Genomic DNA, 911,522 nt, shown 5'->3' on the forward strand with positions numbered 1-911,522 from the left:
AATTGGGTTCGGAAATCCGAAATTCCTATTTCAATATGATGCAAGATGCACTTTCGACGGTGTCTTGCGTTGCATCACATGCCGCTTGTTGCGCTGATGCTGTGTCGGATGGTGTCTGTCGCTGCGGCAGAAATAGCACCAATTTCGCACCGACGCCTTGTAAGCCGCTTAGAATGAGAGACTAACGCGGGTTCAATTCCCGACAGCCATTTTCAACAACCCAGCTTTGCTGGGTTGTTTCAGTCAAACTGCCCGTAGCTCAGTTGGATAGAGCAACAGCCTTCTAAGCTGTGGGTCACAGGTTCGATCCCTGTCGGGCAGGCCACATGAACAAAAATCCATTCATGCAATTGCATGAATGGATTTTTTGTTTCTGTATCAGCGGTTTGCCACAGAGTGTTTTGACAGCTCTGCGAGCCTGGCTTAGGTTTTTATTCCATTTCTTCTTCAAAAACGACCGACGGTGCGGCGACGACACGTGCAATGTCTGTGGGGGCCGTAATCAGGCTTTTGCTTACATAGCTGAAGGGTGTGTCGGGCTCCAGGGCTGCAGTCGCCAAATGGGCTTTTGCCTGGTTGAGAGTGATGTAGTAGCTGCCCATAGGCGCTTCAATGGCGCCGCGCGTCAGCACGGGGGTGTTGCTGCCGGAGCGAGACGGAGTGTAGTTTTCTGCAAGCATCTGGCCAGATTCCGCAATCTGCATGACTTGCACTCCCTGCAGGCGTAAACGGTCGACGGCTCGCCCGGAGTCAGCCGACAGCCAGTAGCCACATGGGCGAGGACGGCTTTGTTCGGGCTTGATGCTCAACGACGAGTTCCAGTCCACGCGAGCCTCAATTTCCTGACCTGAGTCGGCCCGTAGCATGTGGATGGTGCGCTGCTCGGGCGTTTGCCTAGCCTGGATAGTCAGGGTGTTGCGGCAAGCGAGAGCGGAAATGTCGCGGGAGACGAAAGACTCGACCTGCTTCAGATTTTTCGATTTCTCGGCCGTTGCACGCAGTGCAGCCGTTGCCGCAGTGACCAGACTGTGCACGCGACGCTGAATGTGCAGGCGGTCCAGATCGGAGCCGCGGCTGGCGATGAGCAGGGCAACAGAATTTTTCAGGCTGCTGGTGTTGGCGAGGGTGTCCGCAGTCAAGTCGGCCATGGACAGCGACTTGTCCTCAGGCTGAGCGCTGGGCTGAAAAAACCATTCATTGCTGAGCTCTGCCTGCTTGAGCGCGTTACGTACAGGCAGGCTGAACCACTCTCGTGCAGCCTTGTTGACGAACTCGTGTGCATTGGCCGTGGCAGCGGGTTGCAGCAGCACATCGTAGCGCTGCACAGCTTGAAATTTCTGCAGCAGCGTGCCTGCCGCAGCGAATTCACGCAAGTCAATCACAGCAGCCGGGCGGTAGTTGCGGGTCAGGCGAGCGAGGGCCTGTGCTTCCGGAGTGCTGAGCAGCAGATGATCGTGAACAAGGTCTGTGCCGTCTGCTGTAACGTGGCTGGCCGAGCCTGCCGCATCAGGGTTGGCTCGGGGCAAGATGATGATGTTGATCTGTTGCAGCAATGGCGCCAGCAGGCCGCCCTGGCCTAGTTCGCGTGTGACGACCAACAAGGCTTCTGTGCTGGCAGGTTCGTCGCCACGTTGGCCGCCGACCAGCAGAACAGTGGGTTTGCCATTGCTGTTGATGGCTGTTGCCTGCGTGCTTTGGCCCTGTGTGGCAATAAGGGCTTGAATCGGCAGCCCTCGTTGAGAGGTGCCGATGGTGACAGTGGACAGCTGGGAGCCGTTGCCAGCTTTGCTGCTCACAGATTGCAGCCATGCAGAAATTTCTGTCTGTGTGCTGAACTGCTGTCGTCCGTTGCCCAGACCCGGTGTGTCATAAAGAGTGGTGGGGTCGGTGAAGCGAGATTCGATGGCAGGGTTATAGGGCAGTGATGCGAGCGGTGGCGCAGGGGGAACCGGTTGGCTGACCGTTGAGGGAGGCGTAGGGGCACTGGCCGTTGGGGCGTTCGTCGTTGGTGCCGGGCCTGACATGCCAGTCCAGGGCTGCAGCTGCACATTGGCACAGGCCGTCAACAGCACTGCCGAGCCCACTGTCGTCAGCTTGAGCATGCTTTGAGTCCAGACGGACTGCGTGCGCTTGGCATGAGAGAAAACAGGCTTGGTTAGAAATGTCATAAGTTCAACGCAGATAAAAAGAACATGCCAAGAGCGAAAGCCCAAGCTTCGCACATCTGGAGCCCATATTAGGTCGGCTGGCTTGCGATCGGCTGTCAGCGGGCAGCGATGCTGCAGCTGGAAAAAACAGAAGGGCTGCAATATTGGAGATTGCAGCCCTTCGGGACGGTGGGTTGAAGGCGATTTCACACCTTCAGCCATGGATGCCGTGGATTAACGGCTGTAACCGCCGCCAAAGCCTCCACGATTTCCACCGCGATTGCCGCCTCCACCGAAGCCACCGCGACCGCCGCCAAAGCCGCCACGACGACCACGGTCAGCCATGCTGTCCACGCTGGTGCGCATGGGATCGGGCTGGCCACCGGCATTGCTGCCGCGCGCGCCGTTGTGGCGGGCATGGCCTTGCTGCGTGCCCAGGTGCGCATCGGCGCGGGGGGGCTGGTCGTCGTAGCGGTTGCCGCGTTCGCGATCACCGAACTGGCGGGCGCCGCCGCGCTTGGGAGCTCGCTGCTGATCGTTGTTGCTCTGGGGGCGTGGAGCGCGGTCGCTCGGGCCGAAGGAATTGTTGCGCTCAGTGCCGCGATCGGAGTTGCGTTCGACCGCTTGCTGGCCCTGGCCGCGCTGGTTGTTGACGCGGTTGTTGCTACGGGGCTTGTGCTGGCGTGGGGGGCGTTGCTGTGCTTCACCTTCTGCTTCGCCTTGCTGGGCATCTGCAGCAGTAGGGCGACGGCCACCGCGGCCACCGGTGGGCGCCTTGTTGGAGCGGATGCGCTCCATCATTTCCTGGCGGGCCGCCTTGGCAGCTGCCTGCATCACATCGCGGCTGGGAGGCTTGCCTGCGCCACCCCACAGGGTTTGGCGGCCCATGGCGATGGGCTCGGCGATTTCACCTTCTTCAGGGCCAAAGCCTTCGATGGGCTGAACCGGAATCTCTTGCTTGGTAAAGCGCTCGATATCCATCATGAAGCCTTCTTCGTCCATGCAGACCAGGCTGACTGCATTGCCTTCGCGGCCTGCGCGGCCTGTGCGGCCGATACGGTGCACATAGTCTTCCGAGATATTGGGGATCTCGTAGTTGACCACGTTGGGCAGTTCGTCAATGTCGATGCCGCGGGCTGCAATATCTGTAGCCACAAGCGCTCGCAACTCACCCGTTTTGAAGCCTTCCAAGGCTTGGGTGCGGGCACTTTGGCTCTTGTTGCCGTGCAAAGCCATGGCGGAGACGCCGTTCTTGGTCAGGTACTCGGCCACATTGTTGGCGCCAAACTTGGTGCGGGTGAAGACCAGCACCTGGCTCCAGTTGTTTTCCTGAATGATGTGCAGCAGTACCTGCTTTTTCTTGCCGCGACCCACGGGGTGGATCACCTGCTTGATGCGCTGCACGGTGGTGTTGCGCGGCGTGACCTGGATGGACTGGGGGTTGCGCAGCAGTCCGTTGGCCAGCTCACGGATTTCATCGCTGAAGGTGGCCGAGAACAGCAGGCTTTGCTTGTCCTTGGGCACCAGCGCCAGCACCTTCTTGACGTCATGGATGAAGCCCATGTCGAGCATGCGGTCGGCTTCGTCCAGGATCAGCATTTCGACTGTGGACAGGTCCATAAAGCCCTGTCCGGCCAGGTCCAGCAGACGGCCAGGCGTGGCGACCAGAACGTCCACACCTTTTTCGATGCGGGCAATCTGCGGCTTCATGCCCACGCCGCCAAAAATCACGGTCGAGGTGATGTCCAGATACTTGGCATAGCCGCGCAGGTTTTCTTCCACCTGGGCTGCCAGTTCGCGAGTAGGGGTCAGCACCAGGGTGCGAATGCCCTTGCCGCCAAACTTGTTCTTGGGCGCAGTGCCGCTTGCCAGGCGCTGCAGCATGGGCAGCGTGAAGGCGGCTGTCTTGCCAGTACCGGTCTGGGCGCCGGCCAGCAGATCGTGCCCTGCGAGAACCAGAGGGATGGCCTGTGCCTGAATGGGGGTCGGGTTTTCATAACCCTGTTCTTGCACGGCCTTCAGAATAGCTGGGGCCAGATTCAGTTCTTCAAATGTCATTGTGATCAATTGCGCCAATCCTGGGCGCGGGGTATCAGCCTGTCATGGCACCCGTGGGGTGCCTGGCCAGTTGTAGGCAGATAAGTTTGCGTGTGTTGGGAGCTTGGAAACGCTTCCTTTGTCCCCAGCTGAAGTGCTGCTGCAGCAGGCAACTGGACGCCTGTTGCGAGGGGTATTGTCGCATGCACCGATAATCATGGTTTGATTGCCGTGTAAAGCGGCACACTTTTTTGCATAAATCCAAGTAACTCAAAGCATTTCGGACATGGCTCAATACGTTTTTTCGATGAACCACCTGACCAAGACTGTGCCGCCCAAGCGCCAGATCTTGAAGGATATTTCACTGAGTTTCTTCCCGGGCGCGAAGATCGGCGTGCTGGGCCTGAACGGCTCTGGCAAGTCGTCGCTGCTGAAGATCATGGCCGGCGTGGACAAGGAATTCGAAGGCGAAGCCATCCCCATGGCCGGTCTGTCCATCGGTTATCTGCCCCAGGAGCCCCAGCTGAACCCCGAGCACACCGTGCGCCAGGCCGTGGAAGAAGCAATGGCAGCGGTGAACAACGCCAAGGCCCGCCTGGAAGAGGTGTACGCCGCATACGCCGAAGAAGACGCTGACTTTGACGCACTGGCCGCCGAGCAGGGCGAGTTGGAAGCCATCATTGCTGCCGCTGGCACCGACTCCGAGCACCAGCTGGAAATCGCTGCCGATGCGCTGCGTCTGCCCGCCTGGGATGCCATCGTGGGCCAGCTCTCCGGTGGTGAAAAGCGTCGCGTTGCGCTGTGCAAGCTGCTGCTGTCCAAGCCCGACATGCTGCTGCTGGATGAGCCGACCAACCACTTGGACGCCGAATCCGTAGACTGGCTGGAGCAGTTTCTGCATCGCTTCTCCGGCACCGTGGTGGCCATTACCCACGACCGCTACTTCCTCGATAACGCCGCCGAGTGGATTCTGGAACTGGACCGTGGACACGGCATTCCCTACAAGGGTAACTACTCCGACTGGCTGATCCAGAAGGGCAACCGCCTGGAAGCCGAGCAAAAGGGCGAAGAAGCCCGTGCCAAGGCCCTGAAGAAGGAACTGGAGTGGGTACGCCAGAACGCCAAGGGGCGTCAGGCCAAGTCCAAGGCCCGTATTGCGCGCTTCGAAGAGTTGAGCGATTACGAATACCAGCAGCGCAACGAAACACAGGAAATTTTCATTCCTGTGGCCGAGCGTCTGGGCTCCAAGGTCATCGAGTTCACCAATGTCTCCAAGTCCTTTGGTGACCGCATGCTGATCGACAACCTGTCGATGAATGTTCCTGCAGGTGCCATCGTCGGCATCATCGGCCCCAACGGCGCGGGTAAATCGACGTTATTCAAGCTGATTGCGGGCAAGGAGCAGCCCGATTCCGGCACGGTGGACATAGGCCAGACTGTGAAGATGGCCTTTGTGGATCAGCATCGCGACGAACTGTCCAACGAGAAGACCGTCTGGGAAGACATTTCCGGCGGTCTTGACATGATCAACGTCGGCAAGTTCACCATGGCTTCCCGTGCTTATGCCGGTCGCTTCAACTTCAACGGCCAGGACCAGCAAAAGAAGGTCGGCAACCTCTCCGGTGGTGAGCGCGGCCGTCTGCATCTGGCAAAGACCTTGATTCAGGGCGGCAACGTGCTGCTGCTGGACGAGCCCTCCAATGACCTGGACGTGGAAACCCTGCGTGCGCTGGAAGATGCGCTGCTGGAATATGCCGGTACCGTGATGGTCATCTCGCATGACCGTTGGTTCCTGGACCGTATTGCCACGCATATCCTGGCCGCTGAAGGCGACTCGCAATGGGTTTTCTTTGATGGTAACTATCAGGAATACGAGGCTGATAAGAAGAAGCGACTGGGCGAAGAAGGCGCTGCACCCAAGCGTGTTCGTTACAAGGCGTTGAAGTAAGCGACAAAATGATTCCAGCCCCGGCTGGAACGGGTATTCTTAGGGGCTATGAGCCTCGCACATGCATCCGTTTCCGTGCTGCGCACCTGCCTTGTCCAGGCAGTGCGTGGCGCTGATGCATTTGCGCTGCGGTTGTTGCAGCGCACCGAATATGCTTTGGAGCAATCGCTTTCAACGGGTTTTCACTCTGCAAGGCGCGATGTGCTCGGCGCGGCGCTGCATAACCTGCAGCAGCACCGGGCTTCGGTGATCAGCAGCTTTCCGCAGAATTTGCTGGAGGCGCTGGTACTGTCAGCGCGCCAACCTTTTTCCTTTTCTGCGCAGACGCTCGATACCGTCAATGGCAGGCTTTTGCCATTGGCGGCCATGGCCGAGTCAGCCAACCGTCAGCTTAAGGCCGAGCACAAGCTGGTGCAGATGGTCGAGCCCCAGGTCGAGCTGGCGCTGGCCGATCTGGACGCGTTGATGAGCGGCGCTCAGGGGCTTGAGTCGGCACGGCCCGAGTGCAATCCGCTTCGACTGCAGAACTATGTACGTGCTTTGAGTCAGTCGCTGACGGCCGTGCAGCCTGCCACCGAAGTGGCCGATTGCTGGCATGAATTCATGTCGCAGCAGCTGGGCTCCATTCTGGCTTCCGAATACTCCCGCACCGCCAATTTGCTACGCCAGCATGGGGTGCAGCCTGCCCGCTACGGCGCGGGTGACGACACCCGGTCCCAGTGCCTGCTGACCCTGCGCTTGCTGCAGGAGCTGGCTTCGGATCTGCGCTGGATCGACGACTCGCGCTGCACCGTGCCGCAGTCGCTGACGGATTCCATGCTGGGGAGCTGGCCCGAGACCGAGCCCGCTGCCATGGCACCCATGCATGACCTGGGCCTGGAGCCCGGATGGACTTCGTACTCGGCCAATGCCTTGCAGACATCGCAGCAGCCCTGGGTACCCAGTGTGCTGGGGGGGCTGCGCCCAGCGCAGCCCAGCCAGGCGCCCAGCGCCCTGATTCAGATGCGCACGCTGCATCGCATGATGAGTCATATGACCAGTGACGGTCGTCTGCTGCCGCCCGTGCAGCGGATCTTGCTGCAGCTCGAACCCGTGTTGAGCCAATTGGTGTCTCAGGACGCAGCGTTCTTTGAAGATCGCTTGCATCCGGCGCGGCAACTGCTGGATGAGCTGACTGCTCGCAGCCTCTGGTTTGCCAGCGAATCTGCTTTGGGGTTTGCTCATTTCATCGCGGTGGCTGAGGTTGCGGCGAACCAGCTGGCCGGTGCAGGGGCCGCAAGTGCCAACATGTTTGCCCAGGTGCTGCAATTTGTGCGCGAGCAGTGGCCGCCGGAAGGTCGCATGAGCCACATTGCGGCATTGAGCCAGCAGGCCGAAGCCGAGCAGTCCACGCGGCCAGGGCTGATGAGCTCGGCGCTGGGGCTGCTGGATGGCAAGATCGTGGGCTCCATCGAACGGATCAAGCCCGATGCCCTGCAACTGGCGCAGATGATTCGCAGCCTGCCCAGTGCCAAGGGCGTGCCCGAAGATATTCTGGATTTTGTGACCGGCCCTTGGGCCGGCGTGATTGCCCAGGCGCAGCAGCGGGCCGAGCCAGGGCAGGAGCGTGACCCGGGCGGCTATCTGGCACTGGTGCCCAGCTTGTTGTGGAGCGTGTCTCCGCAGGCAGCCCAGGATGTGACGCGGCTGGTGGAGCTTGCGCCCAAGCTGCAGCGCCGTCTGGCGCGGGGCTTGCGCAGCGTTGGTCGTACCGATGTTGAAATTGCCGCGCTGGCGGCGCGTTTGGGCAGTCTGCAGCAGCGGGCGCTGGATACGGCCGAGGCCGCGAATCGGATCGGCTCGAACGACCTTGTCAGTGCGGGCGTACCGGGTGAACCGCCGAGTGTGCTGGCGGGCCAGGAACGAGCCGCGGAAACCGTGCGCACAAGGCTGGATATCACCTTGCCGGTGCTGACAGACAGAGTCGAAGATGTGCCTGCGGTGACGGTGGCGCAAGAAGCGCAAACCCGGGCGGCATACGATTCTTCCAGACCTGTCTTCAAGACAACGCCGCAGAAGACGGTCGGTGCCGCCGTGCTCAAGCCTGAAGCCGTGGCATCCAGCCCGATGCCCGCGCAAGCCGTCATGGGCCAGGGCAGACCTGAGGAGGCTGTCGAATGGCCTTTGGGCACCTGGGTGGAGCTGTGCAACGAGCGTCAGCAACTGCGAACCAAGTTGACCTGGGTCAGTCCGCAGCAAAGCCTGTTTTTGTTTACGGCCGAGGACGGAAGCACCCAGTCCATGACGCGGCGCATGCGCGACAAGTTGCTGATCCAGGGGCAGTTGCGGCGACTTGAGGCGATTGCCTAGCTTGCTGCAAGTAGATCCTGATAGCTAGGCAGCGTTGCCTGGCCTTCGATCCGCACCGATTGGGCGAGCAAGACAGCGCGCGCGGTGGCTACGGCCACGGCTTCGGCGGCCAATGTGCTCAGCGTCATCATTCCCAACGACTTGCCACTGCGCGCCGTACCAAGGGCGAACAGGCTATCGCCATCGCTCATGGTGTGCACGGGGTTGATGGCACGTGCTAGGCCGTCATGAGCTACCACGGCCAGGCGATGGGCCTGAGCCTTGGTGATGATGGCGTCGGTTGCCACGACGCCAATCGTGGTGTTGCTGCCGGCCAGAACCGGCCTGGGTTCTTCGCCCGCGAGCAAGGCATCGCGGGTGCCACGCAATTGCAGGCCGTCTGCCGTGCGTGCCCCGGCCAGCAACTCGCCGCTAAACGGGTTGAATACATCGCCCAAGGCATTGCAGGCAATGATGGCTCCCACAGTGACGCCATCGACGGTAAAGCTGGCCGTGCCTATGCCGCCCTTCATGGCGCGTTCATGGCCGAAGACCTTGCCCACCACGGCGCCTGCGCCGGCGCCTACGCTGCCCTCGGCGGGGCGCACTTTGCCTGAGTCCGGCCCCGCATTCCGGCAGGCGGCATAGCCGGCCGCAGCATCGGGGCGTATGCGCATATCGCCCATCATCACGTCAAACAGCACGGCCGCCGGCACCAGCGGAATCCGGCCCACGCCGATATTCAGGCCCGCGCCTTGCTCTTCCAGCCAGCGCACGGCCCCTGTGGCCGCGTCCAGCCCCCAGGCGCTGCCGCCGGCCAGCATGATGCCGTGGACCTCCTGCACCAGATTGCTGGGGTGCAGCAAATCGGTCTCGCGTGTGCCAGGGGCTGCGCCGCGCACATCCACACCGCCCACGGCACCTTGAGGACAGAGCACGGCCGTGCAGCCCGTGGGGCGGCGCGGGTCGCTGAAATGGCCGATAGAGATGCCTTGCACGCGAGCGATATGGCCGTCATGCGCGAGCAGATCCTCGATGGTTGAAAAAGCACTCATGCCGCTACTCCTTGAACTTTTTATATGCTTTTGTGGATAAACAGATGGTTTTTTATTCTTTAGGGTTTGCCCGTGTAAGCTTCATACTTACTACATTGTTGCAGTCCGGTAAACAAATGAGAACCGTGCTGCCCACGCGCATCCAATTCAAGGAGTGATCCATGCCCGCCCATTTTTCCTTTGCCGCCAGCCGCCGTGCCGTTCTGGCCACTGCCGCAGTCGCTCTGCTGGCGACCGCCGGTGTGCCCGCTCTGGCCCAGGACTCGGCCAAGAAGAATCTGCTGATTGGCGCCACCGCCGGCTCCAATTACGACCTGCTGCAAAAAGGCATAGTGCCCCAGCTGCAGAAAAAGGGCTACCAGATCAAGCTGATCGAGTTCAACGACTATGTGCAGCCCAATCTGGCGCTGTCCGATGGATCGCTGGATGCCAACTTCTTCCAGCATCGCGCCTATTTCGACCAGTTCACTACTGATCGCAAGCTGGCGCTGAGCGCGATTGCGCAAGGCCCGGTGGCACCCATGGGCGTGTACAGCAAGAAGCACAAGTCCTTGGCCGATATCAAGAGCGGCGCCAAGGTGGCTCTGCCCAATGACCCCAGCAACCTGGCGCGTGCATTGCTGGTGCTGCAGCAGGCCGGCCTCGTCAAGGTCAAGGAAGGGGTGAACCCGGCCCGCATCTCCGAGCTGGATCTGGCCGCCAATCCCCACAAGCTCAAGTTTGTGGCGCTGGAGGCAGCCCAGTTGCCCCGCGTGCTGGAAGACGCTGACTATGTGGTGGTCAATGGCAACTTTGCCGTTTCCTCGGGCCTGAAGCTGAGCGAAGCCGTGGTGTTGGAAAAGACTCCCGATCTGTATCTGAACGTGGTGGCCGTGAAGACCGGCAACGAAAACAGCCAGTGGGCCAAGGATCTGGCTGCCGCCTACCGCTCGCCTGAGTTCAAGGCCGTGGTGGACAGCCAGTTTCCCGGCTACTCCAAGCCTGCCTTCCTGAAGTGATCGGGCTGGACTGAAGACGCAAGGGCCGCAATGCGGCCCTTTTTTCATGCCCGTGGATTGGCTGGTTTTAGATGAAAAGCAAATAAGAGCATGGGTTTTTATTAGTTGGAATTTGCCTCCGCGGTCTGGATACTGCAAAGGCCTCTGCATGCTGCAGAGCCAAACCTTTCGCATCAAAACTCAGTACATCGACGAGGAGCAAGCATGACCCATCTTTTTTCCGCGGCACGGCGCCGCCGCAGTTTTCTGACCACCACTCTGCTGGCAGGCGCTGCACTGGTCATGGGCGTCTTGCCAGCGGCGGCCCAGGACGCGGGCAAAAAGCAATTGGTGATTGGCGGCACGGCAGGCTCCAACATTGATCAACTGCAATACGGCATCGTCCCCATCCTGCAGAAAAAGGGCTACAAGGTGCGTCTGGTGGAGTTCAACGACTATGTGCAGCCCAATCTGGCCCTGGCCGATGGCTCGCTCGATGCCAACTTCTTCCAGCATGAGGTCTATTTCAACCAGTTCAAGGGCGACCGCAAGCTCGATCTGACGGCCCTGGTCCAGGGGCCGATTGCTCCCATGGGCGTCTACAGCAAGCAGCGCAAGAGCCTGGCCGAGCTGAAGGAGGGAGATCGCATCGCCCTGCCCAATGACGCCAGCAATCTGGCACGGGGCATTCTGCTGCTGCAGCAGGCCGGACTGGTCAAGCTCAAGGAGGGTGTGAACCCGCTGCGCGTGTCCGAGCTGGATCTGGCCTCCAATCCCAAGAAGATCAAGCTCGTGCCCCTGGATGCGGCTCATCTGCCGCGTGCGCTCGATGATGCGCAGTACGCCATCATTAATGGCAACTTTGCGATTTCCTCGGGCCTGAAACTGTCGGATTCGGTGCTGCTGGAAAAAACGCCCGAGCATTATCTGAACATCGTGGCTGTCAAGACCAAGGACAAGGATGCCCAATGGGCCAAGGATCTGGCTGCAGCCTACAAGTCCGCTGAGTTCAAGGGCGTGGTGGACAGCAAGTTTGCGGGTTATGCCAAGCCCGCATTCTTGCAATAAGTCTCAGCCGACAAGGGCCTGAACCTCGTTTTCCAGATGGCGCAGCGCACGCAGCTCGATCTGCTGCAGCTGCGTTTTCTGCGTTTCGGGCAGGCCTTGCAAAAGCGCGGCGGCGCCAAAGTCGCTGAGCACGGCCTGCCCGGTCTGCAGATTGCACAGGATGTTGTGGGCGTACAGATCTCCATGCAGCAGACCACGGCCGTGCAGATGGGTGATGGCGGAGCGTATGCCTTGCAGCAGCTGCTGGGCCTGGTCGGCTTGCAGGCGAAGTTCGGGGTCATAGACATCTCGTGTGCAGCTGTCGAAGCTTGGCGGCCCGGCCAGCGGCTGCATGGCTGAATCCAGCAGGGGCAGGGCCGTGGCCATTTGCCCGTCAGGAGCGCCCAGAACCTGCGCCAGTGGCGTCAGCAGATGAGGATGCTGTCCTGCCGCAATGCCTGCTGCCAGTTCGGATTGCGGCGTACCGTCGCTGGTCTGGGCGGCCTTGAAAACCTTGAGTGCCAGCTCCTGTCCGTTGAGGCTGGCGCGGTAGATATGGCCGCTGGCGCCTTCGCCCAGCTTGCAGGCGATCTGCAAATTTTGATAAAAAATGGGCTCAATCCCATGTCCTGAAAGCGTATCAAGCTCCTTTTTTTGAGTCATTGGGTTACCAGCCAACGCCAGCCACGCCAGGCGAGGAAGGCGAAAGATGACTTCAGGAGCATCTTCGAAACGGTTGCTTGCAATGCGCAGCAACTCCAGCGCCTGGCAATGCTCAAGGCTCTGGGGCAACTGCCTCAGCTGGTTGCACGACAGCATGAGCTTTTGCAGACGCGTGCATTGGCCCATGGATTCGGGCAACTGGTGCACGTGGTTGTCCGTGAGAATCAGCCAGCGCAGGCGCGCCGGCAGGCTGTCCTCGGGCACATGCGTGATGTGGCACGCCTTGAAGCCCACCATTTCGAGTTGCGGCATGTGGCCCAGCACGCGGGGCAGTTCGCTGAACGGATTGTTCGAGGCAAACAGAATGCGCAGCCGCGCAAAACGCGTCAGATCATCGGGCAGGGTGCTGAGCTGGTTGCCCGAAAGATCGAGGATCTCCAGCGTCTCGGTCAGTTGATAAAGCGCGGCGGGGAACTTGGTCAGCCCATCGCTGAGCCTGATATGGTGTGCGCGGGCCAGTGAACTATTGGCCAGCCCGGAGTGAAACTGTTCTAGCGTCAACATAGGACGCGCAGTCTAAGCCCCGCGCACGAAATGCACAGAACACACGAAATGCCTGCATGAAAATCTTCAAAGACCTGCCTGCGCTGGTGCAGGCATTGCCCGAACTCGCGCCGAGCGACTGGGTGGATCTGCCTGCCGATGCCGCTGCCCAGATGGAGGCGCCAAATCAGTCCCCGCCAGCGGAACTGCTGACACAGCCTGCCTTGTGCTTTGTGGTGCGTGATGCGAATGAGGTGCCGCGCATGGGCTATGTGCCGTGGATGCCGGTGGCGGTACTCGCCCAGATGCACTGGCCTTCCTCTGCGGACGCGGTGGCATGGTCTTGTTTTCTGCAGTCCGAGTTCGGGCGCAGCCAGCGCTTTGTAGAAAACCATGATGTGTGGGTTGAGGCCGATGTGCCGCAGCCGTATTGGCTGACGATCAATGCCACGGCAGAGCAGCGACTGGCTTACTGGTATCAAGGCCTGCAGGCTCAGGCCTGGATGGATGAAGAGCCTGCTCAAGCCAAGCCCTTCAGTCGGGCCGAGCTGCGCCTGTGCGAATGGCGCCTGGGTTGCAACCTGCCCCAGTCCTTGCGCGATTATCTTTTGCAGCTCGGCGTACTGGACTTGGCCGAGCGCTTGCTGAGTCCGCGCTTTGATCTGATGGCGCCGGATGCAGACATGGATGCCATCGGTCCGGTGCAAGTCGTGTTCCCAGGCATCGTCGATATCGTGGAGATGAGTGCACCGCCACAGGCGCAGGCCTTGATGGCGCAGTTGAGCGAGCTGGTGGTGTTCGGGGACTACCTGGGCAATGGCAATCTCTGGTGCTTTGACCGTCGCGATGGCTCTGTCTGGTATCTGGACCATGACAGCAGCCCCTTGCTGACCCGTATGTTCGACGATGCGGGCGACTATCTGGACGCACTGGCCTTGATGTCGCTATGTCGCAGTTACGCCGTGGCCCAGGGGCGGGGTGATGACGATGAACAGGCCGAGGTGTTGCTGGGCGAGCGCTTAGGGCAGGCACTGGTCCGGAAGTGGATGTACTGAGATGAGCATGAAGCTGCTCAAGGCCGCTGAAAAAGGCGATATCGCTGCGCTGGAACTGCGCCTGAAGGACGGTGACGATATCGCCTATGTGCAAAAGAGCACAGGTCTCAATGCGCTGATCACAGCCCTCAATTGCGGCAACGATGCCGCCGCGCGATGGCTGGTGGAGCAAGGTAGTCCGCTGGATCAGGTGAGCCTGACAACGGGTATGACCGCCACCGCCTGGGCGGCCTTCAACGGGCGCACAGAGATGCTGCAAGTGCTGCGCCAAGCGGGAGCCGACCTGGACAGGACAGGGGATGACAAAGGTCGCACGCCGTATCTTTTGGCCGTGGACCATGGCGCTTGGGCGGCAGTGCGCTGGTTCTGGTCGGCCGGCGTCGATATCCAGCGAAGGGATGCCCAGGGTCGCAATGCCCATGATCTGTTGGTGCACAGCGGTCGTGATGTGCCCGGGGATGTACTGGAGCGCGTGGCAGGCCATGCGGCAGTGTCTTCCACGGGGTTGTGATGGGATGACGATGCCATGGACGCGTGGCATCGTCATCGTCTCAGCCGAGAGACAGCATCAGGACGCTGGCTGGATGCGGGTGATGATCAGCGAGCCATCCTTGTCCTCGGCATGGAACAGTACCTTGTCGCCGGCCTTGAAAGAGGCCGACTGTGCGGAGCCTGACAGCGCAAACACCATGGTCATGGGAGGCATGTCCAGGTTCTTGATTTCTTCATGGCGAATCGTCAGCTTTCCCGTGCGGGCATCGACACGGGTGATTTCACCGGGGGTCAGCACATCGGTCTGGCCAGCCGATGCGGCTGCCGAAGCATCGGCCATGGTCCCATGGCCTGCGTGCGTCGAGTGATCCTGTGCGAAAGCGGGGGCTGCCAGTGCAATGCCAAGGCTCAGTGCTGCCAAAGTGGTGTGAAAGAAGTTTTTCATCTTGTTCTCCTGAATTGAGAGGGGTCAGCCGCGATAGCTGGTGAAGACGGAGGTGCTGACATCGCTGTTCATGAGGTTCTTGGTGACCAGCAGCACGTCGTAGGGGTCTTTGCGGCCACCGTATTCGGGGCCGTCCATGCCGGGGCTGCCAATGGGCATGCCCGGTACGGCGATACCCAGCGCCTTGGGCTTTTGCTTCAGCAGCTTGAGCACATCGGCGGCTGGCACATGGCCTTCGACCAGATAGCCGCCCACCAGGGCGGTATGGCAGGAACCCAGGCGGCCAGGCAGGCCCAGTTTGGCGCGTACGGCGCTGTTGCCCACGTCGTGCACCTTGACGGCGAAGCCAGCCTGCTCCATCAGGGCAATCCAGTCCTTGCAGCAGCCACAGTTCGGGTCTTTCCAGACCTCCATGGCAATCCTGGCGGGAGCAGCAGCCATTGCTGGCAGTGCGGCCATGCCGGCAGCGGCGGCCAGCAGATGCAGGGCGTGGCGGCGGTTGGTGCTTGTCATCGGGAATTCCTTTCTTGCGTTATTCGGTGACGGTGATGCGCCCCGTCATGCCAGCCTGGTAGTGGCCAGCGATCAGGCAGGCGAAGTCGAAATCGCCTGCGCGGTTGAAGCTCCAGACCATGTCTTCGGTCTGGCCTGCGGCGACATGGGCCATATAGGGTTCGGCATGCTCCATGCCGGGGTACTTGAGCATCATCTGCGCGTGCTCATCGAGCGATGTCCGGGTGCCCAGCACCATCTCGTGCATGAGAACGCCTTTGTTGACCACGCGCAGGCGCAGGGTCTCGCCCTTTTTCACGCTGAAATGACTGGGGCTGAAGCGCATGTCGTCCGTCATCTGGATGGTGATGGTGCGTCGGGCCTCCCTGGCCTCGGCGGCAATGCCCCAGGGCTTTTGTTCCTTGATCACGGGACCGCTGGCATGGGTGCTGTTTCCATGCGCAAAACTAGCGCCAGCGCTTGCTGCCAAAGCGCAGGCAGCTATGAAATGAATAGTCTTCATGAGAGTCTCCTGGCGTCAGTGCTGGGGGTGAGCACCTGTGGCGGGGCCGGTTTCGGGTTTGCGTACGGTGGCGGCACCGGGAGCGGTGCCGGGCGTGCTCTGGCGGGGGGCCTTGGCATCGAAAGGTGCACCCTGCCATTCATAGGCCCGGGTTCCTTTGGGCTGCTGGTACCAGCCGGGGTCCTTGTAGTCGTTGGCACCCAGGTTTTTGCGCACCTTGAAGCTGGTGAACATGCCTCCCATCTCGATAGGGCCGTAAGGGCCCTGGCCCGTCATCATGGGGAAGGTGTTGTCGGGCAGAGGCATTTCCATGGCGCCCATATCGCCCATGCCGCGCTCGCCCATCAGCATGTAGTCGGGTACGATCTTCTGGATCTTGCCCACCAGGCCGCGGTGGTCCACGCCGATCATGGTGGGCACGTCGTGACCCATGGCGCCCATGGTGTGGTGGCTCTTGTGGCAGTGGAAAGCCCAGTCGCCAGGTTCGTCGGCAATGAATTCGACCTGGCGCATCTGGCCCACGGCCACATCCGTTGTCACCTCGGGCCAGCGGGCGGACTTTGGCACGGGGCCGCCATCGGTGCCCGTGACCTCGAACTCATGGCCGTGGATATGGATGGGGTGGTTGGTCATGGTCAGATTGCCCACGCGGATGCGCACCTTGTCGCCCTGACGAGCCACCAGCGGGCTGATGGCGGGGAAGGCGCGGCTGTTGAAGGTCCAGATATTGAAGTCCGTCATCTCGTTGATGCGCGGCGTCATGGTGCCGGGCTCGACCGCATAGGCGCTGAGCAGGAAGGCATAGTCGCGCTGTACCTTGTCGATCAGCGGGTGGGCTGTCTTGGGGTGGGTGATCCACAAGCCCATCATGCCCATGGCCATCTGCACCATCTCGTCCGAATGCGGGTGGTACATGAAGGTGCCCGGGCGGCGCGCCTCGAACTCATAGACGAAGGTCTTGCCCGGCGGGATATGGGGCTGGTTCAGACCGCCCACACCGTCCATGCCATTGGGTAGACGCTGGCCATGCCAGTGGATGGTGGTGCTCTCGGGCAGGCGGTTGGTGACGAAGATGCGCACCTTGTCGCCTTCCACCACTTCGATCGTGGGGCCCGGCGATTGGCCGTTGTAGCCCCACATATTGACGAAAAATCCGGGTGCTACCTCCCGCACCACGGGCTCGGCCACGAGGTGGAACTCCTTGACGCCCGCATTCATGCGCCAGGGCGTGGTCCAGCCGTTGAGCGTGACCACGGGTTGGTAGGGGCGACCGTTGGGCGGCGTCAAAGGCGCAGCCGTGTCGGCGCTGCCTTGCATGACGGGTTCGGGCAGGGCCGCCATGGCAACCCGGCTGACGGCCATTGAAGTGGTGGCTGCTGCCACTGCAGTGGCCGCGCCAGTGAAAAAGGATCGGCGTTGCATATCAGTGACCTGCTTCGGCTTGTGCAGCGGGCGCTGCGGTGGTGTTGACGGTGGGGGCGGTTCCTGGCGATGTGCCGGTCAGGGCCAGGCGTAGATCGGTCTCGGCCAGCCAGAAGTCGCGCTGGGCCTCGGTGGCGGTCACCACGGCCTGGGTAGTGCTACGGGCCTGGGCCAGCAACTGCCACACACTCATGAACATGCCGTTGTAGCGGTAGACGGTTTCTTCCTGCATCAGCTTGGCCAAGGGCAGCACCTCGGCCTGCTGCTGCTGGGCCAGGTCGTAAGCCGTGCGGTAGGCCAGCCAGTTGCTGCGGGCTTCGCTGCGTGCGCGTATGGCGTTGTCGCGCAGCATCGATGCGCTGCGCAGCACCTGGTTGCGCGCCATGCCGCGCGCGGCAAATCCCCAGTCAAACAGCGGCAGCGGCACGTCGAACTCCCAGCCCTGGGTCTTGTCGCTGTGACCGGTGGCTCGTTCGGTGCTGGTGTTGTTGCTGTAGCTGGCGCCGATATCGCCAAAGATGGTGCCCACCGTGGCCCAGCCCTGGCGGCCGGCGGTCACATCCAGGTCGCGGCGCAGCGCGCCCAGATCCAGACGCTGGCGCAGCGCCGTGGCCTCGGCGTCATCGCCGCCACGCAATTCGGCTATTTTCGGCAGGGCGGGCAGTTGGGCAGGCAGCTTGTAGGCCAGTTGCTGCCCCCAAAGACCCATGCGGCGGGCTAGCTGCTCGCGTTCCAGCTGGGCGTTCAGACGCGCGCGTGCCAACTGGGCGGAGGCCTGCTGCTGCTGGGCCAGCTCTCTGGCCTGGTCCATCTTGCTGAAGTTGCCGACCTGGGCCATGCGGCGTGCCAGCTCGCCGCCCAGGGCTGCGGCCTCATGCATGCGCTCGTTGGCGGCCAGGGCCTGCTCGGCAGCCACGGCGCGAAGCCACGCGCGCCGTGTGTCGGAGGCCAGCAGCAGCACCTGCTGGGCGGCCGTCAGCGTGGCCTGCTCCATCTGCCAGCCCTGCCAGCGGCTGCGCCAGGGCAGGGTGATGAGCTGCACCAGGCCAAAGCTGAGCTGGCGCTCGATCTCGCGCTCGTGGCCGTTGCGAAAGCGGCCGAAGGTAAAGCTGGGGTTGGGCAGGGTCAGGACCTGCACGCGCTGCGCGTCGGCAATGCCGAGCTGCGCCAGCTGGGCCTGCAGACCGGGGTTGTTGAGGAGGGCGATGCGCACGGCGGTGTCGGCATCGACAGGGGTCTTGAGCCAGTCGGCAATCTGGGTCTGCGCATCCTGCAGGGCCTGGGCGTCCGGCGACGGCAGCTGTGCGCCCGCAGGCAACCTGCCTTCGGTATGTCTGGCTACGTCGCCGCGAAGCCCGTCGGGCGAGATGCTGGCGCAGCCGGCCAGTGCCAGTGCGGCGAGCAATGGTGCGGCTTTGAATGCAAGGCGCTTCATGGCTGGCCTCCATGATGGTGCTGATGTGCGGATGTACCGCTGTCCGGGGCTGGGCCGGAGGCATTGCCCTGGGATTTTTCCCACCTGAGCACATCGCCATGGCCGCGCGGGAACTCGCTTACCGCGGCATTGGCGGCCTTCCAGTCACTGGGCTGGGCGACGATGGCCGCGCTTGCTGCAAGCGGCTGGTGCTGCAGCGCCAGCGTGGGCGCAGCGGGGTTGAAAACGCTGTGACTGCTGGCCGGGGACTGGGCCACCGGGAGAGTCGGCGCAGAGAGCTGGGCCAGAACCGGCGGGCTGACGCCGGCCATGAGCAAAGCCATGGCTGTCAAAGAAAGAGGATGCGCTTGGCGCATAGATGATTCCTGTCGTCTAAAACCGGGAGAAGGTCCGCAGTTATGAGCGTTTGACGGCTCGAAACTAGACAGCAAGCACGATGGCTGCCATCAAAAAGCGGACGCACCTAGGGCGTCAGAGCGCAGAAATCGGTGGTTTGACGAGGTCGGCAGGCGCTGCGCTGGCAAAGCGCGCTGCACCATGGGCCGGCTGGGCGGCCAGTGGGAGGCTGGAGTGAAGCGTCAGCAACTCGGGGTTGGCCAGCGTCGAGTGGCAGATGCCGCAGGCCGTGCAATGGCCTTCATGCTGGTGGCAGTCGCTGTCGGCGGCATTGGCGCTGCAGCTCACGGCCCCTGTAGGGCCTGCCTTGTGGGACGCGGCCATATCGTGATGCGGCTGTGCGTCGGCCGCGAGGTTTGCATGCGCGTGGTGCACAGCGGCTGCCATGGCGGCCACTTCATCCAGGCTTTGCGTCTGCACCAGCGCATGTCCCATGTGATGGGACTGGTCGGTGTTCTGCTCCATGGCCATGACATCGCCTGCCAGGCCACGCAGGGCCAGCAGCAAAACCATGAACAAGGAGAAAAAGCGACGCATGGGCTGAATGATAGCGAAGGGCGGGGTTTAGTTCCCCGCCCGGTGCAGTAAATCGTAAATTAGATAGCTGCTTGCGCTTGCCCATCAAGGGCTAAGGTCGAATTTCATTCATTTTCAGGTCTGTTACCCCAATGGCGCAGGCGCAGGCCGTTGGCGACCACCAGCAGGCTCACTCCCATATCGGCCAGCACGGCCAGCCACATGCTGGCATTGCCGCTGACGGCCAGAATGAAGAAGGCCAGCTTGATGCCCAGGGCCAGGCTGATGTTCTGCCAGAGTACGCTGTGCGCGCGCTGCGAGAGATCGACTACCTCGGGAATGCGGCGCAGGTCGTCGTTCATGAGCACCACATCGGCGGTCTCCATGGCCATGTCGGTGGCGTGCATGCCACCCATGGCAAAGCCTATGTCGGCCTGGGCCAGCGCCGGCGCGTCGTTGATGCCGTCGCCTGTCATGGCCGTGGGGCCGATGTCGCGCTGCAACTCGCTCAGGGTCTTGAGCTTGTCCTCGGGCAGCATATTGCCGCGTGCATCGCTGATGCCTGCTTCCGCGGCCACCGTGCGCACGGTGGCGCTGTTGTCGCCGCTGAGCACAATAGGCTTGACGCCCAGCGCCTGCAACTGGGCCACGGCCGCCTTGGCCTGGGGACGCAGCGGGTCGGCCACGGCGAACAGCGCCTGCACGCCCTGTTCATTGGCCAGCAGGGTGACGGTGCGGCCCTGCTGCTCCTGCAGCATCAGCGCGGCCTTGAGTTCAGCACTGTCCCAGCCTTGCTCGCCCACCCAGCGCAGATTTGCCAATGTCCAGCGTTCACCGCCGATCTGCGCCTGCACGCCGCGGCCGGGCAGGGCTTGCAATTGCTGTGCTTCGACAAAGTCCTTGCCGACCTGTGCCTCCAGCCCCTGGGCAATCGCGCGCGATACCGGGTGGTCGGAGCGCGATGCCAGCGCGTATGCGCGGACGGCGACGTCATTGCTGCTGGCGGCATTCCAGCTCTGCCAGTCCACCAGCTTGGGCGAGCCTGTGGTCAGCGTGCCGGTCTTGTCGAGTGCAATCGCCTTGAGCTGTCGGGCCGACTCCAGTGCGCTGCCACCCTTGATGAGAATGCCGCGCTTGGCGGCTGCCGTGAGCGCGCTGACCACTGTGACGGGGGTGGACAGCACCAGGGCGCAGGGGCAGGCGATGACCAGCAGGGCCAGGGCCTGGTAAGCGGCCTGATGCCAGCTCCAGTCCAGCAGCCAGGGCGCGAGCAGGCCGAGGGCAATCGCCAGCACCAACACGATGGGGGTGTAGACCTCGGCGAAGCGGTCGACAAAGCGCTGTGTGGGAGCCTTGGAGGACTGCGCCTGCTCCACGGCATGGACGATGCGTGCAATCAGGCTGTCGCTTGCGGGCGCGGTCACGCGCAGCTGCAACTCGCCATCCTGATTGATGGAGCCGGCATACAGCTCGTCGCCAGGACCTTTGTGCGCGAGCGCGCTTTCGCCCGTTATGGGAGCCTGGTTGACCGAGCTTTCACCTTCGGTGACCAGACCGTCCAGCGGTACGCGAGCGCCGGGCGTCACGCGCAGTACGGCGCCCAGGGGCACCTCGCTGGCGGCCATGCGCACAGTGCTGCCGTCGGGCTGCAGCACATCGGCGGTCTCGGGTGCGAGTTGCAGCAGATTGCGGATGGCCAGGCGGGCCTTGTCCATGGCCTGGTCTTCGATGCGCTCGGCTGCCGCATAGAGCGCCATGACCATGGCGGCTTCGGGCCACTGGCCGATGATGAAGGCGCCCGTGACGGCCACGGCCATCAGGGCATGAATGCCGAGCTTGAAGCGCAGCAAATCCTTGAGGCCGGCCTTGTAGACGCCCAGGCCCGACAACGCTATGCCCAGCACGGCCAGCGCCATGCCCAGGTATTGAAGCGTGGAGTTGGCGCCGTCACCGCCAAACCAGTGGCAGGCCTCGGCCGCCAAAGCTGCGGCCAGAGCGGCATAGATGCGTGGCCAGCCGGGCAGCACGCCATGGTCGTGGGCATGGTCGTGACCGTCACTCTCATCGTGTGCCTGGCTCTTGGCCGGCTCGCTGATGGAGAACGGGGCGCAGCAGCCCGTACCGCAGGTCGATGCGGCGGCGACGGGCTTGGACGTGGCGGGCGCATGGGCATGGGCATGGGCATGGGCATGGGCATGGGCATGCTCATGATCGTGGTCATGGGAGTGACCGTTCGGGCCGCCGCCATGGGCGTGGGTGGACAGGCTTTCTTGCTTCATGGCAGTATTGAAAACAATAAAGTCACTTCAAGGTCAAGCATGTCCCTCAATTCGCACGATATTCCGCGCTGGCGTATTGGCGAGGCGGCCAAGCGTTCCGGCATCGCTGCGGCCAATATCCGCTATTACGAGAAGGAGCAACTGCTCTCGACCGGCGTGCGCGAGGACAACCAGTACCGGCTCTACACCGATGGCGATGTGCACCGCCTGCGCTTTATCCGGCTGTGTCGGGCCATGGATATGTCGCTCGACGAGGTGCGCACCCTGCTGGCGCTCGATGGTGCGCGCAAGGCCGATTGCGTGGCAGCCAACAAGACCCTGGATGCCCATCTGGGCCATGTGCGCGAGCGCCTGGCCGAACTGCAGGCCCTGGAGCACGAGCTGATGCAGCTGCGCAGCCAGTGCGACGGCTCGGACAGCTTTTGCCACATCATCGAGGCCCTGCATGCCCAGGCCGACGAGCCCCTGCCCGAGGGCCTGCAGGGCAGCGCTGCGGCAAAGCGCCATGTCTGACAAAGTGCAACTCTTGCTGCTGCGCCCCTATCCTGAAGTGGACGCTATCATTCCTGCATGAGCTGGAGTGAAACCACCATCAAGTTGCCGGGGCGGATCTGGGCTGCGCTGGGAGCGCAGGCCCTGGCGTGGTGGCGCAGCATTTATCTCACCGCCATGCTGCTGGTGCTGATCAGCTCGCCGTCCAGCTATCAGAAGCGCGGGCGGGCCATGCTGGCCCAGCAGATGTATGCGCAGACCGCTCCCATACTCACGGGCTTTACCGCGCTGGCAGCCCTGCTGTGTGCGGTGATTGCGCGCATCGTCATCGTCACAGCACAAAGCTATGGCCTGTCGCGCTACGCGCTGGATCTGGTGGTGCGGGTGATGGTGATCGAGCTGATACCGCTGACGGCCGCGCTGTTTGTGGCCATGCGCTGCACCATTCCGGCCGGCGTGCAGGTGGTGCAGATGCGTACCCGGGGCCAGCTTGCGAAGTGGAAGACGCAGGGCATTGACCCTGTCCGTGCGGCGCTGGTGCCACGTGCGGCTGCGGGAGTGTTTGCGGCCGTCACGCTTGCCGCGCTCAGTTGCATCGTGGCCTTGGTCACCGTTTATCTGAGTGTCTATGGCTTCAGCCTGGCCGGCTTTGCCGCCTACACCCGCATCTTCGGCCAGATCTTCACGCCGTCGCTGACGCTGGTGTTTGTGCTCAAGACCTGGTTTTTCAGCCTCACGGTGGCTGTCATGCCACTGGCGTCCGCCATGTACACGCCGGTTGCGCGGCACCGGCAGGGCGGGGCGGAGCTGGGCGGTTTTGCACGCATGTTTGCCGTGTTGCTCCTGATCGAGGTGATCTCGCTCATGGGCAACTATTACTGAAAAGGATGGAGCCATGAGCGAAACGCGTATGGCCGAGGAGCAACTGATCGACGAGGAGTTGCTCAGCCTCAAACCCGTCGCGCATCTGCGCGCCAAGGCAGCCGCGCTGCTGGCGCTGACCCTGATCTTGATTCTGAGTGCTGCTGCCTATCTGCTCTATGCGCGCGGGGTGTTCGAGCCCACGCAGCGTCTGGTGCTGACGGCCGACGACTCCGAAGGCGTGGTCGTGGGCATGGACATGACCTTCTCGGGCTTTCCCATAGGCCGTGTGCACAAGATAGAGTTGGCCAAGGACGGCTCGGTTCGCATTCTGGTCGATGTGACCGAAAAGGACGCCCACTGGCTGCGCCAGTCTAGCGTCTTCACACTGGTCAAGGGCCTGGTGGGCGGCACCACCATCAAGGCCTATACCGGAATGCTGGACGATGCCCCGCTGCCGCCTGATTCCGTGCGGCCCGTGCTCAGCGGCGATGCCACGGCCGAGTTGCCGCAGATCATCAATTCCGCCAAGGAGGTGCTGGCCAATGTGGCGGCCCTGACCGCCACGGACTCGGCCCTGGGCGGATCGCTGGCCGAAGTGCGCAAGCTGGCAGAGCGCATGCAGGGCCAGGGCGGGGTTCTTGGTGCGGTGCTGGGCAGCGACGAGGAAGCGAAGAAGGTCGGCCAGATGCTCGAGCGCGCCAACTCCTTGCTCGGACGCATGGACCGCATGGTGGCACGTGCCGACAGCCAGGTCTTCGATGCGAATGGCGTCATGCCCCAGGTCAAGGCCACCATGGAGCAGCTCAACGGCTTGCTGGCCGATACGCGCAAAAGCATGGCCAAGGTCGATGCCGTGCTGGCCGATATGCAGGTGGTGGGCAGCAATGCCCGCGAGGCCTCGACCGATCTGGGCGCGCTGCGTGCCGAGGTCGAAAGCAATCTGCTGAGGCTGGAGTCCGTACTCAACGATCTGCAGCGCAAATGGCCGTTTTCCCACAAGCCGGAGTTGAAGCTGCCATGAAGCAAAAAACCAAGCAAAAGCAGACTTCAGGCCAATGGGGGAGAGCGCTGGCTGCTATATCTGTCATGGCGCTTTCGGCCTGTGGCAACCAAATCCCGGCACCCGATTGGGCCTTGAGTGCCGAAGCTGCGGCGCAAAAAGCCAGCCAAGCCTATTTGCAGGGGCAGCAGCGCGTGGAGGCACTGCAGTGGCAGAAGGCGCGCGATGCCGTGGCCAGCACCGGCCAACCCGCACAGGCAGCCAAGCTGGAGCTGATGCGCTGCGCAGCGCAGGTAGCCAGCCTTGACTGGAACAGTTGCCCGGCCTATGAGGCGCTGGCGCAGGATGCGGGCAAGCCAGAACAGGCCTATGCCCGCTATCTGCAGGCGAGTCCGCAAGCCGGTGATATCGAGCTTTTGCCCGAGGCGCAGCGCGGCGTGGCGCGGCAGCTGCTCGGCGGCGGCGCAGCTGGCACTGCACTGGCCGAAATCAAGGATCCGCTATCGAGACTGGTGGCTGCAGGCGTGCTGCTGCGTGGCGGCACGGCGGACCCTGCCCTGCTGCAGCAAGGCGTCGATACCGCTTCGGCGCAAGGCTGGCGCAGGCCCTTGATGGCCTGGCTGCTGCTGCAACTCAAGGCAGCGCAGCAGGGCGGCGATGCGGAACAACAGGCGCAGTTGCAGCGTCGGCTGAAGCTGTTGGAGACATCCTCGCCCAAGTGAACAGGCCGCCGGTCGTCATATTGGAAATGAAAAAGCGAGGCACAGGCCTCGCTTTTTGTGGATGGCGAGCCAGAGGCCCGCTTAAATCCAGTGCTTAGAAGCGGTGACGGATACCGGCGATCAGGCTGGTGCCGGTCTTGGGGCTGGCATCGGTCACGCGGTCGTACATCAGAGCGGTGTAGACATCGGTGCGCTTGGACAGGAAGTGGTCGTAGCCCAGGGTCGCTGTGGTGCGGGTGGCGTCGGTGGCCGCTTCGTACTTGGTGCGGGCCACGGCTGCCTTGACGGTGCCGGGGGTGCCGGAGACCGGAATATCCAGACCCAGCGAGTAGGTGCTGCTCTTGCTATCCAGATCCTTGACCTTGGCCTGGCCGTAGGTGGCGTAGAGCTTCACAACATTGAAGTTGTAGCTACCGCCGACCATCCAGTCGCTCTTGGTGGGCATGACCGTGCCGCTACCGGGGTTGGTGATCTGGTCACGCTCGTAGAAGGCCGTCAGGCTCAGAGGACCGTTGAAGTACAGGGCGTTCACGCCGACGTTCTTCTTGCTCTTGTTGCCAGGAGTCGTTTGCTCGCCGAACTGGTAGTAGACATTGGCAGTCAGACCGCCGAAGCTAGGTGTCGTGTAGACCAGCATATTGCTCCAGCCGGTGTCGGCGGGCGTTGTCAGGCGGTTGCCGCCCCAGGCTGCGGTGGGCGTGTTCGCGTGCAGCACCAGAGGCGAGATGGTGAAGGAATCGCCAAAGGGGTTGGTCAGAATGGTAGGCAGGAAGTTGGGCGCCTTGTCGCGGCCCAGACCGATGCGGCCGAAATTGCCGTTCAGGCCGATGTTGGCATCGCGCGAGAAAAAGGTGTCGCCGGGGAAGCGGCCTGTTTCACCCGTGTCCATGCGCATGAAGGCAGTGATGTTGAAATCGACCTTCAGGCCGCCGCCCAGGTCTTCCGTGCCCTTCAGGCCCCACCAGGAAGTGGTCATGCCGCCGGAGCCGACAACGCCCTTGCGGTCCTGGCCAGCCATCTTGACGGAGCCGGCATACATATCGGCCAGACCGGTCAGTTGCACATTGCTCTGGGCATAAGCGGCGCCGGAGCAGGCCAGGGCAGCAGCCATGGCGATAAAAGCGGTCTTCATGAGTGTCCTCTCGAGTTAGATATTGGATTTACGTTTTGAAATATAGCGGGGGTTTGTATACAGCTTGCTCTGCAGTTCCGCGGAAGCCGATGAAATCATCTTTTCAGCGATATGACAGTGGTTTTTTTACCTCAAGGACCCAGGGAAACCACTTGTGTGCACCGTCTTGGTGCTATCGATATTGCTATGCGGAGCGGCCAGGGGACGACAGCTGCGGGTGAGTGACTGCTGATGGCTTGGTGTCGCAGGAATAACAGTCATTCCTTGCAGACCGGGTCTGACCGAAGCCTGGATACCCGCCGTTTCATCGCTGTAAGCCGGGCTGCACCAAAGGCGTATGTATGCCCGCCATTGAGGGGCGTATTCATTGCGCAATCCAGAGCGAGCAGGCGCATGGGCCTGCTTTCCAGCCAGGGGCGCTGGTGGGTTGCTTGCTGCGTGTATTTGAGACTTTTTTGAAAAAAGTGCGCGTTTTCCCAGGGGAGGCTGTTTTTCCTCCCTATAATTCATCCCATCGACACGGAATGTAGCGCAGCCTGGTAGCGCACTTGCATGGGGTGCAAGGGGTCGCGAGTTCGAATCCCGCCATTCCGACCAATTTGAAAAGGCCTGTGATGAAAATCACAGGCCTTTTTCAATGCGGGTGCCAAAGCTGCAGAGGCGAGATGCTATGAAACCTGCAGCGCCAAGCGTCCGTCATGATTCATGCTTGAGCAATTGCTTCAGCAACTGTCTTCCCGGAAGAGGAGCAAAAGTCGGTTACAATAGCGTCATCGACACGGAATGTAGCGCAGCCTGGTAGCGCACTTGCATGGGGTGCAAGGGGTCGCGAGTTCGAATCCCGCCATTCCGACCAAATTGAAAAGGCCTGTGATGTAAATCACGGGCCTTTTTCTATTTCAGCTCTCCTGTTAGAGGAAAGCATCGAGCATGCGCATGTATTGCGACTTTGGGGGGCTCATCCTTCAATCTGCGGCTCGGGCCTGAGCCAGAGCCAGAGCAGGACGCAGGCCATGATGCTCAGCGTCATGGCCGTGAGCCATGGTTTGTACGAGAAATACAGAATCAGCAGGCTGCTGGCGCCCATGCTGACGGTTGCCGTCCATTTGGCGCGGCGGCTGACCTTGCCGCCGGTGTCCCAGTTGTGCAGCAACGGGCCGAAAACACGGTGCGCATAGAGCCAGCGGTGCAATCTGGGTGAGCTGCGCACTGCCGCCCAGGCGGCCATCAGTATGAATACGGTGGTGGGCATGCCGGGGACCACGGCGCCTATCAGTCCCAAAATCACGCATATCAGCGCAAATGCAATGAGCAGATAGCGCAGCGGCGCGGAAAGCTGCTTGGGCTCCGGGTGCGGTTCTTCGCGAGGGGTTTCGGGCGGTGGTGGCAGATCGTTCATGAGGCAGAAGGTGGGCTGCAGAAGCTGGTGAGGCTGCAGCCAGGCACGGCTCCCATATTAGTCAGCATTGCAGACCGCTCGGGCTTTGTGGCTGCAGAGGCTGGCGGTATTTGTCACGTCCTTGTCCCGGCATGCGCGGAGTGCAACCGCATAATCGGTGCGCATGGCCTGGCGACCGACTGGCGACCAGCATGGAATTGATTCAAGGAGCAAGACAATGACCCCCACCCCGAGCGCCGATATGTCCGATGTGATTGCCGAAGTCCGTGGCAAGCTGGGCATGATTACGCTCAACCGTCCCAAGGCGCTCAACGCGCTGTCCCTGGGCATGGTGCGCGATCTGCTGGGCACTTTGCTGGCCTGGCAAAAAGACGACTCGATTCTGGGCGTGGCCATTCGTGGCAGCAACAAGGAAGGGGTGTTCGGGGCGTTTTGCGCCGGTGGCGACATCCGCTTTCTGCATGCCGCGGGCAGCAGCGGCAATCCTCAGCTCGAAGATTTCTTCACGGAGGAATATGCGCTCAATCATCTGATTCACAGCTTCGGCAAGCCCTATATCGCCTTCATGGACGGCATCGTCATGGGCGGCGGCATGGGCATCAGCCAGGGCGGCTCGCTGCGCATCGTGACCGAGCGCACCAAGATGGCCATGCCCGAGACGGCCATTGGCCTCTTCCCCGATGTGGGAGGCGGCTATTTTCTCTCGCGCTGCCCTGGTGCCGTAGGCGAATGGCTGGCCTTGAGCGGCGACACCATCGGTGCGGGCGATGCCTTGGCTTTCGGTCTGGCCGACGGCTGCATTCCTGCCGCACAGCAGGCCGACCTGTGGGAGACGCTGGCAACCACGGACTTTGCCAATGTGGAGGCGCTCAATGCCGTGGTGCGCTCCCGCTTTGTGAGCGCCGAGCCCAAGACAGCCGAGCATCGTGCGGAAATCGATGCCTGTTTTTCTCTGCCCACGGTAGCTGCTGTGGTGCAGGCCTTGCAGGCCGGCAGCGACTGGGCCCAGGCCGAAGCTGCCACGCTGCGCAAGCGCTCGCCGCTGATGCTGCATGTGGTGCTGGAGCAAATCCGCCGTGCGCGCCAGATGAGCCTGGCCGAAGATCTGCGCATGGAGCGCGATATGGTGCGCCACTGCTTTTATCTGCGCCCTGGTCGGAGCGAAACCGTGGAGGGCATCCGCGCATTGGCGGTGGACAAGGACCACAGCCCGCGCTGGAATCCTGCCAGCATCGAAGAGGTGAGCGATGCCGAGTGGCATGCGTTCTTTGACAGCCCCTGGCCTGCACATTCGCACCCGCTGGCGGCGCTGCAAGGCTGATCCTGCGCCCTATCAAAACAAAGCCCGACAGGTTCGATGCTGTCGGGATTTTTTTGATAGCTATCAGCGCTTTACTGGTAAGCGTTTGACGGCATTTTTAGTATCAATTCAGGATGGCGAGCGCGGATGCCTGTCAGGGCCAGGGTCTGCAAGACTCGCAAGCGCCTGTGCCAGCAGCGCTATCGAGCGGGGGGCGCATCCCTCGGCATCGTTGCTGATGGTCACAAAAGCGGGTTGACCGGCACCGGTGATGCCAGCAATCGTGCGGGCCAGCCGTTCCCTGGTATGCAGGTCTTCGCTGAGGATCTCGTTGAACGGCTGGTGCTTCTTCTGGGCATCGGCATAGCCATAGGCGCCAAAGAGGCGATTCAGATTCCAGCGGCACACCAGCGGCCCGGGCCATAGCGCACGCAGCATGTCGAGTTGCGCCTCGATGGGCGGCATCTTGCCGTGCAAGCCCAGACAGAAGGTTGCGCTATGGGTCTTGAGCGTGCGGGTCAGCTCCAAGGTCAGCAACTCGGGGTCTCTGACCTCAACGGCAACGACGACCTGCGGATGTGCGTGCAGCGCCTGTTTCACGGCGGACAGCAGAAGGCCCAGTTTGTCCATCAACAGGCCGGGGCGGCTGAGCAGACTCCAGGGCAGGGGGCTGAGCTGAAAGACCAGCACGCCCAGTTTGCTGCCCAGTCCTTCGAGAGTGGGCTCCACAAAATGCTCTATGGCCAGGTGAGGATCCAGAAACGCGGGGTTGGCTTCGCGCGGCTTGCCTTCCTCGCTGCGTACCTGGGCATCGGTAATGCCGGCCGGGCATTTGACGACAAAGCGGAAGTCGGCATCGACCTGAGCGGCAAAGGCGGCATATTGGCTGGCCGTCAGCGGCCTCCAGAAGGTGCGGTCTACGCAGACGGTGCGCAGCAACGAGTGCTGGTGATACGCTGTGAGGCCTTTTTTGGCCAGCACGCTGCTGTCATAGGCTCCGTCCCAGACCAAGCCCTCCCAGCCCGGATAGGACCAGGTCGAGACGCCCATGCGCAGCAGGGGTGGCAGTTGTGCGGCCAGCTCCTGGTACTGCGCGGCTGCCGGGGCCAGGGCAATCGCGCCGCGTCTGGGTTTGCGTTCACCTGGGCCATCGGCCTGCGGCGCTTCTTCAGACAGTGCTTTGCCAGTGCCGTCTCTGGGAGGAGGCTGCTCATCGGCAAAAAAATCGTCCTGGAAGGTATCGGTCATGTCGCAATAATTCTAATGAAATTGGCCTTCCGCGCTTTCTCATCAATGGAAAGCAGCTATGGAAAGCATAGTTTTAAGGTTTGCTTGCACTTCTGCTGGATATCAAGCGCAGTCTGGCGGCATGCCTATGGCAAACTCATCGGCTTCCTGTGTTGAACGCCGTGGGGCGAATATCGAATGCAAAAAATCATTGGTCAGATTGCTCAAGAACTGAATGTCAAGCCGCAGCAGGTGAGCGCGGCAGTGGAGTTGCTCGATGGTGGCGCCACGGTTCCGTTTGTGGCCCGCTACCGCAAGGAGGCCACGGGCGGTTTGGACGATACGCAGCTGCGCACGCTGGACGAGCGCCTGACCTATCTGCGCGAGCTGGACGACCGCCGCGAGACGGTACTCAAGGCCATTGACGAGCAGGGCAAGCTGACCGATGCGCTGCGCCTGGCGATTGCCAGTGCACCGACCAAGCAGGAACTGGAGGACATTTATCTGCCCTTCAAGCAAAAGCGCCGCACCAAGGGCCAGATTGCCAAGGAATTCGGCATCGAGCCGCTGGCTGACAAGCTGTTTGCCGACCCCACGCTGGACCCGCACAAGGAAGCCGAGGCTTTCTGCAAGCCCGCGACGACACTGGACGACGGCAAGCCCGGTCCCGACTTCAGCACCACTTTTGCCGTGCTGGACGGCGTACGCGACATCCTGTCCGAGCGCTGGGCCGAGGACCCGGCGCTGGTGCAGAAGCTGCGCGAATGGCTGTGGGATGAAGGCCTGCTCAAGTCCAAGAAGGTCGAGAGCAAGAACGAAAACGACCCCGAGGTCGCCAAGTTTCGCGACTACTTCGAGTACGACGAGCCCATTGGCCGAGTGCCCTCGCACCGTGCCCTGGCCGTGTTCCGCGGCCGTGCACTGGAGGTTCTCGAAGCCAAGCTGGTGCAACCGGTCGAGCCTGAACCGGGCCAACCCAGCCTCGCCGAGGGCAGGATCGCCCTGCACCTGGGCTGGAGCCATGCCAAGCGCGCCGCTGACGATCTGATTCGCAAATGCGTGGCCTGGACATGGCGCGTGAAGCTAAGCCTGTCCACCGAGCGCGACCTGTTCAGCCGCCTGCGCGAAGACGCCGAGAAGGTGGCGATCAAGGTGTTTGGCGACAATCTGCGTGACCTGCTGCTGGCGGCACCTGCCGGCCAGCGTGCCGTGATCGGCCTGGACCCCGGCATTCGCACCGGCGTCAAGGTGGCCGTGGTGGATAGCACCGGCAAGCTGGTGGATACGACCACCATCTACCCACATGAGCCGCGCCGTGACTGGGATGGCTCGCTGGCCGTGCTCGCCCGTCTGGTGGAAAAGCACGATATCAATCTGATTGCCATCGGCAACGGCACAGCCAGCCGCGAAACCGACAAGCTGGCGGCAGACCTGATCAAGATCGCATCCAAGGCCGACAAGAAGATCGAGAAGGTGGTGGTGAGCGAGGCGGGTGCCTCGGTCTATTCGGCCAGCGAGTTTGCGGCGCAGGAAATGCCCGATATTGACGTGAGCCTGCGCGGTGCGGCATCGATTGCCCGTCGTCTGCAGGATCCGCTGGCCGAGCTGGTCAAGATCGACCCCAAGAGCATTGGCGTGGGCCAGTACCAGCACGATGTGAACCAGAGCGAGCTAGCCCGCCAGCTGGATGCCGTGGTCGAGGATTGCGTGAACTCCGTGGGCGTGGACTTGAACACTGCTTCTGCCCCGCTGCTGACGCGCGTTTCCGGCTTGTCGGGCTCGGTCGCCAAGTCGGTAGTGCGCTGGCGCGATGCCAATGGTTCGTTCAAGAACCGCAAGCAACTGATGGAAGTAGCCGGTCTGGGAGCCAAGACTTTCGAGCAGGCCGCAGGCTTTTTGCGCATTCGCGGTGGCGACAATCCGCTGGATGTCACCGGCGTTCACCCTGAAACCTATCCGGTGGTCGAACAGATCATCCTGGCCACGGGCAAGCCTGTGGATCAGATCATGGGTCGTGGCGAAGTGCTCAAGTCCTTGAAGCCGGAGCAGTTTGCCAATGACAACTTCGGTGCTGTGACCATCAAGGATATTCTGGGCGAGTTGGAGAAGCCCGGCCGTGATCCGCGTCCTGACTTTGTGGTCGCCCGTTTCAATGATGGCGTGGAGGACATCAAGGACCTGAAGGAGGGCATGACGCTGGAGGGTACCGTCAGCAACGTGGCCCAGTTCGGCGCATTCGTGGATCTGGGTGTGCATCAGGACGGTCTGGTGCACGTGAGCCAGATGAGCCACAAGTTCATCGAGGATGCGCGCGAAGTGGTCAAGACCGGGCAGATCGTCAAGGTCAAAGTGCTGGAAGTCGACGTGGATCGCAAACGCATCAGCCTGACCATGAAGCTCGACGCGGCTCCGGCACGTCGCGATGGCCCGCGGGACAATCGCTTTGAAGGTGCAGGCCGCGGCAACAGCTATGGCGGCGGCAATCGCGGTGGCTATGCGCAACCCCAGCGTGGTAACCAGCCCACACAGCAAAATGCAATGGCATCAGCTTTTGCGAAGTTGCAGGGACTGAAGAAATAATCTCCCACCAGGCCGCCATCGAATCCAGATTACAGGCGGCCTTTTTGGTGGGAGCAGAACAATGCGCAAAGCGAGGGGGCGGGTGATATTGCCGGCCATAGGCGTGGCGTTGCTGGTGGTCTTTATCGGCGCCAAGATGACATCACGCGGCTGGATATCGCTGGACAGGGTCAAGCAGAAGGCTCAGACCCAGGTGCCGGCGCCCGTGGTTTGGCCGCCAGCCCTGGCACCAGAGGGTGACAGCTTGTGCCATACCGTCAAGCTCAATCTTGCACAGGTCGACAAGGCCCAGGAAGAGGGCATCGACATAGATCAGCAGCGGCGCTGCATCACGCGTGCCGCGATGGCCGAGCATGAGATGGCCAAAGTGCGTCACGCTGCCGCTCGCAAGCAGCACGAGAGCCAGCGCGGGGAGCAGGCGCGGATCGAGCAGGTCGTTGAGCAACAGATCGCATCGGGTGAAATCACTCTGCAGAATCTGATGCAGGCGCGCGCCGGCAAGGCAACCCGGATCGCGACTGCCCTGTTGCCGGCAGCGCATATGCCCGTCAGGTCTATGCCCGAGCCGCCGTCGCGGTTGTTTGTTCCCATGAGCTATCAGAGCGGCGACCTGAAGCTCAAGGCCTTTGTCACGCCGGATCCTGGTGATGGCAGGAAGCAGCCTTTGATGGTCTGGTTGACGGGGGGAGATACCAATAGCCTGGACGATTTCTGGAGTGAAGGCCCTGCTACCAATGATCAAAGTGCCAGCGCGTTTCGCAAGGCCGGCATGGCGATGCTGTTTCCCACGCTGCGCGGCGGCAATGACAATCCTGGCCAGCGTGAGTATTTCTGGGGGGAAGTGCAGGATGTGGCCGCAGCCATCCTGCAGGCCACGCAACTGCCTTATGTCGATCCGGCCCGCATCTATCTGGGCGGGCACAGCACCGGAGCCACGCTGGCGCTGCTGACAGCAACGGCAGGTTTGCCGGTGCAGGGAGTGTTCGCTTTTGGTCCGGTGGACGAGATCAGCGGTTATGGCTGGCCTGTGAAGTGGGAGCTGATATCGCCGGATGAAAGGCGCTTGCGCTCCCCCGTGCACTGGCTGCATTCCATCAAGAGCCCGACATGGATCATTGAGGGCAGCAAAAGCCCAGGCAATATCAACAGCCTCGACAATATGTGCGCGGCACGAAAGTCGAACCAGCTGCATTGCGTCTCGGTTCAGGGGGGTGACCACTTTTCCGTGTTACAACCCTTGACTCGCAAGCTTGCTGGTCAGTTGGTCATGGGCCTGCCCGTGCAGCTGAAAAGAGATGAACAGCTCTGATATTCCCATGAGCCTTCTTTTGTTCACTTCGGGGGGCGACAACCCGGTCGTCGCTTTTGATCCAGATGAGTCGCGTTAAACCCTTGAGCCTGTCAACTCTGCTGGAGCAGCATGTATTGCTGCCCAGCCAGCCGCGCGCTGTTGCGCTGCTGTCGAGTGAGCTGCGCAAGCCGGAGCCCGGCATGCGCAGCCTGGTGCAATTGTTTTCCACCGATCCGGTCCTGACGGCACGCCTGCTGGCTGCGGCCAACGGGCCGGCGCACCTGCTGGGCCAGCGTGTGCACAGCATTCCCGAAGCGCTGGTGCTTCTGGCGCCGGCTCAGTTGCGGCAGATGGTGCAGAAGGCGACCCCTGTCAGCGCGTCTCATGTCTCGGCGGGCTGGAGTCTGGCAGGCTTCTGGCGCTATAGCCTGGACACGGCACGCATGGCACGCGCACTTGCCATGTCGGTTCAGGCCAATGCCTCGCAGGCCTACGCATTGGGGCTGTTGCATGGTTTGGGGGAGCTGCTGCTGCAGGCCGCTGATCCGGACACATTTCTCAGGCTTTCCGAGCTGCTGGAGCCCATGCATCCCAGGCGTGCGCAGGTGGAAATGCAGCTGATGGGCTATTGCTCGGGACAGATCACGGCCCATCTGGCGCGGCAGTGGAATTGTCCGGACCTCATCAGCGACGCGTTCCAGTTCATGCATGCGCCTATGGAGCAGCCTGTTTTCGAGCCTTTGACGGGAGTGTTGCATCTGGCGATCTGGAGGGCATCAACCCGCGCGCTCAACTGGGGCGAGCGCCAGCTGGCAGTGACATTTCCTGCAGAAACCGGACTGGCTCTGGGCATGGACATCGATATGGTGCTGCGTCAGGCGTCCATAGACTGGCATGCAGGCTCACTGGATGTTCAGTTTTAGGCCCCAATGCCGCCTGCGACGAGGGTTTTGACGGGTTCAGGGCAGGTCTCGTCAGAAATCCGTGGTTACCCAAATTGCTGTTTTTCTTACGCTGAGTTGCAGTTTTAATTGCTAAAAACTATCTAATGATGAATTGGGGAGTTTTTCTCTATATGGTGTCTTGGTCACCCTCTGGAGCTCCCTGCAAGCAACTCTGGTCAGGAGCGCAAAATGGACCCGAACAGTGCAAACAACTCCGGTGAAGCCTTGATGCTCCGACCCATGGCCGTGGAACTGGGCAGTCCTTCCATGTGGCCTGATCACATGGTGGGGCAGCCCGACAAGCCGGTCAGGGTGCTTCTGGTGGACGACGATGCTCACTTGCGCATGGTGATCGCGCAGGAAATCATGAACGACCGTCGCACCATGGTGGTGGCTCAGGCGGACAACATCAAGGATGCAAGAAAAGCCATCCGTCAGCATGAATTTGACGTGATGCTGCTGGATCTGAAACTGGGGGCAGATAATGGCCTCGAGTTGATCGAGGTGATGAAAAGCCACCGTCCGCAGGCCGAAGTCATCGTGGTTTCGGTGGTGGAAACTGAGGAGCAGGTGCTGCACGCCTTCGAACTGGGGGCCACCGGCTATCTGGTCAAGAACTCCTGGTTTGGTAATTACCCCCAGGCAGTGCTGCAGGTCGTCAACGGCGGAGCCTCCATCACCCCCAGTCTGGCCAGGCGCCTGCTGCAGCGGTGCGACAAGCGACCGGCTTCCGGAGCCGTTCCGGGCTCCGACATGTCCGACAGGCTGTCCAGCCGTGAATGCGAGGTTCTGCGCATGGTTGCCAGTGGCAATACCAGCGCAGAGATCGGTGCCAGCCTGGAGATCAGCACCATGACGGTCAACACGCATATCAAGAATATCTACCGCAAGCTCCAGGTGCGCAGCCGAGCACAGGCCGTGCGCTTTGCCTATCTGCGCGGCTGGTTCTAGGCCGCGGCGCTGTCTGCAAACGCGTTCGCCATGTTCTACGCCTGGCATTTGCTTCTGTGGAGTGTGCAGCTGCTGCTGTGGCTGCCCTGGCTTTTGCCGGTGGGAGGGGCGTTTCATTCCGGTCCTTGGTGGACTGCTGTGCTGGGCATGGGGATCAGTGTGGCGGTTGTCGTCTGGTTGCTGCCCCAGGCCTATCGCAGCGCGCTGTGGCGCAGACGTAAAAGTGTGCGTCCGTCGCAAGAGGTGCAGCGGGAGCGCAGACGCATAGCGCAAGCCTTGCATGATGATGTCGGCAGCCAGTTGGTGCAGCTGATAAGCCTGACCGAGCGCAGCATGGATCCGGCGATTCGCAGTGCCGCAGAGCAATGCTTGCTCGATCTGCGGCTGATTGTTGATTCCATGGATAGCCGCAATGAACCCTTGGGCCTTCTGCTGGCACGCTTCAGGCACAGGCTTCAGCCCGTGCTGGATCATCGGGGCATGAATCTGCACTGGGATGTCTGGGTCCCGGAGGTCTATGGCGGCACCGCCAGCCTGCCGTGTGGTGTCATGGCCGAGGAGATCATGGCCGTGGTGAAGGAGGCGGTGAGCAATGTGCTGCAACACACGGATGCGCGTGAACTCTGGGTCACGCTGGCGGCCGTTGAGCAGTGGGAAAAGTCTCCTGATGCGCCGGCGGCCTATGTGCATGCACGATTGAGCATTGAGGATGCAGGCCCCAGCAGGCCGGCCGATGGCAGGCAAAGCCTGGACACCGCTGCTGTCGCCGGCATGGGATTGATCAATATGCGTCGCAGAGCACTCGCCATGGGGGCAAAGCTGAGCATCTCGGCCCGGCCGGGTGGCGGTACCTCGGTCACGCTCAACTGGTGAAGTCGCGGACCTGATGGCGAGCAATGAGGCTTGCAAGCACAATGTCCGCATGAGGTCATCCACAAGAGCATTGCGAATCTATGCCGGCATCAAGGCGCGGCAGTCCATGGCGCAGCGGGGCCTGCAGCCGGATATGGTCAGAGTCATACCTGCGGCGGCAGGTGGTCCCAAGGGGCTGATTCTCGGACCTCTGGATCGCTTCGTCTTTGGACAATGGTTGCAGGCCAGTGCGCAGCCGGTGGATCTGGTCGGAGCTTCTATCGGTGCCTGGCGCATGGCAACGGCCTGTCTGGACGCACCGGTAGCGGCTTTCGAACGGCTGGAGCGCGACTATATTGCCCAGCGCTTTGATCCTCCCGAAGGCCACAAGCGCACGCCTTCTTCACTGGTCAGCGAGCGGTTTGCGCAGTCGCTGCAGGATTTTTATGGCGGGCGTGTGAGCGAGGTTCTGGCGAATCCGCGCTACCGGCTACATGTGATTGCCGCCCGCGGCCGTGGCTTGCTTTCACGCGCATCACCCTGGCGGACTCCTTTGGGCTACGCGGCCGCGTTTGCCAGCAATGCGTTGCACCGGCCTGCTTTGGGCTGCCTGCTGGAGCGTGTAGTCTTTTCCACCTCTGCTAGCGATGCCCTGCATGCTCTTCCTTTCGGTGTTGCGGACATCCGTTCTGCGCAGACACCGCTGACGGAGAGCAATTTCATGCAGGCCTTGCGCGCCAGCTGCTCCATCCCTTTTGTGTTGGATGCCGTGCAGGATATTGCAGAGGCTCCCAAGGGGGCATATTGGGATGGGGGCATTACCGACTATCACATGCATCTGGATTACCTGGCCTCTCGCAGCGGCGATGGGGTGGTGCTTTATCCTCATTTCCAGAAGGCGGTGATTCCCGGCTGGCTGGACAAGGGACTGAAATGGCGTCATGGCTCCAGCTCCTACCTGGACTCGATGGTGGTGCTGGCACCCGACCCTGCATGGGTGGCCTGCCTGCCCAATGGCAAGTTGCCGGACCGGCATGACTTTCTGAGCTACGGCTCCGACCATGATGCGCGTGCCAAGGCCTGGAACGCGGCGACGTCGGCCAGTCAGCAACTGGCCGATGAGTTTGCCGATTGGCTGCATGCACCCGATCTGAGCCGGGTCGAGGCGCTTTAGCTTTCTTGCAAATTGAGACAAAGCCTGACAGCGGAAGGAGGCAGAGCCAGCTGCAATTCCAGATGAGCACACTTTGACTCCGAAAATCACAGACCGTAGTTCACCAACGATGTCCATGTCCGAGAACCGAAACGAGAAGTCTCCGTCCGACGAGTCGTCTCCCTCACCCGAGGTTAACTTTGGTGCGGTTGCGCCCACCAAGCCCTATGCGGGGGCGCCGGTCGAAGTCGAGACTCTCTCGCGAGAGGCGGGCTCGGCTGCAGAGGGCAGGCAGCCTGCGCCCGGTTTGCGGGAGGGTATGGATAGACGTGCCAGGGTCAACATGGCTCCGGGGCTGGTGCATCTGGCCGAAATGCTGCCGGCCCTGCGCTTGCTTATCGGATTGATGATTGCCTCCATCGTGATCCTTGCCCTGTACTTCGGGCGGGACCTGCTGATTCCTCTGGCCCTGGCAATGCTGTTCGGCTTTCTGCTCGACCCTGCTGTCAGCAGGCTCAAGCGCTGGGGGCTGCCGCGAATGGCTTCGGCCATCGTGGTAGTGGCTTTTGCTCTGGCTGCTCTCGGTGGGCTGGGCATGTATCTGGGGAGTCAGGTGCAGCAACTCAGCGCCGACCTGCCGACCTATCAATCGACAATCCGCGACAAATTGCGCAGCCTGCGCAAGAGCGCCAACATGCCAAGTGCCTGGGATGGCGTTTTCAAGACCTACAACACGGTCGAGAAGGAGATCGCCAGCGTGGACAACGCCAGGGCGCGGGTGCAGAAGGTGGAGGTACAGACCCCCGATTCCAAGCCCACCACGCGAATGCTGCAGTGGCTGGGACGTATTGCCGAGCCGGTGACGACTGCCGGTATCGTGCTGCTGTTTGTCATATTGATCTTGCTGGATCGAGACGATCTGCGTGATCGCTTGCTGCGCTTGGTGGGGGGCAACCTCAATCTGGCGACCGATGCGCTGGATGAGGCCTCGCAGCGCATCGGCAAATATCTGCGCATGCAGTTCATTGTCAATGTCAGCTATGGCGTGCCACTAGCCATGGGCTTGTTGCTCATTGGCGTGCCTGGGGCGATTCTCTGGGGGGTACTGGGCGCCATCATGCGATTTGTGCCCTATGTGGGCCCGATGATGTCTGCGGTATTTCCGCTGGCGCTGGCCTTTGCGGTCGATCCTGGCTGGAATATGTTCTTGCTGACTCTGGGACTGATTCTGCTGCTGGAGCTGATCAGCAACAATGTGATCGAGCCGTGGCTGTATGGCTCCAGTACCGGCCTGTCGACCTTGTCCATCATTGTGGCAGCGACCTTCTGGACGGCGCTCTGGGGGCCGATCGGCCTGATTCTCTCCACACCTTTGACCGTGTGCCTGCTGGTGCTGGGGCGCTACATTCCTTCGCTCAAGTTCATGGAGGTATTGCTGGGCAGCGAGCCTGTTCTCGGGCCGCAGCAACGGCTGTACCAGCGTCTGCTGGCTGATGACGCTGATGACGCTATCAGCATGGCCGTGCAGTCGGTGGAGGAGCGCCTGCCCTCGAAACCTGGCCAGGATGACAGAGCCAGTGCCGTCAGGGGGTTCTATGATGAGGTTGCCATTCCTGCTTTGCGTATTGCAACCCAGCAACATTTGGAGTCGGCGACGGCAGAGCATCGCTTGCGGCTGTCCAATGGCATGGCAGCCCTGCTTGAGGAACTGCAGGATCAATATGCATTCAGAAGCCGTGGCGAGCATGCCCGGGCTGCTTCTGATGAAGATGATCAGCGTCGATGCCTGCGTATCCATTGCGCGGGTGTGCGCTGGGAGGTGGATGCCCTGGGCGCAGCCATGGTGGCCCATGCAGAGAGCTTGCATGGTCATGAAGTCAGCTGCTCCGAATGGGCACTTGCCCCGGACTCCAAGTCCCTGCAGTTCGACGTTAATGGCTTGTTGGCGGATCGCGAGTGGACTCGGGCCGTGAAGCAATCGGATCTGTTGGTGCTGTCGATTTTCAATCACCAGCCACAAAGCATGGCGAGACGCATTGTGCGGCGTATTCGTCGCCACTGGCCCGGTGCGCGAGTGGTGCTTTGCCTGTGGAATGCGCCAGCCGTGGCGGCTGATCCTGAATTTTCCCGGCAGACTGGAGCGCAGGCCTGCGTGACCAGTTTGCGTGAGTTGCACCTATGGGTGGAGGCCATGCAGGTTGGTGATCCCGGAGAGAGTGTGATTGCAGCTCCGATTCCCGATGACGATGAGCAGCGCGTCAGAATGCTGCATGAAAGCGGAGTGCTGGCACCTGCATTGACCGCGCTATATCGCGACACGGCCAAGAAAGCCGTCAACGCTTTCAACACCAAATGGGCTCAAGTTTCCTGGGTGGATGCTGAGCGTGTCTTTGCACCGGGCAGTCTGCTGCCGCTTTCGGCGCAAGAGGGCCCTCAGCAAGGCTTTTCTCGTGATAGCTCGGTGTGCTCGTATGTGGTGTATGAAGAAGAGGCCATTGTGGTCGGAGACTTGGCACGAGACCCCCGATTTGCCAACGACTCGATGGTGCAAAGTCTCAAGCTGCGTTTTTACGCGGGCGTGCCATTGACGGACAAAAGAGGCAATGTGCTGGGCTGTCTGTCCATCCTGGATGACGAGCCGCGCAATCTGTCCGATGATGAGCTGGAGGTGCTCGGCGGCATGGCGCGGCAACTGATGGATGATGTGCGTGAAGCGCTCAGGCAAGGTCCTGTTGTTGACGCCTGAGCCGGTTGCTCCATCTGTCAGAGTGAGGTTCCGAGCATCTGCTCATAGTCCTGCGCTGAGGCCAGTCGCGGATTGGTGGCATGGCAGTGGTCCTTGAGCGCACCGTTGATGATGGCATCAAACTGCGTGCGCTCCACCCCCATGGCGGCCAGACCCGATGGCAGACTCAGACGGGCATTCATGTCGCGAACAGCTTCAGGGATATCGCTTCCGCTGCTGAGACCCATGGCATGGGCCATGCGATTGAGGCGGTCCTCGCGCTGCACGCTTTCGGCTTCTGCATTGAAGCGTACGACAGCGGGCAGAAACATGGCGTTGAGCGTGCCATGGTGCAGGCGTGGGTTGATGCCACCCAGGCTGTGGCTCAGGCTGTGTACGCAGCCAAGGCCCTTCTGAAAAGCCATGGCCCCCTGCATGCTTGCACTCATCAGTTGGCGGCGCGCCTCGGCGTCGTTGCCATTGCGCGTGGCCCGCTCGATATGGGCCCATCCCCGGGCCAGCCCGTCGAGGCCGATGCCGTCGGCCGGTGGGTTGAATGCCGAGGCCATAAAGGCTTCCATACAGTGCGCTATGGCATCCATGCCGGTCGCAGCCGTCAGCATGGGGGGCAGACCAAAGGTCAGTTCGGGGTCGCAGATGGCAGCCTTGGGCACCAGGTGCCAACTGTGAAAGCCTAGTTTGCGATGGTCGTTGACAATGATGATGGCTCCGCGCGCGACTTCGCTGCCCGTACCGCTGGTGGTGGGCACGGCAATAAGCGGTGCAACACGCTCGGTGATGCGAGGCGAGCCGCCTTCAATGGTCGCGTAGTGTGAGAGCGGCCCTTCATGCGTGGCTGCAATCGCCACACCTTTGGCGCAATCAATGGCGCTGCCGCCGCCCACGGCGATCAGACCATCGCAGCTCTGGGTTTTGTAGATCTCAGCCGCCGCGCACACTGCTGCCTCGGTGGGGTTGGAGGGAGTCTGGTCAAACACGGCATAGGGCAGGTCGCCTAACGCATCTATCGATTTTTGCAGAATCCCAGCGGCCTTGACGCCGGGGTCGGTCACGATCAGCGGCTTGCTGATACCCACACGTTCGCATTCTTGACGCAGCATGCGCACGGCGCCAAAGTCAAACTGGATCTGGGTGACGAAATTGATAAAGGCCATGGTTCGCTTGCTTGATCAAAAGGAATTCTTGCAATCTAGAAGCCGGACGCTGCAGTGCAAAGACAGCAAACCCTAGGTGACGGCGAAAAGTCGTCTCCCTGGGGACAGGGTTGTTATTCTGGGTAAATGAAGTCGCAAAGAGCGACTTAGCATTCATGCGGGTGTGCAGGGGATGATGGTGCAGAACTAAAGTCGTAAGCGCGCCCGCGCTCAGAAGGCGCTCCCATGGGTTTTTTGACGGTGGCGGATTGCCTTCAGGTCGCTAGCACTTCGGTTTGGCGTACGTCCAAGAGTCCAGAGCAGCGAAAAGCTGGACAAGCATCGCTGGGTCGTGGAGAGAACACACGGATGGTTTGCAGGCTTTGGCAAGCTGCGCATTCGCGTTGAAAGGCGACGAGACATCCACGAAGCGTTGCTGAAACTGGCCGCTGCGATTATCTGTGCACGCTTCGTGGATCGGAGGTGTTAGTCGCTCAAAACAAAACCCGCCTGCAACTCCAGCACCACAGCACGGCCAGCCTCTGTCAGGCTGGCGCGCCAGTGTCCTTCTACATTGTGGATCTGTACCCAGCCGGGGCCGCGCGCGCCGCCCAGCTCCGCATCACCCAGCGCACTCAACTCACGCATCAGCACACTGGCACTTTGCCCCAAATGCTTGCCCAGACGCGGCAATGAAACCGCGTCTAAGCTAGAGCCCTGCAACTGAGCCAGCGTCAGCAGCAGGCGTGTGGCTAACGGCAAATCGTCAGGCATGTGCTGCATCTGGAGCAGGAGCCTTTGTCAGCTCCAAGACCACAGGAATTGATTTAGAAGCAGGTGTTCCAGCCCGCACAGCCACTGCGGTCAACGGCACCAAGGGGTTGGTCTCAGGGTAGTAAGCCGCTAAATTACCGCGTGGCGTGTCATAAGCCACCAGCTTGAAACCATCAGCGCGACGCTCTTGCCCGTCATCCCACACGGTTTGGATGTTGACCCAATCACCATCCCTCATGCCCAGCGCTTTGATGTCTTCAGCATTGATGAACAGCACGCGGCGCTGGCCGTAAACACCGCGATAGCGGTCGTCCATGCCGTAGATGGTGGTGTTGTACTGATCATGCGAGCGCGTGGTTTGCAAAGTAAAAACGCGCTTTTCTGGCACACGTTTTTGCGCACGCTGCTGCGCCGTTTCTGCAGGTACAGCGTGGGCAAAAAATGCGGCCTTGCCCGTTGCAGTTTGCCACACGCGCTCACTGGCCGTATTGCGCAGGCGAAAGCCGCCGGGCGCAGCCACTCTTTGGTTGAAGTTGGCAAAGTCTGGGAAGACTTTTTCAATCTCATCGCGAATCAGCGCGTAATCCTGCGCCAAACCCAGCCAATCAATGCGGCTGCGCGCCCCCAAGGTGGCATGCGCCAAGCGCGCCACGATGGCAGGCTCAGACAGCAAATGTGGCGATGCAGGAGGATTAATGCCCATGGAGATATGCACCATGCTCATCGAATCTTCCACCGTTACGCCCTGAGGCTGGCCGCCTTGCATATCAATCTCGGTGCGGCCCAAGCAAGGCAAGATCAACGCCTGCCTGCCATGCACCACATGACTGCGGTTGAGCTTGGTGGTGACATGCACCGTCAAGTCGCAGCGCTGTAGCGCCTTCCATGTCTCATAGGTATCAGGTGTTGCCGCCGCAAAGTTGCCACCCAAGGCAAAAAATACCTTGCCTTGGCCTGCGCGCATTTGTTTGATGGCCTCCACTGCATCTACGCCATCCGCACGCGGCGGCTCAAAGCCATACACATCACGAATGCGGTCGAGCAAGGCCGCTGGCGGCTTTTCCCAAATGCCCATGGTGCGATCACCCTGCACATTGCTATGCCCGCGCACCGGGCAAGGCCCGGCGCCGGGGCGGCCAATATGGCCGCGCAGCAGCAGCAGATTGTTAATCATCTGAATGGTGGCAACCGAATACGTGTGCTGTGTGATGCCCATGCCCCAGCAGGCAATCACGCTTTGGGCGCCCAAGTAAATGTCGGCAGCAGCCCGCATCTGCGCTTGGGTCAGGCCAGAGGCTTCTTCAAGCGTCTCCCAGCGCTCAGCCTGCACGCTGGCTTGCAGCCCGCTCAAGCCCACCGCATGTTCGGCAATAAATGCGTGATCCAGGACATCACCGCGCTCGGCTTCTTGCTCCAGCACATGTTTGACCATACCGCTCAATGCAGCCAAGTCCCCACCAATGCGCAGCTGAAAGTAATGCGTGCTGATTGGCGATGAACCCAGAGTCGCCATCTCCAGCTTGTCTTGCGGGTCGGCAAAGCGCTCCAGCCCACGCTCGCGCAGCGGGTTAAAGCTGACAATGCGAGCCCCGCGTTTGTGCGCCGCACGCAGCTCAGCCAACATGCGCGGGTGGTTGGTGCCGGGGTTCTGGCCGAAGATGAAAATGGCATCGGCCTTTTCAAAATCAACCAGCTCCACCGTCCCCTTGCCCACACCCAACTGCTCGCGCATGGCGGTGCCACTGGGCTCGTGGCACATGTTGGAGCAGTCGGGGAAGTTGTTGGTGCCGTACTCACGCACAAACAGCTGGTAGAGAAACGCCGCTTCATTGCTGGCCCGGCCCGAGGTGTAGAAGATGGCTTGATTCGGGTCCGGCTGCGCATTCAGGTGTTTGGCGATGATGGCAAAGGCCTCGTCCCAGGCAATGGGCTGGTAACGGTCACTGGCCGCGTCATACACCATGGGTTCAGTCAGGCGGCCTTGGTCTTCAAGCCAATAGTCACTGTACGCCGCCAACTCACTCACCGTGTAGCGGGCAAACAGCTCTGGGCCTGCGCGGCGCGCTGTCGCTTCGGCAGCAACCGCCTTCACGCCGTTTTCACAAAACTCGAACGTCGATGCATGGTTGCGGTCAGGCCATGCGCAGCCCGGGCAATCAAAGCCATCGGGCTGATTGGCCGACAGCAGTGTTTTCGCACCTTTGAGTGGAATGTCTTGGCGCAGCAAGGTGTTCTTCACGCTGTTGAGTGCGCCCCAACCACCAGCGGGACCTTTGTAGAAGGCAATTTTTTGTTCGTGCAAAGCAAGCTCTCCGCCATCTGCTCGATGGTCATCGTCTTGCATTTCAATCGCAGGCCTGAGCTGCGTCAAATCACTTATGGCAATGTCGACATTCAATAGAAAAATGAGAGAAAAAAGTCATTCTATTTATTAGTCTTAAAGGCAATTCAATGCCCATTCATAAGACTTAGAGCAGCTAACACAACCCAGCAAACCGCAGGTTTGCATTTGAGACGAGGCGCAGCAACGACGTATCAAAGGTTGTGTCAGCGGCTCTTAGGGCCTTAGCAAGACCTTCCCTTTGCGGCCCGGCAGCAAGCTTGCGGCTGCTGCCTGAGCAGCATCATTGAGATCGAAAATAGCTTCTGCCGGGAGTTTGAGCTCACCCGACAATACGCGTTGCAGCAGCTCGCCAATCAAGCGCCGCTTGTTGTCAGGCGTCATGGCTTGACTGACCTTGCTACCCCAGAAGCCCTTCACCGTCGCCTGCTTGAAGATCAGAGATCCGGAGTCGATATGCATGGGCTCACCGGCCATGGTGCCAAAGGACACTAAGGTGCCTTCCTCACCCAATAGACCGAGCAGGGATGCACTGGCGGAGCCTCCAATGGAGTCCACGGCCGCACGCGCCATCGAGCCACCAAGAATGGCGCGAGCGCGTTCCTGCCAGTCTGGTTGTGCAGTGGACAAGGCATTGCCGATGCCCAGGCCGGCAAGCTCCTGTACACCTGCATCGCGCCTAACCAGGTTCAAGACGTGCACACCGCGTGCTTTCGCCAACATTGCCAAAGTCTTTCCGACCGCGCCATTCGCCGTGTTCTGCACGATCCATTGTCCTGACTCGACATTGAGAAACTCCAGCAACATCAATGCGCTCAGTGGCATGGCAATGATTTGCGCTGCGGCTTCATCGGGAATAGCTGGTGGCATCGGCACCAGCACATTGGCAGGGGCAAGAAAGTATTCCGCCCAGGTGTTGTGGACTCCCGCGACAGTGACTCGCTGCCCCACTGTCGGGCCTACAACACCTTCACCCAGCGCATCGACAATGCCCACGGCCTCGCTGCCGCCAATCGCGGGAAGCTCAGGCTTGTAGCCGTAGCTGCCGCGGATCGTCCACAGATCATGGTTGTGGATTGGCGCCAGCAAGGTCTTGATGCGCACTTCACCGGCACCCGGTTGCGGGATGGGTCGATCCATCAGCTCGAGAACCTCGGAAGGTTCGCCAAAAGTAGTGTGGATAGCACTGCGCATGACCTATTTCTCCTGGTTTGCGAGCATGGACAACAAGGCTTGGGCCACGCCCTCTGAGCTGGCCGGATTTTGTCCCGTGATCAGGCGTCCATCTGTGACGACATGCACCTGCCAGTCCGGAGCTTTTTCATAGTGAGCACCCAAGCGCATGAACTCGTCTTCGATAAGAAAGGGTACGACGGTGGTCAGGCCGACCGCCGCTTCTTCGCTGTTGCTGAAGCCCGTGACATGGCGGCCGGCGACCAGTGGTTGTCCATCAGCGGCCCGGACATTGATCAGAGCACCTGGCGCATGGCAGACGAGTGCGAGTGGCTTGTTCGCACGCTCAAAAGCTTCCAGCAATGCAATGGAGTTGGGATCATTGGCTAGATCCCACAAGGGGCCATGGCCACCCGGGTAAAACACGGCATCAAAATCGGTGGCACTGACCTGCTTCAGAGGTACTGTCGAAGCCAGAGCGGCCTGTGCTTCGGTGTCTTGGCGAAACCGCTCGGTCGCAGAAGTTTGGGCGGCAGGCTCATCACTTTTGGGGTCCAGTGGCGGTTGACCTCCGGCAGGCGAAGCCAGAGTGATCATGGCTCCCGCATCTTTCAATGCGTAGTAGGGTGCCGCGAATTCCTCCAACCAGAACCCCGTCTTGTGACCGGTGCTGCCCAGCTTGTCGTGGGACGTGAGTACAAACAGAACTTTCATCAATGACTCCTTCGGTGTCGGAAATACAGTGGCTCTTGGCTTATGTGGCTTATGTGGCTTATGTGGCTTATGTGGCTCAGGGGCCCGAGGTGCAAGTCAGCAACTGCTCGGTGGTGTCGCGTGCCTCCAGCAACGGCAATTTGTCTTGACTCAACTTGGCCAGAAGTGCTGCCCCTAGCCACATTTGGTACAGCGCCCGAGCAAGCGCTGGTGATGGCTTGCCGGCGGGCAATGACCCATCTTCACGGGCCTCGTCGATCAGCGCAGCGATTCTTGCCAGCAGGCGCTGCACGCCGGTGTCGAGTACCAGGCGCATGTCTTCGGAGAGATCGGCCACTTCGGCAGCGAGCTTCACCACTAGGCATTCTTCGGCCCATCCAAGCGCGGGGTTGCTGGGTGCTGAAATCCAGGCATCCCAGTACCGCATCAGGCGCTCATGACCATTGCCAGCTTCGCCGAGCAAATCATTGAACTTGTGTCCGTAGCCTTCCACATACTGCTGTAGCAGCACGCAGCCAAAGGCTTCCTTTGACGAGAAGTAGTGGTAGAACGAACCCTTGGGTACGTTGCAAGCTTTAAGAATTTCGAGCAGGCCCAGACCTGCAAAGCCCTTGTGCAGCACCAACCGATACCCCGTATCGAGAATGTGCTGACGTGTCGCTTCGGCCTTTTTGCTGAGGATCATGTGCGTGATTATAAGAATAGACCGGTCGTCTATTTATTTGGTGAGCATGACCCATGTTGCGGAAATGGCTATGTCTGGATGCCTACCGGTAGCTGATCAAGCTTCAATGAGCCTGAGACTAAGCTTAGTCGCTATCGCCACAGGAATAGCCTTGACTGGCCAAGCTTTCACGAACTTTGTGGCAAGAGCTTCATTGCTCCTTGACCTGGGATCAAGAATTGGAGAAGGCAGGGCAAAAGCGATTCAGTGTGGCCACCTACCTCCAAGTCTGCTCGCAGGATGAGTGGGATGCGATTGCAAGAACGCTAAGCGGACTGCCCAGAAAAGCCTTGGGGTACAAAAACTGGGCTGAGATGTTTAACAAATGTGTTGCATCGATCGGTTGAATCTACCCTGGCTATCACAGCCGCTGTGGGGTTGCGCATCCGCGGGCGAGAGGCGGCGCCACCAAGCCACAGCATCTTTGACTAAACTGGTCTGCTTGTGGGGCTGTACTATTTGAAGGTCAGCAACAGCTAGGGTCAGGTGCCGTTTGGCTCACCGATTCTGCAACAACGCCTTCTCAAGCACATCTTCGTATGGCAACGGTGTGACTCACGCTAAGCCAGTGCGACTAGAGCAATAGCGATAGCTGCAGGAACAGCCTGTACAACCAAGATTTTCTTGCTTGCTGTGGCTGCCCCAAAGACCCCTGCGACAAGGACGCAAACTAGAAAAAATACCTTGAATGTAAAACCATCAGCTCCCTGAGCCAAACCAAAGATTAAACCGGCGGACAAGAAGCCGTTGTAAAGCCCCTGATTTGCTCCAAGGACCTTTGTTTGCTCCGCAAATTCATGCGTCAAACCAAATGCTTTTCGTCCTGCCGGTTTTGTCCACAAAAACATTTCAAGGACAAGGATGTAGGCATGGATCAGGGCAACTACGGCGACGGCAAGATTTGAAACGAGCAGCATGTGGATCTCTTAATGGGATATGGCTTGCAATGGGTTGGATGAACTGTATTTCTGATACTTACCAATCTACCGTCACCCGGGTGACGCCTCTTTTTTTTGTACGCACGGTGTTTTTGCGAGCGCTGGTGTTAATTGACCATCATTCCGATACGAGATGAGCGGTCTGCTTGTACTGACCAGTTGAATCCACAGTCGGTAGCAGCCAACGGGCGAGGACTGCTCACAACCCATTGCTGTCGTTCGTGATTTGCCAGCAGATGTCTGCTGTGCAGTGATTGCCAATGTTCATGGCTGCATTGCGACCTATCTCCCTCAGCTACATAGCGGTCATCCGTGTGTCTAAGCAGACGACTGCCCAAGGACAGGTTTCATGTGTGCGGCGGACAGCGGCCATTAAGTGCAGGCATATAGGTCGCCTGACGTCTGCTGTCACGTCGTGAGAGGAGGCTCTTGCGACTCTGAGGTGACTCGCTGTGCCAAAGGCTGACGGCCGCACACACCATTTCAGCGGCTCATTGCCAGTGCCTTACTTCTATATCCAAACGTCATTGGGAGCCCTACGCTCCGAATCGCTATCCCCGGTGTTGGGAACCCCCATGGGCTCGATCATCAGCAGTTTGGCTTCCGTTGCCGCAAACGTTTTGTGCTCAACCCCTCTAGGGACCACAGCCATTTCACCCGCTTGCAACTCTATGCTGTGGTCTCGAAAGTCGATTCTCAACACACCTTCCAGCACAATGAATGCCTCGTCGGTATCGCCATGTGAATGCCAGATGAAGTCACCTGCGATCTTCACGACCTTGAACTGATAGTCGTTCATTTCAGCGACAACACGAGGCTGCCAATGGTCGTGGATAAGACCAATTTTATGCACCAAGTTGATGGGCACCTGCTGCCCGCGATCCTTGGCAGGGGAAGAAATGCTTACCGCCATGACTTGTCCTTTATCAATCAAAGGGCCAAGCGTAGGCAAAGCAAGCGGTTAGATCTTGAACGTTTGTGCGCCAGAAGGCGCGGATTTGTGGAAGCGCATCATCCGCAACCATCGTCCAGGCGAGATGCCAAAGGTCTGGGTGAAATGACGTGTCATGTGAGCCTGGTCCGCAAACCCGGTGGATGCAGCTGCATCTGCGAGCGAAGCCCCTGAGAGCATGCGTTGTCGTGCCACATCAAGCTTTCGCAAGATCAAAAATCGCGAGGGGCTAGTGCCATAGAACATGCGGAAATCGCGCGACAGACTCCAGCGGTCCCGGCCTGTGACGACACCGAGATCCTCCATCGAGACGGTGGATTGCCAAACGTCACACAAAAAATCATGAGCCAGTTTGGTGCTCTGGAAGTCCCTGGCACGCTGCCCTCTGGTACAGCCTGCTTCGGCATGGAGCGCGAGAGCAAGCTCCACAATGGCGTCCGTTTCTTCCATTGAGTTAGTTGGCCCATGCTGGTTGTCCAGCATGGTTTTGGCGGCCACCAGAAGACGTTGGGATTGCGTGATACCGCCTTCTATGTAGGGGAGCTCCAGCCCTCCGAGTACCTCCTGAATTAACGCCGGATTCACATAAATCATGCGGTAATGAAATCCGTCGTCAGTTCCTGCTTGACCGTCATGCGCTTCATCAGGATGCAGCACCATGGTGTGGCCTGGCAGGCTCTGTCGGTGAGCGCCTCGGTATCGAAAGGCTTGCACCCCTGCCATCGTGCAGCCGATGGCATAAGTGTCGTGTCGATGCATGCAATAAGCGTTGCCCTGAAAGAAGGCCTCAATGCGCTCAATTCCATGCATCGCATCGGTACGACTGAGCCAGTTTTTTTTCACTAGGCTGTCGTTCTCGTATTGCCCGTCGTGCGCTTGAGGCTTCCGGATAGCTTCAGAAGGCAGAGGATTTGCGGTTGACTGATGGACGAGGATCACCTTTGGTACTTGTGGTGCTTTAATGGGACTCAGGTTCATTCAGCCTGGCGCAAAGCTTGATCCAGCACGCCGATGGCCGCCGCTGCGGCCGCCAGCAGGCGCGAGCGCGATATGCCGTCACGAGCCTGTACTGAGATGCCATGCAACTGTGTGGCGTAGAAGTCGCCAAGAGCCTGCACATCAGTGTCTTGTCGCAACTCGCCTTCGTCCATTGCGCGTTGCAATCGGTTGATGATGGACTGCGTTCTCTGGCGACGGTGCACGGCAAGCCAGGCTGCCACTTCCTCGTTCTCTTGCGCGAAATTGGTCGCAGCCATGACAACCATGCAACCTTGTGGCCGGCTTGGTTCCGTATAGGTGGTCGCTGCATCGCGCAGCATGCGTGAAATGGCTTCACGCACCAATGACTCTTCGGCCAGGGCCCGATCGGCAAAGCAGCCGGCGCCGGACTCATAGCGTTGTATGGCTTCGCGGAACAGCGCCTGCTTGCTGCCGAAGGCCGCATAGATGCGGGCCGAGGCGATGCCCATGGCCTGGACCAGGTCGGCCATGGATGTGCCCTCGTAACCGCGCTGCCAAAACGCCAGCATGGCGCGCTCCAGCGCCTGGTCCCGATCAAATTCCCTGGGTCTTCCAGCCATCTTCCTTGTTCCTCTTAAAAGTCGGTGCGGCATCTTAGCGGCGTGTCATCCACGCCGCAGCACACCTACCTGTCGGAAACGACCGTATTTGCGTGATAACATTCTTTGTCGATCAACAAACAATACATCAAAGCAAGGAAAAACACATGCAGACAATCAAGGGGCCAAGCCTTCATCTTGCGCAGTTTGCCGATGACAAGGCACCGTTCAATTCGCTGGAGGACATTGCGCGATGGGCCGCTGGCGTGGGCTTCAAGGCTTTGCAGATTCCCGCTTGGGATTCGCGCCTATTCGATCTGAGCACGGCTGCGCAGAGCCAGAGCTATTGCGACGACGTCAGCGGCATGCTCGCCTCGCACGGCTTGGTGGCCAGCGAACTGACCACTCACATCTTCGGCCAGCTCGTCGCCGTGAATCCTGCCTACGACGCCATGTGCGACAGCTTCGCTCCCGAAGTACTACGGGGCAATCCGGCCGCGCGCACAGCCTGGGCGCTGGAGCAGCTCAAGCTCTCGGCCAGCGCGTCGCGCCGCATGGGGCTGACGGAGATGGGAACCTTTTCTGGCTCGTTCGCCTGGCCTTATCTATTCCCCTTTCCGCAGCGCCCGACTGGCCTCATAGAGACTGCCTTCGAGGAGTTGGCGCGCCGCTGGCGCCCCATTCTGGATATCTGTGACGAGCAGGGCGTGAACCTGTGCTATGAGATCCATCCCAGCGAGGACCTGCACGATGGCACGAGCTTCGATCGCTTCTATGAACTGGTCGGTCAGCATGAGCGCTGCAAGATCCTGTTCGATCCCAGCCACTTCGTGCTGCAGCAACTCAACTACCTCGACTACATCGACATCTACCGCGAGCACATCCGCATGTTCCATGTGAAGGACGCGGAGTTCCTGCCCAGCGGGCGCCAGGGCATCTACGGCGGCTATTCCTCGTGGCTCGAACGGGCGGGGCGCTTCCGTTCTTTGGGTGACGGGCAGGTGGACTTCAAGGGCATCTTCTCCAAGTTCGCCCAGTACAACTACCAGGGCTGGGCATCGCTGGAATGGGAGTGCTGCCTGAAGGATCAGGAGGACGGCGCACGCGAAGGCGTGGACTTCATCAACCGCCACATCATCCGAGTCACCGACAAGATCTTTGACGACTTCGCCGGGGCCCCTGTGGACCAGCGCCAGATCAACGCCATGCTCGGTATCGCCTGAGAGCCTTTGTATCCAGATTCAGACAAAGAAACAGACATGAACGCATTTCACTCGACTCTTGCTCTTAAGCAGGACGACTTCTCCCATGACTATGTTCGTATCGAAGGCCATTGCATCCATTGCATTACGGTTGGACAAGGTGCTCCCGTACTGCTGATCCCGGGCTGGCCCCAGACCTGGTATGCCTGGCGCCATGTCATGCAAGCGCTGGCTGCGCAGGGTTTTCAGGCGATTGCCGTTGATCCACCCGGTACGGGCTTTTCGGATCGGCCTGACAAAGGCTACGACACTGGCACTATTGCACGGACTCTGCATCGCACCATGCAGGCCCTGGGCCATGAGCGCTATCAGGTGGCAGGGCACGATGTGGGAATGTGGGTGGCCTATGCCCTGGCCAGCGACCAGCCCCAGGCCGTGCAGTCGCTGGCGTTGACGGAGGCTGTGATACCTGGCCTGGCGCCTGAGCCTGGTATCTTCGCACCGCCCGAGCAGAACATCTTTCTTTGGCACTTCATGTTCAATCAACTGGCCGATCTGCCCGAGACCCTGATCGCGGGCCGCGAGCGCGCCTATCTGGAATTCATGTTCAACCGATGGTCGCTGCGGCGCGACCGCGTGGCCGTCGATGTCTACGTCGACGCCTATGCGGCACCGGGCGGGCTGCGCGGCGGCTTTGCCTATTACCGGGCGATTCCAGAGACCATTCGACAGAATCGTGAGCGCGCACAGCGCCCGCTGGGCATGCCGGTGCTTGCCATAGGTGCCGAGCACGCCACAGGCGATGCGCCGCTGGCCACCTTGCGCGGGCATGCCCATGATCTGTCCGGCGTGGTCGTGCCCGGCTGCGGCCATTTCATTATGGAGGAGGCTCCACAAGCTTTCATTGCTGAACTGCTGCCCTTTCTGCGAAGGACACGATGACCATGGCCCTCGATGCTGACATCGCCCGCTATCTGCGGGAGCAGGCACAAATGCCACAGCCCCAGATGCCGCCCACGCTGGCGCAGATGAGGCAGGCCACTGAGCTCGAGCTGCGTGCGCTGCATGGCCCAGCTGAAGCCGTTGCGCGCACGGGGGATTTCACGCTGCGCGCGCGCGACGGTGCTCCGCTGCGCCTGCGTGTTTACTGGCCATCGGCATCCGATGCTCCCCAGCCCGCCCTGGTCTTTGCCCATGGAGGAGGCTGGTGCCTCGGGTCCATGGAGCTGTATGACAATCCCTGCCGCGCGCTCACCGTGGCGACGGGGGCGGTGGTGATCTCGGTGGACTATCGGCTGGCGCCCGAGCACCGCTTTCCGGTGCCACTGCAAGACTTCTGCGACGCCTTGAAATGGAGCTTCGAGCAGGCCGAAAGACTGGGACTGGACCGCAGGCGCATCGCCGTGGCCGGGGACAGTGCGGGTGGCAATCTTGCTGCGGCCGCCTGTCTGCTTGCGCGGCATAGCGACGGCTGGGGCCCGGCCGGAGCTCCGGCCATTGCCCATCAGCTGCTGCTGTATCCGGCGCTCGATGCAGCCATGGACTCGCCATCTTTTGACCTGTTCGGCGAGGGTTACTACCTGAGCCGCTCGGCAATGGCGTATTGCTATCAAGCCTACCTCGCAGATCCTGACCTGCATCGGCTGGAGCAGGTGTCCCCGCTGCACACCGCAAGCCTGGCCGGCTTGCCGTCGGCCACGGTGATCAGCTGCGAGTACGATCCGCTGCGTGACGAGGCTGAGGCCTATGCTCGGCGCCTGCAAAATGAAGGCGTCCCCGTAACGGCTCTGCGGTTGCCGGGCATGGCTCATGCCTGCATCCACATGCTGGGGCTGGCACAAGCAGCACGCCGGCTGCTAGATGAGGCAGGAGCAGCCGTGCGGCGCGCTCTTGGGTAGGGCAAATCGACCAAGTCTTGAAAGCCCACTGTCTGTTGACGCTGGGCGATGAGGAGAAGAGGTTTATCACACCAATTGACAGGATCTAAAGCCGAATATAGCCGCTGCTTCCCGCAGAAAGATAGTGGGAGGAGAGGCTGAAAAAATCTCTGAAAGGGTGGTTATATTTAGGCCCGAAAAGACAGTCCAGGGTCTTCTTGGTAATTGCTAAAAAAGGGCGGTGGAGATGCGGCGAGCATGGCGCTAGAGATGGGGCAATCTGTTGGGTAGTCCTCACCGCAGTTTTTGAACAGCAAGTTCATGCGTTGCGCCTTGGTGGCCTAGATGTGCAAGATTCTGCGATCTTGGCCAGCGCGATTGAAACCATAGAGCAAGACTACCAGGATGCGGTTGCTTGTGTAGGCGCAGAGTCCTCAGAAAAATGACTGCTTGGGGTCTACACAAGCCTGCCGGGGCACACTGAAGCGATCCTTCGTTTTAGATACTCCGCTAGCCACGCAATCGAGTGACCGGTTCTGTGAGTGAGGCGGCACCTCGAGGCAGACCGCTCAACGGCGGGTGCTGGAGGTTGCTGTGGCTCGGGCCTAAGGTCCTGAATGGCTCTGATGAGCCTGAAGTGGTCGTCTGGAGTGCCACTGTCGCAGTCCACACCTAGACCAAGACGCGCATGTCGCTGACCGACCTATTGCGGCTGTTTAGTCATTTGCTGTTAGTGGCTTCAATTTGGCGGATGCCGTCACATATTGTGCCGACATCAAACCGCTTCAAAATGTTCCTTGACTTTGTGAATGAAGTCTTCGACAGCTTTGGGGCGGTGCTGGTGTGAAGGAAGAACGTAGGAGCATTCAAACGGAATCATCGGAAATAAAGGGCGGCTGACCACCAGGGGGTCTTTGAAGTTTGCTGCAGTGAATGGATCCACGACAGTGATTCCCAAGTTGCCTCGGACAAAATTGCAGGCTGAATAGGCAAGAGTTGTCTCAATAGGCCGTTGATAATCGACGCCTGCATCATTGAGGGCAGACTCCAATCGAACTCGCAGTGGGTTGTTCTGGCCCAGCGAGATGATCTGTTCACCGCTCAGGTCGTGGAGATGAACCGAGTCCTGTGCGGCTAATCGATGGCTCGCTTGCACGACACAAACGGCGGGGACACTTTTCAACGGAAAGGTGTCGACACCCGGATATTCTGCTTTGAGTTGGTGTACGAATCCCACATCAATCTGATTTGCGGCCGCCAACTCTAAAACACTGAGTGAGTTCCTGACGTCGAGTGAAACCTCAACGCCTGGTCTCGACGCTGAATACTGGTTGATGCACTCGCACAAGACATTGAGGGCCAGGGCGCTGAGCGATGCAATTCGAAGGCGGCCAATGCGTACAGACTTGAGATCTCTCGCAACACGCTCGACTTGTTCGATGCCTCGATAGAACAAGTCGACCTCCCGGAACAGCACTTGTGCCTCAGCTCCGGGGATGAGGCGATTGCCCTCTCTGCGGAAGAGGCGTATCCCGATGGTCTTTTCCAGGTCCTTGATCAGTCTGCTAACCGCCGGCTGACTCACCTGCAGTCGTTCTGCAGCAACGGTCATGCTGCCTGTCAGCATCACTTTGCGGAAAGCATCTAGCTGTCTTGGGTTTAGTTCCATGCCTCCAACTGTAAATTGTCGCGTGCTTTCTGTTGCATAACATTTTGTTATGTGCGTCCAATTGGATATGGGGTTGTGTTATGTATCCACCCAATCCATCATTTAGTCATTCACTGGGCAACAGATAAATCTGCTGTAGAAAAATGACATCAAATACCGAAACTCTTCTGACGGATGCCCGTCTCAAGTCTCCTGCTGCTGCACGACATTTGAAATACAACGAATTGCCTAAACTTCTAGGAGAGAAGAAAAAATTCGACGAATTTCTGGCGGTTGATTTAGCTCACACCACGATGCTGGTAGAGCAGGGGATTATTTCTCCAGAAACTGGAAGTGCGATTTTGGAGAAGTTGCTCGTCGCTAAAAAATTGGGGAAAGAGGATTTTCCTGTTGATGTTCGAAAAGGCAGCTTTCTACTACAGGTTGAATCTTTTCTATTCTCGGCAATCGGCGAAGATATCGGTGGCCAAATGCATACTGGCCGCAGCCGTATTGACCAAGGCGCAACCGTTCGCAGGCTGTATCAGCGCAATCGCTTGCTTGATGTGATGGAGCAGCTGGTCTCATTTCAGGCTGTGATTGCCGAGAAAGCCAGCAGACATGCGGGCACCATCATGCCCGGATACACCCACATGCAGCAGGCACAGCCCTGGGTTTTCGGCCACTACCTGCTCAGCTTCAGTTCTCGGCTGCACGATAGTTTCGAGCGCCTCACCCAGGCGTTTGCGCGGGTCAATCGCAACCCGTTGGGCGCAGTCGGGCTGGCGGGAACTTCCTGGCCGCTGAACCGCAGGCGCACTACGCAATTGCTGGGTTTTGATGGTCTGATCGAGAATTCGAAGCTGGGTCGTGAGGCCTTCTACGGCGTCGACGCATTGAGTGCGCTGTCGTTCGTGATGGCTGATCTCAATGATCTCGCGACAGACCTGCACATCTGGTCAAGCAGCGAGTTTGGTCTCGTGGAGTGTGATGACAGCTACTGTGGGACAAGCAGTATCTTTCCGCAAAAGAAGAATCCCTCAGCCTTGGAAACCATCCGCCGTGCGGCCGGCGGGTCGGTGACCTGGGTCACAACCGCGCTGGCTACTTTTCGAGGGGAGGGCACAGGTGACCAAGCAATGCGTGAGTTACCAGTGCTCGATGAGGCCTTAACGACGACCGGGGCGATGCTGGACCTGTTCACCGGTGTCATGGAAACGCTCATCGTCAACGAGGGGCGCATGGCCCAATCACTTGAGAGCAGCTGGTGCACGTCCAGCAACCTTGCAGACCTCATCGTTCGCGAGCACAAGCTGTCTTTCCGCCAAGTCCATCACATTGTTGCCCGTGTTGTTCGCGATAGCTTGGCGGCAGGTGTTCCGCCCTATGAGCTGACTGGTGCGATGCTTGACAGGGCCGCCGTGGATATCGGAGGGAAACCGCTGGGTCTGAGCGACGAATTTATTCAGACGGCACTGAACCCGCGCCGTTTTGTGGAGACTCGCATAACGGATGGAAGTGTGGGCCCTGCTCAGGTGGCCAAGCTACTCGGCCAAGCGCTGACGGACAACGCAGGTGATATTGATTGGCTGCATAGCACTCGGTTGAAGTTGGATGCTGCCAATGATGAGCTGGAGCATGCCGTCAACGAGATTGTTCAGGCCTCGATTCACGCGTGACCACTTGCCGGGCAGTGCGCCAACAGCCTGCCCTGCGCCGAAATTTTCGGATAAAGAAGACAAGAACAGCCCTGCCATACCCTTAATGGCAAATGCCTTCAACCTCAGTTGAAAACATCATTTACTGACCCACTGGATACTCCGATGATTAAGCACCTTGCAGCTCTTGCGGCCGTACTGACTCTTTCGTTCAATGCAGCCGCAGACACCTATCCCTCCAAGGCTATTACCCTGGTGGTGCCGTTTCCTCCAGGTGGAACCGTGAACTTGATGGGGCGCCTCATTGCAGATCGCATGGGATCACTTTTGGGACAACCAGTGGTGGTGGACAACCGCGCGGGGGCTGGCGGTACGATTGGTGCAGCCTACGCTGCGAAAGCTCAGGCAGATGGATACACCTTGCTGATGGGCTCCATGGGGCAAGCCGTGCAGCCGCTGCTGTACAAGAAGCTGTCTTTCAACGGCAACAAGGCTTTTACGCCGGTAGCTACCTTTGCCACGGTGCCAAATGTGCTGGCCGTATCCACTAACACTCCTGCGAAGAATCTCTCCGAGTTCGTGGCCTATGCAAAGGCCCACCCAGGCGGCCTGAACATGGCGTCCGCTGGCATCGGCTCCATCAATCACCTGACAGGTGAGATGTTCGAAAGCCGTGCGAACATCAAGCTGACCCATATCCCATACAAGGGTGCGTCGCCAGCCACCACAGATCTGCAAGCAGGGCAGGTCAACGTTCTATTTGCGAACTTGCCCAACGTTTTGCCATTCGCCAAGAGTGGCAAGGTGCGGTTGCTGGGAATCGCTTCGGACAAGCGCGCGGCCGCTATCCCAGAAGTTCCCACATTTGCCGAGGGTGGCGTGAAGGATGTGGTTGTTGAATCCTGGTATGGAATCATGGCTCCGGCTGGAACGTCGCCTGCCATCGTCAAGAAGCTCCAGGATACGATCTTGGCGATTGCACATGAGAGGGATTTTGTGGCACATCTGGCCGAGCAGGGTGCATATCCTTATCCCAATAATGCGGCTGACTTCGCCAAGCTGATGGATATGGAAGTAAGGCGCTGGACCGGAATTATCCAGAGCGCCAAGATCTCAATGGACTAACCAAGCCTCAGTCATGCCTTCCAGGCCCGTTAGTCTGGCGGCGCAAGCTGGCGGGTATGGAGGTAGACAGGTACAACTGGATATGGCGGACCGTGAATTAATTGTTCCACCGGCGATGCAATCTATAGTGGAGCGTGCGGGGTATGTGCCGGCCGTGAAGGTCGGCGCTACCGTTTTCTGTGCCGGGCAGGTTGGGCGCACTGTTGATCTAGAAGTGATTGGTGATCCCGAGGCGCAATTCTTGGCCTGCTGGGAGAATTTGCGCGCAGTGCTGGAAGAGGCAGGATGCACATTTGAGGATGTGGTTGATATGACCACCTACCATGTGCAGCTGAGCAAACATATGCCTGTTTTTCGCGAGGTGAAGAATAGGGTTTTTCCACGCGGCACCTGCGCATGGACGTCAATAGGCGTTGCTGAACTCGCACATCCAGGCTTGCTGGTCGAGATCAAGTGCGTGGCGGTAAAGCGAGAGTGGGAGCCAGCAGCTCCCTTAGCTGCAGAGCGGACCTCTGCCTGAGGCTTGAAGTATTAAGCTGGAGAAGATGGTGACCAGGACTTCAGGCTCTTCAGGCAATCGATGCCACAACAGCCGATCAAGCAGTGACATTGGGTGTCTTACCCATGATGAAATACATTGAGCGTATTGCTGGCCTGACACGGTATCCGAATAGTAGATTCTGGGTCGCTGCTTCATTTGCAACACTCCTGCCGCCTATGTGGTGGTTAGTGTGTTGCAAGGACCGATTGAATCCATCGCCTCTATCAGACACTGCGCCTTTGGTAGCGAGTGCCAAATCACATCCATCCCTTGAAGATGAGACCGGCTTTTGGTTGCTCCCGAGGACAGGTAAGTTGGCAGAAGTAGGGAGTGCGGGAGATTGCAATTGGTTGTTTTATTGAGTTGGTATCGTGTTTGAGACTTTGGTTTTCCAGGGCACCCGACCGTGAATCAACTAGACCTTGTAGAGCCCGTTGATTGTCTCAGTCAAGGCGTTGTCATAACTGTCGCCCTTGCTCCCCACTGACGGTTCAATGCACGCTTCAGTCAGCCGCTCGGTGTAGCGGATGTTGATGTACCGTGAGCCTCTGTCGGAGTGGCGGACCAGGCTTCCATCGCGTTCTGCCGCCGCGCGTATAGAGATTGCTCCAGCGCACCGAGCACGAAATCCGTTCACATCGAGCTGCTTACCCGCCAGCCCACGATACGCCGGGCGAACACGCACATACAGGCAGCCCTGCCAGGTCGAGACGTATGTGAAGTCACTGACCCACAGCTGGCTGGGTCCCTGCGCCCAGAATTGCCGGTTTACCCCGGTACAGCGGGCATGGTGCTTGGAATCACCGACGGTGGTGCACACGACCTTGCCGTGCATCACACCACGCGGCCCCAGCTTGCGCATCAATCGCTCGACTGTGCAACAAGCCACGACAACGCCTCCGCGTGCCAGTTGCCGCCAAACCTTGTCGGCGCCATAGACCTGCTGTTGGCTTGCCAGACACGTTCAAACTGTGGCATCTGCATCTCGTCGCGATGAGTGCGGGCGCAGCGCTTATGTGACTCGCGCAGCAGCTCCACATGTCTTCGATATGCCGACTGAGCGACCTGCGAGACCTTGCAGAGCGGCTTGACCTCGAAGGCATCGCGATGTTTGTCGATGAAAACCTTCAGGATTTGAGTCGGCGGTCGAGCTCCGCCTGGGCGAAAAACGCACTGGCCAGCTTCGATATCTCGTTGGCTCGCCGCAGCTCCTTGACCTCGCGTTCCTGCTCCTTCATCCGCTGCGCCTCGCTGGTCGTGACGCCTTCGCGCACGCCAGCATCGACTTCAGAGCGCTTCCCCCATTCGTTCAAGGTCTGCGGCACGCAGCCAATCTTGGGCCCGTTGGACTCGATGGTCGCCTACAGAGATGGGTATTTCCCATGATGCTCCTGCACCATCCTCACGGCCCGTTCACGGACTGCGGGCGAGAACTTGTTCGACTTCTTCATGGCTCAATCCTCTCAGAGTGTTGAGCCTCCTCAAAAGCGGGGGCGATTCACGATGCTTCGTGGACAGTGGCCTTAGCCGCTTTGGGCGAGACACCTGTCAAGGACACGCACGGTTTCGTACAGAATCCGTGTGCCATCGAGCAACTGACCTGGATTGATCCACTCCTCTGGAGCATGACTGCGGCCATTGAGGCAAGGGATGAAGATCATGCCTATAGGACTGGTTGGAGCCATGTAGACGGCATCGTGGCCCGCGCCGCTAGGCATGCGCATGCTGGCGTAGGCGAGGTTATCGCAAGCCTGTTCGATACCCTTCATCACCAGTTCCTGGCAATCCGTGGGCAGGGAGCGACTTACATCGTTCATTTCGGCGCGCACACGCAATTCGGTAAGGCCTGCCTGAACTTCTGCAAACAGTTCGTCGGGAAAGGTGTCGAGAACGCCTTGCGCATCGCTGCGCACTTCCATCATCATCTCCACCATGCCGGGCACGGCGTTTGAGGCGTTGGGCGTGAGCGAAAGGCGCCCCACCGTGGCTACCACGTAATGGGGCTTTCCCGCGAGCGCAGAGGCTTTGCGATTAGCTGCATCGATGATGCGTGATGCGCCCACGAGCGCATCGTGGCGAATGTCCATGGGCGTGGTGCCTGCATGATCTGCCTGACCATGCACGATGAAGGAAACGCGGCGAATGCCTACGATATTGGTGACCACACCAATCGGCAATTTCTTCTGCTCTAGCACGGGGCCCTGCTCAATATGTAGTTCAACGAAGGCTGCCGTACTGTCCTTGCTACGCAGCGGTTGGTTCAGTGCTTCCGGATTGGCACCGATGCGGCGCATGCCCTCCGCCAGTGTTTCACCCTGAGGATCCTTCGCGGCCAACATGCCTGCATCAAGCTTGCCAGAGATGGCACGGCTTCCGATACAGGAGATGCCGTAGTCACTGGGCTCCTCGGAGAGAAAATCGATCACTTCGAATGGGTGCTGCAGGGCGATGCCGTTTTCGTGGAGCGCGTGAGCCACTTCAATGCCTGCAAGCACGCCGATGATGCCGTCGAAGCGGCCACCCATCATTACCGTGTCGCAATGCGATCCGGTCACGATGGGGGATCGTTCTGGAGTACTTGCAGCCGCAGGCAGGCGACCCACAAGGTTGCCGCCAGCGTCGAGGTGCACCTGCATGCCCGCCGCCTTGAACTCGCTTGCGAGCCACTCACGAGCCTTTTCGAACTCTGGCGAAAAGGCTCGGCGTGTCCAGGGAACTTCGGGTAGCGTGAACGTAGATAGGGTCTCAATGCGGCGCCATAGGCGCTCGGCATTTAGCGGAGGGAAAAGAGGCTGGGATGTCATGCAGTGAGTAGTCGGGTCAGTCATCGTATGAAGGGGCTACGCCGGTTGCTGCATGTGGACGCAGGAAGCGGCCGTCGCCTGGCTGGTTCAGTACCCTGGCACCGTCGTACACATGCTGGCCGCGGCACCAAGTGCTTGCCACGCGCACGGTGAATTCCATGCCTTCGAACGAACTCCACTGCACGGCGGAAAGGCTGGAGGATGGGGCGAACGCATGGCGTTCGGGCTTCAGAATGACGATGTCCGCATCCATGCCCGCATCCAACGTGCCCTTGCGGTCATCCAGAAGGAAGTGGCGCGCTGGGTTGCGCGATAGCTGGCGTACTACCATTGACGGCTCTATGCCGTGCTGTTCGCAGCCAGTCCAGAATGCGGGCAACAGGGTCTCCAAGCCCGGTCCGCCAGAAGAGTTCTTGAAGACATCGGGATTGCCCTTGCGCTCCAGGCCCCAACTCACATGGTCGGAGGAGACGAAGGTGCAGGCATCGCGTGCGATATGTGTCCATAGCAGATCGACTTCCGCCTTGGGGCGGATGGGGGGATAGTGTTTGGTCTTGGCACCGAAGCGACGGGTATGTTCCTCATGGTTGAGCATGAGGTACTGGATGCATGTCTCGATAGTGGATGCATTGCCGCTGCGACGGTACATGTCGCACAGCTCGAAACCTCGCGAAGTGGATACATGCACGGCATGCGCTCGGGCTCCGGTTTCAGCACCCAGTTCGTAGATGATGCCGGTCGCTAAGTTCTCGATCAATGGTGTATGGGCACGCATGAAAGCATCCCATCCGGTGTCGCCTGCGTCCTGAAGGCGGCGGATGTTCTTGCGGGTGAGTTCCTGCATCTGGTTGTGTACACCGCACACCAGGCCCGATGGAGCGATGAGCTTGAAGGCTTCGAACAAATCGTCTTCATCCACTCGCGGAAAACGGCCCGGTGTGGCTTCAAAGGTAGAAAACTTGAATGCACACACCCCTCCTTCAATAAGACCGGCGGCAGCCTGCAGACCATGCTGGGGATTGAGCGTGCCAAACAGGGCCACGTCCACATGGCAGTCACGCTCGACTTCGGCGATCTTCGCATCGAGATGCGGGCGCGAGGCCACCGGTTCCGGATCGTCGTAGGGCATGTCCACCATCACCGTCACACCACCCGCCGCAGCAGCGCGAGATGCCCAACCCAATCCTTCTTGGCCGGCCTGGCTGCCTGAATGCACCTGGCCATCGACCACGCCGGGAACGACCCACTGGCCGCGCGCATCCACCTTTTCTCGGGCAGCAGGGACATTACCTTGGCCGCGGGCCGCAATCTTGCTACCGCGAACGCCCAGCCAGCCGTCTTGCACAACACCTCGTGCGTCAACGATATTGCCTTGAACGACAAGGTCAAAGTCACTCATCTTGAGTCTCCTAATCACTGCAAATGAGAAAAGTGTAGGAGTGCACACAAAGAAATGTCATATGCTTTTATGTGCATAGAAATTAACATTAGGTTATTAGCGATATGAAGTTGAATCTGCGCCAAATAGAGGTATTCCGAGCCATGATGCTCAGCGGCTCCATTAGCGGGGCGGCCAAGTTGCTCTATGTCTCTCAGCCAGCAGTGAGCCGCCTCATTGGCTACACGGAGCAACGGCTTGGGTTCAAGCTATTCGAGCGCATCAAGGGTCGACTTCATCCAACACCTGAGGCGCACCGGCTTTTTGAGGAAGTGACGGCTCTGTACCAAAACGTGCAGAGAGTGAATGAAGTCGCGGATAACCTATCGCTTAACAGGGAGGGGCATATCCGTATCGCATGCAGCCCCAATATCGGGCAGTCCCTCATGCCTCGAGCGGTGGCCCGGTTTACTCAACTCTTCCCAGAGGTGAGAGTGGTACTGCACACCCACATACCGCATGTCATGTTGCAAGCGTTACTGACTCAGCAAGTCGAGCTTGGCGTTACCTATATGCCGATTCCACATCCAAGCTTCGAGATGCAACCTCTGTATGAGAACCGCATCGTCGCCGTGCTGCCGCAGGATCACCCGCTCGCCGATCGCGATCAGATTTCGAGCCGTGACTTGCAGGGAGAGCGCTTCATTGGGTACGGCAGTGATATTCCATTCAGTCAGTTGGTTCACCGGATATTTGGCAGTGAGGAGAATCAGCCGTCTGCACGTGTGGAAGTGCAACAGGCCCACGTGGCATGTGCCATGGTTCAAGCTGGGGTTGGTGTAGCGCTGGTCGACGAACTCACTATTCGTGGCCCTTCCTGGTCCAACATCGTGGCCATTCCAGTAGCCCCTATGGTTCATGCCCCTATCCATGCCTTCAACCTAGCCCTGCAACCTATGTCGCGCTTGGCCCAGGAGTTTGTGGGCGTTCTGAAATCCTTGGATGAATCCAAGCGTTAACCATTGCTGGAAGGCACTCGCATTAACCGGATGGAGCGGTTAGACAGCCCCTCGATTCAACCCCGAGTGATTTGAAACCTACTTTCCGCCCCTGGGATTTTCCCTAAACGAAGGATAGGTGCGGCCGCTCCAGGCTGGTGCATGAGTGGCCTCTCGAAGAACGAGTTTCAGGCGGTTTCTCCTTTGTTTCAAAGGCTTTGGCAGGAAAGCGCCATGAAGCACCAAAATCAATCATTAACATTATGTTAAGTTGTCGCAATAAAAAGTAATGCGACATTGTTGATTGTCGTCTCTAGCATCCGTTGCATTCAATAGCTCTTTGACGTGACCTCCGGCAGTTTCTGTAGGCGTCACGGACAAAGTTCTCGAATGATCAATCTGGAGTAGCAATGGGACGTATCTTGACTCTCAAAGACGTGGAATCTGCAGTGCGCGGCGGTTCCGTTTTCGCATGCGGTGGTGGTGGCTGGGCCGACCATGGTCGCGAACTAGGCACGATGGCGGTGACTATCGGCCGCCCGGAACTGGTGGACATGTCCGAAGTGGCGGATGACGCTTGGATCGCCACGGCCGCCGCCATTGGGGCGCCGGGTGGACTGACCGACTGGGAAATGCTGGGCATGGACTACGTCAAGGCCGCCCGACTGGTGCAGGAAGAGTTGGGCGCGCCACTGCACGGCCTAATCATTGGCCAGAACGGTATGTCCAGCACGCTCAACGCATGGCTACCATCCGCTGTGCTGGGCACCAAGGTGATCGATGCTGTTGGGGATCTGCGCGCACACCCCACCGGCGACATGGGCTCGCTCGGCTTGGCCAGCAGCCCGGAGCCAATGATCCAGGCAGCCGTGGGCGGTAAGCGCGCCAACAACTCGTACATCGAGTTGGTGGTACGCGGCGCCACTGCCAAGGTCTCGCCGATTCTGCGCAAGGCCTCCGACATGTCCGGCGGCTTCATCGCCAGCTGCCGCAACCCGATCAGGGCTTCCTACGTGCGCCAGCATGCAGCGTTGGGTGGAATCAGCCGTGCACTGGCATTGGGGGAGGCCATCATCGCCGCGCAAGGCAAGGGCGGCACGGCCATCGTGGACGCCATCTGCAAGCAGACCGGCGGCAGCATCATCGGCAGCGGCAAGGTCACGGCCAGCACACTGCGCTACACGGATGAGGCGTTCGACGTGGGCGTGATCGAGATCGGCGAAGGCGCACGCAAGCGCCGCATCCATGTGATGAACGAGCACATGGCCGTGGAAGACGCCGATGGTCAGCGCATCGCCACCTATCCGGACGTGATCACCACGCTGGATACCGACGGCAACCCGGTGAGTGCCGGCAAGGTGTGCGAAGGCATGGAGATCCTGATCTTCCACGTGGGCAAGAGCCTGATTCCGCTGTCTTCCAGCATCAGCGATCCGGCCGTGTATCCGCCCGTGGAGAAGGCCCTGGGCATCAACATCAGCAACTACGCACTGGGCAAGGAATAACGATGAGCCGCGAAGATTTCAAGGTACACGGCGGCAACGAGCTGCGTTGCAAGGGCTGGCGCCAGGAAGCGCTCCTGCGCCTGATGGAGAACGTGCTGGCCGTGGGCGAAGACCCCGACAACCTCATCGTGTATGCGGCCCTCGGCCGCGCCGCGCGCGACTGGCCTTCGCACAACGCCATCGTGCACGCGCTGCGAAACCTGGAAGAAGACCAGACGCTGCTGGTGCAGTCGGGCAAGCCCATCGGTGTGCTGCGCACGCACGCGGCCGCGCCGCTGGTCATCATGGCGAACTGCAACATGGTGGGCCAGTGGGCCAAGGCCGAGAATTTCTACCAGTGGGAGAAGGACAACCTGATCTGCTGGGGCGGCCTCACCGCCGGTGACTGGCAATACATCGGTTCGCAGGGCGTGATCCAGGGCACGTACGAGATCTTCTCGCGCATTGCCGAGCGTCACTTCAACAACGATCTGCGTGGCCGCTTCATTCTGACGGCTGGCCTGGGCGGCATGGGTGGTGCACAACCGCTCGCTGGCGCCATGGCGGGCGCGGCGATCCTGACGGTGGAAATCAACCCTGAGCGCATCGAAAAGCGCATGCAGATCGGCTTCCTGCAAAAACGTGCTGACACGCTGGACGAAGCGCTCGCCATGATCCGCGAAGCGCAGGACAGGCGTGAGCCCATCTCCGTGGGCCTGCTGGGCAATGCCTCCGAGATCTTCCCGGAGATCCTAGCGCGTGGCATCACGCCCGATATCGTGACCGACCAGACCTCGGCCCACGACCTGGTGTATGGCTACATTCCCGCGGGCTACACGCTCGAGGAAGTGGCGGAACTGCGCAAGACCGATATCACGAAGTTGATGGACGTCAGCCGCGCATCCATCGTGCACCATGTGACAGCCATGGTGGGTTTCCAGGACAAGGGCTCCGTGGTGTTCGACAACGGCAACCTCATCCGCACGCATGCGAAGCAGGGTGGCGTGGAGCGCGCATTCGAGATCCCGGTCTTCACCGAAGCCTTCCTGCGCCCGCTGTTCGCACGCGCCATCGGCCCGTTCCGCTGGATTGCCCTGTCCAACGATCCGGACGACATCCGCAAGATCGACGACTTCCTGCTGCGCCGCTTTGCCGACAATCGCATCGTCGCCAACTGGGTGCGCCTGGCGCGCGAGAACGTGCCCTTTGAAGGCCTGCCGGCGCGCATTGCGTGGCTGGGTCATGGCGAGCGCACGGAGCTGGCGCTCGAAGTCAACCGCATGGTGCGCGATGGCGAACTGAGTGGCCCCATCGCCTTCACGCGCGATCACCTCGATGCAGGCGCCATGACACACCCGAACATCATGACGGAGAACATGCGCGACGGCTCGGATGCGATTGCCGACTGGCCACTGCTCAACGCCATGCTGACCTGCTCGTCCTCCGCCGACCTAGTGGCCATCCACTCCGGCGGTGGCGGCTACAGCGGCTACATGACCAGCGCAGGTGTCACCGTAGTGGCAGACGGTACCGCGCAAGCGGATGATCGACTGAATTTATCCCTTACCAACGATACGGCGAGCGGAGTGCTGCGATATGCCGACGCGGGCTACGAAGAGGCGTTGGACGAAGTGAAAAAGAAGGGCATCGCACGCATCGACACGGGCGCCCACGCCTGACGACTCAGGCTTGTCCTGGGGCGGCTTGATGACACCTGCCGACGCATGTATCCAAAACCATGCGTGGGTGGTGTTACTCACGACTTTAGGCATATATATCTCCAACTCAACTAACCCCAACCACCATGACCCACCCTATAGCTTCCGCCCATTTGGGAGCCGCACAGGCCTCGGTCGGCACCTCCCAGCGCGTGTCCCATGACGAGCGCTCCAGCAAGCGTGCCGTGATTGCCGCATCCACCGGCAATGCGCTGGAGTGGTATGACTTCACGGTCTACGCGCTGTTTGCCGTCTACATCGGCCAGAACTTCTTCCAGAACGAGAACCCCACGGTACAGCTCCTTGCATCGTTCATCGCGTTCGGCATCGGCTATATCGCTCGTCCGTTGGGAGCGCTCATCCTCGGCTCCTATGGCGACCGCAAGGGCCGCAAGGCGGCGCTCACCCTGACCATCATGCTGATGGCCGTAGGCACACTGCTCATTGCCATCGCTCCTCCGTATACGGCCATCGGCATCGGCGCGCCGCTGTTGATCGTGGCGGGTCGCGTGCTGCAGGGCTTCTCCGCCGGCGGCGAAGTGGGCGGCGCCACCGCGTTTCTCGTCGAGCACGCCCCACCGGCCAAGCGTGGTCTCTATGCTTCGTGGCTGCAGGCCAGCATGGGCATCAGCAATATGATGGCCGCGCTGATGGCCACCGCTGTCACCATGCTCTTCACCACGCAGCAGGTGCATGACTGGGCCTGGCGCATTCCGTTCATCATCGGCCTGGCCATTGCCCCCGTTGGCCTGTGGATGCGCCGCGCGCTGGATGAAACTCCGCATTTCAAGGAGCAGGCAGAACGCGCCGCAGCGTCTGGTGAAGCCGAGAAGAAAACTCCCATGCTGCAGGTGCTGCGTGAATGCCCACGCCAGCTGCTGACGGGCCTGGGCCTCTCCGTGCTGTGGGCGGCCGCACCTTACGCGCTCATCATCTACCTGCCCATCTATGTGCAGAAGAATATGGGCTTCGAGAGTTCGCAGGCATTTACCGCTGCGTTCATCGGCAATATTTTTCTGGTGGCCGGTTGCCTTATCTCCGGCACGCTGTCCGATCGCTTCGGCCGCCGCAACATGCTGCGCTTTGGTGCCATCCTGCTGCTGGTCGGTGCCTACCCGCTGATGGCCTGGCTGCATGGCAACCACACCACGATGGCGCTGATCATCGTGCAGTCGGCCATGTGCTCCATGGTGGCCCTGTTCGTGGGCGCCGCGCCTGCCGCGCTGTCCGAGATTTTCCCCACGTCCGTGCGTTCCTCGGGCATGTCCCTGTCGTACAACGCGGCCGTGACGGTGCTCGGTGGCTTTGCTCCCGCGCTGCTCACCTGGATCACCTACAAGACCGGTGTCGCCTATGCCCCCGCGCTGTATGTAATGGCGGCGGCCGTGGTGGCGCTCATCGCCATCAGTTTCCTCCCCGCACGCAGCGAAGACTGATAGAGAACTTCCGGCCTGCTCTACTACCTGACCCATAAACACGATATGAAGAAAATAGACAGCCGCCGCTCATGGCTTGGCCGGGTCATGCTGGCTACAACGTTCGCTATCGTTGGCACGGGTTGCTCCCTGACGCAGTCAGGGAAGATCGGTGCGGCAATTAGCGAGTCCGCGCAGCCGGAAGTCACTCCAGCAGCCGAGTTGGTGCTGCTGGGTGTGGCAGGCGGCCCCACCTGGTACGGCAAGGACTCGCCCCACGGCATTTCCTCTGCACTGGTGGTGGATGGCAAGGCCTATATCGTTGATCTGGGCTCCGGCGCCTATCGCCAGCTGCGCCGTGCAGGCATCCAGCCGGGCAGCGAAGCGGCCGTGTTCTTCACGCATCTGCACACCGACCATGTGATCGACCTGGCCAGCGTGCTCATGTACGACCCGAGCGCGCGCCGCCGCGCCAGGGCGCAGCTGGAGATCTTCGGCCCGGGCCGCCGTGGTGTGCTGCCCCCGCTCGCGGACGGCATGAAGGGCGATGTGGTGGTGCATCCCGAGAACCCGAATGCCGGCACGGTGGATCTGGTCGATGCCATGCTGGGCGGCATGGCGGCGGATCTGAACATCCGCGTGCGCAGCGAAGGCGTTCCGGATGTGCGTCAGTTCTTCCAGGCGCATGACATCGCCTTGCCGGCAGGTCTGGTGGTGGATCCGAACACGAACCCGGCACCACCCATGGATCCCTTCAAGGTATGGGAAGACGCCCGTGTGAAGGTCAGCGCTATCCTGGTGCCGCATGGGTTGGTGTTTCCGAACTTCGCCTATCGCTTCGACACGGTACATGGCTCGGTCGTGTTTTCCGGCGATACGGCGGCCAGCGACAGCTTGGTGAAGTTGGCACGCGGCGCTGATGTCCTTGTGCACGAAGCCATCGATCCGGCCTGGGTCAGCCATATCGTCGGCCCCAAGCCCTGGGATGTCCGTCAGCAAGCACTCGCAAAGCAACTGCTGGAAGCGCATGCCACGCCGCGTGAAGTGGGCGAGATCGCCACGCGCGCTGGTGTGAAGCGCCTGGTGCTGTCGCACCTGGTGCCGGGCGACGCACCGCGTGAGCACTGGGAGCAGGCACGCGACACCTTCGAGGGGCCAGTCGTTGTGGGTGAAGACCTGATGCGTCTGCCGCTCACCAAGACAGGTCACTAACGAAATCCATGAAGGGGCTGCAAACAGGCGGCTCTTTCACTTGGCGCCATGTATGTGGCATGGAAACGGCGCGATGCCTGAACGCACGGCCTCAGCGTTGTATTTCTTCATTTTTCAGAACAACTCACAACATGAACTCTCTTTGCTGCTTTTTGCCGCGTGTGCCTCTGCGCACCCTGACGCTGGCCGTTTTGGCTAGTCTGAATCTGCAAGTCCATGCAGCCGTCGAGCTCAATGGCCGCAACGCCACGCCGGACGTTATCACCCGCATCACCCTGGGGGAGCGCGTGCAGGTGGCGCCCGCCGCCATGGCGCGTGTGAAGAAGGCTCATGAGGTGCTCATGGCTGCCGCCGCTGCCGGCCAGAAGATCTATGGCCTGACTGTAGGCGTAGGGCAGAACAAGGACCGCGATATGGTCGACGCCCATGGCCGGCTCAGCCCCGAGGTGATCAAGGCGTCACAGGAATTCAACATCGGCCTGCTGCATGCGCATGCGGGTGGTGTGGGCCCTGACGCGCCTGTGCAGGATGTGCGCGCCGCCATGGCTGCGCGTCTCAACGCGTTGCTCGATGGTGGCGCGGGCGTGCAGGCATCCATCGTCGAAGCCTATGTGCAGTTCCTGAACCACAGCATCACGCCTGCCATGCCCGCGCTGGGCTCCATTGGCGAGGCCGACATCACGCTGCTGAGCCATGTGGGCACGGCCATGATGGGCGAGGGCGACGTGTACTACCGGGGCCGCAAGCAGCCGGCGGCGGAGGTGCTCAGGCAATTGAACATCCGCCCGATCGAGCCCGTGGGCAAGGATGCGCTGTCCATTCTCAGCTCCAACGCCTACGCCAGCGGCATGGCGGCACTGGCCCTGCAGGACATGGCGCACTTCAACCGCATCTCGCAGTTGGTGTTCGCGCTCAGCCTGCAGGCGCTCAATGGCAATGTGTCGCCGTTCCTGAAGGATTCGCTGGCGCTGCGCCCTTTCCCGCAGACGCAGAAGGCCGGTGAGGACCTGCGTCATCTGCTCGATGGCTCCAGCCTCTGGAATGCTGATGACAAGCGTGCGCTGCAGGACCCGCTGAGCTTCCGCACCGGCGTCTATCTGCTGGGTGAACAGGCGCTGGCACTGGAGCAGGCGAGTGCGCAACTCGCCGTGCAGTTGAACTCGTCCGACGACAACCCTGGCGTGGCCGTGGGGGCGAAGCCCGCTTCCGACCGCGCGCAGGAAAAGCGCGCCTATGTGGAGGGCCTGGGCGCGGTGCTGCCGGATGCCAATTTCGAGCCCCTACCCTGGGTGCTGGCCATGGAGAAGTCGGGCCTGTCGCTGGCGCACAGCGCACTTGCGTCGGCGCAGCGCGTGGTCAAGCTCAATGATCCGGCCTTCACGGGGCTCAGCCGTTTCCTCGGGACGGAGCACAGCGTGCATGCCTTTGGCGCCATGGAAAAGCCCGTCATGGCGCTGGCCATGCAAAGCCTGCGCCTAGCCCAGCCTGCCTCGATGAACTATCTGCCCGTAGCCGGCAACATCGAGGACGTCGCCACCAACGCGCCCATCGTGGCCCAGAACTTTCGCCAGCAGATCCAGACGGGTTATCAACTGCTCGGCGTGGAGCTGGTACATGCGGCACAGGCCATTGACCTGCGACGCGCCAAGGATCCGAACTTCCGACTCTCGCCCGCGACCGCCGAGCTCTTTGACGCGCTGCGCAACCACGTGGCGTTCCTCGACAAGGACCGCGCGCTGACGCTGGATTTTCGCGCCGCTGCCGATCTGTTGCGCACTTTCCGCTGATCGCACAGATGCAACACACAGAAAAAAGAAGAAAGGAGCAATGACCATGAAACCACCTAATCACCCGCTAGCCTTCTGCGTGGCCATCGCTGCTGCTGCCTTGTACGCGAGTACGGCACAAGCGCAGAGTTCGGTCACGCTCTATGGCCTCATTGACGCCAGCGCGCGCTACGAACACAGCAATAAGGGTAACGTCACCTCCGTGGTCGATGGCGCCGATGCCGGTTGGGGCGGAAGCCGCTGGGGCTTTCTCGGCTCCGAGGACCTGGGCGGCGGCCTAAAGGCCATCATGAACCTGGAAGGTGGCTTGAACATCGACGCTGGTACTTTGCGCGGCGGCAAGGCCTTTGGCCGTACTGCAATGGTGGGCCTAGCAAGCTCATATGGCGAGATCACACTGGGCCGTCAGTACAACGCGCTGTACTACACCGGCTCCTGGCACAGTGACCCTACCTATGTCTCCAGTTGGTCGCCCACCGTGGTCCACCAACTGGACTTTGCCTGGGACAACGCCATCGCCTACACGGGCCGCGTTGGCGACTACATTGCCCGCGCCACGTTCGCACCAGGTGAGCAGCACGGCTCCAAGGGCAACCGGCAGGCCGTCAGCTTGCTGTACAACGGCCATCCTTTCGGCGTGGCAGCAGGTTACGGCAGCGTCAAGGATAAAAACTGGTCCACGGCCAACCTCGGCGCCTATTACGAGATTGGCAAACTCACCCTTCAGACCACCTACTATCGAACGACGAATGAGCCTTATAGCGGTGCCCGGCGCATTACCACGCAGGGTTTGGGTGGCTTCTACCAGTTCACGTCCGAGATCGAGTTGACGGCTGCCTTCTGGCACACAAGGAGCGCTCTCGATAGCGGAGTGCAGCGTGAACGGAAGGGATTAGTGGCTGCGCGCTACAGCCTTTCCAAACGTACACGTCTATATGCGGAGGCCGATCATGCTCGGAGTAATGGCGACATCCGACGTAAATCTGGGGTCCAGTTGGGAGTTCAGCATTCATTCTGACTCCGAAACCAGCAGGCTCGGATTGTTTTTAGGGTTAACTTTGGGATGAATTTCAACGCCGGTATCTTGAATTTGGACTTGATCCTGTCCGATGCTCCATCGGGTCAACTGTCTGAATGTTTGACGCCGCCATCAAGCGCCTGACGGGATGCCCTCAAATTGGCAAAACATCCAGGATATGGGGGGGTTGCAAGTACTTGTTTTTGTTGAAATTTGGTTGTGTTTGCGACTTTATTTGCCCGGAACAGTTGAGGCTCTCGGTCAATAAAGTCGTAACAGCGAGGTGGCATCCATGCGAATTTTCGGGCAGCGGTAGTGTGGTTCTGGTGTCGTAGATCAGCGTGTCACTGAAAATCACTCTGACGGAGCTTTTTTGAAGTGGATGGCCTTCAGTTCGCCAGTGCTTCAGTTCTGCGTTTTGCCAAGTCGAGCCCACAAGGCGAGATAGCAGCGTTGATCAGTCGACATACGAGCCTGCCACGGACAGTCAGTTCGTGACCAGACAAGAGCGCTCGCTTGCCACTGAGGCGCTTAAGCTGGTCACTTGTAGGCAGCCAATGCAGCTTGTATTTCCGATTATGTATCGGAGGTTCTCAAATCATCATTGAGCCTGTGATTACAGTGGAAACCTTCTAACTACCAGCAACTGGTCACCATCCATGTGCCGTCCACTCCGTCTCTGTTTCAGCTGGTGGATTCCGACGCCGTGCTTGTGAGGCGTAAATCTAGTTAATCCATACCACCGAGCCGCTTCACTGGCAGTGACCATGAATCGTTGCAGTCACTCAATCACTTGCATCCTGGCTAGCTCCCACAAGGCCTCAGCCTTTTCCGACATCTCTGAGCGTTGCCTGTACATGCGTATCTCGACAGGGATGCTCCATGTCTCCGGCCCTGCCCGCACCAGTGATCCATTCGCCAACTCGGCCTTGATCAAAGACTGGGGAAGCCAGGCAATTCCGCGCCCTTCCAAGGCCATGGTTTTCAGAAGCACGGCGTGATGCGCAGTGAATACCTCCTGAAGATCCGCTTCGGAGGTGTTTCTGCCGCTCTTCGGCGTATTGGGCCGTAGCAGCGATCTCATGATCCGCCCCAGACCAGAGTCCTCGCTGTATGCCAGCATGGGAAGCGGCGGTGCGTTGCCGATTGCATGCAAAGCCTTGCCCATCGTGCCGTCGGGGTGTGGCACGCACACTGGTACCAGCAAGTCTCGGCCCAGAAGGAGCATGGGGTAGTCTTGCTCATCAAGCCTGCCAGGTGTGCTCTTGTGCCCATGGCACAGCACAAACTGAACCTTCCTCTGAAACATCAGGAATTCGCAGCTGCGAGAACTGTCAGACATCGTCTGCAAGGAGCCGATGTGCAGCCGTGACTCAATGCCCGCCAGCCACTGAGGGAAAAAAGTCAGTGACAGCACATGCGTTGCGGCAAACCTCAACGTGGATTCCTCTTGGTCATGTGCTGCACGGGCCTTGATCCGGGCCGCCTCAAGGTCTGCAAGCACCCCTTCGAGCAAAGGCAGAAACCTTTGGCCTGCGGCGGTCAGCGCCGCTGGATGTGCGCTTCGATCAAAAAGATCCACTCCCACCCATTCTTCGAGTCCCCGAATATGGCGACTGAAGGCCGGTTGGGCGATCGCCCGAACTTCTGCCGCGCGTGAAAAATTGCCGCTTTCGGCAAGTGCGATGAAGTCTTCCAACCACTCTAGATCGAGGTTGCGATTGCCTGGTCCCATGCTCTGCACTCGTTGGGTTCTAAGAAATAGATAGTTGTATGCATTTCTAGTATTGGTGCTGATTGGCACTCTCAGAAATGATGGCGTCTCAGATCAACAAGGCCGACGCCTGGAGACTATACATGCCATCGATAGCCAACTACAAAGGGATCATCCCCGCCATCTCTTGCCCCTTCACTTCGGATCACAAGATCGATGAGGCGGCTCTGCGAAAGCTTGCATCCTGGCTTGCTGGCCATGATGGAGTGGTCGCAATCATGACCAATGGACACACAGGGGAAGTGTTTGCCCTGACGCCCTCGGGACGCGCAGAGGTGACTCGCATTGTTGCCGACGAGCTTAAAGGTCGCCTGCCTGTCATTTCGTCCATTGTGTGCGAAGGCCTCGAGGAAGCCGCCGAACATGCAAGGGCGGCCCGGGAGGCGGGAGCCGTGGCTCTGGATGTGATGCCACCTCATCACTGGCTGCGCTTCGGATTCATCCCGGAACATGCACTCCAGTATTTCGAAGCCATTCACAAGGCGGCTCCCGACCTGGATCTGGTCTGCCATGTCTACCCTGCCTGGACAAGAGCCTCCTACTCTTCGCAGCTTCTCGCCACTTTGGCCCGGTTGCCGTACGTGCAGGCGTTCAAGGTCGGTCAGCGAGACATGAACAAATATGCACGCGACATTCAGGCCATCCGGGATGCGGATTCGAGCAAGGCCATCCTGACCTGCCACGACGAATATCTGCTCGCCTCCATGGTTCAAGGCGTAGATGGTGCGTTGGTCGGATTCGCTACCTTCATTCCTCAGCTCATCATTGATCTGTGGAATGCCGTCAAAGCAGGTGACCTGAAAAAGGCCATGGAAGTGCAGGCAATCATCACCCCCCTCAAGGACGCCGTGTACGGCGGTGGCGAGCCGACCGGCGAGGCACATGCCCGTATGAAGGAGGGTATGTATCTGGCCGGCGTGATTGATGACGCCATCGTACGCCCGCCCACTGAAGCGCCCAACGAAAAGGAGACCGCTGCATTGCGTGCAGCCGTAGCGCAGGCAGGACTGCTCAAGCGCTGATAGCGATTTCGCTGCCGTGGACCGTCATGCGGCCACGGCCATGGACTTTCCTAAGAACGACAGGAGACAAAGAACATGCAACGCAGAATTTTCACTGAGCTCGCCATGGGCGCCATATTCATGGCAATGGCTGGCGTCGCTTCGGCACAAAGCTACCCTTCCAAGGCTGTCAAGGTCGTGATCCCGTTTCCACCGGGTGGCACTCTGGATACCGTGGGTCGGCAACTGGCACAGAAGCTCAGCGAGCAGATGGGACAGCCATTCATCATCGAAAACCGTCCTGGCGGCAATGGGGTGATAGGAGGTGATGTCGTGGCAAAGGCACCGGCTGATGGCTACACCCTGTTATTCAATGCCTCGACCTTCACCACAGCCCCCATGACGATGAAGTCTGTTCCCTATTCGGTGGACAGGGACTTTACGCCGGTGGCGCTGGTCGCCAAAGCGCCCTTGTCGGTTGCAGTCAACAAGAGGTTGCCCATCACGGACATCAAGTCATTGATCACTTACGCCAAGGAGCATCCTGGGAAGATGACGTTTGCCGTAGGCTCGATCGGCTCGGCGGGACACCTATCTACAGAGCTGCTCAAACGTGCAGGCAAGCTGGATTACATGATCGTGCCCTACAAGGGCACGGCCCCTGCATTTCAGGATCTGATCGGCGGCCAGATAGACGGATTCATCGACCCCATTCTGGGCTCGCTGCAGTACCACAAGAGCGGCATGCTGCGCGTTGTGGCCGTTACGTCGGCGGAGCGTGCAGCCAGCCTGCCCGATGTACCCACGGTGAGTGAGACCATTCCAGGCTACGAGTTCTACAGCTGGTATGGACTATGGGGTCCTGCAAAGCTGCCAGCCGAAATCACCAAGAAGCTCAATGTCGAGGTCAATCGGGCGCTAGCCGGCGACATGAAGGAAAAGCTCAAAGAACAAGGCATTCTGACCACCGCCGGTACGGCTGAAGATTTCATCAAATTTCAGAAGCTGGACATGGAACGGTCACAGAAGATCGTTTCTGAGGGGAAGATCCGTGTCGAATAGCTTCCAGCAAAGACATGCCGTTGTCACGGGGAGCAGCGGCGGTATCGGAAAAGCCATCTGCGAAGCCTTGCTAGGCGCAGGTTGGCGTGTTACCGGGCTTGACCTTTCCCCGCCCACGATCACGCACAACTCGTTCGCTCATCACCGACTGGATCTGAGCGATCAGGTCCAGACCCGCTCCATTGCGTCGATTCTGAGGGATGTGGATGCCTTGGTGCATGCCGCAGGGGTGCTTCGGGTTGCGCCACTTGGCAAGCTGGATGCTGAAGCCGGTGAATTGATGTGGCAGATCCATGTGGGGGCGGCATCCCAATTGGCCGACCTGTTGGTTCCTGCAATGGTGGAGCGCGGGTTTGGTCGCGTGGTCTTTATCGGCAGCAGAGTTGCTCAAGGCCTGCCCGGGCGTGGCCAGTATGCAGCCACCAAAGCTGCCGTCATTGCGTTGGCTCGCAGCTGGGCAGTGGAGGTTGCGCCCAAGGGCGTCACGGTCAACGTCGTCTCTCCTGGCGCAACGGCCACGCCCATGCTCAAGGACCCGGCCCGAGCAGGAAGCGCTCCACGTCTTCCACCCATCGGCCGCCTGGTAGAGCCGCAGGAAATCGCTTCCATGGTCGCCTATCTGCTATCCCCTGCAGCTGCGGCAATCACAGGCCAGAACTTCAACATTTGCGGCGGCTCGTCCCTGTCGCAATGACGTCAAAGTCCACTTAGAAAAGCCATCATGAAAATCGTCAACATCATCGAATCCACGCGCCCCATCAAATCCGATATCCGTAACGCCTACATCGACTTCTCCAAGATGACCCTGAGCCTGGTGGCCGTGGTCACGGACGTGATCCGCGATGGCAAACCCGTTATCGGCTATGGCTTCAACTCCAATGGTCGCTATGGTCAGGGCGCGCTGATGCGCGATAGGTTCATCCCCCGTGTTCTCGAAGCGAATCCGGCCAGTCTGATTGACGACTCTGGAGAAAACCTGGATCCCCACAAGATCTGGGCTTGCATGATGACCAACGAGAAGCCCGGTGGCCATGGAGAGCGATCGGTTGCTGTCGGAACCATCGATATGGCTGTCTGGGATGCAGTCGCAAAGATCGAAGGCAAACCACTGTTTCAGCTGCTCGCGCAGCGCTATGGAAACGCCGCCGCCAACCCGCGTGTTTTCGTATACGCTGCTGGCGGCTACTACTACCCCGGCAAGGGCTTGGACAAGCTCAGGCAAGAAATGGAAAGCTACCTTGACCGCGGATACTCGGTCGTCAAGATGAAAATTGGCGGTGCCAGCATTGCCGAGGACTGCGAACGCATCGAGTCGGTGCTGAATATCCTGGGCCCAGGGCAGCAATTGGCAGTGGACGCAAATGGCCGCTTCGACTTGAACACTGCAATCGACTATGGCAGAGCACTGTCCCAGTATCCGCTGTTCTGGTATGAGGAGGCCGGCGACCCTCTCGACTACGAGTTGCAGGCCAGGTTGGGCGAGGTATACAAAGGGCCAATGGCTACGGGGGAGAACTTGTTCTCGATGCAGGATGCACGCAACCTGATCCGCCACGGCGGCATGAACCCCGAGCGCGATTTCCTGCAGTTTGACTGCGCCCTCAGCTACGGCCTCGTGGAGTATCTGCGCACTTTGGACATGCTCAAGGAAAACGGCTGGTCTCCGAGCCGCTGCATTCCACATGGAGGGCATCAGATGTCGCTCGCCATCGCTGCGGGTCTGGGGCTAGGCGGCAACGAGAGCTATCCGGACCTGTTTCAGCCCTATGGAGGCTTTCCGGATGGCGTGAAAGTTGAGAACGGCTATGTGACGCTCCCCGAGCTCCCCGGTATTGGATTTGAAGGCAAATCCGATTTGATCTCTGAAATGCTGAGACTGACTCGCTGAATACGCATGGCATTTTTCCGGCTGCTGCAGGGGGAGCAGCAGTTGGCCTCAGCCACAAGGCGGATGGTCGTCACCAGGCAATCTGGCAAGCCCTATGTGAGCAAGTCTCAGATGCCTGCAGTTCGATGACAAGGGCTTGCGGCCCGGTGTTGATGATGGCTTGAGTGCCCATGGGTATCGGGACCTGTTCTTGCTGTTGCAGTATTTCTACGTGGTATTCCTTATCACGTAAATTTCACTTTATCAATAATTGTTTTCACCAGGGCGCAATAATCCGCCCTCGGATCTTGATGCATATCAATTCCGAGCTCTCAAAGCTTGTGCGAGCGGCCAAACGCCGAGACCAGCCCGCTGCTCACCCGGCAGCAATGCGGCGCCTCGCACACCCAATCGGATGTAAAAATGGAAAAACAACAAACGCAACCCTCCTTGGCTGCCAAGGTGTGTTTGCTCGTTCTAGGTCTGTGCCTCTTGGCAGCAGGTCTGTTCTTCGCGTTCTATGGCTACCAGCTCGTTACCCTGAAGGGTAGCTGGTACTTTTTGCTGAGCGGCCTGGCCCTGGTGGCTTCTGGTGTCCAGTTGGCGCGTTTGCGTTCCAGCGGCGCCATGATCTACGGAGCCACCTTTGTGGCTACCGTGATCTGGGCTCTGATCGATGCCGGCCTGGATTTCTGGCCCCTGGTCTCGCGCGTGTTGTTGCTGGCCGGCCTTGGTATCCTGGTGGCACTGGCCTTCCCCGTGCTGCGCCGCACCAACGCGCAGCCGCCTCAGCGAGGAGCATCGCTCGCAGTGGCCGGCGTTTTGACGCTGGCCTGCCTGGCCACTGTGGGTGGCATGTTCCTGCCTCACGCCTCGGTCGCAGCCAAGACTGATGACACCGTGCTGCAGCCTGTGCCTGCCGGCCAGGCGCCCATCGACTGGGCCCACTATGGCAGCACGCCCGGTGCCACGCGGTTTGCGGCGCTGGATCAGATCACGCGCAGCAATGTCAAGGACCTGCAGCTGGCATGGACCTATCAGACCGGTGATGTTCCCGTGAGCCCTGGCGGTGGCGGCGCAGAGGATCAACTGACGCCCCTGCAGGTTGGTAACCAGGTCTTTGTCTGCACGCCTCACAACAATGTGATCGCTCTGGATGCGACAACCGGCAAGGAGCTCTGGAAGACCGAGATCAATGCCAAGCAGAAGAAGTGGATGCGCTGCCGAGGCCTGGCCTACTTTGACGCCGCCCAGCCCCTGGCTCAGCCCAGCGTGGCCGGCGCTACTCCGGTCAAGGCGGTTTCCGTACCAGCCGGTGCTGCCTGCCAGCGCCGCATTCTGATGAACAGCGTGGCTCCCGAACTGATCGCCCTGGACGCCGACACTGGCGCCTTCTGCGAAGACTTCGGCAATCATGGCCGCGTGGACCTGCGCGCAGGCATGGGCAAGGGCGCCGACAAGGGCCAGTACTACCCCACCTCCGCCCCCACGCTGGCCGGCACGACCATCGTGATTGGCGGCCGTGTGGCCGACAACGTGAGCACCGACATGCCTGGCGGCGTGGTGCGCGGCTTTGACGTGGTCACCGGTGCGCTGCGCTGGGCTTTCGATCCCGGCAACCCCGAGGACCAGAGCGCCCCGGCCGAAGGCAAGACCTACGCCCGCTCCACACCCAACGTCTGGGCTCCCATGTCCTACGACCCTCAGTCCAACACCGTGTTCATGCCCGTGGGCAGCGCGGCCGTGGATCTCTGGGGTGTGAAGCACACGGCCCTGGACCGCAAGTACGGTGCCTCCATGCTGGCCGTGGACGCCAGCACCGGCAAGGAAAAGTGGGTCTACCAGACCGTGCACGACGATCTGTGGGACTTTGACGTGCCCATGCAGCCGTCCTTCGTGGACTTCCCAGGCGTTGGCGGCAAGACCACGCCCGCCATGGTGTTCGGCACCAAGGCAGGCCAGATCTTTGTTCTGGATCGCGCCACCGGCAAGCCCCTGACCAAGGTCGAGGAGCGTGCCGTGCCGGCCGGCAACATCGAAGGCGAGACTTATTCTCCCACCCAGCCCTTCTCGGTCGGCATGCCCAACATCGGTGCCGCCGACATGAAGGAGTCGGATATGTGGGGTGCTACGCCCTTCGACCAACTGCTGTGCCGCGTGAAGTTCAAGTCCAAGCGCTACACCGGACTGTTCACGCCTCCGGGCACCGATCCTTCGTTGAACCTGCCCGGCTCGCTGGGTGGCATGAACTGGGGGGGCATCTCGGTCGACCCCACGAACAACTACCTGTTCATCAACGACATGCGCGTGGGTCTGGAAGTACAGCTGATCAAGGCCGATCCGGCAGACGCTGGCGTCAAGGCCGACGGTAACGAAGCTGCGGCCATCACCAAGCCCGTGCCTCTGGACGGTACGCCTTACGCCATCAACGCCAAGGTGCGTTTCATGTCACCGCTGGACATCCCCTGCCAGAAGCCGCCCTTCGGCACGTTGACGGCCGTGGACCTCAAGACCCAAAAAATTGCCTGGCAGGTGCCTGTTGGTACGGTCAAGGACACTGGTCCCTTTGGCATCAAGATGGGCCTGCCCATCCCTATCGGCATGCCCACCATCGGTGGCACCATGGTCACGCAAGGTGGCTTGGTATTCATCGCCGCTACCCAGGACTACTATCTGCGCGCCTATGAAACTGGTACCGGCAAGGAAGCCTGGAAAGCCCGTCTGCCAGTGGGCAGCCAGGGTACGCCCATCAGCTACCAGTCGCCTGTGACCGGCCAACAGTTCGTGCTGGTATCGGCCGGCGGTGCTCGCAATTCTCCCGATCGTGGAGATTATGTGATCGCCTACGCTCTGCCACGCAAGTAAGACGCGATCATCGGATAGCTGCTGCTGCTGCTTCGGCGGCGTTCTCGCTCGACCCCGGCAATGCCGGGGTTTTTTGTTGAGCCCTCGTGCTTTTCATCCTTTGGCTGCCTAGCCGCAGGTGAGGAGTTTCTTCATCTTCCTGAAGGGAAGAGCCCTGCGGCTTTCACCAAAGCGGCATTGCTTTTCATTTCAGAATTGATGTAAGCATTGAATTCTGATGAAGACAATGCCCAGGGTTCCGCGCCTAGGCTGGCGAATCGTTGCTTGACTTCGGGGTCGGATAATGCGCTCAGGACCTCTTTGTTAAGGCGTTCAACTATTTCCTTGGGACCTTGGATGAAGCGAACATCCAAATTCAGAAGTTGACTTCTGAATTGGCAACGGCGGCCTTCGTGGTCGTTGGCATATTGGGAAGTTCCGCTGATTTTTTTCCGAGCCAACTGCAAATGCAAGTAAATGGCCTTCCTTGATCTGACTGATTACAGGTGCAATCGGGGAAAAGTAGTAGTCCGCTCTTCCTGCCAAAACTTCATTGATGGCCTCTGCTGAGCCCTTGAGCGGAATGTTGGATGCATCGAGCTTCGCCGCAATTCTGAACTTCTCTGCATTCAGATGTGTTGCGCTGCCCTGACCGGCGGATGCGTAATTCAGTTTGCCATGGCTCATGGCGCCCCTTGTCCAGCAAGGCTTGCAAAGTCTTGATGTTTTTCTTGGGTGAGATGACTAGAGCATTTGGTAGGGGCGCAATTGGCGCAACAGCCGTGAAATCCTTGGGAGTGTCAAATGGAAGCTTGGCAAAGGTTGATGGGTTCACGGTGTGTGATGACGACTGAATCATGATGGTGTAGCAATCGGGAGCAGCGGAGGCAGTGGCGGACGCTCCTATTGTTCCGCTTGCACCTCCGCGATTGTCGATAACCAACACCTGTCCAAGGCTTCGGCTTATTTTTTCAGTAATGGCTCTGGCTACGATGTCAGTCGTGCTGCCTGCCGTAAAAGGAACAATCACCTTGATGGGACGGTTGGGGTAGCTGGATAAGGCGCTGCAGCCATCGATTGGCGCCTATTTTCCCAACTCGAGAGATGGACATATGGCTGCGCTGCTGCTCGAAGAGCTACACAGACTGGTGCCGCAACCCTTGCTGCTGCCGGCGGCGGCAGATGGGCGCGTAGCGCTCGCCTGTGAGCACATTCGCGTGTCTCCCAGACACAACTCAACCGCTCAAGGCTGCGCCGATTCACTAGGAGTGAGTGAACGCACATTGCATCGCTTGTTCAAGCGCGCGACGGGACTTACATATCCGGACTGGCGCAAACAGGCGATGCTTCATCGCGCCATTGAATGGAGGGCATCAGGAATGCTTTTTAAAGAGATAGCCGCAAAACTTGGCTATGACAGTCCAAGCGCTTTCAGCCATTGATCCGTAAGACACTGGGCTCAACTCCAACGAGACTCTTTGAAGGCATTTGAGCGCGCGCCGGCTTGAGGCTTGGAATTGTCTACAGCAGCCTTGGCAGTCCAAGTATCCCCCCTTGATTTTCAATTTGCCCTTCTTCCTTGAGGAAGATATTGATCTGGAAGGGCTGTGGTGTGAATGGCTCCTGTGCGAAAGCACTATTCAATCACTGCAACGGTGCACTGCGTGCAATGTTCCCAATTTGCTCAAAGTCAAGATCATCCAGTGCTTGCCTGACCACCTTGATCAACACCGGATAGTCCGTTCCGTTATCCATGGCATCAATCCAGGAGTGCAAATCGCTCCAGTTTCCATGTCTTGCAAGCCGTTCCAATTCGTCCTTGTGTTTCTTGGGGAGAGCCTCCAGTTTCTGCATGGGATCGGGCATATGGCCTCTATCGGATGCGGGCAGTGAGATCAAGGCTTGGAAGAGGGGGCTATTAGAAACCTGTTTGACCATTAGAAAGAAGACTGCATTGGTGCCGCGTCCAGGACGGCTGTCAATCGATAGATGGCCGGTCATTTTCTCGATGATGCGCTGTGCTATGAGCAGTCCCAGCCCTCGCTTGCTGTGGGTGCGATTGGCTGCCAGCGATTTCTGGATTCCCGCGAGGACTTCCTCATCGATGCCGGAGCCGCTGTCGCTGACTTCAAAGCGCAGATGCCATTTGTCGCGGCCAAGGTATTTGGCCTGCAGCTTGAGGTCGATGTTTCCGTCGAAGGTGAATTTGGCGGCATTGGACAGGAGATTGAGCACCGCCTGTTGCAGCCGTTTTCCGTCCAGATAGATATGCGCGGGCAGCAGGCTCTGTATCTGCAGTGAAAACGCATTGCGCTGGCGATGGGCCAGGGCCTGGGCGTACTTGGTCAGATCGTTGAGCAAAGCGCTCAGATCCACTGATTGCTCATTCAATGCCAGAGGAGGTTGCAGTTCATCCTTGGCATAGTCCACCAGCTCGTCTATCAATGCCAATTGGTAGGCGGCGCTTCTTTCGATGGCGGCAAGCTTGTCCGGGTCCACCTTGTTCGGGGACCGGTGCATCAGCTGCAGATAGGCAATGATGGCCGAGACCGGCGCACGCAAATCATGGCTGACATAGGCCAGCAGTTCTTTCTGTTCCAGCGAGCGTTGCTCCGCCTGCTCCAGAGCTTCCTTGAGAGCGCGCGTCTTGTAGTCGACCTCGTGTTCCAGGCGTTCCTGTTGCTGGCTTTGCCATTGCAGCAATGTGCGCTGTGCCTGATGCCTTTGATGGGAATGCTGATAGGCCCAGCTGGTGATCACGAAAAGGCCTACCGTGAGGGCTGGCAGCACAAGCGCATATTGCTCGAGAAGCTGCACCACCGCGATATTGGGCACAAGCAGAGCGGCGGCGCGCAGCAAGGCGCAAAACGCCAACACGGAGACCAGCAGCAAGGCCGTCATACCGCCTGGCCCACCGTTGCGATGGTAGATATAGGTGCAGGCCAGAATCGTGAGCAGGCTCAGGGGCGCGACGATGATGCCCACAGGTGCGAACCAGTCGTACGGCCCCCAGAGGGCACCGACCAGGACCATGCTTTCCAGCAGGGCAATGAACTTCAGCATGACTACTCCTGCTGAAGGCAGATACTCTGGAGTCTTTTCGAGACGCGCACGTAGATAGAGCAATATGCTCAGCACGATTCCCGCCACCAGAACGTGATGTGCGCGGTAACCCCATTGCGTGCTACTGGGCCAAAGTATGACTTGTGCGTAGCCTCGGTAGGTCGCCTCGTAGAGTGCGGTCAGCAGCAGGCCCAGGGTTTGCCATCCCATCATGGAGGCCCGCAAAATTCTCCACAAAGCTGCGGAATACACCACGAAAACCAGAATGCTGCCTATCAGCAGACCACTGAACAAGGCATAGTCACGCTCCATCATGTGCCATTGATCCACGGTATGCAGAGTGACTTCGAGCTTGCTGGACGCATGACTGTTGACATGGACCAGCACGCGTAGCGTCTCTCCGGGAGCGAGATTGATGGCAATCTGAGGCACGCGGGTCAGCGATTCGTTGGGGTCGCTGATTCCTGCCAGCGTCCGACTGGCACGAACCTGGCCCTCCTGCATGCGCAGGACGTAGAAGCTAACGTGCTGCAGCCAGCTCGCTCCCAGAGCCAGTTGCAGTGCCTGGGGGTTTGCCAGATCGTTGTGCAGCGTCAGCCTGAGCCACAGATTTTTCATGTCGAATCGCCCATCCAGGGTCTTGGCGCTGACGGTGCGGAATCCGTCGACCTCGCCGCCAGGAACTGCGGCCACTTCAAGCGGGTTTTCGTTGGCTGTGCCTCGTTCCCAGACCTCGACCGTGCTGTCGAGGACTTTGCGGCCCAGAATCACATCGCTGATCTGAATGCGCTGCGGGGAAGACAATTCAATGGCATTCGCACCGGTTGCCCACCACAGCAACAGGCTGCAGAGCAGCTGGATACATTGCCTCATGGCTGTGGGCTCGCGCATGAGCGCCGAAAGGCGGACGGGGTGCAGCCGAAGTAGGAATGGAAAGCCGAGGAGAAATTGGCCGCACTGGAAAATCCTATGGCTGCGGCCACTTCTTCTATATGCATGGCAGAGCTGGCAAGCATGCGTTGGGCCTCGTGAAGACGAGCCTCCCGGATGAACTTGTAGACCGTGTTGCCCGTGTGCGTCTGGAACACCCGTGTCAAGCGCTTTTCGTGTGTGCCCAGCTGGGCAGCCAGTTCGGGCAGGGTGGGTACCTTGGACAGATCGGACAGCACCAGTTGCTGGGCCGCCCGTAGCAGGGTCAAGTTGCGATCGCTGCTCAGTGCCTTCGAGAGCTTCGCCGGCTCGGAAGCTGTCACTGGTGACTGTGACGGAGCTTGAGCATCCTGTTGCGGTTTTGCTCGGCGCTGCGCCAAAGCCAGATGAATTTCCACACGCGCCAGAACCTCATTGATGTCGAACGGCTTCTGGATGTAGTCCACGGCACCCAGTTGCAAACCTCTGAGACGTTCCAGCGGCGACGCGCAGGACGTCACAAAAATTACAGGAATGTTTGCTGTGGATGGATCGGCCTTGAGTAGCCTGCAGGCGGTAAATCCATCTACGTCGCCCATGTTTACGTCCAGCAGGATTAATTCAAATTGCTGAGTCGTGGCGCGGCGGTAGCCTTGCATGCCTTCCATGGCGACCGAAAGACGATAGCCATTGCTTTTGAGCAATTCCAGCAGGATCTTTAGTTCAGCCACGTTGTCGTCGATGACGAGAATTCGTTCACCGGAGGGGCCTGCAGGCGACCAGTAAGACACAGCAACAATCCGAGGTTAGATGGTTATGTTGAAAAACCACGGGATTGTGAAGTTGATCTTTAACGATGTGTTACGTTTTGATGGATCGAATGACTCAGATTCACGAAATCTGACGTTTGTTTACAAGTTTTCCTGGAATGCAAAAGTGATTTCCCGTTTTTAAAAATTGACGCGATAAGGCGAATCTCTGCCATCAGAAAAATTGACATTTGTTTTGAGTCTTTGTCTGGTAGGCAGATGGAATGTTCGCTTTTTCAAAAGCGTTGCAAATCGCTAACTCCTAGCATTCGCGGGCGTTTGGCATTGAGCACCCCGGAGTAGAGGGTTCAGAACTTTGCCAAGGTCAGGAATCAAGGAGAAGTTCATGGAAGCCGTATACAAATCTGGTGGAAAAGTCGTGCCCGCTCAGCAAGGTCTGGTCTTGGACAAGCCTTCTGCGCTTATTCTCAAAGTTGCTCCGGAACAGATCGCCAAGTCAGTGCGTGTCGGTAATGATCTGGTGTTGACGCTGGTCAATGGAGAGCAAATCCATGTGAACGGATTTTTCACGCCATATGCAGAGGACGGGCGCAATGATCTGGTCCTTGAAGATCAGCAAGGGGTGCTCTGGTGGGGGCAATATGGCAAGGCCTGGGAAGGCTTCGAGTTCACCGAGATCGAATCGAATGAGCCTGTTGCACCCTGGCTGCCCTGGCTTTTAGGGTTGGCTCTTGGTGGTCTGGCTGCGTCGAGCGGCGGCGGCAAGAGCGTCAATCACTCTCCCGAATATGCCGATCCCAATGATGGTTTGCGTCAAGGGGAGCCAGATCATGTGTCTGGGCAGGAATTCAGCAATGGCGGCTACAAGGTCTCGGTGCGTGAGGATCAGCCGTTCAATGGCAAGGTGACTGGCAAGGATGCGGACGGCGATAGGCTGACCTATGAGCTGGGCGATCCGCCTGCTCACGGCACGGTAACCGTCGACAAGAGCACCGGCAAGTACACCTACACGCCCAACAAGGACTGGAGCGGCTCGGACAGCTTCACCATCGAACTCGATGACGGCAAGGGCGGCAAGACCAGCACCACGGTGACCGTCAACGTCACGCCCGAGCAGGACGCGTTCGACGATGCTGCCACGACCGGCTTTGAGAAGTCCGTCACCATTGATGTGCTGGGCAACGACCTGTTTGAAGGACAGAACCAGCACATCACCCACGTCAATGGCATCTCCATCGCCGAAGGCGGCACCGTGGCCGTGGCCGACGGCAGCGTCAAGCTGGTGGGCGGCAAGCTGGTGTTCACACCGGCCGACGGCTTCAGCGGCGATGCCAGCTTCAGCTACACGGCGCAGACNCCACGACCGGCTTTGAGAAGTCCGTCACCATTGATGTGCTGGGCAACGACCTGTTTGAAGGACAGAACCAGCACATCACCCACGTCAATGGCATCTCCATCGCCGAAGGCGGCACCGTGGCCGTGGCCGACGGCAGCGTCAAGCTGGTGGGCGGCAAGCTGGTGTTCACACCGGCCGACGGCTTCAGCGGCGATGCCAGCTTCAGCTACACGGCGCAGACCGATGGCGGCACGCCCGAGCAGGCCAATGTCACGGTGACCGTGGCAGCCAACCAACTGCCTGAACCCACCGATCCCAACCAAGGGCTCAACCCCGGCGACCCTGACTACATCCCCGGCCAGACGTTCACGCCTGGCGGCGGCTACACCGTCACCGTGGGCGAGGACACACCGTTCAACGGCAAGATCACGGGCGAGGACAAGGATGGTGACCCGCTGACCTATGACTTGGGCACTCCGCCCGCTCACGGAACGGTGGTCGTGACGCCGGACGGAAAGTACACCTACACCCCGAACAAGGACTGGAGCGGACCGGGTACGGACAGCTTCGAAGTGATCGTGGACGACGGCAAGGGCGGCAAGACCACGACCACGGTCACGGTCAACGTCACGCCCGAGCAGGATGCGTTTGACGATGCTGCCACGACCGGCTTTGAGAAGTCCGTCACCATCGATGTGCTGGGCAACGACCTGTTTGAAGGACAGAACCAGCACGTCACCCACGTCAACGGCACAGCCATCGCCGAAGGCGGCACTGTGGCCGTGGCCGACGGCAGCGTCAAGCTGGTGGGTGGCCAACTGGTGTTCACGCCAGCGGGCGGCTTCAGCGGCGATGCCAGCTTCAGCTACACGGCGCAGACCGATGGCGGCACGCCCGAGCAGGCCAACGTCACCGTGACCGTGGCAGCCAACCAGCTGCCCGAACCCACCGATCCCAACGAAGGACTCAACCCCGGCGATCCTGACTATGTCCCTGGCCAGAACTTCGATCCGGCCACGGGCCAGTACACCGTCGCCGGCAACGAAGACCAGGCCAGCATCAACGGCAAGGTTACGGGCACCGACGCCGATGGCAACGCCATCACCTATACCAAGAAGAGTGATCCCGGCCATGGCAGCGTGACGGTGAGCCCGGACGGCAGCTATAGCTACACGCCCAACAAGGACTGGAGCGGCTCGGACAGCTTCACCATCGAACTCGATGACGGCAAGGGCGGCAAGACCACGACTACGGTCACGGTCAACGTCACGCCCGAGCAGGATGCGTTCGACGATGCTGCCACGACCGGCTTTGAGAAGTCCGTCACCATCGATGTGCTGGGCAACGACCTGTTTGAAGGACAGAACCAGCACATCACCCACGTCAACGGCACCGCCATCGCCGACGGCGGCACCGTGGTCGTGGCCGACGGCAGCGTCAAGCTGGTGGGTGGCCAACTGGTGTTCACGCCAGCGGGCGGCTTCAGCGGCGATGCCAGCTTCAGCTACACGGCGCAGACCGATGGCGGCACGCCCGAGACGGCCAACGTCACCGTGACCGTGGCGGCCAATCAGTTGCCCGAACCCACCGATCCCAACCAAGGGCTCAACCCCGGCGACCCTGACTATGTCCCCGGCCAGAGCTTCGATTCGGCCACGGGCCAGTACACCGTCACCGGCAACGAAGACCAGGCCAGCATCAACGGCAAGGTCACGGGCACCGACGCCGATGGCAACACCATCACCTATACCAAGAAGAGCGATCCCGGCCATGGCAGCGTGACGGTGAACCCGGACGGCAGCTACAGCTACACGCCCAACAAGGACTGGAGCGGCTCGGACAGCTTCACCATCGAACTCGATGACGGCAAGGGCGGCAAGACCAGCACCACGGTCACGGTCAACGTCACGCCCGAGCAGGATGCGTTTGACGACACGGCGAGCACGGGTTTTGAGAAGACTGTGACCATTGACGTGCTGGGCAACGACCTGTTTGAAGGACAGAACCAGCACATCACCCACGTCAACGGCACGGCCATCGCCGAAGGCGGCACCGTGGCCGTGGCCGACGGCAGCGTCAAGCTGGTGGGCGGCAAGCTGGTGTTCACACCGGCCGATGGCTTCGACGGCGATGCCAGCTTCAGCTACACGGCGCAGACCGATGGCGGCACGGCCGAGACTGCGCAGGTGACGGTCACGGTAGCGGCCAACCAGCTGCCCGAGCCGACCGACCCCAACGAAGGCCTGGACCCCAGCGATCCGGACTACATCCCCGGCCAGACGTTCACGCCTGGCGGCGGCTACACCGTCACCGTGGGCGAGGACACACCGTTCAACGGCAAGATCACGGGCGAGGACAAGGACGGTGACCCGCTGACCTATGAATTGGGCACTCCGCCCGCTCACGGAACGGTGGTCGTGACGCCGGACGGCAAGTACACCTACATCCCGAACAAGGACTGGAGCGGACCGGGTACGGACAGCTTCGAAGTGATCGTGGATGACGGCAAGGGCGGCAAGACCAGCACCACGGTGACCGTCAACGTCACGCCCGAGCAGGACGCGTTCGACGATGCTGCCACGACCGGCTTTGAGAAGTCCGTCACCATTGATGTGCTGGGCAACGACCTGTTTGAAGGACAGAACCAGCACATCACCCACGTCAATGGCATCTCCATCGCCGAAGGCGGCACCGTGGCCGTGGCCGACGGCAGCGTCAAGCTGGTGGGCGGCAAGCTGGTGTTCACACCGGCCGACGGCTTCAGCGGCGATGCCAGCTTCAGCTACACGGCGCAGACNCCACGACCGGCTTTGAGAAGTCCGTCACCATTGATGTGCTGGGCAACGACCTGTTTGAAGGACAGAACCAGCACATCACCCACGTCAATGGCATCTCCATCGCCGAAGGCGGCACCGTGGCCGTGGCCGACGGCAGCGTCAAGCTGGTGGGCGGCAAGCTGGTGTTCACACCGGCCGACGGCTTCAGCGGCGATGCCAGCTTCAGCTACACGGCGCAGACCGATGGCGGCACGCCCGAGCAGGCCAATGTCACGGTGACCGTGGCAGCCAACCAACTGCCTGAACCCACCGATCCCAACGAAGGGCTCAACCCCGGCGACCCGGACTATGTCCCCGGCCAGAGCTTCGATCCGGCCACGGGCCAGTACACCGTCACTGGCAACGAAGACCAGGCCGGCATCAACGGCAAGGTCACGGGCACCGACGCCGATGGCAACACCATCACCTATACCAAGAAGAGCGATCCCGGCCATGGCAGCGTGACGGTGAACCCGGACGGCAGCTACAGCTACACGCCCAACAAGGACTGGAGCGGCTCGGACAGCTTCACCATCGAACTCGATGACGGCAAGGGCGGCAAGACCACGACCACGGTGACGGTCAACGTCACGCCCGAGCAGGATGCGTTCGACGACACGGCGAGCACGGGTTTTGAGAAGACCGTGACCATTGACGTGCTGGGCAACGACCTGTTTGAAGGACAGAACCAGCACGTCACCCACGTCAACGGCACAGCCATCGCCGAAGGCGGCACTGTGGCCGTGGCCGACGGCAGCGTCAAGCTGGTGGGTGGCCAACTGGTGTTCACTCCTGCGGACGGCTTCAACGGCGATGCCAGCTTCAGCTACACGGCGCAGACCGATGGCGGCACGCCCGAGCAGGCCAACGTCACCGTGACCGTGGCGGCCAACCAACTGCCCGAACCCACCGATCCCAACGAAGGGCTCAACCCCGGCGATCCTGACTATGTCCCTGGCCAGAACTTCGATCCGGCCACGGGCCAGTACACCGTCACCGGCACCGAAGACCAGGCCAGCATCAACGGCAAGGTCACGGGCACCGACGCCGATGGCAACGCCATCACCTACACCAAGAAGAGCGATCCCGGCCATGGCAGCGTGACGGTGAACCCGGACGGCAGCTACAGCTACACGCCCAACAAGGACTGGAGCGGCTCGGACAGCTTCACCATCGAACTCGATGACGGCAAGGGCGGCAAGACCAGCACCACGGTGACCGTCAATGTCACGCCCGAGCAGGATGCGTTCGACGATGCTGCCACGACCGGCTTTGAGAAGTCCGTCACCATCGATGTGCTGGGCAACGACCTGTTTGAAGGACAGAACCAGCACATCACCCACGTCAACGGCACCGCCATCGCCGAAGGCGGCACCGTGGCCGTGGCCGACGGCAGCGTCAAGCTGGTGGGCGGCCAACTGGTGTTCACGCCAGCCGACGGCTTCAGCGGCGATGCCAGCTTCAGCTACACGGCGCAGACCGATGGCGGCACGCCCGAGACGGCTGATGTCACCGTGACGGTGAGCCAGCCGCCAGTGTTTGTCGATCCAGGCGATCCGGGCGAACCGCCCGTGACGAACTATAGCTTCGAGTACGACGAGAACAGCGCTGCCGGCCAATTGCTGGGCCAGGTGAAGGCTACCGATGCCGACAGCACATCGGTGAGCTACAGCATCGATCCGGACAGCGACCCCAATGGCTGGTATGCGATTGATGCGACGACTGGTGAGATCACGTTGACAGCGGCTGGAGCAGCGTCTCAAGCCAATGACTTCGAGCAAGGCAGCAATAGCCAGACGATCACGGTGGTGGCGACCGATAACGAGGGCGGAAAGACCGAAGTCACTGTCACGCTCAGGGAAAAGGACCTGAACGACAACGCCCCGGTGTTGGTGATTGAGCCCGAAGACAAGGTATTGCATGTTGCGGAGGAGGCGCTGGTCGGAGGCATCAAGGATGACCCGAGCAGCACAACCACCGCCGCGGGCAAGATCACCTTTACCGATGCGGACAAGACTCCAGACATCAACACCTTCTCGCTGGAGATTGAGGGCCCAGCGGACGGCAGCATCACTTCGGGCGGTGTGGCGGTGACTTGGAGCTGGGATGCCAGCTCCAGCACGCTGACCGGCATGGCTGGTGCCAAGGAGGTCATGACCGTCAAGGTCGGAGCCCTGACCGAGGTTGGCGGCAAGTACGAGGCAAGCTACACGGTCACCCTCAAAGGCCCTGTGGACCATGCGACGGGCAGCGGTGAAAACAAGCTGGATCTGGATTTCAAAGCCATTGTTCACGATGGCAAGCAGGACAGCGAGATCGGGTTCACTGTGGAGGTCAAGGACGATGTGCCGGCACTCAGCGATGACGCCGAGTTGGCGATCAACCTGGCCAAGCTGCAGACCAATGTGATGATCGTGCTTGACCTGTCGGGCAGCATGAACTTCGTGGGCAGCGGCAGTACACAGCTTCCCAATGATCCGAACAACCGCCTGAATCTGGCCAAGAAGGCGCTTGAAGATCTGATCAAAAAGTACGACGAGTACGGCGATGTGGCGGTCAAGCTGGTGACTTTCAGCACGGGAGGCAATGCCAGGGCCAACTGGATGAGTGCCTCGGATGCTATTTCGGCCATCAAGGCTTTGCAGGCCACTGGCGGCACGAGCTACAAGGCGGCCCTTGATGCGGTGATGGGGAGCAATGGCTTTAGCGACAATGTGGGCAAGCTGACCGGGGAGGGGGTGCAGAACGTCTCCTACTTCGTCACCGATGGTGTACCTACGAACGGTCCGGTGACTGCAACTCAGCAGACAGCCTGGGAGGCCTTTGTGACACAGCACCACATCAATTCCGTGGGTGTGGGCTTCGGCGGTATCCAGGCGGGCGATGTCCCGAATATCGATCCTATCGCCTACAACGGTGCGGCGGGATCGGAGAACGCAGTGGTTCTGGCCACTTCGGCGGCAGAGCTGAACTCCACGCTGCAGAACCTGATCCAGCTGCCCAGGCAGGAGGGCTCGCTGCGCGGCGAGCTCGACAGCACCGTGGAAGGCTTTGGTGCCGACGGCGGTTTTGTCAATGTGCTGGAGGTCGACGGCGTCACCTACACCTATCTGCCCGGGCAGGCTCTGCAGGTGACGGGCAACCCGGCCTCGGGAACCTACACCTATGACGCAGCCAAGCACATCATCACCATCAAGACAGCCGCAGGTGGCTCGTTGACTGTGGAGTTCGATACGGCCAAGTTCATCTATGAAGGCAAGGCGCTGGCTTCCTACTGGGATCGCTTTGGCTACACCATCCAGGACGGAGATGGCGACCAGGCATCGACTGTCAAGGATGTGAAGGTGGTCTACGACGGTGGCGATCCCGGCCCCAAGCCTGCGTATGCGTCGCCGTTGATGGCCATGAGCCTGGACCTGGAGCATCTCGATGCCCTGCATACAGATGCGGACGAGCCTGCTGCGACGCTGCCTGCGCTGCACGATGTGCTGCAGTCCAAGGACGAGGCTGCAGCTGAGATCGGTGGCCTGGACTCGGCGCAAGCTCCTTCAGCCGCAATTGCCCCTGTAGCTGTATCACAGGACCTTGCTTTGTATATGCCAGCTCCTTTGCCAGAGGAAGAGCTGCACCAGCCGGTGCATGTTTGATGGCTTATCAAACTTGATAGCTGCCAGCGCATGAGGTACGGAGTTTTTAGCATCAAAAATGCTTGAAACGCCGTACTGAATGCGCAGTCAGCTATGTAAGCAAGAGCAAACAAGAAAAACAAACAAGCTGTGTCGCAGGCTGGATGCCGCGACGCGGAACGGTGATCGCGCCATGGTGCCGCGATGCCAAGCTGAGAAATAGCGATAGCGATGGATATGTCGATCAAGTCCAAACTCCCTCTGGTTTTCATGCAGCAGGTTGCCGCAGCGGTCGCGCTGGCTTGTGCAGCGGGGTGGGCCAATGCTGCTGCTGCGGGCCAAGACATGGATATGCGTGCAGCGGTGCAGGCGGCTGTGGCATGGCACCCTGCCGTGCGTACGGCGCAGGGGCAATTGCAGGGAGCGGATGAGGGCTTGGCTTCGGCCCGCGCGGGCTATTACCCGCAGGTCAAGGGCGGGGTGGGTGCACAGGTAAACAATCGCGATGTCTACCCCTATACCTCGCGGCGCGTGTATGACGCCAGCGTTTCGGTGTCGCAGATGCTGTATGACTTCGGCAAGGTGGACAGCGCAGTGAAGCAGGCCGAGGCGGGTATCGAGGTTGCTCAGGCGCAGCTGTATCTGTCCACCGACGATGTGGCGCGCGAGGCCGCGCAAGCCTGGGTGGAGCTGCGCCGCCAGCAGGCCATGGTTGCGATTGCGAAAAGTCAGCTGGAGGGTGTGGGTGTGCTGGCGGAGCTGGCACGGGAGCGTCAGGTCAAAGGTGCCAGCACCCGTTCGGACTTTATGCAGGCGCAGTCGCGCATGGATGGTGCACGCGGCCAGCTGATCAATTACGAAGCGCAGGCGCGCCGCTGGCAGGCGCGGCTGATGACTCTGACCGGATTGCAGGCGCCACCCGCCGTGAGTGCAGGAAATAGCGGTATGCCGGATGCCCTGCCCCGGGCCTGCACTGCTGCGCAGGTGGTGCCCACGGCGGCGGTGCGCCGAGCCCAGGGCCAGCGGACGCTGGCCCTGGCCGAGTTGAAGGCCGCTGACGCACAACTGATGCCTACGCTCTCGGTGGATGGCTCAGCCTCGCGCGGGCTTACCGCTGCCTCGCGCCCGGCTGGCTACCCTGATCTGGATATGCGCGTGATGTTCAATGTATCGGCACCGCTGTTCGAGGGCGGGCGCAACCAGGCCCGTCAGCGCGCAGCAGGGCACGCGCTGGAGGCCGCAGACGCGGCGGTGGCCAACGCCGAGCTCCAGGCTCGGCAGTCGCTGCGTGATGCACAGGACCAGAGCCTGGGCTTACGGGAGCGTCAGCCGGTGGTGGACGAGCGTATCTCCAGCATCCGCATCACGCGTGATCTGTACCGTGAGCAATACCTGCAATTGGGCACACGCTCGCTGCTGGATCTGCTCAATGCCGAGCAGGAATACCACGGCGCACGTTTCGAGCAGGTGGACAACGCCCATGACCTGCAGAGGCTGGCTGTGGAGTGCTGGTACCAGAGCGGACGGTTGGCGGATGAGTTTTCGCTCGATACCCGGTTCCGGGATGCGAGCCAAGGAGTGATGCGATGAACGGGTCGATGAATCAGGGTCATCGGAGGCCGGCTGGTGCCGGGCCGCAGTCGCTACTCATGCAGGGATGGCTGGAAGCGATACTGGCAGCGGCCGCGCATTATCAGATCGACACCTCGCGTGAACGCCTGTGTGTGGATGCGGCCTGGGCGGCTGATGGCGAGCTGTCGGCCGAGGACCTACGTCAATGCATACGTCAGATGGCCAGGCAGGCGGGCTTGACAGTGACCGAGGTGGCTCCAGACCTGCAGCGGCTCACGGCCTGGCGCCTGCCCCTGGTCCTGCAACTGCGCGGTGGGCAGGTGGCTGTCGTCACGGCGCTGGCCGAAGACGGCCTGCGCCTGCTGCTGAGCGGCGACGAGGGTGGTGAGAGCACGTACACGCCGGCCGAGTTGCAGTCCGAGGTGGAGGTGATGGCGGTGCTGCGTCCGCTGCAGTCTGCCCCCGATTCGCGCGTGGACGGCTACCTGCGCCCGGTGGAGAGTCATTGGTTGCGCGACATCGTGTTTGCCGACCTGAGACCCTACGGCCACATTCTGCTGGCCTCGTTCATCACCAATCTGATGGCCCTGGGCGGCATTCTGTTCTCCATGCAGGTTTATGACCGCGTGGTTCCGTCCCAGTCCGAGCCTACGCTGTACGTGCTGTTCGGCGGAGTCTTGCTGTCCATCGCATTTGCCTGGGCCATGCGCTCGGCGCGAATGCACATTACCGACATGCTGGGAAAACGGGCAGATTTGCGTATATCGGATCGAGTCTTCGGACACGCGCTAAGAGTGAAGAGCAGCGCCCGCCCACGTGCCACGGGCACTTTCGTGGCGCAGATCCGTGAGCTGGAGCCAGTGCGCGAGATGCTGACCTCCACCACGGCCGCTGCAGTGGCCGATCTGCCTTTCTTTCTGCTGTTCTGCTTCATCTTCTGGATGATCGCAGGCGCATTGGTCTGGGTGCCATTGGCAGCTTTTGTCCTGCTGCTGGCGCCCAGCCTGTTGGCGCAAAAGCGCCTGCGCAAGCTGGCCCAGGCCAGCATGCGCGAATCGGCGCTGCGCAACGCGATGCTGGTGGAGACCGTGCAGGGCATTGAGGACATCAAGCTGCTGCAGGCCGAGCCGCGCTTTCAGAATCAGTGGAACCACTTCAACGCAGTGAACGCCGAGGCAGGTCTGAAGCTGCGAGCGCTTCTGCATGGTCTGAGCAACTGGATGCAGACGGTGCAGGGCAGCGCTTTTGCTTTTGTGGTGTTCTTTGGCGCACCCCAGGTGATGCGCGGCGAGATGAGCACCGGCGTGCTGGTCGCATCCTCCATCCTGGTCAGTCGCATGCTGGCTCCCTTGTCCAGCGTGACCGGCGTGCTCAACCGCTGGCAGCAGGCCAAGATGGCCAGTGACGGGCTGGATCAACTCATGCGCCTGCCGGTGGATCACGCCGAGGATGGCAGCCGTATCCACCGCCCCGTCATTGAGGGGCGCTACGATTTCAGCGAAGCCGTGTTCAGCTATGACGGCAAGACTCCCGCGCTTCAGGTCAAGCAGCTGCAGATTGCGGCCGGTGAGCGCATCGCCATCCTGGGGCGCAACGGTGCGGGCAAGTCGACGCTGCTGCAGGCTCTGTCGGGTCTGATTGAGCCGATGGCCGGACGGGTGCTGCTGGACAGCGTGGCCTTGGCCCACATTGACCCCGCCGACCTGCGCCGTGACGTGAGCTTGCTGACCCAGAATGCGCGTCTGTTTTATGGTTCCTTGCGTGAGAACCTGCTGCTGGGCGCGCCCCATGCCAGCGATGGGGAATTGATGACCGCGTTGCTGGATGCAGGCGCCTGGTCCTTTGTACAGACCTTGCCCACTGGCCTGGATCACATGGTGATGGAGGGGGGCTTGGGCCTATCGGGAGGACAGCGCCAGAGCCTGTTGCTGGCACGCCTGCTGTTGCGTCAGCCGCGGGTGCTGTTGCTGGATGAACCTACGGCGGCGCTGGACGATGTGGCCGAGCGCGATGTGATCGCGCGGTTGCGCAAGCTTGCGCCGGGGCGCACCCTGGTTGTGGCCACGCACCGGCCCGCTGTGCTGCAGGTGGTGGACAAGATCATCGTGGTGGATAAAGGCCAGGTGGTGCTGCAGGGCGCGCGAGATGAGGTTCTCAAGCGCCTGAATGGCGCAGCCCAGCCGGCAGCCCAGAGTGTTCGCGTCGTGCAGAGCGCACGCATGAAGGTGGCCGTGCAGCCGCAGACAAGGCTGTCCTCTGTGGAGGAGGTGCAGGAATGACACAGACCAGCAAATCCGTCGGGGCATTCCCGACAGCCACCGAAGCTGCGCCAGCGCGCACGTCATCACCCGAGCTTTCGGGCGCTCCTGCGCGTCTGCGTGGCGCCATGCCGGCCATAGGCGACTTTGACGAGGTGCGCGCAAGCCGCTCGGACCGTGTGGTGTGGTGGGTCACGGCCTTCGTGCTGGCCTTTCTGGCCTGGGCCTGGTTCTTCGAGATCGACGAGGTGTCCAACGGCGGCGGCAAGGTGATTCCATCTTCGCGTGAGCAGCGCATCCAGTCTCTGGAGGGCGGCATTCTGGCCGAGCTTCTGGTGCGAGAGGGAGACATCGTGGAAAAGGGCCAGGTGCTGGCCAAGCTGGAGCCTACACGCGGTGAATCCAGCGTGGAGGAAACGGCGGCCCGCTACCGAGCCGCCCTGGCTGCCAGCGTACGCCTGCGTGCCGAGGTCGAGGGCCGCGACAGCCTGCAGTTTCCGCAGGAGCTGCAGGCCCATGAGCAGCTCAAAGCGTCGGAGAGCGCACTGTTCCGTTCGCGCCGTGCGGCGCTGAACGACACCGTGGGAGGCCTGAGTCAGGCACTGGCGTTGGTGCGCAAGGAGCTGGGCATCACCCAGTCGCTGCAGGCCAGCGGTGCGGCCAGCAGCGTTGAGCTCATCCGCTTGCAACGCCAGGGAGCGGAGCTGGAGCTGAAGATTGCCGAGGCGCGCTCCGGCTATATGGTGCGCAGCCGCGAGGAGTTGGCCAAGGCGGATGCAGAGGCGAAGTCTCTGTCCTCGGTGGTGCGCGGGCGCGCGGATTCGCTGGAGCGCCTGACACTGCAGTCGCCCGTGCGGGGCGTGGTCAAGAGCCTGCAGGTCACGACCATTGGTGGCGTGGTGCCTCCCAACGGTCTGCTGATGGCGTTGGTTCCCCTGGATGACCAGTTGCTGGTGGAGGCTCATATCTCGCCGCGCGATATCGCCTTCATTCGTCCCGGGCAGGAGGCGTTGGTCAAGGTCACCGCATACGACTATGCGGTCTATGGCGGCCTCAAAGGGCAGGTGGTGACGATTGCACCGGACACCCAGCGTGACGAGGTCAAGCCCGAAATCGTCTATTACCCGGTCCTGGTGCGCACCGACTCGGACGTTCTGGTGAACAAGGCCGGCCAGCGCATGCCGATTGTGCCGGGCATGGTGGCCGCTACCGATATCCGCACGGGCCGAAAAACCGTCTGGGACTATTTGACCAAGCCGCTGAACAAGGCGCGCGAGGCCTTGCGCGAGCGCTGAAGCCCCGCAATGCGGGTTTCTATTTTGATGAAAGAGGATGCCATGAGCATGATTGAATCTACCTTCCGCCTTTCCACTCTGGTGCTGGCAGCAGCTTGCATCGCCTTGCCTGCAGCGGCGCGTGGCAACCCGGAGGATGCTGTCAGCAATCCCGAGAAGCTGCAGTATTCCGACGTCAAGGTGGGGTACGCAGACATGAAGACGGACTTTGCCCGCGATGGCGTGCTGGCTGAGCAGTTGGGCGGCATCCGCTCTATTCAGCCCGGAATGGCTCAGGAGAAGGTGCTGCAGACGCTGGGAGAGCCCTTGGCGCGAACTGCCGGATCCAGGGGGCAGGAGTGGGACTACAACTTCAAGCTGCGTCAACCGCAATCCGGCAATCTGCTGGTGTGCCAGTACAAGGTCGTGTTCGACGAGGTCAAGGAGGTGCGCGAGTCTGTCTGGCGTCGCCGACAGTGCCAGCAATTGGCGCAGCGCTGAGGCGCTGCTGGAGCTTATCCATCTCGGCTGGCACTTGCGCAACGGCTGTTCGACAGGTGGGCATACGCTCAGGCATTCGATCCGTACAACGCTCCATCGGGCCAGGCCTGCAGGAGTGGAGTGTCTTCTTGCTTGAAAGACGTCATGAGCGATGGGCGCATGACCGTTGGCAACGTTTGCACGTGAATCGCGTTTTGCTGGTTGCCAAGCATCAGCCGGCGCAGCGTTGTTTCAGTCCTGTGAGGATTGGCTGCGCTGGCTCGGCACGTCGCAGAAGGCAGGTGGCCACGGTTCTGGCAACCCACAGAAGCAGGATGAAGTCAGGGGCGCCATTTCCCATCCGCTGCATTGGAAAAGCCGTTTCGCTGCACATGGCGGACCAGAAAATCAAGAAATATCCGGGTCTTGAGAGGCAGGTGCGTGCGGTGCGGGTAATAGGCATAAAAGCCCGGGAAGCTTGCCCAATAGGGCTTCAGCACCTCAACCAGCTGGCCGGCATGGAAGGCGCCGCTCATGGAGTCGCGCCAGCCGGTAATCAGACCGACGCCGTCAAGGGCCGCGCGCATGGCCGTCTCGCCATGGTTGACGGTCAGCGGTCCGCTCACGGCGCGTTCGCACAGTTTGCCGTCGATATTGAATTCCCATTTGTAGACGGCGCCGCTGCTGCTCATGCGGTAGTTGATGCATTGATGATGCTCCAACTCATCAGGGTGTTGCGGAACGCCATGTGCCTGGAGGTAGGCAGGAGATGCGCCAAAGCTCATGGTCAGGTCCTGAGTGAGCGGCATGGCCACCATATCGCCTTCCAGCGATTCGCCATTGCGTATGCCGATGTCGAAGCCTTCGCGCACGATGTCCACAAAGCCATCGTCATAGACCAGCTCGACATGAATGTGCGGATGGTGTGCAAAGAATTCTGCGAGCATGGGTTCGACCAGCACCTTGCCTGCAGGGTGAGATATGGTAAGGCGCAAGGTGCCGCCTTCTACGCCGGCCTGGAGTTGAAGATCCTCGGTCGCCTCGCGCAAGTTGGCGAGAGCCGGTGAGATGCGCTCCAGATAGATTCTTCCTGCCTCCGTCAGATTGACGCTGCGCGTTGTCCGATCGAACAAGCGCACATCCAGACGGGTTTCCAGCTTTTTGATGGTTTGGGACAGTGCGGCGGGCGTGACTCCCATGGCATGGGCTGCATAGGTCAGGCTGCGATGCTGGGCCACCTGCTCAAAGGCTGCCAGATAGGCAAGTATTTCGGGCTTCATGCCGTCTATTTTTAAGTAAAGCTTAATAACATAGATAGATTGCTTGGCTTTTTCTTTTGCATTGCCTGTCGCACACTGCCTCTGCTTCGCGTGACTCCCCCAAGCTCGCGCGGTAGTTCCCGTGTTGAAAAGCAAGAAAGAAAGCACCCCATGCCCGTCAAATTCACTCTCAACGGCAAGCCCGTATCGGCCGATGTGGATCCTTCAACGCCCATCCTCTGGACCTTGCGCGACACGCTGGGCATGACCGGGACCAAGTTTGGTTGCGGCATGGCCATGTGCGGCGCTTGCACCGTACATCTGAACGGCCAGGCCATACGATCGTGCATCACGCCCGTCTCGGCGGCTCAGGGGCAGAAGATCACCACCATCGAAGCGCAGGCCGCAGACAAGGTGGGCAAGGCTGTCGAGGATGCATGGGTGCGTCACGACGTGGCTCAATGCGGCTATTGCCAAAGTGGGCAGATCATGAGTGCCACCGCGCTGCTCCACAGCAATCGCCGACCCAGCGATGCTGATATCGATGCTGCCATGGCGGGCAATATCTGCCGCTGCGGAACCTATGCACGCATCCGTGCAGCCATCCACGATGCGGCCAAAGACCTGTCGGCCTGAAGAAGAAGGAGTACATCCCATGCCTATTCCTCAGCATTTTTTTGCAGATCTGCCCAAAGGTCTGCGTGCGCTCGCAGCTGACACGCTGGATGCCGGCTCGAAGCTCGAGCGACGCGAGTTTCTCAAGCTGGCGACGGCCTCTGGTTTTGCGTTGGGCATATTCCCCGCCGCTGCACCGGCCCAGACGAGGAGCGACGAGCAGGTTGCAGTCAGCGCGCTCAAGCCCATCCAGCAGCCCTCGGCTTTCGTGAAGATCGGTCGTGATGGTGTGGTGACGATCACGATCAACCGCCTGGAATTTGGCCAGGGCGTGCAAACCGGCCTGCCCATGGTGCTGGCTGAAGAGCTGGACGCCGATTGGTCCAAGGTGCAGGGCGTGCACGGCAATGCCGATCCCGCCTATGTGGACCCCGTCATGGGAATGCACTTGACGGGCGGCTCCACCGCCATCAAGAACTCCTATGTCCAGTACCGGGAGCTGGGTGCGCGCACCCGCGCCATGCTGTTGGCTACGGCTGCCAGACGTTGGGGCGTGGACCCACAGTCCTTGCGCACGCAGGCAGGGCAGGTGATCGGTCCCAAGGGCAAAAAGCTGGGTTACGGCGAGCTGGCCGATGAAGCCATGAAGATGCCGGTCCCGCAGCAGGTGGAGCTCAAGGACACCAAGGACTTTCGCATCATCGGCCGGGCCACGGGACGGCTCGATGCACGCGCCAAGTCCAGCGGCAGGCAGTCCTACGGCATCGACATGCATCTGCCTGGAATGCTGACTGCGGTGGTGGCGCATCCGCCAGTGTATGGCAGCAAGATCCAGTCGGTGGACGATGCGGCCGCCAAGGCCATCAAGGGCGTGCGCGCGGTACTGCGTGTGCCCAGCGTGTGGGGCGGCGAGCTGGTCGCGGTGCTGGCCGATGGCTATTGGCCTGCCAAGCAAGGACGTGATGCCTTGAAGGTCCAGTGGGACAGCAGCGCTGTAGGCAAAGTCGATTCGGTGCAGCAATTGGCCCAGTATCGTGAACTTGCCAAGCGGAAGTTTGATGCCGATGTTTCGGCGCTGGGCGATGCGGCGCACAAAATCAGCGCCGAATATGTGTTTCCCTATCTTGCCCACACTCCGATGGAGCCGCTGAACTGCACGGTACGTGTAACAGGAGCCGGAAAGGACGCCAGGGTCGAGCTTTGGCTGGGTACGCAGGCTCCGGGCTGGGAAGTGGCAACGGCTGCGCGCGTGCTCGGCGTGGCACCGCAGAATGTCCGCGTCAATGTGCAGATGGCGGGCGGTGGCTTCGGACGCCGTGCCAATCCGCGCAGCGACTATGTGGCAGAAGCCTGCGAGATTGCCAAGGCCGCCAGAGCCTCGGGTATCGACGCCCCGGTGCGCATGATCTGGAGCCGCGAGGACGATGTCAAGGGAGGCTATTACAGGCCCATGCATGTGCATCGCGCCGAGATAGGCTTTGACGAGAAGGGGCGGGTGCTTGCCTGGGACCATGTGATCGTGGGCCAGTCGCTTGCCAAGGGCACTGCGTTTGAAGGTTTCATGCTCAAGAACGGCGTGGATACCACCACGGTTGAAGGCATGAAGGAGCCCTATGACCTGCCGATGCGACTGTCGGTATATCATCCCGAACTCAATGCGCCGGTACTCTGGTGGCGTAGCGTGGGATCTACCCACACTGCCTATGTGATGGAGACCTTGATTGACGAGATTGCCCGGGCGGTCAAACAAGATCCTGTCGCGTATAGGCTAGAGCAGTTTGGCGACCGCCATCCGCGCCACAAGGCTGCACTGCAGCTGGCGGTGGAAAAGTCGGGCTACGGAAAGCGGCAGCTGGCCGAGGGCAGGGCCTGGGGCGTGGCCGTGCATCAGTCTTTCGACTCGGTGGTCGCCTATGTGGTGGAGGCATCCGTGACTGAGGGCGCTCCCAAGCTGCATGCAGTCACCGCAGGCGTGCACTGCAATCTGGCGGTCAACCCGCGCAGTGTGGAGGCTCAGGTGCAAGGCGGAGCCTTGATGGGCCTTGGCATGTGCTTGCCCGGCGCTGCGATCACATTCAAGGATGGTCAGGTGGAGCAGGGCAACTTCAATGATTACACCGTGGCCCGCTTGACGGACATGCCTGCAATCACTGTGCATATCGTGCCCAGTGCCGATGCCCCCACCGGCATGGGTGAACCAGGTGTGCCGCCGCTGGCACCGGCTTTTGCCAATGCCATCGCCAAGCTGAGCGGCCATACACCGCGCGAGCTTCCATTTCCTAAGGCCTAGGAGCGTCAAGGCAAGGGCCTGGATCACTCAAACAGCTCTCGCTGAGAGGATGTCAGGGTGGCGAAGTCCTCGCCAAGAGGGAACAGGATCGAGTCGGCGATCGGCTTGATCTGTTTCGCCAGATAGTGCTCGTAGTCGATGCCCGAGCGGCGGATTTCCAAAGGCTCGGGGCCATTCTTGGTCATGAGGTACTGGATCCAGCCGCCGTTCTGGTATTGCCGGGGCCTGCCCATGCGGTCGTTGTACTCGTCCGCGATGCGAGCGGCACGCACCTGCGGCGGCACGTTGCTCACATAGGCATCCAGGCGGTGCCGCAGGCGCTTGCGATAGATAAGCAGCTCGTCCTTCTTGCCCGCCAGCGTCGCACGGGCGTACTCGATGACGAACTCGCGGTAAGGAGCGGCCTGGAAGACGCGGGAGAGCAAGCCCTCCTGGAACTGTCTTGCCAGCGGCGTCCAGTCGCTTCGCGCCATCTCCAGGCCCCGATAGATCATCGTCTCTTTGCCGGCAAGATCGATGCTCAGGCCGGCGTAGCGCTTCTTGCTGCCAATGTCCGAGCCACGGATGGTGGGCATGAAGAACTTCTTGTAGTGCGTGTCGAACTCGATTTCGAGAAAGCTCTCCAGGTCCTGTTCCTGCCGCAAGGTTTGCGTCCACCAGGCGTTGATGTCCCTGGCCAGCTCCGCCGCGACGGCGTGTGCCTCCTCGTTGCTATGGGTGCGCTTGAGCCAGATGAAAATGGAGTCCGTGTCCCCGTAGATGACTTCGTACCCGCGTTGCTCCACCAGATCCCTCGTGAGCTTCACCATCTCATGGCCGCGCAAGGTAATGGCCGAAATCAGCTTGGGATTGAAGAACCGGCACTCGGAAGCTCCCAGTACTCCGGCGAACGAATTCATCACCAGCTTGAGGGCCTGGGACAAGGGTTCGTTCTTGGCTCGTTTGGCTTCGTCGCGGGCTCGCCACAGCCGGGTCACGATTTCCGGCAGGCCATGCTTCTCGCGCGAGAAGAGCGTGCCCAAGGGGCCTTTGATGAGCCCCAGGGAATCGCGGGCATGCAAGCCTTCGGTCAGGCCTACGGGATCCACGAGAAAGGTCCGAATGATTGAGGGATAGAGGCTTTTGTAGTCCAGAACCACCACGGAGTCATAGAAGCCGGGCTTGGAGTCCAGCACATAGCCTCCTGGGGACGATTTGCCCTGGACATCGCCCACATTGGGGGCCACGTAGCCCAGGCGATGCATGCGCGGCAGATAGTGGTGGCTGAAGGAGGCGATGGAGCCGCCGAAGTGATCGAGCTGCAGGCCTGTGGCGTGGGCTCGCTCCATGGCAAACTGCAGCAGCTTCGCCTTTTCGAAGATGCGCAGAACCAGCTCACAGTCGCGCAGGTTGTAGCTGGCGAGCGCAGGCTTGTCCTGCTGGTAGCGCCGCTCTATCTCTGCCATCTTGTCGTATTCGTCCCCGATCTCCTTTCCCTCACCCAGGAGTTCCTGCGAGACGTTCTCGAGGCTGAAGGAGGAAAAGCTCCAGACGGCGGCCCTGAGGGCCTCGATGCCGTCGATCACCGCCCGGCCCGGCATGGGAGCGAAAAGATAGCCTTGCTTGCCTGGGTGGGTGCGCCACGCGATGGGTGTTCGTTCCCGCCCCGGCAGCAAAGGGATCTCGCAGTCGTCTGCCGTCTTTTGCAACACGCGCAGGTCGAACTGAATGACGTTCCAGCCAACGATGACATCCGGGTCGTTGCGCGCAAACCAGTCATTGAGCTGCTTGATCATCTCCTGGCGGCTTGAGCAATACACCAGAGCAAAGTTCGTCGTCGGTTCTGGCTCGGAAGAGGGCTGCCCGAGCATGAACACCACGCGCTCAGCCATGCCGTCCAGTGCGATCGAATACAGCTCCTGGTGCTGGCTTGTCTCTATGTCCAGTGACACCACTTTGAGTGCTGGCCTGAAATCCGGTGCGGGAGCCAGCCTGCAGTCCAGCAGCGCGGCATTTGCTGTGCGACCGCCCTGCACAGTGACGCCTGCAGTGATGAAACGCTCCATCAAATAGCGTTCATGTGGCCGAACATCGGCCTCCAGAAGAGGAATGCCTTTTTGCTGGAGAGTGCGTTCAAGCCGTCGCAATTGGCGGAAGTTTCTCGCATAGATACCCAGTACCGGTTCTTGCTGAAAACTTCTCAGTGAGAGTTCCCGCAGCTCGACTCCCGGCAGGGTTGAAAGCTGTGCATCCACCGCAGCTCTGTGCCGGGTCTCGACGAAAGCCACTGAAGTCTGGGCGGTCAACAGTACCTTCAGTGGGCCGTCATCCGTCGCAAGCCAGTATTCAAACTCGGCGCCTGCCGGTGTATCCCGCCAATTGCGGGTAAGAATGAATCCCTGGCGTTCTGGAGTTGACACGAAAGATGAAGTGAGGCGAGTGTGACTGCCTTGAACCCGAGTTCAAGGCCCTGATCGGGTGCGGCTGCATGAGCTTGCCGAGCAAGTCATCTGCTTTGCGGAGGCACCGGCGAAATGATACTCAGCAATCAGCGGCAGGTCTCACAACAGAGCTGCTTGGGCAACTGCAATTCGGCCGAGCCGTCCTGTCTGGAAAGCCGATCATTGCTGCATGGCAGACCCCGAAGCCACCGAGCCATGCATCCGTGCATGGCCGGCAGGCATCCGGAGTATCGGCTCTATCCGGAGTTTGGGAGCGTCGTTAATCCATTTGCTCATCCAGGTCCAGCAGGGTGGCGGCCAGCACCCGGGTACCGGCCAGGACCTGACCAGGGGACGCCCACTCCACAGCGCTATGGCTGCGCCCTTCAAGGCAGGGGATGAAGATCATCCCCGAGTGCCCTGCCTGCGCAAGGTACATGGCATCGTGGCCGGCTCCGCTCGGCATGCGCCGACAGCCCAGACCCAGGCGTCGTGCGGATCGCTCCACGGCAGCCGTAATCTGCGGCGCGCAAGGGACTGGGTCCACATGGGTGCGAGGCTCCACCCGCCAGTGCACGCCCAGCCGCTCGATAGCCGGGCCGCAGCGCCGCGCCAGTATTTCCCAGAATTCCTGCAGCAAGGGGGCATGGTTGCTGCGCACTTCCAGCGTCAGGTCCACCTGGCCAGGTACGGTGTTGCTGGCGTTGGGCGAGACGTTCAAGCGACCTACCGTGGCAACCACATAGTGAGTGGTGTTGCGGCTCCATTGCAACGCCAGGCGCTGGGCCTGGCGAATCACTATTGCCGCAGCCACGAGAGCATCGCTGCGTTCATGCATGGGCGTGGTCCCCGCATGATCGGGCCGACCGTCGAAGAACAACTGGGCACGGCGTATGCCCACGATGTCGGTCACAGCACCTATGGCCAGGCCTTCACGTTCCAGCATGGGCCCCTGTTCAATGTGCAGCTCTACAAAGGCGGCAAAGCCTTGCTGGCGGCGGTCGGCTTCGGACAGCGCTTCAGGGCGGGCACCCAGGCGCTGCAGGGCCTGGCTCAGGGTGTCGCCCTGGCCGTCGCTGGCAGCGAGCATGTCTGCGCTGAGCTGGCCGGCCATGGCACGGCTGCCGACACAGGAGATGCCGTAGTCACTGGGCTCTTCGCAAAGGAAGTCGATCACCTCGAAGGGGTGCTTCAGCGTGATGTCCGCCTCCTGCAGTGCATGCGCCACTTCCAGACCCGCCAGCACACCCAGGATGCCGTCGAAGCGTCCGCCGGCATTCACCGTGTCGGTGTGCGAGCCCGTGGCCAGGGGCTTCAGGTCATCGCAGCGGCCGGGGCGGCGGCCGATGAGGTTGCCGGCCGCATCCAGGCGGACCTGCAGGCCAGCGGCTTCGAAAGCTTCACATAGCCAGGCACGTGCGGCCTGGTACTCCGGGCTGAAGGCACGGCGGGTCCAGGGCATATCAGGGCGGGTGAATCTGGCAAGGTCTTCGAGCCGGCGCCACAGGCGGTCACCGTCAATCGGTGGCAGAGCCGGGGCAAGGCGAGGGGAGGAGGTAGAAACGTTCTGCATGCAGTAATCTTCGCCCGGGATTTACCAACAAGGAATCTTTTGATGTTTATGCAAGGTATTAGTGAAACTTTGGCTAATGCCCCCAGTTTGATGCTGCTGAGAAGCTTTTGCCTGGTTGTTCAGGAGCGCAGCTTTTCGCAGGCGGCAGAGCTGTTGCAGCTGTCCCAGCCGGCGGTCAGCCTGCAAGTGCGGCAACTGGAGCGTCAACTCGGTACACGTCTTATTGAACGCGTGGGGCGGCGTGCTGTTCCGACGGCTGCGGGGCAGACCTTGCTTGAGCAGCTGCCTGCCGTGACCATGGCGCTGGAGGGACTGGCACATGCGCTGAGTGCGCATGCGCGAGAGGTCAGCGGGCAGGTGCGTATAGGCACGGGCCTGACGGTGTGTCTCTATCTGCTTCCCGCCGTGCTGCGCCAGATACGGGCCAGCCATCCAGGCATCGATATCGTGGTGGTCACGGGCAATACCGAGGAGTGCGTAAAGCGCGTGGAGGACAACAGCCTGGATCTTGCCCTGGTCACCTTGCCGGTCAATCGCCGGGCCTTGCTAGCCACGCCAGTGCTGCATGATGAACTGGTAGCCGTAGCTCGCCCGGAGATGCTGATGTCGAGTGATGCGGTTGCTGCGCGGGAGTTGAGGTCTCTACCTCAGCTCGCCCTGCAAAAATCAGCCAGCACGCGCGGGGTGGTCGATGCCTGGCTGCGCCGTGCTGGCGAACTCCCGCATCCTCAGATGGAGCTGGACAGCGTCGAAGCGCTCAAGGAGATGGCAGCCATAGGTCTGGGTTATGCCGTGATTCCGCGTATGGCCATGCAGGGTCGAGGAGCTCGCGATGATTTGGTGTCACGCCCTCTGACGCCCAGACTGCAACGAACGCTGGCGATGGTGTTGCGCAAGGACAAGCCACTGAGTCGTCCCCTGTCCATGGTGTGCCAGAGTATTCAGGAGCATTGTGCGCAGTGGGTGAAGCAAGCCGAGGAGTGTGGCTAGCTCAAGGGTCACCACGATGGTCGAGTCTGCCCTGGCTGCAAATGCGTCGCCGAGTGCGGATCTGCGCTGTCGCGCCTGCATAGATACCGTCGATTCGGTAGCGGGTCATGACCCATGGACGGGGTTCAAGTGCCGGGCAGCCACATGCGTGCCTTGAGGTTCTCGAATACCTGGCGTGTGATTGGATTGACTACATGGCTGCGTATGTAGAGCTTGTAGACCAGATCCGGCAGCGGTGGCATGCCGTCACCACTGCCTAGTACGCGCAGGCCGGGGTCCAGTTGTTCCACTCCGCGTGCGGTGACTCCCAGATCGGCGCGCAAGGCTGCGCGTATGCCCACCAGACTGGTACAGGTATGGCGTGGTGTCCAGTCGATATCGGCGGCATCAAGTGCATCACAGGCCAGGCGGCGAAAAATGCTGGGCCCGCTCGCCAGCACCAGCGGCACCGGCTTGCCGGGATCGTGCACATAGTTCGCACCGCACAACCAGACCGTGGGGCTGGAGCGGAGTGCGAAGCTCTCGAATGTGGTGTCGTCGCGATTGGATATCACCAGATCCAGTTCCCCTTGCTTCAGAGATTCCATCAGGAAGGGACTGCGTTCCATGTGGATGTCGATCTGCACACCGGGAAACTTCAGGGCAATCTCTTTCAACACCGGAGGAAGCATGGTGTCCGCAACGTCATGCGGTGCGCCTATCCGCACCAGACCCTCCAGATGGTGATGCTTGAGGCTGCTGATCGCTTCGTCATGGATGGCCAGCATGCGTTGGGCATAGCCGAGCAGACGCTGGCCGTGTTCGGTCAAACGTTTCTGCCGTCCTTGCTTTTCAAAGAGCGTGTGTCCAACTTTATCTTCCAGGCGCTGCATTTGCTGGGTGATTGCCGATTGCGTGCATCCCAGCTGCACGGCGGCGGCAGCGAAGCTCTGCTGACGGGCGATGGTTGCCAGTGTGCGCAGCTGGTCCAGATCCAGTGTGTCCATATATAAGTTTCTCTTAAGTATATGGTTGAGTTTATGGGATTGTTTACGTTAGAGTGGCCCGCTACATTGGTTGTCATTCAACCAAGGAGTCTGCTTTGTCCACGATGAAAGAACAACGTAACAGTGCTGTCCAGACGGCAATTTTGGCAATGAAGAGCGCTATCGGCAATGATTCTGCGTCGCGTCAAAGTCTTGAGAAAGTTCTTGCTCAGCTAATGGAATTGGCAGGGCAAAAGCAGCTCTGGGGAGGTGAGGATTTTCCTGCTCCAGAAGAAGGTGAGCATCAGGCTCGCTACCTGATTGCCGAAGATGCAGACCAGAGCTACGCGCTGTACCTGAACGTGATGCGTCCAGGCAAGCGCATCGTGCCGCACAACCATACGACCTGGGCCTGTATTGCAGCGGTGGAGGGCACGGAGCACAACCGTGTCTACGAACGTACCGACGATGGATCGGTTCAGGGCAAGGGCACGCTTGAGGAAGTCGATCTGGTGGTCGTGCAGCCCGGCCACGGCATTGCCTTGATGCCCGAGGACATTCACTCCGTGGAAATCCAGGGCGAGCAGGTCATCCGTCATCTGCATATGTATGGCAGGGCGCTGGAGACACTGAATGCCAGAACCAGCTACGACCTGCAGGCAGGCACCTGCCAGACCATGTCCATCGGTGTTCAGACGCGCCGCTGACGCACTGCTAAGCCGCTAGGCCTTATTCCTCTTTGCTTTGCAACGCGCTCCTTGAAGCGCGTGGGCGCAGCTTTGCCTGAAATTCGCGAACTCAACTGTTATGACTCAATTCGCCAACGCCTCAACCCTCAAGTCCTGGCTTCACGACGGCCAGGAAATCGCCGTACTGGATGTTCGTGAGCATGGCCAGTACGGCGAAGCACATCTGTTCTACGGCACACCCTTGCCCTTTAGCCGTCTTGAGGTCGATGTGCCGCGCCTGGTGCCGCGCAAGACCGTGCGCGTGGTGGTTTATGACAGCGGAGAAATCGATACGGAAAGCGTGGCACTGCGAGCGGCGCAACGCTTGCAGGATCTGGGCTATACCGATGTCCATGTCTTGGAAGGCGGGACGAAAGCCTGGCAGGCTGCGGGCTATGTGCTGTTCGCCGGCGTGAACCTCCCCTCCAAAACATTCGGTGAGCTGGTGGAGCACGCCTATGGAACGCCGCGCATCACGGCGCAGCAGCTGGCTGCCAAGCAGGCCTCGCGAGAGCCGCTCGTCATTCTCGATGGTCGGCCGGTATCCGAGTTTCACAAGATGAACATACCCGGTGCCATATGCTGCCCCAACGGCGAACTGGCCTACCGTATCCGTTCCCTGGTGCCTGACGACAGCACGCCTGTCATCATCAACTGCGCCGGGCGTACGCGCTCCATCCTGGGTGCCCAGACCTTGATCAATCTGGGGATATCCAATCCTGTCTATGCACTGGAAAACGGCACTCAAGGCTGGTATCTGAACGATCTGCCACTGGAGCATGGCGGCAAAAGCCGCTATGCCGACGATTCTGGCAGCGGCATTCTGCAATCCCAGGCACAAGAGCTGGCGCAGCGTTTTGAAGTGCCTTTCGTGAACGCACAGAAGGTTGCGCAATGGGCTGCGGATGGAGACAGAAGCCTGTTTCTCTGCGATGTACGTACGCCGGAAGAGTTTGCCGCCGGAAGTTTGCCTGGCGCGCAGCACACTCCCGGGGGGCAACTGGTCCAGGCCGGCGACCAGTTCATCGGTGTACGCGGAGCCCGACTGGTGCTTTTCGATAGCGATGGCATACGCGCTGCAGTGATCGCCAGCTGGCTGCGCCAGATGGGGCAAGACGCGTGCGTGCTGATCGACGGCCTGCATAGTGGCCTGAGGCTGGAGAGCGCCTCCCGTTTTGCCGCACCGGAACTGCCCTTGGTGACGGTCGCCGAGCTACGGTCCCGCCTTGAGCGCGACGAAGTCCTGCTGGTTGATCTGCGGCCAAGCATGAAATATCGCGCGGCACATATCCCGGGTGCGCTCTGGTCGATTCGTTCGCGTCTGGCCCGGAACTTGCGTGATGAAACGCGCGCCATCGTGCTGTTGGCGGATGAGCCGGCGCTGGCGCAATGGGCATCGCTGGAGCTGCCGAAGCCCGCAGCACTGCTGCAAGGCGGAATGGCCGCCTGGCAGCAAGCCGGTTTGCCGCTGGAAGCCAGTGCCGACATTCCACCGGATCACGATTGCATTGACTACCTGTTCTTCGTTCATGACCGTCATGACGGAAACAAGGATGCCGCTCGTCGCTATCTGGCATGGGAAACCGGACTGGTGCAGCAACTCGATGCACAGGAACTTGCCGCGTTTCATCTGCCCGTTCCTGCTGCCCCGCTTTCCAGCGCCGTCTGATCGCTCCGTCTGATTGCGCCAACCGCTTCACACCCTACGAAAGAAAATCATGCTTGCTATTCGTTCTCTGGCTGTTGTTCTCATGGGCACCGTGCTTGTTGCGCAGGTGCATGCGCAAACCTTGGCACAGCGCAATGGCTTCCCCAGCCAGCCGATCCGCTTTGTCTCGCCCTTTCCGCCAGGCGGTGGCAACGATGCAACCACACGCTGGGTCACCACGCGTCTGCCAGAGCTCACCGGACAGCCGGCGGTTGTCGAGAACAAGGGGGGAGCGGGCGGCAACATAGGCGCCAAAGCCGTGACCGAAGCCAAGGCCGACGGATACACGCTGCTGACGGGGCAGGTTTCTCTGATGGCAGTGAACCCCACGCTCTACAGAGCGCCGGGCTTTGATCCGCTCAAGAACTTCATCCCTATCACCCAGGTCAATGCGGCGCCTCTTGCGATCGTGGTTGCCGCTGGATCGCCTCTCAAAAGCTTTGCCGATCTTGCGGCAAAGTCCAAGGCCGAACCCGGCAAGATCACCTATGCCACGCCAGGCAACGGCACTTTGTCGCACCTGGTTGGCGTGGTACTGGGCAAGGAAAGCAATGTGTCCATGACGCATGTGCCCTATAAGGGCGCGGGTCCGGCCATCAATGACTTGCTGGGCCAGCAGGTCGATGTGCTGATCACCTCGACCTCCTCGGTGGCGGGCATGATTCAAGGCGGTCAGATACGTGCCCTGGCAGTGACCAGCCCGCGTCGGGTAGGTGTATTCGGCAAGGTGCCGACGCTGGAGGAGTTGGGCTATAAAAACACCACCTTTGAAGACTGGTACGGTTTTTTTGCACCAGCAGGAACGCCACCCGAGCGCGTTGCCTATCTGAACGAAGCGATTGTCAAGACGCTGCACAAACCGGAGGTCAGCAAATTGGTCACCGATGGCGGCAGTGAAGTGGTTGCGAGCACTCCCGAGGCTTTTGCTGCTCAGCTCAATAGTGACATCAAGCGCTGGAGCTACGTGGTCAAACTGTCCGGCGCCAAGCTGGATTGATGAGGAGTTCAGGGCATCACCATGACGACCAAAGACCGGCAAGCTTCGAGTGAAGGCCTGGGCACTCGGCTTACACACATGGGCAGGTCACCTGCCTATGAGGGTGGCTCGGCCATCAATCCACCCATCGTGCGGGCCAGCACGGTGGTGTTTGAGAACACCCAGCAGCAACGCGAAATGCGCGCCCGACGCGGGCAAGAGCGCATCTTCAGTTACGGTGCGCGTGGCACTCCCACCAGCTTTGCCCTGGAAGATGCGGTCAGTGAGCTTGAGGGCGCCTATCGCACGCGCCTTCTGCCAACGGGGCTCGCTGCAGCAAGCATGGCCTTGCTCAGCTACCTCAAGCCGGGCGATCATGTTCTCATCACTGACAGTGCCTATCAGCCTGTACGGCACCTGACCGAGCAGTTTTTGCAGCCCTACGGCATCGAATACAGCTTTTTTGCTGCCGATGGCAGCGACGCAGCCGCCAAAATGCGGCCGAACACTCGAATGCTGTATGCCGAGTGCCCAGGTTCGCTGGTGTACGAAATGTGCGATCTGCCTGCGCTTGCTGCCATGGCACATGCGCACGGAGCCCTGGTGGCGGTCGACAACACCTGGGGATCCGGGGTGCAGTATCGCCCCCTGGCACTGGGAGCTGATATCTCCATCATGGCTGCAACCAAATATCTGTCAGGACATTCGGACGTCATGATGGGCACGGTTGCCACCACACAAGCGGCCTGGGAACCACTGGCCAGTCGCTGCGACGCCTTCGGCATGAGTGTCAGCCCTGATGATGCCTGGCTGGTTCTGCGCGGCTTGCGCACCTTGTCGGCAAGGCTGCGCATGCATGAAGAACATGCTTTGACGGTGGTCCGCTGGCTGGAACAGCTGCCGGCAGTGCAAACTGTTTTTTGCCCGGCACTTCCTGGTCACCAGGGACATGAGTTGTGGTTGAGGGATTGCTCAGGTACGAATGGTCTGATCTCCTTCGAGCTTCAGCCATGCATTCCCGCCGAAGCCGTGGACCGATTCATCGACAATCTGCAACTGTTCGGGCTGGGGGCTTCATGGGGTGGTTATGAAAGCTTGGTCATTGCTGCAAACATGACACAGGCACGCAGCGTAACGGACTGGAGTCAGCGTGGTTCGGTGGTACGACTGCATATCGGCCTGGAAGACCCGCAGGATCTCATCGCGGATCTGGCGCAAGCGATGGAGGGCTCGGGACTCAACGGGCTGGCCACGAAACCCCGAACCTGATGCTGAGTTCATGAAGGCTCTCCGGAGAGCCTTTCCGCAAGAATGGCGCCGGATCGGGGTAGATAAACGGATGCTGTGTTTCCAGGTTTGGGTTGATGCCTAGTCCAGCCACGGTGCCACATCCTTGCCCATGCGCACGGCCAGCTTCTTCAGCCGGGGAAGATAGCGCGCAAGCAATTCTTCCCTGGCGACAGCAGACTTTGGGAAGACCAGATTCAGGCCTCCGATCAAACGACGTCCGCACTTCAATGGCACAGCCACTGCGCCAAAGGGCGCCTGTTGATGCCAGTCACCATCGCTGATGCCATATCCGCGCTGTCGCGTTTCCTCAATCAAACGCTCCACCGACGCTCTGTCTCTTGCCATAGCCCCTGTGGCATCGTCACGTTGCGCGAGAAGTGAGAGCAAGCCTTCCTTCTCATCGGTGGAGCAGGATGCCAGATAGGCTCGTCCCATCGCGGTGAAAAACAGCGGCAACTTTTCTCCGATCATGCCGCGATGCTGAGACAGGCGGCTGAAACGGTGCGTGCTTTCACGCACAACCATGAAGCCGCCTTCCACGGTGCCCAGATCGCAAGGCCAAAGCAGTTCGGGCACCGCAGCACGCATCAGCGGCAATGCGACCTGCTCCACCCAGGCATCATCGACAAGCCCTTCGCTCAGGCTGCGCACTGCAAAAGTCAGGTAGTACTGCCCATCTTTCTCGCCCCTGCGCACGAATCCCTCCGCCCGCAAGGTCTCCATCAATCGCTTGACGGTGGTGCGATGAATGTTGCAGGCCTGTGCCAGTGCCGTGGTTGAAGCGATGCCGCCAGGGGCTCTATTCATTGCCTGCAGCAGCGCCAGGCCTCGCGACAGGCTGCGTACATCCTTGTAGTCATTCATGGGACTGTGTTCAAAGGTCAAGATTTTCAGGTGTGCCCAGGCATGAACACCGCAAGCCATGGGGCGCAACTGCGAGGCGCTCCGTTGCTGCGCGCAATGAATATTTTCCATCCGATGCTCGGCCATACGAGGCCCTGCCATTCATCGCTCCAAAGTCCATCCGGCAGGCCTAGCTTCGACGGATAGCTGCCGAAAGCGTCGGCAGCAAGGGTATGCACCTAGCAATTGGTGCACTAGGTGCACAGTGTTTGCAGATTTTCCGAGTGTTTTGACAATTATCAAAGCCGCACTCGATGCGCTCATCAATTACGGAGACTGAGAATGAACGCCCCCCAAGAAAGCCCAGTGGGTCAGGATGATGCCGATGTACTGATCATTGGTGCAGGCCCGGTAGGGCTGACATTGGCAAATACTCTGGGGATGGCTGGCGTGCGTGTCATCGTGGCAGAGAAGCTGCCTCGGATCATTGACTATCCCAGAGCCATCGGCATTGACGACGAGTCCCTGCGGACGCTGCAGGCAGCGGGCCTTTCCGATCAGGTACAGGCACACATCACTCCCCATCACTGGATGCGCTTCTACACCGCCAGCGGCCAGTGCTTTGCCTCGATCGAGCCTCGCACCGATGAATACGGATGGTCCCGTCGCAACGCCTTCATCCAGCCTCAGGTAGACGACATCCTGTACCGGGGGCTGCAGCGCTTTGACCAGGTTCAGGTACTGCTGGGTCATGAGCTGCACAGCTTCTCCCAGGACGAGGCAGGCATCACCGCCACGCTCAAAGATGCCGATGGCGTAGAGCGCACGCTGCGCGCCAAGTACCTGGTCGCCAGCGATGGCGGCAACAGCCTGGTGCGTCGCATGCTGAACGTGGCTTTTGAGGGGCGCACCAAACCCAACCAATGGATCGTGGTCGATGTGCGCAATGACCCCCTGGGGACGCCCCATATCGATATGCATTGCGATCCTGAGCGTCCCTATGTCTCTGCAGCCCTGCCTCATGGCATTCGCCGCTTCGAGTTCATGGTCATGCCCGGGGAGACCGAAGAGCAACTCTCGAAACCGGAAAATCTGGCCCAGCTGATGCGCAAGGTCGTCGCCGATCCAGACAAGGTCGACTACATCCGCAAGCGCGTGTACACGCACAACGCACGCTTGGCGGCGCAGTTTCGGGTTGGCCGGATATTGCTGGCCGGTGATGCCGCGCACATCATGCCCGTCTGGCAGGGCCAGGGCTACAACAGCGGCATGCGCGATGCCAGCAATCTCGCCTGGAAGCTGGCCATGGTCGTCAAGGGGGAGGCCCGCAGCGATCTGCTGGATAGCTACGAGCAGGAACGCCGCGACCATGCGCGCAGCATGATCCATCTGTCGGAAGTGGCAGGCGACATCTTCGCCCCTGAAAGCCATACCGCCGCCAAAGTGCGCGACACGGTGATGCTTGCCCTGAACGCAGTGCCGCCAGTCAAGCAATACTTCGCCGAGATGCGTTTCAAGCCCATGCCGCGCTATGAGCAGGGCGTGGTGCTGCACCACACCGGCACCGGCAATCAAGGAGCCAGGACCCCGTTCGCCGGCCTGCTGGACCGCTCGGGCAACACACCCCTGGGCCGCCTTCTGGGCCTGATGGCGGAAAAGAAGGAGTCTCTGGTGGGGCGTCTGGTGCATGGCCTGGAAACGGCAGCGTCCAGTCCCGTCGGCCGGATGTTCATTCAGCCTCGTGTTGCCACAGCGAACGGCCACTCTGGTCTGCTGGATGACTTTGTGGGGCTGAATTTCTGCATTCTGGCCTGGGGTACGGACCCCAGCTATGGCATGGACGAAGAGGCTTTGAATTTCTGGCAGCGCCTTGGCGCCCGCTTCATTCGTGCCATGCCCGCCGGCCAACTGCTTCACCCGACACCGACCCGCGATGGTGTGCTGACCATTGGCGACGAACAAGGCCGCCTGAAGGAGTGGTTCAGCACCCAGGGCAAGTCGGTGGTGTTCGTGCGCCCGGACCGTTTTGTCGCGGCGCTGGCATCTCCGCAGGAGGTCTGTGTCGTCACGCGTCAGATGGCCCGGGTACTGCATTCCCCGCTGGAGGCCTGAAGATGAGTGGTAGCACCATTGCCACTGCACGCCGGGCATTTCTCGGCATGTCGCACTCGCCTTTGCTCGGGCTAAACCCTGTCGCTGAGGATGATCAGATCGCCATCGACAAAGCGATTGCGGCGGCGCGTGCGGCGGTTCATGAGTTCGCTCCAGAGCTCATCGTGCTGCTGGGGCCGGATCACTACAACGGCTTCTTCAATGAGCTGATGCCGCCGTTCTGCATCGGAAGCCAGGCCACGGCCGTGGGCGACTATCTGTCACCCGCCGGTCCCCTTAATGTGGCGGCAGAACTGGCCATAGCTCTGGCCGAGCATCTGATGGACAGACATTTCGATATCGCGGTGTCGCGGCGCATGCTGGTGGATCACGGGTTTTCGCAGGCCCTGCAGTTCCTGTGGGGAGACGAGATGGACACGCCGCCCGTGATTCCCATCTTCATGAACGCAGTGGCCCAGCCGGGTATTGCACGCATGGCCCGATGCAAGGCATTGGGAGAAGGCGTTGGAAGCTTTCTCGACCAGCTGCCACTGCGCACGCTGTTGATCGGCTCCGGCGGGCTGTCACACGAGCCTCCCGTGCCGACACTGGCCCATCCTGACCCAGCCGTACGTGAACGCATCACCGTCCGTTCCACTCCCACGGAGCAGGAGCGCGAGCTCAAGACCGAACGCGTCAAGGCCGCAGGACTGGCCCTGGCCCATGGCGACAGCTGGATGAAGCCGCTCAACCCCGAATGGGATCTGCAATGGATGGACGCCATGGCCAGCGGCCAGCTGGACGGCTTGTGTGCAATGAGCGAAGCCTCCATAGGAGCCATGGCCGGCAACTCTGCCCATGAGTCCAAGACCTGGCTGGTGGCGCGATCCGCCCTGCCTGCCAACACCCGCCTGTCCTGCCCGGTAAGGGCCTACCGCGCCATTCCATCGCTCATTGCGGGTTATGGAGTGATGTTCATGCACCACTGATCTTCGTTCATTCATGACTGCCATGCCGACCACCAAGCAAATACAGGCCTGGGCCGAGCGCCTGCGCCACGCGGAAGCCACCGCCACCCCCATTGCTCCCCTGCGCGAGGAGATCACCGACAACGACAGCGCCTATGCCGTGCAACTGGTCAATGTGCAATATGCGCAGAGCCAGGGCCGCCGGATCGTGGGCCGCAAGATCGGGTTGACATCCCTTGCCGTGCAAAAGCAGCTCGGCGTGGACCAACCCGACTTCGGCACGCTGTTCGCCGACATGCTCTATGGCGACGATGAGGCTGTTCCCCTGTCGCGGACGCTTCAGCCCAAGGTCGAGGCCGAGGTGGCACTGGTACTGGCCAAGGATCTGGAGCGGCCCGACACCACGCTGGTGGACGTCATCAACGCCACCGCCTATGTGCTGCCGGCCATCGAGATCGTGGGCAGCCGCATTGCCGACTGGAATATTCGCTTCATTGACACCGTGGCCGACAACGCGTCCAGCGGTCTGGTCGTGCTGGGCGCCGTACCGACTGCGCTCAACGCGCTGGATCTCAAGCTGTGCCAGATGCAGATGACGCGCAATGGCGATGTCGTCTCCACCGGCTCCGGTGGCGCCTGCCTGGGCCATCCCCTGAATGCAGCCGTGTGGCTGGCCCGCAGACTCGCCAACCTTGGCCAGCCGCTGCGAGCCGGCGACCTCGTGCTGACCGGTGCCCTGGGTCCCATGGTCGCCGTGAATGCCGGCGATCGTTTCGAAGCCCGCATCAGCGGCATCGGCTCGGTGTGCGCGCAGTTTGAAGGCTAGATCTTCTCGTAAGCATTCCCCGCCCCGCTTTCCATTGCTCATAACGATTATTCAGGAGACAAATCATGTGGAACCGACGTCAATTGATCGCAGCCGGTGCTGCTTCGCTCGCTGCCTGTGTGGGGGCACCCGCCATCGCGCAGAATTTCCCCAATCGGGCCGTGACCATGGTCGTTCCCTTCCCGGCCGGAGGCATCACCGATGCGGTGGCGCGTGCGCTTGCAACCAAGATGGGGGAGCAGCTTGGCAAGCCTGTCATCGTTGACAACCGGCCCGGCGGAGGCGGCCAGATTGCGGCCGCCTACGTGCGCCAGCAAGCTGCCGACGGTCATACCCTGTATGTCGGTGCCACCGAGATGTTTGCCATCAACCCCTCGTTGTTTCGCAATTTCTCATATGACCCGCTGAAGGATTTCAGCCCCGTCACGTCGCTGATTGCTTCGCCCTTGGTGCTTGTCGTCCCTGCCAACAGTTCACTGACCAGCGTCAAGGAACTCATAGCCCAGGCCAAGAGCCGCAAGGACGGACTGAACTTCGCCTCGCAGGGCATGGGCTCCATCGGACATCTTCTCGGAGAGACCTTCCGGGGCAAGGTGGGCGGAAAGTTCAATCATGTGGCCTACAAAGGCTCGGCACCCGCGCTGCAGGATGTGATGGGGGGACAGGTGGACTTCATGTTCGACCCGGTCATCACCACCGCCCCTCTGGTGGCCGGCAAGAAGCTCAAGCCCCTGGCGATTGCGGCCGACAAGCGTTCGCCACAAATGCCAGAGGTGCCGACCTTGGCCGAGCTCGGTGTATCCGGCGTGAATGCCGGTGTGTGGTTCGGGGCCGTGGTCAAGACAGGCACGACCGCAGCTGTGGTTGAACGTCTGAACGATGCCATCCACCAGGCCATGAAGGACCCCGAGGTGGTCAAGCGTTTTGCCGATCAAGGCATGCAGGCTTTCCCGTCAACCCCGGCCCAGTTTGGCAGCTTCATGCAGTCGGAACTGACCAAATGGGGTCCTCTGGTCAAGGCCAGCGGCGCTTCGATCGAGTGAGCAGGGAGCCCATCTTGCATCGTCGAACTCTTCTTTTGCAGTCGGCCCTGGGCTTGGGTGGCCTGACGATCGGCGGCCTCAGCGCGGCACAGACCTTTCCCAGCAAGCCCATCACACTCGTGCTGCCGTTCTCCGCCGGTGGCATCAGCGATGTCATGGCCCGTGCCCTCGGACAGCACATGGCCCATCAGCTGGGCAAGCCCGTGATTGTTGACAACAAGCCTGGCGCAGGAGGGCAGATTGCGGCCAGCGCCGTGCTTCAACAGGTAGCCGATGGTCACACCGTGTATGTGGCCGGCACCGCCATGTTTGCCATCAACCAGACGCTGTTTCGCAAGTTTGCCTACGACCCCGTCAAGGACTTCGAGCCGGTAACGTCTCTGGTCACCTCTCCGCTGGTCCTCGTGGTTGCGGCCGACAGTCCGGTCAGGACGCTGAACGAGCTGATGGCGCTTTCCCGCAGCAGCAAGCAAGGCCTGACATTTGCATCGCAAGGCCTGGGCTCCATCGGTCACCTGCTGGGGGAGCTGTTTCGCAGCAAAACCGGTGGGAGCATGTCTCATGTGGCCTACAAAGGTTCGGTGCCGGCGCTGCAGGACGTGATAAGCAACCGGGTCGACTTCATGTTCGATCCCACGAGCTCCACCGAAGCCCTGATCCGCGGCAAAAAGCTGCGCGCCCTGGCGATTGCCTCCACAAGACGCAGTCCCCAGCTGCCCGATGTACCCACCCTGGCGGAGCTGGGTGTGTCCGGTGTCGATGCTGGCGTCTGGTTCGGCGCTGCGGTGCGCAGCGGAACTCCCGCCCCGGTGGTCCAGGCATTGAACCGCGCGCTGGTTGCGGCCTTGCAGGACCCGGGCATACAGAAGCGCTTCGAAAGCCAGGGCATGCAGGCCTGTCCGCAGGCCCCGGAACAGTTCAGGCAATTCATCCACAGCGAGATCGCACGCTGGACACCGCTGATCCAGTCCAGCGGAGCCGGTGTCGACTGATTTTTCTCTGAAGGAAAACGCTATGACGCGCAAACTCAAGGCCGCCATCATCGGCAGCGGCAATATCGGCACGGATCTGATGATCAAGATTCTTCGCCATGGCAAAAACATCGAGATGGGGGCCATGGTCGGCATCGATCCCGACTCCGACGGTCTTGCGCGCGCCTCCCGCATGGGCGTGGCCACCACCCACGAAGGCGTGGAAGGCCTCACGCGCATGCCCGGGTTTGCAGAGATCGACTTTGTGTTCGATGCCACCAGCGCCGGCGCACATGTGAAGAACGATGCCTTCTTGCGCAGCCTCAAGCCCGGCATCCGCATGATCGACCTGACGCCGGCGGCCATCGGCCCATACTGCATTCCCGTGGTCAACGGCGACATGCATCTGGACGCGCCGAATGTGAACATGGTCACCTGCGGCGGCCAGGCCACCATCCCCATGGTGGCTGCTGTCTCTCGTGTGGCCAAGGTGCACTACGGCGAAATCATTGCCTCGATCGCCAGCAAGAGTGCCGGCCCCGGCACCCGCGCCAACATCGACGAGTTCACCGAGACCACGTCCAAGGCGATCGAGGTCGTGGGCGGCGCCACCAAGGGCAAGGCCATCATCATCATGAACCCGGCCGAACCGCCCCTGATCATGCGCGACACGGTCTACACCCTGAGCGCTTTGACCGACGAGGCCTCCATTGCCGCCTCGGTAGAGCAGATGGCCGCTGCCGTGCAGTCCTATGTGCCGGGCTACCGCCTGAAGCAGCAGGTGCAGTTCGACCGTATCGACACCCCGATCCGCATCCCCGGCGTGGGCAACGCCCTCACGGGCCTGAAAACCTCGATCTTTCTGGAAGTCGAGGGTGCTGCCCACTATCTGCCCGCCTACGCCGGCAACCTCGACATCATGACCAGCGCCGGCCTGCGCACCGCCGAGCATATGGCCGAGCGCATGCTGGCGACGCTTGCCGTGGCCGCCTGAGGAGACGACACACCATGACTCCAACCAAGAAAATCTACATCTCCGACGTGACCCTGCGCGACGGCAGCCACGCCATTCGTCACCAGTACAGCGTGGAGCAGGCCAGGCAGATTGCCCAGGCCCTGGATGAGGCCCGGGTCGACTCGATCGAGGTTGCCCACGGCGACGGCCTGCAAGGCTCCAGCTTCAACTACGGCTTTGGTGCCCATACCGATCTGGAGTGGATAGAGGCCGTGGCCAGCGTGGTCAAGCACGCCAAGATCACCACCTTGCTGCTGCCGGGCATCGGCACCGTCCACGACCTCAAGGCTGCTTACCAAGCCGGTGTGCGCGTGGTGCGGGTGGCGACCCACTGCACCGAAGCCGACGTGTCCCGCCAGCACATCGAATACGCGCGTCATCTGGGCATGGAAGCCGTGGGCTTTCTGATGATGAGCCATATGACCTCGCCCAAGGCCCTGGCCGAACAGGCCAAGCTGATGGAGAGCTATGGCGCTACCTGCTGCTATGTCGTGGACTCCGGCGGTGCGCTGGGCATGAAGGATGTGCGGGAGCGCTTCAGGGCCTTCAAGGACATCCTCAAGCCGGAAACCCAGACCGGCATGCATGCCCACCACAACCTGAGCCTGGGCGTGGCCAACTCCATCGTGGCCGTGGAAGAAGGCTGCGACCGCGTGGATGCCAGCCTGGCCGGTATGGGCGCTGGCGCCGGCAATGCTCCGCTGGAGGTGTTCATCGCAGCCGCAGAGCGCCTGGGCTGGAACCACGGCACCGATCTCTACAAGCTCATGGATGCGGCCGACGACATCGTGCGCCCGCTGCAGGACCGCCCGGTGCGCGTGGACCGCGAGACGCTGGCACTGGGCTATGCCGGGGTCTACAGCTCGTTCCTGCGTCACTCCGAAGCCGCAGCGGCCAAGTATGGCCTCAAGGCCGTGGACATTCTTGTGGAGCTGGGCAAGCGCCGCATGGTCGGCGGGCAGGAAGACATGATTGTCGACGTCGCCCTGGACCTGCTGAGGCAACGCGAAGTCGCTTCCTTCTGATCTTTTCACCTTCTTCGCGGACAGCCAGCCCTGGCTGCCGCCTTCACGGAGTCATATATGAACGCACCCCACACGGAAGCCTCATCCAGTCGCTTTGTCACGATCACCGAAGCGGGACAGTCCCTGAGGCTGCACTACAACGATGTCGGCTCCGGCAGCGAAGTCGTGGTCATGCTGCACGGCTCCGGTCCAGGCGCCAGCGGCTGGGCCAACTTCCACCGCAATATCGAACCGCTGGTGGACGCGGGATACCGCGTCATTTTGCTGGACTGCCCGGGCTGGAGCAAAAGCGACACCATTGTCAGCACAGGCTCGCGTTCGGATCTGAATGCACGCTGTCTCAAGGCGGTGCTGGACGCGCTGGACATCTCCAGGGTGCATATCATCGGCAACTCCATGGGCGGTCATAGCGCCGTGGGATTTGCGCTGGCCAATCCCGAGATGGTGGGCAAGCTCATCCTCATGGGCGGCGGAACCGGCGGACCCAGCGCCCTCGTGCCCATGCCCGCCGAAGGCATCAAGCTCATCGGTGCGCTGTACCGCGACCCCACGGTGGAGAACCTCAAGCGCATGATGAATGTGTTTGTGTACGACAGCAGCAGCCTGACCGAAGAGCTGTATCAGCAGCGTCTGGCCAATATCCTGGCCCGCCGCGATCACCTGGAAAACTTTGTCAAGAGCGCCCAGATCAACCCGAAGCAGTTCAGCGATTACGGCCTGCGCCTGCCGGAGATCAAGGCCAAGACCTTGATCATCTGGGGGCGTGACGACCGCTTCGTACCCCTGGACATCGGCCTGCGCCTGCTATGGGGCATCCCCAACTCCGAGTTCCACGTGTTCAGCCAGTGCGGCCATTGGGCGCAGTGGGAGCACGCCGAGGTCTTCAACCAAATGGTTCAGGACTTTCTTGCACGCTGACCAGTCGGCGAGTCGGGGTGCAAGCCATTGAAATGAGGGCAGTTGCGAAGCAGACCTGCGGGTTTGTCGAGGGTATGGCGCAGAAATTCAGCGCAATGCTCCGGCCGATCCTGACCGTCGCAAAGCAAGGTGGCAGGAGCCGTCATCGGCGATGAAGCTGAGGTCCAGCGACAGGAAATCCGGCAGTCCTCACCATATTTCACTGGAGTGGATGGCTCCAGACCATCATTCCTGGAGCGCACCTTTTTGGTGCTAAAAATGCGGGGCGTGGCAAGAGCGCATCTGTAGGACGAAATACCTGATTTCAGTGATTGCTGTTGTCATTTTTGCTGGGTAATATCTCAGACACATTTTTTGACAATTAAGACTTATGCATACCTTTTTAAGTTTTGCGCATGGGTTTTGCTTGGGTCTTGTTGTCAAACCGTCTTTGCCATCACCTCCTTGCAGATATGAACGCCCTTGCTCACCGCCGGCCCGAGAATCATTTTCGTGGCCGTGTCCGGCTCACGGCCTTGCTAGGCTCGGCCATCTGGCTCACCGGCTGCGCCAATTTGACCGGCCAGGCACTTTCCACGGAAGAAATTCAGTCGCAGGTCCAGGCCGATCGACAAAGCCTCGGTAAAGACGTGGCTCCACTGAGCGGGCCGGTGAGCCTTGAAGAGGCCATTGCAAGAGCCATCAAATACAACGCAGCCCAGCGCCTGCGTGGCATGGAAGAGGCCGTGGCCCAGGGCACGGCCAATGTCGCCAGGTTCGACATGCTGCCCAAGCTGGTGGCCTCGGCCGGCTACCGCTACCGCGACAAGGACCTGATCAGCCGCAGCACGGACTCGGTCACGGGCGCGCCTTCCCTGGCACACCCCTATATCTCGTCGGACCGGGAATCGACGCTGAGCTCGCTGAGCTTCTCCTGGAGCCTGCTGGACTTCGGTCAAAGCTATTACGCCGCTCGCCAGCACGCGGATCGCGCCCAGATCGCTGCCGAGCGCCGCCGCAAGGCCATACACACGCTGATTCAGGATGTGCGCATCGCCTACTGGCGTGTGGCTGCCGCCCAGGCCCTGGAGTCTTCGCTGCAGACCGCCGGCCAGGATGCAGACAAGGCCCTGGAAGACTCGCGCAAGGTCGAAGCGGAAAAACTGCGCTCCCCCATGGAGCCGCTGCGCTATCAACGCCAGTTGCTGGAGAACATTCGCCTGCTGGAGGCCATTCAGCAGGAGCTGTCCTCCTCGCGCATCGAACTGGCTTCGCTGATGGGCGTCTCGCCTGCCGAGCTGAACCAGCCGCTGCGTGTGATCGAACCTGCAGCCTCGAATGCCCAGCGCTGGCTGGAGCAGCCGGTGGACAAGCTGGAAGACCGAGCCCTGCTGCTGAACCCGGATCTGCGCGAGAGCCTGTACAACGCCCGTATCGCCAACGAAGAGACCAAGCGCGTCATGCTGCGCATGTTCCCCGGACTCTCCTTCAACTACGGTGTCAACAAAAGCAGCGACAGCTATCTGATCAACGACCGCTGGCAGGATGCAGGCCTGCAGATCTCCTTCAATCTGCTGGGACTGCTGTCCCTGCCTGCACAGCGTCAACTGGCCGACGCGGGTGTCCAGCTGGCGGATCAGCGTCGCCTGGCTACCCAGATGGCGGTATTGACTCAGCTGCATGTGGCGCGTCTGCAATTTGCGAACGCCGTGCGCCAGTATGAAAGAGCACAGACCATTGCGTCCGTGGACCAGCGCCTGTCCGAGCATGTGAACAACCAGGTGCAGGCCGACAAGCTCAATGCACTGGAGCGCGTCTCCCAGCAGACCAGCACCATTCTTTCCGTGCTGCGCCGCTACCAGGCCCAATCCAATATGCAGGCTGCCAGCTCCCGCCTGCAGGCCACCCTGGGCATGGAGCCCGTGATCGAAGGCTCGGACAGCATGCCCCTGCCCGAACTCACGCAGGCCGTGGGCAAATCGCTGCAAAGCTGGGACGCGGGCCAATTCCAATGAAGTCTTGCGTGTCTCCCTTGATTCTGGGTCTGGCATTGGGCCTGTCGCTCGCCGCTCAGGCCCAGACCGGCCCGGCAGCCCAGAGTCTTCCCAGGACTCAGGCCTCCTTGCCCAGCGTGCTGGATCAGCGCGAGATCCGCGCCCAGCTTGCACCGCGCCGCTACACCACCTTGGCGGCCGAAATCGGCGCCAAGGTGCAGCGCCTGCCGGTGGTGGAGGGCGGGGCCTTTCGCCAGGGGCAGTTGCTGGTGCAGTTTGATTGCAGCCTGCCGCAAGCCCAGCTGAACAAGGCCCAGGCGGGCGTGGATGCCACCGAGAAGACCTGGAAGGCCAACCAGCGCCTGGCGGAGTTGAACTCCGTCGGCAAGGTGGAGCTGGATGTTTCTCAGGCCGAATGGAACAAGGCCAAGGCTGAAGTCGCCGCCAACCGCAGCCTGCTGAGCAAGTGCCAGATCACCGCGCCCTATGCCGGTCGTGTGGCCGAGCAGAAAATCCGCGAGCAGCAATATGCCCAGCCGGGTCAGGCGCTGCTGGACATTCTGGACGACTCCGCACTGGAGCTGGAGTTTCTGGTGCCCTCGCGCTGGCTCAGCTGGCTGCATTCGGGCTCGGAATTCCAGGTGCGTATTGACGAGACCGGCAAAACCTACCCTGCCAAGGTGCAGCGCCTGGCCGCGCGGGTGGACCCAGTGAGCCAGTCCGTGAAGGTCAATGCAGCCATACACGGAAAGTTTAGCGAGCTGATCGCCGGCATGAGCGGGCAGGTGCTGCTGGCACCGCCCTCGACCGGCAAGCCCTAGGCATTCAAATACAAGAGCATGTAGCGCATGCCATTAGAAGGTTTCAGATCACTTTCATACTGAAGTCTATATATAGAAAGCGCAACATGCTCATATTTTTATAGTCCGATAGCAAGAGACCGACAGCTCCCGGGAAGAGGGCAAGCCGCCGGTCTGACCCTGCAAGGCAGGCAAGCGCCATGCCACCTTCATACAGGAAGGACACTTTGATGACCCGCAAATCTCGCCCATTCTGGAACCGTCTGACACAGGCCATGACGGCGCAGGCAGTGAAGACCGACGCTCCTCAGTCGCTGCAGCCGGCCACCGCCGTACGCCCGCTTGCATTGGAGCAGCGCTTTATGTTTGACGGCGCTGCTGCGGTGGATGTGGCGCATGCCGCCACGGACGCCGGGGCCGCAGAGCATGTGGCAGACACGGCCAGCGCACTGCGCCATGCGCTGACTGCGGAAGCGCAGAGGGCGAGCGAGGGTGCGGCAGGAACGACGCAGCGTCAGGAGGTCGTCTTTGTGGACAGCCAGGTGGCCAACCTCGGTGAGTTGCTGGCAGGTTTGTCCGGCAATGACGAAGTGGTGATTCTGGATGCCGGCAAGGACGGCCTGCAGCAGATGGCCGACTACCTGCAGGGGCGCAGCGGGCTGGACGCCATCCACCTGCTGTCGCACGGAGCGGACGGCACGGTGCAGATGGGCAATGTCTGGCTCAGCAGCGCCAACCTGGCGGAGCACCGCACTGCCCTGGAGAGCATTGGCAGTACGCTGAGTGCCGATGGCGATCTACTGCTGTATGGCTGCAGCGTGGGCGAAAGCAGCAAGGGCCAGGCATTTCTGGATGCATTGGCGCTCATGACTGGAGCGGATGTCGCAGGATCTACGGATGACACCGGAGGCCAAGCCTTGGGTGGCAACTGGGTATTGGAACTGCACCGCGGGGACGTCGAGACCACAGCACTTTTTCAGCAAGCTCAGGAGCCTGCCTGGAATTACCTCCTGGCCAGTGCGGCATTCACGAGTGGCACCAGTTATTCCGAAGGGCCGGATGTTGATGCCCACACCAGTACGGTGGACGCTTTGGGCCAACCGTCGAGAAATCTGTTTCTGCTGAATGCTGGGGGCACCTATACGTTCAACGGGAAGGTTGACAGCGGAAATTCGGATTCCACAGACGTCATCCCTATCGAGGTGCCACCGGGCTATGAGATAGCCTCTTATACGTTTCAGGCCTCCGGCGGCTTGGTTGGTGGAAAATTTCTTATTGAAGACATGTCCGGGACCAACGGAATTCTTCGTGATCAAAATCTCAGTAATGCGGCCCGGAATGTGAGTGGGAGCACTGCGATCAAGGCAGGCTCATACGGTGTTTACGTCGGAAACGGCGTGAATGTCTTTGATTACACCTTGACCTTGAACGTGGTCGCCATTAATGCGCCGCCGGTGATCTCCAACTTCAATGGTGACGCTGTCGCCTACGTCGAAGACGCGGCCTATGTGCTGCTCGATAACGGCAGCAACGCCACCGTCACCGATGCCGACTCGGTCAACTTCGCCGGCGGCAAGATGACCGTGCAGATCACCACGGGCCTGGCCAGTGGCGAAGACGTGCTGTTCATCCGCGACCAGGGCAACGGGGCCAACCTGATTTTCGTCACCGGCGCCTCGGTCATCTACAACGGCCTGGTGGTCGGCACCTTCACCGGCGGTACCAACGGCAACCCGCTGGTGATCACCTTCACCAACAACGCCAACCCGACCACCGTCTCCGCCCTGGTGCACAACCTGGCGTACCGCAACTCCAACAGCACCGAGCCGTCGACCACAGCGCGCAGCGTGTCGATCGCCATGGATGATGGTGCCGGCGGCAGCAGCACGACGTCCGTGGTCAGCCTTTCCGTCGTGGCGGTCAACGATGCGCCGGTGGCCAACATCACCGCGACCAACCCGACCTACACCGAGAATACCTCGGCGGTCCAGCTGTTCAGCGGCGCGACCATCAATACCGTCGAGTCCGGGCAGTCGGTGCTGCAGATGGTCTTCTCCGTCAGCGGCGTCGCCAACGGCTCGTCGGAGAAACTGGTCATCGACGGCACCGACGTGACCCTGGTCCAGGGCACCTCGCTGACCACCTCGGCCAATGGCATCAGCATCACGGTGTCGGTGAGCAGCGGCACGGCCACCGTCACCCTGGACAAGGCCGCCGGCCTGTCCACGGCGACGGCGCAGACCGTCCTCAACAACATCTCCTACCGCAACGACAGCGACACCCCGACCACGGTCAACCGGGTCGTCACCCTGAGCACCGTGAGCGACAGTGGCGGAACTGCCAACGGTGGCCAGCCTACCGCTGCCGTGGGCATCTTCAGCACCGTGACCGTGGTCGGCATCAACGATGCGCCGGTCCTCTCCGGCGGGCCCTACAACTTCGCGACCATCAACGAAGACGGTACGGCCACTGGCGTGCAGATCTCGACCATACTGACCAGCCACACCATGAACGACGCCGATACCGGCGCCCTGCGCGGTGTAGCGATCATCGCCAAGACCGGCAACGGCACCTGGCAGTACTCCACCGACAACAGCAACTGGACCGACTTCGGCGCTGTCTCGAATAACAGCTCGCTGTTGCTCGCCGCCACCACCTATGTGCGCTACGTCCCGGACGCCGCCAATGGCGAGACCGCGACCCTGACCTTCCGTGGCTGGGACCAGACCACCGGTACTGCCTCAGCAAACGGCGTCCGCAGCACGGCCGATACCACCAGCAACGGCGGCACCACGGCGTTCTCCATCGGTACCGGGGCGGTCAACCAGATCGTGACCTCGGTCAACGATGCGCCGGTCATGATCGGCGTAGCGCCGACCCTGTCCGGGATCAACGACGACGCGATCAACAACGCCGGTGCGCAGGTCAGCTCCCTGCTGGGCGGTGTCACCGACGTCGACACCGGCGCGCTGAAGGGCATGGCGATCATCGACCTGACCGCGACCTACGGCAAATGGCAGTACAGCACCAACGCTGGCAGCACCTGGAGCGACGTCGGTAGCGTTTCCGTCACGTCCGCGCTGATCCTCACCGCGCAGAACATGGTGCGCTTCGTGCCGGACGGTATCCACGGTGAAACCGCGACCATCAGCTACAAGGCCTGGGACCAGACCAACGCCACCCTCGGCCTGCAGGGCACCAAGGCCAATACCACCACCTCCGGCGGTACCTCGGCCTATTCCAGCCAGTTCGACACCGCCACCGTGGTGGTGACCGCCGTCAACGATCGCCCTGTGGTGACGCTGACCGGCACTGCGGCTGTCTGGACCGAAGCCAACAACGCGCCTTCCAGCCGTATCCCGGTGGACAACGGGGTGACCGTGTCCGATCCGGACGGTCCAAACCCGATCAAAGCCACCGTGCGCCTGCTGACCTACTACAGCTCCCAGGACAGCCTGGCCTTCGTCAACGACGGCCTGAGCATGGGCAATATCGTCGGCACCTGGAACGCCGGCACCGGCATCCTGACCCTGGAGTCCGCCGGCAACACGGCGACCACTGCGGAGTTCCAGGCCGCAATGCGCGCGGTGACCTACGGCAACTCCTCGGACACTCCGAACACCACCAGCCGTACCATTCAGTTCCAGGTCACCGACGGTGGCAACCTGGACTCCATCGCGGTCACCCGCGACGTCACCATCATTGCGGTCAACGATTCGCCGACCATCAGCGCCCCGGTCTCGCAGGCTATCAACGAGGACATCCCGACGGCGCTGAGTTCGATCACCTTCAGCGACGTCGACTCGACCCTGGGCATCGTGACCTTCTCGCTCGGCGGCGGTACCGGTACCCTGAGCGCCACCGGTGCCGGGGGCGTGACCGTGGGCGGCACCTCGACCGCGCTGACCCTGAGCGGCACCCTGGCCAACATCAACCAGTTCATCGCCAACAACCGCCTGGTCTACACCTCGGCGGCCAATGCCAGCGGCGACGTGACCCTGACCATCAACGTCAACACCACCAGCGTGTCCGACGCCACCACCACCATGACCCTGCAGGTCCAGGCGGTGAACGATGCGCCGGTGGCCACCGTGCCGCCGTCCATCACCGTGACCGAAGACGTGTCCAGCGTGATCACCGGCATCAGCTTCACCGACATCGATGTGGGCATCAACGCCGTCACCGCGACCTTCTCGGTGCCGAGCGGCACCCTGAGCGCCACCACCGGCCTGGGCGTCACCGTGGGCGGCTCCGGTACCGGCCTGCTGACCCTGACCGGCAGCCTGGCGGATATCAACTTCTTCATCGCTGCCAACGGCCTGACCTTCAAGACCGCCCAGGATGCCACGGCCAGCGTGATCCTGACGGTCAACATCAACGACGGCGGCTTCAGCGGCAGCGGCGGCGAGCAGACCGACACCAAGACCGTGACCCTCAACGTCACTGCGGTGAACGATGCACCGATCAACAATGTGCCGGGCGCGCAGACGGCCTCGCAGAACGTCGCCCTGGGCTTCAACACCGCCAACGGCAACGCCATTTCGATCAGCGATGTGGACGCCGGCAACGGCCTGATCACCGTGACCCTGACGGCCGTCAACGGCACGCTCACCCTGAGCAACCTCAGCGGCATCAACATGGTCAGCGGTACTGGACTGAATAATGTCGTCATGATCTTCGAGGGCAACCGCACCAATCTCAACGCGGCGTTGCAGAGCCTGACCTTCAGGCCGACGACCAACCACCTCGGCGCGGCCAGCATCACCATCGAGACCAACGACAACGGCAACTCCGGTACCGGTGGTGCCAAGTCCGATGTCGACACCATCTCGATCAACGTCATCCCGGTGAACCCGAAGATCACCGACGTCTCGGCCCAAGGCCTGGACCGCACCGTGAAGATCGGCGACGAAGTGCTGATCAGCATGACCTGGGACCAGGTGGTCAATGTCGACCTCAGCGGTGGCAGCCCGACCTTGCTCCTGGAAACCGGCCTGGTCGATCGCAATGCGGTGTATGTCAGTGGCACCGGCACCAATACCCTGGTGTTCAAGTACACCGTGCAGGCCGGCGATATCAGCGCCGACCTGGACTTCCAGAGCACCGCGGCGCTGCAGTTGAACGGCGCGGCGATCAGCAACAACACCAGCGACCTCGCGGTGCTGACCCTGCCGACCGTGGGCGGCGCCGATTCCCTCGGTGGGCGCAGCAATATCGTGGTCGACGGCGTGGTGCCGGTAGTGGGCAGCGTCTTCGCTCCGGTGGATGGCACCTACATCACCGGCCAGGGCCTCGACTTCACCGTCAACTTCAGCGAAGCGATGACGGTCGACACCACCACCGGCGTGCCGCGCATCGCCGTGACCCTGGATACCGGCGGCACCGTGTATGCCGAGTACATCTCCGGCAGCGGCAGCAGCGCTCTGGTGTTCCGCATGGTGGTCACCAGCGGTCAATTGGACAGCAATGGCATCACCCTGGGCAGCAGCATCGACACCAACGGCGGGGCGATCACCGACCTGGCCGGCAACGCTACCGTGACCACCCTGAACAGCGTGGCCAGCACGACGGGCGTCAATGTCGACGGCATCGCGCCAAGCGTGGTCAGCGTGGTTCCACCGGTGGACGGCAGCTACAAGTCTGGCGACGTGCTCAGCTTCACCGTCAATGCCAGCGAAGCCGTGCAGATCGGCAGCCTGGCGCCGCGCCTGGTGCTGGATGTCGGTGGCGTCACTCGCTACGCCACCTACCTGTCCGGCAGCGGCAGCGACCAGCTGGTGTTCCAGTACGTGGTACAGGCCGGCGACAACGACGCCCACGGCATCGCCGTCAACAGCTTCGACCTGCGTGGCGAACAGCTGACCGACCTGGCCGGCAACGATATCGACCCGACCCTGGGCAATGGCAGCCTGCCGGGCGTACGGGTCGACACTACTGTGCCGACCGCCAGCAATATCGTGCGCGTCGGCGCCAGCCCGACCAACAGCAGCTCGGCCAGCTTCACCGTGACCTTCAGCGAGGACGTGAGCGGTGTTGACGTCAGTGACTTCAACCTGGCACTCGGCGGTTCGGCCGGCGGCAGCATCACCAGCGTCACCCGCGTCGACGGCCGCACCTACACCGTGGTGGTCGACAGCCTGACCGGCGACGGCACCGTGCAGCTCAACCTCAATGCCAGCGGTACCGGCATCACCGATGCCGCCGGCAATGCCCTGAGCGGCGGCCTGAGCGGCGACAGCTACAGCATCGACCGCGTTGCCCCGAGTATTGTCATCGTCCGTGTGCCTGCCAATGGCACCTATGTGGAAGGCCAAATCCTTTCCTTCACTGTCAACGCATCCGAGCTGGTGCTTGTGACCGGCACCCCGGGGCTGGAGCTGACCATTGGCGGCAACGCCGTGCAGGCGAGCTATGTTTCCGGCTCCGGCAGTAATGCGCTGGTGTTTGAGTACACCGTGCAAGCTGGTGATCTGGATGTCGATGGTGTTGCCATCAACGGGCTGAAGCTGAACGGTGGTACCGTGCAGGACGCAGTCGGCAATGATCTGGACCTGACTTTGAATGCTGTTGGCGCAACGACAGAAGTCAAGGTTGACACGATAGCACCCACGGCCACCATCGTTGTAGCGGACACAGCGCTGGCGGTAGGTGAGACCACCACGGTCACCATCACCTTCAGTGAAGCGGTGAACGGGTTTGACAACAGCGATCTGAGCGTCAGCGGCGGCACCTTGAGTGCTGTCACCAGCAGCGACGGCGGCGTCACCTGGACGGCCACCTTCACGCCGACCGCCAACATCACGGCCACCAGCAACCTGATCACGCTGAACAACGCCGGAGTGACAGACAAGGCAGGCAATGTCGGAGTGGGCAGCACGGTATCCAACGCCTATGCCATCGATACCGCACTGCCCACGGCCACCATCGTCGTAGCGGATGCAACGCTTCAAGCCGGAGAGAGCACCACGGTCACCATCACCTTCAGTGAAGCGGTGGACGGGTTTGACAACAGCGATCTGAGCGTTGGCGGCGGCACCTTGAGTGCTGTCACCAGCAGCGATGGCGGCGTCACCTGGACGGCCACCTTCACGCCGACCGCCAACATCACGGCCACCAGCAACCTGATCACACTGAACAATGCGGGAGTGACAGACAAGGCCGGCAATGTCGGAGTGGGCAGCACGGTGTCCAACGCCTATGCCATCGACACCGCACTGCCCACGGCCACCATCGTGGTGACGGACACGGCGCTGGCGATAGGTGAGACCACCACGGTCACCATCACCTTCAGTGAAGCGGTTGACGGGTTTGACAACAGCGATCTGAGCGTCAGCGGCGGCACCTTGAGTGCTGTTGGCAGCAGCGACGGCGGCGTCACCTGGACGGCCACCTTCACTCCGACCGCCAACATCACGGCCACCAGCAACCTGATCACGCTGAACAACGCCGGTGTGACGGACAAGGCAGGCAATGTGGGAGTGGGCAGCACGGTATCCAACGCCTATGCCATCGATACCGCACTGCCCACGGCCACCATCGTCATAGCGGACACAGCGCTTCAAGCCGGAGAGAGCACCACGGTCACCATCACCTTCAGTGAAGCGGTGGACGGGTTTGACAACAGCGATCTGAGCGTCAGCGGCGGCACCTTGAGTGCAGTCACCAGCAGCGACGGCGGCGTCACCTGGACGGCGACCTTCACGCCCACGATCAACCTGGAGAGCACGGGCAACCTGATCACGTTGAACAACGCCGGTGTGACGGACAAGGCAGGCAATGCGGGAGTGGGCAGTACCCACTCCAATGCCTATGTCATCGACACCCAGCGCCCGACGGCCGCCATTGTGGTGACGGACACGGCGCTGGCGGTAGGTGAGACCACCACCGTCACCATCACCTTCAGCGAAGCGGTGACGGGGCTGGATGTTGGTGACTTCACTGTGGCGAACGGCAGTCTGAGCAACCTCAGCAGCAGTGACGGCGTCACCTGGACGGCGACCTTGACGCCGACAGCCAGCATCACCGATGCCAGCAATGTCATCACGCTGAACAACACAGGCTATGTGGATGCAGCGGGCAACACAGGCACCGGTTCAACGGACTCGAACAACTACGCCATCGATACCCAGCGCCCGACCGCCACCATTGTGGTGACGGATACGGCGCTGGCGGTGGGTGAGACCAGCACGGTCAGCATCATCTTTAGCGAGGTGGTCAGCGGACTGACCACCGCTGACTTCACTGTGGCCAACGGCACCTTGAGCAATCTCAGCAGCAGCGATGGCGGCCTTACCTGGACGGCGACGCTGACGCCAACGGCCAGCATCACCGACACCAGCAACGTCATCACCCTGGACAACACCGGCTATACCGACACAGCCGGCAATACCGGGGCCGGCACCAGCGTGTCGAACAACTACGCCATAGACACCCAGCGCCCGACGGCCACCATTGTGGTGACCGACAACGCTTTGAGCGTGGGTGAGACTTCGCTGGTGACCATCACCTTTAGCGAGGCGGTCAGTGGACTGACTACCGCTGACTTCACTTTGGCCAACGGCACCTTGAGCAACCTCAGTAGCGGCGATGGCGGCCTTACCTGGACGGCGACCCTGACGCCTACGGTCGGCATCACCGACACCAGCAATGTAATCACGCTGGACAACAACGGCTATGTGGATGCAGCGGGCAACACAGGCAGTGGCACGACGGATTCGAATAGCTACGCCATCGACACCCAGCGCCCGACGGCCACCATCGTGGTGACCGACAGCGCTCTGAAGGTCGGTGAAACTACGCTGGTGACCATCACCTTCAGCGAGGCGGTCAGCGGACTGACCACCGCTGACTTCACTGTGGCCAACGGCACCTTGATCAACCTCAGCAGCAGCGATGGCGGCCTTACCTGGACGGCGACGCTGACGCCAACGGCCGGCATCACCGACACCAGCAATGTGATCACGCTGAACAACGCTGGCTATGTGGATGCCGCAGGGAATACAGGTAGCGGTACGACGGACTCGAATAACTACGCCATTGATACCCAGCGCCCGACGGCCATCATCGTGGTCGCAGACAATGCTCTGAAGGTGGGTGAGACTTCGCTGGTGACCATCACCTTCAGCGAGGCTGTGAATGGTTTCTCCAATGCCGACCTGAGCGTCGCCAATGGCACGCTGAGTGCCGTGAGCAGCAGCGACGGGGGCATTACCTGGACGGCCACGTTCACTCCGACGGCCGGCATCACCCAGGCCAGCAATCAGATCACGCTGAACAACAGCGATTATGTGGATGCTGCCGGCAATAGCGGAACGGGTACTACGGCATCCAATGTCTATGCCATTGATACCCTGGATCCGGTTGCGCCGGAAATGGCTCTCGATCAAGCGACGCTTGTGGATGGGCGACAAGTCTCTCCAACAGGCTTGGTCATCATCTCCGGTCTGGAAGCGGGAGGAAGCTGGCAGTATTCCCTGGACAATGGCGTCTCCTGGATTGAAGGCCGCGGCAACGCGGTGCAGCTACCTGCTCTGGGGGCATTCAATCTCTGGGTCCAGCAAAAGGACGCGGCAGGCAATGCATCTCCAGTGACCTCACTCAACGGAATTGTTGAGCCCTTGGTTCCTCCGGCAGTGCAGCCTCCGGGACTGCCGGCCTTGACTGATCTGCCTGCTGGGTCTGGCCTTGCACCATTTCAAGCTTCAGAGGTGTCAGAGCCGAATGCAGATTTTCTGCAGTCCACCTCGACGGCGCTCAATACGTCGTCTCAGCGCGATGGGATGTATGGTTCTGAACATTGGTCCGGATACGGAGTTCCGCAGTCAATTGCAGGCGTCAATGACTGGATGGGGGTGTCTCTTTTCGTACCCACAGAAGTCATACGCTCCGGATTTGATCCGGTGCCTGAGCAGTTCTCCGTTTCGACCGGAGCCAGCATTCTGGATCTGAAGCCCGTCCTCCTGGCATCGGATAGTCCGTGGGATATCGAGTCACTCCGGTTCAGCTTCGCCGACCGGCAGGAGTTGCCCGGATGGGTTCGCCTGGATCGTCAAAGCGGCCAGCTGACCATCCATGCTCCCAAGGAGCTCAGCACAACGCTTGTCCTGCAGATCAAGGTCAGCGATGGAAAAGGCCATGAGTCGGTGCGGACTGTCAAAGTGGTCATCGGCGAGGCAAGGGTCACGTCCAGCGCACCCGCAGGGAGGGCTGGGCTGAGTGAGAAGATGGCAAATGCAGCGAATCAGCAGGTGGGGAAAAGGATGTCCATGTATGTCCATGGCTAAAGGATTGATGGGTGCTGTCCATGAGGCGGTTGTGCGATGAATGCAGCCGTTTCTCCTCAGAACGCAAATCCGGCAATGCTGCTGCTCGAGCTTGGGCATCGAGCCAGAGCCGCGCGCAGCAGCGCCGAACTGCGCTTTTTGCTGGTCAACGACAGTCGTTTGCTCGTGCCTTACCGTCAAGCATGTTTGTGGCTGGACAAGGAGGGTGTGACGGCGCTGTCCGGCGTGGTCGAGACCGACAGGAACACTCCTTATGCGCAGTGGCTGCACGGGGTTGGCCAGTTTCTCCAGGCGCAGCCATCCGTTCAGGTTCGGCGCATTGAACCGGCCCAGCTTCCTCCCGAGCTGGCCAGTTCCTGGAACGAATGGCTGGGCGCTTATGCGATATGGGTGCCTCTTGTGCAGGATGCCCAGACACCTGTTTGTTGCGGTGGGCTGTTGCTTTCAGGGGCGCAGCCTATTGAAGAGCAGCGTTTTCCGCTGCTCGCCGAATGGTGTCATATCTGGTTCCATGCATACGCTGCATTGCAGGCAGGCCAATCCAGGTTCTGGCGAAAGCCTGCGGCGGTATCAAAAGCTGCAGCCAGGAGCTGGTGGCAGAGAAAGCCTGTCTGGATCATTGGCGGGCTTATTGCGATTGGTGCTGTCCCTGTGCATATGAGCGTTCTTGCGCCGGGTGAACTGGTAGCAGCCCAGCCTGTGGTGTTGAGAGCACCTCTGGATGGCGTCATCGATCAGATTCATGTCCAGCCCAACCAAGTGGTCCGTAAAGGTGAACGCCTGTTTGGACTGGATGAGGCGCAGATTGGCAGCCGATTGGAAGTTGCCCAGCAAGCTTTGCTGACCGCTGAGGCTGAGTACCGGCAATCCGCCCAGCTGGCCTTGGGCGATGCTCGCTCCAAGGCGCAGCTGGCCGTGCTCGTCGGGCGTATAGGCGAGAAGCGCGCCGAGGTGCAATATCTGAGCGATCAGCGTGAGCGCAGCCGGGTGCTGGCACCTGAAGATGGCATGGTCCTGTTTGATTCCCCCACGGAATGGCTTGGCAAGCCTGTTCAGACGGGCGAGCGCGTGATGCGCATTGCCCGGCCTGATGAGGTGGAAATCGAGGCCTGGATCCCCATCGGGGATGCCATTCCATTGGAGCAGGGTTCTACGGTGAAGCTGTATCTGGCTGCCAATCCCATGGCCGGCCTGGAGGGCAAGCTCCGGTACATGGCATACGACGCCAGTGCCAGACCGGATGGTAGCTATGCGTACCGGGTGCGAGCCACCATGCCGCCCAATAGGGAGGAGGCCCGTATTGGCCTCAAAGGTACCGCCAAACTTCAAGGCGATTGGGTGCCCCTGGTCTATTGGGTTTTGCGCAAGCCCTGGGCTGTCCTGCGGCAGTTCCTTGCCTGGTAAGTCGGCATGAGTACCGCATGGCCTGCATTGCGTGAAGAGCTGGATTTGCTTGCCGGTCCTGTGCTGCCCGATGGCCAGCCCAGCTGGACCCTGCATGATCCCGTGCGTAATCTGTTTTTCCAGCTGGACTGGGCCAGCTTTGAGGTGTTCAAGCGCTGGCATTTTGGGGCCGCTGAAGCGATCGTGCAGGATGTGAATGCTCAAACGACATTGACGCTGCATCAGGAGGACGTGAACGCGCTTTTCCAGTTTGCGCAGCGCAATGATCTACTGGAGCCACTTCCCAATAGTGCGGGCACGCTGGCCGAGCGTTGGCAGTCCAGGCGTTCAAGCTGGATGCAATGGCTTTTGCATAACTACCTCTTTTTTCGGGTCCCTCTGATCAAGCCCGATCGCTGGCTGACAAGATGGGCGCCGCGGCTGGACTTTCTTTTCAGTCGCACTTTTGCCTGGATTACCTTGCTGGCTTTGTGCGCTGGACTTTGGGGCGTTTCCCGCGCGTGGGGTGTGTTTACCGCGACCTTGGTTGATTCGCTGACCTGGCAAGGCCTGGCGGCCTACGGCTTGACTTTGGGGTTTGTCAAGGTATTGCATGAACTGGGGCACGGCTTGACCGCCAAGCGATTCGGATGCCGCGTTCCCACCATGGGCGTCGCTTTTCTGGTGCTATGGCCGGTGGCATACACAGATACCAATGAGGTCTGGAAGTTGACACGGCGTGACCAGCGCCTCAAGGTGGCGGGCGCCGGAATTGCAACGGAGCTGATCATTGCCGCATGGGCCTTGCTGGCCTGGGTCTGGTTGCCGGAGGGGGCACCCAAATCCATGGCCTTCTTGCTGGCCACCACGACATGGGTCAGCACCCTGGTCATCAATGCAAGCCCATTCATGCGCTTTGATGGGTATTTTCTGCTGTCCGATTTTCTGCAAATGCCCAATTTGCACTCACGTGCCTTTGCCCTGGCACGCTGGGATATGAGGGAGAGATTATTCAAGCTCGGAGAACCTCCGCCAGAGTTTTTCTCCAATGCCAAACGCCGCGGGCTGATCCTGTTTGCCTGGGCTACCTGGATTTATCGACTGGTTCTTTTCTTGGGTATTGCGGCCTTGGTCTATCACTTCTTTGTCAAGGCGTTGGGTATTTTGCTGTTTCTGGTGGAAATCGTGTGGTTCATTGCCAAGCCTGTGTGGTCAGAGATTTCAGCGTGGTCTTCACGCTGGCCTCAAATTGTGCGTAGTCGAAGAGCTCGTTGGAGCGCTGTCGGTGCCTTTGTCCTTGTTGCGCTGTGCTGGCTTCCAATGCCTGCTCCGATTCGCACGGAGGGCATGTTGCAATCCAGTGATATTTGGCCTTTGCATGCGCTTGACGCATCGCAGCTGCAACAGCAAATACTTGGCAACGCAGATACGATCACGCTGGATGCGCCTGTCTTTGTGCTGAATTCCCCGGCGCTCAAGGCTGCTCAGGCTCAGAACGATGCCCAGAGAATCCAGTATTCACAGCAAATAGCTGCGGCAGGTTTCGACTCGGAGCTGCGTCGAGATTGGCAGGTTCTGCAGGAGCGCCAGCTGCAGGCGGCCACCCAACAGCAGGCGGTGGAAACCGAAGCCAGCCGATACCGGCTGAATGCCTCGGGCGCCGGAGTGCTGCGAGATGTGGATCCTGATCTGCGGTCAGGAGACTGGCTCGCCCGCAACGAACTGCTGGGCAGAGTCGTGGGCCGTGATCGCTTGGAGGTTCTTGCCTATGTGCAGGAAGAAGATGTCCAGCGCATCAGCACCGGCGACAGCGCAATTTTCATCGCTGACGCTGGTGTGGGGCCGGTGCTGGATCTGAGGGTGCGTAGTGTCGATCAGGATGCGAGTCGTACTCTCTCGGAGGCTGCGCTGTCTTCGGCGGCTGGCGGCATGATTCAGGTCCGAAGCATGCAATCCACCCTGTACCCGGAGCGCCCGGTCTACAGAGTGGTGCTGGATGTGGTGACACCGCTGGAGGCAGACACCGATTTTCAACACCGCTGGCGTGGCAAAGTCGCCATTCGCGGTCGTTGGGAAGCTGCTGCATCGCAGTTTGTGAAAACTGCGACAAGTGTCTTCTGGCGAGAAGCCGGTTTTTAGCTCCGATAGGCTGTGTCCTGTTCGCCAGAGCAACCCGGACCGCTCCTGGTTGCTCATTTCAGGGCTGAATGACAGCGATGAACCTTGCCGGACCACTGAAGCATCAGCTGTGGTCATCGGTTTCCTGCCCTGGAGCACGGCCGAAGTGCGGGGGCATTGACGATGCACTGCCTTGCACAGGATACGGCCATGCAGCGGGTGGGCCTGCCCGGCGGCACGACAAGCTCAAACCGTTCATTGAGGACACTGCGCGTGAGGTGACACGTGTCCGGGATAGCAGCGCCTCCTGCGCCGGCATTCTGGTGCTGGCAATGGCTGGCTGAGCCGCAGCAACGGATACTGGAAGCCGGTGGCTTGGACCCGATACCCCGCTCAGATGCTTATGACTGCTGCTATTTATGCATCCAGTCGGACAGCTCGTCAGCGTGCTCCTGCTCCTGTTCAAGGATCTGCTCAATCAGCCGGCGAGTGGTGTGGTCTTTATCCCCGATCAGGGCAATCATCTGTGTGTAGGCCTCGATCGCCACTCGTTCGGCAACGAGGTTGGCCCGAATCATGGAATGCAGGTCCAGCTGTTCATCGTAGTCAGCGTGACTGCGGTCAACAAGCGTGGCCGGATTGAAGTCAGGCTCACCACCCAGTTGGACAATGCGCGCTGCTATTCGATCGGCATGGGACTGCTCCTCGTTGGCATGCACGAGAAATTCACCGGCTATGGCTGGCGAGGACAGGCCGGTAGCCGTGAAGTGGTGGCGTTTGTATCGCAGAATGCAGACAAGCTCGGTGGCCAGGGAATCATTCAGCAACTGGATGATGTCCTCGCGCCAGGGGCTTTTTTCTTCAACGACGGCTCCGTCATCCAGGCTGCGCTTGGCTCTTTCCAGTGCTTGGGTATCAATCTTCAGTGGCGCGTGAGCGGTTTTCCTTTGTGCAGTTTGGGACATACGTGGGTCTCTGAGTTATGGGGTGAACACAAGGCTGGCAGCTTCTGCGGGAGTCAGGCCAGCCGCGTATGTCCTAACTTAGATGGCATCGCCATGCATGTCTGTGAGACAACTTCGCATAAGCCTCGCTGACGCGCAGTCCGATTTTTGAAGTCGCTCCTTGTCAGGTCAGGCCTGGGAGCCTCGTGCGTTCCTGGCTGCAGCGGGTTCTGGGCCCTGAACCGATGAGCGTCTGTGGACGGCCAGCGTAGGCTCAGACCCACCCTCATTTTTAGGTATGCCTGACGCTTTGCCAGGCACACGGGTTCTAGAGTCAAAGCTCGCCCTGCACAACAGAGGCGCACGCTCAGGCAGCGCCGCCGTTGGGCGGGTTAACGATCCATTGCGTATGTCTAAAGGCATCGTGATAACAACCTGAAAAGGAAAGTGTCATGAAGTTCAACCCTAAGTTGGCCATCGTTTACGCCGCAACCGCTTTAACCGCATCGGCTTTCGCTTTGACTCCCGCGGAGCACACAGCAGAGAAGCAACGTATCAGCGCGGAATACAAGGCCGCCAAAGAGCAATGCAAGACACTGAAGGGCAATGCCAAGGACGTCTGCGAAGAGCAGGCGAAAGGCGCTGAGAAGGTGTCGTCAGCGGAGCTGAAATACAAAGCCGAGCCCAACGAAAAAAACCAGTATGCGGTCGCCAGAGCGAAGGCTGATGCCGATTACGGAGTGGCCAAGGAAAAGTGCGACGACTTCTCTGGCAATTCGAAAGATGTGTGTCAAAAGGATGCAAAGGCCGCGCATGTAAAGGCACTGGAGTCCGCGAAAGTCTCCGAAGTTCGAAATGATCCGGCTGCAAAGCCAGGTGATATTGCCAACGCAAGAAAGGACGCCAGCGAGAGAACCAGGGAAGCGGATTACAAGGCCGCTAAAGAGCGCTGTGATCCGTTGTCCGGCGATGTCAAAGATGCCTGTATAGCGGATGCCAAGAGGCGTTTCGGTCAATAGGCTCGGCAGGTCTGAAGACGTAAAGGCGGAGTTTCATGCTCTGCCTTTTTTCATGCGTGCCTCAAATCTGCATGGATATCGATACATCCGGATATGTGCCTGAGGAGCTGTGAAATATGAAGAAGTCAGTACGGGTCGAGATTGTGTACTGCGTGACGCACTGCCCATCAGCTGCAGAAGCTTGATTTTCTTCGAAATGGGGCCTGGGGTACCTGTTCTTTGGCTCATGCCGCCGTCATCTGAGAGAGGAATATCTGGCGATCAACTTGATGGAGACCGATCTGGGAAGCGCAGAAGAACAGCATTTGAGAAGCACGAACACTCAAGGCTGGAGCTGTGTGAATCTTGTTACTTTGGGTAAAACCGTTTAGAGGTAGGGATGACTTCGCGTAAGTTGAAGGATCATTCTTACAAACGGGAGGAACATGCCAATTCCAGGAACGCCTGCGCCATTTGATTTAAAGCTGCATGACTGGCTGAGCAAGATTGAAGCGGCAAAGCCATGTCATTGTCAGCAGGACGCGCATGATCTGATCATGGGTTTGTGGGCGCAAACTCATCTTGAGGGTGGTGCTCCTGAAGTGCTTGTACAGGCTTTGCTGAACAGAAAGCTCTGTATCGAAGATGGTTGGCAGGGTCTCGACTCCGATGTCGCGTTTACCGATATTGACGCGAATTTTTCGGTACGAGTCCATCTGCATATGGATGGAAGTGTCGTTATTCAATCGATTGAAGAAGATGCGCCCCAGATTCTGGGTGTGCTGCCAGCTGCGCCACAAGACCAGTTGGTGTCGGTAGGCGTTGGATGAACCCATAAAAATGCCCGCCGAAGCGGGCAAATTTCAGGGTCGTATCAAGCAGTCCTTCAGCGTTGACAGTCAATGCATTTGAATACTTGGCGATGGCTTTGTTTCCTCGCCTAGTTGCCGCTTATTGCATTTGCACTGCTGCTGATTGAAATTCGGACTCTTGATAGGTTGCCCCATCTGTAGCGGCCAGTAGAGACTTCGATACTGCTTGTTTGTCAAAGGGTGGCAAACATCTTCAAGCTCACTGGTCGCGTTATCACGTCCTATTTTGCCTGTTGCTGCTTCTGCTGACCCTGCTGCTGCCCAGGCTGTTGCTGCTTTGGGGCTTGCTGCTGTTGCTGCTTTTTTTGCTGATCCGCCGCGTTTTGACCTTGTTGATTCACGTTGTTCTGCTGGTTGTTTTGCTGTTGCATAACTCTAGTCCTTCAGTTGAGGTGAACAACAAGCGGTTGCTTGCTGTGGTTCAAGCATGACGCGTCATAAAAAACCACTTTGTAGGAAGTCGGAGACCAAACCTGTCTTTTGTAACGATGATCGCCATCGACCAGGCTCTGCCATTTACTTGCTTCAGCAGCGACAGTAAGGTGGGATGAAGTCCAAGGAGAAAGGTCATGAAAATTCTGAATGCGACCGGCCCCGATGCCCCCAATCTCCCCCCGCTTGAGGATCCGAATCGACCCCCAGGTGTTGTTCCCTCCAAGCCCAAGCCGATTGATCCTCCCCAGGATGTTCCTCCTGTGCAGCTTCCGCCAGAACCTGCGCCCCAGCCCTGAAGGAGGCCGCAGATGCCAAGAGGGGATAAATCCAAATACACGGACAAGCAGAAGCGCCAGGCTGCACATATCGAAGAGAGCTATGAGGAGCGGGGAGTGAGCGAAAAAAGAGCCCAAGAGATCGCTTGGGCCACGGTGAACAAAGAGTCTGGGGGCGGTAAAAAGTCCGGCTCGGGCAGAGCCAAGCCCAAATCCAAGCCATAGCGACGTAGGCTCAGATCAGCGTCTGATCAGACAGAGTTGCAGAGATTGCTACAAAGGCTGCTGCACACTTTTTGCAGGCATCTGCACAGGCTTGACGTACGCGGGCAAGTGCTGTTTGCATTCATTGGCACATGTCTGTCCATCTCGCTGTTGCGAGCCATGGAGAACGCAGCGAGACATCAGATTGCTGCACAGTCAGCATCCAGCATGAGGCAGCAGGTCATCTCTGCACATCGCTTTCCTTGAGGCAGGCATGCAAAGCATGAATCGCAAGCGGCGGCACAGCCGTTGCATTCATCAATGCAGGCCAGCTAAGGGGGGGGACATCATGGCAGGCTCCTTTCAAGGCAGCGAAGAAAGAGAGGCTCAGTGAGCCTTGATGAAATCGATCAGCGCCCGATTGAACTCCTGGGCATGCGAGAGATTGCAGCCGTGCGGCCCGTTTTTGATGATATGGATCTGACTGCCTTTCACTGCATCGTGGGTTCTGGCCCCGCTGACCTCCAGAGGAACAATGCGGTCGCTGTCGCCATGAATGATGAGCGTAGGCACATCAATTTTCTGCAGATCGCCCCGAAAGTCGGTTCTCGAGAAGGAGCCGATGCAGGCATGGGTTGCCTTCGCTGAGGCAAATGCCGCAATCGTCTTGGCATACTCGCGCTGTGCCTCGCTGACCAGCAAGCTGCCTTGCGCATTCGAGAAGAATTTCTGTGTGAATTCATCCAGAAAACTCAGGCGGTCCTGAAGAACGGCCTGCTCCTTCTTCGCAACGTCTGCTTCGGTGACCGCTCCTTGCGGGTTCGTCTCGCACTTGAGCAGGAACGGTGGAACAGCCGCAGCGAACACTGCACATCGGATAAAGGCTGTGCCATAGGTCCCGATGTAGCGAGCCACTTCGCCGCCGCCCATGGAGAAGCCCACCAGGCAGACCTTCTCCAGTTCAAGTTCCGTGATCAGCTCATTGAGGTCTCTGACCAGCGAGTCGTAGTCGTAGCCACCCCAGGGTTGGGAAGAGGCGCCAAAGCCTCGCCGGTCATAGGCAATCACTCTGAATCCGGCGTCAACCAGATCGGCAACCTGAGGCTCCCAGGTGCGTCCGCTCAGAGGCCACCCATGAATGAGCACAACGGGCGGACCACTCCCAAAGTCTTGATAGTGCAGTTTTAGGGGCCTGGAACTGGATTGGGAAATATCAAGGTATGGCATCGGATCTCCTGTGTAGTGACGGTCATACAAGACGTGAGCCGGACTAGGTCGTTCTTCGGCTACCCAAGGGGCGTCCATCGCCGGCCCTGGCGTCTGTATCGACCAGACCTCTTTTGAGGTCGTTGTGGGCTTGCTCCATCTCCGGGTGAACGTTGCCGCCGGTTGCATGCAATGACTGATCCCGCTCGTGCGGCAGCTGGGACTCGTTGCCATGTGCCCCCGCGTCGCCCTTTTTCCTGAGATTCACTTTGGCTTCGTCGGGGCTTGCCACCGTCAAATGGTCTTTAGGTTTCATAAGCGCCTCCTTTCGAAATCTCAGTCTGGTGTAGTGACCAAGACTGCCGTGTAGTCCATACGGCAAGACATGTTCGAACCTGTGAATGACGTGTCCAGATGCTATGGACCGATTCACGGATTCAGGATCGAGAGGTTCGAAGTCGCTTGCCATGAGAAGCACCGCATACCCCGCGCCGACCGGGCATGCGCGGGGCCGGCCTGTTCACGAGGAGGGTTTTGATCCTCAGTTTGAGTGATGAGGATGTCGTTGCTTCAGGTCACATTTCAAATGGCCAGGCCCGGGCTCGGCCTACAGCGGCTCCAAGCTTGTGTGCTTACTCTGAACCTCACATGTTCACGAAAGGAGCTCACATGAGATTTCGAAAAGCGAGTACCGCTGACCTCGCCAACGACCTGAGCCAGTTGCTGGATGACTTGAAAGAAGTCCTCGCGTCCAAGGGGCGCGATGCGGATCCGGCAGCGTCACTGCTGTTCAGCAAGGCAGCAACAACGCTTGAGAAAGTGAGAACCGCCTCATCCAATGCAGTTTGCGAATCCAAGGCCGCGGCGCAGGCTGCGGATGCTTATGTACACGACTCACCCTGGCGTGCAGTGGGTGGGGCATTGGCGGTTGGCGCACTGATTGGATTGGTGCTCAGCCGGCGTTAAGCCGTCGAAATTCTCAACAGCCACCGCGCTTCCCAGTGGTCAGTTCAAACAAGGAGTTCACATGATCACCACATCCGCTCTCATTTCATCGTCCAAGGTGGACGGCACCAAGGTATACAACCCGGCTGGCGAAAAGCTGGGCTCGATCGAGTCCTTGATGATCGACAAGATATCCGGCCAGGTTCGCTACGCCGTCATGGCGTTTGGCGGCTTCCTGGGGATGGGCACTGATCGCCATCCATTGCCATGGAGCACTCTGAAATACGACGTGAATCAGGAGGGCTACGTTGTTTCCCTGTCCAAGGAACAACTGCGTGAAGGACCTCGATATCCCGTGGACACCGTGCCCGAGTACACCGATGAGTACGGAAGGCGTGTCCATGACTACTACGGCGTGCCGTGGATCTGAATCAGCCCGGCACTGCAGCGCTCATTGTCGTGAGCGCTTCACACCAGCCGCCTCTGCCGATGCGGCTCTTTCAAGGAGTTTGTTATGAACGGCAATCAGCATTCCGCAGCTAGTACCACGGAATATTGCACAAACGACAAGCCCGCAGAGAACAAGGCATCTGAGCCGACCATCATTGCCGAGCAGCATAGAAGTGAGTCCGCGACCCCGAAGAGCATGGCTGGGAATGCAGTTGCCAGCACGCCGCCTGCTGCGCCTGAGCAGCCAGCCAATCCTCATCCATCACAGCAGCCACAATATCCTGCGGATCCGATGGACCCCTCCGATCCCAATGGCCCGAATCCGATCGAAGGCGGAAGAGAGGAGCTGTTCCCCACGGAACCTGCCAAGCAGCCTCCCAACGAGTAGTTCTTGCGTGCGCTGAAGATTGATGGCTGCTGGACAGAGGAGATCAGGCGACGGCAACCGCTTGCACGTGCAGCAAGCCGGGCCGAGTGCAACGGCTGCACGGGGCAAGGCCTGGAGCCCGCCAGGATGGCAGGCCCCAGGGAACCAGGACGGAAACTCCTGTTGCCGGCCGGAGCTGCTCGCTCAATAGCGATAGCTGGCAGTCAGCAGGAAGTTGCGGCGTTCGCCGTAGAAGCAGTCGCCACGCGACAGACATTGGGTGATCACCACCTTGTCGCCGATATTGTTGGCATGCAGCGCCAGGCGCCAGTCGCCAGCGTCATAGGCCACCATCGCGTCGGCCAGCAGGGCTGAGGGCGTGTCGATGGCAGAGGTACCGCTCCATTGCGGTCCGAGATAGCGCAGGCCCGCGCCAACGCTCCAGCCGCCGCGGCCCTGGGCTGCAAAGCGGTGCATGAGCCAGCTAGATGCCATATGGCGAGATACCGCGGCTACGCGCTGCCCCTGATCGCCGGCGTTGCTGCGGCTGATCTTTGCGTCGGTATAGGCGTAGGCCACCGTCCAGTCCCAGTTTCTGGCCAGACTGGCGATCAGCTCGGCTTCAAAGCCCTGGGTTTTGACCTCGCCCAGCTGCAGGCTGTTGAGTGGGTTGGCTGGGTCATTGGTCTTGCGATTCTGTTCGCGCAGTCCATAGACCGCGGCATAGCCAGACAGACCTTTGCTCTCCGGAATCCATTTGACGCCGGCTTCCAGCTGTTTGCCGCGTTGGGGCTTGAACGGCGTGCCGTAGAAGTCCACACCGCCCAGAGGCTGGAAGGATTCCGTATAGCTGACATACGGTGCCCAGCCGCCGCCGGCCTGGTAGGTCACACCCAGGCGCTTGGTGGTGGCAGAGTCGTTGGCAGCCGCAGCCGGGCGACCTTCGGTCTCGGTTTTGGCCTTGTCGTGACGCAGACCCACCGTCGCGGTCCAGGGGCCCCAACGCAACTGATCTTGCAGATAGAAGCCGAGCTGGCGCTGTGCCACGTTGGGCGCACGTACCAGTTGAGAGGCAGAGGGCGGCGTGAACGTGCCATACACGGGGTTATAGACATCCAGAGCTGTGCCTGGACCGCGCCAGTTGGACTGGTTGCTGGTGTTGCGCTGCCAGTCCATGCCGGCCAGCAACTGGTGTTGCACGTCGCCGGTCTGCAGCAGGCCTTCGAGCTGCGTGTCGACCAGCAGCATGCGTCCGCCGTTGATCTGCCATACGGCATCGCGCTGCACGGTACGGCCATTGGCGTCAAACACCGGGCGTGCAGGGCGGCCGGTGGCTGCATTGGCGCCAAAGCTGGTGTAGAGCGTACGGTAGTCCACTTCGCTGATGGTGCGGCGCAGGTTCTGGCGCAGTGTCCATTGCGAGTTCAGGCGGTGGCTGAACAGATAGCCAAAGGATTTGTTTTCCGAGTCGTACTTGTCCCAGCCTGGTTCGCTGATAAAGGTGCGCGTTGGAATCTGTCCGTAGGGGCTGGGCAGGCGCGTGCCCTGCCAGGGAAAGAACTGGGTGATGGATCCGCTCCTGTCCTTCTGGTACAGGGCTTGCAGTGTGAGCGAGGTATCGGTGCTGGGACGATAGGTCAGGGAGGGCGCAATCACCACGCGGTCGTCCTTGACGTGGTCGACCTGGGTGTTGCTGTCACGGCCCACGGCCACCAGGCGATAGAGCCACTTGCCTTCCTCGTCCATGGCTCCGGTCATGTCGCTGGCAATCTGCTTGCGACCGTGGCTTCCAAGCTGAATCTGCACCTCGTTCAGGCGCTCGGCCTGCGGACGCTTGCTGGTCAGGTTGAGCACGCCGCCCACGCTGCCCTGGCCGTAGAGCACGGAGGAAGGGCCGCGCAGAAACTCCACGCGCTCCAGCGTGTAGGGCTCGACCTTGATGTTGTTGTAGGTGCCGTAAGTGCGCAGCAGTCCGTCCTGGTACTGGCTGACATCGCCGCCGCGTGCCTTGAAGGAGTCCACGCGGTTGTCGAAATAGCTGGAGTTGATGCCCGCCGTATAACGTGTGGTTTCACGCAGGGTGGTCACCCCCTGGGCCTCGAACTGGTCGCGCGTGACCACGCTGATTGATTGCGGCGTTTCGATCAGGGGCGTATCTGTCTTGGTGGCCGAAATCGCCCGCCGTGCGACAAAGCCGGTGACCGGGCCGGTGGCGGTTTCGCCGGCCAGATTGTCTTGCACGGTAACAGGAGCGAGCGTGACTTCGGCATTGCTGTTGGTGCTGGTGGTGGAAGGCGAGGTCTGAGCCTGTGTGCCCAGGCTCAGACAGGCCAGGGTACTGAGCAAGGCCAGTGATCGTCGGTTGGTTACGCCGGGAAATGGGGAGTTCATGGTGCGGTTGTCAAATAGCTGCTGCGGAGAAGGACCGTCAGGACTGGAGCGTTTGCTGGCGTGGCATGCGGTTGCATGTCAGGGCTTGGCGGCTGCAGGCAGGACGGGTGATGGCATGCCGTCTTCGATGCTGAAGCTCAACGTGGTCACATAGCTGGCCTCGCCATAGCTCTTGCCTTGCGCCTCGCCGCCTTGCTTGTGGCTGTGATGCACCTCGGCCACATACAGTCCCTTCCAGGGCAGGGCAAAGTTGACGCGGCCTTGCTCGTCGCTTTGTGCCTCGCGCGACCAACCTGGCGGTGCGACGATCTGCACCTTGGTCTTGGGCAGGGCCATTCCGTTGAAGCTCACCATGAGCTGTCCCGGCTTGCCTGTGGGCACCAGATCAAGGGCTTGGGCATTGGCGGCCACGGCCTGTGCCGGCGTTGCCACCCAGCGGGCCGCAGGCACCCATAGCAGGGCTGGCTCATTGCGCTTGCTGCGGTCGATCAGGGGATAGGCGGCGCTGGCAAAAAGGGTTTGGGCCTGGCTTGCGGCGTTGTAGCTGAAGCCAGTGGCATTTCGTTGGCCGCTCAGTTGCTGTGTGCCGCTGGCTGTTTGCTGGGCCAGCGTGGGCGTGCCCAGAAATTTGTCCAGCGCACCGGGCGAAGTCTCGCGCAGGTTGTCGTTGAACTCGCCAAAGAACAGCTGGGCGTGGCCGCCATTGTTTTCCAGCCAGACCTGATGTGCCTGGGCCGTGCCAAGGCTGGCGAGCAGAAAGGTGGCGAGGCCTAGGGCATGATAAAAGTGGCGCATGAAAATCTCCTTGGATGCTGGTAGTTGAATGAAGGGCTATGCGTGAGCAAAGACTGTCGGGCAGGTGTCCGCACGCGAGCGCCGAGCCTAAGCGCGACCCTGCGCTTTCCTCGTGCTTGCGGGTCATCGATGGGCGATGGCTGGCTCGGGCGGGCCCTGCTCGGTGTCTCAATGACCGAGGCGGCTGAAGCAAAAAACCAGTAATGCCAGGCCCAGCGCAGCCAGGCCGAGCACGGGCATGCGCGGCGCTTGCCAGGTGGCCAGGGCGGTGGCGGCCAGAGCCGACAGGCACAGAGCTGCGGTCCAGGCCGTTGCAGACAGGGCGACGCTGCTCGCAGCCGGCAAGCACAGGGCAATACCCAGGGACAAGCCCAGCAGCGCCCAGCCACTCTTGAACAGGCGCTGGCGCAGCACTGCGGCTGCAGGTGCTTCACTGTCCACCCCGGGCCAGGCATCTTCGTGATGTCGGTCCATGGCCAAGGCCAGGGCTGTCCAGGCGGCAAAGCACAACAGAAAGTCGAGCAGCATCTGTTAAGCCTCCTGCGCCGTGTTGTCGCCGGGAATCCGCGCGGCGTTGGTTTTGCGCTCGGACTTGGCAGGGGCTGCGTGTCTGGCTGCGGGCTGGGGCTTGTGCCTGAGCAGATGCCGGGTGAGGGCAGCAAACATCAGTCCCGTGGCCGCAAAACTCAGGTCCATGCCGGCCCAGCTCCAGTCCAAGGCTGGCAGGCTGATGCCCAGATGGGTGGAGGTGGTCAGGGCATTGACCAAGGGCAGAAGCAGATAGGCGAGGGCGGTCAGACCCAGGATCAGTGCCCAGCCCTGGCGTGAAGGTCGTACCAGACCCAGCAGCAAGGCCAGTATCCAGATGCCGAAAAAGCAGGACAGCTCGGCATCGGGTCGGCCTGGCATTTCCAGGGGCAGCAGCCGGTTGGCCAGCAGATAGGCAGCGATCGCCAGCGGCAGGCCGCCCATGAGGCCGATATTGAAACTTGCCACCATCCTTTCGCCAAAGGGCAGGGGGGCGGCAGGCGTCTTGCGCAGGGCCTGGGCGCGGCGCTTGACGGACCACAGTATCAGTCCCGAGGCAATCATCAGCGAACCCATGACGCCAAAGCCAAACAGCACCCAGCGCATCCCGGTATCGGCGAAGCGCCCCAGATGCAGGCCATAGAGCACGCCATAAGTCTTGATGGCCGGGCCCTGCGGATCGACCTGGGTCTGCAGCTGACCGCTGCTGCCGTCGAAACGCAGCCGCGCCGGCCCATATTGCAGTCTGTCGCCGTCATGGCGGGTGATCTCCACCAGCGGGCCCTGGCTGTCGCTGCGCACCGTGATGCTGCCGACACGACCGCCCTGCCATAGCTGACTGGCCTGGCTCAGCATGGGGGCCAGATCCAGCATGGGCAGGGGCTCGGCCTGCGCGTTGCCGCCGCGCCTGGCACTGCGTGCACCGGGAACATCGCCCTGCAGCTCGGAGAAATAGCTTTGCGTGTCCGTTCCTTTTGCGCCAGGGTAGGCGGCGGCTATGCCGGCCGGCATATACATGGCGTGAAAAATCATCAGACCGCTGAAGGTGATCATCAGATAAAAGGGCAGTACCAGCACCCCCGAAACGTTGTGTGCGTCCAGCCAGGCGCGCTGCCCGCCCTTGCGCGGGCGAAAGGTGAAGAAGTCCTTGAAGATGCGGCGATGCGTGACCACGCCGGTCAGCAAGGCAATGAACATCATCAGCGTCGCTACGCCCACCACCCAACGGCCCTGGATCGTCCAGCGGCCCTTGTGAGCGGTGCGAAGTTCGAAATGGAAGCGGTAGAAGAATTCTCCGCCGGCGGTCTCGCGGGTCTGCAGTGCGGCACCGGTCTGCGGGTGCAGCAGCAAGGTCTCGAAGCGGCTGTTGGGCTTGTCGCGCCACAGTACATTCACGGCCGGCGTGCGTTCATCGGGCAGGCGCATGATGAAGTTGCTGACGCCCGGCGCGTGCTCGTGCAGCGCCACCTGGGCGCGTTGTGCGACGTCGCTGTCGGACGCGGGCAGACCATGTAACTCGGGCCGCATCCACAGATTGAATTCGTTCTTGAAGAAGCTCAGCGTGCCGGTGACGAAAATCGCAAACAGAAGCCATCCCAGAATCAGACCCGACCAGGTGTGCAGCCAGGACATGGCCTGGCGAAAACCTTCCTGCTCGGGTTGGTGCGTGGTTCGAGAGCCGCTCATGCCTGGACTCCCCACCACGATGTCCCGTAAATCACGGCCCCCAAGAACAGCGCAGGAAGAAGCACTCCGGCCCAGGCAAGCCAGGCTGTGCGCGCATAGAAAGTCCAGCCAATCGCCATGGCGTAGACGACCCAGGACAGAAGGGTGGCCGTCATCACCGCCTCCACGCGACTCATCAGCGAACTCAGCAGCAGACTCAGGGCGGCGGTACTGACGGCTGCGAGCGCATAGCCGCCAAGGCCGGCAGCCAGGCTGCGCGAGGCAACGGCAAGCCGGTAGTACGAAAGGGGGGCGCTGGCTTTCATGCCGCCTCCTGATGCGCTGGCGGGCGGCAAGGATTGCGGCATTCAGAAGCCGCAATGACAAAGCGCGGGCGAAACGCCCGTGGCAAGGGAACGCAGTTGGACGGGAAGCTCAGCATGACAGGCAGACAAACGGTGCGGCTGGTTCGCTGGCTGGCTTGTGTCAAGAATTCATGCTGGCGTGCGAAGAAATGTAAAGCCGAGTATAGACTTTATTGAGAATGATTTTTATTTGTTTCTTGATTCGGCTTGCAGGGCCTAGGAAGGCGGTATCGGCGGTTTCCCATCACTGGCCAGTGTCTGCGCCTCAAGGCCTTTCCAGGAGCGTTGGGCGATTCATGACAGGGAATCAGCTCTGCATTCCCCTGAGCTATGCAAGGATAAGCATGGTATGTGTTTCAAATGAATACAATTGAGAATGATTCTCAGTAATTAAATTTGAGCCGTACGGAAATCATGAGCCATGGTTGGTGTGCAAGCTAGTTCCTCTTCTCTTTTACACACGCTTTATTGCGACCACCATGGATGGCTGGTGAACTGGCTGAGGCGGCGAGTGCATTGTGTGCAGGACGCGTCAGACCTGGCGCAGGACACCTATATGCGCCTTCTCAGGCAGTGCCCGGAGGAGTTGCAGGAGCCGCGGGCCTTTCTCGCCACGGTGGCACGCAGCGTACTGATCGATCATTGCCGACGCATGTCTCTGGAGCGGGCCTATCTCGAGACCTTGGCCCAGATGCCGGAGCCCGTATGTCCTTCGCCCGAGGAGCGGGCCATTGTGCTGCAGGCACTGGAGCAGATAGACCGCATGCTGGACGGGCTGGGTGCCCGAGCGCGCAGTGCCTTTTTGCTGGCGCAGCTCGATGGGCTGACGTACAAGGAAGTGGCGGCGCGTCTGGGTGTGTCCCTGAGCTCGGTCGAAAAATACATGGCAGCGGCCTTTGCGCACTGCTACCGCATCGTTTATCTGGATGCCGCTGCATGAACGCAGGCCCGAACGAGCCGTCGCCGGAGGTGGTCCAGAAGGCCATCGCATGGCTGGTGCGTCTTCAGGGCGGCAGTGCCTCCGCAGCCGTCTGGGATGAGTGCCGGCTCTGGAGAGAGGCTGCGCCCGAGCATGCCCTGGCCTGGGAGCGGCTGCAGGGCATTCAAAGTCGTTTTGCCGGCATGCCCGCAGTACCGGCCGCTCTGGCGCAACAGACCCTGGATGGCGCGAGCAAGCATATGGGGCGGCGCAAGGCCATGGGCCTGATGGCCATTGCGATGGGGACCGGGTGCAGCGTGCTGATAGCGAATCGGCATTGGAGCGACAGTGCCTTGCTGGCCGATCTTCGTACCGGAGTTGGTGAAGTACGCCGTGTGGTGCTCGCCGACGGCTCCATCATGCTGATGGACACTTCGACGGCCGTGAACCTGCGCTTCGATGAGGGCGAGAGACGCCTGGTTCTGATCAAGGGGCGTATCGCGCTGACCTCGGGGGCCGACAGCGAGGCGCAGCGCTATCGTCCCTTGTTCGTGCAGACGCCACACGGTCAGGTGCGAGCACTTGGCACCCGCTTTCTGACGCAGGTGCGCGAGGGCGGCACCGAGGTGCAGGTATTGAGCGATGTCGTCGAGCTCAGACCTCAAGCGACGTCACAAGTCCAGCTTCTGCGTCAGGGCGAGCAGGCCTGGTTCGATGCTTCGGGAGTTCATGAGCTGAAGGCCGGCGACGGTGATGGCGATGCGTGGACGGATGGGCTGCTGGTGGCCCGAAGCATGCCGCTGTCGGTCCTCGTGACGCAGCTCGGTCGATACCGGACCGGGTATCTGGCTTGCGACGAGCGTGTGGCGCAACTGCCTATCTCCGGAGTGTTCAGTCTGAGGGACACCGAGCGCAGCCTGGATCTGCTGCAGAAAACATGGCCCCTGGAGTTGCGCCGACGCACGCGTTACTGGGTCACGCTGGTGCCGCGCGGCTGAAGTTTCCTGGCTGTTCGCACAAGGCACAAAAAATTTTTAAAAAAACATTACGGGTTTGGCGAGCTGCTTCGTCCTTGTTAACAGTAGCGCCTTGAAAAAGACCGCCGTTTGGCAGGTCTGACGTGGCGGCTTTCAGAAAGGACTTATTCATGCTCCCCCGTCGCCTGCCACGCATGCGTGCATCCGCGCCTAGGCATCCCGCCGCACTTGCCCTGACTGCTGCCGCGGTCAGCCTTGCCTGGGGCACGCTGGCGCCGGTGGCTGCCCATGCGCAAATCGCGTCCCAGGTGAGCAACCAGGCGTTGCGCTCGTATTCGATTCCGGCAGCTCCGGTGGAAGCGGTGCTGAATCAACTGGCCCGTGAGGCTCAGGTCATGATCGCGTTTGATCCGGCCCTGGTGCAAGGCAAGCAGAGCCGAGGATTCAAGGGCATGGCAACGGTTCAAGCCGCGCTGGATTCGCTGCTGGAGGATCATCCGCTTCAGGCGCAAAGCGAAGGGCCGGGCGCATGGCGTGTTCGGCCGGCAACTGCCCGTTCCCCGAAAGCTGCGCAAGGCGCTCGGGCCGGTGTGCAGGAGCGCAATCTGGACGAGGTGCTGGTCGTCGCGAAAAAGGACGCGCGCCAGCAGGTGTTCGAGACGGCTGCCTCGGTAGCCGTGGTCACGCGCGAGGAGATCGATCGTCTGCCACCGCGCAACACCGCCGATGTTCTTGCAGAGGTGCCGGGTGTCTACACCTCGCAAAGTCGCAGGGATCCTGGAGTGTCGGTGAATATTCGCGGCATGCAGGATTTTGGCCGGGTCAACGTGATGATCGACGGCACGCGCCAGAACTACCAGCAAAGCGGACATGGCTCCAACGGCTCGGTGTATCTCGATCCGGAAATGCTGGGTGGTGTGGATATCTCCAAGGGACCAACCTCCACGGTGGGCGGCGCAGGGATGATTGCGGGGGTTGTCAACTTCCGCACGCTCGAAGCAGACGACCTGATGAAGGACGGCAGCACCCGCGGCGCCCGGCTGAATCTTTCGAGTGGCAACAACGGCTATCACTTTGCCGGCAGTGCGGCTCTGGGCCTCAAGCCCCGTGAGGACGTTGATCTGGTGATGCTGGTCAGTCGCAAGAAGGTCGGCGAATTTGAAAAGGGCCACCGCGGTTCCATGACCGACGATGCGGGTGGCCAGGTGCATGGCGTGAGCCAGCTGACCTCTCAGGATCAGACTTCGGTATTGCTCAAGAGCACCTGGCGTTTCGCGCCCGAGCAGCAGCTCAAGTTCAGCTATATCGGCATGGATGCGAAGTTCGGCGAGAAGCCGCAGTCGGCCAGTGGCGGGGGCATTCTCAACCATGTTCGCACCGACACCTTGCTGGCCAACTACGCGTGGAACCCGTCCGCAAGCGCTCTGGTGGATCTCAAGTCCAGCCTCTACTACACCCGTACCCGCAATCAGGCGCATCGATATGCGGGCGGCACGCTGGACCCCTATGCCTATGACCTGCAGTACCAGACCAGTACCGTGGGGGGGACGCTGGAGAACACCTCCCGTCTTCAGTGGGGCGCCAGGGATGCGGCGCTGCTCAAGACCGGAGCGGAGTTCTTCCACGACTGGACCGACCCGCAGGCACAAGCGCTCTCGGTGGGGGCGGATGCCGGCACGACGGCGCTGTATGCGGGCTCGACCCCGAAAGGCAAGCGCACGGTTGCCAGCCTGTTCGGCGAACTCAACTGGATGCACAGCGATTGGTTGGAACTCACGGGTGGCTTGCGCTATGACTGGTATGGCATGCAGGGGGACGGACGCATGCGCGTCGGCTCGCTCATCAACCCTCCGGGCGTACGCCCCCCGTCGACAGCGCTGTACACCCGCTTCAAGGCTGATCGCAACGATGGCGCTTTCGCACCCCGCCTGGCGCTGGCCGTCAAACCGGTGGAGCCCATACAGCTGTTTGCCAGCGTGGGTCGGGGCATGCGTCCACCGGCGCTGACGGAGGCGCTGATGTGGGGTCAGCATACGGGCAGCCTCTTTCCCTACTACCCCAACCCGGATCTGCGCGCAGAGCGTTCGCGCAACTGGGAGGTCGGGGCCAATGGCGTGTTTGACGATGTGCTGAGCAAGGGCGACAAGCTGCGAGTGAAAGCGGCCTGGTTCAACAACAAGGTCAAAGACTATGTGACGCTCGCGCGCATCATGTCGCCCATCGATACCGCCGGGGGCGGCCTGCTGGGGCCCTATGCCTACGTGAATCTGCAGGACCCTTTTCGCAGCAAGGGCCTGGAGCTGCAGGGCGACTATGACAACGGCCGCGTCTTCGGCAGCCTCAACTACACCCACATGCTCGTCAACACTGGCAAGGGTGGTTATGACTCCTTCCCTCTGGGCAGTCTGACGGGCTACCCCAACAACAATCTGGGTCAGCCGGGCGACGCCAACATCTGGTATGTGCTGCCGCCCAGAAAGACCGCCAGCCTGAGCGCCGGTGTGCGTCTGCTCGACAAGAAGCTGACGCTGGGCGGCCGCATGCGCTTTCAGTCTCCCAGCACCAACAGCAGCGTCTGGACCACGCAGGGCGAGCGCTACAACCAGAAATCCTGGCGTCTGTTCGACCTCTGGGCAAGCTACGAAATCACTCCCAACGCCACTTTGCGTGTGTCCATCAACAACCTGCGCGACCTGAATTACTCGGAGATGCAGGGCGGCAGCTATTTCATCGGCCCTGGTCGTACCGCCATCGCCACCCTGTCCATCCAGTTCTGAGTTTCGGCCCGGGCCTGCGCCTTGCCGCTGTTTCCATCCGTCCGTCTTTTCCCAAAGGTCCATGTGATGTCCTTTTCCGCTCTTCATGGCTGGCCGCAGCATTGGCCCGCCGCAGCCTGCATCGCCGTGGCGCTTTGTGCCGCCATGCCGTCCGCCGCGCAGACCAAGGTCAGCGATGCCCGGCTGACCATGCTCACCTCCTTGCGGCCCGCCGGCGACGATGTCACCACGCCCGATGGAACGATTGGCTGGCCCGGCGCCCGCTACCCGACATCCCCACCCCTGTATGCGGTGCGCCCTGGTTCGAGTGCTGGCTATTTGTTTGGCGGTTTCAACGGCGGCGGGCCATCGGTCTTGTCCTCGCAGATGTATACCGCGTTCGGCATGTACACCATGCGAGCCGGGGTCTCAGTCTATGAGCGCGTAGCCTATAACCCGGCCAATGATCTGCATGGTCGCATCTCGGGCACGCCGGTGCGCGCATCCGACGGCAGTCTGTACGCGGTGATGACGACTATCAACGGCCAAAAGAATGCGGGCAAGAACCAGCCCAGCGATATTTCCTATTCGCCTGCCGTGGGCCTGGGCGTCATTGTCCGTACAGACTATGACGGGGCCAATTCCGCCTTGGTGCAAGGTACGCGCGATCAGCTGTATTCACCCAATGGCGCGCTGGTCATTGATGCGCAGGACAACCTCTATGGCATCGACAAGGGGCCCAAGGGACAGGGGCGGGTTTTCAAGATCGATATCGCCTCCGGCAAGGTAAGCACGCTGCATGAGTTTTCGGCCGGGCCTTCGGGCATGCGCCAGACGGCAAACGACCTGATTCTGGGCAAGGACGGCGTGCTGTATGGCGTGACCGCATACAACCGCGGACTGCCGCTGGCACCGTCGACGCCGACCGCAGCGACCACGCCCACGGGAACGCTCTACCGCATCAATGCAGCCGACGGCTCGGGTTTTGCCGTGCTGCACACCTTCACGCTTGCCGAAGGCGAAATCAACATCCATGACAACGCCAACAGCGAAGGCTTTGTGCTGTATCCCAGCGGCATTCCCTACGAAGCGGGGGTGACGGCGGGCGGCGACGTGACCAATCGGACCATGGGCTCAGGGCAGGAGCACAGCCTGTCGTCACTGATTGATGGTGGTGACGGCTATCTCTACGGGGGGACTTCGGTCGGCGACTGCTATGTGCATGCCAACAGCAGCATCACAGGTACCTGGATCAAGAGCATCTCGCGTGACAACCCCTCCTGCGGCTCGCGCAAATGGGCGCCTAGCACCACCCTGAGCTACATCAAGGATTTGCCCTATTACGACGGACCCAAGCCCTATGGCGCGTTGTATCGCATTGCCAAGGCGGGCGGGCCGTTGCAGATACTGCATACCTTCAACAATGCCGATGGCGCCACGCCGCGCGGCCCCATGGCTTTGGGGGCCGATGGTGCCATCTACGGCACGACCATGTCCGGTGGCGGCAATCTGTGCGCGCCGTCCAGCGCGGCGGCTAATTCCGAAGTCGGCTGCGGCGCGGTCTATCGCATCCGACCAGCAAGCATAGTGGTGAATGGCGAAGGTCAGGTAACGCAGAGCGGTTTCGAGCTGGTGCATTCCTTTTCCGGCAGTGACGGGCGCAAACCCGTAGGTGTGCGCGCTGGCGCAGACGGTCGCCTGTATGGCGTGACGGCCATGGGTGGTCACTATCTGAACAGTGCGGGCCTGAAGGTTGCCACCGATTACGGCACTGTTTTCCAGCTCGCCGTGGACTCGGCCGAAACCCCGCGTGCCGATGCCAGTCTCGTGGCTAGCGCCGGTGAGATCAAGGCCGGTGAAACCGTCTCATTGACCTGGATCACCAATAACGCCAAGCAATGCTCTGCGGCATCGACAGCAGGCGACTGGGTGGGCTCCGTGGCCACACAGGGCAGCGTCGAGCTACGTCCGGCCCGGGGCACCTATCGCTACACCCTGACCTGTGATGTAGCAAGCGGTGCTGCAGGTGCCCAGGTCTCAGCTTCCACCGTGGTCTATGTCAGCACTCCGGCAACCGCAGAGGACGGCAACCAGGTCTCCTACGGCAATGGCGGTGGTGGGCCTCTGGCTTTGTGGCTTTTGGCTCCCTTGGCGGGCTTGGCGGTGTACCGCCGCCGCGCACGCCACTCCCAGACGCTCGGCTGAGCGTGTCCTTTTCACATCGTTTTTTACACCAGGAAAGTCAATGGCAATGAATTCAATCCAACCCGCTCTGCGGCGTGTTGCACGTGTCGCATTTCCCGCTCTTGCACTGGCTCTGCCATTGGCGCATGCCGTGGCTCAGACGCTGCCAGCCGCCTTCAAGCCCACGGTGTTGCACAAGTTTGGCGGCATCAACAACGGTGGAGCCAAGCCGGCCGTGCCACCGGTGCTGGCTGCTGATGGCCGCCTCTATGGTCACACCTTCCTGGGCGCCACGGCCGTTGCGCCGGCCTTCTGGGGCCAGGGTACGGTCTATGGCCTCGACACCACAGGTGCCAACCACCGCTTCGAACTGCTGGGCAGCATCTACCAGGGATCGACCCCGCTGGTGCCTACGGCCGATGGTGGCTTTCTTGTTGCTGGCAATGGAGCCGTTCCACCGGGTGGCTTTCCCTGGGAAACTGCAGGCGCAGTCTTCAGTATCAAGGGCGGCAAGGCTGTGGCGCTGCCCGCACCCAGCTTCAAGCCACTGGGAACCATGGCCCTCGACACCGCAGGCAATCTCTATATGGGCTCGGGTGAATCAGCATCGGCTTGCGGCGCGAGTACCACGGCCAATATTCTGTGGCGCATGAATGCCGATCAGAGCTACTCCAAGGTGTTGAATTTCTGCGATTACGAGGAGCAACAAGGCAACAAGCAGTTGCACCCCAAGGGCGGTGCACCGGTGGCCAGTGTGTGGAGCAGCAAGGACCAGGCCTTGTACGTGCTGACCGGGGTGTCGGCAGATGGCGTGGTGGACAGCACGCTTACCTCGGACTATCAGGGGCGCTCGGTGGGAACGCTGGTCAAGTTGAGCAAGGCTGCCATCGAGGAAGGCGTTGCCGGAAAGGGCGCGCTGGATTCGTCCAAGGTCGAACTGCTGCACACCTTTATGCGAGCCCGCGATGGGGAGCCAACGGCCAAGGGCGCGCGTGTGGTGGGCATGGTCGAGGTCGGTGAATGGTTGTACGGCACGACGCAATTCAATGCGCCCACGGCGGGCAATTCAATGGACAGCCGTTACGGCGGCACGATCTGGCGCGTGAAGAAATCGGACCCCAACAGCTTTGCCGTCGTGCACTATTTCCGCGGCGCTGACACTGTGGCGCTCGATGGCACGGCGCAGGCCGACGGTAGCGCTCCATCCGGCCCGCTGGTTCTGGCAGCAGACGGCAATATCTACGGAACGACGGCCACCGATGGTTCGACCATGAACGCGCCCAAAACCGGCCTGGGCACGCCGTATGGCGCGGGAACTCTGTACCGCATCAAGGTTGGAGCCACCGCCGATCACGCGGACGACAGCTACGAAGTCCTGCATCGTTTCGACATGGGCAGCGAAGGCGGAAGCTTGACCGGCCTGAGCGCCGGTGCGGTCGCGGGTGGTGTGCAAAAGCTCTATGGTGCGGCCAACGTCGGTGGTGACGGCCAGCCGGTGACGACGACCGCGGCCGCGCCCGGCAACGGCACGATCTTCTCCTTTGACGTACCCCTGCCTACAGCGTCATTCAGCGAAGCGCTGACCGCCTCTGTGGCCACGGCTGCTGTGGGATCCTCCATTCACCTGAGCTGGTCCACCACCCAGGCCAGCAGTTGCACGGCCAGCGGCGCCTGGAGCGGTGCTCAGCAGACCAGCGGCAGCAAGGTGCCCGTGGTACTGGCGGTCGAGGGAGAGAACAGCTTCAGCCTGACTTGCAGCAGCCAGAACGACGGCCAGCCCGTGACCAGCAAGGTCACGGTGCAGGCCACTGCAGTCACGCAGCCCGGAACGGGTAGCGGCGGCAGCACAGAGACGGGCAACAGCAGCAATGGCGGCGGCGGAGGAGGTCCTTTGGGCGCCTGGCTGCTGGCGCCGTTGGCGGCACTGGCCTGGGCACGCCGTCGCAGCTTGAAGTCCTCGCAGAACTGAGGCGAAACCTGGAGCAAGGCGACTCCGGGTTGAACCAGCCCGGAGCTGCTCCGCCATCGAATTGAAGTCAGGAAATACCATGAATCTGCAAACCAGCCCCTTGAGCGGGGCCCGACTTTCCCAGCGTCTCAAGACGGAGACCGCGCAGCAGCATGAGCGCATGCATGAGCTCATGGAGCGAGGCAATCCATTTGCCGATCGCGGCAGCTATGCGCGCTTTGTCGCTGCCCAATACCTGTTCCAGCGCGACGTGGAGCATCTGTTCCAGGATACCGCCGTCAAGGCAGCAGTCCCTGACCTGGAAGCGCGCGGGCGCCAGGAGGCTTCGCTGGCGGATCTGGCCGATCTGGGGGCAGAGCTTCCGCAAGGAGCACTAGGCAGCGAGGCCGTAGGCATGCCCGAGGCCCTGGGGTGGCTGTATGTGTCGGAGGGCTCGACCCTCGGGGCAGCCTTTCTGTTCAAGGAAGCCAGGGATCGTCTGGGTTTGTCGGAGACCTTCGGGGCCCGCAATCTGGCGGCCTATCCGCAGGGCCGGGCCTTGGCCTGGCGTGCGTTTGTGGCGTCGCTCGACGCGCCGGCGCTCGACGATGCCGCAATCCAGGACAAGGTGATTGCCGGTGCCAATGCTGCCTATGACCGCTTTGGCAGCTTGCTGGAGCGCTATTTTCCGCAGCCTGCAGCCATCGCTGCCTGAGCATTGTTGCGTACCGTGGTAGCTGGAACGCATTGGCGCAGAAGCGGCCGCTCGAGGCCTTCAACGGCCGGCTCGCCATGGCGCTGGGCCATGGCCGGAGGGCTGCTCGGCGGCGTGCTGTGCCTGCTGGCTTTTTTTCCCGCACACTGGCTTGCGGCCCAGGTCGCCATGGCGAGCGGCCAGCGCATCGCGCTGCAGGACGTGCGTGGCTCGGTCTGGAAGGGGTCCGCAGTGCTGATGCTGGCGGGCGGAGCGGGCAGCCATGATGCGCAAGCCTTGCCGGGGCGGTTGAGCTGGAGTCTGCATCCGGCCCGCAGCAGCGAGGCGCAGGGCCTGCGCCTGCAGGACTGGGGTGTTGGCGTCGCCGTTGAGCATGCTTGCTGTCAGCGACAAGCGGCGCAGCTGCGTTGGCTGCCCTTGAGACGGGTGTTTCAGCTGTCAGGGCTGGACTGGCAACTGCCGGCCCAGCTGCTTGCGGGCCTGGGGACTCCCTGGAACACACTGGGCCTGGACGGTCAGCTTCAGCTGTCCTCGTCCTTTCTTCAATGGCCCGAGAGCATGGAGACTGACTTCATGCAGGGGCGTCTGGAGTTGAAGGCCTTGTCGCTGTCTTCCCGGCTCTCCACGCTGCGCCCGCTGGGCAGCTATCGCATGGCACTTGCCGCTCAGCGCGCAGGCGCGGGTCCGGCCTTTGAGCTGCAGACGCTGCAAGGTGCGCTGCAACTGAGCGGAAAAGGCCAGCAGCTTGCGGGCCGGTGGCGCTTTCAAGGACTGGCCGGGGCCGAACCCGGACAGGACGCGGCGCTGGCCAATATATTGAACCTGATAGGAAATCGTGGCGGCGATATCGCATGGAGCATCGTGCGTTCTCCGCCTCCCTGATCCATGACAGAACCATCCTCATCCGCCGACTTCCCGACCCCAAGGCTGGAAGAATTGCATAAGCGCCTTTCCCTGCCCCTGCGTTGTCTTTTGATGGTCTTCGCCGTTCTCTGCGTGATATTGGGCCTGATCGGTGCCGTGGTGCCCGGCATGCCTACGACCGTGTTTATCCTGATGGCCGCCTGGGCGGCGGTACGCAGCTCGCCCAGGCTTCACGGCTGGCTGTATGCCCACTCCCTGTTCGGCCCCATGTTGCGCAACTGGGATGATGGCGGGCAGGTAAGCCGTCGCGTCAAATGGATGGCCAGTGCCAGCATGGTGTTCAGCTCTGCGCTGATCTTTCATGTCGCCGAGAACCCCTGGCTGAGCGCATCGGCGGTGGCAGTCATGGCCTGCGTGCAGATCTGGCTGTGGCTCAGGCCCGAGCCCCAGGCATGAAGTCCGGCCCTGGAGCTCTCTCACCGAGGCAGTGCGCGCTGCTGATGTGCATGCTGATGGCGTTGCTGCAGGCCCTGCCTGCTGCATGGCGAGGACTGCTGCGCTATGAGACAGCGGCACTTGCCGATGGGCAATGGTGGAGGCTGCTGTCGGCACACTGGGTGCACCTGAGCTGGGCTCACGCCGCAATCAATGCCTGCGGCTTGCTGTTGTGCTGCTCTTTCGCGGATGCCAGCTGGACGGCAAGGCGTCTGCTTGCCTGCATGGGCTCTCTGGCCGTTCTGGTCTCTATGCTGTTGTGGTTCACCTCGCCTCAGGTGAGCGACTATGTCGGCATGTCGGGCCTGCTCTACGGGCTGATTGTCTGGATGCTCCTGCCGCAGGTCCTGCTTCACCGGGACCCCGCGGCCGCCACCGTGCTGCTGCTTGTGATGGGCTGGCTGGCCTGGCAGTCTTGGGCCGGCCCTGATCTGCGCGAACAGAAATTGATCGGTGGCTATATCGTCACCCAGGCGCACTGGTTCGGACTACTGGGCGGAATCCTTGGCGCATTGAATGGCTGCCGCAGCCAGTTGGTTCAGCGATGAACCGCTGCCGCTAACTGTCAGCCGCGATGCGATGTTGCCCACCTTGGCCGATGCCTTGAGTCTGCCGCCAGCATGGGCTGGCTCCCCGGAACGTCTGCGATGGTATCGATTCCGAACAATTGTCAGCATTGGCCTGCAGACTTCGGAGTTGCAACGCACAATGCCATCCTGTGTTTTTTTACCGTCGTGATCATGTCCGATTCTTCTGCGGCTTTGCCAGCCAGTCTGACACCATCCATGCGCGATGTGCTGCGTCGCATGGAGCGGGCCGCGCGCACTCCCATGCACGAGCTCGGCGCGGAAGCTGCCAAGGCGGCCTATGAGGCTGGCGCCGGCGTGCTTGAAATCCCCAAGCAGGCCTTGCCTCGTGTGGAGGAGCTGCAGATTCCTGCACGCGACGGCATGCAGCTGCCGGCCCGCCTCTATGCACCTGTGAGTCGCGATGAAGCCCCCGCTGCGGGCTTGCCTGTGCTGCTGTATCTGCACGGCGGCGGCTTTACCGTAGGCAGCGTGGCCACGCATGATGCGCTTTGCCGTCAGCTCGCGCACCTGGCGGGTTGCATGGTAGTGTCGCTGGACTATCGTCTGGCGCCACAGTTCCGGTTTCCCGTCGCACATGACGATGCCTGGGACGCGCTGCAGTGGCTGGCAGCCCATGCGCAAAACCTGGGGGCGGACGGCAGCCGCCTGGCTGTCGGCGGCGACAGCGCCGGCGGTACGCTGGCGGCAGCCTGCGCCATCGAAGCACGCAACACCGGCCTCAAGCTGGCCCTGCAACTGCTGATCTATCCCGGCACCACGGCGCACCAGGACACCGACTCTCATCGCCGCTTTGCCCATGGACTGGTGCTTGAAGAGGCTTCCATCACCTGGTTTTTTGCGCAATATATCGCCAGGCGCCAGGACCGCGAGGATTGGCGCTTCGCTCCTTTGCTGGCACCCGATGTCGACGATGTCGCACCTGCCTGGATCGGTCTGGCAGAGTGCGACCCCCTGGTGGACGAAGGCGTGGAATATGCTGACAAGTTGCGCATGGCGGGCGTGGCCGTGGATCTGGAAATCTACAAGGGAGTGACCCATGAGTTCGTCAAGATGGGGCGCGTGATTGCCGAGGCGCGTCAGGCGCACCGGGACATGGCGCAAGCCTTGCGCGGCGCGTTTGGATTGAATTGAAACCAGAGTAAGAACTATGAATCGACAGGACTTTCGCAGCTTTACGCGTATCGAGGTGCGCTGGGCCGAGGTGGACGCGCAGAAGATTGTTTTCAACGCCCACTATCTGATGTATGCCGATGTGGCCATCACCAACTACTGGCGCCAGCTGGCCATCCCCTATGAGGCCGGCTTTGCATCGCTGGGCGGCGAGCTGTTTGTGAAAAAGGCCAGCACGGTCTATCACGGCTCGGCCACTTTGGGCGACGTGCTGGATGTCGGCATCCGCTGCGTCAAACAGGGCAATACCTCGCTGCAGTTCGAGGCAGGCATCTTCCGGGGCATGGAGCTGCTCAACACCGTGGAGCTGATCTATGTGTTTGCCGACGCGGCGACGCAGACCCCCAGGCCCGTGCCCCAGGCCATGCGGGATCTGCTCACGGCCTATGAAGCAGGGCAGGAGATCGTCACGCTGCGCTCGGGCAGCTGGAACGACCTGGGGCGCGACGCCGAGCGCCTGCGCCTGGCCGTGTTTGTGCGCGAGCAGGGTGTACCGCGCGAGATCGAGATTGACGAGCTAGACCCCGTGGCGCGTCATGTGGTGCTGTTCAATGGCCTGAACCAGCCCGTGGCTACGGGCAGGCTGGTCAGCGATGCGCCGGGCGTGGGGCGTATCGGCCGCATGGCCGTGGATCGCAGCGTGCGCGGCGGTCGCTGGGGGCGCATGGTGCTCGAAAGCCTGATGGATGCGGCGCGCGATCGCGGCGACAAGGAAATCGTGCTGCACGCGCAGCGCCATGCCGAAGTCTTCTATCTGCGCGCAGGCTTTACGCCGGTAGGCGAGCCTTATGAGGAGGCCGGTATTCCCCACATCACGATGCGCAGAGTGCTTTGATACATCTGTTTTGATAGCTTGAAACGCTTTATCTGCAAGTGTTCAAGCCCGATTTGATGCTTGATGCAAAGGAGCGTCCATGGCAAGAATCATGACCGTCCTCTGTCTGATCGGGGTGGCGGCGGCTGCCTATGTGGCTTATCGCTACGGGGTGTTCTGAGCCCCAGCGGCTGAAGGAGAGCGCCACCCGCTGGCGGGAGCGCTCTGCGGCGGCCTGCTTCGCAGGCCTTGTTGCACGCAGGCTCGAACTCTGTTCGTTCTCATCTGCGTGCTGGGGGCATTACTGCAACTGATCCTTCAGCGCGGTGATGGCCTTCTGGGCGCATGCTTCGTCCAGATGGCCGCCAGGCGCACCGGCCACGCCAATCGCACCAATGGTTTCATTGCCGATCTTCAGGGGCACGCCGCCACCCAGCACCAGGAAGCCGGGGATATTCGCCATGCCGGCCGCATCGGGATTGGACTGAATGGCCTTGGCGATGCCGCTGGTGGGGTTGCGCGACGACGCCGAGGTGAAGGCCTTGGCGCGCGAGGCTTCGACGGTATGAGGGCCGGCGCCGTCGGCACGCACCATGGCCAGCAGCACTCCCGAGCGGTCCAGCACCGAGGCGCTGACGTTGTAGCCGTCGGCGCTGCAGGCCGCCACGGTCTGCTGGGCCAGCTGCAAGGCAGTGGCGCTGGCGATGCTACGGGTGGAAACGGTGGCTGCGGAAGCGGCGGCGGCGGCCAGGGTCAGGGTGCAGAAGGCGATGTTGCGCAGGCGTTGGTTCATGTCAAAGCTCCTTGTGGATTGGGGTGAACAAGCGATGACAGAACTTTAAGAAGGGCTGCTTTCGGCGCCCATTCGCAAGGCAACGGATGGCCATCGGTAATCCTACCGAGTCTGGCCGCTTACAAGGCTGCAGTCAGCAGCAGTCTTGTCTGTTCTGCGACCGAGCCAGTACCCAGCTTTTCGGCCAGTTTGGCGCGGTGTGTGTCCACGGTACGCACCGATATATCGAGCGCCGCTGCGATCTCCTTGCTGCCCAGGCCCTTGGTGATCAGCTCCAGCACCTCGCGCTCGCGCTCGGTCAGGCCGCGCAGGCTTTGGCGGGCTTCGTTGCGCTCGGCCTGCCGGTCAAGCCGTGCCTGCGCCGACTCAATGGCCTGCAGCAGGGTCTGCTCTTCGATGGGCTTGGTCAGGAAGTCGGTGACCCCCGCCTTGAAGGCACGGCGGCAGGCATGCAGATCGCCGTGGCCGGTGATCACTATCGTGGGCCAGTCCACGCCCTGTGCCATGAGTTGCTCGTGCAGCTGCAGGCCCGACATCATGGGCATGCGCAGATCGGTGATCAGGATGCCGGGCTGGCTGCGATCCAGATGGGCCAGGCAGTCGGCAGGAGATTCAAAGCAGGTCACGGGCAGCTCATAGGTCTGCAGCAGCAGATGCAGAGCGTTGCGCACCGACGGGTCATCATCGATCAGATAAATCATGCAGGCAAATCGGTTCCATCCAGCGGCAGATGCATGACAAAGCGGGCGCCATGCGGGCTGGGCACATATTCCAGACGGCCGCCCATGCGCTCCATCAAGGTGGCGCACAGCGGCAGGCCCAGCCCCATGCCGTCGGACTTGGTGGTGAAAAACGGCTCGAAGATGCGCTCTGCCGTGGCCGCAGTCATGCCCGGGCCGTTGTCCTGCACCGCGAGCAGGGCCTCGCCACCGCTTTGCTCCAGCGTGATGCTGATGGCGGCTTGCGCGCCCTGCGCCTGGCCAAGCGCATCGAGCGCATTGCGCACCAGATTGTGCAGCACCTGCTCCAGCGCCACCGGGTCGGCCCAGGCACTGCAGGGCTGCAGCGGTGCCTGCCAGTGCAGCGCCACCTTGGCCTGGCGTGCCGGGCCTTCCAGCAGCAGCAGGGCCTGATCGACGACCTGGGCCAGATCCAGTCTCTGCGGCTGGCTGGGGGCATTGCTCACATAGCTGCGCATGCGCTCCAGGATGGCACCCGCGCGCCTGGCTTCGCGCACATTGGCCTGCAGGGCAGTCGCCAGCAGTTCGGTCTTGCCCAGTTCGTGGGCGCGCAATGCGGCCTGGCTCTGGCTGAGCAGGGCGGTGACGGGCTGGGCCAGCTCATGTGCGATGCCCGAGGCCATCTCTCCCATGCCGTTGACGCGCGAGGCATGGGCCAGCTGTGCTTCATTGGCCAGCAGCTGGGCGCGCTGCTGGTGGCGTCTGGCCTGCTGGCGGCTTTGCCAGATCAGATGAACCGCACCGACCAGCATGGCGCTGATCAGGGCACTGATCAGCGCCATGCTCCAGCTGACCAGACTGCGGGGGCGGCTGAGCAGTTGCACCTGCAGAGGCTGGTCATAACCGGCGAGTGTGAATTCGCCAAATTTGTGGCTTTGCTGCAGCTGCGCAGCTGGCTCCAGTAAGGTGTGGTCATGAAGGCGGATGCGCAGCCCGCTGTCATCGGGCAGGACCTTATCATCCAGCAAGTGAGAGGAATCAATGCGAACGCAGAGCCAACCTTCGGGGTCTGCTATCTTTTTGAGAAAAAGATAATGACCCGGGTGCAGGGCGTCAGGCAGGCTGGCGCTGGCTCGCGGCGCCAGCGGAGCGGCAGTCTGCGCCACGGCAGGGTCCCGGCAACTGCCGGTGGCGGGCGTGGCCGCCGTGACCAGCTGGATTTCCTGGACGCGCGGGTAAATGGTCTGCACCGACTGCGCAATATGCTGCAGAGCCGATGACTCCTTGGCTGCATCGAGCGGTGCCACGGCAGTCAGGGCGGTAAGGTGGGCCTTGTGCTGGGCCACCTTCTCCAGCATCTGGCGTTGTACGGTCTGGGTCAGCTGCAACTGCTCCTGCTCCTGGCGAGCATGAGCCTGCCACCACTGCAGGGCCAGGATCAAGGCGCAGAGCAGCCCCCAGGCCAGGGCCAGCAGCCAGCGGTGGCGGTAGTCCGGGGAAGAGTTGCTCATGCGCCGAAGTGTAGCGGTGGCCTGGCTGGCAATGCCGGGCCAGCGTCAGTGCGGGCCCGGGGACGGTTAGATATCCGCCAGCAGCTCGTAGGGCAGGGGCAGGACCTGAAGCGCAATGCCCTTGCCTGCATCGGCACTCTGGCCTTCGGCCAGCGCCGCATGGGCAAACAGATCGTCGCGGGTGGAGGAGGCAATCTGCATGGAGACGATGGCGTCCCAGCCTCCTTGCGGAGTTGCTGCTGCCTGGACCACGGTGCCGGTGGCCTGCTCCAGGTCTTCGGCGCTGAACACCTCCTGGCCCACGCTCAGAGCCTGCTCGGCATGAACCAGATAGGCGCGGCGCTTGAGCGTGCCGCGGAACTGGCTGCGGGCCACCACTTCCTGGCCGGGGTAGCAGCCCTTCTTGAAGTTGACGCCGCCCAGGGACTCGTAGTTCAGCATCTGAGGCACAAAAGCATCAACCACCGGAGCCGACAGCGTGGCCACGCCGCTCTGGACTTCGGACCATTGCCAGAGGTCTTCGCTCAGCAGCTGTCCTTCGGGGGCCTGACCCGCAGGGCCGATCCACAGCGCACGCTGGTTGCCTGCAGCGGGGTAGAGCGCCAGCACATGGGCATCGCCTTGCTGGCTCAGAGTCCAGGCCGCTGCATCCTTGCCGGCAAGCTGCTCGGCAGCCTGGCCGGTCAGTCCGTAAAGAGCAAAGTCAGCCGTCGCATCGCTGAGCTTGCACTGGGCGCGCAGCACAAACATGGACAGGCGCTTGAGTGTGGGAGCCAGCAGGCTGCGGTCACAGATCAGCACAATTTCGTCAGCGCTGCGCCTGAAGCCGATGAAGCTGGCCAGCATGCGGCCCTTGGCCGTGCAAAAGGCTGCGAGGCGGGCCTGATCGAACTTGAGCAGCGCGAAATCGTTGCTCAACTGGCCATGGAGAAAGCTGGCTGCGTCGGCGCCAACGGCGCGGATGACACCAAGGTGGGAAATGGGGGTAATGCCGTTCAGGGGCAGCGTCTTGGGCTGGGTCATGGCTGAATTATGATCGTCGCTCTGTGTACTGATGGATCTAGCTTGTGCGTGCCCTTATTCGAGCACTGATATTTTTGCTGCTGCTGGCTGCCCTGGCGGCAGGCGGCGCCTGGTGGTGGCTGAACCAGCCGCTGCAGCTGTCCGAACCCAATCTGGAGCTGGAGATCGAACCCGGCACCACGCCGCGTGGCGTGGCGCAGAACGTGGTCAAGGCCGGGGTGCAAACCGATGCGCGCCTGCTCTATGCGTGGTTTCGCTTCTCGGGCAAGGACCGCGCCATCAAGGCCGGCAACTACGAACTGAGCACCGGTCTCACACCTTATGTGCTGTTGCAAAAGCTGGCGCGCGGCGAGGAAAGCCTGCGTGCGCTGACTCTTGTCGAAGGCTGGAACTGGCGCCAGGTGCGAGCGGCGCTGGCGCGTGAGGAATTCCTCAAGCAAGACAGCGCAGGGCTCAGTGACGAAGCCGTGATGACGGCCCTGGGTCGGGTGGGCGTGCCGCCCGAAGGCCGTTTCTTCCCCGACACCTATACCTATGCCAAGGGCAGCTCGGACATGGCCGTGCTGCGCCGTGCACTGCACGCCATGGATCGCCGTCTGGCCGATGCCTGGGCCATGCGTGCGGCCAATACCCCGCTCAAATCTGCCGATGAAGCCCTGACCCTGGCCAGCATCGTGGAAAAGGAAACCGGTCGCGCTGCAGACCGGGCGCAGATTGCCGGCGTTTTCTCCAACCGCCTGCGCATAGGTATGCGCCTGCAGACCGATCCTTCGGTGATCTATGGCGTGGGGGCCAGCTTTGACGGCAACCTGCGCAAGCGCGATCTGCTGGAGGACACGCCCTGGAACACCTATACCCGTGCAGGCCTGCCCGTCACGCCGATCGCCATGCCCGGCAAGGCGGCGCTGATGGCGGCAGTGCAGCCCGATCAGACCAAGGCGCTGTACTTCGTGGCCAGGGGCGATGGCACCAGCCATTTCAGCGCCTCGCTGGACGAGCACAATAGGGCCGTCAACCGCTACCAGCGCGGTCAGTAAGCAATCCTTGAGGGCGGCAGGTCATGGCCTGTGCCCTGTGTCGAATCAAACAACTGGTGCCGCCATGCGCTGCACTAGAGGAAATATCAGTGAGTACAGCTTTACCCAAGGGTCTGTTCATCAGTTTTGAGGGCATCGACGGTGCGGGCAAGTCCTCGCATATCGAGGCACTGGCCCAGGCTTTTCGCGATCAGGGCCGAGTGGTCACGCTCACGCGCGAGCCCGGTGGCACGCCGCTGGCCGAAAAGCTGCGCGCCTTGATGCTGCATGACGCCATGGACCCGCTGACCGAGGCGCTGATCGCCTTCGCGGCTCGGCGCGACCATCTGGTGCAGGTCATAGAGCCGGCGCTGGCGCGCGGCGAGGTGGTCATCAGCGACCGCTTTACCGATGCCACTTTTGCCTACCAGGGCGCGGGCCGCGGCTTCAGCTGGGAGCAACTGTCGGTTCTGGAGCGCATGGCGCAGACCGGCACGGCGCTGCAGGCAGGGCCGGCCCCGGATTTCATGCGCGAGCCCGACATGACGCTCTGGTTTGACCTGCCCGCCGAAGTGGCGGCCGAGCGCCTGGCCACGGCCCGTGTTCCCGACCGCTTCGAAGCCCAGCCCGGCGAGTTCTTTGCCCGAGTGGCCCAAGGTTATGCCGAGCGCGCCCGGACGGCGCCTCAGCGTTTTGTGCGTATCGACGCCCATGCCAGCCGCCATGCCGTGTGGCAGCAGATCACCCAGGCCGTGGTGCGCAAGGGCTGGCTGGCCATCATGGTGGGCAGCAAGCCATGAGTGAATCCGATCTCGAAGCGCCCTGGATCGCCTCGCAGCGTGGCCGTTTGCTGGCCCAGCGTGGTCATGCCTGGCTGCTGCAAGGCCCTTCGGGTCTGGGCCAGTACGCACTGGGACTGTCGCTAGTGCGCGCCTGGCTCTGCGAGCAGCCGTCTGCGCAAGGCGCTTGTGGGCACTGCGCCAGTTGCCATGCCATAGATGTGCGTGCCCATGCCGATCTGTGCGTGCTCATGCCCGAGGTGCAGATGATGGAGCTGGGCTGGCCGCTGCCGGAAAAGGCCCAGGCCGACATCGACGACAAAAAGCGCAAGCCCAGCAAGGAAATCCGCGTGGAAGCCATGCGCGATGCCGTGGAGTTCTGCCAGCGCACCAGCGCGCGCGGACGCGGCAAGGCCGTGCTGGTCTACCCGGCCGAGCAAATGAATGCGATTACCGCCAACGCCCTGCTCAAGACGCTGGAGGAGCCGCCCGGAGACACCCGCTTCGTGCTGGCCAGCGAGGCCGCGCACCAGTTGCTGCCCACCATTCGCAGCCGCTGCCTGACGCACACCATGACCTGGCCTGCGGCGGCCGAGGCCGCGCAGTGGCTGCAGGCGCAAGGTTTGAACGAGCCGGATGCCGCTGCGGCCCTGCAGGCTGCAGGCGGTCGACCCGGCGATGCGCTGCGCATGGCGGCGGACGCGGGCAAGGCCGCTGCCTGGGCCCAATTGCCAAGGCAGCTGGCCAAGGGGGATGTGGCGGCGCTGGCGGCTTTTGCGCCGGTGGATGCCGTGCAGGCACTGCAGAAAATCTGCCACGACCTGATGGCGCTGGCCGGTGGCGGCGAGCCCCGCTATTTCTCGCCTGCCGATCTGCCGGGCAAGCCGCTGCCCATGGCGCTGCTGGCCGAATGGTCGCGCGAGCTGGTGCAGGCGGCGCGCACGGCCGATCACCCCTTCAACGCCGGGCTGATGATGGAGGCCCTGGCCTCCAGGGCGCGGGCGGTGCTGATCTCGGGCAAAGCCGCAAGAGCCGTGCGTTAGGTCATGAAGCACGGTTTGGTCAAAATATTCCCGGGTGTTAACCTCGCCACTACCGCCGCCCGGCTGCCACAAGAATTCCGCTACCCACTATGAACGCAACTACCACCCCTCGTCCCAGCGTGATGCAGCTGGCGATCAAGGAAAAGGCGGCGCTGTATGCCGCCTATATTCCGTTGTTCGCCGAAGGGGGGATTTTTGTGCCCACGCAGCGTGACTATCGTTTGGGCGATGATGTCTACGTTCTGCTCACCCTGCCCGACGATCCGCAGCGCTATCCGGTCGCGGGCCGGGTGGCCTGGGTGACGCCAGAGCGCGCTTCCGGCAACCGGACCCAGGGCGTGGGCATCCAGTTTCCCAAGGATGCCAAGTCTGCCGAGCTCAAGGCCAAGATCGAGCAGATTCTGGGCACGGCCCTGAGCTCCGAGAAGCCGACCCAGACAATCTGATTTAGGACTTACGCAAACAAGAACTCAACTACAGCCTGTCTTCTGCGCCAGTCAGCTTGCCTAAACCTGTTTTGCGTAAGTCGTGTGATTTTTAATACTGGCGCGCTCTCACACCAGAGGCGCCGAGCAAAAGCCGTCTTGCAGCGATGGCGTCGTCCCCCGGGGGGAAGCGGCGCAGCCGCTCAGGGGCGGTCCAATTTCTATGTTTACCGATTCCCACTGCCACCTGAATTTCCCCGAGCTGAGCGCCAATATTGCGCAGATCCGCGAGGCCATGGCTGCCGCCAAGGTCACGCGCGCGCTGTGCATCAGCACGACGATGGAAGAGTTTCCCGAGGTGCACCAGCTGGCGCTGGACTATGACAATTTCTGGGCCACCGTGGGCGTGCACCCCGATACCGAAGACATGACCGAGCCCAGCGTGCAGGATCTGGTGGAGCGCGCCGCGCTGCCGCGCGTGGTGGCGATCGGCGAGACCGGGCTCGATTACTACGGCATGGAAGACCGCAAGGGCGGTCGCACGATTGCCGATCTGGAATGGCAGCGCGAGCGTTTTCGCACGCATATCAAGGCGGCGCAGATCACGCAAAAACCGCTGGTCATCCACACCCGCAGCAGCTCCGACGACACCTTGGGCATTTTGCGCGAGTGCGGCGAGGCCGATTCCGGCACTCAGGCCGGCGGTGTCTTTCACTGTTTCACCGAAACCGCCGAAGTGGCCCGTGCCGGTCTGGACATGGGTTACTACATCTCCCTGTCGGGCATCGTGACCTTCAAGAATGCCCAGCATCTGCGCGATGTGGCGGCCTTCGTGCCGCTGGACCGGCTGTTGATAGAAACCGACAGCCCCTATCTCGCGCCCGTGCCCTACCGAGGCAAGACCAATAATCCTTCCTACGTGCCTTTTGTGGCCAGGCAGATTGCCGAGGTGCGCGGCATTTCCATCGAGGAGGTGGCTGCCGCCACCAGTGCCAACTTTGACCGCCTGTTCAAGGGCGTGACCTTGTCCGTGAACTCTGGAGCGAGTGCATGAGTCTTTTTGCTGCCCCATCGATTGCATCGTCATTGAACCGCCGCCAGAGTCTGCGCTGGGCGGGGGCTGCTGTCGTCGGGGTGGCGGGCCTGCCAGGGCTGGCCCTGGCCAATGACTACGAGGACTATTCGCGGGCGCTGGTCAGCGACAACTCCAGTGCCATGGTGAATCTGATCTTTCGCGGCTTCAACGCCAACACCCTGGATTCGCGCGGGCGACCGGGGCTGGTGGCGGCTTTGCATCAGGACTCGCTCAAGGTCTTTGACGTGCTGCTCAAGGCGCCGCGCATCGATGTCAATCTGGCCTCGCGCCAGAACGAGACGCCGCTGATGATGGCCTGCATCAAGGGCCACCTCGATATCGTGCGCGAGCTGATCAAGCGTGGCGCCGACGTGAATCGAGAGGGCTGGGCGCCGCTGCACTATGCGGCCTCTGCCGACACGCCGCAGACGCTGGAGATCATCAAGCTGCTGCTCGAAGAAAGCGCCTATATCGACGCAGCATCGCCGAACGGCAGCACGCCGCTGATGCTGGCCGCCCAGTACAGCAGCGAAGCCGTGGTCAGGCTGCTGCTGCAGGAGGGGGCGGACGTCACGCTGCGCAACCAGCGCAATATGACGGCAGCGGACTTCGCCAGGCTGGTGGACCGGCAGTACATGGTCGATCTGCTGGGCAAGGCGCTGCAGCATGAGCGCCGTACCCAGCCCCCGCGCGGGAGCTGGTAGCGGACGGGTTCAGTACCGGGCTAGCTATTTTGATAGCTTCTAGCGCCCAATGAAAAAGGACTTCAGGGTCATTTGACTCTGAAGTCCTTTATTTATATGCGGTAGCAGCTCTTAAATTTGAGGCTCGCCAGGGGTCGAGCTGCGCACCTGGTTGTGCAGGCGGGCGTAGAGGCCGCCCAGTTCCATCAGTTGTTCATGCGAGCCTTGTTCGGCAATCTGGCCGCGCTCCATGACGACCACGCGGTCCGCGTGCTCGATGGTGGACAGGCGGTGGGCAATCACCAGCGTGGTGCGGCCCTGCATCAGTCGGTTCAGCGCCTGCTGGACCAGTCGCTCGGACTCGTTGTCCAGTGCCGAAGTGGCTTCGTCCAGGATCAGGATGGGCGCATCCTTGTAGAGCGCGCGGGCAATGGCCAGGCGCTGGCGCTGGCCGCCCGAGAACTGGCTGGCATTGTGGCCCACCAGGGTGTGCAGGCCCTGGGGCAGATTGCGCACGAAGTCGCCCAGATTGGCGGCCTCCAGAGCGGACCAGACGCGGGTCTCGTCAATATCCCTGCCCAGGGCCACATTGGCCGCGACGCTGTCGTTGAGCATGACGACGTCCTGGCTGACCATGGCGAACTGCTGGCGCAGCGTGTTCAGGTCCCAGTCGGCCACGGGAACGCCTTCCAGCAGGATCTGGCCGCTGGTGGGCGAGAAAAAGCGGGGCAGCAGATTGACCAGAGTGGTCTTGCCGGCGCCGGACGGGCCGACCAGGGCCACGACTTCGCCGGCCTTGACGTCCAGGCTCAGGTGCGAGAGGGCCGGAGCCTTGTCCGGGCCGAACTGCACGCTCACATCGCTCAGCTGCAGTGCGCCGCTGACCTTGGTGGAGGGCTTGAAACTGCCGCCTTGCTCGTCGGTGGAGCCTTCGAGCAGGGCCAGGCCACGCTCCAGTGCGGCCACGCCGCGCGTGATGGGGTTGGCCACATCAGCCATGCGGCGAATGGGCGCAATCAGCATCAGCATGGCCGAGATGAAGGCGGCAAAGCCGCCCACGGTCACATCCTGCACGCTGGCCGAGCCGATGGCGGCGCCGCCTTCGCGGCTTTGCCACAGGGCGATGCAGAGAATCACCGACAGCGCAATCGCCGCCAGCACTTGGGTCAGCGGAGTCATGGCGGCCGAGGCGATGGTGGCCTTGGTGTTCAGGCCGCGCAGCTGGCGGCTCAGCTCGCCAAAACGCGACTGCTGCGAAGCCTGGGCGCCATGCAGGCGCACCATGCGGTGTGCCAGCACGTTCTCCTCCACCACATAGGCCAGTTCGTCGGTGGCCGTCTGACTGGACTTGGTGATGCGGTACAGGCGGCGCGACAGCGTCTTCATGACCCAGGCCACGCCCGGCACCATGAAGGCCACGATCAGCGTGAGCTGCCAGTTCAGATAGATCAGATAGCCGAGCAGGGCGATCAGCGTGAAGCCGTCGCGAGAGATGCTCATCATCGCCTGCACCAGCTGCTGGGCACCGGTCTGCACCTCGTAGACGATGGTGTTGGACAGCGCCGATGCCGATTGCCTGGAAAACAGGCTCATGTCGGCGGCCAGCAGGCGCTCGAAGAGTTTCTGGCGCAGACCCAGCATGCCGTCATTGGTGATGCGTGCCAGCGCGTACTGCCCCGTGAACTGGGCCAGGCCGCGAATCACGAACAGGCCGATCAGAAACACGGGCACCGTCCACAGCGGCAGCGACCCTGCCGTAAAACCGCTGTCGAGCAAGGGCTTGAGCAGCGCCGGCATGGCAGGCTCGGTCGCCGCCCCCACCAGCGTGGCAAAAATGGCCAGACCCCAGGCCCAGCGCTGGCCCGAGAAATAAGGCGTCAGGCGCTTGAGGCGCTGCATCAGCGGCAGATCGGATGGATGGGCGGGGACAGCTGGAGCGGGAGCGGCCTTGGCGGTCTCGCTCGGCGATGGGGACGGTGTGGCTTGCATAAGCGCGTGATTTTAGGGCTTGTGCTTTTGGAGTCCGCACGGATCTCAATAGATGAAATTCGGGATGAAGTTGTAACCAACTATGCCTGTTTGAATATAAAGCGCAAGCCTGCGGCAGAATTGGTCCGGGGCTTGTCTCTGCACTCATGCAGACTCTGGCATGCTCCCGATCTGAAAATTTTGTGGCACTTGCGTTTGATCACCCTACTGAGCACGTTCTTACATCAGGAATCCGTCAGTGTGTGTAACATTCGCGCTTGTGTTTGTACCGGGCAATTCCGGAAATTTTGATGGCTGCCAATGACTATTGACCGACTTCCATCCCTGACAACCTGGGCGGCAGGGCCGCGCGCTTCCCGTAGAGCCATGCTGGCAACGCTAGCCGCCACGCCGGCCCTTCCGGCACTGGCCCAGTTCAGGGTTGAGGTAACAGGCGTGGGCCTGACACAGCTGCCGATCGCAATCGCCCCGTTCAAGGGGGAAGGTTCGGCCCCGCAGAAGATTTCCGCCATCATCCAGGCCGACCTGGAGCGCAGTGGCCAGTTCCGCGGCGTGGACGCTTCCGGCGTCGCGCTGGACGAGACCTCGCGCCCCGACGTGGCGCAGTGGCGCCAGAAGGGTGCCGATTCGCTGGCCACCGGCAGCATCACCCGCCTGGCCGACGGCCGCTGGGATGTGCGCTTCCGCCTTTGGGATGTGGTCAAGGGCCAGGATCTGGGCGGCCAGGGCTTTGCCGTGACCACCGGCGATCTGCGTCTGGTGGCACACCGCATTGCCGACTACATCTACGAAAAGCTCACGGGCGAGAAAGGCATTTTCTCCACCCGCATTGCCTATGTGACCAAGGCCGGCGCCCAATACCGCCTGTGGATTGCCGATGCCGACGGCGAGAATGCCCAGTCGGCGCTGTCCAGCCCCGAGCCCATCATTTCCCCCGCCTGGGCGCCCAACGGCACCCAGCTGGCCTATGTGTCCTTCGAGTCACGCAAGCCCGTGGTCTATGTGCACGATGTGGCCAGCGGCCACCGCCGTCTGCTGGCCAATTTCCGCGGCTCCAACAGCGCTCCGGCCTGGTCTCCCGACGGCAGCCGTCTGGCCGTGACACTGAGCCGCGATGGCGGCTCGCAGCTGTATCTGCTCAGCGCCCAGGGCGGCGAGCCGCGCCGCCTCATGCAAAGCAGCGGCATCGATACCGAGCCCTGCTTCTCCAGCGATGGCCGCACCATCTATTTCGTCAGCGACCGTGGCGGTGCCCCTCAGGTTTACAAGGTTTCGTCCTCGGGCGGCAGTGCCGAGCGCGTGACCTTCAGCGGCACCTACAACATCTCGCCCGCCATCAGCCCCGACGGCAAATGGCTGGCCTATGTCTCCCGCGTGGGCGGTGGCTTCAAGCTGCAGGTCATGGATCTGGCGACAGGCACCGTGAACTCCGTCACGGACACCACGGCGGACGAGAGTCCGAGTTTTGCGCCCAACAGCCGTCTGATTGTTTACGCCACCATCCAGGGCGGCCGCGAAGCACTCATGACCACCACCCTGGACGGCAAGATCAAGGCACGCCTTGCAGGGCAAGGCGGTGACATACGCGAGCCCGACTGGGGTCCGTTCCAGAAACACTGATCTGAAGTTTGCGTTCCCTCTTTCTTTCTAGTGATGAAGTCCGTTGTGGACTGTTCGGAGAAATCTCATGTTGACTATCAAACGTCTTTCTTTGGCTTTGGCTGTGACCGCTCTGGTCGCTGGTTGCAGCTCGGGCGTCAAGCTCGACGACAAGCCTGTTGACGGCTCGCTGTCGAGCCAGGGTACCGGCGCAAGCGGCCAGGGCCAGAGCGGCGTGTCCGGTGTGGACCTGACCGGTTCGGCCGCCTCCAAGGCCGGCCCTCAGGGCGTCAGCCGCATCGTGTATTTCGACTTTGACAGCTACTCTGTCAAGGCCGATGCACAGCCCCAGATCGAAGCCCATGCCAAGTTCATCAAGGCCAATCCTGCGGCCAAGGTGCAGCTGGAAGGCCATACCGACGAGCGCGGCGGTCGTGAATACAACCTGGCTCTGGGCCAGAAGCGCGCCGAAGCCGTGCGCCGCTCCCTGGGTCTGCTGGGTGTCAACGACGCTCAGGTCGAAGCAGTGAGCTACGGCAAGGAAAAGCCCGCTGCCGAAGGCCATAGCGAAGACGCTTACGCCCAGAACCGTCGCGTTGAAATCAACTACCGTTAATGATGAAGCAGGCCTTGTTGACTCTCCGTCACGCAACGCTGCCTCGCCTGGTGGTGGCCGGCCTGCTGGCCGGCTCTGCCATCAGCGCCCATGCAGCCCTGTTTGGTGATGACGAGGCGCGCCGCGCCATCATCGAACTGCGCCAGCGCGTTGACAGCCTGCAGCAATCGCAGGAGCAAACCCGTCGCAGCCTGCTGGATCTGCAGTCGCAGATCGAGTCGCTCAAGTCCGACCAGGCAAAGTTGCGCGGTCAGAACGAGCAGCTGACACGCGACGCTGCCGAGTTGCAGCGCGGTCAGAAAGATCTGGCCAAGGGCTTTGACGAGCGTCTGCGCCAGTTCGAACCTGTCAGCGTGACCGTGGATGGTGTGGAATTCACTGCCGATCGCAACGAGCAACAGGACTTCGAGCAGGCTCTGGGCATGTTCCGTTCGGGCAAGTTCCCCGAGGCCGGTCAGGCGTTTGCCGCTTTTCTGCGCCAATGGCCCAAGAGCGGCTATACGCCGTCGGTGCGCTTCTGGCTGGGCAACTCGCAGTACGCCACGCGCGACTATAAGAACGCCATCGCCAATTTTCGCTCGGTCATGACCACGGCTCCCATGCATGCCCGCTCGCCCGAAGCGGCTTTGTCCATCGCCAACTGTCAGGTGGAACTCAAGGACACCAAGGCGGCGCGCAAGACCCTGGAAGAGCTGCTGCAGGCCTATCCGAACTCGGAAGCCGCAGGGATTGCCAAGTCCAAGCTGGCGACGCTCAAGTAATGGCCGGATATTCACAGCCTCAAGCGGAAACAGCGCCCCCATCCGGCGCTGTTTTTTCTATGGAAGAAGCAGATGTGCAGCGCCGCTTTGGCGGTCTGGAGCGCCTCTACGGCGTGCCGGGCGCGGCCCGGATTCGTGCCGCCCATGTGGTGGTGGTCGGTGTCGGCGGAGTCGGCTCGTGGACGGCCGAGGCCCTGGCGCGCAGCGGTGTGAGCCGCCTGACCCTGATCGATATGGATCATGTCGCCGAGTCCAATATCAATCGCCAGATCCATGCGCTGACCAGCACGGTGGGTCAGGCCAAGATCGAGGCCATGCGTGATCGCATCGCCGAGATCAATCCGGCTTGCGTGGTCAATTGCATTGACGAGTTTGTCGATCCGGACAACTGGCTGCAACTCTTGCCGGCCGATGCCGATGCGGTGATCGATGCCTGCGATCAGATCAAGGCCAAGGCCGAAATGGCTGCGCATGCGCGCAAGACCCGGCAGTGCTTCATCTCCGTCGGCGCTGCGGGCGGAAAGCGCATGGCCCATCTGGTGGATATTGCCGACCTCAGTGCGACGACTCATGATCCGCTTCTGTCGCAGCTGCGGTACCGGCTGCGCAAGCAGCATGGCGCTCCCAAGGATGGCAAGCGCATGGGCGTGACCTGCGTGTTCAGCCGGGAGGCGGTAGCTCCTCCCGATGCGTCTTGCTCCATCGAGGGCGGTGATGGCAGCCTCAACTGCCATGGCTACGGCTCGGTCGTGGCCGTGACGGCAACCTTTGGTCAGTGCGCTGCAGGCTGGGTGCTCGATCAATTGGCCCGGCAGTCGAACTAATCGTGAACTGAACCAACTAATTCGCGATTTCGGCAGCGGGCCGGAAAAAATAGATTACAATAACGTTATTCCACTGATTAGGCAACTACTGCTTTTGAGGTGTGGCAGGGTCTTTAGCTCAGTCGGTAGAGCAGCGGACTTTTAATCCGTTGGTCGCGAGTTCGAATCTCGCAGGACCCACCAAAGATAACAAGGCCCCGTAGCAATACGGGGCCTTTTTCTTTTGCTATCAATTGAGCAGCAGGAATCAGATTCAAGCTGCTTTTTTGGCATGTGTGCGGGCTTTTTTGACAACCAACGAAGCAGCGCCTTGCAGGACCTGCGCAGTCAATGGGCAATGGCGGAAGAAGTCCAATGCCAATCAGAATTGGTGTCTGGGCTCACTGCTTTTTCGAGTCCAAGGGCTTTTCCTTAGTGTGTTGCCGGCTTTAGGAAGTGGCCTGCAGTACTTCCGCTCGGGATCATTGAAGCGGGGGAGTAGGCCCAAGCTTGCAGTGTGCGTCGCCATTTGTTCATTCCCCAAAACGGGCCCCCGCTTGCTTCGGCTATGACAGGGTTTGTGCTGCAGTTCGGGCCGGATCTGCTGCTACGGGGTTTTACTTCTCCCGCGGTAGTTCAGGTCGGTGGCCGAGTAGTTCTCGCGCTTGCGCCAGTCCATCTGAATCGGGCCGGCATGGTTGGCAGGATAGGTGATGCGCTCTTTTTCGCGATTGAGTTCCCACTGCTTTGCATCCACGATGTGATGGACGGTGGACTCTTTGGATTTGCTCATGGGGCAGGCGGCCTTCAATCAAGTTGCTGAACCAAAAGACGACGGTACAGCTGCCGCGATGGCGCGTCCAGCGAATTCGCAGGGTGGCCGATGGTTCGCTCGAATTGCGTTGGAATCACGACTACATCAAGTATTTCTAGGGTAGATGTGGATAGTTGCAGCAGGAGACATATGTTCGCCTGAGTGTCTTCCTGGGTGGTCAACAGGAAATGACACGGCCTTTGCTCGCGCATCAAAGCTGCTAACGGAGCTGTCTTCCAGCTTGATTCCGCCGGAATCGGGAAAGCCCGCTTTGCATGGCGGGCAGGAGCATGAATGGTTGAATAAGGCTTTCAACTTCAGGAACAACCATGCGTTTTTCGAGAAGTTCGCTGATTCGCTGTGCCGCTTTGACGGCGGTTGCGGCGGGAGTTGTCTCTGCATTCTGGGGCTGTGCTGTCTCGGTCCCTCAAGGCTTGCAGCCTGTGAGTGGCTTTGATGTCAAGCGCTATACGGGCACCTGGTACGAGCTTGCGCGGATAGAGCACCGTTTTGAAAAAGGACTCAGCCAAGTCTCCGCGCAATACAGTCTCAACGAAGATGGGACTGTGACCGTCATCAACCGGGGCTATGACCCTGCGAAGCAGGAGTGGCGGCAGGCCCAGGGCAGGGCACGCTTTCTGGACGACCCCGGTGTGGCAGCGCTCAAGGTTTCCTTCTTTGGTCCTTTTTATGGCGGCTACAACGTGGTGAGCCTGGATGACGAATATCAGACGGCCATGGTAATAGGCGGAAGCCTGGATTATTTCTGGCTGCTGTCGCGCAGCAAGACCATTCCCGAGCAGCAATTCAGGCGCCTGCTTGAAAAAGCCAGCTCACTTGGGGTTGACCTGGGCCGCGTGCAGGTGGTCGCACAGTAGTGCCTTCATGCGCAGAGCCATCTGCGCAGCAGCAGAGCGCTCAGAAAGTTCTCTCATGGACGAGCTGGAGTGACCGGCGCGGGGGCGCCATATGCGCGCTCACTGGGGTGGACAAGGCTTTACGGGATCCATGCGGACCAGCTTAGTGCAGTAACGAGTGGTTGAGCGTGAGAGATGCTGCTCTGACGCTGATCGTGGTGGCACCGGGAAAGCGCTTCATTGCGTCTTCAAGAGCGGCGCATGTGCTGGGGAAGAGGGCCGTGTAATAGGCTCCTGCCACTTTGATGATGCACCGTCTCATTGATCTCTCCTCGAACCCAAACAGTAATTAACTGGTTATCGGGCTATTTGTATCAAACTGAAACATAATTTTGTAAAGCCCGTCGATCTTGATGCAGTCATTGGTTCGGCCCAGACTCTCTACCCGCAGATGCTCCATGTGGACCAGACCGCGACGCCAGTTCCATTGCTGTTCGTTGGCGGTGTGATGAAGAGCCCCGTAGATGGGCGTTTGGCCGACGCCACGTGACAAAGTGATCAGGCCCGGGTTGGTGGAAAAGCGTGGTTGCAGCGGTGGCTGAAATCGAGGCAGATTGCGGAATTTGCCGGGTTGATTGACATTTTTTCCACGCTCACTGCTGAGAAACTGGCTGCGCATAGAGGCTTATCGCTTCACATTGAATGCTGTTTTGTATTAAAAAGTGACAAAAGTCATGTGAGTCGACTGTATGTAAGAGGGGGCATGCAGATGAACGATCTGGAGCTTGAAGGAAATCGCCATCTCAATCACTTGATGAGATCTGGTGTGTGCGCCGAAGGTGTTGATCGCATACTTCGTGCGGTTCGCAAGCACCTTGGAATGGATATCGCCTTTGTCTCGCACTTCGGAGCCGCTGACCGGGTGCTCAAGCATTTGGACAGTGTTTCGGGCGGACCGCTATATCAAGGTCAGAGCATTCCCATGCAGGAGGGGTATTGCCTGAAGGTGGTCCACGGCGAGTTGCCTGAATGCATTCCGGACACCAGTAGTGTGCCGGCTGCTCAGCAGATTTCTGCAACCCATGCCATTCCAATCGGCTCCCATCTGAGTGTTCCCGTCCGGCTCACGGACGGGCATGTCTACGGCACGCTTTGCTGCTTCAGCTTTCTCCCGAACCCCACGCTGGGCGAGCGTGACATGCAGTTGCTACGGGCATTCGCCGAGATCCTGGCTGACCGCATCGAAGAGCAGGCCGCAGAGGAGCGGATCAAGGCACAGCTGGTTGGCGAAGTGCGTTCCGCTTTGGCGCACGGCGACCCGAGAATGGTGTTCCAACCGATCTGCAGTCTGCGCGACAAGGCCATTTGCGGCTTTGAGAGCCTTTCGCGTTTTGATGTCGAGCCCAGACATGCGCCGGATTACTGGTTCGACGTGGCAGACAAGGCAGGGCTTGGCGTTGATCTCGAATTGTGCGCGATTGCCAAGGCACTTCCTGCGCTGCAGCGACTGCCTGCCAGCAGCAGCGTCAGCGTCAACTGCTCGCCACAATTGCTGCTGAGCAGCAAGTTCCACCAACTGCTGGATGGCATCGATGATCTCTCCCGCCTGGTCCTGGAGATTACCGAGCATGCAGCTGTCAAGGATTACAAGGCACTTGCCGTTGGGCTGGAGCCCTATCGTCGCCGGGGCGCGAAACTGGCGGTTGACGATGCCGGCGCGGGCTATTCCAGCATGCGGCACATCCTCAATCTCGAGCCGGAAATCATCAAGCTGGATATGAGTCTTACCCACTCGATCGACACCGACGAGAAGCGGCGTGCGCTGGCCAGAGGCCTCATCAGTTTCGCGCATGAAATCGGAAGCCTCGTGATTGCCGAGGGCGTGGAGCGACCGGAAGAGCTGGAAATGCTTCAGAGGCTTGGGGTGGATTGTGCTCAAGGGTATCTGCTTTCCAGGCCGCTTGAGATTGATGCAGCGGCTGTGTTTTCACTGCACTGACAGGCAGCGGCGGCTGCATCGACTGCCGCACCGTCTGAGTGCCGATGAACTTGCCAGTGGCTTGCTGGATCAACTGGCCCAGAGCACATGCACTTGCATTGAGCCGTATTGACTCCACCTCATGCCCTTCTTGGCGAGGCCAGGGGGAGTTTCTGAGGCCCTGGTGCGATGAAGCCCGCCTGGCCTGCAATAGGCCTAGCGTAAACATCTATTCAGCGTTATCAGCTGGTGCACTCATACTGTTAAAAAATGTAAATCACGGAGGTGCAACTATGAAATGGCTGCTCGTCAGTTTCGCGTTCGTGGCGCTCACACTCTGTATGAGTTTTTTTGCATCAATCGTGGACGACCTGAAGAAGGCCAGCGACCAGAATTGATCGGGAAGCTGTTTTGACAGCTCCCATGCAAAAGCATTTCCACCGGTCGACCGTGACCATCGTATTCATGGTGTTGGGTCAATTTCCATAGTTGCTCCCGCTATCGCATTGGTTTTTTCAAAGGCGTTTTGAGTCTCCGACAGCCGTTTGACAAGTCCGAGGTGAACGTTGCGGAGGAGCTTGCAGCGCGTCCGAGAAGGCTGCTGTGACGGGCATGGCGGGTTGGAGTAGTGGGCAGGACCTGCGATCCACAGCGGACAGTTGACCCCTGTAAATGCGTTCGACTATGCTTGTTGCATTTGGTCACATTGCATGGGGAGGGCGCTTTGCCAAGCATTGAAGTTTTCGAAAAACTCACTGGCCGCAAATTTTCCAATGCGGAGCTCTTGCACACCAAAGTGCTCGCTTTTCCTGAGGAAGGGAAAAGGAGGGTTGTCTATGGACTGCTGGCTGAGGCCATAGACATTGACTACTCCCAGAAGTCACTTTCCGCGCTGGGTGAGCAAATCAAGCTGGCACTGTGCAATATCGAGCGTGTTGTGCCCAGAGCTTTCGTGGGGCAGAACATTCGTGTGTACGAGGGCGGCAACCACCTGGACATCATCAATGATGGTGTAGGGAGTATGGGATGGTTGATCGTCGAAGAATATTCAATCTGATCGGCCAGCGCTTTTGGGGGTCTGAGAGGTCTGGGCTGGAGGGGCGCAGGTCCTATTTTCAGTCAGCGTGATCCATGCAACTTTTTCGCCTTCATTTCAGTCGGCGAACTTTGGGGGCTCGACGGGACCGGGCCACTACCTCATACCTGAGCTGTGGGGATAAAGACCAGAAGGGCGTGAGCAGCCCGGGTGCGTAGCTGGTAAAATCCGCCGATTGACCTGTTTGGGCCCACGTCGATGTTTGACGCAGACGCGGGCCTTTGAATTGTTGGTCGCGAGTACGCATCTCGCAGGACCCGCCAGAATACAGGCGCTACAGCCATGGAAACTGTAGCGCCTTTTTCGTTTACCGGTTTTTTCATCGTGCGCACAGCAGGCTCAAGCCACAGGGTCGAGCCTGCTGATCTGGCCGTTGAAATAAAATTGCTGCCTGGCGCGTAGACGCCGCGCTGCTGGAAAAATCAAATGAAATCAATCGATTCCGATAGCCCCACGCAAACCGCCATCCCCAAGGTGGGCTTTGTTTCGCTGGGCTGCCCCAAGGCCTTGACCGATAGCGAACTGATTCTCACGCAGCTCAGTGCCGAGGGTTACCAGACCTCCAAGACCTTTGAGGGCGCTGATCTGGTCATCGTCAATACCTGTGGCTTCATCGATGATGCAGTCAAGGAAAGCCTGGACACCATTGGTGAGGCCCTGGCAGCCAACGGCAAGGTGATCGTGACCGGTTGTCTGGGTGCCAAGGCTGGCAAGGATGGCGGCTCCACCATGGTGGCCGAAGTACACCCCAGTGTGCTGGCCGTCACCGGCCCCCATGCCACCCAGGAGGTAATGGACGCTGTGCACACCCACCTGCCCAAGCCGCACGATCCATTTGTGGATCTTGTGCCCGGCAGCTTTGGCGACGCAGGCATCAAGCTCACGCCCAAGCACTATGCCTATCTGAAGATTTCCGAAGGCTGCAACCACCGCTGCACTTTCTGCATCATCCCCAGCATGCGCGGCGATCTGGTCTCGCGTCCGATCGGCGATGTGCTCAAGGAGGCCAAGGCGCTGTTCGAAGGAGGCGTCAAGGAACTGCTGGTGATCAGCCAGGATACCTCGGCCTATGGCGTGGATGTGAAGTACCGCACCGGCTTCTGGGACGGCAAGCCGGTCAAGACCCGTATGCTGGAGCTGGCCGACGAGCTGGGCAAGCTGGCGCAGCAGCACGGTGCCTGGGTGCGCCTGCACTATGTCTACCCCTATCCCACCGTGGATGCGGTCTTGCCCCTGATGGCCGAAGGCAAGATCCTCCCTTACCTGGACGTGCCCCTGCAGCACAGCCATCCCGATGTGCTCAAGCGCATGAAGCGACCCGCGTCGGGCGAAAAGAACCTGGACCGTATTCGCGAGTGGCGCAAGATCTGCCCCGAGCTGGTGATTCGTTCCACCTTCATTGCCGGTTTTCCCGGCGAGACCGAAGAAGAGTTTGAGCATCTGCTTAACTTCATTCGCGAAGCCGAGATCGACCGTGCCGGCTGCTTTGCCTACAGCCCTGTCGAAGGCGCCACCGCCAACGAACTTCCAGGCATGCTGCCCGAAGAGGTGCGCGAGGCGCGTCGTGCGCGCTTCATGGAAGTGGCCGAGGAAGTCTCCACCCTGCGCCTGCAGCGCCGCGTGGGCCAGGTCATGAAGGTGTTGGTGGACAAGGCCGTCAGCCTGGGCAAAAAGGGTGGTGTGGGCCGCACCTATGCCGATGCCCCCGAGATCGACGGTGTGGTTCACATCCAGCCGCCCGAAAAGGCAAGCAAGACCTACAAGGTGGGCGAGCTGATCAGCGTGCGCATCGTGGGCACGCAGGGACATGACCTGGTGGGTGTTCCGGTTTGAGCTTCCATGGCGTCTCTGCGCGGCGCCATGTCAATCCGGAAAAACAAAAAGGCCGCAATTGCGGCCTTTTTTACGTCTGATCTCTTGGTGGTCGCTCTTGTCTGCCAGTGGCCTGCGGAGATCCTGATGTAAAGACGGGTTCGGATTCGGCTTTGAGCGGTGCCGCATCCCACAAGACATGGGGTATCGACACGAAACACTTTTCCTGGGCAAAGCGCCTCAGCATGGTGCTGTTCATGGTGAAAAATGGCCTTTCTTGGAAGAGAGCCTCTTGTCTGTAAAGAGGTTTCCATCGAAAGGTGACGAGCCTGATCTCGGCACTGTATCCGCAGTTAGGGCTGCTTGGTTCCCCACCTGACCCGGTTGGCTGCTTCCCCATGCGAGGAGGCCCGTCACTCTCGATTATAGATGCAAAACCGACACAGTTCCGCGAGCTGTGAAATGAGATTCCAGGAGCAGGCTTGTTGGCATGTCCCGGCCCCGTAGAATCAGAGGCTATGTCTTATTTAGTGCTTGCTCGCAAATACCGGCCCCGTACCTTCACTGAAATGGTGGGGCAGGAGCACGTGGTTCAGGCTCTGACCAATGCGTTGACCCAGCAGCGCCTGCACCATGCCTATCTGTTCACGGGCACACGTGGCGTGGGCAAGACCACGGTGTCGCGCATTCTGGCCAAGTCGCTGAATTGCCAGGGCCTGGATGGCAATGGTGGAATCACCGCAACCCCTTGCGGGGTATGCGCAGCATGCACTGAAATCGATAGCGGTCGTTTCCCCGACTACACCGAGCTGGATGCTGCATCCAACCGCGGCGTGGATGAGGTGCAGAGCCTGCTGGAGCAGGCGGTGTACAAACCGGTGCAGGGGCGCTTCAAGGTCTTCATGATCGACGAGGTGCACATGCTGACGAACACGGCGTTCAACGCCATGCTCAAGACGCTGGAGGAACCTCCGGAGTATCTGAAGTTCGTGCTGGCCACGACCGATCCGCAGAAAGTACCGGTCACCGTGCTCTCGCGCTGCCTGCAGTTCAATCTGCGCCCGATGGCGCCCGAAACGGTTCTGGAGCACCTGACCCATGTGCTCGACAAGGAAAGCGTGCCGGCTGAGCCTCAGGCACTGCGATTGCTGTCGCGCGCCGCGCGTGGCTCCATGCGCGATGCGCTGAGCCTGACCGATCAGGCGATTGCCTTTGGCAGCGGGCAGTTGCAGGAGGCGACGGTGCGCCAGATGCTGGGCAGCGTGGATCGCAGCCATGTCTTTCGCCTGATCGATGCCCTGGCGCAGGGTCACGGGCGCACGGTGGTTGAAGTCTCCGAAGAGCTGCGCCACAACGGTCTGTCTGCTGCATCGACACTGGAGGAAATGTGCGCCGTTCTGCAGCGCATGGCCGTGTTGCAGGCCGTGCCCGACATGCCCCTGGATGCCAGTGACCCGGAGGCTACCGAAGTAGACCGACTGGCCTGTCTGATGCCACGCGACGAGACGCAGCTGCTCTACAGCATCTGCCTGCACGGCCGCGTCGAGCTGGGACTGGCCCCGGATGAATATGCGGCGCTCACCATGGCACTGCTGCGGCTGCTGGCCTTCAAGCCGGAAAATGCCGAAGCCGGCACGGCTGAAAAAAAAACTCCGGCGCTGAGGCCTAGCCGACCTGTTGTCCAGGCTCCGGCTCCGATTCAGCAGCCTCCGGCTTCACAGCCGGTGGCGAAGCAGGTGCCGGCGACCGAGGTCCAGTCCTTGCCGTCTGTGCAGCAGCCTGTGGTGCAAGCCGTACCGGAGTCGGCACCAGCGCAAGAGCCTGCGTCAGTCGCCGCAATGGCCGAGCCAGAACAGATTCAAGAGGTTGCTGATCGCTCGGATTCAGCTGCATATTCCGTTGCAAGGCCGGTGATGCAGGCAGTTTCGGAGCCGATCCGGTCGCCAGCTCCTGCCGTGACGCCTGAACCTGCAGAGGTTCAGCAAAACATGGCTGCTGCGAATCAGGAAGCCGCCGCCGAGGCAGACCAGATGCCTGCCGACGATGCATCCGAGAGCGCCGAGGCCGATGCTCCCGAAGAGCAGGATGCCGGCGAAGCGGCCTGGGCAGGCATGCCCGATGAGGGGTGGGCTGACGATGGGCGCTGGGGCGATGATGCCGAACTGGATGTCGGCCAGCCCTTGCATGCCATGCCGCCCATGGAGTCGGACGAGCCGACAGCCCAGAGCGCAAGCGGCGGTTATGCCAGCACGGCCCAGGATGCAGCTCCCGTGGAACGTACCCCTGAGGGCGATCTGTGGTTTGACGTGGTGCAGCAATTGCTGCAGAGCGAAGCCGTGGTGGCCGTGGCGCGGCAGCTGGCGCTGCAGTCGCAACTGCTGGGTCGTGAAGGCGATCTGTGGCGATTGCGCGTGGAGTCCAACTCACTCAATCAGGCTGGCACACGTGATCGTTTGCGCGCTGCGCTGGAAGCGGCCGGTCATGCGCGACAATTGCAGGTCGAGCAAGGGCCGGTGACGGACAGTCCTGCCCGCCGACTGGCCCTGGAAAGACAAGCCAGCCAGTTGCTGGCCGAGGACATTGTCAAGAGCAATCCGCAGGTGCAAACCTTGATGCGAGACTTTGGCGCGAAAATCGTGCCCGGTAGCATCAAGCCCATATCTATTCAGCCTGAATAAGGCGTTTCAACAAAAGAAGGAATTCTCATGTTCAACAAAGGACAACTCGCCGGTTTGATGAAGCAAGCTCAGGCCATGCAGGACAACCTGAAGAAGGCTCAGGATGAGCTGGGCAATATCGAAGTCGAAGGCGAATCCGGTGCCGGTCTGGTCAAGGTCGTGATGACCTGCAAGCATGACGTCAAGCGCATCACCATCGACCCCAGCCTGCTGGCCGAAGACAAGGACATGCTGGAAGACCTGGTGGCTGCCGCCTTCAACGCGGCTGTGCGCAAGGCCGAAGAGACCTCCAACGAGAAGATGGGCAAGATCACTGCCGGTATGCCCGGCCTGCCCGGCGGGATGAAGTTCCCCTTCTGACGGATTTCCCCTGAGCGGCCGTGCCGCTTCCCCGGCCAAGGGATGGCCGCGATGCGGCTCCTGCTTGCTGTCCCAGGCCGGGTCGTGCAGGGGAGTGAATGGCGATCTGCGCAGTGGCAGGTCGCCTTTTTTCTGGTGACTGAAAGGACAAACCCGTGTCTGATGTGCAATCTCTGGATGCCTTGATCGAGGCCTTGCGCCGGCTGCCGGGCGTGGGCATCAAGTCGGCACAGCGCATGGCGTTTCATCTGCTGCAGCGTGACCAGGCCGGGGCGCTGCAACTGGCGCGGGCGCTGGACTCTGCGGTGAGCTCGGTGCATCACTGCGAGCGCTGCCACACGTTTACCGAAGGCGCGATCTGCAGCATCTGTGATGACGCCGGGCGCGATGGCGCGCGGCTGTGTGTGGTCGAGGCGCCGGCCGATCTGGCTGCCATGGAGCGCACGGGGGCCTACCAAGGCTACTACTACGTGCTGATGGGGCGGTTGTCGCCGCTTGATGGCGTGGGCCCCAAGGAAATCGGCATGAAGCAGTTGCTGGAGCGTGCCTGTGACGGCGTGGTGCAGGAGGTGATTCTCGCCACCAGCTTCACAGCCGAGGGCGAGGCCACGGCCCATGCCATCAGCGAGGCGCTCAAGTCGCGTGGCATCCTGGTCACGCGGCTGGCGCGCGGCGTGCCCATAGGCAGTGAGCTTGAATATGTGGATCTGGGCACGATTGCCCACGCGCTGGTGGACAGGCGCTAAAAATATTAATTGAATTGGCTTTGATCGCCTATCTATAAAGCGTTTTCCGCTATCTTTTTTGAAAGAGCAGAAATAGAAAAGCCCGCTGGTTCTGCGAACAGCGGGCTTTTTTGCGGGTGGTGAGGCTTATTTGCGCTTCTTGGCAGGTGTACCGCCGCGAGCCTTGGGTTCGCTCTTGCCGCCACGGGGAGTGGGCGCACTGCTGCTTCTGGCGTTCTTGCTAGCGGCTGCCACCTTGCTGCTGCCACGGGTGTTGCGGGCCGAGCTGTCATTGCTTTCGGCGCGTGCGCTGCGGGCTGCGCGGCTTGGCAGGTAGGCAATCAGCGACTGGCCGGGGCGCAGGGATGCCGTCGACTTGAGGTCATTCCAGTCCGCGAGGTTGGAGACGCTGATGCCATAGCGGCTGGCCACGCTGACCAGCGTATCGCGCTTGCGCGCCTTGACCGTGGTGCGCACAGTCACGACTTCAGGGGCGAAGGAGATCTGGCCGTTGTCTGCCACATGGCCGGGCACATCGGTCTTGACATTGGCATCGCGCGGCACCATCAGGGTCGAGCCGGCCTTGATCAGCATGCGCGGCGGGATGTTGTTGATGGCGCGCAGATCGGCTTCGCCCAGGCCTGCGCGCTGGGCGGCTTCGGCCACGGTGATGGTGGTGGGCACGGTCCATACCGTCCAGCTGGCAAACTGGCCTTCGCTATAGGCCTGCAGATTGCGGCGGAAGACCTTGGCATTGTCCCAGGGCAGCAGCACCTGCGGCGTGGCGCGCGCAAAGATCACCGGCTTGTGAAAGCTGGGGTTGAGCGCCTTGAAGTCATTCACGCTGACATCGGCCAGCTTGGCCACCAACTCCACGTCGATGTCGTGCGGCAGATCCACGGCCTGGAAATAGGGGTGGTTTTCGATGATGGGAAGCTCTGTGTTGAACTTCTCGGGCTCGGCCACGATGTTCTTGACGGCCTGCAGCTTGGGCACATAGTTGCGGGTTTCGGCCGGCATCTGCAGATCGAGGTAGCCCGCAGGCTGACCCAGCTTCTCATTGCGCTTGATGGCGCGGCCCACGCTACCCTCGCCCCAGTTATAGGCGGCCAGGGCCAGATGCCAGTCGCCAAACATGTTGTAGAGCTTTTGCAGATAGTCGAGCGCGGCGCGGGTCGAGGCCAGCACATCGCGGCGATCGTCGCGGAAGACATTCTGCTTGAGGTCGAAATAGGTACCGGTGGCCGGCATGAACTGCCACATGCCGGCGGCCTTGGCGCTGGAGACCGCCTGCGGGTTGAAGGCGCTTTCGATGAACGGCAACAGCGCCAGCTCTGTCGGCATGTTGCGGCGCTCCAGCTCCTCGACGATGTGGAACAGATACTTGCTCGATCGCTCCGTCATGCGCTGGATATAGTCGGGGCGGGTGGCATACCACTGCTCCTGGTTCTGGACCAGATCCTGTTCCAGGTTGGGCATGGCAAAGCCCTTGCGGATGCGAACCCAGAGGTCGCCAGTGGCTTCCAGTTCAGCGACTTCGGAGCTGCCGACTTTGCCCTGGCCCAGGGGTTTGAGCGGGCCGTTCGGATACATGGGGTCGACGCTGCTGGTGGTGGCGCAGCCGGTCAATATCAGTGCGCTTGTCAGCAGCAGGGTGGATAGCAGCTTCATCAGAAAACGTTTTTCCATTGGCGCAGGGTGGCCAGCACGCTGGCGGGGTCCTCGGGCCTGGTTTGAGGATCATGGTGCACGGCGGCTGCGATCACATCGGCAGCGCGGCTTCGCATGAACGGGTTGATGGCCAGCTCGGTCTGCAATGTGGAGGGCAGCGTCGGCCGCCCGCTCTTGCGCAGTTGCTGGCAATGTTCCAGATACTGAGCCAGTTCTGGATTGTTTGGTTCCACGGCCTGCGCAAATCGCAGGTTGGAAATTGTGTACTCATGTGCGCAGCACACCAGCGTGTTGCCGGGCAGGGCGGCCAGTGCGTCCAGCGAGGCCTGCATCTGTGCTGCCGTGCCTTCGAAAAGGCGGCCGCAGCCGCCCGAGAACAGCGTGTCACCGCAGAACAGCAGGGGCTGGCTTTGCGCCCGGGTGCTGAAGAAGGCAATATGACCGCTGGTGTGTCCGGGCACATCGATGACTTGCCAGGGGCCGCCGAGCAGCTCGACGCTGTCGCCGCCCTGCACGCGCGTGACGGGCTCGGGCAGGGACTCGTAGGCAGGGCCCCAGACGGGGGCGCCGGTGGCCGCGCGAATGGCATCGATGCCGCCCACATGGTCGGCATGATGATGGGTGACTAAAATGCCCAGCAGTTTCAGACCCCGCTGTGCCAACGTGCTCAGCACAGGCTCGGCCTGACCCGGATCGACGACCACGGCGTGTTCCGCATCGTGGAGCATCCAGATGTAGTTGTCGGAAAAAGCGGGAATGGGCAACAGGTTCATGAGCTGCAAAATTATAGAGATGCATCACTGGACGGATTCAGCCCTAGGGCACTACCTCCTGGAATGGGAGCAGCAGCGCTTTGACGAGGCGGTGGCCGATATCTTTGGCTACCACGCCTTGCAACTGGGCTTGCCGCAGCTGCAAGGCCTGCGCGGCAACCGCATGCCCCATCGCTGGCTGGCGCTGGAGGGCATCGATCCCGTTCCGGATGCAAAAGCAGGCACTGTAGCGCAAGCGGCGGCGGCCGGAGTGTCACAGGTGCAGCCGCCCGCCGATGAAACGCAGAATTTTGCTCCGTTGATGCCGGCGCTCAGGACCGCTCCGGAAGCCCTGCCTTTTGCCGAGGCCAGCCTTGATCTGCTGCTGATGCCGCATACGCTGGAGGCTTCGAACGACCCGCATGCCGCGCTGCGCGAGGCTGCGCGCGTGCTGGTGCCGGAAGGTCGGCTGGTGATCAGCGGGCTGAATCCCTCCAGTCTGCTGGGTCTGCAGCGCCGGGTGGAGCGCAGCGCGGGCTATTTGCCGGACCTGAGCCTGGGCGTGGGCTACTGGCGTTTGCGCGATTGGCTGCGATTGCTGAGCTTCGAGATCGAAGCCGTGCAATTTGGCTGTTATCGTCCTGCCACTCAAAGTGAGAAGTGGCTGAGCCGCTGGCAGTTCATGGAAGGCCTGGGCCACCGCTGCTGGCCGGTGATGGGGGGCGTCTATTGCGTGGTGGCCGTCAAGCGCGTGCAGGGCATGCGTCTGATGAGCCCGAGCTGGCGCAAGAGCACCGTGCCGGCCGGCATGAAGGCGCCCGTGACCCAGAAGCAGCCGCCGGACATGTTCTGGCGTAACAAGGAAGAAAATTGAATCAAGTTGTGATCTATACCGATGGCGCCTGCAAGGGCAATCCCGGGCCTGGAGGCTGGGGCGCATTGCTGCAGGCCGGATCGGCGCAGAAGGAGCTCTTCGGTGGTGAACTGGGAACCACCAATAACCGCATGGAGCTCAAGGCCGTGATCGAGGCGCTGTCCGCGCTCAAGCGTCCCTGCGATGTAGTGCTGTATCTGGACAGCCAGTACGTGCGCAAAGGCATTACCGAGTGGATACAGGGCTGGAAGGCCAAGGGCTGGGTCACCGCTTCCAAGGAGCCAGTCAAGAATGTCGAACTCTGGAAGCAGCTGGACGCGCTGGTGCAGGGCAGCGGTCACCGTATCGACTGGCGCTGGGTCAAGGGCCATGCCGGGGACCCTGGCAATGAGCGCGCCGATGCGCTGGCCAACAAGGGCGTGGAGCTGGCGCTCAAGAAGGGCTGAGCCAGGCAGCCGGGCCAGTTGCGCTGGCTCAGTTCGTGATCTGCGCCAGTGCTTCTTGGATCTGCTGCTCGGACTCGGGGCGCACGATGCGCGCCACCTCCTTGCCGTCACGCAGAAAAATCAGCGTGGGCCAGAGCTTGACGCGATAGCTGCGCCCCAGCGGCCGGCCGGGGCCGTCTTCCACCTTGATGTGCGCCACTTCCGGCTGGCCAGTCAGCGCGGACTGCAGCAGCGGCTGAGCGCGCTGGCAGTGGCCGCACCAGGGGGTGCCGAATTCCAGCAAGTTCGCGCCCTTGAGCGCATCGATGGCCTGCCTTGTGGGTTCTGTGGCCCAGTGGGTGGCTTGGTATGGCATGAAATATTTCCCAGAATGGATCGAGGGTCGAGGATCAGACGGCAAGTCTGTCTTCAGATCAGACCCTGCAGCAGCAGGATGTTGACGGATTCTCCGGGCTGGACATCGCCGCGCGCATCGTCCAGCACGATGATGCAGTCGGCTGCGACCATGGAGCTGAGCACGCCCGAGCCTTGCGGGCCCGTGGTGCGCACGGCGGCCTGGCCCTTCTCATTGAGTTCGAGCACGCCGCGCAGATACTCGGTACGGCCCGGGCGTTTGCGCAGGCGCTCGCCGCTGATTGCCTGCAGCAATGGCACGGGGGCGGGGCGTTCGCCAGCCAGCAGGGCCAGGGCCGGACGCACAAACATCAGAAAGCTCACCATGGCGGCCACCGGGTTGCCGGGCAGCCCCAGCAGCACCGCCGGGCGTTGGGTGGGTGGTGTATTGCTCTGACTGTGGGAGACGCCTGCGCTTGTCTTGATCGGGATGCCTGCCGATCTGGTTAAGGAGATTCCGCCTGCGGGAGCGAGCAGGCCCACCGCCAGCGGCCGACCGGGGCGCATGGCCACACGCCAGAACTGCACGGTGCCCAGACGCTGCAGCATCGCGCGGGTGTGATCGGCTTCGCCGGTACTGATGCCGCCGCTGGTCAGCACCACATCGGCCAGGGTGGCTGCTTCGCGCAGGCGGTCTTCCAGCGCGGTCGGCTCATCGGGCACGGCTCCCAGGTCCAGCACATGGGCCCCCAGGCGGCGCAGCAGCGCCTGCAGGCTGAAGCGGTTGCTGTCGTAGATGGCTCCCTCGCGTGGCTCGGCACCTGGGCTCAGCAGCTCGTCGCCGGTGGAAAAGTAAGCCACGCTGAGCCTGCGCCGTACGCTGACCTGGCCCAGTCCCAGGCTGGCCAGCAGACCCAGGGCGGCAGGTGTGAGACGCTGGCCAGCTTGCAGCGCCACGGAGCCTTGCTCCAGGTCTTCGCCGCGCAGGCGACGATTGGCGCCTGCGCGCATGGCATGGCCGTCAAATTGAATGCACTCCTGGTCAGCGCTGGCCTGCTCATGGGCTACTACCGTGTCCGCACCCGCCGGCATGACCGCACCCGTCATGATCTTCACGCATTGGCCAGCGCCAAGCCGGCCTTGCCACGGCCCTCCGGCCAGAGCAGTCCCCATCACACGCAGCATCAGTGGCTGGCCGGGCCGTGCCTGCTCCAGTTCGCTGCCGGCAAAGGCATAGCCATCCATGGCACTGTTGTCATGGGGGGGGACGTTGACGGGGCAGATCACATCGGCTGCCAGCACACGATCCAGAGCATCGGGCAGGGCGACGGTTTCCACTTCGGCGACCGCACCCAGCGGCTGCAGCAGGGCCTGCAGCTGTTGCAGTACCTGGTCAGTGGTCAGCGTCTGGGCGCTGGTGGAGGCGGCAGGTTGAAAAGTCGCGGTCATAACGGCAAAAAATAAAAAACCTCATGACGGGATGCGGCCATGGGGCTGCGTGGCACTTTACGCTTTTGGCTTGACGTGCCGATGAATCAGGATTGGCGTTCGGTGGCGATTTGCTCCAGGTCAAGCAACTGGGCCAGCGTGTTGGCGTTGCTGAAGGCCTGCTCATCCCCTGGGCGGTCAAATAGGGCCTGGGAGCTGGGATGCTGGCCGGTCCAGGCGTCTATCTTGCGGCCGCCGCCGGTGATGAAGCGCTCCAGGCTGGAGGCGAGCTGGGCCCGCAGCAGGCAGAACACGGGCTGGGCGCGCAGCTGCGGCGGCTGGCCCGGCTTGACGTGCTCGGTATCCCAGCCGTGAGCGATGACGATATCGGCATCGCCGCGCGACGCCAGCATTCGCGTCGCCAGATCGAGGGGCAGCAGCGGCGTATCGCAGGGCACGCAAAGCAGCCATGGCGTGCGGCAATGGGCGAGGCCGGCCATGAAGCCCGCCAACGGGCCGGGGTAGTCGGGCAGGCTGTCGGCGCAGACCTCGGCAGCCAGTGGCTGGCCCAGGGCGGCATAGGCCGCTGCATTTCGATTGGCATTGATGAGCAGGGGGCCGACCTGCGGGGCCAGGCGCTGCAATGCATGCAATGCCAGCGGCAAGCCCTGAAAGCGCTGCAGGCCCTTGTCCACGCCGCCCATGCGCGCGCCGCGCCCCCCGGCCAGCACGCAACCGGTGATCTGCTCAGCGGTGATGCGTGAGTCAGCCACCGATATAGCTCATCTCGATACGCCGACCTTGCCGCACCGGCGCCACATCGGGCGGCATCTCGCTGCGCAGCTGCGAGTAGCGATCGCCGCGCTGTTGCCAGATGGGGGCGATGGCAGCAGCAATCTCGGCATCGCTGGCACCGGTGCGCAGCAGGCTGCGCAAGTCCCAGCCCTGGCTTGCGAACAGGCACAGATAGAGCTGGCCCTCGGTAGACAGGCGTGCGCGGTTGCAGTCGCCGCAGAAAGCGTGGGTCACGCTGCTGATGACACCCACCTCGCCCAGCTGGGGGTCATATTGACCGCTAGCGTTGGCATAGCCCCAGCGCACGGCGGTCTCGCCCGGGGCGCTGGGCGCCAGCGGGATCAGCGGCAGCTCGGCGCGCAGACGTGCTATCACCTCGTCCGAGGGCAGTACCTCGTCCATGCGCCAGCCATTGGTGGCACCCACGTCCATGTATTCGATGAAGCGCAGCGTGATTCCCGTGCCGCGGAAGTAGCGGGCCATGGGCAGAATCTGGTCGTCATTGGTGCCGCGCTTGACCACCATGTTGACCTTGATGTGCGACAGACCTGCGGCCTGCGCAGCCTCGATGCCGGCCAGCACATCGGTCACGGGGAAATCCACATCGTTCATGCGCCGGAACACGGCGTCGTCCAGCCCGTCGAGGCTGACGGTCACGCGGTTCAGGCCGGCGTCCTTCAGGGCGCGGGCCTTGCGTGCCAGCAGCGAGGCGTTGGTGGTCAGTGTCAGGTCCAGCGGCTGGCCATCGGGCGTGCGCAGCTCGGCCAATTGGGCAATCAGGGCTTCGATGTTCTTGCGCAGCAGCGGCTCGCCGCCGGTCAGGCGCAGCTTGCGCACGCCATGGGCGACAAACAATCTGGCCAGGCGCGTAATTTCCTCGAAGCTCAACAGTGAGCTGTGGGGCAGATATTGGTAGTTCTTGTCAAAAACTTCCTTGGGCATGCAGTAGTTGCAGCGGAAGTTGCAGCGGTCGGTGACGCTGATGCGCAGGTCGCGCAAAGGCCGTCCCCATTGATCCTGCAGCAGCCCGGTAGGGGCCTGCAGGGGGTTGGGGACGATTGCGCTGCGGGATGCCGCACGCTCATCGACCAAGGGGATCACACGTTCTGCCATGGACTCGATTGTGCCGCAAGAGCGAAGTCCGGGCCGGCTGCGGGCTTGTTGTGGGCTATCAAAATTGATAGCTGTTAGCGCTTGTCGGTATTGTGGATCAGGCTTGTGTAGTGGTTTCCCTGGGTTGCTGCTGAGCCTGCGGCTTCCAGTCTTTGAACTCGGGGTAGAACTCCGCCACGCCGGGGCCGTTGAAGTCCCAGCCCAGACACTGGCCCAGGTGGCGTGGTGGCAGGCCCGAGCCATTGGTGCCGAACTGGTTGAGCACGGTGTGAAAAGCGGGCGTTGCCATATTGAACAGCAACTCGCGCAGATGCGTGCAGCCCACCACCCCGCCCAGATTGTCGGCAATGGCGCGGCGCCAGCCGCGGGCTATGCAGCAGCCAACCATCTTCTGCATGGACTTCGTGGCCTGAGGGCAGTGGCCCAGGGGGTGGTCGTCCATGGCAGCCTCTATGCCGTGCACCACCATGTCGGCATCGATGGTCAGGCGGATCCACATATGGTGAATCGGCTTGCCTGCCGGCACTTTGCGGCGGCCGTGCAACTCGATGTCATAGGTTTTCTGGTCGATCAGCTCGGCTTCCACGTCCCACATGCCGTCGTCACGGGCATAGCCCCGGTATTTGACGTCGCGCATGTGGATGGGGGCTGGCGTGCGGCTGGCACTGGGAGGCAGGGGCATGGGGTATCCGTTGTTGTGGCGGGCGACGACGGCATGTCGGAACCTGACTGGATCGCCCGCGATGATCTTGAACCGGGTCTGGTGCGCCAGACCCGATTTCATTATCAAAGAGATAGCAGGCTTGTCCAGCACCAAGCGGACAGCGGGGCGGCAGAGGGGCGACTCCGAGCCGGGCGGCGAGCGCCTAGCTGCTCGCGGGTATCTGCCCGGTGAGTGCTGCGGCCTTGAGTGCGGCCAGGTCCAGAACTTCCAGCTTGCCGCGCCGCAGCTGCAGCCAGCCGGCCTGCTGCAGCTCCTGCAGGATCTGGTTGGTGGTCTGGCGTGACAGGCCCAGCATGCGTGCGATCTGCTCCTGCGAGACGGCCAGCTCGCGGTGGGTGCGCATGCGGTCGGCCCATTGCTCGTGGCCCATGGCCATCTGCACCAGGCGGCACATCACGCGCTGCGGTGCAGGCAGCACGGTCTGCTCCTCCAGGGCAATCAGGCTGGCACGCAGCTTGTGGGTCAGCAGCAGGGCCATGTGGCGCCAGCAATGCGGATTGGCATCCAGCCACTCGCGCAGCGGCGGTATCGGGATATGCAGCAGGGCGCAGGCGGTGTTGGCGCAGGCGTCGTGGGTGCGGGGCTCGCCGTCGAAGAGGGCGATCTCGCCCAGCCAGCTCGGCGGCTCGATCAAGGTCAGCAAGGCCGTGCGGGTGTTTTCCTGAAGCGCTGCCGTGCCGGAGATGCTGAGCGAGCCCCTGGCCACTGCATACAGGCCGCAAGGGGCATCGCCGCGACGAAACAGCCATTCGCCGGCGGCCAGCAGCCTTGGCTGGGCCAGTTGCTGCATCTGGGCGGTCAATTCCGGCGGCAGCGAGCGGAACCAGCGACCGGCCTGCACGATGGCCCAGAGGTCATTGGAGTTGACATGCTCGAAGCTGCCGCGCTTGCGTGCAGGGGGCACGGAGGCCAGTGCAGGCCTGGGTGAGGGTATTAGCGCTTGTGTCGGTGGCATGACAGACGGCAAGGTTGATGCTGCGCCACCATGCTCTGACAAGCGACCAGGAGACACAGCGATGAAAACCCTAATCGATCAACTGTCCAACTACGCCGACTACCACCGCGACCCGCGCAATATCGTCACGCACTACATCGGCGTGCCCATGATCATGCAGGCGGTGGTCATTCTGCTGGCCAGGCTGCAATGGGGTGCGCTGGGTGGTATGCCGATCTCGCTGGCCCTGCTGGCAGCGCTTGCCGCCGCGGTGTATTACTGGCGGCTGGACGGGCGCTACGGCCTGTTCATGAGCGTGGTGCTGGCCATCATGCTGGCGCTGGCTGCTCCCATTGCCGCGCAGCCCATGGGCAGCTGGCTGGTCTGGGGGCTGGGCCTGTTCGCGATCGGGTGGGTGATCCAGTTTGTCGGCCACTATTGGGAGGGACGCAAGCCCGCATTTTTTGACGACGTGATGGGCCTGGTGATTGGCCCGCTGTTCGTGGCGGCCGAACTGGGCTTTGCGCTCGGGCTGCGCAAGGAGGTGCAGGCGGCAGTGGAGCAGCGCAGCGGTCCCGTGCGACGTCGCCAGCCTGTGAATGCATGATGCTCTGTTTTTGAGAGCTAAAAGCATTGTCTGGTAAAGGGAAAATAGTCTTTTTTATGGATATTCCGGCCACTGCCGGTCGCCTGTAATACAGCGCTGCGGACCCAGCTTTCAAACATGTAATGCCAGCGTTAGGGTCATGCGCCTAAAATCGCGGGCTGACCCTCAGGTGCCGATGCTTCGTCGGCGCTGGCGGGCTTTTTGTATTACTTCTCCCAACCATCATGTCTCTGAACAATGTGACCCCCGGCTCCAAGACGCCTGAAGTCTTCAACGTCGTCATCGAAATCTCGGCCAACTCGGCTCCCGTGAAGTACGAAGTGGACAAGGAATCCGGCTGCCTGTTCGTGGATCGTTTCCTGGGCACCGCCATGCACTACCCCGTGAACTACGGCTATGTGCCCCAGACCCTGTCTGGCGACGGCGACCCCGTGGACGTGCTGGTGATGACTCCCTTCCCCCTGCCCAGCGGCGTGGTGGTGCCCTGCCGTGCCATCGGCATCCTGGAGATGGAAGACGAGTCCGGCGTCGACGGCAAGGTTCTGGCCGTTCCCACACAGAAGCTGCTGCCTTCCTACGACAAGATCAACCACCTCAGCGATATCCATGAGCTGACCCTGCAGCAGATCGCCCACTTCTTCGAGCACTACAAGGATCTGGAAAAGGGCAAGTGGGTCAAGGTTCTGGGCTGGAAGGGCGTGGACGCGGCACACAAGGAAATCGTGGACGGTATCGCCAACTACAAGGGCTGATCCAAACTAGTAAAGGGTCTCTAACCTTTACTTGCAGAGAAGCCTCGCCATCTGCATCTATACAATTTGAAACGCACCCGGCGGACCTCGCTTGGTGCGTTTTTTATTGCCTGCATCGATATATACGAGGGGATGCGCATGAGTTGGAAGATTTCGGACTGGCGCGTGGGGACCAAGTTGGGCATCAGCTTCACGGCGCTGGTGCTGTTGTCTGCATTGCTGGGGCTGGTGGCCTGGCTGCAGCTGTCCAGCATTCATGCAGCGGGCCGCGAGGTATCCGAGGTGGCACTGCCCAGCGTCTACAACGCGGCTTCCATGCGCTCCGAGTACAACCGGCTGCGCCGCCATGAGGCAGGCATCGCCACCGCACGCACTCTGGTCGAGATCGAAGGCTACGAGCAGCAGATCCAGCAGCGCCTGAAGACCATTGCCGAGCAGGAGAAGGTGGTCCATGAGCTGATTGCCAGCCAGCCGCTGCGCGAGGCCTATGAGGGCTATCAGGCCAACAAGGCGAACTTCCTGAAACTGCACGAGCAATTGCTGGCGCGGGCGCGCGATGGCGACTACAACACCGTGGACAGCCAGGCCGGCATGGCCGATGAACTGGGCCTGTTCTTTGCCGGGCTGTCCGAGCAGGCCTTCAGCCAGCTGGCTGAAAGCACGGGCAAGCTGATGACGCTGCAGCTCGAGAACGCGGCCCAGGCCCAGCAGGCCGAAAAATCCAGTTTCGAGCTGGCCCGCTACTGGCTGCTCGGCACGCTGGCGCTGGTGGTGCTGTTTGCCGCTGTGGTCGGTATTGCGATGACACGCGCCATCACGGCGCCCGTGGCCAAGGCCGTCGAGCTGGCGCAGGCCGTGGCGGCCGGCAGGCTGGGCATGGTGGTGAAGAATCAGCGCCGCGACGAGATGGGCTTGCTGCTCAACGCGCTGGAGGACATGCGTCGCCAGCTGTCCTCCGTGGTTCAGGATGTGCGCGGCAATGCCCACGGCGTGGCCCTGGCGTCCAGTGAAATCGCTCAAGGCAATGCCGATCTATCATCGCGCACCGAAAGCCAGGCCAGCGCTCTGGAGGAAACGGCCGCATCCATGGAGCAGCTGGGTTCGACCGTGCGCCAGAACGCCGACAACGCCCAGAGCGCCAACCAGATGGCCAGGAACGCCTCCGATGTCGCGGGCCGCGGCGGTGCCGTGGTGGCCCAGGTGGTGGACACCATGAAGGGCATCAACGACAGCAGCCGCCAGATTGCCGACATCATCGGCGTGATCGACTCCATCGCCTTCCAGACCAATATCCTGGCCCTGAACGCAGCCGTGGAGGCAGCGCGTGCCGGTGAGCAGGGCCGTGGCTTTGCCGTGGTGGCAGGGGAGGTTCGCACGCTGGCCCAGCGCAGCGCCGAAGCCGCCAAGGAAATCAAGCAGCTCATCCATGCCAGCGTGGAGCGCGTGGAGCAGGGCTCGCAACTGGTGGACAAGGCCGGGGCCACGATGGCCGAAATCGTGACGGCCATCGGCCGCGTGACGGACATCATGGGCGAGATCAGCGCCGCTAGCAGCGAGCAGAGCCAGGGCGTGGCCCAGGTCGGCGAAGCCATCACCCAGATGGATCAGGCCACGCAACAGAACGCGGCCCTGGTGGAGGAAAGTGCCGCGGCGGCCGACTCCCTGCAGCGCCAGGCCAAGGCCTTGGTCGATTCGGTGGCGATTTTTCAGCTCGGCAATCAGGCACCGAGCTTTGCCACGGCGGCTCTGCGCAACCGGACAGAACCCGCAGTTGCCAAGGCCGCAAAGAGCGCAGGCCCGCAAGTCGCTGCGTTGGCCGGCCAGGGGCAGGCCAAGGCGGCTCCTGCGGCTCAGCCCGCTCTGGGAAACGACCAGGACTGGGAGCAGTTCTGAGGATTTTCCGGTTTCAATGACCTTTGTCTCAAAACCCCGATAGCGAAAGCTGTCGGGGTTTTTTTACAAGCTTTCTCCAAACTGTCTTGATATTGATCAAGAAGAAGGGTGGCTTGGTGCTTTTTCAAAGCTATGTAACTTGTGGCGGCATCGAGAATCCCTAGCCACGGCCATTGGTAACTACTAGTAACTAATTGGAGTGATGTAAGTGGTTGCCTACGTATTTGTAGGCTCTTGAAGATAGGCAAGGATTATGAAACTGGAAACAATTGAAAACATATAAGCCGGTATCCGGTTCATTCCATCTCTTGTGTGCCATTCAGAGAGATAGTTTCCGATCGAGCAGAAAAAAGTGAATTCGTGCGCTTCGCAGGCCTGGATTCAACAGAAGTATTTATAAAAAACTAATTGGTAATAGAGGGAGGTGCAATCAATGAAAAGCATCAAAATCTCCACGCGGATTCTCGGCACGTTCGGGATTCTGGTCGTGTTGCTGGTCGTGGTGGTCGCCATGGCTTTGCTGCAGCTGAGCTCCATGCGCTCCAGTGCCGAGACCATCACCGGCAACGCCCTGCCCAGTGTGGAAGTGATCAATACCCTCAATACCGATCTGGCGCGCACCCGCCTGCTCGAATTACGGCATGTCAATAATGACGAGCCCGGTTATATGGCTCAGGTGGAAACCCAGTTCGATCAGCTGCAAAAACATCTGGCCGAGGCCAAAAAGCTCTACGAGCCTTTGATTCTCACGGCCGAGGAGCGCGAGCTCTACACGCAGTTCCTGCACGAGCGGGAGCGTTATGTCGAGCTGAACAAGCGGTTGTTCGAGGTTTCGCGCAGCGGCGACAAGGAGCAGGCCAAGCAATTGCTGGGGGGCGAGTCTCTCAAGCTCTACGACGCGTCTTCGGCGACCTTGCAGAAGCTGATCAAGTTCAACAGTGATGTGGCCAGAAGCGAGACGCTGGCTTCGGAGCAGGTTTACGACCGCGCCGTGAGCTTGCTGGTCGTGGCTGCAGCAATTGCGGTGCTGGTGGCCCTGGGCGCCGGCATCTGGCTGGTGCGCTCCATCCGTGCGCCGCTGGAGCAGGCGGTACAGGCCGCGGACCGCGTGGCCAACGGGGATCTGAGCGGCGTCATTCGCGTGGAGCGAGAAGATGAAACCGGTCGCCTGCTGGGCGCCCTGGAGCGCATGCAAAGCAGTCTGGTGCAGACCGTGCGCACGGTACGCCAGAACGCGGAAGGCGTGGCCTCGGCCAGTTCGCAGATTGCCTCGGGCAATGCCGATCTGTCCAGCCGCACCGAGGAGCAGGCCAGTGCGCTGGAGGAGACCGCGGCTTCCATGGAGCAACTGGGCTCCACCGTGCGCCAGAACGCCGACAACGCCCGTGCCGCCAATCAGATGGCCGTGAACGCTTCCCAGGTGGCAGCGCAGGGCGGCGCCGTGGTGGCCGAAGTGGTGGAGACCATGAAAGGCATCAACAACAGCAGCCAGCAGATTGCCGACATCATCACCGTCATCGACTCCATCGCCTTCCAGACCAATATCCTGGCGCTGAATGCGGCCGTGGAAGCGGCGCGTGCCGGCGAGCAGGGCCGTGGTTTTGCCGTGGTGGCGGGCGAGGTGCGTACCCTGGCCCAGCGCAGCGCCGAAGCGGCCAAGGAGATCAAGGCCTTGATCAACACCAGCGTGCAACGTGTGGAGCAGGGCACGCAACTGGTGGACAAGGCCGGCGCCACCATGGCCGATATCGTGTCGGCGATCAGCAGGGTGACGGACCTGATGACCGAAATCAGTGCTGCCAGCCAGGAGCAGAGCCAGGGTGTGGCGCAGGTGGGCGAGGCGGTGACGCAGATGGATCAGACGACGCAGCAGAATGCGGCGCTGGTCGAAGAAAGCGCCGCCGCCGCCGGTGCGCTGCGCAAACAGGCACAGGATCTGGTCCAGGCCGTGGCGGTGTTTCAGCTGCCTGGCGCAGCGGCTTATGAGCAGTCGCCAAAGACTGCCTCTCGTGCCGCGGCGCCAGTCAAGGCCGCACCAGCGCGCCAGGCACCTGCCCGCCGTGTGGCCGCCCAGCCGGCGCCCAGGCAGGCGGCCCCGCGCTCCTTGATGGGTGGGTCCATGGCGGGCGAATCCGCGCCTGCCCGCAATGCGCCCAAGTCCTCGCTGAACGAGGATGACTGGGAAACCTTCTGAATGTCTCCAAGGACCCGGGATTCAAGGCCGCTGCAAAGCGGCCTTTTTTGTTTCCGCCTTCAGACCTTGCGCATCGGGCTATGGGACTGAAGCTCTTCCACATACTGGGCCATGCCTTCGCCTTCGCGCTGCAAAAAGCGCTCGATGGCATCGGCAAAAGCCGGGTGGGCCACCCAGTGGGCGCTGGGGGTCTCCACGGGCAGCAGGGCGCGGGCCATCTTGTGCTCTCCCTGGGCGCCGCCTTCGAAACGGTCAAAGCCGTTGGCAATGCACCATTCGATGGGCTGGTAGTAGCAGGCCTCGAAATGCAAGCTGTCGACCCGCTCCAGAGCGCCCCAGTAGCGGCCATAGGCGACCTTGTTATTGATAGCAGCTTGCGCTTTCCTGTCATCAAAAAACAATATATTTAATGCTGAAATCGTTGACTGAAAAGCGGTAATAGCTATCAAACTTGAGGCGATCGGTTGTCCGTTGCGCTCGGCAATGAACATCACCCAGTTCTCGGGCATGGCCGAGGCCATGGCGGCAAAGAACTCTGGTGTCAGATAAGGCGGGTTGCCATGCTCCAGGTAGGTGCGCTCATAGCAGCGGTAGAAGAAGGACCAGTCCGCCTGACCGATGTCGCAGCCCTTGATGGTCCTGAAGCTCACGCCGGCTTCGCGAACCTTGCGTCGCTCCTGGCGGATCTTCTTGCGCTTTTCCTGGTTCAGCGAGCCCAGAAAGTCGTCGAAGTCCTTCCAGCGGGACGGTGTCGCTGCAGTGCCCGCGCAGGCCTGCAGGCTGGCAGGCTCTGCCTCTGCAGGCAGAGTGGCGCCCGCAGCAGGTAGCGCGGGCGGCGTGTTCGTCCAGTGAAACTGCACCGTGCTGCGCTGCATCCAGCCGGCCGAAGCGCAGGCGGCAAGATCGTCGGCATCGCCGAAAAGCAGGTGCAGCGATGACAGCTGCTGCTCGGCGGCCCAGGCCTGGACGGCCTGCACCAGCGCCACGCGCAGTGCCGGGCTGCGCGCCAGCAGGCGGGAGCCGGGCACGGGCGTGAAGGGGACGGCCAGCAAACCCTTGGGGTAGTAAGGCAGGCCATGCTGCTGATAGGCACGCGCCCAGGCCCAGTCGAAGACATATTCGCCGTAGGAGTGGGTCTTGATATAGAGGGGGCAGGCCGCCAGCAGCTCCTCGCCGTCCCAGACGGTGATGACCCGGGCGATCCAGCCTGTATCGGGCGTGGCGCTGCCGCTTTGCTCCATGGCAGCCAGGTATTCGTGGCGCATGAAGGGCGTGGGCGTGGATTGAGAGGCCAGCAGCACATTCCAGGTTTGTGCGTCCAGCTGCTGCACGCTGGCAAGCACGCGAGTGATAATCTTGTTTTCGGCCATGCCCTGATTGTCGCGGGGGCTGGTGGCCTCACCGCCTAGCTTGCATTTCATGACGCTTTCCATCTGCTGTGCCCAACGCAATTTTGTTGTGGGAGACCTCTCTGGCAATGTCCAGAAAATCATTGCCGCTGCCGAACAAGCTTATGCCAACGGTGCCCGCCTGCTGCTCACGCCCGAGCTGGCCCTGTGTGGCTATGCGGCCGAAGACCTTTATCTGCGTCCGGCTTTTCTGGATGCCTGCGACGAGGCCTTGAAGCAGCTGCAGCAGGCCAGCAGCCAATGGCCGGGGCTGGCCTTGGTCATCGGTCACCCGCAGCGCGATGCGCAGGCCGGGACATTGTTCAACGCTGCCAGCGTGCTGCGCGACGGCCAGCTGGTGGCGCACTATTACAAGCAACTGCTGCCCAATTTTGGCGTGTTTGACGAACAGCGCTACTTTGCGGCCGGTAAGGAAAGCTGCGTCGTCGAGCTCGACGGCATCCGTATTGGTCTGCTGATTTGCGAGGACGCCTGGCATGCCGGCCCGGCCCGTGCCGCCGTGGCCGCAGGCGCCCAGTTGCTGCTCGTCATCAATGCCTCGCCATTCCATAGTGGCAAACCCCTGGAGCGCGAGGCGGTGATCGCACAGCGCGCCGTGGAAAACGCGGTTCCTCTGGTCTATGCCCATCTGGTGGGTGGCCAGGATGAAGTGGTGTTCGACGGCTGCTCGTTCGCGGTGCAGGCCGACGGCCAGGTGGCGGCGCGTGCGGCGGCCTTCGAGGAAGATCTGCCCATGGTGGCTGCGCATCCGGGCAATGGCGGCGTGACGCTGACGGGCGAAGTCAGGCCCCTGCCGGGCCACCATCAGGCACTCTGGTCTGCGCTGGTGCTGTCCGTGCGCGACTATGTGGGCAAGAACCGCTTTCCGGGCGCGCTCATCGGCCTGTCGGGCGGCATGGACTCGGCCCTGGTGCTGGCCATTGCCGTGGATGCGCTCGGCGCGGACAAGGTGCGCACGGTCATGATGCCTTCGCCCTATACGGCCGATATCAGCTGGCTGGATGCGCGCGAAATGTCCGAGCGCGTGGGCGTGCAGCACGAAGAGATCGATATCGCGCCGCAGTTCGAGGCCTTCAAGGCGGCGCTGGCCGGCACTTTTGCAGGGCGTGCCGAGGATACGACCGAGGAAAATCTGCAGGCCCGTATTCGCGGCACCCTGCTGATGGCCATGAGCAACAAGTTTGGCTCCATCGTGCTGACCACGGGCAACAAGAGCGAGATGTCCACCGGCTACTGCACGCTGTACGGCGACATGGCCGGTGGCTTTGCCGTCATCAAGGATGTGTTCAAGACCGAGGTGTTCGCGCTGGCGCGCTGGCGCAATGCCAACGACCCCTTCGGCACCGGGCTCGACCCCATCCCCGAGCGCATCATCACGCGCCCGCCCAGCGCCGAACTGCGCCCCGATCAGAAGGATCAGGACAGCCTGCCGGACTACGAGGTGCTGGATGCCATCGTGTCCCGCTACATGGAAAACAACGAGAGCATAAGTTCCATCGTCGCCGAGGGTTTTGCGCCGGCGGACGTGGAACGGGTCACGCGTCTGATACAAATCAACGAGTACAAGCGCCGCCAGGCTCCGGTCGGTCCGCGCCTGACGATGCGCAGCTTCGGCAAGGACTGGCGCTATCCCATCACCAACAAATTTCGCGCCTGAGTCTTTGGCTCCGGTGTTTTGCCGATTTCAATCCATTGAGGAACTAGCCCCATGAAAATGATTACCGCCGTCATCAAGCCCTTCAAGCTCGAGGAAGTGCGCGAGGCCCTGGCCGAGTGTGGGGTGAACGGTCTGACCGTGACCGAAGTCAAGGGTTTCGGCCGTCAGAAAGGCCATACCGAGCTCTACCGTGGCGCCGAATATGTGGTCGATTTCCTGCCCAAGGTGAAGATCGAAGTGGTGGTGCGCGATGAAGACGTGGATCGCTGCGTGGACGCCGTCGTCAATGTCGCGCGCACCGGCAAGATTGGCGATGGCAAGATCTTCATCACTCCCGTGGAGCGCGTGGTGCGCATCCGTACCGGCGAGCTGGACGATACCGCTGTCTGAGCGGGCTGCCGCGCTCCGGTCATGTGCCCCAGGCATGTGCCCCAGTCAAAAAGCCAGACCCTGAGTCTGGCTTTTTTCATGACCCGGAGCCGGGTCTGTGGCTTGTCTGAAGGACGGCAGTCCGGTGGATGCCGTCCAGGGCTCAGATCACGGAGCGCAGAGGCGGCGTATCCAGCTGGCTGCCGGCATTCTGGACGAGATTTTGCAGCAGGGCCGGGGTGTCGCTGCTGCTTTCGACCAGTCCCATCTGCCACTCGCCCATGAAGCCGTTGCCCACGCAGGACTGCAGGAACTGCAGCATGGCGTCGTAATAGCCATCCACATTGAGAATGCCGATGGGCTTGTCGTGGTAGCCCAGCTGGCGCCAGGTCCAGACTTCGAACAGCTCCTCAAACGTGCCGATGCCGCCGGGCAGGGCCACGAAGGCATCGCTGCGCTCGGCCATCATGGCCTTGCGTTCGTGCATGTTCTTGACGATGTGCAGCTCGTCGCAGGCCTGGTTGGCCAGTTCCTTGTCGACCAGTGCCTGAGGGATGATGCCGACGACACGGCCGCCAGCTTCGCGCGTGGCTTCGGCCACCACACCCATCAGGCCGCTGCGTCCGCCGCCATAGACCAGCTGGCCGCCGCGCGAGCCTATCCACTGGCCAACGGCCTTGGCGATTTCGGTGAATTGAGGGTTGGTGCCGGGGCGTGAGCCGCAGTACACGCAGATGGAAAAAGCGGGTTGAGTCATACGATGAAACGGTGATAAAGAGCGGCAGCCCAGACGGCGCCGCACAGGCACAGGGCCAGGAATACAGCGGCGCTGCCCATGTCCTTGGCTTTCTTGGACAGCTCATGCCATTCGGGGCCGATACGGTCTATGGCAGCCTCTATACCGGTATTGAGCAGTTCCACAATGAGAACCAGGATGACGCTGCCGGCCAGCAGCGCTGTCTGCTCCCAGCTTTGCCCCAGCCAGAGTGCCAGCGGGATCATGACAAATGCGCAGACGGCTTCTTGCTGAAAGGCTTTTTCATGCCAGCCGGCTCTGAGGCCGGCCAGCGAATAGCCGCCGGCATGCAGCACCCGGGACAGTCCGGTACGGCTTTTCTGCGGATTGACGGGGTCGGGTGATGAGGTGCTCATGAAAAGATCGGGTCAGCGGATGCGTTTGGGTGCGGGGGCCTGATGTATCAGCTGGGTGCCGGCCCAGGCGTCGTGCCAGAACTGCTTTCGGGGGTGAAAACGGCTCAGCAATGCCCAGCTCAGAATCCAGCCTGTGAGCAGCACCAGCACCTCCAGCGGCGGCAGGCCCAGCGGGTAGAGCAGGGCCAGTGGCGGCAGCCACCACATCCAGCTGGCGGCGTAGCGCAGCAGGGCGCGGGTTTGCGTCAGGGGGCGACCCTGGGTGTCGACCACGCGGATATGCCAGGTCTTCATGGCCAGCGTCTGCCCCTTGCTCCAGAACCAGACAAAGTAAATGCCCAGCACCACCAGCATGAAGGCCTGCAGCAGATGACGGTTGTCGAGTGCGTTGCGCGTCTGCGACAGCGTGCCGAACAGATAGCCGGCGATGAACACCACGCCAAACAAAAGCATGCCTTCATAAAGCCAGCAAGCCATACGGCGGCGCAGGCTTGGGGCTATGAAATCAGGAGTGGATGAGGGTGCTGCCGGGGTGTCTTGCTGCATGAGGGCATTGTAGGGCTCAGGTCAGCGGGCTTGGCGCTCGGTTGCTGCACCGACACTGTCATTGGTGCGTGTCTTGACCTGGAGCATCCAGCGGCGGAAGGGTGATGGGGGTGGCACGTGGAATGTCCACGGGTGCCGTCTCCACAATCACCGAAGGCGTGCGGACCGGGTGGGTTTCCACCATGGCCGGCGTGGAAGGCACGGGTGGCGGTGGGTGGTGAATGGTCGCGGGCGGAATCTTGGGCAGGTTGGGCACCGTATTGGGGGAGGCCGTGGCTGCGGGAATGCGTGCCAGCTTCTTGGTCGGCACGGGCTTGATGGCGGGTGCGGCGGTCACCACCTTGGGGGTGGCGCGGGCTGCCAGCAGTCGCTTTTCCTCATCGCTCAGGGCCTGATAGGCCTCCCACTGGGCCTGCTTGTCTGTCGCGAGCTTGTTGGTGATGGCGAAGTTCAGGCGTGCCTGATTGCGCTGGGCAGCGCTCAGGCCGGACCAGTCTTCCATGCGGTCGTGAAGCTTTTGCTGTTCGCGCTCGCTCAGTTTGTCAAAGCCATCGGCCAGGGCAATCCAGCGGCGCTTCTGCACCGAACCTATCATGGCCCAGCGCTCCTCCAGGGGCTGCAGGATTTCGCGCTGGTGGCTGCTGAGCTCGCCCCAGCGTGGGCCCGAGGCCTGGGCCGAGGCTCTCTGGCGTGTCGAGGGGTCGGCATGCATGGACCTGGAGGACGCGACCGTGGCAGGCGGCACGGAACTGGGTGCCAGCCTGACTTGCTGCACGACATTCCACCCCGTCCAGCCCAAGGCCACCAACAACAGCGCCGCCATGACGGCGGCGGTGTTCTCGGGTTTCAGGAGGGAGCGCTTCTCAGTGGGCATCAATGCAGGGCGGCAGGCTGTTTAGTGTTCTGATGGGGTGGCGGCCGAGGTCTTGAGGTACTGGATGAAGCCAGGGTCAGAGTAGGCGGCAGGGGGCAGATCGTCGGTCAGCAAGGCGGTATCGACCTCGGTGACTTCGCTCAGCATACTTTGTTCGGTGTCGGAGTTGTAGATCACCAGGCCCGCAATGAGTGCAAAAACCGGAATCGCCGAGACCAGGGTGCGCCACCAGCCATTGCCCTCGTCGGGGCTGCCCAGTGTCAGGGTGCCGCCCTGGGCCGATGCAGCGCTGCTGGTCTGAACGCGCAGCACGGACGCTTCGCGGCGGCGTATGGACACGGCCTGCTCGCGCGAGGCGCGCAGACGCTCGGTGACTTCATAGGGGAGCAAGGCTTCGCCCTCACTCAGTCGGGCAGTGATCTGACGGGCGATGCGGTCGACGGCCTGTTCTTGCCGGAGGGTGGGCACGGTTTTCATAACTCGATTCCTTTGGCCTTGAGTGCCTTGCTCAGTGTTTGGATGGCGCGGAAGCAATGGGTTTTGACGCTGCCTTCTGAACAACCCATGGCGGCAGCCGTCTCCGCGACATCCATCTCTTCCCAGTAACGCATGAGAAAGGCCTCGCGTTGACGCGCCGGCAGCTCCTGTATCTCTTTTTCTATGCTTTGCAAGGTCTGCTTGCGTTCGGTCAGGCTTTCGGCGTTGCTGGAGGCCGATTCGTCGCTGTTGGTGGCGTAGGTTTCCAGCCAGTCGAAGTCGCTGTCTGCGTCTACGGAGGACTCCAGGTCGCTGAAGTGCGTGAAGACGGCTTTCTGGGTCTTCTGGCGGCGAAACCAGTCCAGCGTGCTGTTCGACAGGATGCGCTGGAACAGCATGGGCAGCTCGTTGGCGGGCTTGTCCCCGTAATGCTGGGCCAGTTTGAGCATGCTGTCCTGCACGATATCCAGGGCGGCCTCCTCGTCGCGGACATGGAAAACGCTGCGTTTGAAGGCGCGCTTTTCAACGTCTTTGAGGAATGCAGACAGTTCTTGTTCTGTGGCCAAGAGAGAGTAACCCTGGAAAAAGCGGGAGTTGTTTGGTGATGAAAGCCGCAGATTATCGCATTCGATGATGTTTTTTTGTGTACTGCAATTGAAGGTCTTGTTGCAGTGCGATAATGATCTTCAACTTAAAGAAGCAAACGGATCACGGTCCGACGTACACACAAACGTCCATGGCATGTGGTCTTAAGTCCTAAACCGGCCTCACAAGGGCTTCAGGCTAAGGGCACCGAAGGTTTTTCGTTAGAGAAATTCACAAAGGTTGATCATGGAAATCTCCAAAGCCGAGCTGGCCTCTGCAGCCGCCGCATCGTCCCCCAAGGGCGCCCAGGAACTGATGGGCTCCGAAATCCTCATCAAGTCGCTTCAGGCTGAAGGTGTCAAGCACCTGTGGGGTTATCCTGGCGGGGCAGTTCTCTATATCTACGACGCGCTCTACAAGCAAGACAGCATTCAGCATGTGCTGGTGCGCCACGAGCAGGCGGCCGTGCATGCTGCCGATGGCTTTGCGCGTGCCACCGGCGAGGTGGGCGTGGCGCTGGTGACATCCGGCCCCGGCCTGACCAATGCGGTGACGGGCATTGCCACCGCCTATACCGACTCCATCCCCATGGTGGTGATTGCGGGCCAGACATCGACCAATTACATCGGTACAGACGCATTTCAAGAGTGCGACACCGTGGGCATCACGCGTCCCATCGTCAAGCACAACTTCCTGGTCAAGGATGTGCGCGAGCTGGCCGAGACCATGAAAAAGGCTTTCCACATCGCCCGCACCGGTCGTCCCGGCCCTGTGGTGGTGGATATTCCCAAGGACGTGTCCTTCAAGAAGGCGCTGTACACGGGCTATCCCGAAAAAGTGGAAATGCGCTCGTACAACCCCGTCAAAAAGGGGCATGCGGGCCAGATTCGCAAGGCATTGCAGCTGCTGCTGACGGCCAAGCGTCCCTATATCTATACCGGCGGCGGCGTGCTGCTGGGCAATGCCTGCAACGAGCTGCGTCAGCTGGTGGACATGCTGGGCTACCCGGTCACGAATACGCTGATGGGCCTGGGCGCCTATCCTGCCAGCGACAAGAAGTTCCTGGGCATGCTGGGCATGCACGGCACCATCGAAGCCAACAATGCCATGCAGAACTGCGACGTGCTGCTGGCCGTGGGTGCTCGCTTCGACGACCGCGTGATCGGCAATCCCAAGCATTTCATGTCGGTGGAGCGCAAGATCATCCATATCGACATCGATCCTTCCTCCATCTCCAAGCGTGTGAAGGTGGACGTGCCCATCGTGGGCGATGTCAAGGACGTGCTCAATGAGCTGATCGCCATGCTGCGCGAGTCGGCACAGCGCCCCGATGAGGCAGCTCTGGGCCAATGGTGGAACACCATCGAAGGCTGGCGCAGCCGCGACTGCCTGAGCTACGACAAGTCCAATACCGAAGTCATCAAGCCCCAGTACGTGGTCGACACGCTGTGGAACATGACCAAGGATGCCGACGCCTACATCACCTCCGATGTGGGTCAGCACCAGATGTGGGCGGCGCAGTATTACCGCTTCGATGAACCCCGTCGCTGGATCAACTCCGGCGGTCTGGGCACCATGGGCGTGGGCCTGCCTTACGCCATGGGCATCAAGCTGGCCAAGCCCGACTCCGAAGTCTTCTGCATCACGGGCGAAGGCTCGATCCAGATGAACATCCAGGAGCTGGCCACCTGCAAGCAGTACAACACTCCGGTGGTCATCTGTGCGCTGAACAACCGTTTCCTGGGCATGGTGCGTCAGTGGCAGGAAATTGAATACTCGGGTCGCTACTCGAGCAGCTATATGGATTCGCTGCCCGACTTCGTGAAGCTGGCGGAAGCCTTCGGCCACCGCGGTCTGCTGATCGAAAAGCCTGCCGATGTTGAGGCCGCGCTGCGCGAGGCACGCCGTATCGTGCGCGAAGAAAGCAAGACGGTCTTCCTGGACTTCCGCACCGACCCGACCGAGAACGTGTTCCCCATGGTGCAGGCCGGCCGTGGCATCACGGAAATGCTGCTGGGCGCCGACGATCTGTGACGTGTGGAATGCCGGTTTTCTGGTGAAATCGGCCTCAAATGCTTAAATGTCAACCGCAGGCAGCTATATTTTAAATAGCATCTTTTGACGAATCTATTGTCCGCCGAGCCTGGCACTTACCGGTGTCAGGGGAGGGCGGCGAAAAGAGGAATCTCCTAATGAAACACATTATTGCCGTGCTGCTCGAGAACGAGCCTGGAGCACTGTCGCGCGTCGTGGGCCTGTTTTCTGCCCGTGGCTACAACATCGAATCCCTGACTGTCGCACCAACCGAGGACCCCTCGCTGTCGCGCATGACCATCCTCACCACGGGTTCGGACGATGTGATCGAGCAAATCACCAAGCACCTGAACCGCCTGATTGAAGTGGTTAAAGTGGTGGACCTGACCGAAGGTGCTTATACCGAGCGCGAGCTGATGATGGTCAAGGTGCGTGCCGTGGGCAAGGAACGCGAAGAAATGAAGCGCATGGCGGACATCTTCCGCGGCCGCATCATCGACGTGACCGAAAAGAGCTACACCGTGGAGCTGACCGGCGACCAGTCCAAGAATGACGCCTTCCTGCAAGCCATTGATCGCACTGCCATCCTCGAAACCGTTCGTACGGGCGCCTCGGGTATTGGCCGCGGCGAACGCATTCTGCGTGTCTAATGGCTGCTGTTTGCACCCAATTTGAATCTAACAAACCTTTTCAACCCCCTCAAGATAAGAGACCTGGAGCCATCATGAAAGTTTTCTACGACAAGGACTGTGACCTGAGCCTGATCAAGGGCAAGACTGTTGCCATCATCGGCTACGGCAGCCAAGGCCACGCACATGCTCAAAACCTGAACGACAGCGGCGTGAAGGTTGTGGTCGGTCTGCGCAAGGGCGGCTCTTCCTGGGACAAGGTCGGCAAGGCCGGCCTGACCGTGATGGAAGTCAACGAAGCCGTGAAGGCTGCTGATGTGGTCATGATGCTGTTGCCCGACGAAAACATCCCTGATGTTTACAACAACAACGTTGCTCCCAACATCAAGGCTGGCGCTGTGCTGGCGTTCGCTCACGGCTTCAATGTGCATTACAACCAGGTTGTGCCGCGCGCCGACGTGGACGTGATCATGGTCGCCCCCAAGGGTCCTGGCCACACCGTGCGCTCCGAGTACCTGAAGGGCGGCGGCGTGCCTTCGCTGATCGCTGTGTACCAGGACGTGTCCGGCAAGGCCCGTGACATCGCTTTGTCCTATGCTTCTGCCAACGGCGGCGGCAAGGGCGGCATCATCGAAACCAATTTCAAGGAAGAAACCGAGACTGACCTGTTCGGCGAGCAAGCCGTGCTGTGCGGTGGCGCCGTTGAACTGGTGAAGATGGGCTTCGAAACCCTGACCGAAGCTGGCTACGCTCCCGAAATGGCTTATTTCGAGTGCCTGCACGAGCTCAAGCTGATCGTTGACCTGATGTATGAAGGCGGTATCGCCAACATGAACTACTCCATCTCCAACAACGCGGAGTATGGCGAGTACGTGACCGGCACCGAAGTCATCAACGACAAGTCCCGCGAAGCCATGCGCAACGCCCTCAAGCGCATCCAGAGCGGTGAATACGCCAAGATGTTCATCAGCGAAGGTCGCCTGAACTACCCATCGATGACTGCACGTCGTCGCCAGAACGCCGAGCACGCCATCGAGCAAGTGGGCGGCCAGCTGCGCGCAATGATGCCCTGGATCTCCAAGAACAAGCTGGTTGACCAGACTCGCAACTGATGCAGGCAAGTCATTCGGCGCCAGCCGGATGACTGCGCTTGGACAAGAGGCCACCTTCGAGGTGGCCTTTTTTCATTCCGGAGGCGATCTGTGTGGCGGGTACACTGGTGGCAGGGACATGGCCGTGATGGCCATGCTTGAAATACTATTGTTTTAATAGCTGCATGCAATTGACATGCAAGCACTGGAGGTCTGTTTGATGCAAAACAGCAATGATTCTGCCGATCTGAGTGGAATGCCGCGCAAGCCGCGCAAAGGCATTTATGTGCTGCCCAATCTGTTCACGCTGGCAGCGCTGTTTGGCGGTTTCTACGCCATCGTCATGGCCATGAACAACAAGTTCGAACTGGCGGCCGTGGGCGTTTTCTGCGCCATGGTGCTCGACAGTCTTGACGGTCGCGTGGCGCGCATGACGCACACGCAAAGCGCGTTCGGCGAACAGATGGATTCGCTCTCCGACATGGTGTCCTTTGGTGCTGCGCCAGCGCTGATTGCTTATGAATGGGCCTTGCGTCCCCTGGGGCGCTGGGGCTGGATTGCCGCCTTTGTCTATTGCGCCTGCGCTGCATTGCGCCTGGCGCGCTTCAACGTGAATACGGCCGTGGTGGACAAGCGCTACTTCCAGGGCATGCCTTCGCCTGCGGCAGCGGCCCTGGTGGCGGGCTTTATCTGGCTGACCAGTGCGCTGATGGTTTCCCATCGTGACGTGCCCATCTTTGGCGATGTGATTTCCTGGTTCGGCGGCTATCCCACGGACAGGGCCGATCTGTCATGGATCATGTTCGCCATCACGCTGTTCGCAGGCCTGACCATGGTCACCAATATTCCCTATTACAGCTTCAAGGACATCGGCGGTGCCAAGAGCATGCCGTTCGTCTCGCTGGTGGTGGTGGCCCTGCTGATGGCCGTGGTCAGCATCGAGCCTGCAACCATGCTGTTCCTGGTGTTTGTCGGTTACTCGATCTCGGGGTATGTGATCTACGCCTGGCGCCGTTCCAAGGGCGAGCAGGTCAGCATCGTGGCGACCTCCAAGGACGAGCCCGACGAGCGCGGTCTGCACGACGATTGAAGCGCGGCTTCGAAAAAATCCTGGCCCTGTCAACTTTTCTTGTGTTAAAGTGAGCCGCATGCAAAACCTGTCGCTAGCTCTACTACTAATGTCCAACGGGCAGAGAAAGTAGCGCGCGCGTACAAACACACCCTACTTGGCGGCCCGTAGCATCAGCGACGGGCCGTTTTTGCTTTTGGGCGTCGCTGGAGCTGGGTTCAATTTCCTCTAATTTCGACTAAAGAGACTCACCATGTTGCAAAACCCTTCCACCAAATACCGCGCTTTCGCCCCTGTGCGTCTGACCGATCGCACCTGGCCCGACGCGGTCATCACCAAGCCTCCGGTCTGGTGCAGCGTGGATCTGCGTGACGGCAACCAGGCCCTGATCGAGCCCATGGATATCGAGCGCAAGGTGCGCATGTTCGAGCAACTGGTGAAGATCGGTTTCAAGGAAATCGAAGTCGGCTTTCCTTCGGCCTCGCAGATCGAGTTCGACTTCATGCGCAAGCTCATCGAGGAAAACCGCATTCCCGATGACGTGACCGTGCAGGTGCTGACCCAGGCGCGTGAGCATCTGATTCGCCGCACTTTCGAAGCGCTCGAAGGCGTGCCCCGCGCGATTGTCCATCTCTACAACGCTACGGCTCCGGTGATGCGCCGTGTGGTGCTGAACATGAGTGAAGACGAAATTGTGGAATTGGCGGTGACCAATGCGCAGATGTTCAAGGACATTGCGGCCCAGCACCCCCAGACCAAATGGACCTTCCAGTACTCGCCCGAAATGTATTCGGATACCGAGCTGGAGTTCTCCAAGCGCGTGATCGACGCCGTCACCGATGTCTGGCAGCCCACGCCCGAGAACAAGTGCATCATCAATCTGCCCACCACCGTGGAGCATTCCACGCCCAATATCTTTGCCGACATGGTGGAGTGGACGCATCGCAACATCAAGCGCCGTGACAGCGTGGTGATCTCGGTCCACCCCCACAACGACCGCGGCACGGGAACGGCGGCTGCCGAGCTGTCCCTGATGGCCGGCGCGGACCGTCTTGAAGGCTGCCTGTTCGGCAACGGCGAGCGCACCGGCAATCTGGACGTGGTGAATGTGGCGCTCAATATGTATATCCAGGGCGTGAACCCCGGCCTGGATTTCTCCGACATCGACGATATCCGTGCAACGGTTGAGCATTGCAACCAGTTGCCCGTGCATCCTCGTCATCCTTACGTGGGTGACTTGGTCTACACCTCCTTCTCCGGCTCCCACCAGGACGCCATCAAGAAGGCTTTCGCCGCCCACAAGGAAGGCGATATCTGGGATATGCCTTATCTGCCCATCGATCCCAAGGACCTGGGTCGCAGCTATGAGGCAGTGATTCGCGTGAACAGCCAATCGGGCAAGGGCGGCATTGCCTATCTGCTCGAGAGCGAGTACGGGCTTCAACTGCCCCGACGCCTGCAGATCGAGTTCAGCCAGGTCGTGCAGCGCGAGATGGATGCCAGCGGCAAGGAATTGTCGGCTGCGGATCTGTGGGATCTGTTCCAGCGCGAATATGGCGTCAACACCGTCAAGGCACCGCAGTACCGCCTGAGCGAGGCCGATGGTGTGGTCAACATGACGTCCGAGATCGAAATCGCCGGAGAGAAGGTTTTTTTGGAAGGCGAAGGTACGGGCCCCATTGATGCCTTCGTGCAGGCGCTGTCGGCTGAACTCGGTCGCAACGTGCGTGTGCTCAACTATGCCGAGCATGCGATTGGCGAAGGTGCGAATGCCAAGGCGATTGCCTATGTGGAGCTGCGTGTGGACGATGCCCAGGTCTGCTACGGCGTAGGGGTGGATGCCAATATCGTTTCCGCCTCGTTGCGCGCCATCATCTCAGGAGTGCAGCGCGTTACCGCTGTCGTTGAAGAGGCGGTAGCTGCTTAAAAGGTTCAAAGCCGGTGTCGCCAAAAGCGCACCGGCTTTTTTGTCGGCAATCCTCCAGTCAAAACAGGCGTCTACCGGCGCCATCACATAGAGAGTCCCCACCATGTCCGATCAGCTCATTATTTTCGACACCACCTTGCGTGACGGCGAGCAATCGCCCGGCGCTTCCATGACGCGCGATGAAAAGCTGCGCATTGCCCGTCAGCTGGAGCGTCTGAAAGTCGATGTGATCGAGGCAGGGTTTGCTGCAGCATCCAATGGAGACTTCGAGTCCATCCAGACCATTGCACGTGCCATCAAGGACTCCACGGTCTGCTCGCTCTCCCGCGCCAACGACCGCGACATCGCGCGTGCGGCCGAGTCGTTGAAGGGGGCCAACCGCGCTCGCATTCACACCTTCATCGCCACCAGTCCGCTGCACATGGAGAAAAAGCTGCGCATGACACCCGAGCAGGTGCTGGAGCAGGCCAAGCAGGCGGTGCGCTTCGGGCGCAATCTCATCGAAGACATCGAGTTCAGCGCGGAGGACGGTTACCGCAGCGAACCCGATTTTCTGGCGCGTGTGATCGAGGCAGTCATCAAGGAAGGCGCAACCACCATCAATGTGCCCGACACCGTGGGCTATGCGATTCCGGAACTCTATGGCGAATTCATTCGCAACTTGCGCGAGCGCGTGCCCAACAGCGACAAGGCCGTCTGGTCCGTGCACTGCCACAACGATCTGGGCATGGCGGTTGCCAATTCGCTGGCGGGCGTGAAGATCGGCGGCGCGCGGCAGATCGAGTGCACCATCAACGGTCTGGGCGAGCGCGCGGGTAACTGCTCACTCGAAGAAGTGGTCATGGCCATCAAGACGCGCAAGGACTATTTCGGGCTGGAGGTGAATATCGACACCCAGCACATCGTGGCCGCCAGTCGCCTGGTCAGCCAGACCACGGGCTTTGTGGTGCAGCCCAACAAGGCGGTGGTCGGGGCCAATGCCTTTGCCCATGCCTCCGGCATTCATCAGGATGGCGTGCTCAAGGCGCGTGATACCTACGAAATCATGCGTGCCGAGGATGTGGGCTGGGCGGCCAACAAGATCGTGCTGGGCAAGCTCAGCGGCCGCAACGCCTTCAAGCAGCGCCTGCAGGAGCTGGGGGTGGAGCTGGACAGCGAAGCTGCCATCAACCAGGCCTTCACGCGCTTCAAGGAACTCGCGGATCGCAAGAGCGAGATTTTTGACGAGGACATTCTGGCGCTGGTGAATGCCGAAGGCGCGGAGCATCAGGACAATCAGTTCCAGTTCATTTCGCTGGCCCAGCAGAGTGAAACAGGTGAGCGCCCACATGCCAGCGTGGTCTTCAGCAATGCAGGCCGGGAGATCAAGGCCAGCTCAGAGGGCAATGGTCCGGTCGATGCCTCGTTCAAGGCCATCGAGTCCGAAGTCAAGAGCGGTGCCGAAATGGTGCTGTATTCGGTCAATGCCATCAGCGGCTCAACCGAGAGTCAGGGCGAGGTGACGGTGCGTCTGCAACGCAGTGGTCGCGTCGTCAACGGAGTGGGTGCTGACCCCGACATTGTGGTCGCATCGGCCAAGGCTTATCTGAGCGCTTTGAACAAATTGCATAGCAATCAGGAAGTTGTTGCAGCACAAGGTTGACTGCTGGATTTATAATTTCACTCAGATTATCGAGAAGGTTGTGCAAGTGCTTGTCACTGCACAACTTTTTTGATTGAATTAAATCCTTACACCTTGTTGTCTGGAGTATCGCATGCAGCTGCTGCGTCCATTTCGCCTTGCAAAACTCACCCAGGTGGTGTCTTTGGCTCTGTTGAGCTGCGCTCTGGCTGCTCCGGCAGCGCATGCCGCGGCGCCCAAAAAAGACTCCAAGAAGCCCGTGGCTGCTGCGGCTGCGACCAAGAAGGCAGCCAAGGAGCCTGCTGGCAAGGTTCGTGCTGCGGCGCAGCCCAAAGGCGCAAAGGTCGCCAAGGGCAAGCCTGAAAAGGCGGATGCCAAGCTTGCAAGCAAGAAGGGCGGCAAGTCTGTTGTAGCAGCCAAGGCCGAGAGGGAAGAGAAGACCGGCGGCAAGAAGCGTCTGGCCAGGGCTGGAGCTGCGGTTGCGGTGGCGGCAGCTGCCACGGCAGTCGAGCCCGCGCGCCTGTCCTATGGGCAGATGGCGGGTCTTCACTCCGTCTCGGACCCTTTGGACCTGCAAAGCAGCGTGGCTTATGTGATCGACCAGGACACGCATGAGGTGCTGCTGAGCAAGAACGATCAGGCCGTGCTGCCGATTGCTTCGCTGACCAAGCTCATGACCGGTCTGCTGATCTCCCAGGCTCGTCTGCCCATGGACGAGATGATCACCATCACGCAGGACGATGTGGATACCGAAAAGCACAGCAGCTCCCGTCTGCGTGTCGGCACCACCTTGACGCGTGCCGAGATGATGCATCTGGCACTGATGTCCAGCGAGAACCGTGCTGCCCATGCCCTGGGGCGCACCTATCCTGGTGGTCTGGCGCAGTTTGTGCAGCTGATGAACTCCAAGGCGCTGCAGCTGGGCATGAAGGACACGCGCTATGTGGAGCCCACCGGCCTGTCCAGCAGCAACCAGTCCAGCGCACGCGATCTGGCGCGTCTGGTGGCGGTGGCCCATGCAGATCCGCTGATGCGCGAATACTCCACATCGCCCGGCTATGAAGTGGCTGTGGGTCGTCGCACGCTGCAGTTCAACAATACCAATCGCCTGGTCAAGAGCGACAACTGGGATATTGGCCTGCAAAAGACCGGCTATATCTCCGAAGCCGGACGCTGCCTCGTGATGCAGGCCCATGTGGCCGGCCGCAAGCTGATCATGGTGTTCCTGGATTCGGCAGGCAAGTTCAGCCGTCTGGCCGACGCCGAGCGCGTGCGCCACTGGATGGAAAGCAAGGGTCCCACGGCCAGCAACACGATTGCCAGCCGTATCAGGGGATAAGCTGGCGCAAACCCAGCCTGTCACCGTCAAAAAGCGCTACCGAGGTGGCGCTTTTTTTTATGGGATATGAACGCAGTGGCTTGCCTTGTCTTTTGCTGGCTGTGCAATATGCTGCAGCAGCCGGAGCGGGGAGATTCAGCTGTGCTGGCTGCGGCTATAGGGATTGGGTGCGGTCTGAGCGGTGGCAGGGCGGGTGCCGCTGAAGCCCAGTGCCACGGAAATTTCCTGCACCGTGGCCTGCAGCCTGGGAGCCCAGCTTTCGTCAAGCCGGTCAGCAGGCGCCGATATCGACAGCCCGGCGATCAGCTTGTTCTGGTCGTCGTAAATGCCGGCGGCCATGCAGCGCACGCCCAGTTCCAGCTCTTCGTTGTCGCGAGCAATACCGTATTGGCGTACCTTGGCCAGCTCATGTTCCAGGTCGCCCAGCTGGGTGATGCTGAAATGGGTCTTGCCAGGCAGGCCGGTGCGCATGGCGTAGGCGCGTACCTGCTGGGAGTCGTCGGCCGCCAGAAACAGCTTGCCGTTGGAGGTCAGATGCAAAGGTGCATGGCCGCCAATGGCGCGTACCACCTGCATGCCGGAGCGCTCGCTGTAGGCGCGCTCCACATAGACAATTTCGTCGCCCTGACGCACGGACAGGCTGATGGGCTGCTGAATCTGCTTGTAGAGCTGGCGCATCGGCGAAAGCGCCACTTCGCGCACATTCAGGCGAGCCTTGACCAGATTGCCCAGCTCCAGAAAACGCATGCCCAGGCGGTAGCTGCCCGATTCGGGGCGGTCCACAAAGCGGCCCAGTGCAAGATCATTGAGGATGCGGTGCGTGGTCGATGGATGCAGGCCCGTGCGTTCGCTGATCTCCTTCAAAGAAACCGCTTCCTCACGCGATGCCAGCACGTCGATCAACGTGAACATGCGTTCCAGAACCTGGACGCTGGGCTTTGCGGAGGCCGAGAGGTCGTCTTTTTTCATGCGTTGGAGATACTTTGCGGGATGAGGGCATTCTAGCGGTGCTGCAGCCACGCAACCATCTCATCCGCTCATATATCCATGTGCTGCTTTTGGCAGCATCACTCTTCAATTTGCGAGCGCACAATGCTTTGCCTGTCTATGCGTCGCCAAAGCTCACCCTGGCGGATCTCATGCGGCAAAAAGCTGGCCTTGTAGCGCATCTTCTGGCTCTCGGAGATCCAGTAGCCCAGATAGACATAAGGCAGGTTCATGGCCTTGGCCTGCTGGATCTGCCACAGCACATTGAAGGTGCCGTAGCTGGCCTGATCTTCCGGGGCGTAGAAGGTATAGACGGCCGAGAGCCCGTCTTCGAGCACATCGAGAATCGAGAGCATCTTGAGTGTGCCGGGCTGTCCGTCTGCGCCGGGCTCGCGAAACTCCACCAATCGGGAGTTGACCCTGCTTTGCAGCAGAAACTGCGTGTACTGATCCACGCTGTCGTTGTCCATGCCGCCGCCACTGTGGCGATGCTGCTGGTAGCGAAGGTAGAGCTGGTAGTGCTCGTCGGAATAGTGCAGTCGCTGAATGGAGGCCACCAGTTGCCCGTGCTGTTTGGCTGCGCGTCGCTGGCTGCGGCTGGGCCGGAACTCCTGCGCAAGAATTCGCAGCGGAACGCAGGCCTGGCAGCCGTCGCAATAGGGGCGATAGGTGAACATGCCGCTGCGCCTGAAGCCCAGCGTGACCAGTTCCGAGTAGGTGGTGTTCTGAATCAGGTGGCTGGGCGTGGCGACCTGGGAGCGTGCCAGTCGGCCCGGCAGATAGCTGCAGGGGTAGGCCGCCGTGGCGTAGAACTGCAGGGCATGTAGCGGGAGGTCGTTCGGGTGCGTCATGATCGGACTCGGCTGCAGATGCGGTGCATCAAGCCTCAGTATGGCTCAGCAACTGCTCCCAGTATATGGGTCTGAATTGCCACTGCATATCGGGCAGCTGCGACTGGGCTTGAACAGTCCGGGCAAATTGTGCTCTGGTGATCTCTCGTGCGCCCATGAAGGAAAGGTGCGCCGTGGCCTGCTGGCAGTCGATCTGCGGCACCTGATGAGCCCTGCACAGGGCCACCAGTGCCGACAGTGCAATCTTGGAGGCATCCGTCTGCAGTGCGAACATGGATTCGCCAAACACGGCCCTGCCCAGTGCCACGCAGTAAAGCCCGCCGACCAGCTGGCCGTCGATCCAGGTTTCCACGCTGTGTGCAGCGCCCTGCTGATGCAGCTCGGTGTAAGCATCGATGATGCTCTGCACGATCCAGGTGCCGTTCTGGCCGTCGCGGGGTGTCTGGGCGCAATGCTGCATCACCGTGGCAAAAGCGCTGTCGATGCGGATTTCACAGCGCGGATCGTCGCGAAACTTCTGCAGTCTCTTGCGCAGGCTGCGGTGCAGGCGGAACTCCTCAGGATGCAGAGCCATGCGTGGATTGGGGGACCACCAGAGCACGGGTTGGCCCTCGCTGAACCAGGGGAAGATTCCCTGGCTGTAAGCGGTGCGAAGGCGGGCGGCATCCAGGGTGTTGCCGGCGGCCAGCAGCCCGGGAATGGGATCCCGCTCGCCCCAGGTCTGATCGATGGGAGGGAATTCTTGTTCGGGCTGCAGCCAGGGCAGGGAGTGCGTCATTGGCAGTGGAAATGGATGGACTGCCCCAAGTCTTGCACAGACTGAAGCGGTTTTGCATGTCGCGGCACAAGGCCGGTGCTGGCGTAATCCCGCTGTCGGCGGCAGAAATGAAAAAAGGCTTCCACAGGGAAGCCTTTTTGTCGGGGGAGCAGCTGCGGCAGCTGCCGCCACCTTACACGCGCTTGCGGTATTCGCCAGTGCGGGTGTCGATTTCGATCTTGTCTTCTTGGGACACGAACAGGGGCACGGCCACTTCGAAGCCGGTAGCGATCTTGGCGGGCTTCAGAACCTTGCCGGAGGTATCGCCCTTGACGGCGGGTTCGGTCCAGGTGATTTCGCGCACGATGGTGGTGGGCAGTTCGACGGAGATGGCCTTGCCGTCATAGAACACCACTTCGGCAGTCATGCCGTCTTCCAGGTAGTTCAGTGCGTCAGCCATGTTTTCGGCTTCGACTTCGTACTGGTTGAATTCTTCGTCCATCCACACGTACATGGGGTCGGCGAAGTAGGAGTAGGTGCAATCCTTCTTGTCCAGGATCACGTTGTCGATCTTGTCGTCGGCCTTGAACACGTTTTCCGTGCCGAAGTTGCCGATCAGGCTCTTGAGCTTCATGCGCACGGTAGCAGCGCCACGGCCGCCACGAGCGTATTCGGTCTTCAGAACGATCATGGGGTCCTTGCCGAACATGATCACATTGCCTGCGCGGATTTCTTGAGCGATTTTCATGGCTTGCTTGCGTTTGAAAGGTTGGAGCCGCTCTACACGGCAGGCAAGCTGTTCGCAATGGTCGCTGGAGAAAGCAACGCATCAAAGGTGCGGCGGCGGGGCCTGCCGCATGTACCGCGGCGGGGCGCGACCCCGAAAGCAAGGTCGCTCGGCATACCGGCCGCGACTGCCCTCAGAGAGGCAAAACGTGGATTTTAGCTTTTTTCGGCGACAAAAGCTTGAAGCTGTGCAATCAGTTCGGTTTGTTCCATCAATCTGGCTCGCGCAGCCCTGATGCAGCAGGCCCATTCGTCCAGCATCTGCCCATCGAGCAAAGGCAATGTTTGCGGTGCGGTCATGCCATTCCAGGTGTGGTGAAAGTGCCTGAGGCTGTCCGGGGCCTGGAGCCAGTCCAGAAACGCATTCAGCTTGTCGTGATGGGCGTTGTCATGCTGGGGGTAGATCTGCCAGACCATGGGCTGGCCCGCCCAGAGCGCGCGGACCAGCGAGTCCTCGCCGCGCACCAGATTCAGGTCGCAGCCCCAGAGCATTTCGTCGAACCGGGCTTGAGGGCGGGTTGGCAGATAGACCGGCTGCATCTGCTGCGCTTGGGGCAGCGCCTGCACGGCAGTCGTGGCGCGTCCGGGGGTGACCAGCAGCCTGGCGTTGAGCGCCTGCTTGTCCGAGAGCTGGGCGAGCAACTGGGGCAGAGCGGCGGGCTCGTAGCAAAACAGCGAGACGGCACATTCGCCAGGCTGAATGCCTTCTGCGCGGCGCCACGAGTCGCGTTGGGCCATGAAGGCTTGCTGGCGCTGTGCCAGGTTCTGCTCGCGTACCAGCGAGCCGGTGGCTGCCGTAAAGCCGGGGTAGAAGAACCAGCGTGTCAGCCCGGCAGCAGGGCCGCTCATGATGCGTGAGGGCAGACGATGGCAGCGTTCCACATAGTCTTCGGCCGAGAGATATTCGAGATTGATCCAGACCGCAGGCTTGCTCTTCGACGCCTTGTCTGCAATGGCGCTCACGAATGCCGCGGGAATCTCACAGCCGAAGGCCTCGATGACCACGTCACCAATCGATGCCGGAACGTCCGCGGCTTGCGCGGGCCAGGCATGGACGCTCAGGTCGGGCGGCCAGGGCTGCGGGGCCATCCATTGCAGGGCGCTGGTATCGTCCATCCACAAACGTACCTGCTGGCCGCGGGCGGCCAGCTCTGCGGCTGTGCGCCAGCACACGCCCACGTCGCCGAAGTTGTCAATCACCTGGCAGAAGATGTCCCAGCACAGCGAAGGATGGGGCGCCCCGGGGGCGGGCAAAGGCATAGGTGAAAAATCGGGCATGGGTTCAGTCTTTATTGGTTGACGCGCTCTGGCACAGGTGCTCGACCAGCAATTGCGCGACGGGCGAGAGTGCGTCCTGGGAGCGTACGCAGAGCATGAGCTGGCGCTCGGCCCAGACTTCGTCCAGGCGGATGCAGCGCAAGGGCAGAGCGCCCATGTAGATATGGGCGCTGCCCTCGGGAAGAATGCCAACGCCCAGGCCGGCGGCCACCATCAGGCACAGGGCGTCATAGCCGGTCACCTTCATGCGCAAACGCGGCTGCAGGCCCTGGTCGGCGGCAGAGCGGGTGATCAGGTGGTTGAGCGCGCTGTCGGCATGCATGCCGATCAGATCATGCTCGATGACCTGCTCCAGGCGCAGCCTGTGCTCGCCGGCCAGCGGATGGGATTGGGGCATGACCACGGCCAGCCGATCCCGGCGATAGGGGCGCAGGCTGATCTTGCTGCCGTAGCTGCCGTTGTTGAGCAGGCCGATGTCGGCCTCGTTGTCGGCCACGGCGCGCGCGATATCGGTGCTTACGCGCTCCTGCAGCCTTACGTCCACCAATGGGTGCCGGCTCAGAAAGCTCTGCAGCTGGGCTGGCAGAAACTGGGTGATGCTGGAAATATTGGCCATCACCCGCACATGGCCGCGCAGGCCTTGTTCGCCGCCCTGGGCATAGTCCTTCATCTGCGTGGCGATGCCGTCCAGCTCGTTGAGCACGCCGCGCGCCATGTTCAGCAGGGCGTAGGCGGCGGCCGTGGGCTGGCTGCCCCGGTTGCTGCGTGTGAACAGCTCAAGCTGCAGCTGATCCTCCAGCTCGGCCAGGCGGCGGCTGGCGGCCGAGGGGGCGATGTGCTCGCGTGCCGCGGCACGCGCGATGGCGTTTTCCTCCATCACGGCCACAAACAGACGCAGGGTGATCGGGTCCAGTTTCATGAGGACAGCATTATCCCGCCTGGCTATGCCCAAATGCGATGGCAGCTTCGCATTTCAGCGTTTTGCAGGACTGATCTTCAAGGGCAAGATGATTGAAAAGCCGTTTCGCCTGGTGTTGGTCAACGCAAAGCGGCACAGCAAGACAACCATCGAGAGACAAACGGATGACGACGATGAATATCCAAGACCCCGCAACACAGACCGCCACGCCGCGCGCGCTGGAAGGGGTGAAAGTGGTGGAAATGGGCCAGCTGATTGCCGGTCCCTTCTGCGGCAAGACCCTGGGCGAGTTTGGTGCCGATGTCATCAAGATCGAGGCGCCCGGTGCGGGCGATCCGCTGCGCAACTGGCGCCTGATCAAGGAAGGCACCTCCGTCTGGTGGCAGGTGCAGTCGCGCAACAAGCGCTCGGTCGCGCTCGATCTGCGACAGCAGGAGGCGCAGGCCGTGGCGCGTCAGCTCATTGCCGAAGCCGACGTGCTGGTCGAGAACTTCCGTCCCGGCACCCTGGAGGGCTGGGGCATGTCGCCCGAGGAGCTGCATGCCATCAACCCCGGCCTGGTGGTTCTGCGCATCTCCGGCTACGGCCAGACCGGTCCCTATCGCGACCTGCCGGGCTTTGGCGTGATCGGTGAAGCCATGGGCGGGTTGCGCCATCTGACGGCCGAGCCGGGCCGGGTGCCGGTACGCGTGGGCGTGTCGATAGGCGATACGCTGGCGGCCCTGCACGGCGTGATCGGCGTGATGATGGCTCTGTACCACCGCAAGGTGAACGGCGGCCCGGGCCAGGTGATCGACGTGGCCCTGCATGAGGCCGTGTTCAACATCATGGAAAGTCTGATCCCCGAGTACAGCGCCTTTGGTGCCGTGCGCGAGGCCGCAGGCAGTGCGCTGCCGGGCATTGCGCCCTCGAATGCCTACCCCTGCCAGGATGGCTGGGTGCTGGTGGCGGGCAATGGCGACTCCATCTTCAAGCGGCTCATGACGGCCATCGGCCGCCAGGATCTGGCCGATGCGCCCGATCTGGCCGACAACGCGGGCCGCGTCCAGCGCGTGGCCGAGATCGATGCCGCGATTGGCACCTGGACGCAGGCACGCAGCGTGCAGACGGTGATGGACGAGCTGGGCGCGGCACGCGTGCCGGCCGGCAAGGTCTACACGGCCAAGGATATTGCCGAAGATCCGCATTACCAGGCGCGCGAGATGATTCTGACCCAGCGCACCCGCGATGGTTTCGAGCTTCAGGTGCCCGGCGTGGTGCCCAAGCTTTCGCTGACGCCGGGCACGGTGCGCAGCAGCGCCCCCCATGTGGGCGACGACACCGATGCCGTGCTGGCCGAGATAGGTCTGAGCGCCGAGCAGGTCGCCCGGTTGCGCGAGAAAGGCATCATCCAATGAGCACGCCAAATGTCTGGAATGGTGCGGGTCGCCGCATTTTTATGAACGAAGTCGGCACGCGCGACGGTCTGCAGATGGAGCAGGCCTTCGTGCCCACCGAGGACAAGATCGCGCTGGTCAATGCGCTGTCCGAGGCGGGCCTGTCCAAGATCGAAGTCACTGCCTTTGTTTCGCCCAAGGCCATCCCGGCCCTGCGCGACGGCGAGATCGTGATGCGCGAGATCGCGCGCCTGCCGGGCACGGTCTACACGGCGCTGGTGCCCAATGTGCGTGGCGCGGAGCGTGCGATCGATGCGCAGACCGATGAGCTCAATCTGGTGATGTCGGTCAGCGAGACGCACAACCTTTGCAATCTGCGCATGCAGCGCAGCCAGTCCTTCGAGGCGCTCAGGCAGGTGATCGCGACGGCGCAGCAGGCGGCAACGCCCGTCAACGTGTCGCTTTCCTGCTGCTTTGGCTGCCCCATGGAAGGCGATGTGGCCGAGGCCGAAGTGCTGGCCTGGGTGCAGCGCTTTGCCGATCTGGGCGTGCAGGGCATCACGCTGTGCGACACCACGGGCATGGCCTATCCCAACCAGGTGCATTCCATGGTTCTGGCCTTCAAGGCGCGCTGGCCGCAGCTGGGCCTGACCCTGCATTTCCACAACACGCGCGGCATGGCGCTGGCCAATGTGCTGGCATCCATAGCTGCGGGTGCGGATCGCTTCGACGCCTCGATTGGCGGCCTGGGTGGCTGCCCCTATGCGCCGGGCGCCTCGGGCAATGCCTGCACCGAAGAGATCGTGCATGCGCTGCAACTCATGGGCTATGACACAGGCACAGACCTGGCCCGCATTGTGGCGGCTGCTCGCAGCCTGCCGGCGCTGATCGGCCACGAGACGCCCAGCCAGATCGTCAAGGCCGGTGCGCGCTGGGACCTGCACCAGCCGCCAGCGGATTTTGCCGAGATCAAGGAACGCGCCCAGGCCAGAGCCTGAGACTGTTTTCGCACCCGCTGCATCGGCTCTTTCGGGGGAGGAGCTGGTGCGGTTCAACATTCCAACAAGGAGACAAACATGACTGTTCAACGTCAACGCCTTCATTTTCTGCTCGCGGCGGCCGCTGCCGCGACCGGCCTTGCCAGTGCCCCGGCCATGGCCCAGGGCAGCTATCCCAGCAAAACCGTGCTGATGATCGTGCCCGCCGCCGCAGGCGGTACCACCGATCTGGCCGGCCGCATGGCCGCACAGGCGCTGGCGCCGGTGATCGGACAATCGGTGGTGGTGGACAACAAGGGCGGCGGCAACGGCGCCATCGCCGCCAATCTGGTCAAGCGTGCGGATGCCGACGGCTATACGCTGCTGATGCAGTACTCGGGCTACCACGTCATCTCCCCGCACCTGACCAAGGCCAGAAGCTGGGAGCAAAGCGACTTTGCCCCCGTCGCCAATGTGCTGTCGGCACCGCAGATCATCGTTGTGCGCTCCGAGCTGCCGGTGAAGACGCTGGCCGAGCTGGTGAGCTACACCAAGGCCAACCCCGGCAAGCTCAACTACGCCTCGTCGGGCAACGGCTCGCTGCAGCATGTGACGGGCGCCATGCTGGAGCAGCAGGCCGGCGTGAAGATGGTGCACGTGCCCTACAAGGGCACGGGCCCGGCGCTGCAGGACCTGCTGGGCGGCCAGGTGGACCTGACCTTCGGCACCGCGCCCCCCTTCATGCCCCATGTGCAAAGCGGCAAGCTGCGCGTGCTGGCCGTGACGGGCAAGCAGCGCCTGCCCAGCCTGCCCAGTGTGCCCACCACGGCGGAAGCCGGCTACCCGGGCGTGAACGCCACCTCCTGGTTTGCCGTGTTTGCGCCCAAGGCCACGCCACAGCCCGTGATCGACAAGCTGGCTGCCGATATCAAGAAGGTGGTGGAGGACCCCGCCTTCAGGAAAAAGGCCGAAGAGCAGGGCGCCACGGCAGACTATATGAACCCGCAGCAACTGGCGGCCATGGTCAAGACCGAATACGGCAACTGGGCGCAGGTGGTGAAGTCGTCCAGAATCGAAGCCGAGTAAGCTGCGGGTTGCAGGGATTGCCCCGAATCCCTTGGATCTAAAAAAGGAGCTGCTATCGCTTGACTGATAAGGATTTCAGATTGAAAAGTATCTGAAATTCAATCTCATCAAGCGCTGGCAGCTCCTTTTATTGATGTGCAGAACGCTGCCCGGTCGTTTGAGCCGCTTGCTGCCGGATTCGTCCACATGCGCAGACAATAGCGCCCATGTCTTCCACGCATTCCGCTGAACTGCTGGCCCAGGTGGCCGCGCTGCCGCCATTGCCGGGCGTCTATCGCTATTTCGATGCTGCCGGAGTCCTGCTCTACGTGGGCAAGGCCATCAACCTCAAGCGCCGCGTTTCCAGCTATTTCCAGAAGGAGCATGGCGGCACGCGCATAGGCCATATGGTCAGCAAGATCGTGCGGCTGGAGACCACGGTGGTGCGCTCCGAGGCCGAGGCGCTGCTGCTGGAAAACAACCTCATCAAGACGCTGTACCCCAAGTACAACATCCTGTTCAGGGACGACAAAAGCTATCCCTATCTCAAGATCACCGGTGTGGCGCATCGTGACGGCAAGGAGGGCGAACCGGCTTTTCAGGAGTTCCCGCGCATCGCTTACTACCGTGGTGCCGTGGACAAGAAGCACCGCTACTTCGGCCCCTATCCCAGTGCCTGGGCGGTCAAGGAAAGCATTCAGCTGCTGCAGAAAGTCTTTAGGCTGCGCACCTGTGAAGACACGGTGTTTGCCAACCGCAGCCGCCCCTGTCTGCTCTATCAGATCAAGCGCTGCACCGGCCCCTGCGTGGATCTGATATCGCCCGAGGCCTATGCGCTGGATGTGCGCAACGCCGAGGCCATGCTGCGTGGCGAAACCAGCGAGCTGCTGCAACAGCTTGAAGCGCGCATGATGGCGCATTCCGACAAGCTGGAGTTCGAGCAGGCGGCCGAGGTGCGCAACCAGCTCACGGCGCTGTCGCGCGTGCTGCACCAGCAGGCGATCGAAACCACGGACGACAAGGATGTGGACATCCTGGCCGTGCGCGTGCAGGGCGGCCGCGCCTGCGTCAACCTGGCCATGGTGCGCGGCGGCCGCCACCTGGGCGACAGGCCTTACTTTCCGGCGAATCTGGGCGATGCCGCATCGGTCTACTCCAGCGAGGAAGAGGTGGATGCCGCAGCCGAGGCGCGACCCGTGGAGGAGCTGGTGCTGGAGGCCTTTATCGCCCAGCACTATGTCGGCGTGGCCGTGCCGCCCACGCTCATCGTCAGCCATCCCGTGGAGAAGCGGCTGGTGGAGTTGCTGACCGAGCAGACCGGCGTGCGCATCACCGTGGTCCAGCAGCCGCGCGAGCAGCGCCGCATCTGGCTGGAGATGGCGCAGAAGAATGCCGACATCCAGCTGGCCCGCCTGCTGGCCGAAGAGGGCTCGCAACAGGCGCGCACGCGTGCTCTGGCCGAGGCACTGGATCTGCCGGTCGAAAATCTCGACGAGCTGACCATCGAATGCTTCGATATCTCCCACACCAGCGGCGAAAGCACCAAGGCCTCCTGCGTGGTGTTCCATCACCACAAGATGCAGAGCAGCGATTACCGACGTTTCAATATCGAAGGCATCACCGGCGGCGACGACTATGCGGCCATGCGCCAGGTGCTCACGCGTCGCTACAAGCCCGTGGCCGAGGCGCAGCGCGAGGCAGGCGGCGCCGAGCTGACCGGCAAGCAACCGCATCTGCCCGATCTGGTGCTGGTTGACGGCGGCAAGGGCCAGGTCAGCATGGCGCGCGAGGTCTTCACGGAGCTGGGTCTTGATCTGTCGCGCATCGTGGGTGTGGAAAAAGGCGAGGGCCGCAAGGTCGGCCTGGAGGAGCTGGTGTTTGCCGACGGGCGCGACAAGGTCTATCTGGGCCATGATTCGGCGGCCCTGATGCTGGTGGCGCAGATCCGCGACGAGGCACACCGCTTCGCCATCACCGGCATGCGCGCGGCCCGCGCCAAGGTGCGCACGGGCAGCAGCAGCCTGGAAGATATTGCGGGCGTGGGGCCCAAGAAGCGGGCACGATTGCTGCAGCGCTTTGGCGGCGTGCGCGGCGTGGCCGATGCCAGCGTGGACGATCTGATGACCGTGGAAGGCATTTCCGCAACGCTGGCCGAAGAAATCTACAAGGCGCTGCATTGATGCGGGCTGAGCGAGCGCGAATCCGCGCTGGCGCAGCCTGCTCGTGACACAATGACACCCATGTTCTTCACCATCCCTACTGTGCTGACCCTTACGCGGATCGTGGCAATTCCGCTCATCGTGGGGGTGTTTTACGCGCCGCTGGATCAGGCGACCCGCAACCTCATCGCCACGGTGATGTTTGTCGTGTTTGCCGCCACCGACTGGTTTGACGGCTATCTGGCCCGCAAGCTCAACCAGACGTCGGCATTCGGGGCTTTTCTAGATCCTGTTGCCGACAAATTCCTGGTCTGTGCCTCGCTGCTGGTGCTGGTTCATCTGCAACGCGCCGACGTGTTTGTGGCGTTGATCATCATCGGACGCGAGATTGCCATCTCGGCACTGCGTGAGTGGATGGCCCAGATCGGCGCCAGCAAGAGCGTGGCCGTGCACATGATCGGCAAGGCCAAGACCATGGCCCAGATGGTGGCCATTCCCTTTCTGCTCTATGACGGAGTGGCGTTCGGAGTGATCGATACCGGCGTCTGGGGACAGTGGCTGATCTGGATTGCCGCAGTGCTGACCGTCTGGTCCATGGTCTACTACCTGCAAAAGGCATTGCCCGAAATTCGTGCCAGGCTCTGAAGTCCGCAACGAACCTCTCTGAAAGCGCTTGTTCACCAAGCGCTTTTTGCTGTTTGGCGGGTTGCTTTCGGAGCGGCAAAAAAGATCTGCCGCGGCGCATCGCGCAACTTGATCGGACTGCAGATTTTGTCAATTGTTGTCAATTGGTGAAGCCGACACGGAAGAAGCTTGAAAAAAGCCGCCGCGGATGGCCGAACCCGCTCAAAAACCGCATAGAATCTGGTTCTGTCGCTGGAATGCGCAGCGCGAGTTGGCGTCAAAAATGTCAGCGGCTTCAGGAAAAAATGGGCTTGCCCATACGCAAAAACTGATAGGCTGGCTTCCGTCTTTATCGCGACTGGTTTCTTGCTGCGCAAGGTTTGCGTTCGCAGAGACATTCCATTCACTTATTTCTCGAGAGGCATCTTGTGAATAAAACCGAACTGATTGAGCACATCGCTAACAACGCCGATATTTCCAAGGCCGCAGCTGCGCGTGCACTGGATTCCACGATCGACGCAGTGAAGAAAACACTGAAAAAAGGTGGTACAGTATCGCTTGTTGGTTTTGGCACATTTGCTGTAGGCAAGCGTGCAGCTCGCACCGGTCGTAACCCCCGTACTGGCGCTTCCATCAAGATCAAGGCGGCCAAGGTGCCTAAATTCCGTCCGGGCAAAGCATTGAAAGATGCTCTGAACTGACACCCAGTTTCAGTGGGTCCTTAGCTCAGTTGGTAGAGCGGCTCCTTTACACGGAGTAGGTCGGCGGTTCGAGACCGTCAGGACCCACCACAGAAAACGCAAAAAAGGCTTAGAGATTTCTAAGCATTTTTTGCGTTTTGGCGTTGCTGCTGCCGGCAGATGACGATTGTTCAGGGTATTTCTGCGCAAGATGCACTGGCTCTACAGCGGCAATGGAAAAGCTGGCAGTTAGAATGGACAGGATTAGCCTAACCCTGTTGGTGGAGGTTGGATGGCAGTTCTGTAGAGCATCAGTGCCCTGTAGAGGCCCGGTCGGTGGCGCAAGCGGGTCGCACGGCTTTCACCATTGTTAATGAGGCGAACGCAAGTTCGCCTTTATTTTTGCTGCCGCAGAAAGATTGACCATGTTCGAATCCATCCGCAAGCATTCCAAGTTCGTGATGATCTTGTTGTTCTTGCTGATCATTCCCTCTTTCATTTTTGTCGGGGTCAACCAGAACTACTTCACCGAGTCCAGCCAGACTGTGGCTCGTGTGGATGGGCATGACATCACCCAGCAGGACTGGGACAACGCTCACCGGGCTGAAAGTGATCGCCTGCGTGCGCAGAACCCGTCCATGGATGCCAAGTTGCTCGATTCTCCGGAGGCGCGCTATGCCACGCTGGAGAAGCTGGTGCGTGATCGCGTGCTGGCGGCTGCTGCCACCAAGATGCACCTGACAACGCCCGATGCACAACTGGTGCGCACCTTGCGTGAAATTCCCGCGATTGCCTCCCTGCAAAAGCCTGATGGCTCGCTGGATGCCGAAGCCTACAAGGCTCTGGTGGGCTCGCAGGGCATGACTCCCGAAGGATTTGAAGCCAATCTGCGCCGCGAACTGGCTCTGAATCAGGTGCTCGGTGCCGTGTCCTCGACCAGCTTCACGACTGCCGCACAACTGCAGCAGGCCATGGATGCTCTGTATCAGCGCCGCGAAATTCAGGTTGCCCGTTTTGATGCCAGCGCCTTCGCGGGCAAGGTGCAGCCCACGGAAGCCGAACTCAAGGCTTTCTATGAATCGCACACCAGCCAGTTCAAGCAGCCCGAGGCTGCCACCGTGGAATACGTGCAACTGGATCTGGCGACGGTAGAGAAGAGCATTGTTCTGAGCGAAGACGATCTGCGCACCTATTACAAGGAAAATGCGGCCCGTCTTGCAGGCCCGGAAGAGCGTCGTGCCAGCCACATCCTGATCAATGCGGCCAAGGATCTTCCCGCTGCAGAGCGTGAAAAAGCCAAGGCCAAGGCAGAGCAGCTGCTGGCGCAGGTGCGCAAGGATCCCAAGAGCTTTGCCCAGGTGGCCAAGGCCAATTCGCAGGACCCCGGCTCTGCTGCCAATGGCGGTGACCTGGGTTACTTCGGCCGCGATGCCATGGTCAAGCCCTTTGAAGAAGCTGTTTTCAAGATGAAGGACGGCGAGATCAGCGATGTGGTGGAGTCCGATTTCGGTTTCCACATCATCGAGCTGACCGGCATCAAGCAGCCCAAAGTGCCCACGTTCGAGGAAATGCGCTCCAAGCTGGAAGCAGACCTCAAGCAACAGCAGGCCCAGCGCAAGTTTGCGGAGGTGGCCGAGGCTTTCTCCAACGCTGTCTACGAGCAGTCTGAAAGCCTGCAGCCGGTAGCCGAGAAGTTCAAGCTGAGCATTCAAAAGGCCGAGAACGTGACGCGCGAGCCTGCCCCTGGTGCGCAAGGTCCTCTGGCCAACAAGCGTTTCCTGGAGGCACTGTTCTCTGCTGACTCTCTGGAAAACAAGCGCAATACCGATGCCGTGGAGCTGGCTCCCAGCAATCTGGTGGCCGGCCGGGTGCTGAGCTACGCTCCTGCCCACATTCAGTCCATGGATGAGGTGGGTGCCAAGCTCAAGCAGCTCTACGTTGCACATCAATCTGCAGAGCTGGCCAAGCAAGAGGGTCAGGCCAAGATGGCCGAGTGGAAGGCCAAGCCCGAAACAGCCCAGCTGCCTGCGGCAGTCGAAGTGGGCCGCGATCAGGCCAAGGACTTGCCGCGTGAAGTGCTGGATGCGGCACTGCGTGCTCCCACCAACGCCCTGCCTGCATGGGAAGGTGTCGATCTTGGCAATGCCGGTTATGCAGTGATCAAGGTCAATCGCATTGCCCAGCGTCCTGCGCAAGATGCCCAGGTGCTGGAGCAGCAGAAGGCGCAGTTCACGCAGTGGGCTTCGATGGCCGAAGTCATGGCCTACTATGATCAGCTGAAGAAGATCTTCAAGGTCCAGATCAAGGTGCCGCGTCCTCAGTAAGGCATTTAAATCAGGCTCAAGTTTATTTGCAGCCTGATTTATGCATTACAATAGATGCTTCTACGGTGGCTGTAGCTCAGTTGGTAGAGTCCAGGATTGTGATTCCTGTTGTCGTGGGTTCGAGTCCCATCAGCCACCCCAGATTTGAAAAACGCTCTGCAGCGCAGAGCGTTTTTATTTGATGAGAGGCATTGCCTTGAAATCATTGCTAGTTCAGCGTTTGATGCTCACAAATTTGATTTGAAGCTCAAAATCTGAAGTAGAATAGAGACTTCTACGGTGGCTGTAGCTCAGTTGGTAGAGTCCAGGATTGTGATTCCTGTTGTCGTGGGTTCGAGTCCCATCAGCCACCCCAGTTTAAAAAATGCCTCACAGGTTTTCTTGTGAGGCATTTTTGCTTTTGGGTTCGGTATGAGCGGGAGAGTGCGGACGGGCCTCAAGCACCATTTCCACCGCCCTCCATGGATGTCTGCTTCTCAAGTTCTGCAATCCCAATTGCAATCGCGCCAGACTGTCCGAACTGATTTGCTTGAATGCATGCAATGCCGTGGCGGAAAACTGTCTCCGGAGTCGTCGCGGGATCGCTTGGTTTCCGTGTGAACCACAGTCATTGGCATCAATGCAGCGCCGAATGCAGACACCCTCGTGTGCATCGCGCAAGTCACGGCTGTGGCCGATCGCGCGGCTGCGGGCGATCTAAGCAGCGATATCGCTGTGAACTCCAAGGACGAGATGGGGCAGTTGCTGGGTGCTCTCAGGCGCATGCAGCAAAGCCTGGTCGAGACGGTGACCGTCGTGCGCGCCAATGTCCAGGGCGTGGCATCGGCAAGTGCCCAGATTGCTGCCGGCAACCACGACCTGTCGGGTCGCACCAAAGAGCAGACCAGCGCACTGGAGGAAACGGCGGCGGCTGCCAGCAGCCTGAACAATCAGGTGCAGTCCTGCCGTATTCAGATTGTCTGACCTTGAGTCAATGACCCAGCTCCAGGTCGCAAGCAGGGTACCGGTGACGCAGGCGGGCGGCATGGTGTCTTCGAGGATGCCCGGACCTTGCGGGGAAGCCTGCACCCCAGGCTACTGCTTTGCGCTGTCCGGCAGCCATCGCTGGAGCCCGGCAAGCGGCAGTTGCAATGGAGGGCAGTGACTGGGAAGCCTTCTGATGCGTAGCGGCGTTGGCTGGGGTGATCGGTCGCTGATCGATGCAGGCCTGCCGCTGGTGTCGATCTGCTCGTGGTCTCGGGATTGTCCTGCCGAGCCGTTGTCCGAGGCGCTGACATGCGCACGCACGGGTGCGCATCTGCTTATGCAGCGAATATCTTCATGCTGCTGAGTCCGGGGGGGCAGGAGATTGTGTGGTTCGATTCGGAGCCGGAAAGACAAAAGGCCTTGGATTTTTCAATCCAAGGCCTTGTATCGTTTGGTCGGAGCGGCGGGATTCGAACTCGCGACCCTCTGCTCCCAAAGCAGATGCGCTACCAGGCTGCGCTACGCTCCGAAGCCTCTATTCTAACTACAAAAAAATGCTCATTTTTTGAAAGTGTCGAATTTTTGATGGCGAGGCGCCATTTATTTGGAGCGAGGTGTGGTGGGCGCCGGGCCGCGGTTGGCCAGGTGGCGGAAGGTGATGCGGCCCTTGGTCAGGTCATAGGGCGACATTTCCAGCGACACCTTGTCGCCAGCCAGAATGCGGATGTGGTGCTTGCGCATCTTGCCGCCGGTGTAGGCAATCAGTTGGTGACCGTTGTCCAGCGTGACGCGAAAACGCGAGTCAGGCAGGACTTCCGTCACGGAGCCTTGCATTTCAATCAGTTCTTCCTTGGCCATTTGTTCAATCTCTCAGAAAAGGTCAGTTGCGGCGCTTGCTCGTCATCACCACGGAAAAGGCCTGAGCAGTACAAGTGCTCAGGCCTCAATGTGGCAAGGGCGCTGCGCTATTTGCGCAGACCGAACAAAAGGCCGATATCCAATCAAGCCATGCTGTGAAACAGCATTCAGCTAAACATTGGAATTGTAGCGTCTCGCCTTCGCTTATGCCCTGATAAAGGGGTAAAGCGTCGCAGCGATGAGACGGCCGCATGGGTCTTTGTCATGATGACTGCATCATTGAGATGCAGCGCCTGGGCGGTAGCCTGGATGGGGGAAAACGCCTGTAGCCCTCAAAGACAGCCGCCGCTGCCGTGGTCTTGGCTAGAATCCTGTTCGACAGCTCTATAACTTTGATAGCAAAATTCCATTGTGTCTGATCGACTTGCCGTACTTTCCCAATATTTCTTGCCCAAGCAGGCGCTGACCGCGCTGATGGGAAAACTGGCGCAAGCCGAGGCCGGCGGATTGACGACGGCGGTCATTCGTCGCTTTATCCAGCGCTACCAGGTGAACATGGCCGAGGCGGCCAATCCCGACCCTGCTGCCTACAAGACCTTCAATGCCTTTTTCACACGTGCACTCAAGGACGGTGTTCGTCCTCTGGCGCAGGCGGACTGGATTTGCCCGGTAGATGGTGCGATCAGCCAGTTCGGCAGGATCGAAGGCGAGCAGATCTTTCAAGCCAAGGGGCATCAATACAGTGCGACTGCCCTGGTGGGAGGGGATGCGACTCTGGCGCGTCAGTTTGATAACGGCAGCTTTGCCACTATCTATCTGAGTCCGCGCGACTATCACCGCATTCATATGCCTTGTGCCGGCAAGCTGCGCAGCATGACCTATGTGCCAGGCGATCTGTTCTCGGTGAACCCGGTGACTGCACGTGGCGTACCCGGCCTGTTTGCGCGCAACGAGCGCGTGGTCTGCGTCTTCGATACCGATCATGGGCCCTTCGTGCTGGTGCTGGTGGGCGCGACGATCGTGGGCAGCATGGCCACGGTGTGGCATGGCCTGATCAATCCTCCGCGTCCAGGCCATATCAAGACCTGGAATTACGAAGGTGACGAAGCGGTGACGCTGGCCAGCGGCGAGGAGATGGGCCGCTTTCAGCTTGGCTCCACGGTGGTCATGCTGTTTCCCCAGGCTGCAGGTCTGCAGTTCAATCCGCAGTGGCAGCCGGCGGCGCCGGTGCAACTGGGCCAGGTCATGGCCAATGCCCAGGCCAAGCTGGGCTGACAGCCGGGTTCCATAGAAAAAGCCGCTGATGCCATGAGCTCAGCGGCTTTCTTGCTTTGACGGATCAAAGAAACCAGGTCAGCGGTTCGGGCCGGCGTTCGGTGGTGAACACCGTGGGAGCAAGACTCAGGCGATCGGGCTTGACCGGGTCGTCGTGACCTCGGAGGTAGACCATCAGTTCGCGTCTGCGCAGGATGACATGGCTGACGATTTCGCGTCGGCCATTTTGAGTGACCTCGGTGCCGGGCCGAAACAACGGCATATGAAACAGGCCACTGCGTGTGGTGGGCGGCGATGCCGCAACTTCATTGGAGGCTAGCTGCATGGGCTTTCCGTAGTAGTGGTGACTGCTTATCGGCAGCGAATCATCAAACTAAAGCCCGAATTGCCGGGCCCGGTTCAACCGGGTTGGGCCAGGGCCTTGAGCAGCTCGGTTTCCATGCGCAACTGGCTGCTGTTGTCCTGCAGTTCAGGGCCTTCGATGAGGAAGGTGTCTTCCACGCGCTCGCCCAGGGTGCTGATCTTGGCCAGATGCACGCTGATATGGTGCTGGGCCAGGATGCGGGCAATGATGTAGAGCAGGCCGGCGCGGTCTGACGCGGAGATGGACAGCAGCCAGTGCTGGGCTTTTTCATCGGGGCGCAGGATGACGCGCGGAGCGAATGGAAAGCTTTTGACGCGGCGCGACAACCGTCTTTGCGATGGCGTGGGCAGCGGGCCGCCCTGCAGCAGTGTCTGGGTCAGATCGCTCTCCACCATGTGCATGAGTTCGCGGTACTGCTCCTGCATGGTGGGGGCGATGACCTGGAAGGTGTCCAGTGCGTAATCGTTGTTGGCCGTGTGCACGCGCGCATCGAGGATGGAAAATCCGGCCCGGTCAAAGTAGCTGCAGATGCGGGCAAACAGATCGGGCTGGTCGGGTGCATAGACCAGCACTTGCAGGCCTTCGCCGGCCAGCGACCGCCGGGCGCGCACCACCGGCTTGCCCAGGCCCACATGGCGTGAGAGATGGCGGGTATGCCATGCGATGTCGGCCGCTTCATGGCGCATGAAGTAGCTCACATCCAGCGTCTCCCAGAGTTTCTTGTGGGACTCGAACGGCTGGGCGGACAGGGCCAGCTGCACCAGCGCCTCACGCTTGCGGGCTTCGATCTCGGCAGCGGCATCCGGGGCGCGGCCACCCAGCACGCGCAGGGTCAGGCGGTAGGTGTCTTCCAGCAGCTTGCCTTTCCAGGCGCTCCAGACCTTGGGGCTGGTGCCGCGAATGTCGGCTACCGTCAGCAGGTACAAGGCGGTGAGCTTACGCTCGTTGCCGACGCGTTCGGCAAAGGCACGGATCACGTCGGGGTCGGACAGGTCCTGCTTCTGTGCCACCTGGCTCATGGTCAGGTGCTCGCGCACCAGAAACTCGACGAGCTCCGCATCGGCCTTGTCGATCTGGTGGGCGCGGCAAAAACGCTTGACTTCGACGGCGCCGATCACGGAGTGATCGCCGCCTCGGCCCTTGCCGATATCGTGGAAGAGGGCGGCCAGATACAGAATCCAGGGCTTGTCCCAGCCTGCGGCTAGCTGGGAGCAGAACGGGTACTCATGGGCATGCTCGGCCATGAAGAAGCGCCGCACATTGCGCAGCACCATCAGGATGTGCTGGTCCACGGTGTAGACGTGGAACAGATCGTGCTGCATCTGCCCCACAATGCGGCGGAAGGGCCAGAGATAGCGGCCCAGCACCGAGGTCTGATTCATCAGCCGGATGGCATGGGTGATGCCGCGCGGCTGCTGCAGGATCTTCATGAAGGTGGCGCGATTGACCGGGTCGCGACGGAAGGCGCTGTCCATCACATCGCGGCTGGCATACAGCGCTCTCAGGGTTCGCGTCGACAGACCCGTCAAACCCTCATGCTGCTCATACATGAGAAAGGTTTCGAGAATGGCATGCGGATCGCGCTCGTACAGATCGTCGCTGACCACCTCGATGGTGCCGGCCTTCTCACAGAAGCGATCATTGAGCTGAATCAGTTCGTGCGAGCCGGGGTTCAGGCGCTCCTCGATGCTCATGCGCACGATCTGGCACAACTGGGTCACCGCCTTGGCGGCCCAGTAATAGTGGCGCATCAGGGTCTCGCCGGCCCGCATGGCCAGCTTGCGGCCCTCCGGCGTGGTGGAGCGGTAGCCGAAGGCTTCGGCCACGGCGGTCTGCAGGTCGAAGACCAGCCGGTCCTCGTGGCGGCCGGCAGCGGCATGCAGGCGTGCACGGATCAGGCTGAGCAGGGATTCGTTGGATTCGAGCTGCTGCACCTCGAAATGGGTGATCAGGTCCTGCTCGGCCAGCTCATGCCAGCTATTGCCGAAACCAGCGGCCTTGGCCAGCCAGAGCATGGTGTGCAGATCGCGCAGCCCGCCGGGCGATTCCTTGCAGTTGGGCTCCAGCGAATAGGGCGTGAAGTCGTATTTGGCGTGGCGCTGGCGCATTTCCAGCAGCTTGCCTTCGACAAAAGCCTTGGGATCAAGTTGCGCGCGGAACTGCTGCTCGAAGTCGGCAAACAAGGCCTTGTTGCCGGTGATGCGGCGTGACTCCAGCATGGCGGTCTGTACCGTCAGGTCCTGCGCAGCCTCCTGCAGGCATTCGGCAATGCTGCGCACACTGGAGCCGATTTCCAGGCCGACATCCCAGCAACTGCTGATGAACTGCTCGACGCTGGCTGCCAGTTCCGCAGCCGGCGGTGCACTGCTTTGGGGCAGCAGCACCAGCACATCGATGTCCGAGTAGGGAAAGAGCTGGGCGCGTCCATAACCCCCCACGGCCAGCAGGGCCGCGCCTTGCGGCATCTGCGCGCGCTGCCAGAGGGTGCGCAGAAGACCGTCGGCCAGTTCACTGAAATGGTGCAGCACTCCGCGCACGCTGCGTCTGCCCAGCGTGGGGTTGCGCAGCAAGTCCATCTGCCGGGCCTTGGCCTCGCGGTATTGCTCTCGCAGGCCCTGTAGCGAGGAGAGGTCGGAGGCGTCGGCAGAGTTGACGTAGGAGTGGGCAGAGGAGGTCATGCGCAGTAGAAAAAAGCGTTTCAACAGGGCAAGTGCTTGAGCGTCACCTTAACCCAACTGACTTGGGCTTGAGGCCTGTGATGGCAAAAAGATGAGCGCATGGCGCTTGCAGCACAAGGTCTACAAGCAAAAAATATGCCGCATCCGGCTTTGGCCAGATGCGGCATGCAGGTCAGCAGCAGTGAGCTCAGGTGCGGATGGCCGTGATGAAGTCGGGCGGGGTGGGCGAGCCCTCGGACCAGGTCAGCACGTCATAGCCGGTCTTGGTGACGGCCAGCATCAGCTCCCACTGGGCAGTCAGGCTGCGGTCCTTGGTGACGACGGTCCAGCCGTCGGGCATGGCCTTGATGTCGCGCTTGCCCAGATTCAGCATGGGCTCGATGGTGAAGACCATGCCTTCTTCCAGCACCACGCCTTCGCCGGGGCGGCCGTAGTGCAGCACCTGTGGCTCGTCGTGGAACACCTTGCCGATGCCGTGGCCGCAGTATTCGCGCACCACGGACAGGTTGTTGCTCTCCGCATAGGTCTGGATGGCGTGGCCGATATCGCCCAGCGTGGCACCGGGCTTGACCTGGGCAATGCCCTTCCACATGGCCTCGAAGGTCAGCTTGGATAGCCGCTTTGCCGCAATCGTGCCTTCGCCAATGATGAACATGCGGCTGTTGTCGCCGAACCAGCCGTCTTCGGTGATGATGGTCACGTCGACATTGACGATATCGCCCTTCTTCAAAGGCTTGTCGTTGGGGATGCCGTGGCACACCACATGGTTGACCGAGGTGCAGACATAGGCCGGGTAGGGCGTCATGCCCGGAGGCTGATAGCCCAGGCAGGCCGTCTTGGTGCCTTGCTCGGCCATGCGCTTGGCGCACAGATCGTCGATCTGCTGGGTGGTGATGCCGGGCTTGATGTGGGGGGTGATGTAGTCCAGCACATCCGAAGCAAAGCGGCCTGCAATGCGCATGCGCTCGATGTCTTCGGGGGTCTTCAGTGTGATGCTCATGGCCGCAATTATCCCATTGCGCGCTTGAACATGCAGGGCTTGTGGGTGTGAGCATTCGGACTAACCCCGAGGCACGGTAAAATACGAGGCTCACCGAATTCAGCGCTTTGGCCCGGTCCTCTCAGGCAGGGGATTGGCCAGGACGCTTTTCAACAGCCTTCACATAAACAGGCCGCCACGTGACATTGCATCTGACACAGTTTGAGGGTGGAAACGCCCTGAGCTCGTTCCGCGCCCAACAGCTTCTGACCGATCTGGTCGCCATCCACCCCAAGATCACCGGCGTATCTGCACGCTTTGTGCACCTGGTTGCCACCGAGGGCGCAGTTGCGCCCGCATTGCAAGAGCGCCTTTCGGCGCTCTTGACTTATGGAGACCCCTACACGGGCAGCGCTGAAGGCCTGGCCTTCATCGTCACCCCCCGTCTGGGCACCATCTCGCCCTGGGCTTCCAAGGCCACCGATATCGCCCGTAACTGCGGCCTGAATGTGTTCCGTGTGGAACGCATGACCGAGTATCGCGTGGACATGAAGTCCGGCCTGCTGGGCGGCAAGCCCGAGCTGTCGACAGAGCAGACCGCTCAGATCGCCGCTTTGCTGCACGACCGCATGACCGAGTCCGTGTTTGCGACACGCGCAGAGGCCGAGCAACTGTTCACCACCCTGGCGGCACAACCCATGGAGTTTGTGGATGTGCTGGGCGGTGGCCGCGCAGCGCTGGAAACCGCGAACAAGCAATGGGGCCTGGCCCTGGCCGAAGATGAGATCGAGTACCTGGTCAACGCTTTCAACGACCTCAAGCGCAATCCCACGGACGTGGAGCTGATGATGTTCGCGCAGGCCAACTCCGAGCACTGCCGCCACAAGATCTTCAACGCCAAGTTCACCATCGATGGCGTGGAGCAGGAAAAGTCGCTGTTCGGCATGATCCGCAACACCGAAGCCTGCTCGCCTCAGCACACCGTGGTGGCCTATGCCGACAACGCTTCCATCATGGAAGGCCATGAGGTCGAGCGATTTGTCGCCAAGTTCGATGCCAAGGCAGACGCAATCAGCGCCCCCAGCTATCACAAGCAGGCGGCTACCAACCATGTGCTGATGAAGGTGGAAACACATAACCACCCCACGGCGATTTCGCCCTTCCCCGGCGCATCGACCGGCAACGGCGGCGAAATCCGTGACGAAGGCGCAACCGGCCGCGGCTCCAAGCCCAAGGCCGGCCTGACCGGCTTCACCGTCTCCAAGCTCTGGGGCAGCGAAGTGGGCAAGCCCGAGCACATCGCCAGCCCGCTGCAGATCATGATCGAAGGCCCTCTGGGTGGCGCGGCGTTCAACAACGAGTTCGGTCGTCCCAATCTGACAGGCTATTTCCGCGAGTACGAGCTGCAGGTCGGCGACATCACCCGCGGCTACCACAAGCCCATCATGATCGCCGGCGGCCTGGGCGTGATCGATTCCGAGCTGACCAAGAAGATCGAGTTCCCGGCGGGCACGCTGCTGATCCAGCTGGGCGGTCCCGGCATGCGCATCGGCATGGGCGGCGGTGCGGCAAGCTCCATGGCTTCGGGCACCAATGCTGCGGAACTGGACTTTGACTCGGTGCAGCGCGGCAATCCCGAGATCGAGCGCCGTGCGCAGGAAGTCATCAACCATTGCTGGCAGCAGGGTGCCGAGAATCCCATCCTGGCCATCCACGACGTGGGTGCCGGTGGTATCTCCAATGCCTTCCCCGAGCTGACCAACGATGCCGGGCGCGGTGCACGCTTTGACCTGCGAGCCGTCAAGCTCGAAGAGTCCGGCCTGTCGCCCAAGGAAATCTGGTCCAACGAATCGCAGGAGCGTTACGTACTGGCCATCGCTCCCGAATCGCTGGAGCAGTTCACGGCCTTCTGCGAGCGCGAGCGCTGCCCGTTTGCCGTCATCGGCACGGCCACCGAAGAGCGCCAGCTGGTGCTGGAGGACACGGCGGTCGAGTCCGGCGACCAGAAGTTCCCCGTGGACATGCCCATGAACGTGCTGCTGGGCAAGCCGCCCAAGGTGCACAAGGATGTGACCAGCGTGGAGCGCGAGCTGCCCGCCATGGACCTGACCGGCGTGCCGCTGGAAAAGGCCGTGATCGAAGTGCTGGCCCACCCCACGGTGGCTTCCAAGCGCTTCCTGATCACCATTGGCGACCGCGCCGTCGGTGGCCTGACCCATCGCGACCAGATGGTCGGCCCCTGGCAGGTGCCGGTGGCCGACGTGGCCGTGACCCTGGCCGATTACAAGGGCTTCAAGGGTGAAGCCATGGCCATGGGCGAGCGCACACCGCTGGCCGCCATCGACGCCCCTGCCTCGGGTCGCATGGCCGTGGCCGAAGCCATCACCAATATGCTGGCCGCCCCCATCGAGCTGTCCAAGGTGAAGATGTCGGCCAACTGGATGGCCGCCTGCGGCGAAGCCGGTGAAGACGCTGCGCTGTACGCCACCGTCAAGGCCGTGGGCATGGAGCTGTGCCCCGCGCTGAACATCTCGATTCCCGTGGGCAAGGACTCCCTGTCCATGCGCACCCAGTGGAGCGAGAACGGCCAGACCAAGAAGGTCACTTCGCCCGTGAGCCTGATCATCACCGGCTTTGCCGCCATCGACGATGTGCGCACCACGCTCACGCCCCAGCTCGACGCCGAGGTGGAGGACAGCACCCTGGTGCTGATCGACCTGGGCCGCGGCAAGATGCGCATGGGCGGCTCCATCATCGGTCAGGTGCTCAATCAGTCGGGCAACGAAGTGCCCGATCTGGACGACCCCAAGGATCTGATCGCCATGGTGGATGCAGTGAATGCACTGCGCGCCAAGGGACTGATCCTGGCCTACCACGACAGGGGCGACGGCGGCCTGCTGGCCACGGCCGCCGAAATGGCCTTTGCCGGCCATGTGGGCGTGGCCTTGAATGTGGACATGCTGATCACCGAAGGCGACGGCATCTCCGACAGCCGCATGGACAGCGGCGAAGGCAAGAACTGGGGCAAGCAGGTCTCCGGTCGCCGCGAAGACCTGACCTTGCGCGCGCTGTTCAACGAAGAGCTGGGCGCCGTGCTGCAGATCAGGACCGAGGACCGTGCCGAAGTGCTGCAGGTGCTGCGCGAACATGGCCTGATCCAGTGCAGCCATGTCATCGGCAAGACCCGTCCTGCTTCGTCCGCTGTGGACGCCGGCAAGGGCGAGCTGCAGGTGTGGCGCGATGCGAACAAGGTGTTCGGCGCAACCCTGTCCGATCTGCACCAGGTCTGGGATGCCGTGAGCTGGAAGATCACCCAGCAACGCGACAACCCCGTGTGCGCCGACAGCGAGCATGCGGCGGCGGGCGAACCCACCGACCCCGGCATGCATGTGCATCTGACGTTCGACCCTCAGGAGAACGTGGCAGCGCCCTTCATCAACGTGGCTGCCAAGCCTCGCGTGGCGGTGCTGCGCGAGCAGGGCGTGAACTCCCATGTGGAAATGGCCTACGCCTTCACCGAAGCCGGCTTTGATGCGGTGGACGTGCACATGAGCGACCTGCAGTCCGGCCGTGCGCAGCTCAAGGACTTCGCCGGTGTGGTGGCCTGTGGCGGCTTCAGCTATGGCGACACCCTGGGTGCGGGCATTGGCTGGGCACGCTCCATCACCTTCAACGACCGTCTGTCCGAGCAGTTCCAGGCTTTCTTCGGTCGCAGCGACACCTTCGGCCTGGGCGTTTGCAACGGCTGCCAGATGTTCGCCGAACTGGCCGACATCATCCCCGGTGCGCAGGATTGGCCGCGCTTCACGCAAAACCGGAGCAACCGCTTCGAGGCGCGTCTGAGCATGGTGGAAGTGCTGGAGTCGCCCAGCCTGTTCCTGCAAGGCATGGCCGGCTCCCGTCTGCCCATCGCCGTGGCGCATGGCGAGGGCTTTGCCAACTTCCAGTTCCGTGGCAATGCCCAGCAGGTGGTCAAGTCCATGCGCTATGTGGACAACCACGGCCAGCCTACCGAGCAGTATCCGTTCAACCCCAACGGCTCGGCTGGTGGCTTGACCGCAGTGACGACCGCCGATGGGCGTTTCACCGCGATGATGCCTCACCCCGAGCGCGTGTTCCGCAATGTGCAGATGAGCTGGACCTCGGGCGACAAGTCCGAATTCAGCCCCTGGATGCGCGTCTGGCGCAACGCCCGCAAGTGGCTGGGTTGATTCCCTGGCACTGCTAGTGCAATCAAAAGGCTCTGCATTCTGCAGAGCCTTTTTTCATGGAAGTTCGGTGGGGCTCCTGCGCGGCGCCGAGGCGCCGCCCGGTATGAGCGCTGGCAGGGCCTGCAGCTGGATACAATCTAAATGATAATCACTACCGATTAAGTCCTTCCAAGGAATCTCGAAAGAGAGCTGAAACCCGCCATGCCAACTAGCACCAGTCCCCTGCACCAGGAGGTTGCCCGTCTCTATACCGAGCACCACGGCTGGTTGCACGGCTGGTTGCGAAGAAGACTTGGCGACGTGCATCAGGCGGGCGATCTGGCGCATGACACGTTTCTGCGCTTACTGGCGCGTCAGGAGCCGGTATCGGCTCGCGAGCCCAAGGCCTTCCTGACCACGGTGGCGCAGCGCGTGCTCGCCAATCATTACCGTCGCCAGCAACTGGAGCGCGCCTACCTCGAGGCATTGGCTCAGTTGCCGCCGGTTCTGGCGCCATCCCCCGAGGAGCGGGCTTTGCTGCTCGAGGCGCTGGACGAAATCGACCGCATGCTCGATGGCCTTGCTGTGCCGGTACGCCAGGCTTTTCTGCTGTCCCAGCTCGACGGCATGAAGCAGGCCGAGATTGCCCAGGAGCTGGGGATCTCGATCACCACGGTCAAGCGCTACCTGATGCAGGCCGGCATGCGCTGCTTTGCGGCGGTAGCCGCATGAACGAGCAGCGGCTTTCCTCTGCCGAAACGGAGATCTCTGCGCAAGGCTTGCCGGCAACGGCGCCAGACGTCCCTGCAGACCTGGCCAGGCAGGCCGTCGAGTGGTGGCTTCAGTTGCAGGAGGAGCCGGACAGCGCCCTGCTGCAGTCGCAGTGGCATGCCTGGCGTGCTCAGGACCCCTTGCACGAGCAGGCCTGGCAGCGCATCCAGGCTGTGCAGCAGCGCCTGCAAGGTCTGGGCGATACGCCGCTTGCGGCGCTGGCGAGGTCCGCACTGGTATCCAGGCGTGGCGGGGATCGACGTCGTGCGGTGCAGGCCCTGCTGCTGCTGGTGCTTGGCGGTGGCGCGGCCTGGCAGATGGAGGCACACCTGCCTTGGCGCAACTGGGTCGCCGATGTGCGTACGGCGCGTGGTGAGCGCCGCCGTTTGACCCTGCCCGACGGCACGCAACTGGTGCTGAACGGTGGCAGCGCGCTGGATATTGCCTTTGGCGCCACCGAGCGGCGGTTGCTGTTGCGGGCGGGTGATATCCATGTGGTGACTGCAGCAGATTCGCTGCAGCCTGCAAGGCCTCTGGTTGTGCAGACCGAGGCGGGCGAGATGTGGCCTCTGGGTACCCGCTTTACCGTGAATGTCGCCGAAGGACAGCGCAGTCTGGTCGCCGTCTATGAAGGAGCGGTGCGGCTGCGGCCACGGCTGCAGCCGCAGCAAGAGCGCGTGCTGCCGGCCGGGCAGCAGGCCTGGCTCGATATGCAAGGCGTGGCTGCTGGCGTGCCGGCATACGAGGAGCAGTCGGCCTGGATTGACGGCATGCTGGTGGCACGCAATATGCGCCTGGATGCCGTGCTGCAGGCGCTGCAGCCCGCCACCACTGTTTCCCTGGTTTGTCATCCTGCGGTAGCGGGTCTCAAAGTCTCCGGTACTTACCCCCTGGATGACGTGCCGCGCATCATGGCCACGCTGGGCACCTTGCTGCAGCTGCAAGTGCGCTCCATGCGCCGCTGGTGGGGAGGGCAGGAACTGGCCATCGGCCCCATGGGGGCACTTTAGGCTGGTTGCCGAGGCTGGCTTGCACGGATTCCTGTCTTTTCAAAATAAATAGCGCTTTCCGCTTGATATGCCTGTATTTCAGATTGAAAAGGTATTGAAATATATACAGAACAGGCGGTAGGCGCTATTTATTTTGTTCTTTCACTGCCTGGAGCATTCAATGAGGGTCGGAGCCTGAGCCCGGTCTTTCAAAATTTTTGGTTCCAAGGTGGTCTGTTTTCCCGCTTCGCGGGACATGCAGGAAGAGGGCGGTTTCGCATCGCCCGGGCTGATCTGTTTCGTTGCCGGAACGGGTTGTGTATTCCTTGCTTCTTGGGGCTGCGGCCCTTGATCTCCATGGCTTTTACTACGCCGACTTCCCCGGTATCTTTTGCTTTCTTGTCCTGTGTTTCAGGCGCCTCAGAGGGCGCAGGACTGGCTCCCACGGCCTCGGCTCGTGCCGTCCGCCTGCTGGCATGCACTCTGGCTGCTGCAGCATGGACGGGCATGCCGTCCCAGGCCATCGCCCAGAGCGGCGTGTCTGCAGGAGTTGCAGCCGAGACCGGTAACGATGAGGTTCGTGACTATCGCATTCCCTCAGGCTCACTGGATGAGGTGTTGAATCGCTTTGGTCGTGAATCAGGCCTGTTGCTGTCGTTCACGCAGGACCAGGTCCAGGGCTTGAGCAGCCCCGGCGTGCACGAGCGTGCCACGGCGCAGCAGGCCCTCAATCGCCTGCTCGCCGGCACCGGCCTGGTGGCTCAGCGTTCGCCGCAAGGTGCCTTGCTGCTGCGCAAGATGGGGCAGCCTGTATCGGACGGTGCAACGGCGTTGTCCGAAGTGACCGTGACCTCGAAATACGATGCGGCCATGAGCGGCTATGCGGCCAACGACCGCCCGACGGCCACCAAGCTGGGCGGCACGCTGATGGAAACACCGCGTTCCGTCTCCATCGTGAGCCAGGAACAGATCAAGAACCAGGCGCCCAAGAGCATCGAGCAGGCACTGTCGTATACGGCCGGCGTCACCACGGAGGTGACGGGAGCCGACCTGCGCATGACGGGTGCCATCATTCGGGGATTCAGCGACGGCAGCTCCTACTACAAGGACGGGCTGCGCCAGTTTTCGGCCGGTACCTACGGGTCGTGGAATGATGAGATCGACGAACTCGAGAGCATCGAGGTCATCAAGGGACCGGCCTCGGTGCTCTTTGGGCAGGGGCGGCCCGGCGGCGTGATCAATGTGGTGTCCAAGAAGCCCGAAGCCGATCATGTCAACAGCGTCGGCATCTCCTACGGCCGATACCAGCGTGCCCAGCTGACGGCCGACCTGGGCGGCGCCCTGAGTGAAAACGGTGATGTGCTTTATCGGCTCAACCTCAAGGGGCGCGACAGCAATATTCGTACCGTGGGTTCGCGTGACGACCGCATCTCCATCGCTCCTTCGCTGCGCTGGAACCTGTCCGCCCAGACGCATCTGACTCTGCTCGGAAGCTACTCACGCGAGCGGGGAACGCCAAAGTCCTGGTGGCCCAGCCTGTTCACCTACCCCCAGATCAAGAACCTGTCATCCAGGCTGACCGCTGGTGATCCGGTATTTGACCGTTTCGACCGCAACACCAAGTCGATAGGCTATGAGTTCGGACACCTGACGGACAGCGGCTGGCAGCTCTCCCAGAACCTGCGCTATTCCACCATCGATATCGACTACCGTCACATCTATGCCATGGACGTGCTGGCCGACGGCCACAGCATCTCGCGCGCCAATCTGGCACAGCGCACCAAGGGCAAGACTCTGGCCATGGACAGCCGCGTGCAGAAAGACTTGCGCTGGGGTGAGTTGCAGCACCGCCTGGCTTTCGGTCTGGACCATACGCGGTACAGGGAACGTGGCGGCCTGGGTTTTGGCTGGGACGTACCCGATCTGGATCTGAATGCCCCGCTATACGGCCAGTCCATCGCCATGCCCGAGCTGGAGGACAGCCACTCCAACCTGCGCCAGACCGGCATCTACACGCTCAACCAGCTGCAGTACGGGCGCTGGATTGCCAATCTGAGTCTGCGCCACGATACGGCCCGCACCACGCAGAACAGCATCACGCAGCCGCGTATCAGCGATAGCGACACAACAGGCAGCGCCGGCCTGCTCTACCAGTTCGAAAGCGGCTGGGCACCTTATGCGAGCTATGCCACCTCGTTCGATCCGACCACCGGCCTGGCTTATGACGGCAGCGCGTTTGTCCCGCGTCGCGGCAAGCAGTACGAGGTGGGCGTGAAGTACCAGCCCGCAGGCAGCAGCACGCTGATCACCGCTTCGGTCTTCGATCTGCGCCAGAGCAATGTGATCACGCAGGACCCGGCCCATCCGCGCTTCAGCATCCAGACCGGCGAAGTGCGCTCCACCGGCCTGGAGCTGGAAGCGCGCATCGGCCTGACGCGAGAACTCAGCAGCCTGTTGAGCTACACCTGGCTGGACCCTCGCACCACGCAAAGCACCCGCGCCGCCGAAGTGGGGCGCCAGACCCTGCAGACCACGCGCCATGCGGCCAGCATCTGGCTGGACTACCGCCCGCGCGCTTTCCCCGGTCTGATGCTGGCAGGCGGTGTGCGCTACAAAGGCCGTTCGCCCTACAACGTGGCATCGGATGGCCGTCTGAACTTCAACGACGCGGTCACCGTGGCCGACCTGGCCGTGGCCTACGACACGCCCAGATACCGCATTGCGCTGAACATCAACAACCTGTTCAGCAAGACCTATTTCGCGGGCATCTTCCGTGGTGTCGACCGCGAGGCCAATCTGAGCGTCAAATACTATTGGTAAGCAAAAGTAGCAAGCTTGCCGTGGCTTGACTGCTGCGGAGTCGGTACTCGCATCTGCAGCAGCGTCGGCGGATTGAATGATTGCCGGGGACAGCAGCGCCGCAGCTTGGCGAGGAAGCCGGTTGATGCATGTCACCCGGCTTCTTGATGTTCTGATTTTTTGCACGTTTTCATCGGCACAGTGCCATGGCGATGATAGGCTGACGTATTGCGCGCAACGGTTTGCGCGGTCTGTCAAACCACAGTTTTTGCCGCGCTGAAAGCACTGTTTCAGCAAAGTGCGGACGAGGTTTTCCGAGGGTAGTCTCGCACTCGCCCTTGGTGCGTAAGCGCCTCGAACTATCAAGATATTGCGTCGATTCGGGACGGGAGACATTGGTGTCGCGTGTATTAGCAACGGAAGCGGAAGTTTTGGCGCTGTCGCCGGATGCTGCGTCATCCAAGGCGGCCAAGGGACTGCAGTCCCTGAGCAAATGGCCGAACACAGGCAGCAATGATGCTGCGGTCTGGGGGGAATGCCAGGGCAGCGGCAGCAAGCCGTACCAGACTCAGGTCGATCTGAGCGGGCCGGCCTTCAAGTGCTCCTGCCCCAGCCGCAAGTTCCCCTGCAAGCATGGGCTGGCGCTGATGCTGCTGCGCGCAGGCGGCCAGGTGCCGGAGGGCGGCGAGCCCCCGGAATGGGTCAGCAACTGGCTGGGTGGTCGTCTGCAAAAAGCCGAGCAGAAAGAGGCCAAGGCGGCCGCCATTGCCGCTGCGCCAGTGGCGGATCAGGAGGCTCTGGCCAGACAGCAGGCCAAGCGCGAGGACAAGCGCTGGGACAAGGTTGCTGGCGGCATGCAGGAGCTGTCGCTGTGGATGCAGGACATGGTGCGCACCGGCCTGGCCAATCAGGCCGGCGACAGTCAGACGCGCCAGCACTGGAACACCATGGCGGCACGCATGGTGGATGCCCAGGCCACGGGCATGGCCGCGCGTATCAGGGAAGCCTGGGAGCTGGTGGACAGCCACCCGAGCTGGCCGCGTGACCTGCTGGTGCAGCTTGGCCATTGGCAGCTGCTGGTGGACGCGGTGCAGCGGCGTGACTCGCTGAGCCCCGAGGTGAAGGCCGACGTCATGGCTGCCCTGGGCTGGCCCATGGACAAGGCCGAAGTCCAGGCCCGTGGCGAGACCATCAGCGACGATTGGCGGGTGCTGGGTCAGCGCCTGATCGAGCGCGAGGGTCGCCTGCTGGAGCGCCGCGTCTGGCTGCAGGGCCTCAGTACCGGGCGCGCGGCACTGATGCTGGACTATGCCCAGGGCGGGCGCGGGTTCGAGACGGCCTGGGTGAGCGGCGGCGCTTACCGCACAGCCTTGAGCTTCTACCCTGGCAGGGCGAGCCTGCGGGCGGTCGCGGTCAATGGGGTTGAAGCACTCGACAGCTGCGATACCGCAGCCCTGACGGTCAAGGCTCTGGGCGAACCGTTGCAGCAACTGGGCGAGCGCATTGCTGCCAATGCGCTGCAGCCGGTGCAGCCGCTGTGGTGTGCGAATGCCCAGCTGCTGTATGTAGAGGGGCAATGGCTGGTGGGCTGGCCCTCAGGACAGAGCCAGGCGGCGCCCGTGCCTGCGGTGATTGCCGATGACGAAGCCTGGCGGCTGCTGGCGCTGAGCGGCGGCACGCCTCTGGCCCTGTTTGGCGAGTGGGAGTGTGGGCCGCAACTGGGGCGCTGGCGCTTGCTCAGTGCCTGGCAGCAGGATACTCACAGCCAGGCCTTGTCCCCCATCTGGCAGAACCAAGGAGAGATGCGATGAGCAGCGCCAATTTATGGGCTGCGCTGCAGCAGTCAAGTCTGGTCGGCGCGGACAGGCTGGCCGTGCCTGCGGTGTTGACCGCGCAGGTCGATGCCGCAGCCAGCCCCGGTTTGCAAGCCATGCAAACCGCCTGGCTGCAGCCGGCTGCATCAACGGCTGCACAGCTGCTCAGAGCCAGCGCCGTCGCTGCCGTCCTGGAGCGGGCGGGTTGGCAACCCGGTGCGCAGGTCAGGCTCGGTGCGCCTTTGAGCTCTCCGGCATTGCCTGCCGACGAGTCTCGCCGCGCGCCCGAGGATGAGCGCTTGCATGGCCTGATGCGTGATGTGCTGCAGCATGGGCCCGAGAACATGCTGGCTCCCATGTTCCATGCCCTCGATCAGGCTGGACAGCGCTTGCCTTATGCGCTCCTGGTCGATGCTTTGAACGAAGGCCGCCGTTCGGTGGAGCTGCGTACCTGGCTGACGCCGGTGCTGGGCGAGCGAGGACGCTGGCTGGCCGGGCTCAACCCGCAGTGGAGCTATGCCAGCGGCGTGCAGGAGACGGCCAATGCCGAGCTGATCTGGCAGGAGGGCTCCATCGAGCAGCGCGTGGCGCTGTTGCACAGCGAACGTGAGACCGACGCCGACCGGGCGCGTGCCAGACTGGAAGCCAGCTTGAAGGAGCTCAATGCCAAGGAGCGTGCGCCCATGGTGCTGGCCCTGGGTGTGGGCCTGTCCATGGCGGACGAGCCGCTGCTGGAAAAGCTGCTGACCGATCGCAGCAAGGAGGTGCGCGAGAACGCGGCCCGTCTGCTGTCGCGTCTGCCGCAAAGCGCGCACAGCCTGCGCATCCTGGGCTGGCTGCAGTCCATGCTGAGCCGCAATGCCAAGGGGGAATGGCAGATCGAGCCGCCCGAGGAGGGCAGCAAGGACTGGGAGCGCGACGGCATTGCGCTGCAGCCGCCGGCCTATATCAAGGGCGTGAAAGCCTGGTGGCTGCAGCAGATGGTGGAGCTTGCGCCCATCGATTTCTGGCTACAGACCCTGGAGATGACGCCTGAGCAGCTCTGGGACTGGAGCCGCCGCAGCGACTGGAAGACCGCTTTGCGCCAGGGCTGGCTGGCGGCACTGCGCGATCAGCCCGATGTGCGCTGGATTGCGCTGCTGCAGACCATGGAGCGCGATTCACGGGCCCAGGCGTTGCTGTCGGCCCTGCTGGACCGGCTGAGCCAGCAGGAGCGCGAGGCACTGTGGCAGACGCAGTTGCAGCAGGCCAAGGGCAGCCTGGTGGACCGCATCAACACCATCGAGAGCAGCATGCCGGTGGTTGGGGTGTTTTCTCAATCCATGTCCGAGCCCCTGATGGACGCACTGGACAAGGCGCTGGGCGGCAAGCAGGCCACGGGCAGCTGGCATAGCTGGCAGGCCGATCAGGCCGTGCTGGCCTGCGCGCGCCGCCTGCATCCGGCCGTTCTGCCGCGCTTTGTGCGGCTCTGGCGTCAGCCTCCACAGGCTGAGGAGCTTGCCGTGCCGCAGCAGCCCGAGGCAGCAGCCCCGTCAGGACTGGCCGGGCTCTGGAAAAAGCTGGTGTCCAAGGTGGCCGATGCGACCGAAGAGGTCGCCGCAGTGGCTGAGGAAAGCACTCTGACGCCCGAGCAGCAGGCGCGGCTGGAGCGCGCCCGTCTGCGCCCCTGGGATGACGAGCGCGTGCTCGAGCAACTCAATCGTATCGTCGATCTGCGCCTGGCCCTGCATGCCGCACTGGGCGCCTAAGCCTTCGAATTTTTCTGCATTCAACCCGAAAGTCATCATGAGCCAAGTACTACGTCAGCACGCCGAGGCGCAATTTGCCGAAGAACTCGATGCCCTGCAGAAGGTGGACGACCGTCCGCGCCCGCCCAACTGGAAGCTCTCGCCCTGGGCCGTGCTCCAGTACCTGATGGGTGGCAAGCTCAACAACGGGTTTGAGCTCAGCCCCAAGTACATCGGCAATGCGCGCCTGATGGAGATTGCCGTGTCCACGCTGGCCACCGACCGCGCCTTGCTGCTGTACGGCGTGCCCGGCACGGCCAAGTCCTGGGTGTCCGAGCATCTGTCTGCGGCCGTGAGCGGCGATTCGACCATGCTGATCCAGGGCACGGCCGGCACCAGCGAGGAGCAGCTGCGCTATGGCTGGAACTATGCCCAGTTGCTGGCCCATGGCCCGTCCGAGAAAGCACTGATTCCCAGCCCGCTGGTCAACGCCATGAAGCTGGGCAAGATCGCGCGCATCGAGGAGCTCACACGTATTCCCGCCGATGTGCAGGACACGCTGATCACCGTGCTGTCCGAAAAGACGCTGCCCGTGCCAGAGCTGTCCATGGAGTTCCAGGCCGTGCAGGGCTTCTCGGTCATTGCCACGGCCAATAACCGTGACAAGGGCGTCAACGAGTTGTCGAGCGCACTGAAGCGCCGCTTCAACACCGTGGTGCTGCCTGTGCCCGCCTCGCAGGATGAGGAGGTGCAGATCGTCACCAAGCGCGTGGCCGAGCAGGGGCGGGCGCTGCAGCTGCCAACCGAGCCGCCTGCGCTGCAGGAGGTGCGCCGTGTGGTGCAGATCTTCCGGGAGCTGCGCCACGGCCAGACCGAGGACGGCAAGACCGTGCGCGTGAAGTCGCCCAGCTCCACGCTGTCCACGGCGGAGGCCATCTCGGTCATCAACAGTGGCATGGCGCTGGCCGGCCATTTCGGCGATGGCGTGCTGCGCGCGGCCGATGTGGCCTCGGGCCTGCTGGGAGCCGTGATCAAGGACCCGGTGCAGGACACGGTGGTGTGGAAGGAATATCTGGAAACCGTGGTCAAGGAGCGTAGCGACTGGAAGGATTTGTACCGCGCCTGCCGCGAGCAACTGTAATTCGGCGAGCGGCTGCCACAGCCCTTGATACTTCGTTGCTTTGTCTCGCCGTAGCGCTGCTACTGTCTTCGACAAAGACGCCTCGTCTCAAGCGCGAATCTTCGATTCGCTGGGCTGTGCCAACCGCATTGAAATGCAGTCGCTCCTCAAGAATTTCTGATTGACCCAGCCCATGGCCACTTCCGCTGATTCTGTTCATTTCTTTGGCATACGCCATCACCGCCCGGGCTGTGCCCGCAGTCTGCTGCAGGCGCTTGAGGCCTTGCAGCCCGATTGCCTTCTGGTGGAAGGCCCGCCCGAGGGGGAGGCGCTGCTGCCCATGCTGCAAAGCGCCGAGCTGCGCCCACCCGTGGCCATGCTGGTCTATATGCAGGACGAGCCCAGCCAGGCCGCGTTTTATCCGTTTGCCGAGTTCTCACCCGAATGGCAGGCATTGCAGTGGGCCAGTCGCCAGGGTGTTGCCACGCGTTTTATCGACCTGCCGCAGACCCATGGCATGGCCATCGAGTTTGCACGACGCGAGGCGCTCAAAAAGGCGGCGCAAGAGGCTGAGGAGGCCGATGAAGCCGATGAGGCAGCGCAGCCAGCGGATACCGAGGACGGAGCAAACGATGCGGGGCAGGAGCCGGATGCGGCACCGGCCGAGGCGCTTGCCGATATGCAGGATGGCGACGGGCATGAGCAGCCTCAAGAGGTCCCGGCAAACGCTGCCCGGCATCTGCACCGCGATCCGCTGGACTGGCTGGCCCATGCCGCAGGCTTTGACGATGGCGAGAGCTGGTGGAACCGTCTGGTCGAGGAGCGCGGCGACAGCGAAGCACTGTTTGAAAGCATTGGCGAGGTGATGACGGCAGCTCGCGAAGAACTGTCCAAGGATGGCGAATATTGGCGCGGCGAGGAATACATGAAGCGCGAAGCACTGCGCGAAGCCCATATGCGCCAGTGCATTCGCGAGGCGAGCAAGGCCGGCCACCAGCGCATTGCCGTGGTCTGCGGTGCCTGGCATGTGCCGGCGCTCAGGGCCAGCGTGACGGCCAAGGCCGATAGCGCCCTGCTCAAGGGCCTGCCCAAGGCCAAGGTAATGGCGACCTGGGCCCCCTGGACTTATCGAAACCTGGCCAGCAGCAGCGGCTATGGCGCGGGTGTGACTTCTCCGGGCTGGTACCAGCATCTGTGGCAGTGCTATCAGTCGTCCTCGAATTTGGAGTCAAATCAGCCTCAAACGCTTGATGGTAAAGCGCAAGCAGCTATCAAAAATGTGGTTTCTCCAGCCACGCTGCGTACTGCTGGCTGGCTGACGCGCGTGGCCCATCTGCTGCGCGACAAGGATCTGGACTGCTCCAGCGCCCACATCATCGAGGCCACGCGGCTGTCCGAGAGTCTGGCGGCGCTGCGCGGCCAGCCCGTGCCCGGCCTGGACGAAATCAACGAGGCCATCGTCACCGTGATCTGCATGGGCGAGGACGCACCGCTCAGGTTGATCGACGAGGAGCTGACCGTCGGCCATGTGCTGGGCCAGGTGCCTGCCGATGTTCCCCAGGTGCCGCTGCAGCGTGATATCGAGCAGCAGCAGAAGTCGCTGCGTCTCAAGCCCGAGGCGGCAAGCAAGCTGCTGGCGCTGGATTTGCGCAAGGACACGGATCTGGCACGCAGCCATTTTCTGCACCGTCTGCGCCTGCTCGGCATTGAATGGGGCGTGCGCGCCACCGATGCCCAGCGCAACCGGGGCACCTTCCGCGAAAGCTGGCAGCTGCAGTGGGAGCCCGAACTGGCGGTGCGCATCATCGAGGCCAGCGTGCATGGCGCGACCGTGGCCCAGGCCGCCACGGCCAGGCTGCGCTCCAGCCTGACGCCCGAGACCTCGCTGCCCGAAATCGCGCAGGCCATCGACGATGCATTGCTGGCCGATTTGCCGCAGCTGGTCGAGGCCTTGATCGCCACTCTGGCGCAGCGTGCAGCGACCACGGGCGATGTGGCCCAACTGCTGCAGGCCTTGCCGCCGCTGGCCAATGTCTATCGCTACGGCAGCGTGCGCCAGACCGATACCGCCTTGCTGGCCGGCGTGATCGATTCGCTGGTGCTGCGCGCCGCCATCGGCCTGCCTGTGGCCTGCATGGCCATGGATGAGGATGCTGCGGCCGCCATGAAGACCAAGGTGCTGGCGGCGCATGAGGCACTGCGGCTGCGCACCAGCAACGGCGAGGCGCAGCAGGCGGTGGATGCCTGGCGCCTGGCACTGCGCAGCCTGGCCATGGGGGATGCCGCAGCGGCACTGCTGCGCGGCATGGCCTGCCGTTTGCTGCTGGACGAGCAGTTGCTGGAAAGCGCCGAGATCGTGCGTCAGTTCAACCGCAATCTTTCGCTGGGTGCGGCGCCCATGGATGTGGCGGCCTGGCTGGACGGTTTTCTGAACCAGCAGGCGCTGGTATTGCTGCATGACGAGTCTATCTGGGGGGCTGTCGATGCCTGGCTCAGCGGTCTGGGCGAGGTGCAGTTTGCACAGATTCTGCCGTTGGTGCGACGCAGCTTCTCGACTTTCAGCAATCACGAGCGGCAAAGCCTGGGTGACAAGGTCAAGCGAACTCCTGTGGGAGGCGCAGCGGCACCCGATCCTGCCGTGGGCGCTGCGGACGACGCCGCGCCCTGGGATGAGTCGCGTGCCTTGCTGGCCTTGCCCGTGCTCAATGAGTTGCTGGGATTGAATCTGCCTCAGGCGCTGATGGGCCAGGCCCAAACAGCTACCGATTTTGATGCGGCTGCGGCCAAGGTGTGACGATGAAGCAAACAGCAAATTTGGCGACCGAGCCGCAACAGGAGTCCGAAGAGCTGCAGCCCACCACGCGGCTGCAGCGCTGGCGCATGGTGCTGGGCAGCCCCGCTGACGCCAGTTGCGGCGGTGTGACGGGCCGTTTGCAGGAGATGGACCAGGCGCTGGCCGCCTTGTACGAGGAAGACAGCAAGCTGGCATCGCGCAAGGGCGGACGCGGCAACTCCTCGCCCTCGGTATCGCGCTGGCTGGGGGATATCCGCAAATACTTTCCGAGCCAGGTCGTGCAGGTCATGCAGCGCGATGCCATGGAGCGCCTGAATCTGCGCGAGCTGCTGCTGCAGCCCGAGATGCTGGAGAACGTGCAGCCCGATGTGCATCTGGTGGCGGACCTTATTTCGCTGGGCTCGGTGATTCCGCAGAACACCAAGGCCACGGCGCGGCTGGTGGTGCGCAAGGTGGTGGACGAGCTGATGAAAAAGCTCGAAGAGCCCATGCGCAGTGCCGTGGCCGGGGCGCTGGATCGCAGCCAGCGCAACCGACGCCCGCGCCATGCCGAGATCGACTGGAATCGCACCATACGCGCCAACCTGCGCCATTGGCAGCCCGAATACAAGACCATTGTTCCGGAGACGCTGATTGGCTATGGGCGCAAGGCGCGCCGCCCGCAGCGCGAGGTGATCCTGTGCATTGACCAGAGCGGCTCCATGGCCAACTCGGTGGTCTATTCCAGCATCTTTGGTGCGGTGATGGCCAGCCTGCCGGCCGTGGCCACCAAGCTGGTGGTGTTTGATACGGCCGTGGTCGACCTGACGGAAAAACTCGACGATCCCGTCGATGTGCTGTTTGGCGTGCAACTGGGCGGTGGCACAGATATCAATGGTGCAGTCGGCTATTGCCAGGGGCTGATCAGCGAGCCGCGCAACAGCATTCTGGTGCTGATCTCCGACCTCTACGAAGGCGGTGTGGAGTCGGGCCTGCTACGCCGCGCCAACGAGCTGGTGGAAGCAGGCGTGCAGTTCATCACGTTGCTGGCGCTCAGCGACGAGGGAGCTCCAGCCTATGACGCGGAACTGGCGGCCAAGCTGGCGGCACTGGGCGTGCCCTCGTTTGCCTGCACCCCCGATGCCTTTCCGCAGCTCATGGCAGCGGCCATCCGCCGCGACGATGTGGCCGCCTGGGCGGCGACGCAGGGCTTCAAGACCAGCAAATAGGAAGACTGCCGGAAGATGACTGCTTGTTGGGGCTCAGTCCGGCAGAACGACGCCGAGCTTGGCCAGCCTGGCAGCCATCACATCACGGCGGCGCGCGGCCTTGGCAGCGGTTTCGCTGACCGTTGCAATGGTCTTGGGGCCTTTGCCTGCAGCGGCCTTGACCAGTTCCGCCTTCTTGGCGGCCTCTGCGGCAAGTTTGCGGTAGCTGGCAATCAGTTCGGCATGGGCGATGGCTTGAGTCACAGGGTTTCCGTTCGATAAGGGCGCTCATTGTCGCTGCAAAGCCAGGGCCGTGGCGAACGCGCAGCTGATTGGCAATTTCCTGTCGCAATCGTGGCACGGTTTGCAGGCATGATGGCGATTTTGCAAACCACCGGGAGAAGCGATGGCAGGTGCCGGCCTTTTGATGTTGCTAGACGATATTGCTAGCTTGCTCGACGACGTGGCCTTGATGACCAAGACCGCGGCAGGCAAGAGCACGGCAATTCTTGACGATGTGGCTACCCAGACCAAGGTGGCGGTGCAGAAGACGGCCGGCGTGCTGGGTGACGATCTGGCACTCAATGCCGAGCAGGTCACGGGAGTGAAGGCCAACCGGGAGCTGCCCGTGGTCTGGGCGGTGGCCAAGGGCTCGCTGCTGAACAAGGCCATCCTGGTGCCTGCCGCGCTTTTGATCAGCGCCTTTGTGCCCTGGTTGATCACGCCCTTGCTGATGGTGGGGGGCGCTTTTCTGTGCTTTGAAGGCGTGGAGAAGATCCTGGAGCTGTTTCACAAGCACCAAAAGCATGATGTGCATGATGCCGTCGTCGATGCCGAGGAGGCCGTTCACAAGGGGGTGGCGCCCTCATCGGTGCGTGCCGCACGTGAAAAGCAGATGGACCCGATGGAGTATGAAAAACAGAAGGTCAAGGGCGCCGTGCGCACGGACTTCATTCTGTCGGCCGAAATCATGGCGATTGCGCTGGGCACCGTGGCGACCAAGCCCATCTGGGAGCAGGCGGCGGTGCTGATCGCCGTGGCCCTGGGCATCACCGTGTTTGTCTACGGACTGGTGGCCGGCATTGTGCGCATGGACGATGTGGGCGGCTGGCTGATGGACAGGAGCGGCAGCGTCGCCAAGGCAGCAGGCCGTGGTCTGATCGCCTTCACCCCCTGGCTGATGCGCGGGCTGTCGATTGTCGGCACTGCGGCCATGTTCCTCGTGGGCGGCAGCCTGCTGGTGCATGGCATCACGCCCGTCGAGCACTGGATACAGCAGGTGATTACACCCATGGGCGGCGTGGCTGCAGCGCTGGGGCCTTTGCTGGTACATGTGGTGGTGGGCGCGGCCATAGGCAGTGCCGTGGTCATCTGCGTGACGCTCTGGCACAAGCTGCGTCCGGGCAGGGCCGCACATTGACAACTCCAGGGTGCGGCTAGCACTGTGGGCGGCGCGGGGTTTTGCGCTGAATCAGGACATGGGGCTGGCGTGGCCGAAGGGCAACGCCGGCCTTTTTCTTTGGCATCTTGGTGTGCGGGTTGATGTGGGACAAAGCCGCAAACGAGTGGCTTTGTTTCAATCACTATCAAGGAAGGCAAACAAGCTTTCTGCCATCTCTTCAAGGAAAAAGCCCATGAAAAAGACTCTGATCGCAATCGCCGCCGTTGCCAGCGCCCTGACTGCCGGTACTGCTTTTGCACAATCCTCGTTTGACGGCACAAGCCCCTGGATGGTGCGTGCGCGTGCCGTGCATCTGGACAGCGACAACGGCGGCGCTGCTGGTGACGCAGGCGTCAGCATCAACAACAAATGGATGCCCGAGCTGGACGTGTCCTACTTCTTCACGCCCAATATCGCTGCCGAGCTGATTCTGACCTTTCCCCAAAAGCATGATGTGCGCCTGAACGGCGACAAGATCGGCACGCTCAAGCATCTGCCTCCCACCTTGCTGGCGCAGTACCACTTCACCAACTTCGGCGCCTTCAAGCCTTATGTGGGTGCAGGCGTGAACTACACACGCTTCTCGAACGTGAGCATTCTCGACGGTGCCGTGACCGTGAAGAAGAACAGCTTCGGCGGTGCGCTGCAGATCGGCTTCGACTATGCGCTGGACAAGAACTGGTCGCTGAACTTCGACGTCAAGAAGGTCTATCTGGGCACCAAGGTGACCGGTGCAGGCGTGTTCCAGGACACCAAGTTCAAGGTTGACCCATGGCTGGTGGGCGTGGGCGTGGGCTATCGCTTCTGATAGCTTACGGCAAAGAGTGTTCTCGTCGGCGGCCTTCTTCCCGCAGGCGAGGCACGCACCGCAGGCTCTGTGGTGCAACGGGGTCAATGGGCCGGCATGGCCCGGGGGCTCCGGAGGCTAGGGTGTATGTTTGATCGGTATTCCGCCAGTGCGGGATACCGATTTTTTTTGCCCGCACGCCTTTGTCAGTATTGGCTTTGTCAGCATTGCTGCCTGCGCATGCAGTAAAAGTAGCGCTGGCTGCAGTCCTACTTGCGCTGCTTGTCGACAGCGCTAGGCTGAAGGCTTTGAGCAGGCTTGGCAAGGATGGCGCGGGCAATGGCTGTGTCGCGCGATCAGCTCATCAGGAGAATCAGCATGCGCGCGATACCGGACAGGCAGGCAGCATCCATAGAGTCTTTGTCTCGCGCAGGGCGCATTCCCCTGCCTCTGGCCCCCTTGCCGAGGCTGTCAGGGCCGGGTGCTTCCATGCCGGCGCAATCCCCACGGGCCCAGTCCTGCGAGGAGCTGGCCCTGGGGCTCATGCAGCAGCAGGCCCAGATTTCCCCCAAGTTCCTCTATGACGCGCAGGGCTGTGCCCTGTTCGAGCAGATTACCCGGCTGCCCGAGTACTACCCGACAAGAACCGAGGCCGTCATCATGACCCGGTTCGAACCTGAAATAGCCGAGGCCATGGCGGGCTGCCAGGTGCTGATCGAGCTGGGGGCGGGCAATTGCGAAAAGGTCAGGCGCCTGTGCCGCAGCGTGGGGCCGCAGCAGTTTGTGGGAGTGGATATCGCGGTGGAGTTTCTGCAGGCCGCTGTGGCCAGGCTAGAGCAGGACTTTCCGCAACTCAGCGCACGCGCAGTAGCGGCCGATTTCACGGGCGACTGGCATTTGCCGCCCGGCGTGCCGCAGGCACGGCGCGAGCTGTTCTATCCGGGCTCCTCGATCGGCAACTTCGATACCCAGCAGGCGCTGCATATGCTGCGGCATATGCATTCGCTGGTGGCGGGCGACGGCGGGCTGCTGATCGGTATCGACCTGCCCAAGCCCGAGCCGGTGCTGGTCGCTGCTTACGACGACGAGCAGGGCGTCACGGCCGAATTCAATCTCAATGTGCTCCAGCATGTGAACCGCCTGCTGGGCAGCGATTTCGATCTTCAGGACTGGGCGCATGAGGCACGCTTCGACCGCCGGACATCGCGCATAGAGATGCATTTGCGCGCGCGCCGTCCCGTCATGGTGTGCTGGCCCCAGGGCCTGCGCCATTTCGCGCGGGGCGAGACCATCCATACCGAGAACAGCTACAAATACCCGCTGTCCGATTTCCTCGATCTGCTCGCTTGCGCGGGGTTTGTCCGGCCCAGGGTCTGGACCGATGAGCAGCAGTGGTTTGCCGTGATTCATGCCCATGCCTGAGGCCATGGCTGAGTCCTTTTCTGCGCCGCCCGTCGGCTGGGACTGGCCGGCGCTGGCGCAGCAGTTCGAACGGGTGAGAGCCTGTACGCAAAAGCTGGCAGCGCCCCTGTCGGCGGAAGACGCCTGCGTGCAATCCATGCCCGATGCGAGTCCTGCCAAATGGCATCTGGCCCATACCAGCTGGTTCTTCGAGACCTTTGTACTGGCCGTGCACCAGCTCGGACACAGGGCTTTCGACGAGAGTTTCCGCATGCTGTTCAACTCCTACTACCAGCAGGTGGGAGAACGCCATCCCAGAGCCCAGCGGGGCTTGCTGACCAGGCCGGCGCTGTCCCAGGTCATGGACTATCGCGCGGCGGTGGACGAGCAGATGCTGGCATTGCTGGCCTCCATGACAGCGCAAAGCCCGGAGACGCAGCAAGCCGTGGCCCAGCTCCTCATACTGGGCTTGCAGCACGAGCAGCAGCACCAGGAGCTGCTGCTCACCGACATCAAGCATTTGCTTTCCTGCCACCCGCAGTGGCCGGCCTATGCGCCGGATGGCCTGGAAGAGGCTGGTTTCGTGCCGGCGGCTGACGATCTGCGGTGGCAGCTGCTCGAGGCCGGCATCTACCGCATAGGCCATGAGGGCGGTGGCTTTGCGTTCGACAATGAAATGCCAAGCCACAAGGTTTACCTGCAAACTGCGCAGCTGGCGTCCAGGCCCGTGAACAATGGCGAGTTTCTGCGCTTTGTGCTGGACGGCGGCTACCGCCAGGCGCAATGGTGGCTGGCCGAAGGCTGGGACTGGTGCCAGGCACAGCAGCTGAGCCATCCCTGGTACTGGAGATGCATGGATTCGGCGGGCTGGCAGGAGTTCAGCCTGTATGGCGTGACGGCTCTGCATGCGCTGAGGCCTGTCTGCCATCTCTCCTACTTCGAGGCCGATGCCTATGCGCGCTGGGCCGGTGCACGCCTGCCCACGGAGATGGAGTGGGAGGCGGCGATGGGCAGGCAGGCATGGCCTGTGTCCCGCTTCGGCGAGCCTGGCAGTCTGCACCCCGAGGTCGCAGGTACAGGCGCGGGAGCCGCAATCGGCCAGGTCTGGGAGTGGACGCAGTCGTCCTATTCGGCCTACCCTGGCTTTCGCGTGGCCGAGGGGGCTGTGGGTGAGTACAACGGCAAGTTTATGGTCAACCAGTACGTGCTGCGCGGAGGCTCCTGCCTCACGCCTGCCGGCCATGCGCGGCTGACCTATCGCAATTTCTTTCCTTCAACGGCTCGCTGGCAGATGACGGGACTGCGCCTGGCGCGCGATGTGTGAAGTCGCGCGCCAGAGTGGGAAGCCGCTTCAGACCTGTTCGAGTGCCTGGTTCAGGTCGGCCAGCAGATCGTCAATATGCTCGATGCCCACCGACAGGCGCACCATGCCTTCGGTCACGCCGGCCTTGGCCAGCTCATCGGGATCCAGCTGGCGGTGGGTGGTTGAGGCGGGGTGGGTGGCCAGCGACTTGGCATCGCCGATATTGACCAGGCGCGTGAACAGCTGCAGCGCATCCAGGAAACGCGCACCGGCCGCACGGCCTTCGCTGCCCTTGAGGCTGAACGACAGAATGCCCGAAGCACGGCCGCCAGACTGCTTTTGCACGATGGCGTGGTCGGGGTGATCCTTGAGTCCGGCATAGCGCACCCATTCCACTTTGGGGTGTTGCTGCAGGGTTTCGGCAATCTTCTGCGTGTTTTCGCAGATGCGGTCCATGCGCAGGGCCAGGGTTTCAATGCCTTGCAGGATCTGGAAGGCGTTCTGCGGCGAGATGGCGGCGCCCATATTGCGCAGCGGCACGACGCGAGCGCGGCCGATGAAGGCGGCGGGGCCTAGCGCTTCGGTGTAGACCACGCCGTGATAGCTGACGTCGGGCTCGTTCAGGCGCTTGAAGCGCGCCTTGTGCTCGGCCCAGGGGAACTTGCCGCTGTCCACGATCGCCCCGCCCACACTGGTGCCGTGGCCGCCCAGGTATTTGGTCAGCGAGTGCACCACGATGTCTGCGCCATGTTCGAACGGGCGCAGCAGATAGGGAGAGGGCACGGTGTTGTCGACAATCAGTGGCACGCCATGTCGGTGTGCCACATCGGCCAGCGCACGGATATCGGTCACATTGCCAAGCGGGTTGCCGATGGATTCGATGAATATCGCCTTGGTCCTGGCGTCGATCAGCTTGCCGAAGCTGGCCGGATCGCGTGGATCGGCAAAGCGCACCTCGATGCCTTGCTGCGGGAAGGTGTGGGAAAACAGGTTGTAGGTGCCGCCATAAAGCGTGCTGGCCGACACGATGTTGTCACCCGTTTCGGCCAGAGTCTGGATCGCGGCGGTGATGGCGGCCATGCCCGATGCCAGGGCCAGTGCGGCAATGCCGCCTTCCAGGGCCGCGACGCGCTTTTCCAGCACGTCGGTGGTGGGGTTCATGATGCGCGTGTAGATATTGCCCGGGACCTTCAGATCAAACAGGTCGGCACCATGCTGGGCACTGTCAAATGCGTAGGCTACCGTCTGGTAGATGGGAACGGCCACAGCCTTGGTGGTGGGATCGGGGGAATAGCCGGCATGTACGGCCAGTGTCTCTAAGCGCATATATGTGTCTCTTTGGCAAGTTATTCGAAGGCCGCAGCCCGGGCTTTGGCATCATTGATTATGGGCAGGTCGTGGACTCAGGAGAACGACCTAATGGCTATGTGCTTATGCCGCAGTGAAAGCCGGAGATACTTCTCGCCGGAGAATGGATGACGTTGAATTCACAGTTTCCTGCGCGGAGAACCAAAATTGGGCCAGCCTGCAGATTTGTACTTTGCCTTGATCGCGCCGGCTTGCGTGATGCTGTTCGGGTTTGCCTTGCTGGCTTGCTGGTATGTGCAGCGCCGGCAGCCGCGTGCCTTGTTTCTGCTCTGGCTGGTGGGCGGCTATGTGTTGCTCGCGACGGCTCTGGCTGCGCAAAGTCTGATGAGCAATGCGCAGCTGAGCCAGTTTGCCATGGCCACGGCATGTCTGTATCTGCTCGGTACCTGGTCGCTGGCGCAAGGGGTTTCCCTTAGGCTGGGGTCTGCAGGGGCGAGTGTGCCCGGCGGCATTCTGATCGCTGTCGTCGCCCTGTCCGTGCTGTTCTACTTTTCCCGGATCGAGAACAACTTGTGGGTCCGCGTGCAATGTCTGGCGCTGGCGATGGCGCTGCAGCTGACCCTGGCCATACCGGCCTTTCTCAGGGCCGATTCCTCAAAGGACTGGCTGGAGCGCGGAGTGCGCTGGGCCTATGGGCTCAATGTCTGCAATGCCTTGTTTCGGCCGGCGGCGGTCAGCCTGTTGCCTGTGCATGAAGTGCAGGAGCTCACCCGGTCCGGATACTGGCTGCTTACCCAGGCCATAGCGCTTCTGTTTGCAATGTGGTTTGCCGTAGGACTGCTGGCCTGCTCGGTCAGGGATGTGATGACGACATTGCGCGAAGAGCGTAACCGGGACTCTTTGACGCGCCTGCTCAACCGTCGCGCTTTCATGGAGGCCGCAGATTCGCGCCTGGCCGATCAGCGGCTGGTGCCCTGGGCCGTGGTCGCCGTGGACATCGATCATTTCAAGTACATCAACGACAACTGGGGCCACGCAGCTGGCGATCAGGTGCTGCAGCAGCTGGCGCAGCTGCTGACTCAGCAGGTCAGAAACTGTGACCTGGTTGCCCGCTTCGGCGGAGAGGAGTTCGTCTTGCTGCTATCGCGAGTACAACTGTTCGAAGCACAAGCCATTGTGGAGCGTGTGCGTGAGCGCTTGCAAAGCCATGAGCTAGGAGGGTTGCCTGCGCAACTGAGGGTGACAGCCAGTTTTGGCATTGCTGCACTCAGTTCCGCGCAGGATTTCGAGCAGGCACTGGCCCAGGCCGATGCGCTGCTCTACCAGGCCAAGAAGGCGGGACGGGATTGCGTCATGAGCTCTGCGCAAGACGAGAGCCAGCCGCAATGGAGAATGATTGCCTGAATCCCGCCATCGGGCCCAGATCCCATGGCGCTTGGCCTTCAGGACCTCGGACTTCTGGGGGCGCGCCTTGGAAGGACGGGAAGGGCGCTTTCCCAGGCGGGCAGGTGCGCATAGATCACGGCCGGGGCATGGGCGTCATTGGCGGCATAGCGTCGCTGGGCTGGGCTGAGTTCGGCGGCGGCCCAGTTGGAGGTGGTGGTGCGCTTGGACTTGCGAAAGCTCTGCTGGAGTACCAGCGCTGCGGCGGCACGCACGCCCACCGATGGGCCATAGCCGAGCCGCTTGAAGCGGCTGTCCAGATCCTGAATATTGATCAGCGGCGCTCCCAGTCTGCGGGGCAGGGAGTGTTTATCGTTATCGAGCCCGAAGCCGACCTTGCAGATATGTTCTGCAGCCAGCACCATGCGCGACACTTCCAGAGCCATGGGCCTGTGCAGCTGCAGCAGCCAGACCTGGCTGGCCGTGGCGAGCTGCACCAGATGAGGGCCGTTATCCTGCTGGCCGATATTGAAGATGGGTTTGCTTTCCGTGTCAAAGCCGAGCACAGGCTCGGCATTCATGGCCTTGAAGGCGGCTTCGAATTCGGCTTCGGACTGCGGAAGGTGGATTGCATGTTCGGGCAATTCCAGAAACGGGGGGAGCAGGGCACTTTCGTCCTTGCTGGGAGCAATCAATCGGGGCATGCCGGTGATTACACACCAGCTTCGTGCTTATCCCCAGAACATGTGGTCTGGCCTGTGGGTAAATATCGGAATAAATGCGCAAAGCCTTGACTGGCAAGGCTTTGCCTGATGTGCCTAAAAAATAGGCGGCCGATTCAGCGGCGCTGAAACACGGGCCTGCGCTTTTGCAGGAAGGCAGTCACGCCTTCGAGACTGTTACCGGAGCGGGCGCAGGCCAGCATGGCTTCGCGCTCGGCCCCCAGTTGCTGCTGAAGATCCTGCCGATGTGCCGAATCACAGAGATTCTTGATGCCCGCCAGGGAATTGGTGGGGCCGCCCGCAAGTTCCTCGGCCAGCGCGGTTGCCGCTGCCAGCAGCTGTTCGGGCTCGTGCAGCTCGTCGACCAGGCCCATGCGCAGACAGTCCTCGGCGGCGATGGTGCGGTTGCTCATCAGAATGTATTTGGCCTTGGCTGCACCTGCACGGTGGGTGAGATAGCCCGATACGCCCAGATCGGGGCTCAGGCCGATGGCCGAATAGCCTCCGCGCAAGAACATGTGACGGCTGGCCAGTACCAGGTCCGCACACAGCGCGAGCCCGATGCCGCCGCCTCCGACAGGGCCTTGAACGGCACTGATGACTGGCAACGGCAGGCTGGCCAGCTGATGCATGACAGGATTGAGTACATCCAGCATGGCACCGATCAGCGGTGCCAGCCGCTCGCGATGTTCGCCAAACTCGCTGATGTCACCTCCGACGCAGAACTGTTTGCCGCGTGCGGAAATGAGCAGGGCACCGATATCTGCGTTGCAGGCCTTCTCCACCACCGCCTTCAGGTCGTGTGCCATGGCCGTGCCGATCACGTTGCCCCGCTCGGGCTGGTTCAGAACCAGATGACCTACGCCGTTGCGAACTTTCCAGAGAACCAGATCAGACATCAGGCGACCTTTCTTTCAAATGCAGTCCATAAGATGGCATAAGACGGCTCTTGGCGTCTTGCGGATCTGGACAATGTGGGTGAATCGACGAGGCTGGAAGAGCACATGCGCTGCTTTCGGCCAAGGCAGCATGCAGTGGCATACAGCCCATGCTTAGTCCTTGTCTTGCCGGTCATACCAGCGTTCCTCAGACACGCTCATACAGAGTGACCACGCAGGCGCCGCCCAGGCCCAGGTTGTGCTGCAGGGCCAGGCGTGCCTCTGGTACCTGGCGTTGATCGGCCTTGCCGCGCAGCTGCTGGACCAGCTCGGTGCACTGAGCCAGACCCGTGGCACCCAGCGGATGACCCTTGGAGAGCAGACCCCCCGAAGGATTGGTGACGAATTTTCCCCCGTAGGTGTTGTCGCCATCGAGCACAAACTTTTCTGCACCGCCGACGGGGCACAGCCCCAGAGCCTCGTAGGTCAGCAGCTCATTGTGGGCAAAGCAGTCGTGCAGCTCCACCACATCCACATCCGAAGGGTCGATGCCGGCTTGCTCATAGACTTGCCGGGCCGCATTGCGGGCCATGCTGAAGCCCACCACTTCGCGCATGTCCCGGGCGCCAAAGGTTTCGGGGCCGTCGGTGGTCATGGACTGGGCACGAATGCGCACGCTATGGTCCAGTCCGTGCCTGCGTGCATAGGCCTCGGACACTACGATGGCGGCCGCCGCGCCGCAGGTCGGCGGGCAGGCCATGAGGCGGGTCATCACGCCTTGCCACATCATGGGCGCGGCCATGACTTCCTCCTCCGACACCTCGGTGCGAAACAGCGCCAGTGGATTGCGTGCCGCATGGCGGCTGGCTTTGGCACGAATCTTGGCAAATGTGGACAGCTTGGTGCCGTACTGCTCCATGTGGGCCTTGCCTGCTCCGCCGAAATAACGCAGCGCCAGAGGCACTTCGGCGTTGCCGACCAGTGCGTCCGTGGCTTCATCGAAGCGGTCAAACGGGCTGGGGCGGTCGCTGTAAACCGAGCCCAGTGCGCCAGGATTCATCTGCTCGAAACCCAGGGCCAGCACGCAGTCGGCAGCGCCGCTGGCGACGGCCTGGCGTGCGAGGAACAGCGCCGTGGAGCCGGTGGAGCAGTTGTTGTTGACGTTGACAATGGGAATGCCGCTCATCCCCACCTCGTACAGCGCGCGCTGGCCGGCAGTGGAGTCTCCGTACACATAGCCCACATAGGCCTGCTGCACCGAGGCATAGGAAATGCCGGCATCGGCAAGCGCCAGTTGTGTCGCGGTGGAGCCCATCTGGAAATAGGGATCGCTCCTGCCCGGCTTTGCAAAGGGAATCATGCCGACACCGGCAACAAACACATCGCGACTCATGGGTGCTCCTGCAAGGGGTTGGGACCTTATGCATGCTAGGAAAACCTCTTGCTTTTGCCCATGGCGGAGTACATCGTCGGCATGTCAAAAGACCTCATGTTGATCTGATGAAGACCCTTAAGAACATTCCCTATACCGTGTCGATGGAGCTGGTGCGGGGGATCGTGCAGTCCATCGCGCGCAAAGGATATGCGCCGGAGCCCTTTCTTCTGCAGGCCGGCATAGCACCCCAGCTGCTGGAACAGCCGGGAGCGCGTGTCAGCTCGGATCAATACATTGCATTGATGTGGCGCGTGATCTCGGCGCTCAACGACGAGGCGCTGGGCCTGTTCTCGCGCCCGCTCAAGCGCGGCAGTCTGGAGCTGATCGCGCGCGTGGCATCTGCAGAGCAGACGGTTGAGGGGGCTCTGGAGCGCATGTGCGAAGTCCACAACCTGCTGCAGGACGATGTGGAAGTGAGTCTGCTGGTCAGCGCCGGTGAGGCCGCCATCTGCGTGCGTTCCTTGAGCAACCAGCCTGCCGCCAACTTTCTGTACGAGTACCTGCTGCGCATTCTGTGGCGTATTGCTTCCTGGTTGATGGGGGGCGGGCTCAAGGTGCGACAGTTTGACTTTGCGTTTGCGCAGCCCGATTACGTCAGGGATTACGGGGAGGCCTTCCCCGCCCCCATGCGCTTCGGACAGGCAGTGGCGGCGTTCTGGTTTGAGGCCGGCTTGCTGCGGCGTGTATGCCGGCGCGACGAGAGCGCGCTGCGCAGCTTTGTCGCGAGCTGGCCTGCGGCAGCCGTCATCCCGGCGCGTGCCGGCAATGGCGTTGCGACTCTGGTGCATGCGCACCTGCAGCAAAGCCGACCGCTCTGGGTGGGGCTGGAGGCCACGGCAGCGGCGCTGCATATGTCGGCCCCTACCTTGCAGCGCAAGCTGAGTGCTGCAGGCACCTCGTTTCAGGCTATCAAGGATGGATTGCGCCGCGATATCGCCATCTCCCGTCTGGGTACCAGCACGGTCAGCTTTGCCACGCTGGCGGCAGATCTGGGCTTTGCGGATGCGGCCGCGTTCCAGCGCGCCTTCAAAGGCTGGACCGGGAGCCCGCCGGGTCTTTACCGGGTCAGAGCAGTCTAGAAATCGGTCTTCGGGTGCACTCGGGGTGGCTCGTTCGAGCTGCGGAAAACCCTTGCGTGAAAGTCCCAGATATTTTTGCCAATCAAGTGATTGGTAAAAATAAAAGACGCCGATATGCTGCATCTCATGCAAGCAGTTCATGAAGAAATTCCGACCGTCAAACGCGGACGCGGCAGGCCGCCCAAGTCCACCGAGGAACGCAATGAGAGCACGCGCCGCAGCGAGCTGGTGCGTGTCGCCGCCAGGCAGTTTCGCCTGCGCGGCTTTCACGGCAGCAGCACCCGCGACATCGCTGCTGCCGCAGGCATGCAACCGGGGTCCATCTTTTACTTTTTTGAGAGCAAGGAAGCAATGCTGCACGCGGTGATGCAGGATGGTATGGCCCAGGCTGCGGAGAGCCAGAACGCCGCGCTGCAAGCGCTGGGGGCACGCGCCAATGGCGTGGAACGACTGCGCGCTCTGGTGCGCAACCACCTGCAGGTCATGGTGGGCGGCGAGAGCGACTTCATTCCAGTGATGCTCTATGAATGGCGCTTGCTCAGCGATGCGCAGCGCATGGATGTCAGCGCACAAAAGGATGCCTACGAAGCGCAATGGATGCCCGTGCTGCAGGCGCTGCATCGCACGGGCAAGCTCAAGGCCCGTCCCGAAATCGCGCGACTGCTGATCTTCGGCGCACTGAACTGGACCGCACAGTGGTATTCCGAGGGCGGCAGCCTGAGCCTGGATGCGCTGACCGATCAATCTCTGGCCTTGTTCATTGGAGAGAGCTGATGTACCAATCCGTTTTTCGCCCTGCGCTGTTTGCCGGGCAAGTGGTTGTGGTGACCGGTGGCGGCTCGGGCATAGGCCGCTGCATAGCGCATGAGCTGGCTGCGCTGGGCGCACATGTGGCCCTAGTGGGGCGAAATGCGCAAAAGCTGCGCAGCGTGCAGGACGAACTGGCGCAGCAGGGAGCGCAAGCCAGCAGTCACAGCTGCGATATCCGCGACGAGGCGGCAGTCAAGGCGGTGGTCGAAGAGATCCTGACCCGGCACGGGCGTATCGACGCCTTGGTCAACAACGCGGGCGGACAGTATCTCTCGCCGCTTGCGTCCATCAGCGCCAAGGGCTGGCAGGCGGTGCTGGACACCAATCTCACCGGCGGCTTTCTCATGGCGCGCGAATGCTATGCACAGCACATGGCGCGGCAGGGTGGCTCCATCGTCAACATGGTGGCCGACATGTGGGGCTCCATGCCGGGCATGGGACATAGCGGCGCTGCGCGGGCGGGCATGGTCAGCTTCACCGAAACCGCTGCCGTGGAATGGGCTGCGCAGGGTGTGCGCGTCAATGCCATCGCGCCGGGCTACATAGCCTCCAGCGGCATGGACCACTACCCGCCCGAGGCTGCAGCCATGTTGCGCAAGATGCCGGCAACCGTGCCAGCAGGGCGCTTTGGCAACGAGGCCGAAGTCTCCGCCGCCGTGGTCTTTCTGCTCAGTCCGGCGGCCAGCTTCATCAGCGGAACGGTTTTGCGGGTCGACGGCGCCCGTCCTCAGGTGCGCTTGGGCATGGGGCCGGTGGCTGCCAGCGCCGAAGCGCAGCAGCGCGGCGCAGTGCGTGCATTTGACGGCTTTTCTCTCTACCAGACTCCCAAGGTGTTTCAGTCATGAGCGTCTTTGCATCCCAATGGAATGCCGGTGGCGAGCTGGCGCAGCAGCGCCGGGCAGCCACGATGGGCCGCATCGCCGCATTGCGTGAGCTTGAGCAGCGGGCGGCTCTGGCATCGCAGCGGGCCAAGCCGCAGTTTGAAAAACGTGGCCAGCTGCTGCCGAGAGAGCGAGTGGCGCTGCTGCTGGATGCTGGCAGGCCATGGCTGCCGCTGTGCACGCTGGCGGGCTTCATGCTGGACCAGGACGACCCGGCCAAGTCGGTTCCCGGAGGCGGAATGCTGGCGGGCATCGGTTTTGTCAGCGGTGTGCGTTGCATGGTGGTGGCCAGCGACTCGGGCATCGAGGCCGGGGCCATCCAGGAAAAAGGCCTGGACAAGATGCTGCGCGTGCAGGAGATCGCGTTGCAGAACAGGCTGCCCTTCATCCATCTGGTAGAGAGCGCGGGTGCCAATCTCATGCGCTACCGCGTCGAGGGCTTTGTGATGGGTGGCGCCTTGTTTCGCAACCTGGCGCGGTTGTCCGCGGCAGGTCTGCCGGTCATCACCGTGCAGCACGGCTCGGGAACGGCCGGCGGGGCCTATATGCCCGGGTTGTCGGACGTGGTCATCATGGTGCGCGGTCGCTCGCGTGCCTTTCTGGCCGGGCCGCCCCTGCTCAAGGCGGCGACCGGCGAGATCGCGACCGAGGAAGAACTGGGCGGTGCCGAAATGCATACCAGTATCTCGGGGCTGGGCGAGTATCTGGCGGAGGACGACCGCCATGCCCTGGGCCTGGCACGCACCGTGGTGTCTCAGTTATCTTCATGGAAGACGCCTGAAACGGTTGATGCATATACGAGTAAAGCTATTAATTCAGGAGTTTCGGAGCCGCGTTATGACGCCGATGAACTGCTGGGGTTGATGCCGGCACACCACCGCGAGCCGGTGGATATGCATGAGGTCATGGCGCGGCTGGTGGATGGCTCCGAGCTGTTGCTGTTCAAGTCCGGCTATGGAGCCGCCACGCTCTGTGCGCAGGCGCATATCGGAGGCCACGCCGTGGGCCTGATCTCCAACAACGGCCCCATCGATGTGGCAGGTGCCAGCAAGGCCGCGCACTTCATTCAATGGATGTGCCAACTGGGCCACCCCATCATCTATCTGCAGAACACCACAGGCTATATGGTGGGCAAGGACAGCGAGCAGGCCGGCATGATCAAGCACGGCAGCAAGATGATTCAGGCCGTGACCAACGCCACCGTGCCGCAGATCACCATCCAGTGCGGCGCCAGCTTCGGTGCGGGCAACTACGGCATGTGCGGCCGAGGCTATGCGCCGCGCTTTCTTTTCAGCTGGCCCGGTGCCAAGACGGCGGTGATGGGGGGCGAGCAGGCAGCCAGCACCATGCGTCAGGTCACCGAGGCCGCCATGGCACGTAAAGGCTTGCCGATCGATGCCGAGCAGATGCAGAAGCAGTACGACCAGATCGTGGCCATGTTCGAAGCCCAGGCCGATGCGCTGGTCACCAGCGGCTTGCTGCTGGACGACGGTGTGATCGATCCGCGCGACACGCGCGCAGTGCTCTCGTTCTGCCTGCAGACCTTGCACGAAGCGCAGCAGCGAACGGTGCGCCCCATGCAGTTCGGGGTCGCACGCATGTAGTGCCGCGCCTCTTTCCCCCATTTCTTCCAAATAGAACTCGACGGAGACAAGCCATGCAATGGACCCATGAACATCTGGAAGTGCGCAAGACCCTCAAGCGCTATATCGACGAGAAGATCAATCCCTATGTCGACGCATGGGAGGAAGAGGAAATCTTTCCAGCACACCAGGTCTTCAAGGGGCTGGGCGATCTGGGCCTGCTGGGCCTGACCAAGCCCGAAGCCTATGGCGGCTCGGGGCTGGACTATTCCTACAGCCTGATGATGGCCGAGACTCTGGGCCATATCCGCTGCGGCGGCGTGCCCATGGCGATTGGCGTGCAGACCGATATGTGCACGCCCGCGCTGGCACGCTTTGGCAGTGATGGATTGCGTGAGCAGTTCCTGGCTCCCGCCATCGCGGGCGAGATGGTGGGCTGCATAGGCGTGAGCGAGCCCGGCGCGGGCAGCGATGTCTCGGGCATCAAAAGCCATGCTCGCAAGGATGGCGACGACTACGTCATCAGCGGCCAGAAGATGTGGATCACCAACAGCATTCAGGCGGACTGGATGTGCATGCTGGTCAACACCAGCGAGGGACCGGTGCACAAGAACAAGAGTCTCATCATGGTGCCGCTGCGCGAGGGGCCGCGTGGCAAGCTGACCAAGGGCGTGGAAGTGGCGCAGAAGCTGCGCAAGATCGGCATGAATTCCTCGGACACGGGCCTGCTGTTCTTTGACGAGGTGCGCGTGCCGCAGCGCTATCTGGTGGGACAGGAGGGTCAGGGCTTCATCTATCAGATGCAGCAGTTCCAGGAGGAACGGCTCTGGGCCTCGGCCAGCGGCCTGCTCGCCATGGAGGACTGCATTCAGCAGACCATAGAGTGGGCACAGCAGCGACAGATGTTCGGCAGCACCCTGATCGATCAGCAATGGGTGCAGTTCAAGCTGGCCGAGCTGCAGACCGAAGTCGAGGCGCTGCGCGCGCTGACCTACCGTGCCGCCCAGATGTATATGGCGGGCCAGGATGCGCTGCAGCTGGCCAGCATGGCCAAGCTGAAGTCGGGGCGGCTGACGCGCGAAGTGGCCGACACCTGTCTGCAGTTCTGGGGCGGCATGGGCTTTACGTGGGACAACCGCGTCTCGCGCCTTTACCGCGACGGGCGTCTGGGCTCGATAGGCGGCGGTGCCGACGAGGTCATGCTGGGCATCATCGGCAAGACCATGGGGCTGATCAAGCGCCAGGCACACTGAGGAGCGGCGCATGACTCAGGTGCTTGAAATCGAACGCCTGCCCTTGGGCAACGGCTTTGTGGAATGGTGGCGGCTGAACTCGCCGCAAACCCGCAATGCGCTGACTGACGAGCTGGTGCAGGCCTTGCGCGAACAGGCCACAAGAGCGCAGAAGGATGCGCAACTGCGCGTGGTGGTGCTGTGCGGCACGGGCGGGCATTTCTGTGCCGGAGGCAGCCTGGGCGGCTTTGCCAGCAGCATAGGCTCGCCGCTGCCTGCGGGGGCGCAGGACCCGCTGGTTCAGGTCAACCGCGAGTTTGGTCAGCTGCTGCAGCAACTCGCAGAGCTGCCCCAGCTGCTGATCGCTGCCGTGCAGGGCGCGGCCATGGGCGGCGGTGTGGGGCTGGTCTGCGTGGCCGACTGGGTGGTAGCGGATCAGCAGGCCGTCTTTGCGACGCCCGAGGTGACGCTGGGCATCGTGCCCGCGCAGATTGCGCCGTTTGTGCTGCGCAGGCTGGGCGACGGCTTGGCGCGCCAATGGCTGCTGGGCGGCCAGCGCTGGACCGCAAGTCAGGCACAGCAGGCAGGCCTGGTTCAGGCCGTGATCCAGGCCGCAGACGCTGTTCACTGGCAGAGCCAGCTGCAGCAGCAGATCGAGATCTGCGCCCAGGCCGCACCGCAGGCGGTGGCAGCCACCAAGAAGCTGCTGGCAGCCATTGGGGGGCAAAGTCTGGATGCATCGCTGAACCAGGGCGCGCAGGCCTTTGCCAGTGCGCTGCGCAGCGCTGAAGCGGGGGCAGGGCTCAAGGCCTTTTCCAGCAAGCAGCCCGCTCCCTGGACCTGCAAGGCAGGAGGTGCATCATGAAGCGCATTCTGATTGCCAATCGTGGCGAGATTGCGCTGCGCATCATGGCCACGGCCAGGCGCATGGGCATCGAGACTGTGGCGGTGTATTCGGATGCGGATGCGCAAAGCCTCCATGTGCAACAGTCCACGCAGGCCTATGCACTGGGCGGGCTGACATCGGCCCAGAGCTATCTGGACATGCACAAGCTGCTGGAAGCCGCCAGGGCGACAGGGGCCGATGGCGTACACCCCGGCTACGGATTTCTCAGCGAGGATGCGGGCTTTGCCCAGGCCGTTCAGCAAGCGGGCCTGATCTGGATTGGCCCGCCGCCGGCGGCGATCCGGCAGCTCGGCAGCAAGGCCGCCGCCAAGCAACTGGCCAAGGCCCATGGCGTGCCCTGTCTGCCGGGCTACGAAGGTGACGACCAGAGCGATGCGCGCTTTGCCGACGAAGCAGCCATGATTGGCTACCCTGTCATGGTCAAGGCCGTGGCCGGTGGCGGCGGGCGCGGCATGCGGCTGGTGGAAAGTGCCCAGCAGCTGCATGCCGCTCTGAACAGCGCACGTTCCGAAGCCCTGGCTGGCTTTGGCAATGGTGACTTGCTGGTGGAGCGTGCCGTCATGCACCCGCGCCATGTGGAAGTGCAGGTGTTTGCGGACGGGCATGGCCATGTGATTCATCTGGGGGAGCGCGACTGCTCGGTTCAGCGCCGCCACCAGAAGATCATCGAGGAAGCCCCCAGTCCGGCTGTCAGTGCCGAGCAGCGCGAGCACATGGGCAGCTGCGCCGTGGCCCTGGCCAAGGCCGCAGGTTATGTGGGGGCAGGTACGGTGGAATTCCTGGTTGAAGGCCGGCAGTTCTATCTGATGGAGATGAATACCAGACTGCAGGTCGAGCATCCTGTGACCGAGGCATTGACGGGCCTTGATCTGGTCGAGTGGCAGATTCGCGTGGCGCGCGGCGAAGCCTTGCCGCTGACACAGCAGCAGGTTCGGCTCGACGGCCATGCCATCGAGGTGCGGCTGTGCGCCGAAGACGAGAACTTTCAACCCCATACCGGCGTGGTGCGGCATTTCTCGGCACCCGAGGCCGCCGTCTTCAGTCGCGCGCCGCTGCGCTTTGACCACGCGTTGCACACCGGCAGCGAAGTCACTCCCTATTACGACGCCATGCTGGGCAAGCTGATCGTCCATGCGCCAACGCGCGAGCAAGCCATCGACCGGCTGATTCATGCGCTGGGCAGCCTCTCGGTGCTGGGCTTGCCGACCAATCGCGCCTTTCTGATTGAGTGCCTGAACGACGAGGTGTTCAGGCGGGGCCAGGCTCTGATCTCCTATCTGGCGGGCGATGCGCCACGCTTGCAGCAGCTGCTGCGGGACAAGGAGGTTCTGGCACACCAGCACTGGGGAGCGCTGTGCGCCGTGGGCCAAAGGCCGGGGCCGCTGGCCTGCAGCTATGCCCAGTTGCGCAAGCTGCAGCACCGGGGCCGGACGCAGGAGCTGATGCTGCGGCCCGAGACCGCAGACAGCTGGCTGCTGCAGCGGCACGACGCCGAGCCTGCGCTGCTGCAGGTCGACGAGTTGCTGGCCCATGGCTGGCGAGCGAGAGCTGCGGGCCTGAGCCAGACCGTGCATGCCGTGGAGCTGCCCGCCGGGCAGGGCGGGGCGCGCTGGCATCTGCAGGCGGGCGATGTGGACTGGTGGGTCGAAGATGCAAGCTATGCCCCGCCGGAGAATGCTGCGGCAGCGGGCCAGACCGCAGAGCTGCGCGCCCCGTTCAACGGCCGGGTGGTGCAACTGGGCGTGCAGGACGGGCAGGTGCTGAAGGCCGGCGATGTGGTCGTGGTCATTGAGTCCATGAAGCTGGAGCACAGCCTGAGTGTGAGGGCCGACTGCCGCGTGGAGGCCGTGCTGGTCCATGCCGGCCAGCAGGTGGCGCCAGGCCAGGTGCTGCTGAAACTGGTGCCCATGCCTGGAGGACCCACATGACGGATGCCGCCGAACGCGAAATGCTCTATGACCTGGTGCGCCGCTTCGCGCGCGAGCATATCGCTCCCCATGTCACGACCTGGGACGAGGCCGGCGAGTTCTCGCGCCAGCTCTATCTCCAGGCCGCCGAGCTGGGGCTGCTGGGCATCGGCTACCCCGAGGAGCTCGGCGGTACCGCGGCTACGCACAGCCTGCGCGCCGCCCTGTGGCTGGCACTGTGCCGCCACGGCGGCAGCGGCGGCGTGCTGGCCAGCCTGTTGTCGCACAACATCGGCCTGCCGCCCGTGGTGGCTCTGGGCAGCGATGCGCTCAAGCAGCAGGTGGTGCCCGATGTGCTGGCAGGCCGCAAGATCGCGGCGCTGGCGATTACCGAACCCGGCGGCGGATCGGACGTGGCGGCGCTGCGCACCCGGGCCAGGCGCGAGGGCGACGAGTATGTGATCGAGGGCGAGAAGACCTTCATCACCTCGGGCATGCGTGCCGACTGGATCACGGTAGCGGTGCGCACGGGCGAGGAAAGAGGTGCTTCCGGCATCTCCCTGATCCTGTTGCCCGGCGACAGCGCGGGACTGCGCCGCAGCCAATTGCACAAGATGGGCTGGCAATGCTCGGACACGGCCCATCTGTTCTTTGACGGCGTGCGCGTGCCTGCCAGTCATCTGCTCGGGGCCGAGGGCGAGGGCTTTCGCGCCATCATGCACAACTTCAACGGCGAGCGCCTGGGCATTGCCTGCGCTGCGCTGGGCTTTGCCCAGGCCTGCCATGACGAGGCGCTGGCCTGGGCGCAACAGCGCCAGACCTTTGGCGTGACGCTCAACCAGCATCAGGTCATACGGCACAAGCTGGTGGACATGCAGCAGCGCCTGCGCAGCACTGAAGCATGGATCAACGCAGTCTGCGCACGTGCCGATGGCGGCGATAGCGGGGCGGACTGGGTGGGCGAGGTCTGTGTGCTCAAGAACCAGGCCACCCAGACCATGCAGTTCTGCGCCGACACGGCGGTGCAGATTCTGGGCGGTATGGGCTTTATGCGCGGCACGCTGAGCGAGCGCATTTACCGCGAAGTCAAGGTGCTGACGATTGGCGGCGGCACCGAAGAAATCATGAAAGAGCTTGCCGCACGCCAGTGGCGTATCTAGCGCGGCTGTCGCAGCGGCGGCCGTCGTTGTCGGGAAACTTGAGCGAAATCAGCCTGAAACGCTTATTCGTAAAGCGTTGTCAGCTTCTATTTAAGGAGCGATATGTCCGATAAAGCCATTATTACCTGTTCCATCACCGGGGTGCTGACCGACCCGAATCAGCATCATGTGCCTGTGACGCCAGAGCAACTGGCGCAGGAAGCACGCCGAGCCTATGACGCTGGGGCGTCCGTGGTGCATGTGCACTTCAGGCGCCAGGAAGAGGGCAAGGGGCATCTGCCCAGCTGGGACCCGGCAGTGGCCAGGGCTTGCGTGGATGCCATGCGTGCAGCCTGCCCCGAGCTGATCATCAATCAGACCACCGGCGTGGTCGGCCCCGACTACCAGGGGCCGCTGGACTGTCTGCGTGCCACGCGACCCGAGATGGCGGCCTGCAATGCAGGCTCGCTCAACTATCTCAAAACCCGCAGCAACGGAAGCTGGGCCTGGCCGCCCATGCTGTTCGACAATCAGCCCGCCAAGGTGCAGGACTTTCTCGATGTGATGGCCGAGACCCGCACGCTGCCCGAGTTCGAGTGCTTTGACGTGGGCATCGTGCGCTGCGTGGGCATGTATGTGGAAACCGGCATGTATCAGGGCCTGCCCGAATACAACTTCGTGATGGGTGTGGAGTCCGGTATGCCGGCCGACCCCGATCTGCTGCCCATACTGCTCAGGCTCAAGATCAAGGATGCGCCCTGGCAGACCACGCTGATCGGGCGCAGCGAGATCTGGCCCACCCATCTGCGCACGGCCGAGCTCGGCGGACATCTGCGCAGCGGACTGGAAGACACTTTCTATCTGCCCGACGGCAGCAAGGTCGCATCCAACGCTCCGCTGATCGAGCAGCTGGCGCGCTATGCGCGTGATGTGGGGCGTGAAGTCGCCACTCCCAGGGAAGCCAGGCAGATGCTGCATCTTGCAGCCTGAATCGGGGAGAGCTTGCAGATGAACGCTTGTACTACTCCCCAGACCGTGGCCCAGGCATTGGCGCAGACCGTGGCCGCGCATCCAGACAGGACCGCCTACATCGACCAGGGGCGCAGCTACAGCTGGCAGCAGGTGGATGTGATGGCCGGCGCCTGGGCCACCCATCTGTCCTCGCTGGGTCTGCGGCCCGGTGATCGCATCGGCATCATTTTGCCCAACGGTCTGCCCTGGGTGCTGAGCTATCTGGCTGCGGCGAAGACGGGGCTGGTCGTGGTGGGCCTCAGCGTCCGATACCGCGATGCCGAGCTGGACTTCATGCTGCAGGACAGCCAGGTCAAGGCCGTGCTTGCACCGCGCGAGTTTGCCGGCTTCGACTACCAGAACACTCTGTCGCGGGCCCGTCAGCGTCTTGCGGCGCTGGAGCATCTGCTGTGGGTGAACGAGGGCTTCGAGCAGTCGCTGCAGCCGGGCGCAAAAGTCCTGCCTGCAGGCCCCGGCCCTGCACCGGATGACCTGCTGATGATCATCTACACCTCGGGCACCACGGGCAGGCCCAAGGCCGCAGGGCTGACGCATCGCTCCCAGCTGGGCTCGGCGCTGGCGCAGCATGCGCATGTGAAGGCTGCAGCGGACGATATGGTGCAACTGGCCATGCCGCTCAACCATGTGGGTGGCATCACCTGCGGGGTGCTGACCATGCTGCTGGCGGGCGGCTGCTGCGAGCTGGTGCCCATGTTCAGCCCCGAAGCCTTGCTGAGGATGGCGCAAAAGCACCGGCCGACCTGGCTGGTGGGCGTGCCCACCATGCTGACGCTGCTGCTCATGCATCCGCTTCTGGCCGAGGTGGACATGAGTCGCTTGCGCCTGATCGTGGTGGGCGGCTCGAATGTGGAACCGGTGCTGCTGCAGCGGCTGCAGCAGCAGTTTCCGGGCGTGAGCATCATGAACCTCTACGGTCTGTCCGAGACTTCGGGGGCCATCGCGATGACGCCCTGGCAGGCAGATCAGCAAGCCCTGCTTCACAGCATAGGCAAGCCGCTGCAAGGTGCTCAGCTGCGCGTGGCCGGGGCCGATGGCGAGGAACTACGGGCCGGAGAGGTGGGCGAGCTTTGGTTTCGCGGTGCTGGGGTGATTCCGGCCTATGTGGGGCAGCAGCAGGACGAAGAGGTATTTGCCGGCGGCTGGCTGCATTCGGGTGATCTGGGACTGGTCGACGAGCAGGGCCTGATCCACCTCAAGGGGCGGCAAAAGGACATGTTCATACAGGGCGGCTTCAACGTCTATCCCAGCGAAGTGGAGGGCGTGATTGCCAGTCATGCAGGCGTGTTGATGGTTGCCGGCATCGGCGTGCCGGACCCTGTTCTGGGCGAGGTGGGACGCTACTACATCGTCACCAGGCCCGGTGCCAGCGTGAACGAGGAGGCGCTGCTCGCACATTGCCGCCAGCAGCTCGCTGACTACAAGCTGCCGCGCCAGCTGGTGTTTCGCGCCGAGTTGCCGCTGACCCCGGCAGGAAAGATCCAGAAAGCCTTGCTGCGCGCAGAGGAGTGCCGTCCATGAATGTGCAATTCGATTTTTCGGGCCGTCACGTGATGGTGTTTGGCGGCACTACCGGCATCAACCTGGGCATTGCCCAGAACTACGCGATGGCCGGGGCCAGGGTCTCGGTCGTCAGTCGCAAGCAGGCCAATGTGGATGCAGCCCTGGCGACGCTGGGCGCTCAGGCCTTCGGCGTGGTGGCCGATGTGCGCGATGAGCAGGCGGTGGGCGCGGCGCTGGCGCAGGCCGTGACCTGCCATGGGCCGGTCGACGTGCTGGTGTCTGGCGCGGCCGGCAACTTCCTAGCCCCTGCGGAGCAGATGTCGTCCAACGCCTTCAAGGTGGTGGTGGACATCGATCTGCTGGGCAGCTTCCATGTCGCGCGTCAGGCTCTGGCGCATCTGCGCCAGCCCGGGGCGAGCCTGATCTTCATCACCGCACCGCAGTCCACCGTGCCCATGATGTACCAGGCCCATGTCTGCGCCGCCAAGGCTGGAGTGGACCATCTGGCGCGTGTGCTGGCGCTGGAGTGGGGTGCCAAGGGCATTCGTGTGAATGCCATTTCACCCGGCCCCATCGAGGGCACGGAAGGCATGCGCCGCCTGGCCCCGCAAGGTGCCGAGGGGGATGCGCTGGTGCGCGCCATGGTGCCGCTGGGGCGCATGGGCACCACTGCTGATATTGCCCAACTGGCCATGTTTCTGGGCAGCGATGCGGCCAGCTATATCTCCGGCACGGTCATTGCCTGTGACGGTGGGGCGCAGGGCCAGCTCTCGCCCATGGTTGCCGCCGCTGCCATGGCAATGCCGCAGCAGTCTTAGAGACACAACAAGAAAAAGCGTGGGTTATGGGTTCCGGGTTGCACACTATCAAGGAGACAAACCATGATCGAGATGAGTCTGACGAAGGAGGCTCGGCGCATCCGGCGCATTGCGCTGGGTGATTTGCTCTACCGCACGGCGCGCAAGTTCGGCAGCCGAACGGCGCTGGTCGATGGCAACGAACGCATCAGCTTTGCCGAGCTGGATGCGCGAAGTTCGCGTTTCGCGCACTATCTGCTGTCAACGCTGGGGCCTGGCAAGCAGATAGGCATGCTGTGTGCGAATTCCATAGACATGGTGGTGGCCTGCAACGCCATTCACAAAGCAGGGCAGGTGTGGGTGCCCGTCAATATCAAGCTGGAGGTATCGAGCATCGACTACATCCTGCGGCATGCAGAGGTGTCGGCCGTGGTGGTCGATCAGGAGTTGCTGGCCCTGCCCGGACTGGCCGGGCTTTTGCAGCAGCTGCAACTGCCTCTCATCATTGCGCGTGTGCAAGTGCAGCAAGGGCTGCCGGGCCTGTCTCTGGCGCAGGCCGAGGCAGGGCAGGTCGACACCCTGCCCGAGGTTGACATCGACGACAACCAAGCCGCCTTGCTCATGTACACCAGCGGCACCACGGGCAATCCCAAAGGCGTGGTGCATTCCCATCTCTCGGTGTATGCGGCGGTCAGGGGCAATATCGACGAGATGAAATATGGCGAGGCCGATGTGCTCAGCGGCTGGCTTCCCCTGTTCCACTGCGCCCAGCATGCGCTGGTGCAGACCGCTCTCGCGGCAGGCGCCTGCACCGTGCTGACACGGCAGTTCGTGCCGGCCGAGGTGGGTCAGCTGGTCATCAAGGAGGGGGTGACGATTTTTGTCGGGCTGCCCCTGATGTATGCGGCGGTACTGGCCGATCCGGGATTTGCGCCCACCACCATCCGGCAATGCATCTATGCCATGGCGCCCATTCCCAAGCCCCTGATCGCCCAGATTGCGCAGCGCATGTGCCGCAATATTTCCCTGGCGACGGGGCAGACCGAGATCTATCCGGCCACCATGACTTTCTACCCGCTGCTCAATGCCGAATGCGATGCCAATTTCTGGGGGCGCTCGCTGAGCACCTGCGAGACCGCCGTCATGGATGACGGTGGCAATCTGCTCGGGCCGGGCCAGGTCGGCGAGATCGTGCACCGCGGCCCCAATGCCATGCTCGGCTATTTCAAGGATCCCAAGGCGACGGCCGAGGCGCAGAAGTTCGGATGGCACCATACCGGCGATCTGGGCACGTGGGATGGGCAGGGCCGAATGGAGTTCATCGACCGCAAGAAGGACATGATCAAGACCGGCGGTGAGAACGTCGCCAGCGTGAAGGTGGAGGCCGTGGTGCTGGCTCACCCGGAAGTGGCGGCCGCTGCCGTGTTCGGCCTGCCGCATCCCCACTGGAGCGAGGCGGTCTGTGCCTTTGTCATGCGCAAGCCGGGCACGCAAGTGGACTCGGAGTCGATTCTGGCCCATTGCCGCCATCACCTCAGCGGCTTCGAGATGCCCAAGCTGGTGCATTTCGTGGAGGCCTTTCCATCCACGGCCACCGGCAAGGTGCAGAAGAACGTGATGCGTCGCCAGTTCGAGCAACTGGCCAGGGAGCTCTGGGGCGCCTGATCTGCGGCGCTGGCGCTGGCGCTGCAAGAGCTGGGGGCCTGCGAAAGCAGGCCCCGTTTTCATTGGGCGCTGCCAAGGACCGGGTCGGCGCGGGTTTCGATGAGCTTGTTGCGGGCCTTGAGCAGCGGGTCCAGCATCTCGGGCTGGGGCACGATCCAGTATTCACCGCGCTCGATGGCTGCAAAGACGCGCTCTGCAAACTCCTCGGCGTCCAGGCCGTTTTCATCGAGCATATGGGTCATCATGTCGTGAAACTGCGCCGAAGCTGCATCAGGTGCTTCCCGGAAGATGGCGGTCTTGACGGGGCCAGGCGCCAGCAGCGAAACCTTGATCTGCGGATTGATGGCCGCGAGTTCGCCGGCCAGGCCTTCGGTCAGTGCGACCACCGCAAACTTGGTGGCGGAGTAGGGCGTCATCATGGCGCTGGGGAGAAAGCCCCCCACCGATGCCGTGTTGATGATGCGGGCGGCCCGCTCCGCCTTGAGCAGACGTGGCACAAAAGAGCGCAGGCCGTTGACGATGCCGTTGACATTGACCTGCCAGGCCTGTTGCCACCTGGCATCGCTGATCTCCCAGCTATTGCCGGTGCTCAGCACACCTGCGTTGTTGAACAGCAGATCGACCTGACCGAAAGCGGCATAGGCCTTGTCGGCCAATGCATCCAGCGATGCCTGACTGGTGACATCGGTGACCACGGCCAATGCCTGATCTCCCAACTCCAGCACGATTCTCTCAAGACCCGCCTGGTCGCGGTCGGCAACCACGACCTGCATTCCAAGGGCGACGGCTTTTTTGGCAAGGCCTGCACCAATTCCACTGGCTGCGCCGGTGATGACAGCAACTTTCATGATTTCCTCATTGGCTAAATATGAGTGGATTAAAGCATTGCCGGCTTGCTGATATTTCCCGCGAATTCCCGCTTGACAGTTATTGGCGGTGTTTACAGTCCATATTGATTGGTTCACTAAGAACACCTGCTTGACATATAAAAAACCAGGACACAGTACGTCCAAATGGATTAATGGTTTTCACCAGGAACTGTAAACACAAACTGTTTTTGTAAAGAGGAAAATTCAGAGTGATTTGAATCTGGAAAAAACCAAAAATCTCAATCCTCATCGCCAAGTGGTGGCGGTCAGTCAGTATTGAGGCTTGAAATGAATCCATTCATCAGTGGTTTGAAAGACAAAGTGATCCTGGTTACAGGCGGTGCGTCGGGTATCGGCCTGGCCAGTGCCCAGGCTCTGGCCGCCAGCGGCGCCAAGGTGGTATGTGCCGATCTGCATCAAAGCCAGGATTTGCCGCAGGGCTGCGAATTTCGCAGGCTCGACGTGAGCAGCGAGAAGCTGACCCATGAACTGGTGGCTTCCATGCTGGATCGCTACGGGCAGATTGATGGGCTGGTGACCTCGGCAGGCATCTCGCGTGTCGGCGATCTGGAGAGCATGGCGCTGCAGGAGTGGGAGCAAGTGCTGCAGGTCAATCTGACGGGGACCATGCTCAGTGCCCGTGCCGTGGCAAGCCACATGAAACAGCGAGGCCTGGGCTCCATCGTCGCCATCGCCAGCATCAACGGCATGCTGGGCAACCCGAGCAATCTGGCCTATTGCACCTCCAAGGGGGCGGTGATCCAGATGGTGCGCAGTCTGGCAGCGGAGCTCGGTCCCTGCGGTGTGCGGGTCAACAGCATCAGCCCCGGCTACATCCATACGCCGATGACCACCATGCTCGATGAGCAGCCCGTGGGCCAGGCTTTCGAGGCCATGCATTTGCTCAAGCGGGCAGGCAAGCCGCAAGAGGTGGGTAATGCCGTGGCATTTTTGCTTTCCGATATGTCTTCATTTATTACCGGGGTCAATCTTCCAGTGGATGGTGGATTCTCTGCAGCCAAAGTCATTGCTATTTAAGGATTTCCAATGAAATATGATGTCATAGTTATTGGTTGCGGAATGTCCGGTATTCTGGCGGGTATTCATCTGAAGAATAGTGGAAAGAAATTCATTATTCTGGAAAAGGCGAAAACATTGGGAGGAACCTGGAGAGATAATACCTATCCAGGTTTGACTTGCGATGTGCCATCGCACGCTTATACCTATTCTTTCGAACCCAATCCCGAATGGTCCCGGGTACTTCCGCCCGGAGCCGAGATTCAGCAGTATTTCGAAGGTGTGTTCCGGAAATACGGTATTGCCGATTTTGCGAAGTTCGATACCGAAGTCACGCGTGCCGAATGGACGGGCGAGGCCTGGACGCTGCAGGATCAGCATGGCAAGCAATACCAGGGCAAGGTGGTGGTTGCCGCCACAGGTGTGCTGCACCACCCCAACTATCCGCAAATCAAGGGGCTGGATGAATTTGGGGGGAGCCTGATCCACAGTGCGCGCTGGGATCATTCGGTACCGCTGGACGGCAAGAGGATCGCCATCATCGGCACAGGATCGACGGGCGTGCAAATCGTCTCGGCTCTCGCATCACGCGCCAAGGTGCGGCATTTTCAGCGTACGGCCCAATGGATCTTCCCGGTCGAGAATCCGGCTTTCAGCGAAGAGCAGCGCGCCGAATTCCGCAGCAACCGGGACCTGCTGGTTTATCTGCAGCGCGAACCCACCTATATGGCTAATGTGGAGCGTTTTACCGAAGGGGTGCTGGATCCGGATTCCGAGCAGATCCAGGAAATCCAGAAAATCTGCCAGGACAACCTCGATGCTTCGGTGGCCGATGCCGCCTTGCGGCAAAAGCTGCAGCCCCATTACCGTGCAGGTTGCAAGCGTCTGATTTACTCGCCCGACTATTACCAGGCGATCCAGCAGCCGGATTCCGAGCTGATCACCGAAGCTATCGACCAGGTCGAGAAAAGCGGCGTGCGAACCAGCGACGGCGTGTTGCACGAGGTGGACATCATCGTGCTGGCCACGGGATTCAAGACCGACCGCTATGTGCGCCCCATGAATGTGAAAGGTCTGAACGCTGCGACGCTGGAGCAGGCCTGGAGCGATGTGCCCACGGCCTACAAGTCCATCTCGGTGCCTGGCTTTCCCAACTTCTACTTCATGAACGGGCCGACCTCTCCCGTGGGCAATTTCTCGCTGATCGATACCTCGGAAATGCAGTGGGGCTATATCTCGCAGCTGATAGAGCGCGGCGAGCAAGCCGGTGTGGCAGGGCTATCGGCCAGGCCCGAAGCGCTGGCGCAGTACGACCGTGAGCGCTTGCAGGCCGCCAAAGGCTCGGTCTTCGGCTCGGGCTGCAGCAGCTGGTACCTGGACAAGAACGGCGTGCCCAACACCTGGCCCTGGTCTCAGTCGCGCTTCAGGCAGGAAATGACCAAGCCGGTTTGGCAGGACTACATCCATCATCAGACCGAAGAGCTGGCGGCCTGATTGCCCCCCCGCGCCCGGCCAGACCCGAGCGGGCGCGCTCCATCAACTTCAAGGAGTCCCGATGCAGATACACCCCGAAATGGCAGCTGTGCTGGAGCAGTTCAAGGATGCTCCGTCCATGGATTTCGTGACCACTCCAGTGCCCGAAATCCGCAAGCTCATGGACCACATGGCTTTCCCGCCTGCCGACCTACCCATGCATGAGGTGCGCGAGATCGACATTCCCGGCGGCGATGGCCAGCCGCTCAGACTGCGTCTGTACCGCCCCGGCTCCGCGGAGGCGGCACCGGTCATGGTCTATTTCCACGGCGGCGGCTGGTGCATAGGCACGCTGGACACGCATGACAATCTGTGCCGCCATCTGGCGCGCCTGACCGGCATGAATCTGGTGTCGGTCGACTACCGCCTGGCTCCCGAGCATGTCTTCCCCGCCGCGCTGGACGACGCCTATGCCGCCACACGCTGGGTGGCGCAGCATGCGGCCGAGCTGCATTGCGATGCGCGGCAGTTGATGGTGGCGGGCGACAGCGCGGGGGGCAATCTGGCTGTTGCCACCTGCCTGCGCGCAAAAGAAGACGGCTGGAGAGGCATAGCCCGGCAACTGCTGCTCTATCCGGTCTGCGATGCGCATATGAATGCACCATCGCATGCGCTATACGGGCAGATGCCGTTTCTCACCACCGAAGCCATGGCCGCGATGTGGCACCACTATCACCCTGCCATGCCAGCGCATCCTCTGGCCTCCATCATGCAGTACCCCGATGTCGCAGGTCTGCCTGCCGCGGTGCTGGTGACGGCGGAGCTGGACATATTGCGCGACGAGGGCGAGGCTTTTGGCCAGCGTCTGCAGCAGGCCGGCGTGCCCGTTGCCTGCTTGCGCGCGCAAGGCATGTTGCATGGGTTTGCCAGTTTCAGCACCCTGGTGCCGGCGGTGGCAAGGCTGCTCGAAGAGGCTTGTGCAAAGCTGTCCGTGGTCGAAACCTTGGCGCGTGTTCGGTCCTGATTCTTGCAACTGTTAATGCATACAGTTGTGTGTGATGGAAGCCTCAGTTTTTATCCCCGCATCATGTGGACGCTCTTGTGGAAAACTATGCTTTCAAGCCCTGAAACCCGCGCCAGATGGTGCTTTGCACGGATTGCCTAAAAAATAGACGATTTACGTGAAGGGATTAAACCAAGGGTTTTCACCAGTGGTTCTGAGTCTGTAAAAAAGCCCGCCAACCGTTGCCGGTGGCGGGCCATTTTGCGGGCTGGCGCGCGCTCAGGAAGGCTGCTGAGGTGTGGGGCGCGTGCGATAGAACTGCATGGGAGACTCTTTCATTTCCCGGGCATGCTGGTTGAGCACCGATTTCTTCATCTTGCCCACCACATGCATTTCGCAGGGCTTGCAGTCAAAACGTAGCGTGAGCTTTTCCTTGCCGTTGATCAGCTGCAGCGGCTCGGCCTTGATGGTGCCCTTGACGCCGATCACGCCCTTGGCCTGCTTGGGGCACAGGCTCATCGAGAAGCGCACGCAGTGCTTGGTGATCATCAGCGAGACTTCGCCTTCCTCTTCCTTGCTCTCGTAGGCAGCGTCGATGATCTTCACGCCATGTTTGACATAGAAGTCATGGGCCTTCTGGTTGTAGACATTGGCCAGATAGGTCAGCGTGTCTTCAGGGAAAGGCACGGGTGGCTCCGCGGGCTTGGCACGGGGCAGGCGCACAAAGCCGTCGGCGCGGGCCTGCTCCAATGCGGCAACGGCATCGCGGCGCAATTGGTTGAGCACCGATGCCGGGACAAACCAGGGCTGGCTCAGGCTCAGCGAAATATCGTTCACCGCGAAAACCGTGGCGCCAAAGCGTCCCAGCTGCTCGCGCAGCGAGGCCTGGGACTTTGCGGCATCGGTAGCGCTCTGGTGTTCCTGGTCAATGATGGCCGTGCCGACAAAGCCGTCCTCATCGGTCAGCGTCAGCGCGAAGCCTGAAGCGGTCTCCTTGAACTCGGCCCACAGACCGATGCGGCGTTCGCTGGACTTCTTCTCCAGTGTGCGCACCCAGTCCATATCGCGGTTGCGGTTGATTTCCAGGCCCTTGCGCAGGTCCTTGAACTCGGCAATCTCGTTTTTGGGGAAGACACGCCAGATGCCTTTTTTGGCACTCACGCATTCGGCACGATTGATGTGCACGCCCACCAGTTCCTTTTGCAGATCGTAGTAGCAAAGGCCGTCGCCGTTGTGCAGCTCGGCGGCCTTGTCGCTGGTCTCGATCTCGAACCATTTGTCGCCGACCTGGGTCACCCAGCCGATGGCACGACCCGGTGTCTTGGGCGTGTCGAAGGCGCCGATGTCGTCCTTGCGGCCGTTGACGAAGTAGTCGGTGAACTCGCGGTTGAAATTCTGGTCCGGATCGGGTTCGAACGAGAAAGTGGTGCGGCCTGACGACGAGCGCGCCAGCGGCTGATCGGAGAACTCGCGTTCTTCGATGATTTCGTCGAGCAGCTTGCGGTAATGGGCCGTGATGTTCTTCACATAGCCCATGTCCTTGTAGCGGCCCTCGATCTTGAAGCTGCGCACGCCGGCATCGATCAGCGCACGCAGGTTGTCGCTCTGGTTGTTGTCCTTCATGGACAGCACATGCTTTTCATGCGCGATGATGCGGCCGCTGGCGTCCGTCACCTCATAGGGCAGGCGGCAGGCCTGGTTGCAGTCGCCGCGATTGGCGCTGCGCCCCGTATGGGCATGGCTGATGAAGCACTGGCCCGAGTAGGCCACGCACAGTGCGCCATGCACAAAGTATTCGATGGTGGTGCGACTGGGGTCTGTCGCGGCGCGCACGGCGGCAATCTGCTTGAGGTCCAGCTCGCGTGCCAGCACGATCTGCGACAGACCGGCGTCCTGCAGAAAGCGGCCCTTCTCGGGCGTTCGGATGTCGGTCTGGGTGGACGCGTGCAGCTGGATGGGTGGCAGGTCCAGCTCCAGCAGCCCCATGTCCTGGATGATCAGTGCATCGGCTCCGGCGTTGTAGATCTGCCAGGCCATATCGCGCGCGCCTTGCAGCTCATCGTCGCGCAAGATGGTGTTGAGCGTGATGAAGATGCGGCTGCCGAAGCGGTGGGCATGCTTGATGAGCCGCTCTAGGTCGCGGATGTCATTGCCTGCCGTCGCGCGCGCGCCAAAGGCCGGGCCGCCGATATAGACGGCGTCCGCGCCATGATTGACGGCTTCGATGCCGATATCGGCATCACGCGCCGGGGACAGGAGTTCGAGCTGGTGGGGCAGGAGAGACATAGGGGCAGGATTATCTCAGCAAGCCCCGGTTTCGGCACAGCGGTGGGTAATCGTCTGGTTCAATGGCCGCGTGGGCTGAAGGTTCGGGGGAAAACCACGGGGCCGCTGCGGTCCGCCAGCCGGTAGCCCATGGCGGGACGGTTCGATGTGCCTTCCACATGTCCGGCCTCAAGCAGAAAGTTCGCTGCCAGCATGCGGGTGCGAAAGCCGCTCTTGTCCACGCTGCGCCCCAGCACGGTTTCATAGACTTGCTGCAGCTGGGGCAGAGTAAAAGGCTCGCTCAGCAAAAAAGCGGGCAGCGAGGTGTATTCGACCTTGCTGCGCAGACGTTCAACCGCCGTCTGCAGGATGCTGCCATGGTCGAACGCCAGTGCGGGCCGGTGCAGCAGCTCGTCCACTTCGAACCATGCCACATCGGCCGCATTGGCGCCTTTGGTCAGCTGCAGCTCGTGGGCGGGAATCAGCGCGAAGTACACATGGGTGGCCGACCAGCCACGGGGATCGCGCAGGGCGCTGCCCCAGCTGCCGAGCTGCTCCAGGTAGGGGCTGTCCACACCCGTCTTCTCCTTGAGCTTGCGCGCGGCGCAGGCCTGCAGATCGGCATCCAGATCCACATTCACAAATCCGCCGGGCAAGGCCCAGAGGCCGGGAAATGGATCATCGTCGTGGCCTGGGCGTTGCACCAGCAATACATTCAAGCAGCCTTGCGCAATCGTGAAGATCACCACATCCACCGTGGTGTAGGGACGAGGAAAGTCCGGCGCTGGCTTGGAGTGACGCGGTGTAACGCTCATGAATCAGGCTTGACGGAATGAAGGATGGGTTGTATTGTACAACTTGCTTAAGTTGTTTAATGCAACTTATGCGGGAAAGCTAGGCAGGGCCTGGCTGCCCAGGTAGCGCAAGCATCTGTCGAGCGCCAGGCAGACCGCCTGGAACAAAGAGAAAAAGAGAACAAGAAAATGAAAGACCAAAACACCACCGCGCGCAGCAAATTCCTCAGCCTGGTGCTCAGGCACAGTCCCGAGACCATAGGGCTCAAGCTCGACGAGGCGGGCTGGGCCCGGACGGATGAGCTGCTGGCCTGCCTGGCGCGCTCTGGGCGACCGACCCGTCTGGAGGAACTGCAGCGCATCGTGGCGGACAACAACAAGCAGCGCTATTCCTTCAGCGCGGATGGCAAGCGCATACGCGCCAATCAGGGCCACTCCATCAAGGTCGAACTGGGTCTTGAAGCCAGCAGCCCTCCGGCAGTGCTCTACCACGGCACGGCCACGCGTTTTCTGGATGCGATTTTTCATGAGGGCCTTAACCGGCAGTCACGTCACCATGTTCATCTGTCCGAAAGCGTGGAAGTGGCCTCTCAGGTCGGCAGTCGCCATGGCAAGCTGGCCCTGCTGCAGGTGGACGCCGCGCACATGCAGGGCGAGGGCCATGTGTTCTACCGCTCCGACAACGGTGTCTGGCTGACCGATGTCGTCCCGGTCCGGTATCTGCTGAAGCTGGCGCCATGAATGCCTCGAGAATCATCGCCGTCGACGCGGATGGCGTATTGCTGGACTACAACCTGGCATATGCATCAGCCTGGGAGCTGGCATTTGGCGAGCGGCCCGCGCTGAAACGGCCTGACGCCTACTGGGCCATGGACCGCTGGGGTGTCGCCAGCCTGCAGGGCGAAGCCTTGAGCCGCTTTCGTGCCAGCCTTGATGCGCAGTTCTGGTCAAGCATTCCCGCGATTGCAGGTGCGCTCCAGGCTTGCGAGCAGCTGTGCGCTGCCGGTTATGAGCTGGTCTGCGTGTCGGCAATCCAGCCGCAGTTCGCCGAGGCAAGGCAGCTCAATCTGCGGCGGCTGGGTTTTCCGGTCTCGCGTGTGATCGCCGCCAGCGGCAGTGCCGCTCCAGGTCCAAGCCCCAAGGCACAAGCCCTGGCGCAGTTGCAGCCTCTGGCATTTGTCGATGACTTTCTGCCGTATTTCGACGGCGTGGATGCCCGGATTCACAAGGCGCTGGTGCTGCGCGAGCAAGGCGGGTCACCCAATACGGGGCCGGGTCTGCAGGCTATTGACTCCACTCACGCCACTTTGGCGGACTTTTCCCGTTGGTGGCTCAACCAATATCAAGAAGAACAGACATGAACCGAGATTACGAAATTCGATCCGTAGCGGATCTGGTGACCCAGCTCGACCAGGGCTACCGTCCCAAATACCTTTGTTTCTGGGGCCATCAGGCCGAAAGGAATGGCTCGGTGGGCAAAGGCTGCCTGAGCCAGTGGTTCTCTGCTCCATTCACCGTCGAGGGGGATCGCTTTGCCACGGCGGAGCATTTCATGATGGCAGGCAAGGCGCGGCTGTTTGGGGATGAAGAGGCGCGCGCGCAGGTGCTGGCTGCGCCGTCTCCGGCCAGTGCCAAGCAGATTGGGCGCAGCGTGCGCAATTTCGACGAGGCACGCTGGAAGGCGGAGTGCTTCGACATCGTGGTGAGTGCCAATGTTGCCAAATTTACCCAGAACCCGGCCATGGGGGAATTTCTGCTGAGAACCGGCGAGCGTGTGCTGGTCGAGGCCAGTCCGCGCGACCGCATCTGGGGCATCGGCCTGGGCGCAACCCATCCCGACGCCGAGCAGCCGCGCAAATGGCATGGACAGAACCTGCTGGGTTTTGCGCTGATGGCCGCGCGCGCGCAGTTGAGAGCCGGGCAATGAGCACGCTGAACCGTTTTGAAGGTGCTCTGCTGGGGCTGGCTTGCGGCGATGCCGTGGGCACGACACTGGAGTTCCGGGCGCGCGGCAGCTTCGCACCGCTGACCGATATGGTGGGGGGCGGGCCGTTTTCACTGAGGGCCGGACAATGGACGGATGACACGTCCATGGCTTTGTGCCTGGCCGAGAGCCTGGTCGTCAAAAGCGATTGCGATCCCAGGGACCAGATGACGCGCTATGCCAACTGGTACCAGTGGGGCTACTGGAGTTCCACCGGTCAATGCTTTGATATCGGCATGGCAACGCGCGAGGCGATACAGCAATACCTGCGTACCGGCAATGCGCTCGCGGGCAGTGAGGATGCACGCAGCGCCGGCAATGGCTCGCTGATGCGGCTGGCGCCGGTAGCCATGGCGTATGCCCATGATGAACAAAGAGTGCAGGAGATGGCGGCGCTGAGTTCTCGCACCACACATGCCGCTGCGGAGTGCCTGGATGCCTGCCGTCTGTTTGCCGTGGCATTGAGCCGCGCCCTGCAGGGCGCCAGCAAGGCGCAGGTGCTGGATCTGGCCGCGCTGCCGTTTGGCAGCCCGCGCATCGCCGAGATTGCGCAAGGCAGCTGGCGCAGCAAGAGTCGCGAGCAGATCCAGAGCTCGGGCTATGTGGTGCACAGTCTGGAGGCCGCCTTGTGGTGTTTCGACCGGCACGAGAGCTTTGAAGCCGCCGTGCTGGAGGCGGCCAATCTGGGCGATGACGCCGACACCACAGCGGCCATTGGCGGCCAGATTGCGGGAGCGTTCTGGGGCCGCAGCGGCATTCCTGCGCACTGGCTGGAAAGACTGCATCAGCAGACCGAGATTCGCGCGCTGGCGCAGTCTGTTCATGCGCTGAATCAGGTGCTGGCTGGCTGAAGGCCCCTGGTGGCAAGCGCTGCGGGGCCTGGTTGACGCATGCGGATCGCGAGATTTGGCAAACAGGCCCAGGCCGCCTCGGCGCAGATCGCGAAAGCGGTTCGGGGTCTGAGCGCTTTGGCGCTGCTGCCAGTCTTGGGCGGGGGATGAAAAGCTTGTTCTGCGGCCAGGAAAATCCGATGCGGCAGGCGCCATCCCCTTCAACGGGGCACAATCACAGCGCTGACAGAGCGGCGGTGCGCGAGCGAAGCCGCCAGGTTCAGCAGCCCTATCGTCAGCAACCGGAGTCTGTGCCCAGCGCCAGCAGACCCGAGCCAGATCCAGCTCTGCAGCCTTCCCTTCCACTCCAGGGACTGCCCTTCGGTTGCACATTGACGTGGTATGCAAGGTTTGCCGACACGCATGAGGTTCCGGTCTGGCGTAGGCTTGCATGCCACAGCCTTCCGCTTCATCAAGGAGAAAGCATGTCCATGACTGATCGCTCGGCCCAGAGCCGCCGTGTTCGCACCTCGTCTGCCCTGAGCCTGGCGCTGGCCGCCGTGTCCCTGTCGTCCGTTCATGCGGCGGAATTGGAAAAGCCTCTGGTGGTGCGCATCGCCCACGGCGGCCCGGTTTCGGGTCCCATCGCAGCCCTGGGCAAGGATGAGGAGAACGGTGTGCGCATGGCGATTGATGAGCTCAATGCCCGCAAGCTGCAGCTGGGTGGTCGCCCGGTGCAGTGGAAGCTGGAGGCCGGCGACGATGCGGGCGATCCCGGCCAGGCCACGGCGTTGGCACGCCGCTTCTGCGACAAGAAGGTGGCGGCCGTGGTAGGGCATCTTCAGTCGGGCACGACCTTGCCGGCGGCCAAGATCTACAACGACTGCGGTATTCCCAATATCACCCCTGCTGCCACCAACCCCGCGATTACCGAGGCCGGCTATGACGACACCTTCCGCGTCATCGCCAATGACCGTGCCATGGTCAATGCCTTGCTGGACTATGCCGTCAAGCATCAGGGCGTCAAACGCATCGCGATCGTGGACGACCGCACGGCCTATGGGCAAGGCATCGTGAAGCTGTTTGAAGCCGCAGCGGCCGAGCGCGATGTGCAGATCGTCGACAAGCAGTACACCAGCGACAAGGCCACTCAGTTCTCGTCCATCCTGACCGCCATCAAAGGCCGCAAACCCGATGCGATCTTCTTCGGCGGGCTCGATGCACAGGCCGGGCTCATGCTGCGCCAGATGTCGCAGCTGGCCATGAATCAGGTGAAGTTCCTGGGCGGCGATGCACAGTGCTCGGAGCGTTTGCCTGCCATGGCCGACAAGGTGCCGGCGCTCAAGAACGTGGTTTGCGTGATGAGCGGCAGCTCCCTGGGCAATATGCCAGGCGGTCTGCACTGGAAGCAGAAGTACGATCAGCATTTTCCCGGCCAGTATCAGGTCTACAGCCCTTACGCGTATGACGCAACCATGGTGCTTGCCAAGGCGATGCTGAGTGCCGATTCGGCCCAGGCCGAGGCGTATCTGCCGCGCCTGCGCCAGACCCGCCACGACGGGGTGACGGGCACGATTGCCTTTGATTCGCAGGGCGAGTTGCAGAATCCGCGCGTCACGCTCTACGGCTATGACTCCGGCGAACGCAAGGAACTGGTGATCAGCGGCCATTGAGCGGCGCTGATCTTTTCGAGCAAATGTCATTCGGGCCTTGTCTGTCAGGCGCATAGAGCTATGAATCAAGATGCTTCCGTGCACGAACACTTCATGCGCCAGGCGCTGGAGCAGGCGCGCTGCGCCGCCGCCTGCGGCGAGGTGCCGGTGGGGGCAGTGGTCATCAAGGACGGGCAGGTCATAGGCCGTGGCCATAACAGCCCGCTTTCGGCCCAGGACCCTACGGCCCATGCCGAGGTGCAGGCCCTGCGCGAGGCGGCACGGACCCTCGGCAATTACCGGCTTGAGGGCTGCACGCTGTATGTGACGCTGGAGCCTTGCACCATGTGCAGCGGCGCCATGCTGCATGCGCGTGTGGACGCCGTGGTCTATGGTGCGGCCGAGCCCAGGACTGGCGCGGCGGGATCGGTGCTCGATGTCTTCGGTTACTCCGCCATCAATCATCAGACGCGGGTGCTGCGCGGCGTGTTGGCTGCGGAATGCTCGGCACTGATGGCGGAGTTCTTCCAGCTGCGACGCCAGGAAAAAAAGGCTCAGCAGCCGCATCCGCTCAGGGACTGGGCGTTGCGCAACGCCGATGAGGCGTTTGCCGGCATGCCGGACTGGCCCTGGCAGCCGCGGTGGCGCAGCGACCTGCCGGCGCTGCAGGGCCTGCGTTTGGCCGTGGTCGATGAGGGGCCCGAGGACGCCGCGCTGACCTGGCTGTGTCTGCATGGCAGCCCGGGCTGGGGCTATGGCTTCCGGCATTTGCTGCCCGATCTGCTGGCCGCCGGTCATCGTGTGGTGGTGCCCGATCTGCCGGGTTTTGGCCGCAGCGACCAGCCCAAGAAAGACAAGCAGCACAGCGCGTCATGGCATCTGCAGATCATCACCGAGCTGATCGAGGCGCTCGACCTGCGGCGGCTGGTGCTGGTTGGGCAGGGCGATGGCGGCCGCCTGGGTCTGGCCGCCGCGCAAGCCCTGCCTGAGCGCTTTGCCGGCGCGTGGCTGATCGATACCTGGCCGCTGAACACGCAGCCGCAGCAGCGTCAGCAATGGTTTGAGCAGGCAGCGCGCAAGCCGGCCTGGGATGTGGCCAGGGCCATGGCAGGACTGGAAGGGCTGCACACAGTTGTGGATGCCCAAGGGCCTGAAGAGGCCCGCGCCTGGAATGCCCCGTTTGCGCAGCCCGGCCATCGGGCTGCACTCAAGGCCTGGCCGCGCCTGCAGACCGAGCTGACGGCGCCGCCTGCCGATCTGCTGCAGCAATGGGCGCAGGCCGGCAAGTTGTGGCTGCAGCCCGCCGCCACCCAGCAGCCCGTGTCTGCCGCGCAATGGCAGGCAGCCTGGCTGCAGGCCGTGCCGCAACTGGCGGCACAGTCCGGGGTGTGGCGGCAAACCCGGCCTGGCGCTCCGGTTCCTGCAGCGTGGCAGGGCGGCGGTGCAGCGGCTGTGGAATACTTTGCGCCGTAGCCCGATCGGCCAGACCGGCGGAGCAAGCATCTTAACCAGGACTTATGCAAACAAGAATGCAACAAGGGCTCGCCTTCCGAGGCGGTCGCCCGGCCTGAACCTGTTTTGCGTAAGTCGTATGAACTTCTGAATCTGCGGATTCACCCACTTTTCACGGAGCATGCGGCCGGTGGCCGCATGAAAAGGCTTTGGCAACCTCGCGCAAATCCCCTGCATCCACTACAACGCCCCAGCACCACGCCCATTCGCACGGGCAGGAGCCTGCCCAACAGGCACATGTGCATGACGAGCACTGCAGCCATGAGCACGGCCACCACGATCATCACGACCATGTGCACAGCGCCGATGGCAGCTGCTGCGGTCATGATCACAGCCATGGTGGCAAGCATGTCTATATCTATTCGCCTTCGGGGGCGGTGCGCGACAAGGCGGCCTTCAAGCGCGGCATCAAGCAGCTGGAGGCCCTGGGCCACGAGGTGGAGGTCGACACCGATGCGCTGGCCAGCAGCCAGCGCTTTGCGGGTGACGACGCCACCCGTCTGGCCGCTATCCATCGCGCTGCCGCCAGCGGGGCCGATGTGGCGCTGATTTCGCGCGGCGGCTACGGTCTCACGCGCATCCTGCCGGGCATCAAGTACAAGACCGTGGCCAAAGCGATTGCGGGCGGCACCAAGTTTGTCGGCCTCAGCGACTTCACGGCTTTTCAGCTGGCCATGCTGGCGCAGACCGGCTCGATCACCTGGGCCGGTCCCGCGCTCAACGCCGACTTTGGCGTGGACAGCAAAAAGACGGGCGAGCCCGTGGACGACATCATGCTGGACTGTTTCGAGGACCTGCTCAGCGGCCAGGGCGAAGGCGCGGGCTGGCAGATGCCCAGGATTGGCGAGCTGCCCAATGGCAAGCCCCAGCTCAAGGACTTCTATGTTCCCGGCGGAGCCACCTTGTGGGGCGGCAATCTGGCGGTGCTGGTGTCCCTGCTGGGCACGCCTTACTTCCCCCAGGTCGATGGCGGCATTCTGTTCATCGAAGACGTGGGCGAGCACCCCTACCGGATCGAGCGCATGTTGACGCAGCTGCTGCTGGCGGGCGTGCTGCAAAAGCAAAAAGCGATCGTCTTTGGCCAGTTCACCGAATTCAAGCTCACCACGCATGACAAGGGCTTCAAGCTGCAGACGGTCATCGACTGGTTGCGCATGCAGCTCAAGCGCCCCGTGCTGCAAGGTTTGCCCTTCGGCCATGTGCCCACCAAGGTGCTGCTGCCGGTGGGGGCACAGGTGTCGCTGTCCGTGGAAGGACGGGATGCGCTGATCTATTGGGGACATGTCTGAGGCCAGACTGCCGCTGAGGCTGCCTGGGTGTAGCGAACATGGCCTGCGCCTTCTGCTGTGCCTAAGCGATCTCTGTTTTGATAGCTTTAAACGTAGGCTGCATATAGGATAAGAGCCGATCTGGCTTGTATTTTTGAAATCGGGAAGGACGCACGCATGGGCAAGGCTGCACTGCAGTGGACCGAGAAAATGCTGACCCGCCTGGGCCAGGAAAAAGACTCGGTGCTGGCCGAGCGCTGGGGCACATCGGCCAAGACGGTCAACCTCAAGCGCAATGCGCTGGGCATTCCGGCTTATGGGCATTTCCAGTGGACCCCGCAAGCGCTTGCTCTGCTGGGCCAGGAGGCTGATGCCGAGGTGGCAAGGCAGCTGGGCATCAGCAAGGCCAGCGTGGTGGCCAGGCGTACCGAGCTGGGTATTGCCTCGGTGACGGGCGCTGTTGCCAGCAGTGCTTTTGACTGGTGCGACGAGGCAGTGGCTTTGCTCGGCACCGCGTCCGATGCCAGGATTGCCGAGCAACTGGGCCTGAGCCGCCTGACGGTCTACAACGCTCGCATCGCCAGAGGGATTGCCGCAGCGGGGCGGGGAGCGGGCAAGAGCCGCGAGTCATGAACAGCGCTGGTGCGCCAGTGAACGCGCCGGGGTTGCCCCGGCCGCAGACCCTGCTGCGCGCGGTATTGCTGGGCTGGCTGTGGCTGGCGGCCCTGGCCGGCTTTTCCCATCTGCTGACGCGCTTGCCGCCCTGGGGCTGGCTGCTCGCCGTCCTGCTGCTGGTACTGTTGCCAGCCTGGGGGCATTGGCTGCTCCTGATGCTTCGCAAAAAGCTGCTGTGCTTGCAGTTCGCGCCGCAGGGGCATATCGGCCGCTGGCTCGGCGGCGGCTGGTGGCCGGCCTGCAAGGCATTGGCACTGGCCTTGCTGCTGTGCACCAGCTCGCTCTGGCAGGCATGGTTTCTTGCGCCTTGGGAATGGGCTCTGCTGGCGCTGGCTCCCTTGCTCCATGTCTTGCTGGCCTGTGGCATGCAGCTGGGATTGAAGCGAGAGTTTTCATCTACGGCCTTTGCCTGGGCCTTCACCCAGCGCGCTGCTAGCTGGCTGCTGCTGGTGCTTCTGGGCGGCGGCTGGCTCTATGGCATGGCCATTCAACAGGATATGGGGCGGGCGCTGGCGACCGGCATGGAGCCTGACGCGCTGAATCTCGCTCTGGCCCAGATTCACGCAGCGCCCTCGGGGCTGGTGCGCTGGGGGCTGGATGCCCTGTTGGCCGTGCAGCTGGCGAGCGGGGCCATGGCCGACCTGCCTCAGTTGCCCTTGCTGCGCCTGTTGCTGCTGGCACTGTTTGGCCCGGTAGGCGTGCTGCTGTGCCTGGGGCGCGCCATGCAAGGGGCATCGGCTTCCTCGGCCCTTCTGCTGCAGGCCAGGCCTTTGGCGGCAGTGCGCAATGCCGTACCTTCGTCGGCCGCGCCTTTGCTGGCACTGGTTGCCGTGCTGGTGCTGGGCATTCTGGTGCAGACCACGGCAGCCCTTGACGGCCTGGCCCGTGCCCAGGAGAGCCCGCTGGCGCTCAAGCGCCTGCCCGAGTGCGAGCGCATCGGGCAGCAACTCTACAGTCTCGGCACGCTGGACGCCACCCGCCAGCAGGTTCTGCAGCTGCTGGGCCGGGCCCAGGCCGGACAGGCCCTGTGCCAGAGCATCCCGGAGATGGGCCGGCAGCTGGATGCCGCCGTCGAGCGCTATCTGGACTGGTATTTCAGCCTGGGGGCGGAGTGGGGGCGCATCCTCAGTCTGCTCACGGGCGATGTGAGCCAGTTTCTGCAGAACAAGCTCAGCGAAACCCTGGGAGCCACGCCAGGTCTGGAGGGCTGGGTACAGACTCTGCAAAAGCAGGCATTGAGCAGCGGCGCTGCTCTGGCCGAGGGCCAGCAGCGCATCGAGGAAACCCTGGCGCGTCATCATCTGGCCCTGAGTCCCGGGCAATGTCTGGTGCGTACCGAGGTGGCCAGCCTGCCTGCGCTGGAGCTGCTGGGCGATGCACGCCAGCGGCTGACGGCCAGCGCCCTGGTGGGCACGGGGGGCGGTGCTTTTGCCGCAGCCGTCGCGGGTAAAGCCATGGCCAAGGCATCGATGAAGGCCGCCGGCAAGGTGCTGGCCAAGGCCGCTGCCAAGCAGGGTCTGGGCAAGGCCGGGGCAGCGGTAGCCGGTGCGGCGGTGGGCTCCGTCGTTCCTGGTGTAGGCACGGCCGTGGGGGCGGTGGCGGGAGCGGTTGCCGGTGTGGTGCTGGGCGTGGGTATCGACTGGGCGGCACTGTATGCCGAAGAGCTGCTCACGCGCGACGCCATGCGCGCCGATCTGCGTGCCGCGCTGGGCGAGCAGCTGCAGGGCCTGAGCAGGGCCATGGGCTGCCCCTAGTCGACTTCGCAGGCGGCCCGATGCTGCGTCAGGAGCCGTGAAAACCTGTGCTGCGGGTGCTGTCTAGGGCTGCATTCCCGTGAGCCCAGGCGTACAGTGAAGTTTCGCTGCAGGAGTTGCATATGCTCAATTACTCCCTCATGAAACCCGAAGGCATTCTGCTACTGGAGCCCCATGGGCCCCTGACCGAGCAGGATTTCGACGGCGTCAGCCAGGACGTGGACGATTTCCTGGCCGAGCATCCCAAACTACATGGGGTGATGATCCAGTCCAAGGACTTTCCCGGCTGGGAAAACTGGGCCGGCTTCAGCGCCCATATGGGCTTTGTCAGAGACCATCGCCATCAGGTGGAGCAGATCGCTCTGGTGACCGACAGTCATCTGGCGGGCATGGCCGAATTCGTCGGCAGGCATCTCACGCATGCCGAGGTCAGGCATTTCCCGTTTACCGAAGATGCCATGGCCATGCAGTGGCTGCATGCAGCCTGAGCTGCCTGTCTGAACCAGTCCGGCAACTCTGCCGCCGAGCTGCGGCCGAGTTGCCTGGATCAGCCTAGCCCTGTTTTCGGTGGCCGCTTGTCGCGCTCGAAGCAGTCGCACCGGCGGCTACCTGCTGCGGGGCCTGTGCGTAGCGCTTGAACTCCATGGTGTAGGTGGCGCGGCCCTGAGTCATGGAGCGAAGGTGGGTGGCATAGCCGAACATTTCCGATAGCGGCACCTCGGCCCTGATGGTCTTGCCGTCGCCCGCCATATCGTCCATGCCCTGCACGGCGCCGCGGCGCGAGGACAGGTTGCCCATCACCGCGCCCGCGTATTCCTCGGGCGTTTCCACCTCAACGGCCATGATGGGCTCCAGAATCACCGGATCGGCTTTTCTGCAGGCCTCCTTGAAGCCCAGGATGGCGGCCATGCGGAAGGCCTGCTCCGAGGAGTCCACCTCGTGGTAGGAACCGAAGGTCAGCCGCACCCGCACATCGACCACCGGGTAGCCGGCCAGAACGCCCGAGTTCATGGCTTCGCGCAAGCCTTTTTCCACGGCGGGGATGAATTCGCGTGGGATCACGCCGCCCTTGATTTCATCGACGAACTCAAAGCCCTTGCCCGATTCCAGCGGCTCAACGGTCAGCACCACATGGCCGTACTGGCCCTTGCCGCCGGACTGGCGCACGAACTTGCCGTCCACATCGCTGACTGTCTTGCGAATGGTCTCGCGGTAGGCGACCTGGGGCTTGCCCACATTGGCAGCCACATTGAATTCGCGCCTCATGCGGTCGACGATGATTTCCAGGTGCAGCTCGCCCATGCCGGCAATGATGGTCTGGCCCGACTCCTCGTCGCTGCTGACTCTGAAGGAAGGGTCCTCGGCGGCAAGGCGTGCCAGCGCCAGGCCCATTTTTTCCTGGTCGGCCTTGCTCCTGGGCTCCACGGCCTGGGCGATCACGGGCTCGGGAAAGGAGATCTTTTCCAGCACGATGGGCGCTTGCGGATCGCACAGCGTCTCGCCCGTGCTCACGTCCTTGAGACCTACGCAGGCCGCGATGTCGCCGGCGCGGATTTCGTCGATCTCCTGGCGCGCGTTGGCATGCATCTGCACGATGCGGCCTATACGCTCCTTTTTACCGCGGGTCGGGTTGTAGACCAGATCGCCCTTGGCCAGCACGCCCGAGTACACGCGTACAAAGGTCAGCTGGCCCACGAAGGGGTCGGTCATGAGCTTGAAGGCCAGGGCGGCGAATTTCTCGTCATCGCTGGCATGGCGTATCAGGGTGGTGCTGGCACTGTCGTCTTCGCTATGACCTTCGACGGCAGGGACATCAAGCGGCGAAGGCATGAGCTCGATGATCGCGTCGAGCAGACGCTGAACGCCGCGGTTCTTGAAGGCCGAGCCGCAGAGCATGGGCTGAATTTCGGTGGCAATGGTGCGCAGGCGCAGACCGGTGATGATGTCATCGGCATCAAGATCGCCGCTGTCCAGGTATTTCTCGGTCAGTGCTTCATTGGCCTCGGCTGCAGCCTCCACCATCTTCTGGCGCCATTCCTGGGCACTGGCCAGAAGTGCAGCGGGGATCTCCTGGTACTCGAACTTCACGCCCTGGGACTCGTCATCCCAGAAGATGGCTTTCATCCTGATGAGGTCGACTAGGCCGTGAAAATCGGCCTCGGTGCCGATGGGAATGACGATGGGCACGGGGTGGGCCTTGAGGCGGTCCACCATCATCTGGCGTACACGAAAGAAGTCGGCCCCCACGCGGTCCATCTTGTTGACGAAGGCCAGGCGCGGCACCTTGTACTTGTTGGCCTGGCGCCATACGGTCTCCGACTGCGGCTGCACGCCGCCCACGGAGTCGTAGACCATCACCGCACCATCGAGCACGCGCATGGAACGCTCGACCTCGATGGTGAAGTCCACGTGTCCGGGGGTGTCGATGATGTTGATGCGGTGGGCCGGGAAGTTGTGCTCCATGCCCGACCAGAAGGCCGTGGTGGCCGCCGAGGTGATGGTGATGCCGCGTTCCTGCTCCTGCTCCATCCAGTCCATGGTGGCAGCGCCGTCATGGACTTCGCCCAGCTTGTGGTTGACCCCGGTATAGAACAGTATGCGCTCGGTCGTGGTGGTCTTGCCGGCATCGATATGCGCGGAGATGCCGATATTGCGATAGCGTTCTATGGGCGTGTGGCGAGCCATGATGACCTCCCTGAAACACAGTTCTGAAACTGAAGTGCCGGCACCACGGCCGCGGTGCCGGCAGGCAGAGGAAACGCACCGGAAATACTAGAGAGATGGCTACAAACTCACTGCCAGAGTGGGTATGACTGGCGGCTTACAAACAGCGGTGGCAAGACCAGGCCCCGGGCAAAGCGCAAGGCTTTCGGCTCGGCCGCGTCTGGCTTTCTCTCGCATCTCGCATTCAAAGGCCTTGCGGCCAAAGGACTCCTGGACATGACAGAGCAGAGCATTCAGACAGCCGCCCACAAGATGGTCTACATCCTGGTGGTGGAGCAAAGCTTGCGTGCCGGCGAAGGCATGAGCGAGCAAGTGCTTGCCGCCGACCTGCAAAAGCATGGCATCGGTGAAGGCGAGCGCCAGTCCGCGCTGGACTGGGCCGTCGGCAAGGGTTGGCTGGAGAAAGCCGAAGGCGGTGAGGTACGCCTGACAGAAGCCGGCTTCGACATGAATTTCACGCAGTAGCGGCAGGCGTCGGGCAGCGGCCGCCGCCCCGGCGTCTACTCCAGATAGATGCCTTTTTCCTTTTTGCGTGCCCGCATGCCGGTGCGCAGGAACAGCTCGCTGCCGCCTTGCACGGCCAGGGGCTGGCCGGGCTTGCCGCCGTCCTGGGCCAGGTGGGCATCGGCGCGCGCATTCCAGTGATCCAGCAGGTCCTGCAGGGCAAGGCGCTCCGCTTCGTTCAGCTGCGGATGCTGCTCCAGGAACTCCTGCAGATACTGGCGCGCATCCTGCTCCAGCTGCTCGCGCGTGGTCGCCAGCGAGATATAGCTGATGTCATCGTCGCGCCCGCTGGTATGCGTGCCCAGCAGATAGCAGCCGATATAGTCGCCCCGGGGCTGGCCCACGGCCGGGTCCTGGCTGAGTTTCTTGAACAGACTGAAGGGCCACATGCGTTGAATTCCTTGGGACTGACGCAAACAGGGAAGCACGACAGGCATGGAGCGCCATGCCTGATCCGAATCTGCGTAAGTCGTTTTCCTAACACCGGGCCGTGGCCCAAACAGGTATTGTCGCCCATGGCTGGACGCGATCAGCATGTGGATGTTGCGCACCGGACGCATTACAAGAGGCGATATGGGAGACATCACTTCGGCGGCAGAACCTTCCGCCCACCCCTGGCGCAGGCGCACATGGCATCTGGCGGCTGCGGCCTGCGGACTGGTTTTGCTGGCAGGGGCCGCGCTGGCGGTCTATGGCGTGCGGGCCCAGCCGCGCCTGGGTGGCAAGCTGGTTCTCTCCGGGCTTGAGCGCAGCGTGTGGGTCAGGCGCGACGACTCCGATGTCACGCATATCAGCGCCGACTCGCCGCAGGATGCCTGGCGGGCCCTGGGCTTTGTCCATGCGCAGGAGCGCGGCTGGCAGCTGGAGTTCAACCGCCGTCTGATGCAGGGGCGGCTGTCGGAGACTCTGGGCCCGGCCACGCTGGAGCTGGACAAGCTGATGCGTGCTCTCGACATTCATGGCGCGGCGCGCCGCCAGTATGCGGCGCTGCCGCCTGCCGTGCAGGAAGCCTTGCAGGCCTACAGCCAGGGCATTGCGGCCTTCCATGCCAGGCCCGTTCAGGCTGCCGCGCCGGAGTTCCTGCTGCTGGGCACCCGGGCCGGCAACTGGGAGCCTGAAGATACCGTGGGCTGGGCGCTGATGATGGCGCTGGACCTGGGCGGCAACTGGGGCAACGAGTTTGCGCGGTTGAATCTGCTGCAAGTCCTGAGCACCGAGCAGCTGTGGCAGCTGATGCCGGCCTATCCAGGCGAGCCGCCCGCGACGGCGGTGGATCTCGCCAGCCTGTACCGCCAGCTTGGTGTCTACCGGGAGGCGGATGCCCAGCCCAAGGTGTCGGCGCAGGCCGGGCAGATTCAATCAGCCTTGCAGCAATGGGCGGCCTCAGTGGCGAGGGATATGGGCACGAATGACGGACTGGGCAGCAATAACTGGGTGGTGGCCGGAAGCAAGACCCGAAGCGGCAAGCCCTTGCTGGCCAACGATCCGCATCTGGGGCTGAGCGCTCCGGCCATCTGGTATTTCGCGCGTCTTCAGTCGCCCCAGGGCCGGGCCGGCGACGGCAGCGTCCTGAGCGCGCTGGATGTAACGGGTGCCACCTTGCCCGGCATGCCCTTCGTGGTGCTGGGCCGCACGGCGCAGGTGGCCTGGGGCTTCACCAACACCAACCCCGATGTGCAGGATCTGTACCTGGAGCAGATCAACCCGGCCGATCCCGGCCAATACCGCACGCCCACGGGCTGGGAAAATTTTGCCGTGCGCGAGGAGGTCTTCAAAGTCAAGGGCCAGAGCGATGTGAGGGTGACGCTGCGCAGCACGCGCCACGGCCCCGTGATCAGCGATGCGCAGCGGCAATACGGCAAGGTCATCAACACCGACCGCTATGCGCTGGCCCTGCGCTGGGCGGCACTGGACACCGACAACCGCACGGTGGAGGCCGGCCTCAGAGCCAACGGCGCGCAGACCGTGGCCGAACTGTTCGAGGCGTTTTCCATCTACCACTCGCCCATGCAAAGCATTGTGGCGGCCGATGTGCAGGGCCATATCGGCTTCAAGGCGGCGGGCAGGGTGCCGGTGCGTGCGCCCGACAATGACTTGCGCGGCGTGGCGCCGGCGCCCGGCTGGGATGCGCGCTATGACTGGCAGGGCTGGCTGAGCTACGAGCAGACGCCGCAGGACGATGGCGCTGCGCGTGGCTTTGTGGCCACGGCCAACCAGCGCGTGACGGAAGCCGGCTATGCGCATTTCCTGACCCAGGACTGGAGCCTGCCCTATCGCCACCAGCGCATAGAGCAGTTGCTGGCGGCCGGCAGCCAGCATGATGCGGCCAGCATGGCGGCGATCCAGAACGATGTGCAGTCCCTGGCCACCCGGGCCTTGCTGCCCGTGCTGCGCAAGGCCCGATCGAGCCATGCCCTGGCAGCGCAGGCACAGCAACTGCTGGCGGACTTCGACGGGCAGATGGAGCGGGACAGGCCCGAGCCACTGATCTTCTCGGTCTGGGCCGACGAGCTGACGCGCGCCCTGGTGATTGCGCGCATTGGCGAGCAGCGCTTTGCCATGAGCTACGGCAAGCGGGACTTCCGCGCCGGGCTGGAAGGGATCCTCGCGCGCAATGACGCCTGGTGGTGCGCGCCGCTGAGCTGCGAGCAACAGGCCGGGCAGGCGCTGACCCGCACGCTGGACAAGTTGCAGTCGGCCTACGGCAATGATCCGCGCCAATGGCGCTGGGGCGCTGCACATGCGGCGCTCAGCGCGCACAAGCCTCTGGGCTCGGTGGCGGCACTGGCGGGGGTCTTCAATGTGAGCGTGGCCTCGGGCGGCGACACCTATAGCGTCAATGTCGGGCAGTACAACGCCAACCCGCCGCCCTCCGATGCCAAGGGACCGCTGGCCGGACGTTTTGTCAGCCGCCACGCGCCCTCGCTGCGCGCCATCTACGACCTGGGCGATCCGGAGTCCTCGCAGTTCATCTACCAGACCGGGCAGAGCGGGCTGGCGCTGTCGGCCCGCTATGCGGACATGAGTGCGGAGTGGGCCGACGGCCGCTACCGAAAGCTGCAAATGCAGCCGAGGCGCTGGCGCCATGTGCTGGAGCTGCAGACCGAACAGGGCGTGGATGGCTATAAATAAGTGAGCTTGTAGCGCATGTTGTACATTGATTTCAGATATAAATGATTCTGAAAATAAATGATTGCGTGCGCTACAAGCTCCTGTAGAGATAGCAAGCAGCAGTCGCAGTCTCAGCAGTAGCAGTCCTTCAGCGCAGAAAGTCCTCGATCAGCCTGGCCACGGCCTCTGGCTGGTCGTGGTGCAGCATATGGCCAGCGTCCTGCACATGGGCGATCTCGCATTGCGGGATGTGGCGAATGCGCTCGTGGTATTGCTCCAGCGTGTAGCGGCCCTGGTGCCACTGGCCCAGGCTGTCGTCCGACGCCTCGACCGACAGCGTAGGCGCGCTGATGGCGGCCAGGCAGGCCAGCGCTTCGTCCACGCGGTAGAGATAGGGGTTGGCGATCTTGTGCGCGGCGTCGCCCAGAATATGCCAGCGGCCCTGGGCATCGGGGGCCGACCAATGGTGAGCCAGCCATAGCGCCTTGTCGCGGGGCAGGCGGCGATTGGTTTTTTGCAGGCGGTTGGCAACGGCCTCCACGCTGTCGTAGGACGCGAGGCCCAGGCCGCCGGCACGCTGTTCGCGCAACTGGTCCATCCACTGAGCCAGACGCCCGGGGGCTTGGTCGGCCGTGGTCGGCGCCATGCCGAAGCCCTCGAGATTGACAAAGCGGCGAATGCGCTGCGGCCGCGCTCCCGCATACATGCAGGAGATATTGCCCCCCATGCTGTGGCCGACCAGGTCGATGGGCTGATCGGGCGAGATCTGCTCCAGCAACATGTCCAGATCGGCCAGGTAGTCGGTGAAGTAGTAGCTGTCGCAGGGTTCGGCGCCGCGGCTCAGGCCGAAGCCGCGCCAGTCGTGGGCCACGATGCGGCGACCCTGGACAAAGGCGTCGCTGAAGGCGTCGACCACAAACTGGTAGGAGGCAGCCACATCCATCCAGCCATGGGCCAGCACCAGCACCGGCAGATCCGGATCGAGCCGGGAGCCGGCCTCGGGCTCCCAGCTGCGCAGGTGGCACTGCATATTGCGCACGGGCAGCATCTGCGACTGCCACTGGCGGCGCGGCTGATAGGGCGAGATATCGGTGATCGGGCTGGTCTGCGTGGGGTGATGCGTTGTCATAGGGTCTCCGTTGATTTGATTATTGCTGCGCTTGCGGCATGGCCCGTCGTGCGCGGGACAGCCGGGTGCGCAAAAACAGGGAGCCCGCCGTGGTCTTGGGCTCTCAGGCCCTAAACTCGGGAGCATGACTTTTGCTGCATCCAACTCACGTCTTTCCATGAATCCCGTCGCTCTGGGGCAGAGCGATTTGCGCGTCAGCCCCATCTGTCTGGGCACCATGACGTTTGGCGAGCAGGTCGACGAAGCCGAAGCCTGGCGCATCATGGACCGCGCCGTGGAACGCGGCGTGGATTTCTTCGATACGGCCGAAATGTATGCCGTGCCGGCCCGCGAGGCCACCTGTGGCGCGACGGAGTCCATCATCGGCCGCTGGCTCAAGGCCCGCCCCGGCATGCGCGAGCGGATCACGCTGGCCAGCAAGGTGGCCGGCCCCTCGCGCGGCATGCCCTGGATCCGCGAAGGCTCGGGCCTGTCGGCGCAGGACATCGTGCGCTCCTGCGACGCCAGTCTCGAGCGCCTGCAGACCGAGGTGATCGACCTCTACCAGATCCACTGGCCCGAGCGCCATGTGCCGGCCTTCGGCGGCATGTACTACGACCCCGACAAGGAAAGCTCGCTCACGCCCATCCACGAACAGCTGCAGGCGCTCGCCGGTCTGGTCAGGCAGGGCAAGATCCGCCACATCGGCCTGTCCAACGAGACGCCTTATGGCGTGCACGAGTTCGTGCGCCTGGCCGAGCAGCACGGACTGCCGCGCGTGGCCTCGATTCAGAACCCCTATTGCCTGGTCAACCGCAGCTATGAGAACGGGCTGGACGAAACCTGCCACCGCCTCGATGTGTCGCTGCTGGCCTATTCGCCGCTGGCGTTCGGCCTGCTGACGGGCAAGTTCGACCAGTTTGCGCCGACCGAGGAGGGCGCGCCCAAGCAGGCGCGCATCGCCAGGTATGAATCGGTGCAGAGACAGCGCTGGGGCCGCCCCGATGCGCTGGCTGCCGCACGCCGCTACAACGCGTTGGCTCAGCAGCATGGCCTGACACCGGTGCAGCTGGCGCTGGCCTTCTGCTACACCAAGTGGCAGGTGGCCAGCACCATCATCGGTGTGACTTCGGTGGCCCAGCTCGACGAGGATCTGAATGCCTGGGGCACGCAGCTGCCTGCCGAGCTGCTGGCCGCAATCGATGCCATCCGCTGGGAGATGCGCGACCCAGCTGTCTGAGGGTTTTATTGAGGGAAAATGGCTGCAGGTCCATGTGGAGCATGTGCCAGCAGCTATCAAGATTGAATCATGGCAAAAAAAGACAAGAACGCCCATGTGAGCGAGACGCCGGCCACGCAGATGCTCAAGGCCCACAAGGTGGAGTTCACCGAGCACCCTTATGACTATGTGGAGCATGGCGGCACCGAAGAGTCGGCGCGTCAGCTGGGGCTTAACGAGCATGCGGTCGTCAAGACCCTGGTGATGCAGGATCAGGATGCCAGGCCGCTGATCGTGCTCATGCATGGCGACTGCAAGGTATCGACCAAGAACCTGGCGCGCCAGATCGGGGTCAAGAGCGTGGAGCCCTGCAAGCCCGAGGTGGCCAACCGCCACAGCGGCTATCTGGTGGGCGGCACCTCGCCGTTTGGCACCAGGCGCGAAATGCCGGTCTATATCGAGGAAACCATACTCGCGCTGCCACGCATTGCCATCAATGGCGGGCGGCGCGGCTATCTGGTGCAACTGGCCCCTGAGGTTTGTACCCGTCTGCTCGATGCCCGGCCGGTGCACTGCGCGCTGGCAGAATAGGGGGCTAGCCAGCCGGGGGCAGACGCCGGCTGGCAAAAAACGCAAACAACAAGGACTTACGCCAACCAGGATGCACAACGGGCATGACGGTCTACAAACCGCCATGCCTGATCCGGGTTGCGCAAGTCGTGACAACAATCGGTGCCGTCGACCTTGGTTGGCGAGCCTTAGGGCCAGTCTCTGGCCGAGGAATTCCTTTGAACGCCCTCTATCCCGTTATCGCCGTCATCGCGGCCTATCTGATTGGTTCGCTGTCCTTTGCCGTCATCGTCAGCCGCGTCATGGGCTTGAACGACCCGCGCACCTATGGCAGCGGCAACCCCGGGGCCACCAATGTGCTGCGCTCGGGCAGCAAGGCGGCTGCGGCCGTCACGCTGCTGCTGGATGCACTCAAGGGTCTGGTGCCCGTGGTACTGGTCAAGGCCTTCGGCGAGCCGTTCGGTCTGGGCGACAGCACGGTGGCACTGGCCGGCCTGGCGGCTTTCCTGGGCCATCTGTATCCGGTGTTCTTCGGCTTCAAGGGCGGCAAGGGCGTGGCCACGGCGCTGGGCGTGCTGCTGGGCATCAGCGGCTGGCTGGGTCTGGCGACGGCGCTGACCTGGGTCATCGTGGCCGTGTTCTTCCGTTACTCCTCCCTGGCCGCGCTGGTGGCCTCGGTGTTCGCGCCCGTGTACTACGTGCTGTGCAGCGGCATCGTCTGGGATGCGGAAACGCCCATCACTGCTGCGATTGTGGTGATGGCGATCCTGCTGGTCTGGCGTCATCGCGAAAACATCCAGCGCCTGATCGCCGGCAAGGAGTCCAGGCTGGGCCAGAAAAAGGCCGAGGGCTCCAAGCCTGCAGAGGGCGCGGCCCGCAAGAGCGGCAAGAGCAAGCATCGCTAGGACGCGGCTGCTACATTTCACCGAGGCCGCCTTCAGGCCTCTTCCATTCAAGCGCAAGAAGCTCCTGATTAAATAGCAAAAAGATATGGCTTCCAGCCCATCGCAGCGCGACTACAGCGCTCCCTGTCCTGGTTGTGGCGCGCCGGTCCACTTCGCGAGTGCGCAATCGAGTTTTGCCGTCTGCGAGTTCTGCCGCAGCACCGTGCTGCGCGATGGCGAGACGCTCAAGCGCATTGGCTCCATGGCCGAGGTGTTCGAGGATTACAGCCCGCTGCAGCTGGGCGCCTCGGGCATGGTCAAGCGCAACGGCAAGCCCGAGCCCTTCAGCATCGTGGGCCGCGCGCAATACAAAAGTGCGGCCGGCAGCTGGTCGGAATGGGTGGCTGCGCTCAGCAACGGCGAGCTCGCCTGGCTGAGCGAGGACAACGGCAGCTTTGTCTTTGCCGTGAACTGGCAGCCGCCGGGCTGGAAGGTGACCGAGTTCCAGCAGCGCGAATGGCGCATGGGCCGTGAGCTCAAGGCCGGCACGGAATCCTTCACCGTCACCAGCATTCAGGATGCACAGCTGATGGCGGCTCAGGGCGAGCTGCCCCAGCTGCCCCAGCTGGGCAAGAGCTTCAAGCTGGTGGAGCTGCGCAGCGAGAAGAACCAGATTCTCTCCATCGACTTCAGTGACAAGACACCGGCCTTCAGCCTGGGGGCTGCCGTGGCGCTGGAGGCATTGCAGATGCAGGGCTTGCGCAGCAGTGCCCAGCAAAAAAGCCAGGGGCGCCACTTCAACTGTCCCAAGTGCGGTGCCGTGGTGCCCGTGCGCTTCGACACCACCAAGGCCCTGAGCTGCCCCAGCTGCGGCAGCCTGATCGACATGTCCAAGGGCATGGGGGCGGAGCTGAGCTATGCCGAGCAGCGCAGAAAGGTCAAGCCTCTGATCCCGCTGGGCAGCGAAGGCACGCTCGACGGGCTGAAATGGCAGGTCGTGGGTTTTCAAAGGCGCAGCGGGCGTGGCCTGGGCGAGGATGAGGACGACAGCTTCACCTGGGACGAGTATCTGCTCTACAACAAGAAGGCGGGCTTTTCGTTCATCGTCGATTCGGAGGACGGCTGGAGCACGGCACGCGTCATCACGGGCGCCCCAAAGCTCAGCAAGAACGGCGCCACGGCGACCTATCTGCAGCGCAAATACCAGCGCGACTATGCCTATCTGGCCGAGACTGAGTATGCCGAGGGCGAGTTCTACTGGCCCGTCTTCAAGGGCGCCAAGTCCAGCAATGTGGACTTTGCCAATGGCGGCAAGCAGTCCACGCTGGCGCTGGAGACCGCCAATCAGGAAACCACCTGGACCCACGGGCAGCGTGCGTCGGCAGAGACCATTGCCCAGGCCTTCGGCACGGGCAAGCTCAAGGATCGCTCCCAGGTCAGCCCGCTGTCGGGCAGCGGCTTCAGCTGGGGCACGATCCTGTTCTGGCTGTTCCTGCTGCTGTTCATACTGCCGTTTCTGCGCGCCTGCATGTCCAGCCCCAACTGCGATCCGCGCACCGACCCCAACTGCAGCTACAGCCGCTCCAGCAGCGGCTCCTATGGTGGCTATACCTCCGGCGGAAGCCACAAATAGCACCCCCATCTCATTCGAGGAGAGAGATCATGTTTGACTGGTTCAACCCCCAGAACTTCTTCGGCTCCATCATCTACGCTCTGGTGGGCGTGGTGGTGTTCTGGCTGTGCTTCATCATCATCGACAAGATCACGCCCGTGGACATGTGGGCCGAGATCGTGGAGAAGCACAACAAGGCGCTGGCCATGGTGGTGGCGGCCATGTGCCTGGGCATCAGCATCATCGTCGCTGCGGCGATTCACTAAACACCCCCTGAGGCGCCCGCGCCTTCCCCCTCTCTCGCTACGCGGGAGGGGGACGACTGCATCGCTGCGCGGCGGCGCTTGCTGGCAGTCTCTCGTTTGCAGCGCGCCGGGTCTGAGCTTCAGAGTCCAATGGGAAGTGCTGATTCCCGAGGAGTGCAGGCCGATGGTGTGCTGAACTAGATAGAAAGTACCTTTGATGACTTCGATGGTGGCCGAGGAGCATAGCGCTGGCCAGGGGCCTCGGCCCATTGATGTGGCGCTGCTGGCCAGCGTGTTCGTGATTGCGGCCTGCGGTCTGCTCTATGAGCTGGCAGCAGGGGCGCTGGCGTCCTATCTGCTCGGCGATTCGGTGCTGCAGTTCTCCACCATCATCGGCACCTATCTGTTTGCCATGGGCATCGGCTCGTGGCTGTCGCGCTATTTCGAAGACCAGCTGCCCGCGCATTTTCTGCGTGTGGAGCTGATGGTGGCGCTGGTCGGCGGTGCCTTGCCGGCCGTGCTGTTTCTGGCCAATGCCTATGCGCCGGGCGCGTTCCGCTTTCTGCTCTACGGCATGGTGATGGTGGTGGGCACGCTGGTGGGGCTGGAGATTCCGCTGGTGATGCGCATCTTGAAGCGCAATGCATCGCTCAAGGATCTGGTCTCCAAGGTGCTGACCTTCGACTATCTCGGAGCCCTGGCCGTGTCGCTGGCCTTTCCCATCGTGCTGGTGCCCAAGCTGGGGCTGGTTCGCACAGGTCTGCTGTTCGGCTTCATGAACGCAGCCATTGCGGTCTGGGCCCTGGTGCTGTTCAAGCATGAGCTGCGCAATCTGCGTGCCCATGCCTGGGCTTGCGCGCTGGTGCTGCTGGCTCTGGGTGGCGGCATCGTGGGCGCGGATCAGCTGACCCGGCTGGCCGACGATCATTTCTACCAGGATCGCATCGTGCTGAGCAGCAGCTCGCCCTATCAGCGCATTGTGGTGACACAGGGACGTCAGGGCGCGCGCCTGTATCTGAACGGAAATCTGCAGTTTGCCCAGAGCGACGAGTACCGCTATCACGAAGCGCTGGTCCACCCCGCCATGGCCGCACATGGTGCACCGAAGAAGGTGGCTGTGCTGGGCGGCGGCGACGGCATGGCGGTGCGCGAGGTGCTCAAGTATCCGGGTGTGGAATCTGTCGTGCTGGTGGAGCTGGACCCGGCCATGACCGATCTGTTCAAGAGCAATGCCATGATGACGGCGCTCAATGGCAATGCGCTCAACGATGCCCGCGTGAGCATCGTCAATACTGATGCGTTTCACTGGCTGCAGCAAAGCGCCGAGACCTTCGATGTGATCGTGGTGGATTTTCCCGATCCCACCAACTTCGCCATAGGCAAGCTGTTCACCAACAGTTTTTATTCGCTGCTGGACAAGCGTCTGGCGGCCAGCGGCTATGCCGTGATTCAGACCACATCGCCGCTGATTGCGCGCCAGAGCTTCTGGACCGTGGTGCAGACCGTGGAGTCCGTGGGTCTGACGGCCAGGCCCTATCACGTGCATGTGCCCAGTTTTGGGGAATGGGGCTTTGTGCTGGCCAGCCATCGTCCCTGGCGCGAGCCCGAGACCTTGCCCACCGGCATGCGTTTTCTGACCCTGCCCACGCTGCGCCTGATGTTTGACTTCCCTCTCGATATGGCGCGCGTGCCGACCGAGGTGAATCGCCTGTCCAATCAGGTGCTGGTCAACACCTATGAGCGCGAGTGGGGCAAGGTGGAGCATTGATGCGGGCCGATCTGAAGCGGCGCGACTGGCTCGGGCTGGCGGCCGCCGGCGCTTTGGGCGCAGCGGGCCTGGCCGGCTGCAAGCAGCCAGCGCCCAGGCTGGAGGATTTGCCGGGCGGCTTCAGTGGCGTGGCGCTGGAGCGCGGTCATGGCCTGCGCCCCTTCTGGCAGCGCCTGGCGCAAGGGCTGGAGCTGCCCGCACCTGCCGTAGTGCACCGGGCACCGGTCGTGATAGCGGGCGGCGGCATGGCTGGGCTGGCGGCGGCGCGTGCGCTGGAGCTGGCGGGCGTTCAGGGCGCAGCCTTGCTCGATACCCAGACCGCCATGGGCGGCAACAGCCAGGGCGGGCAGGTCAAGGGCATAGCCTGCCCCCTGGGCGCCCACTATCTGCCCGTGCCCGGCGACGATGCCCATGAGGTGCAGGACTGGCTGGAGGAGCTGGGCGTGCGCCAGCGTGCAGCCGGCCGCTGGCGCTATGACGAGCGCTACCTCTGCCATAGCCCGCAGGAGCGCTTGTACTGGCAGGGCGGCTGGCATGAGGGACTGCTGCCGGTGCAGGGCGTGAGCCAGCGCACGCTGGAGCAATATGCGCTGTTTGAAAAACTGGTCGAGGCAGCGTCTCGGGCCGCAGCCTTTGCCATGCCATCCATCCGTGTCTGGCAGCGCGACGCGGGTCTGCCTGCCGCCCACGCCGAGCTGGATGCGCAGCGCTTTGACCAGTGGCTGGCGGCACAGGGACTTGATGACGAACGTCTGCTCTGGTATCTAGACTACAGCTGCCGCGATGATTTCGGCGCCGGTCTGAGCCGCGTCTCTGCCTGGGCTGGGATTCATTATTTCGCCAGCCGCCATGGGTTTCATGCGCCGCGTCCGCAGCCCGAACATGAGAGCGATGGGGGCGGCGAGCAGGTGCTGACCTGGCCCCAGGGCAATGGCTGGCTGGCCCAGCAACTGGTGGCGGGACTGAAGGCCACGCAGCTGCAGGCCGATTGCAGTGTGCTCGCCATCACCGAGGATGCGGGCGGCGTGCAGATCGAGGTCTATCACCACGGCCGTCAGCAGCATGAACGCTGGCTGGCGCACCATTGCGTGGTGGCCTTACCCAGTTTTGTGGCCGCACGCGTGCTGCGCGATGCGCCCGATTTTCTGCGCACCGTGTCGGCCCGCCTGGACTGGGCGCCCTGGTTGGTGGCGAACATCCATATCGACCGGCCGCTGGCCGACTATCCGGGGGCCGAACCTGCCTGGGACAATGTGCTGTACCGCGACGGCAATGCGGGCGGGCTGGGCTATGTGGATGCGGGCAATCAGCGGCTGGACCGTGTCAGCCGCCAGCCCACGGTGCTGAGCTACTACCAGGCGCTGGGGGACTGGGCCGAAGGGCGCAGGCAATTGATGCAGCAACCGTTTGCCTTCTGGCGCGACCGCATCGTGAACACGTTGAGCGAGCCGCACCCCGATCTGCTGCAGCATGCCACACGCATGGAAATCACCCGCTATGGCCATGCCATGGCGATTCCGCGCCCTGGTGATCAGCGGATATTGAGCGAAATCGCACTAAAGTTCAATGCCAGCAAGCGAAAGCTGCTATTGAACGGGGAGCGCGTGCAGGGTCTGCCCACACCTGCAACGGCACGGCTGAGCTTTGCGCATGCGGATTGGGCCGGCTATTCGGTACTGGAAGAAGCGTTCACGCGCGGCCACCATGCAGGGTTGATGGCGGCACAGGGCGTCTAGAGCGCAAAGCCTCAGCGTCTGCTGCCCGGCAGCTTGACCATGCGGTACAGCTCGGCATTGCCGCGCGCGCTGTGAATGCCCAGCTGGGCCATGGAGCGCAGATCCAGATCCAGCGTCAGCGAGGAACGCGCCAGTGCCGAGGTGATCGCCGGCCTGCGCCCGTCCAGATGCCAGATGGGCGGGTACATGCTGTGGCCATCACTGTCGATCACGCTGGCTATCTGGGGCTCCTCCAGGCTTTTGCCACGGCGCAGCACGACGGCCACTTCGCCATTGACCAGCTGCACATAGGTGCCGGGGGGGTACAGACCCACGACATCGATCAGGGCCTGCTTGACTTCGTCGGCGTATTGTCCGCCTTGCTGCAGCACCTGCAGCGACTCGGTGGCAGAGCGGCCGCTACGGGTCTTGCGCGGGCTGATCAGGGCGGCATAGCGATCCACCGTGCCCAGAATGCGCACCAGGCGCTCCAGCGGCTGCAGCTGTGCCAGCGGCGCGGGTTGCAGCACGACATGGTGGTATTGCACCGTATCCAGCCAGAGCTGGTCGCGCACCATCAGCCGCTCCAGCGTCAGGCGGCCTTCGGTGGGGTGTTGCTTGACGGCTTCGGCCTGCTGGCTGTTCAGCGGCGTGCGTTGCTCGGCCAGCTGGTTTTGCAGCACGGTCATGCCGATATTCATGGTCAGCGCGGCGCGGATCAGTGTGTCGCGCTCGGGCTGGGGCAGGCCCAGCTCCTTGGCCAGGATGTGGCACAGCCCTGCGCAGACCACCGCATGAGAGGGGCTATAGCCCACGGTGGTCGAGCTGGCACGCTGAAACATCAGGTACAGCGCGGCGTCGCTGTCCTGGGTGATGAGATCCTGCAACCATAGATCGAGCTGGTGCAGCTTGATGGCAAAGCCGGGAATGCGCAGCGGCTCGGTCAGCAACAGCGCCAGTGCCGCCTCCAGGTCCGACCACAGGCCCAGCAGGTCTTCGTAGGGGTCGTCGTAGCGTGCTTGCATGGGCGTGAGGCGGGTTCAGTTCTTTTCCAGAACCATCTCATTGCCCCTGCGGGTCATCTGAAACTGGGTCAGCAGATTGTTGCCCAGCAGCACATAGGGCATGGATTGGGGGGCGACGACGGCGTCCATGCCGTAGACCTCCATTTCGCCCAGCTTGACGCTGTCGAGCTTGATGCGCCAACCCTGGGCAGTGCCGTTGGCGGTGCGCATCAGTACGGGGACGCCCTGTTCGTAAGGCAGGCCCATGCGATCAGCATCGGCGCGGCCGATGGCAATGGTGCTGGCGCCGGTGTCCACCATGTACTGCATGGTTTTGCCATTGATATAGCCACGATCGATAAAATGCCCGCGCGAGTCGGCGATCAGGACCAGCCTGCCAGAGCGCGCGGCGCCGCCAGTGCCGCCCCGGCTGCCCACGCTGACCGGAGCATCGCCCAGGCGCACGGTCTGGCGCCGGCCCTTGATATCCACCACGGCGGTGTCGCCGCTGATCTGCAGCAGGCGCACTTCCCTGTGGCTTTCGTTGACGGCCAGTGCCTTGGGGGCGCTGCCATCAATGACCAGCAAGGCCTTGCTGCCCAGCACGCCGGTCAGTGCCACGGACTGGCCCCAGACGGAGCCGGCGGCCAGGCCGATCGACAGCAGAAGACCCATGCGGCGCAGGCCGGAGGTCCCCGGCCAGGGCATTGGCGGGTCGCTCCGCGCGGCGGCAGAGGAGCAGGCAGCGAACCTGCGCAGCAGGGGTTTCATTCAATCGCGGAAGTTGTTGAACGACAGGGGATGGTCGGCCAGGTCCTTGCGGATCAGGGCCATGGCCGCCTGCAGATCGTCGCGCTTGGCGCCGGTGATGCGGACCTTCTCTTCCTGAATGGCGGCCTGCACCTTAAGCTTGCTTTCCTTCATCAGCTTCTGGATCTGCTTGGCCAGCTCGGACTCGATGCCGTTCTTGACCTTGATGAGTTGCTTGACCTTGTCGCCACCAATCTTCTGGGCCTTCTGGATGTCCAGGAAGCGCACGTCCACATTGCGCTTGGTCAGCTTGTTGCGCAGCAGGTCTTCGACTTGCTGCAGCTGGAACTCGGCATCGCCGTACATGGTGATTTCCTTGTCCTTGAGCTCGACGGCGGCCGAAGTGCCCTTGAAGTCGAAACGGGTGCCAATTTCCTTGGTGGCGTTGTCAACGGCGTTCTTCACTTCGACGAAATCGGCTTCGCAAACAGTGTCAAAAGAAGGCATGAGTAATTCCTATCAGTATCAGAGCGGTGAACAGCCACAGTGCGCCGGGCCGTGAAGTGCTGCTTGCCAGCAGCGGAGCAGGCGCAGTGCGACAATTGGGTGGATGTTAGTCGAGAAAAATGTTCCCCTGCAGCATTGCAACACCTTTGGCATTGCCGCGCGCGCCGAAACACTGGTGCGCATTCGTAGCCAGGACGATATCCGCCAGTTCCTCGCCGACCCGCTATGGGGCCGGCAGCCTGTGTTTGTCCTTGGCGGTGGCAGCAATGTGGTGCTGACGGGCGATGTGGCCCCCGTGGTGCTCAAGATGGAAATCATGGGCATGCGGTTGCTGCACGAAACCGACAGGGACTGGATTGTCGAGATCGGCGCCGGTGAGCGCTGGCACGATATGGTGGCATGGACGCTAGCCCAGGGCTATACAGGTCTTGAGAACATGGCGCTGATTCCCGGCACGGTCGGCGCGGCCCCGGTGCAGAACATCGGTGCCTATGGGATTGAGTTGCAGGATCGCTTCGATTCCCTGGATGCCATCGATCTGGTGACCGGCGAGCAATTCAGCCTCAATGCTGCGCAATGCGCCTTCGGCTACCGTGACTCGGTGTTCAAGCATGCACCGGCCCAGCCCAAGTACTGGCCCGTGACCGGCTCGGCGGCCGTCCCGCGCGGCCTGGGTCTCAAGGGGCGGGCGGTGATCACCCGCGTGCGCCTGGCGCTGCCCAAGAGCTGGAAGCCGGATCTGGGCTATCTCGATCTGCAGCGCAAGCAGGCCGAAAAAGGCATAGAGCAGCCGACTGCGCAACAGGTCTTTGAATGGGTCTGCGAGATTCGCCGCGCCAAGCTGCCGGACCCCGAAGTCATCGGCAATGCAGGCAGCTTCTTCAAGAACCCCACGGTGACTACCGAGCAGTGCGCGGACATCATCGCGCGCGAGCCCAAGATTGTTCACTACCCGATGGATGACGGCTCCATCAAGCTGGCGGCCGGCTGGCTGATCGATGCCTGCGGCTGGAAGGGCAAGACCATGGGGCGCGCAGGCGTCTATGACAAGCAGGCGCTGGTGCTGGTCAACCGCGGAGACCGCCACAGCATAGACGCCAGCGTGACAGGCGGCGAGGTGATGACGCTTGCCGGGGCCATCCAGACCAGTGTCTATGAGCGCTTCGGGATTCGCCTGGAACCCGAGCCGGTGGTGATCTGAACCTGAGAGAGCCCATAAAAAATGGAGCCCAAGGGCTCCATTTTTGAGAGCGGCAACGGCTTACTTCCAGAATGCCGGGCGCAGCAAGATACCGGAGATGCGGTAGGGGGCCTTGGGCTCGACCGCCAGCTCCATGGGCACGAAGCCCTTGGTGCAGCTCAGCAGCACGCTGGTGGCCAGAGGCGTGGAGCTTTCCATGCGACCGACCGTCTGGCAACTGCCTACGCCGGTGCGCACCGAATCCAGGGCTTTCTGCACGGTGTCGATAGGAGAGTTCTTGAGGAACTCCTCGTTGAAATTGCTGGCGGCCAGCTTGGACTTGCCGTCCATGGCCGCCACTACGGCTTGCAGGCGTTTGCGCAAGGCGGCGTCAGCGGCAGCTGCATCCACATTGGCAGGGGCTGCCTGGGCTGCAGGTGCAGCCTGTGGTGCTGCGGCCTTGGCGGCATCGGCTGCTGCGGCATCGGGCTGGGCCTGCGCTGCAGTCATGAAGCCGGCGGCAGCCAGCAGGGCGGTCAGACAAACAGCATTGCGTGTTTTGGTGGAGATCATTCCGTTGAGCCTTTCGTCAAACAACGAGAGGCACTGTAAACCTTCTGCAAGCTTTATTTCGCCAGACAGCAGGCTGTTTTTGTGAATGAATGGCAAAGACCTGGTGCAGGCTGTGACGGTGGTGCGACTTTGTTGCAGCGCAGACAAGCTTGTTTGTCAGGGTTACTGCTTGCCGGGACGGCTTGCGCACTGCCTAAAATCTGTTGCACTGCAATAGCTCAATTGACGACGGGGCAGACCCCCAGAACATAAAGGACTTGCAATGCAAGAAAGCAAAGAGGGCAAAGACGGTGATGTCCAGGCGGGGAAGCAGCGAATCATCAAGAAGTACCCCAACCGTCGTCTGTACGACACCAATACCTCTTCATACATCACACTGGCCGAAGTCAAGCAACTGGTCATGGACAGCGAGCCGGTGGTCATCAGGGATGCCAAGACCAATGAAGACCTGACGCGTTCCATTCTGTTGCAGATCATTCTGGAGGAGGAGGCCGGTGGGGCACCCATGTTCTCCGAAGCGATGCTGGCCAACATCATCCGCTTCTATGGCCATGCCATGCAGGGCTTCATGGGAAGTTATATCGAAAAGAACGTGCAGATGTTCACGGACTTCCAGAGCAAGCTGGCGGGCCAGTCCCAGGGCGCGAATCCCGAAGCCTGGAAGCAGTTCATGAGCATGCAGCCTCAGGCCATGCAGGGTTTGATGGGCAGCTATATGGAGCAGTCCCAGAACATGTTCACCCAGATGCAGGAGCAGATGCAAAAGCAGACAGAGCAGATGCTGGGAGTGTTCGGCATCAAGCGCTGAACGTTCAAATACTGTTCCAGAGCGGGCCTGCGGCCCGCTTTTTTTATGGCCGCTGCGCTGGCCTGCCTGCGCTAGTCCCAATTGACGATGCTCTTGAGTGTCTCCGGCCGAACAATGATTTCGTTGCTTCGCAATTGCGAGTCGGCAAGAAAGAAGAACGACAAGAGAAGTTCAATGACAGGTCGATGCATGGAAATGCATCCAAGGAGACTAGGCATGAAGTTAGGAGTGGGGCCCCGTTCGCTGGCGGTCTTGGCTGCAGGCGCGTTGTTGGTGGGGGCGGTCTGGGCCAAGGCAACGCCTGATGAACTGGCAAGGTTGGGCAAGTCGTTGACATGCACGGGCGGAGAAAAAGCGGGCACGGCCAGCGGCGTGCCGGAGTTCACCGGGAAATGGCTGGGCACGCCACCCGGCATTCAATACAACCCGCATGCGGGCCAGCATCCGGTGGACCCTTATGCCAGTGAAAAGCCTTTGTTCACCATCACGGCAGAGAATCTGGCCCAGCATGCCGAACGCCTTACAGAAGGCCAGAAGGCCATGTTTGCCAAATACCCCAGGACCTATCGCATCCCGGTCTATCAAGGGCACCGCGACTTTCGCTTCTCGGATGCCGTCTGCGCGGCTGCCAGGAAGAACGCCCAGGAGGCCGTGATGAATGCCGACGGCCAGGGCACCACGGGGGCGGTCAAGGGCGCGCTGCCCTTTCCGTTTCCCCGCAGTGGTCTGGAGCTGGCCTTCAACAATCTGCTGCCATCACGTGCCTTTACCGAACATACGCTGCGTGACAACGCCAATGTGCTGGCCGATGGCAGCATCGTCTGGGGCCGGGCCGACAACCGCGCTTTCAGCCAGGTCAACGATCCGGCCAATGCGGGGCAGCCACTGAGCAGCCCCATGTCCCAGGGCATGAATGCGGTCAGACTGCCCGAGCGCGAGAAAGGCGGCGTCAGCGTGGTGTCCGAGCCGGTTGAATTTGGCAAGGAAAAGCGCCTGGGCTGGAGTTACGACCCCGGCACGCGCCGGGTTCGCCAGATTCCTGAATACGGTTTCGATCAGCCTCTGTCGGGCACCGGTGGCAAGCTGACCATTGACTCCGACCGCCTGTTCAACGGCTCGCCCGAGCGCTACCACTGGAAGTCGCTGGGCAAGAAGGAAGTCTATGTGCCGGCCAATGCCTACAAGATTCACGGCAGCAGCGTGAAGTATGCCGACCTGCTCAAACCCGGCCATGAAAACCCCGACTACATGCGCTACGAGTTGCGCCGTGTCTGGGTACTGGAGGCTTCACTCAAGGACGGCTATCGCCACATGTTCGGCAAGCGCGTACTGTTCCTTGATGAGGATACCGGTCAGGCGCTGATGAGCGATTACTACGATGCTCGCGGTCAGCTGTGGCTGCAGGCGGTGGTCAACCATTACTACGCCTTCGACGCCAGAATCTGGCACGCGGGCACCAGCTTCTATCACGACCTGAACTCCGGCGGCTATGCGGCCTACAACCTGTTCCAGGAGCGCCCCCAGGGCCCTGTGCTGAACAAGGGCAATATGACCGCAGCCATGTTCACGCCCGAGGCGGCGCGTAACGCCGGCAACTGATGAACATGAATCCGGCAAACAGCCTGGGGTGCACATTGGTGTGGCTGCGGGCTGTCTGCCGGCCAGGCTAGGAGGCGCTTGCGCCTCCTTTTTGTGTGGCAGTGGCAATGCCCTGTTCAGGGCCGAGAAAAAATCAAGAGGAGACGGAGCATGACAAATCGTTTGCAGGGCAAGGTGGCCCTGGTCACTGGTGGCGCCAGCGGCGTGGGGCTGGAAGTGGTGAAGCTGCTTCTTGCCGAAGGTGCCAAGGTCGCATTCAGCGATATCAATGAAGCGGCAGGTCTGCAACTGGCGGCGGAGCTGGGCGAGCACGCCATGTTCGTCCGTCATGACGTGAGCAGCGAGACGGACTGGAAGCTTGTGATGGCGGCGGTGCAGCAGTGTCTGGGCAGGCTCGATGTGCTGGTCAACAACGCCGGCATCCTGCTGCCGGGCGACATGGAATCCGGGCGTCTGGAGGATTTCAGCCGCCTGCTCAGGATCAACACCGAGTCGGTCTTCATCGGCTGCCAGCAGGGCATTGCGGCGATGAAGCAGGCCGGTGGCTCCATCATCAACATGGCTTCGGTATCGAGCTGGCTGCCCGTGGAGCAATATGCGGGCTACAGCGCCAGCAAGGCTGCCGTGTCCGCGTTGACGCGCGCTGCTGCGCTGAACTGCCGCAAGCAAGGCTATGCGATTCGCGTCAACTCCATCCACCCCGATGGCATCTATACGCCCATGATGCAGGCTTCGCTGCCCAAGGGTGTGAGTCAGGAAATGGTCTTGCATGATGCCGAGCGCAATCGCGGGGGACGTGCCTATATGCCTGAGCGTATCGCACAGCTGGTGCTGTTTCTGGCCAGCGACGAGTCCAGCGTCATGAGCGGCAGCGAGCTGCATGCCGATAACTCGATTCTGGGCATGGGGCTGTAGATGACGGCTTGAATCCGGCAGACAGTCACGAAGGCCTTGAATCATTTCAAGGCCTTCGTCGTTTTGCTGAGTAGGATGACGGCGCTGAACGGCAAACAGGCGCGCGTTCAACGTTCCAATTCGCTCGAGCTTTGAGAAGGTGTTTCATGAAACTGGGCTACACAATCGTCTATGTCCCCGATGTCCCGGCATCTCTGGACTTCTTTACCCGCGCATTCGGCATGCAGCGGCGTTTTCTGCATGAATCCGGAACCTACGGCGAGCTCGAGACCGGGCAGACGACGCTGGCATTTGCCGCCCATGAGCTGGGTGGGCTGAATTTTCCGGGAGGCCATGTCGAAGCGCACAGCTCCGCCAAGCCATTGGGCTTCGAAATCGCGCTGGTCACGGAAGATGTCGAGCAGGCCCATCGGAACGCGCTGAGCGCCGGCGCTGCCGAGATGGCCGCACCGACAGCCAAGCCCTGGGGCCAGGTGGTGTCCTATCTGCGTTGCCCCGATGGCTGTGTGGTGGAGCTCTGCACGCCCATGACTGCCTGAGCCAAAGAGGCGCTTGGCCGTCGCCAGGCGGCCCGGTGCCTTCATTCAAGCGCGAGCTGCATCGGAAGCCGTCTCCGTGTTGAGATGGGTTGATATGTTTTTGATAGCTGTCTGCGCTTGGTGGATAAGGCATTGCTTCTATATACTCGCCTCTTTTTGCGAACAGGAGAAGCAATGCTTGCGAGATGGTCTGGTGCTTTGGTGCTCTCGGCTTGGCTCTCGGTCTGGGGTTGTGCCCAGGCCCAGCCCAGCGACACGGTCAACTCGGCAAAGACCGGCGATGTCGCGGCACAGTACGAGTTGGGCAAAGCCTATCTTTACGGCAAGGGTGTGGAAAAGAATGCCGACGATGCCTTGCGCTGGCTGAGGCTGGCCGCCGATCAGCAGCATGCGCCGTCCCAGTATCTGCTGGGCCTGGTCTATGTGCTGGGTGCCGAAGGCGTGAAGAAAGATCCTGAGGCAGGCCTGGCACGCATTCATCAGGCTGCAAACGCTGGCAATCTCGATGCGCAGAACCTGCTGGGTACGATCTATCTGAAAGGCGAAGCGGTTGAGAAGGATGCCCCAACAGGTGTCGCATGGCTGGAGCGCGCCGCGCAACAGGGCTCTGCAACAGCACAAAATAGCCTGGGCTTTGTCTACCGCAAAGGCGAGTTGGTTGCCCAGGATCTGCAGGCTTCGTTTCGCTGGTATCTGATGGCGGCGCAGCAAGCCGATGTGCTCGCGCAGTTCACGGTTGCCGAGATGTACTACCTTGGCGAAGGCGTAGAGAAGAACCATGCCGAAGCCGCGAAATGGCTGACCCCGCTGGCAGACAAAGGCGTGCAAAAAGCCCAATTGCTGCTGGGTAAGATTTGCTTCGAAGGCCAGGGCGTGGCCCCCGACTACAAGCGAGCCGTGCTGCTCCTGCATGCTGTAGCCATACGCGGCTCGGGCGAGGCCTACTATGAACTGGGCCGCCTGTTCGAGCAGGGCGAGGGCGAGTATCGCAACGATAAGGAAGCGATCGCCTATTACACACAGGCGCTGAAATACCAGCATGCGGCCGCCGCCGAGCGCCTGCAGCAGCTTTCCGCGGCATCTGCCGAAGCCGGTTCGTTTGTGCAGTCCATGGAATACATGGAAAACCTGAACTCGGCGCTCAAAGGCAATGTCCTGGCCCAGTACAACGTTGGCGTCTTCCAGTACCTGGGCAAGGGTTTCGACAAGCCCAACTATGCCGAGGCTGCCAAATGGTTCGCCATGGCAGCCGAGCAAGGCTATGCAAAGGCCCAGTACAACCTGGGCACTCTGTACGAGAGCGGCGATGGTGTGGGCAAGAGCATGGCGCAGGCGCTCAAGTGGTACCGTCTGGCCGCCGAGCAGCAGGATGCCCCGGCCCAATATGCCTTGGGCACCTTGTACCGGGATGGTCAGGGTGTGAAAAAAAACACCAGGCTCGCGCGTGAATGGTTGCAGCGTGCTGCCGCCCAAGGCCATGCACCGGCCAAAAAGGCCTTGGCACAGCTCTAAACCGACAAGCGGGGCCGTTTCGCGGGCCCCGGCTTGCCAGCGCGAGCACGGCTAGGCCGGTTCCGAGATCTCGATGAGGTTCAGGTCGGGGTCACGCACATAGATGGAGCGGATCTTCGATGTGGCACCGGTGCGCATCACAGGGCCTTCGGCGATGGGAATCGACAACTGCTGCAGATGCGCGATGACCTCGTTCAGCGGCACCGAGGCCAGAAAGCACAGATCCAGGGCACCGGGCACAGGAGTGTGGGCCTTGGGTTCGAACTCGCGCCCCTTCACATGCAGATTGATCTTCTGCTGGCCGAAGACAAAGGCCTTGCGCTCCACGGGCGGGTTGCCGCCGATGAAGGACTCTAGCCGCATGCCCAGGACTTCGGTGTAGAAGTGTATGCATTGGGCTTCGTTGGCCGTGGTGAGTACCAGGTGGTCAAGGTGGCTGATCATGGCAAGACTGCTCTGGGTTGTGAAAACGAATGGGCTGCACGCTGCACTGGCCGAGTATGACCGCGCTGCAGCGGCAGGCAGGCATGGCGGCCCGCAAGCTCTGCATTCAGAGGGGCGCTGGCGCGTCCTGGCGCATGACGCCCTGCAAAAACGCCTGCTCTGCAAGCTGCGCCAGCGGAGCGCGGGGGATGCGGCCGCGGCGCTCGCCGTCGATCAGCGCGATCACGGTTCCCAGCCAAAGCTCGGTCAATGTTGCCGCGCTGAAATCGATGCGGAACACGCCTTCCTGCTGGCCGCGCAGGAAGAAAGCGTCAACCTTGGGCTCCCAGATCGCATTTTCCTCCATGGGCTTTTCGACCTCGTTCCAGTAATAGGTCAGAAACAGCGTGAATTCGCGGTGTTCGAGATGCTTGGCATTGAGGCGCTTGAGGGCCTCGAGCACCGGGCCTTCCTCGATGCGGGCTTCGTCCAGTGCTTCGTCCAGCGTGCGCAGGCTTTGCTCCAGCAGGCGCTTGATCAGCAGATCGCGCGTGGGGCAGAAACGGTAGAGCGTGGCCTTGCTGATGCCAATGGCCTTGGCCAGCTCCTGCAAGGTGGCGCGTGGGTGGTTGACCAGGGCCAGGGCCAATGGGGGGAGGATTGCTGTGTTGTCGTGGGGGGCTGTTGTCATTCGTAGCTCCGGTTGGGGCGGATACGGATGAACCTATTTTGATTCAACCAGCGAGTCTAAAAGTAAGAGCTGGCAACTTTACACGCCAGCAAAATATCAAGAATCAATATAAGTCTTAATGAATCAAATTTGATTCAAAAAACTTTTTCGTGCATCATGCGCGTCTTTCAAGATTTGACAAGACTCAAAAGCCATGAAGACGAAAAGCCAGAATGTGCGTGCCTGGCCGGCCCTGGCCGCATTGGCGGCCGCAATGATGTTGAGCGGTTGCATCCAGTCGGAAGCGGGTGGCCAGCCCCAGGAGCTGCCGCAGGTGGATGTGGTGACCGTCAAGCCCAGGGCGCTGAGCCTCAGCGCTGAACTGCCCGGGCGGATCGAGCCTGTGCGCGTGGCCGAAGTGCGTGCGCGTGTGCCGGGTATCGTGCTGAGCCGCCATTTCAAGGAGGGCGCCGATGTGAAGGCTGGCGAGGTGCTGTTCAGCATCGACCCGGCGCCGCTGCGCGCTGCGCTGTCGCGGGCTCGGGGCGAGCTGGCGCGAGCCGAGGCTGCGCTGTCGGAAGCGCAGTCCGTGGTGCGCCGTTACGAACCGTTGGTGGCGCAGGAAGCCGTGAGCCGCCAGGATTTCGACAGCGCCAAGGCCACGCTGCACAGTGCCATGGCCACGCGTCAATCGGCCCAGGCCGAAGTGGAGGCGGCACGCCTGAACCTGGAGTATGCGACGGTGAAAGCTCCGATCGCCGGCCGCATCGGCCGTGCCCTGGTGACCGAAGGTGCCCTGGTTGGCCAGGGGGAAGCGACAGCGATGGCGGTGATCCAGCAGCTGGACCCCGTCTTCGCCGATTTTCGCCAGCCTGCCGCGTTGGCCACGCGCTGGCGTGCCCAGCAGCTGCAGGGCCAGTCTCCACGCAACACTCCGGTGACGCTGGTGGCTGATGGTCTGGATCAGAAACGCCAGGGACGGATGCTGTTCTCGGATGTGACGGTGGATCGCGGTACCGGCCAGCTGGCGCTGCGCGGTGAGTTCCCCAACCAGGATGGCTTGCTGCTGCCAGGCATGTATGTGCGCGTGACCCTGGGCCTGGGCGAGGATCCTGCGGCCATTCTCGTGCCTCAGCGCGCGGTGCAGCGCGGCGCCGACGGATTGGCCCATGTGCTGGTGCTCGACGAGCAGAACATGGTGCAGTCCCAGAAGGTGAGCACCGGTGCCATGTACGGCTCCGACTGGCATATCACCGAGGGCCTCAAGGAAAACGCCAGGGTGGTGGTCGGAGGCCTTGCGGCGGCCGTGCCCGGCACCAAGGTGCAGATCCGGGCGGCCGCTGCAGCTGAAGCTGGCGTCGTCAAAGACGCCGAAGCTACTTCAAAAAAATGAGCAATATGCGCTGATTCTGAAAGCGCTGAATGCTAAAAAAGACAAGCCTTATTCAAGGATAGATGATGTCCCGGTTTTTTATTGATCGCCCCAAGCTGGCCTGGGTGGTTGCGATCTTCATCCTGCTGGCCGGCCTGCTGGCGATCCCGGCCTTGCCTGTGGCGCAGTTTCCCAATGTGGCGCCGCCGCAGATCTCCATCTCGGCAACCTATCCGGGGGCGTCAGCCACCACGGTGATGGAATCGGTGACCAGCGTCATCGAGGAGGAACTCAACGGCACCAAGGGGCTGCTGTACTTCGACTCGTCCAGCGGCGCTACGGGCCTAGCCGAAATCACCGCTACCTTCGCGCCGGGCACCGATCCCGCACTGGCCCAGGTCGAGGTGCAGAACCGCATCAAGAAGGCCGAGGCCAGGCTGCCCGCCTCGGTGATGCAGATGGGCCTGCAGGTCGAGCAGGCCAGCGCCAACTTCCTGCTGATCTATTCGCTGACCTACAAGGGCGACGACAGCGGCAAGAACGAGGTCCGTCTCTCCGACTATGCGGTGCGCAACATCAACAACGAGATCCGCCGCGTGCCCGGCGTGGGCAAGGTGCAGTACTTCGGCGCCGATGTCGCCATGCGGGTCTGGGTCGATCCGCAGAAGCTGCTGGGCTACGGCCTGTCGGTGGCGGACGTGAATGCGGCCATTGCCGCGCAGAACGCCCAGGTGCCGGCAGGCAGCTTCGGCAGCCAGCCCGGATCGTCCGAGCAGGAGCTCAGCGCCACGATTGCCGTCAAGGGCACGCTGAGTTCGCCCGAGGAGTTCGGCCAGATCGTGTTGCAGGCCAGGGCCGATGGCTCGGCCGTGCACCTGGCCGATGTGGCGCGTCTCGAAGTCGGCCAGCTCGATTACAGCTTCGCCTCGCGCGAGGACGGCCACAAAGGAGTGGCGGCCGCCGTGCAACTGGCACCTGGTGCCAATGCTATGCAGACCGCCAAGGCGGTCAAGGCGAGGCTAGCCGAACTGTCGCAGAACTTCCCGGACGATATTCAGTACGCCGTGCCCTATGACACCTCGCGCTTTGTCGAAGTCGCCATCGGCAAGGTGATCCAGACCCTGGTCGAGGCCGTGGTGCTGGTGTTCCTGGTGATGTGGCTGTTCCTGCAGAACCTGCGCTATACGCTGATTCCCACCATCGTGGTCCCGGTGTGTCTGGCCGGCACCCTGGCGGTGATGTATGCGCTGGGCTTCTCGGTCAATATGATGACCATGTTCGGCATGGTTCTGGCCATCGGCATTCTGGTCGACGATGCCATCGTGGTGGTGGAGAACGTGGAGCGTCTCATGGCCGAGGAGGGCCTCTCGCCGCTGGCTGCCACGGTGAAGGCCATGCAGCAGGTCTCGGGGGCCATCGTCGGCATCACGCTGGTGCTGGTGGCCGTGTTCCTGCCTCTGGCCTTCATGAGCGGCTCGGTGGGCGTGATCTACCGTCAGTTCTCGCTGTCGCTGGCGGTCTCCATCCTGTTCTCGGGCCTGCTGGCGCTGACATTCACGCCGGCACTGTGCGCCACGCTGCTCAAGCCTGTTGCCGAGGATCATCACGAGGAGAAGAAAGGTCTCTTCGGCTGGTTCAACCGCCACTTTGCCAAGCTGACCGAGCGCTTTTCGCTGCTCAACCAGCGTCTGGTCAGGCGCACGGGCCGCTATATGCTGATCTATGCGGCCATCGTGGGCGGACTGGGCTTTGCCTACACGCGCATGCCCGAGTCCTTTGTGCCTTATGAAGACATGGGCTACTACATCGTCAGCGTGCAATTGCCCCCTGGTGCGACCGAAGCACGCACCGAGGCCGTGGTGCGCGACATGGAAGCCTATGTGCAAAGCCGCCCCGCGACGGCCCAGGCCGAGTTCCTGATGGGCTACAGCTTTTCGGGCATGGGGCAGAACGCGGCCATGGCCTTCGTCACGCTCAAGGACTGGTCCTTGCGCGGCAAGGGTCAGGCGTCGTGGGACGAGGTTCAGGCCTTCAATCAGCGCTTCGGCAGTCTGTCCGATGGTGCGGCCATGGCGGTGGAACCGCCACCCATCGACGGCCTGGGCAATTCCGGCGGCTTTGCGCTGCGTCTTCAGGATCGCGCCAGTCTGGGCCGCGAGGCCCTGGTTGCCGCGCGCGACGAACTGCTGAAGAAGGCCAATGCCTCGCCGGTGATCGCCTACGCGATGATGGAAAACCTCGAAGATGCGCCGCAGCTGCGCCTGGACATAGACCGGCGCAAGGCCCAGGCCCAGGGCGTGAGCTTCGCGAGCATCAGTGCCGTGCTGTCCACGGCCTATGGCTCGGCCGTGATCAACGAGTTTCCGAATGCCGGGCGCCTGCAGCGTGTGGTGGTGCAGGCCGACACGGCCGCGCGCATGACGCCCGAAGCCCTGCTGCGCCTGTATGTGCCCAATGCCCAGGGCGAGCAGGTGCCGCTGGCCTCGTTTGCCAGCGTGGAGTGGGAGCAGGGGCCGGTGCAGATCTCGCGCTACAACGGCTATCCGGCCTTCCGAATCGCGGGCGACGCCAAGCCCGGCCACACCACGGGTGAGGCCATGGCCGAGCTCGAGCGCATTCTGGGCGAGATGCCGCGCGGTATAGGTTACGAGTGGACGGCGCTGTCCTATCAGGAAAAGGCCGCTGGCGCACAGGCCCCCAAGCTGTTCGCACTGGCCATCGTGGTGGTGTTCCTGCTGCTCGTGGCCCTGTACGAAAGCTGGAGCATTCCCGCAGCCGTGATGCTGATCGTGCCCATAGGCGCGCTGGGCTCGGTGCTGGCCACTTCGGCGCTGGGTCTCTCGAACGACGTGTACTTCAAGGTCGGTCTGATCACCATCATCGGCCTAGCGGCCAAGAACGCCATCCTGATCGTGGAGTTTGCCAAGGACCTGCATGAGCGCGGCCATTCGTTGACGGAGGCCGCATTGCAGGCAGCCCGTTTGCGCTTTCGCCCCATCGTGATGACTTCGCTGGCCTTCATCCTGGGGGTGGTGCCGCTGGCGCTTGCCACCGGCGCGGGTGCCTCCAGCCAGGCCGCCATCGGTGTCGGCGTGATCGGCGGCATGCTCAGCGCGACCTTGCTGGGCGTGCTGTTCGTGCCCATCTTCTTTGTCTTCGTGCTCTCGCTGCGGCGCAAGCGCCGCGCCCAGGACCAGGACCAGGACAAAAACACAGACTCCGAAGGAGAAACCGCATGAACCGGCATGAAACCATGCGCAGGGCGGCGCTGACGCTGATCACCGCGGCACTGGCAGGCTGCTCTTTTGCACCGACCTACGACAGGCCTGCTGCGCCCATCCCTGGCAGCTGGAGTGCGGCCCCGGGAGCCACACTTGCATCGGCGCAGAGTTTGCACTGGAAGGATTTCGTGATCGATGAGCGGCTGCGCTCACGTATCGAAACAGCGCTGGCCAACAACCGCGATCTGCGCCAGACGCTACTCAATGTGCAGACAGCACGCGCGGCCTATCGCGTGCAGCGTGCGGACCAGCTGCCCGGTCTGGAAGCGCAGGCCAGTGGCAACCGCCAGCGCCTGCCTGCCGACCTGAGCGGCACAGGAGCGGCCAGGGTGCAGAGCAACTATCAGGCTGGCGTCGGGTTGATGGCTTTCGAGCTTGATCTCTTCGGCCGTGTGAGCTCGCTGTCCGAGGCTGCGCTGATGGAATACCTGGCTACCGAAGAGGCCGCACGCAGCGTGCAGATCAGTCTGGTCGCCGAAGTGATCCAGGCCTCGCTGGCGCACGACAGTGCGCGGCAGCGCCAGGTCCTGGCACTGCGCACCTTGCAGGCGCGCGAGAAGGAGTGGCAGTTGATAAGCGAGCGCAGAAAGACCGGCACGGCCAGCCGCTTGGACGAGCAGGAGGCTCAAGGCCAGCTCGAACAAGCGCGCGCCGAAGTCGAGCGCTTGTCACGCGAGCTGCGCCAGGCGGCAAACGCGCTGGACTGGCTGGTGGGCGATGGCTCGGTCCAGGCGGCAGCGGATCTGAGCGCCGCTCCCCTGGTGCAGGAGATTGGTGCCGGCATGCCGTCTGATCTGCTGGAACAGCGCCCGGACATCCGTGCAGCCGAATACCAGCTGCGTTCGCGCAATGCGAGCATCGGCGCTGCGCGGGCCGCATTCTTTCCTCGCATTTCGCTCACGGGCTCCTACGGCTCGGCCAGTGCCGAGCTCTCCGATCTGTTTGCCGGTGGCCAGCGCTCCTGGTCCTTCATGCCGCAGCTCAACCTGCCGATTTTTGATGGCGGCCGCAATCGCGCCAATCTGGAGATCGCGCAGCTGCGCAAGGACATGGCGATAGCCAGTTACGAGCGCAGCATCCAGACGGCGTTTCGTGAAGTCAGCGACGCGCTGGCCTCCGTCGAGACCCTGAGGCGCGAGGAGCTGGCCCGCCAGCGGCTGGTGCAGACCAGCGCGAATACGCTCAAGCTCGCCGAGTTGCGCTATCGCGCCGGGCTGGACAGCCATCTGCGTTATCTGGATGCACAGCGCACGGACTTTGCGCAGCAAATGGCTCTGATCGAGGTCAGTACGCAGCGGCAAATGGCCCTGGCCACGCTGTTCAAGGCCCTGGGCGGAGGCTGGCAGTCGCAGCAGGGGGCTCAGAGCTGAGTGCACCCAGGGGCGGCGCATCGGGTGCCGCCCCGAACCTCGGTGGACAGGGTCTACCCCGTGAGCCGGAGATGGCTGCCAGGCAGAGCGTCCCGGAAAAACCACAGCTATTTCAGCTTGCTTATAGATCGATAATAATTCTCATTATCAAAATAAGTAAGCTGTTGTATCTTGTCATACCCATCCCACTCCTTGACCGACATGGCCGCGATCTATGGAGAGCATCACCCCTGGCTTCTTGGATGGCTGAGGCGCAAGCTAGGCGGGGCGGATCATGCCGCGGATCTGGCACAAGATACTTTTGTGAGAGTGCTGGCGGCCCAGGCCGAGCAGCGCGCGCTGGTATTGCGCGAGCCGCGAGCCTATCTGACCACGGTTGCGCGCAATCTGCTCATCAATCATGTGCAGCGGTTGTCGCTGGAACAGGCATGGCTGGACGCGATGGCCCAGCTGCCGGAGCCCCTGGCACCTTCGCCCGAGCAGCAGTTGCTTGTGCTGGAGGCATTGCATCAGATCGATGCCATGCTCAACGGCCTGCCACCCAAGGTGCGTGAGGCGTTCTTGCTGTCTCAACTCGATGGCCTGACTTACGCGCAGGTGGCGCAGCGCCTGGATGTCACGGTCCGCACCGTCAAGCGCTATATGGCGCAGGCCTTCGAGCAGTGCATCTTGCTGGTGGCCTGAGCATGTCCGCTTCACCGTCCCCGACCCTGGCTATCGATCCAAGCGCAGCGCGGCAGGCAGCGCAGTGGCTGGTGCGGCTGCACGCCGATGAAGGCGATGCGACGCTGCAGGCAGAACTCATGCAATGGCGCAACTCTGACCCGCGCCATGAAGTCGCCTGGCAGCGCGCCGAACGGGTGCTCGGCCAGTTGAATGCAAGCCGGGCCGGCAAGACGCTGGGTGTGCTGAGCGCGACGGCCCTGCGCGATGCGAACCGGTCGCAGCGGCGTGCCGTCACGCGGCTGCTGGCGACTGTGATCGTGGCAGGGCCCGTCAGCTATGGGGCCTGGCGTCTTGCGCCCTGGCATGAATGGTCGGCGGATATGCGTACCCACACGGGCGAGCGCCGTGAGTCGACGCTGGCCGACGGCAGCAGAATGCAGCTGGACACCGGCAGTGCCGTCGACATGGTGTTCACATCGTCGGAGCGCCGCCTGATCCTGCGTGCGGGCGCCATCTGGGTACAGACTGCTGCCGATGCCGCGCAGCGGCCGTTTCTGGTCCAGACGGCGCAAGGAACGGCACGCGCGCTGGGAACGCGCTTTACCGTGCGTATCGATCCACCATCTGCGCCGACGGATCGAAGCTCCCTGGTTGCGGTTCAACAGGGGGCGGTGGAACTGATCCCCGCCAACGGCGGCGCGGCGGTGCGCATCAATGTGGGGCAGCAGGCGCATATGAGTGCAGAGCATGTGGACGCGCCCGAAGCCGCCGGCCTTGCCGCCGATGGCTGGACGGCAGGGGTGCTCTATGCGGAAAAGACGGCGTTAGGTGTCTTTGCTGCCGAGCTCTCGCGCTACCGTCCGGGCATTGTGCGCTGCGATCCGGCGGTGGCAGCCCTGCCGGTGAGCGGAGCCTTTCAGCTGCGTGATACGGACCAGGCACTGGCGGCGCTGGCGGCCTCCTTGCCCATCAGGGTTCTGCAGCGCTCGCGCTACTGGGTGACCATCGTGCCACGCTGAGGCACTCGATTTATTCCGCTTCCATGTCCCCTTTTGGCGGGACGCCGGTCATACAAGAAAGACAACACATTTATCGGCGTTTTTCAGAAGGGTTACTCCATGGCCATTGCGCAGCATTTTTGCGGGCAGACTTCGCTACTTTCCTCGTCCATCCTGTCCGTTGGCGGCCAGGGATTCAAACAGAGTGCCGTGCAAGCCGGGCTGATACTGCTGCTGGGCATGGCCGCTGCCGGCGGCGTTCAGGCCCAGTCTGGCCAGAGCTTTGCGGGTGAGTCGGAGCGGCGAGAGTACAGCCTGCCTCGGGGGCCATTGAGCCAGGCCCTGGCGCGTTTTGCGGGCGAGTCGGGGGTGACGCTGTCTGCGGACTCTGCACTTTCCGGGGAACTTCAGACTGCAGGTCTGCATGGCAGGTTCGCGGTCGCAGAGGGCTTTGCTCAGCTGTTGCGCGGCACAGGGCTAGAGGCTGTCCAGGCCCAGCCTGGCGTTTTCATCCTGCGCAAGAGCACTGCGGCTCCTGTGGCGGCCGGCACGGCCCCCAGCCTGGCGGAAGTGCTGGTGACTGCGCCGGCCGAGGTGTCTACCTTCTCGGAAGGCACGGGCTCCTATGCGGCACAGCTGGTCACCATCGGCAAGAGCGCGCAGAGTCTGCGCGAAATTCCGCAGTCGGTTTCCGTCGTGACGCGTCAGATGCTTGAGGACCAGAATATCCAGAGTCTCGATGACGCCATGCGCACCGTGCCCGGCGTCACCGTGGAGCCCGGCAGCACCGGAGGCAATCATGGCAATTTCTATCTGCGCGGCTACGCGGTGGATACCGTGCAGGTGGACGGCATCAACAACCCGGCCAGCACAGGCAATGATCTTTCGAGCGGATTCGGCATGGCCATGTACGACCGTATCGAAGTCCTGCGCGGCCCTGCCGGACTGTTCCAGGGCGCCGGCGATCCTGGCGGCTCGATCAATCTGGTGCGCAAGCGCCCAAAGGCGCACAAGGAGTTCAGCACCCAGCTGTCGGCCGGTTCGTGGAGCCGCTATTACGCAGAGGCGGACATGACGGGGCCTCTGAGCAGTGATGGACGCATACGCGGGCGTCTTGTCACGGCCTACCAGGATCAGGGCTCCTTTGTGGATCATGTGTATTCCAGGAAGCCGCTGATCTATGGCGTGCTGGAGGCCGATCTCACGCCATCGAGCACGCTCACCGCCGGAGCCAGCCATCAGCAATACAAGGGACGTCCCGCATTCGGGCTGCCGGCCTATCCGGAAGGACGCCTGCTGGACATACCTCGCTCCAGCTATCTGGATCCCATCTGGAACCACATCACCGAACGCAATACCGAGTACTTCGCAGAACTGCAGCATCGCCTGGACAACGGCGGGCAGATCAAGCTCAACGCCAGCTACCGCGAGCAGGACGAGCCCTCGCGGCTGTTCGGCTGGTCGGACTGCGCAGCGGACCCCGCCAGCGGCGACAGCTGCCTCATCAGCTGGGCTTACCGCAGCCACTGGAAGACGCATGGCCTGGACGGTTTCATCAGCACGCCGTTCGCCGCTCTGGGTTCATCCAACAACGAGCTGACGCTGGGAGCAGACTATCGCAAGGTGCACAAGAGCTTCAAGTACGGCGGCGGCGATGGTGCTCCGATCAACATCTTCGATCCTGACAACAACGTTCCCAAACCGACGAACTACAGTTTCTCCAATGGCAATGACAACCGCACGGAGCAGTACGGGCTGTATGGGCGGGTCAATCTGCGCCCGGCCAGCGGTGTGTTGCTGAGCATGGGTGGGCGCATGACCTGGTGGGACAACCATGCCGTCAATCGCAACGCCTATTTCAACCAGTTCTCCGAAACCAATACGCGCATCAGCGGCAAGTTCACGCCTTATGCGGGTGTCGTGTTCGATCTGAGCGAGCAGCTTTCTGCCTATGCCAGCTACACCCGCATTTTTGCGCCGCAGACCGCCAGCGATGCCGACGGCATGACATTGCGTCCACGCGTGGGCCAGCAATACGAAGCAGGTGTAAAGGGTGAGTGGCTGAACAAGCAGCTCAATGCCCGTGCGGCGATTTTCCGCATGGAAGACACCAATCGTGCGATGACCGATCCGGCAAACCCGCTGTTTTCGGTTGCCGCAGGCAAGATGCGAAGCCAGGGCGTGGAAGCCGAAATCAATGGCCGCATCGCGGCGGGCTGGAATCTGGCTGTCGGGTATGCGTACACGCAGACCAAAACCCTGGAAGGAACGCCGGACGAGAAGGCCCAGCTCTATACCTTCATCGCTCCGCGCCACAGCTTCAACCTGTGGACACGCTATGAGTTTGGTCCGGGTGCCCTGGAGGGCTTCAGCCTGGGTGGCGGTATGCGCAGCACCAGCCGCATGTACCGCCTCAATGGCGATGTGAAGTTCTCGCAGGGGCCGGTGACCACGGCTGCACTGCAGATCGGCTACCGCTTCAACAAGCATCTGGATGCAACGCTGACCGTCAACAATGTCTTTGACAAGGTGTATTACCAGCGTGTCTGGGCGGCCTATGGCTCCAACTACTATGGCGAGCCGCGCAATGTGATGCTGACGCTGCGCGGCAGGTTCTGAGCGCCTGGTTCAAGGCGAACCCTGGATCCGGCCTGCAGATGCCCTGGCCCGTGAAAGCCCGGGACGCAGCCCGGTTCTCGGGGCCTTGCTGGCAGGCAGATCGTGCGCTGCGTTTTTCAAGCCGGCCCGAAAATGGCCGGGCTCGACTTTTACGATTCAGGCCCCTGGCATTGGCCGGTGCCGGGCAGGATATGCAAGAGGCTATTGCCGTACCGTGAATTCAAATCGCATTCACGGTCGAATACGCCAAAAAGAAAAAAGGCCTTGAATTGCTTCAAGGCCTTTTGTCATTTGGCGGAGCAGGCGGGATTCGAACCCGCGGTGGGCTATTAACCCACACACGCTTTCCAGGCGTGCGACTTAAACCACTCATCCACCGCTCCACAGCGATCCCAAAAATACTTCATTGCTGAAGTAAAAAAACCAAGTGTGGTCGACTTGATTCTAAAATCTGGCGGAGCAGGCGGGATTCGAACCCGCGGTGGGCTATTAACCCACACACGCTTTCCAGGCGTGCGACTTAAACCACTCATCCACCGCTCCGTGTGATGAAGCCGCTATTCTAACCAGAAATTTCGACCTCAAAATGAAAGTGCAGAAAGTTCTTTTCTGCACGGCGCATCAAGCGAGGCGGTCAGGCGTTCTTGCCCACCTGCACCATCTTCATGGCGGAGGCAATCAGGCCGGAGACTTCGGTCATGTTTGCAGGAATGACCAGGGTGGTGTTGGAGTCTGCGGCCACCTTGCTGTAGGCCTCCACGGCGCTTTCAGCCACCTTGAGCTGCACCGCCTGCTCGCCGCCGGGCTGGCGGATGGCCGTGGCCACGCGCTCCAGCGCCTGTCCGGTGGCTTCGGCCACGGTGGTGATGGCTGCGGCCTCGCCCTGTGCCTTGTTGATGGCAGCCTGCTTTTCGCCTTCGGAGCGGGCGATGAAGGCCTCGCGCTCGCCGGTGGCGATATTGATCTGCTCCTGGCGGCGGCCTTCGGAGGCGGCGATCAGGGCACGCTTTTCACGCTCGGCCGTGATCTGGGCCTGCATGGCGCGCAGAATTTCAGCGGGCGGTGTCAGATCCTTGATCTCGTAGCGCAGCACCTTCACGCCCCAGTTCAGCGCGGCTTCGTCGATGGCATTGACGACCTGGGCGTTGATCATGTCGCGTTCCTCGAAGGTCTTGTCCAGCTCCAGCTTGCCGATCACGCTGCGCAGCGAGGTCTGGGCGAGCTGGGTGACGGCCATGATGTAGTTGGACGATCCGTAGCTGGCGCGCATGGGGTCGGTGACCTGGAAGTAGAGAATGCCGTCCACGGTCAGCTGCGTGTTGTCGCGCGTGATGCAGACCTGGCTGGGCACGTCCAGCGGAATTTCCTTGAGGCTGTGCTTGTAGGCGATGCGGTCCACGAACGGGATCAGAAAGTTCAGGCCGGGCGTGAGCGTGCCTGCATATTTGCCCAGACGCTCCTTGACCCATGCATGCTGCTGGGGAACCACCTTGATCGAGCGGACGATGAAGATGACGGCAATGATGGCGATGGCGAGAGGGACTGCGTAATCCATATTGTCTCCAGCCCTTGTGGGGCGTTGATGTGAAGAAAGAGAGCGAGGCGTTCCAGCGCCCAGCATAACCATGCCGGGGCTGGGCGGTGATCAGATCTTGTCAACCAGCAGCCGGTTGCCGATGACTTCGGCCACGCGGTGGGGGCCGGGAATGGGCAGCGCGCCCTGGCGTCCCATGACGGTCCAGGTGGCTCCTCGATAGCGGACCTGGGCCGTGCCGTCGGTGTTCCACTGCTCCACCACCACGGTTTCACCCACATCCATGTTGACATCGCGATTGCTGGAGGCGGGCTGTCGGCGCGGGCTGCGCTTGCGCAGCAGATAGCAGACGAGGACGGCGCCCGAGCCCAGCAGCGCCGCAGTGACGATCTGGCTGTTGGTGCCCATGCCGAAATGGGCGCAAAGCGCACCGGCAATGGCGCCAAGGGCCAGCATGAGGAGATAGAAAGTGCCGGTCAACAGCTCCGCAATGACCAGCAAACCTGCAAGCAACCACCACGCGGTGGAGTGATCCATACCTGAGCTCCTCTTAAGGCCTGTATTTAGTGCACCACATTCTGGGTTAAAAACAGCCTGTTTCAAAGCCGCAATAAGGATATTCCTTACACTTCGCGGCTGTTTCGTTTTTTAGGCCTGATTGGTACGGAGGCTGTTCATGAAGTTTCGCTTTCCCATCGTCATCATCGACGAGGACTACCGTTCCGAGAACACCTCGGGACTGGGCATTCGCGCCCTGGCTCAAGCCATTGAAGAAGAGGGCTTTGAAGTCCTGGGCGTGACCAGCTATGGCGACCTGTCGCAGTTCGCACAGCAGCAAAGCCGGGCCAGTGCCTTTATTTTGTCGATCGACGACGAGGAATTCCAGCTCGGCGGCGACAAGGACCCCATCATTCACAGCCTGCGCGACTTCATCGGTGAAGTGCGCCGCAAGAATGAGGAAGTGCCCATCTATATCTACGGCGAGACCAAGACCAGCCGTCACTTGCCCAACGACATTCTGCGTGAGCTGCATGGCTTCATTCACATGTTCGAGGACACGCCCGAGTTCGTGGCCAAGCACATCATCCGTGAAGCCAAGAGCTATCTGGAGAGCGTGCAGCCGCCGTTCTTCAAGGCACTGCTGGACTACGCCGAAGACGGCTCCTACAGCTGGCACTGCCCCGGTCACTCGGGTGGCGTGGCCTTTCTGAAGAGCCCCGTGGGCCAGATGTATCACCAGTTCTACGGTGAGAACATGCTGCGCGCCGACGTCTGCAATGCCGTGGAAGAGCTGGGCCAGCTGCTGGACCACAACGGCGCCATCGGCGAGTCCGAGCGCAATGCGGCACGTATCTTCAATGCCGATCACTGCTACTTTGTGACCAATGGCACATCGACCTCCAACAAGATCGTCTGGCACCACACCGTGGCACCCGGCGACGTGGTGGTGGTGGACCGCAACTGCCACAAGTCCATCCTGCACTCGATCATCATGACCGGTGCGATTCCGGTGTTCCTCAAGCCGACGCGCAATCACTTCGGCATCATCGGACCGATTCCGCAGAGCGAGTTCTCGGTCGAGTCCATCCAGGCCAAGATTGCCGCCAACCCCTTGCTCAAGGGCGTGGACGCCAAGGCCGTCAAGCCCCGCGTGCTGACGCTGACGCAGTCCACCTACGACGGCGTGCTCTACAACACAGAGACCATCAAGGGCATGCTGGACGGATATGTGGCCAATCTGCACTTTGATGAGGCCTGGCTGCCCCACGCCGCCTTCCACCCCTTCTATGGCAGCTATCACGCCATGGGCAAGAAGCGCAAGCGTCCGGTGCACTCGGTGGTCTATGCCACCCAGTCCATCCACAAGCTGCTCGCCGGCATCAGCCAGGCCTCGCATGTGCTGGTGCAGGACAGCCAGACCGAGAAGCTGGACCACCCGCTGTTCAACGAGGCGTATCTGATGCACACCTCGACCAGCCCCCAGTACAGCATCATCGCCAGCTGCGACGTGGCTGCCGCCATGATGGAGCCGCCCGGCGGCACGGCCCTGGTGGAAGAGTCGATTGTCGAGGCGCTGGACTTCCGCCGAGCCATGCGCAAGGTGGAGGACGAGTTCGGTGACGACGACTGGTGGTTCGAGGTCTGGGGCCCTGAAGCCCTGGCCGAGGAAGGCGTGGGCACGGCCCAGGACTGGATCATCCGCGGCACGGATGCATCGACCAAGACCCGCTCCAAGAAGAACGGCAAGGAGTTCGACAACTGGCACGGCTTTGGCGATCTGGCCGATGGCTTCAACATGCTGGACCCCATCAAGTCCACCATCGTCACGCCCGGCCTGGACCTGGACGGCGACTTTGCCGACACCGGCATTCCCGCGTCCATCGTCACCAAATACCTGGCCGAACACGGCGTGGTGGTCGAGAAGACGGGTCTTTACTCCTTCTTCATCATGTTCACCATCGGCATCACCAAGGGCCGCTGGAACACCATGCTGACGGCGCTGCAGCAGTTCAAGGACGATTACGACCGCAACCAGCCTCTGGCGCGCATCCTGCCCGAGTTCTGCCAGCAGCACCGCCGCTACGAGCGCATGGGCCTCAAGGACCTGTGCCAGCACGTGCACGAGCTGTACGCCAAGTACGATATCGCACGCCTGACGACCGAGATGTATCTGTCGGATCTCAAGCCCACGATGAAGCCCTCGGATGCCTATGCGCATATCGCGCAGCGCAAGACCGAGCGTGTGGAAATCGACCATCTGGTCGGCCGCACCACCGTGGGTCTGGTCACGCCTTACCCGCCCGGAATTCCGCTGCTGATCCCCGGTGAAGTCTTCAACAAGAAGATCGTGGACTACCTGGTGTTCGCGCGCGAGTTCGCCAAGGAGTGCCCGGGCTTCGAGACCGATATCCACGGTCTGGTGGAGCTGGAAGACGAAAACGGCGAGATCCGCTATTACGCCGACTGCGTCGCGGAGACCAAGTCCTTGCCCGCCAAGAAGGCCCCTGCGGCCAAGAAGCCTGCAGCCAAGTCCGGTGCGGTCAAGGCGGCAGCCAAGCCCGCGGCGAAGACGGCGGCCAAGGCCGTAGCCAAGCCTGCAGCAAAGCCCGCCGCCAAGACGGGCAAGGCTTCGCCCAAGGCCAAGGCTTCTACGCCTGCCGACATGGACGTGCGCGTGGCCGGAACCGCCGCCAAGCCGGCCCGCAAGGGCAAGAAGCCGGTGCAGGTGGGCGATGCCGGACCGTTTGGTCGCACGCTGTGACGCAGCGATGATTCGTTGACGCGAATCGCTGTGCCAAGAAAAAGCCCGGGGTGCTCTGCATGCCGGGCTTTTTCATGCCGGATATGAAAGAGGTCATGCGTTCACCACTGTCGATGACTGCTGCAGACCAGCGCCTGTGGCGGGTTCCGGCCGCCTGCAGCCTGGCCTGGGCGCTGTTCGTGCTGTGGGGCTGCCTCAATGAAACCGGCGCCAGCGGCGGCCTGATCCTGAGGCTGTTCCCGTTTCTGAATGGAATGGCGTATGCGGACAAGCTGGTGCACGCGAGTCTGCACGGCGTGCTGGCCACGCTGCTGTGGTGGGCGGCAGCGCTGCGTGCGCGCAGTGTGGGTCGGGCCTGGACGCTGGCGCAGGCCGCATGCGTGGTGGGGCTGTGCGCGGCCTATGGCGGCCTGATAGAGGGCCTGCAGTCGTTTCTGACTGTCACGCGCGGCGCTGAATGGCTGGATGCGCTGGCCAACACCTTCGGCGCCGGCCTGGCCGTACTGTTCTGGCAGAGGCTGGGGTCACGGTGGCTGTATCCACCAAAAATGTAGCAGCTACCGCTTTGTATCACTTGTTTTCAAGGCCTGTTCATATGGAAAGCAAGATGAGGCAAGCGGAAGCTGCTTTTAATTGAATAGCGTCATTCCAGTGTGATCTTCGCGTCGCGGATCAGCGCGGCCCAGCTGGCCTGCTCCTTTTGCAGATAGGCCTGGGCGTCCTGCAGGCTGCCGCCCATGGGCGTGCTGCCTTCGGACTGCAACTGCTTGAGCACGGCGGGGTCCTGCAGCCCGGTGTTCACTGCGGCATTGATCTTCTGCGCCAGCGCGGCAGGCGTGTTCCTGGGGGCCACGATCAGCTTCCAGTCCACGGCTTCAAAACCGGGAAAGCCGGACTCGGCCACGGTGGGGACCTGGGGCAGGATGGCTAGACGCTTGGCCGAGGTCACCGCCAGTGCGCGCAGGCGCTGGCCCTTGATCATGGGGTAGACCGCCTGGGGCGTGCCGAACATATAGTGGGTCTGCTTGCCCAGCAGATCGGTCACGGCCGGCGCGGCGCCTTTGTAAGGCACGTTGAGCACATCGATCTTGGCCTTGTAGGAAAGCATTTCCCCCGCCAGATGACCCACGGTGCCCGTGGACGCCAGGCCTTGCTTGATGGCGCCGGGCTGGGCCTTGGCCGCGGCAATCAGGTCCTGCAGCGATTTCCAGGGCGAATCGGCGGGCACGACCAGCACCACGGGCTGCGAGGCCACCAGCGCCACGGGAAGCAGATCGGTCTTGGCATTGAACGGCATGCTGGGCAGCAGCGAGGGATTGATGGCCAGATTGGCGGTCTGTCCCATGCCGAAGGTATAACCGTCGGCCGGTGCCTTGGCGACGGCATCAAGGCCGATATTGCCGCCCGCACCGGGCTTGTTGTCCACCACGATGATCCAGCGATTCGCGGTCGCCATGCGCTCGCTGATCTGGCGTGTCACCGTGTCGGTGCCGCCGCCAGGCGTGAAGGGTACGACCATACGGATCGACTTGGCGGGCCATTCCCCGGGCTGGGCGCTGCCGCTGGCAACCGCCACGGCCATCAGCGCGCAGGCTGCAATGGCCTGGCGGCGGTTTGCCGGTCGTGCTGCGCAATGGAGGAAAGAGCTGTGTTTCATGGTTTTGTCTCCTGATGGCTGGAAATTGGGGGTAAGGAATCCCCGCAGGGCGTGCATGGGCGCCCTGTTCTGGGGTGTGCTGAAGAAAGCGGGGCCGTGGCCCCGCGGGGTCGCTCAGTCGGGCAGGCCCTGTGCCAGTGCCCGGGCCTGATCCTGGCTGTAGCCCAGGGCGGTCAGAATCTCCAGGCTGTGCTCGCCGAGCTTGGGTGGCGAGAGACGCACCTGCAGATGCTTGCCGTCCAGGGTCAGCGGCAGCAGCACGGTCTTGCTGTCGCGGCCGTCGGGCAAGGTGATGGGGGCCAGCGCACCGGTGGCGTTCAGGTGCGGGTCTTCGAGCAGGTCGTGCGGACGGGCGATGGGCGCAAACGGCAGGCCCTTGTCCTCGAAGACCTGGGCGATATGCGCTGCACTGTATCCGGCCATGGTTTCGCGCAGCAGCGGCATCAGCCAGCTGCGGGCCTGCACGCGGTCGTTGTTGCTGCCCAGGCGCGGATCGTCACGCAACTGGGCCAGGCCGAAGGCATCGCAGAACTCGCGCCATGCGCCGTCGCTGACCACGGCCAGAAAGATCTGCTCGCCGCCCTGGACTTCGAACACGTCGTAGATCGCCCAGGCCGAGATGCGCGCGGGCATGGGGGCTGCGGGCTTGCCAGTCACCGCGTACTGCATCATGTGCTGGGCGATCAGGAAGACATTGTTCTCGAACAGTGCGCTTTGCACTTCCTGGCCCTTGCCAGTCTTTTCGCGCTGGGCCAGGGCCGCCATGGCTCCCATGGCACCGAACATGCCGCCCATGATGTCGTTGACGCTGGTGCCCGCGCGCAGCGGGTCGCCGGGGCGGCCCGTCATATAGGCAAGGCCCCCCATCATCTGCACCACCTCGTCCAGGGCCGTGCGGTGTTCGTAGGGGCCGGGTAGAAAGCCCTTGTGGCTCACATAGATGAGACGTGGAAACTGCTGCTTGAGGCTTTCGTAGTCCAGGCCCAGCTTCTTCATGGTGCCGGGTTTGAAGTTCTCGGTCACCACATCGGCCGTGGCGATCAGTCGCAGCGCGGCTTCCTTGCCCTCAGGGGTCTGCAGATCCAGCGTCAGGCTTTTCTTGTTGCGGTTGAACAGCGGGAAAAAACCCGAGCCCGAGCCCAGCAGCTTGCGCGTGGCATCGCCATTGCGGCCGTGGCCCACGGGCTCGACCTTGATGACTTCGGCGCCCAGGTCGGCCAGCATCAGGCCGCAGCTGGGGCCCATGACCATATGGGTGAATTCCACCACGCGGATGCCGGCATAGGGCAGGGGGGCAGCGCCGGTGCTGGCGGATTCGGTTGAGGAGTGCATATTCATCTCTTGTGGCGCCCGGCTCGTCGGCGAGCCGAGGCGTGATCAGTAACGGTGAGGCACAAAGCCCTTGGGCAGGCCCGCGGGTGGCAGCATGCCGTACAGCGCCTCCCCCGGCAGGCCGACGGCCAGCGTTTCTCGCGCAGCAAGCAATCGTTCAATGTCAATGCCGGTGCGCAGACCCATGGCTTCGAACATGAAGACCAGATCTTCGGTCACCACATTGCCCGAGGCGCCAGGGGCATAGGGGCAGCCGCCCAGTCCGGCCTGGGAGGCGTCGAAAGTGCGCACGCCAGCCTCATAGGCAGCCAGGCAGTTGGCCAGGCCCAGGCCTCGGGTGTTGTGCATATGCGCGGCGCCGGCCTTGTCGCCGAGCTCGCTGCGCAGGCGCGTGAACAGGCGCTTGACCTGGGCCGGGTTGGCCATGCCCGTGGTGTCCGACAGCCCCGATTCGTCGGCGCCGGCAGCCACGCAGGCTGCAGCCAGAGCGATCACCTCGTCCTCGGGTACCAGGCCCTGCAAGGTGCAGCCGAAAGCGGTGGATATGCCCGCCTCGATATGCACGGCAGGGGCGATCTCATCGCGCAGCCTGGCGATGGCGCGCACTTCCTCCACCATCTGCGCGGGTGTCTTGCGCACATTGGCCATGGAGTGCGCGGGGCTGGCGGATACGGGCAGCGTGATCTTGTGCGCCCCGGCGCGGATGGCGGCTTCGGCTCCCTTGAGATTGGGCACCAGGGCCATGATGGTGACGCCGGGGTGGGCGGTGGCGTGGCGCACGACTTCGGCGGCATCGGCCATCTGCGGCAGCAGCTTGGGCGAGACAAAGGAGCCGACTTCGATTTCCTGCACGCCCGCTGCCACCAGGGCATCGATCCAGGCATATTTATGGGCCGTGCTCATGGTAGCCGAGACCGACTGCAGGCCGTCGCGGGGGCCGACTTCGCTGATCAGGAGATCGAAGCGGTGGGGGAATGACATGGTTGCCTCACTTGGATTTCATGCTTGCATTGCGGCTGGCACAATGCTTTAATGATGTTCTATCTGATAGAACTTAATTCTTTCTATTGAAATATTGCCTTGCGTCCTGATGCCCTGTCAAGCTGAGGGGCAGGAGTTTTTATGCCGCGTAAATCCCTGAATGAATCTGTAGCCGACGAGAATGCCGCGCCTGGCGGTGTGGCCGCAGTGGACCGCGCCCTCAGCGTGCTGAGCGCATTCCAGGATGGCGATGCCGCGCTGAGTCTGGCCGAGCTGGCCGAGCGCACGCGTCTTTACAAGAGCACGGTGCTGAGATTGCTGGCCTCTCTGGAGCATGGGGGCTGGGTTCAGCGCCAGGATGACGGGCGCTATGCGGTGGGTTCGGCCGTGGCCAGGCTGCATGCGGTTTACGAACAGAGCTTTTCGCTGGACAAGCTGGTCATGCCGGTGCTGCGCGCACTGGTTCAGGCCACGGGCGAGAGCGCTGCCTACCATGTGCGCCAGGGGCGCGAGCGTCTGTGTCTGTACCGCGTGGATTCGCCGCACCCGGTGCGCGATCATGCGCGCGCCGGCGATCTGCTGCCCCTGGACAAAGGCGCGGGCGGGCGCGTGCTGGTTGCCTTCGATCCGGAGCTGGGGGACTGGTTGAAGAAAAATCGCAACCACTATGCGCGTGTACGGGCCGATGGCTACGAAGCCCTGGTGGGTGACAGGCATAGCGAGATCGCCGGCATCTCGGCCCCGGTTTTCCGCCGCAGCGGCGATCTGGCGGCCGCCCTGACGCTGACCATGCCGGCGCATCGCTATGACGAGCGCTATGTCAAAAACGTGTTGCAGGCCGCGCGCGACCTGGGGGCGCAGCTGCCGTAGCCACTGATGTCGCGGGACTCAAGCGCATGGTCAATGGTCGCAGGCACCGATGAAGTTGTGAGTCACGGGCTTGCCGGCTCGGGCTGAAAGCCCAGCTCGCTGCGCACCCGCATAAAGCGGGCAAAGCGCGGCAGGCCGCTTTTTTCATGCAGGCCCTGGTAGCGATAAGTGACCCAGCTGCCGAGCGCAGGCGGGCTTTTGCGCATCTGGGCCGTCAGCCCGGAGCCCAGTGAAAACTGTCGGCCGTCCGGGGTCTGCACCAGCAGCGCACCCGTCATGCCCTGCCATTGCCCGCGTCCGCTTTTGTAGCCTATGACCCGGGCTTCGGCATCATCGAAGGGCTTGAGCTTGAGCAGATCGTCGCTGCGGCCCGAGCGATAGGGTGCGCTGCCCTTGTGCAGCATCAAGCCCTCGCCGCCGCCTTTGATGACGGTACTCAGCCATTGCTGCAGCTCCGCCTCCGAGCCCAGCTTGCGCTGCTCCACCATCTGCACCCAGTCCTGGGCAATGGCGTCCACGGTGCGCTGCAGCAGCGGCAGGCGCTGGTCAAAGCTGCCAGGAGCCGCAGGCAGATCGAACACCATGAATCTCATCTGGCGCCAGGCTCGGTCGTCCGGTATGGCCTGTGCCGTGGTGGACTGGGCATGGGCAAACCGGCCGCGTCCAGCCCAGAGCTCGCCATCCATGGGGGTGGTCGGCCAATCCCGGACAAACCACTCAGGCGCCGCGATCCGCTGCCCGCCACGGCTGACGAGCTGGTGGCCGTTCCAGTAGCCGCGCACGCCGTCCAGCTTTTCGCTGACCCAATAGTCCTGCAGCGGCAGGCCGCTGCGCCAGACCTGGGCCAGCATCAGCGAAGGTGGCTGTGCCGTGGTCTGGGCCAGCACGGCAAAGCCAAGGCAGAGACAGGCGCAGACCAGCCAGCGGACGCATTCCTGCAGGGGGCGGTGCCGTGGTTCAGGCATGGCTATCTCCCGGTAAAGAGGCAGCTCATGCTAGAGCGCGAAGCCCGTGCTGTCGATGCGGGCACGAACCCTTATCAAAAAACGTAGCTGTCAGCGCTTTATCTATAGGGAGTTACGGCGATTGCATAAAAAAGCCGCTGCAGCCAGGCAGCGGCTTTTTCCTGGGGCAAGGCCTTCAGTCGCGGCTGATGACCGCGCAGGCGATGCGCGCGCCGGCATTGCCCGTGGGCTGGGTGGTGTAGTCGTCGGGCTGGGCATGGACGATGACCGCACGGCCTATGACATTGCCGGGGCCGGCCAGCAAGGTGATGTCTGCCGACTGTATGTTGACGGTGGCCACGCCGTTGGAGTCGGCCTTCAGGCTGGGCAGATCGCCCATATGGTGCTGGGTGGAGTCATATTTGCCATGCGGATTTCCCGATGGGTTGAAGTGGCCCGCAGCGGCATTGCCGTTGTCACCGCAGTCGCCCTTGTCGTGGATGTGAAAGCCGTGCTCGGAATTGGGCTTGAGGCCGTGAATCACGGCGTTGATCACGACCTGCTGACCGGTCTTCTGGGTGAATTTCACATCGCCGCTGACCTTGCTGCCCGAAGTGGCCTGCAATCTGGCGATGGCCTGGGCGGGCTGGGGTTCGGGGGTGCTGCAGGCCGTCAGGGCAGCAGCGGATGCGGCCAGGATGAGAAAACGATATGGCATGTAAGCTCCTCTTGAGTAGTCGTCAGAACCGTAGATAAAAACACTGTGAACCATAGCGTCAGTGCTCTGCCGTGCTTGTAGGGCAAGGGCCAAGATGTCGCGCAAGGCGGCAAAAAACAAAGCCCCGCAGGCTGCTGAGGCCTGCGGGGCTGGTGTCGTCAGAAGCGATGGGCTCAGACCTGATCGGCCGACAGGCCTGCGGTCTGGCTGAAACCGCCGTCCACATAGGTGATCTCGGCGGTCACGCCGGAGGCCAGGTCGGACAGCAGGAAGGCCGCGACATTGCCCACGTCTTCGATCGTCACATTGCGGCGCAGGGGCGCGGCATCGGCCACGCGGCCCAGCAGCTTGCCGAAGTCCTTGATGCCCGAGGCTGCCAAGGTCTTGATGGGGCCGGCGGAGATGCCGTTGGCGCGGATGGCGCGGCCGTCGGCCGTGCGGCCCACGGCTTCGGCCAGGTAGCGCACCGAAGCTTCCAGCGATGCCTTGGCCAGGCCCATGGTGTTGTAGTTGGGGATGGAGCGCAGAGCGCCCAGGTACGACAGGGTCAGCAGCGAGGACTTGTCGTTCAGGTAAGGCAGGGCAGCCTTGGCCATGGCGGGGAAGCTGTAGGCGCTGATATCGTGGGCGATCTTGAAGTTCTCGCGGCTCAGGCCGTCGAGGAAGTTGCCGGCAATGGCTTCACGGGGGGCAAAACCGATGGAGTGCACAAAACCGTCGAACTTGCCCCAGGTGGCGCCCAGGTCGGCGAACAGCTTTTCGATCTGGGCGTCGTCGCCCACGTCGCAGTCGAACACCAGCGTGGAGTTGAAGTCGGCCGCGAACTCGGTGATGCGGTCCTTGAAGCGTTCACCCACATAGCTGAAAGCCAGTTCTGCACCTTGCTCATGGCAGGCCTTGGCAATGCCGTAGGCGATGGAACGGTTGGACAGGACGCCCGTGATCAGCAGCTTTTTACCGGCGAGAAAACCCATTGTTGTTCTCCAGAGAAAATTGAAAGAGGGAACTGCACCATCTGTGGCAGCGGCGCAATCTTTGAAAACGTATCCGCTCGAACTGGGTGCGAATCAGTCGGGGTAGGGCAGAATTGTCGCATGCGCCATTGGATGATTTGCTCAGCCCTGATTGTCAGCAGCCAAGTTGCCACACCCGCCCTGGCGGCACATGGCTATGCGCTCTGGGGTCAGCCCAAGTACGCGGCCGACTTCAAGCACTTTGACTATGTGAACCCTCAAGCGCCCAAGGGTGGAGAGTTGCGCATGGTCAGCAATCTGCGCTATTCGACCTTCGACAAGTACAACCCCTTCACCATCAAGGGCTCGCCACCTGCCTATCTGGCGGACATGCTGTTCGAGACCTTGCTCGCTCCCAGTCTCGACGAGACGGCGTCGGGCTACGGCCTGCTGGCCGAGGATGTGGATGTGGCGGCCGACGGCCTGTCCGCCACCTTCAAGCTGCGCAAACAGGCGCGCTTTCACAACGGCAAGCCGGTGCTGGCTCAGGATGTGAAACACAGCTACCAGACGCTGCTGAGCAAATATGTCTCGCCCGGCTACAAGACGCTGTTTGCCGAGGTGGCGGCCTGCGATGTGCTCGACGAGCGCACGGTGCGCTTTCGCTTCAAGAAACCCAACCGCGATCTGCCGTTGACCGTGGGTGCCTTGCTTCCCGTGTTCAGCCGCGACTGGGGGCTGGGTGCCGATGGCAAGCCCAAGGCCTTTGATCAGGTCGTCACGGATATTCCGATTGGCAGCGGCCCTTACAAGATCGGTCCGGTCAAGTTCGGCAAGGACATCAGCTATGTGCGCGACCCGGGCTACTGGGGGGCGACCCTGCCGGTGCGTGTCGGTCTGGCCAATTTCGACCGCGTCACCATCAAGATCTACAAGGACAACACAGCCCGGCTGGAGGCCCTCAAGGCCGGCGAGTTCGACCTCATGCGTGTCAACAGTGCGGGCGACTGGGCCAGGCGGTTGACGGGCAGGCGCTTTGCCTCGGGCGAGCTGGTCAAGGGCACATTCGAGAACAAACTGCCCTCGGGTTTTCAGAGCTTTTTCCTGAATACGCGGCGTGAGCAGCTCAAGGATGTTCGCGTGCGCGAGGCCCTGGGCCTGGCTTACGACTTTGAGTGGATGAGTCGTCAGATGTTCTATGGCGCTTATCAGCGTGTGCATGGCTTGTTTGGCAACACCGCTTGCGAGACGCGGGGCGAGCCCAGCGCAGAAGAGCTGGCTTTGCTCAAACCCTATGAGGCCAGCCTGCCGCCAGGCACGCTGGGGCCCATGGCCCAGCCGCCACGCACCGATGGGCCTGATGGCCTGCGCGGCAATCTGCGGCGTGCGCAGAAGCTGCTGGCGGATGCGGGCTGGACGGTCAAGGACGGTGCGTTGCGCAACGCCAAGGGCGAGCCCATGGTGCTGGAGTATCTGGACAGCGGCGACAGTGCGCGTCTGATCAGCTCCTGGTCGCGGAATCTGGAGAAGCTGGGCATCACGCTCAAGCTGCACAATGTCGATTTTGCGCTCTACCAGCAGCGGCAAGACAAGTTTGATTTCGACATCATCACGCTCAATGTGCCGGGTACACACAACCCGGGTCAGGACTATGCCGAGCTGTTTGGCAGTGCCTCCGCGGATCAGGAGGGCGGCTTTAACTTTCCCGGAGTGAAAAGCAAGGCGGTTGATGCCATCATTGCCCGCATGGCCGCCGCCAAGTCCGAGCAGGACATGCTGCCCGCCTGCCACGCGCTGGAGCGCATCATCGTGCACGGCCACTACCTGATCCCCCAGTACTACTCGGGCACGCACCGCATGGTCTATGACGCCTGGAGGCTGGCGCTGCCAGGGCAGATTCCGGCCTATTCGCCGGGCGAGCTATGGGCTGTCTATGCATGGTGGGCCAAGTAAAGTGGCCCCCACGCTCCACCGTTGCACGGGTCGCTGCCCCCCAAGGGGGCTGGCCCTGCTTGGGGCGGCCCGGCGCGGCGGCCCAGGTAAAGTGGCCCCCACGCTCCACCGTTGCGCGGGTCGCGGCCCCCGAGGGGGCTGGCCTTGCATGGGGCGGCCCGGCGCTGCGGCCATCACCACCGCGGCTGAAAACAAGGGTTGATCGAAGATGTTTGCCTATATTCTCAAACGCATTTTGCTGATGATCCCGACGTTGCTGGGCGTGCTGCTGCTGACCTTTGTCGTCATCCAGTTCGTGCCAGGCGGCCCGGTCGAGCAATATCTGGCCGAGGCCAAGGCCGGCGCAGGTCCTGGGGCCGAGGGGGCTGCCATGAGCTATCGCGGCGGACAGGGCGTGGACCCCAAGCGGATCGAGGAGATCAAGGCCTTGTACGGCTTTGACAAGCCGCCGGCCGAACGCTTTGTGCAGATGCTGGGGCAGTTTGCGCGCTTTGATCTGGGTACCAGCTTTTTCCAGAACAAAAGTGTCTGGGCGCTGGTCAAGGAAAAACTGCCGGTCTCCATCAGCCTGGGTCTGTGGACCTTCTTCATCAGCTATCTGGTGGCCGTGCCCCTGGGGGTGGCCAAGGCCGTGCGGGCGGGCTCGCGCTTTGATCTGGTCACCACGGTTCTGATTCTCGTCGGCTATGCCATCCCGGGCTTTGTGCTGGGTGTGGCGCTGCTGGTCATCTTCGGCGGGCAGTTGCAGTGGTTTCCGCTGCGCGGGCTGACCTCGGCCAACTTCGACGAGCTCAGCACCATGGGCAAGGTGGCGGACTATTTCTGGCATATCGCCCTGCCCGTGACCGCCATGGTGGCTGGCAGCTTTGCCGTGACGGCCATGCTGACCAAGAACTCGTTTCTCGAGGAGATCCGCAAGCAGTATGTGCTGACGGCTCGCGCCAAGGGCCTGTCCGAACGCCAGGTGCTCTACAAGCATGTGTTTCGCAATGCGCTGATTCCCATCGTCACGGGCTTTCCCTCGGCTTTCATTGGCGCTTTCTTTGCCGGGGCGCTGCTGATCGAGACCCTGTTCTCGCTCGATGGCCTGGGTCTGCTCAGCTATGAAAGCGTGATTCGCCGCGACTTTCCCGTGGTGCTGGGCACGCTGTATCTGTTCACGCTGATCGGTCTGGTGACCAAGCTCATCAGCGATCTTTGCTATGTCTGGGTGGACCCTCGGGTCAAGTTTGACTGAGATATGCAAACAAGGCCTCAAACCCAATCCTCTAAAGCGCAAGCAGCTATGAATTCAGGAGTTGATGCCGTGCAGACTGTGTCTGCTGCCCAATCCGAGTCCCCGGGGCGCCGGGCCTGGAGGCGTTTCAAGTCCAACCGGCTGGGCTTTGTCAGCCTGGTGATCTTCTCGGTGCTGGTGGTGCTCAGCCTGTTTGCCGAATTGCTGTCCAACGACAAGCCGCTCATCGTGCGCTATGAGGGGAAGACCTATCTGCCGCTGCTGCACGATTACCCGGAAACCACGTTTGGCGGCGACTTCCATACGCCTACCGACTATCTGGACCCCTTCATCCGGCAAAGGCTTGACGAGGGCGACAACTGGGCGATCTTCCCCCTCAACCGCTATGGCAAGTCCACCATCAACTACTTTGCCAAGTCGCCCAATCCTTCTGCGCCCTCGGCAGACAACTGGCTGGGAACCGACGACCGGGGGCGTGATCTACTGGCGCAGCTCATCTACGGCTTTCGCGTCAGCGTGCTGTTCGGTCTGGCGCTGACGGCCGTGGGCGTACTGCTGGGCGTGCTGGCGGGAGCGGTGCAGGGCTTTTTTGGCGGCAAGACGGATCTGGCCTTTCAGCGCCTGACGGAAATCTGGGGCTCCATGCCCGAGCTCTACCTGCTCATCATCTTCAGCGCGCTGTTTGCGCCCAGTGTCTCGCTACTGCTGATCCTGTTGAGCCTGTTCGGCTGGATGGGACTGGCCGATTATGTGCGGGCCGAATTCCTGCGCAATCGCCAGCTTGACTATGTGAAATCCGCACAGGCGCTGGGTGCCAGCAATCGCTCCATCATCTTTTGCCACATCCTGCCCAATAGCATGACGCCGGTGATCACCTTTCTGCCGTTTCGCATGAGCGGGGCCATCCTGGCACTGACCTCGCTGGATTTCCTGGGCCTGGGTGTTCCCCCGGGCACGCCCAGCCTGGGCGAGCTGCTGAGCCAGGGCAAGAACAATATCGATGCCTGGTGGATTTCCCTGTCCACCTTTGGCGTGCTGGTCATCACGCTGCTGTTGCTGACCTTTATGGGGGACGCCCTGCGCGATGCGCTGGACCCGCGCAAGCAGGCGCGCACCGATGCTGCAAAACGCGCAGGAGGCAAGCCATGAGCAAGGAGAAATACGAGGGTCAGGCCGGCAGCAAGCTGCTGACCGTGCACGATCTGAGCGTGTCTTTTGCGGGCAAGCCCGTGGTGCAGGGCGTGAGCTTCGCGATGGCTGCCGGTGAAAAGCTGGCGCTGGTGGGAGAGTCCGGCTCGGGAAAGTCGGTCACGGCGCTGTCGCTGCTGAGGCTGGTGGGGGAGGCCCAATTGAGCGGGCGGGCGCTGCTGGACGGGCGCGATCTGCTGGGGCTTTCGGAGCGCGAGATGCAGGGGGTACGCGGTGGCGACATTGCCATGATTTTTCAGGAGCCGATGACGGCGCTGAATCCGCTGATGACCGTGGGCGCGCAGGTGGCCGAGGTGCTACAGCTCAAGCAGGCATTGAGCCGTGGCCAGGCCTTGACGCAGGCGGTGGAGCTGCTGGCCACGACCGGTATTCCCGAACCCGGGCGCAGGGCGCAGAGCTTTCCGCATCAGCTCAGCGGCGGGCAGCGTCAGCGCGCCATGATTGCCATGGCACTGGCCAGCCGTCCCCGGCTGCTGCTGGCCGACGAGCCGACGACGGCGCTGGATGTGACGCTGCGCGGCCAGATACTGGATCTGCTGGCCGATCTTCAGCGGCAGACCGGTATGGCCGTGCTGATGATCACGCATGACCTGAACCTGGTGCGCCGCTTCGCCGACCGCGTGGCGGTCATGGAAAAAGGCGCTCTTGTGGAGCAGGGCGCCGTGGCGGAGGTGATGCAGAACCCGCAGCATGCCTATACCCGCAAGCTGCTGGCCAGTCGGCCGGTGCGCAATGTGGTGGAGTCTGAGCCGGCTGGCGAGGCGGTCGTGGTGCAGACCCGGGCCCTGCAGGTGAGCTATGCCACGCCCTTGCCCGGCATTCGTGGCTGGTTCAAAAAGGGGGCATTCGTGGCGGTCAAGGGCGCGGATATGCTGCTGCGACCGGGCTGTACCCTGGGTGTGATCGGCGAATCGGGTTCGGGCAAATCCACGCTGGCCCAGGCCGTGCTGGGACTGTTGCCTGCGACCGGTGAGCTGCAGGTCGCCGGCAGGCCCTGGCAGCAGCCGGCGATCCGCAACAGCGCCGCCAATCTGGCGCTGCGGCGCAAGATCCAGGTGGTGTTCCAGGATCCGTTTTCTTCGCTGTCGCCGCGCATGACGGTGGAAGAGATTGTCGGTGAAGGCCTGCAGATTCATGCCCCCGAGCTCGCTGCCGCGCCACGGCGCGAGCGCGTGCTCCAGATGCTGGAAGAGGTGGGGCTGACCGAGGCCCAGTTCCCTGGCCTGCTGCAGCGCTATCCACATGAATTCTCGGGCGGGCAGCGGCAGCGTCTGGCGATTTCACGCGCGCTCATCATGGAGCCCGAGGTCCTGGTGCTGGACGAGCCCACGAGTGCACTCGATGTCACCATTCAGCAGCAGGTGCTGGCCTTGCTGCAGCGGCTGCAGAAGGAGCGTGGTCTGGCCTATCTGCTCATTACCCACGATGTGGACGTGATTCGCGCCATGGCCCATGAGGTGCTGGTCATGAAGGATGGGCAGATCGTGGAGCAGGGCGGCGTGCAGGCGGTGCTCACGGCACCGCAGCAGCCCTATACGCGCCAGCTGGTCGAGGCAGCCGGAGTCGTTGCCGAGTCGGCGGTGTTCTGAAATTGATAGCGAGCGGTGCTTGCTCCTCAAAGGCTTGAGGCTTTGAATGCCCGCAATTGCTGTCGATCCGCTGATGCGTGAGGAGGGCATTCGCTGAAAAACACTGAATCCGCACTCGAAAGTTTGTATTTATTTGGCGCGAATTCTCTGGCTGTGGCCTAATTGATCCTTTTCAACCTCCCAATTGAGAATTCGACATGGGCAATAAGATCGTTACCGAAGCAGACCGCAAGGCCACTCCCCGTCCCCAGGCACCCAATGGCGTGACCCTGCCCACTCCCGGCCGTGGCCAGCGCGTGAGCCTGGAGCGTGGTTCGCACACTCGCAGCAAGAAGCAGCCCGGCAAGCGCCACGGCTAATTCCTGCAGCAGGCCGCGCCCTGGTGTGCGGCCCGCAAAAAAGCCCTCGTCACTTCGGTGCGAGGGCTTTTTGCTTTGTGCGCCTCAGGCGCTGGCGGACTTATCCCTGCAGATTCCTCAGCTTGCGGCGCAGCTGCTGCACTTCCTCGATGAGATCCGTGGTCAGGGCGGCGAGCTGGGGGTCGGCGTCGAAGCTGTGTTCCAGCTGAGCAATGCGGCGCGCACGCACCAGCGTCTGGCTGCTGAAGCGCCACTGCTCATGGCTGATCTCGCGGACCTGGCCGGTGTTGTCGTAGCTGATGACGCCTGTCTGCACATGTTCGATCACCCATTGAGGGCTGGTGCAGCAATGGCGGGCCAGTTCGTGCAGATCGAGCACGGCCTGCTCCAGCAGCTCGGCAGGTTCGTAGAAAGGGTAGTGGGAGGTACTCATGGGAAAACCTTTCAACTGAGGCTGCGGGCATCGAACTGCGGGAAGGCCTTGGCAAAGTCGGCATAGGCCTGCTTTTGCTCGGCCGTCGCGGCGGGCGGGAAGACCACATCCAGCACCAGATACAGGTCACCTGGCGCGGCCGCAGGCAGGCCCTTGCCCTTGAGGCGTAGCTTGCGGCCCGAGCGATAGCCGGCGGGCACGGTGACTTCCAGCTCTCCGGCCAGCGTCTTGAAGCGCACGGGGCCGCCCAGCTCGGCCTCCCAGGGCGCGAGTGGCACGCGCTGGTAGACGTCCTTGCCCTCGGACCACCAGCGCGGATCGCTGCGAAAGTGCACCTCCAGCAGCAGATCGCCGGCAGCGCCCTTGCCCAGGCCGGGGTTGCCCTGGCCGGCAAGGCGAATCATCTGGCCTTCGCGCACCCCTTTGGGAATAGTGACCTGCAGCTCCTTGTCCTTGTAGGTGGGGATGCCCTGTTCGTCGAGTACGGTGGCACGCAGATGCAGCGAGCGCACGGCGCCGCTATAGCTGTCCTGCAAATCCAGCTCTATGCTGGCATGCTGGTCCTGGCCCCGCATATCGGGGGTGCCGCGTGCACCTTGCTGGCCTTGATGGCGCCGCGCACGGGCGGCCTGGCCGAACATCTGCGAGAAGAAGTCGCTGAAATCGGCGTCGCTGCCGGCATCGCCCTGGCTGCTGAAGTGAAAGTCCTGCTGGTCCCAGTCGGGGGGCGGGCGAAAGCCTCCGCCACCCTGGGCTCTGGCATTTTGCGCAAACTGCATCTCGTCACCCATGGCGTCATAGGCGGCGCGCTTTTCAGGGTCCGAAAGCACGGTGTTGGCTTCGTTGACCTCGGCCATGCGGGCGTCCGCATCTTTTTCCTTGCTGATGTCGGGATGGTATTTGCGGGCGAGCTTGCGATAGGCCTTCTTGATGTCGTCGGCGGAGGCCTTCCTGTCCACGCCAAGTATCTTGTAATAGTCCTTGTAATCCATGGAGTCACCAATCTTCTTGTTAAAAGAAGGGCGCAAGCCAGTTGCTCTGGCTGCTGCCGCTGCCGCGCCCGGGTTCAGGAAAATAATAGGGATAGAGTGCGGCGGCTTCAAGGGCTGCTGCGCAGAAGGCCGGGGTGATGGCCGTAGTCTCAACCCCGGGCCGCATCTGGCGCTACCATTGGCGGATCAATGCAAGGGCGTGCGCGAAGGCCGGCCCAGAGTTTGTGAAATGAAACAAGAAATTACAAAGGCGCAGGAGTGGCTGGTGGTCTGCCTCTGCGCCGACTGGTGCGGAACCTGCAAGCAGTACCGGCAGCCTTTCGAGGCGCTGGCGGCCCAGTTTCCGCAGATGCGTTTTGTCTGGCTCGATGTCGAAGATCGCGAGGATGTCGCCGGCGATCTGGACATAGAAACCTTTCCGTCCATTCTGGTGGCGCAGGGCGAGCGGGCCAGATTCCTGGGGCCGGTGCTGCCGCAGACTGGGGTGCTGGCGCGGATGCTGCAATCCCTGCCGACGGACGTGGCGGCAAGGCCTGCACAGGAGCAGGAGGCCCAGGAATTGCTGCAGCGATTGTTGCGTGCCGATGACCTGCAGGATGTCTTGCGCTGATTGCTGTTTTATGCGAGACACTTTTTGCGAAAACAATGGTTTGCGGCTACAATCACGGCTTCACGACCAAACGGGCGGGTACATACCGCCCGTTTTTTTTGGGCAATTCATGGCGAAACCTGTTTCTGACAGAGCTAAGTCCATGATTTGGCAGATTTTTCGGGATTGAACTGAATACACGTGGCACTACAGCAAATCGTTGAACAAACCGTCACAGGTCTGGGCTATGACCTGGTTGAAATCGAGCGCTCGGCCGGCGGCCTGCTGCGCATCACGATTGATTTGCCTTGGCAGGCGCCGGAGGAAGGTGCGCCTGAGCTGCCCGAGCAGTTCGTGACAGTGGAAGACTGCGAAAAGGTCACGCGCCAGCTTCAGTTTGCGCTGGAAGTCGATGGTGCGGAATACGCCCGCCTGGAGGTCTCTTCTCCCGGCATCGATCGTTTGCTGCGCCATGAGCAGGACTTCATCCGCTTTGAAGGCTCGGAGGTGGATCTGACGCTAAAGGCTCCCATCGGGGCTGCCGGTGGCGACAAGATCAATGCAAACCGCAAGAAATTTCGTGGCACGCTGGAACGGACTGAAGAAGGTGGCTGGCAGATCGTCTGGAGCGATGAGCCGCCCCCCAAGCCGGGCGTGCGCGTCAGCAAGAAGCGTGAACCCGCGCCATTGAACGCCATGGGCTTTACGCTTGACGAGTTGCGCGAAGCGCGTCTGGCACCGATTGTGAATTTCAAAGGACGCGCAGCCAAGCCCGAATGAGGCGGCTGTAGCGTTGGAATCTTTTGGGGCAAAGAGGTCGCATGCAAATCCTCTTTGTGTGATTGAAATAGGAGAGTCGTCGCATGAATCGCGAACTGTTGATGTTGGTTGAAGCCATTTCGCGTGAAAAGAACGTGGAACGCGATGTGGTTTTTGGTGCCGTGGAATCCGCACTGGCGCAGGCCACCAAGAAGCTGTACCAAGGTGAAGTAGACATCCGCGTGTCCATCGATCGCGAAAGCGGCGACTACGACACCTTCCGCCGCTGGGTGGTGGTGTCTGACGATGCCGGTCTGCAAAACCCCGACGCCGAAGAAATGCTGATGGATGCGGAAGACCGCGTGCCCGGTATTCAGATTGGTGAGTTCATTGAAGAGCAGATCGAGTCGCTGCCCATCGGCCGTATCGGCGCCATGGCGGCCAAGCAGGTCATCCTGCAGAAGATTCGCGACGCCGAGCGCGAAATGCTGCTCAACGAATTCCTGGCCCGTGGCGACAAGATCTTCACCGGCACCGTCAAGCGCATGGACAAGGGCGACATCATTGTCGAATCCGGCCGTGTGGAAGGCCGACTCAAGCGCGGCGAGATGATCCCCAAGGAAAATCTGCGCAACGGCGACCGCGTGCGTGCCATGATCATGGAAGTCGATGCCACCCTGCGCGGCGCTCCCATCCTGCTGTCGCGCTCGGCCCCCGAATTCATGGTGGAGCTGTTCCGCAATGAAGTGCCCGAGATCGAGCAAGGCCTGCTGGAGATCAAGAGCTGCGCTCGTGACGCCGGCTCGCGTGCCAAGATTGCCGTGCTGAGCCACGACAAGCGCGTGGACCCCATCGGCACCTGCGTCGGTGTGCGCGGCACCCGCGTGAATGCCGTGACCAACGAGCTGGCCGGCGAGCGTGTGGATATCGTGCTCTGGTCCGAAGACCCCGCTCAGTTCGTGATCGGTGCTCTGGCTCCTGCGAATGTCTCTTCCATCGTTGTGGATGAGGAAAAGCATGCCATGGACGTGGTCGTGGACGAGGAGAATCTGGCCATCGCCATCGGTCGCGGCGGTCAGAACGTGCGTCTGGCCTCCGAGCTGACAGGCTGGAAGATCAACATCATGGACGCTGCAGAGTCTGCTCAGAAGCAGGCCGACGAGTCGGCTGTCTCGCGCAAGCTGTTCATGGAAAAGCTGGATGTGGACGAGGAAATCGCCAACATCCTGATCGAAGAAGGTTTCGAGACCCTGGAAGAAGTGGCCTATGTGCCGCTGCAGGAAATGCTCGAAATCGAATCCTTCGACGAAGAGACGGTGAACGAGCTGCGTAGCCGCGCCAAGGATGCACTGCTGAGTCAGGAAATTGCTCGCGAAGAAAATGTGAGCAAGGCATCCGAGGATCTGGTCTCTCTGGACGGCATGACTGCCGAACTGCTGGACAAGCTGGCGCAAGCTGATGTGCACACCCGCGACGATCTGGCCGACCTGGCGATCGACGAGCTGACCGATATCACCGGTCAGACCGCCGAAGAAGCCAAGGCCTTGATCATGAAGGCGCGTGAGCACTGGTTTACCGATGGGCAAGAGTAAGGTCAGGGAGGTACAGAGCATTTATGTCGAGTAATACGGTTGCAGAATTTGCGAAAGAGCGCAACACGACCCCTGATACCTTGCTGCAGCAGCTCAAGGCCGCCGGGGTTGACAAGGCCAATGCCGCTGATGCGCTGACCGAAGGTGACAAGCAGCGCTTGCTGTCTCACCTGCAGGCAAGCCATGGCAGCGGTGCCAAGAAGATCACGCTGACCAAGAAGTCCACCAGCGAAATCAAGCAGGCGGATTCATCGGGCCGTGCCCGTACGATTCAGGTGGAAGTGCGCAAGAAGCGCACTTTCGTGAAGCGGGAAGACACTCCCGCCGAGGCTCAGGCCAATGCGGAAAGCATGGCTAAGGCTGTGCAGGAGCGTGCCGCTAGTCAAGAGCTGGTACGCCGTGAAGAAGATGCTCGCCGCGAGGCAGAGCTGTTGAGCCATCAGGAAGAACAATTGGCCAAGGAACGTCAAGAGCGCGAAGAGCGCGAGCGCCGCGAGCGCGAAGCCGAAGAACGTGCTGCAGCCTATGCAGCCGCGGAAGTCGCCAAGGTGGCTGAAGCCAAGGCGGCAAAGGAAGAGGAAAAGCGCGAGCACGCCGCAGGCGCTGCTGCACGTGCTGCGGCCCAGGCCGATGCACGCGCCAAGGCGGAAGCCGAATCCCAGGCCAAGGCTGCTGAAGAAGCCAGCCGCGCCAAGGATCTGGATGAACGCCGTCGCAAGGCCCTGGCCGAGGCGGAAGCCATCCGTGCCATGATGGCCGCGCCCAAGAAGGTGCTGGTCGCCAAGAAGCCCGAGGAGCCCAAGAAGGCTGCTCCGGTCGCTGCGGATGCCAAGAAGCCTGTTGCCGCCAAGGATGGCAACAAGCCTGCAGGCAGCGCTGGCGCGGCCAACGCCGGCGGTGGCGCCCGTCCTGGCAAGGAAGTCAAGTCTGCCAAGCTGTCTTCGAGCTGGTCCAACGATGCGGCCAAGAAGAAGGAAATCAAGACCCGTGGCGACAGCTCCGGTGGCGTCGCTGGCCGCTCCAACTGGCGCGGTGGTCCCAAGGGCGGCCGTCGTGGCAATGATCGTCACGAGCAGCAACAGCAGCAGGCTCCCGAGTTCCGTCAGCTGGAGATTTCGGTGCCCGAGACCATCACCGTGGCCGAACTGGCTCACAAGATGGCCATCAAGGCATCCGAGGTCATCAAGGTTCTGATGAAGATGGGCCAGATGGTCACCATCAACCAGCCGCTGGACCAGGACACCGCCATGATCGTGGTGGAAGAAATGGGCCATACCGCCAAGGTGGCAGCGCTGGACGACCTGGAGGCCTTCACCGATGAAGAAGTCTCCAGTGCCGAAGCCGAGCTGCTGTCGCGTGCTCCTGTGGTGACCGTGATGGGCCACGTGGACCACGGTAAGACCTCGCTGCTGGACTATATCCGTCGCACCAAGGTGGCGTCGGGCGAAGCCGGCGGCATCACTCAGCACATCGGTGCCTACCATGTGAAGACGCCTCGCGGCATCATCACCTTCCTGGACACTCCCGGTCACGAGGCCTTCACGGCCATGCGTGCTCGCGGTGCCAAGTCCACCGACATCGTGATTCTGGTGGCTGCTGCCGACGACGGCGTGATGCCCCAGACCAAGGAAGCCATCAAGCACGCCAAGGCGGCCGGTGTTCCTATCGTCGTGGCTATCACCAAGGCCGACAAGCCCGAAGCCAACCCCGACCGCGTCAAGCAGGAGCTGGTGGTGGAAGAGGTGCTGCCCGAAGAGTACGGCGGCGACTCCCCCTTCGTGGCCGTGTCCTCCAAGACCGGTCAGGGCATCGACGAGCTGCTGGAGCAAGTGCTGCTGCAGGCCGAAGTGCTGGAACTCAAGGCTCCCGTGGACGCCGCAGCCAAGGGTATCGTGATCGAAGCCCAGCTGGACAAGGGCCGCGGTACCGTGGCTACGGTGCTGGTGCAGTCCGGTACGCTGAAGGTCGGCGACGTGGTGCTGGCGGGCCAGACCTATGGTCGCGTTCGTGCCATGCTGGACGAAGACGGCAAGCAGACCAAGACAGCCGGTCCTTCCATCCCTGTGGAAATTCAGGGTCTGAGCGAAGTGCCTCAGGCCGGTGACGACTTCATGGTGCTGAGCGACGAACGCCGTGCCCGTGAAATCGCGACCTACCGCGCTGGCAAGTTCCGCAACACCAAGCTGGCCAAGCAGCAGGCTGCGAAGCTGGAAAACATGTTCGCCGAAATGTCCGCTGGCGATGTGCAGACTCTGCCCATCATCATCAAGGCCGACATGCAAGGCTCGCAGGAAGCTCTGGCAGCCTCGCTGCTCAAGCTGTCCACCGACGAGATCAAGGTTCAGCTGGTGTACTCCGGCGTGGGCGGTATCTCCGAGTCCGACGTCAACCTGGCGCTGGCTTCCAAGGCCATCATCATCGGCTTCAACGTGCGTGCGGATGCTCAGGCCCGCAAGACCGCCGAAGGCAACGATGTCGATATTCGCTACTACAACATCATCTACGACGCCGTGGATGAGGTGAAGGCTGCGATGTCGGGCATGCTGGCTCCCGAGAAGCGCGAAGAGATCATCGGTATGGCCGAGATCCGCACCGTGTTCGTGGCAACGAAGATCGGCACCATTGCCGGCTCGTACATCACGCAAGGTCACGTCACCCGCAACGCACACTTCCGTCTGCTGCGCGACAACGTGGTCATCTACACGGGCGAGATCGAGTCGCTGCGCCGCATGAAGGACGATGTCAAGGAAGTCAAGGAAGGCTTCGAGTGCGGTATCAAGCTGCGCAACTACAACGACATCAAGGAAGGCGACGTGCTGGAAGTCTTCGAGATCAAGGAAATCGCTCGTACGCTGTAAAAGCAATAGCTGCTAGCGCCTGCTCTGCAAGGGTTTGAGGCTGAAAACGCCTTGAAATCCTTGTGCAGCAAGCGCAAATAGCTCCTTTTTTATTCATGGCAACCAAACGCAAATCTGCTGCTCCCAACCGCAGCTTCAAAGTTTCCGACCAGATCCAGCGTGATCTGTCGGAGCTGATCGCCCGCGAGTTGAAGGACCCGCGCGTCGGCATGGTCACGCTGCAAGGCGTGGAGGTGACTCCTGACTATGCCCACGCCAAGGTGTTCTTCAGCGTGCTCGTCGGCGATCCCGAAGTGACGCTGGCTGCACTCAATCAGGCCGCAGGCTTTCTGCGCAACGGCCTGTTCAAGCGTCTGCACATTCATACCGTGCCCACGCTGCATTTCGTCTACGACCGCACTACAGAGCGCGCTGCCGACATGAACGCCTTGATCGCCAAGGCTGTGGCGTCGCGCGGACCCGAAGAGGAATAAGCACATGAACGCCCCTCGCACCCGGGTGCAGCGGCGCCCTGTGCATGGGGTGTTGCTGCTTGATAAACCGCTGGGCTGGTCCAGCAACGACATCTTGCAGAAGGTCAAGTGGCTGCTGCGCGCCGAAAAGGCCGGGCATACAGGCACGCTTGATCCGCTGGCCAGTGGCGTGCTGCCGCTGTGTTTCGGCGCTGCCACCAAATTCAGTCAGCTTCAGCTCGAAGCCGAGAAAACCTACGAAGCCATTGCCCGCCTGGGCCAGACCACGACCACGGCCGATGCCGAGGGCGATGTGGTGCTGGAGCGTGCCGTCGATCTGGCCGCCATCACGCCCGAGCGCCTGGCGCAGGTGCAGGCCCAGTTCACGGGCGACATCAAGCAGGTGCCGCCCATGCACAGTGCGCTGAAGAAGGACGGCAAGGCACTCTACGAATACGCCCGTGCGGGCGTGGAAGTGGAGCGCCCCGCACGCGATGTCACCATTCATGCCTTGGAGCTGACGCTGGTGCAGGACGATCAGGGGCATCCGGCCGTCAAGATGAGAGTGACCTGCAGCAAGGGCACTTACATCCGCACATTGGGCGAAGACGTGGGCGAGGCCCTGGGCTGTGGCGCCCATTTGCGTTTTCTGCGCCGTGTGGAAACCGGCGGTCTTGAAGTGTCGCGCTGCGTGACGCTGCAGGCGCTGGAAGCCATGAACGATGAAGAGCGCATCGCGCAGGTCCAGCCTGTCGATACCCTGCTGCATCGTCATGCCGTCGTCACCTTGGGTGAACAGGATGCAGGACGCTTTCTATCAGGCTTGCGCCGTCGAGGGTCTTGGGCGGATGCCCCGGCCGTGGCGGTGTATGGTGAGCGCCCGCATGCCCTTTTAGGGGTAGGCCGTGTGGCGAGCGGGGAATTGATTCCCGAGCGCCTGCTCAGTCCGCTAGAAATTCAACAAATTTTGGAAGGAACGCCGCGTCCACAAGCAAGCGGCATTTTGGAAACATTATGAGCAAACAAATCCGCAACATTGCGATCATCGCGCACGTTGACCACGGTAAGACCACCATGGTGGACCAGCTGCTGCGCCAGTCCGGCACTTTTGCCGAGCACGAAAAAGTCGTCGACACCGTGATGGACAACCATGCCATCGAACGTGAGCGCGGCATCACCATTCTGGCCAAGAACTGTGCCGTGTCCTGGAAGGACACCCACATCAACATTCTCGACACGCCCGGTCACGCGGACTTCGGCGGCGAAGTGGAACGTGCCCTGTCCATGGTCGACGGCGTGGTGCTGCTGATCGATGCGCAGGAAGGCCCCATGCCCCAGACGCGCTTCGTGACCAAGAAGGCTCTGGCCCTGGGCCTGCGCCCCATCGTGGTTGTGAACAAGGTGGACAAGCCCGGCGCCAACCCCGACAAGGTGATCAACGCTGCTTTCGACCTGTTCGACAAGCTGGGCGCCACCGACGAGCAGCTGGACTTCCCCGTGGTCTACGCCTCCGGCATCAACGGCTGGTCGTCCAAGGAAGAGGGCGAGCCCGGTGCCAAGTGGGGTGAGGACATGTCCGCCCTGTTCGACACCATCCTGGATCACGTGCCTTCCGTGCAAGGCGATGCCGGCGCTCCCCTGCAGCTGCAGGTCTCCGCTCTGGATTACTCCACCTTCGTGGGTCGTATCGGCGTGGGCCGCATCACCCAGGGCACGCTCAAGCCCGGTCAGCAAGTGGCTGTGATGGCCGGTCCTGACGGCAAGAGCTACAGCGGCAAGATCAACCAGGTGCATACCTTCCAGGGTCTGGACCGCGTGCAGGCCACCGAAGCCGGTCCTTCCGAGATCGTGCTGATCAGCGGTATCGAAAACATCGGTATCGGCGAGACCGTCACCGACCCCGCCAATCCCCAGCCTCTGCCCATGCTGAAGATTGACGAGCCCACCCTGACCATGAACTTCTGCGTGAACACCTCGCCCCTGGCAGGTCGTGAAGGCAAGTTCGTGACCAGCCGCCAGATCTGGGACCGTCTGCAAAAGGAACTGCGCTCCAACGTGGCTCTGCGCGTCAAGGAGACCGACGAAGACGGTATCTTTGAAGTCTCCGGCCGCGGCGAACTGCACCTGACCATCTTGCTGGAAGAAATGCGCCGCGAAGGTTACGAGCTGGCCGTGTCCAAGCCTCGCGTCGTGATGCAGATGATTGACGGCGAAAAGCACGAGCCTATCGAGCTGGTGACTGCCGACATCGAAGAAGGCCATCAGGGCGGCGTGATGCAGGCACTGGGCGAGCGCAAGGGCGAGCTGGTGAACATGGAACCCGATGGCCGCGGTCGCGTCCGTCTGGAATACCGTATCCCTGCCCGTGGCCTGATCGGTTTCACCAACGAATTCCTGAACCTGACACGTGGTTCCGGCCTGATCGCCAACATCTTCGACAGCTACGAACCCCATAAGGGCGACATCGGCGGCCGCAAGAACGGCGTGCTGATCTCCATGGACGACGGTGAAATCTTCACCTACGCCCTGGGCAAGCTGGACGACCGTGGCCGCATGTTCGTGAAGGCCGGCGACCCCGTGTACGAAGGCATGATCATCGGCATCCACAGCCGCGACAACGATCTGGTGGTGAACGCCACCCGTACCAAGCAGCTGACCAACTTCCGTGTTTCCGGCAAGGAAGACGCGATCAAGATCACGCCTCCCATCGACCTGTCGCTGGAATACGGTGTGGAATTCATCGAAGACGACGAGCTGCTGGAAATCACCCCCACCAGCCTGCGCGTGCGCAAGCGTCACCTGAAGGAGCACGACCGCAAGCGTGCTTCGCGTGATGCGTAATTCACAAGCCCCAGGCTGTGAATCCAGAAAAGGCCCTTCGGGGCCTTTTTTTATGATCCCCAGGCCGTCCAAAGGCAAGGGGAGGCAACAAGCAGTGGGCGAGCGTGGGGCGTCACTTTTCATGCCTGTGCAGCCAGCTCGCAAACCTGCTGCACCAGCCACTGCGCCATGGGCGAAAGGCTGCGCCCGCGCTGCCAGACCACGCCATAGCTCGAAGTCATGGCCGGCACCTGTCGCACCCTCACGGCCTGTAGCTGTCCGCCTTGCAGCCAAGGACGCACCGCAGGTTCGATGGCGGCCAGCACGGTATCGGTGTGCAGTGTCAGCTGGATCAGGCTGTTGACATCGTCGCACTCCACCGCGAGCAGATGCTTGTCATGGCTCAGCTGCAACTGGGCGCATAAGGCATCGCGCACGGTTTGGGGCAGACGCACGGCAGCCAGGCCATGGGCATGCAAATGGGCCAGGGTGAAATCGGTTTGCGCGGACTGCAGCAGCGGATGGCCGCTGCGCACATACAGGCCGCCGGGCTGGGTGGGCAGGGCGCGTACCGTGCAGTCGCTGCCAGCGGGCAGCTCACGGGTTTCGGCCACGAAGAATTCGATCTCATCGTCCTTGAGGCGCTGCAGCAATTGTTGCCAGTTTCCCATGATGGCGCGCACATGTACTCCAGCAAAGGCTTTACGGGCCTGTTGCAGCAGTGGCGGTAGCAGGAACTGAGCCGGAAACGGGCCAAAGCCGCAGGCCGTGTCCCCCATCTGCCGATCTCGATAGAGCTGCACATCGCGTTGCAGATTGCGGCTTTGGCGCACCAGCTCACGGGCGCGCTCCAGCACAAACTGGCCAGCTGCCGTGGGACGAACCTCTCCCGCACCGCGCTCGAAGAGCTTCATCGCAAATTCTTCCTCTGCTGCCTGCACGCTGCGCGTCAGTGCGGGCTGGCTCAGATGCAGCTGCTCGGCTGCACGAGCGTAATTAGCCTTGTCGGCCAGCATGACCAGATGCTGCAGTCGGCGTATGTCCATGGTGATGAGTCCAATGCATTGAAATTTCTCGAACTATGCATTGGACGCAATGCATGGCGCTGCCCAGAATGCGACAGCAGCCTCGGTGGAGTCGAAGCCTTTTTGGGCTCTGACGTAGATCCATCAAGCGCTGACCGCTATAACAAAAGGAGACATATATGGAATTTCGGCCTACCCCCAAAGCCGCTGTTGCCGCATTGCTTGCCGCTGGCGTGCTGGCTGGCTGCGCAGCACCTTCTGCCGTTCCGCAAAACGCAGGCTCACTGCAGGCAGGCCAGGTCAGCAGTGCCACGCGCGAGGCGCTGACCACTTTTGCACAAAGCCTGCCGCCTGACGATGCTCAGGATCACGAAGATGCGCAGCGAGGCCTGATTGCCAGACCCACGGGCCAGGTCCGGGACGCCGATGGTCGCGTGCTCAAGGACTTTGCCTCCTTTGATTTTGTGCAGGGCACCGCGCCTGACAGTGTCAACCCCAGCCTCTGGCGCCATGCCCGGCTCAATGCCCAGGCGGGGCTGTTCAAGGTCAGCGACGGTATCTACCAGTTGCGCGGCTTTGACATGGGCAACATCACCCTGGTCGAGGGAAAGACCGGCTGGATTGTGGTGGACACGCTGACCAGCCGCGAGATTGCCGCAGCCGCCATGGCATTTGCGCGCCAGCACTTGGGCAACAAGCCTGTGACGGCGCTGATCTTCACACACAGCCATGCAGACCATTTTGGCGGTGCCTTGGGAGTCATCAGCGCCGCGGAAGTGGCGCGGCGCAAAGTGCCCGTGGTGGCGCCTGCGGGCTTCATGGATGAGGCCACCAGCGAGAACTTGCTCGTGGGCACAGCCATGGCGCGGCGCGCCATCTACCAGTTCGGCACGCGGCTGCCGCTGTCGCCCGCGGGCAATGTGGACACGGGCCTGGGCAAGAGCCTGGTCAGCGGCCATACGGGCATTCTGCCCCCCACGGTCAGCGTGGACAGGGCCGACCAGGAGATGATGCTGGACGGCGTGCGCTTCGTGTTTCACAACATGCCCGGGGCCGAAGCCCCTGCCGAGCTAACTTTCAGCATCCCGGAGCGCAAGGCCTTTGGAGGGGCCGAGATTCTGGCCCAGACCATGCACAATCTGCTGCCCATACGCGGCGCCAAGGTGCGCGATGCCATGCAGTGGTCTGCCTATCTGCAAAAGGTGCTGGAGCAGGCTGGCGATGCAGAGGTACTGTTCAACCAGCACAACTGGCCGGTCTGGGGCAAGGCGCATATTGCCAGCTTCATCAGCCGCCAGCGCGATCTCTACCAGTTCATGCATGACCAGACCGTGCGCCTTATCAATCAGGGCCTGCAGCCTGCCGAGATTGCCGAACAGATCAAGCTGCCTTCGTCGCTGGCTGCTTTCTGGGGCGGACGTGGCTACTACGGCGATCTGCGTCATAACGTCAAAGCCATCTATCAGTTCTACCTCGGCAATTACGATGGCAATCCAGCCAATCTGGATCCGCTGCCGCCTAAGCTCAAGGCGCAGAAATATGTGGGGGCGCTGGGTGGTACGGCCAGGGTGCTGGAGCAAGGCAGTGCAGCGGCCGGGCAGGGCGACTATCGCTGGGCCGTGGAGCTGCTGCAGCAACTGGTGTTTGCCGAGCCGGACAACGCGGTGGCGAAAGAGCTGCTGGCCCGCTGCCATGAGCAGCTGGGCTACCGCGCCGAGTCTGCCACCTGGCGTAACAGCTATCTGACGGCGGCACTGGAGTTGCGCCAGGGTGTGCCGCCCATGTCCAAGGATGTGTCGGCCATGGCCGAGATGACGGCGCAGATTCCGACCGAGCGTTTTCTCGAAGTGCTGGCCACACGGCTGGACGCAGTCAAGGCCGCGGACAGGCGCTTTGTCATGAATCTGGCGCTGGATGATGTGGGCGAGCGCTATGTGATCTGGCTTGAAAACGCGGTGCTGCATTTCCGCAAGGCGCCAGCCCAGGATGGCGCGGATGTGTCGCTGAGCCTTACCCGACCCGCATTCCTGAAGCTTTTGTCCGGAGCTGCCAAGGAAGGGCAAGCGCCAACAGCCATGAAAATCGAGGGTGACCGTGCAGCTCTGGGGGCATTCCTGAAGCTGTTTGATGCCAACCGGCCCGACTTTCCCATCGTCACCCGGTAGGGCGGTAGCCTGAAAACAAAAAAACCGCATGGCTGGCATGCGGTTTTTTGTTTTCAGCTTGCACTGCGTGGCAGTGGCAGATCACTTCTGCGTCAGAATCCAGGCCACCAGCTTCTTGGCATCGGCTTCATTGACCTGGGGGTTGGCGGGCATGGGCACGGGGCCCCAGACGCCGGAGCCGCCCTTGATGACCTTGGCCGCCAGCTTGTCGGTGGCATCCTTTTGGCCGGCATACTTGGCGGCCACATCCTTGAAGGCGGGACCGACCAGCTTCTTGTCCACGGCGTGGCAGGCCATGCAGTTCTTGGACTGTGCCAGAGCCTGGTCGGCCATTGCAGGCGCCACAACCGCGGCAGAAAGAGCGAAAGCGATCAGAAATTGCTTCATCATGAGTTCCAGGAGGCAGGGTTAAAGTTGATCTTTTGGCCCATTGTAGTGCTTGCTTTGTGTACTCTTTAGTGCACGCTCTGTTGGGAAAAATGAACAAAAGTGAGGGAATATGTATCTGCTAGGACTCGCCATTGTGTTGTCGCTGCTCAAGCTCGCGGAGATCGGACCTGTGGGTGCCTGGAGCTGGTGGCCGATTCTGGCTGTGTATGGCGCGGCCGCCGCCTGGTGGGCCTGGGCCGACGCGTCGGGCTACACCAAGCGCAAGGCCATGGAGAAGATGGACCAGCGCAAGAAGGAGCGCATCGAACGCCAGAAGCAGGCCATGGCACCCGGTCAGCGACGTCGCTGAGCAGCGAACAAGGCATCGCGATTGACGATGCCCCACCAAGGTTTTGCCTGACAGCGCGCCATGGGCTAGGCATCGTTGTGCGGCGGCGCTGGGCCATAATCCGGAGAATCCTTTCCCGATAACGTCCTATAGCGAACCCCATGCCCGCATACCGTTCCAAAACCTCCACCGGCGGCCGCAACATGGCCGGTGCGCGCGCCCTGTGGCGTGCCACCGGCATGAAAGATGGCGATTTCGACAAGCCCATCATTGCGATTGCCAACTCCTTCACCCAGTTCGTGCCCGGCCATGTGCACCTGAAGGATCTGGGGCAACTGGTCGCGCGCGAGATCGAAAAGGCCGGCGGCGTGGCCAAGGAGTTCAACACCATCGCCGTGGACGATGGCATCGCCATGGGTCACGACGGCATGCTGTATTCGCTGCCCAGCCGTGACCTGATCGCCGACTCGGTCGAGTACATGGTCAATGCCCATTGCGCGGACGCGCTGGTGTGCATCTCCAACTGCGACAAGATCACCCCCGGCATGCTGATGGCCGCGATGCGCCTGAACATTCCGGTGATCTTTGTGTCCGGCGGCCCCATGGAGGCAGGCAAGACCAAGCTGGCCAACCCCGAAACCAAGACCATCGAGTTCAAGAAGCTGGACCTGGTGGACGCCATGGTGATCGCGGCCGACCAGCGCTATTCCGACGACGAAGTGGCTCAGGTGGAGCGCTCCGCCTGCCCGACCTGCGGTTCCTGCTCGGGCATGTTCACTGCCAATTCGATGAATTGCCTGACCGAGGCCCTGGGCCTGTCCCTGCCGGGCAACGGTACCGTGGTGGCCACGCATGCCGACCGTGAAGAGCTGTTCCTGCGCGCCGGCCGCCGCATCGTCGAGCTGGCCCGTGACTACTACGAGAACGACAACGAGAGCGTGCTGCCGCGCTCCGTGGGCTTCAAGGCGTTCGAGAACTGCATCACGCTGGACATCGCCATGGGCGGCTCCACCAATACCATCCTGCACCTGTTGGCCATCGCCCAGGAAGCGGGCATCGATTTCACCATGGCCGATATCGACCGCCTCTCGCGCGTCGTGCCCCAGCTGTGCAAGGTGGCGCCCAACACGCCCAAGTACCACATCGAAGACGTGCATCGCGCCGGCGGCATCATGGCCATCCTGGGCGAGCTGGACCGCGCCGGCAAGCTGCACACCGATGTGCCCACGGTGCATGCCAAGACCATGAAGGATGCGCTGGAGCAGTGGGACATCATGCGCACGCAGGACGAGGCCGTGCGCCACTTCTACATGGCCGGTCCGGCCGGCATTCCCACGCAGGTGGCGTTCAGCCAGAACACCCGCTGGCCCAGCCTGGATCTGGATCGCGCCGAAGGCTGCATCCGCAGCTACGAGCACGCTTTCAGCAAGGAAGGCGGCCTGGCCGTGCTGCGCGGCAACATCGCGCTGGATGGCTGCGTGGTGAAGTCCGCAGGCGTGGACGAGTCGATCCTGGTGTTCGAAGGTCCGGCCCATGTGGTCGAGTCCCAGGACGAGGCCGTGGCCAACATTCTGGCCGACAAGGTCAAGGCCGGCGATGTGGTCATCGTGCGCTACGAAGGCCCCAAGGGCGGCCCCGGCATGCAGGAAATGCTCTACCCCACCAGCTACATCAAGTCCAAGGGTCTGGGCAAGGCCTGTGCGCTGCTGACGGACGGCCGCTTCTCGGGCGGTACCTCCGGCCTGTCCATCGGCCACTGCTCGCCCGAGGCCGCCGCCGGCGGCGCGATCGGCCTGGTGCAGAACGGTGACATCATCCGCATCGACATTCCCAACCGCAGCATCAACATGCTGGTCAGCGACGAAGAGCTGGCGCGTCGCCGTGAAGCGCAGAACGCCAAGGGCTGGAAGCCTGCCCAGGCCCGTCCGCGCAAGGTCTCGGCAGCCCTCAAGGCCTATGCCAAGCTGGTGACCAGCGCCGACACCGGTGCCGTGCGCGATCTGTCGCTGCTCGACGACTAAGTTACGTTTGTTTCGTCATTTCGTCAGCGCGGGCTTTGCCTGCTGACGGACAATCCCACAGCCGCCCGACGCAAGTCGCGCGGCTGTTTTTATTGTCTTGCCAGAAAGTGATCTCCATGTCTTTCGCTGTTCGCCCCTCCTTCTTGTTGAAGACAGCAGGGCTGCTTGCCTTGCTGGGGGCATTGACGGCGCAGGCGGCAGAAGGGCGTTATCCGCAGCGTCCCGTGCGTCTGGTGGTTCCTTTCACGCCCGGAGGCTCCACCGATATCGTGGCGCGTCTGGTTGCCGATGCCATGCACACGACCCTGGGCCAGCCCGTGGTGGTCGACAACCGCTCCGGTGCCAGCGGCTTCATCGGTGCCGAGGCCGTGGCCAATGCCGCGCCTGACGGCTATACGATAGGCCTGGGCACCATCAGCACGCTGGTGGTCAATCCCATCATGCTGCCCCAGTCGGCACGCATAGATCCTGCCAAGGCCCTGGTGCCGGTGGTCGCACTGGCGTCCATTCCGTCGGTGTTTTCCGTGCACCCGAATATGGGCGTGCAGAACTACGCCCAGTTCCTCACTCTTGCGCGCAGCAAGCCGGGCCAGTTCAATATCGGCTCGGCCGGAATCGGCTCCATCGGGCATCTGATTGCCGAGCGCCTCAATGCCGATCTCAAGCTCAAGCTGCACCACATTCCCTACAAGGGGCAGGGGCCGGTGATCAGCGGCGCATTGTCGGGCGAGACCCAGGTGCTCAGCGATCAGTACCCCTCGTCGGCTCCGCATTTGGCTGCGGGCCGCCTGGTTGCGTTCGCCGTGGCCGCACAGGAGCGCCTGCCTGCCCTGCCGCAGGTGCCCACATTCAGGGAGCTGGGTCATCCTGCGCTCAACGATCTGGCCATCACCTGGTTCGGCATCGTTGCTCCGGCCGGTACGCCGCAGGCCGTGGTGAGCCGACTCAACAGCGCTGCCAACGCGGCCCTGCAGGAGCCGGCCGTGCAGGAGCGTCTGCAGGCCATGGGCGCGCATATCCTGGGCGGCACGGCGCAGCGCCTGGCGACCATGATGGAGGAGACCGCCAGGGCCGTGCGCCAGACCGTGCGCGAGCAGGGGCTGGCGGCGGACAGGCCGCATTGACGTTGGGGAGAGTGCTGCCTGTGCCGGATGCCGCTGTCATCCAGGCCGGGTTTGGCGTCTCCGAGGTCTGTGAATCGGCGAATAAGGCCTGGCAGCATTTTCGGTGCATGCAGTTTTGCAGAAACGTCATCGGCCTGCGGCACAATGCCTGACATGCTGATGTATCCGCACATTGATCCCGTAGCCGTGCAGATTGGCCCTCTGGCCGTGCACTGGTATGGCATAACCTATCTGGTGGCCTTCGGTCTGTTCCTGTTTCTGGGCACGCGCCGACTGCACCACCCTCCATTCAAATATATGACAGGCGAGCGTGCCTGGGCGCGCAAGGATGTGGAGGACATTCTCTTTCTCGGCGTGCTGGGCGTGGTCGTGGGCGGGCGAATCGGCTACTGCCTGTTCTACAAGCCCGGCTACTACCTCTCCCATCCGCTGGAGATTCTTGCCGTCTGGCAGGGCGGCATGAGCTTTCACGGCGGGCTGCTGGGCGTCATCGGCTCCATGATCTGGTTTGCGCGCTCGCGCAAGCGCAACTGGCTGGAAGTCGCGGATTTCGTCGCGCCCTGCGTGCCCACGGGTCTGGCTGCAGGCCGTATCGGCAACTTCATCAACGGCGAGCTCTGGGGGCGTTTTGCGAATGCCGATCTGCCCTGGGCCATGGTGTTCCCGCAAAGCGGCTCCATGCTGCCGCGTCACCCCTCGCAGATCTATCAGTTTCTGATGGAAGGGCTGCTGCTGTTCATCATTCTGTGGCTGTATGCGCGCAAGGAACGCAAGCCCGGCCAGGTCGCGGCGGTCTTTCTGATCGGCTACGGCGCCTTCCGTTTCATTGCCGAGTACTTCCGCGAGCCCGATGACTTCCTGGGCATTCTGTCGCTGGGCATGAGCATGGGCCAGTGGCTGTGCCTGCCCATGATCGTGGCCGGTGTGCTCATGTGGGTGTGGTGCGGCAAGCGCCAGGCCTACGTGGTTCAGCGGACGGCGGCCTGATGGTCAAACCCTTGAAAACGCAGACTTCGGTCTGCGTTTTTTTATGCGGCGCTGGCTGCGGCAGGAAAACTGCACATAATGGCTCAAAGCGTTACTGCAATTGCGGTATCTGCTTCTTCAATGAGAGCATGATGGTGCAGGAACAAGGAGATGCTTATGGGTTGGGCAGCCGAGTGGATTGAGCAAACCAAGCTGTGGGTGCGTGGCGCCGAGGGCGAGAAGGGCGACGGCCAGCACCGCCCGCTGGCGCAACGCCTGGAGGCCACCTTGCGCCGCGGGCAGGAGGCGCTGTCGCCGCGCGAGCTGCGCCGCTTGCTGCAGGACATGCAGCAGGTGGCCGATACCGCGCTCAGCGACGTGGAAGGCGGCCGTCACGCTCAGGTGCTGATGGACTGGTATGGCAAGGCCGAGGCGCCCGTGCGCAAGGACTTCTGGCTGCTGGCGATCGAAAAATTCGGCCCCGATGCCAAGGCCCTGCAGGCAGCGCGCGAGCGCTATGACAAGGCGGGCAGCGATGTGGAGCGCAGCGAGGCCGAGATGAGCCTGCGCCGCGCCCTGGTTTCATCGCGCACGCGGCTGCTGCAGCGTTTTGCCCAGCCCAAGGGAGGCATGGGCTTTCTGGTCGACATGCGCGCCGAGTTGCTGGCCTTGCCCAAGGCGGATCAGCACTATGTGGCGCTGGATGCCGAGCTGGAGCATCTGTTCTCCAGCTGGTTCGATGTGGCCTTGCTGGAGCTCAAAAGCCTGAACTGGGATTCGCCGGCATCGCTGCTGGAGAAGCTGATCCAGTACGAGGCCGTGCACGATATCCGCAGCTGGGCCGATCTGAAGAATCGCCTCGACAGCGACCGCCGCTGCTATGGCTTCTTCCACCCGCGCATGCCCAATGTGCCGCTGATCTTTGTGGAGGTGGCACTGCTGGACAAGATGGCGGGCAGCATGGCTCCGCTGCTGGACGAGGCCGCAGCGGCAGCCGATCTGGCCAAGGCCAATACCGCCATCTTCTATTCCATCAGCAACACCCAGACCGGACTCAAGGGTGTGAGCTTCGGCGATTCGCTGATCAAGCATGTGGTGGAGACGCTCACGCAGGAGTTCCCCAAGCTCAAGCAGTTCGCCACGCTGTCGCCCATTCCGGGGCTGCGTAGCTGGCTGAGCAAGAACGGCGATGCGGCACTAGCGGAGCTGGACGACAAGCAGAAGGCAGCCCTGGAGAAAGTCGCCGGAGGAGTGAGCGCTGCGCAATTGCTGGCTGCGCTGGACGATCCCGGTTCGCTGCCGGAGAAATCGGTGGTGCGTCAGGCCGCCATGTTTTGCGCTGCGCGCTATCTGGGTCGGGAAACTGCCAAGGGCCGTCCGCTGGATGCCGTGGCACGCTTTCACCTTGGCAACGGTGCGCGCGTGGAGCGCCTGAACTGGGCGGCAGACCTGTCGTCCAAGGGACTCAAGCAATCCATGGGGCTGATGGTCAACTATCTGTATGACCTGAAGCGCCTGGACAAGCACCGCAGCCTGTTGGCGCAGAGCAAGATTCCCGTTTCCTCGGAGATCGAATCGCTGTGCAAGGGATAAGTGCATCGCGAGCCGCGCTGCGCACAGCCTGAGCCGGCTTTTGCTGCTGCGTCTCCCAACCACAAGTCCGGCTGCCGCAGAGCGGCTGACCGGACGAGCAGAGGAGACATACATGCGGGATTCTTGGGCAAAGAGCGTGAGTTTGCAGCGGCGCACGCTGCTTCGGTCGACAGGGGCGCTGCTGGCTGCCGGGGCATCGGGCTGGACGGGAATGGCCGGGGCATCGGAATGGCCGACTAGGCCGGTCACCCTGGTCGTGCCTTTTCCTGCCGGCGGCGGCACGGACACCTTTGCCAGACCGTTTTCTGCACAGTTTGCCAAGACCTCGGGCAAGACCCTGGTGATAGACAACCGCGGCGGCGCGGGCGGCACGCTGGGCGCCAGCATTGCGGCCAAGTCCGCCGCCGACGGCTACAACTTCTTCATGGGCGGCACCCATCATGTGATTGCGCCCTCGGTCTATCCCAAGCTCGATTACGACCTGGAGCGCGACTTCATCCCGCTGGCGCTGCTGGCCAGCGTGCCGCAGGTCGTGGTGGTCAATCCCAAGAAGGTGACGCATGCCACCCTGCAGGCGCTGGTGCAGGACTTGCGCTCCAACCCTGGCAAATACAACTATGCCTCGGCAGGGCCGGGATCCTCGCACCATCTGGCGGGCGAGCTGTTCAAGCTGCAGACCAAGACCCAGATCACCCATATTCCCTACAAGGGTGCGGGACCGGCGCTGCAGGACCTGATCGCCGGCAATGTGGACATGCTGTTCGACGGCCTGGGCTCGTCGGCCCAGCACATCAAGGGTGGTCGTATCAAGGCGCTGATGGTGGCCGGCACGAAGCGCAACCCTGCCTTTCCCGATGTACCCTGCGCGGCCGAGTGCGGCCTGCCGGACTTCACCGTCACCACCTGGTATGGGCTGTGGGCGCCCAAGGGCACGCCAGTCGCCGTGCAGCAGCAGATGCTGGACGAGGTGCGCAAGATTGGTGCCGCCGAGGACATCAAGGCGGCCTGGGCCAAGAATGGCGCCGACTACGGGCAACTGAGCCAGCCGCAGTTTGCCGCCATGGTGCAAAGCGAGATCCAGCGCTGGGCGCATGTGGTCAAGGCGGCCAATGTGAAGATCGATTCCTGATCTCGCCGTCAAGCGGGACGGCCTTTGCCGGGCGCCCGTTTTGACGGGCGCGATTTTTCAATGCCTGCTCCCGCCGGGCAGGCCGGGGCTGGGCCTATGATGGCCCCGGACCTTTTGCATTCACCGACAGCATCACGATCACCGACATGTCTCAAGCCAATCTTTTCAGCGCGCTGCGCGCTGCGTTTCCTGCGGATCTGACGAAAAATGCCGTGGAGGCCATCGAGCCCGATGGCTCCAGCCTCTACTACACCTGGGCCGATCTGGAGCATGGCAGTGCACGCATGGCCAATCTGCTGGCCTCGCTGGATCTGCCCGAGGGCAGCCGCATTGCGGTGCAGGTGGAAAAGTCGGTCGAAGCCATGATGCTCTACCTGGCCACGCTGCGCAGCGGCCATGTGTTCCTGCCGCTGAACACGGCCTACCAGAGTGCCGAGATGGAGTACTTCATCACGAATGCCGAGCCGGCCGTGGTGGTCTGCGCACCCGGCTGTTTCGGCTGGGTGTCCAAGATTGCGTTCAATCACGGTGTGGGCCATGTCTACACCCTGGGCACCGACCGCACGGGCAGCCTGCTGGAGCGCGCGGCCCACCATAGCGACGAGCACCAGGTCGTGCCGCGCCGCACCGACGATCTGGCGGCGATTCTCTACACCAGCGGCACCACGGGGCGCAGCAAGGGTGCCATGCTCAGCCACGGCAATCTGCTGAGCAATGCGGCCATGCTCAAGGTCTACTGGGGCTGGCAGGAAGGCGATGTGCTGATTCATGCGCTGCCCATCTTCCATGTGCATGGCCTGTTTGTGGCCATTCACGGGGCCTTGCTCAACGGCAGTCCCATGATCTGGTTTTCCCGCTTCGAGCCCGAGGCCGTCATGGCGCGCTTCAAGGATGCGACCGTCTTCATGGGCGTGCCGACCCTGTATGTGCGCATGCTGGCCGACGCCCGGCTGGACCGCGACATGGCCGCGCACATGCGTCTCTTCATCTCTGGTTCGGCCCCCATGCTGATCGAGACCTTCCGCGCCTGGAAGACGCGTACCGGCCACACCATCCTGGAGCGCTACGGCATGAGCGAGACCATCATGCTGACCTCCAACCCCTATCAGGCCGATGCGCGCTACGGCAACGAGGCCGAGCGCCGCGGCGCAACCGTGGGCTTCCCGCTGCCGGGCGTGGGCGTGCGCATTCATGGCGAAGACGGCAAGGCCCTGCCCGCAGGCGAGATCGGCAATATCGAAGTCCAGGGTCCCAATGTCTTCAAGGGCTACTGGCGCATGCCGGAGAAGACCGCCGAGGAGTTCACGGCCGACGGCTGGTTCAAGACCGGCGATGTGGGCATGCAGGATGCGCGCGGCTATTTCAGCATCGTCGGGCGCAGCAAGGACTTGATCATCTCGGGCGGCTACAACGTCTATCCGGCCGAGGTGGAGGGCTTCATCAACGATCTGGCCGGCGTGGACGAAAGCGCCCTGGTGGGCGTGCCGCACCCGGATTTTGGCGAGGTGGGCGTTGCCGTCATCGTGCCGCGCAAGGGCGCGCAGCTGGACGGGCAGCAGATTCTGGAGTCGCTCAAGGCCAGACTGGCCAATTTCAAGGTGCCCAAGCGTTGCTATGTGGTGGACAGCCTGCCGCGCAACACCATGGGCAAGGTCCAGAAGAAGCTGCTGCGCGACCAGTATCAGCAAGAGTTCTCCTGAAGCCGGCTGCTGCCCGGCGGCTCCAGCCGGGCGTCAGGCGTTGGTTTTTGGCTGCACTATTGGCCGCATTTCAGGCGCTTGTCTTTTGACTTGACTCCTGAAAAGTGAGCTGTTTTCGCAGTCTGACAGGCAAATTCAGTATTGAATCGGCCTAAAAATAAAGCAGCCTGTGCGCAAGCTGCTTTTAATTTGAGAGTGAAAAAACGGCCGCCTCCGGGCGGCCTGTCTCACTGCATATCAGAGGCGCCAGGCAAGGCGCCGTCCTCACAGGGCGAAGCCGCTAGGCGGCTCAGATGAAGTCCATCAGCGCAGCACCAGCACGGGCACGGGCGAGTGCGTCAGCACATGCTGGGTTTCGCTGCCCAGCAGCAGACGCTGCAGTCCCTTGCGGCCATGCGACGCCATGACGATCAGGTCGCAGTCGTGCTTCTTGGCCGTTTCCACAATGGATTCGGCCACCAGATCGGAGTGGGCGATTTCGGTAGTGACATTGACCTTGCGCTCATGGCCGAAGGCTTTGACGCCGTTCAGCAGGGTCTGGGCCTGGCTGGTCCACTGCTCTTCGATGCGCTTGGCTTCCTTGATGTCCAGCAAATCACTGCCTTCCAGATAGCTGCGCGGATAGTGCGACACAACCTTGAGTGCAATCACGCTGGCGCCGCACAAAGCGGCCAGATCCAGGCCTGCATGCACAGCCTTGTCCGAGAGTTCAGTGCCATCAGTAGCAATCAAAATGCGGTTGTACATAGCTTTCTCCTTCAGGTTGTATGCGTTGTGGATACAAGCATATGTCGATTGGGCAGTTAACAGTTGATTAATGTCAAGGTGGGTATCATCTGGCGTAGTTACGCTTGAAACATGTCCCAACACACTACTGTCCAGCCCTCCGCGGCAGAGCGTGCTGTTGCTGACACCGGTTTCCTGAACTCGTCCCAGATGCACAGCCATCTGCTGGACGATCCGCAAGAATGGAGCTCGTTTGGCCGTCCCGCAGGCCAGGGCTCCAAGGCTCCAATCTCCGAGAACGCGACCGAATCCCCGGTGTGGGATTCCTTTGTGGTTTTGGAGGGCATGCACTGTGCTGCATGTGCGCTGACCATCGAGGAGGCGCTGCGAGCCGTCCCGGGAGTGCAGGCCGCCGAAGTCAGTGCCGCAACGCGTCGAGCCCGCGTCGAATGGCGTCCTGCCCAGGTGCTTCCATCGCAATGGATGGACGCCATCTCGCGTGCCGGCTATCGGGCCTTGCCCGCGCGCGATGCGTTTGCGCGCGAGCTGCGCCAGGCCGAGACGCGCCGTGCCCTGTGGCGCTGGCTGGTGGCCGGCCTGTGCATGATGCAGGTGATGATGTATGCATGGCCCGCCTACACGGCGCGTCCCGGCGATCTGTCGCTGGAGATGGAGACCTTGCTGCGCTGGGCCTCCTGGGTGATTTCTCTGCCCGTGGTGCTGTTTTGCTGCGGCCCCTTCTTCAAGAGCGCGCTCAAGGACATCAGCCAGCGCCGCGTGAGCATGGATCTGCCCGTGGCCATAGGCATGCTGATCACCTTCGTCATCAGCACGCTGGGCACTTTCGATCCCTCCGGTCCCTTTGGTCAGGAAGTCTTCTTCGACTCGCTGACCATGTTCGTCTTTTTCCTGCTCACGGGGCGCTGGCTGGAGCTGCGCCTGCGCGACCGCACGGCCGGTGCATTGGAAGCCGTGATGAACCGGCTGCCGGATTCGGTGCTGCGTCAGCAGCCTGATTCGGGCGAGTTCGAGCGTGTGGCCACACGTCGACTGTGCGCGGGCGATGTGGTGCGTGTGCTCACGGGCGAGGCTTTTCCCGCAGACGGCCGGATCCTGCGCGGCACTACCCATGCCGATGAGGCTCTTCTGACCGGCGAGTCCACTCCTGTTCTGCGTGCACAGGGCGATGCAGTCACCGCCGGCAGCTACAACCTGGACAGTGTTGTCGATGTGCGCGTGGATAGCGTGGGGGAGGGCACCCGCTTTGCACAGATCGTGAATCTGATGGAAAGCGCTTCGCTGCAAAAGCCCACCCTGGCCCAACTGGCCGACAGGGTGGCTCGTCCTTTCCTTGTCGTGGTGCTGCTGGCGGCGCTGGCTGCGGCCATCTGGTGGTGGCCTGTCGACCCGGGCAAGGCCATGATGGTGGCCGTGGCCGTGCTCATCGTCACCTGCCCCTGCGCGCTCTCACTGGCCACGCCCGTGGCCATGCTGACGGCGGCTGGTACCCTGGCGCGCAGCGGCGTGCTGGTGCGCAATCTGCAGGGGCTGGAGGCGCTGGCCGCCGTGGATACGCTGGTGTTCGACAAGACCGGAACGCTGACGCGCGACGGCCTGGTGCTGCGCGCGCTGACACCCGCTGAAGGTCAAGACACTGATGACCTGCTGGCGCTGGCCGCCTTGCTGGCGCGTCAGTCCATGCATCCCGCTTCCAGGGCCCTGGCGCAGGCGGCCGAGGTGGCCGAACTGCCTGCCAGTGCTTGGCTGCTGGACTCCGTCCAGGAAGTTGCCGGCAGCGGCCTTGATGTCTGGGTGCAGGCGCGCAGCAATACTGCTTTGCGCCGCCATCTTCGTCTGGGCTCGGCCGCGCATTGCGGCGTGCCCGAGCTGGCACCGCATGAGCCGGGTCAGAGCGTGATGCTGGCCGAGGAATCGCAAGCTGGCTGGCTGCCCCTGGCGCAGTTCCATCTGAGCGAGGACGTGCGTCCCGAAGCGGCCCGGGTCATTGCCGATCTCGGGCGCCATGGCGTCAGCGTGCAACTGCTCTCGGGAGACCGCTCGGCAGCGGTGCAGACGGTGGCCGCCAGGCTGGGTATCGAGACTGCGCAGGGCGATTGCCAGCCGCAGGACAAGCTAGCCGCCCTGCAGGCCGCACAGGCGGCGGGGCACAAGGTCGCCATGGTTGGCGACGGCCTGAATGACGGGCCAGTTTTAGCCGGAGCGCATGTCTCTTTTGCGTTTGGCAATGCAGTGCCGCTGGCACAATCGCGAGCAGACTTCGTGGTACTGGGAGACAGCCTGGAGTTAGTGCTGCAAAGCCTGTTGCTGGCCCGTCGGACCTTGTCCGTGGTGCGCCAGAACCTGAGCTGGGCAGCAGCCTATAACGCGATCTCTATTCCTCTGGCCCTGATGGGCTGGATGCCTGCCTGGCTGGCAGGGCTCGGCATGGCGCTGAGCTCCTTGCTGGTCGTCGCCAACGCAGCCCGTCTTGCACGTGCGTTGCCGCTGCAGGTTGCTGATAGCAACGCGTCCGCCTCTGCGCATCTTGCGCCGCGAGGCACCGTCATGCCACTGATTCAAGGAGGCCGTTGATGGACATTCTGTATGTGCTTATTCCGCTGTCGGTAGTTCTGGTCATGGCCATTGTGGCCGCCCTGTGGTGGGCCGTTTACCGGGGCCAGTTCGAGAGCGTGGAACAGGAAGGCGAGCGCATTCTTCGCGACGATTGATGTGGCTCAACGAGCCCAATGAGAAACCAGTGAACACTTTGCAAGAAATCTAAGAGGTGCCCGATGGAAGCAACAAATAACAATGCTGTCTATTACGACGACACCGTCGTAAGACAGTTCTCTATCATGGCCGTGGTATGGGGGGTGGTAGGTATGGCAGTGGGCGTGTTTATCGCGTCCCAGCTGGCCTGGCCGGAACTCAACTTCGGCATTCCCTGGCTGAGCTACGGACGTCTGCGTCCGCTGCATACCAATGCCGTGATCTTTGCCTTTGGTGGCTCGGCCTTGTTCGCCACCAGCTACTACGTGGTGCAACGCACCTGCCAGACCAAGCTGTTCATGCCCAAGCTGGCCAGCCTGACCTTCTGGGCCTGGCAACTGGTCATCGTGGCTGCGGCCATCAGCCTGCCTCTGGGATACACCCAGGGCAAGGAATACGCCGAACTGGAATGGCCCATCGACCTGTTGATCACCGTGACCTGGGTGTCCTATGCCATCGTGTTCTTCGGCACCATCGGCATCCGCAAGGTCAAGCACATCTATGTGGCCAACTGGTTCTTCGGTGCCTTTATCCTGGCCGTGGCCTTGCTGCACGTGGTCAACAACGTCTCCATTCCTGCAGGCTGGATGAAGAGCTACTCGGCCTATGCCGGCGTGCAGGACGCCATGGTCCAGTGGTGGTATGGCCACAACGCCGTGGGCTTCTTCCTGACCGCAGGCTTCCTGGGCATGATGTATTACTTCATCCCCAAGCAGGCCGGTCGCCCCGTGTATTCGTACCGCCTGTCGATCGTGCACTTCTGGGCACTGATCTTCACCTATATGTGGGCCGGTCCTCACCACCTGCACTACACCGCGCTGCCCGACTGGGCCCAGTCGCTGGGCATGGTGTTCTCGCTGATCCTGCTGGCTCCCAGCTGGGGCGGCATGATCAACGGCATCATGACGCTGTCGGGTGCCTGGCACAAGCTGCGTGACGACCCCATCCTGCGCTTCCTGATCGTGTCCCTGTCGTTCTACGGCATGTCCACCTTCGAAGGCCCGATGATGGCCATCAAGACCGTCAACGCGTTGAGCCACTACACCGACTGGACCGTGGGCCACGTGCACTCCGGCGCTCTGGGCTGGGTGGGCCTGATCACCATGGGTTCGCTGTACTACCTGATTCCCCGTCTCTTCGGCCGCGAAAAAATGCACTCCGTGCCCGCGATCGAGCTGCACTTCTGGATGTCGACCATCGGCATCGTGCTGTACATCGCCGCGATGTGGATTGCTGGTGTGATGCAGGGCCTGATGTGGCGCGCCATCAACCCCGACGGCACGCTGACCTACACCTTCGTCGAAAGCGTGAAGGCGACCTATCCCTTCTACGTGATTCGCGTGACCGGCGGTCTGCTGTATCTGGGCGGCATGCTGGTGATGGCATGGAATACCTGGAAGACCGCAATGGCCGGCCGTTCCGTCAAGGTGGCAGTGCCTGCCGTGGTGGCTCACGCCTGAGCATTGAGGAGCAAAAGCAATGTCTGATCAAAATAACGCAGTTCCCAAGAGCTCTTTGCACGAGAAGATCGAGACCAGCAACTTTCTGCTGATCGCGCTGACGCTGTTCGTGCTGACCATCGGTGGCTTGGTTGAAATCGTGCCGCTGTTCTTCCAGAAGTCCACGACCGAAGCCGTGGCGGGCCTCAAGCCCTACACACCGCTGCAACTGATGGGTCGTGACGTCTATCTGCGCGAAGGTTGCTACAACTGCCACTCGCAGATGATCCGCCCCTTCCGCGCCGAGACCATGCGCTACGGCCACTACTCGGTGGCTGGCGAGTTCGTCTACGACCACCCCTTCCAGTGGGGCTCCAAGCGCACCGGCCCCGATCTGCACCGTGTGGGCGGCAAGTACAGCGACGAATGGCATCGCATCCACCTGAACAACCCGCGTGATCTGGTGCCCGAGTCCAACATGCCTGCCTATCCCTGGCTGGAAGCCACCAAGGTGGATGACTCTGCCGTGGCAACGCGCATGAGCGCCTTGCGCAAGGTGGGTGTGCCTTATACCGATGCGGAGATCGCCGGGGCTCAGGCCGAAGTCAAGGACAAGACCGAGATGGAGGCCGTGATCTCCTATCTGCAGGTCCTGGGTCGCGCCGTCAAGTAACAGAGGAGGGACTGGAAAATGGATATCACCACCATGCGTGTTCTGGCCACACTGGCTTCGCTGGCGTGCTTCGTGGGCATCTGGTGGTGGGCGTTTGCCCGCCGTAACCAGGCCCGTTTCGACGAGGCAGCTCAGCTTCCCTTCCTGGAAGACTGAGTCTGATCACTACAACGAGAACATCCCATGAGCGACTTCTTTAACAACTTCTGGTCCGTGTACATCGCGGCCGTTTCGCTGATCGGCATCCTCGGCTGCTTCTTGCTGCTGGTGCTGGTGGCGCGCCGCAAGGTCGTTCCTTCTGCGGACAACACCACCGGTCACGTCTGGGACGAAGACCTGCGCGAGCTCAACAACCCCATGCCCAAGTGGTGGATGGGTCTGTTCGTGATCACCGTGGTCTTCAGCCTGGCCTACCTGGTGGCCTACCCGGGTCTGGGTTCCTTCAAGGGCGAGCTGGACTGGACCCAGTATGGTGCTTATGACAAGGAGATGGAAAAGGCCCGTGTCGACCTGGAGCCCATGTACGCCAAGTTCGTCAGCATGCCCACCGAAGAAATGGCCAAGGACCCCCAGGCCATGGCCATCGGCGAGCGTCTGTTCATGAACAACTGCGCGCAATGCCACGGCTCCGATGCACGCGGCAGCAAGAGCTTTCCCAATCTGAGCGACGGTGACTGGCTGCATGGCGGCACACCCGACAAGATCAAGGAAACCATCACCAACGGTCGCATCGGCGTGATGCCTCCCATGGCAGCTGCCGTGGGCTCGGCGGAAGATGTGCGCAATGTGGCTCACTATGTGCTGAGCCTGTCGGGCAGCCCCCACGATGCCGTCAAGGCTTCGCAGGGCAAGTCCAAGTTCGTGGCCTGCGCGGCTTGCCACGGCATGGATGGCAAGGGCAACCAGGCGCTTGGCGCACCCAACCTGACCGATGACATCTGGCTGCATGGCTGGGGCGAGTCCGTCATTGTCGACATGGTCAACCATGGCAAGATGAACGAGATGCCTGCTCAGAAGGACAAGCTGACCGAGGCGCAGATTGCGGTGCTGGCCTCCTATGTCTGGGGGCTGTCCAACGCAAGCGCCCAGAAGTAAGACGGGTGATGAAGGCGGTGCCAAGGCACCGCCTTTTTCGCGTTTGAGTTTTCAGTAATTACAAAAATATTAAGGAACTGCGATGCCCTGCGATCCGGAGAAACCTCGCAAAGTCATACCGATCACGGCTGAGCCTGTGGACGGCGGCCAGGAATATATGCCCATGTTCGCCTCCGAACAGAAGGTGTACTCGCGCGCCATCAGCGGCGTCTTCTCTCGCTGGCGCTGGATCATGGTGTTCCTGACCCAGATCGTCTTCTACGGCCTGCCGTGGCTGCAGTGGGGTGAGCGCCAGATGGTGCTGTTCGACCTCGGGGCGCGGCGCTTCTATCTGTTCGGGCTGGTGCTCTACCCGCAGGACTTCATCTACCTGACCGGGCTGCTCATCATCAGCGCGCTGGGGCTGTTTCTGTTTACCGCGGTGGCCGGGCGTCTGTGGTGCGGCTTTTCCTGCCCGCAGACGGTCTATACCGAGATCTTCATGTGGATCGAGAGCAAGGTCGAGGGAGACCGCAGCGCCCGCATGCGCATCGACAAGCATGGCTGGACCTTCGAGAAAATCTGGAAGAAGTCGCTCAAGCAGTTCCTCTGGATTGTTCTGTCGCTGTGGACCGGGTTCACCTTTGTCGGCTACTTCGTGCCCATCCGTGAACTGGGTGTGGAGCTGATGGCCTTCCAGGGCAGCTGGCAGATTTTCTGGGTGCTGTTCTACGGCTTTGCCACATACGGCAATGCCGGCTATATGCGTGAGCAGGTCTGCAAGTACATGTGCCCCTATGCACGCTTCCAGAGCGCCATGTTCGACAAGGACACCATGATCGTCAGCTACGACGTCCAGCGTGGTGAAGCGCGCGGGCCGCGCAAAAAAGACGTGGACTACAAGGCGCAGGGTCTGGGTGACTGCATAGACTGCAAGCTTTGCGTTCAGGTCTGCCCCGTGGGCATCGACATCCGCAAGGGGTTGCAGTACGAGTGCATTGGCTGCGGTCTGTGCATCGATGCCTGCAACTCTGTGATGGACAAGATGGAGTACCCGCGCGGCCTGATCCGCCTGACCACGCAGAACGCCGTGGCCAAGCTCTGGAAGCAGGCGCAGGTGATACGGCGCATCTTCCGCCCGCGCGTGCTGATCTACTCGACCGTGCTGCTGGCGCTGAGCGCAGCCATGATCGCCAGCCTGGTACTGCGCGAGCCGCTCAAGGTCGACGTGATTCGCGACCGCGCCGCGCTGTCGCGCATCGTGGCTGGCGGCAAGCTCGAAAACGTCTATCGCCTGCAGATCATGAATGCGACCGAGTCAGAGCAGCGCTATCGCATCAGCGCCACGGGGCTGGATCAGCTGGAAGTAGTATCCGAGCAGGAAGTCTCGGTAGGTCCGGCCGAGACGCGCGGCATTGCGGTGCGCCTGCAGATCCCCTATGGCTCGGCTGCCTCCGGCTCGCACCCCGTGCATTTCAATGTGGATGCGCTGACGGCTGGGGCCGGACGCATCTCCGAAAAATCCGTGTTCCTGGTGCCGCGCTAGGCCTGCGGCATGCATCGCGACAGCCACGCAAGGGCATCGCGAATCAGCAACAATTGATGCTGCCCGATTGCAGGTTTGCAATTGGGCAGCCAGATTTCTGAAAAGAGGTTTAACCATGTCGGCAGCACAAGCCAAGGCCCTGCAAAAGGCCAAGATCATCCACCCCGAGGACGGCAAGCCCTGGTGGAAGTTTGCCCATGTCTGGCTCGTCATCGCCGGTCCCGCCGTGGTGGTGGTCGCGGGCATCGTGACCGCCTATATCGCCATGAGCAAGCCGGATCCAGTGATCGACCCCGACTACTATCGTCACGGCATTGAGATCAACCAGCGCCTCACCGAGAGCGAAAAAAGCCTGGCGCCAGCAGTGACGGGGCGCAACCATGCCGCGACGCCGGCCAAGGACCATCCGCTGGATCGCTGACCGAGATTTCAACGCATCCCAAGGCCGCTTCCGCGGCCTTTTTTTGCGGCCCTGGTTGCAGGCTTTTCTGTAGCCGGTGGGCCGTGACGGCGTTCTATGTCTTGGTCGACCGAAGAGTCGGGAGGGCCCCTGCAGTTCTCGGAAGCCGGCAAGGGATGGGCGGGTGGAGTTCAATAACAGGAGCGCATAGCGCTTTGTCACAGGCTATTTCAGATAGATATAGACCCAAAATCGATACACATAAAGCGCTGGAAGCTCTTTAAATAATAGCGGTCCAGGGTTTCCCATCTGAGTGCATGCCCTTGGTATGGCTGGGAAGGTCATGGCAATTGTGCAAAATAGGTTCAAACCCACAGGCCAAGGAGAATCGCGATGGATGCTCGACGCTGGATGTGGATTGTCTGGCCGGCTTTTCTGGCCGCGGCAATCATGGAAATGGTGGTGTTTGCCTTTGTGGACCCGCTGGACATGCACTGGCTGGGCTCGCCTCTGGAATGGTCGCGCAATGGCATTTACACCCTGGCCTTTTTTGCCTTCTGGGCGGTCACCGTGTTCAGCGGACTCATGACCGTCATGCTGGGGCGTTCGGCCAGCGATATGAACCAGGGCATAGTCTCGGAGCCTCTGGTCGAGTAAGGCGCTGCACACAGGACCGCAGTTTCGAACAGGTGGCGGCTTCGGATGGAGGGGCTGGCCGCTCGCTGTGCCGGCGGCCTTGGCGGTGGAAACTCCAGGCAGGTGTTCGCCGTCATCAAAAAAGCCCGCTGTCTGCGGGCTTCGTCTTGAGGGCTGCTGTCGAAGTCAGTCCTGGCATTGCTGGCTGTTGACGATGCGCCTGAGCGCCTCGGTATCCAGAATGCGCAGATGGCGCTGTCGGACTTCGATGATGCCTTCCTCGGCGAACTTGGAGAAGGTGCGACTCACGGTCTCCAGCTTGAGGCCCAGATAGCTGCCGATTTCTTCACGCGTCATGCGCAGCACCAGCTCCGACTTCGAAAAGCCGCGTGCCGACAGACGCTGCACCAGGTTCAGCACAAAGGCCGCCAGACGCTCTTCGGCGCGCATGCTGCCCAGCAGCAGCATCACGCCATGCTCGCGCACGATTTCGCGGCTCATGACCTTGTGCACATGATTTTGCAGTGCCGTGACTTCGCGCGAGAGCTGCTCGAGCTTGTCGAAAGGCATGATGCAGACTTCGGCATCTTCCAGCGCCACGGCATCGCAGGTGTGGTGGTCGTTGACGATACCGTCCAGACCGATGATCTCGCCGGCCATCTGAAAGCCAGTGACCTGGTCGCGACCGTCTTCGGTGGCCACGCTGGTCTTGAAGAAGCCGGTGCGAATGGCGTACAGCGAGGTGAACTCCTCGCCGTTGCGAAACAGCAGCCCGCCCCGTTTGACCTTGCGGCGCGTGGCCACAATTTCGTCAATACGCTCCATTTGTTCATCGTCCAGGCCCATGGGCATGCACAGTTCACGCAGATTGCAGTTGGAGCAGGATGCTTTGATGGTCTGAAGATTCATGGGCTTTTCAGCAACGGCACAGACAGACTTGGAATGGAGAGTCGCGCCGGTCATTGACCTCGTAGTTAGTGATGAGTTGGATCAAATTGTCGCAGTACTTGCCTTGCGCTCTCTTGATATTCATCAAGGACAGTTGGATTGCCTTGGGGCACATTGTTTGCATTCATTCAAAAACATGTGCTTCTGCCCATTATGGGCATGATTTCCAGGATCTGATTTTCTTTGAAATCTGCTCAATGTGGAGTGTGGGCGCACCCTAACTTTCAGTTATGACCGCAGTCACGCCCGAGTTGCTGAGCCGCTTTGATATTCCCGGCCCGCGCTACACATCATTTCCAACAGCCGACCGTTTTGTTGAGGCTTTTGGTGCAGACGACTATATCCTGGCATTGAAACAGCGCAAGACGCATTCGAGCTCACGTGCCTTGCCTTTGTCCGTTTATGTGCATGTGCCATTTTGCGAGTCGCTTTGCTATTACTGCGCCTGCAACAAGATCGTGACCAAGCATCATGAGAAGGCTGCCGAATATCTGGATTATCTGGGCCGTGAACTGGCCATGCATACCGAGCATTGCGGCAAAGGCCAGCTGGTAAGCCAGTTGCATCTGGGAGGCGGCACGCCGACCTTCTTCAGCGATGCCGAATTGCAGCAGTTGATGCTTCTGATGCGTGAGCATTTCAAGCTCGATCTAGCCGGCGAGTATTCCATTGAGGTCGATCCGCGTACCGTGAGCAACGAGAGGTTGAAGACACTCAAGGACATGGGCTTCAATCGCCTGAGCTTTGGCGTGCAGGATTTTGACCCAGCGGTGCAGAAAGCGGTGCACCGGGAGCAGCCAGCCGAGCAAGTCTTTGAGCTGGTGGCCGAGGCCCGCCGTCTGGGCTTTGTCTCCATCAATGTGGACCTGATTTACGGCCTGCCCAAGCAGACATCCGAGTCTTTTGCGCGAACGCTGGCCCAGGTCAATGAGTTGCGTCCCGACCGCATTGCTCTGTATGCCTATGCGCATCTGCCCGAGCGCTTCAAGCCGCAAAGGCGTATTGCATCGGCTGACTTGCCCATGGGACAGGAGAAGCTGAACATGCTCTCCGGCGCAATTGATGCCTTCATGAATGGCGGCTATGTCTATGTGGGCATGGATCACTTTGCGCTGCCCGATGACTCTCTGGCCATCGCCAAGCGTCAGGGGCGCCTGCATCGCAACTTCCAGGGCTACAGCACCCAGCCCGACTGCGACCTGATTGCACTGGGCGTATCGGCCATCGGCAAGGTGGGCGCCACCTACAGCCAGAACGTCAAGACCCTGGAAGAGTATTACGACGCCATTGATGGCGGCATGCTGCCCGTGCAGCGCGGATTGGCGCTCTCGCGTGACGATCTGGTGCGCAGAGCCATCATCATGGCCATCATGTGTCAGGGCTCCGTCCTGTACGAGCCGATGGAGCAGGCCTGGCTGATCAATTTCCGCGAGTACTTTGCCCGGGAGTTGGCTGCACTGGGGGAAATGCAGCGCAATGGCCTGGTGCAGCTATCCGACGAGGGCTTCAAGGTCACGGGCCTGGGCTGGTTTTTTGTACGCGGAGTAGCCATGCTGTTTGATCGATATTTGCAGGCCGACCGAAACCGCACGCGCTTTTCGCGCATCATCTAGCGCATGTTGTTTTCGCTGGTCTGGACTGCTTTGATCATGGGGCTCGTGGGTGGGCCCCATTGTCTTGTGATGTGCGCTGCGCCCTGCAGCGTCGTGACGGGCGCAAGGCCTGCCAGCGACGGTCAGGTCATCGCCTTGCACGGCCTGCAAAAACGCCAATGGCTGCGCACCAGTTTGTTTCATCTGGGACGCATTGCCGGCTATGCCCTGCTGGGCGGAGTGGCGGCTGTGGCCATGGAGAGCCTGGCCTGGCTGACCAGCCAGACAACGGCCTTGCAGAAGCTGTGGACGCTGATGCATGTCGCGGTCATGGCCTGGGGTCTGGCCATGCTGGTGCAGGCGCGGCAACCGGTGTGGCTGGAGCAAGCGGGGCGCTCTGTCTGGACCAGGGTCCAGCCCTGGGTCGTCGCCCCTGGAGGGAGTCTGGCCGCAGGCTTTGCCTGGGCCCTGATGCCTTGCGGCTTGCTTTATTCGGCAGTGCTGGTGGCCGCGTTGAGTGGCGGAGTCTGGCAAGGTGCTCTGTCAATGGCTGCCTTTGCCATTGGCGGCGCAGTGTGGTTGCTGGCGGGCCCCTGGCTGTGGCAGCTGGGGCAGTCGCATCTCAATGCATTGCGGGCGCGCTGGGGCACCAGAATTGCGGGTTTGATGCTGACTGGTGTTGCGAGTTGGGCTTTGTGGATGGATCTGGTCTACAAACCCAGCCTTTGGTGCCGATAAGTCACACAGGAGGGGAATGTTGGTGCAGTTTGCATCCCAACAGACCCTAGTCATGGTTGAGCAGTCATGGAACTGCGGAATAATGTCTCATCTTGTGTGTAGCGCTCAAAGTGAATCGTTTCGTTGCTATTGATATCGGACAACTGCGGATTGGCATGTATGTCCATCTGGAGACTGGCTGGTTGCGCCACCCGTTTCCCGTCAGCAGCTTCAAGATTGTCAATGACGAGCAGTTGCAGACGCTCAGGACCCTGAAGCTCAAGGCCGTACAGGTTGATCTCTCCAGAAGCGATCTGGAGGAGGCTGTCACGCCTTCCGTCGCGCCTCCTCGACCTGCTGCGAGCCATCCGGACAGCGATGCGCATGCCTGGCGAGACAGCATTCTGGGCGTGCAGTCCCGGTTTCTGGGGGCTGTTTCCGTGTTTGACGATGTTCAGGCTCTTTTGCCTGCCAACCCCGAGGGCGCGCGCGCCACGACCGATAGGCTGGTTGCGCAGCAAGTCGTGAAACTGGCGCAGGCTCGAGATCTGAGCCTGCATCTGCTCGCGGATACGGGCGGTGCCACATTCGGTGTTCATGGAGTGAACGTTTCCGTGCTGAGCCTGTTGCTGGGCAAGACGCTGGGCTTGCGCAACGATGTGCTGCAGGATCTGGGCACGGCAGCGTTGCTGCATGACATCGGCAAGCCGGGGCTGGAGATTTCCGCATCTGCCAATGCACTGAATCAAGGCACGGATCGCATGCCGCTGCGAGAGACCGCCTATGCACGGCATGTCGGAGAGTCGGTGGCGTTGGCCCTGTCCATGGGCTATCCTCCCTCGGTCACGACAGCCATCGCCCAGCACCATGAGTGGGCCGATGGATCGGGCTTTCCGCTTGGCCTGCTGGCGACCGATATGGATATTGCCGGACAGATACTGGCGCTGGCCAACAATTTCGAGCGTTTGTGCAATCTGCCACTGCAAGGCAACGAAATGACGCCCCACGAAGCCATGGCCGCACTGTACGGGCAGTATCGCCAGCGTTATGCACCGGAAGTGCTCAAGGCATTCGTGCAGACTCTGGGTGTCTATCCGCCGGGGTCCTTGGTGGAGCTCAGCGACGGGCGCATGGGGGTGGTGGTGTCCGTCAATACCAGCCAGTCTCTCAAGCCGCAGGTGCTGACTTATGACACGCAGACGGCGCAGAAGTTGCGGTTCGTCGATTTGCTTGAATATGTGGGTTTGGGGATTCGGCGCGGTTTGACGCGTAATCAGCTATCGCGCAATGCGCTGGAAGCTCTACAGCCACAAAGACGTCTTTGCTATTTTTTTGACAGTTCTGCAGCACCTGCTGTCGAGAAAGATCTCGCGTGACCATGCCGCAGAGTTTTCTGATCGACCCTCTGCTCGCCGCCATGCTCGATGGCTTGCAGGAGGCCGTCTGGCTGCTGGATGCGCAGAGCCTGCGCGTGCTTCATGCCAATGCGGCCAGCACGCAGCTCACGGGTTACACCCCTGAGCAGGCACGGGAGCAGTATGTCGATGTGCTTTGCGCTTCCCTGGTGCAGAAGGCGTTCTGGCAGGACGCTTCCAATTGGGTGGGCGGCGCGAAATTTCTCACGGAGATCTGTAAGGCGGATGGATCGTTGACGGCCGTGGAGATGGGGGTTGGCTCCATCGCCCAGAACCCGCGCTGGTTGTTGCTCACCATGCTCGACCGCAGCGAGCAGTTGCGACATGAAAGCGAGCTGGACATGCTGCTTGCGGAGTTGCGGGCGACGCTGGAGTCCACCGCAGACGGCATGCTGGTCTGCGATCTGCGCGGCGGCATTCGCGCCTTCAACCATCGTTTCGCAGAGCTTTGGCAACTGCCCGAATCCCTGCTCGTGCAACGTGACGACGAGGCCATCTTCGCCCATCTTGAAGCGCAGACCATCAGCAGCGAGAGCCAGTTCACGCTGTTGCAGGAGGCGCAGGATCTGTCGGCACCCGAGACCTCGGAGGTGCTGCAACTGCTAAGCGGCCGGGTGCTGGAGCGTCGTTCCGTGCCTCAGCTCAGTCGCGGTGTGGCGATAGGGCGGATCTATTCCTACCGGGATATCACGGCGGAATCCAGTTCAGCGACCGAGCTGCGTCTCGCGGCGCGCGTGTTCGAGTCCAGCCTGGACGGCATCTTCATAGCCGATGCCGCGGGGGTCATTGTGCAGATCAACCCGGCGGGCGTGCAGCTGCTGCATGGAAGGTCGGTGCTGGGTCTTGCCGCCTGGGCACTGTTCGAGTCCGAAGGCGGCCCTGTTTCCGATCTGCTGGAGCTGGCATCCGCGCGCTGGGATGTGGGCAGTTTCTGGGAGGGCAATCTTTGGCTCAAGCAGAGCGACGGTCAGCGTTGCGCGGTCTGGCTGTCCTGGGTGGCATTGCGCGACGGCTATGGTCGTCTGGTGCAGAGCATTGGCTTCATGCGCGACATGACCATGCAGCGCAGTGCCCAAAAGCAGATCGAGCAGCTTGCCTATAGCGATGCCCTCACCGGACTGCCCAACCGCCTGAGCTTGAGCCGCCATGTGCAGGCCGCCATCACTGCTGCGCGCTTTACGCAGCAGCCTTTCAGCATTCTGTTTCTGGATCTGGACCGCTTCAAGATCATCAACGACTCTCTGGGCCATGACTTTGGCGATCGGGTGCTCAAGCTGGTTGCTCAGCGGCTGGGCGGATTGCTGCGTCCTGCCGACGTGCTGTGTCGTCAGGGTGGGGACGAGTTCGTGCTCTATCTGCATGACTGCACCGGAGAGGGCGCTTCGGCCGTGGCCGCCCGCATTCTGGAAGAGATGCGTCAGCCCTTCATGCTCGACGGCCTGGGTTTTTCCGTGCAATGCAGCATTGGCGCGGCGCAGTTTCCTGCAGATGGGTTGACGCTTGACGAGCTGATTCGTCAGGCCGATATAGCCATGTATCGCGTCAAGGAGCGCGGACGCGGCAATTTCAGCTTCTACCAGCCGCAGATGAGTGCAGGCCTGCTCTCGCGCATGAAGCTGGAGCACGCCATGCGGCAGGCTCTGGACAAGGGGCATATGGCCGTGCACTTCCAGCCCCAGGTTCATATCCGCTCGGGTCGCATTGTGGCAGCGGAGGCTTTGCTGCGCTGGACGGATCCAGAGCTGGGCGTGATCTCTCCGGCGGCTTTCATTCCGCTGGCCGAAGAGTCCGGCTATGTGGTTGCACTTGATGCCTGGGTGCTGGAGCAGTCGGTACAGGAGGCCGCACGCTGGCTTGCCATGGGCAAGCCCGTCAAGGTGTCGGTCAATGTCTCGGCACTGGAGTTCAGGCAGCCGGACTTTGTGGATCGCCTCAAGCGTGTGCTGGAAGCCAGCGGCTTGCCGGCACAGTGGCTGGAGCTGGAATTGACCGAGAGCATCCTGCTGCAGGAAGCACAGGAAATGGCCTTGCGCGTGCATCAGATTGCAGAGCTGGGCGTGGGCCTTGTGATCGATGACTTCGGCACCGGCTATTCGAGCCTGGCCTATTTGAAAAAACTGCCGATCTCCAAGATCAAGATCGACCAGAGCTTTGTGCGCGGCCTGCCTCACGACGCGGGGGACAAGGCCATCGTGGGCGCCATCATCAGCATGGGGCAGGCCCTGGGCGTGGAGCTGGTGGCCGAAGGTGTGGAAACGCAGGAGCAGTGCCAGGCCATAGAGCAGCTCCAGGGCGACTACTTTCAAGGCTATCTGTGTTCGCCGGCCTTGCCAGCGGAGCAATTCAGAAAGCGCCTGGAGCAAAGCGCATCCGAGCAGGCATCCGGCGCACAGCCGTACTCGCCGGACGAAGATGGCAGCGGTATTCATATTGCAGGTCTGCAATAGACACTGGGCATGCGTTTGCGCTAGGTTTTCCATCGTCTGATTTGACGATGCGCAGTCTGTGCGGGCTCGGCAAGATCAAGGCATTTCTTGGGCCGACTGCCGGGCACCTACAACAATGAACAATGCGTGCAGAGTTGAGCAACTGTGCAGTGCTGATGGGCCGGACTTTTTGAGATAGCCAATGCCCAAAAGCGAATACGCAAGTTTTGACTTCTACAACTACAGCTCGGCCGCTCTCGAGGCCGTAAATGGTTTTTCTGTCGGCTTTTCTGCTCCGAGGCATGTCGAGTCCGGTGCAGCTGGCTCGCTGGATGAAACTCCGCTTATCAGCACCGAAGCCATGAGTCTGCTGATTGCAGCGCTGTATGAGTCCGCCATGGATCCGCAGCACTGGAAGGTTTTTCTGGAACTGCTGCGTTCTTGCGCCAATGGCAACTACGCCTCGCTCGTGGTGCGCGACCCCCATGGTGAAAATGTGGGCTGGGTAATCTCGGCAACTGGAGGCCGTTCGGAGGTCATTCCCTACGACCCCTATGCGCAGTGGAGTCCGTTTCTCGGCATTGCCAAGGACCAGGTGCTCACCTTGCGGGATGTGATGACGGAGTCCGAATGGCATTCCTGCCGCTACTACACCGACTGGTGCAAGGGGGTGGACATTGAGCACATTCTGGCCGTGGACGTCATGACCGATAACGGCTGCTCCTATGGCTGGCGTATCACGCGGCCTGCGAGCGCCGGTGCATTCGAATCACGGCAGCTGGACCTGGTGCGCATGCTGGTGCCTCACCTCAAGCGGGTGCTGAACATGCAGCTGAATCTGCACCGTGACCGGCAGGTCATATCGCTATATGGGCGCGCCACCGCGCAGCTGATGATGGGGGTGGTCATTCTCGATCAGGCCGGGAAAATGATAGAGGCCAATCCAGCGGCGACAACCATTCTGAATCTGGGCGATGGCATACGGGTCAACAACGGAGCGCTCGAAGCGGTCTATGCGAATGACAATCGCAAGCTGCAGCGTCTGATCCGCGATGCCTTGTTTTCGCCCAGGCTGGAGCGGGCTTCGATGACGGAGGGTATGTCCATCACCCGCCAGTCCGGTCAGCTGAATTGGGGCGTGGTGGTGCAGAGCATCTCTGCCGATGAATGGACTGAAGGCAAGCAGCGTCCCAGCGTAGCGGTTTTTCTGCGCGATACGACGGGCAAGGCGGAGCCGCCCGTCAAGCTCACGCAGCAGCTCTTCCATCTGACTCCTGCCGAAACCGCAGTGGCCACGCATTTGAGCAACGGCATGTCTTTGGAAGAGGCTGCGGAGGCTCTGGGCATCAAACCCAATACCGCGCGAGCCCATCTGCGTTCCATTTTTTCCAAGACTGGGGTTCGTCGTCAGACAGAGTTGGTGCGACTTTTTCTCAACAGTGTGGCCTGGCTGGGCAATCAATGATTCTGGTCCGGACCCGCAAGCTCGTCTGCACGAGGGCTCTCGCGTCTTGCGCAGTTTGGACTTGATCGCTTCCGGGTCATGCCGCACGCGCATTGTGCCAGCAGGTACCTGCTCTGGCGCGCTGTAGTGCTGCTCTAGCGCGACCGTTGGGCTGGAGTTGTTCCTACATGTCGACGAAACCGTTTCTTGGCGGATGTCTAGGGAATATGAATCCGGAAGTCCTAAGCTGCAGGTCTGTTTCGCTGCTGAAGGGTTTTGTCGGAACTATCCGGGTAGACAACTCCCGATACATGAACTCGATCGCGCCCCGCATTTTTGGCTTGATAGAGCAGTTGATCAGCTTCTTTCAGCGCTTGCTCAAGCTGGAATGACTGAGTGATCGAAGAAATGCCAAAGCTCATGGTCAGTTTGGGGCCCGATGGAAGAACCGGATTCTTGGCCCCGAGGTCACGCTGTATGCGCTGGGCAATGAGCTCTGCATCGCACGGTGTTATGTCGGTCAACAGCATCACAAACTCTTCGCCGCCGAATCGGGCGACCAGGTCCTGCTCCCGCACATTGTTTTGCAAGGTCGCTGAGACAAGCTGCAGCACTTTGTCGCCACGTTCGTGGCCCCAAGCATCGTTGATGCGTTTGAAGTGGTCTATATCGCAGGCTAGCACGGCCATGGGGTAGAGCCTCGGATCATCCAGCCGCTTTTGGGCATGCTCCTGAAAAGAGCGGCGATTCAGTACCTGGGTCAATGCATCAAAGTCACGTTCCCTGCGCAGCTTGTCCACGGTTTCCTTCACTGCAATGGCGGTCATCACCACGGTGAAGAGCAGCGAGAAATTGAGAATGCTCACCAGCGTCAGAATCCAATAGGGCGATCTTGGCAGGGAGCGCAGATCCGAGTATCCAAGCAGCCAGATCAGGGCGGGCCGAGTGAAGGTGTAGGCAGTGAAGATGATGCTCAGCCAGAGCAGCGATCGATCGAGCCAGTCAAACGAATTCTTCCTTGAGCGCACCTGCAGTATGGGCAGCAGTAAAACAAGACCGGAGCCTATGCTGAAGGAGCTCACCCGAGCCCAGACGTTGGGCTCGACCCGGCTGAACTGATACAGCGCTGCCAAGGTGGCGATGGCTATCACCGATACCGCATAGGGCTGGGTCGATACGCGCCATCTCTCCGACCAGCTCTTGGCAAGACACCAGGCACTCAGCAGGTAGAAGCTGCCGATGTGCAAGGCGTAGTGATTGAGTTCCTCCAGGGGCAGCAGGCTTTGCACACCGAGAGGCAGGGCGGTAAGCGAATAGGCGCAAGCTTGCCAGAGCAGAAAGCGCTGAGATCTTTGAGCGAGCCAGGCGATGATCAATATGGCTGCGAGAGCCAGTATTGCCAGTGATGGCGTCAGAACCAGGAGGAAGTCGTTGTTCGCGAACATCTGACCAGAGCCTTCTCGACCAAAGATCGAAACGCAGCAGCATTGCCTGCTCTCCAAATACAAAGCGACAGGCGACAGTCGCCATTCATACAGCTTGATATGTGACTTCACAAGCTATCGCAATGCCTATTGTCGATCTGCGTCATCTGGACCCTGGGTACAGATGGTTGTCAATGTGGCCGCAGAGGGGGGCGAGCTTCGGATTCAGAAGGGCCTCTGAACAAAAAAAGCATGCTTGGTCATGGACGGGCGGAGTGGGAAAATACTGCGACCAGTCTCTTTGTCGGGTTCGAGATGCCCTTGTTTCGTACCGCTGCGTTGACCTGTTTGGCGATGGCTGCCTTTGCGGCCAATTCACTTTTGTGTCGGCTGGCGCTGCAATCCCACTCTATTGATGCGGCAAGCTTTACGGCGGTGCGCCTGGCTTCAGGCGCAGCAATATTGGCGTTGGTGGTGGGCTTGAGGCGAGCCTCCTGCGTTGGCGTAGGCAACTGGTGGTCGGCTGGTTTTTTGTTCGCTTATGCCGCAGCTTTCTCATTCGCCTATGGGAGTCTTTCGGCTGCGGCTGGCGCTCTGCTGCTGTTCGGGGCGGTACAGGCAACGATGGTGGGTGTCGGCCTTTGCCGCGGCGAGAAACTTGCACCACGGCAGTGGGGCGGTCTGATGCTGGCCTTTGGCGGCTTGGTGGTGCTGCTGCGACCCGGATTATCGGCACCGCCCCTGGGCGCGGCTTTGCCCATGATTTTCGCTGGGGTCTCCTGGGGTCTGTACTCCTTGCGCGGCAAGGGGGCCACTGACCCGATTGGCGTGACGGCAGGCAATTTTCTTCGGACCGTACCTTTTGCCTTGCTGCTGCCCCTGCTGATGCAGGACCGAGCCTCATTGAGCTATGCGGGACTGGCTTATGCGCTGTGCTCAGGGATGCTGACCTCGGGGCTGGGATACGTCGCGTGGTATGCCGCACTGCCTCATCTGAAGGCGGGAGCTGCGGCATCCGTACAGCTCAGCGTTCCGTTGCTGGCAGCCATAGGTGCTGTTTCCTTGCTCGGAGAGCCTTGGACCCTGCGGTTGACACTGGCCGGTGCCGCCATTCTGGGCGGAATTGCATTGGTGATGGTTTCTTCCCCGATCGGTGGACCTGCTTCATCAGTGAAATAGCTGCTTCTTGTTGCAGGCCGATGTGGCGCCAGAACGACCTCCGATCGGCTCCTGCACATGTTCTTGGAGATGGAAGCTTCAGAAACAAAAAAGCCACCGGGAAGGTGGCCTGTACTTGTTGAGGGGGACTGCTTAGAAGGCGTCGACGCTGTATTCACCTTCGGGTGGGTTCTGGGAAAGCATGCTCAGAACTTCCTCCGGGGAACGCGGATCAGGCATCGGCGTCATGATCTCTTGATTCGTCGCTTTGAGTTCTGGATAGGCGGCGTACAGGTAGGTCATGGCTACTCCTTGAAGAGGTGGATAGAAGCTGATTTGTTTCTTTTTAACGCCTGATGATGTCAGTTGGTTGACAGAAATGTAAACGTGGAACTGTGTCGGCATTCTTGTGCAGGAACTGCATGGCTCTTTCGTCCAGCCATCTGTCATATCCCCTTGTGCTCAGGCATGCGCCATGCAGTCTCCGTGTTGGGAAAGATGGCTTCTTGGCAGGGGTGATAGAGCAGAGCAGCTCCCGGCAGATGGTGAGCGCCCATGTCCCATGGATTCAGGGCTTCCAAAAGCAAAGCGCGCGATTTGCGGGTTGGTGTACGCATTAGGTAGGCAAAGCGGTTGTTCAACAAGAATTTACAAACGGCCTGCCCAGCAGGAATAGCCTGAAAGGCTCCAATTTTTCAAGGAGTTGCCATGAAAGCGCTATTTTTGGTGGCGGCGGTTGCCAGCATGCTGGCAGCTTGTTCCATGATGCCGGGGCGCGATGCAGGATCCAATGCCCAGCAGACCATGGGGAGCAGTGATGTGCGCTATGAATGGGGGCGTGGGGCATATCAGGGGCCGGGCACCACGGCGCTATGGTCCGGCGGGGATGACACTTCCGGAGGCCTGGGCTGGCGCCGGGATTAGGGGCAAGGTCACAGCTGAAGCAGCCATTGGCGGGCCGTCATTGAATATCAGACACTCGAGTCCGTTTCTTCAGGCTGGGCATGCCCTGTCGTCCAGTTGGTCGGGCGAGTTGTCGCTGGAGTGCGGAACTGTGACGTCCAGCCATAGGGGCAGATGCAAGCGGCTTTGCTGGCTATTGCTCCGGCAATGAAGCTGATTCTTGCGCTCCGGATGTTCCATGTTCATCCAGACCGCCAATGCCGAATGCTTGGGTGAGTTGACCAGTCCTAATCGCTGACTGCAGCGCTGGACAGCAGATCTATCAGCAATCTGGCTGCGGGGGCGACATAGCTTTGCTCGCGGTATGTGACAACCAGTCGCCGGGTCATGGTGGTTTCCTTGATGGGCACTTCGCGCAGGCGTGATGCTGCAGGCGAACTCTCCAGGTGATGGCGTGAGATGAAGCTGAGCAGCTTGGTCTCGGCGATCAATGTGGGCAGCATCAAAAGCATGGTGCTTTCCACCTGCACACGAGGGCGAGGCAGGCGCTTGCGGTCAAACGCATGATCAAGCCAGTCTCTGGTAGGAGCGCCAGGAGGTTGCAGCACCCAGCGATATGCCATCAGATCGCGCAAGTTTGCTTGCATGCGGTGTATTTCATGCTCTGCACTGGCGGCCACGACGATGGTGTCCGAGGTCAGCACCTGTGAAATGTAGCCAGGCTCATCCGGGCCTTCGGTGCCCACCAGCAAGTCAATCATCCCCGCCTGCAGTTGCGGGCGCAGCGTGTCGACCAGTCCCACCACGGTTCGCAAGGTGACTTCCGGAGCCTGGGCCATGAGCTGGCGTGCAGCTTGCGGCAACAGAAATTGCGCGGCGGTAGGCACGATGCCCACGCGAATATGGCCGCGCAGGCCGAGTGCCATGTCTGCGATTTCTCGCTTGGCATCCTCGGTGTCAAAGCGCAGGCGCTGAGCCCATTTGAGCAAAACCTGGCCGGCAGCCGTCAAGCGGATGCCGCGACCTGATTTTTCGAACAAGGGGGCGCCGCACTCTGCTTCCAGCCGGCGGATGCAGCTCGTCAAAGCCGGCTGGGTGCGGTGCAGACGTTCTGTGGCCTGCCCGATATGTTCGAGCTCCGCAATGGTTTCGAAGTAGCGAAGATCACGCAGGTCCATAGCAAAAGCAAGATTGATGTATTTGGAAAAATTATCGATTGGACTGTATCTTTTGAAGCATCAATACTCAAGCACATCACAAAAAAGCCGGCGCTGTGGCCGGCAATCCATCGGAGACAAACATGTTGCTGAACCGCCGTACTTTGGTCGCTTTCTGTGCTCTCGCTGCTGCAGCGACCTCGTACGCTCAAACTTATCCCAATCGTCCCATCCGAGTTGTCGTTCCCTTCCCTGCAGGGGGAGGGACAGACATCATTGCGCGGGAGGTCACGCAAAAGGTGACCGGCGCCACGGGCTGGGTCTTTGTGGTGGAGAACAAGCCCGGTGCCGCAGGCAACATGGGCGTGGACATGGTGGTCAAGGCCCCTGCTGATGGCTACACCCTGGTGCTGGGACAGTCCAGCAACCTGGCAATCAGCCCCGCCTTGTACGCCAAGATGCCCTATGACGCGCTCAAGGACCTCACGCCGATCGTGCAGGTTGCGAATGCGCCCTTTGTCCTGGTCACAGGCACCAGTGCACCCTACAAGACACTCGCCGATGTGGTGAAGGCGGCCAAGGCCAAACCCAGACACCTCAATTTTGCATCTCCCGGCAATGGCACGGTGGCGCATCTCACCGGCGAGCTGCTGCAGTCGGCCGCTGGTATCAAGATGCAGCACGTGCCCTACAAAGGCGCGGCTCAGGCATTGACCGATGTAGTCAGCGGAAATGTGGATCTGTACCTGGGATCCGTCCCCACGCTGATTGGCCAGATCCGGCAAGGCAAGATGCGTTCTCTGGCCGTGACGTCTGCGAAGCGGTTGGATGACCTGCCCGAAGTGCCAAGCATCAACGAGTCGGGTTACAAAGGCTTTGATGCCGTGACATGGTTTGGATTGCTTGCGCCTGCCGGCACACCCAGGGAGGTGATCGCCAAGCTCAACGGCGAATTCAACAAGGCCCTGAGTCAGTCGGACCTGCGCAAGAAGCTCAGCGATCAAGGCGCCATCCCTGTCGGAGGCAGCCCCGAGCAGTTTTCCTCCCTGATCAAAGAAGACATCGTGCGCTGGGGCCAGGTGGTCAAGCAGTCCGGTGCGCGCATCGACTGACCGACCGATTCGGTTTCCTCTTTCCTTCTCACCCCTGAACCGGCCGGAATGCACCGGCCCCTGGAGATTCTTATGAGTCAAGCCGCTGCATTGCCTGATGTGGTTCGCAATATAGAGCGTGTGGATGCACAAGTGGTTGCACAGGCAGCCCAGTTTCCTTCGTCAATCCTGGCCGATGTGGCTGGCCGCCGTGGGGGACTGCATGGTCGGATTGCGCCGCTGGCTCCCGGCATGCGTTTTGCGGGGACGGCCATCACCGTCGAGGTGCGCCCGGGCGACAACCTGATGATTCATGCTGCCATGGCAGTGGCGCAGCCAGGGGATGTCATTGTGGTGGATGGCAAGGGCGATCTCTCTAGCGCCCTGATGGGGGAGATCATGTCGCAGCAATGCATGGCCCTTGGCATTGCCGCCGTGGTGATTGACGGCGCAGTACGTGATAGCGAAGCCATCCGAGAACTGGGCTTTCCCATGTACGCCGCCGGCCTGAACCCGAATGGACCAACCAAGTTTGTGCCTGGTCGTCTGAATCATCCCATCTCCATTGGAGGCGTGACGGTGTACCCGGGTGACCTGGTGGTGGGTGATGCCGATGGCGTGACTGTCATTGAGCGCAGCAAGGCAGCGGCGATGCTGCCGCTGGCCGTCAGCAAGGTGGCTGCGGAAACCAAGCGCATTGCCGACATTCGCAACCGCATAGCGCTGGCACCGGTATGGCTGGATGCTGCGCTGCGTTCTGCCGGCGTGATCCGGGAAGGAGAAACACTGTGATTAAGCGGCCGGTCTTTTTGGTGACAGGCGCAGACCTTGCGCCTCAGGCCCTGGCGTTGCTGGCTGATTTCGACATGGTGTATGCGGGAAAGACGCCCACCGAAGATGATGTGGTGCGCCTGTGCAAACAGCATGACCCGGTGGGAATCATCGTGCGCTACAGCAGGGTGGGTGCACAGGCCATGGACGCGGCACCCAGCCTGAGGGTGATTTCCAAGCATGGCAGCGGGACGGACACCATAGACAAGCAGGCTGCAGCCCAGCGCGGCATTCAGGTCGTCGCTGCAGTGGGGGCCAATGCTGCGGCCGTGGCGGAGCAGGCGCTGGCGCTGATGCTGGCCTGCGCCAAGTCCGTGATTCAGCTCGATCAACGCATGCGCGCAGGTCATTGGGACAAGGCCACGCACAAGAATGTAGAACTTGAAGGGCGTACTGTCGGCGTCGTGGGCTTGGGGGCCATCGGGCTGCGCTTTGCCAAAGTGGCAAATGCCATGGGCATGAGGGTGTTGGGCTTCGATCCTTATGCCCAGAACCTGCCGACCTTTGTACAGCGGGCAGACTGGAGCAGCATTCTGAGTGAATCGGATGTCATTTCTCTGCATTGCCCGCTGACGAATGAGAATGCCCATCTGCTCAACGCCAGCAGCCTGGCTGCATGCAAATCGGGTGTTCTCATTGTGAACACAGCCAGAGGTGGCTTGATTGATGAGTCGGCCTTGCTGGAAGCAGTGAGGAACGGTCGGGTAGGGGCTGCAGGCCTGGACAGCTTCGCGATAGAACCCATGGCGCATCCGCATCTGTTTTGCGAAGAGCCGCGTATCGTGCTCAGTCCCCATATCGGCGGAATCACGGCCGATGCCTACGTCAAGATGGGCGTTGCAGCTGCACACAATGCGCTGCAGATCTTGAGAGCCTAGGTCAAACAGGCAGCTTGCTATGGCCCTGATCGAAGAACAGTCAGGTCTTTGGCAAGCGGGTCACGGAAGAGGAGAGCACGCTGTGAACTGTCACCACAGCGCTTCCCGATGCGAGAGCAGAATCAGACTGCCCGGAAGTCCGCCAGAAGATCTCATTGCCGCCATCGGGGCTCAAGGCATGGAGCTAGTGGCGCTGGAGGGACATGCGTGGCCATGCCATGCAGTGCCTAGCATGGCAACTGGCTCTCTACCAAAGAACGATCTGCGAGCAGCGGAACAGCGACAGCTTGCGCCCCTTGTCATCGAACACGGTAGCCGACCACACCTGTGTTGTCCGTCCCAGATGCTCTGCCACGGCCTCCACCTGCAAGATGCCTTGCTTTGCGGTACCGAGGAAGTTGGATTTCAACTCCAGTGTGGTGAATCCTTTGGCGCCCTCGGGTAGATGCACCAGGGTCGCATAGCCGGCGCAGGTGTCGGCCAGCATCACCTGCGTGGCAGCATGCAGGAATCCGTTGGGGGCCATCATCCATGGCGCAATGGTCATCTCCATGGTCATGCGGCCTTCGTCAATGGTCAGCGGTCGCGCGCCAAAGGTATCGGGCAGCGTTCCACGCTGGCGTTCAAACAGGCTGTCCAGGGTTTCGGTGGTGCGGAGCATCATGGCTTCCTTGAGTGGAGTTGGATTTCTGGTCTTGGCTGATCTGACTTCACGGTCTCTCCAGCACCGTAGCAATACCTTGTCCGCCGCCTATGCATTGGGTAGCCAGGGCATACCGTCCTCGCTGCCGCGCAAGCAGGGCCGCTGCCTTGCCCGTGATGCGCGCCCCCGTTGCACCGAGGGGATGGCCGATGGCCAGCCCACCTCCATCCATATTCACGACGGACATGTCCAGGCCAAGGTCGCGGATGCAGGCCAGCGCCTGCGATGAAAAGGCTTCGTTGATCTCGATCACGTCCAGATCGGCCACCGTGAGACCTGCACGGGCCAGCGCCTTGCGCGTGGCCGGGATCGGCCCTATGCCCATGATCGCGGGGTCCACCCCTACGGTCGCGAAGCTGCGGATGCGTGCCAATGCCTGAAGATCATGGCGTTGCGCAAAATCATCGCTGGTGACCAGCACGGCCGCAGCGCCATCGGTCAACGGCGATGAGGTGCCCGCAGTGACCATGCCATCAGGTCGGAAGGCTGGCTTGAGCGCTTCCAGGGCTTCTAGCGTGGTGGCCGGGCGTATGCAGCCATCGCTGTCCACCAGCTCTCCGCCTGGCAAGGGGATGGGGATGATTTCGTCGGCCAGCCGCCCCTCGTCGCGAGCCGCTGCGGCCTTCAGATGGGATTGCAGCGCCAGTAGCTCCTGGTCGGCTCGGCTCACGTTCCATCGCTGGGCCACGTTCTCCGCTGTTTCGCCCATGGATATATAGGCATCGCTGCTTGCCAGCAACCCGGGGTTGGGCGAGAAGTTGAAGCCGCCCTGCGGCACCATCGTCATCGACTCCACGCCCACGCAGACAAAGGCATCGCCCATGCCGGCCTCTATCTGCGCGGCGGCGATGTGCACCGCTTGCATCGATGAGCCACAAAAGCGATTCACAGTCATGCCGCCCACAGTCTCGGGCAGGCCGGCCAGCAGGCCGACTATGCGTGCCAGATTGTTGCCCTGGGCAGCCTCCGGATAGGCGCAGCCCAGAATCACATCCTCCAATAGAGCGGGATCCAGGTCGATGCGCTGCAGCAGGCCCTGGACCACCTGGGCTGCCAGCGTGTCGGGCCGCACGTCGGCCAGGCGGCCCTTGCGGGCGAAGTGGAACGGCGAGCGCGCATAAGCGGCGATAACGGCTTTCATAGCAGGGGCTCCTTTTGCTAATCAGTGCGCAGTGGCATAGCGCTGGGCGACGGTATTGCTGGACAGCTGGCCTGTCATGGCGCGACGCGCAGCTTCATAGGCATCCCATTTCTCGCCGGCATGCAGTGAAGGGATAGTGACCTTCTCGCCACGCGCAAAGCCCAGCAGGGCTGCATCGACCAGGTCTTGCGCGCTCATCACGATGCGTGCATCGAGGTTCTCCACCGGCAGCCCCCCAGCAGCCCAGAAGTCCGTTGCTGTGGCTCCTGGCAGCACGGCCTGTACCTGAACCCCTTTGTCAGCCAGCTCATGCTGAAGCGACTGACTGAAGGCCAGCACGAAAGCCTTGCTGGCGCCGTAAACGCCATTCAGGGTTTCGGGAGAGATGGCGACGATGGACGCGATGTTGATGATCGCTCCGTGGCCGCGAGTCACGAAGCCAGGAGCGACTGCATAGGCCAGCCGCATAGGTGCTGTGACGTTCAGATCGATCATGCGGCTCATCTGCTCAACGTCGCTGTGCAGCAATGGCGTGTGTGTGCCCATGCCGGCGTTGTTGACCAGCAGGGTGATGCTGGCGTCCGTGCGCAATTGTTGCTCCACGCGCGCCAGATCGGCTCGGTCGTTCAGGTCCGCTGGCATGACTGCTGCCGAGCGGCCGGTGCGTGTGCTGATGCTGCTAGCCAGCGCATTCAGACGTTCGCGGTTGCGCGCGACCAGGATCAGGTCATAGCCGCGTTGCGCGAGCTTTTCTGCATATAACGCACCGATGCCGGACGATGCCCCGGTGACGAGTGCGGTACCCAGGTGGGTTTGTGCCATGTTGAAGCTCCTTAGGGTTGATGGCTGTTGTCCATGGCTTGAATGGTGCGATATGCGGCGTTTGTCGTAAATGACGTATATAGTCATAAAAAAGGACATGAAAGGATATCCCGATGCACCGTATTGCCTACCTGCTGCCCGAGGGGTTTCAAGTCATGGCGCTGGCCACCCAGGCCGTGTTCGAACTTGCCAACCTGATGTTGGAGCAGCCCTTCTATGCGGTGGAGACCTATGCGAAGGGCGGTGTGGCCCATGCTTCGACAGGGCTTGTGTTGCAGGCAAAGCCACTTTCGGCGCACTGCAGGGCGGATACCTGGCTGGTTGCAGGCAAGCTCGCATCGCAGGACGTCGCTGCGGATCCCGAGCTGATCCGGTTGCTGAGCAAGGTGACGGCATCCGCGCGGCGTGTGGCGGGCCTGTGCACGGGCGCCTTCCTGCTGGCCGAAGCCGGTCTGCTCGACGGGCGCCGCGCCACCACGCACTGGTATTGGGCCGAGGTCTTGCAGCAGCGCTGCCCAAGGGCTGAGATTGAAGCCGATCGCATCTACATCGCCGACGGACCGATCTGGACCTCTGCAGGCATGACGGCAGAGATTGACCTGGCGCTGGCACTGGTGGAGCAGGACCTGGGTGCCAAGGTCGCACGCTCGGTGGCGCATCGCCTGGTCATGCACCAGCGCCGCTCGGGCGGGCAGTCGCAGCACTCGGAGATGCTCAGGCTGACACCCAGGTCGGACCGTATACAGCAGGCGTTGGAGCATGCCCGGCGTAATCTCTCTCAGTCACTGAGCGTGGAGGTGCTGGCCGAGGCCGCCAATTTGAGTCCACGCCAGTTCAGCCGGGTGTTCACGGCCGAGACCGGCCAATCCCCCGCCAAGGCGGTTGAGGGTCTGAGGCTCGAGGCCGCAAGGCTGATGCTTGAAGGCAGCCGACACCCGCTGGAGGTGGTTGCACAGGAGACGGGCTTTCGTGACCGCCGTCATATGCGAGAGGCTTTTCTGCGTGGCTTCGGCATGCCGCCGCAGGCCATACGGCGTGGGGCTCGGGCACAGCCGTAAGAACCCTGCACACCTGGAGCGAAACGACTCGGCCATCGTGGGGCAGGTGCTTTGCACAGGCCTGCTCTGCCGCGAGCCGCCGAGCTCAGGCTGCGGACTGCTGCTGCCACTTCACTGGCTGCCGACGCGTCCGTGGCAAAGAGGTCTGCTACTGTCTTAGGCGGCAAGGCGCATGGGCAGGGACGACCACCATGGTCAGTGACAGCTCTTGCGTCGAGCGTTCGGAGCACTGCTACCCACGAGGCCACAATCTGCAACTGCCGAAAATGGCGCCCGCTGCCTTTGCCCGTGTGACGGGCCAGCCTGATTTCAAGGTGGACAGCCGACTATGCGAGATAGTGCTGAAGAAATTGCTCCAGCATGGTCTGGGTTTCCGTGGGAGCCTCCATGGGCAGCATATGGCCGGCATTGATGGTCTTCAGCTCCGATCCTCGGATGCCCTGGTGCAACTCCATGGACTCATCCAGGCCGCGCAAGCGATCTTGCTCGCCCGCAAGGATCAGGGTTGGACACCGGATCTCGCTCAGCCTGTCCGTGTCGCCTTCGCGGCGTAGCAGTGCCTGGCGGCGAAAAGTGTCTCCACCAAGGCGCACGCTCATTGCATGGATGCGATTCAACAGTTGTTCATCCTGCTCCCGTTGTGGCGCCAATGATTGACGAATGGATCTCCGGTTCACGCCGGCAAAGGTCTTGGGAGCAGCCATGGCTGCATCGACCTTGCGCCGCGCTTGCAGCTCCGTGTCGCCGCGCGACGAGGTGGCGATAAGCACGAGTTGCCTGACCCGGTCCGGGGCAAGTCTCGCGATTTCACGCGCCACATAGCCTCCCATTGAGAACCCGATCACGTCGAATGGACCGGCGGGGATCATGCCTATGGTGTGCTGTGCCATCCCCTCAATCGAGTCGGCGGAAGCGAGATCCGCATGGACAAGAGGGGCACGTGTTTGCAGAAACGGCCCGATGTCAGACCATAAGTCTTGATCGAGCATGAAGCCTGGAATGAGGACGGTGGTCAATGAAGCTCCTTGAGGATGTCGGGCATGGTCCGGCTCGTGGCGCCGTGCGATGCCGTAGAGCCTGCGCGGCCGAGCCTGAGAATCATGCTCAGGTCCCATGCAAGACATGCAGCAGCATCAGCAGCAGCGGCATGGTCACCAGGGCCAGCAAAGTGGACAGCGCAATGCCGGCGACCACTTCGTCCTGGGCGACCCGGTAGCGCTGGGTGAAGAGCAAGGCATTGGCGCCCACAGGCAAGGCCGAGCAGATCAGCATCACGCCCATGGCCGGACCGTGCAGCTGCAGCAGCCAGGCGCAGGCGAGAAACACCAGGGGATGCACCAGCGATTTGACCAGCGTGATGCGCATTGCGGGGCGCCAGTGGGCACCGATCTTGGTGAAGGCCAGGGTGATGCCGACGAGCAGCAGTGCCATGGGGCCCATGGCAGAGCCCAGCATCTTGAGCGAGGTATCGAGCACCTCGGGTAGGGGCCAGCCTGTCAGCGACCACAGCAGACCGGCCAGAATCGGCAGTGGCACAGGGTGGATGATGCTGTTGCGTACCGCCTGCCAGACCGTGCTCCCCAGGGATCGCCTGCCGTGGGTGTCGTCTGTATGTTGCTCACGAGAGGAGGCCAGTTCGAACACCATGGTCGCGGCCGTCAGCAGTACCAGGGCGTGCACCGAGATCAGGGTGAACAACGTCACCAATCCTTGCTCGCCAAAAGCCAGGCCCACCAGTGGCACGCCGATCATGGCAGCATTGCTGAACATGCTGGCTAAGCCACGCGCCGCAGCCAATGTGTTGAAGCCATAGACCAGCATTGTTGCCACGAACACGATGATGGCCGAAAGAAAGTACACGCCGATCGGTCGATAGTCCAGTTCACCGACATGCACCTGGGCCATGGTGCGAAACAGCAGTGCCGGCAGCAGCAGCAGAAACACCAGATTGGACATATCCTTGACTGCTGTCTGCCGCACCAGTCCTGCACGTGCCACACCGAACCCCGTACCGATCAATGCAATCACCGGTAGCAGTGCCGCTATCGCGGAACCATTCATTCAACTCTCCAACTAAACTGAGCCGCTGCCTGCACCTGCTCTCAGTGTGAGTGCGTGCATTCCTCGGGCGCAGAGCTTAACTCTTCTTCTTACCAGTTCCGGGATCCTGCTTGCTTTGTTTGCCAAGCCCTGCTGCCAGGCCATGTCATCGGCGTCAAGCTTGGTACAGATGGTGCACGCGCGAACGCTTTGGGTATCGGGCTCGGGAGGCTTCTGGGTTTCGATGTTACGACTCGTTGAACCCATGCTCGAGTGGGCCCCTGAAACGCAGGAGTCATGTTCTACCTTCGGTAACAAAACCCTTGAGACTTGGCTTCGCAAGCCATGGTCATCGTCGAAAATAGACATCGTTGGGCCGACCCTGGTATTCGGAAGCTGATGGCGGCTGGGATGCCTGGTCGGCATTGTCGTCATCAAGCCATCATTGAGAGAGAAGCACGGATACAAGCCATGCTGCGCAGTAAATTGGGAACACTGTTATTGGTCAGTGCTGCACTGTCGTGCGCGGCGGGATTTGCTTTGGATGCACGGGGCAGCATTGCCTATCTCGAACTTTGGCTTGCTTTGGCAGTCTTGTTGCTCCTCGGCGGCGCGGTTCTCGTCGTCCTGGGGCAAAACGACTAGCCGGAGGCAGCTTGTTGTCCGCTCCAGCCATGTCCGGCGCATGACGCAAACCGGGATATCGGTTATGGTGAGCTGCGTAAAACTCCAAGGAAGCTCCGATGCCCAAACCAAACTATCCCTTCGAAAAACGGCAACGCGAGTTGGAGAAGAAGAAAAAAAAGGAGGAGAAGGCTCAGCGCAAGGCGGCCGTCTCCGAATCAACTCCATCCAATGTGGTGCCCGAGGTGTTGCAGGACAACAAGTAAGTCATGGATGGGCTGTACGCCGCCGTGATTGCGGGGGCGCTGCACCCGACCGATAGGTGTCAATACTCGTATGCCTTGCATGCGAGGAACTGCACACAAGGAGTTCACCCGCCGGCCGCCTCTCATGCGCAATGCATGGGGAAACAGACCTCAGGCGCCTGCACGAGCACCCAGCTTGCATGCGCGTCTGATCCAGCCCGCTCGCGCTGCATCGCTGGAATTGACCACCGGGCCAAAGCTGTGCACGCGCACGGGCCTGATCCCGCTGAACTCCAGGATGGCCTGCTTCATTTGCCGGTGACCGGGTTGGCGCTGCACCCATCTGTAGTACCACGGCGGGGAGTCCATGGTCACCAGTAGTTCGGCGGTGCGGCCTGTCAGCAGGCGATCCCACAACACGGAATTGGCTCGGTACTTGAAGGCGAAGCCTGGAAGGAAGATGCGATCCAGAAAGCCCTTGAGTAGTGCTGGCAGTCCGCCCCACCAGATGGGATAGACCCATACCAGATGCTGGGCCCAGGCAATGTCGATCTGTGCATCCCGCAGGTCGGGTTCCAGCGGCTGGACATGCGCATATCCATGGCGAAGGATGGGATCGAAATACATTTCCCCAAGTGACAGCAGGCGTACTTCGGCTCCGGACCGGCGCGCGGCGTCGGCATAGGTGTGAGCCAGGCTTGCACACAGGCTGTGGGAAGAGGGCTGGCCGAGGATGATGAGGATGCGACGGGACATGGCGATAGAGGCTCGCGGAGTTTGGAGGCCGCCAGCATCACCTTGCCCCGTGGGACAAAGTCAAGCGCTGGATCGGATCGGGAGCCTGTCTGGCGTCGCGCACCCAATTGAGTCCTCACAACTGGCCAACTCCACGCTCAGCGCCGCAAGAGCGGTGTCTGCAGCCTGCAACTGCGCCAGCTCGTCGGCAATGGCATGTCGCCGGGACTGGATCAGTTCAAGGACGGCTGCAGCGCCCGCGGCGGTGTCGATGGCGCGTAGCGGCTGAAGCGCAGCCAAGCGAAATCCCAGTGCCAGCGCCTGGCGAATCCATTGCACGCGCTGCACATCCTCAGAGCCATAGCTGCGGTAACTGCCTATGCGCGCCACGGTGCCGAGCAAACCGTGGGCCTCGTAGAGGCGGAGCGCCTTGGGTGTGCAGCCTGTGAGTGCCGCGAGCTCACCGATGCGCATAACTGACCTTCGGGTGCTTCCAGGAATGGCGGGCGCTTGCGCAAACGGCTGAGGGCTGAAGTTGCATGCGTGTCTGAAGTCGCTTGGGCATGTTGCGGGTGCAGGTGTGTCAGCCGGGATTTGCCGGAACATCGATTTCCGGGGGGCACCTAAAGCCTTGGGTGCAGCCAGCGCAGATCAAGGTCTGCTGTCTGAATGGTCTCAGGCGATAGGGCAAGAAAAAGGCCCGCAATGCGGGCCAATCATCAATCCAGATTTGCAAGTTGTTGATGCCTAGCGTGGCTTTGTTTGATGTGCAGGACCACGTTCATGGCTGTAAACCAACTACATCAACAGCTTGTCGGTAAAGGTGTCTGCAAATGCCACCGGCTCGTCATCCTGAACCGGGGGTTCAGGTGGGCAAGAGCAACCTATCGTTGGGTTCATCTGACGCGAGACGATCACGCTCAATAGGTGATTTATCAAGCCCATGCTCGTTGAGCATTGGTTCAAGGAAATATAAAAACCGGCAGATTTGCAGACGGTTTGATTCTAGCTGGTATTGGCTGTCGTGCGCAGCTCATGACTGCTTTGTTGCCGAGGTTAACTGATCAAAGCAGCCTGGCATCGGCATCCAGAGCCTGATCGAGCCTGAGCACCAGTTGCTCTGCCAGCTCCTGCTGACGCTGCAATTCGGCCTGGGCGGCTGCACTGACCTCGGAGGCCGCGCTCTGCTCCTGAACGAGTGCCTGCATTTCAGCCTGGGCATTGGCCATGTGGGCTTGCTGGGCATCGCGGTCGAGCACATCGAACGCCATATTGAGGGCTGCCAGCACTGCCACGCGCTCGCGCGAACGGACCTTGCCGCTGTCGCGGATGCGGGTCATCGCCTCATCCACGCGGCGAACGGCTTCCTGCACTCGTTCTTCTTGACCATCGGGGCAGGTCAGCACATAGCTTTGCTGCATGATTTGCACATCGATCTGCTTCATGGGCGTCAGTGGCGGGTCTGGTGATGGAGGGTGACGGCTGTCACTCTCCCTGGTTGGCGGGCAGGCGTTCGATCAATGCATCGACGCGCGCACGAGCGGCCTGCAGGCGCAGACGCAGCAAATCGCGCTCTTGCGTCAGAGCGATGACCTGATCGGTGAGCAGGGTGTTGGTGCGCTGCAGTTCCTCGTGGCGCACCAGCAGACGCTCTACGCGCTCGGCAATGAGATCAAGAGAGGGCTGGGTGGTCATAGACTCTGCCATTGTAGGTCTTGCAGTCCGTGGGTGAGTATAAATGTGCAGGCAAATTCGCAGTTTGCGCCAGAGCACGGCCTGCTTGACTGCCGCAGTCGGGAAACTGCAAGATTTCTCTCAAAATCGTAGCGTGCTGCGCAAGTTCTGTGTGCCTCAAACGCGTGTTTAAGGTAAAAAATCGTCACCTGAACCGCGCAAGGCTACTTCGAATGAAGGATTTGCGCCGCGTAGCGCTCATTACAATGGGCGCCTGTTGGTGCTCGAGGCTGCTTTTCTGTGGTCTCAGTTCAACGGGAAGCAGGGAGGGGCTGGCCAGATGCACTGGCTCTCCGAACCTGCGCTGCCCCCGCAACGGTCGGCGAATGGAGTGCTGCGGCATTCCGCCTTTTCCCCCATGGCCACTGGCGCTGCGCGCTGGGAAGGCCGGCAAGAGGATGATTCGCCTAGCCCGGATACCGGCCAACATGGGTTGCCTGCATTGTGTGCAGGTATGTTTGCTCAATGTCGGCGGGTAGGCTGGCATGGGCGTATTCAAGTGTGCTTTCCATGAGTCCGCAATCTTCGTCCCTGCGCCTGGCGCAGGTGGCTTCGCGCGCACGCGCCTCCTCTTTTGTTCTCCGTCCCACCTTGCTGGCATCTGCGTTGGCCATGGCGTTTGCCGCACAGGCTCAGTCAGCTGCGCAGGCCGATGCGGTGCAGATGAAAGAAACCGTGGTCACCGCCAATCGCATCGAACAGCCTTTGTCGGATCTGGTGGCCGATATGTCGGTGGTGGGTCGCGAAACGATTGAAACTGCGGGGGCCGTGGGTGTGGCCGATGTGCTCTCGCGCCTACCGGGTGTGCAGATGGTGCGCAACGGTGGTGCTGGCTCTACCACCAGCGTTTATCTGCGCGGTGCCGACACACGTTTCACTGCCGTCTATATCGATGGAGTGCGTGTGGACTCCCAGTCCACGGGCGGTGCATCCTGGCAGGATATTCCGCTGGAAGCGATCGACCGCATTGAAGTGTTGCGCGGCTCGGCGGCGGCTGTCTACGGCTCAGACGCCATGGGCGGCGTGGTGCAGATCTTCACCAAAAAGGGCGAGGGCAAAGCCAAGCCCTATGCGGGTCTGGGTTGGGGCAGTCGTGGCACGGTGAAGGCTCAGGCAGGCATCAGCGGCGGTGTTGCGGGCTGGGATTACAGCCTGGGTGTTTCGCATGCCAGCAGCAACGGCTTCAATGCCAAGACCTCTGCGGGCTTCAATCCCGATGCGGATGGCTATCGCAGCAACGCCTTCAACGGCCGTGTGGGCTACCAGATCAACAGCAATCAACGTGTTGAGGCCACAGCTCTGACCAGCTATATGAACGCAGGCTATGACGCCACTGTCTCCAAGACCAGCCCCATGGCCGACGACCGCAGCATCTACAAGATGAATGCGGTAGGCCTGAACTGGCTGGCCAAGTGGAGCGATGTCTACAGCACGCGCCTTCAGTACACGCAGTCACGCGATTTCTACCAGACCAAGCCCAGTGTCTATGAAACCGACACGCGTCTGCACAGCTATCTGTTCCAGAATGAGTGGCGGCTGGGAGCGCAGACCGTGACGGCCGCGCTGGAGCGCCGCGAGGACAAGCTGGTCAACAACGGCCTGGATATCGGCAGCCGCAATCGCTCCCAGAACGCGCTGGCACTGGGCTACGGACTGCACGCGGGAAAGCACACGCTGCAGCTCAATGCCCGTCATGACCGCGACAGCGAGTTAGGCGGCCACACCACGGGCAGCGCTGCGTATGGCTATGAGTTCATGCCCAACTGGCGCGCAACCGCATCGGCCGGCACTGCCTTTCGTGCACCTACGCTCTATCAGCGCTTCAGCCAATATGGCGATGCCAGCCTGTCGCCTGAAAAAGGCCGCAATGTGGAACTGGGCCTGAAATGGGGCAAGGGCAGCGACAGCTTCTCGGCCACGCTTTATCGCAACAATGTATCCAATCTCATCAACTATGTGGGTGGGACGGGCACCTGTGCGGGCAATACCGGCCTTTACGGCGGCTGCTATGCCAACGTGGCCAAGGCCCGTTACGAAGGCATCACCCTGGCCGCCACCACTCGCTTGGGCATGGTGAATCTGCAAGGTTCGGTGGACTTCCAGGATCCGCGAGATACCGATAAGGATCTGCAACTGGCTCGCCGCTCCAAGCGTTACGCCAATCTGTCTGCCGACACCACACTGGCCGGCTGGAGGCTGGGCGTCGAAATGCAGGCCGCCGGAAAGCGCTTTGACGATGCTGCCAACAAGACTGTGCTGGGCGGCTACACGCTCTGGAATCTGAGTGCACAAAAGCAGCTGACACGTGAATGGAGCCTGGTGGCACGCATCAACAATCTGGCTGACAAGCGCTATGAGCTGGCCCGAACCTATGCCACCGAAGGCCGCAGCGGCTATATCGGTGTGAAGTGGGAAGCTAACTGAACAGGGTCGCCATGACATCCATCGCAATGCCGGAAAAAACCAACCGCTGCCCCGCGGTGCTGATCAGTGCTCCGGCCTCTGGCCAGGGCAAGACCACCGTGACGGCGGCCTTGGCACGGCTGCATGCGCGTCAGGGACGCAAGGTGCGCGTATTCAAGTGCGGGCCGGATTTTCTGGACCCCTACTGGCATGAGCTGGCCAGTGGTTCGCCCGTGCATTCGGTGGATTTGTGGATGACGGGCGAGGCGGATGTGCGCCAACGCCTGCATGAGGCGGCCCAGGAGGCTGACCTGATTCTTGTCGAAGGCGTGATGGGCCTGTTCGACGGCAACTTCAGCGCGGGCGATCTGGCGCAGTTGCTGGGTCTGCCGGTGTTGGCCGTGGTCGATGCATCGGCCATGGCGGGCACTTTCGGGGCGCTGGCCTACGGCTTGCAGCATTACCAGGCCGGCCTGCGCTGGGCCGGCATGCTGGCCAACCGGGTGGCCACGGCGCATCATGCGGATCTGCTCCGGCAAGGCCTGCGCGACCAGTCTATGTGGCTCGGGGCCATGCCCGGAGTGCAACTGGGCGATGTGGCGGTCAAGGCCAGGTCTGCGGCGCTGCTGCCGGAGCGCCACCTGGGCCTGATCGCCGCCCACGAGCTCGGCGATGCGCTGCAGCGCCTGGATGCTGCAGCCGATGCCCTGGCCCAGACGCCACTGGGGCAGAGGGCCTGGAGCTCGGATGACGGGCAGCCCAGCTGGCAGGATTGGTGTGTGGACTTTGCCGCGCCGGACATTGGCGCGGCTCAGCCCCGCTTGGAGCCATGGCTGGGCGGACGTCGCATTGCCATTGCGCGCGATGCAGCGTTTTCGTTTATCTATCCCGCCAATCTGAACTGTCTGCGGGCCATGGGGGCAGAGCTGTGTTTTTTCTCGCCACTGGCTGGCGATGCGCTGCCGCCCTGCGATGCGATCTGGCTGCCCGGCGGCTATCCGGAACTGCATGCGCGGGCTCTGCATGAGAACCGGCAGTTGCGCGACGGCATTGCCCAGCATATTGCGCAGGGCAAGCCGGTCTGGGCAGAGTGCGGCGGCATGCTGGCGCTGTGCGATGGTGTGACCGCCCTGGACGGCAGCACCCAGCCCATGTGGGGGCTGCTGCCCGGTCAGGTTGTGATGCAGAGCAGGCTTGGCGGTCTGGGCATGCAACAGCTGGCACTTGATGCCGGCCTGTTGCGCGGTCATACCTTTCACTACACAAGACTGGAGACAGCCATGCCGGTGCTCACGCGCAGCAGCCGCCCCGGCGCGGCCGTGCAGGCCGACCGTGGCGAGGCGCTGTATCAGTGTGGCAGTGTGCAGGCCAGCTACTTTCATGCCTGGTTTCCGTCCTGCCCATCGGCGGTGGCGGCGCTTTTTGGCGCAACAATCAAAGGCTGATTATTTAGTCCATCACCATGAGCCCTGCAAGCACAGTCTCCTTCGTCATGCCGCGTACCCAGCTCATACTGGGCGGGCAGAAAAGCGGAAAATCCCGTCGCGCAGAGTTGCTGGCGCGCCAGTGGCTGCAGGCAGACGCCGGGCATCAGGCTGTGCTGGTGGCCACCGGTCAGGCCTGGGACGCGGAAATGAGCGAGCGTATTGCGCGCCACCAGCGTGATCGTGCCGAGCGCGTGCCCGGCATGCAGACCATAGAGGAGCCGCGCGAGCTGGCCCAGGTGCTGGCCCGGCACAGCAGCCCGCAGCGACTGCTGGTGATTGATTGCCTGACCTTGTGGCTGACGAACTGGCTGATGCCGGTGCAGGCTGAGGGTTTTGAGGTAAATCAGCCTCAATCCCATGACTGGCAAGCGCAGCTAGCTCTCTTTTTGAAAGCGCTTGATGCCGCGTCCGGCCCCGTCATTCTCGTTGGCAACGAAATCGGTCTGGGCGTGATTCCCATGGGGCGCGAAGTGCGCGCCTTTGTCGATGCACTGGGCTTGCTCAATCAGCAGGCGGCTGCGCATTGCGAAAGCGTCACGCTGATGTGCGCCGGCTTGCCACTGGCGCTGAAAGGGCCGCAGGCATGAAAGCGATCACCCAACGCCTGGCGGCCTGTGTCGCGGCAGGCTTGCTGCTTGTCAGCGTCCTGCCTGCAGTGGCTCAACCCGTGCAGATTTCTGATGCGCGCGGCATCCAGGTGCAACTGGCCAAGCCGCCGCAGCGCATCGTCAGCCTGCTGCCTTCGCTGACCGAGAGCCTGTGCGCGCTGGGCGGCTGCGAGCGTCTGGTGGGGGTGGATCGCTATTCCAACTGGCCCGCCCATGTGAAGACCTTGCCCGTGGTGGGCGGGGGGCTGGATCCGAATATCGAGAGCATTGTGGCGCTCAAGCCCGATCTGGTGCTGGTTTCCATGGCGTCACGGGCCATTGCACGCATGGAAGCGCTGGGCCTCAAAGTAGTGGCGCTGGAGCCGCGCACCCACGAGGAAGCGCGCACCGTGATGCAGAAGATGGGCCAACTGCTGGCCTTGCCTCCAGCCCAGGGAGCAGACCGCGTCTGGGCCGGAATCGAAGCCGACCTGAACAAGGCTGCAGCCGGTGTGCCTGAGGCCATGCGCGGTCAGCGCGTTTACTTTGAAGCCAGCCGTGGCCCTTATGCCGCTGGTGAAAAATCGTTTATCGGCCAGACACTGACGCGGCTGCATTTGCGCAATGTGATCGATGCCAGGCAAGGTCCGTTTCCGCGCCTGAACCCCGAATATGTGGTCAAGCTGGACCCGGACATTCTGATGGCCGGCGAGCGAGCCTGGAAATCCGGTGTGCCCGAGTATCCGGGCTGGGCCCAGATGCGGGCGGTGAAGCAGGGCGCGATCTGCGCCTTCACGCCCGAGCAATCCGACATTCTGGTGCGTCCCGGCCCACGCATGGCGGAGGGAGCGCAAATCATCGTCCAGTGTCTGCAACGTCTGGCGGCGAGTCAGGGCAAGAGCCCATGAAAGCCTGCATCTCCAGTCATCACCGCAGGGGGCAGCGCGGGCTGGCCGCTGCCTGGCTGCTGCTGTGGCTGACACTGGCTGCGGCTTTGCTGGCGCTGTTGGGCGCGGGTATCGGCAGCACCGGGTTCGAGAGCGTGCTTCATGCCCGGCATGATCCGCTGGCCTGGCAGATCGTGATGGACATTCGCCTGCCGCGTACGGCGGCGGCCTTGCTGGCCGGAGGGCTGCTGGGGTTGGCCGGGGCGGTGGCGCAGGGCGTGTTTCGCAACCCGCTGGCCGATCCCTACTTGCTGGGCAGTGCCTCGGGGGCATCGCTGGGAGTGGCACTGGCCATGGCTGCCCTGGGTGTCTCGCCTTTTGCGCTGGCCGGCCTGGCCCGCTGGGGCGTGACGGGCGCGGCCTTTGCCGGTGCCGTGCTTGCCGTGGTGTTGACCCTGGTGCTGGCCAAGGGCGTGCAGAACACCATGCGCCTGCTGTTGGCCGGTGTGGTGGTAGGCGTGGTGCTGGGCGCCGCCGCATCGCTGGTGCTGCTCATGAACCCCGACATCATGCAGGCCATGCAGTCCTTCATGCTGGGCAGCACGGCGTTTGCGGGCTTGAATGCCTGCGCACTCATGCTGTGGGTGCTGCTGCCTGCGCTGGTGCTGTCCTGCTGCCTGAGCCGCGTGCTCGATGGACTCGCGCTGGGCGAAGCCACGGCCCATAGCCTGGGCCTGCCGCTGGCGCCGCTGCGTCTGTTGCTGATCGTGCTGCTGGCCTTGGCTACGGGCACCGCCGTGGCGCAGACCGGTCTGATCGCTTTTGTAGGCCTGGCTGCGCCCCATCTGGTGCGCTCCATGGTGCGTGCGCTGCACCGCTGGCTGCTGGTGCTCAGCAGCCTGATGGGGGCGGTGCTGCTGCTGGCCGCCGACCTGCTGGCACGCTGGCTGATTGCTCCCCAGGAATTGCCCGTGGGCGTGCTCACCGCCGTGCTGGGTGGCAGCTATCTGCTGTGGCTGATGCACCAACGCGGCGCCATGCCGTCTGGAGAGGGCGCATGAGCAGCAATATCGAGACCGGAATCGCTTTGGCAACCGAGGCCCTGAGCGTGCATTTGGGCGAGCGCGAGGTGCTGCGTCAGCTTAGTCTGCAGATCCCCAAAGGCCGCTGGACGGCCATCGTCGGCCCCAATGGCGCGGGCAAGTCCACGCTGCTGCGCGCCATGGCAGGCATGCGTGCCGCCAACCAGCGGCAAAGCGGTGCCGTGTTTTTGCAGGGCCGCAAGCTCGGCGACTGGAATGGCCGAGAGCGTGCCAAGGCCCTGGCCTGGCTGGGCCAGAACCAGCCGGTGGCGGCCGATATGGCCGTCTATGACTTGGTGATGCTGGGGCGCTTGCCCCACCAGGGCTGGCTGGCTCCCGCCTCAAGCGCCGATCGCCAGGCCGTGGAGCAGGCGCTGCGCCAGACCCATGCCTGGGACTGGCGCCAGCGCAGCATAGGCCAGCTATCGGGCGGTGAACGCCAGCGCGTGCTGCTGGCACGGGCCCTGGCGGTGCAGGCTCGGACGCTGCTGATGGACGAGCCACTGGCCAATCTTGACCCGCCCCACCAGACCGACTGGATGCTCACGGCCCGCAGTCTGGTGCAACAAGGCGCGACCCTGGTCAGCGTGCTGCACGAGTTGTCCTTTGCCCTGCTGGCTGACGAAATGGTCGTCATGCAGGCCGGCCGTATCACGCATCAAGGTGCTTGCGGTGATCCCGCTACCCATGCAGCGCTGGAGGCCGTGTTTGACCGGCGCATACAGGTGCGCGAACTCGACGGCCTGTGGCTGGCCTTGCCGCGCCTGAGCTGAGTTTGGCCGAAATTTTTTGACTTTTTGTCCTTTAGCCCTTGATAGACAAGCGAGAGTAGCTATGAATATTGAAACTCCTCCCACCGAGAAGCCTTACGAAAAGCCCGAGGGCGAGCGCCGTGGCCTGATCATCGTCAACACCGGCAATGGCAAGGGCAAGAGCACGGCCGCCTTTGGTCTGGCCTTTCGCGCCACGGGCCGGGGCAAGGCCGTCAAGGTCTATCAGTTCATGAAGGTGCCAACGGCCCGCTTTGGCGAGCATCGCCTGGCCGAGCAGGTCGGACTGCCCATCGAAGGGCTGGGTGATGGCTTCAGCTGGAAGAGCAAGGACCTCGATCACTCCGCCCAGCTGGCGCGTGACGGCTGGGAAAAGGCCAAGGCAGATATTCTTTCGGGTGAGCTGTTTTTGGTCGTGCTCGACGAGATCACCTATCCGTTGATCTATGGCTGGCTGCCGCTGCAGGATGTACTGGATACGCTCAAGGCACGCCCCAAGGATGTGCATGTCTGCCTGACAGGCCGCCGCTGCCCGCAGGAGATCATTGACATCGCCGACACCGTGACCGAGATGACGCTGATCAAACATGCCTTCCAGGCGGGTATTCCCGCTCAAAGAGGTATCGAAGACTGATGGCTTTTGCCATGTCTGTGGCGCGACAATAGTTCCATGACCGAATCCAAGACCCGCCCCTTCGCGACGATAGCCGCAACGCCTTTCACCGAGGCCGAGCGGGCTGCCGTCTACCGCGCCATCTATGAGCGCCGCGACATGCGCCATTTTGCGGGCGGTAAGGTCTCCGACGAGGTCTTGCTGCGCCTGTTGCGCGCCGCGCATCACGCCCCCAGCGTGGGCTTCATGCAGCCCTGGCGTTTTATTCGGGTCAAGAGTGCCGAATTGCGCCTGCAGATCCACGGTCTGATCGAGGAGGAGCGCGTGCGCACCGCCCAGGCCCTGGGCGAACGTGAAGAAGACTTCATGAAGCTCAAGGTTCAGGGCGTGCTCGATGCGGCCGAGGTGCTGGTCGTGGCCATGCCGCCGGGGCGCGAGGCGCATATCTTCGGTCGCCGAACCCTGCCCGAGATGGACATCGCCAGCAGCGCCTGTGCCATCCAGAACCTCTGGCTGGCCGTGCGTGCCGAAGGTCTGGGCATGGGCTGGGTCTCTATTTTCGATCCGCTGGCGCTGGCCCGATTGCTGCAGATGCCTGAAGGCGCCCACCCGCTGGGCGTGCTCTGCCTGGGCCCAGTCGATGCCTACTATGCCGAGCCCATGCTGCAGCAGGAAAAGTGGGCCTGCCGGGCGCCTCTGGAAGATATGCTGATGGACGATGTCTGGGACGACGCGCGCGTCGTGGCTGCGGCGAGCCAGAGCAAGCCGGCCAGCGATCCATGCGCCGGCAAGGGCAAGACTGGCGCATGACGAGTTTTGGCTGGACTGAGCTGATCGGTCTTTCTCTCAGTCCGCTGGCATGGCTCTATCAGACATTCACTGCCAGCGATCTGGCGGCGCTCAACTGGGCTGCCAATGTGCAGGCTGCCCTGCTGGCCGTGCTGGTGGCCCTGCTGCTGGACCGGCTTTGGGGCGAGCCGCCGGTGTGGCTGCACCCGGTGGTGCTGATGGGCAAATTGCTGGGCTGGTCGGGGCAGGCGCTTGCGCCGCGTGCCGAAGTGCAGAGTGACTATCTGCGTTTCTGCTTGGCAGCGCTTGTCTGGTGTGCACTGGCTGCTCTGTTTTTCATGGTTTATGGCCTGGCCCAGTTCATGCTGGGTTTTGCCCCCTGGTGGCTCTGGGGACTGGTGATGGGGGTGCTGCTCAAGCCGCTGCTGTCCTGGCGCATGCTCAAGGACGAGGTGCTGGCCGTGGAGGCCGCACTGCAGCAATCGCTGCCCGCCGGGCGGGAGCGCCTGAGCTGGCTGGTGAGCCGCGACACGACTCAACTGGATGCGGCCACCGTGCGCGAAAGCGCCATCGAAACCCTGGCCGAGAACCTCAGCGACTCCGTGATTGCTCCGCTGTTCTGGTTCGCCGTGGCAGGCTTGCCTGGGGCGGCCGTCTATCGTCTTGCCAATACGGCCGATGCCATGTGGGGCTACCCTGGCTGGCGCGGCCAGGGCGACCGCCGCCGCCACTGGCAATGGACGGGCAAATGGGCAGCCCGCGCCGACGATGTGCTGAACTGGATTCCGGCGCGCATCACCGCCATGTGGCTGGCGCTGCTGGCCGGTGGCCTGTCCTGGAGCGATTTGAGGCGCGATGCTGGCGTGACGCCGTCGCCCAATGGTGGCTGGCCCATGGGGGCCATGGCCCAGGCATTGGGGGTTCAGCTTTCCAAGCCTGGAGTCTATCGACTCAACCCGCAGGGACGGGCACCGCAGGCGGCCGATCTGGAGATGTCTGTAAAATTTGCATCAAAAGTAATCGTATCGCATGTCCTGCTTGCGTTGGCAGCTATGATTTTGATTGTTCTGTGGAGAGGAAGGCTGCTTGCCAATGTTTGATGCGAATGCGGCAGCCATGCATGGCGGCACTGATGCGCTGGGCGTTCCGGCGCATGATTTTTCGACCAATCGCAATGCCTGCGGGCCTTGTCCCATGGCCGTGAAGGCGCTGCAGGCCGCCCATGTCGCGCAGTACCCCGATCCGCAGTACAGGGCATTGCGCGCGCAGCTGGCGGCTTTTCATGGCGTGGCGGTCGAGCGCATCCTGATTGGTGGCAGCAGCAGCGAGCTGATCCACCGCATCACGTTGCATGCCGTGCGCAGCGGCGCCAAAAGCGTGCAGTTTCCCCGGCACCACTACGGCGACTATCTGCAGGCCGCACGAGTCTGGCGGCTGTCGCTTGGCCCGCGCGCGCAGACGGCCGTGCCGCCGGTGCTGAGCTGGGCCTGCGAGCCTTCAAGCCCGCTGGGGGCGATGGAAGACATCTGGGACGCCTGGCAGCAGCCGCCGGCGCAGAAGGAGTGGCGCGTGCTGGATTGCGCCTATCGCCCGTTATGGCTGGAGGGCGAGCCACCCGGGCGCGATCTCGACGGTGTCTGGCAGCTGTGGACGCCCAACAAGGCCCTGGGCATGACGGGCGTGCGCGCTGCCTATGCGATTGCCCCCCTGCATGCCACTGCCGCAGAGCTGCAGGCGCTGAACGCGCTGGCGGCATCCTGGGTGGTGGGCTCGCATGGTGTGGCCATGCTGCAGGCCTGGGTGACGGACGAGGTGCAGCAATGGCTGGCCCACAGCCTGATGACCTTGCGCCGCTGGAAGGCGCAGCAGCTGGCGCTGTGCGAGAGGCTGGGCTGGCAGGTCGTACCCGGTCATCAGGCCAATTACTTTGTCGCAGGGCTGCCGTTGGCAGAACTTGCCGCGCCTCTGGCCAGCCTGCGTGCAAAGGGCATCAAGCTGCGGGACTGTGCAAGCTTTGGTTTGGCTGGCCATGTACGGCTGGGTGTTCTGCCGCCCGTGTCTCAGGCCGCTCTGGAGCAGGCCTGGAAAAGCATTGAATGACCTTGCCGATCAGACCTGATGGGCGCAAGGCGCTACCATTTCTCATGGACACAGAAACCCTGAAGCTGCGCTCGGTGCTGGTGGAGCGCTATGTCACGCCGCTGCGTGAAGGCGGCTCCATGCCGGCAATTGTCGAGGCCGACGACCTGGGCACCTATGTGCTCAAGTTCCGGGGGGCCGGGCAGGGCGTGCGTGCGCTGATGGCCGAGATCATCTCGGGCGGCATGGCACGTGCGCTGGGCCTGCCGGTGCCCGAGATCGTGCTGCTGCACCTGAACGGCGACCTGTCCCGCACCGAGTCCGATCCCGAGATCCAGGACCTGATTCGCGCCAGCGACGGACTTAACGTGGGGCTGGACTATCTGCCTGGCTCCATCAACTTTGACCCGGCAGTGGACGCGGTGGATGACGACTTCGCCTCGCGCCTGGTGTGGTTCGACACCCTGGTCAGCAATGTGGACCGCACGGCGCGCAACACCAATATGCTGATGTACCGGAAGCAGCCCTGGCTGATCGATCATGGTGCGAGCCTGACCTTTCACCATGCCTGGAATGGAGTCGTCGCCGATCCCGCCAAGCCTTTTGCGCCCAGTGCCGAACATGTGCTGCTGCCGCAGGCCAGCCAGCTGGCGCAGCTGGATGCGCAACTGGCCGCCAGGCTGGGGCCCGAAGTGCTCAGGAGCATTCTGGACGAGGTGCCCGATTGCTTTCTGGAGCAGGCTGCCGCCGACAAAGAGGGCGATGTACTCAAGAATGTGCAGGCCCATCGCGCGGCCTATGTGGATTATTTTGCGGCCCGGCTTGCCGAGCGTGGCCGCTGGTTGCAAGGAGTGATCGATGCTCGCGCATGAGGTCTATGACTACGCCATCGTGCGCGTGGTGCCGCGCGTGGAGCGTGAGGAATTTGTGAATGCGGGTGTGATCCTCTCCTGCCAGCGCACCGGCCATCTGCAGGCCGCCGTGGCCCTTGACGAGAAGCGTCTGCTGGCGCTGGACCCGAATGTGGATTTGGAGGCCGTGCACCGTCACCTGGGCTCTATCGTGGCCATCTGCGAAGGCCGCGCCGATGGCGGGCCGATCGCGCAGCTGCCCATGCGGGCGCGCTACCACTGGCTCACGGCCAAGCGCAGCAGCATCATCCAGACCTCGCCTTCGCATATGGGCATGTGTACCCATCCCGGCGAGGCGCTGAGCCGCATTCTGCAGCGCGTGGTGCTGCCCATAAAGGCCGGGAACTAAGACATGACAGCACGTTGCATCATGGTGCTGGGCACCAGCAGTGGCGCGGGCAAGAGCTGGGTGGCCACGGCGCTGTGCGCTTACTACCGCAGCCAGGGCCTGAAGGTCGCGCCGTTCAAGGCCCAGAATATGAGCAATAACGCGCGTGTCGTCGCCACGCCGCAGGGGCAATGGGGCGAGATCGGTACGGCACAGTATCTGCAGGCCCTGGCGGCGGGGGCCGTGCCCGACGTGCGCATGAACCCGCTGCTGCTCAAGCCCGAGGCCGACACGCGCAGCCAGGTCGTGCTGTTCGGACAGGTCAATGACGAGCTGAGCGCCATGCCCTGGCGAGGTCGCAGCCTCAAGGTGTGGCCGCAGATCGCGCAGGCACTGGATGAGTTGCGTGCCGAAAACGATGTAGTGGTGATCGAAGGCGCGGGCTCGCCGGCCGAGATCAATCTGCACGCCAGCGATGTGGTCAATATGCGCGTGGCCAAGCATTGCAACGCACATTGCCTGCTGGTCTCGGACATAGACCGTGGCGGTGCCTTTGCCCATCTCTACGGCACCTGGGCATTGCTGCCGGAGGACGAGCAAAAGCTCATCAAGGGCTTTGTGCTCAACAAGTTTCGCGGCGATGCGGCTCTGCTGGCGCCGGCGCCCCAGATGCTGGAAGAGAAGACGGGGGTGCCCACGGTGGCCTGCATTCCCATGCAGTTCCAGCACGGTCTGCCCGAGGAGGACGGCGTGTTCGACGATCGCGGCAGCACGGGCGCCGGGCTGGCCGTTCACACCACGATTGCCATCATCGCCTATCCGCGCATCAGCAATCTCGACGAGTTTCAGCCCTTGCTGCAAGTGCCAGGTGTGCGCGTGATTTGGGCTCGCTCTCCCGCTCAACTCGCCGAGGCGGACTGGGTCATTCTGCCGGGCAGCAAGGCCACGGCGGCCGACCTGACCTGGATGCGTAGCCAAGGGCTGGATGCAGCCGTCGTCACCCATGCCGAGCGCGGCAGGCGTGTGCTGGGAATTTGCGGCGGTCTGCAGATGCTGGGCGAGGCGCTGGTCGATTTGCATGGCGTGGACGGCAATGCCGCAGGCCTGGGCCTGCTGCCGCTGGCGACCCTGTTCGCCCAGGACAAGACCGTGCAACCGACGAGCTTGAAACTGCCAGAGCTGCAAGCCCCGTGGAATGCCCTTGGCGGCGTGACGGCACGAGGCTACGAGATACACCACGGGCAGACCCGCTTGCGCGCCGACATGCAGACGGCCGGCGCGCAGCCGGCGCGGGAGCTGCTGCCAGGCATGCTGTGGCAAGGGGGCAATAGCGCTGTAGTCGGCACCTATCTGCATGGCCTGTTCGAAAACGCCGAGGTGATCCATGCGCTGTTCGGCCACGATGCACCCAGTCTGGAGCAGGTGTTTCAGCGGCTGGCGCAGGGCGTGGAGCAATGGTTCGAGCCGGCTGCGCTCCCGCTCTCTAGCTGATTTGTAGGATTGATCCTGCGGGCTCATAGCCGCTGAACCGATAAGCCCTGCCTGAGAGTGCGTGCAAGCTGACCAAGCTATTCACTTTTTGGAATGGAGTTGCGTATGGCTTTTTTCAAGGTTCAGACTCTTCAACTAGCTTTGGGTGCAGCGGTTCTGTCACTGGCAGGCATGGCCAGTGCTCAGGTGGATGCAGCCAAGCCAGCGGCTGAGGCAGCTGCGATGGATGCGGCCAAGCCTGCGATGAAAAAGCACCACCACCGTCACCATCACAAGGGTCAGCGCCCGATGCGCGAGAGCAACTCGTCTTCGCGCGAGGCCATGGCTGCCAGTGCCGAAGCCAAGAAGGGCAAGCTCGATGACGGCCAGGGCATGAGCCAGTACCAGCGCAATGCCTATGCCCGCTGCGGCGTTTTCAAGACCGAAGTCGATCAGCAGGCATGCATGGCGCGTGTCAAGGATGGCGCGGTCAGCGGCTCGGTCAAGGATGGCGGCATCCTGCGCGAAATCACGGTTGAGGAAATCATTCGTTGATGCTTTTCCGCGCCTTCCGCCAAGGCCCTTCGGGGCCTTTTTTCATGCAGCTCCTGGGCAATCGGTGAACTTGGCGTTGTGGTGCCGATGAAAGCGCGATACTTGCAAGATCGCAAAAACGTGCCTTCCGTATCCCGGTGGTGGATGGCACCCAGGCCTGATGCACCGGGAATGACTGCACGCATGAGTTCCGCTTCCTTTTCCGAATTCCCCCCGTCCACCCTCTGGTTCTGCCCGCAGGTGCAGGACATCCATGATGCGGCGCTGCAAGCCCGGGTCCAGCATCGCCTGGATTTCAAGACCAAGCCCCAGGGATCGCTGGGTGTGCTGGAGCAACTGGCCTTGCGAATTGCCGGCATCGTGGGTTGCGAGACTCCCGAGCTGCATGCACCGCAGATGGTGGTGTTTGCCGCGGATCACGGACTGGCCGCCCAGGGAGTGTCGGCCTATCCGGTCGACGTGACCTGGCAGATGGTGGAGAACTTCCTCGCTGGCGGTGCTGCGGTGAGCGTGCTGTCTCTGCAGAACGGAATTGATCTGAATGTGGTCGACTGCGGCGTGGCCCGCGACTTTGAGGCGCGTGAGCAGGATCCTGCTCACAAGCTTCCCAAGGCCCATGAGCCGCGCCTGTGGCGGCGCAAGGTGGCCTATGGCACGGCGGACTGCAGCCAGGGCCCGGCCATGAGCGAAGCCCAATGCGCAATGGCGCTGCGCAATGGTGGAGAACTGGTCAGGAAACTGCCGGGCAATGCTCTGTTGCTGGGCGAGATGGGGATCGGCAATACGTCTAGTGCTTCCTTGCTGATGGCACGTCTGTGCGGCGAGCCGGTCGAGGAAGTGACCGGGGTGGGCACGGGTCTGAGCAGTGAAGGTCTGGCGCGCAAGATCGCAGTGCTCAGGCGGGTGCTGGATTTTCATGCCGGCGTGCAAGAACCACTGGCTGTGCTGGCTGCCATGGGCGGACTGGAGATCGCCACCATGACGGGCGCCGTGCTGCAGGCCGCCGCCGAACGCCGCCTGATCGTGGTGGACGGCTTCATCACCACGGCCGCTGTGCTGGTGGCCAGCCGTCTTCAGCCCTATGTGCTTCAACGCTGCGTCTATGCGCATCGCTCGGGCGAGCCTGGCCATGCCCGCCTGCTGGCTCACCTCCAGGCCCAGCCCATGCTGGACTGGCAACTGCGCCTGGGCGAAGGCTCTGGCGCGGCCCTGGTCTGGCCGCTGCTGCGCTCGGCATGCACCATGCTCAACGAGATGGCCAGCTTTGAATCGGCCGGCGTCAGTGGCAAGAGCTGAGGTATTTGAAAAAATATAGCAGCAAGCGCTTTGTGGGTATGCGTTTTAGGTAGTTTTAGCTCTTTTTTCCTGCTGCCGGTGCCGGGGTCTTGGGCGTGAAATCGCAGTACTGCGAGACCACGCATTCCCAGCAGCGCGGCTTGCGCGCCTGGCAGACATAGCGGCCCAGCAGGATCAGCCAGTGGTGGGAGTCCACCGCATATTCGTCGGGCACGCGCTTGAGCAACTGCTTCTCGACTTCGAGCGGGTTCTTGCCAGGGGCCAGCCCCGTGCGGTTGCCGACACGGAAGATATGCGTGTCCACGGCCATGGTGGGCTGGCCGAAAGCCACGTTGAGCACCACGTTGGCGGTCTTGCGGCCTACGCCGGGAAGGGCTTCCAACTCTTCGCGGGTGCTGGGAACTCTGCCGCCATGCAACTGAACCAGCATGCGGCAGGTCTCCATCAGATGCTTGGCCTTGCTGCGGTACAGGCCTATGGTCTTGATATAGCTCTCCAATCCCTCGACCCCCAGATCCAGAATGGCCTGCGGAGTGTTGGCAACAGGGAAAAGCCTGCGCGTGGCCTTGTTCACCCCCACGTCGGTGGCCTGGGCAGACAGCAGCACGGCGGTCAGCAGCTCGAACACCGTGGTGTATTCCAGCTCGGTTTGTGGCGTGGGGTTGGCGGCCTTGAGCGCGGCAAAAAACGGCGCTATATCGTTTTTCTTCATGGGCGATATTGTGGCTTGTGGTTCGCGGGGCCGAACAAAGAAAAAAGCCGCTGCGTTGCACAGCGGCTCGGATGCCATGGGCTGGGCGGCTCAGGGATCTAGGTTGTAGCTCAGCACCAGGCTGTAGCGCAGCTCCCGCTCGGGATTGTTGACGGAGCGGTCGCCCAGCGGCTTGCTCATGGCAAGGTCGAGTGCGTAATGGCGGCTGTCGGACAGGCGCAGACCCAGGCTGGCGGAGCGCAGCGTATTGCCTTTGACACCGCTGGTCTGCTGATGCGTGCGTGCCCATTCGTAGAGCAGATAGGGCTCGGCCGACTTGATCCAGGCCTGGTTGACAGGGAACTGGTAGTTGAGCTCGGCACTGGCACCCATACCGGAATCGCCTGAAAACTCGCCGGCCTGATAGCCCCGGCCGAAGCGGGTGGAACCAAAGGAGATCTTCTCCGGGACGGGAAGAATGTCGGCACTGTATTGCCCTCCCACGGCAAAGGCGGCTCCCATCTTGTTGGCAAAGCGATGGCGTTGTGAGTAGTCGGCGCTGATGCGGGTGAAGTCCAGCTTGGCCGGGTTCTGAAGTTTTTGCAGCAGGCCCTGCCCATAGTAGAGGTCCAGGTTCTTGTAGGCTCCGAGGCTGTCCAGGCCGTGGGCCAGCAGGACCGATGCGGAGCGGGTGGTGGTCTTGCCATAGGACGCCCAGGCCATCTGCGCATAGAGCGTGCGAACCTTTTCCTCGCGTAGCAGGGAGGCCTGGCTGTCGGCCAGCTCGCGGCTGTAGTTGATGGCATACAGGCCTGCCGTGGTGCTGAGCTGGGTGGTATTGCTCAAGATCCAGGGGTGGCTGATATTGAAGTCCAGCTTGCGCTGCTGCGTCAGGTCGTCGATGCCGGGAATACGCGTTGCCGGCGGGTTGAAGCTGCGGTAGTCGGAATAGCTGACGCGTGCCTGCGTGCCCTCCGGGGTCAGCTGCTGCGTGAAGCCAATGCTGCCGAAGCGCTCCTTGTCGGGGTTTTGCAGCATGGCTGAGGCCTGAAGTTGGCTGCCAGCCCACAAGGGGTCGTTCAGGGTGAGAGAGGCAATGATGCGCGGCGTGGGCTTGCGCGCCTCGCCCCCGACGGTGACGGCGATGGGCTTGTGCTTGGATTTGATGATCAGGGGCACGGCACCGTCCGTGGTGGTCGGCAGATTGGCCGATGCCGTGATCTGCACTCCGGGCAGGCGCGCCATCAGCTGGGTCTGGTGCTGAAAAGTCTTGGTGGTCAAAGGCCTTTCGTTGAGCAGCGGCTGGGCAATTTCGCGTATCTGATCCTCGGAGCGGCCGAAATTGCCCTCCAGATTCAGGCTCTGCACATAGCCTTCGACCACGATGACCTGCACCGCGCCATTGGCAAAGTCCTGTGGAGGAAGGTAGGCAAAAGACAGGGCGTAGCCATGGCGCTGGTAAAGCTCACTGACCTTCTGGGTCGCGGCATTGAGTTCACCGACCGTATGCGTGCCATTGATGAAGGGTGTGAAAAGTGCACTGACCTCTTCGAAAGGAATCGCCGTGCTTCCCTGCACGTTGACGCCACGTACTGCGACCCGGAGGTTGATGAGATCCTGGGGACTTGGCGGGGGCTTGTCGATCTGCACCGGAACCTGCCTGGGCTGCTGTTGCAGAGTCCTTGCGGACTCGGGCGTCTGGGGCAGGCTGTTGAGCGGATTGCCGCCCTGCTGTGACCAGGCCAGAGGAGCCCAGGCCGCAAGTGCCAGTACCTGAATCCTGTAGCCGACGCGGCCCTGTGGTTTTGCTTTTGACTGCAAAAGTCCCTCCTGTTCTATTTTTATGGCTCTCATTGTTCCCTACATCCCCAGAACTGGGTATGGGGCTGTCGTAAAAAAGCCCGCCTGAAGGCGGGCCAGGCTCAAGCGGTGCACTGGCCACCGCCGTTTCCCTTACTTGCTGGTGGCTACCGCTCCACCGCCCAGGCCAAGCGCCAGGTTGCCACCCAGCAGACCGCCCAGCAGGCCGCCCGAGGCGCTTGCGCCACCTGCAGCACCTGCGCCAGCCGTGACATTGGTCACGCCGCCCAGCACGCCGCCCACGAGGCCGGTGACCGTGCCCACGGTATTACCGACCAGGCCCGTGACTGCGGTGCCGGCATTGCCACTGCCTCCTGCTGCTCCGCCTGCTGATCCTGCGACACCGCCGACCAGCCCGGTCACGCTGCCCAGTACGCCGCCGACCAGATTGCCTGCTCCTGCAACTGGGCTGCCGGCATTGCCGCCGCTCACGCCACCGGTCACGCCGCCCACCAGGCCCGTGACCGAGCCCAGCACGCCGCCGACGATATTGCCGGAGCCGCCGGTAGAGCCACCCGTGCCGCCCGTGACATTGCCGAGTACGCCACCGAGCAGGCCGCCGCTAGGCGTGCCGGGACCTGTCGCCACGCCACCCAGGCCGGCCACGGTCTGGCCGACACCCGAAACCACGCCGCCCAGCGGAGCCACAACGGGAACGCCGGTGCTGGTGACGGAAGCTCCCACATGATTGACCACACCGCCCACGGTGCCCAGCAAGCTGTTCACTGGCTGGCCCAGGCCCGTGGTCTGAACCAGATTCTGGGTGGTGCCCAGGACGGTGCTCAACACCGGCGTTGCGACCTGGCTGACCTGAGTGGTCAGACCCGAGACCAGCGGGTTGCTGGTCAGCTGAGCAACCGTGCCTTCGACGCCGGAAACGGTGGTGCCGAGGATTTGCACCGTGCCGCCCGCCAGGCCCGCCACATCGCCGACCACGCCAAGCTGAGGGGTGTCCAGCGCACTGACTGTCTTGCCTGCCGAAGTGACCGCAGCGCCCAGATAGCCGACGGCGGGAGCCACGCCTTGCAAGGTGGTGCCTATGGGGTCGGCCGTCTTGCCGATTTGGCCCAGGCCCGCACTGACGCCACTACCGACGCTGTTGACGGCATTGTTCACGTTGCCAAGAATGCCGCTGGCAGGCTGGGCCACACCGCTCAGAGGCGTGCCGCTGGTGGCCGTGCCCAGAGTGGAGGTCACGATATTGTTGACATCGCTGATGACGCCGGTGGTGCCGGTCAGCGTTCCCGTGACATCGGCCACGGTTTCGCGCACGGGAGTCAGCGGGGTGCTTGCAACTGGCGGATTGCCCGTGCCGCCATCGCCGCCACCGGTGTTGCCGCCACCGGTACCGCCGCCCGTGCCCCCACCCGTACCGCCGCCGGTACCGCCACCTGTGCCACCACCGGTACCACCGCCTGTGCCACCACCGGCAACAACGTCGCCGCCGCCGGTGCCGTCGGGTCCGAGATCACTGCGCAAGGAGCCGCTGGAGCCGCAGGCTGCCAGGCTGGCAACCAGAGCCACGGCACACAGGCTTCGCAGACTTAACGGGGTCTTGCCGTTGATAGCGACAGACAAGGCCTTGCTGGTAAAACTAGTACGCATAAATCCTCCATCCCAAAAACAAGTGAAAAAATCCGTTAAATACGCGGTCCGTGGATCGGTAGGCGTATGTTCTTGTCAGAGGCGTGGCGCTGTCCAATTCAAAGTTTGAGACACGAAGTTATGCGCAATTAACAATTGCTATCAACTTCAATATATCGGTAGGAGTTTGATTACTTGCTGCATGGAATAGCGCCTACATAAAAGCCACTTCCTGTCTCTGGGGCGTTTCGCGCGCCACAATGGAAGCCTGCCGCTCAAGCAGCGACGAGATTCCTGTAGCGCTTTAACCAAAAAAACGTATGCAATTTGCCAAACGACTCGATAACGTAGAAACCTCTGCGATCCGCGAACTCTTCAAGCTGCTGGGCAAGCCCGGAATCATCAGCTTCGCGGGCGGCTTCCCGGACAGCGCCATGTTTGACGTAGCCGGCATCAGCGCAGCCTCTGCCGCTGCCCTGCAGCAGGAGGCGGGCGCCGCTTTGCAATACGGTGCGACCGAGGGCTATCAGCCGCTGCGCGAGCAGCTGTCGGCCTTCATGGCCGGCAAGGGAGTGCCCGATGTGGCGCCCGATCAGCTCGTCGTCACCACGGGCAGCCAGCAGGCACTGGACCTGCTGGGCAAGACCATGCTGGGCGAGGGGGACAAGGTCATCGTGGAAGGGCCGACTTTCCTGGCCACGATCCAGTGTTTCCGTCTCTATGGCGCGCAGGTGATTTCCGCGCCTGTGGATGAGCATGGTGTGAAGACCGATGAGCTGGAAAAGCTGATTGCCGAGCACAAACCCAAGCTGGTCTATCTGATTCCCACCTTCGGCAACCCCAGCGGAGCCATGCTGAGTCTGGAGCGCCGCAAGAAGGTGCTGGAACTGGCCGTCAAGTACCAGACGCTGGTGGTGGAAGATGACCCCTACGGCGATCTGTATTTCAACGAAGCCCCGCCAGCCAGCCTGCTTTCGCTGACGCGCGAAGTTCCCGGCAGCCGCGAGTGGCTGGCCCACTGCGGTTCCTTGTCCAAGGTGCTCAGCCCCGGCCTGCGTATCGGCTGGCTGATCGCCCAACCCGAATTGCTGGCTCGCGCCGTGATGTGCAAGCAGTTCAGCGATGCCCATACAAGCACCTTTGCCCAGGCCACCGCCGCCCAGTACCTGAAGTCCGGCGTCATGCCTCAGACCCTGGCACATGTGCGGGAGGTATACGCCAAGCGCGCCAAGACCATGGGCGATGCACTGCGTGAGCAACTGGGCGATGCCATCGAGTTCGTGCAACCTGCAGGCGGCCTGTTCATGTGGGTGCGTCTGACGGGAGCTCGCGGCCAGCTGGCGGATGCCGGAGTGCTGGCCAAGAAGGCCATCGAAGAGGGCGTGGCCTTTGTGCCCGGTGCTCCGTTCTATGCGCAAAACCCCGACGCAGCGAGCTTCCGCCTTTCGTTTGCCACTGCCGACGAAGACAAGATTCGCGCAGGTATTGCCCGCCTTGCCAAGGCACTCAAGGCATGAGCGACAGCCAGGAAGCGCTGCAAGAGCGAATCATGGAGCTGGAGATCAAGGCCAGCTACACCGAGGATTTGCTCGAGCAGCTCAATATGACGATTTATCGCCAGCAGCAGCAGATCGATCTGCTGATTGGCGAAGTGCGAGAACTGAAGCGCCAGGCGCCCGAAGGCGGCGGTGCGGCGGTGCGTAATCTGCGCGACGAATTGCCACCGCATTACTGACTGCGGCTGTGCCTGGAATTGCCGCTTGAGCTGCGGCAGTTTCAAGATGCCTGCGGAGGTTCGAGCCGCAGGCATCTCCGCTGCGGCGGCCTTCTCTGTTGGCGCAAAGCGGGCTTTGCCCGCATGAGATCGTGAGCCAGCGCATCACAGAGTGCCTATTTCTGAGTTTGAGGGAGGCCGGCTGCTCCAGCCAGGGATTGCCGGCCCGGCAACGGCCGCAGGGCCTTATTTCAGCGCCGCAAACTCTTTTCGGAGCGCCTGGCTTTTGCGCTGGTAGGCACGTGGCGGCAGGCCGCACCAACGCTTGAAGGCGCGGGCAAAGACGCGCTCCGATTCGTAGCCGCAATTTTCGGCGACCTGTACCAGAGGCAGGCCCGATTCCAACTGCTGGGCAGCATGGGCCATGCGCTGCTGCAGCAGATAGGCCATGGGCGATGCGCCGACCAGGGCCTTGAATTTTTCGGCAAAGCGCGAGCGCGACATGGCGGCTTCCCTGGCCAGGGTCTGCAGGGTCCAGTCATGGCTGGGGTTGCCGTGGATGGCGGCCAGGGCCGTGGCAATCTGCGCATCGGCCAGGCCGCGCACCCAGCCCTGTTCACTCTCTTGCTGAGCGGCGAAATAGTTGCTCAGCACATGGACCATGGCCAGTTCGCCAAGGCGCATCGCCGCCAGACGCCAGCCGGGGCGCCGTGCCAGCGAGTCCTCTATCAGCGTTTGCAGCACATGGCCCAGGATGGCCGGCGGTGAGGCTTGCTGTGCCGGTATATGCAGTAGCGGTGGCAGCAGGGGCAGGATGGTGTGGCGGCAGTGGGCCGATATCCATAGCAGCACCGAATCGATGCGGCTGCTGGCCCCGCTGCCGCCATGCTCGAAGGTGAGGGGGTTCTCGTCCTTGGGACCCTGGGCAAAGCGCTCGATCATCTGGGCGAACGAAATCGGTGGCAGCGCCAGATCCGAGGCCATCACATGCGGGCTGCCCAGCGGCAGCAGCACCAGATCGCCCGGCATGACCTGTACCGGAGCCTGGCCTCGTACCTGCAGCCAGTATGGCTGCCCCTGGCCGACGCGGATCATGGTGCCAGGCACGCCTTCGGAGGCCAGTGCCCAGGGGGCGTTCAGGAAAAAGCGGGCCGTTACCGCACGCTCGGCCCGGCAGATGGCCAACACATCGCTTAAGTGGTCGCTGCTTTGCTTCATGGAGGATTTGGGACGATTTGTGCCATTTTAAGGATGTGCTGCGCTTCACGCCGCAGCAGCTCTTGCCGACACTGGCTGGCACCGGGATCAGGGCGCCTGCATGGACCGACCCGAGAAACCCATACCCATATCAAGGAGCAAGCATGAGCAAGACAGGACTGAAGATAGGCATTGTGGGAGGCGGCATCGGCGGCCTGGCCGCCGCCAATGCGCTGCATAACTGCGGACACCAGGTGACGGTGTTCGAGCAAAGCCAACAATATCTGCGCGTAGGGGCCGACATCAATCTGACGCCCAACGCCGTGCGCGCTCTTGATGGTCTGGGTGCCGGCATCGCGGCAGCCACCCGTGCCTCGGCGGCGCGTCCCACGCACCGCATCAGCCGCAACTGGGATAGCGGCGAAGAAACCTCGCGTCTGACGATGGGCAACGAAGCCGAGCGCCAGTACGGCGCGCCGCAGCTCACCATCCATCGCGCAGATCTGCTGGCGGCACTGGCCGATGCCTTTCCCGGTGATCAGGTGAAGTTCGGCAGACGCGTCAGCCGGATTGCCCAAGACGATGCCGGCGTTGCCGTGGAATTTGCCGACGGCGCGCAGGTTGAGGGGCTGGATGCGCTGATCGGCTCGGACGGAATTCATTCGGTGGTGCGTTCCGCACTGTTCGGCGCCGAGAATCCGCGCTTTACCGGTGTGGTGGCGTTCCGTACCGTGGTGCCTACCGAGCGCGTACGCGATGTTCCCGATATCGGGGCCTTCACCAAATGGTGGGGGCCGACTGCGGAGAGTCAGATCGTGACCTTTCCGCTGAACCAGGGGCGCGATACCTTTATCTTCGCCACCACGGCACAGGAATCCTGGCACGAGGAGTCATGGACCACCGAAGGCAGCGTGAGTGAGCTGCGCGGCTTTTATGCGGGCTTTCACCCTCATGCGCGAGCCTTGCTGGACGCCTGCGACAGCGTGCTCAAGACCGCTTTATATGAGCGCGATCCGCTTGCGCAATGGTCGCAGGGCCGGGTGTCGCTGCTGGGGGATGCCAGCCATCCCATGATGCCGTTCATGGCCCAGGGCGCCGGCATGGCGATCGAGGACGCCGTGGTGCTGGCGCGCAATCTCGATGCAGCGCAGGACGCCGACGGCGTGCCGCAAGCCCTGCAGAACTACGAGGCCATGCGTAAGCAGCGCACCAGCCAGATTCAGATCGGCTCGCGCGGCAACAACTGGCTGCGGGCTGGCGGCAATGCCGACTGGGTCTACGGCTATGACGCCTGGCAGGTGGCCTTGCTGTCCGAGACCTCGGCCTGCGCGGTCTGAGTGGCCGGCTGCCCCCGGCAGCCGTTCTGGTCGATGGCGTGCTGCTGAGAGGCCTGCAAGCTCGCATGCGCGAAATCCGTGGTATGCAGGCCTGCGCTGCGGCCAGATCTGTCCAAAGGCGCTGGACGGCAGCATGGCGAGGCGCGATGCCTCGCTGCGATTCGGGCTGAGCCTGCGCGGCATTTCAGGGCTTGCCTAGCGCTGACTTGGACGGCCTTGCGGCGAGCGAGGGCCAGCGGTTTCTGATGCCGCGCGGGAAGCTGCGGCTTAGGGCCCTATTTCCCGGAAATACGTGCCACTGGCGCTTTACTGACGCTGCGCCGCCCTGTGCGGCCTAACCTGCTGGCCCGGCGCTTGCGTGTGCATGTATTGCAGCAACTGCTCGGTGCTTGCTCGACACGCGACATCCCGTTTTACTCCAGACCCGCTTCGTCGTCGGCGGACCCGGTGGCTGTTTGTTCGCAATGTGCACGCAAGCGCATCAAGGCCCGGTACATGGCGTTGCGCTCATCTTCGGGCAAGGCCCGAATGGCGGCAGCCTGGCTGGCACGCGCCAAGGGCATGACCTGTGCATGCAGGGCCTCGCCCTGTTCGGTGATCCGGCAAAAAATCTTCTTGCGCGGCGTATTGCCTTCGCCTTGCAGATCCACCAGACCTTTGGTTTGCAGCCGCTTGAGAGCGCGGCTCACCAGGGCCTTGTCCGAAGTGGATTGGATGACCAGATCCGAGAAGGCCAGCCGCCTGGCGTGGGCAATCAAGGCCAGCAAGCGCCACTCCGAGACCGTCAGATCGTGCTTTTCGGCATAGGGCACGGTAATCGTGCGCCGCAGAGCATTTCCCACCTGGCTCATCAAGGTGGTGATGAAGTCGTCCACCGTCAATCCGTCGCCTTGCGCATTGAGCTGCGACCAGGGCGTTTCGCATGTTTTCTTGTTCATGCGCCATTGTTTCACCCGAAATAACAAATTCAGATGTCAATAGTGAAAACGGCAATTTGATCGATCAACTATAAGCGTATAACTCCGTTTGTTGTTTCTCTCGCGATTCAATGTTTCATTAATGAATCAATTGAGATGAAAAGTCAGATTTATACCCACGGCCCAAGGAGAGGCGACCATGTCAGTTGATAGACGCCAGTTTTGCTTTACCGCGCTTGCCTGCGGCACGCTGCTTGCGCAGCCGGTGCTTGCTGAAGAGACTTATCCGAGCAAGCCCATCACGGTGATCGTGTCTTACCCGCCAGGCGGGGATACCGATGCAATCGCCCGCCTCTTTGCCGACAAGCTCAGCCACAGGCTCAAGCAGACCGTGCTGATCGACAACCGCCCGGGTGCTGGCGGCGCGATAGGCAACGGCATGGTGGGGCGTGCACGTGCCGATGGCTACACCTTGCTGTTCACTCCCAACCCCTTCACCACCGCGCCCCTGGTCATGAAGCTGTCGGGCGCTGCAGCCTACGACGTGCTCAAGGGCTACGAAGCCATCATCAACACCGCCACCCAGCCCCTGGTGCTTGTCACAAGCCCCAAGCTCGGTGTCAAAAATCTGCCTGAGCTGATTGCCAGGGCCAAGAGTGGCGCCACCGTGTCCTATGCCAGCCCCGGTGCCGGCTCGCCCATGCACATCGCCGGCGAATGGCTGAACAAGGCCGCAGGAGTCAAGCTGTCCCATGTTCCATACCGCGGCGTCGGGCCCTCTGTGACCGATGTGGTGGCCGGCCATGTCGATACTGCCTGGGTCACTTTCGGGCCGGTGCGTCAGTATCTGGACTCCGGCAAGCTGCTGGCGCTGGCCATAGGCGATACCCGGCGCTCATCGCTTGCGCCTGCCGTGCCGACCTTGACCGAGCTGGGCTACAAGGATGTGGTGGTCGGCGCCTGGAACGGCTTCTTCGCGCCGAAGAAGACGCCTCCAGCGGTGATCAATCTGCTCAACGAGCACCTCAATGCCATTTTGCGAGAGCCCGAAGTCGTGGAAAAGCTCGCCGTCTTCGGTGCCCTGCCTGCAGGCGGATCGCCCAAGGTACTCAGCGATCTCAATCAACGCGAGTACATGGTGATGGGCCAGGCCATCAAGGAACTCGGCATCGTGGCCGAGTGAAACCGGTGAATCGCGTAGGCCCAGGTCTGGGCGATTCGAACTGACCTCTATATGACTGACGTGGCAAAAGCCTGGGGTCCGCAGCGACCCGGGCTTTCTGTCGCGAGGCACGGATATGACATCTGCTCTTTCATCTCGATCCACGCTGGGCATGGACACTCCACAGGTAACGGCCAAGGCCAAGGTGCTTGGCCGGGCCGTCTACGCAGGAGATCTCAAGCTTGCCGGCATGTTGCATGGCAAGGTTCTGCGCAGCCCTTACCCGCATGCGCGCATCGTTCGCATAGACACTGCCGAGGCGCGCGCGCTGCCTGGCGTCAAGGCGGTTCTGACCGGCGAGGATGCTCCCGCCACTCTCTGGGGGGCGCATCACAAGGAACGCGCCGTCCTGGCCAAGGGGGTGGTGCGTTATTGCGGCGAGGAGGTGGCCGCCGTGGCCGCCGTGTCCGACGAGATCGCACGCGATGCGCTGGATCTGATCCGGGTCGAGTACGAAGAGCTGCCCGCCATTCTCACGCCCGAGGAGGCCATGGACGAGGAGGCCTTCGGCATCCACCCGGGACGCAACAATGTGGCCCAGCATATCCAGTTCGAGCGCGGTGATGTGGAGGCCGGCTTTGCCGCCGCGGATCTGATTCACGAAGCCACTTACACCACGCATTCTCAGTACCCCGGCTACATGGAGCCCATGGCCACGGTGGCTTCGCTGGACCCCGATGGCCGACTGGTGCTCTATACCTCGACCCAGGCCGTGAATCTGGTGCGCATGCAGGTGGCCATGACCCTGGGTCTGCCCATTTCCCGTGTGCGCGTGATTCAGGCCGCTACCGGAGGCGGCTTCGGCGGCAAGATCGTGGAGGACGACAACCAGTTGCTGGCCGGCCTGCTGGCCTTGCATACCCGGCGCCCCGTGCGGCTGGTCAACAACCGGCTGGAGGACTTCCAGGCGGCATGTGCCAGCGTGCCCGAGCGCATCACGCTCAAGCTGGGCATGCAGGCGGACGGCCGCATAGTCGCCAAGCAGGTGGGCATTGTTGCCGAATGCGGCGCCTATGCCGGCCTTGCCGGCGATGTGATGCATGTCAGCGCCATGCGCAGCGACAATATGCACCGCAATCCCAATGTGCGCTCGCAAGCGACGCTGTACTACACCAACAATCCGCCGCGCGGCGCCTTCCGTGGCTTTGGCGGAACCCAGATGCAGTTCGCGCTCAACAGCCATATCCACACCATGGCGGAGAAGCTCGGGCTGGACCCGGTGCAGGTGCACAAGATCAATGCACTCAAGGCCGGTGAAGTCTCGATCCACGGCTGGCATATCGGCAGCACCGGGCATTTGGAGTGCATAGACCAGGCCACCGAAGCCATCGCCTGGTCAAGCAAGCGCCAAGCGGCCAAGGACACGGGCACCAAGCGCCGTGGTGTGGGCATGGCCGCAGCCATGCATGTGAGCGGCAACCGCACCATAGGCAACTGGGACGGATCGACGCTGGTCATCAAGATCAACGAGGACGGTCGCGTCTTTCTCATCAGCGGTGAATGCGATATGGGCCAGGGGGCGAGCACCATGCTCAGCCAGATCGTGGCCCATGAACTGGACCTGCCTTTGGCCGATATTCATGTACTTGCGCCCGATACCGATGTCTCTCCGGTGGCCGTGGGTACTCTGGCTTCGCGCGTCACCATGTCGGGCGGCAACGCGGCCATCATCGCTGCGCGCAAGGCGCGTCAGGAGTTGCTAAGCCTGGCTGCCGAGCGTCTGGGTGCGCCGCCCGATGCGCTGACGCTGGAAGGCGGTGCGGTCTACGTGAGTGCGGAGCCAGAACGCCGCAGCACCGTGGCCGAGCTGGCACGCCAGCATATCTGGCGCCATGGTGGCGGTGGCATCCAGGTCACCGGGACCTGGGACCCCAAGACCGTCATGCATGACGACAAGCTCTACGGCAATATCGCCGCTGCTTACTCCTACGCTGCCCAGGCCGTCGAAGTCGAAGTGGATATCGAGACCGGGCAGGTCAGCGTCATCGACAGCTATGTCGCCGACGACTGCGGCAAGGCGCTCAACCCGATTGCGATTCACGGCCAGACCAATGGTGCCACCGTCCAGGCCATAGGCTGGACGCTGTATGAGCAGCTGCACTACGAGGGTGGACGCCTGGCGAACGGCAACTTCGCGGACTACAACATGGCTACCGCCGATGCGGTTCCCATGCTGCGCGGCGGCTTGGTGGAGTCCAACGATCCCAACGGCCCCTATGGCGCCAAGGGGGCCAGCGAGACTGCCATCCTGCCAGGCGCCCCGGCCATTGCCAACGCCGTCTATGACGCGATTGGCGTGCGCATCACCGATCTGCCCATCACCCCGGAAAAAGTGCTGGCCGCATTGCACGCCAAGCAGCAGCAAGGAGCAAGCCATGCGTGAATTTGATTTTGCGGAGCCCCGCTCGGTAACGGAGGCCAGCCAGATGCTGGCCGAGTACGGCGACGATGCACGCATCATTGCGGGCGGATCTGCCTTGATGCTGGCCATGCGCCAACGCATGCTTGCACCCACGCACCTGATCTCGGTGGCAGGGATGCCCCGGCTGCATGGCATCGATTTCGATCCGTACCAAGGTCTGCGTATCGGGGCCATGAGCCGTCATATCGATGTGGCTCGCTCCGAGCTCGTGAAAGCGCATGCACCGGTGCTGGCCAGGATGGCCGCGCAGGTGGCCAATCCTCAGGTGCGCAACCAGGGCACGATTGGCGGCAATCTCTGCTATGCCGACCCTTCCACGGACCCGCCCGGCTGTCTGATGGCCCTCGATGCCTCGGTCGTTCTGGGCAGCACACGCGGAGAGCGCGTGCTGTCGATGGAAGAGTTCCTGGTCGACTACTACACCACGGCCATGGAGAGCGATGAGCTGCTGCTGGAAATCCGGGTGCCGCTGCAGGCGCCCGGCACCAAGGGGGAATACACGCGCTTTCTGCGCACGGCAGCAGAACACCGGCCCCTGGTCAGCGTGGCCCTGGTCGTGCAAAGAGAAGGGCAGACATGCCATCAGGCACGTCTGGCCGTGGGCGCATCCACACCCATTCCCACCAGGCTGCGCCGCGCCGAGGACTGCTTGCGTGGCAAGACCGTGAATGCGCAGCTTGCTGCGCAGGTCGCCGCCATCGTGGCCGAGGACATCCAGCCGGTCTCGGACCTGCGCGGCAGCAGCGAGTACCGCCGCGCCATGGTGCGCTCGGTGACCCGCCGCACGGTCTCCACGCTGTTCGGAATCGATATCAATGAAGGAGTTGCCGCATGAGCACGCATCGCATCGAATGCCAGGTCAACGGCGAATCGCACAGCGCCGAAGTCGCATCACGGCGACTGCTATCGGATTTCTTGCGGGACGACCTACACCTGACCGGCACCAAGCGGGGTTGCGAGACTGGAACCTGCGGCGCCTGTTCGGTGCTGCTGGACGGTGAAGTCATCAAATCCTGTCTGATGCTGGCCGTGCAGGTTCATGGCCGCAGCATCACCACCATCGAAGGGCTGGCTGCCGATGACCAGCTGCATCCCCTGCAGAAGAACTTCATGCAGTGCGGCGGTCTGCAATGCGGCTACTGCACGCCGGGTTTCATCATGGCCTCCTGCGACCTGCTCAAGAACACGCCTCAGCCCAGCTGCGAGGAAGTGCGCCACGGCCTCAGCGGCAATCTCTGCCGCTGCACTGGCTATACCCAAATCGTCGAGTCCGTGCTGCATGCAGCACAGGAGATGCATCATGGAAATTGAAAAAACCCTGACCGTTTCAGCCCCTCCCCAGCAGGTCTGGGATCTGCTCCTCAATCCCCGGATCATGGCCGGCGCCGTGCCCGGAATGAAGTCCATCGAGGTCATCAGCCCCACGGAATACGTGGCGGAGATGCACCAGAAGATTTCCTTCATCAGTGCCAAGTTCAAGCTCAAGACCAGGATCGTCGAGCAGAAGGCTCCGGAATACATGCGCGTCGAAGGCACGGGCGAGGATGCGTCGGTGGCCAGTTCGCTCAAGCAGACCAGCGAAGTGTTTCTGACGCCTGCGACCAACGGTGGCACGGAGTTGCGCATCAAGGTCAATGTGGACGTACTGGGGCGACTCGGGGCTTTTGGCCTGTCGGTCATGAAGACCAAGGCCGACCGCCTGTGGGAAGAGTTCGGCAGCAATCTGGCGGCGCGCATAGAGGCCGGTGACCAGGCTCTCGATGCGCCCGGTGCGGCTTCGCTGGCGCCGGTTGCGCCTGCTGTGGCCAGGCAGGCCGTCACCCGGCTCGAAGTGGCTCCTGTTTCTGCTCCCGATCCTGCCCCAGCGCCGGCTCCCGGCCCGGTTCCGCGAGATCCCATGGATGCGGCCATCACCGCCAGCACCGAGGACGCAAGCCCTGATGCCGGCTGGTGGGCGCGCATCTTCGGCACTGCCCGCAACACGCGCAACTCCGGCCAGTTCATACGCGTAGAGGTGCGTCAACTGGACAAGACGATCTGTGTCGAGTGGCCTGTCTCGGCCGCGTCCGAATGCAGGGAATGGCTCAGGTCGCTGCAGAAATAAGCGCTTTTCCCCGTAGACCAGGAAGGAGGTTCAGGACCTAAAAGACCAATCGCATCAAGCCACGCATGCAAATAACTAAACGAAATTGGAAACTGGAGACATTCATGCTGAAAAAAATAGCAGGCGCTGTTGCGCTACTAGGGGTGGGAGGTTTTGCCCATGCACAATCGTCGGTGCAGATCTACGGCATCATGGACACGGCCATCGAGACCATGAACCATGTGGGCGCGAGCAGCTCCACCTTGACGCGCATGCCCAATCTCTCGGGCAGCGTTCCTTCGCGCCTGGGCTTTCGCGGCCGCGAGGATCTGGGTGGCGGCCTGAGCGCATCCTTCACGCTGGAGATGGGCATAGGCCCAGACAGCGGTGCGCTCAACCAGGGAGGGCGCGGTTTCGGCCGCCAATCGTTCGTCAGCCTGAACGGCCCCTGGGGCTCGCTGGGCCTGGGCCGCCAGTACACCATGCTGTTCTGGTCCGTGCTCGATGCCGACGTGATCGGCCCAAGCCTGCACAGCATGGCCAGCCTGGACAGCTACTTCCCCAATGCACGGGCCGACAATGCGATTTCCTACAAAGGCGTGTTTTCGGGCCTGACCATTGGCGCGACCTATAGCTTTGGGCGCGATGCGGTCAATGCCGGCCCCAGTCCTTCAGGCACCAACTGCGCAGGCGAGAGCAGCACGGACTCCAAGACCTGCCGCGAATGGTCGGCCATGCTCAAGTACGACGGCGCGACATGGGGTGCAGCATTCGCCCATGACGAGCTGCGTGGCGGCCCCGGCGCTTTCGCAGGACTGAGCAGCAGCGACAAGACCGACAAGCGCAGCATGCTCAATGGCTACGTCAAGTGGGGCGGCGCGAAGATCGGCGCCGGCTTTATGCGTCGCAAGAACGACGGATATATCGCCTCACCGCGCAATGACCTGTGGTTTGTCGGCGTGAGCTACCCCATGGGTCCCTGGACGCTGGATGCCCAGTACAACCAGCTCAAGTACAAGGACAACGCGGACAAGGGTCAGCTGATGGTGCTGCGTGGCACTTACAACCTCTCCAAGCGCACGGCAGTCTATGCCTCGCTGGGCTATATGAAGAACAGCGGCAATGCTGCTTTTGGAGCCAGCAGCGCTCAGGCTGGAGGAACGCCAATGCCGGGTGTGAACCAGACGGGCTTTGGCGCGGGCTTGCGCCACACGTTCTGACTTCAGAACTAAACAGGCGAGTGCAGGAAGCCTGGTGGCCTGCACTCGCTTTCTTGAGAAGGTGCAGCAGCCTTGACACCTTGATGTCAGGCGGTGTTTGCCTCGTGATACCCAGTGCGTCATCGATATAGAACAGTGCAGTGTCCTCACTTCCCTAGAAGCCGCTGCCGATACAGGTCATCGTCAGCAGCAGCTTGCCCATTAAGAGCCGAGGCAACGCTCTCCCCAAGTCTGGAATGCCAAGCCCGATATGGCGGCAGGCATCGAACGTCCACACAACAGTGGCGATGACGATGCCACCTGGAACAGGGTGCAGGGGAACGGAAGTCACATGGCACTGCTTCCAGTCACAAGCAGGATGCTTCGATGTAGCGTTCAAGGTTGGAATCTCTGTTGATTACATGTGCACTCAACCCGCGCTGTAAAGCGCCTTGCTGAAGCTCCTCCCAGGCTGCAGGAGGCCCTTCCTTCCTGTGAGCTGTTGAATGTGTCAGTGAAATGGCTTCACCATTGCTTTGTCATGAAATCGCCATATAGCGTGCGTAACATTTACTCACAATGATTCCTTTGGCAATGCTGCATGCCTGAAATCCCCGAGTATCTGAGCGACTTCCGGCCACGCTTTCGCCCACCGAGTGCTGCCGACCTCTGCACCGAGGTCCCGTGCATGACGACCGATGACACTAATGAGAAAGTCATGGAGGTTTTCAACCGCTACCGTGACCTTGTCAGCCTTCCCGTTGTTGAGGGCAAACAGCCCATCGGGCTCATCAACCGCAACATCTTCCTGTCGCAGATGAGCAAGCAGTTCCGCATGGAACTCTATGGTCGCAAGAGCTGTATTGCATTCATGGACAAAGAGCCGCTGATCGTGGATGCAGCTTTGGACATCGAAGCGCTGACTTTCAAAACAGTGGAGTACGGCGAAAAAGCGCTATCCGACGGCTTCATCATCACCCGAGATGGTGCATTTGCCGGAACAGGCAATGGGCTCCAGCTCATGCGGGTGGTGGCGGATATGCAGGCTTCGCGCAATCGCCAGATCATGCACAGCATCGAATATGCCAGCGTGATTCAGCAGTCGACACTTCGCAGCTCCCTGGATGCGCTCGCAAGAGCCTGTCCCGAAGCCCATCTGGTGTGGGAGCCACGTGACATTGTCGGTGGCGATTTCTACCAGTTCAGCACCGACACCGATGGCTGGTTTGCGACCGTGGCCGATTGCACGGGGCATGGGGTGCCAGGTGCTTTCATGACCTTGATTGCGTCGACCAGCCTCAACCAGGCGATAGAGCAGAACGGGTCCCGCGACCCGGCCAGTCTGCTGGGCCATGTCAATCGCAGCATCAAGCAGATGCTGGGTCAGGTCGACGGTCAGGACGCAACACCGGGCTCGGACGACGGCATGGACGCGGCCTGCTTCTGGTTTGAGCCCGTGAACGGGCGCTTGACTTTCGCGGGCGCACGGCTGTCCATGTTCCTGCTGCGTCCCGATGCGGACACTGTTGAGATGCTGGAGGGACAGCGCAAGGGAGTCGGCTATGTCGACAGCGAAATCGATTTCGCTTGGCTTAACCAGCAAGTCGATCTGCCCAGTGGGACCCTGGTCTTTGTGAGCACCGATGGACTGATTGACCAGATCGGCGGGCCACGAGGTATCGCTCTTGGCAAGCGCCGGGTGCGGGAATCACTGCTTGAGCATCGGCAGAAGTCTCCTTCAGAGGTCAATATGGCCTTGCTCGAATCTCTGCGCGTCTGGCAAGGTGAACACCACCGCCGCGACGATCTGACTTTTTTCTGTTTTCGTACCTAGTCTCAAGGCCCATATATATGCCTTCCCCCATGATTGCCGAGAAGTACGGATCCTTCTTCAATTTGGCGCGCCAGCACCAAGTCATTTTCTACTACGTCGGGTATTTCTCGCAGCACATCGTTGCGGCCATGGCCGATGCAGTGAAGTTGCAGCTTGAAGTTGCCGGGGTTCCCGCTCCAACCCGACGCAAGCTGTTTTCCTCGTTTGTGGAGATGGCGCAGAACATCATTCACTACTCAGCTGATTCGCTGACTCCCTCCAGTCTGAACAATGGGGAGCTACGTCATGGCTCTGTCTGCATTCGTCGAGAGGAGGACGGCAGCTTTCTGCTGCTGTGTGCCAACCCCATAGAGCCGTTGATGGCCGAGGCTTTGCGGGTGAAGCTGAACGCACTGCGGAGCATGACGCTCGAAGAAATCAAGCAAGCCTATAGACAGACACTTCGCGAGGAGACGCCTGAGGGGAGCAAGGGTGCGGGCATGGGTTTCTTGACCGTTGCCCGGGATGCCAGGGAACCGTTGGAGTTCGACTTCGACGCGGAGTCTGGCGACTCGCCTGTTTTTTACCTTAAGGCGGCCATATAGGCACGGCGAGACCGTCAACGAATAAAGAAAACTGATGGAAAACCTCTACATTGCCCCAACGCCCAGCTCTCCCGAGGTGGATTTCATTTTTGATGCGCATACCTTGAGCATGCGCGGCGAGTCGTATCCGGAAAATGCTGCAGCTTTCTACAGCGACATCATTTCTCGGCTCAAGGACTACTTGTCCGCTCAGACAGAGACAAAGATCGAAGTGAATATTGCGCTGGCGTATTTCAACAGCTCCAGCACCAAAATGCTCTTCAATTTGATAGAGGCTCTGAGCAATTGCGCGGAGGCCGGCAATCGCGTGGTTCTCAACTGGTATCACGATGAAGAAGACGACACGATTCTCGAGTTCGGGCAGGAGTTGAGCGAGGATTTTCCCGCGCTCGAGTTTGCTGCCCATCCAGTTGGAGCAACCTGAATGACCAGCCCTGGCACTTCAGCGTCGCCAGATCTGTTTGAAGCAGAGAATCAGGCGCTGTTGACTGCGCGAGCGGCACATGTCGGCTGCGCCTGCACAGCGCCATCTCAATGCAGACAGGCATTGGGTGACCTGCTTCTTGCTTACGAAAGGCTGTTGCGAGAAACACGCCGCTTGGTGCGCCGCAGCGATCGCGCGGAATTGGAGATGAATCAGTTGAATTCCCAGCTTCAGGATCTGGCGGCAGAGCTTGAGCATCGGGCTACTCACGACACGCTGACGGGTGTCTTGAACCGAGCTGCCGTTATCGAGCGGGTGAACCAGTATTTCGTGCATGACGATCTTTCACTGATCGTGCTGGATATCGATCACTTCAAAAGAATCAACGACAGTTTTGGTCATCCGACGGGTGACAAGGTCATCCTCGGCGTTGTTGCCTGTCTTCAGGCCGTGGTGCCTTCCTCAGCGCAGATCGGCCGGGTCGGCGGTGAAGAATTCACGGTTGTGCTACCTCGTCAGAGCGCGGACGTTTCCGAAAGACTTGCACAGGATCTCCGGCGTGCGATTGAAATCTGTGATTTCGATCTGCCCGATGGAAGTGGTGTCACTGCCAGCTTTGGCGTGAGTTGGGCACCTCCGGGCGGCGATTTCGACAGCGCGTATGGCTTCGCTGACGAAGCGCTTTACGTCGCAAAGCGAGGCGGACGCAACCAAGTCTGCCTCTCGTCGTGTTTTTTGCAGTCTCTCGAGCATGAGACCTGAGCCAGCTCCAAGGGGGGATCAGTCGCGCCTGGTCTCAGCCGACACAATGCCAAGCGCAGACCCGGCCTTTGGTCCAAGGTGGCGCATCCTCGTTGTGAGCGCAGATCCAGAGGTTCACGCGGCAAGCCGTTCCTTTTTGGATGCGCAGATGCTGTTCGAGCGCCCGCTGCTGTTTTTGAATGCGTTTTCTGGCAACGAGGCAAGACAGCTGCTTCTGAGCGAAAGCGACCTGGCCGTGGTCATACTCGATCTTGCGATGGAGCGTGCGGGCGTGAGAATCGATCTGGTGCATTTCATACGCCATGCTGCGGCCCTGCGCAATACCCGCATCATTCTTCTTTCCAGCCAACCGGGGCAGGAGCTCGGGCTCGATGCACTGATTGAAAATGACATCAGTGACTACAGAACTAGAGCGGAATTGACTGCTGATCGGTTGCACGTCATCGTTGCCACGGCAGTTCGCTCCTACAAGCAGCTGTGCGCGGCGGACACAAGCCGAGGCGGCCTGGAGCATGTTCTGCGATCCAGTGCATCTCTGCTGGAGATCAAGGATTGCTACGAATTCGCATCCGGTGTACTGACACAACTGGCGGCTTTGCTGAAGGTTGCACAAGTGGGTGTGGTTTGTGCCCAGGAGTTGGCCAATCCTGACGGTTGCTACTTCGTGCAGGCGGCAACGGGCCGATTCTCCGAGCTGATCGGGCATCCTCTGGAGTTGTTGCCGCAGACCTCGGAGCTGGGCTTGCTAAGAAAGGCCGTTGAGGGCCGCTGCAATGTCTACGGCGAGACTGGCGGGCTGGCATTGCATATCGGCCACGACGCTGGACAGAACTTCGTGGTGCTCATCGACGTGCCCAGGCATCATGCCGTGCTGCATCCGCAACTGCTGGATGTCTTCTGTGCCAATCTGAGCACATTGCTGCATAACCGCGGTTTGCTCGGGCGCCTGAAAGAGAGTGCCTATCATGATCCTCTGGTGAATCTTCCCAATCGCGCCCATTTCGTCGAGGCAGTCGATGAATGTGCAAGACAAGGTCTGCACGACTACATTCTGGCGCTCATCGATATTGACGATTTCAGTGCCACGAACGACCTGATGGGGCATCTGTTCGGGGACCGTCTTCTGGAGCGCGTTGCTCGCTGTCTTGAAGATGTGCTGCCAGGCGATGTGCTGTTGGCCAGGCTGGGTGCGGACACCTTCGGGGTCTTGGGGGCCATCGGACAGGTGCAGCCCAGGCGTCTGCTGGAGTGCGTGCGCCAACCGCTGAGTATTGACGGGGTTCCTTACAAGGTTTCGCTCACCTGTGGCTATGTGCTTTTGCCTCAAGAGTTTCGAGAAGGGGCGGACTTGGTCAAGGATGCCACGATTGCACTCAAGCGTGCGAAGCGAGATCACCGCGGTCAGGAGCTGAGGTACTCCGATCAGATGGGAGCCGAGGCGCGGTCCAGGGCATTGTTGCTGTCCGAACTCAGAGAGGCGATCGAGAGCCGGGAGCTGTTTCTGGTCTATCAGCCACAGCTCAATTTGGTGACGCGTAGCGTCGTTGGAATTGAGGCGCTGCTGCGATGGCGTACGGAGGATGGCAGATTCGTGCCTCCGGACAAGTTCATCCCCGTTGCCGAGCACTCGGGTCTGATTGTGGCCCTTGGCCAATGGGTGCTCATGGCCGCATGTGCAGCGATGCGTGAATTGCTGGATGCAGGAGTCGCGCCTCAGCGCATTGCCGTCAATGTCTCGACGGTGCAGCTTCAGGACCCTGGATTCCTCGAGATCGTCTGCGCGGCACTCGCCAGCAGCGGTTTGCGAGGGGATCACCTTGAGCTGGAGATCACCGAATCCGTGGCGGCGCTTCCCACGGATCTGCTGAAATCAACGCTGTCGGCGCTGAGGGCAGAGGGCGTCTCCATCGCCATCGATGATTTCGGCACAGGCTACTCTTCACTGAGTTATCTGGAGCAGCTTCCTCTGGATCGGATCAAGATTGACCGATCCTTTGTGAGCCAGTTGGGCGAACCGGACGGCGCACGGATAGCGGAAATGGTCGTTCAACTGGGGCGCAAGCTCGGATTGAGCGTGCTGGCCGAAGGCATTGAGGACGCCACCGTGTGCCAGGCCTTGCTCGCCATGGATTGTTATGAAGGACAGGGCTATTACATCGCGAAGCCCATGGATAAGGATGTTCTCCTGGCATGGCTTCAGGCGCATTGCCTCGATGCAGACGCAGACAGCCGCAACCAGTTGATGGCGCCACCGGTTGAACTCTCTTTTGATTCACGGGGTGTTGCCGCGTTCGGAGCGGAAGAATCGGCAGTTGCTATCCTCCCCGCAATCAGCGGTTCCTCAAGGCATGTGATGCGAGAGAGGGACCGGCATACATGCGCTTGACCTTGGCACTTTCTTCCTGCTTGTGCGCTGGCGCACAGGCATTCCGGGATGTCGGTCTTTATTCAGCCAACGCGGTGTTTGCCGCTGGAGTGCTGGATCGTGGCGATAAGCCCGAAGTGCTGGGGGCCTGTGGCGCGCGCCTCACTGCAGCTGGATTTTCTTCGGTGAGTAAATGCCCCAGGCACTCTTGATCGACTCTTGCTTCTTGATGCGTAAAGATTCAAGGATGCCTTGAAACACCATTGCCAAGTCTTCGACACCCATCCGCAGAAACTCCAGGCAAGAAAAAGCCCCTTCAAGAGGGGCTGAGAGTGCTTGCAATGATTCACTCATCCTGGATATATAAATTGCCGGGGAGTAGCGAGATCTCCGGTTTTTTTGCGTTCAATTCAGATTATCCCGCCAGCAACTCAAGGCAGTACATATGCAGCATGCAGCGAGGATCGCGATTATTCCAGCGTGGTGTTTGCAACGTTTTTCATCTTGCCCAGGAAGAGGCGTGTGAAGAACGCGGCCATGACGATAATCAGCACAATCACGGCCAGGCTCATCAGCCCGTAGTCGGTGGAAAAGAGATCGATCATCAGCTTCATGGTTCCTCCCTGTTGAGTCTCCGCAGTCTTGCGGGCATGTCTCACTATGGCTGCTGGCGCCGCCGGAGGGCTTGTGCTGCATCAAGCTTTGGCAGCCGTCGCTTTGAGGCAGAGCAAGCAGGAGTACAGGATGAACGATCAATCCTGCCAGACGCTCGCAGGGAGTCTGGCTGTGCTGTGATCGCTTTCAGGGAAGTGGGGCTCTCTTCTCTCTTACTTGCGCAGAAAAGGCAAGGCTACCTCGGCGGGAATGGGGCAGATATAGGGCTTGCCTTCACGACGTTGCAGCAACTCCTCTTTGGCGCGTTCCAGCAGTTCGGGTTGAGCCAACAACTCCACGGCGGTGGCCGTGAGAATTTTTGCAGCATGCACCATGCCGGTGTGAGCCAGGCCGGACTGGCCTTGCGACACCATCTGCCAGGAGTGCAGAGGCGTGCCAAAGGCATAGCAGGCCACCCAGGCCTGAACCGTGGGCGTGATCCAACTCACGTCGGCTACGTCGGTGGAGCCGAACATGATGTCGCTGGCATCGGGGTCATAAGGCATCAGACCTTCAAAAATGGCCGGCACCTTGCCGCGCAGCACACTGGCGAGCGGGCGGCTGACGGCATCGACATCATTTTTGTCTAGCGTGGCCTGGAACTGGCCGGCGACTGCATGTGCCTGCGCGTCGGCCTGCAACTGTCCCAGTGCTTGCATCTGCGCATACATCACCTTGTTGAGCGTGTTGTTCTGCAAGAGATTGGAGCAGGCCTTGTCGAAGACGATTTCGAGCCTGCAGTCCGTCATCAGCGCGGCGCCGCGAGCTACGTTCTGCACGCGTTCATAGAGTTCGGCGGCTTCGTGGTTGCGCGCTGCCCGCACCAGGTACAGCACTTCGGCGCGCGCCTGCACCACATTGGGTGACAGACCTCCGCTATCAGTGATGGCATAGTGCACGCGCGCGTCCGAGGGCATGTGCTCGCGCAGATAGTTCACTCCCACGTTCATCAACTCCACCGCATCCAGGGCGCTGCGGCCCAGATGGGGCGAGTGAGCAGCATGCGAGGCCTTGCCATGGAAGACAAACTTGGCCTGGATATTGGCCAGCGTGCTTTGGCTGAACAGGCCGGTGTAGCTGGCTGGATGCCAGGTCAGTGCGGCATCCACATCATCGAACACGCCGGCGCGGGCCATGAAGGTCTTGCCGGAGCCGCCTTCCTCGGCCGGGCAGCCGTAGTAGCGCACGCGTCCGCTCAGGCCTGTGCGTTTCAGATGCTGCTGCAACGCAATGGCGGCAAAGTGTGCCGAAGTGCCAAGCAGATGGTGGCCGCAGCCGTGACCGGCCAGACCAGGGCTGTCGATGGATGGGGTGCACACCAGAGCACCGCTTTGCTGGTTCAGGCCTGACAGCGCGTCGTACTCACCGAGCAATGCAATGACCGGGCCAGCATCGCCCCATTCGGCCATGAAGGCGGTGGGAATGCCCGCCACATCACGCGTGATGCGAAAGCCAGCCTGCTCCAGGGCATTGCTGTGCAATTGGGCCGAAGCATTTTCGGCATAACGCAGTTCGGCCAGCGACCAGATCTGGTCGGCCAGCGCCGTCATGCGTGGTGTCTCGCGTTGAAAAAAGTCCTGCAGGGCGCTCATCGCTTGCATGGCAAAGGGTCCTTGAGCTGTGGTGAAGAAGACAGGGTATGAAAAGTAGGCAACCGGGCGAGGTTTGCGCCCGGCGCTGAGCCGGCTCTTATTCGGGCTTGACGCCGGCCTTGTCGAGCAAGGCCTTGTTGCGCTTAAGTTCAGCGGCAATCTGGGCCGGGAACTGGGAGGGTGCGGTCTCGGTGGCCGTGGCGCCCAGATTCTTCAAATGCTTTTGCACCTCGGGCAGGTGCACGGCCTTGACGGCCGCGTCCTGCAGTTGCTTCACGATGGGCGCTGGTGTGTTGGCGGGGACGACCAGCCCGAACCAGCTGATGCCGAGTTCGTTGAGTTCGTCGTAGCCCAGTTCCTTGAAGGTCGGCACGTTGGGCAGATCGGGCGAGCGGCCATGCGAAGCGACGACCACCGGAAGCAGCTTGCCGCCCTTGATTTGGGGCATGGCCGAGGGCAACTGGTCGGTCATGATCTGAACCATTCCGGCCAGGGCATCGTTGAGCGCAGGGCCGTTGCCGCGGTAGGGCACGATCTGGATCTGGGTCTTCATGGTCTCGTTGAACGAGGCAACCATGAGATGACCCAGCGTTCCAAGGCCCGGCACCCCGGCGCTGTAGGCGCCAGGCTGGGCCTTGATCTTGGCGAGAAAGTCCTTGAAGTTGTTCACGCCCATCTTGGGGTGAGCCATGTAGACCGACGGCATGGTCACGAGATTAGCCACCGGCAGCAGCTTGCCTTCGATCTTGCTGGCGCGTTGGTAGAGCAGGGGGTTGATGGTGGCCGTGCTCACGGTCGCCATGCCGATGCTGTAGCCATCGGGAGCGGCCTGGGCAATGGCTTCGCTGCCGATCAACCCGCCGGCGCCGCCCTTGTTGTCCACGATCACAGGCTGCCCCAGCGTGGTTCGCATGCCTTCGGCAATCACGCGGGCCACGATGTCGGTGGAGCCGCCGGCCGCAAAAGGCACGATGAGCTTAACGGGCTTGCTGGGGTAGGCGTCGGCGGCCAGCGTCCGCGAGGCAGGCAGGGCCGACAAGGCGCCGGCCACAGCCAGCGAGAGCAGGCCGAAGCGGCCGGTGAGATCCTTTGTGCAGCGGCAGGTGCGTGAAGAGTTGGGCATGGAAGGCTCCTGAAAGATATCGGCCGAGCCGTGTCCACACCATCAGTGCTGTTCACGAAGTTCTGCCGCCATGGAGATGAAATATAGAAATTCCGGAGCCTTGGCAGTAGATGCTATTTACTTGTAGCTATAAGCGTTGCCGATATCTGATGCGAGCTTCCCTCTGGATGTGTTGACGCATCCTGGTGAAAACCCTGTGACTGCTTGCCGCCTGCAAGCTGCGCTGTGCCACGCAGGACGGGACGGAGTGCGGTCTTGCAGGCTCAGTTTCAGGGGCTGTTCCTGATGTGCCGACTCCCCCGGCACCTCGGCCCCGACTGTAGGCAGTGGCTGAGCGTGCATGGGCACAAGATGGCAGAAAACGCCAGGGCGGGGCTCGAGGCCGGTTGGCAGCGTCTTCCGCATGGCTGCAGCTCAGTTCGATGCGCTCAGTTGCCTCAGTTCAAGTTGCCTGGCAGCACTGGCTTCGAGGTTTGCCCGCTCTTCATCGAGATACCGATAGATGCTTTTGAGGTCGGCGATTTTCTGCCGGATTTCTGCCATCTTTTTTTCGATGAGCTTGGCACCCTCGGCGCAATCGATAGTCTGGTTCCGCTGCGCATCCAGGATCTGGCCTATTTCCGCTAGCGAGAACCCCATGCTTTGGGCGCGCTGGATAAAGTCCAGGTCCTGCAATGTTTGCGCGGTATAGACGCGGTAGTTGTTGCTTCGACGCATGGGCGAGATCAGGCCGATCTGCTCGTAGTAGCGCAAGGTGTGGCGGCTGGCGCCGCTACGGGTTTCGAGTTCGCCGATTCTCATGAAAATACCGCTTGACTATAGAGTTAGGTCGACACTCTACATTTGCCTCCTCACCTAATCAAGGAGCGGGGAAATGAGTGCGGAGTGCTTTGTCACGGGGGGTACCGGTTTCATCGGTCAATATTTGCTGGCGAACCTGAGTGCGAAAGCTCACAACGTCAGAGTCCTGATGCGTCATCCCGAGCGTCTGCCCGAACTGCGCGAGCAGGTCGACAAGCTGGGAGGGGCGGCAAGCCGGATATTTGCGGTTGCCGGCGATCTGGAAAGGGAAGGGCTGGGGATCGGTCCTGCCGACCAGGCGATGTTGAAGCAGGCCCGGGTCGTATTCCACCTCGGTGCCCAATTCGCCTGGGGGCTTTCACAAAAGCAGGCTCGCGCCGTGAATGTGCAGGGGGCAAAGCGCGTGGCGCTGCTGGCGGCCGGGCAAAACAGCCGCTTGGTCATGGTAGGCGGCTATATGTTGAAAAACCATGACCATCTGCAACGCATAGGCATAGACCCTCGCCGACCGGAGCTGACAAACTGGCCAGCCGTCTACCGCCAGGTTGGTGCTTATGAGGCGAGCAAGCTGGAGGCATATTTTGCGACCCTGGAGCTCATGGCTGCCAAGGACGCGCAGATGACTGTGGTCCACCCCGCCACGGTCTGTGGCCACAGCCGCAGCGGCCATATTCTTGGCGCTCAGCCGCTGGTGGCGCTGATACGCAATCTTGCGCAGGGCAAGCTTGCTGCCGTGCCCGGTACGGCAGAGCATTGGCTGCCGCTGGTGACCGTGGATCACCTGGCCGAGCTGGTGGCGGCTTGTGCCTTCGATCCCGCCATGGCGGGCCAGGAGTTGCTGGCGCTGGATGCCCAGACCCCGAGCTTGCGAGAGCTGCTGGCAGAGCTCGCGCAAGCCATGGGCCTGAAGCCTCCCAGGCATCATGTTCCGCTGCCATTGCTGAGGCTGCTGCTGCGCATGCCTGCGGTCGCGCGTTTCCTCAATACCAGCGCCGAAGCCCTGGACTTCATACAGACCACCCGTTTCGAGACGACTGCCTTGGAGCAATTTGCCATGCGGCATGGGATCGCCAAGCCGGACATAGGCCGGGCCTTGCAGCACACGGCAGCGTTCGTCAGCTCCTGCGGTCTGGCCGGGAACAAGGTCCGCTGATTGCCTTCTTCGGGGAGCAAAGCCCCTGACGGCAGCGGAATGCACAACCCATGACGCACATGGGGCAGCCTGCTTCAGGGCGTGCCGCAGCGAGTGCCAGTAGATGCGCTGCAACACCGGTCAGCCCAGGCTGCATCGGGCAGGTCGCCGTAATATCCGCGGCTTGCCAGCCGGCCATTGCAGCAGGTGCAAGGACTTGCAAATCCCTTGCATGGGCTCAGCTCTAAGCCGGCTTCTGTGCATTGATGCAAATGAGAATGAATTAGAATAACGCACTCAAACATCTTTCAAAACCAGTGGCCAGCCCTTATCGAGCTGGCTTGTGCCGGCAGCCTGCGGCATCTCCTCTCGCCACGCCATCGTGACCCTCTCTCTTCGCACCACACTGGGCCTTTATGGCCTGGCCGCCTGTGCTGCCGTGCCCGCTCTGGCACAGACCACAACCGAAACCCAGACCCAGCCCACGGCCGAGCAGCACCAATTGCCCGAGGTCATCGTGCAGGAGAAAGCCCAGGAAATCGGCTACCAGCCCAAGCGCGCGACCACGGCCACACGCTCCGATGCCGCGCTGCGCGACTTGCCCCAGGCGGTGGCTGTAGTGCCGGCACAGGTGCTGCAGGACCAGCAGGTGCGCAATATCGACGAGGCGCTCTACTATGTCAGCGGCATCACCCAGGCCAACACCCTGGGCGGCACGCAGGATGCGCTGATCAAGCGTGGCTTCGGCTTCAATCGCGACGGCTCCATATTGCGCGACGGCGTGCGCACCGTGCTGGCGCGCAATCTGACCTACACCACTGATCGCGTGGAAGTGCTCAAGGGACCGTCCTCCATTCTCTACGGCAGCATGGATCCGGGCGGTGTGGTGAATATGGTCACCAAGAAGCCGCAACTCGAATTTGCGGGCCAGGCTGCGCTGAGCGCGTCCAGCTATGACGGCGGCGGTGCCTCGGTGGACCTCACCGGCCCCATCGGCAACAAGGGCCTGGCTTACCGGTTGATCGCCGACACCAGCCATGTGGATTACTGGCGCAACTTCGGCGTCAACAAGCAGACCGTGATCGCGCCTTCGCTTGCCTGGTATGGCCGCGATACCTATGTGCGCATGTCCTATGAGCACACCGAATACGAGCAGCCCTTTGACCGCGGCACCGTCATCGACAGCCGCACCGGCAAGCCTGTGGCCATTGACCCGCGCCGCCGCCTCGACGAAGCCTATAACCGCACGATAGGGGATTCGGATTTCTTCACCGTTCAGGGTCAGCACACGCTGAATTCGCAGTGGAAGCTCAACGCCACCTATAGCTACAACCGTAATCGCTATGACGACTACCAGGCCCGTCCGGTATCGCTGAACCCGGTCACCGGCGTGCTCACCCGCCGCCCGGACGGCACGCGCGAAGCGCTCAGCCAGCAGCATGTGGCCCAGCTGAACTTGCAGGGCAATCTGCAGTGGGGCGGCGTCCACCACGAGATACTGAGCGGTCTGGACATCGAGGACAGCGATATCTACCGACGCGACCTGATTCGCGGCAGCAACAGCACCGGCTTCAATGTCTACAACCCGGTCTATGGCTTGCTGCCGTATTCCACCACCATCAGCGCGGCAGACAGCGACCAGCGCGACAAGATCAGGCAGCAGGCGTTTTTCCTCCAGGACAATATCCGTTTGTCCGAACAGTGGATGGTGCAGGCCGGAGGCCGCTGGCTGCACTATGACCAGGAAGCCGGCAAAGGCAGGCCTTTCGTCGTGGGCAGTGCTTCCGACGGCTGGCAGTTTGTGCCACGCGTGGGCCTGGTGTGGCAACCTGATTCCAGCTGGTCCTTCTATGGCAGCTACAGCGAGTCGTTCAAGCCGCAAAGCAGCGTGGGTACGGTGATAGGCGCATTGCCGCCGGAAGAGGCCAAGTCCTGGGAGCTCGGAGCCAAGCTGGAGCTGGCGCGCGGCATCAGCGCCACGGCAGCGCTCTACGACATCCGCAAGCGCAATGTGGCGGTGAGGATTCCCGTCAACGGCGATCTGGCTACCCGTGCCGCTGGTGGCGCCCGCTCGCGCGGCCTGGAAGTGGATGTGGCCGGCCAGATCAGCCGCCAGTGGCAGCTCATAGGCAGCTATGCCTATACCGACGCCTGGGTGTCCGATGATCCGCAGCTGCAGGGCAAGCGCCTTGCCAATGTGGCACGCCAGAGTGCCTCGGTGTTTGCGGCCTATACCTTTGAGCGCAGCAGATACGGTCAGTGGCGTGCTGGTGCCGGTGTGCGCCACGTGGGCAAGCGTGCCGGAGATGCAGGCAACACCTTCGACAACGATGCCTACAACGTCGCCGATGCCTTTGTCTCCTACGAAACCCGCTGGGACAACCGCCCCGTGCGCCTGCAGCTGAACATCAAGAACCTGTTCGACAAGAACTATGTCGTTTCCTCGGGCAGCAATATCTATGTCTCGCTGGGCGAGCGCCGTCAGGCCGTGCTGCGCGCGGTCATGGACTTCTGACGGCATGCAGCGCCCGCTGTTGCGCTGCGAAACCAGGCCGCAAGGCACTGTATCCGCGTGCCGGCTGCAGGGCCGGCGAGCGGCAACCGATACCAAGCATCACTGATTTTCTATGCCGTCCTTCAAGCAACTCTGGTTTCAGCTGCACTGGTTTGTCGGCATCACGGCCGGCACGGTGCTGATCGTTCTCGGTCTGTCGGGGGCGGTGTTTTCCTTTCATGAGGAAATACTGGACTGGCTGAACCCCGGCACTGCGCGCGTGCAGGCGCGCAGCGACCTGGCGCCCATGACGCCTGCGCAATTGCTGCAGACGCTGCGCGCGCAGGGCGAGGAGCGTGTGGTGCAGCGCATCACCGTGCATTCCGAAGCCGGCCGATCGGCCCAGATCAGTTTCAAGCCGGACAAGGGGCAGCGCCGCGGCGAGACGGTCTTTGTCAATCCCTATACAGCAGCCCTGCTGCCGCCTCAGAAGGGCGCACAGTTCTTCGAATGGGCAGAGCGCTTGCACCGCTGGCTGCTGCTGTCGCGCGATGACGGCAAGCCCATCACCGGTACCCTGGCAGGTCTGCTGGTGCTGCTGTCGCTGTCCGGCCTGTATCTGCGCTGGCCGCGCAAGCCGATGGACTGGCGCAGCTGGCTATGGCTGGACATGCGCCTCAAGGGGCGCAGCTTTCTGTGGAATCTGCATGCTGTGGCGGGCACTCTGGCGCTGCTGGTCTATCTGGTGCTGGCTCCCACGGGCATGTACTGGGCTTTCGACGGCCTGCGCCGTACGGTCGATACCTGGGCTGGGGTGCCGCCGCGCGCCGCTGCTGCCACGCCCGCCAAGCCCGACAGAGGGCTGGCTGAGCCGACACCGGACCTGACGAGCGCATGGCAGAGCTTTCAGCATCTGGCACCGGGATGGCAGTTTGCTCAGTTGCGCCTGCCCGAGCGCGCGGGCGCGTCCGTGCAGATTGCCTGGTTCGACGAGACAGCTGCCCATGAGCGTGCGCGCAACCAGTTGCGCCTGACTCCCGAAGGCCGCGTTCAGCAGGATGAGCGCTATGCAGATCTGCCTGCCGGCCGCCGCGCCGTGGGTGCCATCTACCCGCTGCATATGGGCACGTATTTCGGACTGCCGGGGCGCATCATCGTCACCTTGGCGGCGCTGATGATGCCGCTGTTCGCCATCACCGGCTGGTTGCTCTATCTGGACCGCCGACGCAAGGCCCGTGCCCTGAACGGTGAACGCCGGGCCTTGGCCGGCAGTTCCCCTGCAGTCCAGGGGCAGGACAGCATTCTCGTGGCCTATGCCAGCCAGACCGGCCATGCCGAACGCCTGGCCCTGCGCACTGCGGCCGCGCTGCGCAATGCGGGACTGGCCACGACGCTCAAACCCATGGCACAACTGGACACTGAGCAGCTGCGCCACCATGGCCGAGCTCTTTTCATTGCCAGCAGCTTTGGCGACGGCGAAGCACCCGACAGCACGCGTCGCTTTGCCCGCGCGCTGGATGCCGCTGCGGCCAATCCTCTGGCCACGCTGCACTACGGCCTGCTGGCGCTGGGCGATCGCCAGTACACACGCTTTTGCGGTTTTGGCCGTGCACTCGATCATCAGTTGCAACGCCTGGCTGCGCAGCCGATTTTCCCCCGAATCGAAATGGACGGAGAAGACGGCAAGGCCTGGAGCGCCTGGCAGCAGATGCTCAGTGGCCACTTTCGCACTGCCCGGCAATTGCCCGATGCACCCGCCGCTCCTGCGTTTGCGCCATGGACGCTGGCAAAGCGCAGTTTGGTCAATCCGGGCAGTCTGGGCACACCGCTGCACAGTCTCACGCTGACGCCGCCGGCAGGACTGGACCTGGGCTGGCACCCGGGTGCGCTCGTGGAAATCTGCCCGCGGCATGCGCCCCAAACCATTGCCGCCTGGCTGCAGCAGCAGGCGCTGGACGGCAATGCCGTGGTTCGGTGGCAGGGCCGGAGCCAGCCACTTCAGGCCGCACTGTCTGCAAGCGTGCTGCCCCAGCCCGGTGATCTGAGCGCGGATGCTTCGGCGCAGTCCGTGGCCGATGCGCTGCAGCCACTGGCCGCGCGCAGCTATTCCGTGGCGTCTTTGCCGGCTGATGGCCATGTGCGGCTGCTGGTACGCCAGGCCCGCCATGATGCGGGTCTGGGCCTGGCCTCGGGCTGGCTTACGGCCTATGCGGCGCCGGGCGCAGCGCTGATGCTGAGACTGGTGGACAACCGCGCATTCGCGCCCGCCGATGATGCTGCCGCGCCATCGGATGTGCCCGCGATCTTTATCGGCAACGGCTCGGGCTATGCAGGCCTGCGCGGCCACCTGCTGGCGCGCATGCGTGCGGGCCAGCATCGCAACTGGCTGCTGTTTGGCGAACGCCAGCAAGCCCATGACGGCTATGCCCAGGCCGAAGCCTGCACCTGGTTGCAGGCAGGGCAGTTGGCGCGCGCAGACTTTGTCTATTCACGCGACCAGGCCCAGCGCCGCTATGTGCAAGATGGTTTGCGCGATGCAGCGGACCTGTTGCGCGGCTGGATCGACGAGGGCGCCGTGATCTTCATCTGCGGCAGCCTGCAAGGCATGGCCGCAGGCGTGGACACGGTGCTGCAGGAGCTGCTGGGCCGCGACGCCCTGGACGAGCTGATCGCCCAGGGGCGCTACCGACGGGACGTGTACTGAGCGCCTGGATCCGCAGCGGGCCGCAAACGGGAGTGAGGCGAGGGCAGGGCATGCAAGGCATGCAGCAGGCGGGCCGGATGTCCTGCAAGAGTACTCCAGGCCCGTGGCGCCCGGCAACAAGGCCGCGCTACCGTACGAGCCGCTCCATGACCAGCCAGCGCTGCGCAGCCGGCCTGGGTGGCGTCTCTGGAGGGATCTCGCAATCCATGCGAGTTGTCATAATCGGCCCTTGTCGCAGTGCGCGAGGCCTATATTGTGTGCACAATGGTGTCCGACCCGGACCGGCGGCATGTGCATTCCGTCGCTGCTTTATATTGATTCGCATCACCGACCATCCAAGAACACCGCATGTCGATCCAATCCATTTTCAAATCCACCGTGGTGGCGCTGACGATCGCGGCCAGCGGCTCGCTTTTCGCACAGGGCACGCCCATCAATGCAGCGGCCTACGACGCGCTGGTGGCGCAGGGCCCTGTTGCCGATGCGGCGACGATTGCGTCCAGTACCTGGGCCAGCAAGATCAAGCAGGCCGGCACGCTGCGTCTGGGCAGCACGCAAACCTCGAATCTTTTCTCGTTGCTCAACGAGAAGGACGGCAAGATCCGTGGCTTCGACCTGGGCCTGGCCCAACTCATCACCCGCTACATCCTGGGCGATGCTGCTAAGTACCAGTTCACCCAGGTGACCTCGTCCACGCGCGAGCAGGTGCTCATCAACAATCAGGTGGACATGGTCTTCGCCACCTACTCCATCACTCCTGCCCGCGCCGAGAAGATCTCGTTCGCCGGCCCTTACTACACATCGCAGTCCGGTGTACTGGTCAAGGCGAACAACAAGACACTGCAGTCCTACAACGACCTGGGCGGCAAGAAGGTGGCCACGCAAGCCGGCTCCACGGGGCCTGCGATACTGGCCCAGTACGCCCCCAAGGCCGTCGTGCAGGAGTTCCAGACGCATCAGGAAGCCCTCGATGCCCTGCGTCAGGGCCGCGTCGATGCCTATGTGACCGACTACACGCTGCTGCTCAACGCCCTGAGCCTTGGCACCAGCAATGCGCGGCTGGCTGGGGCTCCATTCGGTGCCCAGGACCCTTATGGCGTGGGACTGCCCAAAGGCTCGGACGGCGTGGCCTTCATCAATGCCTTTCTCAAGAAGCTGGAAGCCGACGGTACCTGGGCCAAGCTTTGGACGATTTCCATTGGGCAGCGCACCGGCAGCACGACGGTTCCGACTCCGCCCGCTCTGCCTTGAACAATGGGTGAGGTTTCAAGGCTTTTGACCGACCACGGGCCTGCCTTCTGGCAGGCCTTGTTGCTGACATGGAAGCTCACGCTGGTGTCCTTCGTGCCCGGCGTCCTGCTGGGCGTGCTCGTCGCGGTGCTCAGGCTCTTGCCCCTGCCGCCGCTGCGCTGGGCTCTGAGCGTCTATGTGGAGATCTTTCGCAATATTCCCAGCGTGGCGCTGCTGATCTTCATCGTCTTTGCGCTGCCCGATCTCAATATAGTGATCGACTACGAGCCCAGCGTGATCCTCACGCTGACGCTGGTCTGCTCCGCATTCACGGCGGACTACCTGCGCGCAGGCATCAACACGATTCCGGGCAGCCAGATCGAGGCCGCGCTCAGCCTGGGCATGCGGCCGCTGCAGATTGTGTCTGCCGTGGTCCTGCCGCAGGCGCTGCGCTCGGTGGTGCAGCCCATGACCTCGCTGCTTATTGCCCTGATGCTCTCGACCTCCCTGGCGTCGCAGCTGCCGTTTCCCGGCCGCGAGCTCACAGCCCTGGTCTCCAAGATTGCCAATGACTCGGCGCTCGGCATTGCCGCGTTCGCCGTGGCGGCCACCATGTATGTGGTGACAGGTCTGCTCATCGCCTGGGCCGGCGCGGTTCTGGAAAAGAAAGTGCGGATACTGCGATGAGCCGCTCCCTGGAAGAAATTCTGTTTGCCGCGCCAGGCCTGCGGGTCCGGGCCGTCACCAAAGCGGTGAGCGTGACCGCCGCAGCCCTGCTGCTTCTGCTTGCGGTGGCGATCGTGTGGCAGTTCCATTCGGCAGGCCAGCTCGAAGCACCGTACTGGGAATTCTTTGCCTGGGCTACGACCTGGAGCTTTCTTGCCAAGGGGCTGCTTGGCACGCTGGCATCGTCGGCGATGGCTGCCGTGATTTCCCTGGCACTGGGACTGGTGCTGCTGCTGGGGCGGCTGTCGCGGCCCAGGCTGCTGCGCTGGCCCAGCATTGCCGTCATAGAGTTCCTGCGCGGCACGCCGACGCTGCTGCTCATCTATGTGTGTTTTCTGGTGCTGCCATCGGTCGGCATCAAGCTGAGCACCTATTGGATGCTGACCTTGCCCATAGGTCTGAGTACCGCAGCCGTGGTCGCCGAGGTATACCGCGCCGGCGTGCTCGCCGTGCCGCGCGGCCAGACCGATGCCGCGCGCAGTCTGGGGTTGACTGAAGCCCAGGTCTTTTTCTTCGTCGTCTTTCCCCAGGCCCTTCGCTACATCATCCCGGCATTGGTGGCGCAGCTGGTCATCGTGGTCAAGGACACCACCTTCGGCTATGTGGTCACCTATGGCGAACTCATGCAGAACGCCAAGGTGCTGATTGCGAACTATCACTCGCTGGTGCCGGTGTACCTGATCGTGGCAGCGCTTTACTGCCTCGTGAACTATGGGATTTCAAAGGCCAGCCAGCGTCTGGGCCGGCCCATGCATTGAGCGCCGCCCAGAGCAATAGGCTTGGCACGGCCTTGGTGCAGCAGTGATGAAAGCCAGGTCTGATGGATGCTGGCCTCTGCGCAGCCGCGCTTGCCTGCCTGGATGCGGGCAAGCACGCGCACAGTTCAGCGCGGGGCCCGTCTCAGCAGGCCGTACCAGATGCCGCAAACGGTGGGTATGCCCAGACATATGCCTGACAGCGTATCGCCCAGGCCGCCGTCGCTGAACAGCGCAGCGATCAGTCCGATGCCGGTCAGCAAGCCCAGCGCGACAGGCCAGCCCCAGATGGCGAGCAGGCGGGATGGCGTGTTCTTCATGGCGCAACCTCCTCAGAGATCCTGGGCTGGCTGCTCTGGCGGCTCTTGGGCTCGGTGCTGCGGCCCTTTTTGATCCAGAGATAAAGCCCGGTGCCCAGCACGACAATGCTGGCGATGTCCAGCAGCGCCCAGATGATCTGCATCACGCGGCCACCGTAGTCGCCGAAATGCAGCGGCTGCGACACCAGCAGGGCGGCAAGATACCAGGGCAGTTCCGGTGCGGCGGTGACCTCGGCCGACTTGGCATCGACCAAGACCGGATAGAGCAGGCGAGAGGTCAAAGGCTCGTTGCCACGCAGGAAGATGGTGTGGTGGTGGGGGCTGGAAAAGCTGGTGCCAGGGAAGGCGATAAAGGACAGCTTGGTATCGGGCGCCTGATGCCGGGCCACTTCGAGCGAACGCTGCACCGAAGCACGTTCGGCCACGGGAACAGTGGGCTGACCCTGGTAGGGCGCCAGCAAGCTGCTGAGCTGGTCATGCTGCCAGTATTTGATCACCAGATCGGCCCAGGTATTGATCATGCCGGTGGCACCCACCACAAACAGCCAGACCAGGGTCACGATGCCCAGGAGATTGTGCAGATCCAGCCATTTCAGGCGCGGCTGGCGATCGCGGCGTACTGTCCCGAAGTCCAGCTTGCGCATGAAGGGAGCGTAAAGCACCACTCCGCTGACAATCGCTATCAGCAGCAACAATCCCATCAGGCCCAGGAAGAGCTTGCCGGGAAGACCTGCAAACAGGTCCACATGGAGCTTGAACATGATCCACATAAAGCCCTGATCGAAACGGGGCTGGGCCAGCAGCTCGGCAGTGCGGGCATCGACGACCACCGAGCGGAAGTCATCGGTTGGCGCAGGGGTCGGCGTCATGGTGATGAACCAGAGATCGTCAGTTTCATCGGACTTGGACGCGAACTGAACCACGCGATCCGGATATTGGGCGCGGGCAACATCCAGTACCTTGTCCAGGCTGGCATGCGGCGTGCCCTCGGGCATGGGTGGAGCTTCGACCTCGGTGCCCAGCAGGTGTCCGATTTCATGGTGAAAGATCAGGGGCAGGCCGGTGAGGCACAGCAGCAGCATGAACACGGTGCAGACCAGGCTGCTCCATTTATGCACCCAGGCCCAGATCTTGATGGTGTGGCTTTGCATTTGATTCGCTCCAATGGATGAGGTCCCCGAGGCATGGCTGGCCATGGCCATGCCTCGGAGTTGTTGGACTGGCTCAGCCGTTTAGAAGTCCATCTGTGCTGACAGCATCAGCGTGCGCGGAGCGCCAACGGTGGCGTAGCTGGGGTTGGGCGTGGCAACCCAGTAGCCCTTGTTCGCCACGTTCTCCAGGCTGGCGCGCAGCACCAGGGGCTTGTTTGCCAGCTTGGTGCGGTAACGGGCGCCCAGGTCCACACGCGTCCAGCCAGGCATGCGCAGCAGATTGGCTGCATCAAAGTACATGGCCGAGGTATGGATCACGCGGCCGCTGAAACTCAGGCCCGCCACCCAGGGAGTGTCCCAGTCCAGGCCCACGTTGTAGGTCCGCTTCGGGACGCCGTTAGCCTGGTTGCCCTGATTGCTGCCGCTGGCGGTACGCGTCAGCTTGGCATCGTTGAAGGCGGCACTGGCCATCAGGCGCAGGCCGCGCTGGATCTCGCCATAAGCCGTCAGCTCCAGCCCGCGATTGCGTTGCTCGCCGCCAAAGCTGTAGACATTGTTCTCGGTGATGCTGGCCGGTTGTGTGATCTGGTAGATGGCGGCCTGAGTCATCAGCACGCCCCAGTCCACCTTGACGCCAGCTTCCAGCTGCTTGCTCTTCTGAGGTGCAAAGACCTGCCCCTCGTTTGCCAGGCCCACGCCCGCAGTGCCACCGGCCGTCAGGCCTGCCGTGTAGTTGGCATAGATCGAGGTATTGGGCGTGGCCTTGAACACCAGACCTGCCAGCGGCGTGACGGAGCTGGCCTTGTAGGCGGTTGAGCCATTCACGCTCTTTTGATTGATGCTCTGGTCGCGCAGTCCCAGGGTCACGAAGATGCGTTCATTGAACAAGGCCATGGTGTCCGCGATGGCCACACTGTGCTGTTGCAGCTCGGCCGTCTTGCTGGGCGCAAGACGAGGCGTGGTGATCACGGGCAGGGGAGAAGGACGGTACAGATTGGAGGGGGTCGAGCCGGTGCCGGTGTAGAAGTAGCCGGTCTCGCGCGCCATATGGTTGGCAGACAGCACCAGCGTGTGGCCTATGCCTGCTGTCTTGAAGCGTGTGCGCAGGCCGATGTCGGCCGAGGTCGTCTTGTTGTATTCGTCGTAGTAGCCGTTGGAAACGCTGAAGTTACCTTGAGAGTCGGGCTCGGTGCCCCAGGCACCCGGGAAGTTCTGGTAGCTCTTGACGTCGCTGTAGCCAATGCCGCCGTACACCGTGGTGTTGGCGTTGATGTCGTATTCGAGGCGGGATATGACGGTCTTGGCCTTGTCCGTCAGTGCTGTGCCCGGGTAGAAGTTCAGGCGTGCGTCAGGCACGGCAGGCACTTTGGTGATCCCGCTGCGAAAGCCCACCTGGGGGCGGAATTCGTTGGTCTTGCCGTTGGTGGAGAGCGCATCGAGGGACCAGCGCAGTTTCTGGCCCGCATAGTCCAGGCCCAGCGATCCCAGGCCCAGACGCTGGCGACCGCCGTCGATATTGCCTTCTCCGTTGCGCCATACGCCGTTGACGCGCACCCCCCACTGATTGTCCTCGCCAAAGCGGCGCCCCACATCCAGATGGGTGCCGAACTGGGCCTTGCCCATATAGGTGCCGGTCAGGCGCGTCAGCGGCACATCGCCGGCACGCTTGGTGACCAGATTGATGTTGCCGCCCACGCTGCCGCTGGGGCCCACGCCATTTGTCAGCGAGCCCGGGCCTTTGAGTACCTCCACCCGCTCGATCATCTCCAGCGGCACGCGAGTGGAGGGAACGAGGCCGTAGAGGCCGTTCATGGAGACGTCACGCATGCCGACGGTAAAGCCGCGGATCTGAAAGTCTTCTCCATAGCCGCCGCGGGCCTGAAGGGTGCGAACCGAAGCGTCGCTCATTACCACGTCGGAGATATTGAGCGCCTGTTGATTCTCGATCAGCTCCGAGGTGTAGTTGGTCGTGCTGAACGGCACATTCATCAGGTCGGTGCGGCCCAGAATGCCCAGGTCGCCGCCACGGGCCAGCTGTCCGCCCGAGTAGGTTTTCTGCAGGCCGCCGATGGCTTCAGCCTGGTCAGCCACGACCACTTCCTGAAGGGCGGCGTCGCCGCTAGCGATCTGGGCCGCCACGCCGAAGGATGCCACGGCCATGCCGGTCCCCAGGCATTGGCCAAGGAGCCTGACCAAGGGTTGTAGTGCAAAACGCGAATGAGCGGAGGAAGAGCGATTTTTCATGAACTTCAAGTCGGAGGTGATGCGGAAAGGAAACAGGAAAGGCGTGGCCGGTGATCGGCTTCAGAAGTTCGCGCGCAGCGACAGCGTGACCTTGCGTGGCTCGCCGTAGTAGTTGTTGAAATACGTGCTGTTGGGCGAAAACTTGGCGTAATAGACTTTGTCGAACAGGTTGTTGACGTTGAGCTGCAGGGTGTAGGTCGGGTTCAGGCGATACACGAGCAAGGCGTCAAAAAGTGCGTAACCACCCTGGCGGGTGGTTAGGTTGCCGACGCTGGTGTAGGTATCGCTCTGCAGCCGCACTCCTGCCCCCACTGTCCACCCCTGCCATGGGCCGCTGAGCCGGTGACTGGTATGCAGACGCAAGCTATGTCGCGGGTCCGCCGGGCGCAGAGGCTGGCCGACCAGGGCCGCCGTCTCGTCGCGCAGATACTGGGTGCTGGTGTAGGTGTAGCTGGCCATCAGCTGCCAGCCCGGTCTTGGCTCGCCGCTCAGCTCGGCCTCCCAGCCCCGGCTGCGGCTTTTGCCACCGGCCAGATAGCAGCGGCCTGCGAGGTAGTAAGGAACGCAGGGCATGGCCGAGCTGCTGTCTTCCATGGCGTCGCCGAGAAACTGGATGTGGAATGCCGACAACGACCCCCGCAGCCGCCCGTCCAGGAATTCAGTCTTGAGTCCGGCTTCCAGGTCCTGGCCCCGGATGGGCGCCAGCAGGCTGCCGGCGCTGGTTTTCTTGTTCTGGGGGCTGAAAATCCTGCTGTAGCTGAGATAGGCATTGGTGTGATCCGACAGCTTGTGGATCAGGCCTGCATAGGGCGTGAGCTCATGCTGCACGCCATAGCTGCTTGCCGGCGTGGCAGGCTCGCGATAGTTCCACCAGCTCAGACGCGTACCGAGCACGGCGCTGACCGAGTCGGTCAGCGACAGCAGCGCTCTGGCGAAGCCGCCATGTTGGTGCACCTGCGACATGGGTGCAGAGTAGGCATTGCCGTTGCCTTCGGTATAGAAGGGCTCCGGGTAGCTGGTATAGGGGTTCCAGCTGCGGATATCCACGCCATAGAGCGGGCTGATGCCCCAGTGACCGGAGGTCCCAATCGCGCGCACCCTTTGCAGGTCCACGCCCAATGCCAGTTCATGCCTTCGTCCCAGCACCTCCAGGGGGCCGGTTGCCTGTAAGCTCCAGGTGCTTTGGCTGCTGGCCTCGCCGTCGTAGATGGAGGTGTTGACATCCACCAGAAAGGGGTTGGTGGTGCTGGCGCTTGAAAACGAGGTCTGCTTGAAGCCCGCTGAATGAAACTGGGTACGCGCTGCCTGCGCCTTGAGTTTCCAGCCGTTTCCCAGGGCATGATCCAGCTCGATGAAGGCCTGCCGGTTGCGCCGATTCCAGGTATTCCAGGCTGCTCCAAGATAGGTGCTGCGCGGCAGATCAAGCTGGCTGCCGTCCAGGGCGGCAGGCAGTCCTCCCCAGGAGCCCGTGGCTTCCAGCTCGGTGTGCTGCACGCTGGCGGTCAGCAATGTCCGGGGTCCGAGATCCGCCTCCAGCACGGCATAGAGGCTTTTTCGGTTCTCGTGACGTGCTGTCTGGAAGGAAGCTTTGTCATCGGCCAGTGCCACCAGGCGGCCCCGCAGGGTGCCGGCCGCGTTGAGCGAACCAGACAGGTCGGCTTCCTGTCGTCGCCTGTTCCAGGAGCCCAGAGTCAGGGCTGCAGATCCCTGGAAATCCGGCGTGGGGCGTTTGCGCACCATGTTCACCACGGCTGAAGGGTTGCCAGCGCCACGCAGCAGGCCGGATGCGCCGCGCAAAACTTCCACGCGATCGAGCATGGCCGTGTCTGGCTGAATGAAGGTCGGGGCTGAAGTGACCTGGTTGATGCTCAGTCCGTCGATCTGCAGCGAGTCAATCTGATAGCCGCGCGCATAGTAGTTGATGCGTTCGCTGTCGATGTAGTCCACCGTCACGCCGGCGGTGTTGCTCATCACCGCGTGCAGGTCGGGCAGGGCCTGGTCATCGAGCCATTGGCGGGTGAGCACGGTAACAGGCTGGGGAATGTCGCTCACCAGCTGCTGTCCGACGTTGCCGGTGACCCGCGCCGCTGCATAGCTGCCGGAGTTCTCGGTCGTTGCGCTGACCTCTGCCTTGGCGCTGACCGTGACAGTCTCAAGCAAAGGTGCCCCTGCCGCTCCCTTGGGAGTCAGGGCGCGCAGGGTATAGACGCCGCTGGACTCCCGCACGGCTTGAAGCTCAGTGCCTTCAAGCAACCGGGCAAAGCCGTCCTCGACAGCGTAGGAGCCGTGGAGACCTGCAGAGTGGCGCTGGCCAGTCTGGGCCGCATCAAAGGACAGGGCCACGCCAGCCTGGTTGGCATAGCGGGCGATGACCTCCGAGAGAGGGCCGGGGGCAATGGCAAAGCTGCGGGCCCCTGTTCGCGCATCGATGGTCGGCTGTGGCTGGGCGGATGCCGGGGGGACTGCCAGGGCGGTCGCCGCAAGAAGCAGCCAGGCCAGCAGCAATTCTGTCTGGCGGCGAGAAACGCGGGATGCGGGCCTATGCGGCACATGCCGCAAGACGGCAGGAAGGCCGTGCTGTGGCAGTGAGACAGGAGGGCGGAGCATGGCGTCGAAGAAAATGAATGAGGTTTCCTCGTATGCCGAACAAGCCCTGCCAATCCTGCAACTGCTTTGGCATTTTTTTCAATGCATTCGCTTGCTGATAAAGCGTATTTGCTCTGAAACGCAATGCAGGAAAGGGATGGGTGCTATGTTTTTATTTTCTGAAATCAACAGCACTCAGGGCTGCGGATTGCGGGCCTCCACGCGAACCCAGTAGCGCGTATGGCTGCGCAGCTGCAGGGGAAAGCGGCTGATCAGTGCAGCCAGGGCACGGTCTGTGTCATCGATGGGAAAGGCGCCCGAGACCCTGAGCTGCGCGACTTCAGGTGAGCATCCCAGGTAGCCCTTGCGGTAGCGCGACAGCTCGGCAATCAGCTCGCCCAGCGCAATGTCCACCGCCACCACTCCACCTTCGTGCCAGCTGGTGCCGAATGGATCGGCCCTGGTCGCGGATCGCGTGGCGTCGGCCGTGAACCAGGTCTGCTCGCCTGCACGCAGCTCCTGAGGGTCTGCAGCTGCGGGGAGCACGCGAACCGCCTTTTCCTCCACCTGAACATGGCTTTGCCCACTGTCATCCAGGCGCACCATGAAACGTGTTCCCAGTGCCAGGACTCTGCCCTGGGGGGTCTGGACGCTGAAGGGACGCCCCTGAGAGTCGGGGTGGGTGCTGATCAATATGCGGCCGCTGTGCAGGCGAAGCAGACGTTCGCGGTCGTTGAAGTCCACATCCACGCTGCTGGACGTGTCCAGCGCCAGCAGGGAGCCGTCGGGCAAGCTGATGTCCAGACGCTCGCCCGTGCCTGTGCGATGGGTGGCTTGCCACTGCTGCCAGGGCAGGCCTTGCCAGCCCATCCAGGCAGTGGTGCCGGCCCCGAGGCCGATCACCAGACTTCTCATTACCGTGCGCCGTGTCCGGCTCGCAGGCTTGCCCAGGGCCTGGCTGGCCAGCGAGGGAGGCAGGGTGGCGAGTTGAGCGCTGACGGACTGAACCCGCTGCCAGGCGCGCTGGTGGGCAGGGTCTGCCGCATGCCACTGCTGCCAGGCTTGGCGGGCATTGTCCGGTGCCGATGGATCCCTCAGGCGCACGTGCCATGCGGCCGCTTCATGCAGGGCCAGGCGTTCAATGTCGTCGACGGGCCTCATGCAAGAACCAGGCAGCAATGTTCCATGGCGCGAGTCAGATAGTTGCTGACCGTGCGCAGCGAGATGCCCAGGCGTTCGGCGATCTCGGGGTAACTCAGCTCCTCGAACTGGGCCAGCACGAAGGCCTCGCGAACCTTGGGCGGAAGTTCCTGCAGCATGCGGTCCACATCCAGCAAGGTCTGCTGGATGATGGCCTGCTCCTCGGTGGACGGGGCGAATTCGGGCGGCACCGTGGCGAGATAGTCGAGGTAGGACTGCTCCAGCGAGCGGCGGCGGAACAGATCTGCGGCCAGGCCTTTTGCAATGGTGGCCAGATAGCGCCGTGGTTCCCGTATCTGCTCCTGCGGCATGGGGGAGCGCAACAGGCGCACAAAGGTGTCCTGTGCCAGATCTGCCGCATCTTCTCGATTGGAAAGCCGCTTGCGCAGCAGGCTTTGCAGCCAGGGGTGGTGGTCTTGGTAGAGGCTATGCACAGAAAAGGCGTGGCATAAGCAAGCAAGAAAGGCCACGGAGTCATGTTTTGAGAATGGTTATCATTATCTTGCATGTGGACCGGATTTCCATTTTGGCTTTTACTTAGTGGTGTTTTTCCAAGGGTCGTGCTCTCCAGGGGCCGGCCGGGATCACCCGAAGCCGTTCACCGGCAATGCTGCTATACGCCTCGATCCGGACTGCAAGTGCCCAGTTTGCATGTCACGGCGTATGACGGCGTATCTTGACGGGTCAGAAGTCATGACGCAGCACCAGCAGACGGGTCAATTGCCGCGACAATGCGGTGGTGCGGTTTTTCCTCCGACCGCTCGGGCATGAGGGCATGCACCGGCAGATGCGTGCAAGCTATCCGACTCACGGTCATTCCGACGCTTGATGCAGGAGGCCTGCTTTCGGCGAGCGGGCGAGTCTGGCGCTCGCGCTGGCGAGATTCCAAGGCTTGCCGAACTTTGTTGAAACGATCTGACACCCGTTGGAATCATGGCTGCTGACTCTTCTTTTTCTCAGAAGCAAGCCGGTGCAGGGGCTGCAAGCCCCGAGGGCCGCTTGCTCTTTTCCCGTATGGTCAAGCAGGTACGGTTGCGTCAGTTGCAGCTTTTGCTGGCTTTGCAGCAATGTGGCTCGGTCATGCAGGCGGCAGTCGAGCTGAACATGAGTCAGTCGGCGGCTACCCAGGCCCTGGCCGAGCTGGAGCGGGTACTGGACATCAAGCTCTTCGAGCGCCATGCACGCGGCATACGGCCCACAGTGGCAGGCCAGGCCTTGATCGATGCAGCACGCGGCATGCTGGTGGGATTGCAGGAGGTGTCCGAATCGCTGGCCTCCATCCGACGCGGGGCTTCGGCGGCTTTGCGTCTTGGAGCCATTCCGGCAGCTGCGCTTTCGGTGCTGTCCCAGCTGCTGCCGCGCTTTTACGAGGCCCACCCGCAGGTCTATGTGGATGTGCACGAGGACGGCAGCGCCCCCTTGCTGTCGCAGCTGATGGCTTCGGGCCTCGATGTGGTGTTCTGTCGCCAGCCCCAGCTTTTGCCGGTGGAGTTTTCCTTCGAGCCGCTGCTGCTGGATGCGGCCGTGGTGATTGCGGATGCAGATCATCCGCTGGTCGGGCGTCGCGATGTGCCGCTGCCTGCCTTGAGGGGCGCGCGCTGGGTGCTGCCAAGCTTTGGCATCGCGGTGCGCCATATCGTGGAGACCGAGGTGCTGCCCGTGCTGGAGGATGCCTCCTGGTTTCCGGCCTCCACCGTGTCTCTGCCCGTGCTGGAGGGCCTGCTCACCCAGCCTGGGGCCGTATCGCTGGTACCTCGCAGTATTCTTCCGGGACTGCGTTCGCAGGGGCGTGTGCGTGCGCTGGATGTGCGTATCGAGGGCGGCTTGCCGCCGCTGGGTGCGGTGTATCGCACAGACCATGCGCCAGTGCTGCTGCAGGAGATGCTCAAGCTCTGGCATCGGCTCAAGCTGCCGCATGCCGCAGCACCTGCATCCGCATAGACGGTTGCCGGCAAGCAGGCTGAACGCCCCGGGCTATCGAGGCCTTGCAGACATGAAGCGCTCCGCGCGCTGATCGGGTGTGACTGCCAGGCAACGGATGTGACTTGGCAACCCTGGGTCAGGGGGCGGAGGCCCTGCGCAGCAGATAGATGTCCATGATCCAGCCGTTTTGCTCACGGGCCTGGGCGCGTCTTCTGGTGATGTCTGGCGCGATGTCGCAAAGCCTGCCATGCATGAGCAATTGCTGGGGCATGCCGAGATAGGCGCCCCAGTAGATGTCGACATCGGTGCCTTGCAGCTGCTCATAGCTGCGTTGACCATCCAGCATCACGACCAGGGTGTCCACACCGGATGGCCAGCCGTTTTCGCGTAGCTGGCGACCGGTGGTGATCAGAAAGGGTTCACCGATTTCATTGAGAGCGATGCCGTGGGCACTGCACAGCACCTGCATGGAGGTGATGCCGGGCACGACGCACACCTGTTCGCGGGCCAGGCCCAGGCGCGAGGCAATGCGCAACGTGCTGTCGTAGAGGGCCGGATCGCCCCAGACGAGCAGGGCCACACGTCCCGAGCGAGCAGGCAGATGTTGCTGAAGACTGGCTTGCCAGCGCCGGGCAATGGCATCGTGCCATTCGTCCACCTGCTGGTCGTAGTCCGATCCCTGCTGGCGGCGTTGGGGCATGTCGAAGTGAGCAATTCGGCTCTCTTCCACGGCCAGGCTTTGCAGCAGCGACAGACGGACCTGGGCCAGCTCGGCCTTGCTGTCTTCCTTGTGCGGCAGCAGAACCAGGTCGGCGTTGCGAATCGCTTTTTCGGCTTCCCGGGTGAGGTGATCGGGGTTGCCGGTGCCGATGCCGATCAGAAACAGCTCCAGCATCAGGCGCCCTCGGTTCCGCGAGGGAAGCGCGGTTCGTCGCCGCGCGGACGGTAGCGGCGATCGTAGTCATCGGCATAGAGCCGGCTGTTGCCGAAGTCCTGCTGGCTCAGCGTGGCACCGACCAGAATCAGCGCGCTGCGCTGCAGCGGATTGGACCGGGCTGCGCTGGCAATACCTCCGACACGGGTACGCAGCAGCTGCTCGTCGGGCCATGAGGCACGCCAGACAATGGCGGCGGGGCAGTCTGCGCCGTAATGGCTGGTGAGCTCCTGCTGCACCTGCTCGGCCACATGGACCGACAGATGAATCGCCAGCACGGCACCGGTCGCCGCGAAGGCGGCCAGGGTCTCGCCCTCGGGCATGCTTGAGGCCCGCCCCGAGGTGCGTGTCAGCACCACCGACTGGCAGGAGCCAGGCAGAGTCAGCTCGGCTTCCAGCGCAGCGGCTGCGGCACTGAAGGCCGGGACGCCGGGAGTGACGGTGTAGGGGATGTTCAGCTCGCGCAGGGCGCGCAGCTGCTCGCCCATGGCAGACCAGATGCTCAGGTCGCCGGAATGCAGGCGCGCCACATCCAGACCTTGCTCGTGCGCGGTCTGGATTTCGGCCACGATGTCCTGCAGCGACATGGGGGCGGTGTTGACGAGACGGGCTCCGGCAGGGCAGTGCGCCAGCAGCTCGCTGGGGACCAGCGAGCCTGCATACAGGCACACCGGCGCGGCGGCCAGCAGATCGCGCCCGCGAACGGTGATGAGGTCGGCCGCACCGGGGCCGGCTCCAATGAAATGAACGGTCAAGGCAAAACTCCAGGGATCAATGAGGTGGGCAGCGGCGGGCCGGCAATCGCCAGCGTGGCCCGTCGGTCTGCCGAAACGGTGCGTAGCACCAGCAGCCGGCTGTGTGCCAGAGCAGCGCCGGCATGCAGGGCCAGGGCTTCTGCAACGCTTCCGGTGGAAAAGCGCTGCTGCAATCTTGGGGAATGCGACGGCGTGGCGATATGCGCAATCGCGCTGTCGGCAAAGCTTTCCCAGTCTATCTGCGTAAGCCTCTGGCGGGCCCAGTCCTGCAGAGCGCTAGCCGCCGGCGTCTGGCTCCTGCTGGAGAGCAGGGCGAAGGTCCAGCGACAGCCGGCCGTGTCTGCGCTCGCCAGGGCCTGGGCGGCCTGGCTCCAGCAGCTTTCGAATGATTGAGGCAGAGCACCGGCTTGAAAGCCCCAGCCCGCGAACAGATGTCTCATTGGCTGCTCCAGACCCACTGCACCAGGGGGCGGGCCGGGGACCAGGAATGCATGCTGCCCAGGCTCTGTGCTTCGCTCCATTGCAACTGATACAGCTGGCCGCCGTGTGTGCGGTGCAGTTCCAGCAGCAGCGCCTGGGTGTGCAGTGCCACGGCATTCACCACCAGCCGCCAAGGCCCGGAAAGGCGCATGCATAGGGCATTGAACAGCTCGGCGCTGAAGCCTCCGCCGACAAAGACGGCCTGCGGCTCTGGCTGCAGACGGGGCAGGGCTGCCAGGGCGTGGTCATGAACCACTTCGATCGCTGCCGCATAGCGCTCAGCGTTCTGCGCAATATTGGCTGCACGCGCGGCATGCTGCTCCACGCAGATGGCCTGGCCGCCGGCCAGGCACCACTCGACAGCGACCGAGCCCGAGCCCGCACCCAGATCCCAGAGGCACTCGCCTTTTCGCGGTGCCAGCGCTGCCAGCGTCATGGCGCGCACCGGGCTTTTGGTGATCTGCCCGTCATGTGCAAACTCACTGACGGACAGGCCTGGCACCTGGGACAGACCTTTTCCACCGCGCGCTTCGAAAGCCGCAGTCACAGGGGCCTTGGCTGGCTGGGTTGCCAATAGCGAGGCCAGCTCGCGCGCAGTGCCACTGCGGATGTCCTGCTGATCGCTGCCTGCCTGCTCCACCAGCCATAGCGGGCTGTCGCCCCAGCCCTGCTGCAGCAGCCACTGCGCCAGAGTGTGAGCGGCCGGGCCGTCACGCAACAGGCAGATAAAGCGCTCTTGAGGCGCCAGCAGAGGCGTCAGGCTGCTCAGGCTGCGGGCATGCAGGCCCAGACAGTGGGTGCGCTCCTGGGACCAGCCCAGTTCGCCTGCAACCCAGGAAAATGTCGAGGCTTGAGGGTAGTTGCGCCACTCGCCCAGCTCCAGGTGCCTGGCCAGCGATGCCCCTGCACCGAAGTGAAACGGATCGCCGGACACGAGCACGGCCACGCCTTGCTGTCCACGCAGTTGCAGCACGGGCTCGACGCTGAAGGGGATGGGCCAGGCCTTGCCGCGCGGCCCTGCTTGTGCCAGCGCCAGATGACGCGGACTGCCGAACACAACACTGGCATCATCCAGGGCTCGTCGTGCTGCAGGGCTCAGACCTTCCAGCCCTGATGGATGAATTCCGATAATTGAAAGCCACGGATTGGCCATGACCCAAGTTCTCCTGTTAGGCGGCACTTTCGATGCCTATATGTTGTCCACGCTGCTGCACGAGGCAGGGGTGCAAGCCATCTATTCTTATGCCGGGGCCACCCAGACGCGCCGTACTCCGGCCCTGCCGGTGCGTGTGGGCGGCTTTGGGGGCGTGCAGGGGTTGGTCGATTACCTGAGTGCGCATCACATCACCCATGTCATCGACGCCACCCACCCGTTCGCGGCACAGATGAGTGCCAATGCCATCGCAGCCTGCGCTCAACTGGATCTGCCCTTGCTGTCCATGGAGCGGCCCGCCTGGCAGGCGCAGCCTGGCGACCAATGGCAGCATGTGCCGGATATGGCGGCGGCCGCACAGGCCTTGAGTCGGTCTTTGAAGCGGGTGTTTCTGGCCATAGGGCGCAAGCAGCTGGCGGCGTTTGCGGGCCTGGCCGGCGAGCACCAGTTTGTGCTGCGCGTCATCGACCAGGAGGGCGGTGCCTTGCCGTTGCCGGCTTCCAGCTATGAGCTGATCGTGGCGCGCGGCCCGTTTCGGCTCGCCGATGAGCTGGCGCTGCTCCGGCACTACCGCGTCGATTGCATCGTCAGCAAGAATGCCGGTGGCGCAGATACCTATGCCAAGATCGAGGCCGCACGGCAACTGGGCATTCCGGTCATCATGGTCGACAGACCGGTGCTGAAGCCGCGCACGCAGTGCCAGAGCCCGCAACAGGCCATGGAGTGGCTGCAGCAGCAGTGTTGCTGAGCACTTTTGCCCGACAGGACCTTGCGCGTACTCAGGCATGGTCGCTCACGATGGAAGGGGCGCTGCTGCAGGCCTCATAGCTGCGCGGGGTGTAGACATGCTTGCCCACCTGGCGGGTCTGGCTGTTGCCCGCGATCACCACCGTGCGCATATCGGCCATATCGGCCCGTGCATCCTGCAGCTTCACGACCCGCAGCGTCTCATCGGGGCGGCTGACATTGCGGGCGAAGCAGATCAGGCGCTCGGGTTCGCACTCCTGCTGCAGCACCTGCAGGGCGCGTGAGAAGCCATCGGGGCGCGAGCGCGAGCAGGGGTTGTAGAAGGCCATGGCGAAATCGGCCTGGGCGGCCAGGCGGATGCGGCGCTCGATGATGCTGGCGGGTTTGAGGTTGTCGGACAGATTGATGGTGCAGAAATCATGCCCTAAGGGCGAGCCCAGGCGGGCTGCTGCTGCCAGCATGGCGGTGATGCCCGGCTGCACCTGCACGTCCACGCCTTGCCAGCGGGCATGCTCCTCGGGGCTGGCCTGCTCCAGCGTCTCGAATACGGCACTGGCCATGGCGAACACGCCCGGGTCGCCCGACGAGAGCATCAGCACCTTGCGGCCCCGGGCTGCAAGATTCAGGGCGTTGCGCGCACGCTCCAGCTCCTCACGGTTGTCGCTGGCATGCAGTTGCAGGTGCTCCAGGCCCTGCAGCCGCGCCACGTAGGGAAAGTAGCCGAATGCATCGCTGGCGCTGGCAATGCTGTCGCGAACCTGTTGCGTCAGCAGGGCATCATCGCCCGGGCCCAGGCCCAGCACCAGGAGTTGTGGAGGCATTGAGGTCTTGCTCATGTCAGCGCGATCACATGTCATTGGCCGGGCGGCGGCCCTGGCCGTGCACGACGATGATGGCGAAGTAAGGGCAGCGCTCGGGCGCATCGCGCAGCGGCATGACCTGCTGATCGCTCATGGTGCCGTTGATGACCAGCCAGGCACGGTCCAGCTTGCCTTGCTCGTCCAGCAGCCCACGGATGCGGCCCAGATGCCGTCCCACCTTCATGATGACCAGCGCGTCCGAGCGCGCCATATGCTCGCGCAGCGGCGTATCGGGCAAGGTCGCGGGCAGCACGCTCATCACATCGTCACCCCAGGTCATGGGAATGCCGGTGGCATGCCAGCAGCCCACCATGCCGGGGATGCCTGGCAGCACCTCCACCGTGACCTGTTCCGCTTGGCGCAGACGCACATAGAGGTGCATGAAGGAGCCGTAGAAGAACGGATCGCCTTCGCAGAGCACGATCACATCCTCGCTGCGCGTCAGCTCCGTCAACCTGGACTGCCAGTCCTGATAGAAACTGGACAGCTGGGCGATGTAGCGCGGGTCATCGTGTGGGATCTCCGTCGTCAGCGGATACTCCATCGGGTATTCCGTGACCTCGGCATGCAGCAGGCCATTGACCAGCTGCCGCGCCTTGCCCGGGTGGCCGCGCTTGCGGAAGTAGGCCACATGACGGGCGTTTCTCAGCAGGCGGTCGGCCTTCACGCTCATCATGTCGGGATCGCCGGGACCCAGTCCCACGCAGAAGATTTTTCCGTGATTCATGGTGACTCTTCCTACTCCACCGTGGTTGCCAGCGCGTTGATGGCGGCAACCGTGATGGCGGAGCCGCCGAGGCGCCCTTGCACGATGGCAAACGGAATCTGTCCCCATTCGCGCAGCGCGTCCTTGGACTCCGCGGCTCCCACAAAGCCCACCGGGCAGCCGACGATGGCGGCAGGGCGCGGGCAGTCCGGGTCCTGCAGCATATGGAGCAGATGAAACAGGGCCGTCGGCGCATTGCCGATGGCGACCACGGCACCGTCCAGATGCTCGCGCCACAGCTCCAGTGCTGCAGCGCTGCGGGTATTGCCCATGTCGGCGGCCAGCGCTGGCACACGCGGGTCCTGCAGGGTGCAGATGATGGGGTTCTGGGCCGACAGGCGCTTGCGCGTGATGCCCTCGCTGACCATGCGTGCATCGCAGAGCACCGGTGCTCCGCGCTGCAGCGCGGCTTCTGCGGCTGCGGCAAAGGTCGGGGAGAAATGGATGTGCGCGGCCAGCTCCACCATGCCGGCTGCGTGAATCATGCGGCAGGCGACCCGCTCTTCCACGGGGTTGAAGCGCTTGAGATCGGCCTCGCGGCGGATGATGCTGAACGATTGCCGGTAAATCTCTTCACCGCACTTTTCATAGTTGTAGGTCATTGAGTTGTTGCTGTATATCGTGAGGATCGGAGTCCAGAGGCCGATAGGGAATGGAGGCCTGGGCCGATGGCTGTGCTTCGGCGGGGCTGGCGTGAAGCCATATCTGGCCCGCTGTGTCCTGGCTGGCAAACACCACATTTGTCGCATCGGAAGGCAGGGCACAGAGCTTGGCGCAACCACTGATATGAAGATGCCGGTCCGCCGCCTGTGAGCTGGCGAACCGCAGGGCCATGGACTGGGCCGGGATATGGGCCTGAGGGCAGTTGGGGGCGCCGGTGCAGGCCGAGACCCGCAGGCGCACATCCGTGGACTGGCGGATCCAGTCCCAGGAATCGAGCCGGGCCGGCAGTGAATCCAGGTGCTTGTTCGGCAGCAGCAAGGATTTCCAGGGCGTGACCCGGATCTCCGCCTGCTCGGGCATGAGAGCCGCCAGCTTCTGTATGGCCCATGCGTCCAGGCGCCCCAGCGGGGCGCCCAGCAGCAGGCCGTGAGGGTTGAGCGCTCCGGGCCGCAACGGCCTGGAAGCGGTATTGTCCGGAGTGCGGGGCTCAAGGTGATGACTGGCCCCGGTGAGCCCGCAGGCCTGAAGGTCGATGGGCTTTGCAAGGGCGCGCAATCGGCCTGCCGCCTGCGCGCTGCGCTCACGGGCAAACCACAGGGCAATCCGTATGGCGGCCTGGACGGCTGCCGGTGCGCTCTCGAAGCCGTACCAGTCTGCCGATTGGCCCAGCGCAAGTCCATAGCGCCCATCGGCACAGGCCCACAGCTGAAGATCGGAGCTCAGGCTCTGGAGATGGCACTGCGGGTCATCGACCAGCATGTCGAATTTGCCGGGCAGGGCCGGAATGTCCTGCTGTTGCAGGGCCAGGGGAGTCAGATCACGCGCCGCTGCCACGCAAAGCGCCAGAGCCAGCGCATGGGTGCGATCTCCTCTGGCATAGAACGGTGTGCAATGCACGGCAGGCGCCAGATCTGTCTGTTCATCGGCAGGGGCCAGCCTGGAGGCAACGAGCGCCGCGCGCAACGCAGGCAGCGCCGATTCGTGCACGCCGCGCAATTGCAGGTTGCCGAGGCGCGTCAGCTCGATCTGGCCCGAGGCGTGGGTTCGCGAGAGCTCGGCCAGTACCAGCCACTGAGCGGCGCTGAGAGACGCGCAGCGAGGGCGCACGCGAACGATCCAGCCGTCCTGTGCCTGCATGGGCTTCCAGGTGCTGGGGCACCAGCCGCGAATCTGAATGGTCTCAGGGCTGGACAAGCGCTGCTCCAGGCGACGAGGCCAGGGCACGGCCGGCCCGCTGGGACAAATCTGACTGGCAAATTCCATGCAACATAGGTCATCCACGGTCGGTTTGGCCGATACCCGGGCCAGACAAACAAAATGTGCAGAGGGAAATGAAGAGGTGATGAGCCGCACGCAGGCGCTGGCATATCACAAGCCACATGCAATCCCGCTGCGCCTTGTACACATCAGGCCGGTCTCCGGACTTACAGAGCCCACCTGAGGGTGGCATGTCGATGCGCCTTCCCGCTTTCGCAGTGGCGGCCATGGCCGTGGGCCAGAGCGTGCATCGCCATATATCTGATTACCGTTGCGGGTGCAGTGCAGGATTGATGGGGATTCCATTCACCTGCTTCTCGTTTCACCTCCGCGCGCAGAGCACGCCTTGAGGCACCTGTGGTGGCGCGATCTTACGCGATAACCTGGTGCATACGGCCCAATTCATCGGCCTGGCGGCCGCTTTCCTGCCGCCTGTGCGGTCACTGAATATCGATAGGGCGAGCAGGGGCAGTGTGATGCCCTGTTGGATGGTTATCAAAATAGATAGCTGCTAGCGCTTGCCTGTTAAGCGGCAGAGGCGATTCTTAGTTGAATTTCAGCGGCAATCGAAGAGTATTCGGCCAGGCCTTTGTCAGCCTCTCGGCACCACCAAACAGACGCTTGTTCTGGCCCGCAGCGGCTTCACAGTCCACCAGAATCTGCGCCAGGGCAGGTATGGGGCCGCGCTCCAGTTGCAGCACATCGGGGCTGCGGAAGTCGCTGATCAGCCACAGGCAGGATGGTTGCCGGGAGTATCTGGCCGCCATCTGCCAGCCTGACTCCAGGGCCTGGGCCAGCGGCGTGCCGCCACCGCCGCGCAGCGGCTCGATCAGATCGGCATTCCAGCGTGGCGCCCGCGTGGGCTCCAGCAGCCAGTGCAACTGGCCTGCGCCGAAGCACAGCAGGGCCACGGATTCGCGCTGCAGATAGGCCCGGCGCAGCCACTGCAGCAGCAGGCCCTTGGCCTGGGCGAACGCGCCGCTCTCCACCATGGAGGCCGAGCAGTCCAGCAGGAACAGGTGTTGCCTGCGCACCGTTCCCTCGGGCTGGTGCCAGCGCAGATGGGCGGGTGCCAGCGGCAGCCCCTGGCGCTGGCGCAGCGTGCCAGTCCAGTCAATCGATGACCCTGGCATCTTGTGGGCGCTGGATACGGCATGGCTGGCCAGGGCCAGGCCTTGGTTGGCGGAGCCGACTTGCCCCCGGCCGGCGCTCAGCGCAGCAGACCGGAGGCCCGGGCTTTTTTTGCGGCCAGGGCCTCCAGGGCTGCTTGAGCCATGGCGTCGGCCTGTTGAGGCTCGAAGACGACGCTGCTCACGGCTTGAGCCTGACCCCAGCCGGCAGGCGGCTGTTCGAGGCCCGGGCCGGTGTCTTGAGGCAAGGAGCCGGTGGCGCCGGGCTCGCGGGAGGCCGCTGAAGGGGATGCTGACGCCTGGATATCAGGCTCCGTGCGGTCTTTGCGGTCCGTGCCGGATGGCGCAGCGGGCAAGGCCGCAGGTGTGCCTGCGGGAGTCTGCTGGGGCTGACTGGCGCTGCCCGGGTCTGGCTGCGCAGCGCGATGCTGCAGTACCAGTGGAGCGACTTCGGCCACATGGGCTGGCGTGATGCTGTGACTGCCTTGCCAGGCTGCCAGGGCGCGTGCAGCGCGCAGCATGACCAGGTCGGCACGCAGTCCGTCTACCTGGGCGGCAATGCACTGCAGGGCTACGGCCTCGTGGACGGCATCGCTCCAGGTCAGTTCCGAGGCATTGCGGCAACGGCTGCGGGCCTGCGCCAGCTGCTGGCGGATCTCCTGCTGGTGGGCTGCATGGGATTGCACAAAGCCCTGGGGGTCCAGGTCAAAGCGCAGCCTGGCCTTGACGATGCTGCTGCGCAGCTGCGGGTCCTGGGCATTGTCCAATTGCACACAAAGGCCCAGGCGGTCCAGCAACTGCGGGCGCAGCATGCCTTCCTCGGGGTTCATGGTGCCGACCAGCACAAAGCGTGCAGCATGGCTGTGCGAGATCCCGTCGCGCTCTATGCGATTGATGCCGGAGGCTGCCACATCAAGCAGCACATCGACGATGGCATCGGGCAGCAGATTGATCTCATCGACATAGAGAACCCCTTCGTGCGCCTTGGCGATCAGGCCCGGCGCAAAAGCCACTTCATGGCCCGCCAGAGCTTTGGAAAGGTCCAGGCTGCCGGTCACATGCTCGATGGAGGCACCTAGCGGCAGGGTGACGAAAGGTGCAGGTGCCAGCAGATCCGCCAGCGCACGTGCTGCCGTGGACTTTGCAGTGCCGCGCGGTCCCCGGATGAGCACGCCGCCCAGCTGTGGCTCGATCGCGGCCAGCAGCAGAGCCTGCACCAGGGTGGGCTGTCCCTGTATGGCAGAGAGAGGGAATACGGGTACCGGATCGTGGTTGGGGCTCATTGGGAAACCTGTCCTTCCATGAATTCTTCGTGCTCCAGCATCTGGGTCAGCAGGCTCTGGCGATGCTCGCCGGGCTGCTCCCACATGCCACGGTCTATGGCTTCCAGCAGGCGCGAGACGATATCGCCCAGCGCCTGTGGATTGTGCTGGCGCAGAAACTGGCGCACGCTCTCATCTTCCACATAAGCCTGGGTGACCATGGCGTAATGCTGGTCCGAGACCAGCGCGGTGGTGGCATCGAAGCCGAACAGATAGTCCACCGTGGCCGCCATCTCGAAGCCGCCCTTGTAGCCGTGGCGCATGGCGCCCGCAATCCACTTGGGATTGGTGACGCGGGCGCGTACCACGCGGCCGATCTCCTCGGCCAGGGAGCGAATCCTGGCAGACTGAGGATTGCCGTGGTCGCCATGATAGACGGCAGGGTCGCTGCCGCCCAGGTGCCGCACGGCCGCCACCATGCCGCCCTGATGCTGGTAGTACTCGCTGGAGTCCAGCAGGTCATGCTCGCGGCTGTCCTGATTCTGCAGCACCACGTCCAACGCTTGCAGACGCCGCTCCAGAGCGGCGCGGGCGGGCACGCCATCGGCCTGCTGGCCATAGGCATAGGCACCCCAGTGCAGGTAGTGGCGTGCAAAGTCGGCCGCATCGGTCCACTGGCCGCTACGCAGCATCTCGTGCATGCTGGCGCCGTAGCTGCCGGTGGGCGCTCCGAAGACGCGCCACAGCGCCTGCTCGCGGGCCGCGTCGGCGCTCAGGCCCTGGTCCATGGCGGTTTGCGTGTCACGCAACATGCGGGCGCGGATAGGGTTGTCCTCGGCGTCCTCATCCAGCTCGGCCACGGCACGTACCGCGGCATCGAACATCTGCACCACGTTGGGAAAGGCATCGCGGAAAAAGCCGCTGATGCGCAGCGTCACGTCGACGCGCGGGCGGCGCAGGCCCACGGCGGGAATGATTTCGAAGTCGGTCACGCGCTGGCTGCCGGCCGCCCATTTGGGGCGCACCCCGATCAGGGCAAAGGCCTGGGCGATATCGTCGCCGCCGGTACGCATGGTGGCTGTTCCCCAGACGGAAAGACCGATGGCTTGCGGATATTCGCCATGCTCCTGCAGATAACGCTCCAGCAGGCGCTGAGCGGACTGCTGCCCCAGCGCCCAGGCAGTCTGGGTGGGGATGGCGCGGGTGTCCACGGTGTAGAAGTTGCGACCCGTGGGCAAGGTGTCGCAGCGCCCGCGCGAGGGCGAGCCGCTGGGACCGGGGGGGACAAAGCATCCTCGCAGTGCGCGCGAGAACTGCAGCAGCTCCTGAGGGCCGCAGGCGTCCAGTGACGGTGCAATCTGCTGCTCTATGCGCGTCAGCACTTGTAGTGTGTGCGGCCAGTCGCGGGCCAGCTCGGGCCGGGCAATGACCTGCAGGGCCAGCAGCTCGAGCCGCTCGCGCGTGTCGCCGCCATGGCGCCAGGCACCGGCGTCCTGCTGCTGCAGCGGGGCCGGACGCGGGCCGTTCCAGGGCGCGGCGGCATCCATGTCCAGCGGGTTCCAGTCCATGGCCGGCAGCAGGTCGGTGGCCAGTGCGTTGAGCAGGCCCTGCTCGTTGCCACCACTGCCCGGGTAGCGCGCCAGCGACAGCAGGGTCGATTCACGCAGCTGGCCCTGGGGCGAGCGGCCGAAGATATGCAGGCCATCGCGGATCTGTGTTTCCTTGAGTTCGCACAGATAGGCATCGATGCGTTCCAGCAGCTGCTCGTCGGCATCGGGCTGCGCGCCTGCCGCTTCGAGGCCGAGTTCGCGCAGCAGATCCTGCTGCCTGGCGCAGTCCAGAATCTGCTTGCGCAGCATGCCGGAGCGGCGCAGATCGACCAGCAGGGCTTCGTAGTATTCGTCCACCAGGCGTTCCAGCTCCTGCATGGGGCCGTGGTTTTCGGCGCGCGTGAGCGGCGGCATCAGATGGTCGATGATGACGGCCTGGCTGCGGCGCTTGGCCTGAGCCCCTTCGCCCGGGTCGTTGACGATGAAGGGGTAGACATGCGGCAGCGGACCGAGAATGGCATCGGGCCAGCATTGCTGTGACAGCGCCAGGCTCTTTCCCGGCAGCCATTCCAGGTTGCCATGCTTGCCCACATGGACCATGGCGTCCACGCCGAATACATCGCGCAGCCAGAAGTAGAACGCCAGATAGTGATGGGGCGGCACCAGCTCGGCGTCGTGGTAGCTCGCGTAGTCATTGCGCCCGTCGAGAGAACGTGCGGGCTGTATGCCGACAAAGACATGGCCCAGCTGCAGGCCCGCAATCATGAACCAGCCATCGCGCAGCATGGGGTCCTGCTCGGGCGCACCCCAGCGCTCGGTTATGGCCTGTGCCATATCGCCGGGCAGCTTTGCCAGGCGCTGTTGATAGGCCTGCAGCGAATAGCCCTGGCTCGCGGGACGCAGAGGCCATTTTTTCGGGTCATTGGCAATGCCCTGCTGTAGCAGGCCCATCAGAGCCAGACCGGAGTCGGGCCGCGCAGCAGCATCCCCCAGCTGCCAGCCGTCGCGTGCCAGCTGATCCAGCAGAGCGATGACGGATTCCGGCGTATCGAGGCCCACGCCACTGCCCATCCGTGCTTCGCTGCCCGGGTAGTTGGCCAGTATCAGCGCGGCTTTCTTCTGCACTGCGGGCTTGCTGCGCAGCTGACACCAGCGCCAGGCCAACTCGGCAATCCAGGCAATGCGGTCGGGCTCGGCCTGGTAGCTGATCACATCGGCTTGCGTCAGCTCGCAGCGATGGGCCAGGCCCTTGAAGCTCATGGCGCGCGTCATGATGCGGCCGTCCATCTCGGGCAGCACCACCTGCATGGCAATGTCGCGCGGGCGCAGGCCCTGGCTGTCAGCCAGCCAGTCCTCGCGGTTGCTGCCGCTGGCGATGACCTGCAGCACGGGAATGTCGCCTGCCAGCGCATCGGCCGCCTCGCCGGTGCGCGCATGTTCTCCGAGGGCCGCAAACGCCGTGGTGTTGAGAATGATCTGCACCTGGTGGGTGAGGCACAGGGAGCGCAGCGTCTGCAGGCACAGCCCGTCCTTGAGCGACTCCAGGGCCAGCGGCAGCGGGTTCAGGCCGCGTGCGAGCAGGGCGTCAGCCATGAGGTCGAAGGCCTCGGTATTGGCCGCCAGCAGATGTGAGCGGTAGAACACCAGCATCGCCACGGGGGCGCCTTGGGTCCAGCGCGCCTGCAGGTCGTCCAGGCCCGGAAGATGCCCTGCATCGTCGGCCAGCCAGCTTTGTGGCACATGCACGGCCACGGGGGGCAGCACTCGCACTGGCGCGCCCTCGCGGCCCTGGTTCAGGCCCCAGGCTGCCGCCATGCGCAGGAACTCGCGCGCATTGCCCAGGCCACCGGCGCGCAGATATTGCCAAAGCGCACGGCTTTGCTCGGGCTCAAGCGTGCCCTTGGCCAGCAGTTCCGGATCTTCCTGGTTGTCGCCAGAGAACATGGCCAGCTTCTGGCCCTTGCGGCGCGCCAGCTTTTGCAGCTGCTCAATGCCGTAGGGCCAGGTGGACTCGGCTCCCAGATGGTCGACGATGACCAGCCTGGCATGCTGCAGCACCTCGTCGATATACAGATCGAGCGAGGCGCTCTGGCGCAGATGCAGCAGATTGGCGAGCCGCAGCGTGGGGACATCGGTTTCGGCTTGCTGCCACATCCGGTAGGCATCGGCCAGCAGCGACAGCGTGGTGTCGGCGGAACTGAGCACCACCATGTCGGCAGGCGTCTGGTCCAGACGGGTGATGATGCTGTCGTCTTCGACAAAGCCGCCAGGGCGGGAGCTGAGCAGGTGCATGATTCAAAAAGATAGCTTTATTCGCTTGCCAGTAAAGCGATTGAGGCTGATTTTGCTTGGATTTATGCCTGTGCGCCCAGCAAGGCCTGGCGCAGCACGGCGGCGTCCAGCTGCTTGCCGATGAACACCAGGCGCGTGGCTGCAGCTTCGCCCTCGGCCCAGGCACGGTCGAAATAGGCATCGAAGCGGCGACCCACGCCTTGCACCAGCAGACGCATCTTCTTGCCCGGCAGCGCGGCAAAGCCCTTGACACGCAGTACGCCATGCTGCTCCACGATGGACTGCAGGGCCCGCATCAGGCGCTCACGGTCCACGGCACCCAGGTCCAGGTGCAGGGAGTCGAAGGCATCGTGGTCATGGTCTTCGTCATGGTCATGGTGGCTGTGCTTGTCGTCGATCGACAGCTCGGCGGCGCGATGCTGGCCCAGCAGCACGTTCAGCGGCACCTGGCCCTGCACGGCTTCGATCATCTTCACGCTGGCCGGTACTTCTTCGGCCACCAGGGCACGTACCTGGCCGAGTTGTTCGGCCGTGACCAGATCGGCCTTGGACAGCACCACCAGATCGGCGGCCGAGAGCTGGTCCTCGAACAGCTCGTGCAGGCTGGCGTCATGGTCGAGATTGGGATCGGCCTGGCGCTGCTCGTCGACGGCATGCGGGTCATGGGCAAACTGGCCGGCGGCCGCAGCGGGCGTGTCGACCACGGTGACCACGGAATCGACGGTGAAGACATTGGCAATGTCGGGCCACTGGAAGGCCTGGACCAGGGGCTTGGGCAAGGCCAGACCGCTGGTCTCGATCAGCAGCACATCGATATCGGCGCGGCGCTCGGCCAGGGCCTTCATGACGGGGAAGAACTCTTCCTGCACGGTGCAGCACATGCAGCCGTTGGCCAGCTCGTAGATTTGACCGTCGGCGCCGCCTTCCTCCTGGCAGCCTATGGCGCAGGTCTTGAGGATTTCGCCGTCAATGCCCAGTTCGCCGAACTCGTTGACGATGACGGCCACGCGCAGCCCCTTGGCCTGCTCGAGGATATGGCGCATCAAGGTGGTCTTGCCGCTGCCGAGAAAGCCGGTGACGATGGTGGCGGGAATCTTGGTGGTTTGCATGGATCTATCTCCGGTGGAGGAAAGCAAGAGAAATCAGGAGCGTTCGAGGACAGCCGGTCCGTGGACATGGCATTGCGGGTTGACGCGCGCATCAAGCACATGGCCTGTGAGCGTGGACGCCAGATTGTCGGCATCCATGGGACCGTACCAGACGCCGTCGGGGTAGACGATCATCAACGGGCCATGGTTGCAGGGGTACTGGCAGCCGGTCTGCAGCGGTTGCAGCCGGTTTTTCAGTCCCGGGGTTTCACGTATCGTTCGCGTCAGTGTGGGCCATAGCTGCAGCGCTCCCTTGGCCGCGCAGCGCGGGCCCACGCACCACAGCACATGCTGGCGGTGCTCGGGCACCAGCGACCAGCCCTTGGGGTCGTGCTCCCATGGATCGTCGCCCAGCACCTCGGGCACATCGGGCTGGCGCAGTGCATCTTCCACGGACCGGGCCAGCAACTCGGTCAGCCCGGGTAGCTGCAGCAGCGGCTGACCAAATACCAGACGCGGAGAGGGCTGTGAGGAATCACGTGCTGCACGCCAGCGCATGATGAGCTTGTGCAGCCAGCGGCGCAGCGAGGCTTCGTCAGGCACCATCACGGGCAGGATCAGAATGCTGCGTGCCTCGGCACACAGGTCCAGCGCCTCGCCCAGCGTGGGCTGGGCGCGGTCCACATAGGCCGTGGTCACCTGCTGCACAGGCTGGCCTGAGGCCCCCATGGCGGTCTCCAGCCGCGCGGCCAGATCGCTGAGCTCCGTCAGGCCTGCGGTATAGGCGCCGCCCCGGCTGAGCAAGATGATGGCCAGCGAAGGAGCTGCGGCCTGCTTGAGGTCGGCAGGTCGGGAGCTGGGGAGATGCTTGTTCACGGCAGCTCTCCTGCAGAAAACTCCACGCGCTGGACGCTGATCTTGCGCTCGGGGTGCAAGGCAGCAGCCAGACGCTGTGCGGCTTCGATATTGCGCGGGCCGGGTGTGGCTTCGGCATAGCTCATCACGAAGAACCGGCGATTGCGAATGGCGGAAACCGCCTCAAGTTCCTTTTTTTGCAGCAGGAACTCGATCTTGCCCTGGGCGTCGGGTTGGCCGTAGTCAATGATCACGATCCACTCGGGGTCGCGCTCGATCACGTCTTCCCAGTTGCCGCGCTGCCAGTTCTGGCTCAGGTCTGCAAAGATATTGCTGGCTCCAGCTTCGTCCAGCATGGCTTGTGGCATGCCGAAGTGACCGACGGTGACGGGAATCTCCTGGCCGCTGTCGTAGACAAAGACGCGCGGCAGCGTGCGGTTGCCTTGCATCTGCTGGCGCAGCTGGGCCTGGGAGGCCCGCAGTTTGTCTATGCGTGGCTGGGTCTGCGGGAGGACGCCAAAGATGCGGCTGATGTTCTCCATGTCCAGCAATGCATCGTCCAGTGCGATGCGCTCGCGCTTTTGCACGCGGATGCAGGACTCGGACAGCACATAGGAGGCGATCCCGTGGCTGGCCAGGCGCTCCGGGGTCACGGCACCTTGGCGAAAGCCATAGCTCCAGCCGCCAAAGACAAAGTCGGCTTCGGCGCCCAGCAATACCTCCAGGTTCATGCCCTGGGATGAAAGATCGGGCAGACGCTGCAGCCAGGGCTTAAGCTGGGGGCTGATCTCCTTGCTGGAAGGGATGCCCGAGTAGCCGACCAGGCGCCGGCCCAGACCGAGATAGAGAAAGCTCTCGGTGATGTTGACGTCATGGGTGACGGCGCGCTGGGGAACCTTGTCATAGCGCACCGTCTGCCCGCACACCGGCAACTCCAGCGCTGGCTGATGCTGGCGCATCGGCACCGCAACCGCCTGCGGCTCGGGTGCTTTGCCGCAACCGGCCAGCAGCAGCGATGCTGCCAGCAGCGCCGAGCCGCAGGGACGATTCAAGCCAATAGCTTGCATGGCAACAGGCCTGGGCAGCATCAGAAGCGCATCAGCGCGGACAGTTCCACGCTGCGCCCGCGTCCCAGCAGCCACTGGTTGCCACTATAGGCATAGGTGGCATAGAGGCGGTTGGTCAGGTTGCGGCCTACCAGGCGCAGCGTGGTGCGCGGGTTCATATCCCAGCTCAGCACGGCGTCGGTCACCACATAGGAAGGCATGCGAACGGTGTTGGCGTTGTCACCAAAACGGTCGCCCACATAGCGCATGCCCAGCGATGCCTGCCAGGGGCCGGTGCGGTAGTGACCCCAGAGGTTGGCAGTCACGCGCGGCACGTTGCTGGGGCGGTTGCCTGCACGGTCCACGCCCTTGCTGCCCTCGAGCAGACGGTCGAACTTTGCATCCACATAGGCAATATTGCCTTCGAAGCGCAGCGTCTTGCTGGCATGGATGAGACCGGTCAGTTCAATCCCCCTGGACGACTGCTTGCCACCCTGGACCGACAGTGCCGGACGATCGGGGTCACGGGTGATGATGTCGTCCTTGACGATGCGATAGGCCGCCACGGTCCATTCGCCACGCCCATCGGCCAGTTGCTGCTTGTAGCCGACCTCGATCTGGCGGCCCTGGCTGAGGCTGAAGCCGGTTTGTGACTGGGCAATCGCCAGCAGGCTGGTGACGGGGTCATGGCCGGTACTGGTTTGCACATAGGCGCTGCTGAGCGCATCGAACTTGTGGGTCAGGCCCAGGCGCCAGGAAGTGCCGTTCAGCGGCTTGTCAAAGCCCGAGCCGTCCTGAATATTGCTGCGCGAGAAGGCATACCAGTCACGACGCATGCCGGCCATCAACAGCCATTGCTCGCTGATCTTCCAGGCATCTTCGAGATACAGCGCATTCTGGCGGAGGCTGGAGTTCATGCGCGGCAGATAGGCATCGGGGCTGTCCCAATAGCCATGCTGCGGGTTGAAGGCCGAAACCGTGGATTGACCGGTGTAGGGAGAGTTGCTGGTGCTTGTGAACTGGGCATTGGAGATGTCCCAGCCCACGGCGATCTGGTGGTTGGCGGCCTTGAGGTCCAGCCCCATGCGATTGCCCGTCTGCTGCACATCGTGGCCGATTTCCAGATAGTCGGATCGCCCCACCTGGCCGGTGGCCGGCTGGTAGTCGTAGGCCTCGATGTTCTTCCAGTGGCGATCGGACTTGAAGTGATAGAGCTCGTTGCGCACCGTCAGCGCGTCGCTGGCACGCCACTGTGCCTTGGCACGGAAGCGCTGGTCCTTGAACTGGTCGATGGCATCGAGCACGTTGTAGTTCTTGTTGCGCAGCTCCTTGACGATTTGACCGTCGACCACGGGCGAGCCGAAATAGCGCTCGGGCTTTTGCTGGCTGATGTCGGCACTGAGATCCACGGTCAGATCGCTGCGCGGCGTCCAGCGCAGTGCGCTCATTAGCTTGCCGCTGCTGGCCTTGCCCAGCTCGCGCTCGCCGTCGGTGCGGTCGCCATAGGCATCGAGACGGTAGCTCAGGGTCTCGCCCAGTGCGCCACTGGCGCCGATGCCGGCGTAGGCCTTGCCGTGGCTGCCTGCTCCCAGCAGCACTTCGGTGGAGCGCTCGCGGCTGGGCTGCTTGCGGATGGCATTCATGGTGGCACCTGTGGTGCCGCTGCCATACATCAGCGATGCCGGGCCGCGCAGCACTTCGATGCGCTCATAGCCCCAGCTGTCGCCCGGATAGTTGACGGTGCCCGAGGCCACGCCCAGCATGATGCCGTCCTCGGCAATGCCGATGGAGTTCACGCCATTGAAACCGCGGCTTGAAAAAGACAGCCCCCCATTGCCGGGGGCGCCCGATGTGCTCAGGCCCACGGTGCGGGTGACCGCGTCGGAGACGCGGTAGTCCGCACGCTCGTCTATTTGCAGCGAGGACACGCCGCTGACGCTGGCCGGGAGGTCCAGCACGGGTACGTTCACATGGGAGGCCGTGGTTGACGGCTGGCTGGTCTGCAGCTCATGCGAGGGCAGGCGGTTTTCCCGCACCGTGACTTCGGGCAGGGACTGCTGGGCCATGCCGACGACGGGGCAGAGCAAAAGCAGCTTGAGTGCGGTGCTGCCTAGATGGCGCAGCTGAGGCTTGGAGTTGAGGGCGGAATGAAGAGCAGCAGAGGTTTGTGGATGAGAGCACATATCACGAGGCCGAAACTGCCTGAAGGGATAGCTGTGCCGCAGACAGGTCCGCCTTTACCAGGCATGACGCAATCCACTTTCTGGCCGCTATCCGCACCCCGCAGACAGTTTTCGTAAATACCGCCCCGAGGGGCGGAGTTGAGTCATCGGCAGGCCGGTCTCCGGGCTCACAGGCAATTCATTGCTGAATTCACGACTCGCCTTCCCGAAAGATGCAGACCGTCGCGATGCGAGGGGCCGGATCATGTCCAGTGGCTGCAAGCGCTGATGCGCTCGCATGAGTGTGTTGACCTGCTTACCGTTGCGGGGGCAGCCAAGGCTTCCTGAGCTTGCGATCAGACCTTGTTCCCGTTTCACTCGCTTCAAGCGAGCACCTTCCGAAACGAAGCGCCATCAAGGCGCCGCGAGAGTTTATCAGTCCCCGGGCGAAACGCGCAGGGATTTAGAGCAACTCGTCCGGCATGAACTCGATCAGCGGTCTGCCGCTGCGCTCGCTCAGGCGTACCTGGGCACGCACGCCGTAGACCTCGGCAATGGTCTGCGCGGTCAGCACCTGGGCCGGCGTGCCCTGCGCCACCAGTTCTCCTGCCTTGAGCAGGTACAGGCGGTCGCAGTAGTGAGCGGCCAGTGGCATCTCGTGCAGCGCGGCCAGCGTGGTCAGGCCCAGGCTGCGGATCAGGTTCATCAGCTCGAACTGGTGGCGTACGTCCAGATGGTTGGTGGGCTCGTCCAACACCAGCAGCCTGGTCTGCTGGGCCAGTGCCCTGGCCATGAGCACGCGTTGCTTCTCGCCCCCTGAAAGGGTGGAGAACATGCGCTGTGCCAGCGACTGGGCACGGACCTGAGCCAGGGACTGGGCGACGATGCAGAAGTCTTGCTCGCTGTCGCGGGCGAAAGAGCTCTGGTGCGGCGTGCGGCCCATGAGCACCACATCGCAGACGCGCAGATCGAACTCGCTGGTGGTTTCCTGGGTCAGCACCGCCATGGAGCGGGCATTGTCGCGAGCGCTGCGCAGCCAGACGTCCTGTCCGTCTATGCAGACCGCACCGCTGGCAGGCCTGAGCATGCGGTAGATCATGCGCAGCAGGGTGGACTTGCCGCTGCCGTTGGGGCCGAGCAGGCCGACCAGTTCGCCATGCCGGATATGCAGGCTGATGTCCTTGACAATGGAGGCAGCTGCCGTCTGCCAATGCAGGTGGCTGGCCTCCAGCAGGCAGGAAGAGCTGGGTGCGGAACTCACGGATTGCCCTTTTCCCGCACGCTCTTGCGGCACAGCATCCAGACAAAGAAGGGGCCGCCCAGCAGCGAGGTGATGACCCCCACGGGTACTTCGGCGGGGGCAAAGCTGATGCGCGAGAAGACATCGACCCAGATCAGGAAGATGGCACCTGTGAGAGCGGCCACTGGCAGCACGCGCCGGTGCTCGGAGCCGACCAGCATGCGGGCGACATGGGGCACGATGAGGCCGACAAAACCGATCGGACCCGTCAGCGCCACCAGCACGCCCGTCACCATCGAGACCAGAACAAATAGCCAGCGCCTGGTGCGGGTGGTGTCCACTCCCAGCGTGGCGGCGGTTTCTTCGCCTGTCAGCAGTGCATTGAGTGAGCGGGCCTGTGTCAGCAGCAGGGCCACGCCAGCAGCCAGCAAGGCAGCCGGCAGGCCCAGCTCCTGCCAGCGGGTTCCGGCCAGGCTGCCCAGGGTCCAGGTGAGCACGGAGTTGGCCAGCTCGCGCTGATCGGCCGTCAGCACGATCAGGCTGGTGACGCCGCCCAGGCAGTAGGCAATGGCCACGCCGCCCAGAATGAGTCGCGATGCCTGCAATCGTCCATTGGCATGGGCCAGGAAATACACGGCCACACAGGCCAGCAGCGCACCGCTGAAAGCGCCCAGCGGCAAGGCCAGCTCGCCGGCAAATGCCAGTGCGCCGAAGGCCAGCACGCTTACGGCACCGACCGACGCACCGGAGGAAACGCCCAGCAGATAGGGGTCGGCCAACGGATTGCGCACCATGGCCTGCATGGCCACGCCCACCAGCGCAAGGCCTGCGCCGGTCAGGGCTGCGAGCAATACGCGCGGCAGGCGCACGCGCCAGACAATCTGGTACTGGGCGCTGCTCCAGCTGCCGGAAGGCCAGTCCAGGCCCAGGCGCTGGCCCAGCTCGTAGGCCGTGATCTGCCAGGCTTGCCCGGGGGCGATCCGTACCGGCCCCAAGGTGATGGCCAGAGTCAGAGACAGCAGCAGCACTGCCGTCAACATGGCCAGCCATAGCTTCAGCTGATGGCGTTGCTGGACGAACATCTGTGTCAACGGCTGGGTCATGGCTGCAGCAGGGCGGGGTCCCAGGTGGGCATGGCGCCAGCGGGCCCGAAGCGCGAGGCGAAAGCCTGTGCAAGGTGTCTCATTGTCATTAGCCAGGGCAGACGGTCTGCATGCTGGTGACGAGATCGGGCGGAGGGCGGGCCTCGCAGCCTGTTGCCGTCACGCTGCTCCCCGCAGACGCTCGTTGCACATGCCGACTGCCGGAACTGGGTCCGGGTGGTCAGCGCTCAACAGGCCGGTATCCGGGCTGGCAGATTGCGCGAGGCATGTCACTTCGCCTTCCCGGCGTTGCCGCGCACCTCGTCGAAGAGGCCACGTAGAACACCAGTGACAGGCTCCTGCAAGCGCAAAAGCCATGAAGTGGTTTGATCTGCTTACCGTTGCGGGGGCAGCCAAGGCTTTGAACCTTGTTCCCGTTTAACCCGATGAAGCACCGGGCACCTGTCGCATGGAGAAAAAGCCTGCGGCACGGCCGTGCCGAGACTTGTTTCAGCGAAAAATTATATAGCAGCGCATCCAGACATCGTCTGGGAGATCTGGGCGAATCCTTTGAGGCAGCGAGGCACAGCACAAGGTCGGCATCGCGTTCAACGAGGCGCTGATGCAAGTTCAGGCACTTTGGCGGCGCTGCCCGTGATCGATATCCGATGCCCAAACAGGTTGCAGCCGCCTGAAATGTCTGCGGCGGCTGTTTTTGAGTGGCCGCAGTCAAAACTGCGCTGACATTTGTGCACAAAATAGAGGGTGAGAAAGCCCCCGATTCTGAGGACATCATGAGCATCTGGTCTATCGACGCACAGACCGTCACCCACAGCATTCAGCTCGCTGTCGCGCCGGTTTTTTTTCTGACTGCCGTGGCCGGCATGATCGGCTCCGTAGCGGGGCGGCTGGCCCGCATCATTGACAGGGCCCGCAAGCTGGAGGAAAGCCTGCGCACCCTGGAGGATCACGATCTGATCGCGCGCCACCTCAAGGAGCTGCATTTTCTGCGCGAGCGCGGGCGACTGGCCAACGTCTCCATTGCGCTGCTGACGCTGTGCGGCATGTGCATAGGGCTGACCATCGTGCTGTTGTTCGTGGGCCAGGCCTACGGCGTCAGCGGACATGGCTATGCCGTGTTCAGCTTTTTGCTGGGAGTTCTGGCCTTTGTGCTGGCGCTGTGCTGCTTTCTCTGGGAGACCATCATGGCGACACGCATTCTGGACTTCCATATGCTCAGCCAGGCCAGGGCAGCCGTACGCCATGTGGCGGAGTCCGAGCGCCGTCCCTGAGGGATCTGCGAGACATGTTTTTCCTGCCTTTGATCCTGGTGCCCATCGTCTTCCTGATGGCACTTGCTCGCCTCTATCAGATTCCCGTGCAGCTGCGTTCGGGGCGGTTGCGGCTGGTCGAGCGTGGCAGGCCGGGCTTGCGTCTGGCCACCTTGCTGGCCTATGTCGGTCTGCTGATGGGTAGCGGGGCATTGCTCGCGGCCCTGGTGTATGCGAGCTTCTTCGCGTCACAGCGCTGGACCGCCTATCTGCACCTGGCTCCTTATCTGGCGCTTTATCCCTTGCTGTACCTGGCGGCTGCCTGGATCTTCTATTACGGCCTGAAAAAGTCTGCTGCCGTCTGAGCTATTCCTGCATGGGCTCCAGCCAGGCGGTCGCAGCATGGATGATGCAGTCGGTCAGTCGCTGCAGGCTGGCCTGGGCATTGCGGGTGTGGGCCCAGTACATGGGAATGTGGAGATCTCTGCCCGGGAGCAGTTCCATCAAATCGCCACTGGCCAGCTGCGGGGTGATCAGCTGGGCCGGGTGCATGCCCCAGCCCATGCCCAGTTCCACGGCACGGGTGTAGCCCTGGTTGGAGGGCAGAAAGTGACGCGCATTGTTGCGCCGTCCGTCCAGTCCCAGACCATGGAGCCATTGGTCCTGCAGGCTGTCCTTGCGGCCGTAGTACATCATGGGCGCCTTGGCCAAGATCTGTGCCAGTTCCCGGTCCGACTCGGCTTGGGCCAGATGGCGCTGCACAAACGCCGGGCTGGCCACGGCGATATAGCGCATGCGGCCCAGCGGCCAGGTGTTGCAGCCAGCAATCGCCGAGCCCGTGGCGGTGACGGCGGCCATGACTTCACCTTCCTTGATGCGTTTGGCCGTGTGATCCTGGTCGTCAATGCTGATGTCCAGCAACTCGTTGCCATCCTGAGTGAAATCCGCCATGGCATCCATGAACCAGGTCGACAGGGAGTCGGCATTGACTGCCAGCTTCAGCGTGGGCAGGGCGGTCTGGCCTTCGGGGACCAGTTCCGGGTTCTTGCGGCGCAAATCGTTTTCCAGCAGCGCCACCTGCTCCACATGCAGGCACAGGCGTCGGCCGGCCTCCGTGCCACTGCAGGGCGTGCCTCGCAGCACCAGCACCTGTCCCACGCGCTCCTCAAGCAACTTGATGCGCTGGGAGATGGCGGAGGGGGTGACATGCAGCTTGCGCGCCGCACGCTCGAAGCTTCCCTCACGCAATACCGCGGCAAGCGCTTCCAGTCCTGCGTAGTCAAACATTAGAAATTCTTCATTGGATTGAGTAAATGTAATTTTACTTAATTGCTCCGTGGAGCAAGAATCCGGGCCGGTTTGGAGGAGTCAGCGGCTCATGGATATGACAACTAATTTTTATTCAGCCTGGATTGCAGGCTTTACGGTGTGCGCTTCGCTCATTGTTTCCATCGGTGCCCAGAACCTGTATGTGCTGCGTCAGGCAGTGCAGGGCGAACATGTGAAGGCCTGCGTGGCTCTGTGTGTGCTCAGCGATGGGCTGCTGGTAGCGCTGGGGGTGGCCGGCATGGCGCAGATGCTGACCAGCTATCCGGCATTGGCCCAGTATCTGACGCTGGGTGGAGCCGCATTTTTGCTGGCCTATGGTCTTTTCGCCTTGCGGCGCATGTGGCTGGCTCCGGATGCAGCCATGGAAGCCGGCGAGCGCAGGGCGGCACCGCGCGGGATGATGAGCGTGCTGGCTGCGCTGGCGGCCATCACCTTGCTCAATCCTCATGTGTACCTGGATACGGTGTTGCTGATGGGCTCGATTGGCGCCCAGCAGGAAGGTGCGGGCCGCTGGTCCTACGTGGTGGGAGCTGCCTCTGCCAGCTGTCTCTGGTTTGTGCTGCTGGCGATGGCAGGGCGACGTCTCAAGCGCCTGTTTGCCAACCCCGGCGCCTGGCGCGTCATGGATGGCATCACCGGCGTGATGATGCTGGGTCTGGCCTGGTGGGTGGCGAGCAGCGCATTTGGAATGGACGTCTGAGTCTCAACGCAAGCCGGCGCCATGTGTCGCGGACTTCGGCGCAGGCTCGCCTTCGCTGTTCAAGCCGCTGCAGCCTGCTCCCACAGGCCCACGGCTTCGATGAGGTTCCAGCTATTGCATTCGATACGGTAGTGGCCTGTGGCTCCGGTTTTCTGGCTTTGGCCCTCGATCACCACAATGTGCTTGCCATGACGCTGGGCTTGCGAGATCGGGCGGATCTTGTCGTAGTTGTGCTTCTCGGCAATGTCGCCGCGAAAGGCAATCGTCACCTGCTCGCGCCGGGGGAAGTAGTCCTTGGCATATTTGTCCAGCGTGCGATCGGCAACCAGCGTGGCCATATCGGGCGAGGTGGCGGAAGAAGTGTTCATCGTGTCTCCTCAAGAGTGGACTCTTGTTGTGTGCAAAATCTGAGCCGGTTTATGACGCAATTGTTGCATTTTGTTTCTGGTGGCGCCAGTGCCAATCTTCATGGCAGATGGCAGCCCTCGTTCTGCACCAACTCGGGCCACAAGGCAGAACTGCCTCATGGCGCGGACAGCGGCAGTTGCAGACCTGTCTTGATGCGTTCCAGTGCGATCGAGGTGCTGTAGCGGCGAATGTTCTCGTCACCTTCGAACAGGCGTTTGCAGATGGCCTGGTAATCATCCATGTCGGTTGCCGTGACGACCAGGATGTAGTCGGTTTCGCCCGTCACATAAAAGCATTGCTGCACGGCCGCTTCATCGGCGATTCTGGCCCTGAAGCCGCGCGACAGGTCAGGCCTGTCGTTGACCAGCTGCACGGTGATGATCGCGGTCAGCGTACGGCCAACCTTGACGGGCTCCAGCACGGCCACGTTGGCGGCAATCACCCCGGTTTCCTGCAATCGCTTGATGCGCCGCTGCACGGCCGGGGCCGAGAGGTTGATGTGCTCCGCAATCAGACGCTGTGGCATGAGGTTGTCACGCTGGAGAAGGGCAAGAATCGCGTGGTCAAAGGAGTCCAGATCGGCAGCAGGCATGGTGTGGGATGGGTTGAGAGCGAAACTTGCAGATTCAGGGCCGAAAACGAGCAAATTTCGCGGGTGACATGCAATATCGTACCTACCTATGTCAAAAAACAGCTGGAATCATTGGTGGCCCGTGTTGGCCGTATTGGGCTCGGTCACTGCGCTCGGGCTGGGAACTTCGCTGGCCAAGCAGCTGTTTCCCCTGGTCGGTGCCCAGGGTACCTCGGCATTGCGGGTGGGCTTTGCCGCGCTGATTCTGGTGTGCGTCTGGCGGCCCTGGCGCTGGTCGCTCAACCGTCAGCAGGCACAGGCTCTGCTGATTTTCGGCATGGCGCTGGGCGGCATGAACCTGATGTTCTACATGGCGTTGCGCGATATTCCGTTTGGCCTGGCCGTGGCCATAGAGTTTTCAGGGCCGTTGGCCGTGGCCATCTACTACTCACGCCGTGCACTGGACTTTGTCTGGCTGGCGCTGGCGGTTGCCGGGCTGGCCATGATTCTTCCTCTGGGCGGCAATGCTTCGGACCTGAACCTGTCGCCGGTGGGCATTGCCTGCGCGCTCGGAGCCGCCATCTGCTGGGCCTCCTACATCGTGCTGGGGCGCAGGCTGGGCCATATTCCCAGCGGCCAGGCAGTGTCCCTGGGCTTGCTGTGCGCGGCTTTGGTGGTGGTGCCATTTGGCGTGGCCGAGGCCGGGCTCAAGCTGCTGACGCCGTCGATCCTGCTGTTCGGTCTGATGGTGGCGGCCATCTCCAGTGCCTTGCCCTACACCTTGGAAATGCTGGCCCTGCGCCGCCTGCCGCCTGCGACCTTTGGCATTGCATTGGCGACCGAGCCGGCGATTGCGGCACTGATGGGCATGCTACTGCTCAGCGAGCATCTGAGCGCCACGCAGTGGACTGCGATTGCTTGCATCATGGCCGCAGCCATGGGCAGTGCCGTGACGCGGCCAGGTAGCAAACCTCCCGCCGTGGATGCATCTGCAGCCACTTCCGGATGAATACCCATGCTATGAAAAGAGGTGCTGTAAGCGCTTGCTAATCAATGCTTTGCAGAATTTTTTCTAGTGAATAACCCTAGAAATTTGCGCAGCAAGCTCTTTTTTCTGTAGCTGGATGGGTCTGAAGCGCTGCCTGGGCAGCGCTTTTTTTTGCACGTCGGCCTGGCTGCCGGCAGCCGTTTTCTACGATTCCGGAGTCGCTGAAATCCTGAATACTGGCACACAGATAGCGTGTTTCATGACACAGGTGAAGCCAGTCCTCTATGCTCATTTTGAGTCCTGTTTTTTGACCGGTTTTTGCGCTATCCGGTTTGCGGTTTTGGCTGTCGTGGCTACTGCGTATTTGTAGGACTCTCGGTCTATTCAAATCAGGAGCGAGGTGCTACAACGGATGCACACGGTAACGAATGCTTTGCAACATTGCGGCACTGATTCGAACCCTGGTGCCGCCACGGGAGGTCATATGGATGTCATCAGCAATTCCGCAGCACGCTATGTCCGCCTGCGTGAAGAAGAAATGTCGCTGGACGAGTACCTGAGCCTTTGCCTGCGTGACCCTATGGCCTACGCGGGTGCCGCACAGCGCATGTTGGCGGTCATCGGCGAACCCGAGATGGTGGACACCCGCAACGACCCCGTGCTGTCGCGCCTGTTCGCCAATAAGGTCATCCGCCGCTACCCCGCTTTCTCCGAGTTCTACGGTATGGAAGATGCCATCGAGCAGGTGGTGAGCTTCTTCCGCCATGCAGCCCAGGGGCTGGAGGAGCGCAAGCAGATTCTCTATCTGCTGGGACCGGTGGGCGGTGGCAAAAGCTCTATCGCCGAGCGTCTCAAATACCTGATGCAGAAGGCCCCGTTCTACGCGCTCAAGGGATCGCCGGTGAACGAGTCGCCGCTGGGTCTGTTCGACCCCGTGGAAGACGGTCCGATTCTGGAAGAAGAGTTCGGCATTCCGCGCCGCAATCTGCAGCATGTGCTCTCGCCCTGGGCCGTGAAGCGGCTGGAGGAGTTTGGTGGAGACATTCGCCAGTTCCGCGTGGTCAAGCGCTACCCCAGCATTCTCAAGCAGATCGGCATTGCCAAGACCGAGCCTGGCGACGAGAACAACCAGGACATCTCGAGCCTGGTGGGCAAGGTGGACATCCGCAAGCTGGAAAATTTCTCGCAGGACGACACCGACGCCTACAGCTACTCGGGCGGCCTGTGCCTGGCCAATCAAGGTCTGCTGGAATTCGTCGAAATGTTCAAGGCACCCATCAAGGTGCTGCACCCCTTGCTGACCGCCACCCAGGAAGGCAATTACAAGGGCACCGAGGGGTTTGGCGCCATTCCTTTCGACGGCGTGGTGCTGGCCCACAGCAATGAAAGCGAGTGGAAGGCCTTCCGCAACAACCGCAACAACGAGGCCTTCCTCGACCGCATCTACATCGTCAAGGTGCCTTACTGCCTGCGTGTGAGCGAGGAGGTCCGCATCTATGAAAAGCTGATCCGGGAGTCTTCGCTGGCCAACGCCATCTGCGCGCCCGGCACGCTCAAGATGATGGCGCAGTTCTCGGTGCTCACACGTCTCAAGGAGCCTGAGAACTCCAGCATCTTCAGCAAGATGCAGGTCTATGACGGCGAAAGCCTCAAGGACACGGACCCCCGTGCCAAGAGCTACCAGGAATACCGCGACTATGCGGGCGTGGATGAGGGCATGGAGGGCATCTCCACCCGCTTTGCCTTCAAGATCCTTGCCAAGGTCTTCAACTACGACAGCACCGAAGTGGCGGCCAACCCCGTGCACCTGATGTATGTGCTGGAGCGGCAGATCGAACGGGAGCAGTTCCCCGCCGAGCTGGAGACCAAGTACATAGGCTTCATCAAGGAATATCTGTCGCAGCGCTATGCCGAATTCATCGGCAAGGAAATCCAGACCGCCTATCTGGAGAGCTACAGCGAGTACGGCCAGAACATCTTTGACCGCTACGTCACCTACGCCGACTACTGGATTCAGGACAGCGAGTACCGCGACACCGATACCGGCGAGGTGTTTGATCGCAATGCGCTCAATGCCGAACTGGAGAAGGTGGAAAAGCCTGCCGGCATTGCCAACCCCAAGGATTTCCGCAACGAGATAGTCAACTTCGTGCTGCGGGCCAGGGCCAACAACCAGGGCAAGAACCCGAGCTGGACCAGCTACGAAAAGCTGCGCGTGGTGATCGAGAAGAAGATGTTCTCCAACACCGAGGAGCTTCTGCCCGTCATCAGCTTCAACGCCAAGGCCAGTGCCGAGGATGCGCGCAAGCACGAGGACTTCGTCACCCGCATGGAGGCCAAGGGCTATACGCCCAAGCAGGTGCGCCTGCTCTGCGAGTGGTATCTGCGTGTGCGCAAGAGCAGCTGACCGAGGGACCGGTGGTCGTCCTGGGCGGCCACCGGCGCGATGATTGAGAACAGTCCCTGGAGATGGGAGCACAGATGGCACTGCATATCATCGACCGCAGGCTTGCAGGCAAGAACAAATCGGTGGGCAACCGCGAGCGGTTTGTGCGGCGTTTCAAGGAACAGATCGCGGAAGCGGTACGCAAGGCCGTGTCTGCGCGCGACATCCGCCATATCGACCAGGCGGAAACCATCACCATCCCGAAAAAGGACATTCAGGAGCCGGTCTTCAGGCATGGACAGGGCGGTATCCGCGATGTCGTGTTGCCTGGCAACCAGGAACATGTGCGCGGCGATCGCATTGCGCGCCCGCCCAGCGGGGGCGGCGGCTCGGGATCGCAGGCCAGCGATAGCGGCGAGGGGCAGGACGACTTCACCTTTACGCTGACCAAGGAAGAGTTCATGGATCTCTTCTTTGAAGACCTGGCCCTGCCGCGCCTGCTGCGCAACCATATCGGCAACACCCTGCAATACAAGACCAGGCGCGCGGGCTACAGCCATGATGGCACGCCCAGCAATCTGGCATTGGTGCGAACCATGCGCGGTGCCCTGGGGCGACGCATTGCACTGACCAAGGCCGCGCATCGCGAGCTCAAGGAACTGGAAGAGCAGCTCGACGCCTTGCTGGCGCAGGATGACGGCACCAGCGAGGCGGTAGCCGAGTTGCAGCGTCAGATCGATGCCCTGCGGGAGCGTATAGGCGGAGTGCCATTTCTCGAACAGCTGGATCTGCGGTTTCGCAACCGCAGCAAGGTGCCGGTGCCCAGCAGCCAGGCCGTGATGTTCTGCGTGATGGACGTCTCCGGCTCCATGGATCAGGAGCGCAAGGAACTGGCCAAGCGCTTCTTCATTCTGCTGTACCTGTTTCTCACCAGGCATTACGACAAGATCGAGATCGTCTTCATTCGCCATCACACCCAGGCGGCGGAGGTCAGTGAAGACGAGTTCTTCCACTCCACCGAGAGCGGTGGCACGGTGGTCAGCAGCGCGCTGGTTCTGCTCGAGCAGATCATCAGGGCCCGTTACCCGGTCAATGACTGGAATATCTATGTGGCCCAGGCCAGCGATGGCGACAACTTCAGCGACGACGGAGGCAAATGCCACAGCATCCTCGCCGAAAGAATACTGCCGCTGGTGCGCTACTACGCTTATCTGCAGGTGGTGCTCGAGGAGCAGAGCCTTTGGGATGAGTACAACCGTCTGCTGCCGCTATTTCCCCATTTCGCCATGCGCAAGGTATCGGCCGCCAACGAGATCTATCCGGTGTTCCGTGATCTCTTCAAAAAGGATGGGGTATCGATATGAACCTCAATCTCTATCCCGTGCTGGATCTCAGGGCCAGCAAAAGAGCCGGCAATTCGCACACGCAAGGGGAGTCGCGTTACCGCGATGTTCCGCAGGCGCCGCTGGTGGCGTCGCAGCGGCCGTCGTCCCCGCTGCCCGATCCCAGCGACTGGACTTTCGAGCTCATCGAGCAGTATCACGCGGCGATTGCTGCCACGGCCGAGCGCTATGGCCTGGACACCTATCCGAACCAGTTGGAGATCATTACGGCCGAGCAGATGATGGATGCCTATTCCAGCGTCGGCATGCCCGTGAACTATCGGCACTGGAGCTATGGCAAGGAGTTTCTGGCCACGGAGCGGCGCTACCGGCGCGGCCATATGGGGCTGGCCTACGAGATCGTCATCAACGCCAACCCCTGCATCAGCTATCTGATGGAGGAAAACAGCACGGCCATGCAGGCCCTGGTGATTGCCCACGCCGCTTATGGGCACAACAGCTTCTTCAAGAACAACTATCTGTTTCGCATGTGGTCCGATGCCGGCAGCATCATCGACTATCTCGTTTACGCGCGTGACTATGTGGCGCAATGCGAGGAGCGCTACGGTCTTGACAGCGTGGAGCAGCTGCTGGACTCCTGCCATGCGCTGTCGAACTTCGGCGTGGATCGCTATTGCCGGCCCTCGCACAAAAGCCTGTCGCGCGAGCGCGCAGAGCGCGAGGAGCGCGAGGCCTATGTGCAGCAGCAGGTCAATGTGCTGTGGCGCACCCTGCCTGCCCGAAGGGACAAGGACAAGGACAGCACGGTGCCGGGCAGCGAGCGCTTTCCCCGGGAGCCCGAAGAGAACATTCTGTATTTCATCGAGAAGAACGCTCCCTTGCTCGAGCCCTGGCAGCGTGAGATCGTGCGCATCGTGCGCAAGATCGCCCAGTATTTCTACCCGCAGCGCCAGACCCAGGTGATGAACGAAGGCTGGGCCACGTTCTGGCATTACACCCTGCTCAACACCTTGTACGACGAAGGCTGGCTGACCGATGGCGTGATGCTGGAGTGGCTGTCATCGCACACCAATGTGATCTACCAGCCGCCCGCAGGCCACCGGGCCTTCAGCGGCATCAACCCCTATGCGCTGGGCTTTGCCATGTACCGCGATATCCGGCGCATCTGCGAAAAGCCGACCGAGGAGGACCGCCGCTGGTTCCCCGACATGGCTGGTACACCATGGTTGCCGGCGCTGCACCACGCCATGCGCAACTACAAGGACGAGAGCTTTGTCGGCCAGTTCCTGAGCCCGCAGCTGATGCGTGACATGCGCTTGTTCTCCCTGCATGACGACCCTGACGAACGTGATGTGCTGGTCAGCGCCATCCACGACGAAGACGGCTATCGCACGCTGCGCCAGTTGCTGTCGCAGCAATACGACCTGGGAGCACGTGAGCCCAACATTCAAGCCTGGAGCGTGAATCTGCGTGGCGACCGCAGTCTGACGCTGCGGCATACCCAGTACCAGGGCAGGCCGCTGGCCGAGGATGCGCAGGAGGTGCTCAAGCATGTCGCCAGGCTATGGGGATTTGGCGTGCACCTGGAAAGTGTCAATGGCGATGGCGAGACACCGGTACTGCTGTATTCAGTGCCAGCTCCCTCGCATTGAGATAATTCAAGTGAAAATGGCTTCAAACGCTTTCCTGTAAAGCGCTATAAGCTATTAAATTGAAAGCAAAAAGCGCTGCCGTAGCAGCGCTTTTTTTAGGCTCGGGCCGTCAAGTGCAGTCTGCGGCCGGGTCTGCCCGGCCATGGGACTATGCAGTGCAGCCGCTACACCCTGCGAAGAAGGGCGTGGCCTGTGCGCATCAGAACGCAGGAACCACGGCGCCCTTGTACTTTTCCTGGATGAACCTCTTAGTGTCTGCCGAGTGCAGAGTGCTCATCAGCTTGGCAATGTCGGCGCCGTTGGCGCGGTCCTTGCGGGCCACCACGATATTGGTATAGGGCGAGTCGGCGCCTTCGATGAACAGCGCATCCTTGGTGGGGTTGAGCTTGGCTTCGATGGCGTAGTTGGTATTGATCAGAGCCAGGTCGACATCAGCCAGTGCGCGGGGCAGCAAGGGCGCCTCCAGTTCCTTGAACTTCAGCTTCTTGGGGTTCTTGACGACGTCGAGAGCCGTGGGGGTCAGGCTCTTGGGGTCCTTGAGCTCGATCAGGCCATGCTTGGCCAGCAGAATCAGCGCGCGGCCACCGTTGGAGGGGTCGTTGGGAATGGCCACGGTGGCGCCATTCTTCAGATCCTTGATGTTCTTGATCTTGCTGGAATAGGCGCCGAAGGGCTCCACATGCACCTTGCCGTTGGGCACGGCCACCAGCGAGGTCTTGCGGTCCTTGTTGTAGCTGTCCAGATAGGGCTGGTGCTGGAAGAAGTTGGCATCCAGCTGCTTGTCCTCCACTGCGGCATTGGGCTGGACGTAGTCGCTGAACTCCTTGATTTCCAGATCGATGCCCTGAGCCTTCAGTGCGGGCTTGATGTGGTTGAGGATTTCGGCGTGAGGCACGGCCGTGGCGCCCACCTTGAGCACGTCAGCGGCCTGGGCCGACAGCGCCAGAGTGGCAATAGCGATAGCAGAAAGAGCTTTCTTCAACATTGGTTCTGACTTTCTTCAGCAAGTTGCGATAAATCCCGGGCCTTGTCTGGGCCGCAGTGAACTAAGGTGCATAGTCTAGTGCCCTGTACCAAGGCCTGCAGGACATTTTTCTTATTTGGTTATAAGAGCGTCGTTTTTTATACAAAGTTTCCCTGTCATGAATCCCGAAATGCTGGAGCGCCTGGTGCGCGTGTCTATGCCCTATGGCAAGTACAAGGGCCGCCTGATTGCCGATCTGCCCGGCAACTACCTCAACTGGTTTGCCCGCGAGGGCTTTCCCAAGGGGGAGATCGGCGAGTTGCTGGCCTTGATGCAGGAGCTCGACCACAACGGACTCGGTGCCTTGCTGGAGCCGATTCGCAGGGCCCAGGGCCTGCCGCCCAGGGCGCAGGAATAGGCCCCAACAGGGTTCTCGGCCAGGCGTGAGTTGCACAGAACAGGAGATGAAATCGGCGGGCCCGGGCTGCGGCCGGGCGGCGCGAGGCTTCAGCTCCCGGGGCCTTGCGCCAGATCAGCATGCTGGACAATGCGTCCCTTGCCCGCATGCTTGGCCTCATACATGGCTTCGTCCGCTGTCTGCAGCAGGTTTGCCGTGGAGCTGCCTTGCACGCTGATGGAGATGCCGATGCTGCAGCCGACCTGAACCATCACTCCGCCTTGCAGCGCGATCGGCTGGCGCACGGCCTCCATGCAGCGCTTCATCACGGACATGGCCTCTTCGGGCACGTGCAGGCCGGACAGCAGCACCACGAATTCATCCCCGCCCAGGCGTGCGACGCAGTCGCCAGCCCGGGCCTGGGCCAGCAGACGGGCCGCGACCACGCGCAGAACCTCGTCGCCTGCGTCATGGCCCTGGGTATCGTTGACCTGTTTGAAGCCATCCAGGTCCATGAAGCACACGGCAACCATCTGACCGTCGGCCAGTTCCTGGTTCAGCGTTTCCTCGAGCGCGCGGCGGTTGGCCAGGCCCGTCAGCGCGTCGTGATTGGCAAGATGGTTGGCGGCCTGTTCGCCGCGCTTGAGGGCGTCGATGTCCACCAGGATCCAGAGCGACTCCTCGGCGTTGAGCAATGTGCCCGATGCATCGACCCACAAAAGCTTGCCTTCGGCATTGCGCATCTGGAACTGCGCATGGAATTTGCCCCGGGCGAGCAAGGAGCTATAGGCTTTCTCGCCGATGCGCCGGTAGGAGGCCTCATCCGGGTACAGCGTGCGCGTGGACGCGCCCTGCAGTGCCGCAGCCGACTGCTTGAGCAGGCGGCGCATGGCCGGGTTGGTCCAGACGATTTTGCGCTCGCGCAGGCGCGCCATGCCGATCAGATCATTGTCGATGACCAGCTCCTGCTCCTTGCGGATGCGGCGTTCACGCTGCTGCAGACGGTATAGCGCCACCGAGCCCAGGGCGATGAAGGCGATGCACAGGGCGGCCAGGCCCCAGGCCCGCCAGGCAGAGGCGCGCCACATGGCCATATAGGCTTCGGTGCCGAGTCCCGTGAACACGGTCAGCGGATATCCGGGCAGCCGGTGGTAGGCCGTGATGCGCTCCACGCCATCAATCAGGGTCGGCGTGATGTACCAGCCTTCCTCGCGGTTGCGGCCGACGGCACGGTGATACTCGGGCGAGACGGCGGCCTTGCCGATGCCGGCTTCGGCGTCCTGGCTTTCGGCCGGATAGCGCGCGACCAGCCGGGCCTGATCGGTGCGCAGCGCCATGGCGCTGCTCGTGCCAAAGGACTGGCGCTGGAACAGTTGGTGAAAATGCTCCGCCGCGACGATGGCATAGACGATGCCCTGGAACTGACGGTCATCGGACTGAAGACGCCGGGCCAGCACGATGGACCATTTCCCGAAGGAGTGGCTGATCAGGGGCTCGGACACCACCATCCGGTCTGTTTCGCGGGCTTGGGCGAAATAGTCGCGGTCGGCCACCGAAAACGGCAGATCGGCTTCGCTGGGCGCGATCAGCACCTGGCCCGCGCTGTCAGTGGTGCGCAAGGCCGTGACAAAAGGGATCAGGGCACGCTGCTCCTGCAGCATTTCATACAGGGCCGAGTTGGCGGCGGGCAGGCCATCAGAGCTGCGTGCACGATAACGGCTGGCAATCGCCGACAAGGCGTTCTCGACCAGTCTTACCTCGGCAGCCAGCTCCAGGCTCAGGCTGCGTGCCTGGTGTCGGGTGACGGCCACTCCCAGCTCCATGTCCGCGCGGTAATTGGCATGCACGCCCAGCCAGGTGGCAAAGCACAGCAGGGCGGCTACCAGCAGGTTGCCGAGCACGATGCGACGCAAAAGCCGGTGAGGATGAAAGCCTGTCATCTTGATTCTTGAGTTTCCTGATTGGCAGCCCGGGCCGCAAGCGACGCGGTCACCGGCCCAGTAAAACATCGCCGATCTCGGCAGTGCAATAGCCATCGGAAAGTCTATCGGAGGCTGCGGCTCGCAACCGTGGGCCGCCGCCGCGCCCGATCATTGTTTGCCTTTTGCCACACCATCCGGTTGCCGCGATCTCTAGGCAGGCCCGGCCGAGGGCAGGGCTTGCGCACAGCGATCTCTGCGCGGCGTTTGCGTCCTTGTGCTTCCAGGCGTGCGGCCTCGGCGAGCCGGGATGGATGGCAGAGCCCGGTCCCTGCGGAAATAGTGACGCCTTTGCTTACATTGAAAATGAGAATTGATATCATTTGAGTTTCGCCCGAGCTTTATCTCCATCGCACCATGTCCGCTGCCGAATCCGTCATTCACCGCGAAGTCACCGCGCTTTACATCGACCATCACGGCTGGTTGCAGGGCTGGTTGCGCAAAAAGGTCGGCAATGCCTTCGATGCGGCCGATCTGGCGCAGGACACCTTTGTGCGCATACTCGGTGTGCGCGAGCCGCAGCAGATTGAGTCGCCGCGTGCCTATCTGACCACGGTGGCCAAGGGCGTGTTGGTCAACTGGTGCCGGCGCCAGGCGTTGGAGCGCGCCTATCTGGATGCGCTGGCCCTGCTGCCCGAGCCCGAAGCGCCGTCGCCCGAGCACCGGGCCCTGGTGCTGGAAGCCTTGCACGAGATAGATGCCATGCTCGATGCCTTGCCGCCCCTGGTGCGGCGCACCTTCCTGCTGTCGCAGCTGGAAGACATGAAGTACGACGCCATCGCGCTGCAACTGGGCGTGTCGCTGAGCAGCGTCAAGCGCTACATGGCCCAGGCTTTCAGGCATTGTCTGGCGCTGATGGACTGAAGCGCCATGGATGCACGCCTGCTTGACGAAGCCGCGGACTGGCTGGTCCGCCTCAACGATGAAGGCCTGACGGCGGCCGAGCATGCCGCCTTCGAGCGCTGGCGCCATACCAGCGCCGACCATGAAGGCGCCTGGATGCGGGCTGAGCTGCTGATGGGCAAGCTCGGTGGCCTGCCGACAGCGTTGGCCATGCCTGCACTGGACCGAACGCAGCGCCGCAGCCGAAGAGCCGCCGTGGCCAGACTGGCGATGCTGCTGGCCGCCGTGCCTGGTGGCTGGATGAGCTGGCGCATGGTGCAGCAACAGGGCTGGACGGCCGATCTGCGCACTGCCACGGGAGAGCAGCGCAGCGTGACGCTGGCCGATGGCAGCCGTTTGCTGCTGGATACGGCAAGCGCCGTGGATATCCGCTTCGATGCTCACCAGCGCCTGATTCATCTGCGCCGAGGCTCCATCCTGCTGGAAACCGCCGCCGATCCCAGCGGCGTGGACGGGCCCTTGCTGGTGGCGACGGCCGTGGGGCGTCTGCGGGCACTGGGCACGCGCTTTTCGGTGCAGCAGGACAGCGAGGGCCAGTTCGTGGACCTGGCCGTGACGCAAGGTGCTGTCGAAGTCACGCTGCACGGAGCCTCCCGGCCTGCGCTGGTGGTGCCTGCGGGCAATTGGGCGCGCTTGACTGACCGGGGCGCCGGTGCGCTGGAGACGGCGAGTGCGCAGCAACTGGCCTGGGCGCAGGGCATGCTGGTGGCGGATGCCATGCCCATGTCCGAAGTCTGCGCACGGTTGGCACGCTACCGCTCTGGTCTTCTGCATTGCGCCCCCGAGGTGATGGCCATCAAGGTCTCGGGAGCCTATCCCCTGGCTGATACCGACCGGGCATTGGCCATGCTGGCCGAGACCTATGCCGTGAGCGTGCACCAGCGCTGGCGCGGATACTGGGTCACGGTGGCGGCGCGCTGAGTCCGCTGGAGCGGCCGCAAAAAAAAAGATGCAGGCAGCTGAGACTTTTTCGCAAGTTGTTTGGCAAGCAAGGTGAATCACTCATTTTTGCTTCCAAAGGACTGTCTTTCATGCCTGCTTCCATGGCTTCCCGTTCCCTATCGAATCCCGTATTCAGCCCTGTTGCGCGCGCCGTTCAGCTTGCCCTGCTGGGCTGGGCGCTGGCAGCGACCGCCGTACAGGCGGCCGAGCCGCCGACAGCCGGGCAGGCTCAGACATACCAGATTGAAGCAGGCCCGCTGGGTCGAGTGTTGTCCGAGGTGGCGGCCACGGCCGGCATGGCACTGTCGTTCGACCCCGCGCTAACACAAGGTCGGCAAAGCCCCACGCTTTCCGGCAGCTATACGCCGCGCGAGGCACTGCAGCGCCTGCTGTCTGGCAGCGGGCTGGAGCTGGTGTCACGCCCCGGCGGCAGCTATACCCTGCAAAGACAGGCCGTGGCGCCCGTCTCGAGTGAAGAGGGCAGCACGCTGTCCGAGGTGCGTGTCACGGCTCAGGCCGAACGCAGCGGCACCACGGAAGGTACGGGCAGCTACACCCAGACCGGCCCCAGCCGCACGGCCACGGGTCTGGGCCTGACTCTGCGCGAGACGCCGCAGTCGGTGAGCGTGATGACACGCCAGCGGATGGATGACTTCAAGCTGGAAACGCTGGCCGATGTGCTGGAGCAGACACCGGGCATCGGCGTCTATCGTCAGAACAACGCGACGGACTTCCAGGCCCGTGGCTCGGAGGTGAATCTGCAGGTCGACGGCATGTCGCAGCTCAGCAATGGCTGGTACTTTGTCACCAGCACCATGTATGCGCTGGACGATATGGCGGAGATGGACCGCGTCGAAGTACTCAAAGGCTCGTCAGGGCTGGTTGTCGGCAAGGGCGGCTATGGCGCTACCGTCAACCTGATCCGCAAGCGCCCCACGCGCGAGTTCCAGGCCAGCGTGCGTGCCAATGCCGGCAGCTGGGATACCTACCGTGCGCAGGCCGATATAGGCGGCTCGCTCAACGAGGCGGGGACGCTGCGCGGCCGTGTGGTTGCGTCCATGACAGATGCGGGCAGCTTTCGCGACAACGAAAAGAGCAACAGCAAGATGCTGTTCGGCACGCTGGAGGCCGATCTCACCCCCGATACCCTGCTGAACCTGGGCATCACGCTGCGTCAGCGCGAGGCTCGCGGCTTCGGCACGACCCGACCCATACAGCGCTACACCGCGGCAGGAGCTGAAGTGGGGCTGATGCCGCGCTCGTTCAACAACGGTGCGCCCTGGTCGGGCTATGAGCAGGAAAGCACCGAGCTGTTCGGCAGCGTGGAGCAGCGTCTGGCCCATGACTGGACGGCAAGTCTGAAGTTCTTCCATCAGAGCGTGAAGATGGACGACATGACACTGGGCTACCTCTGGAACAGCACCACTGCTGCCTATCTGCCGTGGCAGGACGTGGAAAACCGCAACTGGTCGGTCAATCTCGACGTCAAAGGCCCTTTTACCCTGCTGGGCCGCACGCACGAGTTGCTGGCTGGCGTGGGCATATCGCGCTACCACAGCGGCCTGCTTTACGGCAGCTCCAAGAACGTACCGCTGGCCAATCTGGGCCTGAGCTATGCCCAGGGCGGCGGCGCGCTGGCCCAGCCAGACTTCAGCAACTGGAACTATGACCGCCATGTCTTCAACCAGCGTCAGCAGTATGCCTATACGGCAGGGCGCTTCCGCCTGGCGGAGCCGCTGCAGCTGATTGCGGGCATGCGCGTGACGCAGTACCGCCAGCATGATGTGACTCCCACCTGGTGGAACTACGATATGCGCGAAACCGTCACCACGCCCTATGCCGGCCTGGTCTATGAAGTGCATCCCCAAGTCTCGCTGTACGGCAGCTACGCCACCATCTTCAAGCCGCAAAGCGCTCAGGACGCACAGGGGCGCACCCTGGATCCCGAGCAAGGCAAGACCTTTGAAGTCGGCGCCAAGGGCGAATTCCTGGACAAGCGACTCAACGCCAGCATCGCCCACTTCTGGATGAAGACCGACAACTCGGCCGAGGAAACCGGCGCCTTCACGCCTGGCGGCGATATGGCATACCGTGCCGTCAACGGCGCCACGCGGCGCGGCTGGGAGCTGGAGCTGTCGGGTGAGCTGGCGCGCGGCTGGCAGGTGCAGGGCAGTCTGGTGCAGCAAAACAGCTCGCTGACCAGCTCCAGCCAATATCCCAAGTACCAGCTCAAGCTCGGCAGCACCTACCGCTTCGATCGCGGATCGCTGCGCGGCCTGACGGTGGGGGCGGCCACTCGCTGGCAAAGCAAGACCTCGACCAGCGACAGCCACAACACTCTGGCGCAGCAGTCCTATGCCGTGCTGGACCTGATGGCCCGCTACCAGGTCGACAAGCATCTGTCGCTGAGCCTGAACGTGAACAACCTGCTGGACAAAAAGTACTTTGCCGGTGTCAGCAGCCTGGGCGGCCTGTACTACACCTGGGGTGCGCCGCGCAGTGTGAATGTGGGCATGCGCTACGACTTCTGAGGGTGGCCAGGCCTGCGGCCGCGGAAGAGCAAGCCTGGTTATCCCGAGCGCACGGCGGACCTCTTCTGCCCGGGCCGTGAAGGGTGCATGGTTCTGCGGGGTGGCCGCTGCAAGGCTGACGATTTGAGCCAGTGGCTGCCATGGCAGGAGCGTGGATGACCCTTTTTGGGTTTTCGTTTGTCATACAGAGAGACAGGGCCTTGAAGCCTGCTTCGCCCCGGGCTGCCTTGATGGCAGGCCGAGGCCTCCATCCCGATCTTTGTGCCATGAACCATTCCTTTTTGACCTTCGCGGGCATCGGCGTTCTTTCCCGGTTGCTGGCCGCCGTCCTGGGCGGCTATCTGCTGGCCAGTGCCCTGGCCGTATTCCTTGCCACAGTCTTGCCTGCATCGCGTGCCGAGGCCGTGCTCGCCGGCATGCTGTGGAGTTTTGCGCTGCACGTGCTGGCCGTGATCTGGGCGTTCTCGCCGGTGTCGCCCGGCCGCGTCTGGCTGGGCCTGCTGCTGCCGGCTGCCGTCATGGCAGCTGCATCGGCCTGGCTGGCAGGGGGTGTTTGAGCATGGCCGAGCAGAAAAAAACCTCTGGTGCCGGGCAGGGCGGCTTTCGCCAGGCCCAGGCCTGGCTGCATACCTGGTGCGGTCTCTGGTTTTCCTGGCTGCTGTTCGCGGTGTTCCTGACAGGCACGCTGGCAGTCTTTGCGGAGCCTATTTCGCACTGGATGACGCCCGAGCACCATGCCGAAGAGGCCGAACATGCGCAGGCGGCAGCCGCCGGCAAGCAGGGGGGAGACCTCGCGCAGCGGCTGGCATGGGGCTTGGCCTATATGGAAAAACACCATCCGGGCGCCGAGATGTGGGAGCTATGGCCCTCGGATGCCCAGGGAGCCGGCGACCTGCGTGTGTACTGGTTCGATGAAAAGCACCAGTACGCCTCGGCCCAGCTGGATTCCGCTACCGGCCAGCCGCTGGTCAGGGATCCGGCTCGTGGCGTCGTACGCGCCACCCAGGGCGGTCACCATTTTGTGGATTTCCACTATCGGCTGCATGCGGGACAGGCGGGACTCTGGGTGGTCGGCATTGCCGGCATGGCCATGCTGGTGGCGCTGGTCAGCGGCGTCATCACGCACCGGCGCATCTTCAAGGATTTCTTCACCTTTCGTGCCCACAAGGGGCAGCGCAGCTGGCTGGATGCCCACAACGCAGTGGCGGTGCTGACGCTGCCGTTCCAGATCATGATTGCCTACACGGGGATTGCCATCTCCGGCTCGACCCTGATGCCGGCCGGCATTGCGGCCTATTTCGGTACCGGCAGTCAGGGGCTGCGCTCCTATGTGGTGGCACTCAACGAGTCGGACAGGCCTGAACGCTTGGGCCGGGCCATGGCTGTTCCGGATCTGGAGCCGTTTGCTCGGCGCGGTCAGGAGCTGATGGGCCAGCCTGTGCGGGCCGTGGTCGTGGACAACCCCGGTGACGCGGCGGCGCGCATCGGTGTCTATGGCTGGAACGACGATGCTGAGATGCAGCGGCGTCTGAGCCCGACGACCGGCATGGCGATGTTCTCGGCGGCGACTGCAGAAGTGCTGACAGTGCGCCAGCCTGGCGATGTGGACGGTGATGGAGCCTCCATGGCCAAGTCGGTGATAGGCAGTCTGCACCAGGTGGAGTTCGGCGGACAGCCGCTCAAATGGCTGTATTTCGTGTGCGGGCTGGCCGGCAGCGCCATGATGGCCACCGGGGCCATCCTGTTCATGGTCAAGCGTCGCAGCAAGCATCTGGGCCGACAGGCTGGCGAGTTCGGCAGCGCCACGGCGCGCGTGTACCGGCTTATCGAAGGGCTCAATGTGGCGGCCATCGCGGGTCTGAGTCTGGGCTGCATCGGCTATCTGTGGGCCAACCGCCTGGTTCCCGTCGGGCTGTCCCATAGAGCGAACTGGGAGCTGGCGATGTTTTTCGGGCTCTGGAGTCTGGCGCTGCTGCATGCCCTGGTGCGTGCGCCCGCTGCGGCATGGAAGGAGCAGCTGGGCCTGCTGGCACTGTTGTGTCTGTTGCTGCCGCTGCTGAACTGGCTCACGGTCGGGGACAGCCTGCCGGCCCAGATTGCGCGCGGCGACTGGGAGAGCGCGGGCGTGGAGCTGTGTGCCATGGCGCTGGGATTGCTTGCCGCCTGGGCCTGGCACTATCTGCGGCGCTGCAGCGCCCGTTCGGAAAGCCCGGTTTCAGCGGGCAAGATGGAGGTGGGAACATGAATGTCTTGCAAGCATCGTGGCTGGCATTTGCGCTGAGCTTTGCGGGCATGGCTGCGCTGGCGTTTGCCATGGAACGCCACCACGAGCAGCTTACGGCTGCCATGGAGATCTCTGCGGCGCGAGCGCGGCTGCTGCGCGTAGTGGGAGCGGGGCTGCTGGCTACGGCGGTCATGCCCTGCGTACAGGCCTGGGGCTGGTCCGTAGGCGTCGTGGCCTGGCTGGGCTGGTTATCGGCAGGCGCATTGCTTGTCGTTGCCCTGATCAGCATCGCTGCCCGCGGGGCCGCTGCGGCTGCCTGCATTCTGGCTGCGGCTGCAGCGATCATGGCCGCTGTCTGGAGCGCCTGAGATCGCGGTGGAGGCCGGCATCGGCGGCCACGACCAACTCATGGTGCATGGCCGCGTCCGCGCATCTAGCGTGAAAAAAAGGATGCAAAAAAGGGATGCAGGTGCATCCCTTTTTTGCAGTGGCCGTAGGCCCGGCGTGCCGGGCTGCACCAAGGCCTGTTGATTACTTGACAGCTGCGCGAGCGGCTTCTGCCTTGGCCTTGGCCTCGTCCAGCTGCTTTTGCAGGGCTGCGGCCTCGGCTTCGGCCTTCTTGGCCTCTTCTTCCTTGGCCTTCTTGGCTTCGGCTTCCTTGTCGCCACCGCCCATGGCGCCGGCAATGGCGTTGCCGGCCATGGTGCCGGCAACGGCACCGACGGCAGCGCCGGCCATGGTGCCCATCATGCCGGAGCCACGAGCGGCAGGTGCCGCTGCAGCTGCGGGTGCGGCAGCAGGGGCCGCTGCGGCAGCGGGGGCTGCTGCTGGAGCTGCAGCCTTGGGCGCGGCGGCGGCAGGAGCCACGGGTGCGGGCTGAGCCGGCGCCTTGTTGCCGATGCTGGCAGGGCGCACGGACTTGCTGCTGCCCATGCGCTTGGCCTGAGCCAGCGAAGGCACGGTCAGCGATGCGATGGCGATGGCAATCACGGAGGCGGCAGCACGGTACGAAGTCTTCACGAAATGGTTTCCAGTCATGGTTGTCATAGGCGGCTGCCTGCACTCAGGCGAGCGAAGGCAACCAGCATGCCCTGCAACGGTTGTCGCAAAAGGCTTGCTTGCTATGGTATTTAAAGTCGAGAGGTGGATTTTCAAGGTGCCGAGCTGAAACTGTCCGTAAAAGGACAGGGCTCGGACCCTGGCGGCCGGATGTTGTGTGATGTATGAGGCCGCACGCTATTGTAGGAACAGTCTGCGTGCGCAAAAGTTCCAGCAGTCTTCAATGCAGGGAAATAGTCATGAAGTGCCCCGCAGCGCTTGGTGCATTAGCGGGACATGCTATCGAATCGGAGGAAGATTGCTTTAGCGCTTCTGGTGCAGCTGCACCCAGTCCAGAAAGCGTGTCATGTACTTGACGAGGAAGTCATGGCTGCCCTGGCCGATCTTGCCGTCAGCGTCGAGCAGCGTGTCGGACCAGCGCACAAAGCCCTCGGGCTGGGGAAGGGTGGGCATGTCCAGCGACACCAGTACATTGCGCAGGTGCTGCTGGGCCATGGCCGTGGCGGCCGCGCCGGGCGAGCAGCCGATCACGGCGGCCGGCAGTCCTGCCCAGACGGATTGGCCATAGGGACGGCTCAGGCCGTCGAGCACGTTCTTGAGCGATGCGGGGATGGAGCGGTTGTATTCTGGTGTCACGAACAGAACGCCGTGGCAGCCGCGAATCTGGGGCTTGAGGTCGTCAAAGGGCTTGAAATCGGGGGTGTTGTCGAAGTCGCGGTTGTAGACCGGCAGGCGGCTGATATCGATGAATTCGAAATCGGCCTTGTCCTGCATGAGTGCAGCCAGGCCCTGGGCGAGTTGGCGGTTGATGGACTGCTTGCTGAGGCTGCCCACGATGACGGCGATTCTGAGTTGGCTCATGCTCTGACCTTTCGACTGGGTTGAGGTGGATGCATGGCACTGTAGCAAAGCTGCCGGGGATGGCTGCATCGCAGCGGGCGCAAAAAAGCCGCTGACCCTGGACGACAGGGCCGCGGCTGATGAGGGCGGGTGCTTGTTCCAGCCTATCGGAGCACTTCCAGCAGGCGATCCAGGCCGCCCTCGTTGATGGCGACCTTGGCTTCGTTGCGCACGCGTGGCTTGGCATGGTAGGCCACAGACAGACCGGCCGCCTGCATCATGGGAATGTCGTTGCTGCCGTCGCCCACGGCAATGCACTGGCTGGCATCGATACCGATCAGCGAGGCCACTTCCAGCAGGGTACGGCGCTTTTCCGCACCGTCGCAGATATCGCCCCAGGCCTGCTCGACCAGACCGCCGGTCAGTGTTCCACCCTTGATCTCCAGCACATTGGCACGCACAAAGTCGATGTCCAGCAGGCCGCGCACATACTCGGCAAAGTAGGTGAAACCGCCCGAGACCAGCAGCACTTTCAGGCCGGCGGCCTTGGCGGCCTTGACCAGGGTTTCAGCGCCCGGCGAGAGTTTCAGGCGTTCGGCCAGAACGCGGGCCATGTCGGCCTCGGTCACTCCGACCAGCTTGCCTACGCGCTGGCGCAGGCTGTCCTTGAAGTCGGTGATTTCGCCGCGCATGGTGGCTTCGGTAATCGCCGCCACTTCGGCCTTCTTGCCCGTGGCGTCGGCGATCTCGTCGATGCACTCGATGGTGATCAGCGTCGAGTCCATATCAAAGGCGATGAGCTTGTAGTCCGCCAGCTTCTGGGGAGCGGTAAAGCCGCGGATCATCAGGCCGGGGGCGAATTCGGTGGCGTCGGTCATTGCGAATCGTGCGAATGAGGGGGTAGCAGAAAGGGGAATGGCGGAGATCAGGTCTGCGCCATTCCTCAAGATGGCCGCCATTATCCGCTGTTGTGGCGTGCTTCGGCTGGCCATTCACCCCTGAGTTTGCCCCCTGGTGCTGTTCGAGGCGGTGCCTGCTTACTGCGGCTGAATGCCCGCAGCCTTGACCAGCTCGGCATGCAGCCTGATGTCCTGGGCCACGGTCTGCCTGAGCTGCTCGGGCGTCGATGGTGCGACTTCCATGCCGTTTTCACCCAGTTTGGTCTTGATCTCGCTGTCCAGTGCAAGGCGCACCGCGCGGTTGAGCTTGTCGATCACGGGCTGCGGCGTCTTGGCCGGTGCGAACAGGCCGACCCAGGCCGAGAGGTTGAGGTCGGCAAAACCGCCTTCCGCCATGGTGGGGGTGTTGGGCAGCATGGCCGCGCGCCTGGGCGCCATCAGCGCAAGGGCATGCAGCTTGCCGGCCTGGATATGGGGCAGGGCTTCGGGCAGCACGGCAAACAGCATGTCCACATTGCCGGCCAGTGTGTCGTTGACGGCCGGCGCACCGCCTTTGTAGGGCACGTGAAGCATCTTGGCCTGGGTGCGCGTCTCGAACATCAGCGCGGCCAGATGCTGTGGGCTGCCGTCGCCGGATGAGGCAAAGGTCAGCTTGCCTGGGGCTGCCTTGGCGGCTGCCACCAGGGCAGCCACGCTGGGGAATTTCTGTCTGTCCTTGACCACCAGTACCATGGGCTGATTCACCAGCTTGCTGATGGGCGCGAAGTCGGCCTCGGGGTCATATGGCAGGGATTTGAAGATGCTCTTGTTGGTGGTCAGGAATGAGGCAGGCGAGACCATCAGCGTATAGCCATCCGGGGCGGAACGCGCCACGGCCGGCGTGCCGATCTGACCCGAGGCACCGGCACGGTTGTCCACCACAAAAGGCTGCTTGAGTTCAGTGGCCAGCTTTTGACCCACGACTCGGGCAATCATGTCGGCGCTGCCTCCTGCGGGCAGCGCGACTATGACCTTGACCGCGCGCTCGGGATAGGCGTCCTGTGCCTGGGCCGTGGCGGCAAAGCCTGCCACCAGCGCGCAGGCCAGTGCTGGGCGGGCCATGGCGTGAACGGCATGGCGAATTTTGCTGTGAGCGATATTGCGGACGGGTTGGAGCAGCATGCGATCCCTCTCTTTCTCAAGATATGCACCAGCTTGGTGATTGCTGTGGTGCGATAGCCCGATGATGAGCAAGCCTTGTGCCAAATGCCTTGGCGTTTTGCCGGATGGGAAAGATGCGGTTTGCGCAGTGGTCGGGAAAGTGGCAGAGCTGATGCGCTTCGACGGCCTCAGCTTTCAGGATTGCCAGGCGGCTGCAGATATATGGCATCGGACCAGGTGGCCACCCAGTGCGGGCGAAACACCACGAATACCGCTGTCAGCATGCCGGTGGTCACGCCATCGCTCCAGGCCATGAGCCAGCGTGCCATGTGCGAGAGCTCGTCGTTGACATTGGGCAGCACATGCCCGGCCCATTGGCCGAGCAAGGACGCAATGAACACGCACACAACCGTGCCCAGGAAGCCACGCAGGAAAATAAAGACAAAGATGTTGTGCCAGCACCAGCGGCGCACTGCTGCCCCCCAGAGCATGGCCAGCGTGGCCGGCACCAGCCCCTGCCAGACTGCCAGGCCCAGAGCGTCCTGCAGTCCGAGTGTGGGAGCCAGTGCAAAGGCAATAGCGCTTGTCGCAATCAGTACGGGCACTGCAAGCGGCCAGCCGATCAGAAGCAGCACCAGCGGTGCACCAGACCAGTGCAGTTGCAAAGGCATTTTGTGCAGCTCTGGCAGCGCCCAGACCCAGGGTAGCAGCACCAGAATGGCCAGCAGCGGTGTGATCAGCGGCGACAGTACCGGGTCATGCATGCCGCCGGGGCCGGCCCGGCTGCCCAGCATGCGCCAGGGACGGCAGAGCAGGGCCAGAAACAAGGCCAGCAGGGCAATGGCGGCTTCAAGAAACATGGCGGCTCGGAAAATCAGGTTCCGCCGCCATCTTGCGCCGTCTGCATCGGACTGGGGTCAATAGCCCTGCTGGCTTTGTCAGCAGCCTTGTCAGGCATGAACAGCTGTTTCGCTCTTGAGCGGCTGGCCCAGGCTGCGCAGCACATCGCGCACCATCTGGGCACGGTCCTTGGGGTTCTCCAGCTCTTTTTCGATGCGCAGCTTTTCGTTGCCCGCCAGCTTGATGTGCTTGTTCTTCTGGATCAGGTGAATGATGTTCATGGGATCGATCGGCGGCTGGGGCTTGAAGCTGATGTTGATCACACCAGGGGCTGCATCCACCTTGACCACGCCATAGGGCTGGCTCAGCACGCGCAGGCGGTGCACGTCGATCAGGGTCTGCGCCTGGGGCGGCAGCTTGCCGAAACGGTCCACGATTTCCTCGAGCAGGGTATCGATCTGATCGGCCGTCTTGGCCGTGGCCAGCTTCTTGTAGAACGACAGACGAAGATGCACGTCGCCGCAGTAGTCGTTGGGCAACAGGGCCGGGGCGTGCAGATTGATATCGGTGGAGGCCGACAGCGGCGAGAGCAGATCGGGTTCCTTGCCGGCCTTGAGGCTGCGCACGGCCTCGGACAGCATCTCGTTATAGAGCTGAAAGCCCACTTCCATCATATTGCCGCTCTGGTTTTCGCCCAGCACCTCGCCGGCGCCACGGATTTCCAGGTCGTGCATGGCCAGATAGAAGCCCGAGCCCAGCTCCTCCATCTGCTGGATGGCCTCCAGTCGCTGCTGGGCCTGCTTGGTCAGACCGTCCAGGTCCGGCACCATCAGATAGGCATAGGCCTGATGGTGGCTGCGTCCCACACGGCCGCGCAGCTGGTGCAGCTGGGCCAGACCGAACTTGTCGGCGCGGCTGATGAGAATGGTGTTGGCCGATGGCACGTCGATGCCGGTCTCGATGATGGTCGAGCACAGCAATATGTTGTAGCGCTGGGCCACGAAATCGCGCATCACGCGTTCCAGCTCGCGCTCGGGCATCTGGCCGTGGGCCACGGCGATGCGTGCCTCGGGCAGGATTTCCTCCAGCTTCTGCTTGCGGTTCTCTATGGTCTCGACCTCGTTGTGCAGGAAGTAGATCTGTCCGCCCCGCTTGAGCTCACGCAGCACGGCTTCGCGAATCACGCCCGTGCCCTCGTTGCGCACAAAGGTCTTGATGGCCAGACGCCGCTGCGGCGCCGTGGCGATTACCGACAGATCGCGCAGCCCCTCCAGCGCCATGCCCATGGTGCGCGGAATCGGGGTGGCCGTCAGCGTCAGCACATCGACCTCGGCACGCATGGCCTTCATGGCCTCCTTGTGGCGCACGCCAAAGCGGTGTTCCTCGTCGATGATGAGCAGGCCCAGGTTCTTGAACTGCGTGGACTCGGACAGCAGCTTGTGCGTGCCGACCACGATATCCACCGTACCGTCCGAGATGCCCTTGATGGCCGCCGTGATCTCCTTGCCCGAGCGAAAGCGCGACACCTCGGCCACCTTGATAGGCCATTTGGAGAAGCGGTCCACCAGGGTCTGGTAATGCTGCTCGGCCAGCAGCGTGGTGGGGGCCAGGAAGGCGACCTGCTTGCCGCCCATGGCCGCCACAAAGGCCGCGCGCAGTGCGACCTCGGTCTTGCCGAAGCCCACATCGCCACAGACCAGGCGGTCCATGGGCTGGGGGCTGATCATGTCCTGCACCACGGCGTGGATGGCGGCGCGCTGGTCGGCCGTTTCCTCGAAGCCGAAGTCGGCCACAAACTGCTCGTAGTCGGCCGTGGGGAAGCGGAAGGCATGGCCCTGGCGCGCGGCGCGGCGGGCATAGATATTGAGCAGCTCGGCAGCCGAGTCGCGCACCTGTTCGGCGGCCTTGCGCTTGGCTTTTTCCCATTGCGTGCCGCCCAGCTTGTGCAGCGGTGCATCGTCGGGCGAGACGCCGGTGTAGCGGCTGATCAGGTGCAACTGGCTGACGGGCACATAGAGCACGGCATCGGCCGCATATTCCAGGTGCAGAAATTCCTGCAGCGCGGGCGTGCCGTCCGGGTTCTTCTGGCCCATGTCCATATTGATGAGCCCGCGATAGCGGCCTATGCCGTGGTCGGAATGAACGATGGGGTCTCCCACCTTGAGCTCGGACAGGTCCTTGATCAGGGCCTCCACATCGCTGACCTGCTCCTGGCGGCGACGACGGCGGCCCGTGGGGCTGCTGGCAAACAGCTCGGTTTCGGTGACGAAGTCCAGGCCTTCCTCGACCCAGGCAAAGCCCGTCATCAGGCTGGAGGTGGCGATGCCGACCTTTTCCGTGGCATCGGCCTGGAACTCGGCCAGAGAATCGAACACGGGCGGGTTGACGCCCGAGGCGCGGAAAAAGTCGAGCAGGCTCTCGCGCCTGCCATCGGATTCGGCCAGAAGCAAGACCCGGCTTGCGTTGGCTGCTATATGTTTTTGCAGCTTGGCCAGCGGATCATCGGCTCCGCGCAGCACGGAAAGATCTTCGAGTTTCTGGAAGATGGCGCTGTCGGCCACATCTTCGGTGCCCGGGCGCAAAGCCAGCTGGGCGTGTTCCTTGCTGCGGGTATAGAACTGGTCGGCGCTGAGAAACAGCGTCTCGGGCGGCAGCGCCGGGTGGTCGGGGTCGCCTTGCACCAGGCGGTAGCGGTCCTTGGTGTCCTGCCAGAAGCGCTGGAAGGCAGGCTCCAGATCGCCGTGCAGCACCACGGTGGCTTCGTCGCCCAGATAGTCAAAGACGGTGGCAGTTTCGTCAAAGAACAGCGGCAGGTAATACTCGATGCCGGCCGTGGCAATGCCGGCCCCCATGTCCTTGTAGATGCGGCTGCGCGTGGGGTCGCCCTCGAGCAGCTCGCGCCAGCGGCTGCGGAACTTGGCACGCGCTTCCTCGTCCATCGGGAATTCGCGGCCGGGCAGCAGGCGCACCTCGGGCACGGGGTAGAGGCTGCGCTGCGTGTCGGGGTCGAAGGTGCGGATGGAGTCGATCTCATCGTCGAACAGGTCCACGCGGTAGGGCTGGAGCGAGCCCATGGGGAACAGGTCGATCAGGCCGCCGCGCACCGCGTATTCGCCATGGCTGACCACCTGGGACACATGCTGGTAGCCCGCCAGCGTGAGCTGGGCCTTGAGCTTTGCCTCGTCGAGCTTCTGGCCCTGCTTGAATTCAAAGGTATAGCCGGCCAGAAACGAGGGCGGGGCCAGGCGATAGAGGGCCGTGGTGGCGGGCACGATGACCACATCGGCGCCATGCTGCTTGTCGCGCTGGTTGATGCGCCACAGCGTGGCCAGGCGCTCGCTGATCAGATCCTGGTGCGGCGAGAAGCTGTCGTAGGGCAGGGTTTCCCAGTCGGGAAACAATGCGCAGCGCAACTCGGGGGCGAAGAAGGCCATCTCCTCCATGAGGCGATGGGCGTCGGCGGCATCGGCCGTGACGATGGCCGTGACCCGGCCGTCCTGCTTTTCACGCTCGCCCAGCCTGGCCAGCAGCAGCGCGTCGGCGCTGCCGACAGGGCGGGGCAGGTGAAAGCGTTTACCGGGGGTGAGCTTGGGCAGTTGCATGGTTTTTCACAGACGAACGCAGACAGCGACGCACAGGAGCGGGCTGGGTGCGAAAAAACGGGGACAGATTGAATGCGGGCGAGTCCGGCCATCGAAGGCAGGGTTCACAGCCCAATCAGCGCGGAGCTGATGGTTGGCGGCGCATTCACTCAAAATGGGGACACCTCAAGGCGATGCAAGTCGAAAGCAGGACTTCGATGGATCTCAGGGGCTTTCGGACGAAATGCTGATTTTAAAATACTGTGCATGACAGATCGGTTTTTCTCGCCTGAGTCCATGACGGACGACAAGGCAAACGCTGCAGCGGCGTCGTCGCCGGCATCTGCGCCCCGCTGCTGGGGGCTGATTCCCTGCGCGGGCGTCGGTCTGCGCGCCATTGCCGCAGATTCCCCGGCCCCCGAACTGCCCAAGCAATACCAGAGTGTTGCCGGCCAGCCCATGGTCATGCACACGCTGGCCGCCATGTTGGCGGTGCAGCGCATGCACAGTGTGCTGCTGGTGGTCTCTGCTGCCGATGGTTTCTGGCAGGGGCGCGCCACGGACGCTCGGCTCGGCATTGCTGCCTGTGGCGGAGCCACCCGTGCAGAGACCGTGAGCAACGGCCTGCAGGAGTTGCTGCGCATGGGGGCCTGTGGCGAGGACTGGGTGCTGGTGCATGATGCGGCGCGCTGCCTGGTCACATCGGCGCAGGTCAACGCCTTGATCGATGCCTGCCTGCCGGATGCGGTAGGGGGGCTGCTGGCGCTGAAGCTGCCCGACACTCTCAAGCAGCAGGCCGCCGGCGCGGGCCCGGCACGTGTGGCGCAGACGGTGGAGCGCAGCGACAAATGGCTGGCACAGACGCCGCAGATGTTCCGCATCGCAGCCTTGCTGGCGGCGCTGCAGGCGGCGGGTGCTGCGGTGACCGACGAAGCCAGCGCCATGGAACTGGCCGGTCACTCACCGAGGCTGGTGCCGGGTGGTGCGCAGAACTTCAAGGTGACCTATCCCGACGACTTTGCACTGGCCGAGGCCGTGCTGCTGCAGCGCAAGGCGCGTGGCTAGACGGGTTCGCCATCGACAGGTCTTGGCGGCTGGCATGACCGTGTCCGAGCCGGATTGGCTTAGATAGTATTTAATTTGATAGCTGCTTGCGCTTTCTGAGCAAGGGTGTGACAAGGATTTTTATGAATTTTCGTATTGGTGAAGGCTGGGATGTGCATGCCCTGGTGCCAGGCCGCAAGCTGATTCTCGGCGGTGTCGAAGTGCCTCATACGCTGGGGCTGCTCGGCCATTCTGATGCCGACGTGCTGCTGCACGCGATCACCGATGCGCTGTTCGGCGCTGCGGCGCTGGGCGATATCGGCCGCCATTTCTCGGATACCGACGCGCAGTTCAAGGGGGCGGACTCCGCCGTGCTGCTGGCCGAAGCTGCCAGGCGCGTGCGCGCCAAGGGCTTCGAAATCGGCAATATCGACAGCACCATCGTGGCTCAGGCGCCCAAGCTGGCACCCCATATCGAGAAGATGCGCGAGCGTATTGCCCAGGTGCTGGAGCTGGATGTGGAGCAGGTCAACGTCAAGGCCAAGACGGCCGAGAAGCTCGGGCCTGTGGGTCAGCAGCAGGCCATGGAGGCTCGTGCTGTGGCCTTGCTTGTACGGACTGCCTTGCCTCGTTCGGCGTAATGGCCGCAGTAAAAACCGGTCATGAATCGCCGTAAAGGGCTTGCACTTCGGCCCCGGTCAGGGTCGGGGTGTCGTTGGCCAGCGCGTAATAGTCGGGCTTTTCGTCGATATAGATCTGCTGTGCCAGTTTCAGTCCCTGCGCATCCTGGAACAGCCCGGCGGACAGAAAATGCTCGTTGCTGGCCAGCAGGCGGTAGAAGAGGTGGGTGCCGCAGCTGCTGCAGAAGACACGCTCGGCCCAGGGCGAGGATGCATAGCGCGTGACCGGGCCGCTGGTCTGCACTGCCGTGCCGCCATGCAGGGTGAAGGCGGGGCCTTCTCCCCAGCGCCGGCACATGCTGCAGTGGCAGACATGAACTTCGTGGGTGTCGGGTGCGGTGACGAGAACGGCTTTGCACAGGCATCGGGCTTGCATGGTGAACTCTCCGGCAGATGGTTGAAAAGGCGATGCCGATTGTGCATGGAGGCGGGCCGATTCAGTCTTCCCCGGTCTCGTCGTCTTTCTTGTCGCGCGGCAGATTGCGCTTGACCTGGGGGCGCTGCAGGCGCTGTTCGGGCGCCGCACCGGCCGTCACGCCCATGGCGCGCTGCAGCTGCAGATGGGCGACCAGGCCGCCCGTCGATGAGTTGGAGAGGGCAAACATGCCCCCCATGCGCTGCACCGTCTTGTCCACGATGGACAGGCCCAGGCCCGCACCTGCGGCAGCCGTGCGCGCCGTGTCGCCTCGGAAGAAGGGCTGGGTCAGGTTGGCCAGCTGCTCGGCAGGCACGCCCTTGCCATGGTCGCGGATGCGGATGACCACCCATTTCTCGCTTTCCTTGGCAACCACGTCCACCTCGGTGGTGTCGGTGGACGGGGTCTTGCCGTAGCGGCGTGCGTTCTCGAAAAGATTGGAGATCACGCGCGCCAGCTCCACCTCGTCGGCCATGACATAGAGGTCTTCCGGCACGTTCATGGTGATCTGCAGTTCGCGGTGGTCCTGCACGGCATAGACGCAGGAGGCGACCACGGCATGCAGGTCCACGGGGCTGAGCATGACGCGATGATCGGGACGGGCGTAGTCCAGGAATTTGTCGATGGTGGCGTCCAGCTGCACGATGTCGGCCACCATATGCTCGCGCGCCACATCGTCATAGACGCTCATCTCGGTCTCCAGGCGCAGCCGTGCCAGCGGCGTGCGCAGGTCGTGGGAGATGCCGGCCAGCATCACGGCACGGTCCTGCTCCAGCTTGGCCAGCTTCTGCGCCATGCGGTTGAAGCCGATATTGACCTCGCGGATTTCGCTGGTCACGGCTTCCTCGTCGAGCTGGCTGGCATCGAAGTCGCCCTCTCGCACGCGATTGGCTGCATAGGACAGCTGCTTGAGCGGCCGGTTGATCAGACGAGCGATGGCCGCTGCACCGATGAGCGACAGCAGGGCGGCTGTGATCAGCCAGATCAGCCAGGTCTGGCCGCTGGCGGGAGTGAAGCGCGACTGGTCCATCAGCATCCAGTTGCGGTCGCCGTTGATGGTGAAGCCCACCCAAAGGCCGGGTTCTCCGTTGACGCTGCGCGCCACCACGGTGCCGTAGCCAAGGCGAGTCGTCAGCTCCTCGGTCAGCTTCTGGCCCAGGGCGTTCTGCTCCAGCAGCTCGAATGAGTCGCCGGGCTCGCGGGGCAAAATGCGCACGCCTTCCTGGTCGGCCATGGTCTTGATCAGGGAGACGCGGTTGATCGCGTCCGAATGCTCGAGTGCTGCGCGGCTCAGGTTGACCAGTGAGGCCACCTGTTTGGCCGTCTGCAGCGTGCGCGGCTCGAAATCCAGCGCCCGCAATGTCTGCAGCCAGGCCAGGATGCTGCCCACCAGCAGCAGGGCCAGCAGGCAGAAGGTACGCCAGAACAGATTCAGCCCCACAGGGGAGCGCGCCGTGCTGCGTCGCTCATATTCCAGAGGTACGGGGCTGGTGGCGTCGGGCGGCGTATGGTGAAAAGCGCTCATGAACAGCAATGCGGAAATAACTGGACCCGAGGGTACGCCCAATATGGGGGGCTCGGGTTACGGTTTGTCCAAAAAGTGTCTATCTGCAGGTGGTTGTTGAAAGAGCCTGACTTACAGGCCGGCACCCAAGCGCAACAAGCCGCGCAGCGGGCGGCTTGTTGCAGTGGAGGCGGGCAGTATCAGTTCATGCCATCGGGTACGAACACATAGCCCACGCCCCAGACGGTCTGGATGTAGCGCGGCGCGGCAGCGTCCTCCTCGATCAGCTTGCGCAGGCGCGAGACCTGCACGTCCAGGCTGCGGTCGAAGGGCTCGAACTCGCGGCCGCGGGCCAGCAGGGCCAGCTTTTCACGCGATAGCGGCTGGCGCGGGTGGCGCACCAGGGCCTTGAGCATGGCGAATTCGCCCGTGGTCAGTGGCAGCTCCTCGCCATTCTTCTGCAGCACGCGGGTGCCCAGGTCGAAGGTGAAGGGACCGAAGGTGACCACCTCGTTGTCCCCGGAGGGCGCGCCAGGTGCTTCCTGGGGCGGGCGGCGGCGCAGCACGGCATGGATGCGGGCCAGCAGCTCGCGCGGGTTGAAGGGCTTGCCCAGATAGTCGTCGGCGCCCACTTCCAGGCCCACGATACGGTCCACGTCCTCGCCCTTGGCGGTCAGCATGATGATGGGGGTGCGGTCGTTGGCCGAGCGCAGGCGGCGGCAGATGGACAGGCCGTCCTCGCCGGGCATCATCAGATCAAGCACGATCAGATCGACAGTCTCGCGCAGCAGGATGCGGTTGAGCGCCTTGCCGTCCTCGGCAATCATGATCTCGAAGCCTTCCTGCGTCAGATAGCGGCGCAGCAGGTCGCGGATGCGTGCATCGTCATCCACCACGAGGATCTTGTCAGTACGGTTGTTCGTCGTTGCCATGATCGTCCTTATCGATTTATTTGTAACTGGCCCATTGTTATCGCTAGATCCGAAAAATCCAGCGAAACAAGCCTAAGTCTTGCCACTTGTTACGATTGTTGCGTTTGTAAATAGAACAATAAATGTTTCTTGAGGAACTTTTTACGGGTATTTTGCCCTATTGTTTCAATGTTTGTTCTGGTGGTGTGTCTAATGTCGGCTATTCGTACATAAAGTCACACTCTGGGCTGACATGCTGCGCCGCAGCGACTTTGCGCAATGGTGAAATGCATGTGTATCTGCATGGCCTGATTTACTTACAAGGTGAACCGCATGAATCAATTTTCCAAGTCTTCCTCTTCTTCTCGCGCCGCGGCTGCCGCCCTCGCGCTGGCCGCGGCCTGTGCCGGCGGCAATGTCTGGGCGCAGGCCGCAGCGCGTGACGCGCAAAGACCCGCCAATGTGGTGCAGCTGTCGGCCCAGGGCACGGTGGAGGTCAAGCAGGACTGGATGACGGCGACGCTGTCGGCCAGCAAGGACGGCCGCGACGCCGCTTCGGTGCAGTCGCAGCTGCAGAAGATCGTGGAGTCAGCCATGACCACGCTGCGCCACGATGCGCAAGGCGGGCAGATGGAATTGAGCACCGGCAATTTCTCCATCTCGCCGCGCTATGGCAACAACGGCAAGATCGATGGCTGGCAGGGCCAGGCCGAAATCGTGCTGCAGGGGCGTGACTTCGTGCGCATCACCCAGGCTGCGGCCAAGGTGCAGGACATGACGCTGGCCAGCATGAGCTTCGGCCTCTCGCGCGAGGCGCGGGAAAAGGTGGAGGGCGAGGCTCAGGCCAAGGCCATCGAGAGCTTCCGCCAGCGTGCTGTGGCCATCTCCAAGAGCTTCGGCTTTGCGGGCTACAGCCTGCGCGAGGTCAGTGTGAACGGCAACGGCGGCACCGTGCGACCCATGCCGCGCCCGCGCATGATGAGCATGGCCAAGGCCAGCTATTCCGACGCTGCGCCCGTGCCGGTGGAAGCGGACCGCGCTGAGGTGACGGTCACCGTCGGTGGCTCGATTCAGATGCAGTGATCGAATCTGCATCAGGTTCATATGAAAAAAGGAGCAGCTTGCGCTGCTCCTTTTTGATTTTCATCATGATTTGATGCTGAATATGGCTTCTGGCATGCGCTAGATGCTATCTAATTAATAAAGGCATTCGAATAAAGGCATTCGCGCAAGCCCGGCGGTGGCTACTGTGCCGCCCAGCCGCCGTCCATGTTCCATGCCACGCCGCGCACATTGTTGGCGGCGGCCGAGCAGAAGAAGACGGCCAGCTCGCCGAGTTCGTCGGGCGTGGTGAACTGCATCGAGGGCTCTTTTTCGCCCAGCAGCTGTCTGGTGGCGTCCTCATTGCTGATGTGCTGCGCGGCAGCCTTGGCATCCACCTGCTTTTGCACCAGCGGCGTCAGCACCCAGCCGGGGCAGATGGCGTTGCAGGTCACGCCGGTGGTGGCGTTTTCCAGCGCTGTCACCTTGGTCAGGCCGACGATGCCGTGCTTGGCGGCGACATAGGCCGATTTCTCGGCCGAGCCGACCAGGCCGTGCACCGAAGCCACGTTGATGATGCGGCCCCAGTTGGCCTGCTGCATGGCGGGCAGGGCCAGACGCGTGGTGTGAAAGGCGCTGCTCAGATTGATGGCGAGGATGGCATCCCACTTCTCCACGGGGAAGTCCTGCACCTTGGCCACATGCTGAATGCCGGCGTTGTTGACCAGGATGTCGACGCGGCCAAACTCGGCGGCGGCGTACTTCATCATGGCCTCGATGTCGGCGGTCTTGCTCATATCTGCACCGTGGTAGCCGACCTTGATGTCGGCCGACTTGCCGGCATTCAGTACCTGGGCACGTGGTGCTTCGACATCGCCAAAGCCGTTGAGCACGATATTGGCGCCCTGGCGTGCGAGAGCGATTGCGATACCTAGGCCGATTCCGCTGGTCGATCCCGTCACGAGAGCGGTTTTGCCTTTCAACATGGACATACAAGGTCTCCGAATGAATTACGATGCGACACAGCCATTATCGGCCCCGGTCCTGAAAACACGTTCTCCATGAATCAACCTACGCTGAATTACGTATCGTGTCCCGGAGCCTCTGCAATGGCTCCCACCTGGGCCAGCGCTCAGCGCCGGCAGCAGCTTGGGGCCCAACCCGAGGGCATCCACCGCATGGCGTACTGGGAATGGAACCGTACCGGCAATCCAAGACATCCTCATGTCATCGTCTGCGTGCATGGCCTCTCGCGCCAGGGGCGGGACTTTGATGTGCTGGCCGCCGAGCTCAGCCGCTTTGCCCGCGTGATCTGCCCCGATGTGGTGGGACGCGGCGAAAGCGACTGGCTTGCCGACCCCATGGGTTATCAGCTGCCGCTGTATGCGGCCGATATGTTGGCGCTGCTGGCCCAGCTGCATGCCCAGGCGCCGATTGAAACCCTGGACTGGGTCGGCACCAGCATGGGTGGCCTGATCGGCATGGGCATCGTGGGCCAACCCGGTCTGCCACTGCCGGTCCCGGTGCGACGGCTGGTGCTCAACGACGTCGGCCCGACCATTGAGTGGGAGTCGCTGGAACGCATCGGTTCCTATGTCGGCAAAAGCTTGCAGTTTCCCAACTTCGAGAGCGCTGCCGCCGCCATGCGCTTGATTTCCGAAGGATTCGGCCCACATAGCGATGAGCAGTGGAGCCGGCTCTCGCAGGCCATGATCAAGCCAGATTCTCAAGGGGGCGTGATGCTGCATTACGACCCCCGTATTGCAGTGCCCATGGCTCAGATGACGCGCGAGACCGCTCAGGCTGGTGAGGCCTTGCTTTGGCAGCTTTACGACCAGATCACGGCACAGGTCTTGCTTATCAGAGGGGCCGAGTCCGATCTGCTTTCCGGCCGTACCGCCCAAGCCATGTCCGAACGTGGCCCCAGGGCGCATTGCACGGAACTGGAAGGCGTGGGACATGCTCCAACACTGGTAGTGCCGGGACAAGTGGCTTTGATACAAAAGTTTTTACAAGGGGATAAGGGTCTGCCTGCGAGCATCAGTCTTGCGCAGCAGGCCCAAGAGGAAGCTGCATGAAGACCAGCGATACCGTAACCACCGTCTCTGACGCCGCACCCAAGCTCACGGAGCCTACGCCGCATCTGATTACCGCCACTTCCGAGGTTTTGCCCGATCAAGTCAATGCGCTGGCGCGTGCCCGCGCCTTTGCAGAACCGCTGATTGCCGGCGAAGTCATGGAGACCGGTGAAAACACCCTGACCCACGCCGACGCCGTTGCCGCCATCCTCAAGAAGATCGGTGGCTCGGAAACCATGCAGGCGGCCATCTATCTGGTGCACGCCAGCGTGCACCTGAACAAGCCGCAGGAAGTGATTGCCAAGGCGTTTGGCGATAATTTTGCGACCCTGGCGGTCGAAACCATCAAGCTCATCCGCGTGCAGCAGCAGGCGCGAGACGCCGAACTGAGCAGCCAGCATGTCGATGGCGTGGCCACGCAGACAGAGAACGTACGCAAGATGCTGCTGGGCTTCTCGCGCGATCTGCGCGTCGTGCTGCTGCGCCTGGCGTCGCGCCTGCAGACGCTGCGCTATTACGCGGCCGAGAAGAGCCCGGTCTCCCCCAGCATCGCGCGCGAAGCGCTGTATGTCTTTGCGCCGCTGGCCAACCGTCTGGGCATCTGGCAGATCAAATGGGAGCTCGAAGATCTGGCTTTCCGGTTTCTGGAGCCCGATACCTACCGCCAGATTGCGCGTCTGCTCGACGAAAAGCGCGTCGAGCGCGAAGCCTATATGGAGCAGATGCGTGCGCGCCTCGAGGCCGATCTGCGTGCCCACAGCATCAGCGCCTCGGTTCAGGGACGTCCCAAGCACATCTACAGCATCGTCAAGAAGATGCGCGGCAAGTCGCTGAGCTTTGACCAGCTGTTCGATATCCGTGCCATGCGCGTCATCGTGCCTACGGTCAAGGACTGCTATGCAGCCCTGTCCTGGGTGCACGAGCAGTTCACGCCGCTGGAAAAGGAGTTTGACGACTACATCGCCAAACCCAAGCCCAATGGCTATCAGTCGCTGCACACGGTGGTGCGCGATGAAACCGGTCGCACCATAGAGATCCAGATCCGCACCCAGGCCATGCACGACCATGCCGAACATGGCGTGGCCGCGCACTGGGCCTACAAGGAAGCCGGCACCAAGGGCTATGCGGGCGTGTCGGCGTCCAGCGAATATGACGCCAAGATCGCCGTGCTGCGCCAGTTGCTGGCCTGGGGCAGCGATCTGACGGGCTCGGCCCAGCGTGGTCTGTTCGAAGATCGCATCTATGTGCTGACTCCCGATGCGGCCGTGATCGAGCTGCCGCAAGGAGCCACGCCGGTGGACTTTGCCTACTCGGTGCACACCAGCCTGGGTCATCGTTGCCGTGGTGCGCGTGTGGACGGAGCCATGGTGCCGCTGAACACCGCTCTGGAAAGCGGCCAGACCGTGGAGATCAACACGGCCAAGGAAGACCGGCCTTCCCGCGACTGGCTCAATGCCGACCTGGGTTACCTGGTCAGCAACCGGGCCAAGGCCAAGGTGCGCGCCTGGTTCAATGCCCAGGCCACGCACGAAACCGTCTCGCGTGGGCGTGAGGCGGTTGAGAAGCTGCTCCAGCGCGAGGGCAAGACGGCGATCAAGCTCGAAGAGCTGGCGGCGCAACTGGGCTTCAAGTCTGCCGATGCACTGTTTGAAGTCGTGGGCAAGGACGAGTATTCACTGCGCAATATCGAAGTAGTGCTGCGTCCCAGTGAAGAAACGCCAGAGGAAGACGCATTCACGCCGGTGCGCAAGGCGCGTGGCCATGACTCTTCGCGCGGTGGGGTGCTGGTGGTGGGCGTCGATTCGCTCATGACGCAGTTGGCCAAATGCTGCAAGCCCGCTCCTCCGGACGAGATCGGCGGCTTTGTGACCCGTGGCAAGGGCGTGAGCGTGCACCGCTGCGATTGCTCCAATTTTCGCGAGATGATGGCCAAGAGCCCCGAGCGTGTCATTGAGGTCGACTGGGGCACCCCCAAGAATGTGGACAAGGGCGGACCGGTTTATCCCGTGGACGTAGCAGTCGAGGCAGCCGACCGTCAAGGCCTGCTGCGCGACATCTCGGACGTGTTTGCACGCGAGAAGACCAATGTCATCGGAGTGCAGACCCAGTCCGTCAAGGGGACGGCGTGGATGACTTTCACCGTGGAAGTGGCGGACTCTGGCCGCCTCAACAAGGTGCTCGGCATCGTGGCCAGTGTCTCCGGCGTTCGCTCGGCCAGGAGGCGCTGATGTAAGTCCCGATTGCAGCTGGCAGCGTTCGATGACAAGAAAATGTTAGCTCTCAAAAAATGAGTGAAAAACCCGTGCTACAATTGCTTCATCGAACAGAACAACAGGCGCGTAGCTCAGCTGGTTAGAGCACCACCTTGACATGGTGGGGGTCGTTGGTTCGAGTCCAATCGCGCCTACCAACGTGCAGACGAAACCAGAGTCTGCAGCAAAAAAGCCCGCTGAGAAGCGGGCTTTTTTGTTTCCGGGACACGGCAGGAGATGGAGCAGGTGCGCATTGCCTCCAGACATCGGCACTCTAATGTACACATCCCGAACGGCACCCGGACACAGTGCCGTCCATCGCAGCCCATTCACTGAAGCGCGCAGTGACGTAGTGACGCAAGCGTTGTCATGGCTGTTGCGAGGCGCTCGCTTTTTGGGGGAAGACATTCCAGTGCAGCAGCAGTTCCTGACGACAAAGCAGGTGGGTCAGGGTAAAGCCAGCTTATCCCGGCAAGCGCCTTCGAATATGATTTTTCAATGCGCTATGAGTTGACCGATCTCCGCCTGTTTCTTGAAATTGCCCAGGCAGGCAGCCTGACCGCGGGGGCATCGGCAGTGTTCATCACTCCATCTGCTGCGAGTTACCGGCTCAAGAATCTGGAGCAGGCAATGGGTACGGCGCTGTTCGAGCGCACACCCAGGGGGATGGAGCTGTCACCTGCCGGCGACGCTGTACTGACGCATGTGCGAGAGATCTTTGAAGGTATAGAGCGCATGCAGGGCGATGTGAGCCGTTTCATCTCCGGCATCAAGGGACACGTGCGCCTAGTGGCCAACAGCAGCTCTCTCAATGGCTTTATCACCCAGACTCTGGGACGCTTTCTTGTGGCCTACCCAGGTATCGATGCCGAAGTGGACGAACGTCAGAGCGAGACGATTCCATCGGCAGTGCTTGCGCGCGAAGCGGATATCGGCATTTTCGCAGGTGAAACGGATGTCGAGGGCTTGAGCATCCATCCGTACGCGGTGGACCGCCTGGTGATAGTCGCGCCGCGGGATCACCTGCTGGCATCGCAGCACGGCATTCGTCTGGCTGCAGCCTTGGACTTCGATTTTGTCTGCACGAGCAGAGCCAGCAGCAACTACTTGTTCTTGCGGGACACGGCCACCAGATACGGGCGGTCGGTGAGAGCCAGATTGCATACCCATGGCTTTGAGTCAGTGCTGTCTCTGGTGGCTTCCGGAGTGGGCGTGGCCCTTGTTCCGACCAGCGTGCTGGCGAATCGGCAGCAGGCCAAGCTCTTGGCCGTCATCGAGCTGGATGAACCATGGGCTCTGCGCAAGCTGAATCTGGCGGTCCGGAAAGATGCTCGCTTTCCCAATTTCATCACCGCCTGCATGAATTTCCTTCTGGAAGATCCCCTGGTCGCAGCGACACGACTGCAGTTGCCGACCCCAGCCACGGAATAGTGGCTTTCACGCGCTCTGGGCGCGTGAACAAGCCATCGCATCCAAGTCTCCTATCAAATTCTCAAACATAGCGTTCGAATCTTTCTGATTGAGCTGTCAGGTAGCGATTCATACACTGAATCGGCGCTGAAAAAGCGTTGCTAACTACAGATTGGAAGGAGACACGGATGGCGATTTCACCTCTAGGCAAAGCCTGCCCAATTGCTTGTGCCTTGGTGTTGGGATGGGCGGGTGCTTCGGCTTCGACAGGTACTGCATTGGCACAAGCTCGTGTCTATCCGAGCAAGCCTGTCACGATCATCGTTGCATTTCCTCCGGGTGGCATGACAGATATCGTCAGCCGTGCGTTGGCCAAAGAATTGTCGGAGAACCTCAAACAGCCTTTTGTGATCGAGAACCGTGCTGGGGTGGCTGGTCAAGTGGGGACCGAGTATGTCGCAAAGCAGGCGGCAGATGGCTACACCTTGTTGGTTGGCGCTACGGGCTATGTGATTGCTCCAGCGATGAAAAAGGTCGGTTATGACCCTCTCAAAAGCCTGGAGCCGGTAGCCGTTCTGGCTAGGTCGCCCAATCTGATCGTGGTGAATCCGAAGGTTCCGGCCAAGACACTTCCCGAGTTTCTGAACTGGGCCAAGACGCAGGGCTCGATTCCCTATGGAACGGCAGGCGCGGCAGGCTCCACGCATCTGGGCGGAGAGTGGCTGGGCAAGGTCACCGGATATCCATTCGTGCATGTCCCCTACAAAGGGGCTGCGCCTGCGACCAATGACGCCGTCGCAGGGCAGATCCCCATGGCCGTCCAGGACTCGATGAGCGTCTCGGCGTTCATCACATCCGGGCGTCTGCGTCCCATTGCCAATATGGCGTCCGAGCGCAGCAAACTGTTCCCTGAACTGCCAACCATGCAAGAGGCAGGATTCAAGGGCTTTGATGTCTACACCTGGCTGGGCCTGTACGCACCGGCAGGAACGCCAGCGTCCATCGTGACGATGCTGAACAAGGAGATCAGCACCATCATGAACTCTCCTGAAATGGTCGAGCGTCTGCGTTTGCAGTACAGCGAGCCTCTGGGTGTGAGGGATGTCGCCCGAACCCGCAAGTTCGTCGAAGCCGAGGTGGACAAGTGGAAGCGTGTAGTGCAGGAAACCGGTGTGAAGTCCGATGACTGAGGTCGACGCAAGCAATATGGGCGGGCGGCAGTCTGCTTCGGTGGCGGCCTGCGACAAACGTTATTTCGACGCTTTGGCCGATGGCCGTTTTGAGATTCCTCAATGTCGCGACTGTGGACAGTTCCACTTCTTTCCCCGCGTTTGCTGTCCCCACTGTGGCTCGCAGGCGATCGACTGGGTGACGGCTTCGGGAAGGGCAGTTGTGTATTCGGTGACGATTGTGCGCGCGCGCGAAGGAGCGGATTACACCGTGGTGCTGGTGAATCTCGAAGAAGGTCCCAGGCTCATGAGCCGTGTGGTCGACATCCCCGTTGATGAAGTGTGTATCGGTATGACTGTTAGAGCCCGCATCGACATGGTGGACGAAAGCCCTTTGCTGGTATTCGTCTCAGCGCCGGGGGGACAGGAATGAATGCAGCATTTCCAAGAGGTTCCATCGCCATCCTCGGTACCGGCATGGCCGGCATGGGGCATGCGGGTGGTGCCACGGAGCAGGAAATCATCGCACAGGCATCCTGCATGGCAATCGAGCGCAGCGGTCTACGTAAATCCGATATCGACGGCATCATCACTTCCAGTCTCACCTCGCCCTGGTGGGTGATGCGCATGGCGGAGTACATGGGCATTCGTCCTCGGTTTTCCGACAGCACCATGTTTGGTGGCTCGGCCTTCATCGCAGACCTGAAGATCGCACAGATGGCGATCGATGCGGGGGAGTGCGAGAACGTGCTGATCTGCTATGGAAGCACGCCCCGCAGCGTGCCCAGCAGCTCGCGCGTCAATCAGATGCGCGCCGAGCTGGACCCTCAGCCCTACGAGCATCCCTACAAGGCCTTCAATCCGGTGTCCAGTTACTCGTTGGCGGCGGCTCGCCATATGTATGAGTACGGCACGACACGCAAGCAACTGGCAGAAGTGGCTGTGGCTGCGCGCAAATGGGCACAGCTCAATCCGGATGCGTTTTCCAGGAAAACCTTGACGGTTGATGAGGTGATCAACTCCAGGATGATCTCGGATCCGCTGACCGTGCTCGATTGTTGCTTGGTCACGGACGGCGCGGGCGCGATCGTTGTCAGCTCCTCTCAGCGAGCCAGGAGTCTGCATGACAAGCCCATCTATGTACTGGGGAGCGGCTATGCCCATTGGCATCGTCAGATCTCGTGCATGGAAGACCTGACTGTGACGCCTGCAGTGGGGTCGGGTCGCAAGGCGTTTGCGCAGGCCGGGCTTGCACCGGCCGACGTGGATGTGGTGCAGCTATACGACGCCTTCACCATCAACCCCATTCTGTTTCTCGAGGACTTGGGCTTTTGCAGCAAGGGCGAGGGCGGAGCGTTTATCGAGGGAGGTCGGATCGAACCGGGCGGCGCCTTCCCCATGAACACCAATGGGGGTGGACTGTCGTGCGTGCATCCGGGCATGTACAGCATTTTCCTGATCATCGAGGCCGTGACGCAGCTGCGTGCACAGGCAGATGCACGCCAGGTGCCGGGTGCAGAAGTGGCACTGGTGCATGGCAACGGAGGTGTGCTTTCCAGTCAGGCCACAGCCATCCTGGCTTCGTCACTGTAGAAGGAGCAGACACATGATCGACAAGATTCTCGATTCGGCAGCGCAGGCGGTGGCCGATATCGCCGACGGCTCCTGCATTCTGGTCAGCGGGTTTGGCTTGGCGGGTCAGCCCAATGCATTGCTGGATGCTCTCTATGAACAGGGGGCGAGTGAACTCACCGTGGTTTGCAACAACAGCGGCAGCCGGGATGTCGGTTTCGCTCGGCTGATTCGCGCCGGCAGAGTACGCAAGCTGCTTGCCTCCTATCCACGCGGTGCCCAATCAGACGCCTTCGAGAGTGCTTATGCCCAGGGGCGCATCGAGTACGAATGCGTCCCCCAGGGCACGCTGGCCGAGCGCTTGCGCGCTGCAGGCGCTGGACTGGGTGGATTCCTGACGCCCACGGGCTACGGAACAGAGCTGGCCGCGGGCAAGGAGACGCGCGTCATCGACGGCGTCGGCTATGTTTTCGAGCAACCTTTGCATGGCGACTATGCGTTGGTGCAGGCGTTTGTGGCTGACCGTTGGGGCAATCTGCTGTATCGCAAGGCGGCTCGCAATTTCGGTCCGATCATGTGCATGGCGGCGAAGGTGACGATTGTGCAGGTAGCAGAGGTTGCGACGCTTGGGGAGCTGAATCCAGAGAGCATTGTTACGCCCGGAATTTTCGTGCAACGCGTGGTCGTGAATGCCGCATCTGCTCAGGAGCGATGCGCATGAAGCAAGGAATGACACGCCAGCAGATGGCACAGCGTGTGGCCAGGGATATTCCTGCAGGTGCTTACGTCAATCTTGGAATTGGTCTGCCTGTCACGGTGCTCGATCACTTCAAGCCTGAAGACGAAATCGTGGTGCACAGCGAGAACGGCATTCTCGGTATGCGTGCGCTGCTTGAAGGCGAGGCGCCAGATCCGGACATGTCTAACGCCGCCAAGCTGCCTGTGAATATTCGCGCTGGTGGCAGCTTTTTCCATCACGCAGATTCCTTTGCCATGATGCGTGGCGGGCATCTGGACTTCTGCATTCTGGGTGGATACGAGGTCTCGGAACACGGTGATCTCGCCAACTGGTCTTTGGGGCAGAAGAACGTGGCGACCGCAGTGGGCGGTGCTATGGATCTGGCGGTGGGGGCCAAGGCCGTTTACGTGCTCATGGAGCATGTCACGCGAGAGGGCAGGCCGCGCATTGTGAGTCAATGCAGCTTGCCTTTGACGGGGCGGCGTGTCGTCAAGCGCATCTACACCGATCTGGCTGTCATCGATGTTAGGCCCCAGGGGCTTGTTGTCATCGATATGGTGGAGGGGATGGACGAACAGACCCTCGAAGCATGCACTGAGGCCGATTTGCGGTTCGAGCTGGAAAGGGCGCAGTCATGATCGACTCCTCCGACAGCTTCGCACTGGAAGCGTTCCGTGATGAAGTGCGCGTCTTTCTCGCAGAACAGCTTCCGACCGATCTGCGGCGCAAAGTGCACGAGCACAAGCGTCTCAAGAAGGAGGATTTCCTGCGCTGGCAATCCATCTTGCGCCGAAGGGGCTGGGCTGCACCCAATTGGCCGAGCGAGTATGGCGGGACGGGGTGGTCGCTGGCGCAGCGGCTTGTCTTTGATGATGAATGTGCAATCGCAGGCGCTCCTGAAACCGTTCCCTTCGGACTGCGAATGGTTGCTCCGGTACTGATGAAGTACGGCACACAGCAGCAGAAAGACCACTATTTGCCACGGATACTGTCTGGTGAAGACTGGTGGTGTCAGGGTTATTCGGAGCCGGGATCCGGGTCTGACCTGGCTTCGCTGCGCACTTGTGCGGAGTTGAAGGATGGCGAGTTCATCGTTCATGGTCAGAAGACCTGGACGACCTATGCGCAGTATGCAGACATGATGTTTTGTCTGGTTCGGACGGACCCACAGGCCAAGGCGCAGTCCGGCATTTCCTTTTTGCTCATCGATATGAGGTCGGAAGGCGTCACCGTGCGTCCGATCCGCACCATCGACGGCGACACTGAAATCAATGAAGTGTTTCTTGACGGAGTGCGTGTTCCCGAGAGCAACCTGGTGGGCGAGCTGAACCGGGGCTGGACTTGCGCCAAGTATCTGCTGTCGCATGAGCGCTTTGGCGCAGCCCGCGTCGGCCGCTGCAAGCGGGAGCTGACATTTCTGAAACGTCTGCTGGAGGAGCGAATCGTCGATGGTGTTTCCCTGGCGCAGCGTGCGGACTGGGTGCAGAACGTGGCGCGCCTTGATCTGGAGCTGCTCGCGCTTGAAGCCTCTGTTCAGCGTTTGCTGCGTCAGACCGAGGGCGGGACAGGCAATGGGGCGGAAGCTTCGGTACTCAAGCTCATCGGCACGACGTTGGCGCAGGCGATTACCGAGCGCCAGCTCGAGGCGGCCGGCCCCTTGGCTCTGGAGTTCAGTCAACAGGCATTCGAGTTGGTGCCGTCCGAGCCGGAAAGCTCCGTATCAACGCTGGCGGGCTTCTATCTGAATCTTCGAAAGATCTCGATCTATGGGGGGACGGACGAAGTGCAGCGAAACATCATTGCCAAAATGGCTCTGGGACTGTGAGCGTCATGAGAGATTATCTGAACGACGAGCAACGCCAACTGGTGGATTCGCTGGAGCGCTATCTGGAACGGAAACACCCCATTCCCGCATCCGGTATCCCCTGCTGCACTGCTGGGCAGCTCAGTTCCGCTTCGGTGCATTGGGGGGGATTCGCCAACTTCGGCCTCCTCGCTCTTACGGTGGACGAAAGCCGTGGAGGCATCCAGGATGATCCGATAGCTGTGCATGCGATCATGGAAAACTTTGGGCGCCACTTGGTGCTGGAGCCCTATGTAGCAACCGTGGTACAGGCGGCTTGTCTGTTGGCTGCGGGCAGGGAACAGCTTGCCAATGAGATCCTGGCACTGGTTCTGGCCGGTGATTGTCAGATCTCCATCGCCCATGCGGAGGAGCAGACCGACTACAGCCTGCACAATGTCAGCACCCGGGCCGAGTTCTTGGAGCAAGGATGGGTGCTGGACGGCCACAAGGTGGGTGTGCATCATGCGCAGCAGGCGGATATGTGGCTGGTGCTTGCCAGAACGCGTGGATCGGACCTGCAAACGGATGGTCTTTCCCTGTTCATGGTGAGACCGCAGACGCCTGGTATCAGTGTCCGCTCCTATTTCAACCTCGACGGATCTTCGGCGTCCGACATCTGGTTCGACAAGGTTCAGCTGCCCAAGTCCAGCCTGCTTGGAGAGCTCCATCTGGCCTGGCCGCTGTTCGAGCATGTCTGTGCCAGAGCAAATGCTGCCCTGTGTGCCGAGTCCGTAGGAATCATGTCTGCCGTACTGGAGGCCACGCTCGGATACGTGAAGGAGCGCAAGCAGTTTGGCAGCTCGATCGGCAGCTTTCAAGCCATTCAGCACCGTCTGGTGGACATGTATATGCAGCTTGAGAAGTCGCGCTCGCTGTCGCAAAAGGCCAGCGCCATGGTGCACTCTGAAGGGATTTCTGGCTGTGGTTTCGGCGGCCAAGGCCATGTGCAGCCAGACGGCCCGGTTCATCTGTCAGAGTGCGATTCAGCTGCATGGCGGCATAGGCATGACGGACGAGCTGGCGCTCGGCAAGTTCGTCAAGAGGTTGCTGGTGCTATCCCATACCCTCGGTGACGAGCAGCACCATGTCCAGCAGTTCGCGCGCCTGACCCAGTCCCCATCCGCGATGCATTCGCTCGTGCCGCACTGAAATATGACCTCCATGAACGACTACAAGCAAGCATCTCCACTTTCCGAAACCGTGCGCTATGAAGAGCGTCAGGGCGTTGCGCTCATCGTCATCGACAATCCACCCGTCAATGGGCTGGGTGACACGGTTCGACGCGGCATTGCTCAAGGCATTGTCCGTGCCCAGGCCAATGCAGCCGTGAAGGCGGTGGTGCTGCGCGGACAGGGCAAGGTCTTCTGCGGCGGCGCGGACATTCGCCAGTTCAACACAGCGGCTGCGACGGCAAGCCCCATGTTGCGTCAGGTCAACCTATCCATAGAGCGGTGCACCAAGCCCGTGGTGGCCTGCATTCACGGTGTAGCGCTGGGCGGTGGGCTGGAGCTGGCGCTGGCCTGTCACTACCGAGTCGCAGATTCATCCGCACGAATGGGGCTGCCTGAGGTGAATCTGGGGCTGGTCCCCGGTGGTGGAGGGACGCAACGGCTTCCACGGTTGATTGGGGTGGCGGATGCCGCCCGGCTGATCACCTCGGGCAAGCATGTCGGAGCCAAGGAGGCTTTGCAGCTCGGTCTGGTGGATGCAATTTTCGAGGACGATCTGGAGCAGGCATGCATGGCGTTTGCACTGAGCATGGCGGACAGTCATCCGGTGCTGCCGGTGCTGGCCGACATCCAGGTTCCCCCGCCCGAGGGCGAGCTGCCAGATTTCGACCGTCTTCACATAGGCATCAATCCCAAGGCCCGTAACGCTATTGCGCAGCGCGCTGCCATCCTGTGCGTGAAAAGCGCCATGGACTTGCCTTTCGAGCAGGGTCTAGACAAGGAGCGTGAACTGTTTGAGGAACTGGTTGCCGGTGAGCCTTCCAAGTCCTTGCGCCACATGTTCTTTGCCGAGAAGGAGGCGGCAAAATTTGTCGGCAAGGACTGCGATGTGGCAGAGGGGCATATTTGTCGTGTCGGTATTCTAGGCGCGGGCACCATGGGCGGCGGCATTGCGATGGCGTTTGCGAATGCAGGCATTCCCGTTGTCTTGTGCGAGCGAGAGCAGGCGGCACTGGACCGCGGCATGGCACTGATCGAGCGCAACTATCAAATTTCCGTATCGCGTGGAGGGCTTACTGCCGAAGCGGTAAAGGAAAGGATGCAGCACATTCAGCGGACATTGGACCTGTCGGCGTTCGCAGAGGTTGATCTGGTCATAGAAGCTGTTTTCGAAGACATGGCGGTCAAGCGCGATGTGTTTGTGCAGCTCGACAGGATCTGCAGAAAGGGTGCGATTCTAGCCACCAATACATCTCGGCTGAACATCAACGAAATAGCTGCTGTCACCAGGCGACCCAACGACGTCATCGGCCTGCACTTTTTCAGTCCGGCCAACGTGATGAAGTTGCTGGAAGTCGTGCGTGGGGAGCTCACCGCCGATGCTGTCATCGCGCGCTGCATGCAGATGGCCGTGGCTATCGGCAAGATCCCCGTGCTGGTCGGCGTTTGTGAGGGTTTTGTGGGCAATCGCATGCTGACAGGGTACTGGCGAGAAGCGGGATTTCTGCTTGAAGAGGGCGCCACGGTGCAGCAGATCGATGCAGCCATGCAGGCATTCGGCTTTGCGATGGGACCGCTTGCCATGGCCGATCTCGCGGGGCTGGACATCAACTGGGCGACACGCAAGCGTCTTGCATCCACGAGGGCATCTCATCTGCGTTACTCCAGGGTGGCTGACAGTATCTGTGAGCAGGGCCGCTTTGGCCAGAAGACCGGCGCCGGCTATTACCGTTACGAAGCCGGCAATCGCACACCAATTTCTGATCCCTTCGTCGAAGCGCTCATTACAGACTGCGCACGCGAGGCCGGCATCGAGAGGCGTCGGGTCAGCGATGAGGAAATCGTCGAACGCTGTGTGCTTGCGCTGGTCAACGAGGGTGCGCGCATCGTCGACGAAGGAATCGCTCAACGCGCCTCAGATGTGGATGTGGTGTATGTCAATGGCTATGGCTTTCCTGCATGGCGGGGTGGGCCTATGTTTTATGCACAGAGCCTGGGGTGGACGCAGGTTCTCGCAAAGATTCGGGATCTGCATACCCGGCATGGCGAGCACTGGATTGTGGCGCCATGGATTGAAAAACAAGCCTTGAACGACATATTGGCCCAGCCATGAGCACCTCCGCTTTCGTCCTCCCAGAGGGATTTGAGGAGCATGTGTCACCCAGCAGCTTCGTGCTTGCGCAAGGCCCCATGTACAAGAAGCAGCTAGAAGACGGAGCGAGCATCATAGGAGTGAGGGTGCGCGAGCAGCATCTCAATCTGCACGGCATCGCACATGGCGGCTTTGTGGCGACGGTGGTCGACAACGCCATTGGCTACAACGTGGCGACGGCACTTTCCGGCTCGATAGTTACGGCTCAAATGAACATCGACTACCTGTCTTGTGCACGCATGGGAGACTGGATCGAGGCCGAAGTGCTGATCACCCGCAGGGGCAGGCGTATGTGCTTTGCCGAGTGCACTTTGCGCAATGGCAACGCGTTGATGGCGCGAGCCAGCTGCATTCTCGTGCCCATCTCCTGAGGTGTTCAGACACGGCCGATTTCAGGCGTGTCGTCAGTCCGGAAGACCATCCAAATTCCGCGAACTCCGAATGCAAAAATGGCCAATTGACCCAGGGAAAGCCCGCTCCAAGAATACAGAAAAATTTTGGAGATGTGATGCTTGCGAATGCACTGGATGGAGTCCGTGTCGTGGACTTGTCAAGAATTCTGGCTGGGCCATGGTGCACCCAGAATCTGGCTGATCTTGGCGCGAATGTCCTCAAGATCGAACGCCCTCAAACAGGGGACGATACCCGAAGCTGGGGCCCCCCGTTCCTGACTTCGGAAAGCGGTGAGCGGGTAGCTGCCTATTTCCTCTCCTGTAATCGAGGCAAGCAATCCGTCACGCTGGACTTTACGAGAGAGGCAGAAGTTGCCTGGCTGCTGCGCCAGATTCAGGATGCCGACGTGGTGGTCGAAAACTACAAGGTCGGAACGCTGGCTCGCTATGGTCTTGACTACGACAGCTTGGCGCGTATCAACCCGAGACTGGTATACCTGTCAGTCACGGGGTTCGGACAGACAGGCCCTTTTGCGCAAAAGCCCGGATATGACTACATCTTCCAGGGCATGGGTGGCTTGATGAGCTACACAGGCATTGCCGACGGTGAAGAGGGGGCAGGCCCCTTGCGCACCGGCGTGGCCGTGGTGGATCTGATGACGGGAATGTATGCCACCAGCGCGGTGCTCGCGGCCTTGGTGCAGCGTGGACGCTCCGGGCTGGGTCAGCACCTTGATATCGCACTGCTGGATGTGGCGGTGGCGATGAATGCCAATCAGGGAGCCAACTTTCTGGTTTCCGGTGAGAAGCCGGCGCGCATCGGCAATATGCACCCCAATCTCGCTCCGTATGAAGTCTTTGAATGCAGCGATGGGCACATCATCCTGGCAATAGGCAACGACACTCAGTTTTCGGCCTTTTGCAAGCTCATGAAGAGTGAATGGCACCTGCAGCCCGAATTTGCGACAAATGCGGGACGCCTGACGAATCTGGCGCAACTCAGGCCGCTGTTGCGCGCTGTATTGATGCACTGGAAGGCTGCCGATCTGGGCCTTGCCCTCGATATCAATGGCATCTCCTGGGGAAACATCAACAGTCTGGAGCAGGTCTTCCTGCATCCGCAGGTGATCCATCGTCAGATGCTTCAGACCGTCGAGCACCCCGAACTGGGCAAGCTGCAACTTGTGCGCAACCCCATGCTGCCGCCGGGCTCTGGATTGCAGATTTGTCCGCCGCCCACGCTGGGGCCGGCCGCAGCCGCATCTGCAACTGAGCCATTTGCAACTGAGTCATTTCCCGTCAGCCTTCCAGCGGACGAATGATGCCGATGCTGACCAAAGCATCTGATCTTGCTTTTGTATAACAGGAGACGTGAATGAAGCCTTTGAAATCTCTGCTCGCCTTGACTCTTGGTCTTGGCGCCATGTCCATGGCTCAGGCTGCCGGCGCCACTTCCTATCCGGATCGTCCCATACGGCTTGTCGTCCCCTACGCCGTGGGCGGAGCTACCGATGTCATCGGGCGTGTGATGGCACGCTATCTTGGCGAGGCGCTCGGACAATCCATCGTCGTGGAAAACAAGCCCGGAGCCGGGGGAAGCACAGGTTCGCAGTACGCTTCGAAGCAGGCTGCCGACGGCTACACATTGGTCATGATGGTGGAGAGCTCACATGCAGTGAATCCCAATGTCTACGCCAAGCCAGCCTACGATGCGGTGAAAGACTTCACGCCCATCAGCAATATCGCCAATGTGCCGGGCGTGATGGTGGTGAATGTTTCGTCGCCATACAAGACGGCTCAGAACGTGATTGATGAAGCCCGAAAGTCGCCCGCCAGGCTGAACTATGGCTCGTCGGGCAATGGCGGGCTGAGTCATCTGAGCGGGGCCTTGTTCGGCCATACCACCAGGACCCAGATCACCCATGTTCCATACAAGGGCCTTGGCCCCGCACTCAACGATCTGATCGCCGGCCAGATTGACGTGGTATTTGACAACATGCCCTCATCGGGTGGCCTGATCGCAGGCAATCAGCTGCGCGCCCTGGCGGTCTCCAGTCCCAAGCGTCTGGCTAATTTGCCTAACGTACCTACCTATGCTGAAGTTGGACTGAAGCCCATGAACGATATGTCCTGGTACGGGCTGGGTGCACCTGCCGGGCTGGATGCAGCGGTGTTGAACAAGCTGAGTGTTGCAGCCAGGACCGCGTTACAGAATCCTGAACTGATCAAGACGATAGAACAGCAAGGTGCGATGGTCGATTACCAGTCACCACAGCAGTTTCGCGACACGGTAGAGCGGGCCAACAAGGCATGGGCCAAGCTCATCAAGGACATCGGCTTCAAGAAACTCTGACAGGACAATCATGTATACCCAAGTCACCTATCTCACCTCGACCACTGCAGTGCTGTCCATCACAGACGCCGGTGTTCTCAACGTATTGAGCACGCCCGTCATCCAAGGCCTGATCCAGGCGCTCAGCGAGCTGGCGGAAAACAAAGAGCTGCATTGTCTTGTGCTGAGAGGCTCGGGTTCGCGAGCCTTCGTCGCGGGAGCCGACATCAAGGAGCTGGCTAGCTTGAATGCAGGTGCCGGGCGCGCCTTCATCAGCGGTCTGCGCGACCTCTGCAATGCCGTGCGGCACTTCCCGGTGCCCGTCATCGTGCGCCTGGAGGGACATACTCTTGGCGGAGGCTTGGAGCTGGCGATGGCTGGCGATTTGCGCATTGCCGCCGATAACGCCGTTGTTGGCATGCCCGAGGTGAAGGTCGGAATCCCTTCGGTGATCCATGCCGCCATGATGCCGTCCCAGATCGGCACAACACGCGCCGCCTGGCTGTTGCTGACTGGAGAGAACATCGCGGCGACGCAGGCCCGGGAATGGGGTCTGATCAACGAATGTGTCCCTGAGGCCAGACTCGATGAACGCATTCAGGAGATTGCTGCCGGCCTGGCGGAAGTCGGCCCCATGGTGTTGCGACAGCAGAAAAAGCTGTTGCGACGCTGGGAGCGCATGGCACTGGATGCAGCGGTTGATGACAGCATTGCCGAGTTCGGCGCGGCTTTCCAGACCGGCGAGCCACAGCAGCATATGAATGCTTTCTTGCGAAGAAAGGCCGAAAAGCAGGAGTCCCGGTAGGTCCTCGCCATTCAACTGCTGAGTCACGCCCGACTCGCAGAGGCTGTGGCTTGCCAGCAGCGGTCTGAAGCAGCCAGCCCGGAAAAGTGCAGATTGGCTGCTTCAGGCTGACCGCAGACTTCCCCCGACCGACTGACTGAAATATCGGCTGAAAGTCGTCGACTAAGCTAATACCGGCTTTGTGGTAGCGGCTTCAGCTTAAGCACTGTGGCTGCGAGCCGCTCGGGCTGCATGTGGCCTGGCTACCAGGTATGCGCATAGCTGATTCGAAGTACGGTGCCTGCCGCTGGAAGGCGGCTGGTGTTGTTGTTGCTTCGAAGCAGCTGGCTGTACAGCGGGAAGTAGTTGCGGTTGAGCAAATTCTCCACACCCAGTGAGACACGGTTCTTCGGGTCGATTTTCCACTGGCTGATCAGGTCCACCGTGGTGTAGCCCTTGGTGTCGTAGCGGCCGAAGCTTGTCTTGCCGTCCAGGCGATAGTCTCTGGAGGCATAGGAGGTAGCCTGGACTCGATGGCTCCAGCTGGCACTGGGGCGATATTCCACGTATGCGGTCAGTTTGAGGGGCGGAATCCGGTAGCCCGTCATGCTTTGATAAAGGCCCGAGCCCTGTGGCAGCTCGCGTCCTTTCATCCAGGTGAGACTGCCGCCGCTGGTCCAGCGGTCATCGTCGCTGAAATAGTCCAGGCTGGCTTCGAGTCCATGGATTTTTTCCTTGGTTCGCAGGAGAGTGAGGCCGTTGTTGAAGCTTTGCACGGCGCCGAGATCGGACTGCGATTGAAAGGCTCCCAGGTTGGCGATGACATTCGAGAACTTCCCGCGCCAGCCGATCTCTACGGTGTCGGTTTTGACGGCCTGCAGATTGGAGTTGCCGATGTTGAAGCCTGCCGTGGCATTGCGCACGACGACCCCGATATCCGGCAGCTCGAAACCCTGGCTGTACGAGGCATAGAGTTCATGTCCCTTGGTCGGCGTGAAAACCGTGCCCAGGTTATAGGTCCATGAGCCATATTTCACGGTACCGCCAGCCACGGATTGGGGGCTCGGCAGCCTTGATTGCGACAAAGGGCTGAAGTCGCTGAAGCTGGCTTGGGCGCGGTCGTAGCGGGCGCCGCCTTCCACGGACCACTTGTCGCTGAATTTGTGCTGCAGCTGGGCAAAGGCGCCAATGCTGCGCGTGGTGACCGGTGGCATATAGATCAGGCGGCCGATCTTGTTGAACACCAGTCCTTTGCTGGCGTCATAGGCTTTGGGATCAAAGATATCGATCGGCATGTCGGTGCGCTCTTGGTTGAAGTCCGCACCCCAGATCAGCAAGCTGTTCTTCTTTTGTCCTAGAGGTGTCTTGATGGTCAGGCGTCCACCGAAGACATTGGAGTTCTGCATCGATTGATCGACGTTGGCACCCCGAACCGCGACGGCTCGGGCGTCGAAGGGCGCGAAGCGCGTGTAGAAATCCCGGTAGTAGAGCTGAGCCGCCAAGGTGCTGCCTGCAAGGTCGCGGTTCTCGTAGTCAAGTCCCAGCATGGTGTTCTTGATCTGGTTCTGGTCCGCAAGCACCAGACCTTTGATCGGCCTGGCGGCAGCCGTGCCGGCAGGCAGGCGGGCCACCGACGGGTCGGATGCATAGTCGGTGTCCTGGCTGGCGTTGTAGTGGCTCGCCGAGAACTGCAGCCGTTGATTTGCATCCAGCTTGAAGCCAATCTTGGCCGATGCGTTGTAGATGTTGGAGTCGAACAAGTCTCCCTGGCTAGGCTCCGGAGCGATGCGGCTTCCCTTGGCATCGAATGAGCCACCCACATGTTTGGCGCCCAGGCTGACCGAATAGTCGACGACGTCGCCGCCGCCAGACAGGTAATGCTGCACTTCGGCCCCAAGTCCTGCGGCCTTGGGCCTGAACAGCGGTGACGATCCGGTTACGACAGTCTCTGCCTTGGTCTCGCCGGAGGGGCGCTTGGTGCGTACGGAGACGATGCCGCCTGCGGCACCACTTCCATAGATGGCGCTGCTGCCGCGCAGCACTTCGATCTGCTCGATGTCGGCAGGATTGATGTTGGCGAGGTTTCGGGAGGAGTCTCGGTTGGTGTTGAGCGGAACGCCGTCGACCAGAATCAGCATGTTCCGCCCGCGCAGTGTCTGACCATAGTCCGTGATGGTGTGGCTGGAGTCGGCCATGCCCGGAACCACCTTGCTGAGCATGGTGGCCAGGCTGTCGGAGCCTTGTCTAAGTTGCTGAACTTCTTCGCCTTCGAGCAGACTGATCTGACGTGCCGGGGACATGAGATTGTTCTGGGTACGAGCCGTCACCGTTACGGCGGCAAGCTCCGGAGTGCCAGACTTTTCGGTGGATGCGGAGGCGTCGCTCTGAGGTGCAGTGGACGCTGTGGTTGCCTTGGCAGCCGGTGCGGCTTCCAGTGCGTAGTTGCTGGCGCCCAGCCGGCGGACATGCAGCCCCGAGCTTTCCAGCAAGCGCGCAAAGCCGCTATCGATGGTGTGGGGGCCCGACAGACCGGGGGTGCGCTGATTCCTGAGCAGGTCCGGGTCCATGCTGAGGTTGATGCCTGCCTGAGCGGCAAACTCCATCAGTGCGGGACCGAGCGGGCCGGCGGAGATCTGATAGGTCTGTTGCGCGGGACGGGCAATGGGCTCTGCTGCGTACGTCGCAGGCGCGTACAGGCTCAGGGTCGCGGTGCCAAGGGCAGCGACCAGAGCGCCTTTGACGGCAAGGGTGACCGGATGCAGCGGCACCGCAAGTGAATTTGTGTGGGAGTGCGGCGAGCGCAGTGCAGGCATGGTTTTCAGTCCTCGTTGGCTGTCAATGAATGGGTCTTGATGTGCTTGACAGGCGAGCTGGAAAAACCGGACAGCGATGCGACAAAAAATTGCGCCACTGTCCGGAACCCATCGATACCGGACGGCGCAGCAGAGCCGCCTCAGGAGGATGTGACCGTCACCCAGTAAGCGGTGCGCTCCTGGGTGCGTATGGGGAGGGTCTGCGTCAGCAGCTCCAGAATGCGGTCCGTGTCGCGGAGCTGGAATACGCCGGAGACGCGTAGTTCGGCGACGCTGGGGTCGCATTGCAGGACTCCCTGGCGGTAGCGTTGCAACTCTGCCAGGAAGTCGGCCAGACGCATGCTGTGCGCATGCAGGACGCCTCTGGTCCAGGCGTCTGCATGGGATGGCAGCGGGGTGACGGTGCCTGGATTGCGGGCATCGAAGGTCACTTGCTCGCCAGCTTGCACGACCAGAGTCTGCGTGGAGTGGCTGGGCATCACCTGAACCGCTCCTTGCAGAACGGACAGCGTCGTGCTCTGTGCATGCTTGCGCACGGTGAATCTGGTGCCCAGCGCCTTTAGTTCACCATCGCTTGTTTGGACGATGAACGGCAGGGCCTGGTAGGTGCTCGTATGCGAGGTCTCCACCAGAATTTCACCTGCGTAGTGATGAAGCCGACGTGCTTCGCTGTCGAACCGTGCGCTGATGGCAGAGGCGGTGTTCAGCAGTACATGGCTGTTGTCGGCCAGTGTCACCTCGCGTGTCTCGCCCGTGGCTGTCCTGAAGTCAGCATGCCATATCTGCCATGGCAGATAGCGGTATGAGAACCAGCCCAGCATGGGAGTCGCCAGTGCAAGTGCCGTCGCGCGCAGCATATGCCGGCGATTTCCGGCTGAGCGTGGACGATCAAGTACGGCCATGCCAACTGCCGGGGGGACGCTGTCCATGCGAAATTGCAACTGCTCTATGCGTTGCCAGATTTGCTCGTGCCTCGCACTTAGCTTGCGCCAGCGGGCAAGCTCGGCATTCTCCGTTTCGCTGAAGTCCGAGGCATGTCGGCGAGCCAGCCATTGGGCTGCTTCATCCAGTATGCGGGTATCTGTTGCAGGCATTTCAGGCATCCAGCATCACACGCAGGCACTGCCGGAAGCCTTGTGCCATATAGCGGGTGACCGTGCGCACACTCAATTGCATATGCGATGCAATCTCTTCGTAGGAGAGCCCCTCCAGCTGAGAAAGCAGAAATGTCGTGCGAACTTTGGCCGGCAGCTCGCCGAGCAACTGATCAAGCTCCTCCAGAGTCTCTAGCAGGATGGCGCGAGCCTCGGCAGACAGTGCTGTTTCTTCGGGCAGCAGATGCAGGGATGCCAGATAGGCCTGCTCAAGCGACCTGCGTTCCAGGTGGTTGATCATCAAGCGCCTGGCGACGGTGGTCAGATAGGCTTTGGGCTCGCGGATGTCCTCTATGGTTTGCGATTTTGCAGTCGCCCAGATGCGCGTGAATGTGTCCTGAGCGATGTCTGCTGCATCGTGACGATTGCCCAGTTTGCGCTGCAGCCAGCCGGTCAGCCAGCGGTTGTGCAGTGTGTACATGCTGCCAAGTGCGTCACTGGCGATGCTGTTGGCAGGGGATGACACAGGAATCTCTCGGGATTGGAAATCCGCTGATTCTACACAAATGATACCTATTCTCATTTGTTGAGAGCTTGCCAGGCCAGCAGAGGTGGGTGTTGGAGTGTTCAGGCAAGCGGTGGCGACGGAGGGGCTCGGAGCATGAAGCAGTAGGCGTAGCGTCAAGCCAGATCATCCGACGTGGCTATATGCGCTCTCAAGGCTTCTAGGAACTGGGTCTGGGCAAGCTGTCGATCAGCGCCTCTCCTCAGCGCGACGTACATGTTGAGGTGAACGGCTGGTTCGGTCAGCATCGCAATGTTCAAGCCGTGCTGCTGGCATTCCTCCATCATGAAAGAGGGTATGACTGCGTTGCCCAGACCCGCTTTCACCATGGCAATCATGGTGCCCAGAAAATTCATTTCTGCCCGCTCATCCTGGCTGGCCTTGGCGCTGGGAAGGTGCTTGTCAATCAAGGCCTGAATCGGGTTGGATATCGGCAGAGCGATCATGGGCAGGCCATCCAGAGACTTCCAGCTGCGGCTCTGGATCTGCTTGCTGCGCCGCCTCTCTCCCGGGCTGATGCTCATGAGCCGGAACCGGCACACCGACTCTCTGAGCAGGCCTGCGGCAGGTTTCACAAAAAAGGCCATACCCATATTGGCATGTCCTTCCAGAACGGCCTGCCGAACGGTATCGAGGCTGCCATCCATGACCTGGATTCGTACTTCGGGATGCTTGCGTGCAAAGTCGGCAACAACCTTCGGTAATAGGCAGGTTGCGATCACAGGCGTCGCGGCAATCGTCAGGGTCGACCGTGAGGCCGAGGAGCTGCCTTGCAAGGCAAGACCCAGTTGCCGCAGTTCCGTCACCACCCTCTCGGCATAGGGCTGCAGCAGCCGGCCTGCGTCGGTCAATGTCACTGCGCGCGTGGTTCGCTCGAATAGCCTGACCCCCAGCTGGCGCTCCAGTTCCTTGACCAGCATGCTGACTCCCGACGGAGACAGATGGATGCGCTCTGCCGCCGCAGCAAAGCTGCCGCACCTGCATATCTCGAGAAACGCCTGCAGTTGACGACTCCCGACATTAATCAGCTTTACTGATGAATTCACCAAAAATTCCCGTTTGATTCAAATCAATGGACGCGGTGCAATTGCAGCACAAAACACAAGGAGACACCATGCTTACACCTTCAGCAGGAGGCTTGCCCCTCAGCCGCCGCAAGGCTCTACTCACCGTGGCTGTCGCAGCAGCTGCGGGTTCCTCCGGGCTTTCGGCATTCGCGAATACGCAGGCACCCGTGCGGCTGGTTGTGCCGTTCACGCCAGGCACAGGCATCGATCTGATTGCCCGGGTCATCGGTCCCAAGCTCTCGGAGCGCTTTCAGCGTCCCTTCATCGTGGACAACAAGCCAGGGGCCTCGGGCAATATCGGTACCCTGGAGGTAGTCCGGTCCACTCCCGACGGCACGACTTTGCTTGTCACCGTGAATACGTTGGTGATGAATACCGAGCTCTACCCCAAGATGGGATATAGCCCGGTTCGCGATCTCAGCGCCATCAGCCAGACCAGCGTAGGTCAATTGGTGCTTGTCACGGGCTCTCAATCCCGGATCACGGATCTGAAGGAACTCATCGGCTATGCACAGAAAAATCCTGGCGTTCTGAACTATGGCTCGCCCGGTGCGGGAACCCCTCACCACCTGGCAACAGAGCTGCTCAAGAGCAAAGCCAGGATATCGCTCACACATGTCAGCTATCGCGGCACGGCCCCGGCCTTGACGGACTTGCTGGGTGGGCAGATTGATCTGATGTTTCTCCCTATCCACGTTGCTTTGCAGCACATCAAGGCAGGCAAGCTCCGTGCGCTTGCGATCAGTTCAGACACGCCGTCCCCGCTCCTGCCTCAGGTGCCCTCGCTGAGGAGTCTGAACCTGGGCGATATGAATGTGGACATGTGGTATGGCTTGCTGGGCCCCAAGGGACTGCCTCCCGAGTTTGTACGCAGCATCAACGAAGCCCTGAAGAACATTCTTGCTCAGCCTGAAGTTGCCAAAGCATTTGAGTCCCAGGGCATGACGCCCCAGCACAGCACTCCCCAAGCCTTCCAGGCCTTGATCGAAGCCGATGCCAGGCGCTGGGGCAATCTCATCAAGACCCAGGGCATTACTGCCGAATAAGCCAGCCATAACAAGAAGATCAAATGAATATAAATATGCAAGTCAATCAGACACCAGCGCCAGGCAAGGATGCGGATGTAATCATCGTGGGCGGCGGACCCGTGGGCATGGGGCTGGCGATAGAGCTGGGTCAGCGCGGCATTCGCTGTATCGTCGTGGAGCGCTACGCCAAGCCGCAACCGATTCCCAAGGGGCAGAACCTGACCCAGCGCACCATGGAGCATTTCCACGCCTGGGGTGCGGAAAAGCAGCTTCGCGCAGCTCGTACCATTCCGCCCGAATACGGCATAGGAGGCCTGACGGCCTACAACACATTGCTGGGGTCTTATTCTTACGACTGGCTCCAGCGCGATCTCGTCAAGCCATACTATTTCACGGCGAACGAGCGCCTGCCTCAGTACGCCACGGAAGCGGTTCTGCGAGATAGAGCCGCCGAGCTGCCCTCTGTTGAGACCTTTTACGGCTGGAACTTCGATACCTTGGAGCAGGACGACGGAGGCGTCAGCGTCACGGTATCCGAAAAGAACGGATCGGATCGCAAGATGCTGCGTGCAAGCTATGTCGTCGGCTGTGATGGAGCCCGATCGGGCGTGCGCCAGCAAGCAGGCATCACCCAGACCAAGACCGACCATGACCGCCTCATGGTACTGCTCGTGTTCCGCTCACAGGGACTGCACAAGTTGCTCGAGCGCTTTCCCGGCAAGTCTTACTACAACGTGCTTCAGCCTGAACTCAAGGGCTACTGGAAATTCTTCGGTCGCGTCGATCTGGGCAATACCTGGTTCTTCCATGCGCCAGTGCCACCGGGAACCACGGCAGACAACTTCGACTTCCAGGCCTATCTGGAGGATGCTGTCGGAGCGCCTTTCGATGTCGAGTTCGAGCATATAGGCTTCTGGGATCTGCGCTTCATGCTTGCCGACAGCTATCGCTCAGGCCGGGTCTTCATCGCCGGCGATGCCGCGCACAGCCATCCTCCCTATGGCGGCTATGGCGTGAACTCGGGCCTGGAAGATGCACGCAATCTCGGGTGGAAGCTGGCAGCCGTGCTGAAAGGCTGGGGCAGCGAAACATTGCTGGACTCCTATGACCAGGAACGCCGCCCGGTATTCAGATCCACCATTGACGACTTTATTGCCAAGTCCATAGAGACCGATCACCAGTTTCTGGACAGCTTTGATCCGGAAAAGGACAGGAGCGCCTTTGAAACCGCCTGGAGTCAGAGGGCCAGTGGGGCTGCAGGCGAGGTGCATGCTTTCGAGCCCAACTATGAGGGCTCTCCCATTGTGCGCAGCGCTCAGACGTCGGCCGTCGGCAATTGCAGCGCCAAGGGCTCACATATATTCACCGCACGTGCCGGTCACCACCTGGCTCCGGCCGCGCTCGGCGATGGTCGGAATATATTCGAGCATCTGGGGCAGGGCTACACGCTGCTGGCAGCCGATACGCCCGCGCAAACGCTTGAGACGTTTCGTTATATGGCCGACATCAAGCAGCTGCCCCTGACCATTGTCGAAACCACTAAAACGGATGAGTTTGCACGCTATGAATCTGACCTGATACTGATTCGTCCGGATGCATTTGTGGCCTGGACGAATAGCGAGAAATTCCTGTCGAACGAGGATGTGGAAAATCTGCTCCAGGTTGTGGCCTGAAAGATCGAGGGTCGCTCGATGCCCTTCGCCTGAGTCGCTCTCGGGCTTGGGCGAGGAGCCGCCAGGCTGCCAAGACTGGCGTTCCGGCGGCAGGCGGCAGTGCAAAAATGGCTGCCGGCCTGCAAGGCGCCTGGATGTGCCCGTCTAGAGCGGGCAGGGTTCAGGCAATCAGCGCGCGGGTCAGCAGATCGACTCCCGCCAGGAAATCGTCTATGTCCATGGCCTCATGCGGATTGTGAGAGCCATTCTCGTTGCGGATGAAGACCATGGCAGAGGGCACGCCGGCATTGGCAAACACTGCCGCATCATGGCCGGCGCCGCTTGCCATGCGCTCCAGTTTGATGTCTTGCCCCGCTGCTTCCAGACGGTTCAGCCAATCGGCATCCATGGTGGCCGGTTCCGTGAACAGGCGCTCGTCGAACTCGAAACGTACGCCGCGGGCGCGCTCTATGACCTGGCACTCTTCGCGCATCAGGGTGTAGAAGCGCTCCAGGGTCTGGGTGTCCTGGCTGCGCACCTCAAAGCTGAATGCCACTTCGCCGGGAATGACGGAAACAGCATGCGATTGTGCCGAGGTGGAGCAGATGCCCGTGGTCATCACCATGTCCATGCCCATCTGCAGCAGCACGCGCCAGTGTTCGTCCATGCGCGACAGCAGCTCGGCAACAGCCAGCAATGCGTCCTTGCGCAACCAGCGCGGCACGGCGCCCGAGTGGCCAGTTTCACCGATGCAGCGGATCAGGTTGTGGCGGACATTGCCGCGGATACCGGTGACCAGGGCCACCGGCCAGCCGCGATTGACCATGACCGGACCCTGCTCGATATGCAGTTCCAGATAGGCTGAGACATTAGCGAGATCGAGCAGCGGCTCGGCGCGCTCAATGGCATCGACATCGGCTCCGCAGCGCGACATGGCTTCGCTCAGGATGCCGACGCCATCGCGGTGAGGCCGCTTCAATGTGGCGGCAGGTAGCTTGCCCAGCAGGGACAGAGAGCCCAGATAGGCCTTGCCGTACCAGGCGCTTTCCTCGCCACGCAGGGCCAGCACGCGCAGCGGCGGTGCCTGTTCGTGGCGGCCGCGCAGCTGCAGCAGCATCAGCATGCCGGCGACAATGCCAGCGAGCCCGTCGAAGTTGCCGCCCTGCGGCACGGAGTCGGCATGCGAGCCAACCACGACAAAGGGCTCGGTACGGTTCTCTTCAGGCAGGCTCAGCCACAGATTGCCGGCCCGATCCCATTCATGGCTCAGGCCAAGATCTTCGGCCCGATCCTCAAGTATGCGCAGCGCGGCATTCTCGCCTTCGCCATAGCTTTCGCGGGTGACGCCAAGGCCGTCACGGGTGGCTTCGCGAATTTCCGAGAGCAAGGCTTGCGCCAGTGCGCTGGTATCCGTCAGGGTGTTGCAGGCCATCATGCTCCGCTACCTCCGTGGCGGATGGACCAGTCCACAGGCGAGGCCGAGAAGTCCGCCAAAGTGGCTTTTTGCTCCGCACTGAGCTGTCCGCTCGCCAGCAGTGCTTCGTGCAGCTGATTCCAGGTTGCCAGGGCGTGCAGGGACAAGGCGTGATCGGCCAGCGTGCCGGCCTGGGGGGCATAGAGCGCATAGTCGAGCAGAACCAGCACATCCTCTACCACGGGGCCGGCGCGGCGCAAGGCGGCAACCGTGCCGGCCTTGGAGCGGCCGTCGGTGGTGACGTCATCCACCAGCAGGACCTTGGCGTTGTCGGGCAGTCGACCTTCGAGCTGGGCCGTGATGTCCCAGCCGACGGGGCGTTTGCGCAGATACAGCATGGGCAGCTCCAGGCGCTCGGCCAGCCATGCGGCAAAAGCAATGCCCGAGCTTTCGGTTCCCACGATTGCATTGATGCCGCGAGCAGCAATCAGAGGACGCATGCAGCGGGCTGCGATGTCCATGATTTCGCCGCGCAGTGCGACATCGGACATCAGGACTTGCGCATCCACATAGACCGGGCTGGCCCAGCCCGAGGTATAGATAAACGGTTGATGCGAAGCAATGCGTACAGCGCCGAGGCCGACCAGGGCCTGGGCAACGCGTGGCGCGTCGGAAGCGGAAAGAAGCATGTGAGTGTGTGTTTGCAAAGCGGGCATGTTAAGTAGCCAGGCCTGCAGCAAGAAGTGGCTAAAATTCCTCGAGCCGTTCCAAAACGAGATGGCTCGTGCTTTGTGCCTGGGCGTGACCGGGCACCTTTTGCCGAAATCCCCGGCTGCGCCTTCAAGTGCCCGCCGGCCATTGACCATGTCCGACTTCACTTCGCCGCGCAGCTTTCTGCGCCAGATCGACCTTTCATCGCTGGATCTGTTTGTGCTGATCTGCGAATGCGGCAGCATTGCACGTGCGGCCGAACAGGGCGGCATGGTCGCGTCGGCCGTGAGCAAGCGTGTTGCTGAACTGGAATCCCTGGCGCGCACGCCCTTGCTGTTGCGCCATGCCCGTGGAGTGCGTCCGACTCCTGCCGGAGAGTTGCTGCTGGCGCATGCGCGCACGATTCTGCTGGGGGTCGAGCATTTACGCGACGACCTGGGTGAATATGCGCGCGGCATCCGCGGGCTGGTGCGCCTCAGTGCCAATGCCTCCGCCGTGGAGCAGTTTCTGCCCGAGGATATTGCGATCTTCGTGAAACATCATCCTGACATCCGCATCGATCTGCGCCAGGCGACCAGCCGCTCGGTGGCACGTGCCGTGCGCGATCACATGGCTGATCTTGGCGTCTGCAGCCCCAGCGATGAAGTCGAGGGGCTGGAGTCCATGCCGTATCGGCGCGAGCGCATGGTGCTGATCATGCCCAGTGATCACGCTCTGGCCCGGCATCAGGAACTGGCCTATGAAGAAGCGCTGGACTATGCCCAGATCGGCTTGCGCGACAGCAGCATCGTTCAGGAGATGCTCAATCGGCAAGCCCGCGCTGGCAGACGCATGCTGCGACAGCGCATCGAGGTCGACAGCCTGAGTGCCATGTGCCGCATGATTGAATGCGGACTGGGTGTGGGCGTCATGCCCGAAGGCGCCTACCAGCGGCTGGGCGAGGCACGCGCTCTGCATGCCGTGCCGCTGACCGATGCCTGGGCGGAGCGCAGCCTCAAGCTGTATGCCAACAGCTTTGCCGACCTGCCTGCGCCGGCTAGGCATTTTGCCCAGGCTCTGATGCCCAAGGACTGAGGCAGAGCGGATGGCATGAAGCAAAGCGGGCGCTGCTTGCCCTCGATGCGATGAGAAAGCGGTGCGGGCTGCTGGCACGACCCGGGCATCTCGGCAGGCGGATGGCTCCCGAGCGGTTGGCCGCCAAGTCTCAGCTTTTCTGTGCCGCCCACAGCTGATGTGCCCACATGCCGACCAGCATGGCGGCGACAAACAGCCATACCTGTGGTGTGAGCGTCGCCAGATTCATCAGCGCGGGGCCGGGGCAAAAGCCCGCCAGTCCCCAGCCTATGCCGAACAGGGCAGAGCCTGTCAGCAGCTTGCGATCAATGACGGTGCTGGCGGGCAGCAGCATGGGTTCGCCCAGCAAGGCTGTTCTGCGGCGCTTGGCCCAGGTGAAGGCAATCAGGCCGACCGCGATGGCGCCGCCCATGACGAAGCCCAGAGAAGGATCCCAGCGACCGAAAAAATCGAGGAAGTTCTGTACCTTGGCCGGGTTGCCCATGCCCGAAAGAATCAGGCCCAGACCGAACACAAGCCCGCAAAGCAGGGCTGCAATACTGGGGATCATGATGTTCCTTTGTGGCGACTCAAGCGATGACATGGCGCATCACGAACACGGTGATGGCGCCCGTGGCGATAAAGCACAGCGTGGCGGCCAGCGAGCGCAGTGACAGGCGCGATAGCCCGCACACCCCGTGACCGCTGGTACAGCCCGAGCCCATGCGCGTGCCAAATCCCACCAGCAGTCCGGCGGCGATGATGATCGTCGGGTTGGATGGCAACTCCATGGCTGGTAGCGGGGCAAACAGCGACCAGAGCAGCGGAGCGGCGACCATGCCCAGGATGAAGGCCAGGCGCCAGCCCCACTGCTTGACGGACGACCAGGTCGGCAACTGCAGCAAGGCTGCGGCGATGCCGCTGATGCCGGCTACCCGGCCCAGCAAGGCAATGAGCAGGGCGGCAGAAAGGCCGATCAGCAGGCCGCCGGCCAGCGATGCCCAGGGCGTGAACTCGCTCCAGAAGATATTCATGCGCTCTCTCCCGGTAGGCAAAACAGTTGGTACAGGGCTTGCATCAGTTGCAGGGCGCGGGCATCGGCCAACTGATACCAGATGAATTTGCCTTCGCGGCGCGTGCTGACCAGGCCCTCGCGGCGCAGAATGCCCAGTTGCTGGGACAAGGTGGGCTGGGACACGCCGGTCAACTGCTCCAATTCACTGACTGTGCGCTCCTGCTGGGCGAGCTGGCACAGCAGCAGCAGCCGGTCTTCGTTGCCGAGCAGCTTGAGCATGGCCACGGCCTCGCCCGCATGGGCGCGCATGGCCTGCAGATCCAGCGCGGCTTGTGCTTCGTCAAAGCTTGATGAGGACATGGCTTCTTTCGTCAAAATATTTTCATATATTATATAAAAAAGTATATTGATTGCCGAGTTCCAGAATGTCAGTTGTGCCGTTCAAGGAGTTGCCATGTCAGCCAGCGTGATGCATATCGAGCCGTTTTTTGATACCGCTACCGGCACCCTGAGCTATGTCCTGGCCGACACGGTCAACGCTCAAGCTGCCGTGATTGACCCGGTGCTGGATTTCGAACCGAAGTCGGGCACCCTGAGCAGCCGTTCAGCGGACGCACTGATCGACTATGTGCGTGGCAAAGGCTGGCAGCTGCAGTGGATACTGGAAACCCATGCTCATGCGGACCATCTGTCGGCGGCCCAGCATATACGTCACCACCTGGGCGGCAAGGTGGCGATCGGTGCCCATATCTGCGATGTACAGGCCGTGTTTCGCAAGATCTATCACTTCGAGCGCAGCTTTCTGCCCGACGGCAGCCAGTTCGACCATCTGGTGCAGCATGGCGAGCGTCTGCCGTTGGGTCAGCTGGAGCTGCTGGCCATGCATGTGCCCGGCCACACCCCGGCCGATATGGCTTATCTGGTGGAAGATGCCGTGTTTGTGGGCGATACCCTGTTCATGCCCGACGTGGGCACGGCACGTGCCGACTTTCCCGGCGGCGATGCGGCGACACTCTATCGTTCGATCCGGCACATTCTGGCCTTGCCCGAGCAGACCCGCCTCTTTGTCTGTCACGACTACCCTCCGGCAGGCCGCAAGCCGCAATGGCAGACCACGGTGCTGGCCCAGCGCAGCGGCAATATCCATGTGCATGACGGCGTCAGCGAGGCGGAGTTCGTGCAGATGCGCACGGCACGCGACGCCACGTTGGAGATGCCCACGTTGATTCTTCCCTCGGTGCAGGTCAATGTGCGGGCGGGCAAGTTGCCGCCCGCAGAGGATGATGGCCGCACCTATATCCAGTTGCCCATCAATGCCTTTGCTGCGAACGGGCAACTGCCTCAGGGCCTGTCGCAGTGATTACTGCGCTGGACCGGGCCGAGCTGCATCGGCTGTGCGTTGGCCGGCCAGTTCATTGAGCCTGAGCTGCAGGCGCACCATGTGCTCGGCATAGACCAGCACTTCCTGTGTGGGCAGAGGCTTGGCGACACGGCGGGCATAGACGTTCAGCGCCCCTTGGGCCACCTCGGGGTCATTGCTGTCCGCATACCAGGCCCAGTCGGCCAGATGAGAGGCCAGCTCCGGGTCGTGGTCGGCCAGTGCAGTGGCCCGCCGAATCACCTGCCTGGCACCGCCGGCCAGTCGCACCAGCTCCCTGGCTTCATGGGCCAGAGGCGCCGGGCGCCAGTGCGATGGAATATCGTCCCACCAGCCGCTGTACTCGCTGACCACCATGCGGCCAATGTCCCTGGCCGAGACATAGAGCTCGCGTGCATCGCTTCGCCGGGCCAGCTCCGGCGGTAGCGCCACTTTTTCAATGACCTGATCGCGACGTACTCCGCTGTTGAGGCCAGCCACCACTTGCCTGGAGATGCTATCCAGCATCTGGGCCTGCGCCGGCAGGCGGTCCTGGATTTCTTCGGGTTTGGTGATGGCCGGGCCATGGGCCGGCAGCAGCAGCTGGGGTTTGAGCGCAGCCATGTCGCGCAGGGCCTGAGCCCACTCCTCAGGGTAGCGCTGGCGGCGCTTGCCGTTGCCGGCATTGGGCAGAAAACCCTGGAAGTAATCCGCGCTGGCCACGATCTTGCGGCCCGGCACGGCAACCCAGATCTGGTCTTCGGTCTCGCCGCGCGCATGGGTCAGCACAAAGTCTTCGCCGCCAATTTTGAGCGTGGTCTTGTCCTGGAAGGTCTGTGTGGGGCGCACTGCATCGGCCCAGGTGCTCGGCACGTCGGCCAGGCTTTGCTGGTTGTTGCGCGCGATCAGACCGTTGCTGCGCATGTCCAGTTCCATCTGGGCGATGAAGCGCTGCTCGGTCACCACACGCGGCTTCTGGTCCATCAATGCCCAGGCGCCAAAGGCATGGTCGGCATGAAAGTGGGTCAGGATGACGGTGTGCAGCGGCTTGTTGCTGAGCTGCTTCAGCGTCTCGGCCAAGGCCGGGCCTGCGGGGGCGTAGCCGCTATCGACCAAGACCAGGCCTTCGTCGGTCTCGAAGACCACCACATTGACGATGGGAAAGCGCAACAGCCAGGTACGCGGAGCCACGGCCTCGACCTTGAGCCGGGCTCGGGCCTCTGCAATGGCGTTCTGGTCGGTTCGGCTGTACATGCTGTTGGCCACGGCATACGACAGCTCGGTGCCAAAGCCACCGCCTTCCATGATGGATTTGACCATCTGCGGATTGGCCTTGAACACCTGGGCGCGGGCAGCAAGCACGGCGGGGCTTTTCGCTCCCGAGCCGCCGCGGTCATCCTGATCGTGGGCGTTGGCCGTTCCCGTACCGAGCTGGCCCAGTGCCAGGGCTGTGACAAAGGCGTATCGGTAGAGACGAGATATTTTTTTCATGTTTGTCATCACTGCATTCATTGGGCGTTGATCCGTTGCACCGGCTCCAGAATCCACGAAGGATCCAGCACCTCTGGCCAGGGCTGGTAGGCGCGGGCCATCAGATAGAACAGGTTCTTCTCGGGTGTGGGCAGCCAGTTGGCACGCTTTTCAGGGCCCGGGTCCGTGGGTTGCAACCAGATGTCCAGGCTGCCGTCGGCGTTGAACTTCATGCCCTTGGTGCGGTCGCCAATGGAGTAGCGGTTGATGGGGTTGTCCACCATGTATTGGCCGCCGGTCACGAATTCATAGAGCGAGACGGACCAGAAGGCATCTGCGGGCAGACGACCTTGGGGCAAATGCAGGCGATAGGCTCGGCCCTCGCCCAGTGCCTGGTCGTTGCCGTCGACGCTGGCGGCAAAGTAGGTGGCTTCCGCAGCCTCCAGGCCGAGGATGCCGCCCGACATGGCGGCCGACTGGGCACGCATGGCGTAGTTGTTGCCAAAGCCATCTGGCAGGCGATAAGGGGTCCAGCCGTTTCTGCGCCTGGGGTCAGCCGTCTTGCGATCGGCATTCAGGCGATTCTTGAGTTCGTTTTTCTCGATCTCGGGCGCCAGGCTCAGCCAGCGCTGCCGCACGGCCTCGGGCAGCTTGTCCCAGCTGCAGGCCTTGCCACAGATGCCCACGCTGGCAAAGCGCTGCAGCAGCGCGTGTTCCGTGCCGGGCGGCGGGTTGCGTGCCAGTGCCTCATTGCTCACATCGACAAAGCGGCTCCAGTCCTGGGCTTGCGGCTTGAGCTGCGGACTGTCTGGGTCGGTCCTGAGCACAGGCTCCATGCGAAAGCCATCCTGCACGGCATGGGCCGTCTTGAGGTCATCTTCACCGGTGACCAGTACACGCAGATTCAGATAGACATCCCGCGTGGGCGCACGCACGATCTGGTCGACCTGAGGGATCTTGCCGCTCCAGCGCGGGCCGACCAGGGCTACCTTGCGTGCCTTGGTGCCGCCAATGCGCCGGCCGACGTAGGAGAAGGTATTGAGGTCTGCGCCAATCATGGCGATCACGTAGTAGCGGCCATGGGTTTCGGGCAGGGACAGCACCAGGGGAGACTTTTCGAGATCCAGCCAGGCGGTGGAGTAGAAGGTGTCGCGAATCGGGCCGTTGGCCCAGCGGTCCTTGGGCGTGGCCAGGTGGCGCGAGTGGCGGAAGTGGTTGAGCGTGGTGGCGGTGGGGGAGTCCTTGACCTCCAGGGCTTCATGCCGCATTTTCATGAATTCCTGATAAGGGTAGGCATAGAGCATGGCCTCGCGGATCAGGCTGTCCAGAGCCTGGTCTTCGGTGGCCGCGGGCGTCTGGGCATGGGCCATGCCCAGGCAAAGGCCCAATGCCGCAGCCGCCATGGCGCGCAGCCCGGCGCGGTTCAACTTTGACATGTGATTGAAATGGTGTGGTGGTGGTGATGACCGGGGCCGGTGGCTTTTTCGTCCCGGCCCGGGTCTCTCTGCGGCGAGCACCGCATGCAGCGCGTGTCAGCGGCGAATGGGAGAGCAAGCCGCTCTCAGGTGCCGGCGTTGCGCGTGGCTTCAGGGGTGAACATGGAGGGATTCATGTCTCCCTTGTTGAGCACGGGCCCCTTGGGGCGTTCCTGGAACAGGTTGTAGGCCACATAGCCGCCGCCGATCAGGTCGTGGTAGAAGGCCGTGCCTGCATGCCAGGCGTTGGAGTCGAACGCGTAGTAGTAATTGATGAGGCCTTGCTGCCACAGGTTGCCGCGTGCATCGTAGAAGTCGCTCATCACGGCGTGGCCGGTGTCTTCGTCAAGGAAAAGCACGCGCTTGCCATAGAGATGGCGATAGCCTTCCTTGAGCGTGGCTTCCAGCACCCAGACGCGGCGCAGTTCATAGCGCATGTAGTCGGGGTTGGCATGGCCGGGCTTGAGCAGATCGGCGTACTTCACGGTATTGGCGTGAATCTTGTACGCATTGGCGGGAATGTAGATTTCCTTCTTGCCCAGATTCTTCCAGTTGTAGCGCTCGGGCGAGCCATTGAAGAGACGGTCGGAGTCAATCGTCATCTTGGCGCCCACGCCGCCGCCCATGGGCTGGTCAAAGCCGTACTCGGGGATCTGGCGCACCCGGCGTGTGCCCGGGTCATAGCTCCAGCCCAGACGCTTGTCCTTGCCGAAGTTGACCGGCTCACGGCTGACGCTGACCCCGCCTTTTTCGCGCTCGGGCAGCTTGACCGCATTCATGCCCTGGGCCATGGTGCCTTCCAGCGGCTTGCCGGCCTGCTCGGGGGAGTTCAGCAAGCTCATGCTGCGGTTGTCGGCGCGGCCGAAGACGGTGGAGCCATCCTGCATCACGTAGGCGTTGTCACGCAGTGTGTGTTCGGTGAACGAGCGCAGCGGAAACAGGTTGTTGAAGGCCAGCTCCATGCCGGTCTTGGGGAAGGGGAACGGTATGGCCCCCTTGACCGCGTTGTCGGCGCCCATTCCGTCGGCGCTGATCACGGCGTTCTGCGCATTGGCTTTGGCCGAGGCACAGGCAAAGTCCGGATAGCGGAAGTCGCGGTGACCCGGATAGACGGGAATGCTGAAAGTCTTGGGGTAGCGCGCAAACATGGCCTTCTGGCCTTCGGTCAGATTGGCGGCGTACTTGGCAACATTCTCGGCCGTGATGGAGAACAGGGGCTTTTCATTGGCATAGGGGTCCACCGGGTGCTGGCCTGCATGCGGCGTGTACTGAATTCCAGGCGGCGTTCCCAGCCACTTGCCCGTGTATTCGGGTACGCCGCTGGCGGTGCCGGCCTTTTCGGCACCGATACAGGTCAAGGACTTGCCCAGCTTTTCAATTTCTTCGGGGCTGCCTTTGGCGGCGGCTGCACCAGCCATGACGCTGGTCACGGTCAGCGCGATCAGGGCGCGGTAGCTCAGGTTGCTTTCCATCACGAATCCTCAAAGATGTATGTGTGCAGCATTTGCACTATCGATCTGCCCGCGAATCGGGCCAAGGTCTAGTCCAGGTCAGCTAGTCGCTGACTTGACGCCTGTCGATGAATTCAATGTTCAAGCGAGCTTTGCGGCTCACCATCGCTCGTTTGGACTAGCCCCTAAGGCCTAGCGAAGTCACCTCAGAGACAGACTGCCGCTCCAGCCCTGCGTTGACCCGCTCGGGTAAGGGAAAACCTATGGCATCCGACCTCGGGAAAACCAAGATGAAAATGCGCTCGAGGGATATCGGGCGTACTGCTTTTGAAAGCGAAAGGCCGCCATGGGCCGGGCGACGTAGGCCGCAAGGACTAGCGTTGTCTGAAGACCCAGGTGGCGAAGTGCCTGCTTTGTTGTCAGGCCTTGTCCGTGCTGGAATCAGCTGCCGGGCATGCCAAACAGGTCATGCGCATCCAGCAGGGCCCAGGCAATCTCGGGCTTGCGCTCGAGCCCCTTTCGGATCGCGGCGGGAATGCTCTGACGTGTTTTGCGGCATAGACCCGGCAGTTCGCCGAGCTCGATCTGGATGCCGCGCATGGTGCGGACCTCGTTGTTGCCGGGGGTGATACGTATCTCCAGGCCCAGGAGCGCGTGAATGCGCTGCTGCATATGCTCGAGATCGACCAGGCTGCTGATGCTCTCCAGGCGCTGCAGCAGCTTTTTCTCTTCCTCGCGCGTGAGCTGCAGAATGCGCAGATCCGCATCCGGCGTGCTCAGCAGCTGCTCGCGCCGGCAGTCGCAGGCGCCGGGCGGGCATTCAACGCGGATGGGCAGAGGGGGCGGCTGCATAGGGCGGCAGAGAAAACCAGGGGCAGATGCAAGCATGCTAAGGCCTGCGATGTCGTGCCGCCAGTGGGGGCAGGCCCGGGCAAGACCGGCATTTGCTGGCTTGCTGGCGGCGCCATAAGTGAATTCACTTGTCCCAGTTGCTCTCAGGTTTGCCTAGACTCAGGCATTATTGAGGGTTACTACTAAAAGTAGGCTGGCTTGATCTGCCGGCATCTACCAGAACGAAAGCCTGCATTGACCGCTGCCCGGCAGCGCTGCAGTTGGGATGGGAATAATCACTTTTTATAGCGTCAAACGCATTGTTCATGCGTGATTTGCGATATTTTTCATGATAGAAATTCGGGATTTATCCCTGACATACCAAGGCCCCAAGGGCCCGGTGCACGCCTTGCGTGGCATCAATCTGGAAATCGCCTCGGGCGAGGTGTTCGGCATCATCGGCCGCTCCGGCGCGGGCAAAAGCTCGCTGGTGCGCTGCCTGAACCTGCTCAACCGCCCCACGGAAGGCAAGGTCATCGTCAACGGACGTGACCTCATGCAGCTGTCCGATGGCGAGCTGCGCGCCGCGCGCCGCGACATCGGCATGGTGTTCCAGCACTTCAATCTGCTGTCCTCGCGTACCGTGTATGACAACGTGGCCCTGCCGCTGGAGCTGGCCGGTGTTTCCAAGGACGAGATTTACCAGCGCGTGACGCCGCTGCTGGAGCTGGTGGGCCTGGACCATCTGGCCGACCGCTATCCGGCCCAGATTTCCGGCGGCCAGAAACAGCGCGTGGGCATTGCCCGGGCACTGGCCAGCAATCCCAAGGTGCTGCTCAGCGACGAAGCCACTTCGGCGCTGGATCCCGAAACCACGCGCTCCATTCTGGATCTGCTGCGCAAGGTCAACCGCGAGCTGGGCGTGACCGTGGTGCTGATCACCCACCAGATGCTGGTGATCAAGCAGATCGCCGACCGCGTTGCCGTGATCGACGGCGGCGAGATTGCCGAGCTGGGGCCCGTGATCGACGTCTTCACCCGCCCTCAGCAGACGATCACCAAGAGCCTGATCGACGAAATCGTGCCCCAGCAACTGCCCGAGTCGGTGATGAAGCGCGTGAACCAGTTGGCGGCCCAGCTGCAGCCCGGCCAGCAAGGCCAACTGCTGCGCCTGTCCTATGCGGGCGAGAGCGCCTATCAGCCCATTTTGTCGCACCTGATTCGCGAGCTGGGTCTGGATCTGTCGATTCTGCACGGCCAGATCGACGAGATCCAGGAGCAGACCTTTGGCTCGCTGGCGGTGTACGCCAGCGGCGAGGCCGCCAAGATTGACGCGGCCGTGGAGCACCTGCGTGCCAGCGGTGTGCAAGTGCAGATCGTGTCCAGCAAGGATTGAGAGCGATGTTTGAGAATTTTTCGGAAATGATGCTCCAGCTGCTGCTGGATTCCTTCTGGGAGACGCTGATCATGGTCGGCATCTCGGGCCTGATCGGCGGTCTGATCGGCATCCCCCTGGGCGTCTTCCTGCGCCTGACCGACCATGGCGGCATCTTGCAGAACGGCCCGGCCAACAAGGTCGTTGGCTGGATCGTGAATGCGCTGCGCTCCACCCCCTTCATCATCTTGCTGGTGGCCATCATTCCGCTGACGCGTCTGATCACGGGCTCCTCCATTGGCACCTGGGCGGCCGTGGTGCCGCTGACGATTGCGGCGGCGCCGTTTGTGGCCCGTCTGGTGGAAACCGCCTTGCGCGAGGTCGATGGCGGCCTGATCGAAGCGGCCCAGTCCATGGGCGCAACCACCGGTCAGATCGTCTGGAAGGTGCTGCTGCCAGAGGCGCTGCCCGGCATCGTCGCGGGCCTGACCATCAGCTTCGTCAGCCTGACCGGCTACTCGGCCATGGCGGGCGCCATTGGCGGCGGCGGCCTGGGCGATCTGGGTATCCGCTACGGCTACCAGCGCTTCTTGCCCGACGTGATGCTGGTCGTGGTGATCATTCTGATCTTCTTTGTGCAGGCCATTCAAAGCCTGGGCGACTGGGCCGTGCGACGCCTGAGCCATCGCTGAGCCGCGGTGCACATTACCAAAAATTAAGAAAAGGGGTGCTGCCCGGAAACAGGCCGTCCCCTCTAAAATGCAGGTTCAAGATTTTTTGAAAGGCCGCTCTTGATCAAGGGTGGCCATGATTTTTTCTGGGTAGATAACAGCAAATGATGGATGGTTTGATAACCGGCCGACTCACCGGCGTTCCCGAGAGTCGCGTAGACCGCAACCGCCGCCCCTATATGGTGGCCCGCATGCGGGCCAACGCAGGCGACGGCTCCTCGATCCCCGTGAATATCGTCGCTTTCGACAATGCACCTTGCGCCGTACTGCGCAGTCTCTCCGAAGGCGATGCGATTGCCCTGCGCGGCAGCTTCACGCCCAAGGTCTGGATCGACAGGCAGGACGAGTCCCACGCCGTGCTCGACGTGGTGGCCCAGCAGGTGCTGGCTGCGCCCTCGATGTCCGACCTCTGATGGCCGCACCGCGCCATACAAGCCCGCTACCGTGAAGGAGCGGGCTTTTTTGTGGGCGCTTGGCCCGCGGCATTCAGTGCATCCGGGCTTGCATGGCAATCCGTAGTTTGCATCTGAGCAATCTGTCTAAGAAACAGCGCTCGGGCACCTGAAACTGGCGCTACAGTCTTAGCCACTCTCAATCTTCCGTACAAGGAATCTGCATGTTGAACAAGCGCTCGCTTTTGCGCACCACATTGGCCGTGGCTGCTGCGGCCACGCTGGGCTTTGCTGCCCAGGCCCAGGACAAGACCATCAAGATCGGCGTGACCGCCGGTCCTCACGCGCAGATCATGGAAGTGGTGAAGAAGGTCGCCGCCAAGAACGGCCTGAACCTCAAGGTCATCGAGTTCGGCGACTATGTCCAGCCCAATGCGGCACTGGCCGCCGGCGATCTGGATGCCAACAGCTACCAGCACCGTCCCTATCTGGATGCCCAGATCAAGGATCGCGGCTACAAGATCAGCTGGGTGGCCGACACGGTGAATTTCCCCATTGGCATCTATTCCAAGAAGATCAAGGCCTTGTCCGAGCTGTCCACGGGCGCCAAGTTCGGCATTCCCAACGACCCCACCAATGGCGGCCGCGCGCTGCTGCTGCTGCAGACCCAGGGTCTGATCAAGCTCAAGGAGGGCGCGGGCCTGAAGGCCACACCTCTGGATGTGGTCTCCAACCCCAAGAAGCTCAAGTTTGTCGAGCTGGATGCGGCCCAGCTGCCACGTTCGCTGGACGACCTGGAGGCCTCCACCGTCAACACCAATTTCGCGATCTCTGCCGGTCTGAATCCCAAGAAGGATGCGATTGCGCTGGAGTCGGCCAAGAACCCCTATGTGAACATCATGGTGGTGCGCGATGCCGACAAGAACCAGCCCTGGGTCGCCCAGCTGATCAAGTCCTATCACTCCGACGAGGTGCGCCAGTTCATCGACAAGGAATTCAAGGGCTCGGTCTTCCCGGCGTTCTGATGACCTCCTGAGGCGCTTTGCGCCGGCGCCCTCAAGGGGGCGACAGCCTCGCTGCACGGCGGCAATTGCTGGCTGTCTCCTTGATGGGGTGGAGCCTGTTTGGCGGGCATCGAACCCAGCGCTGCACTTGCAGCGCTTTTTTATTGCTCTCTATTGCATAGCTGCTAGCGCTTGTTATCATTGGTTTTCAGGTAAAAAACAACCTGAAATCCTTTACTGGATGGCGCTGGCAGCTCCTTTATTCAAGAGTCTGAAACCACTCGGCGATAGGGGCACGGCTCGTGCGCGTCTGGTTGACGGGGGCGGACTCGTCGGCCCAGCCCAGGGCCAGGCCGCAGACGATGTGCTTGCTGTCGGCCAGGCCCAGCACACGGCGCACGGTGGCCGGATACGAGGCCAGGGCGCCGATGGCGCAGCTGCCCAGGCCCATGGCGGCGGCTGCCAGTTGCAGGCCGTAGAGCGTCATGCCCAGGTCCATATAGCCGCCGGGGCCGTAATGGGCGTCGATGGTGACGACCAGCGCCACGGGCGCATCGAAGAAGCGGTAGTTGCGCGCAAACTGCGCTTCGCGTCCGGCGCGGTCGTCGCGCGCCACGCCCAGGGCGCTGTAAAGCGCCTGGGCCGAAGCCACCTGGCGCTTGCGCAGCTGCATGGGCATGGGACGCGGAAAGTAGGCGTAGTCCTCGCATTCGGGCACCTGGCTTTCAACGTCCTGCAGCAGGGCGGTGGTCAGTTGCTCGCGCAGCTTGCCGCGCACTGCGATCAGCTGGCCGGGCTGCAGATTGCCGCCGCTGGGCGCCTGGCGCGCCGTCATCAGCAACTGATGCAGCAGCGCATCTGGCACGGCTTCGGGCAGGAAAGCACGTGTGGAGCGGCGCTGCTGCATCATTGCCATGCCTGCCGGCAGGTCGATGCTTTCAAGTGCTGTGGCGGTTGAACCTTTGCTGGACATGGGGTGGTAGCTATCAAAAATGAATTCAAGGGGCGGCTTGCAGCCATTGCACCAGGGTTGCTGCGCCGATGCCGCCGGCTCCGGCAATGGCCGCCAGGCCGAGTGCGGCCCTGGCTGTCGAGGACTGGGCCTGATACTCAAGCTGGGCCAGGCAGCGCACCAGCGCAATCGCGCCTGACGCGCCGATCGGGTGGCCGCGCGCCAGGCCGCCGCCCGCGCTGTTGATCTGCTCGGGAGCCAGGCCCATGGCGGCGCAAAAAGCCAGGCCTTGCACGGCAAAGGCATCGTGCAGTTCGATTACCGACAGATCCTGTGCCTTCAGCTGTGGGCTTGCCAATGCCTGGCTGCCCCTGGCCAGCGCCATCTGCGCTGCCGCAATCGCGGCCAGCAGCGGTGTTTCCGGCGCGGCGCCCACGCTGGCGCTGGCCAGCCATTGTGCGCGGGGCTGCAGATTCCAGCGGGCGCAGGCCTCGGGCGTGGCCAGCAAAAGCAGGGCCGCACCATCGGCCTTTGCAGAGACGGTCAGGGGGCTGAGGGCGTGGGCCGTGATTTCGTCGGCACTCGCACCCTCATAGCTGCCCCGGGCCAGCACCGGCATGCGCGCGGCACGTGCGGGCTGCAGCGCACGCGGATAGGCATCGGCCGCAAGTCCTGCCACAGCCACGATTTCGGGGGCGAGCTGCGCCTGGGCGGCCAGGGCCCGGTTGTGGCTCAGCAGCGCATACTGCTCCTGCTGACTGCGGCTGAAGCCATGCGTGAGCGCATAGTCGGCAGCCGATTGCAACATATCGGGATCGCGCTCGGGATCGGGGGCAAATGGCGGGCGCTCGTAGCTCTGGGCTTGCTCGCCGGGGTGCAGCGGGCGGGTCTGGCGAATAGGGGCGCGGCTCCAGGCCTCAATGCCGCCGGCAATCACCACCTCGGCCTGACCTGATTGCAGCAGACCCACAGCCATGGCCACCGCATCCAGGCCCGAGCAGCACTGGGTATCGATGGTGTGCGCGGCGCAGCCGTCGGGCAGGCCTGCGGCCAGTGCCAGCATGCGTGCCGGGTTGCCGCCAGCGCCCAGGGCGTTGCCGATGACGACTGCGTCCACGGCATTGGCCGGCAAGCCGCTTTGCTGCAGCAGTGACAGCAGCAGCGGCCGGCCCAGCTCATGGGGACTGAGCCGAGCCAGGGCCGAGCCGATCGGAGCCACCGGGCTGCGGGCCCAGGCAATGATGGGAGTCTTGCTTGGCATGGGCCTCAACTCTGCCATGGCCGCAATGCGGGGAGCTGGGCAGGGGATATGTCAGCATCGGCAGGCGCTGTCATCCGGGCGCGCAGGGCCTGGGCCAGTTGGCCGTGGTCGGTCTTGCCGCTGGCTGTCTGCGGCCAGTGCTCGCAGATCCACCACTGGCGCGGCACCTTGAAGGCTTCGGTGCGCTCGCGCAGCCACTGGTTCAGCTCCAGGGCCGAAGGCGTCTCGGTCTGCGGCCTCCATTGCAGCACCGCGTGTACCTGCAGACCGCGCAGCGCATCGGCCTGACCGTGCAGCGAAACCTGGGCAATCGCCGGGTGGCTGGCCAGCAGGTTCTCCACTTCCTCGGGAAACAGGTTCTTGCCCTGGGTGACGATCATGCGGCTCTGGCGTCCTGCCAGGCACAGCATGCCGCGTTCGTCGATATGCCCCATGTCGCGCACGGACAGCCAGTCGCCATCGCGCAGCACGGCCGTGGCGTCATGGGCATCGCCCACATAGTCCATGAACAGCATGGGACTGCGGATATAGATCAGACCGTCGCTGGCGTGGCTGGTGCCATGCTCGGCCAGCGCATTCTCGGCGGCGTCGTTGCCGGTGGGGCGAATGGATAGCTCCACATTGCTGAATGGCCTGCCCACCGCCTGCGGGCCGCTGGCTTCGTCGGCATCCATCCAGGCCACAAAACTGGCCTCGGAGGCGCCGTAGAACTCGATGATGCGGGCCTTGGGGAACAGGGCGCGCAGCGCCGGCGTGTGGGCGCGCATCCAGCGCGCGCCGCTGATGGTGATCAGTTCGACCTCGGGAATCGGTGCGAGCTGCCGATGCTCCGCCCATTGCAGCATCAGCAGCAACTGGCTGGGCACGGCGACAAGGCAGGGCGTATCGCCGCCCGCCAGGGTTGCGAGACAGCGCGAGGCAGAGAACTTTTCCTGCATGACGGCGCCGCAGCCATACCAGATGCCTTGCATGGCCCCGAACAGAAACAGCGAGTGCGAGATGCGCCCTGGTGCCAGCGTGCGCTGAGCGACGACGGGGCCGAAATCCTGCAGGCCGACGCGAAAGCTCTCCGTCCACGACAGATGGTGGCGTTTGAAGCCCTTGGGCAGGCCGGTGCTGCCCGAGGTGAAGCCGGTATAGAAGGCGGCTGTCGGTGCTGCCGATTCCAGCTCGCTGAGCTGCCCGGGCAGCCAGCCTTCAATGCGCTGGCGCACGGCCGGTTGCCAGTCGGGGTCGGCGACCGCCGCGCAGCGGCCGCTGCGGATCACGGCCAGAAAGTCCACCAGTCGCTCCAGCGTGGAGCGGCTGGCATCCAGCAGCAGCATCTGCGGCGCGCGTTGCGCCACCAGGCGTGCCGAGCGCAGTTCGACCTCCGCGTGCAGCCGGCTAAAGGTCCAGGAGTCGGCCTCGCTCTGCAAGGCCACCACATCGGGTCGGTGCTGCGCCCAATGGGCCAGCGGGCCATGCACCAGTTGCCAGAAGCCTTGCAGCGGCGCGGCAGCGGACAGCGCCTTCATCGGCGACCGCCAAAGCGCCAGTCAGGCAGACCGCGTGCCACGGTGTGAACAATCAGGGCGCAGAGAATGCATTTGATGAAGTCGCCGGGCACAAAGGCCAGCGTCACGGCAAAAGCCTGACTCAGGCTCATCTTGGCGATCAGCATCAGGCCCAGCACGCCAAAGGCGTGCAGACACAGCAAGCCGCCGAGCACGGAGGCGATGAAGGCGCTCAGCGCCGCGCGGCGTGGCGTGCTTTGCGGCAGGGCGGCCATGATGGCGCCTGTCACTGCGGCGGCCAGCGCATAGCCGATCAGATAGCCGGCGGAAGGTGCCATGAAGACGCCGATGCCGCCGCGGCCGCCTGACAGCAGCGGCAGGCCCACGGCCACGGCCGCGAGAAACAGCGCCATGGATTGCATGCCGCGCCAGGGGCCGAGCATGACGCCGGCCAGCATCACGCCCAGCGACTGGATGGTGATGGGCACGCCGAACGGCAGGTCGATCTTGGGAATCAGGCCCATCACGGCCATCAGCGCCGCGAACAGCGATACCTGGGCCATGGAGCGTGCGCCGCCGCGCGATACGGTGTGAGAGGGAGTGGTGGTCATCAACAGTCTCCTAGAAGCCAAGTCTTGCCCAGAGGGCGTCGGCCACACGGCGCGTGGCCTGCAGCATATGAATCGTCAGCGGTGCAATCAGGCGCAGGCCGCCGCTTTTGCCGGTGCGCAGCCGGTATGCTTCGTCCAGCTTTTTCCATTGCACAAAGAAATGCTCGGTAAAGCGCAGCATCAGCGCAAGCTGCATGGCCACGCGCTCGGTGGGGATGCCCAGGCGGGCCAGAGGGGCCAGCAGCCATTCCAGCACCTCGACGAGATCGCTGGGGCGAGTGGTCACGGTCAGCACAATGCCCAGGGTGGAGGCGCAGACCAGCCGAAGGCTGCTGACGGCCGCCAGCACCGGATTGCCCATCAGCACATGAAAGCCCGCCACCAGCAGCGCCGCGACGATGACCGAGCGCATCAGCCGGCGTGCCACCTGGGTGGCCTGGCCCAGCGATATCCAGAGCAGCAAGCAGGCTGCGCCGCAGCCCGCCAGCACCCAGGGGCTGGCTATCAGGAACAGCAGCGTGCCAAAAACCGCCAGCAGCAGGAGCTTGAGGCCGGCCGACCAGCGGTGCAGCCAGGTCGCAACTTCGCTGTAGAGGCTACCCATGCAGGTCTCCGTGGGAGGTTTTCTGCATCAGCTGCTCCCGCACGGAAGTCTCGTAGGCGCCGCAGATGTCGCGGCCCGGGCCGTCGCCGCGCAGCCGGCCCTGCTCCAGCCAGATCACGCGTTCGAAGTCGCGCACATGATCGAGCACATGGGTGGAGACCAGCACCTGTTGCGGTGCGGCGGCGATATCCTGGGCCAGACGGGCCTGACCGGGCAGGTCCAGGCTGGCAAAGGGCTCGTCCAGCAGCAGCAGATGGGGGGCGGCAATCAGCAGCGAGAGCCAGCACACGAGCTGGCGCTGGCCCTGGCTCAGGCTGCTGACGGCTCGCTCGGCCCAGTGGGCCAGACCGCGTGCGGCCAGCAGCTCGCGCGCCCTGGCTCTGGCCTGCTGCCTGTTCAGGCCCTGGGGGCGCAGCCCCAGCGCCAGTTCTTCCTCCACGGTGGGGAAGATGATCTGATCGTCCGGGTTCTGGAACATCAGGCCGACAAGGCCCGGCCGGTTCTGGCGCGCCTGCAGCAAGGGCATGCCATCCACCAGCACCTGTCCGGCCTGAGCTAGATCGAGCCCGCAAAGCAGGCGGAACAGGCTGGACTTGCCCGCGCCGTTGTTGCCGATCACGCCGATGCGCTTTTGCGTCAGGCTCAGGTTCAGGCCGTCGAACACCTGGGTCTGGCCGCGCTGCAACCGTATGTCGACCAGCTGCACGCCTTGCGGGGCCAGGCTCTGCAAACCATCGCTCATGCGCCGGCTCCTGCTGCGGGAACGGCAGGGCTGCAAGGAGCCGGGCCGGGATGTGGATGGCAAAAAACGAAAAGAGCTGACATACGAGGGAATCTGAAACCTGCCCCGGCTTCAAACATGCGAGGCAGCGTTGGTGGCGGATTCTAGCGCTGTGAATTTGCTTTCAAAAGTCCGCCATCTGAGCTCTTTTTATGTGAATTTTCTATAAGAAATGATTTCTTTACCTGGGATGGCCGCCTGTTGCCGTTTGCCCCGCATTTCGTGGCAGTTGCACGCCTGATGGCAGCGTGTTGCAGAGTGAAGATTTTCTGTGTGCCGTTCATGTCTGCTTCAGGGGCTAACTCCGCTCAATCTGCATGAGCGTCGGCTTGAGAATCCACGATATTGGCCGTGGATAGCCTTGTTTTGACGTGGCTTGCAGGGTTGGTGAGGGCAAGCCTGCTGCAGGTGTCTATTGTCAGGCGTGCAAACCGGCACGGGATTGGCGGCTTTCGGGCTCAAACAGGCAGTTTGCAGGCACCAAATATTTTTCTGAAAATCGTCCTTGATCTGTCCGGACATGAAAAAAGCGGGCACCGGGCCCGCTTGCTGCTGTCCGACTATGCGGATGACCTGCCTAGAACTGGTAGCTGAGGCTGGTTCCGGCCATCCATTGGCGCCCCGGGGCCGGCTCGTAATAGCGTCCGTTGCCTTCGTTGACGATGACCGAGCCCACATAGTTCTTGTCGGTCAGATTGTCTACGCGGGCAAAAGCACTGAGCTTCCAGGCACCCAGGCGCCGGGTGTAGCCCACGCTCAGGCTGGCCACGTTGTAGCTGGGGGCATAGACCTGGTTTTTGTCGTCGGCGGCAATTCGGCCCACATGGCGCCAGTCCAGACCCACGCGCCAGTCGGTGGCGGGAAGCCATTCCAGCCCCAGGTAGCCCAGATGCCTGGCCGTGCCGGCGATGCGGTTGCCGGCGGGAATGCAGTCCTGGCCCTTGCTGTCGCAATAGCCGCTGCGCAGGCTGGCGTCGAGCAGCGTCAGCGCGCCGTTCAGGCGCAGCTGGGGCATCAGCCAGGTGCTGCCGCTCAGCTCCATGCCGCGGCGGCGGGTTTTGCCGGCGTTCTGATAAGAGGCGCGGCCACTGTCGTTGCTGGCCACCACGATTTCATTGTCGGTCTGGGTCTGGAACAGCGCGGCAGACCAGTCGCCGCGCAGGCCGGCCAGGTTGAAACGTTGCTTGATGCCCAGCTCGGCACTGGTCGATACCGCAGGCTTGAGGCCGAAGTTCAGGCCGCCCACCAGATCGGGGCGGTACGAGATCTCGTTGAAGGTCGGTGTTTCCATGCCGCGACCCAGCGAGGCATAGACATTGGTGTCCTGGTTGAGCTCGTGCTGCAGCGAAACCACCGGCAGCAGCTTATGGAATCCGGCATTGCCGCTATCGTCTTTGTCAGCCAGGAAATGGTCGCGCGACTGGAACTGCACATTGCTCCAGCGCAGGCCGGCATCGAGCTTCCAGCGCGGAGCGAAGGCCCAGGAGGCTTGCAGATAGGGGTCGATGCTGGTGAGGGTATTGCGCTCGTCGCGCACCAGCTCGCCGACCACGCCCAGTTGGTTGCCGACAAAGTTCTTGTAACCCTGGCGATCTTCCCTGACGGTATTGGCAGCCAGGCCGGCAATCAGGCTCAGGCTGCCGCTGCCCAGCTCGTACTTGCCGCTCCAGCGTGCATCGATGCCGCCATAGTCGCGCTTGAGCCCTATCACCCCGCCTCTGTAGCCGGACTGTGAGGCCTTGGGTGTGGACTGAAACTGCATCATTTCGCGTTGGCCGGCATAGGCCATGAGGCGCAGCGCCTGGCCGCCATCCAGCTGGCGCTCATAGGTCAGGCCGGCCTGTGTCTGCTTCACGCTTTTGCGCGAGTCGTAGAGCAAGGGGTTGGACGCCACAGCCTTCGGATCTGCCGCCCAGTCCTTGGGCGTGATGCCGCCGGGGTCCTTGGCATCGATGTCCACATGGTTGGCGACCAGGGTCAGCTGGCTGTATTCGTCGGGCTTGACATCGATACGGGCGTTGAACAGGTTTTTGTCCGCCGCGCTCTGGGCCCGGTAGCCGTCGGTCAGAAAACGGCTGGCGCTGAGCACATAGCCAATCCCGTTGGTTTCGCCCTGAGCCTTGAGGCCCAGTCGCTTCTGGCCGTCGCTGCCTAGCGCAAAGCTGCTTTCCACCGAGGGCGCACCCTCGCCGCGTTCGGTGTAGGCATTGATCACGCCGCCAGAGGCGTTGCCATAGAGCGCGGAGTAGGGGCCGCGCAGCACTTCCACGCGCTCCAGCGAGGCGATATCGATATTGTTGGTCTGGCCCTGGCCATCCGGCATGGTGGAGGGAATGCCGTCCACGTAGATCTGTATGCCGCGCACGCCGAAGGTGGAGCGTGCGCCAAAGCCGCGAATCGACAGCTGCAGGTCTTGCGCGTAGTTCTGGCGGTTCTGCAGCTGCAGGCCCGGAGCGGCGCTCAGGGACTCCGAGAGATTGACCTGCAGATTGCGCTCGCGCATGCGCTCGCCGTCGAGCACGGTGACGGAGGCTGGGGTCTGCTCCAGTGCAGACTGCTGCAAGGTGCTGCGCACGGTGACTTCGGACAGCTGGGGCAGGTCCGGCTGGGTGGCGGCTTGCTGGGCCATTGCGGACTGTGCCGTCAGCAGCAGTCCGGCGGCGGCCACAGGCCAGCCTGCCAGATGACAAAGGCGCGAAAAATCCATGTAAATATCTCTGGGGCTTGGGGTGGGCGTTCGGTGCCCTGGATGATTTGCAAGCGTCTGCTGACACAGTCCATTGCTGCGACACGCCGCGCTTTCAGGCATGGCGCATACGCGCCGTTGTCGGCGCTGTGGCAGGTTAGGTCTCAGGCAGCTTGCAGTGCTGGGTCGATTGTATTTGGGCAGCAGTGTTTTGATGTTTTTGCCGTAGATGTCCTTCTTGCCCGTGCTGGAGCCTTACCCCAGGTTACAAGTGACGCGACTTACATGCGGCAGCTCGGGCTCCGTGCAGCGACGCCGTTGGGGTAAGATGGCGCCGCGCTCCGGGGTGCACGCCAGTGCTGAGATCTACACCCGCGAACTTGACCCGGTTCATACCGGCGGAAGAAGAGCTTGCAAGCTGACCTCAGGGCAGTGCGTTCTCGCATGGTCAGCAAGCCTTCGGAGCATGACGTCCCCGCTCTCGAAGGAATTTCATGGACAAGGCCGCTTCGCTGGTCGCCGATCTGCTTGCTTTCATCGCAATGGATGACTGCACCGACGACCAGTTCAACCAACTCGCCCTGCGCCTTTTCGCCTATCAGTACGAATGCAATGCTCCGTTTCGCAGCTTTTGCCAGCGACGCGGTGCCACGCTGCGCAATGTCAGAAGCTGGCGCGATGTCCCTGCCGTGCCCATCGATGCCTTCAAGGCGATGGAGCTGCGCAGCGAGCCGCCATCGCCCGCCGAGCGTGTATTCATGACCAGCGGCACCACAGGCCGCGCTGCGCGCGGACGTCATTTTCATCCGCAGCTCGATGTCTACGACCTGTCCATGAAGCGCTATTTCGCCCGACGCTTCATGCAGGGTCTGGAGCGCATGCCCATGGGCATTCTGTTTCCCGATGAGCAGGCCATGCCCAATTCCTCGCTGGCCCACTATCTGGCACTTGCCCGGTCCGAATTCGGTTCGGCCGGCAGCCGCTACTACCTGAACTCGGAAGGGCTGGACATGCCGGCCCTGTGCGCCGCGCTGGAGGAGTCCGAGCGCAGCGGCCAGCCGTTTGCCCTGCTGGGCGCGAGCTTCAGCCTGGTCCATGTCATGGATGGCCTGCGTGAACAGGGCCGCAGCTTCCACCTGCCTGCAGGCAGCCGCATACTGGATACGGGCGGCTACAAGGGGCAGTCGCGCGAGCTGCCCCTTGACGAGTTCTATGCCGAGCTTTCACAGCTGCTGGGCGTGCCGCGCAGTCTGTGCATCAATATGTATGGCATGACGGAGCTGAGCACCCAGTTCTATGACGATGGCAATGCGGAGCTGCCTTCGGTCAAGTCCGGTCCGCACTGGATCCGTTCGCGTCTGGTCGAGCCGATCACCGGCAGGGACGTGGCGGCTGGTGAGCGCGGCATTCTCGTGCATTGCGATCTGGCCAACTACAACGCGGTGACCACCATCCTGACCGAGGATGTGGGCCTGTGGGCCGGCCCGCAGGAAAAAGACGGCTTTTTGCTGCTGGGGCGCGCCGAGGGCGCTGCCGCCAAGGGCTGCTCGCTGGCGGTTGAAGAGTTTGTGAAAGCTGCCGGCGCATGAGCGAGCAGCGCAAGCTACAGCGGATCAAGGCTGGCTATCTGCCCGGTCTCGGCGACGACGAAGTGCAGTGGCAGACGCTGGACTTCGAGCCCCGGGACGGCCAGAGGCTGGAAGTCAGCGTGCCTGTGCTGACGGCACCGCAGATGCAGGCACTGGCCTGCCGTGTGCGCAAGGCCGCAGCCATCCATCTGCGCTCCATGCCGGTGGCCGAGATCATCGATGCTGTCGATCGTGCGATGGCCCGCCTGCTGGATCGCAACGACATCTACCGCCAGCAGGCCGAAGCCTGGCTGCCTGTGGTCAGTGGCTATGACGCCGATATGGTGCGGCTGGGGCTGACAGGATTTTTCAAGACCTTCCGCGCAGCGCAGCTCAAGCGCTTCGTGGCCGAGGATTTTGCCAACCCGGCAGTGCTCGACGGCTTTCAGCCGGCAGCCAAGGGCGGGGCCGTACGCGCTTTCGGCCCGGACCTGCTGGTGCATAGCTGGGCCGGCAACGTGCCTGCGCTGTCGCTGTGGAGCCTGGTCTGCGGCTTGCTGGTCAAGGCCCCTGCGATCGGCAAGCTGGCCAGTGCCGAGCCCCTGTTTGCTGGCTGGTTTGCACGCCTGCTGGCCGAGGTCCACCCTCCGCTGGCCGATTGCCTGGCGGTGGTCTGGTGGCGCGGCGCGGGCGGCGAGGAGGCCGACGCGCTCTATGCCCAGGCCGATACGGTGCTGGCTTACGGCGGCAACCAGACTCTGGATGCACTGCGTCGTCGCCTGCCCGTGACGACGCGCTTTTTGCCCCATGGCCACAAGCTGGGCTTTGGCCTGATCGGTGCGCAGGCGCTGGATACGCTCAAGGCTCCGGGCATGGCAAGGCTGGCCGCCTGGGACGTGATGCGCTACGACCAGCAGGGCTGCTATTCGCCCCATGTGTTCTATGTGCAGCGTGGGGCGCCGGTCTCTCCGCGTGCTTTTGCCGACTATCTGGCCGCCGAGCTTGCCAATCTGCAGCGACGATTCGCACGCCGCGAGCTGGATCTCGAGGAAGGGGCGGCGCTGGCCCGCTGGCAGCAGAACATGGAGTGGGGCGGTGACGCACACCAGCTGCTGGGGCCTGTGGATGCGCCCTGGAGCGTGGCCTACAGCGAGAGTCTGCAGCCCCTGGTACCGACCGCGCTGTACCGCACGATAGCCGTGGTGGTCGTGGACCGTCTCGATGCCGTGCTGCCCGTGGTGGCCGCTCAGCGAGACTATCTGCAGACCGCCGGCATTGCGGCCAGCCCCGAAGAGCTGTACCGCCTGGCCGGGCTGTTGGGTGCGGTTGGCGTCACGCGTATCAGCGCCATCGGCTCCATGAGCATGCCCGAGGCGGGCTGGCACCATGACGGGCGCTTCAATCTGCTGGATCTGGTGCGCATGACTGAGATCGAGCAGTCGGCTGAACTGGCGGCCCAGCCACTGGCCTCTTATGCGGACTGAGGGAGTGGATACAGCCGTGGCATTCATGGAGTTCAAGCTGGCCCGATACAGCTACCCAGGGCGAGCGCCGGTGGTGGATGGCGTGGACTGGCAGATCGGGGCAGGAGAGTTTCACTGCCTGCTGGGGCGCAGCGGCTGCGGCAAGACCACGCTGCTCAAGCTGGCGGCAGGCCTGCTCAGGCCTCAGTCGGGGCAAGTCCTGCTGCGCGGCAGCGAACTGGCAGCCCCAGGGCCGCAACTGGGCTTCATGTTCCAGGCGCCGACCTTGCTGGACTGGCATACGGTGATCGACAACGTGCTGCTGCCCGTGTCGCTGCAGCGCAAGCCCGGGCTGCAGGATCAACAGGCGGCCATGCAGTTGCTGGAGCAACTGGGTCTTGCCGAACATGCTTCGCTCTATCCGCGCCAGCTCTCGGGCGGACAGCAGAGCCGGGTGGCGCTGGCGCGCGCCCTGATTCTGGAGCCGCCGCTGCTGCTGCTCGATGAGCCTTTTGCGGCACTGGATGCCATCACACGCGCAGAGTTACAGGACGATTTGCTGCGCACCTGCCAGCGGCATGGCACGACGGTGCTCTTCGTCACCCACGACATCAACGAGGCAGTCTATCTGGGTGACCGCATTGCACTCATGCATGGTGGCCGCATCGTGGATGACTGGTCCGTCGAGTTGCCACAGCCGCGCCAGCAGAGCCTGCGCCATGGCGCGGCGTTCAACGACTATTGCGCGCGCATTCGCGCATCCATGGACCGGGGTGGTGCATGAGCGGCCTGCTGAACAGAACACACTGGCTGTCTGCCTCGCTTTTGATAGCTGTCATCGCAATGTGGGAGCTGGCTGCGAGGCAATTAGGCTTGTCGGCGCTGGTCTTGCCTGCACCCTCGGCAGTGGCGCTGTCCCTGTGGTCGGGTCTGGCGTCTGGCTATTTCTGGCCGCATCTCTGGGCGACCTTGCAGGCCTTGCTGCTGGGCCTGCTCATAGGCAGCGCCGTAGGCCTGCTGTCCGGTATGGCGCTGGCCGAGTCCGAGCTGCTGGAGCGCGTGCTCAAGCCCTATGTGGTGGTCAGCCAGGTCGTGCCCAAGCTGGCTCTGGCGCCGCTGTTCGTGCTCTGGTTCGGCTTCGGCATGCTGCCCACGGTGCTGATCACGGCGCTGATCTGCTTTTTCCCCTTGATGGAAAACACATTGACGGGCCTGCGCCAGGTGGATGCCCAGCGTCTGCAGCTGTTTCGCATGCTGGGGGCCACACGTATGCAGACCTTGCTGCGCCTGAAGCTGCCGACGGGGCTGCCCGCGATTCTGGCCGGGCTGCGCGTGGCCGTGGTGCTGGCGCTGGTCGGCACCGTGGTGGCCGAGTTCATGGGCGCCAGCCAGGGCCTGGGGGCCGTGGTCATTGCCGCCCAGGGAATGATGGACACCACGCTGATGTTTGCGGCGCTGGTGCTGATTGCCGCCATGGGCCTGCTGCTGTACCAGGCCTGTCTTGTTCTGGAGCGCTATTTGCTGCGCTCCCATCACTTTTCAACCTCGCGGTCGGGCAACCGGGCCTGACCGCATCTTCAAACCATTTGTCATGCACAACAGCAACCAGACTTCGTTCATCTCCCGCCGCAGCCTGCTCGGCGCCTGTGCAGGCTTGAGCGGCCTTGCCATGACCGGCACCAGCATGGCGGTTCCTCTGCAGGGCAAGATTCGCCTGGCAGGCTGGAGCAAGCCCATCAGCGAGATCACCAATATTCTGGTCGAGCCCGAAAAAGGCTTTTTCAAGGCCAACGGCGTGGAACTGGCCTATCTGCCCGGTGCGGGTGGCGGCGATGCAATCCGCAACATCCTCAGCGGCCAGGCCGACGTAGCCTTTACCGACCCCGGTTCCTTCTTCATGGCTCTGGACAAGGGCGAGAAGCTGGTGGCCATCTACGACATCTATCCGCAGAACGTGTTCAACGTGGTCTCGCTCAAGTCCTCGGGCATTCGCAAGCCCGCAGACCTCAAGGGCAAGAAGATCGGTGTCTACAGCCTTGCCAGCGGTACGCGCCAGAACCTGCTGGTGATGCTGCATCAGGCCGGCCTCAAGGAGTCGGATGTGAGCATTGTCGTGACCGGTCTGCTGAACTTTGCTCCCCTGATGCAAGGGCAGGTTGACGCCACGGCCGCCACGGACACCGGTCTGGCCGTGGGTCTGCGCAAGGGCATCGGCGATGTCAATGTGATGCAGGTCAGCGACCACCTCAATATGTCCAGCGACATGTTTGTGGTGCGCGAAGAGGTGTTCCAGCAGAAGAAGGATTTGCTCAAGGCCTTCGTCAAGGGCTACCGCGAAAGCGCTGCCTGGATGATGGCGAACCCCGAGGAGGCTTCGGTGCTAGCCAGCAAATATGCCATCGACGGCACGCGCCGCGACATCAATCTGGATGTGATACGTCTGCGTAACGCCTCTTCCATGCCCGCCGTCCAGGGGCAGCCGCTGGGCAGCTTCGATATGGCTGCGCTGCAAAAAGGCGCCGATGTCTATCGTGCGCTGGGCATGGTGCAGCGTCAGATCAAGGTGGCGGATGTGGTCGTGTCGCTGTAAGTCTCCCCCTGAGGCGCACCGCCTGGGCGGCGCCGAGCCTTGGGGAGGGGTACGACAATCAGTGCAGGGCGGCGAGCCGCCAAGGCACTTGCTTGCTGTCTCCTGCCTGGGGCCTGTCAGTGTTTGAGCGGAAATCGTGAATATGAGTCAGTCTTCTTCAATGGGCTTGCGCGGCAAGGTGGTGCTGGTGACGGGAGCCAGCCGTGGCATTGGCGCGGCGATTGCCCTGGCGTTTGCGCGCGAGGGCGCGACGGTGGCCGTCAACTACCTGTCCAACGACGAAGCCGCAGCCGGCACTGTGGATGCCTGTCTGGCTGCGGGCAAGGACTCGGGCGGCGATGCCTGGGCGGTCAAGGCCGATGTGGGCTCGCCAGAGGCGGTGCAGGGCATGGTGGACAGCATAGTGCGCGAAGCGGGGGGCATCGACATCGTGGTCAACAATGCCTTCAGGCCCTATGCATTCGATCCGGAACGCCGCAGCCGGTTTGACGATCTGCAATGGGCGGACTATCAGGCCCAGTTCGATGGGGCCGTAGGTGCAAGCTTCAATGTCTGTCGTGCGGTGCTACCGCTGATGCGCCAGCGCGCGCGCGGCAGCATTGTCAACATCGTCAGCAATCTGGTGGAGCAGCCTGTTGTCGCCTATCACGACTACACGACATCCAAAGGGGCCTTGCTGGCTTTCAGCCGCAACCTAGCCAGCGAGCTGGGGCCTGTGGGCATACGCGTCAACTGTGTGGCGCCCGGTCTGGTCTATCCCACGCAGGGCACGCAGGACAGCAAGGAGTCTTTCCGTGAATCGCTGATGGCGGCCACGCCGCTGCGGCGGCTGGCGCGGCCCGAAGATGTGGCGGGGCCGGTGCTGTTTCTGGCCTCGGAGCTCAGTGGCTTCATGACCGGGCAACTGCTGCTGGTGGACGGCGGTCTGGTAATGCGCTGAGCTGGCGTGGGGCAAGCAGGGCTTTTCTGCCGGCCTGGGCTTATTGTTTGGCGGTTGCCTGGGCGTGGTCCATCGCATCGATGATGGCCACACCGGTTTGCTGTACGCCCGGAGCGTTGAAGCCTGGGCCTGGTGTGACTGCAGGGTGGCTGAGCAGCTTCTCGGCCATGCTGGGCGCTGCGGCCGGCGCGCTGGCCTGCACAGGCGAGGGCTGGTTGGCGGCAGGCTTGGCAGTTGCCTGTTCGGTGGAGTCCAGATAGTCGTTATAGCGCTTGTAGGCTTGACGCTCGCTACGAGTCTGCTCCTGCTGCTGCTGTGAATGCTTGAGGTATCGATAGGCGACCGTGCCCAGAATCAGTGCTGCCACCAGAAATACGGCAATAGCGGTAACGACGAGGTTCTCGTCGGAGCGCTGAGGCGATTGACGGACGGCGGTGGGCATGGGACGGGAAGCTGGCATCTGGGAAAACGTGACCGGGTCAACCGGGACTAGGGCCTGATAAGTATCTAACTGTTTTCAGCGTATCAAAAACAGCGAGTTCAGGTCTTCAGATCGGCATTTTTTTCGAGAACTTCAGTCGGAAATGTCGGAAACCTCGGTGGGGCCCGGTTTTGTCGCGCAAAAAAAGCCGGTACGCCCTGGGCGATACCGGCTTTTGCAGCTCAGTCAGCTATCAGGCAGCGACGGCTTGTGCTTGCTCGATCTGAGCCTTGGCAGCTTCCATGGCCGCAGCCTTGGCGTCGGGACCCATGGCCACGCCTTCAGCACGAACAATGGTCACGTCGGTCACGCCCATGAAGCCGAAGATCACCTTCAGATAGCTTTCCTGGTGCTCCATGGCCTGGCCCGCTTCGCTGGTGGAGTAAGCACCGCCGCGAGCGGAAGCCACGATGACCTTTTTGTCGCCGGCCAGACCCACGGGGCCGGTGGCGGTGTACTTGAAGGTACGGCCAGCCTGGGCGATGCGATCCAGCCAGGCCTTCAGCTGCGTGGGAATGGTGAAGTTGTAGAAGGGGGCGCCCACGACGATCACATCAGCGGCCAGGAACTGGCTGACCAGGGCTTCGGAGACGGCGTTTTCCTGGCGTTCGATTTCGGTGGCAGCGGCCTGGCCGGTGCGAAAGCCCAGGGATTGTGCGCTCAGGTGGCTGGGGGCGCTCACGGCCAGATCCAGGTAGTCGACCTTGGCTTCGGGGTTGGTCTGCTTGAGGCTGGCAACGATATCGGCTGTCAGTGCGCGGGTCACGGAATTGGAGCCGGTGATGGAAGAGTCGATGTGCAGGATTTGCATATTGGTATCTATACCTCTAAAAATGAGTCAGAAAACACTTCTTGCCTAGCTCCGATGCTGCGTTGCGGCAAAACAGTGATTGGTTTTGAATTGCAATGGAATAGATTGTAGATTTGTTTAGATTCGCCAATAAGTCTGCAAAAATGCGATAGATCGTTCCAAATATCAATTCAATCGATTCCAAGGAAATGTGCATGGTGGATCTCAACGACATGCTGTACTTCGTCGAGGTGGTCGAGCGCGGCGGCTTTGCGGCTGCCGGGCGGGCACTGGGCATCCCCAAGTCGCGCCTCTCGCGCCGTGTTGCCGAGCTCGAGGCCCACCTCGGAGTGCGTTTGCTGCAGCGCACCACCCGCAAGCTGTCTCTTACTCAGGTCGGAGAGACCTTTTTGCGCCATGGTCAGGCCATGCGCGATGCTGCCCTGGCTGCCTCGGATGCCGTGGCCGAAGTCCAGACCGAGCCGCGCGGCACCATCCGCGTGACTTGTCCGGTGACGCTGGCGCAGACGGTGCTGGGTGAGCTGATGCCCGAGTTTCTCAAGCGCTGCCCGCTGGTGCAGGTGGAGATGCAGGTCACCAATCGCCCCGTCAATCTGGTCGAGGAGGGGGTGGATGTCGCATTGCGCGTACGTGCCACTCTGGAGGACAGCGGCTCCATGGTCGTCAAGCGACTCGACAGCTCGCGCCAGATCCTGGTGGCCAGCCCCGATCTGCTGCAGCGCCAGGGTACGCCCCGCACGCTGGAGGACTTGCAACTGCTGGACAGCATGGCGATGACGGCGGTCGACGGCCATTCCAGCCTGCTGCTGGTCGGACCCGAAGGCAAGGAACACCGGCTGCAGCTGCAGCCGCGCTATGTGGTCGATGATTTGCTGACCCTGAAATTTGCCGCACTGGCCGGCAGCGGCATGTGCTGGCTGCCTGACTATATGTGCCAGGATGCCTTGAACCAGGGCACGCTGGTGCAGCTGTTGCCGCAATGGGCGCCCCCGCGCGGCATCGTGCATGCGGTGTTCCCCTCGCGGCGCGGGCTGGCACCGGCAGTCCGGCACTTTCTGGATTTTCTCGGGGAGCGCATGCCAGGCAGCAGCATTTCCGCCGTGCAGAAGGCGGCGGCATCAGTTCCTGTACCGAATTAGCTTCTGCATCGCAGATACCAAGCTCTTGAGGTCATCAGCCGTGGCAGAGCAAATGGCTCGACCAATCGTCTGGGGGGAAGCCGTTGTTCACCACTCAGAGTCTTCTGCTACTGTGCCAACGCTGGTGATTGCCGGGATGAGGGCGGGTTGCTTGGCCTGTGTCGCATACGGATTGGAGCGAGGCGGGTTTATCCATGGACTTGCTACCGACAGAGAAAGCAGAAGCCAGGCGAGTACCAGAAAGCCCTTGGGCCATGCACTTTTTGCACGATGGGTCGGAAGCAGGGCATATAGACCATATGCGGCAAGCGCCAGTGCAAGAGGCGAAAGCCAGGTCTCAAGCCACGCACGCGTCGGATTATGGCTGTAGTAGATCAACGGGTTGACCAAAGCCACGGCGCCCATGCCGGTAAGGTGATGAAGAAATGAGAGCGGCTTGGATATCGGCTGTTCGACGGCAGTTGTTTGCATGTTCACTCCTGTGAATGAATGTAACAGAGCCGTGTGACACCTTGAAATTTCGTGTTGTCTTGCCGCGAGCAGGCGAATCAAGGAGGGCGGCTCAGACGCTTGTTCAGGTGCATGATGCTGTTGGACAAGGTGCGGCAGGGCAGTGCCTAACACCGGCAAAGATCTTGCTGAAGCTTCAGAGCTGCTGGATCACAGACAGCCATGTGAGCGTGACGCGCAGGCGCACCGGAGTTGGGCAACATGGTTGAAAGCCGACCCTCAAATGCACCGGCCCCGCGCGGCTGGGCATTGTCTATCAAAAAGCGTTCGGTCAAATATTTCAAATCTCAATACAGGTTAAGCACATTCTGTAGGCCAAAGCGCTGTTGTCGACCCAAAGCGTTTGAGTATTCGATACTTCTAAATGATGCCTTTCAATACTGCATACCTGACGGCCTGGGCTCTGGTTCTTACCTGCATCTTTCGATAGATGTTTTTCACATGCGTTGATACAGTCAAAGCACTTATTTCCATGTAGTCCCCAATCTCATGGGTTCTTTTTCCTTGAGCAATCAATCGTAAAACTTCTTTTTCCCTATCCGTCAGCTTTTCGAATTTCTTGTGTTCAAGAGGAATTTCGTTGGGTGCAGAGTTTTGAAATATCTTTGGCAGAATTTTCTTCGCAACAATCGGAGATATGGATGCCCCGCCATTGGCCACCTCCAGTACCGCTTGCGAATAACTTCCAAACCATGAATTCTTTAATAGATATCCAACCACCCCTTTTTTGAAAGCCTCCATAGCGGCATCGCCTTTTTCGCTGGAAGAAATGGCAATGCTCAATACATTGGGCATTCTCAATTGGACTAACTCCAGCAAATCGGCTCCTTGTCCCTCGCCAAGCGACAGGTCCACGAGAAGCACGTCGAACTCCTCGGCCAAGACGCCCTTGCGCGCTTCTCGATAGGAGGAGGCCTGCCCGATCAGGATGGTTCGAGGGTCACGCATGAGCTCCTGCGAGATCACGCTCCTGCTGTGTCTGTCTTCGTCGGCCAGGAAAACCCGAACTGGCTGGTTCTTCTGACCTTTCATGTCGGATGGCCAGGTGTATCCCGTGGCAGAGGATGTGACTTCGATGCTGCCTGCATCGAAGTATGGCCCCTTGGGCAAGTCGGAGAGATACATGTGACACCCGATCTGTGTAATGGAAATTGGATAATCTGCTGAAAAATAAAATTTCATCTCGCAAAAATCTATTAAAAATCCATAAGGAAAAATATGGTTTAAATTTTTACATTTATTCACTTCAATATTGGGTACGGCATTGAAATGCAGCCATAAAAGTTAGATGAAAACCCTTTATTTTTGAAACATAAGAGAAATAATAAAAATAGAAATGTGGATTACTTTTTTTAACATTGTAGGAAATTTCCCATAACGCTATTTTTTCAATAGCGCACCATTCATCAAGCACATCGTGTTAATCATTATCCGCAATTATCTGACTGGGTGAAAAAATAATTGCAAATAGGGTATTACTGTTTCTCAGACATTTTCTGAAACTGCTGCTACCGAAATCATGTTGTGGACCGTGAAAATTGAATCCAGAACTTGAAGACGGTTAAAACCGGCCTTTGCTTAATACTTGGCACAGGTCTCTCTCACATACCTCAGTTGTCTCCAAACTCGCTATTCAAAGGAACGATCATGAAAAAGTCTCTGATTGCCATGGCGGTTATTGCGTTGGCTGGTGTTGCATCTGCTGCAGTGAGCGGCTCAAGCATCGCTGCCACAAACACGACGTCAAGTGCATCTTCGGCAACGGTCTCGGGCGCTGCCAGCTCGGGCAACGGTGCCGCGCTGAGCATGAATAGCGCCACCTCCGGTGCAACTTCCAACGCCAATGCAGCTGGTGGCGGTATTGCTGTCGGCCCTTACGGTGCAGGCGGCGCCGCGGTCAGTGGTGGCGCAACGACCTACGGTAATGTGCAGAGCCTGTCTGCCACTTCGGGTAATGCCGTTGCCGGAGGTGGTGCTGCGACCAATGCCAACGCAGGTTCTGCAGCTCTCGCTGGCTATAGCGCAGGCCCCGTCAGCGGCGGCGCAGCTGGCGTAGCCACTTCGCACACAGCCAACCAGGTCGCTACTGGCGCTGGCCCTGGCGGTGGACTGTCCTATGTGAATAGCAATGCTGGAACCACCTCCGGCTATGGTGCAACTTCGGCCGCGATCTCGGGCCCTGGCGGTGCCTGGACCAACACCGGATCGGGTGCAACCTCGGTGGGTACCGTCCATCAGAACGCTGGAGCCTTTGGCAACGCTGGCTACTTCTCTAACGGCGGCGGCACTTCCGGTACTGCTGGTGCAGGCTCTACCGCCAATGCCAACTAAGCAAGCTATCCCAAGATAGCTGTGTTTGTCCCGGGCCTGGCCAGCCAGGCTCGGGCGACATAGGAGCCAAGCATGAAACTCTCAATAGCTCTGTTAAGTCTTTGCGTTCCTTTGTGCAGTTATGCGCAAAGTGCTGGCAGCAGCGCGCAAAGCTCCTCCGAATCCTCTTCCGTGGGGGCTCAGCAAAATCAATCGGTCACCATTGTCAATCCTGTGGTTGCGCCGGTGGAGAGCCGTTCTACGGGCACGATGGAGAGCCGGTCCACTTCGACCTCCGACCAGAACATTACAACGAACGGAACGACCACTCAAAACGTAAACAGCACCGTTGGCGGAACTTCGAAGAACATTGTGGAGTACACGGGCACTTACACCATGAAGAACGTTCCCAGTGTGAACGGCCCCAACCTCACGACCAGCAACGACACCTGCATGGGCAGCAGCAGCGGCAGTGCCAACGGCCCCGGCTTTGGCGTGAGCTTCGGCACGACCTGGACGGACGAGCATTGCAAGCGCCTGAAAATGAGCCGCGAACTCTGGAACAAGGGCATGAAGGCCGCCTCGCTGGCGATGGACTGCATGGACCCGGCAGCGCGCGTGGCCCTGGAGATCACAGGCTCGAAATGCCCGCAGTCCATGACTGCAGACGAGCGCCGAAACAACTACGGACCGGATGCGTCGGCACAAGGCAGCCCGAATCCTGCTGCGCCGCCTGCAGAGGCTCAGTCCAGTCTGGCACCTGAAGTCACTCGCCCCTCGGTTGTCACCTCCGTGATGGATGATCCACGTACAGCGCAGCTGTATGACAATTAGTAGGCGTGATTCCTAATCTAGGAGGCCGCTATGGGCAAGACTCTAGCTCTTTTAGCGATGGCACTATGTGGCGCTTCGTCTCTGGCAGCGCCCGATTCCAGGGCGGTCAATGAACCGTTGAGCATTCAGCGCCAGATCTTCGGAAGCGGCGAGCAAGGCGCGACGGGATCGCAGCAAGCCGAGCCAGTGGGTGACTATGGCGTCTGGCATGTGCCCCAGTACCTGCCCGGTTACCCGACGGCAGCAACGATATGGCCCCGCGCCATCCCTGTGAAGTGCAAGGACAGGCAGTGCGATGGCTATGTGATCACCCCGCAGATGGGGCCAGGTGAGTACCTGTTTTTCGTGCCTACAAGCGAGTAGGCCTCTCAAAGACGCAGCAGGACGAAAGCACCTCACAGGTGCTGACGGCAACTCACCTAACAAGGGCGGGATTCATCCCGCCCTTGTTGATTGGTGCGGTGCCAATGCGTTGCCGCTCAACATCGATGGATGCAGTCAGCAGCGGATCTGGACGCGAGGACGCTACGCTTGGGCCGCGCGCCAGAACTTTGGTCAGAGTGGCGCCGAGGCAGATCTCTGCGCCCGAACATCGGCGATGACACTCCCGCCGTACACGGGACCATGAGAGTTGCGCGTCTGCGCTCACTGCATCAGCCTGCCGATTTGAGGCGGTAGACGATGCGTCCGTCTGTTGCATGGCAGCGAGTCAGAAGGCCCGCGTCCGCCATCTCCCGCGCGACGCGGTAGATCGTCTGCTCCGCAAGCGGAGTTCCGGCACTCTCCAGCTGTCGGCGTATATCCGGATATTTTCCGCCGTCCTGACCCAGACTCTCTATCGCTTTCAGCACCAGTAGACGAGGCTGGGTGGGACGCATTCGGAACTTGTGCCTGCGCCTGAACAGAGTGGAGGCGTCAGCCGAGGCGGAGGGTGAAGACGCTGGCTTCTGCTGGATGTCGGTCATCCGCAACATGCTCATCTGGATTTGTTGCCTGTCTTTGCCGCTCCATGGCCGTTTGTTGCGCCATTCAGGCAGGCTTTCGAATGACAGGCATGTGGCCCGATGCGCTGCCACATTTCGCCACATTGCGGCATAGCTGCGCAATATTCATTGGTAATGATTCTCAACAACCAGTTCCAGACACACACCTGAATCACTCCGCCGGAGTGATTTTTTGTTGAGTTTACAAACCAAGGAAAATTGCATGCGCAAGAACATCAACCCGCGACTCCGTCCTCCTGCGGAGGTGACCCAGATCGCCCTGGCCGCCTGCCTGTGCTTGGCCAGCGCGGCGTCCATGGCCCAGGAAGTCACCCTGGATGCGGTGACCGTGACCGAGTCCGCAGCCCCCTCGCTCAAGACGGATGTCGCACCTTCGGCCAAGTTCACGGCCCCCCTGCTGGACACGCCCAAGACCGTCCAGGTCATCAGCGAGGAAGTGCTCAAGCAGACGGGCGCCACCAGCCTGCAGGACGCGCTGCGCTCCACGCCCGGCATCACCTTCGGCAACGGAGAGGGCGGCAACCCTTCGGGCGACCAGCCATTCATCCGAGGCATGGATTCGCAGTCAAGCACCTTTGTCGACGGCATGCGCGACATCTCGGCGGGCACCCGCGAGATCTTCAACATCGAGGCGGTGGAGGTGGTCAAGGGTGCGGACTCTGCCTACGCCGGGCGTGGCGGTGCTGGCGGCTCCATCAACCTGGTCACCAAGAAAGCCAAGAATGAGAACTTCATCTCCGGCGACGTTGGCTTGGGCACCGACAACTACCAGCGCGGCACCCTGGATCTGAATCGCAAGATCAACGACACGACGGGCTTTCGTCTGAATGCGATGGCCCATGGGGCCGATGTGCCGGGTCGTAACGGCCCTGAGAACAAGCGATGGGGCATTGCACCCACGGTGACCTTCGGTATGGGTACGCCTACGGAGGTGACGCTGTCGTGGCAGCACCTGCAGACCGACAACATTCCCGATGGCGGCGTGCCTTATCTGTACACCAATGCGGCCATGGCCAATCTGCCTGGTGGAACCAGGGTCGGCCCCACATACGGCAAAAGCCGCGACAACTGGTACGGTCTGAGCTCGCGCGACTACGAAAAGGAAAAAAGCGATCTGTTCACCGCGTCGGTGGAGCACAAGTTCACCGACACCAACAAGCTGCGCAACAGCCTGCGCTACAGCAAGACCCGGCAGGACTATGTATGGACCCAGCCCGATGACAGCAAGGGCAATGCCATCAACGGCTATGTGTGGCGACGCGGCAATGCGCGCCTGGCGGAGGTGACCACGCTGCAGAACGTGACCGAGTTCACCGGCAAGGCGCAGACGGGCTCGGTTGGCCACAGTTTTGCCGTGGGCCTTGAGCTTGCGCGCGAGAAGTCCGACGTGCGCTCCACCGCCATCCAGAGCGGCGGTGCCTGCTCCAGTGTCCTGGCGCCATGGTGTGCTTCCCTGGACAATCCCAACAGCTCCGATGCCTGGAATTTCGCCTGGTCTTTGCCGGCGGAGGCCACACGCAACAAGATCGATACCACGGCCCTGTACGGTTTCGACACCATCAAGTTCAACGACCAATGGCTGCTCAATGCCGGCCTGCGAGTGGACCACTACAAGGTGAATTCGGCAGGCCCGGCCAGCACCGGACGCAGCCCCGCGCCAGCGTATGACATCAGCCGCAGCGACACCTTGTTCAACTACCAATTGGGTCTGGTCTACAAGCCGGCAGACAACGGCAGCATCTACGCCAGCATCGGCACTTCCTCGCGTCCTGGCGGCTCATCGCTGGGCAGCGGCAATGAAGATCAGGCGATCAACACCGATGCCCTGGCCAATCTCAAGCCCGAGAAGACGCGGTCGATGGAGCTGGGCACCAAGTGGGATCTGCTGAACAAGCGCCTGGCCCTGTCTGCGGCGCTGTTCCGCAACGATGTGACCAATGTCCGCATCACCGAGAACGGCATCACCTACATGGGCGGCAACAAGGTCGTGAACGGCGTTGAACTGGGCTTCAACGGCACTGTGCTGCCGAATCTGAATATCTTTGGCGGCTACACCTATATGGACAGCGAGCAAAAGAATATGGGCGCGGGCAATATCGCCAACGGCCTGCCCTTTGCCAACACCCCCAAGCACAGCTTCAGCCTGTGGACCAGCTACAAGCCCATGGCCAAGCTGACACTGGGCCTGGGTATCTACGCCCAGAGCGATGTGAACCAGGGCTATGCGCGTTCCACCGTGGACGGGGGCATTGTCACCAAGGGTGCTGGCGGCTATACGCGCTTCGATGCCATGGCCGCATACCAGATCGACAAGAATCTGACGCTGCAGCTCAACGTGTACAACCTGGGCGACAAGGTCTACTACAGCGGCATCCGCTCGCCGCACTATGCAACCATTGCGGCCGGCCGCTCGGCCGTGGCCTCGCTCAAGTTCACCTACTGAGTCTCGCCACACCATCCCTGAAGGCATCCGCGTCCGCGCTGGCGCGGTTGCTGAATGGCGAAAGGTGGACAACGGGTGGTGAAGGCCCTAAGCAGCCCCGCCGGCAAATCCTGCCGGCGGGGCTTTTCTCATTCACTTCGTTTGGAACTAATAAAAACATAGCTTGTATCGCTTGCTATATATGTATTTCAGATACTTTTTAGTCTGAAATAAAGTAATAGCAAGCGGTAGCAGCTCATATTTTCATACTGGCATTTCGATGAGAGCACGCAGGCCGCCTTCGACCCGGTTGTGCAAAGTGACATCGCCGCCATGGGCGCGTATGGACGAGCGCGCGATCGCCAGCCCGAGGCCGACGCCGCCGCTGTGTGTGCTGCGCGCCGCATCGAGGCGGGTGAAGGGCTCGAACACATGCTCGAGCTGCGCGGGGGGAATGCCCGGGCCGTCGTCGTCCACTGCGATGCGCAGCACCCGGCGGGAGTCGTCCAGCATGGCGGCCACGCGCACCTCGCCATAGCGCGCGGCGTTGTCGATGATGTTGTGCAGCGCGCGCTTGAGGTTTACCGGTCGGCAGCGGTAATGCAGCCCGGTATCGAGCCTCAGGGTAGGGCGCACGGATTTCCCGCTGTTCGACTGGGCATCGATGACTTGCTGTATGAGCGCGTCGATGGCCACCTCCTGGGTCGGCTCCTGATGGGCTTCGTCGCGTGCAAAGCGCAGGGTCTCCGAGACCATGGCGCTCATGTCGTCGAGCGTGGCGATCATGGCATTGCGCAAGGCCTCGTCCTCGATGAACTCCGCGCGAATGCGCAGCGACGTCAGCGGCGTGCGCAGGTCGTGGCCCATGGCGGCCAGCATCTGGGTGCGCCCGTTGACGAAGCGCACCAGGCTGTCCTGCATGTCGTTGAAGGCCTGGACGATGTCGCGCACGCCACTGAGTCCACCGGGCTGGGGCAGGACCACGCGCTCGCCCCGGCTCACCCGCCGGGAGGCCTCGGTCAGCTCGGCAAGCGGGCGCATGATCTGGCGGCCGAACAGCAGCGCGATGATGGCTGCGGGAATGGTGCCTACCAGCAGCGAAAAGCTCAGCACGCGGCTCCAGTGCGCAGGCACGGGCGTCGGCCAGTGCCTGCTGTAGAGCCATTGGCCCCCGGGCAATAGCACTTCGACGTCCATGGCCAGCGCGTGGCGGCTTCTGAAGGCCTTCTCTATCCAGTTGCGCCTGTCCACCTGGCCCGATACGCCGGGCAGGACATTCAGCAGGCGCACATGAAGCGGCGTCTCGGGAGCCAGTTCCAGCCGGGCGCGAATGGCTTGCTCCAAGGCAAGTTCCTGCCGGCTCCAGCGACTGTCTTCACCTTTGACGCGCGGCGCAGTGAAAAGACGGAACTCGGATTCGGGCAGGCTGATGTCTTCTAGCAACTGATTGACGGGCTGGTCGTGGCTTGCCGCCTTGTAGGCAGCCTGAATACGGGTCTCTATCGTGCGTGCCGAGAGCGGATGAATGGCAATATTGTCGGAACGCCACCAGGACAGGGCCAGCACCGCAATCAGGTGGGCTACCAGGATGGCCACGATCCACAGTGCCAGCAGTTGCCCTGAAATGCTGCGTGGCAGCCACCTCATGCCCACTCTGCGTCCACCTTGGCGGCAAACATATAGCCGTCTCCGCGCACTGTCTTGAGCAACTGGGGCCGGCGCGAATCGGGCTCGAGCTTCTTGCGCAGCCGGCTGATCTGGCTGTCTATGCTACGGTCGAAGCTCACCGCGTCAGCGCGCTGCGTGTGGTCCAGCAACTGGCTGCGGCTGAGCACACGACCGGCATTCTCGACCAGCACACGCAGTAGATGGAACTCGGCGGTGCTCAGAGCGATGCTCTGATCGCCGGGGTCGCGCAACTCGCGGGTGCGCGTGTCCAGGGACCAGCCGCTGAAGATAAACCGGTATTCGTGCTGCCGGGACGGCGCGGGCGCATTCAGCCGCTGGGCTGCGTCCTTTTCTGTCCGCAACTTGCGTCGCAGCACGCTGCGTATCCGTGCCACCAGTTCCCGAGGATTGAAAGGCTTGACCACATAATCGTCTGCGCCGATCTCCAGTCCGGCAATACGGTCCGCTTCATCGCTCATGGCTGTAAGCAGGATGACCGGCGTGCCGACGTGCTCTGAAATGTAGCGGCACAACGAGAAGCCGTCTTCGCCCGGGAGCATGACGTCGAGAACGATGAGGTCGAAGTCACTTTTCTGCAGGCAGCTGCGCATGGCATTGCCGTCTTCAGCTGTCTCGACCTCGAAGTCGTAGCGGCGCAGGAAGGTCGATAGAGGCTCCCGAATGTTCGCGTGATCGTCAACGATCAGGATGTTGCTCTGGGAGTTCATGCAAACAGAATGATATTGATTTTCATTCATTTTAAGGCTGAAGCGAGGTGCCGCGTCCTCTGAAGCCCAATAGCTTTGCTCGGGGTCTGGCGATCAAGCCATGCCTTCATTGACGATCCACCCGCCAAACCGTCAAGCCCTCTCAGGGAGCGCGGCCAGACAACCGTCCGCGCACGGGTCCTGTTCCTGGAGTTGCGGTACTTGCGGCATGGGCAGCAGACTCTGGCAGCTGTTCGCTCTGGGCTCGATCCCGATGCTCGCAATCAATGCGCTCTGGCCATAAGATTCCGGCTCCGACCTTATTGCGGCCCTGAACCTTCAAGAACAACCCGATGAACCAGCGCTTTTTCACCGCAACCTGCGTCGTTACCGAAGACCCGGAAGGCATGTGCCACCTTGTCGGCTTTGCCGACAAAAAGCATGACACCGAGCAGTACCTGATGCTGCAACGCTCCTTTGAAGAGGATGAGGACGAGCAGGATGAAGCGCTTGGAATGGATACCTACCATGTCGAGTGGGGCGGGCAGCAGAGCTCATGCTATGGAGGCATTGGGCGGTTTGTGCTCAAGCGCTCTGGTGCGGAGGTCATATTCGAAGGCGAGGCTGCAAAGAGGATGAATGGGCTGGAGCATCTGTCCATCGTCTTTGACCTTCCGACCAGCGAGCATGAGGCACTGAAAGCTGCCTTGACGGATATCTTTGCCGGGGAGAACTGCTTTGAGGTGGCCGATGAATAGTCTGCCGGCGCCGCACAGGCGTGGCGATGAGGTCGAGGCTCCCCATGGACGGCCGCGTGGAGGCGGCTTGACCGGTGATGGTCATTGAGTGTGAGGGTGCCTTTGCCGATCCTTGACCATCACGAGCGAGCTGGCGGCATGGGCTGGTACGCAGGTTTTAGCGGGCAGCCCTATGCGCAGAATTTGCGCGCCGCCTCAAGTCATGGCGGCCATGAAGTTCCCGATCCTGATGGCTCAGGGCAAACAGCCTGATCTGCAATGGCGCAGCAACGGCATCAACGCAGGTCTGCTAATTGTGCCCGGGCGCCAGGGTCTCAGAGAGGGCCTTATTCCTGGCTGCAGATGCGGCAGGCAGCGCATTGAGGAAAGAGGCGATTTGCTGCGCCCCGCGCAGATGCACCACAGGAACCTTCGGACCAATCTCCAGGCGTTTCGCCTCGATACCAGGGCGAGAGACTCGATCAAATTGCCATACGAACTTTAGAAAAATCAGGAAATCCCGGTTGAGCTTCTCTGTGCATCCTGCTGGAAGGTCGGCTCGTGGACGATTCATCAGATTTCGCATCACCACTCGCAACAGGCAGGTCCATCTCGGTGTATCCAGCCATATGAGCAGATCTGCCTGCGGCAAGCGCAAGTCAAAAGTGCGTCGTGCGTAGTTACCTTCACTGACCCAGGCATCAGCTGGCGTTGTGCTGCGGATCCGCTCCCGGAAATCTTCAGTCGTGGACTCGATCCAGCCGGGTTCCCAGAACAGCGTGTCCAGGTGGACAACCGTCAGATCAAGGCGTGCACCCAATGCACGAGCAAGCGTGGACTTCCCGCTGCCAGCATTACCCAGAATCACAACCCGTCGCATAAGAGGCATCCTGTCGTAAAAAAGTTGGCGATTCTGCTGCTTGCCGTTCAACTGTCAACTGCACCCGACGCACTGGCCATTTGTGATGGGAGAGCGGACGCAGCCGCGCCGTCACAGGCACTGGCTCGCCTGCATTTGAGGCCAGCCAGTTGTGAGCCGGAACGAGGCTGCCGGGCTTCGTGCTCAATGAGAAATTGAGTGGTAGTTGCGCTCCCGCTAACCGTTTTGGTCATTGCTGCTGAAGCTTTTCGACAACCCAGGCCTCCGAAGTCTGCCGATGCCAGCGCTGCTTCAGGGATGTGGCCTGCTGTTGAGCAGCCCCAGTGCTCCCACTATCAAGGCCCGGGTTCCTTCGACTAATTCAGTCTCCATCTCTGCCTCCTCAAGCTGTCCGTCTGCCCCATCAAGTGGCTCCAGCCGGGCTGCGGAGTACACCGTGTCGGCGGCTGAGATGCAAAAGAAAGTCACGGTCGAGAGCAACCAGCGTGACTGCTCATTGGTGATGCCGTAGGCCTGCGCAATATGCGCTTGATGGGTGCTGATCTTCTCCAGCATGGCTGGCGTGGCCGCCAGGCGACGAATCACAAAAGGTGTGACACCTGGGTGGGCTTTCACGAATTGCCGTGTGGATGCCGTGAATCCGACAAGGTATTCCTCTAGCCCGATCTTTTGCGGGCTGCTTGCCTGAGGCAGTTCCCAGCGTCTGAAGATCTCCTCGGCAATCAGGTGTTTCAGTGCTTCCAGGCTCGGCACGTGCTTGTAGAGCGCCATGTGGCTGACACCCAATGCAGCGGCAACGCCAACGAAAGTGATGTCCGGAAGGCCAATGGAAATTCCGACGTCTGCAATTTTTTCTCTGGTGATGGAGCGTGGTCTTCCACGATTCGACGGCTTGGGTGTGTGGGTCATACGCTTTTTCTCGGTCTGTGAACCAGATTGTCGGGGATGGGCTCACCTTTCATGGACCTATTGCTGGAATCATTTTGAATTAGTTTATTATTATGCAACTAATTCCTATTGAGCTTTCCGTTCGCATCTGCGTGAGCGCTGGCTTTTCCTGATTTCGAATGTCTACCTCCGAATCGCTGGCCGAATCCGCCAGCCCTCCTCAGCCGATTGCTCGGATATTTGCGCCTATTCGCGGGCGCTTGGCGCTGGCGGGCCTGAGCGCCGCGCTAGGCACCATGCTTACGCTGGTGCCACTGGCTGTCATTGCATCCATCGCCAGGCAGGCCATGTCTGAAGACTTGGGTGGCATAGGGGACCAAGTCACTGTCGCCGTGCTGTGCATGCTCGCGGGCATGGCTTTGGTGGTTGCCGGGGAGTTGATTGCACATCTGGCAGATAACCGGCTCACCTACGATCTACGCATTGCAGTGATCAGGCGTCTGTCGCAGGTGCCTTTGGGCTGGTTCACTGCACGAGCCTCGGGCGAGGTCAAACAGGCGTTGCAGGACGATATCTCGACGCTGCACAGCCTGACGGCCCACTTCTACACCGCAGTGGGCCGTGCCGTCGGAGCGATCACGATCGCAGTGATTTATCTGTTTGCGCTGGATTGGCGCATGGCGATATTTGCACTGCTTCCTTTCCCTGGTTTCTTCGTGTTTCTCAAACGCGCGATGAAAGCCGGCAGTGCCCACATGCAGGAGTTCGTGGCGCAGTTGGGGCGAATCAACAGTGCTACGGTGGAGTTCGCGGGTGCGATTCCGGTTGTCAAGGCCTTTGGTGGCCCGAATCCGGTGCATGCGGGCTACAGAGATGCTGTTGATGGATTCGCCAGGGTCTTTGCGGATTTCACCCGCCCCTTGGTGATCTCCATGGCTCGTGCGCATGCATTGATTGCGCCCGTGACTGTGCTCGGCGTGGTGGTGATCTCCGGCACGGCCTTTGTCGCCGTGGGGTGGATGCAGCCTTTGGATGTGCTGCCTTTCGCATTGGTAGCGCCAGGCATATGTGCTCCGTTGTTGCTCCTGCATACCTTGCTGCATGACCTGCAGGGTGCAACGGCTGCCGCCCAGAGGGTGCTTGCGTTGCTGGACACTCCGGTACTGCCGCAGCCGGCCGCCGGGCAGCAATCGTTTCCCGAAGGCAATGTCGTGCGTTTCGAGCAAGTGGCCTATGCCTATGAGGCAGGGCCGCAGGTGCTGTCCGGCGTCAGCTTTGATTTGCAGCCCGGTACTGTCACGGCGGTGGTCGGCCCCTCGGGCTCCGGTAAATCCACCCTGGCACGTTTGCTGCTGCGGTTTTTCGATCCGGTGCAAGGCTCTATCACTCTGGGCGGAGCCGATCTGCGGCAGATTTCCAGCGCAAGCTTGTATCAACGCATTGGCTTCGTGCTGCAGGAAGTACAACTGATTCACGCCAGTGTGCGCGAGAACATTGCACTGGCCCGCCCGTCGGCCTCCATGCAGGAGATTGAGGCCGCGGCGCGAGCAGCCAATATCCACGATCGCATTCTGGCATTGCCGCGCGGTTACGACTCCGTGGTGGGGGAGGATGCGCAGCTCTCCGGTGGCGAGCGCCAGCGCCTGAGCATTGCCCGGGCCGTGCTGCTGAACCCACCCATTCTCGTGCTGGATGAAGCCACAGCTTCTGCCGATGCGGAAAGCGAAGCCGCCATTCAGGATGCGCTTTCGCGCTTTGCCCGCGGACGCACCTTGCTGGTGATTGCGCATCGGCTGGACACCATCATGCATGCGGATCGCATTCTGGTACTACGGGAGGGTGAGATTGCGGAGCAAGGCAGCCATGCACAGTTGCTCGCTGAGGACGGACTCTATGCGCGCTTGTGGCGACTTGGCGCTTATGCCAGCCCTGTGCAGAAGAAGGAGCTGGCATGCTGAAGACCTTCCTGCAACTGCTGGGTGATGATGTTCGCCTGCTGCGCCGCTACCTGTGGTTGGCTGTGGCCTATGGCGTGCTGTGTGGGCTGGCCATGGCGGCGTTGGCTCCGATGCTGGAGCATGGATTGCGCGCTGATTGGCGCCCGGCCATCGGGTGGCTGGTGGCGCTGTTGCTCGGTGTGTTTCTCTCCTGGATGCTGCGTCGGGCAGTGGAGCAGGCTGGCGTCCGTGTGGGCGTGGCGGTTCTGCAAAGTGGACGTCATCGGCTGGGCCACCACATGGCGAGTCTGCCTGTTGGCTGGTATACGCCAGGCAATACCGCACGCATCGGCCATGTGGTGACACAGGGGATGATGGGTATTGCGCAATTGCCAGCGCATGTTTTTACGCCACTCATCAGTGGAGCGGCCACAGCCCTGATCGTGTTGCTGGCGCTTTTTGCATGGAGTCCGCTGTTGGGGCTCGTTGCGCTGATCGCGTTGCCATTGCTCGCGGGCGCTTTCGCGTGGGCATCCTCCATGTCGGCACGCGCCAGTGCTGCTTTCCAGCGTGATTTTGCCGGGGCCAGCCAGCGTATGGTCGAGTTCGCACAGGCTCAATCCGTGCTGCGTGCGTTCAGCGGCGATGGCAACAGCACCCGCTTTCTGGAGCAGGCCATCACTGCGCAGCGGCAATCCGGGCTGCGGCTGATGGTGTTGTCGTCGCTATCTTCAGTGCTTTGCATCTGGGCTGTGCAACTGGTCTTTGCCGCGCTGCTGTTGGTCGCCGTGTCTGGCTTGAATGCGGCGACAGGTGATGCCTTGTCCACTGCGGAGGTCATTAGCTTCACGGTTTCCTTGCTGCTGCTGGTGCGCTGGCTGGAGCCCTTGCAGGAAATTGCCGGTTATGCCGAAGTGCTTCGGAGTGCCGGAGCGCAGTTGGAAGCGGTGCGGGATCTATTTGCTGCGCAGCCGCTGCAGCAGCCCGGGAAGGTGATTCCCGCGGGAGATCCCTGCGTGGAGCTGCACGATGTGCGGTTTCAGTACCCCGAATCCCCCGATGAAGTGTTGCGTGGTGTGAGTCTGCGTGCAGAGCCACTCAGCATGACGGCGCTGATAGGAGCCTCCGGCTCCGGCAAGTCCACGGTGATGCGCTTGATTGCCCGCTTTTTCGATGCCACGCAGGGAGCGGTGTTGATTGGCGGTGTCGATGTGCGTGACATGGGGGATGCGCAATTGGCTGGACAGATCAGCCAGATCTTCCAAGATAGCCATCTGCTGTGCGGCAGCATCGCCGACAACATTCGTATTGGCCGACCTGATGCCAGTGATGCGCAGGTGCTGCAAGCAGCTCAGCAGGCTGGGTTGGACGAAGTCATTGCGCGTCTGCCGCAAGGGCTGTTGACCCTGGTAGGTGAGAACGGCGCGCGCCTTTCCGGCGGAGAGCGTCAGCGTGTTGCGATTGCGCGGGCGTTGATCAAGGAGTCCCCCATCCTGCTGGTGGATGAGGCCACCGCCGCGCTGGACGCAGAGAATCAGTTCATCATCGCAAGAGCCCTGGCCAGGCTGAAGGGGAAACGCACGTTGATCGTGATCGCCCATCAGCTCTCCACCATTGCCATGGCTGATCAGATCGTGGTGCTCGAGGACGGCGTTGTGGTTGAGTGCGGAGCGCCTGCGCAACTACAGGCAAAGCAAGGCCGCTATGCCCAGTTCCTCGCACGGCATCGTGCGGCCAAAGGCTGGCGCATGGCTGCTGCGCAAAAGACCGGAGATGCCGTTTGATGCGTGGGCGTTGGGTGCTGGTTTTTGCTGCATTGTGCGTGGTGTCCGTGCTGCTTGGGGCGCGGCAGATGGTGTGGTCAGACCTGGTTTCATTGTCAGGCGACACCTGGCTCACCTTGACTGCAAGTCGATTGCCGCGTTTGGCAGCGCTGATGTTGACGGGCGCAGGTCTGTCTGTGTGCGGAGTGATTCTGCAGCAGATCGTGCGCAACAAGTTTGTGGAGCCGGGCACTACAGGCGGCCTGGATGCAGCCAAGCTCGGCATCCTGGTGGCGCTCACCTTGATGCCCGCTGCGGGAACCATGAGCCGAATGCTGTTTGCACTGGTGTTCAGCTTGCTGGCCAGCATATTGTTCATTGCCGTGATCCGCCGCATCCGGTTTCGCAATCTGGTGCTGGTGCCAGTTGTCGGGTTGATGTACGGCAGCGTGCTTGCTTCCTTCGCCGAGTTCTACGCCTACAGCCACAACATTCTGCAAAGCATGCAGGGCTGGTTGTTGGGTGACTTTTCGCGCGTGGTGCAGGGGCACTACGAGATTCTCTACATCATTTTCCCGGTAGTGATACTGGCCTATCTGTATGCGCAGCGCTTCACCGTGCTGGGCATGGGTGAAGACATGGCCACAAGTCTGGGCCTTGGTTATGCGTCCACCGCCGTCGTCGGCCTGGTGCTGGTGGCATTGACGGTATCGGCCACCGTGATTGCCGTGGGGGCGATACCTTTTGTGGGCCTTGTGGTGCCGCAACTGGTTGCCTTGCGCTGTGGCGAGAACCTGCGGCGCACGCTGCCATTGGTGGCTTTGGGAGGATCTTCCTTGCTGCTGGCCTGTGACATCGCCGGACGGTTGGTGATGTATCCGTTCGAGGTGCCCATCGGTCTTACCGCAGGCGCGGCAGGCGGCGTGATGTTCCTGTGCCTGATCGTGCGGGGGCTTCGGTGATGCGCATGTCGTTGACCAGGACCTGCTGGGTCGTCGCTTTCGTGATGGTTGCCCTGGCACTTTTGTTTGTGCTGATGGGGTCCGGGCTGGATGTGGATTACGTGATACCCAAGCGGCTTGTGCGTCTTGCGTCGATTGCGATTGGCGGCATTTGCGTGGCAGTGTCGGCCATCGTGTTTCAGACGCTGGTGAACAACCGTATTCTGACGCCAGCCATCATGGGCTACGAGGCTGTGTATCTGCTGTGGCAAGCCCTGCTGCTGTTGCTGCTGGGTGCGCAGGGGCTGGCCATGCTGGGTGCACGCGGGAATTTTCTCGTGTCAGTGCTGCTGATGCTGGCCTATTCATGGGCGTTGCAGTGGTGGCTGCTGCGCCGTGGCCGCAATGATGTGTATGTGCTGCTTCTGCTCGGTCTGGTGCTGACCATGGTGATAGGCACGTTCACGCAATTTGTGCAGCTACGCATCAGCCCCGGCGAGTTCGCCGTGTTTCAGGGGGTGAGCTACACCTCTTTTAATCGCGCCAAGCCCGAGACACTGTTCTACGCCGCCATCGTCGTGGGGATCGCCTGCGCAGTAGTCAAAAGGACGCTGGCAGTACTGGATGTGCTGGCCCTGGGACGTGATCAGGCCATTTCTCTGGGCGTACCGCACGAGCGCTACCTGCAGCTCTATCTCGCGCTGACCGCCATTTTGGTGGCACTGTCCACCAGTCTCGTGGGGCCCACGGCCTTCATGGGCATCTTTGTAGCCAACATCGTCTATGCCCTGGTGCCGCATGCACGCCACCGCGTCACGCTGCCACTGGGGTGTGCGGTTGCCATTGTCATTTTTCTTGTCGCTCAACTGTTGGTCGAGCATGTCTTCAACTACAAGACCACCGTCAGCATTCTGGTGAATCTGGTGTGTGGTGTGTATTTCCTGGCACTGATTGTGCGCAAACGGGGTGCAGCATGATGGGTGTCAACCGTCTCTCGAAGCAATATGGCGGCAGGACCGTGCTGTCAGACGTGAGCGTGCAGTTCCCGCAGCGCTGCGTCACATCGTTGATCGGGCCCAACGGCGCAGGCAAATCCACGCTGCTCATGATGATGGCGCGCCTGCTGGAGCCCAGCAGCGGGGCTGTTCACTGGCAAGCGCGTGACGCCAGCCGGATTCCGATTGCCGAATACGCAAGGCATGTCGCCACGCTGCGCCAGGCACCGGGCTTCAACATGCGTCTGACGGTGCAAGAGCTGGTCGCTTTTGGACGTTTCCCGCATAGCCGTGGTGCGCTGACTGTCCAGGACCACCGTGCCGTAGATGAGGCAATCGCCTTTCTGTCCTTGGAGCCGCTGCGACACGCGTTCATCGACGAGATCAGTGGAGGCCAGCGTCAGATGGCGTTTCTCGCGATGACGATTGCGCAGCAAACGGATGTGCTGCTGCTTGACGAGCCGCTCAATAACCTCGACATGAGGCACGCCGTACAGATCATGCGTGCGCTGCGTCGTCTCTGTGACGAACAGGGCCGTACCGTGATTCTGGTGATTCACGACATCAATTTTGCGGCGAACTATTCGGATCACATCGTTGCCCTCAAGAGCGGAGCACTGTGCTTCAGTGGGCCAGCTCGGGAGGTAGTGACCGAGTCCCGCATGGCCGATCTGTACGGGCTGGATTTCGAGATCACGCACAACCAGCGTGGCTGTTTCTGCAATTACTTCACCTCCATGGAAGATCACTCATGAACTCATCGCGCAGGCAAATCCTGCTCTCTGCTACCGCTATGGCGGCTTTGTCCTCCATGGCTTCCATGGCTCATGCCTATGAACCTATCTCCATCCGGCACAAACTGGGCAGCACGCTGATAAAGCGCCTGCCGCAGCGTGTGGCGGCGCTGGAGATGAACGAGGTGGACTTTCTCGACCAGCTTGGTGTACCCGTGGCGGGCATGGTGAAGGACTACGTTCCGCATTTTCTCGCCAGGTACAAGGCCGATGCCAAGGTGCAGGACCTCGGTGCCATCGTGCAGCCCAATCTGGAGCGTGTGCATGCGTTGCGGCCGGACCTTATCCTGATGACATCGCTGCAGGCCGCCAGCTACGAGGAATTGACGGAAATAGCGCCCGCGCTGTACTACGAGGTGGACTTCAAAAACAGCGAGAAAGGCCATATCGAGGTTGTCAAGAATCATCTGCTGACCCTGGGCCGTATCTTTAACAAGGAAGGCCTTGCCAGAGCCAGAGCTGCCGAGCTGGATGCCGAAGTCCAGCAGGTGCGGCGCATCACGCAAGGTCGGCCAGAGAGGGCCCTTGTCGTGCTGCACAACAACGGAAGCTTCAGCTCCTTCGGCCAGCAGTCGCGCTACGGCTTTGTATTCAGCGCGCTGGGCGTGAAGCCCGCAAGCTCCGCGCTGGAAACCAGTCTGCACGGGCAGCCCATCTCCAGCGAATTCATCCAGCAGGCCGATCCGGAGATTCTGTATGTGGTGGATCGTACCGCCGTGATGGAGCGCCGCCCCGTCATCAATGCCGATGGCATTGCCAACCCGTTGCTGCGCCAGACCAAGGCTTGGAAGAACGGACGCGTGGTGTTTGTCGATGCAGACGCCTGGTACATCACCGGTGCCAGCCCCACCGCATTGAAGATTTTGATGCGCGATGTTCTCAAGGGCTATCCGCACTGATTGCCTCTCTCTTTCTCGTAGCCAGGTTCATCCCCAGCCAGCAGTTCTCCTCGCATGCGCAACTCAAGCGCCATGCATTCATCTACAGGTATCGGGTATGCCAAAGAACCCAGGTCTCATTTCATCGAATTCTCTAAAGAATCCCCCGTTTGCACGCCGACGCAATGTGGTGTGCCCCCATGTACTGCTGGGATTGGCGATGGGCGGCCTTCTGGCCGGTACGGCACAGGCTCAGACGCAAGTCGGCGAGGCGGAGGCCACGCTGCCGCAGGTCACCGTGCAGGAAAAAATTGCTCCAGTGACCGCTCCCTACGCAGGTGGCCAAGTCAATTCCGGCGGTCGTGTCGGCTTGCTGGGTGACAAGGACTTCATGGAGACACCCTTCAACACCATCAGCTATACCGATAAGTTCACGCAGGATCGTCAGGCGCAGACCATTACCGATGTGATCTCTGCCACCGACCCTACGGTGTTCAGCAATGGTGTTGCGGCCTCATGGAGCGAGAATTATTCGATTCGCGGCTTCTCTTCGAGCAGCTCCGACATGACGCTGGGCGGTCTCTACGGCATGGCGCCGTACTACCGCACCACACCAGAGATGTTCGAGCGGATCGAAGTCCTCAAAGGACCGTCCGCACTGCTCAATGGCATGCCCCCTGGAGGATCTGTGGGAGGCTCGGTCAACCTGGTTCCAAAACGCGCCACCAACGATCCCATCACGCGGTTGACCACCACCTATATGTCGGATTCGCAGTTTGGCGGCCATATTGATCTGGGGCGCAGGTTCGGGGCAGCCAAGCAATTCGGTATTCGCTTCAATGGCGTCTACCGCGGCGGCGAAGGATCGGTCAACCAGCAGGACAAGAAGTCAAGGCTTGCATCGCTGGGTCTGGACTGGCGCGGCGACCGTACCCGTATTTCGGCCGACTTCTACACCAGCGATGACCGTGTGAACGGCGTGACGCGCGGCATCAGCCTGGCCCCCGGTGTGGCCGTTCCCAGAGCGCCGAAGCCTGAGACGTTGTTGAACCCCGACTGGTCGCATGTGCACAACAAGGACAGAGCCGCGATGGTGCGTGCTGAATTCGATGTATCGGATCAGGTCATGGCCTATGCAGCATTCGGCGTCAGCCGAACCGACTATGAATACAACGGGGCAATGACGGCTCAGGTACTCAATGCTGCGGGTGATTTCAAGACAGCCATGGGGCAACTGGCGTTTGAACAGAAAAAGCGCTCGGCAGAAATTGGTCTGAAGGGCAGGCTGCAAACAGGAGCCATCAAGCATCAATGGGCGCTCAATGCCACGCACTATGCCCATAAGCAGGACGACTATGGCCGTCGCAGCGTACCGGGCGCAGACTGGACCACCAACCTCTACAACCCGGTCTGGGGACCGGAGGCACCGTTTATTGCGCCGCATATCTCGCACACAGAGGTGCGTCTGGCCAGCTTTGGCTTGGCGGACACCATCTCATTTGCCGAAGATCGCGTGCAGCTCACTCTGGGTGTGCGCCGCCAGCAAGTGGTCAGCGACGCCTTCAGCATCACCACGGGGGCGCGCACTTCGCGATATGACCAAGGCGCCACATCACCTGCCGCAGCCTTGCTGTTCAAGGCCACAGAACATGTGTCGGCTTACGCCAACTACATTGAAGGCCTGAGCCAGGGCGCAACCGCACCCATGACCGCTGCAAACGCGGGCGAAGTGTTTGCTCCTTACAAAACCAAGCAGAAGGAAGTCGGTGTGAAACTCGATCTTGGCGAGTTCGCGCACACGGTCAGTCTGTTCGAGATCACTCGTCCCAGCAGCTATACGGACCCAGTCACGAATATCTTCTCGTTTGGCGGTGAGCAGCGCAATCGCGGCATCGAGTGGGGCTTCTGGGGCTCACCGCTGCGTGGCATACGCCTGATGGGCGGGATTGCATACACCACGCCCAAGCTGACGCAGACTGCGGCTGGCCTCAATCAGGGCAAGTTCGCCACGGGGGTACCCAAGCTGCAAGGAAAATTGGGGGCGGAATGGGATGTGCCGGCCATTACCGGGCTGACCGTCACAGCGAATGCAACGGCGGTTTCCAAGCAATACATCAGTGCGGACAATAGCCTGTGGGCGGCAGGTCGTGTGACCTACGACCTCGGTGCGCGCTATGCGACGAAGATCGACAGCAAGCCTGTCACTTTTCGAGCTGCGGTGCTGAACGCATCCAACAAAGCCTATTGGGGGATGCCTCTGCTTTCCAGCCTGGCACTGGGGGCGCCACGCACGTTTGCGCTGTCGGCAACGATGGATTTCTGACCGGGTTGGAGCCTGGACTCGGCACAGCCACTGCCCTTCAGCATGCGCCGAGTCACAGGGCCTTGGTTCGATCTGACTGCAGGCGCCGCCTGCCGACAAGCCATGGCGCTGTTAGGGGAGGGCAACCTGATGTCTCAGTTGCTGTCCCTTTAAGGCGCAAGATGAGGACTGCTTCTGACCGGCGGGTGACCATCTGGGTGGCATCAGCCCAGAGGGTTTTGATCACGCCCGGGCTTGGGGCTGGGAAATGTCTACTGGATTAGGGCAGTCCGCTTTCAAGCTGTTCCCTGAACAGTTGATTGATCGGACCTCCAGTATCTGCAGCCCAAATATCACGATTTATTGAACTCTCGGTGAGGACTTCGAGACCAGGTGCGCCGAACAATGCACCCATGTCCTCCCTCACACGTCAACCGCCGAAACGCAGTGTCTGCCTGCAGCCGCTGTGGCTGCGCATCACCCACTGGCTGAATGCTCTAGCCGTGCTGATCATGGTGATGAGCGGCTGGCGCATCTATAACGCATCACCTATTTTTGACTTTGCCTTTCCAGACAACATCACCCTGGGTGGCTGGTTAGGCGGCGCGCTGCAATGGCATTTCGCCGGTATGTGGCTGTTTGCACTGAACGGGGTTGCTTATCTGCTGCTGAATCTGATCACTGGCAGGTTTGGGCGGCGAATGTTCCCCGTTTCAGCGCGCGGCATGGTGCGTGATGCCTGGCTTGCGCTGACGGCTCGCTTGTCGCATGCAGACCTGAGTCACTACAACCAGTTGCAGCGTGCAGCCTATCTCTTTGCGGTGGTGGATTTGATATTGCTGGTGCTCAGTGGTCTCGTGATCTGGAAGTCGGTGCAGTTTCCGCTGCTGCGTGAGCTTTTGGGTGGATACGACATGGCCCGCCGCATTCATTTCTATTGCATGGCAGCCATTGTCTGTTTTGTCTCCGTTCACCTTCTTATGGTCGTGTTGGTTCCGCGGTCGCTGCTCGTCATGCTGCTCGGTCGCTCCACCTTGCGCTCGGTCAACAAGGAAACCACATCATGAACACTTCCATCTGGCATCGGGACAACGCCGAAGCCGTGGTCGCCGAGGCCCGGAACTTGCTGGGCAGACAGTTGCCACAGGCATCGCGCCGGAAGTTTCTTGCGCGCGGGCTCACACTGGGAGGCCTGGGGCTGCTTGCAGGATGCAGCATCGACGACAACGCAACTGCCGAAGCCGCGCTGACGCGGATCTCGCAGTTCAATGATCGGGTGCAGGGCTGGCTTTTTGACTCCTCACGCCTCGCCCCCACTTACCCGGACTCGATGATCACCCGGCCATTTCCATTCAACGCTTTCTACGACGAAAGCAAGGTGCCAGAAGTGGATGAAGCGAGCTTTCTTTTGGAGGTGACAGGGCTTGTAGCCGACAAGCATCGCTGGACGCTTCATGAATTGCGTGCACTGCCGCAGTACACGCAGGTTACGCGCCATATCTGTGTGGAAGGCTGGAGCGCCATCGGCAAATGGGGTGGTCCACGCTTTGGTGACTTTTTACGTGCCGTCGGTGCGGACCTCGGAGCCCGCTATGTGGGCTTCCAATGCGCCGATGACTACTACACCAGTATCGACATGGCGACCGCGCTGCATCCTCAGACGCTGCTGGCACTCGACTGGGATGGCCAACCACTGCCGCCAAAGTACGGCTTCCCCATGAAGCTGCGCATGCCTACCAAGCTTGGCTACAAGAATCCGAAGCACATAAAGGCCATCTTCGTGAGCAACACCTTCAACCGAGGCTACTGGGAAGACCAGGGCTACAACTGGTTCGGCGGCAGCTGACGCAACACCTATTTCCTATTTCCCACGTTCCCCCTGCGGCTCACGCCGCGTTTTCCACCTGAGCCAAGAAAGCACCATCATGAAACACGCCTTCACTACCACCGCACTCTCCATGTGTCTGGCGCTGAGCACCGCCTCGGCATTTGCAGCCGATGCGATGACCAAGGATTCCATGGGCAAGGATCACATGGCAATGGAAAAGCCTGCCATGGGAAAGGACTCCAAGCACAAAGACGCCATGAGCATGGACAAAGAAATGGGCAAGGGCGCAATGACCAAGGGCGACAAATCTGCCAAGGATCACATGGGCAAGGACAAGATGTCTAAGGATTCGATGTCGAAAGACTCAATGTCCAAGGACAGCATGAGCAAATAATCAGCCGGGGAGTGGCAAGGCGTTCCCTGCAGACTGTCACTCCCGGTTCGTCAACTGCCTTTTGGTCGTACAGGATTCGGATGTACAGGGCACCAGGCTCGCCAAGCAGTAAGAGCGCCGATACGTTGGCGCGAAGCCCTTCATACTTCGTTCGGCCTCGCGCCTCGTCTCAATTCCATAGCGGCGGTGCCTGTTCCTGGCAAAGCTCAGGGCTGTGGAACGCCTCAAGCTCCCCTCCAACGAAATCTTAGATCTGGACGGCTCGACCGATGAACTGGATAGGGCCTGTGGGGCGCCCGATCGGTGAGCCACCATAGGGTTCCAGCGTCAGCTCGAACAACTGGTTGGGCTGCAGGGGAGGGAGCTTGTCGACCGGAACCTCTATGGCCTCGCCTGGCTTTACCAGACCAAGCGATACCGGAACACTCCAGCCGTCGGCCTTGGTCCAGAACTGCAGGGACTTCTCAGCAGGAATATTGTCGGTACCTAGCGGCACCAGACGGAGTCTGCCCTCGACCTGGGCCTGTACCAACCAGCCAGGAGACTGACTCTGAGGTGCCGCGAGCACCACAAAGTAGCGCGGTGCAGCAGGGGGCGAGGCCTCGCGCGCCACAAGGACTGTCGCCAGTACCGCAGCAGCGGCGAAACCCGTACCCGTCAACCCACGCCACAGAGCGAGGCTATCCCATTGCCACCAGCGTATTCTGGTCGGCTCAGTGGGAGTGCGCCTTACCGGCGTAATACTTGCGGCGATGCGTTGCCATAGGCTGGCCCCAGGATCGACAGGCTTGGCGAGCGAGGTCAGTGGCAACAGACGCTGCTCCCATTCGTCCACGGCTGTACGAAGGGCGGGCTCGTGCGGCAGGCGCGCTTCAATGGTGCGACGCTGACTAGCATCGAGTGTGCCCAGTACATACTCTCCGGCCTGTGTATGCAGGTCATCTGGAGGTGTTTGTTGTTGGGTTTCGCTGCTCATTGCATGCATTCCCGCAGTGCGCGCAGTCCGCGCTGAATCCAGGCCTTGACCGTGCCCAGAGGAGCTTGCAACCGCTCGGCAATTTCGCTGTGGCTGCAGCCGTCCACATAGGCGTGCAACAAACAGGCACGGCGCGCTGGCTCCAGGCCGTCAAGGCAATGCCCAAGACGGCCAAGCGACGCCTGCCTTGCAAGCTCATCGCCACTTTCCTGCCAGGCCTCTAAAGCTGCCTGTGCATCCAGGTGCGCTGTAGCCGGTTCATCAAGCACGGTCTCGCGCGCGCCATCGCGTACGCGATTCAGGGCCGCATGCCTGACTATGCTGTAGATCCATCCACGGGCAGAGCCGCGGCTGGCGTCAAAACTCGATGCACGCTCCCAGATGGACACAAAAGCGTCGTGAAGCACATCCTCTGCTGCTGCGCGGTCACGAACTATTCTGAGAGCCACGCCCAGCAGGTAGCGTGCTTCATGTTCATAGATGCCACGCAGGGCTTCGCGATCACCTTGCGCACAGGCCTGCAGCGCAGCGGTGTGGTCGAAAGCGTCGTCTTGGAGGGCGGCAGCAGGCGGCACAAATAAAAGATTAGAAGGAAATAGGAATGGCTCCTTCGACCATTCTAGTCATGCCGCTGCAAAGCCTTACATCGTGGGTTTCCAGAAGATGTAATCGGCCTGGTACTTGACCATGGTCTTTTGCCCCTTTGTGGCTGTGGTGCAAGGCTTATCGGCAGGAGCGGTGCCACCTTGGAGCGCGACGCGCTGGATGTAGCTCACGTCGACCAGTGCTCCGCTACCCATGGCTGGATTGGCCTTCACCAATTGGTATGGCAGGTTGCCGGCCCCAGATGGCGCGACGGCTAGCTGCGTGGCGGTGAGCTTGGAGCCGTCGTTCGCTTCCCAGGTTGCAGGAGGGCCGTAGTAGCGGCCCACAGTTTTGCCGGAGCGGTCTTTCAGCACCGCATCGGGGCCGACAAAGACCCATTCGGTTTGACCTGGTGCGTTGGCTTTGTCCCGGCATTCGTAGGTGATGTCGCCACTGCCTACCGTTTCCCAAGCAACCTTGTGACCGGATGGAACCTGAATAGGCGCTGGCAGCGAGGCCTGGGAGAAGGTGCTGGCCGGAGACTTCATTGAGCCGCAGGCAGCGAGCAGGGCTGCGGTGGAGGCAATGGCAGCAATAGCGGTGAGGCGGTATGCGAAGCGAGTGGTCGACATTGAGATTCTCCAATTGGATCGGTTGGAAGGATTTACGGAGGCAGCACATTGCTTGTGTTGCTTTAGCTACTACCCGGGAGACCGATGTTTGGATGCACTTGATGTGAATTTTTTTTCGATTGCTTGAGCCGCAATATGCCTCCGGCGCGTTTCTCGGGCAGTTTGCAGGTCGAGAGCCCGGGCCGTGATGTTCAGGACTTGCCCAGAGATATCAGGTCAGGCTCTTTATTAAAGACGTTTCTTCGAATTTCCTGGATGAGCAGGCTGTCGGGCTCCCAGCGTCAAGCGCAAAGACTTATGAAGCATGTGAGCTGTATTCGACGCTCATCGAATCAGCTGCTGTGATTCTTGTATGGCGCGTTCAGCACGCTCGCGGCTTTGAGCTTGCAGATCATCCATTTGGCGAGTGAGGGATGGCATGGCCCGTTCAACGCTTGTCCCACTCTGCAATAGAAGGTGTGCAGCAGTTGTCTTCGCTAACGCAGCGGAACTCCACGGGATCGAGCTAATTCACGGAGTGCTGAGGTGACGCCAAGTGCACCTGACCAGTGGACTGGCAAAAGTCACCAGCATCGGAGAAGGCAGTGTCAGTGAGTAGCTCGATGTGCTTTGGACGGGCACAGTCTGACTAAGCATATGCTCATAAGATAACAACAAAACATTCGTTGGGGTTTGGGCAGGCCCTGCCCACAATGACTGCCTTGTTATCAGATCAGGAGCGCGCCGGGCTTTTTCCTCTGGCCTGGCTGGCACTCCGAGATTACAGGAGGCAGCATGACATCCCCGTTTCGCATCGTGATCGTGCCAGGCTGGCGCAACTCCGGTCCTGGTCATTGGCAAAGCCTGTGGGCAGAGCAACTGGAGGGCGCCGTGCGTGTACAGCAGCAGGACTGGCTGGTGCCGCACCGCGATGCCTGGGTGGCGGAGCTGGAAAGAGTCTTGCTCTCCGATGAGCGTCCGGCCGTCATCGTGGCCCATAGCCTGGGCTGCATCACGACCGCACATCTGGGCGAGGTTGCCGCAGCGCGCGTGCACGGCGCCTTGCTGGTGGCGCCGGCCGACCCTGAGCGTCGTGCCCAGTTGGCGGACTTCGCTCCAGTGCCTTATGCGCCGCTGCCCTATCGCAGTGTGCTGGTGGCCAGCAGCAATGATCCGTTCTGCCCCATTCGCCGTGCGGGCGCCTATGCGAGGGCCTGGGGCAGCGAACTGGTGCGTTTGCAGAACGCGGGACATATCAATATCGAGTCGGGCTTTGGCGCCTGGCCGCTCGGTCTGGCGCTGCTGCAGTCGCTGACAGAGCAGGGGGGCTGGAGCGCGCAGACTCCGGTTTCAGCGCTACGGTCTGTGCCGGCAACTGCACTTGCGGCCTGATGCAATAGGCTGCAAGCGCTTTCTGTTAATCATTTTTGATAGCTGCATGCGCTTTATGGTAAAGCGTTTGTGGCTATTTTTGCTGGGGCTTTGAGGGCCATTTCATTCTTTATATTGATTTTCGGAAAAACAAAGAAAAATATATTCTTTTGAGTTTTAAGGAGTCGTTCGCACAATGTATACATCTATACACATTGCTCAAGAAAAGGCAGCGAACCATGCATTCCGTGAAGCTCAAGACATTGTTGGCATCCATCGCACTGGCAGCAGCAGGTGCTGCCTCGGCGCAAACTCAGCTGCTCAATGTCTCCTATGACGTGGCGCGCGAGTTCTACAAGGATTACAACGCTGCCTTCATCGCCCATTACAAGAAGACCAAGGGCGTGGATATCAAGGTGGATCAGTCCCATGGCGGCTCCAGTGCCCAGGCGCGCGCCGTCAACGACGGTCTGGCTGCCGATGTGGTGACCTTCAACACGACCACCGATGTGGATTTCCTGGCCCAGAACGGCGTGGTCGCCAAGGACTGGAACAAGAAGTTCCCGCACGATGCATCGCCCACGACATCGACCATGTTGTTCCTGGTGCGCAACGGCAATCCCAAGAACATCAAGGACTGGTCCGATCTGGTGCGTCCCGACGTGAAGGTCGTGGTGGTCAACCCCAAGACCGGCGGCAATGGTCGCTACGCCTATCTGGCAGCCTGGGGCTCCGTGCGTGAAAAGGGCGGCACCGATGCGCAAGCCGCCGAATTCGTGCAGAAGCTCTACAAGAACGTGCCTGTGCTGGGCAAGGGCGGCCGCGATGCGACCAGCATCTTCTTGCAGCGTAATATCGGCGATGTGCTGATCACTTTCGAATCCGAAGTCGTGTCCGTGGACCGTGAATTCGGTCAGGGCAAGGTCGATGCGGTCTACCCCTCGGTGAGCATCGTGGCCGAGAACCCTGTGGCTGTGGTCGAGCGCACTGTCGCCAAGAAGGGCACGACTCAGCTGGCCACCGACTATCTGCAATGGCTGTACTCCGACGAAGCCCAGGAAATCGCCGCCAAGCATGCGATCCGTCCTCGCTCCGAAGCGGTGCTCAAGAAGCACGCCGACCAGTTCAAGCCCATCAAGCAGTTCACCGTGGCCAAGTACTTCGGCTCCCTGACCGAAGCGCAGAAGGTGCACTTCAACGATGGCGGTCAGTTCGACAAGCTGTATACGCCCGGTAAGTAAAGACATCCCCTGAGCGGCTATGCCGCTTCCCCCTCTCTCGCTGCGCGGGAGGGGGGCGACGCCCCAAGCGTTAGGGGCGGCCCTTGCTCGGCGTCCCTATGGGGCGCTTACCTGCTCATAGGTCCGGCATGTTGGCTGCGATCACTTTTTCTACATCGCCTTTTGAATATGTCCTCTGCTGCTCTAGCCCCCCGCAAGGCGCGTAGTGCCAAGCGAGTGTTGCCCGGTTTCGGGCTGACGCTGGGCTACACCATTTTCTATCTGAGCATCATCGTGCTCATCCCACTGGTGGCCTTGCTGTTCACCAGCTTTTCTCTGACCTGGGAGCAGTTCTGGTCTGCGGTTTCGGCACCGGCCGTGGTCGCTTCGTACGAGCTGTCCTTCACCATGTCCTTTATCGCGGCCTGCGTGAACGTGGTGTTCGGCATGCTGATCGCCTGGGTGCTGGTGCGCTACCAGTTCCCCGGCAAGAAGGTGGTGGATGCGCTGGTCGATCTGCCGTTTGCGCTGCCTACGGCCGTGGCCGGTATCTCGCTGTCGGCGCTGTATGCGGGCAATGGCTGGATCGGACAGTACTTCGAGTCGCTGGGCATTCAGATGGCCTACAACCCCAAGGGCATCGCCATTGCACTGATTTTCATCGGCCTGCCTTTTGTGGTGCGTACCGTGCAGCCGGTGCTGGAAGACTTCGAGAAGGAGCTGGAAGAGGCGGCAACCAGCCTGGGTGCATCGCGCTGGCAGATCTTCTACAAGGTCATCCTGCCGCACATCGGCCCGGCGTTGCTGACCGGTTTTGCCATGGCTTTTGCGCGCGCCGTGGGTGAGTATGGCTCGGTGATCTTCATTGCCGGCAACATCCCCATGGTTTCGGAAATCACTCCGCTGATCATCATGGCCAAGCTGGATCAACACGATGTGGCTGGTGCCACGGCTGTGGCCGTGGTGATGCTGCTGATCTCTTTTGTATTGCTGCTGCTGATCAACGCACTGCAGGCATGGCAGCGCAAGGCGCAGGGAGGCCGCTGATGTCTTCGATTCACGCAGCCTTTCAAGCGCTGTTCCCCAATCTGCTGCCCATCTGGGCGCACCTTATCACCATCGTCGCGATTGCCCTGGTGGTGCTGGTCGCGCTGTACAGGATCACGGCCCCGCCCAAGAGCGCCAAGCTGGAGAAGATGACCACCACCGAGCCGCGCTGGGTGCGCTGGGTTCTGACCACGGTGGCCCTGCTTTTCATGCTGGTCTTCCTGATCCTGCCGCTGCTGTCCGTTTTTGGCGAGGCGCTGCGCAAAGGCTGGGATGTCTACATCACCTCGCTGGGCGAGCCCGATGCGATCTCGTCCATCAAGCTCACGCTGATCACGGCACTGATTGCCGTGCCTTTGAATCTGGTCTTCGGTGTGGCTGCCGCATGGTGCATTGCCAAGTACGAGTTCAAAGGCAAGGCCTTCTTGACGACCTTGATCGACCTGCCGTTCTCCATCTCGCCCGTGGTCGCGGGTCTGATGTACGTGCTGGTGTTTGGTGCCAATGGCTGGCTGGGCCCCTGGCTGGCCAAGCATGAAATCCAGATCATCTTTGCCGTGCCAGGCATTGTGCTGGCCACCGTGTTCGTGACCTTCCCTTTCATCGCCCGCGAACTGATCCCGCTGATGCAGGCTCAGGGCAGTGATGAGGAGCAGGCCGCCATCGTGCTCGGTGCCTCGGGTTGGCAGACCTTCTGGAATGTCACCTTGCCCAATATCAAATGGGGTCTGGTCTATGGCGTGATTCTGTGCAACGCCCGTGCCATGGGCGAGTTCGGTGCCGTGTCCGTCGTCTCCGGCCATATCCGGGGCCAGACCAACACCATGCCTTTGCATGTGGAAGTGCTTTATGCAGACTATCAGGCAGCAGCTGCCTTTGCCGTGGCATCGCTGCTGGCGCTGCTGGCGCTGGTGACGCTGGTGATCAAGTCCCTCGCCGAGTGGCGTGCCGAGCAGCAGGCCAAGGCCGCTGCCGAAGCCCCCCCCGAGCGCCCAGGCCAGATCAGCCTCGCAACGAACAAAACCGCCAAGGCAGCCTGAGCTGCCCGGATCAGAACAAGAGATTCATCATGAGTATCGAAATTCGTAATGTCAGCAAGCAGTTTGGCGATTTTCAGGCCCTGCGCGATGTGAGTCTGGATATCAAGTCGGGCGAGCTGATCGCCTTGCTCGGCCCATCGGGCTGCGGCAAGACCACGCTGCTGCGCATCATCGCGGGTCTGGAGACGGCCGATGTGGGCAGCATCCACTTCAGCGGCGAAGACACCACCGATGTGCATGTGCGTGATCGCAATGTGGGCTTTGTGTTCCAGCACTATGCGCTGTTCCGCCACATGACCGTGTTCGAGAACGTGGCCTTCGGCCTGCGTGTCAAGCCGCGCAAGGAGCGCCCCGGCGAGGCCGTCATCAAGGAAAAGGTCATGAAGCTGCTCAAGCTGGTGCAGCTGGACTGGATTGCCGAGCGCTACCCGTCGCAGCTCTCGGGTGGTCAGCGTCAGCGTATCGCGCTGGCCCGCGCCCTGGCCGTCGAGCCCAAGGTGCTGTTGCTTGACGAGCCCTTTGGTGCGCTGGATGCCAAGGTGCGCAAGGAACTGCGCCGCTGGCTGCGTCAGTTGCACGACGAGTTGCATGTGACTTCCATCTTCGTGACCCACGACCAGGAAGAGGCCCTGGAAGTGGCGGACCGCGTGGTGGTCATCAACCAGGGCAAGATCGAACAGGAAGGCACGCCCCAGCAGGTCTGGGACAACCCGGCCACCCCGTTTGTCTATGGCTTCCTGGGTGACGTGAATCTGTTCAAGGGCCGCGCCAGCGACGGCCGGGTCTATCTGGACGAAGGCATGCAGCTTGACAGCAGCGATGCGCGCGGTGCCCAGGACAGCCAGGCTTTTGCCTATGTGCGACCCCATGATCTGGAAGTGGAGCGCTATTCCCCTGGCCAGAATCTCGACGCCCAAGGCCGCCCCACAGGCATCGTGGCCCAGCTTTCGCGCGCCATTGTGGTCGGCCCCATCGCAAGGCTGGAACTTATTCCCTCCGAGACCACACCAAACGCCAGCCATGCCGGTGAGGACGGGTTGATTGAAGCCCAGATTCCCGCACAGCAGTTCAAGGACATGGGTCTGCGCGAAGGTGAAACCCTGGTGGTGACACCGCGCCGGGCCAAGGTGTTCCTGGATGAGGCGGCCGGGATTTGACACCCTCTGAGGCGCTATGCGCCTTTCCCCTCTCTTAGGGGGATGACAGAGTCGCCGCGAGGCGGCTCTGGCTTGCAGTCTTCTGCGAAGGAGTCATGCAGGCATCAGAGGGCGTTATCCTTGGTGCTGGCATGATTTAGAAATTTCGCAGAAAGATAATGATGCTTCAATGGTTTGAAACTGCGCCGCGGCGCATCCTGGCGCTGATCAGCGTCGCCTGTGTTGCCATGCTGGCGTTTGGCCTTTACCTGCAGCATGTGGTGGGCCTGGAGCCTTGCCCCATGTGCATCGTGCAGCGATATGCACTGATTTTGGTAGCTATCTTCACAGGACTGGCAAGCGTTAGAGGCCAAAAAGGCTGGTGGATGAGTTTTGGCATTCTGGCTCTGCTGAGCAGCGGTTTCGGCGCGTTCGTGGCAGCACGCCAGAGCTGGCTGCAGTGGTATCCCCCCGAGTTTGCGACCTGCGGCCGTGACTTCTACGGAATGATCGAGCACTACTCCTTCAGCCGCTCCATTCCCATGATCTTCCAGGGCTCGGGCGACTGCGCCGCCATTGACTGGACTTTGCTGGGCGGCTCCATTGCCAACTGGTCGTTTGTCTGCTTTGTGGCGTTTTTCGTGATTCTGGCGGTGCTGCTGTTCAAGGGCGCGAAGCGCTGACTCTTGTTGATGGCAACGAAACAAAAACCCCGGAAAGCGCAAGCTGCCGGGGTTTTTTGATGCTTGTCAAACGCGTGCCACCGCTGTCAGTCAAGCGTTCGCAGCCATGGCTGCGGCATCAAAGGCTTTCCACGCTCTCGCCCACAAAGGTCGGACCCTTGCTGCCCGGAACCCAGCCCGGATAGGTTTCCATGACTTCGGCAAACAGGGCCGAGTCGATCCAGCGCTGCAGCCAGTGCTGCAGATGAGGCCAGGGCTGCTCGTTCCACTGCGCTTCGTCGATGCGCGCGTACTGCCTTACAAAGGGGCGTAGTGCCATATCGGCCAGGCTGGGGTTCAGGCCGAACAGATAGCCGGTCTCCTCGAGCTGATCGTTCAGGGCCGCCAGCCAGGTCAGCGCATCGGCCTGGGCCTGGTTCACGGCCTCGGCGTCATGGCGCTCGGGGTATTTGCAGCGGTCAAGAGCCTGTTTGAAGAAGCCGTCATTGCGCTCGATCAGGGCCAGCATGTCTTCCAGGCTGCCATGCGTGGGTTGCAGCCAGCCGTCAGGGTCGTTGCCGCGCAGCGCATGCAGCATCACCTCGAGGCTCTGATCGATGACTTTGCCATCCTGCAGCACCAGCACGGGCACCGTGCCCTTGGGCGACGCGTCGAGCAGCGCCTGCGGCTTGTTGCGCAGATTGATTTCACGCAGTTCGCAGGCCAGGCCCGCGTGGGCCAACGCCAGACGGGCGCGTATGGCATAGGGGCAGCGGCGGAAGGAGTAAAGGACGGGCAGGGTGGCGGCGGCAGTCAAGGCAGGTGTCTGATGAAATGAATAAAACCAAAGCGCCATGGCGCTTGCTGGGCGTGTACTTTACCCGTTGCCCTGAAGCCATGCAGACCTGTGCGGCTTGGTGGCTGCGGAGGACTCATGGATTGATAGCTTGAAACGCTTGGCATAAAAAGGTTTGAGCCATTAAAGAGCGCTGGTTTCAATCGGTTTGCAGCTGGGTCATCAGCCACTGTCTGAAGGTCTGCAAGGCGGAGCTGGCCTGGCGTGACTTGAGATAGGTCAGCCAGTAGGCGCCGGTATCGACCTCGTGGGCAAAAGGGCGCACCAGCCGGCCTTGCTGCAGCATGTGCTCGAACATGCGCGCGGGCAGCAAGGCAATGCCAGCGCCCTGGGCGGCGGCCTCGGCCAGCGTCAACGAGGAGTCGAACATGGCTCCGCGTGCCAGCGGGGCAGTCTGGTCCAGGCCGGCAAACCATCCTTCCCATTCCTGGGTGCGATAGGAGCGCAGCAGGGTTTGCCGGGCCAGGTCGGCAGGCTCGCGCAGCTGCTGTGCCAGCATGGGGGTGCACATGGGAGAGAGCGGAGCGCGCAGCAACATCTGTGCATGCGTGCCATGCCAAGCACCGTCGCCAAAGCGCACGGCGGCGTCCAGTCCTTCGCCAGCCAGATCGACGCGATTGTTATTGGTCAGCAGCCGGAGGTCTATATAGGGATGCAACTGCTGGAACTGGCTTAGCCTGGGAATCAGCCAGCCGATGGCAAAAGTGCCGACCACGCCCACACTCAGGATTTCGCGTGGCCGCGGCTCCGCCACCTGCTGCAGCGATTGTTCTATGCGCTCAAAGCTTTGCGCCACCACAGGCCACAAGGCCTGGCCTTCGTCGGTCAGGGCCAGACCGCGGGGCAGGCGGCGAAACAGCGGCTTGCCCAAGCGTTCTTCGAGATTGCGGATATGTTGGCTGACGGCGGCCTGCGTCACATGCAGCTCCTGTGCGGCGCGGGTCAGGCTCAGATGGCGTGCCGCCGCATCAAACATGCGCAAGGCGTTCAGTGGAAGCAGCATGGGACGATAGAGGTAAAAGTTTTTCTAATGGATGGCGTCAATTATTACTGCTGGTTCACCTGAATACAGCGCTATATGCTTCAAACCATCACAGTTAACTACAAGAGGATCTTATGCAACGACGCAGCATGCTGACAACAGGACTGGCCTTGGGTCTGGGGGCCTGGGGACTGAGCGGCTGTGCTTTTATCTCCAAGCAGCAAGCTGCGGCGGCGAGAACATTGAGCGACGAGCTGGCGGCGCTGGAAATTCAGTCTCAGGGCCGGCTCGGCCTACATGTGCTGGATACCGTCAGCGGCGCCGAGGCAGGCTGGCGCGGCGACGAGCGCTTTCCCATGTGCAGCACCTTCAAGACCTTGCTGGCCGCCCGCGTGCTCTATCTGGCGCAAAGAGACGAGATTCGTCTGTGGCGAAAGCTCTATTACTCTCCTGCCGAGGTCGTGGCGTGGTCGCCGATATCCGAGAAGCGGGCGGGAGCCAATGGGGGCATGACGGTGCAGGAGCTGTGCGAAGCGATGGTCGTTGTCAGCGACAACACGGCAGCCAATGTGATGCTGGAAGCCAGTGGCGGGCCGGCAGCGCTGACGCAATGGCTGCGCGAACTGGGTGACGGCACCACCAGACTGGACCGCAACGAACCTTCGCTGAACACTGCGCTTCCCGGCGATGAGCGCGACACCACGACGCCACAGGCCATGGTGCAAAGTCTGCAGAAGCTGCTGCTGGGCGATGTGCTGGAAGGCTATGCCCGTGCACTGCTGCAGCAATGGCTGGCGGACAGCCGGACCGGCGACAAGCGCGTGCGTGCCGGCATGCCGGGCGACTGGAAGGTAGGTGGCAAGACGGGCAGCGGCGAGAGGGGCACGGCCTGCGACACACTCATCGTCTGGCCTACCGCGCAATCTGCGCCGCTGCTGGTGACGGCCTATCTGACCGGTAGCCCTCTCGATGGGGCAGGGCGTGAAGCCGTGCTGGCCAGGGCTGGCGAAGCGATCAAGCGCTGGTATTACGCGATCTGATCAGCGACGGAGCCGCAGGTTCACAGCTTGTCGCGGCGCTGGTTCTGCATTGATGCGACGAGGCTTTAATATTCGTCATTCAATGAGATTGATTCTCATTTTCTGATAGAGTCTGCGCTTTCCCGCTCCGTCGCTGCATGCTTTGCAGCTGATTCCAGAGCCTGGGCGGCATGCCTCGCAAGAGGTAGAGGTGTACCCGTGGTTGCGCACTATTACGCAGAACTCGTCAGTTTCTTTGCCCGTTCGCTCAATAGCCGGGATGCGGCCGCGGATGTGGTGCAGGAAAGCTATACCCGCGTATTTGCCATGCAGTCGCAAGATCTTGCAATACGGGACTTGCGGGCACTGCTGTTTCGCACCGGCAAGAACATCGTGATCGACGATGCGCGCCGCCGCACTGCCGAAGCCCGCATGCTGCAGACCCTGGCGGTGGTGGCTGCAGACGAAGTCCCCTCGCCCGAGCGTCAGGTGCAAGGTCGGCAGCAACTGGCCCTGCTGTCTCGCCGTTTGCAAGCCATGCCGCGCAAGCGCCGCGAGGTGTTTGTGCTGGTGCGCATCTATGGCTTCAGCCATGCTGAGGCCGCAGCCCATATGAATATCAGCGAAGCTGCCATCGAAAAGCATGTGGTGCGCGCAGTGTGCGATTGCATGGGGCTGACCTCATGAGTGCCGACGCTTTCTTCGGCAAGCCGGATCGCAAGCGCCTGGAGTACGCCTTGTTGCTGATTGCGCGCCAGCATGGCGCAAGTCCTGATGTGGCGCAGGCTGCAACGGAGGCGCTGGCGCGCTGGCGTGCCAGGGAACCTGCAAACGAGCAGGCGGCGCAGGCGGCCATGGCAGGCTGGGCAGCGACACAAGGCAGTGCCTTGCAGGGCGAGATGCCTTTGCCTGCGACTCATTCGGCGCGTCTGCAGCAGAGCCGCCGTCGTGCGCTGTCCGTGCTGGGGGTGGCTGGTGTGGCGGGCCTGGCCGGCATGCTTGGCCGCTGGCAGTGGCTGCAGCCAACGGAGCAGATGGCGCTGCATACAGGCCATGGCCAGCAGCTGAGCCGCCATCTTCCCGACGGCAGCCAGCTTGATATGGCGCCAGGCACCGATGCATCGGTGCTGCTGTATCGCCAGCGTCGCGAGGTTCATCTCCAGCAGGGCGAAATCCGGCTCAACGTAGCCCATGACGCAGAGCGTCCCCTCGAGGTGCACACGGCTCTGGGCCGCGTACGTGTGCTGGGCACGGTTTTCTCCGTGGCGTTGCGGCCTGCCGGCCTGCAGGTCAGCGTTGCTCAGGGACGTGTGGCAGTGTGGAAGCAGGGCGGCATGGCCGATCGGCCCCCCGACGCGCTCCTGGCCGCAGGCCAGGGCTTGCGCCTGGATGCTGGCGGCCAGCTTGCCCCTTACTCCCTGAACGCGGCGGATGTGGGCGCCTGGCGCGAAGGCTGGCTGGTGTTTGACCACACGCCACTGCCCGAGGTCGTGGCGCGCTGGAATGATTACCTGAACCAGCCGATGGTGCTGGACGATGCAGCTTCTCTGCAAGCGCTGCGATTGACCGGCAGCTTTAAGCTGCGCGAGCCTGCCATCTTCATCGTCAGCCTGCCGCGCTCCCTGCCCGTGCGGGTGCAGTCGCTGCCCGACGGCAGGGTCGCCATCCACCGGCGCTGACGGTAGGCCTGGCAGGCTGAAAATTTTTTGTCCGGTACAAGCCGTTTCATGCGTCTTCACTGTGAAAGCACTTAGACAAGCAATTCACAGGATGTATTTGATGAAAAGAAATCACTCTCATTTTTCTTCTGGGCAAGGGGAGGGTATGGCTGCGGGTTCGCATTGCGGCAGTTTGCACAGCGTGGCTCTGGCCAGTGCCATGGCTTGTCTGGCCTGGTCAGGTCTGGCGGTATTGCCGACGGCTCATGCCCAGAGCGCCAGCAGCCAGACGGCCATGTCCACATCGCACAGCCTGAGCTTGCCTGCGCAGCCCCTGGGACAGGCATTGAATGCACTGGCCCGCACCTGGGGGGTGTCGGTTTCGGTCGACGCAGCCTTGGTGGAAGGCCGCACGGCGCCGGCGCTGCAAGGCGTTCAGACCTTGAACGAGGCGTTGGCAAAGGCGCTGGCTGGGAGCGGGTTGGAAGCTGTCCCAGTCGGGGCGGCCATCACCGTGCGTCGCCACAGCAGCCATACCGGCATGTTGGGCGAGGTGACGGTGACGGCCCAGGCTGAGCGCGAAGCCACAGAGGGCAGTGGCTCGTACGCCGCCTCATACGTTTCCCTGGGCAAAGGGCAGGACATCCGCGAGACGCCACAGTCGATCTCGGTGGTGACGCGCCAGCGCATTGAAGATCAGGCCATGAGCAACGTGGGGGAAGTGATGCAGCAGACCACCGGCGTGACGGTGGACTACGGCGGCGCGGGTGGACTGGGTGGTGCGGCCACCAAGTTTCTGTCGCGAGGCTTCGAGATCAGCAATGTGCAGATCGACGGTGCCAGTGTGGACGCATTCAGCCAGCAGCTGTTCGACCCCAATCTGGCCATGTATGACAGTGTGCAGGTGGTGCGCGGCGCCAATGGCCTGTTCAGCGGCAATGGGGAGCCCGGCGGTGCCATCAATCTGGTGCGCAAGCGTCCTACGGCGCAAAAGCAGATTCTGGGCTCGGTGGGCGTCGGCAGCTGGAATCGCAAACAGGCCGAGCTGGATGTGGCGGGTCCGTTGAATGAATCAGGGAGCCTGCGAGGTCGTGCCGTGCTCGCGCATTCGGACAAGAACTTTTTCTATCGCGGAGCGGATTCGCAAAACAGCCTGCTCTACGGCATTCTGGAAGCCGATGTGACCAGCTCCACGCGTGTGAGCCTGGGAGCCAGCTACGACAAGCTCAAGGCCACTCCCTGGCGCGAAGGCCTGCCGCGTGCTGCCAATGGCGACGATCTGAAGCTGTCCCGCAAAACTGCGCTGATGGCGGGCTGGAGCCATTACGACAAGAGCGCCAAGGAGATTTTTGCGCAGGTCGACCAGCAACTGGCGGGGGACTGGAAGCTCAAGGCTCAAGTCAATTATCAGAAGGTGGACAGCGATTCACGGCTGGCCAGCCTCAGCGGAGCCGTTGACCCTGCAACAGGTCTTGGCGCCAACTGGACCGGCTTTTCCAACGACTTTCGCTCAGAGAAAAAAAGTCTGGATGTGCATGCCAGCGGCTCGTTTTCGCTGTTCGGCCGCCAACACCGGTTGCTGCTCGGCGCGGACTGGAGCAAGGTCCGTGACGATCAGGACACCTATTACTCCGAGATGGATACGCCGCTGTCGCTGACCAATGTCTATGAGTTCGATCCTGGCCGAATTCCCTCGGCGGTAAGCGAGCGCAAGACACGTAGCTATCCCGGCTACGGTGCCACGCAAAAAGGCTTTTACGGCCGTGCCAATCTGAGCCTGACGGATCAGCTCACTGCCATTGTCGGAGGGCGTTATGCCAGCTACTCCTATGACACGCCGTATATCAACTACAACGCCGACGGCAGTGTCCGGGCCAGCGGCCGCGAATACTACAGCGAAAGCGGCATCTTCACACCCTATGCGGGTCTGGTGTATGACCTGGGCAAGCAGTGGACAGCCTATGGCAGTGTGACCGAGATCCACAAGTCGCAGGCCAATATGCTGGCAGGCCCTGCACCAGGGGCGGCGCTGGATCCGATCAAGGGTCGCAGCTTCGAGCTGGGCGTGAAGGGAGAGCTCGCCGAGGGCAAGCTCAATACTGCGTTTGCCCTCTACCGGATAGAGCGCAAGGGCCAGGCGGTGCGTGATCCGCGCTATCCGGAAACCGATGTCGGCAACCTGGGCCTGAGCTGCTGCTATGTGGCCCAGGGCAAGATCATCAGCCAGGGCCTGGACATGGAAGTCACCGGCCAGCTGGCGCAGGGCTGGCAGTTGTTTGCTGGTTATACATACAACCACAATCGCAACAAGACCGACCCGTCGCAGCTGGTCTATAGCTCCATCACGCCCAAGCATCTGCTCAAGCTCTGGAGCACATATCAGCTGCAGGGCCAGCTCTCGCCCTGGACCGTGGGCGGCGGCGTGACACTGCAAAGCGCCACCTATGTCAGCGGCACGGCCAACAGCTACAACCCGGCATCGGGCCGGTACGATGGCGGTGCCGTTCCCTTCCGCTTCACTCAGGCCGGCTACGCCGTCTGGGGTGCCAGCGTGCAATACCGCATCAATCGCAACTGGTCGGCTGCACTCAATGTGCACAATCTGTTCGACAAGACGTACTACAAGACGGTTGGAACCTCGGGCAGCGGCAACTGGTACGGCGAGCCGCGCAGCGTGCTGCTGACCTTGCGTGGCGCATTCTGAGCGGGCTGACATGAGCGGCAAGCCTGCATCTCAGCCCGGACTTCGCCAGACCATGTCATGGCTGCACACCTGGTGCGGCCTGGTGTGCGGCTGGCTGCTCTGCGCCATTTTTCTGACTGGCTCGATCAGCGTGTTCCGTGAGCCCATCACGCTGTGGATGCAGGCAGTGCCACTGGAAGGCAGCGGCCAGCAGCCGCTTTCTCTGAACGAGCGTCTGCAGGCCTTGCGGCTGGCCGAGCAGCACCTGAGCAAGACGGCGCCGGATGCCGGCATCTGGCGCATCGATTTGCCGCTGCAGACCGGGGAGGGCGTCAAGGTATTTGCGCGTTCTCAGGACGGCAAGGTGCAGGCCCGCCTGCATGCGCTGACGGGCCAGGTCCTGCCTGAACCCGCTCTACGTCAGACCGAAGGCGGCCGGCACTTCATGTCCTTTCATTATTCCCTGCAGGGCGGTATCGCGGGCTTCTGGGTGGTGGGACTGGTATCGATGTGCATGATGGTGGCGCTGGTCTCGGGCGTGATCGTGCACCGGCGCATCTTCCAGGACTTCTTCACCTTCCGGCCCGGCAAGGGGCAGCGCTCGTGGCTGGATGCGCACAACGCATCGGCCGTGCTCACGTTGCCGTTTCTGTTCATGATCGTCTACACCGGACTCGCGCATTTCTACACCAGCTATATGCCTTGGCCGCTGCAATCCCTGTATGGGCAGGAGCGCTCGGCCTACAGCCGCTACGAGTCCGAGCTGAAGGCCAGGCTGGAGGTGAGAGCGGCTTCAGATGCACCTGCCGTTGCCGGTGCGGATCTTGTCGGCCTCGCGCAGCAGGCCCAGTCCTTGCTGGCGCAGCCTGTGATGGAGGTGTTGGTGCAGCGACCAGAGCATGGTCGGGCCACGGTGCGTTTCATGGAGGGCAAGCCGGATACGGCGGCGACGCGCCAAATGGTCAATGTCGCCAATTCGGTGACCTTCGATGCCGTTGACGGCCAGCTGCTACTGCAGCCCGCCAATCCGCCGTCCAGTAGTTTCGCAAGCGATACCTATCCCGTCATCAGCGCGCTGCATCTGGTCACCTTTGGTGGCTGGACGATGAAGTGGCTGTACTTTGTACTGGGTCTGATCGGCACCGCGATGATTGCCTCCGGATCGATACTGTTTGCAGTCAAGCGCAGAGCAAAAAACGGTAACGAATGGGGCGTGGCAACGCATGCCATGTACCGTTGTATCGACTCGCTCAATGTGGCTGCGCTGGCGGGCTCGGCACTGGCGTCGATTGCCTATCTCTACGGCAACCGCCTGCTGCCGCTGGCGCTGGAGCTGCGCTCCGGCTGGGAAATCCGCGTGTTCTTTGCCGTCTGGGCATTGAGTCTGCTGCACGCGCTGTTGCGCACAACGTATAAGGCATGGCGTGAGCAGCTATGCGCGCTGGCCTTGCTATGTCTGGGTTTGCCGCTGCTCAATGCCATGACTACAGGCCAGCACCTGCTGCTGTATCTGGCGCAGGGTGACGGCCGGCGAGGCGGGGTGGAGCTGACCTGCATGGGGTTGGGCCTGCTGGTGGTCTGGGGGGCATGGCGGCATGAAAAGTCGCGGCGTAGCAAGAGCGTGCAGCAGCCGCGTGCAGGCCGTGGCGCGATCTCAGGAGGTCTCACATGAAAGCGGCTGCAATGACACAGGCGCAGACAAGGCGCTATCGCTGGGCCGTGCTGCTGCGCGTGTTGATGGCCACGCTGGGCGGCTATGCGCTCACGGCGCTGACCTGCGCCGTGCTGGCCCATGCGCTCGTGGCCTTGGGGTTCATGCAGCGCGCACCTGCCGTGCTGCTGTCCACCTTGCTCAGCTTTGTGATCTACACCGCAATGGCGCTCTGGGTCTTCCATGTGCGCAGCCTGCCGAGGGTGGCGGCATGGATGGCAGGCTCGGCTGCCGTGATGGCGGTCGCGCTGCAGGCGCTGAAAGGCATGGCATGAGTTTCTGGCCGGTGATGATCTGCGTTCTGGCGCTGTGTCTGGCAGGCATGCTGGTGCTGAGCCAGGCCATGGACAGGCATTGCCATCAGATCGTATCGCGAAGTGAGCCCGGGTCTGTGCAGCGGGCCTTGCTGCGCGTGATGGGGGCGGCGCTGATGATGGTGGCTCTATGGCTCTGCACAGGTTACTGGGGTGGCGCGGTGGGAATAGTCGTCTGGCTGGGCGGCCTGAGTGTGGCCGCGCTAGCTGTCGCATGGCTGCTCGCCTATATGCCTCGGCAGGGTGCAATGCTCGCGGCCATGGGCGGCCTGGGCGCCTTGGCGTGGACGATTCTGGCGGAGTCAATGCGATGACAGCGGCCGCCCGGGGATAGACCGAGGTGGTCTATCTGCCCAGGGCAGTCCGCCTGGTTCAGGCGAGGATTCCAGGCTCGGGCCGCCATTCGGCATACCTGCGATGCAGGCCGTTGTGGACATTGCCAATCTGCGCAGCCCTGCAGCTGGCGCAGAATGGAGGCATCTGCCCGTTTTTCACCCGCCCCGAAAAGAATGCCCGCCCATGCATCAAGAGCCAGACTTTTTTCACAACCTCAATGAAGAAATGCGCGACGGCAAGCGCTGGCTGGAACGGACAATAGTGCTGGCCTATGCTGCGGCAGCAGGCCTGAGCGTGGTGGCTTTCACGCTGCTGGCCGAAGCGGCGTTCGGCTTTTTCGAGAGCATCTATCACGGCGTCAACGGCTGGCTGGTGCTGATCTGGATGCCCGCCATCACGGCAGCCGCCGTCTGGGCCACGCGCAAATGGGCGCCGGGGGCCAGCGGATCGGGCATACCGCAGGTGATTGCCACCTTGGAGCCATCGGTCGATGCCGGCTTGCGCAAGCGCTTTGTGTCTCTGTGGCTGTCTTTTGCCAAGATCGTGCTCTCCAGCGCAGGCTTTCTCGCGGGGCTGTCGATAGGGCGCGAAGGGCCGTCGGTGCAGGTGGCGGCCGGTGTCATGCATTCGGCGCGGCGCTGGCTGGGCCCCAAGTCCGTCATCAACACCCACGCCTTGCTCGTCGCTGGCGGTGCTGCGGGTATTGCCGCAGCCTTCAATGCGCCGCTGGCAGGCGTGGTGTTTGCGATCGAGGAGCTCTCGCGCAAGCTGGAGTCGCGCTCCAGCGGTCTCATCATCGCGGCGATTGTGCTGGCCGGTCTGATGGGGGTCTCGGTCTTCGGCAATCTGAGCTATTTTGGTCGAATCCGCGTGGCCGAACTCGGCTGGCGCGACCTGCTGCCCTGCCTGGCCGTGGCGCTGAGCTGCGGCGTGCTGGGCGGCCTGTTCGCCAAGCTCATGACCCATTCGCTGACCTCGTCCACCGAGCGCCTCAACAAGCTCAGGTCGCGCTTTCCCATCCGCTTTGCCGCAGCGCTGGCCCTGCTGATCGCCGTCATCGGCGTGGTCACCGGCGGTGCCACCTTTGGCGCAGGCTCGGAGGCCGTCAAGCACATGCTGCAGGGCGAGGCCGATGTGCCCGAGTTCTATGTCACTCTCAAATTCATCGCCACCTGGCTATCGGCCTGGGTGGGGGTGCCCGGCGGCATCTTCGCGCCCTCGCTGTCGATTGGCGCAGGTGTGGGGAATAACGTGGCATCGCTCGCTGGGACTGCGGATATAGCTCCTGCCTTGATAGCAATGGGGATGGCGGCCTTTCTGGCGGCCGTGACCCAGGCGCCGCTGACGGCTTTCATCATCGTGATGGAGATGGTGGACGGCCACGCTCTGGTGCTGAGTCTGATGGCTTCGGCCATGATCGCCAGCATGATCTCGCGCATGATTGCGAGGCCGCTGTACGAATCGCTGGCCTTGCACATGCTTCATGTGGCGCGGGCTTCCTTGCCCAAGGAGCCGCAGCCCGAGCCTGCGACGGCCGAGGCAGAGACCGCTCAGACGCAGCCCTCCGGCGGGCCGGCCAAGGCAGACACTGAAAGCAAGACCTGCTGAGGCGCCGTCGGCTAGGTGTGGCCGGCAAGGTGTGGCCGGCCCGGTGCAACAGGACATTGCGCCCCGGACTGTCCGTCAGAACCACCACAGCCGTCCGGGGGCGGCGCCGCTCAAGGTGTCGCGTCAGGCTGCGAGGCTTGCATTGTCGATGACGAAGCGGTACTTGACATCGCCCTTGAGCATGCGTTCATAGGCCTGGTTGATCTCGTCGGCACGAATCATCTCGATGTCCGAGACGATGCCGTGCTCGGCACAGAAGTCCAGCATCTCCTGCGTTTCGGGAATGCCTCCGATCATGGAGCCGGCCAGGCTGCGACGCTTCATGATGAGATTGAACACATTGGGCGATGGATGCGGCGTGGCAGGCGCGCCCACCAATGCCATCGTGCCATCGCGTTTGAGCAGGGCGAAGAAGGCATCCAGTTCATGCGGAGCCGCCACCGTGTTGAGTATGAAGTCCAGGCTTTTGGCATATGTTGCCATTTCCTGGGCATTGCGTGAGACGACGACTTCATCCGCCCCCAGGGCTCTGGCATCTTCGCGTTTGGACTCGGAAGTGGTGAATGCGACCACATGGGCGCCCATGGCGTGTGCCAGTTTGATCCCCATATGACCCAGGCCGCCAATTCCCACGATCCCGACCTTGTGGCCGGGCCCCACCTTCCAGTGGCGCAGAGGCGAGTAGGTGGTGATGCCGGCGCAGAGCAGGGGCGCTACCGCTGCCAGCTGCCCGGCAGGATGGCGCACGCGAAGCACATAGCGCTCGTGCACGACGACCTGCTGGGAATAGCCGCCCAGCGTGTGGCCCGGAGCATCTGCGGTCGGGCCGTTGTAGGTTCCGACCATGTGGTCGCAGTAGTTCTCCAGGCCTTCATTGCAATCCGCACAGTGCTGACAGCTATCGACGATGCAGCCGACACCTACGAGGTCACCGACCTTGAACTTCGAGACATGGGCGCCGACGGCAGCGACACGGCCCACGATCTCATGGCCGGGCACGCAGGGGTACATGGTTCCGGCCCACTCCGAGCGAACCTGATGGAGATCGGAATGGCAGACGCCGCAGAATGCAATGTCGATCTGCACATCATGCGCACCAGGGGCACGCCGTGTGATATCCAGTGACTCCAGCGGTTTGTCGGCGCCATGGGCTCCGTAAGCTTTGACAATCACGGCAAACTCCTTTCGTGGTGGTGAAATGCGTTTCGGGACACCGGTCCAGGGTAATGCATGCCGATGTCAGTCCGGGGTCAGGGGAATTCACAGGGCACAGGCAGGCGATCCGGCCGTACCGGTTTTCCGCCCTGCAGGCTTGCCAGATGCCGGGCCAGGGCATCATCGGCGCGCCGTGCGGCAGCGGAGTCGACATGGGTGGCGAGCACCCGAGGAAGCTCCCGCAACTGTTCGGCAGTCAGACCCACATTCATGCTGATGCGCATATGGGCCTGCAGCTGAGCTTCCACCCCGGGCAGGGCGGACAGCATGCCCAGGGTGGCCAGCTCGCGGCTTTGCCAGTCGAGGTTGTCGCGTTCGAAGATGTCGCCGAACAGATGGGTGCGCAGGTATTCGTTTGCGACCGGGGCAAAGTCGAACAGTGGCCCCGAGACGGCTGCGCCGGACAACCGGGTCTGGTTGGCTGTACCGGCGGCCAGCAGTGCATCGCCCTGGGGAATCGCCCGGCCGGGCCTGCTGCCGGGCAGATCCTCGATGCCGCGCTGCTTGCGTGTTTCAAGTGTTTTCATGAATTCACCCAGCGCATTGAGGCTGCGTGGAAAACCGGCATAGGCATAGAGCTGCACCAGGATTTCCTTGATATCGCTGATCGTCAGGCCAGCGTCCAGCCCGCGGTTCAATGCCGCATGCAGTGAAGCCATATCGCCGGCAGCTGCAAAGGCTGCGATGGGCACGATGGCCTGCTGACGCGTCGAGAGTGTGTCTTTGGCGGAACCGTCCATGTTCAGAGCCTCCCGAGAATATGCAGCAGAGCAGCCCAGCACCATGGCCAGGCTCCATGTCAAAGCCTGGCGGCGTGCAGTCCGCGCCATGACCGTTTCAGCGGGCGTTGTATTGATCATCGCTGACCTTCTCCAGCCACTCCACATTCCTGCCGTCCGCCGTGGCACCGGTTACGGCCAGGTGCGTCATGGCCGTCTCAGGGGCTGCTCCATGCCAGTGCCTGACGCCCGGCGGGCACCAGATTACATCACCGGGACGGATCTCCTGGATGGCTTTTCCCCATTCCTGTGTAAGGCCCGTGCCTGCGGTCACCACGAGGTACTGCCCTTTGGGATGTGTGTGCCAGGCCGAACGCGCGCCGGGAGAGAAAGTGACATAGGCTCCGGAGGCATTGATCTCTTCGCTGGTCGGAAACAAGGGCTCTACACGTACCAGCCCTGTAAAAAAACCTTCGGGGCCGGTCATGGTGTTCTGCGTGCCGGCACGTGTGATGCTGGTGCCCGTCAGGGCTTCTTGGGGGGCGGCGACGCCGCTGCCGAGGGCTGCGCAAGCGAGCATGCCGGTCAGTGTCTTTTTCATGGCAAATCCTGTCTTCAAGGGTTTCGCCACTCTAGAAAAATCCGAATTGGTTGAGAAGACTGCAAAATTGGCATTTGCTTGTGCAAGATATTCACCAATGTCCAAGGAAAATCTCAATGACCTGCGCGCCTTCGTTGCCGTTGCCCGGGCGCGCAGCTTCACGCGTGCGGCGGCGCAGCTGGGTTTGTCGCGTTCCGCGCTGAGCCACGCCATGCTGGCCCTGGAAGAGCGCCTGGGAGTACGTCTGCTGACTCGCACGACGCGCAGTGTCTCCACGACCGAAGCCGGGGCGCGCCTGCTGGATACCGTGGCTTTGCGTCTTGACGAGATTGATCTGGAGCTGGGCGCGCTCAGCGCCTTGCGCGACAAACCCGCTGGCACTGTGCGCATCACGGCCCACGACCATGCCATCCATTCCATCCTGTGGCCGCGGCTCAAGCCCCTGCTGGATGAGTATCCGGACGTACAGCTGGAGTTCAGCGTGGACTATGGCTTCACCGATATCGCCGCTCAAGGCTTCGATGCCGGTGTCCGCAGCGGCGACCGGGTGGACAAGGACATGATTGCCGTGCGCATTGCAGAGGACTTGCGCATGGCGGTTGCCGCTTCTCCCGAATACCTGCGGGGGCGGCCCTTGCCGCAAACACCGCATGAACTGACCAGTCATCGGTGCATCAATCTGCGCCTGCCCACGTACGGGGGGCTGTATGCATGGGAGTTCGAAAAGGCGGGAGTGGCTGTCAACGTGCGCGTGAGCGGTCAGGTCACCCTGAACAACACCTTTCTCATGCTGCAGGCTGCGCTCGACGGGCAGGGGCTGGCCTATGTGCCGCTAGACCTGGTTCAGCCACATATCGATCAGGGACGCTTGATCCCTGTGCTGGAGGACTGGTGGCCCATATTTCCCGGATATCACCTCTACTACGCCAACAGAAGGCAGATCTCTCCGGCATTGGCTCTGGTCATAGAGGCCTTGCGTTACCGCGCTCAGGGCGGGTGAGGCGGCATCTTCCCGACGGCGATGGCCGGGTCAGGCAGCGTTGCGCAAGGGTGATGCGAGGCCGTCGCACCATGCTCGTGGTGGGCAAGGTCGAGCCCGTGTTCCTTTCGCTCAGCCGCGCTGCTGGCGGAGCGCGTCCGCCAGTCGCCAGCTTGCAGGGCGGTCTGCTAGCCGCAAGCACCTACATAGCCGCAGGCCGTGCAGAACGCGCAGCCGTCCTTGCGGATCATGGCGTGAGCGCCACAGTCGGGACATTTCTTGCCATTGACCGGGCCATTGCCTTCGGGCGCGGCGGCCGGCGTGGCTGTCGTGCTGGGGGCGGGCTGGGGCAAGCCCCGGTTGGCGATGATGCTCTGGATGGCATAGGCGAGCAGGGCCACCTCGCTGTCGTGCCAGAGCGGGATGCGGCTGCCGTCTTCGCGCGTTCTGCTGCCATAGCGCACGGGGCCTCGGTCCCAGGCCACCTTGCGCAGATCGGCCAGGGCCTTGTCGAGAAAACCTCCGCGCGCGGCCAGGCTCAGGCTGCGCATGGTGGCCGTGATCCATTGCTGGCTCTCGCCGGTCTGGCCCACGGGCATGAAGAACTCGATGGGACGCTCCACGCCATCGACCACCATGAAGCTGACGACGAGGTAGAGACGCCTTATGCCGTCATGCGTGAAGTATTCGATCTTGTCGACCACGGCATTGAGCGGTCCCTCGGGGCGGCGCTCTATCACGGCTGTCATGCCGTTGAAGCCTGAGGAATTGATAGCGGCTTGCGCTTTATCAGTGGGCGTTTGAGAGGTTTTTGAGGCAGATTCTGTGGAGAGCACTGCACCCAGTGTGTCGTTCGGGCGGTAGGTGGCGCAGCCCTTGAGACCGGCTTCCCAGCATTCCATATAGAGGTGCTTGAAGTCCTCGAACGGGTAGTCGGCCGGGATGTTGACGGTCTTGGATATCGAGGTGTCGATAAAGGGCTGGACGCAGCGCATCATGGCCACATGCTCGCTGGCGCTCAACTCCAGCGCACTGACAAAGCAGTCGGGCAGCAGTGCCTCGTCGCCGTGCATGGCCTTGTACAGGCGGTAGGCATGGTCCTGTACGGTGTAGAACTGTTCGCCGCCATCGGCCGTGCGCTTTTTGCGTGTGTAGGTCCACGAGAAGGCGGGCTCGATGCCGTTGGACGCGTTGTCGGCGAAGGCCAGCGAGACCGTGCCCGTGGGGGCAATGGACAGCAGATGGCTGTTGCGCAGCCCATGTTTTCTGATGTCCGCACGCAGTTCCTTGGGAAGGCGTTTGGCAAAGCCGCTTTTCAGATACTGCTTGGCGTTGAACAGCGGGAAGCTGCCTTTTTCCCGTGCCAGCTCCACCGAGGCGGCATAGGCTGCATCGCGCATATTGCGGGCGATGGTTTCGGCCTGCTGCAGGCCTTCATCGCTGGCGTAATGCAGGCCCAGCAGAATCAAGGCATCGCCCAGCCCTGTGAAGCCCACGCCGATGCGGCGCTTTTGTTGCGCTTCACGCTGCTGCTCGGGCAGGGGCCAGACGGTGGCATCCAGCACGTTGTCCAGCATGCGCACCTGAACGGCGACGGCGGCGCGAAAGGCTTCCAGGTCGAAGAAGGCCTGCGGCGTGAACGGTTCGCGCACGAATCGCGTGAGTATGACCGGGCCCAGATCGCAGCAGCCGTAAGGCGGCAGGGGCTGCTCGCCGCAGGGATTGGTGGCGGCAATCTGCTCGGCATACCAGAGGTTGTTGTCGGCATTGATGTTGTCGAGGAACAGAATGCCAGGCTCGGCAAAATCATAGGCCGATTGCATGATGGCGTCCCAGAGCGTGCGCGCAGGCTGGCTTTGATAGACCCACAGCCCGTCTTCACGGCGATGGGCTCCGGCCTGTATCTGGGCATCGCTGGGGCTGGCGACATGGAACAGCTCCCATTCGGCATCGTCCCTGACCGCCTGCATGAAGGCGTTGCTCACACCGACCGAGACATTGAAATTGTTCCAGCGGCCTTTTTGACGTTTGGCGGTAATGAACTCCAGCACATCGGGGTGGTCGATGCGCAGCACGCCCATCTGTGCACCGCGTCGCGCACCCGCCGACTCCACCGTGGTGCAGGATGCATCGAAGACATCGATGAAGGAGCAGGGCCCTGATGCATTTGAATTGGTGCCGCGCACCAGCGCGCCGCGCGGGCGCAGATTGGAAAAGTCATAACCCACGCCGCCGCCGCGGCGCATGGTCTCGGCCGCCTGCGACAGCGCCGTGTAGATGCCGGGGTTGCCTTGGGTGTCGAAGCCATTGGTGGCATCGGCGACGGGCTGTACGAAGCAGTTGATCAAGGTGGCCTTGGTGTCCAGCCCCGCAGCCGCCATGATGCGACCGGCACCGATGGCGCCGAGTTGCAGATTGTGCAGAAATTCTTGTTCCCAATGCGCTTGAAGCTCGGGCTTTTCAACGGCGGCCAGGGCACGTGCCACGCGGGCAAACAGGTCTTGTTCGGATTGCTCGCCGTCGGCCAGATATTTTTCGGCCAGGACGTCCTGGCTGATGGCCTGGGGAGGGAGTGTGTTCATGGCATGCCTCATGCTAAATGCAGTTCAAATGCAATTCGACTTTGTAGCGCAGACCGCCTGGAAGTGACGTGACGCAGCGCAACATCCGCGGGACTCCAGCTGGCCAGAGGCTGCCGGTGGCAGCTCGGGCCTGTCCCAAAATTGTGACAGACCCTTTGGCTCGGGAGTCCATGCGCTGGCAGTCGCTGAAACCCGGCGACAGGGCCGGGGTTGGCATGCGGCGGCCCGTCTGCTCGGGCAGGGCCTAGCGAGGGGTAGGTGCGCGGGTCTGAACCACCTCGCCCTCAAAGCGCGCAGCGGCATTCACGACCGCCATCACCGATGCAGTGACGATGTTCGCATGCATGCCTACGCCAAACCGCGAGCCGGGCACGCCAGGCCAGGCGGCTTCGACGATGGCAAGCGCGCAGGCGTCGGCGCCGTTGCCCAGGCTGCGCTCCTCATAGCTGTCGATGCGCAGCGGCAGCTCCAGCGCCGCAACCGCGGCAGCGATAGGGCCGTTGCCCATGCCGCTGCTTTGCCTGGACTGTCCGTCGGCATCGTGCCAGTGCAGCTCGACACCCTGGCCTTGCTCGCTGTCGAACAGCCGGTGGCCCTGGTAGCGCAAGACAGGTGACTGGGCATGGGCATGCAGATAGGTGGCTTCGAACAATGACCAGATCTGCGCGCTGCTCAGCTCGGTTTCGCTGCTGTCGGCCCAGGCCTGGACGATGGCGCTGAATTCGATCTGCATGCGCCTTGGCATGGTGATGCCCCAGTCCTTTTGCAGCAGGAAGGCAATGCCGCCTTTGCCGGACTGGCTGTTGACGCGCACGATGCTGTCGTAGGTGCGTCCCAGGTCCTGCGGGTCTATGGGCAGATAGGGAACGCGCCAGGGAGCATCAGGCTTTTGCGCCGCAAAGCCTTTGGCAATCGCATCCTGGTGCGATCCGGAGAATGCCGTGAACACCAGGTCGCCCACATAGGGGTGGCGTGGATGGATGGGCAGGGCCGTAGAGGCTTCGGCAATGCGTGCCACGGCAGCGATGTCGGAAAAATCCAGGCCGGGGGAAATGCCCTGGGTGTAGAGGTTCAGGGCCAGGGTCACCAGATCCACGTTGCCGCTGCGCTCTCCGTTGCCAAACAGGCAGCCCTCCACGCGTTGGGCGCCGGCCAGCAGGGCCAGCTCGGCGCAGGCCACTCCGGTGCCTCTGTCGTTGTGGGGGTGTACCGACAGCGTGACATGTTCGCGTCGTGCCAGGCGCCGGTCCATCCATTCGATCTGGTCGGCAAACACATTGGCAGTGGAAACCTCCACGGTGGTCGGCAGGTTGATGATCATGGGGCGTTCGGGGCCGGTATCCCAGGCGGCAATGGCGGCATTGCAAACGGCCAGGGAAACGTCCAGCTCGGCCATGCAAAAGGTTTCCGGGGAGTACTGCAGCACCCATTCGGTTTCGGGGTGCTGCTCGGTCAGTTGCCGGAGGTGGCGCACATGGTGCTCCACCATGGCAATGATCTGCGGCACTTCCATGCCAAAGACGATTTCGCGGAAGGCCGGGGCTACGGCGTTATACAGGTGCACGATCACGCGGCGTGCGCCCGTCACGCTGCGCACCGTGGTGGCAATCAGGTCCTCGCGCAGCTGGGTGATGACCATGGGCGTGACGTCTTGCGGAATCAGCTGCGCGTCGATCAGGTGGCGCACGATGTCGAAGTCGGTCTGGGAAGCGGAGGGAAAGCCGATTTCAATTTCCTTGAAGCCGATGGCGACCAGCTCCTGGAACAGCCGCAGCTTGCGCTCGTGGTTCATGGGCTCGAACAGAGCCTGATTGCCGTCGCGCAAATCTGTCGACAGCCATATGGGCGCTTGCGTCAATGTACGGCCAGGCCATTGGCGGTTGGGCAGGTCCACAACGGGAAATGCGCGGTATTTGGTAGAGGGATCAGCCAGCATAGAGACCTTGGAGTAGTTGAAACGATGATCTGGTCTCCCTGCCCGGATGGGGCTGGCTAAGGTCGGGGTCTGGGGAGACCGGAGAGGAACCATGCGCAAGCGCGTGCGTACGGACCCCGACCAGATGTCAGAGCCAGTAGGCATAGCGGAAGCGGGTGGCGGTGTTTCACGGCAAGGTGCTTGATGGAGTCAGTGCGGCTACTTTAAGTCGCCAGAGGTATAGACTTCTATCGATAGATATTCATTTGTTGTAGGAATTTGGACATCTCATGGGTTTTGCCTCCCCCGAGCATGGCGCGCATGCGCTGGATTTGCATCATGCCCAGGCCTCGTCACTGCCTGTCACGGGCGTGGAGCAGCGCTATCCGCCCGGTCATGTGGTGCCGCAGCACAGCCACGCGCGCGGCCATCTCATTTATGCCTCGGAAGGCGTGTTGCTGGTCGAGTCCCCCTGCGGGCAATGGCTGGTTCCTCCTACCACTGCTGTGTGGCTGCGCCCGGGCATGCTGCACCGGATCACGGCGACTACGGCGGTGCGAGCCTTTGGCCTGTTCATTGAGGAGGCTTGGTCGGAACGCCTGCCTGCCCGGGACTGCGTCCTCCATGTCTCGCCGCTGGTCAGGGAACTGATGGCGGCGCTTGTCGACTTGCCCCATCAGGGGCCGCATCGCCCGCGCGATGCGCTGCTGGGCAATCTGCTGCTGGAGGAGTTGCAGGCGCTGGCGCCGCTGCCGTATTACCTGCCATGGCCGCAAGACATGCTGATGCGACGCATCTGCGAGAGCATGCTGAGTGCACCGGCGCAGCGCACCACGGTCGAAGCTCTGGCCCGGCAGCACGCGCTGACACCCAAGACGCTGCACCGTCGATTTCTGAAAAGCACCGGGATGAACTGGGGCCGGTGGTATCAGCAGATGCGGCTGATGTCTTCCATCCCCCAGTTGCTGCGGGGCATGCCCATCACGACCGTGGCGCTGGAAAGCGGCTATGAAAGCCATAGCGCCTATTCGGCGGCTTTCCGCAAGCAGTTCGGCCGTCCGCCGTCGGAATTCGCAGCTACGGCGGACAGAGCAACGTTGCGTTAGCCGGTGCCTGCCAAGCCAACATCTCTTTGCTTCCAAAAAAAATAGCTTCCAACGCTTTTTCATCAAGCGCTGGAAGCTATTTTCAAGAGAGGAGCGGATCAGAGCTTCTTTACCAGCACCTGGCTCTTGCGGCCCCAGTTGTACTTGGCCTTGCGGGCCTCCGGCAGCCATTCGGGCTCCACGGGCTGAAAGCCGCGCTTGATGAACCAGTGCATGGTTCGTGTGGTCAGCACAAACATGGTTTCGCAGCCCAGGGCGCGGGCGCGCTGTTCGATGCGTTTGAGCAGCTTCTCGCCATCGCCCGTGCCCTGGCTCTTGGGCGAGACGGTGACGGCGGCCATTTCGGCGGTCTTGGCTTCGAGATAGGGGTGCAGGGCGGCACAGCCGAAGATCACGCCATCGTGTTCGATGACGGTGTAACTGGCGATGTCGCGTTCGATCTCGGTGCGGTCGCGCTTGACCAGCGTGCCGTCGCGCTCGAAGGGTTCGATCAGTTGAATGATGCCGCCCACGTCGTCGATCGTGGCCTCGCGCAGTTCTTCGAGCTTTTCGTCAATGACCATGGTGCCGATGCCGTCGTGCACATAGATCTCCAGCAGCAGCGCTCCGTCGGTCGAAAAGGGCAGGATATGGCTGCGCTCCACGCCATGCTCGCAGGCGCGTACACAGTGCTGCAGATAAAAGCCCACATCGGTAGGTTGCTGTGCAGGCGGGAGTTGGGCCAGCAGGCGGCGCGCGGCGTCCAGCGGCAGCTCGGTATCGATAGGGTTGTTCTCGTCGGCCGGGCCGCTGGGGTCCATGCGCACTCCGGGCACTTCGGTCAGGAACAGCAGCTTGTCGGCCTTGAGTTCGATGGCCACGCGGGTGGCCACTTCTTCCATGCTGAGATTGAAGGCCTCGCCCGTGGGCGAGAAGCCGAAGGGCGAGACCAGCACCATGGCTTCGGAGTCCAGGGCGCTGCGAATGCCTTCCACGTCGACCTTGCGCACCAGGCCGGAGTGCATGAAATCCACGCCGTCGACGATGCCCACGGGACGGGCTGTGAGGAAGTTGCCCGAAATCACGCGTACGCGCGCACCGGCCATGGGCGTGTTGGGCAGTCCCTGGCTGAAGGCGGCTTCGATCTCGTAGCGCAGCTGGCCGGCCGCTTCCTGGGCGCAGTCCAGCGCGATGGAGTCGGTGACACGCATCCCGTTGTAATAGCGCGGCTCCTGGCCCTTGAGGCGCAGCTGCTCGTTGACCTGGGGGCGGAAGCCGTGCACCAGCACGATCTTGACACCCATGGCCTGGATCATGGCCAGATCCTGGACGATGGAGCTGAGCTTGCCCGCATCAATGGCTTCACCGGTCAGGCCCACCACAAAGGTCTGGTGTCGGAACTTGTGGATATAGGGAGCCACAGACCGGAACCAGGGAACAAAGGTGAAATTGAAGACGGTGGACATGGCAGTGCGCGAAAACCTCGAAATCGGGGAAAAAAAGGCCTGCGTGGGGGATTACGCAGGCCTGCGGCGCAAAGTGTAGCGGTTACTAGCGTGCCTGAGCTAATTGCTGCGTGGTTTTATGCGCGCTGATCGCACAGTTTGTGGCTTTTGTGGCGCGATGTTTTCAAAAAATGACGACTTGTACCCAGGAGCAGCTCCCCGGGGCTGCGCGGAAATCCATATGCGGCAGCTACGGACGCGGGCTTGCCGGCCGTGACAGGCCAGGGTCTCACCCTGTCGTGCATTGGAGCCCTAGTTCCAGTTGTCGATCTTGGTGTCCTGGGGAGACGGGCTGCCTTTGCCGGTCTCGGCCAGAGCTCTGAGGCTGAGCAGGAAGACGGCCCATTTCATGCTGCAGTGGGCGGTGAATTCGACCGTTTCGCGCCAGTTCCGGTGGCCGAACAACAGGATGGTGTAGCCGTCCTGGCGGCTCAGCTCGAAGGTCGCCTCCGTACCTATCCATTCTTCGGGCCCTTCCGTGAAGCGCCAGCGCACGCTGTGCTCCGTCTCCGACATGACGAGGTCGAAACAGATTTTTCCGAGCTCCCGACCGTCCTGGTCGGTGAAGCGCGCGCTCATCGCGACTTCGGGCCCCGCGCTTGCGCTCATCTCCCGAGTCCACCAGCCGGCTATACCTGCAACGGAAGAGATCGCCTGAAAAACATCGCCGACAGGCGCTCTGATACCAATTCTATGAATGATGTCCACCATGTCCTCGGTCTCCTCGTGGATTCAGATGGCCCGACGATACCGATAAATCGGCGCCAGCCATACAGCAGTTCCACCCGCAAGGCCAGGTGCGGCAGGCACAGGCAGCGCAGGCTCAGGGGCGTGAGAACACTTCCACCCTCGCCGGGGGCAGATTGCCCCACACGGTTTCGCGGTCTATGCGCTTGAGGCCGGCGCTCTGCCAGGCGGATGCGCCAAACAGCGAGTAGGTGAACTGGATCACCCGGCCATCGCTGGTCAGCGAGCGCGCCCAGGTGTCGGTGATCTTGTGCACTGACTGATGGGGCAGTGAGCGAAGCGGCAGGCCCGAGACTACGGCCTTGACCGCTGCACGACCGAGAATCGAGGGCCAGTCACCGGCGTCGGCATGAAAAACGCTGATCTGCGGGAATCGCTCGGACAGGTAGCTGGCGAACGAGGAAGACTTTTCTATGATCACCAGTCTGCCGGGTGCGATGCCGCTGCGCAGCAGTGACTCGGTGATGACTCCTGTTCCTGCACCAAGCTCCACCACCAGACCCTCGTCTCCGCCACCCACCAAAGAGGCCATGGTATTGCCCAATCGCGCCGAACTCGGGCACAGGGCACCGATCTCGCGGGGAGACCGTATCACTTCGTTCAGCAGCATGAAGTTGCACGACATGTTTTTCATTCAGAGCTCTCCCGGATCTGGCCCATTGTGCGGATGAGTTTGAAATCATCGCTGCAGGAAATATTGAACGCGCTTCGTCAGATAGATGGAAAAAACGGTAACAACGCCGCTGCCCAGCATGTCCACCAGATAGTGCCCGCCGTTGATGGGCGTGGAGATCAGCATCAGGATGTTCAATGCGAGCACCCAGCGAAAAAGCCGGAGCTGTCTGTAGGCATGGATGAGCAGCAAGGCAATCGTCGTGTGATAGGAAGGGAACGTGACTATGCCTTTCAGATCCCCGAATGCGAACTCGCTCAGGCTTCCCTCCCTGAGCGCCATGAAGTGAGGCAGGTGCACGGCGTTCTCCAGCCCGACGGAGTGGAAGAAGAGAGTCCCTCCGGCAGGCAGCAGCCCCGATAGCAGGGCCGTCAGCATCAAGGCGATGGAAGACGACCACCACAGCTCCTCGTTTCTGTCGTGTCTTGCGCAGTGCGACAGGTAGATGATCGAGAAAAAGACTTGCAGCAGGCCGCTGAAATAGGCCAGCGTGAGCACGGCCCTGAGAAGCGGGTGTTGCTGGGCAAAGCCATAGAATGCCAGCCAGTTGAAGCCCAGCGCCTGATCCAGTCTGGTGAACTGGGCGTCGAGCAGCGGCAGGTTCAGGGTCGCGAAGATATAGGTCAGTATGGCGCCGATCAGCGCTGTCACTATCCACAGGGCTGCGTAGAACGACATCTCGGACAAGGCCAGGCTACGTCCCGAATATCCATAGATCCAGCTGATGCTCAGCAGGATCAGAGTCGTCCAGAACACCGGCTCGGTGCCGGAAAAGACAAGCGGATGGGCATGTATCCACAGCGCTTCTCCGAGAGCCAGGGTGGCCAGGAAAAGCATGGGGGCGAGCTTTCGGGGACTGGTCTGCTGCCAGCCATTGACGGTTCCCTGCATCAAGTTCATCGCAAGCTCCCTTGTGGATCCATTCGATCGTCCGCGAAGGCCGGCCGCTGCGTACCCAGGCCTGGGTTGTCCCTGCCTGGCGGCATGCCCGGGTCGCCAGGGGACTGCCGCAGTGGTGCGGCAGTCCGGGCGCGGCCTAGGCGCTTCCCGCGATCATGGGCAGCACCATGCGCAGCAGTCTGATGATTGCCGGGCCGAGAACCACCATCACGATGGCGGGGAAGATGCAGGTCACCAGCGGCAGCAGCATCTTGGTGGGGATCTTGGCGGCCAGTTCCTCGGCACGCATCTGACGCTTGTGGCGCAGATCGTCCGAGAACACCCGGATGGAGTCGCCGATGCTGGTGCCGAAGCGGTCCGCTTGCGTCAGCATGGCCGTGAAGGCGTGTATCTCGTCCACTCCGGTACGGGCGGCCAGGTTGCGCAAGGATTTCTCGCGGGTGCTGCCGGCGCGCATTTCCAGATTGGTCCAGTGAAGTTCCTGGGCCAGGGCTTCGCTTTTGATACGGATCTCGGCAGTCACCTTGCCCAGCGCCGCATCCAGTCCCATGCCTGCCTCCACGCAGACCAGCATCAGGTCGGCGGCATCGGGGAAATTCTCGAAGATCTCGCGCTTGCGGCGTGCGGCCATCCAGCGCAGCACCAGATTGGGCAGATAGCAGGCCACAAGCCCGGTGACCAGCGGATAGAGCAGCAGCTGCAGGCTGTCTGTCGTGCCTTGGGCCAGCATCAGCGAATAGACCAGGAACATCATCACCAGAGGCAGCAGCGTCTTCGCGCCAAAGTACAGCAAGGGCGCGTTCTCGTGGCGAATGCCGGCATTCAGAAAGCGCAGGCGCAACGGGGTGGCATCACTGCCCGCAGTGGGGGAGGAGAGGTGGGCGAACGGGCCCACCAGCTTGACCGCAGTTTCTGTCCAGCTGCCGGACAGAGGGGCTGGGCTCAGCTCTTGCAGGCGCTGTTCTGTGACCGTGGGCGTGACCCAGAAGAACAAGGCTCCTGCAGCCAGCATGAGGGCAGCGAAAGTGAGCAGGGCGACGATTAACATGGCGGACTCCTTGCGGTTGGGATGCACTCATACCCGTATGCGGACAATGCGGCGCAGCATCAACATGCCTATCACCATGAGTCCGGTCAGCCATTGCAGAATGACGATGCCTATGGGGTCGGTCCACAACGTGGACATGAATTCCGGATTCACGAAATTGAGCAGGGCTGCCAGGGCAAAGGGCATCAGCCCCAGGATCCAGGCCGACATTCGTCCTTCGGAGGACAGAACCCGGATCTTGGCGTGAAGCTTGAGCCGCTCGCGGATCAGGCGGCTCAGATTGCTCAGCATCTCGGTGAGGTTGCCGCCCGATTCGCGCTGTATCAACACGGCGACGATGAAGTAGCGCAGATCGGTGATCGGTATTCTTTCTCCGAGATTGTTCAAGGCCTGCTGCAGCGTTGTGCCGTAGTTGATCTCGTCGTGCACGAGGCGGAACTCGCCGGCTATGGGCTCTGATAGCTCTTCTCCGGCCATCTGCAGGCCTGCCGAAAATGCGTGGCCGGCGCGCAATGCCCGCGCAATCAGGTCCAGCGCTTCGGGGATCTGGCGCTCCAGCAGGCCCAGACGCTGATTGCGCTTGCGCTGCAGGTACAGCCATGGCAGGCAGCCCAGGACGGCACCGGCAAGTAATACCAGCTCCATGGGAAGATGGAACATGCTTGCGGCCAGTGCCCCCAGGAAAAACAGTATCCCGATGCCGAGCAGCAAACCGGAAACCGTCCATTCCAGGCCTGACTGAACAATCACGCGGTCCAGCTGGTGGGCGCGCGGCATGCTTTGCAGCATGCGCTGCATCCTGGGCATGTCGCTGAGTACGCGTTCCTTGACCAGCTTGGTCGGATTGCTGTGATCGTCGGCGGCAGACAAGGCCCTGAGGCGGCGTTCCAGCCGCTTTGCCTCAGGGCTCTTGTACTGCTTCCAGACCAGGTGAACGCCTTCGAGCAGCAGGAGCACAGCGGCAAACACCAGCGCAATGATCACCAGGATCGAGTGGGAAGAGAAAAAGGACAGCATGACAGCACCTTTGGGCCGAGTTCATTGATAGTGACGCTCTGGAGCGAAGATGCTGTCAGGCAGCGCAATGCCGAAGCCTTTGAGCCGGTCGGCGAACTTGGGCCTGACGCCTGTGGCATGGAAATACCCCTGGACTTCGCCGCTGGCACCGACGCCGGTCTGGGTGAAGGCAAAGATCTCCTGCATGGTGACCACATCGCCCTCCATGCCGGTGATCTCCTGGATGCTGGTGATCTTGCGCTTGCCGTCGGTAAGCCGCAGCACCTGCACGATCACCGTGATGGCCGAGGCAATCTGCTGGCGTGCGGCCTGGTGCGGCAGGTTGAGGCCCGCCATGCCGACCATGTTCTCCAGACGTGCCAGCGAGTCGCGCGGCGTATTGGCGTGGATGGTCGTCAGCGAGCCTTCGTGGCCGGTATTCATGGCCTGAAGCATGTCCACGGCCTCGGCGCCACGGACTTCGCCGATGATGATGCGGTCAGGGCGCATGCGCAGGGCATTGCGCACCAGCGAACGCTGCGTGATTTCACCGCGGCCCTCTATATTGGGCGGACGCGTTTCCATGCGCACCACATGCGGCTGCTGCAACTGCAGCTCGGCGGCATCCTCGATGGTGACCACGCGTTCCACGGAAGGAATGTAGCCCGAAAGAATATTGAGCAGCGTTGTCTTGCCGGCGCCCGTGCCCCCGGAGATGATCATGTTCACCTTGGCCTTGGCCAAGGCTTCCAGAGTCAGGGCCATGCCTGGTGTCAGGCTCTTGAGGTCCTGGATCAGGTTCTCCATGCGCAGCGGGATGCGTGCAAAGCGCCGGATCGACATCATTGGGCCATCGAGCGCCACGGGCGGAATGACGGCGTTGACGCGCGATCCGTCGGGCAGGCGGGCATCGACCATGGGACTGGACTCATCGATGCGTCGGCCGATACGCGAGACGATCTTGTCGATGATGCGCAGCAGATGCTTGTCGTCCGTGAAGACCACGGGCGTGAGTTCGAGACGACCAAGGCGCTCCACATAGATCTGATCGTGACGGTTGACCAGGATGTCGGAGATCGCAGGGTCGGTCATGAGCAGCTCGAGAGGGCCGAAGCCCAGCATCTCGTGCTGGATGTCGCGGATCAGCAGCCTTCTTTCCAGATCGTTGACGACCGCTGCGTCTTCCTCCAGCAGGCGTTCGGTCATGCCGGCAATCTCCTGCTGCAGCGTCTGCGTGGGCAGCGACTCGAGCGCAGCCAGGTCGAAGCGCTCCAGCAGCTTGGCATGAATGCGCGTCCTGAGTGCCAGATAGGCTGCGGAGTGTCCGTAGTGCGGGGCGGGCGGCGCAGAGGGAGGCGCCTGCGGCGCGGCGACCTCGGGTGTGTCCGCTGCTTCGGGAACAACCTGCAGCGCCGGCTTGGAGGCGCGTGTCGCTGATGTGGCCAAGAAATCTCTGAGTGACATGACGGTCTCCTTGTGCGCTAAGGGATGGCTCATGCCCGGCGGAAGAGCCGGTTCAAAAAGCCGTTGCTGTCTTCCCGGGACTGGGGCGACAGCGCGTCGGCCCAGGCCCCCAGTTCGCGGACCACGGCGCTGTTGCGGCAGGATTCGGCCAGCGGCACTCCCGCATTGATGCTCGCCTGCACCTCCGGCGCGGCGTCGGGAATGCTGCGCCATTGCTGCTCCAGGCCGAGTGCCTTGCGCACTTCGGGCAGGCCGATTTCGCTGCGCCGGTCGACCCGGTTCAGTACCGGATACAGACGGCTTTCGGGATAGCCCAGATCGTGGAACATGTGCAGCAGCTTCTGCGCATTGCGCACGGCCGGCACATTGGGCAGCAACACCGGCACGATCTGCTGGGCCCTGTCGAGCACACGCAGAGCCAGCGGATCGAGCACACGCCCCATGTCGATCAGCACAAAGTCATAGTGCATGCCGGCGAGCTGCAGGATGGCGTCCACATGCAGCGGCTCGACCTCCATGGCATGCATGGCGCTTTCGGGGGCCGCCAGCACATGCAGATGAGGGGTGATCTTGACGGTGCTGGCCGTGAGAAAGGACGCATCGAGTCGATGGATGTCACGGGCCACATCTGCCAGGGTCGAGGCGGGCTTGGCTTCATGCAGATAGGCCAGGGTGTCGCCGAACTGCAGGTTGAGGTCGATCAGCAGTACCGAGTGCTTGCGTGCCAGCATCCAGCCGAGGTTGGTGGTCAGAAAGGTGGCTCCGCTGCCGCCCTTGCAGGGCAGCAAGGCCATGACCTGCCCCTGATGGCGGTCCGCCGTGTGATGCTGCAGCTTGGCGGCGATGCGGTGCACGGCGTCCAGCAGGGCCTGATGCGGAGCCGGTGAAGTCAGTACTTCGCGAACGCCGGCGCGCATGGACTGCAGCAGAAACTCGGGGGTCTGCTGGGCACACAGCAAGATGACGGCGATGTGCGGCTGATGCGTGGTCACATACTCCACCGGCGCCAGGTCGGCCGGCTCGCAGCACATGCCGTCCACGATCATCAGATCGGGCCGGTGCTGCTCGGCAATCGAAGGCATGCGTGTCTTGCCGCCTTCGAAGGTCTGAACCTGGTGCGATTGCTCCTGCAGCACACGGGCCATCTCCTGAAGATGGGTGGTGTTGGGAGAGATGATGGCGATTTTCATGATGTAGGCACCCCTGGTTAGCTTGAGCAGGCCGTGCTGCTGTTGATGTCCTGGCGCATGACTTCCCGGGGCAGCGTGCTCGAGAAGCCGGGCATGGGGATGGCCGTTTGCAGGCCCTGACCCACGATGGGTGAAATCCATTGGAATTTCAGTCCCGTGATCGCGACGGTCACGCTTTGGCAGCTTGCCGCGGTGCAGCCGGAGGGGGCCCAGCTGACATTGACGGTGCTCACCTGGGGAAGCAGGGCCTGCATGCGCGCAAGCACCTTGGCCTGCTGGGCCGTGTCGTCGCAGACTGCTGCATAGCGTGCCCCAGCGCGCGCGGCTTCGTTGGCCGCCACCCAGGTGAACAGCATGCGGCTGAAATCCACGATGCCGAACAGAAACATCAGGAAGACCAGCAGCGCCAGGGCAAACTCGACGATGGTTGCTCCGCGCTCCGAGCGAGAGTGACGTGGCGTTTTCATGTCTGTGTCCTCATCGTGGCGGCGATATTGCTCAGCGTCAGGCCGCCGTTGGCGTCGCCCAGTCGCAAGCCGAAGACGCTGGCCGTCATGGAGCGGAAGCGGTAGCCGGTGACGGTCACGGTGACGGTGTTGATCAGCGGATAGGTGCCGCTGGTCTGCCAGGAGCAGCTCACGGCCCCGGTGTTCAGACCGGGCGCCAGAGGCGTGGTGCCCGCCGTGGTCTGGCCGTACACAACCAGATTCTGGGCCTGGCTGCAGCCGGTGTTGGGCAGCTGGACCGAGAGATAGCGCACCGCGTCGCGCACAGACTTGGCGACCGTGTTGTATTCGTAGAGCGCGCGGCCGAATTCGACGACCAGCATGCTCAGAAGGAGCAGAAAAGGCAGGATCAGAGCCAGTTCCACCAGCTCCACCCCCTGTTGTCTATGGTGCTTGGACATGGCGTTCACCTCACGAGGACGGGAACCAGCGGGCCGGCCGAGCCGCCTGCGAGTCCGCTGGTGGTGCAGGGGCTGCCAGTGGCACTGGCATTGCCCAGGTACTCGAGCTGCACGTCATCGACCGGGATCTTCATGGGCTCGAGCATGAGCATGCAGGCGAAGTCGACCACCTTGCGGCTGGTGTTGACGATGGGCACCGTCACGATGCGACGGTCCGCGCCATAGGTTTTGTGCTGGGCCGATGTGGCGACCGAGGAAAAGCCGCCACCCTGCTGTCCGCATTGCGACGGGTTGTTGCCGCAGGGCGTGAACGCCAGGCGCTGGGCGAGAAAGTTGGGCGTGCTGCCCGAGCTGCCGTTGTAGGCGCTGCGACCGGCGCTCCAGGTGCTGGTGTTGTAGATATAGCCGGTGTAGTCGGGCCGGCCCACGCTGGGTCCGCTGGAGTTCTTGTAGATGCCGAACCGGTAGTTCCAGATTTCGACGATGGAAGCCTGAACGCCGGGTGTGCCCAGGGTGTCGCCCAGCTTGCTGCCGCAATGGCCGTTGAGCTCGTCGGCGGTCTCGGAGGCGCTATTGGATCCGTCCAGATTGGCCCAGCCGAAGGTGCTGCCGCCGTTGGACTTGGCCAGCAGGGTGAGCCAGTCTCCCACTGTGTAGCCATAGTCGGGCTTGGTTGCCCCAGGCGTTTTGGCCTGCAGTGCCACGGGAATCGGGCAGGCGCTTTGCGCGCTGGCCCTTGTGGCCACTGCATAGGTGCCCACATTGCCGGTGGCCGGAAAGCTGGCGCTGTTGCCGGAAAAGGCCCCCAGGGCCTTCAGCAGCCACATGCCGATATTGGATTGGGTGTGCGTGCACTGCGAATAGACGGCGGCAGTCGCGCTGGTGGTGCTCAGATAGCTGGCGTCGCGAAAGCTGATATCGGCGGTGGTGATCTGGCCCTGGCCGCTCCAGTTGGCCGACTGCAGGTTCACTCCGTTGAGATTGCCGGCTGCAGCACCGGCGCTCACGGCTCGGGTGATGGCATCCGGCTGCTTGTTGAGTTCGCGCGCCGCGGCCAGCGCGCAGCTGTCAAGTGCCGTCTGCAGCTCTGTCCTGACGATGAACAGGCGCCCGAAATCGAGCGCGATGCCCATGAATCCCAGCAGCAGCAAAAGAGCCAATGCTGCCGTGACGATGATGGCGCCATGCTGCTGGCGCCGTGAATTGTGCCGGCTGCGGCTTCCGGCAGGCCGCACCAGGGTCGGGGCAGGAATGCGGGTGCTCATGATGGCCTCTCATAGGGCGGCAGAACCGGTGAATGATTGCGGGTCAGAGGCGGTCGGCACCGCAGCAGGACTGCTGCGCCGACCCCTTTGACATCGCTCCTAGGTGCAGGTGCCCGTCAGGCAGTTTGTGACTCGTGTGATGAAGTCCGCAAACTTGCCGCCAGCCAGGCCCTGAATCGCCACGACCAGTGCTATGGAGACCACGGCAATGATCAGCGCGTACTCGACGACCTGCGCACCTTCATCGTCCCTGAGCAGTTGCTGCAGACGCAGGCCCGATTGGGTGATGGAGTACATGGCGTTCTCCTGTAAAGGTGTATGTCCGGGACAGCCTTGAGCCGGCTCAAGAGCAGGTTCCGGTTCCCGTCAGGCAGTTCGTGACGCGGGTGATGAAGGAGCTGAAGCCACCACCGGAGGAGGTGAGGGCCTTGAGCGCGACGACCAGTGCGATGGAGACCACGGCAATGATCAGTGCGTATTCGACGACTTGCGCACCTTCATCGTCACGAGCAAAAGACAGCAGGGAATGGCCAAATTGTTGAGCGATATGGGACATGATGAACCTCACAATGTTGATGGATTGAAGACAGTTTCGAAAGGTCGGCGGCTGTGCCGAGGGCTGGCGTGCAAGGCCGGTGTGCGATCGGTGCTCCTTTCGGAATCAATTGGTTGGATGGTGAAGAACCGTGGGCTGTTCAGGGCGTTCCGCCGCTGGCGCCGGCGTTGCTGGTGCTCAGCGAGCCGCCAATGTTGATGACGTTGATGGCCTGAGGCGGGCTCTTGTAGCTTTGCTCGTACCGCTCCATGCTGTGGCGTGTGGCGCGACCGTCCATGCCGGTGGCGCCGTCCACGCCGACTCCGGCCGTCTTGCCCGCTTGGGGGTCTATGGTCATCTGCAGCCGGGCGCTGCGTACGGCTTCGCCAAAGCGGGCGTCGTAGTGCGGTGTTGCGCTGCTGCAGCCCGCCAGCAGGGCGGCGAGGGCCACGGGAAATAGGATGCTGCGTTCGGTCATGGCTTGCCTCCGGTTCAGGTGGGCGGATTCAGGGGAGCAGGGCGGTCGACCGAGGGCTCGGCCGGTGCCTGGGGTTGCAGCTCCTGAGGGGCTGCGGCTGGTGCCGGCATCGGTGTCACTGCGCCGGCAGGCATGGCAGGTGCGGGCGCCGTCTTCTCTGCGGGCGCGGGCTTGGAGCTCTCCAGTGCGCCGTTCAGATAGACCTCGGCGCGTGAGGGCACCACATGGTTGTCGGTGGGCACCCTGGGGGCTTCGGCCAGAGCCTGTACCAGGCGCGGCGTGATGACGAACATCAGCTCGGTCTGATCGGTCTGGAACTCGGTGCTGCGGGCCAGCGCGCCGAGAACCGGTATCTCTCCCAGCCCCGGAAAGCGCTTGATGGCCTCGGTGACGTTGTTCTTGATGAGGCCCGCAATGACCAGGCTTTGTCCGTCATTGAGCTGCACCGTGGTGTCCGCGCGCCTTACCGTGAGCGAGGGAATGACGGAGGTGACGCCGTTGATGGAGGTGAAGGGCGAGCCGGTCTGCGACAGATCAGAGACCTCGGACACCAGTTTGAGGTTGACGCGCGAGTTGCCGAGCACGGTGGGCGTGAACTTGACGCCGATACCGAACTCCTTTTCCTCCAGCGTCATGACCGGCACACCATTGGTATTGGTCTGGGCCACTGGAATGAAGATCTTGCCGCCCGAGAGAAAGCTCGCCTGCTGGCCGCTGATGGCCATGATGTTGGGCTCGGCCAGGATGCGCACCAGGCCGTCATCCTTCTGGCCATCGATACTGATCGAGCCCCTGCCCAGGCGCATGGCGTTCAGCAGGCCGCCGCCGCCGCTCAGGAAGTTGGAGAGGACGGTGTAGCTGTTCTGGCCGTTGCTGGTGACGCGCTGGCCGCTGAGGCTGGAGCCCAGCTTGTCGAGCAAGGTCTTGCTGATTTCGGCAATCTTGACTTCCAGCATCACCTGGTGAGGCGAGGTGGTGCGCAGCAGGTTGACGATCTTCTTGCTGTCGCTGTAGGCGCCGGCCAGCGTCACCACATCGTCCAGGCGCAGCGGATTGCTGATCTCTCCGCTCAGGACCAGGGCATTGTCGGCACCCTGGACGCGGATGCTGCGTTCCTCCGGCATGAGCTCGCTGAGCTTGGCCTGCAGCGGTCCCGGGTCCATGGTGACGATCACATCCTTGATGAAGCAGGCACCCTGGGCGTTCTGCAGGATGACGTTCATGGAGCCAGACTTGCGGCCGCGAAAGAACAGATCCCTGGGGCTGAGCAACTGCACTTCGATATCGCCCATGCCGTTCTGTACCTGCATCTGCGGCTGTCCGTTGGCGGCTGCCTGGCCGGCTCCCGGCGTCTGGCCGCTGACCAGGATGCGCGCCATCGGCGAGTTCAGCGGAATGACCACCGATTTACCCAGCGTGACCGTGGTCGGGTCTTCTGTGTGAATGGCCGTGCAGTTCCTGGCGGGCAGGGTGGTGCGAGGAGCTGCGGGAGCGGGGGCGGCCGAAGCCGCAGCCGCAGTGCCGGGCTGGGCAGCTGTGCCCGCAGACTGGGCCAGCACAGGTGCTGAGCTGGCGAGCAGCATGCTAGCTGCTATATATAAGTGATGGTGTTGCACGGCCGGCCTCTCTGAGTGGTTGCGGGTGGAAGATCAGAAGCAGTTGAGAGTTCGAGCGCCGCCCTGGATCACTTCGACACAGGTGGCTGTCGAAGCCTGGGGTGCGGGCCTGGCTCGCTGCATCACGGGTTTGGCAGGTGCTGCGACCTTGACGGGGGCAGGTGCAGGCTCAGGTGTTCCAAACAGCTGGTGCTTGGTGATGCCGACGGTGCTGGTCGGGTCCTTGTCGATCTGGTTGCGCAGCACCAGTGACAGATTGCCCACGCTGCGTGCAAGATCGAGCTTCTCGGCATCTTCGGGGCTCAGCTCGAGAGTGACGGCGCTCACCACCTTGGGTTTGGTTTCGTCGCGGTCGGCTTCCTGGGCCACGGCCAGGACCAGTACGTTTTCAAGTACGGTCTTGCTGATCTGGCGCGAATCCTCCATCTTGCCGGCCTGCTCCTGCTGGGCATTGACCACCACATCCACGTAGTTGCCGGGCAGGGCGAATCCCGCCACACCGACCACATCGTTGACGCGCACCGTCATGGCCCGCTTGCCCGGAGCGATGACGGCTGCCAGTCCGCCCTTGGTGCCGACCGGGGCCAGCTTGCCTTCGAGCACGGCCTCGCCGCGCAGCACGCCGACCTTGACGACGCGGTCCTGCAGCTGCTGCATGTCATGGAAAGCGCCATCCGGTATGGAGCCCCGCGGCCAGTCCACCGTGTTCAGCATGTTCGGCAGGATCTTGCCGCCCAGTGGAATGTCGGTGGCAGCAACGACCACCTTGTCGGCGTCCAGGCTGCCGCGCTGGGCGACCCAGTTGGCGGCGTAGACCGCAGCCGCCAGGCTGGCCAGTACGGCGAGGACAAACAGACCCAAAGCTTTGAGGTTTTTCATGGGAGGCTCCCGCTATGCCGTGATGTAAGTGACTAGACCCAGGTGAACTGCCGAGCGACCAGGAACGCCAGGGTTCCCAGGGCGATGCTGACGCCGTAGGGCAGCTTGCCTACGGAATGCGCCGAACTGGAGCGGGCATCGGGAGCGATCCCTGCCGCGACATTGATGTAGAGCAGCTGGACCGCCTCGGCAGAGTTGCGCAGCAGCTTGCCGGCCATGCGGTGCCAGAGTGCGTAGCCGATGGCTGCCACACCGCCGGTGATGAAGACAAAGATCACGGCCTGCCAGGTGGCTTCGGGTCCGATGAAGCTGCCGACCATGGCCATCAGCTTGACGTCGCCGCCGCCCATGGCATGCAGCAGATACAGCGGCAGCATCATGGCCAGACCCAGCGCCATGCCGCCCAGCGCCCAGAAAAAGCCGCCGCCATGGGGGTGAGGTGCCAGCAAGCCATAGAGCAGGGCCAGGGCGATGCCGCCGAAAGTCAGGCGATTGGGGATGCGCCGTGTGCGCAGGTCGCTGATGCTGGCCGCCAGCAGGAGCAGCAGCAACACCAGCGAGCGCGGCTCTGTGAACAGGCCGGCCATCAGCTCGGATGCTGCGCTGAGTTCGGAAGATGTCATGGTCAATCTCCAGTTCTGTGTTCAGCGAATCCTGTCCAGACCTCAGATGCCACGCTGGCTGTTGCTGCGTTCAGGTCATCTGGCGGGTGCCGGCATGATTCGGGCGATCTGTGACTAAATACAATTTTTCTATCAACTTCATTCTTTTGTTTAATTTTGTGGAAATACTATTCCTATAGAAAATGCTTATCAATATCTTGGTTCGTAAGAATTTTCCTAATCATCATGAGATGCAAATGTGACGCCGTTGTAGGTTGCGTAAGCAGTGGTCTCAGCGCTTGCTGACGCAGTCCGGCCAATGCTCGGTGCCGGCTGCAAGGGGCGATCGCAGGCCTTGCCTGGAGCCCGCGTGCAGAGGGCCCGGGAGGCGGCAGAGGCGTTGAAGCGGTTTGAAGAGCGACCGTGACCGGTGGGGCCGGGCGATGCCCGGGGCCAGCCCGGCAGGCGCTGAAATGCGTTACGGGCGTTACCCATATTCCGGGGCCTGAAGTGCCCGCTGCTGCATGGCGGGGCAGGCCCGGGGCGTCGGCATCACGGCCGGGGGCAGGGCCGCGGCGGGCTGAGTAGCCGCTTTGAGGGATGAGGCCGGGGTAATCCCCGGCAAGCCGCGCCCGGCAGGAGGCTGGCGCTTCCTCCTGGCCTGCTGGCGGCGTCCTGACTACAGTCTGCTGCGAGCGTTGACCCGGCTTCAGGCAGCACCCGCCCAGCGCAGTCACAGGGAATGTGATGCTATATAAAATATAGCATGTAGCGCTTTTATTTAATAGGTTTCAATGCTGAAATTGCTTGATTTCATTGTCAGCAATGCGGTAGATGCTTCTATTTTTGATTGCCTTCTGAAGGCAAAAACACCGGCGCAGCTTCAGGCCTTTGCTCTGCGCTGGCTGTGCAGGCCGAGCAGCACCAGCACGACGGCCACCAGCGGCAGCATGCCGATATTGATGCCGTTCCAGCCGGCGCTGTGCAGCAGCTGCCCCGATCCGAACGAGGCCACGGCCACCGTGCCGAAGACCAGGAAGTCGTTCAGTGCCTGCACCTTGGCGCGCTCCGAAGGGCGGTAGCACTCGGTCAGCAGTGCCGTGGCGCCGATGAAACCGAAGTTCCAGCCCACGCCCAGCAAAATCAGCGAGCCCCAGAAGTGGAAGATGTCCAGGCCCATCAAGGCCAGCACGCCGGCCGCGCCTATCATCAGCAGGCCCAGAGCGGTCACGGGCCGCTTGCCATAACGCGCAATCAGCTTGCCGGTAAAGAAGCTGGGCACGAACATGGCCAGCACATGCCATTGGATGCCCATGGCGGCTTCGCCCACGCTGTGGCCGCAGCCCACCATGGCCATGGGCGCAGCGGTCATCAGGAACGCCATCAAGCCGTAGCTGACCACACCGGCCGCGCAGGCCACGACGAACTGGGGCGTGCGGGCAATTTCGCCCAGAGGCCTGGCGTCGCCGACCACGGCTTTCTTGCTCTGAGGCGGCGGCAGGCGCAGGCCCATGAGCAGAGGCAAGGCCAGCAGGGCCAGCGCCGCCTGACTGTAGAAGCTGCCGGCAAACGGGGTGGCAGGCAAGGCGTCGCGCGTCCAGATCACCACCTGAGGGCCGATGATGGCAGCAATCAGGCCGCCGATCATCACGCGCGAAATGGCCCTGGCCTGCTGCGCGGGCTCGCTCACCATATCGGTGGCGGCGAAGCGGTAGCTCTGCACGCAGGCCGCATAGAAGCCGGCCAGCGCCGTGCCGATGCAGAAGGTGACGAAGTCGCTGTGCGCAATGCCTTGTGCGGCGACCACGCCGGAGATCACGCCCAGAATGGCGCCCAGCACATAGGCCGCGCGGCGGCCCATGCGGTTCATGATCCAGGCCGCAGGCAGGGTGGATAGCGCCAGTCCGAGCTGGTAGATGCTGACCGGCAGGGTGGACGCCGTGGGATTGGACGACAGCTGCTGCCCGACCAGGCCGCCCAGTGAGATGATGATTGGCGGAGAGGCTCCCCCGAGGGATTGGGCTGCGACCAGCAGGCCCATGTTGCGGCTTTGTTGTGTGTTGTTGTCTGATTGCATAAATCGTTTTGGCTGCCCATGCTTGTGCGCAGATTTGTCACATCTTGCAGCATTCATATTGGCCGCACATTAAAGGGTTTGCTGCGGGCATGCATGCAGATGCAAGCCTGGTGATCGAAGTAGATGGAAGTGATATGACGCTGAAATCCCCAACCGGCTTTGCAGGCCTGAACATCGCTTTGGCGCTCATGAGCTGGGCGTCGACGGCGCATGCCGAGACGGCAGACACCTCGCACGAAGCGGTGGTCTGGTCGGCGAGCTATCGCGGCGAGATCGCCGGCAAGGCAGTCAAGCTGGAGCTGTGGCGGCTCGACGGCGCCGTTGGCGGCAGCTACTGCTACGAGCCCTGCAATCGGCCCGGAGCCACGCTTGATCTGGAAGGCTCGGCAAGCGGACAGCTGACGGAAACGCCCATGACGGGGGCAAGCGACCTCAAGCCTTCGGGCCGCTGGTCGCTGGCGGCTTTGCCGGGCATGGCGCCACCGCGTCTGCAGGGCCAGTGGCAGTCCATGGATGGCAAAAGACGCTGGCCGCTCAATCTGCAGCGCCAGCCCCCGGCCTTCTCCCATACTCTGCATTACGAGCTGCGCCTGCTGATGAATCAGAAGCTGCGCTCCCTGGCCGACTGCGGCGAACATACGGACCTCCAGGTTTCCGCCATCCAGGTCTACGAGCAGGGACGCCTGAAGCAAAGCCTGCCAACCGACGCCGTGGGCAGTTGCTGGCTGGTGCAGCCGCGCTGGGTGGATGCGAATTTTGACGGCTGGCCGGATCTGACCCAGGCGCTGGATCTGCCTGCAGGGCCGAATATTGCGCACCGCACCTGGCTTTACGACCCGGGAACTCAGAAGCTGGTGCTGGGGCCGCAGTCCCTGCAGGAGATCAGCTCGCCCGCCTTCGATGGCAAGGCCAAGCGCATCTACAGCGAATGGCGAGCCAGCTGCTGCAGCCATGGCGTGGACATCTATGCCTGGAAGCCGGCAGGGCCGGAGCTGGTCGAGCAGGCCGAAAGCCATATGCTGCCGGTGCGCAAGGGCGGCAAGCTCATGGCCTGCTATCAGATGCCGGCCTATGCACAAGGCCATGTGCGCTGGCCTAGCGGCCTGTACCAGCGCGGCGGCGACCTGAGTCTGGCGCAGGAGCCCGCCGCCGACTGGTGCGATGCCGACCCTAGCGCCACCATGGGCCAGAACCAGGTACAGGTGCTGGCCGAGCCCAGACCCGGACAGCCACCCCAGGTTCTCAAGAGCTATGGTGCAAGCTACCGCAAGGTCGAGACGCCCCAAGGCGCCCGCTACTGCCGCGATATCGCGGTCTTCGATGCCGATGCCCGCAAGGTGGTGCGTGTGCTGATGAGCGAGAACGTCGAGCAGGACTGCGAGACGGAAAAGCCCGCCGGGACTCAGCCCTGAAAACGGTTTATGGCGTTGCATGGAAATCGCTTGCTGCTATCGTTTTTGGATGGTTTGCGTGTTATACAATTTAACCGAATTGAGATTCATTCTCAATAAGCCTTAGCCACGCACTTCGTTCTAGCCATAGGAGATCAATCAAAAACGAGGTCTACATGGCAACCCCGGTTCGTGGCGGCGCAGGCAAGGTGCCGCCGGCATCCGCACAGTTCGCGCCATTCGCGTATTGGCTTTCTTCTGCGGCGTGCCGCAGCCCGCGCTCTGCCGTGGGTCTGGCGGTATTGCTGGCTCTGAGTGCCACATCCCATGCCCAGACGCTGCCGCAGACAGCGCCGTCGCCGGAAAAGCGCCTGAGCGAAGTCACGGTTTCCGACAAGCAGGACGGCAGCGGTCTGCCCGCGCTTGCCCCTGGCGCCCAGGTTGCCAAAGGGGCGGCGCTGGGGATGCTGGGCAATGTGGATGTGATGGATGCTGCTTTCAACATCACCGCCTACTCCGAAGAGCTGATCCGCGACCAGAATGCGGCCACCGTGGCTGCCGTGCTGGAAAACGACTCTTCGGTGCGCTTCACCACCAATACCGGCCATGTCAACGAGAACTATGTGATCCGCGGCTTTGACGTCAACGCCAGCGAAGTGGCTTTCAACGGCCTGTACGGGCTGGCGCCCGACAGCCATGTGCCGACCGAGATGATCGAGCGCGTGGAACTGCTCAAGGGCCCGGGTGCGCTGCTCGGCGGCATGGCTCCCAACGGCGCGGTGGGCGGTGTGGTGAATGTGGTCAGCAAGAAGCCGCTGGCCGAGGATCTGACCCGGCTGACCACCACCTACACCTCGGGCTCACAGCTGCAGGAGCATGTGGATGTATCGCGGCGCTTCGGTCCCGAGCGCCGCCTGGGCATACGTTTCAATGGCGCGCTGTCCAGCGGGGAAACCGAGGTCGACGACCAGAAGCGCCGCCGCCGCCTGGGCGCCGTGGCGCTGGACTATCAGGGCGATCGCTTCACGCTGGGGCTGGATGCCTATCACTACAAGGTGAACCTGGACAACGGCAGTCCGGTGATGGTGAGCTTTGGCAAGATGAAGAATCTGATTGCGGCGCCGGATGCCAGCAACAATCTGTTCCGCGGGGTCAATACCGAGGTGGAGAACAAGTCGGTGGCGCTGCGCGGCAGCTTCGAGCTCAGCGACAGCTGGCAGCTCTACGGCAGCCTGGGCAAGGCCTGGCATGACTATGCAGGCCAGCCCACGGGCACGCGCGTGGTGCTCAATGCCGTGGGCGACGGCTCTGCCGTGGGCGACGGCTCTGCCGTGGGCGACGGCTCTGCCGTGGGCCAGACCTATAACCTGCAGGGCTATACCAACAGCACGGCGCTGGATGCGGGTTTGCGCGGGCGCTTCAGGACCGGCGATGTGGGCCATCAGCTGGTGTTCTCGTTCAACGAGCTGCAGCAGCAAAGCGGGCGCGCGCTGCCCATCGTGGTCAGCAGCAGCTACACCACCAATATCTACGACCCGGTGCTGCCGGTTCTGGCCGGGCCGCGCAATGCCGTGCGCCAGGAAAACGACAATGTGATCCGCAGTTTCGCCGTGGCCGATACCCTGAGCCTGCTGCAGGACAGGCTGCAGCTGACGCTGGGAGCGCGCCACCAGCGCGTGAATCAGAAGATGAAGGGCTACGACGAGAGCGCCGTCACTCCCATGCTGGGCCTGGTGGCCAAGCCCTGGGGCGAGGATCTGTCCTTCTACGCCAACTACATCGAAGGGCTGAGTCCGGGTCTCGAGGTCGGCTCCACCTACGCCAATGCAGGCGAGACATTCGCGCCCTACAAATCCAAACAGATGGAGGCGGGCGTGAAGTGGCGCCGCGCAGGCTGGACGAATACGCTGTCGCTGTTCCAGATCGAGAAGCCTTCGACCACCATCGATACGGCGGCCAATACCCTCAAGCTCAATGGCGAGCAGCGCAACCGCGGTGTGGAGTGGAATACCTTTGGTGCCGTGAGCTCCCGCCTGCGCGTGCTGGGCGGCATCACCTACCTGCAGCCCAAGCTGACCAGCACACAGGGCGGCGCCAACGACGGCCATGACGCGTTCGGAGCAGCACGCTGGGCGGCCAATCTGGCGGCAGACTGGGATGTGCCGGGTGTGGCCGGTCTGGCGCTGAACGCACGCCTGGTGCATACGGGCAAGCAGTGGGTCAACTCGGCCAACACCTTGCGCGCACCGAGCTGGACACGCTTTGATGTCGGCGCGCGCTACACCACGCGCATTGCCGACAAGAAAGTGGTCTTGCGCGGCACGGTGGACAACGTCTTCGGCCGCAATTACTGGGCCGGCGCCTTCGCCGACAACTTCCTGACCGTGGGCGCGCCGCGCACCGTGCGCATCAGCGCGGCCGTGGACTTCTGAGGCCGAGTAAACATCAATGCATGAAGATCATCAAGGGTTGCCATTGCCGGTGACGCGCCACAGGCCATCGGGCAGGAGACTGCGTTCCGTGCTTGTTCCTGGCCTGCTGGCTGCGGCCAGCGTCGGCGTCGCCAGCACGGCCGGTGCGGCCAGACCTTCGCCCGCCGACACCACTCAGAGCGCGGCCAAGGCGGCATCGTCGCTGGCGGTGCGCGAGCCGCTCTCAGGTCGGTTGTCACCGGGACAGGTGCTGAGCCTGCAGCTGGAGGCACCGGCCGGTGCCGTGGTGCGAGGCAATCTGCAGGCGCTGGGCGTGGTGCTCGATGTGCAGACACCTGGCGGGCGCCATCTGCGGCGGCTGAGCCAGGGCGAAGGCGTCGATCACGCATTCACCTGGGTAAGCCGGGGCAAGGCGAAAGAGCGTCTGGTGCTGCGTGCAGAGAACGTCCCGCCTTATGCATCGACAGCAAGCGGCATGTCGGTGGCGCAGGGCGGGCACAGCGATGCGCTGGCCCATGTCGCGCCCAGTCCTGGCGCCTACGAGCTGACGATCACCCAGGTGCTGGCGCCGTTGGCGGCTGGCCATGGGCCTGCGGCAGAGATCGAACCCGAGCCGCTGCGCAGCCCCAGGCTCAAGGCCTTGCAGGCAAGGCTCGCGCAGGGCGGCGACAGCCGCGGCTTCTGGCAGGAAATGGAACGCCAGGGAACGCCGCTGATCGAGCCCTGGGATGCCGAGCATCAACTGGTGAGCTTTGTCTGGCGCGGCGCTGGGCAGTCCGTGCGGCTGTTCGGCAGTCCCTCGGGCAATCATGAGCCGCTGCAGCGCCTCGGAAGCAGCGATGTCTGGTGGGCCAGTTTCGTCATGCCCAGGGATGCGCGCGTCAGCTATGGCTTTGCGCCCGATGTGCCAGCGGTCTCGACCGATGCCATGATTCAGCGCCGTGCCATTCTGTCCACCTTGCAGCGCGATCCGCTCAATCGCCAGAGCTGGGGGCGGTCTGCGGATCTGCAGGCGGTGCAGGATCGCTTCGACGGTCGCTCCGTGTTGACACTGGCCAAAGCGCCGCCCCAGCCCTGGAGCCAGCCCCGTGCCGGCGTGGCTGCCGGCCAGTTGCAGCGTCACTGGCTGGACAGCCAGGCACTGGGCAACGGGCGCGATATCTGGATCTACAAGCCGCACGACTGGCAGCAGTCCGATGCGGCTCAGCGTTCCCTGCTGGTGCTGTTCGACGCACAGGCCTATCTGCGCCAGGTTCCCACGCCCGCCATCATCGACAACCTGATGGCAGACGGCCTTGTGCCTGCAACGGCCGTCGTGCTGGTCGCCAATGGCGCAGGCGACGCGCGCAGCCGCGAGCTGCCGCCCAATCCGGTGTTTGCCGACTTCATGGGCAGGCAGCTCATGCCCTGGCTCAAGGCACAGGGCATAGCGGCAGCTGCCGAGCGCACGGTGATTGCCGGATCAAGCTATGGCGGCCTGGCCTCAAGCTATGTGGCGCTGCGCCATCCGCAGTGGTTTGGCAATGTGCTCAGTCTTTCGGGCTCCTACTGGTGGGCACCCAAGGGAGAGTCGCCCAACTGGCTGGCGCGCCAGTATCAGCAATCGCCGCAGCTGCCGATACGCTTTTACCTGGATGCCGGGATCTACGAGGGGGCTCGTGGCGGGCAGGCAGGCATACGCGAGACCAGCCAGGAGCTGGGCGATGTATTGCGTGCCAAGGGCAATAGTGTGGTGCAGCGCGTGCACAGCACAGGCCACGACTATGTGCACTGGCAGGGCTCGTTGGCCTGCGGACTGCTGGCGCTGACGGGGCGCGAGCCATCGACCGAGAGGCTCAAGGAGCAGGTCGCACAGTCCTGCGGGCTCTGAGTCCGGGAGGTACGAAAAAAGGGGCCTCAGGCCCCTTTTTATTGTCCCGCAGCACCTGCTTGTGAAGCGCTGCGGGCTTTCATGCAAGCTGCTACTTGAGCTTGTTGCCGCATTCGCCGCAGAACAGGTCATTGGCTGCCACGGGGGCGCTGCAGGAGGGACAGCTCGGCGCCGCCTGTATCTGGCGGGCTTTTTCAGCGGCTTGTGCTTCGGCACGGACCCGGGCCGCTTCACGCTCGGCTGCCTGCTGCTCGGCCTGTGCCTTCAGACGCTGGGCCTCGGCCTGCTGACGTGCTTCTTCGGCAGCCTGGGCTGCGGCGCGTTCCTCTGCGGCCTGGGCTTCGGCAGCAGCACGTTCGCGTACCGCACGCTCGTGTGCCGCACGCTCTCGGGCCGCCTGCTCGGCGGCCTCGGCTTCGGCCTTCAGACGGGCTGCCTCGGCCTCGGCGCGCAGGCGTGCCGCTTCGGCTTCGCTGCGCTGGCGGGCGGCTGCTTCTTCAGCGTCTTGACGTGCCTTGTCTGCAGCGTCGGCGGCAGCGCGCTCACGTGCCTGCTGTTCGGCAAAAGCCTGCTCGGTGGATGCGGCTGCGGCGGCAGTCAGGCCTGCTGCGGCGGCTGCTGCTGCGGTGGCATTGCCGTCGGTGCCGGGCGGGATGTCGGTGGCGGCGGGCTTGTCTGTGGCTTCCTGCAGGCGCTCGCTGGCAGCCTGCTTGGCGCGCTCGGCGGCGGCCATGGTGCGTTCTGCGGCAGCCATGGTCTGGGCCTTGGCCTCTTCGGCCTTTTTGCGCACATCGCCAATCAGGCTGTCCAGTGCACCCTCGGCTTCGGCTGGGTCCACGCTTTCACGGGCCTGCAGATAGATCAGGTTCATGCCCATGATGGCCACCTGGGCCAGCAGGGCGCCCACCACGCAATAGAGAACGCCCAGGCCGGCGATGAGGCCGGTGCTGCCGCCACCCATCATGCCCATGGGATTGAAGCCACCGCCGTAGCCACGGCCGTAGCCGCCGCCCATGAACATGCCGGCCATGGAGCCGGCATCTCCGGTAATGCTCATGGCCATCCCGGTCAGGGAGACGGTGGCGGGAACCAGTCCGGCAAACAGCATGAAGCAGACCAGGCCCAGAATGACGTAGAGCACGACTTCCATCAGCACCACTTCGACCAGGCGCTTGCGTGCAATGCTCAGCACATTGGCCAGCGCAGCCTTGACGGACAGGCCGCTCCAAAGCGCTGGGCCCATCAAGGGGCCGACGACCCAGATCATGGCGATCAGCAAAGCTGCGGCGACCAGCACCAGAATCGGGTGGGCCACAAAGGCCAGAATGCTGCCGAGCACGGGAATCTTGCAGATGAAGTAGATGACGGCAGCCAGCAGGTAGTAGGCCAGCGTGGCAAGCAATACCGCCAGACCGACCAGCAGGAACTTGGGCAGGCACAGCAGGCCGGCCGACGCGGCCGCCGAGAAGGTGCGCACGGGCTCGTTCCTGGCCTTGTCCATGAGCATGATGCCGACGCCCGAAGAGCCGGCCAGCAGCGCGATGACGGACGCCAGCATGAAGATCAGGTACATGAAGAAGCCGGCCTTGACCAGCATCCAGGCCGCGCCTGCGATCAGTGCGCCGGTGACCAGCAGCGTCAGAAAGCTCAGCAGCAGCGGTCGCCACTGAGTCAGCCCTTCGGCGGCTCGGGCGAGGGTGGCAAAACGTATTTCTCCCAGGGGTTGCTCTCTCATTTTTCGTCCTGTCTTGTGGTTGAGGCTGGCTGGTCTGGCACGGTGAGCCGCTGGCTGGCCGGGTGTCAAAGCTTGCCGCGGATCTCGCCGGCTTCTATGGTGTAGCGCTCAATGCCGGCGGGCAGACCAGTGTCGATCTTCTTGATGACAGTGACGGGTTTGCCGCCCTTGGACTGGGTGGTGCCTGTGGCGGTATTCACACGTCCGGCCTTGACATCCTCGTCCGACTGATCGACCACGATGCTGGAGGAGCCGCGGTTGTCGGCCAGTTCATTGGCCAGCTCCTTGAGCACGTTCATGGCCTGGGTGTATTCCTTGCGACCCTTGGCGGCCAGCGGCATCTCCACGGTCAGGGCGGAGAAGCTGCGCATCTGGTGCGCCTGTCCCGATTGCCCGTCGGCGATGCTGACGGTCCTGGTCTGCACCGGACCGGCCACGGCGCGTTGCTTGGGCGGCAGCTTCTGCATGGCCTGCACGGCCTGGGCCTGCATGCTCTGTGCCTGCTGGGTTTCCTGATCCAGAGCGGCTTGCAGACGCGCAAAGCGCTCGCTCTGTCCGCCCGAAACAGCGGGCGCGCTGCCGCCAGGGCCGCAGCTGGGGTCTGCGGAATTGGTGACGCGCGAGAGCATGCAGCTCAGCGATGTGGAGGCATCTTGCAAGGTGGCGCAGCCGCCGAGCAGGGTGGCGGCGCAGGCGAGCACAGTGAGTTTGAGTTTTTTCATGGCTTTCAATCCAGCAGGTCATCCAGCGATGGCGCGGTGTTCTTCTTGACTGGAGGTGTTCTTGCAGGGGCCGGCACGAGCGGTTTGCCGGATGCTGGGGCTGCGGGCAGCTGCGGGCTGGCCGCTTGTGCGGGTGCCGCGCTGACGGCGTCTGGGCTCACCACCACGGGGGCGACTGCGGTGGAGGGCACAGTGTCGACGCTGCCGGCATTCGGGGCGCTGATAGTGGCACTTTCGGCAGGCGTTGCCTGCGCGGCCGTATTGCCGCCCAGCGGGCCGACCAGGGCATCGGCCTTGGCCTTGTCCTCGGCTGAAATCGCATCCTTGCCGGCCTGGGCCGCACCCGATGCGCTATTGGAGCTACTGCCCGTGCCGGTCAGGCCCTTCATATTGCTGGCCATCATCACACCGCCCGCAATGGCGGCGATCAGCAGTGCCAGCACTGCCCATTTGATCCAGGCATTGCTGCCACGCACCGGCTCCTGAGGAAAGGCTGGCGGACGGTGGTTGCGCGGCGCAGGGTTGGCTGCAGGCTCGGGCAACGGCGGCCTTGGCGCGGGCTGGTCCATGGGCTCGATCAGGGGTGGAGCCAGACTGGCTTCGTCGATGGACTGCGCAGCGCCCGAAGGCATCTGAGGCGCGGCCGCCAGCACAGCAGCGTCGGCGCGGCTCTCGAAAACCATGCCGCAGCGCGTGCAGAAACGGGCGTCGGGCTTGCAGACAGCCTGGCATTGGCTGCAGATTTTTTCAACCGCAGTGATGGCCGCTTCCGGAGCTTGTCTGGTGCCGCAGTTCTTGCAGAACTTGGCATTCGGAGAGAGCGGATTGCCGCATTGGGAACAATTCATGGTCTGCAATCGAGAAAAGAGTCCGCGGGCGATAGCCGCTGCGCGGCTTTGCTGCCTTGGCAAGGTCCGGAATATGGCCTGTTTCAGGGCAATGGCCTGAACCGGTACGGACTGTGAAAAATGATTTGTATCTTAGCGGCGCATTGGCCGCAGCCTGTTGGATCGCTTTATGCGAAGGTGGACACGCGCAGTTGTGACAGCTTTTTGTCAGGCATGGCTGTCAATGAACGAGGTTGCAGTTAATCGGGCCGGGCGCGGAGTTTCGGGAGTTTTCTTGCCTAAGTGACTGATTTGAAAAGAAGGCTGTAAATCAGCTGCTTTATGGCGGTCGGAATTGCCGGGAAAAGCCCGGGCTTTGAAATCTGTTTGATTTTTGCAAATGCTTCAAATGGTTGAGATTGTTTTGCGCTGTAAGAATTTCGAGGAAATACAGGCCCTGCCAAACTGAGGGAGTTCGCAAGGCCGGTAATCACTGCTGTGCAACCAGCGTCAGCAACTCGATTCGCGGCGCCACGCCAAGGCGTACGGCAAAACCGGCCCACAGGCCTGCGCCGCTGCTGACCAGCAGCTTCATATTGCCGACGTCATATTCGCCGCGCACAAAACCGTTGTTGACGGGGGCCACCAGCCAGCGGTCCATGCCCAGGATCAGCCCGCCATGGGTATGGCCCGAGATCTGCAGATTCACGCCCTTGTCCGCGTTGTCGCGCGCGAACTTGGGCTGATGTGCCAGCAGGATATGAAACGCTGCCCCGGCCTTGCGGGCCTGGGCGGCAACCGCATCCACGTCGGGGGGGATGCCTTCGGCCTCCTCGGGATTGGCATTGTTGGGCGAGGTGCGGCCGAACACCGGGTCGCCGATGCCGGACAGGGCCAGCTTGCTGCCCTTGATGCTCAGCAGCTGCGTGCGGTTTTCCAGCAGATTCAGGCCCAGGCGGCGGAACTCGGCCATCCAGGCGTTGTAGCCGCTGTAGTACTCGTGGTTGCCCGGTGCCGCCCAGACGCCGTAGCGTGCGCTCAAACCGGCCAGTGGTGCCACATGGGGACGGCTGGTGGCGACATCGCCGTCCACCATGTCGCCGGGCAGCACGATCAGGTCGGGTGTGGTGGCAAGGGTACGCTGCACGATGGTCTGCACATAGCTTGCATCGTTGACCGGGCTGGCGTGGATATCGGCCAGCACGGCAATGCGCAGGCCCTGCAGTGCGGCGGGCAGGTTTCTGACCGCTATCTGCTGCTCATGCACCCGGGGTGGCTGCAGGGCGTTGAAGACGCCGATGGCGCTCAGGCAGCCGGTTGCGATCACGGCGGCCATGGTGAGAGCGGGAAGGTGCAGCAGCTGTGCCAGGCCGGTGCGTCCCATGAGCCGGGCGATGAGCCACAGCAGATCGCGCAGCAGCACGAACAGCGCCAGCATCAGCAGCATGGCCAGAATCCAGCCGCCCGGAACCTGCAGGCGTGCCACCAGGGCGTAGGGCAGGGCGTTGGTCTGCACGGCCTTGAGCAGCAAGGCCGGGGCGACGCCCAGCAGGCTTGTGATCAGCACGGCCAGCAGGCGGGCCAGACGGGACGTACCGTTGAGGCTGGAGACAGGCCACCAGAGCCAGAGAGCCAGAAGGGGGATGACGAGAGCAGCAGTCGAAACCATGGGTAGCGGAGAAATCAAAACACGACTTGCGCAAAACGGGTTCAGGCCGGGCGACGGCCCCAGAAGGCAGGCCGTTGTCGCATTCCTGTTTGCGTAAGTCCTTCATAAATTGCCGCGAGCATAGCAAGCGTTGCTGTCCCTGCGATGAATGCTGCTGCAGCCGTCGTCGCCGGCGCAACGCAGTGCGTTGAAAATGGCGCGGCACGGCTGCTTTTGCCATTGCTGCGCAAGACTGGTCAAGGACGGGGATAATCCCAGCCCTTATGTCTTTGAAGATCAACTTCCCCGAGTCGCTCCCCGTATCCAGCCGTCGCCAGGAAATCATGGAGGCCATGGATCGCCATCAGGTCATCATCGTCTGTGGCGAGACCGGCTCGGGCAAGACCACGCAGCTGCCCAAGATCGCTCTGGCGCTGGGCCGGGGCAGGCTCAATGCCGCCCCCGATGCCAACGGCCAGGTGCGCGGCCATCTGATCGGCCACACCCAGCCGCGCCGCATTGCCGCCAGCTCGGTGGCCAAGCGCATTGCCGAGGAGCTGAACACTCCGCTGGGCGAAGTGGTGGGCTACAAGGTGCGCTTTCAGGACACGCTGCAGAAGAACGCCTCCGTCAAGCTGATGACCGACGGCATCTTGCTGGCCGAGACCCAGACCGATCCGCTGCTCAAGGCCTACGACACGCTGATCATCGACGAGGCGCATGAGCGCAGCCTGAACATCGACTTTCTGCTCGGCTATCTCAAGCAGATCCTGCCCAAGCGCCCGGATCTGAAGGTGGTGGTCACGTCAGCCACCATCGATGCCGACCGCTTTGCCAAGCACTTCGAATCGAAGAACGGTCCTGCGCCCGTGATCATGGTCTCGGGTCGTACCTATCCGGTGGAGATGCGCTATCGCCCGTTCGAGGGTGAAAAGGACAAGGATCTGAACGACGCCATTGCCGATGGCGTCGATGAGCTCTGGGCCGGCGGCAAGGGCGGCGATATCCTGATCTTCCTGCCTGGCGAGCGCGAGATTCGCGAAGCCGCCGACCATCTGCGCAAGCATTTGCAGCACTCGCCCACGCTGCGTAGCGCCGAGGTGCTGCCGCTGTTCTCGCGCCTGTCGCAGGCCGAGCAGGACCGTATCTTTGACGGCCATACGGGCCGGCGCATCGTGCTGGCCACCAATGTGGCCGAAACCTCGCTCACGGTTCCTGGCATTCGCTATGTGATCGACGCCGGTACGGCGCGTGTGAAGCGCTACTCCTTCCGCAGCAAGGTGGAGCAGCTGCTGGTCGAGCCGATCTCGCAGGCCGCGGCCAACCAGCGCGCGGGCCGTTGCGGCCGTGTGGCCAACGGCATCTGCATTCGCCTGTATGACGAAGAGAGCTTTGTCAGCCGCGACCGCTTCACCGACCCCGAAATCCTGCGCTCCTCGCTGGCCGGCGTGATCCTGCGCATGAAGTCGCTGGGTCTGGGCGATGTGGTGCATTTCCCCTTCCTCGAAGCCCCCTCGGGCCGCGCCATTGCCGACGGCTATCAGCTGTTGGCCGAGCTGGGCGCGGTGGACGATCACGGCCATCTGCTGCCCATGGGCAAGGAGCTGTCGCGCCTGCCGCTGGACCCGCGCGTGGGCCGCATGATTCTGGAAGCGCGCGAGCGCCGCGCCTTGGCCGAGGTGCTGATCATCGCCTCGGCCCTCAGCGTGCAGGATGTGCGCGACCGCCCCATGGAAGCGCAGCAGCAGGCCGACCAGGCCCATGCCAAGTTCGACGACGAAAAAAGCGAATTCAGCGGCTATCTGCGTTTGTGGAAGTGGCTGTCGGATGCGCGCGGCGGCAAGGTCGTGGCCAAGAGCCGCAAGGAGATGGCGGCTCAGCACGCGCCTGCGGCCAAGCCCAATGCGCGCAACCAGGCCTTCCTGCCCGTCAGTCAGCGTGCCAGCGGCGCGCAGGTCGAAGGCACGGTGGAAGAGCGGCTGGCGCTGTTCAACCCCGCCGAGCAGGCCCAACATGCCGATGAGGCCACGCACAAGATCAGCAACCGCCAGTGGGAGCAGTTGCTGCGCCAGAACTTCATCAATATCCGCCGCGTGCGTGAGTGGCGTGACATTCACTCCCAGCTGCTGACCGTGGTCAAGGAGCAGAAATGGCTGCTCAACAACGAGGCAGCGGGCTATGAGGCCGTGCACCTGTCCATGCTGTCGGGCTTGCTCGGCAATATTGGCTACAAGGCCGAGGAAAGCGAGAGCTATCTGGGCGCGCACGGCATCAAGTTCCACCCGCACCCCGGCGCTCACCTGAGCAAGAAGCCCGGTCGCTGGATCGTGGCGGCCGAGCAGGTCGAGACCTCGCGCCTCTACGGCCGCGGCATTGCGGCCATAGAGCCGCAGTGGCTGGAGGAGGTGGGCGGCCATCTGCTCAAGAAGCAGCTGCTGGACCCGCACTGGAGCAAGAAGCAGGCCGATGTGGTGGCGCTGGAGCGTGCCACGCTCTATGGCCTGGTGGTCTACAACGGCCGCCGCATCAGCTATGGCCGCGTCGATCCGTACGAGGCGCGCAATCTCTTCATCCGCCAGGCGCTGGTGGAGGGCGAGTGGGAAACCAAGTGGCATTTCCTGCCCGCCAACCTCAAGCTCATGCGCAAGGTCGAGGAGCTGGAGCACAAGAGCCGCCGCCAGGACGTGCTGGTCGACGACGAGTTGATCTTTGCCTTCTACGACCAGCATCTGCCCAGGGATGTGTACAGCGGCGCGACCTTCGACAAGTGGTTCCGTGCCGAGAGCAGGAACCAGCCCGAGCTGCTGCGTCTGTCCAGGGATGAGCTGATGCGGCACGAGGCCGCCGGCATCACCACGGACAAATTTCCCAAGACCGTGAAGCTGGGCGGTGCCGATTGCAGCGCCAGCTATCTGCACAGCCCCGGCGACGCGCGCGATGGCATCACGGTCACCGTGCCGCTGTTCGTGCTCAACCAGGTGTCGGAGGAGCGCGCCGAGTGGCTGGTGCCGGGCATGCTCAAGGACAAGATCCAGGCGCTGCTCAAGAGCCTGCCCCAGCGCCCGCGCAGCCGTTTCGTGCCGCTGCCCGAGAGCGCGGCGCGGCTGGCCGAGCTGTTCACGCAGAGCGAGCGCTGGGCCCAGGGTGGACTCATCGATGCCTTGCTCAAGCAGGTGCGCGACGAGACTTCGCTGGATGTGAAGCGCGCCGACTTCAAGCTGGACATGCTGAGCCCGCATCTGTTCATGAACTTCCGCATCACGGACGAGCATGGCCGCCAGCTGGGCCAGGGCCGCAATCTGGGGGCGCTCAAGGCCGAGTGGGGCGCCAAGGCACGCGGCGCTTTTCAGGCGCTTGCTTCATTAAAGGTAGCTGCTGGCGCAAGTGATACAAGCATTTCAGAGTCAAAAATATCTGAAAATGAGAAGGATAAGGCGCAAGCAGCTCCTAAAAATGATAAGGCTGCGGCGGGCAAGCCGGCCCAGTCGCATGACGCGCGCTACAAGGACTGGAGCTTTGGCGAGCTGCCCGAGCTTATGGAAATCAAGAAGGGCGGCACCACGCTGATCGGCTTTCCGGCCCTGATCGACCATGGCGACGCCGTCGGCATCGAAGTCTTCGACGAACCCGAGGCCGCCGCCGCAAAGCACCGTGTGGGTTTGCGCCGTCTGTTTGCGTTGCAGATTCGCGATGCGCTCAAGTATCTGGAAAAGAACATTCCCGATCTGCAGAAGATGGCCGTGGCCTATATGCCGCTGGGCACGCAGGAGGAGCTGCGCGGCCAGATCATCGATGTGGCCATAGACCGCGCCTTCCTGCAGGAGCCGCTGCCGAGCAACGAGGCCGACTTCAGGCAGCGCGTGCAGGACGGCCGTGGGCGATTGACGCTGATTGCCAACGAGGTGGCTCGCATGTCGGCCGTCATCCTTGCCGAATACGCGGCCGCCGCACGCAAGATCAAGGACACCAAGAACGCGCCCGAGGCCACCAAGGACGCGAGCGAGCAGCTGCAAAAGCTCATGCCCAAAAACTTCATCGCCGTGGCCCCCTGGGCGCAGCTCGGTCATTACGCGCGCTACCTCAAGGCCATTACCTCACGCCTGGACAAGTACCGGGCCGATCCGGCGCGCGATGCGGCCAAGCTCAAGGAGCTGCTGCCGCTGGAGCAGCGCTACTGGCGGCTGGTGGCCGAGCGCAAGGGGCAGATCGATGCCCGCATGCAGGAGTACCGCTGGATGCTGGAGGAGCTGCGCGTGAGCTTTTTTGCCCAGGAGCTGCGCACGCCGTATCCGGTCAGCGCCAAGCGGCTGGACAAGGTCTGGGCGCAGCTGCAGCAGTGATGACGGCCTGACGAGTGTGGCCCTGCCTGACTAGGCGGGCCGGCTTTCGCCCTGCAGCAGCGGGTTGCGCGAAAACAGCTCCACCACCCAGTCCACAAAGGCGCGCACCTTGGCGCTGAGGTGGGAATTGGGCGGATAGACCACGTAGATCGGCAGCAGAGGGTGCTTCCAGTCTTCGAGCACCCGTTGCAGCTGGCCGTTTTCCAGGTACTTGTGAATCTGGAAGCGGCTGAGCTGCCCTATGCCCTGGCCCGCAAGGATGGCGCTGATATAGGCATTGCCTTCGTTGATGCCCAGGTGGGCGGGACTGGCGATCTCAATCACTTCGCCGCCCTTGTGGAACTCCAGCGGATAGCGCCGCGCCGATACCGGGGAGAAATAGATCACATTGCGATGGCCGGACTCCAGGTCGCGCGGATGCCGGGGCACGCCGTGGCGCTGCAGATATTCGGGTGCGGCAACCGTGATGAATTCCAGATTGCCGATGCGGCGCGCCACCAGGGACTGGTCGGAGAGTTCGCCGCCGCGGATCACGCAGTCCACGTTGTCGCTGATCAGATCCACGGTGCGGTCGCTCACGCCCAGATCGATCTGTATCTCGGGGTAGCGGGACTGGAACTCGCTCAGATGGGGAATGATGAGCAGACGCGCCACCGTCGTTCCCACATCCACGCGCAGGCGCCCGCGCGGCGTGGTGCGGGCCTGGCTGACGCTGGCCTCGAGGTCGTCGAAGTCGGCGAGCAGGCGCACCGCGCGGTCGTAGTAGGCCGCACCATCGGCGGTCACGGTGACGCGACGCGTGGTACGGTTGAGCAGCTTCACGCGCAGGCGCTCTTCCAGCGCCTGAACGTTCTTGGTCACACTGGCTTTTGGCATTTGCAGCGAATCGGCTGCACGCGTGAAAGTGCCGGCTTCCACGACCCGCGCGAAAATACGCATGGCCTGTATCTGATCCATGGGATCTCCTTGTCCTCGCGAAAACCCGGACTCGCCGAGGATGCGGGATTCTCACACACAGCTCACCCCGTCATTGTTCGAGAATTGGAAACAGTGTGGCCGCGTTTGCGGGGTTTATGCCGTGAGTTGCTGTTGCTACATTTCTGTTCCATCACCCGGTCCTGTCCGGAAAATCCATGTCAAACACCAAAGCCACCGCATTGCAGCCGATTCCTCATACCGACACCACGATTTCCGTGGCCGATGGTGTGCAGGCCCATGTGCGCCTGTATGGCGGCAAGCGACGCGGCGAAGTGGTCCCGCTGGTGCTGCATTTCCACGGCGGCGCCTTTGTGGCCGGGGATCTGGACAACGGTTGCACCGTCGGCAGCTCGCTGGCGGCGGCCGGGGCCTGTGTGGTGTCGCTGGCTTATCCGCTGGCACCCGAGCATCCGTTTCCGCGTCCGCTGGAGCTGGGCTACGAGGTGCTGCTGTGGGCCTACAAGCAACGCACCAAGCTGGCCGGAAAGGGCGCTCCGCTCTATCTGGCCGGTGAAGAGGCCGGCGCCAATCTGGCGGCCGGCGTCTGCATGATGGCGCGCGATCAGCAGCAGCCGCCGCTGGCCGGGCAGATTCTGATCTCTCCCATGCTGGACCCTTGTTCGGCCACGCCTTCGCAGCGTGCCGCCCAGGGCGAGTCCGTCGAATGCAAATGGGCTTCGGGCTGGTGCCAGTACCTGGGCGAGCCGCATGATGCGGAGCACCCCTATGCGGTGCCGGCGCGGGCCCGCCGCCTCGCGGGGCTGCCGCCGACGCTGATTCTGGTCGGCGAGGCCGACCCCATGCGGGATGAGGCACTGAACTATGGCGCGCGGCTGGAAGCTGCCGGCCTGAGCGTGTTTCGCCATGTGTTTGCAGAAGCGGGGGAATGGCCGCAGGCACTGCTGGAGCAGCCGCCCGAGTCCTGCCCTTGCGCCGCGCAGTTGCAGGAGCAGCTGCGCCAGTTTTTCGAAACCACCCGATGTCGGCTCTGAGCTGATCTTTCCCTGCTGATACCGCTGACCTGATCCGGCCTGCTGGGCCGGACGCAGCACGGCTGCGCCTTTTTTCTTCTCTTTCTCATTCGATTCCTGGCCTGAGCGCTGGAAGGGATGAGTCTTGCCTGCCGCCGAAAGAGCCGCTACCGCTTTCAACCCTTGAACCAAAGACATTGCCATGAACGAGCACTCCAAACTCTCCAATCGCCGCCGGTGGGCCGCTGCCGGCGTCGCCGCTGCCGTGATCGCCACGACCGCCGCCATGCTGGGCCTGCAGGCATCGCACGCGGAAGCACCGGCTGCGCAAGCCGCAGCGCCGGCCGTGCCGGTCTCGGCAGCCCAGGTCCTGCAGCAGGACGTGACGCTGTGGAATGAATTCTCCGGCCGCCTTGAAGCCGTGCAGCGCGTGGATGTGCAGCCGCGCGTCTCGGGTGCGGTGCAGGCCGTGCATTTCAAGGAAGGCGCGCTGGTCAAGGCCGGTGATCTGCTGTTCACCGTGGACCCGGCTCCCTATGTGGCAGAAGTCGATCGCGCCGAAGCCCAGGTGGTTGCCGCCAAGGCACGCATGGCCTATACCCAGAGCGAGTCCGAGCGCGCCACGCGTCTGTGGGACGAGCGAGCGATCGCGCAAAAGGAATACGACGAACGGGTGAATGCCCGGCGCGAGGCCGATGCGAATCTGCGCGCGGCCCAGGCGGCGCTGCAGACCGCAAAGCTGAATCTGGGCTACACCCAGGTCAAGGCTCCGGTGAATGGGCGCGTGGGTCGCATCGAGGTCACGGTGGGCAATCTCGTGAGTTCGGGAGCCGGAGCGCCGGTGCTGACCACCCTGGTGTCGGTGGACCCGATGTATGCCAGTTTCGACGCCGACGAGCAGATCGTGGCCCAGGCGCTGCAGGGCCTGCAGAGCGCAAGCCAGGGGCGCAGCACGCGTGCGCTGATTGAAACCATTCCCGTGCAGATGGGTGTGGGCACCAGCGGCGGAACGCCCTATGCCGGTCATCTGCAGCTCATCGACAACCAGGTCGATGCCAAGAGCGGCACGGTGCGTGTGCGCGCCGTGTTCGGCAATGTGGACGGCACGCTCATGGCAGGTCAGTTCGCGCGCATCCGCATGGGGCAGCCCCAGACCACCCAGGCCGTGCTCATCAACGAGCGCGCCGTGGGCACGGACCAGAGCAAGAAATTCGTGCTGGTGGTGGGCGAGGGCAACAAGGCCGAGTACCGGGAGGTGCAACTGGGCGCACCGGTGAACGGCCTGCGCGTGGTCACTTCGGGCCTCAAGGCCGGCGAGCGCATTGTCGTCAACGGACTGCAGCGTGTGCGCCCCGGCGTGGTGGTCGCGCCTCAGGACGTGCCCATGGACGCCAAGGCCGAGCTGGCCGATGGCCGCGGCGCCGCCAAGCAACCCACGGTCTGAGAACCCTTAATCCTCCGACACCATGAACCTTTCCCGATTTTTCATCGACCGCCCGATCTTTGCGGGTGTGCTGTCGGTGCTCATCTTTCTCGCTGGCCTGATCGCCATGCGGACGCTGCCGATCTCGGAATACCCCGAGGTCGCCCCCCCTTCGGTGGTGGTGCGCGCCCAGTACCCGGGTGCCAACCCCAAGGTGATTGCCGAAACCGTGGCCACACCGCTGGAGGAATCCATCAACGGCGTGGAAGGCATGCTCTACATGGGCAGCCAGGCCACGACCGACGGCGTGATGACGCTGACCGTGACCTTCGCGCTGGGCACCGATCCCGACAAGGCTCAGCAGCTGGTGCAGAACCGCGTTTCCCAGGCCGAGCCGCGCTTGCCCGAGGAAGTGCGCCGTCTGGGCATCACCACGGTCAAGAGCGCACCCGACCTGACCATGGTCGTGCACATGGTCTCGCCCAACGGCCGCTATGACATCGACTATCTGCGCAACTATGCCGTGCTCAATGTGAAGGACCGCCTGGCGCGCATCCAGGGCGTGGGCCAGGTGCAGATCTTCGGCGGCGGCGACTATTCCATGCGCGCCTGGCTGGACCCGCAGAAGGTGGCGCAGCGCGGTCTCTCGGCCGCCGACGTGGTGGCCGCCATCCGCGGCCAGAACGTGCAGGCTGCGGCCGGCGTGGTCGGCGCTTCGCCCGGTCTGCCCGGTGTGGACATGCAACTGTCCATCAATGCGCAAGGCCGCTTGCAGACTGAGGAAGAGTTCGGCGACATCATCGTCAAGACGGGCTCCGACGGCGCCGTGACGCGTTTGCGTGACGTGGCGAGGCTGGAGCTGGGCGCCGCCGATTATTCGCTGCGCTCCCTGCTCAACAACGACCCCGCCGTCGGCATGGGCGTGTTCCAGGCTCCGGGCTCGAATGCCCTGGAGATTTCGGCCAATGTGCGCTCCACCATGGCCGAGCTGCAAAAGCACATGCCTGAAGGCGTGGAGTTCCGCATTGCCTACGACCCCACGCAATTCGTGCGGGCTTCGATCAAGTCCGTGATCCAGACCCTGCTGGAGGCCGTGGCCCTGGTCGTGGTGGTGGTGATCCTGTTCCTGCAGACCTGGCGCGCTTCCATCATTCCGCTGCTGGCCGTGCCGGTGTCGGTGGTGGGTACGTTCGCCGTGCTGCACCTGCTGGGCTTTTCCATCAATGCGCTGAGCCTGTTCGGCCTGGTGCTGGCCATTGGTATCGTGGTGGATGACGCCATCGTGGTGGTGGAGAACGTGGAGCGCAACATCGAGGCCGGTCTGTCGCCGCGCCAGGCCACCTACCGCGCCATGCAGGAGGTGAGCGGGCCCATCATCGCCATCGCCCTGGTGCTGGTGGCCGTGTTCGTGCCGCTGGCCTTCATCAGCGGCCTGACGGGCCAGTTCTATCGCCAGTTCGCGGTGACCATCGCCATCTCGACGGTGATCTCCGCCATCAACTCGCTGACCCTGTCGCCCGCGCTTTCCGCGCTGCTGCTGCGCGGCCACGATGCGCCCAAGGACGCGCTGACACGCGGCATGGAGCGTGTTCTGGGCGGCTTTTTCCGCCGCTTCAACGCCTTGTTCCACCGCGGCTCCGATGCCTATAGTGGCGGCGTGCAGCGCGTCATCGGCCGCAAGGCGCTGATGCTGGTGATCTACGCCGTGTTGGTGGGCGCGACCTGGGGTCTGTTCAAACTGGTGCCCGGCGGCTTTGTGCCGGCCCAGGACAAGCAGTACCTGGTCGGTTTTGCCCAGCTGCCCGATGGCGCCACTCTGGACCGTACTGAAGATGTGATCCGCCGCATGGGCGAGATCGTCAAGAACAATCCCAATGTGGAAGACGCCATCGCCTTCCCCGGACTGTCCATCAACGGCTTCACCAACAGCTCCAACTCGGGCATCGTCTTTGTCACGCTCAAGCCCTTTGCCGAGCGCAAGCATGCCGACCAGAGCGGCGGTGCCGTGGCGGGCCAGCTCAACCAGGCCTTTGGCAGCATCCAGGAAGCCTTTATCGCCATGTTCCCGCCGCCGCCCGTGGCCGGCCTCGGAACGACCGGTGGCTTCAAGCTGCAGATCGAGGATCGTGCCTCGCTGGGCTACGACGCCATGGACGCGGCCGTGAAGGCCTTCATGGCCAAGGCCTACCAGACGCCCGAGCTGGCCGGCCTGTTCACCAGCTGGCAGGTCAACGTGCCCCAGCTCTATGCCGCCATTGACCGCACCAAGGCGCGCCAGCTCGGCGTGCCCGTGACGGATATCTTCGAGACGCTGCAGATCTACCTGGGCAGCCTGTATGCGAACGACTTCAACCAGTTCGGCCGCACCTACAGCGTGCGCGTCCAGGCCGATGCCGCTTACCGGGCGCGTGCCGAAGACGTGGGCCTGCTCAAGGTGCGCTCCACCACGGGCGAGATGGTGCCGCTGTCGGCGTTGATGAAGCTCGAACCCAGCTTCGGGCCCGAGCGCGCCATGCGCTACAACGGCTTCCTGGCCGCCGATGTGAATGGCGGGCCCGCGCCCGGCTTCTCCTCGGGCCAGGCACAGGCCGCCGTCGAGCGCATTGCCTCCGAAACCCTGCCGCCCGGCATAAGCTTCGAGTGGACCGAGCTGACCTACCAGGAAATCCTGGCCGGCAATTCCGCCGTGCTGGTGTTCCCCATCGCCATCCTGCTGGTCTTTCTGGTGCTGGCCGCGCAGTACGAAAGCCTTACCCTGCCGATTGCCATCATCCTCATCGTGCCCATGGGCCTGCTGGCTGCCATGACCGGCGTGTGGCTGAGCGGCGGCGACAACAATGTGTTCACGCAGATCGGGCTCATCGTGCTGGTGGGTTTGTCGGCCAAGAACGCCATCCTGATCGTGGAGTTCGCCCGCGAGCTGGAATTTGCTGGCCGCACCCCCGTGCAGGCCGCCATCGAAGCCAGTCGCCTGCGGTTGCGCCCCATTCTCATGACCTCGCTGGCCTTTGTCATGGGCGTGCTGCCACTGGTGCTGTCCACGGGCGCTGGAGCCGAGATGCGCAGCGCCATGGGCGTGGCGGTGTTCGCCGGCATGATCGGTGTGACGGCCTTCGGCCTGTTCCTCACGCCGGTGTTCTATGTGGTGCTGCGCCGCCTGGCCGGCAACCGTCCGCTGCAGCAGCATGGCAGTCATGTGGCGCCGATCAGTGAGCCGGGTCACGGTGCCTCGGTCCTGCCCATGCCTGCTGCGCCGCGCGGCCATGACGAATAAGCCCCAATCAACCATGGATTCCGATATGAAAACGATGCAAGGCATTCGATCCCTGATGCCGTCCCTGAGCGCGCTGACGGCAGCCCTGGTGCTGGCGGGTTGCGCCAGTGCACCGCCCACGGTGGCCGAGCATGCCGGCGTTGCCGTGCCGGCAAGCTTCAGCGCCCAGGCCGCAGCTGCGGGCTGGACGCAGGCTGCCCCGGCCGAGGCCCAGTCGCGCGGGGCCTGGTGGCTGGTATTTGCCGACGCTGAACTCAGCGCTCTGGTGGAGCGTGCGGGTGAAGCCAATACCGATGTGCAGACCGCTGCGGCACGCCTGGCCGAAGCCCGCGCGCTGCTGCGCTCGGCCGATGCCCAGCGGCAGCCACAGATCGGGGCCTCGGGCGGCGCTGTGCGCCAGGCCGGTGCGAACACGGCGAACGGCCTGCAGCCCGCCACCCTGGTCACAGCCGGCCTGAACTTCTCCTATGAAGCGGATCTGTTCGGCAGGCTGTCGCGAGCCAGCGAAGCGGCACGCGAGGATGCCAATGCACGCGAGGCCTTGCTGCAGAGCACGCGCCTGATGGTGCAGGCCGATGTGGCGCAGACCTATCTGCAGCTGCGTTCGCTGCAGACCGAGCGCCAGCTGGTCGAGCAGAGTCTGGTGGCCTATCGCGAGACGTTGACGCTGATCGAGAAGCGCTTCCGGGCCGGCGATGCGGCAGAGCTGGACGTGGCGCGCATGCAGACCGAGGTTTCGGCCACCGAGGCCGAGACGCTGGCGCTGGAGCGCCAGCAGGCGGCCCTCACGCATGCGCTGGCCGTGCTGGTCGGCGATATCGCCACTGGCTTCACGCTGGCTGCGCAGCCTGTGCTGGCAACGCTGCCCGTGATTCCGGCAGGCGTGCCCGCCACGGTGCTGGCGCGCCGCCCCGATGTGTCGGCGGCCCAGGCATCGGTGCTGGCGGCCCAGGCCCGCGTGGGCGTGGCCCAGGCTGCATGGTTTCCGGCCATCACGCTCACGGGCAATGGCGGCTATGCCTCGCCGGAACTCGGCGATCTGTTCAAGTGGTCTGCGCGCTCCTGGGGCATAGGCGCCTTGCTGTCCCTGCCCATCTTCGACGGCGGCCAGCGGGCCGCCCAGGAAGAGGGGGCCCGTGCACGCCTGGAGGCTGCCGTGGCAGCCCAGCGCGGTCAGGTGCTCGCGGCCTTCCGGGAGGTCGAGGATCAGCTCAGTGCCTTGCGCCTGCTCTCGGGTCAGGCCCATGTGCTGGGGCAGGCCGTACAGTCTTCGGAGCGCGCCACCCATCTCTCGGACGTGCGCTACCGCAACGGTCTGGTGAGCCAGCTGGAGCTGCTCGATGCGCGCCGCAACGAGTTGCGCAACCGGCGTCAGGCCCTGCAGGTGCGCACTGCGCAGTACACGGCCACGGTGGCGCTGATTCGTGCGCTGGGCGGCGGCTGGGACAGCGGCGAGCCCGTGGCCGCACGCGGATGAGGAAGGGCCCGTTCCGGATCCGGTTTGCGCGCTGTTGCTGCACCAACCGGATCCGAGCAGGCCTGAGTTCAAGCCAGCGGCAAAGCTGCGAGGCCAGAGAATTGCCCGTGTCTGGATTGAGATTGGCGCGAGCCCGTGACGCGCGACCTTGAAGCCTCCGTGTGTGAAATTCTCCGGACTCGGAGGACTACGGGGTACATCAAGGTCTTTGCGACAAGCGCTGCAATGGAAGTGATGACGGTGAGCTGGCGGTTGCTTTCGTATCGCGTCGGCTCATCTTGTTATCCCGGGCTTGCGCTCTGCGATACCGTCTAGGGCGAAAGCTTATGCTTCTGCGGTGATGCCGAACTGGACATGGCCCCCGTGAACAATGAGTTCGTCTGGGCCAAAGAGCACGCCGTTGAAAGTGCCTGTTGTTGCCTTGGAGGCGCTGGGCATTACCATTTCTGATAACTCACGAAATGCGATTGGCGCCTTGAAGTGCAGCCTCATGCCTGTGCAGAAGGTCACGATGAAGGGCTCGCCAATGATTGCCTGGTAGGCACCGGTATGCATGCAATGTTTCGTCATGTCGTTTCGCTCCTTTGCTTATGCCCAGGTCGGGAAAGGGTCCTTGAAGGTTCTCCACGCCTGGGGGCCTAGAGTCATCTCCCGGTCTGTTAACAGGCATGCGTCGAACATGCGTCGGAGTGCTGCTTCGTCCATATCAATTCCGATGAGGACCAACTCTTGGCGTGCGTCTCCAACCTCTTCATCCCAGTTCTTCTTGATGGCAGCAATGGACTCTGAGTCCTTTGGCCAATGCTCTTGAGGCATGGTGGCCCACCATTGACCAGCGAGGCCGTTCCGGCACACTGCACCTGCCTGAGACCAGTCGCCGACCTTGGCGGGGCGACTGGCCAGCCAGAAGAAGCCTTTGGAACGAATGACTCCCGGCCATTCGGTCTCTACCAGCCTGTGAAAGCGCTCGGGGTGGAAGGGGCGGCGCGACCGATAGACAAAGCTGCCAATCCCGTATTCATCGGTCTCAGGCTTGTGTTCACCACGAAGCTCCTTGAGCCAGCCCGGGGCCTTTGCCGCCTCTTCAAAGTTGAAGAGCTTGGTTGAAAGCACGGATGCGAGGGGCACTTTGCCGAAGGTAGCTTCAATGATTTTGGCGCGAGGGTTCAAGCTCGCCAGAATGGCCCGCAGGCGCAATTGCTCCGTGTCGGAGATGAGGTCGGTCTTGTTCAGGACGAGCACATCGCAAAACTCAATTTGCTCGATGAGCAAGTCGACAACACACCGTTGGTCTTCCTGTCCAAGCGATTCGCCACGGGTCTTGAGGCTATCCCTGGATTCATAGTCCTTGAGAAAATTGAAGCCATCGACAACCGTGACCATGGTGTCCAGAGCCGCAATATCGGAAAGGCTTGCTCCTGCTTCGTCGGTGAAGGTGAACGTTTCGGCCACAGGCAGTGGCTCCGAAATACCTGTGGATTCAATGACGAGATGGTCGAAGCGTTTTTCTTTGGCGAGCCTGCGGACCTCCACCAAAAGGTCTTCGCGCAAGGTGCAGCAGATGCAGCCATTGCTCATTTCAACCAGCTTCTCCTCGGTCCGGGAGAGCCTGCTACCGCCATCGCGCATCAGAGCCGCATCGATGTTCACCTCGGACATGTCATTGACTATGACTGCAACTCGGCGGCCTTCGCGGTTGTTGAGTATGTGGTTGAGAAGGGTCGTTTTGCCCGCCCCCAGAAAGCCTGAGAGAACGGTCACTGGAAGCAGCTTAGCCATCGTGGACCTCAATGTTTAGTTGATAATGATAATTCGTTATCAATTATGCGGCAAAAAAAATTCCTGGGTAAATTGGCTGCAAGGGTGTGTTGTCCGGCCACCGGTTTGCCTGCAGGCGACTATCTCAATGCGATACTTGGTGCGGATATCACGCGTACATGCCGAGAAGCACCGAAGTTAAGCCTATGAGCACTATTGAAAGATTCCACGTCGAGCAGCGTTTTTCAGACATGGCTGTTTTTGGAAACACAATCTATCTTGCCGGACAGGTGCCGTCCGATGGCATTCACGACATCAAGGCACAGACAGCAGACGTGTTGGCGACCATAGATCGTCTGCTGAGTGAGGGTGGTGGCAGCAAGCAGAGCATCCTGATGGCTACCGTCTACTTGGCAGATATGGCTGACTATGCGGGCATGAATGAAGCCTGGGACGCATGGGTGCCTGCGGGTAACGCGCCTCCCAGGGCTGCAGTGGAGGCCAAACTGGCCAAGCCCGAGTGGCGTGTTGAAATTGTCGTAGTAGCAGCTCGAATCTAAACTAATGTCGGCGCCATGGTCGACGTTCCATCGCTGCTTGCCTTTGTACTAGCGGCTTCCACCCTGACGGTGACAACTGGAGTGGACACAGCGATGGATGGACGTCGGCCTGCCTTGATGGCCACTTTAGGCATAGCCCTGGGCTGCTTCGCACGGGGAACTGCCGCAGCATTTGGGTTGGTGCGCTCTTGGATGTTTCGGTGGCCGCATACACATTGGTCAAGTGGGTTGGCGCCGCATACCTCGCCTGGATTGGTGCGAAGCGGTTGGCTGGACCTCTAACCGCTTTGGATGGCACCACTCCTGAATCTGAGTCTCACTATGGAGCCCGCGTATTCGGGGGGCGGGTTGCTGACCAAACTGCCGAATCCCAAGTCGGCATTTTTTGCATCACGCTCTTGCCGCAGCTCATACCCTCGAGTGCGAACGTTGCCGCGTACTCGGTCTTCCTTGCCTGCTGCCTATTGCTTTGACCCTTCTGAGGTTCACAACCCTGCAGTGATGGCGAGAGTCGATAAAGTCACCCATATAGCGCAGGATTTGCCGTTGGTCCGAGAGTTGTGGTGTTTGCACGCAGAGGTGTCACTAGCCCCGCCGAACGGCCTTGTTCCTTTGTGGTTGATGTCAGACCGACTCACTGAAATACGTAGATGACGTCCTGTCCTTCCAATACGCAAAGATGAACAGTTTCCGCGCCTTCTTTCGCGAGCACTGGATCGTTCGGATGCTTTGTGGCGATAGGGCTGCGCCAGTAGAACGCGCATTCGCTATATCGTCGTGGTCTGGGAGCCTTTGGGTTGAGGCCTGTTCTTTGCTGAAATGGTTGCCACGGAAGGGCGATTCAATGATGCCGCCCACGCTGCTGGCGAGTGATGGCATCTTTCGTGGGCTTCGCAAGAAGCAGTCCCAAGCAGTTCCTTATAGACCGAGGTCTGACAGCCCGGGATGGTCATCGGGACGGCGACCAAGTGGCCAGTGGAACTTCCGCTCTGATTCCTTGATAGGCGTGTCGTTGATGCATGCATAGCGACGTCGCATGAGGCCGTCGTCCTCGAATTCCCAGTTTTCGTTCCCGTACGACCGGAACCAGTTTCCCGCGTCGTCGTGCCACTCATACGCATACCGAACCGCTATGCGGTTGCCTTCATGCAACCAAAGCTCTTTGATGAGTCTGTAGTCAAGCTCCTTGTTCCACTTCCTCTCAAGGAAAGCTTGAGCTTCAGCACGACTGTTGGCGAATTCCGCACGATTGCGCCACTTGGTGTCTAGGGTGTAAGCCATCGCTACCTTGGCCGCATCGCGAGTGTTCCAGCCGTCTTCGGCCAAGCGGACTTTTTGAATAGCAGTTTCCAATGTGAATGGAGGGAGGGGTGGGCGAGTTTCCATGGTGCGGCCTCTTTAAAAGATATGTAGAACGCTCTGTCTACATTTCCAATGCTAGTGGAAGTAGAACGACCTGTCTACAATGGCCGCATGAAATCTGATGAACAACCTTATGACTCATTGCCTCCGAGGGAGCGCATCCTGGTCGCGGCTCACGCTCTTTTCTATGGAGAGGGCATCAGGGCGACGGGCGTTGACAAAATCATTGACCAGTCGTCGGTCAGCAAGGTCACCTTCTATCGTCAATACGCAAGTAAAGACGACCTGATTAGGGCGTACCTCGATTACCGACACGAGAAGTGGATTTCTTGGTTCCAGTCGAGCTTGGCTCAAGCTACCAGTGATGGTTTTTCGGCGGCGGACGCTCTCGTTGGCACTCTTAGGACTTGGTTCAACAGTCCCGATTTCCGGGGCTGCGCCTTTCTCAATGCCGCTGCTGAACTGGGGTCGACAGACCCCGAAATCCTGGCAGTAGTCCGTCAACACAAACAAGAAATGTCATCCATTCTGGACAGCTCGTTTGGTCACGATTCTGTGTCTGCCGGCAATAGGCTATCTCTGGTGATAGATGGCGCTATCGTCCATGCGCAGATGGGTCAACCGGTTGATGAAGTGATGGGGCACTTCAAAGCGTCAGTTGAAGGAATTCTGAGCAGATGAGGTACATCGGCTGAGAGTCCAGCCGTTTGAGGGCACTGCGCAAGTTCCATGACCAGCCCTCTGAAATAGTGAGGTTGTCATGGGGTGAAGGCGAGCTAGGCAATAGCTTTAGTGGGATGCTTGAACATCTCGATATGGGGGATACCATCGTCATCGTAGACATCTCCCACAGGCACGAATCCAAGCGAGCCATAGAAATTTTGAAGATGGGCTTGCGCACCAATGCGGATGCCTTGACCTTGAAAATTCGACTCGGTGAAAGCTATAGCCTCGGCGACCAAGGCTCGTCCGATTTGTCGGTCACGGAAATTTTTCAGTGTTATCACACGGCCAATAGAGGGCTCAGGGTATTTGATGCCCGGTTCAACAACACGGGCGTAGGCGGCAAGCTCACCATCTAAAAGCACGCTGAGATGCCAGGACTGAGGGTCCGCGCCATCTGCTTCCTGGTATGCACATTGTTGCTCCACAACGAATACGGACTCACGCGCCTTAATAACTTCGTACATCTCCAGAGCCGTCATCGACTCCATGCGATTCCATCTGAAATGCAGATTCATCTTCTACTTTCTTTGTCTGTCGGTTGAGGCAGGTACCGCTATTGGTAGTGCCTTTTGATCACGAGGTAACGCGCAGTCACTGCTGCTTGATTGTCAAACGCGTTCTCTTGGATGGTTGAAATCCGAGCACAGTCGCCGGGCTGTAGCTCATAGACGATGGCTCCGCTGCGAAGACTCAATCTGCCTTCAAGCAACAAGACCTGGTCGGATGAATGAAGGCTCTCTGTTGCGGGGAAAACCACGGTCTGCCCTGCGGGCAGCTCCACTGCAACAATCTCAACCTCTTCGTCATCGCCCGGTGGAGATATCAGCCGGCGAATGTAGCCGGTCTCGGGGTCGACCCAGTGCGGCTGTTCTTGCACCTGACGAAGTTGTGGGCTCACGATTCGTGGCTCGCTCATCAGTGACGACAGGCTCAGGCCCAGCGCATCCGCAATTTTTGAAAGAAGCACTGCGGTTGGGCTGCTCTCTGCGCGTTCAATCTTGGAAATCATCGCGCGGCTAACGCCCGCCATCTCCCCAAGCTGGTCAAGTGTCAAACCGCGTCGAGTCCGTTCTTCACGAACACGCAGCGGAATCAAGTTCTCAGGAGACGGGCTATCTGTCATGATATCTACTATAGTAGAAAATCCACTATGATGGAATTGACTGGGGCGGTGTTGACGTCACCGAGTTCTGGAAGAGAGGGCTGTTGCTCCTCTTGACCTTATACGAGGAGACTCAGATCGGATGGCGAGGTCGTCGCATGTCGCGAAACGTCACCGACCACCGCATCTCGGAGGTCTCTTCAACGCAGTGCTGCCATTTCCAGCGAGCATCTCCCCGCATGACATAGATGGACCTAGGCCTGACTTCCAAGCTGAACGTTTGATGCGGGCGCTTTGGGTTGTATGGGTACGGGCGGAATTTCAGCGTCGCTGTTGCGCCGAAAGAGATCCCGAAGATGTTCTCGAAGTCCGGGACATCGCGATGCCAGCCGAGCGGTGTGCCGGGCGAGTACTCGGACACCAGGGCGTGAGAGAGTCTTTCAGGATCCATGTTGGCCCACTGCGCGACACGCATACGCAATGGCAACAGGCGCTGGTCGAGGGGCTGTCCCGGCTTTAGTTGGTTCGTCTCGAAGTCGAAGCTTCCGCCGAAGCCCACGACACGTCGCTTGGCGAAGTACTGCTTGTATTTTGCGGACTTGAACGGCAGGGACTGGATTACTTCAATGAGATGGGCTTCTTCCGTCGAGCTCAGGAAGTTTTCCTCGTACCGAAGTCCAGGAATAGATGTCTGAAGCGATTGGTCGTCAAAAAGACCGGCTTGCATAAACAGTTCCTTGGCGGAGGCTCCGGTTTCCGGTTTGCATGGCTACTTCGCTGCATACGATGTAGATTTCAGGGTCAGGCATGAAAAGATGCTGATAGGAGACTACCCCACTTCATGAAAAAAATCCTTTCATGAGAGAACTTTGGGTGGTAAAGCGCCCAAACACCTTTTAGCCAGGTATTTCAAGTTGGGACGAAGCACATAGGGGTCGTCAACGGATGCTTCATGAACATCACTTTTCACGGTGCGGCGCAGTCGGTCACGGGGTCCTGCTTCCTGGTCCAGGCCCATGGCTGCGGCTTTCTCATTGACTGCAGCATGGCCCAGGGCGGCCGCGAAGCTGATGAGCACAATCAGCAGGCCTTTGCCTTCGATGCCGCCGATCTGGATCTTGTGGTTCTGACCCATGCACATATCGACCACAGCGGCCTGCTGCCCAAGCTTGTGGCCCAGGGTTTCAAGGGCTCTGTCTATGCCACGCTGGCCACCCGGGACCTGCACGAAGTCCTGCTCAAGGACAGTGCCCGCCTACAGATGATGGATGCCGAACGGGCGGCGAGGCGCGAGCACCAGCAGGCAGTGCCGCTGTATTCGCCGGCCCATGTGGCAAGCACGCTGGAGCAGGTCCAGGCCAGGCCCTATGGTCACAGCTTCGAACCGGTGGCGGCACGCGGTTGAGGCCGAGCCGGCGCTGCTGCATCAAATGGTTGCGGGCCCGTCCATGGGTCTGCAAAGCGCAGTCTTCAGTGCGCGCACCGCGCTGTCTACCGTGGTGAGTACCGGCAGGCCCGAAGCCTGCTCGCACAGTGTCCTGGCTCTTGCCATGCTGAACTGTGCGAGAGCGATGCGCGTGCATCCTTGGTCTCTCAAGCGACGGGCCTGGACCGCGATGAGCGCATCGTGGCGGGCCAGATCTCCTTCATTCAGGGCCTGCAACGCGCCTTCGGCCAGAGTCGGAACGAGGTTTGCATCGGGACCGAACTCGGGCGGCATCGAGTTCAGAGTGGGGGCAAAAGTCGCAATGAGTCCAATCTTTCCTGGCTGTTGCAGGGCTTCGGCCACCATGGCCTCATTGGGCCGAAGCACCGGGAGGTTGGCGTGCCGAGCAGCGACCGCATCGATGCAGGGACCGAAGGCCGAGCAGGTAAAGAGCAGGCCTTGTGCACCTGTGGCCACCGCATAGTCGGCCAGTACCTCGAAGCGCTTGTGCATGGCAGCGTCTAGGCCGCTGTTGCTTCGCGCAAGGTCTGCCGACAGGCTGTCGTCGAGCAGATTCATGCGCACGGCTTGCGGCCAGTCCCTATCGAAGGCGGCATTGATGGGCTCGACCGAATGGCTGAGGGCGTGAATGAGGGCGATCCGAGTCATGTGTGGGTGTCTGGAAGTCGGTGAAGCTCAGATGCCTTTGGAAGAAGGATTCTCGAAGCCTTCTCTGGTCTCTGCATTGAGCGGGTAGTTGATATTGGTTCCCTTTGGTGGGATCGGCGACATGAACCACTTTTTGTAGAGCGTCTCCATTTCGCCGGATTTCATCATCCCGACCACGACGCGGTCTACCAGCGCCTTGAACTGCGGGTCGTCCTTGCGCAGCATCAGTAACTGATTTTCCGTGCGCAGGTTCTCGCCGGTGATGATGAACTCCTTGGGATTCTGGGTGTTCGCGATCAGACCGGCTAACAGGATGTCGTCGAGCACAAAGGCTGAGGCGCGGCCCGAATTCAGTAGAAGAAAGGAGTCTAGATGGTCTTTTCCGGACAGTTGTGTGACTTCGAGCACCTTGCCGCGGTTGGCTTCACGCAGGAGACGGAACGACGTCGTTCCGGCGGTGGTGACGACCGACTTGCCCTGCAGGTCGGCAATGTTCTTGATGCCCGAGCTGGCCTTGACGGCCATGCGCACGTTGTAGCGGAAGATGTCTGGTGAGAAGGCCACGTCCTTCTGGCGCTCCACCAGATTGGTCGTGGAGCCGCACTCGATGTCGACGGTCCCGTTGGTCACGAGAGGGATGCGGTTCTGAGACGTCACCACCTGGTATTTGATAGCGATTCTTGGCTGCTTCAGCTCGGCCTTGATGGCGTCCACGATCTTCATGCAGATGTCGATGCTGTAGCCAATGGGGGTCGCGTTATCGGAGATGTATGAGAAGCCGAACGAGGCCTCGCGGTGACCCAGGGTGATGGTCCCGCTGTCCTTGATCTTCTTCAAGGTAGGCGACTCTTGTGCGAGAGCCTCGCATGCGGGAACAAGTGCAGTGGCCAGCATGGCGGCAGTCATGAGGTTTTGAAGATGGAAGCGCATGGTATTCCTGATTCAGGCAGTGGGGAGGGAGGTCTTCAGGCCGCGATTGCGGCATGTCCGGTGGTTGCGTCCACGGACTCAGCCAACAGGCTGGCAATGGTTCTGAGCTCATCGCGGCTGGCGATATAGGGCGGTGCAAGCAGCACATGGTCGCCGTTGACGCCATCGACGGTGCCGCCGAACGGATAGCAGAGCAGACCCCGTGCCATGGCGTCTTTCTTGAGCGTGGCATTGAGCTTGAGAGCTGGGCTGAATGGCCGTTTCTCGGCCTTGTCGGCCACCAGTTCTACGCCCCAGAAGAAACCTCGACCGCGCACCTCCCCCACATGAGGGTGGTCGCCCAGGGTCTCGCGCAGCAGCGCGCCGAAGAACTCGCCGTCTTCGCGCACCTTGGCGAGCAGGCCGTCGCGGTGGATGACCCGCTGGACAGCAAGTGCTGCAGCACAGGCAACGGGATGGCCGAGATAGGTATGGCCGTGCTGGAAGAAGCCGCTGCCGCAGGACATGGCGTCGACAATGTGTTTTTGTGCAAGCACGGCGCCTATGGCCTGATAGCCGCCGCCCAGCCCCTTGGCGACGGTCATCAGGTCCGGGCTGACGCCTTCCTGCTCGCAGGCATGCAGCGTCCCGGTCCGTCCCATGCCGCACATCACTTCATCGAGAATCAGCAGCACGCCATGGCGGTCACAGACTTCGCGTACGGCCTTGAAGTAACCCGGCACGGGGGTCAACACGCCTGCCGTGGCTCCGCCCACGGTTTCTGCCACAAAGGCGATGACCCGGCCAGGACCTTGGGTGAGTATGGCCGTGTCCAGCTCCTGTGCGAGCCGTTGTCCATATTGCTCCGGAGTCTCTTCGGCGCGTTGTTCGCGGTAGGGGTAGCAAGGCGCCACATGCGTGGCAGGCACCAGGATGGGAGCAAAGGGAGCGCGTCGCCACTCGTTGCCACCGACTGCCAGAGCACCCAGGGTATTGCCGTGGTAGCTCTGCCGCCGTGCAATGAAATGGGTGCGCTCGGGCTGCCCGATCTCCACAAAGTACTGGCGCGCCATCTTTAGTGCGGACTCCACGGCCTCTGAGCCCCCGCTGACCAGATAGACATGACTCATGCCTTCGGGTGCCGTGCGGATCAGCTCGTCTGCGAGCGCCTCGGCCGGCCTAGAGCTGAAGAAGCTGGTGTGTGCGTACGCGAGCTCGTCGATTTGGGCATGCATCGCCGCAATCACATCGGGATGCCCATGGCCCAGCGAGGAAACGGCAGCGCCTCCGGAGGCATCTAGGTAGCTATGGCCGCTGGCGTCCTGAATTAGCATGCCGCGCGCTGCTACGGCAATGGGTGGGGTGGTTCGCAGATGGCGGTGGAAGACATGCGTCATAGGGAAGATTCCGAAACTGATACAGGTGCCAGGCAGCTTTGCTAGGCTTTGGAACTAATGTTCTGATTAAAGTATTTATTGGAACAAATGTTTCGTCAAGAGAAATATTGCCGGGTTGTATGCTCTGGGAACATTTGTTCCATTCGCGTTCCAGCCAGGAGCCTGGCGAGGACCGCTTTCGATTGAGTCTTCAACAATGACAGTCAAGGACGAGCTGCGAGGCCGTTTCAACTCGCTGAGTCCCGCTCTTCAGCGGATCGCGAAATTCGTGCTGGACCACCCCAATGAGGTGGTCACCAGTTCGATGCGCCATGTGGGCGTCAGCGCGGATGCACGTCCGGCGACACTGGTGCGATTTGCCCAGCAACTGGGTTTTGCCGGCTGGCCGGAGCTCAAGCAGGCGATTGCGCAGGAGATGGGCCTGGGCCGGGAGGCCTATGGCGACCGGGCCCGTTCCTTGCTGGAGCGCGCCAGTGACCAGGGCCTTGCGGCTGAGATATTCCAGGTTCACAAGGCGAACCTCGAGACTACGGAGCGTCACAGCAGGAGCGGGCTCAACGATGCGGCAGCCTTGCTGGAGGCCGCGGCCAATGTGCATGCTGCGGGGTTCCGGGCCTGCTTTCCCATCGCGTTTTCCTTTGTCTATGTGTACAGGCTGTTTCGGAACTCCGTGCATCTCATGGACGGCCAGGGCGGCTCTCTGGAGATGCAGACCCGGTCCATGGCCGCGTGCGATGCGCTGCTGGCCATCAGCTTCGCGCCGTATTCCCGCGAGGTGCTGCAGGTGGCGGAAGCGGCCAAACGGGGCGGCTGCAAAGTGATTGCTATCACCGATAGCGATGCCTCGCCGCTCTCGCTTCTCGCGGACGTGACGCTCCTGTTCTCGACGCAGAGTCCCTCGTTCTTCCCATCGATCACTTCGGGCATGGCATTGACCGAGTCACTGCTGGAACTGCTGGTGAGCCGTGCCGGCAAGCCGGTCGTCGACCGCATTGAAAGGGCAGAGGCCCATCTGTTTGAATCAGGCGCCTATGTGGATGCCGGGGGCCGAGGTCGCTAGCCCGGAGCAGGCTGCGGGACGCACGGCTTCCGTCACAGCGTGCGCGACAAGCCTCCCTCAACTGCTCGGTCGGGCATGTAGCGGAAAAGCCGGGGCAGCGGCGTCCACGGATGCTCGGGATGCTCTGACCGATATCAGGACAGCTCTTGCGGTTCTGTCGGCACGCGCGCCAGTGGTGCTAGATTTATTGACGGTCCATATGGATCGTCAATGAGGGCTTCATGAACATCACTTTTCACGGCGCAGCGCAGTCGGTCTCGGGGTGCTGCTTTCCGGTCGAGGCGCTGGGCAGTCGTTTCCTGATCGACTGCGGCATGGCCCAGGGCGGCCGCGAGGCCGACGAGCACTTGGCCACGCTGCTGCACGAGCGCCTGCATTTCCCGGTGCAGGTTCCGCAGCTGGCACAGGTCTTCGAGTTCTAGAGCGTGCCGGGAGTCCCTGAGATGCCGAATCCGTCTTGTGCGTGGTCTGTTGCATGATGTTCTGGCGACGAAGCCTGATGCCGGTCGAGACCGGATTCGTGCAGCGGCTTTTCGGTGCTGCGCTGGATGAGTTGCTGCCCGGCATGCGACTGCATGTGCGGCGTCTGGGCGATACCAGGCGCGCGCTGTCCCTGGGTGGCGGGCGCATCTATCTGCCGCGCAGCTTTTTCGAGCATGCCGATCCACATCGGCCGCTGCGGCTTGCCCACCCTGTGGTGGCAGGTGTCTTCGCCCATGAGCTGCTGCATCAGTGGCAGCGCCTGCAAGGTCGGCCCGTGACGCGGGAGGCCCTGGGCCTGCATCTGCGCGCGGCATGTCTGCGGCGCGATCCCTATCACTATCAGCCCTGTGCAGATCCGCAGCAGATGCTGCAGTGCTTTCTGGACGCAAGCGTGGAGCAGCAGGGGCAGATCTGGCAGGACCATGTACAGGCCCTGGTACAGGGCCAGCCGCTGGCCTGCATGGTGCTGATTGCAGAGCATGTGCGCCAGACCCAAGCCAGCCAGGCCAGCAAAGACTAGACCGTCAGGTTGAGCGCGGCTATCAGATCGTGCTCGTCCACATCGCGCGCCGCGCCGAAGCCGGCGACATGCCTGCCGCCTTGCGGCGTGATGCAGACAAAGCGAAAGTCTCCCAGCGCTGTCATGGGTTCGGCATCGGGAAAGCGCGCCAGATAGCTGGCACGGGCGCCTTGCCACAGAGCGCTGTCGCGCGGCGGAGTGGATGCCACGCCCTGGATGCTGATGCGCTCCAGCGCATGCACGGCTTGCTCCGCCGATTCGGGCCTGCTGATCAGCAGGCTGACGGCGGGATGCAGCTCCATGGCCTGGGTGTGGCTGGCCAGCGCACTGACATGCAGCACCAGACAGCTGAAATCGCCACTCCAGGCCCACGGCACCAGAGACAGCCCCGGGGCCGGAAGATATCCGGGTGCCGAAGAGCCGGCCTGTGGCTGCACGGCCAGCGCGGCGGTGCGCTGGCTGGCGAGTAGGTGGCGCAGCGACTGCTGCAGGCGTGATTCATGAGGCATTGGCGCATGGTAAGCCAGAGCGCTATGCCGGGTCAGAGTGAGCCGTGCCAGGCCGCACCGGCCGTCACCTGAGTGACCGGCTCTTGGGGGCATCCCGGATGCCGGGCCGTGTCGGCAGGCCTAGTCTTGCGGACTGATTAGTCCACCCGGACTATGTATACGCTTTTCGGATTGCCTGACTCATGCCCGCTCATCACCAGTTTTGGCCCAATCGGCTGCCCTATTCCATCACCGTTCCAGCAACCAGCGTCTGGGATAACCTGGCCGTCAATGCCAGGCGCTATCCGGACAAGGCCGCGCTGGTGTTTCTGGGTCGCACCACGACCTATAAGCAGCTGTGCGAGGGTACGGAGCGCATGGCCGCCTATCTGCATGGCCTGGGCGTGAAAAAAGGCGACCGCGTCATCGTGCTGATGCAGAACAGCTCGCAGCTGGTGCTGGCGCATTACGCCATCTTCCGCGCCAATGCGGTGGTGGTGCCGGTCAATCCCATGAACACGGCAGAGGAGCTCAAGCACTACATCACGGACTCGGGTGCCAAGGTGGCCATCACCACGGCCGATTTGGCGCCGGAACTGGTCAAGGCCAGCAATGCCCTGGAGCCTACCGAGGCGCTGCAGCACTTGCTGGTGACACGGTTCACCGACGGCTTTGATGCCGATGTGCAGGGTCCGGATGCGCCGCCCGAAGCCTGGCGCAACTGGCTGCTGGGCGAGCGCGAGCCTGCCAGCCTGAACCACGGCCAGGTCCATGCATGGACGCAGGCGCTGGCCTGCAGCGAGCTGCCGCCGCCGCACACCGTGGGCCGAGACGATCTGGCCCTGCTGCCCTATACCAGCGGCACCACGGGCCATCCCAAGGGTTGCATGCATCTGCATCGCAGCATCAACCACAACGCCGTTTCCGGCGCGATGTGGGGCACGGGCACCAGCGAGAACGTGGTGCTGGCCGTCGTGCCTATGTTTCACATCACGGGCATGGTGTCCGTGCTGCATAGTGCTATCTACATGGGGGCGACGCTGATCATCATGCCGCGCTGGGAGCGTGAACTGGCAGGGCGCCTGATCTCGCACTATCAGGTCACGAGCTGGACCAATATCCCGACCATGGTGATCGATCTGCTGGCCAGTCCCAACTTCGCGTCCTTCGACCTGTCCAGCCTCAAATACATCGGCGGCGGCGGTGCCGCCATGCCCCAGGCCGTGGCCCAGCGGCTGCTCGAGCAGTACGGGCTGCGCTTCTGTGAAGGCTATGGACTGACCGAAACTGCCGCACCCTCGCACAGCAATCCGCCCGACCATCCCAAGCAGCAATGCCTGGGTATCCCTTTCATGAGCACCGATGCACGCGTGATCAGCCCCGACACGCTGGAAGAGGTGGCGCAGGGAGAGCAGGGTGAGATCGTGGTCCATGGCCCCGAGGTGTTCGAGGGCTACTGGCAGCGCCCCGAGGCGACCGAGCAAAGCTTTATGGAGCTGGATGGCAAGCGCTTTTTCCGCACCGGAGATCTGGGGCGTGTGGATGAGGAGGGCTATTTCTTCATCACCGACCGGCTCAAGCGCATGATCAATGCCAGCGGCTTCAAGGTCTGGCCGGCCGAGGTGGAGTCGCTGATGTTCCGCCACCCCGGGATTCAGGAAGCCTGCGTGATTTCCGCCAAGGATGCCTATCGCGGCGAAACCGTCAAGGCCGTGGTCGTGCTGCGTGCTGGTCATGAGGCGACGACGGCAGAGCAGATCATCCAGTGGTGCCACGACAATATGGCGGTCTACAAGGCACCGCGTCTGGTGCAGTTCGTGACGGCCTTGCCCAAGAGCGGCAGCGGCAAGGTGATGTGGCGAATGCTGCAGGAGCAGGAAGCTGCAGTCTGAATACCTGAGAAGGGGAGTGGCGGAAAGCAGCTGGAGTCGAACCAACCCGGGAGCGGCTGACGCCCCCCACCGGGTTTGAAGCCCGGCCGCGCCACCGGGCACGATTGCCTTCCTTTGGGTCAAGAGTGGCAGCTGCCACTCTTGTAGAAGATAGGACTGCGATTGTAGCCAGCAATCCGGCACTTGATGTCAAACCGCACGACAAGGCCTCATGCCCCGCTATTCTGATTTGATAGCTTGTTGCGCAGGTTGCATAGGGAACCTGGGCTGATTTCTATCTGCTTTCCTTGCAGGATCAGCGCTGCGTGCTATTCCAATGCACATCTGGGCGCAGCAGATGGACGTCGCGCACGCGGCGCGTGTAGCCGGTGCGGTCGAAGAATTCGAGAATCTGGATGGCGCGCTTGCGGCCCAGACCGGTGGCGTCGCGGAATGCGCTGGCTTCCACTTCGCCCTTGGCGTGCCTGCCGGCGATGTCGGCAACCAGGGCGGCTAGTTCATCCATGCGTGCCGGTGCATAGAACAAGTCCTTGACGACCTGGAACAGCTGGCCCTGGCGCGAGAGCTTTTTGAGTAGCTGGCGCACCAGTTCTTCGCCTGCGGCATGGTCGCGCGCCAAGTCGCGCACCCAGGGCGGGTCAAAGCGGCCTGCCGCGATGGCGGGCAGCAGTTTTTCGGCCAGCGTCTGCTCTGCACTGCTCAGTTGCACGCTGTGCTGAGGCAAATGCAGCCAGGCGCCAGAGCTGGCCAGCTTCTGACTGCTAAGCAGGGCATCGACCAGGCCCTGATAGAGGGCGTCGTAGCTGCTTTGCTGCAGGCCGGGCAAGGCCATGCGCCTCAGCCGCGCTGCGTTGACGCCGGGCTCGTCGGGCGATTTTTCATGAAAGCGCGCCAGGCTGTCGATGAGTTGGTTCTGCAGCAGCTGCCAGCGCTGCAGGCCCAGCACCATGGCATCGCCGCCGCCGATGGGCAGCTGGATGGTGTCGGCCAGGCTGGCTTTGGGGAAGGCATGGCCGCTCAGACGCACCAGCTGCGAGCGCGCAATGCCGTGCGGGGCCTGTGCGATCAGCGGCCTGAAGTCGCTGCGGGCTATGAGCTGCTCCATGGCGTCGAGGTAGGCCATGCGCTCTGCGCTGCGGCGCTTGCGGCTAGGTGCATAGGGGTCGAGCACCATGCCGCCAGCGATGGTGCGGCTGGCCTGGGCGTTGCGCAGGATCAGGCGGTCGCCGGGCAGGGCGAATACCGGCGCATCCAGCACCAGCTGCACGCGGGCTTCGGTGCCGGGCTCTATGGCCTGGTCCTGCAGCAAGGCCACATGGCCGGTGGTGCGCCTGGTGCCCAGGTGCACATGGACGGGCGTCCACTGGGCCAGCGAGGGCGCTTCGCTGAGCAGGTGCAGATGAATGTCGAGGCGGTCCGTGGCCTGCAGCAGGCGCGGGTCCATGATCCAGTCTCCGCGCTCGATCTCGTCCTTGCCTATGCCTGCCAGATTCAGTGCACAGCGCTGGCCGGCGACGCCGCTGTCGCTGCTCTGGTTCTGGGCATGAATGCTGCGCACGCGCACGGTCCGGCCGCTGGCCGAGTGTGCCAGCGTGTCGCCCAACCGTACCTGGCCATTGAAGACCGTGCCCGTGACCACCGTGCCCTGGCCCGGCAGCGTGAAGACGCGGTCCACGGCGAGCCGGAACAGGCCGTCCCGGGGGCGCGCCTGCATCATCTGGGCCTGCACCTGCAGGTGTTCGCGCAGGGCCTGTACGCCGGCATTGCCGGGTTCTGCGGCATTGGTCTCGAAGATGGGGCTGTCCGCCAGAGCAGTGACGCCGAGAATGGCGTTGATTTCCCGGTGCACGTCGACAATGCGCTGCGGCAGCACGCGATCGACCTTGGTCAGCGCCACGCTGCCGCGCCTGACACCCAGCAGCTGCAGAATCTCCAGATGCTCTATGGTCTGGGGCATGACGCCGTCGTCGGCAGCCACGACCAGCAGGGCGTGGTCAATGCCCACGGCACCGGCGGCCATGGTGTGGACGAATTTCTCGTGGCCCGGCACGTCGATGATGCCCAGCACATCGCCATTGGGCAGCGGGCTGTAGGCATAGCCGAGTTCTATGGAGATGCCGCGGGCTTTCTCTTCCTTGAGGCGATCAGTTTCAACTCCTGTGAGCGCACGCACCAGCGTGGTTTTGCCGTGGTCGATATGGCCTGCGGTTCCGATGATCATGGTGTGCTTATGGTTTTGATAGCTGCTAGCGCTTGTGTATCAAGCGATGCAAGGTGTTTTTATATAAATTTGCGGGGCGCAGTCATGGGGCTGGCTCAGGCCAGCTGCGGCAGTTGCGCGGCAAACAGGGCCTGTGCCGGGATTTCCAGACAGCGCAGATCCAGCCACAGGGCGTCGTCATGCAGGCGCCCGATCACGGGCCGGGGCAGGGCACGAAAGCGCGCTTCGAGCCGGGTCAGCTGGCGACCTGCCTGTTTGCCGCTTGCCGGATAGATCCTGAGGCCGAAGCTGGGCAGGTTTTCCACGGGCAGGGCGCCGCTGCCGATCTGGCTGTTCATGGCCGCGGCCTCCACCACATAGTCATGGCCCAGTGCCTGCTGCAGCAGAGGCTGCAGCTGCCCGGCCTGGGCCTGCATGTCGGCGGCCTTGCGTGTGAACAGGCGCAGTGTCGTCAGCTCCTGGGCGAGTTTTTCGGGGTTCAGGTACAGGCGCAGCGTGGGCTCCAGCGCCGCCAGCGTGATCTTGCCCACGCGCAGCGCGCGCTTGAGCGGGTTCTTCTTGATCTGGGCAATCAGCTCCCGCTTGCCGACGATGATGCCGGCCTGCGGGCCGCCCAGGAGCTTGTCGCCGCTGAAGGTGACAATGTCGGCACCTGACTCGACCGTCTCGCGCACCGTGACCTCATAGGGCAGCCCCCAGTCGCGCATGTCGATCAGCGTGCCGCTGCCCAGGTCGACGATCATGGGCAGGCTGCTGTCGTGTGCAATGCGGGCAACATCGGCATCGCTGACGGCCTTGGTGAAGCCGGTGATGGCGTAGTTGCTGCAATGCACCTTCATGAGCGCGGCCGTGTTCTCGCCGATGGCCCCTGCATAGTCTTTCTCGTGGGTGCGGTTGGTGGTGCCGACTTCGATCAGCCGGGCACCGGCGCGGGTCATGACATCGGGGATGCGGAAGGCGCCGCCGATTTCGACCAGCTCGCCGCGCGAGACCACGACTTCCCGACCCGCGGCCATGGTGGACAGCACCAGCAGCACGGCAGCGGCGTTGTTGTTGACAACGGTCGCGGCTTCGGCACCGGTCAGCTCGCAGATCAGCGATTCGACCAGGTCGTCGCGATCGCCGCGGCCGCCGTCGTCCAGGTCGTACTCCAGATTGGCCGGTGCGCTCATAGCCTGCACCACGGCGTCGATGGCAGCCTGCGGCAGCAGCGCGCGGCCCAGATTGGTATGCAGCACCGTGCCGGTGAGGTTGAAGACAGGCTGCAGGCGTGGCGCGAACCGGGCCTGAAGCTGGCGCTGTGCGGCCTGGACGATGGAGCCGATGTCGGCCTGCACGCTCTGGGCGGGCTGATCGCCAGCGCCCAGAAGCTGCTGGCGCAGCCCTGTCAGCACGTCCCGGACGGCTTTGGTGCAGGCGTCCAGGCCATAGGATTGACGCAATGCCTGCATCTCGACCGCGAGCAAGACCTTGTCCACGGCAGGAAGCTGGGAGGGGTGCGAAATTTCGGGGGCAGTCGCTGCGGTATTGCTCATGGCCAGGATGTGTCGGGTCGTCGAAAAATCAAAAAAGGCGGCAGGAAGACCTGCCGCCCTCATTATGGTGGCGCTTGGCACCCGTAGGTTCAGGCTGCTGGGTCCACCAGATGCTGGTCGGCCTCGCCTTGCTGCTCTTCGGCTACGGCGACAAACAGCAGAGGATTGGCGCTGGCGCGCTGGAAGCCGGTCTCGCTCATCAGCAGGTCCAGCATCAGGCTGGCCAGATCATCGGCCAGAGGCTCGACCATGGGGTTTTTTTCCTGGTTGACGATCTTGCGGTAGCTGCCGCATTCGTCGCAGGTTTCGGCCAGAACTTCCTCGCCGCCGCCGTCGATGCCCTGGTAGTGGATGCCCTTGGTCGATTCGCAGTGCGTGCACTTGACGCGCACCATATGCCATTCGCAGGCGCAAGTGCCGCAATGGGCGTAGCGGTGACCGGCAAGCTTGCCGCCGATGCGGATGACGCTGGCCACGGGTTCGCTGGCGCACACGGGGCAGATGGTGGCAGGTTCGGTATAGGGCACGTCCTGCACCTGCAGGGCTGCTGCGCGCCTGGCGAAGACCACCTGCAGCGCGGCCATGATGAAAGGCGCCATGCCGATATGGCGGGCAGCTACTTCCTTTTGCAGCAGGCGTTGGGCGATTTCATCGCGCTCCTGCAGGCTGAGTTCGCGCAGCGAGGTGATCAGCGGTTGCAGGGGCTCGGGCAGGCCTTCGTTTCCGGCCAGCGTGTCCAGCATGGCATCCAGCACCTCATGCCAGGCCGGATCGATGTGGTCGGCCGCAGGCAGCAAGGGCATGGAGTGCTGCTGCGCGCGCTCGATGCTGTCGGTGTCCAGGGGCTGCAGCTCCACTCGGGAAGCTGCGGCATGCTGGGCATCCACGATCTTGGCGGCAAACTGCAGGTAATCCGCAATCGGATTGCCTTGCGACAGCTGGCGCAGGCGCGCGGCGCGGTCGGCAAACAGGCTGGCTACCTGAGGCAGCAGGATGCGGGGGAAGCTGGTCTTGTCCAGTGCTTCGATTTCGCCGGGTTGAAGAATGCGTTGTTGCATAGAAATAGGGGTCCCGAAACTGAAGCCGCCGGCACGCCCAGCAGAGGGCGTCCGGCGGCGATCAACAAGTGTCTAAGTGACTTTATCCAAAGACCGATGCGATCAGTCGTTGTCGCCAGTCATCTTGCGATACCAGCCGCGGTGGTGCTGCTTGGCCCAGGCACGGGTCACTGTGCCATACAACATGGCGCGAATGGTGCCGCGAGTCCAAATAGCCGCATAGACGTGCATGATGATCAGGCCGATCATCCATACCGCAGCGATGGCATGCACCACCGAAGCGGCACGCACCACGCCCACGGGCAGCGTCCACCAGGCACGCCACATCAGCACGCCGGTGACCGTGATCAGCAGCATGCCGATCACCAGACCCCAGAACAGCAGCTTCTGGCCACCGTTGTACTTGCCCTGTTCGGGCATGTCGTGGTCGTCGCCGTCGATCATCTTGTTGACGTTCTTGAGCCACTCGATATCGCGGGGTTCCACGATGTTGAGCTTGGCAAAACGGCAAGCCATGATGACGAAGAACAAGGCCATCACCACCCCGATATAGGGGTGCAGAATGCGCGTCCATGGGCCGCCACCGAACAGCTGTGTCAGCGGAAAGAAGGCGGGATGGAAGAACGCCAGGCCGGACAGGGCCAGCAAAATGAAGCAAATGCCTACCACCCAGTGGTTGGCGCGCTCCGATGCGTTGTAGCGCACGAGGTCGCGAGGGTTGCGTTTCATTGGCCGTTCTCCTTGTTCTGCGCTTCGGCGTCCTTGCGCTCCATTTCATCTTCCAGGTCCTTGGACACGTCGTTCGGACCCTTGGTGATGTAGTGGAACAGGCTGCCGACAGCAGCTGCACCCAGAGCGGCCATGGCCAGAGGCTTGGCCACACCCTTCCACAGGGACACCATCGGGCTGATCTTGGGATCGTCCGGCAGGCCCTTGTAGAGCGAAGGCTTGTCCGCATGGTGCAGCACGTACATCACGTGCGTACCGCCCACGCCCTGCGGGTCGTAGAGACCGGCCTTTTCGTAGCCGCGTTCCTTGAGGTCCACGACACGGCGCGAGGCCTGCTCCTGCATGGCTTCCTTGGTGCCGAACTGGATGGCTCCGGTTGGGCAGGTCTTGACGCAGGCGGGTTCCTGGCCAACAGCCACGCGGTCCGAACACAAGGTGCACTTGTACGCCTTGTGGTCCTTCTTGGAGATGCGCGGAATGTTGAACGGGCAGCCCGTGACGCAGTAGCCGCAGCCCACGCACTGGTCCTGCTGGAAGTCCACGATGCCGTTGGCATATTGGACGATGGCGCCAGGCGAGGGGCAGGCCTTGAGGCAGCCCGGGTCTTCGCAGTGCATGCAGCCGTCCTTGCGGATCAGCCACTCCAGGTTGCCTGTGGCTTCGTTTTCGTACTCGGCAAAGCGCATCACGGTCCACGATTCCGACGTCAGATCCGTCGGGTTGTCGTAGACGCCAGCGGCCACTGTGCCGATTTCGTCGCGAAGGTCGTTCCACTCCATGCAGGCTGTCTGGCAAGCCTTGCAGCCAATGCATTTGGAGACGTCGATCAGCTTGGCGACTTCACCTGCATGCGCACCGCGTGCGCTGGGTGCGGGTGTCGTCGTCGCCGAGCGGCGTTTGATATCGAGAGACATGGTTGAGGACATCAGCGTGGCTCCTTAGATCTTTTCCACCTTCACGAGGAAGGTCTTGGATTCAGGGGTCAAGCTGTTACCGTCACCCACGGAGGCTGTCAGGTTGTTAGCCAGATAGCCCTTGCGTCCCGTCGTGGAGAAGCCCCAGTGAATCGGCACGCCCACGTGATGGATGGTCTTGCCATCGATCTTCATGGGCTTGATGCGCTTGGTCACCACGGCCACGGCCTTGACGAAGCCACGCTTGGACGAAACCTTGACCTGATGGCCGGTTTCGATGCCCAGCTCCTTGCCCAGTGCCTCGCCGATTTCCACGAACTGTTCGGGCTGGACGATGTTGTTCAGCTGAACATGCTTGGTCCAGTAGTGGAAGTGCTCGGTCAGGCGGTAGGTCGTGCCCACGTGCGGGTAGTCCTTGGGGTCGCCCTGGGTGCCCTTGGCGGTTTCCAGGATGCGTATCACGGGGCTGATGACGGCCAGCTTGTTGTTGGGGTACATGGGGTTGTAGCCCAGCGGGTTGTCAAACGCCTCGTAATGCGTGGGGAACGGGCCTTCTGCCATGCCCTTGCGAGCAAACAGGCGGGCCACCCCTTCGGGATTCATGATGAAGGGGTTGATCACCTCGGGATCCAGGCCCACGGCCACGTCCGGCACGTCCGCACCCCCCCATTGCTTGCCGTTCCACTTGATCAGCACGCGTTCGGGGTTGAACGGCTTGCCCTGACGGTCGCAGGATGCACGGTTGTAGAGCACACGACGGTTGGCAGGCCAGGCCCAGGCCCAGTTCAGCGTGTTGCCTATGCCTGTGGGGTCGCTGTTGTCGCGGCGCGCCATCTGGTTGCCGGACGAAGTCCAGCTGCCAGCCCAGATCCAGCAGCCGCCCAGGGTGGTGCCGTCATCGCGCATTTCGCCGAAGCCCGCCAGCTGCTCGCCCGCCTTGCGGATGAGCTTGGTGGGGTCCTTGGGGTCGAACAGATCCACCAGCGCACGACCGTTGTACTCCTTGGCCACTTCCTCGGAGGAGGGGTGGTGGGCTTCGGCGTAAGGCCAGTACAGATTGGTGATGGGCTCGAAGAACTTGCCGCCTTCCTTCTGGTAGAGCGCTTTCAGGCGCAGGTGCAGGCCGGACATGATGGCAATGTCGGTCTTGGCCTCTCCCGGAGGTTCGGCTGCCTTCCAGTGCCACTGCAGCACGCGCGAGGAACTGACCACGGCACCGTCTTCTTCGGCGAAGCAGGTGGTGGGCAGGCGGAACACCTCGGTCTGGATGGAAGCGGAGTCCACGTCGTTGAACTCACCGTGGTTCTTCCAGAACTCCGAAGTCTCGGTCACCAGCGGATCCATGATGACCAGGAACTTCAGCTTCTTGAGGCCTTCGCGCACGCTGTTGCTGTTGGCCAGGGCCGCCAGGGGGTTGAAGCCCTGAGCGATGTAGCCGTTGACCTTGCCCTGAGTCATCATCTCGAAGATCTGCAGCATGTCGTACTGCTTGTCCAGCTTGGGCAGATAGTCAAAAGCCCAGTTGTTTTCAGCAGTTGCCGCCGGGCCCCACCATGCCTTCATCAGGCTGACATGGAACTTGGGCGTGTTCGACCAGTAGTTCATCTGGCCAGGGCGCAGCAGCTTGGGCGTGCGTGTGGCGATGTACTGGTTGTAGTCCTGCTCGGCTTCGTTCGGCAGCGTCAGGTACCCGGGAAGCGAAGCGGACAGAATGCCCAGGTCGGTCAGACCCTGGATGTTGGAGTGGCCGCGCAGCGCGTTCATGCCGCCGCCAGCGATGCCGATATTGCCCAGCAGCAGCTGGATCATGGCGCCGGTACGCAGAATCTGCGCGCCCGTGGTGTGCTGGGTCCAGCCCAGTGCATACATGATGGTGGCAACACGACCTGCTTCGGCAGTCGAAGCAAGCTTCTCGCACACGTGCAGGAATTTTTCCTTGGGCGTGCCGCAGATGGATTCCACCTTCTCGGGGGTGTAGCCTGCGTAATGCTTCTTGAGCCATTGATAGACGCAGCGAGGGTGTTCCAGCGTGGGATCGACCTTCACAAAGCCATCGTCACCGAGCTCATAGTCCCAGGATGCCTTGTCGTACGTACGCTTTTCGGGGTTGTAGCCCGAGAAAATACCTTCGTCGAACGCAAAGTCCTCGCGCACGATGAATGAGAAGTCCGTGTAGTTCTTCACATACTCGTGGTGAATCCTGTCGTTGGTCAGCAGGTAGTTGATCACACCGCCGAGGAAGACAATGTCCGAGCCGGAACGGATCGGTGCATAGAAGTCAGCCACGGATGCCGAGCGGTTGAAGCGCGGATCGACCACCATGAAGTGAGCCTTGTTGTGCTCCTTCGCTTCGGTCACCCACTTGAAGCCGCAGGGGTGTGCTTCGGCGGCATTGCCGCCCATGATCAAAATAACGTCCGCGTTCTTGATGTCGACCCAATGGTTCGTCATCGCTCCACGGCCAAACGTCGGGGCAAGACCTGCCACCGTCGGGCCGTGTCAGACACGTGCTTGGTTGTCGAGTGCAAGAAGGCCCCAGGAGCGGGCCACTTTGTGCGTGATGTAGCCGGCTTCGTTGCTGGAGGCCGAGGCGGCCAGCATGCCGGTGGTGAGCCAGCGGTTGACCTTCTGGCCTTTTTCGTTGGTTTCAACGAAGTTGGCGTCGCGGTCTTCCTTGAGCAGCTTGGTGATGCGGTTCAGCGCCTCGTCCCAGGACATGCGCTTCCACTCGGAGGAGCCGGGCGCGCGATATTCGGGATACTTGAGGCGGCTTGGACTGTGGACGAAGTCCAGCAGCGATGCACCCTTGGGGCACAGTGTGCCGCGATTGACCGGATGATCCGGGTCGCCTTCCACGTGCATCACGGACAGGCGGCTGTTCTTGCTGCCGTCGCCCAGGGAGTACATCAGGATGCCGCAGCCTACAGAGCAGTAGGTGCAGGTTTGGCGGGTTACGGTGGCAGCAGACAGTTTGTACTGTCGCACCTCAGCGAGCGCAGCTGTGGGTGAGAAACCCATCAGCGCCAAGCTGGAACCCGCCAGAGTCGAACCAGTCACTTTCATGAACTGGCGTCTGGAGAATTGGACCATTGTGGGGTACCTTTTCGTATGAACGCTTATAGTGAAAGCAAATTTTACGACCCCCCTCATTTTTGATAGCAGTTACAAACCCTTAATTCTTGAGTAACGTCAAGCGGTTTTGCTCCTTATTTTTCGTTTTTGTATTTCTTTATCGCCACCATAGTTTTCGGCCTGCGCTTCTGAACTTATCAAGTTTCAGGGCGAAACACCATCAGCTGACAGGCCGAATTGCACAGAAAATTCCTAGTCTGTGTCGCTTTTTGGTGTTTCGGTCGAGGGCTCTGCAGTGACAGCAAGCGGGCTCTCGGCAGGCTGAGGCTCATCGGCCGTTGTGCGTTTTTGCGCGCTTTCGCGGCTCAGTTGCTCCTCCTCCTGCGCTTGCATGGAGGCAAACAGCTCCCAGGCAGCCATGAACAGCGCGGCGATGGCCGGGCCGAGCACAAAGCCCGAAAGCCCAAACAGGGCCATGCCTCCCAGTGTGGAGATCAGCACCACATAGTCAGGCATCTTGGTGTCCTTGCCGACCAGCAGGGGGCGCAGCACGTTGTCCACCAGTCCGATGACCAGCACCCCGTAGGTGGCCAGGATCAGGCCCTTGGTGACGGCGCCTGTGGCCAGGAAGTAGATCGCGACCGGCCCCCAGACCAGACCTGCACCCACTGCGGGCAGCAGCGACAGAAAAGCCATGACCACGGCCCAGAGCACCGCGCCCTGGATGCCCAGAATCCAGAAGATCAACCCCCCCAATGCGCCCTGTGCGGCAGCGACGGCCAGATTGCCCTTGACGGTGGCGCGGATGACGGTGATGAACTTGATGGCCAGCTCGCGCTTGTGCTCGGGTGCCAGAGGCGTGGCAGCCCAGATGCGTGCCACCAGCTCCTTGCCATCGCGCAGCAGAAAGAAGATCAGATAGAGCATGACGCCGAAGCCCACCACAAAGCCCAGGGTGTTCTGCCCCAGCCCCACGGCCTTGGTCGCCGCGAGCTTGCTGGCTTGCAGCGCGATATTGGAGAGCTTGGTCTGGATTTCTTCCAGCGTGCCCAGGTGCAGCTTCTCCATCCACGGTGTCAGCCAGGAGGGCAGGGCATTGAATATCTGCTCCACATAGTTGCCGGCGGACAGGTTGCCGCTGCTGACCTGGTCATAGATGGCAGCGGTTTCCTTGATGAGCGACAGCCCTATCAGAGACAGCGGCAAAATGACCATTACCAGACTAATTAGCAAGGTTGCCAGCGCGGCCAGCGTGGGCCTGTTGGGCATGCGCATCAGCAGCTTGCGGTGCAGGGGGGCGAAGACGATGGCAAATACCACGCCCCAGAAGATGGCAACGGCATATTCCTCAAGAACCAAGCCGAATCCAGCAGTTACTGCTATCAAAAGAAGAATGAATGCACGTTTGTGAAGCGGCAAAAGCGGCATGCGAATCCTTGTTTACGGAGTTCCTGCAATGTAAGCGAGTCCCAGGGGTGTAAACATCTTGTCTTTTATAAGACCAAGACTTTGAACAGTGGCACAATGGCTGCCGCAACTCAAGGCCCTTCCCCAGCCACAGTCGCATCCGCCAATCGGTACAGCCGTGTCGCGGGAGGTTCCACAAACCAGCTAATGCTTTCCGAAGGAAAGCGGAGGTCAGCGAGATATGAGCGATCAGTCAACGATCTATCAAGCCTATCAAGGCAACACCTATCTGTTCGGCGGCAATGCGCCCTATGTCGAAGAGATGTACGAGAACTACCTGGCCAACCCCGGTAGCGTCCCCGATTCCTGGCGTGAATACTTCGATGCACTGCAGCATGTGCCTGCAGTGGACGGCACCGACAACAAGGACGTTCCTCACCTGCCCGTGATCAATGCTTTTGCCGAGCGCGCAAAGCAGGGCGGCACCAAGGTGGTGGTGGCTTCCGGCGCTGACTCCGAGCTGGGTCGCAAGCGCACGGCCGTGCAGCAGCTGATTGCTGCCTACCGCAACGTGGGTCAACGCTGGGCCGATCTGGATCCCCTGAAGCGCACCGAGCGCCCCGAAATTCCCGAGCTGGAGCCTTCCTTCTACGGCTTCACCGACGCCGACCAGGAAGTGGTGTTCAACACCAGCAACACCTTCTTCGGCAAGGAAAGCATGACTCTGCGCGAGCTGATGAATGCTCTGCGCGAAACCTACTGCGGCACCCTGGGCGCCGAGTACATGTATGCCACCAATCAGAATCAGAAGCGCTGGTGGCAGCAACGCCTGGAATCGATCCGTTCCAAGCCCGTCTTCAATGCGGACGAGAAAAAGCGCATCCTGGACCGCCTGACCGCTGCCGAAGGTCTGGAGCGTTATCTGCACACCAAGTATGTGGGTCAGAAGCGCTTCTCGCTGGAAGGTGGTGAGTCCTTCATCGCCGCCATGGACGAGCTGATCAACTCCGCCAGCGCCAAGGGCGTGCAGGAAGTCGTGATCGGCATGGCTCACCGCGGCCGTCTGAACGTGCTGGTCAATACCCTGGGCAAGGCGCCTAAGGATCTGTTTGCCGAGTTCGACCACACCGCTCCCGAAGATTTGCCTGCCGGTGACGTGAAGTATCACCAGGGCTTCAGCTCCGACGTGTCTGCCAAGGGGGGTCCCGTTCACCTGTCGCTGGCTTTCAACCCCTCGCACCTGGAAATCGTCAACCCCGTGGTGGAAGGTTCGGTGCGCTCGCGCATGGACCGTCGCGACGACCCCATGGGCAAGCAAGTGCTGCCCGTGCTGGTGCACGGTGACGCGGCCTTCGCCGGCCAGGGCGTGAACCAGGAAACCCTGGCGTTGTCCGAAACCCGTGGCTACACCACTGGCGGTACGGTTCACATCATCATCAACAACCAGATCGGTTTCACCACCTCTGACCCTCGCGATCTGCGCTCCACACTGTATTGCACCGACATCGTCAAGATGATCGAGTCGCCCGTGCTGCACGTGAATGGCGATGATCCTGAAGCCGTGTGCCTGGCCATGCAGCTGGCCCTGGAATTCCGTATGGAGTTCTCCAAGGACGTGGTGGTCGACATCATCTGCTTCCGCAAGCTGGGTCATAACGAGCAGGACACTCCTGCACTGACACAGCCTCTGATGTACAAGAAGATCGCTGCCCACCCCGGCACGCGCAAGCTGTACGCAGACAAGCTGGCCACTCAGGGCTTGGGCGACACGCTGGGCGACGACATGGTCAAGGCCTATCGCGCCGCCATGGACGAGGGCCGTCACACCCAGGACGTGGTGCTGACCAACTTCAAGAGCAAGTACGCCGTGGACTGGAGCCCCTTCGTGGGCAAGACCTGGACCGACGCCGGCGACACAGCTATTCCCTTGACCGAGTGGAAGCGCCTGGCCGAGAAGATCACGACTCTGCCTGCCAGCGTGAACCCTCACGCCCTGGTCAAGAAGGTGTACGACGATCGTGCAGCCATGGGCCGCGGTGATGTGAACGTGGACTGGGGCATGGGTGAAACCATGGCCTTCGGCTCCCTGGTTGCTTCGGGCTATCCCGTGCGTCTGTCGGGTGAAGACTCGGGTCGCGGCACCTTCACACACCGTCACGCCGTGGTTCATGACCAGAAGCGAGAAAAGTGGGACGAGGGCACATATATTCCTTTGCAGAACGCTGCCGAGAATCAGGCTCCGTTCGTCGTCATCGACTCCATCCTGTCCGAAGAGGCAGTGCTGGGCTTTGAATACGGCTATGCATCGAACGATCCCAACACCCTGGTGGTGTGGGAAGCCCAGTTCGGCGACTTCGCCAACGGTGCCCAGGTGGTGATCGACCAGTTCATCGCATCCGGTGAAGTGAAGTGGGGCCGTGTCAACGGCCTGACACTGATGCTGCCTCATGGCTATGAAGGCCAGGGCCCCGAGCACAGCTCGGCGCGTCTGGAGCGCTTCATGCAGCTGGCTGCCGACACCAATATGCAGATCGTGCAGCCCACAACGGCCAGCCAGATCTTCCACGTGCTGCGTCGCCAGATGGTTCGTGGCCTGCGCAAGCCGCTGGTCATCATGACTCCCAAGTCGCTGCTGCGTAACAAGGACGCCACGTCGCCCCTGTCCGAGTTCACCTCTGGTGGTTTCCAGACCGTGATCCCCGAGCAGGACGAAACCATCGTCAAGAACGCTGCCAAGGTCAAGCGCATCATCGCCTGCTCGGGCAAGGTGTACTACGATCTGGTCAAGAAGCGTGCCGAGAAGGAATCCAAGGACGTCGCCATCATCCGCGTCGAGCAGCTGTATCCCTTCCCCCACAAGGCGTTCGCCGCCGAAGTGAAGAAGTACGCCAACGCTACTGACATCGTGTGGTGCCAGGATGAGCCTCAGAACCAGGGTGCCTGGTTCTTCATCCAGCACAACATCCACGAGAACATGCGTGAAGGCCAGAAGCTGGGCTACTCCGGTCGCGCTGCGTCCGCTTCGCCCGCCGTTGGCTACGCACATCTGCACCAAGAGCAACAAAAGGCACTGGTGGAAGGCGCATTCGCCAAGCTCAAGGGCTTTGTCCTGACCAAGTAATACAGGCGACACCCCCTGTCCGAGGACAGGGGGCACAAGAAACATCTTTGGAAAGAATTCAAAATGGCAATCGTTGAAGTTAAAGTCCCCCAGCTGTCCGAATCCATCACTGAAGCCACCATGCTGACCTGGAAGAAAAAGGTCGGCGAGGCAGTGGCCATCGATGAAATCCTCATCGAAATCGAAACCGACAAGGTTGTGCTGGAAGTGCCCGCTCCTTCGGCTGGCGTGATCACCGAAATCCTGCAAGGCGACGGCGCAACCGTGGCTGCCGAGCAAGTGATCGCCAAGATCGACTCCGAAGCCGTCGCCGGTGCTGCTGCTCCTGCAGCCGCCCCCGCTGCTGCTGCGACTCCTGCCGCAGCCCCCGTGGCCGCGGCTCCTGCCGGCGCCGACAAGAGCGGCGTGGCCATGCCTGCTGCCGCCAAGATCCTGGCCGACAACAACCTGTCCGCTGCCAACGTGGCAGGCACAGGCAAAGACGGCCGCGTGACCAAGGGCGACGCCCTGGGTGCCATCAAGGCCGGCGCAGCCATCCCCACCGGCGCACCCAAGGCAGCTCTGCCTCAGGTGGCAGCTCCCGTGACCAAGGAAAACCTGGGCGACCGCCCCGAGCAGCGCGTGCCCATGACACGTCTGCGCGCCCGTATTGCCGAGCGTCTGCTGCAATCCCAGGCGACCAACGCCATCCTGACCACGTTCAACGAAGTGAACATGGCTCCCGTGATGGAACTGCGCAAGAAGTTCCAGGACCAGTTCACCAAGGAACATGGCGTGAAGCTGGGCTTCATGTCCTTCTTCGTCAAGGCTGCAGTGCATGCACTGAAGAAGTTCCCCGCCGTCAACGCCTCCATCGACGGCAACGACATCGTCTACCACGGCTACTTCGACATCGGTATCGCCGTGAGCTCGCCTCGCGGCCTGGTGGTGCCCATCCTGCGCAATGCAGACCAAATGAGCTTCGCCGACATCGAAAAGAAGATTGTCGAATTCGGTCAGAAGGCCAAGGAAGGCAAGCTGGGCATTGAAGAAATGACCGGCGGTACCTTCTCCATCTCCAATGGCGGTACCTTCGGTTCGATGATGTCCACTCCCATCATCAACCCCCCTCAGTCCGCCATTCTGGGCGTGCACGCCACCAAGGATCGCGCCGTGGTCGAGAACGGTCAGATCGTGATCCGTCCCATGAACTACCTGGCCATGTCCTATGACCACCGCATCATCGACGGCCGCGAAGCCGTGCTGAGCCTGGTGGCCATGAAGGACGCGCTGGAAGATCCTTCTCGCCTCCTGTTTGATCTGTAATTCAGCAGATCGAGCTTCTACAAAGCCCACCACCAAAAGCGGTGGGCTTTTTTCGAGTTAAACAGAGAAAAGATTCAAATCATGAGCAAGCAATTTGACGTCGTCGTGATCGGCGCAGGCCCCGGCGGCTACATCGCTGCCATCCGCGCTGCACAACTGGGTTTCAACGTCGCCTGTATCGACGAGTGGAAGAACGCCGCTGGCGGCGCTGCTCCCGGCGGCACCTGCACCAACGTGGGCTGCATTCCCTCCAAGGCGCTGCTGCAGTCTTCCGAGCATTTCGAGCATGCCAAGCTGCACTTTGCCGATCACGGCATCTCCACCGGCAAGGTCGAGATGGACGTGGCCAAAATGATCGCCCGCAAGGAAGCGATCGTGAAGCAGAACAACGACGGCATCCTGTACCTGTTCAAGAAGAACAAGGTCACTTTCTTCCACGGCCGTGGTTCCTTCGTCAAGGCTGTCGAAGGCGGCTATGAAATCAAGGTTGCCGGCAAGGAAGAAGAAGTCATCACCGGCAAGCAGATCGTTGTGGCCACTGGCTCCAACGCCCGTGCTCTGCCCGGCGTGGCTTTCGACGAAGAAAACATCCTGTCCAACGACGGCGCTCTGAGCCTGGGCAAGGCTCCCAAGAAGCTGGGCCTGATCGGTGCCGGTGTGATCGGCCTGGAAATGGGTTCGGTCTGGCGTCGTCTGGGCACGGAAGTGACCGTGCTCGAAGGCATGGACAAGTTCCTGCCCGTGGTCGACGAGCAGATCGCCAAGGAAGCCAAGAAGGCTTTCGACAAGCAAGGTCTGAAGATCGAGCTGGGCGTGAAGATCGGTGAAGTCAAGTCCGGCAAGAAGGGCGTGACCGTGGCCTACACCAATGCCAAGGGCGAAGCCCAGACGCTGGAAGTGGACAAGCTGATCGTGTCGATCGGCCGCACCGCCAACACCATCGGCCTGAACGCCGAAGCCGTGGGCCTGGCCCTGGACGAGCGCGGCGCCATCGTGGTGGACGATCTGTGCAAGACCAACCTGCCCGGCGTGTGGGCCGTGGGTGACGTGGTGCGCGGCCCCATGCTGGCTCACAAGGCTGAAGAGGAAGCCGTGGCCGTGGCCGAGCGCATTGCCGGCCAGCACGGTCATGTCAACTTCGCCACTCTGCCTTCGGTGATCTACACCAGCCCCGAAGTGGCATGGGTGGGTCGCACCGAGCAGCAGCTCAAGGCCGAAGGCGTCAAGTACAAGGCGGGCTCCTTCCCCTTCCTGGCCAACGGCCGCGCGCGCGCGCTGGGCGACACGACCGGCATGGTCAAGTTCCTGGCCGATGCCGAGACCGACGAGATCCTGGGCGTGCACATGGTGGGTCCGATGGTGTCCGAGCTGATTTCCGAAGCCGTGGTGGCCATGGAGTTCAAGGCATCGAGCGAAGACATCGCCCGCATCTGCCACGCTCACCCCTCGCTGTCCGAATCCACCAAGGAAGCGGCTCTGGCCGTGGATAAGCGCACGCTGAACTTCTAAGATTTTTTCAGTCTTGCGCGCAGGTTTTGACATGGCTGTGAAGTGCCCGCGCGCAGGCTGAGTTTCTTTTAGAATTTCGCACAAAATGGCTGCTAACGCTTATTGCATAAGCGGTAGCAGCTATTGTTTTTTTGAGCATCTGGAGACAAGACGGTGAATGTAAGACAAGCCTACGAGGCGGAGCTGGCCGCCAAGGGTTTCAAAAGCGATCCGGCGCAGCTGCGTGCAGTCGACGCTTTGCAACGCTGCGCTGACGAGTGGACTGTGTACAAGGGCAAGCGCTCCAATGCTCTCAAGAAACTGATCAATCACCCCGACCTGCCCAAGGGCGTCTATATGTACGGCGGGGTGGGACGCGGCAAGAGCTTTCTGATGGAATGCTTCTTCAACGCCGTGCCCCTCAAGCGCAAGGTGCGCCTGCACTTTCACGAATTCATGCGCGAGGTGCATCGCGAGATGCACCTGATGCAGGGTACGCAGAACCCGCTGGATGCACTCGGCGCCAAGATCTCCAAGAAGTACAAGCTGATCTGCTTTGACGAGTTTCATGTGGCCGACATCACCGACGCCATGATTCTCTACAAGCTGCTCGAGTCGCTGTTTGCCAATGGCGTGGGCTTTGTGACCACCTCCAACTTCGAGCCCGACGGCCTCTATCCTGGCGGCCTGCACCGCGACCGCATCCTGCCTGCGATTGCCTTGCTCAAGGAACGCATGGAAGTGGTGAACGTGGACAACGGCACCGACTATCGCCGCCGCACTCTCGAAGACGCCAAGCTCTATCATTGCCCGCTGGGTCCGGAGGCCGATGCCGCGATGCAGGAGACCTTCGATCGCCTAGCCGAAGCCCATGACGAAGAGCCCGTGATGCAGATCGAGACCCGCAAGATCGCGGCCAAGCGCCGTGCCGGCGGCGTCGTGTGGTTTGACTTCCGCGAACTCTGCGGCGGCCCGCGCTCGCAGAACGACTATCTTGAAATTGCCACGCAGTTCCACACCATCTTGCTGTCCGATGTGCCAGAGCTGCATGTGAACATGGCTTCGGCCGCGCGGCGCTTCACGCTGCTGGTGGACGTGCTCTACGATCGCCACGTCAAGCTCATTTTGTCGGCAGCCGTGCCGCCCGAGAAGATTTATACCGAAGGTCCGCTGTCCCACGAGTTCCCGCGCACCGTCTCGCGCCTGAACGAGATGCGCTCCAAGGAATATCTGGCGCTTGAGCGCCGCGTGGTGGACACCAGCTTGACCTGATCGCCAGCGGGCAACTGCCTGCGGCTTTAAGATGCCAGCCTGTACTTCGAGTTCCGAGTTGATGACGATGCCCACTATCTTTGCCCAGCTGATCCGCCACCGCATTGCAGGCCTTGCACTGGCGCCTCTGGCCGCGGTCTGCCTGACCTGCGCACCGGCCATGGCCCAGGTAAAGGCGGATGCGACGGCGCAGACCGACAAGCAGGTGCAGAAGGAGGTGGCCGAGAAGGCGCGCCAGCATCTGCACAAGCAACGCGAAGCCGAGCGCGACGAGATTGTCAGCAAGCGCGCCGTCATCGAGCAGCAGCGCGTGGCCGACGAAAAGCTCTGCTACCAGAAGTTTGCAGTGGAAGGCTGTCTGGCCGATGCCCGCAGGGCTGCCCGAGAGAAAGACGCGCCGCTGCGTGCGCGCGAGCTGGAAATCAACGACACCGAGCGCAAGGAAAAGGCCGCAGCCAAGCTGCAGGCCATCGAAGAGAAGAAAGCCGAGAACGCTGCCGTGCCCATGAAGTCGCAGCAGCGCGACAAGAGCGGCAACAGCCAGCCCAAGGGCTCGGGCGCCAAGCCTGCGGTTGACGAGCAGGCGGCGCAGGCCCAGCGCCAGACCGAGGCCCAGCAGCGTGCTGGCAAGCAGGCCGACTATGTGCGTCGTCACGAGCAAAACCGCGCACAGGCCGACCAGGGGCGCGCCGAGCGCGAGGCCAAGGCCAAGGCGGATTACGACGCCAAGCTCAAGGCTGCGGCCGAGCACAAGGCCAGGGCTTTGCAGCAGGCCAAGGAGCGCGGTCAGACATCGGCGCCGTTGCCTGCTCCTGCGCCCTGAGGGATGGCTGAATCAGGCGCGCAGGGCCTGCGGCCCGCCATCACCTGCATGGCCGCCAGGCATGGGCTGTCTTAACCGGGGCTTTCTTCAGACGCTGGCTTCAGCGACCGAGGTATCCAGCTTGAGTATGGCCAGCGAGAGATTATCGCCACTGCCTGCTGCACGCCGCCTGGCTTTCTCGATCAGAAACTGGGAGGCTTCGCGTGGCGACAGGCCGTCGAGCACCGTGCCCAGCTCCTGTGTGGTGAAGTAATGCCATACCCCGTCCGAACAGGCCATCAGGCTGTCACCGGGCTGCAGTTCTTCGATCACATGGTGGGCCATGGGCGGTAGCGGCTCGGCACCCAGGCAGCCCAACAGGATGTTGGACTGGGGATGGTGCTGGGCTTCGGTCTCGGTGAGTTCGCCGCGATCGACCAGTGCCTGCACATAGGAATGATCAAGCGAGCGATGCACGAGGGCGGCGCCGCGAAAATGGTAGAGGCGTGAATCGCCGGAGTGCATGAAGTGGCAGCGATTGTCGGGCAGCACCACGAAGACAGCGATGGTGCTGTGGGGCTCCTGCTCTGCCGCGATGGCCGTAAGGCGGATCACGGTGTGGGCATCCTGCACAATGGTGCGTAGCAGGCGCGTGCAGTCTTCCTTGGCAGGCTCAAAGCGCTCGAAAAGCTGACGGGCCGTGAGCATGACCTGGTCGGAAGCCTTGCGGCCGCCGCTGCGCCCACCCATGCCGTCGGCTACAACGCCAAGAATGCAGCCCTTGGCATAGGGGTGTGCCATGAGCAGGACCTGGTCCTGCTGATATTCCCGGTCGCCGCGGTGAATGCCGGTGGCCGCCTGAATGCGGTAGCTGGATGACATGAGTGTGTGCGAATGCGTTCGCGGAGCGCTATTTAACGTTGCGTTACATTTTATCGGCCCGAGGCCAGGCCTTGGCGAATATTCGAGATCTTATGTGAGGTCGTACTGACCTGGCTTGTGAGAAGGTGAAACGGTTTTGACTCAATTGCAGCAGGCGGTTGCGCAGGTGTTTGCGCCGCAGGGCGGGCTCGCGTTGGCCGAGCCTGCGTTTACGCCGCGTCCGGGCCAGACCCGCATGGCGCTGGCGGTCGCTGGCGCCATAGAGGAGGGCCAGGTGCTGGTGGTGGAAGCCGGCACGGGCGTGGGCAAGACCTATGCCTATCTGGTGCCCGCCTTGCTCAGCGGTCAGCGGGTGCTGGTGTCCACGGCCACCAAGGCACTGCAGGATCAGCTGTTTGCCCGTGACCTGCCGCGCCTGGTTCATGGTCTGGGCCTGCCGCTACGCATGGCCAGGCTCAAGGGCCGTTCCTCCTATCTGTGCATGGAACGGCTGGAGCGCGTGCGCCAGGGGCGTACGGCTCCTCAGGATCCGCAGGTGCTGCGGGCCGTGGCGGAGGTGGAGCGCTGGGCCAGAGTCACGCGCTCCGGTGACCTGGCCGAGTTGACGGCGCTGGACGAGCGCTCCGCCGCCCTGCCGCTGGTGACCTCCACCAAGGACAACTGCCTGGGCTCGGACTGCCCGCACTGGCAGGGCTGCCATGTCAATCACGCTCGGCAGCAGGCGCTGGAAGCCGATGTGGTGGTGGTCAACCACCATCTGCTGTTTGCTGATCTCGATGTGCGCGACAGCGGCATGGCCCACCTTTTGCCCAATACCGGGGTGGTGGTGATAGACGAGGCCCATCAGCTCAACGACATTGGGGTGCAGTTTGCGGGCGAGGCCCTGTCGAGCCACCAATTGGTGGGTTACGCCCGCGATGCCCTGCGCCTGACCCAGGAGCATGCACGCGGCATGGCTGACTGGCTGGTGCTCTGTGCCACGCTGGAGCAGGCCATGCGCGAGCTGCGCCTGCAGGCCGGCAAGCCTCCGGTCGGCGGGCGGCTGGCATGGCAGGCCGTGACCCCTCAGGGGCTGGATCCGGTGAAATGGCGGGCGGCCCTGGTGCGCCTGGGGCAGAGTCTGCGCGCCCTGCTGGTTCCGCTTTCCGCCCTGGAGGGGGCTGCCACCGATTTGCAGCGCCTGTACGAGCGCGGTGCAGAGCTGCTGGCCAGGCTGGCGCGCTTTGCATCTGCCGCTGACGACGAGTGCGTGCGCTGGCTGGAGGTTGGCGCGCAGTATCTGCGCATGCTGGAGTCGCCGCTGTCGATTGCCCGCATCATGCAGCAGCGACTGCTTCAGCGCTCGCTGGAGGATGCGGGCACGAGCCAGGGCGAGGAACTCGATCCGTCAAGGAAGAAGGCCTGGATCTTCACTTCGGCCACCTTGGGCAATGACGCCCAGCTGAGCTGGTTTGTCGATTCCTGCGGCCTGCGCGGCGCACAGGTGCTGCAGGTGGAAAGCCCGTTCGACTACCACCGGCAGGCCGGTATCTATGTGCCCCAGCCCTTTGCTGCGGCCGGCAGCGCGCAGCACAGTGAGCAGGTCGCCCAGCTGGTGCTGGATGCAGCTCAGCGCCTGGGTGGCCGCACCCTGGTGCTGACCACCACCATCAAGGCCTTGCAGGCCATCAGCGCATCGCTGCGCTCGAATCTGGGACTGTTTGCCGATCTTGATGTGCTGGTGCAGGGTGAAGCGCCCAAGCTGGCCCTGATCCAGCGCTTCATGGCTGCGGGGGCTGGGGCCGGGCGAGGCGCGATTCTGGTGGCTTCCGCCACCTTCTGGGAGGGAGTGGACCTTCCCGGCGACGTGCTGCAGCTGGTGGTTATCGACAAGCTGCCGTTTCCGCCTCCCGACGACCCGTTGGTCGAGGCCCGTTCCCGGTTGCTGGAGAGTGTGGGGCGAGCAGCGTTCCATGATTACATGCTGCCCGAGGCGGCCCTGGCTCTCAAGCAGGGAGCAGGGCGCCTGATTCGCAGCGAAACCGATCGCGGTGTGCTGGTCATCTGTGACAGCCGCCTGGTCACCATGGGCTATGGAGCGAAGCTGATGTCGGCATTGCCGCCCATGCGCGTGCTGACCGGTCCATCTGAGTTCGACGAGGCGCTGGAGCTGCTCAAGGTGCAAGCCGGCCGCAGCGACAGCGAGCCGGGGGCTGCGGCGGACTCGGAAACGCGGAAATGAAAAAGGATGCGCACAGGCGCATCCTTTTGCTTCTAGGCCCGGAGGGCTCTGCTTACCAGAGTTTCCACCAGGACTCGCTCTTCTTTTCCACGCCTTGCTCGGCATTCGCGCCGTAGCTTTGCTCCAGCACGCGCTTGGCATCGTCGCGCAGCTGTGTCATGCCCAGAGCGTCGTAGGACTTGACGAGAATGACCATGGCTTCGCGTACCGAGGGCACGTTCTGGTAGTCCTTGATGGCAGTCTGGGCACGGGCAATGGCTGCAACATAGGCGCCGCGGCTGTAGTAGTAGCGGGCGACATGGACCTCGTACTGGGCCAGCGAGTTCACGATGTACTGCATGCGCTGGCGGGCGTCATCCGAGTACTTGGAGTCGGGAAAACGGGTCACCAGCTCGCGGAAGGACTCGAAGGAGTCCTTGGCGGCCTTCTGGTCGCGCTCGGACAGGTCCTGGCGGGTCAGCCAGCCGAACATGCCCAGGTTGTCGTTGAAGTTGACCAGGCCCTTGAGATAGAGGGCGTAGTCCATGGCGGGGCTGGCCGGATGCAGCTTGGTAAAGCGGTCCAGCGTGGCCAGTGCCTGCACTTTTTCGCCGGCCTTGTACTGGGCATAGGCTTTTTCCAGCTGGGCCTGCTGGGCCAGAGGCGTGCCGGCGGCGCGGCCTTCAAGCTTTTCGAACAGCGGCACGGCCTTGTCATAGGCACCCGAGGAAGATTCGTCGCGCGCTTCGGTATAGATGCGCTCGGGTGTCCACTTGGCCGTCGGGTCGTCCTTGGTGCTGGAGCATCCCGCCAGCGTGGCGGCGATTAACACGGCAGGGACTAGAGTCAGGGAAATACGCGGCATGGTGGACAGTTTTCTGACAATCATTAGCGGTGATGGGAGGCAGGCCCGTCGCATCTGGCGGCAAGGCGCAAAACCCACACCATACACCACCCGACCCGGACCTTCCTGAAAAAGGATCGACGCATTGTAATGGGCCGCTGCCCCGCGCCGGCGAGTTGACCGCGTCTTTACGCTGCGGCAGCGAATCTAGTGGCATTGAGCCCGCAAGGACGAAGCGCTCTTTCTACAATAGCGGCCATGTTTGTCCATCTGCGCCTGCACACCGAATTTTCCGTCGTCGACGGAACCACCCGCGTCAATGCCATGATCAAGGCTGCTGCCGAAGACGGGCAGGTGGCGATGGCCATTACCGACTTCAACAATCTGTTTGGCGGCATCAAGTTCTACCGCGAAGGTCGCGGCAAGGGCGTCAAGCCCCTGCTGGGAGCCGAGATCGTGCTCGAAGGGCTGGGCGATGCGCCGCCTTCGCGGGTCATCGTTCTCGTCCAGAGCCGCCAGGGTTACCACAATATCGCCGAGCTGCTGGCACGCGGCTGGACGCGCAATGTGGTGCGCGACCAGGCCCAGCACAAGTGGGAATGGCTGCAGGAGCTGGGCGAGGGACTGATCGTGCTGTCCGGCGCACAGGCCGGTCCTGTGGGCATTGCCCTGACGCGTGGCGATGAAAAGGGCGCGGCCGAGATTGCCCAGCGTCTGGCCACCATGTTCCCGCACCGCTTCTATATCGAGTTGCAGCGCGCGGGCCGTCCCGATGACGAGTCGCATGTGCTCGCGGCCGTGAAGCTGGCCAGCCGCCTGAACCTGCCGGTGGTCGCTACCCACCCGATTCAGTATGCCAAGCCCGATGATTACGAGGCGCACGAGGCCCGGGTCTGCATCGCCGAGGGCGAGATTCTGGGCAATGCCAAGCGGGTGCGCAAGTTCACCCGCGACCAGCATTTCAAGACGGCTGCCGAGATGGCGCAGCTGTTCGCCGACATTCCGAGCGCGATCGAGAACACCATCGAAATTGCGCGCCGCTGCAGCCTGACGCTGGAGCTGGGCAACCCGCAGCTGCCCAATTTTCCCGTGCCGTCCGGCATGAGCATGGACGAGTTCTTCCGCCACGAGTCGTACCAGGGGCTGGAGGAGCGTCTGGTGCACCTCTATCCCGATGCGGCCAAGCGCGACGCCCAACGTGCGCGCTATGTGGAGCGGCTGGAGTTCGAGCTGGGCACCATCATGAAGATGGGCTTTCCGGGCTACTTCCTCATCGTGTCGGACTTTATCAAATGGGCCAAGGCCAACGGCTGCCCAGTGGGGCCGGGCCGTGGCTCGGGTGCCGGCTCGCTGGTGGCCTATGTGCTCAAGGTGACCGATCTCGACCCGCTGGAGTACAACCTGCTGTTCGAGCGTTTCCTGAACCCCGAACGCGTGTCCATGCCCGACTTTGACGTGGACTTCTGCCAGCAGAACCGCGACCGCGTGATCGACTATGTCAAGGACCGCTACGGCCGCGATGCCGTCAGCCAGATCGCCACCTTCGGCACCATGGCCGCGCGTGCGGCCATCCGCGACGTGGGCCGCGTGCTGGACATGAGCTACACCTTCTGCGACGGCATCTCCAAGCTGATCCCGAACAAGCCCGGTCTGCATGTCACGCTCAAGTACCCGCCCAATCCGCCCAAGGAAGGCGACAAATACACCTACGCCATCAAGGAAGAGCCCATCCTGGCCGAGCGCATCGAGCGCGAGGAGGACGTCAAGACCCTGATCGAGATGGCGCAGAGCCTGGAGGGCATGACGCGAAACATCGGCATGCACGCCGGCGGCGTGGTGATTGCGCCGGGCAGGCTGGCCGATTTCTGCCCGCTCTACCAGCAGCCCGGCAGTACCTCGGCCGTGGCCATGTACGACAAGGACGATGTGGAGGCCGTGGGCCTGGTGAAGTTCGACTTCTTGGGTCTGGCCACGCTGACGATTCTGGAGATTGCGCGCGAATTCATCATGAAGCGCCACAAGGGTCAGGAGAACTTCCAGTTCGAGAACATTCCGCTGGACGACTACCCGACTTACAAGCTGTTCTCCGATGGTAAGACCGAAGCCGTCTTCCAGTTTGAATCGCGCGGCATGCAGCAGATGCTCAAGGAAGCCAAGCCCTCGCGCCTGGAAGACCTGATCGCGCTGAACGCCCTCTATCGACCCGGCCCCATGGACCTGATTCCCACCTTCATTGCCCGCAAGCACGGGCAGGAGGTCGTGGAGTACCCGCATCCGCTGGTCGAGTCGGTGCTGGCCGAAACCTACGGCATCATGGTCTACCAGGAGCAGGTGATGCAGACCGCCCAGGTGCTTGGCGGCTACTCGCTGGGCGGTGCCGACTTGCTGCGCCGGGCCATGGGCAAGAAAAAAGTCGAGGAGATGGTCAAGCACCGGGGAATCTTCCGCGAGGGGGCGGCCAAGAACGGACTGAGCGAGGAAAAGGCCGACGAGGTCTTCGACCTGATGGAGAAGTTCGCGGGCTACGGTTTCAACAAGTCGCACGCGGCAGCCTACTCCCTGCTGGCCTATCACACGGGCTGGCTCAAGGTCCACTACACAGCCGAGTTCTACTGCGGCAATATGACCGTGGAAATGGACAACACCGACAAGCTCAAGGTGTTGTACGAGGACGCGCTCAAGATGGGCATCACCTTCGAGATGCCCGATGTGAACCGCGGCGTGCACCGCTTCGAGCCGGTGACCGACAAGGTCATACGCTACGGCCTGGGGGCCATCAAGGGAACCGGTCAGGCGGCCATCGAAGCCATCGTGGCCGCGCGCAACGGCGAGGGTACAGGCCCCAACGGGCACGAGACAGGTCCGTTCAAGAGCCTGTTCGACTTCTGCCTGCGCGTGGACCGCAGCCGCATCAACAAGCGGACGGTGGAAGCGCTGATCAAGGGCGGCGCCTTTGATTCCATCGACATGAACCGTGCATCGCTGATGGCGACGCTGGACACCGCCTTCGGCTTTGCGGCGACCTCGATTGCCAATGCCGATCAGGGTGGCCTGTTCGACATGATGGGCGATGACGCGCTGGGATCGAGCACGGCGGAGCCGCCCATGGCCGATGTGCTGCCCTGGGGCGTCAAGGAAAAGCTGACGTTGGAGAAGACTGCCATCGGCTTCTATCTGACGGGCCATCTGTTCGACGAGGTCGAGGCCGAGGTGCGCCGCTTCGTGCGCACGCCGATCGGCGAGATGCGCGACAGCCGCGAGCCGCAGACCATGGCAGGCATCATCGGCGGGCTGCGCACCATCAACGGCCAGCGCGGCAGGCTCAGCATCTTCACGCTGGACGACAAATCGGCGGTGATCGAGGCCTCGGTCGACGAAAAAACCATGGCAGCCTGCGCCGATGTGCTCAAGGAAGACGAGTTTGTCGTGGTTTCGGGGCGGCTTCAGCCCGACCGCTTCAGCGGCGGCCTGCGCATGAAGGTGCAGCAAATGTGGAGCCTGGCCGATGCGCGCTGTCGTTTTGCGCGCTATCTGCAGGTCAGCGTGGGCGAGAAGATGCCTGATGTGCCGGCGCTGCTGCGCCAGTTCCCGGCCAAGGTCGAGGAAACCGAGAACGGCAATCTCAATCATGGCGTCAAGGTGCGTCTGGACCTGATCTGCCGCGACGAGCGTGGTTCTGCCAGCTGCGAGCTGGCGCTGGGCGAGAGCAGCCGCTTCTATCCCACCGATGCCGCACTGGCCGCCTGGTATGGCTCGGCTGCGGCAGGCCAGGTCAAAGTGGTCTATGAATAGCCGCCAAGGGCTGCCGCTTCGGCAGCGCAGCGGTAAATGTCGGACGGGAGCTTGATTTTTTGATAGCGCATGGCGCTTGCTGGGTAAGGGATTTCCATGGATTTCCCGTGGTTTTGTCAAATTTGCTTCCGGCCGCCTTGAAATCCCTAACAATGCTATGCATATGCCAGCGCAAAAACATTGCAACGGCTCGCTAGAATGGATTTCATGGCTACCCAACCCCCATCAATTCCCCCGGTCTCGCCAGCGATCAGAACGCCTGACGATGGTGATTCCTTGGTGCTTGAACGCCGCCGCCAGCGGCTGCAGCCGCCACGCATGTACCAGGTCGTGATGCTCAACGACGACTTCACGCCCATGGAGTTCGTGATTGCCGTGCTGCAGGAGCTGTTCGGCAAGGATCGTGAATCGGCCACGCAGATCATGCTCAAGATTCACCTGGACGGCCGCGGTGTCTGCGGCGTCTACAGCCAGGACGTGGCGGCGACCAAGGTCGAGCAGGTGCTGCAGGCGGCCCAGAAAGCGGGTCATCCGCTGCAGGCCACATTCGAGCCTGTTGAATAAGCGCCGACCGCCCTCAGATTAGTTAGCAGAGAGTCAACCAAGCAAGCCGAAAGGAGTCGCACATGATCGCTCAAGAACTGGAAGTCAGCTTGCACATGGCGTTTGTCGAGGCCCGGCAGCAGCGCCACGAGTTCATCACCGTGGAACATCTGCTGCTCGCCCTGCTGGACAACCCCAGTGCAGCTGAAGTGCTGCGCGCATGCGCGGCCAATATCGACGACCTGCGTTCATCGCTGTCCAACTTCATCAAGGACAACACGCCGCAGGTGGACGGCACCGAAGAGGTGGATACGCAGCCCACGCTGGGATTCCAGCGTGTGATTCAGCGCGCCATCATGCATGTGCAGTCCACGGGCAATGGCAAGAAAGAGGTGACGGGCGCCAATGTGCTCGTGGCCATCTTTGGCGAAAAGGACTCGCATGCCGTGTACTACCTGCACCAGCAGGGCGTCACACGCCTGGACGTGGTCAACTACATCGCCCATGGGATCAAGAAGGGCGAGCCGCCCGAGCCCGCCAAGGCCGAATCTCCTTCGGAAAGCGAAGAAGGCGCTGCGGGCGAGCGCAATGAAAAAGCATCGCCACTGGAGCAGTTCACGCTGAACCTGAACCAGGCAGCCAAGGAAGGCAAGATCGATCCGCTGATCGGGCGCGAGTACGAGGTGGAGCGCACCATCCAGATCCTCTGCCGCCGCCGCAAGAACAACCCGCTGCTGGTGGGCGAAGCCGGCGTGGGCAAGACCGCGATTGCCGAGGGTCTGGCCTGGCGCATCACCGAAGGCACGGTGCCCGATGTGCTCAAGGAAGGCGTGGTCTATTCGCTGGACATGGGCGCGCTGCTGGCCGGCACCAAGTACCGCGGCGATTTCGAGCAGCGCCTCAAGGGCGTGCTCAAGTCGCTCAAGGACAAGCCGCACGCCATCCTGTTCATCGATGAAATCCACACGCTGATCGGCGCCGGTGCGGCCTCGGGCGGTACGCTGGATGCGTCCAATCTGCTCAAGCCCGCGCTGTCCAGCGGCCAGCTGCGCTGCATCGGTGCGACCACGTTCACGGAATACCGTGGCATCTTCGAAAAAGACGCGGCTCTGTCGCGCCGTTTCCAGAAGGTGGATGTGGTCGAGCCTACCGTGGCCGAGACCGTGGACATCCTCAAGGGCCTGAAGTCCCGCTTCGAGGAGCACCACAGCATCACCTACGAGCAGGAAGCCCTGCAGGCGGCGGCCGAGCTGTCGGCCAAGTACATCAACGACCGTCACCTGCCCGACAAGGCCATCGACGTGATCGACGAGGCGGGTGCTGCCCAGCGCATCGCTCCCGAAGCGCAGCGCAAGCAGACCATCGGCAAGGCCGAGATCGAAGCCATCGTGGCCAAGATCGCCCGCATTCCGCCGGCCAATGTCAGCAACGACGACCGCAGCAAGCTGCAGACGCTGGAGCGCGACTTGAAGAGCGTGGTCTTCGGCCAGGACAAGGCGCTGGAAGTGCTTTCGTCGGCCGTGAAGATGGCGCGCTCGGGTCTGGGCAAGCCGGACAAGCCGATCGGCTCCTTCCTGTTCTCCGGCCCCACGGGCGTCGGCAAGACGGAAGCGGCCAAACAGCTGGCCTATATCCTGGGCGTGGACCTGATCCGCTTCGACATGTCCGAGTACATGGAGCGTCATGCCGTCAGCCGACTGATTGGCGCGCCTCCCGGCTATGTGGGCTTTGACCAGGGCGGTCTGCTGACCGAGGCCGTGACCAAGAAGCCGCATTCGGTGCTGCTGCTCGACGAAATCGAGAAGGCGCATCCGGACATCTTCAACGTGCTGCTGCAGGTCATGGATCACGGCACGCTGACCGACAACAACGGACGCAAGGCCGACTTCCGCAATGTGATCATCATCATGACCACGAATGCGGGCGCCGAGACCATGAACAAGGCCACCATCGGTTTCACGAATCCGCGTGAGGCTGGTGATGAAATGGGCGATATCAAGCGCCTGTTCACGCCCGAGTTCCGCAACCGTCTGGATGCCATCGTCAGCTTCAAGCCGCTGGACGAGCAGATCATTCTGCGCGTGGTCGACAAGTTCCTGCTGCAGCTGGAGCAGCAGCTGGCCGAGAAGAAGGTGGACGTCACCTTCAGCGACGAGCTGCGCAAGCATCTGGCCAAGAAGGGCTTCGATCCGCTCATGGGTGCACGCCCCATGCAGCGCCTGATCCAGGACACCATCCGCCGCTCGCTGGCCGATGAGCTGCTGTTCGGTCGCCTGACCAACGGCGGACGCCTGGAGGTGGACTGGGACGACGCGGGCAACGAAGGCAAGGGTGATGTCAAGCTCACCATTACCGAGCTGCCCAAGGACGCCCCGAAGGCCGAGCCCGAGCAGGCGGTCGCCGATTGAGGCGGGCTGATTCAGGCTTTCGCCGGCGCCCATGAGGGGCGCTGAAAACAAAAAACCGGCAGTGGAGACACCGCCGGTTTTTTATTGCCCGCCCGGCCTGGAATTACCTTCTTTTGGCCTGCGGCCCGTGATGGGCCCTGCATGAATGCCGGGGCAGCATTGCCTGATCAGTCGCGCAGGTACAGAAGCAGCATGAAGACCGGTGTGCCGATCAGAACGCCGATGATGCAGAACAAGGGGCCGTAGACCAGCAGGCTTATCTCCAGGGCGCGCATGCATCCCGAGATGCCCTCATTCAGGCAGCTGACCCCGTCGGGCGGCAGAAAGATGCTGTGAAACGGCAGAAAAAGCGCCGCCACGGCGAGGCTGGCAAGCAGTGCCAGAAAGGCAGAGAGAACAAGTCGGCCCAGGGTTTTCATGATGTGCATCTCCGCAGCAACTATAGATGGTGGCGGGCTGCTGCGAGAAGACGGTGCTGGATCCGGCGCCTGCCTAAGGCTTGCCTGCGGTACCGCGCGCGACCATGCTGACGAAATTGAGCGCGGCGACGATGATGCCCTTGCTCAGCGGCAGCAGGGCAAAAAACAGAAAGAAGAGGTGGTTGACCTGCCACAGCGGCAGGGTCCGCATATGCGCAAGCAGGCGCTGGCCATGTCCGCCGGCCACGATGAAGGCGACGGCTGCTGCGATCAGGGCCAGGAACAGCAGCGCTGCCGCCCGGGCAGGCACTGGCGCGCGCTGGAAGGCGACACTGAGAGGGCGGATCAGGCAGCAGCCAAAGACCAGGGCGCACAGAAAGGGCACCAGATGCACGGCTTCGCCGCGCACGAGCCAGGGCAGGGCCATCGCATAGGACAGAACCAGCAGAGCGAGGCCGGTGGCTCCTATGAGTCGGGGTTGCTGCTGCTTCATGGACGCCTGCCGGTGCGCGGGGACTCCGCCGCGAAGTCAATGAAAAAAGGAGCTGTTATCGCTTGCTGCATAACGATTTCAGATACTTTTGTACTTGAAAGGCAATGCTGAAGAGCGCAAGAAGCTATCAACATTGCTGTTCACGCTTGATGCCGCTCACTTGACCTGGCGCTTTTCCAGCTTGCGCGCCAGCGTGCGCCGGTGCATGCCCAGGCGGCGTGCGGCCTCGGAGATATTGAAGCCGGACTCGGCCAGGGTCTCGTGAATATGCTCCCACTCCAGCGTCTTGATGGAGGTGGTCTGGCTGCTGACTTCCACATCGGTGCGGCCCTCGATGCGGCCGAAGGCAGCTTCGATATCGTCGGTGTTCGAGGGTTTGACCAGGTAGTGGCAGGCGCCGAGCTTGACGGCTTCCACGGCCGTGGCAATGCTGGCGTAGCCGGTGAGCACCACGATCAGCGCATCGGGGTTGTGCAGATGCAGCATCTGCACGCAGTTCAGGCCCGAGGCATTGCCGGCCAGCTTCAGGTCCATGACCGCATATTGCGGCCGGTGCTGGGTCAGCAGCAGCTGCACTTCTTCGCCGCTGGTGGCATGCAGCACGCGGTAGCCCCGGCGCTCGAACGAGCGCTTGAGCGTGCGTGCAAATGCCGCGTCATCTTCAACCAGCAGCAGTAAACGGTCTTCTTCCATGCAAACAACAATGTCTTAAATCGCGAGAGCGGACTGGGGCAGGCTGACCTCCACCAGAGCACCTCCGCCTTGCTGAGCCGGCAGATTGCCGGCATGAACGCGGCCGCCCAGGGCGCGGGCCACGTTGGTGACAAGAAACAGGCCCAGGCCGCGACCGGGACGCTCCTGCTTGGTGGAGACATGGCACTGGCCCAGTTGCTGCAGCACGGCGGCATCGAAGCCCGGACCATGATCGCGCACCTGGATGCGTATCTGGTCGTGATCGCTGCTCAGGGTCAGCTCCACCCAGTCGGGCGAGGCTTCGAGGGCATTGTCCAGCAAATTGCAAATCATTTGCTGCAATGCAGTATCCGAGAGCATGGCGAAGTCCTTCACGCCCTGCTGGTGCAGCGCAAAGTGCTGCAGGCTGTTGTGGGCCTGCCAGTGGCTGACCACGCCCTGTACAAAGCTGGCGAAGGTGGTGCTCTCCGTGCCTTCGGCCCGGGTCTCGCCGGCCGACAGCAGCACACCCGAGACGATGGACTTGCAGCGCAGCAACTGGCGCTGCATTTCCTGCAGGTCCTCGCGCAGATCCTCGTCCTGCATGAGTGCCGGCATATGCTGCCAGTCGCCCAGGATCACGGACATGGTGGCCATGGGCGTGCCCAGCTCGTGGGCCGCGCCGGTGGCCAGCAGGCCCAGGCGCACGATGTGCTCTTCCTCGCTGGCGCGCTGGCGCATATTGGAGATGCGCTTGTCGCGGCGGCGCGTGTTCTCGACGATGCGCGTCAGAAAGACGATGGTCAGGATGCTGGTCAGCGCAAAGCTGATGAGCACACCCACCACGTAGAGGCTGGGCAGGCCTTCCTGGCTCACGAACTGCACATGCAGGGGCTGGTGAAACAGGGTCAGGCCCATGACGCCGACAAAGGAGGCTGCCACCACGCACCAGGTGTAGTGGGCGGGCAGCAGCACGGCACTCAGAATGCCCTGCAGCAGATACAGATAGATAAAGGGATTGCTGGCGCCGCCGCTCAGGTACAGCTGAATGGTCAGGGCCAGCACATCGGCCAGCAGCGCATAGAAGACGCTGCGCGAGGTGACGGGCCGGTGCAGGCCCTGGCTCCAGTAGATATAGGCCAGGTTGGTGGCCACCAGGGCCACGAGCACCAGCGCCATGGGCAGCAGGGGCAGGGCAATCTGAAAGCCGTAGTGCACCAGCGAGATGGTGACGACCTGGCCGACCACGGCAATCCAGCGCAGCTGAATCAGCAGCTGCATGTTCTGCCGCTCGGTCAGGCGCTGTACGCGAAACAGGGAATCGGAAATTTGGCTCACCGCGCAATTGTCACCGAGCGCGGCTGCCACGGACGCCTCTGGGGCTATGCGTTCCTGATGTAGGAGCAGTTTGAACGGGCCGAAAAAAAGCGCTCCGGGGAGCGCTTTTCAGGGAGGCATCAGCTTGCGGCAACTGCCTTGTCATGCCGGCGTACCAGCCAGGCCGCTCCCAGCACCATGATGGCCAGCCCATACCAGGTCAGGGCATAGACCAGGTGGCTGTTCGGAAAGCGGATGACCGTCATGCCGGGGCGCAGGACTTCGGTGCCGGCCTCTGCCTTGGCATAGGCCGGGTTGCTGGCGGGCACGCCCTGGTCTATGAAGTAGGGGGCGGGCCTGCTCAGACCCTGGGCCTGGGCGATGGCGGCGACATCGCGCGAGTACCACTGGTCGTTGGCGGGATCGTTCTTGCGCAGAAAGCCGCCGCCGGGCTCGCTCATGCGCATCAGGCCGATGACGGTGACGGTCTCGGCAGACGGGCCGGCTTCGGCAATCTGCTTGAGCCATTGGCTGCGCAGCTTCTCGGGCGTGAAGCCGCGGTTGACCAGAATCTGTGTGCCATCGGCCAGCTGCAGCGGCGTCATGAGCCAGAAGCCCGCGCCGGCTTCGGTCAAGGCCTTGGCCAGCACGCTTTGCCTGTCCAGCCATTGGCCCTGCGCCTTGACGGGCAGGTATTCGTGGCTGGCCGCATTGATCTGCGGCCACTGGCCGGGCTCGGGAACCGCCACGGGGGCGCTGTGCACGCGCTGCTCCACGCGCTCGATGAGGTCGAGCTTCCAGGCGCGGCGCTGCACCTGCCAGGTGCCCAGAGCCATGAACCCTAAAAACAAGGCGATGCCCACAAACGCGAGCATCGCCTTGGCGAAGGGAGAGCGCTGCCGCGCAGCGCTCTGGTTCTTCATGAGGTCAGTCAAGGTGTGACAGCTGCGGGAGCCGTGTGACCTGCGTGATCTGCATGGCCTGCGGCCTGGTGCATTTCATGACCGGGCATCATGTTGGTGTTCATGTGGAACATGACCCAAAGCGTGCCGGAGATCGCAATCGCCAGGAAGATCACCGTGAAGATGGTGGACAGCATGGTCCAGCCGCCCTGGATCTTGCCGTTCATGTGCAGGAAGTACACCATGTGCACGAGCACCTGGACCACCGCGAACAGGCCCAGCACGGCCACGGCCGTGGTGCGGTCGGTGATGACGTTGTTCATGACCAGGTAGAAGGGGATGGCTGTCAGGATGACGGCCAGGATGAAGCCCTTCACATAGTCGCCCATGGTGACGTGCAGGTCGTCGTGATCGTGGTGATCGTCATGACCGGCGTGGATATCGTGTGCGCTCATTTACAGCACCCCCATCAGATACACAAAGGTGAACACACCGATCCAGACCACGTCCAAGAAGTGCCAGAACATGGACAGGCAGTTGATACGGCGCACGTTCTCGTTGATCAGGCCGTGCTTCTTGATCTGGATCATCAGGGTGATCAGCCAGACCAGACCGAAGGTCACGTGGATACCGTGGGTGCCCACCAGCGTGAAGAAGGACGACAGGAAGGCGCTGCTCTGAGGCGTCGCACCTTGATGGATCAGGTGGTGGAACTCATAGAGTTCCACGGCCAGGAAGGCCGCGCCCAGCAGACCGGTGACGGCCAGCCACAGCAGAGTGCCGTTCACGTTCTTCTTCTGCTTTTGCAGCATGGCAAAGCCGAAGGTGATGGACGACATCAGCAGGAAGGCCGTGTTGACGGCCACCAGCGACAGATCGAACAAATCCTTGCCCGAGGGGCCGCCTGCATAGCTGCGGCCCAGCACGCCATAGGTGGCGAACAGTGCGGCAAAGATCAGGCAGTCGCTCATCAGGTAGAGCCAGAAGCCCAGCGAGGTGCCGTTTTCCGGATGGGGCTCGTGCGCGAGGTGGTACTCGCGAGTAGCCAGGGCGGCTGCGCCGCCAGCGTTGATATGTGTATTAGACATGGGCTGCTGCAAGCTGCTTGGTACGTGCTTCTTCCGTTGTGGCCACTTCGGCCGCAGGGATGTAGTAGTCACGCTTGTAGTTGAAGGTATGAATGATCGAAGCCAGGATGGTCGCGACGAACGAAGCGATCGTCAGAGGCCACATATGCCAGATCAGAGCAAAGCCCAGAACGGTGGACAGGCCGGCAATCACCACGCCGGCGCCGGTATTGGCGGGCATGTGGATGGGCTCGAAGCCGCTCAGCGGACGCTGATAGCCATGCTTCTTCATGTCGGTCCAGGCGTCGATGTCGTGCACCACGGGGGTGAAGGCGAAGTTGTACTGGGGAGGGGGCGAGGAAGTGGCCCATTCCAGAGTACGGCCTTCCCATGGGTCGCCTGTCACGTCACGCAGCTCGTCGCGCTTCCAGATGGACACGGCCAGCTGGATGAAGAAGCAGCCGATACCGGCAGCGATCAGGGCAGCACCGCAGGCAGCGATGATGAACCAGATCTGCAGCGAGGGATCGTCAAAGTGGTTGGCACGGCGAGTCACGCCCATCAGACCCAGGATGTACAGGGGAGTGAAGGCAACCCAGAAGCCGACCAGCCAGAACCAGAACGAAGCCTTGCCCCAGAACTCGTTGAGTCGGAAGCCGAAAGCCTTGGGGAACCAGTAGTTGATGCCGGCAAACACGGCAAACACCACGCCGCCGATGATCACGTTGTGGAAGTGGGCGATCAGGAACAGCGAGTTGTGCAGCACGAAGTCAGCGGGAGGCACGGCCAGCAGCACGCCGGTCATGCCGCCGATGGCGAAGGTGACCATGAAGCCCACCGTCCACAGCATGGGCACCGAGAAGCGGATGCGGCCGCGGTACATGGTGAACAGCCAGTTGAAGATCTTCGCGCCCGTGGGGATGGAGATGATCATCGTGGTGATACCGAAGAAGGTATTCACGCTGGCACCCGAGCCCATGGTGAAGAAGTGGTGCAGCCACACCAGGTAGGACAGGATGGTGATACACACGGTGGCGTAAACCATCGAGGTGTAGCCGAACAGACGCTTGCGGCTGAACGTTGCCACGATTTCGGAGAACACGCCGAAGCAGGGCAGGATCAGGATGTAGACCTCGGGGTGGCCCCAGATCCAGATCAGGTTCACGTACAGCATGGGGTTGCCGCCCAGCTCGTTCGTGAAGAAGTTGGTGCCGACGTAGCGGTCCAGCGACATCAGCACCAGGGCTGCGGTCAGCACGGGGAAGGAGGCCACGATCAGGGCGTTGGTGCACAGGGCAGTCCAGGTGAAGACGGGCATCTTCATCAGGTTCATGCCGGGAGCGCGCATCTTGATGATGGTCACGATCAGGTTGATACCTGACAAGGTCGTGCCGACACCGGCGACCTGCAGGCCCCAGATGTAGTAATCAAGACCCGTGCTGCCGCTCTGGTGCCCCAGATTGGACAGTGCCAGCCAGCCGGAGGTGGAGAACTCGCCCAGGAACAGGGAGATCATCACCAGCACGGCGCCGCCGGTGGTCATCCAGAAGCTGAAGTTGTTCAGGAACGGGAAGGACACGTCACGTGCGCCGATCTGCAGAGGAACCAGGTAGTTCATCAGGCCGGTCACGAAGGGCATCGCCACGAAGAAGATCATGATCACGCCGTGGGCCGTGAAGATCTGGTCGTAGTGGTGAGGAGGCAGGTAGCCCATGTTGTCGCCGAAGGCCATGGACTGCTGCAGACGCATCATCACGGCATCGGCAAAGCCGCGCAGGAACATGACCAGACCGAGGATCATGTACATGATGCCGATCTTCTTGTGGTCGATGGAGGTGATCCAGTCGTTCCACAGCGGAGCCCAGAGGCGGAACTTGGTGATGCCGCCGACCACGACGAGGCCGCCAAGCACCACGGCAATAAAGGTCAAGAGCACGATGGGCTCATGCGTCATGGGAATCTGGTCCCATGTGATACGGCCCAACAGCCAGTGGGAGGCCGGGGTTGTTGTTTCAGACATGTTGAGTCTCTTTTGTCGTATTGGAGCGGCTGAGCGGTGAGCGCATCCGCACCGTGAACTACTTATTGCTGTGCGACAGCTCCGGAGGCGGCGACTTCGTCGAGCAGGGCGACAACGCGGTCAGCGTCTTTGGAAGTGCAGACATCCAGGGGCAGGGTCACGCTGGAGGTCTTGCCGTGGTGTGCCGGTGGCTTGCCGCCGGCGGCGTCGATGGCCATCATTTCGTTCATGCACATCTTGCCGTCTTCCACGCAGCGGTTGAGGACCTTGTTGTACAGGCCTTCGTCCACGCTGGCGAAGCGTTCAACGGGGTTGCGCTCGCTGGGCTTGGCCAGGTCGAGGTAGGCGTCGCGCGTCAGGGTCTTGCCTTCGCTCTTGGCCTGGGCCACCCACTGGTCGAACTGCTGGTTTTCCAGACCGTGGAACTTGAAGGTCATGCCAGCAAAGCCAGCGCCGCTGTAATGGGAGGACTTGCCGCCATAGACACCGGGCTTGTTGATCACGGCATTCAGTTCGGTCTGCATGCCGGGCATGGTGTAGATCATGCCGGCCAGATCAGGAACGTAGAACGCGTTCATGGTGTTGGTGGAGGTCAGCTTGAAGCGGATGGGGCGGTCCACCGGGGCAGCCACTTCGTTGACGGTGGCGATGCCTTGCTCGGGGTAGAAGAACAGCCACTTCCAGTCCAGGGACACGACCTGAATCTCCAGGGGCTTGACGTTGGGGTCCAGCGCCTTGGTGGAGGAGATGCGGTCCAGAGGACGATAGGGGTCGAGCTTGTGGGTGCTGATCCAGGTAATGGCGCCCAAAGCGATGATGATGAGCAGGGGAACCGTCCAGATCACCAGCTCCAGCGCAGTGGAGTGGTGCCATTCGGGGTCGTACTTGGCTTCGGTGTTGGACTGGCGGTATTTCCAGGCAAACAGCAGCGTCAAAAAGATGACGGGGACGATGATGAGCAACATCAGCAAAGTGGCCGTAATGACCAGATCGCCTTGCTGCTTGGCGACATCGCCAGCTGGGTTGAGGACGACGGCCTTGCTGCAACCGGCGAGGGTTGCGGTCAAAGCGGCCGCTGAGAGCCACGCGGGCCCACGGATTTCCTTGATTTTTAACATGCTTTAGGCGTGACAAAGTCGCGCTTAGGTGTAAACGCGGATTACTGGATCTCGGCAAATGTAATACCAAACCGGTGGTTGTCCATTGGACATTTTGTCCAAGGTCAAGGGCCTGGTCTTGAAAATACGCTACGCGACAAGGGTTTAGCGCCTTTTAAAGGCGGACAAACTTTGCGCTGACAGGGCTTGAAATTGTCAAATTTGCCCCACCAGGCCCCCTCTGCCGAGGGCTGGGCTGACAGGGTTCAGGGCAAAAACTCTATTGCAGCTGCACATGCTTGGGCGTAGAACGGAAAGCGTCCCCGGGACTGAAAAGTAAGACAAGGAGTTGTACCTTTATGACAAGCATGAACCCGTCCGTTGGTCTTACTCAGCAAGACTATGAGAACTCGGAAACCCTGGCCTATGCGGAAACCGATGAGGATGTGACCCCTGGCGAGATCGCGGTGGGCGTGATCATAGGGCGCTCTTCCGAGTACTTTGACTTCTTCGTGTTCGGCATCGCCTGCGTGCTGGTGTTTCCCTCGCTGCTGTTTCCCTATCTGTCCAAGCTCGACGGCACGCTGGCCGCGTTTGCCATCTTCTCGCTGGCCTTCGTGGCCCGCCCTGTAGGCACGGCGCTGTCGATGGCCGTGCAGCGGGTCTGGGGGCGTGCCACCAAACTGACATTGGCGCTGCTCCTGCTGGGCGTCTGCACGGTGGGCATGACCTTTTTGCCCAGCTATGAGGTCGCCGGCATGAAGGCCGTCTGGGCGCTGGTGATCCTGCGCATCGGCCAGGGGCTGGCGCTGGGCGGCTCCTGGGACGGCTTGCCCTCGCTGCTGGCCATGTCTGCACCGCCGAACAAGCGCGGCTGGTACTCGATGATCGGCCAGCTCGGGGCGCCGCTGGGCTTCATCATTGCGGCAGCGCTGTTTGCCTATCTGTACTCCAGCCTGTCGGCGGACGAGTTCATGAGCTATGGCTGGCGCTATCCCTTCTGCGTGGCTTTTGCCATCAACGTGGTGGCGCTGTTTGCCCGCCTGCGTCTGGTCGTGGGGCAGTCCTATACCCAGCTTCTGCAGGAGCGTGAGCTGGAGCCCATCAGCGTGACCAGTCTCATGGCCAATGAAGGCCGCAATGTGATGATCGGTGCTTTCGCCGCACTGGCCAGCTTTGCGCTGTTCCACCTGGTGACCGTGTTCCCGCTGTCCTGGATCTCCATGTACTCCGATCAGTCCATGACCGAAGTGCTGGTGGTGCAGATCATCGGCGCGCTGCTGGCTGGCGGGGCCATCATGCTGTCGGGCTGGCTGGCGGACCGAGTGGGTCGCCGCAACACCCTGGGCACCATGGCCTGCCTGATCGGTATCTTCAGCTTCCTGGCGCCCTGGCTGCTGGGCAGCGGCAGCACCGGCAACAATGTGTTCATCCTGGTGGGCTTTGTGCTGCTGGGCCTGTCCTACGGTCAGGCATCGGGCACGGTGACTTCCAACTTCTCGTCGCGCTATCGTTACACCGGCGCGGCCCTGTCCACGGATATGGCCTGGCTCATCGGTGCGGCGTTCGCTCCGCTGGTCGCCCTGGGCGTCTCGGCCAAGTTCGGTCTGGTGGCTCTGGGTATCTATCTGCTGTCTGGCGCCTTGTGCACGCTGGCTGCCCTGGGTATCAACCGTGCCATCGAGGCCCGCGATCAATAGGAAGGTTGCTCGCTTCTCTGCAAAACGCCCGGTGCTGCGCATCGGGCGTTTTTTCTGATGCTGCAGCGCATGAAAAAGCCGCCTCAAGAGGCGGCTTCTTTACGGCTGGGCGGGCTGGATCAGTCCAGAGCCAGACCGGCCTTCTTGATCACCTCGCCAAAGCGCTTGCTTTCGGAGGCCATGAAGGCCTTGAATTCGGCAGGCGTGGGGTTGAAGGACTCGTAGCCGAAGGCAGCGAACTTTTCCTTCACGTCCTGGCCGGTCAGCGCCTGGCGGACATCGGTGCGGATCTTCTCGACCACGGCCGCAGGGGTGCCGGGGCGCACGGCCAGGGCGTTCCAGCCGATGGCTGCGAAATCCTTGGGGCCGCCCGATTCGGACACTGTGGGCACGTTCTCGAAGCCGGCAATGCGGCTGGGAGCGGCCACCGCCAGGAAGCGCAGCTTGCCGCCACGTACCAGAGGACCTGCAGTGCCCAGAGAGCCCAGGGCAAAGGTCAGCTCGCCATTGGCAACGCCCTGGTACAGCTGGCTGGTTTCCTTGTAGATCACGTGCTCCATCTTGGTGCCGGTCTGGTTTTCCAGCAGCGCCGAGCCCAGGTGCACGGGGTTGCCCACGGACCAGGAGCCGTAGTTCAGCTTGCCGGGATGCGCCTTGGCATCGGCGATCAGGTCACCGATGGTCTTGTAGGGACTGTTGACGGGCACGCAGACAAAGAAGTAGTTGCGGAACAAGGGCATCAGGATGTCGAAGTCCTTGTTCAGGTCGTAGGGCAGCTTCTTGAACAGGTGGGGGTAGGCCGCGATATGGACGTTGTCCAGCTGGATCATGTCCGTGCCGTCGGTCGCGCCACGCTTGAATTCGTTGATGGCGATGAAGCCGTTGCCGCCGGGGCGGTTTTCCACCACCACGGGCTGGCCCCAGGCACGGCCCAGCTTGTCGGCCACCAGGCGCGAGATGCCATCGGGACCACCGCCTACGGGGAAGGGGTTGATGATGCGCGAGGACTTGGTGGGCCACTTGTCGCTCTGGGCGAACGAGGGGGCTGCCACGGCTGCGGCAATGGCGCCGAGTGCGAATGCAGCTTGGCGACGGCTCATGTTGAGCTTATGGGTCATTTTGTCTCCCTGGAAGGATGTCGATGATGAATTGCGTGTGGACCACGCATTGTTGATATCGTCGGCTGTTATTTTTAGATATTCAGGCCCAGTTAATTACATTGTGTCACTTGGGGCATAAACACCTAGGTCTAGCTGAGGCTAGCAGCTATAGCAAAATAGCATAGCTTGTTTTGAAAGGTGTGAGCATGAATCTGCAGCAGATAGAGACCTTTGTTCGGGTGGCCGAAGTGGGGAGCTTCAGCAAGGCTGCGGTGCTGCTGGACACCGCCCAGCCGGCGCTCAGCCGTCAGGTACGGGCCCTGGAAACGGAGTTGCGCGAGACCTTGCTGATACGCACCGGGCGCGGCGTGACGCTGACCGATGCGGGGCGCCGCCTGCTCGAGCATGGGCACGCCATCATGCAGCGCGTGGCCATGGCCAAGGAGGATCTGGGCAGTCAGCGCGACGAGCCCGTGGGGCGCATCACCGTGGGCCTGCCGCCGAGCCTGGCGCGGCGCCTGACCCTGCCCCTGATCGACGGCTTCAGCCGGGAGATGCCCAAGGCCAGGCTGGCGGTGGTCGAGGGTTTTTCCATGAATATCTCGGAGTGGCTGACCTCGGGGCGCATGGATCTGGGCCTGGTCTACACGCCGGAGCCGCATCCGCAGATCGAGGTCTCGCCCGTGCTCGAAGAGCGTCTGTGCCTGATCGGCCCGGCCAGCACGCTGGCAGGGCGCACCAGCATTCCGTTCGAGCATCTGGCCGAGTTCCCGCTGATCATGCCCCAGCACGGGCAGATTTTCCGCAAGCTGATGGAGGCCCAGGCCACGCTGTCGCAGGTCAAGCTCAATGTGGTCTGGGAGGTTTCCAGCGTGCCCGCCATTCTTGATCTGGTGCGCGGCGGCTATGGCTATGCGGCGTTGACCGACAGCGCCATGCACAGTCATGCCACGGATGCATCGCTGGTGGAGGTGCCCATCAAGTCGCCGCATATCGTCAGCACCTTGTGCCTGGTGCAGCCCGCCAAGAAGAAGTCCACGCCCCTGATGCGCCGCACGGCCGAGTTGCTGCGCCGTCTTAGCATGCAGGTCTGCTCGGTGGAAAGCGGTCATATCTGAACGACTGGCCTGCTCCGGGGCATGGCCGCTGTCGGTTCATGCTCCTGCTAGGGGAGCGCGTTGCGCTTGTTAAATAAGGATTTCAACCTTATTTGTACCTGAAATCAATGAAGGGCAAGCGCAATAAGCTTTGATATTGATAGCGTCAAAGCTGGGGGCGCAAGGTTCTCGCGGCTTCCTGCAGCAGCGGCAGTATTTCCTGCTGCATGGTTTGCGGGCTCATGCGCTTGGCCGATGTCACCACATTCAGCGCTGCCACGGTGCGCCCGCGCATATTGCGCAGGGGCACGGCCACGGCCTGAATCGCCAGTTCATGCTCTTCGAGTGCCATGCAGTAATCGAGGCGGCGTACCTCGTCGAGCAAGGTCTTCAGCGCCGCACCGTCGGAGACCGTGTGCGCCGTCAGCTTGGGTAGGTCATAGGTGGCCAGCCAGTCGTCGAGCTCCGGGCCCGAGAGCGAGGCCAGCAGCACCCGGCCCGTGGACGTGGCATGCGCCGGCAGGCGCGTGCCCAGGTGCAGCCCGTGGGCCATCAGCCGCTCGCCCTTTTCATGCACGGCGCTGCGCGCGACGATGACGACTTCGCGCCCCTCGCGCACCACGCAGGAGTAGGACAGCCCGGTCTGCGCGGCCAGCCTGTGCAGCACGGGCTGCACGATGCGCGGCAGCCGGGCCGAGGCCAGATAGCTGCCCGACAGGCGCAGCACCTTGGGCGCCAGCCAGAAATAGCTGCCATCGGACTCCAGATAGCCGAGATAGGCCAGGGTGAGCAGATGGCGCCTGGCGGCGGCGCGCGTGATGCCCGCGCGCTCGGCCGCCATGGTGGCGTTCAGGCGCTGGCGCTCGGTGTCGAAGCTCTCGAGCACGGCCAGGCCCTTGGCCAGGCCGGCAATGAAGTCCGCCGCAGCGATGGTAGGGGTGCCGGGTTCACTCATGCTCGGTTCCGTCGTTCTTGTTTTGCGCGATCATCGGTCTCATTGTGCGATTATCGCGCAAACAACGATTCTCTCCTTTGTCTTGATGCAGCACAAAACTTAGTCTTGCTGCACAGCGCAATCGGCGTCGTCACGCGCGCCGATCGACAGGTTTTTGAGCCATAACAAGGAGTCATATTCATGCGTACACAAGTCGCCATCATCGGTGCCGGTCCCTCGGGTTTGCTGCTGGGGCAGCTGCTCTACAAGGCGGGCATCGACAACATCATCATCGAGCAGCGCAGCGCCGACTATGTGCTGGGCCGCATCCGCGCCGGCGTGCTGGAGCAGGTGACGGTGGATCTGCTCAAGCAGGCGGGCGCCGACAAGCGCATGAATGAGGAAGGCCTGCCTCACGACGGCATCGAGCTGCTGTTCAAGGGCAAGCGTCACCGCATCGACCTCAACGGCCTGACCGGCGGCAAGCGCGTGATGGTCTACGGCCAGACCGAAGTCACCCGTGACCTGATGGAAGTGCGTGCCCAGGAGGGCCTGACCACGGTGTACGAGGCCAGCCACGTGCAGCCCGTGGACTTCGAGAGCGACAAGCCCAAGGTGCGTTACGAAAAAGACGGCCAGGTGCACGAGATCGAATGCGACTTCATCGCCGGTTGCGACGGCTTTCACGGCATCTGCCGCGCCAGCGCGCCTCAGGACAAGATCAAGACCTTCGAGAAGGTCTATCCCTTCGGCTGGCTGGGCCTGCTCTCCGATACGCCGCCCGTGTCGCACGAGCTGATCTATGCCAACACCGAACGCGGCTTTGCCTTGTGCAGCCAGCGCAGCGCCACGCGCAGCCGCTACTATCTGCAGGTGCCGCTGACCGACAAGGTCGAGGACTGGAGCGACGAAGCGTTCTGGGAAGAGCTCAAGAAGCGCCTGGACCCCGAAGCGCGCGCCAATCTGGTGACCGGCCCTTCGCTGGAAAAAAGCATTGCACCGCTGCGCAGCTTCGTGACCGAGCCCATGCGCTTCGGCCGCATGTTCCTGGCCGGCGACGCCGCGCATATCGTGCCTCCCACAGGCGCCAAGGGCCTGAACCTGGCCGCTTCCGACGTGGGCTACCTGTCGCAAGCCTTTGTCGAGTACTACCAGCAGCAGTCCGAAGCCGGCATTGATCGTTACTCCGAGCAGTGCCTGCGTCGCGTCTGGAAGGCCGAGCGCTTCTCCTGGTGGATGACCTCCATGCTGCACAACTTCCCCGAGGCTGGTGAATTCAACACCAAGGTGCAGGAAGCCGAGCTGGACTACATCGTCCACTCCGAGGCCGGCTCCACCTCGCTGGCCGAGAACTATGTGGGTCTGCCTCTGGTTTAAGCCCCAGACCGCCTGGCCTTTGTCACTGCGGTGATGAAGGCCAGGTGTTCGATCCCGGCGCCTTGTGCTCTGCCTGCCTTGCCGTGCGCGATGCAGGCATTTTTTCATCCATGCAAATTGGTTGATGCTGCCTTGCGTAAATTTTGATGCCGGGGCGCAAGCCGCAAGGGCCTGTGAGGAGTAAGCTTGCCGACCTTATGGCGCACATCATGTTTTCCCCTCCCTATATTGCCGCTGCCGAGGCAGCCCTGTCCTTGCGCACGCGCGGCTATGCCGTGCTGCAGCCCGAGGACTTCGCCCAGTGGATGGGCCTGAGCGTGAGCGATCTGCATGCCATGGATGCGGACTGGCAGGGCCTGCCGCCCGACGCCTTCCTCAAGGACGGCGGCCGTTATCGCCGCCGCCGCCATTCCTGCTTTGTCAGCGAAGGCGATCAGGTTCAGCAGGTGCCGCACCGCGCCCACTGGCAGCCCGTGGAATACAACGCTCTGCATGGCGGCATGCAGCGCATGTTCGAGCCCATGCTGGACAGCACGACGACGAGCGCGGCATGGCTGGAGATGATCAATGCTCTGGGGCAACTGGCCGATCAGGTGTTCTGCACCGACGAGCGGCATGAGCGCTGGTTTGTCGAGGCGCACCAGTTCCGCATCGACACCACGGACGGCATCGGACGTCCCACGCCCGAAGGCGCGCACCGCGACGGCGTCGATCTGGTCGCCGTGCTGCTGGTGGGGCGCAAGGGTGTCAAAGGGGGCGAGACCCGCGTGTTCGAAGCGACCGGCCCCAACGGCCAGCGCTTTACCTTGACCGAGCCCTGGTCCGTGATGCTGCTCGACGACGCGCGCATGATTCATGAGACCACGCCGATTCAACCTGCCGAGCCCGGTGGCGTGCGCGACACGCTGGTGCTGACCTATCGCCGTGGCAACTTCCAGGGCGCCGAGCTTCAGGAGCAGCCGGCTCAGGCCTCCTGACGGACTCGGGCGAGCGTCGCTTCGGAAAATTTGGGCAAAACTGTAACGTTCTCAATGCATCAAAGTGACGCCCTGGACACTGCATGATGCGGGCTCGTCGCGACGAAGTTCTCACATCGCCGCGTAAGCTCTCATCCAGGCAGCCAGGTCCACTGGCCCACACCACGCCCTGCAAGGCGTGGTTTTTTTATATGAATCGCTTCTACGCCCTTAGCATTTCCGTGCTGACAGCTCTTGCCACGATAGCGGCCTGCCAGCCCTTCGAGGATCGCCCTGCGCAGGCGGCCCAGATCAAGGAGCCCACGATCTATTTTCGCAACGGACTGGAAATCTCCCTCGGTGATATCTCGGTGCCGATTCACGGCGTTCAGGAATGTCCCTATGGCCTGGCGGCGCCCGCCGGAGCCGTCGTCGAGATGAATGATGCCAAGTGCATTCGCCTTTCCGACGACACCGAGCAGATCGTCGTGATGCTGGACATGCCGGGCGGCATCGTCCAGGAGGCATGGACCGTGCGCCGCGATGCGCCCAGCAAGCCGCATGAGCCGGCCTTCAAGAACGTCTCCCTGCTGCGCCCCGACGGCACGCGCATCACGATCACCGACAAGTCCGACAGGCTGCTGGACAAGTGCTACGAATACGAGGCGGCGCATGTCTGCATCTGAGATGCGTTGAACTTTGGGGTTGATTCATGTCAACACGCTGAGGCATGATGAAGGCAGACTGCATGCTATTCCAAGAGCGGCATCTGCCCCGGGTCTCTGGCCTGGGGCTCATGTCGCCTGCAACTCGAAAGGAGAAACATATGTCCATGTTCAATCACATTCTGGTTCCGGTCGACGGCTCCAAGCCTTCCATGCTGGCGGCACGCAAGGCCGCCGAGCTCTCCAAGGTCTTTGGCAGCGCCGTGACGGCAGTGTATGTGGTCGATCCCTATCCTTTCACCGGCGTCGGTGCCGACTTTGCCTATGGGCAGTCGCAGTATCTGAGTGCTGCAACGGCCGAGGCCAACACTGCACTGGATGCGGTCAAGGCCATCATGGACGAGGCAGGTGTGCCGGTGAAGACCCTGGTGGGCGAGGGCCATGCCGTGCATGAAGGCATTGTGCGCACCATGGAAAGCGTGGGCGCCGACCTGGTCGTCATGGGCTCCCAGGGGCGGCGCGGCCTTGAGAAGCTGATGCTGGGCAGCGTCACCCAGCGCGTGCTGGGTGCCGTGCGTGTGCCGGTGCTGGTCGTGCGCGAGTGAGCGCCAGGCGGCTGTCCACGTAGCAACGGCTCCCCAGGGAGCCGTTTTTCTTGTGGGCAAGCGTGCTCAGCGATTGAGCAGCCGGGCCAGCCAGCCTTTTTTCCTGCGCTGCAATTCCAGCTCCTGAAGCACTTCGGCCTTGAGCTGCTCCTTCTGTGCGGAGTGTCCGCTTTCCTTGGACATCATGCGCAGATAGACCTTGGCCGAGTCCACATAGCCATGGTCTTCGTTGCGGATGTGGTTGAACAGCCAGCGCGAGAGCATGCCGTGCAGTTCTGCTGCGACATCCTCGCCCGCATCGAAGCGGGTCTGCATCTCGATCACGCGGCGTGTGAACAGCTCGTGCACCTTTTTGTGGGGCCCGGCGAACATATAGCCGGCGCTCTCGATCAGGCTTTCCTCGAAGACAAAATGCGAGACGGTGTAGTCGATCATCTCGCCGATGACATCGCCCAGACCTTCGCGGTCGGGCGAGCTGCGCAGTTCGTAGAGCCGGTTGATGTAGTCGACGATGCGGCGATGCTGCCGGTCGATCTCTGCAATCCCGGTGTCCAGCTCGGGGACCCAGACCAGCAATGCCATGATGTTCTCCAGAAATTCAAGGATTTCCGCAGAAGTATTCATGAGCTTGTCATATGCCGCATTGATGCAGATCAGGTCGATCCGCTGCGGTAGCGCGGAGGATGCCGATCCTCCGCGCATTGCGGCGTCACTCGATCTTGGCGCCCGAGGACTCCACGATCTGCTTGGACTGCTTGAAGTCGGCCTGGAACATCTTGTCGAAGTTGGCGACACTCATGGACTGGGGCTCGGCACCCTGGGTCAGAATGGCCTCGCGCACTTCGGGCATGGCCAGCAGCTTGTTCACTTCCAGATTGACCTTGGTCACGATGGACGAGGGCGTGCCCTTGGACATGAACAGGCCGTACCAGGTGCTCACGTCAAAGCCCTTGAGGCCCGATTCGGCCAGCGTGGGTGTGTCCGGTAGCGAGCTGGAGCGGCTGGCCGAGGTGACGGCAATCGCGCGCAGCTTGCCGGACTTGATCTGGCCGATGGCCGATGGCACGGACGAGACCAGCAGGTCCACGTTGCCGGCCAGCGCATCCATCATCGCGGGGTTGGAGCCCTTGTAGGGCACGTGGGTCAGGTGAATGCCCGAGGCCTTTTCCAGCATCACGCCCGCGAGGTGGATGCTGGTGCCGTTGCCGGGTGAGCCATAGGTGATCTTGGATGGATTTTTCTTGGCTGCAGCCACCACGTCGGCCAGCGTCTTGTAGGGCGAGTTGGCGGCCGTGGCGATCACGATGGGGGTGTAGGCCACATGGGCCACGGGGATCAGGTCCCTGGTGGGGTTCCAGGGCAGGTTCTTGTAGAGATAGGGGCCGAGGACCACATTGTCCTTCTGGCCCATCACCATGTCATAGCCCGTAGGGGCCGCTTTCACCGCTTCGGTGATGCCGATGGTGCCGCCTGCACCCGCACGGTTGTCGGGCACCACGGTCCACTTGCTGACTTCGGTGAGCTTGTTGGCAATCACGCGCGAGAGGATGTCGGTGCCGCCGCCGGGCGGGAAGGGCACGATCATGCGCACGGGCTTGTTGGGGTATTCGGCTGCGGGGTCTTGTGCAGCGGCGGAAAAGCCCAGGCTCGCGCTTGCGATCACGGCTGTGCTGATGAGGATTTGGCGAAACATGAAAAAGAAACTCCAGAGACGAACGGGGGAGCGCTGGCCCGCAGAAAAGGGCGGCGCAGTCGCGGCTGGTGTCCGAGTCTTGAACTCAGAAGCCAGAGTCACGGAAGGTGGGCTTTTCGATGATCGGGGAGGGTGGTTCCGCCATCAATGGGTATTTGTCTTTACCGGGGAGCGCGAGCCATGCTGTACGGACATGATCGCCATCCGCGCGCGCTGCACCGCAGGGTTGCTGCAGTTGCTAGCACGGAGGCAGCGTACCGATCGGGTGTCGCTGCCGATGTGGCCCACGGGCGCGGATTGCGGCTCTGCGTACGGCGTTGAAGCGCTTGCAGAGCAGTCGAAACATTTTGCCACGCATGACCGAGGTGCGAAGGCTTGGTTCGTGAATAGGCCGGGCCTGTACCCCGGCTTTGCGGGGACTCGGCAGTGCAGCCAGGCTTGGGATGCTGACGGCTGCGAATGAAGGCTCAGGCCTGACGTACGTCGGCAATCACCTGGTCGCCGAAATCGGGTCGCGCCAGCCAGGCCAGCACGCGGTCTGCGGCATCGTCGGCCGAGGTCAGCTGGCCGTTGCTGTGCAGACTGGCAAAGCGGGCCACATCCGGGAAATCGGCCGAGGCCGCGCTGCGCAGCTGCACCTGCATATCGGTGTCGATGACGCCGGGGGCCAGGGACACAATGCGCGCGCCGTTGGGTTTGGCCGCTTCTTCCAGCGCCACGCAGCTGCTGAACTGGTCCATGCCCGCCTTGGCCGTGCAGTAACTGGCTTGCGAAGCCATGGCGCGGCGGCCCAGACCCGAGGAAATATTGAGCACCTTGCGGGGAATTGCCCAGCTCTCGGTCGCGCCGAGAAAGGCTCCGGTCAGGGCCATGGGCGCTTCAAGACCCACGCGCAGCGCATGGATCATATCGGCCGCAGGCACTTGAGACAGCGGTGCAATCTGCGGAATGACACCGGCGTTGTTGATCAGGGTGATGCTGGCCCATGCGCTGTGGTCCTGCGTTTCCAGCCAGGTCGTGAGGCGTTGCGCGGCTGCGGCGCTTTGCGCCAGGTCCTGCTCCCATTGCAATAGCTGCTCGGGCTTGCTGGCGCTGGAAGCGAGGGTGGTGCTGGTCTTGCGGGCAATGCTCAGCAACTGATGGCCTTGTTGCAGCAACCGCTGTCCCATGGACAGGCCCATGCCACGGGAGCCGCCTGTCAGAATCGTTAAATGCTTGGTCATGCCGGGCATCTTACGGTCGATTCAAGGCCGAAAAGAACAAGCCCCGCAGGACTGGCGTCCGGCGGGGCTTGCCGCAGGGTTGAAGGGCGATCAATGACCCAGGTAGGCCTTGCGCACCTCGTCATTGCTCAGCAGGTTGACGCCGCTGTCCTCCAGCACCACCTTGCCGGTTTCCAGCACGTAGCCGCGGTCGGCAATCTGCAGGGCGCGGTTGGCGTTCTGCTCGACCAGGAACACCGTCACACCCGCTGCGCGAATGGTTTGGATGATCTCGAAGATTTGCGCGATGATGAGCGGCGCCAGACCCAGCGTGGGCTCGTCCAGCAGCAGCAGGCGCGGCTTGCTCATCAGCGCACGGCCGATGGCCAGCATCTGCTGCTCGCCGCCCGACATGGTGCCCGAGCGCTGCACGGCACGTTCCTTCAGGCGGGGGAAGAGCTTGAAGACATGCTCGATGCCGTCGGCAATCTCGGTCTTGTTCAGGAAGAAACCGCCCATCTGCAGATTCTCGGTCACCGTCAGGTCCTTGAAGACGCGACGGCCTTCGGGCGAGATGGCGATGCCGCGGCGCATGATGTGGTGGGTGGACATCTGGGTGATGTCCTCGCCCTCGAACAGAATGCGTCCGCCGCTGGCGCGTGGATTGCCGCACACCGTCATCAGCAGCGATGTCTTGCCAGCGCCATTGCTGCCGATCAGGGTGACGATCTCGCCCTGATCGACATGCAGGCTGGCATGATCGACCGCGCAGATCGCGCCGTAATGGGTGGAGACCTGCTCCAGTTGCAACATATGCTGGCTCATCAGGCCTCTCCCAGATAGGCCTTGATGACCCGTTCATCATTGCGAATCGCTTCGGGCAGGCCCATGGCGATGGGCTTGCCGTATTCCATGACCAGAATGCGCTCGGACACACCCATGACCAGGCCCATATCGTGCTCGATCAGCAGCACGGCGACGCCGTATTGTTTTCGCAGTTGGTCGATCAGCTGCTGCAGGTCTTTCTTCTCCTGGGGGTTGAGGCCGGCAGCGGGTTCGTCCAGCATCAGCACGCGGGGCTTGGTGATCATGCAGCGCGCGATCTCCAGGCGGCGCTGGTGACCGTAGGCCAGATTGCCGGCTTCGCGGTTGGCGAACTGGCGCAGGCCCATCACGTCCAGCCACTGGAGTGCGTTGTCGATCTTTTCCTGCTCGGCGCGGCGATAGCCGGGGGTGTTGAAGAGGCCGCCGAGCAAGCTGGCACGCGACTGGCGGTGCTGGGCGACGAGCAGGTTTTCCAGCGCCGTCATGCTCTTGAACAGACGCACATTCTGGAAGGTGCGCACCACGCCGTGGTTGGCGACATGGTGGCTGCTCTGGCCCGCAATGCTCTGGCCGTCCAGCACGACAGTGCCGCCCGAAGGCTGGTAGAAACCGCTGATGCAATTGAACACCGTGGTCTTGCCCGCGCCGTTGGGGCCGATGATGGCAAACACTTCCTGAGGGCGTACGTTAAAGCCCACGTTGTCCACGGCCAGCAGGCCGCCGAAGCGCATGCACAGGTCTTTGACTTCTAGCAAATACTCGCTCATGCGTTTGCCCTGCCTGTGGTTGTAGTTATTGAAATGATAGCGTTCAGGCGTAGTTTCATGACTTCACCTCCACCTGATGTCGCTTCATGGGCAGCAGGCCCTGGGGGCGCCAGATCATCATCAGAATCATGACCAGGCCGAAGATCAGCATGCGGTACTCGGAGAATTCGCGCGCCAGCTCGGGCAGCACGGTCAGGATGATGGCGGCGACGATCACGCCTAGCTGCGAGCCCATGCCGCCCAGCACCACGATGGCCAGGATCAGGGCCGACTCGATGAAGGTGAAGGACTCCGGATTGACAATGCCCTGGCGTGCGGCAAAGAAGGCACCGCCGAAACCCGCGAACATGGCGCCCAGCGTGAAGGCCGAGAGCTTGATCTTCATGGGGTTCAGGCCCAGGGAGCGGCAGGCGATCTCGTCCTCGCGCAGGGCTTCCCAGGCGCGGCCTATGGGCATGCGGATCAGGCGGTTGCTGATGAACAGCGTCACCATGGCCAGCAGCAGCGCCATCAGGTACAGCGCGATCACCATGTGCATGGAGTTGAACTCCATGCCGAAGAACTGGTGAAACGTGGTGCCGTCCTCGGTCAGCGGCGTGCGTGTCATCGGCAGGCCCAGCACCGAGGGCTTGGGGATGCTGGAGATGCCGTCGGGGCCGCCCGTGAAGCTGGTCAGGTTGACCAGCAGCAGGCGGATGATTTCACCGAAGCCCAGCGTCACGATGGCCAGATAGTCGCCGCGCAGGCGCAGCACGGGAAAGCCCAGCACAAAGCCGAACAGCGCCGAGGCCGCACCGGCCAGCGGCAGCGCTTCCCAGAACGTCCAGCCGGCCCAGTGGAACAGCAGCGCATAGGTATAGGCGCCCACGGCGTAGAAGCCCACAAAGCCCAGATCCAGCAGGCCGGCAAAGCCGACCACCACATTCAGACCCAGGCCCAGCATGACGTAGATCATGGCCAGGGTGGCGATGTCGACGGCATTGCGTCCGGCGAAGAAGGGCCAGGACGCGGCCATCATCAGCACCACGAAGATGACGACGTTGCGGGTGCCCGACTTCATCTGCGGCACGGCCGGCAGGTTGAGCCTTGGCAGCTTGCCGGCGAGCAGGGGCTTGAGCATCTGCACGACGAAGATGGCCAGGCAGGCCCAGCCGGTCATGCTCCAGTCGGGGGCAATGACGGTGCGCACACCGGCGCGCTCCAGGTGCAGGCTGAAGATGGGCGTGACGACGATGGCCGTCATCACGGTGGCGATCAGCGCATCGCGCAAAGCGGCAGAAAAGCTGTACTTCATCAGACTTTCTCCACTTCAGGTTTGCCCAGCAGGCCCGAGGGGCGGAACATCAGGATGGTCACCAGCAGGCCGAAGGCCACGATGTCCTTGTATTCCGACGAGATGTAGGCGGCGGCAAAAGTCTCGGCCACGCCCAGGATCACGCCACCCAGCATGGCGCCGGGGATGGAGCCGATGCCTCCAAGCACGGCAGCGGTGAAGGCCTTGATGCCGGCCAGAAAGCCGATGAAGGGATTGAGCTTGCCCACAGCCAGCGCAATCAGCACGCCGCCTACGGCGGCCAGCACGGCGCCCAGCACAAAGGTGAAGGAGATGACCTTGTTGGTGTCGATTCCCAGCAGATTGGCCATGTGCATGTCCTGCGCGCAGGCACGAGAGGCCCGGCCCATGCGCGAATGCTTGATGTACATGGTCAGCGCGATCATCAGCACCACGGTCACGGCAATGATGAGTACGCGGGTGTAGGGGATGAAGACTTCGAAATCACCCATGTGGAAGTTGATGGCGCCGGGCAGCAGCGAAGGCACGGCCATGTCGCGTGCACCCTGGCCCAGGGCCACCCAGTTCTGCAGGAAGATGGACATGCCGATGGCCGAGATCAGCGCCACCAGGCGCGGGCTCTGGCGCACGGGCTTGTAGGCCACCTGTTCGACCACCAGGCCGTAGACGCCGGTGACGAAGACGGCCACCACCAGCATCAGGCCGATGATGGCCCAGACCGGCAGGCCGCTTTGCGTGCCTATGGCAGAAAGCGTGACCAGGCCTATATAGGCTCCGATCATGTAGATGTCGCCGTGTGCGAAATTGATCATGCCGATGATGCCGTAGACCATGGTGTAGCCAATGGCGATCAGGGCGTAAATGGCTCCGAGTGAGAGCCCGTTGAAAAGCTGTTGTATCAGCTGGGGGAGAATGTCTGACATGTAACGCCACCCTTGAAACAGGAAAAGGCCCGAGGGCCAGATAGCAAATATCCGGAGGCATGGCCCCTGCCATTGCCCCCGGAAGAAGGTGGTGGAATTACTTTGCGAGCGACTTGCTGCCGTCCTTGTGCCACTGGAAGACCTGGAAGTCGAAGGAGTTCAGGTCACCCTGCTTGTTCCAGGAGACGGGACCCAGCACGGTGTCCACACCGGTGGACTTGTGCATCCAGTCCGCAACCTTGGCTGGGTTGTCGCCTGCTGCCTTGATGGCGGCCAGCAGAGACTGGGTGGCAGCAAACGAGGTCAGCTGGAAGGCGCCCGAAGCATTGCGCTTCTTGTCGGCGAAAGCCTTGACCACGGCGGCGTTCTTGGGGTTGGCGGCAAAATCGGCGGGCAGGGTCACCAGCATGCCTTCGACGGCAGGGCCGGCTATGGCGTTGACTTCAGGATTGCCCACGCCCTCGGGGCCCATCATCTTGACCTTCAGGCCTTGCTCGGCAGCCTGGCGCAGCAGCAGGCCCATTTCGGGGTGGTAGCCGCCGTAGTAGACAAAGTCCACGCCTGCGCCCTTGAGCTTGGTGATGACGGCGGAGTAGTCGCTGTCGCCGGCGTTGATGCCCTCAAACAGGGCCACGTCGATCTTGGCCTTCTTCAGGTCGTCACGCACGGAGGAGGCAATGCCCTGTCCATAGGACTGCTTGTCGTGCAGCACGGCAACCTTCTTGGGCTTGAGCTTCTCGGCAATGAACTTGGCGGCTGCGGGGCCCTGTTGGTCGTCACGGCCGATGGTGCGGAAGATGAAGTGGTAGTTCTTGCCGTCGGTCAGTGCGGGGGAGGTGGCCGAGGGAGTGACGACCACTACGCCTTCGTTGTTGTAGATGGGCGCTGCGGCAATCGAGGCACCCGAGCAGACGGGGCCGACCACATAGCCGATCTTGCTGTTGACCACGCGGTTGGCTGCAACAGGGCCTTGCTTGGGCTCGCAGGCATCGTCCACGGGCACCAGTTCGATCTTCTTGCCGTTGATGCCGCCAGAGGCGTTGGCCATTTCGACGGCGGTGGTCGCACCTTCCTTGACCATGTCGCCGTACTGGGTCAGCGCACCGGTGGTGGGGATGACCAGGGCGATCTTGATTTGGGCATGCGCGGTGGAGACCAGGGCGGCACCAGCCAGGCCCAGGGCGGCAACAACGGTTTGCATGCGGAACGGAATGCTCATGAGGACTTCCTTAATCTCGAGAGATGTTCGAAAAGCGCGATTGCTGCCATAGCAGTTCGCGCAAAGAAGCACAGGTTAATCGAGTGGTAAATGAAGGCAACAGGGTATGCAGGGGCTGGTGCAGGCTTTCGGTTTTTGCTATGTCGTGCATAGCAGCTATTACCCAGGGGCTATGGCTTGACCTTCATTTGTGATGTATAGGCATGTCGAGCCTGGAGCCGGCTGCAAGTGTCTGCAGCGGCACTCCTTGGGGGCCGATTTGGGGGGCGCTTCGGATGCGGTTGCGAAGGGTCTTTGTTGCAACGCGACAACAATTGCTGCTTGACGGTGGCAGCAGATTTGATGCAGCTTAAAAGCCAGGCTCGCTTTTGAGCATCAGCAAAGCACCGGTGACCGGATGTACCAGCTCCAGTGCCGTCGCATGCAGCAACAGCCTCGGGCTGGCGCTGGCCACCGTTTCGTCGGCATAGAGCGCATCGCCCAGGATGGCGTGGCCCGAGGCGGCCATATGCAGGCGCAATTGATGGGTGCGGCCCGTCAGCGGACTCAGCAGGACGCGAGTGCAGGTCATCTCCTGCTGCCCGGTCTGCTCCACCACCCGCCATAGTGTCTGGCTGCTTTTGCCGGTTTCGTGGTCGATGACTCGCAGAGGGCGGCGTTCCCAGTCGGCCGCGATCGGTAGATCGATCAGCTGCCAGCCCTTGGCATCTGCGGTTTCCGGACCCGCCTGCAGATCACCGGCCACCACGGCGATATAGCGCTTGTCGACCTGGCGTTCGGCAAAGGCCTGGCCGAGCTGCCGCTGTACGCCCGGATTGCGCGCCATGATGACCAGGCCCGAGGTGGCCTGATCGAGCCGGTGCACCACCAGCGCATCGCCGAAATGCTGCAGGGCGCGCAGGCTCAGGCAATCTTGCTTGTCCGGGCCGCGACCGGGCACGCACAGCAGGCCCGAGGGCTTGTCCAGCACCAGCAGGTGCTCATCTTCATAGACACAGTTCAACGCACTCATTCAATCATCTGCCGGTGGTTTCAGGGGTTCAGCAACTCATGAACGGTGGCGCAGAACTCCTGCACGTCGTTGGGCTTGTGGATCAAGGCCCTGGCTCCGGCTGCAATCGCTGCCTGCTCGATCTCGGCCGTCACATAACCGGAGGCCAGCGCCACGGGCAGTTGCGGGCTGATCTGCAGTGCCTGTCTGAGCAGGTCCAGGCCGCTGAAACCGGGCATGTTGTAGTCGGTGACGATGAGGTCGAAGCGCTGGGGCTCGCTTTCCAGGGCAGCCATGGCCTCACGCGGGTCGGTGAAGCCCGAGACTTCATAGCCGCGACGGCGCAGCAGGCGCTGGAACAGAAAGACCAGGGCCTGGTCGTCATCCACATACATCACATGGCTGGCGCGCGTGGCCTGTACCGGCTCGGCCAGCGGCGCTTCGGGCTTGTCCGTGCGCAGCGGTACCTGAGCCGGGTGACTGCCGCTCGGCTCGCCGAGGGGGAAGTACAGCGTGAAGCAGCTGCCCTGGCCCAGCTCGCTGTGAACGTCGACGGCGCCGCCATGGGTGCGCATCACGCCATGTACCACCGACAGACCCAGGCCCGTGCCCTGGCCCACCGGCTTGGTGGTGAAAAAAGGCTCGAAGATACGCCGCTGGGTCACGATGTCGATGCCGGGGCCCGAGTCCTGCACCATGAAGACCAGGTATTCGGCCACAGGCAGGCCCAGCCGTTCGCATTGGTAATGGTCGGGCGCGATGCGCATGGCACGCATCTGGATGAAACCGCGCTGGTTGCCAATGGCCTGCATGGCGTTGTTGCAGAGATTGAACAGCGCCTGTTCCACCTGGGTGGGGTCGGCCATCAGCGGCGGCAGCTCCTCGCTCTCCTGTACCTGCAACTCTATGGAAGGCGGCAAGGTCACGCGCAGCAGGCGCGCCGTGTCCGACATGACCTCCTGCACCTGAACGGGGCGGCGCTCGGGCAGGTCGTTTCGGCTGAAGGTCAGAATCTGGCGAACCAGGTCACGCGCACGGCGACCGGCTTTTTCGATCTCTCGCAGGCTTTCCATGGCGGCCGGGTTGTTGGCACTGTCGACTTTTGCGAGTTCCACATTGCCCAGAATGGCGCCCACGATGTTGTTGAAGTCATGGGCGATCCCGCCGGCCATGGTGCCCACGGCCTGCATCTTGTGGGATTCGCGCAGCTGGGTTTCCAGCGCATTGCGCTGGGCTTCCGCGCGATTGCGGCTCGTCAGGTCACGTGCAAAGATGGTGGTGGTGTCGCCGCTGCTGTGGTGCTCGAAGGAGACGCTGATTTCCATGGGGATCTCGCGTCCCGCCATGGTCAGTCCCGTCATCTCGCCCAGCACGGCCTGCGTGGTCAGCGAGGAAAAGGCCAGAGCCCGCGCAGCATCGGGCAGAAAGCGTTCCAGCGGACTGCCCAGCGCATCCTGGGGCGAGCACAGAAACAGGGCTGCCGCCGTGGGGTTGAAGACGGTGATGCGCTGGTACTGGTCGACGCAGATGATGGCATCCAGCGCAGAGTTGATGACCGACTCCAGCCGTCTTTCGCTGGCATAGAGCTGCTGGTTGCGTTCCTGCAAGGCCTTGCGCTCGGCCAGCAGTGGGCCCTGGTTGACCACGGCGCACAGATACTGCCAGGTGGCCGGGCCGTTTTGCTGTGGCACGACCACGCCCGCCACATGCAGGTCGCCGCAGAGTTCGAATTCGTCGGTGATCTGGAACAGCACCTCGTGGACTTCGGCACGCCCCAGCGCCTTGGCCTGCTCGAAGGCCGTGGTCACGCGCTCCGCATCCTTGAAGTGCACAAAGGGCTTGAAGTTGATCAGCAGCCGATCTTTCTCGGTGGGCTGAAATGCGCGGTGGGCCATGGCATTGGCCTGGACCACCATATCGTATTCGTCGACGACCAGCAGAGGCAGCGGAATGCTGGCAAACAGCGTCTCGAAGCGTTCGGAGGCGCTTTCGGCCACGGCCTGGCTGTAGTTGAGCACCTCGTTCTGCAGCTCCAGCTCGTGCTGGTAGTTGCGCAGCTCTGCCACCAGAGCCTGCAGCGGGTCTTCATCGTCGGGCACCAGGGGCTGGGTGCTGGCGTTCAGGCCCAGCGGGGCGGCGCCCGGGGCCAGCAGGGCATGCAGGGGCAGACCGCCGTCGATCACAGGCAGCAAGGGTGGGGGCGTGGGTTCGGAGGAGCTCATGAAACAAGCAGAATTCCCGGCAGTGTAAGCCGGTCCCGGCTCCTGCCCTAGAAAAAGCGGATCGTTGCCCATCATCGGCCCATTCAAGACCATGTCCCGCAGCAGCCCTGGAGAGGGCATGGACCTTGGGCGCTCATTCACTGATGGCAGGGCACGGCCTATTGCCGGGTGCATGGGCTTGAATCGGGATGAAAAAAGCCAGTGCGACGGCGGTGCACTGGCTTTGGCGGCGGAATGCCGGTCTCGGGCTATCAGCTAGCGTAGGCATCCATGGGCACGCAGCTGCAAAACAGATTGCGGTCACCATAGACGTTGTCCACGCGGCCCACGGGGCTCCAGTACTTGGCGCGGCGCAGCGCCGGCAGAGGATAGGCAGCTGTCTCGCGGCTGTAGCCATGTTGCCAATCTGTGGTCAGCAAGGACTCTGCCGTGTGGGGTGCGTTCTTGAGCGGGTTGTCGTCCCGCGGCAGTCTGCCGGCCTCCACTTCGGCAATTTCGGCGCGGATGGCGATCATGGCCTCGACGAAGCGGTCCAGCTCATACAGGCTTTCGCTCTCGGTCGGCTCCACCATCAGCGTGTTGGGCACGGGAAAGGACAGTGTCGGTGCATGGAAGCCGTAGTCGATCAGACGCTTGGCAACGTCCTCGGCCATCACGCCGCAGCTGTCCTTGAAGTGGCGCAGATCCACGATGCACTCATGGGCCACGTGCCCATACTCGCCCGCGTACAGCGTGGGGAAGTGCTCCTTGAGCCGCGCGCTGATGTAGTTGGCGTTGAGGATGGCGGTCTCGGTCGCCAGCTTCAGGCCCGGTTCGCCCATCATGCGGATATACATCCAGCTGATCGGAAGAACGGCTGCATTGCCCAAAGGCGCTGCGCTGACAGCCCCCACCTGGCGGACATCGCCTGCGGTGGCATGCCCTGGCAGAAAAGGCACCAGATCCTCGACCACGCACACGGGGCCGACGCCGGGGCCGCCGCCGCCGTGGGGAATGCAGAAGGTCTTGTGCAGGTTCAGGTGGCTGACATCGCCGCCGAACTCGCCGGGTGCGGCAAGACCTACCAGGGCGTTCATGTTGGCGCCGTCCACGTAGACGCGGCCGCCATGGCTGTGCACCAGCTGGCACAGCTCCTTCACCTCGGTCTCGAACACGCCGTGCGTGCTGGGGTAGGTGATCATGATGCAGGCCAGATTGGCGCTGTGCTTCTCGCAGGCCAGCTTCAGATCCGCCATGTCCACGTTGCCGTTGTCGTCGCACTTGGTGACCACGACCTGCAGGCCCACCATGTGCGCGCTGGCCGGGTTGGTGCCGTGGGCGCTGCTGGGAATCAGGCAGATATTGCGGTGTGCCTCGCCGCGTGATTCATGGAAGGCCTTGATGGCCAGCAGACCCGCGTATTCGCCCTGGCTGCCCGCATTGGGCTGCAGGCTGATGCCAGCGTAGCCCGTGGCCTGACACAGCCAGTCGCGCAGTTGCCGGTCCAGCTCGGCATAGCCTTGCAGCTGGTTGGAGGGCGCAAACGGGTGGATGTCGGCGAACGCTGGCCAGGTGATGGGAATCATCTCGCTGGTGGCGTTGAGCTTCATAGTGCAACTGCCCAGCGGGATCATGCTGCGGTCCAGCGCCAGGTCCTTGTCGCTGAGGCTGCGGATATAGCGCAGCATGGCGGTTTCGGAGTGGTGGGTGTTGAAGACCGGGTGGCTCAGATAGGCTGTGCTGCGCTGCAGGGATTCGGGGATCAGCGAGGTCGGGCCTTCGTCCATGGCCTCGATGGTGGGCAGGACCTGGCCCTCCTGGGCAAAGATGCTCCAGAGCAGCTCGACATCGGCCCGGGTCGTGGTTTCGTCCAGGCTGATGCAGAGATATTCATCCCAGGCCTTGCGCAGATTGACGCCTCGGGATACGGCACGGGCCGCCAGGGCATCGGTTGCCTCCCGGGTATGCAGGCTCAGTGTGTCGAAGGCCGTGTCGTGGTGATGGGCGCTGAAGCCCAGCTGGGCCAGACCCCGGCTCAGGATCGCCGTCAGGCGTGCCACCCGCTGGGCGATGCGCTTCAGCCCCTGGGGGCCGTGGTAGACGGCATACATGCTGGCGATCACGGCCGGCAGGACCTGGGCCGTGCAGATATTGGATGTCGCCTTTTCGCGGCGGATATGTTGTTCGCGCGTCTGCAGCGCGAGGCGGTAGGCGGGCTTGCCATGCACATCGACGCTGACACCCACCAGGCGACCAGGCAGGCTGCGCTTGTATTCGTCGCGACAGGCCATGAAGGCTGCGTGCGGGCCGCCTGCGCCCATGGGCATGCCGAAGCGCTGGCTGTTGCCCACGACAATATCGGCACCCCATTCTCCAGGAGGTGTCAGCAGGGTCAGGGCCAGCAGGTCGGTAGCCACGATGGCAGCCGCCTGCTTGGCGTGAATGGCCTGCACATCGGCCTTCCAGTCCACAATCCAGCCGCTGGACGCGGGGTACTGGATGACCGCGGCAAAGAGATCGCCAGCCAGGGCCGTTTCCCACTCCTGCTGGCTGTTGGCGATCACCACTTCGATGCCGATCGGCCGGGCGCGGGTCTGGATGACTTCAATCGTCTGCGGGTGCAGATCGCCGGCGAGCACGATGCGATGGCTTCTGGATTTGACAGAGCGCCTGGCCAGCGTCATGGCCTCGGCGGCAGCCGTGGCTTCGTCCAGCATCGAGGCATTGGCGATAGGCATGCCGGTCAGGTCGGTCACCATGGTCTGGAAGTTGACCAGCGCTTCCATGCGACCCTGAGAAATTTCGGCCTGATAGGGGGTGTAGGCTGTGTACCAGGCGGGATTCTCGAGGATGTTGCGCAGGATGACGCCCGGCGTGTGCGTGCCGTAGTAGCCCTGGCCGATAAAGCTCTTCAGCACCTGGTTCTTGCTGGCGATGGCCTTGAGTTCGGCCAGTGCCGCGGCTTCGGTAATTGGCGCCGGAAGATCCATGGGCTTGGCGCGAGCGATGGAGTCTGGCATCACATCGCGAATCAAGGCGTCCAGCGTGGGCTTGCCGATGGCGGCCAGCATTTTTTGCTGCTCCTCGGCATCCGGGCCTATATGGCGGGGGATGAATTCGTGGCTGTTTTCCAGCGCTTGCAGCGAAGCGATGGGGGCGGGAGGCGACATCAGCATGGGAGGGACCTATTCTCAAATACTGTGACTGACGGTTTGCATGCCAGGCATGCGTGAATGCCGTATGCCCGCAGGCATACAGCCGGTGCTTCAAGCAGCGCTGGCCTGTTCCAGCGCGGTGTTCATCAGGGCCAGGCGTTCGCTTTCCTGGTCGGCATATTCCCAATCGGGATATTTGCTGCGTGCCACGGTGTTCAGCCATTGCTGGCAGGCCAGGGCAAGCAGTGCCTGCTGGTGCAGATCGGCATCGATGCTGCCCGTGATCTTGAACTGGCCAAAGGCCGTGGCTACGTGGGCGCGGCAGACCGAGCGCAGATAGCTCTGGTTCATGTCGTCGCTGGCCAGCCATTGGGCCTTGGCCGCATCGTCATGAGCCAGCATGTCCTCGGGCACTGGCAGATCCCAGTCGCTCAGTTGCTGCTGCAAAAAACGCAGCGCCCTGGCGGGCTTGCCGCCCGTCTGCTCCTGGTACCACTCTTCAAGTGCGGCCAGTGTGTCGCTGCCGTCATCGTTGCCGAAGGGGCTGAAGTCGTCACCGCAGTCGTAGTAGAAGTCCTGGGTCGCGATGCGCACAAAGGCCGGGTGGCTGGTCTCGCGGGCGAGACCTACTTCCGGATCGTCGAAATACTGGATGGTGCTCATGGCTGCATGCAAAAACGGCCTTCGCAAAGCGAGGGCCGTTGATATGCTTAGTTGTCCTTGGCGAAGTCGTTGTAGGCGGTCTCTTCCATCAGACCTTCGAGCTCGCCCACATTGCTCATCTTGACCTTGAAGAACCAGCCTGCGGCCAGCGGATCGCTGTTGGCGAGCGACGGGTCATCGCGCAGGGCTTCGTTGACTTCGACGATCTCGCCGGTCACGGGCATGTAGACATCGGCGGCGGCCTTGACGGATTCGACCACGCCCGCGACATCGCCGGCCTTGAAGGTGGAGCCCACGGCAGGCAGGTCCACAAACACCACATCGCCCAGCGCATCCTGTGCGTGTACGGTGATGCCGACGATGGCGGCATTGGTGTCAGCGGCGTTGATCCACTCGTGTTCTTTGGAATACTTGATGCTCATGAAAAGCTCCAGATGGGGATTCAGGGGAATCGGGTGTTGTTTGAGAAAGGTCCAGTTCGCACTTTAGCGGTGTTCTGGCCGCTGTTTGGCAAACTGGCCCGTCTCATCCGCGGCGGCAGACCTAGCCGCGGTGATAGCGGGTGGGAACGAAGGGCGTGGCGACCACTTTCATGGGCACGGGCTTGCCGCGCACCATGGCGAATATTTCCGTATCGATGGCGGCGTAGTCGGGCTCGACATAGGCCAGCGCCACGGGCTGGTTGAGCGTGGGGCTGAGCAGGCCGCTGGTGATGTGGCCGATATGCTGTCCGTCCATGTTCTCCAGCACGGCGGGCTCGCGCACGGGAATGCGCTCCAGCGCAATCAGGCCCACGCGCTTGCGGCGCAGCGATTGCGGGTTCTGCAATTGCTCCAGCACGATGGCTGCACCGGGAAAGCCACCCTCGCGTTCGCCGCCGCTGCGGCGCACCTTCTGCATGGCCCAGTTCAGCGCGGCTTCGACGGGCGTGGTGCTGGTGTCGATGTCGTTGCCATACAGGCAAAGTCCGGCTTCAAGGCGCAGCGAGTTGCGCGCACCCAGACCGATGGGGGCCACCTCGGGCTGGGCCAGCAACGCCTCGGCAAAGGCTGTTGCCGCTTCGCCGGGCAGGGAGATTTCAAAACCGTCCTCGCCCGTATAGCCGCTGCGCGTGATGTAGAGCGCATGGCCTTGCCAGTCGAAGTAGTTGCCGGTCATGAAGACCAGAGCTGTCACACCGGGAATCAGGCGCGCGAGGGCTGTGGCGGCTTGCGGGCCTTGCAGGGCCAGCAAGGCGCGCTCGGGCAGAGGAATGACCTCGCAGCGGCTGGCGATGCGGCTCTGGATATGGGCGATATCGGCCTCTTTGCAGGCGCCATTGACGATGAGGAACAGATCTTCGCCACGGTTGACGAACATCAGGTCGTCCAGAATGCCCCCTTGCTCATCGAGCAGCAGGCCGTAACGCTGTTTGTGCAGGCCCAGGTCCATGACATCGACGGGCATCAGCGATTCGAGCGCGGCGGCGGCATCGGGGCCTCGCAGCAGCAGCTGGCCCATGTGCGAGACATCGAACAGGCCGGCGGCCTTGCGGGTGTGCAGGTGCTCGGCCATCAGGCCTTGAGGGTATTGCACGGGCATGGAATAGCCGGCAAACGGCACCATGCGGGCACCCAGTTTCTGGTGCAGGGCAAACAGCGGTGTGGAACGCAGATCGGAAGAGGTGTCAGCAGCAGTCACAGGCAAGCGCTCCGGTGGTCAAACCAAAATGAGTGGCCATGCATGGCTGGGCCATGCGTGGCGGGCTTGCCCTGCTGTCCGCTTTACCTGAGAGATTCACTGCCCGCATTGCATCGGGCAGCTTGCTCCTTCGGTGGATGCCGGCGCACATATGAAATGACGGCCTGCATCTCTCTCCAGCAAGGGACGCTGCAGGTTTGCACACCTGGCAGCGCTTGTCAGTCCTTTTGCCTGAGCGTTTTGACTCCGGGTGGGGGTCTGCGCCTTCGGCGGTGCAAGGCAGCTTCAGCTGCGGGCACTCTCTCCTGACGTTGGCGATTCTAGCGGTGGGCAAGGGGCCTGTTCCACCGAATCGGATGGATTTTGGGGTTTTCGAGCATGCATCGTCCGCTCCGTGCTTGCGTCCTCACTGCGGAGCGGTGTTCAAGACCGGCTTGGGCTCGGGATCGATCTCCTGCACACGCGGAAACACCAGTTCGTAGCGCTGCTCGAAGCAGGCCGTCACGGGCTGGCCCTGGCGCATGGCGGGCTTGAACTGCCAGCGTTCGAGCGAGCGCAGTATGGACTTCACGATGCGGGGATCGGTATCGGCGGGCTGGTAGGCCACACGGCCGAGCTGACCTTGAGCCGTGACTTCCAGGCGGAAGACCACCGTGGTCTCCAGCCCGTTCGGGAACCAGTGGTGACTGACGTGCGGCGTGGTGTGGCGGCGCGGCCGGGGTTGCTGGTCGAGCTGGGCAGGGGGCGTGCAATCTGCCTTGATCCAGGCAGGCCATTCCGTGCTCCGTGGCGGCTTGGACTGCGCATCCAGGGGTGCAACCGGAGCCGGCGTCCGCTCGGGCTGCGCAGAAACGATAGCCGGTGCGTCGGCCGCCGGATCCGGTTTGAGCCGGCTGCCATCAAAGAGGTGGGTGCAGCCCCCGAGCAGCAAGCTGGTCAGAGCGGCGGCGCAGGCGGCAAGGTATGAGGTGCGCGAAATGTCCATGAGGCCATTGTCGGCCATGCGGGCTGCACCTTCAGGGTTGTGCCGGGCGCAGATCCAGTCTCTTGCTGTCGGCCTCGGCGCAGGCACGCCACCAGGCCGAGCCCGCATGCGGAGCGCCCAGGTCCAGGCGCTCGCCCATCATGGGGGTGGCAATCTCTATGCCGTGCTGTCTGCCCAGGCTCAGGATCTGCTCGAACGGGTCCCACCAGGCATGCATGGCCAGGTTGAAAGTGCCGTTGTGTATAGGCAGCAGCCATTGGCCACCGAGATCCCGGTGGGCCTGCACGGTCTGCGCCGGGTGCATGTGGACATAGGGCCAGTGGGCGTCGTAGGCGCCGGTTTCCATCAGCGTGACATCGAAGGGGCCGAAGCGCCTGCCGATTTCGGCAAAACCGTCGAAATAGCCGCCATCGCCGCTGAAGAAGACGCGCAGCGGCCTGTCGGCCTGGCGGTCTTCTATGGTCCAGGACGCCCAGAGCGTACGGTTGCCGTCACGCAGGCTGCGCCCCGAGAAATGCTGGGCTGGCGTGGCCGTGAAACGCAGGCCGTCAACCTCGCTGCCCTGCCACCAGTCGTGCTGCACGATCTTGTCGGCCGGAACGCCCCAGGCCGCCAGTCTGTCTCCCACTCCCAAAGGGCAGAGAAAAATGCCCACCTTGGGCGCAAGCACGCGGATGGTGGCGCGGTCCAGGTGATCGTAGTGATCATGCGAGAGCAGTACGCCGCGCAAGGCAGGCAACTCGTCCAGAGCGATCGGCGGGGCATGAAAGCGCTTGGGGCCGGCAAACGACAGTGGGGAGGCACGCTCGGAAAACACCGGGTCCGTCAGCCACCAGCCGCCGCGCAGCTTCATCAGCAAGGTCGAATGGCCCAGGCGATACAGGCTGCGCTCGGGCGCGAGGTCCAGCTCGGCCGTGCTCAGCGGCAGAACGGGCAGTGCCTTGCCAGGCTCGGAATCGGCCGGCTTGTTGAAGAAGAACTTCCATAGCGTCCCGGCATCTGGCTTGGGGCTGTTGGCCGGACGTGGATGCGTGTTGCGAAAGCGCCCGCCCGAGTATTGAGGCGAGTCCTCGTAGTCGGCGATGGGGGTGGTGAGGCTTGGTTTGCTAAACAAGATCGGGCGCCTGAGTGGGACATTGGCTGCAGTTTGGGACGGTTTGCAGCGCTGCAAGAGCCGATTTGCAAGAGGCCGTATCGCGGCAGCGGCCATTCCCATGATCGGATGCGGCGAATGCGACACTCGCTGCCTGAGGAGCAAATACACATGAATCCCATGGTTCGCAATCTGGAGAGCATGCTGGCAGCCGGCAAGGACGGTGCGCTGCTGCGCTATACCCTGGGCAAGGCCTATGCCGACGAGGAGCAGATGGCAGTGGCGCGCGAGCATCTGCGCAAGGCCACGGCGCTGGATGCCCAATACTCCGTCGCCTGGAAGCAGTTGGGCAAGGTGGAGCTGGCGCTGGGTGATGCACAGGCAGCGCGCGCCGCCTGGCAGCAAGGGCTGAGCTGCGCCCAGACAAAGGGCGATGCCCAGGTCGTCAAGGAGCTGCAGGTTTTTTTGCGGCGCCTGGACAAGCAGTCTGCCGGCGCCTAGAAGCTATCAAAAAAATAGCTGGAAGCGATTGTGGGTCAATCGCTTCCAGCCAATTTTGTCTGAAGTTTGTCAGTGTGCGCCGGCGGCCGCGTCGGAGGCTCCTGCGGCAGAGGCCGGGCGCTTGGTGAACCAGATCAGCACGATCAGGCTCAGGAACAGAAAGGACGACGCCAGAAAGATATCGTCGGCGGCCCGCGTGAAGGCCTGCTGATCGATCAGCCGGTTGATCTGGGCATAGGCCTGCTCGGCACTCATGCCTGCTGCCTGCAGGTTTCTGACCGTGCTGGCAAACGTGCCCTGGCCCTGTACCAGCAGCTCGGTCAGATGCGCATGGTGCATGGACGCCCGGCTTTCCCAGAGCGTGGTGGCAATCGAGGTGCCCATGGCACCGGCCGTGATCCGCACGAAGTTGGACAGACCTGCGGCGGCAGGAATGCGGTCCGGTGTCAGTCCGCTCAGCGTGATGGTGGTCAGCGGAATGAAGAAGAAGGCCATGGCGCCCCCTTGGATCAGCGTGGGGATCAGGATGTGGGCGAAGTCGGTCTCCACGGTGAACTTCGAGCGCATCCACAGCACCATGGCAAACACGATGAAGGCAATCGTGGCCATCTTGCGCGGATCCCAGACTCCGACCTTGCGACCCACCATGGGCGTGAGCAGGATGGCCAGCAGGCCCACCGGCGCCAGGGCCAGGCCGGCCGAGGTGGAGGTGTAGCCCATCCATTGCTGCAGCCACAGCGGCAGCAGCACCACATTGCCGAAGAACAGACCATAGGCGATGGACAGTGCGATCGAGCCGGCCGCAAAGTTGCGTCGCTTGAACAGGCGCAGATCGACGACGGGATGGGCGTCGGTCAGCTCCCAGACCACGAACACGGCAAAGGCCACGACAGCGATCACCGCAAAGGCGATGATTTCATTGGAGGCAAACCAGTCCAGTTCTTTGCCCTTGTCCAGCATCAACTGCAGCGCCGCCACCCAGAGCACGAGCAGGGACAGGCCCACGGTGTCGATTGGCAGCTTGCGCGTGGGCGTTTCGCGGTTGCGGTAGATGCTCCAGGTCATGAGGGCCGAGAGCAGGCCCACGGGCACGTTGATGTAGAAGATCCAGGGCCAGGAAATATTGTCCGTGATCCAGCCGCCCAGCAGTGGCCCGACCACGGGCGCGACCAAGGTCGTCACGCCCCAGAGCGAAAGCGCCACACCGGCCTTGGCGGGCGGATAACTGGACAGCAGCAGGGTCTGCGACAGCGGAATCATGGGGCCGGCCACGGCGCCTTGCAGCACGCGGAACAGCACCAGCATCTCGAGCGAGGAGGCAAAGCCGCAGAGCCAGGAGGTCAGCACGAACAGCAGCACGCTCATGGTGAACAGGCGCACGGCGCCGAAGCGCTGGGTGAGCCAGCCCGTCAGCGGCACGGAGATGGCATTGGCCACACCAAAACTGGTGATGACCCAGGTGCCCTGGCTGGGGCTGACGCCCACATCGCCGGAGATGGCCGGAATGGCCACGTTGGCGATGGAGGAGTCCAGCACGTTCATGAAGGTGGCCAGCGATAGTGCCAGCGTGCCCAGAGCGAGCTGCGCGCCCTTGAGCGGGGCGATGGCTGGCGGCATGGGGCGGGCCGCCGCAGCCGGTGGCGAGGCGCCCGCTCCGGGGTCGTCAGAGGTCGTGGAAGTCATGTCTGATTCCGCGTCTTATTGCGCAGCCTGGGCTGCGGGCTGAGCGGCTGCGGCCGGGGCGGGCAGATCGGCCAGCTGGGTCAGCGCCGGCAGCTTGTCGCCCGCGATGATGTGCTGGATGCGCTGCTCGGCCTGGGCCAGGCTGCCGTCATAGACGGTGGTCTGGGCCACGGGCTCGGTGCGCGGCGTGCTGGCTAGGGCCTGGCCGTCCTTGTCGCGGATATCGACCTTCACGTCCATGGACAGGCCCACACGCAGCGGGTGCTGCTTGAGCGCTTCGGGCTCGAGGCTGATGCGCACGGGAACGCGCTGCACCACCTTGATCCAGTTGCCTGTGGCGTTCTGCGCGGGCAGCAGCGCAAACGCCGCACCCGTGCCCGCGCCCAGGCCCACGACCTTGCCTTCATAGCTGGTCTTGTCGCCGTAGACGTCGGCGGTTAGCTCCACCTTCTGGCCCATGCGCAGATCGGCCAGCTGGCTTTCCTTGAAGTTGGCATCCACCCAGAGCTTGTGCAGATCGACCACGGTCAGCAGCGGCGAGCCGGCGGCCACGCGCTGGCCCAGTTGCACGCCGCGCTTGGCCACAAAGCCGTCCACGGGCGCGATCAGTCGCGTGCGCTGCAGGGCCAGATAGGCCTCGCGCACCTTGGCTGCGGCCGCCATGACGGCCGGGAAGTCCTCGGCCGTCGTGCCCTTGGTCTGGGCTTCGGCGGCTGTCAGCTGGGCCTTGGCAGCACGCACGGCGGCTTCTGCGGCCGCCACGGCGTTGCTGGCGGCCGTGGCCAGGGCCTTGGCATGGTCAAACTCTTCCTTGCCCACGGCGCCGGTGGCCGTGAGCGGGCGGCGGCGTGCCACATCGTCGTTGGCCTTCGCGGCATCGGCCTTGAGGCGCAGCAGATCGGCTTCGCGCTGGGCCACCTGGGCGGCCAGCGGGGCGTTGTTGGCATACAGGGTGCGGGTCTGGCGCGCGGTCTGGGCCAGCTGCGACTCGGCCTGGGCCAGCTGCACCAGATAGTCGGCAGGGTCCAGCTGCACCAGCAGCTGGCCGGCCCGGACATAGTCGGTATCGTCGGCGCCGATGCTGATCACGGTGCCGCCGACCTGGGGCGTGATCTGCACCACATTGCCGGCCACATAGGCGTTGTCCGTGGTCTGGTAGTTGCGGGCCACCATCCAGTGCCAGCCGCCCCAGGCGATGGCGGCCACGGCGACAGCGGCCGCCACGATGGTCAGGCCCTTGCGGCGGCCCGCAGGGTTGGCGCTGGGCGTAGCTGCCGCAGGAGCTTGGGGAGCGTTCTGAGTAGGCTTGGTGTCGGTCATGATGTTGGCGCTTTGTTATCTGTGAAGCGGTTTTGCGCTATTGAAAAAGAGGAGCTGCTAGCGCTTGTCAATAAAAGAATTGAGAGTGTTTTTGCCTTGAATTTGATGGCAGTAAAGCGGTAGCAGCTATTGATTTTGTTGAGCCCGATGTTTATTGCAGGGCAACAGCCGGGGTGTCATCGCTCCAGCCGCCGCCCAGGGCTGCGGCCAGGGCCACGCGGGTGTCGAGCTCGCGCGCCTGCAGGTCCACGGCCAGACGGCGCTGGTTGATGAGCTGGGTTTCGGTGTTGAGCACGGTGATCTGGCTGCCCAGGCCGGCCTGATAGCGCTGCACGGCAAAGTCATAGGCCCGCTCGGCCTTGGACAGCGACTCGGTTTGCAGCTGCTGCTGGCGCTGCAGCGATTGCACGGAGGCAATCGCGTCGCCCGCCTGCTTGACGGCATCGAGCACGGCGCCGTTGTACTGGGCGATGGCGGTGTCGAGGTCGGCCTGTTTGCCGCGCAGCTGGGCGCGCAGGCGCTTGCCGTCGAAGATGGGCAGGCGCAGCGCAGGCGTGATGCCCATCTGGCGCGAGCTGCCCTGCAGCAGATTGTCCAGACCCAGCGCGTTCAGGCCCACAAAGGCGGTCAGATTCACATCGGGGTAGAAGTCGGCCCTGGCGGATTCAATGCCTTGCGTGGCCGCTTCCACGCGCCAGCGCGCTGCCACCACATCGGGGCGGCGGCCCAGCAGATCCGCGCCCAGAGCCTGGGGAACGGGTTGGATGCGCAGCACCGACAGTCTGGGCGAGAGCGCATTCTGCGCATCGGGCGCCTGGGCGCAGAGCACGGCAATCGTGCGGCGCGCCAGCGTGATCTGCTCGCCGAGCATCTCGATCTGGGTTTGGGCATCGGGCATGCCGGCCTGGGCCTGGGTCAGCTCCACCTGGCTGTCGAGGCCGGCCCGGGTGCGCTGCTCGCTCAGGTTCAGCAATGACTGGCGCTGGCCCAGCGTGCGCTCTGCCACGTCCTTCTGGGCAATCAGCCGCGCCAGGGCGATATAGCTGCGCGCCACCTGTGCGGCCAGTTGGTTGGCGGCAGCAGCGCTGTCGGCCTTGGCGGCGCGCGCCTGGCCCAGCGCGGCCTGCAGGTCCGCGGCATGCTTGCCGAAGAAGTCGGGCGACCAGGACAGGCCGGCCTGCAGATTGCCGCTGTTGTAGATATTGCCCGCGATGGGCGCGGGAATCATGCCGTTGGCCGTGTAGCGCTGGCGTGTGGCGTCGGCGCTTAGCGTTCCGCGCACATCGCTGGCCGTGCTGCTGGCGGTGGCCAGGGCTGCGGCTTTTTCAAAGCGGGCGTTGCTGGCAGCCAGGCTGGGGCTGCCGGCCAGGGCCTGATCGATGAGCTGATTGAGCTGGGCATCGCCCAGACCTGTCCACCATTGGGAGGAGGCGAGTGCCGTGGCATCTGCAGTGCTGAGGCTGGCGGAGTCGTTCAGGCCGACATCGGCCGAGCCCAGTCGCGCCAGCGGCTGGTGTGCCGGCCCTTGCGAGGCACAGCCTGCCAGTGTCAGCGCAGCGGCCAGTGCTGCGGTTGCCAGCAGCGGGCGGCCAGGGGCGCACTCGGTGGCGGGTTTGCGTGAAGGTCTAGAGGTCATGGAAAAGTGCCAGTGGTTTTTATTGAAATAGGGCGGTGAAAAAAATAGGCAGCAGGCCAGCCTAGTCCCCGGGGTCGCGGCCTGCCTCGTTCGTTTGGATGGGGGGCTTGGCGGGCTCCTGGGTCAGGGCCTCGCGCAGTGCATCGCCGTTGACCAGCATGCGCTGCAGCATGGACAGCATCAGCGTGCATTCGCTGTGGCTGAAGCCGCGCAGATGGCCGTTGAGCACCTTGGTCAGCACCTTGGGCACCTGGGTGGCGACGCTGCGTCCCTCCTCGGTGAGCACCAGATGCACCACGCGCCGGTCGGTGGTGGAGCGCTCGCGGCGCAGCAAGCCCTTGGCCTCGATGCGGTCCAGCGCACGCGTCACCGAAGCCGGGTCCATGCCCAGGTCCTTGGCCAGCGTGCTGCTATTGGTGTCGGCGCAGACCAGCAGCTTGTACAGCGGCAGCCACTGCACATAGGTCAGTCCTTGCTCGGCCAACTGGGCGTCGGCCAGCTGCAGGATGGAACTGAGTACACGCCGCATGAGAAAGCCAATGCTTTTGTCCGGCGCGTAGACCCCTGCCTGGTAGAAGAAGCTGGATTCGTCCTGCGGGTCGATGATGGGGTCGGTCTGGTTTTGCAATGGCGCCACCAATATTTGCTTGGTCAATGATTGAGTCGGCAATTATTGTGCAGCTGCAAAAAAATGTCAGCAAGGTTTGAATGAGATGGGCGCTGCCTTTGCACGAGCTGATCTTTTTGCTATGAAAACAAAAGCAGTTTGCGCATTGTTGGTTTGTGCCAGAGCCTTGTCGGACCCAAAAAAAGCCCGGCCATGAAGACCGGGCTCGCAGAAGGCTACAGCAGGCTCAGAGCGGCACGCGCAGCACGACCACAATCACCAGGCCCAGGGCCAGATTGAAGGAGACCCATTTGCGGATGCTCTCCAGCGCCTTGCCGCCTGCGGGCCAGTCCTTGAGCTGCACGGCCGCATTCAGGCGCTTGAACAGTGCGAAGCGGATATGACCGAACACGGCCATCATCACCAGGCCCAGAATGCTCATCACAATCCAGTTGACCGGCATGTTGAACTGGCCGCCGGCCTGGGCGGCCATGGCATGAATGCTGCCAATCATGCCGATGCCGGTGGCCAGCACGACGACCACCAGCACCATGACCCAGGCAAAAAAGCGCTGGAGCACACCATGCATCACCGTCACGCGCTCGGGCGGCTGCAGGCCCTGGACGGCAGGGCGCAGAAAGAAATGCGCGAAGAACATGCCGCCCACCCAGATGATGATGGCCAGAAGGTGCAGAAGTTTGAACAGGATGAAAAGCATGGTTTGTGGGGGCTTGATTTAGGGGGACATCGCAAGCCTAACGGAGATCGGGAACACACAGGCCGAAATAGCAGGGCTTTCGCGAGCCCAGGCCTGATCGGACTTGGCTGCAACCCATAACCGCCAACCACAGTGAAGGAGTTCTGATGCCGGAACAAGCCACCGTCGTCGCCTTCAAGCAGTCTTCCGGGCGGGTTGCCCTGCGTACCGGTAGCGGCCGCTTTGTGCTGGCCGAGCAGACCGATTCAAGCGCGCTGCGCGAAGGGCTGGGTCTGAGCGGCAATATGAGCGAGTTCGGCCCCGAGGTCTGGAGCGATGACAGCGGGCAGAACCAGTACCAAGTCTTGGTGCTGGGCTGGGATCTGTGGGATCTGTCTCAGGAAGCGGTCGAGCGGGAGATGTGATGTGTTGCTCCTGAAAGAAGAGCTGCCAGCGCCTGTTTGACAGGTGCTGGCAGCTTTTTCTTTTGGGGCTTTCCTGGAACCGGGGCTTTCGCCCCGGTGCGCCCTGTTACTTCTTCAGGTCGAAGCGGTCCAGTTCCATGACCTTGACCCAGGCCGCGACGAAGTCCTGATAGAACTTCTGCTCGTTGCCCTTCTCGGCATAGACCTCGGCCACGGCGCGCAGAACAGCGTTGGAGCCGAAGACCAGGTCCACGCGGGTGCCGGTCCACTTCTTGGCGCCGCTCTTGCGGTCCACGCCTTCGTAGTTGCCATCCTCCAGGGGCTGCCACTGTGTGCCCATGTCCAGCAGGTTGACGAAGAAGTCGTTCGTCAGCTTGCCCGGAGTCTGGGTCAGCACGCCGTGGTTGCCGGCGGTGTTGATGTTGATGGCACGCAGGCCGCCGATCAGCACGGTCATCTCGGGGGCCGTGAGCGTCAGCAACTGGGCCTTGTCGATCAGCAGGGCTTCGGCGGGTGCCGGGAAACGTCCTTGCAGGTGGTTGCGGAAGCCGTCGGCCTTGGGCTCCAGCGGCGCGAAGGATTCGGCATCGGTCTGTTCGTCGCTGGCGTCGCCGCGGCCGGGGGTGAAGGGCACGCTGATCTTCACGCCAGCATCTGCGGCCGCTTTTTCAACGCCCGCGCTGCCGGCCAGCACGATCAGGTCGGCCAGCGAGATGCGCTTGTCGCCCTCGGCAGCCTTGTTGAACTCGCGCTGGATTTCCTCGAGCTTGCCCAGTACCTTGGCCAGCTGCGCAGGGTTGTTGGCTGCCCAGTCCTTTTGCGGAGCCAGGCGGATGCGGGCACCGTTGGCGCCGCCGCGCTTGTCCGAACCGCGGAAGGTAGAGGCCGAGGCCCAGGCCGTGGCCACCAGTTCCTGCACAGACAGGCCCGATGCCAGCAGCCTGGCCTTGAGGGCGGCCACATCGGCGTCGTTGACCAGTTCATGCTTGAGAGCGGGGATGGGGTCTTGCCAGATCAGCTCTTCCTTGGGTACTTCAGGGCCCAGGTAACGTGCACGCGGTCCCATGTCGCGGTGGGTCAGCTTGAACCAGGCGCGGGCAAAGGCTTCGGCAAAAGCCTGTGGGTTTTCGAGGAAGCGGCGCGAGATCTTCTCGTATGCCGGGTCCATGCGCAGCGACAGGTCGGTAGTCAGCATGGTGGGCTTTTTGTTGGGACCGCCATGCGCATCGGGGATGACATCGCCAGCGTCCTTGGCCACCCACTGAATGGCACCGGCAGGGCTTTTTTCCTGCACCCATTCGTACTTGAACAGGTTCTCGAAGAAGAAATTGCTCCACTGTGCAGGAGTCTGGGTCCAGGTCACCTCCAGGCCGGAGGTGATGGCATCGCCGGCCTTGCCGGACTTGAAGCTGCTGGCCCAGCCCAGGCCCTGGGCTTCGAGGCCGGCGGCTTCGGGCTCGGCGCCCACATGGCTGGCGGGGCCCGCGCCATGGGTCTTGCCGAAGGTGTGGCCGCCGGCGATCAGCGCCACGGTTTCCTCGTCATCCATGGCCATGCGGGCAAAGGTGTCGCGGATGTCATGCGCGGCCGAAAGGGGGTCGCCGTTGCCGTCCGGGCCTTCGGGGTTGACATAGATCAGACCCATCTGCACGGCGGCCAGCGGGTTCTCGAGGTCGCGTTCGCCACTGTAGCGGCTGTGCGGGTTCTGGGTGGGCGCCAGCCATTCCTTCTCTGCACCCCAGTACACGTCCTGATCGGGTTCCCAGGTGTCCACGCGACCGCCGCCGAAGCCGAAGGTGCGGAATCCCATGGTTTCCAGTGCGACGTTGCCGCACAGCATCATCAGATCGCCCCAGGAAATCTGGTTGCCGTATTTTTGCTTGATCGGCCACAGCAGGCGGCGCGACTTGTCGATGTTGACGTTGTCAGGCCAGCTGTTGAGGGGGGCAAAGCGCTGCTGGGCGCGGCCCGCGCCGCCGCGACCGTCCTGAATGCGATAGGTGCCGGCTGCGTGCCAGGCCATGCGGATGAACTGGGGGCCGTAGTGGCCGAAGTCGGCAGGCCACCAGTCCTGCGAGTCGGTCATCAGGGCGCGCAGGTCGCGCTTGACGGCTTCATAGTCCAGCTTCTGGAAAGCCTGGGCGTAGTTGAAGTCTTCACCCAAGGGGTTGCTTTTGGCGGAGTGCTGGCTCAGCAAATCCACGCGCAGCTGATTGGGCCACCAGTCCTTGTTGCTGGTGGCGTTGCCTGCGGCGGCGGTTTCGCTGTTCTGTCCTTGGTGGAAGGGGCACTTGGATTCAGTAGTCATGGGGCTCTCCGTTTCAACGATCCGACAGGTCGGTAGGTCCAGGAAACAGATATCAATCAATGATTGATATCAATCAATTCAACTCAATAGCTATTGGCGATTGGTTGAGATGAATTATCGGTGCGCGGCTGGCCTGAAGGGCGTGTTGTGCTATTGAAATTACTAAGCAGCGCCATAGGAAGAAATATGGGTCGAGTCCTTGGCCGACGGGAAGTCGGGCGAGGAGACTGCGCAAAGTGACTGAGATGCTGACGTTTTGAGCGTATGCGAGGCGACCGGTTTGCACAAGCAGGGGCGAGCAAATCAGGTGCTTGACCTACCTGTGTCATCTGCGTCTGCGGCTTATCCGGCCACCAGTTTGTGCACCAGATCGGCCGCCGTGGAGGCGCCGTATTTGCGCATCAGCCGGGCGCGGTAGATTTCCACGGTGCGGTGACTGATGGCCAGTGCCTTGCCTATTTCCTTGCTGGTCATGCCTTCGAGAAGACGTGCAGCGACTTCGCGCTCGCGGCCCGTGAGTTCGGCCTTGACGGGGCGATGGGCCGAGAGGTCCTCGAAGCTCCAGATGCCCGAGGCATGGGGGTCGTTGCGATCCAGCGTGCGGCCGCTGACATGGCACCAGAACACCTCGCCATTGGCGCGCTTCATGATGCGGTTGTCGGAATAGATGCCCGTGGTGTTCAGGATGGGAGCGATGCGCGCGCCCAGGCGCTCGTATTCGTCAACGCTGGGATATAGCACCTGGAACGTCTGTCCTATGAGTACCTCGCGCGAGGCATGGAACATTTCACACAATTGCCGATTACAGTCAATCATGATGCGGTTGCGCGAGATGACGAGACCTACAGGGGCGGCGTCGAACGCCAGCCGGTAATCCACAACCATGGTACTGCTCTTTACGAAAAACTACTTACTCAAGTACGTAGTATCGTAGCGCATCCAATTTCAAGGAGACATGTGTGAAAAAGCTCTACCCATCCGCAGAAGCGGCGCTGCAGGGCGTGGTGGCCGACGGGCAGTTGATGGCCGTTGGCGGCTTCGGCCTGTGCGGCATCCCCGAGGCCCTGATCGATGCGGTTTGCGCCAGCGGCGTCAAGAACCTCACGGTGGCATCCAACAACGCCGGCGTGGACGGCTTTGGCCTGGGCAAGCTGCTGGACACCCGCCAGGTCAAGAAGATGATCTCCAGCTACGTGGGCGAGAACAAGGAGTTCGAGCGCCAGTACCTGGCCGGTGAGCTGGAGCTGGAATTCACGCCCCAGGGCACGCTGGCCGAGAAGATGCGCGCCGGCGGTGCGGGCATTCCCGCCTTCTTCACCAAGACCGGTGTGGGCACGCTGGTGGCCGAGGGCAAGGAATTGCGCGAGTTCGATGGCGAGACCTATGTGATGGAGCACGCCATCGTGGCCGATGTGTCCCTGGTCAAGGCCTGGCGCGCAGACAAGAGCGGCAATCTGCAGTTCCGCCTGACGGCGCGCAACTTCAACCCTGCGGCAGCTACCTGCGGCAAGGTCTGCGTGGTGGAAGTCGAGGAACTGGTGGAAGTGGGCGAGATCGCTCCTGACGACATCCATCTGCCCGGCATCTATGTGCACCGCATCGTGCACAACGCCAGTCCCGAAAAGCGCATCGAAAAGCGCACCGTGCGCGAAGCCTGAACCATGGTGGATTCGTCCTATTCGCCCGAGGCTGCCGCCCAGGCTGACCTGCCGATCTTTCGTGCGCTGGCTGCGCAGGAGCGGGAGCAACTGGACCGCGAACGCTTGCTGGTGTGCCAGGTCGCGGCCCGTGAGCTGGGGTTGAGCGACTGGAGCATGGATCGCTCGGGTCTTGCGCAGTTGCAGCAGTTGCTCGATCGCGGCCTGGTATCGGCCGACAACCTGCTGCTGGCCCGAGGATTGGGTGTGGTGCTGGGTGACGCGTTGAGCTGCGAAATGGACGATATGGACTGGCATATGGTGAGCGACGAGTGGGGAACCGACCCCGTTGTGCGCTATCTCGAAACCAGCATCCAGGTGGGGGCTCGCGACATGGTCCTCAAACGGCTCGAAGACGGCCAGACGGTCTATCTGCTGCACTTGCTCGATGGTGTGATGGCGCACCTGCAGCCCATGATCGACTCCGGCGACTACCAATAACGTCAATCAAGATTTATTCAGGAGGCTCTTATGCCCTGGACCCAAGACCAGATGGCCGCGCGCGCGGCCAAAGAACTCGAAGACGGTTTCTACGTCAACCTCGGTATCGGCATTCCCACACTGGTGGCCAACCACACGGGTGACAAGGAAGTGTGGCTGCAGTCCGAGAACGGCATGCTGGGCATCGGCCCCTTCCCGACCGAAGACCAGGTCGACGCCGATCTGATCAATGCCGGCAAGCAGACCGTGACCACGCTTCCCGGCTCGGCCATCTTCGGCTCCGACCAGTCGTTTGCCATGATCCGCGGCGGCAAGATCAATCTGTCCATTCTGGGCGCCATGCAGGTGTCCGAAAAAGGCGATCTGGCCAACTGGATGATTCCCGGCAAGATGGTCAAGGGCATGGGCGGAGCCATGGACCTGGTGGCGGGCGTCAAGCGCGTCATCGTGCTCATGGAACATGTGGCCAAGAAAAAGGACGGCACGACCGACCTGAAGATTTTGCCCAGCTGCACTCTGCCGCTGACGGGTCTCGGCGTGGTGGATCGCATCATCACCGATCTGGGTGTGATGGACGTGACACCCGAAGGCCTGAAGCTGGTGGAGCTGGCCGAGGGCGTGAGCTTTGACGAGATCCAGTCCAAGACGGGTGTGACGCTGCTGAAATAAGCGGCGCTGCGCTCCTGGCAAGAACCGCTGCGGCGGTTCTTTTTTTATGCGTTTTCTGCGGAATCAGCAGAATTAATAGCTGCCGGAGTCGATAGGGCAAGCGATGTAAGCTGTTTTTGCTTTAATTGTGGCCCACAAATTATTGCAATCTGCAACAATCGAGTTTGATTGAGCAGACAGAAAAAGAGCGCTTTGATGAGTGAGAACGCTGGTGCGCAGGGGCACGAGACCGATGTACATTTTTTGCGCGCAGTCACCGATATGGCCGAGCATACGGAGGTCATGACAGGCGATGCAATCTATACCGACAAGGGCATGAAATTGGTGGACAAAGGCACACGTGTTGACAGTCGTCTCTATGACCGTCTGGTCATGCACAAGCTGCGTGACCCGATCGATGCCAACCTGATCACGGGCGACCTGGTCGACGTGGCATCCCTGGTCACTCTGGCGCGCCAGCAATGCGAGCAGGTTGATCTGCTGCATCGCATGGTGGCGTCCATCGGCGATGTCGAGCGCCTGCTGGCACCGCTCAAGAGCTTGCTGCTGCCCCAGGCCATTGCCTTCAAGCTCACCGTCATGCGCGAGCAGCGCACCGACCTCTACCAGCACAGCCTGCAGATGGCGCTGGTGGCGATCTTTCTGGCGCTCAAGAACGGCTGGACCGAGCGCGAATGCGTGCCGCTGGCCACGGCCGCGCTGTTGCACGACGTGGGCATGCTCTATATGGACCCGGTCTGGACCGACCCGGACCACCGCCTGAGCGGCGAGGAACGCAAGCACCTGGTCGCGCATTCCGTCACCGCCATGCTGGTGGTGCGCAGCACGGAACTGTATTCGCGCGCCGTGGAAATCGCCGTGCTCGAGCACCATGAGCGCATGGATGGTTCCGGCTATCCGCGCGGTATCAAGGGCAACGCCATTTCGCCCATGGGGCAGGTGCTGCTGCTGGCCGAAGTGGTCTCGGCCTTCTTCGAGAAATTCACGGACATGCCGGGCCAGCGTCTGTCGCTCATGCTGCGCATGAACCACAAGAGCTATCCGGCCGATCTGGTGCACCTGATTCTGCCGCTGCTCTACGACGAAATCAGTCCCGGCAAGCCGCTGGCGCCGCTGCAGGCCGAGTTCTCGCACAGCATCGCGGCGCTGGAGGCCGCGCTGCGCAAATGGAGCGAGCTCAGGCGCGAGTTTCCCGAGCACTGGCAGCAAATGCCCGATGCGCAGGCGGCGGTGTTCGTGGAGACCAGTCTTGCACAACTGCAGAAACAGCTGGCCGAAGCGGGCTCCCACCCCAGCCAGCAGCTGGATGTGCTGAGCTACCTCAAGGATGACGCCCTGGGCATGAGCGAGCTGGCCCTGGTCAACCGCGAGGCCTTGTGGCAGCTGCAGGCCATCATGAACGACTGCCAGCGCCGCTGGCCCACGCTGGGGGAGGGCGGCTCCACGCTGGAAGTTGCCGTGGCCGAGTGGTGCGAGGCCTGCGCCCAGCTGATGCCGCAGGCCGGCCGAAGCTCGGCCATGAATGTCGACAAGCAGTCGCTCAATTGAGGGCGTTGACTGCGAGTTTTGCCCGCGACGGCTGTCCTCAAGTTTGATAGCTGCAGGCGCTTAATTGACGGGCGCTACATGGGTATTTCTTCAAGGTTTTGTGCATCACGCCGCAGCGCGGCGTGCTTTGCCGCGTCTGTTGGCAGCATCTCGAAAAAGTATTTTTGATAGCGCGTGATGCCCGATCAACAAGGGTAGGCTGCATCTGCTGCTGGCCTTAGGGCTTTGTTTTGCGCGGAAATTCTTATAGCTGTATATTTGTACAGTATTTGAGAATATTCCTATGCACACCCAGTCCCAGACATATTTGCCCCGTCCTGGCTCACAGCCAGGCATGACGGAGCCTGTCCGGCAGCAGGCTGGTGCAGGGCAGGGCGCGCGGCGGGGTCTGCAAGCTGCGGACCACCCGCATCTGTCCGCCATACAGATTCCCGGTGTCTGGCGTGGCACGGACTGGCAACTGGATGCCTGCCGAAATGTCTGGCCCAGTGGCCATGCGGCGCTGGATTGCGAGCTGCCCGGTGGCGGCTGGCCCGGCAATGCCTTGATTCAGCTGCAGCAACCCGCGTACTGCCATGCGGAGTGGGCCTTGCTGTTGCCCGCGCTGGCCGCAGGAGTGCGTCAGCATGCGGCTTCGCGCGGGGATACGCGGATGGGGCAACTGGTGCTGGTGGCTCCGCCCTATCTGCCCTTCGCCCCGGCCTTGCAGGCCGCCGGCATTGACGCGAAGCGGCTGTGTGCGGTGCAGCCGGGGCGCAGTGCCCAGGATCTGGCTTGGGCCTGCGAGCAGGCGCTGCATTGCCGGGATGTGCTGGCGGTGCTGGCCTGGTTGCCCGAACTTCCCGCGTCCACGCTGCGCCGCTTGCAGCTGGCTGCCGCTTCGCAGGGGCGGCCTCTGTGGCTATGGCAGGAGTCGCAGGCCGAACCGTGCAGCTCTCCCGCCGCATTGCGGTTGAGGCTGGAGAGAGTCACGACAGTCTCCGCAACTCAGCAGGTGCCGGGTTTGCAGATACAGATACTGAAGCGCCGTGGGCCTTTGCTGGAGCGCCCCATACAGCTGTCGCTTTCGCAGTGGGCCTGGCAGCCCGTGCTGCAGGCACAGGCACAAAGACATGCGCGCCAGAGCGAGGAGGCTGCCATGCTCATGCAAGGGCGCATGACAGCCGCCGCTCCTGCAACGGCCTCGCCTTGGATGACGGAGGCATGAGATGGGCAGTGCAGAGCACTGGATAGCCTGGCCTCTGGCCTGCCTGAGCGAGTCAAGTCCGGTGCCCGAGAGTGCCTGCTGGTGGGCGCTGGAGTTTTCGCCGCGTGTGGCCTTGCTCGAAGACGCCTTGCTTATGGAGACCAGCATGGTGCAGCGTCTTTGGGGCGGGACCGATGCCTTGCTGGCGCTGCTGGACAGTGCTTTTGCGCAAGCCTGCCAGGCCGGCTTCCATGAGTCAGAGGGCGGGGATGCGGCATTGCAGCCGCTGCGCGGACAGGGCGGAACGGCCTGGCAGGCATTGGCACGGCTGCGGCTGCAGCAGGGCCGGCCTTGCGGCTCCGTCCCTGTTCCTTTGTCCGTGCCTGAGTCATCGCCGCATGCCGATGCGCTGCCGCTATGGACGCTGAGCGCCCTGGAGCAGCACAGCGCCGTGCTGCTGCGCCTGGGCTGCCGGTGCTGGGGCGATGTGCGCTCACTGCCGCGCGCGGGGCTGTCACGCCGCATTGGAGCCAAGGCTCTGCGTGTGCTCGACGAGGCCTATGGTCTGCTGCCCCAGCCGCTTGACTGGTTGCAACTGCCTCAGCAATTCGAGCTGCGCCATGATCTGGGTTATCCGGCTCACCATGCCGATGCCGTGCTCCATGCCGCGCAGCCGCTGTTGCGCGCGCTGCAGTCCTGGCTGCAGGCCCGTCACCATGCGGTGCTGGCACTGCAATTGCGCTGGCACCATGATCTGCGCCGTATCGACGGCCAGGAGCTGCCGGCCTGGGAATCGCTTGTCATCCGCACGGCCCAGCCCACGCAGGGCATGGCGCATCTGCAGCGCCTGCTGCGTGAGCACCTGGGCCAGCAGCGCTGGCGCGCACCCGTGGACATGCTGGAGTTGCAGGCACTGGAGACGGTTCCCTGGGCGGCCGAGCCGCTGAGCTGCCTGCCTGCCGCCCAGGGCCAGAGCCCGTCGGACAGTCTTGCCTGGCATGAATGGGTGGAACGCCTGAGCGCCCGCTGGGGGGAGGAGGCCGTGCAGATGGTGCAGCCACTGGCCGACCACCGCCCCGAGCGCATGCAGCGCTGGCAAGCTGCTGCGCCTCTGCTGCCGAGCAAGAATCCTGCTGCAAGAGACGCGACCCAGGCTGGAGCAGGAGCGCAGCTCAGGCAGCAAGGCACGCATCGCGGCCGTCAACCCGGCTGTGCCGACCCCTGGCAAGCCCTGTGGCCGCCCTGGCTGCTGCCCCAGCCCGAGGCCTTGCCCGTGCAGGGCAATCGTCCCCAATGGCACGGGCCGCTGCAGCTCAGGGCCGGGCCCTACAGGCTGGAGTCCGGCTGGTGGGATGCTGCTGGTGATGCGTCTGCCAATGCCCAGGCCGGCGCGCCAGCCGGCCTCGCCGAGCGTGACTATTTCGTGGCCTATAACGCCGTGGTCGGACATGTCTGGATTTACCGCGAGCGCGTCCGTAGCGAACACCTGATGGGCATGACATCCAGCCCCGCCAGCTGGTTCGCGCAAGGCATGTATGGCTGAGCAGCTCACGGCCGAGCCGCCCGCTCCCTCTCTGCGGCTGGCGGGGCCGCCGCCTGCCGCGATACCGGCCAGTCCCGTGGCTCAAGGCATGGGCAGAGGGCCGCTGGCCTATGCCGAGCTGCACTGTCTCTCGCATTTCAGTTTCCTGCGCGGTGCTTCATCGCCTGCCGAGCTGGTGTACCGGGCCAAAAGCCTGGGCTATGCGGCGCTGGCGCTGACCGACGAATGCTCGGTAGCCGGTGCCGTGCGCGCCTTTGAAGCGGCGCGGGACTGCGGCCTGCATCTGATCCATGGCAGCGAATTCGCCTGGGGTCCGCTCAGGATTGTGGTGCTGGTGCGTGATCTGCAAGGCTGGGGCAATCTCTGTGAATTCATCACCGCTGCACGCAGCCGGGCTGCCAAAGGGGAGTATCTGGTCGATGAATCCAGCCCCTGGCAGCTGCTGAATCAAGGCTGCGAGTGCCTGCTGCTGCCGCAGCGCGGGAAGCTGCATGCATCGGATTTGATAGCTGTAACCGCTTGCCTGGAAAGCGTTTCAGGCTATCTTGATGCTGAAAACCTCTGGCTGGGTGTGGAGCTGCACCTGGCGCCCGACGACAGCCTGTGGCTGCAGACCCTGCAGCAGGCGGGCGCGGCGCTGGGGCTGCGCTTGCTGGCCTGTGGCGATGTCCATATGCATGCGCGCTCGCGCAAGCCCCTGCAGGATGTGGTCACGGCTATCCGCCTGGGGCGCACCGTGGCCGAATGCGGCTTTGCGCTGCAGCCCAATGCCGAGCGGCATCTGCGCTCGCGTCTGAGGCTGGCTTCGCTCTATCCCAGGGCCATGCTGGAGGCGACGCTGGAGCTGGCCGGGCGCTGCAGCTTCAGCCTGGACGAGATCCGCTACCACTATCCGAGGGAGAGCGTGCTGGCCGGCATGACGGCCACGCAGACCCTGGCCTGGCTGACCTGGGAGGGCGCGGCGGGACGCTATCCCCAGGGCATTCCCAAGAAGGTGCGCGATCAGCTGCACAAAGAATTGGCACTGATCGAGGACAAGAAGTATGAGATGTACTTTCTCACCGTGCATGACATCGTGCGCTATGCGCGCAGCGTCGGCATTCTCTGCCAGGGGCGTGGCTCGGCGGCCAATTCTGCGGTCTGCTACTGCCTGGGTATCACCGCGGTAAACCCGCATGGTGGCAATCTGCTGTTCGAGCGCTTTATCAGCAAGGAGCGCGGCGAGCCGCCCGATATCGATGTGGACTTCGAGCATGCGCGGCGCGAAGAGGTCATCCAGTACATCTACGGCAAATATGGGCGCGATCGCGCCGCGCTCACGGCCGTGGTCAGCTGCTGGCGCAGCCGCAGCGCGCTGCGCGATGTGGGCAAGGCGCTGGGCCTGCCGGCCGATCTGATCGATGCCCTGGCCAAGGGGCAGTACTGGTTCAGCGAGCATGCCCAGGCGCAAGCACAGACGCATGCCGAGACGGCGGATGCGGCAAAGGAGGACCAGGCGCTCGAAGCTTTGCCCGAAGACTGGGTGCAGCGCAAGCTCCAGGAAGCCGAGGTGCTGGCACGCGAAATGAATTGCGCAGTGAGCGAGCATCGGCTGCGCCTCTGGATAGAGCTGTCCTGGCAGCTCAAGGACAGCCCGCGCCACCTCAGCCAGCATGTGGGCGGCTTTGTGCTGACCGAGGGCAAGCTCACGCGTCTGGTGCCTGTGGAGCCTGCCACGATGGCCAAGCGCTCCGTCATCCAGTGGGACAAGGACGATCTCGATGTCGTGGGCCTGCTCAAGGTCGATGTACTGGCCCTGGGCATGCTCACCATGTTGCGAAATGCCCTGAACGAGCGCGCCCGCTGGCGCGGCGAGCTATGGGAGCTGCACCAGATTCCGCAGGAGGATGCCGCGACCTACGAGATGATTTGCCAGGCCGATACCGTGGGCACTTTCCAGATCGAAAGCCGCGCCCAGATGAGCATGCTGCCGCGCCTGCAGCCGCGCACCTTCTATGATCTGGTGGTCGAGGTTGCCATCGTGCGCCCCGGCCCGATTCAGGGCGGCATGGTCCACCCCTATCTGCTGGCGCGCGAGCGCGAACGCAGGGGGCTTGCGCTGAAGCTTCCAGACCCGGAGCTTGAAAATGCCTTGCTGAGAACCCTGGGCGTGCCCATTTTCCAGGAACAGGTGATGCAGATCGCTATGGATGCTGCCAAGTTTTCGGCCGGCAAGGCCGATGAGCTGCGCCGTTCCATGGCGGCCTGGAAGCGCAAGGGCGGCGTACACAAGTTCGAGCGCCCGTTGATCGACGGTATGGTGGCGCGTGGCTACAGGCTGGAATTCGCTCAGGCCATCTTTGCGCAGATGCTGGGCTTTGGTGAATATGGCTTCCCCGAAAGCCATGCCTACAGCTTTGCGCTGCTGGCCTATGCGAGCGCCTGGCTCAAGCGCCATGAGCCGGCCATCTTTCTGCAGGCGCTGCTCAATGCCCAGCCCATGGGCTTTTATTCGCCGTCACAGCTGGTGCAGGATGCGCGCCGGCACGGAGTGCGCGTGCTGCCGGTCGATGTCTGTCATAGCCACTGGCATTGCACGCTGGAAGGCCCTCTGCAAGCCATGCGCGGTGTGGCCCAGCCCCAGCCGGCCGTGCGCCTGGGGCTGAACCGGGTTGCCAAGCTGGGCAAGGCCGCAGCGCTGCGGATCGAAGGTGAAGCTGCGCAGGCTGCGTGGAAGGACGTGAGCGATCTGGCCATCCGGGCCCGGCTGGACAAGGCGGATATGGAAGCCCTGGCCGCGGCGGATGCGCTGCGCAGCCTGGCCGGTCACCGCCGCCAGCAGATGTGGGATGCTGCTGCGCAGATCAGTCTGCCGCCCATTTTTGCGCAGGCCGCCATTCATGAGCCGAGGCTTGAGCTGCCCCAGGCCGCCGAGGGCGAGGAAATCATGTTCGACTATGCCGCCACCGGCCTGAGCCTGCGCCGCCACCCGCTGGCCTTGCTGCGTTCCAGGCTGGAGCGCCATGGGTTGAAGACCGCTGCCGAGCTGCGTCATATGCTGCCAGGCCAGAAGGTACGCGCCTGCGGCATCGTTACCGTGCGCCAGCGCCCACCTACCGCCAACGGCACGCTGTTCATCACGCTGGAAGACGAAACCGGTGTCATCAACCTGGTGGTCTGGAGCCAGACCTTTGCCCGCTGGCGCTCCGCGTTGCTGGCCTCGCGTCTGCTGGCCGTGGAGGGCATCTGGCAGCGCAGCACGGCCCCGCAACTGGAGGCGTCGGAATCAGCAGGGGATATGCCTGCGGCCCAGACAGGGGATGAACCAGCGGTTCGCCATCTGGTCGTGATGAAGGCCAGGAATGTGACCCGCTGGCTGGGGCGGTTTGCCGAGGTCGGACTGAACAGCCGGGATTTTCATTGAGCCCGCCGAGGCCGGTGCGCGCTGGCCGCTGCGAAATCAGGGCGCTGTCGGCAGCTTGGCATGTTGCAGCGCATGTTCAATGAGCTTTTCCACGGCCCGGCTGCCCGGTACGGTCGAGTGCACCAGTGCGATGCCCACATGAAAGCCGGGCGGGTTGTCCAGCAAGGGCAGGCATTTCACGCCGCGTGGCTGAACAAGGTGCGATACGCCTGCCACCAGTCCCACGCCCAGGCCGGAAGCCACCAGGCTCATGATGGTTTGCACCTGCATGGCCTCCTGGGCGATGCGGGGGGTGAAGCCCGATTGCTGGCAGCGTAGCTTGGCCAGCGCGGCGAGACTGGGTACCGTGTCCTGCGGATACATCACAAAGGGCTCGTGAGCCGCCTCGGACAGAGCGATGGCATCGCGCTGCGCCAGGGGACTGCTGTCCGAGACGGCCAGCACGAACTCGTCCTGATCCAGCGGCGTGAGTTCAATACCTTCGTCAAGCTCCAGAACGGGGTAGCGAAGCAGGCCGGCATCAAAGCGCCGGGTCGTCAGCCCTTCCAGGATTTCGGCACTGGTCGCTTCATAGAACTCCAGTCCCACCTTGGGGTAGCGGTCGCGAAACGATGGGATCAGGCGCGGCAGCAGTTCGTAGGTGGCCGAGCCGACAAAGCCCAGCCGTATCAGGCCGCCCACGCCTTCCCTGGTATCGCGCACAGCCTGGCGACATTGCTCGGCATGAAACAGGGTGGCACGAGCGCTCTCCAGCATGGCCTTGCCGGCAGGCGTCAGCACGACGCCGGTGCTGGTGCGATCGAACAGGGCGCTGCCCAGCTCCTCCTCCAGCTTGCGAATCGAGATGGACAGCGGCGGCTGAGCCATATGCAACTGCTCTGCGGCACGGTGGAAGTTGCCGGTCTCGGCCAGAGCGATGAACTGGTTCAGTTGCTTCAGGTTCATTGATATTCAATGGATATCAGAAATGAAATTTTTAATATTAGACATTAATTTTGCGCCTGCCTAAAGTGAGCTCACAAGAAAAACACGGCAGCAATTCCGTATCAGGAGACAAACTTGAAGCAAGCACGCAGATACCTGCTGGCGGCCTTGCTGGGCTACGGCCTGCTCGGCGCCGGCATGCCCTCCATGGCTCAGGTCCAGGCCTTCCCTTCCAAGCCGATCAAGCTCATCGTGCCCTTTGGTCCGGGCAGCGGCACCGACACCTCGGCACGCTATTTCGGGCGCAAGCTTCAGGAGCTCACAGGCCAGCCCGTGGTCGTGGAAAACAAGGCCGGAGCCAATGGCTTCATCGCCGTCAAGCAGGTGCTGTCGGCGCCCGCAGATGGCTATACCGTGTTCATTGGCAGCAATTCAACGCTGGCGGTGAATGCGGCGCTGTTCAGGCATCTGCCCTACGATCCCTTAACGGACTTTGCGCCGCTGACCATGATGATGCGCTCGCCGGCCATGTTGGCCGTCGCGCCCCAAGCGGCCTACTCCGACCTGAAGGGCCTGATCAGCCATGCCAGGGCCAACCCGGGGAAGGTGAATTTCGGGGCCGGCTCGGCAGGCTATCAGCTGATGGGCGAGCTGCTCAACGACACTGCCAGGATCGAAACCGTGCATGTCCCGTTCAAGGGCGCAGGGGAGACCACCACGGCCGTCGCTTCAGGGACGGTGGACTACACCTTCGCGGAAGTCACGGCAGTGCAGGAACTGGCCCGGGGAGGGCGCGTCAAGATCCTGGCGGTGGCCTCCGACAAGCGCGTGAGCACCTCCCCCGAGATACCCACGGCCACCGAGGCCGGCCTGCCGGGATTCGAGGCCTACACCTGGGTGGGTGCCATGGTGAGCGCCAAGACACCAGCCGCCGAGACTGCCAGGCTCGCCGAGCTTTTCACCGCCATCTCGAAGATGGATGAAACCCGTGCCTTCTACGAGCGCCTGGGGGCCATTCCCATGACCGGCGGCCCGGCACAGATGCATGAATTTCAGAAGAACGAAATCGCGCTGTGGAAGCGCATCGTCGTCAAGGCCAAGGTTCCGCTGCAATGAAAGCCAATGACAGCCGGCCGGCACAGGCGCTGCAGCACATCAAGGTGCTCGATCTTTCGCGGGTATTGGCGGGCCCGTGGGCTGCACAGACCCTGGGTGATCTGGGCGCCGAGGTGATCAAGGTGGAAAGACCCGGCAGCGGTGACGACACGCGTGCCTGGGGCCCGCCCTATGTGGCCGACCCCGAAGGCCTGCCGACGGGGGAGTCGGCCTACTATATGTGCACCAACCGCAACAAGCAGTCGATTTCCGTGGACTTCACCCGCGGCGAAGGCCAGGAGATCGTGCGTCAGCTGGCGGCCCGATGCGATGTGCTGATCGAGAACTTCAAGACTGGCGGTCTGGCGCAGTACGGGCTTGATTACGCGAGCCTCAGTGCCCTGAATCCCCGCCTTGTCTACTGCTCGGTAACGGGCTTTGGTCAGGACGGCCCCTATGCGCATCGTGCGGGTTATGACTTTCTGATCCAGGGCATGGGAGGGCTGATGAGTATTTCGGGCCATGCCGATGGCCAGCCTGGAGGCGGCCCCATGAAGGTTGGCGTGGCGCTGACCGACATCCTCACCGGGCTATATGCCAGCACGGCAATTCTGGCGGCCCTGCAGGCCCGCGAGCATACGGGGCGCGGCCAGCACATAGATCTGGCTTTGCTCGATGTCGGCGTGGCCTGTCTGGCCAACCAGAGCATGAACTATCTGTACGGGGATCAGGTGCCTCAGCGCATGGGCAACGCGCATCCGAACACGGTGCCCTACCAGGAGTTCCCGACCGAAGACGGCCACATGATCCTGGCCGTGGGCAATGACGGCCAGTTTGCCCGCTTCTGCCAGGCGGCAGGCAGGAGCGAATGGGCCGAGGACGAGCGCTTTCGGAGCAATGCGGCGCGGCTGGCCCATAGAGCCGAGCTGGTGGAAATGATCCGCCGCGTGACGCTCACGCGAAGTACCAAGGCCTGGGTGCAGCTGCTGGAGCAGCACGCCGTACCTTGCGGTCCCATCAACACGGTGCGGGAGGTTTTTGAGGATCCGCAGGTCAGGGCCCGTGGCATGCAGATCGCCATGACACACCCCAAGGCGGGCCAGGTGCCGTTGGTCGCCAGCCCCATCCGTTTGTCGGACACACCGGTGACGTACCGCCATGCACCGCCTCAGCTGGGCCAGCACACACAAGAGCTGCTGGAGCGCCATCTGAGTCTGTCTGCTCAGCAAATGCAGGTCTATCGGGACAGCGGAGTATTGGGATGAGCAGCCAGGAATCAATGAAGCACACGCGCAATGCGGGTCAGGACGAAGCCCTGGGGGCATTGTCAGGGGTGCGGGTGCTGGACCTTTCCAGCGTGATTTTCGGCCCCATGGCCAGCCAGGTGCTGGCCGACTACGGCGCCGAGGTGATCAAGATTGAGCCGCCGGAGGGCGACTCCACGCGCCACACCGGCCCGGCACTGGAGCCTGGCATGGCGGCCATGTTCATGGGCTCCAACCGCAGCAAGAAAAGTGTGGTGCTGGACCTCAAGCAAGAGCAGGCGCAAGCCGCGCTGCATGCGCTGTTGCAGGGCGCCGATGTGCTCATGCACAGCATGCGCCCGCAAAAGCTGGCCAGGCTCGGGCTTGATCCGGACAGTCTGCGCAAGCAATACCCGCGCCTCATCTATGTGGGCCTGCACGGTTTTGGCGAAGACGGCCCCTATGCCGGGCAGCCTGCATATGACGACGTGATCCAGGGCATGAGTGGCCTGGCCGATCTCATGCAGCGCCAGACGGGCGAGGCCCGCTATCTGCCCACGATTGCGGCCGACAAGACCTGCGCTCTGGTGGCCGCGCATGCGGTGCTGGCGGCGCTCTACCAGCGCGAACGCAGGGGCGAGGGCTGCTATGTGGAAGTGCCCATGTACGAAACCATGGCGGGCTTCAACCTGGTGGAACATTTCTACGGCATGCATTTCACACCCGCACAGAGTGGCGCGGGCTATCCGCGCGTGATGGCGCCCTGGCGCAAGCCCTACAGGACGCTGGACGGCCATGTCTGCCTGATGCCCTACACCGATGCGCACTGGCGCCGTTTCTTTGCGGCCGTCGGTCAGCCCGACCTGGCACAGGACCAGCGCTTTGCCACCCAGGCGATGCGCACCCGCCACATCGCCGAGCTGCTGGAGACGATGAGCGGCTACGTGGCGCAAAAGGACACAGCCTATTGGCTGGCCAGCTGCGAACAGCTGGAGATTCCGGCAGCCCCAGTGACACGTATGGACGATCTGCCCCATGACCCGCACTTGCAAGCCACCGGTTTTTTTGTCGAGAAGAAAGATGCAGCGATGGGGGTTGTGAAATTTCCGCGTTCGTCCGTGCGCATCAACGGCACCCAGCCACCCATAGGCATGCCCCCACGCCTGGGCGAGCACACACAGGCATTGCTGCGCGAGGCCGGCTGGGACGACGCGCGCATTGCGGCCTTGCAGTCGAAGGACTGCTGAACAAACAGCATGAAGCGGAGACAGAATGAGCGTGAGCAATTTGATTTCATCCACTGAAAACCGTGCCGCGGCGCTGGCAGACACGCCGCGCATGGGCCAGGGTTTTGTCTGGCAGGACCTGCGGGTAGGCCAGCAACTGCGCACCTTTCGCCGTACGGTGACCGAGACCGACCTGGTCAACTTCATCAACACCACGGGCATGCTCGAGGCGATCTTCATCGAGGACGGCTATGACGGCGGTGCCATTCAGGGCCGTCCGGTGCCGGGCGCGCTCACCTATACCTTGATCGAAGGCTTCATCCTGCAAAGCATGATCCAGGGCACGGGCCTGGCCATGCTTGAGCTGCACCAGAAGATTCTGGCTCCCGTGGTGGTGGGAGACACCATTGAGGCGCTTGTCGAGGTGATCGGCATCAAGCCAACAAGCAAAGGCGGTCGCGCAGTGGTGAGTTCGCGGATCGAGGTCTACAACCAGCGTCGCCAGCAGGTGATGGTCTATACCGCCGTGCGCCTGCTGGCCGGCCGTGGAGCTTAGGTCCGCGCTGCTGCGCAGCCGTTGCACCGGTGCGCACTTTCCAGTGTGCCGAGATGAGAAAACTACAGGAGACACAAGATGAGTTATCGATTTTCACGTCGGTCCTCGCTGCTCGCCGTTGCCGCGCCGGCCGTTGCCGCGCTGGCCGTGTGCGGTGCGGTGCAGGCGCAGGACAACTGGCCCAGCAAGCCGATCACGCTGATCGTCCCTTTCCCGCCCGGCGGTCCCACGGACATGGTGGCAAGGGTGCTGGCGCAGCAGGTAGGCCAGCAACTGGGTCAGTCGGTCATCGTGGACAACCGGCCTGGTGCCAACGGCAACATCGGCAATGCGCTGGTGGCCAAGGCGCCGGCCGACGGCTACACCGTGCTCTACAACACCTCCTCGATTGCACTGAGCCCCTCGCTCTACAAAAAGCAGAGCTATGACGTGAGCCGGGACCTGCGCCCCGTGGCCTTGACGGCGGTGGTGCCGCTGGGGCTTGTCGTCAATCCCAAGCTGCCTGTCAACACCGTGCAGGAGCTTGTGAAGTACGCCCAGGACCACAAAGGCAAGCTCTCCTACGGCTCGGCGGGCAACGGCAATGTCACGCACCTGGCGGCTTTTCAGGTGGTGCAGCACTACAACATGGATGCAAGTCATGTGCCTTACAAAGGCAGCGCCCCTGCCGACGTGGACCTGGTGGCTGGCCAGATCGATTTCATGACCGACACCATCAATTCGGTGGCGCCTTTCATCAAGGACGGCAGGCTCCGGCTGCTGGCCGTCAGCACGGCCGGACGGATTCCCAATTTCCCCAAGGCGCCTACGCTGGCCGAAAGCGGCATGACCGGGTTCGAGGCCGGTGCCTGGCAAGGCGTGATGGTGCCCGCCAAAACGCCCGATGCGATCGTGGAGCGCCTGAATGCCGAGCTGATGAAGGCCCTCAGGAACCCCGGGGTGCTGGAGAAGCTGCGCGTGCAGGGCACCGAGCCGCTGGGATCCACGCCCAAGGCCTACGGCGAATACATACAGAGCGAAATCAAGCGCTGGGCAGGCGTTGTCAAAAGCACGGGCGTGTCCCTGGACTGAGAGAAAGCAAGACGATGACCATTCTCGATGGACTGAGCCTGACAGGCATCCCGCCGGAAGGCGAGGCACTGCGCGCCGAGGTGCGTGCTTTTCTGCAGGACGCAGTCAAAGACATTCCTGCGCATGTCCGCGCCAAATCCTGGAGCGGATATGACCCGGTCCTCAGCCGCAAGCTGGGGGAAAAGGGCTGGATCGGCATGACCTTGCCCAAGGCTTATGGTGGAGGCGAGCGCAGTGCATTCGCCCGCTATGTGCTGGTGGAGGAATGCCTGAACTTCGGTGCGCCGGTGGGTTCGCACTGGATTGCCGATCGTCAGAGTGCGCCGCTGATCCTCAAATACGGTACGGAAGCACAAAAGCAGTTCTACATTCCCAAAGTCTGTCGTGGCGAGGTGTTTTTCTGTATCGGTATGAGCGAGCCCAATGCCGGATCGGATCTGGCAAGTGTGAGGACTAGAGCGCTTCCCAACGAGCAGGGTTTCTTGCTCAATGGCCAGAAGATCTGGACTACCAACGCGCATCACTGTCAGTACATGATTGCCCTGGTGCGAACCTCCGGCAGTGCCGAGGACCGCCACAAGGGCTTGTCGCAAGTCATCGTGGACCTAACATTGCCCGGTGTCACGGTGCGCCCCATCCAGGATCTATCGGGTGACAGCCATTTCTGCGAGGTTTTTTTCGAGAATGTGCAGCTGTCTGCCGATGCGCTGATCGGCGCCGAAGGACAGGGATGGGAACAGGTGACCGCCGAACTCGCTTTCGAGCGCAGCGGCCCGGAGCGGCTGTTCTCCAGCATCGTGCTGTTCGATCAATGGCTGCAGTATGCACGCACGCCGCAGGGTCGCACCGAATCGGGCATTCGGCTTGCGGGCAAGGTGCTGACGCAACTGGCACCGCTGCGCGCGATGTCGGTATCCGTGCAGCAGAAACTGACCCAGGGAGCAAGTCCTGTCGTCGAAGCCGCGCTGGTCAAGGAGCTGGGCACGACACTGGAGCAGATGATCCCGGCGGCCATTGCCGAAGAGCTGTTTGCCCGGCCGGCCGAGGATGTACCGGTGGAGCTGCTGCTGACGCTCAAGTACGTCACCGAAGCTTCTCCCTCGTTTTCCTTGCGCGGTGGCACGCGTGACATTCTGCGCGGCATGATCGCCCGTGGCCTGGGTTTGCGCTGATCGGAGACAAGTTCATGAGCAATAACGATTTGTTTGCAGATGCCGCGCGCAAGGTGCTGGCAGACTGGTGCACCCCTCAGGTGATTCGCGAGATCGAGAGCGCCGATAGCCGCTCAGCGGCTGTCGGCCGACTATGGCAGCAGCTGGAGGAAACCGGCTTGGCCGATGCCTTGCTGGCCGAAGAAGAGGGCGGTGCCGGTCTGGGTTTGAGCGAGATATTTGGCGTGCTCGAGCAATGTGGAGCTCACGCCCTGCCTCTGCCTCTGGGAGAGACCATGCTGGCACGGGCCATGCTGGCGCAGGCGGATATGGCTTGCCCGGCCGGCAGCATTGCGCTGGCGCAGGGTACGGTGCAGGCCGATGGAGGTTTGCATTGCGCGCTGGTGCGAGGCGGGCAAGTAGCGGACTCGGTGCTCGTTCAATTGCCAGAAGAAGCCGGGGTCTGGTATCTGCTGAGCGTGTCTCAGGCTGGCCTTGTGCCGCACGCTCTGGTGCTTGACGCCTCGTTGACCTGGGCGCCCGAGCAGTTGCGGGCCGCCAGCGTCATCCGGCCCGGGCCGCAATTCGATGCCCGGAGCCTGCAGGCCACCGTGGTGGCCGCGCAGATGGCGGGGGCCATGCGTGACGTGTTCCAGCGCAGCTTGCAATATGCGAACGAGCGTCAGCAGTTTGGGCGTGCTATCGGGAAGTTTCAGGCGATCCAGCATCAGCTGGCAGTCATGAGCGAGCATGTTTTTGCCGCCCGCATGGCGGCTCAGCTCGGTTGCAGCGGTGACGGCATCGTGCCTGACAGATTACGTGTGGCCGTCGCCAAGGCTCGCTGCAGCGAGGCGGCTTTGGTGGTCACCGAGCTTGCGCATGCGATTCATGGCGCGATTGGCTTCACCGAAGAATATGACTTGCAGCTGTTCACCCGCAGATTGCATGCATGGCGCCTGACAGCCGGCAGCGAAGCCTATTGGCAGGTACTGGCAGGGCAGGCCCTGATGTCGCACGAGGGCATGACACTGGATCTGATCCGACAGATCACCGATGTCGAGGCCCTGGCTTGAAGCAACTCAACAATTACGGAGACCATGAAACATGGCATTTCTGAACATTGAACGCGATGGCGGTATCTTGACCGTCACCATGAATCAGCCGGAGACACGCAATGCGCTGACCGGCAATACGGCGGTTGCGGAGTTCGTGCAGCTCTGTGCAGATGTGCGCCTGGACGCCAGCGTGAAGGTCCTGATCCTGACCGGCGCCGGCTCTATCTTCAGCTCCGGCGGCAATGTCAAGGACATGAGGCGCTATTTCGATGATGCACTCACTCCCGACATGATTCGCGAGGAATACCGTCAGGGAATTCAGCAAATTCCGAATGCCCTCTACCAGCTGGATGTTCCCGTGATCTGCGCCGTCAACGGCCCGGCCATCGGAGCGGGTCTGGATCTGAGCTGCATGTGCGATATCCGGATTGCGTCGGAGAATGCCACTTTTGCGGAGAGCTTTGTCCGTGTGGGCATTGTTCCCGGTGATGGCGGGGCCTGGTTGCTGCCGCGTGTGGTGGGGATGTCAAAGGCCAGCGAAATGGCTTTTACGGGAGAGGCGATCAGCGCAGGCCAGGCATTGGCCTGTGGCCTGGTGAGCCAGGTCGTGTCCCCGGATGAACTGCTGCCGGCCGCCAGGGCATTGGCGCGCAAGATTGCCGCCAATCCGGGCGGGGTGATGCGCATGACCAAGCGTCTGCTGCGCGAGGGCCAGAATGCCACGCTGGCTTCACTGCTGGAAATATCGGCCGGCTATCAGGCTATTGCCCATAAAACGGCAGATCATCGTGAAGCCGTGACGGCCTTTGTCGAGAAGCGGGCTCCTCGCTTCTCATGATCCCGCAGGCTTGCGTAGCCAGACCAGGTAACAAAGACAAGCAAGGGCGCATTTTGCGCCCTTGCTTGTTTTGGCTAAGGCAGCAGCACCTTGCTTGCTGCGTTGATGCTTCAGGTCGGCCAATCCTGTGACGTAATCCCTGGATAATACCGATTACATCATGTTGCGATTTGCCGTAGGCGAATGGCGCGGCAAGCAGCTCGGCCGGGTTGGCCCATTTCACATCAAGAAATGGCCGCTTTGCGGGCCATGTATTTTTCTTAGAAATGGATGAAAGCGATGAGATTGACCAAGCTGAACATTGGTGCTCGATTGGGCCTGGGGTTCGCAGTGGTGTTGGCGTTTGCCGTGGTGATCACGGTTATCGGCATCTGGCAGCTGCACTCGGTGGGCAAGGCCACGCAGCAGATGATGCAGGAGCCGCTGACCAAGGAGCGCCTGATCAGCGACTGGAACAGCAATGTCAGCGTGGCCGTGGCTCGCACCACGGCCATCGCCAAGAGCAGCGACGCAAGTCTGGTGCAGTTTCTGGCAGCGGACGCGGCCGCCACTACCAAGAGCACAGGCAATGTGCTCAAGCAGATCGAGCCCCTGATCTCCGAGCCTGCGGAGCGCGAGATCATGGACAGGATCATGCAGGTGCGCAAGACCTATCTCGCCAGCCGCGACAAGGTCAGCCAGCTCAAGGCCGACGGCATGGCTGAAGAGGCGGAGTCCACGCTGATCAACAGCTATGTACCGGCCGCCCAGAGCTATCTGAAGCTGCTCGGAGAACTGCTGAGTCTGCAGCGCGCCAGCCTCGACGCCAAGGCGGCAGAAGTGGAGCAGATCGAGAGCAGCAGCAAGACGTATTTTCTGGTTCTGGCCTTGCTGGCTCTGGCCATCGGCACCGTCAGCGCCTGGCGTCTGACGCAAGGCATCACCGCTCCGCTCAAGCATGCGGTCGGTGTGGCCCGCCGCGTGGCCGATGGTGATCTGACGGCCCAGATCCATGTGAACAGCAGCGATGAGACCGGGCAGCTCATGCAGGCCTTGCACGATATGAACACCAGTCTGGATAGGCTGGTGGGGCAGGTGCGTCAGGGCACGGACAGCATTGCGACGGCATCCGGCCAGATTGCGGCGGGCAACCATGATCTGTCTGCGCGCACGGAAGAGCAGGCCAGTTCCCTGCAGCAGACGGCCGCATCCATGGAGCAGCTGACTTCCACCGTCAAGCAAAATGCCGATAACGCCAGTCAGGCCAATCAGCTGGCGTTGTCGGCCTCCGATGTGGCCGTCAAGGGCGGTATGGTGGTGTCTCAGGTGGTGGAGACCATGGGGGCCATCAGCCACTCATCGCGCAAGATTTCCGACATCATCGGCGTGATCGACAGCATTGCCTTCCAGACCAATATCCTGGCGCTGAACGCTGCCGTGGAAGCGGCCCGTGCCGGAGAACAAGGCCGTGGCTTTGCTGTCGTGGCATCGGAAGTGCGCTCTCTGGCCGGTCGCAGCGCTGAAGCAGCCAAGGAAATCAAGCTGCTGATCCAGGCGTCGGTGACCAAGGTGGAAGAGGGCAGTGCGCAGGTCAGTCAGGCAGGTCAGACCATGGATGAAATCGTCAGCAGCGTTCAGCGCGTGACGGACATCATGGGCGAGATCACTGCGGCCAGCCATGAGCAGACCAGCGGCATCGAGCAGATCAATCGTGCCGTGGCCGAGATGGATCTGGTGACACAGCAGAATGCGGCCCTGGTGGAAGAGTCCACGGCTGCCGCCCAATCCATGCAGCAGCAGACCAGTGATCTGTCGCGGATGGTCAGTGTCTTCCGCCTCAAGAGCGTGTGATTTTGCAGAGCGACTGGGACCGAAGCTGAAAGGCTTGCCTGCGGCAGTGCAGGAGGCTGTATGCCTTCTGGCTGCCGCCGATCGCTGGCATTCAAATAAATGGCTGGAACAATCCAGCACCATCTTGCCTTAAAGCATTCTGGACAGGTCTATTGAACATTTCAGGCCGGCTGCTGCTGGGTAGTGCAGTGGATGCCGCCACCGCCTGCTGCGATTGCGTCAATATTGAGTTGCACGATGTCGCGTCCAGGAAATTGCTCACGCAGGATCGCTTTTGTGTTGCGATCGGCTTGCGCATGACCAAACTCAGGGCATAGCACCGCGCCATTGCATACATAAAAGTTGATATAGCCTGCAGCAAAGTCCTTGTTCTCATACTGCGGCCGAACATGGTCAGGCCCTGGCATGGTCACAACCTTTAATGGAAGACCACGCACATCCGTGGCTTTGCGCAGGATTTCGAGATGGCGACGTGTGACCGCATGCTCAGGCGAGGACGAATCGCTTTCATAGCCAGCCACCACCACACCGGGCGCGCAGAAGCGGGCATAAAAGTCGGTATGGCCATCGGTGATGTCTTGACCTGCAATACCTGGCAACCAGATGACTTTCTCGATGCCCAGCACTCGGCGTAGCTCTTTTTCGCATTGCGCCTTGCCTACGCCAGGGTTGCGGTTGGCGTTGAGCACGCAGCTTTCCGTAATGATGGCCGTGCCGCGGCCATCGACTTCGATGCCTCCACCTTCCAGCACCAGCGAGCTTTCAAGAACGGGAACTCCCGCGCGCCCGGCGACGAAGCCGGCGACCAGCGCATCGTCCTCGTAGTCCTGCTTCTCACCCCAGCCATTGAAATTGAAGTTCGCACCGGCTAACGCTCCGCCGGCCCCTTTCACAAAGACCGGTCCTGTGTCGCGCATCCAGAGGTCGTCGATGGGCTGCACCACCAGCTTGACCTTGTTGCCGCACAACCGCGCCGCAAGGTCGTAGTCTTCTTCGTTGACCAGCATGTGAACGGGTTCAACACTGGCAATCGCTTGTGCAATGCGTGCCAGGTTTGCCTGCGCGCCCGATTTCAGACGTTTTCCCCACACGTCGTCATTGGCGCCAAAGGCCATCCAGGTGGCAGCATGGCGCTCCCCTTCGTCGGGCATGCGCCAGCGACCGGCCGCTAGAGCTGGCAATCCATGCATGCCAGCAGCTGTACCTGCTGTCAGGCCGAGAGCGGCATTCAGGAAATGTCGTCGTTGCATATGGCCCCCCCAGTCTTAAATGATTTCCTGTTGCGTGGTGCAATGGATGCCACCGCCGCCGGCAGCGATAGGGTCGATATTGATCTGGACCACTGCGCGTCCTGGGTACAGCTGCGTATATATGTCCTTGGCAATCGAGTCAGCTTTCGCATCCCCGAATTCGGGCAAGAAAATGGCGCGGCTGCTTGCATAGTAGTTGATGTAACCAGCGGCGAAAGTGTCCGGATTATTTCCCGGGCGAATCTGGCCGGGTCCATCAACAATGACGATTTTTAGCGGCTGATTGTCGACATCGGTGGCACTTCGCAAAATATCCAGGTGCTGCCTGGTCAGCGCATACTCATAGGAATCAGGGTTCATGTCGCGGTGAGCAACCACCACGCCGGGACGTACAAAGCGAGCATAGAAGTCTGTGTGGGCATCAGTGATGTCCTTGTTCTTGATGCCGGGCAGCCAGATGACCTTGCGAATACCCAGCAAACGGCGTAACTCTGCTTCGCAATCGGCCTTGCTCCAGCCTGGATTGCGATTGCTGTTCAGCACACAGCTTTCCGTGATGATGGCCATTCCCTTGCCGTCAACTTCCAATGCTCCGCCTTCAAGGACCAGGCGTGTGGCAAGAAGCGGCAATTTCACATAGGCACTGACCACATCGGCGACCAGGCCGTCATGGTCAAACTGCTGCTTTTTCCCCCAGCCATTGAAATTGAACTTCACACACGCTCGCTCTCCATTGGGCTTGCGTACAAAGACGGGACCGGTGTCGCGCATCCACAGATCGTCAAGTTGGGCGGGAATCAGCGTTACGCGCGGATCAAGCAACTGCCGTGCATTTTCGAGTTCACTCTGGCGAACCAGCATGTTGACGGGTTCATAGGCTGCAATGGCGTTGGCGATGCGCACCAATGCCAGTTGAACTTGCGGTACTTGCGCACGTGTCCAGATTGCGCTCGAGGCGCCATACGCCATCCACGTCGCCTTGTGTGCTTCGGCCTCGTCGGGCATATGCCAGTCCTGGCCCTGATTGCTGGTGTTGCCGTTGTCCAAGGGCGGAGTGACCGGGCTTGTGTCTGGACCGCTATCACTGCCTCCGCCACACGCTGCCAGCAAACCCAACATCGCCATCGCGCTGCCACCCGACGCACAACCACGCATGAAATATCGACGTGTACTCATCACTCATCCTTATCAATCAAAAGAATCAATGCGGGGAAATTTCCCCCGCATCGCAATGGACGGCATTGTGGATGGGGTGTCACATGAGGACAAATGATATGATTTTGTGGAAATTATTAAGTTTTCTCATATGTCAGAGCATCGCATTCCTTCTCTGAAATTGCTCATGGGGTTTGAGGCTGCGGCCCGGCATGGCAGTTTCTCGCGTGCAGCCGACGAACTGCACGTGACACAGTCGGCCATCAGCCATCAGGTGCAACAGTTGGAGGAGCAGGTCATGCAGCCGCTGTTCCGGCGGGCAGGGCGGGGAGTGGAACTAACCGTCGCAGGTGAAGTGCTGCTGCGCAGTGTTCAACGCACACTGACCGTTTTGCGCAGTGGCCTCGGAAGAATCGCCACTTATCTGGATCCAGGATTGGTTGTGCTGGTATGCCCGGCACCCTTGCTACATGGCTGGCTGCAGCCAAGATTGCGAGAACTGCAAGCTCAACTGCCCGAGCTATGTCTGCTGCTGTCCGTGGATGAGAGTGCCCGTTTTGTCGACGAAATTGATGTCGATATCGCTATCGGCAACAGGCCTCTTTTGCAACCTGGCCTGCAGGAACTACCACTTTTTCAGGATGAATGGGTACTCGTAGCGAACAGCGATCTGGCTCGGAAGTTAGCCGTAGTGCCGCAGGCACAGCACCATTTGCATGCGGATTTGATCTGTCTGGAAGAGAGTCTGACGAGTGACGTAACTGCTCCGCTGTTCCTGGGGCCGCTGGCACGCTTCAGGAAGCGAGCCATTTATGACGACGCTCGCCTCTTGATCGAAGCTGTTCTGGAAGGAGGCTGTATTGCTTGTCTGCCGCGTCTATTGGTAGACGCCAGCCTCGCACGTGGTCAACTGCAAATACTTTCGGAATATCCGCGCTTGCCTGGCTCTACCTGGTGGTTGTCGGGGATGGAGAAACAGGCGCGTTCGCAAATTGTCCTGCAGGTGTTCAACTGGCTACGTGCCCAGAGTACCGAGCTTCATTCCTAGGCCCCGGGGCATTCGAGATTTGATACATCCGTTCATTTCCTGATGACGTTCCACAATGAAGCCGTCACTGAGTCCCGGTGCGTTGATGACTTATTTTGGTCGTGCGTAGATAAGCAGATAGCAATGAACTTCGGCGCGAAGTCGAGAATCGGTGGCCTACCCTTGCTTTCGTTTACCGGCTGCGTACTTCAGTCAGCAATTGCTTGCAGTTCACATCGTCGTCGGCCGCAGGCACCGTCAGCGGCACCAGTGCCAGTGCTGCTGGCGCAAAAACTGCAGCAGCTACCGCAGCCCCGGCACGGGCTGCCAAGGGGCCAGGCTCCAAGCCCACATCGGGCTTGGCAAAGCTGCCGCGCACATAGAGCGGCGTGCGCAGCGAGAAGAACTTCCACTTCAGCGATTCGGGGACGATGCGCAGATCGAGCTGCTCCTGTGCCAGATTGATCTGGCCCGTGGCCTCAACCACGGCTTCGGTGGTGGCCAGCTTGGCGATGCGTGGCCGGGCTATGCCTTGCTGAACATTGAGGTCGGCCACGGCGCAGCGCAGTTGCACTTCCTTGTCGTTGCCAAACAGCTTGGCGATGACGATGGAGCCGACGTTCAGCCCTGCCAGGTCCAGCAGTTGAGCGCTGAAAGTGCCATCGCGCACATACAGCCGCAGCGAGCCATTGCCTGTGCCCAGCCACTGGGCCAGCGACTCGCCTTGCCCGGTGAGGGCGACTGCACCATCGAGCTGGCCCAGGCTTTTCTTCATCTTTTCGACCTTGGGGAACAGCGCGGAGAGCTTGAGCGACTGCACCTGTCCATTGAGCTTGGCAGCTACCGGCTTCGCATGGCTGTCCACGCGGGCATCGATATTCAGCGTGCCTTCGGCGAAGCCGAACTTCAGCGGCGACAGGGTGAGCTTGCCGTTGTCCAGCAGGGCGTGCACGCTGAGATTCTCTATGGGCAGGGCTTCCGGGCGCAGGATATGGTTGCTTTCATAGCGCAGATCGAGATCCATCTTGTCCCAGTTCTCGGTCTGGAAACGGACCTGCGGCAGTACCCGGCCGTTGACGGGCTGGGGCTTGCCGGAGCTTCCGGAAGGCGCTGCGCCGATGACCGGGCCCAGATCCACCAGCCGCAGTTGTTTGGAGCGCAGCTGCGCTGTCAGCTGGGGCCGAGGCTGGGCCGAGCGGTACTGGAGATCGCCGCTCAGATCACTCTGCCCCAGCTTGCCCTTGAATTTTTCGTACTGCCAGACGGCCTTGCCTGGCTGAAGGCTGCCGATCAGGTGGCCGCTGGTCTCGAACGGGGGCGTGGCGGGCAGCAGCAGGCCTGTGAGCTCAAACAGGTCGGCCATGCTCTTGCCGAGGACCTTCACTTGAAAGTCCAGACCGTCCAGGGTCTTGGGGTTGTCGAGAAATCCCTCTGCGAAGGCTTGCAGGCTACCGACCCTGGCCGAGATGCGCAGCGGAAAGCGCAGCCTATCCTGACGCAGATCAAGTACCTGTCCGGCCAGACCCTGTGCCTGAATCTGCGCGCGGGTCTTGCCCTGATGCAGATAGCCAGTGAGGCCGAAGCGCATGCCGTAGGGCTGGTCGGCGCTGACTGGTCTGCGCAGTGTGTCGATACGGGCACGCACGGCCATGTTCTTGATGGCGTCGGACCAGCCCAGCACACCATCGCTGATGCGCAACTGGCCTATGTCAAAGCTCCACTTGGGGCCGCTGCTGGTGGGCTTGTCAAACGTCCAGTTGTTCTCGCCCTTGTCATTGCGGGCCAGCACCATGTCGGGAGCCTGCAGCAGCAAGGAGTCGAGCTGGACATGGCGGGCCAGCAGCGGCCAAAGGCGCAGGCTGGCCGTGGCATTTGCGGCGGTGACCATGGTGCGGGCATCGCGCTCGGGCGGTTGCCGGCCGGCATCGGCTATGGCGTCGTCGTCATCTGCTGCTGTCCTTTGTTCGTTCGCTGCCTGGCCTTGCCCGGGCAGGCGACCGGTATTGAGTTCCTTGGGCGTCGCTGGCAGTACCGGTTGCTTGTCATCGGCTTTTTCAGGTGCCTGCTGAACCAGCCAGCCCTGGGGTTGCGAAAGTGTCAGATCGCTGGCATGCACCACCACGCCAGGCACCCAGTGACGCCATCCCGTATCGAGAGGCTGTGGCCAGGTCCACTGCAGCTGCAGATCGCCATTGATGGCGAATTCGCGGCCTGTGGAACTGCTGACTTTGTCATTGATCCATGGTCTGAGCTTGTTCCAGTCCATGAAGGCAATCAGCAGTGCCGCTGCCAGAATCAGAGCCAGCAGCAGCGCCATCGCAATGGCTGCCCAGCGCAGCCAGCGACGTGCCAGGCGCGAATGTGCAGGAGTGGATTCAGGGGCTGAAGTACTGGTGGTGTCGACCATGGCTGTTGCATCCTTTTTGCCACATGCTATTACGCATAGGTGAAATGCCTCGTCATCCAATTGCCTGATGCAGGCTTGCCCGCATGTGACCAGCTCAGACGTCGCGACCGATCCGGGATACGGTGTGGCAGTCTGAAGCCTGCTGGTGTCACGAGTGCAGGCATCTGCAGCAAAGGCAGCGGCGCTTCATGAAGTGCTGCGCCGTTGCGCAAAGGCACCCTCTGCGTTGAGGCGCCTGTGCGTCTCCGATGCTTGTCGATCCTGTGCGGTCAAACAGCAAGATTGCCGATGGACCAGGAAACACCGGTATCAAAGTTTGCCTTCAATTCATCAGCGGCATTTTCTAGCTCGGTCAGAAACATTTCCATTGCGGCTGCCATCGCGTAGCCCGTGCGCTGATAGGCGCAGCTGTGCAGCAGCGCCCCGGCATCGTGCAGCGCACGCCAGCTCAGACGCTCGGCTGCCACGTCTTCCGCCACATTGTCCGGCAGCATGAAGGCCAGTGCCTGGCCGCTTGCCACCAGGCGACGGGCCATCGGGATGCTGCTGGTTTGCACCAGTGGCTGGGTCCGGCTCAGCGCACCATCGCCCAGGCGTTCCAGCATGCTGCGCAACTCCATGTCGGGAGACATCATGATCAGCGGATAGGCCAGGCAGTCACGCAGACGCAGCAGCCGCGGCCGCATGCGCAGAGGGTGGTCCGGAGCCATCACCACCCCCAGGGGCTGGGCCCAGGAGCGCATTTCCTCGACCCCGGCAGGAGGTGTTCGGCGCAGGCAATAGGCCACATCGATCTCGCCCTGCGCCACATGTCGCAGCAGCTCTTCACCAATGCCGGCACGCACGCTGAAGGTGATGTCGGGATAGCGGTGATGCATTGCCGCTATCACCTGGGGCACGAGGTATTCGGCTGTTGCGTGTGGAACGCCCACGCTCACATGCCCGTGGCGCAAGGCATTGAGGTCCTCGACCTGGGCCAGGGCATTGTCGAAGTCACGCTGGCTGCGTCTCACCGCTGCCAGCACGATCTCGCCCGCCACCGTGAGCTGCATGCCTCTGGGCAGCCGGTCGAACAGAGGCTGACCCACCTGCGCTTCGAGATTGAGGATCTGCTGGTTGACCGCTGCAGCGGTCAGGTGCAGCGTTGCCGAGGCCTTGCGCACCGAACCTCGGCGCGCCACCTCGTCAAAGCATCGAAAAGCCTGGGAAATTGCTGGCATGTCCTGAGTGTAAATTTTTTTCTGACACCTCTTAAAAAACAAACAGCTATTCCTGACGCTGTTGAACTTCTAGAGTGACAGCCATCAATCCCTCAAGTCACAGAAAGAACCCCATGGCTACCACCGTTGACCAGGTCACCCAACGCCGACGCGGCACAGGTCTCATTGCTCATGACAGCGCTCTGAGCGCCGGCGGCTACACATTGATCGCGCCGCAGACGGCCGATGGACATGTCTACCTCATAGATATCCATGGTCAGGTGGCTCATGAGTGGAAGCTGCCCGTACGCGCCGGCCGCCATGCGGTCATCCTGCCTAACGGCAATCTCGGCTACAACGGCAACCATCGTGAATCGCCTGATCTCTACGCACCCTGGTCCATGTGGCATGGCGGTGATTTCTACGAGGTCAGGCCCGATGGGGAGGTGGTCTGGCGCTATGAAGACCCGACACACCACCATGACGCACAGTGGTTGCCCAATGGCCATCTGCTCTATGCAGCCTGCGTCCCTGTCCCCAAGGGCTTTGCCGAAAGGGTGCCGGGCGGCACCTCGCTTGGCGCTGATGAGCTGATGTACGGCGATGTGATCCGGGAAGTGGACCGCACAGGTCGATTGGTCTGGGAATGGAAGGCCTGGGAGCATCTGGAGCCTGAGGACTTTCCCATTCACCCGGGTTTTGGCCGCTATCACTGGCCTTTGGTCAACGGCCTTGGGCTTGCGGCCGACGGAACGGTGTTCATGAGTCTGCGCACGACCTCGGGAATCATTGGCGTCGACAAGGCCAGCGGCAACGTGAAGCTGCATATCCCGCCTTCGGTGGTCTCGCATCAGCATGCTCCGGTTCCGCTGGCAAACGGCCATGTCCTGACCTTTGACAACGGCAACTTCCGCCGGGGAGCCCATGTGGCTTTCTCGCGGGTGCTGGAGATAGATCCTGTTTCCCACGAGATCGCATGGAGCTACCAGGACGAGATGGTCAACGCCTTCTACACGGCCTTCATGGGCAGCGCGCAGCGGCTTTGGAACGGCAACACGCACATCACGGAGTCCGCCACCGGGCGATTGTTTGAAGTGACGCCGCAGGGCGAGGTGGTCTGGGAATTCATCCTGCCCTGGTTCGGCGAGTACCCCGATGCCGCTGCACGACGCACAGGCCCGGGGCGCGTGAACACGGTGTTCCAGACCTGGCGCTATCAGGCAGAGCAACTGCCCTGGCTGTCCCGCTGAACCCTTGCGATCCCGCAGAAAGATCATCATGCAAATACGACGCAGACAGTTTGCAGCCTGGGCGCTGGGCGCTCCACTGCTTCAGCAACTGCCACTGGCCAGCCAGGCGACAGCAACGGCCTGGCCCTCCCAGGCACTGACGGTGGTGGTGCCCTTCGCACCGGGCGGCAGTGTGGATGTAGCAGCCAGACTGGTGATGCCACGCCTGGCCGAGCGCCTGGGCCAGCCCGTGATCATCGAGAACATGGTCGGAGCATCGGGGACGATTGCAACGCAGCGTGTCATCAAGGCCAGGCCCGATGGCTATACCTTGCTCTTCGGTGTGGCCAGCTCGGTGCTGGTTGCCCCCTTGATCTCGCCGACCAGGTTCCGCTACGACGGTCTGCAGGAACTGAAGCCCGTGGCGCCTGTAGCCTCTTCGGTCTTTGTGCTGCTCGCCCGTCCGGGACTTGCGGCGGGCAGTGCGGACGACCTCATTGAACTTGCGCGCCAGAAGCCGGGGCGACTGACCCTGGGCACCGATGGCATCGGAACCAGCCTGCACCTGACAGGGGAGCTGATTCAGCAGATGTCCGGTATCGATCTGGTACATGTTCCCTACAGATCTGGCCCGCAGGTGCTGACCGAGCTGGCAGGAGGTCAGATCGACCTTGCCGTGCTGCCTGTTGCGCTGGCTCAGCCGTTTGTTCTGGAGGGCAAGGTCAAGGCATTGGGTGTGACATCTCGCCAGCGTCTGATCACGCTGCCCCAGGCGCCAAGTCTTTCGGAGACGCCGGCTCTTCGCAATCTGGAGGTCGAGGCCTGGCAAGGCCTGCTGGCTCCCGCGCACACGGATGCCCGGATCGTCAGGCGTCTTGCCGATGAAATCGCGATTCTGCAAGCGGACCCCGAGATGGCCAGAAAGCTCACGGAGGCCGGCTTCAAGCCCGTGCGCATGGGGCATCCCCAGTTCCTTGCCTATCTGGAGCAGGAGAAAAGAGTTCTGGAGACCACCATTCGCAAAGCCAATATCCGAACGGATTAGCCGGCGCGAAGTCGCATCGCTGGCGCGGCCATGTCGCCATGAACGCGAGGAGTCGGGCCAGCCACTAAAATCCCGCGCCATGCATAACTCCCACGATCCCAAGGTTCTGCCCGTGCGCGATGGCGTCAGCCCTAGCTGTGTGGTCTTGCCATCCCAGGGCGAGGGGCTGCTGATCGACTTCCTGTGCGAACGCCTGCCCGCCGTTGGGCGCGCAGACTGGCTGCGTCGCATGGCAGCCGGCCAAGTGGTCAGCGAAACCGGAGAGATGGCGGGCCCGGACGCTGCATTCATGCCGGGGCTGCGCTATTACTACTATCGTGAGCTGGAAGGCGAGCCTGAGATTCCGTTTGCGGCTGAAGTCATCCATCGCGATGCGCATCTGCTCGTCGCCGACAAGCCACACTTTCTGCCCGTGGTTCCTGCCGGCCAGTATCTGCAGAACACGCTGCTGGTCAGGCTCAAGCGCGAGTTCGATCTGCCCGAGCTGTCGCCGATTCATCGCATCGACCGAGACACCGCGGGACTGGTGGTGTTTTCGCTGCAGCGCGCCACACGCGGCATCTATCAGGGGATGTTCAGGGACAGGGCCATTCACAAGGTCTACGAGGCCGTGGCTCCTTACCGTGCTGAGCTGAGCTTTCCGCGCGAACACGTGAGCCGCATGGAGGAGAGCGGGCATTTCTTTCGCATGCATGAGGTCGCGGGAGAGCCCAACAGCCGCACCCTGATGGAAATCATCGAGCACAACAAGGCCTGGGCACGCTACCGGCTCAGCCCGGTCTCGGGCAAGCGCCATCAGCTGCGTGTGCATATGGCGGCGCTGGGGCTGCCGCTCAGGGGTGATGCCTTCTATCCCGTGGTTGACGACCCGGAGCCGGGCGACTATTCCAGGCCCTTGCAGCTGCTGGCACGCAGCCTGGCCTTTGATGATCCCCTGACCGGGCAGCGCCGAGAGTTCACCAGCCGGCGCAGCCTGCAGGCGCTGCCGCGCGACTGAGAACAGTCTTGCCCGACCCTTGCGAGGGCAGGGGGAACATTGAGTGTTGCAATTTATCGGACAAAATTGTCCGATAATTGGCGATATGTCCTCCACCCGTCCTCCATCCGCTGAACGCCGCGCCCAGTTGCTGGACGCGGCCGATGCCGTGTTTGCCGAGCATGGCGTGACCGCTCCCCTGGATCTCATTGTCGAGCGTGCCCAGGTAGGCCGAGCCACGCTGTATCGCCAGTTTCCGGACCGTCGCGCCATCATGGTGGCGCTGCTGGAGCGCTCGGTCGAGAAGACCCGGGCCGCTGCCATTGCTTGGCGCGACGACGACCAGGCCTTCTTCAAGCTGCTGGCCCTGGTGGGCGAGCGCATCGCCGTCTCCGCCACGCTGGTGGACTACTGGCGCACGGTGGACCAGAGCGATGCGGAGGTCATTGATGCGCGCCAGCAGATGTGGCTGGTGTTCGAAGAGCCCATGAAGCGTGCGGTGGCCAAGGGCCTGTGCAAGCAGGCCTTGAACGCCAAGGATCTGTCCCTGGTGTTCGGCATGCTGGGCGGCGCCCTGCGTGGTGAAACTCCTGCCCAACGCAAACAGCTGGCGCGTCGCGCCCTGCAAATCATTCTGGACGGAATCAAGGCCTGAGGTTTATGAGTCAAGCTGCAGCACAAGCCACTGGGGCTCAAGCCAATCAAGAAGGCCCGAAACCTCCCAGCAGCCAGGCTTCAGCTCCTCCCACCATTCCTCAGGGGCCCGTCATTCTGCTGCGCCGCCCGCCGGACTGGGCCGAGCATGAAAAGCCCGCGCTGCCCGGCTCGCCGGCCATGCCCCATCACGAGCCCTGGATCCGCGTCTGCTATGGGCTGATTGCGGTCCTGGTCGGGCTGACCGGCGGCCTGGGCAATGCCTTGTTCACCGCCAATCTGCCCACGATTCAGGGGCAGATGGGGCTGACCTCGGTCGAGGCCGCCTGGCTGACGGGCGCCTACGTCATGTTCAATATGACAGCCAATCTGCTGGTCTACAAATTCCGCCAGCAGTTCGGCATGCGCCTGTTCACCGAGATCGGCCTGGGCTGCTACGCGGCGCTCAGTGTGCTGCATCTGCTGCTGGGCAGCTACGACAGCCTGATTCTGCTGCGTGCGGCCAGCGGCCTGGCAGCGGCGACCTGCTCCTCGCTGAGCACGCTCTACATGCTGCAGTCGGCACCGCGCACCTATGTGCTCAAGATGCTGGTGATCGGCGTTGGCGTGGTCCAGCTGGCCACGCCGCTGGCCTGGATTCTGTCGCCGGGTCTGCTCTATAACAGCGAGTGGCACAACCTCTATCTGTTTGAAGCCGGCCTGGCGCTGATGTCCTTTGCCGCCGTGGTGCTGCTCAAGCTGCCATCGGGCCTGTACATCAGGACCTTCGAAAAGCTGGACTTCGTCACCTTCAGCCTGATGGTTCCGGGCCTGGGCCTGTTGATTGCGGTGCTGGTCCAGGGCTATTCGCGCTGGTGGTTCGATACGCCGGGGCTGGCCTGGATGCTGGTGGCAGCGATCGCGCTGCTCAGCGTCGCGCTTTACATCGAACACCATCGTGCCAACCCCATGTTCCACACGCGCTGGTTCGCGCAGATGCCGACGATTCGTTTCGTGATCGGTGCCATCTTGCTGCGCTTTCTCACGGCGGAGCAGAGTTACGGCGTGGTGGGGTTGATGCGCACGCTGGGCATGACATCCGACCAGATGCAGCCGCTATTTATGGTGATTTTGCTTGGAACGATTATAGGTATTGCGCTGTCTGCTATCACTTTCGGTGTTCCCAATATGGGCAAGCAGATTGTGGTGGCGATTGCACTGTTCGCCGTGGCCGCGTTTCTCGATCACCACCGCAGCAGTGTGGACCGCCCTTCGGACTTTTTCTTCAGCCAGTTTCTGCTGGCGGTGGGCTCGGGCGTCTTCATGGGCCCTCTGATGCTGACCGGCATCATCCAGGGACTGAAGTTCGGCGCCAACCACATGCTAACCGCCGTGGTCACCATCTCCATGACCCAGGCCATGGGCGGTTTGCTGGGTTCAGCCTTGCTGAGCACTTACCAGACCTACCGCGAGCAGATCTACTCCGTGGCCCTGGTGGCGCAGATAGACCCGACCGACCCCGTGGTGGCCGAACGGCTCAAGATACAGAACCAGATCTACGGCAAGGTGACGCCCGATCCTGCCATGCGCGCCAACCAGGGAACGCTGCAGCTGTCGCAGATCGTGCGGCGTGAAGCCAATGTCAGGGCCTATAACGATGTGTTTGCGCTGACGGCTGCAATCGCCTTGCTGTATCTGTTCTGGAGCCTGGGAGCCTCGGCGCGCGTGCGCCAGGCTGCCGCCATGGTGCGCGCCATGACACGGCAAAGCGGCAACCAGGTGGCGGCAGCCGCCGGGACCGACGGTACGCCTCAGCGCGCACCTTCGGTGGCTCCGGTTGCAGAGCCTGAGGCAGCGAACGCCCATGAGCCCGACGCATCGCAGCGTGTCACGGTGGTGGTGCAGCCCACGGCCACCGATGCCTATGGCGATGTGGAAGAGGGTGCTCGGACCGAGTCCGCCAGTCCGGCGCGGACCGTGGTGATCGAAGGCGCGGAGGCCAGACGCCTGGCTGCCGCGGCGCAAGCGGCCGAGACTCGCGAGCAGGCCGTGCTGGCCAGCCGCGACCCCCTGCAGGACAACGCCCAGGCGCTCGAACTCGAGGCCGAACTGGAGCAGGAAATCGACAAGAACGCCCGCAGCAGCCCTGCGGTCGGCGATGGCGGCCGGGATGGCTCCGGCCCCCAGGCAAGGAACTCAGACCGATAACAGCAAGAGATTGAGCATGAGCGACAGTCAACAACCCCATTCCCCCGCCGCCTCTGCGGCGACAGCTGCCCCTTCACCCGCTGCAGCATTGCCTCCCACGCCGAAGAAGATCAAGCCTTCTTTGCGCAGTGTGCTCATCATGCTGGTCGTGGCCCTGGCAGGCATGCTGCTCGTGCTGCGGGCCTGGAATCTGTGGCCTTTCAACAGCTCTGTGGTGACCACGGACAATGCCTATGTGCGTGGTGCCGTCACCGTGCTGGCTCCGCAGGTCAATGGCTATGTGACCGAGGTGCTGGTCAAGGATTACGAGCAGGTCAAGGCCGGCCAGGCGCTGGTGCGCATCGATAGCCGCAGCTATGAAGCGGCCGTCGCCCAGGCCCAGGCGCAACTGGCCAATGCCCAGGCGCAGCTGAGCAATTCCGAACAGACACAGGCCCAGAACCGTGCCACGCTGAGTGCCAGCCGCGCCGGTCTGGCTGCCGTGGAAGCAGAGGCCCAGCGCTCGCAGGCGGAGCTCAAGCGTGTGCAGGAGCTGGCCGAGCGAGGCTCCGTGTCTCTGAACGAACGCGACAAGGTGCGCGCCACCTCGCGCCTGGCCGCGACCAACGTGGCCAAGGCCCAGGCCGACATCGCGATCAACCAGGAAAAGATCAAGGCCACGACCGTGGGGCGTGACTCTCTCAAGGCCCAGGTGCAGATGGCTGAAGCGCTGCTGCGTCAGGCCCAGATCAACCTGGACAACACCGTGGTCCATGCGCCCAGCGATGGACAGGTCAGCGAGGTATCGGTGCGCAAGGGCCAGTACGTGGCGGCCGGTACGCAGCTCATGTATGTGGTGCCGCCCACTTACTGGGTGGTGGCCAACTACAAGGAAACCCAGACCGCCCGGGTGCAGATCGGCCAGCTCGTGAGCTTCAGCGTGGATGCGCTGGGCGGCTTGCGCCTCAAAGGCCATGTGCTGGAGATTGCGCCAGCTACGGGTTCGGAGTTCAGCGTGCTCAAGGCCGACAACGCCACGGGCAATTTCACCAAGGTCGTCCAGCGTCTGCCCATCAAGATAGCCATCGACGAAGGTCAGGCCGATGCGGCGCGTCTGCGCCCCGGCATGTCGGTCATCGTGCGCCTCGATACTGCACAAAAAGTAGAGCATTCAGCGCATACCCCACAAGCGATTGAGGCCGATTTGGCTCAAAAAACTCAGGCGCCTGCAGTTTCCGCATCCGAACAGGCCAAGCCATGAAGAACGCCCTTCATACCGTGCGTGCCTTGCCCCTGGCTCTTGCATTCCTGATGGCTGGCTGCAGCGTGCCCAGTCTGACCCGGGCCCCAGACAGCGCTCAGCCTGCGGTGCCGGCCAGCTGGAGCGCGGAACGGGCCGCAGATGGTGCCAGCGCAGTCCAGACCGGTTGGTGGCAGGCCTTTGGTGATGCACAGCTGAGTCGCTGGGTGGAGCTGGCGCTTGCGCGCAACAACGATGTACTCACCGCCCTGGCCCGGGTGGAGGAGGCACGCGCGAATCTCGATGTGACGGGTTCTGCCGCCGCACCGCAGCTGTCGCTCAGCGCACCAGGCTCGGCCAATCGCAGCCTGAGCGCGCGAACCGGCCAGATGGTGCATGTGCGTTCGGCCCAGCCCGTGCTGCAAGCGAGCTGGGAGCTGGATCTCTGGGACCGCCTGGGCAGTCTGAGCCGGGCTGCCGATAAGCGCCTGCAGGCCAGCCAGGCGGATCGCGACGCGGTACGTCTGACGGTGGCCGCGACCGTGGCGCAGGCCTATATCGCTCTGCGCTCGCTGCAGGCCCAACTGGCCGTGGCGGAAGACACCGTGAAGTCGCGCGAGGACGCGGTGCGTCTGCTCACCGACCAGGTGCGTGTGGGCTATATCTCGCAGCTGCAGCAGAGCCAGGCGCTGGCCGAGCTGGAAAGCGTGCGGCAATCGGTGCAGCAGCTGTCTCTGGCGCTGCAGCGCCAGCGCATAACGCTGATGCAGTTGGTGGGCGGAAGCGGTGATGAGCAGGCACAGGCCCTGGCCCTCTCCAGCTTGAGCGTTCATGCCGGACTAGGGTCCATGAGCCTGCCCGCCATGCCTGCACCCGGCTTGCCGTCGGGCTTGCTGGAGCGCCGCCCCGACATTGCACGCGCCCAGCTGTTGCTGGCGGCCAGCGACAGCAATCTTGCGGCACAGCGCGCGGCCTTTTTGCCGCAGGTGAGCCTGAGCGCGAACTTCGGCAGCCTGTTCATCAACGCGCTGGATTACAACCCGGCCCGGGTCTGGTCGCTGGGCGGCAGCATTCTGGCCCCGCTGTTCAACGGCGGTCGCCTGCAGGGTCAGTTCGATGCGGCATCTGCCCAGCGCGATCAGGCCGCCTATGCCTATCGCGGTGTGGTCATCAAGGCCTTTGGCGATGTGGAAACAGCTCTGGTCAGCTCCCAGCAGCTGCAAGCCCAGTGGGAGCATGCCAAGGAACGCGAAAAAGTGCTGGGTCGTACCCTGGGCTTTGCCAAGGATCGGTATGAGGCCGGCTATGCCAGCTACCTGGAGGAGCTGGATGCCCAGCGCAATTTGTTTGCCGTGCAGCAGGAAGTGCTGCGCCTGCGTCAGAGCCAGCTGGAAAACGCCGTGGCGCTGTACCAGGCGCTGGGTGGCGGCTGGCAACTGGCCGATACAGCTGCCCCGCAACCTTGAATTCGGGTCATAGACTCCTGAAAAGTGAGCGTTTTCCGCTTGTCTTCTATAGGCTCCAGGGCATATTGAAGTAATACCAAAGGCCGACGGCAGCCAGGGCCAGCACCAGCAGCCACAGATACCGGCCTTGCCCTCTGGGGACTTCTCCCGGCGATGGCGCTCCGGGCTGAAAGTGGTTGGGGGCGCTGGCCCGCACCGATTGCCCTTGCAGGATCTGCCAGTCCAGCGCAATCCCGTCCATGGCCGCATCGATATGCTCCTTGGCCTGGGCCAGACCCAGGCCCGTGGCATCGCGCAGCAGCTTGATGGCCTCGATCTTGTTGCCGCGTGCCATGGCGTCTTCCACCTCGGCCCTGATCTCTGCAGGCACTGCGTTTGCACCGGACATCAACGCCTCTATGGCCTCTGCATGATCGCCGCTCACGGTGACGCGGGTGGTGGTCTTGCCATTGATGGTCGTGGTGGTGGTCTTGATGGAAGAGAAGGTGCTGCCGGGCACGGTGTCGGCCCGATTCAGCTGGTCCAGCAGCAAAGTGGCATCCTTCATGCCCAGTTTGTCCAACTGCTCGCGCAATTGCTGCATGGCCTGCGTCCGCTCTGCTGCGCCATGCTGGACAAAGCCCGGCTCGTCGCTGGCTTCCAGCAGGTCTTTGGCCTCCTTCAGACCCAGCCCGGCTTGCTCGCGCAGCTGTTTGATGGCTTCGATCTTGTGACCGCTTTGCCATTGCTTGAGGATTTCTGCAGGAATCTGTGTTGGCATGAGCGGCTCCTTGTGCTTGTGGCGGTCGAACCCGGCATCAGCCGCAGTCCACCTGCAAGTGGCTGAATTCCCTGGCGCGCAGCCTGGCATCCTCGATAAAGGCCATGAGGCGTGCGCCGTCCTGCCAGCACCAGTGGAATTCCTCATGCGACTGCAGCGTCAGTAGCGAGCGCCAGTGCGAGCTGCCAGGGTGTTCCTCGGCCTCGGGCGTGGGATCGTAGCCCAGGCTGTCCCAGGAAGGGCGGCCCAGCAGATAGTCGCGAGGCAGATCGCCGCTTTCCTCAAGCCCATGGAGCCAATCCTGTAGTTCATCGAACTCTACTGGCCAGTCCTTGCGCAGCTCCTCGTGGCGAGGAAGGTCGATGCCGTTCTCAAACTGCAGCGCACGGCTGTCCGTGACCCACTGGTGGGGAGCCTGGATCTCATGCATGTCGCTGATATCCGGCCAATAGAACGCCTTGAGATAGTCCTGGTCGCGCCAGAAGATGGCGTCTTCCTCGTCAAAGCCGTAGAACAGCGACAGCAGGCCGCTGGCCGGTAGCTCTGCAGGGCGGCCGGGCCCGCCCGGGAGCTCGGCAAAGTTGATCTGCCCCACAAACAGGTAGTGACCGTCCGGATGCTCGGGCCAGACAAAGCCCGCAGGTACCATGGGCTGGCCGCCAAAGCGGCTTTGCAGAGGCGTGCCCTTGGCGGGGCCCAGGCGAATGGCGACGGCGGGCTGGGCCAGATTCAGGAAGTATTGCTTGTGCGCCTTCAGCAGCGGCGAGGCATCCAGGTGTTTTTCAAGCGTTGTGAAGTCCATGAAGCTTGGGGCAGTGAGTTTGCAGGCCATTCTGGCCCAGACGGCGGCCGTGCCTTGCCAGAGACTGCCCGCCAGATGCAACAAAACGTCTGTTCGTTGCATTGCTGCAGGCTGATGCTTGCAAATTCATAGCTGCATGTGCAGGTATTCATTGGATTTGAGGCGAAATCGGCTCACAGTCTCCGAAGGGCTGTTGCACAAAACCGAAACCGGTCTGTCCAGCTGATCGGTCCATGCCTTGTAGGTGCGCAGTGCCATGGCATGCAGCTGGCCTATGTGTTGCGGCAGCCGGGCCAGGATCTGGGCTGCGCTCTGAACGGCCGGGCCCCGGGCCTGCAGCAGCTCATGATGCCCCTCGCCGCACCATTGACGCACGCTGTCTGCGGTCACTTCCAGATGGCCTTGAAACGCCCATTGCCGGCCATGGACAAAGCCTTTATTCAGGCAATGCTGCCCGTACATGGTGCGTCTGGCGGCCTTCGGAATGTCGAAAGTGTCGTAATGCCAGTGGAAGATGGTGGCTTGCGCGGGCAGGTTCATCAGTTGCTGAGCGCAGGGAGTGATGCGGACTTCGCTCCAGCCAATATTCGCGCAGGGGTTGCGCCAGACGCCTGCGCCCATGGCGCGGGCCAGCATCTGCGCGCCAAAGCAGTGGCCCAGTACGGGGATGTCGTGCTGCAATGCACTTTGCAGCAGGCAGCGTTCCTCATTGATCCATTGCAACTGCTCGTTGGCGCAATGGTTGCTGCCCAGCACGATGATGCCGCGATAGTCTCGCGCATTGGCCGGGGCTGCGCCTTCGGCACAAGGGTCTATCAGCACATGGGCAATGTCTTGCTGGCGAAGGTGGTCGAGCAGGATGCCGGGGCCTTGCGATGCTTCGTGCTGGAGGATGGCGACAGGCTTCATGAGAGGCGGGCTTGAGGGACAAGCCGGTTGTTGTGAAGCCTTGAATCTAGGAATTAAGGCCTCAAGCCCTTGCATGGATTGTGGCTGCTGCTATCAAGATTGCATAAAGAAGGACAGCTTGGCCCGGCGTCATCCAGGCTTTCCAATTTCCGTCAGCGTGCCATACTGGGCTGCCGGCTCGCTGGCGCGAGGCGGACTCTATCACTGCAAAAGCATGGTTATGTCACAGAGCAAACACGGGCTTCAGAGGGATGGGAATACAGGGAAGGGCAGCAGCCAGTCGGCATTGACACTGGCGGCGTTGGGCGTGGTGTTCGGCGATATCGGCACCAGCCCGCTCTATGCGTTCAAGGAGGCTTTTACCGGCACCCACGGGCTGACGGTGGGGCCCGAGAATGTGCTGGCCGCGCTCTCGGCACTGCTCTGGGCCGTGATCGTCATCGTCGCCATCAAATATGTGTGGGTGGTGCTCAGCCACGACAACGATGGAGAGGGCGGTGTGCTGGCGCTGACGGCGCTGGCCCACCGCGTGATGGGGGATCAGTCGCGGCGCTCGCGCTTTGTGGTTGCAGCCGGAGTGTTTGCGGCCGCGCTGTTCTATGGGGATGCCATCATCACGCCGGCAATTTCCGTGCTCTCCGCCGTGGAGGGCATGAGCATTGCCACGCCGGAGTTCGAGCATTTCATCGTTCCCATCACCATAGGAATTCTGATCGGGCTGTTCTCCATTCAGATGAAGGGCACCAGCGTGGTGGGGCGCCTGTTCGGCCCGGTCACCATTGTCTGGTTCCTCTGCATTGCCTGGGCAGGTGTGGCCAGCATTGTGCAGACGCCCCTGGTGCTGCAGGCCGTTAACCCGCTGCATGCGCTTCGCTTCGCCGTGCAGCACACGGACAAGGCCTTTTTTCTGCTCTCGGCCGTGTTTCTGGCCATGACAGGCGCCGAGGCCCTCTATGCCGACATGGGACATTTCGGCAGCCGGGCCGTGCGCCTGGGCTGGTACGGGCTGGTGTTTCCGGCTCTGATGCTCAATTACTTCGGCCAGGGCGCCTTGCTGTTGCGTGATGCGTCGGCGGCCAGCAATCCCTTTTTTCTGCTGGCCTCGCCGTCCTGGCTGCTGATTTTTGTGGTGCTGGCCACCGCCGCCACGGTGATTGCCTCTCAGGCGACCATCTCGGGGGCCTATTCCATGACGCTGCAGGCCAGCCGCCTCGGGTATCTGCCGCGTGTGCGCGTGCTGCACACCTCCGATCAGGAGCAGGGCCAGATCTACATCCCCAGCGTGAACTGGCTGATGCTGCTGGCAGTGATCGCGCTGGTGCTGGCCTTCAAGTCCTCGGGGGCATTGGCGGCGGCCTATGGCATTGCCGTGTCGGGCACCATGCTGATCACCACCATGCTGGTGGGCTTTGTGGTCTATCTGGGGCGCAGCCGCGCAAGATCCGTCACGCTCGCAGCGCTGGCCTGTTTTGCTGCGCTGGAGATAGGCTTTTTTGCCTCCAATCTGACCAAGCTGGAGCAGGGCGGCTGGTTGCCGCTGACTCTGGGCGCCATCATCTTCATCGCGCTGATGACCTGGCGTGACGGTACCCAGCTGGTGGCCGAGCACAGGCGCCGCCTCGATATCCCCATGAGCGATCTGATGAGCTCGCCCATGAGCGGCGTGCCTGTGGTGTCCGGCACGGCTGTCTATCTGACTTCCGACCCCAAGCTGGTGCCGAATGCGCTGTTCCACAATCTCAAGCATTTCAAGGTCATGCATGAGCAGACGGTGTTTCTCCACGTGATCAACGAGAACACACCCTATGTGCATGAGGGCGAGCGCCTGAGGCTCAAGCCCATGTGCAACGGGGTCTGGGCGCTGGATATGCATTTCGGTTTTCGCGAGCAGCCCGATATTCCGGCGGCGCTCAAGCGGATGACACCGGATGTCGATGGCGAGATACCGAACCTTGACCCCATGACGACCAGCTTTTTCGTAGCCAGGGTACAGGTGGTGGACGGGCCCGGTGGTCTTTCCGCCTGGCGCTGTGCGCTGTTTGGCTGGATGTCGCGCCAGTCGGCCAGCGCGGCCACTTATTACAAGCTGCCTGCGAACCAGGTGGTGGAACTGGGCACGCAGGTCGTGCTTTGAAGGGGCGGGATGGCGAGCCGGTGAATCGCCGGCTGCGATCCCTTGAGAGTCTTACTCGCCCAGCGCATCGAGAGCGCGGGCCGAATAGACCATGGCAGCACCCGCATTCAAGGCCACGGCCACACCCAGTGCTTCGGCAATTTCTTCCCTGCTGGCTCCCGCGGCCTTGGCTGCCTTGGTGTGCACGGCGATGCAGCCGTCACAGCGCGTGGTCACACCCACGGCGATGGCAATCAGCTCGCGTGTCTTGGCATCGAGATGGCCGGTCTTCTTGCCCGCGCCGGACAGGGCCTTGTAGCCTTCCATGGTGCCCGGGCTCAACTCGGCGAACTCTCCCAGCCTGCCTGCCAGTTCCTTGCGGTATTCGTTCCAGTCCAGCATTGCCTGCTCCTTGTTAAATGAAGCGTTGATTGTGTGCCACTGCCACAGGGTGTTCAAGCCACACGCGTTTCGTCCGCCGATCTGTAATCCCTGGTTCGGAGGAGTTTGAAGGGATTTTCGAGCTGTATGAAAATACAGTTCTCATGGTCGGCATCCACCCGTCTTTTCGCCGAGCATTTTGTGAGCGTCACCGTGACCGCATCCCAAGCCGCCATTCTTCCGCCGCACCGCTTCTACTATCTGCACAACTTCCAGCAAGCGCTGGACTGGCTGGCGCAGCGCTATGGCGATCTGTTCAGCGAGCAGGAGGCTGATTTCGTCGCCGGCTTTGCGCGGCTGCCGCAGAACTCCAGGGCGCTGCTGGTACGCATGCTGATGCGGCGCGGGCCCTGGTTTCGCGCCAGCAAGCTCGCCTACGAGGAGATTCCGGAGACGGTCTATGCTGCTGCGCCCTTGCTGGAATGTGGCTGGCTCAGTACCACCGAGCCCATGGATGCGGTCGAGCTGTTCGGCCTGCACACCAAACCCGAGCTGCTGCAGATCCTGACTGGCTTTGAGCTGTGCTCTTCCATGCGCAAGGCCGAGATGTTGCAGTGGATGGCCGAGAAGCAACCCGAGCCCCGGCCTTATGCCGTCTGGCACCCAGAGGCCCAGGAGCCTGTCTGGCGCGTCATGGTGGGCGAGCTGGGAGAGCGTCTGCGGCTGATGTTCTTTGGCAATCTCTACCAGGACTGGTCGGAGTTCGTACTGGCCGACCTCGGTATTTTCCGCTACGAGCCGGTGGCGCTGGATGTTGACTCGCGTGCATTTCAGCGCCGCGAAGATCTGGACTTCTATCTGGAGATATCGGCCCGGCGTCGGGATCTCGACGAAGGCGTGGAGCCGGCGCAATTGCTGCCTGCGCTTATTGCAAATAATAGCGAGAACCCATGGCTGGATATGCGCCGGGCCAAGGTTTTACTGAAACTGGGCCAGGTGTGCGAGAGGCTGCAGGACTGGCCGCTGGCGGCTCAGGCCTACACCGCCAGCCGCTATGCGGGCGCACGCCACCGTCATATTCGCGTGCTGGAGCGCATGCAATGCTTTGATCAGGCGCTGGCTCTTGCCAGCCAGGCACAGGCGGCGCCTGAAAGTGAGGAGGAGCGTCAGCGCGTGGCGCGCATGCTGCCGCGTCTGAGTCGCAGCATGGGACTTGGGGCCACGGGGCGCCAGCCGGCTCTGGCTCCGGCCGTGGCAGCCCTGCGAAGCGATGTGCAGCTGGACCGACCCGCCCAGCCCATGGCGGTGGAGTACGCGCTGCAAGCCCATTGGCATAGCGCCGATGCGCCCGTGTTCTATGTGGAGAACGCATTGGTCAACTCGCTATTCGGTCTGCTGTGCTGGTCCGCCGTTTTTGCGCCGTTGCCGGGGGCTTTTTTTCATCCCTTCCAGAGTGGGCCGGCCGATCTGGGTGCACCGGATTTTGTGCTGCGCCGCCAGCCTCTGTTTGATGCCTGCTTGGCCGAGTTGGAGGATGGTCGTTACCAGGCCACGATCCGCCAGCGCTTTGGCGATAAGCAAGGGGTTCAGTCGCCGTTCGTGTTCTGGGGCACATTGACGCAAGAGCTGCTGGAGTTGGCGCTCGATTGCATGCCTGCCGCCCATCTGCGGATTCTGTTCGCACGGCTGCTGTTGGATCTGAAGGCCAACCGCACCGGTTTTCCCGATCTGGTGCGCTTCTGGCCTCTGCGGTCCGATGCCGGTTCACGCTACGAGCTGGTGGAAGTCAAGGCACCGGGCGACAAGTTGCAGGACAACCAGATTCGCTGGCTGGCCTATTGCACGGAGCAGGGCATTCCCGTGCGCGTTTGCCATGTGCAGTGGCGTGACGAAGGTAGCACGCCATGAAGCCTGCGTTTAGCGTGGCAGTACGCGCACTGTGCGAGTTCACGGCGCGCGGCGGCGATCTGGATCTGCGCTTCACGCCCGCGCCCAGTGCGCTGGAGGGCATGGAAGGCCATGCCGTGGTGCAGAAGCGGCGTGAAAAAGCGGGAGGCTACGAAGCGGAGCTGGCGCTCAGCGGTCGGTTCCAGGAGCTGCAGGTTCGCGGCCGAGCCGATGGCTTTGACGGCGTGCAGCAGCAACTTGAAGAGATCAAGACCTACCGGGGCCGGCTTGACGGCGTGCGTCCCCATCATCGGGCCTTGCATTGGGCCCAGGCCAGGGTCTATGGTCATTTGCTGTGCCAGGAGCGCGGCCTTGAGCGGATCAAGCTGGCGCTGGTGTATTTCCAGATCGGCAGCGCAGAGGAGACCGTGCTGGTGGAGGAATGTTCTGCCACCGAACTGCAGGCCTTCTTCGAATCGCTATGTGCCCGCTATCTCGACTGGGCACGCAGCGAGGCCGCCCACCGTCAGGCGCGTGATGTGGCCATGGCACAGCTGAAGTTTCCCATGCCGGCCTTCAGGGCAGGGCAGCGGGAGCTGTCCGTGGCCGTCTATCGCACGGCCCATGCCGGCGCAGGCGGTCGCTGTCTGATGGCCCAGGCCCCGACTGGCATCGGCAAGACCCTGGCCACGATTTTCCCTATGCTCAAGAGCTTGGCCGCTGTCATGACCAAGGGCGTCTCGGAGGCTGATGCGGCCGGTCTGGACAAGCTGTTCTTTCTCACTGCCAAGGGCACGGGCCATGGACTGGCGCTGCATGCACTGGGTCAGCTGCAGCAAGCCTTGCCGCGAGCATTGTCGTCGGCTACCGCGCCGCCGGTTGTGCCCTTGCGTGTCTTGGACATGCAGGCGCGCGACAAGACCTGCGAGCATCCAGACAAGGCCTGCCACGGGGAGTCCTGTCCGTTGGCGCGTGGCTTCTTTGACCGGCTGCCTGCGGCCAGGCAGCAGGCGCTACAACTGCCGCTCTGGGATGCTCCGGCATTGCGGACTCTTGCCTTGCAGCATGGCATCTGCCCCTATTACCTGTCGCAGGAGCTGGCACGCTGGGCTGATGTGGTGGTGGCCGACTACCACTATTACTACGACAGTGCGGCCATGCTGTATGCCCTGGCCTTGCAGCAGGACTGGCGTGTGGGCGTGTTGGTGGATGAGGCGCACAATCTGCTGGAGCGCGCGCGCAGCATGTATACGGCATCGCTGTCCCAGTTTGATCTGGCACAGGCCCGCCAGGCAGCGACCGGTGCTGTCAAAAAGGCACTCGATGCACTGCAGCGCCAGTGGCAGGCGCTGAACAAGGCCCAGGATCAGGCCCACTACCAAAGCTACGAGAGCATTCCCGGCGCACTGCTGGGCGCCGTGCAGCGGGCCGTGGGCGCCATCGCGGATCAACTCGCAGAGCAGGAGACAGGCGGCCATGTCGCCGCAGTGGGGCAGCACGCACTTGCCGACGATGCCTTGCTGGGTTTTTACTGGGAACTGCTGCATTTTCAGGCACTGGCCGATCAGTTCGGGCCGCATGCGCTGTTTGATATTCAGCGGCCTCAGCCCTTGGGTCGCGCGGGCAGGCCGGGTGGGTTGTCATCCACGCTGTGCATTCGCAACGTGGTGCCAGCACCGCATCTGGCGGCACGCCATGCAGCAGCACAGGCATCGGTGCTCTTTTCAGGCACGCTGAACCCGCCCGGGTTCTACCGTGACCTGCTGGGACTGCCGGTAGATACCGCCTGGCTCGATGTCCCTGCACCGTTTGCGGCCCGGCAGTTGCAGGTGCATATTGCTCGCCATATCTCCACGCGTTGGCGTGATCGCGAAGCGTCTCTGGCACCCATGGCGGATCTGATCGCTCAGCAATATGCGCGTCATCCCGGCAACTATCTGTGTTTTGTCAGCAGTTTTGAGTATCTGCAGCAAGTCGCCGCAACCGTGGAGCGGCGGCACCCGCAACTGCCGTTATGGCAGCAGCAGCGCGGAATGGACGAAGCTGGGCGTGCCGAATTCCTGGCCCGCTTTGTCGAGGGCGGCCAGGGTCTGGGTCTGGCCGTGCTGGGCGGTGCTTTTTCCGAGGGCGTGGATCTGCCTGGCAGTCGTCTGATCGGTGCTTTTGTCGCCACACTGGGTCTGCCCCAGCTCAACCCTGTCAACGAAGCCATGCAGCGTGCCATGGATCAGGCCATGGGAGTGGGGCTGGGCTATGACTACACCTATCTTTACCCCGGCCTGCGCAAGGTGGTACAGGCGGCTGGCCGAGTCATACGCAGCGAGCACGATAGCGGTGTTCTGGTGTTGATGGACGACCGCTTCGCACGCGCCGAGGTGCGGGCGCTGCTGCCTGCCTGGTGGCATATCGAGGGGCCCTGCCGAGATTTCCGGAAAGCCTAGCGGCCAGAAACGCTCGCTCACATCTCCGTTTGTAATCCGTGCCAAACGGCCTCCATGCGCCTTGATACTTGGGGCAAAGGAGAAAAAGGCCATGAATTCCCGCGACACCTACGACTCTCAGTCCCAAGCCACCGGGGAAGAGGGCAGCCAGGGATGGGATGCAATCGATAAGGCGCTGCAGACGGTTTATGGCGATCAGCAGCCCACCCATTTCGGCACGTTGATCAAGTTTCGTCTCGGGGGAGACGATCCGCTGGACGGCGTCAGCGTCTATCGCAGCGAGCAGGGCGTTCCGCACTGGCACTATGTCAGCTACGGCTTCAGCGATTTGTACGGCGACCTGGACGACAGCTACGACATTGCTCCGGGCAAGCCCAGCGGCTATGGTTTCGAGCTGAGCTTCAGATTGTTGCGCGGGGCCAACGAACAGGAAGCACCTAGTTGGCCTGTTAACTTTTTGCAAAATATTGCTCGATATGTGTTTCGTACCGGCAACGTGCTCGCCCCCGGGCACTGGATGACGGCCAATGGTCCGATCAAGGCAGATGCCGACACGCTGCTGACCGAAATGGGCTTTGTGCAGGACCCCGAGCTGCAGGCCATTCACACGCCTTATGGCGACCTGATGTTTCTGCAGCTGGTGGGGCTGACCAGCGATGAGTTGCGCGAGGTGCGTCGCTGGAATGTTCAGGGAGCGCTTCAGTCGCTGCAGAGCTATATGCCGCTGTGGATCACCGATCTGGCCAGGCCCAGCATGCATGATCTGCCCGATGTCCAGGCCGCCATCGACGCCGGCGCGGTGCGTGAAGGCTCGAAGACGGGCGTGCTCTACAACGATGTTCTGGGCTTCAGTCACCGCAAGCGCCTGCTGCGCAGCCCCCAGACCGTGATTCGCCTGGGCAGCCTTGGCGTGCGCGACCTCAAGGCTATGCTGCCGGCACGCCTGCCCCATGGTCGTCCCTTGATTCTGGCGGGCGATGGCTCGACGCTGGAGCTGGTGCCCGCCGGCGACAGTGAAGGGGGGCTGCTGGACTGGCATAGCGACCATGAGCTCAAGCTAAGCTTGACCCCGGCTCAGATGCAGGCCTGGAAGCAGGCCGTCAAGGGGCGCGACGGTGAGTACACGGTGCCCGGGCTTGATGGTCTGGTCTGGCAGGTCAAGAGCAGTGTGGTGACGGATAGTCAAGGGCGCGTGACCGGCAGGTACGAAGAGCGCTAAGCCGCAAAACAGCTGCAATCAAGCCATACGCGCGGTCTCGCGCAGCCCATGGACGTGCCTGAACGGGCGACTCGTTCTTCAGGGCAGCACTGCCAGCACGACCTGGGATGCCTTGAACAAGGCTGTGGCCGTCTTGCCAACGGCCAGGCCCAGGTTCTCGGTGCTTTCCTGCGTGACCATGGCCACCACCTGCAGGCCTTGAGCATCAATGGTCACTTCGGAGTTCACCGCGCCGGGCTTGATCCGGGTGATCTTGCCAGTGAGTTGGTTGCGTGCCGAAAAGCGTACGCCTTCGCAATCCGTCACCACCATCACGGAGGGCGCTTTGACCATGGCGATCACCGAGCTGCCGGCCTTCAGGCCCAGACTGACGGCGCTGCCATGTGTGATGGTGGCCACCAGTTCGGCCTGGTGTTCGGTGCGGATCTGGACCTCATCGGTAACGATGCCATGGCTGATATGGGAGACATGACCCCTGAACTGGTTGCGTGCGCTGCTTTGCATGAGGGCTTCCTTAAAATGCCGCTGGGAACTTGGACTTATTCTTATAGCACCCGGACCAGTGCAGTTAAACGTTGCGAGGGCCACGGCTGCTGCAACCTTGCCCATAATACTGGCTCTGATTTGGGTGCCTGAGGCCAAGAAATGAGTGATCTGAACATCGTGCAATGCACGCACGAACGCCACGCCGCTGCGATTTTGGACATTTTCAACGATGCCATCGTCAACTCCACGGCACTTTACGACTACCAGCCGCGCACGGCGCAAAACATGGTCAGCTGGTTCGAGGCCAAACGTGCGGGAGGATTTCCCGTCATCGGCATCGAGGATGCGCAAGGCCGGTTGCTTGGCTTTTGCAGCTGGGGCAGTTTTCGCGCATATCCGGCCTACAAGTACACGGTTGAGCATTCGGTCTATGTCCACCCCGAACACCGGGGCCGTGGTTTGGGTCAGCAACTGATGGATTTGCTGATTGCCGAGGCCAGGCAGCGTGGCGACGTGCATGTACTCGTCGGTGCCATCGATGCCGCCAACGCAGGCAGCATCGCGCTGCACAAGCGTCTGGGTTTTGAGTCCGTGGGCCTGATGCCGCAGGTGGGCTTCAAATTCGGCCGCTGGCTGGATTTGGCCTTCTATCAGCTCACGCTGCAGACGCCGCTGAATCCGGTGGATGGTTGATTGATCCTAAAAATATAGCATTCGGCGGCTGCCTACAAAGCGCTGCAGCGAGCCTTTCCTGAATGGACCGGGTTCCTGGATACATTTTGTGCCTCCAGAAAATGGCTACTCTCTTGTTTTCCCTGAGACCGATCGCAAGCTAAGGACTGGTATTTTGTCGCTTTGAAGGGGTCGCCGCCATGTGGAAACTGGGCCGTTTGCTGAGTCGCTTTCGCAAAGAACTGCTGCTTGCCTGGGCCGTGCTGCGCGACCCGCGCTCGCCCAGAGCCGCCAAATTCGCCACTGTGCTGGCAGCGCTCTACCTCATCAGTCCCCTGGACTTCGTGCCCGACACCATTCCTGTTCTGGGATGGCTGGACGACGGCTTGATCGGCTTTTTGCTGTTGCAACTGGCTTTCCGGCTTTTGCCAGCTGAACTGCTGGGCTCATTGCGCGAACGTGTGGGCGTCAAGGCTCTTTGAGAACCATGGCGACCAGCGCTGATACACCGGGCGCCGGTCGCTTTTTCACATGCCTGTCAGAGCTTAGATGCCCAGAAACTGAAAGGGCTTGGAGGGCTTGAATTGCGCCGTGGCATTGCCCGAATAGGTATGGCTCTGGTCGGCGCCCAGGTCCAGCTTCATGACCTTGCCGGTTTGCGCATCGAAATCCAGTGCCTTGAGATCGACCCAGAAGGTATTGGGTGTGAGAGCCGACTCGAAAAAGTACAGCTTGCGCTGGTGGTCAAACACCGTACGCCAGCGCGTGGACGAGATATTGGGCTGATCGGGAGTGCTGATGCCGTAGGGCACCGAGACATTGCGGATCACGCTGAACACGCTGGCCAGTGCCTTGTTGGGGTTAGGGTCCTTGGGAATTGCGTTCACATAGAACGAGGCCCGCGCAAAGCGATCGGCTGCGCGGTTGGTGCCGGGCAGCATGACCGTGCCGCCGATCTGTTGCCAGTAGCTGTTGAGCGCCAGTTGCTGGTCGAAGGTGGGCGAGTTGGTCATCACCTGGTACTTGCGGTCATGGTGAATGACCTGCTTGCCCTGGATGTATTCAACGATGGCGCTGTCGCCGCTGGCGTCCGACATGGACAGATGCAAGGTGGTCAGGCGGTTCTCTCCGGGCACATTGTCCGAGACGATGGTGAACGGCTCCTTCTCCAGCGCGGCCACGGCCTCCTTCACGGTGGCAAAGTTGTCCAGCACATATTGTGCCCAGGCGGCAATTGTCAGCCCCGGTTTGCTCTTGGCATCAAAGCTCGGATACTGGGACTCCACCAGCCAGAGCAGATTGGCGTTGAGGCCGGCTTCGTTGACACCGTCGGTGGTCGAGATGTCATAGCCCGAAGTGATGACGCTGCCGTATCTGGACTTCCAGCGCAGCGTGTTCTGACCGGTCTGGCCGTTGCGCTCCATGCCGCGCGGCAGTACCCAGAGATTACTGACAATGTCGCTTTTCCAGTCCATGGAGCGGGCCGTCATGATCTGGCCGTCCACACCGTGGTAGACCAGCCGGGTGCAGGCCCAGGCACTGGTCGTGGCGGCTGCAGCGGAAGCGGCGAGCAGCAGGGTGGCCAGCAGGGGGCGCATGCGCGGCATTCTGTTTTTCATCAAATCTACTCCTTGTACTGTAAGCATGAATTCGACGGAAGTGACTGCAGCAGGGCTCCAGCTTGGCAGGGCCCGCAGTCCCAGGCGCATAGCCTAACCTAGCTCGGCAAGCTCTGCGGCGGCGCCGGTCGGGCACGCCCAAAGCAGCTGGCATACTGCTTCCATGATGCCAAGGCCTTTGATGACTGTTGTGCTGCTGGCGCTGACAGCGCTGGCAGCTTGTGACTTTGCCGAGCCGCCAGCGCCGCTGAGCCGGCAGGCGCAGGCCACGCGGGATGCGCCGCCGGAGCAGGTCTTCAAGGGCGTGCTGGCAGGCCAGCCGGTGTTCCTGCTGGTCCATGACTGCGAGGTCTTTCTCGTGGAGTCTCTGGAAAAAGACGAAGTCCGCTGGGAAAAGGTATTGGCTCCCGAGCCGTATCCTTTCTTCACCTCCTGCCAGCGGCAGTCCATCCGGCATGAGGCCGGCGTGCTTTCGGTCACGCTGGGGCGCATGGCCTTTGGCGCAGGCGGTTGCTGTGCCACAGGAGGCGATTACCGTTCGACGGACGGCAGGAACTGGAAAAAGACCTCCTGAAGCTCTGAAGTCGAAACCAGGGGGCCAGGTGCGAGCCCGCAGGCTGGATGCGCAGCGTGCGGACCGAGCCGGCTCCAGCGGTCAGAGTGCTGTCAATGCCCATGTCCCGGCGGCAAAGTTCAGCTGGTGCGTCAACTCCAGAGTCTGAAGCAGCATCGCATCGTGCGAGACGATGAGCAGCGTGCCCGCGTATTGGCACAACATGCTTTCCAACGCCTGCAGGGACGGCAGATCCAGGTGGTTGTCGGGCTCGTCCAGCAGCAACAATTGAGCTGGTTGGTCGCGGTAGAGCGCGCAGGCCATGGCAGCCTTGAGACGTTCACCTCCGCTGAGCTGCCCGGTGGGCTGGTCGACATGGCGCGCGTCCAGCCCTAGCTGTGCCAGGCGCACGCGCTGCAGCGACTCGGGCGTGCTCGGACTCGCGGCCAGCAACTGGGCCAGTACCGACGATGCGGGTTGCAGCAGGCTCTGATGCTGGTCGAGCACGGCATGCGTCACATTCAGCTTGCATTCGCCCACCAGCGGCTGCAGCTGAGCGGCCAGCAGTTGCAGCAGCGTGGACTTGCCGCAGCCGTTTGGCCCGGTGATGGCCATGCGTTGACCGGCGCGCAGTACAAGGCTCAGGGGTGAGTGCCTTGCCACATGAGGCAGTTGTACCTCGCGCAGTTCAGCCACTATGCGATCTCCGAGGTTCGTCAGTCCCTGCGGCAGATGCCAGTGAATGCTCTCGGCCTGCCAGTCCACCTGGCGCTGAAGCGCCAGGGCGGCCTCGCGCACGCTCTGGTTCAGGGCTTCACGCGCTGCGGCCTGCTGAGTCGCCAGCTTGCCGCCTGAAGCTTGGGCGCGCTCCTTGCCTGCGTCCAGCAAAATCTTGGCCTGGTTGCCGTTTTTGCCCAATTTTTCACCGCGTGCCTGCCTGCGACTCTGACGTTCCTGCTGCGTGCGCAAGGCCTGCTCGGCGCGGCTGCGCTCCAGCTTGAGTCGTGCCAGTTCGTCTTTTGCATTCCGGCTTTGCTGTTGTTGGACTTCTCTGTAGAAAGAGTAGTTGCCGCCGTAGATCATGATTGCGTTGGCGCTCAGTTCCGCCACGGAGTCCATGACTTCCAGCAAGACCCTGTCATGGCTGATCAGCAAAAGGCCGCCGCGCCATTGCCGCAGCTGCTGCGCCAGGGCCGAGCGGCTGGCAGCATCCAGGTGGTTGCTGGGCTCGTCAAGAATCAGAAAATCGGCCTGGGCCAGCTGTGCGCCCAGCAGAGCGACCTGCATGGCCTGACCGCCGCTGAGCTGGCTGGCAGGGGTTTGCGGCGACAGCCGGGGCAGGCCGACCCGCTCGAGCTGCGCCTGAAACTGCTGACGTATATCCCAGCGCTCGGCCAGCAGTTCGAAGTCGCTGGCTTCGCAACTGCCTTGTTCAATACGCTCCAGTGCCTGCAGTGTGCCGCTCAGGCCTGCGAGCGCAGCAAGGTTCAGGTCTGGACGGGACGCCAGCGGGTTCTGCGGCAGATAGTGAATGCGGCCCGCACGCGTCACGCTGCCGCTACCAGGGGACAACTCTCCAGCCAGGATGCGTGCCAGCACGGTCTTGCCCACGCCATTACGGCCCACCAGCGCTGAGCTCAGAGAGCCGAAGTTGCAGCACAGATTGGAAAAGAGTGGCCGCCCATTGGGCAGCGTGTAGGAGACGCCATGCAGCGTCAAGCGAGCTTCTGTCATAGAACCATGCGATGGGTTGATGCCGAACATCCCCAGCTGCGCATAACGGTGGCAGCGAAAGGAAGAAGGGATGGTGGCCGTCAGTCAGACGGCGGCATCAATGGCGCATGGGTGAAGAGCCTCGTTGGAAGGTGAAAGAGGTCGATTTTAAGCAGTGCGGTGCTCAGGTCAAGCAAGGCGTGGCTGATTGCCGAATTCAGCCAGCACTTTCAGCACGCTGGCGATCGCCGGGTTCAGGGCTGGCAACTGGCGATGGGCGATGGCCATGGGGCGCATCAAGGTGGGCGACAGATGTCGTATCTGCACGCTGCTCAGTTGTTGCTGCTCTTCCATGGCCTCCAGCGGCAACAGCGCCGCAGCCTGACCGGCTGCCGCCAGGCTTTTGAGCGCTTCGGTATAGGTCAGGGCGATGAAGGGGCGAGGGCTGAGGCCGGCCTGGCCGAACCAGCCGGCGATCAGGCCGTGCATCTGCGTGGCGGAGGCAAAGCAGGCCCAGGGGCGGCTTGCCAGCCATTCGGGGCTGATGCGGTCAGGGACCGTCCAGGCTGCGGGCAACAGAGCCACCATGGGATCGTTACGCCAGGGCGTGAGCGTGATCTCTGCCGTCTCAGCCTGTGGGCTGGCGACCAAGCCGATATCCAGCGTTCCGGCCTGGAGGCGTTGCATGGAGTTGGCCGAGCCCACCGCCTCCAGCCTGATGTCTATGCCGGGGCTGTGACGACTCAGGGCATCGAGCATCAGCGGAAACAGCCGGATGTTGACCCCGGCCGACACGCCTACCTTGACCAGGCCGGCGCGGCCGCTTGCATGGCGCTGCACCTGATCGATCAGGTCGTCGCCGGCCTCCAGCAGCTTGCGTCCTTTCTGCACCAGCACCTGGCCGGCCGACGTCAGTTCTGCCTGGCGCCTGCCGCGCAGCAACAGCGTGGCGTTCATGCGTGTCTCCAGCTCCTTGATGTGCAGGCTGACCGTGGGTGGCGCCAGATGCAGCGCCTGGGCTGCCGCGGCAAAGGTGCCGAGATCGGCGATGGCAATCAGCGTCTGCAACTGGTCGAGATTCAGGTTTCGCATGGGTATTGCATCAGATTTTCTGAACTGAATGGTCAGATCATTCAACTTTACAGATGTTTGGCGGACAAAGACCATTGGCCGACCATGAAAAATCATCGAATTGAACACCCTGGTATGGGCTATGACGCGTTGGATGACAGGACTGCAGCTGGGCTCACGCACGGGCTTGAAGCGGCAGGATCCGGGCAGGCCCGCGCAGGAGGCTGGCTGGCACAAGTCCGGGATTGGCTGGAGCGAGCAGAGGCGCGAGTGATGGTTGGGTTCAGGGTGCCTCCGAATGGCGGCTGAAGATTGCGGTACGGCTTTCAAAGGGCTGCCGCTTATGGCAGAAGAGTGCAGGCGATGACAGCAATCCTCTTGTCAGCACCAGGTCGGCGTTACATTGCGGGTTGCTGTTTCAGAGAGTCTTGGAGAGCTTATGTTGCTCAAGCAAATTCAATCCGTTGTGCTGTTCGTCCCCGATATCGACGCTGCGGCCATCTGGTATGCCGAACTGTTTCAGGTGCAGGTGCAGTATGAGAATCATCACTATGCGTTCATCAGCACGCCGGCATGTCTGATCGGATTCCACCCACTTGATAGCAAGTGCCCTGGCGGAGCCGGTGGGACAACCGTTTACTGGGAGGTGGACGATCTGCATCTGGCGCGGCAGGAACTGGAGCGACGAGGCGCAGTCTTGTTCCGTGGCCCGATCGTTACCAGTCTTGGCGCTGTTGTGGCCATGTTGCTCGATCCGTTTGGCTGCACCATAGGTCTGAATCAGGCTGGCAGTCAGCCGGGACAGCCAATCCAGAGCTTGCCGGAGGCCAGCTAGCAGCTCAGACCCAGGCTCGAGCGAATGCGCAATCAAGCCTGGGGCGAGTGGGGTATCAATCTGCCGTGTTCAGCCTGACTCAGGACGGGGCAGGCGCAGTGTCAAAATATAGACATTGTTTGCTTTTCTTCATGAGGAATCGATGCGTGCATTGGCGGAGCTTCTGGAACGTAACGAACCGGCTTTGCCGCTGATTCAGGCCTGGGCGCAGGATGCGAGCATTCCTGTGGAGTGCCTTCCTTCTTCGGCGCAGAGCGACTCCGTGTTGCTGGCATTGCAGGTCACGACGCGCTCGCCGCTCGGGGCAGTCGCACATGGAACCGGCGGAATCCTGGTTGACGGAGGCTGGCTCAGGATGCTGGGTTGCGGGCATGCCAGGCTCACACGCGATCTCGCGAGCTGGAATCGCGGGCGTAGTAGTGGGTTCTTGTTGATTGCCGACGATGCGGTGGGCGGATTCTTTGCGATCAACGGCGGAGCGCTCGGTGAAGATCTGGGTGCTGTCCATTATCTGGCTCCGGATACCTGGGTCTGGGAGTCCTTGGGGATCGGGCATACGGCATTCATGCAATGGGCTTTCACCGAGCGGCTGCGCGATTTCTATCGAGACTTGCGCTGGGAAGGCTGGGAAACCGAAGTGGCCGACATGGGCAATGACGCGTGCCTGAGTTTTTATCCCTTTCTTTTCACGGAACAAGGCAGTGTGTGTTCGAGCGCGCGCAAACCGGTGTCTGCGGCCGAGCACTATGCTTTCATGAGCCAGAGTGGATTGCCAGACCTAGGCTGATCCGAGGCAAGCGCCGAGGCAGCTGGCTTTTGATCCATTGAGCGGCCAGCTTCAATCGATTGTGAAGCGGCAAGGGGCAACCGGTTTGCTGGCCTGCGCTGCGCATCATAGGCTAAGGCTGGAATCAGCGTTTGCCGGACCCCGTTCCACCACCATCAAGTGCAGCCGCCATCTCGACCAGTTTGGCAATCGTGTTGAGATTTCTGGCCGTACCTGAGGCCGCTGCAGGGATCTTGAGTCTGGAGTTGCCCATTCCCGCACCGTAAGCCACATAGATTTCACGGCGACCCAGTTGCAGTTGTTCGTCGTTGCGACCCTTGATCTGGGACAGCGCGTCTGCAGGAGGTGTCTCCTCAAGAAAGATGGCGACAGCGCGGTTGCCCGGGGACTCGGGAAAGGGATTGGCCTCCAGCACCTGCGTCATCTGCTGGAGCGTACGCACAAAGACTTCCATGGGCTTTCCCGCGTAGCTGGCCGGCCGACTTGAGTTGCTGTGCAGAGCAATCTGCTTTCAGCACCACGTTGCCACTGGCGATATAGGTCTGTACCTGTGTAAAGCCTTCGGCCTCGCACATGGACTTCAACTCCGCCATGGGAAGTTTGCCGGTTCCGCCGACATTGACGGCACGCAGCAGAGCGATATAGATGGGCATGACCGATACCTTGGCGGGATCTCGAAGGAGTACACCAGCCTGCAAAGGTGGGTTCGCACGATGCGAAGCAAGGGCGCTGGCGGAGATGCTAGCGTATCGCAATAGCTGGCGAGACCTGGCAGCCGGGCCTCGGATTTCACGTGAGATGCTGAAACCCGAGCAAGAGCTGAGCCGAAGCCAGCCTGGCGTCGGCGAGGCAGGGCCTCGGCAACAGCCTGCCATTGCCAATGGTGGTGGCAGGCCTGCCGATCACAGCCTCCGGGATTGAATGGTCATCAATTCGGGTAGAGGCTTGCTGTCTGGCTGGACGTAGTTGCCTGTTCAGGCCTGTTACCGGAAGCCACCGGAGCGGGGCTGGCCTGCGCAGATGCATCTGGCCCATAGTGGTTGCGGCGCTCTTCTGCGGTCATGGACTGAGGACATTTGGAGCCCGTGATCTCCAGGGCCATGCGAGCGGCAGGGTCCATGCAGTCCATCGCCAGTGAAGCTGCCTTCATGCCCTTGTTCCAGAGCTCGCGGCTCATTTTCAGGCGCGTGCAATGCTCGTCCGTCCAGGTCGAGCCGAAGCTCACGCCAAAGCCGGGGCCGTTGGCACTGCCGCTGCTGCTGCCCATGCAGGTGTCGTTGCTGGTCGTGAGGTTGGGGCCGCTCACGCTGGGTACGTTCTTCACGGTGTAGCTGCCGCTGTACTCGACGATATTCCTGGATGTCCCGGATACGCTGCTGTTCAGATTCTGGGTGGTTGTGCCGCTGGTCGTTATGTTTTGATCCGAGCTTGAAGTGGAGTGGCTTTCGATGCTGGATACCGATCGGCTGTCCGCTGCAGCAACCGGATTGACGATGGTGATGGACTGATTCTGTTGCGCTCCCACGGCCGAGGAGCTGGAGAGGCTTTGAGCACTGCTGTCGGCGCTTTGCGCAAAACCGCACACAGGGACACAAAGGCTTAGCAAGGCGATCGAGGCTTTCATGCTGTTTCTCCCTTGACCCCGAGTCTTGACTTGGTAAGCCTCGACTCGGGGGCAATACAACTGGGTTCGCGGACCTTATTTAGTTGGCTGCCGAGTTGGCCCATCCATAGGCATTGCCCGAAGTGCCGCCGCCGTTGGAGCCACCGATGGCGTTGCCCAAACTGAAGCCGGTCGTTGTCGCATTGCCGACGGAGGTCGCACCAGAGTTATTGCTGGTCGAGGTTCCGCCAGGGCCCGAAAGCGCCTGCGAGTTCGCGCCAAAGTAGGAGTTGGTATGGGCCGTGCTGTTCACCGCCGCGATGCCGTTGCCCATGGACGCGGTGCCAGCGACATTGTTGGTGCTCGAGTTGGCGTAGCCTCCCGCGCCCCCGCTGACCAGCTTGCCGGGAGCCTGGCCCTGGTAATTGCTGCCCACATCCGAATGTGCGTTGGCATTGGTGGCTCCATAGCCTCCCGCAACGCCGCCCCCGGTGGTCGCCGCAAGGCTGGTGACGGTTCCCGTGGTGGAGGCGCTTCCGCCGACACTGGAGTGTCCTGCAGCCATGGGTCCCCAGGAACCGCTCATGCCGGTACTGTTCCCAAAGCCGCTTGCTTGAGCACCTGCCGTCGCGCTATTGAAGCTCACAGCACTGCCTGTGCCTGAGCTCCCGGCCGAGGAGTAAGTGCCCGACGAGGCATTGGTCCCCGTGTTGGTTGCGGCAAGGCTGGAACTGCTGGCTGTAGCAGATGCCACACCAGCCAATGCAACAACCGCCATGACAATCAAAGACTTCTTCATGATCATTCCTTTGAATAGCCAGTTCTCGGACAACCGGGAAATTTCCAAGCGAAAGACCATTTGCCATAGCCCAATGATCAGTGCCAACCGCGATTACGTTTTGGCCTGGCACATGTTGTTCCAAAACGTTCCTTCGGTTAATGGCAGTTTCAATAAGCCGGATGAAAACAGAAATACCTTGTTTGGGCATGCGTCGAGGCCCTTTCAGGTAGGTAGTGCTATTTTTATAATTTATTGAAATTCAGAACTTCATTGCTATCAACAATGAAGCGTAAATGAGTATTTGATGCATTGTTTTTAATTGTAAATTTCAAAACAATATGACCATTGAGCTGCAGAGTCATCTTTGGGTAAGTGCTTCCAGCCAATGGGGGGGAGATTTATTATTCTTTTGGTTTAAATACCCTTTCTAAGTGGTTTTTAATTGTAAATATTGTGCAATTAAATGCCGTTGACCATTATTTTTTTGAATTCATGTTCAGTTCCTCCGAACTTTCCGGAACCAGAATACGAAAGACGGCCTTACCGGAATAACGGATATGGCTTGCCATGTCCCATATCGGGCTGGGTCTGATCCGGCTTCGGTATTTATCGCATCCCCCAAATAGCGACGCGGCTTGCCGGCAGCTCTCCCTGCGCAGATGCGAGCGATGGGATTTCGCGTTCCGATCGCCCGCCAGAGCTTCAAGCGGTCATCAAGCTTTTCGCAGCTTCACTGGCAGTCCTTGCCTGACCACTGCCCCCGATACCCAGTCGATCCAGACATTGTCCTTTTCCGGCCGGGTCGGATCGGCAAAGCCCAGAGCATTGAGGTTCACACCATTGCCATGCTGCGGGTTGGCATGGGTGGGCCGGCCGTCCACCTTGTGGGCCACGGTGCCCAGTTGCTTGTGGCCATAGCCATGCTCGATAGCGATGGCGCCTGGCGCAATACCGGCGCGCACCAGAGCGACTGCTTGAAGCTTGCCGCCAGGGGTGCTGATTTCGATGGGGTCGCCGTTGGCGATGCCCAGCTTTGCCGCGTCGGCCTTGTTGATGCTCACAGGATTGTGCGGGTGCACCTGGCGCAGGCGCGAGGCGGCAATGGACATGCTGCTCATCAGGTTGGACTTGTAGCTGGTCATGGTCAGCGGCCAGTCTTGCTCGGTGAACACGGCACGCATATCCGATCCATCGGCTAGGCGCGCGGGATACCAGGTGGGGCAGCCGCTGTAACGCTCGCCGGTCATGGAGTGGCGCATCCTGGACAGACCTTCGTGCCAGAAAGTGACCGGAAACTTGGCCTGAAGCTTGAGCTGGTCGTCCTTCCATGCATCTTCGACCTTGTCAAAGCGACCGCCACGACTCATGACCATCGCGACGCGTCGCACTTCCTCCGGGGCGACACGCTTTTGCAGCGACGGCATCCACTTGTCGAGGCCGGTGATGGCGATGTCGTCATCGCTGGCTTCGGGCACGGGCTTGCCGGCCTGGTAGGCGATGTTGCACATGCCGCGCAGATAGAAGTCTTCGGCGTTTTCCAGATCGAGCGGCTCGCCGTCTTTGGTGGACATGGCATTCTTGCCAAAGCCGGGCAGGCGCAGCTGCTTGGCCACGGCAAAGACAAAGCTCTCAAAGCCGATGGGTTGGCCGTCTGCCGTTTTGGCGGTGGCGGCATCGACGGTGGGCCAACGCACCGTGCTGCTCTTGGCCACCACATCGGCCCAGGGTGCACCAATGCCCCAGCTTTCATAGGTGACGGTATCGGGCACGATGTAGTCGGCCAGTGCCGAGGTCTCGTTGATGAAGGGGTCGACCGAGACAAACAACGGCAGCTTTTTAACGTCCTTGACCGAATCGGCAAGCGCATTCTCGAAGCCGCACATGGCATAGATGGGGTTGCTGATGTGGTTGATCCAGGCCTTGACCGGGTAGGGGTAGCCCAGCATGCCGGCCGCCAGCATCTCGCTGGAAAGGCCGCCGGGCGCGGGGTACCAGGGGGCCTGGGCGGGGTAGGGGTTCTGGCCCGCTTCCTTCTTGCGCTTGAATTCGCTGGTCTTCTCGTAGGGGAACCTGGTGCGCGACAGGGCCACGCCCCGGGGTTTGACTGCACCTTCAAACTGCGCAAAGTTGTAGCGTGGGCTGGGGCCGAAGGGGCCAAATGGCCCTGCGTCCATGACCCAGCCGCCGCGTACGTTCAAGTTGCCGATCAGGTTGTTGAGCATGGCGATGGCATAGGCGGTGTAGAAGCCCGAGCCGTTCATGGTGCCGCCGTGGGAGTTGGCCACGGCTTGCTTGCCATGGCTGGTGAATTCGTGCGCCAGATCCTCGATTTCCTTGACCGACACGCCGCACAGGGACGCGTATTCTTCCAGCGTCTTTTTGTGCGCTTCGGTGCGCAGTTTGACAAAGGCGGTGCAGACAGCAACAGGAGTGGGCTCTTCGGTCGCGTCCGCAGTCTTTCGGGGCGTGAACTCGCGATCCACGATCAGCTCGGCGCTCTGGGCCACGGTGTGCGCGGCCAGCGATTCATCGGCCAGCTGCACCACATAGACATCCTCGGCGGGCGTTTTTTCATCGACCGGCTCAGGCGTGGGCAGACCGATATCGGCGCCGCGCAGGAACTGGCCATAGCGCGGGTGCCTGGGATCGTTGATCAGCAAGTGGGTGGCGTTGCTCCAGCTGGCTTCGCCAGCGGCAGCCATGGCGGCGGGGCCGGGCTGGGTCAGAAACTGCCTGTCATAGCGCTCGTTGTCGATGATCCAGCGGATCAGACCCATGGCCAGCGCCAGGTCGCTGCCGGGTTTGACGGGCAGCCAGCGGTTGTTGTCACCCGCGGCATGGCTGGACGAAGTGGGCAGCATGGGCGAGACCACCACGTATTTGTACGTGTTCTCGCCGCGTGAACGCGCCTCGGCCAGCTCGCGGCCCACGCGCTGGAACGGGTTGCCAGACTGGGCCGGCGAGGTGCCAATGAACAGGCCGAAGCGAGAATTCTTCCAGTCCGGCTTGCCGTGGGGCATGCCGGCCATATCGCCCAGGGCCGCCCCCGTGCCCACCCGGTAGGTCTGACCGCAGTAGGAGCCGTGGTTGGACACATTGATGGTGCCGAACGACTGTTTGGCAAAACGGTTGACCAGAGGGGTGCGGCCTTCGTTGGCGGCTTCCGTCACCAGCAGCTGGTTGGATTTGGGGCCGTATTCGGGGTTGGCTTCATCAATCAGCGTATTGACGTCGCGGATGGCGCGCAGACCGTCCACATGGCCTTCGCCGAAGAGATCGCCGCCTTCGCAGATTTCCTGAACCAGCTCTTCGAGCGTGATGCTCTTCCACTGTCCGGAGCCGCGTGGGCCCACGCGCTTGAGCGGCTTGAGAATGCGATGCGGGGCTTTTTGATGCTCGAGCATGGCCGATCCGCGCGCGCAACTGGTGGCGCGGCCTTCCAGGCCGTTGTCACCGCCCAGCATGGCATAGACCTCTCGCACCGGTGCTTCCATGGGGGCGGGGTGTGTGGTGGCCAGCGGGTGATAGGGGTTGCCGGCAATACGGATGATCCGGTTGTCGGCAGTATCTACGCGCACACGCACGCCGCACTGTGTCCAGCAGCCCAGACACGAGGAGGGGCTGACCACCTGGCCGGGCTGGGTCGTGAGTTTGCCGCTGACGGGATCGATGCGGAACTCTGGCGTCAGCGAGTTGCCGCGCGTGGCGCTTTGGGTGGATTTGCCCGAGCTTCCGGTGATCAGCCCCTTGGCTCCCTTGGCCACGGTTTCGCCATAGCCTGCAGCAAAAGCCGCCAGACCGCCTGCAACGGCACCGCCGCGCAGCAGCATGCGTCGGCGACCGGCATCTGTGCGACCGGCGCCGGTGCGGTCGGTCTCGACGTCTTGTGATTGTTCAGGGGGGAGTTTCTTGTCATTCATGGTCTTGCCCTTGGTATGGGGAAGGGCAAGCGCAGCAGTGTTTCTATGATATTGATAGCTGCAAGCGCTTGCTGGTATTGCGTTTTATGCGTATTTGGCTTGATTCTTAAACAGTGCTCGCTTGCTTGCGCACCGGGAACAGCTCCAGTGCCCAGGTGGCCATGGCGACCAGTGCCACGCACAGGCCGGCCACGCCCAGCATGCCCATCAGGCCGTCACCGCCCAGTGGCATGCTGTAGAGATAGAGGCCGGCGCCGAATTTGGGTACGCCTTGCACGCCCATGAACAGCGCCCAGCGGAAGGCCCAGGCCGATGCGGCCAGCCCTATGCCCAGCACCAGGGTGTAGCCCTTGGCTGCCAGACGATGCTCGCCACGCAGCAGGGCCATCACCACGGCGGCGCCAAACACGGCCGAGCCCAGCATGGAGATGCGCCAGACAGGGAACTCCTTGAACAGGCGCGTCGCCATATAGAAGGAAGGGCTCTGGCCCGCGATGCCGGCAATTCCCCAGGTCAGGGCACTGGCAATCAGGCCGGTGGCCAGCCACAGGCCCAGATGGCGCAGCCCTTGCAGGGCTGCTGCATCCGGCTGCAAGGCCCGAGGCAAAAAGCGGTACAGCACAAAGCCCATGCCCACAGTGGCCAGCCAGCCGCTGAGCGCCAGATTGATCGGTACCCACAGTGTGTTCCACAGTGGGCGCGAGCGGATGACCATGATTTCGGCGCCCGTATAGACCACGATGCTGAGCGTGGACAGCACCAGAACAGGCACCAGCAGGCGCATCCATTGCGGCCTGCCCATCCACCACAGCGCACATATGAGCACGCAAAGTCCGACAAAGCTGGGCATGAGCACGGCACCCAGGCTCATCCACGACCAGGGAGTGAGGTGGGCATAGAAATGCCAGAAGCGCGCTGGCTGGTGCAGATCGGCCAGCAGGGCGACAGGTGCGGCAATCGCGCTCATGGCCAACACCAGCACAGCCGTGGGCAGCAGGCGCTGGCGCAAGCCGTGGGCCGGGCCGAATGCGCAGGCCGAGGTCAGCAGCGCGGCCCCCGTGGCCACACCGACCAGAAAGAAATACTGCACGGCCCAGGGCAGCCAGGCCGCTTCGTAGGCCGGGGTCAGGAGTTCAATGATTTGCATGAGGGCACTCCTTTCATAGATGTTCGGCAACAAGGCGAACCGTGGCCTGGCCGTCCACGCCGTTCACGAACTCATCGGGCAGGCCGATGTAGAAGACATGCGGCTTGGTCTTCATGCCGGGTTTGAGGACCTTGATATCGTCCTTATGGGCATTGATGCGCTGGTTGATTTCGCTGTGCGCGTCGTTCAGGTCGCCGATCACGCGCGCACCGCCCACACAGCTTTCCACGCAGGCGGGCAGCAGGCCGGCTTCCAGGCGGTGTTCGCAAAAGGTGCATTTGTCGGCAGTCTGCGTTTCGTGATTGATAAAGCGTGCGTCGTAGGGACAGGCTTGCACGCAATAGCCGCAGCCCACGCAGCGCTCGTTGTCGACAAGGACGATTCCGTCGGTGCGCTGAAATGTGGCCTGCACCGGGCATACGGGCACGCAAGGCGGCTCGTCGCAGTGGTTGCACAGCCGCGGCAGACTGACCATGGCTGCAGCCGTGTTGCCGGCCTGATCGATTTCGTACTGCAGCACCGTGGTGCGGAACTGGCCGATGGGGGGCTGGTTTTCGACCGAGCAGCTCACCGTACAGGCCTGGCAGCCGATGCATTTGCGCATATCGACCAGCATGCCGAAGCGTTTGCCCTCCATGCCGGGGCGTCGTGCTGGCTGGAAGCTGGGGTCGCCGGGCAGCGCTGCGCGGGCGCTGCCCGCAATGCCTAGGCCAGCGGCCATGGCAATCAAGTCCTGCAGGAAACCGCGCTTGGTGGGCGCTGCCACTGCCTGCGCAGGTGTCCGGGTAATGGATGGAGTGCTGCAGGTGCAGGCCGAGCTGCTGGTTGAGCAGTCGGAGAGTTCTCGTTTCTGAAGTGGCATGGCCCTTCCTTTCATCGTCACACTGGCAACAGAAAACTCTGATGCTTTACATATAAAAAAGTATTAAAATAACTTCTTTTATATGAATATGACTATATGAAAGTCGCCATTTGCGCTACTTGATTTGAGTCAAATATTCGCTTTTCCGGGAGTTTTTGGACTGGAAGTCCTGCTAGGGCATGACTGCTCGACAAGCATGCCGGCGCTTCATTAATGAACTGTTAAGCAATCGATACATGGCGATCTGTAATCAGGTTTGCTGGCCTGCCGACGCTGAAGACGAAACTCCGTATCCTGCATGCCTGATGCAGCCCCGAATGCGGGGGGGCTGGCTGCCGCCCCGGGCAGCAGCGGTGCGGTCCGGCCCTTGAGCGTTTGTTTGTGGACCGGCATGAGGCAGTTTCGTTGCTGTCCGACAGTGCTGTGGGTACGCGAGTTTCTTGGAGGCGGTGTGTTTTCTGTAAGATGTTCACATGCTGCAGGTTTTATGAGCGGCCGGCCCCGATGCTTGCTGCTTCGCAGCTATCTTGGTGCACTGCCCAGTGCATGCGATATTCCAATTTCGTCACATTGAAAGGACCGATATGTCACGCTCTGTTTCCGACGCCGTTTCCACTGCCCAAGACGATCTGGAAAAACTGGTCAGCGATCTGCGCGGTCTGCTGTCTGCCCGTGAACTGGACAAGGTTCCCGAAATCAGCGCGCTGCGTCAGCGCATCGACGACAGCATGGCCAACGTGCGCGAATCTGCCGTGCGTGCTGCCCATGATGCTGCTCGCCAGGCGCGTGAAGCTGCCGATGTGGCCGATCGTTACGCTCATGACGAACCCTGGCGCGTTGCCGGTGCAGCGCTGGCCGTTGGCGCTCTGCTGGGCTTCATGCTGGGTCGTCGCTAAGCATTGCCGAGTTGCATAAGGACAAGTGCCTGTGAATCTGATTTCACTACTAGGTCTTGATTCCCTGATGGAGCGATGGCGCGCCAACCTGAACGAGGCAGCGATTGCTGCCGAAGACCGGGTTGATCTTGCGCAGCTTGAATGGCAGCAGCACAAGCGCAGCATGCAAGCGCTGGCGGTGCTGGCGATTGTGCTGGGCGCACTCACCGTGGTGGTGCTCATTGTCCTGTCCATGGCTGTGATCGTGCAGTTCTGGGACAGCGAGCATCGCCAACTGGTGGCGTGGCTGCTGGTCGGCGGCTGGGTTTTGATCTGGGGCCTGGGGTTGTGGCGTCTGATGGCTGCCGTCAGGCAACTGTCCAGTCCCTTCAGGCTGACACGGCGCGAGCTCAGGTCAGACTGGCAAGCGCTGAAGGAGAAGATTTAGCATGAATAGCGTCTCTCCCGACTCGCGATCTGCAGAGTTGGAGCCCGCCAAGCCTGCAGGCATGGATGCTCTGCTTTGGAATGAAGCGACCGCCGAGCAAAAACTGGTGCTCTTGCGCATTGCCAAGCAGCGTGCACGCATCAAGGCCAGAGCTGCTGCCAAGGCTCAGACGCTTGCCTTGCGCAGGTCAGAGGCGCCGCATGTGGACGCGGATGCTCCCTTGCCAGAGCGCCTGTTGTCGTTCGTGCGCCTGCATCCGCTGGCAACGGCCGCAGCGGGAGGCTTGCTCATGGTCCTGGGGCCGGGCAAGCTGATTCGCTGGGGCAGTGCTGCGCTGCCCTGGATCCTCAAGCTGCAGCAACGTACGCGCGGCTGAACAGTCCTGAAAAAACAGCCCGTCTGGTCTATGCCAGACGGGCTGTTTCCTTTTGGCGCGGCCAGCAGGCCAGGCCTCAGGCTCAGTGCAACTGCAGTGAAATTTCAGTGCATATGGGCGATGGCCTGGGCTGCTTCGGTGACCAGGTCAGGGCCGCGATAGATCAGGCCGCTGTAGATCTGCACCACATCGGCGCCCGCGCGGATCTTGCTCACGGCGTCAGCACCGCTCAGGATGCCGCCCACGCCGATGATTGGGAAGCGGCTGCCAAGGGCTGAACGCAGCTGGCGAATGATCTGGTTGCTGGCTTCGAGCACGGGCGCGCCAGACAGGCCGCCGGTTTCTTCAGCGTGCTGCAGACCCTTGACGGCGTCGCGGCTGATGGTGGTGTTGGTGGCAATTACGCCATCCATGCCGTGGCGCTCCAGCGTCGCTGCGATCACACCGACTTGTTCCTCATCGAGGTCGGGAGCGATCTTCACGAACACCGGCGTGCGCTTGCCATGCTGGCTGGAAAGCTGTTCGCGGCGATTGGCGACGGCACCCAGCAGCGCATCCAGCGCCTCGTCGCTCTGCAGTGCACGCAGATTCTTGGTGTTGGGCGAGCTGATGTTGACGGTCACATAGTCGGCATGAGGGTACACGCCGTCCAGCGCCTTGATGTAGTCGCTGGTGGCCTCTTCGATGGGGGTTGTGGCGTTCTTGCCGATGTTCAGGCCCAGCAGCATGGCACCGCCATTGTTTCCTGCTTTTGCGCGCACTTGGGAGCGACGCACATTGGCCAGGAACGCATCCAGGCCTTCGTTGTTGAAGCCCAGGCGGTTGATCAGCGCGTTCTTTTCCGGAATGCGGAACATGCGGGGCTTGGGGTTGCCGGGCTGGGGGCGGGGCGTGACGGTGCCCACTTCCACAAAGCCGAAACCCATGGCGGCCAGCGCATCGATGCAGCGTGCATTCTTGTCCAGGCCGGCGGCCATGCCGACGCGGTTCGGGAACTTGAGGCCCGCCAGCTCGATGGGGTCGCTGATCAGAGGGCGCGCCCAGGCTTTCTGCAACAAGGTATTTTGACCCTTGGCCATGAGATTCATGGTGAGGTCGTGGGCTGCTTCGGGGTCCATGCCGAAAAGAATAGGACGCGTCAGTGAGTAAGGAATAAGAGACATGGAGATAATCGCAGGATTACCTGGATTTTCCCTCATGACGACATCTGCTGCACCTCTTTCTCAAGATGAACTGAAAACTTTGGTCGGACAAGCTGCCCTGAAATATGTGGTCGCCGGTGAAATTGTGGGCGTGGGCACAGGCTCCACGGTCAACAAATTCATTGATGCACTGGCCACTATCAAGGATCAGATTCCTGGCGCCGTCTCCAGCTCCGTGGCCAGTACCGAGCGCCTGAAGGCCCTGGGCATCAAGGTGTTCGATGCCAATGAAGTCACCAGTCTGGCTGTCTATATCGACGGTGCCGACGAGATCGATGGCAAGGGCCATATGGTCAAGGGCGGTGGTGCGGCGTTGACGCGCGAGAAGATCGTGGCGGCGCTGGCTCAGCGTTTTGTCTGCATTGCAGATGAGTCCAAGCGCGTTCCGGTGCTGGGTAATTTTCCGCTGCCTGTGGAAGTCATTCCCATGGCGGCTGCCCAGATCGCCCGTCGCTTTGAAGCCATGGGCGCTGACGTGACGGCGCAAATTCGCATGAAGGATGGTGCGCCGCTGGTGACCGACAACGGCCAGCATATTCTGGATGTCCGCGGCCTGAAGATCGCCGAGCCGCTGGCCCTCGAGTCCGAAGTCAACCAGTGGCCAGGTGTGGTGACCGTCGGCGTGTTTGCGCACCAGAAGGCTGCGGTGTGCCTGCTGGGAACCGCTCAAGGCGTGCAGACGCTGGAATACTGAGCAGTCAGTCGCTGCCGGAAAGCCACCTGCTTGCGCAGGTGGCTTTTTTATGAAATTGATAGCTGCTAACGATTTATGGGTAAGCGTTAGAGCCTGATTTCATTCGAAATTTATGAGTCCTAGAAGCGCAGACCAGCGGGGTTGTCAGGCGTAGGGGCACCAGGGGCAGGGACTGCGGGTGTCGTGATGCGTGCTGCGGGACGCTCTGCAGGCTTGGCTGCTTCGGTTACGGCTGGTGCTGGCACGGTCAGGGGCTTGGCTGCGGGGGCTTTGTAGTTCTTCGGCAACTGAGGCTGCTTGGGGTAACCGGCAGCGCTCAGGTACTGGTCCCAGCTGTCGGCGCCAAAACCCTTGAGGTGTTGGTTGCCGATGGTGGCAAAGGGCAGGCTGTCCTGCCCGCTGAGCTTTTTGAGCGCCGCCACATCGCTGCTGGTGTCTATGCTGCGTTCACTGAACGGGATGCCGCGGTTTTGCAGATGAGACCGGGCCTCGTCGCAGGGCTCGCAGTCCTTGCCCGTATAGATCGTGACGGGGTAGCGGTTGGCAGTCTGGCGCAGCTCGTAGGGCAGTTGTGCGTTGGCCGAAGACGCAGAACCATCGGCGCTGCTCACGGCTTCGGTGCTGGGCTTGGCGTTGGGGCTGATGGCCCGGTCGGAATAGGTGACCCGCCCGTCGGGACCCACGCTGCGGTAGAGATTCTGAGCCGGGCTGACTCCGCTCGCCAATGCGGCAAAGGTGGCTACAAGCGTCGTCAGCAGCAGTGTGCTGCGGGACGTCGGTTTCTCGGCAGAAGGCCGGGCAATGAAAGATCGTGGCATCTCAATCTTGATCAATGAAGTGCAATGAGGAGGTCTGAGGGCGCGAGCGCCAATGGGCAGAGCATAGCCTGCATGAAGGTCTGTCTGCAGCCAGGCTCCGGTCTGTCTTGATCTGGTCCCGGTGCGCAAGTCAGCCAGTGTCAGTCTAGGCCTTCTGCTTGCAGTCGCCGGCATGAAAAAGCGCCCTGGAAGGGCGCTTTTTGGGAGGCCGTGCAAGACTCAGGCGGCCTGGCTCATGCCTTGGTGGCGCAGCAGGGCGTCAATCTGTGGCTCGCGGCCACGGAAGGCCTTGAAGGACTCCATGGCAGGGCGGCTGCCACCGGCTTCCAGAATCGACTCGCGGTACTTGCGGCCGGTCTCGGGGTTGGGTGAGCCGTCGGCCAGCACGGTTTCTTCGAAAGCCGCATAAGCGTCTGCGCTCAGGACCTCTGCCCATTTGTAGCTGTAGTAGCCAGCAGCATAGCCGCCGGCAAAGATGTGGCTGAAGGTGTGGGCCATACGGTTGTAGGCTGGCGATTGCAGCACGGACACCTCGGTGCGCACTTGGTTCAGCAGCGCCATGAAGTCGTCTGCCGGGTTGTGCTCGGTGTGCAGCAACATGTCGAACAGCGCGAATTCGATCTGGCGCAGGGTCTGCATGCCGGACTGGAAGTTCTTGGCCGCAATCATCTTGTCGTACAGCCCGCGGGGCAGGGCCTCGCCCGTGTCCACATGGGCGGTCATGTGCTTGAGCACATCCCATTCCCAGCAGAAGTTTTCCATGAACTGGCTCGGCAGTTCGACGGCATCCCACTCCACGCCGGCGATGCCCGAGACATCGCGTTCGTTGACCTGCGTGAGCATGTGGTGCAGTCCGTGGCCGGTTTCGTGGAACAGGGTGATCACGTCATCGTGCGTGAGCAGCGCGGGCTTGCCGTCCACGCCGGACGCGAAATTGCAGACCAGATGGGCCACAGGCGTTTGCAGCTGATGTGTGTCGGGGCGCAGCCAACGCGTGCGCACATCGTCCATCCAGGCGCCGCCACGCTTGCCCTTGCGTGCCTGCGGGTCCAGATAGAACTGGCCGACCAGCTGAGGGCCTTGTGCGCTGGAGCGCTCGATGCGGTAGAACTCCACGCAGGGGTTCCAGACCGGGGCTTCATCGCGGTGGATGGAGACTTCGAACAGGGTCTCGACAATCTTGAACAGGCCGGCCAGCACCTTGGGTGCCGGAAAATACTGCTTGAGCTCCTGCTCGCTGAAGGAATAGCGGGCTTCCTTGAGCTTTTCGCCGATGAAGGCCCAGTCCCAGGGCTTGGGGTCGGCAATGCCGAGATCGGTCTGGGCAAAGGCGCGCAGATCGGCAACGTCCTTTTCGGCATAGGGGCGGGCACGTTGCGCCAGATCGCGCAGAAAGTCTATGACCTGCTGGGGCGAATCGGCCATCTTGGGCACGACCGATACCTCGCCGAAGTTCTTGTAGCCCAGCAGTTGGGATTCTTCCAGGCGCAGGGCGAGAATTTCCTTCATCACGGCGGTGTTGTCAAAGCGCTTGCCGTCGCCCTCGGCCTGGTCGGAGGCCCGGGTCACATAAGCCTGATAGATCTTCTCGCGCAGCGCGCTGCTCTTGGCAAACTGCATCACCGGCAGATAGCTAGGCATCTTCAGCGTCAGCTTGTAGCCTTCCTTGCCATCGGCTTCGGCGCCAGCCTTGGCCGCGGCGATCACATCGGCCGGAACGCCGTCCAGCTCGTCAATCCTGGCGTAGTAGGCAAAGGCATCGGTGGCGTCCAGCGCGTTCTCGCTGAATTTCTGGGCCAGCTCGGCCGAGCGCGCCTGAATCTGCGCAAAGCGTTCCTTGGCTACGCCCTGCAGTTCGGCACCCGAGAGCACAAAGCCGCGCATGGCATGGTCCCAGGCGGCGCGCTGCTCCTTGTTGAGGCTGGCCGGGGCTATGGCCTTGTACTTGGCGTACAGGCGTTCGTCGGCACCCAGATTGGTCCAGAACTCGGTGACCTTGGGCAGGGCTTCGTTATAGGCAGCGCGCAACTCGGGCGTGTCGGCCACGCTGTTGAGGTGATTGATGGCCGACCAGGCTGTGCCCAGCTTTTCGGTCGCCACGTCCAGCACGGCAGAGATGGCTTCCCACTGTGCGGGGAAATCCGGTGCAACCACGGTCTCCAGCGCCTCGCTGGCACGGGCCAGCAAAGTGTCGATGGCGGGTGCCACATCCGCAGGCTGAATGCGGTCAAACAAGGGCAGGGAGGAGGATTCGAGAAGTGGATTGCTCATGCTGTATTAGGTGCCGGCAAGGTCGGGAAAATCAAGCGCTCTCAGGGTATTTATTGCTATCGCCTTCATAGCGTCAGCCTGTGGTCAGAAGCGCGCCTGCGCCTGGGGCGCGAACACGCGTGGCGACCAGACGAAGCCGTCGCCCTCTCGGGCGCTCGGCGCCTGAGAGGGGTAGGTCGCGAAGCGCCTCTGAAGGATCAGCCTGCGGCGCGCTCTGCCGATTCCATGGTGTTGACCAGCAGCATGGTAATCGTCATGGGGCCGACACCACCGGGCACAGGGGTGATGTAGCCCGCCACTTCCTTGACGCCGTTGAAGTCCACATCGCCGCAGAGCTTGCCTTCGGCGTTGCGGTTCATGCCCACATCGATGACCACGGCATCGGGCTTGACCATGTCGGCGGTCAGCACGTCGACCTTGCCCACGGCTGCGACGATGATGTCGGCCTGGCGAGTCATGGCGCCCAGATCGGCGGTGCCGCTATGGGTAACGGTGACAGTGGCGTTGGCGGCCAGCAGCATCATGGCCATGGGCTTGCCCACGATGTTGGAGCGGCCGATGACCACCGCGTGCTTGCCGCGCAGATCCTTCATGCCGATGGATTCCAGCATCTTCATGCAGCCATAGGGCGTGCAGGCCTTGAAGCCGACTTCGCCGACCATCAGCGCGCCGGCGCTGGCCACGTGGAAGCCATCCACATCCTTGGCGGGGGAGATGGTTTCGATGACCTTGTGGTCGTCGATGTGCTTGGGCAGTGGCAGCTGCACCAGGATGCCGTGAATGCTCGGGTCGTTGTTCAGCGCTTCGACACGTGCCAGCAGTTCGGCTTCGGTCATGGAGGCATCGTACTTTTCCAGCACAGAGTGGAAGCCCACGTCTTCGCAGGCCTTGACCTTGTTGCGCACATAAACCTGGGAAGCCTGGTTGTCTCCCACCAGAATCACCGCCAGGCCGGGCGTGATGCCCTTGACCTTGAGCGCTGCCGCGCGTGTGGCGACTTCCTTGCGCAGTTGTTCGGAGAGGGCTTTGCCGTCGATGAGTTGGGCTGTCATTGCTGGAGTACCAATAAAAAATGCTGCTAGTCCTTGATATACAAGCACTAGCAGCTATCAAAATAGGAGTTGGCTAAAGCGCGAGGCCTGGCCAGTGCTCCCTGGATTATCTCGCGATTGGAATGGCTTCCAATTTCGCGGGGAGCACTTAATTGACGGCAGCCGCCGCCTTGGCCGCAGCGCTGGTCTGACCCTGGCCCAGTGCGATCTTGAGCAGATCGGCCACGGTGTTGGCGTTGAGCTTTTCCATGATGTTGGCGCGGTGGGCTTCCACGGTCTTGATGGAGATGCCCAGATCGTCGGCAATCTGCTTGTTCAGACGGCCGGCGACAATGCGCTCGAGCACCTGGGCTTCGCGGCCCGTGAGCTTGGCCAGCAGCGCATCGCGGCTGGCGGCTTGCTGGTGACCGGTAAAGGCTTCACGGGCGTGATCCAGCATGCGCTCGACCAGACCCAGCAGCTCTTCTTCGTTGAAAGGCTTCTGGATGAAGTCCAGTGCGCCTTTCTTCATGGTGTTCACGGCCATGGGCACATCGCCGTGACCGGTGATGAAGACGATGGGCAGAGGCGACTTGCGCTCGATCAGGCGGTCCTGCAGTTCAAGGCCGGTCATGCCGCCCATGCGGATGTCGACGATCAAACACGCCACTTCGCGCGGGTCGTAGCGCGACAAAAAGGTCTCGGCGGAGTCAAAGCAACGCACGCGGTAGTCCTTGCCTTCCAGCAGCCATTGCAGCGAATCACGGACTGCTTCGTCGTCGTCAACTACGTAAACAGTGCCTTTTTTGGGAATCAAACTCATGCAATCGTCCTCTTTATGGGTTCGCTTGTCGTGGTGAGTGTTGTCGTCTCCACACCCGTTGCCAACGGTAGCCAGAACGAGAACCGGCAACCAGTGACCTCGCTTCCATTGTAGAGGTTCTCGGCATGCATTCGACCCTGATGTGATTCAACGATCGAGCGGCAAAGATTCAGGCCTATGCCCATGCCCTCGCTCTTGGTGGAGAAGAAGGCTTCGAACAAGTGTTCCAGCACTTCCGGCGGCAGGCCCTTGCCTGTGTCTTCCACGGTGAACTCCACGCCCGGCAGGCTTTCAAAGACCTGTGGGCGCACACGCAATTCCACGTTGCGCTGGCCCAGCGGGCGGTCGGACATGTCAATTGACTCAGCACTGTTTTTCATCAAATTGATGAGAACCTGCTCGATGAGGATGGCATCGGCCATTACCGGCGGCATGCGCTCGGCGATATGAGAGGTGAGTTGCACATTGCGGCGGCGCAGTTCGATACCGGCCAGCTCCAGCGCTTCGCTCACCATCTCGTTCACCTGTGCCAGCATGCGATTGGGCTCGCTCTTTTTCACGAAGGAGCGGATGCGCTGAATGATCTGCCCGGCACGCTGGGCCTGATGAGCGGTCTTTTCCAGCGCAAACTTCATCTGGTCCGGCGTCAGCGTGCCGTTTTCCAGGCGTGTCAGCATGCCGGAGCTGTAGTTGCTGATGGCAGTCAGAGGCTGGTTGAGTTCATGCGCCACGCTGGACGCCATCTCGCCCATGGTGATGAGGCGGCTGGCGGTCTGGGCCTTTTCTGCCTGAGCCGCGGCCTGCTCCTCGGCCAGGCGACGCTGGGTGATGTCGGTGGCAATCACCATCTGGGCCAGGCGGCCGTCCACCCAGCTCAGATAGCGCGAGCGGACTTCCAGCCATTTGCTCAGGCTGGGCACGAAGATTTCAGCATTCCCGCTGCGTGCGGCAGTCAGCGTGTCCGTGGGCAGGCCCATGAGGGCGTCTTCGTCCTCTGGCTCGGGCTGGCGTCGAATGGGCAGCTTGCCTGCCTGGGCGACCAGTTGCAGATGGCCTTCGGTGTGCGATCCAAACCATTGGCGGTACAGCTTGTTGGCAAACAGCAGCTCGGCACTGCCAAGAGGTGCCACGGAAACAGAGGCATCCAGCGCCTCCAGCACGATGGTGAAGCGCTCATAAGAGGCAGACAGCTGTTCGCGAATCCGGTTGGGCTCTGTGATATCCGTCATGGACGACATCCAGCCCGTGTGCTGTCCATGCGCATCAATCAGCGGCGACACATACAGGCGTGCATCGAACAGGCTGCCGTTCTTGCGCTTCACGCGGACCTGGAAACCGCCGACGATGGTCTTGCCCGACAGTTCCTCGCGCAGCTGTGAGTGCAGATTGTCGTAGTCGTTGTCAGGCCAGTAGGAATAGGGTGGAACCTGGCCGACCAGATCTTTCTCGCTCCAGCCCGTCATCTGGCAGAAGGCCGCGTTCACATAGGTGATGCGGCCGTGCAGATCCAGTGCACGCATGCCGGTCAGCACGGAATTTTCCATGGCGCGGCGGAAGTTGGTCTCGGCCACCAGGGCCTCCTGGGCGCGCTGACGGCGGCGCGTGTGGCGCCAAGTGGCTAGCAGCAGCCAGGCCGTCATGGCCGACAAGGTGCCCACCAGCCAGAACAGGCCGCTGCCGACAACACCCAGCGAGGTCTGATAGGCCTGTGCGCGCATCATCAGCGCCGTGCCCACGGGAGAGACTGGCACTTCATATTCATTTGCAATGGCGCGCCAGTGCAGCAGCTCGGTAGGCGTCTTGCGCGGTGCTAGCGGCGTGCCGGCCAGCACATGGTTGTCGGCATCGCGCATGGTGATGGCATAACGCGCCATCACTTCGGTGGGTGTACCATAGCGCAGCAGACTGTCCACCGAAAATTCGGCCAGCAGCTCGCCCTGGTAGCGGCTGTTGGAGCTGATCGGGACATGCAGCTGCAGCAGTGGAGGCAGCTCGTTGGGCTGGGCTCTTTCCTGCACATAAATGGGCTGCAGCATTTCGCGGGCCTGCTCATAGGCTTGCAGGGTTTCGCCCTGATGCAGGCCTTCACCGACGGCACGCAGCTGATCCGTGGCCACTGTCGGGGCGGACTGGCTGTACAAAACCTGACGCTTGTCGTTGACCCAGGTGATGGATTGCAGCTCGGGGTACTGGCTGATCAGCGCTTCGGTGCGACCGTCGAAGTCGGCCTTGCGCATTTCGCGGGTGCCGATGTCGCGCGCCATGCGCATCAGCTGCTCCTGGCGCTCCAGCAGTCGAAGGCGCACACGTTGCTGGGCATATTCGACATCGCGGCGCAGCGCTTCCTGCTCACGGTCCACCTCTTCCGTGCGCAAATACCAGAAGGACGCAATGATTGCAGCCATGAACATCAGCACGGATGCCAGCGGCGCGAGAGCGGCGTAACGGTCCTGCCGGGTCGGCGACAGGCTGCGCCACCAACTACGCCACCAGCGCACAGGGGATGCAACGGATTGCGCGCTTTTTGCGTCCTCTTTTTCTCGTTCGTGATTGCTTGTTTGCATGCCTCCAGTGTAGGGGAGAGACCCAGTGGAATCTGCGACTATTTCTGTCGCGTAAAAGACAATCTATAGAGGCTTCACTGTATGTGCATTTGCAACATTTTTTTATATAGTGAAATCACAAAGCACAATTTGAAATTCAAAAAAAATGTGCGAAACTCGCCAGCGATCGACACAGTGAATCGGTTTAATCCGGGGAGCACCCGAAGGTGCTGTGCCACGCGTTATGCGGTGTGGCGCTTGCCGCACCCGTGTGATGCCGCACTCACTGCTTCGTGATAAAGCTACCCCCTCTCGAAGGAGACACTCACAATGACAGCTCAGACTGATCCCAAAGGCGCTGGCTTTCCTGCCGGCCTGGACCAACAAGAATCGCGCGAGTGGATGGATGCCCTCTCCGCGGTGATCGACCGCGAAGGTGCGGACTATGCTCACAAGCTGATCGAGGATCTGCTTGAACACGCTCGCCAGAACAGCGTGGACATGCCTTTCTCGGCCAATACCGGCTATGTGAACACCATCGAGACCGATCAGGAAGAAAAGTGCCCCGGCAACCTCGAGATCGAAGGTCGTCTGCGTGCCTACATGCGCTGGAACGCCATGGCCATGGTGGTCAAGGCCAACCGTATTCACCCCCCCGAAGGTGGTGATCTGGGCGGTCACATCGGCTCCTTCGCTTCGCTGGCCAATATGTTTGCGGCCGGCTTCAACCATTTCTGGCATGCCGAGAACGAAAACCACGGCGGCGACTGCCTTTACATCCAGGGTCACGTCTCGCCCGGCATCTATGCCCGCGCCTACCTGGAAGGCCGTATCTCCGAAGAGCAGCTGCTGAACTTCCGCCAGGAAGTGGACGGCAAGGGTCTGTCGAGCTACCCCCACCCTAAGCTGATGCCCGACTTCTGGCAGTTCCCCACGGTGTCCATGGGCCTGGGCCCGCTGATGGCCATCTACCAGGCACGTTTCCTGAAGTATCTGCACGCACGCGGCATTGCCAACACCGAAAACCGCAAGGTCTGGGTGTTCTGCGGCGACGGTGAAATGGACGAAGTGGAATCCCTGGGCGCCATCGGTCTGGCTTCGCGCGAGAACCTGGACAACCTGGTCTTCGTGATCAACTGCAATCTGCAGCGCCTGGACGGTCCTGTGCGCGGTAACGGCAAGATCATTCAGGAACTCGAAGGCGAATTCCGCGGTGCCGGCTGGAACGTCATCAAGCTGCTGTGGGGCAAGGGCTGGGACGAGCTGCTGGCCAAGGACAAGGACGGCGTGCTCAAGAAGATCATGATGGAGTGCAACGACGGCGACTATCAGGCTTTCAAGGCCAACGATGGTGCCTATGTTCGCCAGCATTTCTTCGGTCGCGATCCTCGCGCCCTGAAGATGGTCGAGCACATGTCCGACGACGAAATCTGGAACCTGCGCCGCGGTGGCCATGATTCGCAGAAGGTCTACGCAGCATTTGCCGCTGCCAACGGCCACAAGGGTCAGCCTACCGTGCTGCTGGTCAAGACCGTCAAGGGCTTCGGCATGGGCAAGATCGGTGAAGGCAAGAACAACGTTCACCAGACCAAGAAGCTGAGCGACGAGGACATCAAGGCCTTCCGCGACCGCTTCAACATCCCGATCCCCGACAGCCAGATCGCCGACATCCCCTTCTACAAGCCGGCCGACGATACGCCGGAAATGAAGTACCTGCACGAGCGCCGCAAGGCTCTGGGCGGCTACCTGCCACACCGTCGCCAGCAAGCTGACGAGCAGTTCACCGCTCCTGCGCTGGACACCTTCAAGGCCATCCTGGAGCCCACACCTGAAGGCCGTGAGATCTCCACGACCCAGGCTTATGTGCGTTTCCTGACGCAGCTGCTGCGCGACAAGAACATCGGCCCCCGCGTGGTGCCCATCCTGGTGGACGAAGCCCGTACCTTCGGTATGGAAGGCCTGTTCCGTCAGGTTGGCATCTACAACCCCCACGGTCAGCAATACACCCCGGTCGACAAGGACCAGGTGATGTACTACCGCGAGGACAAGGCCGGCCAGATCCTGCAGGAAGGCATCAACGAAGCCGGCGGCATGTCCAGCTGGATCGCTGCGGCCACCAGCTACAGCCATAGCAACCGGGTCATGATCCCGTTCTATGTGTACTACTCGATGTTCGGCTTCCAGCGCATTGGCGACCTGGCCTGGGCGGCTGGCGACCTGCAAGCGCGCGGCTTCCTGCTGGGCGGCACCTCGGGCCGTACCACGCTGAATGGTGAAGGCCTGCAGCACGAAGACGGTCACAGCCACATCCTGGCCAACACCATCCCCAACTGCGTGACCTACGACCCCACCTTCGCTCACGAAGTGGCTGTGATCATGCAGGACGGTCTGCGTCGCATGGTGCAGAACCAGGAAAACATCTTCTACTACATCACGCTGCTGAACGAAAACTACCCCATGCCCGGCCTGGAAGCCGGCACGGAAGAGCAGATCCTCAAGGGCATGTACATGGTCAAGCCTGGCCAGAAGGTGCCAGAGAGCGGCCTGCGCGTTCAACTGCTGGGCTCCGGCACCATCCTGCGCGAATCCTTCTTCGCCCAGGAACTGCTGGAAAAGGACTGGGGCGTTGCCGCCGATGTCTGGAGCTGCCCGTCGTTCAACGAACTGACCCGCGAAGGTCAGGAAGTGGACCGCTTCAACATGCTGCACCCTCTGGAAGCCGCCAAGGTTCCGTTCGTGTCCCAGCAACTGGCTGCCCACCCCGGCCCCGTGATTGCGTCGACCGACTACATGAAGGCCTACGCCGAGCAGATCCGTCCCTACATGCCCAAGGGCCGTACCTACAAGGTGCTGGGTACCGACGGTTTCGGCCGTTCGGACTTCCGCGCCAAGCTGCGTGAGCACTTCGAAGTCAACCGTCACTACATCGTGGTGGCTGCACTGCGCGGTCTGGCCGATGAAGGCAAGATCAACGCCACGACCGTGGCCGAAGCGATCAAGAAGTACGGCATCAACGTCGACAAGATCAACCCGCTGCACGCCTAAGAAGGGGAGACAGACAACATGGCATTGACAGAAATCAAGGTCCCCGATATCGGCGACTTCTCCGAAGTCGGCGTGATCGAAGTGCTGGTCAAGGTGGGTGACACCATCAAGGTCGAGCAGTCCCTGATTACCGTGGAGTCCGACAAGGCCTCCATGGAAATCCCCTCCAGCCAGGCTGGCGTGGTCAAGGAAATCAAGGTTGCTTTGGGCGACAAGGTCAAGGAAGGCTCCGTGGTCGTGATGCTGGAAACCGCCGATGCTGCTCCCGCTCCTGCCGCTGCAGCGCCTGCACCTGTGGCTGCTGCACCCGTGGCCGCAGCTCCTGCACCCGTGGCTGCAGCCCCTGTGGCCGCCGCTCCTGCAGCATCTTCCACCGTGGACTTGAAGATCCCCGATATCGGCGACTTCAAGGACGTGGCCGTGATCGAGATGCTCGTCAAGGTGGGTGATACCGTGACCGCCGAGCAATCGCTGTTCACCGTGGAGTCCGACAAGGCCTCGATGGAAATCCCTTCGCCTTCGGCTGGCACCATCACGGCGCTGACCATCAAGCTGGGTGATACCGTCAACGTGGGCGACGTCGTCGGTCAGATGACAGTGCAGGGCGCAGCCGCTGCCCCCGTGCAGGCTTCCGCTCCCGTGGCTGCACCGGTTGCCGCTCCTGTGGCGGCAGCACCTGCACCCGTGGTTGCAGCTCCCGTGGCCGCTGCTGCTTCTGTGGCAGCACCTGCGGCCCACAACCCCACCGTGGCTCCCTCGGGTCAACTGCCCCATGCCTCGCCTTCGGTGCGCAAGTTCGCTCGCGAACTGGGCGTGCCTCTGGCAGAAGTCAAGGGTTCGGGCAACAAGGGCCGCATCACGGCGGAAGACATTCAGTCCTTCACCAAGTCGGTGATGGCTGGCGCCGTGCAGACCCTGGCTCAGCAGGCTGTGGCTCCCAAGTCTTCCGGCGGCAACGTCGGCGGTCTGGAAGTGCTGGCCTGGCCCAAGGTCGACTTCGCCAAGTTTGGCGCTGTCGAACGCAAGGAACTGTCGCGCATCAAGAAGATCTCGGGTGCCAATCTGCACCGCAACTGGGTGGTCATCCCTCACGTCACCAACAATGACGAGGCTGACATCACCGAGCTGGAAGCCTTCCGTGTGCAGACCAATGCCGAAAGCGCCAAGGCCAAGAGCGACGTCAAGGTGACGATGCTGGCTTTCGTGATCAAGGCCGTGGTCGCTGCGCTGAAGAAGTTCCCCGAGTTCAATGCCTCTCTGGACGGCGACACTCTGGTCTACAAGCAGTACTTCAACATCGGTTTTGCCGCCGACACGCCGAACGGCCTGGTCGTTCCCGTGCTCAAGGACGCCGACAAGAAGGGCATTCTGCAGATCAGCCAGGAAATGGGCGAGCTGGCCAAGAAGGCCCGCGACGGCAAGCTGGGCGCTGCGGACATGCAAGGCGGCTGCTTCTCGATCTCGTCTCTGGGCGGCATCGGCGGCACCAACTTCACGCCCATCATCAATGCGCCTGAAGTCGCCATCCTGGGTCTGTCCAAGGGCGCGATGAAGCCCGTGTGGGACGGCAAGCAGTTCGTGCCACGTCTGATGCTGCCTCTGTCGCTGTCGTACGACCACCGCGTCATCGACGGTGCAGCCGCTGCACGCTTCAACGCCTATCTGGGCGCTGTGCTGGCCGACTATCGCCGCATCCTGCTCTAAACAGCTGACAGGCAGGCCGATTTTTAGCGAAATCGGCCTGTAGCGCTTATCTGAACTGCGCAAGCAGCTATCTTTTTAGATGCCTTGCGCTTCACCTTGCCAGCCCATGAGTGAGATGAAGAACCTGAGACAGCATCCCATCGAGCATCTGCGTGGCGTCATTCCCGGTATCCGGCCTTTTCCGGATGCGGCTGACGTCTTCGCCGAGCCGGTCGAGAAGTACGCGCGGCATTTTCTGCCACTCGTCACCATCGACCTGGCGCTGCTCGACGATGCCTGGAGCGGGCCGATTCATCTCGTCGCCCCTTGCGAGCCCTACGAAGGGCAAGTCGGGGAGTGGGGGGGCGAGGAGTTTGGCAATGCGCTGCTCAAGCCTGACTGGCTGGCTTTCAAGCTCAACGATCAAGGCAGGTACGAGCTTCTGGGCGACTGGCGCTACTTCATGCTGGAGCAGGATCGGGCCGGCTGGGCGGAGAAATCGCTCGACTGGCGCGAGGTACGCACCCAGCATCGTGAACTGGTCAAACTGGGTGTGGAGCCTCCATTCGAACTGCACCACGAGGCCAAGTACTCATGGCGCGATGTGATGGAACTGCATTACGCAACCCAGCACGCGGCCTATGAGCAGGCCAGGTGGGACTTTCTGGCCCATGGCTGGAATGCCGCGAACGAATGGGACGATCCCGCCGAAGTTGCCAAGCTGCCGCTGTATGAGCCAGGCACCGATTGCTACGAAACCAGCTCCGGGCGCTATCTGCTCGGTGTGCTGGGCGGCCCTTCCTGGGGCGGCAACTGGAGCAATCTGACGAATGAGTTGCTGAGCGACACCGGCACGGACGATGGCATTCACCCCATCCACCCGGAAACCGGCGCGCACTTCGAGTTCATCTGCAGTGCCAATGCCGATGCTTTTGCCGCAAGCGGCACCGAAACCCTGCTGTTCTACGAGCCCGAAAGCCGTACCGTATTGCTGACTTTTGACTGGAGCTAAGGCGTCAGCCGCCAGGCTTCAACCCGGAAATACCGTTTTCAGCTGCCCGAGCGAATCGGGCGGCGCAGAGACAAAAACCAAGATAGGAGCGCATATGAGCCTCATCGATATCAAGGTACCCAATATCGGCGACTTCGCCGAAGTGGGCGTGATCGAACTGCTGGTCAATCCCGGCGACACCGTGGCCGTGGACCAGTCCCTCATTACCGTGGAGAGCGACAAGGCTTCCATGGAGATTCCTTCCAGCCATGCCGGCGTCGTGAAGGAAATCAAGGTCAAGGTTGGCGACAAGGTTGCCGAAGGCTCGCTGGTGCTGATGCTGGAAGCTTCTGCCGATGTCGCCGGCGCCGCCGCACCTGCTCAGGCAGCCCCTGCGCCTGCCGCAGCCGCTCCAGCACCTGTGGTCGCCCCCGTGGCTGCTGCTCCCGCTCCCGTCGCCAGCAACTTTGCCGGCACCGTGGACATGGACTGCGACGTGGTCGTTCTGGGCGGTGGCCCTGGCGGCTACTCGGCGGCCTTCCGCGCTGCCGACCTGGGCCTCAAGGTCGTGCTGGTCGAGCGTTACGCCACCCTGGGCGGCGTCTGCTTGAACGTGGGTTGCATCCCCTCCAAGGCACTGCTGCACGTGGCTGCCGTGATGGACGAAGTCAAGCATCTGGAAGTGGCCGGCGTGAAGTTTGCCGCTCCCGAAGTCAATATCGACCAGCTGCGCGGCCACAAGGAAAAGGTCATCGGCAAGCTGACCGGCGGCCTGGGCCAGATGGCCAAGATGCGCAAGGTCACCGTTGTGCGCGGCTACGGCAACTTCGTGTCTGCCAACCACATCGAAGTGGAAGAAACCACTGGTTCCGGACAGGAAAAAACCGGCAGCAAGAAGATCGTTCAGTTCAAGAACGCCATCATCGCTGCGGGCTCGCAAGCCGTGCACCTGCCTTTCATGCCCAAGGACCCCCGCGTGGTCGATTCCACCGGCGCCCTGGACCTGAAGGAAGTGCCCAAGCGCATGCTGATTCTGGGCGGCGGCATCATCGGCCTGGAAATGGGCACCGTCTACTCCACACTGGGCGCGCGCCTGGACGTGGTTGAAATGATGGACGGCCTGATGCAAGGCGCTGACCGCGATCTGGTCAAGGTCTGGCAGAAGATGAACGCACCGCGTTTCGACAACATCATGGTCAACACCAAGACCGTGGGTGCCGAAGCCACGCCCGAAGGCATCAAGGTCACGTTCGCTCCTGCCAAGGACGGCGTCACCGTGCCCGAACCCCAGACCTACGACCTGGTTCTGCAAGCCGTGGGCCGCACTCCCAACGGCAAGAAGATCAGCGCCGACAAGGCTGGCGTGGCCGTGACCGACCGCGGTTTCATCGACGTCGACATCCAGATGCGCACCAACGTGCCCAATATCTTCGCGATCGGCGACATCGTGGGCCAGCCCATGCTGGCACACAAGGCCGTGCACGAAGCCCATGTGGCCGCCGAAGTCATCGCCGGCGAGCTGCAAGGCAACAAGGAGCTGGCTTCCGCAGCCTTCAACGCCCGCGTGATTCCTTCGGTCGCCTACACCGACCCCGAAGTGGCATGGGTGGGCCTGACCGAAGACCAGGCCAAGGCACAAGGCATCAAGGTCAAGAAGGGCCTGTTCCCCTGGGCAGCTTCCGGCCGCGCCATCGCCAACGGCCGCGACGAAGGCTTCACCAAGCTGCTGTTTGACGATTCCCCCGAAGCCCACGGCCACGGCCGCATCCTGGGCGGCGGCATGGTCGGCACGCATGCCGGCGACATGATCGGTGAAATCGCCCTGGCCATCGAAATGGGCGCGGACACCGTGGACATCGGCAAGACCATCCACCCCCACCCAACCCTGGGCGAGTCCATCGGCATGGCGGCGGAAGTGGCGCACGGCTCCTGCACGGACGTGCCACCGGCGCGCAAGTAAGTGTAGCGATTAAGCTCTATTACTTGCTCAATACAAAGGCGGCTTTCGGGCTGCCTTTTTTTAATTTTACGGCTGACTGTGCCCTTAGAAATATGGTTAATGGATGATAAAAATTCGAAGAATTCTCAGCTCGGCATTACCATGCCGGAATGAAGTCTGCGTGAACTGGTGATATACAAGTCAATGCGCATGTTTTAATATCTGTGCGGCCTTCACTAATACATAGCCAGGCTTACTTTTGATGGATTCCTCTTCGGAGTGTTTTTCATGCCTGTGATCACCAAGATACTGAAGTAAGGGCAGTAAGCCGGTAGCAGCTCCGAGTGGCTGATCTACTGCAATGCTTACGGCTGCAACACCAAGACTCATTAGATTGAAAGGTTTTTTCCAAAAAGATACTGATTTTTTCGCAATGATATCTAGCTCATTCGTAACTTGCTTTGACTCATATTTCAACTCATTAATTATATTTTCGGGAGATTCTGTATTTCCAAATCCTGTTAAATGATAGGATATTTTTTCCCTAAATAATGGAAAGGCTCTGTGAGCTTCTTCTCTGAGTTCTATTATTTGAAGAATATCTAAGTCATTAACCCATGGTATTGAAAATTCTCTCTTTTGATCAAAGATATTTTTTGGGCCCGCACTTGAAAATTTTCCTTCCTTATGCAGTACTGCAGCAATTCCCGCGCTCGAGTTTGTGAAAACTGAGCCAAGATTTTTTCCGGCCATGCTTCCTGTCCAAAGTGATTTCCGCACTTCCGAGCGTATGATGTATCTATACTGATCTTCCCAATCGATTTTTTTACGCCACTTTTTGTGCTTTTTTTCTACCCGAAGCACGACTGGGGGATTAAACAAATCCTCGGTGTGTATTGCGAAATTTCTGTTTCCCATTGGCTCAAGAGTAAAGCAATTTCTAAATTTGGAATAGAGATTGTCTGTTATATCATCAACCTCTTCTTCGAAATTTTTTAAGCAACTTATACATATTGGACGCACTGCTTCATTAAATTGAATTATTCCTTTTATTACTAGAGGCATTAAATTATAAATAATTGTATAGTTATCTAGTAGTGCGACTATCTCATTGTCATTAAATGAATTATTGTTGCATAAAGAATCAGTTATGTGATCTGTAATATAAAATTTATCAGCGATCAAGCCGAGGCTTTTTGCGAGCCTGTTAGAAGCTTCAATCCGACAATTAAGATTGATGCAATTTGCTCTAGGATCAAGGATGTCCAAACCGCTATCGGCATAGATTTTAAAATTATTGTAATTTGAATTGTTGTCTGAATTTAATCTTTCAATACTGAAGTAGCGACTTTGCTCTTGTAATACAGGTATTAATTCTTTTAATAGGGTTATGCATTTTTGATAGTCTCCAAAAGCTCTTGAGAAAACATGCTCGTAGACCAGTGGGATAGAAGGAGGAATTCCTTCGATTTCTCTTATAAGATCTGATGATATTTTGAATGTTTGCATTTTTTAACTTTTTGAGTTAATCATAAAGATACATTTATAGAATTTAAAATCAGTCATAACGCGTAGTGATAAGCGCAAGTATGCGCCTGAATAAACGATATTTGCATTGCAACTATGATAAGTGGCGGGCCACAGCAAGTAGCTTGCCCGCTGGGCGAAAGCCAGCGCCTGCAAAAAACGCAAAAATGCGGTCTAAAAGTTCAAGCGATATCAGGTTCTAGCGCAATCGCATCAAGCACTAGCAGCTATCAAAATAACACCAGCGTTGTCATCAAGGGCAGAGGCCGGGTCTCGCGCCGGCAGTAGACCTTCCTTTCTTGCTCGTGCAAGCAAAGAAGGCAAAAGAACCCACCCCGACCGTCTGCGCCCCTGAGCTTCACTAAGGGCAAACCTGCGTCACGCGATTCAGTCTGCGGTGCGGCTAAATCCACTTAGCACTTTTCGCGACGCTCAAACAAGTTGCCGTAAGCTCGATGACGAAGTAACGCTGTGCTACGGCAGCGTTGCCCGCAGCCGGAACCAGGTGTCGGAGGCGCAGACACAAGGAAGAAACTGGGTGCGGACGGCCTGCCTGACTTGTGACGAAATTGGCCTTCAGTGTTTTTCAAATTTTGGTAGCAGCTATCTTTTTTGATAGAGAAGCTATCTCTGGTTTTTGCCCTTTTGCCCGCGCCTGCGACGACTGCCTCTTGTTGGGGCGTCTGCACCGCAGAGTGCAGGCGCATCGTCATTACTTCTGCGGCAACCTGTTTGAACGAAGTGCGTTAGCACGCAGTGAGTTTTGCCGCACAACAACAAGAGGCTGGCGGCGCAGGTCTGCCCGTAGGCGACGCCGAAGGGACGGGGCAGCAGGGTCAGGCTCTTTGCCTACTTTTTGGCCACAGAAAGTAGGTTGCCAGCCGAGGCGAAACCAGGCACCTGTCCGTCAATTAGGCACGAGGCTAAAACAATATGACAAGCCAAAACCGCCTCAACCCCAATCAAAATAATCACAAACAGCTATCAAATCAGTATTGCCTTGTCGCGAGCGACAGAGGGCGAGCTGCTTGATTAATTTCCCGATCAGGAAATAAAGATTCCTTTTTTGAGTGCTCTGCTTCATAATTTCCCGAACGGGAATTTTCAGGCTAGACCACCTTATGTCCACCATCCAAACAACCGAGCAACTGGGCGCGGCTTTGCGCACCGCCCGTAAACAACTAGGGCTGACCCAGCCCCAGCTTGCCTTGGCTGCAGGCGTGGGCACGCGTTTTATTGTGGATCTCGAGGCTGGCAAGCCCACGGTGCGGCTGGAGCATGTGCTGCGGGTGATCGATGCGCTGGGCGGGGAGCTGCAGTTGGGCGGCTTGCCGAATACAGCTTCTGAGGGCGCAGACCATGGCGCATGAACTTGAAGTCTGGCTGTTTGAGCGGCGCGTCGGCAGCCTGTCGCTGGTGCATGGGCGGCTGAGCTTTGCCTATGCGCCCGACTGGTTAGCGCTGCCGCAGGCCACTGCTTTATCGCAGTCGCTGCCGTTGCAGGCTAAACCTTTTGACGATCATCAGACCCGGCCTTTCTTCGCCGGTCTGCTGCCCGAGGGGCAGATGCGGCGCCTGATTGCCCAGCAGTTTCAGGTGTCGGGCCAAAACGATTTTGCGCTGCTGGATCATATTGGTGGTGAATGCGCGGGGGCCGTGACCTTTCTGGAGCCGGGGCAGGCCTTGCCGCTGCCTAACGGGGCTGGGGCGACCGGGGCAGCGGGTGATGTGGAGTGGCTCAGCGATCAAAAGCTGCTCGCCTTGCTGGACGAGCTGCCGCGCCGTCCCATGCTGGCGGGCGATGATGGTCTGCGACTATCGCTGGCCGGGGCGCAGGACAAGCTGCCCGTGGTGGTGGACGAGAGCGATCTAGGAGCCGTGCGGATTGGCCTGCCGCGCAATGGCGCGCCTAGCTCGCATATCTTGAAGCCTGCCATTCATGCTGTGGAGGATAGCGTGGCCAATGAAGGCTTTTGCATGCTGCTGGCTGAGGTCATGGGGCTGAGGCCTGCCAATGCCCGAATCCATAGCGTGCTGGGTCGCTCGTTTTTGCTGGTGGAGCGTTATGACCGCGTGCTGAAGACTGATGCACAGCATTCGCCGCAGCTGCAGCGAATGCATCAGGAAGACTTTTGCCAGGCGCTGGGCGTGGTGCCCGAGCTGAAGTATCAGAACGAGGGCGGGCCGGGCTTGGCGCAATGCTTTGCCTTGCTGCGCAGGGTGACCCGCCCCAGCGCGCCGCACGTTCTGCGGCTGCTGGATGGGGTGATCTTCAATGCGCTGATCGGCAACCATGACGCACATGGCAAGAATTTCTCGCTGCTGTATGGGGGAAAGACACCCGTCCTGGTACCGTTCTACGATTTGCTTTCCACAGCGATCTACCCCCAACTGACGCCCAAGATGGCAATGAAGCTGGGCAGCAAATACAAGTTCAGCGAGCTGGAGGCCAGACATTGGGAGCAGTTTGCCGAAGAAGCAGGCCTGGCCAAGGCTGCGACGCGCAAGCGTTTGCAGCAGCTGGCCACCGAGCTACCCGCCGCCGCACGCAAGCTGCAGGCCGCGCCGCAGCATGGCTTTGCGGGCAATGCGGTGGTGGAGCAGATCGTGCAGTTGATAGAGCAGCGCTGTGCCTTGACGCTGCGGCGCTTGGCCTGAGCACACGAGTGATTTCACACCTAGATCGGAGCGCAGCGATGCCAGTTAAATTTCCCGTACGGGAAATATGATTTCAAATCAGTTGCGGTAAGTAAAAAATTTCCTGAACGGGAAATTTTTAATCTTCATGGCTCTTGCGCTTGTTGCATAAGCGCTTGAGTTGATCTAACCGATATTGGATGCTATTGATTTCAGTGCCAGCCATAAAAACCGTATTGATGGAAACAAACCCATGCCCTGCGCCAGCCTCGATTTTTCCCAACCGCTCCAAGCCGCCTGCCATTGCGGCGCAGTGCGTTTTACCGTGCTGCTCAGCGACGGGCTGAACACCGCGCGGCGCTGCAATTGCTCGTTTTGCCGCATGCGCGGTGCCGTGGCGGTGTCGGCCGAGCTGAGCGGAATCGAGGTGCTGCAGGGGCAGGATGCGCTGACGCTCTACCAGTTCAACACCGGGCAGGCCAAGCACTACTTTTGCAAGCATTGCGGCATCTATACCTTTCACCAGCGGCGCTCGTCGCCGCATCAGTATGGCGTGAATGTGGCTTGCATTGAGGGCATGAGCCCATTTGACTTTGCCGAGGTCGTGGTGAGCGAGGGGCGCTCGCACCCCAGTGACCGCCACTCAGGCGCTGCTGCGGGCAAGCCGGTGGTGGCGGGCTGGCTGCGCTATGAAGCCAATGCACTGCTCGAAGCACAGCTCAAACAATAGTTTTGATAGCTATAAGCGCTTGGTGCATAAGCGTTAGAGCCGGTTTTTGCTTGATGTTTCAGCCTGGCTGACTGAGCAAGTCAGCTCATTAATTCCTGATCAGGAAATATCAATTGCTTTGCCCGTGCTCTGGTTTGTTCTTTCCCGAGCGGGAATTTTCATGTCAAGCTGTTTTCTGTGTTTTTGATAGCGGCCTGTGAGCCTTGCAGATTGTGTGAACCGCTAGTTTGACTGCAAGGTGTGTAGCGCCGCCGCAAGCGCGTCTGCATCTTTTGTTGTGCACTGCAACATGCGGCGGCATACTGAGCCGGTGTGAGGCTGGTTCCGTGCCGCTGTTGGCTCGGCCGGCTCTTGCAAAACAGGAGGGGCCATGCCGTGTACTGCTGACCGTATCCCAACCAGCGCCGCTGTTGTGCCGGGACAGAAAGGCCGGCCATGCTGAGCGTGCTGGCCGTGGCCGTCTCGCTGGCCCTGTTGATGTTCCTGGCCTACCGAGGAGTGACAGTGCTGCTGCTGGCTCCGTTGATGGCGGCCGTGGCTGTGGTGCTGTCGGGCGACGGGCGCTGGCTGCTGCCGCTATATACCGACACCTTCATGGCCGCACTCAGCGGCTATGTGCTGCAGTTTTTACCTTTATTTTTGCTGGGGGCGCTGTTCGGGCGGCTGATGGCCGATTCGGGGGCGGCCAGTACCTTGGCTCACTGGATTGTGCGCACTCTGGGCAAGAAGTACGCCATACAGACCGTGGTGCTGGCCTGCGCGCTGCTGACCTATGGCGGGGTGTCGCTGTTTGTGGTGGCTTTTGCCATCTACCCGATTGCGCGCAATCTGTTTGAAGAGGCGCAGATTCCCAAGCGTCTGATCCCGGCCACGATTGCGCTGGGTGCGTTCACCTTCACCATGACGGCGCTGCCGGGTTCGCCCGCGATCCAGAACGCCATGCCGATTCCGTACTTCGGCACCAATGTGTTTGCGGCGCCGGGGCTGGGCATTCTGGCGGCGGCGCTGATTCTGGCGGGCGGCCTGTGGTGGCTGAGCCGGCGGGCCGCAGCCGCCAAGGCTGCAGGCGAGGGCTATGGCGAGCACGACGAAGGCGGCGCCGATGCGGCACCGACGCCCGAGCAACTGGCAGCCGATGCAGCGCGCCATGCGCAGATTCCGCTGTGGATGGCGCTGCTGCCGCTGCTGCTGGTGATCGGCGTGAATGCGCTGTTCACCTACGGCGTGTTTCCGCGCATGGACCTGGGTTTTGTGATTGAACGCTTTCCGGCGCTGGACCCGACCCGGCTGGTGGGGCTGTGGGCGCTGGTGATTGCGCTGATCGTGGCCTGTACGGCGCTGGTGCTGCTGCGCCTGGGGCGCTGGCACAACCTCAAGGACACCATGAACCAGGGCGTTTTCGGCTTCATGCTGCCGCTGTTCAATACCGCGTCCGAGGTGGGCTATGGCGCGGTGATTGCATCCCTGGCCGGTTTTGGACTGATCCGCGACGCGGTGCTGCAGGTGTCCAGCAACCCCCTGGTGTCCGAAGCGGTGGCCATGAATGTGCTGGCGGGCATTACCGGCTCATCGTCCGGGGGACTGAGCATTGCGCTGCAGACTTTGGGTGCCGATTACCTGGCCATGGCCCAGGCCGCCGGCATCAGTCCCGCGCTGCTGCACCGGGTGGCGGTGATGGCTGCCGGTGGTATGGACACGCTGCCGCACTGCGGCGCCATCATCACCCTGCTGGCGATCTGCAAGCTCAACCACCGGCAGTCTTATGGTGACATTGCGGCGGTAACCATGCTGTTCCCGCTGCCGGCTCTGGTGATGGTGATTGCGCTAGGGACCTGGGTGGGCAGCTTCTGAGGTCGATCACTGTCAGCCTGAATACCTGGGCGTCAGCGCGATAGAAGAGGGCAGGAGGCCGAAAGCTGGCGATGCATACAGAATGCACTGCCAGTCTTTTGTCTCGCGTTCGCCTTTGCGACGGTCGCTGAAACTCAGGTTGTTGCGGTAATGCGTGCACTGGCCGGGCCGCCGCGTCGCAAGGTGTTGTAGATCGGGCATTTGCCGGTGAAGTAGTCCAGCAATTGCTGGGCCTGCTGCTGCGTGACGCCGCCGGCCGTGACCGCCAGTTCCAGCCTGGCATAGCGGGTGCCGTCGGCGGGATCGCGCTGAAACAGGACTTCGGCATCGAGACTGCTCAGGGGCCAGCCGAATTCGCGCGCTTTTTCCTGAATCAACCCGAAGCTGCAGGACGCCAGTGAGGACAGCAGCAGCTCGCCGGCGGCAATTGCGAGGCCGGGGCCGCCGCTGCTGACCTTGGCGTCGGTGGGCAGCACATTGTGGCGTGCGCTGACGAGGTAGCGGCCTGCGGTGGCAGTTGCCTGGGCCTCGATGCTGACGATTTCGCCTGGGGCGGTTTGCAGATCTGCGTTGTCTTGCGAAGTGCTGGTGGCGAGGCTCATGCGGCAACCTTGTCTGTCGATGGAGTGGCGGGAGATTCCACTGTCGTGGAACGTGTTTCGACACGGCCTTTCCAGGCGTGAACGGCCGGGCGTTCCAAGCCCAGGTTTTCGCGCAGGGTTTCGCCGTGGTATTCGGTGCGCAGCAGCTTGCGTTGCTGAAGCTCTGGCACCACATAGCGCACGAACTCCTCAAACCCGGCAGGCTGGTAGGGGGCCTGGATCATGAAGCCGTCGCAGGCCTGTTCTTCAAACCAGTGCTGCATCTGGTCGGCCACGTCCTTGCCGCTGCCCACCATGCCGCCTTCGTAGCGGTTGCCGTAACGCAGGCCCAGCTCGCGCAAGGTCAGCTGTTCGCGGTCGGTGGCTTCGCGCACCTCGTCGTAATGGCCTTTGACGCCGGGCACGTTGAGATCGGGCAGCGGCGCGTCCAGCGGGTACTGGCCCAGGTCGATATCGAGGTGATAGGCCAGCGTGGACAGGCCGGGCTCGGCATGAGTCAGGTCGCGCAGCACTTCGCGCTTGGCTTCGGCAATGGCGCGGGTCTCGCCCACCAGCGGTGTGGCAGCGGGCAGAATCTTGAGGCTGTCGGGCGAGCGGCCTTTGCGAACCACGCGCTCCTTCATCTCCTTGTAGAAGCGCTGGGCGCTGTCCAGCGAGTCGTGGCTGGCGAAAATCACGTCGGCCCATTGGGCGGCAAAGTCGCGGCCGCGGTCCGATGCCCCGGCTTGCACGATCAGCGGATAGCCCTGGGGCGGGCGCGGCACGTTCAGAGGACCGCGCACATCGAACCATTTGCCCTGGTGGTGAATTTCGTGCACCTTGGCTGGATCGGCAAACAGTGGCGCTTCGCGATCCGCTACCAGGGCGTCGTCTTCCCAGCTGTCCCAGAGTTGATGGACGACTTCCAGAAACTCGTCGGCGCGGTCGTAGCGCTCGTTCTTGGGGATTTGCTCGCGCAGCGAAAAGTTCTTGGATTCGGCATCCTGAAACGAGGTGACCACGTTCCAGCCGCTGCGTCCGGCGCTCAGATGGTCCAGCGTGGCAAAGGAGCGCGCCAGCTCATAGGGTTGGAAATAGCTGGTCGAGCGGGTGGCCACCAGACCCAGGTGCCGGGTGGCGCTCGCCATGGCCGTCAGCACCAGCGTGGGGTCCAGCCGCATGGAGCCCAGCGCGCCGTAGCGCAGTTGGCTGTCGGTACTGCTCTGGAAGCGGTCAGGAACGGCCAGAATATCGGCAAAAAAAGCCATGTCGAAACGGCCTCGCTCGAGCGTCTGCGCGATCTTCTGATAGTAGGCCGGGTTGAGCCAGTCGGATTCTGAGCTGGGGTAGCGCCAGCCGCCGGCGCGACCGGGACCGGCAATGATGAAGGCGGCCAGATGCATCTGGCGGGGTGTTGCTTGGGTCATGACAATGAACTCGATTCTCGAAAAACGTCAGGGGCTCAGGAGAGGGCGCTGCGGATCTTCTGCGCCACATCGCCGACCTTGCTGCTTTGCAAAAAGCCGACGACATCGGTGCGTTGCGGCAGCACGCCCAGCTGCTGGAAGCTGTCGGCCATTTCCTGGGTTTCGGTGGCGGCCTGCCTGCTCAGCGGGGCCAGCAGGTCGGCGGTGGAGTCCGACAGGCGCTTGTCACGAATCAGTTCGACAAAGACGTTTTCTTCGAGGCTGCCGGGACGGAAGCCGCCTTGTGCCGCCCATAGTTTGGCCGTAGCTTCGGGGCTGGCATTGATCCTGGCCTGCGTCTGCTTGATAAGCTTGACGGCGTTGAAGACGGCCTGGGGATTGGATTGCAGCGCTTTCTCGCTGGCGACATAAAAGGCCCAGTCATAGGTTCTGACATTGGGTAGCAGGCGGACCTTATCGCCCAGACGAGCCTTTGCGATGGCCCCGGCATGCTGCCAATGGATCCACCCGTCGATGCTGCCTTGTGCCAGTGCCGTATAGGCATCGACGCCCGAGAGGCTGACTGCCTGCACGTCCTTGAGGCGCAGGCCGGCGGTTTCCAGATACTTGATCAGGCTGTAAGTGCCGGTCGTGCCGTTCTGATGGGCAATGCGTTTGCCCTTGAGATCGGCGGCTGAGCGTATTGAGGATTCGGCGCGCACCAGAAAGTCCACTTCATCGGCGGGCAAGGCGTAGGCGGCCAGTGGAATCATGGGTACCTTGGCGGCGATGGCATTGACGAGCGCGGTTGCCGTTGCAAAGCTGAAGTCCACCGAGCCGGCCTTGATAGCCTCCATCACCGGCAGCGATGCGGTAAATCCGGGCTGGAAGGTGATGGCCGAGCCTATGGCGCTGTGCAGCTGGCTTTCGGGCAGGCTGCGCAGCGTGGCCCAGACACCGGTACGTCCGTCGCCGATGATGGCCACCCGCAGCGGTGTGCCATTGGACTGAGCCAGAGCGGCATTGCCGCCCAGGCTCAGCGCGGCCAGTGCCGAGCCGGCCTGCAGTCCGCGCTGCAAGGCCTGGCGGCGGCTCAGTGGTGAGGAGGTCAAAGCCGTGGTGCTGTCGTAGGGGCTCATGATGATTGCCGTGAATGAAATGAAAGGAATGGGGCGTGCAGGCCCGTGATTGAAAAAGGAGGCCGGAGCCGGCTCTTGAGGAGGGCGCTACTCAGGCCGAAGCCGACGTCGCCTGGGCCGCCTCGTGCAAGGCCTCCTGCACCAGCAACTCATTGATGAGCCCTGCCTTGAGCGTGGCCAGATCGGCCTGGCCCCGATCGCGGGGTATTGCGCCTTCGAGCACCAGATCCCTGGCAATGCCGCCATCGCGCAGCACCAGAATGCGATTGGAGAGCACTACGGCCTCTTCCACGTCATGGGTGACCAGCACCACGGTGCAGGGGTGGTCGCGCAACATGTCGAAGAGCAGCAGTTGCATGGAGACCCGGGTGATGGCGTCAAGAGCGCCAAAGGGTTCGTCCAGCAGCAGGATGTCGGGGCGGTGCAGCAGTGCGCGAGCCAGGGCTGCGCGCTGTTTCTGACCGCCCGAGAGCGTGGACGGAAAATCGTTCTCATGGCCTTGCAGACCGACGGCACGCAATAGTTCCAGAGCTGCAGGTCGTTGCTCGCGTGCGCCAAGCGTGATGTTGTCGAGCACGGTCTGCCAGGGCAGAAGCCTGTCTTCCTGGAACATGACCCGTATCTGGGCCGGGCGCTCCGGCGTGGGGCTGTTCAAGCGCATGCGTCCGCTGCTGCAGTCTTCCAGACCCGCGATAAGCCGCAGCAGCGTGGACTTGCCGGCGCCGCTCGGGCCTATCAGGGAAACGAATTCACCCTGCGTAATATCAAGATCTATATGCTGCAGAACCTGGCGGCGGCCGAACGACTTTCCGATATTGTGCAGGGAAACTGCGCAGGCGGCGAAACCATCTTCTTTGATTTCGGCATCTTGACGGCTTGATAATATTGCACTCATTGACGTGCTGCCTTCTTATAAGCAGGATTCCAGCGCAGAACACGATATTCGATCTGCCGGATAAGCCAGTCTGCCAGCCAGCCTGCCAGTGCGTAAAGCAATATGGCGAAAATGATGATATCAATGCGCAGCAGTTCGCGGGCGTTTTGAACCATATAACCAATACCATTGCGAGAAGCGATGGTTTCGGCAATGACCAGCGTGAGCCATGCAACACCTAATGCATATCGGATACCCACCAGTATGGATGGCATGGCGCCGGGAATGATGATTTGTTTAATCAGCTCCTTGCGGCTTAGGCCGTAGGATTTTCCCATTTCCAGCAGCTTGGCATCGACATTCTTGATGCCGCTGGCCGTGTTGATATAGACAGGAAACAGCGTTCCCAATGCGACCAGCAAAATACGCGGCGTTTCATCGATACCCAGCCATAGAATCATCAAAGGCACCAGGGCCAGATGAGGAATGGTGCGCAGCATCTGCAGCGAACGGTCAAGCAGATCATGGTTGAACTCACTGAGACCTACGGCCGTGCCCAAGACCAAGCCCGACAACATGCCAATGCTGAAGCCGGCCAGAACCCGACTCAGGCTGACGCCTATATCCGTCCAGAGCGTGTTGTTGGTCCATTGCTCATAGGCGGCATGAGCGACCATGGTAGGGCTGGGTAATATGGACTGATCTATCCAGCCACTGGTTGTTGAAAATAGCCAAAGGCTCAGCACAACAAAAGGAATGATCCACGGCGTGAGCATTCTCTTGAAATTGAATGACGTGAATTGCCGTGTGCTTTTCTCTTTGATCAGTTGTCGTATTGCTTGGTCTGAAATTTGCATGGAGTGATATGTGCAAATTGGCCCTATTAATGGAGCCGAAGCCAAGTTTATAACTTAAATATTTAAGATGTTAAATGAATAATTTCTTGTTTGTTAATTACGGAATCATCCTTTTGCCAAAGATAATAATATTGTTTGCATATGATGGATTGATCTGCTTGTAGCCGGATCTGATGGATCTGATGGATCTGATGGATCTGATGGATCTGATGGATCTGATGGATCTGATGGATCTGATGGATCTGATGGATCTGATGGATCGGATATTAGGCTGTGGCTCAGGTCCATAGCTTTTTCCGGAAACCGGGATTCCAGTCAGCAGAGTGCGCCAGCGGAAACGGGCTATGTGTCGCAATCCTTTGGCAGGCGAGGGTAGACATCCGCAATCCTGTTCGGACTCATGCAATGAAAAACAGCCGGCCTGAAGGCCGGCCGGCTGCTGTCGTACTGTGTGGCCTCTGTTTAGCGCATGGCCTGGCCTTGCCGGGCCTTGGCGGGCCGCACCGCCACCATCAGCACCAGTGCCGATAGGATCAACATGCCCAGCACCAGATAGATGCTGTAGTGCCTGTTGCCGGTGTACTGGGTCAGCAGGCCGGCCAGGGTGGGGCTGGCGGCCGAGCCCAGGTTACCCAGGCTGCTGATGAGCGCTATGCCGCCCGCGGCCACGGCCGGTGACAGATAGTCGCTGACGAGGGCAAAGAACAGCGGGGGCAGGGCCGCAAGCCCGATCAGCGTGAAGGCCAGGGCAATCAGAGAGCCTTCGAGATGGCCGTGCATCTGCAGGGTGACGATCAGGCCGGAAATGGCCATGCCGGTGGCGATGAACAGATGCCAGCGCCGGTCGCGGAATCGATCGGAGCTGGCGCCGAAGGCAATCATGCCAAAGAAGCCCGCTACAAAGGGAATGGCCGAGTAGATGCCGACATGCAGCACGTCCTGCACGCCCAGGCCCTGAATCACGGTGGGCATCCAGAAGACAAACAGATAGGTGGCGCCGTGCATCATGAAATACACCAGTGACAGGGCATAGACCCTGGGGTCGCGCAGCAGCTGGCCCAGAGTGGCGCTGCCATGGGCATCCTTGTGCCCGTTGGAGCCGTGGTGAGTGGCCTGGCCGCTTTCGTTGGCCAGGTTGTGTTGCAGACGCGCTTTCTCGGCATCTGTCAGCCATTTGGCGTCGGCGGGCCTGTCCTGCAGGTAGACGTAGAGGATCAGGCCCAGAATGCAGGCGGGCGGGCCCTGGATGAGAAACAGCCATTGCCATCCATGAAGACCGTCGATGCCATCCATATATTTGAGAATGGCGCCGCACAGCGGTCCGGCCGCAATCGCCATGGCCATGACGGCTGAGAGAAAGATGGAGATCACGCGGCCACGGCGGGCGGAAGGGTACCAGTAGGTGAAGTACAGAATGACGCCGGGAAAGAAGCCGGCTTCGAAGGCACCCAGCAGAAAGCGCGCGACATAGAACTGCAGGGGAGTGGAGACCCAGGCCATGGCCGTGGCGATGACGCCCCAGACCAGCATGATGCGCATCAGCGTTTTGCGCGTGCCTATCTTCTCCAGCAGCAGATTGCTGGGTACTTCAAATAGAAAGTAGCCTATGAAGAACAGACCCGCGCCGAATCCGTAGGCGGCATCGCCGAAATCCAGCGTCTGCTTCATCTGGATCTGGGCATAGCCGATATTGATCCGGTCCAGGTAGGCGACCATGTAGCAGATCAGCAGCAGTGGCAGCAGCCGCCAGCTGACCTTGGCATACAGCGCCTTGTCTGCATCGATGTCCTGACCAGTATCTTGTCTGGGCGTTGCGCCCGCAATGGTCGTTGCACTTGGGTTCATGCTTGTCTCTTGGAAGTTGTTGTGGGGCGCGGGGTGGGCATCACGAGCTGGATGCTGCAAGCCGTGGTCTGGGGGCAGACCCGGCTCGGCCTTTTTTCGTTGTCATGAATGCACGGGATGCTTCACAGTCCCGCAGCATCAGGCCGCAATGGCCTAGGCAGCCATGGCCTTGCGCCAGCACCGGTCGCTGTGACCGGTGCTGTGGTGGCCTGTCTTGGAGTTCGGGGTTCATTGCCTGTTCTTGACCTTCATCGCCTGAACCCGGCTGCGCACAAAGGCTGTCCAGCCTGCATCGACCTTTGCGAGGCAGAGAATCAACGAGTTCGGGGGCAATGTAGGGCCGGTGGCCTGAATGCACTTGGCGCATTCCGCAATTCAGTTGCCGGATCGTGACATCCAAGGGTAAGCCTTAGGCTCTGCTCTTGCAGCCGCAAGGCGGTGGAGGCTGCCGCGCCCAGGCCTGCTGGCGTGGAGGTCGCGCTCGATGAGTTGGCGAACTGTGCGCCGCTGAATGGAGCGGGGATGCTCCGATGCCGAATCAGCCCATCACAAAGATGGGGGCCGTAGTGCGAAACGGCAGCCTGCGGCCTGGCGGCAGCAGATAGGCATGCTCGCGCGGCACGCGCAGCGGGTCGCATTCGCCATCGGTGATGATGAGGATGGGCCCGTCCTTGGGAAAGTCATCGGTCTGGAGCAGCCGATCCACGCCCGGCTGCAGTACGGTGCCGCCCCGGCCCCTGAGGGCGATGCGCTGGGCCATGTCGGCGGCTGGCAGATAGCCCAGGTCATAGGCTGCGGCGTCGCAGCAGATCAGGCGCACTGCGGGCACGTCCTTGGCTTCGGCATAGCTGGCGATGGCGCCCAGTGCCTTGGCCAGCACATGGCGCTCCATGGAGCCCGAGGTGTCCAGCACCACGCCAAAGGTGCGGCCGTCCAGCCAGCGGCTGTCGGCTTGAATGCGTGGCCTGGGAATATCGGGCGTGGCGCTCTGGCGGCGGCTGATGCGGGCGTAGCTGCGCCGCGTCTCTATGGGCGGAAAGTGATGGTCGAACCAGCGCGCCAGCTCCACCTGCCAGTCAATGGGCGGCTGCAGCAAAGCACGGATTTCCTCGATCAGTCCTGCGGGCAGCAGGCCGCGTGCGCTTTGCTCGTGGCGCAGCAGGCCTTTGCCCAGTTGGGTGCGGCAAAACTCGTCGATATCGGTAAAGTCGCCTGCGCTGCGCTGGCCGCCCACATTGCGCTCCAGCATGTCGCCCCGGCCACCGGCCAGGGTACGCAGCTTGCGCATGCGGCGCAGATCGCTCGCGATGCGGTCATAGACCTCCTCGGCGCCGAGACCACGCAGCTCCGGGTCGTAGAGCAGGCCGATGCCTGGCGGCTGGCCCACATCCATCTGAATCAGCCAGTCGTTGATGACAAAGTCGCAGGCCACATTCCACAGAAAAGGCTCGCGCCCACGTCGGCGCGGCAGATGGCGCAGGGCAACGTGCAGAACTTCGTGGGCGATGACGAAACGTAGTTCCAGCTCGGACAGGCGCGGGCCGGGGTTGATGTAGATGGTGCGCAGTACTTCGTCGACAGCGGCGACGGCAATGTCCTCGCGCTCGCAGATCCCGGCGTCCTCGATGATGTCAAACGCCGCGACCATGCTGCCCAGCAGCGGAAAGCTGTCCATGAACCAGTGTCGCGCGCGGTCCAGGGCACTGCTGGCAGGGCGGCTCTGGCCGAACTCGCGGCGCACGCCTGCCGCCATTTCCACGGACTGGGTGACGGAGCGAGCCAGACCCGCGGCAAACATTTCGGGCCAGTTGCCGTACCTGCGCCAATACGGCTGCGGTTTATTGGTGGATGAGGCGGGCTCAGGCCACTGCTCCGGCAGGGCCAGGCTGGGGTGAGCGCCGCCCTGACCGGGACCGGCCAGGCTCAGCGACTGTGCCCAGGCGGGTATGCCTTGTTCGCAGAACTGGACGTACCACTGGGCCTCGTCGCGCTGGGGCAGTCCGTCGGGCAGTTCCATGCCTTCGGGCGGACGGCCGAGCTTGATGGTCTGGATGAAGCGGGCCGTGACCACATCGCAGGCCGCGCTCCATTGGGTCCAGTGACTGCGGTCTCGCTGAAAAAGCTCCAGCGCGTAGCTGAGCGTGGCCCGCCCCAGGCAATACGCCCATTCCTCGGGACTGGCCAGGCGCTTGGGGTGGATGTCGATCTGGCCGGTAAAGCGTTGGTGGTTGAGGCTGGCCTGCGCCCATCCATGGGTCGGGCAGCCTGACTGGGAGCCGCGCACAAAGCCCAGGCTGCGGCTGAGTTCGCTAAAGATGGGGTGTGCCTGCAGCATGGCCAGGCCCTGCGTATAGGCCTGGGTGGCAGGGGTGTCGCGCGGTGGGGCTTTGGCCATCAGGCTCTGGCCGCTTCGCGCGCTTCTACCAGGCGTGGCAGGTCGCGCACGATTTCCACCATATACCAGGCGGGCAGGGTCTGGCTGTCGCTCTCGGCGGTGACGATCTGGGCCATTTCCAGGCTGATCTGGGCCAGCTCCTTGAGCATGGCTTTGGAGCGGTGCACGGTTTGCTGCAGCTCGCCGCCGCTTTGCTGCTTGTCGGCGGGCAGGATCTTGAGCAGACGCGCACGGAAGGCCTGGGCCAGGAAATACAGCACATCTCTGTCCTGCGGCGCATGGGGCCAGTTGGCGTCGCCCTTGAAAATGGCGTCCAGACGGTGACGGTCGTCGGCCAGCTTGTAGAAGGCCTTGAATTGCGCCGCATGCTGGGGCGTGAGGCAGCCGCTGCCCAGGGCTTCGAGCGTCTGCAGATTCAGAGCATCGCCGTAGGAGAGCAAGGCGTCGCTCAGCATATGCCAGGAGCGCGGCGTGGAAAACGCTTCCTCATGCTTGGGCGGCTGGCTCCACAGGTGATCGGGACGCTGGGCCAGGTATTCCAGCACCAGAGTATGCAACTGGGCCTGCTGAGCCCATTGCAGCCACTCGCTGGCGCTGACCTTGAGCTGCACATGAATCATGCGGTTGATCAGCGCCGAGGACATGGTGCGCACAATCGCGGAATCCTGAGCCCGGTTGCCAGCCGCAATCACGATGGAGCCCTCGGGCATCACATACTCGCCCACGCGGCGTTCCAGGATCAGGCTGTAGAAGGCCTTCTGCACATCCTGACTGCAGGCGTTGAGCTCGTCCAGGAACAGGCAATAGGGCTGCTCCCGAGCAATCATGGCGGGCGGGCAAAAGCGGGTCACCCCGTCAATGATCTGCGGCACGCCCAGCAAATCCTCGGGCGCGAGCTGGCTGCCCAGCAGGGACACGCAATCAAGCCCCACGCTTTGCGCAAAGTTCTGTACCAGTGCCGATTTGCCGATGCCTGGCGGCCCCCAGATGAACACGGGGCGTACGGTGGCGACGTTGAGAAGGAATTCGCTCAGTTGCGAGGGAGTGAGAGCCAGACTGGTTTGCATGCTGCGTGCAGTCTAAGGCAAGTGCAGCGGTGTCCTTCGCATGCTCAGGCGGCCTGACCCGGAGTCTTGCAAGCTCATGGTTCCTGGAACGCCTGCATGCCTTGCATGCAATACAGCAGAAAGCGATTGGCGGCAGGGGACAGATGGCGGCCGGTGCGAGTGATGAGCTGCATCTCCGCATCCTGAAATGCAGGGTTGTGAATGGGAATGGCGCGCAGGCGCCCGCTTGCCAGCTCGGCCGTGACGGAGCAGGGCGGCAGCAGGGTCACGCCCTGGCCGCTGGTGACAAAGGCCAGAAGCACACTGATGAGATTGCTGGTCAGTGCGGGGCTGAGGTGGATCTTGTCCTTGTGCTCGGCATATTCCACGAGCTGGCGAATGCCGTACACGCCTTGAAGCATGGCAATAGGCCATTGGCTGAGCTCTTGCAGCGAGGTCTGGTCCGCGCAGGCCAGCGGGTGCTGGGAGTGGACGATGGCATGCATGGGTTGGCGCGCCGCGCCGCGCGCGGTGATATGGCTGTCGGCGGGCGGGTAGTAGACCAGGCCAATCTCGGCCGCGTCCTCGCGAATGCGGCGCATGATTTCGGTCGTGCCATAGATTTCCAGCGAGATGCTGACGCCAGGATACTGCTGGCGAAAATTGCGTATGGGGCCGTCGATCAGCTCCTGTGCAAAGCCCTCGCCGCTGACCACGCTGACACTGCCGCTGTGCAGGCCGCGCAGCGCGTCCACCTTGGCCAGCATGTCGTGGCGGTGGGCCGTGTGTTCGCGGTGATAGTCCAGCATCAGCTGACCGGCTTCGGTGGGCACCACGCCGCTACGGTGGCGTTCCAGCAGGGCCACGCCCAGTTCCTCTTCGAGCAGGCTGATCTGGCGGCTGACGGCCGAGGGCACGATACCCAGTTTTTCGGCTGCGGCACGGACAGAGCCGCAGTAGACGGCTTCAAATAGATAGCGGGCGCGGGAGTCTTGGAAGGCGGGCATGCGGCGATTGTCGTCGCCAAATTGCATCTGTATTCATACGTATGTTCACTTTTTTAGAACAGAAAAAGAATGCGTATGCAATAAATGCATTGTTATATTCAGCGCCCGCATGGGTGAGCGCCAGCTTGGGCTGGCCGTGCCCATTTTCAGGGTTCAAAGCTATTTCAGCGCGTCGGCAGCGGCCGTCGTGCGCAAGGAAAGTTGATGCGTACAGAGGTGCAGCCGGCCAAGGCCGCGTTGAATGTGGGCAGCGTGGTGCAGGTATTTGCGCTGGCGCTGGTGATTGCGGCATTGTCCGAGTGGCTGGGGCCGCTGCCCATTGCGCTGGGCGTAGGCAAGGTGGTGCTGCTGCCCATGATCTGGGCGCTGCTCATCGGTCTGGTGCTGGGTCTGCTGCGCAAGCGCATGCCCGGGCCGCTAAAGCTGAGCCTGTACAGCCAGAATCTGGCAGCCGCCGTGCTGTCTTGCGCGCTGTTTCTGTTCATTGCCAAACTGGGTCTGCTGGTCGGTGGCTCTCTGCCCAAGCTGGCCGAAGTCGGCTGGGGGCTGGTGTTGCAGGAGTTGGGCAACCTGGTCGGTTGCGTGGCCCTGGGCATGCCCGTGGCGCTGCTGCTGGGCATCAAGCGCGAAGCGATTGGCGCGACTTTTTCCATCGGCCGTGAACCGGGTCTGGCCATCATTGGCGAGCGTTTCGGCATGGATTCGCCCGAAGGCCGCGGTGTGCTGGCCGAGTACATCACCGGTACGCTGATTGGCGCCATCTTCATCTCACTGCTGGCCGGCTTTGTCTCAAGCCTCAATATCTTCCACCCGTTGGCACTGGGCATGGGCGCCGGTGTGGGCTCGGGCAGCATGACGGCCGCTGCCGTGGGCGCGATTGCCGCCCAGCATCCCGAGATGAGCGACCAGATCGCCACCTTTGCCGCTGCCGCCAATCTGATTGCGACGACGGTGGGCACTTATCTGACCCTGTTCATCTCGCTGCCCCTGGCGCTGCGTGCCTATCAATGGCTGGAGCCGATCCTGGGCCGTAAGCGCAAGCAAGCCGTGGTGGAGCAGGCCGTAGACCTGTCTGCCACCAAGGATGAAGAGCAGGCGCAGGTGCCGGCGCTGGGCCTGGGCATGCGATTCGCCTCCTGGGTTCTGGTCGGCGCCATGGTGCTGATCGGCAACCGCATCGGTCATGGCGTGCCGGTGATGGATGCGCTGCCCGGCGTGCTGCTCATCATTGCTGCCGTGTTTGTCGGTGATCTGATCTACGTCGGCACGCGCCGCGTGCTGCCTGCTGTGTGCTGGATCTCGTTCATCGCGATGGCCATGACCTTTCCGCTCACGCCTTATGCCGCCGAAGTGGCAGCTTTGACCGGAAAGGTCAACTTCCTGGCCATGATCACGCCCATGCTGACCTTCGCGGGCCTGTCGCTGGCCAAGGACATCCCGGCCTTCCGTCGTCTGGGCTGGCGCATCGTGGTGGTTTCGCTGCTGGCCAATGCCGGCGTGTTCCTGGCCGCGACGCTGATCGCCCAGACCTTTGTCCACACGCTGTAAAGCCGGAGCAAGACCATGATGAACACCATCAAGTGGCCCGGCCAGCAGGAACTGCAAGCCTGGCGTCATGACTTTCATCGTCATCCCGAAACAGCGTTTCAGGAGCACCGCACCAGCGCACGCGTGGCCGAACTCCTGAAAAGCTTTGGTCTCGAGGTGCACACTGGCCTGGCCGGCACTGGCGTGGTCGCCGTGCTCAAAGGCAGCCTGGGCTCCGGCCCCTCCATCGGCCTGCGCGCCGATATGGATGCGCTGCACGTGACCGAGCTCAACCAGTGCGACCATGCGTCTACCCACGCAGGCCGCATGCATGCCTGCGGCCATGACGGCCATACCAGCATGCTGCTGGGTGCGGCCCAGGCCCTTGCTTCGGCCCCCGACTTTGCCGGTACCGTGCATTTCATCTTCCAGCCCGCCGAGGAAAACGAAGGTGGCGCGCGCGCCATGATCGAGGAGGGACTGTTCAAGCGCTTCCCCATGGACGCGGTCTACAGCATGCACAACTGGCCGGGTCTGCCCGTGGGTACAGCGGCAGTGCATTCCACGGCCGTGATGGCGGCCTTCGACATCTTCGATCTGACGCTGACCGGCAAGGGCTGCCATGCCGCCATGCCGCATCTGGGCAAGGACGCGCTGCTGGCGGCTTGCCAGCTCGTGACGCAACTACCCGCGCTGATCGCTCGCGAGCAGGAGGTGCACAAGCCGGCCGTGCTGAGCGTGACCAGCTTCAATGCCGGCGACACCTATAACGTGATGCCCGAAGTCATCAAGCTGCTCGGCACCGTGCGCTGCTTCGACATGCCTCAGCGCGCACGCATAGAGCAGCGTTTTCGCGATGCGATTGCAGCGACCTGCGCGCTGCACGGCCTGGAGGCCCAGCTCGACTACCGCGTCAGCTATCCAGCTACCATCAACAGCCCCCAGCATGCCGAAGTCTGTGCCGAGGTGTTGACCCGCGTACTGGGCGAGGGCAAGGTGCGCCGCGATATGGTGCCCAGCATGGCTTCTGAAGACTTTGCCTTCATGGCGCAGGAATGCCCGGGCGTCTATATCTGGCTGGGCAATGGCGAGGACAGCGCCTCCCTGCACAACCCCAAGTACGATTTCAACGATGCCAATCTGCCGCTGGGCATGCGTTACTGGGTGGAACTGGTGGGAGCGCTGCTGAAGGGCGGCAAGCTGCCAGCCTGACAGCAGGGCTTTCCATATGAATCAATGCCGGGTCAACGCTTAGTTGAGCCCGGCATTTTCATGTCCGGACGGTTTCTAACAAGCCACGCATTCGGACACAGAAATGTCGGAAGGCTGACACCCTGTAACGCCGTTTGATCTGGCGCCCCTATGATGTTTGTAGCGCTCCTGGGCAGTGCCTGCGGAGATCCGGGCAAACTCTGGAGCGTGCGTGGCGGCTGCCGTGATCCCTTGGGCACAGGGCTGGCCGTGCTAGTAGCAGGTGTTGCATCCCGGCGCATGGCCGGGCTTTCACGCGGCGCTGACCGCATCTCTCGCAACGCTGCCTGCACCATTCCTGGTGCCGTGACTTTGTCGCACTGTCCGGGTCTTGATACAGGAGGGCGCTTTATGCCGTTCGGCAATCTTGAGGCGGGCATCTGGCCCGCCGGTTTTCCACCGCTGCTGAGCTGGTGCGTGCTGGTTGCGGCCGCTGCCTTGCTGGGTCATCTGGTTCACCGCTTTACCGGCTATCCGCGCATGCTCGGGTATACGGTGGTGGGCCTGGTGGCTGGATGGGTGGGGTTTGGCGATCTGCCCTGGCCGCTGCAAGGCAGCACGGCCGTGCTGCTGGAGGTGGCTGTTGGCGCAAGCCTGCTGCTGGCTGCCTCTCAAGTGTCATTGCCCTGGCTGTTTCGCCAGCCCTGGTTGCTGCTGCAAAGTCTGGGCGAGTCGCTGGTCACGCTGACGGTGGTGGCTGCGACCCTGCTTGCGCTGGGCTGGGGCTGGGCCGTGGCGCTGGCCGTCGGTGTGATATCCATGGCTGCGTCTCCGGCTGTGTTGCTTCGCATTGCCGATGATCTGCGCGCCAGCGGCGCGGTGACAGACCGCAGCTTGCTGCTGGCTACCATCAGCACCTTGCTGGCGCTGCTCGGCGCTCTGGTGCTGACCGTAGTGTTCGTGCCGGTCGCAGCGGCGGCGGGTGGCGGCCTGCAGTTTTCATCGGCGGGGCTGGGCCGCCTGCTGTTCAGCGTGCTGCTGACTCTGTTCTGGGCCTTTCTGGTCACCATTGCCTTCTGGCCGGTCCTTCGTTGGCAATCATCGCGCAGCGATACCACGGCCCTGTATTTGCTGGCGGCCATGGCTGCGGTCTGTCTGCTGGCCGAGCAATGGGGCGGCTCTGCCGCACTGGGCTTCATGGTCGCGGGCCTGATGCTGCGCAATCTCAGTCCCATGCCGCTGGTCTGGCCCCAGGCCTTCCAGGCGGCCAATGCCATGCTCAATCTGCTGATGTTCGTGCTGGTGGCCAGCATGGCCTCGCAAGTGAACCTGTCTGTGGCGATGGTTTCGGTCGTGGCCAGCGCTGTCCTGGCTCGGATTCTGGGCAAGTTTGGCTCCATCCTGCTGCTGGGGCTAGGTACCGGCATAGGCTGGCGCAGGCAATGGCCTGTGGCCTGCGGGCAATTGGCCTTGTCGGGTCTCGCGCTGCTGATGGTGTCGGGGATTGCAATCCAGTGGACGGCTTTCAATGCCAGCGTGGCCCAGCAGGTGGCGGCCATTGCGCTGCCCATGATCGTCTTGTGCGAGGTACTGGGTGTGCTGCTGGCCGCTACCGCCCTGTGGCGTAGCGGCGATGCCCATCGCGGCGTGGGCCGCGCGGCCTTGCAAAGAGGAGGTAAGCGCCATGACGCATGAAGTCGAACAAAGTCAGCCCACGGGGGCAGAAGCCGGTGGTTTGGGCGAATTCGCGCCGTCACAGGCGCTGACGCTGGGCGTGGAGCTGGAGTTGCAGTTGCTCAACACCCATCACTACGATATGACGCCTTATGCGCCCGATATGCTCGCCCTTCTCAAGAACGCCAAGGTTCCGGGCTCCATCGTGCCCGAGGTGACCTCCAGCATGATCGAAATCTCGACCGGCATCTGTCAGGATGCGCAGGACGCCTACGAGCAACTGGCTGTTACGCGCGATGCCTTGGTCAAGGCGGCCGACCGGCTCAATATCGCGTTGGCCGGCGGCGGCACGCATCCGTTTCAGCAGTGGCACCAACAGCGCATTTACGACAAGCCACGCTTCAAGGAGCTGACGGCGCTGTACGGCTATCTGACCAAGCAGTTCACCATTTTCGGCCAGCATGTGCATGTGGGTTGCCCCAGTGCCGATGATGCGCTGATGATGCTGCACCGGCTTTCGCGCTATATCCCGCATTTCATTGCACTGTCGGCATCCAGCCCGTTTGTGCAGGGGCAGGACACGGCGTTTGATTCGGCGCGTCTCAACTCGGTGTTCGCGTTCCCGCTTTCGGGCCGTGCACCATTTGCCTTGCATTGGGAGGATTTCGAGCGCTACTTTGCCAAGATGGCGGCCACGGGAGTGATCCACAGCATGAAGGATTTCTACTGGGATATCCGCCCCAAGCCCGAGTTCGGCACGGTGGAGGTGCGCGTTTTCGACACGCCGCTGTCCATCCATCGCGCTGCGCAGCTGGCAGCCTATGTGCAGGCGCTGGGTGCCTGGTTCCTTAGCGAGCAGCCCTTCGAGCCGAGCGAAGACGACTATCTGGTCTATACCTATAACCGCTTCCAGGCCTGCCGTTTCGGCTTGGACGGCACTTATGTGGACCCGGCGAGCAGCGAGCAGCTGTCGCTGCGCGAGCATATAGGGCAGACCCTGCAGCGCATCACCAGCCATGCGCCGGCTTCAGGCAAGAGCGCGCTGCAGGAGCTGGCTCTGGTGCTGCAGCGCGGCAACGATGCGAGCTGGCTGCGTGAGAGCTATGCTCAGGTGCAGCAGTTGCCCGAGGTGGTGCGCCAAGCATCGCTCAGGTTTTCCGGTCGGCCCTGATCGGTTTTGACATCCAGGGCCCGGTATAAGACGTTACAGTTGCAAACACTTACGAATGCGGGTTGATAAGGCTTGAACAAAGCATGTGCCAGTCCTGCGTTGTTGACCCGCAGGTCCGGTGGTTTTCATGGCCTGAGCCACGCAGCACCTGTCTTTACCGGATATGAGCGATTTCATGGTTGCGACCGTCATCCTGGGCATGCTCTGCGTGCATCTGCTGTGTTTTTGCGTGCTGTTCATGCTGATCGGCCGCAGATTGCCCGGCAGGAAAATGGGCATGGATGTGTTTGCACTGGGCAATCTGCTGCTGGGCTGTGCCTATGTGCTGCAACTGCTAGGCGGCAAGCCGGGCTGGAGTGCGATGAGTGTCGTCAATCACACTCTGACTCTGTGTGCTCCGGTGGTTTATGCATTGGGCGCGATGCGCTTCTTCAATCGTCCGACACCGGTGTGGCGGCCGCTGCTGGTGTTGGCTCTGGCCTATAGTGCCGCGCAGATGCTGGTGCAGTCGACACTGGGTCTGGAGGCGCGCCAGGCCATGCTGGCCGGGGCTTGTGCCTTGCTGTTTCTGGGCATGACGATCGCCTTGCTGTGGGGAACCCTCAGCTTTGCGAGGAATATGGTCGTGGAGATGCTGGTCTTTTCCATTCTGATCGGCGGCATCTGCATTCTCAATGCCATGAAGTTCGTGCTGATCCTGCAGGGCGGCTTGCAGGCCCTGGACATGAACAGCCGGTTCCAGACGGTGTTCTACGTCTATATGTCCTTCCTCGGCACGGTGATACCGCCGGGCGCGGTCTGGCTGGTGTTGCGCCGTCTCACCGACGAACTCGGCAGCATGGCGGCCCAGGACCCGTTGACCAGGCTGCTCAATCGCCGGGGCTTGCTCCAGGGACTGGGCGCGCATTTCGCGGCTGCAAAGACCGTGCCCGTCCATCTGTTGATCGTGGACATCGATCATTTCAAACGCATCAACGACAGCTATGGGCACCAGTTCGGCGACATGGTGCTATGCCGAGTGGCGGAAGTGATTCGGCAAAGCACGCGCAAAAGCGATCTGAAATGCCGTTTGGGTGGTGAAGAGTTCGTGGTTCTCTGCCCGGGGCTGCGGGGAGACGAGGCGCTGCAACTCGCCGAAAGAATACGCGCAGCGATTGCGGAAATCGCGATTCCGGGCATCAGCCTGCATGGCTGCGTCACTTGCACGGCAACGATTGGCGTTTCCAATCCTTTCATTGCTTCGCATGCGTTTGAGCTCGCACTGCAGCAGGCCGATGCGGCGCTTTATCGAGGCAAACGTGGGGGGCGCAATCGTGTTCAGCGCGTGGACCCTGAAGACCTCCGGACGCAGGCACCGGAGGGACAGGCCGCAAGATCAGGCCCTTTCATCAGTGAAAGGGCCTGAGGGCGCTCAGGCTGCAATCACCGTCACGGCATAGCCTTTGCCGCTGGCAATCACGTCCAGCAACCGATCGATATTGGGGTGGGCACCGGGGCGTGCCTTGGCATCTTCGGTGTGCTCGGCAAACAGCTGCAGGCCTTCTTCGGCAGCCGCGACATTGATGCTGCCATGTTTGGCGTAGAGTGCGTTGTAGACCGTGACCGAGCCAGCTTTTCCGGGGGCATTCGGAATGCTTGCGGCCAGCTTGCCGTCGGAGTCGATCAGCTGCAGCTCGGAGATATGGGCGATGGAGGGAAGTTGCTTGAGATTGTCGGCAAAGGCCATGGTGTGCTCGCAATGGTCGCTGTGATGGAAGCCGCTATTGTGGGGCTGCTTGAGGGCCTGTTAAGCTTCGGGCGCTGTTTTGCTCGAGCACCCGCAGTGCCTGCTGCATCTGTGCCAGCGTGGGCGCGTATTCGGGCAGCTCGGCAATCTCGTCCATCTCGCGCCGCATCAACTGCTGCACCTGGACTGCCAGATCCTGCCAGTCAGAGGCGCTCATCAGGGCCTGGGCCGTCTGTAGCAAGTCGGTCTGTATTTCATATGACAGCGAGAGCTTGCGCACCACATTGAGCGCAAATGGGGGGCACAGCAGAATTTGAAGCGCGGTCGAGCGTGCGAAGGTCTGGCTGCTGTGGCCCTGTATGCCATGGCGCAGCGTCAGCCAGCTGAGGTAGGTCGTGCTCAGATAGATGAGCGCAAGTGCAATCAGCTGCAGCAGTTCGGAATGCAGCACCAGCAAGGCGGCAGGAAGGCCGAGAAACAGCAGTGCGGCCAGCAGATACAGCGGCAGTACAAATGCCTTGAAACTGTGGGCATGTGCCTCAATAGCCGTGGAAGATCCCGCGTCGGCGGGCAGCTGGATCCGCGTTGCGCTCCAGCGCTGCCTGTAGACGGGCTGGTGAAGCACAAATACAGGCAGCCACAGCAGGCGGTTCTGACGCAGCTCGAAGCCTCGGCTGGCCAACTGTGCCTTCCATCCCGAGCGCAGCGGGCGCAGCAAGCCTTCTTCGGGCTTGAGCAGCAAGGCAGCGTCATAGAGATAGAACAGGACGATGGCCAGAACTACCTGCAGCTGCGTGGAGATCGTGAAGTACAAGACGGCTTTCCGGACAAGACAAACCCCGCGATCTTAGCGATGCGCGGGGCGGGTTACAGACATTGAGGCCGTGGCCCGCGGACCGCCTTATTCAGCGGCCTTCTTGCGGCCAAACAATTTGCCTATGCCTGCGAACAGGGCGACCGCTGCAGCAGCGACGATCTTCCAGCCTGCAGCCAGAAAGCCAGCAATCGCGCCCCACAGGCCTTTCTTGGTGGCCACTGCGGCAGCACCACCGAGCACCAGGGCGCCCAGACCGATAGCGGCGACCTTGTCACCATTCTTGAACTCCGCGTAGGTCTGTCCGCTGTTGTAGTCGAATCCGGCCAGCACTTTCTTGAACTCCTCGGTGTTTTGGGCCAGGGTGGCGGTATCGGAGACCAGAGTGGCCGTCATCACGCCGCTGCGGCCCAGAATGCGCGAGGTGTAGTTGACATTCTTCTCACCGGTTTCGCCGCGCAGACGCAGACCCCATTCCAGTCGCTTGGTGGCCGTGTCGTAATGTGGGGGAACCTGCCAGCCATCGGTGTACAGCGCTTCAAGACCCAGCTTCTTGCGCTGCTCGTTGCCGGCCTTGTCGCCTGACTGCATGGATTTGAGCAAGTCGTCGGCATCAATCTTTTCGTCGTCCTTCACGTAGCCCGTGTCGTCATAGGAGAACACGGCAAACCAGTTCAAGGATTTGGGGGCGATCAGGAAGTGATCGCTGCTGGGCGGGTTGCCAAATGCCTGCAACAGCTTGGAGGTGTCGGCCTCGCCGAGAAAGGCATAGCCAGACGGAATCTTGACGCTGGCCTTGTCCGCGATTTCACCCTTGCCACTTTCCTGCCAGTGCAGGGCCTTGATTTCAGCGGGCAACTCCTGAGTGGCTTCGGTCTTGGCCCAGACGCCAAGAGACAGTGACAGGCCGACAACGGCGGCCGCGATGGACTTGAACATGCAATGAACTCCCGTGTTATGAATATATTGAGGAAAGCTGTTGGTAATAGCGGACTTGATTTCACATACGCATTCGAATCATCTGTCGTTGATTCGCGGGTGAAGCATAACGCGGCTCAAACTGAGCTGACAAAAGAAGCAGGAGTGATAGCGCAATGCTTTATTAATATTTGGCATGTCTGGCAATTGGCCGGTTTTTGAAGAATTTCCTTGGAGGTCGCTCGTATGCGCAATGCCATATCATTTTTAGAGGGGCACAACAGCCTGGGTATGGGCAGCTGGCATCTTGGCCAGGGGCGGCGCAGCCTGAACGAAGAGAAGGCGGCCTTGCTCACCGGGCTGCAGCTCGGCCTGAGCGTGATCGACACTGCCGAGATGTATGGCGATGGCCTTTCCGAGGAACTGATTGGTGATGTGCTGCGCGACTTGTCGCCAAATCGGCTCCGGCCGTTCCTGGTCAGCAAGGTGCTGCCCATGCACGCCAGCCGCAAGGGAGTGATGCGCGCGTTCGAGGCCAGCGCCCATAAGCTGGGAGTGGACTGTATCGACCTCTATCTGCTGCACTGGCGTGGCAATACGCCGCTGGCCGAGACGGTAGCCGCGTTCGAGGCATTGAAGGCGCAGGGGAGGATTCGTCATTGGGGCGTTTCCAACTTCGACACCGACGATATGCAGGAGCTGTGGCAAGTTCCGGGCGGACGCAACTGTGTGGTCAATCAGGTGCTCTACAACGTTTTCAGCCGCGGTATCGAATATGACTTGCTGCCCTGGTGTCTGAAGAACGGCGTGACCGTGATGGCCTATTGTCCGCTGGGGCATGGAGAGCTGGTTGAGCACAGCCTGCTGGCTGAAATCGGTGATCGTCACAGTGTCAGTGCCAGTGTGGTGGCTCTGGCCTGGGCTCTGCGCAGCGGCAGGGTGCTGGCGATTCCCGAGAGCGGCTCCGAAGACCATATCCGAGACAACGCCCGTGCACTGAAGCTCACGCTCGGCCCGGAAGAGCTGGCGCTGATCGACGCTGCCTCGCCCCCGCCGCGCTTCAAGCTACCGCTGGACATTCTCTGAGCAAGAAGTGCCTCGGGCTAGCTGGTGTCATGGGCGGCGGTCCGTGAGATCCTCGCTGCCCGCACCAGCACTCAGGCCCGAACCCAGCCCGGCGCCCAGCCCCAGGCCTCCCGCTCCCATACCTGCGCCCTGACCGCCGGCGCCCGCGCCGCCACGACTGCCCGAACCCTGGGCTTCACCGGCCTTGCGATTCCCTCCGGCTCCCCCGGTATTCGGCCTTGCCGGGCCCTGGGACGGTATCTGGAGATGCGAGGGGATGGGTTCGAGATCCAGAGCGTCGCGAATGAAGCCGCGCAGCGAAGTGACCAGTGCGGCGGTCTCGATAGGTCGACCGGCCACCATATCCTGGGCTGCCCGGGCTGCCAGTTCCACTTGCTCCTCGGTACCCAGCAGGATGATGTCGGACAGAGCGGCCTCCACGGCATCCCGGATACGACGGCGGCGCTCGTTCAGGCTATCTCCGGCTGGCGTTTGTGGCAGTGTCTCATCGGTTTGCCTGAGGTCGCGCAGATGCAGAGGACTGACGCTCAGCGTGCCGGTGAACGAGCTGCCCAGCGTTTTGTAGGCGGCGATCAAGGTCTTGAGCCGCTCGTTGATTTGCCGGTTCTCACGCTCGCGCCGCTTTTGTACGGTCTGCATGAACAACAGGCGAATGCCCATCATTAGGCAGGTCACCAGCAACAGTCCCAGCACGGTGGAGAGCAAGGAGGTCCAGGAGCTGAAATCAAGCGAAGAGCGCATGGAGTTCCTTCAATCGGAGTTGTCGGTCATGAAAGCGAGTTTGCACAATTTTTATGCGATCCGGGCGAGATCGGCCTGTGCCGGAGGCGCTTGTGGCAAAGCTTGTCAATCTGTCTCGTGTTTTGCCATATGCTAGATAGTTGACATATCACCTAGCTGAGAAAAAGAGACAACGTGGTGGAGCCAGTGACTAGCCGGGGCCTGAACCCCTCATGGATCATCGTCGCAGCCGGCGTCAGTGCCTCGCTGCATGTGGGCAAGCTGCCGCCTGCCGTGCCTTTGCTGCAGCAGCAACTGGGCGTGTCCCTGGTGCAGGCCGGATTTCTGCTCTCCACCGTTCAGGTGGCGGGCATGCTGCTGGGCCTGGTGGTGGGGTTGGGCGCCGACAAATGGGGTCTGCGTCGCAGCCTGCTGACGGGGCTGATGCTGATGGCTATGTCAAGCGCGGTGGGCGCTGCGGCCACGGGCTTTGCCTGGCTGCTGGCGCTGCGTGCGCTTGAAGGCCTGGGATTCTTGCTGGTCGCCATGCCTGCACCGGGGCTGATACGCCGCGCAGTCAAGCCGTCCGAGCTGGGGACGCGTATGGGGTGGTGGGGTTCCTATATGCCCATTGGCAGTGCCATGGGCTTGCTGCTGGGGCCCTGGGTGCTGCAGGCAAGCAGCTGGCAGGTCTGGTGGATTGCGCTGGGCTGCACCTCCGCCTTGGCTGCCTATGCGGTCTGGCGCATGGTGCCTGCGGATGGTGCTGCAGCCGATGCCCTTGCAGCCACAGCCGATGAAGGCTGGCGTCCGCGTCTGGCCTGCACCTTGCGCAGCCCCGGCCCCTGGCTGGTGTCGCTGGGCTTCATGGTGTATTCGAGCCAGTGGATGGGGGTTGTCGGATTTTTACCCACTCTGTATGCGGAGGCCGGTCTAGGCGCCAAGCTGGCAGGGCTGCTGACGGCTGTGGTCGCCGCCAGCAATATGCTGGGTAATGTGGCCGCAGGCAGGTTGTTGCATCGGGGCTGGAGTCCCGCGCGCTGCCTGCAAACCGGCTATGTGCTGATGGGGCTGACGGCGCTGCTGGCCTATGTGCAGATCGGCGGCGAGCCCTTGGCACCGCTGTGGCTGCGTTTCGTGGCCGTGGCGCTGTTCTCGGCGACGGGCGGCCTGATACCGGCCACTCTGTTCACCACGGCCATGCACCTGGCGCCCAGCCCGGCCACGGTATCCACCACCGTGGGTTTCATGCAGCAATGGTCCTGTGTGGGGCAGTTTGCCGGTCCGCCACTGGTCGCGGCCGTGGCCATGCAGATGGGCGGCTGGCAGTTCACCTGGATGGTGACGGGCAGCATGTGTGTGCTGGGCTGGCTGCTGGCGCTTGGTGTGGGCCGCTGCTGGACCCGTCTCAAGGCCTGAGCTTTATTAGCTCTGCTCTGTATTTATGAGCTGCAAGCGCAATATGGATGGGCGCTTGGGGTCGATTTTATGATGTTCTCTTGCGCCGGCGCATGGGCATGACTTGCAGCTCCCGCATGATTCGGGTCCGAACTGCGGTTACGCTGCAGTCTTGTGGAGGTTCATGATGCAAAAGCGCCAGTTTCTCGCCACCGCAGCTTCGCTGACGGCATTGTCATCAACGCCCTGGCTTGCGGGCTGTGCTTCGCGCCGTTCGAAGACCGCGGTCAGGCCTGCCGAGATGATCTTCTACGGCGGCCCGATTCTCACCATGAACGATGCCCAGCCCCAGGTGGAAGCCGTGGCGGTGAATGCCGGAGTGATTGCCGCCATCGGCTCAATGCAGGAGCTGGAGTCCTTGCGCGGCCCTGGCACGCGCATGGTGGACTTGCAGGGGCGCACGCTGATTCCGGGCTTTGTGGACCCACACAGCCATATCGGCGGCGTGGGGCTGCAGGCCATTTCGGCCAATCTGCTGCCTCCGCCCGACGGTGGCAATGCCTCTATCGCCGACCTGCAGCAGACGCTTCGCGAGTACATCCAGACCTCGCCCGAGGTTAAAAAGCTGGGCATCGTGCTCGGTTTTGGCTATGACGATTCCCAGCTCCAGGAGCGGCGTCATCCCACGCGCGACGACCTCGATGCCGTCTCCCGGGACCTGCCGATTGCCGTGATCCACCAGTCCGGGCATTTCGGCGCACTCAATTCCGCGGCCCTGGCCCGTGCCGGCATCGGCCCCGGCACTCCCAATCCAGAGGGTGGCGTGATCCGCCGCCGTGCTGGCAGCCCGGTGCCCAACGGGGTGCTGGAGGAGAATGCCTTTTTCCACAGCCTGGGCCGGATCATGCCCAAACTCACGCTGGAGCAGTCCATGGACTGGCTGGAAAAAGCCCAGCAGCTCTATCTGGAGTTCGGCTACACCACGGTGCAGGACGGGCGCTCCGATGCGGGAGCCATCGCCTCGGCCATGGCGGCGGCCGAGTCGCGCCGGCTGGTCATCGACGTGGTGTCTTATCCCGACATGCTGCAGCTGGGGGATGGCGCCCTGGCCAACAATCTCAAGTTCAGCCGCAGCTATACCAACCGCTTCCGCATTGGCGGCGTCAAGCTCACGCTCGACGGCTCGCCTCAGGGCAAGACGGCCTGGCTGACCGAGCCTTATCTGGTGCCGCCCGATGGTCAGCAGCCCGGTTATCGGGGCTATGGGGTGCTCAGCGATGCCAGGGCCAACGAGCAGGTGGCCAGGGCCATCCACAACGGCTGGCAGATTCTGGTGCATGGCAACGGCGACGCGGCGATCGACCAGTTCATCGCTGCCGTGCGTGCCAGCGGCCCCGTGGAGCAGGCGCGAGCCGTACGTCCGGTGCTGATCCACGGCCAGACACTGCGGCGCGACCAGGTGAGCCAGCTCAAGGAACTGGGCATCTTCCCGTCGCTGTTTCCCATGCATACCTTCTACTGGGGCGACTGGCACCATGATTCGGTGCTCGGCGATCCACGCGCGCAGAACATCTCGCCGACTGGCTGGGTGCTGGGCGAGGGCATGGTGTTCACGTCTCATCACGACGCGCCTGTGGCCTTGCCATCGTCGATGCGCGTGCTCGATGCCACGGTGAATCGCACGACGCGTTCGGGCCGTGTGCTGGGGCCCGAGCATCGCGTCTCGCCCTGGGTGGCGCTCAAGGCGCAGACCATCTGGTCGGCCTACCAGCATTTCGAGGAGGACCGCAAGGGCTCCATCGAGGTCGGCAAGCTGGCCGACTTGGCCGTGCTGTCGGACAACCCGCTGACCGTGCCGCCGCATCAGCTGGCCAGCCTCCAGGTGCTGGAGACCATCAAGGAGGGGCGCACGGTATACAGCGCGCCCTATGACGCTCCTTGTTTAGGAGCGGCTGTCGCTTTATTGGTAAGCGTTTAAGCGTATTTTTATGTGATTTTCATGCATCGCGCGAGCCTATCAAGGCGCGCAAAGCGCGCTCCAGCTGCCAGGCATTTTCATGCACCAGCAGCCATTCAGGCTGCAGCAATAGCTCCGGTGTCGGTGACGCAGGGCAGTCATCCATGGTCGCCAGAGGATCATCGGCCTTGAGGGCCACCACGGTGGGCTGGTTGGCCAGGTCCAGGCAGGCATGCGTCAGCCAGCGGCAGTAGTCGGCTATTGCCGTGGGAGGAGTCATGCCGGTGTGGGCAGTGGCCCGGTTCAGACTCTCCGCCAGCAGCAAGGCCGTGGCGTAGACGCGCACCGCATGACGGTCATAGCGGCGGGTGACAAAGGCCAGCCGTCCGGCATTGAGCCGTCCGCGCAAGGACCAGCGGCGCGATGAGTGGGCCTGGCCCACGGCGGCGCGCAGGGCGGCCAGCGACTCATGGGCCAGTGACAACTGACCGAGCGCGGTTTCGGCTGCATCGGCTTTTTGCTGCTGGCAGGCTTTGAGAGTCAGATCCAGTCCATTGGCCAGTTGCTTGAGAAAGATCGAGGCGGCCCGGCCCATATCCTTGATGGGATTGGAGGTCAGAAGCACCTGGCTGAAGATAAGCCCGACCGCAGCACCGACCGTGACGTCCAGCAGACGGGCTCCGCCCGCCATGCTGGGGCCGAGCACCAGCACCAGAATCACCGAGACCCCGGCTTGAATCGGCACCACGGGCGCGGGGCCGATGATGGCGCCCAGCAGGATGGAGAGGAATGCGCCCAGACTCATGCGCAGCAACAGGTGCTGCTCGGGCAACTGCCACAGCAGATCGCCGATCACGATGCCCAGTGTGCAGCCTATGAGCAGACTGCGTGCCTGCTTCAGATGGCTGGGCAGCCCAGGGGCGAGGCAGATCACGGCGGTGACCACTGCAAATGCGGGCTTGGGGTGGCCCCAGAGTTGCTGGGCGATAACCCAGGCCAGCATGCTGGCCAGCGCTGCGGCAAGTGCATCACGCAGTGCCAGTCTGGCTCTTGAAGGCAAAGTGGTTTTGGCTCGGCGCCAAGCCAGCATGAAGGGGGTGCTCCAGCGCAATCTCAAACTCCTTGGCATAGCCGCTGATCAGACTGTGATTCAAGGATGTTAGAGGGCGCAGCGAGATTGCCTTGTGGGAAATACGCCACGTCATCCGAAAATGCAGCGGCGTTGCGCCTCAGTCCGCTGAGTCGTCGTACTGGGGCGGGGACTGGCGAAAGCCGCCGTTGACGATGCCTGCTGCTGATATGGCCGAAGGAGTGTTTTGTGAAGCACGCCGAAAAAAGGAGCGGCCTCAATGCTCTTGCAGCAGAGCCTGAATGCAATGCCATTCGGCTTCGGTCACCGGGGTGATGGAGAGGCGATTGCCTTTTTGCAGCACACGCATCTGCTCCAGTGGAGCTTGTCCGCGCAGCTCGGCTATCAGCAGCGGCCGGGTTTTCTTCAGCGCCTGCACGTCCAGCGTCAGCCAGCGCGGTTTGTCGACCGGGGACTTGGGGTCGTAGTAGGGATCCTCAGGATCAAACTGTGAGGGGTCCACGCGCAGATTGCCGGCAATGCGGGCCAGGCCGTAGATGCCGGGTTCGGCGCAACTGGAGTGCCAGTAAAGAACGCCGTCACCGACCTGCATATCGTCCCGCATGAAATTGCGGGCCTGGTAGTTGCGCACGCCGTTCCAGGCAATGGTTTGTCCGGGGGCTGCCAATGCGTGGTCGATGGAGTACTCGTCAGGCTCGTTCTTCATGAGCCAGTAACGCTGGGTTGGGGTGCTGCTGTCGTTCATAGCTGGATTGTCGGTGAGTAAGCGGCGGGCTCAGTCATGAGGGCCGCGTTGCCAGGGGCCGCGATCTTGCTGCTGCCAGCTGCGCACCAGATCGCTATTGCGTTGCAGCAGGTTGCGGGTGTCCAGCCAGCGACCGGGAATGTCCAGCTCGGCCTCTTCGACCACGCGCATGCAGTCCTGAATATGGCGCTCTCCCAGATAGCGCAGCGTGGCGTAGCCTATCGATGCCGCTGCGAGCTGGCCCAGCAGCGGTACATATTTGGCAGCCTGCCTGGTGCTCATGCGCAGTCCCATGGCTTTGCCAAGGCGCAGCACCATATCGCGGGTGATGAACTTGCCGATCAGCACGGAGCCGACCATGGCGACGGCTTTCTGTACCTGCTCGCGCTTGCCTGGCGTGAGCTGGTCGAGCTGCTCGGGTGTCAGTCCGAATTCCTGGTTGATGCGCGGATAGAGCTGCGCGAGCAGGGCGGCATCGGCGGCCCAGTCCAGCCCCGGTATGGGAATGGTGCTGGCAGCAGCACTGATGAGCGCGCGCTTTCTGAGCAGCTTGCGGGCCCGTGCAGCGGCCTGGGCAATGTCTTTGCGCTCTGCTCTGGTTGCGCTGAGATTTCTCAAACTCGGGTCTTTTTTCCACATATACGGTAAGAAGATGCAGGAAATAGAAAAAGGGGCCCAGGGGCCCCTTTTGTTCGGAATTCAGATTCAGTTGGCCTTATCGCGCACCATGCCATAAATAAACAAAAGAATCACTGCTCCAACCACCGAGGCAATCCAGCCTGCGGTTTGCCCGGGCTGGTACCAGCCCATCGCCGAGCCCAGATAGGTGGCTACAAACGAACCCACAATACCGAGAAGAATCGTCATGATCCAGCCCATGCTGTCGTTGCCAGGCTTGATGGCCCGTGCAATCAAGCCAACGATAAGACCGACGATGATGGTTCCGATGATGGACATATTCTGTTCCCTGTTGGTGCTATGACGAAAGTCACTCTACGCGGGCCCAAAGCCCGACTCTGTCGGACGATTCTGAATGTCGGCGCGAGCGGGTTGCTTTCATGAAAGTAGACGGGTGAGGGGGCCAGAACAGGAAACAGAAATGCCTGCTGAAAGCAGGCATTTCTTGCGGGCGCTGATGGAGGGTCAGGGCTGCAGAGGGCCCAGGGCGCTGTAGGCAGCAGCCGTGGTGGCCGAGGCATCGGCACCTTCGACACGTCGGGCGCCGTCGAAGCGACGCGCCCAGTAGGAGGTCTGCATGCTTTCCACGCGCACGCTGGCACCGGTACGTGGTGCGTGGATGAATTTGCCGTCACCCACGTAGATTCCCACATGGCTGAACGTGCGGCGCATGGTGTTGAAGAACACCAGATCGCCGGGCTTGAGGTCGCTGCGATCGATTTGCTGAGTGGCGTTGGCCTGTTCGGCAGAAACGCGAGGCAGAACCTTGCCCATGGTCTGGGAGTAGATGGCACGCACGAAACCGCTGCAGTCAAAGCCGGTTTCGGCATTGGTGCCGCCCAGGCGATAGGGAACGCCAAGGAAGCCCATGGCGGTCACCACCAGATCGGAGGTTTTCTCGGCCACGTTCTGACGTGCTTCGCGCACGAAGTCAGTCGTCTTCTCGGCCACGGAGTGGCGAGCTTCACGCAACTGGGTGATGAGGCCGCGGTTGACCAGCAACTGGGCCATGTCGTCGTCACGCTGCTCGCTAGGCGCCGCGTGCGCTGAGGTAACGCCGACAAATAGAAGTGCAATAAGCCATCGGGACATGGGGCGTGAGGGTAACACGTTCATTTGTAGGATGGGGACTCTATTTCCAATTTTTTCTCTTGGTTTTTGATGCAGCACAGCAAGTGAGCTGCGGGCATAAGCTTATTGCCTGAGCTGCTCTCAAATTTGCAGCGTATGACAGTACGTAATTTCCCCACTCTGGTGAATGCGGGTCGGGAATGCACCAATTCATGGTATTGACACAAAAAGGGCGTTGCATTGACGGACTCTCTGCCCCGGAATGCGCTTGCAGCGACAATAGCGCCATCGATTGCAGCCGACGCGGCGCGCTTCCTCGGCGCATTGCACGCCGGTCTTGCGCAAGCGCTGCGCTTTTTTGGCGGCAGGCTTGACACAGTTTTAAGAAAGATTTGCCATGTTGTTAGAAGCTTCCGAGTCGCAACTGGTTCTGGTGGACTACCAGGACAAGCTGATGCCCGTCATCCATGAAGGCGCGCAAGCGCTGGCCAATGCCGTCAAGCTGGCCAAGATGGCGCAGTTGCTGGAGGTGCCTGTCTGGGGAACGGAGCAGAATCCTTCTCGCCTTGGTGCCAACAATGCGGAGCTGAAGGCGCTGTGCCAGAAGACGCTGGAGAAAATGTATTTCAGCGCCGTGCCTGAGGGTCTGGGTGAATGGCTGCGTCCTCCTGCCAAGCCGCAGGGCGGCAATGCGCGCAGCCTGCCCAAGCATCTTCAAAAGCCTCAGCAACAGGCGCCCGAGCGCAATATGGTGGTGATTGCGGGTTGCGAAACCCATGTCTGCCTGCTGCAGACGGCGCTGGAGCTGCTGGAAGACGAGTTCGATGTGTGGGTGGTGACGGATGCCTGCAGCTCGCGTACCGAGCGTAACCGGGATGCTGCGTTTGACCGTCTGGCGGGTGCGGGCGCCGAGCTGGTGACCACCGAGATGGTGATGTTCGAGTGGCTGCGCACCTGCGAAGACCCCGCCTTCAAGGAGATGCTGGCTCTGGTCAAGTAATCGCGTGCACTGAGTGAATGGAAAAAGCGCCCTCATTGGGCGCTTTTTCTTTGGGCGATGCGTTGGCGCTTCAGATTTCTATTCAGTGATGTTCAGGTCTCAGTAGCCGAGCCCGGGCCGGCGACGGCCTTCAAGGTTTGAGCCATTAGCACTGAGCTGAACGAATGCAGTTGTCAAGCGCTGTCAGTTTTTGGCAAGCGCGTTATGAATAATTATGAATTCAGAAAACTCTCTGCAAAAGACGGAGAGTCAAGGAGACATATTCATGACCACGCGTTTCGACGATTTTTATCAGCGTTCCATTGATGACCGCGACGGCTTCTGGGCGGAGCAGGCCGGCCTGATCGATTGGCAGCAGAAGCCGCAGCAGATCTGTGACTACAGCAACCCGCCGTTCGCCAAATGGTTTGTGGGCGGCACAACGAATCTTTGCCATAACGCCATTGACCGCCATGTGGCAGAGCGCGGCGATCAGAACGCGTTGATCGCCATTTCCACCGAAACGCAGACCGAGAAGGTCTACAGCTACCGCGAGCTGCATGCGGAGGTCAATCGCATGGCCGCCGTGCTGCAGTCGCTGGGTGTGCAAAAAGGCGACCGCGTGCAGATCTATATGCCCATGGTGGCCGAGGCTTGCTTTGCCATGCTGGCCTGCGTGCGTCTGGGCGCCATTCACTCCGTGGTGTTCGGCGGCTTTGCCTCGGGCGCACTGGCGTCGCGCATCGATGATGCCGAACCCAAGGTCATCATCAGCGCCGATGCGGGCTCGCGTGGCGGCCGTGTCGTGGCTTACAAACCTTTGCTGGATGAAGCGCTCAGGCAATCCAGCCACCAGCCCGCTGCCGTGCTGATGGTCAACCGCGGACTGGCCGAAATGCCCATGAAGGCGGGCCGCGACCATGACTGGTCGGCCTTGCGTGCCCGGCACATGAATGCGCAGGTGGATTGCGTCTGGGTGGAGTCAACCCATCCCAGCTACACCCTCTACACCAGCGGCACCACGGGCAAGCCCAAGGGCGTGCAGCGCGATACGGGCGGCTATACCGTGGCACTGGCGGCCAGCATGCCGCATATCTTCGATGCCCAGGCGGGGCAGACCTTTTTCTGCACCAGCGACATAGGCTGGGTCGTGGGTCATAGCTACATCATCTATGCGCCGCTGATTGCGGGCTTGGCCACGGTGATGTACGAGGGGTTGCCGGTCAACCCCGATGCAGGCATCTGGTGGAGCATTGTCGAGAAATACAAGGTCACGCACATGTTCTCGGCGCCGACCGCGATTCGCGTGCTCAAAAAGCATGATGCGGATTACCTCAAGCGCTACGACATCTCCAGCCTCAAGGCGCTGTGGCTGGCCGGCGAGCCGCTGGACGAGCCCACTGCGACCTGGATCAGCCAGGCCATCAACAAGCCCATCATCGACAACTACTGGCAGACCGAGACCGGCTGGCCCATCATGACCCTGTGCAACGGCGTGGAAAAGCAGGCCACGCGTTTTGGCAGTCCGGGCCGGGCGGTCTACGGCTACAACGTCAAGCTGATTGATGACGCCAGCGGTGAGGAGTTGACCCAGGCGAATCAGAAGGGCGTGCTGGCGATTGAAGGTCCGCTGCCGCCCGGTTGCATGCAGACGGTGTGGCGCGACGACAACCGCTTTGTCAACACTTACTGGAAGAGCATTCCGGGTCGGCTGATCTACAGCACCTTCGACTGGGGTATCCGCGACGAGGATGGCTATTACTTCATCCTCGGCCGTACCGACGATGTGATCAATGTGGCGGGCCATCGCCTGGGCACGCGCGAGATCGAGGAGAGCATCTCTGCCCATGTCCAGATTGCCGAAGTGGCCGTGGTCGGCGTTGCCGACAATCTCAAGGGTCAGGCTGCGCTGGCTTTTGCCGTGGTGCGCGATGCCGCCTTGGTGGCTGATGAGGCCTCCAGCAAGGCCCTGGAAGCCGATGTGATGAAGCTGGTCGACGCGCGTCTGGGGGCGGTTGCGCGTCCGTCGCGCGTGATCTTCGTCACGGCTCTGCCCAAGACGCGCAGCGGCAAGCTGCTGCGCCGGGCACTGCAGGCGGTGGCCGAAGGTCGTGATCCCGGTGACCTTAGCACCATGGAGGATCCGGCGGCCCTCACCCAGGTGCAACAGCGGCTGTAACTTCCGCAACGGTTGTTGCGAAGCTTCACTCCCTTGGTCAGCGCTGACGGGACGGCGCGCCGGGATTTCGGCGAATCCAGAGTTCAAGGCCTGCGCCCATCAAGGCGCAGGCCTTGCTGTTTGCAGCCTAAAATCGCCCGATCACGCTGCGCAGCCCGCTGCCTGGCGCCATGGAATTGAAAAACTTCGAGAAAGAGCTGTCGTGCAAGTTGCATCCTCCATCTTCAAGGCCTATGACATTCGCGGCATCGTGCCGTCGACACTGACTGAAGACGTCGCCCGTGGCATCGGCCGCGCATTCGGTATGGCAGCGCTGGTCGCCGGTGAAAAAACCGTGGCGGTTGGGCGTGATGGCCGTCTGTCGGGTCCCGCGCTGTCGACCGCACTGATGCAGGGCCTGACCGAGGTGGGCGTGAATGTGATCGACATCGGCCTGGCCACCACCCCCATGCTCTACTTTGCCGCCGCCACCTTGTGCACCAGCGGCATCCAGGTGACGGGCAGCCACAACCCCAAGGATTACAACGGCTTCAAGATGGTGCTGGCAGGCCGCGCCATTTATGGCGAGGAAATCCAGGCCCTGCGCGTGCGCATGGAAACCGAGGACTGGACGATTACCGGTGCTGGACAGATCAGCCGGGCCGATGTGCTGGCCGATTACACCGCCCGCATCGTGGGCGATGTGAAGCTGGCGCGGCCCATGAAGATTGTGGTGGATTGCGGCAACGGCGTGGCCGGGGCATCGGCTCCCGCCATCTTCCGTCAGCTGGGCTGCGAGGTGATTGAGCTGTTCTCTGAAGTCGACGGCAACTTTCCCAATCATCATCCCGACCCCAGCAAGCCCGAGAACCTGCGCGATGTGATCCAGGCCCTGCAGACAAGCGATGCCGAGCTGGGTCTGGCTTTTGACGGTGACGGCGACCGCCTGGGCATTGTGACCAAGGATGGCCAGAACATCTTCCCCGACCGTCAGATGATGCTGTTCGCCAAGGATGTGCTCTCGCGCGTGCCCGGCGGCTCCATCGTGTTCGACGTCAAGTGCACCCAGCGTCTGGCCCCCGAGATCGAAGCTGCAGGCGGCAAGGCCGTGATGTACAAGACCGGCCATTCGCTGGTCAAGGCTCGCATGAAGGAGCTGGGTGCGCCGCTGGGAGGCGAGATGAGCGGCCATATCTTCTTCAAGGAGCGCTGGTACGGCTTTGACGATGGCACCTATGCGGGCTGTCGTCTGCTCGAAATCGTCAGCCGTGAAACCGACCCCAGCGCAGTGCTCAACGCCTTGCCCACCAGCTTCTCCACGCCCGAACTCAATGTGGCCTGTGCCGAAGGCGAGCCCCATCGTCTGGCGGCTGATTTGCAGGCGCTCGCTGCCACGGAGTTTGCCGAACCTGCCCGAGTCAGCACCATTGACGGCCTGCGCGTGGACTGGGCCGACGGCTTCGGCCTGATTCGCGCCAGCAACACCACGCCGGTGCTGGTGCTGCGCTTTGAAGGCCATACACAGCAAGCCTTGCAGCGCATAGAAGCGCAGATGTTGGCCCTGCTCAAGCGCGTCAAGCCCGACGCCCAGGTGGGCGCTTCTGCGCACTGACCGAAGCAGCGCTCAAGCATGGCCAAACCGGCTCCCATGGGCTTTGCCCGTGCGCTGTTCAGTGCGCTGGCCTGGGCGGTGCAGCCTCTGCTGCGGCGCAAGCTGCGTCGCAGAGCACTGGCTGAGCCGGGTTACGGCGTGGCCGTGCCTGAACGCTTCGGCCATTACCAGCCTGCAGATCTGGGGCGCGACGGACGCGGCCGATGGGTGTGGATTCATTCGGTGTCGCTGGGCGAGACCCGAGCTGCCGCCATTCTGATCAAGGCCTTGCGCGAGCGCATGCCGGCTATGCGTCTGCTGCTGACGCACAGCACTGCGACCGGGCGAGAGGAGGGCGCAAAGCTGTTGCAGCCGGGCGATGTGCAGGTCTGGCTGCCCTGGGACTCCCTGGGCGCCACCAGGCGTTTTGTCGCGCAGTTCCAGCCTGCGGTGGGCGTGCTGATGGAAACCGAGATCTGGCCGAATCTGATTGCGGCTTGTGCCAACACGGGCATTCCTCTGGCCCTGGCCAATGCACGTCTCAACGAGAAATCCGAAGCCGGTGCTCTGAGAGTCAGGCCCCTGTCTCGCCCAGCATACGGCGCACTGGCTGCAGTCTGGGCGCAGACCGAGGCCGATGCCAAGCGCCTGCGCAATGTAGGAGCCCACGTGGATGCGGTGCTGGGCAATCTCAAATTCGATGTGCAGCCCGATGCCGCCCAGATCGCCCGGGCCGTGCAATGGCGTGCATCGTTGGCGCGCCCCGTGCTGCTGTTTGCCAGCAGCCGCGAGGGCGAGGAAGCGATGTTCATCGATGCGCTCAAGACCCTGGGCGATGCTGCAGCGGCGGTGCAATGGCTGGTCGTTCCGCGTCATCCTCAGCGCTTTGACGAGGTGGAGAAATTGCTGGGTAAAGCGGGCTTTGCTGTTTCGCGGCGCAGCCAGTGGGAGCAGATGCCTCCCGTGCAGTCCGGCGCGATCTGGCTTGGCGATTCGCTGGGCGAGATGCCCCTGTATTACGGCCTGGCAGCGGCAGCCCTGATGGGAGGGAGCTTTGCGCCGCTGGGCGGGCAGAACCTCATCGAGGCGCTGGCCTGTGATTGCCCCGTGATACTCGGGCCGCATACCTTCAATTTCAGCCAGGCTTCCGAGCAGGCGCTGCAGGTTGGCGCAGCCCTTGGCGTTCAGGATATGGGAGCGGGCCTATGCCAGGCCCTGGACCTGGTGGCCAAGCCGGATCGTCTGCAGGCTGCCGTACAAAGCTGCCGCCAGATGGTGCAGGGCAATCGGGGCGCGGCTGCAGCCACGGCCGAGGCGATTCAAGCGTTGATGAATGCTCCTTGATCAGGAGCATATGGCACCCTACAGGTAAGGGTTTGAGGCCGTATGGCGTTAAACCCTGAAAGCCTGCTTCTTGACCGGTCTTAACGCTTGAGCGTTCTGGCTGCAGGCTTTGCAGCAGCCATGCCGCTTGTGACCGCTGGCCTGGCTGCGGCAGCCGGGGCAATACTGGGCGTGCGTGTCAGTGCATCGATCATGCGCAGATCATCGTCACTGAGCACTCCCGCGGCCTGGCGCAGCTTGAGCTGGCCAAGCAGCACCTGATAGCGCGCATTGGCCAGATCGCGCTCGGTCTGGTAGACCTGACTCTGGGCATTGAGCACATCGATATTGATACGCACGCCAACCTCATAACCCATTTTGTTGGCTTCCAGCGCACTCTGGCTGGAGGCGAGAGCCGCTTCCAGCGCCTTGACCTGAGCCTGGCCGGACTGCACGCCCAGGAAGGCGGTGCGCGTGACCTGCTCCACGTTGCGGCGGGCATCGTCGAGCTGGGCACGGGCTTTTTCTTCCAGCGCCACGGTTTCCCGGATGCGGTTCTGCACCGCAAAACCCGCAAACAGTGGCATGTTCATGACCACGCCGATCTGGGCGGCATTGGTGCGATAGCTGAGCGGAATGGATGGAGTCATGGAGCCGTTGGGATAACGGTTGACCACATAACCGGCCTGCAGGTCCACGGTGGGCTTGTGGCCGGCCTCGGCCTTCTGCGTGTCCAGCCTGGCGATGTCCAGGGCCAGCTGGGCCTGGCGTAACTGGGGCTGGGCGGCCAGGGCCTTGTCCACCCAGTCTTGCATATTGTCGGGCTCCACCCTGGGTAGGGTCAGCGGCGCAGCCAGCGGCGTGGGCTGAATGCCGACGCGGCCCACGAGCTGATCCAGGGCCACGCGTTTGACCTGCAGGTCATTTTGTGCAGCGATTTCCTGGGCCGTGACGAGATCGAAGCGGGACTGGGCTTCGCGAGAATCGGTGATGGTGGCCGTGCCGACTTCGAAATTGCGCTTGGCCATTTCGAGCTGGGTGCTGATGGCCTGCTTTTGCGACTGGGCCACCTGCACGCTGTCCTGGGCCGCCAGCACATCGAAATAAGCCTGGGCCACACGCACGATCAGGTTTTGTGCAGCCGTATCCAGCTGAGCCTGGGCGACATCCACGCCGCGCTGCCCTTGCTCGTAGGCAATTTTGTTGGCAGGACGGTACAGCGGCTGCTGGGCGCTGAGCTGCACGTTCTGCTGTGTGTTGTTGAAGCTGCTGGCCATGCCGGGTATGGGCACGGAGGTATGGATGTCCACATGGGTGCGGTTGGCACCCGCCGACAGACCCACGTTGGGCAGCAGCCCGGACAGGGCCTGATCGGCACGGCTGGCAGCCGCTCTCGCATCGGCTTGCTGAGCCTGCCATGAAGCGTCATAGCCGCGGGCCTGGGCCACCAGCTCTGACAAGGTCTGCGCCTGTGTCTGAGCGCCGGCCCATGCCAGCAAAACTCCCAAGAAAATGGCACGCAGAGCGTGGGCGGAGGGGGCTTGCAGGGGCCTGGGCAGCTTGGTCATAGATGTCAGGTTTGGGCGGTCTCGATCACAACGGGGAACTCAACAGGCAGGAGGCGGGGATGCCGGACGGTCTCAATAACGGGGCACGCCGGGGTCGGCGCTGAGCGACCAGGCGTCAATGCCGCCGGTGACGTTGCTGACGTCCTCAAAGCCGTTGTTGACCAGAAATGTGGCCACGCTCATGCTGCGTGCGCCATGGTGGCACAGGCAGGCGATGGGGTGGTCGGGGTCCAGTTCCTGCAGGCGGCCGGGGATGTCGTGCATGGGAATGCAGCGCAACTCGAAGCCTTCGCCGGGCTGGATGCTGGCCAGGGTGACTTCCCAGGGTTCGCGCACATCCAGCACCACGGGCCTGACGCCATTCGCGGCATGAGAAGCCAGCCATTGCTGGAACTGGGCGGGCAAGACCTGGGTCAACATAAAAACTCCTGGCGGCTGGTCGACGAATCTGCGGGCCAGCCCTGACACTGAAAGACAGGCCCTGATCGCTGCACCGCCGAGTCGCAGCGCAGAAAGCAGGGCGAACGCAACAAGCGTTTAGAACGAGAAGCGCGAAGGCTCTTCAAAACCCACGAGGCGGGTGGCAGCGGTATCCCAGGGTTGCTGGACTTCGAAATTGTTGCCGTTCTTGGTCACCAGCGTGAAGCGCATCACGGGCATGTGACCGACGATGGCGGCAATGCGGCCGCCTTCGTTGAGCTGGGCATACAGCGCGTCGGGAACCTGGGCCACCGAGCCGCTGAGCACGATCACGTCAAACGCGCCCTGAGCCAGGGAAGCGGTGGCACCGTTGGCCAGTTTGACTTCGACATTCTTGACGCCGGCGCTGAGCAGATTCTCACGGGCCATTTCGGCCAGTTCGGGGTCGATCTCCAGTGTCACGACCTCCTTGGCCTGGGCAGCCAGCAGGGCTGCCATATAGCCGGAGCCGGTGCCGATTTCGAGCACGCGGTCGGTGGGCTTGATCTTCACGTCTTGCAGCATGCGCGCTTCGATCTTGGGTGCCAGCATGTGCCAGCCTTTGGCTGCGGCTTCTTCGGCAGTGCCCTTCAGGGGGACTTCAATGTCCATATAGGCCATGTTCGCGTATTCAGGCGACACATAGTCTTCACGGTGGACCTTGCCCATCAACTCCAGCACGGACTCGTCCAGCACGTTCCAGGGACGGATTTGCTGTTCGATCATGTTGAAACGAGCCTGCGCGTGCACATCGCGCGGGTCCACTTGGGCATTCATTGGCAGGGCCATGGTATCTCCGGGGAAAGACTTATCAGGACAAACCGTCGATTCTACGAGCCTCGGAGGCTTCGTGCGGCGGCTCAGCGCTTTTTGAGGGGGCGCCAGACCATTTACGGCGCATCCAGTTGGCAAAATCATCGAGATAGCAGTACACCACGGGCACCACGACCAGGGTCAGCAGCGAGGAGGTGATGACGCCGCCGATCACGGCCTGACCCATGGGGGCGCGTTGCTCGGAGCCTTCGGTGACCGCAAAGGCCAGCGGCACCATGCCGAAGATCATGGCCAGCGTGGTCATGAGGATCGGGCGCAGGCGCACGCGGGCGGCCAGCAGCAGCGCTTCGTTGCGCGGCAGGCCCGGAGCGGTCTGGCCGCTGGCCTCGTCGGTACGGGGTTCGCGGGCGCGGATGGCAAAGTCCACCAGCAAAATGGCATTCTTGGTCACCAGACCCATGAGCATGACCACGCCGATGATGGAGAACATGGACAGGGCCGAGCCGAACATCATCAGGGCCAGCACCACGCCTATCAATGTCAGGGGTAGCGAGGTCATCAGCGCCAGGGGTTGGAGAAAGCTCTTGAACTGGCTGGCCAGAATCATGTAGATGAAGATGATCGCCAGCATCAGCGCGGAAATTGCGTAGCCAAAGGATTCGGCCATGTTCTTGGCCGCGCCGCTGAACTGGTAGCTGTAGCCGGGCGGCATGGGAATGGTGGCCAGCGCCTGCTTGATATCGGCCGTGACCTCGCCCGTGCTGCGCAGATAGACATTGGCGTTGATGGCGACCTCGCGGTTGAGATTGCGGCGGTTGATCTGGCTCGGGCCGGTGCTGTCCACCACGCTGGCAACCTGGTTGAGGCGCACGATGCGCATGCCGCCATCTCCGGCCGCCAGCGCAAACGGCAGGCGCTCCAGGTCCTGTGGCGTGGTGCGCGCCTCGGGCTCGAGCCGCACATTCACGTCATAGGTCTGATCGTCGCTGGCCCGCCAGTTGCCCACCGTCTGGCCGGCCACCCAGGTGCGCAGCGCGCCGGCCATATTGCCTATCGACAGGCCCAGGTCGGCCGCGGCATCGCGATGGACCTCGATGTTGACCATGGGCTTGTTGGGCTTGAGGCTGGAGTCCAGATCGACCAGGCCCGGAATATCGTCAATGCGCTCCTGCACGATCTGGCTCAGGCGGGCCAGTTCGTCCAGATCCGGGCCCATGAGCGAGAACTCGACCTGCTTTTGCCCGCCCACGGCCTCGCGCAGGCCCACATGGGTGAGCTTGATGCCTGCAATCGCCTGCAGCCTGGGGCGCAGATAGGCCGAAATCTCGTCCACATTGCGGCTGCGCTGGTGGCGGTCGACCAGGCGCACATAGATATTGGCGTAGTTCTTGCCGTTGGCATTGCCGGTGTTGATGGTGGTCAGCGTGTAGCGCACCTCGGGCAAGTCGCGCAATATGTCCGTCACCTGTCTGGCCTTGGCTTCGGTGGCTTCGATCGAGGAGCCTTCGGGGGTGTTAAAGCTGATCGAAGTTTCCGAGAAGTCCGCCTTGGGCACAAATTCAGTGCCAAGCAAGGGTACAAGAGCGATGCTTGCTATGAAAATAATGAATGCCAGCGCCAGGGTGAGCAGCTTATGAGCCAGCGACCAGCGCAGAATGCCCTGGTAGAAGTCCGAGAGCCGATCGCTCATGCGCTCCACCCAGGCCGTCACGCGCCCCAGCGTGCGGTCGTACAGGCTTTTGCGGCCATGCTCGCCATGGGCGTGAATCGCCGGGTCATGCCAGACGCTGGAAAGCATGGGGTCCAGCGTGAAGCTGACGAACATGGAGATCAGCACGGCTGCCACGATGGTGATGCCGAACTCATGGAAGAACTGCCCGATGATGCCGCCCATAAAGCCTATGGGTAGAAACACGGCGACGATGGAAAGCGTGGTGGCGAGCACGGCCAGCCCGATCTCTTGCGTGCCTTCCATGGCTGCCTGGTAGGCGGTCTTGCCCATCTGCACATGGCGCACGATGTTCTCGCGCACCACGATGGCATCGTCGATCAGCAGACCCACGCACAGCGAGAGCGCCATCAGCGTGACCATATTGATGGAAAAGCCGAACCAGTACATGAAGAGGAAGGTGCCGATTAGCGCGATGGGCAGTGTCAGTCCCGTGATCACCGTGGAGCGCCAGGAGTTCAGGAACAGAAACACGATGAGCACCGTGAGCAAGGCCCCTTCGATCAGCGTCTGGCGCACGTTGTCCACGCCCACGCGGATGGCGCGCGAGTTGTCGGCAATTGCCTGCAGGCGCACGCCGGGCGGCAGCTCGGGGGCGATTGCCTTGATCGCTGCATTCAGGCCGTCGACCACCTCGATGGTGTTCTCGTCCTGGGCTTTTTGAACGGACATCAGCAGCGTACGGCCGCCGTTGTACAGCGCCAGGGTCTGCAGCTCCTGAGCATCGTCCTGCACGCGGGCCAGCTGGCCGACGCGGATCGGAGCGCCGTTGCGGTGGGCCACGATGATGCGGGCAAATTCCTCGGGGCGCTGAATGCGGGCATCGATCTGCACCACGCGTTCCTGGGCCTTGGAGCGGATCGCCCCCACGGGCAGATCCTGGTTCTCGGCACGCACCGCCTGGGCAACCTGCTCGGGGGTGATGGAGTAGGCCTCGAGCGCCCGTGGGTCCAGATAGACATTGATTTCGCGCTTGGTGGCTCCGACCATGTTCACGGCGCCCACGCCGCGCACGTTCTCCAGCCGCTTTTTCAGCACCTGGTCGGCCCAGCTGGTCAGTGCAATCGCATCGGGCGGCGTCACGCTCTGGCCATCGGGGGCGGTCTCGCCGTGCAGGGCATGGGGGTCTGGCAGCACGGCCAGCGACCACACCGCCGTGCTAGCCGGGTCGAAACGGATGACACGCGGTTCCTTGACCTCGTCACGCAGAGTGGGGCGCACCGAGGCGACCTTCTCGCGCACATCGTCGGCAGCGCGGCGACCGTCTATATGCAGCTGGAACTCGATGATGACGACGCTGGTGCCTTCGTAGCTGCGCGAGGTCAGGGCATTGATGCCCGCGACCGAGTTGACGGCTTCCTCGATCTTCTTGGTGACCTCGCTCTCCACGATCTCGGGCGAGGCTCCCGGATACTCGACCGTGACCACCACCACGGGAAATTCGATGTTCGGGAACTGGTCGACCTTGAGCCGTTGGTAGGAAAAAACGCCCAGCACCACAAAGGCCAGCATGAGCATGGTGGCCAGCACCGGGTTTTTCAGGCTGATGCGCGTGAACCACATTTAGGGGCTCCCAGGACGATCTGCATTCGATCCCTTTGCGCCGGGGGCAGCAGCCGCAGCTGGGCTCGACGCTTCAACCAGCGTGCCTTCGCGCAGACCGCCGGTGCTGCCGGCCAGTATCCGGTCACCCGCATCCAGACCCTTGAGGATCTGCACCCAGGTTGCGCCTTCATGGGCGGACTGGCGTCCCAGCTCCACGGTCTTGTGGACCACGCGAAGCTCTGTGCGGCCGGCCACCTCCTGGGCCGGCCCCGGTGCGACTGCGACCACGGCGGGCTTGCCGGCTTGCAGCACTTGCACATAGGGCTGGGGCTTGTCGGTGCGCACGGCGGCCAGAGGTGCGGCCAGCTGGCTGTCCTTGCCGGTCAGTATGCTGCCCTGCAAGAACAGGCCGGGGCGTAACTGGGGCGAGCGCTGGCTGCTATTGTTTTTGGCGGCCTCGTCCTCTTGTACCGCCAGATAGGCCGCCACGGTGCGCGAGCCGGTCTGGGCACTGGGATTGATGCGCACCACCTTGGCGCTGATGGCCTTCATGTCCTGGGGGGCACCTGGCACTTGCAGCTCGGCCATCTGGCCGACCTGGACCTGTACCGAATCTGCGGGTGCCAGCTGGGCCATGATTTCCAGCTTGGCTGGGTCGACGACTTCGACGATGCGCGCTTCCACACCGACGCGCTCGCCGTTCTGGACAAAGCGCTGGGCGATCTGTCCGTTCATGGGGCTGGTGATGACGGCGTCGGTGACGGACTTGCGGGCCGCATCGGCGGCGGCCTGGGCGGCGGCCAGATTGGCACGGGCCGAATCCAGGTTGGCCTGAGAGGTCAGCAGTGCCGTGGTAGAGATAAAGCCTTTTTGTACCAGGGCCGCATTGTTATCCTGGTTGCGCTGGGCAATCGCCAGCTGGGCTCTGGAAGCATCGGCCTGCTGCTGGGCCTGGCGCCAGCGTGCCTCGGCCTCCGTGGCATCGACGCGCGCCAGCTGCTGGCCCTTGCGAACGCTATCGCCTTCGCGCACCGTCAGGCCGCGCAGCTCGCCCGCGACATAGGCCTTGACCACGGCCGAGTTCACCGCCTGAACCACGCCGTTGAGCGGAACGCTCAAAGCAAGCTGAAGGGGCTGGACCGTCAGAATCTCCTGGGCGGCCAGTTGTATGGGCAGCTCCTGAGGAACCGCAGCATGGTTCGCGGCCTGTTTTTTATGCTGCAGATTGACGACTGCGCGCCAGCCTATGACGACCAGCAAGCCGATCAGGGCCAGACTCAAGGCCCAGCGGCCGGAACGCTTCATGGTGTGTATCCCTCTGATGCAGGTTTTTCTGTTCTATGCGCCACATGGTAGGTGCGCCGGACACGGCTTGTATTGCAAAGCAGCAAGCAGTGTAGTGGGCGCCCTGCAGCATAGCGGGGCCGCAATCGCTGTCATTGGTGAAAATGGGTAGTTGATTTGAGCTACGCTTGACGCGTCTTAAAAACAAGGAGCCGGTGATGGCAGCGGAAACCATTTATCTGGGCGGAGGTTGCTTCTGGTGCACCGAAGCCGTCTTCGACCGTGTGCGCGGCATTGCCGATGTGGAGAGCGGCTATGCCAATGGCCACCTGGATCATCCCAGCTACGACGATATCTGTACCGGACAGACCGGCCATGCCGAGGTGGTGAAACTTGACTTCGACCCCGCGGTCATCAGCCTGCGCGATGTGCTGCTGATCTTCTTCGGCACCCATGATCCGACCACGCTGAACCGCCAGGGCAACGACGTGGGCACGCAGTACCGCAGCGCAATCTTCACCACCCATGCGCAGCAGACGGCTGAGGCACAGGCATTGCTGCAGGAAATGCAGAACGAAAAAGCATTTGATGCACCCATGGTCACCCAGATAGAGCCCCTGACCAACTACTGGCCTGCCGAAGACTACCACCAGGACTATTTTCTGCAGCACCCCGGCCAGGGGTACTGCGCTTTCGTGATAGGCCCCAAGGTGCAGAAATTCCAGAAAGCGTTCTCACGCTGGCTCAAGGATTAAGCCTGTCTTTCAGCGTATGGCACTGGAGTGCAGATACACTCTGCAACCCTTGGCCGATTTCGCACCGTCCGAAGCCGATCTAGCTCCATAACGTGTCACTTCACTCCCATCTGCGCCGACCCCGCCGCTCAGCACCTGCTGACGGTCGCCTGTGCCTGCGCGAAATCTGGGTGATGCGCTGGCTGATGGGCCTGCTGGCCCTGGCCATGGTGCTGGGGCCGACGCTGGGCCAGATGCACCGTGCCGTTCACCTGGGCAGCGCGCCTGGGGGCAAGACCTATGCGGTGCACAGCCATGCGGCACCCGCGCTATCGGCAGTCTCTGCCGAGGTGGCGGGAACTTGCCTGGCTGAGCGCAGCAGCTGCGCCTCGGACCTGTCCTGGGTGCATGCGCTGTTTGCCGGTCATGGACCCGCAGAATGCCAGTTGCTGGACCAGGCCAATCATGGCTATGCAGGGCCTGTGGCCGTGCTCGCTTTCAGTGCGCCGCCACCCGACAGTTTCATCCCCCGGCCTTTTGCTCCCGCGCCCAGAGCCGTCTTTATTGCAGCACCGCTGGCTGCACGCGCACCCCCTCTGTCTCTCAGCTCCGTGGTCTAGGTAGGAGCCATGCTGCGGCATGGCTTGCCGCCCAGGCCAAAACTTCAGAATTGATAGCTATAAGCGCTTTATACATAAGCGATTCTGGCTGTTTTTATTGAATATCCGTGCGTACTTTCTTTGATCGTCTGCGTGCGCACGGTTGTTTGTGGAACTGAGATGTCTCAACGTTTTTCGAATTCTTCCGCCCATTCCTTGCGCCGCTCCCCCAAGTCGGCTCTGGCCCGCGCCATCGAGGCACTGCAGCCGGCAAGGCGCGGACTGGCCCTGGGCACAGGCCTGGGCCTGTTGGCCTGTTCACCCCTGGCCTTTGCGCAGTCCGACGCGGCCAAGCAGGAATCCAGCCTGGCTGAGGTGACGGTGTCGGCGACTGGCATGGCCGCCGGCGATATGGCCACGCCCGTCCAGGTGCTCGGCGAAGAGGAACTGCGCCTGCGCCGCGCTGCAACCCTGGGCGAGACCCTGGCGGCCGAGCCCGGCATCAATGCCAGCCATTTCGGCGCGGGAGCCAGCCGACCGGTGATTCGCGGCATGGATGGTGCGCGGGTCTCCGTGCTCAGCGATGGCTCGGAGTTGCTTGACGCCTCAACCGTCAGCCCCGACCATGCGGTGACCACCGAGCCTTTGCTGGCCAGGCAGATCGAAGTGCTGCGCGGCCCTTCGGCCTTGCTTTACAGCCCTGGTGCCATGGGAGGCGTGGTGAATGTGCTGGATGGCAAGATTCCGACTCAAGTGCCCGAGAAGGGCCTGGAAGGTTCGGCCGAGGTGCAGGCCAGCACGGCTGCAGGCATGTCGGCAGGCGCGTTCTCCCTGACCACGGCTACACCGCTGAAGAACGATAACGGCCAGCTGGTGCTGCATGCCGAAGGCGTGGCGCGCAACGCGGGAGACTATCGCGTGGGCAGCGGCTGGGGCCAGAGCAAGGTTCCGGGCAGCTTCAGCCGCGGCAACACGGGCAGCGTGGGTCTGTCCTGGGTAGGCAATCAGGGCTATCTGGGCCTGGCCTATACGCGGCAGCAGGCCAAGTACGGCTTGCCCGGCCATCAGCACAGCTTCGAAGGCTGCCACGCACATGGCGATCACCTGCACTGCGGCTCCCATGACGGGCATGACCACGACCATGATCACGAGGAAAGCGGCAGCGTGCCCGTGGTCGACCTGACCAGCGAACGCTGGGATCTGCGTGGCGAATGGCGCAAGCCCACCGCCGGTATTGCCGCGCTGCGTTTGCGCGGCGGCCTGACCAATTACCGCCACGACGAGATCGAGGATGGCAGCGTGGCCACCCAGTTCAGAAACAAGGCCCATGACCTGCGCCTGGAGATGGAGCATGAGCCCATCGCCGGCTGGCGTGGCACCCTGGGCCTGCAAACCCTCAAGCGCCGCTTCAGTGCGACAGGCGAAGAGGCCTATGTGCAGCCCACGGATACCCAGCGCCACAGCCTCTATCTGCTGGAGGAATACCGCTGGCAGGATTGGAGTTTTCAGGGGGCCTTGCGCCACGACCGCCAGCGCGTGGAAGCTGAGCTGAGCAACGAGCGTCGCAGCCACAGCGCCACTTCGGCGTCGCTGGGCACGGTCTGGAAGTTCCAGCCCGGCTATAGCGCATCGGCCTCGTTCACCAGCGGCAGCCGCATGCCCACGGCCGAAGAGCTGTTTGCCAACGGCCTGCACATGGCCACGGCAACCTACGAGATCGGCAATCCCAATCTGTCGCGCGAGCGCTCGCAGGCGCTGGACCTGGGCCTGGCCAAGACGGCTGGTGATACGACCTGGAAGCTCAATGCCTATCACTACCGCATCAAGGGCTATATCTACGGCGCCACGCTCGATGCTCACGAAGGGCTGCAGCTGCTGCAATACACCCAGGGCAATGCGCGCTTTACAGGCTGGGAGGCTCAGCTGAGTCAGCGGCTGAGCCGCGAGTTGAGCCTGAGTGTGTTTGGCGACGGCGTGCGCGCGCGTCTGGAAGACGGCTCTGCGCTGCCCCGCATTCCGGCTTTGCGTGCCGGCTTGCGTGTGAATGCGCGTCTGGCTGGCTGGGACACCATGGCTGAATGGACCCAGGTGCTGCGTCAGAACCGCACGGCCCAGTACGAAACCCAGACGCCGGGCTACGGCATGCTGAACCTGGGCGCCAGTTACCTATGGAAGAGCGGTGGCAACCAGTGGCAGTTCTATGTCAAGGGCCAGAACCTGACCAACCGCCTGGCGTATGCAGCGACCTCCTTTATCAAGAGTGCTGCACCTTTGACGGGGCGCAATCTGGTGGTCGGTCTGAGAATGGACTTCTGAAGCAGCTCTTTGTGAGCTAAATGGCATCCAGCCCAGGTTTGCTCCGGGCTGGATGCCATGGCTATAGATAGTGCTGCAGATGGCGCAGGGAACGAGTGCTGTCCACGCCGATCCTGCCAATCACTTCCGATTCGGGCACTCCGGCGCGCAGCCATTGCACGATGGCCGTGTTGCGCAAGACCTGCGGCCCCACGCGCTGCAGCGGAAATTTCTGACTGTCCTCGGGCTGGGCCTGATGGGCGCGCTGGATGATCTGCGAGGCCACATGGAACAGCATGCGTACCGACAATTCGCCGCCACGGCGCGAATAGAAGACGATATGGTTGCCGTCAATCACCGACGGCCCGCGCTGCGCTGCGCTGAATCTTCTCCAGCTTTGCAAGGCCTGGGCCACGGAGTCGGGCAGCTCAAGCAGCCGTTGCTGAGCATTTCTGCCTCCTTCCATCTGCAGGTAGCGGGGCAGGGGCGACTCGCCGTTTGCAATGCTTTCCGAGCGGCCAATCCAGACCTGATCGGCGCTTGAACGCAGGTTCTTCCATAGCAGGCAGCGTACCTCCTCGGGGGCCAGAGCCATTTCGTAGAGCAACAGCACAATGGCTCGGTCGCGTGCGTCCTGGTAGCCGTCTGCGCTGGGAAAGTGCCTTGGCAGCGATTGCCAGAGCAGGGGAGGCAGACAATGGCCCTTGCCGTCTTCGGAGGGCGGTCGGTCGGCCGGCTCGAGACCGGTTGCGGGGTTGGCGCTGATCCAGCCATGCTCCATCGCATGGTCATAGATGCGTTCCAGCAGCCGCCAGTAGCGGCGGCGGGTGACCGGACTGATCTTGCGTTCGGGGTGGTGGTGCGCGCGTTGTCCGTCGCGTATCTGCAGGAAGCTCTGCACATCCAGCTCGCTTGCCTGATGCCAGGACTTTGAAGAACGCGGTCTGCGGGCAGGGCGCTCCTTGCCGGCGATAGCAACCTGCCCGGACAGATGCATCAACCAGGCCTGCCAGACCTTTTCATAGTTGCCGTCCGGAGAGGTGTTCAGCGCATCCCAGCTCTTGCTGCCCTCATGCTCGAGCCAGTCGCGAAACAACTGGCTTCCGGATGGCAGTGTGGATGGATCTGGAGGCTGCTGATCCGGAATGTTTCTGTTTTGCATGGATTGATTTTAATGTAACTTACATGAAATGGTCATTGCTACCAAGAAACATTCACTCAACTGGCTATAAGCCCAAGTAATCAGAGAAGAGGGGGCTTTCTGCCGAAGTTCCCTCTCATTTTCATGACAGACCCATCGAAACTCAGGGCGCCAGTCGCTCACGAATCCAGTGTTGACCTTCCTGGCGGTAGCTCAGGCGGTCGTGCAGCCGGCTCTTGCGTCCCTGCCAGAATTCCCAGCGCTCGGGCACCAGCCGGAAACCGCCCCAATGTGGAGGCCGGGGAGGGTTGAGCAAAAACTGTGCACTGTATTTGGCAGCGTTGGCTACCAGCACGCTGCGGCCGCTGATGACCTGGCTTTGTGGGCTGGCCCAGGCCCCGATCCTGGAGTCCAGCGGGCGGCTTGCAAAGTAGGCGTCGCTTTCTTCGGCGCTGACCTTTTCCACACGGCCTTCGATGCGTACCACACGCTCAAGCTCCACCCAGTGAAATTGCAGGGCAGCAAATGGATTGCCTGCCAGTTGCTGGCCCTTGCGGCTGTCGTAATTGGTGTACCAGACAATGCCACGCTCGTCATAGCCTTTGATCAGCACGATGCGGGTGCTGGGCCGCAGGTCCTCGCTCACGGTTGCCACGGTCATGGCGTTGGGCTCGGGTACCTGGGCACTGACAGCCTCCTGCAGCCATTGATCGAACTGGTGCAGGGGATTGGGGTCGGAAGCGGATTCGCTCAACTCTGCGCGTTCATAGCTTTTGCGCAGATCGGCAATGGATGAAGATAGGCTGCTCATGCGCGTATTGTGCCGCGCTGTCAAAGCTGGCGTTATGCTCGGCGGCAATATGAATCAAGAAGTTTTGCGCGCTCCCTCAATCGATCCAGGTCAGCCTTGTGTGCTAGTTCTCGCTGCGGGCAGAGGCGATCGATTTCTCGCATCAGGCGGTTCCAGCCACAAGCTTCAAGCCATGCTGGGCCTGCAAACCGTTCTGCAAAACACTCTGGCTGCAGTGCAGGCCTCCGGTCTGCCCTGGCATCTGGAATGCGGGCCGCATCCCGGCATGGGCGACAGCATTGCAGCGGCCGTCAAGGCCACAGCCGGCGCCAATGGCTGGCTGATCCTGCCTGCAGATTTGCCCTTGATTCAAGCCAGCACGCTGCAACAACTGGCTTTGCAGCTGGCACAGCTGGAGAGTCGTGAGCTGCGTGTGATCCAACCGTTTTATCAGGGTCAGAAGGGCCATCCTGTGGCTTTCAGTCGTGCCGCCGCGCAGGAACTTGCCGAGCTGAGTGGCGATCTGGGCGCGGCCTCCATCGTGCGCAACGCGGCGGCGAATCAGCGTCTGCAACGCTGGGACTGCGATGACATAGGCTGTGTGCTCGATGTGGACACCGTGCAGGCCTTGGAAGAGGCGCGCGGGATCTGGCAGCAGCGCAATTCTTGATTGTCTAAAAGACTCTGAGTGAGGGCCTGACTCGGTAGCCTTTGAATTTGCCGAGCTCGTCAATCAGCCAAGGCCCGGCTCCGGCTGCCTGACCTTGTCCTTGAAATGCACGCCCGCTGCTCATTTACCAGGCGATGGCAGGCTTAGGCACCGCGCTCGATCACGGCACAAGCCAGGCGCGCGCCGGAATTGCCAGTCGGCTGGGTCGTGTAGTCATCCGGATCGTTGTGAACGATCAGCGATCGACCCAGAATGCCGTTGCTGCCTCTGTCGAGCTTGAGCTCTTTGCTCACAAAATCGATGGCTGTCACGCCTTGGGTATCGGCATCTAGGCTGGGCAAATCGCCGATGTGATGAGCCTTGCTGTCGCCGAACTTGCCATGCGCCTGCTGTCCCGGGTTGAAGTGGCCGCCGGCGCTCAAGCCGTCTCCGCTGGAGCAGTCGCCTTTTTCATGGACGTGAAAGCCGTGCTCGGTATTCGGCGCCAGCCCTTCCACACGGCCTTTTACTCGCACGCTGCCGTCAGGTTGCGGGAAGAACTGCACCGTGCCCGTTACCTGGCTGCCCTTGGTGGCTTCCAGGCGTGCAATCGACTGCACGCCTTTCCCGGGACTTGCCGCTGAAGCTGCTTCAGAAGAAGAGGGAGAGGGCACTGCCGTGTTGCTGGTCGTGGAGCAGGCTGTCATGGCCAGGCTTGCAACAATCGTCAAACCTGCCCAGGCAGGGCGCGAAAAGAGGGAGGCAACACGGTTGGGGGACATGGCAATCTTTCCGAATTCAAAAGGGCATTGTGCCCCGGATCGTCAGAATTTCAAGTGTTTTTGCCCTGTAGCCCAATACAGTAAAGCGCTGGTAGCTATGTTTCAAATAGCAGCAAAAGACGGGCAGCCGCTTTGTTGGAAATCTGCATAGGCCAACAGGCGCTTGAGTGCCTTGTCGTCGATGCCCAGTCGTTGCAGCTCCTCGAAAGTGGCCTGTGCATAGTCCAGCGTTGTGCCATATATGCCCTGGGCCTCAGAGAAGATACGCCGGTATTCGTCCGGCGCCAGCTCGCCGGTGTGATGCGGGCTTTGGCGCGAGAGCGTGAATGCGAGGGCCTTCACGGCACCATGCGGCGTGCGGCAAGGCAGCCAGCGCGGGTCATAGACAGCATTGGGCATCTCACGCAACCAGAGCTTGCGCATTACGGTATCGCCTTGGTTGCGCGGAATGCGGAAGGCCATGCCCTGGCAACTGCCGCCAGAGAGCATGCCGAACACCAGGCCTGGCACCTGGGGCGTGCCACGATTGATGGTGCTCCACATTTTGAGAGCACGGTGCCAACCATGCACATGCGCCGAGCGACGTTCGCTGAAGTCGAATTCTGGACGCCAGATCAGGGATCCATAGCCAAAAATCCACAAATCCTCGTCGCCTCCCCACTGCGCCAGAGCCCGCTCCAGCATCTGGTCAGCATCACGCATGGAATGGTTCAACAAGGGCAGGGCGGACATGGAAACTCCTCAAACCGGATTCAGGACTGAATTGACTTTGATATATAACGCGCTGGCGCGCCGTCGGTGCACCTGCACATGCGCGAAGGCGTAAAAGCAACGCTTTCCCGCAGTGAAATGTCCGAGATTTGAATCTTTTTTGCGATTGCAGCCGCAGCCGCCGTTAGGGCGTTTCATGGCAAGCCTCTAGAATGCGTGGTTTTGTCGCTTTGCCAGCCGGAAGCTCGGAATCAGGCCGCAAAGCGTCACGAATACAGGTTTCGTACTTTCATAATCACCCGCAAATACGGAGATTTCATTCATGTCCTTCAACAGCTCTGACGACGATAGCCAACAACGCTTTGCCCTGGGTTTTCTGTTTGCCCTGATTGCTCTGGTTGTCTCCACCGTCGTCGGCACCGTCGTCTACAAGCGCGGTATTTCCCATGCACCCAAGACTGAAGCAGCAGTGTCCGCACCCAGCGCGACCAACGTGCCAGTGGTGGTGATTGAAGAAACCGCCCGCGTGATCGTTGAAAACGGTGTGGTCAAGTTCTACTTTGTCTCGGGCAAGGCTGAGGTGGCCGCTGGCGCCAACGAAGCGCTGAGCGACGTGGTCAAGGGCATGGCCGAAGGCAAGCGCGCCGTGATCTCCGGTTTCCATGATGCAACCGGCAGCGCTGAAATCAATGCCGAGCTGGCCAAGCAACGTGCCCAGGCCGTCCAGGCCGCCCTGATGGCATTGGGCGTGGCGGAAGACAAGGTCGAGCTGAAGAAGCCAGAGCAAACCCAGGCCGATGGCTCCAACGCTGAAGCTCGCCGCGTGGAGGTGATTCTGGCCGACTGATTCAGCCGGCACTCTGACCCAGAGCCCGATACGGCATCCGCTGTATCGGGCTTTTTTGCTGTTCGCAACTGGTCCAATCAGCTGTTTTCAATGAACCCAGCTGCTGGAGGCTGACCCAGAGCGAGGACTCTTTCGATGCCGTCGGCATCGACCTGGCGCATGACAAACGATCTCCGCGCAAAGCGCATGGAACGGATCTGCCAGCACCCGTTAATGCGTTCGTACTCATCGCTGTACTGGCCGCAGAGATTGACGATAGTGCGTTCCTTGACATTGATCTGGCAAAAATCCAGATCCCACAAGCCTTTGGCGCTATCAGCGCATGTAAAGCGGATCT

Annotated in this window: 776 protein-coding genes, 12 tRNA genes, 1 other RNA gene, 7 pseudogenes, 6 riboswitches and 1 other annotated feature (1 of these 803 running past the window's edge); of the genes and pseudogenes, 448 read left to right on the top strand and 348 right to left on the bottom strand. The window is 61.9% G+C overall.

Annotated elements, in window-relative coordinates; translation table 11 throughout:
* Positions 1–248 precede the first annotated feature (248 nt).
* Positions 249–325 (top strand) — tRNA-Arg (locus DJFAAGMI_RS01610).
* Between the two features lie 106 nt (positions 326–431).
* Here the strand turns inward: DJFAAGMI_RS01610 and DJFAAGMI_RS01615 are convergent.
* Together DJFAAGMI_RS01615 and DJFAAGMI_RS01620 are read right to left on the bottom strand one after the other, a co-directional pair.
* Positions 432–2,369 carry a M14 family zinc carboxypeptidase gene (locus DJFAAGMI_RS01615; protein WP_249333690.1) on the bottom strand — a complete coding sequence of 646 codons (1,938 nt, stop codon included), beginning with the start codon at positions 2,367–2,369 and terminating at the stop codon, positions 432–434.
* 12 nt (positions 2,370–2,381) lie between these two features.
* Positions 2,382–4,205 (bottom strand): DEAD/DEAH box helicase, encoded by a 1,824-nt coding sequence (locus DJFAAGMI_RS01620; RefSeq protein WP_211455692.1) that lies wholly within the window; start codon positions 4,203–4,205, stop codon positions 2,382–2,384.
* Positions 4,206–4,470: 265 nt separating this feature from the next.
* Here DJFAAGMI_RS01620 and ettA point away from each other — a divergent pair, with 265 nt between their 5' ends.
* Together ettA and DJFAAGMI_RS01630 are read left to right on the top strand one after the other, a co-directional pair.
* Positions 4,471–6,132, top strand: coding sequence for an energy-dependent translational throttle protein EttA (gene ettA / locus DJFAAGMI_RS01625; protein WP_019043963.1), 1,662 nt, complete (start codon positions 4,471–4,473; stop codon positions 6,130–6,132).
* A gap of 48 nt (positions 6,133–6,180) precedes the next feature.
* Positions 6,181–8,481 carry a DUF1631 family protein gene (locus DJFAAGMI_RS01630; RefSeq protein ID WP_211455693.1) on the top strand — a complete coding sequence of 767 codons (2,301 nt, stop codon included), beginning with the start codon at positions 6,181–6,183 and terminating at the stop codon, positions 8,479–8,481.
* Here DJFAAGMI_RS01630 and DJFAAGMI_RS01635 read toward each other — a convergent pair.
* Positions 8,478–9,515: a P1 family peptidase gene (locus DJFAAGMI_RS01635; protein WP_211455694.1), complete on the bottom strand. Its 1,038-nt coding sequence runs from the start codon at positions 9,513–9,515 to the stop codon at positions 8,478–8,480. The two genes, DJFAAGMI_RS01630 and DJFAAGMI_RS01635, sit on opposite strands and share 4 nt — an antisense overlap.
* A gap of 161 nt (positions 9,516–9,676) precedes the next feature.
* On the opposite strand from DJFAAGMI_RS01635, the gene DJFAAGMI_RS01640 reads away from it, so the two are divergent.
* Together DJFAAGMI_RS01640 and DJFAAGMI_RS01645 are read left to right on the top strand one after the other, a co-directional pair.
* On the top strand, positions 9,677–10,513 hold the full coding sequence (locus tag DJFAAGMI_RS01640) for a MetQ/NlpA family ABC transporter substrate-binding protein (protein ID WP_211455695.1): 837 nt from the start codon (positions 9,677–9,679) through the stop codon (positions 10,511–10,513).
* 204 nt (positions 10,514–10,717) lie between these two features.
* Positions 10,718–11,560, top strand: coding sequence for a MetQ/NlpA family ABC transporter substrate-binding protein (locus DJFAAGMI_RS01645; protein ID WP_211455696.1), 843 nt, complete (start codon positions 10,718–10,720; stop codon positions 11,558–11,560).
* A gap of 3 nt (positions 11,561–11,563) precedes the next feature.
* Here the strand turns inward: DJFAAGMI_RS01645 and DJFAAGMI_RS01650 are convergent, their stop codons facing one another.
* Positions 11,564–12,766 carry a leucine-rich repeat-containing protein kinase family protein gene (locus DJFAAGMI_RS01650; RefSeq protein ID WP_211455697.1) on the bottom strand — a complete coding sequence of 401 codons (1,203 nt, stop codon included), beginning with the start codon at positions 12,764–12,766 and terminating at the stop codon, positions 11,564–11,566.
* A gap of 56 nt (positions 12,767–12,822) precedes the next feature.
* On the opposite strand from DJFAAGMI_RS01650, the gene DJFAAGMI_RS01655 reads away from it, so the two are divergent.
* Positions 12,823–13,800: an SMI1/KNR4 family protein gene (locus DJFAAGMI_RS01655; protein WP_211455698.1), complete on the top strand. Its 978-nt coding sequence runs from the start codon at positions 12,823–12,825 to the stop codon at positions 13,798–13,800.
* 1 nt (position 13,801) lies between these two features.
* Entirely contained in the window at positions 13,802–14,311 is a 510-nt protein-coding gene (locus DJFAAGMI_RS01660) for an ankyrin repeat domain-containing protein (protein ID WP_211455699.1), read from the top strand.
* 57 nt (positions 14,312–14,368) lie between these two features.
* Here the strand turns inward: DJFAAGMI_RS01660 and DJFAAGMI_RS01665 are convergent, their stop codons facing one another.
* The 8 genes from DJFAAGMI_RS01665 to DJFAAGMI_RS01700 all read right to left on the bottom strand — a co-directional run bounded on the left by DJFAAGMI_RS01665 (position 14,369) and on the right by DJFAAGMI_RS01700 (position 21,800).
* Positions 14,369–14,737, bottom strand: coding sequence for a copper-binding protein (locus DJFAAGMI_RS01665; protein WP_211455700.1), 369 nt, complete (start codon positions 14,735–14,737; stop codon positions 14,369–14,371).
* A gap of 24 nt (positions 14,738–14,761) precedes the next feature.
* The gene (locus DJFAAGMI_RS01670) at positions 14,762–15,250 is read right to left on the bottom strand and encodes a DUF411 domain-containing protein (RefSeq protein WP_043008935.1); all 489 of its coding nucleotides are present in this window, start codon (positions 15,248–15,250) and stop codon (positions 14,762–14,764) included.
* A 19-nt stretch (positions 15,251–15,269) separates the two neighbouring features.
* Positions 15,270–15,752 (bottom strand): cupredoxin domain-containing protein, encoded by a 483-nt coding sequence (locus DJFAAGMI_RS01675; protein WP_211455701.1) that lies wholly within the window; start codon positions 15,750–15,752, stop codon positions 15,270–15,272.
* Positions 15,753–15,767: 15 nt separating this feature from the next.
* Positions 15,768–17,174: a multicopper oxidase family protein gene (locus tag DJFAAGMI_RS01680; RefSeq protein WP_211455702.1), complete on the bottom strand. Its 1,407-nt coding sequence runs from the start codon at positions 17,172–17,174 to the stop codon at positions 15,768–15,770.
* A gap of 1 nt (position 17,175) precedes the next feature.
* Positions 17,176–18,609 (bottom strand): TolC family protein, encoded by a 1,434-nt coding sequence (locus DJFAAGMI_RS01685; protein ID WP_211455703.1) that lies wholly within the window; start codon positions 18,607–18,609, stop codon positions 17,176–17,178.
* The gene (locus DJFAAGMI_RS01690) at positions 18,606–18,965 is read right to left on the bottom strand and encodes a hypothetical protein (protein ID WP_211455704.1); all 360 of its coding nucleotides are present in this window, start codon (positions 18,963–18,965) and stop codon (positions 18,606–18,608) included. The genes DJFAAGMI_RS01685 and DJFAAGMI_RS01690 overlap by 4 nt, the downstream gene beginning before the upstream one ends.
* Before the next feature lie 115 nt (positions 18,966–19,080).
* Positions 19,081–19,542 (bottom strand): hypothetical protein, encoded by a 462-nt coding sequence (locus DJFAAGMI_RS01695; RefSeq protein ID WP_211455705.1) that lies wholly within the window; start codon positions 19,540–19,542, stop codon positions 19,081–19,083.
* Between the two features lie 104 nt (positions 19,543–19,646).
* A complete protein-coding gene (locus tag DJFAAGMI_RS01700) occupies positions 19,647–21,800 on the bottom strand; it encodes a heavy metal translocating P-type ATPase (RefSeq protein WP_211455706.1) in 2,154 nt (717 codons plus the stop codon).
* A 39-nt stretch (positions 21,801–21,839) separates the two neighbouring features.
* On the opposite strand from DJFAAGMI_RS01700, the gene DJFAAGMI_RS01705 reads away from it, so the two are divergent.
* From DJFAAGMI_RS01705 to DJFAAGMI_RS01720, 4 genes are read left to right on the top strand one after another with little or no spacing between them, the layout of a single operon-like run.
* Positions 21,840–22,313 (top strand): Cd(II)/Pb(II)-responsive transcriptional regulator, encoded by a 474-nt coding sequence (locus tag DJFAAGMI_RS01705; protein ID WP_211455707.1) that lies wholly within the window; start codon positions 21,840–21,842, stop codon positions 22,311–22,313.
* Positions 22,314–22,370: 57 nt separating this feature from the next.
* Complete coding sequence (locus tag DJFAAGMI_RS01710; RefSeq protein WP_211455708.1) at positions 22,371–23,174, top strand: MlaE family ABC transporter permease; 804 nt, start codon at positions 22,371–22,373, stop codon at positions 23,172–23,174.
* Between the two features lie 13 nt (positions 23,175–23,187).
* Positions 23,188–24,177 carry an MlaD family protein gene (locus DJFAAGMI_RS01715; RefSeq protein WP_003057075.1) on the top strand — a complete coding sequence of 330 codons (990 nt, stop codon included), beginning with the start codon at positions 23,188–23,190 and terminating at the stop codon, positions 24,175–24,177.
* Positions 24,174–24,878 (top strand): hypothetical protein, encoded by a 705-nt coding sequence (locus tag DJFAAGMI_RS01720; protein ID WP_211455709.1) that lies wholly within the window; start codon positions 24,174–24,176, stop codon positions 24,876–24,878. The genes DJFAAGMI_RS01715 and DJFAAGMI_RS01720 overlap by 4 nt, the downstream gene beginning before the upstream one ends.
* A 94-nt stretch (positions 24,879–24,972) precedes the next feature.
* Here the strand turns inward: DJFAAGMI_RS01720 and DJFAAGMI_RS01725 are convergent, their stop codons facing one another.
* Positions 24,973–26,010, bottom strand: a complete 1,038-nt coding sequence (locus tag DJFAAGMI_RS01725) for a porin (RefSeq protein WP_211455710.1) — start codon at positions 26,008–26,010, stop codon at positions 24,973–24,975.
* Positions 26,011–26,530: 520 nt separating this feature from the next.
* On the opposite strand from DJFAAGMI_RS01725, the gene DJFAAGMI_RS01730 reads away from it, so the two are divergent.
* A tRNA-Pro gene (locus DJFAAGMI_RS01730) sits at positions 26,531–26,607 on the top strand.
* Between the two features lie 182 nt (positions 26,608–26,789).
* Positions 26,790–26,866, top strand: a tRNA-Pro gene (locus tag DJFAAGMI_RS01735).
* Between the two features lie 102 nt (positions 26,867–26,968).
* Here DJFAAGMI_RS01735 and DJFAAGMI_RS01740 read toward each other — a convergent pair.
* Positions 26,969–27,409 carry a YbaN family protein gene (locus tag DJFAAGMI_RS01740; protein WP_211455711.1) on the bottom strand — a complete coding sequence of 147 codons (441 nt, stop codon included), beginning with the start codon at positions 27,407–27,409 and terminating at the stop codon, positions 26,969–26,971.
* 217 nt (positions 27,410–27,626) lie between these two features.
* On the opposite strand from DJFAAGMI_RS01740, the gene DJFAAGMI_RS01745 reads away from it, so the two are divergent.
* Positions 27,627–28,730, top strand: a complete 1,104-nt coding sequence (locus DJFAAGMI_RS01745) for an enoyl-CoA hydratase/isomerase family protein (RefSeq protein WP_211455712.1) — start codon at positions 27,627–27,629, stop codon at positions 28,728–28,730.
* A 108-nt stretch (positions 28,731–28,838) separates the two neighbouring features.
* Here the strand turns inward: DJFAAGMI_RS01745 and DJFAAGMI_RS01750 are convergent, their stop codons facing one another.
* Complete coding sequence (locus DJFAAGMI_RS01750; protein WP_211455713.1) at positions 28,839–29,957, bottom strand: DUF72 domain-containing protein; 1,119 nt, start codon at positions 29,955–29,957, stop codon at positions 28,839–28,841.
* Between the two features lie 177 nt (positions 29,958–30,134).
* Between DJFAAGMI_RS01750 and DJFAAGMI_RS01755 the strand changes: the two genes are divergently transcribed.
* From DJFAAGMI_RS01755 to DJFAAGMI_RS01785, 7 genes are all read left to right on the top strand, one after another.
* Positions 30,135–32,516, top strand: coding sequence for a Tex family protein (locus tag DJFAAGMI_RS01755; RefSeq protein ID WP_211455714.1), 2,382 nt, complete (start codon positions 30,135–30,137; stop codon positions 32,514–32,516).
* Positions 32,517–32,577: 61 nt separating this feature from the next.
* Positions 32,578–33,825, top strand: coding sequence for an alpha/beta hydrolase family protein (locus tag DJFAAGMI_RS01760; protein ID WP_249333692.1), 1,248 nt, complete (start codon positions 32,578–32,580; stop codon positions 33,823–33,825).
* A gap of 65 nt (positions 33,826–33,890) precedes the next feature.
* Entirely contained in the window at positions 33,891–34,730 is an 840-nt protein-coding gene (locus tag DJFAAGMI_RS01765; RefSeq protein ID WP_003057060.1) for an HDOD domain-containing protein, read from the top strand.
* Positions 34,731–34,940: 210 nt separating this feature from the next.
* Positions 34,941–35,702 carry a response regulator gene (locus DJFAAGMI_RS01770; RefSeq protein WP_211455715.1) on the top strand — a complete coding sequence of 254 codons (762 nt, stop codon included), beginning with the start codon at positions 34,941–34,943 and terminating at the stop codon, positions 35,700–35,702.
* Positions 35,703–35,732: 30 nt separating this feature from the next.
* Positions 35,733–36,575, top strand: coding sequence for a sensor histidine kinase (locus tag DJFAAGMI_RS01775; RefSeq protein WP_211455716.1), 843 nt, complete (start codon positions 35,733–35,735; stop codon positions 36,573–36,575).
* 133 nt (positions 36,576–36,708) lie between these two features.
* On the top strand, positions 36,709–37,728 hold the full coding sequence (locus DJFAAGMI_RS01780; protein WP_211456689.1) for a patatin-like phospholipase family protein: 1,020 nt from the start codon (positions 36,709–36,711) through the stop codon (positions 37,726–37,728).
* Between the two features lie 298 nt (positions 37,729–38,026).
* Positions 38,027–40,453, top strand: a complete 2,427-nt coding sequence (locus DJFAAGMI_RS01785; protein WP_211456690.1) for an AI-2E family transporter — start codon at positions 38,027–38,029, stop codon at positions 40,451–40,453.
* A gap of 17 nt (positions 40,454–40,470) precedes the next feature.
* Here the strand turns inward: DJFAAGMI_RS01785 and DJFAAGMI_RS01790 are convergent, their stop codons facing one another.
* A complete protein-coding gene (locus DJFAAGMI_RS01790) occupies positions 40,471–41,607 on the bottom strand; it encodes an iron-containing alcohol dehydrogenase (RefSeq protein WP_211455717.1) in 1,137 nt (378 codons plus the stop codon).
* A gap of 310 nt (positions 41,608–41,917) precedes the next feature.
* Here DJFAAGMI_RS01790 and DJFAAGMI_RS01795 point away from each other — a divergent pair.
* A pseudogene (locus DJFAAGMI_RS01795) lies at positions 41,918–42,076 on the top strand (transposase); the annotation flags it as partial.
* Here DJFAAGMI_RS01795 and DJFAAGMI_RS01800 read toward each other — a convergent pair.
* The 9 genes from DJFAAGMI_RS01800 to DJFAAGMI_RS01840 all read right to left on the bottom strand — a co-directional run bounded on the left by DJFAAGMI_RS01800 (position 42,073) and on the right by DJFAAGMI_RS01840 (position 50,782).
* The gene (locus DJFAAGMI_RS01800; protein WP_249333694.1) at positions 42,073–42,360 is read right to left on the bottom strand and encodes a hypothetical protein; all 288 of its coding nucleotides are present in this window, start codon (positions 42,358–42,360) and stop codon (positions 42,073–42,075) included. The pseudogene DJFAAGMI_RS01795 and the gene DJFAAGMI_RS01800 overlap by 4 nt on opposite strands.
* Positions 42,353–44,662, bottom strand: coding sequence for an FdhF/YdeP family oxidoreductase (locus DJFAAGMI_RS01805; protein WP_211456692.1), 2,310 nt, complete (start codon positions 44,660–44,662; stop codon positions 42,353–42,355). Before DJFAAGMI_RS01805 ends, DJFAAGMI_RS01800 begins: the two co-directional genes overlap by 8 nt.
* Positions 44,663–44,917: 255 nt before the next feature.
* Complete coding sequence (locus tag DJFAAGMI_RS01810) at positions 44,918–45,895, bottom strand: zinc-binding dehydrogenase (protein WP_211455718.1); 978 nt, start codon at positions 45,893–45,895, stop codon at positions 44,918–44,920.
* A 3-nt stretch (positions 45,896–45,898) separates the two neighbouring features.
* Entirely contained in the window at positions 45,899–46,588 is a 690-nt protein-coding gene (locus tag DJFAAGMI_RS01815) for a type 1 glutamine amidotransferase domain-containing protein (protein WP_211455719.1), read from the bottom strand.
* A gap of 76 nt (positions 46,589–46,664) precedes the next feature.
* The gene (locus tag DJFAAGMI_RS01820) at positions 46,665–47,273 is read right to left on the bottom strand and encodes a TetR/AcrR family transcriptional regulator (protein ID WP_211455720.1); all 609 of its coding nucleotides are present in this window, start codon (positions 47,271–47,273) and stop codon (positions 46,665–46,667) included.
* A gap of 599 nt (positions 47,274–47,872) precedes the next feature.
* Complete coding sequence (locus tag DJFAAGMI_RS01825; RefSeq protein ID WP_211455721.1) at positions 47,873–48,229, bottom strand: DUF1304 domain-containing protein; 357 nt, start codon at positions 48,227–48,229, stop codon at positions 47,873–47,875.
* A gap of 532 nt (positions 48,230–48,761) precedes the next feature.
* Positions 48,762–49,163: a cupin domain-containing protein gene (locus DJFAAGMI_RS01830; RefSeq protein ID WP_211455722.1), complete on the bottom strand. Its 402-nt coding sequence runs from the start codon at positions 49,161–49,163 to the stop codon at positions 48,762–48,764.
* A 48-nt stretch (positions 49,164–49,211) separates the two neighbouring features.
* Positions 49,212–50,180 carry an AraC family transcriptional regulator gene (locus tag DJFAAGMI_RS01835; protein WP_249333696.1) on the bottom strand — a complete coding sequence of 323 codons (969 nt, stop codon included), beginning with the start codon at positions 50,178–50,180 and terminating at the stop codon, positions 49,212–49,214.
* The gene (locus DJFAAGMI_RS01840; RefSeq protein WP_211455723.1) at positions 50,177–50,782 is read right to left on the bottom strand and encodes a TetR/AcrR family transcriptional regulator; all 606 of its coding nucleotides are present in this window, start codon (positions 50,780–50,782) and stop codon (positions 50,177–50,179) included. Before DJFAAGMI_RS01840 ends, DJFAAGMI_RS01835 begins: the two co-directional genes overlap by 4 nt.
* A gap of 146 nt (positions 50,783–50,928) precedes the next feature.
* On the opposite strand from DJFAAGMI_RS01840, the gene DJFAAGMI_RS01845 reads away from it, so the two are divergent.
* The 3 genes from DJFAAGMI_RS01845 to DJFAAGMI_RS01855 are packed head-to-tail and all read left to right on the top strand — an operon-like array spanning position 50,929 to position 53,861.
* On the top strand, positions 50,929–51,984 hold the full coding sequence (locus tag DJFAAGMI_RS01845) for a sugar phosphate isomerase/epimerase family protein (protein WP_211455724.1): 1,056 nt from the start codon (positions 50,929–50,931) through the stop codon (positions 51,982–51,984).
* Between the two features lie 36 nt (positions 51,985–52,020).
* Entirely contained in the window at positions 52,021–52,905 is an 885-nt protein-coding gene (locus DJFAAGMI_RS01850) for an alpha/beta fold hydrolase (protein ID WP_211455725.1), read from the top strand.
* A 2-nt stretch (positions 52,906–52,907) separates the two neighbouring features.
* Complete coding sequence (locus DJFAAGMI_RS01855) at positions 52,908–53,861, top strand: alpha/beta hydrolase (protein WP_211455726.1); 954 nt, start codon at positions 52,908–52,910, stop codon at positions 53,859–53,861.
* Between the two features lie 754 nt (positions 53,862–54,615).
* On the opposite strand, the gene DJFAAGMI_RS01860 is transcribed toward DJFAAGMI_RS01855, so the two are convergent.
* The gene (locus DJFAAGMI_RS01860; protein ID WP_211455727.1) at positions 54,616–55,509 is read right to left on the bottom strand and encodes a LysR substrate-binding domain-containing protein; all 894 of its coding nucleotides are present in this window, start codon (positions 55,507–55,509) and stop codon (positions 54,616–54,618) included.
* A 143-nt stretch (positions 55,510–55,652) separates the two neighbouring features.
* Between DJFAAGMI_RS01860 and argH the strand changes: the two genes are divergently transcribed.
* From argH to DJFAAGMI_RS01875, 3 genes are all read left to right on the top strand, one after another.
* Positions 55,653–57,167, top strand: coding sequence for an argininosuccinate lyase (argH, locus tag DJFAAGMI_RS01865; protein ID WP_211455728.1), 1,515 nt, complete (start codon positions 55,653–55,655; stop codon positions 57,165–57,167).
* A gap of 144 nt (positions 57,168–57,311) precedes the next feature.
* On the top strand, positions 57,312–58,271 hold the full coding sequence (locus tag DJFAAGMI_RS01870; RefSeq protein ID WP_211455729.1) for a Bug family tripartite tricarboxylate transporter substrate binding protein: 960 nt from the start codon (positions 57,312–57,314) through the stop codon (positions 58,269–58,271).
* An 82-nt stretch (positions 58,272–58,353) separates the two neighbouring features.
* A complete protein-coding gene (locus tag DJFAAGMI_RS01875; RefSeq protein ID WP_211455730.1) occupies positions 58,354–58,791 on the top strand; it encodes a RidA family protein in 438 nt (145 codons plus the stop codon).
* Positions 58,792–59,230: 439 nt separating this feature from the next.
* Here the strand turns inward: DJFAAGMI_RS01875 and DJFAAGMI_RS01880 are convergent.
* The 3 genes and pseudogenes from DJFAAGMI_RS01880 to DJFAAGMI_RS01890 form a co-directional block, all read right to left on the bottom strand.
* Positions 59,231–60,263: pseudogene (locus tag DJFAAGMI_RS01880) on the bottom strand (IS3 family transposase); the annotation flags it as partial.
* Positions 59,870–59,985, bottom strand: a sequence feature (AL1L pseudoknot). (Overlaps the previous pseudogene by 116 nt.)
* A 72-nt stretch (positions 60,264–60,335) precedes the next feature.
* The gene (locus tag DJFAAGMI_RS01885; protein ID WP_211455731.1) at positions 60,336–61,616 is read right to left on the bottom strand and encodes a Zn-dependent hydrolase; all 1,281 of its coding nucleotides are present in this window, start codon (positions 61,614–61,616) and stop codon (positions 60,336–60,338) included.
* Positions 61,617–61,632: 16 nt separating this feature from the next.
* Positions 61,633–63,015, bottom strand: a complete 1,383-nt coding sequence (locus DJFAAGMI_RS01890; protein WP_211455732.1) for a dihydroorotase — start codon at positions 63,013–63,015, stop codon at positions 61,633–61,635.
* Positions 63,016–63,119: 104 nt separating this feature from the next.
* On the opposite strand from DJFAAGMI_RS01890, the gene DJFAAGMI_RS01895 reads away from it, so the two are divergent.
* The 7 genes from DJFAAGMI_RS01895 (at position 63,120) to DJFAAGMI_RS01925 (ending at position 72,626) form a co-directional block, all read left to right on the top strand.
* Positions 63,120–64,013, top strand: a complete 894-nt coding sequence (locus DJFAAGMI_RS01895) for a LysR family transcriptional regulator (protein WP_211455733.1) — start codon at positions 63,120–63,122, stop codon at positions 64,011–64,013.
* 389 nt (positions 64,014–64,402) lie between these two features.
* Positions 64,403–65,497, top strand: a complete 1,095-nt coding sequence (locus tag DJFAAGMI_RS01900) for a DUF917 domain-containing protein (protein WP_211455734.1) — start codon at positions 64,403–64,405, stop codon at positions 65,495–65,497.
* Between the two features lie 2 nt (positions 65,498–65,499).
* Positions 65,500–67,155, top strand: coding sequence for a urocanate hydratase (locus DJFAAGMI_RS01905; protein ID WP_211455735.1), 1,656 nt, complete (start codon positions 65,500–65,502; stop codon positions 67,153–67,155).
* 152 nt (positions 67,156–67,307) lie between these two features.
* Entirely contained in the window at positions 67,308–68,630 is a 1,323-nt protein-coding gene (locus DJFAAGMI_RS01910; protein ID WP_419095600.1) for an MFS transporter, read from the top strand.
* Positions 68,631–68,675: 45 nt separating this feature from the next.
* Complete coding sequence (locus DJFAAGMI_RS01915) at positions 68,676–69,821, top strand: MBL fold metallo-hydrolase (protein ID WP_249333699.1); 1,146 nt, start codon at positions 68,676–68,678, stop codon at positions 69,819–69,821.
* 131 nt (positions 69,822–69,952) lie between these two features.
* Positions 69,953–71,608 carry an HAL/PAL/TAL family ammonia-lyase gene (locus tag DJFAAGMI_RS01920; protein WP_211455737.1) on the top strand — a complete coding sequence of 552 codons (1,656 nt, stop codon included), beginning with the start codon at positions 69,953–69,955 and terminating at the stop codon, positions 71,606–71,608.
* A gap of 40 nt (positions 71,609–71,648) precedes the next feature.
* Entirely contained in the window at positions 71,649–72,626 is a 978-nt protein-coding gene (locus tag DJFAAGMI_RS01925; protein ID WP_211455738.1) for a porin, read from the top strand.
* A 781-nt stretch (positions 72,627–73,407) separates the two neighbouring features.
* Here DJFAAGMI_RS01925 and DJFAAGMI_RS01930 read toward each other — a convergent pair.
* A complete protein-coding gene (locus tag DJFAAGMI_RS01930; RefSeq protein WP_211455739.1) occupies positions 73,408–74,361 on the bottom strand; it encodes a LysR family transcriptional regulator in 954 nt (317 codons plus the stop codon).
* A gap of 122 nt (positions 74,362–74,483) precedes the next feature.
* Between DJFAAGMI_RS01930 and DJFAAGMI_RS01935 the strand changes: the two genes are divergently transcribed.
* From DJFAAGMI_RS01935 to DJFAAGMI_RS01955, 5 genes are all read left to right on the top strand, one after another.
* Positions 74,484–75,422, top strand: a complete 939-nt coding sequence (locus tag DJFAAGMI_RS01935; RefSeq protein WP_211455740.1) for a dihydrodipicolinate synthase family protein — start codon at positions 74,484–74,486, stop codon at positions 75,420–75,422.
* Positions 75,423–75,497: 75 nt separating this feature from the next.
* The gene (locus DJFAAGMI_RS01940) at positions 75,498–76,463 is read left to right on the top strand and encodes a Bug family tripartite tricarboxylate transporter substrate binding protein (protein ID WP_211455741.1); all 966 of its coding nucleotides are present in this window, start codon (positions 75,498–75,500) and stop codon (positions 76,461–76,463) included.
* Positions 76,453–77,157, top strand: a complete 705-nt coding sequence (locus DJFAAGMI_RS01945) for an SDR family NAD(P)-dependent oxidoreductase (RefSeq protein WP_211455742.1) — start codon at positions 76,453–76,455, stop codon at positions 77,155–77,157. The genes DJFAAGMI_RS01940 and DJFAAGMI_RS01945 overlap by 11 nt, the downstream gene beginning before the upstream one ends.
* 27 nt (positions 77,158–77,184) lie before the next feature.
* Positions 77,185–78,351 carry a mandelate racemase/muconate lactonizing enzyme family protein gene (locus tag DJFAAGMI_RS01950; RefSeq protein ID WP_211455743.1) on the top strand — a complete coding sequence of 389 codons (1,167 nt, stop codon included), beginning with the start codon at positions 77,185–77,187 and terminating at the stop codon, positions 78,349–78,351.
* 402 nt (positions 78,352–78,753) lie between these two features.
* Positions 78,754–81,195 (top strand): membrane-bound PQQ-dependent dehydrogenase, glucose/quinate/shikimate family, encoded by a 2,442-nt coding sequence (locus DJFAAGMI_RS01955; protein ID WP_211455744.1) that lies wholly within the window; start codon positions 78,754–78,756, stop codon positions 81,193–81,195.
* Between the two features lie 131 nt (positions 81,196–81,326).
* Here DJFAAGMI_RS01955 and DJFAAGMI_RS01960 read toward each other — a convergent pair.
* A pseudogene (locus tag DJFAAGMI_RS01960) lies at positions 81,327–82,252 on the bottom strand (tripartite tricarboxylate transporter substrate-binding protein).
* A gap of 34 nt (positions 82,253–82,286) precedes the next feature.
* On the opposite strand from DJFAAGMI_RS01960, the gene DJFAAGMI_RS01965 reads away from it, so the two are divergent.
* Complete coding sequence (locus tag DJFAAGMI_RS01965) at positions 82,287–82,616, top strand: helix-turn-helix domain-containing protein (RefSeq protein WP_211455745.1); 330 nt, start codon at positions 82,287–82,289, stop codon at positions 82,614–82,616.
* 202 nt (positions 82,617–82,818) lie between these two features.
* Here DJFAAGMI_RS01965 and DJFAAGMI_RS01970 read toward each other — a convergent pair whose 3' ends face one another.
* Positions 82,819–85,110, bottom strand: coding sequence for a sensor histidine kinase (locus tag DJFAAGMI_RS01970; RefSeq protein WP_211455746.1), 2,292 nt, complete (start codon positions 85,108–85,110; stop codon positions 82,819–82,821).
* Complete coding sequence (locus DJFAAGMI_RS01975) at positions 85,107–85,937, bottom strand: response regulator transcription factor (RefSeq protein WP_211455747.1); 831 nt, start codon at positions 85,935–85,937, stop codon at positions 85,107–85,109. The genes DJFAAGMI_RS01970 and DJFAAGMI_RS01975 overlap by 4 nt, the downstream gene beginning before the upstream one ends.
* A gap of 364 nt (positions 85,938–86,301) precedes the next feature.
* Here DJFAAGMI_RS01975 and DJFAAGMI_RS01980 point away from each other — a divergent pair.
* The 7 genes and pseudogenes from DJFAAGMI_RS01980 to bamE form a co-directional block, all read left to right on the top strand.
* Positions 86,302–87,258, top strand: a pseudogene (locus DJFAAGMI_RS01980) (Ig-like domain-containing protein); the annotation flags it as partial.
* Positions 87,259–87,308: 50 nt separating this feature from the next.
* A pseudogene (locus tag DJFAAGMI_RS24970) lies at positions 87,309–90,035 on the top strand (Ig-like domain-containing protein); the annotation flags it as partial.
* A 50-nt stretch (positions 90,036–90,085) separates the two neighbouring features.
* On the top strand, positions 90,086–93,715 hold the full coding sequence (locus DJFAAGMI_RS01995) for an Ig-like domain-containing protein (RefSeq protein ID WP_211455748.1): 3,630 nt from the start codon (positions 90,086–90,088) through the stop codon (positions 93,713–93,715).
* A gap of 216 nt (positions 93,716–93,931) precedes the next feature.
* Positions 93,932–95,284, top strand: a complete 1,353-nt coding sequence (locus DJFAAGMI_RS02000) for a TolC family outer membrane protein (protein WP_249333701.1) — start codon at positions 93,932–93,934, stop codon at positions 95,282–95,284.
* A complete protein-coding gene (locus DJFAAGMI_RS02005; protein WP_211455749.1) occupies positions 95,281–97,545 on the top strand; it encodes a type I secretion system permease/ATPase in 2,265 nt (754 codons plus the stop codon). Before DJFAAGMI_RS02000 ends, DJFAAGMI_RS02005 begins: the two co-directional genes overlap by 4 nt.
* Positions 97,542–98,819, top strand: coding sequence for a beta-barrel domain-containing protein (locus DJFAAGMI_RS02010; protein ID WP_419095582.1), 1,278 nt, complete (start codon positions 97,542–97,544; stop codon positions 98,817–98,819). The genes DJFAAGMI_RS02005 and DJFAAGMI_RS02010 overlap by 4 nt, the downstream gene beginning before the upstream one ends.
* A gap of 42 nt (positions 98,820–98,861) precedes the next feature.
* Positions 98,862–99,299 carry an outer membrane protein assembly factor BamE domain-containing protein gene (bamE, locus tag DJFAAGMI_RS02015; protein ID WP_211455750.1) on the top strand — a complete coding sequence of 146 codons (438 nt, stop codon included), beginning with the start codon at positions 98,862–98,864 and terminating at the stop codon, positions 99,297–99,299.
* A 320-nt stretch (positions 99,300–99,619) separates the two neighbouring features.
* Here bamE and DJFAAGMI_RS02020 read toward each other — a convergent pair whose 3' ends face one another.
* Positions 99,620–100,558, bottom strand: coding sequence for a LysR family transcriptional regulator (locus tag DJFAAGMI_RS02020; protein ID WP_211455751.1), 939 nt, complete (start codon positions 100,556–100,558; stop codon positions 99,620–99,622).
* A gap of 150 nt (positions 100,559–100,708) precedes the next feature.
* On the opposite strand from DJFAAGMI_RS02020, the gene DJFAAGMI_RS02025 reads away from it, so the two are divergent.
* Entirely contained in the window at positions 100,709–101,173 is a 465-nt protein-coding gene (locus DJFAAGMI_RS02025) for a (2Fe-2S)-binding protein (protein ID WP_043007590.1), read from the top strand.
* A 19-nt stretch (positions 101,174–101,192) separates the two neighbouring features.
* Positions 101,193–103,442 (top strand): xanthine dehydrogenase family protein molybdopterin-binding subunit, encoded by a 2,250-nt coding sequence (locus tag DJFAAGMI_RS02030; protein ID WP_211455752.1) that lies wholly within the window; start codon positions 101,193–101,195, stop codon positions 103,440–103,442.
* Positions 103,443–103,465: 23 nt separating this feature from the next.
* Here DJFAAGMI_RS02030 and DJFAAGMI_RS02035 read toward each other — a convergent pair whose 3' ends face one another.
* On the bottom strand, positions 103,466–105,841 hold the full coding sequence (locus DJFAAGMI_RS02035; RefSeq protein WP_211455753.1) for a DNA polymerase II: 2,376 nt from the start codon (positions 105,839–105,841) through the stop codon (positions 103,466–103,468).
* 301 nt (positions 105,842–106,142) lie between these two features.
* The gene (locus tag DJFAAGMI_RS02040) at positions 106,143–107,435 is read right to left on the bottom strand and encodes a Zn-dependent hydrolase (RefSeq protein WP_211455754.1); all 1,293 of its coding nucleotides are present in this window, start codon (positions 107,433–107,435) and stop codon (positions 106,143–106,145) included.
* A gap of 90 nt (positions 107,436–107,525) precedes the next feature.
* Between DJFAAGMI_RS02040 and DJFAAGMI_RS02045 the strand changes: the two genes are divergently transcribed.
* Positions 107,526–108,425, top strand: coding sequence for a LysR family transcriptional regulator (locus DJFAAGMI_RS02045; protein WP_249333705.1), 900 nt, complete (start codon positions 107,526–107,528; stop codon positions 108,423–108,425).
* A gap of 125 nt (positions 108,426–108,550) precedes the next feature.
* Here the strand turns inward: DJFAAGMI_RS02045 and DJFAAGMI_RS02050 are convergent, their stop codons facing one another.
* Entirely contained in the window at positions 108,551–109,411 is an 861-nt protein-coding gene (locus DJFAAGMI_RS02050; protein ID WP_211455756.1) for a LysR substrate-binding domain-containing protein, read from the bottom strand.
* Positions 109,412–109,506: 95 nt separating this feature from the next.
* On the opposite strand from DJFAAGMI_RS02050, the gene DJFAAGMI_RS02055 reads away from it, so the two are divergent.
* The 4 genes from DJFAAGMI_RS02055 to metC all read left to right on the top strand — a co-directional run bounded on the left by DJFAAGMI_RS02055 (position 109,507) and on the right by metC (position 114,071).
* Complete coding sequence (locus DJFAAGMI_RS02055; RefSeq protein ID WP_211455757.1) at positions 109,507–110,097, top strand: cysteine dioxygenase family protein; 591 nt, start codon at positions 109,507–109,509, stop codon at positions 110,095–110,097.
* 100 nt (positions 110,098–110,197) lie between these two features.
* The gene (locus DJFAAGMI_RS02060) at positions 110,198–111,787 is read left to right on the top strand and encodes a rhodanese-like domain-containing protein (RefSeq protein ID WP_211455758.1); all 1,590 of its coding nucleotides are present in this window, start codon (positions 110,198–110,200) and stop codon (positions 111,785–111,787) included.
* 49 nt (positions 111,788–111,836) lie between these two features.
* On the top strand, positions 111,837–112,823 hold the full coding sequence (locus tag DJFAAGMI_RS02065) for a Bug family tripartite tricarboxylate transporter substrate binding protein (RefSeq protein ID WP_407715691.1): 987 nt from the start codon (positions 111,837–111,839) through the stop codon (positions 112,821–112,823).
* A 21-nt stretch (positions 112,824–112,844) separates the two neighbouring features.
* On the top strand, positions 112,845–114,071 hold the full coding sequence (gene metC / locus DJFAAGMI_RS02070; RefSeq protein WP_211455759.1) for a cystathionine beta-lyase: 1,227 nt from the start codon (positions 112,845–112,847) through the stop codon (positions 114,069–114,071).
* Positions 114,072–114,170: 99 nt separating this feature from the next.
* Here the strand turns inward: metC and DJFAAGMI_RS02075 are convergent, their stop codons facing one another.
* Positions 114,171–114,956, bottom strand: coding sequence for a DNA-binding transcriptional regulator (locus tag DJFAAGMI_RS02075; protein ID WP_211455760.1), 786 nt, complete (start codon positions 114,954–114,956; stop codon positions 114,171–114,173).
* A gap of 321 nt (positions 114,957–115,277) precedes the next feature.
* On the opposite strand from DJFAAGMI_RS02075, the gene DJFAAGMI_RS02080 reads away from it, so the two are divergent.
* The 13 genes from DJFAAGMI_RS02080 to DJFAAGMI_RS02140 all read left to right on the top strand — a co-directional run bounded on the left by DJFAAGMI_RS02080 (position 115,278) and on the right by DJFAAGMI_RS02140 (position 140,370).
* Positions 115,278–117,047, top strand: coding sequence for a bifunctional 3-(3-hydroxy-phenyl)propionate/3-hydroxycinnamic acid hydroxylase (locus DJFAAGMI_RS02080; RefSeq protein ID WP_211455761.1), 1,770 nt, complete (start codon positions 115,278–115,280; stop codon positions 117,045–117,047).
* Between the two features lie 2 nt (positions 117,048–117,049).
* Positions 117,050–118,015, top strand: coding sequence for a 3-carboxyethylcatechol 2,3-dioxygenase (locus DJFAAGMI_RS02085; RefSeq protein ID WP_249333708.1), 966 nt, complete (start codon positions 117,050–117,052; stop codon positions 118,013–118,015).
* Between the two features lie 13 nt (positions 118,016–118,028).
* Positions 118,029–118,820, top strand: a complete 792-nt coding sequence (mhpD, locus tag DJFAAGMI_RS02090; RefSeq protein ID WP_211455762.1) for a 2-keto-4-pentenoate hydratase — start codon at positions 118,029–118,031, stop codon at positions 118,818–118,820.
* A 65-nt stretch (positions 118,821–118,885) separates the two neighbouring features.
* On the top strand, positions 118,886–119,863 hold the full coding sequence (locus DJFAAGMI_RS02095) for a Bug family tripartite tricarboxylate transporter substrate binding protein (protein ID WP_211455763.1): 978 nt from the start codon (positions 118,886–118,888) through the stop codon (positions 119,861–119,863).
* Between the two features lie 14 nt (positions 119,864–119,877).
* Complete coding sequence (locus DJFAAGMI_RS02100; protein WP_249333710.1) at positions 119,878–120,855, top strand: Bug family tripartite tricarboxylate transporter substrate binding protein; 978 nt, start codon at positions 119,878–119,880, stop codon at positions 120,853–120,855.
* 22 nt (positions 120,856–120,877) lie between these two features.
* A complete protein-coding gene (locus tag DJFAAGMI_RS02105; RefSeq protein WP_211455764.1) occupies positions 120,878–121,828 on the top strand; it encodes an acetaldehyde dehydrogenase (acetylating) in 951 nt (316 codons plus the stop codon).
* Between the two features lie 14 nt (positions 121,829–121,842).
* The gene (gene dmpG / locus DJFAAGMI_RS02110; RefSeq protein ID WP_211455765.1) at positions 121,843–122,874 is read left to right on the top strand and encodes a 4-hydroxy-2-oxovalerate aldolase; all 1,032 of its coding nucleotides are present in this window, start codon (positions 121,843–121,845) and stop codon (positions 122,872–122,874) included.
* A 57-nt stretch (positions 122,875–122,931) separates the two neighbouring features.
* Positions 122,932–123,792: an alpha/beta fold hydrolase gene (locus DJFAAGMI_RS02115; protein ID WP_211455766.1), complete on the top strand. Its 861-nt coding sequence runs from the start codon at positions 122,932–122,934 to the stop codon at positions 123,790–123,792.
* Between the two features lie 452 nt (positions 123,793–124,244).
* Positions 124,245–125,786 (top strand): TolC family protein, encoded by a 1,542-nt coding sequence (locus DJFAAGMI_RS02120; RefSeq protein WP_249333712.1) that lies wholly within the window; start codon positions 124,245–124,247, stop codon positions 125,784–125,786.
* Positions 125,787–125,803: 17 nt separating this feature from the next.
* Positions 125,804–126,586, top strand: a complete 783-nt coding sequence (locus tag DJFAAGMI_RS02125; RefSeq protein WP_349305224.1) for an efflux RND transporter periplasmic adaptor subunit — start codon at positions 125,804–125,806, stop codon at positions 126,584–126,586.
* Positions 126,587–126,795: 209 nt separating this feature from the next.
* Positions 126,796–136,848 carry an Ig-like domain-containing protein gene (locus DJFAAGMI_RS02130; protein ID WP_211455768.1) on the top strand — a complete coding sequence of 3,351 codons (10,053 nt, stop codon included), beginning with the start codon at positions 126,796–126,798 and terminating at the stop codon, positions 136,846–136,848.
* Positions 136,849–136,884: 36 nt separating this feature from the next.
* Positions 136,885–138,252 carry an efflux RND transporter periplasmic adaptor subunit gene (locus DJFAAGMI_RS02135; RefSeq protein WP_211455769.1) on the top strand — a complete coding sequence of 456 codons (1,368 nt, stop codon included), beginning with the start codon at positions 136,885–136,887 and terminating at the stop codon, positions 138,250–138,252.
* A gap of 6 nt (positions 138,253–138,258) precedes the next feature.
* Positions 138,259–140,370 (top strand): site-2 protease family protein, encoded by a 2,112-nt coding sequence (locus DJFAAGMI_RS02140; protein ID WP_211455770.1) that lies wholly within the window; start codon positions 138,259–138,261, stop codon positions 140,368–140,370.
* Between the two features lie 392 nt (positions 140,371–140,762).
* Here DJFAAGMI_RS02140 and DJFAAGMI_RS02145 read toward each other — a convergent pair whose 3' ends face one another.
* Positions 140,763–141,314, bottom strand: a complete 552-nt coding sequence (locus DJFAAGMI_RS02145; protein WP_211455771.1) for a ferritin-like domain-containing protein — start codon at positions 141,312–141,314, stop codon at positions 140,763–140,765.
* Between the two features lie 431 nt (positions 141,315–141,745).
* Between DJFAAGMI_RS02145 and DJFAAGMI_RS02150 the strand changes: the two genes are divergently transcribed.
* Together DJFAAGMI_RS02150 and DJFAAGMI_RS02155 are read left to right on the top strand one after the other, a co-directional pair.
* Positions 141,746–142,312, top strand: coding sequence for a hypothetical protein (locus DJFAAGMI_RS02150; protein ID WP_211455772.1), 567 nt, complete (start codon positions 141,746–141,748; stop codon positions 142,310–142,312).
* A 425-nt stretch (positions 142,313–142,737) separates the two neighbouring features.
* Positions 142,738–143,121, top strand: a complete 384-nt coding sequence (locus DJFAAGMI_RS02155) for a hypothetical protein (protein ID WP_211455773.1) — start codon at positions 142,738–142,740, stop codon at positions 143,119–143,121.
* 263 nt (positions 143,122–143,384) lie between these two features.
* Here DJFAAGMI_RS02155 and DJFAAGMI_RS02160 read toward each other — a convergent pair whose 3' ends face one another.
* From DJFAAGMI_RS02160 to DJFAAGMI_RS02170, 3 genes are all read right to left on the bottom strand, one after another.
* Positions 143,385–143,534: a hypothetical protein gene (locus DJFAAGMI_RS02160; RefSeq protein ID WP_003056894.1), complete on the bottom strand. Its 150-nt coding sequence runs from the start codon at positions 143,532–143,534 to the stop codon at positions 143,385–143,387.
* Between the two features lie 930 nt (positions 143,535–144,464).
* Positions 144,465–145,334, bottom strand: coding sequence for an alpha/beta fold hydrolase (locus DJFAAGMI_RS02165; protein ID WP_283245716.1), 870 nt, complete (start codon positions 145,332–145,334; stop codon positions 144,465–144,467).
* A gap of 13 nt (positions 145,335–145,347) precedes the next feature.
* Entirely contained in the window at positions 145,348–145,599 is a 252-nt protein-coding gene (locus DJFAAGMI_RS02170) for a hypothetical protein (protein WP_155293547.1), read from the bottom strand.
* A gap of 353 nt (positions 145,600–145,952) precedes the next feature.
* Here DJFAAGMI_RS02170 and DJFAAGMI_RS02175 point away from each other — a divergent pair, with 353 nt between their 5' ends.
* The 3 genes from DJFAAGMI_RS02175 (at position 145,953) to DJFAAGMI_RS02185 (ending at position 147,066) form a co-directional block, all read left to right on the top strand.
* Positions 145,953–146,249, top strand: coding sequence for an ElaB/YgaM/YqjD family protein (locus DJFAAGMI_RS02175; RefSeq protein WP_249333714.1), 297 nt, complete (start codon positions 145,953–145,955; stop codon positions 146,247–146,249).
* Positions 146,250–146,310: 61 nt separating this feature from the next.
* Positions 146,311–146,658, top strand: coding sequence for a PRC-barrel domain-containing protein (locus DJFAAGMI_RS02180; protein WP_003056880.1), 348 nt, complete (start codon positions 146,311–146,313; stop codon positions 146,656–146,658).
* An 84-nt stretch (positions 146,659–146,742) separates the two neighbouring features.
* Complete coding sequence (locus tag DJFAAGMI_RS02185) at positions 146,743–147,066, top strand: hypothetical protein (protein WP_211455775.1); 324 nt, start codon at positions 146,743–146,745, stop codon at positions 147,064–147,066.
* A gap of 183 nt (positions 147,067–147,249) precedes the next feature.
* On the opposite strand, the gene DJFAAGMI_RS02190 is transcribed toward DJFAAGMI_RS02185, so the two are convergent.
* The 5 genes from DJFAAGMI_RS02190 to DJFAAGMI_RS02210 all read right to left on the bottom strand — a co-directional run bounded on the left by DJFAAGMI_RS02190 (position 147,250) and on the right by DJFAAGMI_RS02210 (position 152,750).
* Positions 147,250–149,436 (bottom strand): TonB-dependent siderophore receptor, encoded by a 2,187-nt coding sequence (locus DJFAAGMI_RS02190; protein WP_211455776.1) that lies wholly within the window; start codon positions 149,434–149,436, stop codon positions 147,250–147,252.
* A 78-nt stretch (positions 149,437–149,514) separates the two neighbouring features.
* On the bottom strand, positions 149,515–150,231 hold the full coding sequence (locus tag DJFAAGMI_RS02195; protein ID WP_211455777.1) for a TonB-dependent receptor: 717 nt from the start codon (positions 150,229–150,231) through the stop codon (positions 149,515–149,517).
* Between the two features lie 168 nt (positions 150,232–150,399).
* Positions 150,400–150,759, bottom strand: coding sequence for a DUF3325 domain-containing protein (locus DJFAAGMI_RS02200; protein WP_211455778.1), 360 nt, complete (start codon positions 150,757–150,759; stop codon positions 150,400–150,402).
* A 3-nt stretch (positions 150,760–150,762) separates the two neighbouring features.
* Entirely contained in the window at positions 150,763–152,445 is a 1,683-nt protein-coding gene (locus DJFAAGMI_RS02205; protein ID WP_211455779.1) for a PepSY-associated TM helix domain-containing protein, read from the bottom strand.
* Positions 152,442–152,750, bottom strand: coding sequence for a DUF3649 domain-containing protein (locus tag DJFAAGMI_RS02210; protein ID WP_211455780.1), 309 nt, complete (start codon positions 152,748–152,750; stop codon positions 152,442–152,444). Before DJFAAGMI_RS02210 ends, DJFAAGMI_RS02205 begins: the two co-directional genes overlap by 4 nt.
* 460 nt (positions 152,751–153,210) lie before the next feature.
* On the opposite strand from DJFAAGMI_RS02210, the gene DJFAAGMI_RS02215 reads away from it, so the two are divergent.
* Together DJFAAGMI_RS02215 and DJFAAGMI_RS02220 are read left to right on the top strand one after the other, a co-directional pair.
* Positions 153,211–153,729: a sigma-70 family RNA polymerase sigma factor gene (locus tag DJFAAGMI_RS02215; RefSeq protein ID WP_029158818.1), complete on the top strand. Its 519-nt coding sequence runs from the start codon at positions 153,211–153,213 to the stop codon at positions 153,727–153,729.
* Positions 153,726–154,706: a FecR domain-containing protein gene (locus DJFAAGMI_RS02220; RefSeq protein WP_211455781.1), complete on the top strand. Its 981-nt coding sequence runs from the start codon at positions 153,726–153,728 to the stop codon at positions 154,704–154,706. Before DJFAAGMI_RS02215 ends, DJFAAGMI_RS02220 begins: the two co-directional genes overlap by 4 nt.
* On the opposite strand, the gene DJFAAGMI_RS02225 is transcribed toward DJFAAGMI_RS02220, so the two are convergent.
* Positions 154,684–154,857: a hypothetical protein gene (locus tag DJFAAGMI_RS02225; protein ID WP_211455782.1), complete on the bottom strand. Its 174-nt coding sequence runs from the start codon at positions 154,855–154,857 to the stop codon at positions 154,684–154,686. The two genes, DJFAAGMI_RS02220 and DJFAAGMI_RS02225, sit on opposite strands and share 23 nt — an antisense overlap.
* Between DJFAAGMI_RS02225 and DJFAAGMI_RS02230 the strand changes: the two genes are divergently transcribed.
* The 9 genes from DJFAAGMI_RS02230 to DJFAAGMI_RS02270 all read left to right on the top strand — a co-directional run bounded on the left by DJFAAGMI_RS02230 (position 154,856) and on the right by DJFAAGMI_RS02270 (position 166,242).
* A complete protein-coding gene (locus DJFAAGMI_RS02230) occupies positions 154,856–157,462 on the top strand; it encodes a TonB-dependent receptor (protein ID WP_211455783.1) in 2,607 nt (868 codons plus the stop codon). The genes DJFAAGMI_RS02225 and DJFAAGMI_RS02230 overlap by 2 nt on opposite strands.
* A 66-nt stretch (positions 157,463–157,528) precedes the next feature.
* On the top strand, positions 157,529–159,646 hold the full coding sequence (locus tag DJFAAGMI_RS02235; RefSeq protein ID WP_211455784.1) for a choice-of-anchor tandem repeat GloVer-containing protein: 2,118 nt from the start codon (positions 157,529–157,531) through the stop codon (positions 159,644–159,646).
* Positions 159,647–159,692: 46 nt separating this feature from the next.
* Positions 159,693–161,594 (top strand): choice-of-anchor tandem repeat GloVer-containing protein, encoded by a 1,902-nt coding sequence (locus DJFAAGMI_RS02240; RefSeq protein WP_211455785.1) that lies wholly within the window; start codon positions 159,693–159,695, stop codon positions 161,592–161,594.
* 79 nt (positions 161,595–161,673) lie between these two features.
* Positions 161,674–162,288 (top strand): biliverdin-producing heme oxygenase, encoded by a 615-nt coding sequence (locus DJFAAGMI_RS02245; RefSeq protein WP_211455786.1) that lies wholly within the window; start codon positions 161,674–161,676, stop codon positions 162,286–162,288.
* Positions 162,289–162,378: 90 nt separating this feature from the next.
* Positions 162,379–163,170: a type II secretion system protein N gene (gene gspN / locus DJFAAGMI_RS02250; protein WP_211455787.1), complete on the top strand. Its 792-nt coding sequence runs from the start codon at positions 162,379–162,381 to the stop codon at positions 163,168–163,170.
* 93 nt (positions 163,171–163,263) lie between these two features.
* A complete protein-coding gene (locus DJFAAGMI_RS02255) occupies positions 163,264–163,608 on the top strand; it encodes a YbaN family protein (protein WP_003056858.1) in 345 nt (114 codons plus the stop codon).
* A gap of 50 nt (positions 163,609–163,658) precedes the next feature.
* The gene (gene rrtA, locus DJFAAGMI_RS02260; protein ID WP_211455788.1) at positions 163,659–164,195 is read left to right on the top strand and encodes a rhombosortase; all 537 of its coding nucleotides are present in this window, start codon (positions 163,659–163,661) and stop codon (positions 164,193–164,195) included.
* Positions 164,196–164,387: 192 nt separating this feature from the next.
* The gene (locus DJFAAGMI_RS02265) at positions 164,388–165,368 is read left to right on the top strand and encodes an alpha/beta hydrolase (RefSeq protein WP_211455789.1); all 981 of its coding nucleotides are present in this window, start codon (positions 164,388–164,390) and stop codon (positions 165,366–165,368) included.
* A gap of 16 nt (positions 165,369–165,384) precedes the next feature.
* Entirely contained in the window at positions 165,385–166,242 is an 858-nt protein-coding gene (locus DJFAAGMI_RS02270) for a GNAT family N-acetyltransferase (RefSeq protein WP_211455790.1), read from the top strand.
* A 280-nt stretch (positions 166,243–166,522) separates the two neighbouring features.
* On the opposite strand, the gene DJFAAGMI_RS02275 is transcribed toward DJFAAGMI_RS02270, so the two are convergent.
* The 4 genes from DJFAAGMI_RS02275 to ygfZ all read right to left on the bottom strand — a co-directional run bounded on the left by DJFAAGMI_RS02275 (position 166,523) and on the right by ygfZ (position 170,228).
* Complete coding sequence (locus DJFAAGMI_RS02275) at positions 166,523–167,014, bottom strand: GlcG/HbpS family heme-binding protein (protein ID WP_043007546.1); 492 nt, start codon at positions 167,012–167,014, stop codon at positions 166,523–166,525.
* Between the two features lie 119 nt (positions 167,015–167,133).
* Positions 167,134–167,715, bottom strand: a complete 582-nt coding sequence (locus tag DJFAAGMI_RS02280; protein ID WP_211455791.1) for a response regulator transcription factor — start codon at positions 167,713–167,715, stop codon at positions 167,134–167,136.
* On the bottom strand, positions 167,712–169,205 hold the full coding sequence (locus DJFAAGMI_RS02285) for a sensor histidine kinase (RefSeq protein ID WP_211455792.1): 1,494 nt from the start codon (positions 169,203–169,205) through the stop codon (positions 167,712–167,714). Before DJFAAGMI_RS02285 ends, DJFAAGMI_RS02280 begins: the two co-directional genes overlap by 4 nt.
* Positions 169,206–169,271: 66 nt before the next feature.
* Positions 169,272–170,228 (bottom strand): CAF17-like 4Fe-4S cluster assembly/insertion protein YgfZ, encoded by a 957-nt coding sequence (ygfZ, locus tag DJFAAGMI_RS02290; RefSeq protein ID WP_211455793.1) that lies wholly within the window; start codon positions 170,226–170,228, stop codon positions 169,272–169,274.
* A gap of 44 nt (positions 170,229–170,272) precedes the next feature.
* Here ygfZ and mltG point away from each other — a divergent pair, with 44 nt between their 5' ends.
* From mltG to DJFAAGMI_RS02320, 6 genes are all read left to right on the top strand, one after another.
* Positions 170,273–171,265 (top strand): endolytic transglycosylase MltG, encoded by a 993-nt coding sequence (mltG, locus tag DJFAAGMI_RS02295; protein WP_043007538.1) that lies wholly within the window; start codon positions 170,273–170,275, stop codon positions 171,263–171,265.
* 89 nt (positions 171,266–171,354) lie between these two features.
* Entirely contained in the window at positions 171,355–172,044 is a 690-nt protein-coding gene (gene tmk, locus DJFAAGMI_RS02300; RefSeq protein ID WP_211455794.1) for a dTMP kinase, read from the top strand.
* Positions 172,041–173,066 carry a DNA polymerase III subunit delta' gene (locus tag DJFAAGMI_RS02305; protein ID WP_211455795.1) on the top strand — a complete coding sequence of 342 codons (1,026 nt, stop codon included), beginning with the start codon at positions 172,041–172,043 and terminating at the stop codon, positions 173,064–173,066. The genes tmk and DJFAAGMI_RS02305 overlap by 4 nt, the downstream gene beginning before the upstream one ends.
* Before the next feature lie 89 nt (positions 173,067–173,155).
* The gene (locus DJFAAGMI_RS02310) at positions 173,156–173,512 is read left to right on the top strand and encodes a PilZ domain-containing protein (protein ID WP_003056839.1); all 357 of its coding nucleotides are present in this window, start codon (positions 173,156–173,158) and stop codon (positions 173,510–173,512) included.
* Positions 173,513–173,714: 202 nt separating this feature from the next.
* The gene (locus tag DJFAAGMI_RS02315; protein WP_211455796.1) at positions 173,715–174,545 is read left to right on the top strand and encodes a TatD family hydrolase; all 831 of its coding nucleotides are present in this window, start codon (positions 173,715–173,717) and stop codon (positions 174,543–174,545) included.
* A complete protein-coding gene (locus DJFAAGMI_RS02320; RefSeq protein ID WP_043007531.1) occupies positions 174,542–175,270 on the top strand; it encodes an ankyrin repeat domain-containing protein in 729 nt (242 codons plus the stop codon). The genes DJFAAGMI_RS02315 and DJFAAGMI_RS02320 overlap by 4 nt, the downstream gene beginning before the upstream one ends.
* Before the next feature lie 111 nt (positions 175,271–175,381).
* Here DJFAAGMI_RS02320 and msbA read toward each other — a convergent pair whose 3' ends face one another.
* Positions 175,382–177,238, bottom strand: a complete 1,857-nt coding sequence (gene msbA / locus DJFAAGMI_RS02325; protein WP_211455797.1) for a lipid A export permease/ATP-binding protein MsbA — start codon at positions 177,236–177,238, stop codon at positions 175,382–175,384.
* Between the two features lie 300 nt (positions 177,239–177,538).
* Here msbA and tolB point away from each other — a divergent pair, with 300 nt between their 5' ends.
* From tolB to DJFAAGMI_RS02350, 5 genes are all read left to right on the top strand, one after another.
* Positions 177,539–178,858, top strand: a complete 1,320-nt coding sequence (gene tolB, locus DJFAAGMI_RS02330) for a Tol-Pal system beta propeller repeat protein TolB (protein ID WP_167010709.1) — start codon at positions 177,539–177,541, stop codon at positions 178,856–178,858.
* A gap of 67 nt (positions 178,859–178,925) precedes the next feature.
* The gene (gene pal / locus DJFAAGMI_RS02335; RefSeq protein ID WP_211455798.1) at positions 178,926–179,453 is read left to right on the top strand and encodes a peptidoglycan-associated lipoprotein Pal; all 528 of its coding nucleotides are present in this window, start codon (positions 178,926–178,928) and stop codon (positions 179,451–179,453) included.
* Complete coding sequence (gene ybgF / locus DJFAAGMI_RS02340) at positions 179,453–180,214, top strand: tol-pal system protein YbgF (protein WP_043007525.1); 762 nt, start codon at positions 179,453–179,455, stop codon at positions 180,212–180,214. Before pal ends, ybgF begins: the two co-directional genes overlap by 1 nt.
* Positions 180,214–181,038 (top strand): tRNA threonylcarbamoyladenosine dehydratase, encoded by an 825-nt coding sequence (locus DJFAAGMI_RS02345; RefSeq protein WP_211455799.1) that lies wholly within the window; start codon positions 180,214–180,216, stop codon positions 181,036–181,038. Before ybgF ends, DJFAAGMI_RS02345 begins: the two co-directional genes overlap by 1 nt.
* A gap of 107 nt (positions 181,039–181,145) precedes the next feature.
* Positions 181,146–181,221: transfer RNA gene (locus DJFAAGMI_RS02350), tRNA-Lys, on the top strand.
* Positions 181,222–181,624: 403 nt separating this feature from the next.
* On the opposite strand, the gene DJFAAGMI_RS02355 is transcribed toward DJFAAGMI_RS02350, so the two are convergent.
* On the bottom strand, positions 181,625–181,810 hold the full coding sequence (locus DJFAAGMI_RS02355) for a hypothetical protein (protein WP_003056699.1): 186 nt from the start codon (positions 181,808–181,810) through the stop codon (positions 181,625–181,627).
* Positions 181,811–182,274: 464 nt separating this feature from the next.
* On the opposite strand from DJFAAGMI_RS02355, the gene DJFAAGMI_RS02360 reads away from it, so the two are divergent.
* Positions 182,275–182,709, top strand: a complete 435-nt coding sequence (locus DJFAAGMI_RS02360; protein WP_349305210.1) for a lipocalin family protein — start codon at positions 182,275–182,277, stop codon at positions 182,707–182,709.
* Positions 182,710–183,037: 328 nt separating this feature from the next.
* On the opposite strand, the gene DJFAAGMI_RS02365 is transcribed toward DJFAAGMI_RS02360, so the two are convergent.
* Positions 183,038–183,367 (bottom strand): hypothetical protein, encoded by a 330-nt coding sequence (locus tag DJFAAGMI_RS02365; protein ID WP_211455800.1) that lies wholly within the window; start codon positions 183,365–183,367, stop codon positions 183,038–183,040.
* Between the two features lie 84 nt (positions 183,368–183,451).
* Between DJFAAGMI_RS02365 and DJFAAGMI_RS02370 the strand changes: the two genes are divergently transcribed.
* The 3 genes from DJFAAGMI_RS02370 (at position 183,452) to rimO (ending at position 187,595) form a co-directional block, all read left to right on the top strand.
* A complete protein-coding gene (locus DJFAAGMI_RS02370) occupies positions 183,452–184,687 on the top strand; it encodes a sensor domain-containing phosphodiesterase (protein ID WP_211455801.1) in 1,236 nt (411 codons plus the stop codon).
* 703 nt (positions 184,688–185,390) lie between these two features.
* A complete protein-coding gene (locus tag DJFAAGMI_RS02375; protein ID WP_003056688.1) occupies positions 185,391–185,723 on the top strand; it encodes a hypothetical protein in 333 nt (110 codons plus the stop codon).
* A 465-nt stretch (positions 185,724–186,188) separates the two neighbouring features.
* Positions 186,189–187,595, top strand: a complete 1,407-nt coding sequence (rimO, locus tag DJFAAGMI_RS02380; protein ID WP_211455802.1) for a 30S ribosomal protein S12 methylthiotransferase RimO — start codon at positions 186,189–186,191, stop codon at positions 187,593–187,595.
* A 298-nt stretch (positions 187,596–187,893) separates the two neighbouring features.
* Here rimO and ffs read toward each other — a convergent pair.
* An RNA gene (ffs, locus tag DJFAAGMI_RS02385) (signal recognition particle sRNA small type) lies at positions 187,894–187,989 on the bottom strand.
* A 103-nt stretch (positions 187,990–188,092) separates the two neighbouring features.
* Here ffs and dnaX point away from each other — a divergent pair.
* The 3 genes from dnaX to recR all read left to right on the top strand — a co-directional run bounded on the left by dnaX (position 188,093) and on the right by recR (position 191,358).
* The gene (dnaX, locus tag DJFAAGMI_RS02390; RefSeq protein ID WP_211455803.1) at positions 188,093–190,252 is read left to right on the top strand and encodes a DNA polymerase III subunit gamma/tau; all 2,160 of its coding nucleotides are present in this window, start codon (positions 188,093–188,095) and stop codon (positions 190,250–190,252) included.
* Positions 190,253–190,279: 27 nt separating this feature from the next.
* The gene (locus DJFAAGMI_RS02395) at positions 190,280–190,612 is read left to right on the top strand and encodes a YbaB/EbfC family nucleoid-associated protein (protein ID WP_003056681.1); all 333 of its coding nucleotides are present in this window, start codon (positions 190,280–190,282) and stop codon (positions 190,610–190,612) included.
* A gap of 155 nt (positions 190,613–190,767) precedes the next feature.
* Entirely contained in the window at positions 190,768–191,358 is a 591-nt protein-coding gene (recR, locus tag DJFAAGMI_RS02400; RefSeq protein ID WP_211455806.1) for a recombination mediator RecR, read from the top strand.
* Between the two features lie 126 nt (positions 191,359–191,484).
* Here recR and DJFAAGMI_RS02405 read toward each other — a convergent pair whose 3' ends face one another.
* Both DJFAAGMI_RS02405 and gloB read right to left on the bottom strand, forming a co-directional pair.
* Positions 191,485–193,008, bottom strand: coding sequence for a transglycosylase SLT domain-containing protein (locus DJFAAGMI_RS02405; RefSeq protein ID WP_211455807.1), 1,524 nt, complete (start codon positions 193,006–193,008; stop codon positions 191,485–191,487).
* Positions 193,008–193,781, bottom strand: a complete 774-nt coding sequence (gene gloB, locus DJFAAGMI_RS02410) for a hydroxyacylglutathione hydrolase (RefSeq protein WP_211455808.1) — start codon at positions 193,779–193,781, stop codon at positions 193,008–193,010. Before gloB ends, DJFAAGMI_RS02405 begins: the two co-directional genes overlap by 1 nt.
* A 19-nt stretch (positions 193,782–193,800) precedes the next feature.
* Here gloB and DJFAAGMI_RS02415 point away from each other — a divergent pair, with 19 nt between their 5' ends.
* Both DJFAAGMI_RS02415 and rnhA read left to right on the top strand, forming a co-directional pair.
* A complete protein-coding gene (locus tag DJFAAGMI_RS02415; protein ID WP_211456703.1) occupies positions 193,801–194,634 on the top strand; it encodes a class I SAM-dependent methyltransferase in 834 nt (277 codons plus the stop codon).
* Positions 194,631–195,080, top strand: coding sequence for a ribonuclease HI (gene rnhA, locus DJFAAGMI_RS02420; RefSeq protein ID WP_003066200.1), 450 nt, complete (start codon positions 194,631–194,633; stop codon positions 195,078–195,080). The genes DJFAAGMI_RS02415 and rnhA overlap by 4 nt, the downstream gene beginning before the upstream one ends.
* A gap of 28 nt (positions 195,081–195,108) precedes the next feature.
* Here rnhA and DJFAAGMI_RS02425 read toward each other — a convergent pair whose 3' ends face one another.
* The 6 genes from DJFAAGMI_RS02425 to DJFAAGMI_RS02450 form a co-directional block, all read right to left on the bottom strand.
* Positions 195,109–195,435, bottom strand: coding sequence for a thioredoxin family protein (locus DJFAAGMI_RS02425; protein ID WP_211455809.1), 327 nt, complete (start codon positions 195,433–195,435; stop codon positions 195,109–195,111).
* Positions 195,436–195,488: 53 nt separating this feature from the next.
* Complete coding sequence (gene moeA / locus DJFAAGMI_RS02430) at positions 195,489–196,862, bottom strand: molybdopterin molybdotransferase MoeA (protein ID WP_211455810.1); 1,374 nt, start codon at positions 196,860–196,862, stop codon at positions 195,489–195,491.
* A gap of 86 nt (positions 196,863–196,948) precedes the next feature.
* On the bottom strand, positions 196,949–197,614 hold the full coding sequence (mobA, locus tag DJFAAGMI_RS02435; protein ID WP_211455811.1) for a molybdenum cofactor guanylyltransferase MobA: 666 nt from the start codon (positions 197,612–197,614) through the stop codon (positions 196,949–196,951).
* A complete protein-coding gene (gene moaA, locus DJFAAGMI_RS02440; protein ID WP_211455812.1) occupies positions 197,607–198,749 on the bottom strand; it encodes a GTP 3',8-cyclase MoaA in 1,143 nt (380 codons plus the stop codon). Before moaA ends, mobA begins: the two co-directional genes overlap by 8 nt.
* Positions 198,750–198,846: 97 nt before the next feature.
* Complete coding sequence (locus DJFAAGMI_RS02445; RefSeq protein WP_043007603.1) at positions 198,847–199,431, bottom strand: DUF2889 domain-containing protein; 585 nt, start codon at positions 199,429–199,431, stop codon at positions 198,847–198,849.
* A 184-nt stretch (positions 199,432–199,615) separates the two neighbouring features.
* On the bottom strand, positions 199,616–200,428 hold the full coding sequence (locus DJFAAGMI_RS02450; protein WP_003056666.1) for a Crp/Fnr family transcriptional regulator: 813 nt from the start codon (positions 200,426–200,428) through the stop codon (positions 199,616–199,618).
* A 61-nt stretch (positions 200,429–200,489) separates the two neighbouring features.
* Here DJFAAGMI_RS02450 and DJFAAGMI_RS02455 point away from each other — a divergent pair, with 61 nt between their 5' ends.
* From DJFAAGMI_RS02455 to DJFAAGMI_RS02470, 4 genes are all read left to right on the top strand, one after another.
* The gene (locus tag DJFAAGMI_RS02455; protein WP_211455813.1) at positions 200,490–201,014 is read left to right on the top strand and encodes an Mpo1 family 2-hydroxy fatty acid dioxygenase; all 525 of its coding nucleotides are present in this window, start codon (positions 200,490–200,492) and stop codon (positions 201,012–201,014) included.
* Positions 201,015–201,238: 224 nt separating this feature from the next.
* A complete protein-coding gene (gene ppa, locus DJFAAGMI_RS02460; protein WP_003056663.1) occupies positions 201,239–201,766 on the top strand; it encodes an inorganic diphosphatase in 528 nt (175 codons plus the stop codon).
* A gap of 138 nt (positions 201,767–201,904) precedes the next feature.
* Positions 201,905–203,659 carry a methyl-accepting chemotaxis protein gene (locus DJFAAGMI_RS02465; protein ID WP_211455814.1) on the top strand — a complete coding sequence of 585 codons (1,755 nt, stop codon included), beginning with the start codon at positions 201,905–201,907 and terminating at the stop codon, positions 203,657–203,659.
* A gap of 433 nt (positions 203,660–204,092) precedes the next feature.
* Positions 204,093–205,853 carry a methyl-accepting chemotaxis protein gene (locus DJFAAGMI_RS02470; protein ID WP_211455815.1) on the top strand — a complete coding sequence of 587 codons (1,761 nt, stop codon included), beginning with the start codon at positions 204,093–204,095 and terminating at the stop codon, positions 205,851–205,853.
* A 59-nt stretch (positions 205,854–205,912) separates the two neighbouring features.
* On the opposite strand, the gene DJFAAGMI_RS02475 is transcribed toward DJFAAGMI_RS02470, so the two are convergent.
* Positions 205,913–207,274, bottom strand: coding sequence for a GNAT family N-acetyltransferase (locus tag DJFAAGMI_RS02475; protein ID WP_211455816.1), 1,362 nt, complete (start codon positions 207,272–207,274; stop codon positions 205,913–205,915).
* Between DJFAAGMI_RS02475 and DJFAAGMI_RS02480 the strand changes: the two genes are divergently transcribed.
* Both DJFAAGMI_RS02480 and DJFAAGMI_RS02485 read left to right on the top strand, forming a co-directional pair.
* Positions 207,273–208,919 (top strand): NAD+ synthase, encoded by a 1,647-nt coding sequence (locus DJFAAGMI_RS02480; RefSeq protein ID WP_211455817.1) that lies wholly within the window; start codon positions 207,273–207,275, stop codon positions 208,917–208,919. The genes DJFAAGMI_RS02475 and DJFAAGMI_RS02480 overlap by 2 nt on opposite strands.
* A gap of 51 nt (positions 208,920–208,970) precedes the next feature.
* The gene (locus tag DJFAAGMI_RS02485) at positions 208,971–209,309 is read left to right on the top strand and encodes a P-II family nitrogen regulator (RefSeq protein WP_003056652.1); all 339 of its coding nucleotides are present in this window, start codon (positions 208,971–208,973) and stop codon (positions 209,307–209,309) included.
* Between the two features lie 142 nt (positions 209,310–209,451).
* On the opposite strand, the gene DJFAAGMI_RS02490 is transcribed toward DJFAAGMI_RS02485, so the two are convergent.
* The 6 genes from DJFAAGMI_RS02490 to DJFAAGMI_RS02515 all read right to left on the bottom strand — a co-directional run bounded on the left by DJFAAGMI_RS02490 (position 209,452) and on the right by DJFAAGMI_RS02515 (position 212,903).
* Complete coding sequence (locus tag DJFAAGMI_RS02490; protein WP_043007487.1) at positions 209,452–210,045, bottom strand: LOG family protein; 594 nt, start codon at positions 210,043–210,045, stop codon at positions 209,452–209,454.
* The gene (locus tag DJFAAGMI_RS02495) at positions 210,042–210,440 is read right to left on the bottom strand and encodes a diacylglycerol kinase (protein ID WP_211455818.1); all 399 of its coding nucleotides are present in this window, start codon (positions 210,438–210,440) and stop codon (positions 210,042–210,044) included. The genes DJFAAGMI_RS02490 and DJFAAGMI_RS02495 overlap by 4 nt, the downstream gene beginning before the upstream one ends.
* Before the next feature lie 12 nt (positions 210,441–210,452).
* A complete protein-coding gene (locus tag DJFAAGMI_RS02500; protein ID WP_249333717.1) occupies positions 210,453–210,917 on the bottom strand; it encodes an RDD family protein in 465 nt (154 codons plus the stop codon).
* Between the two features lie 127 nt (positions 210,918–211,044).
* Positions 211,045–211,860 carry a DUF3106 domain-containing protein gene (locus DJFAAGMI_RS02505; RefSeq protein WP_043007482.1) on the bottom strand — a complete coding sequence of 272 codons (816 nt, stop codon included), beginning with the start codon at positions 211,858–211,860 and terminating at the stop codon, positions 211,045–211,047.
* Between the two features lie 21 nt (positions 211,861–211,881).
* Positions 211,882–212,337, bottom strand: a complete 456-nt coding sequence (locus DJFAAGMI_RS02510; RefSeq protein ID WP_211455820.1) for a DUF3619 family protein — start codon at positions 212,335–212,337, stop codon at positions 211,882–211,884.
* On the bottom strand, positions 212,334–212,903 hold the full coding sequence (locus DJFAAGMI_RS02515; protein ID WP_211455821.1) for an RNA polymerase sigma factor: 570 nt from the start codon (positions 212,901–212,903) through the stop codon (positions 212,334–212,336). Before DJFAAGMI_RS02515 ends, DJFAAGMI_RS02510 begins: the two co-directional genes overlap by 4 nt.
* A 265-nt stretch (positions 212,904–213,168) precedes the next feature.
* On the opposite strand from DJFAAGMI_RS02515, the gene DJFAAGMI_RS02520 reads away from it, so the two are divergent.
* The 7 genes from DJFAAGMI_RS02520 (at position 213,169) to pbpG (ending at position 222,632) form a co-directional block, all read left to right on the top strand.
* A complete protein-coding gene (locus DJFAAGMI_RS02520) occupies positions 213,169–214,956 on the top strand; it encodes an acetolactate synthase 3 catalytic subunit (RefSeq protein WP_003066236.1) in 1,788 nt (595 codons plus the stop codon).
* Between the two features lie 158 nt (positions 214,957–215,114).
* Positions 215,115–215,606, top strand: coding sequence for an acetolactate synthase small subunit (gene ilvN, locus DJFAAGMI_RS02525; protein WP_003056638.1), 492 nt, complete (start codon positions 215,115–215,117; stop codon positions 215,604–215,606).
* A gap of 74 nt (positions 215,607–215,680) precedes the next feature.
* Positions 215,681–216,697 carry a ketol-acid reductoisomerase gene (ilvC, locus tag DJFAAGMI_RS02530; RefSeq protein ID WP_034371821.1) on the top strand — a complete coding sequence of 339 codons (1,017 nt, stop codon included), beginning with the start codon at positions 215,681–215,683 and terminating at the stop codon, positions 216,695–216,697.
* 199 nt (positions 216,698–216,896) lie between these two features.
* Positions 216,897–217,766: a CDP-diacylglycerol--serine O-phosphatidyltransferase gene (pssA, locus tag DJFAAGMI_RS02535; RefSeq protein ID WP_087865766.1), complete on the top strand. Its 870-nt coding sequence runs from the start codon at positions 216,897–216,899 to the stop codon at positions 217,764–217,766.
* A gap of 232 nt (positions 217,767–217,998) precedes the next feature.
* On the top strand, positions 217,999–219,672 hold the full coding sequence (leuA, locus tag DJFAAGMI_RS02540) for a 2-isopropylmalate synthase (RefSeq protein WP_043007472.1): 1,674 nt from the start codon (positions 217,999–218,001) through the stop codon (positions 219,670–219,672).
* Between the two features lie 103 nt (positions 219,673–219,775).
* Complete coding sequence (locus tag DJFAAGMI_RS02545; protein ID WP_043007470.1) at positions 219,776–221,314, top strand: 2-isopropylmalate synthase; 1,539 nt, start codon at positions 219,776–219,778, stop codon at positions 221,312–221,314.
* Between the two features lie 112 nt (positions 221,315–221,426).
* The gene (pbpG, locus tag DJFAAGMI_RS02550; protein ID WP_211455822.1) at positions 221,427–222,632 is read left to right on the top strand and encodes a D-alanyl-D-alanine endopeptidase; all 1,206 of its coding nucleotides are present in this window, start codon (positions 221,427–221,429) and stop codon (positions 222,630–222,632) included.
* A gap of 135 nt (positions 222,633–222,767) precedes the next feature.
* Here the strand turns inward: pbpG and DJFAAGMI_RS02555 are convergent, their stop codons facing one another.
* From DJFAAGMI_RS02555 to DJFAAGMI_RS02580, 6 genes are all read right to left on the bottom strand, one after another.
* On the bottom strand, positions 222,768–223,601 hold the full coding sequence (locus tag DJFAAGMI_RS02555; protein ID WP_003056631.1) for an IclR family transcriptional regulator: 834 nt from the start codon (positions 223,599–223,601) through the stop codon (positions 222,768–222,770).
* 98 nt (positions 223,602–223,699) lie between these two features.
* Complete coding sequence (locus tag DJFAAGMI_RS02560; RefSeq protein WP_003056630.1) at positions 223,700–224,470, bottom strand: arginyltransferase; 771 nt, start codon at positions 224,468–224,470, stop codon at positions 223,700–223,702.
* A gap of 28 nt (positions 224,471–224,498) precedes the next feature.
* The gene (gene aat / locus DJFAAGMI_RS02565) at positions 224,499–225,248 is read right to left on the bottom strand and encodes a leucyl/phenylalanyl-tRNA--protein transferase (protein ID WP_043007464.1); all 750 of its coding nucleotides are present in this window, start codon (positions 225,246–225,248) and stop codon (positions 224,499–224,501) included.
* 172 nt (positions 225,249–225,420) lie between these two features.
* Positions 225,421–225,975, bottom strand: coding sequence for an elongation factor P (gene efp, locus DJFAAGMI_RS02570; protein WP_003056627.1), 555 nt, complete (start codon positions 225,973–225,975; stop codon positions 225,421–225,423).
* Between the two features lie 194 nt (positions 225,976–226,169).
* Positions 226,170–227,291: an elongation factor P maturation arginine rhamnosyltransferase EarP gene (gene earP, locus DJFAAGMI_RS02575; RefSeq protein ID WP_211455823.1), complete on the bottom strand. Its 1,122-nt coding sequence runs from the start codon at positions 227,289–227,291 to the stop codon at positions 226,170–226,172.
* A gap of 4 nt (positions 227,292–227,295) precedes the next feature.
* Positions 227,296–228,210 (bottom strand): LysR family transcriptional regulator, encoded by a 915-nt coding sequence (locus DJFAAGMI_RS02580; protein ID WP_211455824.1) that lies wholly within the window; start codon positions 228,208–228,210, stop codon positions 227,296–227,298.
* Between the two features lie 164 nt (positions 228,211–228,374).
* On the opposite strand from DJFAAGMI_RS02580, the gene DJFAAGMI_RS02585 reads away from it, so the two are divergent.
* The 5 genes from DJFAAGMI_RS02585 to pgsA all read left to right on the top strand — a co-directional run bounded on the left by DJFAAGMI_RS02585 (position 228,375) and on the right by pgsA (position 234,432).
* Complete coding sequence (locus DJFAAGMI_RS02585; RefSeq protein ID WP_211455825.1) at positions 228,375–229,607, top strand: CaiB/BaiF CoA transferase family protein; 1,233 nt, start codon at positions 228,375–228,377, stop codon at positions 229,605–229,607.
* The gene (locus tag DJFAAGMI_RS02590; RefSeq protein WP_211455826.1) at positions 229,604–230,584 is read left to right on the top strand and encodes a hydroxymethylglutaryl-CoA lyase; all 981 of its coding nucleotides are present in this window, start codon (positions 229,604–229,606) and stop codon (positions 230,582–230,584) included. The genes DJFAAGMI_RS02585 and DJFAAGMI_RS02590 overlap by 4 nt, the downstream gene beginning before the upstream one ends.
* Positions 230,585–230,662: 78 nt before the next feature.
* Entirely contained in the window at positions 230,663–231,649 is a 987-nt protein-coding gene (locus DJFAAGMI_RS02595) for a Bug family tripartite tricarboxylate transporter substrate binding protein (protein ID WP_211455827.1), read from the top strand.
* A 206-nt stretch (positions 231,650–231,855) separates the two neighbouring features.
* Positions 231,856–233,808: an excinuclease ABC subunit UvrC gene (uvrC, locus tag DJFAAGMI_RS02600; RefSeq protein ID WP_003056619.1), complete on the top strand. Its 1,953-nt coding sequence runs from the start codon at positions 231,856–231,858 to the stop codon at positions 233,806–233,808.
* Between the two features lie 60 nt (positions 233,809–233,868).
* Positions 233,869–234,432 (top strand): CDP-diacylglycerol--glycerol-3-phosphate 3-phosphatidyltransferase, encoded by a 564-nt coding sequence (gene pgsA / locus DJFAAGMI_RS02605; protein WP_019043474.1) that lies wholly within the window; start codon positions 233,869–233,871, stop codon positions 234,430–234,432.
* Positions 234,433–234,464: 32 nt separating this feature from the next.
* Here pgsA and DJFAAGMI_RS02610 read toward each other — a convergent pair whose 3' ends face one another.
* Positions 234,465–234,809, bottom strand: a complete 345-nt coding sequence (locus DJFAAGMI_RS02610; RefSeq protein ID WP_211455828.1) for a hypothetical protein — start codon at positions 234,807–234,809, stop codon at positions 234,465–234,467.
* Positions 234,810–234,839: 30 nt separating this feature from the next.
* On the opposite strand from DJFAAGMI_RS02610, the gene DJFAAGMI_RS02615 reads away from it, so the two are divergent.
* From DJFAAGMI_RS02615 to DJFAAGMI_RS02640, 6 genes are all read left to right on the top strand, one after another.
* Positions 234,840–235,112 carry an HU family DNA-binding protein gene (locus tag DJFAAGMI_RS02615; protein WP_167010782.1) on the top strand — a complete coding sequence of 91 codons (273 nt, stop codon included), beginning with the start codon at positions 234,840–234,842 and terminating at the stop codon, positions 235,110–235,112.
* A 14-nt stretch (positions 235,113–235,126) separates the two neighbouring features.
* Positions 235,127–235,202, top strand: a tRNA-Val gene (locus DJFAAGMI_RS02620).
* Positions 235,203–235,516: 314 nt separating this feature from the next.
* A complete protein-coding gene (locus DJFAAGMI_RS02625) occupies positions 235,517–237,415 on the top strand; it encodes a SurA N-terminal domain-containing protein (protein ID WP_211455829.1) in 1,899 nt (632 codons plus the stop codon).
* Between the two features lie 65 nt (positions 237,416–237,480).
* Positions 237,481–237,556: transfer RNA gene (locus DJFAAGMI_RS02630), tRNA-His, on the top strand.
* 138 nt (positions 237,557–237,694) lie between these two features.
* Positions 237,695–237,770, top strand: a tRNA-His gene (locus DJFAAGMI_RS02635).
* Between the two features lie 290 nt (positions 237,771–238,060).
* Complete coding sequence (locus tag DJFAAGMI_RS02640; protein ID WP_419095583.1) at positions 238,061–238,378, top strand: HAMP domain-containing protein; 318 nt, start codon at positions 238,061–238,063, stop codon at positions 238,376–238,378.
* Positions 238,379–238,833: 455 nt separating this feature from the next.
* Here DJFAAGMI_RS02640 and DJFAAGMI_RS02645 read toward each other — a convergent pair.
* Together DJFAAGMI_RS02645 and infA are read right to left on the bottom strand one after the other, a co-directional pair.
* Positions 238,834–238,910, bottom strand: a tRNA-Pro gene (locus DJFAAGMI_RS02645).
* 71 nt (positions 238,911–238,981) lie between these two features.
* Positions 238,982–239,239: a translation initiation factor IF-1 gene (gene infA / locus DJFAAGMI_RS02650; RefSeq protein WP_003056533.1), complete on the bottom strand. Its 258-nt coding sequence runs from the start codon at positions 239,237–239,239 to the stop codon at positions 238,982–238,984.
* A 411-nt stretch (positions 239,240–239,650) separates the two neighbouring features.
* On the opposite strand from infA, the gene asd reads away from it, so the two are divergent.
* Entirely contained in the window at positions 239,651–240,514 is an 864-nt protein-coding gene (asd, locus tag DJFAAGMI_RS02655) for an archaetidylserine decarboxylase (RefSeq protein WP_211455830.1), read from the top strand.
* Positions 240,515–240,578: 64 nt separating this feature from the next.
* Here asd and DJFAAGMI_RS02660 read toward each other — a convergent pair whose 3' ends face one another.
* From DJFAAGMI_RS02660 to map, 3 genes are all read right to left on the bottom strand, one after another.
* A complete protein-coding gene (locus DJFAAGMI_RS02660) occupies positions 240,579–240,839 on the bottom strand; it encodes a hypothetical protein (protein WP_003056528.1) in 261 nt (86 codons plus the stop codon).
* A 74-nt stretch (positions 240,840–240,913) separates the two neighbouring features.
* Positions 240,914–243,556, bottom strand: a complete 2,643-nt coding sequence (locus tag DJFAAGMI_RS02665; RefSeq protein WP_249333722.1) for a [protein-PII] uridylyltransferase — start codon at positions 243,554–243,556, stop codon at positions 240,914–240,916.
* 187 nt (positions 243,557–243,743) lie between these two features.
* Positions 243,744–244,556 (bottom strand): type I methionyl aminopeptidase, encoded by an 813-nt coding sequence (map, locus tag DJFAAGMI_RS02670; RefSeq protein WP_043004397.1) that lies wholly within the window; start codon positions 244,554–244,556, stop codon positions 243,744–243,746.
* Between the two features lie 179 nt (positions 244,557–244,735).
* Here map and purL point away from each other — a divergent pair, with 179 nt between their 5' ends.
* From purL to DJFAAGMI_RS02715, 9 genes are all read left to right on the top strand, one after another.
* Positions 244,736–248,746: a phosphoribosylformylglycinamidine synthase gene (purL, locus tag DJFAAGMI_RS02675; RefSeq protein WP_211455832.1), complete on the top strand. Its 4,011-nt coding sequence runs from the start codon at positions 244,736–244,738 to the stop codon at positions 248,744–248,746.
* A 201-nt stretch (positions 248,747–248,947) separates the two neighbouring features.
* Positions 248,948–249,457, top strand: a complete 510-nt coding sequence (locus tag DJFAAGMI_RS02680) for a sigma-70 family RNA polymerase sigma factor (protein ID WP_003056515.1) — start codon at positions 248,948–248,950, stop codon at positions 249,455–249,457.
* Entirely contained in the window at positions 249,454–250,506 is a 1,053-nt protein-coding gene (locus DJFAAGMI_RS02685) for a FecR family protein (protein WP_211455833.1), read from the top strand. The genes DJFAAGMI_RS02680 and DJFAAGMI_RS02685 overlap by 4 nt, the downstream gene beginning before the upstream one ends.
* 486 nt (positions 250,507–250,992) lie before the next feature.
* Positions 250,993–253,305: a TonB-dependent siderophore receptor gene (locus DJFAAGMI_RS02690; protein ID WP_211455834.1), complete on the top strand. Its 2,313-nt coding sequence runs from the start codon at positions 250,993–250,995 to the stop codon at positions 253,303–253,305.
* 410 nt (positions 253,306–253,715) lie between these two features.
* Entirely contained in the window at positions 253,716–255,095 is a 1,380-nt protein-coding gene (locus tag DJFAAGMI_RS02695; RefSeq protein ID WP_211456705.1) for an SWIM zinc finger family protein, read from the top strand.
* Complete coding sequence (locus DJFAAGMI_RS02700; protein WP_211455835.1) at positions 255,092–256,846, top strand: DUF5691 domain-containing protein; 1,755 nt, start codon at positions 255,092–255,094, stop codon at positions 256,844–256,846. Before DJFAAGMI_RS02695 ends, DJFAAGMI_RS02700 begins: the two co-directional genes overlap by 4 nt.
* Positions 256,847–256,883: 37 nt before the next feature.
* Positions 256,884–257,966 carry an ATP-binding protein gene (locus DJFAAGMI_RS02705; RefSeq protein WP_211455836.1) on the top strand — a complete coding sequence of 361 codons (1,083 nt, stop codon included), beginning with the start codon at positions 256,884–256,886 and terminating at the stop codon, positions 257,964–257,966.
* 172 nt (positions 257,967–258,138) lie between these two features.
* Positions 258,139–260,739: a DUF5682 family protein gene (locus DJFAAGMI_RS02710; protein ID WP_211455837.1), complete on the top strand. Its 2,601-nt coding sequence runs from the start codon at positions 258,139–258,141 to the stop codon at positions 260,737–260,739.
* A gap of 2 nt (positions 260,740–260,741) precedes the next feature.
* Positions 260,742–261,947 carry a VWA domain-containing protein gene (locus tag DJFAAGMI_RS02715; protein ID WP_003056497.1) on the top strand — a complete coding sequence of 402 codons (1,206 nt, stop codon included), beginning with the start codon at positions 260,742–260,744 and terminating at the stop codon, positions 261,945–261,947.
* Between the two features lie 33 nt (positions 261,948–261,980).
* Here DJFAAGMI_RS02715 and DJFAAGMI_RS02720 read toward each other — a convergent pair whose 3' ends face one another.
* Positions 261,981–262,190, bottom strand: a complete 210-nt coding sequence (locus DJFAAGMI_RS02720) for a hypothetical protein (protein ID WP_003056494.1) — start codon at positions 262,188–262,190, stop codon at positions 261,981–261,983.
* A 142-nt stretch (positions 262,191–262,332) separates the two neighbouring features.
* Between DJFAAGMI_RS02720 and DJFAAGMI_RS02725 the strand changes: the two genes are divergently transcribed.
* From DJFAAGMI_RS02725 to egtB, 4 genes are all read left to right on the top strand, one after another.
* A complete protein-coding gene (locus DJFAAGMI_RS02725; protein WP_211455838.1) occupies positions 262,333–263,346 on the top strand; it encodes a DUF808 domain-containing protein in 1,014 nt (337 codons plus the stop codon).
* A gap of 214 nt (positions 263,347–263,560) precedes the next feature.
* The gene (locus tag DJFAAGMI_RS02730) at positions 263,561–264,175 is read left to right on the top strand and encodes an OmpW/AlkL family protein (protein ID WP_043004406.1); all 615 of its coding nucleotides are present in this window, start codon (positions 263,561–263,563) and stop codon (positions 264,173–264,175) included.
* 468 nt (positions 264,176–264,643) lie between these two features.
* Entirely contained in the window at positions 264,644–265,576 is a 933-nt protein-coding gene (egtD, locus tag DJFAAGMI_RS02735; RefSeq protein WP_249333981.1) for an L-histidine N(alpha)-methyltransferase, read from the top strand.
* A complete protein-coding gene (gene egtB / locus DJFAAGMI_RS02740; RefSeq protein WP_211455840.1) occupies positions 265,563–266,879 on the top strand; it encodes an ergothioneine biosynthesis protein EgtB in 1,317 nt (438 codons plus the stop codon). The genes egtD and egtB overlap by 14 nt, the downstream gene beginning before the upstream one ends.
* Positions 266,880–266,906: 27 nt before the next feature.
* On the opposite strand, the gene DJFAAGMI_RS02745 is transcribed toward egtB, so the two are convergent.
* Complete coding sequence (locus tag DJFAAGMI_RS02745; RefSeq protein ID WP_211455841.1) at positions 266,907–268,184, bottom strand: O-acetylhomoserine aminocarboxypropyltransferase/cysteine synthase family protein; 1,278 nt, start codon at positions 268,182–268,184, stop codon at positions 266,907–266,909.
* Positions 268,185–268,373: 189 nt separating this feature from the next.
* On the opposite strand from DJFAAGMI_RS02745, the gene DJFAAGMI_RS02750 reads away from it, so the two are divergent.
* A complete protein-coding gene (locus DJFAAGMI_RS02750; RefSeq protein ID WP_211455842.1) occupies positions 268,374–269,570 on the top strand; it encodes a GGDEF domain-containing protein in 1,197 nt (398 codons plus the stop codon).
* A gap of 38 nt (positions 269,571–269,608) precedes the next feature.
* Here DJFAAGMI_RS02750 and DJFAAGMI_RS02755 read toward each other — a convergent pair whose 3' ends face one another.
* The 3 genes from DJFAAGMI_RS02755 to DJFAAGMI_RS02765 all read right to left on the bottom strand — a co-directional run bounded on the left by DJFAAGMI_RS02755 (position 269,609) and on the right by DJFAAGMI_RS02765 (position 272,542).
* Entirely contained in the window at positions 269,609–270,253 is a 645-nt protein-coding gene (locus DJFAAGMI_RS02755) for a 3'-5' exonuclease (protein ID WP_043004412.1), read from the bottom strand.
* 134 nt (positions 270,254–270,387) lie between these two features.
* Positions 270,388–271,170: an enoyl-CoA hydratase/isomerase family protein gene (locus tag DJFAAGMI_RS02760; protein WP_211455843.1), complete on the bottom strand. Its 783-nt coding sequence runs from the start codon at positions 271,168–271,170 to the stop codon at positions 270,388–270,390.
* Positions 271,171–271,357: 187 nt separating this feature from the next.
* Complete coding sequence (locus DJFAAGMI_RS02765; protein ID WP_211455844.1) at positions 271,358–272,542, bottom strand: lipid-transfer protein; 1,185 nt, start codon at positions 272,540–272,542, stop codon at positions 271,358–271,360.
* Between the two features lie 107 nt (positions 272,543–272,649).
* On the opposite strand from DJFAAGMI_RS02765, the gene DJFAAGMI_RS02770 reads away from it, so the two are divergent.
* The 12 genes from DJFAAGMI_RS02770 to DJFAAGMI_RS02825 all read left to right on the top strand — a co-directional run bounded on the left by DJFAAGMI_RS02770 (position 272,650) and on the right by DJFAAGMI_RS02825 (position 287,116).
* The gene (locus DJFAAGMI_RS02770; RefSeq protein WP_211455845.1) at positions 272,650–273,663 is read left to right on the top strand and encodes an AraC family transcriptional regulator; all 1,014 of its coding nucleotides are present in this window, start codon (positions 272,650–272,652) and stop codon (positions 273,661–273,663) included.
* Positions 273,664–273,777: 114 nt separating this feature from the next.
* Positions 273,778–274,437, top strand: coding sequence for a TetR/AcrR family transcriptional regulator (locus DJFAAGMI_RS02775; protein WP_211455846.1), 660 nt, complete (start codon positions 273,778–273,780; stop codon positions 274,435–274,437).
* Positions 274,437–275,318: an SDR family oxidoreductase gene (locus DJFAAGMI_RS02780; protein WP_211455847.1), complete on the top strand. Its 882-nt coding sequence runs from the start codon at positions 274,437–274,439 to the stop codon at positions 275,316–275,318. The genes DJFAAGMI_RS02775 and DJFAAGMI_RS02780 overlap by 1 nt, the downstream gene beginning before the upstream one ends.
* Positions 275,315–276,958 (top strand): acyl-CoA carboxylase subunit beta, encoded by a 1,644-nt coding sequence (locus tag DJFAAGMI_RS02785; protein ID WP_211455848.1) that lies wholly within the window; start codon positions 275,315–275,317, stop codon positions 276,956–276,958. The genes DJFAAGMI_RS02780 and DJFAAGMI_RS02785 overlap by 4 nt, the downstream gene beginning before the upstream one ends.
* Before the next feature lie 53 nt (positions 276,959–277,011).
* A complete protein-coding gene (locus DJFAAGMI_RS02790) occupies positions 277,012–278,190 on the top strand; it encodes an acyl-CoA dehydrogenase family protein (protein ID WP_043004419.1) in 1,179 nt (392 codons plus the stop codon).
* A 10-nt stretch (positions 278,191–278,200) separates the two neighbouring features.
* Entirely contained in the window at positions 278,201–279,034 is an 834-nt protein-coding gene (locus DJFAAGMI_RS02795; protein ID WP_211455849.1) for an enoyl-CoA hydratase/isomerase family protein, read from the top strand.
* On the top strand, positions 279,031–281,004 hold the full coding sequence (locus DJFAAGMI_RS02800) for an acetyl/propionyl/methylcrotonyl-CoA carboxylase subunit alpha (RefSeq protein ID WP_211455850.1): 1,974 nt from the start codon (positions 279,031–279,033) through the stop codon (positions 281,002–281,004). Before DJFAAGMI_RS02795 ends, DJFAAGMI_RS02800 begins: the two co-directional genes overlap by 4 nt.
* Entirely contained in the window at positions 281,001–282,143 is a 1,143-nt protein-coding gene (locus tag DJFAAGMI_RS02805; protein WP_211455851.1) for an acyl-CoA dehydrogenase family protein, read from the top strand. The genes DJFAAGMI_RS02800 and DJFAAGMI_RS02805 overlap by 4 nt, the downstream gene beginning before the upstream one ends.
* Before the next feature lie 102 nt (positions 282,144–282,245).
* Positions 282,246–283,112: a beta-keto acid cleavage family enzyme gene (locus tag DJFAAGMI_RS02810; RefSeq protein ID WP_211455852.1), complete on the top strand. Its 867-nt coding sequence runs from the start codon at positions 282,246–282,248 to the stop codon at positions 283,110–283,112.
* Between the two features lie 18 nt (positions 283,113–283,130).
* Positions 283,131–284,672, top strand: a complete 1,542-nt coding sequence (locus DJFAAGMI_RS02815; protein ID WP_211455853.1) for a class I adenylate-forming enzyme family protein — start codon at positions 283,131–283,133, stop codon at positions 284,670–284,672.
* The gene (locus DJFAAGMI_RS02820) at positions 284,669–285,472 is read left to right on the top strand and encodes an SDR family oxidoreductase (protein ID WP_211455854.1); all 804 of its coding nucleotides are present in this window, start codon (positions 284,669–284,671) and stop codon (positions 285,470–285,472) included. The genes DJFAAGMI_RS02815 and DJFAAGMI_RS02820 overlap by 4 nt, the downstream gene beginning before the upstream one ends.
* Before the next feature lie 63 nt (positions 285,473–285,535).
* A complete protein-coding gene (locus tag DJFAAGMI_RS02825; protein WP_211455855.1) occupies positions 285,536–287,116 on the top strand; it encodes a class I adenylate-forming enzyme family protein in 1,581 nt (526 codons plus the stop codon).
* Between the two features lie 59 nt (positions 287,117–287,175).
* On the opposite strand, the gene DJFAAGMI_RS02830 is transcribed toward DJFAAGMI_RS02825, so the two are convergent.
* A complete protein-coding gene (locus tag DJFAAGMI_RS02830; RefSeq protein WP_211455856.1) occupies positions 287,176–287,964 on the bottom strand; it encodes an SDR family oxidoreductase in 789 nt (262 codons plus the stop codon).
* 309 nt (positions 287,965–288,273) lie between these two features.
* Here DJFAAGMI_RS02830 and DJFAAGMI_RS02835 point away from each other — a divergent pair, with 309 nt between their 5' ends.
* The 3 genes from DJFAAGMI_RS02835 (at position 288,274) to DJFAAGMI_RS02845 (ending at position 291,499) form a co-directional block, all read left to right on the top strand.
* A complete protein-coding gene (locus DJFAAGMI_RS02835) occupies positions 288,274–289,023 on the top strand; it encodes an SDR family NAD(P)-dependent oxidoreductase (RefSeq protein WP_211455857.1) in 750 nt (249 codons plus the stop codon).
* A 9-nt stretch (positions 289,024–289,032) separates the two neighbouring features.
* The gene (locus DJFAAGMI_RS02840; protein ID WP_211455858.1) at positions 289,033–290,496 is read left to right on the top strand and encodes a flavin-containing monooxygenase; all 1,464 of its coding nucleotides are present in this window, start codon (positions 289,033–289,035) and stop codon (positions 290,494–290,496) included.
* A 61-nt stretch (positions 290,497–290,557) separates the two neighbouring features.
* Positions 290,558–291,499, top strand: a complete 942-nt coding sequence (locus tag DJFAAGMI_RS02845; protein ID WP_211455859.1) for an alpha/beta hydrolase — start codon at positions 290,558–290,560, stop codon at positions 291,497–291,499.
* A 258-nt stretch (positions 291,500–291,757) separates the two neighbouring features.
* Here DJFAAGMI_RS02845 and DJFAAGMI_RS02850 read toward each other — a convergent pair whose 3' ends face one another.
* Positions 291,758–293,764, bottom strand: a complete 2,007-nt coding sequence (locus DJFAAGMI_RS02850; protein ID WP_211455860.1) for a peptidase U32 family protein — start codon at positions 293,762–293,764, stop codon at positions 291,758–291,760.
* A 59-nt stretch (positions 293,765–293,823) separates the two neighbouring features.
* Positions 293,824–294,558, bottom strand: coding sequence for an NUDIX hydrolase (locus tag DJFAAGMI_RS02855; protein WP_043004434.1), 735 nt, complete (start codon positions 294,556–294,558; stop codon positions 293,824–293,826).
* A gap of 168 nt (positions 294,559–294,726) precedes the next feature.
* On the opposite strand from DJFAAGMI_RS02855, the gene DJFAAGMI_RS02860 reads away from it, so the two are divergent.
* The 10 genes from DJFAAGMI_RS02860 to DJFAAGMI_RS02905 all read left to right on the top strand — a co-directional run bounded on the left by DJFAAGMI_RS02860 (position 294,727) and on the right by DJFAAGMI_RS02905 (position 304,700).
* Positions 294,727–295,278: an RNA 2'-phosphotransferase gene (locus tag DJFAAGMI_RS02860; protein WP_211455861.1), complete on the top strand. Its 552-nt coding sequence runs from the start codon at positions 294,727–294,729 to the stop codon at positions 295,276–295,278.
* Positions 295,275–295,898: an HAD family hydrolase gene (locus DJFAAGMI_RS02865; protein WP_211455862.1), complete on the top strand. Its 624-nt coding sequence runs from the start codon at positions 295,275–295,277 to the stop codon at positions 295,896–295,898. Before DJFAAGMI_RS02860 ends, DJFAAGMI_RS02865 begins: the two co-directional genes overlap by 4 nt.
* A complete protein-coding gene (locus DJFAAGMI_RS02870) occupies positions 295,895–296,464 on the top strand; it encodes an NADAR family protein (protein WP_211455863.1) in 570 nt (189 codons plus the stop codon). The genes DJFAAGMI_RS02865 and DJFAAGMI_RS02870 overlap by 4 nt, the downstream gene beginning before the upstream one ends.
* Positions 296,461–297,372, top strand: coding sequence for an ADP-ribosylglycohydrolase family protein (locus tag DJFAAGMI_RS02875; protein ID WP_211455864.1), 912 nt, complete (start codon positions 296,461–296,463; stop codon positions 297,370–297,372). Before DJFAAGMI_RS02870 ends, DJFAAGMI_RS02875 begins: the two co-directional genes overlap by 4 nt.
* Positions 297,373–297,836: 464 nt before the next feature.
* Positions 297,837–299,024, top strand: a complete 1,188-nt coding sequence (locus tag DJFAAGMI_RS02880) for a branched-chain amino acid ABC transporter substrate-binding protein (RefSeq protein WP_211455865.1) — start codon at positions 297,837–297,839, stop codon at positions 299,022–299,024.
* Between the two features lie 60 nt (positions 299,025–299,084).
* Complete coding sequence (gene tadA, locus DJFAAGMI_RS02885; RefSeq protein WP_211455866.1) at positions 299,085–300,476, top strand: tRNA adenosine(34) deaminase TadA; 1,392 nt, start codon at positions 299,085–299,087, stop codon at positions 300,474–300,476.
* 278 nt (positions 300,477–300,754) lie between these two features.
* The gene (locus DJFAAGMI_RS02890; protein WP_211456706.1) at positions 300,755–301,804 is read left to right on the top strand and encodes an LD-carboxypeptidase; all 1,050 of its coding nucleotides are present in this window, start codon (positions 300,755–300,757) and stop codon (positions 301,802–301,804) included.
* A gap of 156 nt (positions 301,805–301,960) precedes the next feature.
* On the top strand, positions 301,961–302,416 hold the full coding sequence (locus tag DJFAAGMI_RS02895) for a hypothetical protein (protein ID WP_211455867.1): 456 nt from the start codon (positions 301,961–301,963) through the stop codon (positions 302,414–302,416).
* Positions 302,413–304,212 (top strand): hypothetical protein, encoded by a 1,800-nt coding sequence (locus DJFAAGMI_RS02900; protein ID WP_211455868.1) that lies wholly within the window; start codon positions 302,413–302,415, stop codon positions 304,210–304,212. The genes DJFAAGMI_RS02895 and DJFAAGMI_RS02900 overlap by 4 nt, the downstream gene beginning before the upstream one ends.
* Before the next feature lie 122 nt (positions 304,213–304,334).
* Complete coding sequence (locus DJFAAGMI_RS02905) at positions 304,335–304,700, top strand: SpoIIAA family protein (protein ID WP_114862272.1); 366 nt, start codon at positions 304,335–304,337, stop codon at positions 304,698–304,700.
* A gap of 64 nt (positions 304,701–304,764) precedes the next feature.
* Here the strand turns inward: DJFAAGMI_RS02905 and fusA are convergent, their stop codons facing one another.
* A complete protein-coding gene (fusA, locus tag DJFAAGMI_RS02910) occupies positions 304,765–306,897 on the bottom strand; it encodes an elongation factor G (RefSeq protein ID WP_211455869.1) in 2,133 nt (710 codons plus the stop codon).
* A 255-nt stretch (positions 306,898–307,152) separates the two neighbouring features.
* Between fusA and DJFAAGMI_RS02915 the strand changes: the two genes are divergently transcribed.
* On the top strand, positions 307,153–307,401 hold the full coding sequence (locus tag DJFAAGMI_RS02915; protein ID WP_043004447.1) for a hypothetical protein: 249 nt from the start codon (positions 307,153–307,155) through the stop codon (positions 307,399–307,401).
* Between the two features lie 35 nt (positions 307,402–307,436).
* Here DJFAAGMI_RS02915 and DJFAAGMI_RS02920 read toward each other — a convergent pair whose 3' ends face one another.
* Positions 307,437–307,829, bottom strand: a complete 393-nt coding sequence (locus DJFAAGMI_RS02920) for a hypothetical protein (protein ID WP_211455870.1) — start codon at positions 307,827–307,829, stop codon at positions 307,437–307,439.
* Between the two features lie 184 nt (positions 307,830–308,013).
* Between DJFAAGMI_RS02920 and DJFAAGMI_RS02925 the strand changes: the two genes are divergently transcribed.
* Complete coding sequence (locus DJFAAGMI_RS02925; protein ID WP_249333735.1) at positions 308,014–310,572, top strand: penicillin acylase family protein; 2,559 nt, start codon at positions 308,014–308,016, stop codon at positions 310,570–310,572.
* Positions 310,573–310,699: 127 nt separating this feature from the next.
* Here the strand turns inward: DJFAAGMI_RS02925 and DJFAAGMI_RS02930 are convergent, their stop codons facing one another.
* Complete coding sequence (locus DJFAAGMI_RS02930) at positions 310,700–311,680, bottom strand: alpha/beta fold hydrolase (protein WP_211455872.1); 981 nt, start codon at positions 311,678–311,680, stop codon at positions 310,700–310,702.
* A gap of 157 nt (positions 311,681–311,837) precedes the next feature.
* Here DJFAAGMI_RS02930 and DJFAAGMI_RS02935 point away from each other — a divergent pair, with 157 nt between their 5' ends.
* From DJFAAGMI_RS02935 to DJFAAGMI_RS02965, 7 genes are all read left to right on the top strand, one after another.
* Positions 311,838–312,899, top strand: a complete 1,062-nt coding sequence (locus DJFAAGMI_RS02935) for an aldo/keto reductase (RefSeq protein WP_211456707.1) — start codon at positions 311,838–311,840, stop codon at positions 312,897–312,899.
* A 69-nt stretch (positions 312,900–312,968) separates the two neighbouring features.
* Complete coding sequence (gene ybaK / locus DJFAAGMI_RS02940; protein WP_211455873.1) at positions 312,969–313,469, top strand: Cys-tRNA(Pro) deacylase; 501 nt, start codon at positions 312,969–312,971, stop codon at positions 313,467–313,469.
* A gap of 197 nt (positions 313,470–313,666) precedes the next feature.
* Complete coding sequence (plsY, locus tag DJFAAGMI_RS02945; protein ID WP_211455874.1) at positions 313,667–314,353, top strand: glycerol-3-phosphate 1-O-acyltransferase PlsY; 687 nt, start codon at positions 313,667–313,669, stop codon at positions 314,351–314,353.
* 85 nt (positions 314,354–314,438) lie between these two features.
* Complete coding sequence (locus DJFAAGMI_RS02950; protein WP_211455875.1) at positions 314,439–315,965, top strand: DUF4178 domain-containing protein; 1,527 nt, start codon at positions 314,439–314,441, stop codon at positions 315,963–315,965.
* Positions 315,966–315,994: 29 nt separating this feature from the next.
* Positions 315,995–316,210, top strand: a complete 216-nt coding sequence (locus DJFAAGMI_RS02955; protein ID WP_003056416.1) for a DUF350 domain-containing protein — start codon at positions 315,995–315,997, stop codon at positions 316,208–316,210.
* A 196-nt stretch (positions 316,211–316,406) separates the two neighbouring features.
* Positions 316,407–317,957 (top strand): polyamine aminopropyltransferase, encoded by a 1,551-nt coding sequence (locus DJFAAGMI_RS02960; protein WP_211455876.1) that lies wholly within the window; start codon positions 316,407–316,409, stop codon positions 317,955–317,957.
* Entirely contained in the window at positions 317,957–319,693 is a 1,737-nt protein-coding gene (locus tag DJFAAGMI_RS02965) for an NAD(P)-binding protein (protein WP_211455877.1), read from the top strand. Before DJFAAGMI_RS02960 ends, DJFAAGMI_RS02965 begins: the two co-directional genes overlap by 1 nt.
* Before the next feature lie 11 nt (positions 319,694–319,704).
* Here the strand turns inward: DJFAAGMI_RS02965 and DJFAAGMI_RS02970 are convergent, their stop codons facing one another.
* The 3 genes from DJFAAGMI_RS02970 to DJFAAGMI_RS02980 all read right to left on the bottom strand — a co-directional run bounded on the left by DJFAAGMI_RS02970 (position 319,705) and on the right by DJFAAGMI_RS02980 (position 321,933).
* A complete protein-coding gene (locus DJFAAGMI_RS02970; RefSeq protein WP_211455878.1) occupies positions 319,705–320,697 on the bottom strand; it encodes an HD-GYP domain-containing protein in 993 nt (330 codons plus the stop codon).
* Between the two features lie 15 nt (positions 320,698–320,712).
* On the bottom strand, positions 320,713–321,351 hold the full coding sequence (locus tag DJFAAGMI_RS02975; protein ID WP_419095601.1) for a retropepsin-like aspartic protease family protein: 639 nt from the start codon (positions 321,349–321,351) through the stop codon (positions 320,713–320,715).
* Between the two features lie 96 nt (positions 321,352–321,447).
* Positions 321,448–321,933, bottom strand: a complete 486-nt coding sequence (locus DJFAAGMI_RS02980) for a YajQ family cyclic di-GMP-binding protein (protein ID WP_003056407.1) — start codon at positions 321,931–321,933, stop codon at positions 321,448–321,450.
* 103 nt (positions 321,934–322,036) lie between these two features.
* Between DJFAAGMI_RS02980 and murB the strand changes: the two genes are divergently transcribed.
* Entirely contained in the window at positions 322,037–323,134 is a 1,098-nt protein-coding gene (murB, locus tag DJFAAGMI_RS02985) for a UDP-N-acetylmuramate dehydrogenase (RefSeq protein WP_211455880.1), read from the top strand.
* A 60-nt stretch (positions 323,135–323,194) separates the two neighbouring features.
* On the opposite strand, the gene DJFAAGMI_RS02990 is transcribed toward murB, so the two are convergent.
* On the bottom strand, positions 323,195–323,686 hold the full coding sequence (locus DJFAAGMI_RS02990) for a hypothetical protein (RefSeq protein ID WP_019043344.1): 492 nt from the start codon (positions 323,684–323,686) through the stop codon (positions 323,195–323,197).
* 262 nt (positions 323,687–323,948) lie between these two features.
* On the opposite strand from DJFAAGMI_RS02990, the gene phaR reads away from it, so the two are divergent.
* From phaR to DJFAAGMI_RS03015, 5 genes are all read left to right on the top strand, one after another.
* The gene (gene phaR / locus DJFAAGMI_RS02995; protein WP_003056399.1) at positions 323,949–324,494 is read left to right on the top strand and encodes a polyhydroxyalkanoate synthesis repressor PhaR; all 546 of its coding nucleotides are present in this window, start codon (positions 323,949–323,951) and stop codon (positions 324,492–324,494) included.
* A 216-nt stretch (positions 324,495–324,710) separates the two neighbouring features.
* Positions 324,711–326,093, top strand: coding sequence for a DUF1329 domain-containing protein (locus tag DJFAAGMI_RS03000; RefSeq protein WP_211455881.1), 1,383 nt, complete (start codon positions 324,711–324,713; stop codon positions 326,091–326,093).
* Positions 326,094–326,243: 150 nt separating this feature from the next.
* The gene (locus tag DJFAAGMI_RS03005; protein ID WP_211455882.1) at positions 326,244–327,008 is read left to right on the top strand and encodes an SDR family oxidoreductase; all 765 of its coding nucleotides are present in this window, start codon (positions 326,244–326,246) and stop codon (positions 327,006–327,008) included.
* 146 nt (positions 327,009–327,154) lie between these two features.
* A complete protein-coding gene (locus DJFAAGMI_RS03010; RefSeq protein ID WP_043004464.1) occupies positions 327,155–327,547 on the top strand; it encodes a VOC family protein in 393 nt (130 codons plus the stop codon).
* A 174-nt stretch (positions 327,548–327,721) separates the two neighbouring features.
* On the top strand, positions 327,722–329,059 hold the full coding sequence (locus DJFAAGMI_RS03015; protein ID WP_211455883.1) for a tetratricopeptide repeat protein: 1,338 nt from the start codon (positions 327,722–327,724) through the stop codon (positions 329,057–329,059).
* A 51-nt stretch (positions 329,060–329,110) separates the two neighbouring features.
* On the opposite strand, the gene DJFAAGMI_RS03020 is transcribed toward DJFAAGMI_RS03015, so the two are convergent.
* Both DJFAAGMI_RS03020 and DJFAAGMI_RS03025 read right to left on the bottom strand, forming a co-directional pair.
* The gene (locus DJFAAGMI_RS03020) at positions 329,111–329,503 is read right to left on the bottom strand and encodes a VOC family protein (protein WP_211455884.1); all 393 of its coding nucleotides are present in this window, start codon (positions 329,501–329,503) and stop codon (positions 329,111–329,113) included.
* 106 nt (positions 329,504–329,609) lie between these two features.
* Positions 329,610–330,173: a TetR/AcrR family transcriptional regulator gene (locus DJFAAGMI_RS03025; protein WP_211455885.1), complete on the bottom strand. Its 564-nt coding sequence runs from the start codon at positions 330,171–330,173 to the stop codon at positions 329,610–329,612.
* A gap of 193 nt (positions 330,174–330,366) precedes the next feature.
* Between DJFAAGMI_RS03025 and DJFAAGMI_RS03030 the strand changes: the two genes are divergently transcribed.
* From DJFAAGMI_RS03030 to DJFAAGMI_RS03055, 6 genes are all read left to right on the top strand, one after another.
* A complete protein-coding gene (locus tag DJFAAGMI_RS03030; protein WP_211455886.1) occupies positions 330,367–331,545 on the top strand; it encodes an efflux RND transporter periplasmic adaptor subunit in 1,179 nt (392 codons plus the stop codon).
* 65 nt (positions 331,546–331,610) lie between these two features.
* Entirely contained in the window at positions 331,611–334,763 is a 3,153-nt protein-coding gene (locus DJFAAGMI_RS03035) for an efflux RND transporter permease subunit (protein WP_211455887.1), read from the top strand.
* Positions 334,760–336,175 (top strand): efflux transporter outer membrane subunit, encoded by a 1,416-nt coding sequence (locus DJFAAGMI_RS03040; protein ID WP_249333737.1) that lies wholly within the window; start codon positions 334,760–334,762, stop codon positions 336,173–336,175. Before DJFAAGMI_RS03035 ends, DJFAAGMI_RS03040 begins: the two co-directional genes overlap by 4 nt.
* 201 nt (positions 336,176–336,376) lie before the next feature.
* Positions 336,377–336,859: a sigma-70 family RNA polymerase sigma factor gene (locus DJFAAGMI_RS03045; RefSeq protein ID WP_211456709.1), complete on the top strand. Its 483-nt coding sequence runs from the start codon at positions 336,377–336,379 to the stop codon at positions 336,857–336,859.
* A 2-nt stretch (positions 336,860–336,861) separates the two neighbouring features.
* A complete protein-coding gene (locus DJFAAGMI_RS03050; RefSeq protein WP_211455888.1) occupies positions 336,862–337,860 on the top strand; it encodes a FecR domain-containing protein in 999 nt (332 codons plus the stop codon).
* 99 nt (positions 337,861–337,959) lie between these two features.
* Complete coding sequence (locus DJFAAGMI_RS03055; protein WP_249333739.1) at positions 337,960–340,458, top strand: TonB-dependent siderophore receptor; 2,499 nt, start codon at positions 337,960–337,962, stop codon at positions 340,456–340,458.
* Positions 340,459–340,750: 292 nt separating this feature from the next.
* Here DJFAAGMI_RS03055 and DJFAAGMI_RS03060 read toward each other — a convergent pair.
* From DJFAAGMI_RS03060 to DJFAAGMI_RS03075, 4 genes are all read right to left on the bottom strand, one after another.
* Positions 340,751–340,841 (bottom strand) — tRNA-Ser (locus DJFAAGMI_RS03060).
* 69 nt (positions 340,842–340,910) lie between these two features.
* Positions 340,911–341,001 (bottom strand) — tRNA-Ser (locus tag DJFAAGMI_RS03065).
* A 91-nt stretch (positions 341,002–341,092) separates the two neighbouring features.
* Complete coding sequence (locus DJFAAGMI_RS03070) at positions 341,093–342,013, bottom strand: SPFH domain-containing protein (protein ID WP_003080523.1); 921 nt, start codon at positions 342,011–342,013, stop codon at positions 341,093–341,095.
* Between the two features lie 90 nt (positions 342,014–342,103).
* Entirely contained in the window at positions 342,104–342,529 is a 426-nt protein-coding gene (locus DJFAAGMI_RS03075; protein ID WP_167010338.1) for an NfeD family protein, read from the bottom strand.
* Positions 342,530–342,668: 139 nt separating this feature from the next.
* On the opposite strand from DJFAAGMI_RS03075, the gene DJFAAGMI_RS03080 reads away from it, so the two are divergent.
* Positions 342,669–345,254: an arginine/lysine/ornithine decarboxylase gene (locus tag DJFAAGMI_RS03080; RefSeq protein ID WP_211455889.1), complete on the top strand. Its 2,586-nt coding sequence runs from the start codon at positions 342,669–342,671 to the stop codon at positions 345,252–345,254.
* A gap of 95 nt (positions 345,255–345,349) precedes the next feature.
* The gene (locus DJFAAGMI_RS03085) at positions 345,350–345,808 is read left to right on the top strand and encodes a VanZ family protein (RefSeq protein WP_249333741.1); all 459 of its coding nucleotides are present in this window, start codon (positions 345,350–345,352) and stop codon (positions 345,806–345,808) included.
* A gap of 89 nt (positions 345,809–345,897) precedes the next feature.
* Here DJFAAGMI_RS03085 and DJFAAGMI_RS03090 read toward each other — a convergent pair whose 3' ends face one another.
* The 3 genes from DJFAAGMI_RS03090 to DJFAAGMI_RS03100 all read right to left on the bottom strand — a co-directional run bounded on the left by DJFAAGMI_RS03090 (position 345,898) and on the right by DJFAAGMI_RS03100 (position 349,224).
* Positions 345,898–346,836, bottom strand: coding sequence for a Bug family tripartite tricarboxylate transporter substrate binding protein (locus DJFAAGMI_RS03090; protein ID WP_419095602.1), 939 nt, complete (start codon positions 346,834–346,836; stop codon positions 345,898–345,900).
* Positions 346,837–347,025: 189 nt separating this feature from the next.
* Positions 347,026–348,243, bottom strand: a complete 1,218-nt coding sequence (locus DJFAAGMI_RS03095; protein WP_419095584.1) for a CaiB/BaiF CoA transferase family protein — start codon at positions 348,241–348,243, stop codon at positions 347,026–347,028.
* A 45-nt stretch (positions 348,244–348,288) separates the two neighbouring features.
* Entirely contained in the window at positions 348,289–349,224 is a 936-nt protein-coding gene (locus DJFAAGMI_RS03100; protein ID WP_211455892.1) for a hydroxymethylglutaryl-CoA lyase, read from the bottom strand.
* Positions 349,225–349,365: 141 nt separating this feature from the next.
* Here DJFAAGMI_RS03100 and DJFAAGMI_RS03105 point away from each other — a divergent pair, with 141 nt between their 5' ends.
* Positions 349,366–350,094 carry an IclR family transcriptional regulator gene (locus DJFAAGMI_RS03105; RefSeq protein ID WP_211455893.1) on the top strand — a complete coding sequence of 243 codons (729 nt, stop codon included), beginning with the start codon at positions 349,366–349,368 and terminating at the stop codon, positions 350,092–350,094.
* A 62-nt stretch (positions 350,095–350,156) separates the two neighbouring features.
* Here DJFAAGMI_RS03105 and DJFAAGMI_RS03110 read toward each other — a convergent pair whose 3' ends face one another.
* From DJFAAGMI_RS03110 to fabI, 3 genes are all read right to left on the bottom strand, one after another.
* Complete coding sequence (locus DJFAAGMI_RS03110; protein ID WP_249333743.1) at positions 350,157–351,059, bottom strand: DNA ligase; 903 nt, start codon at positions 351,057–351,059, stop codon at positions 350,157–350,159.
* Positions 351,060–351,234: 175 nt separating this feature from the next.
* Positions 351,235–351,756: a superoxide dismutase family protein gene (locus tag DJFAAGMI_RS03115; RefSeq protein WP_211455894.1), complete on the bottom strand. Its 522-nt coding sequence runs from the start codon at positions 351,754–351,756 to the stop codon at positions 351,235–351,237.
* Positions 351,757–351,929: 173 nt separating this feature from the next.
* Positions 351,930–352,730, bottom strand: coding sequence for an enoyl-ACP reductase FabI (fabI, locus tag DJFAAGMI_RS03120; protein WP_211455895.1), 801 nt, complete (start codon positions 352,728–352,730; stop codon positions 351,930–351,932).
* A 120-nt stretch (positions 352,731–352,850) separates the two neighbouring features.
* Between fabI and DJFAAGMI_RS03125 the strand changes: the two genes are divergently transcribed.
* The 5 genes from DJFAAGMI_RS03125 to DJFAAGMI_RS03145 all read left to right on the top strand — a co-directional run bounded on the left by DJFAAGMI_RS03125 (position 352,851) and on the right by DJFAAGMI_RS03145 (position 359,056).
* A complete protein-coding gene (locus tag DJFAAGMI_RS03125; protein WP_211455896.1) occupies positions 352,851–354,662 on the top strand; it encodes an extracellular solute-binding protein in 1,812 nt (603 codons plus the stop codon).
* A 208-nt stretch (positions 354,663–354,870) separates the two neighbouring features.
* Complete coding sequence (locus tag DJFAAGMI_RS03130; protein WP_211455897.1) at positions 354,871–355,899, top strand: microcin C ABC transporter permease YejB; 1,029 nt, start codon at positions 354,871–354,873, stop codon at positions 355,897–355,899.
* A 48-nt stretch (positions 355,900–355,947) separates the two neighbouring features.
* Positions 355,948–357,048, top strand: a complete 1,101-nt coding sequence (locus tag DJFAAGMI_RS03135; RefSeq protein WP_211455898.1) for an ABC transporter permease — start codon at positions 355,948–355,950, stop codon at positions 357,046–357,048.
* Positions 357,045–358,697, top strand: a complete 1,653-nt coding sequence (locus tag DJFAAGMI_RS03140; protein ID WP_211455899.1) for an ABC transporter ATP-binding protein — start codon at positions 357,045–357,047, stop codon at positions 358,695–358,697. Before DJFAAGMI_RS03135 ends, DJFAAGMI_RS03140 begins: the two co-directional genes overlap by 4 nt.
* A 197-nt stretch (positions 358,698–358,894) precedes the next feature.
* Positions 358,895–359,056 carry a hypothetical protein gene (locus DJFAAGMI_RS03145; protein ID WP_003056362.1) on the top strand — a complete coding sequence of 54 codons (162 nt, stop codon included), beginning with the start codon at positions 358,895–358,897 and terminating at the stop codon, positions 359,054–359,056.
* A gap of 100 nt (positions 359,057–359,156) precedes the next feature.
* On the opposite strand, the gene DJFAAGMI_RS03150 is transcribed toward DJFAAGMI_RS03145, so the two are convergent.
* Entirely contained in the window at positions 359,157–359,489 is a 333-nt protein-coding gene (locus DJFAAGMI_RS03150; protein ID WP_211455900.1) for a chaperone modulator CbpM, read from the bottom strand.
* A gap of 11 nt (positions 359,490–359,500) precedes the next feature.
* Positions 359,501–360,481: a DnaJ C-terminal domain-containing protein gene (locus DJFAAGMI_RS03155; protein ID WP_043004486.1), complete on the bottom strand. Its 981-nt coding sequence runs from the start codon at positions 360,479–360,481 to the stop codon at positions 359,501–359,503.
* 229 nt (positions 360,482–360,710) lie between these two features.
* On the opposite strand from DJFAAGMI_RS03155, the gene DJFAAGMI_RS03160 reads away from it, so the two are divergent.
* From DJFAAGMI_RS03160 to typA, 7 genes are all read left to right on the top strand, one after another.
* Positions 360,711–361,091 (top strand): thioredoxin family protein, encoded by a 381-nt coding sequence (locus DJFAAGMI_RS03160; RefSeq protein ID WP_043004487.1) that lies wholly within the window; start codon positions 360,711–360,713, stop codon positions 361,089–361,091.
* Positions 361,092–361,271: 180 nt separating this feature from the next.
* Complete coding sequence (rimP, locus tag DJFAAGMI_RS03165) at positions 361,272–361,850, top strand: ribosome maturation factor RimP (RefSeq protein WP_211455901.1); 579 nt, start codon at positions 361,272–361,274, stop codon at positions 361,848–361,850.
* 83 nt (positions 361,851–361,933) lie between these two features.
* Complete coding sequence (nusA, locus tag DJFAAGMI_RS03170; protein ID WP_211455902.1) at positions 361,934–363,421, top strand: transcription termination factor NusA; 1,488 nt, start codon at positions 361,934–361,936, stop codon at positions 363,419–363,421.
* A 23-nt stretch (positions 363,422–363,444) separates the two neighbouring features.
* Entirely contained in the window at positions 363,445–366,279 is a 2,835-nt protein-coding gene (infB, locus tag DJFAAGMI_RS03175; protein WP_211455903.1) for a translation initiation factor IF-2, read from the top strand.
* 95 nt (positions 366,280–366,374) lie between these two features.
* Positions 366,375–366,752, top strand: coding sequence for a 30S ribosome-binding factor RbfA (gene rbfA / locus DJFAAGMI_RS03180; RefSeq protein ID WP_003080483.1), 378 nt, complete (start codon positions 366,375–366,377; stop codon positions 366,750–366,752).
* Between the two features lie 4 nt (positions 366,753–366,756).
* Entirely contained in the window at positions 366,757–367,749 is a 993-nt protein-coding gene (truB, locus tag DJFAAGMI_RS03185) for a tRNA pseudouridine(55) synthase TruB (protein ID WP_043004489.1), read from the top strand.
* Positions 367,746–369,572, top strand: a complete 1,827-nt coding sequence (gene typA / locus DJFAAGMI_RS03190; RefSeq protein ID WP_211455904.1) for a translational GTPase TypA — start codon at positions 367,746–367,748, stop codon at positions 369,570–369,572. The genes truB and typA overlap by 4 nt, the downstream gene beginning before the upstream one ends.
* 119 nt (positions 369,573–369,691) lie before the next feature.
* Here typA and DJFAAGMI_RS03195 read toward each other — a convergent pair whose 3' ends face one another.
* Entirely contained in the window at positions 369,692–370,597 is a 906-nt protein-coding gene (locus DJFAAGMI_RS03195) for a LysR family transcriptional regulator (RefSeq protein ID WP_211455905.1), read from the bottom strand.
* 158 nt (positions 370,598–370,755) lie between these two features.
* On the opposite strand from DJFAAGMI_RS03195, the gene DJFAAGMI_RS03200 reads away from it, so the two are divergent.
* Positions 370,756–372,741: an alkyl/aryl-sulfatase gene (locus DJFAAGMI_RS03200; protein WP_211455906.1), complete on the top strand. Its 1,986-nt coding sequence runs from the start codon at positions 370,756–370,758 to the stop codon at positions 372,739–372,741.
* A gap of 81 nt (positions 372,742–372,822) precedes the next feature.
* Here the strand turns inward: DJFAAGMI_RS03200 and DJFAAGMI_RS03205 are convergent, their stop codons facing one another.
* Positions 372,823–373,128 (bottom strand): c-type cytochrome, encoded by a 306-nt coding sequence (locus DJFAAGMI_RS03205; RefSeq protein WP_043004525.1) that lies wholly within the window; start codon positions 373,126–373,128, stop codon positions 372,823–372,825.
* 112 nt (positions 373,129–373,240) lie between these two features.
* Here DJFAAGMI_RS03205 and DJFAAGMI_RS03210 point away from each other — a divergent pair, with 112 nt between their 5' ends.
* The 7 genes from DJFAAGMI_RS03210 to DJFAAGMI_RS03240 all read left to right on the top strand — a co-directional run bounded on the left by DJFAAGMI_RS03210 (position 373,241) and on the right by DJFAAGMI_RS03240 (position 381,992).
* The gene (locus DJFAAGMI_RS03210; RefSeq protein WP_043004493.1) at positions 373,241–373,480 is read left to right on the top strand and encodes a TIGR04438 family Trp-rich protein; all 240 of its coding nucleotides are present in this window, start codon (positions 373,241–373,243) and stop codon (positions 373,478–373,480) included.
* A 140-nt stretch (positions 373,481–373,620) separates the two neighbouring features.
* Entirely contained in the window at positions 373,621–375,480 is a 1,860-nt protein-coding gene (gene ilvD / locus DJFAAGMI_RS03215) for a dihydroxy-acid dehydratase (RefSeq protein ID WP_211455907.1), read from the top strand.
* Positions 375,481–375,596: 116 nt separating this feature from the next.
* Entirely contained in the window at positions 375,597–376,604 is a 1,008-nt protein-coding gene (locus DJFAAGMI_RS03220) for a Bug family tripartite tricarboxylate transporter substrate binding protein (protein WP_211455908.1), read from the top strand.
* A gap of 144 nt (positions 376,605–376,748) precedes the next feature.
* Positions 376,749–377,591: a prolipoprotein diacylglyceryl transferase gene (gene lgt, locus DJFAAGMI_RS03225; RefSeq protein WP_211455909.1), complete on the top strand. Its 843-nt coding sequence runs from the start codon at positions 376,749–376,751 to the stop codon at positions 377,589–377,591.
* Positions 377,592–377,747: 156 nt separating this feature from the next.
* A complete protein-coding gene (locus tag DJFAAGMI_RS03230) occupies positions 377,748–379,163 on the top strand; it encodes a malonyl-CoA decarboxylase (RefSeq protein WP_211455910.1) in 1,416 nt (471 codons plus the stop codon).
* 112 nt (positions 379,164–379,275) lie between these two features.
* Positions 379,276–380,292 carry a Bug family tripartite tricarboxylate transporter substrate binding protein gene (locus DJFAAGMI_RS03235; RefSeq protein ID WP_211455911.1) on the top strand — a complete coding sequence of 339 codons (1,017 nt, stop codon included), beginning with the start codon at positions 379,276–379,278 and terminating at the stop codon, positions 380,290–380,292.
* A 146-nt stretch (positions 380,293–380,438) separates the two neighbouring features.
* Entirely contained in the window at positions 380,439–381,992 is a 1,554-nt protein-coding gene (locus DJFAAGMI_RS03240; protein ID WP_211455912.1) for a malonate--CoA ligase, read from the top strand.
* Between the two features lie 303 nt (positions 381,993–382,295).
* Here the strand turns inward: DJFAAGMI_RS03240 and DJFAAGMI_RS03245 are convergent, their stop codons facing one another.
* Positions 382,296–382,739, bottom strand: coding sequence for a universal stress protein (locus tag DJFAAGMI_RS03245; RefSeq protein WP_043004499.1), 444 nt, complete (start codon positions 382,737–382,739; stop codon positions 382,296–382,298).
* A gap of 189 nt (positions 382,740–382,928) precedes the next feature.
* On the opposite strand from DJFAAGMI_RS03245, the gene DJFAAGMI_RS03250 reads away from it, so the two are divergent.
* From DJFAAGMI_RS03250 to DJFAAGMI_RS03290, 9 genes are all read left to right on the top strand, one after another.
* The gene (locus DJFAAGMI_RS03250) at positions 382,929–385,310 is read left to right on the top strand and encodes a heavy metal translocating P-type ATPase (protein ID WP_211456713.1); all 2,382 of its coding nucleotides are present in this window, start codon (positions 382,929–382,931) and stop codon (positions 385,308–385,310) included.
* On the top strand, positions 385,310–385,447 hold the full coding sequence (gene ccoS / locus DJFAAGMI_RS03255; RefSeq protein ID WP_003056328.1) for a cbb3-type cytochrome oxidase assembly protein CcoS: 138 nt from the start codon (positions 385,310–385,312) through the stop codon (positions 385,445–385,447). The genes DJFAAGMI_RS03250 and ccoS overlap by 1 nt, the downstream gene beginning before the upstream one ends.
* A 63-nt stretch (positions 385,448–385,510) precedes the next feature.
* Complete coding sequence (ccoN, locus tag DJFAAGMI_RS03260) at positions 385,511–386,947, top strand: cytochrome-c oxidase, cbb3-type subunit I (protein WP_167010284.1); 1,437 nt, start codon at positions 385,511–385,513, stop codon at positions 386,945–386,947.
* Between the two features lie 19 nt (positions 386,948–386,966).
* The gene (gene ccoO / locus DJFAAGMI_RS03265) at positions 386,967–387,599 is read left to right on the top strand and encodes a cytochrome-c oxidase, cbb3-type subunit II (RefSeq protein WP_043004504.1); all 633 of its coding nucleotides are present in this window, start codon (positions 386,967–386,969) and stop codon (positions 387,597–387,599) included.
* Between the two features lie 18 nt (positions 387,600–387,617).
* Positions 387,618–387,755 (top strand): CcoQ/FixQ family Cbb3-type cytochrome c oxidase assembly chaperone, encoded by a 138-nt coding sequence (locus DJFAAGMI_RS03270; protein WP_043004505.1) that lies wholly within the window; start codon positions 387,618–387,620, stop codon positions 387,753–387,755.
* A 27-nt stretch (positions 387,756–387,782) separates the two neighbouring features.
* The gene (gene ccoP, locus DJFAAGMI_RS03275; RefSeq protein ID WP_003056318.1) at positions 387,783–388,694 is read left to right on the top strand and encodes a cytochrome-c oxidase, cbb3-type subunit III; all 912 of its coding nucleotides are present in this window, start codon (positions 387,783–387,785) and stop codon (positions 388,692–388,694) included.
* An 82-nt stretch (positions 388,695–388,776) separates the two neighbouring features.
* Positions 388,777–390,219, top strand: coding sequence for a cytochrome c oxidase accessory protein CcoG (ccoG, locus tag DJFAAGMI_RS03280; RefSeq protein WP_211455913.1), 1,443 nt, complete (start codon positions 388,777–388,779; stop codon positions 390,217–390,219).
* A 115-nt stretch (positions 390,220–390,334) separates the two neighbouring features.
* The gene (locus DJFAAGMI_RS03285) at positions 390,335–390,640 is read left to right on the top strand and encodes a FixH family protein (protein WP_043004508.1); all 306 of its coding nucleotides are present in this window, start codon (positions 390,335–390,337) and stop codon (positions 390,638–390,640) included.
* 372 nt (positions 390,641–391,012) lie between these two features.
* Positions 391,013–391,276, top strand: coding sequence for a hypothetical protein (locus tag DJFAAGMI_RS03290; protein ID WP_211455914.1), 264 nt, complete (start codon positions 391,013–391,015; stop codon positions 391,274–391,276).
* A gap of 165 nt (positions 391,277–391,441) precedes the next feature.
* Here DJFAAGMI_RS03290 and fnr read toward each other — a convergent pair whose 3' ends face one another.
* Positions 391,442–392,164 (bottom strand): fumarate/nitrate reduction transcriptional regulator Fnr, encoded by a 723-nt coding sequence (fnr, locus tag DJFAAGMI_RS03295; RefSeq protein ID WP_029158640.1) that lies wholly within the window; start codon positions 392,162–392,164, stop codon positions 391,442–391,444.
* 269 nt (positions 392,165–392,433) lie between these two features.
* On the opposite strand from fnr, the gene hemN reads away from it, so the two are divergent.
* The 5 genes from hemN (at position 392,434) to DJFAAGMI_RS03320 (ending at position 399,818) form a co-directional block, all read left to right on the top strand.
* Positions 392,434–393,816, top strand: coding sequence for an oxygen-independent coproporphyrinogen III oxidase (gene hemN / locus DJFAAGMI_RS03300; protein ID WP_211455915.1), 1,383 nt, complete (start codon positions 392,434–392,436; stop codon positions 393,814–393,816).
* A 3-nt stretch (positions 393,817–393,819) separates the two neighbouring features.
* A complete protein-coding gene (locus DJFAAGMI_RS03305; protein WP_211455916.1) occupies positions 393,820–394,533 on the top strand; it encodes a sulfite exporter TauE/SafE family protein in 714 nt (237 codons plus the stop codon).
* A 110-nt stretch (positions 394,534–394,643) separates the two neighbouring features.
* Entirely contained in the window at positions 394,644–395,888 is a 1,245-nt protein-coding gene (locus tag DJFAAGMI_RS03310) for an HD-GYP domain-containing protein (RefSeq protein WP_349305211.1), read from the top strand.
* 2 nt (positions 395,889–395,890) lie between these two features.
* Entirely contained in the window at positions 395,891–398,374 is a 2,484-nt protein-coding gene (locus tag DJFAAGMI_RS03315; RefSeq protein ID WP_249333746.1) for a sensor domain-containing protein, read from the top strand.
* Between the two features lie 181 nt (positions 398,375–398,555).
* A complete protein-coding gene (locus DJFAAGMI_RS03320) occupies positions 398,556–399,818 on the top strand; it encodes a helix-turn-helix transcriptional regulator (RefSeq protein WP_211455919.1) in 1,263 nt (420 codons plus the stop codon).
* Between the two features lie 221 nt (positions 399,819–400,039).
* On the opposite strand, the gene DJFAAGMI_RS03325 is transcribed toward DJFAAGMI_RS03320, so the two are convergent.
* Positions 400,040–401,242, bottom strand: coding sequence for a GGDEF domain-containing protein (locus DJFAAGMI_RS03325; protein ID WP_211455920.1), 1,203 nt, complete (start codon positions 401,240–401,242; stop codon positions 400,040–400,042).
* A 294-nt stretch (positions 401,243–401,536) separates the two neighbouring features.
* On the opposite strand from DJFAAGMI_RS03325, the gene DJFAAGMI_RS03330 reads away from it, so the two are divergent.
* Positions 401,537–402,400, top strand: a complete 864-nt coding sequence (locus DJFAAGMI_RS03330; RefSeq protein ID WP_211456714.1) for a DMT family transporter — start codon at positions 401,537–401,539, stop codon at positions 402,398–402,400.
* Positions 402,401–402,532: 132 nt separating this feature from the next.
* Here the strand turns inward: DJFAAGMI_RS03330 and DJFAAGMI_RS03335 are convergent, their stop codons facing one another.
* Complete coding sequence (locus DJFAAGMI_RS03335; RefSeq protein WP_003056286.1) at positions 402,533–402,682, bottom strand: hypothetical protein; 150 nt, start codon at positions 402,680–402,682, stop codon at positions 402,533–402,535.
* 405 nt (positions 402,683–403,087) lie between these two features.
* On the opposite strand from DJFAAGMI_RS03335, the gene DJFAAGMI_RS03340 reads away from it, so the two are divergent.
* Complete coding sequence (locus DJFAAGMI_RS03340; RefSeq protein ID WP_211455921.1) at positions 403,088–403,303, top strand: hypothetical protein; 216 nt, start codon at positions 403,088–403,090, stop codon at positions 403,301–403,303.
* Positions 403,304–403,569: 266 nt separating this feature from the next.
* Here DJFAAGMI_RS03340 and DJFAAGMI_RS03345 read toward each other — a convergent pair whose 3' ends face one another.
* Complete coding sequence (locus tag DJFAAGMI_RS03345; protein WP_211455922.1) at positions 403,570–404,460, bottom strand: LysR family transcriptional regulator; 891 nt, start codon at positions 404,458–404,460, stop codon at positions 403,570–403,572.
* 122 nt (positions 404,461–404,582) lie between these two features.
* On the opposite strand from DJFAAGMI_RS03345, the gene DJFAAGMI_RS03350 reads away from it, so the two are divergent.
* The 3 genes from DJFAAGMI_RS03350 to DJFAAGMI_RS03360 all read left to right on the top strand — a co-directional run bounded on the left by DJFAAGMI_RS03350 (position 404,583) and on the right by DJFAAGMI_RS03360 (position 407,239).
* Positions 404,583–405,551, top strand: coding sequence for a Bug family tripartite tricarboxylate transporter substrate binding protein (locus DJFAAGMI_RS03350; protein ID WP_211455923.1), 969 nt, complete (start codon positions 404,583–404,585; stop codon positions 405,549–405,551).
* 72 nt (positions 405,552–405,623) lie between these two features.
* The gene (locus DJFAAGMI_RS03355) at positions 405,624–406,322 is read left to right on the top strand and encodes an RraA family protein (RefSeq protein WP_211455924.1); all 699 of its coding nucleotides are present in this window, start codon (positions 405,624–405,626) and stop codon (positions 406,320–406,322) included.
* Positions 406,265–407,239: an NAD(P)-dependent oxidoreductase gene (locus DJFAAGMI_RS03360; RefSeq protein WP_283245723.1), complete on the top strand. Its 975-nt coding sequence runs from the start codon at positions 406,265–406,267 to the stop codon at positions 407,237–407,239. The genes DJFAAGMI_RS03355 and DJFAAGMI_RS03360 overlap by 58 nt, the downstream gene beginning before the upstream one ends.
* A gap of 247 nt (positions 407,240–407,486) precedes the next feature.
* On the opposite strand, the gene DJFAAGMI_RS03365 is transcribed toward DJFAAGMI_RS03360, so the two are convergent.
* Genes DJFAAGMI_RS03365 through DJFAAGMI_RS03375 form a run of 3 tightly spaced genes read right to left on the bottom strand, consistent with a single transcriptional unit; the run spans position 407,487 to position 409,905 of the window.
* Entirely contained in the window at positions 407,487–407,903 is a 417-nt protein-coding gene (locus DJFAAGMI_RS03365; protein ID WP_211455925.1) for a PaaI family thioesterase, read from the bottom strand.
* 46 nt (positions 407,904–407,949) lie between these two features.
* Entirely contained in the window at positions 407,950–409,083 is a 1,134-nt protein-coding gene (locus tag DJFAAGMI_RS03370) for a thiolase family protein (RefSeq protein WP_211455926.1), read from the bottom strand.
* Between the two features lie 21 nt (positions 409,084–409,104).
* Positions 409,105–409,905, bottom strand: a complete 801-nt coding sequence (locus DJFAAGMI_RS03375; protein ID WP_211455927.1) for an SDR family NAD(P)-dependent oxidoreductase — start codon at positions 409,903–409,905, stop codon at positions 409,105–409,107.
* Positions 409,906–410,018: 113 nt separating this feature from the next.
* Here DJFAAGMI_RS03375 and DJFAAGMI_RS03380 point away from each other — a divergent pair, with 113 nt between their 5' ends.
* On the top strand, positions 410,019–410,963 hold the full coding sequence (locus DJFAAGMI_RS03380; protein ID WP_211455928.1) for a GlxA family transcriptional regulator: 945 nt from the start codon (positions 410,019–410,021) through the stop codon (positions 410,961–410,963).
* Between the two features lie 326 nt (positions 410,964–411,289).
* On the opposite strand, the gene DJFAAGMI_RS03385 is transcribed toward DJFAAGMI_RS03380, so the two are convergent.
* Together DJFAAGMI_RS03385 and DJFAAGMI_RS03390 are read right to left on the bottom strand one after the other, a co-directional pair.
* A complete protein-coding gene (locus tag DJFAAGMI_RS03385; RefSeq protein WP_249333748.1) occupies positions 411,290–411,979 on the bottom strand; it encodes an alpha/beta fold hydrolase in 690 nt (229 codons plus the stop codon).
* An 88-nt stretch (positions 411,980–412,067) separates the two neighbouring features.
* Positions 412,068–413,024 (bottom strand): AEC family transporter, encoded by a 957-nt coding sequence (locus DJFAAGMI_RS03390; RefSeq protein WP_211455929.1) that lies wholly within the window; start codon positions 413,022–413,024, stop codon positions 412,068–412,070.
* Positions 413,025–413,348: 324 nt separating this feature from the next.
* Here DJFAAGMI_RS03390 and DJFAAGMI_RS03395 point away from each other — a divergent pair, with 324 nt between their 5' ends.
* Complete coding sequence (locus DJFAAGMI_RS03395; RefSeq protein ID WP_211456788.1) at positions 413,349–413,648, top strand: hypothetical protein; 300 nt, start codon at positions 413,349–413,351, stop codon at positions 413,646–413,648.
* Positions 413,649–413,746: 98 nt separating this feature from the next.
* Positions 413,747–413,893, top strand: a complete 147-nt coding sequence (locus tag DJFAAGMI_RS03400) for a hypothetical protein (protein WP_211455930.1) — start codon at positions 413,747–413,749, stop codon at positions 413,891–413,893.
* Between the two features lie 150 nt (positions 413,894–414,043).
* Here DJFAAGMI_RS03400 and DJFAAGMI_RS03405 read toward each other — a convergent pair whose 3' ends face one another.
* The 4 genes from DJFAAGMI_RS03405 to DJFAAGMI_RS03420 all read right to left on the bottom strand — a co-directional run bounded on the left by DJFAAGMI_RS03405 (position 414,044) and on the right by DJFAAGMI_RS03420 (position 416,302).
* Complete coding sequence (locus DJFAAGMI_RS03405) at positions 414,044–414,628, bottom strand: NAD(P)H-dependent oxidoreductase (RefSeq protein ID WP_211455931.1); 585 nt, start codon at positions 414,626–414,628, stop codon at positions 414,044–414,046.
* Positions 414,629–414,688: 60 nt separating this feature from the next.
* Entirely contained in the window at positions 414,689–415,081 is a 393-nt protein-coding gene (locus DJFAAGMI_RS03410; protein WP_211455932.1) for a MerR family transcriptional regulator, read from the bottom strand.
* 590 nt (positions 415,082–415,671) lie between these two features.
* Entirely contained in the window at positions 415,672–416,052 is a 381-nt protein-coding gene (locus DJFAAGMI_RS03415; protein WP_211455933.1) for a cell division protein ZapA, read from the bottom strand.
* A gap of 40 nt (positions 416,053–416,092) precedes the next feature.
* Positions 416,093–416,302, bottom strand: a complete 210-nt coding sequence (locus DJFAAGMI_RS03420; RefSeq protein WP_003063053.1) for a hypothetical protein — start codon at positions 416,300–416,302, stop codon at positions 416,093–416,095.
* A 240-nt stretch (positions 416,303–416,542) separates the two neighbouring features.
* A riboswitch (cobalamin riboswitch) is annotated at positions 416,543–416,783 on the top strand.
* Positions 416,784–416,851: 68 nt separating this feature from the next.
* On the opposite strand from DJFAAGMI_RS03420, the gene DJFAAGMI_RS03425 reads away from it, so the two are divergent.
* From DJFAAGMI_RS03425 to cobT, 15 genes are all read left to right on the top strand, one after another.
* The gene (locus tag DJFAAGMI_RS03425; protein WP_211455934.1) at positions 416,852–418,765 is read left to right on the top strand and encodes a TonB-dependent receptor domain-containing protein; all 1,914 of its coding nucleotides are present in this window, start codon (positions 416,852–416,854) and stop codon (positions 418,763–418,765) included.
* A gap of 11 nt (positions 418,766–418,776) precedes the next feature.
* Positions 418,777–420,189, top strand: coding sequence for a cobyrinic acid a,c-diamide synthase CobB (locus DJFAAGMI_RS03430; RefSeq protein WP_211455935.1), 1,413 nt, complete (start codon positions 418,777–418,779; stop codon positions 420,187–420,189).
* Between the two features lie 47 nt (positions 420,190–420,236).
* Positions 420,237–420,818 (top strand): bifunctional adenosylcobinamide kinase/adenosylcobinamide-phosphate guanylyltransferase, encoded by a 582-nt coding sequence (locus tag DJFAAGMI_RS03435; protein WP_211455936.1) that lies wholly within the window; start codon positions 420,237–420,239, stop codon positions 420,816–420,818.
* A complete protein-coding gene (locus tag DJFAAGMI_RS03440) occupies positions 420,815–421,726 on the top strand; it encodes an ABC transporter substrate-binding protein (protein WP_211455937.1) in 912 nt (303 codons plus the stop codon). Before DJFAAGMI_RS03435 ends, DJFAAGMI_RS03440 begins: the two co-directional genes overlap by 4 nt.
* Positions 421,723–422,766, top strand: coding sequence for a FecCD family ABC transporter permease (locus DJFAAGMI_RS03445; RefSeq protein ID WP_211455938.1), 1,044 nt, complete (start codon positions 421,723–421,725; stop codon positions 422,764–422,766). The genes DJFAAGMI_RS03440 and DJFAAGMI_RS03445 overlap by 4 nt, the downstream gene beginning before the upstream one ends.
* Complete coding sequence (locus DJFAAGMI_RS03450; RefSeq protein WP_211455939.1) at positions 422,763–423,560, top strand: ABC transporter ATP-binding protein; 798 nt, start codon at positions 422,763–422,765, stop codon at positions 423,558–423,560. Before DJFAAGMI_RS03445 ends, DJFAAGMI_RS03450 begins: the two co-directional genes overlap by 4 nt.
* A 61-nt stretch (positions 423,561–423,621) precedes the next feature.
* A complete protein-coding gene (gene cobO, locus DJFAAGMI_RS03455) occupies positions 423,622–424,191 on the top strand; it encodes a cob(I)yrinic acid a,c-diamide adenosyltransferase (RefSeq protein WP_211455940.1) in 570 nt (189 codons plus the stop codon).
* Positions 424,192–424,227: 36 nt separating this feature from the next.
* Complete coding sequence (gene bluB, locus DJFAAGMI_RS03460; protein WP_043004131.1) at positions 424,228–424,980, top strand: 5,6-dimethylbenzimidazole synthase; 753 nt, start codon at positions 424,228–424,230, stop codon at positions 424,978–424,980.
* Positions 424,977–426,059: an adenosylcobinamide-phosphate synthase CbiB gene (gene cbiB, locus DJFAAGMI_RS03465; RefSeq protein ID WP_211455941.1), complete on the top strand. Its 1,083-nt coding sequence runs from the start codon at positions 424,977–424,979 to the stop codon at positions 426,057–426,059. Before bluB ends, cbiB begins: the two co-directional genes overlap by 4 nt.
* Positions 426,052–427,059 carry an aminotransferase class I/II-fold pyridoxal phosphate-dependent enzyme gene (locus DJFAAGMI_RS03470; RefSeq protein ID WP_211455942.1) on the top strand — a complete coding sequence of 336 codons (1,008 nt, stop codon included), beginning with the start codon at positions 426,052–426,054 and terminating at the stop codon, positions 427,057–427,059. Before cbiB ends, DJFAAGMI_RS03470 begins: the two co-directional genes overlap by 8 nt.
* Before the next feature lie 65 nt (positions 427,060–427,124).
* Positions 427,125–427,910, top strand: a complete 786-nt coding sequence (locus DJFAAGMI_RS03475; protein WP_349305225.1) for a HipA family kinase — start codon at positions 427,125–427,127, stop codon at positions 427,908–427,910.
* Complete coding sequence (locus DJFAAGMI_RS03480; protein ID WP_211455944.1) at positions 427,897–428,298, top strand: DUF3037 domain-containing protein; 402 nt, start codon at positions 427,897–427,899, stop codon at positions 428,296–428,298. The genes DJFAAGMI_RS03475 and DJFAAGMI_RS03480 overlap by 14 nt, the downstream gene beginning before the upstream one ends.
* 3 nt (positions 428,299–428,301) lie before the next feature.
* On the top strand, positions 428,302–429,768 hold the full coding sequence (locus DJFAAGMI_RS03485) for a cobyric acid synthase (RefSeq protein ID WP_211455945.1): 1,467 nt from the start codon (positions 428,302–428,304) through the stop codon (positions 429,766–429,768).
* A 105-nt stretch (positions 429,769–429,873) separates the two neighbouring features.
* Complete coding sequence (locus DJFAAGMI_RS03490; protein ID WP_211455946.1) at positions 429,874–430,302, top strand: hypothetical protein; 429 nt, start codon at positions 429,874–429,876, stop codon at positions 430,300–430,302.
* Between the two features lie 183 nt (positions 430,303–430,485).
* On the top strand, positions 430,486–431,598 hold the full coding sequence (cobT, locus tag DJFAAGMI_RS03495) for a nicotinate-nucleotide--dimethylbenzimidazole phosphoribosyltransferase (RefSeq protein ID WP_211455947.1): 1,113 nt from the start codon (positions 430,486–430,488) through the stop codon (positions 431,596–431,598).
* Positions 431,599–431,653: 55 nt separating this feature from the next.
* Here cobT and nth read toward each other — a convergent pair whose 3' ends face one another.
* The 3 genes from nth to DJFAAGMI_RS25125 all read right to left on the bottom strand — a co-directional run bounded on the left by nth (position 431,654) and on the right by DJFAAGMI_RS25125 (position 435,754).
* The gene (gene nth, locus DJFAAGMI_RS03500) at positions 431,654–432,310 is read right to left on the bottom strand and encodes an endonuclease III (RefSeq protein WP_211455948.1); all 657 of its coding nucleotides are present in this window, start codon (positions 432,308–432,310) and stop codon (positions 431,654–431,656) included.
* Positions 432,311–432,400: 90 nt separating this feature from the next.
* Positions 432,401–434,110, bottom strand: a complete 1,710-nt coding sequence (locus DJFAAGMI_RS03505; protein ID WP_211455949.1) for a ShlB/FhaC/HecB family hemolysin secretion/activation protein — start codon at positions 434,108–434,110, stop codon at positions 432,401–432,403.
* 132 nt (positions 434,111–434,242) lie between these two features.
* Positions 434,243–435,754 (bottom strand): collagen-like triple helix repeat-containing protein, encoded by a 1,512-nt coding sequence (locus DJFAAGMI_RS25125; RefSeq protein ID WP_211455950.1) that lies wholly within the window; start codon positions 435,752–435,754, stop codon positions 434,243–434,245.
* Between the two features lie 299 nt (positions 435,755–436,053).
* On the opposite strand from DJFAAGMI_RS25125, the gene DJFAAGMI_RS03515 reads away from it, so the two are divergent.
* On the top strand, positions 436,054–437,250 hold the full coding sequence (locus tag DJFAAGMI_RS03515) for an aminotransferase-like domain-containing protein (protein WP_211455951.1): 1,197 nt from the start codon (positions 436,054–436,056) through the stop codon (positions 437,248–437,250).
* Entirely contained in the window at positions 437,247–437,468 is a 222-nt protein-coding gene (locus tag DJFAAGMI_RS03520; RefSeq protein WP_003056058.1) for a SlyX family protein, read from the top strand. Before DJFAAGMI_RS03515 ends, DJFAAGMI_RS03520 begins: the two co-directional genes overlap by 4 nt.
* A 225-nt stretch (positions 437,469–437,693) precedes the next feature.
* Here DJFAAGMI_RS03520 and DJFAAGMI_RS03525 read toward each other — a convergent pair whose 3' ends face one another.
* A complete protein-coding gene (locus DJFAAGMI_RS03525; protein ID WP_211455952.1) occupies positions 437,694–438,665 on the bottom strand; it encodes an AraC family transcriptional regulator in 972 nt (323 codons plus the stop codon).
* Between the two features lie 143 nt (positions 438,666–438,808).
* Between DJFAAGMI_RS03525 and DJFAAGMI_RS03530 the strand changes: the two genes are divergently transcribed.
* On the top strand, positions 438,809–439,981 hold the full coding sequence (locus DJFAAGMI_RS03530; protein WP_211455953.1) for an FAD-dependent monooxygenase: 1,173 nt from the start codon (positions 438,809–438,811) through the stop codon (positions 439,979–439,981).
* 413 nt (positions 439,982–440,394) lie between these two features.
* On the opposite strand, the gene DJFAAGMI_RS03535 is transcribed toward DJFAAGMI_RS03530, so the two are convergent.
* Positions 440,395–440,919 (bottom strand): MarR family winged helix-turn-helix transcriptional regulator, encoded by a 525-nt coding sequence (locus tag DJFAAGMI_RS03535; RefSeq protein WP_211455954.1) that lies wholly within the window; start codon positions 440,917–440,919, stop codon positions 440,395–440,397.
* A 178-nt stretch (positions 440,920–441,097) separates the two neighbouring features.
* Here DJFAAGMI_RS03535 and DJFAAGMI_RS03540 point away from each other — a divergent pair, with 178 nt between their 5' ends.
* The 6 genes from DJFAAGMI_RS03540 to DJFAAGMI_RS03565 all read left to right on the top strand — a co-directional run bounded on the left by DJFAAGMI_RS03540 (position 441,098) and on the right by DJFAAGMI_RS03565 (position 447,845).
* A complete protein-coding gene (locus tag DJFAAGMI_RS03540) occupies positions 441,098–442,081 on the top strand; it encodes a Bug family tripartite tricarboxylate transporter substrate binding protein (protein WP_211455955.1) in 984 nt (327 codons plus the stop codon).
* A gap of 115 nt (positions 442,082–442,196) precedes the next feature.
* A complete protein-coding gene (locus tag DJFAAGMI_RS03545; RefSeq protein WP_211455956.1) occupies positions 442,197–444,503 on the top strand; it encodes a xanthine dehydrogenase family protein molybdopterin-binding subunit in 2,307 nt (768 codons plus the stop codon).
* Positions 444,496–445,377 carry an FAD binding domain-containing protein gene (locus DJFAAGMI_RS03550; RefSeq protein WP_211455957.1) on the top strand — a complete coding sequence of 294 codons (882 nt, stop codon included), beginning with the start codon at positions 444,496–444,498 and terminating at the stop codon, positions 445,375–445,377. Before DJFAAGMI_RS03545 ends, DJFAAGMI_RS03550 begins: the two co-directional genes overlap by 8 nt.
* Positions 445,374–445,853: a (2Fe-2S)-binding protein gene (locus DJFAAGMI_RS03555; RefSeq protein ID WP_043004150.1), complete on the top strand. Its 480-nt coding sequence runs from the start codon at positions 445,374–445,376 to the stop codon at positions 445,851–445,853. The genes DJFAAGMI_RS03550 and DJFAAGMI_RS03555 overlap by 4 nt, the downstream gene beginning before the upstream one ends.
* A complete protein-coding gene (locus tag DJFAAGMI_RS03560) occupies positions 445,843–446,646 on the top strand; it encodes an SRPBCC family protein (protein ID WP_211455958.1) in 804 nt (267 codons plus the stop codon). The genes DJFAAGMI_RS03555 and DJFAAGMI_RS03560 overlap by 11 nt, the downstream gene beginning before the upstream one ends.
* A 104-nt stretch (positions 446,647–446,750) precedes the next feature.
* Positions 446,751–447,845, top strand: a complete 1,095-nt coding sequence (locus DJFAAGMI_RS03565; protein WP_211455959.1) for a porin — start codon at positions 446,751–446,753, stop codon at positions 447,843–447,845.
* Between the two features lie 154 nt (positions 447,846–447,999).
* Here DJFAAGMI_RS03565 and DJFAAGMI_RS03570 read toward each other — a convergent pair whose 3' ends face one another.
* Positions 448,000–448,176, bottom strand: coding sequence for a hypothetical protein (locus tag DJFAAGMI_RS03570; RefSeq protein WP_211455960.1), 177 nt, complete (start codon positions 448,174–448,176; stop codon positions 448,000–448,002).
* Between the two features lie 249 nt (positions 448,177–448,425).
* Here DJFAAGMI_RS03570 and DJFAAGMI_RS03575 point away from each other — a divergent pair, with 249 nt between their 5' ends.
* The 5 genes from DJFAAGMI_RS03575 (at position 448,426) to DJFAAGMI_RS03595 (ending at position 453,814) form a co-directional block, all read left to right on the top strand.
* Positions 448,426–449,658: a SpoIIE family protein phosphatase gene (locus DJFAAGMI_RS03575; protein WP_211455961.1), complete on the top strand. Its 1,233-nt coding sequence runs from the start codon at positions 448,426–448,428 to the stop codon at positions 449,656–449,658.
* A 17-nt stretch (positions 449,659–449,675) separates the two neighbouring features.
* Positions 449,676–450,242, top strand: a complete 567-nt coding sequence (locus DJFAAGMI_RS03580; protein ID WP_211455962.1) for a SiaB family protein kinase — start codon at positions 449,676–449,678, stop codon at positions 450,240–450,242.
* A gap of 34 nt (positions 450,243–450,276) precedes the next feature.
* Entirely contained in the window at positions 450,277–450,666 is a 390-nt protein-coding gene (locus DJFAAGMI_RS03585; RefSeq protein WP_211455963.1) for a DUF1987 domain-containing protein, read from the top strand.
* On the top strand, positions 450,667–451,428 hold the full coding sequence (locus DJFAAGMI_RS03590; protein ID WP_211455964.1) for a GGDEF domain-containing protein: 762 nt from the start codon (positions 450,667–450,669) through the stop codon (positions 451,426–451,428).
* A 148-nt stretch (positions 451,429–451,576) separates the two neighbouring features.
* Positions 451,577–453,814 carry a putative bifunctional diguanylate cyclase/phosphodiesterase gene (locus tag DJFAAGMI_RS03595; protein ID WP_211455965.1) on the top strand — a complete coding sequence of 746 codons (2,238 nt, stop codon included), beginning with the start codon at positions 451,577–451,579 and terminating at the stop codon, positions 453,812–453,814.
* Positions 453,815–453,955: 141 nt separating this feature from the next.
* On the opposite strand, the gene DJFAAGMI_RS03600 is transcribed toward DJFAAGMI_RS03595, so the two are convergent.
* From DJFAAGMI_RS03600 to DJFAAGMI_RS03620, 5 genes are all read right to left on the bottom strand, one after another.
* On the bottom strand, positions 453,956–454,147 hold the full coding sequence (locus DJFAAGMI_RS03600; RefSeq protein WP_211455966.1) for a hypothetical protein: 192 nt from the start codon (positions 454,145–454,147) through the stop codon (positions 453,956–453,958).
* Between the two features lie 116 nt (positions 454,148–454,263).
* A complete protein-coding gene (locus DJFAAGMI_RS03605) occupies positions 454,264–454,407 on the bottom strand; it encodes a DUF3149 domain-containing protein (RefSeq protein WP_211455967.1) in 144 nt (47 codons plus the stop codon).
* 213 nt (positions 454,408–454,620) lie between these two features.
* On the bottom strand, positions 454,621–456,048 hold the full coding sequence (locus DJFAAGMI_RS03610) for a M20 family metallopeptidase (RefSeq protein WP_211455968.1): 1,428 nt from the start codon (positions 456,046–456,048) through the stop codon (positions 454,621–454,623).
* A gap of 88 nt (positions 456,049–456,136) precedes the next feature.
* Positions 456,137–457,162: a tripartite tricarboxylate transporter substrate binding protein BugE gene (locus tag DJFAAGMI_RS03615; RefSeq protein ID WP_211455969.1), complete on the bottom strand. Its 1,026-nt coding sequence runs from the start codon at positions 457,160–457,162 to the stop codon at positions 456,137–456,139.
* Between the two features lie 414 nt (positions 457,163–457,576).
* Entirely contained in the window at positions 457,577–457,963 is a 387-nt protein-coding gene (locus DJFAAGMI_RS03620) for a MerR family transcriptional regulator (RefSeq protein WP_043004159.1), read from the bottom strand.
* A gap of 73 nt (positions 457,964–458,036) precedes the next feature.
* On the opposite strand from DJFAAGMI_RS03620, the gene DJFAAGMI_RS03625 reads away from it, so the two are divergent.
* The 6 genes from DJFAAGMI_RS03625 to DJFAAGMI_RS03650 all read left to right on the top strand — a co-directional run bounded on the left by DJFAAGMI_RS03625 (position 458,037) and on the right by DJFAAGMI_RS03650 (position 467,007).
* On the top strand, positions 458,037–459,116 hold the full coding sequence (locus DJFAAGMI_RS03625) for an SDR family oxidoreductase (protein WP_211455970.1): 1,080 nt from the start codon (positions 458,037–458,039) through the stop codon (positions 459,114–459,116).
* Positions 459,117–459,477: 361 nt separating this feature from the next.
* Positions 459,478–461,610 (top strand): TonB-dependent siderophore receptor, encoded by a 2,133-nt coding sequence (locus DJFAAGMI_RS03630; RefSeq protein ID WP_349305212.1) that lies wholly within the window; start codon positions 459,478–459,480, stop codon positions 461,608–461,610.
* A gap of 112 nt (positions 461,611–461,722) precedes the next feature.
* Positions 461,723–464,293, top strand: a complete 2,571-nt coding sequence (locus DJFAAGMI_RS03635; RefSeq protein ID WP_211455972.1) for a PepSY domain-containing protein — start codon at positions 461,723–461,725, stop codon at positions 464,291–464,293.
* 348 nt (positions 464,294–464,641) lie between these two features.
* On the top strand, positions 464,642–465,544 hold the full coding sequence (locus DJFAAGMI_RS03640; RefSeq protein WP_211455973.1) for a glutamate ABC transporter substrate-binding protein: 903 nt from the start codon (positions 464,642–464,644) through the stop codon (positions 465,542–465,544).
* Positions 465,545–465,547: 3 nt separating this feature from the next.
* Positions 465,548–466,210, top strand: coding sequence for an amino acid ABC transporter permease (locus DJFAAGMI_RS03645; RefSeq protein ID WP_043004164.1), 663 nt, complete (start codon positions 465,548–465,550; stop codon positions 466,208–466,210).
* Complete coding sequence (locus DJFAAGMI_RS03650; RefSeq protein ID WP_211455974.1) at positions 466,207–467,007, top strand: amino acid ABC transporter permease; 801 nt, start codon at positions 466,207–466,209, stop codon at positions 467,005–467,007. Before DJFAAGMI_RS03645 ends, DJFAAGMI_RS03650 begins: the two co-directional genes overlap by 4 nt.
* A gap of 125 nt (positions 467,008–467,132) precedes the next feature.
* Here DJFAAGMI_RS03650 and DJFAAGMI_RS03655 read toward each other — a convergent pair whose 3' ends face one another.
* The 6 genes from DJFAAGMI_RS03655 to DJFAAGMI_RS03680 form a co-directional block, all read right to left on the bottom strand.
* The gene (locus tag DJFAAGMI_RS03655; protein WP_211455975.1) at positions 467,133–467,324 is read right to left on the bottom strand and encodes a hypothetical protein; all 192 of its coding nucleotides are present in this window, start codon (positions 467,322–467,324) and stop codon (positions 467,133–467,135) included.
* Complete coding sequence (locus tag DJFAAGMI_RS03660; RefSeq protein WP_211455976.1) at positions 467,321–468,475, bottom strand: PepSY-associated TM helix domain-containing protein; 1,155 nt, start codon at positions 468,473–468,475, stop codon at positions 467,321–467,323. The genes DJFAAGMI_RS03655 and DJFAAGMI_RS03660 overlap by 4 nt, the downstream gene beginning before the upstream one ends.
* Positions 468,476–468,556: 81 nt before the next feature.
* Positions 468,557–470,635, bottom strand: coding sequence for a TonB-dependent receptor (locus tag DJFAAGMI_RS03665; RefSeq protein WP_249333751.1), 2,079 nt, complete (start codon positions 470,633–470,635; stop codon positions 468,557–468,559).
* A 144-nt stretch (positions 470,636–470,779) separates the two neighbouring features.
* Complete coding sequence (locus DJFAAGMI_RS03670) at positions 470,780–473,224, bottom strand: TonB-dependent siderophore receptor (protein WP_249333753.1); 2,445 nt, start codon at positions 473,222–473,224, stop codon at positions 470,780–470,782.
* 276 nt (positions 473,225–473,500) lie between these two features.
* Complete coding sequence (locus DJFAAGMI_RS03675) at positions 473,501–474,466, bottom strand: FecR domain-containing protein (RefSeq protein ID WP_211455979.1); 966 nt, start codon at positions 474,464–474,466, stop codon at positions 473,501–473,503.
* Positions 474,463–474,939 carry a sigma-70 family RNA polymerase sigma factor gene (locus tag DJFAAGMI_RS03680; RefSeq protein WP_211455980.1) on the bottom strand — a complete coding sequence of 159 codons (477 nt, stop codon included), beginning with the start codon at positions 474,937–474,939 and terminating at the stop codon, positions 474,463–474,465. The genes DJFAAGMI_RS03675 and DJFAAGMI_RS03680 overlap by 4 nt, the downstream gene beginning before the upstream one ends.
* Positions 474,940–475,438: 499 nt before the next feature.
* Between DJFAAGMI_RS03680 and DJFAAGMI_RS03685 the strand changes: the two genes are divergently transcribed.
* Positions 475,439–476,446, top strand: a complete 1,008-nt coding sequence (locus DJFAAGMI_RS03685) for a LysR family transcriptional regulator (RefSeq protein WP_211455981.1) — start codon at positions 475,439–475,441, stop codon at positions 476,444–476,446.
* Between the two features lie 118 nt (positions 476,447–476,564).
* Here the strand turns inward: DJFAAGMI_RS03685 and cobF are convergent, their stop codons facing one another.
* The 4 genes from cobF to cbiT are packed head-to-tail and all read right to left on the bottom strand — an operon-like array spanning position 476,565 to position 479,750.
* On the bottom strand, positions 476,565–477,323 hold the full coding sequence (cobF, locus tag DJFAAGMI_RS03690) for a precorrin-6A synthase (deacetylating) (RefSeq protein ID WP_211455982.1): 759 nt from the start codon (positions 477,321–477,323) through the stop codon (positions 476,565–476,567).
* Positions 477,323–478,117, bottom strand: coding sequence for a precorrin-4 C(11)-methyltransferase (cobM, locus tag DJFAAGMI_RS03695; protein WP_211455983.1), 795 nt, complete (start codon positions 478,115–478,117; stop codon positions 477,323–477,325). Before cobM ends, cobF begins: the two co-directional genes overlap by 1 nt.
* Positions 478,114–478,557 carry a cobalamin biosynthesis protein gene (locus DJFAAGMI_RS03700; RefSeq protein ID WP_211455984.1) on the bottom strand — a complete coding sequence of 148 codons (444 nt, stop codon included), beginning with the start codon at positions 478,555–478,557 and terminating at the stop codon, positions 478,114–478,116. The genes cobM and DJFAAGMI_RS03700 overlap by 4 nt, the downstream gene beginning before the upstream one ends.
* The gene (cbiT, locus tag DJFAAGMI_RS03705; RefSeq protein ID WP_211455985.1) at positions 478,554–479,750 is read right to left on the bottom strand and encodes a precorrin-6Y C5,15-methyltransferase (decarboxylating) subunit CbiT; all 1,197 of its coding nucleotides are present in this window, start codon (positions 479,748–479,750) and stop codon (positions 478,554–478,556) included. Before cbiT ends, DJFAAGMI_RS03700 begins: the two co-directional genes overlap by 4 nt.
* Here cbiT and DJFAAGMI_RS03710 point away from each other — a divergent pair.
* Positions 479,743–480,498 (top strand): cobalt-precorrin-6A reductase, encoded by a 756-nt coding sequence (locus tag DJFAAGMI_RS03710; protein WP_211455986.1) that lies wholly within the window; start codon positions 479,743–479,745, stop codon positions 480,496–480,498. The two genes, cbiT and DJFAAGMI_RS03710, sit on opposite strands and share 8 nt — an antisense overlap.
* A 31-nt stretch (positions 480,499–480,529) precedes the next feature.
* On the opposite strand, the gene cobJ is transcribed toward DJFAAGMI_RS03710, so the two are convergent.
* From cobJ to DJFAAGMI_RS03775, 13 genes are all read right to left on the bottom strand, one after another.
* Positions 480,530–481,318, bottom strand: a complete 789-nt coding sequence (gene cobJ, locus DJFAAGMI_RS03715) for a precorrin-3B C(17)-methyltransferase (protein ID WP_211455987.1) — start codon at positions 481,316–481,318, stop codon at positions 480,530–480,532.
* A gap of 25 nt (positions 481,319–481,343) precedes the next feature.
* Complete coding sequence (gene cobI, locus DJFAAGMI_RS03720; RefSeq protein ID WP_043004173.1) at positions 481,344–482,084, bottom strand: precorrin-2 C(20)-methyltransferase; 741 nt, start codon at positions 482,082–482,084, stop codon at positions 481,344–481,346.
* 11 nt (positions 482,085–482,095) lie between these two features.
* Positions 482,096–482,725 carry a precorrin-8X methylmutase gene (locus tag DJFAAGMI_RS03725; RefSeq protein WP_149355778.1) on the bottom strand — a complete coding sequence of 210 codons (630 nt, stop codon included), beginning with the start codon at positions 482,723–482,725 and terminating at the stop codon, positions 482,096–482,098.
* Positions 482,709–484,049 (bottom strand): nitrite reductase, encoded by a 1,341-nt coding sequence (locus DJFAAGMI_RS03730; protein WP_211455988.1) that lies wholly within the window; start codon positions 484,047–484,049, stop codon positions 482,709–482,711. Before DJFAAGMI_RS03730 ends, DJFAAGMI_RS03725 begins: the two co-directional genes overlap by 17 nt.
* A 129-nt stretch (positions 484,050–484,178) precedes the next feature.
* A riboswitch (cobalamin riboswitch) is annotated at positions 484,179–484,417 on the bottom strand.
* A gap of 171 nt (positions 484,418–484,588) precedes the next feature.
* Complete coding sequence (locus DJFAAGMI_RS03735; RefSeq protein WP_211455989.1) at positions 484,589–485,176, bottom strand: vWA domain-containing protein; 588 nt, start codon at positions 485,174–485,176, stop codon at positions 484,589–484,591.
* Positions 485,177–485,253: 77 nt separating this feature from the next.
* A complete protein-coding gene (locus DJFAAGMI_RS03740; RefSeq protein WP_211455990.1) occupies positions 485,254–486,456 on the bottom strand; it encodes a magnesium chelatase ATPase subunit I in 1,203 nt (400 codons plus the stop codon).
* Positions 486,453–490,277: a cobaltochelatase subunit CobN gene (gene cobN, locus DJFAAGMI_RS03745; protein WP_211455991.1), complete on the bottom strand. Its 3,825-nt coding sequence runs from the start codon at positions 490,275–490,277 to the stop codon at positions 486,453–486,455. Before cobN ends, DJFAAGMI_RS03740 begins: the two co-directional genes overlap by 4 nt.
* Positions 490,278–490,339: 62 nt before the next feature.
* The gene (cobW, locus tag DJFAAGMI_RS03750) at positions 490,340–491,386 is read right to left on the bottom strand and encodes a cobalamin biosynthesis protein CobW (protein WP_211455992.1); all 1,047 of its coding nucleotides are present in this window, start codon (positions 491,384–491,386) and stop codon (positions 490,340–490,342) included.
* A gap of 33 nt (positions 491,387–491,419) precedes the next feature.
* Positions 491,420–492,241, bottom strand: coding sequence for a (2Fe-2S) ferredoxin domain-containing protein (locus DJFAAGMI_RS03755; RefSeq protein ID WP_211455993.1), 822 nt, complete (start codon positions 492,239–492,241; stop codon positions 491,420–491,422).
* Positions 492,238–493,287, bottom strand: a complete 1,050-nt coding sequence (locus DJFAAGMI_RS03760; RefSeq protein ID WP_249333757.1) for an ABC transporter substrate-binding protein — start codon at positions 493,285–493,287, stop codon at positions 492,238–492,240. The genes DJFAAGMI_RS03755 and DJFAAGMI_RS03760 overlap by 4 nt, the downstream gene beginning before the upstream one ends.
* A gap of 20 nt (positions 493,288–493,307) precedes the next feature.
* Positions 493,308–495,449, bottom strand: coding sequence for a TonB-dependent receptor (locus tag DJFAAGMI_RS03765; protein ID WP_211455995.1), 2,142 nt, complete (start codon positions 495,447–495,449; stop codon positions 493,308–493,310).
* A 135-nt stretch (positions 495,450–495,584) separates the two neighbouring features.
* A riboswitch (cobalamin riboswitch) is annotated at positions 495,585–495,842 on the bottom strand.
* Positions 495,843–495,891: 49 nt separating this feature from the next.
* Positions 495,892–496,689: an ABC transporter ATP-binding protein gene (locus DJFAAGMI_RS03770; RefSeq protein WP_211455996.1), complete on the bottom strand. Its 798-nt coding sequence runs from the start codon at positions 496,687–496,689 to the stop codon at positions 495,892–495,894.
* Positions 496,686–497,750 carry a FecCD family ABC transporter permease gene (locus DJFAAGMI_RS03775; protein ID WP_211456717.1) on the bottom strand — a complete coding sequence of 355 codons (1,065 nt, stop codon included), beginning with the start codon at positions 497,748–497,750 and terminating at the stop codon, positions 496,686–496,688. Before DJFAAGMI_RS03775 ends, DJFAAGMI_RS03770 begins: the two co-directional genes overlap by 4 nt.
* A 237-nt stretch (positions 497,751–497,987) precedes the next feature.
* Positions 497,988–498,231, bottom strand: a riboswitch (cobalamin riboswitch).
* A gap of 313 nt (positions 498,232–498,544) precedes the next feature.
* Here DJFAAGMI_RS03775 and DJFAAGMI_RS03780 point away from each other — a divergent pair.
* Entirely contained in the window at positions 498,545–499,042 is a 498-nt protein-coding gene (locus DJFAAGMI_RS03780; RefSeq protein WP_043004273.1) for a DUF2721 domain-containing protein, read from the top strand.
* 14 nt (positions 499,043–499,056) lie between these two features.
* Positions 499,057–499,386, top strand: coding sequence for a hypothetical protein (locus tag DJFAAGMI_RS03785; RefSeq protein WP_211455997.1), 330 nt, complete (start codon positions 499,057–499,059; stop codon positions 499,384–499,386).
* Between the two features lies 1 nt (position 499,387).
* Here the strand turns inward: DJFAAGMI_RS03785 and DJFAAGMI_RS03790 are convergent, their stop codons facing one another.
* Positions 499,388–500,308, bottom strand: coding sequence for an HTH-type transcriptional regulator ArgP (locus DJFAAGMI_RS03790; RefSeq protein ID WP_211455998.1), 921 nt, complete (start codon positions 500,306–500,308; stop codon positions 499,388–499,390).
* 91 nt (positions 500,309–500,399) lie between these two features.
* On the opposite strand from DJFAAGMI_RS03790, the gene DJFAAGMI_RS03795 reads away from it, so the two are divergent.
* The gene (locus tag DJFAAGMI_RS03795; RefSeq protein ID WP_211455999.1) at positions 500,400–501,050 is read left to right on the top strand and encodes a LysE/ArgO family amino acid transporter; all 651 of its coding nucleotides are present in this window, start codon (positions 500,400–500,402) and stop codon (positions 501,048–501,050) included.
* A gap of 59 nt (positions 501,051–501,109) precedes the next feature.
* Here the strand turns inward: DJFAAGMI_RS03795 and DJFAAGMI_RS03800 are convergent, their stop codons facing one another.
* Positions 501,110–501,418: a hypothetical protein gene (locus tag DJFAAGMI_RS03800; RefSeq protein WP_003055867.1), complete on the bottom strand. Its 309-nt coding sequence runs from the start codon at positions 501,416–501,418 to the stop codon at positions 501,110–501,112.
* 155 nt (positions 501,419–501,573) lie between these two features.
* Complete coding sequence (locus DJFAAGMI_RS03805; RefSeq protein WP_043004189.1) at positions 501,574–502,050, bottom strand: Lrp/AsnC family transcriptional regulator; 477 nt, start codon at positions 502,048–502,050, stop codon at positions 501,574–501,576.
* Positions 502,051–502,138: 88 nt separating this feature from the next.
* Between DJFAAGMI_RS03805 and DJFAAGMI_RS03810 the strand changes: the two genes are divergently transcribed.
* From DJFAAGMI_RS03810 to DJFAAGMI_RS03825, 4 genes are all read left to right on the top strand, one after another.
* Positions 502,139–503,038 carry an EamA family transporter gene (locus DJFAAGMI_RS03810; RefSeq protein WP_211456000.1) on the top strand — a complete coding sequence of 300 codons (900 nt, stop codon included), beginning with the start codon at positions 502,139–502,141 and terminating at the stop codon, positions 503,036–503,038.
* 463 nt (positions 503,039–503,501) lie between these two features.
* On the top strand, positions 503,502–505,424 hold the full coding sequence (locus DJFAAGMI_RS03815) for a PrkA family serine protein kinase (protein ID WP_167010036.1): 1,923 nt from the start codon (positions 503,502–503,504) through the stop codon (positions 505,422–505,424).
* 74 nt (positions 505,425–505,498) lie between these two features.
* Positions 505,499–506,767, top strand: coding sequence for a YeaH/YhbH family protein (locus tag DJFAAGMI_RS03820; RefSeq protein WP_211456001.1), 1,269 nt, complete (start codon positions 505,499–505,501; stop codon positions 506,765–506,767).
* Positions 506,764–508,398 (top strand): SpoVR family protein, encoded by a 1,635-nt coding sequence (locus DJFAAGMI_RS03825; protein ID WP_211456002.1) that lies wholly within the window; start codon positions 506,764–506,766, stop codon positions 508,396–508,398. Before DJFAAGMI_RS03820 ends, DJFAAGMI_RS03825 begins: the two co-directional genes overlap by 4 nt.
* 199 nt (positions 508,399–508,597) lie before the next feature.
* On the opposite strand, the gene DJFAAGMI_RS03830 is transcribed toward DJFAAGMI_RS03825, so the two are convergent.
* Positions 508,598–509,383 (bottom strand): MetQ/NlpA family ABC transporter substrate-binding protein, encoded by a 786-nt coding sequence (locus DJFAAGMI_RS03830; protein ID WP_211456003.1) that lies wholly within the window; start codon positions 509,381–509,383, stop codon positions 508,598–508,600.
* 157 nt (positions 509,384–509,540) lie between these two features.
* Here DJFAAGMI_RS03830 and DJFAAGMI_RS03835 point away from each other — a divergent pair, with 157 nt between their 5' ends.
* Entirely contained in the window at positions 509,541–509,780 is a 240-nt protein-coding gene (locus tag DJFAAGMI_RS03835) for a DUF3820 family protein (protein WP_211456004.1), read from the top strand.
* A gap of 89 nt (positions 509,781–509,869) precedes the next feature.
* On the opposite strand, the gene DJFAAGMI_RS03840 is transcribed toward DJFAAGMI_RS03835, so the two are convergent.
* The gene (locus DJFAAGMI_RS03840) at positions 509,870–511,699 is read right to left on the bottom strand and encodes a sensor domain-containing diguanylate cyclase (RefSeq protein WP_211456005.1); all 1,830 of its coding nucleotides are present in this window, start codon (positions 511,697–511,699) and stop codon (positions 509,870–509,872) included.
* 396 nt (positions 511,700–512,095) lie between these two features.
* On the opposite strand from DJFAAGMI_RS03840, the gene DJFAAGMI_RS03845 reads away from it, so the two are divergent.
* The 6 genes from DJFAAGMI_RS03845 (at position 512,096) to DJFAAGMI_RS03870 (ending at position 518,706) form a co-directional block, all read left to right on the top strand.
* Positions 512,096–512,602 (top strand): sigma-70 family RNA polymerase sigma factor, encoded by a 507-nt coding sequence (locus DJFAAGMI_RS03845; RefSeq protein ID WP_211456006.1) that lies wholly within the window; start codon positions 512,096–512,098, stop codon positions 512,600–512,602.
* A gap of 6 nt (positions 512,603–512,608) precedes the next feature.
* A complete protein-coding gene (locus DJFAAGMI_RS03850) occupies positions 512,609–513,562 on the top strand; it encodes a FecR domain-containing protein (RefSeq protein ID WP_211456007.1) in 954 nt (317 codons plus the stop codon).
* 110 nt (positions 513,563–513,672) lie between these two features.
* Positions 513,673–516,114: a TonB-dependent siderophore receptor gene (locus DJFAAGMI_RS03855; protein ID WP_419095585.1), complete on the top strand. Its 2,442-nt coding sequence runs from the start codon at positions 513,673–513,675 to the stop codon at positions 516,112–516,114.
* A gap of 266 nt (positions 516,115–516,380) precedes the next feature.
* Complete coding sequence (locus tag DJFAAGMI_RS03860; protein ID WP_211456009.1) at positions 516,381–516,671, top strand: DUF3649 domain-containing protein; 291 nt, start codon at positions 516,381–516,383, stop codon at positions 516,669–516,671.
* A 2-nt stretch (positions 516,672–516,673) separates the two neighbouring features.
* Positions 516,674–518,359, top strand: a complete 1,686-nt coding sequence (locus DJFAAGMI_RS03865) for a PepSY-associated TM helix domain-containing protein (RefSeq protein WP_211456010.1) — start codon at positions 516,674–516,676, stop codon at positions 518,357–518,359.
* Entirely contained in the window at positions 518,356–518,706 is a 351-nt protein-coding gene (locus tag DJFAAGMI_RS03870; protein ID WP_211456011.1) for a DUF3325 domain-containing protein, read from the top strand. The genes DJFAAGMI_RS03865 and DJFAAGMI_RS03870 overlap by 4 nt, the downstream gene beginning before the upstream one ends.
* Positions 518,707–518,869: 163 nt before the next feature.
* Here DJFAAGMI_RS03870 and DJFAAGMI_RS03875 read toward each other — a convergent pair whose 3' ends face one another.
* The 6 genes from DJFAAGMI_RS03875 to mfd all read right to left on the bottom strand — a co-directional run bounded on the left by DJFAAGMI_RS03875 (position 518,870) and on the right by mfd (position 526,718).
* Positions 518,870–519,385, bottom strand: a complete 516-nt coding sequence (locus DJFAAGMI_RS03875; protein WP_003055838.1) for a hypothetical protein — start codon at positions 519,383–519,385, stop codon at positions 518,870–518,872.
* A 315-nt stretch (positions 519,386–519,700) separates the two neighbouring features.
* A complete protein-coding gene (locus DJFAAGMI_RS03880; RefSeq protein ID WP_211456012.1) occupies positions 519,701–520,258 on the bottom strand; it encodes an NADPH-dependent FMN reductase in 558 nt (185 codons plus the stop codon).
* Positions 520,259–520,401: 143 nt separating this feature from the next.
* Positions 520,402–521,115, bottom strand: a complete 714-nt coding sequence (serB, locus tag DJFAAGMI_RS03885) for a phosphoserine phosphatase SerB (RefSeq protein ID WP_211456013.1) — start codon at positions 521,113–521,115, stop codon at positions 520,402–520,404.
* Positions 521,116–521,274: 159 nt separating this feature from the next.
* On the bottom strand, positions 521,275–522,297 hold the full coding sequence (locus DJFAAGMI_RS03890) for a Bug family tripartite tricarboxylate transporter substrate binding protein (RefSeq protein WP_211456014.1): 1,023 nt from the start codon (positions 522,295–522,297) through the stop codon (positions 521,275–521,277).
* A gap of 167 nt (positions 522,298–522,464) precedes the next feature.
* Entirely contained in the window at positions 522,465–523,136 is a 672-nt protein-coding gene (locus tag DJFAAGMI_RS03895; protein WP_211456015.1) for a hypothetical protein, read from the bottom strand.
* A gap of 90 nt (positions 523,137–523,226) precedes the next feature.
* On the bottom strand, positions 523,227–526,718 hold the full coding sequence (gene mfd, locus DJFAAGMI_RS03900; protein WP_211456016.1) for a transcription-repair coupling factor: 3,492 nt from the start codon (positions 526,716–526,718) through the stop codon (positions 523,227–523,229).
* 276 nt (positions 526,719–526,994) lie between these two features.
* Between mfd and ispD the strand changes: the two genes are divergently transcribed.
* Complete coding sequence (gene ispD, locus DJFAAGMI_RS03905) at positions 526,995–527,762, top strand: 2-C-methyl-D-erythritol 4-phosphate cytidylyltransferase (RefSeq protein WP_211456718.1); 768 nt, start codon at positions 526,995–526,997, stop codon at positions 527,760–527,762.
* A 122-nt stretch (positions 527,763–527,884) separates the two neighbouring features.
* Entirely contained in the window at positions 527,885–528,382 is a 498-nt protein-coding gene (gene ispF, locus DJFAAGMI_RS03910; protein ID WP_211456017.1) for a 2-C-methyl-D-erythritol 2,4-cyclodiphosphate synthase, read from the top strand.
* A 19-nt stretch (positions 528,383–528,401) separates the two neighbouring features.
* On the opposite strand, the gene DJFAAGMI_RS03915 is transcribed toward ispF, so the two are convergent.
* The 3 genes from DJFAAGMI_RS03915 to ompR form a co-directional block, all read right to left on the bottom strand.
* Positions 528,402–528,797, bottom strand: coding sequence for a GFA family protein (locus DJFAAGMI_RS03915; protein WP_211456018.1), 396 nt, complete (start codon positions 528,795–528,797; stop codon positions 528,402–528,404).
* A gap of 61 nt (positions 528,798–528,858) precedes the next feature.
* Complete coding sequence (locus tag DJFAAGMI_RS03920; RefSeq protein ID WP_043004213.1) at positions 528,859–530,361, bottom strand: sensor histidine kinase; 1,503 nt, start codon at positions 530,359–530,361, stop codon at positions 528,859–528,861.
* Positions 530,362–530,540: 179 nt separating this feature from the next.
* Complete coding sequence (gene ompR, locus DJFAAGMI_RS03925) at positions 530,541–531,272, bottom strand: osmolarity response regulator transcription factor OmpR (RefSeq protein WP_003055820.1); 732 nt, start codon at positions 531,270–531,272, stop codon at positions 530,541–530,543.
* 312 nt (positions 531,273–531,584) lie between these two features.
* On the opposite strand from ompR, the gene DJFAAGMI_RS03930 reads away from it, so the two are divergent.
* Positions 531,585–532,334, top strand: a complete 750-nt coding sequence (locus DJFAAGMI_RS03930) for an SIMPL domain-containing protein (protein WP_211456019.1) — start codon at positions 531,585–531,587, stop codon at positions 532,332–532,334.
* 161 nt (positions 532,335–532,495) lie between these two features.
* On the opposite strand, the gene DJFAAGMI_RS03935 is transcribed toward DJFAAGMI_RS03930, so the two are convergent.
* Positions 532,496–533,278: a 3-hydroxybutyrate dehydrogenase gene (locus DJFAAGMI_RS03935; protein WP_211456719.1), complete on the bottom strand. Its 783-nt coding sequence runs from the start codon at positions 533,276–533,278 to the stop codon at positions 532,496–532,498.
* A gap of 75 nt (positions 533,279–533,353) precedes the next feature.
* Between DJFAAGMI_RS03935 and DJFAAGMI_RS03940 the strand changes: the two genes are divergently transcribed.
* The 17 genes and pseudogenes from DJFAAGMI_RS03940 to DJFAAGMI_RS04015 all read left to right on the top strand — a co-directional run bounded on the left by DJFAAGMI_RS03940 (position 533,354) and on the right by DJFAAGMI_RS04015 (position 550,208).
* Positions 533,354–534,370, top strand: coding sequence for an alpha/beta fold hydrolase (locus tag DJFAAGMI_RS03940; protein WP_211456020.1), 1,017 nt, complete (start codon positions 533,354–533,356; stop codon positions 534,368–534,370).
* Entirely contained in the window at positions 534,367–536,598 is a 2,232-nt protein-coding gene (locus DJFAAGMI_RS03945; protein ID WP_043004215.1) for a RelA/SpoT family protein, read from the top strand. Before DJFAAGMI_RS03940 ends, DJFAAGMI_RS03945 begins: the two co-directional genes overlap by 4 nt.
* Before the next feature lie 105 nt (positions 536,599–536,703).
* A tRNA-Val gene (locus tag DJFAAGMI_RS03950) sits at positions 536,704–536,780 on the top strand.
* Positions 536,781–537,120: 340 nt separating this feature from the next.
* A complete protein-coding gene (locus tag DJFAAGMI_RS03955) occupies positions 537,121–538,053 on the top strand; it encodes a LysR substrate-binding domain-containing protein (RefSeq protein ID WP_211456021.1) in 933 nt (310 codons plus the stop codon).
* A gap of 167 nt (positions 538,054–538,220) precedes the next feature.
* Positions 538,221–539,222 carry a tripartite tricarboxylate transporter substrate binding protein gene (locus DJFAAGMI_RS03960; protein ID WP_211456022.1) on the top strand — a complete coding sequence of 334 codons (1,002 nt, stop codon included), beginning with the start codon at positions 538,221–538,223 and terminating at the stop codon, positions 539,220–539,222.
* Positions 539,215–539,634 (top strand): Zn-ribbon domain-containing OB-fold protein, encoded by a 420-nt coding sequence (locus DJFAAGMI_RS03965; protein ID WP_211456023.1) that lies wholly within the window; start codon positions 539,215–539,217, stop codon positions 539,632–539,634. The genes DJFAAGMI_RS03960 and DJFAAGMI_RS03965 overlap by 8 nt, the downstream gene beginning before the upstream one ends.
* Positions 539,631–540,794, top strand: coding sequence for a thiolase (locus tag DJFAAGMI_RS03970; protein ID WP_211456024.1), 1,164 nt, complete (start codon positions 539,631–539,633; stop codon positions 540,792–540,794). Before DJFAAGMI_RS03965 ends, DJFAAGMI_RS03970 begins: the two co-directional genes overlap by 4 nt.
* A gap of 13 nt (positions 540,795–540,807) precedes the next feature.
* Positions 540,808–541,494, top strand: a complete 687-nt coding sequence (locus DJFAAGMI_RS03975) for a 3-oxoacid CoA-transferase subunit A (protein ID WP_211456025.1) — start codon at positions 540,808–540,810, stop codon at positions 541,492–541,494.
* Positions 541,491–542,150: a 3-oxoacid CoA-transferase subunit B gene (locus DJFAAGMI_RS03980; protein ID WP_211456026.1), complete on the top strand. Its 660-nt coding sequence runs from the start codon at positions 541,491–541,493 to the stop codon at positions 542,148–542,150. Before DJFAAGMI_RS03975 ends, DJFAAGMI_RS03980 begins: the two co-directional genes overlap by 4 nt.
* Positions 542,150–543,337, top strand: a complete 1,188-nt coding sequence (locus DJFAAGMI_RS03985) for an acyl-CoA dehydrogenase family protein (protein ID WP_211456720.1) — start codon at positions 542,150–542,152, stop codon at positions 543,335–543,337. The genes DJFAAGMI_RS03980 and DJFAAGMI_RS03985 overlap by 1 nt, the downstream gene beginning before the upstream one ends.
* Before the next feature lie 5 nt (positions 543,338–543,342).
* Positions 543,343–544,254 (top strand): annotated as a pseudogene (locus DJFAAGMI_RS03990) (acyl-CoA dehydrogenase family protein); the annotation flags it as partial.
* 46 nt (positions 544,255–544,300) lie between these two features.
* Positions 544,301–544,507 carry an acyl-CoA dehydrogenase family protein gene (locus DJFAAGMI_RS25230; protein WP_419095586.1) on the top strand — a complete coding sequence of 69 codons (207 nt, stop codon included), beginning with the start codon at positions 544,301–544,303 and terminating at the stop codon, positions 544,505–544,507.
* 12 nt (positions 544,508–544,519) lie between these two features.
* Positions 544,520–546,640: a 3-hydroxyacyl-CoA dehydrogenase NAD-binding domain-containing protein gene (locus tag DJFAAGMI_RS03995; protein WP_211456028.1), complete on the top strand. Its 2,121-nt coding sequence runs from the start codon at positions 544,520–544,522 to the stop codon at positions 546,638–546,640.
* Positions 546,637–547,050, top strand: coding sequence for a PaaI family thioesterase (locus DJFAAGMI_RS04000; protein ID WP_211456029.1), 414 nt, complete (start codon positions 546,637–546,639; stop codon positions 547,048–547,050). The genes DJFAAGMI_RS03995 and DJFAAGMI_RS04000 overlap by 4 nt, the downstream gene beginning before the upstream one ends.
* Positions 547,051–547,187: 137 nt before the next feature.
* On the top strand, positions 547,188–548,393 hold the full coding sequence (locus DJFAAGMI_RS04005; RefSeq protein ID WP_249333999.1) for a CaiB/BaiF CoA transferase family protein: 1,206 nt from the start codon (positions 547,188–547,190) through the stop codon (positions 548,391–548,393).
* A 53-nt stretch (positions 548,394–548,446) separates the two neighbouring features.
* On the top strand, positions 548,447–549,424 hold the full coding sequence (locus tag DJFAAGMI_RS04010) for a Bug family tripartite tricarboxylate transporter substrate binding protein (protein WP_211456030.1): 978 nt from the start codon (positions 548,447–548,449) through the stop codon (positions 549,422–549,424).
* A gap of 10 nt (positions 549,425–549,434) precedes the next feature.
* Positions 549,435–550,208 (top strand): enoyl-CoA hydratase, encoded by a 774-nt coding sequence (locus DJFAAGMI_RS04015; protein WP_211456031.1) that lies wholly within the window; start codon positions 549,435–549,437, stop codon positions 550,206–550,208.
* A gap of 242 nt (positions 550,209–550,450) precedes the next feature.
* Here DJFAAGMI_RS04015 and DJFAAGMI_RS04020 read toward each other — a convergent pair whose 3' ends face one another.
* The 4 genes from DJFAAGMI_RS04020 to DJFAAGMI_RS04035 form a co-directional block, all read right to left on the bottom strand.
* The gene (locus tag DJFAAGMI_RS04020; RefSeq protein ID WP_211456032.1) at positions 550,451–553,000 is read right to left on the bottom strand and encodes a TonB-dependent receptor; all 2,550 of its coding nucleotides are present in this window, start codon (positions 552,998–553,000) and stop codon (positions 550,451–550,453) included.
* Between the two features lie 140 nt (positions 553,001–553,140).
* A complete protein-coding gene (locus tag DJFAAGMI_RS04025; RefSeq protein ID WP_211456033.1) occupies positions 553,141–554,094 on the bottom strand; it encodes a FecR domain-containing protein in 954 nt (317 codons plus the stop codon).
* Between the two features lies 1 nt (position 554,095).
* A complete protein-coding gene (locus DJFAAGMI_RS04030; protein ID WP_211456721.1) occupies positions 554,096–554,575 on the bottom strand; it encodes a sigma-70 family RNA polymerase sigma factor in 480 nt (159 codons plus the stop codon).
* 200 nt (positions 554,576–554,775) lie between these two features.
* Complete coding sequence (locus DJFAAGMI_RS04035; RefSeq protein WP_419095587.1) at positions 554,776–555,705, bottom strand: LysR family transcriptional regulator; 930 nt, start codon at positions 555,703–555,705, stop codon at positions 554,776–554,778.
* A 68-nt stretch (positions 555,706–555,773) separates the two neighbouring features.
* Here DJFAAGMI_RS04035 and DJFAAGMI_RS04040 point away from each other — a divergent pair, with 68 nt between their 5' ends.
* Together DJFAAGMI_RS04040 and DJFAAGMI_RS04045 are read left to right on the top strand one after the other, a co-directional pair.
* Positions 555,774–556,772, top strand: a complete 999-nt coding sequence (locus tag DJFAAGMI_RS04040) for a tripartite tricarboxylate transporter substrate binding protein (RefSeq protein WP_211456035.1) — start codon at positions 555,774–555,776, stop codon at positions 556,770–556,772.
* A gap of 29 nt (positions 556,773–556,801) precedes the next feature.
* Positions 556,802–558,427 carry an FAD-dependent monooxygenase gene (locus DJFAAGMI_RS04045; protein ID WP_211456722.1) on the top strand — a complete coding sequence of 542 codons (1,626 nt, stop codon included), beginning with the start codon at positions 556,802–556,804 and terminating at the stop codon, positions 558,425–558,427.
* A 160-nt stretch (positions 558,428–558,587) separates the two neighbouring features.
* Here DJFAAGMI_RS04045 and DJFAAGMI_RS04050 read toward each other — a convergent pair whose 3' ends face one another.
* Both DJFAAGMI_RS04050 and DJFAAGMI_RS04055 read right to left on the bottom strand, forming a co-directional pair.
* A complete protein-coding gene (locus DJFAAGMI_RS04050; protein ID WP_211456036.1) occupies positions 558,588–559,841 on the bottom strand; it encodes a hydantoinase/carbamoylase family amidase in 1,254 nt (417 codons plus the stop codon).
* Entirely contained in the window at positions 559,838–560,509 is a 672-nt protein-coding gene (locus tag DJFAAGMI_RS04055; protein WP_043004235.1) for an orotate phosphoribosyltransferase, read from the bottom strand. The genes DJFAAGMI_RS04050 and DJFAAGMI_RS04055 overlap by 4 nt, the downstream gene beginning before the upstream one ends.
* A gap of 175 nt (positions 560,510–560,684) precedes the next feature.
* Between DJFAAGMI_RS04055 and DJFAAGMI_RS04060 the strand changes: the two genes are divergently transcribed.
* On the top strand, positions 560,685–561,605 hold the full coding sequence (locus DJFAAGMI_RS04060) for a LysR family transcriptional regulator (RefSeq protein WP_211456037.1): 921 nt from the start codon (positions 560,685–560,687) through the stop codon (positions 561,603–561,605).
* Between the two features lie 130 nt (positions 561,606–561,735).
* Here DJFAAGMI_RS04060 and DJFAAGMI_RS04065 read toward each other — a convergent pair whose 3' ends face one another.
* Genes DJFAAGMI_RS04065 through DJFAAGMI_RS04075 form a run of 3 tightly spaced genes read right to left on the bottom strand, consistent with a single transcriptional unit; the run spans position 561,736 to position 562,959 of the window.
* A complete protein-coding gene (locus DJFAAGMI_RS04065; protein ID WP_211456038.1) occupies positions 561,736–562,155 on the bottom strand; it encodes a YeeE/YedE family protein in 420 nt (139 codons plus the stop codon).
* 19 nt (positions 562,156–562,174) lie between these two features.
* Positions 562,175–562,618 carry a YeeE/YedE family protein gene (locus tag DJFAAGMI_RS04070; protein ID WP_211456039.1) on the bottom strand — a complete coding sequence of 148 codons (444 nt, stop codon included), beginning with the start codon at positions 562,616–562,618 and terminating at the stop codon, positions 562,175–562,177.
* On the bottom strand, positions 562,615–562,959 hold the full coding sequence (locus DJFAAGMI_RS04075) for an ArsR/SmtB family transcription factor (protein ID WP_211456040.1): 345 nt from the start codon (positions 562,957–562,959) through the stop codon (positions 562,615–562,617). The genes DJFAAGMI_RS04070 and DJFAAGMI_RS04075 overlap by 4 nt, the downstream gene beginning before the upstream one ends.
* Positions 562,960–563,053: 94 nt before the next feature.
* Here DJFAAGMI_RS04075 and DJFAAGMI_RS04080 point away from each other — a divergent pair, with 94 nt between their 5' ends.
* Entirely contained in the window at positions 563,054–563,959 is a 906-nt protein-coding gene (locus tag DJFAAGMI_RS04080; RefSeq protein ID WP_211456041.1) for an MBL fold metallo-hydrolase, read from the top strand.
* Here the strand turns inward: DJFAAGMI_RS04080 and DJFAAGMI_RS04085 are convergent, their stop codons facing one another.
* The 4 genes from DJFAAGMI_RS04085 to DJFAAGMI_RS04100 all read right to left on the bottom strand — a co-directional run bounded on the left by DJFAAGMI_RS04085 (position 563,960) and on the right by DJFAAGMI_RS04100 (position 569,204).
* Positions 563,960–565,447: an MBL fold metallo-hydrolase gene (locus DJFAAGMI_RS04085; protein ID WP_249333776.1), complete on the bottom strand. Its 1,488-nt coding sequence runs from the start codon at positions 565,445–565,447 to the stop codon at positions 563,960–563,962. It lies immediately after the preceding gene.
* A 17-nt stretch (positions 565,448–565,464) separates the two neighbouring features.
* Positions 565,465–566,862: a DUF1254 domain-containing protein gene (locus tag DJFAAGMI_RS04090; RefSeq protein ID WP_211456043.1), complete on the bottom strand. Its 1,398-nt coding sequence runs from the start codon at positions 566,860–566,862 to the stop codon at positions 565,465–565,467.
* A 125-nt stretch (positions 566,863–566,987) separates the two neighbouring features.
* Positions 566,988–568,373 (bottom strand): DUF1329 domain-containing protein, encoded by a 1,386-nt coding sequence (locus DJFAAGMI_RS04095; protein WP_043004243.1) that lies wholly within the window; start codon positions 568,371–568,373, stop codon positions 566,988–566,990.
* 420 nt (positions 568,374–568,793) lie between these two features.
* Positions 568,794–569,204, bottom strand: a complete 411-nt coding sequence (locus DJFAAGMI_RS04100) for a hypothetical protein (protein ID WP_211456723.1) — start codon at positions 569,202–569,204, stop codon at positions 568,794–568,796.
* Positions 569,205–569,532: 328 nt separating this feature from the next.
* Between DJFAAGMI_RS04100 and DJFAAGMI_RS04105 the strand changes: the two genes are divergently transcribed.
* The 4 genes from DJFAAGMI_RS04105 to DJFAAGMI_RS04120 all read left to right on the top strand — a co-directional run bounded on the left by DJFAAGMI_RS04105 (position 569,533) and on the right by DJFAAGMI_RS04120 (position 572,706).
* On the top strand, positions 569,533–570,579 hold the full coding sequence (locus DJFAAGMI_RS04105) for a methionine ABC transporter ATP-binding protein (RefSeq protein ID WP_043372368.1): 1,047 nt from the start codon (positions 569,533–569,535) through the stop codon (positions 570,577–570,579).
* Between the two features lie 5 nt (positions 570,580–570,584).
* A complete protein-coding gene (locus DJFAAGMI_RS04110; protein WP_003055731.1) occupies positions 570,585–571,250 on the top strand; it encodes a methionine ABC transporter permease in 666 nt (221 codons plus the stop codon).
* Between the two features lie 146 nt (positions 571,251–571,396).
* Positions 571,397–571,702 carry a single stranded DNA-binding domain-containing protein gene (locus DJFAAGMI_RS04115; RefSeq protein ID WP_230629988.1) on the top strand — a complete coding sequence of 102 codons (306 nt, stop codon included), beginning with the start codon at positions 571,397–571,399 and terminating at the stop codon, positions 571,700–571,702.
* 203 nt (positions 571,703–571,905) lie between these two features.
* Positions 571,906–572,706, top strand: coding sequence for a MetQ/NlpA family ABC transporter substrate-binding protein (locus DJFAAGMI_RS04120; protein ID WP_211456044.1), 801 nt, complete (start codon positions 571,906–571,908; stop codon positions 572,704–572,706).
* Between the two features lie 238 nt (positions 572,707–572,944).
* On the opposite strand, the gene DJFAAGMI_RS04125 is transcribed toward DJFAAGMI_RS04120, so the two are convergent.
* The 6 genes from DJFAAGMI_RS04125 to DJFAAGMI_RS04150 are packed head-to-tail and all read right to left on the bottom strand — an operon-like array spanning position 572,945 to position 578,351.
* Complete coding sequence (locus DJFAAGMI_RS04125) at positions 572,945–573,658, bottom strand: nitroreductase (protein ID WP_419095588.1); 714 nt, start codon at positions 573,656–573,658, stop codon at positions 572,945–572,947.
* Between the two features lie 25 nt (positions 573,659–573,683).
* Positions 573,684–574,898, bottom strand: coding sequence for an acetyl-CoA C-acyltransferase (locus tag DJFAAGMI_RS04130; RefSeq protein ID WP_211456045.1), 1,215 nt, complete (start codon positions 574,896–574,898; stop codon positions 573,684–573,686).
* A 5-nt stretch (positions 574,899–574,903) separates the two neighbouring features.
* Complete coding sequence (locus DJFAAGMI_RS04135) at positions 574,904–576,415, bottom strand: AMP-binding protein (RefSeq protein ID WP_211456046.1); 1,512 nt, start codon at positions 576,413–576,415, stop codon at positions 574,904–574,906.
* Positions 576,412–577,005, bottom strand: coding sequence for a biotin transporter BioY (locus DJFAAGMI_RS04140; protein ID WP_211456047.1), 594 nt, complete (start codon positions 577,003–577,005; stop codon positions 576,412–576,414). The genes DJFAAGMI_RS04135 and DJFAAGMI_RS04140 overlap by 4 nt, the downstream gene beginning before the upstream one ends.
* 10 nt (positions 577,006–577,015) lie before the next feature.
* Positions 577,016–577,609, bottom strand: coding sequence for an energy-coupling factor transporter transmembrane component T family protein (locus DJFAAGMI_RS04145; RefSeq protein ID WP_003055722.1), 594 nt, complete (start codon positions 577,607–577,609; stop codon positions 577,016–577,018).
* Positions 577,602–578,351, bottom strand: a complete 750-nt coding sequence (locus DJFAAGMI_RS04150; RefSeq protein WP_211456048.1) for an energy-coupling factor ABC transporter ATP-binding protein — start codon at positions 578,349–578,351, stop codon at positions 577,602–577,604. Before DJFAAGMI_RS04150 ends, DJFAAGMI_RS04145 begins: the two co-directional genes overlap by 8 nt.
* A 390-nt stretch (positions 578,352–578,741) precedes the next feature.
* Between DJFAAGMI_RS04150 and DJFAAGMI_RS04155 the strand changes: the two genes are divergently transcribed.
* Complete coding sequence (locus tag DJFAAGMI_RS04155) at positions 578,742–578,984, top strand: hypothetical protein (RefSeq protein ID WP_211456049.1); 243 nt, start codon at positions 578,742–578,744, stop codon at positions 578,982–578,984.
* Here the strand turns inward: DJFAAGMI_RS04155 and DJFAAGMI_RS04160 are convergent.
* Positions 578,968–581,097: a TonB-dependent receptor family protein gene (locus tag DJFAAGMI_RS04160; RefSeq protein WP_211456050.1), complete on the bottom strand. Its 2,130-nt coding sequence runs from the start codon at positions 581,095–581,097 to the stop codon at positions 578,968–578,970. The genes DJFAAGMI_RS04155 and DJFAAGMI_RS04160 overlap by 17 nt on opposite strands.
* A 473-nt stretch (positions 581,098–581,570) precedes the next feature.
* Here DJFAAGMI_RS04160 and DJFAAGMI_RS04165 point away from each other — a divergent pair, with 473 nt between their 5' ends.
* From DJFAAGMI_RS04165 to DJFAAGMI_RS04190, 6 genes are all read left to right on the top strand, one after another.
* Positions 581,571–582,665 carry a LuxE/PaaK family acyltransferase gene (locus tag DJFAAGMI_RS04165; protein ID WP_211456051.1) on the top strand — a complete coding sequence of 365 codons (1,095 nt, stop codon included), beginning with the start codon at positions 581,571–581,573 and terminating at the stop codon, positions 582,663–582,665.
* Entirely contained in the window at positions 582,662–584,128 is a 1,467-nt protein-coding gene (locus DJFAAGMI_RS04170) for an acyl-CoA reductase (protein ID WP_211456052.1), read from the top strand. The genes DJFAAGMI_RS04165 and DJFAAGMI_RS04170 overlap by 4 nt, the downstream gene beginning before the upstream one ends.
* A 25-nt stretch (positions 584,129–584,153) precedes the next feature.
* Entirely contained in the window at positions 584,154–584,891 is a 738-nt protein-coding gene (locus DJFAAGMI_RS04175; protein ID WP_249334003.1) for an ABC transporter ATP-binding protein, read from the top strand.
* On the top strand, positions 584,888–585,676 hold the full coding sequence (locus DJFAAGMI_RS04180; RefSeq protein WP_211456054.1) for an ABC transporter permease: 789 nt from the start codon (positions 584,888–584,890) through the stop codon (positions 585,674–585,676). Before DJFAAGMI_RS04175 ends, DJFAAGMI_RS04180 begins: the two co-directional genes overlap by 4 nt.
* A gap of 22 nt (positions 585,677–585,698) precedes the next feature.
* Positions 585,699–586,697 (top strand): ABC transporter substrate-binding protein, encoded by a 999-nt coding sequence (locus DJFAAGMI_RS04185; RefSeq protein WP_043004257.1) that lies wholly within the window; start codon positions 585,699–585,701, stop codon positions 586,695–586,697.
* A 160-nt stretch (positions 586,698–586,857) separates the two neighbouring features.
* On the top strand, positions 586,858–587,637 hold the full coding sequence (locus DJFAAGMI_RS04190; protein ID WP_419095603.1) for an SDR family oxidoreductase: 780 nt from the start codon (positions 586,858–586,860) through the stop codon (positions 587,635–587,637).
* A gap of 40 nt (positions 587,638–587,677) precedes the next feature.
* On the opposite strand, the gene DJFAAGMI_RS04195 is transcribed toward DJFAAGMI_RS04190, so the two are convergent.
* Entirely contained in the window at positions 587,678–588,079 is a 402-nt protein-coding gene (locus DJFAAGMI_RS04195; protein WP_211456056.1) for a hypothetical protein, read from the bottom strand.
* A 232-nt stretch (positions 588,080–588,311) separates the two neighbouring features.
* A complete protein-coding gene (locus tag DJFAAGMI_RS04200; RefSeq protein ID WP_043004262.1) occupies positions 588,312–588,929 on the bottom strand; it encodes an FMN-dependent NADH-azoreductase in 618 nt (205 codons plus the stop codon).
* Between the two features lie 194 nt (positions 588,930–589,123).
* Between DJFAAGMI_RS04200 and DJFAAGMI_RS04205 the strand changes: the two genes are divergently transcribed.
* The gene (locus DJFAAGMI_RS04205; protein ID WP_211456057.1) at positions 589,124–590,068 is read left to right on the top strand and encodes a LysR family transcriptional regulator; all 945 of its coding nucleotides are present in this window, start codon (positions 589,124–589,126) and stop codon (positions 590,066–590,068) included.
* 87 nt (positions 590,069–590,155) lie between these two features.
* Here DJFAAGMI_RS04205 and DJFAAGMI_RS04210 read toward each other — a convergent pair whose 3' ends face one another.
* From DJFAAGMI_RS04210 to DJFAAGMI_RS25175, 3 genes are all read right to left on the bottom strand, one after another.
* Positions 590,156–590,539, bottom strand: coding sequence for a hypothetical protein (locus tag DJFAAGMI_RS04210; RefSeq protein ID WP_211456058.1), 384 nt, complete (start codon positions 590,537–590,539; stop codon positions 590,156–590,158).
* Positions 590,540–590,938: 399 nt separating this feature from the next.
* Positions 590,939–591,703 carry a response regulator transcription factor gene (locus DJFAAGMI_RS04215; RefSeq protein ID WP_211456725.1) on the bottom strand — a complete coding sequence of 255 codons (765 nt, stop codon included), beginning with the start codon at positions 591,701–591,703 and terminating at the stop codon, positions 590,939–590,941.
* Positions 591,704–592,188: 485 nt separating this feature from the next.
* The gene (locus DJFAAGMI_RS25175; protein ID WP_349305213.1) at positions 592,189–592,368 is read right to left on the bottom strand and encodes a hypothetical protein; all 180 of its coding nucleotides are present in this window, start codon (positions 592,366–592,368) and stop codon (positions 592,189–592,191) included.
* Between DJFAAGMI_RS25175 and DJFAAGMI_RS04220 the strand changes: the two genes are divergently transcribed.
* The 3 genes from DJFAAGMI_RS04220 to DJFAAGMI_RS04230 all read left to right on the top strand — a co-directional run bounded on the left by DJFAAGMI_RS04220 (position 592,286) and on the right by DJFAAGMI_RS04230 (position 594,085).
* On the top strand, positions 592,286–592,909 hold the full coding sequence (locus DJFAAGMI_RS04220; protein WP_349305214.1) for a hypothetical protein: 624 nt from the start codon (positions 592,286–592,288) through the stop codon (positions 592,907–592,909). The two genes, DJFAAGMI_RS25175 and DJFAAGMI_RS04220, sit on opposite strands and share 83 nt — an antisense overlap.
* Positions 592,910–593,284: 375 nt before the next feature.
* Positions 593,285–593,722, top strand: a complete 438-nt coding sequence (locus DJFAAGMI_RS24980) for a hypothetical protein (protein WP_043008784.1) — start codon at positions 593,285–593,287, stop codon at positions 593,720–593,722.
* A 30-nt stretch (positions 593,723–593,752) separates the two neighbouring features.
* Positions 593,753–594,085, top strand: coding sequence for a hypothetical protein (locus tag DJFAAGMI_RS04230; protein ID WP_211456061.1), 333 nt, complete (start codon positions 593,753–593,755; stop codon positions 594,083–594,085).
* 290 nt (positions 594,086–594,375) lie between these two features.
* Here DJFAAGMI_RS04230 and DJFAAGMI_RS25235 read toward each other — a convergent pair whose 3' ends face one another.
* On the bottom strand, positions 594,376–594,810 hold the full coding sequence (locus DJFAAGMI_RS25235; RefSeq protein ID WP_419095604.1) for a transcriptional repressor: 435 nt from the start codon (positions 594,808–594,810) through the stop codon (positions 594,376–594,378).
* A gap of 118 nt (positions 594,811–594,928) precedes the next feature.
* On the opposite strand from DJFAAGMI_RS25235, the gene DJFAAGMI_RS04240 reads away from it, so the two are divergent.
* A complete protein-coding gene (locus DJFAAGMI_RS04240; protein ID WP_211456063.1) occupies positions 594,929–597,169 on the top strand; it encodes a TonB-dependent receptor in 2,241 nt (746 codons plus the stop codon).
* Between the two features lie 243 nt (positions 597,170–597,412).
* Here DJFAAGMI_RS04240 and DJFAAGMI_RS04245 read toward each other — a convergent pair whose 3' ends face one another.
* The gene (locus DJFAAGMI_RS04245; protein WP_211456064.1) at positions 597,413–598,795 is read right to left on the bottom strand and encodes an ATP-binding protein; all 1,383 of its coding nucleotides are present in this window, start codon (positions 598,793–598,795) and stop codon (positions 597,413–597,415) included.
* Positions 598,792–599,574, bottom strand: a complete 783-nt coding sequence (locus DJFAAGMI_RS04250; protein ID WP_349305215.1) for a response regulator transcription factor — start codon at positions 599,572–599,574, stop codon at positions 598,792–598,794. Before DJFAAGMI_RS04250 ends, DJFAAGMI_RS04245 begins: the two co-directional genes overlap by 4 nt.
* 302 nt (positions 599,575–599,876) lie before the next feature.
* On the opposite strand from DJFAAGMI_RS04250, the gene DJFAAGMI_RS04255 reads away from it, so the two are divergent.
* A complete protein-coding gene (locus DJFAAGMI_RS04255; protein ID WP_211456065.1) occupies positions 599,877–600,281 on the top strand; it encodes an Imm10 family immunity protein in 405 nt (134 codons plus the stop codon).
* Positions 600,282–600,570: 289 nt separating this feature from the next.
* Here DJFAAGMI_RS04255 and DJFAAGMI_RS04260 read toward each other — a convergent pair whose 3' ends face one another.
* Positions 600,571–601,191 carry a P-loop NTPase family protein gene (locus tag DJFAAGMI_RS04260; protein ID WP_211456066.1) on the bottom strand — a complete coding sequence of 207 codons (621 nt, stop codon included), beginning with the start codon at positions 601,189–601,191 and terminating at the stop codon, positions 600,571–600,573.
* 240 nt (positions 601,192–601,431) lie between these two features.
* The gene (locus DJFAAGMI_RS04265; protein ID WP_211456067.1) at positions 601,432–602,049 is read right to left on the bottom strand and encodes a TetR/AcrR family transcriptional regulator; all 618 of its coding nucleotides are present in this window, start codon (positions 602,047–602,049) and stop codon (positions 601,432–601,434) included.
* A 158-nt stretch (positions 602,050–602,207) separates the two neighbouring features.
* Between DJFAAGMI_RS04265 and DJFAAGMI_RS04270 the strand changes: the two genes are divergently transcribed.
* The 10 genes from DJFAAGMI_RS04270 (at position 602,208) to DJFAAGMI_RS04315 (ending at position 613,860) form a co-directional block, all read left to right on the top strand.
* On the top strand, positions 602,208–603,986 hold the full coding sequence (locus DJFAAGMI_RS04270) for an ABC transporter ATP-binding protein (protein ID WP_211456068.1): 1,779 nt from the start codon (positions 602,208–602,210) through the stop codon (positions 603,984–603,986).
* Positions 603,980–605,749 carry an ABC transporter ATP-binding protein gene (locus DJFAAGMI_RS04275; protein ID WP_211456069.1) on the top strand — a complete coding sequence of 590 codons (1,770 nt, stop codon included), beginning with the start codon at positions 603,980–603,982 and terminating at the stop codon, positions 605,747–605,749. The genes DJFAAGMI_RS04270 and DJFAAGMI_RS04275 overlap by 7 nt, the downstream gene beginning before the upstream one ends.
* Positions 605,749–606,690, top strand: coding sequence for an ABC transporter permease (locus DJFAAGMI_RS04280; RefSeq protein ID WP_211456070.1), 942 nt, complete (start codon positions 605,749–605,751; stop codon positions 606,688–606,690). Before DJFAAGMI_RS04275 ends, DJFAAGMI_RS04280 begins: the two co-directional genes overlap by 1 nt.
* On the top strand, positions 606,690–607,646 hold the full coding sequence (locus DJFAAGMI_RS04285) for an iron chelate uptake ABC transporter family permease subunit (RefSeq protein WP_283245735.1): 957 nt from the start codon (positions 606,690–606,692) through the stop codon (positions 607,644–607,646). Before DJFAAGMI_RS04280 ends, DJFAAGMI_RS04285 begins: the two co-directional genes overlap by 1 nt.
* Entirely contained in the window at positions 607,643–608,419 is a 777-nt protein-coding gene (locus tag DJFAAGMI_RS04290; RefSeq protein WP_043008057.1) for an iron ABC transporter ATP-binding protein, read from the top strand. The genes DJFAAGMI_RS04285 and DJFAAGMI_RS04290 overlap by 4 nt, the downstream gene beginning before the upstream one ends.
* Complete coding sequence (locus DJFAAGMI_RS04295) at positions 608,416–609,357, top strand: siderophore ABC transporter substrate-binding protein (RefSeq protein WP_211456072.1); 942 nt, start codon at positions 608,416–608,418, stop codon at positions 609,355–609,357. Before DJFAAGMI_RS04290 ends, DJFAAGMI_RS04295 begins: the two co-directional genes overlap by 4 nt.
* A 97-nt stretch (positions 609,358–609,454) precedes the next feature.
* Positions 609,455–611,659 (top strand): TonB-dependent receptor, encoded by a 2,205-nt coding sequence (locus DJFAAGMI_RS04300; RefSeq protein ID WP_211456073.1) that lies wholly within the window; start codon positions 609,455–609,457, stop codon positions 611,657–611,659.
* A gap of 392 nt (positions 611,660–612,051) precedes the next feature.
* On the top strand, positions 612,052–612,705 hold the full coding sequence (locus DJFAAGMI_RS04305) for a cytochrome b/b6 domain-containing protein (protein WP_211456074.1): 654 nt from the start codon (positions 612,052–612,054) through the stop codon (positions 612,703–612,705).
* Entirely contained in the window at positions 612,702–613,484 is a 783-nt protein-coding gene (locus DJFAAGMI_RS04310; protein ID WP_211456075.1) for a molybdopterin-dependent oxidoreductase, read from the top strand. The genes DJFAAGMI_RS04305 and DJFAAGMI_RS04310 overlap by 4 nt, the downstream gene beginning before the upstream one ends.
* A gap of 79 nt (positions 613,485–613,563) precedes the next feature.
* A complete protein-coding gene (locus DJFAAGMI_RS04315) occupies positions 613,564–613,860 on the top strand; it encodes a hypothetical protein (protein WP_211456076.1) in 297 nt (98 codons plus the stop codon).
* Positions 613,861–614,107: 247 nt separating this feature from the next.
* Here DJFAAGMI_RS04315 and DJFAAGMI_RS04320 read toward each other — a convergent pair whose 3' ends face one another.
* The 3 genes from DJFAAGMI_RS04320 to DJFAAGMI_RS04330 all read right to left on the bottom strand — a co-directional run bounded on the left by DJFAAGMI_RS04320 (position 614,108) and on the right by DJFAAGMI_RS04330 (position 616,053).
* Positions 614,108–614,836 (bottom strand): anti-sigma factor, encoded by a 729-nt coding sequence (locus DJFAAGMI_RS04320; protein ID WP_211456077.1) that lies wholly within the window; start codon positions 614,834–614,836, stop codon positions 614,108–614,110.
* Positions 614,833–615,411: a sigma-70 family RNA polymerase sigma factor gene (locus DJFAAGMI_RS04325; RefSeq protein ID WP_211456078.1), complete on the bottom strand. Its 579-nt coding sequence runs from the start codon at positions 615,409–615,411 to the stop codon at positions 614,833–614,835. The genes DJFAAGMI_RS04320 and DJFAAGMI_RS04325 overlap by 4 nt, the downstream gene beginning before the upstream one ends.
* Before the next feature lie 66 nt (positions 615,412–615,477).
* The gene (locus DJFAAGMI_RS04330; RefSeq protein ID WP_211456079.1) at positions 615,478–616,053 is read right to left on the bottom strand and encodes a DUF3455 domain-containing protein; all 576 of its coding nucleotides are present in this window, start codon (positions 616,051–616,053) and stop codon (positions 615,478–615,480) included.
* Positions 616,054–616,827: 774 nt separating this feature from the next.
* Between DJFAAGMI_RS04330 and DJFAAGMI_RS04335 the strand changes: the two genes are divergently transcribed.
* The 6 genes from DJFAAGMI_RS04335 (at position 616,828) to DJFAAGMI_RS04360 (ending at position 622,529) form a co-directional block, all read left to right on the top strand.
* The gene (locus DJFAAGMI_RS04335) at positions 616,828–617,424 is read left to right on the top strand and encodes an RBBP9/YdeN family alpha/beta hydrolase (protein WP_211456080.1); all 597 of its coding nucleotides are present in this window, start codon (positions 616,828–616,830) and stop codon (positions 617,422–617,424) included.
* 218 nt (positions 617,425–617,642) lie between these two features.
* Complete coding sequence (locus DJFAAGMI_RS04340) at positions 617,643–618,644, top strand: sulfate ABC transporter substrate-binding protein (protein ID WP_003079689.1); 1,002 nt, start codon at positions 617,643–617,645, stop codon at positions 618,642–618,644.
* 168 nt (positions 618,645–618,812) lie between these two features.
* Complete coding sequence (cysT, locus tag DJFAAGMI_RS04345) at positions 618,813–619,670, top strand: sulfate ABC transporter permease subunit CysT (RefSeq protein WP_003055648.1); 858 nt, start codon at positions 618,813–618,815, stop codon at positions 619,668–619,670.
* Positions 619,670–620,710, top strand: coding sequence for a sulfate ABC transporter permease subunit CysW (cysW, locus tag DJFAAGMI_RS04350; protein WP_211456081.1), 1,041 nt, complete (start codon positions 619,670–619,672; stop codon positions 620,708–620,710). The genes cysT and cysW overlap by 1 nt, the downstream gene beginning before the upstream one ends.
* Before the next feature lie 29 nt (positions 620,711–620,739).
* Positions 620,740–621,867: a sulfate/molybdate ABC transporter ATP-binding protein gene (locus DJFAAGMI_RS04355; protein WP_211456082.1), complete on the top strand. Its 1,128-nt coding sequence runs from the start codon at positions 620,740–620,742 to the stop codon at positions 621,865–621,867.
* 161 nt (positions 621,868–622,028) lie between these two features.
* Positions 622,029–622,529 carry a disulfide bond formation protein B gene (locus tag DJFAAGMI_RS04360; protein WP_029158687.1) on the top strand — a complete coding sequence of 167 codons (501 nt, stop codon included), beginning with the start codon at positions 622,029–622,031 and terminating at the stop codon, positions 622,527–622,529.
* Between the two features lie 118 nt (positions 622,530–622,647).
* On the opposite strand, the gene DJFAAGMI_RS04365 is transcribed toward DJFAAGMI_RS04360, so the two are convergent.
* Both DJFAAGMI_RS04365 and DJFAAGMI_RS04370 read right to left on the bottom strand, forming a co-directional pair.
* On the bottom strand, positions 622,648–623,364 hold the full coding sequence (locus DJFAAGMI_RS04365) for a glutathione S-transferase (protein ID WP_052223770.1): 717 nt from the start codon (positions 623,362–623,364) through the stop codon (positions 622,648–622,650).
* A gap of 139 nt (positions 623,365–623,503) precedes the next feature.
* Positions 623,504–624,367, bottom strand: coding sequence for a LysR family transcriptional regulator (locus DJFAAGMI_RS04370; protein ID WP_211456083.1), 864 nt, complete (start codon positions 624,365–624,367; stop codon positions 623,504–623,506).
* Positions 624,368–624,480: 113 nt separating this feature from the next.
* Between DJFAAGMI_RS04370 and bla the strand changes: the two genes are divergently transcribed.
* The 8 genes from bla (at position 624,481) to DJFAAGMI_RS04410 (ending at position 633,675) form a co-directional block, all read left to right on the top strand.
* Positions 624,481–625,386 (top strand): class A beta-lactamase, encoded by a 906-nt coding sequence (gene bla, locus DJFAAGMI_RS04375; protein WP_211456084.1) that lies wholly within the window; start codon positions 624,481–624,483, stop codon positions 625,384–625,386.
* A 198-nt stretch (positions 625,387–625,584) separates the two neighbouring features.
* Positions 625,585–626,052, top strand: a complete 468-nt coding sequence (locus tag DJFAAGMI_RS04380) for a sigma-70 family RNA polymerase sigma factor (RefSeq protein WP_211456085.1) — start codon at positions 625,585–625,587, stop codon at positions 626,050–626,052.
* Positions 626,049–627,044: a FecR family protein gene (locus DJFAAGMI_RS04385; RefSeq protein WP_211456086.1), complete on the top strand. Its 996-nt coding sequence runs from the start codon at positions 626,049–626,051 to the stop codon at positions 627,042–627,044. Before DJFAAGMI_RS04380 ends, DJFAAGMI_RS04385 begins: the two co-directional genes overlap by 4 nt.
* A gap of 145 nt (positions 627,045–627,189) precedes the next feature.
* Positions 627,190–629,727 (top strand): TonB-dependent siderophore receptor, encoded by a 2,538-nt coding sequence (locus DJFAAGMI_RS04390; RefSeq protein ID WP_249333780.1) that lies wholly within the window; start codon positions 627,190–627,192, stop codon positions 629,725–629,727.
* Positions 629,728–629,737: 10 nt separating this feature from the next.
* The gene (locus DJFAAGMI_RS04395) at positions 629,738–631,378 is read left to right on the top strand and encodes a PepSY-associated TM helix domain-containing protein (protein ID WP_211456088.1); all 1,641 of its coding nucleotides are present in this window, start codon (positions 629,738–629,740) and stop codon (positions 631,376–631,378) included.
* Positions 631,375–631,692: a hypothetical protein gene (locus DJFAAGMI_RS04400; protein ID WP_249333784.1), complete on the top strand. Its 318-nt coding sequence runs from the start codon at positions 631,375–631,377 to the stop codon at positions 631,690–631,692. The genes DJFAAGMI_RS04395 and DJFAAGMI_RS04400 overlap by 4 nt, the downstream gene beginning before the upstream one ends.
* Entirely contained in the window at positions 631,689–632,045 is a 357-nt protein-coding gene (locus DJFAAGMI_RS04405; protein ID WP_211456089.1) for a DUF3325 domain-containing protein, read from the top strand. The genes DJFAAGMI_RS04400 and DJFAAGMI_RS04405 overlap by 4 nt, the downstream gene beginning before the upstream one ends.
* A gap of 205 nt (positions 632,046–632,250) precedes the next feature.
* The gene (locus tag DJFAAGMI_RS04410; protein WP_211456090.1) at positions 632,251–633,675 is read left to right on the top strand and encodes a chloride channel protein; all 1,425 of its coding nucleotides are present in this window, start codon (positions 632,251–632,253) and stop codon (positions 633,673–633,675) included.
* A gap of 123 nt (positions 633,676–633,798) precedes the next feature.
* On the opposite strand, the gene DJFAAGMI_RS04415 is transcribed toward DJFAAGMI_RS04410, so the two are convergent.
* The 3 genes from DJFAAGMI_RS04415 to DJFAAGMI_RS04425 form a co-directional block, all read right to left on the bottom strand.
* Entirely contained in the window at positions 633,799–634,848 is a 1,050-nt protein-coding gene (locus tag DJFAAGMI_RS04415; protein ID WP_211456091.1) for an NAD(P)-dependent alcohol dehydrogenase, read from the bottom strand.
* 77 nt (positions 634,849–634,925) lie between these two features.
* Positions 634,926–635,750 (bottom strand): carboxymuconolactone decarboxylase family protein, encoded by an 825-nt coding sequence (locus tag DJFAAGMI_RS04420; protein WP_211456092.1) that lies wholly within the window; start codon positions 635,748–635,750, stop codon positions 634,926–634,928.
* Entirely contained in the window at positions 635,728–636,210 is a 483-nt protein-coding gene (locus DJFAAGMI_RS04425; protein ID WP_211456093.1) for a (R)-mandelonitrile lyase, read from the bottom strand. Before DJFAAGMI_RS04425 ends, DJFAAGMI_RS04420 begins: the two co-directional genes overlap by 23 nt.
* 97 nt (positions 636,211–636,307) lie before the next feature.
* On the opposite strand from DJFAAGMI_RS04425, the gene DJFAAGMI_RS04430 reads away from it, so the two are divergent.
* Positions 636,308–637,210 (top strand): LysR family transcriptional regulator, encoded by a 903-nt coding sequence (locus DJFAAGMI_RS04430; RefSeq protein ID WP_211456094.1) that lies wholly within the window; start codon positions 636,308–636,310, stop codon positions 637,208–637,210.
* Positions 637,211–637,377: 167 nt separating this feature from the next.
* Here DJFAAGMI_RS04430 and DJFAAGMI_RS04435 read toward each other — a convergent pair whose 3' ends face one another.
* Complete coding sequence (locus DJFAAGMI_RS04435) at positions 637,378–639,771, bottom strand: adenosylcobalamin-dependent ribonucleoside-diphosphate reductase (RefSeq protein ID WP_211456095.1); 2,394 nt, start codon at positions 639,769–639,771, stop codon at positions 637,378–637,380.
* A gap of 244 nt (positions 639,772–640,015) precedes the next feature.
* A complete protein-coding gene (locus DJFAAGMI_RS04440) occupies positions 640,016–641,707 on the bottom strand; it encodes a 2-isopropylmalate synthase (RefSeq protein WP_211456096.1) in 1,692 nt (563 codons plus the stop codon).
* A gap of 269 nt (positions 641,708–641,976) precedes the next feature.
* Here DJFAAGMI_RS04440 and DJFAAGMI_RS04445 point away from each other — a divergent pair, with 269 nt between their 5' ends.
* Entirely contained in the window at positions 641,977–642,792 is an 816-nt protein-coding gene (locus DJFAAGMI_RS04445) for an AraC family transcriptional regulator (RefSeq protein WP_211456097.1), read from the top strand.
* Between the two features lie 98 nt (positions 642,793–642,890).
* Here the strand turns inward: DJFAAGMI_RS04445 and argA are convergent, their stop codons facing one another.
* From argA to DJFAAGMI_RS04535, 18 genes are all read right to left on the bottom strand, one after another.
* Entirely contained in the window at positions 642,891–644,237 is a 1,347-nt protein-coding gene (argA, locus tag DJFAAGMI_RS04450) for an amino-acid N-acetyltransferase (protein WP_003079639.1), read from the bottom strand.
* A gap of 291 nt (positions 644,238–644,528) precedes the next feature.
* The gene (locus DJFAAGMI_RS04455; protein ID WP_211456098.1) at positions 644,529–644,987 is read right to left on the bottom strand and encodes an SRPBCC family protein; all 459 of its coding nucleotides are present in this window, start codon (positions 644,985–644,987) and stop codon (positions 644,529–644,531) included.
* A gap of 112 nt (positions 644,988–645,099) precedes the next feature.
* On the bottom strand, positions 645,100–645,657 hold the full coding sequence (locus DJFAAGMI_RS04460) for a class I SAM-dependent methyltransferase (RefSeq protein ID WP_211456099.1): 558 nt from the start codon (positions 645,655–645,657) through the stop codon (positions 645,100–645,102).
* Positions 645,658–645,702: 45 nt separating this feature from the next.
* Positions 645,703–646,596 carry a phosphatase PAP2 family protein gene (locus DJFAAGMI_RS04465; protein ID WP_211456100.1) on the bottom strand — a complete coding sequence of 298 codons (894 nt, stop codon included), beginning with the start codon at positions 646,594–646,596 and terminating at the stop codon, positions 645,703–645,705.
* A gap of 136 nt (positions 646,597–646,732) precedes the next feature.
* A complete protein-coding gene (locus tag DJFAAGMI_RS04470; protein WP_211456101.1) occupies positions 646,733–647,644 on the bottom strand; it encodes a type II secretion system F family protein in 912 nt (303 codons plus the stop codon).
* 27 nt (positions 647,645–647,671) lie between these two features.
* The gene (locus DJFAAGMI_RS04475) at positions 647,672–648,661 is read right to left on the bottom strand and encodes a type II secretion system F family protein (RefSeq protein WP_211456102.1); all 990 of its coding nucleotides are present in this window, start codon (positions 648,659–648,661) and stop codon (positions 647,672–647,674) included.
* Positions 648,662–648,682: 21 nt separating this feature from the next.
* Complete coding sequence (locus DJFAAGMI_RS04480) at positions 648,683–650,104, bottom strand: TadA family conjugal transfer-associated ATPase (RefSeq protein ID WP_211456103.1); 1,422 nt, start codon at positions 650,102–650,104, stop codon at positions 648,683–648,685.
* Positions 650,105–650,133: 29 nt separating this feature from the next.
* The gene (locus DJFAAGMI_RS04485; protein WP_211456104.1) at positions 650,134–651,294 is read right to left on the bottom strand and encodes a CpaE/TadZ family protein; all 1,161 of its coding nucleotides are present in this window, start codon (positions 651,292–651,294) and stop codon (positions 650,134–650,136) included.
* Between the two features lie 17 nt (positions 651,295–651,311).
* On the bottom strand, positions 651,312–651,761 hold the full coding sequence (locus tag DJFAAGMI_RS04490; RefSeq protein WP_003055604.1) for a TadE/TadG family type IV pilus assembly protein: 450 nt from the start codon (positions 651,759–651,761) through the stop codon (positions 651,312–651,314).
* Positions 651,758–652,201, bottom strand: coding sequence for a TadE/TadG family type IV pilus assembly protein (locus tag DJFAAGMI_RS04495; protein ID WP_043003030.1), 444 nt, complete (start codon positions 652,199–652,201; stop codon positions 651,758–651,760). Before DJFAAGMI_RS04495 ends, DJFAAGMI_RS04490 begins: the two co-directional genes overlap by 4 nt.
* Positions 652,202–652,206: 5 nt before the next feature.
* Positions 652,207–653,466, bottom strand: a complete 1,260-nt coding sequence (locus DJFAAGMI_RS04500; protein WP_043003000.1) for a pilus assembly protein TadG-related protein — start codon at positions 653,464–653,466, stop codon at positions 652,207–652,209.
* 99 nt (positions 653,467–653,565) lie between these two features.
* Entirely contained in the window at positions 653,566–653,763 is a 198-nt protein-coding gene (locus DJFAAGMI_RS04505; protein WP_211456105.1) for a Flp family type IVb pilin, read from the bottom strand.
* Between the two features lie 46 nt (positions 653,764–653,809).
* Positions 653,810–654,022 carry a Flp family type IVb pilin gene (locus DJFAAGMI_RS04510; RefSeq protein WP_211456106.1) on the bottom strand — a complete coding sequence of 71 codons (213 nt, stop codon included), beginning with the start codon at positions 654,020–654,022 and terminating at the stop codon, positions 653,810–653,812.
* Positions 654,023–654,161: 139 nt separating this feature from the next.
* On the bottom strand, positions 654,162–654,479 hold the full coding sequence (locus DJFAAGMI_RS04515) for a hypothetical protein (protein WP_211456107.1): 318 nt from the start codon (positions 654,477–654,479) through the stop codon (positions 654,162–654,164).
* Positions 654,480–654,493: 14 nt separating this feature from the next.
* Positions 654,494–656,062: a type II and III secretion system protein family protein gene (locus DJFAAGMI_RS04520; protein ID WP_211456108.1), complete on the bottom strand. Its 1,569-nt coding sequence runs from the start codon at positions 656,060–656,062 to the stop codon at positions 654,494–654,496.
* A 66-nt stretch (positions 656,063–656,128) separates the two neighbouring features.
* Positions 656,129–656,974: a Flp pilus assembly protein CpaB gene (gene cpaB, locus DJFAAGMI_RS04525; RefSeq protein WP_211456109.1), complete on the bottom strand. Its 846-nt coding sequence runs from the start codon at positions 656,972–656,974 to the stop codon at positions 656,129–656,131.
* Between the two features lie 32 nt (positions 656,975–657,006).
* Positions 657,007–657,597 carry an A24 family peptidase gene (locus DJFAAGMI_RS04530; RefSeq protein ID WP_211456110.1) on the bottom strand — a complete coding sequence of 197 codons (591 nt, stop codon included), beginning with the start codon at positions 657,595–657,597 and terminating at the stop codon, positions 657,007–657,009.
* Between the two features lie 862 nt (positions 657,598–658,459).
* On the bottom strand, positions 658,460–659,653 hold the full coding sequence (locus DJFAAGMI_RS04535) for an MFS transporter (RefSeq protein ID WP_211456111.1): 1,194 nt from the start codon (positions 659,651–659,653) through the stop codon (positions 658,460–658,462).
* 134 nt (positions 659,654–659,787) lie between these two features.
* Between DJFAAGMI_RS04535 and DJFAAGMI_RS04540 the strand changes: the two genes are divergently transcribed.
* The 3 genes from DJFAAGMI_RS04540 (at position 659,788) to DJFAAGMI_RS04550 (ending at position 665,346) form a co-directional block, all read left to right on the top strand.
* Complete coding sequence (locus DJFAAGMI_RS04540; RefSeq protein ID WP_211456112.1) at positions 659,788–661,065, top strand: XAC2610-related protein; 1,278 nt, start codon at positions 659,788–659,790, stop codon at positions 661,063–661,065.
* Positions 661,066–661,220: 155 nt separating this feature from the next.
* Positions 661,221–663,476 carry a TonB-dependent receptor gene (locus tag DJFAAGMI_RS04545; RefSeq protein ID WP_211456113.1) on the top strand — a complete coding sequence of 752 codons (2,256 nt, stop codon included), beginning with the start codon at positions 661,221–661,223 and terminating at the stop codon, positions 663,474–663,476.
* 88 nt (positions 663,477–663,564) lie between these two features.
* Complete coding sequence (locus tag DJFAAGMI_RS04550) at positions 663,565–665,346, top strand: enterochelin esterase domain-containing protein (RefSeq protein WP_419095589.1); 1,782 nt, start codon at positions 663,565–663,567, stop codon at positions 665,344–665,346.
* A gap of 91 nt (positions 665,347–665,437) precedes the next feature.
* On the opposite strand, the gene DJFAAGMI_RS04555 is transcribed toward DJFAAGMI_RS04550, so the two are convergent.
* The 4 genes from DJFAAGMI_RS04555 to DJFAAGMI_RS04570 all read right to left on the bottom strand — a co-directional run bounded on the left by DJFAAGMI_RS04555 (position 665,438) and on the right by DJFAAGMI_RS04570 (position 670,299).
* A complete protein-coding gene (locus DJFAAGMI_RS04555) occupies positions 665,438–667,081 on the bottom strand; it encodes a zinc ribbon domain-containing protein (protein WP_211456115.1) in 1,644 nt (547 codons plus the stop codon).
* Between the two features lie 65 nt (positions 667,082–667,146).
* The gene (locus DJFAAGMI_RS04560; RefSeq protein WP_211456116.1) at positions 667,147–667,803 is read right to left on the bottom strand and encodes a hypothetical protein; all 657 of its coding nucleotides are present in this window, start codon (positions 667,801–667,803) and stop codon (positions 667,147–667,149) included.
* Positions 667,804–667,808: 5 nt separating this feature from the next.
* On the bottom strand, positions 667,809–668,651 hold the full coding sequence (locus tag DJFAAGMI_RS04565) for a zinc ribbon domain-containing protein (RefSeq protein ID WP_211456117.1): 843 nt from the start codon (positions 668,649–668,651) through the stop codon (positions 667,809–667,811).
* A gap of 469 nt (positions 668,652–669,120) precedes the next feature.
* Positions 669,121–670,299, bottom strand: a complete 1,179-nt coding sequence (locus DJFAAGMI_RS04570; RefSeq protein ID WP_211456118.1) for a metallophosphoesterase — start codon at positions 670,297–670,299, stop codon at positions 669,121–669,123.
* A gap of 263 nt (positions 670,300–670,562) precedes the next feature.
* Between DJFAAGMI_RS04570 and hrpA the strand changes: the two genes are divergently transcribed.
* On the top strand, positions 670,563–674,618 hold the full coding sequence (gene hrpA, locus DJFAAGMI_RS04575) for an ATP-dependent RNA helicase HrpA (RefSeq protein ID WP_211456119.1): 4,056 nt from the start codon (positions 670,563–670,565) through the stop codon (positions 674,616–674,618).
* Positions 674,619–674,648: 30 nt separating this feature from the next.
* Here hrpA and DJFAAGMI_RS04580 read toward each other — a convergent pair whose 3' ends face one another.
* A complete protein-coding gene (locus DJFAAGMI_RS04580) occupies positions 674,649–675,575 on the bottom strand; it encodes a LysR family transcriptional regulator (protein WP_167001742.1) in 927 nt (308 codons plus the stop codon).
* Positions 675,576–675,751: 176 nt separating this feature from the next.
* On the opposite strand from DJFAAGMI_RS04580, the gene DJFAAGMI_RS04585 reads away from it, so the two are divergent.
* The 4 genes from DJFAAGMI_RS04585 to DJFAAGMI_RS04600 all read left to right on the top strand — a co-directional run bounded on the left by DJFAAGMI_RS04585 (position 675,752) and on the right by DJFAAGMI_RS04600 (position 682,741).
* The gene (locus DJFAAGMI_RS04585) at positions 675,752–676,588 is read left to right on the top strand and encodes an alpha/beta hydrolase (protein WP_211456120.1); all 837 of its coding nucleotides are present in this window, start codon (positions 675,752–675,754) and stop codon (positions 676,586–676,588) included.
* 181 nt (positions 676,589–676,769) lie between these two features.
* Positions 676,770–678,011 (top strand): efflux RND transporter periplasmic adaptor subunit, encoded by a 1,242-nt coding sequence (locus DJFAAGMI_RS04590; protein ID WP_043002983.1) that lies wholly within the window; start codon positions 676,770–676,772, stop codon positions 678,009–678,011.
* 22 nt (positions 678,012–678,033) lie between these two features.
* Complete coding sequence (locus DJFAAGMI_RS04595) at positions 678,034–681,264, top strand: efflux RND transporter permease subunit (protein WP_211456121.1); 3,231 nt, start codon at positions 678,034–678,036, stop codon at positions 681,262–681,264.
* 13 nt (positions 681,265–681,277) lie between these two features.
* Positions 681,278–682,741 (top strand): efflux transporter outer membrane subunit, encoded by a 1,464-nt coding sequence (locus DJFAAGMI_RS04600; RefSeq protein WP_211456728.1) that lies wholly within the window; start codon positions 681,278–681,280, stop codon positions 682,739–682,741.
* 324 nt (positions 682,742–683,065) lie between these two features.
* On the opposite strand, the gene DJFAAGMI_RS04605 is transcribed toward DJFAAGMI_RS04600, so the two are convergent.
* A complete protein-coding gene (locus tag DJFAAGMI_RS04605) occupies positions 683,066–683,296 on the bottom strand; it encodes a hypothetical protein (protein ID WP_211456122.1) in 231 nt (76 codons plus the stop codon).
* Between the two features lie 33 nt (positions 683,297–683,329).
* Positions 683,330–684,520, bottom strand: a complete 1,191-nt coding sequence (zigA, locus tag DJFAAGMI_RS04610; RefSeq protein WP_211456123.1) for a zinc metallochaperone GTPase ZigA — start codon at positions 684,518–684,520, stop codon at positions 683,330–683,332.
* Between the two features lie 185 nt (positions 684,521–684,705).
* On the opposite strand from zigA, the gene DJFAAGMI_RS04615 reads away from it, so the two are divergent.
* Positions 684,706–685,059: a RidA family protein gene (locus DJFAAGMI_RS04615; protein ID WP_043003028.1), complete on the top strand. Its 354-nt coding sequence runs from the start codon at positions 684,706–684,708 to the stop codon at positions 685,057–685,059.
* 918 nt (positions 685,060–685,977) lie between these two features.
* On the opposite strand, the gene DJFAAGMI_RS04620 is transcribed toward DJFAAGMI_RS04615, so the two are convergent.
* The gene (locus DJFAAGMI_RS04620) at positions 685,978–686,445 is read right to left on the bottom strand and encodes a nuclear transport factor 2 family protein (protein ID WP_211456124.1); all 468 of its coding nucleotides are present in this window, start codon (positions 686,443–686,445) and stop codon (positions 685,978–685,980) included.
* 87 nt (positions 686,446–686,532) lie between these two features.
* Here DJFAAGMI_RS04620 and DJFAAGMI_RS04625 point away from each other — a divergent pair, with 87 nt between their 5' ends.
* Positions 686,533–687,102, top strand: a complete 570-nt coding sequence (locus DJFAAGMI_RS04625; protein WP_211456125.1) for a TetR/AcrR family transcriptional regulator — start codon at positions 686,533–686,535, stop codon at positions 687,100–687,102.
* 95 nt (positions 687,103–687,197) lie between these two features.
* On the opposite strand, the gene DJFAAGMI_RS04630 is transcribed toward DJFAAGMI_RS04625, so the two are convergent.
* From DJFAAGMI_RS04630 to DJFAAGMI_RS04640, 3 genes are all read right to left on the bottom strand, one after another.
* A complete protein-coding gene (locus tag DJFAAGMI_RS04630) occupies positions 687,198–687,662 on the bottom strand; it encodes a GNAT family N-acetyltransferase (RefSeq protein ID WP_043002977.1) in 465 nt (154 codons plus the stop codon).
* A 38-nt stretch (positions 687,663–687,700) separates the two neighbouring features.
* Entirely contained in the window at positions 687,701–688,270 is a 570-nt protein-coding gene (locus DJFAAGMI_RS04635; protein ID WP_211456126.1) for a helix-turn-helix domain-containing protein, read from the bottom strand.
* A gap of 112 nt (positions 688,271–688,382) precedes the next feature.
* Positions 688,383–688,976, bottom strand: a complete 594-nt coding sequence (locus DJFAAGMI_RS04640; protein WP_211456127.1) for an alpha-ketoglutarate-dependent dioxygenase AlkB — start codon at positions 688,974–688,976, stop codon at positions 688,383–688,385.
* 225 nt (positions 688,977–689,201) lie between these two features.
* Between DJFAAGMI_RS04640 and DJFAAGMI_RS04645 the strand changes: the two genes are divergently transcribed.
* A complete protein-coding gene (locus DJFAAGMI_RS04645; RefSeq protein ID WP_249333786.1) occupies positions 689,202–689,654 on the top strand; it encodes an MBL fold metallo-hydrolase in 453 nt (150 codons plus the stop codon).
* Positions 689,655–689,675: 21 nt separating this feature from the next.
* Here DJFAAGMI_RS04645 and DJFAAGMI_RS04650 read toward each other — a convergent pair whose 3' ends face one another.
* From DJFAAGMI_RS04650 to DJFAAGMI_RS04660, 3 genes are read right to left on the bottom strand one after another with little or no spacing between them, the layout of a single operon-like run.
* The gene (locus tag DJFAAGMI_RS04650) at positions 689,676–690,344 is read right to left on the bottom strand and encodes an aspartate/glutamate racemase family protein (protein ID WP_211456128.1); all 669 of its coding nucleotides are present in this window, start codon (positions 690,342–690,344) and stop codon (positions 689,676–689,678) included.
* Between the two features lie 27 nt (positions 690,345–690,371).
* Entirely contained in the window at positions 690,372–691,250 is an 879-nt protein-coding gene (locus tag DJFAAGMI_RS04655) for an amino acid ABC transporter substrate-binding protein (protein WP_419095605.1), read from the bottom strand.
* Positions 691,251–691,309: 59 nt separating this feature from the next.
* On the bottom strand, positions 691,310–692,650 hold the full coding sequence (locus DJFAAGMI_RS04660; RefSeq protein ID WP_211456130.1) for an aspartate aminotransferase family protein: 1,341 nt from the start codon (positions 692,648–692,650) through the stop codon (positions 691,310–691,312).
* A 196-nt stretch (positions 692,651–692,846) separates the two neighbouring features.
* Between DJFAAGMI_RS04660 and DJFAAGMI_RS04665 the strand changes: the two genes are divergently transcribed.
* From DJFAAGMI_RS04665 to DJFAAGMI_RS04675, 3 genes are all read left to right on the top strand, one after another.
* Positions 692,847–693,710 carry a MurR/RpiR family transcriptional regulator gene (locus DJFAAGMI_RS04665; RefSeq protein ID WP_211456131.1) on the top strand — a complete coding sequence of 288 codons (864 nt, stop codon included), beginning with the start codon at positions 692,847–692,849 and terminating at the stop codon, positions 693,708–693,710.
* 221 nt (positions 693,711–693,931) lie between these two features.
* Positions 693,932–694,132 (top strand): hypothetical protein, encoded by a 201-nt coding sequence (locus DJFAAGMI_RS04670; protein ID WP_211456789.1) that lies wholly within the window; start codon positions 693,932–693,934, stop codon positions 694,130–694,132.
* Positions 694,133–694,185: 53 nt separating this feature from the next.
* The gene (locus tag DJFAAGMI_RS04675) at positions 694,186–694,713 is read left to right on the top strand and encodes a hypothetical protein (RefSeq protein WP_249333795.1); all 528 of its coding nucleotides are present in this window, start codon (positions 694,186–694,188) and stop codon (positions 694,711–694,713) included.
* Here DJFAAGMI_RS04675 and DJFAAGMI_RS04680 read toward each other — a convergent pair.
* Positions 694,710–695,222 (bottom strand): pyridoxamine 5'-phosphate oxidase, encoded by a 513-nt coding sequence (locus DJFAAGMI_RS04680; RefSeq protein ID WP_211456132.1) that lies wholly within the window; start codon positions 695,220–695,222, stop codon positions 694,710–694,712. The genes DJFAAGMI_RS04675 and DJFAAGMI_RS04680 overlap by 4 nt on opposite strands.
* A gap of 182 nt (positions 695,223–695,404) precedes the next feature.
* On the opposite strand from DJFAAGMI_RS04680, the gene DJFAAGMI_RS04685 reads away from it, so the two are divergent.
* Positions 695,405–697,093, top strand: a complete 1,689-nt coding sequence (locus tag DJFAAGMI_RS04685) for a long-chain fatty acid--CoA ligase (protein WP_211456133.1) — start codon at positions 695,405–695,407, stop codon at positions 697,091–697,093.
* Positions 697,094–697,110: 17 nt separating this feature from the next.
* Here DJFAAGMI_RS04685 and DJFAAGMI_RS04690 read toward each other — a convergent pair.
* The 8 genes from DJFAAGMI_RS04690 to DJFAAGMI_RS04725 form a co-directional block, all read right to left on the bottom strand.
* Positions 697,111–697,206: transfer RNA gene (locus DJFAAGMI_RS04690), tRNA-Sec, on the bottom strand.
* A 182-nt stretch (positions 697,207–697,388) separates the two neighbouring features.
* Positions 697,389–699,314 carry a selenocysteine-specific translation elongation factor gene (selB, locus tag DJFAAGMI_RS04695; protein WP_211456134.1) on the bottom strand — a complete coding sequence of 642 codons (1,926 nt, stop codon included), beginning with the start codon at positions 699,312–699,314 and terminating at the stop codon, positions 697,389–697,391.
* Positions 699,315–699,409: 95 nt separating this feature from the next.
* Entirely contained in the window at positions 699,410–700,849 is a 1,440-nt protein-coding gene (selA, locus tag DJFAAGMI_RS04700; protein WP_211456135.1) for an L-seryl-tRNA(Sec) selenium transferase, read from the bottom strand.
* 89 nt (positions 700,850–700,938) lie between these two features.
* Complete coding sequence (gene fdhE / locus DJFAAGMI_RS04705; RefSeq protein WP_211456136.1) at positions 700,939–701,907, bottom strand: formate dehydrogenase accessory protein FdhE; 969 nt, start codon at positions 701,905–701,907, stop codon at positions 700,939–700,941.
* Between the two features lie 102 nt (positions 701,908–702,009).
* A complete protein-coding gene (locus tag DJFAAGMI_RS04710) occupies positions 702,010–702,636 on the bottom strand; it encodes a formate dehydrogenase subunit gamma (protein ID WP_211456137.1) in 627 nt (208 codons plus the stop codon).
* Complete coding sequence (gene fdxH, locus DJFAAGMI_RS04715) at positions 702,633–703,562, bottom strand: formate dehydrogenase subunit beta (RefSeq protein WP_003055535.1); 930 nt, start codon at positions 703,560–703,562, stop codon at positions 702,633–702,635. The genes DJFAAGMI_RS04710 and fdxH overlap by 4 nt, the downstream gene beginning before the upstream one ends.
* A 12-nt stretch (positions 703,563–703,574) precedes the next feature.
* The gene (fdnG, locus tag DJFAAGMI_RS04720) at positions 703,575–706,640 is read right to left on the bottom strand and encodes a formate dehydrogenase-N subunit alpha (RefSeq protein ID WP_211456138.1); all 3,066 of its coding nucleotides are present in this window, start codon (positions 706,638–706,640) and stop codon (positions 703,575–703,577) included.
* A gap of 234 nt (positions 706,641–706,874) precedes the next feature.
* Positions 706,875–708,050 carry an AI-2E family transporter gene (locus DJFAAGMI_RS04725; protein WP_211456139.1) on the bottom strand — a complete coding sequence of 392 codons (1,176 nt, stop codon included), beginning with the start codon at positions 708,048–708,050 and terminating at the stop codon, positions 706,875–706,877.
* Positions 708,051–708,270: 220 nt separating this feature from the next.
* On the opposite strand from DJFAAGMI_RS04725, the gene DJFAAGMI_RS04730 reads away from it, so the two are divergent.
* From DJFAAGMI_RS04730 to DJFAAGMI_RS04750, 5 genes are all read left to right on the top strand, one after another.
* Positions 708,271–711,150, top strand: coding sequence for a 2-oxoglutarate dehydrogenase E1 component (locus DJFAAGMI_RS04730; protein ID WP_003055529.1), 2,880 nt, complete (start codon positions 708,271–708,273; stop codon positions 711,148–711,150).
* Positions 711,151–711,213: 63 nt separating this feature from the next.
* Positions 711,214–712,455, top strand: coding sequence for a 2-oxoglutarate dehydrogenase complex dihydrolipoyllysine-residue succinyltransferase (odhB, locus tag DJFAAGMI_RS04735; protein WP_003079542.1), 1,242 nt, complete (start codon positions 711,214–711,216; stop codon positions 712,453–712,455).
* Between the two features lie 81 nt (positions 712,456–712,536).
* The gene (gene lpdA / locus DJFAAGMI_RS04740) at positions 712,537–713,964 is read left to right on the top strand and encodes a dihydrolipoyl dehydrogenase (RefSeq protein WP_034352346.1); all 1,428 of its coding nucleotides are present in this window, start codon (positions 712,537–712,539) and stop codon (positions 713,962–713,964) included.
* A gap of 153 nt (positions 713,965–714,117) precedes the next feature.
* The gene (gene zapE / locus DJFAAGMI_RS04745) at positions 714,118–715,215 is read left to right on the top strand and encodes a cell division protein ZapE (RefSeq protein WP_043002960.1); all 1,098 of its coding nucleotides are present in this window, start codon (positions 714,118–714,120) and stop codon (positions 715,213–715,215) included.
* Positions 715,216–715,282: 67 nt separating this feature from the next.
* Positions 715,283–716,038 (top strand): hypothetical protein, encoded by a 756-nt coding sequence (locus tag DJFAAGMI_RS04750; RefSeq protein WP_211456730.1) that lies wholly within the window; start codon positions 715,283–715,285, stop codon positions 716,036–716,038.
* A gap of 87 nt (positions 716,039–716,125) precedes the next feature.
* On the opposite strand, the gene DJFAAGMI_RS04755 is transcribed toward DJFAAGMI_RS04750, so the two are convergent.
* Positions 716,126–716,899, bottom strand: a complete 774-nt coding sequence (locus DJFAAGMI_RS04755; protein WP_211456140.1) for a PP2C family protein-serine/threonine phosphatase — start codon at positions 716,897–716,899, stop codon at positions 716,126–716,128.
* Between the two features lie 136 nt (positions 716,900–717,035).
* Between DJFAAGMI_RS04755 and DJFAAGMI_RS04760 the strand changes: the two genes are divergently transcribed.
* The gene (locus DJFAAGMI_RS04760) at positions 717,036–719,120 is read left to right on the top strand and encodes a DNA repair helicase YoaA (RefSeq protein WP_211456141.1); all 2,085 of its coding nucleotides are present in this window, start codon (positions 717,036–717,038) and stop codon (positions 719,118–719,120) included.
* A gap of 52 nt (positions 719,121–719,172) precedes the next feature.
* On the opposite strand, the gene DJFAAGMI_RS04765 is transcribed toward DJFAAGMI_RS04760, so the two are convergent.
* Positions 719,173–719,964, bottom strand: coding sequence for an outer membrane protein assembly factor BamD (locus tag DJFAAGMI_RS04765; protein WP_029158697.1), 792 nt, complete (start codon positions 719,962–719,964; stop codon positions 719,173–719,175).
* A 237-nt stretch (positions 719,965–720,201) separates the two neighbouring features.
* On the opposite strand from DJFAAGMI_RS04765, the gene dnaE (DJFAAGMI_RS04770) reads away from it, so the two are divergent.
* The 3 genes from dnaE (DJFAAGMI_RS04770) to clpA all read left to right on the top strand — a co-directional run bounded on the left by dnaE (DJFAAGMI_RS04770) (position 720,202) and on the right by clpA (position 726,686).
* Positions 720,202–723,735 carry a DNA polymerase III subunit alpha gene (dnaE, locus tag DJFAAGMI_RS04770; protein ID WP_211456142.1) on the top strand — a complete coding sequence of 1,178 codons (3,534 nt, stop codon included), beginning with the start codon at positions 720,202–720,204 and terminating at the stop codon, positions 723,733–723,735.
* A gap of 198 nt (positions 723,736–723,933) precedes the next feature.
* Complete coding sequence (gene clpS, locus DJFAAGMI_RS04775) at positions 723,934–724,299, top strand: ATP-dependent Clp protease adapter ClpS (RefSeq protein ID WP_029158698.1); 366 nt, start codon at positions 723,934–723,936, stop codon at positions 724,297–724,299.
* A gap of 62 nt (positions 724,300–724,361) precedes the next feature.
* Entirely contained in the window at positions 724,362–726,686 is a 2,325-nt protein-coding gene (gene clpA / locus DJFAAGMI_RS04780) for an ATP-dependent Clp protease ATP-binding subunit ClpA (RefSeq protein WP_211456143.1), read from the top strand.
* 167 nt (positions 726,687–726,853) lie between these two features.
* Here the strand turns inward: clpA and DJFAAGMI_RS04785 are convergent, their stop codons facing one another.
* The 9 genes from DJFAAGMI_RS04785 to cyoA all read right to left on the bottom strand — a co-directional run bounded on the left by DJFAAGMI_RS04785 (position 726,854) and on the right by cyoA (position 734,694).
* Positions 726,854–727,105 (bottom strand): hypothetical protein, encoded by a 252-nt coding sequence (locus tag DJFAAGMI_RS04785; RefSeq protein ID WP_211456144.1) that lies wholly within the window; start codon positions 727,103–727,105, stop codon positions 726,854–726,856.
* A gap of 73 nt (positions 727,106–727,178) precedes the next feature.
* A complete protein-coding gene (locus DJFAAGMI_RS04790) occupies positions 727,179–727,598 on the bottom strand; it encodes a polymerase (RefSeq protein ID WP_211456145.1) in 420 nt (139 codons plus the stop codon).
* Between the two features lie 156 nt (positions 727,599–727,754).
* Complete coding sequence (locus DJFAAGMI_RS04795) at positions 727,755–728,291, bottom strand: response regulator transcription factor (protein WP_211456146.1); 537 nt, start codon at positions 728,289–728,291, stop codon at positions 727,755–727,757.
* Between the two features lie 15 nt (positions 728,292–728,306).
* On the bottom strand, positions 728,307–729,608 hold the full coding sequence (locus DJFAAGMI_RS04800) for an ATP-binding protein (protein WP_043002953.1): 1,302 nt from the start codon (positions 729,606–729,608) through the stop codon (positions 728,307–728,309).
* A 119-nt stretch (positions 729,609–729,727) separates the two neighbouring features.
* Positions 729,728–730,510: an SURF1 family protein gene (locus DJFAAGMI_RS04805; protein WP_211456147.1), complete on the bottom strand. Its 783-nt coding sequence runs from the start codon at positions 730,508–730,510 to the stop codon at positions 729,728–729,730.
* Positions 730,511–730,518: 8 nt separating this feature from the next.
* Complete coding sequence (cyoD, locus tag DJFAAGMI_RS04810) at positions 730,519–730,944, bottom strand: cytochrome o ubiquinol oxidase subunit IV (RefSeq protein ID WP_034352369.1); 426 nt, start codon at positions 730,942–730,944, stop codon at positions 730,519–730,521.
* Entirely contained in the window at positions 730,945–731,577 is a 633-nt protein-coding gene (gene cyoC, locus DJFAAGMI_RS04815; protein ID WP_003055501.1) for a cytochrome o ubiquinol oxidase subunit III, read from the bottom strand.
* Complete coding sequence (cyoB, locus tag DJFAAGMI_RS04820) at positions 731,570–733,576, bottom strand: cytochrome o ubiquinol oxidase subunit I (RefSeq protein ID WP_003055500.1); 2,007 nt, start codon at positions 733,574–733,576, stop codon at positions 731,570–731,572. The genes cyoC and cyoB overlap by 8 nt, the downstream gene beginning before the upstream one ends.
* A 62-nt stretch (positions 733,577–733,638) precedes the next feature.
* Positions 733,639–734,694, bottom strand: coding sequence for a ubiquinol oxidase subunit II (gene cyoA / locus DJFAAGMI_RS04825; protein ID WP_148729290.1), 1,056 nt, complete (start codon positions 734,692–734,694; stop codon positions 733,639–733,641).
* A 347-nt stretch (positions 734,695–735,041) separates the two neighbouring features.
* Here cyoA and DJFAAGMI_RS04830 point away from each other — a divergent pair, with 347 nt between their 5' ends.
* Positions 735,042–736,373 carry an MFS transporter gene (locus DJFAAGMI_RS04830; protein WP_419095590.1) on the top strand — a complete coding sequence of 444 codons (1,332 nt, stop codon included), beginning with the start codon at positions 735,042–735,044 and terminating at the stop codon, positions 736,371–736,373.
* A 119-nt stretch (positions 736,374–736,492) separates the two neighbouring features.
* On the opposite strand, the gene DJFAAGMI_RS04835 is transcribed toward DJFAAGMI_RS04830, so the two are convergent.
* Complete coding sequence (locus tag DJFAAGMI_RS04835; protein ID WP_003055494.1) at positions 736,493–737,491, bottom strand: Bug family tripartite tricarboxylate transporter substrate binding protein; 999 nt, start codon at positions 737,489–737,491, stop codon at positions 736,493–736,495.
* A 188-nt stretch (positions 737,492–737,679) separates the two neighbouring features.
* Between DJFAAGMI_RS04835 and DJFAAGMI_RS04840 the strand changes: the two genes are divergently transcribed.
* On the top strand, positions 737,680–738,591 hold the full coding sequence (locus DJFAAGMI_RS04840; protein WP_003055493.1) for a LysR family transcriptional regulator: 912 nt from the start codon (positions 737,680–737,682) through the stop codon (positions 738,589–738,591).
* 145 nt (positions 738,592–738,736) lie between these two features.
* Here DJFAAGMI_RS04840 and DJFAAGMI_RS04845 read toward each other — a convergent pair whose 3' ends face one another.
* Positions 738,737–739,525 (bottom strand): IclR family transcriptional regulator domain-containing protein, encoded by a 789-nt coding sequence (locus tag DJFAAGMI_RS04845; RefSeq protein ID WP_211456149.1) that lies wholly within the window; start codon positions 739,523–739,525, stop codon positions 738,737–738,739.
* A 180-nt stretch (positions 739,526–739,705) separates the two neighbouring features.
* On the opposite strand from DJFAAGMI_RS04845, the gene pobA reads away from it, so the two are divergent.
* From pobA to DJFAAGMI_RS04865, 4 genes are all read left to right on the top strand, one after another.
* Positions 739,706–740,881, top strand: a complete 1,176-nt coding sequence (gene pobA, locus DJFAAGMI_RS04850; protein ID WP_211456150.1) for a 4-hydroxybenzoate 3-monooxygenase — start codon at positions 739,706–739,708, stop codon at positions 740,879–740,881.
* Between the two features lie 197 nt (positions 740,882–741,078).
* Positions 741,079–741,858 carry a 2OG-Fe dioxygenase family protein gene (locus tag DJFAAGMI_RS04855; RefSeq protein ID WP_167001813.1) on the top strand — a complete coding sequence of 260 codons (780 nt, stop codon included), beginning with the start codon at positions 741,079–741,081 and terminating at the stop codon, positions 741,856–741,858.
* Positions 741,859–742,049: 191 nt separating this feature from the next.
* Positions 742,050–742,523, top strand: coding sequence for a hypothetical protein (locus DJFAAGMI_RS04860; RefSeq protein WP_211456151.1), 474 nt, complete (start codon positions 742,050–742,052; stop codon positions 742,521–742,523).
* Positions 742,524–742,669: 146 nt separating this feature from the next.
* Positions 742,670–743,107 carry a universal stress protein gene (locus tag DJFAAGMI_RS04865; RefSeq protein WP_029158699.1) on the top strand — a complete coding sequence of 146 codons (438 nt, stop codon included), beginning with the start codon at positions 742,670–742,672 and terminating at the stop codon, positions 743,105–743,107.
* 66 nt (positions 743,108–743,173) lie between these two features.
* On the opposite strand, the gene DJFAAGMI_RS04870 is transcribed toward DJFAAGMI_RS04865, so the two are convergent.
* The 16 genes from DJFAAGMI_RS04870 to DJFAAGMI_RS04945 form a co-directional block, all read right to left on the bottom strand.
* Positions 743,174–743,731, bottom strand: a complete 558-nt coding sequence (locus tag DJFAAGMI_RS04870) for a bacteriohemerythrin (RefSeq protein WP_085960130.1) — start codon at positions 743,729–743,731, stop codon at positions 743,174–743,176.
* 85 nt (positions 743,732–743,816) lie between these two features.
* A complete protein-coding gene (locus DJFAAGMI_RS04875) occupies positions 743,817–744,800 on the bottom strand; it encodes a Bug family tripartite tricarboxylate transporter substrate binding protein (protein WP_211456152.1) in 984 nt (327 codons plus the stop codon).
* Positions 744,801–745,267: 467 nt separating this feature from the next.
* On the bottom strand, positions 745,268–746,032 hold the full coding sequence (locus DJFAAGMI_RS04880; protein ID WP_211456153.1) for an SDR family NAD(P)-dependent oxidoreductase: 765 nt from the start codon (positions 746,030–746,032) through the stop codon (positions 745,268–745,270).
* An 81-nt stretch (positions 746,033–746,113) separates the two neighbouring features.
* The gene (locus DJFAAGMI_RS04885; RefSeq protein ID WP_211456154.1) at positions 746,114–746,827 is read right to left on the bottom strand and encodes an ABC transporter ATP-binding protein; all 714 of its coding nucleotides are present in this window, start codon (positions 746,825–746,827) and stop codon (positions 746,114–746,116) included.
* On the bottom strand, positions 746,827–747,594 hold the full coding sequence (livG, locus tag DJFAAGMI_RS04890) for a high-affinity branched-chain amino acid ABC transporter ATP-binding protein LivG (RefSeq protein ID WP_211456155.1): 768 nt from the start codon (positions 747,592–747,594) through the stop codon (positions 746,827–746,829). The genes DJFAAGMI_RS04885 and livG overlap by 1 nt, the downstream gene beginning before the upstream one ends.
* A gap of 55 nt (positions 747,595–747,649) precedes the next feature.
* On the bottom strand, positions 747,650–748,888 hold the full coding sequence (locus DJFAAGMI_RS04895; RefSeq protein ID WP_211456156.1) for a high-affinity branched-chain amino acid ABC transporter permease LivM: 1,239 nt from the start codon (positions 748,886–748,888) through the stop codon (positions 747,650–747,652).
* A complete protein-coding gene (livH, locus tag DJFAAGMI_RS04900) occupies positions 748,888–749,811 on the bottom strand; it encodes a high-affinity branched-chain amino acid ABC transporter permease LivH (RefSeq protein WP_003055478.1) in 924 nt (307 codons plus the stop codon). Before livH ends, DJFAAGMI_RS04895 begins: the two co-directional genes overlap by 1 nt.
* 97 nt (positions 749,812–749,908) lie before the next feature.
* A complete protein-coding gene (locus tag DJFAAGMI_RS04905; protein WP_003055476.1) occupies positions 749,909–751,030 on the bottom strand; it encodes a high-affinity branched-chain amino acid ABC transporter substrate-binding protein in 1,122 nt (373 codons plus the stop codon).
* Between the two features lie 349 nt (positions 751,031–751,379).
* Complete coding sequence (locus tag DJFAAGMI_RS04910) at positions 751,380–752,042, bottom strand: RluA family pseudouridine synthase (protein ID WP_211456157.1); 663 nt, start codon at positions 752,040–752,042, stop codon at positions 751,380–751,382.
* Positions 752,043–752,062: 20 nt separating this feature from the next.
* Positions 752,063–754,243 (bottom strand): PAS domain-containing hybrid sensor histidine kinase/response regulator, encoded by a 2,181-nt coding sequence (locus DJFAAGMI_RS04915; protein ID WP_249333799.1) that lies wholly within the window; start codon positions 754,241–754,243, stop codon positions 752,063–752,065.
* A gap of 251 nt (positions 754,244–754,494) precedes the next feature.
* Entirely contained in the window at positions 754,495–757,398 is a 2,904-nt protein-coding gene (gene gcvP / locus DJFAAGMI_RS04920; RefSeq protein ID WP_211456158.1) for an aminomethyl-transferring glycine dehydrogenase, read from the bottom strand.
* A 90-nt stretch (positions 757,399–757,488) separates the two neighbouring features.
* Positions 757,489–758,040: a MolR family transcriptional regulator gene (locus tag DJFAAGMI_RS04925; RefSeq protein WP_211456159.1), complete on the bottom strand. Its 552-nt coding sequence runs from the start codon at positions 758,038–758,040 to the stop codon at positions 757,489–757,491.
* 47 nt (positions 758,041–758,087) lie between these two features.
* Positions 758,088–758,462, bottom strand: a complete 375-nt coding sequence (gene gcvH, locus DJFAAGMI_RS04930) for a glycine cleavage system protein GcvH (RefSeq protein WP_043002936.1) — start codon at positions 758,460–758,462, stop codon at positions 758,088–758,090.
* 121 nt (positions 758,463–758,583) lie between these two features.
* Positions 758,584–759,720 carry a glycine cleavage system aminomethyltransferase GcvT gene (gene gcvT / locus DJFAAGMI_RS04935; RefSeq protein ID WP_211456160.1) on the bottom strand — a complete coding sequence of 379 codons (1,137 nt, stop codon included), beginning with the start codon at positions 759,718–759,720 and terminating at the stop codon, positions 758,584–758,586.
* A 64-nt stretch (positions 759,721–759,784) separates the two neighbouring features.
* A riboswitch (glycine riboswitch) is annotated at positions 759,785–759,910 on the bottom strand.
* Positions 759,911–759,929: 19 nt separating this feature from the next.
* A riboswitch (glycine riboswitch) is annotated at positions 759,930–760,038 on the bottom strand.
* An 88-nt stretch (positions 760,039–760,126) separates the two neighbouring features.
* Complete coding sequence (locus tag DJFAAGMI_RS04940; protein ID WP_211456161.1) at positions 760,127–760,723, bottom strand: energy transducer TonB; 597 nt, start codon at positions 760,721–760,723, stop codon at positions 760,127–760,129.
* 13 nt (positions 760,724–760,736) lie between these two features.
* Positions 760,737–761,819, bottom strand: coding sequence for an MBL fold metallo-hydrolase (locus DJFAAGMI_RS04945; RefSeq protein ID WP_211456162.1), 1,083 nt, complete (start codon positions 761,817–761,819; stop codon positions 760,737–760,739).
* A 150-nt stretch (positions 761,820–761,969) separates the two neighbouring features.
* Here DJFAAGMI_RS04945 and DJFAAGMI_RS04950 point away from each other — a divergent pair, with 150 nt between their 5' ends.
* Complete coding sequence (locus DJFAAGMI_RS04950) at positions 761,970–762,299, top strand: hypothetical protein (RefSeq protein ID WP_211456163.1); 330 nt, start codon at positions 761,970–761,972, stop codon at positions 762,297–762,299.
* Between the two features lie 69 nt (positions 762,300–762,368).
* Here DJFAAGMI_RS04950 and DJFAAGMI_RS04955 read toward each other — a convergent pair whose 3' ends face one another.
* The 5 genes from DJFAAGMI_RS04955 to DJFAAGMI_RS04975 all read right to left on the bottom strand — a co-directional run bounded on the left by DJFAAGMI_RS04955 (position 762,369) and on the right by DJFAAGMI_RS04975 (position 768,263).
* Positions 762,369–763,982, bottom strand: coding sequence for a DHA2 family efflux MFS transporter permease subunit (locus tag DJFAAGMI_RS04955; RefSeq protein WP_280031630.1), 1,614 nt, complete (start codon positions 763,980–763,982; stop codon positions 762,369–762,371).
* A 15-nt stretch (positions 763,983–763,997) separates the two neighbouring features.
* Positions 763,998–765,302, bottom strand: coding sequence for an HlyD/EmrA/EmrK family protein (locus DJFAAGMI_RS04960; RefSeq protein WP_043002931.1), 1,305 nt, complete (start codon positions 765,300–765,302; stop codon positions 763,998–764,000).
* A gap of 151 nt (positions 765,303–765,453) precedes the next feature.
* Positions 765,454–766,938 carry an efflux transporter outer membrane subunit gene (locus DJFAAGMI_RS04965; RefSeq protein ID WP_211456164.1) on the bottom strand — a complete coding sequence of 495 codons (1,485 nt, stop codon included), beginning with the start codon at positions 766,936–766,938 and terminating at the stop codon, positions 765,454–765,456.
* 61 nt (positions 766,939–766,999) lie between these two features.
* Positions 767,000–767,575 (bottom strand): MarR family winged helix-turn-helix transcriptional regulator, encoded by a 576-nt coding sequence (locus DJFAAGMI_RS04970; protein ID WP_211456165.1) that lies wholly within the window; start codon positions 767,573–767,575, stop codon positions 767,000–767,002.
* Positions 767,576–767,792: 217 nt separating this feature from the next.
* On the bottom strand, positions 767,793–768,263 hold the full coding sequence (locus DJFAAGMI_RS04975; protein WP_211456166.1) for a CopD family protein: 471 nt from the start codon (positions 768,261–768,263) through the stop codon (positions 767,793–767,795).
* A gap of 146 nt (positions 768,264–768,409) precedes the next feature.
* Between DJFAAGMI_RS04975 and DJFAAGMI_RS04980 the strand changes: the two genes are divergently transcribed.
* On the top strand, positions 768,410–768,667 hold the full coding sequence (locus DJFAAGMI_RS04980) for a hypothetical protein (protein ID WP_211456167.1): 258 nt from the start codon (positions 768,410–768,412) through the stop codon (positions 768,665–768,667).
* A gap of 106 nt (positions 768,668–768,773) precedes the next feature.
* On the opposite strand, the gene katG is transcribed toward DJFAAGMI_RS04980, so the two are convergent.
* Positions 768,774–770,975 carry a catalase/peroxidase HPI gene (gene katG, locus DJFAAGMI_RS04985; protein ID WP_211456168.1) on the bottom strand — a complete coding sequence of 734 codons (2,202 nt, stop codon included), beginning with the start codon at positions 770,973–770,975 and terminating at the stop codon, positions 768,774–768,776.
* A gap of 342 nt (positions 770,976–771,317) precedes the next feature.
* On the bottom strand, positions 771,318–771,860 hold the full coding sequence (locus tag DJFAAGMI_RS04990) for a PAS and helix-turn-helix domain-containing protein (protein WP_003055436.1): 543 nt from the start codon (positions 771,858–771,860) through the stop codon (positions 771,318–771,320).
* A gap of 74 nt (positions 771,861–771,934) precedes the next feature.
* Here DJFAAGMI_RS04990 and DJFAAGMI_RS04995 point away from each other — a divergent pair, with 74 nt between their 5' ends.
* The 7 genes from DJFAAGMI_RS04995 (at position 771,935) to dnaE (DJFAAGMI_RS05025) (ending at position 781,462) form a co-directional block, all read left to right on the top strand.
* Positions 771,935–772,633, top strand: a complete 699-nt coding sequence (locus DJFAAGMI_RS04995) for a CoA transferase subunit A (protein WP_003055435.1) — start codon at positions 771,935–771,937, stop codon at positions 772,631–772,633.
* A gap of 3 nt (positions 772,634–772,636) precedes the next feature.
* Positions 772,637–773,113 carry a DUF3806 domain-containing protein gene (locus DJFAAGMI_RS05000; protein WP_211456169.1) on the top strand — a complete coding sequence of 159 codons (477 nt, stop codon included), beginning with the start codon at positions 772,637–772,639 and terminating at the stop codon, positions 773,111–773,113.
* Positions 773,114–773,143: 30 nt separating this feature from the next.
* Positions 773,144–773,782: a 3-oxoacid CoA-transferase subunit B gene (locus tag DJFAAGMI_RS05005; RefSeq protein WP_003055433.1), complete on the top strand. Its 639-nt coding sequence runs from the start codon at positions 773,144–773,146 to the stop codon at positions 773,780–773,782.
* Between the two features lie 195 nt (positions 773,783–773,977).
* Positions 773,978–775,330 (top strand): HD-GYP domain-containing protein, encoded by a 1,353-nt coding sequence (locus DJFAAGMI_RS05010; RefSeq protein ID WP_211456170.1) that lies wholly within the window; start codon positions 773,978–773,980, stop codon positions 775,328–775,330.
* A 334-nt stretch (positions 775,331–775,664) separates the two neighbouring features.
* Entirely contained in the window at positions 775,665–776,537 is an 873-nt protein-coding gene (imuA, locus tag DJFAAGMI_RS05015; protein WP_249333803.1) for a translesion DNA synthesis-associated protein ImuA, read from the top strand.
* Between the two features lies 1 nt (position 776,538).
* Positions 776,539–778,059 (top strand): DNA polymerase Y subunit UmuC family protein, encoded by a 1,521-nt coding sequence (locus DJFAAGMI_RS05020; RefSeq protein ID WP_211456172.1) that lies wholly within the window; start codon positions 776,539–776,541, stop codon positions 778,057–778,059.
* Positions 778,052–781,462: a DNA polymerase III subunit alpha gene (gene dnaE, locus DJFAAGMI_RS05025; protein WP_211456173.1), complete on the top strand. Its 3,411-nt coding sequence runs from the start codon at positions 778,052–778,054 to the stop codon at positions 781,460–781,462. The genes DJFAAGMI_RS05020 and dnaE (DJFAAGMI_RS05025) overlap by 8 nt, the downstream gene beginning before the upstream one ends.
* Before the next feature lie 36 nt (positions 781,463–781,498).
* Here the strand turns inward: dnaE (DJFAAGMI_RS05025) and DJFAAGMI_RS05030 are convergent, their stop codons facing one another.
* On the bottom strand, positions 781,499–782,407 hold the full coding sequence (locus tag DJFAAGMI_RS05030) for a LysR substrate-binding domain-containing protein (RefSeq protein WP_211456174.1): 909 nt from the start codon (positions 782,405–782,407) through the stop codon (positions 781,499–781,501).
* Positions 782,408–782,521: 114 nt separating this feature from the next.
* Between DJFAAGMI_RS05030 and DJFAAGMI_RS05035 the strand changes: the two genes are divergently transcribed.
* From DJFAAGMI_RS05035 to DJFAAGMI_RS05075, 9 genes are all read left to right on the top strand, one after another.
* A complete protein-coding gene (locus DJFAAGMI_RS05035; protein ID WP_211456175.1) occupies positions 782,522–783,502 on the top strand; it encodes a Bug family tripartite tricarboxylate transporter substrate binding protein in 981 nt (326 codons plus the stop codon).
* Complete coding sequence (locus DJFAAGMI_RS05040; RefSeq protein WP_211456176.1) at positions 783,499–784,746, top strand: CaiB/BaiF CoA transferase family protein; 1,248 nt, start codon at positions 783,499–783,501, stop codon at positions 784,744–784,746. The genes DJFAAGMI_RS05035 and DJFAAGMI_RS05040 overlap by 4 nt, the downstream gene beginning before the upstream one ends.
* Positions 784,743–785,972 carry a CaiB/BaiF CoA transferase family protein gene (locus DJFAAGMI_RS05045; protein WP_211456177.1) on the top strand — a complete coding sequence of 410 codons (1,230 nt, stop codon included), beginning with the start codon at positions 784,743–784,745 and terminating at the stop codon, positions 785,970–785,972. Before DJFAAGMI_RS05040 ends, DJFAAGMI_RS05045 begins: the two co-directional genes overlap by 4 nt.
* Before the next feature lie 25 nt (positions 785,973–785,997).
* Positions 785,998–786,507 (top strand): MaoC family dehydratase, encoded by a 510-nt coding sequence (locus tag DJFAAGMI_RS05050; protein WP_211456178.1) that lies wholly within the window; start codon positions 785,998–786,000, stop codon positions 786,505–786,507.
* A gap of 78 nt (positions 786,508–786,585) precedes the next feature.
* Positions 786,586–787,578 (top strand): Bug family tripartite tricarboxylate transporter substrate binding protein, encoded by a 993-nt coding sequence (locus DJFAAGMI_RS05055; RefSeq protein WP_211456179.1) that lies wholly within the window; start codon positions 786,586–786,588, stop codon positions 787,576–787,578.
* A gap of 14 nt (positions 787,579–787,592) precedes the next feature.
* Complete coding sequence (locus DJFAAGMI_RS05060; RefSeq protein ID WP_211456180.1) at positions 787,593–788,750, top strand: acyl-CoA dehydrogenase family protein; 1,158 nt, start codon at positions 787,593–787,595, stop codon at positions 788,748–788,750.
* 14 nt (positions 788,751–788,764) lie between these two features.
* On the top strand, positions 788,765–789,802 hold the full coding sequence (locus DJFAAGMI_RS05065; RefSeq protein WP_211456181.1) for an acyl-CoA dehydrogenase family protein: 1,038 nt from the start codon (positions 788,765–788,767) through the stop codon (positions 789,800–789,802).
* A 31-nt stretch (positions 789,803–789,833) separates the two neighbouring features.
* Positions 789,834–790,622 (top strand): crotonase/enoyl-CoA hydratase family protein, encoded by a 789-nt coding sequence (locus DJFAAGMI_RS05070; RefSeq protein WP_211456182.1) that lies wholly within the window; start codon positions 789,834–789,836, stop codon positions 790,620–790,622.
* Between the two features lie 279 nt (positions 790,623–790,901).
* Positions 790,902–792,452, top strand: coding sequence for a methyl-accepting chemotaxis protein (locus tag DJFAAGMI_RS05075; RefSeq protein ID WP_211456183.1), 1,551 nt, complete (start codon positions 790,902–790,904; stop codon positions 792,450–792,452).
* Between the two features lie 161 nt (positions 792,453–792,613).
* On the opposite strand, the gene DJFAAGMI_RS05080 is transcribed toward DJFAAGMI_RS05075, so the two are convergent.
* Together DJFAAGMI_RS05080 and DJFAAGMI_RS05085 are read right to left on the bottom strand one after the other, a co-directional pair.
* Positions 792,614–793,702 (bottom strand): agmatine deiminase family protein, encoded by a 1,089-nt coding sequence (locus DJFAAGMI_RS05080; RefSeq protein ID WP_211456184.1) that lies wholly within the window; start codon positions 793,700–793,702, stop codon positions 792,614–792,616.
* A gap of 15 nt (positions 793,703–793,717) precedes the next feature.
* Complete coding sequence (locus tag DJFAAGMI_RS05085; protein ID WP_249333806.1) at positions 793,718–794,878, bottom strand: agmatine deiminase family protein; 1,161 nt, start codon at positions 794,876–794,878, stop codon at positions 793,718–793,720.
* A 130-nt stretch (positions 794,879–795,008) separates the two neighbouring features.
* On the opposite strand from DJFAAGMI_RS05085, the gene DJFAAGMI_RS05090 reads away from it, so the two are divergent.
* On the top strand, positions 795,009–795,905 hold the full coding sequence (locus tag DJFAAGMI_RS05090) for a LysR family transcriptional regulator (protein WP_211456733.1): 897 nt from the start codon (positions 795,009–795,011) through the stop codon (positions 795,903–795,905).
* A gap of 172 nt (positions 795,906–796,077) precedes the next feature.
* Here DJFAAGMI_RS05090 and DJFAAGMI_RS05095 read toward each other — a convergent pair whose 3' ends face one another.
* Together DJFAAGMI_RS05095 and DJFAAGMI_RS05100 are read right to left on the bottom strand one after the other, a co-directional pair.
* Complete coding sequence (locus tag DJFAAGMI_RS05095) at positions 796,078–798,291, bottom strand: AsmA family protein (protein ID WP_211456185.1); 2,214 nt, start codon at positions 798,289–798,291, stop codon at positions 796,078–796,080.
* Between the two features lie 269 nt (positions 798,292–798,560).
* Positions 798,561–799,511, bottom strand: a complete 951-nt coding sequence (locus tag DJFAAGMI_RS05100; protein ID WP_043007755.1) for a LysR family transcriptional regulator — start codon at positions 799,509–799,511, stop codon at positions 798,561–798,563.
* 113 nt (positions 799,512–799,624) lie between these two features.
* On the opposite strand from DJFAAGMI_RS05100, the gene DJFAAGMI_RS05105 reads away from it, so the two are divergent.
* The 7 genes from DJFAAGMI_RS05105 (at position 799,625) to DJFAAGMI_RS05135 (ending at position 808,266) form a co-directional block, all read left to right on the top strand.
* Positions 799,625–800,740 carry an aryl-sulfate sulfotransferase gene (locus tag DJFAAGMI_RS05105; protein ID WP_211456186.1) on the top strand — a complete coding sequence of 372 codons (1,116 nt, stop codon included), beginning with the start codon at positions 799,625–799,627 and terminating at the stop codon, positions 800,738–800,740.
* Between the two features lie 28 nt (positions 800,741–800,768).
* Complete coding sequence (locus DJFAAGMI_RS05110) at positions 800,769–801,764, top strand: Bug family tripartite tricarboxylate transporter substrate binding protein (RefSeq protein WP_211456187.1); 996 nt, start codon at positions 800,769–800,771, stop codon at positions 801,762–801,764.
* Positions 801,765–801,843: 79 nt separating this feature from the next.
* On the top strand, positions 801,844–802,761 hold the full coding sequence (locus tag DJFAAGMI_RS05115) for a pseudouridine synthase (protein ID WP_211456188.1): 918 nt from the start codon (positions 801,844–801,846) through the stop codon (positions 802,759–802,761).
* Between the two features lie 85 nt (positions 802,762–802,846).
* Entirely contained in the window at positions 802,847–803,395 is a 549-nt protein-coding gene (locus DJFAAGMI_RS05120; RefSeq protein WP_211456189.1) for a TetR/AcrR family transcriptional regulator, read from the top strand.
* A 5-nt stretch (positions 803,396–803,400) separates the two neighbouring features.
* A complete protein-coding gene (locus DJFAAGMI_RS05125) occupies positions 803,401–805,581 on the top strand; it encodes an efflux MFS transporter permease (protein WP_211456190.1) in 2,181 nt (726 codons plus the stop codon).
* Positions 805,582–805,597: 16 nt separating this feature from the next.
* Positions 805,598–806,821, top strand: coding sequence for an HlyD family secretion protein (locus DJFAAGMI_RS05130; protein ID WP_211456191.1), 1,224 nt, complete (start codon positions 805,598–805,600; stop codon positions 806,819–806,821).
* Positions 806,818–808,266: an efflux transporter outer membrane subunit gene (locus DJFAAGMI_RS05135; protein WP_211456192.1), complete on the top strand. Its 1,449-nt coding sequence runs from the start codon at positions 806,818–806,820 to the stop codon at positions 808,264–808,266. The genes DJFAAGMI_RS05130 and DJFAAGMI_RS05135 overlap by 4 nt, the downstream gene beginning before the upstream one ends.
* Positions 808,267–808,312: 46 nt before the next feature.
* Here DJFAAGMI_RS05135 and DJFAAGMI_RS05140 read toward each other — a convergent pair whose 3' ends face one another.
* Genes DJFAAGMI_RS05140 through DJFAAGMI_RS05150 form a run of 3 tightly spaced genes read right to left on the bottom strand, consistent with a single transcriptional unit; the run spans position 808,313 to position 810,737 of the window.
* Positions 808,313–809,026, bottom strand: coding sequence for a ribosomal protein L7/L12 (locus DJFAAGMI_RS05140; protein ID WP_211456193.1), 714 nt, complete (start codon positions 809,024–809,026; stop codon positions 808,313–808,315).
* Between the two features lie 37 nt (positions 809,027–809,063).
* On the bottom strand, positions 809,064–809,930 hold the full coding sequence (locus DJFAAGMI_RS05145; RefSeq protein WP_249333808.1) for a YwqG family protein: 867 nt from the start codon (positions 809,928–809,930) through the stop codon (positions 809,064–809,066).
* 24 nt (positions 809,931–809,954) lie between these two features.
* The gene (locus DJFAAGMI_RS05150) at positions 809,955–810,737 is read right to left on the bottom strand and encodes a type 1 glutamine amidotransferase (RefSeq protein ID WP_211456194.1); all 783 of its coding nucleotides are present in this window, start codon (positions 810,735–810,737) and stop codon (positions 809,955–809,957) included.
* A gap of 220 nt (positions 810,738–810,957) precedes the next feature.
* Here DJFAAGMI_RS05150 and DJFAAGMI_RS05155 point away from each other — a divergent pair, with 220 nt between their 5' ends.
* Complete coding sequence (locus DJFAAGMI_RS05155; protein ID WP_249333810.1) at positions 810,958–812,871, top strand: potassium transporter Kup; 1,914 nt, start codon at positions 810,958–810,960, stop codon at positions 812,869–812,871.
* A gap of 51 nt (positions 812,872–812,922) precedes the next feature.
* On the opposite strand, the gene DJFAAGMI_RS05160 is transcribed toward DJFAAGMI_RS05155, so the two are convergent.
* Entirely contained in the window at positions 812,923–813,252 is a 330-nt protein-coding gene (locus DJFAAGMI_RS05160) for a carboxymuconolactone decarboxylase family protein (RefSeq protein WP_003055390.1), read from the bottom strand.
* A gap of 126 nt (positions 813,253–813,378) precedes the next feature.
* Between DJFAAGMI_RS05160 and DJFAAGMI_RS05165 the strand changes: the two genes are divergently transcribed.
* From DJFAAGMI_RS05165 to DJFAAGMI_RS05175, 3 genes are all read left to right on the top strand, one after another.
* Positions 813,379–815,139: a VRR-NUC domain-containing protein gene (locus tag DJFAAGMI_RS05165; RefSeq protein WP_249333811.1), complete on the top strand. Its 1,761-nt coding sequence runs from the start codon at positions 813,379–813,381 to the stop codon at positions 815,137–815,139.
* Complete coding sequence (locus tag DJFAAGMI_RS05170; RefSeq protein WP_211456195.1) at positions 815,136–817,559, top strand: ATP-dependent DNA helicase; 2,424 nt, start codon at positions 815,136–815,138, stop codon at positions 817,557–817,559. Before DJFAAGMI_RS05165 ends, DJFAAGMI_RS05170 begins: the two co-directional genes overlap by 4 nt.
* 91 nt (positions 817,560–817,650) lie before the next feature.
* Positions 817,651–818,778, top strand: coding sequence for a suppressor of fused domain protein (locus DJFAAGMI_RS05175; RefSeq protein ID WP_211456196.1), 1,128 nt, complete (start codon positions 817,651–817,653; stop codon positions 818,776–818,778).
* 78 nt (positions 818,779–818,856) lie between these two features.
* Here DJFAAGMI_RS05175 and DJFAAGMI_RS05180 read toward each other — a convergent pair whose 3' ends face one another.
* Positions 818,857–819,282: a TOBE domain-containing protein gene (locus DJFAAGMI_RS05180; RefSeq protein ID WP_043007730.1), complete on the bottom strand. Its 426-nt coding sequence runs from the start codon at positions 819,280–819,282 to the stop codon at positions 818,857–818,859.
* Positions 819,283–819,423: 141 nt separating this feature from the next.
* Between DJFAAGMI_RS05180 and DJFAAGMI_RS05185 the strand changes: the two genes are divergently transcribed.
* Positions 819,424–819,957, top strand: coding sequence for a GNAT family N-acetyltransferase (locus DJFAAGMI_RS05185; protein WP_211456197.1), 534 nt, complete (start codon positions 819,424–819,426; stop codon positions 819,955–819,957).
* A 179-nt stretch (positions 819,958–820,136) separates the two neighbouring features.
* Complete coding sequence (locus DJFAAGMI_RS05190; protein ID WP_211456198.1) at positions 820,137–820,418, top strand: YkvA family protein; 282 nt, start codon at positions 820,137–820,139, stop codon at positions 820,416–820,418.
* Positions 820,419–820,481: 63 nt separating this feature from the next.
* On the opposite strand, the gene DJFAAGMI_RS05195 is transcribed toward DJFAAGMI_RS05190, so the two are convergent.
* A complete protein-coding gene (locus tag DJFAAGMI_RS05195) occupies positions 820,482–821,555 on the bottom strand; it encodes a linear amide C-N hydrolase (RefSeq protein WP_211456199.1) in 1,074 nt (357 codons plus the stop codon).
* A 181-nt stretch (positions 821,556–821,736) separates the two neighbouring features.
* On the opposite strand from DJFAAGMI_RS05195, the gene DJFAAGMI_RS05200 reads away from it, so the two are divergent.
* Entirely contained in the window at positions 821,737–822,129 is a 393-nt protein-coding gene (locus tag DJFAAGMI_RS05200; RefSeq protein WP_419095591.1) for a hypothetical protein, read from the top strand.
* An 81-nt stretch (positions 822,130–822,210) separates the two neighbouring features.
* Here the strand turns inward: DJFAAGMI_RS05200 and DJFAAGMI_RS05205 are convergent, their stop codons facing one another.
* On the bottom strand, positions 822,211–823,842 hold the full coding sequence (locus DJFAAGMI_RS05205; protein WP_211456201.1) for an ATP-binding cassette domain-containing protein: 1,632 nt from the start codon (positions 823,840–823,842) through the stop codon (positions 822,211–822,213).
* 168 nt (positions 823,843–824,010) lie between these two features.
* The gene (locus DJFAAGMI_RS05210) at positions 824,011–824,913 is read right to left on the bottom strand and encodes a LysR family transcriptional regulator (protein WP_211456202.1); all 903 of its coding nucleotides are present in this window, start codon (positions 824,911–824,913) and stop codon (positions 824,011–824,013) included.
* Between the two features lie 418 nt (positions 824,914–825,331).
* Between DJFAAGMI_RS05210 and DJFAAGMI_RS05215 the strand changes: the two genes are divergently transcribed.
* Together DJFAAGMI_RS05215 and DJFAAGMI_RS05220 are read left to right on the top strand one after the other, a co-directional pair.
* Positions 825,332–825,727 (top strand): VOC family protein, encoded by a 396-nt coding sequence (locus DJFAAGMI_RS05215; RefSeq protein WP_211456203.1) that lies wholly within the window; start codon positions 825,332–825,334, stop codon positions 825,725–825,727.
* A gap of 115 nt (positions 825,728–825,842) precedes the next feature.
* The gene (locus DJFAAGMI_RS05220; RefSeq protein WP_249333814.1) at positions 825,843–826,514 is read left to right on the top strand and encodes a DUF2625 domain-containing protein; all 672 of its coding nucleotides are present in this window, start codon (positions 825,843–825,845) and stop codon (positions 826,512–826,514) included.
* A 124-nt stretch (positions 826,515–826,638) separates the two neighbouring features.
* Here DJFAAGMI_RS05220 and DJFAAGMI_RS05225 read toward each other — a convergent pair.
* The 3 genes and pseudogenes from DJFAAGMI_RS05225 to DJFAAGMI_RS05235 form a co-directional block, all read right to left on the bottom strand.
* Positions 826,639–827,167 (bottom strand): annotated as a pseudogene (locus DJFAAGMI_RS05225) (DUF1697 domain-containing protein).
* A 275-nt stretch (positions 827,168–827,442) separates the two neighbouring features.
* Positions 827,443–828,138, bottom strand: a complete 696-nt coding sequence (locus DJFAAGMI_RS05230; protein ID WP_211456204.1) for a hypothetical protein — start codon at positions 828,136–828,138, stop codon at positions 827,443–827,445.
* Positions 828,139–828,217: 79 nt separating this feature from the next.
* The gene (locus DJFAAGMI_RS05235; RefSeq protein WP_211456205.1) at positions 828,218–828,916 is read right to left on the bottom strand and encodes a hypothetical protein; all 699 of its coding nucleotides are present in this window, start codon (positions 828,914–828,916) and stop codon (positions 828,218–828,220) included.
* On the opposite strand from DJFAAGMI_RS05235, the gene DJFAAGMI_RS05240 reads away from it, so the two are divergent.
* A complete protein-coding gene (locus tag DJFAAGMI_RS05240) occupies positions 828,801–829,154 on the top strand; it encodes a hypothetical protein (RefSeq protein WP_211456790.1) in 354 nt (117 codons plus the stop codon). The genes DJFAAGMI_RS05235 and DJFAAGMI_RS05240 overlap by 116 nt on opposite strands.
* 457 nt (positions 829,155–829,611) lie before the next feature.
* Here DJFAAGMI_RS05240 and DJFAAGMI_RS05245 read toward each other — a convergent pair whose 3' ends face one another.
* The 3 genes from DJFAAGMI_RS05245 to dsrO form a co-directional block, all read right to left on the bottom strand.
* On the bottom strand, positions 829,612–832,818 hold the full coding sequence (locus tag DJFAAGMI_RS05245) for a tetrathionate reductase subunit A (RefSeq protein WP_211456206.1): 3,207 nt from the start codon (positions 832,816–832,818) through the stop codon (positions 829,612–829,614).
* Positions 832,819–832,924: 106 nt separating this feature from the next.
* Positions 832,925–833,965: an NrfD/PsrC family molybdoenzyme membrane anchor subunit gene (gene nrfD, locus DJFAAGMI_RS05250; RefSeq protein ID WP_211456207.1), complete on the bottom strand. Its 1,041-nt coding sequence runs from the start codon at positions 833,963–833,965 to the stop codon at positions 832,925–832,927.
* A 13-nt stretch (positions 833,966–833,978) separates the two neighbouring features.
* Positions 833,979–834,827: a sulfate reduction electron transfer complex DsrMKJOP subunit DsrO gene (gene dsrO, locus DJFAAGMI_RS05255; protein ID WP_349305216.1), complete on the bottom strand. Its 849-nt coding sequence runs from the start codon at positions 834,825–834,827 to the stop codon at positions 833,979–833,981.
* 584 nt (positions 834,828–835,411) lie between these two features.
* Between dsrO and DJFAAGMI_RS05260 the strand changes: the two genes are divergently transcribed.
* From DJFAAGMI_RS05260 to DJFAAGMI_RS05270, 3 genes are read left to right on the top strand one after another with little or no spacing between them, the layout of a single operon-like run.
* On the top strand, positions 835,412–835,723 hold the full coding sequence (locus DJFAAGMI_RS05260; RefSeq protein WP_003055367.1) for an ElaB/YgaM/YqjD family protein: 312 nt from the start codon (positions 835,412–835,414) through the stop codon (positions 835,721–835,723).
* Between the two features lie 31 nt (positions 835,724–835,754).
* Entirely contained in the window at positions 835,755–836,150 is a 396-nt protein-coding gene (locus tag DJFAAGMI_RS05265; RefSeq protein WP_472924643.1) for a phage holin family protein, read from the top strand.
* A gap of 1 nt (position 836,151) precedes the next feature.
* Complete coding sequence (locus DJFAAGMI_RS05270) at positions 836,152–836,526, top strand: hypothetical protein (RefSeq protein ID WP_043007626.1); 375 nt, start codon at positions 836,152–836,154, stop codon at positions 836,524–836,526.
* 104 nt (positions 836,527–836,630) lie between these two features.
* Here the strand turns inward: DJFAAGMI_RS05270 and DJFAAGMI_RS05275 are convergent, their stop codons facing one another.
* Complete coding sequence (locus DJFAAGMI_RS05275) at positions 836,631–837,689, bottom strand: quinone-dependent dihydroorotate dehydrogenase (RefSeq protein WP_211456209.1); 1,059 nt, start codon at positions 837,687–837,689, stop codon at positions 836,631–836,633.
* Positions 837,690–837,723: 34 nt separating this feature from the next.
* Here DJFAAGMI_RS05275 and rpiA point away from each other — a divergent pair, with 34 nt between their 5' ends.
* The gene (rpiA, locus tag DJFAAGMI_RS05280) at positions 837,724–838,422 is read left to right on the top strand and encodes a ribose-5-phosphate isomerase RpiA (RefSeq protein ID WP_211456210.1); all 699 of its coding nucleotides are present in this window, start codon (positions 837,724–837,726) and stop codon (positions 838,420–838,422) included.
* A gap of 119 nt (positions 838,423–838,541) precedes the next feature.
* Here the strand turns inward: rpiA and DJFAAGMI_RS05285 are convergent, their stop codons facing one another.
* The 5 genes from DJFAAGMI_RS05285 to DJFAAGMI_RS05305 form a co-directional block, all read right to left on the bottom strand.
* Positions 838,542–839,240 (bottom strand): glutaredoxin family protein, encoded by a 699-nt coding sequence (locus DJFAAGMI_RS05285; protein ID WP_249333817.1) that lies wholly within the window; start codon positions 839,238–839,240, stop codon positions 838,542–838,544.
* 219 nt (positions 839,241–839,459) lie between these two features.
* The gene (locus tag DJFAAGMI_RS05290) at positions 839,460–841,511 is read right to left on the bottom strand and encodes a M3 family metallopeptidase (protein WP_211456212.1); all 2,052 of its coding nucleotides are present in this window, start codon (positions 841,509–841,511) and stop codon (positions 839,460–839,462) included.
* A 197-nt stretch (positions 841,512–841,708) separates the two neighbouring features.
* The gene (gene folD / locus DJFAAGMI_RS05295; RefSeq protein ID WP_211456213.1) at positions 841,709–842,563 is read right to left on the bottom strand and encodes a bifunctional methylenetetrahydrofolate dehydrogenase/methenyltetrahydrofolate cyclohydrolase FolD; all 855 of its coding nucleotides are present in this window, start codon (positions 842,561–842,563) and stop codon (positions 841,709–841,711) included.
* A gap of 148 nt (positions 842,564–842,711) precedes the next feature.
* Positions 842,712–843,365 (bottom strand): response regulator transcription factor, encoded by a 654-nt coding sequence (locus DJFAAGMI_RS05300; RefSeq protein ID WP_003055354.1) that lies wholly within the window; start codon positions 843,363–843,365, stop codon positions 842,712–842,714.
* Entirely contained in the window at positions 843,362–845,929 is a 2,568-nt protein-coding gene (locus DJFAAGMI_RS05305) for a PAS domain-containing sensor histidine kinase (RefSeq protein WP_211456214.1), read from the bottom strand. Before DJFAAGMI_RS05305 ends, DJFAAGMI_RS05300 begins: the two co-directional genes overlap by 4 nt.
* 309 nt (positions 845,930–846,238) lie before the next feature.
* Here DJFAAGMI_RS05305 and aceE point away from each other — a divergent pair, with 309 nt between their 5' ends.
* The 4 genes from aceE to lpdA (DJFAAGMI_RS05325) all read left to right on the top strand — a co-directional run bounded on the left by aceE (position 846,239) and on the right by lpdA (DJFAAGMI_RS05325) (position 853,587).
* On the top strand, positions 846,239–848,953 hold the full coding sequence (gene aceE, locus DJFAAGMI_RS05310; RefSeq protein WP_003055351.1) for a pyruvate dehydrogenase (acetyl-transferring), homodimeric type: 2,715 nt from the start codon (positions 846,239–846,241) through the stop codon (positions 848,951–848,953).
* A gap of 18 nt (positions 848,954–848,971) precedes the next feature.
* Positions 848,972–850,657, top strand: coding sequence for a dihydrolipoyllysine-residue acetyltransferase (gene aceF, locus DJFAAGMI_RS05315; protein WP_211456215.1), 1,686 nt, complete (start codon positions 848,972–848,974; stop codon positions 850,655–850,657).
* A gap of 115 nt (positions 850,658–850,772) precedes the next feature.
* Positions 850,773–851,648, top strand: a complete 876-nt coding sequence (locus DJFAAGMI_RS05320) for a hypothetical protein (protein WP_211456216.1) — start codon at positions 850,773–850,775, stop codon at positions 851,646–851,648.
* A 94-nt stretch (positions 851,649–851,742) separates the two neighbouring features.
* On the top strand, positions 851,743–853,587 hold the full coding sequence (gene lpdA, locus DJFAAGMI_RS05325) for a dihydrolipoyl dehydrogenase (protein ID WP_211456217.1): 1,845 nt from the start codon (positions 851,743–851,745) through the stop codon (positions 853,585–853,587).
* Positions 853,588–853,767: 180 nt separating this feature from the next.
* On the opposite strand, the gene DJFAAGMI_RS05330 is transcribed toward lpdA (DJFAAGMI_RS05325), so the two are convergent.
* Positions 853,768–855,075, bottom strand: coding sequence for a hypothetical protein (locus tag DJFAAGMI_RS05330; RefSeq protein WP_211456218.1), 1,308 nt, complete (start codon positions 855,073–855,075; stop codon positions 853,768–853,770).
* 1,139 nt (positions 855,076–856,214) lie between these two features.
* Between DJFAAGMI_RS05330 and DJFAAGMI_RS05335 the strand changes: the two genes are divergently transcribed.
* From DJFAAGMI_RS05335 to DJFAAGMI_RS05350, 4 genes are all read left to right on the top strand, one after another.
* Complete coding sequence (locus DJFAAGMI_RS05335; protein WP_211456219.1) at positions 856,215–856,463, top strand: helix-turn-helix transcriptional regulator; 249 nt, start codon at positions 856,215–856,217, stop codon at positions 856,461–856,463.
* Positions 856,453–857,751, top strand: coding sequence for a type II toxin-antitoxin system HipA family toxin (locus DJFAAGMI_RS05340; RefSeq protein WP_211456220.1), 1,299 nt, complete (start codon positions 856,453–856,455; stop codon positions 857,749–857,751). Before DJFAAGMI_RS05335 ends, DJFAAGMI_RS05340 begins: the two co-directional genes overlap by 11 nt.
* Before the next feature lie 232 nt (positions 857,752–857,983).
* Positions 857,984–858,460 (top strand): GFA family protein, encoded by a 477-nt coding sequence (locus DJFAAGMI_RS05345; RefSeq protein ID WP_211456221.1) that lies wholly within the window; start codon positions 857,984–857,986, stop codon positions 858,458–858,460.
* 435 nt (positions 858,461–858,895) lie between these two features.
* Entirely contained in the window at positions 858,896–860,311 is a 1,416-nt protein-coding gene (locus DJFAAGMI_RS05350; protein ID WP_211456222.1) for a GntP family permease, read from the top strand.
* 134 nt (positions 860,312–860,445) lie between these two features.
* Here the strand turns inward: DJFAAGMI_RS05350 and DJFAAGMI_RS05355 are convergent, their stop codons facing one another.
* The 9 genes from DJFAAGMI_RS05355 to DJFAAGMI_RS05395 all read right to left on the bottom strand — a co-directional run bounded on the left by DJFAAGMI_RS05355 (position 860,446) and on the right by DJFAAGMI_RS05395 (position 871,488).
* Positions 860,446–860,913 (bottom strand): OsmC family protein, encoded by a 468-nt coding sequence (locus tag DJFAAGMI_RS05355; RefSeq protein ID WP_211456223.1) that lies wholly within the window; start codon positions 860,911–860,913, stop codon positions 860,446–860,448.
* Entirely contained in the window at positions 860,910–862,319 is a 1,410-nt protein-coding gene (locus DJFAAGMI_RS05360) for an LLM class flavin-dependent oxidoreductase (protein ID WP_211456224.1), read from the bottom strand. Before DJFAAGMI_RS05360 ends, DJFAAGMI_RS05355 begins: the two co-directional genes overlap by 4 nt.
* 35 nt (positions 862,320–862,354) lie before the next feature.
* On the bottom strand, positions 862,355–863,437 hold the full coding sequence (locus DJFAAGMI_RS05365) for an NrtA/SsuA/CpmA family ABC transporter substrate-binding protein (RefSeq protein ID WP_211456225.1): 1,083 nt from the start codon (positions 863,435–863,437) through the stop codon (positions 862,355–862,357).
* 91 nt (positions 863,438–863,528) lie between these two features.
* Complete coding sequence (locus DJFAAGMI_RS05370) at positions 863,529–864,260, bottom strand: ABC transporter ATP-binding protein (protein ID WP_249334025.1); 732 nt, start codon at positions 864,258–864,260, stop codon at positions 863,529–863,531.
* Between the two features lie 68 nt (positions 864,261–864,328).
* A complete protein-coding gene (locus DJFAAGMI_RS05375; RefSeq protein WP_211456739.1) occupies positions 864,329–865,087 on the bottom strand; it encodes an ABC transporter permease subunit in 759 nt (252 codons plus the stop codon).
* Positions 865,088–865,630: 543 nt separating this feature from the next.
* Positions 865,631–867,013 (bottom strand): MFS transporter, encoded by a 1,383-nt coding sequence (locus DJFAAGMI_RS05380; protein ID WP_211456227.1) that lies wholly within the window; start codon positions 867,011–867,013, stop codon positions 865,631–865,633.
* Between the two features lie 538 nt (positions 867,014–867,551).
* A complete protein-coding gene (locus DJFAAGMI_RS05385) occupies positions 867,552–869,408 on the bottom strand; it encodes a vWA domain-containing protein (protein WP_211456228.1) in 1,857 nt (618 codons plus the stop codon).
* Positions 869,408–870,475, bottom strand: a complete 1,068-nt coding sequence (locus DJFAAGMI_RS05390) for an AAA family ATPase (RefSeq protein ID WP_211456229.1) — start codon at positions 870,473–870,475, stop codon at positions 869,408–869,410. The genes DJFAAGMI_RS05385 and DJFAAGMI_RS05390 overlap by 1 nt, the downstream gene beginning before the upstream one ends.
* Before the next feature lie 74 nt (positions 870,476–870,549).
* Positions 870,550–871,488 carry a LysR family transcriptional regulator gene (locus DJFAAGMI_RS05395; RefSeq protein ID WP_211456230.1) on the bottom strand — a complete coding sequence of 313 codons (939 nt, stop codon included), beginning with the start codon at positions 871,486–871,488 and terminating at the stop codon, positions 870,550–870,552.
* Positions 871,489–871,665: 177 nt separating this feature from the next.
* On the opposite strand from DJFAAGMI_RS05395, the gene DJFAAGMI_RS05400 reads away from it, so the two are divergent.
* From DJFAAGMI_RS05400 to DJFAAGMI_RS05420, 5 genes are all read left to right on the top strand, one after another.
* Positions 871,666–873,009, top strand: a complete 1,344-nt coding sequence (locus DJFAAGMI_RS05400; RefSeq protein WP_043003113.1) for a DUF3100 domain-containing protein — start codon at positions 871,666–871,668, stop codon at positions 873,007–873,009.
* A gap of 15 nt (positions 873,010–873,024) precedes the next feature.
* Positions 873,025–874,200, top strand: coding sequence for a M20 aminoacylase family protein (locus tag DJFAAGMI_RS05405; protein ID WP_211456231.1), 1,176 nt, complete (start codon positions 873,025–873,027; stop codon positions 874,198–874,200).
* 153 nt (positions 874,201–874,353) lie between these two features.
* Positions 874,354–875,874, top strand: coding sequence for a cation:proton antiporter (locus DJFAAGMI_RS05410; protein WP_249333821.1), 1,521 nt, complete (start codon positions 874,354–874,356; stop codon positions 875,872–875,874).
* Positions 875,864–877,024 (top strand): YbdK family carboxylate-amine ligase, encoded by a 1,161-nt coding sequence (locus DJFAAGMI_RS05415; protein WP_211456232.1) that lies wholly within the window; start codon positions 875,864–875,866, stop codon positions 877,022–877,024. Before DJFAAGMI_RS05410 ends, DJFAAGMI_RS05415 begins: the two co-directional genes overlap by 11 nt.
* 175 nt (positions 877,025–877,199) lie before the next feature.
* Complete coding sequence (locus tag DJFAAGMI_RS05420) at positions 877,200–878,429, top strand: GGDEF domain-containing protein (protein WP_211456233.1); 1,230 nt, start codon at positions 877,200–877,202, stop codon at positions 878,427–878,429.
* Between the two features lie 6 nt (positions 878,430–878,435).
* Here the strand turns inward: DJFAAGMI_RS05420 and DJFAAGMI_RS05425 are convergent, their stop codons facing one another.
* The 3 genes from DJFAAGMI_RS05425 to DJFAAGMI_RS05435 form a co-directional block, all read right to left on the bottom strand.
* Entirely contained in the window at positions 878,436–878,750 is a 315-nt protein-coding gene (locus DJFAAGMI_RS05425; protein ID WP_034376060.1) for a DUF2322 family protein, read from the bottom strand.
* Positions 878,751–878,784: 34 nt separating this feature from the next.
* Positions 878,785–879,564, bottom strand: a complete 780-nt coding sequence (locus DJFAAGMI_RS05430; protein ID WP_211456234.1) for a hypothetical protein — start codon at positions 879,562–879,564, stop codon at positions 878,785–878,787.
* Between the two features lie 87 nt (positions 879,565–879,651).
* A complete protein-coding gene (locus DJFAAGMI_RS05435) occupies positions 879,652–880,503 on the bottom strand; it encodes a DUF2167 domain-containing protein (protein ID WP_211456235.1) in 852 nt (283 codons plus the stop codon).
* Between the two features lie 3 nt (positions 880,504–880,506).
* Between DJFAAGMI_RS05435 and DJFAAGMI_RS05440 the strand changes: the two genes are divergently transcribed.
* Together DJFAAGMI_RS05440 and DJFAAGMI_RS05445 are read left to right on the top strand one after the other, a co-directional pair.
* A complete protein-coding gene (locus DJFAAGMI_RS05440; protein WP_211456236.1) occupies positions 880,507–880,704 on the top strand; it encodes a hypothetical protein in 198 nt (65 codons plus the stop codon).
* Positions 880,705–880,728: 24 nt separating this feature from the next.
* Positions 880,729–881,568 (top strand): aldo/keto reductase, encoded by an 840-nt coding sequence (locus DJFAAGMI_RS05445; RefSeq protein WP_211456237.1) that lies wholly within the window; start codon positions 880,729–880,731, stop codon positions 881,566–881,568.
* 27 nt (positions 881,569–881,595) lie between these two features.
* On the opposite strand, the gene DJFAAGMI_RS24985 is transcribed toward DJFAAGMI_RS05445, so the two are convergent.
* Complete coding sequence (locus DJFAAGMI_RS24985; RefSeq protein WP_249333823.1) at positions 881,596–882,309, bottom strand: hypothetical protein; 714 nt, start codon at positions 882,307–882,309, stop codon at positions 881,596–881,598.
* A 177-nt stretch (positions 882,310–882,486) separates the two neighbouring features.
* Between DJFAAGMI_RS24985 and DJFAAGMI_RS05460 the strand changes: the two genes are divergently transcribed.
* Positions 882,487–883,707 carry an MFS transporter gene (locus tag DJFAAGMI_RS05460; RefSeq protein WP_211456239.1) on the top strand — a complete coding sequence of 407 codons (1,221 nt, stop codon included), beginning with the start codon at positions 882,487–882,489 and terminating at the stop codon, positions 883,705–883,707.
* 166 nt (positions 883,708–883,873) lie between these two features.
* Positions 883,874–885,664, top strand: coding sequence for an amidohydrolase (locus tag DJFAAGMI_RS05465; RefSeq protein WP_211456741.1), 1,791 nt, complete (start codon positions 883,874–883,876; stop codon positions 885,662–885,664).
* Between the two features lie 19 nt (positions 885,665–885,683).
* On the opposite strand, the gene DJFAAGMI_RS05470 is transcribed toward DJFAAGMI_RS05465, so the two are convergent.
* From DJFAAGMI_RS05470 to DJFAAGMI_RS05490, 5 genes are all read right to left on the bottom strand, one after another.
* Positions 885,684–886,754, bottom strand: coding sequence for an FUSC family protein (locus DJFAAGMI_RS05470; protein WP_249333826.1), 1,071 nt, complete (start codon positions 886,752–886,754; stop codon positions 885,684–885,686).
* Between the two features lie 235 nt (positions 886,755–886,989).
* Positions 886,990–887,478 carry an EVE domain-containing protein gene (locus DJFAAGMI_RS05475; RefSeq protein WP_211456240.1) on the bottom strand — a complete coding sequence of 163 codons (489 nt, stop codon included), beginning with the start codon at positions 887,476–887,478 and terminating at the stop codon, positions 886,990–886,992.
* Positions 887,479–887,508: 30 nt separating this feature from the next.
* Positions 887,509–888,117: a hypothetical protein gene (locus tag DJFAAGMI_RS05480; protein WP_003055298.1), complete on the bottom strand. Its 609-nt coding sequence runs from the start codon at positions 888,115–888,117 to the stop codon at positions 887,509–887,511.
* Between the two features lie 66 nt (positions 888,118–888,183).
* On the bottom strand, positions 888,184–888,435 hold the full coding sequence (locus DJFAAGMI_RS05485) for a GlsB/YeaQ/YmgE family stress response membrane protein (RefSeq protein ID WP_043003124.1): 252 nt from the start codon (positions 888,433–888,435) through the stop codon (positions 888,184–888,186).
* Between the two features lie 186 nt (positions 888,436–888,621).
* Positions 888,622–889,248 (bottom strand): C40 family peptidase, encoded by a 627-nt coding sequence (locus tag DJFAAGMI_RS05490; RefSeq protein ID WP_034349623.1) that lies wholly within the window; start codon positions 889,246–889,248, stop codon positions 888,622–888,624.
* A 376-nt stretch (positions 889,249–889,624) separates the two neighbouring features.
* On the opposite strand from DJFAAGMI_RS05490, the gene DJFAAGMI_RS05495 reads away from it, so the two are divergent.
* From DJFAAGMI_RS05495 to DJFAAGMI_RS05510, 4 genes are all read left to right on the top strand, one after another.
* A complete protein-coding gene (locus DJFAAGMI_RS05495; RefSeq protein WP_003055289.1) occupies positions 889,625–890,227 on the top strand; it encodes an isochorismatase family protein in 603 nt (200 codons plus the stop codon).
* A gap of 265 nt (positions 890,228–890,492) precedes the next feature.
* The gene (locus DJFAAGMI_RS05500) at positions 890,493–892,385 is read left to right on the top strand and encodes a propionate--CoA ligase (protein ID WP_211456241.1); all 1,893 of its coding nucleotides are present in this window, start codon (positions 890,493–890,495) and stop codon (positions 892,383–892,385) included.
* Positions 892,386–892,587: 202 nt separating this feature from the next.
* A complete protein-coding gene (locus tag DJFAAGMI_RS05505; protein ID WP_211456242.1) occupies positions 892,588–893,976 on the top strand; it encodes a phosphomannomutase/phosphoglucomutase in 1,389 nt (462 codons plus the stop codon).
* 18 nt (positions 893,977–893,994) lie between these two features.
* A complete protein-coding gene (locus tag DJFAAGMI_RS05510; protein ID WP_211456243.1) occupies positions 893,995–895,299 on the top strand; it encodes a 3-deoxy-D-manno-octulosonic acid transferase in 1,305 nt (434 codons plus the stop codon).
* A gap of 80 nt (positions 895,300–895,379) precedes the next feature.
* Here DJFAAGMI_RS05510 and DJFAAGMI_RS05515 read toward each other — a convergent pair whose 3' ends face one another.
* From DJFAAGMI_RS05515 to DJFAAGMI_RS05535, 5 genes are all read right to left on the bottom strand, one after another.
* On the bottom strand, positions 895,380–896,846 hold the full coding sequence (locus tag DJFAAGMI_RS05515) for a TolC family outer membrane protein (RefSeq protein ID WP_211456244.1): 1,467 nt from the start codon (positions 896,844–896,846) through the stop codon (positions 895,380–895,382).
* A 72-nt stretch (positions 896,847–896,918) separates the two neighbouring features.
* The gene (locus DJFAAGMI_RS05520) at positions 896,919–897,266 is read right to left on the bottom strand and encodes a rhodanese-like domain-containing protein (protein ID WP_211456245.1); all 348 of its coding nucleotides are present in this window, start codon (positions 897,264–897,266) and stop codon (positions 896,919–896,921) included.
* 117 nt (positions 897,267–897,383) lie between these two features.
* The gene (locus tag DJFAAGMI_RS05525) at positions 897,384–898,094 is read right to left on the bottom strand and encodes a protein-L-isoaspartate O-methyltransferase family protein (protein ID WP_004340917.1); all 711 of its coding nucleotides are present in this window, start codon (positions 898,092–898,094) and stop codon (positions 897,384–897,386) included.
* A 22-nt stretch (positions 898,095–898,116) separates the two neighbouring features.
* Positions 898,117–901,371, bottom strand: coding sequence for an efflux RND transporter permease subunit (locus tag DJFAAGMI_RS05530; protein ID WP_211456246.1), 3,255 nt, complete (start codon positions 901,369–901,371; stop codon positions 898,117–898,119).
* Positions 901,372–902,658 (bottom strand): efflux RND transporter periplasmic adaptor subunit, encoded by a 1,287-nt coding sequence (locus DJFAAGMI_RS05535; protein WP_211456247.1) that lies wholly within the window; start codon positions 902,656–902,658, stop codon positions 901,372–901,374.
* A 197-nt stretch (positions 902,659–902,855) separates the two neighbouring features.
* Between DJFAAGMI_RS05535 and msrA the strand changes: the two genes are divergently transcribed.
* From msrA to DJFAAGMI_RS05550, 3 genes are all read left to right on the top strand, one after another.
* Positions 902,856–903,392 carry a peptide-methionine (S)-S-oxide reductase MsrA gene (msrA, locus tag DJFAAGMI_RS05540; protein ID WP_211456248.1) on the top strand — a complete coding sequence of 179 codons (537 nt, stop codon included), beginning with the start codon at positions 902,856–902,858 and terminating at the stop codon, positions 903,390–903,392.
* Between the two features lie 92 nt (positions 903,393–903,484).
* Positions 903,485–903,991, top strand: coding sequence for a hypothetical protein (locus tag DJFAAGMI_RS05545; protein ID WP_349305217.1), 507 nt, complete (start codon positions 903,485–903,487; stop codon positions 903,989–903,991).
* Between the two features lie 159 nt (positions 903,992–904,150).
* On the top strand, positions 904,151–906,286 hold the full coding sequence (locus tag DJFAAGMI_RS05550) for a TonB-dependent receptor domain-containing protein (RefSeq protein WP_211456249.1): 2,136 nt from the start codon (positions 904,151–904,153) through the stop codon (positions 906,284–906,286).
* Between the two features lie 61 nt (positions 906,287–906,347).
* Here the strand turns inward: DJFAAGMI_RS05550 and DJFAAGMI_RS05555 are convergent, their stop codons facing one another.
* Both DJFAAGMI_RS05555 and pdxH read right to left on the bottom strand, forming a co-directional pair.
* Positions 906,348–907,427 (bottom strand): tyrosine-type recombinase/integrase, encoded by a 1,080-nt coding sequence (locus DJFAAGMI_RS05555; protein WP_211456250.1) that lies wholly within the window; start codon positions 907,425–907,427, stop codon positions 906,348–906,350.
* Positions 907,428–907,569: 142 nt separating this feature from the next.
* Positions 907,570–908,217: a pyridoxamine 5'-phosphate oxidase gene (pdxH, locus tag DJFAAGMI_RS05560; RefSeq protein ID WP_211456251.1), complete on the bottom strand. Its 648-nt coding sequence runs from the start codon at positions 908,215–908,217 to the stop codon at positions 907,570–907,572.
* A 34-nt stretch (positions 908,218–908,251) separates the two neighbouring features.
* Between pdxH and DJFAAGMI_RS05565 the strand changes: the two genes are divergently transcribed.
* Positions 908,252–908,866: a nucleotidyltransferase family protein gene (locus tag DJFAAGMI_RS05565; protein ID WP_211456744.1), complete on the top strand. Its 615-nt coding sequence runs from the start codon at positions 908,252–908,254 to the stop codon at positions 908,864–908,866.
* 143 nt (positions 908,867–909,009) lie between these two features.
* On the opposite strand, the gene DJFAAGMI_RS05570 is transcribed toward DJFAAGMI_RS05565, so the two are convergent.
* Both DJFAAGMI_RS05570 and DJFAAGMI_RS05575 read right to left on the bottom strand, forming a co-directional pair.
* Positions 909,010–909,627, bottom strand: a complete 618-nt coding sequence (locus DJFAAGMI_RS05570; protein WP_211456252.1) for a superoxide dismutase family protein — start codon at positions 909,625–909,627, stop codon at positions 909,010–909,012.
* Between the two features lie 102 nt (positions 909,628–909,729).
* A complete protein-coding gene (locus DJFAAGMI_RS05575) occupies positions 909,730–910,359 on the bottom strand; it encodes a gamma-glutamylcyclotransferase (RefSeq protein WP_211456253.1) in 630 nt (209 codons plus the stop codon).
* A 301-nt stretch (positions 910,360–910,660) separates the two neighbouring features.
* Here DJFAAGMI_RS05575 and DJFAAGMI_RS05580 point away from each other — a divergent pair, with 301 nt between their 5' ends.
* Positions 910,661–911,185 carry an OmpA family protein gene (locus DJFAAGMI_RS05580; protein WP_211456254.1) on the top strand — a complete coding sequence of 175 codons (525 nt, stop codon included), beginning with the start codon at positions 910,661–910,663 and terminating at the stop codon, positions 911,183–911,185.
* Between the two features lie 77 nt (positions 911,186–911,262).
* On the opposite strand, the gene DJFAAGMI_RS05585 is transcribed toward DJFAAGMI_RS05580, so the two are convergent.
* Positions 911,263–911,522 carry the 3' portion of a nuclear transport factor 2 family protein gene (locus DJFAAGMI_RS05585; protein ID WP_211456255.1) on the bottom strand. It continues 268 nt past the right edge of the window, so only the last 260 of its 528 coding nucleotides appear in the window; the start codon falls outside the window, past its right edge; its stop codon occupies positions 911,263–911,265.

It is taken from the genome of Comamonas brasiliensis, from assembly GCF_018292285.1.
Lineage (GTDB): Bacteria > Pseudomonadota > Gammaproteobacteria > Burkholderiales > Burkholderiaceae_C > Comamonas > Comamonas brasiliensis.

Bases quoted from the DNA above. Each gene is read 5' to 3' on its own strand.
- DJFAAGMI_RS05415 (WP_211456232.1), top strand. From the start codon at position 875,864: ATGACGCATGAAGTCGAACAAAGTCAGCCCACGGGGGCAGAAGCCGGT.
- aat (WP_043007464.1), bottom strand. From the start codon at position 225,248: ATGACGCACTCCCTGCCCTGGCTGCAGCCCGAACAAGAATTCCCTCCC.
- DJFAAGMI_RS03035 (WP_211455887.1), top strand. From the start codon at position 331,611: ATGTCCCGGTTTTTTATTGATCGCCCCAAGCTGGCCTGGGTGGTTGCG.
- DJFAAGMI_RS02775 (WP_211455846.1), top strand. From the start codon at position 273,778: ATGCTGCATCTCATGCAAGCAGTTCATGAAGAAATTCCGACCGTCAAA.
- DJFAAGMI_RS03875 (WP_003055838.1), bottom strand. From the start codon at position 519,385: ATGACAACCATGACTGGAAACCATTTCGTGAAGACTTCGTACCGTGCT.
- DJFAAGMI_RS05175 (WP_211456196.1), top strand. From the start codon at position 817,651: ATGAATTCCCGCGACACCTACGACTCTCAGTCCCAAGCCACCGGGGAA.
- DJFAAGMI_RS02160 (WP_003056894.1), bottom strand. From the start codon at position 143,534: ATGCAACAGCAAAACAACCAGCAGAACAACGTGAATCAACAAGGTCAA.
- DJFAAGMI_RS04130 (WP_211456045.1), bottom strand. From the start codon at position 574,898: ATGCCAAGCAAGACTCCCATCATTGCCTGGGCCCGCAGCCCGGTGGCT.
- DJFAAGMI_RS03870 (WP_211456011.1), top strand. From the start codon at position 518,356: ATGAATGTCTTGCAAGCATCGTGGCTGGCATTTGCGCTGAGCTTTGCG.
- DJFAAGMI_RS01825 (WP_211455721.1), bottom strand. From the start codon at position 48,229: ATGCTGCTCGTTTCAAATCTTGCCGTCGCCGTAGTTGCCCTGATCCAT.
- DJFAAGMI_RS04915 (WP_249333799.1), bottom strand. From the start codon at position 754,243: ATGAGCTCCTCCGAACCCACGCCCCCACCCTTGCTGCCTGTGATCGAC.
- DJFAAGMI_RS03530 (WP_211455953.1), top strand. From the start codon at position 438,809: ATGAGCAAGACAGGACTGAAGATAGGCATTGTGGGAGGCGGCATCGGC.
- DJFAAGMI_RS04710 (WP_211456137.1), bottom strand. From the start codon at position 702,636: ATGAAACGCAACCCTCGCGACCTCGTGCGCTACAACGCATCGGAGCGC.
- fdhE (WP_211456136.1), bottom strand. From the start codon at position 701,907: ATGCAACAACGCATTCTTCAACCCGGCGAAATCGAAGCACTGGACAAG.
- DJFAAGMI_RS05115 (WP_211456188.1), top strand. From the start codon at position 801,844: ATGCATAACTCCCACGATCCCAAGGTTCTGCCCGTGCGCGATGGCGTC.
- DJFAAGMI_RS03045 (WP_211456709.1), top strand. From the start codon at position 336,377: ATGGCCGCGATCTATGGAGAGCATCACCCCTGGCTTCTTGGATGGCTG.
- DJFAAGMI_RS03105 (WP_211455893.1), top strand. From the start codon at position 349,366: ATGCCGCGTAAATCCCTGAATGAATCTGTAGCCGACGAGAATGCCGCG.
- DJFAAGMI_RS05210 (WP_211456202.1), bottom strand. From the start codon at position 824,913: ATGCGAAACCTGAATCTCGACCAGTTGCAGACGCTGATTGCCATCGCC.
- murB (WP_211455880.1), top strand. From the start codon at position 322,037: ATGTTAGTCGAGAAAAATGTTCCCCTGCAGCATTGCAACACCTTTGGC.
- DJFAAGMI_RS03345 (WP_211455922.1), bottom strand. From the start codon at position 404,460: ATGGACCTGCGTGATCTTCGCTACTTCGAAACCATTGCGGAGCTCGAA.
- DJFAAGMI_RS04015 (WP_211456031.1), top strand. From the start codon at position 549,435: ATGTATACCCAAGTCACCTATCTCACCTCGACCACTGCAGTGCTGTCC.
- DJFAAGMI_RS04965 (WP_211456164.1), bottom strand. From the start codon at position 766,938: ATGACCTCTAGACCTTCACGCAAACCCGCCACCGAGTGCGCCCCTGGC.
- DJFAAGMI_RS04625 (WP_211456125.1), top strand. From the start codon at position 686,533: ATGAAATCTGATGAACAACCTTATGACTCATTGCCTCCGAGGGAGCGC.
- DJFAAGMI_RS03430 (WP_211455935.1), top strand. From the start codon at position 418,777: ATGACATCCATCGCAATGCCGGAAAAAACCAACCGCTGCCCCGCGGTG.
- DJFAAGMI_RS04145 (WP_003055722.1), bottom strand. From the start codon at position 577,609: ATGGGTAGCCTCTACAGCGAAGTTGCGACCTGGCTGCACCGCTGGTCG.
- DJFAAGMI_RS02990 (WP_019043344.1), bottom strand. From the start codon at position 323,686: ATGATCTCCACCAAAACACGCAATGCTGTTTGTCTGACCGCCCTGCTG.
- DJFAAGMI_RS02625 (WP_211455829.1), top strand. From the start codon at position 235,517: ATGTTCGAATCCATCCGCAAGCATTCCAAGTTCGTGATGATCTTGTTG.
- DJFAAGMI_RS02405 (WP_211455807.1), bottom strand. From the start codon at position 193,008: ATGAAGCTGCTATCCACCCTGCTGCTGACAAGCGCACTGATATTGACC.
- DJFAAGMI_RS04230 (WP_211456061.1), top strand. From the start codon at position 593,753: ATGGGCAAGACTCTAGCTCTTTTAGCGATGGCACTATGTGGCGCTTCG.
- cysW (WP_211456081.1), top strand. From the start codon at position 619,670: ATGTCTTCGATTCACGCAGCCTTTCAAGCGCTGTTCCCCAATCTGCTG.
- DJFAAGMI_RS05155 (WP_249333810.1), top strand. From the start codon at position 810,958: ATGTCACAGAGCAAACACGGGCTTCAGAGGGATGGGAATACAGGGAAG.
- DJFAAGMI_RS04075 (WP_211456040.1), bottom strand. From the start codon at position 562,959: ATGTCCTCATCAAGCTTTGACGAAGCACAAGCCGCGCTGGATCTGCAG.
- hemN (WP_211455915.1), top strand. From the start codon at position 392,434: ATGACCGCAGTCACGCCCGAGTTGCTGAGCCGCTTTGATATTCCCGGC.
- DJFAAGMI_RS03930 (WP_211456019.1), top strand. From the start codon at position 531,585: ATGAATCAATTTTCCAAGTCTTCCTCTTCTTCTCGCGCCGCGGCTGCC.
- DJFAAGMI_RS03380 (WP_211455928.1), top strand. From the start codon at position 410,019: ATGCACCGTATTGCCTACCTGCTGCCCGAGGGGTTTCAAGTCATGGCG.
- ccoG (WP_211455913.1), top strand. From the start codon at position 388,777: ATGCCCTGCGATCCGGAGAAACCTCGCAAAGTCATACCGATCACGGCT.
- DJFAAGMI_RS02155 (WP_211455773.1), top strand. From the start codon at position 142,738: ATGCCAATTCCAGGAACGCCTGCGCCATTTGATTTAAAGCTGCATGAC.
- DJFAAGMI_RS02815 (WP_211455853.1), top strand. From the start codon at position 283,131: ATGAACGCTTGTACTACTCCCCAGACCGTGGCCCAGGCATTGGCGCAG.
- DJFAAGMI_RS01620 (WP_211455692.1), bottom strand. From the start codon at position 4,205: ATGACATTTGAAGAACTGAATCTGGCCCCAGCTATTCTGAAGGCCGTG.
- DJFAAGMI_RS05160 (WP_003055390.1), bottom strand. From the start codon at position 813,252: ATGCTGGACTGGAACGAATACCGCAAGGAACTGGCAGGCAGGCTGGGA.
- DJFAAGMI_RS04830 (WP_419095590.1), top strand. From the start codon at position 735,042: ATGAACCCGTCCGTTGGTCTTACTCAGCAAGACTATGAGAACTCGGAA.
- typA (WP_211455904.1), top strand. From the start codon at position 367,746: ATGAGCAAACAAATCCGCAACATTGCGATCATCGCGCACGTTGACCAC.
- DJFAAGMI_RS02030 (WP_211455752.1), top strand. From the start codon at position 101,193: ATGCCTATTCCTCAGCATTTTTTTGCAGATCTGCCCAAAGGTCTGCGT.
- DJFAAGMI_RS02660 (WP_003056528.1), bottom strand. From the start codon at position 240,839: ATGCAGCTAGCCTCCAATGAAGTTGCGGCATCGCCGCCCACCACACGC.
- DJFAAGMI_RS01800 (WP_249333694.1), bottom strand. From the start codon at position 42,360: ATGCCTGACGATTTGCCGTTAGCCACACGCCTGCTGCTGACGCTGGCT.
- DJFAAGMI_RS05435 (WP_211456235.1), bottom strand. From the start codon at position 880,503: ATGTTCAAGTCCATCGCGGCCGCCGTTGTCGGCCTGTCACTGTCTCTT.
- cobJ (WP_211455987.1), bottom strand. From the start codon at position 481,318: ATGCCTCCACAACTCCTGGTGCTGGGCCTGGGCCCGGGCGATGATGCC.
- cbiT (WP_211455985.1), bottom strand. From the start codon at position 479,750: ATGGCCAATCCGTGGCTTTCAATTATCGGAATTCATCCATCAGGGCTG.
- folD (WP_211456213.1), bottom strand. From the start codon at position 842,563: ATGACAGCCCAACTCATCGACGGCAAAGCCCTCTCCGAACAACTGCGC.
- DJFAAGMI_RS02495 (WP_211455818.1), bottom strand. From the start codon at position 210,440: ATGAGCACCTCATCACCCGACCCCGTCAATCCGCAGAAAAGCCGTACC.
- DJFAAGMI_RS03205 (WP_043004525.1), bottom strand. From the start codon at position 373,128: ATGAAGCAATTTCTGATCGCTTTCGCTCTTTCTGCCGCGGTTGTGGCG.
- DJFAAGMI_RS03305 (WP_211455916.1), top strand. From the start codon at position 393,820: ATGTTGTTTTCGCTGGTCTGGACTGCTTTGATCATGGGGCTCGTGGGT.
- DJFAAGMI_RS04545 (WP_211456113.1), top strand. From the start codon at position 661,221: ATGGCAACCCCGGTTCGTGGCGGCGCAGGCAAGGTGCCGCCGGCATCC.
- DJFAAGMI_RS04600 (WP_211456728.1), top strand. From the start codon at position 681,278: ATGGATTCCGATATGAAAACGATGCAAGGCATTCGATCCCTGATGCCG.
- DJFAAGMI_RS03730 (WP_211455988.1), bottom strand. From the start codon at position 484,049: ATGGAATTTGCCAGTCAGATTTGTCCCAGCGGGCCGGCCGTGCCCTGG.
- DJFAAGMI_RS03115 (WP_211455894.1), bottom strand. From the start codon at position 351,756: ATGCCATATCGTTTTCTCATCCTGGCCGCATCCGCTGCTGCCCTGACG.
- DJFAAGMI_RS04190 (WP_419095603.1), top strand. From the start codon at position 586,858: ATGGGCTTGCGCGGCAAGGTGGTGCTGGTGACGGGAGCCAGCCGTGGC.
- DJFAAGMI_RS05170 (WP_211456195.1), top strand. From the start codon at position 815,136: ATGAAGCCTGCGTTTAGCGTGGCAGTACGCGCACTGTGCGAGTTCACG.
- DJFAAGMI_RS03250 (WP_211456713.1), top strand. From the start codon at position 382,929: ATGCACAGCCATCTGCTGGACGATCCGCAAGAATGGAGCTCGTTTGGC.
- DJFAAGMI_RS02285 (WP_211455792.1), bottom strand. From the start codon at position 169,205: ATGAGCAACTCTTCCCCGGACTACCGCCACCGCTGGCTGCTGGCCCTG.
- DJFAAGMI_RS03140 (WP_211455899.1), top strand. From the start codon at position 357,045: ATGAGCAAGGAGAAATACGAGGGTCAGGCCGGCAGCAAGCTGCTGACC.
- DJFAAGMI_RS04440 (WP_211456096.1), bottom strand. From the start codon at position 641,707: ATGCTGGCTGATCCCTCTACCAAATACCGCGCATTTCCCGTTGTGGAC.
- DJFAAGMI_RS04960 (WP_043002931.1), bottom strand. From the start codon at position 765,302: ATGACCGACACCAAGCCTACTCAGAACGCTCCCCAAGCTCCTGCGGCA.
- DJFAAGMI_RS05570 (WP_211456252.1), bottom strand. From the start codon at position 909,627: ATGTCCCCCAACCGTGTTGCCTCCCTCTTTTCGCGCCCTGCCTGGGCA.
- DJFAAGMI_RS02095 (WP_211455763.1), top strand. From the start codon at position 118,886: ATGTGGAACCGACGTCAATTGATCGCAGCCGGTGCTGCTTCGCTCGCT.
- DJFAAGMI_RS03270 (WP_043004505.1), top strand. From the start codon at position 387,618: ATGGATATCACCACCATGCGTGTTCTGGCCACACTGGCTTCGCTGGCG.
- DJFAAGMI_RS04195 (WP_211456056.1), bottom strand. From the start codon at position 588,079: ATGCCCACCGCCGTCCGTCAATCGCCTCAGCGCTCCGACGAGAACCTC.
- DJFAAGMI_RS01875 (WP_211455730.1), top strand. From the start codon at position 58,354: ATGGCGGACCGTGAATTAATTGTTCCACCGGCGATGCAATCTATAGTG.
- DJFAAGMI_RS01630 (WP_211455693.1), top strand. From the start codon at position 6,181: ATGAGCCTCGCACATGCATCCGTTTCCGTGCTGCGCACCTGCCTTGTC.
- DJFAAGMI_RS02595 (WP_211455827.1), top strand. From the start codon at position 230,663: ATGACTGTTCAACGTCAACGCCTTCATTTTCTGCTCGCGGCGGCCGCT.
- DJFAAGMI_RS05565 (WP_211456744.1), top strand. From the start codon at position 908,252: ATGCTCGGCGGCAATATGAATCAAGAAGTTTTGCGCGCTCCCTCAATC.
- DJFAAGMI_RS03520 (WP_003056058.1), top strand. From the start codon at position 437,247: ATGAGCGACAGCCAGGAAGCGCTGCAAGAGCGAATCATGGAGCTGGAG.
- DJFAAGMI_RS01705 (WP_211455707.1), top strand. From the start codon at position 21,840: ATGTCCCTCAATTCGCACGATATTCCGCGCTGGCGTATTGGCGAGGCG.
- DJFAAGMI_RS05140 (WP_211456193.1), bottom strand. From the start codon at position 809,026: ATGCCAACACAGATTCCTGCAGAAATCCTCAAGCAATGGCAAAGCGGT.
- DJFAAGMI_RS02785 (WP_211455848.1), top strand. From the start codon at position 275,315: ATGAGCGTCTTTGCATCCCAATGGAATGCCGGTGGCGAGCTGGCGCAG.
- DJFAAGMI_RS05235 (WP_211456205.1), bottom strand. From the start codon at position 828,916: ATGAAGAAGTCTTTGATTGTCATGGCGGTTGTTGCATTGGCTGGTGTG.
- DJFAAGMI_RS02790 (WP_043004419.1), top strand. From the start codon at position 277,012: ATGCAATGGACCCATGAACATCTGGAAGTGCGCAAGACCCTCAAGCGC.
- DJFAAGMI_RS05395 (WP_211456230.1), bottom strand. From the start codon at position 871,488: ATGCAATTTGGCGACGACAATCGCCGCATGCCCGCCTTCCAAGACTCC.
- lgt (WP_211455909.1), top strand. From the start codon at position 376,749: ATGCCTGACATGCTGATGTATCCGCACATTGATCCCGTAGCCGTGCAG.
- DJFAAGMI_RS02905 (WP_114862272.1), top strand. From the start codon at position 304,335: ATGCTCAATTACTCCCTCATGAAACCCGAAGGCATTCTGCTACTGGAG.
- DJFAAGMI_RS02450 (WP_003056666.1), bottom strand. From the start codon at position 200,428: ATGCCACCGACACAAGCGCTAATACCCTCACCCAGGCCTGCACTGGCC.
- DJFAAGMI_RS02585 (WP_211455825.1), top strand. From the start codon at position 228,375: ATGACGACGATGAATATCCAAGACCCCGCAACACAGACCGCCACGCCG.
- DJFAAGMI_RS04405 (WP_211456089.1), top strand. From the start codon at position 631,689: ATGAGTTTCTGGCCGGTGATGATCTGCGTTCTGGCGCTGTGTCTGGCA.
- DJFAAGMI_RS01715 (WP_003057075.1), top strand. From the start codon at position 23,188: ATGAGCGAAACGCGTATGGCCGAGGAGCAACTGATCGACGAGGAGTTG.
- DJFAAGMI_RS02475 (WP_211455816.1), bottom strand. From the start codon at position 207,274: ATGAAATGCAAGCTAGGCGGTGAGGCCACCAGCCCCCGCGACAATCAG.
- DJFAAGMI_RS03050 (WP_211455888.1), top strand. From the start codon at position 336,862: ATGTCCGCTTCACCGTCCCCGACCCTGGCTATCGATCCAAGCGCAGCG.
- DJFAAGMI_RS04370 (WP_211456083.1), bottom strand. From the start codon at position 624,367: ATGCTGCTTCCACTGAACGCCTTGCGCATGTTTGATGCGGCGGCACGC.
- DJFAAGMI_RS04670 (WP_211456789.1), top strand. From the start codon at position 693,932: ATGAACATCACTTTTCACGGCGCAGCGCAGTCGGTCTCGGGGTGCTGC.
- DJFAAGMI_RS04080 (WP_211456041.1), top strand. From the start codon at position 563,054: ATGTCAGCCAGCGTGATGCATATCGAGCCGTTTTTTGATACCGCTACC.
- DJFAAGMI_RS03605 (WP_211455967.1), bottom strand. From the start codon at position 454,407: ATGAAGCTGATGATCGATCTCTTTTCCACCGACTACGGGCTGATGAGC.
- pssA (WP_087865766.1), top strand. From the start codon at position 216,897: ATGCAAAACAGCAATGATTCTGCCGATCTGAGTGGAATGCCGCGCAAG.
- DJFAAGMI_RS02010 (WP_419095582.1), top strand. From the start codon at position 97,542: ATGACACAGACCAGCAAATCCGTCGGGGCATTCCCGACAGCCACCGAA.
- cyoB (WP_003055500.1), bottom strand. From the start codon at position 733,576: ATGTCTGAAACAACAACCCCGGCCTCCCACTGGCTGTTGGGCCGTATC.
- DJFAAGMI_RS01915 (WP_249333699.1), top strand. From the start codon at position 68,676: ATGAAGAAAATAGACAGCCGCCGCTCATGGCTTGGCCGGGTCATGCTG.
- DJFAAGMI_RS04565 (WP_211456117.1), bottom strand. From the start codon at position 668,651: ATGAATTGTTCCCAATGCGGCAATCCGCTCTCTCCGAATGCCAAGTTC.
- DJFAAGMI_RS03090 (WP_419095602.1), bottom strand. From the start codon at position 346,836: ATGGCCGTGGCGGTTGCCAGCGGCAGCGCCCAGCCCGGGGAATGGCCC.
- DJFAAGMI_RS03615 (WP_211455969.1), bottom strand. From the start codon at position 457,162: ATGCCCAACTCTTCACGCACCTGCCGCTGCACAAAGGATCTCACCGGC.
- DJFAAGMI_RS01810 (WP_211455718.1), bottom strand. From the start codon at position 45,895: ATGCGCAGTGCTATCCACACTACTTTTGGCGAACCTTCCGAGGTTCTC.
- DJFAAGMI_RS03685 (WP_211455981.1), top strand. From the start codon at position 475,439: ATGGCTGCTGACTCTTCTTTTTCTCAGAAGCAAGCCGGTGCAGGGGCT.
- DJFAAGMI_RS03330 (WP_211456714.1), top strand. From the start codon at position 401,537: ATGCCCTTGTTTCGTACCGCTGCGTTGACCTGTTTGGCGATGGCTGCC.
- DJFAAGMI_RS04765 (WP_029158697.1), bottom strand. From the start codon at position 719,964: ATGCCGCGTATTTCCCTGACTCTAGTCCCTGCCGTGTTAATCGCCGCC.
- DJFAAGMI_RS03595 (WP_211455965.1), top strand. From the start codon at position 451,577: ATGCTGTTCGAGCGCCCGCTGCTGTTTTTGAATGCGTTTTCTGGCAAC.
- rbfA (WP_003080483.1), top strand. From the start codon at position 366,375: ATGGCAACCAAACGCAAATCTGCTGCTCCCAACCGCAGCTTCAAAGTT.
- DJFAAGMI_RS02320 (WP_043007531.1), top strand. From the start codon at position 174,542: ATGAGTCTTTTTGCTGCCCCATCGATTGCATCGTCATTGAACCGCCGC.
- DJFAAGMI_RS01970 (WP_211455746.1), bottom strand. From the start codon at position 85,110: ATGAGGCAATGTATCCAGCTGCTCTGCAGCCTGTTGCTGTGGTGGGCA.
- DJFAAGMI_RS04685 (WP_211456133.1), top strand. From the start codon at position 695,405: ATGCCCGCTCATCACCAGTTTTGGCCCAATCGGCTGCCCTATTCCATC.
- DJFAAGMI_RS05190 (WP_211456198.1), top strand. From the start codon at position 820,137: ATGTGGAAACTGGGCCGTTTGCTGAGTCGCTTTCGCAAAGAACTGCTG.
- DJFAAGMI_RS01700 (WP_211455706.1), bottom strand. From the start codon at position 21,800: ATGAAGCAAGAAAGCCTGTCCACCCACGCCCATGGCGGCGGCCCGAAC.
- DJFAAGMI_RS02830 (WP_211455856.1), bottom strand. From the start codon at position 287,964: ATGAAAGTTGCTGTCATCACCGGCGCAGCCAGTGGAATTGGTGCAGGC.
- DJFAAGMI_RS03700 (WP_211455984.1), bottom strand. From the start codon at position 478,557: ATGAGACATCTGTTCGCGGGCTGGGGCTTTCAAGCCGGTGCTCTGCCT.
- DJFAAGMI_RS01670 (WP_043008935.1), bottom strand. From the start codon at position 15,250: ATGACAAGCACCAACCGCCGCCACGCCCTGCATCTGCTGGCCGCCGCT.
- DJFAAGMI_RS05165 (WP_249333811.1), top strand. From the start codon at position 813,379: ATGAAAATACAGTTCTCATGGTCGGCATCCACCCGTCTTTTCGCCGAG.
- DJFAAGMI_RS03855 (WP_419095585.1), top strand. From the start codon at position 513,673: ATGCCTGCTTCCATGGCTTCCCGTTCCCTATCGAATCCCGTATTCAGC.
- DJFAAGMI_RS02230 (WP_211455783.1), top strand. From the start codon at position 154,856: ATGCTCCCCCGTCGCCTGCCACGCATGCGTGCATCCGCGCCTAGGCAT.
- cysT (WP_003055648.1), top strand. From the start codon at position 618,813: ATGTCCTCTGCTGCTCTAGCCCCCCGCAAGGCGCGTAGTGCCAAGCGA.
- DJFAAGMI_RS02580 (WP_211455824.1), bottom strand. From the start codon at position 228,210: ATGAAACTGGACCCGATCACCCTGCGTCTGTTTGTGGCCGTGATGGAG.
- nrfD (WP_211456207.1), bottom strand. From the start codon at position 833,965: ATGCAAATCATTGAACTCCTGACCCCGGCCTACGAAGCGGCCTGGCTG.
- DJFAAGMI_RS01935 (WP_211455740.1), top strand. From the start codon at position 74,484: ATGCCATCGATAGCCAACTACAAAGGGATCATCCCCGCCATCTCTTGC.
- metC (WP_211455759.1), top strand. From the start codon at position 112,845: ATGACGACCAAAGACCGGCAAGCTTCGAGTGAAGGCCTGGGCACTCGG.
- DJFAAGMI_RS05340 (WP_211456220.1), top strand. From the start codon at position 856,453: ATGGCGCATGAACTTGAAGTCTGGCTGTTTGAGCGGCGCGTCGGCAGC.
- DJFAAGMI_RS02045 (WP_249333705.1), top strand. From the start codon at position 107,526: ATGCTGCTGAGAAGCTTTTGCCTGGTTGTTCAGGAGCGCAGCTTTTCG.
- DJFAAGMI_RS04430 (WP_211456094.1), top strand. From the start codon at position 636,308: ATGTCCAAGGAAAATCTCAATGACCTGCGCGCCTTCGTTGCCGTTGCC.
- DJFAAGMI_RS04435 (WP_211456095.1), bottom strand. From the start codon at position 639,771: ATGAACACACTCCCTCCCCAGGCCATCAGCCAGGACGTCCTGGCCGAA.
- DJFAAGMI_RS02225 (WP_211455782.1), bottom strand. From the start codon at position 154,857: ATGAATAAGTCCTTTCTGAAAGCCGCCACGTCAGACCTGCCAAACGGC.
- DJFAAGMI_RS02445 (WP_043007603.1), bottom strand. From the start codon at position 199,431: ATGCCCCTGCCTCCCAGTGCCAGCCGCACGCCAGCCCCCATCCACATG.
- DJFAAGMI_RS03435 (WP_211455936.1), top strand. From the start codon at position 420,237: ATGCCGCGTACCCAGCTCATACTGGGCGGGCAGAAAAGCGGAAAATCC.
- DJFAAGMI_RS25235 (WP_419095604.1), bottom strand. From the start codon at position 594,810: ATGTGGCGAAATGTGGCAGCGCATCGGGCCACATGCCTGTCATTCGAA.
- DJFAAGMI_RS02235 (WP_211455784.1), top strand. From the start codon at position 157,529: ATGTCCTTTTCCGCTCTTCATGGCTGGCCGCAGCATTGGCCCGCCGCA.
- DJFAAGMI_RS04000 (WP_211456029.1), top strand. From the start codon at position 546,637: ATGAGCACCTCCGCTTTCGTCCTCCCAGAGGGATTTGAGGAGCATGTG.
- DJFAAGMI_RS02105 (WP_211455764.1), top strand. From the start codon at position 120,878: ATGACGCGCAAACTCAAGGCCGCCATCATCGGCAGCGGCAATATCGGC.
- DJFAAGMI_RS01660 (WP_211455699.1), top strand. From the start codon at position 13,802: ATGAGCATGAAGCTGCTCAAGGCCGCTGAAAAAGGCGATATCGCTGCG.
- DJFAAGMI_RS01850 (WP_211455725.1), top strand. From the start codon at position 52,021: ATGAACGCATTTCACTCGACTCTTGCTCTTAAGCAGGACGACTTCTCC.
- DJFAAGMI_RS01940 (WP_211455741.1), top strand. From the start codon at position 75,498: ATGCAACGCAGAATTTTCACTGAGCTCGCCATGGGCGCCATATTCATG.
- DJFAAGMI_RS04790 (WP_211456145.1), bottom strand. From the start codon at position 727,598: ATGAAGCAGCAGCAACCCCGACTCATAGGAGCCACCGGCCTCGCTCTG.
- DJFAAGMI_RS03865 (WP_211456010.1), top strand. From the start codon at position 516,674: ATGGCCGAGCAGAAAAAAACCTCTGGTGCCGGGCAGGGCGGCTTTCGC.
- fabI (WP_211455895.1), bottom strand. From the start codon at position 352,730: ATGGGTTTTCTCGCCGGTAAAAAGCTGCTGATCACGGGCGTCCTGTCC.
- clpS (WP_029158698.1), top strand. From the start codon at position 723,934: ATGGATTTCATGGCTACCCAACCCCCATCAATTCCCCCGGTCTCGCCA.
- DJFAAGMI_RS03480 (WP_211455944.1), top strand. From the start codon at position 427,897: ATGCTCGCGCATGAGGTCTATGACTACGCCATCGTGCGCGTGGTGCCG.
- DJFAAGMI_RS02195 (WP_211455777.1), bottom strand. From the start codon at position 150,231: ATGCGCCACTTTTATCATGCCCTAGGCCTCGCCACCTTTCTGCTCGCC.
- DJFAAGMI_RS03550 (WP_211455957.1), top strand. From the start codon at position 444,496: ATGCGTGAATTTGATTTTGCGGAGCCCCGCTCGGTAACGGAGGCCAGC.
- DJFAAGMI_RS03645 (WP_043004164.1), top strand. From the start codon at position 465,548: ATGGGTGAGGTTTCAAGGCTTTTGACCGACCACGGGCCTGCCTTCTGG.
- lpdA (WP_034352346.1), top strand. From the start codon at position 712,537: ATGAGCAAGCAATTTGACGTCGTCGTGATCGGCGCAGGCCCCGGCGGC.
- DJFAAGMI_RS03565 (WP_211455959.1), top strand. From the start codon at position 446,751: ATGCTGAAAAAAATAGCAGGCGCTGTTGCGCTACTAGGGGTGGGAGGT.
- DJFAAGMI_RS04490 (WP_003055604.1), bottom strand. From the start codon at position 651,761: ATGAAAACGCCACGTCACTCTCGCTCGGAGCGCGGAGCAACCATCGTC.
- DJFAAGMI_RS25125 (WP_211455950.1), bottom strand. From the start codon at position 435,754: ATGCGTACTAGTTTTACCAGCAAGGCCTTGTCTGTCGCTATCAACGGC.
- DJFAAGMI_RS03130 (WP_211455897.1), top strand. From the start codon at position 354,871: ATGTTTGCCTATATTCTCAAACGCATTTTGCTGATGATCCCGACGTTG.
- DJFAAGMI_RS03830 (WP_211456003.1), bottom strand. From the start codon at position 509,383: ATGTTGAAGAAAGCTCTTTCTGCTATCGCTATTGCCACTCTGGCGCTG.
- earP (WP_211455823.1), bottom strand. From the start codon at position 227,291: ATGCCCGATTTTTCACCTATGCCTTTGCCCGCCCCCGGGGCGCCCCAT.
- DJFAAGMI_RS05485 (WP_043003124.1), bottom strand. From the start codon at position 888,435: ATGTCCATCATCGGAACCATCATCGTCGGTCTTATCGTTGGCTTGATT.
- cobW (WP_211455992.1), bottom strand. From the start codon at position 491,386: ATGCAAACCACCAAGATTCCCGCCACCATCGTCACCGGCTTTCTCGGC.
- DJFAAGMI_RS03290 (WP_211455914.1), top strand. From the start codon at position 391,013: ATGGATGCTCGACGCTGGATGTGGATTGTCTGGCCGGCTTTTCTGGCC.
- tolB (WP_167010709.1), top strand. From the start codon at position 177,539: ATGACTATTGACCGACTTCCATCCCTGACAACCTGGGCGGCAGGGCCG.
- DJFAAGMI_RS02220 (WP_211455781.1), top strand. From the start codon at position 153,726: ATGAACGCAGGCCCGAACGAGCCGTCGCCGGAGGTGGTCCAGAAGGCC.
- DJFAAGMI_RS05100 (WP_043007755.1), bottom strand. From the start codon at position 799,511: ATGCCAGCAATTTCCCAGGCTTTTCGATGCTTTGACGAGGTGGCGCGC.
- DJFAAGMI_RS05410 (WP_249333821.1), top strand. From the start codon at position 874,354: ATGTTTGTAGCGCTCCTGGGCAGTGCCTGCGGAGATCCGGGCAAACTC.
- DJFAAGMI_RS02205 (WP_211455779.1), bottom strand. From the start codon at position 152,445: ATGAGCGGCTCTCGAACCACGCACCAACCCGAGCAGGAAGGTTTTCGC.
- DJFAAGMI_RS03575 (WP_211455961.1), top strand. From the start codon at position 448,426: ATGCCTGAAATCCCCGAGTATCTGAGCGACTTCCGGCCACGCTTTCGC.
- DJFAAGMI_RS05290 (WP_211456212.1), bottom strand. From the start codon at position 841,511: ATGAGCAATCCACTTCTCGAATCCTCCTCCCTGCCCTTGTTTGACCGC.
- DJFAAGMI_RS04170 (WP_211456052.1), top strand. From the start codon at position 582,662: ATGAGCGAGCAGCGCAAGCTACAGCGGATCAAGGCTGGCTATCTGCCC.
- DJFAAGMI_RS04095 (WP_043004243.1), bottom strand. From the start codon at position 568,373: ATGGAAAGCAACCTGAGCTACCGCGCCCTGATCGCGCTGACCGTGACC.
- DJFAAGMI_RS02965 (WP_211455877.1), top strand. From the start codon at position 317,957: ATGCGGGCCGATCTGAAGCGGCGCGACTGGCTCGGGCTGGCGGCCGCC.
- DJFAAGMI_RS04395 (WP_211456088.1), top strand. From the start codon at position 629,738: ATGAGCGGCAAGCCTGCATCTCAGCCCGGACTTCGCCAGACCATGTCA.
- DJFAAGMI_RS04110 (WP_003055731.1), top strand. From the start codon at position 570,585: ATGTTTGAGAATTTTTCGGAAATGATGCTCCAGCTGCTGCTGGATTCC.
- DJFAAGMI_RS05365 (WP_211456225.1), bottom strand. From the start codon at position 863,437: ATGAGCCCCTACGACAGCACCACGGCTTTGACCTCCTCACCACTGAGC.
- DJFAAGMI_RS03815 (WP_167010036.1), top strand. From the start codon at position 503,502: ATGGATGTCATCAGCAATTCCGCAGCACGCTATGTCCGCCTGCGTGAA.
- DJFAAGMI_RS02930 (WP_211455872.1), bottom strand. From the start codon at position 311,680: ATGACAACGCATCACCCCACGCAGACCAGCCCGATCACCGATATCTCG.
- DJFAAGMI_RS03515 (WP_211455951.1), top strand. From the start codon at position 436,054: ATGCAATTTGCCAAACGACTCGATAACGTAGAAACCTCTGCGATCCGC.
- DJFAAGMI_RS04295 (WP_211456072.1), top strand. From the start codon at position 608,416: ATGAACTCATCGCGCAGGCAAATCCTGCTCTCTGCTACCGCTATGGCG.
- DJFAAGMI_RS02950 (WP_211455875.1), top strand. From the start codon at position 314,439: ATGGCTTCCAGCCCATCGCAGCGCGACTACAGCGCTCCCTGTCCTGGT.
- cobO (WP_211455940.1), top strand. From the start codon at position 423,622: ATGAATATTGAAACTCCTCCCACCGAGAAGCCTTACGAAAAGCCCGAG.
- DJFAAGMI_RS03835 (WP_211456004.1), top strand. From the start codon at position 509,541: ATGAATCCCGAAATGCTGGAGCGCCTGGTGCGCGTGTCTATGCCCTAT.
- DJFAAGMI_RS05150 (WP_211456194.1), bottom strand. From the start codon at position 810,737: ATGAAGCCTGTCGCCATCCTCCAGCACGAAGCATCGCAAGGCCCCGGC.
- DJFAAGMI_RS02135 (WP_211455769.1), top strand. From the start codon at position 136,885: ATGAATGCAGCCGTTTCTCCTCAGAACGCAAATCCGGCAATGCTGCTG.
- DJFAAGMI_RS04470 (WP_211456101.1), bottom strand. From the start codon at position 647,644: ATGTTAATCGTCGCCCTGCTCACTTTCGCTGCCCTCATGCTGGCTGCA.
- egtD (WP_249333981.1), top strand. From the start codon at position 264,644: ATGCCGGCGCAATCCCCACGGGCCCAGTCCTGCGAGGAGCTGGCCCTG.
- DJFAAGMI_RS02665 (WP_249333722.1), bottom strand. From the start codon at position 243,556: ATGACCTCCTCTGCCCACTCCTACGTCAACTCTGCCGACGCCTCCGAC.
- DJFAAGMI_RS03845 (WP_211456006.1), top strand. From the start codon at position 512,096: ATGTCCGCTGCCGAATCCGTCATTCACCGCGAAGTCACCGCGCTTTAC.
- DJFAAGMI_RS03535 (WP_211455954.1), bottom strand. From the start codon at position 440,919: ATGAACAAGAAAACATGCGAAACGCCCTGGTCGCAGCTCAATGCGCAA.
- DJFAAGMI_RS02345 (WP_211455799.1), top strand. From the start codon at position 180,214: ATGGCCGGATATTCACAGCCTCAAGCGGAAACAGCGCCCCCATCCGGC.
- DJFAAGMI_RS02280 (WP_211455791.1), bottom strand. From the start codon at position 167,715: ATGATTTATCTGATCGATGATGACCCGTCGGTGCGCAACGCTCTGCAT.
- gcvH (WP_043002936.1), bottom strand. From the start codon at position 758,462: ATGAGCATCAAGTATTCCAAAGAACACGAGTGGATCAACGCCGCTGAC.
- ispD (WP_211456718.1), top strand. From the start codon at position 526,995: ATGACGGACGACAAGGCAAACGCTGCAGCGGCGTCGTCGCCGGCATCT.
- ompR (WP_003055820.1), bottom strand. From the start codon at position 531,272: ATGGCAACGACGAACAACCGTACTGACAAGATCCTCGTGGTGGATGAC.
- DJFAAGMI_RS02115 (WP_211455766.1), top strand. From the start codon at position 122,932: ATGAACGCACCCCACACGGAAGCCTCATCCAGTCGCTTTGTCACGATC.
- DJFAAGMI_RS01815 (WP_211455719.1), bottom strand. From the start codon at position 46,588: ATGAAAGTTCTGTTTGTACTCACGTCCCACGACAAGCTGGGCAGCACC.
- DJFAAGMI_RS03980 (WP_211456026.1), top strand. From the start codon at position 541,491: ATGAAGCAAGGAATGACACGCCAGCAGATGGCACAGCGTGTGGCCAGG.
- DJFAAGMI_RS02765 (WP_211455844.1), bottom strand. From the start codon at position 272,542: ATGAGTCGCGATGTGTTTGTTGCCGGTGTCGGCATGATTCCCTTTGCA.
- DJFAAGMI_RS05260 (WP_003055367.1), top strand. From the start codon at position 835,412: ATGTCACGCTCTGTTTCCGACGCCGTTTCCACTGCCCAAGACGATCTG.
- DJFAAGMI_RS05085 (WP_249333806.1), bottom strand. From the start codon at position 794,878: ATGAGTACACGTCGATATTTCATGCGTGGTTGTGCGTCGGGTGGCAGC.
- DJFAAGMI_RS04150 (WP_211456048.1), bottom strand. From the start codon at position 578,351: ATGAGCGATGGTTTGCAGAGCCTGGCCCCGCAAGGCGTGCAGCTGGTC.
- phaR (WP_003056399.1), top strand. From the start codon at position 323,949: ATGCAAGAAAGCAAAGAGGGCAAAGACGGTGATGTCCAGGCGGGGAAG.
- ybaK (WP_211455873.1), top strand. From the start codon at position 312,969: ATGGCAAAAAAAGACAAGAACGCCCATGTGAGCGAGACGCCGGCCACG.
- truB (WP_043004489.1), top strand. From the start codon at position 366,757: ATGAACGCCCCTCGCACCCGGGTGCAGCGGCGCCCTGTGCATGGGGTG.
- clpA (WP_211456143.1), top strand. From the start codon at position 724,362: ATGATCGCTCAAGAACTGGAAGTCAGCTTGCACATGGCGTTTGTCGAG.
- DJFAAGMI_RS02170 (WP_155293547.1), bottom strand. From the start codon at position 145,599: ATGAAACCTAAAGACCATTTGACGGTGGCAAGCCCCGACGAAGCCAAA.
- DJFAAGMI_RS04595 (WP_211456121.1), top strand. From the start codon at position 678,034: ATGAACCTTTCCCGATTTTTCATCGACCGCCCGATCTTTGCGGGTGTG.
- DJFAAGMI_RS03660 (WP_211455976.1), bottom strand. From the start codon at position 468,475: ATGCAAAGCCACACCATCAAGATCTGGGCCTGGGTGCATAAATGGAGC.
- DJFAAGMI_RS04555 (WP_211456115.1), bottom strand. From the start codon at position 667,081: ATGAGAGAGCAACCCCTGGGAGAAATACGTTTTGCCACCCTCGCCCGA.
- DJFAAGMI_RS04725 (WP_211456139.1), bottom strand. From the start codon at position 708,050: ATGCCGCTTTTGCCGCTTCACAAACGTGCATTCATTCTTCTTTTGATA.
- infA (WP_003056533.1), bottom strand. From the start codon at position 239,239: ATGGCCAAGGAAGAACTGATTGAAATGCAAGGCTCCGTGACGGAAGTC.
- DJFAAGMI_RS04140 (WP_211456047.1), bottom strand. From the start codon at position 577,005: ATGACCACCACTCCCTCTCACACCGTATCGCGCGGCGGCGCACGCTCC.
- rpiA (WP_211456210.1), top strand. From the start codon at position 837,724: ATGACGACATCTGCTGCACCTCTTTCTCAAGATGAACTGAAAACTTTG.
- DJFAAGMI_RS05050 (WP_211456178.1), top strand. From the start codon at position 785,998: ATGAGCGTGAGCAATTTGATTTCATCCACTGAAAACCGTGCCGCGGCG.
- DJFAAGMI_RS01895 (WP_211455733.1), top strand. From the start codon at position 63,120: ATGAAGTTGAATCTGCGCCAAATAGAGGTATTCCGAGCCATGATGCTC.
- DJFAAGMI_RS04805 (WP_211456147.1), bottom strand. From the start codon at position 730,510: ATGAAGAACCAGAGCGCTGCGCGGCAGCGCTCTCCCTTCGCCAAGGCG.
- DJFAAGMI_RS03040 (WP_249333737.1), top strand. From the start codon at position 334,760: ATGAACCGGCATGAAACCATGCGCAGGGCGGCGCTGACGCTGATCACC.
- DJFAAGMI_RS03810 (WP_211456000.1), top strand. From the start codon at position 502,139: ATGTCAAAAAACAGCTGGAATCATTGGTGGCCCGTGTTGGCCGTATTG.
- gloB (WP_211455808.1), bottom strand. From the start codon at position 193,781: ATGAACCTGTTGCCCATTCCCGCTTTTTCCGACAACTACATCTGGATG.
- DJFAAGMI_RS03470 (WP_211455942.1), top strand. From the start codon at position 426,052: ATGTTTGATGCGAATGCGGCAGCCATGCATGGCGGCACTGATGCGCTG.
- DJFAAGMI_RS05095 (WP_211456185.1), bottom strand. From the start codon at position 798,291: ATGGTCGACACCACCAGTACTTCAGCCCCTGAATCCACTCCTGCACAT.
- DJFAAGMI_RS03410 (WP_211455932.1), bottom strand. From the start codon at position 415,081: ATGCGCATCGGTGAGCTCGCGGCACTCACAGGCTGCACACCCAAGGCG.
- map (WP_043004397.1), bottom strand. From the start codon at position 244,556: ATGAGCATCACACTGAAGACCCCCGAAGACATCGAGCGCATGCGCATT.
- DJFAAGMI_RS03155 (WP_043004486.1), bottom strand. From the start codon at position 360,481: ATGGATTACAAGGACTATTACAAGATACTTGGCGTGGACAGGAAGGCC.
- DJFAAGMI_RS03010 (WP_043004464.1), top strand. From the start codon at position 327,155: ATGAAACTGGGCTACACAATCGTCTATGTCCCCGATGTCCCGGCATCT.
- DJFAAGMI_RS04510 (WP_211456106.1), bottom strand. From the start codon at position 654,022: ATGTCCCATATCGCTCAACAATTTGGCCATTCCCTGCTGTCTTTTGCT.
- DJFAAGMI_RS04795 (WP_211456146.1), bottom strand. From the start codon at position 728,291: ATGGAAGAAGACCGTTTACTGCTGCTGGTTGAAGATGACGCGGCATTT.
- DJFAAGMI_RS05440 (WP_211456236.1), top strand. From the start codon at position 880,507: ATGAACTCCCGTGTTATGAATATATTGAGGAAAGCTGTTGGTAATAGC.
- DJFAAGMI_RS04315 (WP_211456076.1), top strand. From the start codon at position 613,564: ATGAAACACGCCTTCACTACCACCGCACTCTCCATGTGTCTGGCGCTG.
- DJFAAGMI_RS03975 (WP_211456025.1), top strand. From the start codon at position 540,808: ATGATCGACAAGATTCTCGATTCGGCAGCGCAGGCGGTGGCCGATATC.
- DJFAAGMI_RS02060 (WP_211455758.1), top strand. From the start codon at position 110,198: ATGACTCAATTCGCCAACGCCTCAACCCTCAAGTCCTGGCTTCACGAC.
- DJFAAGMI_RS04570 (WP_211456118.1), bottom strand. From the start codon at position 670,299: ATGGTTTCGACTGCTGCTCTCGTCATCCCCCTTCTGGCTCTCTGGCTC.
- DJFAAGMI_RS04270 (WP_211456068.1), top strand. From the start codon at position 602,208: ATGTCTACCTCCGAATCGCTGGCCGAATCCGCCAGCCCTCCTCAGCCG.
- DJFAAGMI_RS03440 (WP_211455937.1), top strand. From the start codon at position 420,815: ATGAAAGCGATCACCCAACGCCTGGCGGCCTGTGTCGCGGCAGGCTTG.
- DJFAAGMI_RS02180 (WP_003056880.1), top strand. From the start codon at position 146,311: ATGATCACCACATCCGCTCTCATTTCATCGTCCAAGGTGGACGGCACC.
- DJFAAGMI_RS05180 (WP_043007730.1), bottom strand. From the start codon at position 819,282: ATGCAAAGCAGCGCACGCAACCAGTTCAGGGGTCATGTCTCCCATATC.
- DJFAAGMI_RS04125 (WP_419095588.1), bottom strand. From the start codon at position 573,658: ATGTCCAGCAAAGGTTCAACCGCCACAGCACTTGAAAGCATCGACCTG.
- DJFAAGMI_RS03860 (WP_211456009.1), top strand. From the start codon at position 516,381: ATGAACCATTCCTTTTTGACCTTCGCGGGCATCGGCGTTCTTTCCCGG.
- DJFAAGMI_RS03400 (WP_211455930.1), top strand. From the start codon at position 413,747: ATGCCCAAACCAAACTATCCCTTCGAAAAACGGCAACGCGAGTTGGAG.
- DJFAAGMI_RS02395 (WP_003056681.1), top strand. From the start codon at position 190,280: ATGTTCAACAAAGGACAACTCGCCGGTTTGATGAAGCAAGCTCAGGCC.
- selA (WP_211456135.1), bottom strand. From the start codon at position 700,849: ATGAGCAATACCGCAGCGACTGCCCCCGAAATTTCGCACCCCTCCCAG.
- livG (WP_211456155.1), bottom strand. From the start codon at position 747,594: ATGAGCGAGTATTTGCTAGAAGTCAAAGACCTGTGCATGCGCTTCGGC.
- DJFAAGMI_RS04120 (WP_211456044.1), top strand. From the start codon at position 571,906: ATGTTGAACAAGCGCTCGCTTTTGCGCACCACATTGGCCGTGGCTGCT.
- DJFAAGMI_RS02705 (WP_211455836.1), top strand. From the start codon at position 256,884: ATGAGCCAAGTACTACGTCAGCACGCCGAGGCGCAATTTGCCGAAGAA.
- DJFAAGMI_RS04335 (WP_211456080.1), top strand. From the start codon at position 616,828: ATGACATCCCCGTTTCGCATCGTGATCGTGCCAGGCTGGCGCAACTCC.
- DJFAAGMI_RS02555 (WP_003056631.1), bottom strand. From the start codon at position 223,601: ATGAAAAAAGACGACCTCTCGGCCTCCGCAAAGCCCAGCGTCCAGGTT.
- DJFAAGMI_RS05420 (WP_211456233.1), top strand. From the start codon at position 877,200: ATGGTTGCGACCGTCATCCTGGGCATGCTCTGCGTGCATCTGCTGTGT.
- DJFAAGMI_RS03100 (WP_211455892.1), bottom strand. From the start codon at position 349,224: ATGTCATTCCCCCACCGCTTCGATCTCCTGATCAGCGAAGTCGGCCCC.
- DJFAAGMI_RS02190 (WP_211455776.1), bottom strand. From the start codon at position 149,436: ATGAACTCCCCATTTCCCGGCGTAACCAACCGACGATCACTGGCCTTG.
- DJFAAGMI_RS01785 (WP_211456690.1), top strand. From the start codon at position 38,027: ATGGATAGACGTGCCAGGGTCAACATGGCTCCGGGGCTGGTGCATCTG.
- DJFAAGMI_RS04880 (WP_211456153.1), bottom strand. From the start codon at position 746,032: ATGCCCGGCATGACCAAGCATTTAACGATTCTGACAGGCGGCTCCCGT.
- DJFAAGMI_RS04115 (WP_230629988.1), top strand. From the start codon at position 571,397: ATGGATGGTTTGATAACCGGCCGACTCACCGGCGTTCCCGAGAGTCGC.
- DJFAAGMI_RS03945 (WP_043004215.1), top strand. From the start codon at position 534,367: ATGAAGACCAGCGATACCGTAACCACCGTCTCTGACGCCGCACCCAAG.
- DJFAAGMI_RS01965 (WP_211455745.1), top strand. From the start codon at position 82,287: ATGGCTGCGCTGCTGCTCGAAGAGCTACACAGACTGGTGCCGCAACCC.
- DJFAAGMI_RS05195 (WP_211456199.1), bottom strand. From the start codon at position 821,555: ATGAAAAACAGAATGCCGCGCATGCGCCCCCTGCTGGCCACCCTGCTG.
- DJFAAGMI_RS03620 (WP_043004159.1), bottom strand. From the start codon at position 457,963: ATGAGAATCGGCGAACTCGAAACCCGTAGCGGCGCCAGCCGCCACACC.
- DJFAAGMI_RS05320 (WP_211456216.1), top strand. From the start codon at position 850,773: ATGAAGAACCTGAGACAGCATCCCATCGAGCATCTGCGTGGCGTCATT.
- argA (WP_003079639.1), bottom strand. From the start codon at position 644,237: ATGTCCACCGTCTTCAATTTCACCTTTGTTCCCTGGTTCCGGTCTGTG.
- odhB (WP_003079542.1), top strand. From the start codon at position 711,214: ATGGCAATCGTTGAAGTTAAAGTCCCCCAGCTGTCCGAATCCATCACT.
- DJFAAGMI_RS02875 (WP_211455864.1), top strand. From the start codon at position 296,461: ATGAGCACGCTGAACCGTTTTGAAGGTGCTCTGCTGGGGCTGGCTTGC.
- DJFAAGMI_RS03325 (WP_211455920.1), bottom strand. From the start codon at position 401,242: ATGTTCGCGAACAACGACTTCCTCCTGGTTCTGACGCCATCACTGGCA.
- cobI (WP_043004173.1), bottom strand. From the start codon at position 482,084: ATGAATCACGGAAAAATCTTCTGCGTGGGACTGGGTCCCGGCGATCCC.
- DJFAAGMI_RS02120 (WP_249333712.1), top strand. From the start codon at position 124,245: ATGAACGCCCTTGCTCACCGCCGGCCCGAGAATCATTTTCGTGGCCGT.
- DJFAAGMI_RS02500 (WP_249333717.1), bottom strand. From the start codon at position 210,917: ATGGCTTGCTGGCTTTATGAAGGCATGCTTTTGTTTGGCGTGGTGTTC.
- DJFAAGMI_RS03200 (WP_211455906.1), top strand. From the start codon at position 370,756: ATGGAATTTCGGCCTACCCCCAAAGCCGCTGTTGCCGCATTGCTTGCC.
- DJFAAGMI_RS01845 (WP_211455724.1), top strand. From the start codon at position 50,929: ATGCAGACAATCAAGGGGCCAAGCCTTCATCTTGCGCAGTTTGCCGAT.
- DJFAAGMI_RS03585 (WP_211455963.1), top strand. From the start codon at position 450,277: ATGGAAAACCTCTACATTGCCCCAACGCCCAGCTCTCCCGAGGTGGAT.
- DJFAAGMI_RS03970 (WP_211456024.1), top strand. From the start codon at position 539,631: ATGAATGCAGCATTTCCAAGAGGTTCCATCGCCATCCTCGGTACCGGC.
- DJFAAGMI_RS02685 (WP_211455833.1), top strand. From the start codon at position 249,454: ATGAACGAGCAGCGGCTTTCCTCTGCCGAAACGGAGATCTCTGCGCAA.
- DJFAAGMI_RS04630 (WP_043002977.1), bottom strand. From the start codon at position 687,662: ATGAATCTGCATTTCAGATGGAATCGCATGGAGTCGATGACGGCTCTG.
- DJFAAGMI_RS03795 (WP_211455999.1), top strand. From the start codon at position 500,400: ATGGATATGACAACTAATTTTTATTCAGCCTGGATTGCAGGCTTTACG.
- DJFAAGMI_RS05465 (WP_211456741.1), top strand. From the start codon at position 883,874: ATGCAAAAGCGCCAGTTTCTCGCCACCGCAGCTTCGCTGACGGCATTG.
- livH (WP_003055478.1), bottom strand. From the start codon at position 749,811: ATGTCAGACATTCTCCCCCAGCTGATACAACAGCTTTTCAACGGGCTC.
- DJFAAGMI_RS03785 (WP_211455997.1), top strand. From the start codon at position 499,057: ATGTTTTTCCTGCCTTTGATCCTGGTGCCCATCGTCTTCCTGATGGCA.
- cyoC (WP_003055501.1), bottom strand. From the start codon at position 731,577: ATGTCTAATACACATATCAACGCTGGCGGCGCAGCCGCCCTGGCTACT.
- pbpG (WP_211455822.1), top strand. From the start codon at position 221,427: ATGCAGCTGCTGCGTCCATTTCGCCTTGCAAAACTCACCCAGGTGGTG.
- DJFAAGMI_RS03610 (WP_211455968.1), bottom strand. From the start codon at position 456,048: ATGCAAGCGATGAGCGCCCTGCAGGACTTTTTTCAACGCGAGACACCA.
- DJFAAGMI_RS05480 (WP_003055298.1), bottom strand. From the start codon at position 888,117: ATGTGGAAAAAAGACCCGAGTTTGAGAAATCTCAGCGCAACCAGAGCA.
- DJFAAGMI_RS03390 (WP_211455929.1), bottom strand. From the start codon at position 413,024: ATGAATGGTTCCGCGATAGCGGCACTGCTACCGGTGATTGCATTGATC.
- DJFAAGMI_RS03340 (WP_211455921.1), top strand. From the start codon at position 403,088: ATGAAAGCGCTATTTTTGGTGGCGGCGGTTGCCAGCATGCTGGCAGCT.
- DJFAAGMI_RS05345 (WP_211456221.1), top strand. From the start codon at position 857,984: ATGCCCTGCGCCAGCCTCGATTTTTCCCAACCGCTCCAAGCCGCCTGC.
- DJFAAGMI_RS01760 (WP_249333692.1), top strand. From the start codon at position 32,578: ATGCGCAAAGCGAGGGGGCGGGTGATATTGCCGGCCATAGGCGTGGCG.
- DJFAAGMI_RS02770 (WP_211455845.1), top strand. From the start codon at position 272,650: ATGAAGACCCTTAAGAACATTCCCTATACCGTGTCGATGGAGCTGGTG.
- DJFAAGMI_RS04515 (WP_211456107.1), bottom strand. From the start codon at position 654,479: ATGACCGAACGCAGCATCCTATTTCCCGTGGCCCTCGCCGCCCTGCTG.
- DJFAAGMI_RS03220 (WP_211455908.1), top strand. From the start codon at position 375,597: ATGTCTTTCGCTGTTCGCCCCTCCTTCTTGTTGAAGACAGCAGGGCTG.
- DJFAAGMI_RS03545 (WP_211455956.1), top strand. From the start codon at position 442,197: ATGACATCTGCTCTTTCATCTCGATCCACGCTGGGCATGGACACTCCA.
- DJFAAGMI_RS03145 (WP_003056362.1), top strand. From the start codon at position 358,895: ATGGGCAATAAGATCGTTACCGAAGCAGACCGCAAGGCCACTCCCCGT.
- DJFAAGMI_RS02040 (WP_211455754.1), bottom strand. From the start codon at position 107,435: ATGCAGAACGTTTCTACCTCCTCCCCTCGCCTTGCCCCGGCTCTGCCA.
- DJFAAGMI_RS02210 (WP_211455780.1), bottom strand. From the start codon at position 152,750: ATGAAAGCCAGCGCCCCCCTTTCGTACTACCGGCTTGCCGTTGCCTCG.
- DJFAAGMI_RS04445 (WP_211456097.1), top strand. From the start codon at position 641,977: ATGGGTTTTGCCTCCCCCGAGCATGGCGCGCATGCGCTGGATTTGCAT.
- DJFAAGMI_RS01890 (WP_211455732.1), bottom strand. From the start codon at position 63,015: ATGAGTGACTTTGACCTTGTCGTTCAAGGCAATATCGTTGACGCACGA.
- DJFAAGMI_RS04675 (WP_249333795.1), top strand. From the start codon at position 694,186: ATGATGTTCTGGCGACGAAGCCTGATGCCGGTCGAGACCGGATTCGTG.
- DJFAAGMI_RS02310 (WP_003056839.1), top strand. From the start codon at position 173,156: ATGAACGCAACTACCACCCCTCGTCCCAGCGTGATGCAGCTGGCGATC.
- DJFAAGMI_RS03240 (WP_211455912.1), top strand. From the start codon at position 380,439: ATGTCTCAAGCCAATCTTTTCAGCGCGCTGCGCGCTGCGTTTCCTGCG.
- DJFAAGMI_RS05575 (WP_211456253.1), bottom strand. From the start codon at position 910,359: ATGTCCGCCCTGCCCTTGTTGAACCATTCCATGCGTGATGCTGACCAG.
- DJFAAGMI_RS03110 (WP_249333743.1), bottom strand. From the start codon at position 351,059: ATGCCTGAACCACGGCACCGCCCCCTGCAGGAATGCGTCCGCTGGCTG.
- DJFAAGMI_RS03675 (WP_211455979.1), bottom strand. From the start codon at position 474,466: ATGAGGCCCGTCGACGACATTGAACGCCTGGCCCTGCATGAAGCGGCC.
- DJFAAGMI_RS03790 (WP_211455998.1), bottom strand. From the start codon at position 500,308: ATGTTTGACTACGCAGGACTGGAAGCGCTTGCCGCGGTATTGCGTGAG.
- DJFAAGMI_RS02900 (WP_211455868.1), top strand. From the start codon at position 302,413: ATGAACAGCGCTGGTGCGCCAGTGAACGCGCCGGGGTTGCCCCGGCCG.
- DJFAAGMI_RS04320 (WP_211456077.1), bottom strand. From the start codon at position 614,836: ATGAGCAGCGAAACCCAACAACAAACACCTCCAGATGACCTGCATACA.
- mfd (WP_211456016.1), bottom strand. From the start codon at position 526,718: ATGCAACTGCCCAAGCTCACCCCCGGTAAACGCTTTCACCTGCCCCGC.
- DJFAAGMI_RS04590 (WP_043002983.1), top strand. From the start codon at position 676,770: ATGAACGAGCACTCCAAACTCTCCAATCGCCGCCGGTGGGCCGCTGCC.
- DJFAAGMI_RS04885 (WP_211456154.1), bottom strand. From the start codon at position 746,827: ATGAGCCAGCATATGTTGCAACTGGAGCAGGTCTCCACCCATTACGGC.
- DJFAAGMI_RS04910 (WP_211456157.1), bottom strand. From the start codon at position 752,042: ATGAGTGCGTTGAACTGTGTCTATGAAGATGAGCACCTGCTGGTGCTG.
- DJFAAGMI_RS05010 (WP_211456170.1), top strand. From the start codon at position 773,978: ATGAGTGAGAACGCTGGTGCGCAGGGGCACGAGACCGATGTACATTTT.
- DJFAAGMI_RS05445 (WP_211456237.1), top strand. From the start codon at position 880,729: ATGCGCAATGCCATATCATTTTTAGAGGGGCACAACAGCCTGGGTATG.
- DJFAAGMI_RS02760 (WP_211455843.1), bottom strand. From the start codon at position 271,170: ATGTCTGATCTGGTTCTCTGGAAAGTTCGCAACGGCGTAGGTCATCTG.
- DJFAAGMI_RS02000 (WP_249333701.1), top strand. From the start codon at position 93,932: ATGTCGATCAAGTCCAAACTCCCTCTGGTTTTCATGCAGCAGGTTGCC.
- ispF (WP_211456017.1), top strand. From the start codon at position 527,885: ATGAATTTTCGTATTGGTGAAGGCTGGGATGTGCATGCCCTGGTGCCA.
- DJFAAGMI_RS04665 (WP_211456131.1), top strand. From the start codon at position 692,847: ATGACAGTCAAGGACGAGCTGCGAGGCCGTTTCAACTCGCTGAGTCCC.
- DJFAAGMI_RS05400 (WP_043003113.1), top strand. From the start codon at position 871,666: ATGCGTACAGAGGTGCAGCCGGCCAAGGCCGCGTTGAATGTGGGCAGC.
- ilvD (WP_211455907.1), top strand. From the start codon at position 373,621: ATGCCCGCATACCGTTCCAAAACCTCCACCGGCGGCCGCAACATGGCC.
- DJFAAGMI_RS04950 (WP_211456163.1), top strand. From the start codon at position 761,970: ATGAATCCCATGGTTCGCAATCTGGAGAGCATGCTGGCAGCCGGCAAG.
- gcvP (WP_211456158.1), bottom strand. From the start codon at position 757,398: ATGCTGATGTCGCCTCCCGCCCCCATCGCTTCGCTGCAAGCGCTGGAA.
- DJFAAGMI_RS05530 (WP_211456246.1), bottom strand. From the start codon at position 901,371: ATGTGGTTCACGCGCATCAGCCTGAAAAACCCGGTGCTGGCCACCATG.
- DJFAAGMI_RS05380 (WP_211456227.1), bottom strand. From the start codon at position 867,013: ATGAACCCAAGTGCAACGACCATTGCGGGCGCAACGCCCAGACAAGAT.
- DJFAAGMI_RS02970 (WP_211455878.1), bottom strand. From the start codon at position 320,697: ATGCAAGCACGCTACGACGACCCCTACGAAGACCTGCTGGGCCTGTGG.
- DJFAAGMI_RS04855 (WP_167001813.1), top strand. From the start codon at position 741,079: ATGGCGCACATCATGTTTTCCCCTCCCTATATTGCCGCTGCCGAGGCA.
- DJFAAGMI_RS04205 (WP_211456057.1), top strand. From the start codon at position 589,124: ATGGTGGATCTCAACGACATGCTGTACTTCGTCGAGGTGGTCGAGCGC.
- DJFAAGMI_RS02700 (WP_211455835.1), top strand. From the start codon at position 255,092: ATGAGCAGCGCCAATTTATGGGCTGCGCTGCAGCAGTCAAGTCTGGTC.
- bamE (WP_211455750.1), top strand. From the start codon at position 98,862: ATGAGCATGATTGAATCTACCTTCCGCCTTTCCACTCTGGTGCTGGCA.
- DJFAAGMI_RS03805 (WP_043004189.1), bottom strand. From the start codon at position 502,050: ATGCCTGCTGCCGATCTGGACTCCTTTGACCACGCGATTCTTGCCCTT.
- DJFAAGMI_RS02425 (WP_211455809.1), bottom strand. From the start codon at position 195,435: ATGCCATACCAAGCCACCCACTGGGCCACAGAACCCACAAGGCAGGCC.
- DJFAAGMI_RS05285 (WP_249333817.1), bottom strand. From the start codon at position 839,240: ATGCCACGATCTTTCATTGCCCGGCCTTCTGCCGAGAAACCGACGTCC.
- DJFAAGMI_RS02925 (WP_249333735.1), top strand. From the start codon at position 308,014: ATGGGAGACATCACTTCGGCGGCAGAACCTTCCGCCCACCCCTGGCGC.
- DJFAAGMI_RS04330 (WP_211456079.1), bottom strand. From the start codon at position 616,053: ATGTCGACCACTCGCTTCGCATACCGCCTCACCGCTATTGCTGCCATT.
- DJFAAGMI_RS04465 (WP_211456100.1), bottom strand. From the start codon at position 646,596: ATGAACTTGATGCAGGGAACCGTCAATGGCTGGCAGCAGACCAGTCCC.
- DJFAAGMI_RS01645 (WP_211455696.1), top strand. From the start codon at position 10,718: ATGACCCATCTTTTTTCCGCGGCACGGCGCCGCCGCAGTTTTCTGACC.
- DJFAAGMI_RS04365 (WP_052223770.1), bottom strand. From the start codon at position 623,364: ATGGCGCTTTGGTTTTATTCATTTCATCAGACACCTGCCTTGACTGCC.
- DJFAAGMI_RS05040 (WP_211456176.1), top strand. From the start codon at position 783,499: ATGAAAGCCAATGACAGCCGGCCGGCACAGGCGCTGCAGCACATCAAG.
- DJFAAGMI_RS01770 (WP_211455715.1), top strand. From the start codon at position 34,941: ATGGACCCGAACAGTGCAAACAACTCCGGTGAAGCCTTGATGCTCCGA.
- dmpG (WP_211455765.1), top strand. From the start codon at position 121,843: ATGACTCCAACCAAGAAAATCTACATCTCCGACGTGACCCTGCGCGAC.
- DJFAAGMI_RS03285 (WP_043004508.1), top strand. From the start codon at position 390,335: ATGTCGGCAGCACAAGCCAAGGCCCTGCAAAAGGCCAAGATCATCCAC.
- DJFAAGMI_RS02880 (WP_211455865.1), top strand. From the start codon at position 297,837: ATGTCCATGACTGATCGCTCGGCCCAGAGCCGCCGTGTTCGCACCTCG.
- ettA (WP_019043963.1), top strand. From the start codon at position 4,471: ATGGCTCAATACGTTTTTTCGATGAACCACCTGACCAAGACTGTGCCG.
- DJFAAGMI_RS02265 (WP_211455789.1), top strand. From the start codon at position 164,388: ATGTCCGATTCTTCTGCGGCTTTGCCAGCCAGTCTGACACCATCCATG.
- DJFAAGMI_RS04560 (WP_211456116.1), bottom strand. From the start codon at position 667,803: ATGAAAAAACTCAAACTCACTGTGCTCGCCTGCGCCGCCACCCTGCTC.
- DJFAAGMI_RS01920 (WP_211455737.1), top strand. From the start codon at position 69,953: ATGAACTCTCTTTGCTGCTTTTTGCCGCGTGTGCCTCTGCGCACCCTG.
- DJFAAGMI_RS02505 (WP_043007482.1), bottom strand. From the start codon at position 211,860: ATGCCCACTGAGAAGCGCTCCCTCCTGAAACCCGAGAACACCGCCGCC.
- DJFAAGMI_RS04655 (WP_419095605.1), bottom strand. From the start codon at position 691,250: ATGACTGCCGCCATGCTGGCCACTGCACTTGTTCCCGCATGCGAGGCT.
- DJFAAGMI_RS04955 (WP_280031630.1), bottom strand. From the start codon at position 763,982: ATGACTTCCACGACCTCTGACGACCCCGGAGCGGGCGCCTCGCCACCG.
- DJFAAGMI_RS03960 (WP_211456022.1), top strand. From the start codon at position 538,221: ATGGCGATTTCACCTCTAGGCAAAGCCTGCCCAATTGCTTGTGCCTTG.
- DJFAAGMI_RS04280 (WP_211456070.1), top strand. From the start codon at position 605,749: ATGCGTGGGCGTTGGGTGCTGGTTTTTGCTGCATTGTGCGTGGTGTCC.
- DJFAAGMI_RS05385 (WP_211456228.1), bottom strand. From the start codon at position 869,408: ATGGCCAAAGCCCCACCGCGCGACACCCCTGCCACCCAGGCCTATACG.
- DJFAAGMI_RS03965 (WP_211456023.1), top strand. From the start codon at position 539,215: ATGACTGAGGTCGACGCAAGCAATATGGGCGGGCGGCAGTCTGCTTCG.
- DJFAAGMI_RS03820 (WP_211456001.1), top strand. From the start codon at position 505,499: ATGGCACTGCATATCATCGACCGCAGGCTTGCAGGCAAGAACAAATCG.
- ppa (WP_003056663.1), top strand. From the start codon at position 201,239: ATGTCTCTGAACAATGTGACCCCCGGCTCCAAGACGCCTGAAGTCTTC.
- mhpD (WP_211455762.1), top strand. From the start codon at position 118,029: ATGACTGCCATGCCGACCACCAAGCAAATACAGGCCTGGGCCGAGCGC.
- DJFAAGMI_RS04530 (WP_211456110.1), bottom strand. From the start codon at position 657,597: ATGACATCTTCCGAACTCAGCGCAGCATCCGAGCTGATGGCCGGCCTG.
- DJFAAGMI_RS04865 (WP_029158699.1), top strand. From the start codon at position 742,670: ATGTTCAATCACATTCTGGTTCCGGTCGACGGCTCCAAGCCTTCCATG.
- DJFAAGMI_RS03370 (WP_211455926.1), bottom strand. From the start codon at position 409,083: ATGAAAGCCGTTATCGCCGCTTATGCGCGCTCGCCGTTCCACTTCGCC.
- DJFAAGMI_RS02020 (WP_211455751.1), bottom strand. From the start codon at position 100,558: ATGAAGCCCGAAATACTTGCCTATCTGGCAGCCTTTGAGCAGGTGGCC.
- DJFAAGMI_RS01830 (WP_211455722.1), bottom strand. From the start codon at position 49,163: ATGGCGGTAAGCATTTCTTCCCCTGCCAAGGATCGCGGGCAGCAGGTG.
- DJFAAGMI_RS02610 (WP_211455828.1), bottom strand. From the start codon at position 234,809: ATGTCTCTGCGAACGCAAACCTTGCGCAGCAAGAAACCAGTCGCGATA.
- DJFAAGMI_RS05510 (WP_211456243.1), top strand. From the start codon at position 893,995: ATGGCCAAACCGGCTCCCATGGGCTTTGCCCGTGCGCTGTTCAGTGCG.
- DJFAAGMI_RS04050 (WP_211456036.1), bottom strand. From the start codon at position 559,841: ATGATGGCCTGCAACACCCTGACGGATACCAGCGCACTGGCGCAAGCC.
- cyoA (WP_148729290.1), bottom strand. From the start codon at position 734,694: ATGTTAAAAATCAAGGAAATCCGTGGGCCCGCGTGGCTCTCAGCGGCC.
- DJFAAGMI_RS04500 (WP_043003000.1), bottom strand. From the start codon at position 653,466: ATGAGCACCCGCATTCCTGCCCCGACCCTGGTGCGGCCTGCCGGAAGC.
- fdxH (WP_003055535.1), bottom strand. From the start codon at position 703,562: ATGTCCTCAACCATGTCTCTCGATATCAAACGCCGCTCGGCGACGACG.
- DJFAAGMI_RS05215 (WP_211456203.1), top strand. From the start codon at position 825,332: ATGTTGCTCAAGCAAATTCAATCCGTTGTGCTGTTCGTCCCCGATATC.
- DJFAAGMI_RS04540 (WP_211456112.1), top strand. From the start codon at position 659,788: ATGACGCTGAAATCCCCAACCGGCTTTGCAGGCCTGAACATCGCTTTG.
- DJFAAGMI_RS05145 (WP_249333808.1), bottom strand. From the start codon at position 809,930: ATGCAACGAACAGACGTTTTGTTGCATCTGGCGGGCAGTCTCTGGCAA.
- cobT (WP_211455947.1), top strand. From the start codon at position 430,486: ATGAGTTCCGCTTCCTTTTCCGAATTCCCCCCGTCCACCCTCTGGTTC.
- DJFAAGMI_RS05475 (WP_211456240.1), bottom strand. From the start codon at position 887,478: ATGAACGACAGCAGCACCCCAACCCAGCGTTACTGGCTCATGAAGAAC.
- DJFAAGMI_RS03915 (WP_211456018.1), bottom strand. From the start codon at position 528,797: ATGCAAGCCCGATGCCTGTGCAAAGCCGTTCTCGTCACCGCACCCGAC.
- DJFAAGMI_RS04030 (WP_211456721.1), bottom strand. From the start codon at position 554,575: ATGTACACACTGCACAACCGCTGGCTGACCGGCTGGCTGCAGCGCAAA.
- DJFAAGMI_RS02745 (WP_211455841.1), bottom strand. From the start codon at position 268,184: ATGCGCTTAGAGACACTGGCCGTACATGCCGGCTATTCCCCCGATCCC.
- DJFAAGMI_RS03405 (WP_211455931.1), bottom strand. From the start codon at position 414,628: ATGTCCCGTCGCATCCTCATCATCCTCGGCCAGCCCTCTTCCCACAGC.
- DJFAAGMI_RS03395 (WP_211456788.1), top strand. From the start codon at position 413,349: ATGGTCATCGTCGAAAATAGACATCGTTGGGCCGACCCTGGTATTCGG.
- DJFAAGMI_RS04085 (WP_249333776.1), bottom strand. From the start codon at position 565,447: ATGAAAAAAATATCTCGTCTCTACCGATACGCCTTTGTCACAGCCCTG.
- DJFAAGMI_RS03355 (WP_211455924.1), top strand. From the start codon at position 405,624: ATGAGTCAAGCCGCTGCATTGCCTGATGTGGTTCGCAATATAGAGCGT.
- DJFAAGMI_RS05000 (WP_211456169.1), top strand. From the start codon at position 772,637: ATGGTGGATTCGTCCTATTCGCCCGAGGCTGCCGCCCAGGCTGACCTG.
- DJFAAGMI_RS04105 (WP_043372368.1), top strand. From the start codon at position 569,533: ATGATAGAAATTCGGGATTTATCCCTGACATACCAAGGCCCCAAGGGC.
- DJFAAGMI_RS02175 (WP_249333714.1), top strand. From the start codon at position 145,953: ATGAGATTTCGAAAAGCGAGTACCGCTGACCTCGCCAACGACCTGAGC.
- DJFAAGMI_RS04535 (WP_211456111.1), bottom strand. From the start codon at position 659,653: ATGCAATCAGACAACAACACACAACAAAGCCGCAACATGGGCCTGCTG.
- DJFAAGMI_RS04215 (WP_211456725.1), bottom strand. From the start codon at position 591,703: ATGTATCTCTCCGACTTGCCCAAGGGGCCATACTTCGATGCAGGCAGC.
- moaA (WP_211455812.1), bottom strand. From the start codon at position 198,749: ATGGCAGAACGTGTGATCCCCTTGGTCGATGAGCGTGCGGCATCCCGC.
- pal (WP_211455798.1), top strand. From the start codon at position 178,926: ATGTTGACTATCAAACGTCTTTCTTTGGCTTTGGCTGTGACCGCTCTG.
- DJFAAGMI_RS03920 (WP_043004213.1), bottom strand. From the start codon at position 530,361: ATGAGCGCTTTTCACCATACGCCGCCCGACGCCACCAGCCCCGTACCT.
- DJFAAGMI_RS04835 (WP_003055494.1), bottom strand. From the start codon at position 737,491: ATGACCCATAAGCTCAACATGAGCCGTCGCCAAGCTGCATTCGCACTC.
- DJFAAGMI_RS01905 (WP_211455735.1), top strand. From the start codon at position 65,500: ATGAGCCGCGAAGATTTCAAGGTACACGGCGGCAACGAGCTGCGTTGC.
- DJFAAGMI_RS02490 (WP_043007487.1), bottom strand. From the start codon at position 210,045: ATGACTCAACCCGCTTTTTCCATCTGCGTGTACTGCGGCTCACGCCCC.
- cobN (WP_211455991.1), bottom strand. From the start codon at position 490,277: ATGCACCTGCTCAGCTCCCGCCCTGGCGGCTTTGTCGAAGACGACAGC.
- DJFAAGMI_RS02315 (WP_211455796.1), top strand. From the start codon at position 173,715: ATGTTTACCGATTCCCACTGCCACCTGAATTTCCCCGAGCTGAGCGCC.
- DJFAAGMI_RS05550 (WP_211456249.1), top strand. From the start codon at position 904,151: ATGTCTCAACGTTTTTCGAATTCTTCCGCCCATTCCTTGCGCCGCTCC.
- DJFAAGMI_RS02150 (WP_211455772.1), top strand. From the start codon at position 141,746: ATGAAGTTCAACCCTAAGTTGGCCATCGTTTACGCCGCAACCGCTTTA.
- DJFAAGMI_RS03600 (WP_211455966.1), bottom strand. From the start codon at position 454,147: ATGAGTGAATCATTGCAAGCACTCTCAGCCCCTCTTGAAGGGGCTTTT.
- DJFAAGMI_RS04925 (WP_211456159.1), bottom strand. From the start codon at position 758,040: ATGAGCACCATCCAGTATTTCGACGATCCGGAAGTAGGTCTCGCCCGC.
- dnaE (WP_211456173.1), top strand. From the start codon at position 778,052: ATGGCTGAGCAGCTCACGGCCGAGCCGCCCGCTCCCTCTCTGCGGCTG.
- DJFAAGMI_RS03160 (WP_043004487.1), top strand. From the start codon at position 360,711: ATGAAACAAGAAATTACAAAGGCGCAGGAGTGGCTGGTGGTCTGCCTC.
- DJFAAGMI_RS02935 (WP_211456707.1), top strand. From the start codon at position 311,838: ATGAATCCCGTCGCTCTGGGGCAGAGCGATTTGCGCGTCAGCCCCATC.
- DJFAAGMI_RS02820 (WP_211455854.1), top strand. From the start codon at position 284,669: ATGAATGTGCAATTCGATTTTTCGGGCCGTCACGTGATGGTGTTTGGC.
- ccoP (WP_003056318.1), top strand. From the start codon at position 387,783: ATGAGCGACTTCTTTAACAACTTCTGGTCCGTGTACATCGCGGCCGTT.
- tadA (WP_211455866.1), top strand. From the start codon at position 299,085: ATGAATCAAGATGCTTCCGTGCACGAACACTTCATGCGCCAGGCGCTG.
- DJFAAGMI_RS02980 (WP_003056407.1), bottom strand. From the start codon at position 321,933: ATGCCTTCTTTTGACACTGTTTGCGAAGCCGATTTCGTCGAAGTGAAG.
- DJFAAGMI_RS02810 (WP_211455852.1), top strand. From the start codon at position 282,246: ATGTCCGATAAAGCCATTATTACCTGTTCCATCACCGGGGTGCTGACC.
- DJFAAGMI_RS02130 (WP_211455768.1), top strand. From the start codon at position 126,796: ATGACCCGCAAATCTCGCCCATTCTGGAACCGTCTGACACAGGCCATG.
- DJFAAGMI_RS03375 (WP_211455927.1), bottom strand. From the start codon at position 409,905: ATGGCACAAACCCACCTGGGTACCGCACTCGTCACCGGGGCATCGTCC.
- DJFAAGMI_RS04730 (WP_003055529.1), top strand. From the start codon at position 708,271: ATGAGCGATCAGTCAACGATCTATCAAGCCTATCAAGGCAACACCTAT.
- ccoN (WP_167010284.1), top strand. From the start codon at position 385,511: ATGGAAGCAACAAATAACAATGCTGTCTATTACGACGACACCGTCGTA.
- DJFAAGMI_RS03030 (WP_211455886.1), top strand. From the start codon at position 330,367: ATGAAGACGAAAAGCCAGAATGTGCGTGCCTGGCCGGCCCTGGCCGCA.
- DJFAAGMI_RS03935 (WP_211456719.1), bottom strand. From the start codon at position 533,278: ATGTTGAAAGGCAAAACCGCTCTCGTGACGGGATCGACCAGCGGAATC.
- DJFAAGMI_RS01885 (WP_211455731.1), bottom strand. From the start codon at position 61,616: ATGACATCCCAGCCTCTTTTCCCTCCGCTAAATGCCGAGCGCCTATGG.
- DJFAAGMI_RS01835 (WP_249333696.1), bottom strand. From the start codon at position 50,180: ATGAACCTGAGTCCCATTAAAGCACCACAAGTACCAAAGGTGATCCTC.
- DJFAAGMI_RS03825 (WP_211456002.1), top strand. From the start codon at position 506,764: ATGAACCTCAATCTCTATCCCGTGCTGGATCTCAGGGCCAGCAAAAGA.
- DJFAAGMI_RS03210 (WP_043004493.1), top strand. From the start codon at position 373,241: ATGTATCTGCTAGGACTCGCCATTGTGTTGTCGCTGCTCAAGCTCGCG.
- DJFAAGMI_RS05090 (WP_211456733.1), top strand. From the start codon at position 795,009: ATGTCAGAGCATCGCATTCCTTCTCTGAAATTGCTCATGGGGTTTGAG.
- DJFAAGMI_RS03015 (WP_211455883.1), top strand. From the start codon at position 327,722: ATGCTTGCGAGATGGTCTGGTGCTTTGGTGCTCTCGGCTTGGCTCTCG.
- DJFAAGMI_RS03365 (WP_211455925.1), bottom strand. From the start codon at position 407,903: ATGATGCTCCGCACCACCGAAACCCTGGACAGCCTGTTTGAACGCCAG.
- DJFAAGMI_RS05300 (WP_003055354.1), bottom strand. From the start codon at position 843,365: ATGAGTTTGATTCCCAAAAAAGGCACTGTTTACGTAGTTGACGACGAC.
- DJFAAGMI_RS02465 (WP_211455814.1), top strand. From the start codon at position 201,905: ATGAGTTGGAAGATTTCGGACTGGCGCGTGGGGACCAAGTTGGGCATC.
- DJFAAGMI_RS04455 (WP_211456098.1), bottom strand. From the start codon at position 644,987: ATGGTGGACATCATTCATAGAATTGGTATCAGAGCGCCTGTCGGCGAT.
- DJFAAGMI_RS02270 (WP_211455790.1), top strand. From the start codon at position 165,385: ATGAATCGACAGGACTTTCGCAGCTTTACGCGTATCGAGGTGCGCTGG.
- DJFAAGMI_RS04025 (WP_211456033.1), bottom strand. From the start codon at position 554,094: ATGCCTGCAACAGATACCCGCATACTGGATGAAGCAGCCCAATGGCTG.
- DJFAAGMI_RS02275 (WP_043007546.1), bottom strand. From the start codon at position 167,014: ATGAACCAACGCCTGCGCAACATCGCCTTCTGCACCCTGACCCTGGCC.
- DJFAAGMI_RS03525 (WP_211455952.1), bottom strand. From the start codon at position 438,665: ATGAAGCAAAGCAGCGACCACTTAAGCGATGTGTTGGCCATCTGCCGG.
- DJFAAGMI_RS03335 (WP_003056286.1), bottom strand. From the start codon at position 402,682: ATGACCTACCTGTACGCCGCCTATCCAGAACTCAAAGCGACGAATCAA.
- DJFAAGMI_RS04300 (WP_211456073.1), top strand. From the start codon at position 609,455: ATGCCAAAGAACCCAGGTCTCATTTCATCGAATTCTCTAAAGAATCCC.
- DJFAAGMI_RS04475 (WP_211456102.1), bottom strand. From the start codon at position 648,661: ATGCTGTCCTTTTTCTCTTCCCACTCGATCCTGGTGATCATTGCGCTG.
- DJFAAGMI_RS03540 (WP_211455955.1), top strand. From the start codon at position 441,098: ATGTCAGTTGATAGACGCCAGTTTTGCTTTACCGCGCTTGCCTGCGGC.
- DJFAAGMI_RS01675 (WP_211455701.1), bottom strand. From the start codon at position 15,752: ATGAAGACTATTCATTTCATAGCTGCCTGCGCTTTGGCAGCAAGCGCT.
- DJFAAGMI_RS05110 (WP_211456187.1), top strand. From the start codon at position 800,769: ATGCAAATACGACGCAGACAGTTTGCAGCCTGGGCGCTGGGCGCTCCA.
- DJFAAGMI_RS01640 (WP_211455695.1), top strand. From the start codon at position 9,677: ATGCCCGCCCATTTTTCCTTTGCCGCCAGCCGCCGTGCCGTTCTGGCC.
- imuA (WP_249333803.1), top strand. From the start codon at position 775,665: ATGACGGAGCCTGTCCGGCAGCAGGCTGGTGCAGGGCAGGGCGCGCGG.
- DJFAAGMI_RS04420 (WP_211456092.1), bottom strand. From the start codon at position 635,750: ATGATCAATACAACGCCCGCTGAAACGGTCATGGCGCGGACTGCACGC.
- DJFAAGMI_RS04480 (WP_211456103.1), bottom strand. From the start codon at position 650,104: ATGTCACTCAGAGATTTCTTGGCCACATCAGCGACACGCGCCTCCAAG.
- DJFAAGMI_RS05130 (WP_211456191.1), top strand. From the start codon at position 805,598: ATGAGCGACAGTCAACAACCCCATTCCCCCGCCGCCTCTGCGGCGACA.
- DJFAAGMI_RS04310 (WP_211456075.1), top strand. From the start codon at position 612,702: ATGAACACTTCCATCTGGCATCGGGACAACGCCGAAGCCGTGGTCGCC.
- DJFAAGMI_RS04040 (WP_211456035.1), top strand. From the start codon at position 555,774: ATGCTTACACCTTCAGCAGGAGGCTTGCCCCTCAGCCGCCGCAAGGCT.
- DJFAAGMI_RS04605 (WP_211456122.1), bottom strand. From the start codon at position 683,296: ATGCATACCGGTGCCTACCAGGCAATCATTGGCGAGCCCTTCATCGTG.
- dsrO (WP_349305216.1), bottom strand. From the start codon at position 834,827: ATGCCACTTCAGAAACGAGAACTCTCCGACTGCTCAACCAGCAGCTCG.
- DJFAAGMI_RS04940 (WP_211456161.1), bottom strand. From the start codon at position 760,723: ATGGCCGACAATGGCCTCATGGACATTTCGCGCACCTCATACCTTGCC.
- DJFAAGMI_RS05120 (WP_211456189.1), top strand. From the start codon at position 802,847: ATGTCCTCCACCCGTCCTCCATCCGCTGAACGCCGCGCCCAGTTGCTG.
- DJFAAGMI_RS02185 (WP_211455775.1), top strand. From the start codon at position 146,743: ATGAACGGCAATCAGCATTCCGCAGCTAGTACCACGGAATATTGCACA.
- DJFAAGMI_RS04240 (WP_211456063.1), top strand. From the start codon at position 594,929: ATGCGCAAGAACATCAACCCGCGACTCCGTCCTCCTGCGGAGGTGACC.
- DJFAAGMI_RS03940 (WP_211456020.1), top strand. From the start codon at position 533,354: ATGAATCAACCTACGCTGAATTACGTATCGTGTCCCGGAGCCTCTGCA.
- DJFAAGMI_RS02725 (WP_211455838.1), top strand. From the start codon at position 262,333: ATGGCAGGTGCCGGCCTTTTGATGTTGCTAGACGATATTGCTAGCTTG.
- DJFAAGMI_RS03655 (WP_211455975.1), bottom strand. From the start codon at position 467,324: ATGAAGAACACGCCATCCCGCCTGCTCGCCATCTGGGGCTGGCCTGTC.
- DJFAAGMI_RS05495 (WP_003055289.1), top strand. From the start codon at position 889,625: ATGTTGTTAGAAGCTTCCGAGTCGCAACTGGTTCTGGTGGACTACCAG.
- DJFAAGMI_RS04680 (WP_211456132.1), bottom strand. From the start codon at position 695,222: ATGCCTCATGAATCACGCCTGCAGCAGTCGCTGCGCCACCTACTCGCC.
- msbA (WP_211455797.1), bottom strand. From the start codon at position 177,238: ATGCAAGCCACACCGTCCCCATCGCCGAGCGAGACCGCCAAGGCCGCT.
- DJFAAGMI_RS04305 (WP_211456074.1), top strand. From the start codon at position 612,052: ATGTCCTCCCTCACACGTCAACCGCCGAAACGCAGTGTCTGCCTGCAG.
- DJFAAGMI_RS02355 (WP_003056699.1), bottom strand. From the start codon at position 181,810: ATGAGCAAATCCAAAGAGTCCACCGTCCATCACATCGTGGATGCAAAG.
- DJFAAGMI_RS01690 (WP_211455704.1), bottom strand. From the start codon at position 18,965: ATGCGCCAAGCGCATCCTCTTTCTTTGACAGCCATGGCTTTGCTCATG.
- DJFAAGMI_RS02800 (WP_211455850.1), top strand. From the start codon at position 279,031: ATGAAGCGCATTCTGATTGCCAATCGTGGCGAGATTGCGCTGCGCATC.
- ccoS (WP_003056328.1), top strand. From the start codon at position 385,310: ATGGACATTCTGTATGTGCTTATTCCGCTGTCGGTAGTTCTGGTCATG.
- DJFAAGMI_RS25230 (WP_419095586.1), top strand. From the start codon at position 544,301: ATGTGCAGCCAGACGGCCCGGTTCATCTGTCAGAGTGCGATTCAGCTG.
- DJFAAGMI_RS01635 (WP_211455694.1), bottom strand. From the start codon at position 9,515: ATGAGTGCTTTTTCAACCATCGAGGATCTGCTCGCGCATGACGGCCAT.
- DJFAAGMI_RS04090 (WP_211456043.1), bottom strand. From the start codon at position 566,862: ATGTCAAAGTTGAACCGCGCCGGGCTGCGCGCCATGGCGGCTGCGGCA.
- infB (WP_211455903.1), top strand. From the start codon at position 363,445: ATGTCGAGTAATACGGTTGCAGAATTTGCGAAAGAGCGCAACACGACC.
- DJFAAGMI_RS04100 (WP_211456723.1), bottom strand. From the start codon at position 569,204: ATGCAGCCGCCCCCTCTGCCCATCCGCGTTGAATGCCCGCCCGGCGCC.
- pobA (WP_211456150.1), top strand. From the start codon at position 739,706: ATGCGTACACAAGTCGCCATCATCGGTGCCGGTCCCTCGGGTTTGCTG.
- DJFAAGMI_RS05350 (WP_211456222.1), top strand. From the start codon at position 858,896: ATGCTGAGCGTGCTGGCCGTGGCCGTCTCGCTGGCCCTGTTGATGTTC.
- DJFAAGMI_RS02365 (WP_211455800.1), bottom strand. From the start codon at position 183,367: ATGCGCAGCCAGTTTCTCAGCAGTGAGCGTGGAAAAAATGTCAATCAA.
- DJFAAGMI_RS24980 (WP_043008784.1), top strand. From the start codon at position 593,285: ATGAAGAACGTTCCCAGTGTGAACGGCCCCAACCTCACGACCAGCAAC.
- egtB (WP_211455840.1), top strand. From the start codon at position 265,563: ATGCCCATGCCTGAGGCCATGGCTGAGTCCTTTTCTGCGCCGCCCGTC.
- DJFAAGMI_RS03150 (WP_211455900.1), bottom strand. From the start codon at position 359,489: ATGAGTACCTCCCACTACCCTTTCTACGAACCTGCCGAGCTGCTGGAG.
- DJFAAGMI_RS04010 (WP_211456030.1), top strand. From the start codon at position 548,447: ATGAAGCCTTTGAAATCTCTGCTCGCCTTGACTCTTGGTCTTGGCGCC.
- efp (WP_003056627.1), bottom strand. From the start codon at position 225,975: ATGAAAATCGCTCAAGAAATCCGCGCAGGCAATGTGATCATGTTCGGC.
- DJFAAGMI_RS01655 (WP_211455698.1), top strand. From the start codon at position 12,823: ATGAAAATCTTCAAAGACCTGCCTGCGCTGGTGCAGGCATTGCCCGAA.
- DJFAAGMI_RS04845 (WP_211456149.1), bottom strand. From the start codon at position 739,525: ATGAGTGAACCCGGCACCCCTACCATCGCTGCGGCGGACTTCATTGCC.
- argH (WP_211455728.1), top strand. From the start codon at position 55,653: ATGACATCAAATACCGAAACTCTTCTGACGGATGCCCGTCTCAAGTCT.
- DJFAAGMI_RS03080 (WP_211455889.1), top strand. From the start codon at position 342,669: ATGAAGTTTCGCTTTCCCATCGTCATCATCGACGAGGACTACCGTTCC.
- DJFAAGMI_RS04580 (WP_167001742.1), bottom strand. From the start codon at position 675,575: ATGGATCAGATACAGGCCATGCGTATTTTCGCGCGGGTCGTGGAAGCC.
- DJFAAGMI_RS03780 (WP_043004273.1), top strand. From the start codon at position 498,545: ATGAGCATCTGGTCTATCGACGCACAGACCGTCACCCACAGCATTCAG.
- DJFAAGMI_RS04495 (WP_043003030.1), bottom strand. From the start codon at position 652,201: ATGTCCAAGCACCATAGACAACAGGGGGTGGAGCTGGTGGAACTGGCT.
- DJFAAGMI_RS04200 (WP_043004262.1), bottom strand. From the start codon at position 588,929: ATGCAAATCCTGCACATCGACTCTTCCATCACCGGCTCCAATTCCGTG.
- DJFAAGMI_RS03135 (WP_211455898.1), top strand. From the start codon at position 355,948: ATGAATTCAGGAGTTGATGCCGTGCAGACTGTGTCTGCTGCCCAATCC.
- DJFAAGMI_RS02680 (WP_003056515.1), top strand. From the start codon at position 248,948: ATGCCAACTAGCACCAGTCCCCTGCACCAGGAGGTTGCCCGTCTCTAT.
- DJFAAGMI_RS02975 (WP_419095601.1), bottom strand. From the start codon at position 321,351: ATGGGTCTTCTGCTGTCGATCGGCCTGGCCGCCGGCTCCGTCTGGGGC.
- DJFAAGMI_RS01740 (WP_211455711.1), bottom strand. From the start codon at position 27,409: ATGAACGATCTGCCACCACCGCCCGAAACCCCTCGCGAAGAACCGCAC.
- DJFAAGMI_RS02835 (WP_211455857.1), top strand. From the start codon at position 288,274: ATGAATCCATTCATCAGTGGTTTGAAAGACAAAGTGATCCTGGTTACA.
- DJFAAGMI_RS01750 (WP_211455713.1), bottom strand. From the start codon at position 29,957: ATGACCGATACCTTCCAGGACGATTTTTTTGCCGATGAGCAGCCTCCT.
- ccoO (WP_043004504.1), top strand. From the start codon at position 386,967: ATGTCTGATCAAAATAACGCAGTTCCCAAGAGCTCTTTGCACGAGAAG.
- DJFAAGMI_RS03425 (WP_211455934.1), top strand. From the start codon at position 416,852: ATGAGTCCGCAATCTTCGTCCCTGCGCCTGGCGCAGGTGGCTTCGCGC.
- DJFAAGMI_RS05330 (WP_211456218.1), bottom strand. From the start codon at position 855,075: ATGCAAACATTCAAAATATCATCAGATCTTATAAGAGAAATCGAAGGA.
- DJFAAGMI_RS01900 (WP_211455734.1), top strand. From the start codon at position 64,403: ATGGGACGTATCTTGACTCTCAAAGACGTGGAATCTGCAGTGCGCGGC.
- DJFAAGMI_RS05515 (WP_211456244.1), bottom strand. From the start codon at position 896,846: ATGACCAAGCTGCCCAGGCCCCTGCAAGCCCCCTCCGCCCACGCTCTG.
- DJFAAGMI_RS02955 (WP_003056416.1), top strand. From the start codon at position 315,995: ATGTTTGACTGGTTCAACCCCCAGAACTTCTTCGGCTCCATCATCTAC.
- DJFAAGMI_RS02895 (WP_211455867.1), top strand. From the start codon at position 301,961: ATGGGCAAGGCTGCACTGCAGTGGACCGAGAAAATGCTGACCCGCCTG.
- DJFAAGMI_RS05060 (WP_211456180.1), top strand. From the start codon at position 787,593: ATGACCATTCTCGATGGACTGAGCCTGACAGGCATCCCGCCGGAAGGC.
- DJFAAGMI_RS01745 (WP_211455712.1), top strand. From the start codon at position 27,627: ATGACCCCCACCCCGAGCGCCGATATGTCCGATGTGATTGCCGAAGTC.
- DJFAAGMI_RS02560 (WP_003056630.1), bottom strand. From the start codon at position 224,470: ATGACGCACCCGAACGACCTCCCGCTACATGCCCTGCAGTTCTACGCC.
- DJFAAGMI_RS04645 (WP_249333786.1), top strand. From the start codon at position 689,202: ATGAACATCACTTTTCACGGTGCGGCGCAGTCGGTCACGGGGTCCTGC.
- DJFAAGMI_RS05200 (WP_419095591.1), top strand. From the start codon at position 821,737: ATGACTGTTGTGCTGCTGGCGCTGACAGCGCTGGCAGCTTGTGACTTT.
- DJFAAGMI_RS05205 (WP_211456201.1), bottom strand. From the start codon at position 823,842: ATGACAGAAGCTCGCTTGACGCTGCATGGCGTCTCCTACACGCTGCCC.
- DJFAAGMI_RS01925 (WP_211455738.1), top strand. From the start codon at position 71,649: ATGACCATGAAACCACCTAATCACCCGCTAGCCTTCTGCGTGGCCATC.
- rimO (WP_211455802.1), top strand. From the start codon at position 186,189: ATGAAATCAATCGATTCCGATAGCCCCACGCAAACCGCCATCCCCAAG.
- DJFAAGMI_RS05360 (WP_211456224.1), bottom strand. From the start codon at position 862,319: ATGACCCAAGCAACACCCCGCCAGATGCATCTGGCCGCCTTCATCATT.
- DJFAAGMI_RS04210 (WP_211456058.1), bottom strand. From the start codon at position 590,539: ATGCAAACAACTGCCGTCGAACAGCCGATATCCAAGCCGCTCTCATTT.
- DJFAAGMI_RS02860 (WP_211455861.1), top strand. From the start codon at position 294,727: ATGAAAGACCAAAACACCACCGCGCGCAGCAAATTCCTCAGCCTGGTG.
- katG (WP_211456168.1), bottom strand. From the start codon at position 770,975: ATGACTACTGAATCCAAGTGCCCCTTCCACCAAGGACAGAACAGCGAA.
- DJFAAGMI_RS05375 (WP_211456739.1), bottom strand. From the start codon at position 865,087: ATGCTCACGCCGTGGATCATTCCTTTTGTTGTGCTGAGCCTTTGGCTA.
- DJFAAGMI_RS01685 (WP_211455703.1), bottom strand. From the start codon at position 18,609: ATGAAGCGCCTTGCATTCAAAGCCGCACCATTGCTCGCCGCACTGGCA.
- DJFAAGMI_RS01820 (WP_211455720.1), bottom strand. From the start codon at position 47,273: ATGATCCTCAGCAAAAAGGCCGAAGCGACACGTCAGCACATTCTCGAT.
- DJFAAGMI_RS03800 (WP_003055867.1), bottom strand. From the start codon at position 501,418: ATGAACACTTCTTCCGCCACCTCGCCCGATATGGCCACGCTGGTTGCC.
- DJFAAGMI_RS04135 (WP_211456046.1), bottom strand. From the start codon at position 576,415: ATGAAGGCGCTGTCCGCTGCCGCGCCGCTGCAAGGCTTCTGGCAACTG.
- DJFAAGMI_RS03955 (WP_211456021.1), top strand. From the start codon at position 537,121: ATGCGCTATGAGTTGACCGATCTCCGCCTGTTTCTTGAAATTGCCCAG.
- selB (WP_211456134.1), bottom strand. From the start codon at position 699,314: ATGATCATCGGAACCGCAGGCCATATCGACCACGGCAAAACCACGCTG.
- DJFAAGMI_RS01930 (WP_211455739.1), bottom strand. From the start codon at position 74,361: ATGGGACCAGGCAATCGCAACCTCGATCTAGAGTGGTTGGAAGACTTC.
- ilvC (WP_034371821.1), top strand. From the start codon at position 215,681: ATGAAAGTTTTCTACGACAAGGACTGTGACCTGAGCCTGATCAAGGGC.
- DJFAAGMI_RS04275 (WP_211456069.1), top strand. From the start codon at position 603,980: ATGCTGAAGACCTTCCTGCAACTGCTGGGTGATGATGTTCGCCTGCTG.
- DJFAAGMI_RS05580 (WP_211456254.1), top strand. From the start codon at position 910,661: ATGTCCTTCAACAGCTCTGACGACGATAGCCAACAACGCTTTGCCCTG.
- DJFAAGMI_RS02915 (WP_043004447.1), top strand. From the start codon at position 307,153: ATGACAGAGCAGAGCATTCAGACAGCCGCCCACAAGATGGTCTACATC.
- DJFAAGMI_RS02245 (WP_211455786.1), top strand. From the start codon at position 161,674: ATGAATCTGCAAACCAGCCCCTTGAGCGGGGCCCGACTTTCCCAGCGT.
- DJFAAGMI_RS02005 (WP_211455749.1), top strand. From the start codon at position 95,281: ATGAACGGGTCGATGAATCAGGGTCATCGGAGGCCGGCTGGTGCCGGG.
- fusA (WP_211455869.1), bottom strand. From the start codon at position 306,897: ATGGCTCGCCACACGCCCATAGAACGCTATCGCAATATCGGCATCTCC.
- DJFAAGMI_RS02865 (WP_211455862.1), top strand. From the start codon at position 295,275: ATGAATGCCTCGAGAATCATCGCCGTCGACGCGGATGGCGTATTGCTG.
- DJFAAGMI_RS03350 (WP_211455923.1), top strand. From the start codon at position 404,583: ATGTTGCTGAACCGCCGTACTTTGGTCGCTTTCTGTGCTCTCGCTGCT.
- DJFAAGMI_RS04340 (WP_003079689.1), top strand. From the start codon at position 617,643: ATGCATTCCGTGAAGCTCAAGACATTGTTGGCATCCATCGCACTGGCA.
- DJFAAGMI_RS04385 (WP_211456086.1), top strand. From the start codon at position 626,049: ATGAGTGCCGACGCTTTCTTCGGCAAGCCGGATCGCAAGCGCCTGGAG.
- DJFAAGMI_RS02730 (WP_043004406.1), top strand. From the start codon at position 263,561: ATGAAAAAGACTCTGATCGCAATCGCCGCCGTTGCCAGCGCCCTGACT.
- DJFAAGMI_RS04460 (WP_211456099.1), bottom strand. From the start codon at position 645,657: ATGAAAAACATGTCGTGCAACTTCATGCTGCTGAACGAAGTGATACGG.
- DJFAAGMI_RS05045 (WP_211456177.1), top strand. From the start codon at position 784,743: ATGAGCAGCCAGGAATCAATGAAGCACACGCGCAATGCGGGTCAGGAC.
- leuA (WP_043007472.1), top strand. From the start codon at position 217,999: ATGTTGCAAAACCCTTCCACCAAATACCGCGCTTTCGCCCCTGTGCGT.
- DJFAAGMI_RS05270 (WP_043007626.1), top strand. From the start codon at position 836,152: ATGAATAGCGTCTCTCCCGACTCGCGATCTGCAGAGTTGGAGCCCGCC.
- DJFAAGMI_RS02455 (WP_211455813.1), top strand. From the start codon at position 200,490: ATGAAAACCCTAATCGATCAACTGTCCAACTACGCCGACTACCACCGC.
- DJFAAGMI_RS04360 (WP_029158687.1), top strand. From the start codon at position 622,029: ATGCTTCAATGGTTTGAAACTGCGCCGCGGCGCATCCTGGCGCTGATC.
- DJFAAGMI_RS05275 (WP_211456209.1), bottom strand. From the start codon at position 837,689: ATGTCTCTTATTCCTTACTCACTGACGCGTCCTATTCTTTTCGGCATG.
- DJFAAGMI_RS02855 (WP_043004434.1), bottom strand. From the start codon at position 294,558: ATGAGCGTTACACCGCGTCACTCCAAGCCAGCGCCGGACTTTCCTCGT.
- nth (WP_211455948.1), bottom strand. From the start codon at position 432,310: ATGAAGAAAAACGATATAGCGCCGTTTTTTGCCGCGCTCAAGGCCGCC.
- DJFAAGMI_RS04875 (WP_211456152.1), bottom strand. From the start codon at position 744,800: ATGTTTCGCCAAATCCTCATCAGCACAGCCGTGATCGCAAGCGCGAGC.
- cyoD (WP_034352369.1), bottom strand. From the start codon at position 730,944: ATGAGCGCACACGATATCCACGCCGGTCATGACGATCACCACGATCAC.
- DJFAAGMI_RS03095 (WP_419095584.1), bottom strand. From the start codon at position 348,243: ATGCACTCCTCAACCGAATCCGCCAGCACCGGCGCTGCCCCCCTGCCC.
- DJFAAGMI_RS03005 (WP_211455882.1), top strand. From the start codon at position 326,244: ATGACAAATCGTTTGCAGGGCAAGGTGGCCCTGGTCACTGGTGGCGCC.
- msrA (WP_211456248.1), top strand. From the start codon at position 902,856: ATGGCAGCGGAAACCATTTATCTGGGCGGAGGTTGCTTCTGGTGCACC.
- hrpA (WP_211456119.1), top strand. From the start codon at position 670,563: ATGTCTTTGAAGATCAACTTCCCCGAGTCGCTCCCCGTATCCAGCCGT.
- DJFAAGMI_RS02780 (WP_211455847.1), top strand. From the start codon at position 274,437: ATGTACCAATCCGTTTTTCGCCCTGCGCTGTTTGCCGGGCAAGTGGTT.
- DJFAAGMI_RS03020 (WP_211455884.1), bottom strand. From the start codon at position 329,503: ATGATCAGCCACCTTGACCACCTGGTACTCACCACGGCCAACGAAGCC.
- DJFAAGMI_RS04165 (WP_211456051.1), top strand. From the start codon at position 581,571: ATGGACAAGGCCGCTTCGCTGGTCGCCGATCTGCTTGCTTTCATCGCA.
- DJFAAGMI_RS02470 (WP_211455815.1), top strand. From the start codon at position 204,093: ATGAAAAGCATCAAAATCTCCACGCGGATTCTCGGCACGTTCGGGATT.
- DJFAAGMI_RS04895 (WP_211456156.1), bottom strand. From the start codon at position 748,888: ATGAAGTACAGCTTTTCTGCCGCTTTGCGCGATGCGCTGATCGCCACC.
- DJFAAGMI_RS03025 (WP_211455885.1), bottom strand. From the start codon at position 330,173: ATGACAACAGCCCCCCACGACAACACAGCAATCCTCCCCCCATTGGCC.
- DJFAAGMI_RS04650 (WP_211456128.1), bottom strand. From the start codon at position 690,344: ATGACTCGGATCGCCCTCATTCACGCCCTCAGCCATTCGGTCGAGCCC.
- DJFAAGMI_RS03070 (WP_003080523.1), bottom strand. From the start codon at position 342,013: ATGGATTACGCAGTCCCTCTCGCCATCGCCATCATTGCCGTCATCTTC.
- DJFAAGMI_RS01870 (WP_211455729.1), top strand. From the start codon at position 57,312: ATGATTAAGCACCTTGCAGCTCTTGCGGCCGTACTGACTCTTTCGTTC.
- cobF (WP_211455982.1), bottom strand. From the start codon at position 477,323: ATGCTGGAGCTGTTTCTGATCGGCATCGGCACCGGCAACCCCGATCAC.
- DJFAAGMI_RS05305 (WP_211456214.1), bottom strand. From the start codon at position 845,929: ATGCAAACAAGCAATCACGAACGAGAAAAAGAGGACGCAAAAAGCGCG.
- DJFAAGMI_RS03450 (WP_211455939.1), top strand. From the start codon at position 422,763: ATGAGCAGCAATATCGAGACCGGAATCGCTTTGGCAACCGAGGCCCTG.
- DJFAAGMI_RS04245 (WP_211456064.1), bottom strand. From the start codon at position 598,795: ATGAGGTGGCTGCCACGCAGCATTTCAGGGCAACTGCTGGCACTGTGG.
- DJFAAGMI_RS01720 (WP_211455709.1), top strand. From the start codon at position 24,174: ATGAAGCAAAAAACCAAGCAAAAGCAGACTTCAGGCCAATGGGGGAGA.
- DJFAAGMI_RS01725 (WP_211455710.1), bottom strand. From the start codon at position 26,010: ATGAAGACCGCTTTTATCGCCATGGCTGCTGCCCTGGCCTGCTCCGGC.
- DJFAAGMI_RS04660 (WP_211456130.1), bottom strand. From the start codon at position 692,650: ATGACGCATGTCTTCCACCGCCATCTGCGAACCACCCCACCCATTGCC.
- DJFAAGMI_RS04640 (WP_211456127.1), bottom strand. From the start codon at position 688,976: ATGCAAGCCGGTCTTTTTGACGACCAATCGCTTCAGACATCTATTCCT.
- DJFAAGMI_RS03000 (WP_211455881.1), top strand. From the start codon at position 324,711: ATGAAGTTAGGAGTGGGGCCCCGTTCGCTGGCGGTCTTGGCTGCAGGC.
- DJFAAGMI_RS05185 (WP_211456197.1), top strand. From the start codon at position 819,424: ATGAGTGATCTGAACATCGTGCAATGCACGCACGAACGCCACGCCGCT.
- DJFAAGMI_RS04400 (WP_249333784.1), top strand. From the start codon at position 631,375: ATGAAAGCGGCTGCAATGACACAGGCGCAGACAAGGCGCTATCGCTGG.
- DJFAAGMI_RS01710 (WP_211455708.1), top strand. From the start codon at position 22,371: ATGAGCTGGAGTGAAACCACCATCAAGTTGCCGGGGCGGATCTGGGCT.
- DJFAAGMI_RS01650 (WP_211455697.1), bottom strand. From the start codon at position 12,766: ATGTTGACGCTAGAACAGTTTCACTCCGGGCTGGCCAATAGTTCACTG.
- DJFAAGMI_RS04390 (WP_249333780.1), top strand. From the start codon at position 627,190: ATGGCTGCGGGTTCGCATTGCGGCAGTTTGCACAGCGTGGCTCTGGCC.
- DJFAAGMI_RS04005 (WP_249333999.1), top strand. From the start codon at position 547,188: ATGCTTGCGAATGCACTGGATGGAGTCCGTGTCGTGGACTTGTCAAGA.
- DJFAAGMI_RS04425 (WP_211456093.1), bottom strand. From the start codon at position 636,210: ATGAAAAAGACACTGACCGGCATGCTCGCTTGCGCAGCCCTCGGCAGC.
- DJFAAGMI_RS01615 (WP_249333690.1), bottom strand. From the start codon at position 2,369: ATGGCTGAAGGTGTGAAATCGCCTTCAACCCACCGTCCCGAAGGGCTG.
- DJFAAGMI_RS05055 (WP_211456179.1), top strand. From the start codon at position 786,586: ATGAGTTATCGATTTTCACGTCGGTCCTCGCTGCTCGCCGTTGCCGCG.
- DJFAAGMI_RS02590 (WP_211455826.1), top strand. From the start codon at position 229,604: ATGAGCACGCCAAATGTCTGGAATGGTGCGGGTCGCCGCATTTTTATG.
- DJFAAGMI_RS02255 (WP_003056858.1), top strand. From the start codon at position 163,264: ATGGTCTTCGCCGTTCTCTGCGTGATATTGGGCCTGATCGGTGCCGTG.
- DJFAAGMI_RS03625 (WP_211455970.1), top strand. From the start codon at position 458,037: ATGAGTGCGGAGTGCTTTGTCACGGGGGGTACCGGTTTCATCGGTCAA.
- DJFAAGMI_RS02825 (WP_211455855.1), top strand. From the start codon at position 285,536: ATGATCGAGATGAGTCTGACGAAGGAGGCTCGGCGCATCCGGCGCATT.
- DJFAAGMI_RS02065 (WP_407715691.1), top strand. From the start codon at position 111,837: ATGCTTGCTATTCGTTCTCTGGCTGTTGTTCTCATGGGCACCGTGCTT.
- DJFAAGMI_RS03235 (WP_211455911.1), top strand. From the start codon at position 379,276: ATGCGGGATTCTTGGGCAAAGAGCGTGAGTTTGCAGCGGCGCACGCTG.
- DJFAAGMI_RS05075 (WP_211456183.1), top strand. From the start codon at position 790,902: ATGAGATTGACCAAGCTGAACATTGGTGCTCGATTGGGCCTGGGGTTC.
- DJFAAGMI_RS03725 (WP_149355778.1), bottom strand. From the start codon at position 482,725: ATGACCTACAACTATGAAAAGTGCGGTGAAGAGATTTACCGGCAATCG.
- DJFAAGMI_RS04980 (WP_211456167.1), top strand. From the start codon at position 768,410: ATGCCGGAACAAGCCACCGTCGTCGCCTTCAAGCAGTCTTCCGGGCGG.
- DJFAAGMI_RS02305 (WP_211455795.1), top strand. From the start codon at position 172,041: ATGAGTGAATCCGATCTCGAAGCGCCCTGGATCGCCTCGCAGCGTGGC.
- DJFAAGMI_RS02920 (WP_211455870.1), bottom strand. From the start codon at position 307,829: ATGTGGCCCTTCAGTCTGTTCAAGAAACTCAGCCAGGACCCGGCCGTG.
- DJFAAGMI_RS04975 (WP_211456166.1), bottom strand. From the start codon at position 768,263: ATGCTTTTCATCCTGTTCAAACTTCTGCACCTTCTGGCCATCATCATC.
- DJFAAGMI_RS03360 (WP_283245723.1), top strand. From the start codon at position 406,265: ATGGCTGGATGCTGCGCTGCGTTCTGCCGGCGTGATCCGGGAAGGAGA.
- DJFAAGMI_RS03420 (WP_003063053.1), bottom strand. From the start codon at position 416,302: ATGACCACCCAGCCCTCTCTTGATCTCATTGCCGAGCGCGTAGAGCGT.
- DJFAAGMI_RS04990 (WP_003055436.1), bottom strand. From the start codon at position 771,860: ATGGTTGTGGATTACCGGCTGGCGTTCGACGCCGCCCCTGTAGGTCTC.
- DJFAAGMI_RS05245 (WP_211456206.1), bottom strand. From the start codon at position 832,818: ATGAATGACAAGAAACTCCCCCCTGAACAATCACAAGACGTCGAGACC.
- DJFAAGMI_RS02485 (WP_003056652.1), top strand. From the start codon at position 208,971: ATGAAAATGATTACCGCCGTCATCAAGCCCTTCAAGCTCGAGGAAGTG.
- DJFAAGMI_RS05425 (WP_034376060.1), bottom strand. From the start codon at position 878,750: ATGGCCTTTGCCGACAATCTCAAGCAACTTCCCTCCATCGCCCATATC.
- bla (WP_211456084.1), top strand. From the start codon at position 624,481: ATGCAACGACGCAGCATGCTGACAACAGGACTGGCCTTGGGTCTGGGG.
- bluB (WP_043004131.1), top strand. From the start codon at position 424,228: ATGACCGAATCCAAGACCCGCCCCTTCGCGACGATAGCCGCAACGCCT.
- rrtA (WP_211455788.1), top strand. From the start codon at position 163,659: ATGCTGATGGCGTTGCTGCAGGCCCTGCCTGCTGCATGGCGAGGACTG.
- DJFAAGMI_RS05135 (WP_211456192.1), top strand. From the start codon at position 806,818: ATGAAGAACGCCCTTCATACCGTGCGTGCCTTGCCCCTGGCTCTTGCA.
- DJFAAGMI_RS03760 (WP_249333757.1), bottom strand. From the start codon at position 493,287: ATGCAAGCTATTGGCTTGAATCGTCCCTGCGGCTCGGCGCTGCTGGCA.
- DJFAAGMI_RS04750 (WP_211456730.1), top strand. From the start codon at position 715,283: ATGCCCACTATCTTTGCCCAGCTGATCCGCCACCGCATTGCAGGCCTT.
- DJFAAGMI_RS03740 (WP_211455990.1), bottom strand. From the start codon at position 486,456: ATGAGCCCCAACCACGATCCGGTACCCGTATTCCCTCTCTCTGCCATA.
- DJFAAGMI_RS03490 (WP_211455946.1), top strand. From the start codon at position 429,874: ATGGCTTTTTTCAAGGTTCAGACTCTTCAACTAGCTTTGGGTGCAGCG.
- DJFAAGMI_RS04905 (WP_003055476.1), bottom strand. From the start codon at position 751,030: ATGAGCATTCCGTTCCGCATGCAAACCGTTGTTGCCGCCCTGGGCCTG.
- DJFAAGMI_RS02870 (WP_211455863.1), top strand. From the start codon at position 295,895: ATGAACCGAGATTACGAAATTCGATCCGTAGCGGATCTGGTGACCCAG.
- DJFAAGMI_RS03995 (WP_211456028.1), top strand. From the start codon at position 544,520: ATGAACGACTACAAGCAAGCATCTCCACTTTCCGAAACCGTGCGCTAT.
- DJFAAGMI_RS03640 (WP_211455973.1), top strand. From the start codon at position 464,642: ATGTCGATCCAATCCATTTTCAAATCCACCGTGGTGGCGCTGACGATC.
- DJFAAGMI_RS05555 (WP_211456250.1), bottom strand. From the start codon at position 907,427: ATGCAAAACAGAAACATTCCGGATCAGCAGCCTCCAGATCCATCCACA.
- DJFAAGMI_RS05080 (WP_211456184.1), bottom strand. From the start codon at position 793,702: ATGCAACGACGACATTTCCTGAATGCCGCTCTCGGCCTGACAGCAGGT.
- DJFAAGMI_RS02240 (WP_211455785.1), top strand. From the start codon at position 159,693: ATGAATTCAATCCAACCCGCTCTGCGGCGTGTTGCACGTGTCGCATTT.
- DJFAAGMI_RS05525 (WP_004340917.1), bottom strand. From the start codon at position 898,094: ATGGCCCTGCCAATGAATGCCCAAGTGGACCCGCGCGATGTGCACGCG.
- DJFAAGMI_RS03085 (WP_249333741.1), top strand. From the start codon at position 345,350: ATGCGTTCACCACTGTCGATGACTGCTGCAGACCAGCGCCTGTGGCGG.
- DJFAAGMI_RS03665 (WP_249333751.1), bottom strand. From the start codon at position 470,635: ATGGCCGTGGCATCCTTCGGCGTGGCGGCCCAGATCGCTAGCGGCGAC.
- DJFAAGMI_RS01680 (WP_211455702.1), bottom strand. From the start codon at position 17,174: ATGCAACGCCGATCCTTTTTCACTGGCGCGGCCACTGCAGTGGCAGCA.
- DJFAAGMI_RS03320 (WP_211455919.1), top strand. From the start codon at position 398,556: ATGCCCAAAAGCGAATACGCAAGTTTTGACTTCTACAACTACAGCTCG.
- DJFAAGMI_RS03580 (WP_211455962.1), top strand. From the start codon at position 449,676: ATGCCTTCCCCCATGATTGCCGAGAAGTACGGATCCTTCTTCAATTTG.
- DJFAAGMI_RS02050 (WP_211455756.1), bottom strand. From the start codon at position 109,411: ATGGACACACTGGATCTGGACCAGCTGCGCACACTGGCAACCATCGCC.
- dnaE (WP_211456142.1), top strand. From the start codon at position 720,202: ATGTTTGTCCATCTGCGCCTGCACACCGAATTTTCCGTCGTCGACGGA.
- DJFAAGMI_RS03315 (WP_249333746.1), top strand. From the start codon at position 395,891: ATGCCGCAGAGTTTTCTGATCGACCCTCTGCTCGCCGCCATGCTCGAT.
- DJFAAGMI_RS04520 (WP_211456108.1), bottom strand. From the start codon at position 656,062: ATGCTGCTCGCCAGCTCAGCACCTGTGCTGGCCCAGTCTGCGGGCACA.
- DJFAAGMI_RS02080 (WP_211455761.1), top strand. From the start codon at position 115,278: ATGAACGCCCCCCAAGAAAGCCCAGTGGGTCAGGATGATGCCGATGTA.
- cbiB (WP_211455941.1), top strand. From the start codon at position 424,977: ATGACGAGTTTTGGCTGGACTGAGCTGATCGGTCTTTCTCTCAGTCCG.
- DJFAAGMI_RS03775 (WP_211456717.1), bottom strand. From the start codon at position 497,750: ATGTTCGTCCAGCAACGCCATCAGCTGAAGCTATGGCTGGCCATGTTG.
- DJFAAGMI_RS05105 (WP_211456186.1), top strand. From the start codon at position 799,625: ATGGCTACCACCGTTGACCAGGTCACCCAACGCCGACGCGGCACAGGT.
- DJFAAGMI_RS05490 (WP_034349623.1), bottom strand. From the start codon at position 889,248: ATGTCCCGATGGCTTATTGCACTTCTATTTGTCGGCGTTACCTCAGCG.
- nusA (WP_211455902.1), top strand. From the start codon at position 361,934: ATGAATCGCGAACTGTTGATGTTGGTTGAAGCCATTTCGCGTGAAAAG.
- DJFAAGMI_RS04255 (WP_211456065.1), top strand. From the start codon at position 599,877: ATGAACCAGCGCTTTTTCACCGCAACCTGCGTCGTTACCGAAGACCCG.
- DJFAAGMI_RS05335 (WP_211456219.1), top strand. From the start codon at position 856,215: ATGTCCACCATCCAAACAACCGAGCAACTGGGCGCGGCTTTGCGCACC.
- DJFAAGMI_RS01840 (WP_211455723.1), bottom strand. From the start codon at position 50,782: ATGGCTGGAAGACCCAGGGAATTTGATCGGGACCAGGCGCTGGAGCGC.
- DJFAAGMI_RS02690 (WP_211455834.1), top strand. From the start codon at position 250,993: ATGCCGTCCCAGGCCATCGCCCAGAGCGGCGTGTCTGCAGGAGTTGCA.
- DJFAAGMI_RS02805 (WP_211455851.1), top strand. From the start codon at position 281,001: ATGACGGATGCCGCCGAACGCGAAATGCTCTATGACCTGGTGCGCCGC.
- DJFAAGMI_RS05020 (WP_211456172.1), top strand. From the start codon at position 776,539: ATGGGCAGTGCAGAGCACTGGATAGCCTGGCCTCTGGCCTGCCTGAGC.
- DJFAAGMI_RS03850 (WP_211456007.1), top strand. From the start codon at position 512,609: ATGGATGCACGCCTGCTTGACGAAGCCGCGGACTGGCTGGTCCGCCTC.
- DJFAAGMI_RS03560 (WP_211455958.1), top strand. From the start codon at position 445,843: ATGGAAATTGAAAAAACCCTGACCGTTTCAGCCCCTCCCCAGCAGGTC.
- DJFAAGMI_RS02840 (WP_211455858.1), top strand. From the start codon at position 289,033: ATGAAATATGATGTCATAGTTATTGGTTGCGGAATGTCCGGTATTCTG.
- DJFAAGMI_RS04290 (WP_043008057.1), top strand. From the start codon at position 607,643: ATGATGGGTGTCAACCGTCTCTCGAAGCAATATGGCGGCAGGACCGTG.
- DJFAAGMI_RS05405 (WP_211456231.1), top strand. From the start codon at position 873,025: ATGATGAACACCATCAAGTGGCCCGGCCAGCAGGAACTGCAAGCCTGG.
- DJFAAGMI_RS05390 (WP_211456229.1), bottom strand. From the start codon at position 870,475: ATGCAAACCAGTCTGGCTCTCACTCCCTCGCAACTGAGCGAATTCCTT.
- DJFAAGMI_RS03125 (WP_211455896.1), top strand. From the start codon at position 352,851: ATGCGCCATTGGATGATTTGCTCAGCCCTGATTGTCAGCAGCCAAGTT.
- DJFAAGMI_RS05535 (WP_211456247.1), bottom strand. From the start codon at position 902,658: ATGAAGCGTTCCGGCCGCTGGGCCTTGAGTCTGGCCCTGATCGGCTTG.
- DJFAAGMI_RS05065 (WP_211456181.1), top strand. From the start codon at position 788,765: ATGAGCAATAACGATTTGTTTGCAGATGCCGCGCGCAAGGTGCTGGCA.
- DJFAAGMI_RS02715 (WP_003056497.1), top strand. From the start codon at position 260,742: ATGAAGCAAACAGCAAATTTGGCGACCGAGCCGCAACAGGAGTCCGAA.
- DJFAAGMI_RS02510 (WP_211455820.1), bottom strand. From the start codon at position 212,337: ATGAAAACCGTGCCCACCCTCCGGCAAGAACAGGCCGTCGACCGCATC.
- DJFAAGMI_RS04180 (WP_211456054.1), top strand. From the start codon at position 584,888: ATGAGCGGCCTGCTGAACAGAACACACTGGCTGTCTGCCTCGCTTTTG.
- DJFAAGMI_RS04020 (WP_211456032.1), bottom strand. From the start codon at position 553,000: ATGCCTGCACTGCGCTCGCCGCACTCCCACACAAATTCACTTGCGGTG.
- DJFAAGMI_RS24985 (WP_249333823.1), bottom strand. From the start codon at position 882,309: ATGCGCTCTTCGCTTGATTTCAGCTCCTGGACCTCCTTGCTCTCCACC.
- DJFAAGMI_RS04840 (WP_003055493.1), top strand. From the start codon at position 737,680: ATGAATCTGCAGCAGATAGAGACCTTTGTTCGGGTGGCCGAAGTGGGG.
- DJFAAGMI_RS04870 (WP_085960130.1), bottom strand. From the start codon at position 743,731: ATGAATACTTCTGCGGAAATCCTTGAATTTCTGGAGAACATCATGGCA.
- lpdA (WP_211456217.1), top strand. From the start codon at position 851,743: ATGAGCCTCATCGATATCAAGGTACCCAATATCGGCGACTTCGCCGAA.
- uvrC (WP_003056619.1), top strand. From the start codon at position 231,856: ATGTCTTCCACGCATTCCGCTGAACTGCTGGCCCAGGTGGCCGCGCTG.
- DJFAAGMI_RS05070 (WP_211456182.1), top strand. From the start codon at position 789,834: ATGGCATTTCTGAACATTGAACGCGATGGCGGTATCTTGACCGTCACC.
- DJFAAGMI_RS04185 (WP_043004257.1), top strand. From the start codon at position 585,699: ATGCACAACAGCAACCAGACTTCGTTCATCTCCCGCCGCAGCCTGCTC.
- DJFAAGMI_RS04620 (WP_211456124.1), bottom strand. From the start codon at position 686,445: ATGGAAACTCGCCCACCCCTCCCTCCATTCACATTGGAAACTGCTATT.
- DJFAAGMI_RS02755 (WP_043004412.1), bottom strand. From the start codon at position 270,253: ATGCCCCGATTGATTGCTCCCAGCAAGGACGAAAGTGCCCTGCTCCCC.
- DJFAAGMI_RS05500 (WP_211456241.1), top strand. From the start codon at position 890,493: ATGACCACGCGTTTCGACGATTTTTATCAGCGTTCCATTGATGACCGC.
- DJFAAGMI_RS04070 (WP_211456039.1), bottom strand. From the start codon at position 562,618: ATGAATATCTTCTGGAGCGAGTTCACGCCCTGGGCATCGCTGGCCGGC.
- DJFAAGMI_RS02710 (WP_211455837.1), top strand. From the start codon at position 258,139: ATGGCCACTTCCGCTGATTCTGTTCATTTCTTTGGCATACGCCATCAC.
- DJFAAGMI_RS05230 (WP_211456204.1), bottom strand. From the start codon at position 828,138: ATGAAAGCCTCGATCGCCTTGCTAAGCCTTTGTGTCCCTGTGTGCGGT.
- DJFAAGMI_RS02075 (WP_211455760.1), bottom strand. From the start codon at position 114,956: ATGAATGACTACAAGGATGTACGCAGCCTGTCGCGAGGCCTGGCGCTG.
- ybgF (WP_043007525.1), top strand. From the start codon at position 179,453: ATGATGAAGCAGGCCTTGTTGACTCTCCGTCACGCAACGCTGCCTCGC.
- DJFAAGMI_RS04485 (WP_211456104.1), bottom strand. From the start codon at position 651,294: ATGAAAATCGCCATCATCTCTCCCAACACCACCCATCTTCAGGAGATG.
- DJFAAGMI_RS05030 (WP_211456174.1), bottom strand. From the start codon at position 782,407: ATGAACCTGAAGCAACTGAACCAGTTCATCGCTCTGGCCGAGACCGGC.
- DJFAAGMI_RS02085 (WP_249333708.1), top strand. From the start codon at position 117,050: ATGAGTGGTAGCACCATTGCCACTGCACGCCGGGCATTTCTCGGCATG.
- DJFAAGMI_RS02545 (WP_043007470.1), top strand. From the start codon at position 219,776: ATGTCCGATCAGCTCATTATTTTCGACACCACCTTGCGTGACGGCGAG.
- DJFAAGMI_RS04505 (WP_211456105.1), bottom strand. From the start codon at position 653,763: ATGTACTCCATCACCCAATCGGGCCTGCGTCTGCAGCAACTGCTCAGG.
- DJFAAGMI_RS02025 (WP_043007590.1), top strand. From the start codon at position 100,709: ATGCCCGTCAAATTCACTCTCAACGGCAAGCCCGTATCGGCCGATGTG.
- DJFAAGMI_RS03890 (WP_211456014.1), bottom strand. From the start codon at position 522,297: ATGCTGCTCCAACCCGTCCGCAATATCGCTCACAGCAAAATTCGCCAT.
- DJFAAGMI_RS03590 (WP_211455964.1), top strand. From the start codon at position 450,667: ATGACCAGCCCTGGCACTTCAGCGTCGCCAGATCTGTTTGAAGCAGAG.
- DJFAAGMI_RS01855 (WP_211455726.1), top strand. From the start codon at position 52,908: ATGGCCCTCGATGCTGACATCGCCCGCTATCTGCGGGAGCAGGCACAA.
- DJFAAGMI_RS05355 (WP_211456223.1), bottom strand. From the start codon at position 860,913: ATGAGCCTCGCCACCAGCACTTCGCAAGACAACGCAGATCTGCAAACC.
- DJFAAGMI_RS03555 (WP_043004150.1), top strand. From the start codon at position 445,374: ATGAGCACGCATCGCATCGAATGCCAGGTCAACGGCGAATCGCACAGC.
- aceF (WP_211456215.1), top strand. From the start codon at position 848,972: ATGGCATTGACAGAAATCAAGGTCCCCGATATCGGCGACTTCTCCGAA.
- DJFAAGMI_RS01755 (WP_211455714.1), top strand. From the start codon at position 30,135: ATGCAAAAAATCATTGGTCAGATTGCTCAAGAACTGAATGTCAAGCCG.
- DJFAAGMI_RS04615 (WP_043003028.1), top strand. From the start codon at position 684,706: ATGAGCACTATTGAAAGATTCCACGTCGAGCAGCGTTTTTCAGACATG.
- DJFAAGMI_RS02850 (WP_211455860.1), bottom strand. From the start codon at position 293,764: ATGTCTCTCCTGCCCCACCAGCTCGAACTCCTGTCCCCGGCGCGTGAT.
- DJFAAGMI_RS04175 (WP_249334003.1), top strand. From the start codon at position 584,154: ATGGAGTTCAAGCTGGCCCGATACAGCTACCCAGGGCGAGCGCCGGTG.
- DJFAAGMI_RS02845 (WP_211455859.1), top strand. From the start codon at position 290,558: ATGCAGATACACCCCGAAATGGCAGCTGTGCTGGAGCAGTTCAAGGAT.
- zigA (WP_211456123.1), bottom strand. From the start codon at position 684,520: ATGGCTAAGCTGCTTCCAGTGACCGTTCTCTCAGGCTTTCTGGGGGCG.
- DJFAAGMI_RS02370 (WP_211455801.1), top strand. From the start codon at position 183,452: ATGCAGATGAACGATCTGGAGCTTGAAGGAAATCGCCATCTCAATCAC.
- DJFAAGMI_RS04410 (WP_211456090.1), top strand. From the start codon at position 632,251: ATGCATCAAGAGCCAGACTTTTTTCACAACCTCAATGAAGAAATGCGC.
- DJFAAGMI_RS04250 (WP_349305215.1), bottom strand. From the start codon at position 599,574: ATGAATGAAAATCAATATCATTCTGTTTGCATGAACTCCCAGAGCAAC.
- DJFAAGMI_RS03230 (WP_211455910.1), top strand. From the start codon at position 377,748: ATGGGTTGGGCAGCCGAGTGGATTGAGCAAACCAAGCTGTGGGTGCGT.
- DJFAAGMI_RS04065 (WP_211456038.1), bottom strand. From the start codon at position 562,155: ATGATCCCCAGTATTGCAGCCCTGCTTTGCGGGCTTGTGTTCGGTCTG.
- DJFAAGMI_RS03635 (WP_211455972.1), top strand. From the start codon at position 461,723: ATGCCGTCCTTCAAGCAACTCTGGTTTCAGCTGCACTGGTTTGTCGGC.
- DJFAAGMI_RS03055 (WP_249333739.1), top strand. From the start codon at position 337,960: ATGGCCATTGCGCAGCATTTTTGCGGGCAGACTTCGCTACTTTCCTCG.
- DJFAAGMI_RS03765 (WP_211455995.1), bottom strand. From the start codon at position 495,449: ATGTGCTCTCATCCACAAACCTCTGCTGCTCTTCATTCCGCCCTCAAC.
- DJFAAGMI_RS04635 (WP_211456126.1), bottom strand. From the start codon at position 688,270: ATGACAGATAGCCCGTCTCCTGAGAACTTGATTCCGCTGCGTGTTCGT.
- DJFAAGMI_RS03650 (WP_211455974.1), top strand. From the start codon at position 466,207: ATGAGCCGCTCCCTGGAAGAAATTCTGTTTGCCGCGCCAGGCCTGCGG.
- DJFAAGMI_RS03415 (WP_211455933.1), bottom strand. From the start codon at position 416,052: ATGAAGCAGATCGATGTGCAAATCATGCAGCAAAGCTATGTGCTGACC.
- DJFAAGMI_RS01860 (WP_211455727.1), bottom strand. From the start codon at position 55,509: ATGGAACTAAACCCAAGACAGCTAGATGCTTTCCGCAAAGTGATGCTG.
- DJFAAGMI_RS01665 (WP_211455700.1), bottom strand. From the start codon at position 14,737: ATGAAAAACTTCTTTCACACCACTTTGGCAGCACTGAGCCTTGGCATT.
- pdxH (WP_211456251.1), bottom strand. From the start codon at position 908,217: ATGAGCAGCCTATCTTCATCCATTGCCGATCTGCGCAAAAGCTATGAA.
- DJFAAGMI_RS01695 (WP_211455705.1), bottom strand. From the start codon at position 19,542: ATGCGTCGCTTTTTCTCCTTGTTCATGGTTTTGCTGCTGGCCCTGCGT.
- DJFAAGMI_RS04055 (WP_043004235.1), bottom strand. From the start codon at position 560,509: ATGCTTCTTTCCGCTTCCGACGCGCCACGCGTTGCCCAGGCCCTGGTC.
- DJFAAGMI_RS03840 (WP_211456005.1), bottom strand. From the start codon at position 511,699: ATGACAGGCTTTCATCCTCACCGGCTTTTGCGTCGCATCGTGCTCGGC.
- DJFAAGMI_RS02215 (WP_029158818.1), top strand. From the start codon at position 153,211: ATGGTTGGTGTGCAAGCTAGTTCCTCTTCTCTTTTACACACGCTTTAT.
- DJFAAGMI_RS04860 (WP_211456151.1), top strand. From the start codon at position 742,050: ATGAATCGCTTCTACGCCCTTAGCATTTCCGTGCTGACAGCTCTTGCC.
- DJFAAGMI_RS02145 (WP_211455771.1), bottom strand. From the start codon at position 141,314: ATGTCCCAAACTGCACAAAGGAAAACCGCTCACGCGCCACTGAAGATT.
- DJFAAGMI_RS04355 (WP_211456082.1), top strand. From the start codon at position 620,740: ATGAGTATCGAAATTCGTAATGTCAGCAAGCAGTTTGGCGATTTTCAG.
- DJFAAGMI_RS04060 (WP_211456037.1), top strand. From the start codon at position 560,685: ATGTCCGACTTCACTTCGCCGCGCAGCTTTCTGCGCCAGATCGACCTT.
- serB (WP_211456013.1), bottom strand. From the start codon at position 521,115: ATGACCGACGCCACCGAATTCGCCCCCGGCCTGATGATCCGCGGCTTT.
- dnaX (WP_211455803.1), top strand. From the start codon at position 188,093: ATGTCTTATTTAGTGCTTGCTCGCAAATACCGGCCCCGTACCTTCACT.
- DJFAAGMI_RS03485 (WP_211455945.1), top strand. From the start codon at position 428,302: ATGACAGCACGTTGCATCATGGTGCTGGGCACCAGCAGTGGCGCGGGC.
- DJFAAGMI_RS03880 (WP_211456012.1), bottom strand. From the start codon at position 520,258: ATGAGCCAACTCAGAATCGCCGTCATCGTGGGCAGCCTCAGCAAGCAG.
- DJFAAGMI_RS04785 (WP_211456144.1), bottom strand. From the start codon at position 727,105: ATGAAAACCCTGGGCCGACTTGTTCTCTCTGCCTTTCTGGCACTGCTT.
- DJFAAGMI_RS04265 (WP_211456067.1), bottom strand. From the start codon at position 602,049: ATGACCCACACACCCAAGCCGTCGAATCGTGGAAGACCACGCTCCATC.
- DJFAAGMI_RS01780 (WP_211456689.1), top strand. From the start codon at position 36,709: ATGGTCAGAGTCATACCTGCGGCGGCAGGTGGTCCCAAGGGGCTGATT.
- DJFAAGMI_RS04160 (WP_211456050.1), bottom strand. From the start codon at position 581,097: ATGGATTTTTCGCGCCTTTGTCATCTGGCAGGCTGGCCTGTGGCCGCC.
- DJFAAGMI_RS05125 (WP_211456190.1), top strand. From the start codon at position 803,401: ATGAGTCAAGCTGCAGCACAAGCCACTGGGGCTCAAGCCAATCAAGAA.
- DJFAAGMI_RS02960 (WP_211455876.1), top strand. From the start codon at position 316,407: ATGACTTCGATGGTGGCCGAGGAGCATAGCGCTGGCCAGGGGCCTCGG.
- ygfZ (WP_211455793.1), bottom strand. From the start codon at position 170,228: ATGACCCAGCCCAAGACGCTGCCCCTGAACGGCATTACCCCCATTTCC.
- DJFAAGMI_RS04585 (WP_211456120.1), top strand. From the start codon at position 675,752: ATGTCAAACACCAAAGCCACCGCATTGCAGCCGATTCCTCATACCGAC.
- DJFAAGMI_RS01955 (WP_211455744.1), top strand. From the start codon at position 78,754: ATGGAAAAACAACAAACGCAACCCTCCTTGGCTGCCAAGGTGTGTTTG.
- DJFAAGMI_RS03895 (WP_211456015.1), bottom strand. From the start codon at position 523,136: ATGTTTCTTGAAGCCGCCATTGCCCTGCTGGCCTTGTTTCTGGCCCTG.
- DJFAAGMI_RS03075 (WP_167010338.1), bottom strand. From the start codon at position 342,529: ATGGATCACTCCACCGCGTGGTGGTTGCTTGCAGGTTTGCTGGTCATT.
- ilvN (WP_003056638.1), top strand. From the start codon at position 215,115: ATGAAACACATTATTGCCGTGCTGCTCGAGAACGAGCCTGGAGCACTG.
- gspN (WP_211455787.1), top strand. From the start codon at position 162,379: ATGGCCGGAGGGCTGCTCGGCGGCGTGCTGTGCCTGCTGGCTTTTTTT.
- DJFAAGMI_RS01775 (WP_211455716.1), top strand. From the start codon at position 35,733: ATGTTCTACGCCTGGCATTTGCTTCTGTGGAGTGTGCAGCTGCTGCTG.
- DJFAAGMI_RS02200 (WP_211455778.1), bottom strand. From the start codon at position 150,759: ATGCTGCTCGACTTTCTGTTGTGCTTTGCCGCCTGGACAGCCCTGGCC.
- DJFAAGMI_RS01765 (WP_003057060.1), top strand. From the start codon at position 33,891: ATGAGTCGCGTTAAACCCTTGAGCCTGTCAACTCTGCTGGAGCAGCAT.
- aceE (WP_003055351.1), top strand. From the start codon at position 846,239: ATGACAGCTCAGACTGATCCCAAAGGCGCTGGCTTTCCTGCCGGCCTG.
- DJFAAGMI_RS02415 (WP_211456703.1), top strand. From the start codon at position 193,801: ATGCATCACTGGACGGATTCAGCCCTAGGGCACTACCTCCTGGAATGG.
- DJFAAGMI_RS03195 (WP_211455905.1), bottom strand. From the start codon at position 370,597: ATGGACATACGCCGACTGCAGCATCTGGTCATGCTGGCCGACAAGGCT.
- DJFAAGMI_RS01790 (WP_211455717.1), bottom strand. From the start codon at position 41,607: ATGGCCTTTATCAATTTCGTCACCCAGATCCAGTTTGACTTTGGCGCC.
- DJFAAGMI_RS03245 (WP_043004499.1), bottom strand. From the start codon at position 382,739: ATGTACAACCGCATTTTGATTGCTACTGATGGCACTGAACTCTCGGAC.
- DJFAAGMI_RS03445 (WP_211455938.1), top strand. From the start codon at position 421,723: ATGAAAGCCTGCATCTCCAGTCATCACCGCAGGGGGCAGCGCGGGCTG.
- DJFAAGMI_RS05520 (WP_211456245.1), bottom strand. From the start codon at position 897,266: ATGTTGACCCAGGTCTTGCCCGCCCAGTTCCAGCAATGGCTGGCTTCT.
- DJFAAGMI_RS03735 (WP_211455989.1), bottom strand. From the start codon at position 485,176: ATGCCAGGGTCATCGATTGACTGGACTGGCACGCTGCGCCAGCGCCAG.
- DJFAAGMI_RS02795 (WP_211455849.1), top strand. From the start codon at position 278,201: ATGACTCAGGTGCTTGAAATCGAACGCCTGCCCTTGGGCAACGGCTTT.
- DJFAAGMI_RS02520 (WP_003066236.1), top strand. From the start codon at position 213,169: ATGGAAATCTCCAAAGCCGAGCTGGCCTCTGCAGCCGCCGCATCGTCC.
- DJFAAGMI_RS02480 (WP_211455817.1), top strand. From the start codon at position 207,273: ATGACGCTTTCCATCTGCTGTGCCCAACGCAATTTTGTTGTGGGAGAC.
- DJFAAGMI_RS01950 (WP_211455743.1), top strand. From the start codon at position 77,185: ATGAAAATCGTCAACATCATCGAATCCACGCGCCCCATCAAATCCGAT.
- DJFAAGMI_RS02140 (WP_211455770.1), top strand. From the start codon at position 138,259: ATGAGTACCGCATGGCCTGCATTGCGTGAAGAGCTGGATTTGCTTGCC.
- DJFAAGMI_RS04285 (WP_283245735.1), top strand. From the start codon at position 606,690: ATGCGCATGTCGTTGACCAGGACCTGCTGGGTCGTCGCTTTCGTGATG.
- fnr (WP_029158640.1), bottom strand. From the start codon at position 392,164: ATGAATCTTCAGACCATCAAAGCATCCTGCTCCAACTGCAATCTGCGT.
- pgsA (WP_019043474.1), top strand. From the start codon at position 233,869: ATGTTCTTCACCATCCCTACTGTGCTGACCCTTACGCGGATCGTGGCA.
- moeA (WP_211455810.1), bottom strand. From the start codon at position 196,862: ATGACCGCGACTTTTCAACCTGCCGCCTCCACCAGCGCCCAGACGCTG.
- DJFAAGMI_RS04755 (WP_211456140.1), bottom strand. From the start codon at position 716,899: ATGTCATCCAGCTACCGCATTCAGGCGGCCACCGGCATTCACCGCGGC.
- cpaB (WP_211456109.1), bottom strand. From the start codon at position 656,974: ATGAAAAACCTCAAAGCTTTGGGTCTGTTTGTCCTCGCCGTACTGGCC.
- DJFAAGMI_RS05005 (WP_003055433.1), top strand. From the start codon at position 773,144: ATGCCCTGGACCCAAGACCAGATGGCCGCGCGCGCGGCCAAAGAACTC.